This is a genomic window from Nostoc piscinale CENA21 (assembly GCF_001298445.1).
GTDB classification, from domain to species: domain Bacteria; phylum Cyanobacteriota; class Cyanobacteriia; order Cyanobacteriales; family Nostocaceae; genus Nostoc_B; species Nostoc_B piscinale_A.
The window spans coordinates 6,280,332-7,072,600 of record NZ_CP012036.1 but is presented as its reverse complement, the minus strand read 5'-3'; the positions used below and the strand labels follow the sequence as shown (position 1 = coordinate 7,072,600).

Below are 792,269 nucleotides of genomic sequence, written 5' to 3'. Positions count from 1 at the left end.
GCAACAACGTCTCAGTGCTGCTAAATGCTGCGCCCAGTGCCACTTTAGCAATTGCTGAACCTGTTGCCCCAGTCATCACTCCCACCAATCAAAATCCTCTTACCTACACCGAAAACGCCAACGCTACAGTCATCGACTCTAGCATCACTGTTACCGATGCTGACTCCACCAACCTGACTGGTGCCACAGTCAGCATTACCACTGGTTTTGCTGGGGAAGAAGACATCCTTGGCTTCACTAACCAAAACGACGGCATCACTGGCGAATATATCGACGGTGTTTTAACCTTAACTGGTACTGCCACTGTCGCCCAATACCAAGCAGCACTGCAACGGATTACATATCGCAACAGCAGCGATAACCCCAGCATTAGCCCCCGCACCATTAGTTTTGTCGTCAATGATGGCTATTTAGATAGTAATGTTGCCACCCGTAATATTAATGTGAGTGCAGTCGATGATGCTCCTGTCATCACTACCACTAACACCACTCTCTACTACACAGAAAACGCCACTACAGCCATTGACCCTAACCTGACAGTTATCGATGCCGACTCCACCAACTTGACTGGTGCCACCGTCAGCATTACCAGTGGTTTTGTCAGCACAGAAGACATTCTTAGCTTTACTAATCAAAACGGCATCACTGGCAGCTATAGCAATGGTGTTTTAACCTTAACTGGTACTGCCACCGTTGACCAATATCAAACCGCACTGCAAAGTATTACATATCGCAACCGCAGCGATAACCCTAGTACTGCCAGCCGCACTATCAGTTTTGCTGTCAAAAATAACTTGCCCAGTAATACTGCCACTCGTAATATTAATGTGATTGCAGTCAATGATGCTCCCGTTCTGGTTGCTACTAAAAATGCTGTTAAATATATTAATAACAACAGCATAAATATTGACTCTAACATTACTGTTACCGATGTTGATTCCCCTAACTTAACTATTGCCGTAATTCGCATTAATGATGGTTTTAACAGCCTAGAAGACATCCTTGAGTTCACTGAGCAAAACGGCATAAAGGGCGACTACGATAATGGTTTTTTAACCTTAAGTGGTACTGCCACAGTTGCTCAATATCAAGCAGCACTACGAAGTATTAAATATCGCAACAGCAGCAATAACCCTAGCGTTGGCATCCGCACTATCAGTTTTCTTGTTTATGATGGCTCCGCCGAGAGTGTTGCTGTTACTCGTAATGTGAATGTGGGGATAAATGAAACAACGGGACTGACTAACCCCAAAGATGATGTCTTTTTCTTGTCAGGCGAAAATCAAAAAATTAGACTAAAAGTCCAGTTGACTGGACGTAGTGCCAATGTTGTCAATGAACTGGGTTTATTTACTGTTGATGATGCTCAAGGTACGATTGATGGTATTGCTCCTGGTGCAAATGGTTATGCCGAAGCAGCATTAACCAGGTCAAGGGTGATTTTATCGGCGCTAAATAATAACCCTAAAGGCTTTGACTATAACAATCTCAGCAGCATATTAGAACTAGATAGTAGTCAGAATTTCCGCTTTTTATTAGTGACAGATGGTACCCTTGATTCTGTACGCAACAATCCCGGCTTAATTAACAAGTTACTGTTTTCTAGTGTCACCACACAAAAAATTACTGACTTGGGTGAGAATGCTTTTTCTGTAGGTTGGAAAGACCCTTTTAATAACAATGCTACAGAGTTTAATCATTTAGTAGTGAAAATTCAGCAAACAGATCAAGATTTACCTTTGGGTACAAATCTGCAAAATAATTTCCAAGGGGAATTGATTGATTTACGAGATGTTAAAACTGCCGTTAAAGCCGAATTTTCTGTTTACAGAGAAGCAGCCTATGACAACTATGTCGGCTTTTATCAGGTAGTTGATGAAAATGGGGGAATTGATACCAATGGTGACGGCAAGGTTGATTTACTTACAGGACAAGCAGGTTATATTGAAGCGGCGGTGCGTAATCGAGTTGCGGGGATTGATTTGGCTGTGAGTAATCAAGGTAGCGCCTCTTTTACTGGTACTTTCCAACCAGGGGGAATATTTGTTCCGTTTATTATTGTGAATGGTCGTCCCGATGCACTGTTAGATAGTAATCCAAATAATAATCCGGCAATTTATTTCCCGTTTTTGGGTGCTAATGCTGACAAAATTGATCACATTCGCTTATTAGCAAGTAATACTTTTGGTTTTGAAGATTTATCTGGTGGTGGCGATCGCGACTTTAATGATTTAATTGTCAAAATCAATCTTTCAACCGTGGTGTAGATTTTCTATTCATTATCAAGAAAGTGGAGGATTCATACCCGCCACTTTCTTGTTCTGGCTACTTTAACCCTTGACACACACAACTTGCTTGAGTGTCGCCACAACTTCGACTAAATCAGATTGATTTTCCATTACTTGCTCAATTGGTTTATAAGCGCCTGGAATTTCATCTAAAACATCATTATCTTTGCGGCATTCTACACCTTTAGTCTGTTCAATTAAGTCATCAAGGGTGTAAACATTTTTGGCTTTATTTCTGGATAATAATCTGCCAGCACCATGACTACAAGAACAGAAACTATGAGCATTACCTTTGCCTTTGACAATGAAAGATTTCGCCCCCATTGAACCAGGAATAATCCCATAATCTTCTGTTTGGGCGCGGACTGCTCCTTTACGAGTGACATACACATCTTCGCCAAAATGAACTTCTTTTTCAGCGTAATTGTGATGACAATTTACCTGCAATAAAGGCTTAGTTACTTTTCCACCCGCCAAATGTTTTTCAATAATGTGCTTAAAACGCATCATCATGACATCGCGGTTGAAACGTGCATAGTCTTGCACCCACTGCAAATCATTCCAGTAAGCCTGAAATTCTGGTGTATTAGCCACAAAATAAGCTAAATCTGGATCAGGTAAATTATTCCCTGCCATCTTGGCTAATTCTTTAGCAGTATTAATGTGACATTGAGCTAATTTATTCCCAATATTACGTGAACCAGAATGTAACATTAGCCAAACTTGGTTCTCTGTATCAAGGCACACTTCAATAAAATGATTCAATTTGTTACTGATTGCTGGCTTAATTTATTGAGTCTCCATAGCCTTATTTCTACACTATTTCGACTTCTATTAAGCACTTTCAATAAATGAAAGTAGCAATCGATCAAGTCATTTCTGCTTGATTCTATACCTTCTTGTTCGGTATAGTTCGGAGCACACCTTCATCCTAAATTATTAGCTATTTAGGATGCCCAAGTCCCTCTGCTCTCTACGGGGCGTTTTAACGCTTCCCTCGGTATTAGCAATCTCAGCCTTCACCGATTTGGACGAGTTTTGATTACTGTATTACTACAGTAAGGGGCAATCTTTTACCCCCGCCAAGAGAACCCATTTGTTTCATCGCTTTATTTTCTAAGTCCTGCACACCAGGGTGCAAATCTTGAAAATCATGCCAACGTTGCCAGTTAGTAACTGATTTTTCAATTTCTTTATTTTCGTTGAATCCTATGGGAATTGCAGCCTCAATATCGAGGCGAATTTTTTTAAGTTTGCCTTCTAATTTATTGCCATTAAATGGCATTTTGATGGCAGACATTCCACAACCAAGATCCACGCCCACAGCCGCAGGTATGATGGCATCTTTTGTAGCAATTACAGAACCAACTAAAGCACCTTTGCCTAAATGCACATCTGGCATTAAAGCAACATGTTTAAATACAAATGGTAGTGATGCCACATTTTGCGCCATCTTGGTTTCATCCTTTGCTAAAGGATGATTTGCCCAAGATAAAACGGGTGTTTGTGTGTTAATTTCTAAGTTTTCGTAAGGCATTTTGTTGTTTTAGATATATTGGATGGTGATAATTCTGCTGTAAATCAAGTTTTGCATTGAGTTTCGATAAATTGCCTGCATAATATTACTTGTAATATATTTGTAATACAAGAATTGGATGGCTGTCAATCCTGGTGCTTGGTTAGCAAAGCAGATTTTGGCAAGATACATTAAAATTTGTCAATAAAATGACTAGTGAATCAGGTCAAAATTGATATTATGGCAACGGCGCAAGATACCATCTGGGAACGTTTTTTTATCTCCAGTAGTACGTTTTCTGATTGATGAGGAGAAGTTACAAAGATACGCGCTGAGTATTGATTGGGAAACAGAGGGCGATCGCATTCGTTCTGCGGATGTGACAATTCCTGCGTACTACAAGCAAAATTTTCACGGTATCAAAGGCGGATATCTCAATTCTAGTGCGGCGGTAAGTTATGACCCAATTACGGAATACGCCCTACCACCGAATGAAACTTGGGTGCGTCAAGCTTTGATTGATGCGGTGAAAGTTCAACCAAGGCGCATACTTGATTTGGGTTGTGGTACGGGTTCCACCACTTTGATGTTAAAACAAGCTTTCCCTCAAGCGGAAGTGATTGGTTTGGACTTGTCGCCATATATGCTGGTCAGGGCAGAAGATAAAGCCAGAACTGCCAATTTAAATATTCTCTGGCGACATGGCAACGCCGCGCAAACTAATTTCCCTGATGCTTCATTTGATTTAGTTACCGTGTCTTTACTATTTCACGAAACACCAAGTGCAGTTACCCAAGCAATTTTGCAAGAAAGCTTTCGGTTATTAGTAGCTGGGGGACAGGTTTTAATTTTAGATGGCAATCAAAAAACCCTGCGTCAGTTAGATTGGCTGAATAATATCTTTGAGGAACCCTATATTCATGAGTATGCGGCTGATAGTGTAGATGCGCGTCTGGGTGCGGCGGGGTTTCAAGGGGTACGCACCGAAGATGTTTGGTGGATACATCAAGTAAGTAGCGGTATAAAACCAACTCTAATCACAGGTTCAGCAAAGCAAGCCACAGTCCGCCAGCACAGTCAGGGATCAATAGACAACACAATAGATAATAATGATTTGGAGGGTTTAGAATCTCCAGTATTTGGCATAACGGCATGAGTTTAAAGGCAGTTCTGTTTGATTTTAATGGTGTCATCATTAACGATGAACGCATTCACCTGCAATTAATCGATGAGATTCTCGTGAATGAGAATCTCCAACCCCAAAAACCCCAAGAGCGTCAGGCTTGTTTGGGCAGGAGCGATCGCGCTTGTTTTCAAGAACTGCTGGCAAATCGTGGTAGAGTAGTCACGGAAGAGTATCTCAACCAGCTACTTCACCGCAAAGCTGAAGCTTATGTACTGGAATTGGAGAAATTAGAGAAACTGCCCATATATTCAGGTGTAGAAGATTTAATTTATCAAGTGCGTTCCCAAAATCTTCATTTAGGTTTAGTTAGTGGCGCACTCCGCAAAGAAATTGAATTAGTACTCAACCGCGCCAAACTCGCAGACTACTTTACAGTTATTGTTGCAGGTGACGACATCACCACTAGTAAACCCAAACCAGATGGTTATTTGTTAGCCGTGGAACGCTTCAACCTACAATATCCCGAATTAAATTTGCAACCGCAAGAATGTATCGCCCTTGAAGACACCCCCGCAGGTATCCAAGCAGCAAAACTAGCCAACATGAAAGTTGTAGGTGTAGCCAATACCTATCCTTTCCACATGCTTCAGCGTTGCTGTAACTGGACTGTAGATTATTTGACTGATTTAGAACTTGAACGAGTGCAGAATGTCTTTTCTGGCAAAGAACCGCAGCCAAGGGTAAGTGAATGTTAGAATACTCTGGTAGCGGGGAATTAGCTCAGTTGGTAGAGTGCTGCGATCGCACCGCAGAGGTCAGGGGTTCGAGTCTCCTATTCTCCATCGCACAACAGAACGACGGAATAGTTCTACTATAATTAGCCAGCGTCCCTCAATTTCTGCCACTACATCATGACGCTTTAAAGTATCTAAAGCTGCCTGTAAGCTATCACTTTTCATCCCTGTAGACTCAGCTAACGCATCAAAACTTAACCCTTCTAGCTGAGGTGCAAGTACCTTTAATATTTCCTGCTGACCCTTTGCACCTTGCGCCGCTTGACCCCAAACCCCATCAAAATAGTAGCGTCCGCGCTGGAAAAACTCAGGGTCACTAATCACAGCTTCTACATCTTCAATTGTAAAAACAGGGTCGCGGGGTCTTCCTTGCTCAAATACTTGGTCATTGTAGCGCCGCACTAAATAAAATCCCACCAGTTGGACTAAATATGGTTGACCATGAGTTAAAGCATAAATTTCGTCTAAAGCTTCTGGGGTGTAGTCAAGGAGAAAATCTTCATCTGGGTTAGCTAAAATTTGGCGAGTAGCTGCACGTTCTTGAAAGTTGACATGAATAGGAATAATGCTGGCGAAAAAAGGTTGAAAGTAATCTGAGGTCATTTCTTCTAAAGTATGCAACCCAGCAAAAGCAAAAGCAATTTTAGAACTCATTTGCACCAACCCCCGCAAATAACCCATAAAGTCTGGAGGGATTTTTCCGGCTTCGATGAGTTCCTCAATTTTCTCAAATTCATCTAAGGCAATAATTAAGCCAGTTTCTAAACTGGTTTCTATCTGTTTTAAATAACGTTCAAAAGTTCTATAAGGAAGATTCAATAAATCAGCGTCATTTGGTGGCGGAAGTTTCACTGTTTGAGCAATTTCATCACTAATTGCTATTAACACCTCACCCACACCTTGGGGTACATTTCCCAACCGCAGCAGGTTGACGTAAGCTAATTGGATGCCTGAACCTAAACATTGAGACGCATTCAGCAAAATTGAAGTTTTACCCATACGCCTGTGACCATATAAAACCACTGACTGGAGTTGATTACCCATCACCCAGATTTCTTCTAGTTGTCTGATGATATCTTCTCTGCCAACAAAGAGATTACCTTGCACTGGGTCACCTATGACATAAGGATTATTTACAGGCTTAGTGATGGAAATTTCTCCAATTTCACCAGCAATTTGTAATAGGCTTTCTTGCCAAGTTTGGGTAATGTCTACAATTAAACCGCGTTCAGCTTGTGGTAAGTTATCGGCTGTCTTTAGAATACTTGTAAGTTCACCTAAAGCACGGTTAAGAGCGAAAGACCTCGCGGAACGAGATACACTTTTGTTAACAAACTGGATATCTTCTATTACACGACCTAAACTTTTAAGAGCTTTCCAAGTGCTAGGACGTAAAAGAGGCTCTTGGGGGAAAGTTGGTATTTGCAGAGTAGTAATAGTCGATATTTCTTTTGTATATTGAAATGCTGCTAAAGTTTGGGCAAGAAGGTACATTTCCTTGCCGTAAAGTAGAGAACTTACTAAAGCAAAAGCTTGTTGTGCTTTTGTTGGTTGTTCTTGATAAAGATTTCTTCACCATCCTCCCACACCTCCCACCCCTCATACCCTATATCTAAAACCTTATTCCCAACTCCCAACTCCCTATTTTTATCGAGGATCTTGGGGTATGTCCAATGGTCGCCCAAAACGGTCATAAACTAAAATATCCCACTGCCCGTTATTACTTGACTCAAAGGCAATGCGGCTACCATCAGCACTAATAGTCGGGTGACGAACTTCGGCTTGCAAATTATTAGTTAAATTGCGAGATTGACGGGTTTCGCGGTCATATAAAAAAATCGCCGATCGCCCCTGACGACTAGCAGCAAACACAATATAACGACCATCTTGGGAAACGCTAGGGTGAGAGGCGATCGTATCTAAAGCATTTAAACCAGGTAAATCAATTAAATTGCGCGTCAGGGTATCAAACATATAAACATCTTGGCTACCCCGGCGATCGCTAATAAAAACAATATATCTCCCAGAAGTTTGCGGACTTAATTCCGAAGCCAAACTATTAATACTTCGTCCCCCCGGATCAAACGGATAACTCACCAACCGGGGATAGCCAAAACAACCAGTTAGTAAACTACAGCAAGCAAATATAGGGATAAAAATAGTACGTTTGGTCATTAGTCAATAGTCATTAGTCCTTTGTCAATTTCCCCTCATCTCCCTGTCTCCCTTGTCTTCCTTGTCCCCCCTATCTCTATATCTCCTCAATTCGTCGGCCCATCCACCGCCGCCCCATTAGGAATATCTAATTCAACATTCGGGCCACGGTCTAAAACTTCAATATCCCATTGACCACGGCTGGCTGTTTCAAACACAACATAACGTCCATCAGGACTAACACCAGGATTTCGCACCCAGCCACGATAGGCAGGTGTGAGAATTTGCGACTGTTGTATGGCGCGATCATAAAGAGCTACTACTGGTCTACCTTGGTCGCTAGTTAAATAAACAATATAACGCCCTGTATAGCTCAAGCTAGGGCTTTCACTAATCGTCTCTGGTCGATTTAAACCTGGAATTCTCACAAATGTTTGCTGTTGCAAATCGTACATTAATAACTGGTGACTACCATTACGATTTGAAACAAATGCCAAGAACCGACCGTTACCACTTAACGTCGGTTGTTCTTCTGTGTAACGGCTATTTAACGAAGTCGGCCCCAGGGGAATCTCACTGGCACCACAAGATACAAGTAAGCTGATTAAGCCAAAAATCAGGCTCCAATGAATCGGTCTTTGGAGCCACAGAATAGGCGTAAATTTTTTCACCTCTACTGTTATTTTTTTACATCGCCTCTAGCTTACATCCATCCCAACAGTTTTAGACATCATCAAAATTAGTTGAATTATCTGATTCATCATCAGACTGGTCAATTGGCTTGTATGGAACGTAATCTGCTGGAATAACATCATCATCTGCACTTTCGCGGCGCGAAGTTGTCTCAGCAGGTGGACGACGTTTTCTTGGTCTAGCTGGAACATCATCTTCCCGACTTTCAGGACGCTGAGTACCGTTACTTCCACGACGCGCAGGTTTTCTCGGTTCGTCGCTGGGACTTTCCCAATCATCTACCTGTCTTGTGGAAGGAGAACCCCAACTTTCTTCATCGTCATATCTCTCAGTCGAACGGCTGGTAGAACGAGTAGAAGTCCGGCGACGATTCTTATCAGTTGTGTCTGTCCGTTCATTAGTAGGACGACGATTTGAGCGGCGGGGTGGCTGCTCCTCATTGTAGTCATCACGAGATGAGCGTTCATCTCTACTACCCCGAATTCTAGGACGTACCGGAGGTTCTTCTTCCTCATAAGGCAGTGGTTCGTACTCGTCTTCTACCTCAGCCTCATAGTCTCTGCGCGACCTCCTATTATATGAATAGTTATCGCTTACTTCCCGTTCTCTATCCACAATCGGAGTGTTTCGCTTGGCTTGCTGGGTAGCGATACTGCGTAGGCGAATACTTTCCACCGCAAAAAACACCGTTGTTCCAACCAACAGCAATTGACCAAATTGCAAAATCGGGTCTAACCGCCATCCTTGGAAAATCAGAATAAAGCCGCAGAGTAAACCCACAGCAGCAAAAAAGATATCTTGATCTCTTGAAAGTTCTGGGCGTACAGTCCGCATAAAATACAGTGCTGCCCCAGCCACAGCCAGGAAAATTCCTAGAATACTGGCTGAGTTCGTCCCTACATTGACCTGAGCCAGAACACTGGCTGAGTTCAGCCCAAAATTTAGCATTGTTCTTTATCCCAATATCACAATCTATGTTAGCGAGTCACAATTACAATCACTACTTTAATTAATCACAATATAATTAAGCTTCATGGCTTCTGGCTCAGAAGGTCTAAAGCTTTTTAATCATTGTCAGCCAAAAAATTGATATCTGTCAGCTAAGTATACCCTGTCCTCACAAGGAAGATTGCTAATGTGAATGCAATTAGGTAATTAGCTGACAGAATACTGGTCTTAGAGTCTAATTGACTCAGCAAAAGATTAAGAACGTTGGATTTTATCTTTTTGGCTAATGAAGATTAGCCCAACAGTAGTAGGGATAACAACGATCGCAGTACCCCAAGCCAGACTCCAAAGAAAATTTGCTAAAGATGGTGTCATTGTTCTCAACCTTTTTTTACACACTTCATCATAATTCTAATAGTGTAGTACTTCCTTGAGAAGCCTTTGGGTATAAGCTTTAAAACCAGATAATTGAGGCTGGGAGCTAGGGATGAATATTTATAGCTCAGTATTTCCTGTAACTAGACAGAAATTTTTTTTCACAAAAATCTCTAGAAATCTTAATATTTAGCCAAAGTGGTGCTTTTGTGTTGATTGTGACCAATATTAGCGGAATGGTAAAAGTCGCCAGCTATAGCAGGTGACAAGTGACAGGGTGAAAAGCTTTGTGATGTCTAAGTTTGATTATTTATCGATATCCTAACCAACTTGGCTACTGCTACATATCTTTGGAGTCAATTAAAATTCAAAATCTCAAATTGCTTGACTGGCATTTGACATAAAATATATCTATACGCTTTACAAACCTTCAAACTTTCTTCTTAAACTTCTAAGAATTTTCTTTGTTCAAAAATAGTAGCGCAAACAGATGACTGGTGTTAACTTGACCGTTTGGACTCTTGGCCCCCTGTTGGGACTGATGACATTTCTGTTTATTTTCCGCATTGTTCTGACTTGGTATCCCCAAGCCGACTTAAATAAGTTACCCTTCAATCTCATAGCTTGGCCGACTGAGCCATTTTTAGTACCTTTACGTAAGCTAGTACCACCAATAGGCGGGGTGGACATTACCCCAATTATTTGGGTAGGGATTTTCAGCTTGCTGCGGGAAATTCTCTTAGGTCAGCAAGGATTAATTACAATGATGTCTCATGTCAGCTAGGCGATAGGGGAGGATGCGATCGCTCAATTATGGATCATAAATTTGGGAAGGGCGATCGCTATCCAGCCAAGTGTAACTCATAGCGATCGCTCTCGGCTTGTACGTTGCTAAAGGTACAAAATTGTTCCCAATCCTTCCTTGCCTATCGTAGAGGAAGAAACCTTACTTGTCCTTTCCATTCGCCTTCAAGACTGCACTCCGCAATCAAAATAATTTCCTCTATCGCTAACCCTACTGGGACACGACAACTCACCTCAAATAACCCAGGCATTGACAATCTTATTTGTATGCGTTGATATGCAAAAATTGTCAAAGTCACAGACTTTATGAGGTTTTTACTTCATATAGTAGCAAACGCCCAATCAGTTTAGATCCTTTACAATTTATGAGGATTGCTTACTAAAAACTTTTTAACTTTATTTGGTGATCGCACTTCCGGCACCAACTTTATTATGTTTGGAGCGAACAGGCGATCGCAACGTAGCCCCAACGCTCTTAAAACTAGCATCGCAACTCTCTCAGCCGTTAACCCAAAACGGCTACTGTCAGCTTTATTCAACTATTTGTATTGGCAACGGATCTAACTTCCATAAGGTTTTCTAAAGTGTCTTGCTTCAGTCAGAAATACTTCTAGAGTTTGAGGGGTCAAGTCACTAGTGCCAAGAAATACTGAGGGAGAGTCTTGAACTCTTAGCAGTCGATTAAGGCTAGTAAAGCCACCAGTCGTTTTTATAATGAAGTCAGCACATACAACGGCATGAACTGATTTCATAAATTTCACCTTAGAATCTTCACCTAAAATAAGTTCAGCATTCACAGACTTTGCAAAATCTATAATCTCTTTCTGTTGTTGCTGGAAAAATAGATTTACTTGTTTTTTCTCAGATTGTGAGAGTTTAATTTTCCCCGACCTGAGTGCATAGTTTAACTCCTGATATGCCCTCTTATATCCATCGGAAATTACAATCATAGAGAAAGCACTTCTGCCATACTCAATAAAAAGTTGTTCAATAACTTCTTTAATCACATCTACAGAGACAGGCTTTCTAAACTTATTAGGCAGAGATGAGGATAAAGAGCTTAATATATAATTATTTTCTGAATATTTAACACTGTTATCTACAATCAATAACTCATCTCCATGCATCAACAGTGTCTTATCTGGTAATTCAACCCAAACTCGATCGCCTCTACGAATATGTACTAGTAGTCTAATTCTATCTTGCTTAAAAGGAATAGACACAGGTTGCCTACTCCTCGCCTGCCAATATCTTGTTGATGCAAACTCTCTGAAAGATTTGCCTAACTCACTTGAATGACAGTCTTCCAGACTTGTCAAGCCAAATAATTTTTGGAAATTAGCAGAAACTTTTTCATTATATATTCTATCAGTAACTAAAAAGTTAATAGTAATTGAGTTGAGTGATGATATTGAATCCTCAATTCTGCTCTTTAACTCACCAATATTTTGAAATAAAACACTATCTAATACTTTTGCTATATCAATTGTGATATTGGATATTGTATTGAAATCAGAATTATCTCCAGAATTGCTCATACCAAGGAAACTTGCCACAAACAAATCATTTTCTATGTTGAAATGTGAGGGCTTTCCTTCATTGAAGCCAGAGATTTTTCTGAGTATCCTATCAAAGGTAGAGTTAGGTAGACTTCGGCTGCAAGAAAACGGCTTATGAATATAGGAATAAGACAATGCGATACCCAGACAATAAGTTTTGTATAGCCTTGTAAGAATGTCAGAAATACCAATGTATTTATTTTTGATCTCAATTGAAAAAAAAATAGTCATATGAAAATTTACAGTACATATCCCAGAGCAAAATACGATTAAATTTGGCAGTTTGTTTTTCCTTGGTTTCGTATTCCGTAGTCCCTTTGATTAAAAAGTATTTTGTACTTAACGGGACTTACGATTAATTTCAACTAACCTGAGTACGTGAACAGGAAAGGGACAGGTAGTCAACTGAAAATAAGATATTTCTCAGCCTTTTACGCCTTCCCTTTACCTTTATACTTACTAATTCCCTAAAGCTTCATCTCTTGAATGAAGTTGGTGTAAACATTGCCTTGTAAAAACTGTGGGTTTTCCATAATTCTTTGATGGAATCCAATAGTTGTCGGCAACCCAGTGATAGCACACTCCCGCAGGGCGCGTTTCATCCTGGTAATAGCAGTTGCACGGTCTGGCCCCCAAACGATAAGCTTACCAATTAAAGAATCGTAGTAGGGGGGAATTTGGTAATCGGTGTAAACGTGGGAATCAATTCGCACGCCAGGGCCACCGGGGGGAAGATAACCACTGATACGTCCTGGGGCAGGACGGAAATCGTGGTCTGGGTCTTCGGCGTTGATGCGGCATTCTATGGCATGACCACGCAAAATTACTTGGTCTTGAGTTAGCCTGAGTCTTTCGCCTTGAGCCACTCGAATTTGTTCGACTACTAAGTCCACACCAGTAATCATCTCGGTGACAGGATGCTCTACTTGAATGCGGGTGTTCATTTCCATAAAGTAGAAACTACCCGACCGATCTAAGAGAAACTCAATCGTACCTGCTCCAGTAAAGTTAATAAACTGGGCAGCTTTAACAGCCGCTTGTCCCATTTTCTCGCGCAGGTCAGGGTCAAGGGCTGGGCTAGGGGCTTCTTCTAATAATTTTTGGTTGCGGCGTTGAATAGAACAATCCCGCTCACCTAAGTGAATCACATTGCCATAGTTATCTGCCAATATTTGGAATTCAATGTGGCGGGGACGTTCAATAAATTTTTCGATATAAACGCCAGAATTACCAAAGGCTGCACCAGCTTCACCTTGAGCAGCTAAAAACAGTTTGACAAATTCTTCTTCAGAACGGACTAAGCGCATCCCCCGCCCACCACCGCCAGCTGTGGCTTTAATCATCACGGGATAGCCAATTTCCTTAGCCAGTGCTAATCCTTCTTGCTCTGACTCGACTAAACCATCACTTCCCGGTACTGTTGGCACTCCAGCTTTTTGCATGGTTTCTTTGGCTGTAGATTTATCTCCCATCAACCGAATTGCTTCGGGAGTGGGGCCAATAAACGCAATATGATGATCTGCACAAATTTCGGCAAATTTGGCATTTTCTGACAAAAAACCATAACCAGGATGAATGGCAGTGGCATTCCGGGTCAAAGCGGCAGCAATGATGTTGGGAATATTTAAATAACTTTTACCGCTGGCAGGCTCACCAATACAAACGGCTTCATCAGCCAGCTGTACATGGAGCGCATTCCGATCAACGGTGGAGTGAACCGCAACAGTCGCTATTCCCATTTCCTCACAGGCGCGGAGAATACGAAGGGCGATTTCTCCCCGATTAGCAATTAGTATTTTGTCAAACTTCATTTTCGAGTTTCGATATTAGTACCAGTAGATTGACATTTTCTCTTATCTGATTTGCAACAAAGCTTTTACTTGGTTACAAATAACGATCAGAGTTTTCTTAGCAGCATCCTGAGCAGTATATATACGCCCTTCGCAGTTTCACAAAGGTCAGGACTGCCAGGCAGCCTCTACGGGTCTTAACTAGATTAACAGCTTCATATCTGCTTGTCTGTGCCAGTTTCCCGAACGAGACCGTGGTGAGGGCGGAACATCTTAAAGTAGCTATACCCCTTTTAATATCACTTGTGGCGCTATTACATTTCTGTTAGTCTGATATCCACCTTCGGGAAAGTTGTGAACATGTTCACTTAAATTTTGGTAAATTTTGCAAAATTAGATATTACCTTACTATAATCACTTTGTTGTGCTATATTAGTTCTTCAGTGAACTCTCGCGGATGTGGCGGAATTGGTATACGCGCACGCTTGAGGTGCGTGTGGCTTTGCCTTGCGAGTTCGAGTCTCGCCATCCGCATTATTTAGTCAATAGCTATAAGTCAATAGTCAATAGTTAAGCAATGCCTAGCTACTGATTATGAGCTTTGAACTATTGACTTTTTTTTGTGCTTTTATAGAAATAGATGAACTTTTGTAAATAAAATTGACTGCTATTTTTACTCTGACAAGCAACTCCGCGCTGCCAATAGCTTGGCACCGTCTGACTCCGGTTTGGCAAGGAGACGAAGATGTTATCCAAAAGAGTTTGCCGCACACACAGTTGGCTCCTGCTTGGCAACTGCTGTTATTGGGCGATGGTTCTCCGACTAGGCATTTAGAATTGCTGACGGGTGAGCCAACAGAAGTAGATGTGATTGATATGTCATTGATTGGTACAGATTTAGATGATGCGCCTGATTTAATTCAAGCCGTACCAGGGCCGAGACTTCGCCGCCAGGTGTGGTTACGTACTGCATCAGGGCAGAGATTAGCTTATGCGACATCGTGGTGGGAAGCCAGCCATGTAGATGAGTATTTACAAAATCGTTCATTGCCAATTTGGGCGAGTTTAGCCCGTCTTCGCACAGAGTTGTATCGAGATGTCCGCGGTATTTATTATGGAAACTCAGCGGCGTTAGAGTCGGGTTTTGATGTGCCTGGGCCATTTTGGGGTCGTCATTACTTGTTTTGGCATCATGGGCAACCGCTAACGTTGATTTATGAGGTTTTCTCACCGTATTTAACCAAGTATTTGGGGCCGATGCATCTGAGTGTGACGAATGGCAAAGTGTAGAATTTGACTGTGACGATCGCCACAGTCAAATTCAAGCCTAAGCAAGTAATAAAATTTACCAGAATTGGCAAAAGTTAAATTTATCTAAAAATAATAGCTAGATTGCTGATGCAATTACCGCTATCTAGCTATTATTAAGCGTCAAAACATCCATAAATCACCAAAATTTGTGTTTTGATAATTTTGGTACAAATAATCATCAGTAATCGTAATTTCAAAAATTAGCACATTCCAGCTATATTTTTGAGGATTAAATACAGAATAACTAAGATGTATAAGTAGTAAAAATTACAAATTACTGGCGACTTGCAGCTTTTTGAAGTTAGTTATATCCTCATAATGCTTGGAATAAAGTTGAGAACTTATGCAGAAAGGTCATCTGATAAGAGTAGTTGTAAGGGTTTAAGAACGTATGGGCGTAAGAGTTTTACTTAGCTCTAACCTTGTGTTAAACCATTGATTCTCCAAATCCATGTTGAAATACTCAAATAGCTAAATAGCTTCTCTAACTAAGATTGACCCAAAAAGAAAACTTTTATAGAAAAGTTGCCTGCGAAATAGGGCAAAGCATGTTAAAAAGATTAACTAACAACAAAATCACTACTTTTAAAGAAAAAATAGCTAAGGTTGATTACCGAAGTATCAGCAAAAGTTCAGAGTAGAGAAAATTGTTGACAAACTGACCAAAAGAAGGGAAAAGCTTAAGTTTACTTGACCAAGCAAGTAAAAAGTTCGCAAGTATGAGGTATTGGTTTCAATGGCGCTGCCTATTGTGTCTGTTCCCATGAAGAAAAAACAGAAACCGTCTCTGGCACTGACGCTCTCGGCTACTGGTTTATTAATTATTGGTGGCGGAGTAGCTTATAGATTGTTCAGCCAAGGGCATTTTTCTGGAAATTTATTAGTAGGTGCAAATATTATTCCAAATGATGCACTGTTTGCTGCTTCTGTGACTACAGATCCCAAACAATGGCAGAAATTGCAGGAATTCGGCACAAAAGAATCGCAAGCACAACTTAATCAAACTTTAATTCAGTTGCGCGATCGCTTTCTGACTAATAATGGTTTTAATTTTGAGCAAGATATTCAACCTTGGGTAGACAAAGAAGTTACCTTCGCAATTTTAGCTCCCGAAACAAATCAGCCGGCTCCGAAGCCTGTAGCCACCGATAGCGTTGCGGCTGACAGTCAGCAGTCAATGGTGATGGTTTTACCTGTCAAAAACTCAGAGTTAGCGCAAAAAATTTTGGCACAGCCCAAAGCATTAAAAACAGGGAAATGGATTGACCGCACCTATCAAGGAGTCCCCATCAAACAAAGCGAAGGGCAATTTGGGACAAACCTTTCCGCCACATTACTAGATAAACGCTTCCTGGTAATTACCGACAACCCGAAAGCCACAGAGCGGGCAATTGATGCCTACAAAAATCAAACATCCCTAGCAACAGTTGGCAGTTTCGCTGATAATTTTCCCAAAATTTCTGAATCTAATTCTTTTGCTCAATTTTACGTCAACGTCCCCAATGCTGCCAAAATTGCTACTAAAGCTCCAAATCGACGTTTACCAGCCCAAGTTTTGGCACAACTGCAAAATAACCAAGGTTTAGCGGGGGCGATTAGTTTAGAATCAGACGGAATACGCTTAAAGGGCGTTTCTTGGCTGAATCCTCAAAGTCAGCGTCTACTGTCGGTTGATAACTCAGCAGGTAATATGCAGCAGCGAATGCCAGCAGAAACTTTGATGATGTTATCTGGTAGTAATTTACAACGGCTGTGGGGTGACTATATTCTCACATCCCAAGGAAATCCGCTTTCACCCGTATCTCCAGAACAATTACGTAGTGGTGTGAAATCGCTGACGAATCTCGATTTGGAACGAGATTTACTCAGTTGGATGAAAGGTGAATTTGCTGTCTCGCTGGTTCCAAATGTACCAAAAAATGGCACACCAGGAGATTTTAGAGCCGGGTTGGTATTTATGATCAAAGCCAGCGATCGCAAATTAGCTGAAGCATCTCTCCAAAAGCTAGATGATGTAATTAAAACTCAATATCAATTCCAAATTCAACCAGGAACAGTTGCAGGTCAACCCGTTGTTAACTGGATTGGGCCTTTCGGCACTTTAACAGCCAGCCACGGTTGGTTAGATCAAGATACTGCTTTCATAGTCTTAGGCGCTCCTGTCACCGATAAAATCGTGCCTAAACCAAGCAGCACATTAGCCAGCAATCTTGCATATCAAAACACTGTGCCGACAGAACTGAATCCAACAAATAGTGCATTTTTTATAGATATAGAAAGGATGGTAAATAACTTTACCCTCAATACTCTATTTCCCAAACAAAGAACTTTTTTAGAAGCGACTCGTTCCATTGGGGCAACAACCTCGGTGAGTGACAGCCGTAGTACTCGCTATGATATTTTTGTCTCTCTGAAAAAATCGACCAATTCAGCCACTGTACCTAACGCAGAGGATCATCCCAACATTAGTAGTTCAAAACCTTAAACTTTCAGCATCCTCAGAGAACTTTGAGACTATATTACTCAAAACTCTGAGCAGACTGGGTTGGTACTCAGCACTTCGGAATATTGATTGTGTGAGCTGAATTAATAATTGTGACATTAATTTATTCTATCTACCCTGAGTCTCTAATTAAACTCAAGTTAGGATCAAAATAGTTAGAATCGCAAATTTAAGCAATAACGGTGGAGAATACTGTATGAATCTGGTTGTACTCCAGAACTGGCTAGATAATGCCTCATTTGCTGTGTTATTCCTCACCATGTTGGTTTACTGGGGAGGAGCGGCTTTTCCAAATTTACCAGCACTGGGCGCTTTAGGAACAGCTGGAATGGCGATCGCCAATTTGTGTATCGCCACCCTTTTAGGCGCAAGATGGATAGAAGCAGGTTATTTTCCCCTGAGTAACTTGTATGAATCACTGTTTTTTTTGACTTGGGGAATTACCGCAGTTCATTTAATTGCGGAAAATGGCACCCGTAGCCGCTTAGTAGGGGTTTTTACTACACCTGTGGCAATGGGTATCACTGCCTTTGCTGCTCTAACTTTACCCTCAACAATGCAAGCGGCAGAACCATTAGTACCTGCATTAAAGTCTAACTGGCTGATGATGCACGTTAGTGTGATGATGTTGAGCTACTCTGCATTAATGGTAGGTTCAGTATTAGCGATCGCTTTTTTAGTGGTGACACGCGGCCAAAAAATCGAATTACAAGGCAGTTCTGTGGGTACTGGTGGCTACCGCAGTAACGGCTATCGCCTACACAAAGCAGGTGAACTAGTTACTCAACCAGCAACATCTGTTAGCGAAAATAACGGTTCAGCCCGTCGGTTTGAAACCAATACTAACAACGGTAATACCGCCGTTTTAAACTTGGTCACAACTGCACCATCGGAAGCTACAGCAACCACCGCAGTTCTTTCACCCCAACGTCTCAGTCTTGCCGATACTCTAGACAATATTAGCTATCGCATCATCGGCTTAGGCTTTCCCCTACTGACAATTGGGATTATCGCTGGTGGAGTTTGGGCGAATGAAGCTTGGGGTTCTTACTGGAGTTGGGACCCGAAAGAAACTTGGGCATTAATTACTTGGTTAGTTTTTGCTGCTTACCTCCACGCTAGAATTACCCGCGGTTGGCAAGGTCGTCGCCCCGCAATTTTAGCGGCAAGTGGCTTTGTTGTCGTTTGGATTTGTTATCTGGGTGTGAATCTTTTAGGTAAAGGTTTACATTCTTACGGTTGGTTTTTTTAATAGTCTTAGCCCCTCTCCACTTCTGAAGAGGGGTGAAATTATATTTGATATTTTGTGAATAATTTCTATGTTTTAAAACCGCACATGAACTCAGATAAAATTATCAATTATCTGCCTTCATCTGCGGTTAATAATTCAAAATGGTATGGACTCCCTTACACGCCAAAATTCATCGCACTATTAAATCACGTCATTTATTTAAACATCAGGAACGGCTATTAGTTGCCGTTTCTGGTGGGCAAGATTCTCTGTGTTTAATTAAATTACTCTTAGATTTACAACCTAAATGGTCATGGTATATCAGTATTGCTCATTGCGATCATCGCTGGCGTGATGATTCACAAGCGAATGCGTATCATGTAGAAAATTTGGCTAAAAATTGGGGCGTAGATTTTTATTTAGAAACTGCCAAAGAACCTGTAAATAGTGAAGCGGCGGCGCGTGGTTGGCGGTATCAAATTTTAAATGCGATCGCTCAAAAATATAATTATCAATATATCGTCACTGGACACACCGCCAGCGATCGCGCCGAAACTCTGCTGTACAATTTAATGCGTGGTACTGGCGCTGATGGTTTACAAGCTTTAACTTGGCAACGTCCGTTATCGGAAAAAGTTACTTTAGTGCGTCCGTTGTTAGAAATTACTCGGCAACAAACAGGGCAATTTTGCCAAGATTTCCAATTACATATTTGGGAAGATTCTACCAATCAAAATGTAAAGTACGCCCGTAACCGTATCCGCCAAGAGTTAATTCCCTATTTACAAACCAACTTTAACCCCAAAGTAGAATCAGCTTTAGCCCAAACAGCAGAACTTTTGCAAGCAGATGTCGAGTATTTAGAACAAGCAGCCCAGCAGTTGAGGGAAGCAGCAACTATGGGGAGTGGGGATGTTTTGAAATTGAATCGTCAAATATTAAAACCAGCACCAATAACTTTACAACGGCGGGTGATGCGACAGATATTATTAGAAATCTTACCCGACGCACCTAATTTTGAGCATATTCAAAAATTAACGGCTTTAATTATTGCCCCGAACCGTTCCCAAACCGATCCCTTTCCTGGTGGTGCGATCGCTCAAATCCAAGGCGATTGGATTATCATCAAATAGACTTGATAAAGTCCAAAATATTTTTCATACGTCAGACTTCTCAAGACGCTATTAATTCCGGCTGAGAGGTCATATTTTGCAGAGTCTGACGCATTTCACTAATGGTTTGTAGTTGATAATCACTTACTTCTTGAACTTGCGCCAATGAATCATTAATTCCTTGCAGTTTTTGACGCAAACCATCCAAAGAATCTTGAATCGGTCGTAAGGCTTCTTGATATAAATTTACTCGCGCCCAGCATTCAGCCACTGTTGTTCGCAAAGATTGTAAATTGGCTTCGAGATTTTTGATTTCTTGTTGTTTTTGTGACAAATCATGATTTTGGTTATCAATCATACCTTGGTCAAGCTCAATAGCAGATCGCATCTGCTCAATTTCCTGTTCAACTTGTTGTAATACCTGAGATTGTTGTTGTCGCTGAATATCAACTTGTTTCAAAATTGGCGCAAAATCAATTGTGTTTTCTTCTTCGATGTTGGGGACAGGTTGTCCTTGGCGGCGGAGTAAGACATTTTGATGTTGCTTCAGCACTTTATCACGCTGCAATAAACTCCGGCGTTGACCTTCTAAAGTTTTATTCAGCATTTGATAATGGTCTTTTTCATCTGCCAGTTCCATTTCTAAATTGATATGATCCTGGTCAGAAGCTTGAGTGAGTTTATTTTCTAATTCAGTAATATCTGCTTGTTTATATTGCAGTTCTTGTTCCTGCTCATGGACAAAGTTAGAGTCAATTTCTAATTTTTTGACTAAATCTTGAACTATTTTTTGTAGCTCATCTAACGGCATTTTTTCTAATGCTTCTATATCAACCTTCTCGCCAGGAATATCACCAGAACTAGCAGCTAGAGAATTCACTTTTTGATATAAATCTTCTTGAGATTGCAACTGCTCTTTGACTAGTCGAGCATATTCTTGCTTACTGGTAATAGTGGCTAAATTAACTTTTAATTGAGCCGTTTGCTGTTCTAAAGAATTATGTGCTTGTTGCCATTCGTTTTGGCGATCGCTGACAGTCTGAGCCAAACGTTCAACTTCTTCTTGCTGTTGGGCGGCTAATGTTTTTTGTTGCTCTAACTTTTCCCAATGCGGATTTAAAGTTGCTTGCTGCTGTTCAACTAATTCTAACGCTAAATGCAGATGTTCTCTAACAGTTTCTGTTGGTGCAACTCGGCTAGATAAGCGATTCAATAAATCACTCATTACCCGACTTTGTTCTGCATCTAAAACATTACCTTGTTTGAACTCTGCTTGTCGTTCTTCTAAGCGGCTCTGTTCACCACGTAGATGCTCCCAAGCACCTTCTAATTCTTGGCGGTTTCGCTCAATTTCAGCTTGTAACTTTTCAATTTCCTCACGGGATGAATCAAATTCCTGTTTCTGTTCCTCCAGGCGTTGACAGTCATCTTCTAGTTGTTGCAGCTGTTCTAAGCGTGCTTCCATTTCCATTTCTCGGCGATTCATTTCCTGCGCCTGAAATGTTAGCGACTGCTTCCACTGATCAATCTCATCTTCCTTGAGTTTAAATTTTTCTAGCTGCCGCGAAAAAATTTTGCAATATGTTGACCAAGGGCCGTCCAGCTTCTTGAATCCTTTGCACTTGGCGATTCGGAGTCAGTTCTACTAGCACTAATGCACCATCGTTTAATTTACTGGCTTCTTCTGCGGTAATCACTTCTTCCGACACAGTACTCCAATTCTGGTCGGTTCGCTGACAAGCTAGCAGTTTTAGTTCGGTTTTAGAACCACCACTAAGTAAGCCGCCCTTCTGCTTTTGTACTTCTGCTAAATACAGCACACCGTTCGTCCTCTTGCGTACTTAATGTCCGTGTTTTTAGATATACCTAATATACTTATGTGAGTTTGTCTTAATTTCACCGTGGTGTAGGAAAAAATCTAGACAAAACTATTGATAGACATGAAATTTCACGTCATCAGATTTTATTGCTGCAATTGAGTCGCGCCTTTATATTTTGTACTGATGATAGTAATCATGACTTCCGTGTGATTACTAAGTTTATCAAGCAGTATTACGAAAATTTACGGTTTATAGCTAAATGTATCTCCTGATAGACATTAGTTGTTGGAGAAATAAGATGGCGAATGTTGGTGAGTAATAATTTACTTTACTTATGAGAAATCTAGAAAAAATTGCTGGGCAAACTTAAGTCAAGAATATAACAAGGAGTGGCGTGGCGCTAAATGCAGGGAAATTTAAATGAAATTGATATTCGCAGTATTTTGCAATTGATTGAGTTAGGCCAGCGAACTGGGCAGCTTTTAGTGGAAGCTGGCTTTCACAAGCAAGATCATCTCAATCTAGATGAGACAATCAGACATCGTCATAGCAAAAATCATAGAAAACAATCATGGTTTGTCTTTTTTATCAATGGTCAAATTATTTATTGTCAAGCGGGTGATAGTAATTTATCGCGGATTGACGATTATTTACGCCATTACCGAGTTGAGACAGGAATAGATCAAAAGCACAATACTTCACTAGCCACCCAAAATGTCCCAGAGTATGGATATTTATGGACGCTGTTAGAGCGAAATATCATCAGCCCCAAAATAGCGCATAGTATTATTCAGCGCCTTGTGCAAGAAACTCTTTTTGATTTGTTGAGTTTACACCAAGGTAGTTTTATTTTTCGCCAAGGGGCAGCCCTCGCACCACAACTCACAAGTTTAGAAATTGCGCCTTTAGTAGCCAGAATCACCAAACAAGTCCAGGAATGGAAGCGCCTATATCCGCAAATTCAATCACCGGAGCAATTACCCGTATTAGTTGATACGGTAGAATTACGCTCCTCTCTACCAGAAGCAACAGTGAATAAATTACAGCATTGGGCGGATGGCAAAACATCACTCCGACAACTGGCGCGTTACCTGAATCGAGATTTATTGACAATTGCCAAGGCGATATATCCCTATGTGGTACAAGGTTGGTTGCAACTAGTAGATGCGGCGACAAACCATTCCCAAACATTGATACCAGAGTTAGGAGAAGAAAACCATCGACCGCGGATAGTTTGCATTGATGATACAACTACGATTTGTGAGGCTGTGGAGTCAATTTTAAAGTTACATGGTTATGAAGCGATCGCCCTGACTCAACCCTTAGAAGCCCTGGGACTAGTATTTCAACTACGACCAGATTTAATTTTATGCGACATCGCTATGCCAGAACTTGATGGTTACGAGATTTGCAGTATGCTGCGTCATTCGACGGCATTTCGCTTAGTACCAATTATTATGCTCACTGGCAAAGATGGCTTTATTGATCGTGTCAGAGCCAGAATGGTGGGCGCTACAGATTATCTCACAAAACCATTTGATGATTCAGAATTACTTATGCTCGTTGAGAAATATGTTAATTACAAGTCTTTTATGGGAACACCAAAGAAATAGAAGACTTGTTGATTCTATAAAAGATGGGGTAAAAAATGTTATCACAGAATCAACTAACCCCATGCCAAATTATTATCTAGTCAATTAGTGAAATAATAGCATAAATTTATACAAGTAATTTTAACGGGGAGTCAGGGAATGTTCCAAAAAGGAACGTCTACATCAGGAGGTAGATAAACATTTATGAGTACAGTTCTGATTGTGGAAGACAGTCTCGCACAGAGGGAGATGATTATTGACCTCCTGAAAGCCACTGGTTTAACAGTTACTTATGCCAGTGACGGAGTAGAAGCGTTGGAGGCCATTCAAACCGCTCCGCCAGACTTGGTGGTATTGGATATTGTCATGCCACGGATGAACGGCTACGAAGTGTGTCGGCGGTTAAAATCTGACCCAAAAACTCAAAATGTCCCTGTAGTTATGTGTTCTTCTAAAGGCGAAGAATTTGACCGCTACTGGGGAATGAAACAGGGGGCAGATGCGTATATCGCCAAACCGTTTCAACCAACAGAGTTGGTAGGAACAGTCAAACAACTCCTGCGAGGATAAGGATGAAAATTATATGGTGAGCAAACCGGACTTTTTAGGTGGCACTGGTCAAGACCACTTCCGCCCAGAATTACAAGTAGAAAGTCCTGAAGGTGAGTTACATTTGCGTTTTTATATTCCCTCGCATCAGGAGTTTGCCCTACCAGCTACTGGTATTCGAGAAGTTTTAGAATTAAGCCCTGATAGAATTACGCCAATTCCTAATGCTTCTCCTTTACTTTTGGGTACTCTAAATTTACGAGGTCGAGTAATTTGGGTGGCAGATTTGGGTCAATTTCTGGGCGAAGGAACTGCGCTAAATACCGATAGAGCAGAAATTCCAGTAATTGCCATTGAGGAGCAGGAAACAATAGTCGGTTTAGCAGTCGAAGAAGTCGGCGGTATGGATTGGCTAGATGTACAAAATCTGATGCCACCAACAAATCTACCAGATACGATGGCTCCCTTTTTACGTGGCGAGTGGTCATTAGGTGCTAAAAGCAATCAGTGTCTAAGATTACTTGATCAAACGGCAATTGTGCGGAGTGCAAGGTGGGCAGGATGATATTGGGAGGGAGCAAATGGCAGCAACAATAGATGATTATCTAGAAACATATCAGCAGGCTTGTACAGCCTATGCGGAACAAGACTATGAATTCGCTGCTACCTTGGTTGATCAGGTAGTGCAAAATGTACCAGATGACCCTAACTGCCATTTATTAAGGGGTCACGTCTACTATGTTTTGCAGCAGTACGATGTTGCTAAAACCGAATATCAAAAAGTATTACAGTTGACTGATGATCCCGAAATCATCAGTTTTGCCAAAAATGGTCTAGAGAATATCAATCAATATTTACAACCACTGGAAGAACAAGCTATTCCGAGTGAAATTGATGAATCAATCAGTCTGACTGGTCTGACAGGTATTTCTGACCCCGCAGAAATGGATACATCAGACTTACAAGACTTAGGCGCGTTTGCTAATTTAGACAGCCAAAGTTTGAATTTCGATAGCTTGGCAGAACCTCAATCATCATCGAATCCGTTTGATATTCCCACAGACAGCATTATCATGCACAAAACGGTGGAAGAGCCACCTGTTTTGATGGATGATCCTTTTGCTGTCAGTCCAGATGACCAGATTGCCGAACTCAGTCACAGACAAGAAGAAGAAATTTCTTTAGATTTACCACCTTTTTGGCAAGAAGACATATCTGTCATCAGTGTAGATAATGACAGCATAACAAATAACCCCTTTGATAGTGGGACAAACGGAACTTCAGCCAGTTCACCCTTTGATAGCAACAGTATTGATTCTCCGTTTGCGCCAGATAATTTACTCACAAGTGACATTTTAGATACTTCTGAGGATGTTGTCTCCACAGAAAATTTTTCTGAGCCAAGCATGGCAAGTTTAGACGCGAAGATGGGTATTCTGGATGAAACTTTACCAAAATCGCCAGAAGATATCCCGAATGTGGACATAAGAACCAATCAAGATAATGTCTTTGCCGCCCAACCAAGTAATTGGTTAGAAAAAATAGAATTTCCTGATAATTCTACAAATACCAACTCATCTGTTAACGACGATTTTTCTTTGCAAAACCCTCCTTTAAAAGCTGGCACAACTTTAGACACCAACTCGTTTGATGGTGATGATAATTTTGATTTTGAAGCCTTTGAGTCTGCCTTTGGTTCAGATGAATTTAGAACCACTGAGGATACTAACAGTATGCTCAGTAGTGAAAATTCTAAAAGTAATATTGAATTTTTAGATGACTTTGACGAATTTGACGACCTTGGTGGTAATATTCCAGGGTTTGACTTAGCAGATTCGGATATGAGCTTTGGGGATGTGGTACTGTCTGGGCCATTAGAAACCAACAACAGTCCCCGTAGTAAATTCAATGAACCTATCCCGAATAATGGCAGTAGCGATCGCGATGAAGAACTATTCACCATTACTGGATCGCAAGAAGCTGTCCCGATATTTACGCAAACTGATGTGTCAAAATTAGAGCCAGTAGCTAGTGTGGAGCAAGGCTGGTTAGCTCCCCTAGAAAATGCTTCTTTAGATATGAAGCCTTTTTTAGTAGCTGGGACTGTGGGAATTTTCTCAGCAATGGTGGTGGCTGTGGTCAGCTTTGGAGCGACTTCTTTTTCCCCACCCCAACAGCGAACATCCATTCGTAACACTGGCTGGGCAATGTCCTTGGCGGCTGGAATTTCGGGGTTTGCCACGGCTGCTTTTATGAGCAATCTCACCCTGAAGCAAATTCGCCGCACTACCAAGGATTTACAAAGTCAGTTTGATGCCGTCCGTCAAGGCAATCTCAATGTCCAAGCCACCGTATATTCCGAAGATGAATTAGGTTTATTGGCTACTGGCTTTAACGAAATGGCGCGGGTAATTTTCACAACTACCAATGAAGCCCAACGCAAAGCCGATGAACAAGAAGAAGCCAAAGAAAACCTCCAACGGCAAGTAATTCGGTTGCTGGACGATGTAGAAGGGGCAGCCAGAGGTGACTTGACAGTGCAAGCGGAGGTGACAGCCGATGTACTCGGAGCCGTGGCTGATGCCTTTAACCTGACAATTCAAAACTTGCGTGATATCGTCCAACAGGTAAAAGTCGCCGCGCGGGAAGTAACCAAAGGTGCGACCAATTCTGAAACTTTTGCCCGTGCCTTATCGAGTGACGCTTTGCGCCAAGCGGAAGAGTTAGCTGTCACCTTAAATTCTGTGCAGGTGATGACCGACTCAATTCAACGGGTGGCAGAAGCGGCGCGAGAAGCTGAAGCCGTTGCCCGTGATGCTAGTAGCATCGCGCTCAAAGGTGGGGAAGCGGTAGAAAACACAGTAGCGGGGATTTTAGAAATTCGGGAAACTGTAGCGGAAACCACCCGGAAAGTGAAACGTTTAGCTGAATCTTCCCAAGAAATTTCTAAGATTGTGGCGTTAATTTCCCAAATTGCCTCCCGCACCAACTTACTGGCACTCAACGCCAGTATTGAGGCAGCTAGGGCAGGGGAAGCTGGAAGAGGATTTGCAATTGTGGCTGATGAAGTCCGCCAGTTGGCAGATAAATCGGCAAAATCTTTGAAAGAAATTGAGCAGATTGTGATGCAAATCCAAAGTGAAACTGGCTCAGTAATGACCGCAATGGAAGAAGGCACACAACAGGTAATTAAAGGCACAAAACTGGCAGAAGAAGCCAAGCGATCGCTCGAAAATATTATTCAAGTAGCAAATCGCATTGATATTCTTGTGCGCTCAATTACCAGCGACACCGTAGAACAGACAGAAACTTCCCGTGCTGTCGCTCAAGTTATGCAGTCAGTAGAACTCACAGCCCAAGAAACCTCCCAAGAAGCACAACGAGTTTCGGGCGCACTCCAAAACTTAGTGGGTGTGTCTCGTGACTTAATCGCTTCCGTTGAGCGTTTCCGCGTGGATACCTTGGAATCGAAGTAAAAAGGCAAAAGTAAAAAGGCAAAAGTAAAAAGAAATGTCTACTTTTGTGCTTTGTCTTTTACCTTTCAATTTGCCCTTGCCTTTTCTTTTACCTTTTAACTTTTACCTTTTAACTTGTGACTATGCTGCCGGAACAACAACAGCGGATTTTAGGTTACTTTATCGAAGAAGCGCGAGACCACCTGAACACCATTGAACAGGGGTTGCTAAATCTGCAAAGTACCTTGAACGACCCGGAAATGATCAATGAAGTTTTTCGGGCAGCCCATTCTATTAAAGGTGGCGCAGCGATGCTGGGTCTAACCAGTATCCAGCATACATCTCACCGTCTGGAAGATTGCTTTAAAGTTCTCAAAGAACATCCGGTGCGGGTTGATGAAAAGTTAGAGTCTTTGTTTTTGGGTGTAGCTGATACTCTGAGAGCTTTATTAGAACATTTAAGTGGCCCTTACGGACTTTCCGAAGAAGCGGCCAATCATTTGATGTCGGAAGCTGAACCTGTATTTAAATGGCTAAATGAACATTTAGACTTATTGGTACAAAAAGGTGATGCAGCCGAGAATAGTCATACCATCATCCAAGCAGCCCATATCGAAACTGTCAGTACGCTGACCGAGATTTTCCGGCGCGAGGATATTGCAGCAGCGACAGAAGACACCCAAGTTTCCACACCAGCACTACCCGCACCGGAGAATACTTGGAGCGAATTCCAAAACCAGGTGCTGCAATCCCTCCGACAGATGTTGCAACTGTTTAAGCAACAAGCAACACCAGAATCACGGCAAAATCTTCAGCAGTGCTGTAGCCAGTTAGAGAAACTCGGACAGAGATGGAATTTACCTAACTGGTCTAGTTTATGTCAAGCTGCGGCTAATGCGATTTGTAATAGCGAAAATACTTATCTGACCTTAGCAAAAATTGTGATTACTGAGATTAAACAAGCTCAGGAATTAGTTCTGCAAGGGAGAGATGCTGAAATTACTATTAGTCAGCAATTAGAAGCACTGCTGAGTTTTCCCGAACTGGAGTCTTTCTCTTTAAACTTTGATTTATTGGAAAATCCAGAGTCGACAGAGACAGAAACACCAATTATTAACACCGCTACTGATGAGGAAGTTTCACTGATTGCTACTGTCCAACCAACAGATAGTGTTATCAGCTTGACGGATTTGAATGAACAGCTGAATCAAAATCAAGCAGCAATTAATCCTCCTGATGACAATGGGGCTAATTTGCTGTTTAGTGATGGCGAAGATGAATCATTGACTGTAGCGCGAATTGATCATCATGGCCCAGAGGTGGGATTAGCCGAATTAAATACTTTGGCTGATTTATTTGAAGGAGAAACACCAGAATTAGATGAAACTTGGCAACAAGAAGAAATTCTGGAAATTAATCCCATCAGTGATTTAGAAATCGATATTACTGAAGATCCAACAGCAGATCATGATAGTGATTTAGCTGATTTTCTGTCTTTAGATCATAACTCGGCTGACTCATCAAGCAGTAATCTCGACACTACCGAAGACCTGGGATTATTATTTGGTGATAATTTCTTAGAAAAAGAGCCTTCAGCATCAACTACAGCACCAGAAACTCAGCCAGATTCTAGCAATGTTAGTAACTCAGATGTAGATGAATTATTAGCCCTAACTGGAGATGAGTCGCAACGCCCCACTACGCAAGAAGTTACTCAACCAACAAATCCAGCTCATCCAAATACTGAATTATCTGCGACCCAGCAAGATATTTTAGATGAATTATTCCTCGAAAAGGTAGAAATAAATACTAATCATCCAGAAATTCAGTTATCAAATTCCGAACCAGATGCTTTATCTTTAGATGGTTTATTTGCGGAAGGGGCAGAAAATACCCTCATACCCACAGCAGAATCAGGCATTGGGGATTTATTTGAGAGTCCATCTGCCACAACAAATGTATCCCAGACAGAAGATGATTTGCATAACTTTTGGAATTCTCCAACGGAAGCAGATACACCGTCAGAATTTGAAGATGGTTTAGAAGAAGATGTCGCTAAAGCTTTAGAAGAAAGTTTATTTGCGGCGGCAGCTTCTGGGGAAATTTTTGCTGATTTTTCAGATACGAGTTCGGCAAATATTGTCGATTACAGAGATGAGTTTGAGCTAACTTTTCTCCAGTCAGATTTAGATTTTGATGTTGATCAAGAGGATGATTTATTTGGAGATATCAAGCCGCCTGCTGTGAGTGATCGCCCTGGATCATCGTCAGAAATTCGCAATTTTTCCCAAGAACCAGAGGCATTAGATGTAAAACCAGAATTTACAGAAAAACCACCAGAATCAGAGGCGGTTGATGCCCAAAGTTTTGGTGAATTAGAAGAATTAAATCTTTTTGCTGATTTAGATATAACGACAGATAATGAAGCAATTACTTTAGATACTTTAGAAGCAAAAATTCATGGTACTTATATTCAATTAGATAGTTCCGATAATCCAGATTTTGATTTGTTTGGCGATATGAGTCTTAGGGAAACTACTGAGATATCTGCCCAAGAATCAGTAGTTAATCAAGATGCAGACTTGAGTTTATTAGATGAACTATTAGCTACAGATATTAGTGAATTAGATCCAGATTTAGACCGATTACTAGCGGAAACAGAAATTATTGAATTTTCCCAACTGCCAAACTTTGAAAATTTACTAGATGATTTCTTAGTTACTGCTAATCCGCAAACAGAGACAACAGAACCAACAGTTAACAATAATTTTGATTTATTTTCTAGCAAGGAAATGCCACCTGCCAATAATGCCGAGGTAGGATTAAAACTAGAAGTTTATGAAAATATTAATGAAACAGTCGCTGTTGATGTATTAAGAGAAACAACAGAGTCGCCAGAATTGTTATTAGAAATTATTGAAACTGTAGTAGATACACCAATAGTTGAACGACTAGCAGCAGAAACAATTGCAACTCCAGAAAATACTAATCAAGAATCAGCAGCAGAAGAGGATTTTGCAGATTTAGAAGCATTATTGGGTGAAGAATTACCGAGTCATGATGCAGCGATCGCCTCTGATGATTTTGCAGCTTTAGAAGCATTATTAGGGGGTAACCAGCAAACCCCTCAATCACCTGCGCCAGAAATTCATCACACTACTATTCAAGAATTTCCCGCCACAACTGGTCATAATTCTGCCAACGAAACACCAACACCGCCAAAATTAGAAGATGAATTTAGTGATTTAGAAAAACTCCTCGCGGAAGCAGATAACACCATAGCCCACACATCACCAACTAAATCCAACACTGGTAAAGCGCCCCGTCAAACAACGCGGCGGAATGCCAGATTTGAAGAAACAATGAAAGTGCCAGTCAAACAACTGGATGATATGAGTAATTTAGTTGGGGAATTGGTTGTGAATCGCAACACCTTAGAACAGGATCATGAACGGTTGCGACAGTCACTAGATAACTTGTTGATTCAAGTGCAGCAGTTGTCAGATGTGGGCGCGAGAATGCAAGAATTGTATGAGCGATCGCTCCTAGAAGCTTCTCTCTTAGCCAGCCGCAACAAACGAGAAGCCCAAATTCCATCTTCAGAACATGATACTGATCGAGGTTTCAGCGAATTAGAAATGGATCGGTTTACGCCGTTCCACACATTGTCTCAGGAAATGATTGAATTGATTGTACGAGTGCGGGAGTCAGCGAGTGACATCGACTTTGTAACCGAAGAAACTGAACGTGTCGCCAGACAATTCCGTCAAGTCACAACGCAATTGCAAGAAGGTTTAACCCGTGCCCGCATGGTGCCATTTTCTCAGGCGGTTGACCGTTTGCGGCGTGGTGTCAGAGATAACGCCATTAAATGCGGCAAACAAATAGAGTTGGTGATTGAAGGTGGCGATACTTTAATTGACAAGATGATTTTAGATCATCTCACCGATCCGCTAACCCACATGTTGAATAATGCGATCGCGCATGGGATTGAAACTCCCGAAGAACGCCAAGCTGCGGGTAAACCACCAGTGGGCGAAATTACCATTCGCGCCTTCCACCAAGGAAACCAAACCGTCATTTCTGTGGGTGATGACGGTGCAGGTATCGACTCAGAAAAAGTCAAAGCTAAGGCTGTAAGAGTCGGGATGATTACCAAAGAACAAGCCAAAAGCATCTCGCGGATGGAAGTTTATGATTTGCTCTTCCAACCGGGCTTTAGTATAAAAGATAAAGCCGATGAAATTTCTGGCCGTGGCGTAGGGATGGATGTGGTGCGTTCCGAGATTAGTGAAATTCGCGGGACGGTGAATACAGATTCCGCCATTGGTAAAGGTACAACATTCACGATTCGCCTCCCACTGACATTAAGTATTTGTAAAGCCCTGTGTTGCGTATCAGATAAAGCGCGAATTGCCTTCCCGATGGATGGAGTGGAAGATACTTTAGATATCCCCGCTAAGAATATTCAACATAATGCTGATGGCCAAGCATTTATTTCTTGGCGTGATACAGTCTTACCCTTCCGTCCGTTGAAAGAACTGTTATCTTTTAATCGCCAGTTGAGTCGCGGTAATGTTTACGGTGGTACAAGGGATGATGATACAGTTTCGGTGGTGGTGGTGCGATCGGGCAATACGTTAATTGCTTTACAAATTGACTTGGTACTCAGCGAACAAGAAATTGTAATTAAGCAATTTGAAGGGCCAGCACCGAAACCCATCGGTGTCGCAGGTGCTACGGTTCTCGGTGATGGTCGAATTATGCCAATTGCTGACGTGTTGGAAATTATCGACATCTTCCAAGGACGGATATCTAAAAATGCTGGTGGTACTTCTTGGCAGCAAAAAGTTCCGCCTACCGTTACAGAAACTCCGGCGGAGAAAATTGATCCGACTGTACTCATTGTTGACGACTCAATTACAGTTCGAGAATTGTTATCTTTGACCTTTAATAAAGCAGGCTATCGCGTTGAACAAGCCCGTGATGGTCAAGAAGCTTGGGATAAACTGCGCTCTGGGCTACCTTGCGATATCGTATTCTGTGATATTGAAATGCCCCGTTGCGACGGACTGGAGTTACTATCACGCATTCAAAAAGATTCCAGCCTGAATCATTTACCTATCGCTATGCTGACCTCACGCGGTGCTGACAAACACCGACAAATGGCAATTCAACTTGGTGCTAGTGGCTACTTCACTAAGCCTTATCTCGAAGAGGCTTTACTCGAAGCTGCTGTCAGGATGTTGAAGGGAGAAAAATTGGTGAGTAGTAACGGTTGAGGGTGCGGAGAAAGTTCATTTCTATTTTTACCACATCAGATTATGATAAATTTCCAGACAAAAGTGCATCTTCAGAAATGTCAAAACCCGCAGATATCAGCACAAAAAACTAATTAGCCTAGCACCAGACAATTGGGTACGATGGGTGACAGAGATTCCTAATATCAAAGCCAAGGAAATTTTATCGGGAGAATTTCAATGGATAAGTAGAGAAAGTGATGTATTAATCTGTGTTACCAGTCCTGAATATGGAGAATTTATCGTATTAAATGAACTGCAATTACGCTACAGTTCTAAAATGCCTCGACGAGTACGTTCCTATGCAGCACTGGCAGAAGAAAAATATCAATTACCAACTTACCCAGTGCTAATTAATATCTTACAGACAAGCGATGTGGAAATAACCACGAGATTTGAATCCAATGTTGCCGGATTAACAGCAACTCAAGATTACCGCGTGATTAATTTGTGGGAATTTGATGTGAATATTCCTTTTCAACAAAATTTACCATCATTACTTCCATTTGTACCAATTCTGAAAGGAGGAAATGAGTCTACAATCCAATATTCAGGAATGTTCAGCAAAGCATATTCTTCTACTTTTCGGGCATAATCATCTTGCCAATTTGTACTGACCACTTCAGCGACAAGTTTAATCGTAATGCCGTTACAAATAATAGGCTCTTTCTGCCAAAGTGGTTCTTTGCTTAGTTCTACTTAATCTAAGACAATCACATCAGGACACAAGGCTGTAGCTACCGCCAAAGGTTTAATTAGACAAGTTTTCGGCACTAGCCAGTTTAACTTGGAGTGAAAAACTTCGACATAGATTCTACCCGCAATACTACCTGCAACGGCTTCATGGGGGCCTGTAGGTTCCATATCTCGTAATTCTCCGTCAATGAGTTCGTAACGTGTATTGTCACCATATTGGTTAATAAATTCCTCGAAGCTAAGTAGCCTGGGTGGAGTGTAAGTCATACTGTTTTTACTAGATGTAGCTTTGTTCTGACTCTACTATTTCTATGATGAAATTGCTTGCCAGGATTGTACGCTTTTGTGTGACTTTTTTGACCATAGTTTTAGTATGCTACTTGAGTGTGCATCCTGGAATTGCACCTGTAGCTTTAGCTGGCTACCACAAGCTGGAGAAATCTGATTACCATGTACAGAGAAGAATGGTATCCCCAACTATGTCAACAGCAAAACAGATTACTTATCCAGCTACCCACAAAAGCGAACAAGTGGATAACTACCACGGAACTGTAGTTGCAGATCCTTACCGTTGGTTAGAAAATTCTGATTCTGAAGAAACGAAAGCTTGGATTGACGCTCAAAATAAGATTACTTTTGACTTTTTAGGTGAAATTCCGGCTCGTGACAAAATTAAACAACGCTTAACTAAACTTTGGGATTATGAAAAGTACGGTATCCCATTTAAAGAAGGCGAATCTTTGCGAGACGGTTCCACCGAACGCTATTTTTATTTCAAAAATAACGGACTGCAAAATCAAAGCATATTATACACCTTAAAAAAGCTTGATGACGAACCGCAAGTTTTACTTGATCCAAATAAACTTTCTGCGGATGGAACGGTTGCTTTATCAGGATTATCGATTAGCGATGATGGTAAACTTTTAGCTTATGGTCTGGCAACTTCTGGTTCGGATTGGCAAGAATGGAAAGTCCGTGATGTAGCCACAGGTAAAGATTTAGCCGACCATTTGAAGTGGATTAAATTTTCTGGTGCATCTTGGACAACTGACAACCAAGGCTTTTTTTACAGTCGTTATGATGAACCAAATTCTAAAACTCAGTTAGAAGATGTTAACTATTATCAAAAGCTTTATTATCACAAATTAGGTACACCCCAATCAGAAGACATTTTAATTTATCAACGTCCTGACCAAAAAGAATGGGGATTTGGTGGTGGTGTCACAGAAGATGGACGCTTTTTAATTATTTCTGTGTGGCTGGGAACTGACTCGCGCAATTTGGTATTTTATAAAGATTTAACTAATCCCGAAGCGGAAGTTGTGGAATTAATTAGCGAGTTTGAAGCAGATTATAGCTTTATTGATAATGAAGATAGTGTTTTTTATTTTCGCACAGATTTAAATGCGCCACGGGGGAGGGTGATTGCTATTGATATTAGTAAACCCGATAAATCCGCATGGCAAGAAATTATTCCCCAAAGTGCAGCCACTTTAGAAAGTGTCAATATCCTCAATAATCAGTTTGTGGCTGATTATTTACAAGATGCGCGATCGCAAATCAAAATCTTTGACCTAAAAGGTGCATTTGTCCGCGAGGTAGAATTACCTGGAGTTGGTTCAGTTGGTGGTTTTGGTGGTAAACGTCATGATACGGAAACTTTTTATAGTTTCACAAGTTTTACTACCCCAGGCACAATTTATCGCTACGATATGGTAACAGGTAAAAGTCAACTGTTTCGCCAACCGAAAGTCGGCTTTAATCCTGATGATTATGAAACAAAACAAGTCTTTTATCACAGTAAAGATGGCACAAAGGTGCCGATGTTTATTACTCACAAAAAAGGCATTAAATTAGATGGAAATAATCCCACTTATCTTTATGCCTATGGTGGCTTTAATATCTCTTTAACACCAACTTTTTCTGTAAGTATGGTGGTGTGGATGGAAATGGGTGGTGTTTATGCTATGCCAAATCTACGTGGTGGTGGCGAATATGGCGAAGAATGGCATCAAGCCGGGATGAAAGAGAAAAAACAAAATGTGTTTGATGATTTTATTGCGGCGGCTGAGTGGCTAATTGCGAATAAGTATACAAAACCTGCCAAACTAGCGATCGCAGGTGGTAGTAATGGTGGTTTATTGGTGGGCGCTTGCATGACACAGCGCCCTGATTTATTTGGTGCAGCTTTACCAGCCGTTGGTGTTATGGATATGTTGCGCTTCCATAAATTTACTATCGGCTGGGCTTGGACTAAAGAATATGGTTCACCCGATAATCCTGAAGATTTCAAAACACTTTATGCTTATTCACCCTTGCATAATCTCAAACCAAAGACAGCTTATCCTGCCACTTTAATTACTACCGCAGATCACGACGATCGCGTTGTACCTGCCCATAGTTTCAAATTTGCGGCGGCTTTGCAAGCAACCCATCAAGGTGATGCACCAGTATTAATTAGAATTGAGACAAAAGCGGGACATGGCGCAGGTAAACCAACTACTAAAATCATTGAGGAAGCGGCGGATAAATGGGCGTTTTTAGTGCGGACTCTGGATATTAAAATTTAAACGCAGAGTATTGAAGGTGTGTTTCTGCAATGGTAGAACGCACCTTTTTTGTTAGATAACCAAGTTCAACTGTTGAATAGATATGGGTAAAAGCTATGCAAGTTACACAACAGCAATACTACACCCCAGAGGAATATTTACAGTTAGAGGAAGAGGCTGAATATAAAAGTGAATATATTGATGGACAAATAATTCCAATGGGAGGTGGAACAGTTAATCACGCTCGAATATCACTGAACCTTGGTTCGGCGTTAAATTTTGCATTTAGACAACAAAATTATGAAGTATTTGTGGGCGATGTCTGTTTGTGGATATCACAAAAACGGATTTATACATACTCAGATGTGATGATTATCGCAGGTGAACCGGAATTTTTTAACAATCGCCAAGATATTATTACTAATCCGCAAATTATTGTAGAAGTGCTATCAAAATCTACGAAAAATTATGATTATGAGGATAAGTTTGCGGCGTATCGCACAATGCCCACATTTCAAGAATATCTCTTTAATTGACCAATATCGAGTTCATGTAGAGCAGTTTTCTAAGATTGGGAAAAAACAATGGAACCTGCGTGAGTATGATGAAGAAGATCAGGCGATCGCATTTGCATCTGTACCCTTTGAGATTTCCCTACAAGATTTATATAACAAAGTCAATTTTGATCTGGTTGAGCCAGAAAATGAAATAATCTGAACACAGAACACAATGATTCATCACAAAAAAGGCTTATTCACTGAAACTCTGTAAATCATCTAGTCTCAGCAAATAAGCCGGAAGCATCTCAAATTAAGCTTCGACTTTTACGCCTTTCCAGAAAGCGACGTAACCTTCAATATTTTTAGCTTTTTCCTTGGCACTGGGATAGTACCAAGCAGCGTCTTGATTCACCTGTCCATCAACTGCGATGCTGTAGTAACTAGCAACACCTTTCCAGGGACAAGTGGTGTGGGTGCTACTGTCTTGGAAATACTGCTTATTAATTGCGTCGGGAGGAAAATAATGATTACCTTCCACAACTATAGTATTGTCACTTTCGGCTAAAGTTGCACCGTTCCAAACTGCTTTAGGCATAATTGCGTTTTTGGGCAAAGTTTACACTTAATATTTTGACACTGTACTGCCTAAACTCTGAATCTGCTGTAAGATTTTGCGTAGAAGTATGATTACAGTGAAAAAGCCAGCTTGTGTGACTGAGAATGAGAAATAGCTAGTTATCTTGAAATGTAATTCAGCAAAAACTCATAATAGATATATGAAAAAAACGTTATTTTTTAGAGGCAAGCGCCGTATTAACAGGTGCAGCCTTATTATCCCAGTTTATTAATCCGAGGACAGAAATCGTGGCAAGTTCTAATACTGAGTTTGAAGTTACCAAATCTGAAGATGAATGGCGCAGTATTTTAACACCAGAACAGTTTCGTGTTTTGCGTAAACATGGAACTGAACGTGCTTTTACCAGTCCCCTTGATAAAGAGTATGCACAGGGTACTTATGTGTGTGCAGCTTGTGACTTACCACTGTTTAAATCTGATACCAAGTTTAATAGTGGTACTGGCTGGCCAAGTTTCTTTCAACCAATTGAAGGTGCGATCGCTACTACTGTGGATCGTTCATTATTTATGACCCGCATAGAAGTTCATTGTCGTCGTTGTGGTGGACATCTAGGCCATGTATTTCCTGATGGCCCTGCGCCTACAGGTCAGCGTTATTGTATGAATGGTGTGTCGTTGAAATTTATTCCGGCTTAACTAGCACAAATTAACTACAAAACACCCGACTTCTGAATAAATCGGGTGTTTTTCATCATGATATTATTGTCACCAAAAAATCATCACATATAGTAACGACACGCCAATATTTAACAACCAAAACCCAAAATGGGCTATGGAATAAGGTAGTTTTTTTTTTAAGCGTTTAGTGTTATCAAATTCCGCACTAATAACTTGAGATAATTCAAACGGACTGAGAGACTGAACCAAATTTAAACCCAAAGTGAGACTAGAAATTTTTTTGGGCGTAAGCAGGATGGAGATAAGAGATATAATGTGGCTTTTTTGCAATATAAGTCTGAAAAAACGGCACACTGAAAGCATTAATGTAACGCCGCGCTTGTAAAACATCGCCAACTACATCAGTAGGTAATGCTATTTGTCCAGATGCGGGGTTTCCATCACCAATAGTCGAAAAATGAGTTCCACCGATAAGAGTGACAAGATATTTTTGAGAATTGGTTAACCAAGAAAAAGGTAAAATTTGCTCAAACAAAGCTGGTGCCACTGTATCATTGCTACTAGCAACAATCATTACTGGTGTTTTGATTTGGCTTAAACCAGTTTTGCCAAAAATAGAACTGGTAATTGGGTTAATAGCGATCGCAGCTTTTACCCTATTATCTTGTAAATTGTCATTAACAGATTGGTTTGGCAGTTCCAGGGCGCGACACTGAAATAATAAAGACATATTCCAGGTTTGGCGCAGTGCCTCAGTTGTACAATCTTGTTTGAGTTGGGTAAAATTAATTTTCGCACCTGCTAAAGCCAGGGCTGTATAACCACCTAAAGAATGACCAATAACGCCTACTTGTTGTAAGTTGAGTTTACCTTTAAATCGAGCATCAGATTTGTCACTTTTTTCTAGCTGATTCAAGATATATTTAATATCTAAAGGTCGGTTTTGAAATTCATCGGCGGTGACTAATTGCGTAGCTTGTTCTGGAAGTTGCGATCGCAGTTGTTTTGGATCACTCCCTGGATGATTGGGAACAACTACCGCAAACCCATAAGAAGCTAAATGAGTAGCTAAATATTGAAAATTACTACTATCTGTACCCAAACCATGCGAAATTACAATTACTGGTGCAGGAGTTAAAAGATTAGGAAGATAAATATTAGTTAATAATGTACGGTTACGGGCGGAGTCAAAATAATTTAATGTATACTTTTGTGACTTTAAGCTTCCCGGTTTTTGCAAATCGGGTAATTGTGAGAAGTTACTCGGCTTGGGGATTGTAATAGCTTCTAGATTAGATTTTTTTTGTAACTGTGGCGATCGCTTGATTAGTGGCTTGAACTAAATTTTCTAGTTCTGTGGCGATTTTAAAACTACGCCCTAAATCAATCCGAATACTGTTAGCCGGATATTTGCGTAACAGATTTAATAACGTTAATCCTTCTGATTCTGCAACTGCGAGAATTAACGCCGAACGCATTTCATCTAATATTGGTTGCGTTTGCGGCGATTTATTTTGAATAACTTCGGTAAAACGGCGGAGTAAAAATTCTCCTTGTGGTGTCGAAAGAAATTGTGACACTACCGCCGGACTAGATTTTACAGGGGTAATTAAAATACTTCGTAATTCTTGAAACTGTTGTGGAGGAATATATTGCTGATAAATTGCTAATTCATCATCAATAATACCTTTTTTGGCATAATTTTCTAAAGCAGTCACAGAAACAGAAAACTCTAAAACTGAATATGAAAGATAAACTCGTTCTGCTGCTTTTGCTGATGTATTAATTCCCAATATTGGTAACAATGTTGACAGAACTAATAAGAGCGAATTTATTTTCAGGGTGCTAACCCAATTCATCAATAAACTAGTCATCGCTCAACTTGATTGGTGATATTGTTTCACTGGATTTTGGCTTTGGTAGTTATTAGCGCACCCTACTAGACAAAAAAGGCAGACATTCTGTCTCCTGCCTCCTTAAACACTCGCAAAAATCATAACAAATCAGGAATTACTCGTGCCTCGGTATGTGTGATGTAGTGTGAAGAAATATGCTGAGAACAATAAGATTTTAGACTTCTCAGAAGTGAGAGATTTTTTGGTTTAGAGATATAGTTAAATCTATCTTTTTCAGGAGGATTTTTATACATTAACTGCACTAATCTTCTTGAAGAGATACAAACTACCAGAGATGTTTTATGTCTAAAGATGTATTTGAGTTATCAGCACCACCAGTTAATTCTATTGTTGGTCATTTACTAGAACTGGGACAAGACCCATTAGGGTTTCTCAGTCGCTGTCGTGATTATGGTGATATTGTTCCTTTGCAGTTGGGGTTAACACCTGCGTGTTTAGTAACTAATCCTGACTACATCGAAGAAGTTCTCAAAAATCGTCAAGATTTTATTAAAAGTCGAGGTTTACGTAGTTTAAAAACTCTTTTAGGAGAAGGTTTATTAACAGCAGAAGGAGAATCTTGGTTGTGGCAACGTCGTCTCGCTCAACCAGTATTTCACCAAAAACGAATTAATGGATATAGCCAAATTATGGTGGAGTATGCCAACCAAATGTTACAAACCTGGCGTGATGGCGAAACTCGTGATATTCATGCAGATATGATGCAGTTGACGTTAGAAATTGTCATGAAGTGCATATTTAGTGCTGAGGTGGATGCAGGTGAAGCCAAGGTTGTAGCTAATGCACTTGATATTGCAATGCACTGGTTTGAGAGTAAGCGGAAGCAGAATTTTCTGGTGTGGGAGTGGTTTCCCAGACCAGAAAACATCAATTATCGTCGTGCTATTACCCAGATGAACGAAGCGATTGACAAACTGATTCAAGAGCGTCGCCATAGCCAAGAAAAAACTCATGATTTGTTGACGATGTTAATGGAAGCAAAAGATGAACAAACAGGTCAACAAATGGATGATAAATTACTGCGGGATGAAGTCGCTACGTTAATGTTGGCAGGTCACGAAACTACAGCCAATACTTTATCTTGGACATGGATGCTTTTGGCACAAAATCCTGAAGTCCGGCAAAAATTACAGTCAGAACTTGATCAAGTATTGCAAGGAAAGTTACCAACATTAGAAAATTTAGGCAAGTTAGTTTATACCCAGCAAGTCATCAAAGAATCAATGCGGTTATATCCTCCCGTATCTTTGATGGGACGAGAAGCCGCAGTAGATACACAAATTGGCGATTACGAAATTCCCCAAGGTACATCAATTATGATTAGCCAATGGGTAATGCACCGTCATCCAAAATATTTTGAAAATGCTGAAGCTTTTCAACCCGAACGTTGGACAGAAGAGTTAGAAAAACAACTGCCCAAAGGAGTGTATATTCCTTTTGGTGATGGGCCGAGAATTTGTATTGGTAAAGGTTTCGCGCAGATGGAAGCGGCTTTATTATTAGCGACTATTGCTCAAAGCTTCCAAATAGATTTAGTGCCAGGATACCCCATTGTGCCTCAGCCTTCAATTACATTACGTCCTGAAAATGGACTGAAGGTGGAAATCAAGCAAATAAAGTTGAAGGCTGCATCCGGTGCAGGGATTGTCTAATTATTGTTAGTTGCTTTTCAGGGAAAAGTTTAGCGTCAATAATAAATTACACAGATTGTTGCTTGTTTTCTCTGTTCACAAACAAATAGCATGGCTCAACTACAACGAATCGCGATCGCACCTGCTCAATTTCAACAAGACCAAATTTTACTGACACCCCAACAACTACATTATCTGGGGCGAGTCTTGCGTTTGCGTGAGGGCGATCGCTTTATTGCAATGGACGGAATGGGTAAATGGTGGTTAACCCAGCTAACAGGAAAACAAGCTCAGGTTTTAGAAACTCTTTCCGTAACTACAGAATTGCCCATAACAATTACACTAATGATTGCGTTGCCCAAAGGCAGTGGCTTTGATGAAGTTGTGCGTTGCTGTACGGAAATTGGTGTAACTTGTATTGCCCCGGTAATTAGCGATCGCACTCTTCTTCATCCGAGTCCGCAAAAACTCGAACGTTGGCGGCGGATTGCAGCTGAAGCGGCTGAACAATCGGAACGCGCTTTTGTCCCCACAATTTTAGAACCAGTTGCTTTTAGGGAGGCTTTGTCAACAGTCAATGGTCATAAGTATATCTGTGAAGCGCGGGGTAACTATCCCCACCTCCTCAACTGCTTACCAAACAAAGGACAAATGACAAACGACAGCGAACTAATTATTGCTACAGGCCCCGAAGGTGGATGGACAGAAACAGAAATTGCAAATGCGATCGCTTCTGGCTTTCAAGCTGTATCCCTCGGTCGTCGAGTTCTCCGCGCTATCACTGCACCCATCGTTGCTTTATCCTTAGTTACCGCAGCCTGTGAAGTATAAATGATAATAAGCCGCTTCCAAAACTCAAGGCGGGATGCAGGGAAACAAACTATGATTGAGCGAGTTGCGATCGCTTTTGACCGTAAAGATTATCACACTGCTGCTAAACTACTCCAGCAGTTGTCCAAAGAATCACCGGATAATCCTTGGGTGCAATTTTATATTGCCAGACTTTATGAAGTATCTCATAAGCAACAAGACGCTGAAAAAAATTTATCGTCAGTTATTGCGGAGTACAACTAACTCGAAAATAGTTTCGCAAGCACGCCAAGGTTTACAACGCCTCAAAGAAGTTGAACAAGAACAAAGACAACGCGCCATTGCTAAAGCCACAGCCGAACCTAACAGTAATGAGCCAGGGATACTTGTTTTAGAGCCTTTGACTAATCAAGAAAAGTCAACAGTTGCAGCCCAATTTGCTCAAATTATGCAGCTAGACACCTATACAGCCAGACTAATTCTCCCCAGCCGCAGTTGGAGAGTCTATCGCTATGGCCAAGTGGGAAAATTAAAATTCTATGGTGAACAGCTACAAGCTGCGGGAATTCCTTGCTTTTGGTCAACAATCAGTGCAGTCCAACAAATACAAGTTTATCAAGTTGAATATTTTTCGGAATCTGGTACACAAGCTACGGTTGTTTGTCGCAACCAAACTCATCAACTGGGTTCTCTAACTTTTAATTGGTCAGAAGTGCAAGCTAGAGTCGCGGGACTATTACCAATTTTTGAAGAAGTTGTCGATACTAATGCTCGCCATAAGCTAGAGCGAAAAACTCAAACCCAAGATTACGCTCAGTTTTGTGATTTACATTTACCTGGGCGGCGTTGCATTCTGCGACTGTCTGATCAAAGTTATGATTTTCAACAAGGTGTAGAAATTGCTGCTCTAGCTAGTCAAAATACCATCAGAATTAACTGGAATAAAGTAATTAACTGGCTAGAACAGCATCTGCCACAAGTGAAGCTTTGGTCAGATTTCACACCTTTTGCGGAGACGATTCTAGATCAAACGGAAATGTTAAGCAATATCACACCCAATATCAATTTAATGCGTCGAGAACCGACGAATTGGGATGCTGCTTTTCAGTTGTATAGCGGATTGGTGTTTAATAAATGCTTGGCGATCGCTGACAGTCAAAATTAAATCACTAAGCTTGGTTAGGAGTTTTAACTTGACTTGCCATATCTAAGAAAGAACTCATATTTGCTCCTGGACGGCGACGACCATTAGAAGCACCAGAAGGAGCTAAATATTTGGGTGCAAATGTAGTTATAGCTGGTTCTTTCTTCGCAGCCACCACTGGTGCAGGTGCTTTGGCTGGTTCAGCAGGTGCAGCTTTGCCATTTTGGGATGCTTTGACTGCTTTAGCCGCAGATTTTTTGGCTGGTTCAGGCGCTGCTGTTGCTTTTGTACCGTTGGAAGTAGCTACGGGTTTGGGTGCTTCTGCTGGTTTGGGTGCTGGTTTGACTTCTGCACCACTTTCATCTAATTGCAGGTAGTAGCCACCATTTTTTTTTCTTGCCACGGAGCAAACCTGTCAAGAATCCTAAAATCCCAGCGATTAAATTTTTGATAAAACCGAACATTAGAATTTCTCCTGCCTTCTATATTTCTGTAAATCTGACCTTAATGTTAAAAATTGCAGCCTAATGCTACATTTCTTTGCGCCATACTATGACTTTGACTAGCTTGATAGTTGAGTGTTTGAGTAACACTGGCGTAAGACTACAGAGCAAATGTTCTTGATTTTGCAGGCACTTGCAGCCTGTATATATCAAGACTCATTATTAAATTTTACCGTTACCATAAGCAAGATTATGAAAGTTTACTTAACAAAAATTAACATTGTAGAATTCAATTGAAAAATTTTGACCACCGACTTCGGAATTCTTTTTAGGTTATTTCTTATAGAGAAATGCTTTAACTCATGACAAACTTTTACTCAAGTATCAATTTAGAGGGATATACAGAGTCTTACAATTAATGATTTCAGTCTAAAAACTTTATATTTCAATAGTTTTACAATTTTTTTATCAGAATATTTACTGTATGCAAAACCCTAAAATAATGTATACATTATAACGTAATTAATCAGATGAATATAGTTAAACTATGGTTGAAATCAGCAAAAACATCGGTTCTCTCTGTTTCTGTACATCTGCCTTCGGTGAGAAATATAATCTGATGGCAAAACTTCTTGCACAAGATTTGGAGCAATTTGCTCCAGGTTCTCCCTTTGTTATTTATAGTGATAGACCTCAGATATTTAAAAAAAAATCTTAATGTACTGGCAGTCAAGCATTCATATCGAGGAGTATTGCCTTATCACGAGAGAAGATTTGCCATTTGGCAGGCTCTTTCTATATCTCCCTCTGTAATGTATTTAGACGCAGATGTAAGAATTTGTGCTTCAGTTCCTAAAACTCTAGAATTTCTTCCCGGTTTAACAGCTCGTAGCTGTGGAAATTTACAAAAACACATTCAAGAAGAGTTCAATAGAAATCCTAACTCACCTAAGCTTCAACATAAAAAGTATGTTATCGAAAAAATGGCGCGTAAAATAGGTATTGATATTGATTCTCCAGAATTAAAATTCATCAACGAGTTTTTATTTGTCATCAATGCCTCTGAAGGACGCGAACTTGAATTTTTTAAAAATTTGGGGTGAATTAGCGATTTATGCTGATATTTTGGGAATGCATAAACACCCAACTTATGCAATGGCTTTAGCAGCAGTGAAGAGTGAATTTCCAATTTATCAAAGTGAGATGAATGGCTTAGATTTTTTTGATGATAGAATTGAAAGAATTAGAATCAGTAAAGGTCAATCTACTTTAGAAGCTAAAGCACAATACTTCCATCAACAAAGTATTATTGAAGGAGAACGCAACCGTTTTCAAAGAATTTCCAGAAAATTTACCACTCAATCTTCATTTTTATACAATCGCATTCGTGTTCAATTATTTTCTAAAATATTTCCCTCAGTTCTTATAGATTACCCTGAGTTGAAGCTTAACAACTAGCGGAATCTTTTTTGATGCTAACAATTGTTTGTATTGAATTGATTGATCACTTTCTGGCTTCGCTCCAAATTCTTGCATCTGATAAACTTAGGTAGTATTTGCTATTCAATTTGTCAATTAGTATTATTTTTTTTATAGCAAATAATATCTCAGTTATGGTAATATGACCAATCAAAATTTGTGACAGACCAATACAAGCAAATTTAGGCGATGAACACCAATCAAAAGTACAACCCCGTCTTATTAATACACGGGATTGGAGATACAGAAGCAGTATTCCGCAAAATGAGAAATTACTTACAAGACAAAGGTTGGTCTGTATATGCTGTGAATTTAGTACCTAATAATGGCGTAGTTGGTCTTGATGTGTTGGCGCAGCAAGTAGCTGATTATATTGCCGCAACCTTTGAGCCAGAGCAAGCACTGGATATAATAGGTTTCAGCATGGGCGGCATTGTCAGTCGTTATTATGTCCAACGACTGGGAGGTATTGAGCGTGTGCAACGGTTGATTACCATTTCATCACCTCATAATGGAACTTATGTTGCTTATGGTTCTTGGCGGCCTGGTTGTGAACAAATGCGTACTCACAGTAACTTCCTCAAGGATTTAAATTCGGATGCTGTGATTTTGAAGCAGTTGAACTTTACATCAATTTGGACACCTTATGATTTGATGATTGTCCCAGCCAACAGTTCCCAAATGCCCATAGGTACAGAGGTAATTATCCCAGTAGCATCGCATCCTTGGATGTTAACCGATTCTAGGAGTTTAGCCGCAGTCGCCACAGCCTTAGCGGAACCCATTAGGAATTACTCGCAGAAATTGTCGGTTGAGACTGGGTTTAGGGGTGAAAGGGTATAGGGTGTAAGGGTTTTAGATGCTTACAACCTTACCCAATCTGGATTTTAGTTTTTATGGGTAAGTCCTAATTAAGCGCGATCGCCAATTTGGGTATACTCCTCATAACTCCCAAAAATCGCCTCTGGGTAGCGATAATATTTAAACTCCAACAAATTATAAAAAGGATCTTCTAAAAAGAAAGTCCGATGTTCTAAAGGTGAACCCACAAAGCGATCTTTAGCTTCTTCTCGAAATAACAGTTGGTGCTTTTGTGCTGTTTCTAACAAACTTTCCCAGTCACCTTCTTTAGTAAAGATTAACCCAAAGTGTCTAGGATATATCGTCCGTTGCCTTGTAAGAGGTTCTTTGGTAGTGTGCGCTACCAGTTGATGACCATAAAGATTGAGAATCAAAGCATGGGGGTTTTCCCGTCCTGGAATACAGCCCAAACCATCGACATAATAGGCTTTTGTCTGTTGGATATCACTCACAGGAAAAGCCAAATGAAATATAGGTTTATTCATAACAGGTATTTTTGGTAGTTGCTATCTACAATTTATGCCCTGAAAACTTGTTTGTGGTTAATTGGAACACAGTTTTATATTGCTGTTACTTATATGCTGTTAGCGATATTTACAGCCTGGAACAAGAAAGTGGTGAGTAGGGCGTAAGTCCTCAATGTGATTTACTAGCCTCTAGCCTCTAGCCCCTCTTTCGCTAAAAATCTTGCCTGTTTTTTCTCTCGCTACTAGTAAAAGTAAGAAAATCTATGCACTTTTAGAATTACAGAATGAGGGATAACATCTCAGGTTTAAAATTAGCTATTCTGTTGGTATGCTGGCAATGACAACACCACTTGTGATTCACTGCTAATGTTACCTTTACTTGACTCTGCGAATCCCTGGTTAGTGGGAGTAGGATTAAACGCCGTTTTATTGGGTTTAGTTGCGATCGCTCCTAAAAAGCTGCTGACCCCAGCAGGTATATTTCATGCTGGGATACTAGGTGTCATCGTTTGGGGAACTTTGGGTTGGCAGGGATATCTAGTAGTGGGATTTTATTTCCTGGTGGGTTCAGGCGTGACGCGCATCGGAATGGCACAGAAAGAAGCCCAAGGTATAGCCGAAAAGCGTTCTGGTGCCAGAGGCCCGGAAAACGTCTGGGGTTCAGCCTTAACTGCGGCGTTATGTGCTTTGGGTGTAGGGGTAATAAATTCAGGATGGTTGATATCTGATACCCAATCTTTAGTTCCCAATCCTGTGTCTCTGCTGTTGTTGGGCTACGTAGCGAGTTTTAGCACTAAGCTATCTGACACATCCGCCAGCGAAGTTGGGAAAGCTTATGGTAAAAGGACTTTTTTGATTACCACACTCCAACCTGTCCCCCGTGGTACAGAAGGCGCAGTGAGTTTAGAAGGAACCTTAGCTGGTGTAGTGGCATCGATCGCGATCGCCTTGGTAGGCTGGGGAGTAGGATTGATAGACTTATTAGGGGTTGTTTGGTGCATTTTTGCAGCGTTCATTGCCACCAATTTAGAAAGTGTCATTGGAGCCACACTGCAATCTAAATATACTTGGCTAACAAATGAACTGGTCAATATTTTAAATACATTAATGGGTGCGATCGCCGCCATAATTTTTGCTTGGTTGTGGAAAATTGCGATCGGCTAGTTACCCGATGAAATTTAACAGCTTTTCGGGCGAGGCAGAAGGCAGTACCAATGAAACTTATTTCATAGCCAAGTATGAAAGTGGGTCTAGTATTTTTACTCAGCACTTTCCATTCAGAAGGGAAGACTTTTAATCAAAGGTAAAGTCTTTGTGCAACGCCCATTTGAGTTTAAGTTCCCCGCCACAATCTGAGAATTTGGCGGTCTCCCCTATGGGATGTTACGCGCAAGATGAGAAGCGGGTTGAATCCTACTTTAATCGGCCTCTTGCCTCCTAACTCCTGCCTTTTTCAATACCATCATTGGATTTGAGATTTTGAATTGGGAATTGCAGTCTAAGTCTGACTTTCAGCCACTCTATCCGTCTGAATCTTTTTTCCAATCTCTCTGAATTATGAACTTTTAGCTGTTTTTCTTGAGTTATTTCATGGAATCTTTATCATTTCTGTCAATAAATGATCATCCACTCCCAATCACACAGGCAGTAAAATATCTCCAAGCTTCCGGCAAATTATCCCAGTTTATTGGCGATATTCTCCGGCAGTACGTGATTGAGCAAGAAATCCAAACTAGAGATGATTTAGATATCAATCCAGCTTTAACCGAACAAGCAGTTATTGACTTTCGTTTAAAAAATCAACTCACCCAACCCCAAACTTTTCAAGAATGGTTACAAACAAATGGTACAGATTATGAAACATTTCATAGATCAATTACATTAGGTTTTAAATTAGAAAAACTCAAAACATTAGTTACACAACCTCACATTCCTGAATATTTTATTGAAAGAAAAATTTATTTAGATCGTGTCGTCATTTCTCGCATTATTGTTGATAGCCAAGAACTTTGCGAAGAACTCAGAACCCAAATCGAAGAAGGAGCCAGCTTTGAACAATTAGCCAGAGAATATTCCCTAACAGACGATCGCATAATGAACGGCATGATGGGAGCAATCAGCCGTGGCACCATGCCAGATAAATTGCGGGCAGCGATTGATGTTGCTAGTTCTGGACAATTGGTGGGGCCGATAGAACTAGAAGGACGTTATGGTTTGTTTCGAGTCGAACAATTTCTGCCAGCGTCTTTAGAAGATACTCAACTCCAACAAGCATTACAAAATGAGTTATTTGAAAAATGGCTAGCAGAGAAAATTCAAAAGCTAACAGTGAAATTACAGATGGGTTAACAAATCTGGATCATGAATCTTTAGAAATCAACGCTATAGCAGAAATACCTTGGCAGCAAGGGCCTTTATGTTGGCTAAGTAGCGAACAACAAGCCAGATTGCGTCATCAATTAGTTATTCATCGTTACCAATTGGGAGAGAAAATCTGGTCAACACAAAAACGTGGCTACCAATACTACATAGTCTCAGGCAAAGTCAGGCTCAGACAAGAACAAGATAGCAAAGCGATCGCTGCTTTACAAACCGGAGATTGGTTCGGCGACCTCTACAAAATTGCCATAGACTGTAAAGCTGTAGCCGCTAGTAAAGAAGTCATCGTAGCTTGTTGGGACAGTTCCCTGTGGACAGAATTTAGCACTCCCGAAATTGAACAATTCTTCTCTGGTTCCCTAACCGAAACTGCACCCAGCAATTCTCAACCCCAGCCCAGTCTCGAACCACAACTGCCCCTACCAGCCACAACTGTTAGTCCCGAAACTCAGCCACCAACTCTCCAAGAATTACTCAACCGCACTCCAGATAATTCCAATTACCCCTTTATTGGCCACAGTAATACCGCAGCCGCTTGTCTGACAATGGTGGCGCAACACCTAGACAACCCCGTGCAACTGGAATGGGTACAGCGCCAACTACGCGGACAAAGCACCAAACACATCGTTGAAGCTGGCGAAAAACTTGGACTAGTATTGCGGCGACTCCAAGTCAGTTGGGAAGAACTACCCAAACTTTCCTTTCCGGCTTTGATTTTATGGCAAAGCGAAAATCAACCCCAACCCAGTTGGGTAGTGGTTTATGCCATCAAAGGTTCCCGCCTAATTGTGGCGAATCCCCTCAATCCAGGGCAAATCTGTGAAACTCTGCCCCAATCAATGGTCGAAGCTGTTTGGGATGGGCAACTCTGGCAAGTAGAACTAATTAATAAACATGAAAAGTTCAACCTCAGTTGGTTTATTCCGGCTGTCTGGAAATACAAGGGATTATTAGGGGAAGTTTTACTGGCATCCTTAACATTACAACTGTTTGGGTTAGGTACACCCCTAATTACTCAAGTCATCATCGATAAGGTAATGGTGCAAGAAAGCTTGCCCACCCTGGATGTAATGGCTATAGCTTTATTGTTAATTGCTTGCTTTGAGGCAGTGCTGGGTACTTTACGTCTCTTCATCTTTACCCATACAGCTAGGCGCTTGGATTTAAGCTTGTCGGCACAGCTATTTCGCCATCTGATGCGCTTGCCTTTAGCTTATTTTGAATCTCGGCGGGTGGGTGATACAGTTGCCCGTGTTCAAGAACTCGAACAAATCCGGCAATTTCTCACGGGTACAGCTTTAACAGTAATTCTTGACAGCATCTTTGCCGTTGTTTATTTGGCATTGATGTTTTACTACAACATCCCTTTAACTTTTGTCGCTTTGGCAGTGTTGCCATTGTTTGCCACTTTAACCATTTTTGCCACACCAATTTTACGCAACTGGCTGAACGAAACCTTTAACCGTAGTGCAGACAGTCAATCGTTTTTGGTAGAGACAATTACAGGCATTCATTCTGTGAAAGCCCATGCGGCTGAACCAGTGGCGCGGGAACGTTGGGAAGGGTTATTTGCCCGATTTATCCGCACTGGGTTTAAAGCTTCAACAACATCTAATATCAGTAGTAATATTGGTGACTTCCTCACGAATTTTTCTACTTTACTGATTCTCTGGGTGGGCGCAAAGTTGGTAATTGACCAAAAACTCACTATTGGTCAGTTGGTAGCTTTTCAAATGTTATCTGGTCGGGTAACGCAACCACTATTACGTTTGGTACAACTGTGGCAAAATCTCCAACAAGTATTACTTTCAGTCGATAGAATTGGTGATATTCTCAACACTGCCCCAGAAGCAGAACCAGGCACAGGATTAGTTTTACCAGCATTAAAAGGGCAAGTCAATTTTGAACAGGTATTTTTCCGTTACCAAGCCCATACTGAACCAGTTTTACGCGGCATTACTTTTGATGTCCAGCCGGGACAGTTTATTGGCATAGTCGGACGTAGTGGTTCGGGTAAAAGTACGCTGTCAAAGTTGTTGCAACGCTTATATCAAATTGAGTCAGGACGCATTTTAATTGATGGCTTTGATATTAAGAGTGCTGATTTAGCATCACTGCGGCAACAAATTGGCGTAGTTTTGCAAGAAGACTTTTTGTTTAATGGTTCAATTTTAGAAAATATTACCTTGGGCAATCCCAATATTACGGCGGAACAGGTAGTAGAAGCCGCGAGATTAGCTGTCGCCCATGATTTTATCAGTCAATTGCCATTCGGTTATGAAACGAATGTGGGAGAACGAGGTACAGCTTTGTCTGGTGGACAGCGCCAACGTATTGCTTTAGCACGCTTGTTTTTATCCGACGCTCCGATTTTAATTTTGGATGAGGCAACAAGTGCTTTAGATAGCGAAACTGAACAACAGGTACTCCAAAACCTCCAAAAAGTTTCGGCAAATCGCACAGTGTTTTTGATTGCTCACCGCTTTGCTCCGCTCAAACGGGCTGATTTAATTGTGGTGATGGAGAAAGGCGTAATTGCGGAACGGGGTACTCACACTCAACTTTTACAGCAGAAGGGTTTGTATTGGTCTCTTTATCAGCGTCAACAGGCTAATGTGTAGGTAAAAAGGCAAAAGGTAAAAGGTAAAAGGCAAAGATTTTAATTTCTAGGTTCTAGCTTATAGATTGGCAGAAATCAACATACCATCTGAAATGCGTAAACATCTTGTGGTACAAACACTCTTTGTTTTTACTTTTGCCTTTCTACTTTTGCCTTCTTTTACTAGCCTCTGTTCCACATCTACCATCCTTGTTCGGCTTTTTGAAAAACGTAAGCGGCGACATCCAAAATTTCTTCAGGGGTTAATTTGTTTTTGAAGGGGGGCATGGCATTTTTGCCATTTTGGACTTGATGAATAATTGCTTGAAGGGAGTCGGTGTTATAGTCTGCCAAGTATTTTGATAATGCTTCTTTGTTTAAGGTTTTTTCGGCAACGAGAATGTTACCGCCACCTATGTGACAAGAAGCGCAATTGGCGCTAAAGATTTTTGCACCGTTGGATGTTTCGGCGGCTAGTGCTGGATAAGTAAATGTTAATTGGAAGAGCGCGATCGCTAGAAATAAAATTAACAACAATCTTCTCAAGTTATTCTCCAGACTCTAGCGCCTAAATAGAGTTCTCATCTACACTTTGACTGCTACATTTTATCAGTTTTACATTTAAATAAAATTAGCGGTGACGAGTTCGTCTCTCACATCGCTGTGCGCTGTTGAGCATTTTAGGCGGAAATAAGACTCGTCACCGCTATTAATTGATTTGTTGTATATGCCAGACTCTGGCATTTTTTAGTTTGTGAATTTTCCTGAAGAGCCTAGAGAATTATCTAGTTTCACAAGTGCTATTTCTACTATTGAACAATGATGTGACCAACCATACCAGCACCACGATGGGGTTCACAATAAAAGGTGTAATCACCTGTAGGTGCATCAGCAGGGATGGTGGTTGTTTGTGTTTGACCAGGACTCATTAACAAGCTTTTGTGAGACAGAGATTTAGCTAAGTCTGCACTCTTAGCAGGGTTGAGAGCCGCATCAAAGACAACGTTATGGGGAGGAACTTTGTTATTTACCCACTCAATTGTATCGCCGGGCTTCACTGTTACCTTGCTGGGTTCAAATGCCAGCATTCCTTTATCGCTACCCAACTTGATTTGGTAGGTTTCAGCAGATGCTGAAGGTGCAAAAATAGCAAAGCTGCTTACAACTAAAATCATTGTCAATACAGCTAGGCTCAAGCGTCGCAGGCTTGCCGCAATTAATTTCATGACTTTCTCCTAACAAATGGTTTTATTGTCCCTATCTCATTTTAAATAAAATCAACGCCAAAGTTTGACAATATGTCGTAGATCCAATTTATTTTATTTATTGGGTCATAAATTAATATTCAGCAACCTGGCAATCAGAAACAACTCTGAGTTTTTATCCACTAAAAGGATGTTCTGTCAAGTAGATAAAATCTCAAAAATCGGTTTTAATTCTTAAAAAATCATAGAGATTGGGAATTAGTCACTGTGAAGTATCAAGATTGCAGAATTAAGACTGAAAAATTGAAGTAAAATTTTATACTTCATATTTTATCCTAGCCTTTGGCAAGACGCTGTGCGTCTACATACTTGTTTCTTCCCAGTATCTAATTCCCCAAGACTCAGCAATTATGACTGAGGTTTAGTAATAGATTTTGCCACCGCCCCACTTGGTACCTACGACTTTAGGTTGTAGGAGGATGTGACCAGCTATAGCTACCAAATCATCTTCGGTCAGATTTCGCATTTCTGTGAAAATATCTGCACTCTTAAGGCTGGGGTGTAATTCAGAGATTTCCTCTTCCCCGTCATAAGTGGTGGGATTTTTCATGTAATCTACCAAACCTTCAATGTTGTTGCGGTTTGGTGTCGCCAATGCTAATGCTTCTGGTTCCAGTCCTACGTTTTGGTTGGTTTTGGTAACACCACCAACGTGACATTGAGCGCAAGCGTATTGAAATAAACGTTTGCCTTCTTTAACTTGTTTGAGGCTGAGAACAACAGTATCACCTTTGTCATTTAATGTGACTGTTCTGGTAGCTGCGTCTAGTTCCACAGCTGAAGCAGCACCGACCATCAACTGAAATGTCAGTAAAACAGTAACCACAACAACGCCAATTAATCTTCTAAACATGTTTCCCCTTAAAAATTTTGACGCTCAACACAGCTAAATAATGCGATACTCAATCTCTGTGTCGCTAACTGTTGTTCTATGTTGTTAAAAATTCGCTCCAGCCTGAAATCGCCCACAAGGTGACTCTGGTATCACTCACCGAGTCGCTAGTACCTTGATGGTGAATTTCAGACGGTGTTTGCGCCATAATTGCTTTTGCATTTTCTAACGCCCAATGAGCCTTTTGGCATTTGTAGGCAGTTCTCAATTGGTTATCTAGAGACCACACTTTCGTCACAGTCATACTGTAGTCTGTTGCTATCTCTGCGATCGGTAGACCTGCAAAACCCATAATGTTTGTTAACTGACAAATAGAGATTGAGTCGCTGTAATACCAATATCACGTTAGGAGTGCAATTTGTTGCCCAAAATTTGGATGAGGGGTGAGGATGTTTGGGAGATAGGGGAGAGAAGGGAGACACGGTAGACAAGGGGGAAGCAGTAATGGCTATTGACTCAGATTATCCTTTCCCGCCTGTAAAGGTGGCGCTTTGAATAAAATAACGGTTGAAGAAAGCATATATACCTAACGCTGGCAGGGTAAAGACCATCGAAGCTGCCATGATGTAGTTCCAGTAGCTAATGTATAAACCTTTAAATGTGTTTAAGCCTAAAGGTAAGGTAAACATTTCGGGGTCAAATAAGATAACTACAGGTAGCAAGAAATTATTCCAACTACCCATAAAGACAAAAACGGCTTGGGCTGCTAGTGCTGGTTTAGCTAAAGGTAAGACAATATATCTAAAAATTCCCCAGGTATTTAAGCCATCTAATTGCGCGGCTTCTTCTAGTTCCCTGGGAAAGTTAACAAAAAATTGCCGCATCATAAAGATAAAAGTGGCGTTAACCATTCCCGGTACAATCATGCCTTGATAAGAATTTAACCAACCAATCGCCTTTAATATCAAAAAAGTGGGAATCAAGGTAATTTGTGCTGGTACTGCCAACACTGCCAAAATCAAGAAGAACCAGAAGTTTTTCCCAACAAAGCGCAGTCTAGCTAAGGCATAACCAGCCATTGAGTTAAATATTAGGTTTAATAGTGTGACGCTGACAGCAATCAATACACTGTTGAACAACCAACGCCAAAATAAAGGTTCTTGTAAAAATATTTGCTTGTAATTATCTAAAGTAAAGTTTTTCGGGATGAAGTTACTGCCACCGTTGACTATTTCTGATAGCGGCTTAAATGATGCCGACAATGCCCACAAAAAGGGGACTATAGTAATAACTGCATAAAGCGTCAGCACCCCGTATAACAGTATTTTGACCCAAGGAAAGCGAAAATCTTTAGACATATAAAGATTAGGAAATTTTAAAAGTATGAATGCGGAAATATTAATCTTTTAACCTCCTGCCTCCTGCCTTCTGCCTTCTGCCTCCTATCCAAATAAACGCCGCTGAATGATAGTCATGCTGATGATGACTAATGCTAGTAAAAATGCGATCGCAGCAGCATAACCCATCTGTAAATTACGAAATACAGCTTGGTAAATCAATAACACTAAAGTCAGAGTCGCGTTATTCGGCCCGCCAGTCCCACCAGAGAAAATATATGATTGGTCAAATAACTGAAAAGTCCCAATTATACCGATAGCCACAACAAAAAAGGTAACAGGCTGGAGTATAGGAATAGTGATATAGATAAACTGCTGCCAACCATTTGCCCCATCTAGTTCTGCTGCTTCGTATAATTTTTGTGGGATATCTTGCAACGCCGCCAAATAAATCACCATATAAAACGGCGCTGTTGACCAAATATTCATAATCATGATGCCTTTGAGTGCCACATTTGGATCACCCAACCAGTTATAAGTAGGTAAACCCAACAAAGCTAAAGCATCATTCAGTAGCCCATCCGTGTTATAAATCCACATAAAAATCAGTGTTAGCACGGCCGAAGAAGTCACTGTGGGTAAAAAATAAAGGATGCGCCACCAATTTTTTTCCCCGAATGCCAGAATTGAGAGTTACCGCCAGAACTAAAGCCAAAATAGTTTGCGACGGTACGACAATAGCCACGTATTCTGCGGTATTTTTCAACGCTATCCAGACTCGTTCATCTTCGACTAAGCGACTGAAATTGCGAAAGCCGATGAACTCATATTCAATTCCGCCGAGAAGCTGTACTTTGTGTAACGACAGAAAGACAGCGTAGAGAATGGGTAACACAACAAAAGTACCCAAAACCAAAAGCGTAGGTGCAAGGAAAAGATATCCAGCCAAATTTTCCGTCAGATTCCACCCAGCATTTTGCTGTCGCCTGCTAACTTGCCGCACAATTTCACCTCCGCTTAGTTATGTACAACCTTGTTGTAGCGATGGCTGGTACATGATTATTTATGGTAGCGTTTGATGAAATATGTTCAGAAATGATGGCGAAAGTTACTGTATATCCCATTTTGGGAACAATATATTTGGTGATTGTCAGGAGACAGAATGTCATATACAGCCTACTTAAACTCGATTAAAAACGAACTGCAAAGAACGGGTAAAACCAAAAAAAGCTTACGAGTTAAAACCATCATGGAACAGTTTGGCTATCAACGCAGAAGTCAAGCATTTATTGATGATTTTAATGCTACTCTTGAGAATTTAGGATTATATGCCGAGCCAGGTTTTGATTTATATATCCCTTTAGATACCAAAATAGATATTGCCCTTAAAGGTGTAGAACTTACTGATGAAATCTTCAATTCAGCAGCAATTTCGCAAAAGCTGAAAGAAACAATTCAAGTCAAACATGATTTCTTTTATTATTTATTTGACTTTGGATCTGAGCAAGAATATGAACGCTTTCAAGCTTGTTTAGATTCTAATCAACCAATGGGGATTTTTCTAATTCCTCAAGATGTCGATTTCTTTTCTGATATTGTTGTCAAAATTTTCAATTATGAACTGATTAGAAAGTTTCAATATCAAGGTTCATCTGAAGTTGCCAGTTCTTCAGTGCGCCAGTTTACGACTAGTATTATTGACTCCGATGATGATTGTGAAAACGAGAAAGAAAACTCGATTAAAGGCGCTAATATATTTCACTTTTATCGTTCAACCATGACAAGTGTTCTCTTAGGTGGCACTGGCTTAGAATTACTAGATTCGGAAAAATTTGATGAGCAGTTTGAATCTATATCTTTATCGTTAAACAAATATAACTCTACACAATCATTTATTTTATTTCACTGTCCATCAGTATTAGAAATTCAAGCACAACAAAAAGAAGATAGTTTAGGGCATTTAGTCGATACAGTTGCGAGTAAAATTCCCTTTACTTTTACCCTCAGATGTAAATATTCTCATGAAACTGCTATTGAACAAAAAGAAGAGATTTTAGCTCATTTCCGGTTATTATTAGAACTGCCTTATTATCAAACAGATGAAGATGATGTATCTCTCCTTAATTATTTCTTAGAACTGCAAAAAGCTCAAATTCAGACTGAATCACAGTTGTTACTCAAGATGAAGCCTGAACATCTTTATCATCTAAAGTGGCAACAGGAAAGCACTGAATACATCTATTTGAAATATTTTGCTATCAAAACATTAGAAAGTCTTGGATATGAATTATCGCACATTGGCTGTGAAATTGAATTAACTTCTCAAGATGAAGATAATAGCGATGATGATGAAGACGAATATCAAGAATATCAAACTGAAAAAGTAGAAGTATATATTAAAAATAAAATTGTTGTAGAAATAGAAACTCTCAAATATAACGAATTTTCTGACAATAATCTCTTTTTTGATATGATTAAGAGAATATTGCGGAAATCTCAGGTATGGCCAAACAATTTAGAAAGTGTTTGGTTAGTAGTACCTGGATTTGAAATTGCTCGCAATTACTATCAACTCAAAAAAACCAAAGAGATTTTAGAGTATAAACTATCAGAATACTATGGTGCTAACTTTAAAACTATAGTGATGACACCAGATTATGAAAAACATCAATTAGTCCCTGTGGCGTTTGACACCATTGATTATCCAACTTTTGAATATAAAGTTAAAAGACAAGCCACAAGACAAATCACCCCAGTTACCAAACAAGTCAAGCTTGACTTTAGCCAAGTCAAAGGTCTAAATGAAGAAAAAGAGAAATTAAATAAACTGCTCAAGTTACAATCTAAAGGGCATAAAGGAGCAATTGGTGGAATTTTGTTTTATGGATTACCAGGTTGTGGGAAAACATTACTAGCCAATGCTTTTGCTAATGAATCTAGTCGCTATTTCTTTAAATTTTCTCCGGCTGATATTATTAGTGTATGGATAGGTCAAAGCCAGAAAAACATTCGTGATATTTTTGTCCAAGCTAAGAAAAAAGCGCCTTCTGTATTATTCATCGATGAATTAGATAGTATTGGTTTCAATCGTAATGATGAAAACTCCCATACTGACCAAAGAGCAACTATCAATCAATTATTGATTGAACTAAATAATGTTAAAAATAGCGATGTCATTGTGATTGCTGCTACTAATTATTTAAATGGTATTGATAGTGCTTTAAAACGTTCTGGTAGATTGGATTGGAAAATTCCCATTTTTCCACCAAATCAAGCAGAGCGAGTCGAAATATTTAAGCATTATCTATCACAACTGAATGTAGAGCAATCAGTTAATTATGAGATGTTAGCAGAAAAAAGCATCCGATTTACTTCATCTGATATTGAGTTAGTTTGTCGAGAAGTCAACAATGCTATTTTGTTGGAAGAAATCAGTTCATATTTGACAACTTCAGATGTGATTACTTTTATTCATAATCTTCAAGATGGGGGTTTAAGTTTGACTCAAGAACAGGTGAAAGAATTTTTGGAAGAATGTAAGCGATTGAGTGTCAAAAATCCTAAGTTGGAAACCTTGAGATTAGAATGGGAAATTGATTAAGTATCAAATTATGGGAAAGTATGTTATGCAGATAATCGACTTCTTGAAGAAGTCGGGTATCTTATAGACTCAGAACTTACATAAAAGTATGAAGAAACGAACCGCAAAGGACGCATAGACACGAAGTTGTAAGAGTTTTAGAGAGTTCTTGCGTAAGTCCTAAGACTATTCCATCAGTTTAATTTGCTGATTAGCTGCGGTTTGCGCCTTTAACATTGCTTGCTGTAATGATTGTTGTCCCAATAAAGCACTGACAAACTGATTATCAAAATTATTCATAATTGCTGCGGGATATTTACCAATTTGCCAAGGTGTTGCATAATTCACCCCTGCAACCAATGGTTTTCTGAGAATATCTTTGTCGTAGCCTAAATTTTGTGCTACCGATTTTCTGGTTGGTAGCGCAAATCCTGTTGCTGTCCATTTTTGCATTCCCGCTTTACCAGTCAGGTAAGAAATTAACTCCCAAGCGGCCGCTTTATGCTGAGATTGCTTGTTCATGACATAAGCGACAGTAAATACCATTGTGCCTTTTTGATTGTTAATGGTGGGTAATTCTGCTGTGGCAAATTCTAGTTGAGGAAAGGTTTCTTGCAGATAAGGAATTGCCCAGTTACCTTCAATCACCATCGCTACTTTACCCTGTCCAAACATTTCGCTACCTGAGTTTGTTCCAACATCAGATTTTTGGGCAGATGATTTATCTTTTTGATACTGGTCGATAACTAATTGTAACCCTTGTAAGCTCTGTTCACTGGCAAAAGTAGCGTAACCGCTCTCATCAATAACTTGTCCATCAAAGGCTTTAATTTTATATGCTTGACGAGCTAACTCAGGCAATTCACCAAAACCATATTTGTTGAGCTTGCTTGTTAATTTTTGGGAATAAGAACGCAGTTCTGACCAAGTAGTTGGAGGAGTATTTAAACCTACTACAGTAAAAGATTTTGTGTTATAAAAAAGAGCTAATGTAGAATAGTCTTTAGGAAGCCCATAAATATGGTTTTGATATTTAAAACTATTTAACAGGGTAACTTCAAAGTCTTCTATATTAAATGCTGGTTGAATATAATTATCTAAAGGTTCCAAAACATTTTGACTCATCAAAAAAGGTGCTTCCAGTGCATCAAGATAAAATACATCAGGAGCCGCGTCTCCAATCAAACGGGTTTTGATAACATCCATATATTGGTCGGAGATTACTTCGTATTTAACCTTGATGTTGGGATGCTGGGCTTCAAAGTCTTGTAGGACTTGTCTTAATAGCTTTTGCTCAACTTGGGAACCAGCCCAGCCACTCAGTTTAACGGTGACTAAGTTGGTTGTTGCTAGTGGTAGCCTGTGATAACCAATAAAAGCGATCGCGATCGCTATAACTACACCCAAAAATTTCCACAAATTGATTCTTTTCACAGATGGATGACAGTAGTTTTCACTTCACTTATATCGTCTGTAGCTCAAGACAGATGTTTAATAAATTTGAATTTTTGTTGAGAATAAGCAAGATAAAATAACTGAAAATTATAACCAAACTTAATGAGGAAGTTTCTATTCCTCAATATGTCACTGACACTTCGCTGAGGTGCGTTACAAACAATAACTATGGATTCTGTTCAGATTGAAACTGCTGCTTCTCTGACTCTGGAAACTCTGGAAATACCCCAGATTGTCACACCGCCAACCACACTGGTTCCTACTCCCAAACCGATTTTCCGTATTCCCAAGGATGCTATTCGGACTAGTTTACGCGCCTCTACGGTGGATGCTGTTTTAGCAACGGTTTTTGGAATCACTACAGGCGGTATTTTACTTAGCAATTTCCTTGTGGAACTAGATGCTAGTCCGGTGGTGTTTGGATTGTTATCTTCTATACCCATGCTGGTGAATCTAATTCAGCCTTTGGGTGCTTATTTATCAGAACGTACTACTAGCCGTTTTCGCTATGCGCTGGGGATATACGGAACATCTCGATTATTGTGGTTAATTTTAGCGATCGCTATTGCTATTTTTAGTTGGGGCGGTATCAGTTCTCAACATTTAGTTGTGATGACACTGTTGATTGTTTTAGCCACTCATCTTTTAGGCGGTTTGGGTTGTGCATCTTGGATGAGTTGGTTAGCGATGCTTGTTCCCCGCAGATTGCGCGGTAGGTATTTCGGGATTCGCAACAGTGCAATCAGCTTAACTAATTTAATTTGTATGCCTTTGGCTGGTTTAATTGTCTCCCATTGGTATGGTGGAAATATTCAAGGCTATGGAGTAGTACTATTAATTGGGGTTGTTTTTGGCATTATCAGCATTGGCTGTCAATATTTCAAGGTAGATATCAATCCTCAATTACAGAATTCTTTAGCTTCTACCTCTACAAACAACACAACAGATGAATTGGTTCCTTTACCTGCTGTTAGTATTTGGAAAAATTATAATTTTTTAATATTGCTGATTTATATCAGTTTATGGATGTTTGCTGTTCATTTGAGCGCACCTTTCTTTAACCTTTATATGTTAGATACTTTGAATATAGATGTTAGCTGGGTGACGCTTTACGGCAGTTTGCAAGCAGGTGCAAATTTATTAATGATGATTTGGTGGGGCAAATTAGCAGACAGGGTAGGAAATTTGCCCATCTTAATTTTTGTAGGAATTTTGGTAGGACTGACACCAATTTTGTGGTTGGGAATTGATGCCAGTCAACTTGATATTTGGCTGTGGTTGCCACTTTTACATATTTTGGCTGGTGTAACTTGGGCAGCCATTGACTTGTGTAATAACAACTTGCAATTAGCGATCGCACCCATGAAAAATCAGTCAATTTATTTTGCGATCGCGGCGGCTGTTGCTGGGGCTAGTGGTGCTTTAGGCACAACCATCGGCAGTTTTATCGCCCAATTTGCCGTTTGGGGTGGTTTACTTGGCTTATTCGCCCTCTCTGGCTTGTTGCGCCTAGCCGCACTTGTACCACTGTTTTTTGTGCAAGAACCAGGAAAGTAAGAAGGCAAAAGGCAAAAGTTAAAAGGCAAAATCAATCTATTTTTTACCTTTTTACTTTTACCTTTTTACTTTTACTCAACTGCTGTAGAACTCAACGTCATCGACTCCCACAGCATCATCGAAGGGGCTGTTGTAACTGGTTGGTGTAAAGCAATTAGCTGTGCTAAGGTTTTCTTTAACTGAGTACGAGGCACAATCTCGTCTACAAAGCCATGCTTGAGTAAATCTTCCGCAGATTGAAAATCTTCTGGTAATTTTTCGCGGAGGGTTTGTTCAATCACACGCCGACCAGCGAAACCGATTGTAGATTTGGGTTCTGCCAAAATAATGTCGCCTAACATGGCAAAACTAGCGGTTACGCCGCCTGTGGTCGGGTTAGTTAATACGGGAATGTACAATAATCTAGCTTCACGATGGCGGTCTAAAGCTGCGGAGATTTTCGCCATCTGCATAAGGGAAAGCATACCTTCCTGCATTCTCGCACCGCCAGAGGTGCAGACAATAACTACAGGGTAACGTCGTCCGGTGGCTTGTTCAATTAAGCGGGTGATTTTTTCCCCAACCACGGAACCCATACTGCCACCCATAAACCGGAAATCCATCACGCCCAAGGCTACAGGCATTCCGTCGATTTGTCCCAAACCGGTTTTGACTGCATCTACAAGACCGAGTTTGGTTTCCATTTCCCGGAGGCGATCGCTATAAGGTTTGCGATCGCGGAATTGTAAGGGGTCGGTCGGGCGCAAATGCTCATTTATCGGTTGCCAAGTATTGTTATCTATCAATTGGCGGATGCGTTCATCGCTGTCTACCCGATTATGATGTCCACATTCGACGCAGACCATTTGATTAGCTCTCAAATCTTTTGTATAGGTTAAAACACCACACTGAGAACATTTATGCCATAGCCCGTCAGCAATTTCCCGTTCTTGCCGTTCCAGGTTGGTAGAGCCTGATTTTCTTCGATTTGCAAACCAATCAAACAGAGACTTTAAACCGCGTGATTCTTCGTTGTTTGCCATTTTTATCTTATTCAAGTGGGTATGGGTCGAAAAGTCATTTGTCCTTTGTCATTAGTCATTTGTCAAAACAAGTGCTTAATGACTACGTAGCCAAAATTACGCTTATAAGCAATTCAGACCTTATTTTGCATCTTTGGTTGCCAGCTTAACGAAAATGCTTATACCAATACAAGTCTCTCGCGGATATGAATTTGTAAATGTATTAGTCAAGTCAAGTCCATTGGAACACCAACTCCCGAAAAAAGATGCTGTTACCCAACCCTAGCGGCAATCTACTGTTTTCATATTTTGTAAATAATTTTGCTAGTTTCTGAGCAGTTAGCATCTGTGGCTTTAGTCTTGCCAACGGGTCGCTTTCGTTAAGAGGGTAATACAAGTCACAGTGTTGATAATATTATCAAAAGGTGAAGCGGCAATGGGGTAATGACCGTTACAGTCATTAATAATCGTCAGTGCTTGTCTTAAACAGGACACAAAAAGCTTGGAAGCAGTCTTAATTATATATCTTATCAGGCGATCGCTTGCACGGCGCAGAATATTCAACTTGCGATCGCCCAGCTTTTATGGCCAAGAATCGCTGAAATTTGTTCGATGTTACGATCAGTCAATAATATCAACATCTTATTTTTAGCGAACTATGCAGCTTGAAGACTACTTTAACTTTCTTGCGCCTGATGATATTAGACTCCTGGGTACAAGAGTAGGAATTGAAACAATCTTATTTGACTACCTTTTCCGTGCTAAAACTCCCGAAGAGATTGCTAAAACCTATACTTCACTTACTTTAGAGCAGGTTTATGCTACTATATTCTCTACTACTTACACAATCAACAAGCTGTAGATGCTTATTTGAAAGATTGGCTAGAGTGGGGCGATCGCATGAGGGAAGAACAAAGCCGCAACCCTAATCCAGTTGTTGACAGGCTACGTAAATTAAAGACTGAAAAAATGGCTATGCAATGACAGGATGGAATTTCTAGTAATATTTGTAGGTTGGGTGGAGCGATAGCGGAACCCAACTCTTTATCTAATAAACTCATGTTGGATTTGGTGCCTCAACCCAAACCATGTTGATGGATTTTATAACTAATTACTATGTAAATTTAAATTTCTGTAGTTGAAGAATTTTGATTTTTCATATCATTTGTTGGGTTCCACTTCGTTTCACCCAACCTACAAGAGATTGCCACTGTGGTAACTTGATTTTGGGAATGTGATCGCACGGGGAATAATAGATGAAATATTCATAAGCCAACAGCGCAAATGACCCAATATCAAAACTCCAAGCCAAAGCCTCTCAAAAACTCTAATTCCCCCTCCTCGCCTGCGGGGAGGGGGTTAGGGGGTGGGGTTCCGGGTCAAGTTTGGCAAACCACACCTCAACTTTGGGAAAAACTTAAAATCTTGGCGCGACAAATGCGGTGTGAACCAACTCCAGCAGAAAAGCGACTTTGGGAGAAATTGAGACACAAGCAACTGTTGGGGTTCAAGTTTCGCCGCCAGCAAACAATTGACCGTTTTATCGTCGATTTTTACTGTAGTGAAGCGCAGTTAGTGGTAGAAGTGGATGGCGAAATTCACGATTACACCCAAGTAGAAGATGCGATACGTCAAGAGTTTTTGGAGAGTTTAGGGTTACAGGTTGTGCGATTTAGAAATGAGGATGTGATGGAGAGGATAGAGGGGGTGTTAGAGGATATTGCGGCTTGTTTGCAGAGATGAACCCCACCCCCAACCCCCTCCCCGCAGGCGAGGAGGGGGCTAATTGTTATGTGGTTTTTGATGGTGTTGCTATATGTGAATTTAAATTTTTGTAGTTGAGAAATTTTTGATTTTTTTATATCATTTGTTGGGTTCAACTTCGTTTCACCCAACCTACGAGAGATTGCTGTATTATGGGTAAATCACTCATCAAGATACAACAAATCTAAAAAAATTTATCGCGCTTCGCGCGGGAGAAGGGTAAAGAAAAAAGTGTAAAGGGCAAAAGGGTAAGAGAGTAAAGTGCTAAGAATCCCTGCCCCGCACAACAACAACCCGAAAACCCACGTTGTTGAACCTGCGGTCACGCACATTCCTGAGGCGATTCGCCGAACGGCAAATCCTGGGATTGCTGCACCACGAACCACCACGCAGCAGACGATATTGATTATCATTATCAATCAGCCATGCACTGCCATCAGTCGGCGCATTATTATATTTTTCGTGCCACTCATCTTGACACCATTCCCATACATTACCATACATATCGAATAAACCAAAGGGGTTAGCAGGAAATTTCCCGATATCGGTTGTTTGTTCTCGATATTCACCCTTGGGAGCAGAACCATAAGTAGAACGCCCGTCGTAATTTGCTAACTCAGTCGTAATGGTTCCGCCAAAGTAAAACGGCGTAGTCGTTCCCGCCCGACAAGCATATTCCCACTCCGCCTCACTGGGTAAGCGATATATCTTACAAGTCTTTTTCGACAATCGAGCGCAAAACTCGACCGCCTCATTCCAAGAAACTTGTTCTACAGGGCGGTTAGCACCTTTAAAATGGGATGGATCGGGATTTAGATCAATATTTACCTTATCAAGCGCCGCGACAACTTGCCATTGAGCTTGGGTGACAGGAAATTTCCCCATAAAGAAGGGTTGAACAGTGACATTATGCTGAGGACTTTCATCGTCACTCCGTCCTTCCTCATTCTCTGGCGAACCCATGAGGAATGTACCGCCAGGAATTGACACCATTTCTAAAACTACGCCATTACCCAAGTCTTCGGTAAAAAACTCGGCGCGTCCCTGGCTGCGGTTGATGATTTGTCCTTTAGCATCCACCTTTACTATCTCAAACTCAAATTGATTAGGTTGATTTGGTTGGGTTTCAGGTGGTTCTTCCACAAACACAGGCGGTTTTTGTTGTCCAATAATGCGTTTTTCTATCGGTGCGACATCTTCATCCCGCAAACCTAAATGTTGCTGATAATCTCTGAGGTCGTTAAGAGTTCTTTCACTCAATTTAGGATCATCTGCAATTGTCTCAATCAGCGTTGTTTCATACTCTTCTAATTTACGCTGATATTCCAGATATGGTTGTTTAACTTCCGCTTCAATTGCATCAGCAATATCAGCATCAAGTTGCAACTGAAGCCGTAATGAGTTTAACAGCCGACGAGCAGGAATAGAAAACTTACCGCGATAGATGCGGCCTTCTACTTCCTTGCGATACTTCAATTTAGGGTCATCTTTAGGCGACTTCGCCAGAAAAATTCTATAACCTTCTTTAACAGGATAAAATTCTGGGGTCATTGCGGGTGATGCTTCTTGCACTTTGCTTTTCGTATATTTGTGCAATTCATCCACTGCAATTAAACCATCGCCATCTAAATCTGCTGTACCTTTTTCTATGCCTTTTACCAGATAATGAGTGTAAATCGACAAGTCTAAACCATCAGATGCAAACGCATATTGTGTAGAAGAGGAAGCTGTGAGAATTGCTCTACCCTCACCGCCTAATTTTTGTTCTAGGTCAATACTATCAATGTCTTTTGCTGTCAAACCTTTGGCAAAAGCACCACTAAAGCAGCAGTCTAAAATTACTACCTGTCGCTTAGATTTACTTTGGTTCATCCAGCTATGTACACTTGTTCCAGCTACGGCTGTGGTAGGGACTAATTTGTTTTGATTTTTTCTGGTGATGGAAGTTGAGAAGTAAAAATCACCGCTTTCAACTGTTACTCCATGTCCAGAAAAGTAAAACAGCAGCAAGTCATCCTTGTCACGATGGGCATACAAGTTATAAATAGCATCTTCCATCTCTTGCCGTTGGGGATTTTGCAGCACTGTGACATTCTCTGGTGCAAAATCACCCATTTCTGGGTTTACCAGAACTCGCCGCATCGCCTCAACATCATTCACAGCATTGGGTAGTGGTGTTAGTCCCGGTTCATATTCGCTAATCCCAATTAACAGTGCTACCTTAGCCATTATTGCTGTCTTGTCTATTTTTGGCGTTGTTCAATAAAGTTTCGGTTTTTTCGAGGATGAAAATCAAATCTTCTTTGCTACTAGCTTTCGCCTTGAATTTTTCCCCGTAAGCTTCTACTTCAATTTCAAAGGTTTTGTTAGACAAACGCCCTAAAAAATCAAACACAGGCTTAATTAAAGCAGGGTTCACCAGTGCTTTAAATGTCCCCAAAGAAAAACCACCCAACGCCTTAGAGCCTTGTGGTACTTCTGTAACTGCAACTAAATCTGCGTCTTCTACCCCATCCACATCGCGCAACTGGGGGAGTAAATTTTGTACTTGGGCTTGCAATTCTTCATCATCCAAGCCCAATTCCGTCAGGGAAACTGTCACCTGAACATCAGATTTAGTTACCATATAAATCGCTTAAATATAATGTAGAGTCTGTTTAAACGATTGTATCGGTTAATCTGGGTGTTTTGAGTAAATCAGGACTTACGTACAAAGATTTTCTATGGAGACTGGGTGAAAGGGTGTAAGGGTGTAGGGTGTAAGGATTTTGAATACCTACACCCTGGTTACTGAGCGTAGTCGAAGTACACCCCTATACCCCTTCACCCTTACCCTAATATTATTTAGCTAGGACGGAAAGGCAAATTTCAAATAAGCCGATAAAATGGCAGGCCCGGTAAAGACAGTGATGATTGCGCCTAGTGCTAAAAAAGGGCCGAAGGGGATTTTTACTCCGGTTTTTTTAGGCGATCGCACCAATACTAATCCACCTATCAATACTCCCACGGCGCAGGCAATTAAACTAGCCAATAGCAAATAACGCCAACCCAGCCAAGCACCCATCATAGCTGCAAGTTTGGCATCTCCCGCACCCATCGCCGTTTTACCAAGAACTATTGAACCACCAAAGGCAATACCATCAAATAGCCATAAACCCACAACAGCACCAACTATCCCCATCATCAGGTGTCTAACTATACTGACACTGCTGATTTCGGAATTCATACCGCTAATTATTTGAAATCCCAAGCCTAACACTAAACCTGATTGTGTTAAGGCATTGGGGAGAGTCATGGTATCTAAGTCAATTAAGGCTAATGCCAACAGCCAACTACAAAAAGCCCAATATCCTAACGTAGCGATGGAAACTTGAAATACTAAAAAAATGACGACAAAAATTATTCCCGTTATTGCTTCTACTACGGGATAACGAACAGCTATTTTACTTTTGCAATAACGGCATTTTCCGCGTAACCACAACCATCCCAGCACGGGTACATTGTCATAAGCTTTTAGCTGGTTTAAGCAATGGGGGCAACGGGAAGGCGGCCAAAGAATCGATAACCCCGCAGGTATTCGATAAACGACAACGTTAATGAAGCTACCTATAGATGCACCCAAGGCGAAAACAACAATAATCGCCGGAACGGCCATTAAAAAGTCCATATAGTCATTTGTTATTTGTCCTTTGTCATTTGTACTTTGTCAAATGACTAATGACCAATGACTAATGACTCATAACTAATACATGTGTGACTCAATTTGATTTAAAGGTACAAAACATTCTTGCGGTAAGAGAACGGGTTGGTTAGTAAAAATGACTTTGCCTCGATGGGTAACACGATTAATTGCTACCCCGGAAGGCTGCCCCACAATTTCAGGATGTACTTCACAATAAGTGTAGTAAATCTTGCCAGCCGCTCTGATGACTGCGGGATCAATCAGAGGTGGCTGGATTCTAGAGGCATTGAAATTAGCTGTCTCTTGTCGTAAAGCGTACACTATTTACTGCTAACTACTTACTAGATTTTGTCTATAGTGTACCCGAAAGTTTCTGTAAAGATTGCCAATTTGGCGAGTTTATGCAAAAAGAATTATTTCTCTAGTGCCTGAATGAGTGAATTCCCCATTGCCTGACAACCCAAAAGATTCATGCCTGGTGACATGATATCGCCTGTGCGATCGCCTTGTGCTAAAACTTGCAACACAGCTTTTTCGATGCTATCTGCTGCTTGTGGCTGATTTAACCCGTAGCGTAACATCATTGCGGCACTCAAAACCTGCGCTAAAGGATTCGCCTTATCTTGTCCTGCAATATCGGGTGCAGAACCGTGGACTGGTTCATATACACCAGGGCCAGAAGCACCTAAACTTGCAGAGGGTAGCATCCCAATACTGCCAGTTAACATCGCCGCCGCATCAGAGAGAATATCGCCAAACAAATTACCTGTGACAATCGTATCGAATTGTTTCGGAGCGCGGACTAATTGCATCGCTGCGTTATCAACATAAAGGTGAGACAGTTCGACATCGGGATATTCGGCGGACAGTTTGGTGATGCGATCGCGCCATAACTGCGATACTTCTAATACGTTGGCTTTATCTACAGAACAGAGTTTACCGCGTCTTTTTCTGGCAGTTTCAAAGGCAACTCTCCCGATGCGCTCAATTTCCGACTCACTGTAAACCATTGTATTCAAACCGCGTTTCTCACCTGTTTCGGTTTCAAAAATTCCCTTGGGTTTACCAAAGTAAATTCCACCAGTGAGTTCTCGCACCACCATAATATCTACGCCTTCCACAACTTCCCGTTTCAAAGTCGAAGCGTCAATTAACTGCGGCAAAATTTGGGCGGGGCGTAAATTGGCAAATAAACCCAAACCCGCGCGGAGTCCTAACAAACCTGCTTCTGGGCGCTGGTGAGATGGTAAAGTATCCCACTTATAACCACCAATAGCGGCGAGTAATACAGAATCACTATTGCGACAAGTATCTAAGGTAGCGGCTGGTAGAGGTTCGCCTGTCGCGTCAATGGCTGCACCACCAATTAAAGCTTCTTGGAAGGCAAACTCAATATCAAATTTTTTCCCTACGACTTTCAGCACATCTACCGCCACTGCCATAATTTCAGGGCCAATGCCATCGCCGGGAAGTAAGGTAATGCGGTAGTTTTGAGTCATAGCTAGTTTCTATTAGGTAAATGCTTGCAGATTAAATATCATACCGAGCAAGATGCACATCTGGAAGCTTTAATTTTTACGGTGGGTATTGGAGGTAATCAATGCTAGACGTGACTAAACTGACTCAAGCTGAAATTAGAAGGTTGGGAATAGAAGCCTTGACAAAAGCTCTTGGCCCTGATGGAATGGCAAGATTTATGCAGCAATTTGAAAAAGGTAGTGGAGATTACACAAAAGATAGAGATCAAATTTTAGGAAATCCAACAATCGATGACATCTTTAGCAGAATTGAAGAGCATCGAAAAACACAGGAAGAGGGCGAATAATAAACTAATTCTGACTAACTTCAATAGAGTAACAGTTTTTGGTATTTATCCAAACATTAAAAAAAAACTGTTCCTGAAAACTTTTTGCTCAGTTTCTTGTAATGTTTTGGATAAAACTAGCAAGAAATAAAAAAGTTTATGAATTTGAATCAAATTGGCCAAGTAGCAGTTGCACTGTTAACGACTTTTGGCTTGAAAATCCTGGGTGCGATCGCTCTGTGGATTGTGGCACAAAAGCTGATTGATTTTGCACTCAAGTTAGTCAGACGTGGTTTCCGCAGTCAACACGTTGATCCAACTCTAGTTAACTACCTGCTTAATATCATCGGCGTAACTTTAAGAATTGTTTTAGTTGTCGCCATTCTCGGCTTCTTCGGTATTGAAACCACTTCGTTTGCTGCATTGTTAGCCGCCGCAGGTGTGGCGATTGGTGCAGCGTGGGGTGGATTGTTAGCTAACTTTGCTGCTGGTGCGTTTTTGATTGTGTTTAGTCCATTTAAAGTTGGCGACTTTATCACAGCAGCAGGTGTCACAGGTACAGTTACAGAAATTGGACTGTTCACAACCAATATCACCACGCCAGATAATGTGTTAACAATTGTCGCCAATAACAAGATTTTTTCTGATAATATCCAAAATTTCTCAGCCAATCCCTACCGTCGAGTTGATCTACTGGCACAACTACATCACAATGTCGATCATAATGATGCGATCGCTCGTCTCAAAGCCAGAATCAGCCAAATTCCCAACGTAGTCAATAATCCTGCACCAGATGTAGAAATTATTACATTTAATTTAGCAGGGCCAGTCCTAGCAGTCCGTCCTTACTGCAATAACGAACATTACTGGCAAGTTTATTTTGACACCAATAAAGTTATTCGTGAAACCTTTGGTGAAGCCGGTTATCCTATTCCAGAACAACGTTATGCCTTTAGTAATCAATTGGCAAACGGTACACCAGAAGATGCCCAATCTATTATCTCATCTGCATCTTTGATGAGTTAAGTTTGCCTTATTTCAATCTAATTACATTTGTCTAAATACCCGAATTTGATAAATCAGTCGGGTATTTTTTTTATGCAATCAAGACACAAGAATTTTTCCTCAATTAATCGCATTTCTCACTCGTTGTAGACAAGTCATACACAACTCCTCTCTCTCCCTTGTTTCCCTTATCCCCCTTGTCATTTCAAATAAAACCGCTACACAGCCACTGAAATAATTACGTAACATTCAACACTAAGCATCAAGTTCCGATAAACTCAGTTTCAATTTCCGAAACGAGACTGACAACCGCGGTAGAGAGAGGCTAGGTTAGTTAAGAATCAATCACCGTACTCTCGCAGCTATGGTAAAAGAATTAGCAATTCGCACCTGTGGACTCACCAAGCAATTTGAAAGGTATATAGCCGTAAATGATGTTCATTTGGAAATTGAAACGGGTGAAGTCTACGGACTGATAGGGCCGAATGGTGCAGGTAAAACGACTCTCATTCGGATGTTAGCAACGGCTGAGGAACCAACTACGGGTGAGATATATATTAACGGCGATCGCATGGTACGGGACAAGAGTAACCCGACTATCAAGCGTCGTCTTGGTTATTTACCCGATGACTATCCCCTGTATGAAGATTTAACAGTTTGGGATTATCTCGATTACTTTGCGCGTTTGTATCGTTTGCGCGAACCACGTCGCACTCAACGTCTACACGAAGTTTTAGAACTCATTCAATTGGGGAATAAACGCAACAGTTTAATTTCTACACTGTCACGGGGGATGAAACAGCGCCTTAGTTTAGCACGCACTATCATCCATGAGCCGATTTTACTACTACTAGATGAACCTGTATCGGGTCTTGATCCAATTGCAAGAATGCAATTCCGCGAAATTATCAAAGCTTTGCAAGAAGCTGGAATGACAATTTTAATTTCGTCCCATGTTCTGAGCGATTTAGCGGAACTGTGTACTTCGATTGGAATTATGGAGTTAGGTTTTTTAGTAGAAAGTGCTTCACTCGAACAACTTTATCAGCGATTAGCTAGACAACAAATTATTTTGTCAACCTTGGGCAGAATTGATGCTGTAATTAGTGAATTGAAAAATCATCCTTTGGTAGAAGAATGGGAATTTTTACCAGGAAGTAATAATCTGCGTGTGAACTTTTCTGGTGATCAGAATGCTTGTGCAGAATTGTTGCGATCGCTAATTCAAGCTGATATCCCCGTTACTGACTTTCATTGCACTCAAGAAGACCTAGAAAGCATTTTTATCAAGCTTGGTCATAAACAAGCATCTTAAATTATCAACTTTCACACTTAGAATCATTACTCTTATGTATCTCAATCTTTTGGATAAAATTGGCGATTGGAACCCTCAGCTTCTGCGAGAAATTAAAGGTCGTCTTAAAGGTTTTAATTTAATATTTGCTTTTGCTATCTCTCTAATTGCTCAGTTAGGACTTGCTCTCTATCATCTTGGTCAATATCCTCATAACAAATATGCCATGAATGGCTCATATTGTAATCTGAGCAAAGGTTATCAAAAACAAATTGAATCAGTTTATAAACTCATAGATAATACTCAAAGGCAAATCAACTTCTATAATAGTAAGCAAAACTATGATTTAACCAAACTTCAAGACTTCAAAGCACAATTAAAATCACTCGAAGCACAACAACAACAGTTAAATAATTATTTATATCAGCAGCCATGTCCTGTTGCTGAAATTAACTTTCAAATGTGGTGGCGTGACCACTGGGAATATATATTTATCACACTCTGCATAGTTTTTATCTACATACTATTAGTTGCTGGGACATATTTACTAGTCAACAATCTCGCCCAAGAAGAAAAGCGCGGTACGCTGAATTTTATCCGCCTCAGTCCCCAGCCAGAAACCAGCATTTTAACTGGCAAAATTCTAGGTGTCCCAATTGTCATTTACTTGGTAATTTTGCTAGCGATTCCCTTACATATATGGTCAGGAATTTCTGCCCGAGTTAACATCAGTTATATTTTCAGCTTTTATATCGTCTTAGCTACTAGTTGTTTCTTCTTTTACAGTGCCACGTTATTATTTGGCTTGATGAGTAATCGATTTAGTGGTTTTCAACCTTGGTTGGCTAGTGGTGCAGTTCTCATATTCTTACTAAATACAATGCAATTTGCATTTAATAGTGAAGGCTTACACACCACAGCAGCTTGGCTGAGGCTATTAAGTCCTTTTGATATGCTGAAATATATGTTCCCAAATCTCTTGAATAGAAGCAACCCATCATTATTAGCAGAAACCCAATTTTTTTACATACCATTAGGGAAAAATATTTTTACATTTACTGGGTTACACCTACTCAATTATGGTGTTGGTTGCTATTGGATTTGGCAAGCACTTGGGCGGCGATTTCGTAATCCTAATGCTACCTTACTCAGTAAAGCACAAAGTTACTTACTTGTAGCTGGTTCTCAAGTAATTTTTTGGGGCTTCACCCTGCAATATACTAAAAATTATTGCCCCGCTTACCGACAATATAAACCAATAAACTGTTACTATGATTTGAACTATCAAATTGGTCAAAACTTCTTCTGGATTGTATTCTTTAACTTCGTTATATTAACTTGTTTGTTCATGATTTTGTCTCCTCATAGACAACAAGTACAAGATTGGGCAAGATATCGTCATCAACAAACATCTAGCAGTGATACTTTTAGTCAGAAATCTGTATGGCGTGATTTAATTTGGCATGATAAAAGCCCTGTCATAGTTTCAGTTGGGTTGAGTTTAATAATCATTACTCTCCCCTTATTAGTTTGGATTATCCTCGCCCCAGCTTTGAATATTCACCATAACAGTGCTATTGACTGGGTGAATAAAATTGGCAGACTGAAAGCTATTTTAGGAGTGGCAATGTTTATTACTATAGCTATGATTTACGCCACCATAGTGCAGAGAATACTATTGTTAAAGACTTCCAAGCGTGTGTTTTTTGCAAGTATGATTCTAGGTGCATTGATGTTAACGCCACCTTCTCTATTTGGTTTATTGTACATTAGACCTGAAGAAAATGCTGTCTTGTGGTTATTTTCTAATTTTCCTTGGGCTGCTTTGGAATACTCAGCCACAACAACAGTTTTTATGTCACTTTTAGCCGAGTTTACTGTTTTAGCTTTGTTAAATGTACATTTGACAAATCAGGTGAAGTTAGCTGGAGAATCTGCAACGAAAGCATTATTAGCCGGACGGTAATTCATAAGCAATATAGCAGTCCTATTTGACAAGGGGGACAAGGGAGACAAGGTAGAGGGATGTTTGCACATCATTTAGGATTGCTATAGATAATTAACAAGTTACTGAGGAGAAATAATTATGATACAAGCTGTAGTAAATTACTTAGGAAATGGAAATCCGCAGTTATTTCGGGAACTTAAAGGACGACTGAAACCACGAAATATTTTATTAACATCTGCGTTATCATTGCTGGGTCAATTTATCTTATTCATGTCATTTCAATCCCAGTTACCTACACGCCATCACGCTGTACAAAACCTTAGTCATAGATATTGTACAGGTACCACAAAATATGACTTACCTGGATGTCTTGCTGATGGGTTCGGTAATGTAATTATCAATTGGCAATTATGGTCTTGGGATGTTTTCACCTGGTTAAATATTATTGTGAGCTTTGGTTTATTAGCAGCAGGAAGCTATCTACTAATTAATGATTTAGCTACTGAACAAAGACGCGATACCCTGAATTTTATTCGCCTGAGTCCCCAATCACCACAAAGTATTTTATGGGGAAAAATGCTCGGTGTTCCTGCTTTACTTTATGTGGCTGTAGTATTAGCATTACCTTTACATTTATGGATGGGTTTGAATGCCAAAATTTCTGTGATGGAAATTATCAGTTTTGATGCAGTAGTCATTGGGGCTAGTTTTTTATACTACAGTGCTGCATTACTATTTGGCTTGGTTGGTTCTTGGTTAGGAGGTTTTCAGCCTTGGTTAGGCAGTGGCACATTATTAGGATATCTCACATTTACCAAGCAAACTTTCACATCTAATTTTCCGGCTAATAATCCAGTTAATTTTTTTGGGCTACTTAACCCATATTTTTTAATGCCATATTTTGACGTTGAAATAGACAAGAAATTTAGTTTTGCTATTCCCAATTTCAAATCTTTTCATTGGTTCATTTTCTCCATAGGAGAAAGTTTTATTACTACCTCTGTCTTTGCATTAACAGTTTATCTTATCAGTGCGTACTTTTTTTTGGAAAGCTTTACAGCGTTGCTTTTGTGATCCTAATGTAACTATGTTGAGCAAAAAGCAGAGTTATTTACTAACTGCTGTTTTTAATTTTATCATTTTAGGATGTGCTGATTGGCAAGAATTAATATTTAATAGCTACCCTAGAAGTTATTCAATTCAGGAAAATGTTGGACTTTTAATGGTTTTAAATTTTGGGCTATTTTTATATTTAATTGCTGCGATTACTCCTGGTCGTCAAACACTGCAAGATTGGGCTAGATACCGACATATTACGCAACCCAAAGAATTAGGTAAAACTAGTGTAATTTATGATTTAATCTGGGGTGACAAAAGCCCAGGAATTTTAGCGATCGCTATTAATGCCATCATATCTGTGACTTGCTTAAGCTGTTTTGTTTTGATTTCACAAGTCAGCATCGAAAATAAAACTAATTCGTGGATGGCGCTGCTGTTTGCGGGTAGTTTAGCTGTGATATATGCAGCCTTAACTCAGTTAATTCTATTCATGAAAAATGAACAGCGCCAATTATGGGCCACAGGGGTGTTAGTGTCTTTCATTATACTCCCACCCATTTTCTTAGGAATATTTTTCCCTCGACCTGAAAACTACGTTATAGTTTGGCTATTTTCCATTGCTGCACCACTCATTGCTTTATCCTCATCAAAAAGCACCGATGGATTATTACTTGCTTATTTTCTGGCAATCTTAGGACATTTTGCGATCGCAGCATTTTTAGTATCTCAACTAACGCGCAAGTTGAAAAAAGCAGGAGAGTCTGCAACTAAAGCATTATTAACAGCAAGTGAGTCTGCTATTAGTTAAAATAGCTGTTGTGAATTGTAAAAATTGCAACTTTGAGATACCCGACTTCTTTTAGAAGTTGGGTATCTGTTTATTCAGCAAACTTATGTCGATTCTGGTAACTGGATGCGTTTTTGTCGAGTACCATACAGTTCTATGAATCGTTGAAACAATAACATTGTTTCATGTTTAGAAGCAGAATTTAGATTAAACAAACGCTCAACATTTGTGTCTGCTAAAGCCTGTAAATATGGTAAATCTTCAAAGAGCGTCAAACAAGTGGCACAGTGTAAAACAAATTGCAATATCGGCTTCGGCCAATCTAAATCACTGTAGATATCGATAAATAATTGATGTTCCCTCTCACTTATCGGGAAAGCGTGAAAGAGGACAACGATTCTTTTATCGTTATATGCAGGAATGCTCAGTTCAATAGTATAGGGAGTATGTAAAATTAAATCTACTTCTACTACTGGTTGCCGCCAAAATCTCAACAAATTCATATTTGGTTGCAACATAGTATTAAATTTAAGCACTCCCCCAATATGAGTTGTTTGGAACTGACTGATACTCAAAACCTTTAAACTATTCAGGCTGAATTTATGAACTGTTTCTAGGTGCTTTAAGTTGAGTAAGTGATAGATTTGGCAATAGTAAGGAAAAGGTAGAATATAATCTTGGCTAATCATGTGTCGCTTCTTCAACCTAAACTTGAGAGCTTGGCTGCGACTTAGATATTCTGCATATTCATTAGGCTCTACATCATTGCTGGTTAAGCTTTCTTCTGGTTTTAAATAAATCCAACTCACAAAAAAGAGGCAAGTCATCAATAGTTGCAATATCTCTACTGGTGATAAATTTCCATCCGACAACATCGCAAAACTTCTGTCTGTGATGGCAAATAACCATGATGGAATACCCATCATCCAAACACAACTTTTGATTTGATCTAATACTAGAGCTATTTCTACCTTTGTTGATGCTTGATTAGGATTATCTGTGTCAGGATCATTATTTTTATTTCTTGGTTTCAAGCAATTAACAGACATAGTATTTTAATAACGATATTGTTAGTAGATGAATATTTTCAACTACTTGTATCCTAATGATTGAAAATACGGATGCACTCTATCATTAGCTGTAAATATCAGTTAAATATTCCTGAATTCAATTAAAAATAATGTCTGGAGCTAATTAATTTGGTAGAGATGAGTACAATTGCCTGTTATTAGTTGGTTAGCTTGTTTTTTCTATTCTAACTACAGTTTTGCTGATGCTGCGATCGCCCAACCATAAAAAATAAATTAAATGGCAATTTACGTAAGATAAATTTTTGTGTTACATTGAGTTACAAGGTAATAATACATCTGCTCAACTATAGTTCGGGTTCTGTATTCCCGACTGGTGCGCCAACCTCTGGATTGAGCGTATACCGTAGAGTAATGGGTTGTTACTCCATCGCTTGATTAGCTCAGTGGTAGAGCAGCCGAGGTACTCGGTTAGTCGTAGGTTCGACTCCTACATCAAACACCCGAAAGTTAGCTCACTGGTAGAGCAATCGACTCTTAATCGATGTGTTGCAGGTTCAATTCCTGTACTTTCTCCCACCTTGTCTAGGTTAAAAGACAAATTTGCGGAATAGAGCAGTTGGGTAGCTCGTTGGGCTTGTCCCCAAAGATCAGTGGTTCAAATCCACTTTCTGCCACCAAAACCCTGTCCGGGTTAAAAGACACTATCCTGTCAAGATAGCTAATTGAATTTGAGTAAAAACTCTGCATTGTAGGTTGACTACTAATATTACTTAGTGGTTTTGGTAGTCACAGTTAAGGAGCCTGTGCAAATGTTTTCGCCTTAACTTGAGTATGTCCTTCGTTTACCTCCAGTTTTCTGGAATAGGCAAACTGAACGACATATTTGAGCGTTGCTGTCTTTTTTGAGATTATCTTTGGGTAGTTTCAAGAAAGTAGCAACAATCTTCATCCAGTTTTGGAGATACATTTGCCCGCAACTAAACTGTAAACACCTACATTTGCAGGGTTTTAAAATGAGTTGTCAAAATTATACTCAAAACAATATTGAACAGTTAAAAAAATGTAATTTAGATGTATATAATAATGCCGAGCAGATTGCAGCGGCTATGGAAATTAGTATTGATAAACTGCGGTTTCTTACCTTTACTTCTAAAACTTCCCAGATTTCACATTACATTTACTTCAAAACTGCCAAAAAACTTGCAGGCGATCGCATTATTTCTGCACCCATGCCTGATTTAAAACGCGCTCAATATTGGATTTTGCAGAATATTTTACAAAAAATTGCGATTCATGATGCCGCACATGGTTTTTGTGGCGATCGCTCCATCATCACTAATGCTAATCCCCACGTTGGCGCAGAAATAATTATGAATATCGACTTGCAAGATTTTTTCTCGGCTATTACATATCAGCGTGTTAAAGGACTCTTTCAATCATTCGGTTATGCTTCATCTGTAGCTACAATCTTTGGTTTATTATGTACTGCGCCTGTAGTGGAAGAACGCAACTTAGATGGTAAAACTGACTTTGTGGAATTTAAGCAACGTCATCTTCCCCAAGGTTCCCCAGCCAGTCCTGCAATTACCAATATTATTTGTCGTAATTTAGATCAGCGTTTGTGTGCGATCGCTGAAAAATTTGGTTTTACTTACACCCGCTATGTTGATGATTTAACATTTTCTGCATCAGGTGAGAATCTTCAACATACCAAAAATATCATCAAGCAAGTTCAGTCAATTATCTCTGACGAAGGATTTGCCATCAATCCCGACAAAACCCGCATTTTGCGAAACTCTCAACAGCAAGAAGTTACAGGTATTATCGTTAATCAAAAAATTAATATCTCTCGGAAAAAGTTAAAAAGCTTCCGTGCAACTCTACATCAAATAGAAAATGAAGGCTTAGAAGGTAAGCATTGGGGTAACTCATCCAACCTCATCGCCTCCATCACCGGATTTGCCAACTTTGTCGCAATGGTTAACCCCGAAAAAGGCGCAGAGTTTCAACAACAAATTCAGCGTATTCAAGAAAAATATGGCAAGAATAAGTAGGTGAAAACCATTATTTAGAAGGCGCATTTCGACTCCGCTCAATGCTCAATCAGCTGAAGCGAAGAGAGCTTTGCCAAAGTGTTGACAAAAATCTCTACCTTGTCTCCCTTGTCTCCCTCATCCACCTTGTCTCCCTTATCCACCTTGTCCCTTTCATTCATCCAAACCAGACTGCCATATTATCTTGAGTTACATTAATGAGTGATTAGCAATACATTGTGCAAGCTTTAGTTTGGGTTCTGTATGCCCAACTGGTACGCCAACCATTGGATTGAACGTATACCGCCGCGCGATATGTAACTAGTCATCAGAAAGTGTACTCCTTTGTGAGCGATCGGTGTATCGCCGATTGATAACAGGTATATCCTGTACTTTCTTCCATCACACTCCGCCTCAAGGCACCTTGTTAGGGACAAGGCTACTTTGCATTCCGAAAATCGGGAAAAAACAAAGAAAGAAAAATCTGCTTTGTTTGGTAAACTCTGCGATGTTGGTGTTCTGCTAACGTTGATTATCCGTAGTCTTCGTTAGTGACAGTAAAGAAGCTAGTGCAATTGTTTTCTCTTTAATTTTGAGTATGTCCCTTCGTTAGTCACATCTAGTTTTCTGGAACTGACAAACTGAACGGCATATTTGAGTGTTGCTGTCTTAGTTGAGATTACCTGTAGGTAGTTTCAAAAAAGTAGCGACAATCTTAATCCAGTTTTGGAGATGCAATTTGCCCGCAACTAAACTGTTAACACTGACATTTGCAGAGTTTAAAAATTAGAAATTGAGTCTTGATATTTCAATTCTTAAAACTAAATAACAGCTATCTGATGTGAGATAAAAATCATTGATTTTGCTAAGAAAACAAGAACAGCAAATTTCTTCTAAAAATAGCTATTTTTTGAAATACTCAAGAGTAATTATTCAAATATTAAAGATATTTTAAAGTTAGTATATTAGCTGCGTAATTGCACCAATTTTTTTAAAAAATTGTGTGATTTTTGATTCCAATTAACCACATAATAAAAGCATAGCCTAGTCAAAAATAGATCACTCAATCTAGGGAACTCCAATGACTCAACATATCACACGTGCGGTTAATTCAATAGTGACAAAATTTTCACGCAGAAATGCTCTTTTGTGGCTAGGCGGTAGCGGCTTAGGTACTGCTATAGTTGCAGGAACCCAAAAGGAAGTAGTCGCTCAGGGTAATGCAAATAAAAATGTGACTTTGCTGAATCCACCAACGTTATATAATGCGCCTCAAAATGGCTATAGTCATATAGCGATTACACCACCAAGAACAAGAACCGTGTATATTTCTGGTCAATTTGGTTCAGATTTACAAGGTAATGTGGTCTCCAATGATTATGAAGAACAATTAGTCAGGGCTTTTCAAAATCTGCGCTTTGCCTTAAATGCGGCTGGCGCAAGACCTAAAGATGTAGTTAAAACAACTGTTTTGATAGTAAACCACACCCAAGAAAAATTAATTCCGTTAGGACGCGAAATTGCTAATTTGTGGGGTAATCAACCACCTGCAAACACGCTCATTCCTGTTCCTCGATTGGCGCTTGATGGTATGTTGTTTGAAATTGATGCTTATGCTGTGATTCCAGAATCAGGCAATAATGGCTGGTATTAATTTCTAGATAATTAAAAAAGCCCACAAAATAAGTCAGGGAAGAAACTCCCCCTGACTTAAGTCATAATTATTGAGTGTTGACAAGGAATTAGGAGGACAAAAACTTTAGTTAGTTTTGCTTTCTAAAGGATTAGCAACGTATTTGAAAGCAGGTTCAGAATTCCAGGGGCCGCGCTCATCGTGACCATTGCCATTACTAGACAGGTTGTAGTAAATATTCACGGTTTCATCAGGCTGAATATTACCAAAGAATGGATCGGTCAATTTACCCAGAGAATCTAATGCTTTCATGAACATCTGGGTGTGAGAAATTTCTCTGGTTAACAAATGCACCAAAGTATTTTTCGTACCTTGATCGGGTGCTAATTTGATTAACTCTTCGTAAGTTTGACGAGCGCCAGCTTCAGCCGCAATATTAGCTCGTAAATCACGAACTACATCTCCACCTTCGTTGATATAGTTAGCTGTCCAAGCATTACCTTGACTGTCTAAAAAGTGAGGGCCAATTCCGCGAACAGCGAACAGAGTACTTTTATAAGCATCTGTTTGGTCAGTATCTTTAGTGTGTGCTTCAATTAGTTTACCAACCATTTCTAAATGCCCGAATTCTTCAATGGCAATATCTTGCAACATATCTCGAATTCCAGCATTTTCCACATGAAAAGATTGCACCCAATATTGCAAAGCGGCGGTTAGTTCTCCTGTTGCACCACCAAACTGCTCAAGCAGTAACTGAGCAAAACGGGGATTGCTGTCATTAACATTGACAACATGAATTGGATCTTTCTTATGGAAAAACATGCAAGACCTCTGCGATTATTTTCAACAAAACATAGCGGGCAATAAATTTATTGCCTTGGCAGTTGATAGCTTTTAACTGCTTTTATAGATAAACAATATGATTAGTGTGTTGTTGGCAAACTAGCTTTCTACAGTAGGTATGTCAAAACAATGTTTTGGGGTGATAAAGAGTGTTATTGGTGAAATTTACCAAACACACTCTCGGTTTAATAATGGTTTAGTCACGAGGGTTTAAGCATTACTGCTTCTTTGCAACAATCCCCACAAGTAAATAGCAATAATTGCACCGATGATTGCTATAAATAAACCGGGAAGACTAAAAGTAGTTGCCGTCAATTGCAAAGTCCCCGTTTGCAACAAAGTGTATAAACTTCCTCCAATAAAGGCACCAACAATACCTAAAATCATTGTTGAAAGAATACCGCCACCTTGATAACCAGGGTAAATTGCTTTAGCGATCGCACCAGCTAATAGACCTAATATTATCCAAGCAATAATATTCATAACGACCTCGAAAATCTCATCTGTACTCAGATTAACAACATTGATTTATCGGCGTTTCTTCCAGATGAGGTAACTTTTGAAGTCGAAAGATAGATAGATTTTTCTCTACCAATTTATAGATAACAATACCTAAATATAGCCATTCTATTTGAGATATCAATCAGAGAGACACGGTAGACAAGGGAGATAAGGTAGATAGATGTTTGTCAATCATTTAGATTGCTATATCTCAAGACGCTTGTAGTTTCTTAGTGTTAAATAATGTATGAAACATGAGATATTTACACAATCGTCCATTGATAATTTACAGGCGATCGCATTACCAAAGCCTTAAACACCTACTTAGTTTCTCGGTAGTCTGAATGAAAAATCATTTAGGCGGATTTTATAAAACACAAACCTTAAGCCTCATGCAAAGGCGTAAAGATTTATATGATTGATGTAAGATGTCTAGTATTTTGTCTTAACTTTGCTCATAAGTAAGAATTACTTAAATACTAGACGTGACCAACTATCAATAATATCAACCATTTTATCACCACTAATTCCTTTAACTTGTTTTTTGCCCGATGTAATTGTTACTCTTTCTATTACATCTTTTAACGACTCAAATGATTTCTTTTTACGAACTTTCTCAATAGTTTCAGCAACTTGAACTGATTTTTTATCTGTAAATCCAGCCGTTCTTAATCTGAAAGTAAGTTCTAGTACATTTAAACTATTAAATGCTTCTAATGGTGTAATCTGTTTGGGTATTTGAGTTTCAAGTGACTTTATGTATTCATAGAGTTTTTGTCTTTCTTGTTTTTCTTGTGCTAATTCTACTCTTAATTCATTAATTTGCTTATCTATTAAACTTAACTCATGCTTTTCCAAGCGTATTTCAGATTTTTCTGTTCCTGTAGATGTTATATTTTCTATAGTATTAGAATAGTTAAATTCTCGAAATGCAGCTACTTGCTTTAGAAGTATATCCTCATTTTTAGGTGAAATTACAAAAGCATTAACCATTTCACCCTTGCGAGGATTTTTTTCTTTTGCTTTTAAAGCAGCATAGTACTCAAAATGCCCGTCAATAACTGTATAATTTTCTGCATCAGTTGGCTTTAAAACTAATGGTCTTATAATTCCTCCACTTTCTAGAATTATCTCTGCTAGGTTATCTAAATCAGCTTCAGAAAAATTTGACCGAGGTATATTAGAATTAATATCTTTTACGTCTACAAGATAAAATTTCATCATTAATTAACCCCCATTTTTTGTAAAACTTCATCTGCTAATATTGCAAACTCCATCGCAGATTGTTCAGCATTTGATTTAACTTCTGCAAATTTAATAACAGATTTAGGATCAGGATATTCTAATTCTCCAACTGTTATTGTTTGATTCATACACTCTGACAACACTGTTCTATCATAAATTACTGCTTCGAGCAGAGGTAGATTATAGCGTTCTAATATTACATTTCTCTGTTTTGGAAATGTGTATTGTAGAAATTTAGCATTAGTAGAAATTTTAGATGCAAGAACACCTATAATATTGATGGGTAATTTACCTATATCATCTCTATATTCATTAACTTGTTTAATAAAATTTCTTACTGTCGGTAAACCTTGATTTGCAAATGGTTTTAAATCCGAAGGAATTATTAAGTAATCAGCCGCGATCAAAGCAACTTCCGCATAATAATCTCTTGATGGAGGTGTGTCAATAATTACAATATCATAATTACTATCTACCATCTTCAATTTTTTTTACTAACCTACGTCTAGTAGCAGCAATTTTGTTTAATGTATCTTGATATTCAATCAAGGTTATATGAGAAGGTATTACATCAATCTCAGGATTATTAAAGTATTGAGATTGACGAACAATATCTGGAATATAATTAAATTCTCCTGACTCTATTAAATGATATACATTTTTGTCTTTTAAATCATCATCTTCCTCAAATTGAAATTTAATTAGCCCTGTAGCAAAAGTAGTATTTGCTTGGGAATCTATATCAATTAATAGAACTCTTTTACCTTTCTTACTTAAAGCTGCTGCAAGGTTAACAGCAATAGTTGTTTTTCCAACTCCGCCTTTATTATGGTAGATTGCTATGATCTTCATGGAATTTTTTCCTTGCTCCTGTGAATTCAATTTTTCTTGATAACTATGAATTACAATGTTGTCTATTGCCTGATTGTTGAGACTATTTCTACCAATCAAGCTTTTAATTTCTTCTATTTTTATCTCTACATCTTTCCCCGCACAAGAAAAAACTAACTTAATATCATCACCTAATTTTTCATAAATTCTAATCTCTTTGCCGTTAGTCAATAATCCATATCTCACATTCAAGCTGGTTAAATAATGCCTGAGTCTGAGAAAGTGATTATTTAAGTTTTGTTTAGGATGCTTTGCTTCCATCACCACACTCAATGGTGAGTTAGCATCTATGACAAATGGTAAGACTTGTGCAGCAAACGCCAGAAAATCTAAGCGGATACTACCAACGGCGACTTCTTGATGCCAAGTGTCTGGTGTATATCCTAACTGTGGTAGCAAATATTGGACTATGAGTTTGCTTTCAACTTCACTTTCGTTACGGCACAACTCAGGATTGAAAGCCAAATTATTTACCTCGATAGAATTTAATTTATTGCATCATGCTTATATCTGTTTGATTCTGCCACAAAATTACTTATCAAGGTTGTGTATAAATATTTTTTAAGTATTTGTAAAAAAAAGAAATATCATTTTGAACAGAGTAATTTCCACAAACCTCAGATCCCCAACTTCTTCCAAAAGTTGACGATCTCTTTGTTGGGGAATGATTCAAGACTGCTATAATTTGAAAGTTTTAATTTTTGATTTCCCACAAATATTAAATTTAACGAAAATTTTAAGCGTTCATGATGGGTGTACGCTACCTAGATGGGAATGCGTCATCAGAGGAATTAACAAATGGGATATGTAATTGCTACTGCAAATATGAAAGGCGGTGTAGGGAAAACTACTCTCACCGTCAACTTAGCTACTTGTTTGGCGAAAAATTACGGTAAGCGGGTGCTGGTATTAGATTTAGATACTCAAATTAGCGCCACGCTGAGTCTGATGTCGCCTTTAGATTTCGCCAAGCTTCGCAAACAAAGAATGACATTTAGATATTTAATCGATGATGTCATTAATCCAGATCCCAATAGCAAGCTGACAATTAACGATATTATCCAACCCCAAGTTTGTGGACTTAGCGAACTAAATTTATTACCAGGTGATATCGATTTATATGATGAGTTTGTGGTGTCAGAAATGCTGCATAAACAAACGGTTGCTTTTGGTGAACAAAACTTTGAAACTGTGTGGAATCGGTTTGAGCGAGTATTGATAAATAACATTTTAAAACCAGTGCGTGATCAATATGATTTTATTCTGTTAGATTGCGCTCCTGGTTACAATTTGCTGACTCGTAGTGCTTTAGCTGCTAGTGATTTTTACATCCTCCCCGCCAAGCCAGAACCTTTATCTGTGGTGGGAATTCAACTTTTAGAAAGACGCATTGGCCAGTTAAAAGATAGTCATGAACATGAAGCGAAAATTAATATCAAAATGTTAGGCATTGTGTTTAGTATGTGCAATACTAGTTTGCTGACTGGCAGATATTACAAACAAGTAATGCACCGAGTTGTGGAAGATTTTGGTGTAGAACAAATTTGTAAAGCACAAATTCCTGTTGATATTAATGTAGCGAAAGCTGTTGATAGTTTTAGTCCGGCTGTTTTGAATGCACCTCAATCTGCTGGTTCTAAAGCATTTTTGCAGTTAACTCAAGAGTTGTTGCAGAAGTTATAGGTGATAGGTGACAGGTGATACAAAAGAACTGTAACCTGTCACCTGTCACCTACTTCCTAAAAAGTCCCAGCTAAGGCAGGAACGCACCTTTCGCACAATAAGGGATGCTCTTGCGATTCTCCCACATGGGTTGAGTAGTTCCAGCAGCGATCGCATTTTTCCCCATCTGCATTCACTACTCCAATTCCCCAGCTATCAGACTGCGAGTTGTATTTCACATCTTGCAGTTTGTCGGCAGAATCTAACATTTCTACTTGAGAGGAAAGGAATAAATAACGGAGTTCATCGATACCGTTACCTACTTCAGGATTCAAGGTATTTACTGAGGAGCGTAATTGCTCATCTTTCACATAGAGCAAGATTTTTGACTCTAGGGAAGAACCGATTAGCTTTTCTCCTCTTGCTTGCTCTAATACCTTGTTGACATCAGTACGGATTTGCCGTAGTTGTTGCCAGAATTGAGCTAACTCTGGATTATCCCATTTATCTTCTAATCGCACCCAACCAGCTTCAAACACTGATTTGTAGGGTGTTTTGTAGGGGAGATATTGCCAGATATCTTCCGCAGTATGGCAGAGAACAGGTGCGATCGCTCGTGCTAAATTTTCTAAAGCGATGTGTATTACTGTCTGACAACTGCGACGGCGAAACGCATTCGGCGCACTGATGTACAGCCGATCCTTGGCAATATCTAAATAGAAGTTAGATAAATCCACCACACAGAAATTCTGCACTGTTTGGAAGAAACGGAAGAATTGGAAACTTTCAAAAGCTTCTGTTACTTCCTGGAACACCTCACGAATGCGGTGCAGCATATATTTATCTAACTGCGGCAAATCCTCAAAAGGAATTGCATCTGTTTCGGGGTCGAAATCATGCAAGCTTCCCAACAAGAACCGCGCCGTATTACGAATCTTACCGCGTACATCGTTTAGTTGCTTGATGATATTTTTCCCAATGCGAACATCACCGGAGTAGTCTACCGATGATACCCACAATCTCAGTACATCTGCACCATAAGCTGGGTCTGATTTTTGATTTTTTCCGCCTTCAATGATGGCATTGGGGTCAACAACATTTCCTTCTGATTTGCTCATCTTACGCCCTTGCTCATCCAAAGCAAAGCCGTGAGTTAACACAGTTTTGTAAGGTGCAATGCCATTTACCGCCACACTAGTCAGCAAACTCGACTGAAACCAACCGCGATGTTGGTCAGAACCTTCTAAGTATATATCGGCGGGGTAGCGTAACTCTGGACGTTGCTTAAGTACAGCCGCCCAAGATGAACCAGAATCAAACCATACGTCCATTGTGTCTGTACCTCTGCGGTAAGACTTGCCGTTATTGCGGTAAGGCTCTGGTAACAATTCCTCTACCGACAATTCCCACCAAGCATCAGAACCTTTTTCAGCAATGATGCGTTGAACGTGGGTGATAGTTTCCTCATTTAACAGAGGTTCGCCAGTTTCCTCATCATAGAACACCGGAATTGGCACACCCCAAGCACGCTGACGAGAAATACACCAGTCAGAACGTTCCGCCACCATTGGCGTGATGCGATTTTCACCTTGGGCTGGTATCCATTTTACAGATGCGATCGCCTTTAATGCTTCATCCCTAAATCCTTGCACCGAAGCAAACCACTGTTCCGTCGCCCGGAAAATTGTTGGTTTTTTTGTCCGCCAGTCATAAGGATACTTGTGTTGGTAAGGTTCCTCCTTCAACAGCGAACCCGCCGCCGTCAGCGCATCAATTACAGCTTGATTTCCATCACCCAACACATTCAACCCTGCAAACTGTCCCGCTTCCTCGGTAAAGTTGCCGTTATCATCCACTGGCGCAAGGATAGGCAAGCCGTAACGCTGACCAACAATGTAGTCTTCTTGACCGTGACCAGGGGCAGTATGTACCAACCCAGTACCCGACTCAGTGGTGATGTAATCACCACCAACTACAACCGGACTCTCCCGGTCATATAAAGGATGACGGTAAGTAGTATGTTCTAACTCCTTACCCTTAAAAGTCGCTTTGACAGTCAACTCAGCAGAGATAGTGGCCGCCAACCGTTCCACCAAATCCGCCGCCACAATTAGATATTTAAATCCTCTCTGCACCTCTGCGTCTTTGCGTAAGACTTCCACCACCGCGTAATTCAAATCCCCATTCACCGCCACAGCCAAGTTACCGGGAATTGTCCAAGGCGTAGTAGTCCACACAGCCACACCCAACTCTGACTGATACTCTCCCAAAGCTGATTGTGTCGCCTCCGACAAACCAGTAACAGGGAACGCAGCGTAGATACTCCGTGAAGTATGCCCTTCAGGATATTCCAACTCCGCCTCAGCCAAAGCAGTTTTAGAACTTGGACTCCAGTGAACAGGCTTCAACCCACGATAGATGTATCCTTTTAACACCATCTGCCCAAATACACCAATCTGCGCCGCTTCATATTCCGGCTTCAGCGTTAAATATGGGTTATCCCAGTCTCCCCAAACACCGTAGCGTTTGAAACTTTTACGTTGGTCATCTACCGTTGCTAAAGCGAATTCCTTAGCTTTTTGACGCAATTGCAAAGGCGTTAAACTTTGCCGTTCTGCCGACTTAAGATTTTGCAAAACTTTCAGTTCAATTGGTAAACCGTGGCAGTCCCAACCAGGCACATAACGAACCTTACGCCCTTGTAACAACTGGTAGCGATTAATAATATCTTTGAGAATTTTATTTAAGGCATGACCAATATGCAGAGAGCCATTTGCGTAGGGAGGGCCATCGTGCAGTATAAATAATTCGCCTGGATTTTCTTGCGACAGGCGTTCAAAAATTTGATTGTCTGCCCAAAACTTTTGAATTTCAGGTTCACGCTTGATGGCGTTAGCCCGCATCTCAAAATTAGTTTTAGGTAGATTTACAGTGTCTTTGTAACTTCCAGTTTCCGTCACAGCTTCATGCCTAAGAATATATGTGCAGGTTTTATCAATTATAGAAGATGGCAGGAAGTCTAATACTATGGGATTTTCATTCTAGACATCAAATAATATCGAATTTAGTATATTAATTACGACACATCTACTAATTAAGTATGATTAACTCTTCTTTTTTTGATGAACAAAAAGAGCAATCTTTAATAAAAGCCAGAATTGTTGAAAAATATTTTTGGGCTTGGGCAAAGGTAATTATACCAACTGCTAAAAAAGCGGGATACCCACTTGCCTATATAGACCTTTTCGCTGGGCCGGGTAGATACAAAGACGGTTCAAAATCGACACCAATCAAAGTTTTAGAAACAGCAATTGCTGACCCAGATATGCGAAATATGCTAAAGACATTATTCAATGATGCTAATCCTGAGCATACTGGGTCTTTGCAAAAAGCTATAGATATGATTCCAGGAATTGATCAATTAAAGCATAAGCCTGACGTAATGAATTTTGAAGTAGGTGAAAATATCGTTCAGGCTTTTTCTCACCTTAAATTAATCCCAACATTATTTTTTGTAGATCCTTGGGGATATAAGGGTCTATCTTTACAACTTATCAACTCAGTTGTAAAAAAACTGGGGCTGTGATTGTATTTTCTTTTTCAATTACAACCGTATCAATATGGGTGTAAGTAATGCAGCAGTTGATGAACATATAAATGCGTTATTTGGAAAGAATAGAGCAGACAAGTTACGAGAAAAACTTAAGCCGCTCAACTCTCTAGAGCGTGAATTAACAATTATAGAAGCTATTTGCGAAGCTTTAGAAGAAATGGGTGGAAGGTATGTTTTACCATTCCGCTTTAAACACGAAAACGGCAATCGTACAAGTCATCATTTAATCTTCGTCAGTAAACATTTTAAAAGCTATGAAATCATGAAAGAGATCATGGCAAAAGAAAGCTCTGATCAAAATCAAGGTGTCGCTTCTTTTGAATACATTCCAGCCACTTATATGCAACCATTATTATTTGAACTGTATCATCCTCTCGATGAATTAGAAGAAATGTTATTAGATAAATTTGCAGGTCAAACAATAACTATGCAAGAAATTTATACGCAACATAATGTTGGTAGACGTTACATTAGCAAGAATTATAAGGCTGCTCTTAATGGTCTTGAAGCTAAAGGTAAGATACAAGCAGATCCACCTGCAAATAAGAGACGTAAAATCAAGGGTGAAATTAGCTTTGCAGATTCAGTAAGAGTTCATTTTCCTTCTAAGCCGTAAGTTCCAAATTACCTTTTTTGAAAGACAGTTTTTTCTGAGGATTATTCCATATATTGTAATGTTCTTGCCAAGCTGGAGGCATTTCATCCCATATTTGACCATCTAGTAATCTACCTCCAGCTTTAGATGTTCTACCACCAATCTGCTTAAAGAAAAATGCTACTCCTGCTTTTTGACATTGATCACGAATATTTTCTGCCCACTCAATTTTCATGACACGATGTTTTTGCCCCGACTCTCCACCAACAATCACCCAATCAATATTTTTTAAGTCAAGGTTCAATGAACCTAAAAGTGGTTCACAGGAAAGAAAACGTAAATTTGCAGGAACTTGACGAAGAAAATCAATACGATGAATGTAATTTTGATTTTCAACTGATACACCCAACCAAATATTTTTATGGAATTCTAAATGAGGTGATAATTCAACGAGTCTTTCTGGTCTTTTTGTTAAAATTTGATATATATGCCAAGGTGTTTCATGAATGACTTTAAATACCTTATGAATAAAATCAAGGGGTACTTCTTCGTGAAACAGATCACTCATAGAGTTCACAAATATTCTGCTTGGTGTACGCCATTTTAAAGGGTCGTTTAGCCTTTCAGGGTGTAATGTTAAATCAAACCCATTTTTAAAATTATTGGGAAAGCGTTTAGTCAGAGCTTCTGCATAGCAATGTAAACAACCTGGACTAACTTTATTACAACCAGTTGTTGGATTCCAAGTTTTATCTGTCCACTCTATACCTGTGTGCGTGCTAGACATAGTTGTGTAACCTTAATATTTATTGATTTTGGTTAATTTAAAAATTAATAATTCATCTGTACTATTATCATACATCAAAATTGTTGATAAATAAATTGCCATAGCTTTTTTTGTAATAATTGGATATTATGACATCCCTTATTTCAGCAATCTACATCTTAAATTCAGTTAGAAACTAGAGGCTAACTCCGTTGGAACACTCTAGTCAATAGATACATGCGAATTATGATGAAATAATACTTATGTCCAACCAATATATCATCAATGAAGTTACACCAAAGTTGCTTGACTTAGTAGCATTGACAAGTTATCTGCCTGAATATAATTTGTTGCGTGGTCAAGTTGGTACGATAGTTGAAATATTAGCGGATGGAGCTGTATTTGAAGTAGAATTTAGCGATCGCAATGGTCAAACCTATGAATCTGTAGGTTTACGTCCAGAGCAAATTATGGTTTTACATTTTGAGCCAGCATCCCCTAGTTTTGTGTCGGAAATGGTGACAGCGTAAATAATCGTAACTAATCTTCGGGTACTCCAAAAAATAAATAGTATGTCGCTTAAATTGAGCGATCGCCACTAGCAACTTTAGATCACAGCAAAACCCAACATGATCATAAAATCAAGCTGGGTTTCACAAAATTTAACTAAATTAAGTGTTCGGCGGTATTTGTTCTGGTGGTGTTTCCGCCGGGGGAGCAAGCACCGCATCAGGCGCAATTTCTTCTACGGGGATTGGTTCTTTGTTTTCCGCTTCAGGATGTACTTGTGCTGCTTCCACCAATTCGGGGGATGGGGGATGGGGTGGAATTACTTCTGGAACAGCCTCAGTTACAGGTGCAGCATCTGTAGTCGCAGGTACTTCTTCAGGCGCAGGTTCTGGAATGGGCGTAGTTTTGTCAATAATCTCAACAGCAGGTTTCTCTGCTGGTACATTTTTACTGACAGGTGGTTGTACTTTGCTTTTCGCACCGCTAAAGGTGCTACTCAAACTTTGTTGTAATTTGCCAAAGCGTTCTTGAAGAGATAACTTTGTCACCTGTTCTTGAACAGAAGTTTTCACGGCTTCCGAACTAGGTACAGGCGTTTGTTGTAACTGTGGTGTAACTTGACGACGCAGTGATAAAGTTTGCCAACCAAACCACACCAAAAGAGCCACACTCGCCACATGGCCTAGTAATAATCCGCCGCTAATGTGGGGGGCAAACACCCATAATACTAAAGCGTAAAACAGTCCAATGCCACTCCAAATAAAATCATTCTTTCGGTGGATTTCGGGAAAAAAGAACGCCGATACGTAGAGTAATAAACTACCAATACCGACCACCAAAGCTAGGACGTATGCCAGCATTTTTGGTTACTCCTTAACTATTTTGTTATCAGGTATTAGGGACTGGATACGGGAAAATTTATCTTAATTTAAGGAAAAATTATTCTGAATTTAATCCTTTATCCCATCTGCCTAATGCCTAAACTAGATACTCCAATTTTGCAAATTTTGCAGCACAATTGTTGAATTAGATACAATTTAAAACTTGTTATATGTGATGTTAGTTCTGAGCTTTTAGCAATCAAGGTAACTCTTAATGTCTTCTTTAGGGGATAAGAGAAACTCTCGGATTACCCTAAAAGATGAAAGAATCTGCAAGAGTTAGCCAAACTAGTTATGACACTACAAAGCTTTGGTGTGATTGGATTAGCTGTTATGGGCGAAAACATCGCTCTCAACGTGGAACGTAACGGTTTTCCAATTGCAGTATACAACCGCTCCCGCGAAAAAACCGATGCTTTCATGGCTGAACGTGCGCCAGGACGTAACGTTAAAGCGGCCTTTACTTTAGAAGAATTCGTCGCAGCACTAGAACGTCCCCGCAAAATTCTAGTGATGGTGCAAGCTGGTAAACCCGTAGATGCGGTGATTCAACAGCTAAAACCTTTGCTCGACGAAGGCGATATCATCATTGATGGCGGCAACTCTTGGTTTGAAGATACCCAAAGACGTACCGAAGAACTAGAACCCCTAGGTCTACGGTTTCTCGGTATGGGTGTAAGTGGTGGTGAAGAAGGCGCATTAAACGGCCCTTCACTCATGCCCGGTGGTACTCAAAGTTCTTATGAGTATCTCTCACCAATTTTCAATAAAATTGCTGCCCAAGTTGATGACGGCCCTTGTGTGACCTACGTCGGCCCTGGTGGTTCAGGTCACTATGTGAAGATGGTACACAACGGCATTGAGTACGGTGACATGCAGCTAATTGCTGAAGCCTACGACTTGCTGAAAAATGCTGGTGGACTTGACCACAATCAACTTCACGAAGTGTTTGCTGAATGGAACACCACAGACGAACTTAACTCGTTTTTGATTGAGATTACAGCTAATATCTTCCCTTACATTGACCCAGACACCAGTCTACCTTTGGTAGATTTGATTGTAGACGCAGCAGGTCAAAAGGGAACTGGTCGTTGGACTGTACAAACTGCTTTGGAATTAGGTGTTTCTATTCCTACCATTACAGCAGCCGTAAATGCTCGGATTATCTCTTCAATTAAAGACGAACGGATAGCTGCATCTAAGCAACTCTCAGGCCCCAGTGGCAAATATAGCGGTACTACCAAAGAGTTTATTAACAAAGTCCGGGATGCTTTATATTGCTCCAAGATTTGTTCTTACGCTCAAGGGATGGCATTGCTATCTACAGCTTCCAAAACCTTCAACTGGAATTTGGATTTGGGCGAATTAGCTCGGATTTGGAAAGGTGGCTGTATTATTCGCGCTGGCTTTTTGAATAAGATTAAAAAGGCATTTACCGAAAATCCTGCATTGCCTAACTTGCTCTTAGCTCCTGAATTTAAGCAAACAATTCTAGACAGACAAGCAGCTTGGCGGGAAGTGATCATTACTGCTGCTCAACTGGGTATTCCTGTCCCAGCTTTTAGCGCATCTTTAGATTATTTTGACAGCTATCGCCGCGATCGCTTGCCCCAAAACCTCACTCAAGCACAACGCGACTACTTCGGCGCACACACCTATCTGCGTCTCGACAAACCTGGTTCTTTCCACACAGAATGGGTTCCCATCGAAGAAGCTAAAAAGTAAACTTTCACTTTTGAGTATATTGTGAAAGTTTAAATTGCTGTCAATTGCAAATGAGAAAGTGACTCTGAAATTCAGAGTCACTTTCTTTTGATATCCAATGAATAATATCGTGTCCGGTAAAATACTTATCATCAAGACCGCAGGGTGCAGGGGAGAAAGAGTTTCGTCTTTCTGCACAGATATGCGTCAAAGCGGATGTCTGCTTTGGGAAGCGATCGCAACGCAGCGCATCAACTATCTGCTTCTCGAAGCATCGCTTACTATTTAGCTAACCTAACAAATCAACATCGTACTAGACTTTATAACCATTCCTGGATTAAACTACACTAAACTGAGAGAAATAGTGTAGTTTATGAACAGCATCCAAAAAGACAGTCAGGTGTCGAGTTTAGCAGCAAAAGTAGTCTCAGAGTCTGTGACTCAGGAATCCCCAAAAAATATATTTAAAAGGCTGAGAGGTGGATTCTTGCTGGTACTTGGATATTTATTATCCCCTTTATGTTGGTGGAATGATTTGTTATTCAATCTACCCATTGCTTACTTTTTTGGATACTTATGTAGTTTACTATCCCCAAAGTTGCTCATTCCTGCTTCAATTCTGGGTTACTGGCTCTCCAATGTTGTGGGAATTCTCTTAATGCAATTTGGTTCTCAAGATATTTTTCAGAAAAACTCTCAAGAACGTAATCTGAAAAAGGAACTTTTATCTGGTTTTATTTCATCGACTGTTTATACTTTAATAATTATAATATTGCTTCAGTTGAAGATAGTCGAAACTCCTGCCTTATTTGCTAATAGCTAATAACTTGTAAGAATTTGAAAAGTATGAGTCAGAAGCAAGAAAGTATTTTTCTGACTCATGAATTTTACTTAGATAACTTAATAAATTCACTAAAATCCCATATTTTAAGACTTTCTTTACCGATAACTAAGGGTAGTTTTCCATTCCATTTATCTATTGCTTGCTTTTGTAACAACTCTTTTGTTAGTTCATCACGTAGTAATTTATAAATTTCAGCTTCTCCTTTCGCTAAATTAACTTTAGCTTCTGCTTCTTTAGCTGCTTTTAAAGCTAGAAATTCTGAGCGTTTTGCATCTTGTTCAGCAATTTGTTTTGCTTCTACTGCTTCACCAAATAACTCAGAAAAATGGACGTGAATTAATGAAATATCATCAACTGCAATATGATAGTTACGCAAGCGAGTAGTTAAAGCTTGGTCTACTTCTAATTTTACTTTTCCGCGCTTAGTAATAATTTCTTCCGCAGTATATTGGGCAATGACAGCTTTAATAACTTCCTCAACTGCTGGATTAATAATTTTATCGACAATACTTTGCTCGTTGCCGATTTGTTGATAAATAATGTTAACTTCCTCTGGAAGAATATGCCAGTTCAGAGCAACATCAGTAAATACATCTTGTAAATCTTTAGAAGCAGCTTCAGCAGATATTTCCTGTTTTTGTACACGAACACTTAACTTGGCAACTGTATTAACCACAGGAATAATTAAATGGATGCCTTCTCCTAATATTTGCTCTTGTACCTCACCAAATGTCATTAATACGCCTCGTTCTCCTGCGCCAACAATTACGCAGGGTGTGAGCAAGATAGTAATTAGAAATAAAAAAGCAGTAAATTTACCAGCGTGATTAAAAGTTTTACTATTTTTCATAGTCATGTTAAATATTGTCAGCCATAAGAAAGTAAATAAGTAAAGAAATTTTAAAGCTGATTTAACCTATTTTTTCACTAATACTATTAAACAACAGCAACTTGCAACTAATTGTATCAAACTTAAAGCTTCTGTTTTTAATATAATAAACGAACCTAATCCTATTAAAATGAAAGGTACAATATGGTTAACGTAGCGAGTTAAAGTATGCGCGATCGCTGGCTGATGAGTTAGTTGATATGCTGAATAACATAAAACCCCCAATAATAAAAAAAATATTCCAATAATTATCCAAAAACTAGTTAAATTACTACTAGCAAATAACGGTATATATACACTAACATTATCACCGCCATTAGCAATTGTCACTGCTGCTACGGTATAAGTCTGCGGTGAAATAAAACTAGTGGCTAGTTCCTCTGAATCTGGCATAGTTTCTTCTAACCTTTCTTCTATAGAATCATCTTCCTGATTGATTAAAAGGCTGATACCTATAGCAATTGGTATTAACCCCAATAAACCAATCCAGTTTGCTCCTAACACAAAACCACTAAATAAACCAGGTAAACTGAGGGCTATTAGTACAATAAAACCTAAATACTGACCAAAAAAAATATGCTGTGGTCGAAAGTAAGAATTTATTTGCGAAAACAACAGGAGCAAAATTGCAATATCATCAATATTGGTAGAGATAAATGCAACTACACCTGTGCTAATAGCAGTAATTAACTCATTCATTTCCTTTTGGTTGAAAATTTAGCATGATTAACTTAGGTACATCTTTTATTGAAGCAATTATCGCTTTCACAGCTACAAATATTGATGACATCATAATTTTGCTTCTACTCTTCTCTCAGGTAGATGGAAATTTTCGACGGCGACATATTGTGTTTGGTCAATATCTTGGTTTTGTCGCTATCATCATTGCCAGCTTACCAGGATTTTTTGGTGGTTTGATTATACAGCGAGAATGGATAGGATTACTCGGACTATTGCCAATAATAATTGGTTTGATGCAATTGCTCAACCAAGAACAAGAAACCATAGAAATTCAAACGGTCACAACTGAATTTAAACAGTCTTCATCGGTTAATTCTTTATTGTCTTTTATTTTAAGTATTTTACATCCCCAAACTTATAAAGTTGCAGCAATCAAAATTGCTAATGGTGGAGATAATATCAGTATTTATATTCCTTTATTTGCTGGGCAGAATTTTGCTAGTTTGGGAGTTATTTTAAGTGTATTTTTTATAATGCTAGGAATTTTATGTGCGGCTGCTTATCTATTAAGTCAACACGCTACCATTGCCTATATTTTAAGTCGCTACGGTAAAGTTATTGTACCTTTTGTCTTAATTGGCTTAGGTTTATTCATTCTCTACGAAAGAGGTACATTTGCCCTCTTACCTTGGATGAGAAGCTAACTAATACAGTACCAAATATTAAGTGAGCGATCGCCTAATAACAAAAAATATATTTAATCAGTGATTTTTTAAGCTTTAATCTGGTTGTTTAAAACACTGTGGTCTAGTTAAATACTGAAGCTTAAATATGTTTATTAACGATGTTAATTAAAAATTCAATTGAATTTAATGGTATAAATTAATACTAGCAATTCGTTTAATTTCTAAAAATCTAGACTTTTCTCATACTTTAATATTAAAATACGGTAAATCGGTCAAATTAAAGTATTTAATACCATCTTCTCTAAATTTATTCAAAACTTGCAATTCTATGAAACCTTTTACACGACTGGATTACAGCCAATCTTTTAGTGTTAGCTAGACAAAGCCACATTCACAAAACCCCGGTTCAGGACAGGAGTATGGATTTTTTATTACTGCCTTTTTTCAGCTTTTTAGTTGGTATTGTTGTAGGTCTGACAGGAATTGGTGGTGCTTCTCTCATCACTCCAATGTTGATTTTTGTTTTTCAAGTACCACCTGCGGTAGCAGTAAGTTCTGATGTAGTGGCAGCGACATTGATGAAAGTCGTTGGTAGTATCAAACATTGGCAGCAACAAACGCTCGATAGAGAAGTCGTCAAATGGCTGGCTTTGGGGAGCGTTCCTGGTTCCTTACTAGGAGTTGGAATACTACATCTGATCAAACTCAAGGCTGAACATAACTTGAATAACATCATGCTGCACTTGCTAGGCGTGACAATTTTGTTAGTCACTGTTTTTGCTTTGATGCAAATGCTGGTATTAACCTTTTTTCCAAAAGTACAACTACCTGAACTACCTAAATTTGACTTAAATACTGGAGTAGGACGTTTACAAACATTAACTGTAGGAGCATTTTTAGGCTGTGTTGTAGGTCTAACTAGTGTTGCTTCTGGTTCAATGTTTGCCTTAGCACTGATTGCATTTTTTTCGGTTAGATACCCGAAAGTTAGTTGGCACGGATATTTCCCAAGCTGCCATTCTGTTAATATTCACTGCTATCGGACATCTGACGTTGGGAACAGTGGACTGGAATTTAGTATTACCAATATGGCTTGGTTCAGTACCAGGAGTATTACTAGGAGCGAAAGTCTGTCAAATTGCGCCCCAAAAACCACTGCGATTTATGGTTTATTTTATCTTGATGATGGTGAGCTTAAAGTTGGTTTATTAGGCTCTAATTAGGAAACATTGCAATATTAGGTAAGAGTCGATACGTTTCACTTTTGATCAAGATAGATAATCCTAAATAAATTAAGACGAAAGGACAGATTTTACGAGCATAACGAGCTAGTAAAGGAGTCGTGAGAGGATTACGAGTTAAGTTATAAGATAGAAAACACCATAGTCCAACTGTCAAATAGCAAACACTCAAAATCACACCCAGGCTAGGAAGACTACTGCTGGCAAATAACGGTACATAAATCCCAATGTTATTTCCACCATTAGCAATAGTGACCGCAGAGACACGATAAGTCTGAGGATCTCGCAGAGTTGCTAACAAAGATTTTTTATGTCGCTGCGATTTTGCACGAGCATCAAAGTCAATTGATACAGCTTGTACTGTTTCTGTCTCAGTTTCTCGGTTAAGAAGATGATTAATACCAATGGCGACTGGTAAAAAACCTAGTAACCCAATCCATGTATGAGGAATAATCAGACCACCTAAAAAACCAGGAAGACTAGCCATTACTAGTAAGGTGAATCCCAGAAACTCACCTAAGACAATATTCTGGGGACGAAAGGTGCGATTGACTTTACCGAAAAATGCTGTCAAGTACAAGTTGTCATCAAAAGTAGTAGCAAGCGCAGTAGAAATGCCGATAATGATAGTACCAACTAACCAACTCATAGTATGTTGCTCGCAAAGACGTAATTCTGTTCTCCTTAGTCACTCTCTATTGGTCATAGTGAGGTTACGTCAGGAGATGGTTTGATTGTTATGCCTAGTATCAACAAACAGAAGTTATCAAAAAGCTTCATGTGATTGATTTCCTGATCAGATACTTGGCTTTATCTGGTGCTAATAATATTTCTTTGGGCTTGATAAGAGCAAATATTCTTTCTTTTTAAAATGATAAATAAAAATAATTGAATAACTGGAGTAGTTGAAATTAAGCAACTTGTATGTTGTCTTGTGTGAGCATATTTTCAAAAGCAAGCATGACTTGTGTATGGAAACGTTGACGATGTTTTAGCTTCCAAATCGGCTGAATAATTTCTAATTTCTTCGTAGATTTTTTTTGCGGATTAGTAATTTGTACAGCGTGTAATGTTCCTAGCTGTAATTCTTTTTTGACCATTAATTCTGGAAGTGCGGCTGCGCCAACGCCACTTTCGACAACAGCTTTCACCATTTCGCTAGTGTTGAAATTCAGCACAACATCTAGATTTGTGGATTCGATTCCCCAACTCTGTAAGGCTTGATCAAACATCTGCTGTGCGCCAGAACCAGACTCACGCATCACCCAACTTGTATGCAATAATTCATCTAAATAAATCTCATGACGTTGATACCAAGGATGGGATTTACCCACAACAATTTGCAGGCGATCGCTTCCTATTTCATCTTTCTCTAAAGATTGCTGCAATGATGGTTTAATATCTCCTGTTACCAAACCCAAATCATACATTCCTACAGCAGTTCCTTCACAAATTTCTTCAGCATTCCCTAACTTACAATTGATAAAAATACCCGGATATAACTGCTTAAATTGACTGATTTTTTCAGGTAGCCAATAGTTACCAACTGTCAAGCTTGCTCCAATTTTTAACTCTCCCCGTTGCAGATTATTTAATTCCTTCAAGCCTCGTTCTGTTAACTCTACATGATCGAGAATTTTTTGCGCTTCACCTTGTAGTAACTTTCCTGCATCTGTAATCTCAATATGACGACCAATGCGATGAAACAACCTGACACCGTATTCTGTCTCTAAGCTTTGAATAGCAGCACTGACGGCTGGTTGAGTGATATACAAAGCTTCTGCTGCACGGGTGAAGTGCAACATTTCTGCTACGGCTAAAAAAAATTCGCAACTGTTCCAGCGTCATTTGGACTATGTACAGGCTTGTATCTTAGTGATTTTGAAGACCTGGAGCTATTATACGGTAAATGCACAGGAAAACTGTAGATAATTGTAAATGTTTTTAGGGACTTCCAGAGAATCAATTATCCAATTTATCTGCTTCAAGACCACTGTCTTTCCCCTTGCTCCCTGCTCCCTGCCCCCTTGCCATTAACGTGATTGTATATTTTTTTAATTGGAAGTCCCTTAGTTCAATAGTTTGGGGCATATCTGCATCATCATAAATTCAGTCTATGGATTTAACAAAAAAGACTGTTTGCTCTTATTGATGGGGAGCCATAGAGTGAAACTATGCCTTTTTTACAGACTCTCTAGGAAAAAAGCCAAATTTAGCTACTCATTAGAAAACCCAAAACCAAAGATGAAAAAGGTTTTCTTTCTCTACTACCTTGTTCAAGCTAGCCCCTAGCCTCTAATCTCCAGCTTATATTACGACGCACAATGAACCAATTACTAACCTCTTTTCCTGTAGCATTTACCGCTTTTGCTGCTACCAATCTTGACGATATCGTTATCTTGTCGCTGTTTTTCTCACAAATCAATGCTTGCTTTCGCCGTCGTCATATTGTTATTGGTCAGTATTTGGGCTTTAGTGCGTTAGTAATCGCCAGTTTACCTAGCTTCTTTGGCAAGCTCATCCTACCCGACTCTTGGATTGGGTTACTTGGTATTGTACCAATCATCATTGGGATCAATCGCTTATTCAATCAAGATACTAACAACACAGAAGATTTAAATACCTGTGAATCTTCGCCAGCTTGGTGGAGTAATTTTCTATCACCCCAAGCCTATGGTGTGGCAGCAGTTACGATCGCCAATGGTAGCGATAACATTAGTATCTATATGCCCATATTTGCTACCCATACATGGGACAGCTTAATCATAATTTTGTTAGTCTTCTTTGTGATGGTAGGGGTGTGGTGTTATACAGCTTACCGTTTAACTCAAACTGAAGCGATCGCATCTGTAATTAATCGCTACGGTAATTCTTTAGTTCCCTTTATTCTCATAGGATTAGGCGTTTCCATCTTAATACAGAGTCACACGTTAGAAACTCCTGTCTTAGCTTTGGTCACCTGTATCAATATTGGTGCTTACCTATTAATTACAGGCAAGAATGCCTGGCGAGAAATTTATAAATTTTCTTTGGGATCACCAGAAGCTGAAGTTTTATCCAGAGGTGAACAAAAATAGGCTTTGATAGTAGCCTATTCCATTAGACAAATAAAAATCTAGCTCTTTGAGGAGAGAACTATGAAATTTTTTCAAAAATGCTCTTGTAAAAACTACACTGGTTTGTTTGTTACTGTTAGTTAACTTAGTGATTGCTCAACCATCTTGGGCAGAGAAAAAAAATAACTGCTGATCCAGACTATATAGAAATTACAAAATCGCTGGAATCGGCTTTACAAGACAAACAAACCCAAGGTTCGACACCAGAAATAGAACAAACAATCTCTAACTTGAAATACCAAAAGTACATTTTAGAGAATAGTGAAGACCCTGTAGGAATCTGCCGTAATGACACAGATAAAACGCTGTTGATCTATGGAGAAAAACCTAAAAAATCTACATCAACCTACGATAATGAATTGTATCTGCTTCCTAGTGGTGTAGAAACAGATGACGAGTGGGATTGTCAAGGTGTATATATTCCAGGACAAGCGGCTACAGCAGAACAAGCGGCTATACCTGCTAAAGCGGTTAAGATTTTTCATGGAACTCGGTTAGTCACTACAACCAATTCCCAAACTGGAGAACTTGAATTTAATCTTCCACCAGCTAAAGTTTTTCAATCTGGCGAAGCTAACTGGTTTATTCCGGACGATTTGCAAGCTGTACTCAATACAGGAATAAGAACTGCAAAAATTAACGATTAAAGCACTAGTTCTACTTGAATATGCAGTTTAATTAAAACAAGAGTCAGAATTTTTCTGGCTCTTTTATTTTCAATTTATATTAAGATAAATTAAAATCCCCCAATAAAAAATATTAATAATGAAACATCAATAAACTTGTTTTATTAAAGACTCTATATCAATAAATAGAAGCAATTTGACATTGATACTTAGATATATAAATCCCATGAAAATAGACGCAGAGAAATTAACAGTGAACAATATAGAAAAAAAGAAGTACAGGTCAGATAGAATCCGGGATCACTTAGCTAATGAACGCACTTATCTAGCATGGATGCGGAGTGGTATTGCACTCATGGGTTTTGGTGTGTTAATTGTACGATTGCGGATTATCCGACCCCCATTTGCACCACAACCTCCTGGTAATGGTTGGAAGTTAGGTTTAGCATTTGCTTTGGTAGGAGTATTAACAGTTTTACTTTCAACACAGCATTATTTTGCCGTTCGTCGAGATATTGACGAAGATACTTATCAACCGCCAGACCGTTGGATATTATTAGCGAGTATAGCTGTGCTTCTCCTTGGTGGTGGCGTACTATACTATGTGTTTACTCTTCCTTTAGAGCATTTGAATAGTTACATTTTGGAGTAAGAGATTAGGGGCTAGAGACTAGGGATTAGGCTTACCTCCAAGGGTGTAGGGAAGGAATTTTCATCAGCCTCTAGCTTTTAACTATCTAAGTGAGAACAGGTATTTCTAAATCTGATAAATCCTTGAATAACGTAGTGCTTAAGTAGCGTTCGCCAAAACTAGGTTGAACCATGACAATTAACTTACCTTCATTTTCTGGACGTTTTGCTACCTGAATAGCTGCATACAACGCTGCGCCTGTAGAAATACCCGATAATAAACCTTCTTCTCTTGCTAATCTGCGACTATAGCTAATTGCATCTTCATCGGATACAGCAATCACTTCATCAATCAATTCCAGACGGCAAATTGCAGGGATAAATCCTGCACCAATTCCTTGAATTTTATGCGCTCCTGATTTACCTCCAGAAAGTACCTGACTATTAGTTGGTTCTACAGCAATAGCTTGAAAACTGGGCTTGCGCTGTTTAATTACCTCAGCAACACCAGTTAATGTTCCGCCAGTACCAACTCCTGCTATCAGAATATCGACTTGTCCATCGGTGTCTTGCCAAATTTCTTCAGCAGTGGCTTGACGATGGATTTTAGGATTAGCTGGGTTACGGAACTGTTGCAACATATAGGCATTGGGTAATTCTGCCACAATTTGCTCGGCTTTGGCGATCGCTCCTCGCATCCCTTCAACACCAGGAGTTAATTCTAACTGTGCGCCATAAGCTCGCAACATCGCCCGTCTTTCTGTACTCATGGTATCTGGCATCGTCAGAATCAAATGATAACCCTTTGCCGCCGCCACCATTGCCAAGGCGATACCCGTATTTCCAGAAGTTGGTTCTACTAATATTGTTTTACCAGGATGAATTAAACCTTGTTGCTCGGCATTTTCTACCATACTCACGCCAATTCTGTCTTTAACAGATGCAGATGGGTTCATGCTTTCTAACTTCACCACAATATCGGCTACAGTTCCCTCTGCTTGAAGAATTCTGTTTAACTGCACTAATGGCGTGTGTCCGACTAACTCTGTAATATTTTTAGCAATTTTCATAACAGGATTCTGATGTCGCTATATGTAATACATCTGACTTTTTTGTAAACGTGTTTCTCGTTGATCACACAAATCTTGGATAGTATATTGGCTTAAAACAGCTTGCGCCGCTACATCTGCTTGTCGCCAAATCTCCCCTACCAAGCTTTTTTCTAAATTTCCTTCCGCAGAGATTTCTTTTTCTTTCTGTTCTCCATCCAACATAATTACGACTTCCAACAAAGTTAGTTGTCGAGGTTCACGCACCAAGATAAACCCACCTCTAGAACCACGTTGACTCTGCACCACACCCGCTCGCCGCAAGTTGGAAAGAATTTGCTCTAGATAACGCTCTGGAATCGGATGTTTGGCAGATATATCACTCATAGTGATGGGGGTTTTGCGAACATAATGGTTCGCTAACTCTAAAAGTGCCAATAGAGCATATTCCACCTTGGCAGACAGATCCAAAAGGGCATAGTTTTGTTTTTTTTAAGCTTTCCGACATTATACTACAGTTAACTGGTAGACTTATTGTACTTTAAAAGAAATAATTACTAAAAACAATGTTCTGATAGCTACAGTTACTTTAATTATTGTTGAATTACTATAAATCTATCCATTTATCGGTGTTTAGGTATAAAGCTCTATATATAAGGCTGATTTAATCTATGGCAATTTCGTGTAATCCACCCTATCTAATTTGAATTTGTCATAAATATCACCACAAATTTCAACTAGCCTTCATTTGCAAATGCAGAAATATGCTTCTAACTGACTTACGTACAATTTCTGAACGCGATCCCGCAGCCCGTAATTGGCTAGAGATTTTATTCTGTTATCCCGGCGTTCAAGCTTTGATGTTTCATCGTCTTACCCACTGGTTGTACAAAATCGGGATTCCTTTTGTACCGCGATTGATTTCTACTATCAGTCGGTTTTTGACGGGTATTGAAATTCATCCTGGTGCAAAGATTGGTAAAGGCGTATTTATCGACCACGGTATGGGTGTAGTCATTGGTGAAACAGCTATTGTTGGTGACTATGCCCTCATTTATCAAGGTGTCACCCTCGGCGGTACAGGCAAAGAAAGCGGTAAGCGCCATCCTACTTTGGGTGAGAATGTTGTCGTTGGGGCTGGTGCAAAAGTGTTGGGTAATATTCAAATAGGTGACAACGTTCGCATTGGTGCAGGTTCAGTAGTTCTGCGCGATGTCCCCAGCAACACGACTGTAGTAGGTGTTCCAGGACGTTTGATTAAGGTTGATAATCATGCTGATGTTTTAGCACATGGGAAAATCCGAGATGTAGAAGCAGAGGTAATTCGCGCTCTGTTTGAACGTGTTAAATACTTGGAACAGCAGGTAGAACAGTTAGATATTAACGTGCATCTATCTACCAACGAAGAAAACAATCAACACATCGATGAGACTAAAGCTGAAAGCAACTTAGTCATTGAAGAGTTTTTAGATGGTGCAGGAATTTAAGTCAAAAAATAGCAGATGGGTGGGAGTATCCCATCTGCTATTAAAAAAGGAGTAAGCGACAAGTTTAATTAATTATTAGTGAGTGCCAATTCTTGAGTTGCATCCTGGGTATGATTCACTGCGACAGCAAACTCTTTGAGGACATCTTGCAATCTTTGGGCTATTTCTGCATCTAGTTGCACGCTACCATCAGGCTGAATTTGAATTTGCTTATCGACTGCGTAAACTGTACTTAATATATGGCGTGCGCCTAGTTCAGATAATACGGGTTTTAAGGCATATTCTACTGATAATAAATGAGCGATTGTCCCACCTGTAGCTATAGGAAGTAAAACTTTGCCTGTTAAGGCTTTCTGGGGTAATAAGTCTAAAAATGCTTTCAGTACACCTGTGTAAGCAGCTTTATATATAGGGGTAGCAATAATTACGCCGCTTGCTTTTTCGAGTAAAGCTTTTGGTTGTTGTAATGCGGTGCTATCGTAACGTCCGAATGCTAAATCTTCAGCAGGTATGTCTCGCACTGAGATGATATCTATGTTTAATCCTTGCTGTGATAGGGTTTTGGCAATATGTTCTAAAATGCTGTAGGTTCTGGAAGGGTGAGAGGGACTGCCTGCTATGGCTAATATATGTGTCATGTTGAGTTAATTCTTTTGAGGGGTTTAAACGCAGAGGTACGCAAGGGGAAGCGCGAAGTTACGCGGAGTGTTTTTTAGTCTACGGTGGCGATTTGTGGTTTGGGGAATTCTTGGTTGGCGACGACTTCACCAAAGGGGCTTAGTAGTTGTGGTTGTTGTGTTGGTTGATTCTGTAAGGGTAGGCGAGGGAAGAGTAATTCTGCTACTCGATAGGCTTCTTCTAAGTGGGGATATCCAGAGAAGATGAAGGTGTCGATACCTAAGTCTTGATATTCCAACATCCTTCTTGCAACGGTATCGGGATCGCCTACTAAGGCTGTCCCTGCGCCACCACGCACTAAGCCGATTCCTGCCCATAAGTTGGGGCTAATTTCTAAGGCTTCACGAGAGCCGTTGTGTAGTGTTGTCATGCGGTGTTGTCCTTCGGAATCCATGCGTGCGTATGCTTTTTGGGCTTGGGCGATCGCATCTTCATCGACATACCGAATTAAATTGTTGGCTGCATCCCAGGCTTGGCTTTCTGTCTCGCGTACAATGACGTGCAACCGAATCCCAAAACGTAGTGTTCTCCCTTGCGCTTCGGCTAGTCGGCGTACAGAGGATATCTTTTGGGCGACTTGTTCTGGTGGTTCGCCCCAAGTTAAATATACATCTACGTGTTTGGCAGCAATTTCTTGAGCAATGGCGGAAGAACCTCCAAACCACAAGGGCGGATGAGGTTTCTGAACTGTAGGGAATAACAGCTTACCACTTTGGATATTGAGATAGTCTCCTTGGAAGTTGGTAGTTTCTGAGGCTGCTATCTGTCGCCAGACTGCTAAAAATTCATCTGTTAATTTGTAGCGATCGTCATGGGAAAGGTGCAATCCATCTCCTGCCAACTCTACAGGATCGCCCCCGGTGACGACGTTAATTAACAACCGTCCGCCAGAAATGCGATCAAATGTAGCTGCCATTCGTGCTGCTACTGCTGGTGACATCAACCCTGGACGTATCGCTACCAAAAATTTCATTTGCTTGGTGTGCGTTACTAAAGTTGATGCCAAAATCCAAGCATCTTCGCAAGAACGGCCTGTTGGTAGTAATGCCCCTGCAAAACCTAAATGATCCACGGCTTGAGCAATCTGCCGCCAGTAATCAAAGTTAGTGACGCGTCCACCTATGGCAGTACCTAAATAGCGCCCTTCACCGTGAGTCGGAATAAACCAAAGTAGCTGCATGATATCTATGTCAGAGCAAGATTTATAATATATATCGGTAAGTCAATCGACATACCGTATATTGAATTATTTTTAGACTATCGCATAGCTAACGATGTAAATCAAGACCTCTATAAAATTAACTACGGTTAGTCTATCAATTTTTAGTATTTAAATGGTTGCGGTTTTGTGGTGAGTATGGTTAATATAAACAACAGTAAGCCGACCGTCTTATCGTAGTTTAATAAATAACTTTGTTAGAGATGTGATTCGCACCTTGACAAATTGTGGTGCAAGGAATTAACCATGCTTAAAGATGCACAAGGACTAGTAGTTACAACAGATTCACCCAAAGCGATCGCAGCTATTAACCGTTTTATCGATCAAGCACTTTGCTATGGCAAAGATGCAGAAACAGCAATTTTGCAAGCAATTGAAGCAGATCCAACTTGTGCATTAGCCCATGCTTATGCGGCGGCTTATTATCTCACCCAAGAAAACCGCAAAGCTTGGCAGCAAGCTCAACCATATCTGCAAACTGCACAACAAAATTTAGCCAAGATTACCGACAGAGAACAGTTATATGTGCAAGCAATTTCAGCTTGGGCAAATCAAGAGATTGATGTAGCGATCGCCATTCATGAGAAAATCACAAATAAGTATCCCCATGATTTGATTTCTGTGCAGCAGGGACAGTATCACTATTTTTACATGGGTGACAAAGAAAAATTATTGCAAATCGCCCAGAAAGTTGTATCTAGCAATCCCGGAAATCATTATTTATACGGTATGGTGGCGTTTGGATTAGAACAATGCCATCAACTAAAAGCAGCCGAAAAGATAGCACGTCAAGCGATCGCATTAAATAGATATGATCCTTGGGCGCATCATGCGATCGCTCATGTGATGGAAACTCAAGGAAGAGTGGATGAGGGGATAGTTTGGATGGAGAGTTTTGCAGATACTTGGGAAAACTGCAACTCTATGCTCTACACTCACAACTGGTGGCACATTGCTTTATATTATTTGCAGTTAAAAAACTATCAGAAAGTTCTCAAACTCTACGACACGCATATATGGGAACGTGCTAACAAACAATCTCCTAAAGACCAAGTAGGAGCAATTTCATTATTATTGCGCTTAGAATTGCACGGTGTAAATGTGGGCGATCGTTGGCAAAGTATCAGCCCTTATCTTTACAGCCGGATTGAAGAACACGCACTACCGTTCCAAGATTTACATTATGTCTACGCCCTCGCCAAAGCTGGACATTATGACTGGGTGAATCAGATGCTTGCAAGTATGCAGTATCACACCTTGAGTATCAATCCTTTTGTGCGACAGCGTTGGATAGAAGTAGCCATTCCCGCCGCTAGAGGTATGGTAGCTCATGCCAAAGGCGATTTTCACACCACAGTTACAGAACTCAAACCTGTTTTATCGCGCCTGCATGAGATTGGAGGAAGTAACGCACAGCGAGTGTTGTTTAGGCAAGTTTATCAAGATGCAGTGTTAGCAGCACAAAAGCAGAGTTGGGTTTACGGGATTACTGCCTGATGTGAAATCTCACGCATATTTACAACCCAAAACTAAGTAGAGACGTTATATATAACGTCTCTACTTATGTAGATAAACTAACAACAGCACGATGTCTACGACGGGCTGCGCCTACGCTATAAATCTGATTTAATATTTGATAATCTTCTAACTTTACTGCTGCAAAACGCTTGACTCCAAATTGTTGCATTACTCTTTGTAACTGAGCATCTGGTTGGAGTAATGCTAATTGCATTTGCTCAATTAAAGATATACCTAAACGCTGTGCTACTACTAAAGGTGGCATAGGAGAAGGCCCCAACACTTCTACCACACGCAAATGCTGTGATAATTCGGGAGCATCCTTTAATTCTTGTTCTAATACCACACTATCAATCGCTGCACAATCTGCTAATCCTTCAACTACCCAGCGAATTGAACACTGATGAGAACCTGATTGTAGCGTTTTACTAAAGAAATTTTCAGGATATTTTTCTTGAGTTAACCGATGACAGACTAAATTGTAACCACTATTAGAACCAAGGTCGTTATAACAAAATGTTTTCCCTGCTAAATCTGTAAACTTTTGGATATTACTATTAGCATTGACAATTACATCTGCATAGTAAACAGGGTAGTTGTTATATCGTGATGATTGCATCACAGGTGCAACCAATGTTTTTAATTGGTTGGGAACTATTTGACTATAGCGAATTAGTGGTAATCCACAAATAAAAGCTAAGTCTAACTTGTTTTGAAGTAACAGAGGGTCTTCTAAAGGGTCACATTCACCTTGTTGTATTTGAAATTCTATTTCTAAAACACGATTTAAATAAACTGCGATCGCTTGATAAAATTCCAACCAATTAGGCGCAAGATAAGATATTATTTGTAAGCTTTTATCTATATTCATTCTTGTTCTACAACAGTTTTATATTGAAATACTTGAGTGAGCTTTTTCCCAGACCAATTGATACATAAAAATACCAAACTAGCCAACGTTAAAAATAAAATACCAAAAACTGTTGTATAAGCTTTAGTATGCCACAATAACCGATTAAACAAAGCTGGAATTATTTGAGCTATCTTCGATGAAAAATGATGATCAACTCTTTTAGTTTGATTAATACTGATGTGTTGGGCTAATGCCATCTCAATTTTCTCCTTATAGCTGAAAGTTAAATACTACTAAATCGATGTATTTATAGTAGATTATAAGACGAATTATCTATTTTCGTCAAAAATTAATGCAAAGTTCTGTAAATTAAATTTTTTAATTGCTGCCACAGTTTTTGCAAAACCCAGGGTTATCCATCTGCTAATTTTTAGCCAGCACTTCTTGAGGAGTAATTTCCACATACTGTTCTGGAGTTAGAAAGCCATCTCTGACATTTACCTTCTTCGGTATTAGCCCCAAGCTATACCACTTATCAGCGACTTCCTGTTGTTTATTAATAATTTTCTCGGTAATCGGTACTAGCGCAAAATCATATTTACTGTGCATGATTTCTAAAGTGGATGAATCAAGTTGAGTAGCTTGGGCAAGTAATTGAGCAATTTCTTGAGGATGGTTTTTTGACCAAACTTGTGCCTTATGCAGTTCTTCAAGAAAAATTTTGATAACTTCTGGGTTTTCTTGATAAAACTTGCGGTTTGTAGAGTAAAAATTGTTAGTATCTCGCAAGCCGTTACCACCATCTACCAAAACACGCCCAGTTTGATTTTGAACATTTCTTGTAACAAATGGTTCCCAGATAAACCAAGCATCTACTTTACCTTGCTAAATGCCACATTTGCATCTGGAGGTGGCAAATAAACAGATTCTACATCACTAAGTTTTAGTCCTGCTTTTTCTAAAGCTCTCACTAAAAGGTAGTGACCAATCGATGCTTTTTGAAAAGCTACTTTTTTACCTTTTAAATCTTTAACACTTTGAATAGGAGAGTTTTTCGGAACTAGCAGTGAAACTGATTTACCATCATTAGAATTAGCAGCTAAATATACCAAAGGCGCACCAGCAGCTTGCGAAAAAAATAGGAGGTGACTCAGCTGTAGAAGCAATATCCAGTGCGCCTGCATTTAACGCTTCTAATTGTTGAGGCCCAGCAGCAAATTCTGGCCATTCTACTTTGTAACCTAGAGGTTTTAGTCTTTCTGCTAAAATGCCTTTTTGTTCTAAAACGGCGAGGGCTGTCAGTTGTTTAGAACGAACGATTCTGACTACTTTATTACTACTAGCTACATTTGATTTAGATGAAGTTGCTTGTTGCTGATTATTATTTCCAGGACTGCAACTCAACAGTGATGTAGACAAGACTAAGCTATAGCCAAAAGCAAATAAGGCGTGACGACGAGTGATGCGTAGGTTTAGTCTAGATTTAAATTTATTGTTAAAATCTTGTATGTATCGACTCATATTTTAATATCAGGCTATTCAAAATTCCAATTCTCAAATTGAGTAAAAAAGGTGGATAAACCACCTTTAGTAAGCGGAGGTATACTGTGGCTAAAACTTTTGGCTCAGGAAGATTACCTTACTAAGAGGATGTCTGAAAACTTTTTGGTGTTGAATTAAAGACTTGTAGATCCCCCTAAATCCCCCTTAAAAAGGGGGACTTTAACTCTGGTTCCCCCCTTTTTAAGGGGGGGGCTAGGGGGGATAAAGTGCAATATTTAATACTTCTCAAATATCCTCTAAGGTTAAGTCTTCATTCAGTATTCAATTGCCAATATCACTTGATAATCTACTGACAAATTAAAGTTAACTACTGTAAGTCGGTAGGATTTTAGATGTTTTAGTAATATAGTAGTTTTACATGGTTATATATAAAAAGCAAGTAGGTTTTGAAAAAAAGTCAAAACTAACGTTAAGTAACCTATTCAACCTTTTGCCAAAACTAGCACTAACTCTGGCTAAGTCATGAAATCTTGACATTAGGTAATTTTGAGAAATTATACTTATGGCATTTTTGCGACTGAGGCGTTTTAGCAAGGATGGATATAGCTCTAGTGTTTGCTAGATAAGGCTTTGATGATTTAAACGCTAGAAAGTAAAAGTAATATTATGCCTTTACTGTTTTCCACAACTTAGGCAGCAAAAATCAAGTTAATTGAGAGTTAATTATAAATATTGCAGAGATAGCTGACACCGATAAAGTAATCGAACAGAAGAATATAACCCTTTAAGGGATAAGGATTTCAGTCAATTAGCTGCTCATCAAATATTTAAAAACTGCTTAATTTACTTGAAGTACATAGATATAGTGTCCTTGAAATTGCTGGAATTGAAGAACATATTGATTTTCCAAAAATAAAGTTTTACCTTGCTAATTAGGTCAGCCACACCTTACAAGGACAACACCAAGGAGACTTTTATGATGATGGAAACTGAATCTTTACTCGCTGAAATGGAAGCTTGCAAGCAAATCTGCATTGAATGTCAAAATACCTGTATTGACACACTTAAGTACTGCAAGAATCAGAATAGTCAATACATAGATATGACAGTGCTTACCATGTTGCGAGACTGTGCAGAAATGTGCATGATGTGCGTCAACATGATTAATGATGGTTCTGAGTTCATGGGGAATACCTGTAGTTTGTGCGCTCAAATTTGCGATCGCACCGCAATGGTTTGTGAAAAGATGAGTAGCAATGTCACAATAATGCTGTGTGCAGCTATTTGTCGCAAGTGCGCTCAAAGTTGTAACGCAATGGGACTCAATTCTGCTTCTTATTTCCGTAGGTCAAGTTTAGTGTCAGCAGATGCACTACTGTCTAACTAATTAACCTTCAAGATTGAGTATCTTCATTTATCACAGACAATTCATTACTACTTAAACCCATATCTTGCCTTACTATTTTTAGTGATTCGCCACCCAAAAAACTTTGTGGGTGGCGATAAAATTCATAAAATTCTTTTGAACTACAGCCAAGGCACTTCTTCAGGCGCATAACGAAAAGCGCGAAAGACTGAATTTTGCTCTCCACGCGCCACTGCTGACTTATCGTCCAGATTTCGTGCTGCAAAGTGAGGATTGATATATTCCCAGACAATCTCTCCTGAAACTGTCACCTCAAATATCCGACCGTAAGCACCTTCTGTAATTAAAGTGTTGCCGTTAGGTAGACGCTGTGCGCCTGATATGTATGAACTGAAGAAGTTTTGAGGTGGGTTGTCGGTGTATTCCCAAACAATCTCTTTAGTTTGACGACTGACTTCAATCACACGCGAGAAATTCAGCGCAGTATGACGGCGATGTGCGCCATTGTCAAAAATCAGGATATTGCCATTAGCTAATTCGTTAGGAAAGTGCTGTTGTGCTAGTATGTCATCTCCAAGTGTCCAGATAATTTCTCCTGTGTTGCGATCGATAATTGCGACAGTAGAGATGTTACGAAAGCTGACTATAATATTGCTGTCAGCGAGTTCACCTACAGTATTGCCGTGAGTCCATTCGTGTCGTTGGTCTTGGGGTGTGATAGTAAAAATATCTGGGTCTAGATGTTCGTAGGCGTGCCAAGTCCAAACAATTTCACCCCCAGGTGTAACTTCGTAAAGCACATCAGCATAGATGTCACCGTCTGCTTCTGTTCCCGCTACACCGCCTTTGATATCGGGAATCAAAGACTGAGGTATCTTTTCAATGGCTAATAAAATTGTGTTCCCGTTGCGAAGTCTGCGTCCATCGTGATGATGATCTGGATGTTTATACTCCCAGATAATATTTCCCTTGGGATCTGCTTCTAAGACAACTCCACCTTTAAAAGCATCCCACAAAAGAAAACGCGGCGGAATTTCTGGGGTTTTACCGTTATAAAAAAGATTCCCGTTAGGTAAGAGATAACCATATAAACCCGGAGGATAAGGTAAATTCCATTGATGTACAATATCTCCTTCCAGGTTGAGAAGATAGACTTCTCCATTACCTGTAAGTGGTGTGAAAAGTGTATAACCCTTATATACTTTGTCTGGGTTATAAGCTTTTAAACCAGTACCACGGCGACGGATAGTATTTTGATCAACTGATGCTGTTGCGATCGTCATAATTGTAAATAGATATGATGAATTTTGTACACTGATAATGTATTTGGTATTTTCAGATCCCCGGCTTTTTAAAGAAATCGGGGATCTCGCAACACAATCTATTTTTAGGGTGCTGGATTTGGATATTGAGTATGAACTGCGTCTATTTCTGCCAGAATTTCTTTGTCGAGAACTACATTGATGCTTTCTATATTTTCTTTGAGTTGCTCTAGTGTGGTAGCACCAATAATTGTACTTGCAACAAACCAACGACTCCGCACAAATGCAATAGCTAATTGAGCAGGGCTTAGTTGATGGCGTTGAGCTATTTCTACATAAGCGGCAACTGATTTATTGACATTTGGCTTTAAATATCGCTGACCAAAGTTTTCAAACAAAGTAACTCTTGCTTTTTCTGGTTTACCGTTGAGATATTTACCAGTTAAATAACCAAATCCCAAAGGACTATAAGCGAGTAGAGGAACGTTTTCGTAATAAACTGCTTCTGCAAGTGCGCCATCAAAAACTCGATTGAGTAAATTATAAGCATTTTGAATCGAGACAACTTTTGGTAAATCAAATTGTTTAGCTGCTTGGCTAAATTGGACAACTCCCCAAGGAGTCTCATTACTTAAGCCAATATAGCGAATTTTACCGGCTTTAATGACATCAGCAAAAACTTCTAGCTGTTCAACTATAGGAACTGTTTCCTTTAATTGAGAGGGGTCAAACACTGTTTGTCCAAAACGTGGAACATAGCGGTCAGGCCAATGGATTTGATATAAATCGATATAGTCTGTCTGTAACCTTTTGAGGCTATCATCCACCGCTTGCTTGATATTATCTCTGTCAATTGCTTTGGCTCCATCACGCAACCATTTAAAACCGCGACCAGGCCCCGCAATTTTAGTAGCAATTATGAGTTGTTCTCGCTGTTGATGTTTTAACCATTCTCCAATATAACTTTCGGTGAAGCCATAGGTTTCAGCACTGGGTGGTACTGGGTACATCTCAGCCGCGTCAATGAAGTTCACTCCTTGGCTAATTGCATGATCTAGCTGCTGGTAGGCTTCTTCTATAGTATTTTGTCGCCCATAAGTCATTGTACCAAGGCAAATTTCCGAAACTTGTAAGTCACTATTTCCTAATTGGTTATATTGCATACTTTGGAATATTTTTATTGTTCAGTTTTGGTTACTCAATAATTATTACTTATGCTGAAAAATTTTTTAATTTTTAGAGTAACTGAGGATTATTTAAATAATACTACGGTATGTTTATCCAATTAAGTGTTTTTGCAATAAAATTAACAAAAACATTTCTTTTACTGCTTAACAACTTTTAGCGATCGCCATCCTCAAAATTCTGCTTTCAACATCATTTATTGTGTAGTCTAGTTATTAGTCTCAGCACAACTAATAAAGCATGATAAACTCACACGTTCAAGTTCCCATAATTGATATTAATGCGCTGGTTTCCCAAACTAGCAAATCTTATTCTGTAATGGCAGAACAAATTAGACAAGCATGTCAAGATTACGGCTTCTTCTATATCGTCGGACATGGAGTAGACGAACAATTACAAAAACAATTAGAAAATCTCAGCCAACAATTTTTCGCACAGGATGAAGACACTAAACTGCAAATTCGGATGTCTCTTGGTGGTAAAGCATGGCGAGGATATTTTCCTGTAGGAAATGAATTGACATCAGGTAAACCAGACTTAAAAGAAGGTATTTATTTCGGTGCAGAACTAGAAGACAACCACCCATTGGTGAAAGCTGGTACACTAATGCACGGTCGCAACCTTTTTCCATCCAATATTCCCCAATTGCGAGAGACAGTGCTGGAATATATGCACTTAATGACTCAACTCGGACACAGGCTAATGGCTGGTATCGCTTTGAGTTTGGGATTAGAAGAATCTTACTTTGCAGACCGTTATACACAAGACCCATTAATATTATTTCGGATTTTTAATTATCCTCCTAATTCATCATCTCAATCTCAATGGGGCGTTGGCGAACATACAGACTACGGAGTATTAACTATTCTCAAGCAAGATAATATCGGTGGATTACAAGTCAAATCAAAGTCTGGTTGGATAGATGCACCTCCTATTCCTAATTCCTTTGTGTGTAACATTGGCGATATGCTCGATCGCATGACCCAAGGACTGTATCGTTCAACACCCCACCGCGTTCGGAATTTATCAACAAGTAATCGCCTATCATTTCCTTTTTTCTTCGATCCCAATTTCAATGTTGAAGTCAAACCCATTGAATTAAACAACGTAGTAGTGAATGATGATAAAAGCGATCGCTGGGATAAAGCCAGTGTTCATGAATTTAGCGGCACATACGGCGATTATCTGTTAAACAAAGTCTCCAAAGTCTTCCCAGAACTACCCCAAACAGTGCTTTAAAATGCTAGATAAAAGTGTCTAACCTTCTGCCTCCTGCCTTCTGCCTTCTTTAATAAACAGAAGCCAAAAGCTTATCTATCGCCGCACGAAACGCCGTTGCTGCACCAGCACTCATGTCACGCGGCGCACAGATGCGATTTCTTAGATATGCAAAAGTAATCGCCCCCACAGCAGCGAAGATAGGATCAACACTGCTATTTTTACCACCAGTTCGACCACCCGGTAAAATTTCGCCATTGCCATGAATGAGATAATCAGCCAGTTGTCGCAGGTGAAAATCAACTGCTTCTTTAACTGTAGTCAAGTCACCATCTACTGCTAAAGCTTGGATTCCCGAATTTTTGATAATATCTGCGATCGCAACTTCTTGATTATCGCTCAACCTCTCAGCCGCTTCCGCGCGATATTGAATATTCTCGCTATCTGCTGCATCTAAAGGTAAGGGATTTCCTATCGGTTCTACACCCCATCGACGACGCAATAGTAAATTGTTAGTAATATTATCCGACTTCACCCGATGATAAGCAGGACGTTGATTTAGTGCATCAAACCAAGCATTAATTCGAGGAAAGCGCGGATTTCCTTTGATGTGATATCCCCGATACACAGGTAAATTAGCCGCCAATCTATCGAGATGGGGGCTATACATAATGTCTACTATGCTAAATGTACTGACAAAGAAGGGGCTGGGATATTTACTCAAAGCTTGCTCAAATTCATCTAACTTCGCCTCAAATTCTGCTTGTAACTTTGCTAACTCATCAGCATCACTGGGTGCTTCTCTCAAAAATTTAAACGCAATCTCTCTAAATCCATTAGTCTCAGCCTCTTCAACTAACTGTCTAGCAACAGCATTTTCCTCTGGATTCTCCGGCAATAATGCAGGACTAGGAAACTGTTCTTCTAAAGCCAAGAGAATATCTTTAGATTCATACACCAACTTCTCCTCAATTTTTGCAGCTGGGACAAGAGTTGTAGGAACCAAATCTGTATACCACTTGGGTTTATTGCTTAAATCAATAAACTCCGTTGCAAAAGGAATTTCTTTTTCTTCCAATGCAAACCAAACTCGTTCACAAAAAGGACACCAAGAATTAGTATCTCGGTACAGTAAGACTGGCGGTTGAGTGTTTGGGGGAAGTTTATGTAAACTGCTGGGTATTGGTGCAGTAGAAGGTGATTGTCCTGGTCTTTTTACTCTACGTGCAGAGGTATTTTTTCTAGCAGTTTCTAAAAGTTCTTCCCAAGTAGATAATGTGTTTTGAATAGCCATTATTACCTCGCTTTACTAGGAACGCCCGAAAACACAAATAATTGTTGCTCTTTGGGTTGGGGTAAATGTTTACCCTTGTATTGATGAATGCCTACACCCATGTCACCCGTAGCTGTGAGTTTGAAGTTAACTTCTGCAAATCCAGACGTACTTAAAACTTTTCGTACATTCTCAGAATAGGGAATACCGTTAGAGTGTCCGCGAGTCCAGATAACAAAAGCACCAGGTTTACTCAGAAAACTCAGGTTATCTAATAAGCGATTGAGTTCTGCTTCAGTCAGATTGCCAAAGACACCACAAGCAATCACAATATCTGCTGGTACTGCACCTACATAATTATTGGCGATCGCAGCATCACCATTGATAAACTCAATTTGCTTGGCTAAACCCAAAGATTCTATAGTTGCGCGTCCACGTTCAACTAATTGGGGGTTGAGTTCCACAAGTCTTGCATATACGTCATTTCTCCGAGGGTGATTTTCCAATGTTCCTAATAAATCTCGTCCATCACCCGCGCAAACACTCACTATCCGAATAGCTCCATCTGGGGAAGCTTTCAAGCTATATCCAATAAATTCCCGCACGATTTCTAGACGCTGCTGCAATCTAGGCTCAGTCTTGTAGAGGTCGTGCCATTCATACCAATCTTTTGGCATAAGGGGTGATTCCCGTTTAATGCACACTGTACATCTACAAAATACGGTTAACTTATCGAGTAACCGTATTTTGTGAATGAAAGCAGAGTATCACAGATATTTAGATAAAATCAAGTCTTATTTTGTAGTCATAATGTATAAAAAATGAACGAACAAGAGAAGTGGAATTATATCAATACGTTAGAGGAAGAGTTGCTTCTGGGTGGTGTAATTCTTTCTGAGTGGTCAACTTTTCTTGCTAAAGATGCTGAATTAGCGTTCTGTTCAGGAGCTAATTTAGCTGCGATTTTAGCAGCACAAGCTGCTATTGAATCTCATTTAAGGTATGTGTACTTTGATCCAGTTCAGACAAAAGGATGGGGTTTATATCATCTTATTGAAAATGCAGGATTACCGAATGATTTGAATAACAGTTTGCATAAACTTAGAAAATATAGAAATCAGTGGGTGCATGTTGAATACCCGACTCAAGATGATCATCTTCTGGAAAAACCAGAATATTATGAAGAAGAGCTAGAAGAGATGGCAAAACTAGCAATAAAGTCTATGCTGCGTGTGCTTTACATAGATCAATTCTTATAATTGGTTGCGTAGTCATTAACCAATATACCAAGCCTAGTTCTTCATAAAATTGCCCTATGAAAGCAGTTACTCCACTTATGAGTTCTCAAGTAAAGCAACTGCTTTCTCTATGCCCAATCGATTTAGACTGTAACTTTCGTACCGTCAAATTTGGTGAAAGTAAAACCGTTAAATTTCTCGTTGTATCCTAGTCTTTCATCTCTGAGTATACTGATTGCAATTTCTTCACCCAAAGCCAAGCCAGCTGCACCATCCGAACGCCAATGGATACCACCGTGACCACGACCAATGTAATAGTTTGTGGCTAATTTATTCAACTCTCCACCGACTGTCAAAGGTGTCCCACTATAGGGAATTAGTTTGGTTGGGTCGCTGGGATCGGGTTCTACAGGATTGGGAAGGATAAAGTTCTCGTCAAAAAAGGCTTTCAACAATGTAGCTTGCACACCAGCAATAGAGGCAGCACCACCAGTGTAGGAAGGATGGAATGGTGCGCCTTCTGGGTAAGCATGGGGTAATAGATAAGTGCCAAATGTGCTAAACGTTCGAGCTAAAGCTGTGGACTTTAAGACCTCAGAATTAATTGGGTAGTTAGTTCTATTGACAATGTTGTTGTAAATCAGTCCACCATAAGCTTCTGGCCGTAAACGTCGATGGACATAATACTTTTGCCAATATGAAGCTCTGATTGCCCGCGAGGGAGCCAAGTTGAGTAAGGCTTGAAAATGTGCTGGTGCAAATGTAGCCGCAGAACCTTGTTGAGTTTTGGAGTTGATATAGGGATTACCAGGATTCAAAGGCGCGTTACTACCACTAAGAATTAAGAAAGCTCCGAAGAACAAAGCCCCACCGATATGTGCTAATTCACCTAGATCGCGAACAGTGAATACAAAACGACGTGTCGGATCATACTTAATGGACTTGCCAGAATTACCGCCATTCTGAACAGTTAGCCATTCATTATAATTAGTTAGGAAGTCATTTTCCCTACCAGCAAGGGCAGTACGAATCAGTGGTGAAATAACCTGAGTGTTGTAAGGAATTTCCCGCAACAGGAATTGAGAAATATAAGGGCCATCTGTCACTCCTGGAGGAGTAACGTATTTTGCTGTTCTACCAGAGCGATCGCGTTTATCAACATAAATAACATTGCCACGAAATAAGGTTTGAGGAGTAACAATACCGTTCTGTTTTGGCCCTCGGAATGAGGAAAGACTATTCAGTTCAGCGATCGCCGCTAAGACATTTTCATCTCTATCAAACCTATGAAAAGGTACATCTCTTAATAAAGCTTGCCAGTAAAGTTCTACTGCCTCTACTGCTTGTTCTGCACTATCTAAAGTTGGTGGTGGCGGAACTGATATCTGGGAAGCGTTGATTCCTTCTAGGCTAACGGCCAAAGGCCCTTGAGGGTTAACTAATTTTCTTGCACCACCTAAGATAATCCTTTCGTAGTCATCTGGGTTCTGTGTTTTTAAAGCCTTAGCCAAAGATTCGTAAGCTTTTAAATCAACTTCACCTCTTTGATTGTGTGGCAATCCTCTAGTATCAGTAGCAATTTTGTTAGGATAGCGTTCCTCATCACCGTTCGTAGGATGCGGTGGGATCTCAATCTGCTGATTATTTTGCGCTGCTTGAATACGCACTTGAAAGGCTCGTTGGCGAAACTTGATATACTCAAAATCTTTAAAACCATTTCTACCCGAAGCAATTTCCTTAGCTTGTACAATATCTCCTTTCTTTGAAGAACCGAAAGGCGAACCAATCATTCCTGCAATAACGCTAGTAGCAGTAAAAAAAACTAGCGTGTCTGAGAAATGAACGTCTATTTACACCGTCTCGTAAAAAAAAATCTACCAAGTCCTTTTCTACTATTACGAGAGTGAGGACTTGTCGTTTCAGTTTGCAATTGTGTATTGTCTTGAGGAGGTTGATGAGAATTGTTATCGGGTTGCATAATGATGAATTTTCGTTGTTAAAGTCTACAATTTTGAGATTGCACTATCAAAAATTAAGCTCTGTCAAACTAATCTCTTAGCAAAGACGCAAAGCAACACCAAGCCAGGGTAGTTTCAACATTAAGTATTGTTAGTAGAAGACAGCTACAAATAAGCACGTTAACCAAACCCTATCTCAAGGATGGGCAAGATGCTCACCCCACAATTGGGGATAATTTATTCTTAGAAATCCCAGACTCTTAAACTAAAACTTTGCAGTCTAGAATCAATAATCAACAGCCTCTAAGGAAGCTTTTCCTAGAGCTTTTCAACTATCTATAGATACTGACTTATGCAGTTCACGATTGACAGCCAAGCTGTTTATCATCAATAGCCAATGCACTGTAAGTAGATAGATTTACTGTACTTAATGATAAAATAGAATTTCCCACAAACATCTGAAAAAAGCAAGATGTCTTTTTCAAAAAAGTCACTAAGCATTTTAATGAGAATAGGACTTACGCAAAAACTCTCTCAAACTCTTACGTCTTCGTGTACTTTGTGTCCTACCCTGCAAGTACTCCTTCGGAGAACTCGGAAGAGTAGCCGCTGACGCGTCTATGCGGTTCGTTCTTCCTTACCCGTGCGTCAGTCCTATTTAGTTCAGTATAAACCGAAGTAGTCTTATATTTAGTTATTCTAACTATTCGTGTATAATAAATTTAGATTTACATATATTTTAATTGCAAATAACTTGAATTTTATCTAATGCTATGCAATACTGCTCAATTAATCACCGTTAAATCGGTCGATGATTAGTATTTTATCGGCAATCATCTGTATTACCTTACAAATAAGTCTTCCAGTCCTTCTCTAAGTTATGCACAGATGAATTTAGCTAGTTATGCCTGTGATTTTAAAAATATGACTGTCTATGAATTAAGGAGTGAGAGCTAGTGAGCGCAAATCAATTAGCGTCTGAGCCATCATTTACTACTGACTCCAATCTAGATTTAGAGGCTGACGTTTTAGTAATTGGCGGCGGCCCGGCTGGTACTTGGGCAGCTTACAGTGCTGCTGCTAGTGGAGCCAGGGTGATTTTAGTAGACAAAGGCTATTGTGGCTCTAGTGGTGCAACTGCCTCTGGTGGAACCAGTGTGTGGTATGTAGCAAACCCTGAGCAACGTGAAACCGCTATGGCAAGTCGAGAAGCTTTAGGAGGGTTTTTATCAGAGCGAGATTGGATGGAGCGAGTATTAGACCGGACTCATGCAAATCTGCATCAGTTAGGTGATTGGGGTTATCCTTTTCCTCCTGACCAGCAAGGACAACCTTATTATCGTTCCCTCCAGCAAGGTGCAGAGTATATGCGTCTGATGCGTAAGCAAATCAAGAAAGCTGGAGTACAAATTCTTGACCATAGCCCCGCTTTAGAATTGCTAGTAGACCAAACAGGCGCAGTAGCTGGGGCAAAAGGAATCCGTCGTCAAGCAGGTGGACACTGGACAGTCCGAGCAGGAGCAGTAATTATTGCGACGGGTGGTTGTGCTTTCTTGAGTAAAGCCCTCGGTTGCAATGTCTTGACTGGCGATGGTTATTTAATGGCGGCTGAAGCTGGGGCGGAAATGTCTGGGATGGAATTCTCTAATTCCTATGCTCTCACGCCTGCATTTGCTTCTGTCACAAAAGGAGCTTTTTATCGTTGGGCTACATTTACTTACGAAGATGGCACAGTAATTGAAGGTGCTGGTTCACAACGGGGACGTTCAGTAATTGCCAAGACATTGCTCACCCAGCCTGTGTATTGTAGCCTCCATGAAACTCCAGAAGAAGTCCGCACTTGGATGCGAACTATCCAGCACAACTTCTTTTTACCATTTGACCGTAAAGGAATTGACCCCTTTACCCAACGCTTCCCAGTAACTCTGCGTTTAGAAGGCACAGTACGAGGTACTGGCGGAATTCGGATTGTTGATAATTCTTGTGCAACTTCAGTACTTGGACTTTATGCGGCTGGAGATGCTGCCACACGAGAATTAATCTGTGGTGGGTTTACAGGTGGCGGTAGTTACAATGCTGCTTGGGCAATGTCTTCTGGCTATTGGTCAGGACAAGCTGCGGCTAACCATGCTCGTCAATTGGGAGACAAGGCTAATAAACGACGAGTGCATTCAATTGGACAGGCGGCTGTTAGTTCTGAGAGTAGTCATACTTTTAATCCGCAAGAGGTTATTCAAGCTACTCAAGCCGAAGTCTTACCTTATGACCGCAACCTCTTCCGTACAGAACAAGGCTTAAGCGATTCCTTAGAAAGATTGCATAGTTTATGGCGAGAAATTCGTGATAGTGCTGCACCCTCTGATAGCCAAGCATTACCAGCCAGAGAAGCGGCAGCAATGGTGGCCACTGCCAGATGGATGTATACTTCAGCACAAGCTAGAACAGAAACTCGTGGAATGCACAAACATCAAGATTATCCGCAACAAGATGCTAACCAAAAATATCGGTTAATTAGTGGCGGATTAGATACAGTTTGGGCAAAACCTGAACAAGAAATCGTTAATCGGGAGTTAGTTGCACTGTGATTGAATTAGTCAGTGAATCCAGGTGTATTAAATGTAATCTTTGCGTCACAGCCTGCCCTACCAATGTATTCGACGCAGTACCAGGACGTGCGCCGAAAATTGCTCGTCAGAGCGATTGTCAAACTTGTTATATGTGCGAACTGTACTGTCCCGTAGATGCACTGTATGTTGATCCCAACGCAGATGAATCAGTTCCAGTGGATGAACAAACTTTGATAGCATCTGGCTTACTTGGTAGTTATCGCAAAAACGTCGGCTGGGGAAAGGGACGCACACCAGCAGCCAAAACTGAGAAGTCGGCTTACTACTATCCCGTTATGCAAGGTAGCAGCAATTTACCTACAGATGATCAAGGCAGAATCTTACCTTGGCGATCGCAGCAAAATAATTCGTAATTCCCACTCTATGAATTCCCAAGTAATTGAGTGCAGTTTTCTTCATCGTCTTTTAGTTTCCGTCACAACTGTTGCCCTTTTATTTACTCTTACTGGTTGTACTTCTCAACAAGGCCAGTCTAATAACTCAGCTGTCGCTTCATCTAATACAGGAGCTAATTCGACAACAGCAAAAACCCAGGTTTTGCGAGTTGGTTTTATTAGTTCTGAAAGCAAATTACCAATTGGCCCAGAGGGTTGGGCATTGCAAAAAGGGAAGTTAACTCCGGCGCTCAAAAGCTTGGGCGTGACAGAAGTAAAATTTATTCCCTTTGTAGGCGGCCCAGCACTCAACGAAGCCTTAGTTAGCGGTCAATTAGATATGGGTTTGTATGGAGACACCCCAGCTTTAGTTGGTCGAGCCGCAGGTTTACCAACCCGATTGATTAATCAGACAAGAGTTGGTCAGAATGCTTGGCTAATTACTAGTAAAAATGGTGTAGGCTCAGTTGCACAACTTAAAGGTACAAAAATCGGAGTTGCCAAAGGTACTTATCCGCATCGGTATTTGATGGGTTTGTTAGATAAAGAAGGGCTGGCTAAGGATGTAAAGGTAGTACAAATCCCTGCTGCTGATGCGAAAGCAGCATTAGAAAGAGGACATATTGCTGCTTATCCCTTTGCAATGGGGGCTGGGCCGACATTAGCTTCTCAAGGATTTCCTGTGATTGATCAAGCTAAAGATCATCAGGGATTAGTAGGGACAGGGGTAAGTGTTGTGACAGAGAATTTTCTTTCTCGTCACCCAGAACTACCGCAAAAGTGGAATCAAATGAGACTACAAGCTTTGCAGGAAATCAAAGCTAATCCAGAGGAATTTTATCAGTTTGCGGCACAAGCAAGTGGAAATGTGCCATTAGCGATCGCCAAAGAATCCTACCCAATCAATCTTTATCCCACAGAACCTTTTACACCAGAAGGATTAAAACTCTTAAATTCCACAAAGCAGTTTCTCGCCGAGCAGAAATTGTTGAAATCAGATTTTGATATCAAAGATTGGCAATTCCCCAATCCTTAAAAATGTTTCCATGTTTTGCCTCGCTCTTGGGGAAGTTCTGCCCTTCCCCTTTTCTGACTTTTAAAGGAGTAAATTTCATGACCTACTCTCTTCAAAATGCTTCTGGTGTTAACTTAACCACAGATGTCTTAATTATTGGTGGTGGCCCTGCTGGAACTTGGGCAGCGTGGAGTGCAGCTACTAGTGGTGCAAAAGTCGTTTTAGTAGACAAAGGTTACTGCGGTACAAGTGGTGCAGCTGCCGCTTCTGGTAATGGCGTATGGTATGTTCCACCAGACCCAGAACAACGAGAAGCAGCAATGGCCAGTCGGGAAGCAATGGGAGGTTTTCTGGCAGATCGGCAGTGGATGACTAAGGTATTAGATCGCACCTACGACAACATTAACTCCCTAGCAGATGAAGGCTATCCTTTCAGTGTTGATGTTGATGGCAAAGTTATCCGTCGCTCCTTACAAGGGCCAGATTATATGCGGTTCATGCGGCGAAAAATTAAGCAAGCAGGAGTAAAAATTTTAGACCACAGCCCCGCTTTAGAGTTGTTGCTGGATGCCGAAGGTGCTGTAGCTGGCGCTAAGGGAATTAATCGCCAATCAGGGGAACGTTGGACAGTCCGAGCCGGAGCAGTTGTGATTGCTACAGGTGGCTGTGCTTTCTTAAGTAAGGCTCTGGGTTGCAATGTCCTCACAGGAGATGGTCTATTGATGGCAGCTGAAGCGGGTGCTGACTTCTCTGGGATGGAATTTTCTAATGCCTATGCCATCTCTCCAGCGTTTTCTTCTGTCACCAAGACTCGGTATTACGATTGGGCTTCTTTCACGTATGAAGATGGCACAGTCATTGAAGGTGCAGGTTCAAAGCGCGGTCGTTCAGTGATTGCCAAAACTTTGTTGACTCAGCCAGTGTATGCTCGTCTTGACCAAAACATGGATGAAGAAACAAAAGCCTGGATGCGGTCATCTCAGCCTAACTTCTTTGTACCCTTCGATCGCGCTGGTATTGATCCCTTCACACAAAGGTTCCCTGTAACCTTACGTTTGGAAGGAACTGTACGCGGTACTGGTGGAATTCGGATTGCAGATTATACCTGTGCTACCTCCGTTAATGGACTTTATGCGGCGGGAGATGCAGCAACTAGAGAATTAATCTGTGGTGGCTTCACTGGTGGTGGTAGCCATAATGCAGCTTGGGCAATGTCTTCAGGGTACTGGTCTGGACAATTTGCTGCTAACTATGCGCTGAGTTTGGGAGGAAAGGCCAGCCAGCGCAGTGTACATGGAATAGGGGAAGCGGGATTGCATGGAGATGGTCATCATAAATTCTCCCCAGATGAAGCGATCGCCGCAACTCAAGCTGAAGTTTTCCCTTACGATCGCAACCTTTTCCGCAGTGCTACAGGGTTAAGTGCCTCTCTAGAAAGACTTGATGACCTCTGGCAAGAAATCCGCCATAGCCACACACCAGATGATAGCCAAATTTTGCGATCGCGCGAAGCTGCTGCGATGGTTGCTACGGCGCGGTGGATGTACAACAGTGGTTTGCAACGCCAAGAAACCAGAGGTATGCACAAGCGTATGGACTATCCACAACAAGACCCCAACCAACAATATCGCCTGCTGAGTGGTGGCTTAGATCAGATTTGGGTCAAACCTGAGTCAGTAGTTGCTAACCGAGAATTAGTAACAGCGTAATTAATTATCTTGAGAAAACCTCTGCGTACTTTTGCGTTAAAAAGGCTTTAAACGCAGAGGTACGCAAAGTCAGCGCAGAGTGTGACATTTTTTACTTAATTAATGAAATTACTCTCTCAGTTTAGATTCAAGTTAAATCTTGATTTACCTGCCTTTAGATCCCCCAATTATCGCCTGTACTTTGCTGGGCAAGCATTGTCAATGACAGGTAATTTCATGACACAAGTAACAATTCTCTGGCTGATTTATCAATTAACTGATTCAGCTTTACTGTTGGGGTTAGCAGGATTTTTTGGTCAATTACCAGTGTTTGCACTAGCCCCAATTTCAGGCATTTTAGCCGATCGCTACAACCGTCATCACCTGTTGCTGCTACTTCAAGTTGTAGGTATAACTTTATCTGCAATTCTAACAATCATCACATTTTTGGGTTTGTCAAACTTTTGGACATTGTTAACTCTGAGTGCATTTTTGGGTTTACTGAAGGGTTTAGATGTTCCTGTACGCCAAGCATTTGTTAGTGATATGGTTAGTCGTGAACTGATGGGAAATGCCATTGCGCTAAATGCCGCTTTTCTCAATGGTGCGCGTCTGATTGGCCCTGCTGTTGGTGGAATTTTTATTGCTCAGTTTGGTGCAGGATATTGCTTTCTATACGATAGTCTCAGCTATCTGGTGGCTATTTGGGCAATCTCTGCAATGCAGATTACACATAAAGCAGTAGAAATACACAGTAGTAATACATGGCAGAAGTTGAAAGAAGGATTTCAATATGCTTATCAATTCCTGCCTGTGCGTTCAATTTTGCTGTTACTAGCAGTAGCCAGCTTAGTAAGTATGTCTTACACGACACTCCTACCCATCTTTGCAGTAGAAATTCTGCGCGGAGACTCGGAAACCTTGGGTTTTCTCTCAGCCGCAGCAGCGATGGGATCAGTTTTCGCTTGTGTTTATCTCAGTTTTCGGCAAAATGTAGCAGGTTTAGAGCGTCTAATCGCCTTTTGCCCAGCCATAATGGGAATTGGCTTCATCTTTTTCTCTGTTTCTCAATTTTTCTGGGTTTCTCAGTTAGCTTTGGTATTAGTTGGCTGGAGTTCTACGCTTCAAGTAGCTGCTAGTAATACAGTGCTGCAATTGATTGTCGAAGATAGCAAACGAGGTAGGGTAATGAGCTTCTATGCTATGTGTTTTATGGGTATGGCTCCTTTCGGTAATTTGCTGCTAGGAACTTTGGCACATTACTTTCAAGCTCCAATTACACTGATTTTAGGCGGTATAGTTTGCATCTTGGGTTCGCTGCTGTTCTGTCAACATCTGACGCAAATGGTGAATTTAATTCATTTGAAAACAAAACAGATAGTAAATTAAATTACATAATGTGTCGGAAATAATTCTTTTTTTTGATATGAAGTGACTCTAATTTGTAAAAATTCTAATGAATAAACTACTATAATTCGGTCGATGATAAGTAGTATAATAAGCAGCAGAGTAGATATTTGCCATCCTATTAATTAGATGCACAAATCAACACTTCTCGCTTCTGTCTTACTGCTCTGGTTTGAGTTGTGCAATCTCAAATAGTCTGCATTCACCATAATTACAAGGAAAAAAACTTCATGAGTGATATACAACTTTACTTTGCTAAAGCATCTACTTTCTCTCAACGCACCCGTGTAGTATTGCTGGAAAAAAACATTGACTTTACGCCGATAGAAATTGACTTACAGAATAAACCAGATGGGTATACGCAGATTTCACGTTATGGTAAAGTTCCGGCTATCAAACATAGCGATGTTATAGTCTACGAATCTGCGATTATCAATGAATATTTAGATGAAGTTTTCCCCGAACCACCCTTATTACCACGAGATCCGGCAAAAAAAAGCACAGGCTCGCATCTGGATAGACTATGCTAATACTCGGTTTGTCCCAGCTTTTAACAAATTTCTCCGTGGTAAAGATACTAAAGAACAAGAACAGGGAAGAAGAGAGTTCACAGAAGCACTTCTATATATTGAACAAGAAGGATTAGGCAAAAGTGATTATTTTTTAGGAAATGAGTTTAGCCTTGTGGATATCAGCTTCTATCCCTGGTTTGAACGTTTACCACTGTTAGAACACTTCCGCAAATTTACACTACCAGCAGAAGCATCTCGTTTGCAGACATGGTGGAATTTGGTAAGCGATCGCTCCTCAATTAAAACAGTAGCAAATCCTGTAGATTTCTATTTACAAAGATTCGCCAAAATTCTTGGTGAACCAATTCCCGTTGGTGCAGCGCAAAAATAGCCAACACAAACAAAGTTAACCCCTTGCACTTGACGACGTGTAGGGGTTTCTTAATCAGCATGATGATGCTATTTTCTTTCATTACCGTTCTTGCAGAGTTGGTCGAATGAGAATTTCATTCACATTAACATGGTGCGGCTGAGTCACAGCATAAGTGATAGCAGCCGCAATGTCTTCACTTTGTAGGGGTGTGATGGCTTTTAATCGTTCTTCAACATTTTTCTTAGCTACAGGATCGGTGACATGATTATTAATTTCTGTTTCCACTAAACCAGGCTCGATAATAGTGACGCGAATGTTATCTTTTAAAACTTCCTGGCGTAAGGATTCTGAGAAAGCATTAACACCCCATTTAGTGGCGTTGTATATGCCTACACCTGCGCGAGCAATGCGCCCTGCTACTGATGAGATATTGACAATATGACCGCTACCTTGGGCTTTGAATATTGGTAAAACGGCATGGGTAGTATAAAGTACACCAAAGACATTGATATCAAACATTCGCCGCCAGTCTGAAGTGTTGCCGCCATCAATATTACCAGTCAATGCCACACCTGCATTATTAACCAGAATATCCACTTGTCCCAACTGAGCGTTTGTTTTGTGTATCAGGTTGTTAGCTTGTGTTTCATCAGTGATATCGGTCACGATGGGTAATGCTTTTCCACCGCTGGCTGCAATACGTTTTGCTAGTGCTTCTAAGCGATCGCTTCTTCTAGCTGCGATCGCTACTGTTGCTCCTTCTGCTGCTAAGGCAATAGCTGTAGCTTCACCAATACCTGAAGAAGCTCCTGTAATAATAGCTACTTTTCCATTTAATTTTATTGTCATAATTTACTCCTAAATTATTTACAATTCCATACTTAGGGATAATTTATTATTAATTTCTAAATTCTCAAAATACTTCATATCAAAAACCAATTTTATCTAAAAATTGCTTTAATTTATTAAAATACAATATTAATTTTATGTTTTTTAGCTTAATAAAAAATATAGGTAGATAGAGACAATAGTAAAATATCCTCCATAATACCTATATTTCATCATAGTTGAGGACGGCGGAAATCAAAGCAGTTTTATGCTTGATAAACAAACAACTCTCAGGGATTTATCAAACTGCGATCGCGGGATTTTTGTAATAAGCAGGTTCATTTCCTGGCTTCCATTTGATATTACAACCAATACTAGGTTTTTGTTCCCAAGTTACAGCCCGACCTGCTAATACTGCATCAATAGCAGCCCGCAAATCTTTTCCAGTTACAGGTATGCCATTCTGCGGACGGCTATCATCTAATTGTCCACGATACACAAGTCGCTGGGTAGCATCAAACAAGAAAAAAGTCAGGAGTACAAGCAGCAAAAAAAACTTTTAGCAGTTGCTTGATTTTCGTCAAACAACAGAGGATAAGTTAAATCTAACTCTTGTACAAAAGCTTTTAAAGATAGAGGTGCATCATCGGGGTGAGTGTTAACATCATTAGCACTAATTGCTACAATTCCCACATTGTTCTGGATGCTTTGTGCATAGTCTTTACCCAGTTGTGCTAGTTCAAATTTAATGTGCTGCACATAAGGACAGTGGCGACTCAAAAATATTACTAGCAAAGCTTTTTTATTAGCAAAATCAGCCAAAGAAATTGTTTTACCAGAAACCACATCTGGTAAATTGAAATCAGGTGCTAATGTACCTAAAGGTAACATTGTAGAAAAAGTCTTTGCCATAATTTGGAATTTTCTTGTCAAAGGGTAGAAAAGTAGAAGAAAAAACTTTCTTACACAGCTACAGCTACACGTTGGTTGTAAGCAGAAGAATCTCCTTTAACAGCCTGACTCTGCTGACCATTCACACCAACTGGGGTATCTCCTACAATAGTGACTCGTTGGACATGGCGGGGTTGATTGCCATAATCTGCGACTGCATAATGTTGAGTAGCGCGGTTATCCCAAAAAGCCACATCACCAACTTGCCAACGCCAACGCACTGTATTTTCAGGACGTGTCACATAAGACTGCAACAGTCGGATAATATCAGCAGATTCAGTTGGTGATAATCCCCGAATCTGGCGTACAAAACCACCTATGAACAGTCCTCGTTCCCCAGACTCAGGATGAACGCGCACTACTGGATGTAGAGTTTCATACACAGTCGATGTAAAAATAGCACGGTAAGCTTTGACATCTTCAGGAAGATTAACTGCGGCTTCTGCATAGTCATAGGCGTTGCTATGGACAGCCCAGAGTTCGTTAGCAAGATGACGCAAATCATCTGGTAAATCTTGATATGCAGTCACAGAGTTTGCCCAAATAGTGTCACCCCCATAAGGAGGAATCACCAATGCCCGTAAGATAGAGCCGAGAGGAGGGCGATCTACAAAAGTCACATCAGTGTGCCAATTATTAGCACGGCTAGCAGTTTTTCCATAATTCAAATCCAAAACTTCTGGATGTCCAGCTAGAGATGGGACTGTAGGATGGGCGGTAGTAATTTCCCCGAAGCGGCGAGCAAAGGCGACTTGTCCATTAGCATCCAGATTTTGATTACGGAAGAAAATTACTTTGTATTGGATGAGAGCCTGACGAATCTCGCTGATAATCTCGTCACTGAGATTAGCACTCAAATCAATTCCTAAAATCTTTGCACCAATACGTCCAGCAACTGGTTTGATTTCTAAATGTTGATAAGTCATTTTTTTCTCCAATGAGTAGAGGTAAAAGTGGGCAATGCCAACCAAAGGTGTAAATTGAGCAGAAAATTACAGCATCAGGTACAAAAATATGATTTTTGTTCAATCGTTGAACTTTGAAGCGATCGCGATTGAAGCTGTTGTATAACTCTAAAGAGTGAATAAGTAAATTACTAATGACTCATTTGCAATAATTGATTTGCATGATTACTTTCATAATTCATCACTTTTTCTAAGACTGTCTCTCTGAGATTGACGAATACCTCACTAGCCCTATCTCGTGGACGCGATAATCTTACAGATACATCTAACGCAACCCGTCCTTCTTCAATGACTATCACCCTGTCTGCTAAAGCCACAGCTTCCTCTACATCATGGGTGACTAAAAATGCTGTAAAGCCTCTTTGTTGCCATAAATCTTCGATTAAATGTTGCATTTCTAAGCGAGTTAACGCATCTAATGCTCCTAATGGTTCATCAAGTAGTAATAAATGTGGTTGACTGACTAATGCTCTAGCTAATGCTACTCGTTGTCGTTGTCCTCCAGATAATACATGAGGCCATTCACTAGCTCTATCTTTAAGTCCGACTTGTTCTAATACCCAGGCTGCTTTTGTACGCCAATTTTCTTGCAAACCCAAACCTACATTTTCAATCACTCGTTTCCAAGGTAACAAGCGGGAATCTTGAAACATTACTCTTACAGAGTGACTTAGTTTGCGTAATGGTTCTCCATCAAGTAATATGCCGCCTGTCGTGGGTTTATCTAACCCTGATACAAGCCGTAGTAAGGTACTTTTACCACAACCACTGCGTCCCACAATTGCAATAAACTCTCCTGGTGCTACTTCTAAATTTAATGATTTCAAAACAGTTTTATTACCAAAAATTTTAGTTAAATTTAGAATTTGTAGCTGTGTTCCTTTTATGTAGGAAACCATATAATTTTCTCCTTTGTAGAGTAGATGAGCGAGTTGCTATCAAAGATAGTAATTTAGGCTGAGAGTGGGAATATGGAGTCTGGAGTAGAGATGAAAAATATTTAATGTTTCTTGAAAGCTTTTACCCAGCTTTGTAATTGGGATTCCAAGATAAGAATTTGGTTTCTAGAGCTTTTGCTATAGAATTTGCTAGTTTACCTAGCAGTGCATAAATCACAATACTTAACACAACAACATCTGTTTGCATAAATTCACGGGCATTCATCGCCATATAACCAATGCCAGAATCTGCGGCAATTTGTTCGGCTACAATCAACGATAGCCACATAATGCCTAAAGAAAAGCGAACACCAATCAAAATCGAAGGCAAAGCTCCTGGAAATACAATTTCCCATAAAAGTTGGGGTGTTTTTAAACCATAAACTCTGCCCATTTCAATAAGTCCTGGATCTACGCTACGGATTCCATGATAAGTATTCAGATAAATTGGGAAAAATACACCTATAGAAACTAGAAATAATCTAGCTTGATCGCCAATACCAAACCATAAAATTACTAGAGGGATTAATGCCAAGTTGGGAATAGTACGCAGCATTTGTAAGGAACTATCTAACAGTTGTTCTGCAATGCGAGAAAACCCAGTAAGTAAGCCCAAAATAAAGCCAATTCCACCGCCAACAATAAAACCAGATACAGCACGAGCAGCACTGATTCCCATGTGTTGAAAAAGTTCTCCAGTTGCAGCTAGCCTAAATGCTGTAAAAACTACGCTACTTGGTGCTGGTAGAATTCTGCTGGACAGTAATCCAGTTCTGGAAGAAACTTCCCAGATGAGTAACACAATAAATGGTACTATCCAGGGAACGATTTTATCAGCGTATTTGTTATTAAATATTGCTTCTAGTGAAGCTTCCCTGCTTTTAGTATTTTTGAAGGTAATAGTCATAAGATGCTTAATTTTTGTCGAAATTTTTCTTGCAGACTATTTTGTTAACAGAGCTAATTACTGATGCCGTTATGTATGTTCTAAACAAGCAGACGCAGTAAATAGCGTAGAATTAGCCAAAATCATTGCTTTGTTGCTAGAGTAGTTTCTACAAAATACTATAAATCGACCAATTTACCGTAGTTTGTAATAAAAATTTTACACGAAATTATATAAAAAGCAACCACAAGTAAATTACAGAGGCAAAACAGGACTGAAAAGGAAGAGGACATTGCGGGTTTGTTAGAAAGTAAAAGTAGTGCGGAGAGTCCCTACCCAGATGGGATCGTTGGCATCGTTATGTTCAGGCTTGGTAATTAGGTAACAACTTGGGGTAATTCTGATATTGTCATTGACTCGGAATGTGTAAAAAGCTTCTAAATGTAAAGAAGTATCTGGATCTTCTCGACGGGCGGCTGTGGGCGTTGGACGATAATCATTGCTAGTCACTTTGGGTGGCACACCAATAATGAACCCACCAAGATTGCCTTCTTTAAACAAATCTGGAAAGCCAAATGTAAGCGCAGCATTGATTATAGTTGCATCATTATCTCCATTGCTTAGTTGATTAGCCAGGGTATAACCAAACCAACCACCTAAGTGAAAGCGCGTACTAGCTCTCCAGTTAAATTGAAGTCCAAAATTGTCAGTTTTTGTAGCATTTTGCCCAAAAGGATTTCTAGCAAAGGTACTACCTGTCCCACCAGTAAGATTAAAAGATCCGTTACCAAAGTATTTATGTACGTAGGTTAGACCAATATCTAGCTGACGATTGGGTGATATGGTCAATTGAGCTAGTGCAGCATTGTTGCCATTGAAGAATCCATTACCTTCGTCTGGCCTATTGGCTTGCTGATCAAAGGTAATATAACCTGCGTTTAATTGCAACTGATTGTTAAACTTATAGGCAAAAGCTGCGCCAGCACCATCAAAACCTGGTCGATAGATAGTAGGGTTAAAAGTGGCAAATCTTGAAGCCGCTCCATTTAGTCCACCCACTGAGGCATTTAAGGTTGGTGTAAAAATAGCTGGTTGCAAAGCCCTAGGGCCTATCCAAATAGTTCCCTGTTTACCTACTGGGAAACGATAAACTAACTGACTGAGATATATTCCTTCTCTGCCTTCAGCATCAAAAGTAAAACGGGTCATTGAGGTTCCCGTAGTGCTGGTTAAGTTAGGGATAGTGTTCTGTGTCAGAATTGTTGTTAGTTGATCTCTGCCAGTAAAGCTAGTTTGGAAGGAAAGTCTAGTGCGGTAGGCAAAAACAGCATTGGTATTATCTTTAGTGTCATCAGCTGGAGTATTATTAACGCGATCGCCAAATGTATCAGCTACCACAAATGTTGCATCACCCACCAATTTGGTAGTTGTAGAAAACTGATTGCCTTCTACCTGGGCAGTGCGTGCTTCCAAAGCGTCTAGCTTACCTCGTAAAGCTACCAATTCCGAAGCAAATTCTGCTTGCAACTTTTGCAAAGTAGCTAAATCTTCCTGACGTACCAAATCTGCCGTATTTGTAGCAATTAGTTCGTTGAGTCGGCTTAAAGCTGCATTTAAACCAGCCGCAAATTCATAACGCGTTAAGGCACGATTACCTTTAAATGTGCCATCTGGATAGCCTGCAATTACACCGTAGCGTTCAACTAAAGACTGTAAAGCTTGAAATGCCCAATCTGTAGGCTGAACATCATATAACTCAGAAACAGATGTCACTTGTGCTAGAGGTTCGTTTTGATCAGATACATTTAGCATTTCAGTTGCACTTGCATCTGAAGTCAGGATGAAAAATCCATTAACAAAGGCTGGGATAACTAGCCCATAATTCCACAAAACTTTCAACATTGGTGATTGAGTTATGCACAGAGAATTAACAAATCTTTGATTGCCAGCACCCTAAATGATTTTGATATCCCAAATTAGATATATATTTCGGAGAAAGATTATCTTACAGAGGGTTATTAATAAAAACCTTTGACAAAAGCTCTATGGTCTTAAAAAATCACGCACCAAGCAATAGAGAACATGAAGTATTGATTTGAAAAGCTCAATTAGCTTGATATCCTTGCAAGTTAACTATGCTGAGTTAAGGCTAGGGACTATTTTCAAACTCTGTGATCCCCAAACCCTCTTCAAAAGGGAGGCTAAGAAACTCTTAAAGTCCCTCTTATGAAGGGGGATTTAGGGGGATCTAAAAAGTTAGGAGGCAACATGAATAGTTTGAAAACACTACCTAGGCAAAGGAAGAAGGTTAAAGAGGCAGGGACAAAAATTTTTTCCTTTCCCCTTTATCCTTGACCCTGTCAAGTTGGGTTGGCAAACTACTAACTAGTGATCGTTAGCATACTACTTTAAGAATATCGACTTTTAGTAGTTTGCTATTAATTCAGGATATTTGCATAATTTTCCAAAAAAAACAATACCCTTGCTATATATTGTTTTAGAACTTTGAGCAAACTTGTGTTAAGCACTACTTGCATTTTTCTTGTAAGTGTGAAAAGCTTGCTTATAGACAAAATACGGTAAATCAATCGATTTAAAGTATTTTAAGATTAATAGACAACAGATAAAGTGAGTTCCACAGATATAAAGCACCCTTGTTTAAACTTCTCCGCACATGGAGAAGGCTTTGAAAGTTATTACTTATACTCCACAGGCTTCTGTTTGAACCTTGTTTATGGCGGGTAAGCCCAAGTGAAGTAAATACCGAAGAAGCATTACTAGCAGTTAAGCCTTCTGGATACTTAAAAATACGGGTGCAAAGGGGAAAAATGGTTTATTTGACTCAAGGCGTTAGTGTTAACAATCAACGCCATACGCGTCCACATCAACTAATTTAGCTATCGAACAGAGAAAAAAGCAGATGAGCAAAAAACGCCAGTTTCGTTTAGGTGCATTTATTCAAGCCACTGGACATCATGTTTCGGCTTGGCGACATCCAGATGCACAAATAGACGCTGGGTTAAATTTCGAGCATTACAAAGAAATTACCCAGACTGCCGAACGTGGCTTATTCGATGCAGTGTTTTTGGCGGACAGTCCAGGGGTTTGGGGTGGCGCACCAGAAACTCAAAAACGCAATGGTAAGCTTGTTCATTTTGAGCCTGTCACCCTCTTTTCGGCCTTGTCTGCTGTTACCAAAAACATCGGTTTTATTGCTACTGCCTCAACTACCTACGAACAACCCTACACATTGGCTCGTAAGTTTGCCTCTTTAGATTATTTAAGTAAAGGCCGGGCAGGGTGGAATGTAGTCACCACAGGTAATGAAAATGCGGCTGCTAATTTTGGACTTGAGCATCATCCAGAACATAGCCAACGCTACGAACGCGCCCAAGAGTTTGTAGAAGTAGTGAAAGGTTTATGGGATAGTTGGGAAGATGATGCCTTTATCCGTGATAGAGAATCTGGTGTTTATTTCGACCCTAATAAACTGCATATCCTCAACCACAAAGGTAAACATTTTTCTGTCAAAGGCCCCTTGAACGTCGCTCGTCCGCCCCAAGGCTATCCAGTAATTGTGCAAGCAGGAGCTTCGGAAGCAGGACGAGAATTAGCAGCACAGACTGCTGAGGTGATTTTTACGGCGAATCAAACCCTAGCTGATGCCCAAGAATTTTACGCTGATCTCAAAGGTAGACTCACAAAATATGGGCGTTCTCCAGACGATCTAAAAATTATGCCTGGGGCTTTTCCGATCATTGGTCGGACTGAAGAAGAAGCTCAAGAAAAATACGAATTCATCCAATCGTTAATTCATCCCGATGTAGCTTGGGGTATTTTGCGAAACTATTACAAAGGTGTCGATTTGTCGCAATATTCTCTAGATGACCTAGCACCTGAGTTACCTAATGATACTAACAACAACAAGAGCCGTCTAAAACTAGTAAAAGATTTAGCTACTCGTGGGACTCTCACATTGCGCCAGTTATATTTGGCTCTAGCTACTGCAAGAGGTCATCGCACAATAATTGGTACTCCTGAAAGTATTGCCGACCAACTCGAAGAATGGTTCAACAATGGTGCAGCAGATGGTTTTAATATCATGCCGCCCATCTTGCCTACAGGGTTAGATGACTTTGTAAATCTAGTAGTTCCTATTCTTCAGAAACGTGGTCTATTCCGTACTGAATACGAAGGCAGTACCTTGCGGGAAAACTTGGGGTTGCCTCGTCCGGTTAATCAATTTGCTATCAAACAAAAACAAGTGGATGAAAGATTGGTACTGGCGTAAGTAGATTTTTGACAGATGGTTCAGCCATATCTTTTAAAAAGTCTCTTTTGCAGATCACCGCCTAGGTGCTGCACATTTTCTCGTGGATAGCTGACTTGATTTGTAATTTTTTCAAGGACAAAAACATGACTGAATATAGCAGATTGAAAACTTCCCGCTCCGCAGCAATTAGAGCAACTTTAGATTATCCAGTCATTGACACCGACGTTCACACCAATGATTTCACTCCAGCACTTGAAGATTACATCGCTAATTACGGTGGTGCCAAACTCGTAGACGAATTACGCAAAGCTGAATCTTCTCGTCTTAATTCCAAAGTTAACGGTAAAGACTGGTATCAACAAACCCCAGAAGAACGTCAATACAACCGCACAATTCGTTCTCCTTGGTGGGCGAGAGTTACCCGCAATACGTTGGATTTAGCTACTTATACCTTGCCCGAACTCTTTTATGAGCGTCAGGCAGAACAGGGATCAGATTATTCGGTACTCTTTCCGAATAATGTTCTTGCACCAGCTGGAGCTAGACCAGAACATCGCCAAGCACTGCAACGGGCTGTAAATCACTATCATGCTGACTTGTATCGCAAATATAGCGATCGCCTGACGGTGGTAGCTGGTATCCCCATGACTACTCCTCAAGAAGCGGTTGAAGAGTTAGAATTTGCTGTAAAAACACTAGGACTTAAAGTAGCAAATATTCCTGGTGGTGTAAAACGGCCAATTAAGGCGATCGCAGATAAATATCCCGCAGACCAATACCCTGAAATCGCCAAGTATGCCTCATATATTGATTTCTACGGCTTGGATAGTGAATACGACTACGATCCATTCTGGGCAAAAGCCGTTGAATTAGGTGTACCGATTACTACCCATTACGGTAGTCAAGGTTGGACGGGACGCTCCTCTATCAGCAACTACATGAACAACCATATCGGTCACTTTGCTGATGGTTCACAAGCATTTGCTAAAGCACTGTTCTTTGGTGGTGTTACCAAGCGTTTCCCACAGTTGCGTGTAGCTATGCTTGAAGGTGGCGCAGACTGGGGCGCACACGTCTACATTCATTTAGTAGACCGTTTCTCCAAGCGCAGTCTCAAAGGATTACAAAATTACAACCCAGAACTCACCAATGCTAATGAGTTGTATGAGTTGTTTACACGTTTTGGTAGCGAGTTCCTAGAAGCCCATACGCTGAGTAAAGAAGAACTAACAAAGAGTGTTTTAGGTTCTTCCTTCAACCGCCACAGCCGTTCACCCGTTGGTAGCGAACTAGAAGACTTTGCGGCGGCTGGAATTGAAAGCATTGAAGATATTCGCGATCGCTGGGTGAATACTTTCTTCTTTGGTTCGGAATCTGATGATCGCACAATCGGAGCCGCATTCAACGACAAAGCCAATCCCTTGGGTGTGAAAATCAACGCCATCTACTCCTCCGATGTCGGTCACTGGGATGTACCAGACTTGACAGATCCTCTAGCAGAAAGCTGGGATTTGGTGCAAGAAGGAGTAATTTCCGAAGCTGACTTTAAAGCTTATGTCTTCGGTAATCCCTATAAGTTCTACACCCAAGCTAACCCCGACTTTTTCAAGGGTACAGCGATTGAATCCAAGGTGAACAACCTTGTATCTCCACAAGCTGACAAAAACCTTGTAGTAGCTTAAATCTTTGCTGTGAGAATACAAGATCCCTGACTTCTTGAAGAAGTCGGGGATCTGACCACCAAACATACAGAGGAATTACAACTATGGCTATCGAACGTCGTTCTGGTTTATTGCCTTATCTGTTCTCAGCTGTTGCTGAAGATGCTAACAAACCTGCACCTTTGGTTGTGTTTTTGCATGGCGCACGCGATCGCGGTAATGATTTAGATGTACTGCTAAAGTGGGGTTTACCTCGTTTTGTGCATGAATCCAGCCCCTTACCTTACTTCTTTTTAGCACCCCAACTTCCTGAAGGGCAGACTTGGGTGGAGCGAGAATCAGATGTAATTGCTTTGTTGGATAATTTTATCGCCTCCCGGCCTATCGATCCGTCCCGTGTCATCTTATCTGGATTTAGTTTAGGTACGGCTGGGGCATGGCACATTGCTGCTTCTCATCCTGGTCGTTTTGCTGGACTGGTAGCTGTATCTGGTCGTGTTCCCAAAACTTTAGACATCAGCCAGCTAACTGCACTCAAGGAAATTCCGATCCAAATATTCCAAGGTGGCAAGGACGAGAAATTGACAGTTGAAGATACGCAGCAGATTGTCGATACCTTGCGTGCAGCTGGCGGTAAAGTAAATTTTACTTTACTACCTGAAGGGGATCATTTCATAGCTGATGAAGTTTACACTGAATTGAAATTGCAGCAGTGGTTTGTTTCTCAGAGTCGTCGTCAAGCTTCTGTAGTTGTCTGAGGCGGAATATCGAAAAACTAACTGCTAGATTTTAGACCTCTTGCATAAATTTTTTTTGTCTCACGCAAAGACTCAAAGAAATGACTTTACCAACAACTAAACTCGGTAAAACGGGATTGACTGTTTCCCGTCTCTGTCTGGGTACAATGACTTTCGGCTTGCAGACAGATGAAGAAACTTCCAGACGTATCCTCGATACTGCGGCTGAAGCTGGTATCAATTTTCTCGATACAGCCGATGTTTATCCGCTTGGCGGAGGATTAGCTACGGCTGGTAGTACCGAAGAAATTATTGGGCGTTGGCTTAAAGGTAAACGCGAACATTTTATCTTAGCTACAAAGGCTGTTGGTCGGGTTGGCACTGCGCCTTGGGATCAAGGTGCATCTCGCAAACATATTTTAGATGCGATCGATGCTTCCCTAAAAAGATTGGGAACTGATTATGTTGACTTGTACCAATTGCATTCTGATGATGCTTCAACTCCTCTAGATGAAACTCTAGAAGCATTGGATACTATAGTTCGTGCTGGGAAAGTACGCTATATCGGGGTTTCTAATTTCTTGGCTTATCGACTTGCTCGTGCTTTGGGTCGTGCCGAGGTGAGAAATTTGACTCGTTTTGTCTCGATTCAGCCCCGCTACAATTTGTTGTTCCGCGAGATTGAGAGAGAACTTCTGCCCTTAGCGCAAGAAGAAGGATTAGGTGTAATTCCTTACAATCCTTTAGCTGGTGGTCTACTTACTGGCAAACATAACCAGGCTCAAGGCCCCACCACCGGGACTCGTTTTACCTTGGGTACTGCCGCAGAACGTTATCAAGAACGTTACTGGCGCGATCGCGAGTTTAATACTGTTGAGGAATTACGCACAGTTGCAGAGTTCGCCGGATTGTCACTCACTACTTTAGCAGTAGCTTGGGTGTTGGCTAATCCGATTATTACTGCCCCCATCATTGGTGCTAGCCGTCCAGAACAACTAGCTGACACACTCAAAGCAACAGAAGTCAAACTCGACGAAAATTTGAAACAAAAGCTAGACGACATCACAGCCGAATACCGCAAGGGAGATTCTCTGCGTTAGGATTGCTAACTCAGCAATTTTTTAGAGCAATATGCTAAAAATTAGCCAAGCAAAGTTGCATGATTATGAAAATATTAAAGCTTTTTACAAACAATGTGGTTACGGGGGCGATCTGAGTGAGGAAGCATTAACATTCATTGCCCAATTGGAGGAGAGAATTGTTGGTGCAGTACGTTTGTGTCCAAATACTGGGTTCTTTGTGCTTAGGGGAATGCAGGTTTTAGCTTCGTTTCAGCATCAGGGTTTTGGTACGCAGCTACTTCAAGCTTGTACTGAGCAGCTTGTCGATCAAGTTTGTTACTGCATTCCGTGGCAGCATTTGAAATTGTTCTATCAACAAGTAGGGTTTCAAGAAGTTTCACTGATAGAGGTTCCAGACTTCTTGTGTGAGCGATTTAATAACTACATTTCTAGAGGAATGAATGTGATTCTCATGCGTCGGTTGCCAACTGTAATAATGTTAGGGAGAAACTGAAGTGATACGCCGCAATCGCCGTTCTTTCAACAAAATTCCTCGTTCATCTCAATCCTTTCAACGTGCTGCCGATGCGCCACCCTTGCCAGATACGACCTTTAAGTTCATTTGCTATTTCGTGAACCAGTTCCGCTGGTGGTATGTGGCAATGGTGATTTTGGAGGTAATACACGCAACTTGTGGCATTATGTTGCCTTATGCCATTGGCGAAATCATCCGGAGTGTGACGCGATCGCCAGGGGACAGTCAGGAGATTTTTCATGCTGTCAGCCAACCTCTGATGTTGTTCATCGCCTTGAGTTTGGGTGAAGTGGTATTTGGGCGATCGGCTGGACTTTTGCAGACTATCCTCCATCCAATCCACCGACAGCACATCGTCCGCTCGCTATATGCTTACTTGCAACATCATTCCCATCGCTATCTAAGCAGCAGTTTTGCAGGCTCATTGGCGCATCGAATTAGCGAAACTTCTCTGGGTGTCACACAGACGATGCAAATGCTAATTAGTGAATTTATGGCAGTAATTATCGTGTATATCGTCGCTACGATTTTACTGTATCGCGCCTATCCTCCTCTGGCTGCACTCGTGGGAACGTGGGCCGTTCTGTTCATCAGTATTTCGTTCTGGTTGGCAACTCGCTGCCGAATTTACTCCCGCAGAGCCGCAGCAGCAAGAAGTGAAACAACTGGCATCATCGTAGATGCGGTAACAAATCTTACTAGTAGCAAACTATTTGCTCGCCTGGGTTTTGAACGACGTTATTTAAATGAGCGATTAAGGCAAGAACTCAAAGAGGTGAGAAAGTCTAACTGGTACTCGGAGCGAATTCGCTGGTTTCAGTATATCTCAGCAGCAATCCTGAAAATTGGCACTTTGTATTACTCGCTCTTACTCTGGAGTCAGGGTAAAATTGCTGCCGCTGATTTTGTTGTCGCCACCAGTTTGTCACTGTTAATCATCAGTGAAGCCCGAAATTTAAGTAAACGGTTTCTCGAATTTTTTGAACATATCGGTAATATTGCTAATGGCGTTCTGACTATTGTTCAACCCCATGAACTTATTGATCGAGATAATGCGATCGCTCACTCAATCACTCAGGGACAGATTGAGTTTCGCCAGGTGAATTTTAGCTACTCACTTGGAAAAAAAGTATTTGACAACCTTTCTATAACCATCCAACCAGGAGAGCGTGTCGGACTGGTTGGCTTTTCTGGCTCTGGAAAATCCACCTTCGTCAATCTGATTTTGCGTCAATTCGACCCCCAATCTGGACAGATTCTTATTGATGGGGTTGATATTCAAGATATGACTCAAGATGCCCTACACTCCCAAATTAGCTTGATTCCTCAAGATCCATCTCTGTTCCATCGGACATTAATAGAAAATATTCGTTATGGGCGAATAGATGCGGCCGACGAGGCAGTGATTGAGGCAGCACGTCAAGCCTATGCTCACGATTTTATCGCTCAGATTAAAGAAGGGTATGATTCTTTGGTGGGTGAACGTGGTGTCAAACTTTCTGGAGGGCAAAGACAAAGGATTGCGATCGCACGAGTTATCCTCAAAGATGCGCCGATCCTGATTCTTGATGAAGCCACCTCCAGCCTCGATTCCATCACTGAAAAAGCGATCCAAGATACTTTAGATTCAATGATGGATGGGAAAACCGTGATTGTAGTAGCGCATAGACTATCTACTATTGCCCATCTAGACCGCATTTTGGTATTTGACCAAGGTCGCATTATCGAAGATGGCACTCATACCACACTGTTAGCACGCCGTGGTGCTTACTACAAGTTATGGAAAATGCAGGCAGGTGGATTCTTACCTGTAGGAGTTAATAACTAGAATTAGGACTTACTCATGACTAACAAAACGTCCAGATTTTGTATTTCCTTACACTCCTAACTTGACTTTCAACACCGTCTGTCAGTAATTATTTATTTCATTGCACCTATGACTAAAATATTCAACACTCGCCGCCGTTTTATTCGGTTTGGTACAGCAGGCTTTTTGGGTTTATCAACTGCCTTGGTTCTCAGTAGTTGCAACCCCACAACCCCGCAAGCAGAAAAATCTAATACCGCAATTAATGTATCAGCTACCAGTGGTATCAAGACGAAAGTGCTGCGGATGGGATATCAACAAGCTGGTGATTTAGTTAGAGTAACAGGAGTATTAGAAAAACGTCTAGAACCTTTGGGTATCAAAGTAGAATGGGCGCAATTTGCTCAAGGGCCACAGCTGATGGAAGCTATGAACGTGGGTAAAATAGATTTAGGTTCTGTGGGAGAAACACCGCCTATCTTTGCCCAAGCGGCTGGTGCTGATATTGTTTATGTGGTTGGTTCACGACGCACCGAAAAAAGTGGTAGAGGAAGTGCGATCGCAGTTCCCCCCGATTCTCCTATTAAGAGCATCAAAGATATTAAGGGGCAGAAAGTAGTTTTTCAAAAAGCTTCTGCTTCTCACTATTTCATAATTAGAGCTTTGGAAGATGTAGGTTTAAAACCTGAAGATATTCAAGTTTTAAGTATACCTAACGTAGAAGCTAGTAGTGCATTTTTAGAAGGCAAAATTCCAGTGTGGGTAACTGGCGATCCTCATTTAGCGAGGGCTGAAAAATTAGGTAAGGTGCGGATTATTAGAACTGCCGAAGGACTTGATACTCCAGGTGGATATTATATCGGTAGGAAACAATTTGCTATCGATAATCCAGAATTACTCCGAATTGTGATTGAGGAAATTGATAAAATTCAACGCTGGGCAGAAGCTAATCCTAAAGAGACAGCAAAATTAATTACGCCTTATCAAAAACTAGATCCAGCAGTGATGGATTTGGTACTTAGTCGTCGTGGCTATGGATTAAGAGCTATTTCGCCTGAGTTAATCAGAGAACAACAAAGAGTTGCTGATTACTTCTATAAAAATGGTTTGCTTCCTAAACCTATAAATATTCAAGAAGCTGTGCTGACACCTGAACAATATGCAGCTATTACTCCTACAACGATTAGTCAGAAATAAGGGAATAGGGTTAGGTTTATTTTCTGTTTGCTCGAAGATATTTTTTAGTAAAGCTAACCCTTCTTCAATCTGAAAAACTTATTTTCCTAATTACATTGCTACCCGTGGATAAAGTCGTCCACAAATTAAGGTCAAGCCTACTAATGTTAGCAACAGAATTATACAGTCCCAACCAAAGCCATATATGCTACTTCCATTGGCTAACATCGTGCCACGCAGTGCATCAACTTGGTATGTTAAAGGATTAATATGAGACAAAAACTTTAACCAGTTGGGCATCATGGAAATCGGATAGATGGCATTACTAGCAAAAAACAAAGGCATCGTTAACAACTGTCCAATTCCTGTCATCCTTTCCCTGGTTTTTACTAAACAACCGATGATTAAAGAAAAGGCGCAAAAACAAGCAGCACCCAACAGGACAATTAATAGCACCTGGATAACAGCCAAGGGATAAAGATTAAGTTTAACTCCTAATAAGAGTGCTAACACGTATATAATAAATATTTGAGATAAACAGCGCACTCCGCAGGCTAAAGATTTACCTAATACCATTGCTACTCTTGGTGTCGGACTGGCAAGAAATTTATGCACAACTCCTAAGTCTCGTTCCCAAATTAGTGTCATCCCACCTGTAAAAATTGCTACAAATAACACACTCTGCGCTAAAATACCCGCAGCCATGAAGTCTAGATACGGTAAATCACCTGTGGGAATTGCCCGAATCTTGGTAAAGACTTGTCCAAAAATCAACAGCCACAGTGATGGTTGCACGGCTCGAACTACTAAATCAGTAGGATCATGCCGGAGTTTTCGCACTTCCATCTCTGCAATCACGAGAGTTTTTGTCAATATTTGAATAATTGTAGAGATCACATTGTTGCGGTAAAGAGGTTTTGTCTTAACCCAACCGTTGAGCTGTACGTCTGGTTCTGGCTGTATCACTGTAGTTAACTCCTGATGTTAATTGATCGCCTGTGTAATGAATAAAGACATCATCTAAGGTTGCATTTGGCTTACCCAACGAAGCTTTTAAATTACTGGGTGCGCCTGTAATCACAACTCGGCCTTGCTGCATAATCGTCACTTTGTTACACAGACTATCGGCTTCTTCTAAAAAGTGAGTAGTTAAAAATATGGTTGTACCGTAATCTGTACGCAGTTGCTGTACAAGTTGCCATACTTGAGTCCGAGCAATGGGATCTAACCCGACAGTCGGTTCATCTAAGAACAAAATCTTGGGTTGGTGCATGATAGATTGGGCAATTTCTAGTTTGCGAATCATGCCACCAGAATAGTTACGCACTAAACGATGGGCGGCAGTTTGCAAACCCATGAAATCTAGCACTTCTCGGATACGCCTTTGCCTATATTTAATAGGAATATCGTAGAGCTTGGCAAAGATTAAGAGGTTTTCGTACCCTGTCAGACTGCCATCCGCAGAAAGTGCTTGAGGTACATAGCCAAATAGCCTTCTAACAGCAGCAGCCTGATGAGTTACATCGTAGCCAGCTATAGTTGCTCTGCCTGCACTTAGAGGCAATAGCGTAGTCAACATCTTGATGGCTGTGCTTTTACCTGCTCCATTAGGGCCGAGTAAGCCAAATACTTCGCCTTGTTCTACTGTGATACTCAAATCATTGACGGCGACTGCTTTACCAAAGTAACGCGTCAATCCTTGCGTTTCTAAAATCACTGCTTGAGGGCTACTAGCAGGAGATTCCGACAAATCAGTGCTTCCTGTAAGTCTAGTCACGAGTTTGATGTAATACTAATATTTAGTTAATCTAAATATTAGCTTCGCATATTTTATAAGTCAAGAGGCGAATTTCGTTACTGATGGAGAATAAGAAAGCGATCGCCCGACAGTAGAGTGCGATCGCTAATAATTCCTGATATGCTTGCAGAGATTAGGCAAATCCTTTTGGTTTGCAGACTTGTAAACCTATTTTCATGAGGATTGCAAGTTATTTTTCCAATAAAAATTGCTTCAGGTGTGGTTGTTCTAGACTAATTCCTAACTCGGCGGCTTTTTGAGTGATTTGCTCATCAGTCAAACCATCTTGAATCGCATTGGCAATCAAGGCAATTCCCGATGCTCTAGCACCAGCTGCACAGTGAATTAATATCGGCTTAGGTAAATCAGCAATTTCCTCAAGTGCTGCCTTGGTTAACTCGTGATTTGGTTCTGTAGGTTTTAAAGGGACATTGGCATATTTTAATCCAGCTGCTTCTGCTTGCTGCTGTTCGTCACTCAAAAAACCTTGCTCATCAGGCGATCGCAAATTTATCACAGATTTAAAACCCTCAGATGCAGCTTGTTGTAATTGCTCTGGTGTGATTTGTCCAGCCGCACTCAAATCATCACTAATCTTTTTAGTATTGGTCATAATTAATACTTAAATTTTGTGAGTTTATCGTGTTTTTGATGTCTTGACAGTGGGTATCACTTCTTTCATACAACACTCTTCTAACGCAACTCAAACCCCAAATTGTTCAAAACTTGTCGCAATTTGTCGCGTCCCGATAAAGATTCCACAAACGCGATTCGTTTAGCTGAGTGTTCTGACCAATCACCAGGAACATTCATCTTTTGCGAATCATAAAATTGTTTCATAATTTCGTTATAAAACGCAATTTCCTGTTCTTGTTTTTCTAATTGATAAGTCTCCCGATGCAATATCGCCGCTTGGGGTAAACGTGGTTTAATTTCCGCATTTACCGATGAATCTGCATAACCAACACACAACCCGAACACAGCAACAACATGAGGCGGTAAATTCAACACCTCTGCGACTGCTTCTGGGTGATTCCGCAACGCACCGATATAAACAGTCCCCAAACCCAAGGATTCTGCGGCGACAACAGCATTTTGTGCTGCCAAGGCTGCATCTATAGCCGCCACCAGAAACATTTCCAGATAATTTAAACCTTCATGGGGTAATCCTTGACTTTCGGCGATGTAAGCTAATCTCGCTAAATCTGCTAACCACACAAGAAATAAAGGACACTGACGAATGTGCGCTTGGTTATTTGCTAACTGTGATAACTTTTCTTTACGTTGTGCGTCTTCAACAGCAACTAAACTCCAAGTTTGGAGATTGGAAGAAGTAGATGCAGACTGCGCTGCTGCTACTAAAGTTTCTAAAGTGTTTGGTGGTAATGGCTCGCTTAAATAAGCGCGAATCGAACGATGAGATAATAAATTAGATATAGTCTCATTCCAACGAATCTCTGCATTGAAAGCATCTATACCATAACGAAGATTGAGTAAATCAGTGCGATCGCTCATAATGACGAATACTAATTATTGAGTGTTTTAGGTGAAAAAGCTGCATATTGCTCAGGTGTCAGCATGGCTTGTTTCACATCAATTGGTTTGGGAATTAATTTTAGTTCATAGAATTTATCTGCGACTTGCTGCTGGAGAGTGATTAATTCTTGTGTAATTGGTCTAATTCCAAAGTTTCTTCTATTTGTACTTTTTTTCATGGTTTCCAAATCAATACCCAAAATAGGAGCGAGAGTCGTCGCAACTTCATCTCGATTTTGAGCAGACCATGTTTCTAAACTTTGAATTTCCTCTAGAATTGCTTTAATAATTTCTGGTTGCTGGTTAGCAAACTTTTGACTAGCGAGGTAATATCCTCCTTGCTTATTAATTCCTGCACCATCAATTAACACACGAGCATTAGCTGATTCTTCTGCTGCTGCATAAAAGGGATCCCAAATTGACCAAGCATCAATACTACCTTTGACAAAGGCTGCACGCGCATCGGCTGGAGGTAAATATATCGGCTGAATATCACTATATTTCAAACCATATTTTTCTAATATTTGTACCAGCAGATAATGTGCGCTAGAACCTTTTTGAAAAGCAATCTTTTTTCCTTTGAGGTCATTGACTGTTTTGATGGCAGAATTTTGAGGCACAAGAATCGCTGAATTAGCAGGACTAGGGATAATTCCTGCTATGTATGTAATAGCAGCACCAGCAGCTTGGGCAAAAATTGGTGGTGATTCTCCTGTATGACCTATATCGATACTGCCAACATTCATTGCTTCTAAAAGCTGTGGCCCAGCCGGAAATTCAATCCATTCAACAGATACGCCTTCAGGTTGTAGTCGCTTTTCTAAAAGTCCTTTACTTTTTAAGAGAATTGCTGATTTTTGATAGCCAAATCTAACTAATGTTGCTTTATTTTGAGTAGAGTTATTAGCAGATACATTAGTAGTATTACTTGTATTCTGTGTTGTGCAAGCGGCAAATAGCAAGCTGAGACATAAGCCAGTAATAAAAGCACCAGCTACAGAAAGAGGTACAACAGAGAAGAATTTATGTTGACGTACAACATAAGAAAACCAAAACCTCTTTAATGCTGTAGAAATTTTGTAAAAGATAAAATTAATCATTTAATCTCCAGTAGGATTTAAACTGCATAGAAAGATATGAACAACAGATTTGATGCAGAGAATGCCAACCTAGATTGAAACATTTGCATCAACATATATTTAGGTTTTCACATACATAAATAATTCAGCTAAAACAGCAATTAATTGACATTAATTTAATAATACACTAATTCGACCAATTTTTAGTAGTATAATTTTATAAGATAGTAAAATTCCAGTAAACCTGTAGTTTGCTAGTATCTATTACTACTTTAATTTCGGTATTTACAGGATAAAAAAACAAACTTGATTAATTGATAAGGTTATGGTAAATTTTAGGTTTTTAATATTAAATACGGTAAACGGATAGACTTTTAGTGCTTAAATCAAGCGTTATATTATAGGATTGTGAGACAGCAAAAATCATAAAAAAATCTTTATTGAATTTAGCACTTGGCAGATATACACCAATGTTGTTTCGTTACTAAAGATTGTGGTGTGAGAGAAAATTGCTGTAATTGCGATCGCATATTACTCAGCTATACTCAAAATATTCAAGGAGTAGAGTATTGTGAAGCTAATTCTACCGATAGAAGTTGCTGATGAGATTCAGCCGCATCTACCTAAAGATACACAAATTGTCCGAGCAGATGTTGATGGCAATATTGATGGTGATGCTACAGATGCGGAAGTATATTTCAGTTGGTTGTATTATATTAAGCCTACAACTTTACAGAAGGTTTTAGATTCAGCACCTAAATTACGTTGGCATCAAGCCACAAATGCGGGTGTCAATAACATTCTGACACCACAGTATTTAGAACGTGAAATTATCCTAACTAACGGTGCGGGGCTTCATGCTATTCCTATAGCAGAATTTGTCCTCGCTTATATGTTGTCTTACGCTAAAAATTTTCTAAAACTGCATGAATTACAAGCTCAAAAGAGTTGGCAAAGAAGTTTTAGAAACGAAGAACTGCTAGATAAAACATTATTAATTATTGGTGCAGGTGGCATTGGACAAGAAATTGCCAAGCGTGCGAAAGCTTTTGGTTTAAAAATTTTTGGTAGTCGCCGTAATCCGCAACCATTACCTAACTTTGATAAAGTGGTAGGTGCAAATGAGTGGAAAGCACTCTTAGGGGAAGCTCACTATGTGGTGATTGCTACACCTCTGACAAAAGAAACTAAAGGACTAATTGATGCAGAAGTATTCAGCCTCATGCGTCCCGATGCTTATCTGATTAATATTGCCCGTGGTGCAATTGTTGATGAAGCTGAACTTATCAAAGCATTGCAGACAGGTACAATTGCTGGTGCAGCTTTAGATACAGTATTTACAGAACCGCTACCTCCAGAAAGCCCTTTGTGGAATCAACCAAATATTTTTATTACACCCCACTGTTCTGGTCATTCTCCTCAAACTAAAGAGCGAGCAATTTCACTATTTCTTGATAATTTTACACGCTACTATAGTGGTAAACCCATGCGGAATATTGTAGATAAAGGCGCTGGTTATTAATAAATAATAAATTTGCCAGGTGAGCAATGCCCACCTGACAACAGTCTAAAATTTTTTGGTGTTTCTGTTTAGTCGTTTGGGTAAAATTGTAAGCGAGCTACACCAAGAGATTGACTTTCTGTATTCTGATTTGCAGTAGCAGCCTTGAGATCAAATAAATAAACTCCCTCATAAATAGGATTACGGTACGGTTTGAGAGCAATTTTTACTGTTGTGCCTGTTGGTAAAGGCTGCGCGAATTGAATTGTTACTGAACCGTTTTCAGTTGAGTTACTTACCGAAGAAATAGGCAGATTTTTGCTTGTGCGATCGCTCCTTTCCACAAAAGCTCTACTCTGTCTGATATCATACTCAATATCTTCCCTGCCTTGAATCTGCGTCAGCGTCACTTGTTGTAGAGGTTCTGCCCCAGAAGCAGGTATGGCAACAGTGAAGTAATAAGTTGCTGCTGCTGCACTCGTTTGATTATATGTAGTGCTGGCATCAACGGCATAGGTTTTGGAAACAGGTAGTATACATATTCCAAAACTAGCAACCAACAAAGCTTTAGACAAAATAGCAGTACTTTTCATGGCATTAATAATATATTTCATAGGTAAATTTTTTCTAAAACCAACCTAGATAATTTTTGATTTTGTATTTAATTGTTCTTAGTTCCAAGATAAAACTGAGCAAATAATAAAAGCAAATATTATTTATTGTTAAAATCATAAATAAAAGTTTTGAATAGTCTTTATTATGCTGTAACATCATGTCCGCTTGATTACTTACAAAAACCGAAGAACCCCACCCCGCCACAGCTACGCTATGTCTTCCCTCCCCGTTGACGGGGAGGGGTTGGGGGTGGGGTGCAAAGATTGTGGAAATCACAACTAATTAACCGGACATGATATAACTCCATCACTTGCAAGCCAGAGTATAAAACAATACCGTTTAATTAAGACTAAACACCAATTCTGGCGTAGGTTGGGTTTCCCTATAGTTTCACGTAAGCCGCTTCTATTCTTTAGAGGCGGAATTATTGGAAACCAGAACTCATCTGTCTGTGCAGTGTCCCACTTGCTTTACCGATTAACTGAAATCGGAATAATTGAAAACACTTCTACTCGCGGTTGTAGCGATAGACCTCGCCGAAGGTTTTTTGATTCTTAAAATCAGAGTTAACCCAAACATAAAAAAGAAACCCGACTTTATTTAAAGTCGGGTTTTTAATAGTTGAAATTGCTTATCGCATCAAAATCATACGGATTAAAATACTCATCACCTCATCTGGGTTAGCAGTAGGTAAAAGTGGACTCCAATCACTAGTGCTGGCGTAACCAACAACATGCAAATGGTGAATAGTATTGCTAACAGCTTGAGAAGAACCAATGAGTATGTGTTTAATGCGTTCTCGTTTAGGTGATGGGTTTTCAGAAACTAAATGACGGACAGGAGTATTAAACTTTTCGCCCTCTAAAAATTGTTGTAACCGAGAAGGGGGGAAATGTTGGAGTCGTGCAAACTTTTTGACTTGTGCCATGATAGTAATTATCTCCCAGAATGGGGGGTTTAGGGAAAGGCGATCGCAAGCTCTTGGCGGAGGGCGATCGCCTTTCTTAACCTCATAATACTGTATAAATTTATACTTGTAAATACCGAAATGAAAAACATTTTGTGATTTACTTATGACTTACGAATACAAAAAATCAAGGGATTGAGGAGGGTGAAGGGCTATAGGAGCAAAATCAAGTCAAAAGTTAAAAATTCTCTGACTTTTGAATTTTGACTTCCCCGTAGGCTTGTATGTATCCAAAACCCCTACACCCTTACACCCAGTCTCCATAGAAAATCTTTGTGTGTAAGTCCTGGTACTGATAAAGCAAAAACCCCTTGAAATCGTTGGATTTCAAGGGGTTTAGTGGTATGCCAGGAACGAGACTTGAACTCGTGACACGAGGATTTTCAGTCCTCTGCTCTACCAACTGAGCTATCCCGGCGGGTGCTTTGTTTTTGCGCCACGATTTATAATCTTAGCGAACAAAAAAGGATTCTGCAAGGGTCATCCAAAAAAAAAGTTATCTAAATAGAATTCAGGAGTCAGGAGCCAGAACTCAGAAGGAATTATGTGAGACACTTCTCCTACCGGAGACGCTACGCGAACGACAAGCTCACTGCATCGCTGGCGGATGAATAAGCGTTTTTAATACCCCACGCTCTTATTCTGACTCCTGAATTCTGACTTCTGAATTCTTCTTCAAGCAGTTTGCCAACCCAGCTTGATGATAACGAACACAGCTATGAATAGCAAGAACTGAACCAGTACAATACTAGGGCCAGAGGCAAGGTTAAAAATCCCGGAAACGAGAATCCCGACAATGCTGCTAATGGAACCAACAATTACCGACATCCACAAAAAACGGCTAAAATGCTGACTCATCAGCTTGGCTGTGGCGGCGGGTATCACCAAAAAGGCGTTAACTAGTAAAACTCCCACGGCTTTTATTGCCACAGCAACGGCTAGTGACAGCAGCACGACAAAGGCGTAACGATATAATTCCACGGGAATACCTTGGACTTTGGCAACATCAGGATTGAGGGTGAGTAAAATTTGCTGGCGCAAAGTCGAGAATAAAAATATAGCACTGCCTACAAGGATGAGTAAGGTTAAAGTTAAATCGGTGGCATCAATAGCGAGAATATCGCCAAACAGCACGCCCATCAAGTTACCCCGATATCCCTGAATCAAGCTAGAAAGAATGACACCGATCGCCAACGCGCCAGAAAGAACTATACTCAGTACGCTATCACTGCCTAAATCGGTTTTATCGACAAAGTAAAGGACAACAACACCAAAAACCAAAGTAAAGGGCAGTAACATCCAAGTAGGATTTAACTGTAGCAGCACACCCAAGGCTACACCAACTAAAGCCGCATGACCAACGGCATGACTAAAAAATGATAATTGTCGTAAAGTGACAAAGCTACCTAGTAAGCCTCCCAGTATACCCATCAACACCGCACCAATCAGCGCCCGTTGCATAAAGGGGAATTGTAATAAACTCACCAAATCTTGACTGTTAGCAATGGCTAACTCTGCAATGGGGTAATTCATATCATCTCCGGTGTGATTTTTGTTGATTGGAAGATTGCTATAAAGGTGCAGGTTAGGTGACGGTTGAATCATCTAAAATGGCTAGTGAGTATTTCAAGCACCTAGCCCCGACGAATGTAATTCGCGGCTACACAAGCGAAGTCCGCCTACGCGGACTAATATAAAATCAAGGGTTTGGAACCCGCGCAGGTGGGTTTTGTCTGTGTAGCGGCGACTTCAGTCGCTAGGTGCATGATTTGAATCAACTCAAACTGCCATCTATCTGCTGTTTTGATTACCATGACTGAGCAACCTAACACTAATTTGCCATCAGCAGATTCTCAATCTACCAATGAACCGCCTGGAGGTCAAACGCAGTCGGCTAATAATGATTGGAAAAACCGCATTACAGGGATCTGGCAAAAAGCTACATCTAGTTTGATGCAGTTTCTACCTGTGGAACAAGTATCGCAGACTGTGGTTGAATGGTATAGTGTCAGCGAAGCTCAGGTAGCAGAGATTTTAGAAGCTGTCCGCGCTGAACTGCCAACTACAGAAGCTTTGTTAATTGGTAAACCCCAAGCTGGTAAAAGTTCGATTGTGCGGGGACTAACTGGAGTTTCAGCAGAAATTATCGGACAAGGTTTTCGCCCCCATACCCAACATACTGAACGTTACGCCTATCCTTCTAATGATTTACCGTTGCTGATTTTTACCGATACGGTGGGGTTAGGAGATGTTAATCAGGAAACTCAAATCATCATTCAAGAGTTGTTGGGTGATTTACAAAAGGCTAGTCGCGGTGCGAGGGTGTTAATCCTCACTGTCAAGATTAATGATTTTGCCACGGATACGTTGCGAAAAATTGCCCAAAACCTACGTCAACAATATCCTGATATTCCCTGTTTACTGGCGGTGACTTGCTTACACGAAGTTTATCCTGTGGATGTGGTAGATCATCCAGCGTATCCACCAAATTATGATGAAGTTCAACGCGCTTTTGGGGAAATTCAGCAAGCCTTTAGTGGATTGTGCGATCGCGCCGTGCTGATCGACTTTACTTTAGAAGAAGATGGTTACAATCCGGTATTTTATGGTTTAGAAGAGTTTCGAGATGCTTTAGCAGAATTGTTGCCAGAAGCAGAAGCCCGCGCGATTAATCAGTTATTATCACAGGGAGTAGGTCAACAAATTGGTAATATCTACCGTGATGCAGGAAGGCGGTATATGTTGACTTTTTCAATTATGGCAGCAACATTAGCAGCCATACCTTTACCATTTGCAACCATGCCTGTGTTAACAGCATTGCAAGTATCGATGGTAGGACTGTTAGGTAAATTATACGGGCAAACCATCACACCATCACAAGCAGGCGGGATTGTGAGTGCGATCGCCGGTGGATTTTTCGCCCAAGCAATTGGACGGGAGTTAGTCAAAATTATCCCTGGTTTTGGCAGTGCGATCGCGGCTTCTTGGGCGGCGGCTTATACTTGGTCTTTAGGTGAAGCAGCTTGTGTTTATTTTGGCGATGTGATGGGTGGGAAAAAACCTGATCCACAAAAAATCCAATCTGTAATGCAAGCCGAGTTTCAAGCCGCGAAAGAAAGGTTTAGGGGGATTAAGCGGTGATGAGATTAGACAAGGGAGACAAGGTAGACAAGGTGATGCAGACTTTGTTAGGTTGTGCGATCGCTACAAATTGATTTTAGGTGTTGCTGATTAAGGGGATGAATTTTGTTTCACGCAAAGGCGCGAAAAATAAATCTTTAGTCCTAATATCTTACCAACATCTCTCCCCCTTATCCTCCTGATCCTCTTTGTCCCCCTTGTCTTCCTTGTCCCCCTTGTCCCCCTTACTCATCCCCTCTCACCACAGCCGATTCCAACATTTTAATTGTGCCAGCATCGGCATCTATTTCGACATTCAAACCAATTGGTAATGTAAATTTATCTTTGATATGACCAATCATTGAACCATACCAAGCGGGAATTTTTAAGGGGATGATATGTTCGCGTAAGACTTGAGTTAATTTAAAAGATGGTTCATCGCCGATGCTACAGTCGGTGCATCTACCAAAGATAAAACCAGAAATTTGATTGAGAATCCCAGCGTTTTTTAGCTGAGTTAACATTCGGTCTATGCGATAAACATCTTCTCTGACATCTTCCACAAATAAAATACTTTTGTGCCAAGCAGGTAGATAAGGCGAACCTACCATTGCTGCTATCACTGATAAGTTACCACCTATTAATTTACCTGTGGCTTTGCCTGATGCAATCGTCTCAAATTGTATATCTTCAGTTTTAAGATTCTGCATTGTGATTGCTTCGCCATCAAATAAGATGCGCTTGGCATAATCTACAGTAAACTCATTCCAATTAGATGTGGCATTCGGCCCGTGAAAAGTCAGGACTCGACTACGGGCATAAATAGCCAACACTAAAGCAGTAATATCACTAAACCCCATGATAATTTTAGGATGGGTGCGAATCTGGGCGTAGTTCAGTAAAGGTAAGATGCGATTACAACCCCAACCGCCGCGCATAGTCATAATGGCGTTGACGGAACTATCTGCAAACATCGCATTTACATCATTGGCGCGGTTAGCATCTGTACCAGCTAAATAGCCATACCTATCTAAAATATGGTTTCCTAATTTAATATTCAATCCTAATTCGGTGAGCGATCGCTTGGCATTGGCTAAATCTTCCGCATCAATGACACCAGCCGGAGAAATTAATCCTACCGTATCTCCCGCTTTTAGGTGGGGTGGCTTGATGATGGTGTTTGGCGATAGTTTACCTTGAACTCCAGCCAGAGGTATCTGTGTAGCTAAGGTGGTTAAACCACAGGTGGTAATAAATTTGCGTCGTTTCAAAATTGGGGAGTTGTGAGTAGAAAAGAAACTTGATTATACTGCTTCCTTTATTTCAAACTTCAAACTTCATCTTACCCCCGCAACTGTGCTACCAATTGTTTGGGGTTCCAGTAGGCGCGGGTTGTTTGAATTTTGCCGTCTTGGTTAATCTCAAAAATGGTGATTCCTTCAAAGCTGACTGATTTACCAGTTTTACTTACTCCCTGCATTGTCCACTTGACGGCTGCTTCATTAGCAGCGACAAAAATATGTTCAGTTGTTGCGGCTAGTTTCTCAAATACAGCTTGCAATTGCCCGATAAATCGGTGATAATCTTCCCGAATCTTGACAGGGGGTTCACCAACTGGATCATGACTCACCGCATCTTCAGCAAAGTTCACTATCCAGCCTTCTGGATTCATTGCGGTAATGTTGCTAAAGTAGGCTGCAATTATGGTTTCAATGGTGGTGCTTGACATGACTGAGTTTTAGTAATGGAGAGAACAAACGGATAGATAACAATGAACAATAGACACAAGGGAGAGAGTTTTTGTCAACAATTTTAGGATTGCCATAGATTATACAACCTATTATTTGCTGAACTGTATTCATCCATCAGCCAAGTAAGTTGCTAAATTAATAAAGTATGAAGTGTAAAGTTTCATCCTCCTGCCTCCTGCCTCCTGCCTTCTAATACAACTCTGTGATTAGTGGAATATTACAATACCTGCGAACTGCCTTAACCCAAAATCAAGATTATCGTGACACCTTGACGAAGATTCACTGGTGGCGAATGGTTGTCGTTACTGGTGTGGGAGTTACTGCGTTGGTGTGGGGAATGCGGGAACTAAAGTGGTTGCAACCTTGGGAGTTAAAAGCTTATGATCAAATGTTGCGATCGCGCCCTCCAGAACCACCAGATCCGCGACTATTAATAGTTACAATTACGGAAGAAGATGTAGAAAAATTCAAATGGCCGTTATCTGATGCCACAATCAATCAGTTATTAACTAAACTTGAGTCTTATCAACCCCGCGTTATTGGTTTAAATATTTATCGCTCAGATCAAAAAAATCTTGCGGCTGGAATTGCTAATAAAAAGAACATTATCGCTACTTGTTTATTAAGCAGTCAAGGTAGATTAGAAATTTCGCCACCGCCAAATTTTCCTGTTGATAATGTTGGTTATAACGATTTACTTTCTGATAATCAGGAAGACCAAATTGTTCGCCGGAGTTTATTATTTGCCGAACCGACTAATAGCAATAAATGTGCAACCCAATTTTCCTTTGCTGGTTTAATGGCGATTATTTATTTAGAAAAACAAGGGATAAATGTAGATTTTCAAGAAAAATATTTTCATCTGGGTAAAACCACTTTCCCTATCCTCACTGCTAATTCTGGTAGTTATGTTGGGACAGATGCGGCAGGTTATCAAACATTATTAAATTATCGCCATCCCGATCACCTAGCGCAAACAGTTACTCTTTCTCAAATTTTTAACAATCAAGTTAATCCCAACTGGGTCAAAGATAAGTTAGTCATTATTGGTACGACTGCTACTAGTATTTATCCGGGGGTATACACTCCCTACAGTGCTTCACCAAACCATCCCACCAGAACATCAAATTTATTCATTCATGGCCAGATAACCAGTCAAATTCTCAGTACAGTGTTAGATGGTAGACCATTAATTTGGTATTGGCCTGAGTGGCTGGAAATAATCTGGGTGTTGGCTTGGTCTTTGCTAGGTAGCGTTTTAGGCTGGTGGTGGCGACATCCGCTAATGCTGTTGGTTGTGGGAGGTGTAGTCCTCGCTAGTTTGGGAGGAATTTGTGCGGGTTTATTTTTACTTGCTGCTTGGATACCCTTAATTCCCCCAGCGACGGCCTTTGTATTTAGTAGTGTGGGGATGTTGGTTTACACAGCGTATAACACCCAAAAGCAAACTAAATTAATTATTCAGCAAGTTGAACAACAACAAGAAGCGATCGCTCAACTAAATATTCTCTTACAAGAAACTACCTCTGCTACAGAAGCCACGAAAATTATTGACCAACATACCCACACAGCAGCCATAGTTGCACAACCCGAAAAAAGAACTGGAGATTTACTGTTGGGTGGCCGCTACCAAATTTCCAGAGTGTTGGGCGCTGGCGGATTTGGTCGCACTTATTTAGCCAAAGATACTCAGCGTCCGGGTAGTCCTACTTGTGTTGTCAAACAATTAATGCCGGCACGTCGAGACCCAAAATTTTTAGAAGTCGCCCGCAGATTATTTAATACCGAAGCCGAAATCTTAGAAGCTTTAGGCAAACATCCCCAAATCCCCGCCTTGCTTGCTTATTTTGAAGACCAACAGGAATTTTATTTAGTCGAAGAGTACATTGCTGGCCATACACTCCACGAAGAATTAGCCCCTGTACATAGCGCAAAAACCGAAAATTTTGTGATTGAAATGCTCAAAGGTGTATTAGAAGTTTTAGCATTTGTCCATGAACATCGAGTAATTCACAGAGATATTAAACCCCAAAATATTATTAGAAGTAATCAAGATAACCGCTTAGTTTTAATTGATTTTGGTGCAGTTAAATTAATGCAACCACCAACTAGCGAACAAACAGAATTGCCCACAGTTGCTATTGGCACCAGAGGCTATGCACCACCAGAACAATTTGCCGGACATCCGCGCTTATCTAGTGATATTTATGCTTTGGGGATGATGGGAATTCAAGCAATTACTGGTATTTTACCCCAAGAATTACAACCAGACCCAGACACAGGTAATATTATGTGGCAACCCACAGCCCAAATTAGTGACGAACTCAGAATAATTTTAGATAAAATGGTACGCTATCATTTTAGCGATCGCTATCAATCAGCCGCCGCAGTCCTCCAAGATTTAAATCAAATCACCGACAAATAAACTCTATATACCTCTCTGCGTCTCCGCGTCTCTGCGTGAGACAAAAAAAATCTTGTTCCCCAACCTTATTTTTGAATTAATATTATTTGGTTATATCTAAATTAAATTCAGTATGACCCTAGAAAAAGAACCTAAAATAGCAGGGATATACGAAGTATGTATTGGTGTTCCCGACCCAATTTTTGCCATTCAATATTGGGAACAATTTGGTTATCGTATTGGGCAAGTTGGTCAATTAGCTGCGGCTACAGCCTATCAATTATATGGTGTAAATTCTGCTGTGCGTTCCATTCGCCTATATCATCAAAACGCAGATCATGGGTTGATTCGGTTGATGGTTTGGCAAAATCCTACGAATCAAGGTTTGGGGTTAGCATCCATGAAAACCAAGGGAAATCGTTGGGCAACTACCCTCACTTCTGATATTTTAACAATTTTAAATCATGCGGAAGAAGCCAAAACTGCTGGTTTTTCAGTGCGATATAGCATTCCCTACTGGGAAGTAATTTACAACAAGGAACGCAAAAGCCGCCCTTTTATCGACCAAACTGTCGGGGTACGAGAAATGTTACTACTGCAACCCTTAACTCGACAAGTTTTATTTCAAAGATTTGGTTACACCATCCCAAATTACGGACATATCAACGAAGCATCGGTATTTAAAACCAGTCAATTTACCCATATAGGAATTATTGTTCAAGACGATAGCAAAACTAGCCTGAAGTTTTATGAAGAAGTTTTAGGTTTGTTGCGCGTGCGAGATGATGTCGAAACTAGCTATGAATCTTCACCCGCAGGTCGAGATTTATTTGACCTCAAGCCAGGGGAAAAATTTATCGTCACAACTTTTGATGATCCCCGTTCTTCCCAAACTGACTTAATGGCGGCGCGGAGTGGGAGACTTTACGTGATTCGTTTTCCCGAAGCGATGCACGTAGAATCACGGTTTGAAGCCGCCCAACCAGGAAGTTTAGGGATGTCGTTGTATACTTACCGTGTGCAGTGCATCGAGGAATATTGCGATCGCATTAAGTCCAGTCAGGTGCTAAATTTTACAAATATCATCGAAAATGAGTTTCGAGAAAAAAGTTTTTCTTTCACTGCACCAGACGGCTATTTCTGGAATTTAGTAGAGAATGTGTAGACAGGAAGTAGGAAAGAAGCCTTATCTCAGTGTACTGACTTTAATTATAAATAAAATATGAGTTTTAGATAGTTTTTAAAATTACGATGAATTCTAAAGTATGCTTTGTAAAAAAAGTGTTTTTTTTCTGCCATTTTGGCACCTTAAAACTAGTCAATATTGCTATGCTAATAACAAGAAAAACATCCTAAATTAGAGCAATATTAATTTTTCCTCTGGCGACAACCGTAAAAACCAGGGGATTTTTTATAGCAGGTGACAAGTGATAGGTTACAGCTTATGAGATTGCGCCGCTTCCAATGACAGAAAATATTATATTTATTTACGTCTTTCTACTTATTTAATATTTATTTTATAAATAGCCCCTCAAAGCTAAAAAACTTTGCTGATAATACAGCTAAATCCTGGTAACAAAGGACTAGTTAATTCATCTTGACTGTATAAAGTAACGACAAGTTTTAAAACTCCCTGTTCTCGGCGGTATACTTCCACCTTCTGCTCCCTGCGGTCAAAAATCCAATATTCTAAGACTCCCTGTACTGAATATAATTTGAGTTTTGCTTGGCGATCGCGTTTCTCATTCTTTTCGCCATCAGACAACACCTCCACTACCAATGATTGCGATCGCTCTCAAAGAGTGCTAAATCTGCTATTGTCCATCGCACTTGACTGACTGGTATGCTGTTCATCAAAATTTTCCAGCAGATAATTATTCAACAGTTACCAGTTATCAGTTTCTTTTACACCTGGGTTGAAGTCCCCTACCCATTAGTGGAGTGCGTTGGGGGCGGGTTTAAATCCCTCACCATACGCCTAGTAACTGATAGCTGATAACTGATAACTGATTTAATTAGGTACAGCCACTGTCGCTCCATCAGCTACCGGTTGACTTTGATATTCAGCGACAATTTGACGGAATTGTTCTCCTTCAATGGTCTCTTGTTCAATCAAAATCTCTACTAAATGGTCAACTAATGTGCGGTTTTCTTGAATCAGGCGTTTTGCAGTGTCATAGGATTGATTGACAATTTCCCGCACTTTCCGATCAATTTGGGCGGCAATCTCTTCGGAATACTCGGATTTGTTCATCCAATCACGCCCCAAAAATACCTCGTTATTAGGCGCTTCTAAGCAAAATTGCCCAATTTCGGACATACCATACTGTGTGACCATTTGTCGCGCGATCGCTGTCGCTAATTCTAATTTACGATTTTCGCGCATTCCACCAGTGACTTCTGGTAAACCAAAAATTACTTCTTCGGCGGCTCTACCAGCTAATCTGGCGGTAATTCTGGCTAATAGCTGCGATCGCGACATGAGAAAATGTTCTTCGTCGGGGGTGAACCAAGTTAAACCCCGTGACTGTCCGCGCGGAATCAAAGAGACTTTTTGTACTGGGTCATGGTCTTCGAGCAAGGTTCCAACGATGGCGTAACCAATTTCGTGATAAGCAATTAAGCGTTTAATTTTGCTATCTACTAAGGGTGTACCTTCCATACCCGCCACTACGCGGTCAACTGCATCATTAATTTCTAAGATGGTGATGGCATCTTTGCGTCTTCTGGCGGTGAGAATTGCCGCTTCGTTGAGTAAGTTGGCTAAATCTGCACCTGTAAAACCCGGTGTCCGGCGGGCGATCGCTTCTAATGAAACACTCTCGTCAATTTTCTTATTCCGGGCATGAACTTGCAATATTTCCAATCGCCCTTTTAAATCTGGCGCATCGACAATTACTTGTCTGTCAAAGCGTCCAGGACGTAACAAGGCTGCGTCTAAAACATCAGGACGGTTGGTAGCAGCGATAATAATGATGCCTGTATTACCTTCAAAACCATCCATTTCTGTGAGCAATTGGTTGAGGGTTTGTTCCCGTTCATCGTTACCGCCACCAATACCCGCACCCCGTTGTCTACCTACTGCGTCAATTTCATCAATAAATATCAAACAAGGCGCATTTTCTTTGGCTTTTTTAAACAAGTCACGCACACGAGAAGCACCCACACCGACAAACATTTCCACAAATTCCGAACCGGAAATGCTAAAAAATGGTACGCCAGCTTCTCCAGCGATCGCTTTTGCTAGTAATGTTTTACCTGTACCTGGAGGGCCGACTAACAACACGCCTTTGGGAATACGTGCGCCAACGGCCGTAAATCTTTCTGGCTGTTTCAAAAAGGTGACGACTTCTTGTAGTTCTTCTTTGGCTTCTTCTACACCTGCTACATCGTCAAATTTTACCCCTGTTTTGGCTTCCATTTGGAAACGCGCTCTGGATTTGCCAAAGTTCATCGCTTGGTTAGAAGCATTGGTGGAGCGACGCAAAAATAGTAACATTAATGCTACCAGTGGCAAAATCCACATCAGGTTGATTAACAACCCAACAGCAGCCCGACTGTTAGCAGAAGAAACTTCCCCAAACTCGACGTTTTTGGCTTTGAGCTTATTAATTAACTCTGTATTTTGATTTAAAAGTCTGACTTGTAGCGGTGGTGTATCTGGCTTCTGCCCTTGTAAATATACTTTGGCGGTTTGTTCGGTTTCGTCTAACTCGACTTTTTTAACTTCGCCTTTTTCGGTTCTTCTAATCAACTCGCCATAACTAATTTCGCGATCAGCTCTTTGTGCCAGGGCTGGTGTACCGCCCACAATATTGGGCAACATCATTAAACTGGCGATTAACGCCCCAGACCAAGCCACAGATTTTTTTTGTTCGCTTTTGGCGGGTTTTGCTTAACTCTGAGTTGGTCTTAGTTGGTTTGATCATGGGCGATCGCTGTTGCATCAATGCCTGTCTCCTAAAATTTTTCATATCATTTAACCCTTTTTTTGCTGGCATGAGCTTCGCGCTGATTTTATGCCTCTTTTTCTAGCAAAAATTGTAATAACTGGAAATCACGGTTTTTTATCTAGTCTAACTTCTACACCAAACTATTCCCTACTCTCTTTACCTATGCTAATCAAGGAATTTTATTTTAGTGAGATAAATTATACTCCTGGGAAGGATGTGGATAAACCAACCTTGACAGACTATTAGCTTTAGTATAGTTTTCTGTGATTTTTTATATCTATTGCTGAGTGCTGCGACAAATTTGACTACAAAACCATAACTCGCTAAGATAAACATAGTCGTAATGACTATGACTTGTAATCGTAATTCTGTACAAGTAGTTCATCTCAATTAATTAAAAGAAGCAGAAGTGGTCAGATTCTCGATTCTTCTTAAAGAAGTCGGGGATCTAGCAGCTTACTCTTGCTTCATTTCAGACTTCAGACTTCTTATTTGTAATAGATGAGGAAATTATGGTAAAAATTGTGGGCATTGGTGGTAGTTTAAGACCTAACTCTTACACACAGTTGGCTTTACAAGTAGCAGCCCAAAGATTACAAGCCATAGGTGCAGATGTAGAAATTTTGGATATACGGCAACTACAGCTACCATTTTGCAACGGTGAAAAAGAATATCCCGGTTATCCTGATGTCAAACGCTTGCGTGATACTGTCAGTGGTGCCGATGGATTGATTTTGGCAACACCAGAGTATCACGGCGGTGTAAGTGGCGTATTGAAAAACGCTCTGGATTTAATGAGTTTTGAAGAACTATCAGGAAAAGTCACAGGACTCATTAGCGTTTTGGGAGGTCAATCTAATAGCAACGCCCTGAATGATTTACGCTTAATTGTGCGCTGGGTACATGGTTGGGTGATTCCAGAACAAATCGCCATCGGTCAAGCCTGGAGTGCTTTTAACCCAGAAGGTAAGTTGTTAGATGAAAAACTTTCCCAAAGATTTGATGATTTTGCTCAAAGTTTAGTTGATAGCACACGCAAACTCAAAGGCATCAATTAAATTTGTAGGGTGAGCAAAAATTTGCCCACCCTACTGAATGAGGCAAAACTCAATAGGAAGTGTAACCACATTACCTGTCCACACATTTTCTATTTTGGTAATTTCTCTAGGATAGTTGTGAGTTGGGCGCTTTGGCTTGGGTACTAAAGAAATAATCCCATCGCTCCAACCATGCTGCTCCCATACTGAATATTCATTACCATATATGACATTGATAAAGTATGTACCAGCTTGAAAATTCCCATACCACCACTGGGTAGCATCTTTTCCTATAAATGCAAACCCCAATTCATTTTTAAACCATTCAAAATGTCCTATTAGTAAGAAATTTACTCTTTCCCCAGGCATCAATAATTTAAAATCTGATAATTCTGGAGAGGCGGCTGTATTAACAGTAGGGCCAAAGTGTGAAACTTTTTGCTTGTTTGCTTGCAGAAATTCTGGACGCGCTACAAATAGTAAGAAATGGCGCGGATTTTTTGTATTATTACTAATTTGAATACCAAACTGAACTTGAGTTTTAGCACCTGATAAATTTGGCGGAATTTGTACTACAAGCTCAGGCATTAATGTTACAAATTCAATTCCATCAACTTCAATGGTATTGGAATTATCTGATTCACAAGATGTCATATCAGCTACTCTTGGCAGATGAATAAGTAGTGAAACACTGCGCTAAGTTTTAAATTTATCGGTCTTTTGTTGTATACCTAAATTTCCTTGTAAGCCGCCAGTATGAATTAGTAGAATGCGATCGCCTTTACTAAAAAACCCCTGCTGTAATAAATCCATCACACCATAAAACATCTTGGCAGTGTATACATAATCTAAAGGTATACCGTAGATTTGCTGAAATTGCTGGCTAAACTTTAGTAATTCATCGTTAACTTTGGCATAACCGCCGAAGTGATAATTACAAATTAATTCCCACGCACACACAGATTTGTTTGACACAGGTAAATCAGCCGCTAGATAATTCTGCAATAGCGTTTCAATTTCTTGTTGCAGAAATTCACCATTTTTGAGAACAGGAAAAGCAATTCCTTTTTGCTGTGGAATCAGTGAAAGTAAAATCCCGGCAAAAGTCGTACCCGTTCCACAAGCAACGCAAACGATATCAAAATTTTCTGCTTGTTGGAGGATTTCTGTACAGCCCAGCACACCATTTAAATTACATCCACCTTCAGGAATAATAAACACCTCACCGTAACGTTCTCGGAGTTCTGCTTGTAATTCTGGAGAATTGCGTTGTTTATAACTAGTGCGATTCATATAAACAAGCTGCATCCCTTGTTCTAGCGCAAAACTCAACGTCGGATTTAGTGGTAGCGTTTCTTCACCGCGAATCACACCAATTGTCTGCAAACCAAATAACTTACCTGCGGCGGCGGTGGCGAAAATGTGATTAGAATAAGCACCGCCAAATGTTAACAATGTGGTGAAATTTCTTGCTTTTGCCTCTAACAAGTTGTATTTCAGCTTATACCACTTATTACCGTTAACCCAAGGGTGCATCAAGTCGAGACGCAGTACCGATATTTCCACACCAGCACTTTCGATGATGTTGCTATGAATTTGTTGTGTCGGTGGAGGCAGAAATATTGATGACATGAAGACTTATATCGCAATTTTAGTGATATTTAAATACCTGACTTCTTAAAGAAGTCGAGTATCTTATCATTCAAAACTAATGGTACACATTGATATAAATCAATGGTAAACCAAATTTAATCATGAATAAAACTTACTAATGAGTGTCTTTAGGAATTGGCATTTTACTAATTGAAGATAACAGTTCAACATAAGAGTAAGCAGATTCACTCCAGATAAATTGATTTTTGGAGAAACCCAATGGTTGCACTTACAGAAAATACTTCAATTCTTTCTAATCCATCACGTTTAACTATCCAAACTATTAAAATTGCTGCTCAAACTACTGCAATTCGTTGCCTTGATTGGGATAGAGAACGTTTTGATGTTGAGTTCGGTTTACGTAACGGCACAACATATAATTCTTTTTTAATTCAAGGTGAAAAAATTGCTTTAGTTGACACTTCTCATCGCAAGTTTGAGCAATTGTACTTGGAAATATTAACAGGATTAATTGAGCCGACCAAGATAGATTATTTAATTATTAGTCACACAGAACCAGACCATAGTGGACTAGTTAAAGATATCCTGCAATTAGCGCCAGATATTACTGTTGTAGGTGCAAAAGTGGCAATCCAATTTTTAGAGAATATGGTTCACCAGCCATTTAAATCGATCACCGTCAAAAGTGGCGATCGCTTGGATTTAGGTAATGGTCATGAATTAGAATTTATCTCAGCGCCTAACTTGCACTGGCCGGACACAATCTTTACTTACGACCACAAAACAGGCACTCTCTTTACCTGTGATGTATTTGGGATGCACTACTGTGATGACCATACCTTTGATGAAAATTTAGCCATCATTGAAGAAGATTTTCATTATTACTATGATTGCTTAATGGGGCCAAATGCCCGCTCAGTTTTGGCTGCTTTAAAACGCATTGAGAAATTAGAAATAGCTACAGTCGCCACTGGTCACGGGCCATTATTAAAGCATCACATTACTGAATGGCTAGACCGCTATCAAACTTGGAGTTTAGAACAAACTAAAACTGAGCAATTTGTTGCTATATTCTACACAGAAGATTACGGTTACAGTGAGACCATTGCACGTTATACTGCACATGGCATTACCAGAACTGGAGTAGTAGTAGAATTAGTTCCTCTCAACAGTACTGAACCGCAAGAAATTCGGGAATTAGTTTCACAAGCTGCGGGTTTAGTCATCGGAATGCCACCCCAATCTGCTATAGTTGCCCAAACAGCATTAAGTACAATATTAGCTGCGGCTCATCATAAACAAGCAATTGGTTTATTTGAGTCGGGAGGTGGAGAAGATGAACCAGTTTATCCATTGCGTAACAAGTTTCAAGAAATTGGCTTAACTGAAGCTTTTCCACCAATTTTAATTAAAGAAACTCCCACCAGAGTCACAGAACAATTGTGTGATGAAGCCGGGACAGATATCGGACTCTGGTTAAACCGCGATCGCGCCATTAAACAAATCAAATCCATCAACACTGATTTGGAAAAAGCTCTTGGACGTATTAGCACAGGCTTATATATCATCACCGCTAAGAAAGAAGAAATTCAAAGCGCCATGTTTGCTTCTTGGGTGACACAAGCCAGCGCCAGTCCTTTAGGTGTAGCCATTGCTGTGGCGAAAGAACGCGCCATTGAATCATTAATGCACGTAGGCGATCGCTTTGTCTTAAACGTCCTAGAAGAAGGGAACTACCAAGGTTATATGAAACACTTCCTCAAGCGTTTTCCTCCTGGTAGCGATCGCTTTGCTGGCGTGAAAACCTATCCTGCTGCTAATGGTTGTCCAATTCTCGCTGACGCTTTGGCTTACATGGAATGTGAAATTACCAGCCGTATGGATTGTGGTGATCATTGGGTGATTTATAGTACCGTGCAAACTGGAAGAGTAGCAAACATCAACGGACTCACCGCCGTTCATCACCGCAAAGTTGGAAATCACTACTAAATCAAGTCAAAAGTCAAAAGTCAAAAGCCAATAGTGCTGAGTCAAAATCAAAGACTTAATTTCACCTTTTTACCCTACTCAGCACTCTTCATTTAATTAATCAGTCCATATTCACATAAAAAGCCATGTATAAGCCTGTTGATGATAGTCCAATTACCGCCTACGAAATTAATAGAGTCCGTGTTGTTCGCAGCTTGGAAATGATTCAAGATGTGATTGTAATTTCATTATGTATTGGCTTATTTAGCTTCATGGCAATTCAAGTGAGAGATATGTTTCTCTCCCTACTTCCTCCGCTAAATTTCCAAGTTGTGACTGCTGATATTTTATTTTTGTTGATTTTGGTTGAGTTGTTCCGACTGCTGATTATTTACTTACAAGAACAACGCATATCTATTGGAGTAGCGGTAGAAGTTTCGATTGTTTCCGCTTTGCGCGAAGTGATTGTTAAAGGTGTACTCGAAACTAATTGGACTCAGGTTTTAGCAGCTTGCGCCTTTTTTATTAGTTCTCGGAATTCTCTTGATTTTACGAGTTTGGCTACCACCAACCTTTGAAGGTATCGACCCAGAACAGCAAATATCCCAACGCTACAGAAAAAATCGTCAAAGTCAACAATGAATTAGGAAGTATGAAGTATGAAATGAAAAATAAACCATAAAAATTTTTGCTTCATACCTCACACTTTATACTTTTAAAACTTCACACTTCAGACTTATTTTAAGAGGTTACTATGTCTATTGCTACTATCACACCCAGCCGTCCTAGAGATGTCCAGGTTGCGGAAATTGGACAAGATACAATTATTTTGCGATCGCGCACATGGGACAGGCTAAAATTTGAGGTTGAATATTCCCGCCAAAAAGGCACTACAGCAAACTCTTATTTAATTCAAGCCGATAAAAAAGCTGTAATTGACCCGCCTGGTGAATCTTTTACCGAAATCTACATTCAGGAATTAACACAACATTTAGATTTAGCAACCCTAGATTACATTATTCTCAATCACGTCAACCCAAACCGCCGCACCACCTTGAAAGTATTGCTGTCTCATGCACCGCAAGCGACAATAATTTGTTCTCGTCCGGCGGCTAATGCTTTAAAATCTACCTTTCCCGAATTGGAGTCACACATTCAAGCGGTACGTTCAGAAGATACTTTAGATTTGGGACAAGGCCATGTGTTGTCATTCGTGACTGTACCGACTCCCCGTTGGGCAGATGGACTCTGTACTTATGATTCTGCGAGTAAAATTCTGTATACAGACAAATTTTTTGGCGCACATATCTGCGAAGATAAGCTTTTTGACGAAGACTGGAAAAAATTAGACGCAGAACGCCGTTATTATTTTGAATGTCTTCATGCACCCCAAGCTAAACAAGTCGAAGTTGCTTTAGATAAATTGGCAACATTAGGTGCAAGATATTATGCACCCGCACATGGCCCGGTTGTGCGTTATAGTTTGAGTCGGTTTACTTATGATTATCGCCAGTGGTGTCAAGGGCAAAAATCCCAGGAGTTTAGCGTCGCCTTATTGTATGCTTCTGCTTATGGGAATACGGCAATTGTAGCGAATGCGATCGCTCAAGGATTAATTCAAAACGGCATTAATGTAGAATCAATTGACTGCGAACTAGTAGAAACAGCCGAAATCACGCGCATTATCGAAGCTTGCGATGGCTTTATTATCGGTTCCCCCACTTTAGGCGGTCATGCACCCACCCAAATTCAAACAGCCTTGGGGATAGTTTTATCAACAGCTGCCAAAACCAAATTAGCCGGTGTCTTTGGTTCCTACGGCTGGAGTGGTGAAGCCATTGATTTATTAGAAAGCAAACTCACAGATGCAAATTATCGCTTAGGTTTTGAAACCATTAGAGTGCGCTTTAGTCCCACTACTGAGACTCTGCAACAGTGTAAAGATGCAGGTGCTACATTTGCTCAAACTTTGAAAAAAACCAAAAAACTCCGTGTTCCCCGCCAAGCCGTTACAGAAGCACAAGTAGACCGCACAGAACAAGCGGTAGGACGAGTAGTTGGGTCTTTGTGTGTGGTAACAACTCGTGACCAAAACAGTCACAAAGGAATTTTAACTTCTTGGGTATCACAGGCAACTTTTAATCCACCCGGAATTATGATTGCAATTTCTCCAGAACAAAATGCTGATTTAATGCGTCATCCCGGCGATAAATTTGTGTTGAATATTCTCAAAGAAGGTAGAAATGTGCGCCGCTATTTTTCCCGCCAAAGTACTTCCGGCGATAACCCATTTGCTAATCTTTCTACTCAAACTGCTACTAATGGTTGTTTGATTCTTGATGACGCATTAGCCTATTTAGAATGCACAGTCCAAAATCAACTAGAATGTGGCGATCGATGGTTGATTTATGCTGTTGTAGATAAAGGTGAAATGTTAACTAATGATGGCATAACCGCTATTGAACATCGCAAATCTGGTAGTTTTTATTAATCAAAACCTAATTAGCCTGCTAAGGCAGGCTTTGTTTGCCTAGCCCCAGACTTCCAGTCTGAAGAGTTCATTCAATTGAGATCATTACGATTGGGTTTTGGCAATTGCAGTACCTCAGAAAAACGAGAATACTTAACTAAATCAGTAGGCGGATAATCTGCCGAGACTGCAATTAACCCAACTTTGATATCCTCGAAATAAATGACACCTCCAATCCGCCGTTCCACAAAAAAAGCTCCATGAAATAAATGATGTTTGGCAATATAAATTAAGAAAAAGTCACTAATATTGATTTCTCTGCCAAACATTTGCTGACAAGTTTTGCGGATAACATTATCGAGGTATTGATTATAAACAGGCTCACCCAAGTCAGTAAATTCTGGATGATCTGCAAAATTATCCATATAAAATACCCAGATATTGGATAAGTCTGCTTCATCTGTCAGCTTTTGTTTGAGTATCTGCCATTGATCTTGTTTCATAGTATAGATATTAAAGACAGTAATGTTAAACCAATTCGCAATTACGTGTTGTAACGAGGATTTAAACCTCGCCACAGCACTTGTGGCTTGATAGAAGCTGGGGACTTAAACTCCAAATTTTGTGAAAAATAAGTGTTACATAAATATGAAATGATTCATACAAATACAGGTATTTTCCTATACTTTAAATATTAAAGTAATAATCGAATAGGATTACTGTATCACTATGCAACTGCCTTTTGTATTTAACACCTTAACATTACTTGGTTTTTACATACCTATACACTTGAGTATGTTTACAAGCCTTCCAATTGTAGCAGATACGCTTCATGTTGCTACAAAAGCTGATAAACCGCAGCGTTTGAAATTAACTTTATCAGGGCATACTGAACCTGTTCGTGCATTAGCTCTTGCACCCAATGGTCAATTTCTTGCTAGTGGTAGTGATGATAAAACAATCAAGCTTTGGAATCCAAATACAGGTGCATTGCTTCGGACTTTAACTGGACATAAAGAGCGGATTAAATCAATAGTAATTACTCCAGACGCTCAAACTTTGATTAGTACTAGTTTCGATAACTCCATCAAATTTTGGAATACGCAAACAGGCGAGCAAATTCGCACAATTGGCGAAAAAACAGGAGTGAGAGACATGTTGTTGACCCCAGATGGAAAAACTTTAATTAGTGGTAGTGGTGATACAACTATCAAATTTCGGAATCTCAAAACTCGAAAAATTGATCGCATCTTGAAAGTAGAAACAACAGCACTTGCAATTAGTCGTGACGGTAAAACTCTCTATAGTGGCGGTGAAAATGGCGGCAAAATTCGGGTTTGGAATATGCTAACAGGTAAAGAAATACGCAGTTTTACCCCACCCCTACCAAAAAAAAGAAGACCTGATTACTGGTTCGGAAAAAGCATCATCTCCAATTACTCTTGCTGTTAGTAATGATGGAAAAATGCTGCTAAGTGGTGGCTATGACGATAGTTTTCAATCTGGTGGAGTTAGAACTACAGATGGTAAAAGTTTCAAAGCTTGGAACTTGAATACAGGAAAGCTAATTCATAATTTTTCTTTGGGTACAAGTATTGATGCGTTAGTTATCAGCCCCGATAGCAAGACATTTATTACTGGCGGTTTAGGTAGAGCAATTATAGTGCGTGACATCATCACTGGAAAATCAGTCTTGGAGTTGAGTGGACATGGAGGTGGCATTTATGGACTTGCCTTGAGTAGTGATGGTCAGACTTTATATAGTGGTAGTGGTGATAAATCTGTTAAAGTTTGGCAAATCAAACCTTAATCTATCAATTGTAGGGGTGTCAGGGCTTTGCCGTGAGCATCAGCCGAATGGTGTAAGTCTTCAAAATCCTTACACCCACTCTTAACAAACAATCTTTGTGTGTAAGTCCTATAGCGATGGTCAGAGATGTTAGGACAATTTCAAAGCTTGAGTGCTAGGAATAGTAAGACTTTTTCTCCTGCCTTCTGCTATATTCCATTCAGATTCCCATCAAAGCTAATTTGCGTATGTGCCATTGTTTGGTGAAAATATGCAAATCTTTGATTAAACCTGTGCTGATATCTACGACCCAGCCGTGGACTTCTGGTGCTTTGCCTTGTTGCAAAGCCTGACGCATAATCGAAGTTTGGTAGAGATTTTTAATTTGCATTGCCACATTTAATTCTGCCAACCGATTCCAGCGTTCTTGTTGTGTGGGTAACGCATCAATTTCTTCTTGTTTCTGCAAATAAATCTCTCGAATTGGATTTACCCAATTATCAATTATTCCAGTGGTTCTACCTTCTAATGCGGCTTTAATACCTCCGCAACCATAGTGACCAGCTAAGATGATATATTTCACCTCAAGATGAGAAATTGCGTAGTCTAAAATCGACAAGAAGTTAATATCTGTGAGGCAAACTTGATTGGCAATGTTACGATGGACAAACAATTCTCCTGGTTCTGTGCCGGTAAATTTAGTTAAAGCTATACGACTGTCGGAACATCCAATGTAGAGATAAGGTGGTTTTTGTCCCGATGCTAATTCTTCAAAATAAGTACCATCTTGAGCTTTTTTTTTGGGCTGCCCAAATTCGATTGTTTCGCAATATTTCTTCAATGGTGTGATGAATCATCTTCTAAACCTCGAAGATTAGGTTTTTGATTTGTCGTCTCATTGCGTAATTTCTATTAGTTCTGTGCTAACTAATACGATTTCACTCTCTCAACAGATGGCAATTTTAGGTGTAGCGATCGCATTTCCTTATTCATCAATGACATAGCAATCCTGTTTGATTTATCCACTACTGATGAAGGCTAGGGAATAGAGAGTAGGTTTATTTTTAACTCCCAAACAGACTGCTATATTTCTTAAATAACAATATCAAGGTAAATAATCAATTAACAAAATATAAAAACATTCTGATTTTTAAGATTTTTTGGATTTAATAGACAAAATTTGATAAAATAGTAATAAGTCTATAATTTCTATAAAATCAGCAATCATAAATCAGTTAATTTAGGTTGATTTTTCCAGAATTATGACTTTGGAATTATAATCATCCCCAAAAGACTGAAATTATCAAGCTAAAATTGGTATGATGCCAGCGATGGGACTTTAAGGAAAATAAATTCAGTGACCTTATTTTTGGACTCAGCGATCGCAGCAGAAGCACAAGCTGCTAAAAAGTTAGGTTGGGTAAAAGGCATCACTACTAACCCAACATTATTAGCCAAAAGCCCGTTACCTGTTGAGACGACGTTAAAACAACTGGCAGAATTAACCACAGGGCCAGTATTTTATCAGTTGATGGCTGCTGAATTTGAAGAAATGGTAGCAGAAGGCAGAGCCGCCTTTAAGTTAATTGGACAGCAAACAGTCTTAAAAATTCCCGCGTCGTTAGTTGGCTTTCAGGTCGTGGCGGAATTAGCACCAGAAATTCCCTGTGCAGTCACAGCTATATACAGTGCAGCCCAAGCCGCAGTCTCTCAAGAAGCTGGGGCAAAATATGCGATCGCCTACGTCAATCGAGCGACTAGACTATTAGGTGACGGAGTAGCATTAGTCCAGGAAATGGCCAGTGTTTTAAAGGGAAGCAACACTGAAATTATGGCAGCCAGCATCAAATCTCCCGAAGAAGCAGTCGCATCTCTCCAAGCTGGCGCACACCATCTCACCTTACCCTTAGCAATGTTGCAGTTGATGACAAATCACGAACTGTCAGTGCAAACCATTGATGAATTTGCCGAAAATGGACGTGGGATTTTGCCAGCATAGAAGTGATGTTTGACTAACTTGCTGGAGATAAGGCAAGGGAGATAAGGGAGACAAGGAAGACAAGATAGTAGTCTGCCAAGAAAACTTTGCGTGGTGGTAGGCTTCGGGGCAGGAAGCAAGGAGCGGAGGGGAAAGATTCTCTCCCTTGCGCCCTGCCCCCTGCTCCCCTGCTAGTTCTATACGGCAATTTTGAGTTGGTGAACTAGTAGTAGAGATATAGGAGGGTGTAGGTGTATTTAAAACCTTACACCCATTCTTAACAGACAAGATTTGTGCGGAAGTCCTGACTTTTATAACCCTACACCCAGCCTTAACAGATGTAATTTCTATTCCTTTTGTGTTTCCTCATCTGGACGTTGAATAGCTGGAGGATAATCCACAAATTCTTGGGTTCTTGTGGTATTTGTGGTTGCTCCTTCTAATAACTCATCCTCTGGATTTACAGTTTTATCAGCAGCCATATCCATTCGGCCTTCAGCATTAGTATTGGGTTTATCTCCAGTGCCTTTATGACTTGCATGACCGCTAGGCATAACTATTTTCTCCACAGTGATATTCTAGATTCACACTCCCAACCTAAACTGACTAACCAGACATCAGACACTATCAGAAGACTTAAATCGAAGTTAGATGAATACGTATGTCTCTGTCTGAAGAGAGTAAATTGGTGAGTGTTGAGTTACCTTGATGCAATATTTGCAACTTCAGGTTTGACAATGAATCATTGATTTGAATAAAACTTACAAATCAACACACACTGATTCAATTTCATTTGCTTGAATAGCTATATTGATAGAATTGAAATTCATGTTTCTGGACTATGGCAAGTAAATATATAGACGTGCAGGAATACACTGTTAGAGCGCATAAAAGACTAATTCACACCAGAGTCTTTCACTTTGTCTGTAAAGAATGCAATCAGACAACTAAACGCGAGACTTATGGCCCTCGTCCTTTATATTGCGAAAGCTGCCGTCCCCCACAACCGCCACGCAAATCTCCGCAGCCATCTCAAAAAGCCAAACCAAGGCCAATGACTTACACAAGTGACACCACTTTGGGTTGATTTAACGCTTTATGAAACCGCAATTGCAATTGGAACCACCCCCACAATCATTAATCTCGCCTTTGTTAGAGTTACGAGATTACTATGCGCGATTGGTTGAAGAATATGGCACTTTATACAATCAGGCGCGATCGCAACTCGATAATGTCGAAGGTTTGTTATCTAGCTGGTCTTCACTCTCAGAAGCTAACAACAAGCTACTGACGGTTGAAGTTGTGAACGAAATGCTTTCGGCCTCTAAAGAAGATTTATTTTTATCTCCTTCGTCTCAGAAATCTGATGGCGAATTAGAGGCGCATCCCGATTCTCCACAACCAAACACAGAAGCATTAGAAACAGAAGAAACAGATAGTTCTGCTGCAACAACCAACATCAACGAGTCCCCAGTTACAGACTTTAGTTTCTCAAACAGAGATTTCTCGCTCAACAATGTAGATATTCCGATGTTGAGTGAGTATAACTCTTTAACTCGGATGGAAGCTATCAAACAGCTATTAGAACAACATTTGGGTACTGTCTGTCACATAGATTTCATTGTGCGATCGCTTTATGGTGACTTAGAACCCCATGTCTTTAAAGTGGTCAAAGGTAGAGTTCAATCTTCACTCACCCAAGGTAAAGAACGACAAGCTTGGTTTAATATACCTAATGAACCTGGTTGTTACACCCTAGATTTGAGTTTAGTCAACACCAATCAAACCAGCAGTAACTCTAAGACAGGTAAAAATAAGAAGAAGCCGGTTGTCGTACCACAGGCAAAAGTTGTTCCAATGCTCAAAGCCTATGAAGGGCAATTTTTGATTGATGCTTTAACCATTTTCTTTCGGCAACATCCAGGGAAAGTTTTTAGCGTGGCTGAAGTGATCACCGGAATTTATGGCAACCTGAATGCAGAAGAAGTGCGAGAAGTTAAAAGCAAGGTACTAAATGAACTCTCACGCGGTTATCGCATAGGAAGATTCTCTAGAATGCCCGATACAGTCGGCTTTTACACTTGGGATACAAAGTTAGTTCGTAAGGGTTGAGAGTGAGAAGAGGCTAGGGGCTAGAGGCTAGAGGAAGAATTTTTTTTCTCAGCACTCCGTACTCAGCACTTTCTACGTACTTAATCTACCCAGGCCAAACTACGCTGAACTGCTTTTTGCCAAGTGCTAAAGTTAGCCAAAGCGTTATTCCTGGCTGGCTCTGGCTCAAAGATGCGGTCTATTTGCCGTTGATTAACTAATGTGGTGTATCTGTCCCAAAATCCAGCTGCTAAACCGGCGGCAAATGCTACCCCTTGTACAGTGGTATCACGCATTTTTGGGCGTTCTACAGGGATGCCCAAGACATCGGCTTGAAATTGCATCAAAAAGTTATTTTCACAAGCACCGCCATCGACGATTAACCGCTTCATTGGTGTAGGAGAACAAGCATTGATGGCTTGAACAACTTCGACTACTTGGTAAGCGATCGCTTCGAGGACAGCACGCACTAAATGTTGGGGTTGGACGCTGGCGGTAATGCCAAAAAAGGCTCCTCTCGCATTCATATCCCAGTGCGGCGCACCAAGTCCACTAAATGCAGGGACAAAATACACGCCGCCATTATCTGAAACTTGATTAGCCATTGTTTCGGTTTCGGCGGCAGTTTTGATCAGTTTGATGCCATCCCGCAACCATTGGATACAAGCACCACTAGTAAACATACTGCCTTCCAAGGCGTAACCAATCTTTAAATTACCGTTGTCTTGAGTTTGTGTCCAAGCCAAGGTGGAAATAAGTTGATTTTGCGATCGCACAATTTCTGCACCTGTATGGGCTACCAAAAAGCTACCAGTGCCGTAAGTACATTTCATTAACCCAGGGCGATCGCAGCCATGACCAAATAATGCTGCTTGTTGGTCGCCTAAAATCGCTGTAATCGGAATTTCTACACCCAGCAAAGTTTTATCAGTCACACCAAATTTGCCTAAGCTGGGCTGAATCTGGGGCAGAATCTGAGCCGGAATTTGTAAGATTTCCAGTAATGTTTCATCCCAGGTGCAGGTTTTGAGGTTCATTAACATTGTGCGGCTGGCGTTGCTGTGGTCGGTCGCGTGGACTTTGCAGCCTGTTAATTTCCACAACACCCAAGTATCAATTGTGCCTGCTAAAACATTGTTTAAGTCAAAGTCTGCAACATTTTCTAATAACCATCTCAACTTAGTCGCCGAAAAATAAGCATCAATCACCAAGCCAGTGCGGTCATAAATTTCTGCTGCGTAACCTTCGGCTTGTAATTGATTGCAAAGGGGTGCGGTGCGACGGTCTTGCCAAACAATAGCTTTATGTAGCGGCTTACCAGTGGTTTTATCCCAAATTAAGCAGGTTTCCCGTTGTACAGTTAATCCCAAGGCGACGATATCTGATGGCGCAATTTCAGCATTGGCGATCGCATTTTGCATTACCCAGCAGGTATCTTGCCAAATTTCTTCCGGGTCATGTTCTAACCAACCAGGCTGCGGATAATACTGAGTAAGTTCTTTATATGCTTGCCCAACAATTTGACCTGCGTTGTTAAACACAAAAGCACGATTGCCTGTTGTACCCAAGTCCAAAGCCAAAATATAGCCGGATGATGGAGTTTTACTTTCCAAGGTTACTGATGAAGTGTGAAGTCTGGAGTCATTTTTGGGTAAGGATATCACAAAGTATGGGCTTGAGATCAGTCTGATGATATTTCTACATTTTTGCCCACTTTTCCCGACTTAGTTCAAAGGCTAAATTCTGGCTGCTGAATTCTTCAAAATAATGTGTTTTTTAGTATCAATACTAATTAAACCTTGTTGTTGTAATTTTCCTAACAATCTTGTGACGGTGACTCTGGTGGTACCGCAAGCACTAGCTATATCTTCATGAGTTAAGCGCACGCTTAAGCGAGTCCCTTCTTCTACTAGTTCACCAATTTCCTGCTTGAGAAGTTCTAATAAATGCTGTAATCGGTCTTCGACTAATTGCTTTTTGGAGATGACTAAAAAGGATTCTGTTTGTTGTAACCGTTGATTTATTTTGGGTAACAAACTATGACTCAATGCTGGTGTCACTAATAGTTCTGACACATAAATTGGTACTAACTCCACATCAGATAAAGCCGTGGCTTGGTAAATGGATAGAGAAGTCATCCCAGAACCAAACACCATTTGCGTTTTTGCCAATCCTAATAAAACTTCTTCGCCAGTTTCACAAAATGTACTGAGTTTGACCAAACCTTGGAAAATATACCAAACCACTGAGTTATTGAGAGGAATTGTTTCCCCTTTAGAATATTTGTATCGGGGGCGATTTTGGATGAACTCGCTGTAACTCTCGGCTGATATTAGTTCTGTTTGCTGGCGATCGCCAATATTCCGCAGTAACCAGAGTAAATTAATCGCGTTACCTTCTGGGTTGCGGATGACTCTGACTGTGAAAGCTGCGTCAAAATATTCGCCATGACGTTGTTGCAATCGGATGAATAATTCTTTGGTTCTATCTGCTTGATATATCTGATTGAGTTCTTGGCGAAAGTGCTGTCGTGCTTCTAAACAAACAAAGTTAATCATCGCTTTGCCGATGAGAAATTGTTTGGAAATATTCAGTAATTTGATAGCGGCTATGTTGGCGTTTTGAATAATACCTTCTTTATTAGTAACTAAATAGCCATCTGGTGCATACTCAAATAAATCTTGGTAATGTTGGCGTTCTGTTTCTAGTAGATTTTGTGTTTCTTTGAGTGCTTCATTTTGCTGATACAGTTCTTCTGCTGCTAACTGTAACATTTTGGAATTATTATAAAGTTCTTGATAAGCCTGGGGTAGCATATCAGCAGGAATCCAAGGCAAAATACTAGCAGTTTGATACAAATCTGCTAGAGGTTTGTGCAAAGCTTCTAAACGTTTGATAAATAATTTTATATTCATCTTGTCTTCCCGCTATCTGCTTGCATATACAAAAAATCAATATTTCAAGAATAAGAATTAAAAAATTAAAATGCTGGAAAAATCAGAAAAATTTGATAGATAAAATATCTTGTATTGCTTTTAAATTCTGATTTCTGAGTTTTTAATTCTTAATTTAAAGATTTTATTAGCCAAAACAATTGGTCTAACAAGCTGCGTAATAATGCTTTTTATCAGGGTTATTTGCAATATTGAAATTGATTATTTTGTTAACAATTCATGTTCATCAAGACACAATGAAAAGTTTATTTATCGAGATTTTGCTATTTTAAAATATTATGCAAATTCTCATATTCTATTAATAGCAATCCTAAATAATTTACCAATTTTCCTCTTCTTTGTCTTCTGTACCTCCTTTATTTCTTTTATTCATATATAAAATAAACTTCTATATAGTTAATTTTGAGCATTATTCAGTATTTAGAAGAATCTATGAATACAGATTCATCCTAAAATTATCTTACAGCTTACTAGTAGACATTGCTTTTACCTTTGTGATAAAAGTTTAGAATTTGCTCAAAAATCTGTAATAAAAGAGCTAAACTGAGACTGCGATCGCACAACTATTGGTGAGATACTTTGTTAGTATCAAGAATAATTTATTTCTTGAAAAGCCCTACTCAATTTTTGCTGCTTTTTAGACAATTCTGACTTCTAAATACTCCAATTTGGTCTAAATTGAGAATTTTAGCTCCCCGATTTTGAAAAAATCGGGGATATTGTTATTTACAAATGGTGTAGAACTGCTATAGCTTAACGATAGGCGTGAATCTTATTGCTAACTTCTATCAAAAGAATAAACACACTACTACCTCAGGTATAGCTTTATTAATAGCCAAGCCAGAGAAATTACGGAATTTATACTAGCGTAAACCATCATTATCAATAGCACTATAGCTATCGTTGGCTAAAAGTCCCAACCAGGGGTCAGAACTAGGAGTCAAAAAAAAGTTGCGCGTAAACTTTCTCGTTCAATTTTGCTACATCACTAGTTTGGTCTTCTTGGGTAAACCATTGATGAATTTGGCTATGCAACATATATTCATTTCTAACGGAATCTAAAGCCATCAAATTTTCAAATTGATTGACTGTTTTTCGTAAATTTTCAGCTTCAGTTTTGGCTGATGAGAATTTTTTTGGCGCTGATCAAAGCAATGCTATTTTGATCTAGTTTGGCATCAGTGGCATAAAGTTGAGCAATTTTATTCCAAGCTTCTTGGTCAGTAATTGCTGCTAAGTTATTGCGATTGGCTGCCGCACCAGGACGTAAAGCACTCAGCATCGGGGTTTCGACGGCCATTTTAGTTACCGCTAAAGAACCTGCTGTTTCGGCTGTTGGTGATGGGTTCTCTACCAACCTTGGAGGAGATTGAATCCCCAAGCGGGATAAATCAGCAGTCCATTGAGTTTGGATTGCATTCAAGCGATCGCTATGGTATTCCTTTAAAAAAGCCTGACGTTGAGCAGCAGGAAGTTTACTGTATTCTTTAGCTGCAACTTCAGCTTGTTCCAGCTGGCGTAAAAAAGCTTTGGGGCCGTACAGTCCAGGAATAGCATCAATCGGACGACCAGAAGCATCTAATATATAATGAATGCTGTTGCCTGTAATGGTTCGCTCTAGTTTGCGACCATCCCCAAAATCAATGGTAACTTTGGGTACAGGTCTGACTGATTGCCAGTGTAAAATAAAGCGATTTTGCAAAACTTGAGAAATCGCCGCATTGGGATACAGTGCTACGCGAAAAAACCGACTATTGGCACAGCTTAAATCTTGATCTAGTCTGCCTAATAACCGCAGAGATAAAATAGGTTTACCGCTAACTTTGGCGGCTGCTTTCGCTGCTTCTAAGTCAGTGTACCAATACAACCGCGAAGCGTAGCAATCTCGCTGTTGACAAAGTTGATCTAAGGCGGTGCGGATTTGCGGATTTGGCACAACTGCGTCTGAAGAGCGCCGATTAAGTTCAGTTTTGTGAGTATTGAGGAATTTTTGCAATCCTGGATTTCCCTGTTTTCGTAGCACAGCCACCTCTTGAGACAGTGCAGAAGTTTCACTAGTGGATGTTTGTGCTTGCGCGGTTGACCAAAAATTTACAATCACCAAACTCAGAACAAAGGCTTTTGTGAAGTTTTTCAATGTCATATATTCCTAGATAAATAGAAATTGCTGTAGTAAAAGAAATCTGTTTTGTGAGTCTAAATCAGTAGATTCATATTTTATGTTTATAACTCAAATACAGGTGCGATCGCCAAATGGAAATTTTAGTCCCTAGCTATTCAATATAAAGACTTAACATCCAATTTTAAAGTTTCTGCTTGCAATCAAACTTGATCAAGCTGATATACGTCTATTTATTGAATTTTAGTGAAAACTTGATGTAGATAACATAATCAACATAATTATTGATAAAAACTTTATATATTGATACTCTGTCAATCCTTAAATATGCGAATAAATTGCCGACTGATAAATATTAACAGACGTAGTAAAATACGTAATTTTGCTCTTCAGAGATGAGTAAATATTCTTTTATAGTGCTGATAGTTGCGTTGCTTCAAGTTGTGAATCAATCCCATATTTATTATATCAATGTGCATCTATCAGTTGATTTTCTAATTTTTTTTTAGATGAGTTTTATTTCACAAATTGCTTTTAAATAGCAACATTAATGATGTCTTTTTCATAAAAATAAAACTCAAAAATTTAGGCTTATAGCATAACGCAACATTAACCAGAAATCTAACCAACACTACACCACTGCAATGAACCAATATACTTGTCCTTTACTAGCACTACTTTTAAGTGTAGTTTCTAGCTTTATTTGCATTCCTTGTCGCGCTCAAGTTACCACAGAAGCCAAAGCGACTGAATTAGATAGCAATATTTCATCAGAAAATACATCATTGACGAATAATGAGCGATCGCTAGTCAATAATGCAGATAGTTCTGCAAGTGCTAAATCAACAACTGTATCTGAAAGTGCTGAGAATACAGTTGCAGTAACTAATAACCCTACCAAGCCTCAACCAACATTTCGCGTTCCCATCAACAGTCGAATTTTTGCAGCTCCTTCAATGCAGCAGTAGAATCAAGCCGCAATTTAATTAACTCAAATCCCCGACTTTGTGATCAAGTCGGGGATTTATTTATTCATACATAATTTATACTATGTTGCTTTCAGAAATATTATTACTACTCCCCACTTCCACCACAGGTAGAGACGTTGTATGCAACGTCTCTACCTGTTTGACTGCAACTTGTTATTAAGACTGCTGTAGCAGAACTTGTTCATAACGTTTTCCAGCAATATCCCAGGTGAATTCTGTTTCTACTAATTGTCTACCTTGTTCAGATAATTCTGAACGCAATTGGGGATGATCAAATAATTGACTAATAGCTGTGACATATTCTGCTGGTGTATTAGCTCTCAAAGCGCGTATTGGTTGATCTGCACTATCTACAGCTAATCCTTCCAAGCCGCGATCGCTTGCGACAACAGGTACACCAGCGGCCATTGCTTCCAAAGTTTTATTTTTAATGCCAAAACCAGTGCGGAGCGGGACTACACAAACTGTAGACTGATGTAAATATTCTGCCATTGAAGCCACGCGGCCAGTCACAATCACACCAGGAAGATTATTCAACTCTAAAACTTCTGGAGTTGGTCTAGCACCAACAATACTAAAGGTAGTGTCTGGATAATGTTTTTGTAATTGTGGTAAAACTTCAACAGCAAAAAAAACGCGCTGCATCAATATTATGTGAAGCATCCATAGCTCCCACAAAAATTAATTTATGTCCCCCTGGGTCTTGTTGACGACAGGGAAACAATTCTAAATCAACACCATTGGGAATCACTTTAATTTCCAGATCAGGGCGCAGTTTCAGAAATTCCTGGCGATCGTCTTGGGTTGTCACCACAATGTTAGAAAACTTATTGCAGTAACGCTGTTCGTAGCGTTTGAGAATCAGAGACAAATAAAGGCGATCGCGCGTTGCATTTTGCGCCGCACCCATTTCTAAATGATCACGAATCCAGCCGTAAACAGAACTGTGAACATCAACCACCGTATTTACTAGATGACGATAGTCTGGCTGAATATAAATTTCATTGACACTATGTTCACAAGTAATCACATCACACTTCCCGGCGCGGACATATTCATCGACCCAAGCTTGAATCTCTGGAGAATAGCGATGGAGTACATTTGGCGGTGTCGCTTTGAGTACCGACTCGAAAAACCGGACTGTTTTACCGAATAAACGAGCGATCGCATTTTTTTCTTGGGGTTCCGGCGGTAAAGGAAAAATAAACAATTCACTTACATATTTCCGTAATTCTTCTATCTCGGCTGATGTCGTTTCCTTGTTACTCTGTGTAATTAACGTTATGTCGTGGTTATATTGAAGATATCGCAGTAAATTAAAAGTTCTAATTTCTGTTCCTCCACGACTGGGCGGGTAGGGAAATGTAGACGATAGCATTAATATCCGCATATAATTTTGCTGCTCCTTTTTTGAATAGTAATTTTGATGCAGTTAGGGCGTTAATCGATAATACTTTAACTCTTATTTTGTAAAATGTAAGCTGATTCTACTCTGGTCATAATCATCATTTTATTCAGTCCGTCCCTGGTAAATTTATCAGCTAAAAAAATAAATAATCAACTGCCGATTTTTATTATTTCTTCTAATAAGAATTAAGTTGTTGGGTTTGGCGATTTTACCCCGCTACAGCAATTCCAGATAAGTCGTGAACAAAAAAAACTGTTAACTACGTCAAATGTGCATTAGTTTGACTAGTGCAGTCATTTGACTTTTGCATCAAAGTTAAATTTTATAAATATATAGGTAGTCAGATATGTTAGGACAATTTGAAAGCTGGAATGCTACGAACAGTAAGACTTTTCCTCCTGCCTTCTGCCTCCTGCCTCCTGCCTTCTGCTATAACTTTCATAACTTAAGTACAACTGCTGACTAATGTTGAAATTTTTACAGTACAAAAGCTTACAAATTTATGCTTTGGTCACTAAATTATTGACTACACTTAGGCAATTTTTAAACTGGCGGTTAATACAGCGTTTTCTACCAGTTTTGTTTATCGCCTCATTCAGCATAGCGGTATTTTTAGGCAATTTGACACCGACAGTTGCTCAAATATCTGAGTCACCCCGCCAACAAATTCGCGGGGTTTGGCTGACTAATAACGACTTCGATATTATGAAGTATCAAGCCAAGGTGCAGGATACAATGGCTCAATTGCGGCGGTTGAACTTTAACACAGTCTATCCCGTAGTCTGGAATGATGGTTATACAAAATATCCCAGTGCAGTAGCACAACAACAAGGTATCCCCTTTTTCTTCAAAGGTGCAGAAGGACAAGATATCATTGCTGACATTATTAACCAAGGCCGTCGCCAAGGATTAGTAACTATACCTTGGTTTGAATTTGGGTTCATGGTTCCCTTAACCTCAGAATTAGCATCCGCTCACCCAACTTGGCTGACACAAAAGCAAGATGGAACTCAAACTTCAATTACTGCGGCGGGGGAAGTAGCTTGGTTTAATCCGTTCCATCCCGAAGTCCAAAAATTTATTACTGACCTTGTAGTCGAAATCATTACCAAATACAACGCTGATGGTATTCAATTTGATGACCACATGAGTTTGCCTGTAGATTTTGGTTACGACAGTTACACCATCAAACTATATACCGAAGAAACTGGCAATCCACCTCCACCCAACCCTCAAGCCCAAGCATGGGTGCAATGGCGGGCGGATAAAATTACAGCATTCATGCTCCAACTCCATCAAGCGGTGAAACAAATCAAGCCTAATGCTATTATTTCTGTTTCACCTAATTACTATGATTTTGCTTATAAATTTCAACTGCAAGACTGGCTAAATTGGGTGAGATTGGGTATTGTAGACGAGCTTGTAATGCAAGTTTACCGTAACGAATTAGAAGCTTTTATCAGCCAAATTACTCGCCCAGAAATTATCGAAACACAACAATATATACCTACTGGCATAGGTATTATGACAGGGTTGCGAAATCGCCCAGTTTCTCTACAACAAATTCAGTCTCAAGTCCGGGCGGCTCAACAACGCGGTTTAGGTGCGGTGTTTTTCTACTATGAAAGTCTGTGGGATATTGCACCCGAACCTGTGGCGCAGCGACAAGCTGGATTTTTAGAAATTTTTGCTAACCCTGCTTTGCGGGATACTTCCCAAATTACACGCCGCAAGCCCACTTTTGATACACTATCAGTCCCTTTATATACTAAGGGTTCCGTTAGCCAAGCAAGTCGGGGCTATTTTTTAGAAATATCTGTAGCCAATGGTCGACCGAGACGTGTTTTGTTAGATACAGGTTCAGCAGGTTTAAGAGTCCCTCCAGAATTTTTCGGGAATGCTCCCGTCCGCAAAACAGGTCAAGTTGTCAAGGAAGTATTGAGTGATGGGACAATCTTAGAAGGAGAGTTAGTTTATACCAATTTCCGAATCGGTTTCCTCGCTACTGAAGAACCTGTTCCTGTGCAGGTTGTGACTAGCCGCAAATGTACTGCCCAAAAACCAAATTGTTCGGCGAAAAATAGTACAGGGTTCTCCGGTATTATTGGTGTCAATTACTTTGAACGGACACTTCCTTATAACCCGTTGAGAAAATTACCAGGAAATTTGAGTAACGGAGCGATCGTCACAGGTAATGGTGGTACTAATAATAACGGTAGTCTCACCCTTGGCTTGACCGGAAAAAATCGCGCAGGTTTTAAAATGATTTCCCTCAAGGCGCAACCTGCAATTAATGGCATACCTGGCAACAGATGGGACTCTCGACTTAACGCCGTCTGTTTAACTATCTCTGGCAGTGCGATGAAAAATAGCTGTAACAGCAGAATGGTTACTGACTCTAGAAATACGAATGGTTTTGTTGAATTTAAGTCCCCAAACCTTGCAGGCAAACTTAAACCCGGAAGGTTACGCCCGGAAAATACTGTGAAAATAGTTATCCCTCAAGTTTTGGATTACAGTTTAGTTCCAGGCAACCGTGATGGGTTTAATTTGTGGAATATTGCGATTTCTACCCAAGCTGAACAGCCTGTATTTGTGAACAGTGGTATTGGATTTTTTGATCGATACGATGTCCTTTTTGATTTAATTAATGGACAACAGGGGTTTCGTGTTCGTCGTTAACAGTACTGACGTAAGGGTGTGAAGGTTTTGAACACCTACACCCTGTTTTCACAAACAATCTTTGTGCGTAAGTCCTAATTAGATACCGAAAAGAAAAAAGCCGCTGCAAGTCTAAGTTGCACGGCTTTCGGTGTGGTATGAGGAGCTTAACTAAATCTTATGATACGGTAACTAACTAGTTTGCTGTACGCTCGTAACAATTTTGGTAACAGAAATTTTTAGACAGTACAGACTGATAGCAAGTTTTAGAGACGTTGTATACAAAGTCTCTAACTGTGGTGAGAGTAGAAATACTATTCTCAAAACAACTGAGTATTCATTCACCCATATACTATTTTGAGAAAAAATAAAAACCGTAGAAGAATATAATTTCCTACGGTTTTATAGTGTGGTGTGAGGAGACTTAACTAATCTCATCATATAGCCCATTGGAAGATTATTTACCCATACTTAATAAAATTTGCAGCAAGATTATCGTTTGATGACAAAAACCTAAATTCTTAGGTTTTTTGTGCTTTCTGTAGTTAATTTTAAACTAAAGCTCCACCACAGCTAGAACCACTCCCTGCTGTACAACCATAGCAATAGGCGGCTGTTTGGACTTCAGAAATTAAGTCTAAATTACTAGCTGCTAACAATTGCGCTACTGTTAAGTTTTCCCCGTTGGCATTTTTTGCGGGTAGATTCATCATTTGGTTAAAATCGCAATCATATACATTTCCTAAATAATCAATCGAAAGTTCATTTCGACACATTAAATGCTCAACAGTACTGGCGTTAAAATGGGCTTCTAAAAATTGGAGATAGGGGATGTAGAGTTGTTTACGCTCTAAATACAGCTTAGTTCTACCGACTGGTAAATTTGTGATTGTAAATAAATTATTAAATTTAATATTAAATTTATATTTTAAAAATTTTTTATAATCTTGCTCTAACTGCTGTTGTTCAGGTGCTAAAGCAAATTTTTCACCTATGGGTAACTGAGGATTGTAAACTAAATCTAAAATTAAGTTAGGTTCATGACCATAGCCAACGCGGTTCAGCCACTGCAAAGCTTTGATAGAATCATCAAAAACACCAGCACCGCGCATTTTATCGACATTATCGGCTAAGTAACAAGGTAGAGAAGCAACTATTCTCACTTGATTTTGGGCAAAATATTCTGGTAAATCACCAAAGCCATCGACAAAGTAAATAGTCAAGTTAGAGCGGACGATTACTTGTTTATTAGTTGCTCTAGCTACTTCTACTAATGGTTTAAATCCATAATTCATTTCTGGTGCGCCACCAGTCAAATCAACAATTTCAATTTCGGGAAACTTATGGATTAATTCAATTAATTGCGTGCAAATTTCTGGAGACAGTTCTTCTGTGCGTTTTGGGCTGGCTTCAACATGACAATGGGTGCAAGCAAGGTTGCAACGTTTACCCAGGTTAATTTGCAAAACAGTAATTTGCTTTTTAGTTAACGGTGTATTTAATTTATGGTTAAAGTTAGTAAATTTTGAGGTAGCTTGCATGATTTGATATTCCTAATTTAAACTTCTGACTCCTGAATTTTTACATCTTTAGCCTTGTAATAATCTATAAGCTATACCACTAATAATTGCTGTGGCGGGTACAGTGAAAATCCAAGCAATAATTATCTGCCAGAAAACACGTAAATTTACTTGTTTTGCGGTTAAGCCAGCGCCAACAATAGAACTAACTGCAACATGAGTTGTAGAAATGGGTAAACCAAAACAAGTTGCTGCGATCGCTAAAAATCCGGTCACTAAATTTGCAGACAAACCTTGAGTAGAATCTATAGTAGCAAGTCTTGTACTCATGGTGTCAGCAATTCTCTGAGAGTTGAGTAACCCACCTAATCCCATCGCCATTGCAATGGTTAACATTCCACCTTGAATGGAAAAGTATTCAATAATCAGAATAATAGAAACTAACTTGGGAGTTTGACTGAAACCTCTGGCAAAACTAACAACTGCTGCACTGATAAAATGCAGGGTATCTAAGAGTTTTTGATTAGCTAACAAGTTAAGCTGAGAATTAGTATATGCAAATAATTTATAAATACCTGCTGCTAATAAAATTGCTATCAGGGGACTCAATACTAAAGGCAAGACAAAATATTTGAGTAATACACTAAAATTAACTTTGAGACCGATCGCAACTAATCCCGCCCCTAATAACCCACCTGTTAAACTGTGAGTTGTTGAAATCGGAAATCCTGTCAAAGCCGCCATTAACACTGTGACACCAGTTGCGATCGCCACGGCTAAATGAATTTCTGGCACATTAGCAATTTCATCGGGAAAAATGCCTTGTCCCGAAAAATTTTGGACTAATGTACCAGCCATAAATATCGCAGCAACTGCACCCGCAAAGGTCATAATAGTTGCCCATAAAATCGCCGTTTGGTAGCTAGTTGTTCCACTACCAAATAGCGTTGCTACACCCTTAAAATTATCATTTGCTCCATGAGAATATGCCAGAAATAACGTAGCCAAAAACAAACTAATAATTAACATTTTGGAGTTTATATTTTAACAGCAACCACCACCGTTATAGTGCCAGGTTGAATCAGTAATTATGATTTGCTGCGGCTCTAAAGTCGCCAACTTAGCAGCCGTTTTGTCGCAGACTGCGGCGGGAATCCCACGCTGGAGTAGATGTCCTGCACCATCATCAAACAAAGCTGCTGCACCACTGTAAATGGCTGTTTTGCCAGTAAAAATACAAGCGCCATCTTCTGGAATTGCAACTTTAAAAGCAACCGAATCAAGGCTTTCTAGTAATAGGTTTGCTTCTAAATTATAAGTTTGAGCATCCAGTAAGCGATAAGGGCGACGGGCGCGAATTTCAATTTGTCCGAAGCCAGCATCAATTATGCGCTGAGTATACTCTTCGTAGGTAAGTGCGCCTGACAAACACATAGCGCGTAGTTGCTCATCTTTTTGAAGATGGGTAGGAATTGGGCGGGTTGCAATGGGATCACTCATTTGCAAACGTCCACCAGGTTTCAGCACGCGATATGCTTCTTTTAAAGCTCTGGTTAAATCTTCTGGTTCAAAAATGTTGAACAGGCAATTCTGCGCGACAATATCCACCGAAGCATCAGCTACAGGCAAATTAAAAGCATCGCCTGGGCGAATTTCGACGAAATTAGGATTAAACCAAGAGTTTTCTGTGGCTGCAATTTCGAGATTGCGTGTAGCAGCCTCTCGCATAGCAGCCACAGGTTCAACAGCAATTACCGCACCAGCACGACGAGAAAAATAAGCAAATTGCAACGCTTCTAACCCCCCACCAACACCAACATAAAGCACAGTTGGTTGGTTGATGAGTTCTGTCGGGTGAACCGTTGTACCACAACCATAGTTCATTTCTTGCATCGGCAAAGGAATTTTTAAGCCAGGGAATTGCAAGGGTGAACTTTGGACACAACAAAGTCCGACTGCGGGTGTTTCTGCAACTTCGCGGTAAAATTCTGCTGCTGTTTCTAAATAAGTCATAACAGTCTGGATATTAGGTGTTTTCGGGAATACTCAACTCTGTGCATCCTAATATAACTAAGTATCGCCTAAATGAATTTATCCTGAGAGAGAAAGTATGAAGTGTGAATTTAAATTTCAATGATGACTTTACCAAAGTGGGCGGCAGTTTTGAGATAGCGATAAGCTTCTGGGGCGGCGGTGAATGGAAAAACAGAATCAATTATGGGTAAGATTTGATGGTGAGATATTGCTTGATTCATGATTTCAAACATTTCTCGACTGCCTACATAAATGCCCTGTAGGGTAAGACTTTTAGCTAATATGGGCATAGGATCAATGTCACCACCTCTTGTCAGCACACCGATTAAGCTCACACGCCCGCCAATTCTGGTGGCTTGGAGTGATTGTGGTAAAGTCCCCGCACCTCCCACTTCGATGACGTGATCTACACCAACGCGATTTGTTAACTCGTAAACTTGCCTTTCCCAATTTGGTGTGGTTTTGTAGTTGATAATTTCATCAGCACCTAGTTGTTTGGCGCGTGCTAATTTCTCATCGCTGCTGGAAGTAATGATGACTTTTGCATTGTGGAGTTTGGCAAACTGAAGGGCAAATATCGAAACTCCGCCAGTACCCAGTAATAATATAGTGTGATTGGCGCAGATGTTACCTTTTGTAACCAAAGCGTGCCAAGCGGTGACAGCAGCGCAGGGTAAAGTGGCTGCTTGGGTGTAGGAGAGGTGATCAGGTAAAATTACTAGCCCATCTTGGTCTAGCACAACGTATTCAGCCAGCATTCCGTCAATGCTACCACCTAAATCAGACTTCATTTTCTGTCTGGTTGGGGAGTCGTCAATCCAAGTTTGGAAAAAAATCCCGGCGACGCGATCGCCTGTTTTTACTCTTGTGACACCTTCACCCACGGCGACAACTTCCCCCGCACCATCAGACATCGGAATCAGTGGATATGTCAATTTAGAACCGTAGTTGCCCTCAGTTACTAGCAAGTCACGATAATTTAAAGATGTGGCTCTTACCTTAATGAGAACTTGTCTGGCTGCGGGTTCGGGTTGCGGGCGATCGACTAATTTTAAAGCATCAATGCCGGCATTACTTTGGATTTCGTAAGCTTTCATAAACTTCTGCCATCATCAAAATAGGATTCAGAGGCTGTCTCTAAAGAAATTTAAAAAGAGCAAAGTCAGACAGTCACTCATGCTGAATCATGCCGTAACTTAGAAATTATGTGCAAGTTGACAAGACGTGCCATCTGCAAACCATTGTTGTTACCAAAATGACCATCTAATACCAAGTACGTCCAATAACTCTACTACGTCAGCCCTCTCTCTTCATACTCTTTTTTTGGTTCAGGTATTGAGTTCTTTTACCGATTTATCTGGCTGATAGCGGTCTAACACCGCCTTTGCCTTTGCCAAATCACCATTTTGGGTGTAGAAGTTTGCTAGTTCTAAGTATTCTGGACGCAGACAAGAATCACGGTACTTCGGTTGCAAGCGTTGCAGATATGGATTGCGCTGAAATGCTGCCTCTTTAACGCAGAGAGTTGTTAGTAGCATCGTTTCTGTATTTTGACTTAACTGTTTGCTGTTTTCAGAATGACGACAATAGCGTGCCAGTGGTTCATTTACATAGCCTACTGCCCATTCCTCGACAATCCTTAGCCAAAGGTCATAATCTTCTGAGGAACGCAAACTTTCATCAAAACCACCGAGCTGCTCCCAACATACCCGACGGATGATAATCGTGGGCATGGGAAAAAAGTTGCCATGCAGTAGAGTCAAAGGAGTAACAGTTTGAGGCGGAACAAAACCATTGAGATAGGTTCCTGGCAGTATTCCTGCTTCATTAAAGATCACCATATCGGTGTAGACTAGACCTATACTGGAATCAGTTTCCAATAGAGGAATTTGCTTTTCCAGTTTTTGCGGTTCCCAAAGATCATCATCATCTAAAAAAGCAAGGTACTGCCCTTGAGAAACTCGTATCCCGGCATTTCTCGCTGCTGCTGTTCCCCGATTGTCTTGATGAATGGCAATAACTTGATCCGCATACTGAGCCAGAATTTCTTCAGTGTTGTCAGTAGAGCCATCATTGACTACGATGATTTCGTAATTGCAGTAGGTCTGAGCTAAAACGCTTTCAATTGCTTGACCAACCAGATGCGATCGCTGATAGGTGGGAATAATGACGCTAACTTTTGGCATTCTTTAGACGCTGTTTGTAAATGATTATGAAGTGAGCAAATAAGACTTCACCAGTCGTTTTAACATTAAACGAATTATGACTGTGTTAATTATAGATTCGCTCATTTCGGGTAAAAGTTCATAATCTTTACTCAGGCGACGATATTGGCTGTCTGACTTCGCTCTTTTTACATTTCTTTAGAGACAGCCTCTCAGGAGTCAGTAGCCAGAATTCAGAATTTAATTCTGTCCAAATTGCTAATGAATAAGTGGGTTTAAGACACTCATTAAATCTTTGATTTAGTAGTCTTCAATTAGCGAAAAGCTGCGTGGGCGGACAATGCCCGACTTGAGCAAACTTTTCAAGACAGTGGCGGCTTTGAATTACCCACTAATTGATTCGGACTTCTGCAACAAATTAATAAATAATTCCTAAGACAAATTCTCCTTGATTTACAGCTTGATTGGTCGCCACATCATAAATTAATCCATCGTGTTCAGCATAGATATCAATTAATTTTGGCAATCCACCTGCTTTGTTAAAACTAATAATTTGATAAAGCCTATCTCCGACTTTAACGACACTACCTAATGCGACTCTCGATTGAATCATCCCACCAGCGATCGCATAATATTTAGTTCTGTTACTGCTGTGGAAAACAGCCATAACATGATTTGCTCTAGCTGCGTGGTTTAAGTTAGCAGATTTGAGAATACCTTTCTGGACTAAATAATTTTTTACCCCTTCCATACCTTTAGTAACTGAATGAGGATTTATCTGCATTCCTGCACCTAATTCTAATGTACAAGCTTCAATGTCAAATTGAATTTTTCTGCCTAAACTCGCAAAAATTGCTTCTAATGCTAACCAAGGTTTGATAAATGCTTCATCAAAAGCATCGCCATCATATTTATCTAGTAAAATGCCATAATCGAGGAGAAAATATTCGGCACTATTTTGGCGATCGCGGAAATAATATATATAGTCTAAACCTTGATTTGTGGAACTGTGTAAGTCAATCACGTAATCTGCATCTAAACTCAGGCTTTGCAGTTGATAACTAAATTGATCAGTATAAGGCAAACTACTGGCTGAATGAATACGCTCTAGTATTTTGGCAAATTCCTGTTTAATTCTTAGCAAATAATTTTGGCGAATAGTGTCTTGCTCAAGTTGCAATTGTGATTGAGCAAATTCTGTTAAATCTTCAGCTACTTTTTCATAATCCCAAAAAATCCGGTTCCAGTCTCTAGCTTCGTAAACACAGTGTCTTCCCGGCGAAAAATGTTGTGCGCGTTCATTGGTTCCCATTGGATTACACACTGGAACTAGCCAAATTTCTCCGACTAAATCGGTATCATTGAGAGTCAGGAAAAATTCTATGAGTTGGTGAATAACGGCGTTACCAGAAATTTCTGCACCGTGTAAGTTAGATTGAATGTAGACCTTTTTGCCTGGATGAGCGCCAACAAATTTATAAACTTGTAAAGATAGGCGATCGCCAGAGGCCATTTGCCGTAAAAATATATTTTCAATCTGCGGAATCATGGCATTAAGTTCCAGGTAAACTTTGCAATAGTCTTTGGGGTTTTACTTTCCCACTGATCGTAATTGATTTCTTTTAAACCATCACGTAGTTGTGGTCTCCAAGCCTTCGGGAGTGAGTTCAGAGTTTATGGAACCACAAAAAGCATTATTGTGGCTGCATTCTGTTTGTCCGTGACGGAAAAAGTAAATATATAAGCTCACAGTAAATTCGCGCTCATGTTTTAAAGAGTATTAAATAATGCTTGGTTTATCACTTCTTTAAGGGCATACTACCATAGCTCTTAAAATTCTTACAAAATCTATCTAAAGATGGGAGTTAGAAAAATCTCAACAAAGATTGCAAATCATCATTCAACAAACACCAGTCGCTATCTTAGAGTGGAATACCAAGTTTAAATTTCAACATTGGAACCCAGCCCTCGAAAAATTATTTGGCTATACACAAACAGAAACTTTAGGCAAGCATTTGCGTATAATTATTCCTAAAGAATATCCCGCTTATGTAGATGATGTTGCTACTGCAATTTTGAATCAAAATGGCAGTTCTCATGCGATTAACAAAATATTACTAAAGATGGTCGACAGATTACTTGTGAATGGTTTAATGTCCCAATGTTAGATACAAATGGTGAGGTTTGTGGTGGTGTATCAATTGGTTTAGATATTAGCGATCGCGCATCAAATTGTCGAATAATAACATAACGGTAAAATCACGGTTAATTCGATTTTACGAGAGGGAAAAGAATTCGTAATTTCACTGCCAATTATATAGGAGGTGACAGGTGACACAATTAAAAGTGGTTTACTGATATCCTCAAAACCTTGGCTACTGCTATAGCAGTTTGGAAATCTAAATTCTGAATTATGGTGTATTGTCACATTTTAAAGAATGGATATCAGCGTCCAAGGCTGATCGGATATAGCAATCCTAAATGATTGACAAACATCTTGCTTCCTTGTCTACTCTGTCCTCCTTGTCTCTGTTGTCTGTGTTGTTCACATATCAAATAGGAATGCTATATTGCCTGATTACTCAATTCAGTAGTTAATGATTTCTTTAGCTAAGTATTAGTGATTCTAACTCTAACAAATGGGAATACTAAGCTTATCTAAACTTGCTGCGCGTGGTTTCATCCATGTAGAGAAGCAACCACCCAAAGAAACTAGAGGTATATATCAATGACTACTGAGTTTCAGACACCCGTCATTCCTGGATATCAAATTAGCTCTCAATTGTATGCAGGTTCTAGAACCAGAGTATATCGCGCTATCCGTCAATTTGATCAACTGCCAGTAGTCATCAAACTTCTCACTTCCGAATATCCCAGTTTTCACGAGTTATTGCAATTTCGTAACCAATACACGATTAGCAAAAATCTGCAAATTCCGGGTATTATTTGTCCCTTGTCATTAGAGACTTATGGGCATGGTTATATTTTAGTGATGCCGGATACAGGAGCGATCGCTCTGCGGGAATATATCAAAACCACGACTCTTTCTTTAGCAGAATTTTTAGCGATCGCTATTCAACTCAGTAATATTCTCCACGATTTACATCAACACCGTGTTATCCACAAGGATATCAAACCTGCTAATATTCTGATTCATCCCTACAGCAAGCAGGTACAATTAATTGACTTTAGCATTGCTTCCCTGTTACCGCGAGAAACTCAAGAAATCAAAAGTCCCAATGTTTTAGAAGGCACACTTGCTTATATTTCCCCAGAACAAACCGGGAGAATGAACCGGGGTATTGATTACCGCAGTGATTTTTATTCTTTGGGTGTGACTTTTTATGAACTGTTGACGGGGACTTTACCGTTTATCTGCGATGACCCAATGGAGTTAGTACATTGTCACATTGCTAGAACATTAATTTTGGGTAACAAAGTAGATATTCCCCAGGTAATTGCAGATATTGTGATGAAATTAATGGCGAAAAACGCCGAAGATAGATATCAAAGTGCTTTGGGATTAAAGCATGATTTAGAAACTTGCACTCAGCAATTACAACATACTGGTACAATTACTAATTTTGCCATTGGACAACGGGATATTTGCGATCGCTTTCTTATTCCCGAAAAACTCTACGGACGCGGAGCCGAAGTGATCAGCCTCTTGCAAGCCTTTGAACGGGTTGCTAACGGTACATCTGAAATGATGCTGGTTGCGGGATTTTCGGGAATTGGGAAAACCGCCGTCGTCAACGAAGTGCATAAACCCATCACCCGCCAGCAAGGCTATTTCATCAAAGGTAAATTTGACCAGTTCAATCGAAATATTCCCTTATTAGCGTTTGTCCAAGCTTTGCGCGATTTGATTGGGCAGTTATTATCCGAATCAGATACCAAATTAAATCAATGGCGTAGCAAAATTCTCGCGGCCTTGGGCGACAATGGACAAGTTTTAATTGAAGTTATGCCAGAACTCGAAAGAGTCATTGGTAAACAACCACCTGCACCAGAATTATCGGGAACAGCCGCCCAAAACAGATTTAACTTATTATTTCAGAAATTTATTGCCGTCTTTACCACCGCCGAACATCCATTAGTGATGTTCATTGATGATTTGCAATGGGCAGATTCCGCATCTTTGCAATTAATTAAACTGTTGATGGCAGATAAAAATTATCTGTTATTGTTGGGGGCTTATCGAGATAATGAAGTTTCACCTACCCACCCGTTAATATTAACAGTTGCGGAACTCCAGCAAGTTGGCAGAACCGTAAATACAATTACTCTTGCACCTCTAACTGTGAGTGACACCAATCAGTTAATTGCCGATACACTGCATTGTACAACTGAGCGATCGCTCCCCCTGACAGAATTAATTATCCGTAAAACCAAAGGCAATCCCTTTTTCATCACCCAATTTCTCAAAGCCTTACACGAAGATGGAGAAATTAAATTTAACCGTGAACAAGGCTATTGGGAATGTGATATTGCTCAAATTAATGCCTTATCTCTCACCGATGATGTGGTTGAGTTTATGGCGCAGCAATTACAAAAATTGCCTGATGAAACTCAACATATTCTCAAGTTAGCTGCTTGTATTGGCAATCAATTTGATTTAGCTACCTTAGCAATTGTTTCGGAACAATTACAAATGGAAGCGGCGACAGCTTTGTGGAAAGCTTTACAAGAAGGGTTAATTCTGCCCCAAAGTGAAGTTTATAAATTTTATCTCAGCCACGAACAAGCAAATCAAAACAACCACAAAATTGAGAATTTAACTTATAAATTTTTACATGATCGCGTCCAACAAGCTGCTTACTCTTTAATTCCTGACCTGCAAAAACAAGCAACTCACCGCAAAATTGGGGAATTAATTTTAAATAATACCCTAGAATCAGAGTTAGACTCCAGGATTTTTGATATTGTCAATCAATTAAATATTGGCATTGAATTAATTACAGAAGCATCCCCAAGACAAAAATTAGCCGAGTTAAACTTGCGGGCGGGACATAAAGCCAAAGTGGCTACCGCATACTCGGCGGCTGTGAGTTATTTAAACACAGGTTTAACGCTCCTCACAGAAAATTGCTGGCAAAATCAATATGAATTGACTCTGCAAATCTATGAATCTTTAGCAGAATCAGAGTATTTAAATACTAATTTTGCTCAATCTAAATATTTCATTGATCAAACTTTGTTATTGGCGCGTCAACCACTCGATAAAATCAAAGTTTATGAAATTCAGATTTTAGCTTACACTGCCCAAAATCAACTGCTAGAAGCCATCAATACAGGTAGAGAGGCGTTGAATTTACTGGGTGTTGATTTCCCGGAAGATTGTGATTTTGAGACGATGATTGCCCAACATCAACAACTCAAAACTATTTTAGGCGATCGCCCCATAGAATCTCTCGCAAATTTACCCATTCTTCAAGCACCTGATCAATTGGCTGCGATGCGAATCTTGGTAGGTTTATTTGCATCTGTGTATTTAGCCAAACCGCAGTTGTTACCTTTAAAGATATTCACAATGGTGAAAATCTGTATTCAATCTGGTAACTCTCCCCAAGCGGCCATAGCTTATAGTTTATATGGCTTATTTTTATGTGCGACTGGGGAAATTGAACGCGGTTATCAATTTGGTCAACTAGCAACTATTATTTTAGAGCGATTGCAAGCCAAAGAATTAACTAGTAAAGTAAATCTGACTTTTGCTTTATTTATTAAACATTGGCGAGATTCATTACGTTCCACATTACCTGTATTTTTATCGGGTTTGACCAGTGGTTTAGAACATGGAGATTTAGAATATGTTGGTTATTGTGCTAACTGCTATTGCCAATTTTTATTTTGGACAGGTGAACATCTAGAAACTGCCGAAGCAGAAGCCGATAAATATTGCCTACTCATCGAAGATATCAAACAAGAAGCTTCGTTAATTTGGGCAAATACCTGGCGACAAACAGTGATCAATCTGCGTGGCAAAGCCGAAAATGTCATGATTCTGGTTGGTAAGAGTTTTGATGAAACTGTGACTTTGCCTGCTTTAATTCAAAGTCGCAACGTCAACGGTATTTGCTATGTTTATCTAGCAAAACTCTTACTCTGTTATTTGTTTGGGGAGATTGAAACTGCGAGAGAATACGCCAACAAATTTGAAGAATATGAACAAGGCGCGGCGGGTTTATTAATTACTCCACTGAAGAACTTTTATCAATCTTTGAGTCTATTATCAGAGTATTCTAGCCCAGATACTCTCACAACAACTGTTGATTTAGAGAAAGTTGCCAAGAATCAACAATCTATGCAGATATGGGCTGCTCATGCCCCGGCGAACTATCTGCATAAGTTTCAACTGATAGAAGCTGAAACTTATCGGGTATTAGGAAAATACTATCAAGCCGGTGATTTGTACGATCGCGCGATCGCCCTCGCCCAAGCCAATGGCTACCTCCAAGAACAAGCCCTCGCCTATGAATTAGCAGCGAAGTTTTACCTCGCTTGGGGTAAAGAAAAAATCGCCGCAACTTATATGCAGGAAGCTTACTACTGTTATGCTCATTGGGGTGCAGAAGCTAAAACCAAAGATTTAGAAAGTCGTTACTCTAATTTACTGCGTCCCATTTTTCAGCAAGCCACAGCAATTCTTAACCCCTTAGAAACCCTGGCGGCTGTGACTAGTTCTCATGTCTCAATTCATAATGCCACTACAGCCTCTTCTAACACCAGTCTAAATCTAGCTTTAGATTTTGCCGCTATTATCAAAGCCTCGCAAAGTCTCTCCAGCACAATTCAATTAGATGATTTACTGTCTCAATTAACACAAATTATTCTGCAAAACTCTGGCGCTGATCACTGCGCCTTGATGTTACCCAACCGTGAGGGAATCTGGCAAGTGAGGGCGATTGCCACAACCGACACTACAGAACTTTGTGCTGAACCTTTAGAGAATAATCCTGATGTGCCAGTCAAGCTGATACAGTACGTCAAAAACACCCAAGAAGTTGTGGTGATTGACAATCTCAAAACTGATTTGCCTGTAATTGGTAATTATTTAACTCAGCGCCAACCAAAAAGCGTATTGTGCTTGCCAATTCTCAATCAAGGTAATTTAATTGGGATTTTGTACTTAAAGAATCAGTCTAGCAGTGGCGTGTTTACAAGCGATCGCATCTTGATTCTTAACTTCCTGTGTACTCAAGCCGCCATTTCCCTAGAAAATGCCCGCCTCTATCACCAAGCCCAAGAATATGCCCAACAGTTGGAACAATCCCAACTCCAGATAGTACAAAATGAAAAAATGGCATCTTTAGGTAACCTAGTCGCCGGGGTTGCCCATGAAGTTAATAACCCCATTGGCTTTCTTTACGGCAGTATCCGCAACGCCCAAGAATACACCCAAGATTTAATCGGGCATCTAGAACTGTATCAACAATATTATTCTGAACCTGCTGACCCAATTCACAAGAATGCCCAAAATATTGACTTGGAATTTTTAATCGAAGATTTACCCAAGTTACTGCACTCGATGACAGAAGCAACTGAACGGATTAAATCAATTAGCAACAGTCTGCGTACTTTCTCCCGTGCAGATACAGTCAATAAAGTCATAGCTAACATCCATGATGGTATTGATAGCACTTTAATGATTTTAAAATACCGTCTGAAAGCCAATGAACAGCGCCCCGCCATTAACGTTCAGCAAGAATATGGTCACATCCCAGAAATTGAATGTTTTCCCGGACAGTTAAACCAAGTGTTTATGAATATCTTGGCTAATGCCATTGATATGTTTGATGAAATGGCGCAAACGCGCACATTTGCCGAATTACAAACTCATCCCCAAGAAATTACTATCCGTACTTATGTAACTACCAATCAAGTTTATATCCATATTCGAGATAACGGCAAAGGTATGAGTGCAGATGTAACAAGTCGCATCTTTGACCATTTATTTACTACCAAGGGAGTCGGTAAAGGTACGGGCTTAGGATTAGCGATCGCCCGGCAAATTGTCGAAGAAAAGCACGGCGGTAAAATCACAGTCAGTTCTGTTTTGGGCGAAGGTACAGAGTTTATTATCCAACTGTCAGTGTAAATTTTTACGTCATTATAGAGTAAAGTTGATCATTCGGGAATACTAAATCGATAGATTTTGAAGATTTAGAGATATGATTGACACTCTTGTGAAGATTCCCGGATATAGCATCAGCGAACAACTCTATAATGGCTCCCGAACCCAAGTTTATCGAGGTCATCGAGAAGTTGATCAACAACCAGTAGTCATCAAATTACTGAAAAATCCTTATCCCAGCTTTAACGAACTTTTGTTGTTTCGCAACCAGTACACAATTGCCAAAAATCTCCACTCTCCCCTGATAGTCCAAAACTACAGTCTAGAACCTTGCCAAAATGGTTATGCACTAGTTATGGAAGACTTTGGGGGGATTTCTCTTAACAAGTGGGGAACTAGAGAAGCCCAACAATCTTTAGAAGAATTTTTAGTGATAGCGATCGCTCTCAGAGCTTGGGGTAGATTTATGGAAGGCATTGCAAGAAGGATTAATTCTACCGATTAGTGAGGTCTACAAATTTTATCAACCCTCTAAACTGAGTTCAGAAGCTCCCGCTTCGACGGTAGGATATGCCCTGCATGGCATGATACTGTGTTCCTTTCTGGGCGAAGTCAAAACAGGCTACGAGTTTGGTAGATTAGCACTCTCGTTGCTGGAGAAGATAGATGCTCAGTCTATGAAGTCTATGACTCTAGATTTGTTTGGAGCTTTCATCCAACATCAGCAGCAAGCACTCAGAGCAACGCTATTGACGTTCAAAGATGGCTACACCAGTGGCATAGAAACAGGCGATTTTCTTTACGCAGGCTACAACATAGTAGGTTACGCCTGTAATGAGCTTTTTGCAGGTGTAGAGGTGGACGCATTATCATCCGAATTGGCTACTTACAATGCTGTCCTGGCTCAGATGAAACAAGAATCTACGCAGATTTATTTGGATCTGCTGTTGCAAACGCTGGACGACCCATATATCATGCGTCAGCAACCTCAGAGTATTTTGTGCTGCCCGATTTTGCATCAAAGTAAGTTGATAGGTATTTTATATCTAGAAAATAGAAGACTTACCTAAAACAATCGATGCAATGGTCATGGCGTGCGACAGGTTGAAAAATGTTAGCACTAGCTTGCGGACATTTTCTCGCGCTGACAAAGACTACAAAGTACAATTTAATCTCCATGAAGGCATTGACAGCACAATTTTAATTCTCAAGCATCGCCTCAAAGCCAACGAACAACGCCCAGCCATTGACGTAATTACTAATTATGGTGATTTACCTCAAATTCATTGTTTTCCTGGACAATTGAATCAGGTGTTTATGAATATTCTCGCCAATGCTATTGATGCACTAGAAGAAGCAAATATTGGCAAGAGTTTTGCAGAGATTAAAGCTTATCCTAACCGCATCACAATCACAACATCAATTATAGATCATCAGTACGTAAAAATATCAATTGCTGATAATGGCAAAGGAATGAGTGAAGAACTCCAAGAAAAAATATTTGACCATTTATTTACTACCAAGGGAGTCGGTAAAGGGACGGGCTTAGGATTAGCGATCGCCAAACAAATTGTCGAAGAAACCCACGGCGGAAAATTGTATTGCAACTCTGTTTTGGGTGAAGGTACGGTATTCCTTATTGAACTTCCAGTATAATTTACGGCTATGTTTAGTAAATAACTTCAGATATCTGGGAATACTAAATCTTGAAGTCTCAAGAACTTATTAATAATATGATTAGTACAACAGTCAATATTCCCGGATATATCATAACTGAAGAACTTTATAACGGTTCCAGAACAATAGTTTATCGAGCAATTCGAGAAACTGACTCATTACCAGTAGTCATTAAACTACTGAAAAATACTCATCCTAGTTTCCGCGAACTCTTGTCATTTCGGAATCAATACACCATCGCCAAACATCTCAACTCGCCTTTAATCGTCCAAATTTATAGTCTCGAACCTTACCAAAATGGTTATGCGTTGGTGATGGAAGACTTTAGCGGTATTTCTCTTAAAGCGTGGAGAGTCGGGGTTAAAGAACAATCTTTGCAGGAGTTTTTAGAAATTGCGATCGCTCTATGCAATACCTTAGATATACTCTATCGAGAGCGCATTATTCATAAAAATATTAAACCTGCAAATATTTTAATTAATCCCGCAACCAAACAAGTTAAATTAATTGATTTTAGCATTGCATCTTTACTACCACGAGAAACCCAAACATTAGTTAACCCTAATGTTTTAGAAGGAACGCTAGCTTATATATCTCCAGAACAAACAGGGAGAATGAATCGTGGGATTGATTATCGCACAGATTTCTATTCCCTTGGTGTAACTTTTTATGAATTATTTACAGGAAAGTTACCTTTTCGAGCTAATGAACCAATGGAATTAGTACATTCTCATTTGGCAAAATTGCCAGAAAAGTTAAGTAATCCCAAAACAGAACTTCCTTCTGTTCTGGGTGAGATTGTCATGAAATTGATGGCGAAAAATGCTGAAAATAGATATCAAAGTGCATTAGGATTAAAGTTTGACTTAGAGAATTGTTTACAGCAGCTAGAAGCAATTGGTGAAATTAAATCCTTTGAAATATCAACAAGGGATGTGTGCGATCGCTTCCTGATTCCTGATAAAATTTATGGACGAAAAGCTGAAGTTCAAACGCTGCTGCAAGCATTTGATAGAGTAAGTTTTGGTGCAACTGAAATGATGCTCGTTGCTGGGTTTTCTGGAATTGGTAAAACTGCGGTTGTCAATGAAGTGCATAAACCAATTGTCAGACAACGCGGCTATTTTATCAAAGGCAAATATGACCAATTTCAGCGCAACATTCCCTTCAGTGCTTTTGTGCAAGCATTCCGGGATTTGATGGAGCAATTATTAACAGAAAGTGATGTACGATTCCAGCAATGGAAAACTAAAATCTTAGAGGCTGTTGGTGAAAATGGACAGGTAATTATTGAAGTAATTCCCGAACTGTCAAGAATTATTGGTGAACAACCACCAGCAATAGAGTTATCAGGAACAGCAGCAGAAAATCGCTTTAATTTATTATTCCAAAAATTTACTCAAGTCTTTACCAGTGCATCGCATCCCTTAGTCATATTTTTAGATGACTTGCAATGGGCAGATTCGGCATCGCTCAAGTTAATGCAGTTATTAATGGCTGATACAAGCCATCTTTTTATTATCGGTGCATACCGTGATAACGAAGTTAATCCAACACATCCATTGATGTTGACTTTAAATGAAATCACTAAATCACAAGCAAAGATTAATACGATTACTTTAGCACCATTGAGTCAAGTGCAAGTAAATAAATTAGTGGCTGACACACTCAAATGTTCAGAAGATGTAGCATGGCATCTTTCCGTATTGATTTATCAAAAAACTAAAGGAAATCCATTTTTTGCCACACAGTTTCTCAAAGCATTACATCAAGATGGATTAATTCAATTTGACTTTGAAATCGGCTGTTGGCAATGCAATTTATCAGAAGTGACAGCTCAAGCAGTTACAGATGACGTTGTAACTTTTATGAGTTGGCAACTGCAAAAATTACCACTATCAACACAAGATGTCTTGCAGTTAGCTGCTTGTATTGGTAACTCTTTTGATTTAGCAACTTTGGCAATTGTTTCGCAGCAATCAGAAATTGAGACAGCAGCGGCTTTATGGAAAGCTTTGCAAGAAGGGTTGATTTTACCAATTGGTGATATTTATAAGTTTTATGTCGGGAAAGAAAATCAAGCACGTACATCGGAAAATCAACTGATTGTTACATACAAATTCTTACATGACCGAGTACAGCAAGCAGCTTATTCTCTGATTCCTGATGACCAAAAACAGACGACTCACTACCAAATTGGACAACTGCTGCTAAAACAGATTTCTGCACAAGCAAGAGAAGACCGGATTTTTGAAATCGTCAACCAATTAAATTACGGCACAGCTTTAATTAGCGAACAAACTCAACGCGATGAACTAGCACAACTGAATCTGATTGCATCTCGCAAAGCCAAAAATTCCACCGCTTATCAAGCAGCACGTGAATATGCCACAGTAGGATTGTCTTTACTAGGACAAAATACTTGGCAGCAGCAGTATGAAATGACCCTCGCCTTGCATGAATTAGCGGCAGAAGTAGCACTGCTAAATGGTAATTTTGAGGCGATGGAACAGTTTATTGATACTGTCATTGAACAGGCACATTCCTTATTAGAAAAGGTGAATGTTTACTGCATTAGAATTCAATCTCAGATTTTTCAAAGTAAATTGACTTGTGCGATCGCACTTGCTCAACCAGTCTTACAACAGCTTGGTGCCACTTTTCCCCAAACACCCACACCATCAGATTGGCAACAAGAAATCCAAGAGATTGAAGAACTGATTGGAGATCGGCAAATTGCCGATTTGGTTAACTTGCCACAGATGCAAGATGCAGAAAAACTCGCTATTCTGAAGATTTGCAATATCATCAGCCCAGCAGCTTACCTTACTGGTTCACCGTTGTACCCATTGCTGAATACTTTGTCCGTTAAACTCTCGATTCAGTACGGTAACACATCGAATTCTACTTTCGGCTATGTGAACTATGGTAATATTCTCTGCAATTTCTTCCAAATCGTAGATACAGGAACACAGTTTGGTTCTCTGGCACTCCAGATTATTTCAAAACTCGATGCCAAAGCAAGTAAAACCGAGATTTTGATGATTTTGGGGATATTTATTGTACATCGCAAATCTCACATTCAAGAAACACTACCCCTTTTGCAAGAAGGTTACACCAGTGCCTTAGAATTTGGAAACCTGGTACTTGCTGGGTATAATGGACACACTTTTTGTCTTAATTCTTTTTGGTGTAATCAACCCCTGGCTACTTTAGAGCAGGATATGAGCGCCTACTGCCATAGTTTGATGCAAATAAATCAATTGACAACCGCAAATTATTGTCGGATTTATTGGCAACCAGTTTTAAATCTGCTAGGTGTTGGAGAACATACCACATTTTTGTCTGGAAAAGCCCTGGAAGAAACAGAATTTCTCCAACAGCTACAGTCTGCCAATGATGGATATGGATTGTATATTTTCCATTTATATAAATTAATGCTTTGTTTCTTGTTTGGAGAAATTGAGCCAGCGAAAAATCATGCTATTGAAGTCAGGCGCTATTTTATGGCTGGTGCGGGATTAGTCACCGAACCAGTATTTTATCTTTATGATTCGCTGCTGACTTTGGCACAATTGAATCCAGAATTAGATGCAACATCAGCTGCATTGCAGAGTGTAATAGAAAACCAAACCCGTTTACAGCGATGGGCGGATCATGCACCCATGAATTACCAGCATAAGATGGATTTGGTAGAGGCAGAAAAATACCGAGTATTAGGCAAGAATTATGAAGCAGGGGATTATTACGATCGCGCTATTTCGCTTGCTAAAGCCAACGGCTATATCCAAGAAGAAGCCTTAGCTAACGAACTAGCAGCTAAATTCTACCTTGACTGGAGTAAAGTAAAAGTTGCCGCAGGCTATATGCAAGAAGCTTACTATTGTTACGCCAAATGGGGTGCAAAAGCCAAAGTTGCCGATTTAGAAAAACGCTATCCCCAACTACTTGCCCCCATATTACAGCAAACTCGTTCCACCCTCTCAATTAACGAAACCATCATCCCCTTGGGGACTGTCACCTCAACCAGTTCTGCCACTTCTAACAGCAGTATCTCAGATACCCTAGATTTAAAGGCGATTATCAAAGCTTCTCATACTATCTCCAGTGAAATCGAACTGGAAAAATTGCTGGCATCGTTACTGAGAATTGTTATCGAAAATGCCGGGGCTAATAAATGCGTGTTAATGCTGTTGCGAGACTCGCGCCTGCTAATTAAAGGGTCAATTACCCAGGGAACACAGCCAGCAGTGTTGCAGAGAATTCCTGTTGAAGATAGTCAAGACATTCCCCACAAACTAATTTATAAAGTCAAGCACAATAATCAAACTGTTGTCCTGATGGATGCGACAACAGATCCCACCTTAGCCAACGATCCCTATATAGTGCGTCAACAGCCGAAAAGTATCTTGTGTAGCCCGATTCTGCATCAAGGCAAGTTGATCGGAATTTTATATTTAGAGAATAATTTGGTCACAGGGGCATTTACAAGCGATCGCGTCGAACTGCTCAACTCACTCTGCGCTCAAGCTGCTATTTCTCTAGAAAATGCCCGACTTTATGAACGTTCTCAGGAATATGCCCAACAGTTAGAACAGGCATTACACAACTTGCAAAATGCACAATTACAAATTGTTCAAAGTGAGAAAATGTCTGCTTTGGGTAACTTAGTTGCTGGTGTCGCTCACGAAATGAATAATCCTTTGGGTTTCATTGCTGCCAGTATCAAACAAGCTAAACCCACCATTACTGATATTTTTGCTCACTTAAAACTCTATCAAGAAACTTTTCCAAACAAGAGTGAAGAAATTGAAGACCATGCCGAATCAATTGACTTGGAATATAGCTTAGAAGACTTGCCCAAAATGCTTGATTCTATGACTTTGGCGTGTAACAGGCTGAAAAACATTAGTACTTCACTCCGCACTTTCTCTCGTGCCGATCGCGATTACAAAGTGCCATTTAATATTCACGAAGGTATTGATAGTACTATTCTCATTCTCAAACATCGCCTTAAAGCTAACGAACAACGTCCGGCGATTGAAGTTGTCACCAACTACGGTAATTTACCGCAAATTGAATGTTTTCCTGGGCAACTAAATCAAGTGTTTATGAATATTCTTGCTAATGCTATTGATGCTTTAGATGAGTCGAACATTGGACGAAACTTGGCAGATATTCAAGCCAATCCCAACCGCATTACTATTACCACTGACCTAGCAGATTTTGGTGTCAAAATTGCCATTGCTGATAATGCTCAGGGAATGAGTGAAGAAATTAAACAAAAGATATTTGACAATTTATTTACTACCAAAGCCGTCGGAAAAGGTACGGGGTTGGGATTGGCTATAGCAAAACAAATTATCGAAGAAACTCACGGTGGTAAATTGTCTTGTCACTCTGTTCTAAGTCAAGGTACAGAATTTATCATTGAAATTCCTGTATAAAAAATATACGCCTCCATTGGAGGCGTATATTTTTTGGAAAATTCAGCTTAAGCAGCCGCAGGTTCTAACAATTTAATATTCGAGAAAATAAACTCTTGAATATTTAGATGTCCGTTAACTTCGGTGCGAATTTCCCGACGGTTGAGAATAAAGTAATTACCTACCTTTTCATATTCATCGGTGAACTCACTTCTACCACCTTTTTGTTCACCAGTTTTGGGGTCATGGTAAACAGAATCATAAGTGTGAGACAAGTAACCTTCGCCAGTGTCGTGGCTGCTGAAGGTGTTGATGGTGACGACAACGCCATGAATTTGACGGTGAACCAGGCAAACTTCGTTATTGCGGACTTTATATTTATCACCAGCAGCCTTACCACCAACTATAATTTCAACTGCATCAGTTAAGTCGGTGTCACCATAGCTAAAGGTGTTTTCGCTGTGGGTTTGTTCAAAACTGCGACGGACACGGTGAATAGCAATTTCCCAAGCTTGACCGTGAATTGCTTTTTTGACTTCCTCGTCTTCTACTCCGAGAACTTCTGCTTTGAGTTCAGCATTGATGATTACTTTACCTGTAGTAACTTTATCGTCATACTTATAGGTAACATCTGCGGTGTAACCGGGGAAATTATTATCCCATGTGTAACGGTTTTCATAAGCAGCCCGGAAAAGTTCCTGAGCAGAGAGTTTGGTAACTGTCATGTGCTTCTCCTAGCGTATCCAGTGATAATAGCGTTTTACTCTTGCTGGTATTAGCATAGATGTAATTGTTGAGTAGAGCATAGTCCCCAATGGGGTACACTTTGGGTACACTTATGGCTAATTCTCTTCATGCTGTATTTCATGCGATCGCTAGTGTCCAAAACGAGCAAGAATTGCATCTGGCTCTCAAGGATAAGATTAGCGACCATTTTGGCGTACAGCATTGGGGTATTTATCTTTTAGATGAGCAAGTAGCTACAGAAATCGATATTCCCGCTATTCCCTCAGTGTGTTTAGAAGGGAACCCTGTAGGACGCTACGTAGTTGAGCGCCACGCTCCCGCCCATGAGCAATTATTATTATCTCCAGGCGATTGGAAAAATTTTTTGCTCTCGTTCTGACCACGAACACGTGATGACAGGGCCAATTGTTTGTGATGGTCAGTTAGTTGGTACTTTACACTTAGCACGCGATCGCGGCAAGCCTGCTTTTGATGGCAATGATTTAGCTGATTTGAGTGCTGTATGCTTGCATTTGTCTGCTAAACTCGCTACTTTAAGGGCAAAACCCACAACTTCACCTTTAGTTAGTCGCCTGACACCACGCGAGTTAGAAATCGCGGAATTAGTAGCCCAAGGTTTAACTAACGCCGAAATTGGTGAAAAACTCTGGATTACGCAAAACTCAGTTAAGCAAGCTTTAAAGCGGATGTTTCGCAAGTTAGAAGTATCAGCACGGGCAGAAATGGTGGCGAAGTTACAGGATGTTTTAGTTTCCTAGAGAATGATGAATTAATATGACTCGCCCACCAATTCTTCAACCTGGTGCAAGCTATACCTTTAGCAAATATTTTGAATTACCTTACGCGCCAGCCGATATTCTTGCAGAATTTGATTTTAAATATGAACGCAAGCGGCTGGACTTACCAAGATATCAAGATAAACTCAATTGTTTAGAATTTTTGAGCCGTTATCTGCAAAGAAATTTAACCTATGTCAACCCAATAAGTGAAACAGCAAGACGAGAAGTATTAATCGCACCCACACTACTAGAAGTTTGTGCCGAAACTTATGCTCAATTAAATATTGAATATCCTGTTAATGTGAACGAAAAATTAAAAGGAAGCTTTGACTATTACATTAACAGTAATGTGGGAATGTTAGTAGTTGAAGCTAAACAATCTGATTTAGGTCGAGGCTTTACTCAATTAGCAGTTGAATTAATTGCTCTTGACCAATGGACAGAATCAGCAACACCAATTTTATATGGTGCAGTCACAACAGGAGAAGACTGGCGATTTGGAATATTGCATCGTCAAAAAAAGATAATTTATCAAGATTTAAAACTTTATCGCGTCCCTGAAGAATTAGAGAACTTGCTGCGAGTTTTGGTTGGGATTATTGTTACAAGTTGACATTGATGAAAGCAATAATTTTCAGCCTCACGCAAAGGTAAGGCAGCGCGTTAGGGAGACACTGCGTTGTGGAGGTTCCCTCCGTTGAAACAAGTGTCGTCGGGTTTCCCGACTTGTAGACGCGCTCTGCACGGTTTCTCGCAGAGTAGCGACTGCCGCGCAAAGATGAAATAGTACGGAATTATGAGCTTGTTCTTCTTCTATAAAAATTGATTAACCCTAATCAAGTGACAAGTATTTTAATCCGTCAAATTTCAATTGCATAACTAACTGCAACCACCCCGGCTTTTTTGTACAGTCGGGGTGATTTTGCAGCTGATCAAACATCTGGCTCAACAATAAGCGATCGCACTCTCCGGTAAAGTCAGAAATGCGATCGCTTAACTTTTTACTTCGCCACAACCAAATTAACTGGTGCAATTCCCGCCAAATCCAAAATCTTGGGAATCAAATCTTCCCGCTTCACTGCCATAATATGGACACCATGACATAATTGCCTTGCTGTTTGCACTTGTTCGGCAGCAATTTTGACACCTTCTTCTAGTGGGTCTTTGGCTTTGGCTAATCTATCAATAATATGTTCGGGTATATTTACACCTGGAACGCACCTATTAATAAATTGAGCATTTTTCGCTGACTTCAACAGAAAAATCCCGGCTAAAATTGGTTTGTTGTGTACAGAAGCTATCTTGTCCATGAACTTTTCTAGTCTTTCAAAATCAGTGATTAATTGACTTTGAAAAAATTGCGCTCCGGCTGCGATTTTGCGTTCAAAGCGGCTTTGTAGACCTGACCAACTACCACATTGGGGGTCTACGGCTGCACCGACAAATAAATTTGTTGCGCCATCGGTCAAGGGTTTATCGTTGCAATCAAAACCTTGATTGATTTTTTGAATTAGTTGCAATAATCTTACAGCTTCTAAATCAAATACACCCTTCGCATCGGGATGATCGCCTGCTTTTACTGGGTCGCCTGTTAAAGCTAAGATGTTACGAATACCCAAAGCATGAGCGCCCATTAAGTCGGCTTGTAAGGCAATACGGTTGCGATCGCGGCAAGCCATCTGACAAATTGGTTCAACACCGTTTTGTAATAAAATTGCTGAAGCCACCAATGACGACATTCGCAACACAGCGCGGCTACCATCAGTAATATTGACAGCATGAACTCTCCCCTTAAGAGTCGCCGCCATTTCAATCATGTGAGTTGGATTTCCCCCTTTTGGGGGTGCTACCTCGGCGGTAACTAGAAATTCCCCTGCTTGCGCGGCTTTACGGAAATAATTTAAAGCAGTACAGCTATGGTTATCTTCCATAACGTTATTCTTTATGTTCTTTTTAAGCGTATAACGAATTACACCTTAAAGAACAAGGGGCAGAATTGGGAAGTGGGGAGTATAGAGGAAGTGAGTCACAACTACCCCCTACACCCTTTTCATACTCGTGCTTTGCTCACGCTCAAGTCGAGACGCTTTCTAGTAGCTTCTCAGCACTACCCACTTTATACCAAGCTTCGGGAATCAAATCATAATTACCTGCTTGTTGTGCGGGAAAATCACCAGCTTCTATTCTGGCAATAATTTTGGGTAAAGCAGCAATAAATTCTGGGCTTCTATCTTTAGGGTGTAGCGTCCACGCCGCAGGATTGGTTAAGTTTGCCCGAAAATAATCTGTCTGTTTTAGTTTTTCCGTTACCATAACTTCCCAAGAATCTAACTTACCTTTACCCGTAAAATTACCCAGAACCGTTTTTAATTGCGTGGGTAAGTTATTCATCCATTTTTTGTTGTAGTTATACCAAATTATAGGTAGAGGCAGAAGCTGATCAAACCGCCGACAATTTATTAAATAAACTCTACTACCAAAAGTTCTAAAAATATCATAAGGCTCTGATTTTTTCTTATATGTGGGCGGGCCAGCAAGTGGTCTTACAAACATCATTTCGGGATTTTCTATCATTAATTGAATTGCTTCTGTAATCCAATTATGATTAGGTTTTTGGTACATTAACATATCACTATCGAAGTGCAACATATAATCACTTTTACATTTTTCGATGCTAAAAGCAGAGCCTAAAATTGGATAGCCTTTATAGTTGTGAGTAAAGCGAATTTGTGTACCAAAATGTTTTTTGTAAACTTGCTTATGATAATTTCTATCGTAGTTTATATCGACGATACGATCCACAACACCTAATCGCAGTAACTGTTCGGCACACTCGCGCAATTCTTTCATTGTGCCGATAGAAGGACGAGTTAGTTTGTCTCCGGTTAGTGCTGCTGTGTCAATAGCTAAAACTTTTTCCTCAAAAGGAAAATTATTTACTTTTACTAAATGAGGAATTGTTTGTAAAATAAAAGATGTATCTGGACGCGCTACAAAAATCCACAATGAACAACTTGGATTTGTCACACTAAAAATACCTTGATTTTATAATTTTTATCTGTTCCCAGAATATATACTAATACGTAGGTATAGAGCTAATTTCTAAATTAGAGTAAAGTTAGAATAAATTTTTTGTTTTGTCAGGGTTATGGTAATTTGCGCCAATCCAGCGTCTATTCACTGTAAGTCTTGCGCCACAATGAATTGGAAACCCTAAAAACCTGCATCTATCAGAATTAAGAAGTGGGGAAGGAAAACAATGATCATTCTTCCCCAGCACTCACTAGTTAGAAAGTACGTAAGTGTAAACTTAAGTACAAGCTTCGCTATAGGCCATGACGAACTATACAGGCATAGAGTAGCCTAACGCTGCTTTCACATCTGCTAAAGTTTGATTAGCGATCGCTTGTGCTTTTTCCCGTCCATCACGCAACACAGACTCTAAATAACCTTTGTCATCCATAATTTGCTGATATTTTTCTTGGATGGGTTGCAAAGCATTAATTGTTGTTTCTGTCAATAAAGGCTTGAATTGTCCCCAACCCATATCTTGGCATTCCGCTGCTACTGCTTCTTTAGTCTTGCCAGACAACAACATATACAAAGTTAACAAGTTATTACATTCTGGGCGTTCTGGATCATCAAAAGTTAAACCCCGTACAGGATCAGTTTTGCACCGCTTAATTTTATTCGCAATCTGGTCTGGTGGATCTAACAGATTAATCCGGCTTAACTCTGACGGGTCAGACTTAGACATTTTGCGTGTCCCATCAGTAAAACTCATCACCCTTGCGCCATCTTTCCGAATCAAAGGATCTGGTAACTTCAAAACTGGTTGATCCTTAGCAAATTGATGATTCAATCGATTAACAATATCCCTTGTCAGTTCTATGTGTTGCTTTTGGTCTTCACCCACTGGCACTTTATCAGCTTGATAAAGCAAAATATCAGCCGCCATCAGCACTGGGTAGATTAACAAACCTGTACTAACGTTTTCTCCTTGTTTAACAGCCTTTTCCTTAAACTGAATCATGTCTTGTAGCCAGTTTAGGGGAGTGATGCAGTTAAGCAGCCAAGCAAGTTCACTGTGTGCGGAAACGTGGGACTGGACAAAGATACTGGAGTGGTTTAAATCAATCCCACAGGCCAGGTAAAGCGCGGCGATAGTGTAAGTATCTGCCGCCAAAGACGCTGGATTATGCGGTACAGTAATCGCGTGTAAATCCACTACACAAAAGAAATTTTCATACTGGTCTTGGATTTCTACCCAGTTGCGAATTGCGCCTAAGTAGTTACCTAAGTGCAGATTACCAGTTGGTTGAACTCCTGACAGCACACGCTGCTTACCCATAAATTCACTCTAGTTCTTGCTAAATGTTCATGCACGTATTCATCCCTATGATGCCGTGTCACACGGCATTATAGACTTTTTATGCGTCAAAGGTGGCAAGATAGCAATTTCTCTCCAAAACAGTAGTGTGTGTTACGGTGATCAAAGGATTTGAGCTTTTGAAAGCATGAGAATTAGCCGTAACGCACCGATATATACGATGCGTTATCAGTAATCCTTAATTTTTAATTAAGTAGAAATCTCAAATTCAGATCAATATTCCAGAAAGAACACAAGGCTGTAACCCTCTTTAATTCTGCTTTATCTCAACAAGAAATATTTACAATCCCCTACTTTTTAACTTTACAGACAGTAGGTAATACTTAAATAGTGCTAGACCACTTTCAGTATTTTGATATGCGACAATTATTTCAGTATCTACGTACCTGGGTCATCGTCTGCCTGCTGTGTTTGGTCTTAGGCTGGACACTACCTGCACAAGCAGCTACCGACATAGACTCTAAACTCGAAAAGCAAGTTTTAGAAATTATCCGTAACAATCCACAATTCGTTCTTAACTCTCTGCAAGAGTATCAACTGGCTAAACAAGAAAAATTACAGAAAGTCCAACAAGCTTTTTTAGATGATTTAAAATCTAATCCAGCAAATATCATTGGCGAATCACCAACAACTGGTGCGACTAAATCCAAAACTGTGCTAGTTGAGTTTTCTGATTTTCAATGTCCCTACTGTGCTGAAGTACATAAAACTCTGAAATCAGTAGTAGACAAGCACAAAGACGAGTTGACATTGGTTTACAAGAATTTTCCTTTGACTGGAGTCCACCCAGAAGCATTCCCCGCAGCGCAAGCGGCTTGGGCTGCTAAACAACAAGGTAAGTTCTGGGAATACCATGATGCTTTATTTGAAAATCAAAAGCAACTAGGTGAAACCTTATACGTTGATATTGCGAAAAAACTAAATCTCAATTTGGTGAAGTTTGAGAGCGATCGCAAATTGGCAAAAACAGCTATTGAAAAAGACCTCAAACAAGCGAATGATTTAGGTATTGCTGGTACACCATTCCTCGTCATCAACACTGATAAATACACTGGTGCAGTCCAAGCAGCAGATATTGAAGCAAGATTGGGTAGTGCTAGTTAAATAGACGGAATTTACACACAAAGATTGTAAACAGTGGGTGTAAGGGTGTAGGAGTGTATGTATCCAAAACCTTTACACCCTTAATTTTTTGTACCAAAGAACCACAAAGGACGGGTAAGACAAGAAGTTATAGCAATCCTATCTCTCCCTTGTCTCCCTAATCTCCCTACTCCTAAAGACTTTTTCGTTAATCTTCCAATGATTGGGCTTGTACTTCTACCGCAGTCACATCAATTGTGCCTTCTGGCGCAAAGCGTTGGAAGTGACCTTTCTGGACTGATAGCTGTTCGCCACAGTTAGGACATTGTAATTGGCTATTGTTCAACCCAGTAAATTCGTAGGCGCAGACGGGACACTTGTCAGTCACTAAGTTGCGTTGTAGCCACCAGCGAAATCCAAAGAAAGCGACTACAGGCGCTAGTGACAGCAGTGCAAAAAGGATAAATAAAGATTTTACTAACCAACCCAGTCCCAATGAACCTAGCAACCAGATAACTGCTAAGAAAGTGAGCAAAGGGCGGAGATTTAGCATATTCAATTGTGAATTGTTAAAGCTCATTTTTTAATTACAGTCTTGCTCTCTTTCTAGGATAGCGAGTTTAGAGATGGTCAATAGTCATTTGTCATTTGTTATTGGTTAAGATGTTTTTACTAACACTGCAAGCTGCTGTTTAAAGGCTGCTGTCCCGAAATGCGCGATCGCTTGTTCTCGCAACCACTTACCATCACAGCGTTGATCATTCTTTTGTAAAATTTCAATACAAGCGGCAGCGACAGCATCAGCATCACGATGTGGCACTCGCCAGCCTAGTTTACCATCTTGTAAAGGATCAGCCGAGCCATCTGCATCACCCGATAAAACTGGGATACCACAAGCCATTGCTTCGAGATAAACAATCCCAAAACCTTCTTGAGAAGGCATGATATAAGCATCTGCTAGACGGTAGTGGGCGATTAAGTCTTCTGTGGGGACAAAACCCGCAAACACGACGCGATCGCTTACTCCCAAATCTTTGGCTAACTGGGCTAATCGCGGTTGATCATCACCACGCCCAATCACCAAATATTTCACTTCTGGGAAAGCCTGGGCGATTTGAGGTAAAGCCCGAATTGTGACATCTACGCCTTTGTAAATATCACCTGACCACAGGCGTGCTACTGTCATCAATACTTGAGCATCTGTTAAACCATACTTCTCGACTAATTCTGGTAATTTTTCCCCTGGGGTAAATTTATCACCATCAATTGCACAAGGCAGCATTTTCACTTTGTCGGGGTCAATCCCATTCGCAGCACAAGCGCGATCGCGGCTGTAACGGCTGATTGTCCAAATTTCGCTGGCGGCGGCGAGTGCGCGGCGTTCTGAATTTTTTAAGGGTTCCCAGACTTCTTTCCCGTAGGTGAGGACTGTGTAGGGAATACCTAACGGCTGACAAAGAGTTTGGATTAAGATGGCGAGTTTAATATGACCACAAAATACTCGTTGGGGGCGTTTTTGTAAGAGAAACTTTAATAAAGCCCCGGCCATCGCCATTCTGCCGATTTGCTGCGACTTATTTTTAAAATAATGGAATTTTACACTCTGAGAAACAAAAGGATTGGCACAGTCTGGACTATCTCGCAGGACAAATACATCTGTCTTGTAACCTGCATTCAACTCTGTATAAGCCTGAAAAATATCTTTGACATAAGACTGAATCCCTCCTTCACAGCCAAAAACTTCGATAAACACGAAAAACTGGTGCGGAGTTTGGTGAACTTTGTTAATCTCTTGTGGTTTTTCTTCTGTTAAATCAGTCAGCATTTAAGTTTTTATTGATACAAGTTCCACTTTAGTGCAGCCAGAATTATCTCTATGCTGCTGCCAAATCTTAGCAAAAGTGTCACTAAAATCGTATGCTGACTTTACTAGACTGTGTATATTTTTTATACACAAATTTTGTATTTAACCTGAAATTCCCTTATTTTTTACCATTGAAATTTATTGGCGACTGTACTCGATGATTAACAGACAATTTCGCTCATCCGCACTACGTTCATAAACCACCCGATCAGTTAAACGCCTTAACAAAAACCAGCCATAACCTCCTTCCTGGGGAGTACCTGGTTTTGGCTCGGCGATCGCATCTGGATTAAAAGGCTGGCCATGATCCCAAATTCTAATTTCCATTCGGTCAATCCATAGACTCACTTCAATATCTATAGTTGTTTCCGGTGGTAAAGCCTCATGAGCATGGCGCACTGCATTGGTAAAGCCCTCTGCTAATGCTAAATTCAGACGATAGAGTTGGTTTTCTGTCCAACCACGTTGACATAAATATTTGAGACAAAACTGCTCAAACCATTGTTGAACTTTATTTAAGAGCGGAAGTTCGCTCCTGACAGTCAGATGGTCGCGCTCCACCATTCTCAGCATTGACCTTGACTTGAGTATTCAATAAAAAACGTTTTAACTGGTTGACTTTGGGAGATTTTTAGCTTTGGTATAACTTGTGATGTCACAGGACAAAGTTAAATGTCCTAAAATCTGCTTTGCTATATAACCAGAAAAAATCTCAGGTACTGCCTAGTACAGTTCGGCGTAAATAAACAGACCATAAAAAATTGCTAAAAAGCTTGTGGTATCACTATTGTTTCTTTTTTCCTTTTTACTTTTGCCTTGTTATACTAGATTACTAAAATTGACGCTTGTTGATTGTTTCACTAGCATATTTTAGAGAGTATGAGTGGTTTTAGCCACCACTCACACCCTTTTACATGCTAATCAAACTTACACAAGCGTCAAAGCAATTTTTGGTAACTAATCTAATTTAGAAAAGTCCCAAGGTCAAGGATTTGTCTAAAGGTAAAGCTGCGCCAATACCCAACCACAAAGTTACCAAAGTTCCAAACAGAAATACTGTAGTTGCAACTGGACGACGGAAGGGGTTTTGGAACTTATTCACGTTCTCAATGAAGGGAACCAGAATTAATCCCAGGGGTACGGAAGCCATTGCCAGAACTCCCAACAATTTGTTAGGAAGCGATCGCAAAATTTGGAATACAGGGTACAAGTACCACTCTGGCAGAATTTCCAGTGGGGTAGCGAAAGGATCTGCTGGTTCACCTGTCATTGCTGGGTCTAGTACAGCTAGAGCCACAATACAAGCGAAAGATCCCATGATTACAATTGGGAATACATAAAGTAGATCATTGGGCCAAGCGGGTTCACCATAATAGTTGTGACCCATTCCCTTCGCCAGCTTGGCTCTTAAGATAGGATCGCTCAGATCGGGTTTTTTCTGTGTTGCCATTTTTAAATGCGTTCTCCTGCTGAATTTCAGTTAAAGCATTGATGTTAGCCATTTGCTTTGAGGCTACCCCAGTCTTATTAGACCGGGGAATAGCGATTATTTCTTAGTCAAACTGTCTGTGATTTTTTGCTGATGTGCCATATCTAATTGTTCATCAGTTTAAAACAAACAAATTTGTCTGGAAATAGCTAATGCCTGTTCACATTTTGGCTGAACCAACAATGAAATTACAAAGGCCCAGAAATGCCTTGTTTGCGGATCATCAAGAAGTGGAACAGCATGAAGACTGCAATTAGCCAAGGTAGAACAAAGGTGTGGGCGCTGTAGTAACGAGTTAGGGTTCCTTGACCAACACTAGAACCACCGCGCAACAAATCAGAAATCAATGTCCCAACTACGGGAATCGCTTCTGGTACACCACTCACGATTTTCACAGCCCAGTATCCTACTTGATCCCAAGGCAAAGAGTAGCCAGTCACTCCAAAGGAAACGGTGATCACAGCCATGATTACACCGCTGACCCAGGTCAATTCGCGGGGCTTTTTAAAACCACCAGTCAAATAAACCCGGAAAACGTGCAGAATCATCATTAACACCATCATGCTGGCAGACCAACGGTGGATGGAGCGAATCAGCCAACCGAAGTTTACTTCGTTCATGATGTACTGTACAGAAGCATAAGCTTCTGTAACTGTTGGTCTGTAGTAGAACGTCATTGCAAATCCAGTAGCAAACTGGATGAGAAAGCAAACTAGAGTAATTCCACCCAGACAGTAAAAGATGTTGACGTGGGGAGGTACGTACTTGCTTGTTACGTCTTCAGCAAGCGCCTGAATTTCCAAGCGTTCCTCAAACCAGTCGTAAACGTTGGCCATACAATCTCAAGTTCCTAAAAATCGGTTGCGGTTGATAAATCTCCCAAGTGGCAATTTTGGGATTTTCACAAAAAAGTTGTTTGTTTGGTTTTGTTGCTTTCAGAGTGATGAGCGTTTTCAGCAACTTAACACTCTGTAAATATGAAATATATGGCGTTCTCTTTGCAACCAAACACTTAAAATGCCAGTTCCAAAGAAGATTTTATCGTTTGTAGAGTGCCTTGTGTACTCATAGATTGCCTTAACAATTTGATGAGAGCAATGCACTACTTCTATAAAAAAAGTAACATAGTCGAGAGATAGATTTCATCAACAACAAGAGAACTGGGCAGTTCGATACAATTTGGGTTCAGGTGGAATTGAGAATGGGGTTCATGCAAAAGTACGTTTTTCGGGTAGGTTTGTCACTATTTTTGGCATTTTGTTTGGCGCTTGGCGGGTTTATCCCAACGGCCACCGCATTAACCAGTGAACAAAAGCTAGTTTCAGAAGTTTGGCGCATTGTCAATCGCACTTATTTAGACGACACATTTAATCAGCAAAACTGGGCAACGGTTAGACAAAAAGTGCTGGAGAAGCCGTTTATTAACAAAGAAGCTGCTTACACGGCGATTCAGTCCATGCTCAAGAGTCTAGATGATCCTTTTACCCGTTTTTTAGATCCAGAACAGTACCGTAGCTTGCAGGTCAATACTTCTGGAGAGTTAACTGGAGTTGGGTTGCAAATCGCCCTCAATCCGCAAACAGGTCAACTAGAGGTTGTTTCGCCGATTGAAGGTTCGCCAGCCGAGAAAGCTGGTATTAGACCGCGCGATCGCATTCTCAAAATTGAAGGATTTTCCACAGAGAATTTAACTCTGGACGAAGCAGCAGCCAGAATGCGTGGCCCTATTGGCAGTTTAGTAACGCTGTTAATTGAACGTGATGGAGAAGCACAGCGAGAAGTTAGTATAGTGCGCGATCGCATTGAACTCAACCCAGTTGTTTCTCAATTGCGTACTTCTCCTCAAGGCACATCCATTGGCTATCTTCGCCTCACTCAATTTAACGCCAATGCCTCTACAGAGTTGGCACACGCTATTAATAGTCTAGAAAAAAAAGGCGCTGCTGCCTATATTTTAGATTTACGCAATAATCCAGGGGGACTTTTACAGGCTGGCGTGGAAATTGCGCGGCTGTGGTTAGATTCTGGCACTATTGTCTACACTGTGAATCGTCAAGGTATTCAAGGCAGTTTTGAAGCCTTTGGCCCAGCACTCACAAACGACCCCTTAGTAATTTTAGTCAATCAAGGAACTGCGAGTGCTAGTGAAATTCTCGCTGGCGCATTGCAAGATAATGGCCGTGCCAAATTAGTAGGCGAAACTACATTTGGTAAAGGCTTAATTCAATCTTTATTTGAACTGTCAGATGGTTCTGGTTTAGCAGTTACAATTGCTAAATATGAAACTCCCCAACATCGAGATATTAATAAACTCGGAATCAAGCCAGATAAAATAGTTACTCAACAGCCCATTTCCCGCGATCAACTGGCCACAGAAGCAGATTCGCAATATCAAGCCGCAGTCGAAATATTGGCACAAAATCCTTTAGTAGTAGGAAGTAGGGAGTAGGAGAAGAATGTAGGTTTTTTCCAAGCTGGCTGGAAATGGGACAAGGGAGATAAGGAAGATAAGAGAGAAAAAGCTGATATGAAAGTTTTGACTCAGCCTTTGATCAAAAACTTTCTCCTTCCTACTCCCTTATAAAATGGGCTGTACCTGCAACAAATCGGAGAAATCCAAGGCAGCTAAACGCTTGTATGATTGGTCTATCACACGTTTACCTCTCAGAAAACCTGTATTTGCACCCGGACAAATATACTCAAGGGTGTCTGGGGTAAAGCGTTCTAGTAAAGATTGAACATTTTTAATTTGTCGAGGCCAGTGAAAGGTTTTAGCAGTGCGTAATGGTACTGGTTCACCCTGTTGATTAGGTAATAAATGCCGACCAGAAAATAAAATACCGCCGAATGTGCTGTCATAAAGGCAAGATGAACCAGGAGAATGACCAGGTGTCCAAATAATTTGGGTTGTGGAAGTGAGAATAATTTCTTGGGTGAAGGTAGTAACGGTTAAATTAGGTAGTAAATACGCTTCTTGTTCTTGAATGACAACCTCACAACCCAAAGCTTGCTGGAGTTCTGGGGTTTTGCCAATGGCACCACGATGCGTAATCACTAACCAGCGTACACCTCCATGCGATCGCAAAAAATCCAGATTTATTTGTTCTAACGCTGGGCAATCGATGAGGATATTCCCTTCATTTCTTACAATGAAATAGGAGGTTCCTCCCAATGTGTCCCGATTTGGCACAAAAGCAAAAATGCTGTCAAGTACAGGCCGTGGTGCTTTAGCATTATGAACGGGCGGTTGAGGTAAGGAACCCATGAGAAAAACTATACAAAAATGAGGAGTGGTACAAATTTAATCACAGAGTTGAACTGCTGATCCAATTTTCGGATTTAGTTGATCAAACAGTTGTTTTATGAGCTTTTGTGCAATTCATCTATGGCCATGATTGGACAAATTGGTACTAAAAAATTCTGCCTTAATAGTTAACTATTGTTAAAAATTGGGGTTTGAGATTCTGCTTTGTGGTGCTGACACTACTGGTGGGATATTTTTCCAAATTATTAAAGAAAACATGACTTTTTGGTTTCTCCTCCTCCTAGGACTAGCTACTTATTTGATGGTGCAGCGCAGTGCGCTTGGCATTACACGTACACCTGTTTGGTTGTTATGGCTAGTTTTAATGACACCAGCATTACTATTGACTGGATGGACAGTCAGGTATGGCATTAAACAACCTCCGCCACCATCATTGATTATCGGTTCTTCTATTGTTTGCCTTTTGTTATACTGGCTGTTATTTCAATGGGGGCGAACAGCGCCAACAGACAAGCAAACTGAACCCCAAACTCCCAAACCAGAATCGGTTATCCATCCTACCGCAGAACCAGTACCAGTGCGTCCCATTGAACCTACCGAAGAAAGCCAGCTACGAAATTGTTTTCCTTGGTCTGTATACTATATTCAAAATCTTGAGTATCGACCCCAAGCAATTATCTGTCGCGGACAGTTAAGAACTACACCACAGCAAGCTTACCAGCGAATTAAGGCTAACGTCGAATCACAATTTGGCGATCGCTTTTTGCTCATCTTTCAAGAAGGCATAAATGGTAAGCCCTTTTTTGTGTTGGTGCCTAACTCACAAGCTGCTTCAGCAGTTAATCAAAACAAAACCGAAAAATTAACTAGACCAGGATTAGCACTTTTACTATTAATTACAACTCTTTTCACTACCACCTTTGTGGGAGCTAGAATCTCTGGAGTTGAACTAACAACATTACAATCTAATCCCTATAGTTTTTTAGAAGGATTGCCATACTCCTTGGGATTAATCACGATTTTAGGTATTCACGAACTGGGTCATTACTTAACAGCTAAATTCTACAAAATTCGTTCAACCCTGCCGTATTTTATCCCCATGCCTTTCTTCTTGGGGACTTTCGGTGCATTCATTCAAATGCGTAGTCCAATTCCTAACCGAAAAGCTTTATTTGATATCAGTATTGCCGGGCCAATTGCGGGATTTATAGCCACATTACCGATTTTAATCTGGGGTTTAGCTCATTCGGAAATCGTCCCAATCCATGAAAAAATGGGTATTCTCAATCCAGATGCCCTGAATCCAAAATATTCAATTTTATTAGCATTGCTTTCTAAATTAGCTTTAGGCAGTCAACTCACTGCTAAGTCTGCTATTGATTTACATCCTTTAGCCGTGGCTGGTTTTTTAGGATTAATTGTCACAGCCTTAAATTTAATGCCTGTGGGACAACTAGATGGTGGTCACATTGTTCATGCAATGTTTGGACAACGCACAGCAATGATGATTGGTCAAATAGCGCGGTTGTTACTGCTATTACTGTCTTTGGTACAGTCAGAATTTTTTTGTCTGGGCAATAATTTTATTATTTATGCCGCTAGTTGATGAACCCGCCTTAAATGATGTCAGCGAATTGGATAATGGACGCGATATTTTGGGATTAATGGCAATGGCTTTATTAATTATCATTATTTTGCCATTACCCCAGGTGATCGCTAACTTACTCCAAATTTAAACATCGTTCCCAACTATACCTGTGATCAACGATTCCTCATTAATCAAAAGCGATCGCTCATTGTTCCCAAACAGTTTGTCAAGATGTTTTCTCAAAGTCAACAGGCAATAGAATAATAGGAATATGTGTCCGAAAACTCTGAAAATCATTGTCAGTGGTAAGGATGTTTTAGCTTCGACGATGAGCAACTGCACCAATCAAAAAATAGAGACGTGCAGTGTTGCACGTCTCTATTTTTTATGAAGCTGAATTACTAACTTCTGCTGCTTTTGCCGCAGCCGAACTACCACCCATCCGAATTTCTGAAGTAAAGGATGCCATGCTAAAGCCACCAAAACGTTTAAGAATACTAACGCGCATTCTTAAATTGGGACTGGCAAACCACAGGCGTTCTTCAGACCACATAGTTTCGTATTCTGTGGTTAAAGTCAATGCGTCATCACTACCCATCTTGTAACGTCCAGCGACAGGAGCTTTTTCGGCATAACCCATCTCACGGAGTAATCTACCTTCATTGGGATTATCAGCATCGGGTATAGTAACTAGCACAGTTGAACCTGTGTGTTTCTCTTCATCCCATTCCATTGTGCCGTTCCAAGTGACTCTTGCACCACAGGTAGCTTCACTGGGGTTGACTTCATACTGTTGGCATAGTTTGATCACTTCGGGATGATCTGCTGCCAACATCTCAATTACAATATCCGATTTGCCATCTTCAGACTGTTTAAATGCTAAGTGATGACTAGTGCGGTGTGAAAACCATTTACCAGCACTTAATTCAAAAAACTCTTCAATATTCATGAATGAAATTACCCTGCATCAAAATACTAAAAGTCCCTCTTATTATTAAAAGGTAGCAGGAGAAGGAAATTTTATGCTTGCTGCCCTTTTTCTTCAATTCGCTTGAGGCAGACTCTTGCTGCTTCGGCAACGTTAGGATGACTATCTTTCTCTAAATATTTTAAAGCGGAGATACTCTTAGGAGTTGGCAGATTGCCTAGAGCTTCTGCCAGCCGTTGTCTAACTAACCAATCATCTGATTGAGCAAATTTGAGAATACTATCAATTGCTTCTAAGTCGCCAATTTCACCTAGTGCAGAAATCGCGGCTTCTTGTAAAACCGCTTCATTACTATCCAAAGCCTGCAAGAGAATTTCACGGGCGCGTGGATCTTTAAGATTGCCTAAAGCGACAGCTGCACTAAAGCGGACTAGCCAATCAGTATCTTCATAAAATGCCCTAGCTAATGCCTCAAATGCCCTAATATCTCCTAAATAGCCCAATGCACCAGCAGCATCAGCACGAATGCCATAATCGGGGTCAGTTTGCAAAATTCTGACCAAAATAGCGTAGCATTCATCAGTTTGCTTGACTCCCAAGGCAAAGATAGCCATAGAACGCAGTTGCAGAGAATCGTCATCTAAGACTTTTTTAATTAAAGGGACTGCATCTTCAGCAGGGACATCGCGCAGACTGGCCAGTGCAACCATGCGATCGCGTAAATTTGAACTTTCTAACTGAGCAGAAATTTCCTGTAAGGGTAGAGCGGCCATTTATGATCTAAGCACTTTCTTTACTTATCTTTACTTTAACTGATTTGCCCATGAGAGTGCAGTCATTAATTTTTGGTTCTAGCATTAGTCCTCAACTAGCTACTTCTAGTATGGCTTGGCAACGAGCATTTAAGTAATAAAAGTATTTTATTATACTTTATTTATTGCATATCTTTGAGGGTGACAGGTAATAAAAATTACTTTATATATAGGATTTATGCAGCTATTATCAAACACATGAAATTACCATTATTAATCATTAGCATTTTAATTGCAGTTTGTTATACTCAAATTTTTAAACCTAGTGTATCTTTAGCAAAGTCAGATTTAATTTTAGATGAAGAAGCCAGTTTACATTTATATTTAGCAGCAAATTCAGATTATCTTTCACTTGTAGAAAAACAAGTAATTAGTGAGACAAATAAAGTTAGACGAAACCCTAAATCATATATCCCGATTTTGGCAAGCTATCGCCAGAGGTTTCAAGGTAAACGTGTTAGATTATCCTCCAGTTCTTACTTAATTACCCAAGAAGGAAGTCAAGCTGTTGATGAGGCGATCACCTTTCTTAAATCAGCACGCCCTGTTGGAGCTTTAAGCATATCTAGAGGAATGTCTTTAGCGGCAAAAGCTCATGTCAAAGACCAAGGTAATAAAGGTGCTACAGGTCATTATGGTAGTGATGGGAGCAGTCCTTTTGAACGCCTGAATCGCTATGGTAAATGGGAGATGACGGCGGCTGAAAATATCAGCTACGGCCCGAATACAGCCCAAGATATTGTTATGCAATTAATTATTGATGATGGAGTTCCATCACGTGGTCATCGCACCAATATCTTTAACTCGGCATTTAAAGTTAGTGGTGTTGCTTATGGAACTCATAAAACCTATAAAACTATCTGTGTAATTAACTATGCGGGAGGTTTTCAAGAGAAAAAAAATTAGACTGGCAAATCTCTGTCAACTATGTCAAGATGAATCAGTCTGTTATGGTCAATAAAACAATCGTTTGATCAAAAAATCAAGGAAAATTAAAAAATGCCCGTCATTTAAGTGATTTTACTAGGTATATTACTGCTATAAATTTGATTTAACTATCTGATTACTAAAACCTTGAAGTAAGGCAAATTTGCCTTACTCAATAAAATAAGTATTTTTACTATGTAAGATAATATACTTTTATTTTATCCTAGATACTTGAAAAGTATTCAACGAAAAGCAAGTGACTACAAGTAAGATTTTTCAGCATTCAATCCAGGATACGAGATTTTGAGGAAGAGCAATGCTAGGAAATGAGTGGGAAAAAATACGTCACCTGTTGGTTGTCCAAGACTTACAAGGACAAAGAACCATCCCACTACAAGAAACCACTTATTCCATTGGTCGAGATTCCAGAAATGCAATTGTGCTGCGATCTCGTTCCGTATCAAGACAACACGCCATTTTACTGCGTGTTACTCTTCCTGAAACTGACCAGTATGGTTTTCGGATTATTGATGGCAACTTTAAGGGTAAGTCTAGTACTAATGGCTTATATGTCAATGGAATGAAATGCGTCTCTCATAATCTTCAGCATGGAGATGTGATTGCGTTTGGGAATAATCAAGTCCAAGCTAAATACTATGCAATTTCTCATATTTCGGAAAAAGCTTTTTCCGAAAGTGGTGATATTGAAAACATATCAGATTTTCTCTTAGAACAGGCTCATGCCGCTAATCCTTTTCCCACCTTAGCGGTTGATCCTAACTTTGAAGCGGCCAGTGAAACTGCCCTAGCACGCCTAGCATCGTTCCCAGAACTCATTCCTAACCCAATTATTGAGATGGATTTGGGAGGAACAATCACCTATCTCAATCCTGCTGCATCGGCGAAATTTCCCAAGATTCGAGAAATTGGTAACAAGCATCCTGTACTGACGGGGTTACTCAATGCCTTAGAAGATCACCAGCTAAATTCCTTTTCCCGTGAGATTACGGTTGATCAGGAAGTGTTTGAACAATGTATTCACTACTTACCTGAAAGTGACTTAATTAGAACCTTTATAGTTAGGGATATTACAGAGCAGAAGCAAGCAGAAGCAGAATTGCGTCAACGCGATCGCCTATTGCAAGCAGTAGCCGAGGCTGCTAACTATTTGCTAGTGGAAATGAATTACGAAACTGGCATAGATAAAGCTTTAGCTGTACTAGGAGAAGCTGCCAAAGCCGATCGCGCCTATTTATTTAAAAACCATCGCCATTCAGATACGGGCGAAATGGCCCTGAGCTTGCAATTTATCTGGACAAGAACAAATTTGACCGCTTCTCGCTTTCACTGGCAAAATCAACTTTATCAATCTTCAGAACTAGCGCGTTGGTATGCCACACTCTCTTGCGGAAAATCGATTAGTGGTAATATCCGAGAGTTTCCGGTAGCAGAACAAAAGCTATTAGCCAGAGATGGAATTCAATCTTTGCTTTTAGTCCCCTTACGGCTAGAAGATGAGTTTTGGGGTTGTATTGGTTTAGCCGATTGTACTCGTGAGCGTACTTGGTCAAGACATGAGGAATCAACGCTTTTAACAATGGCGGCTAGTATTAGCGGTGCTTGGCAGCGTCAACAAGTAGAAGAAAAAATCCGCTACCAAGCACTCCACGATATGCTGACAGGCTTACCCAACCGTTTCTTTTTTAATGAAATCTTGGCTAAAGCCATACCCAACGCCACACGCAATCGTGAAAGTTTAGCAGTGATGTTTCTTGATTTAGACCGCTTTAAAGTAATAAATGATACATTAGGACATACTATTGGGGACAGATTATTAGAAATTGTGGCGCAAAGGCTCAAAGAATCTCTCAGAGACGGAGATACTGTCGCTCGTTGGGGAGGAGACGAATTTACAATTTTGCTGCCGCATATTAAATATCTTGATGAAGTAGCTCAAGTAGCCCAAAGAATCCTGCAATCTTTAGAAAAGATTTTCTGTCTTGATGGCCATGAACTTTACATCAGTGCGAGTATCGGTATTTCTGTTTTTGATGCACACAGCCATGATGTTGAAACCTTAATTCAACATGCAGATGCAGCACTATATTATGCCAAGGATGAAGGTAGAAATAATTATCAGTTTTATACTACTACCCTCAGTGCCAAAACTCCAGAGCTGCTAAATTTAGAAAAAAGCTTGCGCTATGCCGTAGAAAGACAAGAATTGACGGTATATTATCAGCCCCGTGTCAATATTTTGAGTAGCAAAATTACTGGGATGGAGGCTTTGGTGCGCTGGAAAAACCCAGAGATGGGACTAGTCGCACCGAATATATTTATTCCTTTGGCTGAGGAAAGTGGATTAATTATTACGATTGGTGCATGGGTATTACGCACAGCTTGTATACAAAATAAAGCCTGGCAAGCAGCAGGTTTGCCACCTTTGACGGTGGCGGTGAATCTTTCACCTAAACAGTTTCGGCAAGCTACGCTAGTAGAAGATGTGGCCAAAATTCTAGCGGAGACAGGATTAGAGCCACATTTTTTGGAGTTGGAAATTACCGAATCAACAGCGATCGCCGATTTAGAATTTACCAGAAATGTTTTACAAAAATTAGAACAAATGGGGGTTCATCTTTCTATTGATGACTTTGGCACCGGACACTCTTCACTTTCACGGCTGCAACTGCTACCACTACATAACCTGAAAATTGATCGCTCCTTTATTCAAGAGTTAACCACAGATGTGCGAGTAGCTCATATTGTGAAAGCAATTGTCACTTTAGGACGTAATTTAGGCTTAAGACTCACGGCCGAAGGCGTAGAAAAGCAAGAAGAACTAGATTTCTTAAAATCTATTAATTGTGAGGATGTCCAAGGTTATTTTTTCTATAAACCAATGCCAGCAGACAAAGCTACAGAAGTTCTGCAAAACAGACATTTTTCTGAACTAGAGGAGAAAAATGGAATAGGGTACAAATACTAAAAGTCTGAGGTTTGACAGGCAGGACTTACGCACAAAGGTTATTTGTTAAGAATGGGTGTAAGCGTATATGGTGTGTAAGGGTTTTGAACATCTACACCCCTATAACCTTGCCCAAACCCTTGCTTTTTCGTCTGACTGTTTAACTTAACGACCATCTTTGTAAGTCAGTCCTGATAAATTAAGAATAAACCCTGAGATTATTTCGGACAGAATAGCTATCTAGTGGGTAAATTGGGTATATATCCAGAAAGTTTTTCTGTTTCAACCTAACCCACATATCGGAATGAGAGAACATTATCGAGATTTCTTAATTCGTAACTGGGAAAAGGGCGATCGCACCAGGGCGGCCGCAGTTATCAGTTATGTATTATCAGAATACGGGTTGGGTTGGGAACCCAACGATGCTGACCGAGATGTATTGCAAGTTGAGGAATTTTACTTAGCAACAGGCGGTGAGTTTTGGGTAATTGAACACCAAAGCCAGATAGTCGGTACTGGGGCATATTACCCCATAAATCGTGGGGAAAAAGCTGTGGAAATTCGCAAAATGTATCTTTTACCAAGTGTCCGGGGTATCGGCTTAGGGAAATATTTGTTACAACAACTAGAAGCAGCGATCGCTAACCGTGGTTTTCAGCAAATTTGGATTGAAACAGCCAGCATATTAGTAGAAGCCGTCAAGTTATACGAAAGTCATGGTTATCAACCAGAAACGGGTGTGGAAACTGCTCGATGCGATCGCGTGTATGTTAAATATCTAGACTAATTTCCATGCCCAATTGGAACAATCATGTTCAAGATTTTCTGAACCTGTTTTTACAGTCTCATTGTCCTTTGTGTCAGCGAAGTACATCTGATACTTTGTGTGTATACTGTGCTAGACAACTACTCAACTGCGGTCAAAAAAAATCCTGCTGCATCATGGCAAGGTGCAATTCCGATATTTGGTTGGGGTGTGTATAGTGGGGGTCTTAAACGTGCGATCGCTGTGATGAAATATGAAAATCAGCCGAATATTGCGCGTATTTTAGGTACATGGTTGGGTGAAGCATGGTTATTAAATTCACCTCAGCGTCAGACCCAACTGTTAGTTGTACCTATACCTATGCACCCGCAAAAGCAAAAGCAACGTGGTTATAATCAAGCCGCGTTAATTGCTGAAAGCTTCTGCCAGACAACTAAGTTAAAATTAAATTTAAATGGTTTAGAAAGGGTGCGAGAAACTCAAGCGCAGTTTGGTTTATCGGTATCTGAACGCGAAAAAAACTTAGCTAAAGCATTTGCTGTTGGAAAAGAATTTCGTCGTCAATGTCTCAGTAATCCAGTATTGTTAATAGATGATATTTACACTACTGGCGCAACTACCAAATCTGCCGTACAAACACTTAGCCAGTCGGGAATTACCGTGTTGGGGTTAGCTGCGGTGGCGATCGCCATCAAAGACCAACATAGTAGTTCCTCTGCGAGTCATATCTGACAAATCTATAATTAAGCGAATACCTTGTGTATGGCAACACAGCCTGAGATTATGAGTAAAGCTTTTACAGCAGGTTTCAAAAGATTCATCACTGTTCCTACTATTTTTCTGACAATTGGTATCAGTGCAACAGCAGCATTCGCCCAAAGCAAGTTGTACAGTCCAATACCGTTAACTAATTTGACAGAACTTTCCGATACACTCTCGGAAAAAGATATACCCACAGGACAGGGTGGGTTTGCTCGTGACTATACAGTTAAATTGAATAAAGGTGATAACCTGGCAGTTGATTTATCTTCGGAAAACTTTGACTGCATTATTACTCTGTTAGCACCAGATGGTTCAACGGTGGCAGAAAATGATGATGGCCCCGATGGTACTAGTAACTCCCTGTTATTTACTCGCATCAACGAAACAGGAATATATATTATCCGCGTTAGGTCTTTTGGGGAAACTGGAGTGGGAAACTTCAAACTGAAGGTGACAAAACTGCAACCGATTAAATAAAGTGCTGAGTGATCAGATTGCCTTTTTCTCTCACTAAAATCCAGTTAACACACAGAGAAATAAGGCTTCTGTCCACTCGACGACTGCGCCGTAGGTATCGCCTGTGTGTCCGCCTAATTTGTGATTAAACCAAAGACCTGTGAGAAAGGCGATCGCACTGCCAGCAACTATCATTGTTATTGCGAGAAATAGCTGCTGGCTATCTATCAACCACAGTAAACCACTCACACTCAACAGTAACAGCAATCCCGGAATGACATCTTTATAGGAACGAATGGCTTCTTTATGAAATGCTCCTTTACCCGTAGGTTTCAGGTAAGGATATCGCAATATTGCTAGTTGTTGTCCCCAACGCCCCCAACCGCAAGCCGCCATTAAGATTAACCAACGGTGGGCTTCAATTTCTGTTAAAGCTACTGTTTTTAATAATACTATGGCGATCGCTGCCATTGCACCAAACGCACCCGTGGCACTATCGGCCATAACTTCAAGTCGTCTTTCTGGATTGCCTACTGCTAAACCATCAGATGTATCCATTGCTCCATCTAAGTGTAATCCTCCAGTCAAAGCAATCCCAGCACAAATAACTAAAGCTGTGCGGGTTAATACTGGGACGCTTAAATAATTTAGACTAGTGTCAAATAGACCTAAAATTCCTCCAATTACTAACCCTACTAGTGGTGCAAAGCGAGATACTCCCTGAAAATCTAAGCCATTAATGTTAGGAAAAGGTACAGTAGTGTAAAATATAGCACTTGCTATGAAGTTATACAGCAAAGTTTTCCACCACTGAAAAAAGTTTGTCATTTTAGTTACTTTTATTGCGGAAAGCTTTCAGGGATAATATTTATTACTGTGGTACAACCACTAGTAAATAAGTTTAAAGCTTTGGATAAGATAGCTATTAGTGTACAGACTCTGCTGAAAAATTTTGCTATGCTGGACTCGTTAAGCTAAATTTTTTGGCTTGCAATAATAACATAAAAAAATAAATTTAACAACGTAAAGCTAATGCGGAATCTTGTGTATTCATTAGCTTGCAAATTAGATCGAGAGTATTGAAGCGATCGCACCACAAAATTGATATTTTTTAAATGTAGGGAACTAATTAAGCTATTAATTTAAATTTTTTTTTAGCTGTGTTCTCATCTTTTTCCTCTCTTTAAATTTCCTATGAGTCATCATCTACCCGACACCAGGATACCGGCTCCGTGCATTGTTGACACGGGCGTGATTGTGAATAAACTCGACATGCGGCGATTACTTTCTGATTTAGGTCGAGTTCACTATATGTACACCCACGGAGAGCAGGTAGTCAGCGAGGGTGAAGGAGATGTCATAGAAGTCTTTGCAAATCCCCAGCGTTCGACTTTAGTAGCTAACAGTGCTCTTTATTTAAACGTGTATAGTTTTGATTGTATTGAATTAAAGCAGTTATCCCAACAAGAAACCTGCTTTGATTTGATGCAAGAAGGAATGTGTCTGCGCTTAATACCCCTCACAACCCCTATCCAAGAGCGTCGGGAAAAAACCTTCAACGTCAACGCCATTGAAGCCATGATGGAACAAGTCCTCTCTGCTAAATGGGATGCAGAAATGGATGATGACTGCACTGATTCGTTTTAGAATTGTCATCTGTCATTTGTCACTAGTCATCTGTCATTAGTAGAGGCACAAAGTTTTGCGCTCTAATAAACCAAGACTATTAATAATTGCTATAACCAAGGACAAAGGACAAATGACTATCATTTAGTGAAATCGTCTAATCTTTTACCTTGACTAAGAATTTTTCTTTTCAATCCTTGGCTCGTTGTAGCCAAACAAAGGCGAGAGCCGGGATATTTTTCACGCCACACGGTGCTGTTGAAACCCCAAGGTTTATGCCTGTGGGGACATTAGCTAATGTCAAAACAGTCACACCTGCCCAGTTGAAGGATACTGGCGCACAGATGGTTTTATCTAATACTTACCACCTGCATTTGCAACCAGGCGAAGCAATTGTCGCTGGCGGTGGTGGCTTGCATAAGTTTATGGGCTGGGATGGGCCGATGCTCACTGATTCTGGTGGGTTTCAGGTATTCAGCTTGAGTGAAATGCGGAAGATTACGGAAGAAGGTGTCACATTCCGTTCGCCTCACGATGGGCAGATTATCAATTTGACACCAGAGCGTTCCATAGAGATTCAGAATACTTTAGGGGCGGATGTGATTATGGCCTTTGATGAATGTCCGCCTTACCCAGCAACTCGCCAAGAGGTAGAAACGGCTACTGCGCGGACTTACCGTTGGCTAGAACGTTGTATATCCGCCCATCAACGGCAAGATCAGGCATTATTTGGAATTGTGCAAGGGGGCGTATATTTAGATTTGCGTTCCCAAGCGGCTGTAGAATTGGCTAAGTTAGATTTGCCTGGATATGCGATTGGTGGTGTGAGTGTGGGGGAACCCGCAGAATTAATGGCTCAGATTGTCCAAGCTACTGCACCATTATTACCACCAGAAAAGCCCCGTTATTTGATGGGTGTGGGGACTTACCGAGAAATGGCGATCGCGATCGCTTCTGGTATAGATTTATTTGATTGCGTCATCCCGACTCGTTGGGCGAGACATGGTACAGCAATGGTCAAAGGCGAACGCTGGAATTTAAAAAATGCTAAGTTCCGTGAAGATTTCGCACCAATGGATGAAACTTGCCCTTGTTATGCGTGTCAAAATTTCAGTCGGGCGTATATTTCCCATTTGGTGCGATCGCAAGAGATTTTAGCTTACACCTTACTCAGCATTCACAATATCACCGAACTGATTCGGTTCACACAGAAGATTCGCCAAGCAATATTAAACGATTCCTTCCTGGAAGAATTTGGTCATTGGCTAAACTCGTCGGAAACTGGAGAATAAGGTTATGGAGCAAGTCACACTCCCAGATGTTCTCACCCTGGAAGAAGCCTCTGCATATCTACGACTACCCATTGAAACAGTTTTGTATCAAGCTACTTTGGGTAATATTCCAGGGCGTAAAATTGCAGATGATTGGAGATTTTTAAAGGTGGCTATTAATGACTGGCTACGTTATCAAAGTAGTCGAGCGATTCTTCTGCAACAAGCAGGAAGTTTAGCAGATGATGATTCATTAACAGAATTGAGAAACACTATTTATCAAGCAAGGGGACGCTCAGAAGTTGATGCGGAGCCTGAAAGTTAATGTATTTGCTTGATACTGACACACTTACATATCTTTATGCTGGAAATGCTAATGTGGTTGAGCGTTTGAGGTCTTTAAATGATCCCGAAGTTGGCATTACCATTATTACGAAAGCAGAAGTTTTGCGTGGCAGGATTGAATATCTTTTAAAAGCCAATTCAGGAGTAGATTTACTCAAGGCGCAATCTCTTCTATTTCGTACAGAAGAACTACTCAGCCAAATTTTAGTTGTACCCGTTAGTCAAGCTGCATCAGAACAGTTTGAGCATTTACGTATCATCCCTAAATTCCGAAAAATAGGACGAGCCGATTTATTGATTGCTAGTATTGTCCTCTCTAATCAAGCAACCTTAGTAACAAGAAACCTTCGCCATTTTAGACAGATTCCTGGTGTACAAGTAGTAAATTGGGTTGACTAAAGTGGGTAAACCTATTTATTGGTATAACGGCAAATTAATCGAGTCTCAAACCCTGGAATTAGATATTAACGATCCAGGGTTGCTTTATGGTGCAACGGTATTTACTACACTGCGAGTTTATGAAAATTCCCTCGATAGTAGTTTAACCAACTGGCAGGCACACTGCGATCGCCTCAAATTCAGTTTACAAGTCTTTGCTTGGCAACAACCAAATTGGCAGCGAGTATATCTAGGCGCACAATTTCTCATAAAGCATTTCCCCGTTCTCAGAATTACCTTGTTTCCTGATGGTAGGGAGTGGATAATTGGCAGAAACTTACCAGAAGATTTAACACAAAAACAACAACATGGGGTGAAATGCGCCATTGCACAACCTGAATTTTCCCGCAACTTACCTTCTCATAAAACAGGTAATTATTTGGGTGCTTGGTTGGTGAAAAATAGTGTGAAGAATTTAGCCGCCCAAGAAGCAATTTTAGTTGATGCGGCGGGTAATTGGCTAGAAACCACTACTGGTAATCTTTGGGGATGGCAAGATGGTAGGTGGTGGACACCGCCCTTAGATGTAGGGATTTTACCCGGAATTATGCGATCGCAAATCATCCAATGGCTGCAAAATCAACAGCTACAAGTGCGAGAGGAACCTTGGACACCCCAGTTAGTCACGAGATTTGAAGCGATCGCCTACACTAATAGTGTGGTGCAAATTATCCCCATTCATACCGTTGAGCAAGCTTCAGGGTCGCTACAATATAATCCCTACCATACGAATTTTCGACAAATTAGGAGGCTTTTTAGCATGACAGCCGCGCCATTTTGATATACCTTAAGATAAGTTAACATAATTCTTAATAATCCCCTCTCATACAGAGACACTCCGCGAAAGCACAGAAAATACAGGAGATAGACCTCAGTGAATAAAAGATGGAGAAATGCGGGGCTGTACGCGCTACTGTTTATTGTTGTCATTGCGCTAGGAACAGCATTCTTTGACAAACAACCACAAAACACACAAACATGGCGCTACAGTCAATTTATTCAAGAAGTTGAAAAAGGTAGAGTTACACAAGTTAGGCTGAGTGCAGATCGTTCTACAGCCATTGTCAAGTCTCAGGACGGTAGCCAGATTAAAGTTACCTTAGTTAACGACCCCGACTTGATCAACACTCTTACCTCTAAAGGCGTTGATATTTCTGTATTGCCTCAAACCGACGAAGGCTTTTGGTTTAAGGCACTGAGCAGTTTATTTTTCCCTGTACTGCTGTTAGTTGGTTTATTTTTCTTACTCCGCCGCGCTCAAAGTGGCCCCGGTAGCCAAGCCATGAACTTTGGTAAATCCAAAGCGCGAGTCCAAATGGAACCACAAACTCAGGTGACATTTGGTGATGTTGCTGGTATTGACCAAGCCAAGCTCGAATTAAACGAAGTTGTAGACTTTCTAAAAAATGCCGATCGCTTTACTGCTGTCGGTGCAAAAATTCCTAAAGGAGTATTATTAGTAGGGCCTCCAGGTACAGGTAAAACCTTACTCGCTCGTGCTGTCGCTGGGGAAGCGGGTGTACCTTTCTTCTCTATCTCTGGTTCAGAGTTTGTGGAAATGTTCGTGGGTGTGGGTGCTTCCCGCGTCCGTGATTTATTTGAACAAGCTAAATCTAACGCCCCTTGTATCGTCTTCATCGATGAAATTGACGCAGTTGGTCGTCAACGGGGTGCTGGTTTAGGCGGTGGTAACGATGAACGGGAACAAACCCTCAACCAGTTACTCACCGAAATGGATGGTTTTGAAGGTAACACTGGTATCATCATCATCGCTGCTACCAACCGTCCCGACGTTTTAGACGCAGCTTTATTACGTCCTGGTCGCTTCGACCGTCAAGTTGTAGTAGACCGTCCCGACTACGCCGGACGCAGTGAAATCCTCAAAGTTCACGCCCGTGGTAAAACCTTAGCCAAAGATGTGGACTTAGATAAAATTGCGCGTCGTACCCCTGGTTTCACAGGTGCAGATTTATCCAACTTGCTGAATGAAGCTGCAATTCTCGCTGCACGCCGCAACTTAACCGAAATTTCGATGGATGAAATCAATGATGCCATCGATCGCGTGTTAGCTGGCCCAGAGAAGAAAGACCGGGTAATGAGCGAAAAACGCAAGACCTTGGTAGCTTATCACGAAGCTGGTCACGCCTTAGTTGGTGCATTGATGCCCGACTATGACCCAGTACAGAAGATTAGTATTATTCCTCGTGGTCGTGCAGGTGGTTTAACTTGGTTCACCCCCAGCGAAGACCGGATGGACACAGGTTTATACAGTCGCTCCTATCTGGAAAATCAGATGGCTGTGGCATTAGGTGGACGTTTAGCCGAAGAAATAATCTTTGGTGAAGAAGAAGTTACCACAGGTGCTTCTAACGACCTACAGCAAGTAGCAAGAGTAGCTCGTCAAATGATTACTCGCTTTGGAATGAGCGATCGCTTGGGGCCTGTTGCGCTTGGTCGTCAACAAGGTAATATGTTCCTCGGACGCGATATCATGTCAGAGCGTGATTTCTCCGAAGAAACTGCGGCTGCCATTGACGAAGAAGTGCGGAAACTCGTAGACACAGCTTACACCCGCGCCAAAGAAGTATTAGTCAACAACCGTCACATTCTTGATCAGTTAGCACAAATGCTGGTTGATAAAGAAACAGTAGATGCCGAAGAATTGCAAGAAATCTTGGCAAACAATGATGTGAAAACTGCCGCCTTTGCTTAAGCGATCGCGGTAAAAACTTAAAATCTGAATTAGGGATAGTTATTTTAAAATAACTGTCCCAATTTTTTTTGTTTTTAATTATCATAAGTTACGATAAATCTGGTAATGCGACATAACCTTACCTTTCTTCTCAAACTTAATTTTTCCTAAGTTTTTCAGTTATAAACAAAATTATATTTTTATAACTCTAAGCTTTACTAGACTTAAACTTTTGTAGCTATAAGGAATAAATCTTTATGACTATCGATCAATATAACATCGTTATGCAACCAGGAGAAGGTAATGCCTCATGGGTGCTGGGAGACTTGTATACTTTCAAGGTATTTAGTGAAGATACAAATCAAACTTACGCATTAATTGAAATTGTCATGCAACCCCATAGTGCAGTTCCATCCCATAAGCATACAAAAGAAAATGAATCTTTTTATATTCAAGAGGGTGAAGTAGAGTTCCAAACTTTTGAACAAATAATTTTAGCTACACCCGGAACTTTCTTGCACTTTCCGCAAGGACAGCCACACAGTTTTCGCAACATTAGTGGAGAACCTGCCAAATTTTTGTGTTGGTTAACCCCAGGCGGACTGGAGAAATTTTTTAGAGAAATAGGTACGCCAACCTCAGAGCAAAATACTACACCACCTGCTGTAACTGAAGCAGATATCAACAAATTACTGACCACTGCTCCCAAGTATGGTTTAGAAATTCTACCTCCTCCTGCTTGTTAGAAGAATCACCAACATCATTAATCTCTAGGAATTTTGTAGTCCCCAGATATGAACTTTACAACTAACAAATCCTCAGAATTTGCTATATATGATTCCGGGATGCTGTCAGATTATGTTACAGCCTTAGCTTGGTCTCCTGAAGGTGAAATTCTTGCGGCGACATCTGCGGCTGGCGAGGTGGTGCTATGGAATAATGGCAATGCCATAGAGTTGCAAAGTGGTAGTGGGAAGTCTGTAGACTGTGTGGCTTTTTCATCTGATGGCAAATTTTTAGCTATTGGTGGACAGGATGGAAAAGTCAAAATTTGGCGAGAAAATCAACTCATCGCCACGTTAGAAAATGCACCAGCCTGGGTAGATAAGTTGGCTTGGAATCATACTAATAACCAACTGGCTTTTAGTTTGGGGCGTTACGTGCAAGTCTGGGATGCCGATTTAGGTGAGATTGTCGTCACTTTGAATTTTGATAACTCCTCGGTTTTAGGGATAGATTGGCGTAGCGATGGCCAGTATTTAGCAATTAGCGGCTATCAAGGAGTCAAAATTTGGCATAGTCAAAACTGGGATGAAGAACCATATTTTTTGAGTATGCCAACTGTCAGTGTAGCTATGGGTTGGTCGCCTGATAGCAAATACTTGGCTTCCGGTAATATGGATCGCAGCGTCACAGTGTTGGACTGGAGCAATCCCGACCCTTGGATTATGCGTGGTTTTCCTGGTAAGATTCGGCAGTTGGCATGGTCGGAAGCTACTACAGAACTAGGTGCGCCTATTCTGGCTTCTTCCAGTGTTGAGGGTATTGTAGTGTGGGAAAAGTTAGAGGATGAATCCTTGGGTTGGGAAGCGCGAGTGTTGACTAATCATGTGGATGTGATTAATGCGATCGCATTTGCACCCCACAGCTTCTTATTAGCCTCCGCCGGCGCTGATGGTTTATTGTGTTTGTGGTCAGAAGCAGCACAAGTATCTCAAATTCTCACAGGTGCTACCGCCGGGTTCTCTACCTTAGCTTGGCATTCTCAAGGCAAGTTTCTCGCCGCAGGTGGTGAACAAGGCGAATTAATTATCTGGTCAACTGAAGTTTCTGGCGGAGTATAACGCTGCTTACTCAAACGGATGTTAGGATCAGAAAATTATGTACTCAAAAGATACACAAACACATACGGAGACTCACAAACAATTGACTCCTAATCAGGTTAGAGTTGGCTATAAAACTGAAATGAGCCATAAAGAACGGCAAAAGTGGCTAAAAACAAGAACTTATTCACAAAGCAAACCGCTTCACAATAGCTAAATGCTAAATTCTCAAGCTATATCGAAAACTTGAACTAAACTAACAATACTGCCAAGTCCCTTCACAGAAATGTAGAAGGGACTTTGTTGTAATTGGAATCCTGAATATTTAATATTTCACTGTTATTTAATAATAATGATTATTGTTAAATTTATTCAGGAAAGCTACTAGCAGTTGATTATGCTCAATAAATTGCTATTTAATACTTTGTTACGGGCTGCTTGGGTTACTTTTTTGATTGGCTTGGTTGGTTGTACAAGACAAGCAACTAATACTTCCTTCACGCAAACGACAACAGCAGATGAAAGTCTACCCAAAGTTGTTGCCACAACCAGTATATTGTGTGACTTAATTAAACAGGTTGCTGAAAATACAGTCAACCTTGCTTGTTTAATTCCTCCAGGTACAGACCCTCATAACTATCAACCAAAAACCGCCGATAGGGAAACTATCGACCAAGCTAATCTGATTTTCTACAATGGCTATAATTTTGAACCAGGCTTGATTAGAATTATTAAATCGACTAGTAATACTACACCAAAAATAGCTGTGAGTCAGTTAGCAGTCCCAAAACCACAAAGATTTATTGAAGATGGTAAAAGAGTTATCGATCCCCATATTTGGCACAATCCGAAAAATGGCATCAAAATGCTTGAAGTTATTAGCAATAACCTGAAAAAGCTAGAGCCTGATAATGCGGAAATTTATAATCAAAATACTAAACAAATTAAAAGTGAATTAACTCAACTAGACGGGTGGATAAAAACCAGAATTGCCAGTATTCCTAGTGATAAACGTGAATTAGTTATCAGTCATAATGCCCTGGCTTATTATGCCAAAGCTTATGGGATAACTTTAGTCGGGGTATTGGCTGGGATTAATCCTGAAAATCAACCGACAGAAAGACAGTTGAATAGTTTAGTTAAAGAGATTCAACAGGCTAAAGTTCCAACTGTTTTTGCTGATAAAAATATTAACAAGAATTTAATTCAATCGTTAGCCCAAGCCGCAGAAGTCAAAGTTTCGGAAAGAGAACTTTATACAGATGGTCTTGGAGATACGAATAGTGATGCTAATAGTTATCAAAAAATGTTGGAGGCTAACACACGCACTATTGTAGAAGCTTTGGGAGGTACCTATTTAATATTTGAACAAAAGGCTAGTAAATAGCAGGATTGAATAAGTTGCTAGTTGAGATGTTTTGGTATAAGTATTTGAGAATAACTATCAGTCCGATTTCCATACCTCAATAGTTGGCTGATTTTGAGCATTTCTCCCAAAACCTACTAATATTTGACTATCATTACTCATTGCTATATCAATAATGTAATTTTCCCCCTTGAGTGTTCCTAAATTTTTTCCATTACCTAATTAAGGAAAAATGAGAAAAGTCTCATGAAACATCAGCAGTTGACTTACGTCATCAACCTGACGGGCTGACGCACAAAGATTTTCTGTGGAGATTGGTGTAAGGGTGTAAAGCCACTACTGCCTCTTACTTTGACTTGGTATGTCTTAATATTTGGCAACATAATATGTAAGTGTTAAAAGTCAAACAGTAAACTTTGGTATCAAAGTTAATTCTCTGAATTTAGCTGTGATAAATTAATAATTGAAGTTGAGAAACTTCCCTGGCAGATTAACAGCCAATGTTCAAGTTAGTTATGAGGTAAAAACGCTGTTTAATTTGAATCTGTCTCGCATAAACGACAACACCCAACTCGAACACTAATATTTCCTCCTTTGGATAAACTGAGGCGTTATAACTGATAGTTCAATATATATCGGTTAAAGCCTAAGATAAAGGATGTAGTTGAGGAAATCACTAAGTGAGTAGTAGTTAGGGTGTTGTTGTTTTGAGTAGGTAATAGGTGACAGGTTACAGGTGACAGAGTTTTGATTATTTCAATTCAGCATTCAGAAATTCACCATCCCCAAGTACCAGGCCCGCCTTTAAATGGCCCGACAATATCGCTAGTAACCCAACCACCATAAAAGTTTCCTGGTTGTGGTTGAACTTTTTCACCATCTACATAACAAGCATCCATTAAATGAGCATAAAAAGCCACATGATCTTTAATAGATGTAAAAGCTGATGTTGGACTGGGATAATACCAAGCGGCGTTTTGGGCTTCTTTATCGCCCACGCGAATAGTGTAATAGCCTGCGCGTCCTTTCCATTCGCAAAAACTAGATTGTGGTACTGATATCAAGTATTCCATTTTGATATCTTCAGGAGGAAGGTAGTAAGAAGGCGGATGGCTGGTTTCTAATACACGTTTAGCGTTGTGGGTGTCTGCAATGGTTACGCCATGAAAAATTATCTGTATGTGTTTGTTGACAGGTTCTAAGCGGGGTGGGCGGGGATAATCCCATACTGATTCTTGTCCGGGTGCAGGTTCGATGCGTTGAGGAAAAACCATACAAGTAGGTAAAAATAAATATGCGATCGCTTTTACTGTACCGTAAAGCCACAGGTTGGTGTAAATGCGATCGCTGCAACAAAACTCAAAGCGCCAAAATTAGCGTACTTCTTTCAAACTATCCACTTGCTTGGTAAACAACTCAGTAAACAGACTCATAACTGTTCTTTCTTCGCGTACCTTAATATTAGCTGTAATTGACATCCCAGACTGCAATGGTAGTTTTTTACCATTCATTTCGAGTGCTTGCTTATCTAAGGATACTCTGGCGGGGAATCGGTAAAATTTGTGAGTTTCATCTGGTGGTAAAGCATCAGAACCAACAGAAACTAATTCGCCTTTAATATCGCCAAATTCGCTGAAAGGGAAAGAATCAATTCTGACATCAGCCTTCATTCCTTCCCGCACAAACCCAATATCTTGATTCGTAATAAATACTTCAGCAATATACTTATCGTTGGGGACAATTTGCAATAGTTTTTGTGTAGAGTTGGCGACAAACCCCGGATTTTTTGCTTGTAAGTCAAAAACTGTGCCACTCACAGGGGCGCGGAGTTCTTGATATCTGAGATTGAGTTGAGCTTGCGAAAGTTTGCTGGTAATATCTGCTAAACGCTGTTCGTTATCTAGAACAATTTTGATAAATTGGCTATCGATATCTGCGATACGTTGTTTATTTTCTGAAATTTTTTCTAAAACATTTTTACCAGAAGCCGCTACAGTATTAGTGAGTTCTTGCCCTCCTCTTTCGATTTCATATCTCAGGCGTTTATCTTCTTCTTGTAATTGGGCGACTTCGGCTTCTAGGGTTTGTACTTGTTGTTGCTGGTTGAGATATTGTAGCTGAGAAATTCCACCTTCTTCAGCTAGGGTTTTCAGTTTATTTAAAATCTGCTGTTGAATCGCTAAACTAGATTGGGTGTCAGCAATTTTAACTTGGTTTTGTGTTAGTTGTTTTCTCGTTTTTTCAATTTCCAATTGTGCTGCATTGGCACGGGTAGCTAATTCTAGTTTAGACACTTGTAGACGTTGTTGTTCATCTACTCCCAGCCCTTGAGTAGATGAGGAATTTCTTAATTCTTTGCGTAACAATTCATTTTCAGCAACTAAGGCGGCGCGACTTTTCAACAGAAAAACTGCATCTGTTGGTAATCTACTGCGTAAAAATTCTAATTCTGAACCCACAGTATAACTAGAATTCATCAAGCGGCGATAAATTTGGTTTTCTCGAATCAAACTATTCCGCACTTGAACTAAGGACTGTAATTCGGCTAACGTCGCAACGGTTTCAAAGGTGAGTAATAAATCTCCTTGGTTAACTTTTTGTCCATCTTTAACATAAATTGCTTTGACGACACCATTCACGGGTGCTTGTACTTCTTTGACTGTTCCTTGGGGTTTTAATTGTCCAGTCGCGGGTACAACTTGTTCAATTTTGGCAATACAAGCCCAAGCAATACCAAACCCAGCTAATGCTATCAAGGTCAACATAATTGTCCGTGACCAAACTGGAGACTGGCGTAAAACAACCGATTGTTCAAAGTTATCAAATCTTTGATTAATTAAAGGCTGTTGGGAAACTTTCTTTACAGATGTTAATACAGGTGATTCGGTAGGAATTTCTGAATGATGTTTACCGTTACCATTATTGCCATTGAGACGATTACCATTTACTTGAGTCATAGTAGTTTTACCCTTGAGGAATAATGAGTGATTAACCCTTGACTAATTACAAATTAACTTCTTGCTGTTGATACAAATAAGAATAATGACCTTTAGCAGCCATTAACTCTTGATGACTTCCTTGTTCTATGACTCGGCTTGCGTCCATGACAACGATAGTATCTGCATGGCTGACGGTATTTAGGCGGTGGGTAATGAAAAAGACTGTACTACCTTGAAAGGCTTTGGCTAAGTTTAAACAAACTTGGCGTTCTGTGGGGTAATCTAAGGCACTTGTGGCCTCATCTAAGACTAGCAGTTTTGGTCGTTGAAGTACAGAACGAGCGATCGCAATTCTTTGTCTTTGTCCCCCAGAAAGTCCCGCACCTCTTTCACCAACGCGGGTATTGTAACCGTTGGGTAAGCCCATAATAAATTCATGGGCGCAAGCCACACGGGCGGCTTCAATAATTTCTTCGGTGGTTGCTTCTGGGTTAGTTAAAGCAATATTTTCTTGTACTGTCCCGTCAAACAATAATGTTTCTTGGGGAACTACGCCTATTTGTCTTCTTAAAGAGTAAAGTTCGACTTTGGCAATATCATAACCATCAATTAAAATCCTGCCGGATTCCACATCATATAATCGCAGCAGTAATTTCATCATTGTACTTTTACCAGAGCCACTCTGCCCGACGATGCCAATAAATTGTCCGGCGGTAAATTCAAGATTGATATTAGTTAGTTGTAAGGGGCCATTGGGGTTAAATCGGAAGGAAACATTGTCAAATTTCACTGTACCGTCAATGGCTGGTAAAGGAATATTACCTCTATCTGCTTCCCCTTCTTCTGGTGTATCGACAATATCACTTAATCGTTCTAAAGATAAGGCAGTTTCTTGGAAGTTTTGCCAGAGTTGGGCTAAACGTAAAATTGGGCTGGTGACATAACCAGAAATAATCCGAAACGCAATTAATTCACCTAATGTCAGTTCACCTTGCAACACTAAATAAGCACCTACCCATAGTACTAATAAACTACTGAGTTTATTGAGAAAGTTACTAGTAGAATTAGCCAAGGTTGAAGTGACAACAGTTTTAAATCCTGCGCCTACATAACGAGCATAACGCTCTTGCCAGGAAAAGCGCGATCGCAATTCGATATTTTGCGCTTTTACTGTTTGAATACCAGACATCACCTCAACTAAATAAGACTGAGTTTCAGCGTTGCGTTCGGCTTTGTTGCGTAACTGTTTACTAATTGTGGGTGAGGCGATTAAAGTAATCACCACAAATATGGGAATTGTCCCTAAACCAACTAAAGTTAGTTGCCAACTGTAAAACAGCATGACAACAATATAAACTACAGAAAATAAGGCATCTAACCCGACAGTTAAGGCTGTCCCGGTGAGAAACTGACGAATATTTTCTAACTCGTTGATTCTAGTTGACAATTCACCGACGGGACGGCGTTCAAAATAACGCAGTGGCAATCTTAATAAGTGGTCAATAATCTGCGAACCCAACCCCATATCAATGCGGTTGGTTGTATCTACAAATAAATAAGTCCGTAAAGTCCCAATTATGGCTTCAAACAGTCCCACTACTAACAGCAATGCTCCCAGAACATTCAAGGTACTAATACTGTTTTGGACAATTACTTTATCGATAATTAACTGAATTACTAAGGGATTTGCCAGTTGTGCCAACTGTACAAAAAACGAAGCGATAAAAACTTCAATTAGTACTCGACGGTAGCGCGACAAATAAGGTAAAAACCATGATACGCCAAATCTTTCTTGTGGCGTTTCTTTGGTAGCACTTAGCAGCAACACCCGCATTTGTGGCTGGTAACTACCGTCTTCTAGTTCTAAATTTGCCAGTAATTCTTTTGGTTTACAGCGTACTATACCTTGGGATGGCACACCGACAACAACATGATGTGCATCTGCTGAATACAATACAGCAAAATTGCTGCGATAACGAATGAGTGCTGGTGTGGGGAGACGTTCAATTGTTGATGCAGGTAAATCTACTAACTGTGCTTTTAAACCAATTAATTCTGCGATATAAGCACAAGCCGGGAAAGATATACTACCTTGGCGTTTAATTTGTTCCGATAAAATGCGCCGTACAACTTCTCGACGTATGGGAATTTGTAAATGCTTGGACAGCATTTGAAAACAAGCAAAGGTGGCGTTGACTTCTCCGCTACCACGAACAAAGGGGTATTTGAGGTGCTTTTGTTTTTTTGATGCTGGATAGTCTACCGCCGTAATTTCTTCTGGTGCGTAGGGAATATCTAACTCATCTGTAATGTTTGTTTGTGTATCATAAATAGATTCTTCCTCAGCTTGAGAATAGTTATCTAAAAATGATAAATCTCCTGGTGCAAAACCAATTAACCTTGCAGGGTTTTTTCCAGTAACTTCTATTGTGCCTGCATTTAAGTCTAGGCGAGAACCTGGGGGAAAATTCTTCACTTCACCCCCACTCACAAACCAAATGCTATCAATATCTAGCTGGTTAGATGATTTTTTTCCGGGTGATAAGTATTGTATTTGAGTGTTGAGTAAAGCTTGCTCAGATAATTCAAGAAAATTCGTGACAGCATTTGCTTGTTTAGCAACTTGTACACCCAAAACACTAAAAACTTCGCAGATATGCCTGTGATTTTGCCGCATGTGGGCAAAAGCGGGATATTCTGCAATCAGGCGGGAATATTCTTCAAGATTTAAAGCTAAACATATCACCTCTGTGGAAGCGATCGCCACTTCACAAGGAACCTGACGCAAAAAACTAATTTCCCCAATAGCTGCACCCGGTTTGAGCAATTTTAATGTAATAGCTGCTTGGGTTTGCGGTTCATATCCCAACAGGCGTACTTGCCCTTCATATAAAAATATGACTTTTGGTGGTATGTTTTCATTGCCTATAATTTTCTGCCCAATGCGATAGCGCCAAGCTTCTAATTTTTCGGCAATACTCACAATTACTTCGGCAGGTAATTGCTCAAATCCTGCTAAATCAGCAATAAACTCTTGAAAGGCGCTTTTAATATAGGTCATACTTTAAAACTTGATTCGTTCCAACTTTTTTTTGATATTAGGAAAAATTTAAATCTTGATATTGATAAGATAATCAAAAAGAAATTAATTTATATTATGATTTGGTTAAATAGGTCGCTTAAATAGCAACCAAGTATACTTTCTATCCTTGTTAAATAAATTTAGATGTTGTTATTTGATAGCTTGATTTTTTTATTTCCAGCGAAGTCTTAATACTAATTAATATTCTCCCTGTAATTAATAATAAATAACCTATTTAACTTTAAAAATAGTGCTGACTCAGATACCCGACTTCTTCAAGAAGCCGTATCTGGTTGTTCACGTAAAATAAAACTATCACAACCTCGTGTATAGAAATCGTAAATTATTGGTTAAAAATTTTAGGTATTTATCAGGTTACTATCTAACAGTGCTTGAGTGACTTTTTCCAGTACCTTTAAGCCTTGTAAAGAACCACGAATTAAACGAGTCGCCGCGATGGGTTGACTGATTAAACCCCATGCTAAAGGTAAAGCTTGCAGTGAACCATCAGTACTGATAGCGGCGGAAAGGTCAGGAATATCATGTAAACTGTCATCACTGACCACACGTAATACAGCAACTTCGATTCCCATTGCTTGAAAGAACTGTAAAGCGGCGAAGCTTTCCATATCAACCACATCACAGTTGGATGTTGCAGCTAAAGAGGATTTTTTTGTAGCAGACCAGATGACGCGATCGCTTGTCAAGCCTTTTACCAGTGAGACTTTTGGTAGTGCAGCAGATAACTGAGTCATCAAGGGGCGATCGCATTCTTGCACACGTCCTTGATAAGTGCAACTTTGATACAACACGGCATCTCCAACAGCGTAATTCTGGCGCAAGCTACCACACAAACCCATCACCAATACTCTAGTAGTCTGCCAAGAAAACTTTGTATGGTGACTGGCTTCGGGGCAGGGAGCAGGGAGCGGAGGGGAAAGATTCTCCCCCTTGCGCCCTGCCCCCTGCTCCCCTGCTAGTTCTACATGGCAATTTTGCGTTGGTGAACTACTAACTGGTGACTGCTGTTTGTCCCATTGCTGCAAGTATTTTGTCAACGGCTGCATTCCCACTGGTATCGCCAAAACCCTTGGTATCGACCCTGTATTTTGGCGTAAGCCGCGACACACAGCTTTATACTCCGCACCCTGCGGCACTAAAATCACAGTGTTCATCATCAATCTTTATTGTTGAGTAGGAATGAAAGGGTGTAGGGGTTTAAGAAGGTGTTTAATTTTTTTACGAACCGCCAAGAACGCCAAGAGCGCCAAGGAAGACAAAAATAATTATTGAGTGCAAGTTTACAGAGATTTGGTACAAAAATCACAAGTATCAGTGCTGGTGAATGTTTCAGCCTTGCAGCCACTTCTTCCCCATACAACCTGACACCACTATGGGGAAGTCAAAAATCAAAAGCTAAAGGTTAAAAATCAGAGAGTTTTTGACTTTTAACTTTTGACTTTTAACTTGATTTTGCCCTTACACCCTTACACCTTCCCCAAACGCTTTTCGTTTCGGTAGTAACTGGAGAGTATTCAACGCTGTGCTGGCGAGTCTAGGTAGCAGTTGCGGTTGCAATATCCGCGAGTCAAACTTACTCATTCGCCGTTGGTTTTCTTGAATGCACACTTTAAGGAATTTTTCAAGTGTTAAATCTTGACTAAACACACTGGCTCCACTAGCAGTAAAGCCTGCACCATTGGGATCAGATTCACCAATGGCTTTAATCACACTGCTCAAGGCTCTGCCGTAGTACCAGAGAGTTTTAGCACTCCGCAGTGGTAAAAACCCATGACCACGTTGAATTTGCAAATCTGTGAACCAGTTGACAAAAAATACAATATGCCGAGCTTCTTCATCAATAATTGAGTCAAAGATTGTGAAGATTTGCTCAGGAAACACTCTGGCTTCTCGCGCAATTTCAAATAAGCCAAAAGCAAAAAAAGAATCGAGACATTCTTCAAAACCAAATACAGTGAATGTCTGCTCAAGGTTGGCGGGAATTTCTATAGGTGGACAAGCAGGCATAGGGATGTCATAACGCTCAATAAACACTTTCAGCAACCGAGCGTGACGAGATTCTTCTTCACCTTGGAGAGCGATCGCATCTTGTAAAATGCCCCTATCTAAAGTTTTGGCATATTCACTAACGATAACTCCTGCTTGACGCTCTTTATTCAAAGCCTGACCCCAAAAAGGGATGCTTCGCAAAAGTGTCAAAGCAGCATTATCCAAATCAGGCCAAGGGAGATGCTCAGGTTCATATTCCCTGTAACTCTCCATAAAACTACAACAGAATAATTCTCTATGGTCAACAGAACCAATCTTCATAAGTAAAGTTATATGTGCTTAAAATTGCTGTTAGAACCAGGATGATGTAATGAGTAACACAAGTTTTACATCAGCATAAAGTAATACATTACTGTTTACCTAGTGCTGATTGTTCAGTATTAATTATTAAGTGTTTAAGTAGAAGAAATTTTTTGACCGTTTATCCTTTATGCTTTTTTAAGAAACCAAGTTCAGTAAAATTGCCCACCAAAGGAAACTAAACCCCCCAAACTTTAGACGATTAATGTAGCATGACAATTAATTGGGACACCAGCAAAATTTTCCAAGATGGTAAAGGTTAGTAGCGCAAAATCTGCACGAGAACGCTTCAATATCTCCAAATTAGCCATTGACTTCTCGTGGTTGACAGTGAGTTTCTGGATTACTGTAACGGTAGCTGGGCTTTTGGCGTTCAGTTCCCTGAAGTATGCTTTGTTTCCAGATATTACTTTCCCGGTGGTGGTAGTCAACGCCACAGCACCACTGACAACAGCAATTGACACAGAGGCCAAACTCACCAAACCAATCGAAGAGCGCCTACGCTCTGTAGAAGGACTAGATGATCTGCGTTCATCTGTCTATCCTGGTCAAACGGCAGTTAGTTTAGCTTTTGCAGTTGGCACTGATTTAGAAAAATCCACCAGCAAGGTAGAAACTTCACTCAAACAGTTAAGCTTGCCTCAAGGGGCAAATTACAAAATTATCCCCCTGAATTTAAACGAATCAGCAGCTGTTAGCTACACCATAGAGAGTTCCTCACAGAACCTCACAGAATTGACCAAGGTAGCACAAGACAAAATTATCCCAGTTATTACCAAAGTACCGGGAGTCTTGAAAGTCAATTTGTTGGGAGCGCCTAGCCCTACACCCGCATTGCCTACAGCCCAGAATTCAGCGGCGGCACTTCCCCAAGGTGGAGCCACATTAGTCAGATTTAATGGGCAAGATGCACTGGCTTTTCAAGTCATCAAACGAGGGAACGCCAACACCTTAGAAGTGGTGAATCGGGTAGAAAAAGAAGTGCAGAAGTTGGGAACTAACCTCAAGGATGTCAAACTCACCTTAGCTGCAACCCAAGCCGAGTATATTCGTCATGCCACACAATCAACCATAGACGCACTGATAGAAGCAATTGTTTTGTCGATTGTGGTGATATTTCCTTTCTTGTGGAGTTGGCGAGCCACTTTAATTTCGGCACTGGCGATTCCGACTTCTTTACTGGCGACATTTATCGTCATGGCAATTTTCGGCTTCAATCTAGAAACAATTACCCTACTGGCTTTGGCCTTGGTAATTGGCAGTATTATTGACGATGCGATCGTTGATGTCGAAAACATCATGCGCCATATTGAAGACGGCGAAACTCCGCGTCAAGCTACATTACTGGCAACTAATGAAATTGGTTTGACTGTGACAGCAGCTACATTGACAGCTGTGGCAGTATTCCTGCCTATAGGTTTAATGGGTGGGGTAGTTGGACAATTCTTCAAACCCTTTGGGATAACAGTTTCAGCCGCAATGTTAGCTTCTATGCTGGTGGCGAGGACTTTGTCGCCAGTGTTGGCTATGTACTGGCTAAAACCCGTATCTGCTAAACCTCGGAAGCGAGAAGCCAAGTCTTGGCTAGGGTTCAACCAAGCTTACCGCAACTTACTGCACTGGTCTTTACGCCATCGCAGACTAGTCATCTTAGTAGCAGTCCTGAGTTTTGTAGGTGGGATAGCCTTAATTCCCCTGATTCCCAAAGGATTTATCCCCAAACTTGATCGCGGCGAATTCAACATCACTTATACTGCGCCCTTACCACAAATACCAGATTTAGCAGCTTTACAAAAACAGGCTGCTGCCCAAGGTATTCCCCCGTCTGGGCAAGCTTTCCCGTTGCCTAACCCCCTCAACGACTCTCTAGAAGTTGCTAAGAAATTAGAAGAAGTCGTCAGAAAATCGCCAGCCGTGGAAACAGTGTTTACTACTGTTGGTTCCCGTGAAGGCGAGCCAAATAAAGGCACACTCTACATCAAACTTAAAGAAGACCGGAATATTACCACCGCCGAACTGCAAGACCAATTCCGCACCAGCTTGCCCACATTAAAGGGAGTAACAACCAGTGTCGAAGATATTCAATTTGTCGATACAGGTGGACAAAAACCTTTGCAAGTAGCCTTGCGAGGTGATGATTTACAAGCTTTAGCCAAGGCCAGCAAAGCCATTAAAGAACGCTTAGTCAACATTCCCGGATTGGCTGATATTACAGTCACAGGTGAAGCTAATCAACAAGGACAATTCTTGCAAATTCAGCGTTTGAACAATCAACGAGTAGCCTATATCAGTGCCAACCTTGGTCAAAATTTATCATTGGGTGATGCCACTGACAAAGTTGTGGCAGAAGCAAAAGCTGTCTTACCTCCTGGTGTGACTCTCGATTTAGGTGGCGATTCTGCCAGCTTGGCAGAGGTATTTGGCAGTTTTGCTTCGACTTTGTTGCTGTCAGCCCTGTGTATTGTTGTAGTGCTAATTTTACTCTTCAAAAGCTGGGTAGACCCGGTAGTGATTGGTGTTTCCTTACCGTTGGCTTTGGTAGGGGCATTACTGGCGCTCTTGTTTACTGAGAGCGACTTTGGCATGATTTCGCTGATTGGCTTTGTCTTTTTATTAGGACTAGCCAATAAAAATGCGATTTTGCTGGTGGATTATATCAACCAACTGCGTGAATCGGGCTTAGACCGTACCGACGCTATCTTAAAAGCCGGGCCAGTGCGTCTGCGACCGATTATGATGACCACTGCTTCCACAATTTTAGGGATGTTACCCATTGCCTTGGGTCTTGGTGCTGGTTCAGAATTGCGATCGCCTATGGCGGTGGCTATTGCTGGAGGTTTGGTCAGTTCCACAATCCTCAGCTTAATTGTTGTACCCGTAGTTTACGCCATCTTAGATGACTGGTTCCCGCGCTTTCGTCAGGAGGCGAAAAACTAATGCAAGCCTTTGTCACAGGGGGAACCGGTTTTGTCGGTTCCCACTTGGTGCGGTTACTACTGCAACAAGGATACAAAGTTAAAGCTTTAGTGCGCCCTAGCAGTAATTTAGCCAATTTACGCGGCTTGGATGTGGAACTAGTCAAGGGTGATTTGACAGATTCGGAAATTTGGCAACAAATGAGGGGTTGTCAATATTTATTCCATGTCGCTGCCCATTATTCTTTGTGGCAAGTAGATAGACAACTACTGTATCGTTACAACGTTATTGGTACACGGAATATCCTCGAAGCTGCCCGCAAAGCTGAGATTGAACGCACCGTTTACACCAGTTCAGTATCAGCGATTGGAGTCGGGGCGGCTGGTAAACCTGTCGATGAAACTTATCAAAGTCCAGTGGAAAAACTGATTGGTAGTTACAAACAGTCAAAATTTCTCGCCGAACAAGAAGCTAAACAAGCAGCCGCTAGAGGGCAAGATGTCGTAATTGTCAACCCCAGTACTCCAATTGGTTCATTAGATATCAAACCCACACCCACAGGCGATATTATCCTACGGTTTTTGCGGCGAGAAATGCCAGTTTATCTGGATACTGGGCTAAATTTCATCGATGTGCGGGATGTGGCTTGGGGACATTTACTGGCGTTGCAAAAAGGGAAGTCAGGCGATCGTTATATCTTAGGACACCAAAACCTCAGCCTCAAGCAATTACTAGAACAACTCGCCGAAATTACGAATTTACCAGCACCCCAACGCACCATTCCTGCTTGGATACCCTTGAGTGTGGCTTGGATTGATGAGAAAATTCTCGCACCACTAGGAAAAACGCCTTCAGTCCCAATAGATGGTGTCCGTATGGCTCAACAACACATGTACTATGACGCTAGTAAAGCTGTCCGCGAGTTGGGGCTACCCCAGTCTCCCCTGAAAGCAGCGTTAAAAGATGCCGTCGATTGGTTTATGGCTGAAGGTTATGTCAAATGAAGTCTGAAGTTTGAAGTGTAAAGTATGAAATATCAATTTCAGACTTCAGACTTCAGACTTCAAACTTTTATGTACTTATAAGAGAGGAGTGATAGGAAAGTGGGAATTAATCTACAACAAGCAATGGATATCGGGAAGTATCTGGTAACTCAGCGTCTTTTAGGGCGTAAACGCTTCCCCTTGGTATTGATGCTAGAACCATTATTTCGTTGTAATTTAGCTTGTTCTGGTTGTGGCAAGATTCAGCACCCCGTGGAAATTCTCAAACGCAATCTCACACCCCAAGAGTGCTTCGCCGCAGTGGAAGAATGTGGCGCACCTGTAGTTTCTATTCCTGGAGGAGAACCATTACTCCACCCCCAAATTGATGAGATTGTCCGAGGATTAGTAGAACGCAAGAAATATGTTTACTTGTGTACCAATGGTTTGTTACTCGAAAAAAGCCTCGATAAATTCCAACCTTCGCCTTACTTTACCTTCAGTGTCCACTTAGATGGAATGCGCGAGTGGCATGATAAATGTGTTGATCGCAAAGGTGTGTTTGATACTGCTGTCAACGCCATTCGTGCAGCTAAAGCCAAAGGTTTCCGCGTCACCACTAACACCACCATCTTTGAAGGCGCAGATGTCAAAGAAATGCAAGAATTCTTTGATTTTCTCGAAAGCCTAAATATTGATGGGATGATGATTTCCCCTGGTTACAGCTACGAATGGGCCCCAGATCAAGACCATTTCCTCAAACGCGAACAAACTCGCGCCCTATTCCGGGAAATCCTCACACCCTACACATCAGGTAAGAAAAACTGGAACTTCAATCACAATCCCTTGTTCCTAGACTTTCTGATTGGTGAAAAAGACTACGAATGTACACCTTGGGGAAGTCCGAGCTATAGCGTTCTTGGTTGGCAAAAACCCTGTTATTTGTTGAACGAAGGGCATTACACTAGCTTCAAAGAATTGCTAGATAACACAGACTGGAGTAAATACGGCCGCGCCAGTGGTAATCCCCAGTGTGCTGATTGTATGGTTCACTGCGGCTACGAACCAACCGCCGCAATGGATGCAATGCAACCACAAAACATCGCCCGTTCCCTGAGTACGGTGTTTGGTAAGAGTTAGGTCAGAAGAAAAAGGTGTAAGGTTGTAAGGGTGTAAGGGTTGAAGGTAGATTGGAACACCTTAACTCTTATACCCTTAAATATTTATTTGCTTCCAAGTATTAATTTTTACTTTTATTGAAATATTAAGGAATAGAAAATGACAGAAGCTAAAAATGTACTCGGCACAGATTTAGAAGTTTGCTGTACTTCACCGATGACTGGTTATTACCGTGATGGGTATTGTAATACTGGTGGGCAAGATTTTGGAATGCACGTTGTTTGCGCCCAGGTGACAGAAGAATTTTTGGAGTTTACCAAATCCCGTGGTAATGATTTAAGTACAGCATTTCCTGAATATAATTTTCCCGGATTACGGCCTGGCGATCGCTGGTGTTTATGTGCAGCACGTTGGCAAGAAGCAATGGAAGCTGGTTACGCACCTCCTGTAGTTCTCGAAGCAACCCACGCTAGAGCCTTAGAAGTTTGTTCCTTGGAAGATTTAAGAAAATACGGCTTTTCTGCATCTTAACCCTTAATTTAAAAATACAGACGCGATCGCTCACGTCTGTATTGTATGGTTACTTGCTTTTGAGATTTACGACGTAGTTAAAAATTTGGGTTAATAACCAAAATACACCACAGTCTAAAAATCAGCACTCTTAAACTTGAACTTACTTAATCAACCGTATTGAAAAAAGTTATTAACTAGCTTTGACATTAACAGCATTCAATTGCTCTAGCAAGGCGATAACTTCACTGCGGCTGAGTTTCTCCTTACCATTGGCAAGAGCATCAATCGTACCATGTGCCAAAGTTAACGGAATTTGACAAAAGTTTAAAGCTGGGCCAGCAGGTAAAGCTTGAGTATAAGCATCGGCTAACGCTAAGTTGCGTAGGGCATACTCTTGCATTTCTGTCACTGTCCAACCATCTGGAAAGAAGTTAACACCGCGCCCCATATCTTCAATGTGGTTGCGGAGAATATTAACAGCTTGCAAGCCACGACCAAAGCCAATTGCTAAAGTACGATTGGTTTGTGTGCCATCATACCAAGTCCATAAATCTGAAAGTAACAACCCAACTGCACCAGCTACCCCAAAGGTGTAACGATCTAAATCAGACTCGGTTTCAATTTTCCAGTTTTTTTCTGCCCAATCAGCCATCCGATCAGCCATTGCTGCGGTTGCATCCCAAATCCGTGGTGCAATAGTCTCAGGGGCTAATAAAGACCATTCTCTGACTCTCAGAGTTACTTCTGCTAAAACTTCCTCGTAGCCGCTAAACCCTACAGAGAAAGCGTCAACTGCAAAGCCATCTACTCCTGCTTGTAATGTCAAACTAATCTTGTGTAACAGTTGTGCCTTTGTTGAATTATCCAGGTCTGGATGATCTTCAATTTCATCAATGGCACGCATACACAAGTATGCTGATGCGACGGCTTCTTGCAATCCTGACGGTAAAATACTAATTGGAATATAAAAAGTTCGACTAGTTTCTTTGAGGATTTGCAAGGCATCACCACGTAAATCCATGTTGTCACTCCCCTCTGAGTTTTTACACCACATGCAGTTGAAAGTTGTTTAATGATCCGGGATATACTTTTTACCTTGAGATGAGTTAGTATTTCATCTCAAGATTAATAGTCTTTGTATCATAATTAACGACAAATTCAAACCGATTAAATTCATGTCTAGTATATAAGACTTTGGTTACTGAAATTTGTTCTGTGTGATTTGATATCTGGAGTAAGCGCAATTTTTTTGCTGTAAATATAAACAATTATGCTAAAATTCCGCAGTTTATCTAATTTTGCTTTTCAGTAGTGATGAGCGAATTGATACGGGCAGATAGCTCCTGATTCGGAAATTAGCATAAAATTCCCAACCAGATTTCTGTATTGTAAAAATATTATGAAAAACCAAATAAAATTTCTCAAAAAAATTTGTCTAACTATAAATATCAACAATTAGCTCATTGCAAGGTATAGAAAAACTATAGCTATTGACCAATTAGCTTTGCAAATACAATATTGCAGCCTAGATAACAATTTTTACATCAAATTCACAAGATGAATTTCATTAAGCAAAGAACAATTTTTTCCCCAACTTGCCCAATTAAAACAGTAGGAATCCCATAATTTTTGAAGTTAACTCCCCACTATAGTGTAGTGGGGGCGTTAGTAGTTAAAATCTCATGTCACTTATTAAAGTGGCACAGAAACTAATTTTTCCGATTGATATGAGATACCAGCTTGTTTAAAGCGGTGTAAAGCTTCACCTAAGCGATCGCAATCTGCAATTAAACTAATCCGCACATAACCTTCACCCGCAACCCCAAAGGCATTACCAGGAGTCACTACCACGCCTGTTTGTTGCAATACATTCAAGGCAAAATCGGTGGAAGTTGTACCCACAGGACATTTCACCCAAAGATACATGGTGGCTTTGGTTTTGGGAATATCCCAACCCAACTCACCTAAACCTTGAATGAGAAAGTCGCGGCGGGTGCGGTAACGCTGTTGAACTTCGTGTAAATAAACATCTGGCAATTGTAGGGCGGTTTCGGCGGCTGTTTGCAAGGCGGCAAAAATCCCGTAATCCAAGTTGGTTTTCAGCGTCCGCAAACCTTGGATAATTTGGCTGTTGCCGACAACAAAACCTACCCGCCAACCAGCCATATTATAAGTTTTAGATAAGGTATGAAACTCCACACCAATTTCTTTTGCGCCAGGAATTTCTAACAAACTCGTGGGTTGATAGCCATCAAAAGCTAACTCGGCATAACATAAATCATGCACCAAGAGAATTTCGTATTTCCGGGCAAAGGCAACAATTTCCTCAAAAAATTCTCGCGGTGCAGTGGCAGCAGTGGGATTACTGGGATAATTGAAATAGAGAATTTTAGCTTTTTGGGCAACTTCTTCAGGAATGGCCGCTAAATCAATCAACCAATCATTTTCCGGTTTGAGAATCAAGTTATGGACTTGCGCCCCAGCAATTACAGGCCCCCGAAAATGAGCAGGATAAGCTGGTGACGGCACTAAAACGACATCACCAGGGTTAATATAGGCCATTGCCAAATGTCCTAATCCCTCTTTAGAACCGAGTAGCGGTAAGGCTTCGCTGTCAGGATCAAGCACGACACCATAGCGGCGATTGTACCAATGGTGATGGCACGGCGAAAACTCGCAGTTCCTTCAAAGGGCGGATAACCGTGATTGGCGGGATTTTGCAAAGCGGCGATCGCAGCTTCTACGACTGGTTGGGGTGTGGGGCCATCCGGGTTCCCCATCCCCAAATCAATCAAATCCAATCCTTGTTCCCGTGCCTTAGCTTTAAGTTCATCCAGGCGGGCAAATACATAAGCTGGCAGTTTCTGTATACGTTCTGCTGGGGCAATCCAATTCAGTGTCATTGATGTACCACTTCTTGATACAGTTGATTTGTGTGTAAAATTTCTCTCATACATCTTCAGTTGGCGGCTGTGGATAAATTTGAGAAATTCATAAGTGAGCAAAATCTGACTTTGGCTAATCTTGGCAAAAACATCGGGTGTTATTTTGCCAGCCAGAAATTTTTTACCCCTCAATTGGCTGATCAATTGCCTTTACTGCTACCCGACTGCTTGATTCTCGGCTGTCTGTGGGTGCAGTAGTCGAAACCATCGCGGCCATCAGCTGTTCTAGTCCTACCTTGAAAGGTAAGCGGTGAATATCCGAATTTGGTACTAGGGAAATTTCGGCTGCGGTTTTTAACTCACTTAATTTAATGTTGCCTAATCCCAGATCATCTAATTTTTGGGGCAAGCCAATCTCTGCATAAAACTTTAACAACTGTTGCCTAGCAGTCGTGGCTAACTGATTACCCAAAATCATTTCTTCTAAACGCAGTTGCACTAAAATGCCAAATGCGACTTTTTCGCCGTGGATGCTGCTGTGTCCGGCAATGTGAGTTAAGCCGTTGTGTACAGCATGGGCGGCAACGGTGCGACACTGCGCCCCACCCAATCCGCCGATGACTCCGGCTAGTAAAACGGTTGCATCAACAACTTCTTGCCAAACTTCACTGCCTGGTTTTTCTAAGGCTGCGGCTGATTTTTGGAATAAGATATCGCGTAAAACTCTGGCCTGTTGGACTGCGGCAATAATTAAAGTCTGCTGTAAATGTCCGCTACTCACCGAGGCTTCGTACCATTTAGCGATCGCATCCCCAATGCCAGCTACTAATGTATATTGTGGTGCTGTGGCAATCAAATCATAGTCCAGAATTAATAAATCAGGACAGCGAGACAGCGCCACATCATACAAAAAAGCCCCCGCCTCAGAATACACATTGGAGAGGGCTGTCCAAGCTGCACAAGTAGCGGCGGAAGTCGGAATTGTCACCACTGGTAACTGCAACTGATAAGCAACTAGTTTTGCCGTATCTAATGCTTTACCGCCACCAACACCAATAATCATGTCGGCTTTGTGTTCTTTCGCTGCCTTGCGTAAAGATTTCAAAGTTGCTTCTGAACAATCTGCACCGTATGAAGCTTGAGCAGTATGCAACTGTTGTTGCTCTAAAATTGGTTGTAAAGTATTTTGAGTCAGGGCTAGAGTTTGATTGCCCGCAACTATTAAAGGACGACTACCTAAAAGGGCAATCTCTGCTGGTGCTGCTGACAATACTCCAGATCCACGGATGACTTTTGCCGGAGCGATCGCCAGTGCCGATAATGAACTAGATGTTTGAGTAGACAACGTAGTAGCTGATTGATGGGGCATATAATAACTAGTTAGGCAAAACCTGAATTTGTATTGATGCTAGTAGGATTACATAATATTTAGAGAAGGCAGTCGCCTATCAACAAAACTCACCATCACTTACGACCAGCACACACTAAACATTTTTCCATTGATGAAATTAGTAAGTAATATCTTAATCTAAAAATAATCTCTATTGTATAGTCAAATACAAAAAAAAAATTGATGTCTCCCGGAACACAAAAACCAGACTTTGCTGTTAGGGAATATACGTATAAGTTAGCAGAAAAATGAAATAATTTAGATAATGTGATCGCCCCACAGTCACCGTTAGGACTTACGTAGTGAGAAGTTTTGGAGGAGGGTGTAGGGATAGGTGAAGGTTTTCAAAAGAGGATATTCACATCTTGCACCTAGCCCCAACGAATGGAATTCACGGCTATACAACCCACATTCTGCACTTCGACAAGTTCAGTGGCTACTTACTCGGACTATCTTGTAACCCGCGCAGGCGGGTTTAGTTTATATAGCCCCAGACTTCAGTCTGAGGGCTATGTGCTGAAAGTGAATGCACTATTCCTTTTTGAGTTGGAAGTCCCTAAGCCGTAGGCTTTGGCAATTGAGCAAATTTATCTGTGTAAATCTCAATTGACATATTCGCATCTTCCCTTGAAGCCAGATTGCGTTTAATTTGACCAAGGTAAAGTGGTACAGAAACTCCAGGTTCAGGATGCACCAAGGTACGAGCGCGAATTGTCAAAGAATTATCGCCTTGTTTACCTAAACGACCATAAGAATATAAATTACTGGCGGCTTGACGCAAGGTTGCTTCTAAAGCTGAAGGGGAAATTTCTGGATTAATGGAAATTACTGTTTGTGTGGAACCATTATCATAAACCAACGTATATTTTTCGGCTCCCGGAATCACTGTGCGACTTAAGGGTACTAAAGATAGAGCAAATAACCCGCTTGTTAGCACCAGCATAAAGCCAGTTGTACCTACCAGCCGAAAGCGAATGCCCCATTTAAAAAGAAAAGCCAGTATTGCTAAGGCCGCAAATACTAATGTAGCAATACCCGACCACTGGGTGTATTGAAGAAAATCAGCTGTTGAGAACATACAGATTGGCTAATTGGGTGTCTTGAGATGATTTACAGACACACCCATTTTACCGATTACTTACACCCCATAACTGATGGAACTCTTTGATGGAGTTGCTATTCACATTAATAGCCTCGTGCTGCAAGATGCGATCGCTATTCCAGCCCATAGCTAAAAGCTGGAAATTGAAACTTTTCATAGTAATCACTTATGAGAACATGCTTATTTGCTTGATATTTATCGTTATATCTTATACTGCTAATAACAATTTCTTTGATATTGACCTTGATCAGCCAATGTCGGCATTTAAAGAAAATCTTTTCTGCTAGATAATAGACTTATTTTATCAAGCTGAAAGAGAAACCCTTCTAAACTGCAACTTTGAGCCATAAAAATTGACCTAGCCCATACTGTAACTGAGTAAATAAGACATTCATAAAAGCTTAGATTTTTCAACTATCTTTTGAGGGATAATAACTAATACTGAATGTATCTTTTTTTGCAAGTAATAATTGTAACTTTGTGTATTTCTTTACTTTTTCATCTACTATAAGTAAGAAAAATATATAAATATTAAGATATTTCATAATTTTTTGATATTTTTTAAGTAAGTGTTATCTGTCTCAATCAGTAATATGTCAGAGATTTATGACAATATCGTAATAATACTGGAAAAATAAGTGATTTAAAATGCTAGTATTGCTTGTATAAAGATAAAATTTTTATAAAAAGAATAAATTTAATCAATTTCTTAAAGCAATTTATTAAATTAATTTAGAAATACTTATATTAATCTAGTGTTTTATTTTACATTGTATTAAAAATATATAGTTTAACTTAACTAATTACACAAAATTACTGTTATCTTTTATTTGAAAGTATTAAAAAATAATGAAACAGGTTAAGTCTTGAGTTTAAAACTTCGTTAAACAAAGTCTCAAGAGATTTTTAATATAGTGGCATAGACAAACAAAAAAAAGTTTTATACTGCATAAAACGCAGGATAAAAATCAAGGTGCTGTTCATTAAAGTTTCGACAATACTTTAGCAAATCTAATTAATTGGTGAGTTTCTTTTAGTAGCTATTGCTGAATATTTAGCTACTTATCGCTCATCGCTTAAAGCTGGCTCTGTGTGAGACTATTTTCGTATACGCAGATATCAAATATTTCTCTGCAAAATTAACATGTATTTTTGCAGCTATTTTATTATAACTGCAAAGTAAATTAAGCATCAATATAGAGTTAAATATTTGGTTTCTATCTGCATAATTTAGTTGCTGCAAGTATTGTCAGTGCAAGTGTCAATCTCCGAATTAGCCACTATCTAAAACTTCAGTAATTTAGAATTTATTACAATTACAGAGGACTTATGGAAAAGTTGGTTTTTCCCGATTTATACTGCCCATTTCCTTTTCAAATTAATAAATATGTCGATGTCTTAGAGGATTATTCTTTTGAATGGGTACAGCAATTCAATCTATTAACAAATCCAACAGAATATCAGCATTTCTCTAAAGCAAAATTTTTCTTGTTAGCTTCATATACATATCCTTATTGCCAATTTGAAGAACTAAAAATTGCTAATGATTGGATGAGTTGGTTGTTTGTTTTAGATGACCAATGTGATAATTCTCATTTAGGTCAACAGCCTGAACTACTAAAGGGTTTACATAGGAGATTTTTAGAAATCTTGTATGGAGCGGAAACTAATCAACAGGATATACCTCTGAGTAAAGCTTTAAGTAATCTGAGACAGAGAATGCTCCAAATAGGAGATACAAAAAGTTTCAATTACTTTGTAATATCTGTGAAGAAATACTTTGATGGTTGCATGTTAGAAGCAATTAACCGTGCCAGTCAAACTATACCTAATCTTGACAATTATGAAATGATACATTTATTAAGTTCAGCAGTTGATATTAGTATTGATCTCGGCGAATTTTGCAACCATCATTTAGTAAGTGATTTTGTCAGAAATCATGAAATTATCAATAGACTAAGATTGATGACTAATAAAATTATATGTTGGTGTAATGATATATTTTCAGTACCAAAAGAAATAGCTAATGGCGATGTTCATAACTCGATTATAGTGCTGCATTATCAACATAGAATACCTTTGAATCAAGCAGTTTCAATTGTTGCAGATATGCACAATCAAGAGTTGAAGTCATTCCTGGATTTACAAGCGACCATTCCATATTTCAAGAAAGAAATTAATGATGAAGTTAGCAAATATTTATCAGGACTACATACCTGGATACGCGGCAACTTTGACTGGTCTTGTCATTCTGGTCGTTATCAAACAGGAAACATAAAAAATCAAATACCAATACAAGTTGGCTAGGAGAAATTATATGTCGCTACCTAATACTTTAAAAACGCCTGCTCTTCTGCAAAAACTCCAGTGGGCAGCGAACCCAGTCAAATATTTTGAAAGTGCAGCCCAACAGCATCCTGATATTTTTACAGCCGAGATAGTTGGTTTTGGAGAAACTGTAGTTTTCGTCAATCATCCCCAGGCAATACAGGAAATTTTTACCAATGATGCGTCTGGAACTATACAAAGTGTGGGACGGAAGAAGTTTGCAGCTCTTGGTGAAAAAAACAGAATTCTACAACCCTTGTTAGGGAACTATTCACTCCTTATGCTTAGTGGCGATCGCCACAAACGACGGCGACAGATTGCTATGCCCCCCTTTCACGGAGAACGGATGCGAGCTTATGGCTCTTTGATGTCTAAGCTGACGGAAAACATCTATAGTCAGTTACCACTGAATGAACCTTTCTCTGCTCGCTTTGTTATGCAGGAAATTTCCTTGCAAATTATGTTGCAGGCCGTATTTGGTTTATATGAAGGAGAACGTTGCCAAAAACTCAAGCGTCTATTAATGTCGCTGATGGATAATTTTATATCTCCAGTAACTTCTGGCTTTTTGTTGTTTTCCTTCTTACAAAAAAATTTAGGAAGTTGGAGTCCTTGGGGTCGATTTTTGTCTCAAAGACAGCAAATTGATGAACTAATCTACGCTGAAATTGCTGAACGTCGAGAAAAAAAACAATCTTGAGCGTATCGATATCCTCTCATTATTGATGTCAGCTAAAGATGAGATGGGCAACTCAATGACCGATGAAGAGTTACGAGATGAATTGATGACTTTAATACTAGCTGGGTATGAAACTACAGCTACAACAATGGCTTGGGCTCTGTACTGGATACATCGTCAACCGGAAGTCTATCAAAAGCTGCTTAAAGAAATTGATACTTTGGGTGATCATCCAGACTCAATGGAAATTTTCAGACTTCCTTATCTAAGTGCTGTCTGTAATGAAACTTTGCGGATTCATCCTTCCGTGATGGTGACAATGCCTAGGGTGGTTCAAGAACCTGTTGAATTGTTGGGATATGCCTTAGAGCCTGGTACTGTGCTTCTTACTAGCGTTTATTTAACTCATCATCGCCAAGACTTATACCCCCAACCTCAGCAGTTTAAGCCAGAACGTTTTTTAGAACGTCAATTTTCTCCTTATGAATTTATCCCTTTTGGCGGTGGTGCCCGTAGTTGTATTGGTCAAGCTTTGGGTATGTTTGAAATGAAGTTAGTATTGGCAACACTGCTTTCAAACTACCAACTGACTTTGGCGGAAAAGACACCAGAAAAACTCCAGCGTCGAGGTTTTACCCTTGCTCCAGCTAATGGAGTCAAGATGATAATTCAAGGGCGGCGTATGCGTCCAAGCTCTCTAGTATCTAAAGTAACTACACCAGCCCGTTAATACCAACATCTCATACCCTGGGATTACTGCTTGATTGGTATTTCAATCGCAAATTCAGTTCCTTTACCGGGGGTAGAATCGCAAATTAACTGACCCTTGTGCTTGTCTACAATCACCTGATAACTAATAGATAAACCCAACCCTGTACCACTCCCAACAGGTTTTGTAGTAAAAAATGGGTCAAAGATTTTCTTCTTAACTGCTTCAGGCATTCCACAACCATTATCAGCAATACGAACTTGCAAAGTATTTGGGTCTTTTAGAGCAGTACAAATATGAATTTGGGGTCTATGAATATTAGCCCTTGACTCATTCAAAGCATCAATCGCATTACTCAAAATATTCATAAATACCTGATTCAGTTGACCAGCATAACAACTGATTTCAGGTATTTTCGCATATTCTTTAATTACTTCTATTTCCAAAGTCTCACTTTTTGCTTTGAGTCTGTGCTGTAAAATCATCAAGGTGTTATCAATACCTTCATGAATATCAACAGTCTTCATTTCTGACTCATCCAAGCGTGAGAAGTTACGCAAACCTAAAACTATATTCCGAATCCGAGAACTGCCCACTTCCATAGAATCGAGAATTTTCAGCAAATCTTCAGACAAGAACTCTACATCAATTTCTGCAAATTTTGTGGTTAATAAATCGGAAGGATGAGAACATTCTTGCTGATAAATAGCCAGTAATTCTAGCAAATCTTTGACATATTCACTAGCATGAGCAATATTGCCATGAATAAAGTTAATTGGGTTATTAATTTCATGAGCAATTCCCGCCACCATTTGACCCAATGAAGACATTTTTTCGCTTTGAATTAACTGGGTTTGTGTGCGTTGTAATTCTTGCAATGCTTCCTGTAGATGTTGATTTTTATTGTGTAGCTCTTGGGTTCTAGCTTCTACTTTTACTTCTAAGCTATGGTTATATTCCTCTAAGTTTTGATTTGCCTGAGCAAGATTATTGTAGAGCATAGCATTTTCTAAGGAAATAGCCGCTTGAGTAGTCAGCAGTTTTAAAACTTCAACTCGATCGTGGGTAAATGCTCCTGTAGTTAGACTATTTTCCAGGTAAAGAATGCCCAGCAATTTACCTTGGTTTATAATTGGAATACACAAAAGACTTTTAGGCTGCTTACTGATAATGTAGCGGTCTTCCGCTAAGAAATCAACAGTCTTCGCATCATCAACTACAAACACTTCTTTAATGCGGTTAACGTATTTAATCAAAGTAATTGGAATATCATTACTAGACTCCGCATAAATTGATGGTAATTGTGTAGAAATAGATGCAAAATTTTCACTAGAACTGAGAGCCACAATCCTTAATTCTGAGTTATTATTTGCACTTAAAATCAAAGCAGATTTAGATGCTCCGGCATTTTCCATCACAACTTGCATTAATTTAGACAGCAATTGATCCATCTCAATTTCTCCAGAGAGTGTTTGAGAAGCTTTGATCACAGAAGCTAAGTCTAGTGATTCCGAAACACTTGTTTTAGAACCAATGAAGGTTGGATAGGTATTTTGATTTGATAGAGATTGATAAGTAGAAATAGTGATTCTTTCAGCTACTTGAAAACTCAGTTTTTCTTGCTGAAGTATGGGCATAAGTAATTGAGGATAGCGTGTTGCCAAATCATCTACTTTTGCCTTTGCTCCCCAACGAACATAGCAATAATAAGCATCAGTGAGATAGGTTTGAGCGATTTTCTCTTTGCCCCATTCTAAATAGAATCTAGCTGCTAGTTCATTAGCCAGAGCTTCTTCATTGATGTACTCGTTTTCTTTAGCAAGAGAAATAGCGCGATCATAAGATTCGATAGCTTCGAGATATTTACCTGTAACACGATATTTTTCTGCCTCAACCAAATAAAATTTATGCAGATAATTCATCGAGGCATGATCTGACCAACGCTTTATTTTTTCTTGATTATTTTCGACTCTATCAAGAATATTCTGTTTCTCAGAATGAGAAGCATTATGATAAATGGCTAGTCTGGACAGAGAATCATAAAAACGAAAAAATGGAATAATTAATTGTCCTGTACCACTATGGAGATAATTTTCTGCTAAATTTGCATTTGCAATTGCTTGGGTGAAATCTTGAAATAAATAATTTAGATATAGCTTATTGATGTAAAAATCAATGAGTCCAATTCCATCATTATTTTCAAGATGAACAGGTAGTGTTTGTATTTCATTATATGCTTCTCCAATTAATATAGTGGGATCATCGTCTGCTCCTAACAAATTTAAAACAGTTTGCCTATAAATTTCATTCCAATAAAATACTGTTTGTTGTTTGATTTGTTTGATAACATTGCTATAATTTCTAATTTCTCTTTCAAGTCCTATTAGTTCTTTACCAATTAAATAGGAAGAAAAAGAATAAGCATGAATAGAATAAGCTGCAAATTCTAAATCTCCTGTTTCCATCGCCACAGTATAACTTTCTAATAAAGATGTTAAAACATTTCTAGCATGTTCTTTCCAATGTCGAATAGCGGTGTTAAATGTTAGTAAAGTCTTAGGATTAACTTCTTTAGAATTAAACTTAGTCAGTAGACTTAATGCTAGTTTGCCAAACTCATAGCCAGACTCAATGTCTTCCAGAACACCACAAAGAATCAAACCATATATGACGTATGCACAGGAAGATAAAGAAGTGTTACCAAATTTGAGTGATAAATTGATTTCTGCCGCCGCAAACAGTAAGTAAAGTTCTGGAACAGCTTGATATACAAAACCCGCAGCACTAACTAAGATACGCATAGCTGCCATAGCTTGGTTATCCATCATTTCTGGTAATTTCGATAAGTCTTCAATGCGTCTACCAGCTAAATTTACAGATAATTCTGCTATAGCTAATTGCACATCAGATTGACTCGGATTTTGCGGAAATTCGACACCCAATTTTTGCAAAACAGTGAGCGCCGTGTTAACAGCTTCTAATGCTTTATTTTGTGCGCCGTAAGCTTGAATTTTGACTTCATAGACTTTTACTTGCTCTAGAAGAGTTTTAGCTTGTGCTAATACAACATCAATTAATTGCTCCATCTGCTCAAATTCACCAGCTAGGTATGCTGCTTCTGCTGCTGTTTCATACAAAGTTAACGAAAGTTCATATTGTGTTTGCCAGCTATCAGATGATAGGAGGGTGATTCCAGTTGTTAAATACTTAATTGCTGCTGTATAAGCTGTTGAGGTTAAAGCTTTACGTCCAGCCAAAAAATTCATTTGTGCTAGTTCATCACGCTGTTCCTTCTCGGTAATGAGTTCTAATGCAACATTAAATTGATTGACAATCTGAAAAATCTTATCCTCACGCTCTGCTACTGGAATGCTATTGAAGAGTAACAAGCCAATTTTTAAATGAGTTTCCTGCTTCTGACTTTCCGAAATTAAAGAATAAGCAGCTTGTTGTACCCTATCATGAATAAATTTGTATTTCGGAACTGCAAAACTATTGTTGAAAAATTCTGGAGAGTTAGAAGCTGAAGTATTACCTTCTAATTTATAATCATTTTGAAACAATTTATAAACATCAGTTTGAGGTAAAATGATTCCTTCATGTAAGGCTATCCATATATCTGAAGCTGTATCTACTACAGATTTTTCATTGACGATCGCCAGAGTTTTTAAGTCAAACTCATGTCCAATACAAGCAGCCATCTTTAATACATTCTGTGTCAATTTTGGCAATTTTTCTATTTGCAGTGCCATAAAATCGACAACATCATCAGTCAGAACTAATGCTTGTATTGCTGCCAAATCATACTGCCAGTAACCTAAATCAAAGTTAAATTTAATTATGCCATCTTGATGCAGTGACTTCAAAAATTGAGTCGTAAAGAAGGGATTACCTTTGGTTTTAGCAAACACCATTTGACCCAAATTCATAGACATTGCTTGAGGGCAATGTAAAGTATCGCTAATCAAGGTATTTAAGTGAATTTGATGGAGAGGAGCTAGGGTAATTTGATTAATTTTTGCTCCTGCTTTTTCAAGCTGTTGCAATGTTAAGCAAAATGGATGTGCTGGATAAACTTCGTTATCACGATATGCACCAATTAATAAAAAATTTCCTTCTGTTTGGGTAATTTTTTGGTCAGTCTCATCTTCCCAAACTTCACCCTCAAATACAGGGTTCCACAAGTTATTTGTGAGTTCAGGTGTAACTAAATTAGGCTCTTTATTGCTTGTTGAAATTTGACTCATTAAGAGTTGTATCAACTTCAAAGAAGCTGAGTCTGCCCATTGTAAATCATCCAAAAAAATTACTAAAGGATGCTCTTTAGTACTGAATACCTGGATAAACCTTTGAAACAACAAATTAAATCGATTCTGAGCAGCAGTTCCAGAAAGTTCTGTAACGGCTGGCTGTTTATCAATAATTTGTTCTAGAGCCGGAATTACATCGATAATTACTTGGGCTTGTTCACCCAATGCTGAGAGAATTTTGTCTTTCCATTGGCGAATTTGAATATCAGTTTCTACTAAGATTTGTCCTATCAAATCTTGAAAAGCCTGGACTAATGCTGATAAGGGAACATCTCGTTGGAATTGATCAAATTTACCTTTGATAAAATAACTACGTTGTCTGGCAATTGGTTTGTGTACTTCATTGACTACGGCGGTTTTTCCAATTCCAGAAAAACCAGCGACGAGAATCATTTCTGTTGTACCTTTAGCAACTCGCTCAAAAGCTGCAAGTAAGGTAGCAACTTCTTTCTCACGACCATAGAGTTTTTCGGGGATGAGAAATCGGTCAGAAACATCTTTAGTTGCTAACTCAAAGGTAGCTATGTTACCGCTTTTTTGCCATTGCTGATAGCAAAGTTCCAAGTCATACCTGAGTCCGTACGCACTTTGATAGCGATCTTCAGCATTTTTAGCCATTAATTTGTTGACAATGGCTGATAAAATTGGCGGATGATTAGGATTAATTTGATGTACGGTTGGTGGTTGTTTAGCAATATGCGCGTGAACTAACTCCATCGGTTCAGTGTTGTTGAAGGGTAACTGTCCGGTGAGGAGTTCAAAAAAGGTGACACCTAAAGAGTAAAAATCACTGCGGTAATCAATACCACGATTCATTCTACCTGTTTGCTCAGGAGATATATACGCTAGTGTTCCTTCTAAGACGTTGGGATTTGTCAGATATTGAACTTCTCTTGGTAGGAGGGTAGCAATACTGAAGTCGATAATTTTGATTTCTAAAGTATGAGGATTAATCAGTATATTTGCGGGTTTGATATCTTTATGAATAATCCGATGACGATGTAAACTTTCTAAAATAGATGCGATCGCAATAGCAATAGGAAAAAATTCTTGTAGTGTAATCCCAGATTCTTGTACAGCTTTATTATGTCTGCCCCAATCTTTGAGCGATAGGCCGCCAAAGTCCTCCATGATTAAGGCATAGCGATTGCGATAGTTCTCTAAACAAAGATGTTTGACTATTCCTGGTAAATTGAGATCCTTAGTAATTGTATATTGATTCCGAAATTGAGCAATTTCACTGAAGGTAGGATATTCATTTCGGATTAGTTTAATTACTACTGCTTGTTGGTTTTGTTCTTGAATTCCTCGATAAACTAGGGTTTTGCTACCACAATAGATTTGTTCTAAAATTCGATAGCCAGTCAAAGAGAACACTTTGTCAGATAAAGCTAACATCGCAGTTATAGTCTAAATATTTTAACTGCGCTTAGTATTCCCTTAAATTTACCTTATTTAACATCAAAGTATAATTTTAACAAATATACTGATACTTACCTCTTTCCATGAGTATAGGTTTCATCTAACTGGAGTATGAAAATATTGATCAAGTATGAGCCTGTGTAAAGCTTTAGAGAAATACCTTAACAAAAAGAGACTTTGCTGAATCTAGTACCTGATTTTCTTTGAAGGCAGAAACTAAAACTATTTGATAAATTGAGGGCAAATTGTAAACAGGCTATCATATCAATTTTCTCCAGTATTAATATTTGATTTTGGCAAAAATTAAGTATCTTTAAGGTGAGCATTCACTAATATATTTCAGGTTTATCGATATTTTTACTGAAAATGCCCACCCTACTTTATAGTTTAGAAATTCAATCGGCTGATTACACAAATTCAAACTCTACAGTAGTTTATGACTTCACCAAAGCGAGAATGATGCCAATTAGCGAACCTAGAAGCAGCACCATTCCACTCACCGTAGTAATGGCAAAACCAATCATTCTTTTTTCTGCGGCCTGATAGTATCCCCAAGCATAGACAATGCGACCTATGAGCCAAATAGCACCAATTACTGCCCCCCACAATGGGTTGATGTAAATAGAAAACAACCATAAGCCTGGGAGAAATAAAATAGTTTGTTCTAGAGTATTTTGCTGAACCCTTAGTACTCTTTCAAAGTTGGGGTCGCCTGTCATTTGGGGAGGCATAACTTTATATTTTGCTCTAGCTCGACCAACGTTAATTGTGATAACGGAGTACAGCACTAGTGTTAAAGCAGTGATCAGACTAGTCCAAGGTGACATATTTAAATCCTCGTTGATTATCAACAAAGTATAATTCTTACGTATGCTTTAGGGACAGTCGCCAGGAAACTCAATATTCTGACAGAAAAATTGAGCGATCGCCCCAGTTCTTAGAATAGTGTTAAAATTTGAGAAAATTTTTCTAAATATGTTCTAATTCTTAAGGTTTAATTTATTGTTACTTGCTGAAGTATATGAATAATAATGTTATACAACAGATCCAGCAAACTTCTTATGATTTGCTGATGATGAGTGAGTCAGAATATCCCTTTGAAGTTGTTTTTTGGTCTGGAGAAGGTCAAGAAAGTTTAACTAATCAAAAACTTCTTCAGTTAACAAATCACCCCTTAGAAACACCAATTGAAACAGTAGAATTAGATTATTTTTTTCGTAATTGTGCTGAAGAGCAAGAATGGCATGATGAACTTCAAAAACAAAATGTACAGAAGTTCCAAACGCTGATCAAAACCTTAAAAGATAATCTCACAAATATCAAAGTTTATCGTTTAGGTTCGATAAGTATTGATGTCTATATTATTGGTAAAACTGCTGCTAACGATTTAGCTGGAGTTTCGACAAAAGTTATAGAAACCTGAGTTTAAGGGTTTTGAACAGCAAATAAATTGTTGTAGAGATGTTTTATAAAAAGTCCCTACAACAATAGATAATAAGCTGTGGCACATTTAACTTGCATAAAAAGATAGGGTTTTCTGTCCCAGCCCACAAGACTTTAATCTAATGTCAATATGCAAACTAAATGTTTTTTAGCTTATGAATTGAGTTAACTATGTTTATAAATTGTCAACTTTAGCTTCAATTACGCTCTGGGTAGAAGTAGAAATTTGAGAAAAGAAGTCGTATCCAGTTATTGATTCTAATGTATCAACGCTAATTCTGTAGTTTCTCCAATTCGCAGTTCTCACGCCTTGGGCGTTGGGTATATCAACAGTAATTACTCTTGTGCTAGTGGTTACACCACTAACTCCTGAACCTGGTCTATCCAAAACCAGAATAGTTTTCCAAGTTCTTGCAGGGACAGAGATTCTACCACTATCAATTGTGGTTTTAAAACCGTTTGATCCTGTTCCACCAGTGCCATAACCACCGGAAATAATATAAAGCTCTTTACCTTGACTGACCAAAGTTCTACAGTAATCTTCTAGATTTGACCATATACCTTGATTATTATCAGGTGCTTGGGGAATGAAATTTGTCATCAAGAAGGTACTAGAGTTACTGGTAGTGGAGTTGGTTCTATCGGCGGAAGGAGTCATGTGTCCTCTATCAAAGCCGCTACCTGAGTAACTAGTTGCTTGGACTTGATAGCAACCCGCAGGTATGTTGGGGTCTGCACGAAAATTATCTTGGCGAGGTGTACTGCCTAACCATGATGAGTTTAACTGCCAACTTACCCAATTTGGTATTCCTTTGGAACAGTTATAAGAAAGTGCATAGGTACGTGTGGATGAACCTCCGTTAAGTAACAGGTAGTTATTTAGATTACTAGTGCCAGCACCACTGGGGTTGCCCATTGTTAAATGAACGCTGACTGAGCTTTGAGCAGTAAGTGGCTTTTGGGAGCTATTAAAGATAGCGAAAAATACTGCTGGTAAGGCAATAGGTAGAAGAAGTTTGGCAAATTTAGACTTTTTCATTTGTGCTTATTTGTTTAGGCAGAGCAAAATGATTCCTGTAGGCAATACAGAAATAAAAGAAAAGTTAGCGAATGAAATATAAATCCGGTTTAATAAGGAGAGATGAAAAAACCGTAAACCGGACATTAATCTTTGGTAATGATTAGTGCTAAATATAAGTACAATTTCTGAGAAGTAATTTCCGCAAGAGTAGATTGCAAAAAGAATTAAGTCCCACTAATCGGCCTCCTGCCTCCTGCCTTTTAACTTCTGCCTTCTTCTAGGAAATGAGGGGAAGTGTCAAGTTCTACCTACTAAGCTGGCGACTACTGTAGCTAATTCAGCTGGTTCGATGGGTTTAGGTAGATGTAGTTGAAAACCTGCTTGAATAACACGCATTCGGTCTTCACCTCTAGCGTAGGCGGTGAGGGCGGCGGCGGGAATTTTACCGCCTTGTTCTGGAGGTTGCGATCGCAATTGGCGAATCAATGAATAGCCATCTTCACCGGGCATACCAATATCACTAACTAATACATCTGGTTGCCACTGAGCAATCATTTGTAAAGCTTCTGGGACTGAACTAACGGTTTTAACTTGGGCTTGACATTGTTGCAGTACTGTGGATATGTACTCCCTGGTGTCGGCTTCGTCATCTACAACCAGGACGCGCACATCAGCTAGGGAGGGAGACGCAGGTAAAACATCAGTATGAGCTTCAGTTAAGCTAACTGGTGCAGATATAGTTTCTTTGTTGGGTAGTAGTAAGGGTAATTTGACTGTAAAGGTTGTACCTTGTCCTTCTCCGGGGCTATCGACAGTGATAGTACCACCATGTAACTCTACTAAGTGACGCACAATTGCTAAACCTAACCCTAAACCACCGTGCGCCCTGGTGCTGGAACTGTCCGCTTGACGGAAGCGGTCGAATACGTAAGGTAGAAATTCGCTGTTAATCCCTATACCTGTATCAATGATTTTAATTTGGGCGTAACTGATAGATTCGGAATGATGAGTAACACTTCTGGCAAGTTGAATTTCAACTTTGCCGCCTTGGGGTGTAAATTTAATAGCATTTGATAGCAAATTCCAGATAATTTGTTGTAAGCGATCGCTATCACCTGAAATTAAAAATTGTGATTTTTCATGATTTGCCTGGAAAAATTGCAACTCGATTTCTTTGGCTTGGGCTGCTAAAGTGACAGTTTCAATTGTGGATTCAATAATAGTGATTAAATTACAGGTAGCGACTTTTAGCCGTAACTTACCGCGAATCATCCGTGAGATATCGAGTAAGTCTTCAATCATTTGGGTTTGCATCCTCGCATTCCGTTCTATGGTTTCTAGCGCCTTACTAATTTGAGTTTCGTTGAGTTTGCGGCTGCGTAATAATTGCGCCCAGCCGAGAATTGCATTGAGGGGCGATCGCAATTCGTGGGAAAGTATTGCTAAAAACTCATCTTTCATCCGGTTAGCTTGTTGCAACTGCTCGGTTTGCTGCTGCAAGGAAGTAATTAAACTTGCACGTTCCATTGCGATCGCAATTTGATCGCAAATCGCCTGCATTACACTTCTTTGATTTTCGCTGAAGAAATTACGACTACAACTGCCAAAAGAAAGAGTCCCAAACAACTTACCTTGAGCGATTAAGGGGTAACTGAAGTAAGCCTTAACACCGAAAGAACGAATTAATGCTGTTTTAGGGTCAGTTGATTGCTCGACATTTTCGACGTAAATTGATTGACGATATTGGGCAACTGTACCACAGACTGCTTGACCAAATTCTAAAAACTCAATTTCTTTGGCGATTTCTGCTGTCACGCCTCCATAGGAAGCGAGACGCATTATTTGCGAATTATCCTCAATCAAAAAGTTGAAGTAAACATCTAAACTAATTTGTTCTTGGAGGTGAGAGAAAACACTGTCAATGAGTGCTACTGGTTGCTGGCTAGATAATAAGGCGCTGGCGGTACTAAATAGTAATTGCAGCCTTTGATTACCTATTGATAATGCTTTTTCAGCTTGCTTGAGTTTAGTAATATCTTGGAATACGAAAATGCAGGTAGCTGGATAACCGTGCATTGCTGGCAATGTATCTGCAAAAATTAATAAAGAATATGTGCCTGTGTTGGTATGCCAGTCTACTTCTATACCATCTAACCGTTCCCCACGGGCAACACGTACCCCTGGCATTTGCTCATTGGGGATGCGATCGCCTGTGACATCTGTATAATAATATGCTGTGTGATATTCCTCAGCTGGTATGCCTTGGGGAAATTCACCGCCTGCTAACTCATTGGCTGCGCGATTAGCAAATGTCACCTTTGCGCTTTCTGGTTCAATTAACAGCAATGGTCTAGGCATAAGATTTAACACATCTTCCAGCCATTGGCGCTGCTTTTGCTGTAATTCTTCGGCTTGCTTGCGACTGGTAATATCTAAGAATGCCCCAATACAACCTCTGCTGTTACCTTCTTCGTCAAACAATGGTGCAACATATTCTAATAAGTTGGTGACTCGGCCATTGTCATGAATCACATCTACTTCAAAGTCCAAAACTTCTACACCATGCGCGGCTGCATACTGCATTGGTAGTTCTTCTGGCAATAATTCTCGACCTTCGCAGTAAACTTTAAATGTGTTCGGTCGTTCTTCGGTAGGTGCAGTAAGAGACGCATTCACATCTTTTGAGATACCCAGTTGCTTGGCGAAACAAGGGTTAACGCGAATATTTCTGCATTCACGATCTTCCGCAATACCAATTCCTATAGGAATCACATCCAATAAGGTTTGCAACTCGACAACTCGCCTCTGTAAGTCTCGATTGAGTTGGACAATTGTTTCTTGTGCTTGTTGGCGTTCGGTTAAGTCCAGGATAAAGGCTACAGATTCTTCCCGTTGTTCTCCTACTAGAACATAACCAACTAACACTGGTATGTGGCTACCATCTTTGCGAATATATGCTTTTTTATATGGTGTACAAGCGCCATTGATATTTGTTTTAGCTTCGGCGATCGCTTGTGCATCTAAATCCAGATATTCTAGTGGTGTAATCTTATCCCGCTTTAATTGGCCTGCGAGTAAATCTGCGCTGGTATAACCAACCATTCTGAGAAATTCATCATTAGCTTGGTGAATATTGCCATAAATATCACCCAACACAATCCCAATGATGTTCGCATCTACGAAACTTTTGAGTTTTTCTTCATAGCCTCTGAGTGCTGTTTGTGTGTGTTCATGCTTGTACCACAGCTTTTCTACTAAAGCGGCACATTGCCAAATTAACAAAGCAAAAATAACAATCAAAATTAGTGCAAATACTGCTATGGCAAAAGCTGGTTGATAATGTCCGGCTCGTTGCCCTTGAACAATTAACCAGCCTAATAATAAAGGTACAGCGATCGCAGCTATTAATAAACGACGCGCCAGTAAACCGCCATAACTTTTACTGGTAATGACGCGCATAAATCCTTTTTCAGTACTTGACCAGAGAATTCCTATACACAGCACACTAAATATAAATACTGTGTGTAATGCCATTGGTGTGCCGTTAGGAAAGAAAATATAGAGAATTTTGATATTGTAAGTGTAACCAATCAGTGCTTCTAAGGAAATTACGCCACCTATGAGAGTCAGAATTTGACTATACCAATAGTGGCGATCGCTTTTTGGATGGATCAAAATTTCTAAAGCACAGCCCAAACATAAAAAGTTACTGGCGGTGTTAATTCCCATCCGTCCTGGATAAGATGACAAAACAAAATTTTGTGTATCTCGAAACAGCAGTTGATCAATGCCAAAATTCCAGCCAAACAAATATTGAATGATTGTGAGTAAGCCAAGAAATATGGGGATGAAACAAAACACTCTCACCAGCCATAAATAAATTTGCTGTTTTCGCTTGACTGGTTGACTTAAATAAACATCAGTCTGCTTATTGTTGTTGATTTGTAACAGCCACAACGACACACCTAATAAGATAAAACATAATGCTGTGTTCGCTTTCATTACGAACAAGCCGGGGTTGTTGCCCGTTTTGAAAAATTCAATGTCGAACATCCACCCAAGCATGACAAAACTACCAGCAAGGAAGGCGATCGCTGCTGCAACCTTGACTACCATTGAATTCTGTACATCTTGCATCTGCAAGCGGTTGCTGTTTAACATTGATATTTTTTTTTACCGCATATATAACTAGGCTAACTTGCTAAGATTTTAGTGTTTTGCGCGTTTACATCTTGTATTATTGTTCGACTCAGATATGATGATAAATTAACAATTTTTCACTTATATATAATAAAACTCTTATTTGATTTTGGCGAAGCTAGAAGAAACTCTGATTGCTGCTTGGTTTTTTTCCTGTCTCTACAAGTAATTACAGCATAAAATCCGATTCTAGCTAATTAAAATGACAAGCTTCGTTGTTGACCATCATCTAAAAATTGCTGCTGGCCTACGCCTACAAGTTCTACAATAATTTGTCGCTGTCCTGGTGTCCATTTGCCCTCGCTTGTACTTATATTGACTATTGTTTGATTTATATTTGTAACTACAGTAATATTTCTGAGAGAAAAATTTTGATGGCGATACTCAAATGTTTGTCCATCATCTTCATAAAAATTATATTCACCATTACCAGGCCAAACCCGCAAGCGGAGTTCATCAGAAGGAAATTCATCTACATATTGCATAACCGGCTGCATAGGAATCACCGCACCACCACGCACATAAAGCGGCATTTTTTCTAGTGGTGCATGGGCGAGAATATGAGTCGGGCCTTGATAAGATTCACCACTCCACCAGTCATACCAAATACCTGCGGGTAAATAAACTACGCGATGTTCCACACCAGGGCGATAAATTGGTGCAGCCATGAGTGATGCGCCTAACAGCACTTGATCATAAAGGGTGTAGGTTTTGAGATCGTTGGGAAAATGGTAGAGTAATGGTCTTAAAATTGGTGCGCCTGTAGTGGCTGCTTCCCAAAATAAACTGTAAATGTAAGGCAAAAGCTGGTAACGCAGATTAATATATTCTCTACAAATATTTTCGGTGCGATCGCCAAATACCCAAGGTTCATGGCGTGCTGTAGACATAGCTGAGTGACCACGCATCAAGGGGTACAGCATTCCTACCTGCATCCAACGGGCAAACATTTCCGCCGTTGCGTTTCCTGCAAATCCGCCAATATCGCCAACCCAACCAAACCCCACCACCCGCAACGTCCCATACTGCACAGCATCGGTAAGGACATTTCTAAATGTTCCCACAAAGAATGGTTGTCGCCCATCCACACCGCAGACCAACGCTGCACACCAGCGTAACCAGAACGAGTTAACACAAAAGAACGCTCTTGTTGACGATGCTGTTGCAACCCTTCAAAACAGGCTTTTGCCATCATCAACCCATACAAATTATGCACTTCAGTGTGATTTGTATTCTCCCCTTCTCCCCCTTGCGGCGCATCCAAGGGAAACCAAATCTTCTCCCCACCATCTCCAAAGGGACGACTATCAATCGCAGGTTCATTCATATCATTCCAAATTCCTGCTACACCAATATCTGTCAGGCTTTTGTGTAGATTCCCCCACCAATGACGCACATCAGCACGCATAAAGTCTGGAAATACAGCTTTTTCTGGCCAAACATAACCGTGAAACAAAGTTCCATCAACTTTCCGTACAAAATAATCGTGGGCTAATCCTTGGTCAAAAACGTGATAATCTGCTTCTGGCTCATACTTAACCCCAGGGTCGATAATTGTGACTGTTTTAAAGCCATCTATTGCTAAGTCTCCAATTAATTGTGCTGGGTTAGAAAAGCGCGTAGGACTCCAAGTAAACACCCGGTAACCCCGCATATAGTCGATATCCAAATGAATTACATCACAAGGTATGCGCCGTTGGCGAAATTCCTGTGCTAATTCTCGCACCACATTTTCAGAATCATAACTCCAACGACATTGGTGATATCCTAAAGCCCATTTGGGCGGCAAAGACATTCTTCCTGTTAACTGAGTATAAGTGCGAAGAATTTCCGCAGGTTCAGGGCCATAGATAATGTAATAGTCCAACTCACCGCCGCGAGTTTCCATTTTCCACACACCGGGTTGGGCTGCACCGATATCAAATTGACTCCAGAAGGTAGTATTGAAAAAAATGCCATAGCCGACATTGGGACGCAAAGCCATAAAAAATGGAATTGCTTGGTACATTTCATCGGTGAGTGCATCGTAATCTAAAGCATCAGTTGTCCAGTTGGTTTTAACTTGACTGAGTTTATCTAAAAACCCTGTGCGTTCACCAAAACCAAAGAAATGCTCATCGGCTGCAATTTTCTTCCAGCCTGCAACTGCACCTAAACGCCAACCAATTCCTATATCTGCATCTTGGGCAAAAGGTCGATTTTCTAAATCAAAGCAGGTAAGATGGCAATTTTGCTTTTGGATACAGAGGCGAATTTTTGCTGTTGTAATTTCTAAAGTTGTTTCAGTTTCTTTTACTTCAAAAGGTATTTGTTCCCACTCTTCATCATCCATAGTTACTGCCCAAGGGCGACAAGGTAAAAATTCGCCAGTGGGTGTAAAATGCACTCTAACTAGATTGGCTGCAAGTATGCTGATGCTGAGGCATGAATTCCCAGATATCAAATTAATAATATGTTCTTTTTGATTAACTGATTCCACTCTGCCAACTTTTTGCCAAGGTTGGTTAGTAGTGGGGAGTTTTCCAAAATATTGCGGCATGATAATAAAGTTTTTAAATAAAATAAATTCAGCGATTTATCAATCTTAATCTGATTTTGTAAATTAAAAAACAAAAATTTAATTAACAATTTTCAAATAAGCAAACTCATCATTAAATGTATTGATAATTTTACGATCGCATCCCCTATAAAGTAGATTTTTGATATCTATCTTGGTATAGATACTTACTTTAAAAATAAAGTTTATCTTAGTCCAAGAGTAAGTTAATTAGAATGTCAATAAAATTCTAATAAAAGCATAGGTTTGAAGACAAGTTAAGGCTGAGAAAGAAAAGGAAATTTAAAAGTAGAACTTTCTTTTTCTTTCTCCCTTTTGTATTTTTGTAATTTTTTCAAAACTAAGCGATCGCCTGTATTAATCTCTCATCAAAGTTTAGAAAAATATGAAATTTGCCTGTCTTCCTTCGCAGGAGAGAGGACTAATTTATGTCTATTGTGAGATGATGCGATCGCTTGTTTATAAAAAAGCAACTTTCAAATTTCACATAATATCCCAGCAAAATTAACGATCTTCAGCCAACATTGATTTTTTGGCTGCTTGTACTAATTCTTCTTCAGTGCATTGATATAAATCCCGCGAACGAAATAACTTGCCATACTTTCATTTTGGGTGTCGTTCTACCTTTCTCCCAGTTGCGAATTGAAGATAAAGCGCAATCTAATTCAATAGCTACATCACGACTTCTTAATCCTACACGTTGTCTTAATGCTCTTAAATCCATATTTTTGGGCGTTAAAATTTGTTGGCGCTAAAACTTGGCACTAACAATTGACAATTGATAAACGATATGGTATTGAGATTCAATTTTTGTTGAAGAAGCGTTAGTATCCCCGCCAAGAGACTCGCTAACGCCCTTTACTAAACTCCTTATGGATAGATTAATCATGCCACAAAACAGCAATTACAAAGATTTTGTCTCAGAAACTCAGACAAACGCTTACAAAGAACGTTTAAATTCTTGGATTGTTGCGCGGTTATTTCCAGATATGCAACGAGTGACAGTTGCAAGATTTCGCAATCGTTCTGATGCAGATGGTCATGTGCAAAGCTTACGCCAACTCATACCAGATGCTAATTTCGTGGTGGTTTTCGACTGTCCACGACAAAAAGCAGTGATTTAATTTTTACGAGAACTTTTAGATACCCGATTTCTTCAAGAAGTCGGGTATCTAGATTGAAAACTAGGATGATCAGTAAAACCATAACCACCACCACCAGGAGTTTCAATCACAAACGCATCATTAACATTCATTTCCACCACAGCTTTACTACCTAAATCTTCAAAAATTCCATCACACCTTTCAACATAATTTCGTCCGACTTCACCGCTTGCGCCACCACATAAACCAAAAGGCGCAACTATGCGGTGATTTGATAAAATTGCTGCTGTCATTGGTTCGAGAAAACGCAAGCGACGGATGACACCATTACCACCATGATAAAGTCCTTGACCACCGCTATTTTCCCGAATAGCAAAATTTTCTAACACAATCGGGAAGCGCCATTCTAATACTTCGGGATCTGTGAGACGGGAATTAGTCATGTGGGTGTGAACTGCATCCGTCCCATCAAAATTTGCACCCGCACCAGAACCGCCGCAGATAGTTTCATAATATTGATAGCGTTCATTCCCAAAGGTAAAATTATTCATCGTTCCTTGAGAAGCAGCAAGAACACCCAACGCACCATATAAAGCATCGGTAATCCCTTGGGAAGTTTCCACATTTCCCGCCACTACCGCCGCCGGATAAGCCGGATTCAACATACAACCTTCAGGAATGTGAATTTCTAAAGGTTTCAAACATCCAGCATTTAACGGAATATCATCATTAACTAATGTACGAAAAACATATAAAACTGCGGCTTTGCAAACTGCGGCTGGGGCATTAAAGTTATTAGCTAATTGCTGGCTGGAAGTGCCTGTAAAATCAATTTTGGCACTGCGGTTTTCTCTGTTAATTGTAATTGCGACTTGAATCAGACTGCCATCATCTAAAGCATAGCTAAAACTACCATCTTTTAAAACTTCAATCACACGTCTTACAGATTCTTCAGCATTATCTTGGACAAAATTCATGTAAGCTTGGACAGTTTCTAAGCTGTAGTGGTCTACCATTTTTAAAAGTTCTTGCACACCACGTTCATTAGCGGCAATTTGGGCTTTTAAATCAGCCAAGTTTTGGGTAATATTTCGTGCAGGGTAAGGTTCACTAGTGAGCAAACTGACTAATTCAGCTTCGCGGAATTTACCTGCTGCAACTAACTGGAAATTATCAATTAATATGCCTTCTTCAATGACATTTATACTATTTGGCGGCATAGAACCGGGAGTAATACCGCCGATATCTGCATGGTGTCCTCGTGAGGCGACGTAAAAGAGTGGGCGTGGTTCGGCTTCGCTCACCAACCGAGAGTGGGGAAAGACGGGGGTGATAACGGTAATGTCTGGTAGGTGAGTACCACCGTTGTAAGGGTTATTGGAAACAAAAACATCACCAGGTTTGATGGTGTCGCCATAGTTAGCAATTAAAGCTTGCACACTTTCACTCATGGAACCCAAATGAACGGGTATGTGGGGCGCATTGGCGACTAATTGTCCAGCACCATCAAAAATTGCACAGGAAAAATCTAGCCGTTCTTTGATGTTGACAGAGGAACTGGTATTTTGTAACGTTATACCCATTTGTTCAGCGATCGCCCGAAACAAATTATTGAAAATCTCCAGCATCACCGGATCTGGTTTTTGTCCTTTGTCATTTGTCCTTTGTTCTTTGTTTTGTGCAACCCCAACAGTAGACAACACAAGATGATTGCGTGTAGTTAACTCGGCTTGCCAATGGGGTTCAATTACGTTTGTACCCGTCGCCTCGACAATAATGGCTGGCCCTGCGATACAATCTCCTGGCTGTAAATCTTGGCGTTGATACACTGGGGTAGTTTGCCACGCCCCAGCAGTGTACATCTGCACTGTTGCTATTGCTACAAATTTTTTATCATCTCTACGTGTAATTACATTTTCCTCCGGTGCATCATGCTTCTCCACCACCTCAACCGCCACCGCTTCCACAATCAACCGCTTCTCAGCCGCAATAAACCCGTAACGCTGACGATGCAACTCCTCAAACTGACCCTGCATCATCGCCACATCTGCAAAGTCCACAATCAACGCTGCATCCATCCCCTCATATTTGAGATGTACCTTACGATAAACATCTAAAGAGGGTGTAGGGGTATAAGGGTGTAAGGGTGTATCAGTCTCTCCTCCCTCCGCGTCCTCCCGAAGTTTGCTCAACGCAGGGAACCCGCGCACGCAACTTCTCTCAGCGCCTCTGCGGTTCATTTCCCCTACCGCCTCCGCCACCAACCCAACCAACTCTAACTCTACTTCTCCCAACAAACCCTCACTCAAAACGGCTTCCACCGACTTCTCGCGGATTACCCGTACATCTGCCAAACCCATACCATAAGCAGACAACACCCCGGCGTAAGGATGAATAAATACCTGCTTCATCCCCAAAGCGTCGGCAATTAAACAAGCATGTTGCCCACCAGCGCCACCAAAACAACACAAAGTATACTCAGATACATCATAACCACGCTGGAGAGAGATTTTTTTGATGGCGTTAGCCATTTTATCAACTGCGATCGCCAAAAATCCTGTAGCGACTTCTTCCGGTGTTCTGCCATCTCCAATTTCTGCCGCCAATTGCTGAAACTTCTGCCTCACTACCTCTGCATCTAACGGTAAATTCGCACCCGCCCCAAACACCTTGGGGAAAAACTCTGGTTGCAACTTACCTACCATCACATTGCAATCAGTTATCGTCAACGGCCCGCCTTTAGAATATGCTGCCGGGCCAGGATTTGCCCCTGCCGATTCCGGCCCCACCCGATACCGCGAACCATCAAACTGCACAATTGAACCCCCGCCAGCCGCAACGGTATGAATTGCCATCATCGGTGTTCGCAAACGCACCCCTGCCACTTCGGTTTCAAAGGTGCGTTCATACTCGCCGTTGTAGTGCGCCACATCGGTAGATGTACCACCCATATCAAAGCTGATAATCTTCTCAAATCCAGCCATCCGGCTTGTTTGCACTGCCCCAACTATCCCACCAGCCGGGCCGGATAAAATACTGTCTTTGCCTTGGAAGTTCTCTGCATCCGCTAGTCCGCCGTTGGATTGCATGAACATAAGTTTGGGGGAGTAGGAAGAGGAATCGGGGCAGGGGGCAGGGGGCAGGGGGAATGATCCTTGTTGCCTGTTACTTATCTCGCCAGTTTCTTCTTCCCGATTCCCTACTGCCAATTGATGAGAGACTTGATCAACATATCGCCGCAAGATGGGGGATAAATAAGCATCGACAACTGTTGTATCGCCCCGGCTGACTAATTTCATTAAAGGGCTGACTTCGTGAGAGACGGAAATTTGCGTAAATCCAATACTTTTGGCTAAAGTTGCAACTTGTTGTTCATGGCTGGTGTAGCGGTAGCCGTGCATGAACGCGATCGCACAACAGCGAATGCCATCATTGTATGCTGCTTGTAATTGTGGGCGAACTGCATCAATATTTAACGGGATTAATTCTTCACCTTGGGCGCTGTAACGTTCCTCTACTTCAATGACTCTCTCGTAGAGCATTTCTGGCAAAATTATTTGACGGGCAAAAATATCGGGACGGTTTTGATAACCGATGCGTAGGGCATCTCGAAATCCTTGAGTAATAATTAAAACTGTGCGATCGCCTTTTCTTTCTAATAAGGCATTTGTCGCCACAGTGGTTCCCATTTTAATTGCCGCAATGCTTTCTGTCGGGATGGGCGCATCAGCCGCAATACCTAAAATTTCTCGAATTCCTTGGACTGCTGCATCTGGATATTGTTCAGGATTTTCTGAAAGTAGCTTGTGAATTATTAATTGGCCATCAGAGCGTTTTGCCACAATATCGGTGAAAGTTCCGCCTCTATCAATCCAAAACTCCCAACTTGCAGCCGATAATGATGCCCCATTCATTATGTATTCCTTAAAATTTATTTTGCTACTTCTTAGCTATGATTTTTAAGTTATCAAATTATTTGCTACGTTTTACGATTCCCCAAAGTAGGGGCTAATAGCTGTTAGCCCCTACTAATTTAATTCAAAGGTTCAATAATAGTTCGTAAGCCGTTATTAGTGAGATTTTTCAACATCTCATCAGCGTTATAACGATTACTAAATACGCCTGCTTGCATCACCCTGCGCCCTTTCCAGATGGTAGAAAACGCACCAGGTGCTACAAATTTTACTAATTCCTGTTCTTGTTCGTTGGCTACTTCAACAATGACGCGGTAACGTGTGTTGTTGGTAGGCGGTAAATAACTTTGAGTGTATGTATTTATATTAGTTTGGGGTACTGGGACTTTTCGCAGGTTGCTAGTATTCCCCAGGGGAACGTTACCATCAGGAACGGGTAACAAAGCTGCACTACCTGGAGAAATCGTTGTATTGGGGATTGGGGTAGGTGCAGTAAATTCAATGGTGTTCCTGTCAATCTGCACGTAATTGAACTGTGACGATGCTGGTTGTAGTACTGGTTTGGCTGTGGGAGTCGGTTGGGTGTTTGTTGCTGGTTGGGTTCTGACTAAGCTGCTGGGAACTGGGAAGCCACCAGGGGGAGGGGTGAGTTGTAGTTGGGGAGATTTGGGTTTGATGGGTGTGGTGGGTAATTTGGCGACGGGATTGGCTGGGGGCGGAACTTCAGTGGTAGAAACAGTAATTTCTGGATTGCTGGGAATGGCTGAGATAGTTGTGTTTGGTGTGGTTGGTAGGGAGTTATCTACAACAGCAGTAGCTGGAGCGTTCAGATCGACCTTACCTGTAATTTTGTTGCTAGTTAAAGTATTACCTGTGGCTGCGATCGCTTCTTTGACTGTACTAGCATTAATATCATAGCGAGCATTATTACGAAATTCGTTACCACCAGCTTCTGTAGTATTACCTAAGTCTGGCATAGCTTGGGCGATCGCTACTAAACCATCTTCTTGACTATCGGCAATTAGATTATTGCGGACAATAGGACGCGCCTTACCTTGGACTAAAATTCCCGAACGATTGTTTTGAATTTGATTGCCCATAACTACAGGCGCGGCATTTTGGGTAATATTTACGCCATAACCAGTTTCTTGAAAAATATTTTCTTGCACTTTTGCCTGAGAACTACCACTGAGGGTAATACCATTGGCTCCATTTCGATAAAAATAATTTTTACTAATTGTCGGTGCGCCATTACCACTCACAGCTACACCATCTTGGGTACTTCCTGTAAATGTATTTTCAGACACGACAGGGTTACTTGATTCAATCCACAAACCATAACCACGGGGATTAGCATTAGTCACACTCACCCCTGTTAACTCAGCTTGATTTGCGCCGACAATCGTGACATTCTGCCCGCCATAACTGCGACTCAGGTACAAGCCACCACCTTGAATTGTAATACCACTACCTTTGTTAGCTGCGTCACCTTGAATGGAAATACCAGGGCGTAGTATTAAAGGAAATGTTTCCCCAGTTTCTTCACTGTAATTACCCTGAGCCAGCATAATTACTGTATTGCCTTTAGCAACACGCAAAGCCTGGGTAATAGTTTTTAACGGCGTGCGATCGCTGCCATTACCTGTGGTGTCATCCCCGATACTTGGGTTGACAAACAGTACATTAACCTGAGAAATTGGTCTTTCACCCAGGGGCATTCTATTTGGTAGAGATGGCATCTGAGCAACGGCACTATTATTGATTGCCAGCAAAGTTAAACTCGCCACTCCCATACCAAACATATACAGCAAAAGTGAGTAACCAAAAGCCATCGGTATAGCTATGTTTAATGATTGATGCGGTTGATAAAGGGTTATTAGCTTGAGCGCCAGTCTGTAATGTTGACCTGACACATTGGGGGACACCATTTTTACCATACTCCTAAGAAATAACAATAAAGTCTTATACCCTTAGACAGTAATATGTCGATAATGTTACCCACAATATTGACCTATTGGCTATTTTAAAGACAAAGTAATTAATGAAGGAAATATCCAAGATGAAAGGTAAAGGCTGAAGGATAAAATTATCCTACCCTTCGGGAAGCCACCCAAAGGAGAAAATTTCAGACTTCAGACTTCACACTTCAGACTTTTTTCTTCTTAATACCTCTTGCTTAGTAAATTAATGATGCTAAAAACATTGCATATATGAAAGAGGCTGACTATTATGAAAGCACTAATGGAGTTGTGGTAATGGTCGAGCCGTATAGCCAACAAGAGCAAATACAGCAAATTGTTTACCGCATATTAGATGCTAATTTAGACCGCACTCGTGAAGGGTTACGCATCATTGAGGAGTGGTGTCGTTTTGGGTTGAATAATGCTCAGTTAGCAGGAGAATGTAAGTACCTGCGACAAGAGTTAGCAAAGTGGCATACAGCAGAAATACGAGCAGCACGAGATACAGTAGGTGATATCGGCACTGATTTATCTCATCCCCAAGAAGAACAACGCGCTAGTATTAAATCGCTGTTACAAGCTAACTTTTGCCGTGTTCAAGAAGCATTGCGAGTGTTGGAAGAATATGGCAAGCTATATAGCCCCAATATGGGCAAGGCTTTTAAGCAAATGCGCTATCGGGTTTATACCCTAGAAAGTAGTTTGATGGGTTATCAACGCCATCAGTTATTGTGGCGATCGCATTTATATTTAGTCACATCTCCATCAGATAGTTTGTTCGCCACAGTAGAATCTGCACTCAAGGGTGGATTGACTTTAGTCCAATACCGCGATAAAAATTCCGATGATACAGTACGGCTGGAACAAGCAACCAGACTCAGGCAGCTATGTCATGCTTATGGCGCTTTGTTGATTATGAACGATCGCGTCGATTTAGCCTTAGCTGTAGATGCCGATGGTGTGCATCTGGGACAACAAGATATGCCAATTGCTCTGGCGCGTCAATTATTGGGGCCACAGCGCATAATTGGTCGTTCTACGACTAATTCAGAAGAAATGCACAGAGCCATTAACGAAGGCGCGGATTATATTGGTGTCGGCCCCATTTACGAAACTCCCACCAAAGCAGGTAAAGCCGCAGCCGGCTTAGAATATGTCCGCTACGCCGCCCAAAATAGCCCCATACCTTGGTTTGCCATTGGCGGCATTGATGCCAATAATATCAATGATGTCATTGATGCTGGTGCAGAAAGAGTAGCAGTAGTGCGATCGCTCATGCAAGCCGAACAACCAACTCTCGTTACCCAATACTTGCTGTCTCAATTAAATCGCGTCCGACCACAACCAGAAATCGTGCAAAATTAGACTTACTCAGCACTCAGCACTTATGTCCGAGCAAATTACCCTTCAGGTAAATGGAGAAACCCGCAGTTGTGCATCTCCATCGTTGTTACCCGATTTACTACAACAATTGGGTTTCAATCCGCGCTTAGTGGCGGTGGAGTATAACGGGGAAATTTTACATCGCCAATTTTGGTCTCAAACTATCGTACAGCCAGGCGATCGCTTGGAAGTTGTCACCATTGTTGGCGGTGGTTAATTTTCTTGATAAAGCATCCGGTGAAGAGTTTTGCGCCGCGCTAATTCTTTACCTTTGCGACCGAGTTGTTCGCGCAATTGCGGGTCTTGACACAAGCGTTTAAAGGCTTGAAAAACTTCATAGCCAGATTTTGGGTTGACTAAAATACCATTTTCTTCGTGACTCACTACCTCAATCACAGAACCTAAACGAGAAGCAATTACAGGCTTACCAAAGTAACTGGCTTCTAGATATGTCACCCCAAAACCATCAATAAATCTTGCTTTGCTATCATTCACAGTCAGCATCGCAAAGATATCACAAGCCGCATAGTAACCTGCTAACTCGCTTTCTGGTACATAACCAGCAAAGTGCACCCGTTGGTCTACCCGCAAGCGTTGTGCGAGAGTCTGCAATTCCGACTCGCAAGCACCTTGACCACAAATTATATAGTGAACATCTATCCCAATAGTCAGCAATAAGGGGAGATTCTCAATTACTCGTTCAAAGCTTTTCTGTTTTACCAGTCTTCCGACTGAAAGGATGACAATTGCTGTTTCAGGAATGTTGTAACTTTGGCGTACCTTGACCCGTAAATCATCAAGATGACTTTGGTTTGTCCCGGCACTAAATTTTTCTGGTCTAACTATGGGATGAATGACATGAGTAGGAGTTTGCAACCGGAATGTGTTTCTGAGGTAATCTCTTGTAAAGGCGCTGTTACAAACAATGCCTGTGGCGCGAGATAATGTTAACTTAAAGAGCGATCGCCACAAGGGATTGCCTAAAACAGAGCGAATATCAAAACCGTGTAGATAAATAAAAAAACGGATCGGTAATAGATAGCTTAATAATAATAGTGAGGGAAACTCGTAACTGTGTCCCCATTCTATATAACGATAGTGATAGCGAAAATAAAGCTTAATTGCTAATACAAATGAGCTAACTAAATTCATCAAAGGTTGGAAAACATTTCCCCAAAATCCTCCTAGCCAGTATTGAGAATTCGGCCAGCGATAAATGGGAAAACGTTGCGTCTCATCAAATTTTTTATCTCCCACACAACTAGCCGCCAACACAATAATCCGTTCGGGATCTTGCACACAACGGTTATATATATATTCGCTAATCACCGCCTCTTGTGGTAAAAATTGACGCGATATCACTAAAATATCTGGACATGATGTTTTTTCTCTAATGTTTGGCGCTAGTTGAGAAATATGTTCCATATTAATTTTTGTAATTTAATGTAAATAATTTTTTAGGTTTTTATGTTTAATTTAAGTAATTGTTGCTACTAAATTAGCTCTAGATTACTAAATAGCTTGAAACTGATTATCATCATCACTTGGGCCTTTCGATATCAATCAAAATTCATCTCCTACTTGATATTTCAGCAAAATCAACTAATTGCTTAATAATAGTTATCATCACCAATAACTTACTGAACTTTTACAATAGAAGACCCACTAAACTAAGTTTTTGTGGTAATAAATTTGCTCGGCTAATTCTGATTGATCTTGGTGCTATTTATACTATATCTACATATATGTGGAATCGCAATTGGTTTTCATCTTGCCCATAGATATTGGAATTCGGTTGGTTTACCGAATTTACTTGTGTGGTGCGCGAAGCGTAATAGGCATTGAGTAGGGAATGAGGAGTAAGAAAAAGTATTTTTTCTCAAAATAAAATGTAATTTCTATATATATTTTTGTAATAATTGATGCTATTTTGTGAATATATAAACATCAATTCTTGGTAATTAAAATTATCTTTATTAGTGGACAGTAGTAAAGAAGCTTTATCTCAGGTATTGATTTTTTTAAATCAAATATGAGTGCGATATTAGCCCTATAGTCTAACTTAAATCATTCAGTATGGGTAGCCACAATGGCAAATAGCTTCTATAGCCCCAGACTTCAGTCTGTTCGCGTAGCGTGCGCCTTAGCGCAGGGCTAAGTGCTGAAAGTGGATGCACCCATCTTTAGCCTGATTTTAGAGCAATTATTAATTGATCCCAAAGTTCCTACGCTCTAGCAGAAGTTCCAAGGTACGGTAATCTACTACAGAAATCCCCCCTCCGTCTGCTGTGTACCTGGGATAAGTCGCGGTAAATTGAAGATGTAGCAACAGTTAATGATGTTACAGAAAGCTACTGCCAATACAATACTCGCTTACTAGTCGCGGGCTGGCATCGGCTACATACCGCAAAATCCTATTAGCATAGGATGCAATCATCAGCAATAAAATTTTTCAAGCGACTGTGTTATGCGTAAAAAACTACAACAAACCATCAAACCACTGTTAAAAACCTTCTTTGTCCTCAGCTTAGTATTAGCTTTAGCATTAGGTCATGCTGACGGAGCCTTAGCGGCTCGCAGTGGTGGTCGTATCGGTGGCGGTTCATTTAGAGTTCCTTCGAGCCGCACTTATACACCCCGTACCTACGCACCTCCTGGTGGTGGCGGATACTATGCTCCTTATCCTGGCGGTGGTTTTGGCTTTCCGTTCCTATTACCGTTTTGGGGTATTGGCGGCGGATTTGGCGGTCTATTTACAATTTTAATTTTTATTGCGATCGCTAACTTCCTGGTTCAAAGTTTCCGTCGTGCTAACAGTGGCGGAATTGATGAAGTTGGTTATAACAGCAACCCCAATGTTTCTGTAACTCGCGTGCAAGTTGGTTTGTTAGCCCAAGCCCGTGATTTGCAACCTGCACTCAACAAAATTGCTGAACTGGCTGATACCAACTCTCCCGAAGGTAGAGCCGCAGTTGTCCAAGAAACTAGTCTAGCTTTACTCCGCCATCCAGAATATTGGGTCTATGGAGGCGGTGGTACACAACAAGCTAAATTAAATTCTGCGGAAAGCCAATTTAATCGTTTGGCATTGGCAGAACGCAGCAAATTTAGTGAAGAAACTCTTTCTAACGTTAATAACCAACTCAAAGCAGTTTTGGCAAAAGAAGCCTTACCTGCTAGTGATGAACTCGACAACCCAACTCGCCTCATTACTGAAGGCCCTGGGGAATATATTATCGTTACCTTGTTAGCAGCAACTCTCGGTAAATTTGAAATTCCTGCTATCAATTCTGCTGACGACTTACGCCAAGCTTTGCGCCAAATGGGTAGTATTCCTGGCGAACAATTGTTAGCAATTGAAGTTTTATGGACTCCTCAAGCTGAAGGTGATACCTTAACTTCTGATGATTTGTTAGCAGAATATCCTGATTTGAAATTGATGTAAGCAGAAGTCAGAAGTCAGAATTAAAAAATAACCCGCCCAAGATGGTTAATCCATTCCTGCAAGCGGGTTTTTTCATAGGTATGCTACTAGCCTTTATCCTTGAAAGAATCTAGCCACTCTTTAACTTGTTCGCGGGCGATATCGCGTCCACCCAAACCAAAAGCTAAAGCAATAGCAACAGCGATCGCACCGAGTAATAAACCAAATGCTAAATTCACAATATCGCTGGCAACACCAATTTGTTGTAATGCCATTGCCGAAACTAAGGTAATAATGGAAATTCTGGCTGCTTGGGCTAAAATTTTCGCTTGGCGATCGCCGGAACTACTAATTAAATTAAAGGCGAGATTTGCCAGAAATAAGCCGATGGCAAACACAATTAATCCGGCAAGAATCCGCCCCAAAATAATTAAAATGCCAGTTACCAATGTTGTCAGAGCTGGAATATTTAAAATATTCACGGCTGCCACAGTGGCAAATAGCATAATGCCGACTAAAGTAATAATGCCAGCAATTTCTGAGGGTGTGCGGAGTGGTGTTAATGGTTGTGTTTCAGCATAGACTTCTTGTCTAACAGGTGAGGGTAAACCCAGCACTGCAAAAATATTATTAAAGCCCAAACTAGTCAAAACACTAGTGACTAAATCTCCGACAAAGCGCCCCACAAAAAAGGCGACGATTAAGATAGCTACAGCGGTAAAAATAGCAGGCAAACTATTTAAAATCTGTTGCAGCATAGTAATTGCTGGCACAGATATCGCCTCAATTTTTAAAGCATTGAGAGCCGCGATCGCCACAGGAATCAAAATTAAAACATAAACAATGGTGCCGATAATTGTCGATAAAGACTGTGCGCCCATTGCTGATGATAGTCCAAACCGACTACCTAAATAATCGATGCCCGTTGTGGCTAATAAATTAGTCACAATTCGGCGGACAATATTCGCTAAAAACCACCCCAACACTGCAATTAAAATTGCTGCCAAGATGTTAGGCAGAATCGAAAGAATTTCGGTAATTAAGGCTTGTACTGGTAAAAGTGCCTGTCGGAGTCCGAGAGTATCAAGAACTGGTGCCAGAAACAGTAAAAAGATAAACCAGTATAAAGCACTGGCGATCGTCTCACTTAAAGAAATGCGATCCAAGCTGATAGTATCTTCCGGCGTTTCTTGATTTAACCGCTCATCCAATTTGAGTGCTTGCAATCCTCGCAACGTCACAAGTTTGACAATACTTGCTAAGACCCAAGCAACCCCTAACAGAATGCCTGCACCTAAAACTTTTGGCAAAAAGCCAATTAGTTGGTCAAGGAAGTTATTCAGGGGTCGAGAAGCTACTTCCAATCCTAGCGCCTGTAAAGCAGCTACTACCGTGATTAAAATAATGCTCCATAAGACCAAACTAGAGATGAATTGCTCAACTTGAGGAACATCTCTGCGCCCTGTTACCCCTGCCGCAATGCGATTATCAATGTTTGTGCGATTCAGGATACCTCTGGTGATTTTCGCCATCACCAAAGCAACCAGTATCCCTACCAACAAAATTGCTACAGCACCTAGCAATCTTGGTGTATACAGAATTACTTGTTGTCCAATTCCTTGCAGATCAGCAATTCCTTGGTTTAAGTTTGGTTGATCTAAGGGTAAATTAGGTGATTGTCCGAAAAGTTCCTGTTTTTTCATCGACAAACCCATATCTATTAAGCGGGTTATCCCTGACCAAGTTGTGTTCATGGTTTTTTGATATTAAGTTTGTGTGTTTGTCAAAAATACTTGTGAACTCAGTAGAGTAGATTTGATTATGCAAAATTACACTCAAGTGAGTTTACGCGTATTTTGTGTATCAATTTACCAGTAAATACATCTAGGCAACTTATAGATAGGCTAATTTGTTACAAATAAAAAAAATATTCTGGACTTTCACTAGAATTTTTCTTGAGTAAGAACACGGTTATCTGTCACATGAATGTAGCTTGTAGATAACAAGCCATTTTGAGTTAATCTAAGGGCAGCGACAGGATTTGTGAGTTGGCATGACCCAAGTTTTTGAACAATCCATTCAAATTAACGCCACAGCAGCAGTTGTAGAACGCTGTATTACCGATTTAGGGTTAATGCACCGTTGGCTGAATCCTGCGTTACGCTGCGAACCTGTAGGTGATGTTTGGAGTACGGAGATAGGCAGTCAAAGTCGCTTTATCATTCAAGTTCCCGTGGTGCAACCGACTCTGAAGAGTGTTGTTGTAGAAAGACAACCGGGTTTAGTGGTTTGGGAATTTCAAGGATTTTTTCAAGGACGCGATCGCTGGGAATGTCAACCAGTAGCAAAGGGAACATGCTTATTCAATCGCTTCGAGTTTGTGATTCCTAATCCTATCGTGAGTTGGGGATTCAATAATTTTGCCGCTTCTTGGACAAAACAAGACATGCAAGCCCAATTACGCCGCCTTAAACGGGTTGCAGAAGAAGTACAAATTAGTCAATAATCAACCTCAGTATTTCAGTAGATACTGTCAGCACTTAAGTATCATTGCGCTTGACCGTCTTTGTTTATCCTTAAAAATTTGCGTAATGTCTCAGCCGTCAATTACGCAAATGCGCTGATCCTTCCATTACCCATCTTCATAAATTCAGCAAGATCACGGTTACATTGAACTGGGGTTCTGATCAAAACTGCCAATATCCAGTTTATTAGGGTGCAACTTATGACTAGCCCTGCGATGAAATTTATTAGAGTCAATCTGGAAATGGCCAAAGAAGTAGCCCATAAATGGGAGCAAGCTTCATATAGTCAAACCAGTGCTTACTGTTTGGATATTTTAAAAGAACTAGGATTTCCTAGTACTGAACTACCTGTTAACTTGCAAACTCGTGAAGAACAGTTAAATTTCATCGCAGGCTTTGCTTCTTATGCTTTTGGGGAGGTACAAAATGTCCAAGGTGCTAGTTGAAGACTTGTTTAATGAGCCAGAATGGGCAGAAGCAACTGCTGTACCAGCAACAGACCGAGAATTATTACTGCTCACAGAAAGAATTTCTAGTTTTGAAATTCCTATGCAAGTATTTTTGCAAGCTGTGGCGATCGCGGCTTACGATTGTGCATCCGCCTTCCGTTATGCTGATAATTATTTAATGACTCATCACAAAAATAAGCGAAAGAATCTGCGTGTTTTCAAGTCTTTGCATAATTTTGAGAATAACTGAACTTATACATACCCAAATCTTGCCCCTCTAAGCGCCTCTTTAGAGGGGTTTTGTTTTGAAATTACCGACTCCCCATTCATATCGTGTCAAGTAAAAGACTGATCATAAAGACAGCAGGGAGCAGAGGGAGAAGGAGTTTTGTCTTTCTGCACAGATATGCTGAATCATAACTGATTTGGCGGACATGATATCATCACTCCCTTGCTCCAGACATTTCAACAAATTCTAAAAAAATTGTAAATACCACTCCAAAATTAGATAGAATGTATTGCCACTCTGCAATCTGTTCTCATGACCTCATCTGCGTCGTTCGACACATTAGAGTCTCTGCAAGCCGATATTGTTGACTTAATCGATCGCCTACCGACGTTAAAAAATCGGCAATATATCCAACAGACGCTTGCTACTATCATCCGTCTAGCCGATAGTGACATTGATCGTCTGGATTGGAAGATATTATCGGCTGCTTTAGCGGATATGGAGCGAGGCTTCGAGTTATTTTACAATTACCGACATGTACGTAAAGTAACTATATTTGGTTCTGCCCGTCTATCTCCAGAAACGCCAGAATACAAAATGGCGTTAGAATTTGGTCGCGCTGTGACTCAACTGGGTTTTATGGTAATGACAGGCGGCGGCGGTGGGATTATGCAAGCAGGTCATGAAGGCGCTGGGCGAGAAAATTCTTTTGGCTTAAATATTCAGTTACCGTTTGAACAGCAAGCAAATCCAATTATTGAAGGTGATCCAAAGTTAATTAACTTTAAGTATTTTTTCACCCGCAAGCTGTTCCTCCTCAAAGAAAGTGATGCAGTGGCGCTATTTCCTGGCGGATTCGGCACTCAAGATGAAGCTTTTGAGTGTATGACCTTAAGCCAAACGGGTAAATTTGGCCCTGTACCTTTAGTATTAATTGACCATCCCGGTGGTGATTATTGGCGGTCTTGGAGTGATTATATTGATCAACAACTGGTGCAGAAAGGTCTTGTCAGTCCAGAAGACCCTAGTTTATACACTGTGACCGATAACCTGGAAGTAGCTTGCAACGCCATTACACGTTTTTACAAGGTTTATCACTCCAGTCGTTACGTTAGTAATCAGTTGGTGATTCGTTTAAGTTGCGATTTGTCAGATACGGAAGTCGAACAACTGAATGCTGAATTCAGTGACATTCTAGTCAAAGGCAAAATTGAAAAAAGTCAAGCATTACCCCAAGAAGCTCAAGATGAAACTGCTGATTTACCTCGGTTAATTCTGCACTTCAATCAACGGGATTTAGGGCGTTTATATCAGATGATTGCCACAATTAACCAAATGGGTAGTCCTTCCCAAGAGGAAATAGCACATCCTGAAAGGAAGTAGGGCAGAAGGCAGAAGGTAGGAGGTAAAAGTTTTCCTATGACTTTTTCAAACTACCTGACTGAATCAAGTTATTATTGCTTATTTGTTTGAAGTTTATCAGTGCAAATCTGTAGTTAGGATCGCCGGAAAACATCTCAGAGTAATGATGTTATTTGAATTGATGCGATCGCTTTTTTCAATAACAGTTTTTAAATCTCTATACATAACTAAAGATAGAAGAAGTTGTAAATAGACCTTGTATAGTCTATTGTGTAAATTCTATTATCGTGGAAATTAAATGCGTAAGCACCTAAATAGTATGTATTACTAATGCTATTTACGCTGTCAGTAATATTTATTAAATTAACATAGGTATAACCTCCCAATACAGCCTCACATTGAGATGGTATCAGATTGTACATAAATCCCCCTACATCAGTAGGATGAAAATAAGAAATTATGATACTAGCCATTATTTCGCTTTCTCCTCAGAAATTACAATAGCCTGGAAATTGAAGCATGTTATTAGGAGTAGATTTAAATGGTCTTGAGTTATTTTTTTGTATAAATCCTAAAGTTGTTTAACTATTCGACCATCGTCTATGTGTATTATTCGCTCAGAAATATCTAAAATTCTATGGTCATGAGTAACCATTAAAATAGCACAATTTTGTTCCTTAGCTAATAGTTGCATCAGGTTAACAATATCTCGACCTGATTTACTATCTAATGCTGCGGTAGGTTCATCAGCTAAAACTAATTTAGGATGACTTACTAAAGCACGGGCAATCGCTACTCGTTGCTTTTGACCACCAGAAAGTTCAGATGGATAGCAATTAATTCGATTCCCTAATTTAACAGCATGCAGCATTGCTTCTGCTTTTTTACAAGCTTCCCATTTAGGAATATTATTGTCTAATTCAAGTGACATTTGCACATTTTGTCGAGCTGTTAAGAAATTCAGTAAATTATGAGATTGGAAAATATAGCCTATATGACGACGCACTTGTACTAATTGGTCATTACTAGCACCAGAGAGTTCTTGATTGAGAAATTTTAGGCTCCCCTTTTGAACAGAACGTAACCCACCTATCAAAGTCAATAAAGTTGTTTTTCCTGAACCAGAAGGCCCAGTCATAGTTACAATTTCTCCATGCTGAATATTCAAGTTAATATCAAACAAAACTTGGTTTTTTAATATTTTTTTGTCAAAATAATGACTTAAATTTTTAATGTCAACAATAAAGTTTACCATAACAATTCCACAAAAATAACTAATTGAATTACATTAAATTAGAAAAAATCTGCCGGGTCAACATTTCGCAGTTTCTTTGTAGAGATTAAACCAGATGCTAAACACATTAAAATTACAAAAAATAATACTATGCCTGCTTTGTCTAAGCTCATACTAATTGGTAAGTTAGTAAAATCTCCAGCTACATCATACAAACCTATAGATATAGCAAAACCAGGTATATAACCAAAAAAAGCTAATATTAAAGCTTGTTGAAAAACCATAATTAGCAGGTATTTATTTTTAAAACCCATTGCTTTGAGAGTTGCATATTCAGCTAAATGACTAGCGATATTACTATAAAGAATTTGATAGACGACTACTACACCAACAACAAAGACCATAATCACCATCAATTGAAATACAAATCCAATGGGCGCTCTGTTCGTCCAATAGTTTTTTTCCAAATTAATAAAATCTTGGCGTGTCAATACTATGACATCTTTAGGTAATTGGGCAGATAAAATAGCCAAAACTTTCTGGGTGTTAGCATTTGGTTTAAGGTTAATTAAGCCAATATCTACATTTTTTGCTGAACGACCTTGGAATATTTGGAAAAAAGTAGAGGTACTAACAATTAAATTTCCATCAACGCCAAAAGATGGCCCCAAGCTAAATAATCCACCAACTTTTACCTTATACCCAATTGATGAAGTATAGTTAAATATTTCAATAATAACAGTTTTCCCTTGTTCAAACTCTTGAGTAATTGGGCCAAATTGTGAGCGAGATTTGCTGTCAAATAAAACTATCTTAGGTAATTGTAGTAGGCTTTGATTTTGTTGAATAATTGGTAATTTTAAAATTGCTCTTTCTGGCTCAAATCCAAGTACATATATAGGAAACTTGATACCATTTATTAAATTTTTTAGCTTGGCAAACTGCATATATAATGGGCTAACTGATTCTATACCCTCACATCCTAATATCTGATATAAATACCGGCGAGGAAAACTTTGATTAAATGTCAATGATTGATATTGAGTACTGATTATAAATAAATCTCCTTTGAGATTATTATGTAACTGCGTAGCACTAGTGTATAAAGCATCTTGAAATCCAACTTGGACAAACATCAGTACTGCAATAAAAGCAATTCCGGTCGAAGCCACTAAAAAACGAGCTTTTTGTCGAGCTAACTGTAGCCAAGCGAGAGATATATTAATAATCATTTGAAAAACCTAAAGTGATAAATATGAGATTGAGATAGATATCTGGTTAAAGTAAACCATTACTATCTAGTAGAAATTACATTCATTCGTTATTGAATGGTAATTACAGAAAAATGATTACTTGGTGAGTTAATCAAGCTTTTTCTAGAACTTTAGATTAAAATGCGTACCATTACCTGTAAGTTAGTAAGAGCAGCAATTTCTTTGTTATCTTTCATATTGTTGATGCGAATTTTTACTTCAATTACTTTGTTATCTGTATCGGCTTGCAAATTATTAAACATATTTTGTTGACCAACTTGCAGGCCAATATCTGAAACTGTTCCGCGTAATTGCTTTGGTAAAGCATCACTAGTAATCAAAACTGACTGACCTATACGTACTTTTTTAATATCAGTCTCATAAATTTCTGCTACTGCATACATCTGTTGTGTACGACCTAAGTCAGCTATTCCTGTTGAGCCAATAATTTCTCCAGGACGAGTATTAATTTTTAGAATTTGGCCAGCTACAGGCGATCGCACAGAACTCAAATCCAATTCTGCTTGAGCTTGTTTAACTGAAGCTTTTGCACTCTCAACATTAGCTTGTGCTGCTTGCACATCAGTAGCACGGACTTCTGTAATACTTGCAAACTTAGCTTTGGCCTCTATCAACTGCTGTTGAATAGTCTCTACAGTTCGATTGTCAGAAGCTTTAGCTTCTTTATATCGCTGTTGCAAAATCTCGACTTGCAAACGTCTTGCTTCTGACTCAGAAGCAGAAATTGCGCCTACTTTGTATAGCTGCTGATATCGCTGATTTTCGCTTTCAGCATTACTTAATTCAGCTTCTAGTCGAGCAATTGTTGCTTGCTGTGCAGATATCGCTCCAGACAAATCAGCTTCTAGACGAGCAATTGTTGCTTGCTGTGCAGATATATCTCCAGCTTTAGCCCCCGCTTTGACTTGATTGAGATTAGCTTGGGCTACTAAGACTTGCTTTTGTGCTTTTTCTAAGGCTGTAAGACGGGGATAATAACTATCAAGAACAGCAATTATTTGTCCTTGACGTACCCAACTTCCTTGCTTGACAAGAAGTTTCGCCACTCGAACACCCCCTTGAGAGTTAGGAGCAGATAGACGAATTACTTCTCCTTCAGGTTCTAAAGCTCCTAAAGCAGTAACAGCAGTCATTTTAGGAGAGCTACGAGGAGTAGGTGAGTCTAACTTAGGGGTTAACTGAAATCGTGAAAAGCTGTAGAGAGAAAGTGTAGCAGGAACTACAGCCATAGCAGCAGTCAATATTATCAAATACCAACTTACAGGTTTTGTTAATGGCTGTCTTTGTTTGTATACCATAATTATCTCTTCCAAGTTAGGTTGCACAAGTTGTACATATTAATTCACTCAAACAGGTACAACAGAATTAATGTTTAAATCCCGTTAGTCCAACTTAGAACCTCTGGTAAGCCAGATGGTAAGATTGCTACCAAATTAATAGTTAATCTTGAAAGGTCAATTGTAAAAAGTTTGTTGCCATCCAGAGAAAACAGGCGAACGCTATTTGAATAGTTACCTATACCATCCTGAATATTAGCCAAATCAACGCCAGTAATACCTCCTAATACAGTAGCTAATTCTTCTGAAGAGGCTTGGATGAACAGTTCATTATTTTCGAGATCAGTAATTTGTAGCATATTGTATAATTAACAATATCAGTATTAAAAGTAAAGTGAAGCTAATTAATAGCGAAAAGGTAGGCACATCATTTCTTTTCACAAATCACATTAAAATTGATGCCTAAATCAATTGGTTGAGTAAACTGTTTATTTCTAAAAAAGTCTAATAACGCGCCCATTACACTTACTTTTAAGCAGCGAATATTGGCTCAGAGCCAATTTCTTGAAACTAAACAAAGACGCGTTATTTACTTCAACTTATGGAAGCAAGCTTAGGAGATGAGAGGGTTAATTCTGTTTTGCAACTTTTAGAAAATAATTGTCAAAGCAAGATTTTGAACCTTTAGTTTAATCAAGCTTTACAACTTTATTTCTTAATATTAACTAAAGTTTTTAGCCCAAATCTAGAGATTGCGGCTGGGAAAGGCTTTCGGCGACTGGGTTGCGAAACTCTGACCCAAGAGAGTTCACTCCGAGCGCAATTAACACAGCAAAAATACCGGCGGTTAGTGCAGCCGCACCAAAGGCATAAGATGCAGTTAAACCGCCACTAACACTAGCAGATTCTTCATGAGAGATTTCGTTGAAAAGTTCGTGATTTTCGAGATCGGTAATTTGCAGCAGCATATTATGTAATTAACAGCATCAGGGTCAAAAATGAAGTGGCGCTTTTCATAGTGAAAAGGTACACACATCATTTACTGTCACAGCTCACATCAAGGTAAATATCCCAGTAAATTGTTTGCTGATAATCAAACTTTATTGTCTATTTACGAACTTAATAGTGAACCGTTCCTACTTCCTTTAACGTACACTCTATGCAAATTATTCCAAAATTAGATATTCTTGCCAAGTTGGCGTGAGATCAGCGACCCTATCGTTTGTCTTTACTTAACTCTCAGAAGCCTTGCTATGTAAATTGTAATCTTGATTGACGGCGCGATCGCTTACCATTTCCTTATCTTAAATTGCTATTCGCTCGTGATTTATCAAATACTAAATCATACCTATTCTTGATATGCTTGTTTGAGAGTAGAAGCCAAAATCAATATTTCAAACTTGAGTAGAAACTTTTTTATACGCGAGTGTAAGCATTAATTGATGAAACTTACAAATTTTAGAAGTAAAACAACAGTTACCTGAAATTTACTACTAAAGGTTAGTATTTATTTACTACTTTAGAGTAATTTAATTTTTATAAAATATTTTTATAAATAAACATACTAGAATAAAACACTTTTAGTTGCTATTAATTATGTGATTAATCTTTGTATACTAACTTAACAAAATAAAGGAGTTAGATAATGACTGAAATAATAGATTTAGACAGTCATCGAACTGATACAGAATCACTCATACAAGAAATAACTCTGCTCCAAGCAGAAACTTTATCAGGAGGTTATTGTCAGCCTAATGAGGATTATCCTTATGCTTATATAATCAATATTACTAAAAATCAGAGTAAGCCCAAAAGTAAAACGCAAAGTGCAGATACCTTTGACTATAGTGGCAAAAAGATTAATACTATAGATAATTCTAGGAAAATTTACTTAAATGGAGTTCCGCTACAAGGAGAAAGAAATATTCTCATCATACACTGATAAATTTTGCGATCGCTGAAATTAGCCAATATAAATATTTAAAACTTTAGTATCAACCGTTAATACATAGCTGTATAAATCGATTTAGCAAACAAACACACCGGATTTCTTAAAAGTGAGAAATCCGGCTAACTATCAAAAAAACTCTATCAATAATTGTTGGCGCTACTGCAATAAATATCAAGAATGCGTTTAAGTAGCATCCATGTAATAACTTATGCTAAAGCCAAAAAATTAGACTAGAGCAAGCACTACATTACGTTAAGCATTGGCTAAGTTTTGTACTTTTAGCTAAAGTCGAATCATCAGCACGTATGTTTTTGTACGATTGCTACTAAAAGTCCAATAACTAATAAATAAATCTATTGTAGATTGACCTTGAACTTGTTATTGTATTGATATTATTATCATGATAATTGACTGAGCCTGCACCTCCACCATCAAATCTCACACTACTGTCAACAGAATTGATATAAGTCCTATCAGTAGCGTTCGTTATGCGAAATCCATAGGTGTAAGTACCCCCTAATATAGTTTCTGCTTGTTCTATATTTAGATTGTAGATAAATCCCTTAGTAGGATTGTTATCTAATATGGAAATTACGAGTTTAGTCATGATTTTATTTCCTAAACAGTAAGGCGAATTGACTTATAATTTCTTGAATCTCCGAACTATTTTCTCAGAGAAAACAGTCCTGTTTTAGTTTTCAACAAGTGCTACTAAAAGACTAATAACTAATAAATGTATATTGACCTTGAACTGGTTCTTGCATTGATATTATTATCATGAGAATTGATTGAACCTATACCTCCACCGTCATATCTAGTGCTACGGTCAGCAGCATTAATATACGTCCTATCAGTAGTATTCATTATGTCAAATCCATAGGGATAACCACTTCCCAATATAGTTTCTGCTTGTTCTATATTTAGATTTTGGATAAAATTTTCTATGGGATAGGAATGTAAGACAGAAATTATTATTTTAGCCATGATTTTGGTTCCTACAAAACAAGTAGCTTGATTTTTAATTTGTTGCATTACTGAAATGTTTCCCTTGAATATTATATTTAAAATTTTATGTTGCCAACATAAATATTGCTAAATTTATAGGACATAAATTATTTTTTGTGTCTTTAAAAATAACATTCATGCTAGTATTTTTTTCCAATATACATTAGACAAAAATAAACACAAATTTTTATATATAGGTTATCTGTCAAAATATCATAGACTAAATTCTTTAAGTTTTGTCCTATTCAATGTTTTTTGGTTTTTAAGTAACTGTTAATTCAATAATTAATAATTTAGTTGTAACCAAGTTTTTAAAATGTTTCATTCTAATAAATAGCATTTTTTATCTTTTTTTTATGTCTTGGCTAAAAAACAAGAGCAATAATACCTGTATTATTGTCTACTTTCCTGAGTTAATCGAGTTGTGGTTTTGTTTATTCTGATTAATATTTATTCTAGAAAGCTAAATTTCTATTAAAGCAATTTAGCTTTTCAAAATAAAACACAACTAATTAAATTTTAAAAATAATAGGTAACACATAGCCTAGAGACTTCTCATCATATAGTTAGTGTGTTTTAAAGTGTAAAAGCATTTGAGCTAGAAAATTAATTTTGCTTAATAACTTATGCTATTAGAACAGGAATCACTGTCTTCTTATGAAGAAACTCTGATCAGATTGGACTACCGTCAGAGATTAGAAAAGATTGCCCGTAAATACACTAGGGGAACAGGTTTATCTTGGGAAGATGCTTATCAAATCGCTTATTTAAAAGTCTTTGTAGCTTTTCAAGCAGGAAAGTTTCGGCAAGGGAGTAGAGAACAGTTTTATTACTGGGCTATTGCTGTAGCTAGATGTGTAATTATTGATTTTGTTCGTAAAGAAAGTCTAAGGAAATGTCAGAGTTTGGACGATAATATCCCAGGAACAGATATATCTCTATTAGACACAATTCCTGATGAATTTAGCAGCTTGGATGCAATAGAACGTGCAGATTTAATTGTGAAAACACTAGAGTCTATTTACCAACTTGATAAATCCTATCACCACCGAAATTATCTTAAATTATGGCAAGGAAAAGTTGATGGTAAAACTCAAGCTCAAATTGCTGTTGAATTAGGGATTAGCCAGGGTGAAGTCTCCAAGCGATGGCAAGAACTCTTAGGACGTATTGCTGAGTTATTAGGATTATTAGAACTTCAAGAGATGAAAGATAATTTGCAAAAAATTCGTCAGAAAAAGACGGCATATAATCGCTCAACAAAGCAATGGTAAGTCAGGATAATATTAATTTACAGCCTGATTATCAAAATTAAGACACTCATCATAATTGACAAATTTCAATTGTTAATTAATAACTAATATATGGATTAAATACCATCATGTGTTGATTTTTTGCTTATCAATTTTCATTGTAAAAAATAAATATATGCTTGTAAATTTAGGCAGATTCATTTTTGTTGATCGGAAGATGTATAATACTTTAATGCCGCAACCCGGAGAAATTTGGAAAGTTAATTACTTAGTAAGAAGTCCTATAAATTTCGCAAGCCAAGAGCAACAGATTTTGTACTCTTCCTTAGCACGAAGTTTTTTAGCAGGCAACTCACAACCGCGCTATGTAATGATTGTCAAAGAACCTGAAATATTGGAAAAAATAGAGGAGAATTGGTTGATCATTTATGTGATGCTGCTATCCGTGGAAACAGATTTTATTAGTAATAGAGATTTGCGGATTCCTGCCGAAATATCAGGGTTAGACCAAGATGTATTGGCAGAGACTTGGCATATTATTCCTGCTCTAGCTTGTAATTTATTACAGCCCGTTGGTAAACGACTCTCTCGCCAAATTTATGACTATTTACTCACAGTCAGAGACTATTATCATGGGTTAGTTTCTCACCTGCCAGCAATAACAGAAATTCAGCACTTAGGGTTAACACATGATAATTTATGCTCGACAAACAACTCAAAAATTCAGGATTTTCATAAAGCAGAACAAGCCTGGAGTGATGTATTAACAGTGCCAGTGGCAGCTTATTATACTTACTTGAAAGGTATAAACTTTACAAATGCAATATTAAATGAAGTATTGCAATTAGAAAAAGACTTGTACCATGAAATTAGCGATTAAAAAAGTGATGTTTCAATAGTTTCAAGCAATTTCGTCAGATTGCTACAGAGCCAGTTTTCATCATAACAGGCCACTTTTCATTGTTCTCATGTTTGTGCAACGTGATGACCAAGTTATAGATCTGACTAATTTACTAAGTTTAGCTTTCCGACTGCTGACAATCATCGAGTTTGTTGTCCGACGACATCTGATTTTACAAGGCAACTCTCTTGCTGGACTCTATCCCGATAATCTGAAAAAACTCACTGCTCAACCTACTGTATAAGTTAAGTTCGAGCTGATTTAAAATTGGTGTAAGTTATTCATATTTCATGATTTTTAGTTACGAACTTTTATTTAGTGCTTGTTGAACGATTTTACGAACAACGGAGTTTTCGTCTGCTAAACATTGATTCAGTGCTTCCACGGCTCGGAGATTTCCTAAATTACCTAAAGCCAAGGCTGCTGCACCACGCACACGAAAATCTTCATCTTTGAGAATTGCAATTAAAGCATCTACAATCCTAGAATCATCAATTTTTGCTAAAGCTTGAACAGCAGCTAAACGTAAATCTGCATTTGCATCTTGCAAAATTCTGATTAGAGGTTCAACGGCTTTAGTTTCTCTTCTTGTTCCAAGGAACGAGATACTCATTCGACGTAGCCAGTTATCTTCACTTGCTAGTACTAAAATCAACAAATCAACTATTTGCGGATTGACAATCTTAGCGATCGCTGAAATTATGTTCATTTGGATGCGACTTTCAGAATCTTGCAGCAACTGGGCTAAGATGGCGATCAAATCAGGATATTGATGGGTAAGGAGTGTTTCGATAACTTGGTGAGTCGCTTGCTCGGAGCGTAGCCAATCTCTATTGATGGCTTGTAATAAACCTTCTCTATCTCTGAGAAATTCCACCAAAATATCTGTAGTTCTAGAATCATCAATGAGCCGTAAAGCATGAACCACAGCTAATTTGACATGAGGAAAACTAGAAACATCTATGAGAAAACTACCATTGCTGCGAAACACTGCAATCAGAGGTTCTATAGCTCTGACATCGCCAAACTTTCCTAATGCTGAGGCGATCGCACGACAAGCAGTAGAATGATTTTGATAACTCAATACTTCAATTAACGGTTCAATCGCTTGAGTATCGCCAAATTCAGCCAGCGCCCATGCTGCGTCGGCTCGCACAAAAAAAATCTGAGTCTTGCAAACACTGAATTAACGTTTCAACAGCTCGACTATCTCCCAACTTTACCAATGATTCAATTGCATTGGTTCTGACTTTACTAGAGGGATGGCTTAAAACTTGTAACAGTGGCTCAACTGCTCGAATATCTCCTAATTCACCTAACTTTTTTGCCGCCAGAGCATGGCCAGCATTGTCATAGAGTATATTTTGTAAACCAATTACTAACGGTTCCGCACCAACTTGATTAGCTAAACCCAAATTCGCTAAATTATCTAACGTATTAGCTGCCATTGCTTGTAATATACCAGCATCAGGACTCAATGGCGCAGCTTGCAAAGCCTGGATTAATTCTTCTAGCGCATTCGGATGAGACAAATCAACTTCACTAGCAACTGTTGGCGGCTTAGGATTGTATGAGTCATTCGTAGTCGATTTTTCTCTGCCCCGATAGTTATACTTACGTTGAATTTCTGCAACTTTTTGTTCGTCTGCCTCTATGTATCCTTCATCATCAAAATAATAAGCACCAGTTTCGTAACACTCTGCTGTCGCCAGCATTAAATCTGTTAAACTATCCCAGCGAATTTCTTCAATACAACCCTCTGGATCGATATACCAAACAGGGGCAGAATCTTCTCCTGTAACAACAGCGTACCTATAATCACCATTAAAATCTAATATTGGTAGCCAATGCGGATTCCAATCAAAGCCCCAATTTAAAAAGTCTGCGTACCATTTCAACGCCTCTTGCAAAGAGAAAAAATTGTCAAATTTAGGAACTATATAGCCATATTGGCAACCATTATGCCACCCGTAAAACTCGTATAATTCTTCTGGCAAGCGATAAGGAAAATTTTCAACAATTGCGTCTATTTCTTGGCGAGTTAATCCAGGCGCTAAACTCAAAGCAAATTCAGGTTGATGACTCACTAACCAAGTCTCGATTCTATCCAGTGCATCTGTTAAAAGAGACATAAAAATTCCAATGATTGTATCTTTATAATTCCCCAATTCACAAGACTAAAAACTTGCATAAGATAAACTAATTAGGCCAATTTTATTAGTAAAGTTTTACGATTAAATTCTTTAAGTATTGCTATAAATATTAGTATTTGCTATCCATAGCAATCCTCAATGATTAATAAACATCTCTCCCTTATCGTCCTTGTCTACCTTGTCTCTTTTACTCATATATCAAATAGAAACGCTATACCTTAGAAATCAAAACAGTCTAACAATTGTCAAGTCAAATAAGTAACAAATAAAAATTTCTTCTACCGACTACCCGATTAGGAATAGACCAGTTATGATTACCCAATGCTGATGAGCATAAAAAAGTTTGTATATTAGCAAAGTAAATCACAAATCACATCGTAGAATTTGGGGAGTAAGAAATGCTGGAATTATTAAGTTCGGGTTTGGTTTCTCTGTGGCTGGAAATGGCTGGGGTGGAAATTAAGCCTTCTGATGCTTTAGAAGCATTAGCTGGGCAAGCAAACCCTGGCTTGCTTCTGGCTTCTGATCCCAACCCCACCGGCGTAAATACCGTCCAGCAATACTTACAAGGACTAGTTAAATCTAAATTAGTTGCCCAAAATTTAGCCGAAAGCCAAGGAGTTTGGTTACAGTCTGGGCCAATACTCATGGCTAATCATCAAGGTACAACACCTTTACCGGCTGCTTCGTTAACTAAAATTGCCACTTCCTTAGTTTCTTTGAAAACTTGGGGGCCAGACCATCAATTTGAAACGTTAATTGGGACTACTGGGCCTGTAGTCAATGGTGTAGTACAAGGTGATTTGGTCATTGCTGGTGGTGGCGACCCGATGTTTGTGTGGGAAGAAGCGATCGCCCTGGGCAATACACTCAATAAAATGGGCATTAAGCAAGTCAAAGGGAACTTGCTAATTACAGGCAATTTCGCCATGAATTTCCAGCGTCACCCCCTACTGGCTGGTCAGATGGTGAAGCAAGCCCTAAACCATAAAACTTGGACTCGTCCAGCTAATTACATCTACTCCATCATGCCCAAAGGCACACCCAAACCGGAAGTTGTGATTACAGGTACTATCAAAGCTACCCCTCAACCACCACAACAAGCCTTGCTAGTGCGTCACAAATCTTTGCCCTTGCGCCAATTGCTGAAGGAAATGAACGTTTACAGCAATAACGAAATGGCAGAGATGCTGGCAGAATCAGTAGGCGGTGCAAGTGTAGTGCAATCAACAGCAGCTTATCTAGCGCGAGTACCTGAGTCAGAAATTCAATTAATCAATGGTTCTGGACTCGGCCCAGAAAATCGCATTTCTCCCAGGGCTGTTTGTGCGATGTTAATGGCAATTCAACAGCAAGCAGCAGCACATAATCTGAATTTAGCAGATTTGTTTCCCATGTCTGGATTTGATCATCGTGGCACAGTACACAGCAGACACATGCCAGTCGGGACTGTGATGAAAACTGGTACTCTCCGTGATGTAAGTTCTTTAGCTGGTGTTATGCCTACACGCGATCGCGGTTTAGTTTGGTTTGCTATCCTCAACCGTGGCCCCTTCGTCTCAAATTACCGCATAGAACAAGATAAGTTCTTGCAAAGTCTCGTTAAACAATTAGCAGTAGCCCCCGCAGTCCCTACAGCAATTACTCCCCACTCACCCGCTAACTCTTTACCAGAACTAGGCGCTACTAGCCGCAACGAAATTTTGTATAGAGGTTAGTAAAAAACCGTAGAGCATCTTTTTTGGTGAATTATTTGTGAGCTAAAATTTGCTCTACGGGTAAATCTTCAGTTAATTTTATTGAGTATGGGTGCGATCTCTACCCTGCAATAATTCTAGTTGTTGACTTGAACGAAAAAACTATAACGAAAATTAAGGATTTGGTCAAAGGTATGGGTGTAGGGGTGCAGGTATCACAAACTCTTACACCCTAATTAGGAGCGAACGCTTCTAATTCAATACCCTTCTATTGATTTTGAGCAGTATCAGCCCATGCGAGAAGTTTCCTACCATAAAGATATTTTTTATACCAATTTTCTTCCTTCTTGATTGCTGACTTAAGATTTGTCAATTTTTGTTGCTGTGCATTGTCATTAACTTCTGTCTCTTTTTCCCAATACAATGCTTTGTCAAGGACTTGCTTGATTACTTCTTCCATCGGATCGTGTACACCAGATGAGTACCCACCTTCTTGTTTTAGCTCAGTCCATTTATTATGGCCACCTTTCATCTTTGGCAAAGCATTAGCTTGTTGGATAAGTCCATCTAAATTTTTGTTTCCTTCTGCACGATGAATTTCGTCAACACCTTCGCTAACTCTGACAATATCATCTTTTTTGGAACTACCTCCGATTCTGATCTGCTGTAGATTGCTGGCAAACTTGAGAGCTACATTTTTCTGATTAAGATAGTCAACAACCTTTTCGGGAGTATGTGCTAAGTTCCCATTATTTTTAATACCAGCAGAAGCTATATAAGCATTAATTGTGCCAACAATACCGTTAATCTGGGTATTCATGTCCTCAATCATGCCATCGATCACCTTCTTAATGTCATTTTCCCCATCTATGTGTGTGAGAGCGTAAATAATTTCGCCATTCTCGTTACTAGCAGACATCGCCAAGGCGGTACAAGTTGCGGCTCCTGTTGTTACTAACCCATTGATTTGATTGAAGCTTTTTGTGACATGATAATAGCTTTGAGGCACAATTATATCATTAGCCATTACTTCTTTATTTTGTTGACCCAAAAAAATTTTCCGCATTGAGGGCTATTGTATAGTCTTTCGCAAAATCTGCTTTAGAAGTAACTTGTTTATATGCGTCATAAGCTTCATTTGTATTTGCTTCATTACTGCCGTATCCTTTAACTTTTGCCGTCCTAGCAAGAGCAGTTTTGATAAAATTCCACCTCTTTATATTTTTATTTTTAAACTCAGTTTCTTCCTCATCTGTAATTTTTTGAATGTGCTTTTCGGCTCTGCCAAGAGATACTATTTCTCTATCTTCTGATTTTTGGACTTTTCCTGAGCCAGTTTGTTGCACTACATGGGTTAATTCATGGGCGATTAATTCCTGCCCACCTCTACTTCCAGGATCATAAGTTCCCTGACGAAAGAAAATATCTTGACCTGTGGTAAATGCTTTCGCCTGAATTGATTTATTCATCTGGTCAGACTGAGCATCTGTATGAATTTTCACGCCACTGAAATTAGCCCCAAATGCTTGTTCCATTGGTGCTTTGATAGTCTCTGCAAGCGGCTGTCCACTACCTTGCATTCGTTGGATAGAGGCTTCTAAATCTGATGTTGCACTCTTTTCATCTATATTTGATAGCCGTTGTATGAAAGATTTTTTTCTGATTTCTTCTTCTGGTTGTGGCTGTGGCTGTACTGGTGGAGTTTCTGAAGAATTGATTCTTTGTACTACATCTTTTGCTAGTTTGTCAGCTTCTTGTTCATATTTATCCCCAGGTTCACCAATGCTAAGTTTCATCTGGATTCTTGGTGGTGGCGGTGGTTGATAGCCAGGGGGAAAAATTGGAATATTGGCAAGGTTGTTGATAGGTGTTGTTGGTGATTTCGCTTGTAAATCTGCTGGTGTTTGTTCTGCTTCTTCGGTTTGGGGTTGGATGACAAAGCGACGGGGTGCAAATTGATTTGTTGGTGCATCATGATTTGTAGATGATTGACCTTTACTGGTTTGTCGCTTATACATTTTTCCTCTCCAGAGATTTTTCGCCAACGCAAAATCCACCGTGTTTTTGCGGCAGAAAGTTTGTCAAAATTTGGCACTATCTTACTGAAGAAAAATAGCGATCGCCAAAATCGATACTATTGTTTATATAGAAATTTGATTTGATTTCCGAATTTAATTGTGTAAGCAGGGAGCAGGGGAAAAATAACGATATCTTCTCTCGGAAATTGGATAATTTATTCTCTGGAAGTCACTTAATTTTGTTACCGATGACAAATAATATGTCAACGCACATACAAAATTAGGGGCGATACATACTTTAACGATGGGCAGGAGGAGAATCGAACTCCTATGACCGCAAGGTCGCCACATTTTGAGTGTGGTGCGTCTACCAGTTTCGCCACCCGCCCTTGGGTGCAACTTTCCTAATATAACATATCTATTAACGCTGGTGCAACTAATTTTGCGGGTTAGTGTTTGAAAGTCACTAAACTAGGGTCAATATCTTGTATGGATGTGCAGCCACTCAAAGCCATCGCTATACTTAATTCATCTTGTAGCAGGGAGATGATATGGGATACACCAACTTGTCCTGCTACGGCTAATCCCCAGAGTACGGGGCGACCGATAAGAACTGCTTTTGCACCTAAAGCCAAGGCTTTGAGAATGTCTGTACCACGACGAATCCCACCATCTACTAGCACTTCGGCTTGATTATCCACAGCAGCAACTATTTCCGCCAGTGCATCTAAAGAGGCGATCGCACCATCAAGTTGTCTGCCACCATGATTAGAAACTACAATTGCTTTGGCTCCATGCTCAACTGCTCGCACAGCATCATCAGCGCGTAAAATACCTTTGAGTACTAAAGGTAGTGGCGATAACGACTGTAACCATTCCAAGTCATGCCAAGTTACAGCCGGGTTTAATTGCTGGGCAAAATAAGTAAATAACCCAGATTCTGCTGATTCTTGGGGAATATTCAACCCTGAGATATTAGTAATGTTCGCTAATTGCAATCCAGGGGGTAAGCTAAAGGTGTTCCGCACATCTCGCTCTCGTCGTCCCAAAATTGGCGCATCCACAGTTACACAAAGGGCTTGATACCCGGCGGCGTAAGCTCTTTCTACTAAATTTCGTGTTAAGCCCCGGTCTTTATGGATATACAGTTGGAACCATTGCAAAGCATTATGTTTGTAACCTACCGCAGCAACTTCTTCTAGGTTTTTGGTAGCCATTGTACTCAACACCATACCTACGCCTGCGGTAGCTGCGGCTAAGGCTGTGGCTAATTCTCCCTGGGGATGAGCTAGACACTGAAACGCCATTGGTGCGATTAACAAGGGTAGTTGTAGAGATTGTCCTAAAATAGAGGTGCTTAAATTGCGATCGCTCACATCTACCAACATCCGAGGACGCAATTTTACTCTTTCAAAAGCAGCACGGTTATCTCGTAATGTAATTTCATCCCAAGCACCACTACTGTAATAATCAAAAGCCATCTGCGAGAGATGCTGTTTGGCTAATTGTTCATATTCCCAGAGGTTAATAGGCAAAGAGACATCTGTCATGATGGGGAATGTATAGCAGGAGGCAGGAGGCAGAAGGCAGGAGATAAAATAATTCCTATTGCTAGTTTTTCCCCTTACACAATGTCCTAATATTTTTGACTACAGCCATAGCTGTAGTTCTTGATTATTTTATGACTAATACTAAGTAAATCGGCAGGGAAAAACAAAACCAAGTTAATAAAGGTAAATAAGGCTACCATTCTCTTTCCTTCTGCCTCAACCGCGTAGCGGTAAGTCAAAAGGCAAAAGTAAAAAGGCAAAAATGAAGAATACTTTTGACTTCTCCGGCTTTGCCGGAGTGCCTCCTGCCTTTCTAGTCTTAGGGGTTTATTGATCATTTACCGCCGTAGAAAAAGGCGATTTCTTTTTCCTTCAAGGGCGCAAAACCCGCATCGATGAGTTTTTGGTCAAGTTCTGCTTGAGGAATGTGTTTTGCACCAATCTCACAATCCGCGATCGCATGGTATTAGAAACACCACTGCGCTGTCTATTTGCTTCTAACGCCATAACTTGGTTATAAAGGTCTAGCTTGGCACTAGGAATGGCAGTTCCATCAAAATCTATCCCTTTGGCGATCGCTTCATCAATCGCATCTGCACCTTTGGTTGTGGAATTTACTTGATTAGTTTCAGCAGTCATGGCTATTTGCTCTTTCTTTCCTCTGGGTAGATTTTACCAGTCTTGGGATCTTGATTGAACCGCAAAGTGACGCTGAGGTCAACGCAAAGAAGCGCAGAATGATAATAAGTTATGCTCAGAAACAAAATTCCTACTTCCCACTTCCTTGACTCAAAGCCAGCATGAGTAAGCGAACGCACATAGACTCTTGGCATTTTGGGAAATTTTGGATTAACCTCGAACCATCGGTATAGGAATTAGGTGAGGCTATGTCTGAGGCTCACATCTCTCAAAACAACGATCGCACCCTCGAAAAAGCACTAACTAACAGGATTATTGACGACTATTTTGATAATTCTGAAAGTTGGCTGAGAGCGATTTTGCGTATGTGTATATTCTCGTTAGCTCACTTGAATAAAAAACCAGTATTTATTGTGGAATGCCCCAATCAAGCTGTAGCTAAACGTTTAAGTCGCAAAACATATCCGTTCCGGGGGCTAGTTTATTATTTAACCGATAATTTATACAGTGGCGATCGCACTTTGTTTTGTTATCAGGATACCAAGGACGGTACTTGGCATTGTTTTGATACTAGTACCAATTCTTGGAGAAATTTGCATAACTTGCGATCGCGCAGTTGAAGTCTTCTACCTTGTCCCCCTTGCCTCATAATCCCTTGTCATTGGTCACTAGCACCATACCCAGGGCGAATGACCATTGACAAAGGACTCAACGAAGCAGATCAGCCTGTATTTCGCATTCCCGCAGCAATACCATTAATGGTTAACAGTGCGCCCCGCAGTAACTCGCCTTTGCTGTAACGAGAGTGAATCACACCAGAGGTAGCTGTGGTATTTTTCGCTTGGCGCAGGCGCTTAAGGAGTGAAACCTGGATGAAACCGAGGGGTACAATTGTCCCGTTGCGTAATTGTACTGAACGCTGCAATACAGGATCACCATCTAACAGTCGAGTGTGACCAGTAATTTTCAGGACGAAATCTTTTGTGAGATAGTATTCACTGGCGATTTGCTCAAAGACTGTCTCGAAGCGTTCTTTGTCTTCTGGGTTGGATAATTCCTGGACGTAGTGTCGCGCCATTTGGATATCGACTTTCGCCAGTGTCATTTCCGCTTTGGAAATCACCATTTTGAAGAACGGCCACTTCATATAAAAGTAGCGCAGTAATTTCAGGTGTTCTTCTGGTTCTTCATTCAAGAACTCTTGCAAAGCTGTTCCGACACCATACCAAGAAGGTAGCAAAACTCTAGTTTGTGTCCAGCTAAATACCCAAGGGATCGCCCGTAAACTACTTAAATCTTTCTTTCCTGAAGGGCGACGTGCGGGACGAGAACTGATTTGCAGTTGGCTTATTTCTTCAATGGGGGTGACTTGGTTGAAAAAGTCAATGAAATCTGGTTGTTCGTAGATTAAAGCACGATAATGTTGCCGCGATCGCACTGCTAGTTCTTCCATAATTTCGTTCCAAGGTTCGATATCATCAAACCCTGTCCGCAGCAAACTAGCTTGAATTACCGCAGTGGTGACGGTTTCTAAGTTGTATAGCGCCAAGTCCACCAAGGAATATTTAGAAGCTAAGACTTCCCCTTGTTCGGTAATTTTAATTCGCCCGTTAATACTGTGACCTGGCTGGGCTAAAATCGCCTCGTAAGCAGGGCCGCCACCTCTACCTACAGAACCGCCACGACCGTGGAAGATTCGCAAGTTAACACCGTATTCTTCAGCGATTTTCTGCAATGACTTTTGAGCTTTGTGAATTTCCCAGTTACTACTTAAAAAGCCAGAGTCTTTGTTACTGTCGGAATACCCCAACATAACTTCTTGTAAGTCGGGTGCAATTGTAGAATGGGGATTTGCTTCCGCATCAGAAAGTCGTTGCTGAATATTTTCGTAGCCGCCAGCCAACAAAGCCCGATACAAGGGAAGTTCAAACAGCTGACGCATAATGCTGCGCGAACGCTGTAAGTCTTCTACTGTTTCAAATAACGGTACAACTTGAATTGTGCCAACGGCAATGGCTGGGTCAAATAATCTTGCTTCTTTGGCTAAAAGTAAAACTTCCAGTACGTCGCTGACTTGACGGCACATACTAATAATGTAAGTTTGGCAGATGTTAACACCAAACTCTTGTTGCAGCGATCGCAAAATTCGGAAGGTTTCAATGATATCGTTGGTTTTTTCGGAAAATGGCAATTCCGCCGGAATTAACGGACGGCGGGTTTGCAATTCGGAAGTTAACCAAGCTACACGCTGTTCTTCTGTGAGGTCATCATAAGCTTGGGGTAGAACTTGCAGATATTCTAAAATCTCATTTAACGCATCAGAATGGCGGGTTGATTCTTGGCGGATATCTAACTGTGTCAAGTTAAAGTCAAAAATTTCTACTTGACAAATCAAATTATCCAATTCTCGACAACTTAAGCCAGTTTCGCTCAAATTACGCTGAATTAGCCGCAATTCTGTTAAAAACTCTGCCCCAGAACGATACATTGGTGCATCTTCGTTGCTGGGAGTTTCCCGTTTATATAATGCTAAATTGCGATCGCGGGTATTTTCTAACCGTCTCAGTACATAAGACAACTTCAAACGATAAGGTTCTTGGCGATAACGCAATGCCAGGGCATCATATATATCACTTAACTGCGACTGGTCTAATTCCAGCGATTCCAGCAAATCTGGTAAAACATCACTCCAGTGCATGGAGATGCTTAATAATTCAATCAGCTTTTTGACTGATTGAATATAGCGTTCCAGCACCATTTTGCGTTGATAGCAAGCTGTCTTCCAGGTAATTTCCGGCGTAACTGAGGGGTTCCCATCTCTATCGGAACCTACCCAAGAACCAAAGGAACAAAAGTTTTTGCGGGGCGGTTCTAACCAATCAAAAGTTTTACCCAAAGCATATTTAAAACGTTTATGCAGTTGGGGAATACCATCAAATAAAACTTCTTGGAAGTAGTGCAGGGCGTAATCTACTTCATCTAGAACTGTGGGTTTGAACTGGTGGAGTTCATCGGTACGCCACCAGAGGCGAATTTCTTCTAGTAACTTTTCGCGTAACTCCCCTGACTCCCAAGGATATGCACCAGCACGATTTTCAATTGCGTCTATTTGTTGCAATAGATTCACAACTTGTCTTTGTTTATCGCGGATGGTATGACGGACAATTTCTGTGGGGTGGGCGGTGAACACCAAACGCACATCTAACTGCGAAATTAAACGCTGAATTTGTTGGGGTGGGACATTCAAGTCATATAAATAAGGAAACAGTGTGGCAAAAGTACCTTTTTGTTTATTGTGCATTTTGCCCACCCAACTTTTAGCCAACAAGTCTGAACCTATACCTTTGTTGACAAAGGCATCATCTTCTTTATCGTTGGAGGAATAAGTACTCTCTGACATGGTGTCAGAACTGGTGGTAATTTGATCGTCTATTTCCGAGTAGCGTGTGAGTTGCTGCTTCTGCTCATATTCTTGCTCAATAATATTAATTAGCTGAAAATAAAGCGCAAAAGCCCGTGCTGCCCGAATTGCTTCATTAATATTCAGTTGTTCAATCAATTTGACGGCGGAGGATGCTTGGTCGTTGGTGGCTTGACCTTCTGGCGAACACAAATCTCGCAACTGCCGCAACAAATCTACCATTTTCTGGCCGCATTCTTGCCGCAGGACGTTCTCCCATAATTCTTCAACGATTTGGAGACGACGACGTAAAAATAATTCTGACGCAGGGTAATAATTCGCAGCGTGTGACACAGAGTATAAAAGCGAACTCATATTTGCTTCTCTTGTAAAGCCAATTACTGTTTACATTTTTGAACTTTGTGATTTACGCTCATTGTTTTCTATGAGCGGTTTATTTTTTAAAGTATAAGTTTTAGCTTTTATTGGTTATTTCATCGTGATTGGGAAAGGGAAGAATCGGTAAGCGATCGCCGCGAAACAATTCTTCACTAGCTTGCCCGATAGATTCTAGGGCTTTGAGCGTGAATTTTTCGCTGGTCAGCAGCAGTAGTATGGACGCTGTACCTATTTCGAGGATAAAAGATTGGGGAATGCTAAACAAAACCAGATTTAGTCCGGGGTTGGGTGAAGATTGGGAGGTGATAGGAGGCATTGCTAATTTTTGGTGGTTGGCAAACGAGGAAAATGAAACGCAAAACTCAAAATCTGTATGACTTGCAACGATATAAGACTATCTTGGCCTATTTTGCAAGCACAGAAGGTAACAAAAGTGTTAAAAAAAAACAGCAAAATGTGATAGACATTATGGTTCTAGTTTACAAGCGCAGGCAATACCCCCGAATACTCGCTTCCTGTAAAGTTAACTGCCCATGAAAAAACTCTTAGTAGATAGCCAGCAAATATTAGTGCAATGGGTAAGCCAAGCAACAGGGATTAACACTTTCGGGGTGAAAGTCCGGTTGCGGGGAAATGACCTACACATTCTTTGTGAAGCGACAGAGTGTCCTCTACGCTGGCGCACTCTTGCTGATTTGCTTCACGCACTCCAGCAAACAGATTTAGATGTCTTAACCAATAACGAACAACCCTCAATATACCAAGTATTGGTTTATGGACGGAAAAAGGGCGAAAATCGACCCCAATGGTGTCATCGGGTACATCTAAATCAGTTAGACAAGCATTTAGAACAGGTAGAACAAGCCCTAAAAGATGCAGAAGCATCACAGCCTGGTGGGTCGCTAATTATATCAAATGAGAGTTTAGCCCGTCGCGGCGACCCCAATGCGATCGCTCATTATCTCAGTGAAACTCTCAGTTCTTTGGGTGTGGGAGTCCAAGTCAAAATTAAGCCACACCAACCCAAGGACAAAAATCAAGCCGCAACAAATCGTCTCTGGGTTTTTTGTCAATCTGTCTATAGTCCAGATTCTTCCTTATTAGCCGAAACAATTGCCCAAAAACTGCGACTATTAAAGTTGACGGGCTATCAAGATGCAGTCATTACCGCCCAAGTCAGTGGTGAAACAAATAATGATTGGGTACTGCGGGTAGATTTAACGCCCCCAGAAGTGATGCTGAAAGAATGGGCGCGTTGGGGGGATGTGCAAGCGATCGCTCGGCTTTTAACAGAAGTATTATTAGAATTTAAAGTCACTGTCCAAGCATCACTCAAAGAATCAACTTTACATCTTTTCTGCTCCCCAGCTTTTGATCCTTTAGAAGATGCACCTGCACCCGATAAAACCCAATGTCTGGATATCATCGTATCGCACCTAGAAGCGATCGCACCTCAAGGCATTCTCGGCGCGACGATATACGGTCAAAAAACCGCCCAAAAGCAACCAGCTTGGATTGATTGGATTTCTTTACCTGCTTCCCAACATCCAGCCTTAGCCACTTCCGCTTTAGAATTAGCCATTAGCGGCGATGAACCAGCCACCCATTTTTTATTAGAACGCTTACTTAATACCGATTTGGAATGGCGCTTGAAAACAGGCGGGATACGTGTCCTCTTGCTTCACAAAGGCGACTTGCTGCATATTATGTGTGATGCGCCTGTATGCCCCAACCGCAAACAAGTCGCCAATAAAGTTACCCAGTTTGTCCGGCAATTAAAATTACCTGGAATCACTGGAGTAAGGGTTTACGGTCGTCGCGCGGGCAATAAAGAACCAGTTTGGCATCATGGCGTAGACTTTGTTCAGCGCCAACGTTTAGTACCCGAAGCTACTCCAGAATTTGCGGCAACTTCGGAATATGTCGGTGAACTGATAGTTAAAGACGGTCAAGAACCGATTTTTCGCCCTGATTTAACTTCCGAAGAAGTTCAAAATTTTGTTACAGAAGTCGCGCGAGATTGGATTGTCACCACCAGCACGGCAATTAAAAATTTCCTCTTAGGTACACAAATATTTACCGAAGCTGGTCAGTCAACTGCCGCCGACCCCGATTTACAAGGCGGACTGAAAGTGGCTGTGGTTTGGGGAACATTGGGATTATTACTGACACTGCAAACCGATTGGATTAGCGGTCAAATGGTGGCGCGGACATTACCCCAGACACCACAGGTAACTAGTGTAGAGACTGCCAATGCCGAACCAAAGCCCCCAGCCAAACCCAAACATCAAGAAAAACTCGAATTATTGCATAATTCCTCTGGGCAGAAATTATCAGGGTCGAAAAATTCTGCCTTCAACGCTTCTGGATTTACGGTGAATGAAGATGATCCAGAAGCAACTACTTTAACAGCCGCACCATTAAAAGAAAAAGCTACAGCATCGGCAATTTTATTAGCAGCGCGATCGCAAATGCCCAGTTTTAATGCGCGGCAATTAGATGAACAATTAGCTTTATACCGCCAACAATTGAATATTAAAGGCAGTCCACCAGATGTTTTAATTATTGGTTCTTCGCGGGCTTTGCGCGGCGTTGACCCGGCGGCATTATCCAAAGGTTTAGCCAAACAAGGATATCCCAATATTGAGGTGTTCAATTTTGGGGTGAATGGTGCAACCGCCCAAGTCGTCGATTTTATTATTCGCCAAGTCTTGGAGACATCAGAATTACCCAAAGTGATTCTTTGGGCTGATGGTTCTCGCGCTTTTAACAGTGGTCGAGACGATATTACCTTTAATGCGATCGCCGCGTCCCCTGGTTATCAAAAAATCTTGGAAAAAGCTCAGAATATCGATAGTAATGAAGAAGCTGCTAACAATCCGGCGAAATCACCAGATAAGCAAAAAAACACGAAAAAACCAGAGGAAATTACTAGCTATCAAGCTATTAATAATGGGTTAAATCAAATTTTAGGCGCTTTTTCCAGTACCTATCAAAATCGCAACCAGCTTAAATCTTTACTACATCAACAACTTGATAATTTGCCATTAATTAGCGATCGCCGACCTCAAGAAAATAAATCAACTGACTCAGCTACTGAAAGTTCTGATGATGAAACTTCACTCCAATCAGTTGATTTTGATGGCTTCTTACCTTTATCTGTGCGCTTCAATCCGGCTCGATACTATCAAAAACATCCCAGAGTTACAGGTAATTATGACAATGACTACAAATCATTTCATATAGAAGGCAATCAAGATGCCGCCTTTCAAGAAGTTTTGAAGTTCACGCAGGCACAGCAAATTCCTCTCGTATTTATTAATATGCCACTCACCGCCGAATATTTAGATCCAATTCGCAAAAAATACGAGCAAGAATTTCAACAATATATGATTCGGTTAGCCACCAACCCTAATTTTATTTATCGAGATTTTAGCCAACTTTGGCCCAGAAAAAATGACTATTTCTCTGACCCCAGCCATCTTAACCGCTTTGGCGCTTACGAAGTCTCGAAAAAACTAGCGATCGACCCAGTGATTCCTTGGCCGACAAAGTAAGTGATGAGTGCTGAGTCATGTACACTTCAACTTCGCTCAGTGTACGTGTTGAGTAAAGAAATTTTCCTCCGCCCTCGGTTAATTAGCTTCACTGCCTCCTGCTTCATCTCAAATGACAAATGACCAATAACAATTGACCAATGACTAAAATATGAACTTTATTTCAATTTCCTACGGGATATTTTTACTGAGTATATTAGGCATCTACTGGACTGTTGCTGAACAAAAATGGCGATTGTGGATTTTATTAATTGCCAGTATTGCTTTTTATGCTTCTTGGAGTATTCAATACATCCCACTGTTATTAGCATTGACCTTTATTAACTTTCGCTTGGGTAGAGAAATTGGCAAAAATACTTCTCCGGGAGAGCATAATCTTGATTGGCGCATATCTAATGAAGATTGGCAGTATGCTAATGCTGATTGGAATAGTCGTCGTCTAAAATTATTATCGCTAGGCGTAATCTTAAATGTTCTATTACTACTGGGTTTTAAATATATTTCGCCGATATTAAACTTGGCTTTTCCTATCCAATCAAGTTCACCAGAAACATCTTTTAAAGTTATTGCACCGTTGGGAATTTCATTTTTTACCTTTGAGTGTATTGCTTATTTAATCGATGTTTATCGTGGCGCTCCGGCTACTGACCATTTTCTCAAATTTGCCACATATAAACTCTTTTTTGCTAAACTAATTTCCGGGCCAATTACGCGCTATCACAACTTAGCAACTCAATTTAATACACTGCAATTTCCCACAGCCGAGAGAGTCGCTGAAGCATTATGGTTAATTGCTAGAGGTGTAATCAAAAAAGGACTCTTGGCAGATAACTTGGGGATTTTTGTTGATTTATGTTTTGGGAATTTGCAACGTGCAGGTAGTACTGATTTGTGGTTGGCGACTTTTGCCTATGGTTTGCAACTGTATTTAGATTTTAATGGCTATGTAGATATTGCCCGTGGTACAGCGTTGCTATTTGGTTTAGTTTTGCCAGAAAATTTTGATTTTCCTTACTTCAGTACTAGCATTGCTGATTTTTGGCGACGCTGGCACATAACATTAGGTGACTGGTTGCGGAACTATGTTTATTTCCCTTTGGGTGGTTCTCGCCGTGGTTTGATGCGTACCTGCTGGAATTTATTCCTGGTGATGGTAATTGCAGGTATTTGGCACGGTTCCGCCTGGGGTTTCTTTGTGTGGGGTATAATCCACGGTATTGCTTTAGCAGTACATCGCCTTACAGATGATTTGAGCGATCGCAACGAAAAACTAGCCCAATTCTGGCAAAATCCCTTTGGTATATTTATCGCTTGGCTATTGACACAGTTAATGGTTTTCACTTCTTGGATTTGGTTTCGTTTACCCAATCTCCAAGATTCTTCGTTAGTAATTCAGCACCTTTGGGGTCACACTGCTGACGCACAGTTCGCCCAAAAAGTATATGTAGAAGCTCTAACAATTAGCCCTTATCAACTCTCTTGGCTGTTGGGAATTTTAGCGGCTTTGATGGGCTTGGTCTATGCTGTGAATGGCCGATTAAAACTAGAGTTAAACTGGCCTATAAAACTGGTTTTCGTACCCTTATGTTTTTATATTGTCTGGTTACTAGCCCCCGAAGGCGGTCTACCTTACATATATTTTGATTTTTAGTTTAGGAAGGTTACAGGTGATAAGCAAATCTTCACCAACAACCCTTGTGTGTAAGTCCTGTCAAGATTTTCGTCAATCGGTATGAACTCCAGGACTTACAAAACGAACTGCAAAGGACGCATAGACGCGATAGCGGCTTCCCGCAGGGTAGGACACGAAGTTATAAGAGTTTGAGAGAGTTATGGTGTAAGTTTTAAATTCTTTGGTTACTCCAAAAAAAGACTTATATCTCCCTTGTCTCCCTTATCCTCCTTGTCCTTAACTCATAGGAATTTGCAGTCCTTTTTAAAAGTTCTAAACTACCACCTTCTCTAAAATCAACTTAGAACGCTTCACTTGTTCAGGAATAGCGACTGGGTAATCTCCTGTAAAGCAGGCAGAACAAAAACTATTGGTGTCTTCTCCTGTGGCTTTGAGCATTCCTTCCCAACTCAGGTAGGCGAGGGACTCTACTTCTAGTTGTTGGGCAATTTCCTCAACAGATTTGGTAGCCGCAATTAACTGATCTTGGCTATCGGTATCAATCCCATAAAAGCAAGGATGAGTGACAGGCGGTGAAGAAATTCGCATGTGGACTTCAGCCGCACCCGCATCACGCAAGGCTTTGACTAATTTGCGGCTGGTTGTACCCCGCACAATTGAATCATCTACAATTACAACTCTTTTACCCGCCAATACATCTTTAAGAGGATTGAGTTTCATCCGAATACCAGACTCGCGCATAGTTTGAGTTGGTTGAATAAAGGTGCGTCCAACGTAGCGATTTTTAATCAAGCCTTCGCCATAACTAACGCCGGAAGCTTGAGAAAATCCGATCGCTGCGGGGATACCAGAATCAGGTACGCCAAACACAATATCGGCTTCGACATTCGATTCGGCAGCCAGTTGTCTTCCTAAGCGCATCCTATAGCTGTATAAAGTTTCATTGTGCATAACGCTATCAGGACGGGCAAAGTAAATCATTTCAAAGATGCACAATTTACGTTGCGGCTGCTGACTCCAGTGGTAAGAAGCCAAACCTTCTTCGGTTATCCAAACTAATTCTCCCGGTTCGACATCGCGCAGGTATTCAGCGCCAATAATGTCTAAACCACAAGTTTCGGAAGACAATACATAACGTACAGGATTTGTCCCAACAGTCCCAATTACTAAAGGACGAATACCATTAGGATCACGGGTTCCCATTACCCCAACAGGTGTGCCAATAACTAAACTAAAGGCTCCTTGGCAACGGTGAAACGCTTGAATTGCCCCGTCTAACCAATCTGCACCAGCGTTGACTGCTTCGGCGATCGCAAAGGCAATCATTTCTGAGTCAGTTGTTGTGACTAAGTTAAAATTGCTTTTAAGCAATTCATCACGCAATTGTGTTGTATTGACAAGATTCCCATTATGTGCAAGAGCAAGATTACCTAAGCGAGTCTCAACCACAGCAGGCTGGGCGTTAACTTTGCGACTAGAACCAGTGGTGGAATAGCGAGTATGACCAACAGCGAGATTTCCGGGCAACTCTTCTAAAATCGATTCGTTGAATACTTGAGACACCAAGCCCATATCTTTGTGCAGATGGACTTTTGTACCCTCAAAGGTAGCAATTCCAGCAGACTCTTGACCCCTGTGCTGGAGGGCATACAATCCAAAGTAGGTTAGTTTGGCAACGTCTTCTCCTGGTGCGTAAAGTCCAAAGACACCGCAAGCTTCTTCGGGCTTGTCAGGACGGTCATTATTTGAGTTGAAATTGGATTCGGGGTATTCATCCGAAGTAACGGAATCAATAGGAATCATGCTGGCTTTGCTCCTGGTTGGGGTGTCAAGTCACTGGGGTTATGGCTTGAGGTGGCTGTACCATTTGGGATTTTGGATTGTCAAACGGTGAGTGTATAACCTTTTGAGAAATCCATCTCCGCAATCACTTTTGAAAGTGTTATGGTCTATTCTTAACAAATCTTTAACCACTTATTAAAACAGTACCCTAAGAAGTCTGAAGTATGAAGTCTGAAGTGTGAAATTTTTGACTTCAGACTAGATACTTTTTTAGGCCTGAGTGTGTGCAGCTAGACGTTTAGCGATCGCATTATTGTAACGATCCTTTATATCTTCCATACTAACTGCGATTAAGGTCTGGTTATCGGTAGTTAAAACCGTCAAACCATCACCATAATTACCAACCATGCCTAATTTTTGCCACTCGTGAGTGAGATGTTCTTGTAAGTATGATTCCCAGATTTCTTGGTGTTCTGAACCCACTGAAACGATAATTCTTGCGCCAGCTTCACCAAACAGCACTTCATCCAGACGCTGTAACTGATTTGGCGAAATGTCTAATTGTACTTCTGCGCCCAAATTGCCAGCAATGGAAGATTCTGCCAAGGCGACAACTAATCCGCCCTCAGCGCAATCATGGGCTGAACGCACCCAACCAGAACGAATACCATCACGGCAAACCTTCTGCACACGGCGTTCCAAATCAAAATTTACCCTTGGTGGTCTTCCAGCTACAGTATTGTGGATGGTAGCCAGATATTCGGATGCGCCTAATTCCACTTTGGACTGTACAGTTAATCCCAGTAAATAAATCACATCACCGCTTGCTTGCCAAGCTTGACCGCAAATTTTGGTGAAATCAGGAATTAAACCCACCATTCCCACCACAGGAGTCGGATAAATTGGTTGGGGGTTGCCTTGGGAATCGACAGTTTCATTGTAAAGAGAGACATTTCCCCCTGTGACTGGTGTGGCTAGTTCTCGACAACCTTCTGCTAAACCGCGACAAGCTTCGGCTAATTGCCAATAACCAATGGGTTTTTCGGGACTGCCAAAATTCAGGTTATCGGTAACAGCTAAAGGTTCTGCACCCACACAACTAAGATTACGTGCTGCTTCTGCGACTACCGCCTTAGCACCTTCGTAGGGATCAAGGTAAACATAGCGGGGATTGCAATCTACTGTAGCAGCAACGGCAGATTTAAGATTTGGTGATGTGAGATTGGGGATGGCTTCTAATGGACGTAAGCGAACCACAGCCGCATCTGCACCACCAGGAAGAGCAACAGTATTGTTTTGTACTTGATGGTCGTATTGACGGTATACCCAATTTTTCGAGGCGATCGTAGGTGTATTGAGTAAAGTCAATAAGATATCATTCCAACTGTGGCTACCGATCCCCGCAGCTGTGCAAGCAGGTAAACTATCGGCTGTCCATGTCCAAGCTTGACAGGCATATTCTGGCGGTTCCGCTAACAACTCACGTTCATAAAGTGGCGTATTTTCTGCCAAAGCATCAGCCGGAATTTCCGCCGCAATTTTACCCCGGAATAAAATCCTGACGATGGGTTCAGCAATTACTGTCCCAGCCACCACCGCATGAAGTCCCCAACGGTGAAAAATATCAATTAACTCCTGTTCCCGGCCTTTGTGGGCAACAAACAGCATTCTTTCTTGCGATTCCGACAGCAAATATTCGTAGGGAACCATCCCCGTTTCCCGCACCGGAATCTTATTTAAATCTAATTCAATGCCGACACCGCCTTTAGCTGCCATTTCGGAGGTAGAACAGGTAATCCCGGCTGCACCCATATCTTGGGCAGCGACGACTGCACCAGTTTTAAACGCTTCTAGACAAGCTTCAATTAACGACTTTTCTAAAAATGGGTCGCCGACTTGCACCGCCGGACGGTCATCCATCGACGCATCAGTTAATTCGGCACTGGCGAAGCTTGCACCACCCATTCCATCGCGTCCGGTGGTAGAACCCACATACAATACAGGATTACCGATACCCGATGCCCCAGATTTCACAATTTCCGGCGTTTCCATCAATCCCAAAGCCATGACGTTAACTAAAGGATTTCCAGCATAAGCAGGGTCAAAGTAGACTTCGCCACCAACAGTCGGAACGCCGACGCAGTTGTGTGTCACTATCCCCGATGAAGTCACAAAAAGATGTGTATTATCTACCTCCACATCATAGACATCACATTCGGCAACGGTTTGGTGTGCGATACTCTTAATCTTGACAGTAGCTACATCTGCTGCCGACTTGGTAAACCGAGGAAATGAATGTTTAGTACCACTGTAACGATTTAAAGCTACAGCTAATTCCTGATTTCGCTCTTGACTAAAAACTGTGGCTAAGGCTTTTAATGCCGCAAAATTACTAACTTCCAATTGCCATAAGGGTTTGCGGATGTGCTTGCGTCCCTCAATTTCTGCTTCGCCTACTGGTTGGCAATAAATATATGGGATGATTCCTTGAGTTTGCAGCAAAAGGACTGTTTGCTCAAATAACTTGCGGCTAGTGGTAGCAAAACTAATTTTGGCGTGATTACCGTCGGTTTTGGTGGTCATAGAACCATCACCCCGGAATAAGCCTTTGAGGACTTCATACTGCAATTCTTGTGACCACTGGAAGACAAAGTTAGGGAATGCTTTGTTGCTGGCTTCTGTGCCGCATTGCCAAACATTCTTCAAGAAATGCCCGAATAGCCAAGAAGTTGCGTAAACAGCAATGGTAGAAGCACGTTTTTCTACACAAGGGCGTAACCCCAAGTATTTTAGACCAGCGATCGCATCCTCAACATACTCTGTTTCATGATGGGCGAAGGTGAAAATAATTTTGTAGGTATTTCCGTTTTTAGCAGCACAGCCTTCTGAGAGAAAATAGCCAATTAACCGGGCAAACAATTTATTTGGCTGAATAACTGCATTCATATAATTAGCTTTACCGCGCCGGAATAAGCGGATATCGCTACGAGGAACATTCAGCAGTAGTTCCAAAGCCAAAAAGTATGCCAGAGGAAATCTACCTGTAGATAAGTATTGATGGCGTTTGTAAACAGCAGGTTCGAGTAATCTCAACGCAGTACGTACCGCCTCTGTGACTTGCCAATTTTCGGGTAGCTGTACATATACATCTTTAGCAATGGCAGTTTCTGGATTTAAACCAGTCAGCAAATCTAAGGCTGTGTCTTTTTCTGCTGTTAATTGTGGCCATGCAGTTATTAACGGGATTTCATCACCGACTTTTAAAGACTGAGCTACTGCCACATCCCATTCACCATTGGAGCGAATTAACATTGGATGGTCTGGCGTAACCACCAAAGTACGTCCCAATGCTGTACGAATAGTAATCAAATATTGGCTACGTCGTTTAAATATTCGCCGTACAGGTTGCCAACAAACAGTTTGGCTGTCGGGATCTAAAGATAAAGTTTGAACCGCATCACTATCATGGAGTTCTAAAGTCGTGATGTTGGTTTTGAGGCGGGATTCTACAAAGTTGCCAATGGTATCAAAATGTATCCCGTCTTGATTTTTCCAAATAAAAGTTTCATCACTGACGAGACAGTTACCATAATGGCTGATTCCTGATACTACCCCAGTAAATAGCCTTTGGGTTTTAGGGTCATCGAGAGAACCAAAGCGCAACGAGTTTAACAAAGCAATGGGACGCGCACCCATTGTAAAAATATCTCTGAGGATACCACCGACACCTGTGGCGGCTCCTTGAAAGGGTTCAACGGCGGAGGGGTGGTTATGAGATTCAATTTTAAAAGCGAGGCGGAGTCCTTCACCCAGGTCAACCACACCCGCATTTTCACCAGGGCCAACAAGAATGCGGGGGCCTGTAGTGGGAAACTGTTTGAGTAATGGTCGGGAATTTTTGTAGCAGCAATGCTCTGACCACATCACCCCAAACATTCCCAGTTCTGCTTTATTAGGATGGCGGCCTAAACGTCGCACAATTTCTGCATATTCTTCTGGCTTAATACCTTCGGCGGCAATTTCTTGGGGAGAAAACGGATCTTTGGGGGTGGTGGTCATGGGAATAATGCACCAAGGGGACAGAAGACTATTTTATAGTTAATGGTCAATAGTCATTGGCCATTTGTGCTTTGTTTTTCCCATCTCGAACTGCTGTTTTAGCTCTAGTTTTATACGTTGTTACACACTTAAGTAGATACCGCTCGATAGTAACACTCAAGTGACGACAATCACATAGAAACATGATTGAGATCGTCTCTTACCCTTTGCCAAATTGGCATAATTACATACAACTGAACTCTAGCCGAGTCATTAATAGGGAACACACTAATCGCCGACAGCTTTGATGAAAGACTGTCGGCTTTTTGTATTTAAAAAATTCTGAAGTTTGAAGTGTATTCGCCTTTGGCGTTCCCGCAGGGTAGTCTGAAATTTCATTCTTCTGCCTCCTGCCCTCTAACTCCTGCCTTCAAAAATAAAATTTCCCCACAGTTGGTTGATAGCTTGACACAGAGATGGCCAAAGCCACTACCAAATGTGGGGAGAGTATGATCAAATTAGAGTTGTTATGTTTGAGTGCTAACACTCGGCACTCAATTTAGGAGACAGGACGACACATCTAAAGAAGCAAAACAAACTTTGGCTTATGACATCGCTTGAATGATGTAATCAAAGTATGGTGATGCTGCTGCTGCGTCGTCTGCACTTAGGAGGTCAAGAGAGGCTTTTTTCAGACAATTGATGGCTTCTACCATTCCAGGAACGGGAACACCAAGGGAGTTGTACATTTCCCGCACACCAATTAAACCGATTTTTTCAATTGGTTCTTTGTCACCAGCAAGTACACCATAGGTAATCAGGCGTAAATACCAGCCAAAGTCGCGGATACACAATGCACGTTGGCGTTCACCGTAGGCATTGCCACCGGGTGCGATAAAATCAGGACGCTTCTGCCAAAGTTGCTTGGTGGCTTCCTGAACTATCTTTTTTTCATTTTCGGACAGGGTGGCAGCAATACGAGTCCGTTGCTCCCCTGTTTGCAAAAATTCTTTGATACTTTTGAGTTCGCCACTGCTGGGATAACGCAGTTCGTCGTCGGCTTTGAGAATAACTTGGCTAATTACAGTCATGATTATTGTAATCACGAGAAATATTATTTGCTAGTTTAACGAGTTGGAGGTACAGAAGGGAAGCAGGGGGGCAGGGGTGCAAGGGTACAGAGGAGAATAATTTTTGACAAATGACTATTGACTATTGACCAATGACTAATATTTGGAAACAAGGTGAATTAATTGAAGTTGCGATCGCCGATCTCACTGATACTGGTGATGGGGTAGGTCGCTATGAAGAACGGGTGGTATTTGTGCCTGATACTGTCCCTGGCGATCGCGTCATGGTACGTTTACTGCATGTCAAGCCAAAATATGCTCATGGCAAACTCATGCAGCTATTGCAGCCATCCCCGCACCGCATCCGGCCAAGCTGCATTGTGGCGGATAAGTGCGGTGGTTGTCAGTGGCAGCATATTGATTATGAATATCAGCTAGAAGCTAAACGCAATCAAGTTATCCAAGCTTTACAGCGTATCGGTGGTTTTACTACACCATCAGTAGATCCTGTATTGGCGGCTGTGTCACCCCTGGGATACCGCAATAAATCTACTTATCCTTTTAGTGTTTCTACTACCGGGCAAGTACAGGCGGGATATTACCAAAAGGGTAGTCACCATTTAGTGAACTTAAATCAATGCCCTGTGCAAGATTCTCGCTTAAATCCTCTGCTTGGGGACGTGAAGCAAGACATTCAAAAGCGTGGCTGGAAAATTTACAACGAACAACGTCACCAAGGGCAAATTCGCCATTTAGGTTTACGCATCGGTCGCCGGACGGGAGAAATGCTGTTGACTTTGGTGGTGACAGATTGGCACTTAGCGGGAATTACTGAACAAGCTGAGGAATGGTTGCAGCGATATCCACAATTGGTGGGAGTTTCTTTAAATCGCAACCCAGAAAGAACAAATGCCATTTTTGGTGACGAAACTCGCACTATTGCAGGTGTTCCTTATCTCAGAGAACAATTTGCTAATTTAGAATTTCAAGTCCGCCCCGATACATTTTTCCAGGTTTCTACGGAAACAGCCGAAGCACTGTTAGAAGTCATTCAGGCAGAACTTAACCTCCAAGGAAATGAGGTGCTAGTTGACGCTTATTGTGGAATTGGGACGTTAACTCTGCCTTTAGCCAAGCAGGTACGCCAAACAATAGGATTGGAATTACAGGCTGAAGCAGTTGAGCAAGCAATTTTAAACGCGAATCGCAACAGTATACATAACGTTACATTTCAAGTCGGTGCGGTAGAGAATTTACTGCCGCAAATGGGAATAATACCTGATGTGGTCATACTAGATCCGCCACGTAAGGGATGCGATCGCACTGTCATCGATTCATTACTGCGCTCGAAACCTGCTCGCATCGTTTACGTCAGCTGTAAAGTAGCCACACTTGCGCGTGACCTGAAATTGTTATGTGAAGGAGGCATATATAAAGTTACAAGGGTGCAACCTGCTGATTTTTTTCCACAAACATCTCATGTAGAAGCTGCTGCCTTTCTTGTGTTATGACATTTAAATAAGAGTACTAACTCTTTATCAAAATCTTAAATTGCAAATGTGTAGTCTCTTGCATAGTAACAATGCTAAAATCGAATTAGCCTAAAACATAGAAATGATTTTGTTAAAACAACTAAAGTTGCATAGACTCTCATTGATTATGAATAAGGTTGTCTGATATCAAAATCGGCACTACAAAACTCACTTTCATAGTTCTCAAAAATTTTCAGCATATTTTAATTTGCTGATTGCGATCGTAAATTTTTAAAAGCCGTTTTATGTATCGACAATCAAATTTCGTAAACAGAGTAAATGCTCCCTAGCATTTTCAAAACTAGTATAAAAGACGCAAGTTTGAAGGCAGCATGACCACCTCCAATTTTGTCAGGGTGCGCGTACAAGCAAACTGATGTCTAGCTAACTGAAAGCTATGGGGTTTCTCTTGTGATTAGCATTTCGCTCCGTCCTGTTGGACGTTATTGGGGCACACTTAGTTTTGCCTCTACTCTCTATCTTTGTCCCATATTAGATTTACTGCTGGCAGAAATTCCAGTTAAATTACAAGCAGAATTGCGGCTAGGACTCCAAGAAGCCTTAGTCAATGCCGCCAAACATGGTAATAATCTCGATCCCAGTAAAAGAGTCGTAGTCCGTTTTTCGTTGATAGATAATCAATATTGGTGGGTAATTTCTGACCAAGGTCAAGGCTTTACACCGGAACCAAATTCTGATAGAGAGCCGACAGACTATTTACCACCGGATGAATCAGAAAGTGGTCGCGGTTTATGTTTACTCCATCAAATTTTTGATCAAGTAGAATGGAGCCGCAAAGGTACAGAATTACGATTGTGTAAACAGATGGAAAATCGCCCCCGATTATCTTTGAGGCGATAAAGAAAAGTGTGAAGTATGAAAAATAACATACTTCACACACTGCGTGCGTAAGTAATAGAAAAAAGTAGGTTGGGTGCAGGCATACAAAAGATGTTGAAAACAATACAGCAAATATATATTGCGCCGTAACTTAACAGGAAATTATGATATTTAAAAAAATATTGTGACAGGTGAACTAATTGTAGCGTGAATTTTACCGTTGGAATTGTGACATCCTGGTAATTGAAAGTTTTGCGGTTTTCTTCCTCTTAATAAAAGTATCTAAGCAATTGTAACTCTTAGTAGGGGAAAGAAAATTAACGGCGATCGCATTTATCTTAGTAGAGAGCGATCGCTTTTGTACTTTCATAAAGATATTAGAGGTAATATTGAAATATCTCTTGTTTTGCTGTCGTTAACTCAATTTTCTGATAGTTGCACAGATGTGTAAAATTGGATATTCCATATTTAGATAAGCAGTGCTTAAAAGTTTGCACTTCCTCTATGATTTCTTGAATGTGTCTTTTGAGAGCTATAGTTGACGGAAAATAATTAGACTTATCCAGAAATGGGAAACGCTTGCACAGAGGGAGTTTGAAGGAGAATTCTGAGAAGGTGATCGCTTCAGGGTATTCCAAACGGTTTCTCTATAGACATTTCCCGGAGCTATGCCGAGCAATTTCAGCCCAGTATGTTAAGTATATGAAGGAATCTGGTGTGAACGAATCGAAACTTGTTGTGAGGAGGTAAAACAGGCTGTTCAGCAATTTCAAGCTGAAGGTATCGCTCCTAGCGAAGCGGCTGTTTCTCCTAGAAATTCACAATGACGCTCCTTCGTCGCTACTGCTTTGCTAACGCAATTAAAAAACTTAGATATGGCAAGGACTTTAGGGTTTACATCTTTATCAGATTTTTCGTGAAATGGTATCAGCTATTGGCTAAACCAGGATGTTTTCGTGTTCAAGAGGTTCGCTTCGTCTTTAAGGTTGCAAGAAGAGAAATGGGTCTGAAAGCATAATCGTGCCGACCTTTATTGGAAGCACAAGCTTGGCATATCTTCTGCAAAGTTATAGATAAAGCCACACGTCCTACATAGTGACGTGTGGCTTTACTTTAAAATGGGCAGTACCAGACTCGAACTGATGACATCCTGCTTGTAAGGCAGGCGCTCTACCAACTGAGCTAACCGCCCGTTTGTTCTTTCTGTTTGCGCTCACAATTAAATAATATAGCAAAATATTTTGAATCGCGCTAGTATTTTTGAGAAAAATTTTTTGAATATTTTTGAGAACCTTTAAATGCCCTCTGGTCGAACGCATGATCGCATTACTTTGTGGGCTTTGCCGTTTGTGGCGGGTGTGGCTTTTTGGCAGACCCGCAGTAGCAGCGTGACCTTGCTGGTGGCTGGTGGGTTTATGTTTGGCGGTTTGATGTTTGGCCCTGACTTAGATATTTACTCTCGGCAATATCAACGCTGGGGTTATTTGCGCTGGATTTGGCTACCTTATCAAAAAAGCCTTCGGCATCGTTCTTTTTTATCGCATGGGCCGATTATTGGGACGACACTGCGAGTCATTTATCTTTCCTGCTTGTTAGCGATCGCAGCATTCATAATTTTGGTAATTTTTGAAAAACTAGGAAACACAAGATTTAATTGGTCAGGCTTGGGTGAAAATATCCAAAAATCTCTGGTTAGCTATGATAAAGAATATCTTGCCTTGTTTCTTGGTTTAGAACTCGGCGCGATGAGTCATTCTTTGAGTGATTGGTGTGGTTCCGCATATAAACGAATGCAAAAGCAGGGAATTAGCGGTTTACTCCCTACCAGCAAAGTCAAAAAGCGCAAAGTATCACGCCGTGTTCGTCCGTCACCACCTAGAACTAGTACAAAAAGGCAAAAGTAAAAAGTCAAAAGGAAAAAGGGCATTGCTGATTAGTGGGATGATTTTTGTCTCGCGCAAAGACGCAAAGAATCAATATTCTGCTTTGTATAAAAGTCTCAATTCATCCCGCATGTATACAACGCTGGAAAAAGAAAGAATAGTAATACCACAAGCCCTTTAGCAATTCCTTATGGTAACTGAGCGATTATTTATTTTTATGCGTCAGTCCTAATAAAGAAACTCCCTCACAAGTTCCTCAAATTGTTCTTCTAAATTAAAAGTGTAGGTAGCTAGCGATCGCCTTTAGTTGGTTGACTCCATCTCATACCCACTAAGACCAAACGTCAGCATAAATGCTGTTTGATGTTTGTTCGTACTCGGAAGATTTACAGGAGTTCGTTATGAAAACCCAACGCAACTATCAAGTATATCGAGGAGAAGCGATCGCTGCTTCGGCACTAGTTACCTTGGCGTTATTTGGAGGAACTGCTTGGTGGAGTTGGCAAATCACCAATCCTACAACACAGGCGAATAATTCAGTAGTAATTATTGCCTCAAAATCTGTGCCAAAAGTAGAAGCAATACAAGCGCAAACTTACTGGTTAAAATTTGACAACAACCAAATTCACTTAGTACCTCAACCTGTAGATGTAAAAGTTGGAGTCACATCTGAGGAGGCTTTAAAATTAGCGTTTACTCATCTATTAAATAGTCATAAAACTGTTGAGTTGAGTACGACAATTCCCGCAGGTACAAAATTACTAGATTTGCGAGTTACTCAAGCAGGAATTTATGTAAACTTATCACCAGAATTTATTCAAGGTGGTGGTAGTACTTCAATGACTTATCGTTTAGCGCAGGTAATCTATACTGCTACTAGTATTGATCCTAAAGCTAAGGTTTTTGTTTCCATCGCAGGCGAACCAATCGATACAGATCATCCTCTTGGTGGTGAAGGACTCATTTTGCGACAACCAATCACTCGACGGCAATTTGTGAAAGATTTTCCAATTTCTTGATTGTTTTATTTACTGTTGTGCTGTCTTAATATCTCAAACAACACTACTATGTCGAAAAATGATCATTATTTAATAAATAATTGTATTGTTTTGTGGCAATTTATTAATCAACCACTTTTCCAGCGTACGACTTTTTTTCAATCCTTTCAAGTTTTGGCAAATTTACCACACACGCCAGAAATTAGAGGAAAGCTGGAATTATGACGTGGTTCAACTTTTAGAGAAATGCGGTAACTCTGACACAATTACCCTCTTAGAGAGATGTCTAGAAATAGAAAATGAGGCTAACTAAAGATTGAAGAAAAGTTCAGAAGTCAGAGTCGATATTTAAACAAAGTTTTTCATACTCAAAATCAATTAGGAGAAGCATTTATGTCTGTTAGCAAAATAATACACACAATTACAGATGGAGCAGCACAAGTGGTCACTTATATCTCAAGTGCCGCCAGTAGAATTTTCAGCCCTAGAGATGATAATTATCCAGAAACGGGAGTTCAACCTTTTGATGGCGATATTGCTGATAGTAAACGTAGACATTAAGGTTAAATGGGCGACTTATTCAGTCGCCCTGACTCAAGTAAGGCGGCAAACATGATTACTGTTAGGAAAATTAACGATGATTTAGCGATCGCAGGACAAATTACTTTAGATCAGTTAAAGCAATTGGCTGAGGAGGGTTACCAGTCTGTAATTAATCTGCGCTCGCCTGATGAAACCAGCTCACTAGACAACGAAAAAGAAAAAGTTGAGTTGTTAGGATTACAGTATATTAATTTTCCTACTAATCTTGGAGAAATTAATCATCAAGCAGCACTTGATATCTTTCAAGTAATCAACAAATCATCGAAACCAACTTTGATTCATTGTGATGATTCCATACGTTCAGCAGCAATAGTACTTTTATATATTGCTACTAAACAAGGAGTAACCTTTGAAAAAGCTCTCCAACAAACTATAAACTTAGGGTTAATTTCTTCTCACTGTTGAAATTATTTCTACTTAATAATTAATTATAGTCGTGTAAAGACGATAAGTGACAGTTTGTTCATCTATAGTAAGAATTCAAAATTCATCAGAGTTACAAGCAACAAAAAAGTTTGATAAATCAATTTAGCAATCATCATTAATTACTGCTCAACTCTAAACTCTGACTTCTAGATGCTGAATTATTACTAGTAATTTATAAAAGCACCTTGATAAATTTGTGACTCATGATAATAAATCTATATTGAAGAGAGGCGATTTAAAATGACTAAAACTCTATTGAATCTGACGATAAGATTAGTTCTTCAAGAACTTGAAGGTATTTTAGAAACTTACCCTCATCATCCTTATCAGGAGGCCTTTGCTAATCCTGATATGCGGCAAAATCTCGTTGCTTATATTTTAAGTAGAATTCCTAATCAATACATCACAGTTGATGAGGCGGAAAAACCAAAATTTATTTGTTCAGAATCTCTGTGTCGTTCATTAGAAAGTACACTGCACATAGAATCAATTATTCGCCAAGGTGTTGAAAAAATTCTAGGTGAACAAGCACAGAATCTTCATCGCTATATCCCAGAAGCAGTTGATCCCGGTTTGGCTGCATCTCATTGGTTTGGTTGATACAAGTAGGTCGGCGTAAATAATTATTGTTGGAATAAGGCAGGGAGCAGGGAGCAAGGGGAGAAAGAGTTTGAGCCTTATTTACTTTTCTTCACATAGTTTGGTTTTATTGCACCGACTTACTTATAAAGAACACGATTCAGTTAAGAAAAAGACAAAATGTCTTGTTGTGCTGCTCAATGGAATGGTGACAGGGTTTGATAGTCTGTGTAACCATGTTCATCACCACCATAGAACCCCCTGACATCACCTTCTGTCAAAGGGGCATTGAGTTTTAGGCGCTCTACTAAGTCAGGGTTAGAGATGAATGAGCGCCCGAAAACTATGGCATCAGCCCGTCCGGTGGTAATTGCTTCATCAGCTTGTTGTCGATCAAACCCACCCACAGCCAGCAGTGTTCCTTGATAAACGCTACGTATGAGATCAATGGGGTTGAACTTCGGTGCAGTGCCTCTGGCATAACCTCGGTCATAGCCAACGTGTAAGTATGCCAAACCTAGCGGACTGAGTGCTTTGGCGACATAAGTGTAAGTTTCGGCAGGATGATCATCAAATGTGTCGTTGACTGTGAAACCAGGGGCAATCTTGACCCCAATCTGTTCTGCTCCCCGAACGCTACACAGAGCATTGACCACTTCAAGTGTGAAGCGAGTTCGATTCTCCAATGTGCCTCCATAGGCATCTGTGCGTTGGTTGGAGCCACTGACTTGAAACTGGTTTGGCAGGTATCCAGTTGCAGCATGAAGTTCTACACCATCAAAACCTGCTTTAATCGAGAGTTCTGCTGCTGTGCGGTACTCTTCTACTATTTTGGGTATTTCTGCCAACTCTAAAGCACGGGGTGTCTCGAAAGGGACTTTGCCATTCCAAATGTGAATTTCTTCAGATACCACTGGGATAGCCGAAGGTGCAATCGGTAGGGCATTGTTAGGTAATAGGGAGGAGTGTGATACCCGTCCGGCGTGCATCAGTTGTACAAATATCCGACCGCCAGCAGCATGAACAGCATCTGTCACTTTCCGCCACCCTTCAACCTGATCTTCGTTGTGCAGCCCAGGACAGGTGGTGTAGCCCCGTCCCATTGGACTCGGATGCGTGCCTTCCGTAATAATGAGTCCTGCTGAAGCTCTCTGAGTGTAGTATTCGACCATTAAGGGGGTAGGTACACAGTCAGTAGTAGCCCGGAGTCGGGTCATGGGAGACATGATGATACGGTTGCTCAGGTAAAGGGAACCTAGTCTAATGGGTGTAAAAAGTCCTGATTTTTCTGGCATATTTTTCCTCTTATAGAACTAGGGCGTACTCTGACGGCGGGGCTAGGTGCTAACTAACTTTTTGCAACTGTGCTACTTTGGGGTCAATAATTTTCTGCCCTAAACTAGCAAATTTAATCGCTACAGATATTTTATTTCCTGAACCGAAAACGTGAGTTATTTCTCCAATTCCAAAAGTTTTATGTAAAACTTTATCTCCTACTTGCCAATTGTGAGATCCTTCTTGCTGTCCGTTATTTGTGGCAGCAGTTCGAGAATAATTTTGACGAATTTTACTTTGACTCGTTAATAATTCTGGGGGTAATTCGTCCAGAAATTGCGATCGCAATGCGGGTTCCCGTGAACCATATAAACGGCGTTCGCGGGCGAAGGATAAATGTAACCGTTCTTGGGCGCGGGTAATGCCTACATAACACAAGCGGCGTTCTTCTTCTAAAGCTGCGGGGTCGTTCATGGAACGGTAGTTAGGAAATAACCCTTGTTCTAACCCCACTAAAAAGACTACGGGAAACTCCAATCCTTTGGAAGCGTGCAGAGTCATTAAAGAAACGGCCGTTTGTCCGTCTTTTAAATTATCTAAATCAGAACTTAAGGCGGTACTTTGCAAAAAGGCTGTTAACGAAACATCCTCATTTTCTTCTTGAAATTGCAAGACGGCGTTATAAAGTTCCTGAACGTTTTGGATTCTGTCTTCTGCTTCATCTGTACCTTGGCTTTGCAAGTCTTGGACATAACCAGATTCTTCTAACAAACCCATAACAATTTCCGAAACTGGAACCGTTGCGACTTGTTCTTGATAGCGGCTAATCATTTGGGCGAAATTATTCACCGCTTTTGCTGAACGTCCTGCTAATGTATTTACAGATGTTTCATCGCTGAGAATTTCCCACAAGTTAAGCCCTAATTGTTGGGAGGCGTTAATTAAATTATCAATAGTGGCTTTACCGATTCCGCGCCGGGGAGTATTAATTACCCGCAATAAACTCACTGTATCAGCCGGGTTAGCGATCGCTCTTAAATAAGCCAACACATCTTTGATTTCTTTGCGGTCATAAAATTTCATCCCCCCTACAACTGTATAAGGAATTTGATTCCTGACTAACAATTCTTCAAAAGGGCGAGATTGGGCGTTAGTGCGATAAAGAATCGCAAAACTACCCCAATTTAATTCGGGATGTTGATGTTCTAAAGTGCGGATTTGTCGAATTACAAAATCTGCTTCAGCCAGTTCATCATCAGCTTTGTGGCAATAAATTTGTTCGCCACTTCCCCGCGTTGGTTTGAGGACTTTATCAATTCGTTGGGTGTTATTTTCAATTAATTCATTGGCAGCTTGCAAAATATTCTCACAAGAGCGATAGTTCTCTTCTAACTTCACCATTGTGCGAGTATCTTCATCTGGCAAACCGTCGCCGAAATCATTTTGAAATTCCAGCAAAATGGTAAAGTCTGCCATGCGGAAACTATAAATTGATTGGTCAGCATCACCAACTACAAATACTGAGCGATTCTGCCAATTCCATTCACTTTTTCTATCTTCGCCATTAGTGACTAACAACCGAATCAAATCATATTGTGTGCGGTTGGTATCTTGATATTCATCAACTAAAATATGACAGAATTTGCGATGCCAATAACCTAAGACTTGCTCGTTTTGTTGAAATAATTTTGTCGGGACAAGAATTAAGTCATCAAAATCCAGAGCATTATTTTCTGCTAGTTTATCTTGATATGAACTATAGACTTGAGCAATAACTCGTCCGCGATAATTTGGTTGTTCTTTTTCAAAGTCTTGGGGTGATAAGCCTTGATTTTTGGCGTTACTGATGGCGTAGCGAACAGAACGCGGTTCAAACTTTTTATCGTCGAGGTTTAACTGTTTGGTGACGATTTCTTTAACTAAAGATTGGGCATCAGATTCATCAAAAATTGAAAAATTCCGATTCCATTTGCGCCCCTTTTCATCTTGATATTTCTCGATATCAAACCGGAGAATGCGTGAAAATAAACTGTGGAAAGTGCCACACCACAAATCTTTGATAGTTGTGCGATAAACTTGCGATCGCAACTTTGTCTGTTCGTGTTCTGGTAATAACTCAAACCTCGTACCATGTTGCGTCATTGCCAATTGTTCAGCAAACAGCTTTTGAATGCGTTCCTTCATTTCCCGTGCGGCTTTGTTGGTGAAAGTCACCGCCAAGATATTTTCAGGGTTCACACGGTGTTTGAGAATCAAGTTAGCGATGCGATAAGTTAAGGCGCGTGTTTTACCGGAACCAGCGCCAGCCACAACTAACAACGGGCCACAATAGTGTTCTACGGCTTGACGTTGGCTAGGGTTGAGGTGACTGAGAAAGTCAATAGTTGTAGTCATGGCTTGTGAGGTGTGCTGGTTAGTCGCTGCTAGTCATAAGGTATTTTAGCAGCGTCAACCCTGTGGTTTTAACTAGAAAGGTGCGATCGCCTCAAATCTCCAGCCACAGTATTTCTATGCAGCAAAATGGCTCTTAGCGTCATACCAAGCGTTTACATCGTCAACAATCTGTCTAAAATTCAATACCCCTCGAATCTCCTCAGTATAAGTCTTGCAGCAGATGAAGCACCCAGACTATCTACCACTTGTATTAAGCTTTCTTGATTAACATTGGCTTACTTACTTGTCAATGAGTACATATTGCATATACTGAACAGTATAGTGATTATAAAGTTTTGTATAGCGAGGACTAGGAATGTACATAGTACAGATTGCCTCGGAATGCGCTCCTGTAATTAAAGCAGGCGGTTTAGGGGATGTTGTCTACGGACTGAGTAGGGAATTAGAGGGCAGGGGAAATTGCGTTGAGATCATTCTGCCCATGTATGATTGTATGCGCTACGACCATATTTGGGGTCTGCATGATGCCTACAAAGATTTGTGGGTACCCTGGTATGGCGCAGCAGTTCACTGTTCTGTGTACTGCGGTTGGGTACATGGTAGGCTGTGCTTCTTTATTCAACCCCACTCCGAAGATAATTTCTTTAATCGCGGCTGTTATTACGGTTGCGATGATGACAATATGCGCTTTGCCTTCTTTAGCAAAGCCGCTTTAGAATTTCTCAATCAAAGTAACAAGCGACCTGATATTATCCATTGCCATGATTGGCAAACAGGCTTAATTCCTGTTTTACTCGCTGAGATTTACAAATACAATGGTATGGAATATCAGCGAGCTTGCTACACCATCCATAACTTTAAGCATCAGGGAATAGGTGGGGAAGAAACGCTGGTGGCTACAGGTTTAAATAGAGCAGCTTACTATTTCCAATACGATAAACTACGCGACAACTTCAACCCCTTTGCCTTGAATTATATGAAAGGGGGTATTGTTTACGCCAATGCAGTCACCACAGTTTCACCCAACCACGCAGAAGAAGCGCGTTATACAGAAGTTGGTTGTGGTTTAGGTCATACACTGCATTTACATCAAGATAAATTCAGTGGGGTGCTTAACGGTATAGATTACGATTTTTGGAATCCTGAAGTTGACCGTTACATTCCCAATAACTATACCTACGAAGATTTTGAACAAAAAATATATAACAAAAAGGCTTTGCGAGAAAGGCTCTTGCTTGATGCCGCCGATAAACCAATCATTGCTTATATTGGTCGGTTAGATAATCAAAAAGGTGTGCATTTAGTACATCATGCGATTTATCACGCACTCAATAAAGGCGCACAATTTGTATTACTAGGTTCAGCTACAGAAGCAGGAATTAATGCTCATTTCCGCCATGAAAAAGAATTTTTAAATAGTCACCCCGATGTGCATTTAGAATTGGGATTCAATGAAGAATTATCCCACCTCATCTATGCAGGGGCAGATATGATTGTGGTTCCCAGCAATTATGAACCCTGCGGTTTAACTCAGATGATTGGTTTAAAATACGGTACAGTGCCGATTGTGCGGGGTGTTGGTGGTTTAGTAAATACAGTATTTGATAGAGATTACGACCAAAATCTGCCACCTGAAAAACGCAATGGTTATGTATTTTATCAAACAGATAATTATGCCCTAGAATCGGCAATGAATCGGGCAATTGATTTGTGGCATCAGTCTCCTGATGAGTTCCAACAACTAGCTATTCAGGGGATGAAATACGACTACTCATGGAACATTCCAGGAGCAGACTACTTAAAAATTTACGAGTGGATTAGGCATCCTTGGTAAATTAGCGTCATTTAATAAATTTCTTGTAGCGACGGTTTTTTCATCTAAATTAACACAAAAATTTTTAGGGTGCGATCGTAATATCGAGACGCACCTTTATTATTTTGCTCAATAATGCAAGCGAACTCTACAATTACTTAGCAATTCTTGATTTTAAATGGCATCTCAAGATAGATTCCATTGTTTGAATACGCGCTATAGATAAAGTATAAGGATCTACTAAATTTGGTGATTTAGTAATGTTTTGAGAGGTAACTATGCTCCACCATATTTCCATTTCTGTCAAAAATCCTCAGCACGTAGCTAACGTGATGGCAGAAATTATGCACGGCCGAGTAGTACCGTTTTCACCTAATCCTGGTGCATATATGATGTTTGTGGGAGATGAATTTGGTACAGGAATTGAATTTTATCCATTGGGTAGTGAGCTTATCCCCGGTGGATCGCAAGGACAAGTTGGATTTCAGATGAATGAGCATCCTGCAAATTACACATCAGTTCATGCAGCAATTTCGGTTCCCCTCAGCGTAGAAGAAATTGAGCGTATTGGCGCACGGGAAGATTGGCGAGTGCTTGCTTGTAGCCGTAATGGTGCTTTTGATGTGGTGGAATTTTGGATTGAAAACCGTTTGATGTTGGAACTCCTGACACCGGAGATGGCTGCTAAGTATCTGGAAGTAACCAGTCCGCAACAATTAGAACAGAGAGCTAATTCAGTGGCGGGTGTGAAAGTGGGTGGATAAGGGAGACAAGGGAGATTTGTGTTACTTAAAAGACGTTATTATTTCTGTGCGAGGATCAATCACAGTTTCCACAATTGCTGTAGATATTCCTGAACATCCGAGAAAGTATTCCAGGGAATATACGGTTTTTGATGTTGGTCTAAGTAATATGCTAGGCGATCGCGGGCAAATACAATCGAAGCTTGTAAGCCCATATTTAAATCTGTGAGCGAGTCACCTATGGCGATTGTCTCATCAGCGGGATACTTTGCCATGACTTGCACTTTGGCTACTAATTCTGTACCGCCTTCATAATCAGAGTTGACTTTGAAGTAAGCACCACTAGTATCTATATCAACGGCGTGAATTGCGGTTATTCTTTGGGCTATCTCACCTAAAACTACTTCTACCATTCCTCGCAGTCCACCAGATACCACAACCAAAGGGACATTTTGGGAATCAAGAAAATTTAGCAGTTCGACAAATCCTTTACGTATGGATTGCGATCGCGTAAATTCTACAATTTTTCCATACTGGTAAGATGGAATTGATTCTAAAATTTTCTTGACTCCCTCCCGCAGTGTTACTCTCTGTACATACATTTCTGGCAAAAATTGTGCCGCCACTTCCGGCGCAAACTTTTTTAGCACCGCCACAAAGGTTTCTTCTACTGTGATTGTCCCATCAAAATCACAAAAAACAATCCGCTTCACAGTTTCATCCTGTTAGATTTTTGAGTAATGAGCATCCAATTTGTCGCGCTTCATCTGTATTATTCAATGTGACGTAGTAGAGCTTCATTGAATATTCCCATTAAACTTTATAACTGAGTAAAAGATTTATCTCAATTCAATTTGAACTATAGCAGAAGACAGGAGTCAGGAGGATAAGTCTTACTGTACCTAGCGTTCAAGTTTTCAAATTGTCCATAAATCAAATACGGCAACATTTTCCGATTTTTTGCGTCAGCTACCAAAACTTGCTATAAAATCCTTAATTTTTTGTTTTTCTTTAATTTTATGCTTTCATTTTATCTTCTATCTAAAGTATTAGCTTGCATCTATATTTTGATAGATATTTCGAGGTCAAGTTTGTAACCAAGCAATTCATAAGTTTATGACTTATGGCTGATTAATAAATATTAATTTTTCAGTAAAAAATATTAAGCATTATCACTAAGAAAACCTCAATTTGTGTACTATGTTACAAAACTTAACAATACCGCATGTTAACTTTAAAATAAATCAAGCTAAAAACTTGACTTTTGCTTGATAATAAATATTAATACTGAAGTAAAAGTAAATTTAATTACTAAAGAACATGTTAGAAGATGCTATTTTTAATAGTTTTTACAAGTGAATTAGAAAATTGATTGCTCAAAAAACTCGCCATGAATGCACTACCGATTACAAAACTTGCTGTCCCAGATAGATTTTGGTATACAGGAGTAAAGAGAAAAGTTTTAATTGACTTTGGTAGCGATCGCCCAAAAATTATTCATAAAGTAGGACAAAGTTCAGGTTTTGAAGCAACTGCCAGCTATACCGACCCAATAACAGGCAAACTGCGGTTATACAGTGATGGTCAATTGATTTTCCACGGACAAACTCATGAAATATTAGATAACGGAGTTTGGGGTGCAAAAAGTTGGTCAGCGACACAAGCCGTAGCAATTGTACCCGCGCCTGGTGGTCATCCTGACAGATTTTACATCTTTACCAATAACAACCAGGAGATATATTACTCCATTGCAGATTTATCTCAAGGTATTAATGGTTCAGTAATTTTATTGAACCGTAAATTGACAGGGAAACAAGATAATCCAGGGGAAGCAATGGGTGTTGTACCCCATAGCGATGGCGAATCTTTTTGGCTGATAATTTTTAATGGCAGAACAGAGGTGCGTGCCTACCTAGTGGATAAAAATGGCATCAATAGTAAATATGTCGCTTCACCAATTGATTTTCCCGAAAATCGGTTGAATCCCTTAGTTGGTAAAAAAGTTCATAAAGGTTCGATTATTTTCAGTCCCAATTGGCATAAAGTCGCCTTGGGTGTAGCAGGATTAGGAATTGCGATCGCCAAAGTTGACCGTGCTACAGGTAAAATTAGCCACAGTGATTTTTTAATTCGCGGTTCGGCTGGTTATTCTTGCGCCTTCTCTCCTGATAGTACAAAGTTATATTACGCTAAAGGTGATTGGGAGTTTGGACAGTGGAACCACCATACCTTAGAAGGTTGGAACGCCACACCACATCAAATAGACTTAGTGACTGAGATTGAAACCGAAATTGATACCTTACCTATTGGCGATACGACTGGCTATTCTGGGCCGAGATTAGCACCTGACGGCAAAATCTATTGGACAGGGCAAGGCAAATCTTCTCTAGCTGTAGTTGAAAACCCCAACGCCCCAGGACACGCCCTGAGATTTAACCCGGATGGTTTACCCTTGGGAAATGGTGTATTTGCTAGTTGGAACCTACCAACACAGACATTTAGTTTTTACCGAGAATAGGGGGCAGCAGGTAAAAATTCTATGATTAAAATCAAACTCAGGAGTCTGAATTCAGATATTTAATTTTATGTTGTCAATTAGTGGAGTAAAAATACCACCACTAATTGCTTCAGACTTTTTTATGGTGATGCTTTAGCGGGTTTCAAATTTCTGGCCTTATAGAAGGTTTCTAAACTTTGGCGATCGCCCACGAAACGCCAATGCCAAGGTTCATAACTCACACCTTGGATATTATCTTGAGGAAAAGACAACTCAAAACCAAAGCGGGCGGCGTTGGCTTGTAGCCAGGCAAAAGCTTTGGTTTGATCAAAGTTAGCTTGGAGATTAGTGGCGGGTGCGGCTCCGTCTCCGATATCCGCAGCATAACCTGTGTGATGCTCACTATGGCCTGGTGGCGCACTGAGGGCGGCTCTTTGGGCTGGGGTTTGATTGCGTTGCGCCCCGACTTCAAAAAATAATTGCTCTTGTTCTTTCACAGAACGAAAGCCAGAAATTGGCACTAAAATTACACCCGCACTCCGGGCGGTTTGGGTCATGGCGCGAAACTTTTCGGCCGCGCCTTTTCGCATTCGGATGCGGCGATCAGCAGTAATTGGCACTAACTCTGACTCTGGTGCTTCTGAGTATGCTAAATGTCCCAATACTACATTATTATCTTGGGGATTTGCTGAATTAGCTGCGCCTGGAGTTGTTGTAGTCGAGGAATCTGCTGGTGAAGATGAAGAATCGGTGATTTTTTTCGGTGTAGTGAGAGAAAAGAAAAAACCACTAACTACAGCCAGCAGGATAAATCCCGCGACTCCCCCAATGAGCAGAACTAAAGGTTGTAAGGGTGTCTTGGATGCGACATCAGGAGTATCGCGTAAAGCCACTGGAATGTCATCACCAGAATCACCGGACGAGTTTGGGGGTTTTCCCGAAAACCCAGCTTTATTCAAGGGTTCACTCCTGCTTTTGTTCAAAATTCATAACAGACTGTAGACTGGACAGAGATTAGCATATTCGGTACATTTTACATCTGTCTTTGTTAGGGAAATTTTGGCACACCTCCTAGAACTATATGTCAAACTGGCAGGCTTAATCTTAATCGGATTTTTCCTGGGACGGAAACTGCCTGCCGCAGTTCCACAGCGTTTGGGTCAGTTTCTTTTTTGGGTGGGAGTACCTTTAAGTATTGTTGCTTTTTTGCGTCAAGCTGACCTATCAGCACAGATTTGGATTGCACCTGCGATCGCCCATTTAGCGATTTTATTGGGCGCATTTTTGGCTTGGTTAACTATCAAAGGACAAGCGTATCTTACAAACACAACTTTTCAACACCCAACTCAGGGAAGTTTTATCTTAGCGGCAATGGTCGGCAATACAGGTTATATCGGCTTCCCTGTAACTTTAGCAATGGTCGGCCAAGATTATTTTGCCTGGGCTTTATTTTACGATTTATTGGGGTCACTGTTTGGTGCTTATGGTTTGGGAGTAGCCCTAGCATCTCGTTTTGGCTATGGTGGCACAAACTACTGGCAAATGACTCAGGCCATCTCGATTAACCCAGCTTTGTGGAGTTTTGGCTTGGGTTTGTGGTTTCGCCAAATTAGTATTTCTCCGACGGCAGAATTTTATCTCGAAAAATCGGGTTGGAGTGCTGTCGCTTTATCTTTAGTATTAATTGGAATGCGCCTTTCGCTGTTGACTTCTTGGCAAAGGTTTCCTCAAGCCGCCATCAGTTTGGCAATCAAAATGCTTTTAGTTCCCCTGCTTCTCGGCAGTACCTTATCTTTGTTTGGCGTGACTGGTTCCGCCGCTAAGGTAATTGTTATACAAATGGCTATGCCGCCAGCATTTGCAACAATGGTGCTGGCTGAAACTTTCAATCTTGACCGCGACCTCGCTGTGACTTCCCTGGCGTTGGGAGTGATGCTGTTGTTGGTGACTTTGCCTGTGTGGTTGTGGTTGTTTTGAATTCAGCAGAGTTGACTTAACTTTGTTGCCAAATCGGCAGGACTGGTATGTTCGTAATGTTCAAAGGGTTGGTGAATCCAAGGATTGTCAGGTAAGTAATCGACGTAATAATCCGGTTTAATCACTGAACAGGCTTTATACCAAATGACGGCGCTGCGAATTTCCGCAATTGAGGAATCGACATTTTCCCGTAACCACGGAATTGTTTGTTGAAGGGTAATGCCAGAGTCTACCAAGTCGTCAATTAACAGAATATGGGAACCTAACTTTTTTGTGGTCATGGTCAAATGATGGGAAAAAGTGAGATTACCTCGCTCTTGTTTACCGGGGCCGCTATAAGATGATGTCGCTAAAATTGCTAATGGCTGTTGATAAATCCGAGAAATAATATCTCCAACTCGCAGTCCGCCTCTGGCTAGACAGACAATTTGGTTGAATTGCCAACCAGATTGATATACCTGAACCGCCAGTTGTTCGATTTTATAGTGATATTCTGACCAAGAAACGTAAAGGTCTGGCATAAAAAAAGAGATTTTGAGGTAATACTGATAGCGATCGCAAACTTTTTATTTTAATCCGAGCCTCAGATATTATGAACGATTCTGCCGATAATTCTGCCCAAAGTCCGGCTTTGAGTCCAAAACTGGATTTTAAAACAAAATTAGCTTATGGTGCAGGTGATTTAGGCCCAGCAATTACGGCTAATATTTCGATATTTTTCTTGTTAGTTTTCTTTACAAATGTGGCTGGGATTCCCGCAGGTTTGGCTGGTAGCGTGTTGTTGATTGGCAAAATCTGGGACGCAGTTAATGATCCATTTGTCGGATTATTAACAGATAAAACCAAATCTCGGCGCTGGGGTCGTCGGTTGCCTTGGATGTTCTATGGTGCAATTCCTTTTGGGATTTTCTTTTTCTTGCAGTGGATTGTACCGCAATTTAGCAGCGATCGCAGTACAAATATGTGGGCTTTGTTTTGGTATTACGTTGTAATTGGGTTGATATCTCAGGTATTTTACACCGTTGTGAATTTGCCTTACACAGCCATGACTCCTGAACTCACCCAAGATTATGATGAACGCACCAGCCTCAACAGTTTTCGCTTTACTTTTTCGATTGGTGGCAGTATTTTATCGTTGATTTTAGCGCAAATAGTTTTTTCCCAGATTCCTGACCGCCAACAACAATATTTTATCTTAGCGGTAATTTGTACGGTAATTTCTGTGGTTTCTTTATATTGGTGCGTTTTTGGCGTGCGCGATCGCATTTTAGCTTTTGAAGCCAAACGCATCCAACAAGAAGAACCTCCATCAATCCCATTTTTTGAACAATTAAAAATTGTTTTTACCAATCGCCCATTTTTATTTGTAATTGGGATATATCTATTTTCTTGGTTGGCTGTACAAATTACAGCCAGCATCATTCCTTATTTTGTCATCAACTGTATGAAACTGAAAGAAGCTGACGTACCAACAGTCATGATTGCTGTCCAAGGTACTGCTTTAATTATGTTATTTGTGTGGAGTAATTTAAGTAAAAAAATTGGTAAAAAGCTCGTTTATTTTCTTGGCATGAGTTTATGGATTATCGCCGCCGCCGGACTATTTTTTTTACAATCTGACCAATTAGTTTTAATGTATATTATGGCTGTGATGGCTGGCGTAGGTGTATCTACAGCTTATTTAGTTCCTTGGTCAATGATTCCCGATGTAATTGAATTAGATGAACTGCAAACCGGACAACGCCGCGAAGGTATATTTTATGGCTTCATGGTTTTGTTACAGAAATTTGGGTTAGCATTCGGATTATTTCTTGTCGGTAACGCCTTACAATCTGCTGGTTTTAAAGAAGCTGTAGCTGGACAAAGCACTTTACCAATTCAACCAGAATCAGCACTCACAGCTATTCGCCTGGCTGTTGGCCCCATACCAACTGTTTGTTTAATTTGTGGTTTAGTTCTGACATATTTTTACCCCATTACTAGGGAAATGCACGCGGAAATATTGTTAAAACTCAGAGAACGTCAGACAAACAAGTAATAAATAATTTTTGGCACTATTTGGACTGAAACTATCTACAAATATGTCTTTAATAGTATAGAACTACAAGATTCCAGACTTATTTAAGAAGTCTAGAATCTGAAGGTCTGACAGTTTTCTCAAACCCAACATCCTCAAACTGATAGTTACTGATTATGTGCCAGCTGCTAGGGATGAACTGCAATGTACCCACAGATATTTGCTTTTCCTTTGAAGGTTTTTCTGCACGAGGAGGCAAAACAGACGATCATAGCGATGGTTGGGGGATTGCATTTTTTGAAGGCAAAGGATGTCGCTTATTGTTAGATGATAAACCTTCTGTGACATCTCCCATAGCAGATTTAGTCAGGCGCTATCCTATCCACTCTACTCATGTAATTGCCCATATCCGTAAAGCAACTCAGGGAGAAGTAGCTTTAAGAAACTGTCATCCCTTCCAACGAGAATTGTGGGGTAGGTATTGGGTATTTGCCCATAACGGCAATCTGCCAGATTATCATCCTCGGAATATGGGTTTTTACGAACCGGTGGGTGATACCGACAGTGAAAAAGCCTTCTGTATTATGTTAGAAACTCTCCGAGAGGCTTTTCCTAATGGTAAACCGCCTTTAGAAAAACTTAATGTTGTTCTGCGTCAAATTACGGCGGAAATCGCCCAAGTCGGTGTTTTTAACTATTTGTTGTCGGATGGAGAACATTTTTTTGCCCATTGTTCGACAAAACTCTCCTACATCGTCCGTCAAGCCCCCTTCGCCGCAGCCCACTTGATTGATCAAGATATGACGGTAGATTTTCGGGAGTTGACTTCCCCACGCGATCGCGTCGCTGTTATCGCTACTACTCCCCTCACCGATAACGAAGTCTGGACAACCATCCAACCAGGAGAATTACTCGTCTTTCAAGACGGTTTACCCCAAAAATAACTAGAGTGTATGGATGATGATTTATTTTTGATTCATCATCCATAACATTAGTATTTTTACAGTCTGCCATCAGAGCAAATTTGCTACTGATCGCCTTTACCATATTTGTCTGCTATCAAAAAGGGAATAGTACACAAATGTAAATATTGCTATGCCTATGTAGATATTTTGAGTGGTGACTGTAAAGAGTATGTAAAGATGCTTTTGGTGAGAATAGACACCTCAGTAAATATACAGTACAATTGCAATAAATTATTTAAATAATAATAGCTTCTAAGCTAAATAATCATAAGTAGCAGCCCATAATTTAAGTGTGGGACTGATTTGGCTGTCAAATACATCTTTAAGCTTGATTTTTTGATACCTGATTAGCGATCGCTAATGATCAAAGGATGGTTGAAATAAAGCCTAAATATGAGTACTTTTCTGGGAATTCATAAAGGCATAGAGAATGCAGAGATAAATAACAGCTAAACATCTCATCCCGACCCAGTTGAAAAAAATAATACAGCAATTAGACAGCTAAAAGCTACATTCACTCTCAGAAGATAGTCTAAGAGTTGAGTAATTTTTTTGGCTAAGGATTAATATTTCGGCAAGATGAGAAAAATTGAAATTTTCTCGTCTTAAATCCTATGAAATTGGCTAAATATTGAAAAAGCTTATCGGTTATTAATAGAGATACTTCTATTACGAGAAAACTGTTCAGAAGCACATTACATATTAATTAATAATCATCTCTCACAAAGCATCTTTTATGTCTATGTGTTTATTGAGAATTAGTAGAAAAACTTTATAAAAAAATTACTATGTTATGTAATCTAAATATGCTTTAGTTAAATATGTTTCTACTTAGTTAATGCGACAGCAAAAGCCAACATTATGTTGCAAAATGTGCCTTTAAAATTTAACCGAATTGTATTGCTTCTATACTCACGAAAAAAAATGCTGAAAGCATCGGCTATCGGCATATTTTTCGTTGTTTCCAATAGCAAAATCTGTAATTTGAAAACTTTCAACTGACTGAAACAATCAATTTATTTTAGGTAAGAGTTATGGCAATTAATGGCACTAATGGCGATGATAATCTCATCGGCACAGCTGATGGTGAGATTATTAGAGGCTTTGCCGGGAATGATAATTTATCAAGTAATGGGGGCAACGATATTCTAGAGGGTGGCGCTGGAGATGATCATCTTTCCAGTTTTGCAACCTCTGGTAATAGCATCCTTGATGGTGGATTAGGCGACGATGTATTAGATGCAGATCAATCAAGCGGTAATAACATCCTTAATGGTGGTGCTGGTGATGATTATCTGTCTGTTGTAGGTTCTTCTGGAACTAACACCCTCAACGGTGGTGGTGGGGAAGATATCTTAAATGCGGATCAGTCAACAGGCAATAACCTGCTGAATGGTGGTGGTAATGATGATTTTCTGTCGGCGATCGCTTCTGAAGGTAATAACGTCCTCGATGGTGGAGGCGGTAACGACACTCTAAATATCAATCAGTCCGATGGCGATAACACCCTTGAAGGTGGTGCTGGTAATGATGAACTGTCGGCTGTCGGTGCTTTTGGTAATAACACACTCAATGGTGGCAATGGCGACGATACATTAAATGCAGACGATTCCACAGGCAATAACATCCTCAATGGTGACGGGGGTGCTGATTATATTACGGCTGTGGCTTCATCAGGTAATAACATCCTCAACGGTGGTGCAGGTACTGATACCTTAGATGTTACCGATTCCACAGGGGATAATCAGCTGAATGGGAATGGCGGAGACGACATCTTAACAGCTTATCGTTCATCTGGTGATAACACCCTCAACGGTGGTGCAGGCGACGATACCTTAGATGTGGATCAGTCCAGTGGCGCTAACACCCTGGATGGTGGTATCGGTGATGATTCTTTGTTTGCGATCGGTTCTTCTGGGGACAATACCCTCTCTGGTGGTGATGGAGAAGATATCTTAAACGCAGATCAATCAACAGGCAATAACTTACTTGATGGTGGCGCTGATGATGATGATCTGTCTGCCGTTGGTTCTGAAGGTAATAATACCCTCGATGCTGGAGGTGGTGACGACACCTTAAATATCAATCAGTCCGATGGTGACAACCTACTTGAAGGTCGTAGCGGTAATGATGAACTGTCGGCTGTCGGTGCGTTTGGTAATAACATCCTCAATGGTGGCGCAGGCGACGATACATTAAATGCAGACGATTCCACAGGCAATAACATCCTCAATGGTGATGGAGGTGCTGATTACATTACGGCTGTGGCTTCATCAGGTAATAACATCCTCAACGGTGGTGCAGGTACTGATACCTTAGATGTTACCGATTCCACAGGGGATAATCAGCTGAATGGGAATGGCGGAGACGACATCTTAACAGCTTATCGTTCATCTGGTGATAACACTCTCAACGGTGGTGCAGGCGACGATACCTTAGATGTGGATCAGTCCAGTGGCGCTAACACCCTGGATGGTGGTATCGGTGATGATTCTTTGTTTGCGATCGGTTCTTCTGGGAACAACGCCCTCTCTGGTGGCGATGGAGAAGATATCTTAAGCGCAGATCAATCCAGTGGTGATAATTACCTCTTCGGTGGTGCTGATGATGATGATCTGTCTGCCGTTGGTTCCGGAGGCAATAACCTCCTGGATGGTGAAGATGGTAACGACACCTTAGTTATTGATCAGTCTACAGGCAATAACACCCTTGAAGGTGGTGCTGGTAATGATGAATTGTCGGCTGTCGGTGCGTTTGGCAATAACATCCTCAATGGTGGCGAAGGCGACGACACATTAAATGCTGACAATTCCACAGGCAATAACATCCTCAATGGTGACGCAGGCGCTGACTATATTACTGCTGTGGCTTCATCTGGTAGGAACTTCCTCAATGGTGGCGAAAGTGATGACATTTTAGATGTGACCGATTCCACAGGTGATAATGTCCTCAATGGCGCGAACGGTAACGATACTCTGACGGCTTATCGTTCATCTGGTGATAACATCCTCGATGGTGGTGCAGGCGACGATACCTTAGATGTGGATCAGTCCAGTGGCGACAACTATCTTGATGGTAGTGTTGGTGATGATTCTTTGTTTGCGATCGGTTCTTCTGGGAACAACGCCCTCTCTGGTGGTGATGGAGAAGATATCTTAAGCGCAGATCAATCCAGTGGTGATAATTACCTCTTCGGTGGTGCTGATGATGATGATCTGTCTGCCGTTGGTTCTGAAGGCAATAACCTCCTGGATGGTGAAGATGGTAACGACACCTTAGTTATTGATCAGTCTACAGGCAATAACACCCTTGAAGGTGGTGCTGGTAATGATGAACTGTCGGCTGTTGGTGCGTTTGGCAATAACATCCTCAATGGTGGCGAAGGCGACGACACATTAAATGCTGACAATTCCACAGGCAATAACACCCTCAACGGCGGTGCGGGAAATGACGAATTGTCTGCCCTTGGTGCATCCGGTCATAACACCCTCAAGGGCGACGGAGGTGATGACGCTATCTATGTCAGTACTGCCTTGCAACAGTCAGCCACCTTGGTAGTACAAACAGTTGATGGTGGCGCAGACTACGATTACCTTTTTGTTGATTACAGCAACGCTACAGTCGGCATTACCTCCACATACAACTCTTCAAGCAATATCGGTAGAATCACCGCAGGCACAAATCAAGTTAACTACAGAAACATCGAAAGTCTAGAGCTGATTGGTACAGCCTACAATGACAACATAATAGGAACCAAAGGCAACGATATACTTTCTGGTGGCAGTGGTGGCGATGATATTATCAACGGCGGCACTGGTGATGATTATATTTCGGCGATTGGTTCTTCTGGTAATAACACCCTCAATGGTGGCGAAGGTAACGATAGGTTAACGGTTGATGAATCTACCGGGGATAACCTGCTGAATGGTGGTAGCGGTAACGATACCCTGTCTGCTTATCGTTCTGAGGGTGATAACACTCTCATTGGTAATGTGGGTGACGACACATTAGATGCGGATGATTCCATTGGTAATAACACCCTTAATGGTGGTAGCGGTGATGATTATCTTTCGGCGATTGGTTCAGCTGGTAATAACACCCTCAACGCTGGTAATGGGCGCAATACCTTAGATGTGAGTCAGTCTAGTGGTAATAACACCCTGATTGCTGATAATGCTGATGATGTGTTGTTGGCAGATGCGTCTGTGGGCAATAACACCCTCAACGCTGGTGGTGGTAATGACAGATTAAGTGTGGAATATTCTGAAGGGAATAACCTACTTGATGGTGATGCTGGTGATGATCAATTGTCTGCTGTTGGTTCGTTTGGCAATAACACCCTCGATGGTGGTCATGGTAACGATATATTGACTGTTGACTATTCCAGAGGCAATAACTTACTCATTGGTGACGATGGTAACGATACCCTGTCTGCTTATCGTTCTGAGGGTGATAACACTCTCATTGGGAATACGGGTAGTGACATATTAAATGTCGATGAATCGACAGGTAATAACACCCTCAATGGTGGTAGTGGCGATGATTATCTTTCGGCAATTGGTTCAGCTGGTAATAATATCCTCAATGGTGGCGCTGGGCGCAATGCCTTAGATGTAAGTCAGTCTAGTGGTAATAACACCCTCATTGGTGACGATGGTAACGATACCCTGTCTGCTTATCTTTCTGAGGGTGATAACACTCTCATCGGTAATGCAGGTAACGACACATTAGATGCGGATCAGTCCACCGGTAATAACACCCTCGATGGTGGTAGTGGTGATGATTATCTTTCGGCAATTGGTTCATCTGGTAATAACACCCTCAACGGTGGCGCTGGGCGCAATACCTTAGATGTCAGTCAGTCCAGCGGTACTAACGCTCTGAATGCTGATAATGCTGACGATGTGTTGTTGGCAGATGCTTCTGTGGGCAATAACACCCTGATTGCCAGAGGTGGTAATGACAGATTAAGTGTGGAATATTCGCAAGGGAATAACCTACTTGATGGTGGTATTGGTAATGATGAATTGTCTGCCGTCGGTTCGTTTGGTAATAACACCCTCTATGGTGGTAATGGTAACGATATATTGACTGTTGACTATTCCAGAGGCAATAACCTACTCTATGGCGACAGTGGTAATGATACTCTGTCGGCTGTAGAAGCTACTGGCAATAACACCCTCGATGGCGGTATTGGAAACGATACTTTGATTGGTGGTAATGGTAATGATGTTCTCATCGGTGGCGCAGGTAATGACTTGATCACGGGTGGTAGCGGTGCAGATACCTTTGTCTTTAATCGTTTTAACGAAGGTACTGATACGATTACTGACTTCAGTATCACTGATGACATCATTCGGATATCTGCGGCTGGTTTTGGCGGTGGTTTATTAGCTGGGGCGCTGTCAATTAGTCAGTTTACCTTGGGAACTTCTGCAACCACGACTGATCAAAGATTCATCTATAACAATAATACTGGCGCGTTGTACTTTGACCAAGATGGTAATGCTGGTGGATTCAGACAAGTACAACTAGCGCAACTATCTGGTGCGCCGGCGCTGAATGTCAGCAATTTTGTGATTGTTTAAAGCCTGTCGCAAAACTAATTATTAAATTGCAATAGTACAGAAAACAAAGGTTATGCCATCAGCGTAACCTTTTTTCTATTTATTAATTATTTGTGGAAGCGATCGCCAATCATAACCAAATATTTTACCTGTTGTAAAAAGTAGATAACCAATAAAGAATAACGCTGAGGCTGCGATTAACAATAACAAGTTAACTGAGGCAAAAATTCGACCAGTAAATATAACTATGAGGACTCCTATAGCAATCAAAATCCAGCCGAGATGACGATTGACACGTTGTTGACATAACACAAAAATTCCGGCAAAACAAAGCGCAATGCTAGGTAGACCAAAAAATATACCGATTCTCACATTAGCAGTTAACAGCACAATGCTGGCAACTATTAAACTTAAACCTATGAGCTTAGTTGTTTTATCTACCACGATTGATTGCTTCTGCTCAACTAATGGCGGTACAATTTGCGTGCTATTAACTGCTGTCGCTAAAGCTGGTGAATGTTCTGGGGAATTTTGCCAAATGAAAGTGATGGCATCACCTTGACCAAGGTTAATGCGATCGCCTACTTTTAACTGATATCTGGTTCCCGCTTCTAGCTTGACATCGTTAAGAAATGTGCCATTAGAACTACCTAAGTCTTCAATTAAGTAGTTGCCATTCTCGACGATAATTTGAGCATGAGCGCGAGAAACAACCTCTGCATTTGGCAAACTGGAAACATCAATATCTGGGGGATGTTGCTCATTTGACTTACCAAGCCTGATCACTGTTAAATTTGGTGGTAAGTCAAAAGCGGTGTTGGTTTGAACATGGAATAGCTGTAAACTTAGGCCGATGTTACTGAATTGATTGATATTTTGCATGGCTTACCGTTGTATCGCTAATCCTATGTTAAATAGTTTAGGCGATCGCTGACACCTTTGCGTATTTCCTCAGAGGCTTGATTGATTTTATCTCTAACATAGCAGTCCTAGTTGATATGTGAACAACAAAGACAAGGGAGAGATGCTATTTGCGATTCAAGCAATTTTAGTGTAACTTTACCGGAATTTTAATCAAAAATTCTGTCCCTTTACCTGGTTCGGAAATACATTCCAAGCTACCACTATGTTTTTCGACGATAATTTGATAGCTAATTGATAATCCTAAACCTGTACCTTTACCAATCGGCTTGGTTGTAAAAAACGGGTCAAATAAACGTCTTTTAACTTCCTCTGTCATTCCCGAACCGTTATCGGAAATCTTGATAAAAATCAAATTGTTATCTAAGTTACCCGTACTAACTACAATTGTAGGTTTAAGTAATTTTTTACCATACTCATCACTATTTTTAGCTTGATTAATTGATTCTTCTAGCGCGTCAATTGCATTAGTTAAAATATTCATCAAGACTTGATTTAATTGTCCAGGATAGCAATCAATTAATGGCAGATTACCGTATTCTTTCAGAATAGATATACCTAAGCCAATGCCATTATTTTTCCAACGATGGTGGAGGATTAATAAAGTATTATCAATGCCATCATGAATATTTACCAACTTTTTATCAGCTTCATCTAGACGAGAAAAATTGCGTAAGTTCAGCACAATTTCCCGAATGCGATTAGTCCCCATTTTCATAGAATTCAGCAGATTTGCTAAATCTTTGATGAGAAATTCTAAATCTAAGTCTGCTTCTAATTCAGCAATTTCTGGTGTAGGTTCAGGATAAAATTTTCGATAGAGATAAAGTAAATTGAGTAAATCCGTTACATATTCATTGGCATAATTAATGTTGCCATGAATAAAGTTAACAGGATTGTTGATTTCATGAGCAACTCCAGCTACTAATTGTCCCAAACTAGACATTTTTTCATGTTGAATTAATTGTGATTGAGTTTGCTGTAGTTGATGCAAAGTTTGAGTGAGTTTTTCGGCTTGGGCTTGGGCGGCTAAAGTTGCGGCCTGACTCTGAGTATATAATTGGGCATGATCAATGGCGATCGCTAGTTGATCAGTTACAGCTTGTAACAGTCCAATATCACTATTACTCCAAATGCGATCGCCTAGACAATGACTGCAAATAATTGCACCAAAACTACCAACATTACTTTTAACTGGTAATAGTAATTGTGCCGTCGTTTCATCCTCATTGAACAGTGCTGGTAAATTTGGTTGACTAGATAAATTTTGCTGGACACTGTCAACGCAAACTAACTCTTGATTTACCAGGATATTGACTAATGAGCCATGACTTGCCAAAGATAAATTACCTAACATAGAAGGTAATTTATGGTTACGTGATTCGTGAGTAATAGTAAGATGTGGTTGTGAAAAATCTGGAGAATATTGCAAGAAATAGCAACGGTCAACTTGCAATAAACTGCGAATTTCATGCACCGCAGTTTCTAAAATTGTATCCAGATCAAGAGAATTACGAATTTGACTAGCTAAACCTAGTAATAATGCTTCTCTACGACTCAGCAATTCTTCTCTTGCCCAGATTCTATCAATAGCAACAGCAACATTATTGGCAATCCAATTTAACATATTATGGACTGTTTCGTTGAAAGATTCCTGACTAAACAAAGCCATAATTCCAATCAATTTTTGCTCAACAATTAATGGATAGGCAGAAAATTGTAAAGTTGAGGATTGCTGATCAAGGTGGTTTGCTGGTGTACTCAGTCTGACTGATTCATTCAGAATCGGTTGGTGGTTTTGTGATATAAAATTAAAAATCGCATTAGAAACAAAGCTATAATTAGTAAATTCTTGATTACTACTTAAAGGATGACATTTAGTATTTTGACAATAAACACCTGCTTGAAATTCTAAGTTTTGTGTTTGCTGTTCCAAAGTCCATATACATACAAAATGCACATCCAAATACTTGGAGATTGTATTTATGCAACTTTGGAGAATTTCAGCTATTGTGCCACTTTGAGATAAAGATAAACTAACTTCTGCACTTAATAATGATAAACGCGATCGCTCTAACAAAGCTAACTCAGAACGCTTGCGTTGTGTGATGTCTGTACGAATAGCCACATATTGTTGTGGTTTACTATTATTATTCAACATTGGCACAATCAGCGTATCTACCCAATAAAAACTATTATCTTTCGCTTTATTTTTAATCTCTCCTCTCCAGATTTTACCCGCAGCAATAGTCTCCCATAAGTTCCTAAAAAATTCTGGAGAATGATAACCTGAATTAATTATGCGATGGTCTTGTCCTAATAATTCTTCTCTAGAGTATTGCGAAACTTCACAAAATTTATCGTTAGCATAATTGATTCTCCCTGTGACATCAGTAATAGCTACCAAAGAATGAGCATTTAAAGCAAATTTAAATGCTTCTAATTCTTGGATAGTTTTTTGTAATGCTACGTCATTATCTTTTTGCAGTGTGATATCACGAGCCACAGCATAAATCAACTGTTCTTCAACAAATGGTGTTGCAGACCAAGCCAGCCATTTATAGGAACCATCCCGGCATAAATAGCGATTTTCAAAGTAAACCGTCTCACAAGACATTGCTAATTTTTTGGCTTCTAAAAGCGTATTATCTTGATCATCAGGATATATAAATTCAATAAATGGCTTACCTAGCAATTCTGGTGCTGACCAACCTAATATTTTTGTCCAGGCTGGATTTATTTCTTTAAAATAACCATCAAATCCAGCAATACATAATAAGTCTAAAGACAGAGAAAAGAAGCGAGAATGTTGTTCTGGTAAGTGATGTACAGTTGACTGAACTTGTGTTTGCATATTCAAGGTTGCTAGTTGTATTTGACTTGATCAAATTTGAAAATATTGATTTGGGAAAATTAATCTCTCTAATATCAAATTGAAAAATGATGGAGACAGATAGATGACTAAAAAGCCTACCAATCAACCCTTATCCAATCCAAAATGGTATAATTTCACAGGTCATACCAATTAAGCACTAGCAACTCGACAAGATAAAATTAGTCGGTCAATAGCAATCAGAAATTATTTATATTCATGACAGTTTTACACACCCGCACAACATCGTGCTGTGATTTATTCACCTGATAACTTTATGTTGTCGAGTACGAGTAGCTTTTTATTACCCAATGTTCTAAGTATAGATTGCCCGAAAAAAATTTTAATTAAACATGAATCGCATCAAATTCAAATAAGAAGTATTACAAAAATAAATTTGGTCACACTCACTAAAAAGTAATAATTATTTACATATTTTGGTTGGCAACATACTAATCGTTAAGCAATGCTTCCGCGTTTCCTGGCTTCTTTGTAAGAAGTACCAACATTTTTTAAGCCAGCTTTAATCATTTGCTTTTCTAAAAGGGCAAAGAAACGCGCTTTATCTCCACCTCTAACCACAGCTTGATTATGCGCTTCGGCGATCGCCACTGGGTAGCCATATCCTTTTTGAACTTGCGCCAGCATCAATCCCAAGGCTTCATCAAACATAGCTGTATTTTCCACAACCCAAGCCGGGACTTCAATCCGGGCAATTTCCGTACCTACGTGAACATAACAAAAATAAATGTTCTGCCCTTCATAAAACTCTAAAATTCGGGCATTACTCCGCCATAAAGGGCCGCGTTGTCCCGGCTGGAGTTGGGTTGACCACAAAGCTGTATCGCGCAAAGGTTCAAATACTTTACAAGGAACTTTTTCTAACTGGTTGGGACAATAACTTACACAGTCAGGAACAGGATGGGGACAAGCCATCAACCGTAAAAAGTTAATTCCTTCCACATTTCGAGAGGCGCTAAGATAACCCATTAATGGAATTCCCGCATCACGTAGCTGCTGCCAAGCTTGTAAAATCGGCGGTAAAATGCGATCGCGTGCCTCTAGAGGTAATTGTTCTAAAAACCAATAAACTAACGAACCATCCACCATTGCTAAGGTTGGTATTCTGTCTTGCGAGGAAGAAGAGGGAGAGAGGGTAGACAAGGGAGAGTGAGGATACAAGGGAGAAGAAACATACTTACTTCCTTGTCCACCTTGTCCCCCTTGTCCCCCTCGTCCCTCCATCACTCCACAAGCTAATTCAGCCAATACCGTTGCTTCACTCGCAGTCCGACAAAAACTCATCCATTCTTCAGTTCTGATACCCCACTGTCGAGATGTATATAAATCTTCGGGGCGGTAAAATACCTCTGGCAAACTATCAAGTAGTGGATGACGATTTTGACCGTAGTGTAAAACTACTCTGCCAATATTTAATAGATAACAATAAGCAATTTCATGATGGCTAGGGGCAATTTGTGAACCGTCGGTAGCGATGACAGTATGTACTTTAGGTGGAACAGGAATATCAATCCGAGTTTCTAATGGCTCAATTGGGGTAGCATTAGCAAATAAAATGCGATCGCGCCACTTTTCTTGACGTTCAATTAAATCTTGCTGACACTCGTAAGCATTTATTAAATGTTGTTGCGCTAATTCTAAACGCTGACGACCAGCAACAGCTTCTTGAGAGAGATGCTGGCTTAAACCTTGCATTTGTCGAGCTAATTTTGTCAGGTCAAGCATAGATTTTTAACTGAACCAGAAAATATTTGATGAGATAGAGACGTAAAATTTACGTCTCTACAAATTTATGACAACCAATCTGAGAAGTTCTTGGTAAACTGTGACAGCGATATTAACTGAATTCGCTCGTCATCTTGCGCCGCTTTTCTTTCTGGTTGGGTATTATAACCCCAATCAGCCAGAAAAAGTTTCACATCCTCTAGATCAGCTTGCTGTTGAACTAACTGCAACGTTTTGATACGGTCTTCAACAAACCATAAACTAACTGGCTGTTGATTCGCTGTTTGCATCAATTCTCGCAGAATTTCATATTTCGGACGCTTCACTTCTTTGCCAAAAATCGCCGTTGGAGGTAAATTCACCCCTTCTTGTTGCAACAATTGTTGCACAAAGCGCCCCTCTTTCGTGGTCACAATAAATAACTGCACATGACTATCCAGAGTCAATTTAATTTTTTCAATCACACCCGGATAAAATCTGTGCAGACTCAGCCAGCCGTCTAAATCTGTCGCAATCCATTCATCCCGCAGGTGATCTAGTTTTGCACCGATTTCTCTAGCCTGCAAGTTATCTTTTAATAAAATTTGTGGCGTAATTGTTGTCCATTCCTGAAGAATCTGCTCATCAGACATTCCCGCCAACAAAGCTTTAATTAAAACAGGCATTTCCCAACCTGTTTCAATTACTGGTCTGAGACGGTAAAATCTCAAAGCCAAGTCATCGGGCGGTGTATCATTATCTGGCAACCAAAGTTTACAGTAGGTTAGCCATGCGACCTCAAAATATTCAATTAGTCCGTCGCAAATTACTCCGTCAAAGTCTAAGGCTAAAATTGTGGGACTACTTGCGGTCATTGTTTTGAGGATGAAAACTGCTTTTGTCAGCTTACATGAAAAATTAAAAGTTGGTAGTAATTTTTGCTAGTTTTTTGTAATTTATATTTTTTTCAAAATAGCTTCATTTACCTTTAATTATTTATTTTTAACTCGCTCAAGAGAAAATTTCTATAGACTTTTGTTATTGATTAATCAAGCTAATAGCTTATCTAAACTAATCCGAATAATATATAAGTATTTTTTATCTACATAGATTGAGAGCAGGTTGCTGACGTGTTTCCATTCGAGTTAATTATTCATGTTATTGATTTTTTCACTCATTTGAATATCTCTAAACAAAGAAATTAAAAAAAGCTGATTTAATTTTTTATTTGCATTTTTACGCTCTTATATGATGTAAATTAATACCCGAATTCAGCACAGTATAAAACCAACAAGCGCGAGATGTAACTATTTGAATTGGAAGCAAAATTATGATTACCCAATCTGAGAAAACAACCTCACCCAAACTGTTGATGGGAAATCTGGCTCCTGTTTTGGAAGTCAAAACCTTAAATGGAACCATCTGGAAACTAGCCGACCAAACACCGAATAACTACACAATGATTGTGTTCTATCGAGGGTTACATTGCCCTATTTGCGAACAGTATATTACTGATTTAGAGCAGAAACTGGATGCTTTTCAAAAACTAGGTGTAGAAGCGATCGCTATCAGTGGTGATTCTCTCGAAAAAACACAACAATTTCAACAACAAGCTAATATCCAAAATACCACTATTGGCTATGACTTCACTCCCGATGATATGCGTCGTTGGGGACTGTATCTTACCAAAGGTCATTTTGAAAGTGAACCAGCTTTATTCAGCGAACCTGCTGTATTTTTAATCAAGCCTGATGGTCGTCTATACTTTGCCAACATTGGTACTCATCCCTTCTCCCGCGTAGATTTTGCTTTCCTGCTCAAAGGACTAGAGTACATCATTCCCAGAAACTACCCCTTCCGCGGAACCGAGTGGTAATTGCGCTCTACCCCCTGGCCAATTAATCGCAAGCAATTTTGGCCGATCTAATGTAAATTAAGAATGTACACAGCAATGCCCTCTTCAGTGGGTAGTACAAACTCAACAGGCTGGAGTTTAGCAAAATTTAGCTTTGGTGTGATGTCTAACGACAAGACGTTCTGCGTCTACGCTCCTCAAGCATCAAGTAAATTTTCTAAACCCGGCTTTCCCGAAATATTACGTAGGTGATTACACAACGCTTCTGGAGGTCACTTAGATTATTTGACGAAAAAGCAATCTAACATCAATTAGGAATTTTGCAGGTGATATTCACGTTACATCTACAAAATTTACCTGCTTCCTGAGTCTTCTCGCTTTGTGCCTATCCAAAGTTCAATTTGTGTTGCGTTTGGGTAAAAAACAAGAAGTTAATTGTTTTTTTCTAAAGTATTGTTACCGGATCGTGATATGATTCAGCTGACTGAATGTGCAGTCATAATAAGTTAGCTGTACTGGTTTCAAGTCCCGTGAGCTTGTCAGAAGAACCAATTGCGCCCCCTCCGACAACACAACAAGATGCTCCATCTGGTTTTGAGGACACAGAACCAGTCAACACTTCTATGCAGGAGTTCTATCAACTCTATCAGAAGTTGTTGGTAATCACACTTGTTTTGACGGGGATTATATTTATCTCTGTGTGGATTTTTTATTCACTAAACATTGCCCTGAATTATTTAATTGGGGCGTGTACAGGTGTGGTTTACTTAAAGATGCTGGCTAATGACGTTGAGCGATTAGGTGCTGAAAAAAATCGTTTGAGCAAAAATCGTTTTGCTCTGTTTATTGGGTTGATTATACTAGCAACTCAATGGAACGATCTACACTTAATGCCCATTTTTTTGGGATTTCTCACTTATAAAGCCACGCTCCTCGTCTATACGGTGCAAACTGCGTTCCTTCCTGATTCTTAACAAAATCAGGCTCACTAAAGACAATACACCCATCCTCGCTCGTTGGGGAAAATGCTTGAAGAATGCAAATGCTTAGTGTTTTAAACGCCTTTAATTCTTTTCCCCTAGCCGAATTAGAAGTAGGTCATCATTTCTACTGGCAATTAGGCAACCTCAAAATTCATGGGCAGGTTTTTCTCACCTCGTGGTTCGTCATTGGCGTTCTAGTATTAGCTTCATTAGCTGCGACTCGGAACATACAAAAAGTTCCCAGGGGTATTCAAAACTTAATGGAATACGCTCTGGAATTTATTCGTGATCTAGCAAAAAACCAACTTGGTGAGAAAGAGTACCGCCCTTGGGTACCATTTATTGGTACATTGTTCTTGTTTATCTTCGTATCGACTGGTCAGGTGCTTTAATTCCCTGGAAGCTAATCAAGCTGCCATCTGGTGAATTAGCAGCTCCTACCAATGACATCAATACGACGGTAGCATTGGCACTGCTGACTTCTCTTGCTTACTTTTATGCAGGTTTCAGCAAACGTGGTTTGGGCTACTTCAAGAAATACATAGAGCCAACACCCGTACTGTTGCCGATCGCCATTCTCGAAGATTTCACTAAGCCCCTCTCCCTAAGCTTCCGTCTTTTCGGTAACATCTTGGCGGATGAACTAGTTGTGGCGGTATTAGTGCTGCTCGTGCCTTTATTTGTACCTCTGCCTGTAATGGCCTTGGGTTTATTTACCAGTGCCATTCAAGCCCTAGTGTTTGCTACCCTAGCAGGGGCATACATTCATGAGGCAATGGAAGGACACGGCGGCGAAGAGCATGAGGAGCATCATTAAAGCCCTCAGTTGTTAGCACAGTTCCGACGAGCATCAAAGCTCAAAACGTCGCAAACTGCGATTTGCGAGAACTCGGTGCAGCGTGAAAAAACACGTCTTTACTAGTTAATTTACTTTTGTAGTTCTGTACTTAAAGCAAGGAAAATCAAAATGGATCCATTAGTTTCTGCTGCTTCAGTTCTGGCTGCTGCTCTAGCAATTGGTTTGGCTGCTATCGGCCCTGGTATTGGACAAGGTAACGCTGCTGGTCAGGCAGTAGAAGGTATTGCTCGTCAACCAGAAGCAGAAGGTAAAATTCGCGGTACTCTGCTGTTAACTTTGGCGTTCATGGAATCCTTGACCATCTACGGTCTAGTAATCGCGCTAGTACTATTGTTTGCTAACCCATTTTCCTAGAACCTAAAAGTTTTGTGAGTGTAGAGACGTAATAATTCACGTCTCTACAAACCAAATATTTTGGGTATTAATTTGGTTCTGATGTAGGCTGACCCTTGTGGCTATGGGTCTCTAAAATACGAAAGGTTGGATAACGTTGCTAGCCATGAAAACTGCTACTCCAGCCAAAGAGGAGAGAAATGTTTGATTTCGATGCTACTTTGCCCTTTATGGCATTGCAGTTCCTGCTGTTGGCAGCCTTGTTGAATGTAATTTTCTATAAGCCACTGACCAAGGTACTGGACGATCGCGATAATTACATCCGAACGAATACCCTAGAAGCCAAGGAACGTCTAGCTAAAGCTGAACGCCTAACTCAAGAATATGAGCAGCAACTAGCAGAAGCTCGCAGACAATCGCAAGCAACACTAGAAGCAGCTCAGGCTGAAGCTAAGAAAATTACTGCCCAGAAAATTGCTGAGGCGCAACAGGAAGCTCAAGCTCAACGAGAAAAAGCTGCTATAGAAATAGAGCAACAAAAGCAGGAAGCTATGCGTTCCTTAGAACAACAAGTTGATGCTCTCAGCAGGCAGATTCTAGAAAAACTACTAGGGCCTAGTCTAGCTAGATAAGCTAAAAATGACTGGTCTGGCAAAACCTACGCGCAACTGGGCATTTGTCCCAGAGCGCCTAATTTAAGTGTCAAAACAGACACTTTTTTCCTACGGGAAGACAAACTTATTAGCAAGCGAGCAGCGCACCTGTAAATGGCTATCATGGGCATTTTCTTCTTACTTGCCACAGAAGCTCAAGCTGTTCACTCTGAATTGGCAGAAGGCGCAGCAGAAGGTGGTTTCGGTCTAAACCTAGACATTTTAGAAACCAATCTCATAAACCTAGTGATTCTGATTGGCATACTATTCTACTTTGGACGCAAAGTTTTAAGCAATATCCTGAACGAGCGCAGCTCCAATATCGCAACTGCCATTCAGGAAGCCGAACAACGCTTAAAAGAAGCACAAGCTTCTCTTTCACAAGCACAAGAACAGTTGACCCAGGCTCAAGCTGAGGCACAGCGCATTCGCCAAGCAGCCACAGAAAGCGCCCAGGCAACCAAGCAAGCTCTGTTAGATAAAGCAGCACAAGACGTAGAACGCTTGAAACAAACAGCAGCAGCAGACTTGAACACCGAAAGAGAGCGGGCGCTAACCGAATTGCGGCAGCGAGTAGCCGCTTTGGCACTACAGCAAGTTGAATCACAGCTGCGCTCTGGTGTGAGTGACGATGTTCAACAGGCACTAATTGACCGTAGCATCGCTCAGGTGGGAGGACGGTAATGAAAAGTAATGTAGAAACAGCCGAAATCGCCCAGCCTTATGCACAGGCACTGATGTCAGTAGCACAGTCTCAAAATCTGACAGAAGAGTTCGGTAACGATGCGCGTGCCTTACTAGACTTGTTGCAAAATTCTCAACAACTGCGGAACTTTATTGATAACCCCTTCATTGTGCCTGACACCAAAAAAGCGGTAATCAGCCAAGTCGTGGGTGCAGGTGGTAATCCTTATTTACGCAACTTTTTGCTACTTTTAGTAGACAAACGACGCATCTTCTTCTTAGACCAGATTTTAAAACAGTACTTGGCATTGCTACGGCAGCTGAATCAAACTGTGTTAGCAGAAGTTACTTCTGCTGTTGCTCTCTCATCAGAGCAAGAGGAAGCCATTAAACAGAAAGTCATTGCTATCACCAATGCGCGTCAAGTAGAACTTGAAACTAGAGTAGACAGCGAACTGATTGGTGGTGTGATCATCAAAGTCGGCTCACAGGTAATCGACGCTAGTTTACGTGGTCAACTACGTCGCTTGTCTTTGCGTTTGACGAACGGCTAGGAAGAAGGCAGGAGGCAGGAGGCAGAAGGCAGGAGTAAGAGAATTACTCAGCAATCAGCAACGCCACTTGCTTCAACGGAGGAAACCTCCGCAACACAGTGGCTCCTCAGCACTCACCACTTCCAACTCAACATTTCGATATTGATTACTATTTCTTCCGTGTTGCAAAAGAAAAACATACACCATGAGCATATCAATTAGACCTGACGAAATTAGCAGCATTATTCAACAGCAGATCGAGCAATACGACCAAGAAGTCAAAGTTGCTAACGTTGGTACCGTTCTACAAGTAGGTGACGGTATTGCCCGGATTTATGGTCTGGAAAAGGCTATGGCTGGGGAACTTTTGGAATTTGAAGATGGCACCGTTGGTATCGCCCAAAACTTGGAAGAAGATAATGTGGGTGCGGTACTTATGGGTACAGGTAATAATATCCAAGAAGGTAGTTCTGTTAGAGCAACTGGCAGAATCGCCCAAATCGGTGTCGGTGAAGCCTTAATTGGACGTGTTGTTGATGCTTTAGGTCGTCCCATCGACGGCAAAGGCGACATCAAATCCAGCGAAAGCCGCTTGATTGAATCACCTGCACCCGGTATCATTGCTCGTCGTTCTGTACACGAACCTATGCAAACCGGGATTACCGCGATTGACTCGATGATTCCCATTGGTCGGGGTCAGCGCGAGTTGATTATCGGCGACCGTCAAACAGGTAAAACTGCGATCGCAATTGACACCATCATTAACCAAAAAGGTGAAGATGTAGTTTGCGTTTACGTCGCTGTTGGTCAAAAAGCTTCCACCGTTGCTAACGTAGTTCAAACCTTACAAGAAAAAGGCGCACTCGACTACACCGTAGTAGTTGCAGCTAACGCCAGTGACCCTGCTACCTTACAATTTTTGGCTCCTTACACCGGTGCTACCATTGCTGAGTACTTCATGTACAAAGGCAAAGCTACCTTGGTAATTTACGACGACTTGTCCAAGCAAGCACAAGCTTATCGCCAAATGTCCTTGCTGCTCCGTCGTCCACCCGGACGGGAAGCTTACCCCGGAGACGTATTCTACATTCACTCTCGCTTGTTGGAACGTGCAGCTAAACTCAGCGATGAGTTGGGTGCTGGTAGCATGACCGCGCTACCTATCATCGAAACCCAAGCAGGTGACGTATCCGCCTACATTCCTACAAACGTAATTTCCATCACCGACGGTCAGATATTCTTGTCTTCTGACTTGTTCAACGCTGGTGTGCGTCCGGCGGTAAACCCCGGTATCTCCGTATCTCGTGTAGGTTCTGCGGCGCAAACCAAAGCGATGAAAAAAGTTGCTGGTAAGATTAAACTCGAACTAGCACAGTTTGACGACCTCCAAGCTTTCGCGCAATTTGCTTCTGACTTAGATAAAGCTACCCAAGACCAATTGGCAAGGGGTCAACGCTTACGGGAACTGTTGAAACAGCCCCAAAACGAGCCTTTGTCTGTAGCTGAACAAGTGGCAATTCTTTACGCAGGTATTAACGGTTACTTAGATGATATCCCTGTAGATAAAGTAACCACCTTCACCAAAGGCTTCCGTGAATACCTGAAAACAGGTAAGTCTCCTTATTACGGAGCAGTACAAAGCAAGAAAGTACTCGCAGATGATGAAGAAGCCGCATTGAAGGCTGCTTTAGACGATTACAAAAAAGACCTTCAAAGCATCAGTGTAATTAGTCATTAGTCATTGGTCATTGGTAAATCTCTAATGACTGATGACAAAGGACAAATGACTAAGGACAAAGGACAAAAATATGCCTAATCTTAAAGCAATACGCGATCGCATTCAGTCGGTCAAAAACACCAAAAAAATCACTGAAGCCATGCGGCTAGTAGCAGCAGCGCGGGTACGTCGGGCGCAAGAACAAGTGCTGGCTACTCGCCCCTTCGCTGACAGACTAGCGCAAGTGCTATATGGTTTGCAAACCCGTCTGCGGTTTGAAGACGCAAACTTACCTCTGCTGAGAAAACGCGAAGTTAAATCAGTAGGTTTGTTAGTAATCTCTGGCGATAGAGGTTTGTGTGGTGGTTATAACACCAACGTCATCCGTCGTGCAGAGAACCGTACCAAGGAACTCAAAGCAGAAGGTATCGACTACACATTTGTATTGGTTGGTCGTAAAGCTACCCAATACTTCCAACGTCGCAACCAACCTATCGATGCTACCTACAGTGGCTTAGAACAAATCCCCACCGCCGAAGAAGCAAATAGAATTGCTGACGAGTTGCTGTCTTTATTCCTTTCGGAAAAAGTAGACCGCATCGAATTAATCTACACTCGTTTCGTTTCCTTGGTTAGTTCTCGTCCTGTAGTTCAAACCTTGCTACCTCTTGATACCCAAGGTTTAGAAGCAGCAGACGACGAAATTTTCCGGTTGACAACTCGTGGTGGTCAATTTGAAGTTGAACGGCAGAAAGTCACTTCTCAAGTTCAACCTTTAGCCAGCGACATGATTTTTGAGCAAGACCCAGTGCAAATTCTGGATGCCTTGCTACCCCTGTACCTGGGCAACCAATTACTACGGGCATTACAAGAATCTGCTGCCAGTGAACTAGCAGCACGGATGACAGCTATGAGTAACGCCAGTGATAACGCTGGTGAACTAATTAAAAGCCTCTCCCTGTCTTACAACAAAGCCCGACAAGCCGCAATTACTCAAGAACTCCTAGAGGTTGTTGGTGGTGCAGAAGCACTGAGTTAGGGACAAGTCAATTGTTAACTAAAGCTAATAGCTAATTGCTGGTGAGTTTAAAACTAGCAGTTAGCTATTTGTGTTTAGCTATTTTTATAATCCAGGACGTATGTATAATGAACAACTCTACAAAAGAGAATATTTTATTATCCATATTTTAATCCTCCTAAAGTCCTAAAGCTTTTTGCATTTGTATACTAACTTCTCGATCATCTCTGTTGTCATCCCATTTTTCCTGAGACTGTTTCTGATATTGATCATAAATTTTTTTGTATTTCTTCTATTGTTCTATCAGAACGTAAAACAGCAGCATACATATACTCTTCATAACCCACAGAGGGATTAAGATGAGAGCTACATCCCGAATTTCTCAAAAGCTCAATGGCTTTTGCCTTTTCTGTTTCACTCAAACCGGAATGATGATCCATCATACCTGCTACAAAAAGATACAGCAAAATAAAGATATCAGTTTTATGCTGGAATATTTACTTGTTTAAAAAAAACTACAAGTTCTGAGTAAAATGTTAGGCTTGCTGGAGTGAGTGCAAAACCCAACATCTATAAAGATGTTGGCTTAAGAAAGGAAACTCGACCTACTTCTCTCAATATACAAGGTTGGGTGAAGCGATCGCACTAATGCAGAAAAGGGCGATCACCTGGATACACAAAACTCCTAATTTTCTCTGCGCCTTTGCGTCTCTGTGTGAGAAAATTCATCCCGTACTCATTCAATATTTTACGTAAAATCAGCGATCGCACCACACAACAGTTAAAAGCAAACTACAGTAGTAGAAGCAGAAGGACGATTTTCGGGTTTAGGTTTGACTCTAATTTCTACATCATTACCCAAAATATTCAAAAATTTTATTAATCTTTCAACTGAAAAATCTTTTAGTTTACCTCTAGTTAAAGCAGAAACTTTTGGTTGATCTATACCTAAAATTTCCGCAGCTTGAACCTGAGTTAGTTTTTGACTAGTAATAATTTCACTAATTTTCATCGCCAGTTCTGCTTTAACTAAACGTTCTTCAGAATTAGACAAACCTAAATCAGCAAACACATTACCACTACCACTAATAACTTTATTTTGGTTGTCCATCTTTATTACCATCGCTCCTTTGAGTCTCTTGTAAATAATCCTCTTTAGCTACTTTTAATCTCTTTTCTATTAATTCAATATCTTGTTTTGGTGTAGCAATACCATGTTTTGATTTCTTTTGAAAAGCGTGTAATAAATACACAACACCTTCAAACTTAACAGTGTATATTGCTCTATAAGTATCCCCATCAAAATTATCTACAATTTCTAAAACACCTGCACCTGAAAACCCGCGTAAAGGTTTTGCATCTGGGTGCTTTTTACCTCGTTGTGCCAACTCAAGAGCATATCCCATTACGTCCTGTACGTCTTCGGGGAACTCTTTTAAATCATCAAGTGCGCTGGCTATGGATTTAAACTTTTTTAGCTGTGGTTTTTCTTGTTCTGTATCCATGCACTATAAATTATGCTGAAATTAGCATATTGTGTCAATAAGTAATTTTGGCATAATTTTTCGTGCGTCTAACCCAAGCCACACAAGAGTTAAAAAACTCTTGATTCTCTCTGCGTCTTTGCGTCTCTGCGTGAGAAAATATTTTACATAAAATCGGCGATCGCCAGCTTACACAGGATCATAGTAGATTGGGTGCGATCGCCTTAGAATATTTTTCTCGCCTCATAGTAGAAAGCAGGATATTCATGGCTATTCCTGCTTTCTACTATGAGTTTGCTTTAGCATTTAAAGCATATTCTTTAAATCTTTCTAAATCAGCTTGAATTGTTGATTCTACAACCCGGCCTAAAAACAAGTTATCCATGATTTTGCCAATAATGCCAGGGATAGCATAGGACACAGTTAGCTTGACAATGCTACTAGTATGGCGATCGTAAAACCGAATCGCTCCCTGATTTGGCAAACCATCAATTGATTTCCACTGGATAATTTGGTTGGGAATAATTTTGAGAATCTGCGATTTCCAGGTAAATTCCAAACCGCCAGTGTTGAGTTTCCAAATAGATATCTCTGGATCATCGGGTGGTATTTTGACCGAATCAATCCATTTCATCCATCGGGGCATTTGTTCTAAATCAGACCACAGACTCCACACTAAATCAATGGGAGCCTCTACTTCTACTTGTACGCTATGCTCTAGCCAATCTGACATTCTTTGTTGTTCCTCTGGGGTGCGCTACTGCTTAATGGTCTCTAAAATCGCTTTTGCTGCCCTTCTTCCAGAAATTGTTGCTCCTTCCATACTATCGATATAATCTTGCTGGGTATAGCTACCTGCGAGGAAGAAATTAGGAATAGGAGTTTTTTGGTTGGGGCGGTATAAATCCATCCCTGGGGCTTCTCGATAAAGAGATTGGGCAAGTTTCACGACACCATACCAAGTCATATTAAGTTCCCGTGATGAGGGGAAGAGTTCATGTACTTGCTTGAGGACGTGTTGGGCGATCGCTTCGTTACTTTCCTTAATAAATGGATCTCCTGGTGTGAGTACCAGTTGCAGTAACGAACCTTGTCCTGGGCGATAGTAATCACTGGGACTAGTCAATGCCAAGTCAGCAAAACAAGAAAAGTCTGCGTCAGCAGTATATAGTAAGTTATCTATGCCTACGGCATGGTTGAGTTGTTTGCGTTTTTCAGAATCTTGCAGTTCTGTCACCCAACCATCAAAACGCAATTGGACTGTAGCGACAGGTACTGCATCTAATTTATAAATATTGTCAAATTCTGACCATTTTCGCCAATCTGGAGGCAGTATTCGCTGAATGCCTGGAATATCACAGGCGCAGACATAGGCATCTGCGGTGATGGTTTCTGTAGTATCACCTTGAGCTACTACTATGCCAGTAACGCGTGTTTGTCCATCTACTTCAGCAAATTGAATTTCTCGCACTTGCCGACGAGTGTAAACTTGTGTGCCTCTGGCTGCCAAATATTCCAAAATTGGTTTGTGCAAGTACCCTTCCGGGGAACCTTCCAGCATCCGTAATACAGAAGCTTCACTTCTGACTGCGAAAAACTGAAAGATGGTTAACATACAACGGGCAGAAATATTTTCACAGTCAATAAATCCCAACGCATAAGCGATGGGATTCCACATCCGTTTAATGCTACCTTCACTACCACCATGACGACGAAACCAATCGGCAAAGCTAATTTTATCTAGGTTGCGGATGGTTTTCATCGCCCCGTCGAAGTCTATTAAGCCTCTAACAATGGGACTGGTACCAAGGGCGATCGCATTTTGTAACTTATCTTGTAAAGATAGTTGGGAAGTCGTGAAAAATGCTTTCAAACCATTAAAAGGCGCACCTGTGAAAAAACGAAAATCCAATGCACCGATGCGTCCGCCTTTATTAATAAAAGTATGGGTGTGTTCTTTCAGGCGTAAATGTGACAACGCACCCACTTTTTCCATTAACTCAAACAATTGATAGTAGCAGCCAAAAAAAGACGTGCAAACCCATTTCTACATGGTTGCCATCGCCATCTACCCAGCTGCCAACTTTACCACCAACAAATGGACGGGACTCAAAAATCTGGACTTCACAGCCAGCATCGGCTAAATCTACAGCGGTTGCTAGTCCAGCCAATCCCGCACCTACGATTGCAACACGCATTCCATTCTACCTCTTCAGTTTCTTTACAAATTGTAACTGGGTTGGTGTCGGAATTTGCTACTAGCATCAAGCCTATTTGCGAGGTTTCACACTCGCTGAGTTAGAAATTAGTTGTCAGAGATTGATCAGGAGTCCACCAGTATGTAGATGCACGATGGGGTTTAACCCAGTAGTAATAAAAGCTATTTTATTACTTGATTTAATTCCTGATTGCTAAATTTACTTCCTGCAAAACGATTGTGTGGGGTTACACAAACTGAAGTAAAGGTGGACTGAAAAAGCATAATAGGTATTTCTAGCCAAAGCAATGACAATCTAAGATGCTTTTTCTTATCTATTTTGCTTCCTTATTGTCATCAGATATTGGTAATCCTCGAATCAGTTCTCGAATTACATCTGTTGCAGGTCTACCTGTCTGCTGACAATATTTTTCTAGCTTCTCTGCTTCCTGTGTTGCTAGATTCACAGTGATACGTTTAACGGCCCATTTTTTATTAGTCATTATCATGCTATCTGCTGTATGTTAACACCATCAAAACAACAAAAGACTCCAGATAAGGAGGTATAAGATTATCAGAGTTTGTGTCAAGAAACAAGCAATGCTACAGACACAAAAATCATCATTTTGTCAAATTATTCATCATTTTTGTGGAAGATAATCAGAACGGGATCACTATTGTGGCAGGAAAAGTCCTTGGTGTACATTCATGAGTTGTAACAATTGCACTAACGATGTTTTCAAGAAAACCTGACATGAGATTTCATCAATTAATTTGAGATACCTAAGCTTCACTCAATCGAGATTACCAATATTTTTATTCAGAAAAAGTATTTTAATTTTTTCTGCTTCATCAGTTCAGATTACACTGTTGGAGAGACAGTTTTGTAAATAACTTCAGACCCTAATACATCTACTAGTTATCAGGTGTGTATATTTGACTGGTAATTACCCAATAGTACGCACATAAAAGGGTTTACTCCCATATTCAACAGTTTTTCCTGAATTTAGCAATGATTTTTTGGTACTCATTGGGTGTAGATATCAAAAAGTTATGATTGATGATTTAATCAATGATTGGCTGACTCCTTTATCTCAATTGGGTAAATGTGAGATTTGATGAATTACTATTTTTAGTAGTAATACAGTGATGTTTGAGTTGATTACGAATTCCGTACAAAACTTTTCGTAAACTTTCCAATATGGTTTTGCTTCGCACACATCACTATTCTCGTTTCATGATTTTATCAATTATGATAAACATCTAATTAATGAAACGAATTTCAATCAATATGTTGTACAAACTTAGGCATAAATCTCAATTCGCTTGGCAAAAAGCATTGAGGCTTTTTTAGCTTTCCTCCTTGTAAGTTCCAGTTAAAAATTATTTAGTCAGCACTCACTTCATAAGGGAATAGTTGCTTGATTTTTAGTGCTAAGGCTATTATAACCATGATTTTTCGGCTTTAAATAATCTTCATTTAGTCCTTGATTAGCAGCTTTATCGAGCTTTATAAAAAAAATATAAAGGAAAAAATAGATGAAATAAAGTTTTCAGTAATTACTGAGAAAAATAACCTTGATGATTATCAAGAAGCATCAGAATTTCAAAATTTTAGGATAAAGTTCCCAAGATTATTTAACTTCCTCATTCAGCTGTTCAAAAAAATATCATTGGGATAGATATCATAATTTAGTGAAAAAATTACCGAAAAATTCCAGCATATCTATGCTTCATGAACTTTGCATAAAGTAATTTAGCCAAGCCCCAAATATTAGTGGGCAGAATCATCTAAAAACCCAAACACATTTGCTTTATACTTGTCTTCACTAGCCAGCTAAACAAATCCTGAAATTTTGGGATTTTGGAGGAAGAGAACTGAATATCTTGTCCGGTAAGAGACTGATCATAAAGATCGCAGGAGGCGGGGCGAGGAAGCGTTTTGTTTTTCTGCACAGATGTGCTGATACCAGACATGAGATGAAAAGAGGGAACAGATAATGGGGAACAGCAGTAGTAACAATCGGCTGATCTGAACTGTATTGCTATACCAGAAGGCAGGAGGCAGAAAGAAAAGTCTTACTATTCCTGGCATTCAAGCTTTCAAATTGTCATCACATCTCTGACTACCGCTATATATATCGAATGCAGGTTAATTCAGCATGGAAAAATACCAAACAACTGGGGTTTGGGAAAATGCTGAATATGGTGATGGAATTAAAGTTGTGGCATTAGTTGTAAAGTGCCAAGACCCAAATCTTTAGGTGAAAGCGATCGCGCTTCAAACAAAGCCACCATATCACGCAGTTGAGGATTACCGCGAGCTGCGCCGGTTAATCCTTTGGCAATGATTAAACCGCAGTAACCTTTGGTATTCTTACACCTCTGATTCCATTTCTTGCGAGCTTCAACATGGATGGGATCGTCATCTAAAAATTCGCCAAATAAAAATAATTCACCATTTTGAGTTTGCAGCAAACCCAAATCGTAGCGATCGCCATCAAACGGATCAGCGCCAGGATTAAAACAAATTGCTTTGAGTCCACCAGCAGCTTCAATACTTTCAATTACTGTCTTGGCTTTGGGGCGGGAAGTTTGAATCAAAATTACAGGTAATCCGTCACCTACCTGTTTAATTTCGCCTGCTGGATGATAAGTTACACCTTTGCGGAGATATTCCAACATTTCCCAAGACACCACACCCAAGCTGAGAAAAGAATCTTCGGGAATTAAATCATCGCGTAAAGAACGAAAAATGGGGGAATCTGATGTTTCTATTTCCGATTCATCTGCACCAAAGCCAGCCATTTCCTCTAACTCAGCAGCCAATTGTGGCATAGAAGCAACAGTCACCGAGACTGATTTGGTTGCGCTTTCTGCTTCTGGGAGAGAAATTCGATAGCGATGGCTGAGTTCCGGGAAAATGTCATCACATAACTGGCGACGATGGTCACGAATAAAACGACATAAACTTTCTAAAGCAACATACACTAGTAGCGCCTCTTCGTCATATAAAACTGAGCGCAGTCCTTCTAAGGGGTGAATGTTGCCAAAAGTCGGGGCTATTTCTGATAAATCCATCTCTGCTAAATCGTCCATTTGATCCTCATCTTCGTCATCAGCATCGAGACTTTCAAAAGTGAGAAATAGACAATCTTGCTTGAGAAAAGCTTCTTCTAATCGCCCTTGGGAATCTTCATGTTGTAAAACTGCGGCTCGAAAACGTTGCAGGGATTCTTCCGAGCGATAAAACAAAATCCCGTACTCCATCCCCAACATCCCCATGACTGAGGCGTAAAGTTTACCCACATCCCATTTATTAATCTCAATTGAGATAATTTGCTGTTCTTCCAAAAACTCCCAAGGTGCTGCTTGCCAAAGGGCAAATGCTTTTTCTTGCAAAGCTTGGGCATACTGTGGCGGTAAATCTGGAATTTGGCTATCAACAATTTCTGCAAAGCCGCGAAATAATTCATCAATTAAGGGTAAATCTGGGGCGTAGTCAATCACAATATCTAAATCTTGCAGCACCCCACGCAGGTAAAATTGAATTTCTCGGTCTTTGACCACAATTTTCTGGGGTCTGGCAGGTTTAGCCGGACTGTGGGGATGCTCCATTGCCCGCATTAGGGTGCGAACAATTGCTTCTGGGCCTGTTTCGGGAGGTACTACATCCATGCCACGAACAACACCTTGTGAGCCATCAACCCAAAGAATACAATCACCATTGGCCGATGAGTCTGAATGCGGGATTGGTGACGATGACAATGGACGGCGATCGCCCTCCCATACAGAAGGAATTTGAGGTAATTTATTTAACCGACGATTGGTAGAGCGATTAAAACTTGTCATAGAGTCAGTTCATCAAAGGAAGCAATTTGCATATCAACTGTTGGGGATGGCTAGCCAGGGAAGAAATTTTCCGGGCTGCACCTGAAGAGGAATGGCGACTCAGGTTGCCACAAGGCTGAAATTCTGAAAATACCGAATGTTTAAATACACCGAGTCTCTCAATTCTAGAATAAAAAGCTTTGGCTGCTTTTGACGGAGTGTTTACAATTGGCAATTTCTGGCCTCAATGTCGCTAGAATATATACACAAATTACCCATCAACCCAGCAGCAATTACAAGTTTCTATAAGGTTACTAGTTATTAAGGAGTTAACAAAATATGACACAAGCAACGCAGCCTCAACAACGTGGCATTCTATTAAGCGAAGCAGCTTTGCGCCAAGTAAAACTCCTGCAAGCACAACAAGGTCAAGATTTATGCCTGCGGGTAGGAGTGCGCCAAGGTGGATGCTCCGGGATGTCTTATATGATGGACTTTGAAGACAAGAGCAAGATCACCCCCCAGGATGAAGTTTTTGACTATGACGGCTTTCAAATTGTTTGCGATCGCAAAAGCTTGCTGTACCTTTATGGCTTGATGCTTGACTATAGCAATGCGATGATTGGTGGCGGTTTTCAGTTCACTAACCCCAACGCTAGTCAAACCTGTGGTTGTGGGAAGTCATTTGGTGTGTAGTAAGATTGTCATTTGTCATTTGTTCTTTATATTGACTAATGACTATTGACCAATGACTATTGACTCTTAACTAATGACTAACACTGTTGAATCCTTGTTTGATACGGGTTTGGAACGTTATAAAGCAGGCGAATCAGTGGATTCGTTGATCCCTGTGTTTAAGGAGGTATGCGATCGCGCTCCAAAAACTGCCGCCGCTTGGATTTGTCTAGCATGGTTATATATGTTAGACAATAAGTCCAACTTAGCTTATAAAGCTGCACAAAAAGCCGTCAAGTTAAGTCCACAAGACCCACAAGCTAGAGTTAATTTGGCTGTAGCAATGCTAGAAACTGGTCAAAAAGGTTTACGCCAACACATTGATGCTGTACAACAGTTATTCTTGGTGAACCCAGAATGGCGTGATGAAATTAAAGATAGTATTGAAGACGGTCTGAGTCGAAAACCAGACTGGGACAGTCTCAGAAAAGTTAAGCAGTGGTTGTTTGAAGAGTAGGGGTGAGAGGTGAGAGGATAGAGGTGAAAGGGTAGGGGCTAGAGGTGAGAGTAACATCCCTGATGATTGTCACTTTGTCATAGCTAATTTATATTGCTTAATTCTTATATTCCTAGCCCCTAGCCTCCAGTCTCTAGTCTCAAATTGTCGATATGAAAGATAAACTACTAAATTGGCTGAACTTGATTTTGGTAGCCGACGTTTTCTTGGTTTTATTTGGCTTTGGTTGGTTTGCGATCGCAGTTTTTGGTGATGCTGCGGGGATAAATTTAGGTCTTGATTTATGGCACAAGCTTTGGCAACCATTATTTAACCCAGCTATTGGCATCCTTATGGGGGGTGCCATTCTGAGTGGAATTATCAGTTGGGTGTCGCGGAAATTTCTCACTGATTAGTCATAGCAGAAGGCAGGAGGCAAAAGGCAGGAGGCAGGAGGTAAAATTATTACTCTTGCTGGCATTTACGCTTTTTCAATGTCCTCAGCTATACTTCCACTGCTATATCCGTTAATAGTCAATAGTCTAATTTTTTACTATTGACTATTGACTTTTATTGTAAAATTTGCTTCAAAGCTGGTTGTAAATTGGGATATTGATAGGTAAAACCTGATTCTAAAGTGCGCTTTGGCAGAACTTGTTGACCTTCTAAAACAACAATTGCCCCGTCTCCCAGTAAAGCTTCAATGGCAAAAGCCGGAACAGGCAACCAAGAAGGACGATTTAAGACTGTTCCTACAGTTTGAGCCAGATCATTCATCCGGACAGGGTTTGGAGCCGTTGCATTGTACACTCCTTCCATATCTGACTTGTTTAAAGCTTGCAAAATTAAGTTAACAACATCGTCAATATGAATCCACGAAAACCATTGGCGACCACTGCCAATTGGCCCCCCAGCAAAAAGCTGAAAAGGTGGAATCATTTTGGCTAAAGCCCCACCTTTACCAAGAACAATTCCAAAACGCAGAATTACCAATCGCACATCCATATCTTTAACTTTTGTGGCTTCTGCTTCCCAAGCTTGGCAAACTTGAGCCAGAAAATCATTACCAGATACACTGGCTTCATCAAAAGTAGCAGTTTCACTTGTACCGTAGTAGCCAATAGCTGAAGTGTTAACTAATACTCTAGGTTTAAGGTTAGCTTTAGCTATGGCTTCAACTATTTTCTGAGTCCCTAGCTGACGACTATTGAGGATTTCTTGCTTACGTTCTGCTGTCCAGCGTCCCTCACCAATAGGTTCACCTGCAAGATTAACTACAGCATCGCAACCGCTAATGGCATCTTGCCAACCACCTGATGTTGTTGGGGTATAAGTAATAATTTCTACACTGGAAAAATTGGCGGCTGGAAATACCTTTTGAGCAAAGCCAGCATTACGTGTTAATACCAATACTTGATGACCTTCGGTTTGCAGTCGTTCTACTAAACGACTCCCGACTAATCCTGTTGCTCCCGTAATCGCTACTTTCATTCTGTACCTCCCCAAAGCCTTATACAATTTTGGATTTTAGATTGAAAATTGCTGTCTCAATCTCTGTTCTGTCAATCTATTTCCCGCAATTCTTTGGCAAATAGGTCTTATTTTAAAGTTTTTTATCAAATTTTCAAGTTGTGTTTCTCTGGTATGTTAGCGGAAACCACTGAATTTAAGCCAATTTGCCAGTACCTTTATGTAATCAATCTGTAATGAATTACCGTTTGGCGGCTTTGGTATTATACGATGGACGGAGTGTTGCAATGCTTGGGGCTATTATGGCTCGCTATACCTGTTCATTTACAATTGGTCTTTCGATTGACCGTCTTCAGCCATTACTGCTAGAACTTCTCCAAGGCTGCGATTTGGAAATTCAGTATTACAAGTCAGATTACATTCTGGCTCGTGAAATTCCTGGTAATGTTTCATTTTCTAAATCGGTCAAAGTTGAAGTATTCATTGACAGATCAAGCGCCACTGAAACAGAATCCCGGATGAGTGTCATTGTTAAAAATGAAGAATTGCCAATTCATCTTGAGAATCACTGCCGCAAAATGTTTGAATTTGTCAAACAAGAAATTGAACACAGTCGCCATTGGCATCTAATTGAAAGCCTCGCTGGTTAATTACAGCAGATTTCAAGTGAGTGAAATACATCATTTAGTTGTTAAAGCTAAATAGATAGCCTATTCTCATTCTAAATTCTGCTGTAAATGGAATGCTGATAGGCTAACTTTAGGCAAAGCTAACTCTAACAAATTGAGTTAGTGTAAAATAAACAAGCTATCCGAGAATTAGCTGATTTTTACTCTTGTATATCTTCTGGATCGTCAGTCATACCAGGATTAATCAAAGTGATATCATACTCACTGGAATCGGTTTGTCCTGAACGTTGAGTATTTCTTAAGAGATAATAGATGGCACGTACTTGAGGGCCAAAAAACGATTTCGTCTTCATTTTTTTAAATCGTGGGCTGGGATTTTGCGCCCATTAATCATCAATCCATTGGCACTGGGTTTACCTTTAGCATCACCATCTACAATTCGATAGTAATAACTGTGAGTGTTTTGTCCTCTTGGCAATCTGACTAAGGTAGCATGGCGGCGAGAGACAAATTGAGAGAATAAACGGATGTTGCAATCACGGTCTCGACCAATAGAGTAAACGGAATTTTCTAGAGCAAATTCCTTACGACCTTGATCATCTTCAAGAATCAGTAGATGGCTTTCATGAGTTTCTGGTGCCATTGATATATCGTGATCATTATCAACAGAATTTTGATTAATCAATGTTGGTCTATTATTGTTTCCTACCATTCTTGCTTACTACAGTCTGTGGTGATAACTCTGACAAACTTGAAAGCTATTCTGACTGAGAAGAGTAGAACATTGACGTTCTACTCTGTGAGATGTGTTACATCTAACTATCGATTTAGTTTAACCTGAGTTGGGAAAAACTGGCATTTAGTTTGCATTCTCAGAAAGTGCTAAGTGCTGAGTCACCGAAGTTTGCAAGGGCGGGGAGACTCCCCGAACTTGGCTCAACGCGGGGAACCCGCACACGCAACGTCTCGCTGAATGCTGAGTAAAAATACTAAGCTAATCACCTGTGAGCTAGTCTCCGCAAGAATATGGAGTTAACCACAACACTAACTGAACTAAAGGCCATGAGTGCGGCGGCGTTTGATGGGCTGAGAACGAAGCCCATACTAGGTAATAAAACACCAGCCGCTAAAGGAATACCCAAGGTATTGTATGCAAAAGCCCAAAATAAATTTTGGCGGATTTTGTTGAATGTGGCACGACTAAGGCTAATGGATTCTACAACGTCACTTAAGCGATCGCGCATCAAGATAATTTCCGCAGTTTCCATAGCCACGTCTGTACCTGAGTGTAAGGCAATGCCGACATCTGCTTGAGATAAGGCGGGCGCATCATTAATGCCGTCCCCAACCATTGCCACAATTGAGTGCTGAGTTCCAGTTTGTAGAGATTTAATCAGTTCAGCTTTTTTACTGGGGGGAACTCCAGCGATGATATCAGCATGATCTAATCCTAGTTGTTTACCGATCGCATTGGCAGCTTCTTGGCGATCGCCACTGAGTAGCATTACCCTTAAACCCTTGTGCTGCAATTTTTCGACTGTGGTTTTGGCATCAGGGCGCAAGGTATCTTGAATGGCGATGAGTCCTGCTAAATTGCCGGTAACAGCTACACATACAACTGTTTTGCCTGCTTTTGCCAGTCTTTGAATTTCTTGTTGGGCGATTTCATTAACCACAACTCCATGCCAACTTAACCAATCTTGATTGCCTAACAGCACTGTTGCTTCTGCTACTACCGCAGACACTCCTAGCCCTGGTTCGGTATGGAAATCAACGGCGTTGGGAATAGATAATTGCAGGCGTTTTACTTCTTGTTGAATTGCTTTGGCCAGAGGGTGATATGTACCACTTTCCACTGCGGCGGCTATTTGGATGAGAGATTGACTACCAGATAATGTTTTTTCTAGTCTCTCCAATACAATGCAATCTGTGACAGTGGGATTACCAGTGGTGAGTGTGCCTGTTTTATCAAAAACGACAGTATTTAGTTGGTGAACTTTTTCTAAAACGTCACCACCTTTGATTAATAAACCGCGTTCTGCACCGATGCCAGTGCCGACGAGAATGGCTGTGGGTGTAGCTAGACCTAAAGCACAGGGACAAGCGACTACCATAACAGCGATCGCTAGTTTTAAGCTGGTTAAGAGTGCTGAGTGCTGAGTGCTGAATGCTGAGTTTGTATTGTGGGTGGTGTGACTCATCATTTTCATACCACTGGAAATGATGGCATCAGGCCAGATGTGGGTACCAAAAAAGTACCAAAAGACAAAAGTTAATACAGAAGCTGTCAACACGCCGTAGGTGAAGTATCCAGCGACTTTATCGGCTAATTTTTGTACAGGTGCTTTGCGGGTTTGGGCTGCTTCCACTAGGGCGACAATTTGCGCCAAGGTGGTATCGTTGCCTGTACGAGTTGCTTGAATTGCGATCGCACCTGATTGGTTTATCGTGCCGCCAGTAACTAGATCACCTGCTTGTTTACTTACAGGTACAGCTTCGCCCGTTAACATCGACTCATCTATGGTTGTCTGCCCAAAGCGCACTTCACCATCGACGGGAATTTTATCTCCAGGTAAGACCTGTAACCATTCACCCACCCGCACTTGTTCGGCGGGGATTTCGATACTATTAGTCGCAATTCTCAATTTTTCTGGGTCTGGGTTGGGAATTAGGCGTGCTACTTGTGGTTGGAGTGCGAGTAATTGTCGAAAGGCGTTAGCAGCCCTACCTCTGGCTTGTCTTTCTAAGGTTCTACCCAGGAGGATAAAGCCTAACATCATCACTGGTTCATCAAAGAAGCACTCCCAACCCATTTGGGGGAACAACAACGCCACCAAACTTGCAGTGTAAGCGGTGATTGTTCCTAAACCGATTAAGGTGTTCATGTTGGGAGAATTGCGCCGCCAACCTAGCCAACCATCAACAATAATAGGACGGCCGGGAAATAACAGTGCTACTGTTGCGAGTCCACAATGAAACCAAATGTTGTCTAATATCGGCCAAGTCATCCCAATGAAACTGCTCAGATGCCCAATTCCCGACAACACCAGTAATATAGCAGCGATCGCTAATTGTCGGAACGCTGCACGCATTTCTTGGTGCTGTCTGTTGGCAGAATCTTCTAAAGCGTCTTGGTGACTAGATTTGCGGAGTTGAGTTGGGAATCCAGCGGTAGTTAATCGCTTTGCCAGTGCGTCCGCATCTACCATCCCAACTTCTGACTCTACGACTGCGACTTCTGTCGCCAAATTGACGCAGGCAGTTTTGACCCCCGGATGTTGGGTTAGCTGACGTTCTACAGCACTTACGCACCCAGCACACTTCATTCCTCCCACATCCAGAATAATTGTCTCGGAAGTGGGGGCTAGTTCTGGGTCAAGGTTCGTTTTCGGCACAAGTTGCATGGCAAGTTTTTGGATTCGCTACGAACATTCAACGCCTGACTACAAGCGTCTCTATTTCGAGCGTAGGCGAAATTTGGAACTATGACTGAATATCAATAACATTAATTTTTTTGTTGAACACCTTACCTACGCCTCAGTTACGCTTCCAGCGTAGATAAGTAACATAAACAAGCGCCGCCAACTGTACTGGCAGTAAGAAAATCACACTCTTTAAATAAGAATTAATCTCTAAATTAGACATGGTACTAAAATATCCACAGCCTAATAGCAATAAGCAAAACCAAATGAGATGTTTACGTTTGAGCATTGGCATAGCAGTAAAACTCAGACTGTTTTTTCCTGTCCTAATTTGATATATGAACAAAAGAGATAAGGTAGACAAAGGAGAGCCACTGCGTTGGGCGGCTCTGCCGACTCCCTTAGTGGCGTGACAAGGAAAAAAGATGTTCGTAAATCATTAAGGCTTACTAGAGCCATTCTAGACTTACTGAAACAGCAATTTACCTAAAGGAGATTTACTAAAAGCAATATACAATTCTCCTGTTTGTGAAATGTGATACAGCCGGAAGGTATGATAAATTAACACTGTTAGGAAGAATAGTATTTGTACCTTTTTTAGTCTTAATAGTTGACAATGTAAAGTTGTAATTTGCTGCCTAGTTAACAATTCTAAAGTAACGTGAACTATGGCAATTAAAAAACTAGCAAATAAAATAGGGCCAAATAAATTCTCGGCAAATGCTTGGTTTAAGTTTCCTCGCCCAATAGCCATAAATGAACGCGTCATACCACAGGTAGGACAGGGAATTCCTGTTAAGTGTCGGATGGGGCATACTAAAAACCCAAGACGATAATTTTGGTTGTAAAAATATGTCCCAAATAGGGGGGTATAAGAGAATCCTAATACACCCCAACGCACTAGCTTACCGTGGCACGATAGAGGAGTAGACGATAATTTCAACACAGATGTCCTCTGAAATCACAACGGCAAATCAAACCTACTAAAGTTAAAACTTAAAACCAGCCTTTTTTGTTGACAATATAAGCCTCAACAAATTCCTCATCGGTTTTGGTTAAGTAAATAACTCCTTCTACTAAACCAATAATGCCCATAATTGCTCCACCAAAACCACAGGTGAGGATGCTAACCAGCAACATAATCAAGCCTTCGGTTGTGTAACCAAGAATAAACTTATGAATTCCTAAAGCTCCTAACAAGATTGCACAAATTCCAGCTGCGAGTTTTTTATTACTGATCTCACTAGGACTGTTATTAGACATTGCTTAGAAATGCTCCTCAAGTATAAATAACACTCCAATTTTATAGTAACTATATTTACTTGGCATCTACATATTTACAACAGATACAATTTGTTATCTATTAAGCCTTCATTTACAATGTGCTGGAAAATTTGAGCATTTTTTTAGAGAAAATCAGAAATAGTATTAAATATAGTTAAGTATTGTATTTAAAATATCAAAATTGATTACAGTATATTTCCTTGATTAAAAATTAAAATTTTCTGATACCCGACTTCTCTAAGAAAGTTGGGTATCTTGTTGTTCTTTTGGGATATCAGCTTTAGAACCAGCCTTGTTTATTGACAAAATAGATATTGGCAAATTCTTCTGAGGATTTGTTTAAATAAATCATGCCTTCAATCAAACCAATCAGCTGCATTACTATCAAGGCGACTCCATAAGTAAAAGTACCTGCAACTATGGAGATAGCAACATAATAAAGCCTTCGGCAGCATATCCTAAAATAAATTTATGAATACCAAATCCGCCAAAAATAATCCCGCAGTAACCAGCCAAAAGTTGCTTATTAGGATGGCTAGTAGTTGAGATTTGCCATAGTATTCTTACTCCTCAAAGATTAGTGGAAAACTAAATTTTTCTTTTGATGAAGAACAATTGAGTTCAGTTCATAATTTGTAATTAAGTTTTTTGAATCTCAATATAGAAATGCAGAAATTACCAAGAAAAACAATGCTTTTTCTTAGTCATACATGAATAGTCAGCTAGGAAAAACTATTTATGAAACTGATTTTTTGTTAGTATACGCCTAACGTCTACCCAAATAAAGATGCCAACAATTTAAAGGGAACGCTACAAAATATAAGTAATAGGAACAAGTATTTTGTACCTGCAAACTAGCAAGCTACTTGACTTACAATAGAATGCAAGTATCAAAAGTCAGAATCAAATTAGTTCTCTACCTAGCTGTGAAGACTAAATTGTGTACTTTATTTAGTTGAAATTTGCTGTATGTATTTAATTGTGATTATGACATCAAAAACAGTGATTTTACAGATTCGTAAGTATGATTTCTCTGGAGGAGGATAAATACTCATAATCAGCAAAAAACGGCGATATCATACCATTTTCTACAAGTCCATTAATGTTATTTCCGGACTTTTTTGAGATGGCTGTAAGGATGAGATTTGAAGTTAGTTGGAAAAGGATAAATTCGATACAGATGACATATATTCCACAACTAGAAAATTATGCCATCTGGGTATTAGTGAATTTAAGTTACACTGAATACCTTACGTAGTTGTTTTGCGTCACTCCTATGGTTAAGGGCTAAGATCCAATATTGCCTGCCAAATATGACACAGTTAGGCAATCAACATCTGAAAAATAGCTTTAACTATCTAGATAGTACTAAATGTTTGTCTAGAAGTTTTGTAATCTATTTGACAGTAATGCTGGAATTTTTTTTGCAGTCAATATTGTTAAATTTCAGCCAAATTTCACTGAATACTGGATTTAGTAATTACTAGCAAAAAATCATGGCTTACGCAGATGTAACCAGATATTTTTTGCTACGGCAACCGTATTAAATATGTTTTATTAGTTACTACTGCCCAAGAGGAAAAGACTCAGTAGTGTGCCACTATTCCAGAGGCTGTGGAGTAGCATCGGAGCAAGGAGATTGCGCGATCGCGTGTACACTACTCCCAGAACAATCCCCAAAGCTGTCAAAGGTAAAACTTCTGACAAGCTCAGGTGAGCGATCGCAAACAACAAGCTACTAGCCACAATTGCGCCCCACACAGGTAAATAACGGGTGAGGGAAGGTAGCAAAAAGCCGCGAAATAAAATTTCTTCAAATACTGGAGCAGCGATCGCAGCTGTAGAGAAAAATATTCCTAATGCTATAGAATCTTGACTTTCTAGCGCCAGTTGCAATAACGGATTACTACCACCCTGCCCTTGCCAGAGTTTTTGATTAATCAATGACACCACCACAACTACAGGTAATGCGGTGCAGTAACCGCCTAATCCCCACAGCCACCAATTATCTTGGAGTTGGAATTTAAACCACAATCTTGGCAGAGGGAAAAACCGTTTGATGGAAAAATACATCACCGACAGCGCCCCCGCCGCCACCAAAAAGTAACTTACCAACACAGAGAAAGCTTGTAAGCGTACACCGACAATCGGGCGGGGAATTGGCAGTATAGATAATAAAATGGGAACAAAAACTTGTCCCATAAAGAAAAATCCCACAACAAAAACCTGGAGTATGGTTTCGCCATCCCAAGGTGTTGTCCAAACTAAATCTTCATTTTGTGCCAGTAAAGCTTCTTTTCCTTTCAGCAAGCGTTGTGTCAATAAGAAAATCAGTAGAATTGTGCCTATCAATGCTGCTAAGGCGGGGATCGTACCAATGAGGGTGAGTTTAAATACTGCTTGGGCTGCGGCTTCTTGCTGTGCAGCTTTGACTGCGGCTAAAGGTTCTTGACGCTGCTGGAGTTGGTATAGCTGAATCAAAGCCGTATTCTGAAACCAACCATCTAAATTCTTTTGAATTAGCTGTTGGGCATTGGGTAAGATTCGCGGAGGATTACTCCAAAGTCCACTTAAGATAGTGGCTGTATCTGCAAAATCGCTGCTGAGTTCTGGTTGTTGTAATTCCGCCCAAGTTTTCAAGGCTGTGTCTTGTTTTCCTTGTTGTACTTGTAAAATTCCGAGACGTAAATCTAACTCTGCGAGTAATTTTTGCTGTTGGTAAAGAGATTGCTGTACTTGTTTTTTGGTGAGTTCTGGAGATGCGCTAGTATCAACAGTGTCTTGTGGTAGAGGTTTAGCTGGAGAACTTAGCTGTGTAAGTTGGTTATTAAGCTTATCTAAATTAGTTTGTACAGATTTTTTGGCTTCTTGATATTGCTGCGTTGCATTTTCTAGGGGCTGATCTTCGAGGATGGCTTGGCGAATTACCTGAAAATTATCACCATTGCTATCTTCTGGCTGCCAAGCTTGGGCTTGCAGCGCAATATTGGTTTGATAAAGTTCCAGACGACTTTGGAACTGTGGTTTCTGCCAACTACTGACTAGCGATAAAGTTGCCAATACAACTGCTATCACAGTCGAAATGATTAAAACCAATCGTTTGAGAGTCATCTATCCCCCTTGGACGAACCAGAATATGCCCCTTGGGAATTATCGCAAGAAAAAGCAGGAGGTGGATAGATATGATCAAGATTGTGAGTCTACTTTACAAGGCGATCGCTCACCGCACCACAGGATGTTAAATTACAACTCACTATCCCTCTAGCGTACTTCTTACCCAAGTGCGAAATAATTTAAGTAAAGCAATTTCACCCATAGTTTTGCTTTGTTCGATAAATCGGCTCATATCACGCACTGAGACTATGGGAAAGGCCATGCTAAACTCACATTCAATATATTGCCCATCAACTAATTGATAAAATTTTAAATTCTGACCGTTATATCTCCATAGTTCAGAGATACCTAATGCGGCGTAAATATTAAACTTATTAACTGAACTACTGGTAATGTCAACTTCTATTGCTAAATCAGGTGGCGGATCAGTTTCTAAGTCTAAAGTTTCTCTATTTCTAACTCTTGATTCAGTTTGTATATAGTAACAGTTGTCTGGTTCTATGCCTCGTTTTAATAATCTTCGTTTTAAAGTTGTCGAACCAGCACTTTTAATTTCTAATGATAATTCCTCGACCAAACTAAATATTAACCGATCAAACTGAATTTTAGGGTTTTCATGTTCAAACAGTGGTGTCATAATTTCTAAAGTGCCGCAGTCATAAGCGAACCGAGAACCTCTATCTTCACCTGTATCTCTTAGCAAAGCTTCAAAGGTTTCCCAGCTAACGTTGTGCAGAACTGTTCTTTGTTCAGCAGGAGTTGACTTGGCAAGCATATAAAAACGTTGATTTTATCAGATTACTAGATAAACAAATTTTATCGTGTATATCTGTCAGATAGGAATCAATTAGTATATCTGACGTTGATTGAAGTTTTGGCCACCTTAGATATCATTCAGCCGTCAAATAGAATTGCTATATAGTATATGGTTACAAAAGCTTTTGGTTATTTGGCAGCATTAGATGTTACTGAGTATAAACTCAAGGCATACCCAGCAAATCTATGACCCTGATTATTTTCTAAATCTAAATACAATTTTTCCGACAGGCTTACGAAGATTTGAGTTTTTAAGCTGACATCGATTTTCTCATCAACTTCGCCAGCTTTTTCGACAATCGGCTTAGTATACTAAGTTGCCAGTACCACGTAATTGTCGCAAAGAATTGATGCAATAAGGACAGTCGCACTTAAAGATTCTAATTGCGGCATCACTTTCTTCATCTGTAAAATTCAATTCTGCAATGTTGGTGTCAGATGGCTGGGATGAAACCACCATAGATGTAGGTGCAGGAGGTGCTTTGGGATCTCTTTCGGAATCTCGAATACAGACAAAATCTTTCAAACCGTGGGGATTAGTAATGCAAGTGCGTCCATCGTTGGTGTGAATTAATTTTTGGGTGAGGTTCACAGAGGCGTGTGCTGGATGTATAACTGCCAATGTAGACATCAGGGAGGTAAAGATTGCGGAACTAGAAAGCAAATTCAGTACTAACTTCTTGCTCATATTTTTCCTCATAGAACAACTCTGATTGCCAAGCCTATCCTATTAGTTCTCGTTGGTCAAGATGATGTTGACAATAAATTATCAAAGATTACTCACAGTATTTACTTTATTGCTCTTCTTTGACTCAAGACAAAAAAAAACTCTTGTTCTTCATCTATCAAAGGAAGTAAAGTAATTGACTATTAAAACTTGTCACTAAAAAGCAATATAAAAGACAAACTAAGTCCATACAGTTAATAAGTATTTTCAAAATTTGTAGTCTATATAAAAACATAAACATACATGATTACACAGTGGTAAAATTTGGTTTATTATGCTATTTGCTTAATAGTCGGTTTTAAATAAATAGCTACCTTGAGAAATTGTGGATAAACTTCAGTTCAAACCTCAAAGGTGACAACTGTAAAGCGGATAAAACTACTTTTAGCTATCATTTTGACCGATGCGTTAAATTTTCTCTACTCATTCGAGGTATTTAATGACTACTCAAACTCATCCTTCAGTTTTACAAAAAACAGCAAGTGTGACTTTATCGACACCTGTGCAAGCCACACTCTATGTTTCTTTGTGTGCTTTGACTCTTTGGACAGTGTATTTTACGACTAACCCAGCTATTCACGATCGCGTACACTCATTACGTCACCACACTTTGCTAGTAGGCTGTCATTAGTAGCATTTTTGTATTAACCGATGGGGAAGTGGGGAGATAAGAAATTTAAACTATTTTCCCCATCATTGACAAAATCCATCAAAATGATTGCGATCGCTAGGGCTAGAGAAGCTAGTCTAGCCGCTTCTGGATATATGCTGAAAATCAAAAAGTTTAAGGTTTCTCTACTTGTTAGTAGTGTGGTTGGTTTGATGAGTGTTGGCTTTCATCACTCTGCGGGTTTGTCTCAGTTACCCCAAGCAAGGGTGCAATTAACTACGGAACCGCCAATTAGTCAAATCATACCTTTTGAGGCTGAAGCTAGTAAACCGCAATTGCCTGCCAAACTAACACTGCAAGCTGTAGATGCAGCAGGTAAACCATTAACAAATGCCAATATTAATTTAAAAATCTTCACTCCTGCGAAAAATCCTTGGTTGACTACGGATTTCCCCATCGTAGAAGGCACTAAATTATTAGATATACAAGCGATCGCTCCCCAAGGGCAACTGCAAGTCCAGCAAATTTTACCAATTCGGGGTAATTACCAACTACAAGTAAACATTACCCCTATAACGCCCAATGCGTTCACACCAATTCAACAAAACCTCAATTTATCAGTTCCCGAAAATCCATTTAAATATAGCAATTTTGCCATTCTCGCTATCATTTTATTGATAGTTGGTTTAGGTGGCGGTTGGGTAATTGGAGGAAGGCAAGAAACTCAACCAGGAGAAATCGCACCCCAACGGGTAAGATTATTGTTGAGTGGTGCCACTGTGGTGGCTATTGTTGCTTTATTAGCAGTCAACTTGAGTTCAGAAATAGCACAATCGCAGACATCTCATGGAGAACATCATAATCACCACGCATCTGCGACTGAACCGGAAGGAGAACATCACCATCACGGTTCTGCGGCTGAACCGGAAGTCTATAATTATGGCATTGTGAAACAACAAGGTTTAGAAGTGCAACTGTTGGGTGATGCGAGTGCGACAGTTGGCGAAACTGATAAATTACAAGTGCAAGTTGTAGATGAAAAAACCAAGCAGCCTGTTTCTGATGTGTTGGTAAACATCAAAACCAAGTCACTGGAAGATGGCTGGGTTCCCTTCGCTTACCAAGGTATTCCAGATGCAAACGGGAGACTATCTTGGGAACAGCAATTTTTTGATGGCGCACCTCATAATGTTTTGGTAGAAGTTTCGCCTCAACCAAACGCATCACGTCAGTTTTCACCACTGCGGGTGCAGAAAAATGTGGATGTCGAAGGAGTTGCGCCACCTGTGTCAATTCGCTTAATTGTGCTGGCTTATCTCACCGGGATCATCATTATTGGTTTGTTAGTGGGAATGCAACTCAAACGCAAACTGACACCGCAACACTAACGTTGTACCTGTTGGATTAAAGTTTGTGTTTGTTGGTAGCTTACGGTGTCGCCTTGCTGACGAAACAGTGTTGCTGCTTGCTGTAAATCCGCGATCGCGTTACGCTGATCTCCTAAAGCATATTTAGCCAGTCCGCGATTACCGTAAGCATCTGCTAAATTTGGATTCAAACTAATTGCTTGGCTAAAGTCAGAAATTGCGGCTTGGGGATTTTGTTGTTTAAAGTAAGCCAATCCTCGATTATAGTAAGCATCTACAGACTGCGGATCAATTTTGATTGTGCTGTTAAAGTCCGCAATTGCTTTTTGTAAATTTCCCATTTGGGCATAAACCGTTCCCCGACTATTATAAGCATCTATATGATTGGGATTGAGTTTGAGTGCTTGATTAAAGTCGGTAATTGCGGCGCTTAAGTCTCCAATTTGCGATTTGGCTAAACCCCGCAGACAAAAACCTTCGTAAAATTTGGGATTTTGCTGTACTACTTTGTCAAAATCTGCGATCGCTGCCTGAAAATTGCCTTGTTCTAACTTCTGTACCCCTTGTTGATAAGATTCTTGAAAATTTGTTTGATTATTTGGTGTCTTGGCATCAACAAGTGTAGGTGTTACAGCCAATAAAATTGTAATTCCCAAAACTGCAACTTTTTGCCGGATATGCTTCATAATTCTACCCCTTCACCCTTGCAGTACTAGTGAGGATTTTTCCTCTTTAATTATTTTAACCAAATAACCAACCAGAAATAGTTTGCACTAACAACCAAGCATTTAAAATAATGATGGCGATCGCTACTAACCATGATAAGCTTTTTAACCACCAAGGATTCACAAATTCACCCATCAAGCGGCGATTGCTGGTAAACATGACTAACGGCACTACGGCAAATGATAGCTGCAAACTTAAGATTACTTGGCTAAAAACTAATAAATTGCTTGTACTTTGTTCACCAAAATAAATAATAGAAATCAAAGCAGGTACAATTGCAATTATTCTTGTTAAAAATCTGCGTAACCAAGCTTTCATGCGTAAATTTAAAAAGCCTTCCATGACAATTTGTCCGGCTAAAGTTGCAGTGAGGGTAGAACTTTGTCCAGAAGCTAATAAGGCTAAACCAAAAATTGCACTAGCCGCATTTACACCCAACATGGGAGAAAGTAATTTATAAGCATCTTGAATTTCTGCAACATCCTGATGTCCAGAAAAGTGAAATGTTGCTGCTGATACAATTAATATTGCAGAATTAATTAAGAGTGCAAAACACAAAGCAAATGTCGAGTCAATTGTACCAAATTTAATCGCTTCCCATCGCTTTTCTGTAGTTGGTTGCCAAGCGCGAGTCTGCACAATTGAGGAGTGCAAATATAAATTATGTGGCATAACTGTAGCACCCAAAATGCCAATAGCAATATATAGCATTCCTGGATTTTGTAAAATTTCAACTTTGGGAGTATAACCTAATAAAATCCCGCCCCAATCAGGACGCGAAAACATAATTTCTAGAGCAAAACATAAACTGACAGTTCCTACTAACATAATTACTAAGGCTTCTGTGTAGCGAAAGCCTTTTTTTTTGTAGTAATAATAATACAAATACATCTAATGCTGTAATGCACACACCCCAACTTAGGGGAATACCAAAAAGTAATTGTAGCGCGATCGCACTTCCTAAAACTTCTGCTAAATCACAAGCCGCGATCGCAATCTCACACAACAACCATAAACCAAAACTCACACGCGGGCTAAAATAATCTCGACAAGCCTGGGCTAAATCTTTTCCCGTCGCTACCCCTAACCGCACACACAGCGATTGCATTAAAATCGCCATCAAGTTAGAAAGCATAATCACAGTTAGCAGTGCATAGCCAAATTTAGCCCCACCAGCTAAATCAGTCGCCCAGTTTCCCGGATCTATATATCCTACAGAAACTAAATATCCTGGCCCCGCATACGCCAAAAGTTTTCGCCAAAAACTTTTGGTCTTGGGAATTTTGATACTGCGGTAAACTTCGGGGAGGCTTGGCTTTTTCGCCGTATTATCCAAAAAAGGCATTTGTGTAGACTCTAATTTTCATAATTCTCTCATAATTTGACAAAAGTTTGACATAGTGGCATCTTTCCCCAGGTGAATTTATCCATATTCACATTGACTGAAACTTTCTCACATCATTTATTACAGTCATTCAACTAGTGATTGATAAAGATTCTCTTTCTTAAAATTTTAACTTGCATAAAATAGTAATTTCTCATAAATTTGAATATACGCTCATATATTAAATAAACTAGGATTTCGCCAAAATGCAACATAAAGTACATTCAGAGCATTCCCATTGTTGCGGTCACGATCATCATGAAAATCATAACCATAATCATGAGCATCATCATGATGATAATCATAACCATGACCACGGCGGAGAATTTATTTTCAAAAATGAGATATATTCTCTAATTGTGATTGGTGTTTTGTATATATCTGGGCTAGTTTTTGAACAACAATTACATAACACGCCTTATGCAATTGGCGAATACTTATTTTTTATTCCCGCCTACCTTCTGAGTGGTTGGACTGTGTTAAAAACCGCAGGGCGAAATATCCTCAAAGGTAGAATTTTTGATGAAACATTTTTAATGACAATCGCCACACTGGGAGCTTTAGCAATTCATAAATTACCTGAAGCTGTAGGTGTGATGTTATTTTATAAAATAGGTGAATTATTTCAGGATGTCGCTGTCAGTCGTTCGCGTAACTCTATTAAAGCTTTATTAGAAGTACGCCCAGATTATGCCAATATTGAAACACAAGGCAATATCCAAAAAGTATCTCCAGAAGCAGTAAAAATTGGAGACATCGTAGTTATTAAACCAGGCGAAAAAATTCCTTTAGATGGAGAAGTTATTAACGGAACTTCGCAAGTTGACACATCCGCTTTAACCGGAGAATCTGTACCACAAACCGTAAGGGTTGGCGATATAGTATTAGCTGGTTCAATCAATCAAGTGGGATTACTCAAGATTCAAGTTACAAAACTATTTAATGAATCTTCCATCGCCAAGATTTTAGACTTGGTACAAAATGCCAGAAGTAAAAAAGCAGAAACAGAAAAATTCATTACCAAATTTGCTCGTTATTACACGCCAGTAGTTGTATTTATCTCTCTGGCAGTCGCCATATTACCACCTTTACTAATTCCTGGAGCGACATCTTCTGAATGGGTTTATCGGGCTTTGATATTATTAGTAATTTCTTGCCCCTGTGGATTGGTTATTAGTATACCTTTGGGATATTTTGGGGGAATTGGCAGTGCAGCCAAACGCGGTATTTTGATTAAAGGTTCGATGTTTTTAGATACCTTAACTATAGTCAAAACAGTAGTGTTTGATAAAACAGGGACTTTAACTAAGGGCGTATTTAAAGTAGTAGAAATTGTGCCATTTAACGGCTATAGCGAAAAAGAAATACTAGAATTAGCCGCCAAAGTAGAAGCTCATTCCAATCACCCTATTGCTCAATCAATTCGAGCAGCATACGCTGAAGAGTTTGATATATCAGAAGTGTCAAATTATGAAGAAATAGCAGGTCATGGAATTAAGGCAAATGTAGGCAATAAGCTAGTATTAGCAGGAAGCGATCGCCTACTCCACCAAGAGCATATTATCCATCATACCTGTGATGTAAAAGGCACAATTGTACATTTAGCAGTAGATAATATTTATGCTGGATATATCATCATTGCAGATGAATTAAAAGCCGATGCGAAAGCAGCCATTCAAGCACTCAAAAAAAATCGGCGTAGAAAGAACAGTGATCTTAACAGGAGATAATCAGGCGATCGCGGCTCGGATTGCTCAACAAATAGGCATAGATACTTATATCGCCGAGTTATTACCAGAAGAAAAAGTCTCAGCAATTGAAAAGCTAATTAGCACTAATCAGAAACATGATAAAGTTGCTTTTGTCGGTGATGGCATTAACGACGCACCTGTGATTGCTAGAGCCGATGTTGGTATGGCAATGGGTGGCTTAGGCTCAGATGCAGCCATCGAAACTGCCGATATCGTCATTATGACAGATGCACCTTCTAAAGTAGCCACAGCAATTCAAATTGCCAGAAAAACCCGCCAAATAGTTTGGCAAAATATCGGTTTCGCCTTAGCAATTAAAACTGCATTTATTGGCTTAGGAATTTTAGGTGTAGCAACTATGTGGGAAGCTGTTTTTGCTGATGTTGGTGTAGCATTGCTGGCAATTTTTAATGCCACCAGAATTATGAAATAGTCAGGGAACTGTCTGCTATAGGAGTCGTCAATTTAACTCCTACTATTTAATAGAGAAATCAAGTGAATCTACCAATCAAAAACATGACAACAGCTGTGTTAGCTTTACTAATTAGCTACTCAGCTAACCCAGCCGTTGCACTACCACAAAATAACTCTCATAATTTCACCATTGCCCAATCACAACTGCTAAAAGATACTTTAATTGTGCCTGGTGAAAGAGTCGGGCCGATTACCCGCAAGACTACCAAAAAAGATTTAGTCAAGCTATTTGGTACATCGCGTTTAACTGATAAAACCATTTCTGGCCCCGAAGGAATCGGTAGTTTTGCCGCTACTCAGTTAAACTTAGGCCGAGAGCGATCGCTTTTGGTAGTCTGGAGTGATAACACTCGCACTAAACCGCTAGATGTGCGTAATTTAGGGACTGCTTGGAAAACCCGTGAAGGTATTGGTGTTGGTACGCCGTGGCGCGAGTTACGCCAAAAATTAGGCAACTTTAAACTTTATGGACTGGGTTGGGACTATAGCGGTACGATTTTGCTAGACAGCAGCAAACTATCCCGTTATCAAGGAAAACTCATCCTCCGCGTAGACTCTACACCTAATGCTTACCAAAAATACCCCCAAGACTATCAAGCCATTCTCGGCGATAGTACTTTTTCCTCTAGTAATTCTCACTGGAAACCTTTAGGGATGAGAGTGTCTGAGATGATTGTCATACTTAACCCCAGTCAGTATTAAGGGATTTCATCATTTACAGACAAAGGAGACATAAGTCTTGTTGAGTCAAAAAATTGGATGATTTATTTTTTGGAGTTTCGCTGGCATATTAGTAGGAATGAAAATTTTATTGCTTACCGACATAAAAAATAGAAGCTCAAGTTAATTAGTGTCTATTTATACCATTTTCGATTCTGGAAATCGCTATACTTATCTTTAGGTTCTACCTGGGAATGATGAAGTGGCTTTGCCACTTCTTTTTATTTGAGCCATATCCCATATAAAAGTCAAAAGTCTGATTTAACTTTTCACCTTTTAGCATTACCTAATCATTAGTCAAATCATCACGCCATTTATTGCGGTTTTCTGGAGGTTCAACCTCACGTACTCTCGCTAATTGCCAAGTTCCCCACATCAATGGCTTTTGTCTTTCAATATGGTTAATAAACTGCACAATAGAGTGATCTGCTTTGATGGGTATTTTTAAGTCAAAGCGAATAGTTTGGAAAATCTTACTATCGCCTTTAACAAAATGTATACCCACAAGCTTGGCTAACCACAGCACAAATTGATTAAAAAAATTTCCCCAAAATTCCCCGACGTTTTTCATCATAAAATAGTTTGCCCTTCTGTTTTCCCCTCTGCTAAAAGACGTAGAGCAAACATGATATGTAAACCTAAAAAATCAGGGCCAAGTGTGACTATACTAGTACTGCCATACCAATAGCAAATACTGTAAGTAATGGGATGCTTTGAGAAAGCGCGAATAATTTTAGTAAAATTAAAATCTCTCCTTGGGTCTGTAATATTTGTGAAAATAATAGCATTATGATGATATTCCTGTTTCTCAAAAACAATGTCTAATCCTAGTTGATGAACTGTATTAAAATGTTGAGCATCAATTGCATTCATCATCACTACATTAGGATGACAGTTTTTGACAAAATGAAACCCAAAAGCTACATCAAATTCATATTCTGCTAAATCTGGAATATATGGTAATCGATGTTGTGGTGTTTCTCCAGTCCAAATCCAAATCATGCCATATTCTTCATCTGTCGGCCAGGTTTTTAACTTAATGGGTAATGGCTCATCTAAACAAGGAATTTCTACACAAATTCCCTGTTCATTAAATTTCCAATGATGGAAAAAACAGCGTAATTCGTTACCTTCCACTTTACCTTCTGCAAGATGAGCGCCCATGTGAGGACAGTAAGCATCACAAATAGCTACTCTTTTGTCTTGACCACGATAAACAACTAAATTTCTTCCTAAAATAGTAACAGGCTTTACTTCTCCTATTCGCAGATTTTGAGATGGCATTACCCAATACCAGCCCTCAATAAAACGCTCTGGATGATTAAAAATTTTAGGTTTACGCATCGAAATGTTATTCTGCGAGTTAACAGTTATTTGTCAACTTCACTAGAAGTGAAGCGGTTCTTCTAGAAATATCATTTCAAACAATAAGAAACAGTTATTTTGAGTACTAGGAAAAACATTATGAAAGCTAGTCGAGTAGCTTTTGGGATATTCGGAGTAAGAGAAAGTTCAATTTGTAGCCAACTAGTATAATTTGGTATTTGCTAAAATCTAATGATTATCAATGATTGTAAAAATGAAACTACGTAAAATCCGAATTAACTTTGAAATATGCTAATTTTGTCTGTAATTTATAATTGATATTTAGTTTTAGTTGTTCTGCAAGATATAATATGTTATTCCTTTACCATGACTGTGCTGCTGCATAAGTACTAGGTAATCCGATTCACATCAAATTAGTAAGATGTATGTTTGAATGTTTTTTATTTCAGAAATACTTTATCAAGTAAAGCTTAAATTAATCCAACCAAAAATCTGTTACTCGACTGCTAATCCTGATGGATCTGTAAAATAAAATACTTAATATTTACTTTAGAAATCGACTCTCAGATGTTGGATAAATTACTATAAAATTTCTACAGACTTGACTTAACTCGTCATTAGTGGAACTGTGCAAATTCATTCTCACCCCGAATTTGACCCTAGATCAAGCCAATCTGTTGAGCAGGGGTTACGAAGAGTTTTAGAGCGCCTTGTCAGAACAATGCAGCGCGATGCTTTGATTCGGCAAACAACTCATGAATTGAGAGAATCACTCCAGGCTGATCGCGTAGTCTTATATTACTTTTATTGGCAGTGGCATGGCCAAGTTACATTTGAATCCTTAAGTTCAGAGAAATATTCGATTTTGGGTTCCACAGGGGCAGATAATTGTTTTACCAATGAATATGCAGCTTTATATTTGGCTGGTAGAGTAAGAGCGATCGCAGATACTAACCTTGAACCTTTACTAGGTTGTCACCGTGAGTTTCTCCACAGCATCCAGGTACGCGCCAACCTAGTAGTGCCGATTTTAGTTCCTAAAGGTTTGTGGGGGTTGCTAGTCGCTCATCAATGTCAAACACCCCGTATTTGGTCGCCAGCAGATATCAACTTAGTGCAAACAGCAGCGAAAACTCTCGCCACCGACGCGAATATTTTAGGAAGTTAAATTACTAGAACTGTGCTGATAGGAGAATCAAATATGAAACTGGGTTATACAATTATCTGGGTCAATGATGTCATTAAAACGGTGGAATTTTACGAAAAAGCATTCGGGCTAGTGCGTCGTACCCTAAAAGAAACAGATAAATCGATTTGGGCTGAAATGGAAACTGGCGAAACCACTTTAGCATTCTCCGCAACCAGTGAAGCCGAAACATTATTTCCAAGTGGTTTTCGCAGTCATGATCCTGCACAACCACCAGCACTAATGCAACTTTCATTTGTCACACCGGATGTTGGTACAGCTTATATGAAAGCGATAGGCGCAGGTGCAAAACCTTTAGATGCACCCAAAGCCATACCAGGGGGACAAACAGTTGCGCGTGTCCGTGATTTGAATGGTGTGCTGGTGTCGTTAGTGAGTGCGTGAAGGAGGCAGGAGGCAGGGGGAATAGAATCTTTAACTCAGCACTCAGCACTCCTCACTCAGCACTCTAATTGGACTTTCCAGTTAGCTAAGTCTGCCAAAGAGCGATCGCGGTAACGTCCATAACGCTCTGGCTTACCTTTAATTTTCACACCTAAATCTGGCAAAATTCCAAAATTAGGCGGCATTGGTTGAAAATGTTTCGGTGAAGCTGAACTAATAAACTCTAATAGCGCCCCTAGCATTGTTGTAGGCGGTAAAATCAAAGGCTCTTTACCCAAAGCCAAGCGGGCGGCATTAGTTCCCGCCAACCAACCACCAGCCGCCGCCGCCGTGTAACCTTCCGTACCAATTAACTGTCCAGCCGCTAGTAAAGTGGGACGTTGTTTAAATTGCAAAGTAGGCTGCATCAGTTGGGGTGCATTAATAAAAGTGTTGCGGTGCATCACTCCCAACCGCACAAATTCTGCCTTTTCTAAACCCGGAATTAGTTGAAAAACTCGCTTTTGTTCACCCCAACGCAGATTAGTTTGGAAACCTACCATATTCCACAGTTGTCCGGCTTTATCTTCTTGACGCAACTGCACCACAGCATAGGGACGTTCCCCAGTCCGGCTATCTGATAAACCGACTGGTTTTAAGGGGCCATAACGCATTGTATCTTCGCCCCGTTGTGCTAATTCTTCAATTGGTAAACAAGCTTCAAAAAACTTGGCTGTTTCCCGTTCAAAATCTTTCAATTCTGTTTGTTCTGCTTGACACAGTGCTTGCCAAAACTGCAAATACTGTTCTTTATTCATGGGGCAGTTCAGATAAGCGGCTTCACCTTTGTCATAGCGCGATGCCATAAAGGCAATATCACGGTTAATTGACTCACCAACAATAATGGGACTAGCCGCATCAAAAAAGCTCATGTAATCCATTCCCGTGAAGCGGCGCAAGTCTTCTGCCAATTCAGGACTAGTTAACGGCCCGGTTGCTAACACCACAATGCCTCCAGGAATAGCCTTGACTTCACCGCGCCGAAATTCTACTAAAGGATGGTTCGATACAGTTGCGGTTAAATCTTGACTAAATTGGCCTCTGTCTACAGCCAACGCCCCACCAGCCGGCACTGCGTGTTCATCTGCTTTAGATATGACAATAGAACTTAATTGTCGCAGCTCTTCGTGCAGTAATCCCGCCGCGCGATCGCTCGCCATCGCCCCAAACGAATTACTACAAACCAACTCTGCCAAATGTTCTGTGTGATGGGCAGGACTGAAACGTTGAGGGCGCATTTCATGGAAAATAACAGGTACTCCAGCTTGAGCAATTTGCCATGCTGCTTCTGTTCCAGCTAGTCCACCTCCAATTACTTGTATCGGTTGTTGTTCCATAATCATCTACGTGCGTCTGCGTTTATCTGCGGTTAATTACCACTGTAGTGTATTAGTTCATCATATAGAGTTAGGGATGGGTTATTGGTAATTCCCAAGATGCAGGGATAGTGTATGTCCCCGCCGGATAAGGCAACACTCAGGAGTTAAGGTGATTTTCTGGTAAGCTTTTCAGTATTTTAAGAAAGCATATTGAGGCCGCAGGGGGCGAGAAAGAGGGTTTTCAGCTGTTCTCACCATGAAAATGGTGCAATTTATACGACGATTAGCTTAGTTCACTTTTCTGGAGAAATCTTGGCAGAGTAGATATGCCATTGACGCTGCTTTTGAGTTGAGCCAGGAACGTTATTAACTCGTCGCAGCACATAACTACCGTGAAATCTCTGAGGAGTTCCATTGGTAGTAACAGCAGTAACCGTAACTGGAATTTCAATGTATAACGAGCCTGCTGCCCCTTCTATGGAGCCTGGTTTTCCAACCTCTTCGGCAACAGATGCAGTGTTAGCAAAACCTTGCTGAAATTCCTCATAAGATTGCTTGCTGGCCGCTCCGTCTCCATCCCAAGCCAAGTAAGCTTGTTTATAGTCTTGACGAGCGATCGCATCATAATAATCATGGATGACTTGAACTGCTTGTTGCTCAAGCGACTTATTATCCGCAACATTTTGTACAGGAGAAACTGATGCTGAATTGGAGTTGGATGTATCCGAAGTTTGGCTAACAATGGATGGTAGTTGTGATTTAGCAGAGTTATTGCAGGCTGTGATGGCCATTGCCAGCAATATAGCTCCAATAAATTTACGGTGTTGTTTTAACCAGATTAATAAATGAAAATTGATTTTTGACAAAGCTATCTCCCGAAAAGTCTGTTTTTCTGTTTTTCTAAATTCAGCTTACTGCAAATATATCTATTACGAGTTTGTCTAATCAAATATGACTTTAGTCATGAGTATATTTGTGACTTTTGTAAGAAGCTATTTGATTTGAGAAGGATTTTAATAAAACTAATCATCTACCAAACAGTTAATCATTCAACAAATTCAATTATTTACTGCCCGATTCTTAGTAAAAGTTAAAATATTTCCGGTTTTCATGTTTTTATCTAGTAAAAGTGACAGAAATTAAATTTTCTTAGGTGCAAACAGCAAATGAGCTATTATAATTTTAATGACCATTTTTGGTCTCCCAAGCAAGTCTGCGTTCAATCAGCAAAACTAAAATCTGAGGATAATTCTCGCAAAGTAAGTTTTACAAGCATATTGTTTATAATATTTATAAGTATTTGGTCAGCACTTTTAATAAAAATTTTTATAGAAATTAGTAATAAGCAATTCAATATGGGAAAATTAAACACAAGTTCTTCACTTAATAATTGCTTAATGCTTAAAAGTGAGAATAGTCACCAAATTCATTGTTCTAAATTTCCCAACGAATAAACTATATAGTTAATAGAAGATTGACCACATAATTATTAATTCATAGTTCGTAAGGACGGATTGACCCAGATCATCGTCAATCATCAACTTATATCGTCAACTCGTATGTACAAGCTCCCATCAAAATTAAAGATTTTGATGGTCGTAGGGGCGAACAATGCTCAAGCAAAATCACTTGCACCAGATTTGACTAAAAAGCGATCGCACCCACTCATGCGATCGCCATCACAAAAATACATAAATTTTATTTACCCTTTGAAACCACCCTAATTATTAAGGTAAGGTCGGTTCCGAAAAACTCAGGGGGTTTTTGACTTCAGGTTTGGGTGATTCATCGGCTACGCTGGTGGTTGATTTATCGCATTTTGCGGTGGTGTCATCGGTTTCACTGGTTAACCTCCCAGGACGGAGGGCGACTAATGCAGTTTTGACAATCACAGCCGTAGGTACAGCGACAATTACACCCAACAATCCGCCAATTCTGGCACCAGTCAAGACAGAAATTAGTATCCACACTGGGTTTAAGCCAGTAAAACTGCCTAATATACGCGGCGCAATTAAATTTTCTAAAATTTGCTGCACAATTACGGCTGCGAGTAGTACTCTGGTTCCCATCCAAAAGTCTTGCAACGCCACCAATGAAGTCGTGAGAATAATCCCCACAGAACCGCCAAAGGGGACAAGCGCCATAATCCCAATCGTCAAGCCGAATAACAACCCAAACGGCACCTTGAGCCATAAAAAGGCAGGAATTAAGGCGGATGCCATACAGGTAGATAAAATTAGCTGGGTGATAAAAAAGTTTTGGAAACTGAGGCGGACTGTTTGGGAGAAAGGTTCCCGAAATCTGGTGGGTAGCCATTCTACTAAACTTTGCCAGAGTTCATCGCCATGCTGCAAAAGATAAAAAGTCAAAACCATTGTCAGCAGAAAATCGAGCAAGCTGGTGAAGGTGACAACAGCCAAGTTGAGGACTTGTCCGGCGATCGCTTGTAACTGCCCCTTGACGCGATCATTGATTTGGACTACAAGTGCATCAAGGTTAATTGGTAAGCCGAAAACTTCTGCTTTCTCATTTAACATCATTAACTGCGATCGCCCAGAATCAATTAACTCTGGTATGCGAGCCACCAGTTGTTGCGCTTGGGTGAGGGCTAGGGGAAACAGAGTCACGCCCAATGCTAACAAAATTGATAACGCTAATAAAAACACCAGCACAGCAACTTGCTCTCGTTTTGCCCCGTGGCGTTCCATCCAGCTAACAGGGTAGTTAAGGAGAAATGCCAGTACTGAGGCTCCGACTAAAATAACTATTAGAGAATGGAAATAATCAAAAATTGCCGAAAGCGCCCACCCATTGAGGACTAGCACTGGTGCGAACAGAGCGATCGCTCCGATTCGCGCTATTGGTGTTAGGGTCTGCCACCAGTCGATTAGCTTGCGTGTCTGCATCTTTAGCCGCTTGCGAGATAAAACTAAATAAAATCTTTCTCTAAAGCCTATTATCTCTAACTACATTACAGTCTTTCATCCCTCTAGTTTAGGATTAGACTCAGCCAAATGGAAAATTTTGAATCAATTCATGATTCTTCCGGGAGAGAAGAAAGGAATCAGCCTACTTCACCTGAAATTTTTAGTCAAAACTCCCGCCTTAATCAAATCAATTTGCTGATTTATGTCATCCCAGTGATTGGGGTGCTGCCATCTCTGTGGACTCTCTACCGTCGTCAAGGAAGTCGGGAACAACTAATAGTTAGCCGTCAGTCTGTTACTATGACATTTGCTTGGCTATTAGCTTATCTCCTATTAGCAACTGGATCAGCATCTTCGGAATTTTTTGCCTTGCGTTTATTAATACTCAATAGCTTTCTGACATCTGGTTATTTTTTAGTGAGTATTTGGCTAATTTTTCGGATTATTCGCGGTCAATCTAGTCGTTTACCAGGGTTGAGCTACTTAGCCGAGCGAGTCTTGGGCAAGTATTTATCGTGATGCTGTTGTGTCAATCTCTAGACGGTATTTTTACTGAATTTTTATCTAATTACAAATTATTTCCTAGCGGATCTAGTCAAACTGACTTATTGTTGTCATACTTCAATAAAACATATCAGGATTTGCCTCAAAAAAGAAAAATCCTGCTATAAGTGTTGTGGTTGACATAATAGCGAAAAGTCAACATGGTTAATTAAGAGTTAACTATTATGAGTTGATTATTTGCATACTGATAAGGGTGCAAATTTACCGAATTTAATCAGCAAGTGTGAGGAAGTCTGTGACCATTCAAAGAACTTCGGCGGAAGAAAACCACTCAAAAACCCCCAATATGAAGGGCAGAAAGTCAATAACCCCTAAATCGGGACGTTGGTTGTGGTTCTGGGTCGGTATGAGCGGCATTGCAATGGTGTCAGCAATGGCTGGTGCTTTGTTGGCGGTTTCTTTAACTAGCACGCCGTTACAGCAAGCCGATCTCAGCCCCCAAGAAGAAGCCGTCTTTGACAGCGATGCGATCGCTGGTGGTGGATTGCGCTTTTCTGAATTAACTCGTCCGGTGAATCTTTTAGTCATGGGGATGAGTGTACTACCTCCCGATGTCCAAAATCCTCCCGAAGAAACCAAAAATCTCCGCTACTTGCCCCAAGTCAACTCTTTTGATGGTCTTTCGGATGTCATGCTGTTGGTCAAATTTGACCCCCAGACCAAAAAAATAGTCATGCTTTCGATTCCTAGAGATACGCGCACAGAAATCGAAGGGCATGGAACAAGAAAAATTAATGCTGCTAATGTGGAAGGCGGCCCGGCTTTAACCGCCAAAACCGTCAGCAATCTCTTGGGCGGGGTTGGTATTGACCGCTACATTCGGATTAATGTTTTGGGAGTTGCTAAACTCATTGATGCTTTGGGTGGCGTTACAGTTTATGTTCCCAAAGATATGAAATACCAAGATGATTCTCAACATCTATATATTAATTTAAAAGCAGGCAAGCAACATCTCAACGGCGAGCAAGCACTACAATTACTGCGTTTTCGTCATGATGAATTAGGTGATATTGGTCGGATTCAACGCCAGCAAATGGTCATCCGTGCCTTGACTGACCAAAGTCTCAACCCTGCTACTCTAGCACAGATGCCTAAAATTCTGAATGTTGTCAAAGAACACATTGATACTAACTTAACGGTAGAAGAATTAGTTGCTTTATTAGGTTTTGGTGTGCGGACTAATCGCTCCAACATGGAGATGTTAATGCTACCAGGGCGCTTTAGCGAGAAAGGCGAGTATGATGCCAGCTATTGGTTACCCAGTAAAGATAGCATTGCCAAACTCATGGCTAAACAATTTGGTTTAGAATCAAATACTGAAAATACTGAGCCACAAGTAACTGATCCTAGTTCTGTGCGAGTTGCCATTCAAGATAGCACAGGAAGCGATCGCGCCGCCCTGCGGCCTTTAATTCGCGCTTTAGAAAGGGCTGGTTATCGGAATGTCTATATTGCCAAGCCGTGGAATGAACCATTAGAAGTCACTCACATTGTTGCTCAACAAGGAGATGGCAGTAGTGCTGAATCAATTCGGGATCTTCTGGGAATTGGCGAAGTTCGGGTTGAAAGCACTGGTAGTTTATATTCTGATGTCAGCATTCAAGTAGGCAAAGATTGGCTACAACACCAAATGCCTTTGGATGATTCGACTCAATCTTATTAGTAATTAATTAAATCACAGACTTTTTTAACAGCAGGGGAAAATGGATTCACCTTTCCCCTGCTGTTTCTTATTCCATACCCATTTTTTTCTATTTCAGGAACATGAACGAGTTCACCAATTGTTGATATGCTTGGCGGTAAAGAGCATCATTATTGCTGTTACCAGTTTTGGATAATGACACAACAATAATTCGAGAATCTTTTGGACTGATAAAAGCAACGTTTTCGTTTTCGTATAAACCACTAGATTGAAATTTTACACCTGTTTGTCCGGCAATTTTCGCAGATTTAAAGTCGCGGGTGACGGAAAATTGGTTACTCTGTTTTACCCACTGCTGCAAAGAGAATTTGCGGGGATTGTTGTATACAGTAACTTGCACATTGGCTGGATATTCTGTACCACCTTCATAAGCTCCAGCGCGAATTTTTTTGGGCGTGTTGTTTAGTCCAGATATCAATAGCCGCGAGAGGCACATCAACATTATTTCTAGGAGTTGATATTTTGTTATCTATGACAAAATCTTTGGTGGAGTAACTAAACCGAAAACGAAAGCGATCGCTGCGGTAAGTTCCTGGTGTTTGTGCTAATGTAGCTACTGGTTTTGCGATCGCTTGATTAGTTACAGAAGAATTAACTGGAAATTGGCAAGCAACTGTTCCTGAGATGACTAAACTCATTAAAATTGGTGACAGAATCCATTGCGGAATTTGCTTGTTGTGAATTTGCATAATTCATTCCTGGGAATTTTCTTTTTTAAACTATTCAGAGATAATAGCTTCAAGTTTTCCACAACAATTTCCGCAATTTCCATCCCACAAGAACGTTAATTATAAAACTAGCAAAACTAAAATTGTATTCACAGTGATATTGTTTAATACCTCATTTACGAGTGTTTAAGACTCATCCGCGAGTATTTAAGACTCTCTCACGAGTATTCAAGACTCGTCTGCGAGTATCAAAGACTCTCTCACGAGTATTTAAGACTCTCTCATGAGTGTTTAAGACTCGTCGGCGAGTATCAAAGACTCTCCCGCGAGTATTCCAGACTCGTCGGCGAGTATCAAAGATTCATCAGCGAGTATTTAAGACTCTCGCGCGAGTATCAAAGACTCGTTCACTAGTAAAAAATTCTCGTGCGCGAGTATCAAAGACTCGTTTACGAGTAAACAAGGTTTAACCATAACTAAATTTTCTTTGAAAACGGGTATAACAGCTTTGTTTTTGTTGTTCGCAACTTGAATGCTGAGTAACTACGCAAAATTAATTACAGTCATTACGACGTAAGAAAGCAATCTTAGTTTGCTTATAAATAATAGTAGGTTGGCTGGAGCGATCGCAAAACCAACAAAGCCTAATAAATGTTTGGTTTCGTTACTCAGCCCAACCTACGCAGAATTAGGTGTTTAGCTGTTAATAAATTAAGCTGTGGGCAGTAGGGTAAAAGCTCACAAGTTGGTGTTTGTATCAGCTTATGATTCTGCCATTTTATTATGGAGGCGCTGAAGGTTTTCTTGCACTATTTTGGTATGTGGGTGTTCAGCCCCCAGTACTTTTATCATGATTTGCAGGGCTTGGTTATAAAGAAATTCAGCTTCATCGTACCTTTCTTGTGATTCGTACAACCCTGCCAAGTTGTTGAGACTGTTGGCAGTATCGGGGTGTTTGTCTCCCAGCACTTTCATCTTGATTTGCAGGGCTTGCTTTAACAGAGGTTCGGCTTCATCGTACATTCTTTGGGATTTGTACAAGCCTGCCAAGTTGTTGAGGCTGGTGGCAGTATCGGGGTGTTCGCCTCCCAGTACTTTTATCATGATTTGCAGGGCTTGGTTATACAGAGGTTCGGCTTCATCGTACCTTCCTTTATATGTGAACAACAATGCCAAGTTGTTGAAAGTTAAGGCAGTATCGGGGTGTTCGGCTCCCAGCACTTTCATCTTGATTTGCAGAGCTTGGTTATACAGAGGTTCGGCTTCATCGTACCGCCCTTGAGAATAGTACAAAAATGCCAAGTTGTTGAGACTGTTGGCAGTATCAGGGTGTTTGTCTCCTAGCACTTTCATCTTGATTTGTAGGGCTTGCTTGAAAAGAGGTTCGGCTTCATCGTACCTTCCTTGAGATTTATACAATACTGCCAAGCTGTTGAGACTGTTGGCAGTATCGGGGTGTTCGGCTCCTAGCACTTTCATTCTGATTTGCAGGGCTTGCTGTAACAGAGGTTCGGCTTTGCCGTACTCACCTTTTTCGTGAAGCGTGTAGCTAATGTTGTTTAATCGTCGGGCTGTTTCAGCAGTTTCTTCAAAATTAGCCAGTTGTAAATGAGTGCTATACCGTTCCGCGAATTCATCCGCAGCTTTATAGTCGCCCATTTTGCGGCAAAGGCTAACCAGAGCTTGCAGCAGTTGCAAAGTTTTGGGATGGCTAAAACCAAGGCTGAGTTCTGCAATATCAAGAGCTAACTGATACTGTGTTAAAGCTTGGCGATATTTATGTTGTCCCATTCTTTGGTAAATATCTCCTAGCATCGCCTGACACGATATGGCTAGGGGATGCTCGTCACTTGCAGCAGCGATGACAATTGCTAACGCCTCTTGACACAACTTTTCTGCTGCATCCAAATTATTGTTGTAATCGTTTAACCAAGCAGCCGTGTACTTGAGTTGAGCTAGTTGCAGGGGTTGGGTATCTGGATGAGACTGGAGAATTTGCAAACCGCGTTCACTCAAGTTCACAGCCTCACGATAATTTCCCTGACTGGCGGCGATTTCAGCTTGACAATTTAATACCTCAGCCACGGCGGGAGAGTTTGCATCCAGTTGAGCGATGCGGAGATTTAACGCTTTTTGGCAAGCTTTGTTAGCATCAAAAATCCGCTCTAGTTTTAAGTAAACACCTGCTAATTCCAACTCAACAGTCGCCGCCTCAAGGCTGTCATCTAATTGTAGAGCTTGCCATTGATTCCGCGCTGTTTCTAAAGCAGTCAAGGCGGAGTCGTATTCACCCGCAACGATGAGAGCTTTACCCAAGTAAGTCGAAGCTAAAGCTGTGGAAATATCGATATTTTGTCTACTTGTCAGGAAAAATTGCAGCACGGGGATCACAGCTTGATGTCTCCCCTGTTGCTGTTGCACCCGTACTTGCTCTAAAAACCAAGTGATTGCTTTTTCTGGTTGCTGGCTGTGCAAACCATGAGTCAGTGCGGCTGTGAGTGCGGTGATTTGTAAGTCTGGTTGTTGGTACTCTGCTTGATAATGCTCAAACAACCAGCTATTTACTAATTTGCCTAAATCTTCTGACTGGTTTTCCTGTAGATGTTGCTGCATTAAGGGATGCAAACGCCATACCCCAGAAGTTACTTCTTCAACGTAGGGTGATGCGGTGACTTGTGAAAGGCGATGCTGCCAGCTATCAAGTTGAAACTGTACCATTAACTTGGTAAACAAAGCTGCATCCCAAGTCCGACAGTGAGATAAAACTTGCCACATCCGCCGTTCATCCATTTCCCACGCTGCATCCTGCTGGCGTAAAACTTCAGTCAAATTCTGGGCAAAGTCTTGCGGTTGTGGTGGGCGCTTTTGACTAATCTTTTGCCAAGTCTCGATGCCTAACTGCAAATAAAAGGGAATACCACCAGCAGCTTGGATGATAATTTGGCGAATTTCTTCATCATTAACGCCAGATTGCTGTAGTAAAACTTGAGATTCTGCCGCAGTTAATGGGAGGATAGGAATATTATGAGTGTTTTCCGTGAAATTAAGCGCACGCTTGGAAAAAATTACCCACAACACATGAGGATTCGACTGCGCGATTAACTCATCTAGCCACTTACATCGTCCCGAATCATCAGCCAAATCTTGATAAGTATCTATCAAAATCACCGCTTTTTGTTTGGCTTTCTGAATATCAGGATGTTTGAGATATTCTCCTAAATCTGCCAATAAAAATAACGGCAATTGCTGTAATATCTCACGGCTTCTCACATAATTTGTCAACTGTTCCAACCGTTCTCGACACTTGCTGCGCTTATACCATTCCCACATTTCGGGATTAGATAGCGTCATGCACAGCCAAGCTAATTTCGTCAAAGGTTGAATAATCGGGATGGGCTGTTTTTCCAGTTCCGAGAGGATAGAGTTAATCAACTCTGCCAAATTACCCCCGATTTCTGTAACATTCATCCGGCGAGAAAATTCAGCCGCATTTTGTGGCGGGTTATGATCAACACGGTTCAAATAATGCAAATAAGCCAAGTCAAAACAAGTGAAGTTAGCCTTGGCTTGGTTAAAATCCTGCCGCAATCTTAATACCGCTTTTGCTAAAGAATCTACAATAGACTGCCCAATTTCCACCCCATCTAACAAAGCACATAAATGCTGAGACTTTAGCGATTTAAATATCGAATCACATAATTCTTTCTTACCAATCCCGTCTTGCCCATAGAACACTAGTACATTCTGTGGTTTGCTGCCCAGGGAAGCAACTACTCTTTCTACCTCTGACTGATACTTTTGCCAGTGCATTTGTAGCCCCGATAACACAAAAATAATCTTTTACTGCTAGTATGACTGCCTACTAACAAAAAAAAGCCTGCTTCACAGTGTCATACACTTCCAAGCAAGCTCATTCCTGAATTTTTGATACTTTTTTTATCATAGATGTAAAGCAACTTGCCCCAGGCTACCACAGAGGAAGGAAGAAGAGAGCGATCGCCTGCTAAAATAAACATCTTATTGCTGTTGCAACCAAGCTACTAAATCAGCTTCATCAGAGAAATCCAGTAAAGCTTCTGCTAAATCCTCTAACTGAGTTACAGATAATCTCCGCAGTTGTTCTTGTAATTCAGGAGTCATTACACCAATGCGTCTTGTTAATTGACGCTGAATTACTTTCAATTCTCCTTGTTGCAGCCCTTGTTGTATTCCTTCCTCCATCCAACTAGTGACTATTTGCATAACTACCTCTTGTTGAGTTGGTTCAAATTGGGCAATTTCCGCCTGGAATATTTCGTTTTCCTGAGTATTTAGCCGTAAATAACTGTCAATAAACCCAGAAATTAACTGCATCCGTGCTGGATCTAAATGCAACGTAGCTAATAGGCGCGATCACTTTTTTTTAACGAACCACAAAGAGCGCAAAGGGCGCGAAGTAAGAGGAACAATCGAGTGTAGGTAGTTGTGATTTTAAGAAAGCGATCACTTTTGTTTTTTGATATCAACTAGTTGTAAGGCTCTCCTGAAGATAAATGAATCAGAAGCTTTCACTGTTATTGGTTAAAAGTATTTCTCACTCTATGAGTAGCAATTTGCAGTGCATTGTAATAAAGTAGTCGTGCATTATTATATTCGCGTAAAACCCTTTGATACTCTTGGTCTAACTCTTTACTTCTTGTTAGAGTTTCCATATCTAGTTCTGTCGGTGTAGACCAAAACTTTGTACCCAATAGAGAAGTTCGTAAATTTGTGCCAAATAGCGAAGATTTTTGTTGGTTCATTTTAAACCTCTTTGTATAGTATATCTGTATTATAAGATAGCATTTGACTAAAAAACTTGCCTCAGAAGCATCACACCTCCAAGGCAAGCCAACTCTTTAAATTCTTTACTCCGCGCTCTCTGCGTCTTGGCGGTTCGTTTAAAGTTGCTTCACTTCCGAAACTAACTTCGCCACCATATCTTTCGCGCTACCAAATAACATTGTGGTTTTATCTTTGTAGAACAACTCATTATCTACACCAGCAAAACCAGCACTCATCCCGCGCTTAATCACAATAGTATGTTTTGCCCGATCTACTTCTAAAATTGGCATACCGTAAATTGGACTAGCGGTATCACTACGCGCGGCTGGGTTGACTACATCATTCGCCCCAATGACTAACGCCACATCGGCTTGTTCAAATTGGGGATTGATATCTTCCATATCGTACAACTGGGTGTAAGGCACATTCGCCTCTGCCAATAACACGTTCATGTGTCCTGGCATTCTCCCAGCTACAGGGTGAATGGCATACTTTACATCAACACCCATACGTTCTAGTTGATCTGCCAATTCTCTGACGCTGTGTTGTGCTTGGGCAACTGCCATACCGTAACCAGGAACAATTACCACGTTCCGGGCATAACCCAACATCATTGCGCCTTCTTCGGGATCAATACTGCGGACGGTTTGATCTGTTGCACCAGCCGCCGCCGCACCAGCAGCACCGCCACCGGAACCAAAAGCACTGAACAGCACGCTGAACAGAGAACGGTTCATGGCTTTACACATAATCTCGGTGAGGATGATACCAGAAGCACCCACCAAGGCACCAGCGATGATTAACATATTGTTCATCACCACAAACCCCGCCGCCGATGCAGCGATCCCCGATAAGGAGTTTAACAGGGAAATCACCACGGGCATATCGCCACCACCAATGGGGATGACGAACATCACACCTAATATTAAGGAAACAGTTGTAACTGCTAAGAATACGGGTAGGCTATCTGGTGTGACGATTAAATAGGCGCTACCTGCTATATAAGCACCAAGCAACAACAAGTTAAATGGTTGCTGGAAGGGAAAGGTAATGGGGGAACCGCTAATTAAACCTTGTAATTTAGCGAAGGCGAGAAAACTGCCTGTGAAGGTGACACCACCAATTAACACATCCAACAACATGGAAATGTTGACATCTAAAGGGATGGGTTGGGAGTGTTCTAGTAAACGCCAAAATTCGGCGACAGCGACTAGGGCGGAAGCTGCACCGCCTAAGCCGTTGAGTAAACCCACCATTTGGGGCATTTCGGTCATTTGGACTTTGTAGGCTGCGATCGCACCAATACCAGAACCGATCGCCAAGCCTAACAAAATCATTTCATAATTCAGTACGTGCTGATCCAGCATTGTTGCCACAATTGCCAGCAGCATCCCCACCGCCGCAATAACATTTCCATTCCGGGCAGTAGCAGGAGAACCCAGCTTTTTCAAACCAAAGATGAATAAGGATGCAGCGACTAAGTACGTCAGCTGAATTCCAGTCGGTAAAAAGTCACTCACGCCTTAATCTCCTTTTTCTTGAACATTTGCAGCATTCTGTCGGTGACGAGAAAACCACCCACAACGTTGACTGTGGCGAGTACCACTGCAACCAAACCGAGAATTACCGAAACACTTGTCTCTTTGGCACCAGACGCTACTATCGCCCCTAATACCGCAATGCCAGAAATCGCATTGGAACCAGACATTAAAGGCGTGTGTAGGGTTGGCGGAACTTTGTTAATGACTTCAAAGCCAATAAATGATGCCAACACAAAGACAAACAATGCCGCAAGTAACGCATCTGTCATGTTTAAAACTCCTTATATGAGGGGTTAGGGGGTAGAGGTTAGGGACTGTTTTCAAGCTATTTTTTTAGATCCCCCTAAATCCCCCTTAAAAAGGGGGACTTTGAGAAACTCTTAGCCCCCCTTTTTAAGGGGGGTTGGGGGGATCGCAGAGTTTAAAAACACGCTCTAGAGGCTAGATGTCGATGAGAAAAACTAGTTTCCATTCCCTACTCCCCACTCCCTAATCCCCATTCCCTAATTAACAGCAGGTTGTTGAGTATTGATAGTTTGCAGCCCATCCTTGACACGTTGATTGCGGATTTCGCCTGCGTGGGTAATGCAAGCCGCATCAATGATGTCGTCGGCAAAGTTAATCTGCAAAGCTTTTTCTTTGTTAATTAATAGTTGCAACAAAGATGTGAGGTTCTTGGAATACAATTGGCTGGCGTGAACTGGCATAGATGAGGGGAGATTAATCGGCCCAATAATGGTTACGCCATTCCAGACAATATCTTTACCGGGATCGGTGCAGGCGCAGTTACCACCTTGTTCTGCGGCTAAATCGACGATGACGGAACCTGGTTTCATTTGTGCCACCATTTCTTCTGTAACGAGTAGTGGCGCTTTTCTCCCAGGGACTTGGGCGGTAGTAATTACTACATCAGCATTTTTGATATGTTCAGTTAAAACTTCTTGAGTCCGTTGTTTGCTGGCTTCGGAGATTTCTTTGGCGTAACCACCTGCGGCTGTGGTTTCTTCGTCGAGTTTGACTTCCACAAATTTTGCGCCTAAGCTTTGGACTTCTTCTTTCACCGCGGGACGAATATCAAATGCTTCCACAACTGCACCCAAACGTCTGGCGGTGGCGATCGCTTGTAGTCCAGCTACACCTGCACCCATAATAAATACTTTAGCTGGGGCAATTGTCCCTGCTGCTGTTGTCAGCATCGGGAAATATTTTGGTAAGGCGGCGGCGGCGATTAATACAGATTTGTAACCAGCTAAGGAAGCTTGGGAAGACAAAGCATCCATACTTTGCGCCCTGGTCGTTCTGGGGATCAATTCCATACTCAAGGCTGTAACTTTCCGGTTAGCTAACTGTTGGGCAACTACCGGATTTCCTAAAGGATTGAGAAAGCTAATTAAAACTGATCCTTCTCGCAATAAATCAATTTCTGAGCGGCCATCTTCTCGCTCTTGGGGTGGACTAACTTTTAATAAAACATCTGCTTGGTTCCACAATTGAGCAGTATCACTAATAATTTCTGCACCTGCGGCTTGATATGCAGCATCACTAAAAAATGAACGCTCCCCTGCACCTTTTTCTATCCATACTTCTAAACCTTGTTTGACAAGTCGCGCCACAGTTTCAGGATTTAATGCCACACGACGTTCGCAAACTTCTATTTCTTTAGCAACGGCTATTCTCATGAAATCTCCTAGAGATAAATACTTACATCTCTGCAAAACCTGCAACTCTCCCAATTTCGGGATGTCTTTTACTCATAGTGAAGCTGCAATTATTGCCAGCGATCGCTTGAATTTGTAGATTGAACCTTGAACTTTATCTTTCCTACTATTAGTTCTCAGGCTAAAGCCGGATTTTGCTTTTATACAGGTCAAACTTGCTGATATTGACCTATATGTTTACATATTGCTAATGCTATGTTGATTCCCCAGTTTACATCTTTAGTCTTTAGGTTATTTTCCAGATTGCAAAATTTTGCCTTAATTACATAGTGGAATCTACTTGAAATTTTTAAAGCTTAATAATTTGATGTATTTTTAAAGATTACTCTTCGATTGCTGACAACTTATTTTTATTAATCTAGCCCAATCTTCATGGCGATCGCTAATTTTATAGCTCAATTTTTATAACAAACTCCGCAAAAGTTATATACACTTGTACATATTTAGCAACATCTACACATTTTTCTAGTTCTGAGTAATGAGTTGAAAGTGCTGAGTAACAATACTAATCACTAGGCTCTAGTCTCTCTGACGCTGAAAATATGGCACTTTTTATGTTCGGTAATCGTCCATTGTCAAGAATTCGGTAGTAAAGTTTAGTTACGAATACTCAACGAGAGTATTTACATAAACAGGTTATATCTGCTAGAGGAGCCTAAATATGCAACGTTCACTTTTCAGTCATCGGTTGATACGCAAGCCACAAGTCGCAATTCTTTCTGCTTTAGCTGTAACTAGCTGCCTTTTAACAGGATTGACTACTCAAGTCTCTGCACAAAGCTTACCTGGATTCACATTATTTAGCGGTGTCAAAGCCGAAAATCAGCTACCTTTCCGCTTGGATTTTGGCGGACAAACTAACAGTACAGATAGGTACATCCTCAAAATTCCTCAACAAAAAATGAAATTGGCAGTGGCGCAATTTGCCATTACCTACCCCAACTACTACAAAGGCAGTTTTGATCCCAAGAAAGTAGAAGTCAGAGTTAGAGGGAAAAAAGTACCAATTTCGGAAGTGAAATGGGATAAAGAAGGCCGCATCATCGAAATCTTTCCCGAAGAACCAGTCCCCGCAGGCCGCCCTGTGGACGTAGTTTTATCTAATGTCCAGAATCCTTCATTTGGTGGGGTTTACTATTTCAACTGTCAAATTCTTTCCCCAGGCGATACCCCACTATTACGCTACATAGGAACTTGGATTTTGAGTATCACCTAGGTCTCAAGTTAATTCCCAACTTTACAAGGTAACAGGGAAGCCACTCACGAGAAGCGAGGCTTTAGACCAATATACGGTTCCCTATTCCCTGTTCCCTCCCGGAAGGGGCAAGATAGACTTTTGACTCTTGACTAAAAGCAGTGGTAAGATTATAGATTGTGACTTTTTATAAGAATCGCCTTAGAGGACAGCAGTATGAAAAGAACCCTGCGTGGTACTTGCCGTAAGAGAAAAAGAACCTCCGGTTTTCGTGCCAGAATGAGAACACCAGACGGCAGAAACGTCATCAGAGCTAGGAGAAAAAGAGGACGTTATCGTCTGAGCGTTTAGAGCATTTTCAGCAACTAGAGGGGCTGTGGCTTTGCCCAAGGCGAATCGACTAAAATCTCGCAAAGATTTTCAGGCAGTTTTCCGAGAAGGAATTCGGCGACAAAGCTCTCATTTCACCTTGAGAGCTTTAAAACCAAAAGCTACTCCAGAATCTGCTGGGGATGCTGCCGCTACAACTAAACTAGCAACTGATACCAAAAAAAGTTGATAGTACAAAAATTGGGATATCGATCAGCACGAAAGTCAGTAAAAAGGCTGTCGTGCGTAACCGCATTAAACGACAAATGGCAGCAGCCTTGCATCAGTTGTTGCCAAAATTATCTCCAGGATGGCGGTTGGTATTTGTGGTAAAACCAACAACAGCAGAATCTAAGTGCGGAAGCCAACAATTTCTGCAAGAATTAGAGCAGTTGTTGGCACAAGCTGAGGTATTAAATGGGCATTCGTGAAGAAATTTATTATGAAGGCGGGCCTCACATTGGGGACTTAATTCTCAACTTGCTGATTGGACTGACTGTTGTAGGTATTCCCTTAACAGTTGGAGCGATTGTCAGAGCATTGTGGCTGCGCTATCGCATCACAGACAGGCGGATTTCGGTGACTGGCGGTTGGATGGGACGCGATCGCACTGACATTATTTACTCAGAAATTGTCAAAATCGTCAAAGTTCCCCGTGGTGTTGGCATTTGGGGAGATATGGTAGTCACCCTCAGAAATGGCAGTCGCTTAGAAATGCGGGCAGTTCCCAATTTCCGTGAAGTCTATGACTACATCAACGAAAAAATCGCTGCCAAAAATCCCACTTACAGCGCGGCTCAATAAGAGATAGGGAGTAGGGGAGCCAGCACCGTGCGGAGGTTTCCTCCGTTGAAGCGACTGGCGTAGTAGGGAGTAGGGAGTTCTGTATAAAATAAAAAAATTCAAAACTTCCCACATATTAAAAACTGCATACCACTCCCGACTCCCCACTCCCAAATTTTGCCCTGGTGCGGCTATCCGTAGCGAGAGATAGTCGCAGCCGAATCACGATTTAGATAAATTAGATTCAGTTAAATTTACAGTACCTCAGGTTGAATTCAGAATAATGGACTTTGGTATCGGCTTCCTCTCAAACAACGTCATGTTGCCAATCATAGACTTTTTCTATAGCATTTTGCCGAGCTATGGATTGGCGATCGTGGCCTTGACATTGATAGTCCGCTTTGCGCTTTATCCCCTGAGTGCTGGTTCAATCCGCAATATGCGGCGGATGCGAATTGTGCAGCCTCTCATGCAAAAGCGGATGCAAGAAATCAAAGAACGCTATAAAGATGATCCGCAAAAGCAACAAGAAGAAATGATGAACGTCCAAAAGGAGTTCGGCAACCCCTTAGCAGGATGTTTACCATTACTGTTGCAAATGCCTGTATTGTTAGCTTTGTTTGCCACTTTACGGGGATCACCATTTGCAGGCGTAAATTACTCCGTCAACCTGCAAATCTTGCCATCTGAACAAATCGAACGAATTCAACCACAAGCCTTTGCTACTTCCCCACAAAACATCTACGTTGCTGATGGGGAACACCATAAAGTAACTGCTATTCTGCCTGGCGGTAGCAAACTAGCCGTAGGAGAAAAAACCAAAATCCAATATCAGACTTTAGAAGGTAAGCCTTTTGATGTTTTATTGGCAGAACATCCAGAAACCAAACTTACACCCGAATGGAAAATCACCAAAGGCGAAGAAAGAATCAAAATCGATGCAGAAGGTAATATTGAAGCCTTACAACCTGGAGATGTGACACTGCAAGGCACAATTCCTGGACTAGCAGCCGATAAAGGATTTTTATTCATTGATGCCTTGGGTAGAGTTGGCGCAATTGATCCCGACGGTACCATCCACTGGGATATTGTGGCGATGGTCATTTTCTTTGGGATTAGTCTCTACGTCAGCCAAATCCTTTCCGGGCAGAATTCCAGTGGTGGCAACCCCCAACAAGATACAGTTAACAAAATCACTCCAGTCATCTTTTCTGGGATGTTTTTGTTCTTCCCCTTACCTGCTGGGGTGCTGATGTATATGGTAATTGGTAATATTTTCCAAACTCTGCAAACTTACATTCTCTCTCGTGAACCCTTACCAGAGGAACTGCAAAAAATTGTAGCCATCCAAGAGAAAGAAGCAGCAGTAGCAGAACAAAAAGCATTACCTTTTGAACCAAAAAGTTCTAAGAAGAAGCCTACAGGTTGATAGATGACTAACAGTTCCATGCAGCGAGGTCAGCAGTGGTTAAAATCACTGCTGGAACTCACTGGGGTCTCTGCGGAGATTCGAGGCAATATAGAATTAGCCCAGCCTCACGATGATGATGATGCCCCAGAACCAGATAATTACTGGTTGACAATTGACGAAACTAACTTAACCCCAACGCAAATCAAAGTTCTGATTGGTGCTGATGGTTCCGTTTTGGACGCAGTTCAGTATTTAGCTAATTCCGTCCTGAACTTGAACCAAACACCAGAAGAACAAGCATCCTATACCATTGAGTTGAATGGTTATCGGGTGAAAAGACAAGCGGAAATTCGCGCTTTAGCTGAAGCCGCAGCTGATGAAGTGCGGAATTTTGGGCGAGAAGTGGAAATTAAATCTCTCAGTTCAGCTGAACGGCGGCAAATCCACACTTTTTTGAAGGAATTTTCTGATTTAGAAACCTTCAGCCGTGGCAAAGAGCCACATCGGAATTTGGTTGTGCGTCCGGCTATGGAGTTATGAAAGCTCACCCAGCCAACAGTTGTGACTGTACAAAGAGCTAAAATAAAGATGTAGTATCAGCAAAATTGCTGATTTGGATCATAAATTTTAGTGAGGATATCTCACAAATCCTATGGACGCAATTTTTATTCCGCAGCTCACTAAAGCACCGGAGCGGACAGAGGAAATTCAGGTTCAAGAGTTTCTGCCTGGACTAGAAACATTAACACCAATTCGAGGTCGTATTCGTGTACAGCATCACGGCAATTACCTAGAAGTGTCTGGTCAGGCAGAAACAATTATTACCTGTACTTGTAACCGATGTTTGCAGCAGTATAATCACCGTTTAGCGGTGAAGACGAAAGAAATTATTTGGTTGGATGAGGCAGCTAATCAACCACAAGACTTGCCTCTAGAAAGAGAAGTAGCTATGGAAGACTTGGTAGAAACCTTGTCGCCCAATGGATATTTTTTTCCTAGTGAATGGCTATATGAGCAGATGTGCTTAGAAATGCCTCAGCGGCAGTTGTGTGATTTGAATTGTCCAGGTATTTTAGCCAGTGTGGATGAGAAGCCAGAAAGGCCTGTTGATAGCCGTTGGGCTGGCTTAGAAGCTTTGAAAAAGCAACTTCCTGGATAGTGAATTGATATGGAACCGACTGGCCCACACGAAACGGTGAGTGGCAAACTTGCAACCCAAATTGGCAGTTACTTAGTTACAGAAAAACTGCCTTGGCTTATTCCTCGCCCTTGTCTAATTTACCCTTTTGCTGAGGCTGTTACAGTTCGTCATCCTGATGTTGTGGTGCTGGATGAAACGGTTCTTAAGCGTGAACCTTTGTGGGAGCGAGAATCAGTAATTACATTGGGGCAATCAATTAAATTAGGGTGATCGCACTTCAACATAAAATTTTGCTCAAGTTGTACATGTGTTTGTTGCATTAATCTCTAACTATCGTTAGAGTGACAAACCCTAACTCTAAAATATGATGAATTAACAGAAATTTCTGGAAAAATCAGCACTCCTTATTCGGGGAGTATAAGTATACTTAATCATTTATTGCATCTTATCCCGCTTGAGGTTGTGGATTGGGAATTGCAATCTCAATCTTGCCAAACCTGTTGTCTATTCTCTGCCATCAAAGTTATGTAGCGGTATTCAGATGTGTTAGGACAATTGGAAAGCTTGAATGCCAGGAAAATAAGACATTTTCCCCTGCCTCCTGCCTCCTGCTATAACTGGCGAATTGGCAACATACCTATTCTCAGTTTAGTTATTCTCTGGTTTGTATCTAGAGATAGTTGGGTAAAAAAATTATCTTAGTGACTCAGAACACTTTTTGTATCAAAATTTTCTGTCAAGCTATTCATATTCCTGTTACTCAGCATCTCACCTCTGCAAGTTTTTCTACCAAACTCCATATATTTATTTAGGAGGTCTCAAAATTTATTACCTAACCCTTGAGTCATACCAAACTGAGAGTTAAAGATACTCTCAGTTGACAAGCCAAACAAAGGCGTAAAGAACGTTAAAGGAGACTCAAGCTTCTGCTCTTCATGGGTTAGGCTACACATAGCTAGTAAACGCGATATCCGTAGCTTTTCTGTGGTTGACTAGTACCAAATTTAGGTTACTCTTAAAGCGGATCGCTGTAAGCTAACATCTTCGATGACAGAAGTATATGAAGAAACAATAATTTTTTAAAGTTCTGTCTGAAAGATTAAACTTGCAAACTGAATAGTTTGATACGGCAAACTGAACAGTTATCTCATACCCTAAGCTATGTAGTTAATTAACTACTGCAAATATAACCGGGAATTGTAATGGATAGTTTACAATACCAGTGGGTAAGAAAATCTAAAAAAAAATATAAAAGTGATTAAAATGACTGTGGTGTCTGGAGGACAAACGTGTTTCTGAGATTAGCACATCAACATCGTCAATTCGTTCAAGACTTGGTAATGAACCTACAAGCCTTGGCAATTGTACTAGAACGACGTGGTTATCCTGCGTCTTGTTATACCTGTGGCGACCAGATGAATAGTGCTTCGTTTATGGTGAGCCTGGGAAATAACCATCTGATTCGATTTTTGGTATCGGATTATGGGATTACTTGGACAGAAATGCGGGATGACCGTGAATTAATGAAATTAGAAGGAGCAGAAGCAATTAACCAGTTACAGGAACTGGCCAATCTTGTAAAGCAATCTGTACCAGCTTATGCAAGTGGTAAGACCTTAGCCAAGAAGAGTTAAGGATTTCTGGATCTGATGGGTTATTTTCAAACAAACTCTGAGAATAAATTGCTCATTAACAATGGCTCACTGGTAATTGGTAATTGGTAATTGTGGCAGGGTTTTTCATCCCCCATTACCTATTCACCATTACCTTCAATAGATTGGTGAATGGCTAGGTTGTGAAACGTTTTGTTTCTGTGAACTGAATATAGAAACAAGTTTTTAGATTTTGTGCATCTGCGATATTGATTGAAAAAGATTGGGAATTGACCAAGCAAGAAATATTGGTGATGTCATTGTTCTGTGTGACATTTAAAAACATTTAATTGTTGGTTGCTACATCTGTGATATTAGGATCAGGCAACGGAGAGATATTGTGGCTGACTGTGATTTAAATTATGACATGCGATCGCAGGATGATTTTGGCAGTTCTGTGGCATATATGTCTCATTTTTGTGATATTCCAGAGGTGGAAAACCATAGTTAGTCACAAACTGGAAAATGTCTGAATCACAACCAAACCCAGCACTACCACCAACCGATGCTATTGAAGTTACCGAGAGTCGTGCGTTTGAGAGTTGGTTTGAATATCCGATTAGAGTACAACCCCATCATACTGACTATGCAGGTATTGTCTGGCATGGTACTTATTTAACTTGGATGGAAGAAGCACGGGTAGAGTGTTTGCGCTCTATCGGGATTGAATTTGCTGATTTAGTAGCACTAGGCTGTGATTTACCAGTGGTAGAAATTTCAATACGCTATCACCGTTCTATTCAATTGGGTATGCAGGCTATTGTCAAAACTCGGATGACGGAAGTCACTGGTGTGCGGATTAACTGGGATTATGCAATTGTCTCTGTTGATGGACAGCAATTGTATGTCACCGCGAAAGTCACTTTAGTCGCACTGGATAGAGAAAGAGGTAAGATTATGCGCCAGCTACCTGCAAATGTTAAGGATGCGCTGGCCAAGATTGCGGGATTACATGGTAATTAATTAAGTACTTCGGGATCAGAATTCAGGAGTCGGATATAGCAGGTGACAGGGGACAGAGTTCAAGTATTTTGCTACGGATGTCCTAACCAACTTGGCTAATGCTATGGTTGCGCCTGAATTCTGATTATTTATTAAGGCGAATTTGCGAGAGAGTTTGAGTAAACTGAATGATCTGATGCCAAATATCCATCGGTGTAATGCCAAAACCTACCTGTAATAAAATAATAATTGCCGCAATAGTCAGGGCATTACTCACAGTTGTTTTGACAACTTTCCATAATATTGTAAATACAATCCAAGCAATAATTAAAGTTGGAATCATGGTAATTCTTAAAGAAGAATTCAAAATAAATTATGTGAGAAAATAAATAAAAAACTATTGTTTGGTAATGATAGCGGAAATTACCGAAGAAATTTCTGCTTATGCCTATTCTTTAGAAAAAATTTATAAAAAACAAGATACCAGACTTTTTTGATAAGTCTGGTATCTGAGTTGTAGAATTGTTACAAATCAAAGGATTGTTATATCTGAGTTTTTAGTGCAGAGAAATCATCTGCGGGGAAGTTGCTAAATTTTTAGTTGCGGTTAAAACTTCTTGTCTTGCCCATTGATCTGCTGCCAAAATGTCATCTAAAGAGGGATTTGCACAGTTATCATTTTGATGGCGATCGCATACCCATTCAATACACCGGGGAATATCTAAAAAGCGAATTTTCTCGGCTAAAAATAAAGCTACAGCTTGCTCATTAGCAGCATTTAATACGGCTGGCATTGAACCACCTGCTTTACCGGCGGCATAAGCTAACTGCATACAAGGATATTTTTGATGATCTGGCTCACGGAAGGTAAAACTGCCAGCTTTGACTAAATCGAGTCTTTCCCAATCAGTGTAAATGCGATCGGGCCAAGATAAAGCATATAACAAGGGTAAACGCATATCTGGCCAGCCAAGTTGAGCTAATACAGAGGTGTCTTGTAACTCAATTAACGAGTGAATAATGCTTTGAGGATGGATGACGATTTCGATATGGTCGTAATCTAAGCCAAACAAAAAGTGAGCTTCAATTACTTCCAACCCTTTATTCATCAAAGTCGCTGAGTCTACTGTAATTTTTCTGCCCATCGACCAGTTAGGATGTTTGAGAGCATCGGCAACGGTAACTTCTGGCAACTTTTCTACAGGCCAATCACGGAAAGCACCACCGGAGGCTGTCAGCAAAATCTTTCGTAAGCCGCCTTGGGGAACGCCTTGCAAGCATTGGAAGATGGCTGAGTGTTCAGAATCCGCGGGTAATAATTTTACCCCATGTTTTTCCACTAAGGGTAGAACTACAGGCCCACCAGCAATTAAGGTTTCTTTGTTGGCGAGGGCAATATCTTTACCTGCTTCAATGGCGGCGATGGTGGGTAATAAACCAGCACAACCAACAATCCCGGTAACAACCGTCTCAGCATCACCATAGCGAGCAACTTCAATAACTCCGGCTGTACCAGCCACTAAAATAGGCTGGGGATTAATGTCTTGGATGGCTGCTTGCAGTGCGGGTAATTTATCTTCAGATGCGATCGCTGCTATACTCGGTCGAAACTGGCGAATTTGATCCGCCAACATCTCGACGTTATTACCTGCTGCTAATCCAACAATCCGAAACTTATCTGGGTACTGAGCGACAATATCTAAAGTCTGAGTACCGATGGAGCCAGTGGAACCAAGAAGAGTAATAGCTTTCACAATTGCTTAAGAATTTACAGATAACTCCCACTATAAATTGCTTGGGACTCATCCATAACAGCGATCGCCACAATCATGAAAAATGCTGAGTTATGAAACTGCATTTGCAGTGCGAAAAAGTGTGAAAATATTGGCATTATTACTCAGACACCAAATTTTGGTATGGATAAAAATTTTTATCTCAAGTATGCGGCTGTTGAGGATCAACATTGGTGGTTTGTCGGTCGTCGCCAAATTGTAGAAAAATTGATTCGTCAACTCAAACTGCCGAAAAATGCCAAAATTCTAGAGGCTGGCTGTGGTACTGGAGGCAACTTAAGTATGTTGGCTCGTTACGGTGAAGTTGTAGCTATGGAGTTTGATGAAACAGCTTGTCAGTTAGCGAATGAAAGGCAAGTCACTACAGTCCAACAAGGTAGCCTACCTGATCAAATTCCCTTTAACGACCAGTATGACTTGATTGTTATCTTAGATGTTTTAGAGCATATTGATGATGATTTAGCCGCTTTAGAAGCATTGTCTAGCAGATTAAAACCGAATAGTTGGTTATTAATTACAGTGCCGGCTTATCAATTTTTATGGAGTTACCATGATGAAATTAACTACCATAAACGTCGCTATACATTGAAAAGATTAAAAAGAGTTGTGAGACTAGCTGGTTATAATATCGGCTATGGCAGCTATTTTAATACTTGGTTATTTCCCTTGGTAGCTGGAGTACGTTTATTAAAAAATCTCCTGAAACTTGATAAAAAATCGGATGCTAGTGGCGATTTAAATTTACCCGCGAAACCCATCAATAAATTTTTAACTTTTTTATTTGCTAGTGAAAGTTATTTTATGAATCGATTCAGTTTACCTTTTGGTGTATCCGTTGCGTTAATGGTACAAAAAAATCAGTCAAAATTATAAAATTAGCCAAATATTTTTATGCGATCGCCTGCAATTAATTCTGTATTTTGGATGATGGGTGTAAGTGCATTAATTTTATTTGCATCCAGTATTTTACGTCATGAATTGTTTCAATCGACTGCTTTTGATTTAGGGATTTTTGACCAAGCAGCATATTTAATTAGTCAAGAAAAACCACCAATTTCAACATTCATGGGTTATCACATTCTTGGTGATCATGCAGCTTGGATATGGTATCCTTTGGCTTTACTTTATAAAATTTATCCTAGTGTATACTGGCTCTTTGCAGTACAGGCAATTGCTTTAGCATCAGGCGCTTTACCTACTTGGCAATTAGCACGTCAAGCTGGATTAAAAGAAGGCCAATCAGTAGCAATGGCGGCTGTTTATTTGTTATATCCTTTAATATTTAATGTCAATTTATTTGATTTCCATCCAGAAGTAATTGCTTTACCTTTATTCTTAGCGGCAGTTTTAGCAGCACGGCGTAATCAAATAAGATGGTTTTGCTTATATGTATTCCTCATACTAGGGTGTAAAGCTGTGCTTTCATTCACAGTTGCAGCGATGGGGTTTTGGTTATTGGTGTTTGAAAAGCGGCGTTTATATGGTGCGATCGCGCTAGGTGCTGGTATAGCTTGGTTTTTGATAGCATCTAGAATAATCATTCCTACTTTTAGTGGTGCAGAGCCAGCAGCAGTCGGGCGTTATAGTTATTTAGGTAACTCAGTTCCAGAAATTGCTAAAAATATAATTTTGCAACCAGGAACAATTTTAGGAAAAGTATTTATCTTAAGCAACTTAGAATATTTATTACTGCTATTAGCACCCGTAATTTGGGGTTTTTCACTTGCAGGGATAAAACCTTTGGTAGCTGCTATCCCTTGTATAGCACTTAATATAATTGCTGATTATCAACCACAAAAAGATTTAATCCACCAGTATTCTCTCCCAGCTTTGCCGTTTATCTTGTTAGTTTTAATTTCAAGCTTGGCAGCAGGAAAAGGATTAATCCAAGACAGACGCAAAATTATTATCTGGTCACTGGTAGGATTTTTATGTCTAGCAAAATATACTCATTTTTTTGGGAGATATCTTGAGTCTCTTGATACATGGCAAGCTACAAGAGAGGCGATCGCTCTCGTGAAAACTCAAGGTAGTGTTTTAACAACAGCTGAAATTTCTCCTCATTTAAGTCATCGCCCCAGCATTAATTTAATTCAAGATAATTTGCCTTTAACACAAGTAAATATATTTGATTATATTTTACTTAATACACGCCATCATGACTTATCTGGCAATCAAGAGTTAAATTTTAAATTATTAGATAAACTCAAAAATGACAGTAATTTTAAATTAAAATACCAGCGTGATGATGTTTATTTATTTAATAAAATTACTAAAAATTAATTTATAGTTTTACCTGAATCAACAGCTATGGTGCAATTAAACTAAAATCTTCAGCACTACCTAAAACTTTAGTCATAGGTAAATTTAAGTTTTTTAATGTAGCATTATCTAAAAGTAAATATTCATTATTTGCCCACATTTGTTGCAGAATTAGTGTGGTTTCTGGGATGACTTGACAATCACAATAAAAGTTTAAACTAGGACGGCTATAAGCAAATGATGTATAAATTTTTGTCCCTGAAGAGACATAAATGCGAATTAAGGCGGCGACTGGTTTAACCGGGAATGCTTCATTTAATTCCCAAATCCAAGATTGGGAACTCATCAATAATAAGAGGACTAAATACATCCCAGAAAATAACACAGGAATAAATCTGCGATCACATTTATAAATCAACCATGCTGCTAAACTCATACTCATCGTTAAAACAATAGCCATAGCAACTAATACAGGCTCTTCCTGGACAACAATAAAGTAAACGCCACCGCATAAACCAGCCAGCGCCATCACAACTATAAATATTGCCCAAACTTTCCGATTAATTACTTGATTTCGCCAAACTTCACTAAGTTCTGCCCCAATTGCCAGTGCTAAAAACGGATATAGAGGCATAACATACCAAGGCAACTTTGTAGTTATTAAAGAGATAGCTACAAAGTAAACAATAGTACCAATTAAAATTAAGCGACTCCAACTAGCATAGCGTTTATTCCAAGCTAGATAAAATCCTGCTGGCCAAAATAACAACCAGGGAAAAGCATACTTTAATAACTCAATTAAATAATACCAAGGTGCGCCTGTATTACCCTCAACAGGTTGGGCTATGCGGTCAAATGTTTGCGTTTGTAAATTTATCTGTAAGAAATTACTACCATAATACTGCCATTGGGCAATATACCATGCGATCGCTGGCGCAATTCCTAATACAATTCCAACCCATAAGTAAAGGTTATTTAACACTATTAACGGCGATGAAGCCAAAATAAATAATCCTGCAATACCTCCTAGCAACAAAACCAACATCCCTTTAGTTAGAGTAATTAACCCTAAACAAAATCCCACACCTAAAGCCCAAGGTTTTTGTTGACGTGATTTTAATAAACAAAATAATAATAGTAAGAAAAATGTAATGCTGGCACCATCTAGCATTGCCAAGCGTCCGTGACGCAAGACAGGTAAAGTTGTTAAATAAACTAAAGCCGAAAACAAAGCCGGCAAACTATCGTTAAACAACAAAATTCCTACTAAATACAATAACGGCACTCCCAAGGCAGTTAATAAAGCACCCGGTAGGCGTGTTGTCCATTCATTTACACCACCTAGAGAGTAACACCAAGCAATTAACAAGTGCATCAGAGGCGGCTTATTATGATAAGGTTCACCACCTAAAGTTGGATACAGCCAATGCAGAGAACCAAAAGCAGCACGCCAAATTTCCTTGGCGACTTGTGCTACCGTACCTTCATCCCAGTCGCGTAAGGGGGAATTTCCTAAACACAGTAACCACAGTAGTAAAGCACCTATTAGCAAGGTAAATAGCCATTCTGTTTCTCGGAATGGGCGCATAGAGAAATTTAGTTTAATTATTTTATTGATTGTTGATTGATTACGATAAGTAGATATAATTTTAAGGAATTTTATATCAGGAACGACATCACCAAGTTTATAGTATATATCTACTTGAATCTGGCCTTTTCTTGCTGTCTTGATGAAATAATCCCATAAAAACTGTGATGCAACCAATATACTCTTTGGTCATTCCTATTTATAACGAAGAAGAGAACATCACGGAAATGTACCGTCGGCTGCATGATGTAGCAGAACAGTTAGCTGGTGAGGTGGAATTAATTTTAGTCGATGATGGTAGCCGCGATCGCTCTTTGAGCATGATTCGAGAACTCCGCCATCGTGATAGTCGAGTGCGTTACCTCAGTTTTGCACGAAATTTTGGCCATCAAATCGCTGTTACGGCTGGGCTAAATTTTGTCCAAGGCAGATGTGCAGTTATTATGGATGCGGATCTGCAAGATCCCCCAGAACTAATTTTTCAGATGGTGGAGAAATGGCAACAGGGCTACGAAGTAGTGTACGCTCAACGTTTAGCTCGTAAACAAGAAAGTTGGCTCAAACGTTTTACCGCTTATGCTTTTTATCGTATCCTCCGACGTTTATCTCATGTGGATATTCCCACAGACACCGGAGATTTTTGTTTACTAGACAGGCAAGTTGTAGATATTCTCAATGCTATGCCCGAACGTAACCGTTACATTCGGGGTTTACGCGCTTGGGCGGGTTTTCGCCAAACTGCTGTACTGTTTGAACGAGAACCGCGTTTTGCTGGCAAAGTTAAGTATACTTTCGGTAAATCTTGGGCTTTGGCTGTGGATGGAATTATTTCCTTTTCTACAGTGCCATTAAAGCTGGCAACCTACTTAGGTATGGTAGCAGCTGCGATCGCTTTGTTAATGATCGTATTAGTACTATATTGGCGCTTATTTGACCATGCTAGTCCTTTAATTGGTTACAGTTTAATTACAATTGCCATATTTTTTCTCGGTTCTGTGCAGTTGATTTGTATGGGGATTTTAGGCGAGTATATAGGTCGAATTTATGAAGAAGTGAAAGCCCGCCCTATATATACTGTCAAAGAAACTGGTGGTTTAATTAAAGTCTCAGAAATGCAGTCTAAATAATGGCTGTTATATCAAGTTAAGCAACAGTAATCAAAATACTAATCGTAGTGTTATTTTTTACCTTGATGCTCTGTCAGGTGAACATCTAGTTTTTTTTCGGTGTATTGCCTGTCAACCACATTATTTCGTAGCAATGACTTGAAAAACAACAAACTAACTAAAATTGCTCGACTACCGTGACTCACTCAAGACCAATGTCAGCGAACAAAGGTGAAAAGTTGTTAAATGGTAAGCATATTCAAGGTAAGTTAATGAATAAAGTTACAAACTTATTGTTTGCTGAGTTATGTAAAATAATCCCTTAACCTGGTGCTGTTAACCTTTCATATTAATGAAGGGTATTAAAAGCAGGGTAACTTTCAGCTACCCTGAAAACTTTGTATGTTAACTGTATTGATCAAGAAGATTCTAGGCTAAAAACTGAGAAAAATCTGTGCTGGATATAAAGCAAATACGGGAAAATCCCCAATTAGTGCAAGAGCGGTTGAACGGTCGTAGCGGTAATTATGACATTCAGCCGATATTAGAGTTAGACAAGCAACAACGAGAACTGGAGGTGAACCGCAGTCAACTCCAAGCTCGGAGTAACGAAATTGGTAAACTTGTCGGTCAAAAGATAAAATCTGGTGTTAATCCTCAAGACCCAGAAATTCAAGCTTTGCGTGATGAAGGTAACTCCATTAAAGCTCAGTTGAGTGAACTGGAACCAAAAGAAAAAGAACTGAAAGCTGAAATTAACAGGCTGGTACTCGCTCTACCCAATTTACCGAGTGACTCTACACCTGTCGGCAAAGATGAGGAAAATAACGTTGAAGTTCGCCGTTGGGGTGACGAGTATCTGCCAAAAAACCCCAACATTCTGCCGCACTGGGAAATTGGCGAAAAACTAGGCATTCTCAATTTTGAGCGTGCTGTTAAAGTTGCCCAAAGCCGCTTTACTAGCTTAATTGGGGCTGGTGCAGCACTAGAAAGAGCATTAATTCAATTTATGCTCGATCGCCAAATTCAGGCAGGATATATAGAAGTTAGTCCGCCATTGTTAGTTAACACGGACTCACTAACGGCAACCGGTCAACTTCCAAAATTCGCCGAAGAAAGCTTTAAATGTGCTGATGATGATTTGTGGCTAATTCCCACAGCAGAAGTACCCGTGACAAACCTCTATCGTGGGGAAATTCTCGCCGCACAAGACTTACCTATTTACCACTGTGCTTATACTCCCTGTTTTCGCCGGGAAGCTGGCAGTTATGGCCGCGATATGCGGGGGTTAATTCGCCTGCATCAATTTAACAAAGTGGAACTAGTAAAATTTGTCCAGCCTGAGACTTCCTTTGACGAACTAGAAAAATTGGTAGGTAATGCCGAAGCAATTTTACAGGCATTAAAGCTACCTTATCGGGTAGTAAATTTATGTACTGGAGATTTAGGATTTTCCTCAACCAAAACCTACGATTTAGAAGTTTGGCTACCTTCGGCTGGCAAGTATCGCGAAATTTCTAGCTGCTCTAACTTTATAGACTTCCAAGCACGACGAGCTGATATTCGCTTTAAGGAAGCAGGTAAAAAAGGTACACAGTTTGTCCATACCCTCAACGGTTCCGGTTTAGCAGTTGGACGTACTATGGCTGCGGTTTTGGAAAATTACCAGCAACCAGACGGGACGATTTTGATACCGGAAGCACTGCAACCTTATTTGGGGCGCGAGGTGTTGTAACCAACCCAGGACTTACGCACAAAGGTTGTCTGTGGAAATTGGGTTTAGGGGTGAAAGGGTATGGGGCTTCGCCGTGAGCGTCAGCCGAACGGTGTAAGGGTTTTGGATAAATACACAAGCCACTTGATTCAAGTTAGGAAACCTTTTCGGCAGTGGCTTCCCTATACCCAGTTTCTACAGATAATCTTCATGTGTAAATCTTGATTAGCCTAAATTACACAATCAATTTAAACTTTTTGAGCAGCTATCTTTTGTCTTTTTGAAGTTGCCGCACCTGTCATAGTAGCCAAGAAGATGGCCGCAAGAGTACTAGGTTCTGGAACTGATTGAGAAGTACCGACTTTGATTTGGAAGGCTAGGTTAGAACGCGCAGGTGCAGCACCAACCCAGCTAAATGCTGTTTTACCCGTTAGTGTAAAGGGTGCAGAAAGACCAGTGATATGGAGATAATCTAAATCCTTTGTAGCACTTGTACTTGCTGATGCTAAACTTCCTAACGCTGTACCATTAAGAACTAGATTAGTTAAAGAAACAGCGTTTTGAACGTTACTACCACTACCTTTATTAGCAAAGGTGCGGATAAAGATATCTGTGACAGCACCGCTAAATTCTTGAGTCACTAATTGGAAGGTTTGGGAAGTATCAAAAACTTTGTAAGTTACTTTGCTACCTGTATATTCCAAACTAAAGTCCCAAACTTTACCATTACCCCAGACTAAATCTGCTTTAGCCACAGGTAGCCCCGCACCTACAGTTGCTCTCACATCTCGATTAATCCCTAATTCTCGCTCACCATTGCCACCAAACCCATTGTTACCAATTCGAGCTTCCGCAACAAACAACTCCTTAAAATCTCCTTGATCTAGGAGTAAATTAAAGTCTGTGTCATCAAAGCCTGGGTTAGTATCTTGTGATGTCAGAGGCACAATTGTCACAGCTTTAGCTGGGTTAGGTAATATCAATAATCCCGATATCATTAACCCTAGAGTCAATAATAATTTGCTATTAGCTTGGTATCTGGTTAAAAATGACATACATTCTCCACAAATAGCTATTTTCGACAATTTAGTAGTCTGCACCTAATTAATTTAGTTCGATTTTTTACTCAGTAAAACAATCCAGTCCTCATCAATTCTTAGAGGATGTCTGAAAACTTTTTGATGTTGTATTTGAGACTTGTAGATCCCCCTAAATCCCCCTTTTTAAGGGGGACTTTGAGATTATTCACCCCTTTTTAAGGGGGGCTAGGGAGGATCTGACGAAATATTTAATACTTCTCAGACATCCTCTTAGCTTTGCAGTTCACTGAATATTTTGATGAGCAAAGTCTTTTATATACCAGTAATAGAGATAGGTAATGTTTTGTGTTTTCAGAGTAAAACAAAGTTATCTCTGCTGTCGATAACTAGTAGCTGATTTTGATTGAAACTTTATATAAGATAAAATTTTAACTTTTTATTAAAAAAATACGTACGTATATAACTGACAGCTTGATATATGCTCTCTGTGTACATCCAGGAACTTCTAAAGTCAATCACTATTCCATGACTTTGAGCAAGCTGGGGGAGAAAGAGCTTGTTTGCGCTTTGTAAACTGAATCATTCAATTTCTGGAATTACCCAACTGACAGCTTGTAGCTAACAATTAGAGTGAAACTCACCTTGCACACCAGCAACACCTGTATACCCACTCCTGGCAATGAACATTATTGGTGATGCTGGTTTCTATCGGATTCAGGAGTATTTGCTTAACGTTAAACTCAATTTCTTTCTGTCAAACAGAATACTATTTTGCAAACTTTCCGGATACACATTCAGAAGCTCAGTAGCAGTGAATATTAGAGTTCACAAGAAATATCTGCCATGCGTATTACATTTTCGCTTTTAGTTTCTAGTGTGGTTCTCGGTTCTTTGGTATTTAATGGTTCAGACAGTTTAAATCGCTCACATACGCTAATTGGTGATACAGGAGGCAAAATGTTGTTATCAGCAAAACCAAAACCCAAACCCAAATCAAATGAGCCAGAAAATCCGACACCTCATCGCGGTAGTGGACGCAGAGATTTAATTGAGTCGCTGAATAATGCTTTTCCCGTTGGTTAAAATTCTTTTAGGCTAAAATCAGCTATTAATCACAGAATCCAGTAAAAATCAAACTCTTTTCCAGAATTTCTGGCAATCAGATCACATTTTATCCTCAAAGAGATTTAACATTCTTGCAGTATTTCTGCCGTTCTTTTCTTAAAATTACCTATTCCTTCAATCAGATAATTTCTTGTTTTTTGAAAATTTTTTGAGATTTTACATTTTAAAATCCAAGAAGTCTCATTGAGATATTGTTGAATTTGGCATCTACCCGTTTCTAAGTGCGATCGCATCATCTTCGTGCCGGGAGCGGTAACATAAGAAAAAACTAATATTGATGCTGTGTTATGGCAACCCAACTCAGTGCAGCTAAATCGCCAACTGACATGGTAATCTCTTGGGAAGCGTTACCCGATGATTATCAATTAGAGGATGAACCTGTGGAGAATACCAATCAGCCAATTTTGGCTGGTGCGTTGCGTGAAAGCCTAGAAATTAGTGGCTTTATTCAACCACAGATGTTGATATCCTCAAATTTTGGTCTTTGTGCAACTGTCAATGGACAATTGATTTTAAAAGCACCTGATTGGGTTTATATTCCCACAGTGAATGAAGTTTTAAGCGATCGCAAAAGTTATACTCCCAATTTAGAAGGTGAAGTACCTGCGATTGTTATGGAAATTCTCTCTGACACCGAAGGCGGGGAATATTCTGTTAAACGCACCTATCCGCCAGGAAGATGGTTCTTCTACGAACAGATTTTACAAGTTCCCATCTATGTGATTTTTGAACCAGATGGGGGTTTATTAGAATTTTACCAACTGAAAAATCAACGCTATGAGTTACAGCTACCCGATGAAAATGGTCGTCATTGGGTAGAGTCGATGAATTTATTCTTAGGAACTTGGCAAGGTACTAAAGAAGCCCGGACTGGTTATTGGTTGCGCTGGTGGGATGCGAATGGTAATTTGTTGCCTTGGGCTGTAGAACAAATTGAGCAAGAACGCCAACGTGCTGAACAGGAACGTCAGCAAAAAGAACGATTAATGGCTTATCTGGCATCTCAAGGTATTGACCCAAATAATTTGCCTCCTTTGAAGTAGCTAATAAAGGCGAACAAATGTTCGCCTTCATTAATTTAAACTTTAGTTTTCTGTGTTTCTATCTCGCTCTTTTTGATGCCGTTGATAAACATTGGCACAAACTTCTCCATAAACTCTTGTGGGTTACGCTGCCAAGCTTTTTGTGCTGCTTGAATTCTGGTAAATTGCAATTCAGGGGCAAGTAAGGCTTGGGGTAAGCGTTCCATTAGGTATTGGGGACGTTCCCAGAGTGGCATAGTGTTTGCTACTTCTACCAGTCTTGTCACCCGTCGAAGTTCTGCACCCAGAGTAATATCCATCCCTGACTCATAAGCAGCCTGTTCTATCGCTGCATATTTACGCTTGGCTTGCTCGACTTTTTGCCGATGTTCTGGACTTTTATCGGCAATTTTGCCTAACCAACGGTTTCCCCAACGGACGTGTCCGGCTTCTTCTGGCAGAATTTTTTCTATGGTTTCGCGGATTTTGATATTTTCTTCGGTCTGTGGTGCTTGCTTTAAGGCATAAATATGAGCAGAGAAATACTCACAGCCGCGTTTTTCAGTAATGTTAATTGCTGCCATAGCCGCAATTATGCTGTCATCCAAATTGGTTTTAGGATCATGGGTATTCTTATCGAGCAGCCATTCAAATTCATCAATATAAGGCATTCCAGGGGGATTTCCGATATTCGCGCCCAAATCGATTAATAAATCGGTTAACCACATAGCATGACGCGCTTCCTCGGCGATGTGATGGGATAAATCTTGGATGAGTTCTCGTGGCTGTCCGTCTAGCCGTTCAATGACTTCTGTGAGGTCTTTGCAACTGCGCTGTTCACTGTAACGGTAGCGATTTAGGGTCATGAGGTGTAGTTCGCGATCGCTTACTACCCGTTTTAAGATATCTCTCGCACTTAGATTATCCTGAAATTTCCGTGGATAAGTAACTGTCATAGTATGAAGTTTTATTAAGTGTCATTTTTGATGCTATCTCAGTTTTTCTTTCTTTGCCGGAAACAGGAATGATTGATTTTTTCAAAGGTGAATTTTGGTAAAAATATCAATAGTTCATGACTTTTGGGTTTTTTACTCACGCAAAAATACTCATTACAGCCGCTCAAATATTAAGTTTTATTTCTTTTTCGGCTTGTGAATCAAAACGGTAGCTTAAGCTACAGAATTTTTGCTATATTAATAAATGAAAGAACTATCAGCTAAAAAATATAACTAAACCTTAAGGGGGACTGAAGTATGTCTATTCAAGAAAAATCTCGTGCATTGATGGCGCGTCAATATCAGCAAGTTAAAAACCGTCAACAATCAATGCTGATGCGTTCTGCACAAGAGCTTGGTCTTCCTGAAGAAGTGTCCCATTATTGGAATCCCATTCAAGGCAAGATCGACCAAACTACACGCACCATTTATGGCAGTAGTCATGCTGCAATGAGCTAAAGTTAGTCGGTGACAAGTAATAGGATAAAAGTTTTATCCCATTACTACTGTTGCTTTCTAGGAGTTGTCAAAAGTGTTAATTCATAAAAAAAGCCACCCCTAAAGGGTGGCTAATAAATCACTACAGGTTGCAATTAGCAGTCATAGTAGAGATAAAACTCATAAGGATGAGGACGCAACTGCAACTGCTCAACTTCATTAGCTAGTTTGTAGTCAATCCAGTTTTGGATAAAGTCTTCTGTGAACACGCCGGTTTCAGTCAAGAAAGCGTGGTCATTCTCTAGGGCTGCTAATGCTTTATCTAGAGAACCTGGGGTAGAAGGAACTTTTGCCAACTCTTCTGGAGACAGTTCATAGATATTTTTATCTAGAGGCTCGCCTGGGTCAATTTTGTTCTTGATACCATCCAAGCCAGCACAAAGCATAGCTGCAAATGCCAAGTAAGGGTTAGAAGTAGCGTCTGGACAACGGAACTCTAAGCGTTTAGCTTTGGGGTTAGTGCCAGAGAGAGGAATACGCACAGAAGCAGAACGGTTTCCTTGGGAGTAAGCCAAGTTAACAGGTGCTTCGTAACCTGGTACTAGACGTTTGTAGGAATTTGTGGTGGGGTTGGTGATAGCTAATAGTGCTGGTGCGTGTTTGAGAATGCCACCAATGTAATGCAATGCCATTTCACTCAAACCAGCATACTTATCGCCAGCAAATAGAGGCTTGCCATCTTTCCAAATTGACTGGTGACAGTGCATACCGGAACCGTTATCGCCAAAAATTGGTTTTGGCATGAAGGTAACGGTTTTGCCGTATTTCTTAGCTACGTTTTTGATGACATATTTGTAAGTCATCAACCAGTCAGCCGCTTCAATTAACTTACCGAAGCGGAAGCCGAGTTCGCACTGACCACCAGTTGCTACTTCGTGGTGTTGCTTTTCAATGGGGACACCACATTTTGCCATTGTCAGCAACATTTCTGTCCGAATGTCTTGGAAACTGTCGGTAGGCGACACTGGGAAATAACCTTCTTTGAAGCGTGGTTTGTAACCCAAGTTGGGGCCTTCTTGTCTACCAGAGTTCCAACGACCTTCTACAGAGTCTACGTAGTAGTAACCGGAGTTGGCGGTTTGGTCGAAGCGGACATCATCAAAAATGAAGAATTCAGCTTCAGGCCCAAAGAAAGTGGTATCACCAATACCAGTAGAAACTAGATAATCAACAGCTTTTTGAGCAATCACGCGCGGGCAACGGCTGTACCATTCTCCTGTGCGGGGTTCCTTAATGCTACAGATTATGCTTAAGGTTGGCTCTGCCATGAATGGGTCGATCCAAGCTGTGTTGGGATCTAACACCATTGTCATGTCTGATTCTTCAATACCTTTCCAACCCCGAATACTGGAACCGTCGAAAGGTACGCCATCAGAGAATGAACTTTCATCGATTTGGTTATGGTACACGGTCAAGTGCTGCCATGTTCCTGGTGTATCGATGAATTTCAGATCAATCATCTGAATGTTTTGGTCTTGGATCAATTTCAAGACTTCTTGTGGGGTTGTCATTGTTACTCCTTCTCTGCCAATTTCTTATTGTAAAACCAGAATCTGCCAAAGCATTCTAACCCTACTGATCCGAACCAAGTTGTGACACACCTGGATTATCGTAAAGATTTGAGATTACATAATAATGTAGTCTTTGTTACAGATTCCCTGGATTACAGGTTATATTAACCTTTCGCACGTCATCTGTAAAAACAAGAAAGTTCATTTCATCGGGGGCAACTTTGGCATAGAATCCTTAAGTAGCGGATAGATTGTTTTTGTGCCGAACTTATTTTAAATAGCACAAAAATTTACTGGTGCGTAAGTGCAGCCAAATAAATATCAAACCATAGATAGTAACGATTGGGAGAAAAGGAATGCGCGATGCAGTTACAACTTTAATTAAGAATTATGACGTAGCTGGACGTTATTTTGACCGGAATGCGATTGACAGTCTGAAATCTTATTTTGAAAGTGGTACAGCACGGGTACAAGCTGCGGCTGCTATCAATTCAAATGCGGCTGCAATTGTCAAGCAAGCTGGTGCTAAGTTATTTGAAGAACTACCAGAATTGATTCGTCCCGGTGGCAATGCCTATACAACTCGTCGTTATGCGGCTTGTTTGCGCGATATGGACTATTACCTCCGCTACGCTACTTATGCGTTAGTTGCAGGTAACACCAATGTATTGGATGAGCGTGTATTACAAGGCTTGAGAGAAACTTACAATTCTTTAGGTGTACCTATTGGGCCGACAGTTCGCGGTGTGCAAATCATGAAGGATATTGTCAAGGAACAAGTAGCAGCAGCAGGCGTAGCTAATGCTGCTTTTGTTGATGAGCCTTTTGACCATATCACCCGCGAGTTAAGTGAACAGGATGTTTAGTAATTTAAAGATAGGCTAAATATCTGTTATTGAATTTAACAAAGCGATCGCCTCTTAGTTTACGTTGAGAAGCGATCGCTTTTTGTTGAGCAACTGTTCGGTCTACACCTACCAAGCTACTCAACTAAATTTTATGTTCGGATATCGTCACCAACATCACAGGAACAGGTCTGGACTGCCTTTAAAACGCTCGACGCATTTCCATACGCCAACTCTGGCACAAAGCAGCTCTCACGGCAGAAAGATTCAATATGATGGCACGTCTGAGCCAGTGGTAGAAGCATTGTTAGCAGCAGGTATCCTACATAAAGATATTGTTTTGGGTTTCCATCCCGCAGAATTGCGCCAATACACAGATTTTGCTATATATTGATTGATGTATTAAACATTACCTAAATGTCAATTATCAAAGATAAAGAGACTTCGGCATAAGCAACTGTGCTATCGTCAAGAGCAATTAGCTGTAAGCTGTTGTAGTGCGTATTTCACTATCTAATATGGCGACGATTAACGACAACTACCTGAAGCTGAAGGCTGGTTATCTGTTCCCGGAAATTGCGCGGCGGGTAAATGCTTTTGTGGAAGCTAACCCTGATGCTAAAGTTATTCGTTTGGGAATTGGCGATGTGACCGAACCTTTACCAGAAGCGTGCCGCACAGCGATGATTAAAGCTGTGGAAGAAATGGGCGATCGCGCAACTTTTAAAGGTTACGGGCCAGAACAAGGTTATGCTTGGTTAAGGGAAAAAATTGCGGCTCAGGATTTTCAAGCACGCGGCGCAGACATCGATGGGTCAGAAATCTTTATTTCTGATGGTTCCAAGTGCGACACTGGTAATATTCTCGATATCTTTGGGAACAACAACATCATTGCTGTCACTGACCCTGTATATCCTGTATATGTAGACACCAATGTGATGGCAGGTCATACAGGTGTAGCCAATGATAAAGGTGAATTTGCAGGCTTAGTATATTTGCCAGTAACAGCAGAAAATAACTTCACTGCGGAAATTCCGAAGGAAAAAGTTGATTTAATTTACCTTTGTTTCCCCAATAACCCCACTGGTGCAACTGCAACCAAAGAACATCTCAAAGCTTGGGTAGACTACGCCAAAGCCAACGGTTCAATCATTTTCTTTGATGCAGCTTACGAAGCGTATATTACAGATCCGAGCTTACCTCATTCTATTTATGAAATTGAAGGTGCGCGAGATTGTGCGATCGAATTTCGTTCTTTTTCTAAAAATGCAGGCTTTACCGGAACTCGTTGTGCTTTAACTGTTGTACCCAAAACCTTAACAGCTAAAGCCGCAGATGGTTCCGATGTGGAACTGTGGAAACTGTGGAACCGCCGCCAGTCAACCAAGTTCAATGGCGTGTCTTACATTGTACAACGGGGTGCGGAAGCAGTTTATTTTGAAGATGGACAAGCACAAACCAAGCTTTGGTGAGTTTCTATTTAGAAAACGCCAAAATTATTCGAGAAAAACTCACCACCGCCGGACTCGCAGTTTATGGCGGTGTTAATGCGCCTTACGTTTGGGTAAAAACTCCCAATGGGCTATCAAGTTGGGATTTCTTTGATAAATTGCTACATACTTGCAATGTAGTTGGTACGCCGGGTTCTGGGTTTGGTGCTGCGGGTGAAGGCTACTTCCGCATTTCTGCATTCAACAGCCGGGAAAATGTTGAAGAAGCTATGAAGCGAATTACAGAAAAGTTTAAGGTGTAGAAACTTGTGGTGGGCAATGCCCACCTGAACTGATGTATAAAGATAGTTGGTTGAGACTGGGTGTCAGGGTTTTAAACACATATCTTGCACTTAGCCCCGACGAATAGAATTCGCACACCAGTGAGGGAGTCGGCAAAGCCGCCCAACGCACTGGCTCGGCTATAAAAACAAAGTCCGCCTGCGCGGACTAACGGAAAATCAAGGGTTTTGTCTGTGTAGCTACGACTTCAGTTGCTTGGTGCAAGATGTGAATAAACACCTACATCCTGATTATCGGGAGATTTTGACAAACACCTTGTCAGCTTTAATTTGAACTGGATATGACTGTAAAGGGACATCAGCAGTTAAACATTTCCCTGTATCTAGTTGATATTGAAACCCATGTACAGGACAGGTGATGATGCCATTTTCTACCTTTCCGCCGTCCAGTGGTGATGCGAGATGAGAACAAGCGTTGTGGTAACAGGTAATGCGATCGCCTTGACGATATAAAATTAGTGAATGTCCGCCAACTTTGGTTGCAAATATCCCCCCGTCGGGAATTTGTTCTACCGTTGCTACCCTCACCCAAGCAGTTGTAATTGTGGGTGGAAAGGGAGTAGTTAAACCAGTATTGGTATTATCTATCGTCGGGCGATCGCCCACAGCAACCACTTGCGTAATTTCTGGACAATAATTTTTAATTGCCTGTTCGACTCCCTGAGATAAAGTCAAATTGGAAGCTGGACAACTGCTGCAAGTTCCGATTAACCTAACTTCTACCGTATCTGGTGGTTTAAAAGCAACTAATTCTATATCTCCATTGTGACTTTTTTAACCCTGGACGTACTTCATCCAGGGCGGCTTGAATGCGTTGTAATATTGGTGGTAGCGGTGGTTTAACTAAGTCATGATATAGCAAAACTGCATACACAACTTGATCATCCGCAGCATGACGCAACGCTGACACTGAATCTTGTTTCAGGCTTTTAATCAACCTTGTCAGTGCTTCTTTATGCAAAGCTTCAATTGCTCGTTTTAAACCAACAGCTACACACCTTTGACTTTCATCCCACTCAGATATAATTGCCTCAAAGCGGTTAATTTCTTCGATGAATTCTTCGAGGTTGGTCATCAAGAAAAGTGTGAAGTGTGAAGTGTGAAATGATGGCGACTATTGACTAGTTCATTACTTCATTTTGAAATCTTTCAGTAAAAAAGGCATCAAACCACCCGTAATTAAACTAGATATAGTGATAGGGATACATAAAGGAATTTCTGCTTGGGCTAGTGATAATAGTGATATCAAGCCAGCACCAATTCCAATTGCTGTTTGCTGAATAAAATACATAGGTTCGCGTAATAGCTTACCCCGGAAAAATAACTTAGCAGACAACCAACCTAATTGAAACATTTTTCCTCCTAGTATTTATTTAACAAAGTTAATAAAGTAAAACCTAAAAGTATTGCTGGAATCGCACCAGCCGGAGCGAATAAGGCTCCTAACATTGCAGAAAAAGAATAACCAATATCTTTACCTGCTAATATCATCCCGCCAATTGCACCGCCAATCATCGAAATGATTGTTGCTATGACTAACCACACTGCTCCAGTAACTATGTTGATGTCACTAGACACCATACTCGTGAGAAAATCACTCACACTAAAATTGCTCAATAACTCACTCATCTTTTCTTCCTTCTCTGCGAGACGCTGCGCGAACGCGCTCTTTGTGTCCTTTGCGGTTCGTTAATAAATCTGGTCAGCCTAACTACTAGCCATAATTTCCACTTCTACATCTTTTAATGCTTGCACGACTAACTCAGCTTGTTCTAACTGTTGATGTTCGGTAAAGATTGACCAAGCTTCTTGATAGTAATTGCGTGCTTGTAAAAGATTATTGGGATTACCTAACTCTGGCTTTTCCGGATTATCAGGTAAGTTAAATAAGGCGTTAGCTTTGTTGGAAATTGTGTTAGCATATTCTAAAGGTGTATCCCTGGAATTACGCACTTTTAACGCTTCATTGTATGCTGTGATCGCCTTTAAATTATTCTCTACAGGATGAGAACTCACTAAATACTGCAAAGCATTTCCCAAGTTGTTTTGCAGCATGGCATATTCTCTAGGGTGGTCAATCAAATTAATATGCTTTAAAGCAACTTCAAATGATTGGACTGCTAACCCCTGGCGCAAATATTCCCGTTCTGAAGCCATTGGCATTGACAGGTAAGCGATCGCAATATTGTTGTATAAAATCGCGTAATCTTGAGGGTAATCTTCCCAGGTAAACACCCGCAAAGCTTCATGATAGGCCTGAATACTATCGCTAATGCGTGCTAAATTATACGGCGCTAGAGATTGCAACACTAGCCCATAATTCATCTGCGCCTCTGCAACTTCTTCCGGAGTGGCTAACTCTTGTAAAACTGGTAATGCTTCTTCATAACCAGCCTTGGCTTGCAGCAACAATTCCGTATCCGCATGGGGAATTATCTGTAAAGTTCCAGCCATTCCCACCTGCGCCTTAGCTTTCAGCAGTGGATACTCATCACCAGATATTTCATAAGCACGATAATACAACCCAACTGCATTTCGCAAATCCTGGGCAGTTTTCGGCTTCTTTTGAAAACCTTGTGCCATTTCGATGAGCATCTGGATTTTTTCTGCTGTCGTTGCTGACTCCGAAGCGATCGCCGCTACAGCTGCTTTCACCGCCGAATCTGTAATGCTAGGTGTCATAATTACCTTACTCTAGCTATTGAGAAAATTACTCGATTCCCGCCCTGAAAATACACACAAATTCCCTCATCACCAAAGGCTATTAAAGTATGAAGTGTGAAATAAAACACCCATATATTTAGCTAGATAGCGATTAATTATGGGTAACTTATTGATGCTGTGGTTTGTAGTGAGACATCAAAGTATAAATTTCAGACTTCATACTTCACATCTTGCGCCTAGCGACTGAAGTCGCGGTTCATCTTGCACACAAACAAAACCCGCCTGCGCGGTTTCAAAACCCTTGATTTTACATTAGTCCGCGTAGGCGGACTTAGTTTTTATAGCCGAGCCAGTGCGTTGGGCGGCTTTGCCGACTCCCTCACTGGCGTGCGAATTCCATTCGTCGGGGCTTGGTACAAGATATTTATTCCCCAATTTCCTTACTATAAAGCACTCTATTTTCAAAAATCTAGAGGAGAATTAACAATATTATTATCAAAATTATATACTCACATAATTAAATCATTTTTTGTATCACTAGCAAACTAAATATATTATTTGATAGCCATAAATACCTATTTAAATTTTCATGATTTTAACTATTCTTGCCTCTACATCATATTGACATCATCCTCAGAATAATTAATTTTTTTTTTAAAAAATAAAAATATAATAAAAAAAATACCTTATGGTGAAGAATAAACATCAGAAACAGGTGAGACTCTACAACGCTGATCACCTGGATAAAAAATCAACCAACACATAGCCAATGACTAACGTACTCTGGCTGCAAGGTGGTGCCTGTTCGGGCAACACCATGTCGTTTCTAAATGCCGAAGAACCGACAGTATGCGACCTCATATCTGACTTTGGCATTAACGTGCTTTGGCATCCTTCCTTGGGGTTGGAATTAGGCAATAACTTACAAACCCTGCTGTGGGACTGCATCTTAGGTAAAGTCCCTTTAGATATTTTGGTATTTGAAGGCAGTGTAGTAAATGCCCCCAACGGCACAGGTGAATGGAATCGCTTTGCCGATCGCCCGATGAAAGATTGGTTAATAGACCTAGCCCAAGCTGCCAGCTTCATAGTTGCTGTCGGAGATTGTGCCACATGGGGCGGGATTCCCGCAATGTCGCCCAACCCCAGCGAATCCCAAGGCTTGCAGTTTCTCAAGCGGCAAGAAGGCGGCTTTTTAGGTAAAGATTTCCGCGCCAAATCTGGTTTACCTGTGATCAATATTCCGGGATGTCCTGCACACCCTGATTGGATAACGCAGATATTAGTGGCGATCGCTACCGGACGCATCGGCGATATTGCTTTGGATGAACTCAATCGCCCCCAAACCTTCTTCAACACCTTTACCCAAACAGGTTGTACTCGCAACGTCCACTTTGCCTACAAAGCCACAACCGCCGAATTTGGTCAACGTAAAGGCTGTCTCTTCTACGACTTAGGCTGTCGCGGCCCCATGACTCATTCATCCTGCAACCGCATCCTCTGGAACCGCGTCTCATCCAAAACCCGCGCTGGAATGCCGTGTTTAGGTTGTACAGAACCAGAATTTCCCTTCTTTGACCTCAAACCCGGAACCGTATTTAAGACTCAAACAGTGATGGGCGTTCCCAAAGAACTACCGCCAGGAGTCAACAAAAAAGACTACGCCCTCTTAACAATGGTCGCTAAAGATGCAGCACCACCTTGGGCAGAAGAAGACTTTTTCACAGTTTAGTCATTAGTCATTGGTCATTGGTCATTAGTAAAAAACGGTGTTGCTTAATCAAGGTAGTGAAATCTACAACTCTATATTCTCTCTGCGCCTTTGCGTCTCTGCGTGAGATAATTCCTCCTTTAATAAACAACACCAACACAATGACAAAAGACAAATGACATAGACGCATTAGCGGCTTCCCGCAGGGTAGGACGAATGACAAATGACAAAGGACAAAATAAATGGGAAAACAAACATTAGATATATCACCCGTCGGGAGAGTCGAGGGTGATTTAGATGTCCGCGTGGAAATTGCCGACGGCTATGTAGTCAACGCTTGGACTCACGCCGAACTCTTTCGTGGCTTTGAAATCATCCTCCGTGGTAAAGACCCTCAAGCCGGATTAATTGTCACACCCCGGATTTGCGGTATTTGCGGCGGTTCTCACCTCACCTCTGCATCTTGGGCGTTGGATACAGCCTGGGGTACAGAAGTGCCACGCAACGCCATCTTAGCCAGAAACCTCGGTCAAATTGTCGAAACTATCCAAAGTATCCCCCGCTACTTTTATGGATTGTTCGCCATTGACCTAACAAATAAAAACTACCGTAGTAGTCGCTTCTATGATGAAGCCGTCCGCCGCTTTTCTGCGTTCACTGGGAAATCTTACGAACTTGGTGTGACTATTTCCGCCAAACCTGTAGAAATTTATGCTCTCTTGGGTGGACAGTGGCCTCACAGCAGTTATATGGTTCCTGGTGGTGTGATGTGCGCCCCCACCCTCACCGACATTACCCGCGCCTGGGCAATTTTAGAATACTTCCGCACCAACTGGTTAGAACCAGTATGGTTAGGCTGTTCTTTAGAACGCTACGAAGAAATTCAGACTTACGACGACTTCATGAACTGGTTAGATGAAGACATCAAACATCGTGAATCTGACTTAGGCTTTTATTGGCGGATGGGTCTAGATATTGGTCTAGATAAATATGGTGCTGGCGTTGGTAGATATGTCACTTGGGGATATTTAGCCCATGAGGATAGATACCAAAAACCCACCATTGAAGGGCGTAATGCGGCGATGATTATGAAGAGTGGGGTGTATGATAGCTTCACTGATACTCACACCTTGATGGATCAATCCTTCGCCCGTGAGAATTTAACCCATTCTTGGTACGATGAAGGGACAACAGATATTCATCCGAGCGATCGCACCACAAAACCCATCGCTAACAATACAAAAGACTTCGACAACGCCTATTCTTGGGCGAGTGCAGTTCTTCACAAAGACTTCGGACGCTTAGAAGCAGGCCCCTTGGCGCGTCAGTTAGTAGCAGGTGGTAATCACGGCGAATCTTGGCAACATCATGATGGCTTCATCTTAGATGTATTCAAGAAAATGGGCGGTGCTAACATTCACGTCCGTCAGTTAGCCAGACTCCACGAAATCGTTAAACTATATCGCCAAGCCGAACACTGTTTGCGCGAATTCAAGTTAAACGACCCTTGGTATATTAAACCCACAGAAAAAGACGGCAAAGGCTGGGGCGCAACGGAAGCTGCAAGGGGTGCTTTGTGTCACTGGGTAGATATAGAAGGCGGTAAGATTAAGAACTACCAAGTAATTGCCCCCGGTACTTGGAACATCGGCCCCCGTGACGGTCAAGATAAACGCGGCCCCATTGAAGAAGCGTTAGTCGGGACACCTATTGAAGATCCAACTGATCCTGTAGAAGTTGGACACGTCGCCCGTTCTTTTGATTCCTGTCTTGTGTGTACAGTCCACGCCCACGATGCGAAGACAGGCGAGGAGTTGGCGCGTTTTCGGACGGCTTAAATTCAACCGCAGAGAATTTTTTATGAGTATGGCTAATGGCTATTTGTTATTTAGTCATTAGCTTATTCAGTATTATGTCATGCTTGATAATTGCCACGAAAACGTTCAATAAATTCAGGATAATTATTCAAATCCTGCAATGATTCTAATGGTGGCATTTCAATCCAATTTGCTTCCGCGTGCAATTTATCTATGTAAGCATAAAAAGCTTCTTGGTCATCCCGATGAGTAAGAACATAATCATGTAATTCTTTCTGACTCATAGCTTGAAAGTTAGGCTTACTCATCCGATGTACCTCCACCGTCCATTAGGGTATATTTCTATAATATTTTCCTCGCCAGCCAGCACGAATATATTTCCTGTCCGTTCATCCATCCGAATAATATTGATAGGTAAATAAAGTTTTGTAAACCAGTATTACAATATATACAACTGCGTTTTTTTGTTCTGGTGTAGGGATAATTGCTCAGGATTTTTCTGTATGTATCATTGGTAAAAATAAGGAGTAGCATAAACCAAAATTACCAGAATCTTAGCAAACAGATGATAATTACTATATGAAAGTGGGAATACTGTTGTTATGACAAAAGTATTACGCAGGGTTTTAGTATGGGTTTTGCGGAAGATTTAGCTAAATTATCTGAAAAAGTTAGCAGTAGGCTTAGTATCGTCATAGGAGAAGAAAATACAAAAGCTGCTTTTATTTCTCCATTTTTAAGTATTTTAGGTTATGACATTACTGACCCAACCGAAGTTAAACATGAATACTTCGCTGATTTTGGTACGCCTGCAAAAGTAAGACAGCCAAAAAAAAGTAGATTACGCGATCGCCATTAATGGCAATATTGTTATGCTAGTTGAGGCTAAGTCTTGTCAGGAAAAACCAGAGGTTCATGACGGGCAGTTGAGAAGTTACTTCAATGCAATTTTAACTGCTCAAATTAGCATTGTTACTAATGGTGTGGAATACCGATTTTTCACTGATTTAGAGAATATCCACATAATGGATAAAGAAGCATTTTTTACATTTAATATTCTAGACTATACTCCTAAAGATATAGAAAATCTGAAGCTGTTTCACCGTGATAACTTTGATGCGGCTAAGATTAAGAATGATGCTGAAGAAATGCTCTACTCCCAAGGCATAAGTGAATTAATAGACAGACTCTTAGTTTCTCCTTCAGATAAATTTGTTCACTTTTTAATTAAGGAACTTGGTACAGTTGCACCAAAATTTGAATTTCGAGGGAATGTAGTTAATGCAAAAGTTATTAATAGATTTCAGCCCATTGTTAAACGCTCAATTCAAACAAGTTTATTATCATTGATTACTCGTTCAGTGAACCAAGAAATGACCCATTTGACAAAGGATCGAGATTTTGCGAGTTCAGAACAGGTAGAAACAGATGTCACTAATGGTTTGGAAGATGAGGATAAAACTGAGGTCATTACAACAGAAGAGGAGTTAGCAGCTTTTAATACAATTCAGTCAATTACAAAAACTTCCACAAAATATAATTTGGAAATACAAAAGAGAGATACTGTTTCATATTTTGGGATTAATCTTGGTAAAACAACATGGTGGTTTTTGCGATTATATCTATCCTCAACTAAGAAAAGTTTTATTGCTAGAATACATCCAGATGAAGCAAAAAGATTAGCCCCTGGTTTTGAAATTCAGGATGTACCAGGAGTGAACGCTGAAATGGTGTCAAAAATAAAGATTGATTCGATAGATGATTTTAATAAGCTAAAGCCTTTAATTTTACGATGCTATGAAATAGAAGCATCAAAACACTAATTGCAATGGATTTTATCTCTGCTAAATTTAGCCTCAGAACGTGTAATGAAGCGTTATAATTAGAAGCGATCGCACAAAATCACGACAGGCGATCAATAGTAATTTTTCCATTCAATAACAGTAACTTGCTAATTTCGCTTTTGCCAAATTGCGGGATTTCTTCGCCCGTGAAAAATTGCTATTACAATAATTCGGCTAGAGACAATTCGATAGTAAACTGCATAAGGAAAACGCTGTAAAATCGCTCTTCTTATATCGTTATAGACAACAGCATAAGATTCTGGGATTTGGCAAATTCTATTTAGAATATCGTCCACACATTCCAAAAACTCATCGCCAAGTCCAGCTTGCTGATTTTCATACCAACTATACGCCTCATCAAGTTCATCACGAACTTCTGGACGAAATACTAAAACGTAATCCATTATTGTCTTTTAATTGAGGCTTTGATTTCATCCCATGTCATAACATTATCTGGATTAGCTTCGTAATCATTAATTCGGCGCTCAAGTTCTTGTTTTTGTGGTTCTGTAATATCGGGATAAGTCTGTTCTGCTGCAATGCTGTCCCAAATAGCTTGCACAAGACGAATGCGTTCTTCAATAGTGAGGGTTTTAATCTCATTTAAAGTGGCTGTAAAATCCATACTCACCAAACCAAATGAAAATTTTCACAGTATAAGTCAAATATAACTGTTCAATTTAGTGCATAGCTGGTTGTAGAAAGCTGAATTTTCCTTACACTGTAAACATAATTTAACATAGCAGCACATCAACCTTGTATCATGACTCTAAATTTGGATGAGAGCGATCGCATGATAAATTGCGTAGACTATCTTACTTACGTTATACAAGAATCAGTTACTCAGTAAACAACGAAAATCAATGAATATTTCAAAGCTTTACTTACTACCGCTTGCAAGTATGATAGTTCTAACTTGTAGTTTACTTATAAAAATTCCTAACGCGCAGTCTGCTGATTTTGATACAGCAAATTCTGTACTTAATAGCTCAAAAGCTGCTGATGAAATTATTGACAGACAGAGTTTGGAAGAAGGACAAGTCTTTGTAGTTCAGACAAGAAGCAAAGGAGTTGAAATTATAGAAGCGGGTAGAGTGATGACTACGACAAGAAATTTTCTGGTAACGATAGAAGATGAGAACGGAAAAATTCTTCGAGTCTTTCATCGTTTAGGTAGAGGATCAGACCTCATCGCCACTGCTAGGATGCAAAAAGAGGAAGCCATTCAATTGTTAAAATCGGGCGGGGTGATTGTAGAAGAACTTTAAACACAGATGCGATCGCACAGAATTACGACAGGCGATTCTCTGAAGAACATTGAGTTACACTAACTCTAGAAGTGGTTGCAATTTTAATAGACATACTGTGTATGCCTGAAATTATCCAGATACCAGTTGAACTAACTCATTTCAAACTTCCCGAAGCTGTTCAAGAACGTCTTCAAGTTCTACTTGCTCGCCAAGATACAGGTGAAATGCTTACCCACGCAGAACAAAGGGAAGCCGAAGGGTTAGTCGAGTTGGCAGAATTTTTATCTCTGCTACATTTGCGCTCACAACGTGTAATGCAGCAAGGATAAATGGTAACAATCCCTGTTGCTTTACGTCGATTAGTCATTCAAAGAGCAGCTGATCGCTGTGAGTATTGCTGTTTGTCTCAAGCAGGTCAAGCAGCAACCTTTCATATCGATCACATTACACCAGTTGTGGCAGGCGGTACAACAACAGTAAATAATTTAGCACTAGCTTGTGTATCATGTTCTTTACGTAAAGTGGCTCGACAACTAGTTGAAGATCCAGAAACAGGTGAAAAAGTACCAATCTTTAACCCCCGTCAACAAGTTTGGACAGAACACTTTAGTTGGAATGGTGTACAAGTTTTTGGATTAACACCTACAGGACGAGCAACCATTAACGCACTCAACATGAATCGTGCAATTATACTGGCAATTAGAGCAGAAGAAGAATTGCTAGGTCGTCATCCGCCCTCTTAATTTGTTTTGAGAAAATAATTATTTAGCAAATTGCCGACTGTCAGCAATTGCTTACATAGCAAAAATTCCGTATTAAAAATAATCAATGCAAATTTAGCACCAACACTGACAAATTGCGATGATAGTTTTTGCAGTTATGCTAAGTTGCTGGAGAGAAAAGTATTTTTAATTGCTATTTTGATGTTGTCAATTTAACTATAAACTGATTATTAATTCTGCAATATTTATTCTGCCAAATTGCCTGTTGATGGGGAGTAAACCCGGAAGGCAGGTAGGAGGATGGGAATAAGTACTAGTAAATGACCAACAATTTTGCTAATGAGAATTTGGACTGCAATAGTTGTACTAACTTCTTCTTGGCTAGTTTCCGGGTTGGTAGCTTCTCAGCCAATCAATGCTAAAGTAGCGATCGCCGCCGATAAAACAGCATCATCTCGGTCTATTTCTCAAGCAAGCAATACTAAAAAAACGATTGCGATCGACAAAGCTGAGTTTGGTGTAGCCAGAGTTGATGCTAGAGGTAAAGTTAACTTTATCCCCACATTCAGAGTACCACTACAAGAAGGTAGTAAATATGGGTGGCGGATTCAACTCAAAGACTACCAAGGCGAAGTTACATGGCGAGAAGTCTTACGTTTGCCAAAACCCCCAGAAACTTGGGCTACGGATGATGGTGAAAACTTCTCAGTCTCTGCTGACGGTACAGAGTCGGTAATGAGGCGCAAAACTACAGCGAATGATGGTGTGATTCAAAATTATTGGACGATCGCAGCAGGTGATCCTCCTGGTAAGCATAAAATACAGGTATACATTGATGACCGTCTGATTGCAACTTTCGATTTTGAAGTTTTTCCTATGGACAGAAAAGAATCATCCGGTAGAAATCGCAGTTTGTAGCAATTTTCAACGGACATGATGTTACTCCTCAAAAAACCCCAGGATAAAAATACATAGCCAAAATTCAACAAAAAAAGGTGCAGGAGTTGACTGCACCTTTTTTTACTCTATGTTCGCCTGCTGTAACCTGGCTAGGGGGTTAGGTTTTGATTACTGAGTCGATACTCTAGAAATATCGTTTAGTAATTACAGTTGCGGTACATACTGTTGTTTTTCAGGGACATCAGTATATTCAGCAACGATTTGGCGGAATTCTTCGCCGTCGATGGTTTCTTTTTCAATGAGTAAATCAACGATGCGGTCTGTGACGGTGCGATGTTCACGCATAATTTGTTTGGCGTGTTCATAGCATTGTTCAACGATAACTCTTACTTGAGCATCAATGCGAGAAGCGATCGCTTCGGAATATTCAGATCGGGTTGTCCAGTCACGACCGAGGAATACTTCTCCTTGTTGACTTTCTAAGGAAAGTGGCCCTAAGTCAGACATCCCAAACCGAGTCACCATTTGACGCGCCATTCCGGTTACTTGCTGCAAGTCACCGCCAGCACCAGTTGTCACTTCCGCAGAACCAAAAATGACTTCTTCGGCTGCACGTCCACCCAAAGCACCAGTAATTCTGGCTTTGAGTTGAGAACGAGAAATTAAACCTTGTTCTTCGTTGGGGGTAAACCAAGTTAAACCCTGTGCTTGTCCCCGTGGAATCAAAGTTACTTTCTGTACTGGGTCATGGTCTTTGAGTAAAGTCCCCACCAAAGCGTGACCAATTTCGTGGTAAGCAATTAAACGCTTGCTCTTGCTGTCTACCAAAGGAGTTCCTTCCATCCCTGCAACTACGCGGTCAACCGCATCGTCGATTTCGCGCAGGGTGATGGCTTCCTTACGTCTTCTGGCGGTGAGAATTGCCGCTTCGTTGAGTAAGTTGGCTAAATCTGCACCAGTAAAACCAGGAGTCCGGCGAGAGATCGCTTCTAATGATACGCTGGGGTCTAATTTCTTGTTACGTGCATGAACTTGCAGAATTTCCAAACGTCCTTTGATATCTGGCGCATCGACAGTTACTTGTCTGTCAAAACGACCAGGACGTAACAAGGCTGCGTCTAATACGTCGGGACGGTTGGTAGCAGCAATAATAATAATCCCTGTGTTACCTTCAAAACCATCCATTTCGGTCAGCAACTGGTTGAGGGTTTGTTCTCTCTCATCGTTACCGCCACCGATACCTGCACCCCGTTGTCTACCTACAGCGTCAATTTCATCGATGAAGATGATACAAGGTGCGTTATCTTTTGCTTTTTTAAACAAGTCGCGGACGCGAGAAGCACCCACACCGACGAACATTTCCACAAATTCCGAACCGGAAATGCTGAAGAAAGGTACACCAGCTTCACCAGCGATCGCTTTTGCCAGTAAAGTTTTACCTGTACCTGGAGGGCCGACTAACAACACACCTTTAGGAATGCGTGCGCCAACAGCCGTAAATCTTTCTGGCTGTTTGAGGAAGGTAACAACTTCTTGTAGTTCTTCTTTGGCTTCTTCGATACCAGCCACATCGTCAAATTTCACACCTGTTTTGGCTTCCATTTGAAAACGCGCTCTGGATTTACCAAAGCTCATTGCTTGTCCAGGGCCGCCAGGAAGATTGCTGGAGCGACGGAACAAAAAGAACAATCCAGTGATCAATAAAATTGGGAAAACAAGATTGCCTAATAATCCCCAAATTGCGCCATCATTACGCATAGGGTGAGCATCAAAACTAATTTGTTTTTCTTTAAGCTTGCTAATTAACTCAGGGGCGCTAATTGGCAGGTCTACCCGCCACCGCTGAATGCGATTTTCGATATCTGGATCAATAGCTTCGACAATTGCCGTTCTACCGCCTTCATACAAATCTACGCTAGTGACGCGATCGGCATCCAAGTATTCTAGAAAACGCCCGTAAGTCATGCGGGTATTGGCAGCATTCTTACCCATATCCGCAGGAGCGTTAGCAAATGCTCCTTGCCAGAAGAAAAAGCCAATTACCAAAGCAGGCAATGTCCAGAGTACTAGGACTCTCCAAGAGAATTTCATCTTAATTTTGCCTCTGCCAATACAATTATCATTTCTAGCTACTCTCTAGCTTGGCACTCATCTAGGGAATCATCTTCCGCAAGATATTGCCGCACTTGGTAACTAGATTTTGCAACGGATGTTTATTAATCCATTTTGTTTAATTTGATGTCTAGTCACACGTCACCATGAATGTGTGACGCTGAAAAGATTCTTAATTAAATTTAACTTAATTTTAATACAGCTTGGATTATGACAACAAAATTTAAGATGTAGATACTAGAGTTTAGTACTGCGATCGCATAGCTGTGACAGAATTCATTCCCAGTGGTAGTAAAAGTTGTAGAGACGTTGTATACAACGTCTCTACAAGGATTTTATAGAATGCAGTTTCTATGTGACTTACTGCAAAGCCCTTACACCCATTCTTCACAGACAGCCTTTGTGCCTCAATGCTGTTCTCATAGAATTGGGATGATTTCTGAGAAAAACACTAATCCCTAGCCCCCAGTGACTACTTCACTTCAGTAATGGTCAATGTATAAGGATAATATTGGCCTTTATTGTATGAACCTACCCAAACTTGATAATTTCCTGGTAGCCATTCACCACTCATCCCAGCGTTTTTACCCTCAAAATCGTCATTACACCAAGTACCGCCAGGGCCTCTCACAATCAGCGTGACATCTTGAGGGCTTTGCACTTGGAGTCTGAGATAATCGAATTTGGTCTTGAGTTCTAAGGTATGGTCTGGTGCTGCATCAACAAACCCATCACAAGGCCCGGTAATTGTTTCTCTTCTTCCCGCAACTTTATTTCCAGAAATTGACCCGCCACTCATTCCCCGCACAGTTATGGGGTCTGGGGAAAAGGGATGGTTAAGGGTCACATCTCCAAATATTGTTGGTGCTTCTTGAGCATGAGTGATGGTATTAGTTATGGATGCGACACAAAATGTCAACATTGCCAAAGATAATTGTATCCCTCTATTTAAAGATGTTTGCGACATTGTGATCACACAGGTTTCTCAGTGCTTAGTAAGACATGAATTTTACACACTAAGTTCCCAAGATGAGAGAAATTGACTAAACTAATTCGTAATTCGTAAAGACTGAATTACGAATTACGAATTATGAATTACGAACTAATTGCTTGATTCAACCTTGACTTATCTAAACCAAGATGATTCAGCAGTAACCAAGATTGAATCAGGTCGGGGCCATGAACATCACCGGTTAAAGCGACACGGAGCGATCGCATCACTAAGCCTTTCTTGACGTTCTGTTGTTTTACCACCTGTTTAATAATTTCTTGAGCAGCTGTTTCTGTGAAGTCGGGTTGATTTTCTGAGGCGGCGAGTATTGCACTCAACACAGCAGAGGAACCTTCTTGTTGCAGTTGTTTACTGCCCTCTTCACTCAATTCTACGGTGTCGCTGAAAAAGATTTTGCTCATGTCTACAGCTTCCACCAAACGAGTCAAACTAGGGCCGATTAAACCAACTAACTGCTCTAACCAAGGACGTTCTCGCCCCTCTACGTTATATCCAGCTTCTTGCCAAACAGGTATGAGCAAATCTGTCAGCTTCTCCACTGGCATATTGTGGATATATTGACTGTTGAGCCAATCTAGTTTCGCCCAGTCAAATTTAGCACCGGCTTTATTCACCCGTTCAAAGCTAAATTCTTTAGCAGCAGCCTCTAGGGTGAAGATTTCTTGAGTAGAATCTGGTGGCGACCAACCCAATAAAGTCATGTAATTGACCAAGGCCTCGGCGGTGAAACCCATTTTCTGAAAGTCGGAAATCGAAGTCACACCATCCCGCTTGGATAGTTTGCGCCCATCCATATTTAAAATTAGCGGCGAGTGGGCAAATATTGGGGCTTCTGCTCCCAAAGCTTCGTATAACAAAATTTGCTTGGCGGTGTTGGCTATGTGGTCTTCACCGCGAATGACATGGGTAATTTGCATATCAATGTCATCAACTACCACCACAAAGTTGTACAGTGGTTGACCAATACCGTCTGCGGAAGCACGAGCAATGACCATATCACCACCAAGGTCACTCCCGCGCCACACCATTTTGTCCCGTACCAAGTCATTCCAGACAATTTCGCGGTCATCATCGATTTTGAACCGGATGACAAAGCTACGTCCTTCGGCTTGGAATGCGGCTTCTTGTTCTGGGGTGAGGTTGCGATGACGGTTGTCGTAGCGGGGTGCTTCACCTTTGGCTTTTTGGGCTTCGCGCAACGCCTCTAATTCTTCTGGGGTGGTGTAGCAGCGATAAGCTAATCCTTGAGCTAACAGTTTTTGGACTGCTGTTTTGTACAAATCTAGGCGCTGAGATTGGAAAAACGGGCCTTCGTCCCAGTTGAGTCCCAGCCAGCGTAATCCCGCTAAGATATTTTCGGTATATTCGGGGCGCGATCGCTCTAGGTCTGTGTCTTCAATACGTAAAATAAACTTACCCCCGTGGTGGTGGGCAAATAACCAGTTAAATACAGCAGTTCTGGCTGTACCAATATGTAAATTGCCAGTTGGGCTTGGTGCAATACGGACTCTAACAGTCACAGTTAATTCTCTCTTTCACAAAGCATGATTAATTTAAAGCAAAATTCAGCATCAATATATAGTGGCGGGTCTTTTTCCGCCACTAATTTTAGATTGCTTTATTGATTACTAAATTTTCAATTTAGCGTGGTGTTTCACTACTGATAACACACTGCGAATGAGCAAGTTTCGCTCTGGCGTTATAGGTTTGTAGAATTATTACTCCAATTTGGAAAGCTTCTAATTATCAGTTAAGCCTTACACCGATATTTACAATTTTTGTTGTTGAACGGGACTGACGGGGCTCGAACCCGCAACTTCCGCCGTGACAGGGCGGTGCTCTAACCAATTGAACTACAGTCCCTTAATTTGCAACTTTATTAGTATCGCTCTTTTTTCGAGCTTTGTCAAGTAATTTTTTTGCTTTGGCTTTTGGGGCGGCTGCGTTTTTACTCAACGATTTTCTATTATAACGTTTAAAATAATTTTGGCAAGGGGTTGCTGGTTTAAGTTTCTAAGTTGAGGAAGCCGCTGCCACCTTTGGTTGAGAAGATAGATGTTCTAGTATCTGCGATTGGATTTGCTTGTACTGCTGCTTGAGCAAATTCTTACTCGTCTGGGCTTGATCAGAGTGTGGCAAGATTTTACTTTGTTCGAGCCACTGTTGTAATCTTTGGCGCTGGGTATTAGTGATGTGGGTGTTCAGCACCGTAACACAGCTATTGGGTAGTTCTAAGGTAAAGCAAATCAAGGAATAGCGCCTATATTCGATCAACGCCGAAACCAGTTCTTGGTTTTGGAGATTCTGCATATCTAAATAGCAAGGTAGCCATTTCGGGCCGAGTTCGGAATCGTAAAGCAGCGTAATCCACAGCAGCATCGGGTAAGGCGTTGTGATGAATACAAAATGGTTGTAACGCTGACACAGAACTCGTTTTTTGATTTCTTGTTTGGGTAACATCAGCCACAAAGCGGCGAAATTCCCTTGGGGTGTGGGAAAAATTTGGGGAAAGACAATTTCTTGAATGGGTTTCTTGGATGGCCAGACAAGTTTAGCAAAGTTGGGTTTCAGGACTGGAGGTAAATCAGCACCAACATTTAAATGAGGATTGTATGTGGAATTTAAAGGTGTGGGTAAATTCTGACAGCTTGATTTTTCTAGACTGTCTAAGACTTGCAGAATTTCTGCCATGTTTTGAGGGCGATCGCTTGGTTTTTTTGCCAAGCAAGCCATGATTAAATTGTTGAGTTGTGGAGGTAATTTGAGATGGGGACTGACAGAGGCGATCGCTTGTGGTGCTTCAAAGTGATGCGCTTTATACCAAGCACCAAATAAATCTGTTTCTGGCTGCCAAGGTTTAGCTCCAGTCAGCATTTCATACATCATCACACCCAAACTATAAATATCAGAACGGCTATCAATTTCTACACCTTCTAATTGTTCAGGAGAACAATAGGGTAAAGTGCCGTTAAACCCTCTGTTAGTATTAGCTGTGTTGGTGTAATTAATAAATTTAGCAATACCAAAATCTAAGATTTTTACTAATTTTCCTAAAATTGGATCTGGCAAAACTAGTATATTGGCTGGTTTAACATCTCGATGTACTAAGGCATAAACTTTGCCATCAATATTAATTCCTTGGTGGGCGCATTGTAAGCCTAAACAAATCTGACGTGTCAAAATCAAAAACTTAGGCAATGGTATAGGTATTAAATCTTTCAAACTTTTACCATTGAGATATTCCATAACATAAAATGGCTTACCTTCAGCACTTACTCCATAATCATAAGCCCGCACAATATGAAGACTTTTCTGGCTTAAAGCAGCACTTAACATTGCTTCCCTTGCAAAGTCTTGCTGCATTTTTTCACTGCAAAATTTTTGAGTTAAAAATTTGACGGCAACAGGTGTTCCACCTAGTAAAATATCATCTGCTAAAAAAAACTTCACCCATACCACCACTACCGATCAACTGTTTTAGCTGATAGCGATTGGCCAGCAATCCTGTAACTCGTGGAGAGATGAATGCACTGTGATTCACTTTTATAACCTCTAATATTGCCGCAATTAAATAATTAAAAATTTATTTCATATTTTTTCAAGGCAGTGATAAAATTTGGCGAATTTTATCAAATATTTGAGACAGCCAAGCTCTAAAACCCAGTTTGGCAATTTGTTGTCTTTCTACTAATTTTTGTAAGATTTCTGATTTTAATTTTTGGTATTCTGCTTTTAAAATATTTTTAGCTTGTTCCGAGGCGATCGCTTCATTATATTTCTGCTCTAGTTCTAACCAATCTGTCAGTTGCTGTCTTTGTTTCGCTGTCAGAGTTAGTGTCATCACATTAGCACACTGAGTTGGTTCTTCTAATGCAAAAAAAAAGTAAATGATAATAGCCTCTATCTGCTAAAAGTTGTGCGATTTTTTTGACCTCTATTATCTTTTAAATCTAAAAAATAAGATAGCCATTTTGTCAGAGAATATTGAGCATTATATAACACCGTCACCCACAATAACATCGGGTATATATTCATTTTGTCAATAAATTCTGTACTGTGATATTTATCACAAAAATTAATAATTTCTTGCTTTGGTAACATTGCCCAAAAAGTAGGAATAACCCCTTGTGTAGTATGTAGTAAATGGGGAAATCCAATTGAAGCTATTGGCTTATTTTTCGGCCATGTTTTTTGTAAACACTCTTTCTCTGAGATTGAAGTGACTGGAACTAAGTTAGTAAGATATTCCAATTTGTTACTATCAATTTCTAGAGCTATATCTCTTGCTACCTGGCGCTTAATTTTTTCTAGGACAACTAAAATTTGACTAATAGTTTGCGGACGTTCAGTTACTTCTTTGGCGAGACAAGTTAATAATAATTTTTTTTAATGCTTGAGGTATTCTAACATCAGGATTAACTTGTTCTGGTGTTGGTGGAGCTTGGAAACGATGAGCTTGATACCAACTCCCAAAAGTATTACTATCTGTTTTAAATGGGTGCTTTCCTGTTAACATTTCAAACATTAATACACCCAAACTGTAAATATCAGAGCGTACATCTAGCAGTTTTCGCCCTTCCATGTGTTCTGGAGAACAATAAGGTAAACTCCCAATAAAAGAATCAGTCAGCGTCATTCCACTGCGTTCTGTTAAAAATTTAGCAATGCCAAAATCAAGGATTTTTACAACTTCACCTTGTTGAACATCATCAATAATAAAGATATTTTCTGGCTTAATATCTCGATGCACAATTGGATAAACTTCACCTTTTAGACTAATACCTTGATGAGCGCACTGTAAGCCTAAGCAAATTTGCTGACAAATATCAATAAATTTTCCCAGAGTTAATGGTTGTACCTTCAAAATCTGCTTGAGATTTTTACCTTGAAGATATTCCATGACATAAAAAGGCGTTTTATCATCTGTCATGCCATAGCTTAATACCTGAACGATATTTTTACTTTTACGGCCTAACTGAGCGCCAATAAAAATTTCTCTGGCAAAGCGTTGCGATATTTGCTGGTTTCCTAAATTTAGCATTAAAATTTTGACAGCTACTAAAAGGCCACCTTTCGCTGCATCTTCTGCTAAATAAACTCTACCCATACCGCCTTTGCCAATCAAATCTTTTATTAAATAGCGATTGTTTAAAAACTTTCCAATATAAATATCTATGTCGGTTTTAGGCACTACCATATTTGGAAATGTCACGCTATAAAATTTTGAAATCAATATTGCTCAAGCTTTTATTGTAACCATGAATAACTTTACTAATTTTAGAGAATCAATTATAAGTTATAAAACTCGCTTTAAAAGGAAATCAAGGTTTAATAAAAAACTAATTGATTTTTCTGGAATATCACTTAAACATTATGTAACATATTTATTAATAAAATAAATGAGGAAATCCACTGAAACCAAGGATAGTTTGAAGATATCTACCCCCTAATAACAGTAAATCCACGGGGGAAAATCATGTTCACTCAAATTAGTTCTTAGAGAAACTGAAGGCAAATTTCCAGATAATCTACCAACTGAAAAAATCTAGCATCCTCCGGAACCATCTAATAATAGGGGGTTCGATTTTAAGTTGAAAAGCTAAAAACTGAGTACGCTGTAGAGAATTAAAATTATTATCACTGACCAAAATTAACGAACGCTGTCCATTAGGTAGCCAAGGGCCGAGTGTTAACCCTTCAAGATTATCTAGAGCTACGTCTAGGGTTCGCAAATCTAGCAAGAGTTGTTTCGTTACTGGGCGAATATTTTTGGAGGTACGGAGAAGGCTGTCAATATTGCGAATATCATCAGCATCTGCTAAGGAAACTTGAAATAAAAAAATCGCAAATCCTAAACCAGTAAACGACCTTTCTAAACTTAAAAAGTGTCCTTGATTATCTAAGGCGAGTAAATCTGGTAAGCCACTAGCAAACTTACCAGTTATATCTAATAATGGTGCGACTGGCTCAGTTTGGTACAAAAATTCACTTTCTGGCTGTTTAGTGAAGAGATTATATTGCAAAATTCGGCAAGGCGTAGCAACATTTGGCTTCGCAATCGACCCATCTTGAATTAAGGCATTTTCAGTTGCGGTGAATAAATACTGATTGTTGGGTGTAATAGTCAGGCTTTCAAAGGCCAAATTATTCCGAATGCCCATTTTAGCTTTTTTATCTGGTAAGAATTTTATCGGGATCTTGAGTGTTGTTATACTTTTCCCAGAAGCTAAGGAAAACTCTTTGATAAAAGGGTTAATTAATTTTTCTCTATCGCCTTCAGAAGAGATGAAGACAGTATCTTTATCAGTTAAAGCAATTCCTTCGGTATCGGTGGTTCTGGGAGGAAAGTTTTGTCCGTTTTGATTTAACAGCATTGTTACACCAACAGGCACAACATCGCCATTTTCTAGCAAGCCTTTGCTCAAGTTGATTTTAAAAGTATAGAAACGTGTGGGTGCTTTTTGCCCTCTATCGTCGGAGATAACATAATAAAGGTCATTTTTAGCATCGTAGGTAATGCCTGATAAGCCACCAATTTCAGTTTTTTGAAAAGATAAACTTTTGGGTAATGTTGCTTCTCCGATGAAGTCTATACTTCTGATTTCAACAGTATTAGAGGAATGATTAATCATTAAGAATGTAACAATTAAAACACCAATTCCTAAATAAAAAAATTTTAGGTAATTGCCAAAATTTTTTTAAATATTTTCATGTTGATGACCTTACAAAAGCAGGCGATCGCATACAGCCATTTTATTCACCCATAGTAAAATATCAGGCGATTTGACAAACAGAACAAGTGGGGATGGAGTGAAAACTTTGGTCAGACTAACTAGGGTTAAGTACTTGGTTGATGGTTTGGATCAGTTCTTGGGGTTGAAACGGTTTACTGATGTAGGCGATCGCACCCATCTTTAGCCCCCAATAGTGATCGGACATACCAGCATTAGAAGAACAGAAGATGACAGGTACTGCCTGAGTTTCAGGATTACGCTTGATTTTGCGACAGACTTCATAACCATTCAACCGAGGCATGACTATATCAAGAATGATAATATCTGGGCGATCAAATTGAATTTGCTCCAGAGCTTCTATGCCATCGCAGGCAGTCTTAACATCAAAGGCATTTGCTTTCAGTAATTCTTCTAAGAGATGGCGTTGAGTGTAGCTATCTTCGACAACAAGGACGGTACTCATTTGATTTACTCCATTCAATGAGTTCATCCTAAAGAAACTAGATACAGAAAACATGAGACATCTGTCCCCATTTCAACTAGGTCTAAAGTCCTAGTAACAAATAGGACAGCAGAATCTTGCGGCTGGAGGAAGAAAAGGTTAGGGTTGAGGGAATCATCCGAATTGAAATTGGTAAGTTGTTAAGCATTTAATTTGCATATTGAAGCCGCAGGGTAAGCCAGCGCGTTGGGGAGTTTTCCCCCGTTTTAGCAACTTTCGTTGGGTTTCTCGACTTGTAGCGACTGGTATGGCAAAGAACAGATAGCCAGGAAGAGAGTTTGCAGCTTTTCTGACCATGAAGATGGTGCAATTTAAATGACGATTAGCTTATGGCTTTCAAATCTAGGTATATTGTCCAGTTTATTTTTCAGTCATTCTTCTTAACCCATGCCGCCCATTCTTGTGCTGATTGTTGATGACCAAACTCTAATCCGTCGGGCGTTGTCTTTATTGCTGGTCGAAGATCCCCAACTGGAATTGGTAGGGGAAGCGGAGAGCGGAGAAGCGGCGATCGCTCAGATGGAAACCCTGAAACCAGAGGTGATTCTCATGGATATTGTCATGCCAGGAATGGGAGGCGTTGAAGCTACCAGAGTGATTCATCAACAATTTCCAGAGACAAAAATTTTAGTACTTAGTATTGATGATGATGATGAAAATATTGCTCAGGCACTGCGGTATGGAGCAGCAGGTTATCTGTTAAAAAATACCCCTGTCGAAGAATTGTCTCTGGCGATCCAGGCAATTCACAAAGGCTATACCCAATTAGGGCCGGGCGTAGGACGAAAGTTAATTCAGCGTATCCCTGATCCTGGGATTAATCCAGATGTCGAGTGGAAAAAACTCACCCGCCGCGAACAAGAAATTGTGCGATTGATTGGTCAAGGGGCGAATAATCGTGAAATTGCAGAGGTGCTGTTTATTTCTGAGAAGACGGTTAAAAACCACATTACCAATATCTTGAGTCGTTTAAATTTGCGCGATCGCCTCCAGATTGCTTTATTTGTCACATCAAATCCGATTTATATGACCAGCAAAGCCTGATCTGCTAAATCAGCTTCTGGCAATAAACCAAGCTCTCGATTTAAAAAGGTGCGTTACATTTTTATTGATGCACGCTCCTGTAAACTCAAGTGATCGCTCTTAATTATTTCATTCACGTACGGTCAAGATCAGTAAGTGCAGTAGATTAAGAAAACTGGCGATCGCCATTTCAATTACTGCTTTTCTGGGAACCTCAATTACAAACTATTTGTTTTGTTATCTGTTGATGACGGATATAGATATTGCTCATAATCTGGTGTCAAACTTTCAGGTAAAATTAGGTGGATCACTAGTGACAGTATCCCTACGATAAAACTCAGGATACTAGTGAATAAATAAAACCAACCCATTACCGAACGGCTTGCCATAACTGGAAAAATATATCCATTGACTTTAAAGTTCAATACGCCATAACCAAGCCAATTAAACTGAGATGAAAAGTATAAGTAAGCGTCAAACCCTGTGATGAAGCTTGCGAATATAAATCCAGTTGCTAGTACTTTGGATATATTTTTCCCGTTGAACATGAGACTTTTTTGTTAGGAAACTGGAGTGATTGAATTTAATAATTCCCATCGGTCATACTTGATGAGAACGCTTCATATTATGGAATGCGTTAGCGCCAGTATAACTTATCCCTTAAGCCTTTCAAATCAATGTGTGTGAATTTCATTCAGACATTCTATAAGATTTGGCGATCACATTTATCCTATAGTCATACATGATGCCTTATTTCTGCATTCTGACTTCTGATTCTTGAATGATACTGCATTCATTTTGGAAAAAATTTACTAGCCAGTCTTTGACGCTGCGTGTTGCGTGACAGTCGTCTTCGTTGTAGCGTTGGATAATTTCTAAGAAAGAGCGATCGCCTGTCTCTAACCATTGATCATACCAGTAGATACATTTAGCGCCACTGGCTTCTTTATCGCGCCACTCAAAGCCTAACCATCGGGCAATTACTTTTAGGGCATAACTTTCTACAGGTAAGGCGACGCTTTGAATTAATTGTTCATAAACATCTACAAATCTATTGAGAACAGGATTAACTAAAGATTTTGGTGTTTGGTATAGTTTGGCTAATCTTTTCACTGTGTCAAATTCGTAAACACAAAAATGATAAATTGGTGCATCGGGATATTGCCCAACTAAGTTAATAAATTGTCGCCAAACTAATTCTTCATCCTCTGGACTTTCCGCTAAAAAAGAATAAAATTGTTGTGTATTATTTTGTCTATCAACAACTAACACGCCTAAAAGATAATCTAAATCTAAGTCTGGCTGGGCTTCAATATCAAAATACAGTTCTACAGGAGCGGTAAAGGTCAGTTCTGCTGGCGGTAAAGAAGTTGGTAAAATTAACGGACGCTGTTCAATAACAGCTTGGGCTTGAATGGTTAACTTGGTTGCTACTACACTATCAAACCCTGGTAAGTCTTCTAAGATGATTGGATTTGTATTCGCTAGAGATTCGAGGGTGGTGAGGGAAAGGGTTTGGAGTTGGGTGTAGCGGACGGGTGTAACTCCTGGTAATAAAGAAAGATGGTTTTGTGCTTGGGCGATCGCATAACATTGACTATGCCAGTGGCAAAGGTTACACTTTTGCCGTGAAATAAACATCTCTGGCGGTTCTGGTGATTTGATAGCTTCAATGAACTCCTCCAGAATTTGGAACATCTGTGGTGTCCATTTCGCCAAATCTACGGGATAGCTAATGTCTCTGGTGCGTAAGATTAACCAAGCTTTATCCGGGATGACTCCCTGAATTGCGGCTAAGGCTTGGGCGTGGAATGCTGCTACAACTTGATATTCTTGTTTGGGACGTTTACCGAGTTCCATATTCGCAGGAACATACATCCAATCACCAAAGCAAGACTCTCCTGACTGTTTTACCAATAAATCTGGACGGCTGAGGAGTGTGTAGTTTTCACTGGCAGTTTCTACCCAGTCTTGATAATTACTTAACAATACTCCCTGGTAAATATACTCAACTCCACGCTGCATTAATTCTAATGTGGCGGCTTGGGCAGCTTCCCGATTTCCTGGTGAATATTGCGGTTTTTCATAGTCAAACCCTGCCAAAATCCCTTGATGATAGATAACTTTGTCTTGTTGCAATTTAGACAACAAGTCATTTGGTGCATCTCTCAGGCTTTTGTCAGCATTAATATCTAAAATTGGTCGGCGTTTACAGCGTTGGTATTGTAGTAAATGTTCAGCATTAATCAACATTCATTTAAGCTAACAATAATTGTGGCTTTTTGGGGTTGAGAACAAGGGTTGAGAGTAAAAATATTGAGATTCGACACATGACTAGCGTTTCTGCTATCCAAACCGACTTGCATCACCATCGAGAGCAATTTCCCGCTTTAGCTAATAAGCTTTATTTTAACTATGGCGGACAAGGCCCGTTACCCAAACAGGCAATTGATGCGATGATTCAAACTGAAACTCATATTCAGCAGCTAGGCCCCTTTGGTAATGAAGTTGGACGCTGGATAGGTTCTTATAATCAAACTATCAAACAAGCGATCGCCACGGAACTCAACGCCCCCCCAGAAACTATCACCCTGACAGAAAATGTGACTATGGGCTGTAATATTCCTTTGTGGGGAATTGATTGGCATCCAGGCGACCATCTGTTATTGTCAGACTGTGAACATCAAGGGGTAATTGCCGCAGCTAAAGAAATTGGGCGACGGTTTCATGTAGAAGTTACCACCTGTCCGTTAATGGCAACTTTAAATGATGGTGATCCTGTGGCGGTTGTTGCCCAAAATTTACGCCCCAACACCCGCTTAGTAATTCTCAGCCACGTCCTTTGGAATACTGGTCAAGTTCTGCCCCTTGACAGAATTATAGAAGTATGCAGAGATAACCATTCTTTAATATTAGTCGATGCTGCCCAATCTGTGGGTTTATTGCCGTTAAATCTAACTCAATTGGGAGCAGATTTTTATGCGTTTACTGGGCATAAATGGTGGTGTGGCCCGGCTGGTGTGGGTGGGTTATATGTCAAACCAGAAGCCTTAGAAAAACTTGCACCGACATTTATTGGTTGGCGTGGCGTAATTAAAGATAGTGAAGGACAGCCAATAGATTTGTTTCGTGATGGGCGGAGATATGAAGTCGGGACATCGGCTTATTCATTTTATGCAGGATTGGTAGAGGCGATCGCTCTTCATCAACAATGGGGTACAGCCGAAGAACGTTATCAACAAATTTGCCGCAACAGTGAATATCTCTGGCGCAAATTATCAGTCTTACCGCAAATTAAATGTCTGCGAAATTCCCCACCGGAAAGCGGTTTAGTTTCCTTTCAATTTGTTCAGCATGATTCTCAAATTAGTTTCAAATTAGTGCAGTTTTTGGAAACTAACAAGATATTCACCCGCACCATTGCCAAACCTGATTGTGTTCGCGCTACCGTCCACTACTTCACTGTAGACTCAGAAATGGATGAATTAGTCGAACAAATAAAGAAGTTTAGTCAATATAGCAGTCCTATTTGATGAACAAAACAGACAAGGGAGAAAAGAGAGAGAGTTTTATAAATCATAGGACGTATGCACCAAGATTATCTGCGAAGAATAGGTGTAAGGGTTATAGATACATATACCCTACACCCTCTCCCCAACCCTTGATTTTTTAAGTCCCATCAGGGAGCTAGAAAGCTCAAATTCTTGATACCGTGTGCGATACATTAAAAAATGCTTGCGTGAAACCTTGAAGGAGTTTTGAGGATTTATTGTTTTTGCCCAGCCTCAGAAAAATGGCAATTTATACCTCAACTCATCCTTGTAAATTGGCAAAAGTATTGTTAATAACTACACTTTTATAGGAGTATTTGCTTTTTGTCGTAGTCCGGTTGCAACTAACCACTTTCCATTTGAAGGTGCTAAAGTAATGCCACGACGTATGGGTTTAACGCTAGAGTTGCTTACTAATGCTAAATCTACTTGAGATAATACTGTTGCTAGTACAAGTTTCATTTCAAATAAGGCAAATGCCATACCCAAGCAACGACGATTACTTCCACCAAAAGGTAAATATTCATATAAAGAATATTGCCTTTCTAAAAATCTTTCTGGTTTGAACTGTTGTGGTTCTGCATACAAATCTGAACGGCGATGAGTTAAATAAATACAACCTACGAGTAATGTTCCTGGTTCAAATTGATGATTCATAATTTCTATAGGTCGTTTCACAATCCGAGGAATAGTAATCATCGCGATGGGATAAATCCGTAGCGTTTCTTGGCAAACTGCTGTTAGATAAGGTAAGCGAGTAATTTCTTCTAAATCTGCATTGTTTCCAAAACTATCTAACTCAGACAAGAGCTTTTCACGTATTTGTGGTTGGCGATGAATCCAGTACAATGCCCATGTTAAGGCTGAGGCCGTGGTTTCATGACCAGCAACCAATAAAGTCATCAATTCATCGCGTAACTCTACATCAGTCATAAGTTCGCCGTTTTCATCACGCGCTGACATCATTAAAGATAAAATGTCACTTCCAGAGGTTTCTGGATGATTTCTGCGTTCTTGAATCTCAGCATACAGTAGTTGGTCAATTTGCTCTCGTTGACGCAAAAAAAATGCCCCAAGGACTCCATGAACCTAAATCTACTTGCATTATTGGTAAAAATGATATTGTGGCACGTAAACTAGAACCAGTTAAATCTAGTATGGAAGCCAGCAGTTTTTGTAATTGAGTATAACGTTCTCCTTCAGTTAGTCCGAACACAGCTTGCAAAATCACTCTCAGAGAGATTTCTTGCATAGAGTCGCGGGCAGAAAACGGTTGACCAAATTTCCATTGACCGATGACTTCTTTGGTGATTTCGGCGATGATATTACCGTAGGCTTTCATGCGATCGCCATGAAAAGGCGGTGTTAATAACTTACGCTGGCGTTGGTGAGATGTACCAGATAGCAATATTAAAGAATTTTCACCCAACAAAGGCTGCAAAATTTGAGCAGAACCTCTAGAATCTAAATTACTGAGGTTTTCTGTAAATAATTGTTGAATTGCTTGTGGATTACTGAAAAACACCATTGGCTGTTTGTTTGTTAGCCATAATGTAAAACAGTCACCATATGCTTTGGCAGAATTTTCCATTAATTGCAATGGCTGATAAATCCATTGTAATAACTGCATGAATTTGGGGATTTTGGGACTCTCAGGGAGTTGCATAACTAATGCTCCTGGTACTGCTATTTTCACTAACTTAAGAAGAGTATTAATTACCGGACTGTTTTTTGCTGAAATCTACCTATAGGTAATTTATTGCTAGAAATATTACAACTAAACTTGCAAGTTAGTATACTTTTTTATACTAATTTCCATGTTTGATATTTATATTATCGACTTGTTCTTGATTGGACTAATCTTACTGGTAGTTACATTAGCATCCGGTTGGATTACCCGCTTACCTTTATCTTTTGCACTTATCTACCTATTGGTTGGGATTTTCCTTGGCCCTTATGGTTTAGGTTTAATTCATTTACGTCGAAATGATGTATTCAATGCGGAATTACTAGAAAGGCTGACTGAATTTGTTGTAATTATTTCAGTGTTTAGTTGTGGCTTAAAAATCATTCGTCCACTAAATTTGCGAGTTTGGGGAATTACATCTCGCCTGATTGGAATATTAATGCCAATTTCAATTTTTAGCTTGGCGGCTGTGGGCAAATTATTTTTAGGGATGAATTGGGGAGAAGCTATATTGTTAGGAGCTATTCTCGCACCAACTGACCCTGTATTAGCTTCAGAAGTGCAACTTACTGATACTAATGATAGAGATGAGTTACGTTTTGGTTTAACTTCTGAAGGTGGCTTAAATGATGCCTTAGCGTTTCCCTTTGTTTACTTTGGTATTTATGCTTTAAAAGATGAAAACTGGAACAATTGGTTTAAACAATGGATATTGATAGATATACTTTGGGCGATCGCAGCAGGAATATTCATGGGGATTTTAGTCCCGAAAATCATAGTCTGGCTTGATCAACATATCCAAAAGCGTCGTTCTGCTGACAAATTAATGGAAGATTTTGTTGGCATTAGTATTATTTTGCTGACTTATTCTTTAACAGAATTTGTTAATGGTTATGGTTTTTTAGCAGTATTTGTCGCTGGCTTAGTAGTACAACGCAGTTATCAGAATCCAGAAAAGCCATTAGCTCAATTAGAATTTATCGAACAATTAGAAAAACTGTTAGAAGTTGGCACAATTTTATTATTAGGCTCTATTTTACTATTCAAGCCTATGGTTGATTATGCTTGGCAATCTTTAGTTGTAATTATTTTCTTGTTTTTGTTGATACGACCTTTAGGTGCGTGGATCAGCACAATTAGAAAACATCCTCTTAGTTCCCATCGCTATCATCTACATCCTGGAACTCGCTGGCTGTTTGGTTGGTTTGGAATTCGTGGAGTTGGTTCCCTCTATTATCTGGCTTACGCTTTTGGTAATGGTCTGAAGGGAGAAGCTGCTGAACAGATTGCCTGGATAACTTATACAACCATTGTGGCATCAGTAATTGTACATGGTATTAGTGCAACTCCTTTAATGAATTGGTATGAGGTTCATATTGCCAAACAAAAAAAATCTACACCGGCTTCTACCATTGATGAATTTGAGTAACCGCAGACACATCAATTTCTTGATGAATCAGCTCTTTAAGTAAAATGCAATAGCTTTCATTTGTGAGTGAATTGGTTGATAATAGCTTGTGCGATCGCTTCATTTCCATCCTTGGCGATTTTTTCGCTTTGCTGCGGTGGTTGGGGTAATTCATAAAGGAAATTCCAATTACCTGTAAAAAATTCTGCGGGTGTGACAATTTGATGATGGTTGTAAGTCGTAATTCCCTCTAAAAGATAACTAGCTTCGGCAAAATCATCACGGGGAATTGTCACTAGAGGAATTTCTAAACTTGTCACCTCGGAAAAAGTACCATAACCCGGTTTAGAAACTATGCGTCCACAAATTGGCATAAAATCAACAGGGCGATATTTATTATCATGAATCTTGACTAAATTTGGTAAATCTGGTGCAGAACTATCAAAAGTGATAAATTGCCAATCTAGGAAATTTTGCAAGTTTTCGTAAGGTATTTGTTGTAAACCTAAACCGCCAAAGGTGAGTAAAATAGTTTTATCTTGTGGTGCATTTATGCCCCAATTAGCACGTAATTCATCAGCAGAATAACGCGGTGAGCCACCTGTTAAACCCACATCGGTGATATTTTGAAAAGCCGACATTGGTTCATGAAAGGGTAAACGAAACAAGCGATCGCATTTAGAATAACACTCACTAATCCAATCTGCGATCGCTACAAATTCACCACCCCAATCTCTATATATCAAATCCCAACCAAAGTTACTCATCATCCAGCAAGGAATATTTGCAGCTTTGGCAAATAAAGGTGTAAGAAACGGAATATCAGCCAAGATTAAATCAACCCGATTTTGTCGGATAAAATTAACTTCCGACGAAATTAAAGAATTTTGCTGCTTTTTAATTTCTAATAGTTTTGCTAAAGTTGCGTCTTTATCCATTGTCAAACTATCAGCTTGTATGACACCCAAATCAAAAGCGCGGGGACGATGGATAAAATCACCTTCTATATATGACTCCAGCAACCAACGCGGCGCAGTCGTCGCCATAATTAAAAGTACATTAGGACACAATTTTTGGATAGTTGCAGCTACAGATGCTGTGCGAGTAGCATGACCAAAACCGTGATTAGTTATAGCTACGTATAAGATAGGGCGTTTCATACTAATTAGGGAGTGGTAATACTAAATCTCAGTAGACCGAAAAGTTTGGCGATCATTCTGTAATGACGACCTGTTTCAGTAGAATTTTACTGAAAAGCCTTTCTATGCTTATGCTACTGTCTATGTCATTAAAAAGTATGTAAGGATTCAGGTTTAAAGTTGAGGTATTAAAGATGGGGTCTGCATAGCAGGGCTAAACATCGCTTTTATAGATTGGTCAAAAAAGTCAATTACAGAACGTCCTTGACGATGGCAAGTTTGTATCACAGCCAATAAATTGGCAATATCTTGAAACCGTTCCATAGAACGGGAAGCGCCACTGACTTTTCTTTTTGTGACAGCTAAAAGTAACGTTCGTTCTGCCAAATTATTATCAGGCGTATCGCGGGTGGGCTAAAAAATACCACCATTGATGAGCCTTATCTCGTAGGGATCGTAAAAGTTTACCTGCTTCTCCTCCGGCTATAGCAATCCATGAATGAATAGCAGATTCAACTTCTAGTTCAGGAAGTGATTAATATTATAGCTTTGTTGGAATGAAGTATGGTTTTCAAAAGCTTCATCTACCAGTTTGAGAAATTTTGTCCCAATATCTTGGTTATTTGAGCCAGGAAGTTTAATCAGTTTCTTGAAATGACGGGTGTTATAGCCGTAGCCATAATAGTTAGGACGCTGCTTGCTTGAGAACGGGTTCTATTGCATCACGTAGATTATCGGATTTGGGTAACAACTTACGAACCCTACTTTTGAGCCATGCCCAACACTTTTCAATCCGATTGAGAGCGGGTGAGTAAGGGGGGAGATAAACGACCTGGCACCCTGTGGCTTCAATGAATGAAGCAATGCGGCCACCATGATGGAATGTCGCATTATCTATAATCACCCACTCACCCGGACGCAAGACCGGAATCAAACAAGTTTCTAGCCAAGTCTCAAACACAGTTCGGTTACACGCCCCCTCTCCTATCAAAGACGCTGCGCGAACGACCGTAAATGGCGCAATCAATTGTCCCTCTCGATACCCAGCAATCATATTGATGCGACCTTGCCGTCGACCCGATTTGAGTTCGTAGAAGCGTTCCCCAACTTCCGAGTATCCGTAGCCGTAGTTGTCGCGTTCATCCATCCCAGACTCATCAACGTATACAAGATGAGAAGCTTTCGGGTTGGGTTACCCAGTTGCGCTAAGAACGCTGCCCGTTTGACTTCATCTCGTTGACTATACCCGTATGTTTTTTTTACGTGTATGTCCTATCTTTTGTAATGCTCTGGAAATGGTGCGTTGGCTAATCTCCCCATCCCACAACTGTGCCATTTCACTCTGGGTTTTATCCCTATACTGTTTCACAAAGGTACGAAACTTTTCCCAATCCTTGATTTTGCCGCTCTGCTGCGATGCTTTTCTCGATTTGGGTTTGACATTACCTGTTTGGGCTTTGCGCTGCAACCACAGGTTAATTGTATTGCGACTGATATTGAACACAAGGCTTGCTTCACACTTTTTGAGACCGTCCAACTCAATCGCTTGTATCACTTTTTGCCGAAAATCATCACTATAAGCTTTAGCCATTGAAATCGGGGTAGACCCTATGGTAACTATTTTACTTTACGTCCTAACTTATATGGCTATAGCTATAAAATCTTAAGAGAGGAGAGAATAAATACTAAAAAGCTCCTTTTTACATTAAAAGGAGCTTTTAGTGGAAAAAAAGACCTGGCGCCGAGCAATTGTGGCAGGAGGCGACCCTCCAACTATCGTAGCCGCAGCAGCGTTTCACCTCTGAGTTCGGGATGTATCAGTGTGGTTCCACCGCGCCATAGGCACCAGGAAAGACAGTGAACAGTGGGCAGTTATCAGTTATCAAACAACTGTCACCCATTCAGAAACCCTGAAGACTGCAAGAAACGCGATTTACCAAATAAATGTTTGAGGTCAAGCCCTCGGTCTGTTAGCACGCTCGGCTACATACATTACTGCACTTCCACCTACCGCCTAAGAACCTGTGTTCTACAGGTGACCTTACCTACTTAAAGTAGTGAGAACACTCATCTTGAGGTGGGCTTCCCACTTAGATGCTTTCAGCGGTTATCCGCTCCGCACTTGGCTACCCAGCGTCTACTGTTGGTACAATAACTGGTACACCAGCGGTGCGTCCTTCCCGGTCCTCTCGTACTAAGGAAGGCTCCTCTCAATGTTCTAACGCCTGCACCGGATATGGACCGAACTGTCTCACGACGTTCTGAACCCAGCTCACGTACCGCTTTAATGGGCGAACAGCCCAACCCTTGGGACGTACTTCCGCCCCAGGTTGCGATGAGCCGACATCGAGGTGCCAAACCTCCCCGTCGATGTGGACTCTTGGGGGAGATCAGCCTGTTATCCCTAGAGTAACTTTTATCCGTTGAGCGACGGCCATTCCACTCTGCGCCGTCGGATCACTAAGGCCTACTTTCGTACCTGCTCGACTTGTCAGTCTTGCAGTCAAGCTCCCTTTATGCCTTTACACTCGCCGCACGGTTTCCAAGCGTGCTGAGGGAACCTTTGCGCGCCTCCGTTACCTTTTAGGAGGCGACCGCCCCAGTCAAACTGCCCACCTGAAACTGTCCTTCTACCGGATCACGGTAGTAAGTTAGAATCCTAGCTTCGCCAGAGTGGTATCTCACCGTTGACTCCATATCCCCCACAAGGAATATCTCTTCGTCTCCCACCTATCCTGCGCAAGCGAAGCCCGGACACCATTCCAGGCTACAGTAAAGCTTCATAGGGTCTTTCTGTCCAGGTGCAGGCAGTCCGTATCTTCACAGACATTCCTATTTCGCCGAGTCTCTCTCTGAGACACCATCCAGATCGTTACGCCTTTCGTGCGGGTCGGAACTTACCCGACAAGGAATTTCGCTACCTTAGGACCGTTATAGTTACGGCCGCCGTTCACCGGGGCTTCGGTCGTCAGCTTCATGTTGCCACTGACCAACTTCCTTAACCTTCCGGCACTGGGCAGGCGTCAGCCCCCATACTTCCTCTTGCGAGTTTGCGGAGACCTGTGTTTTTGGTAAACAGTCGCCTGGATCTCTTCACTGCGACCCACTCTCGTGGGCACCCCTTCTTCCGAAGTTACGGGGCCATTTTGCCGAGTTCCTTAGAGAGAGTTATCTCGCGCCCCTTGGTTTACTCAACCTCCCTACCTGTGTCGGTTTCGGGTACGGGTACCATATGTTCATCACATGACTAGCTTTTCTTGGCACTATCTTTCACTACGCGGAGTTCGTAAACCCCTCCCAAACCAATTAGGGTGTAGCTATTTTTCATGCGTCCCTTGCCATGCTCCCATATCGTAGTCAGGGAATCTTCACCCTGTGTCCATCGACTACGCCTTTCGACCTCGCCTTAGGACCCGACTCACCCAGAGCGGACGAACCTGGCTCTGGAACCCTTAGGGTTTCGGGGCATTGGATTCTCACCAATGTTTGCGCTACTCAAGCCGACATTCTCACTTCCGTTTCGTCCACAGCTGCTCGCCGCTACTGCTTCTCCCTACTACGGAACGCTCCCCTACCGATTAATTTCTTAATCCCACAGCTTCGGTACATCACTTAGCCCCGTTCATTTTCGGCGCAAGACCGCTTGACTAGTGAGCTATTACGCACTCTTTCAAGGGTGGCTGCTTCTAGGCAAACCTCCTAGTTGTCTATGCAGTCTCACCTCCTTTATCACTTAGTGATGATTTGGGGACCTTAGCTGGTGGTCTGGGCTGTTTCCCTCTTGACGATGAAGCTTATCCCCCACCGTCTCACTGGCAATGTGTCCATCGGGTATTCTGAGTTTGTCTCGATTTGGTACCGGTCTCCCAGCCCGCACCGAAACAGTGCTTTACCCCCCGACTATATTCATTACCGCTGCGCCTCAACACATTTCGGGGAGAACCAGCTAGCTCCTGGTTCGATTGGCATTTCACCCCTAACCACAGCTCATCCGCCGATTTTTCAACATCGGTCGGTGCGGACCTCCACTTGGTGTTACCCAGCTTCATCCTGGCCATGGTTAGATCACCAGGGTTCGGGTCTATAAACACTGATTATCGCCCTTTTCAGACTCGGTTTCCCTTTGGCTCCAGCATTCTCGCTTTAACCTACCAGTGCCTATAAGTCGCCGGCTCATTCTTCAACAGGCACGCGGTCATCCGTTTAATCGGACTCCCACTGCTTGTAAGCTCACGGTTTCATGTTCTATTTCACTCCCCTTCCGGGGTTCTTTTCACCTTTCCCTCGCGGTACTTGTTCTCTATCGGTCACACAGTAGTATTTAGCCTTACGAGATGGTCCTCGCTGATTCACATGGGATTCCTCGTGCCCCATGCTACTCGGGATTCAGCTTCTATCCTTTGACTTTCGACTACAAGACTTTCACTTTCTCTGGTGCAGTATTTAGCTGCTTCGTCTAGCCTCTAGATTCGATATTGCTGTCCCACTACCCCAAAAGGTAAACCCTTTGGTTTAGGCTCTTCCCCTTTCGCTCACCACTACACAGGGAATCTCTTTTGATTTCTTTTCCTCCAGCTACTAAGATGTTTCAGTTCGCTGGGTTGGCTCATACCTGTCTATATATTCAACAGGCTGTATTTAGGGTTGCCCCATTCGGATATCTCCGGCTCAATGTTTGCTTCCAACTCCCCGGAGCTTTTCGTCGGTAACCACGTCCTTCTTCGCCTCTGTGTGCCTAGGTATCCACCATTAGCTCTTTTTCGCTTGACCACTTAACAATTGGTGTTTCACCCGCAGTCTTTTGTCTTTTGTTTCCGGTCTTTTAGCTTTTTTGCCTTTTGACTTTTCACTTTTGACTTTTTTGACTGCCTGCTATACAATCGCGTTTCTATGCAGTTTTCAAGGTTCTGGCTAGGATTCAACCCAGCATTCTAACTCTTTCTATTTGTTAGGTGCTGGTCTTTTTTTCCTTTGTTTTTTGTTTTTTCAGGTGGAGGTTAGCGGACTCGAACCGCTGACATCCTGCTTGCAAAGCAGGCGCTCTACCAACTGAGCTAAACCCCCCCACACAATTCGCAGTTCACAATTTTCAATTCGCAGTTATTAATAGCGAATTGCGAATTGCACATTGCCAATTGCTTTCAGGTGGGCCATCCTGGACTCGAACCAGGGACCTCACCCTTATCAGGGGTGCGCTCTAACCACCTGAGCTAATAGCCCCAATACGAACCAAATATAGTTTGAAAGCTTACACAATCCTCTGCGACCGACCTAGGTTGACCATCTTGTTCTCTATTTGCTGTGCGCTTTCGATTCCAAGTTGGGTAGGTCTCCCTAAAAGGAGGTGATCCAGCCACACCTTCCGGTACGGCTACCTTGTTACGACTTCACCCCAGTCACCAGCACTGCCTTAGGCATCCCCCTCCTCACGGTTGGGGTAATGACTTCGGGCGTTGCCAGCTTCCATGGTGTGACGGGCGGTGTGTACAAGGCCCGGGAACGAATTCACTGCAGTATGCTGACCTGCAATTACTAGCGATTCCTCCTTCACGAAGGCGAGTTGCAGCCTTCGATCTGAACTGAGCTCCGATTTCCGGGATTTGCTTGCTATCGCTAGCTCGCTGCCCTCTGTTCGGAGCATTGTAGTACGTGTGTAGCCCAAGACGTAAGGGGCATGCTGACTTGACGTCATCCCCACCTTCCTCCGGTTTGTCACCGGCAGTCTCTCTAGAGTGCCCAACTTAATGCTGGCAACTAAAAACGAGGGTTGCGCTCGTTGCGGGACTTAACCCAACATCTCACGACACGAGCTGACGACAGCCATGCACCACCTGTGTTCGCGCTCCCGAAGGCACTCCCTGCTTTCACAAGGATTCGCGACATGTCAAGTCTTGGTAAGGTTCTTCGCGTTGCATCGAATTAAACCACATACTCCACCGCTTGTGCGGGCCCCCGTCAATTCCTTTGAGTTTCACACTTGCGTGCGTACTCCCCAGGCGGGATACTTAACGCGTTGGCTCCGGCACTGCGAGGGTCGATACTCGCAACGCCTAGTATCCATCGTTTACGGCTAGGACTACTGGGGTATCTAATCCCATTCGCTCCCCTAGCTTTCGTCCCTCAGTGTCAGTTGCGGCCTAGTAGAGCGCCTTCGCCACCGGTGTTCTTCCTGATCTCTACGCATTTCACCGCTACACCAGGAATTCCCTCTACCCCGAACGCACTCTAGCTATGTAGTTTCCACTGCTTTTATCTAGTTAAGCTAGACTCTTTAACAGCAGACTTACATCGCCACCTGCGGACGCTTTACGCCCAATCATTCCGGATAACGCTTGCATCCTCCGTATTACCGCGGCTGCTGGCACGGAGTTAGCCGATGCTTATTCCTCAAGTACCGTCATTTTTTCTTCCTTGAGAAAAGAGGTTTACAACCCAAGAGCCTTCCTCCCTCACGCGGTATTGCTCCGTCAGGCTTTCGCCCATTGCGGAAAATTCCCCACTGCTGCCTCCCGTAGGAGTCTGGGCCGTGTCTCAGTCCCAGTGTGGCTGATCATCCTCTCAGACCAGCTACTGATCGTCGCCTTGGTGCGCTCTTACCACACCAACTAGCTAATCAGACGCGAGCTCATCTTCAGGCAGCTAGCCTTTCACCTCTCGGCACATCCGGTATTAGCCACCGTTTCCAGTAGTTATCCCCGACCTGAAGCTAGATTCTCACGCGTTACTCACCCGTCCGCCACTGAATCCTAAGATTCCGTTCGACTTGCATGTGTTAAGCATACCGCCAGCGTTCATCCTGAGCCAGGATCAAACTCTCCGTTTTGATTCCTTTCTTGGCTACTCTTTTTTAACCTTAGCCTGGTTATACTATTTACTTGACGCAGGTACTTGTGCTATTATTGCTTTCAAACTATAATCTTTTCATGGTTCGGTTCCCTTCGAGCGAGCTTCGCTTTGCAGCGCCCCCTCTCTCAGGCACTTATCCAATATATCTCTTCCTTTGTTGAGTGTCAACCTCTTCTGCAAAAAAAAATTTTCCCCCTTCTTTGAACTCTCTACTCATCGGCTTTCTAGTCCACAATAGTGAATGCACTGTGCAGAGAAAGGAAGGGTAGAGAGTGAATTTTCAGTCAGTAATAGCCACACTGCATCAATTCTGGAGTGATCGCGGTTGCTTGATTGCCCAGCCTTATGACATTGAAAAGGGCGCTGGGACAAAAAATCCCCATACATTTTTAAGGGCATTGGGGCCAGAACCTTGGGCTGTGGCTTATGTTGAACCATGTCGCCGCCCCACGGATGGTCGTTATGGCGAAAACCCTAACCGTTTCCAACATTATTATCAGTACCAAGTTTTAATTAAACCGTCACCAGATAACATTCAACAGATTTATCTTGATTCTTTGAGGGCTTTGGGTATTCGTCCTGAAGACCATGATGTCCGGTTTGTGGAAGATAACTGGGAAGATGCAACGGTAGGTGCTTGGGGAACTGGCTGGGAAGTCTGGTTGGATGGAATGGAAATTACTCAATTTACCTACTTTCAACAATGCGGCGGTATAGACTGTCGGCCTGTATCAATTGAAATTACTTATGGATTAGAGCGGTTGGCAATGTATCTCCAGCAAGTGGAAGCAATTATCAAGCTTCAATGGACAGATGACATTACTTATGGAGATGTTTTCTTGCAAAATGAGATTGAGCAGAGTACTTACAACTTTGAAGCATCAAATCCTGAGATGTTGCTAACACTGTTTAATTTGTATGAGCAGGAAGCTAATCAGTTGACGGAGCGTGGTTTAGTCTTACCCAGCTTGGATTATGTAATGAAGTGTTCGCACACTTTCAATTTGCTGGATGCCAGAGGAGTAATTTCTGTAACAGAGCGAACTCGTTATATTGCGAGGATTCGTCATTTGGCGCGAAAAGTTGCACAACTATATGTAGAGCAACGAGAAAAGCTGGGTTATCCTTTACTAAAGAAAACAACTGTATAAATTGTACAAGCCTCGAAACTAATACGGGCGCAAGTGTTTATCTAAGATTACGTTTCTGTCTCACCAAGACACTGCCTTCCAGTAAATTCGGCTGTAATTGTAGGAAGGTTATTCATTTCCTAAATAAGCCTCAATGACAGCCGGATTATTTCTGACTACAGATGGTTCACCCAAGGCGATTAATTGACCAAAATCTAAGACAGCAATTCGATCGCACAAACCCATGACTAATGGTACGTGATGTTCAATCAGAATGATGGTTAATTTGAAGCGATCGCGGAGATTGCAGATAAATTCGCTGAGTTGCTGTTTTTCACTGGGGTTCATACCGGCAGCTGGTTCGTCTAAAAGCAAGATTTGTGGTTCTAAAGCTAATGCACGGGCTATTTCTAAGCGACGTTGATCACCGTAAGCGAAATTTTTAGCTTTTTCGGCTGCGCGATCGCTCAAACCTACTAGTTCTAATAATTCTAAAGCTTTTTGTTTACTTTGATATTCTTCAGCGGGTGCGGGTGGTAATCCCAAAACTCCTGTAATCATATTACTTTTAGTATGCAAATGCCGAGCAATAATGACATTTTCTAAGGCTGATAATTCACCAAATAAGCGAATATTTTGAAAGGTTCTCGCAATACCTAAAGCTGCAATTTGATGCGGGCGCAATTGAGAAATTTCTTGACCTTGATAAATCAATTCTCCTTCAGAAGGTGGAATCAGGGCTGTAATTAAATTAAATAAAGTTGTTTTTCCTGCACCATTAGGGCCAATTAAGCCAAAAATTTCATGTTGATTAACTTTAAAAAATACATTATTTACCGCTACTAAACCACCAAAGCGGCGAGTTAGGGACTTGGCTTCTAATATCACTTTGTTTTTATCTGGGGAATTAATCTCAGACATATTTAAATTTGCATATTCTCTTTTATTTTCTGACTTTACCTATTTGAAAAATCTCAGGTGTGACTAAGCCTTGTGGAAAGAAAATAGTACCTATGACTATGAGTAAACCAAAAATAATTAATCTGCCATCTCTGAGAAATTGGGCTAACCAACCTAACCAATTAGGAAAAATACCTGAGTCGGCGATACCACGTAGAATTTCTGGTAGGGCTGTGAATACCATACCACCTACAACAGAACCTAAAAAAAGTTCTTGAACCACCGATTAAAACAAAAGTTAAATAAATAATACTGGCATCAAATGTACCTTGACGCGCATTCCAAGTGTTGAGAAAATGGGCGCTAATTGCACCTACAACACCAGCTAGAACTGCACCCAAAGTAAAGGCTAAAACTTTATAGTAGGTAGGGTTAATTCCTATTGCCCCTGCTGCTAATTCATCTTCGCGTATGGCTGTAAATGCTCTACCGACTCGCACGCGTTCTAAACGATAGAATAACAGCATACTAATTAACAGTAATGGTAAAGCAATCCACAAATATTCTATTTGACTTTGGAACGGTTGGGGTATACCAAAAATACCGACAGCACCGCCTGTAATTTCTAAATTTAAGGAAAGAACTCGCAGAACTTCCACAAAAGCAATGGTGGCGATCGCTAGATAAATTCCCCGTAATCTGAGCGCCGGAATACCTACTAATAAACCCAGTATACCAGACACTAAACCAGCGATTAACATTTCCAATAAAAGTAAATGTATGGGAAATAAATTACTACTGGATGTAAATACTTTTGTGGATAAAATCGCTGCAATATATCCACCTAAAGCATAAAATCCTGGACTGGCTAAAGATAATTGTCCAGTCATTAAAGGTAAGTACAAAGAAAGTCCTAATAATGCGCCTAGCACCATCGAGACAATTAGTGAACCATAAGTTGAAAAAAATTCAGCCATAAAGTGCCAGAATACAGAACTTCTTAGACTTTCTGAACGAAACGCCGCCCAAGTAAACCTTGAGGTCTAACTAACAGCATGATAAACAATATTCCAAATGCTACCGCATCTTTGTAGCCAGAATATTCGGCGGGGACAAAAGCTTCTACTAAACCAATAAGTAATCCTCCTAAAACTGCACCAGGAATACTACCCAAACCACCCAAGACTATCACAGCTAAACCCCGTAAACCAAAGGCGATACCAAAGTATGGGCCAGCAATACTCACACTAGAAGCCACCAATGTTCCGGCTAATCCTGCTAAGAAACTGCTGATAAAAAAATGTCAAAACAATAAAGCGATCGCTATTAATTCCTAGTAAACTAGCTGTAGTTGTATCTTCGGCGATTGCTTGCATTGCCTTACCATATTTAGTCCGATTAATAAAATAGGTAAGAATTGCCACAATTACCATTGACACCACAAAAATTAATATCTGCACACTGCGAATTGGAATTGATTTTTCGACAGTGCCGAAATTAATTGCGGGTGGTAAATTACCAAAAGTATTAGCGGGATACGTATAACTTTCTGCACCTACTAAATACTGAATCAAGTTAACAATTACTACTGCTACACCTAAGCTAGAAACAACTGTTAATAAAGGATCAGATCCTTGGCGGCGCAAAGGTAAGAAAGCAACACGTTCCATTGCGACTCCTACTAATCCCGCTAGGCTACTGCCAATGATTAAAGATATGGCAAATGGTAATTGTACAGGTAGGGTCAAATTTGCCAGCAAACCGTTAAATCCAAAAGTTCCACCCATGAGTGCATAAGTGAAATATGCACCAAGGGTAAAAATTGCACCATGCGCTAAATTAATGATGCCTAAAATAGAATAAACCAAGGTATATCCTAAAGCAAAAATCGCGTAGACACTGCCAATAGATAACCCATTTAATAATTGTTGAAAAAACAGACTAATATCCATGTAGCTACTATTTCAAAAATGTAAATTTACCTTTACTACCATCTGGTTCCATTTTAATTTGAGCTACGTAAAAGTCTTTTTGTACTACTTCTCCTATCGGTGTAAAACCAATTTCACCTAATGGTGTATTGTATTTACCAGTCAGTAGCTGTTTGTTCAATTCTGTTCGCAATGCTGGTAATTCTAACTTGTTAACTTTACTCTTTTGATCTAAAGATTTTAGAGCTTCTACATATACTTGAACTGCTGCAAATGCTTGGGCGCTAAATTGAGGTGGTTCTTTTTTTAAATTGGTCTACATAAGCTTGACGAAATGCGGTATTAATTTCACCAGGATGTTCTGGGCTGTATGCTTGAGCAATTAGCACACCATCGCAAAGTGCCTTACAAACTGGCAAAATATTAGATGTATTTAGACCATTACCACCAACAATTAAGCCTTTATAGCCTAATTCTCGCAGTTGTCTTACTAAGTTACCACCATCGGCAGCTAAACCAGAAATAATTACTAAATCTGGTTTCAGGTTAATTGCATTGGTGGCTTGACTTTGAAAATCTGTATCGCTAGTTTGGAATTTTTGGACTGTAACTAATTCTAAATTTTGTTCTTTGACTGTTTGCTGAAATATTTCGGTTTCTGATTTGCTAAATGCGTCATTTTGCGCGTAGAAAACAGCTACTTTTTTAATGTTAGGATTTAGCTTGAGTGCAGCTTTGATTGAATTCGGCGCAACTACAGAAACTGGTGCTGAAACCCGCGCAATGTAATCACCAATTTCTGGTATACCTTTGGCTGTATTTGAAGGGCCAAGTACAGGTATTTTAGCCCGTTCGGCAATGGGGTCAGCACTAAAGGCTTGTTGTGATAAAGTCGGCCCGACAATTCCCACAACTTTATCTTTATTAATTAATGCTTGAAAGGCATTAATTGTACCAGCTTCATCGCCAGCAGTATCTTGAAAGACTAATTTAATGGGTGTGCCATTAATACCACCTTTATTATTAAAATATTTTTCGGCAATTTTAGCGCCAGCAACTTGTTCTTGACCCAGTAATGCAACATTACTTGTTTGGGCTACGGCAATCCCAATAGGTATAACACCTGATGTTCCTGGAGTTGCATTGTTATTATTGGTTGGATTTGTGCTAGTGGTAGAGCCAGTACAGGCAGTAATAAATAAAGCGAAAATGGGTAGTAATGCTGTGGTACAAATAAAAGCAGTATTCATTAGTTAATAATTATGCAGTTATTAGAAATGTAAAATGATTAATTGTTTAATTATTTTTATTTGACCATGTTTTGGTGTTGCATAAATGTGGCATTGATTTCTTTAACGCAGAGACGCAGAGAGAATAAAGAGTTTTAAATTTTAATCCGTTAAATTTCATTCCATAATTCAGCAATAGATAAGTTTGCTAACTGTTTCAGTTAACGAGAAAGTCTAGTTCATAATATCTTACTGTGTGTTGTGCTTACACACTCAACCTTTGCATAAAGCGGCGGTCAATCCAATCTTTCCAGCACCATGTTAAAGGGTGGGGTGGTAAGGTGAATGCGCCTTTGGTAGCGATCGCTCGTTTGTCGCCTGTCCCAATTAAACTTAGATATTGTTGCTGTGGTATATAAGGTTTGAGTGGTTTGCCTAAAATCATTCGTTGCAAGTTCTCAAACAATGGTTTACCTTGACGCACTGCAAATACACCTGCTTTGGGACGGGGATGGTTTACCATTGTGGCAATATCACCAGCAGCAAATACATACGGATGGGTTTGGGATTGCAAAGTATCGTTGACTAAAATAAAGCCTTGTTCATCAGTTCCGAGTCCGGTAGTTGTTAACCAGTCTACTGCTGCGGCTTGTGTTACCCAAAAAACTTTATGACACTCTACCACTAACCCAGATTCACATTTCACGGCAAAGAGTTCTTGGTATATCTGTGTAATTTGAAAAACAGACTCACCTAGATGCAGCCTAATACCTCGACGGGTTAAAACTTGTTTTACCTGAAGCTGTACTGATTCATGATTATGGGGCAAAATTTCTTGATGACGATGAAATAAATGAATTTCCAGATTTTGAACTGGTTGCTGTTTCGCAATCAAGATTTGCTGTAAATGCGCTTGTATGGCGAGTGCTAATTCTACGCCACCCACACCACCACCGACAATTGCTATTTTGAGTTGCTGCTGAGGATTTTCGTGAACGTTTTGCAGCAGTTTATACCAGTAATCGAGAAGTTTTGCTACTGGTTTAGCTGGTATAGCGTATTCTGCTGCACCTGGTACAGAGATTGTAGCGGGAGTGCTGCCAATATCAATAGACAGCACATCAAAATTTACCGCAGGACGGTTAGCACAAATTACTTGACGATTTTCTAAATCTAAACCAATGGCTTGGTCTATATATAAATGTGCATGAGCTAAGTCAGCTAATCTTGACAAATTAATATGGCACTCATCGTAACTATATAATCCAGCAATGTGTCCGGGTAGCATTCCCGAATAAGGTGTGTCTGATGCTGGCGTGATTAAAGTTAAACATACTCCTGGTAGTGGTTTCATGCCAAACATTTTTAGTGCGATCGTATGACTATGACCACCACCAACTAGTACTAAATCAGGCATAGAATTCTTTTAATGAACACTGTATGATTTTTGAATATTTTCTACAATATCCTTTCTGACACGGTGGCAATGACTATCCGCCATGCGACTGAAGCTGATTTACCTGCGATCGTAGCCATTTATAATGCGGCGGTTCCTAGCCGTCTCGCTACTGCTGATTTAGAACCTGTATCTGTGGAAAGTCGCCGCACTTGGTTTCATGGGCGCTCACCTAATTATCGTCCTTTGTGGGTAATTGAACAGGAAGGTATAATTGCTGGTTGGCTAAGTTTCCAATCATTTTACGGTCGCCCAGCTTATAATTCTACTGCCGAAATTAGTATTTATATTGCCCCAGCTTTTCATCATTGCGGTTTGGGAAGACGACTATTAAGCCTCGCAATTGCGGAAAGTCCCAATTTAGGTTTAAAAACGCTCTTAGGTTTTATTTTTGCCCATAATCACCCCAGTCTAAAACTTTTTGAAACATTAGGTTTTCAACGTTGGGGACATTTACCGCAAGTTGCAGAACTAGATAGGGTAGAACGGGACTTAATCATTATGGGTTTGCGAATTGAGGACAAGAAGTCTGAGGTCTGAAAAATATATGAAAGAGTTATTCATTAGTCATTGGGTGTCTTTATACGTAGAACAGAGTGATCCCAAGATATAAATAATGATTACTATATTTATTTCTCTATAGAAAAACCATAGATATTAATCGATAGATGACATTGGTTAATTCAATCCATAGATATATAAGAATTAATTAGACTAATTATCGCTGATTTATCTAATCAACTAATTCCCTTTTGCCTCAGATAACGGTAAGCTTAATCTAACAAAATTAAGCAAATATAAACTTGCATTTTTGAATAGTGCATAGCAGCGGGATCAAAGCGATTTGATACCAAAACACTGATTCTTGTTTAAATCTAGAGGTATTTTCATGGCTCAGTTTCTACTAGAGACTGTTTGGCTGGTTCCTTTATATGCCTTAAGTGGTGGGCTTTTAGCTGTACCTTGGTCGCCAGGGATCATTCGCAAAACTGGGCCAAGGCCAGCAGGTTATGTAAACTTAATAATGACATTTTTGGCGTTTCTCCATAGTGCGATCGCCTTACAAGCAACTTGGAATCATCCCCCCCAAGAAGTATTTATTCATTGGTTATCAACAGCAGGTTTAGACTTGACCATTGCTGTCGAACTCTCCTCAATTAGTGTAGGCGCATTAGTAGTAATCACTGGTTTAAATTTATTAGCACAAATTTATGCTATTGGTTACATGGAAATGGATTGGGGTTGGGGACGCTTCTATTCTTTATTAGGTTTGTTTGAAGCCGGATTGTGCGCCCTAGCTTTATGTAATAACTTGTTCTTTAGTTATGTAATTCTGGAAATCCTCACCTTGGGAACCTACCTGTTAGTTGGCTTATGGTTTAGCCAACCCTTGGTGGTGAGTGGTGCAAGAGACGCTTTTTTAACCAAACGGGTAGGAGACTTGTTTCTGCTGATTGGGGTTTTAGGTTTGTGGACTCTGGCGGGAACCTGGGATTACAACGAACTCGCTGTATGGGCGAAAACTGCGGAAGTTGACCCCACAGTAATTACTTTGGTAGGTTTAGCCTTAATTGCCGGGCCGATGGGTAAATGCGCCCAATTCCCCCTGCACTTGTGGTTAGATGAAGCGATGGAAGGCCCTGTTCCCAGTACAATTTTGCGGAACTCGGTAGTCGTAGCCAGTGGCGCATGGGTACTGATTAAACTACAACCCGTATTAACTCTATCACCGCTAGTTTCTACCGCGCTGGTAGCAATTGGGTCAGTAACAGCTATTGGTGCATCTTTAATTGCGATCGCGCAAATTGACATCAAACGCTGCCAATCCTATTCTGTGAGTGCTTACATGGGCTTGGTGTTCATCGCTGTAGGCACACAGCAAGATGACGCAGCATTGTTATTAGTCCTCACTAATGCCCTAGCCGCAGCTTTGTTAGTGATGAGTACTGGTGGCATTATCTGGAACAGCATCACTCAAAATGTGACTCAATTAGGTGGACTTTGGTCACGCCGTCCTATCTCTGCTATTGCTTTTATTGTTGGGACTTTAGGATTAATTGGGTTTCCACCCCTCGGTAGCTTTTGGGCATTGATGGAATTAGCCGATGGGTTATGGGAAACTCAGCCTTGGCTAGTTGGGGTAGTTATAGCTGTGAATGCGTTGACAGCCATCAGTTTAACCAGAGAATTTGGCTTGATTTTTGCTGGCAAACCTAAGCAGATGAGTGAGCGATCTCCAGAAGTTCACTGGCCAATGGTACTACCAATGGTGATTTTACTCGGCTTTGTGCTGCATCTGCCCTTAGTGTTGCAAAGCTTATCACTCTTCCCTGACTGGGTAAACATGAATAAAGATGTAGCACTACTGTTAATTTGGTCTACTATCTTTGGTTGCAGCGTCGCTGGCGTAATTTATTTCGGCAACATTCCCAAGCCAGTTCGCTTACCCTGGAAAGGTTTGCAAGATTTGTTGGCTTACGATTTTTACACTCCTAAAATCTACCGTATGACCATCATTTTCAGCGTTGCCCAGCTGGCAAAATTTGCTGATATGGTTGACCGCTTTGTAGTAGATGGCATTGTCAACTTTGTTGGGTTGTTCTCCCTCCTTGGTGGCGAAGGTTTAAAATACAGCACCTCTGGTCAAACTCAAACTTATGCCTTTACAGTCCTCTTGGGAATTGGTCTTTTAGGCGTGTGGGTGACATGGCCATACTGGGGCGTACAGTTTCTAGAGTTGATGTTTTGAGTCTAAGGTTCATGGTCAATGTTCAAACATTAAGGCTTAATGTTCAAAGATCAAGGCTTAACGTTCAAACATTAAGGCTTAATGTTTAAAGATCAAGGCTTAACGTTCAAACATTAAGGCTTAATGTTTAAAGATCAAGGCTTAACGTTCAAACATTAAGGCTTAATGTTCAAAGATCCATAGTCAGTGTTTCCTTGTAATTTCTTGTTGCTTCCCTAGTTCTCTACTAATCATCTGCACGGCAGTTGCTTCAACGGGGGAAACCCCCGCAACTCACTTTCTCTTCCATCTGCGTTCATCGGCGGTTAAAAACTCCCATGCTAAGTGTTTTAATTTGGGCACCAATTATCGCTTCCGTAATTATTGGGTTTTGGCCTAACAATGCCATCCAACCAAATCGCTTGCGCTTGGTATCCCTCACCTTCTCCGGGTTAATCCTGCTGTGGAATTTATTCATCCTCTTGAAATTTGATTTAACTACACCAGGGATGCAGTTTCAAGAATATTTACCTTGGAACGAAACCCTTGGTTTAAGTTATCAATTAGGGGTGGATGGGCTATCCATATTAATGTTGATTTTAAATAGCCTCCTGACTTGGATTGCTATTTACAGCAGCAGCAAAGATACAGAACGCCCCCGCTTATTTTATTCAATGATTTTGTTAGTAAGTGGCGGTGTTGCTGGGGCATTCCTCGCTGAAAACTTACTATTGTTCTTCCTGTTCTACGAATTAGAATTAATCCCCTTCTATTTATTAATTTCAATTTGGGGCGGTGAAAAACGAGCTTACGCAGGAATTAAATTTCTGATTTACACTGCGGTTTCCGGCGCATTAATTTTAGCCACCTTCTTAGGTATGGTATGGCTAACAGGTTCCACAAGCTTTGCCTTTGATGCTGTTTCTACTCAAACCCTCTCGGCTGGAATGCAACTGCTGTTACTAGCAGGAATCATCCTGGGTTTTGGTATCAAAATTCCTTTGGTTCCCTTCCACACTTGGCTACCCGATGCTTATGTAGAAGCTTCCGCACCCATCGCTATTTTATTAGGTGGTGTGTTGGCAAAACTGGGAACCTACGGTTTATTGCGGTTTGGTATGGGGATGTTTCCCAACGCTTGGAGTATTGTGGCACCAACCTTGGCAATTTGGGGAGCAATTAGCGCGATTTATGGGGCAGTAATTGCGATCGCCCAAAAAGATATCAAGCGGATGGTAGCATACAGTTCTATTGGTCACATGGGCTATGTATTGCTTGCCAGTGCTGCTAGTAACGCCCTCGCCTTAGTCGGTGCAGTTTCCCAAATGTTTAGTCACGGCATCATCCTTGCCATTCTCTTCCATTTGGTAGGAGTCGTGGAAGCCAAAGCCGGCACACGGGAGTTAGATAAACTCAACGGTTTAATGAGTCCAATTCGTGGCATACCTTTAATTAGTGCCTTACTCGTATTAAGTGGCATGGCTAGTGCAGGTATTCCCGGTTTAACAGGATTTATCGCTGAATTTATCGTTTTTCAGGGCAGTTTCTCTATCTTTCCCATCCCGACAATATTATGTGTCGTCGCCAGTGGTTTGACTGCTGTATATTTCGTCATCCTACTGAACCGCACCTGTTTTGGCAAACTCGACAATGATTTAGCCTACTATCCTAAAGTGTTGTGGTCTGAAAAAATGCCAGCCCTAATTTTGGCAGCCTTAATCATCTTTTTGGGAGTCCAACCTACTTGGTTAGTGCGCTGGAGTGAAACCACAACTACAGCAATGGTAGCGACAATTCCCCCGGCGGAAAAAACCGTAAATTCTCAAGTTGCGTTGAAATAAAGTTTGTCCTTTGTCCTTTGTCATTTGTATTTACAAAGGACGAATGACTAATGACTTATTAGCTTAAAAAAATACATTTAACATCTAGGAAACAACATGGTACAGACTCCTGAAAAATCTGTGAATACTAAATTACCGCCTTCTTGCCATGAATTTGCCGAAGTAATTCATCGTTTAGAAGCAGGTGGTTCAATGCTACCAGACACGCCAGAAAATTTGATGCAAATTATCGGTATTTATAAGGCTTATGCTGTACCGATGGATTTTTACTGGCGTGACTTATTATATATAGCTGAACAAGTATTTTTAGAGCCATTTGCATTTTTTAAATACTTCTTACCAAAAGAGTATTTAGACCTTCATAATCATTACGCTGGCGATACTGCTGATTTAAGAATTTGGCGCGGTGAAGCAACAGCCCACCCTGAACTTTTGGCATTTATGGAAAAGGGTGAAACCTTGAAAATGCCAAATTTATTGCATCACTTATTCCACGATCGCATCAATATGGAATTTGCGGAAGCTTGTATGCGGGCAATGCTTTGGCATAGACACATGTATGCGCCAGTCAATCAATTTGATGCTTATCTCGATTCCGAAGAATACAAAGCCAACGCCGACAGGGCAATTAAAGCCTACTTCCAAGGCAACCCTGTAATGCTGGGACTGTACAAACTGTTTCCTGATATGTTTTTGGAACAGTGCCGCCAAATGTCCTACTACTCTAACCTCGGCTTATTCTGGGAAGTCATGGCCCCAGTGTTCTTTGAAATGTCCGACATTTACGACGAAGGCGGGTTTAAAGGCGTACCTGATGCAATGAACTTTTTGGTGAATGGCATATTTGCGATCGCCGGTCGTCCGATTTACCATCATGTTTATATCCGTGGCGAATGCTACGAAATCATCCCCAAATCAAAAGGCTTCACTTGGTTGTATGAAGCAGCATTACCCTACGTTGAAGCTGTATTCTACCGCACCGCCCCCTTTAGAGGCACAAAATCTTACAACGCCCAAGCAGGACAAGTCCCTGATGACCAAAAAGATTTCCACTACGGCATTCTCTACGCCGATGTCTTTCCTGTAGGTACTGCTGGTATTCCACCCACATTATTAATGCAAGATATGTTGCACTTCTTACCACAATATCTTGTTGATTATTACAAACAACATTGCCGTGGTGAAGACGATATGTTGATTCAGTTGGGTATTAGTTTCCAACGCTCAATGTATAACGTGACTTCTGCCGTAATTCAAGCTTTACGCACTGCACTTTTATATCCCTTAGATGACCCTAATCCTAAACATTTGCAAGCCAATCGTGAGTTTTTTGAACAGCAATTAAATCGCTTTACTCGTGCTGATTATAATATGCGCGATGCAGCCCGTCTGCGGAATATTCAAACCCCAGATTATCGTTAGTTAAATTTCCTTTCACTGCATTTCGACTACTTCACCTCTCTGAACAAGGGAGGTTTTTTATGTAAATAAAATTAAACTAGATTTCTCACCTATTATGCTTGCGATTAAATGTATCATCATGCTGTTTTAGAATATGTTTCGGAAGTTTTTGACAGCAGTATGAAAAATCTAAGTGTAATTGCAGAATTGCGCGGATATATGAAATTTCACTGTTAAAACTCTTGCTCTTTGCGCCTTTGTGCCTTTGCGTGAGACTTAAAATTTATGTTAAATTTGTGTGGTTTTCTTCTGTGTTAAACACATCGCAATTCCCTTTTCATAATATGCAGCTTCGTTGATGAAAATAGGGTAAACTGTGGATGTGCCTTGATAAGCGATCGCTTTCCCTTCAAAGGTTAAAAATATCGGTTCACCAGGGTTAAGTGGCTCATAATCTCGAAACTGAAGTTGGGGGTGAATCATTGCTTGAATTTCTCCATCTTCGTTTCTTGGATAATCAATAACTTCTGTATATAGGACTAATATTTGATTTTTGAAAAAGCTCCGTACATCTGAAGAGTGGGAAAATCAAAGGTAGTGTGACGGATAAACCATTCAAACATCCATTTTAAATGAGAAAATGAAGGGAGCAAAGCACAAAAACGTCGAACCCAGGTTTTGGCTTGCAACCAAACATCCTCAATAGGGTTTTGTGTTGGACAATTAGGAGCAAAACGAACGCAGTGTATTTTCCACTGGTCAGTTGAAAGTCCTTTATTCAGTTCATCCAAAAAATTCTTAATTTCTTGAGAACGATGGTAACTAGCACCATCCCAAAAAATTAATAATTGCTGATTAGGAGACTCATCTAGCAAATAACGTAGATAATCAATCGTATTTTGGGAATTTCCAGCATCATAAGTTTTAAGTATTAATTCTCCTTGAAGATAGTCAATGGCTCCATAATATGTTTGTTTCTCTCGTTCATTGACCACCGGAACCATAATTTCTTGGTCTGTTTTACCCCATATATAACCACTTAAGTCTCCCCACATTAAATGACATTCATCAATCAGTAGCACTCTTAATTTACCTGTTTCAATTTCGCTCCGGTTGTTTTCCAACAATGTTTCAATCTCTTTTTTTTGCATCAACAGCATCTGGGTCGGCTTTTGGGTTAACTTTTCGTGTTTTTTTTTCCAACTTATTCCTGCTGCTTTAAAACAAATCGTAGTAACTTTTTTTTCGTTTCGTAAACTACATCGTATTCAAAAGCTAGTTTATACTCTAATTCTCCTATTTCCCAATAATCCTTTGTTTGAAGCCAACTCAATACTTCCTCTCGCTGCTCATTACTCAAATAGCTTTTTCTTCCTTTATAATTTAGTCTTAGACCATCAACACCATTCTCCTCATATACTTGTTTCCAACCTGTTATTGAACCAAGTGAAACACCAAGAATTTTCTTGATTTCCTCATATAAGTAACCTTGATAAACCAGCTTTACTGCTAATCCTTTTCTCGCTTCACGGGCATTTATATTTTGAACTATAAATTCCTCTAGTTCAGCGATCGCCTGCTGCAAGTGCTGATTCAGCATTGTTCTTCCTTATACTTATTACCTGTCTCCGTATTATCTCTTGTTTTTTTTCAAAAATCAAATATGATTCCTATATAATACCGATTATTATAGTCCTAGTATGCGTTTCTTTACTCCACTATGGCAAGGGTGAAATGAGACATAAATACTGGGGTACTACACAGTATTATCTTCAACCCTGGGAATATCCTACTAGATATGCTGAATGGATAGGTTATTCACTAGACTATGTTAATAAGCATAATGATCAGGAGAATTTATCTAATAAAGAAGAAAAATCTTCATTCTTTGAGCGTGCTAGTGTAGTTCAAATGCTACTTTTAGCTCAAAAGAAAAGCCCATATCCTATCCCATATATGTATGGACAGACATATTCAATATTACCAGAGTTGATAGTCCCACGAATATTTAACCCTAATAAGATTAGGTCGCACGAAGGTACAAGTTTGTTAAATATACATTATAAACTTCAAACGCGCGAACAGAGTTTAGCAACTACTATTGGCTGGGGTTTACTAGCAGAATCATACGCGAATTTTGGATTAATGGGTTGTGGCGGATTGGCAATCATACTAGGTGCAGCCTATGGAAAAGCTACTCGTTGGAGTATTAATGCACCAATTCTTTCAGTTCAGTCTTTATTTGCTGTCATGATGATGTCCTTTGCATTTCAATCAGAATATTCTGCTGGAGTATATGTTGCTGCTTTATCTCAATCAAGTACAGTTCTAACTGGCATCGCACTTTTTTTTAATGAAGAAACAGCGAGTTCCTAGTTATAGTTTTCAGGGAAGAAGAATGCTTTAAATCATGAATAAAACTAAATTAGCCATTATTACTTCTCATCCAATACAGTATTATGCTCCTTGGTTTCGCTATCTAGCTCATGATGATCATTTACAAATTAAAGTGTTTTATTTGTGGGATTTTGGTGTCACCCAAAAGCTTGATGCCGGATTCCAACAAGTTTTGCAGTGGGATATCCCCTTACTAGATGGATATAAATATGAGTTTGTACCAAACTTTAGTTCTAAACCAGGAGTTAGTCATTTTTGGGGGTTACAAAATCCATCTTTAATCTCACAGGTAAAAGCTTATAATCCTAATGCAGTGTTGTTGATGAATTATAACTATGCCAGCATCTATAACTTTTTATTGCATTGGGACTCCCGTAGAATACCGTTACTATTTCGGGGTGATTCACATCGCCTATTAAGACCTACTGGAATTAAAGCATGGGCGCGTCAGCAATTTATTACCCAAATTTATCGGCGTTTTGCTGGTTGTCTATATGTAGGAAAAGCCAATTATGAATATTTTAAATATCACGGTGTACCCAGTAATCATCTATTTTTCTCTCCCCATGCTGTAGATAATGATCGCTTTTTTTCTCAAGCTGCTCATGCTAAACAGCAAGCAATAATTTGGAAGCAGGAATTAGGCATACCATCAGATCATGCAGTAATTGCATTTGCTGGTAAGTTTGAACCCAAGAAACGTCCTTTAGATTTACTACAAGCTTTTTTTAATTGCGAACTTATCTCAAGTTTCCTTACTATTCATTGGTGGAGGTTCTTTAGAAACAGACTTAAAAGCAACCGCCGCAAAACACGCAAATATCTACTTTGCGCCTTTTCAAAATCAAACTTTGATGCCTCGTACTTATGCAATTGCTGATTTATTCGTGTTACCTAGTTACGGTACTTCAGAAACTTGGGGACTAGCGATTAATGAAGGAATGTGCTTGTCTTGCCCAGTAATTGTCAGCAGTCATGTAGGTTGCGCTCAAGATTTGATTTATCCGCAACGCAATGGGCTTGTGTTTCCAGCTGGTGATGTGTCAGCTTTAGCTGCTAGTCTGCAAGAAGCATTTTCTGATCGTCAGCGTTTGCAACAATGGGGCGAGGAAAGTCAAAAAATTGTTTCTCAGTACAGTTATACTCAGGCAAGTCAGGGTTTAAAACAAGCATTAGACTATGTAATTTCATCTATCACGCCAAGTGAAAGTCAGGTAAAGCTAGTTATTTAAACAAAATAATATAATATCCTACGCAATTTTCCCAAAAGTGATTAAACAGCCCTCTAGCAAAAGTAAATACCACTTTCATCTTTGGTTTCCTGCCCTATTCAACTCAACAGGGGGGATTCAGCGTTACTCTTCTTTGTGTTTAACAGCATTTCAAAGTCTTTACCCTGATTGTGTCTACGATATTGTGATTAAACATGATACAGGCGTACCACCAAAATCAGCTAATTTATGTTTTCATACGGCTGGTAATTGGCCTTTAGCCTTACGTACTCCAGCCCTTGCGGCTCAAATGATTGGTCTTGGGCTTCAGCAACGTCCCAAATTGATTTTTTCCACCCATCCCAACTTTAGTGTTACTGCTAACTTGTTGAAAAAGTTAATAGGCATTCCCTACTGGGTTGCAGCACATGGTATTGATGCTTGGGATATCCAAAATCCCCTAGTTAAGAAAGCCCTAGAAAATGCTGACTTGATTTTAGCCGTAAGTAGCTATACGCGCGATCGCCTTTTGCAAGAACAAAAACTACAGCCAGAGAAAGTTGTAGTTCTACCCAATACCTTCAATGCTGATAATTTTCAAATTGCACCTAAGCCGGATCATCTCCTCAAACAATATGGCTTAAATCCTCAGCAACCAGTTATTCTTACTGTTACCCGTCTTTCCCAATCACCACAAAGGTGTAAGGGCTATGACAAAATTTTGCAAGCTTTGCCTCAAATTCGTCAAGCTATTCCCGATGTGCATTATGTTTTAGTGGGGGAAGGAAATGACCGCGCCAGAATTGAACAGTTAATAGTCAAACTACAACTCCAAGACTGTGTAACCTTAGCTGGCTATATCCCTGATCAAGAACTGCGGGATTATTATAATCTTTGTGATCTTTTTGCCATGCCCAGTAAGGGTGAAGGCTTTGGCATAGTTCACCTAGAAGCTATGGCCTGTGGTAAACCTACTCTGGGAGGTAATCAGGATGGAGCAGTTGATGCTCTTTGCCAAGGAGAATTAGGCGCACTGGTTGACCCAGATAATATAGAAGTGATCGCTCAAACTATAATTCAAATATTACGAGGGGAATATCCTAATTCCCTTATGTACCAACCAGAAGAATTAAGAAATAGAGTAATTACCAAATTTGGTTTTGACCACTTTCAAGAGAGCATTGGTTATTACTTTGAAAAACAGTTTAAATAAATAATATTTTATATTCCTCTAATTTATTAGAACAACAAATATTTTATAATTAGTCATAATAGCTGAAAAGCAACAAAAATTATATGCTGTTGCAGCCTAAAATAGTAATTAATCAACCTCGAATTTGCCAAGTAGTGGCCAGCATTAACGAGAATGTCGGTGGACCTGCTTACTCTATCACAAATCTAGCAAAAGCTTTATCTCAAAACAATATATATTCACACTTATTCACTCTCGATTATCAATTAAATGGGCGACAACTTCCTGTTGAAAGTGTAGAATTACATAGTCTAATTGCTAAAAAACTAGCAATATATGTCAGAGGATGGCAACCATCAGCTAGTAATTATCTGACACAACTAGCATCACAAGAATTAGACCTAATTCATAATCATGGATTATGGATGTTTCCCAATCTTTATGCTCGCAAGGCGGCAGTTCGTAACAAAATACCTCTAGTTATTTCTCCTAGAGGTATGGTAGAATCATGGTCATTAAACAATAGCTGGTATAAAAAATGGCCTGCTTGGTTGTTATACGAGAAGCACAATTTAGATAATGCTACTGCTTTTCATGCAACCTCGGCTGAAGAAGTTCAGTCTATTCGCAACTTAGGATATAAACAACCAGTCGCGCTAATTCCCAATGGTGTTAGCATCCCTACAACTAATGAACAAGCTAATAGACAAGTATTAGCCGGAATATTTCCTGAACTAGCACAAAAAAAAATGGTTGCTGTTCCTCTCAAGAATCCATCCGAAGAAAGGCTTGGATAACTTACTATACGTGTGGCAATCTTTAGCTAATTCCTTTCCAGATTGGCATCTAATTATTGCAGGTGCAGACTTAATTGGCTATCAGGCAGAGTTACAACTGTTAGTTGAAAGGTTCAATTTGAGGCAACAGGTAACTTTTACTGGTATGCTTTCTGGGCAATTGAAATATTCTGCCCTGACTAATGCTGATTTATTTGTATTGCCTACTCACTCAGAAAATTTTGGCATTGCGATCGCCGAATCTTTAGCTTACGGTGTGCCTGTTGTGACAACTAAGGGCGCACCTTGGCAGGAATTAGAAACCCATAACTGTGGTTGGTGGATAGAAGATAACCAGCAAGCATTAGCGATCGCCTTAACTGAAGCAATGAAACTGTCTGCTGTGGAGAGACAAAAAATGGGTGATAGAGGCAGAAATTTAGTACAAACTAAATACTCTTGGAACTCAGTAGCCAAGCAGATGGCTGATTTTTATTACTGGATTCTCGGTGGTGGTGAACCGCCTAATTGTGTTCATCTTTATCAGTTTTAGGGAGACATCAGTATGATTATTACTATTGCTACAGGGCCTTGGTTTCCCCTTCCTGCCATACAAGGAGGGGCGCATCATCGTCTCTGGCAAGGTTTAGCAGAAGAATTTGCTGCCGCAGGCCATGATGTAACTATTCTATGTCGTTCCTATCCAGGGCAACCTCCAACAGAAACAATCAATGGTGTGCAATACATACGTCGGGGTGGATTTCCCCAAAGTACAAATATCTGGCTTGACCTGTTGAAAGATTTAGTTTATGCTCTTCTGACTTTTCCCACATTACCAAAATCAAACATATTAGTCATCAACGATTTTTGGTTGCCTGTATTTGCTCCTCTGCGGTTTGGTGTTGGCAAAATTGTTATTAGTGTTGGTCGATTTCCTAAAGGACAGTACCGTTTATATGCTTATGCACATCGCTTTATCGTACTATCAAAAGCACTTTATGAAGGTATTGCCAAACAATATCCTGATGCTATTCCTCGCATAAAAATTATTCCTAATCCTGTTGACACACACATATTTTCTCCACCTACTCTACCAAGACAAGACACAGGAGAGAAAGTAATATTATATGTGGGTAGAATTCATCCAGAAAAAGGAATTCATTTACTATTAGAGGCATTTTCGATTATATCACAGCAAATATCTCAAGTCAGACTCAGGATTATTGGCCCTATAAAAAGTAGTCAAGGTGGTGGTGGGGAAAAATATTTTAATCAATTGCAACTACAATCAAAATCTCTGAAAGTAGAATTTTTAAACCCAATTTTTGATACAAAAAAAATTGGCAGATATATATCGAGATGCAGATTTGTTTTGCTATCCTTCATTAGCAGAAAAAGGAGAAGCATTTCCAATCGCACCTCTTGAAGCAATGGCAACTGGTCTAGTTCCAATAGTATCTAATTTATCTTGTTTTCAAGATTATATCCAAGATGGAGAAACAGGTTATTTCTTTAATCATCGTGGTAACGATGCAGCACAAAATTTAGCAGCAGTTTTTACCCATGTCATTCAAAACCCAGAAAAAATATCTTATATGAGTATGAAAGCCATTCAAAAAGCATCGGAATATAGATATGAGAAAGTTGCTGATTTATATCTTGCTGATTTTAAGCTTTTATTGAAAAAATAATTAAATTTTACGCAATTGAACAAAATACAATTTAATATATAAATGTTAACAAAAATTACTCCCTTAATACTTACTTATAATGAAGCCCCAAATATTGATCGCACGCTGCAACATCTTAGCTGGGCTAAAACAATTATAGTTATTGATAGCTATAGCACAGACAAAACTTTGAACATATTATCTTGCTATCCCCAAGTTAAAGTTTTTCAAAGAAAATTTGATACTCACGCTCAACAGTGGAACTTCGGGTTAGAGCAAGTGGAATCTCAATGGGTACTTTCTTTAGATGCAGACTATATCGTTACAGATGAACTAATTACGGAAATTGCATCTTTGCCAACAAATGGAACAGTAAATGGCTATGCTGCCAGGTTTAAGTATTGCATTTTTGGTAACCCGTTGAGAGGGACAATACTTCCCCCACGCCAAGTTTTATTTCGTAAAGATAAAGCAATATATATAGATGATGGACACACTCAACTTTTGCAACTAACTGGCAAGTCTGATATGCTGTCCAATTATATACATCACGATGATCGCAAGCCCTTGAGTCGTTGGCTATGGGCGCAGGATCGTTATATGGTGATTGAAAGCAAAAAATTACTGGAAACGCCTGCTAGTGAACTGAGTTTAGGCGATCGCATCCGCAAACAAAAAGTTCTAGCTCCCTTCATCATCTTATTTTATTGCCTGATTCTTAAAGGTGGAATCTGGGACGGCTGGCCTGGTTGGTACTATGCTTTTCAACGAATGTTAGCCGAAATATTGTTATCTATTCGTTTAATTGAGTTGGAAAAATTACACAATAAATCAACTGGAATAGACTAATCTTGCCAGCATCCTCCAAGCATTTAGTCCTGTTATGAAATTGTTAGCTTATCGACTCCAAAAAATTTGGATGTTTTTTCTGGCAGGTATGATTCTTGCTTTGCTACTTACGATACCGATAAAACTAGCGATCGCATATTACCAAACTCCCAAACCCCAAGCTATCTTAACTCTTGGTGGTGGTTCAAACCGAGAAGAATTTACTGCTTTATTTGCCCAATATTATCCAGATATGAAAATTTGGGTTTCTTCGGGTAAACCGCTACACAAAGCAAGGGCAATTTTTCACACCGCAGGTATTGTTGATAGTCGTCTTTATCTTGACTACCGTGCTAAGGATACTGTGACTAACTTTACTACCTTAGTTGATGTTTTCCACCAACAGCAGATACAACACCTATTCCTAATTACTTCTGAATTTCATATGCCTAGGGTCAAGGCGATCGCTACTATCATCCTTGGTAGTCGAGGTATTGCCTTTACTCCCGTCCCCATACAATCTCAGCCAACAGAACTAGAATCGGTTTTTCGCATTCTTCGTGATATTGCTCGCTCTCTCATGTGGATAATTACAGGTTATACAGGTGCATAAGGTTAACCTGAGTATTATTTGTTGAATTCATAGCACATCTTTATAAATACTAAAAAAATGAAACCCACGTATGAGTTTCATCTTTTTGTCATAAATCTTTTTAACCAAGGCTAGATATAAAGTACTTAGCCATCAAAAATTTACTTCTTATTTAACTACGCTGATTTTTTTCTAGCCCAGCGTGTTTCCTTCCAAATCAGAATAAACAAAACTGCGGATATTAACGCTCCTATATTCCATCTTACAGAGTTTTTCAATAAATTGAACGTTACAGAAGACTGATTTGTTTCCTTTTGAGTTTTGAGTTGTTGCTTGGTTTGATTGAGTTGTGAAAGAATTTGATTTTTAACATCTTCAGGACTTCTACCATTTAATGAACCACCTTGGCGCTTAATTAAATTATCTATGTCTGTGGGTGAAGTTTTATTTAGTTGCTCTTCAACCTGATTAGCTTGAGACAGTCTTTGTTCATAGCCAGTCTTAATTTGCTCAAGGTTAGTGTTATACAAACGTATTGTGTTAACCACGCCTAAAGGAATTAGCAGCAAGTATAACAATGCAACTAACAAACTTAAACGAGATAATAATGCCAAAATACCTGATTCCCATCTGGCTCTTTTGGCTAACTTACCAGAAAAGACAAAAAGTAATCCAATTAATGGTATTCCCACTTGGTTTACCAACCTTCCCATAGTTTGGAATTCCCAAGTAGGATTCATGAAGCTTGGTGGCACAAAAATATCAATTAAGTCTAAAAATGCCAACAACAGCATACCGTAGCCAAGAAAACGCCAAAGATTAACTAGTTCTAGCAGAGGTTGTATATTCCCTACCAGTTTACTTAGTTTGGTGAATTCTAACTCAACAAATTCACGGATGTCTGTTTCACGAGCATTAGATTCACTAGTATTAGATTCACGAATGTTTGTTTCAGCCATAATTAAAAGGTAAATGAATTACAAAAGTAAAGTTATTAAAATTCAAGGTTTAGGAAATCGAGGTTGCCACCACTGATACCAAGAAAACCAAGCTTTTTCTAGTGTTTGGTAGGCTTCTTCAGGGGAAGACTTTTCTAAAGGAATTGATAAATATACCCATAAACAGCGTTTGTCTAAAAGGGCTTCTTGTCCTAGTAAGATTGGTATTAAACGATTCAAACTGATATCTTGAGAAATGCGATTTTCTCTAAACTGCGCGTGAGTGAAGGTGCTACCCCCTCGTGGATTAATACAACTACTAAGATAAGCTTTTTGTTTATCTATCCCTAGTCCGTAGTATCCAATTCCTTCTTGCTGACGCACTAAGGTAGAATATTTTATACCAAGATTGCGTTGAATGTATGCACCAATATCTGCATAATAGAAATTTTGTAAATAACGCATCTCAATATCCAATGATAAATCATTTTTAACGTATCTATAATGTTTTTTAGCTAATAAATCTGGGTTTTGCTGAGTTTTCGTTAAAGATTTTATTGGCGTAGCAAAACTAGTTTGCCATTGCGCTAAAGGTACTTCTTCAGGAAAGGCAAATGTATGAGTTTGTTCTTTACTTGGAGGGAAGAAAATTGATTTTCCCGCAACTAATATCCCTACACTGAAGATGAAAGCTAAAAATTGAATGCGGTTTTCTTTCCAAAACATTACTTTGAGTAATTGATAGAATTTTTACTTTCGTTCTCATTCCTACTTAGTAAAAACCAGCAGAAACAACATAAAAATAGACTAGCCACTATAGAAAATATTAAAGAACCATCTCCAAGATGCCAATATTCAAAAGCTTCCTTATCTCCCTGCGCTACTAAAATAGCCATTAATGCAACTCTAAATCCATTAACCACAAATCCTAAGCAGGCAGCTACTATAGGTATCATAATTTTTTGCTGCCAGCTGAGATTGAACAAATAAATAAATAGTACTGCTAAACTTAATAAATCTATAATTAAATCAATTCCAGAACATGCAGAATATACTTCTACACTTCCAGTTGGTAGATGTATCATAACACCTGAACGATTGACCTTAAAACCTGTATACCAAAGAATAACTGTAGAGAATTTAGCTGTGACTATAGTCAAATCTAACTTATTCATAATCATAAAATTACGTATAGTTAGAAATCCTAATAACCACAACTCTCTTTTATACTGCTTTAATCCTCTATAACCAGAAGCTAACAGGGCAGTACCAAAACCAGATAGTAAAGGTGGAAATAAAAATAAAAAACCAATGTTAATTTGAAAAAAACTGTAAACAAATACTAAGCCTATCAACAGTGTACCTGTAATACTAGATAATATACTGCTTTCTAGGTTTAATTGATGCCGTTTTTCTTTCAGTAATAAATAAAGAGTTGTCAAGAATAAAATATATACATAAAAATTAGTTGGGTGGTTAACCCTGCTGACTAAGTTTAAATTAATAGCGATTAGGGTTCCACCAATTCCTATTAACCATATTTCAACATTTTTTATTGAGATTGATAACCTGTTTTGCATATTTTTTATTTAATTGAGATTGAACGTCAAGTTTAGGATTTTTAAATTTGCATCACAATTTTATAAGATTATTTTTAATTTAAATATAATGAAAATTTTTTAATAAAAACAACTCTGCACTATAACAATCCTCAAATATATGTAAACATAATATCTCTCTTGTCTTTGTTTTTCAGCCTCTCAAATATAACTGCTATAGAAGCAACTAATAATATTAATTAAAAGTAGTATTGTTTAGCCCTAGAAAATCTGACGAAATAAGAAATATATTAAATATATTAAGCACTTAATTATCATCCCTAACCCAAAATCAATTCTTATAAATTGAGTTAGATATTCATTAAAATTATATCCTCAATTTAGCTCAATTTAGTTAGTAAGTTAGGTATGAACTCAATTGTGAATTTCAACAGTTGTATCTATTTAACTTTCACTATTAGACCAAGACAGGGAACAAATATAAGGTATCATAGAAACCCTTTATACATAGTTTAAAGAGTTATCTGTAAAAGACGGTGATTTCTTTAAAGGCTGATCACTGCTTCCTAAAAAATACTGATATGTCAATACATTTGCATACAATGTACAACGAATACAACGTTGTTAAAGATTTTTCATCAAATCTTCATTTGGCTTTAAACTAGATGATTACTTAATTTACCGTGAGGTATGTATCAGTGTGTTTTCATCTGCTTTATCTGGCAAGGATAACAAGCTCTTTACCTTGACTTTTATAGAAAATCCTTAATTTCTCAGATTTACATTGGATCTTCATAATCTTTATATAGAAAGCAATAATTACAAGTTATGGATTCTTGGTTAGGCAATATGTAATTTTACTATCAGATTCATTATATTTAAGAATTTATACTTACAAGTATCATATATCACAATTATTTAATCGTACAGATTTCTGCTTGATTAAATGATCGTCATTAGCAAAAAATGAAAAGATCAAAGTTTTAATATTTTTTTCTCAAAGCCTGACTTGATAAAGACTTAAAGTTTTTAGTTTCACAAATAGAAGTAGCTTGAGTGATTTGCGGATAACTGGCCAATTTTCTTAATTTTTTTAAACTATAGTAGTAAATTTTCTTACAAGACTAGTTCAATAACCACAATCTATCATCCAAAAAAATGCTGAGGTTGTTATCTCTATTTGTAATATATTATCTCAGGTGTTGCTCCGTAATAATTCGCGGACGTAGTAGCAGCTAGTTAACTGCAATTCCCTGTTTCCTATTTTGATTCGGCTTAGAGGACATGACAAAAAATAAAATTAGTAAGTTTTTACTATACGCTGCGATCGCGTTAGTATTCAGCTTATCTGGCATTACTCATGGTAAATTTTCTATTTTTGAACCACTGCAACCTTCAGTAGCGGCAAGTACATCAACTATTCCATCGACAGCAAAGGCACCTTGGCCAGTATTTCAGCGAGTAGATGCTCTCAGTTTTGCTTCTCGCTTTGGTCTACAGACAGTTTGGGGTGGTTATAACGAACGCAGCGAAGATCCATTTTCTTTTTTGGGTGTTGGACAGTCTCAAGAACTGACCAACGCTGCCAATGGCAACTATGCAATATACAACAACCTCGACTTAGGTAGTGGTGTCGAAGCTTTGATGCTACGTGTTTCCTTAGATTCAGGAACAAATAGTGTTGAAGTACTTTTGGACTCACTGAACGGCCCTGTAGTTGGAACTTGCACCATCAATACTACTGGTTTGCAAACCTACCGTACAGTTCCTTGCCCTTTGAATAGTAATCTGGCCAAAAACACGCCGGACAATGACACAAGAAACCTAGTCATCAAATTCACAGGCTCTAACAGCAATATGCGCTTTAATTGGTTTGCTTTCTGGGCTAAGGATACTGTGCAGAAAATAGACGATATCCAAAAAATCCAACCAGACCAAGTAAACAAAGGCGCTCCTGTTATACCCATTTCTGGCAGACCAGTGCGGACACAAAACCTACTACCAGCCAGTTCCGAAACCTTGGCTAGATCATACGGGTTGTGGTCTCCAGCCAAAACTGGGGAATGCCCTAAGTGGATGCACGACACCTACTGGACAAAAGCTGAAGATGGTAAGGTATACCCCACATGGCACCCGCCTGTAGACTTTAACCCAGAAACCGATATGTACTGTACATACGGACACGAGCATGGCGATGACCCACGCAGTTCTGAGGTATTTAATATTGTGGGTATGCCAGCATTTGGATATGTCAGCGAACAGCAAGAGGTTAATAGTCCATCTCACGCTAGGCATGAAGACCACTTTGGACACAAGGTTCTAGTTGCTAATAACTGGTATATGTACAACGCAAATAACACCAGCTTAAAAACTACTTGTGATGTGACTATAAAACTGCACATGGGAAGCCATTCCCCAGATGCCTTAACAAATACAGCTCATGAAATGTTTGTGGGTGGTAAATGCGATGGAGAGGAGCCTTTTAACTTAAAACATTTTGCCTTATTTGGTAAAGCTGGACAATTCAAAGAACCTGAAACCTCTTTGTGTAGTCTGTTTGTTGTTTCTGGTATTTCACCCAACCCTATTGATCAGCCTATAGGCGGTGTACAGAGAGCCATTCCCACTAAAGAATGTTTTGTGCGCGGTACACAGGAAGAACAGTTAGCTGGTGCTTCTGCTAGAAGTAGTGAGTTTTGGTTAACAGGGTTTGCAGGTGGCAGCTTCTACTTTAATCTTAAAAATCCTTCACGTTTCTTTGATTCTTCTTCCGCTACGAAAATTACCAGAACGGTTGATACTTGCTACATTTCTAGTCATCCCATGTCTAAGAGCCTATTGTGCCAAGAAGTTCTGGCGGCTGGAAGTAAAGTTACCTGGGATGACCCCCGTTCACCTTTCCGTGGAACAGTTAATTCTAATAGCCATTTTTCAGCACTAGCTTTTGCCGATTCTCCAAACTCTGTAATCTACACAGATGCTTATGGAAAAAAACGCAAAAACTGCACCAGATTCCTCTCAGGGCATTACTTTTAAGCAAATCGTTCCTGTTAAGGCTTTTCATTATAAGGTAGATGGACACGCAAGCCTCATACCTGTGGGAGACTATTCAGCTTACGGGAAAAATGGGGTAAGAGCGCCTAACTAAAAGCAGCTAAATGAAACCTTAATAAAAAATAGCCTATGAATTTGCTCATAAGCTATTTTTTATTAGATATCTCGCAGACAAATTGAAAAATAAGAATATTTTTGATAAGCTATGCTGGTTTTAGCTTAAATACTTTTATAGCTGTAATAAAAAGCCTAAATCTCGTATTTGAGATGAGTTTTAGGCATTTTATGATAATGTAGATTTTTACGTTAAGTTGAGTTAACTGATGATGTAAATATCTTTCAATTGTTGAAACACTGAGAAAGTTTAGTGGTGTTGATAATTAGGAAAACTGAACTCTAGCTACTGCCATAATTCTTTGTTAATCACTAAAATTCATCGCTTTTAATTGCAAAAACAGATTTACTTGTTTGCAAGTAGAGCTGATAAACAAGAAGGGAATACAAGTTAATAATTGGGGTTTGATAATAGGAATCTTACCCAAGAGTTACGAATTAAGCTTTGACTAGCTTTTCGTCTTTTTTGGAATACCGCTTTCTGAGATATGCACCAAAGGTTGCACCCAGAGCTATACCACCCATTGTTAGAGGTTCGGGAACAGGCTGAACTTCAACAGCTTTCAGGAAGTAGTCGTCATCCCCATCGGTAACAGTGAAAGAGTAAAGCGCGCCGAATGGAGAATTATTAATTGCTACCGAGACTACACCAGTGCCAATAGAAGCAATGTTCCCACTTTGAAGGAAAGAACTATCTACTGATATTGAGTATTCATCTCCATCTGGATCAGCATCAACTTGAGAAAAGATGGCTTTGAGGAGTTTTACTTGAGGACTAAATAACAAGTTGAGGGTTTCGTTAATGCCTAAACCATCGACTTGATTATTATCGTTCCCATCGTTGCCTGTTATTACTCCTAAACCATTACTATTACGAAATAATAATGTTTCTGCTGGATTAGCTCCAACTCCGGTTGCTTGCACTGTAATACCGCCTTGAGTGTAGGAATAGCTTGTCGCAGTGCTAAAAGAACCACCCAGGTCAATGGTAATAGCTGAAGCCTTTCCTGTGGTAGCCATCACTGCTACAGCAGACGCAGCCGCCACTGTAGCCACGTTTTTAAGTATGTTTAAATTTGCCATTTAGTTTGTTCCTCAAAAGAAAATAGGTGTTAAGTAAACCAACATTGCTGTGTGGCAAAATTCCCAGATTTATTGCAGATACCAGCCCCTTGTTAGTAAAATTACGTTTTTAAGAAAACACACGTACGTAGCCCCGAAAAGTTTAACTTGAAGCAATGTACGCAGAATCCACCCAAGTAGATTTCAAGTGAGTAGGTTAGGTTAACCAAAAGGTTTTATAAAATATCCATACCCACACTTAAGTAATTGCACTTTATCAAGACTTTGTGTTTTTCTAAAACTTAAGATTCCGTAGTTACCATCAAGCTAGTTGATATCTACTCAATAAAGCTGACATAAATACACTTACATACAACACATGGAGAACACAATATTTAGCTGATTCACTTCATAAAATCTTCATTTGCTATAGTTGTGTATCTTTGCAATATATTGATAGGACTGCTTCTCAGTGATTCACACAGTCATAGGCATACCACAACTACAAAGGATTGATTTTTCAGTAATTTCAACCACTACTCCTTTTGAGGATAAGACAGTTTCTTGCAAAAGCTTAGTTGAATTTTGTTGCACAGTTACTCTTTATAATCTTTATAATGTGACAAAAGAAAATATATAGCATCTGATGTCATATCCTTTGCATAGACTAAGATATATGTTTTTGTAAAGTTCAGCTAGTTTGGCTGACAGCTTTCCACTACTCTTTTATATAGATGTGTGATAAATGCTTAGAACTTATTTTTGATGCAAAAATATATAGAAATATGTCTCCTGAAAAATATTTGTTCTGTAGTAATGTCATTTTACTTACTTTAAAACTTATGTTCCGAACATTTTATATATAGGACTAATATTTTAATTTCTGAAATGTACGTAGTAGACTGTTTCAGCTAAAATAGGTCAATAGATTATTGATAAAGTTAATATCAATCAATGCTTTCTTATTTTTTTAATACACCGTTTTAACTGAAACAGTCCACTACATATACTTATGTTCCGAAAATTTTTTTATAGCTTTATTACTGTATTTTAACTTTCCTAGTTAATTTTTTGACAAGCGAGAACTGAATTTTTCGGACAGTCACTAAAACAGGTTATTATTTATTAGCTTGATATATGCGGTTAGATAATTACACTCTTGCTACTTATACTCCTGGCGCACCTTTATGGAAACAAGTTTTGTGGTATTTCCTGGGTTCTCCTTTGGTGCAGAATCGGTGGTTGACTGCTTCAGGGTTAAAAGTGTTGTTACTTCGCAGTTTTGGAGCGCAGATTGGTGAGAATGTGCGGATTAAACCAGGTGTGCGGGTGAAGTTTCCCTGGCGGCTGGTTGTCGGTGATCATGTGTGGATTGGGGAAGATGCTTGGATTGATAATCTAGCGAATGTGACGATTGAAAGTCATGTGTGTATATCTCAAGGGGTGTATCTCTGCACGGGAAACCATGACTGGAGTCATCCTGATTTTAAATTAATGACTGCGCCAATTCACATTCAAGAAAGTAGTTGGATTGCTGCAAAATCAGTAATTGGCCCTGGAGTAACTGTTGGGAAGGGTGCGGTGTTGACTTTAGGTGGAGTTACAGGACGTTCTTTAGAGCCGATGACAATTTATGCCGGTAATCCCGCCCAACCCATTAAACAGCGTAAGATTTAATTGTGGTAGAAGGCGATTATCACATCTTGCACCTAGCCCCGACGAATGGAATTCGCACGCCAGATGCTTCAAGTCGGCAGAGCCGACGACAGTCGCCTCAAGTCGGGAAACCCGCCCACGGCGCTGTCTCCTCAACGCACTGGCTCGGCTATAAAAACAAAGTCCGCGTAGGCGGACTAACGTAAAATCAAGAGTTTGGAACCCGCGAAGAAGGTCACTGAGCTTGTCGAAGTGCGGGTTGTGTCTGTGTAGCCGCGACTGAAGTCGCTAGTGGCGTGGCAAGCCTTCTACAATCTCCAAGGCTACTGTATTTATAATTCAGAAGCTGTATCTGGGGCAATAATTTCACCAGTACCTATTTCGAGAATCATATCTTGATCAGTAATTAATTCACTTAATTCCTTGACTTGTAAATTCATTTTTTCACAAGCTTGTCGGAGTTCTTGGGCAAAAGTATTAAGATCATCACCATAGCCACATTGATAAGCAGCAGTTTCAATTCCTTGCTTGGCATTCGCTCTGGCACAGTCTACTAGTTCTGTGCCATACAATGGTTTTGGAGATGGCATAATTCGATTATTTATTGATTAAATGTTACTTTTAGATTAGTCATTCTTTAATTATTGACACATCCCTCGGATGGAAGAATCATCATTGTCGGGTTCAGGGTGTGTGAGAAAATACTTTGGGCAGAAGTACATCTTGGCCATAAAATTCTACACGGGGAACTAAACAGAGTGCATCCCCAATTTACTGTTAGCCAAGGAGTTTTGTTGTGGACTTATCCCGTATTCCTGCTCAACCAAAACCGGGTATTCTGAATGTTCTGATTGAAATCCCAGGCGGGAGCAAGAATAAATACGAGTATGACAAAGAACTAGAAGCTTTTGCCCTAGACCGAGTGCTTTATTCTTCGGTAAGATATCCCTACGACTATGGTTTTGTGCCGAATACTTTGGCTGATGATGGCGACCCTCTAGATGGGATGGTGATCATCGATGAGCCAACTTTCCCTGGTTGTATCATTGCTGCACGCCCAATAGGTATGTTAGAGATGATTGATGGTGGCGATCGCGATGAAAAAATTCTTTGTGTACCAGACAAAGACCCACGCTATACCCATGTCAAATCTCTCAATGACGTAGCACCACACCGTTTAGATGAAATTGCTGAATTTTTCCGCACTTACAAAAACTTGGAAAAGAAAGTAACTGAAATTCTCGGTTGGCAAGATGTTGGTACAGTCTCAGCTTTGGTAGAAAAGTGCATCAAAGCTGCTAAATAAGCATTACTGAGTTAGGAGTGAAAATCAGCACTCCTAACTTCTCAGCTTCTCAACAGTACTGAGTCAAAAATTCATAAAGACTGTCTCCTGCTTTCCTATACTAGATTCAGGCAATCACAAAATTAAAAGTTTGTTAATTGCAGATTGCACACCTAGCCACAAAAATCTCAAACCTAAATGCAGCGTACAGTTCTTTTGGCAAAAATACACAATTGCACCCTGACTGGGGCGAATATTAACTACGTAGGTAGTATCAGCATCGATGAAATGTTGTTAGATAAGGCTGGTATTTTACCCTATGAGCAAGTGCAAGTCGTCAATGTTGCCAATGGTGAACGCTTTATTACTTATGCAATCAAGGCTCCAGCCAATTCGGGAATTATTGAGCTAAATGGGGCGGCGGCACGTCTAGGCATTGTGGGCGATCGCTTGATTATAATGGCTTACGGGCAGTTCTCTTTGGAAGAGTTAAAAAATTACTCTCCTACGGTAGTCATTGTGGACGAAAAAAAACCGACTATTAGAAGTGCGGCACTACGATGACCTGCTCAGTAAGGTCTAAATTGTCAGAAAAATGTCAAATCTTGCGCCGTCGGATTTCCAAAGTTCCGTAACTGAAACCGCAACTACAACCGCTAGTAGTTCCGTGGGTGAATTTGTTGTGCAATTTTGGGGTGTCAGAGGTTTAATAGCCACCCCAGCTAGTAACGCCGATCGCTATGGTGGGAATACTGCTTGTGTAGGTATACAAGTAGCAGGTAAACACTTGATTTTTGATGGTGGGACTGGTTTACGTATTCTCGGTAAATCTTTGCGACAACTGCAACAGCCGATAGAAGCACATTTATTTTTTACCAATTCTCAATCAAATCGCATTCAAGGGTTTCCGTTTTTTGCACCAGCGTTTGTTCCAGAAAACCGCTTTCATATTTATGGTTCGGCTGCTTCTAACAGTGCTTCGATTAAACAGTGCCTTTGTGATCAGATGTTACAACCGCACTTTCCTTATCCACTCCAGGTAATGCAGTCGGAATTGCATTTCTATAATGTGATTCCTGGTAATAATGTGCAGCTAGATGATGTCACAGTTACCACAGCCTTGATTAATCAAACTCAGCGTTCTGTTGGCTACCGAGTTTCCTGGCAAGACAAAAGTGTTGCCTACGTCACAGATTTAACTAAAAATGCTGATCCTGTGGATCAAGAACAGATTTTACAACTGGTAAAAGGTGTAGATTTGTTGATTGCGAATGCTACTTACGTTCCGCCAACAGCTAACAGCCATGAATCGACTGATTTACACTGGCAAGCGGCTGTAGAATTAGCCCAAGGTGCAGCAGTGAAGAAATTAGTGATTTCTCATCACCATCCCGATGATGAGGATGATTTTCTTGACGAAGTGCAAACTGATGTGAAAGCCACTTTTGCCCAAGGTTTACTAGCCTGTGAAGGTCTTGTTTTATCTATTGGTGATTAATTTACTTAATACATTTGAGCGTACCATATACTCCGCGAGTTTCCACCTGTACACAGTCTGGATGAAAACCTGCGGTGATCGCAATTTGCTGCAACTCATCGGCAGTGAAGAAGCGAAATATTATGCTGGGTAATGGTTGGAGAAATGTAGTGGCAAATAACTTACCTCCACTACTTAATGCTTGATAAATATTGCGAACTCCTGTTGTCGCATCAGGCCAGCAGTGTATAGCCGCGCCACTGTAAACAGCATCAAGAGAATTTGGTGCGAATGGTAATGCTGTGATATCGCCGCGGATAATGGTGATCTGAGATGGTAATATCCCATCTCGTTGCATTTGTTGTTGTAATTGCCCTAACATTGTCTCTGAGTAATCCAGAGCGATAATTTGCTGACATTGCTGCAATAAAGCCAAACGGCGGGCAAAAATTCCTGTACCACAACTAATATCTGCCACAGTACCTAAGTTTTGACCAAAAAACTCGATACACTGCTGAAATTCCGTATCCATCCCGCCCCGATTACGTAACCCCATTGCCCAAATTGGCGGTAAGATACGCTCGTATAAAAAAGAAATGATTGGTAAGCGAAATAACTCGGTGCGTAGTGGCTGGAAATTAACTACATCAACCCCATCCTTGACTTGTGCAGGTGTTAAATCAACTGGTGCTAATGGCATTTTTGTTACTTCCTGACGGAAGTAATTTTGACATTGATTGCAGTCTGATGGTGCAGTAGTGAGAGTTTTTTGGCAAACAGGGCAAGCGATCGCTTCCTCTAAACTAGACATAGCTTTTTTATTTTTATCCAAACTGAATCACTTCTAACTGACAATATTTTTATGTTTCAATTGCTACATTGCATAATTGATAAATTTTGATGAATTAGTGACCATATAATAACTAGCACTTGCATTGATTAGAAGAAAACACGGTTGATAAATGTAAGATTTTTATAAATTTTCCGCAAAAAATCCGTAAATATTGTAATTTAGATATCATTACACTGTAGTATTTCTGCCAGAGAAGATTGCTACTGTCCACATACAGTAAAATTTTCTTAAAAAAAAGTAGTAAACAAACTTATTTGGGTGTATCAAGCTTCGATAAATTACCTCGGCATAGAATTCCAAGCTATGTAAACAAAGTCTACATCCTTAGCAGACTTATATATAGTTAGCTTTCGGCAAATTGTTGCTGAAGGACAGATTCATTTTGTCTACATAGTCGGGAATTTAACTGTGGCGACTTATTCTTGTTCACTTATTTTTCAAGGTACAGGTAGGTAAATTAAACATGACAATAATCAAGTTAATGTTTGCTATTAGCTTGACAGTAGTTCCCGTAATTCTAAGTTTTGTAGAACCAGCCGCAGCACAAAGAAGACTTAGAACTAACACATATTCTCAAACAGGCTCAGACCAACAAAATGCGCTTGCTCAATTTAATTTAGTTAATACGGCCAGGGATGGTAGTGAAATAACTGATAGTGCCAGTGACTTAGGAATAGGTCTTTTTCAAGGAGCTATACAAGACTTTACGTCAGGGAATGGAGAAGTTTGTATTAGCGGTGGTAATCTTGGTTTTCAACCCAATTGTCCTGCAAGTTCCATTAACACAGGTCGTTATGTTTTAGATGCGAATGGCTTCCTCATTTTTAATCCAGATAGACCTTTTGTTCCTGATACCATTCCATTTGATGCAGATTTACGGGCAGAATTAATTAAAGATAACCCAGCGTTTGAATTTATCTCATATAGTATCGTTCGTCCAGGACAAACTGAACCATTGTACAGTTATCTCCTATTTGCTGGCTTTGGATTTGACCCCAATCAAGCTGTCAACAATCTGTCTTATATCTTAGAAGAAAATATTTTAGGCAAAGCCAGTCGTGCCGTAACTTCTTCTGATGGTTCTATCGAATTAATAGGTGGCGATACTCTTCTCCAAAATCGTTTTGAGCAAAACATACCAAATGCTGTCCCTGAGCCTAGTGCCACTCTTGGGGCTTTAGCTGCTGTGAGTATAGGTTTACTCTTCAAGCGAAAAACAAAATAGGTTTGAACTATTTCAATACACAAAAAACGGCGTTGCATAATGAGAATATGAATTAGGGTGAATCTTCATGGAATGTCCGCGTTGTAATTCCTCTCATATCCGTAAGAACGGTAGATAAAGAGGTAAACAAAACTACATTTGTGCAGATTGTGGTCGTCAATTTATTGAATATCACAATCAAAAGGGTTATGGTGACGAAATTAAACGAGAATGCTTAGAAATGTATGTTAATGGTTCTGGTTTCCGTGCCATAGAAAGAGTAAAAAAAGTACATCATACAACAGTAATTTATTGGGTGAAACAAATGGGTGGTCAGTTACCAGAACATCCCGAAACAGCTGAAATACCTGAAATAACTGAAATTGATGAATTAGAAACTTTTGTCGGGTCAAAAAAAACAAAATTTGGGTATGGAGTGTAGTCAACCACAAGACTTCGGGGATTTTAGGATGGGTTTTAGGAGATAGAAGTTCAGAAACTTTTCAACAGTTGTGGCAGAGGATTAAAGCGTGGAACTCATATTTTTATGTAACGGATGGCTATCCGGTTTATCCATGTTTTATTAATCAAGAAGACCATCTTGTGTGTAAAACTTATATGACACGAGTAGAAGGTGAAAATAGCAGATTAAGACATTATTTAGCCCGATTACATAGAAAGACTTTTTGTTATTCTAAGTCAGTAGAAATGCTGGAACTCTCTATTAGATTGTTAGTTTATTATCTCCAGCATCGTTGTATTCCAATGCGGGAGCAAAGCCCCCGCGAGGATATAGCGATCGCATAATTCATATTGTGATTCAGCAACGCCGAAAAAAACGCCCAATAGCACTGCGAAGTAAAACCATAACAAAATTCAGATGTATTGAGATGAATTTAACATCAGCAGTTAAGAAAGCTAGGATTAATTCTGCGTTTAAGCAACTCATGTCTGTACATTGGATCATGTCTGCCTGTTATTTAGTTTTATTTATAACTGGTTCAGGTATGGCGCGTTTATCTCGTGGAACTTTCCTAAGATCAGAAATATATGATTTTCATAAATCAATCGGAGCTTTGGTAGTAGCTTTGCTAACTTGGCGGATTTTAGTGTTGTTGCAGGTATGGTGGCGAAAATACACTAAAAATTTGCCAAGGTTTACTCCTGAATGGACACGTAAATTTATACTCCATACTCTGCTTTATTTATTAATGTTTGCAGTTCCCGTTAGTGGGTTCTTTTTTTTCTAATTCTTATAAAAGTAATAATGTCAATTTTTTTTGGTTAACTTTACCCGATTTTTTCCCACAAAAATCTAGTTTAGTAGACTTAGGTAGAAGCATTCATTTTTGGATAGCATATACATTTTTAGCTTTGATTATTCTGCATATCCTACAACAATGGAAAGTTGTCAAAGCCAACTGGCGGAGGTTTAAAGGCTTTTTGATGACGAGAAAATTGAATAAAATTACTAATTAGGAATTAGCTATCAATACCAGACTTAGGCAACTGGCAAAATAGCAAGGTGTGTTAGCAAAATTAAAACTTAGGAACCCAACATCATCCAGGTAGGCTTTGTTAGTTTGCTCTTCGTTTCACCCAACCTACTAGCGTATCAAGTCTTAAATGTTGCATTTAAAAATCGATTTCATCCGCGTTCATCTGCGGTTAATTATTCTTGCTTTTACCTCACTAGAACGATAACCGCTATAATATTCTTCCTTAAAAAGCCTACGGTGTACACTGTAGGCTTTTTAAGGAAGGATAGGTATGTCTCACATTACAGTTAGTTTGATGATAATTTGCGAGGATGCTTTGTTTTGTAACTTCTAAACCAACTACAAATAGGATAAAGCAGAATTATCATAATTATCCAAAAATTGTAGAGCATTGGTAAATCATATCCATAGTCGGCAGGCATTAGGGAAGAAAAAAGAAAAGGTAGATTAATTGCTTTTAAACCATATTTAGGTAAAGCCAGCAAAATGGCTGCTAAATGAATTAGCCAGAGGTGAATTATATAAAAAAATAAAGGAAATTGACCAAATAAAACTAGAGGTTGTAAAATCCGTAATCTATACTTTTCAAATAGATAAAGTAAGAGCATTGCTATACCTAATGTGATTAATAAATATAGTAATGAAGGTGGATATTTTTGACAGTTAATAAACGATAGTATGGTAAACGCAAAATTCTTTTGTACAGTCCAGGGTGAAGGATCGCCATAGATATTTACAGCGCGGAGAACCACAAAGCCAGCAATTAAACCCAGTCCTAACCGCAAGAATAATTGCTGTCGCAAACTTTTTTCCTGCTTCATGAAACTCCCAAAGGCATAACCTGTTGCCATTACCCCAATCCAAGGAATCAGAGGATAGCCAATAAATAACTTTTTATTAGCCAAAGGCATCAGCATTTTGGGTTCATGAAGAATTGCCCATAACCAACCCAATTTTCCTAGTTGTTCCGCATGAATCTGATCAAATAAATTATGTCCAAATATCAGTACAAGTCCGAAAGCAGCTATGAAAGGAATTGGCATTCTAACTAATACTGCTAACACAACCATTGACCAACCAATTGCCCACAGAACACCAGCTAACGAAAAGGAGTAGGTAGGATCAAATATCCAGGCAAAACGTACCACTGTTAACTCTAAAAATACTAACCACAGTCCTCGAATTATGAGATAGCGTGATAATTCATGCTTGCTTTGCAGTCGATTTTCAAAATAAAGATAAGCTGCGACTCCAGCTAAGAATATAAATGTTGGAGCGCACAAATGAGTTATCCAGCGTGTGAAAAACAGGGGGATATTTGTTTGTGTTAAGTCTGTCGGACGGAAGCGAACATTAGTAAAGAAATCTCGTACATGGTCTAGCACCATTAACACCATTACTAAACCGCGCAACATATCTAGGGAGATGATTCTTTTAGTTTGTATTTGGTCAGAATGAGAATTTGTTGTAATTGAAGAATCCATAGTTTATGTAAGTCCATTAATAATCATCAAAATAAACCCGTCATTATCCTCACAAAATTGAAAATTTATTGGTCTACAATTAGTAGTAGATACTTTTCTATCACTAATTAATTCTGACTTCTAAATTCTTATTCATAATTTTCTTTCTACTAGTAACATGCGGCGATAAGATAACCATCCACCCAGCACCATTAGCAAAGTAAAAATTAATAAAAACCAAAAATGAGATGTAATATCACTAATTTGCTTGCCATTATTCGAAACTCCAACAAATGCCTCATTCATGTGATAAATCGGGTTATATTGGGCAATGTTGATTAAACTTTTAGGAAACAATGAACTTGGTAGAAAAGCCCCACCTAAGATTAATAAAGGTACGCCAAAAGCAGCAACTAAAGCATTTACATCTTCAATTCGTCTAGCTAATTGTGTACCTAAAATAAAACCTAAGCCGACGTAAGCCGCCATACTCATCAAAATAATTATTAATCCTAAAAAAATTGAACCTTTAAATGTTGCGCCCCAAAACGCAGCAACAGTATACACGAGTAAAGCTTGTCCTAAGCCAATGCAACTATGAGCTAAAAAAATTCCGAAAAAGTAGGATACACCACTCAATGGTGAAAGAAACAAGCGTTTGATAGTTTGCTGTTCTCGTTCTGCAACGATGGTTGCAACTGTACCACCCAAACAACTGAAAAATAAAGCCGCACCGACTAATGTAGAAGGTGCAGTATATTCAAAAGCTGTGTTGATTGGTAGTTTTGCGCGTTCTGCTAAAATAAATCCACCGAGAATTAAGACGGAAATTGGAAAAATACTCCAAAAAATCAGGCTGCGTCGCCGACGGAGTAATTCAATTAAGATGCGCTGGGTGACAGCGATAGTTTCGCGCCAATATTTCATCTCATTTAGTCTATAGGATTGTTTACTCTTGACAATTTCTGCCATTCTGGCAAAATAATTCAGTCCGGGACTTAGCACGGTGATCACAGAAATATTCTTAACAATACAATCTGCGAACTCACAGTGATCATTTCACGACTTTGTTAGATGGGAAAAGTTAATTTTGTAACCAATGAGCCAAATACCTAATTTGCTGGAATCATCTACTATCTCCCGTCGTACACTGCTGAAGTTATTCGGTGTCAGTACAGTTGCAGGAGTTACGGGATACTCGCGGTTTAGTAAGCCTAAACCAACGGTATTTCAAAAAGATACTCTAGATTTGCCACAAATATTAAATCAACCCAAAACTGTTGTTGTAATTGGGGGTGGTTTAGCAGGTTTAGCTTGTGCTTATGAATTAAGTCAGCGAGGATTTATTGTCACACTGTTAGAAAAATCTCCTCAATTAGGTGGCAAAATCGCTAGTTGGCAAGTAGAAGCGGCTGGCAAAACCTTTATGATGGAACATGGATTTCATGGCTTTTTTCCCCAGTACTATAACTTGAATAGTTTGGTAGCAGAATTGGGGATAAAGGATAATTTTCAATCGCTGAATTTTTATTCTGTGGTTTATCAAGATGCTAAATACAAACCAGAGGTATTTCGCCCCAGTCACTCGGCTTTTCCCTGGAATATTATAGATTTAGCGATCGCATCTCCAAATCGCTTCCGTTGGGGCATTAATTTAACGAAAATTAAACATCTGCAAGTCTTTCAAGCGATCACTGGCTTTCAAAGAGAAAAAAAATTATCAGCGATTTGATAATATATCTGTGGCTGATTGGGTAAAAACAGAATTTCCCCAAGGTTTATATGATTTATATTTTCTGCCTTTTGCCAAATCTAGCTTGAATGCACCAGATTTAATGAGTGTGGGAGAACTAATGCAGTTCTTTCATTTTTATTTTTTTGGAAATCCTGAAGGACTGGCTTTTAATGGTACAAAAGACGATATGGGGACAAGTTTAGTCCAACCGATCGCGCAGGCAATTGTGCAGCGTGGTGGTAAAATCATCACCGACGCAACTGTGACTGAAGTTGTGGCTGTTAACGGTAAAATTGATGGCGCGAAATATAGGACTGATGGTAATTATAATTCTGTGCCATTGACGGTGGAAAAAAATACCGCGATCGCAGATAACAACATAGAATATTTTGGCGTGGCTGATGAAGTATTTGCCTTACCTGTAGGTTCTCAGCAAGCAATTTCTCTCACCTGCACTCATCAAGGTTGCACTGTCCAAAAAGCAGAGGATGGTGGTTTTCAATGTCCTTGTCATGGAGCGGTATTTGCAGCTGATGGTAAAGTTATCAAAGGCCCGGCAAAACGAGATTTAGCTAAGTTTCAAGTCGTGAAACGAGACGGTGATCAATTGCAACTAGTAGCAGTTAATCAAGAGTTGGCATCACCCGAAGAAATTCAAGCTGATTATTATGTTTTTGCTACCGATGTTCCGGGAGTGCAAACATTATTTCAGCGGATCAATGGGGATGTTGATAAAACAGTACAAAGCCAAGTCGAAAATTTGAGTATTGCTGACCCTTTTGCAGTATGTCGCTTTTGGTTTGACCGGGATTTTGAGTGGCAACAAAGTAATTTTACTTCTTTATCTGGCTACCAATTAACAGATAGCATCACTCTTTATCATCGTATTCAACAGCAATTTATTGAGTGGTCACAAAGCACTGGTGGTAGTGTGGTTGAATTACACGCTTATTGTTATAAAGAAAAGCAATTTCCCACCCAAGCAGCTTTGCTAGAAACTTTTGAACAAGAACTGTATGCCATTGTGCCAGAGTTAAAACAAGCCAAAATGTTGCATCGAGAATTAGTTAACCAACATAACTTTTCAGGATATCCACCTCATAGTTATGCTGAACGTCCTGAAACTAGTACTAATATTCCCAACTTAATATTTGCTGGTGATTGGGTGAAAATGCCTTTTCCCTGCGGCTTAATGGAACGTGCTGTGAGTAGTGGTTTATTAGCTGCCAATGAGATTTTACACCGGGAAGGTTTACAGAGGCGATCGCTATTCTCTGTCAATCCTGAAGGGCTATTGCAGATATAAAGAGCTAACTAAATCCTTGATTTCTTAAAGGAATCGAGGCTCTGGGGTTTTTTGAGTTATTATCGGTGACAGATAATATATAAATTAAGAGAATTTTGATGCAAGTGAATAAAATAGCCTTGGTAGTTGCAGCAATTCTTACTATGTCACCCTTGACTTTAGTAATGGCAAAAAAATGTGCAGGCTGTTGCTGTGGAAGAACGAATCAAATCAACACCCAGTAATCAACCAGAACAATCTGTACAAAAAACTTTTACAAATCTCATCAATGCCCTTGAACAAAACAATTATACAAACTTTATTTCTCAAGGAAATCCAGCTTTTAAAGAAGGTCTAACAAAACAAATATTTACCCATGTTAGTGAACAATTAGCACCGCGCCTCAAGAAAGGTTATTCCTCTGTTTTCTTAACAAAATTAAACCAGCAAGGCTATCAAGTTTACTTATGGAAATTGTCATTTAAAGATGGCAGCGATGATATTGTAGCGAGACTGAGCCTGAAAGATGCAAAAGTAGCTGGATTTTGGTTGAATTAATACCAATAGAACTTATGCACCAAGATTATCTGTGAAGAATGGGTGTAAGGGTGAAAGGGTGTGGGGTGTAAGGGTTTTAGATACATACACACCAAAGGGGAATTCAAAAGTCAAAGAATTTTTAACTTTTGACTTTTGACTTTTGACTTGATTTTGCCCTTCCACCCTCACACCCGTAAACTCAGCCTCCTCATTCTCTCCACTCCTTGACCAATCAGGAACCGTGTCTAGTACAGTATTGTCATAAGCTGGAGATGGGTAATTTCTGTTGTGGGTGAGAATGTGTTTTTCAGTGTTGTGATACCAACTTATAATCGTCTGCCGATTTTAGAAAAGTGCCTCCGAGCCTTGGAAATGCAGGAATTGAGTGCGTCAACTACAGTGAGTGATTACGAAATTGTTTTAGTAGATGATGGTTCTACAGATGGAACCTTAGAATGGTTGGCAGCACACAAGCAAGAGTTTCCCCATATCCGATGCTTTCAGCAAGACCATGCAGGCCCGGCGGCGGCGCGGAATTTGGGTGTAGAACAGGCACTTGGTGATACGATTATATTTATCGATAGCGATTTAGTAGTGCTGAAAAACTTTCTGCAAGCTCACGCTGACGCATTATTGCAGGGAAAAGAGAAATTAGGAAGCGATCGCTTTTTTACTTATGGTGCAGTAATTAATACTTGTAATTTCGAGAATCCCACTGCGGAACCTTATAAAATTACCGATTTCTCCGCGGCTTTTTTCGCTACAGGTAACGTTGCTATTCCTAAACATTGGTTAACTAAAGCTGGATTATTCGATACTGGTTTCCAACTGTATGGATGGGAAGATTTAGAATTAGGTGTCCGACTGAAAAACTTAGGACTACAACTTATCAAATGTCCCGCAGCCGTGGGATATCATTGGCATCCACCATTTAATTTAGAACAAATTCCTAACTTGATTGAAAAAGAAATTCAACGCGGCCGTATGGGAGTTTTGTTTTATCAAAAGCATCCCACTTGGGAAGTGCGAATGATGATTCAAATGACATGGCTGCACCGTTTACTGTGGGGTATTCTCTCACTGAATGGTCTGCTGAATGAACGCACAATGGCTCCCTTTTTACGCTGGCTGATTAAATTAGGTAAACCCCAATTGGCATTGGAAGTAGCTCGGATTTTTCTCAATTGGTACAACGTCAAAGGCGTATATGAAGCTTATGCACAGTCAACTGGGAAGTAAAAGTTAAGAATTTCTGCGGCTTACCCTTGTTGTAATTGTTGACAATAACTGTAGAGGTTATCTAGAGTGAGTCGGCCATTACCTAGTTGCAAGCAACCTAGGCTACCGTGGGCAATTATTTGGAGACTGGCTTATGCACAAGCTATATTGCAGTTAATTGATAATTAGGAAAAACACCTGTGTTTCCACTCTATGACGAAAATCCCACGCGAATCACACCGTATTTTACTTACGGTTTGATTGGCATGAACGTTTTAGTTTTTCTTCATGAAGTGAGTTTATCTAATGCCCAGTTGAATCTTTTTCTCCGCGAGTATGCTGTAGTACCCAGAGAATTAACCTATAACTTTTCTGGTGAGTGGATAACTTTGATTACATCACAGTTTCTCCACGGTGGTTGGTGGCACTTGATATCTAATATGGTCTTCCTGTGGGTCTTTGGCAACAACATCGAAGACCGTTTGGGTCATTTCAAATATCTGGTTTTTTATTTGGCCTGTGGTGCTTTAGCTGCTTTGTGTCAGTGGGTGATAGGAATTGAGTCTCCTATTCCTTCTTTGGGGGCTAGTGGTGCAATTTCTGGAGTTTTAGGTGCATATTTAATTCGTTTTCCTCATGCCAGAATTACAACCTTAATATTCTTAGGTTTTTTTGTCACTACAATTAGCGTTCCAGCACTGGTAGTCATTGGCATTTTCTTTGTACAGAATGTCATCTCTGGTCTCGCCAGCCTGCAAGCTGCTGCTAACATGAGTGTCCAAACTGGGGGTGTTGCTTATTGGGCGCATATCGGTGGCTTTGTTTTTGGAATTATACTTGCGCCCTTGTTTGGGTTATTTAAACGTGACTATGAATAGGTGCATAAGTCTTAATTAAGAAATCTAAATTCCAATCAATCGTGAACTTTTGCCAGTCTGCGCTAGGGTAGAAAAGGACACGTAATTTATCCATTCCTGCTTGTGCTTCTTCGCAAACGTCCAGCCGCCTTATTGAGTTTGGCTGTTTTACTTACTTCCCTAACAGCTTGTAGCAACAATCCAGCCGCTAAAAACCTGGAAAATTCTTTGGCGGCTGATCCCCGACTGCAAAACAACCCAGTTGTTTTTGGAGAAACTAGCAAAAACGAAGCACCAGCACAAAACGAAACAACAGTTCAGCTTCCTGCGGATTTTCCTAAAGAGATTCCGTTGTATACAAATGCCACACTTCAAGAAATTACACCTGCGAGTAATTCCAATAATCAAGTATCGACTCGCTGGTTGAGTTCTGATCCCAGCAATTTTATTACCAGCTTTTATCGTAGCCAGTTGCAAGATAATAACTGGCAAATTCTACAACAGCCAACTGATGATGTGGGTACTTTTGAAGCACGACGCAATGATTTGTTAGTCAAGGTATCTATTCAACCTCAATCTGTGACAAATCCTGCACCTAATCAACCACAAACAGCTACCAGCATCGTGATTGATTATGCACCCAATAGTACCAATACTGCACAATCTACACCCACAACTAACAATACTCCCCAACCTGGTGATTCGCAGTTTATTGGGCCAGTAGCACCTAACACTGCAACTCCCCAACCCAGCACTACACCAAATAATTCAACCACCACTGCAACTACAGCAACAGCTCAAGAATTTTCTGACCTCAACAAAGTACCGCAAGAATTACGCCAACATATCCAAGACTTAGCTGCATTGGGTGTGTTATCGGTGGAATCTTCAGCAAGTAAGGCTAATTCCAATAACACAAACTTATTTGAACCCAGTAAAATCATCACTCGCCGAATGTATGCACGGTGGTTGGTTACGGCTAATAATGCAATGTATCCGAATAATTCCACTAAGCAGATACGTTTGGCTAGTGAAACTACGCAACCTGCTTTTAGTGATGTACCAAAAACAGACCTAGATTTTCCCGCAATTCAAGGATTAGCTGAAGCTGGTTTAATTCCTAGTACTTTATCGGGAGACACAACCGCAGTTTTGTTTCGTCCTGATGCGCCTTTAACTAGGGAACAGATGATTTTTTGGAAAGTACCTTTGGATACTCGCCAAGCTTTACCGACTGCTAGTTTAGATGCTGTCAAACAAACGTGGGGTTTTCAAGATGCTGGAAAAATCGACCCGAAGGCCTTAAGGGCAATTTTGGCAGATTTTCAAAGTGCGGAACAATCAAATATTCGGCGAATATTTGGCTATACAACGCTGTTTCAACCGAAAAAACCAGTGACTCGTGCTGAGGCGGCGGCGGCTCTATGGTATTTCGGCACGCTAGGCGATGGTGTATCGGCTGCCGATGCTTTGAAGGTGAAGCGATCGCCTACCTAATTTTTCTTTATACAATATTCGTAAATCGTGAAAATTCAGTAAATATATTTTGCTGTGTCTTTATCTGCTGAGAATTTTTCAGTAAAATTGCAGAAATTTGGAATTGTAACTACAAATTTTAACCATCATTTAAATATACAGTCGGTACATTTACCTTTTTCGCAAATATCTTTTTACTGGATACGCAGCAGATGAAAAAACAATTGTTGGCGGCTGGCTTTGTCGTTTTATCTTTGGTGTTGCCGCAGAAAGCTTTGGCTGCGAATTTTAGCCAGCTTTATGTATTTGGTGATAGCTTATCTGATACAGGTAATGTTTTCAATGCAACAGGTGGTACCTTTCCTCCAACTAACAGTTACTTTAATGGCCGTCTCTCTAATGGCCCTTTATGGGTGGAATATTTTGGCAATCAATTGGGATTAAACCCTGCTTTAGTCACCGATTTGAATAATGGTAATCCCACCCAAGGTATTAACTTTGCCTTTGGTGGTTCTGCGTCTGGTTTGGGTAATGCGGTTGTCCCTACAGCACAAGCACCAGGAGTTTTAGGACAAGTCTTTTTATTTGCCCAATCTCTGTTAGCTAATAACCAGACTGCTGATCCGAATGCACTGTATGTTGTGTGGGGTGGTGCTAATGACTTTCTCTTCCCCAATCCCCAAGATTCATCAATACCAGTTAATAACATTAATCTGGCATTAAATACCCTGGTGAGTGTGGGTGTGAGAAATCTTTTAGTATTCAATTTGCCCGATTTAGGCAAGCTTCCAGGCGCTACTATAGATAATCGAGTTCCGGCTACTCTGACGCAATCAACTAATGATTTTAATTTTGGCTTGCAAGCAGCTGTCACTGCTTTAAGTCAAAATCCCAATCTGAATATTATTCCTGTGGATGTCAATTCTCTGTTTAATCGGGCGATCGCATCTCCGGCGACATTCGGTTTAAATAATGTCACACAAGCTTGTCTATCTCGGTTGGATATCTGTCAAAACAACCAAAATCAGTTTTTATTTTGGGACAATTTTCATCCTACTACCACGGCGCATCAATTCATCGCAGAGACCGCATTGGCCGCTATCCAAGCACAGGAGGTTCCCGAATCTTCGACCACTTTAGGATTATTGGCGCTTGGTGTTGTGGGTGGAGTCGGAATACGCAAGCGCCAACAAAAAAAGCTGGCTGTCACTCCAACAAATCAGGTTCTTGGCGCACAATCATCTCGTATAAAGGTTGAAAGCTGAACCAACCTAAATTATGCGAACCAACTTGAGTATGTGCTATCTCTGCATACTCATGTTTAATGGGGCTGGGTTTACCCGCAGCCTCAGCTAATAATTGTGCTTGACAAGAACGCTCCATTGTGGTAAACCACCAAGCAGCCTCATCAACTGAGTGACCAACCGTGAGTAAACCGTGGTTTTTCAGGATAATGGCTTTGTTTGTACCAAGGGTTTGGGCAATACGCTGGCCTTCCTGTGGGTCAAGCACTACCCCTGTATAGTCATCAAATAAGCTGTGGTCTTGGTAAAAAGCACAAGCATCTTGGGTAAGGGGGTCAAGCAAGCGACCAAGACTTGACCAACTTTTACCATAAATAGAATGAGCATGGGCGGCGGCGACGACATCCGGTCTGGCTGCATGAATTTGAGAATGAATGGCAAACGCAGCCCGATTCACTGGGCGATCGCCTAAAATTACCTCACCTTCTTGATTAACTAAAATCAAATCACTCACGCGAATTAAACCAAAGTGCATTCCAAAAGGATTCACCCAAAAATGTTCCGGCGTTTCCGGGTCGCGTGCTGTGATGTGACCTGCAATTCCCTCATCAAAACCATAGCGGGAAAATAACCGCAAGGCGGCTGCTAATCTTTGTTTCCGGTGTAGGCGTTCTTCGGGAATGGAGGTAAATTTTGGTGGTTCAGGTGCGTTTGGTTTTTGTACAGATATTGTTTGCATAATTTAAGTCAGTGGTGAATATTTATCGTTAGGATAAGGCAGAAGACAGATTAATTTTAATGAATGTGGGATTACGAGCAGTTATTTAAAATTATTGAAGAATTGGTTATGCACCATTCGCCTAGCGGTGCAGAGGGTGAGATTAACCAATTTTTACTCCAGCAATTTGTCGCCCTGGGAGTAGAAGTGTGGAGCGATCGCGCCGACAATATTATTGCTAAAATTCCAGGGAAGGACTCTAGTAGAGCGATCGCTATTACCGCCCACAAAGATGAAATTGGGGCAATTGTCAAAACAGTTGGCGAAGCAGGTAAAGTAGAAGTCCGCAAACTTGGCGGTGCTTTTCCTTGGGTGTATGGCGAAGGTGTAGTTGATTTGCTAGGAGACAATGAAACTATCTCTGGTATTCTCAGCTTTGGTTCTCGCCATGTCTCTCACGAATCTCCTCAAAAAGTCCAGCAAGAAGATACACCTGTAAAATGGGAAAATGCCTGGATTGAAACCAAGCGCACCACTGCCCAACTAGAAGCCGCAGGTATTCGACCAGGAACCAGAATGGTTGTTGGTAAACATCGCAAACATCCCATTCGCTTAAACAATCACATTGCCAGCTACACCTTAGATAATAAAGCGTCTGTTGCTATTCTGTTAGGTTTAGCGCAAACCCTGAAGCAACCAGCCTGTGATGTGTATTTAGTAGCCTCAGCCAAAGAAGAAGTCGGCGCAATTGGGGCGTTATTTTTTACCCAAAATCAGCAATTAGATGCTTTGATTGCTTTAGAAATCTGCCCACTATCTGAGGAATACCCAGTTCAGGATAATGAAAATCCGGTGTTGCTATCTCAAGATGCCTATGGCATATATGACGAAAACTTGAATCTACAATTATGCCGTGCTGCCAAGCAACTAGATATATCTGTACAGTTAACCATTCTCAGTGGCTTTGGTAGTGATGCCTCCATCGCCATGAAATTCGGCCATGTCGGTCGTGCAGCTTGTTTGGCATTTCCCACACAAAACACCCACGGTTATGAAATTGCCCATTTAGGTGCGATCGCTAACTGTATTAATCTGTTAAAAGGCTTTTGTGAAACATTCACCGAATAAAGCCGATGACGGGATTTGAACCCGTGGCCTGCTGATTACGAATCAGCTGCTCTACCACTGAGCCACATCGGCATACACGATTAGAAATTATAGCATTATTTACCAATGGTAGACCCAAATCCCAAAACACGCCTAAATCCAGAACAATATGCCCGTCTCAAAGCAGAGATCGCCGCACCTTATCGCGGCTTACGGCAATTTATTTATATTGGCGTGGGAGCTTCTAGTTTTATTGGCGCATTTGTCTTCTTTTTTCGCGTACTTGCAGGTAAAGAACTTGATACTGCTTTACCGAATTTAGCATTGCAAGTCGGAATTGTTGCCCTGATGGTCTTTTTGTGGCGCTGGGAAAAAAGTCGGCAACTACCTAGATAATTAAATATATCTCAAAGATAGATGGGATAAGAGTTTCGCATCATTGAAGGCGGTTGGACATAGATATATGCCGCCTTTTTACATAGCTTAATATTTTTATCTTTTCTTAACTTTTTGACATAATTTGCAATAGAAAGAGAAAAAATATAAAAAAAATATTAGGAATTTAGAAAAAATCAAAATCTCTGCAAAAATGATAATTGTTCAAACGGGGTCAGCCAATATAAAGACCCTGAAGATAGACACATAGTTTTTAGATAGGGTCAAATACAGTTTAAAGACCCTGCATTTAGGAAAAAACTCAAAAATCATCAGCGTCATAACTAGCAGTTTGTTAGCTTGACGCTTTTAACTTTTTTAGGAATTAAGCCAGAAACCGAAAAATTTAAGTAGACGGTTCGTTTTTTACTCCTCTACGAATATGAATTCTGTAACATAAATCACGTTGTGTAGAGAAACATTAGCGATTCCAAGTCAACTTATCAGTACAATCAATCTCTAGAGGGTTGCTGTATGGTTCACATTTTGTTACAAAAGTACAAAGAACTTCTAGAGACGCACTAACTAATGTTCGGCGGACTAACTGGTTTACAAGATCCTAAAGGCACTGACTGGGGTGAGCGAATGCTCAACACAGTGGCCAGCCAAACGATTCGCCATCTGTTTACCCAAAGCGAGTCAGTAGAAGTCTTGGTACGCTGCTATCCCTCCAGTAAGTTGTTGCAAGGTAGCATTGATAGTTTCAAAATGAACGGACGTGGCTTGGTGATCCGCAGAGATTTTGCGGTGGAAGAGATGTCCTTTGAAACGGATGCAGTGGCGATAGATTTTGGCGCGGTATTAAGTGGCAAATTAAGCCTGAAGCAACCCACGCAAGCGATCGCCCAAGTAGTATTATCTGAAACAGGTATTAACCAGGCTTTTAAGGCAGAACTCGTGAAAAAGCGCCTAGTTAACCTTGATGTACCTGCCTTAACAGAATTATCTGGTGGTCAGCCAGTTTCCTTTCCTGAAGTTCAGGTACAACTTTTACCAGAAAATCGCCTGCGAATTACCGCAAAAGCCGATTTAAATAATGGCGAACTCGTCCCCGTAAATATGACAGTTTCCATCGCGGTGGAACGGCGGCGACGTATTTCTTTTAAAGACCCCCAAATTGACCTTGAACAAGTCCCAGAAACGCAACGAGCAACTTCTCAAACCCTGAGTGCGGCACTGGCAGAAATTTTAGATAATATGGTCGATTTAGATCGTTTTGACTTAGATGGAGTCAAAATGCGACTTAATCGTTTGGAAACTGAAGGGCAAAAATTAATTTTCAGTGGATATGCTGAGATTGAACGTATCCCTCGGAGCGGGGGAAGTGCAACTTAAGAAGTCAAAAGTAAAAAGTCAAAAGTGAAAAGATAGTCCCCATAAATAAATTTAGGAGTCAGTTGTTTGGGCTTGTGACCATCATTCTTTTTCTTTCTTTTGCCTTGTTCGGTCAGAATTACTAATCAATTTAATACTGATGTAATTTACTGCAATATTAACTACAACCTTGTAGATTATCAACTTCAGTATTTCCAAAGTTGTAGGGCGATCGCTAGTCTTTGAGGGAACGTTAAGTAACGCACTTCCATCTATGATCAGGATGAGGACATTATTGAGGAGTGGAAAGCAATGAAGATTCTACCCATTAGTAGCATCATGCTGAGTCTCATAGCTGCAATTGGTGAATCGCCATTAGTGTTAGCAGTTCCCACAAAAGTTGCTTTTCAAGAAAATGTACAGATTACTGAAAAACAACCACAAAAACTAGCGCAATTTCAGGATGATGGAAATTCCGAGCGATCGCAACTAGTACAACAAGCAAACAATTTATTAAATAGTGGTGATTTAACAGGGGCTGAAAAAGTCTTACGTACATTAATTAAAAAAGTATCCCGACGATGCTTTTGGACATTTTCAACTCGGTAATGTACTGCGCCGACAAAAGCAACCCGAAGCAGCTATTACATCTTATCAAGAAGCCCTTCGTCTCAAGCCCAAATATGCTTTAGCTTACAATGCGATCGGTGTTGTGTATGCAACTCAAGACCGTTGGGATGATGCTATTAGTCAATATCGCAAAGCTTTAGAAATAAACCCCAGTTATGGGGAAGCCATGACTAATTTAGGACAAGCACTATGGCAAGTTAATAAAAAAGATGAGGCGGTTGCTTCTTTAGAAAAAGCTTTAAATATTTTTAAGACACAAAGTCGTAATGATAGAGTTTACCAGATTGAACAAATGTTAAAACAAATTCGGGCTGCTGATAATCCTGGCGTGTCTTAAAACAAAATTCAGTATTAAAAGAGAACAGATAACAGGGAAATTCCCATAAATAAATTTCACGGCAAGATTCAGATACCCGACTTCTTAAAGAAGTCGGGATATTTTTATTCATCAATGATTTAGTACTTTCATAAGACTAAGAGTCTAAAAATTGCTTAGTATTTTCTCATCAAGCAAAATTCCAATAAAATTAGGATACATTGCTCTGGGTTAAAGCCTATGACTTCCCTATCGGCGTTAACTTTACCTGACCACACTCAATTACCAGAGTCAGACGGAACGTTTGTGAAGAACTGGCAAGAACATCCTCAAAGTGTATTACTGACTGACTCGATAAGTCCTGTTATCGAAGCATTACATCCCGATGGTCATTATTGTATCGGTCAAGATTTAGGTATTTACTGGCGACTAACTGACCCGCCAGAAAAAGGCGCAACAGCACCAGATTGGTTTTATGTGCCGAATGTACCCGCAACTCTCAACGGTTTAACGCGGCGTTCTTATGTCTTATGGAAGGAGTACGTTGCACCGTTAATTGTGATTGAATTTGTCTCTGGTGATGGTCGAGAAGAACGGGATAGAACGCCACCATCTCAGGGTGAAGGCGGAAGTGTAGGCAAGTTTTGGATTTACGAACAGGCAATTCGTGTGCCTTACTATGCCATTTATGAAGTAACTAAAGCCCTGGTAGAAGTTTATCACTTAGTTGATAATGCCTATCAACTTATGCAGCCAAATGAACGCGGACATTACCCAATTACACCAATGGGTGTGGAGTTAGGAATCTGGCAAGGATTTTACCCAAATGCAGAATTACCTTGGTTGCGGTGGTGGGATGCAGAGGGGAATTTATTGTTAACTGGTGATGAACGAACGAAAGTGGAACGCCAAAAACGCAAGAGAATTGTTGAGAAGTTACGTAATCTTTCTCCTGAACAACTCAATGCTTTAGGAATTGACCCAGAAATGTTAGATTAATTAATTCTAATGGGCAACTGCACCACCAGTTGCTTTGACTTTTTTAATGAATAAAATCGCAATCCCACTAAGTAATAACGCTAGACCAATAAAGTAAAAACAATCATTAAAAGCCATAACAAATGCTTCGCGGCGGACAACATTTGAAATAGATGCGATCGCCTGATTTTGCGCTGTAGCCAAATCTGCACCGCGACTGATAAAATATTGTGTCATTTGGTCAATTCGCTGTTGGGTTTCTGGGTTATATAAAGATACAGCATCGCCTAATCTATTCGAGTGAAATTGCTCTCTATTAGTTAATAAAGTTGCTAACACAGCAATTCCGAGAGAACCACCCATATTCCGCATCATATTAAATAAACCACTGGCTGAACCTGCATCTTTAGGATTCAAACCAGCAGTTGCAATAGAGGTTAGCGGAACCATAATTAATGGTTGTCCCATCGCCCTTACCAGTTGTGACCACCGCAATTGATCTAACCCTGTTTGATTGGTTAATCCCGCATTCATAAATGCACTGATGGCAAACAAAGTTACTCCTAACGCCACCATAAACCGCACATCAATGCGTTGCATAACTTTTGGAATAAAAGGAATAATAAATAACTGTGGAATTCCCGCCCAAATTAGTACTTCGCCAATTTGTAGTGCATTATATTGTTGAATTTGCGCGAGGTACAAAGGCAAAATATAAATCGAACCATATAATCCTATCCCCAGGGATACATTCACAACACTGGCTAACCCAAAGTTACGATAACGTAATAACCGTAAATTAATGAATGGTTGCTTACGAGTTAATTCAATAAAGAAAAATAAAGTCAGAAAAATTGCGGCAATAATACTCAAGCGTACAATTAATGGCGAACCAAACCAATCTTTCCGGCTACCTTCTTCTAACACAACTTGTAGGGAACCTAAGCCAATAGCCATTGAAATAATTCCCCACCAATCGCCTTGTTTTAATAACTGAATTTGAGGCGGAACTTGTTTAATTCCATACCAAACACCAGCCAACATTAATGCACCAGGAAACACATTAATATAAAAACTATATTCCCAACTATAATTTTCTGTTAACCAACCGCCTAAAGTCGGGCCAATTGATGGTGCAAAAACTGCTGTAATGGCAAAAGCTGCAAGTCCTATTGATTGTTTTGCTGGTGGCAAAGTTGTTAACACAACTGTCAAAGCTGAAGGAATTAAAACTCCTCCTGTAAAGCCTTGAAAAGCCCGAAAAACTATCATGGAATTTAAATCCCATGCCCAAGCACAACAAATAGAAAAAAATATAAATAATACGGTATTAACTAATAAATAAAGTCTGAGTGAAAAAACCCGTGATAGCCATCCGGTTAAGGGAATGACCACGATTTCTGCCACAAGATAAGCGGTAGAAATCCAAGAACCTTCTTCTAAAGTTGCACCTAAAGATGCTTGAATTTCTTGTAATGAAGCGTTAGTTATTTGGATATCTAAAACTGCCATAAAGGCACCAAGCATACTGGCTAATACACCAATCCATGTTCTTAGAGGTATAGGTTCTGGTGCTACAGCCGAAACATTAGCCATAGTAATGCTCCATTTTGAGGGGCGAAGATTGGGAGAATATTAAAAATGTACCATTGATAGGAGTTTAGAGATGACAGAGTTTCTATCTACCGATTTTCTCTTAAATCTCTCTGCGTCTGGGCGTGAAATAAATCATCAAATTCAACCCCAATCTACTTCCTAGCTAAAATACCTTTCTGTTCATAAATCGGTATTACCATTTGTCGTAAAGCGGGAAGTTGTCTACTAAAAAATATTGACCCAATAATACAAGCTATACCATCAATAATTAATGTATTAGGAGCGCCAATTATATCTGCAATTCCACCGCCAATTAAATTACCGATAGGTATCATGCCTAAAAATGACATTGTATATAGACTCATCAATCTGCCACGTTTATCTTCTTCAACGATGGTTTGCAAAAATGTATTGCTTGCAGCAATCTGTAAAATTGTTCCTAAACCTACAAAAAGCATTGTGAATAAAGACAGTGGTAAAAATCGAGAAATAGCAAAGGCAATTAAACCACATCCTAAGATTGCTGGTGCGATCGCAATTAATTTCCCAATTCCTAAAATAGTTTTTCGCGTAGCTAGATATATTCCCCCTGATAATGCTCCCACGCCTGATGCTGCCATTAAAAAGCCTAAAGTTTCAGCACCACCTTTTAAGATTGTTTCTGCAAAAACTGGCACCAGAATTGTATTCTGTAACCCCATTAAACTAACTAAAGCTGATAGTAATAAAATTGCTCGAATCGGAGGAAAGCTGAAGGCATAAATAAATCCTTCTTTTACTCTTTGTATAGGATTACCTTGAATAACCGGAATTTTCCAAGGCTTAACTGTCATCGCTATTAAGCCTGCAATGACAGCAATGTAACTCAAACCATCGATTAAAAAACAGTAAGCAACACCAACTCTGGCAATTAATAATCCTCCTACTGCGGGGCCAATGAGTCGCGCTCCATTAATCATAGTTGAGTTGATGGCGATCGCATTGGCTAAATCTTCTCTGCGTTCTACTAATTCGGGTACAAATGCTTGTCTGGCTGGCGCATCTAAAGCGTTAATAAATCCTTGTAATAAACTCAAAGCAATGATATGCCAAACTTGAATCACGCCTGTTAGTGTTAGCCCAGCTAACGCTAAAGACTGGATCATTGCCATAATTTGCGTACCAATTAAAGTACGATACCGCGAAAAGCGATCTACAAACACGCCACCAAAGGGAGCGAGAAAAAAACTGGGAATTTGACTAGCAAATCCAACCACTCCTAGCATTAATGGTGAGTTGGTTAAGTCATACACTAGCCAAACGGTAGCCAGTTGAGTCATCCATGTCCCAATTAGAGAAATTCCTTGTCCAGCAAAAAACAAACGATAGTTTTTTGACCTGAAGGCAGGTAGTTGCAACTGTTTAAATTTGGTCATTTGTCATTGGTTATTTGTCAATAGCCTTAGTCAATTGACTTTTGATTCATTTAACTTCAACACTAACTTCCGCAGACATCCCTGGTGTAATCCGTGAGTCGTAACCTTGGATACTCTTTTGGTCTAAAACTATCTTCACAGGAATACGTTGCACTACTTTGGTAAAGTTACCTGTAGCGTTGTCTGGTGGTAATAAGGCAAATTGAGCGCCAGAAGCAGGGGAAATGCTGTCAACTTTGCCGCTAAAGGTGTGGTGAGGAAACGCATCAAGTTTGACTTCTACTGGTTGTCCTGGGCGCATTCTTTCTAATTGGGTTTCTTTAAAGTTGGCTACTACCCAGTTTTCGTTATCGACAATTGCCATTAATGGTGATCCGGCTTGGATTCTATTGCCAACTTCCACTGTTTTTTTACCAACTCGTCCGGCACTAGGGGCAGTAATGTTGGTGTAGGATAACTGCAATTGGGCATCTTTTAATGATGCTTCAGCCTGGGCGATCGCAGCTTTGGCAGCTTCGTACTGGCTACGTTTGACGCTAGTATCTTGAGTTCCAGCTGTCGCTTGTTGCAATCCGCCTCTCGATGCTGCTAGTTTTGCTTGGGCGCTGGTGACACCTTCTTGGGCTTGGGCGAGTCGAGACTGGGCTTGAGCTACCCCAACTTTGGCGGAGGCTAATCTGGCTTGGGCTTGTTCAACTCCTTGGACAGCGGCATTTTTCTGCGCTAAAGCCACATCATAGGCGGCTTTGGCTGCATCCAACTGTTGACGAGCGATCGCACCTTCTTTATATAAGCTGTTGTAACGGTTGTAATCTGTTTCCGCTTTTTGCAAGTTGGCGTTGGCTTGGGCTACCTGAGCTTGGGCGGCGGGAATCCCGGCTTGGGCTAATTCCACATCGGCTTGGGCAGCGGGAATCCCGGCTTGGGCTTCTTTTACTGCTGCTTGGGCTGTGGAAATGGCAGATAAAGCACCACTCACATCACCTTGGGCTTGGGTTGTCTTGGCATTGGTGGTTTCCGCAGTTAAGGCAATATTGGCGGCGGCGGCTTCGGCTTGACTGCGGGCGTTGGCTAAAGCTGCGGCGGCTTGCTGCACTTTACTTTGATAGTCGCGGGGGTCAAGTTTAACTAATAACTGTCCCGGTTGCACTTCTTGGTTATCGTTCACTAAAACTTGGGCAACGGTTCCAGGAATTTTGCTGCTAACTTGGTGAACGTGTCCGCTAACAGTGGCGTTGTCTGTTTCTTCGTGAGAGGAAGCATACTGCCAGTAGTTATAACCAAATGTACCTGCGGTGATCGCACCTACACCCAACCCTGCCAGAATTAAAGGCAATCGCTTTTTACTACGGGGTTTTTCTTTTTTCTCTGCCTCTGGCTGTGGGTGGACATCCGTTTCCGGTGCTTCTGGTGTGGCGATCGCAGCGTCTAAAGTCTCGGTATCGGTAATTATTTCTGTTTCATCAACAGATGTTTTCTCTTTGTTGCGTCCGTTTAAAGTGGTTGCTGTCATAGTTCTTCTCTTCCTTGCTGAATATGTTGATAGTCTTTTAGTTAGAATACGTACTATTCAGTTACAACTAGCTTTTATTCTTTTATTTAGGATGCTAAATATTCTCTCAAATAAATTTATACATTGCCTCACCCGAATGGGCGATTGTCATCCAGCCTTAAGATAGGTTAGCAATTGCTTTATTTAGCAGTTGAGAAAAGAATTCGCGGTCATCTGGGGAAATACCACGCATAGCTTCTTCACGTAGTTCTGCGGCTAGTGGTGGTAAAACTTGTTCTAGTTCCTTACCTGCATCCGTCAACCAGATACGCCAAATCCGACGATCATGTACATCTCGTTCTCGACGGACTAAGCCCCGTTCTTCCATCCGGTCTAGTACGCCTGTTAAAGTCCCACCCACCTGTTGCAACTTCTCACCAATACTGGATGTGGGTAAACCATCTTCTTGCCACAAACAACACAACACCAACCAATGAAATGGTGTCAGCCCAAAAGGTTCTAGTTTGTCAGTAAACTTGCGGGTCAGCAGTTGTGAAAGTAGTTTGATTCGATAACCCAAATTGTAAGGGGCTAAAACTTGCTGCCAAGACTCACAAGTAGTAGAGTTATTAGATTGAGCAACCATTATATAAAATACTTAGCGTACGTAATATTTAGTATAACTATAATTCTTCATCTTGGCAAGCGGGTGATAGATTTAGCAAGAAATTGGTAGAAGAGGTGCGATCGCACAACAAAATATGACATATTGACATCGTTATGCTCAGAGTTCAAAGCATAACGATGACATTAAATAAAGAAGATGAGTGCGTCAACACAATCTAACAGTCTTTGAATACTTTATTTTTGGTGATTGCTTTAATACTTGACTGTGATATTTTATTTCCTCTTAATGTATTATTAGGTGTTCGCACTTCTTCACCAAAAGCGATCGCACACACCATCAAAAACCACATAATAATTAGCCCCCTCCTCGCCTGCGGGGAGGGGGTTGGGGGTGGGGTTCATCTCTGCAAACAAGCAGCAATATCCTCTAACACCCCCTCTATCCTCTCCATCACATCCTCATTTCTAAATCGCACAACCTGTAACCCTAAACTCTCCAAAAACTCTTGACGTATCGTATCTTCTACTTGGGTGTAATCGTGAATTTCGCCATCCACTTCCACCACTAACCGCGCTTCACTACAGTAAAAATCGACGATAAAACGGTCAATCGTTTGCTGGCGGCGGAACTTGAATCCTAAAAGTTGCTTGTGTCTCAACTTCTCCCAAAGTCGCTTTTCTGCTGGAGTTGGTTCACACCGCATTTGTCGCGCCAAGGGTTTGAGTTTTTCCCAAAGTTGAGGCGTGGTTTGCCACGCTTGACCCGGAACCCCACCCCCTAACCCCCTCCCCGCAAGCGATGAGGGGGAATTGGAGTTGGTGAGAGGCTTTGGCTTGGGATTTTGATTTTGGGTCATTTGCGCTGTTGGCTAATGAATATTTCAGCTATTATTCCCAGCGCGATCGCCTTCCCAAAATCAAGTTATGGACTGGATTGTTAAAACCGTTGTGCTAATTGCGGACTCCGCCCTTTTAACCCAATCATCAACTTCAGCGCAAACACCTTTAACACTGGGACACGCTGCATCAACCATAAACCCAAACGCCGCACTGCTACCAAAGGTAGGATTTGGTTAGAAAACATTCTATCTAACAAATCGGTGAACCCTAAAATTGTCAGGTTTTCCAGCTTCCGCCAGCGTTCATAGCGTTTGAGGACTTGAATTTTACCGATATCTTCGCCTTTTTTATGGGCTGTTTGGATAACTTGGGCGAGGGCGGCTGCATCTCGAATACCCAGGTTTAAGCCTTGTCCGCCGACGGGGTGACAGTTGTGGGCTGCATCGCCAACTAACGCCAAGCGTGGGAGGACGTAGCGATCGCTTTGCATTAGTTGGACTTGGAAGACAAAGCGATCGCCGAGTAACTCCAATTTACCCATGTGATCACCATAGCGGCGGCTAAGTTCTGCCAAAAATTGCTCATCATCCAAAGCACACAAAGCCTTTGCTTCTTCATGGGGGGCTGTCCAGACAATGCGGCAACGGTTCCCCGGCAGAGGTAAAATTGCAAACGGGCCACTCGGCCAAAATCTTTCGTAAGCAGTATCGTTGTGGGGTTTTTCCGGTTTGACAAAAGCCACTATACAAGACTGCCAATATTTCCAGCCATGAGTTTTGATTCCCGCCGCTTGGCGAATGGGCGATCGCGATCCATCCGCCGCCACCAATAATTTACTGCGGACTGTGTATATCTGCTCAGAAATCTTGATATCGATTGCCACTATATCCGGCTGATGCTGTGTATTCACCACCTCAGCCGGACAAAGGTAATTCACATTCGGACATTTCTGGACAAATTCTTGCAATGGCTGTAACAAAGCTTGGTGTTCAGCGACGTAACCCAACTCTGGCGAATTTCTACCAATATCCGCTGCGTCAAATTCCACCACATCAGGATAGTCAGCATCAGAAAGCCGCACATGACGATATTTAGCAATGTGGGGTACAATTTTGTCCCAAACGCCGATACCTTGGTAAATCAGTGCTGATAACAGATGCACTGCATAAGCTTGGCCTTTGGCTACAGATGCTGATGTTACCTTCGCCTCAATTAGCAAAATATTCAAGCCAGAATCTTTCAAAGCTGCGGCTAGGGTTAACCCAACAATTCCACCGCCGACAATCACCAAATCATAGTCATATCCCCGTTTGTCTGTTGCGGGTTGCTGAGGGGAAATAGTTTGAGTAAACTGCGTTAGCGCCATTGTTAAGAGAAATTAAGCCATCTTAACTATTATTCTTACGCGATCGCCCCCGATAGAGCAAGTTGAAACCTAAATTCTCATTCCTGCAATCAACATCCCTAAGTAATTCATGAATTTTTCTAACTAATTTACTTGACTTAAATGTCTTAACTGTCTTAACTGTCCAATTCCAAAAGGAGAAAGTAAATTTATTGTACAAATACTTGCTGGATTAATAAAGTGTTTGTAGTCTGGCGTATGGCAATTTTAGTTCCTAAACAGAACATAATTTCCATAGCCAAAAAGTCTGAGTTTAACTTATAAATTATGAGTTAAAGTTTGACATTTTTCTGCTGCACTCAAACAACTTCATAACCTGAAAACAGAATAATGAAACGGCTTGTAATTTGTTGTGATGGAACTTGGCAACAGTTAACGAATGCCTACCCCAGTAATGTCGTGAAACTGGCTCAATCAGTCAAATCAACTGCAAATGACGGAGTTCCACAAATTGTATTTTATGATGAGGGAATTGGTACCGAAAATCAAAAGATTTTAGGTGGAGCAACGGGGTTAGGAATTGATAGAAATATCGAAGATTGCTATCGGTTTCTGGTGCTTAACTATGTTCCTGGTGATGAAATTTATTTATTTGGTTTTAGTCGTGGTGCTTACACAGTCAGAAGTCTAGCGGGAATGGTTTATTGTTCAGGTTTGCTAGACCGCCCACATGTCACCAAAGCCCATGAAGCTTACGAACTTTATCGAAAACGCAATATTAAGCCCAAAGATAAAGAAGCTGTAGATTATCGGAACAAATATGGCGATCGCGTTCCGATCACTTTAATTGGTTGTTTTGACACCGTTGGGGCGTTGGGAATTCCTGGGTTAGCCGCCTTCAAAAAATTCCACGACCAACTAAATCAGCGTTATAGATTCCACGACACCACCTTAAACAAAGATATCCAAAATGCACTGCACGCAATGGCGATCGATGAAATCCGGGAAATCTTTGATGTCACCCCCATGAAACCCCATCCTGAAGCCGAAAACCAACGGGTAATTCAAAAATGGTTTCCTGGTGAACATGGTTGCGTTGGCGGTGGAACTGAAGAACATAGCGGCTTATCTGATGCAGCCTTGCAGTGGATGATTGATTCCGTTGGTGATTTAGGACTGGGACTGGAATTTGATCCAAACGTCATTCCCACAGGGATCAATCCTAATTATAAATGCGAATTTAAGAATGACCCTGGATTCTTTAAATTAGCAGGAATCAAACTGCGAGATGTCGGCGATGCCATTGAAGAACTACACGACAGCACAATCAACCGTTTGAAAGTTCGCAAAGACTATCGCCCCAAAAATTTACAAAAAATTATTGCCAAAATCTTAGATTAACTTCCTATTTTGGCATTTTTGTTTTTACTTGTAATCAATACAGAGGTAAGTATTATGGCTGGTAAAAGAGACACATCCAGAGATGGTTTAAACAACAAAATTCAAACATTTGTGTTAACCAATTTTAAAGGCGTTTGGGGATTACTTCAAAGTAATGAATCTATCAAACGGAAAGTAAATAAAGCATTGCTCAATAGTCTCATCTACAAAATTCCCACCCGTCCCAACCCCTACAGTACGATGACACTAGACAAGCATATTCCCGATACAGACAGAGAGAAAAAAAACTGATACTTATACTTCCTGGGAATCACTCAACGATCGCACTTATACAGGCAGACACTTACCACCAGACCCCAAACTTAATGCGCCAGAAAACCTCCCCAAAGTTGAAGACCTAGCTATTTTATTCCGCAAAAGAGATGGTCAAACAATTTACTCTAGCAAATCAACAATGCTGTTTCCCTATTGGGTACAGTGGTTTACCGATAGTTTTCTCCGCATCGATCATCACAATAAATTAAAAAATACATCCAATCATGAAATTGACTTGTGTAATGTTTATGGTTTAACCAGAAAACAAACACATCTTTTAAGAAGCTTTCAAGGCGGTAAATTCAAAACTCAAAAACTCAAACGCCAAGACGGAGTAGAAGAAGAATACCCCCTATTTTATTATTCTGATCCAACACAAGGTATAGTAGACCCCCAATTTGCTGGCCTTTATGAACCCATTAATGATGAAAAAAGACAGCCAGCCGATAAAAAACAATATATGTTTGCGATGGGTGTAGAACGAGCTAATGTTCAAATTGGCTATGTTATGCTCAATGTTCTTTGTCTGCGTGAACATAATCGTCTGTGTGATGTCTTAGCCAAGAATTATCCTGACTGGGATGATGAACGTCTCTTCCAAACTGCCAGAAATATTCTTATGGCAATTATTCTCAAAATTATTATGGAAGAGTACATTAATCACATCACTCCTTATCACTTTAAGTTATTTGCTGATCCAGAAGCTTTTACTAAAGAAAGTTGGTATCGTACCAATCACATGGCCATAGAATTTGACTTTGTTTATCGTTGGCATAGTGCAATTCCCGAAAAATTTGTTTGTAACGGTAAACCAACTCATGTGGTAGAAACTCTGTGGAACAATAAAATATTAATTGACCAAGGGTTAGGCTCATTAATGGAAGAAACTTGTTCACAAGCAGGAACAAGAATTGGTTTATTCAACACTCCTGATATCTTAGTTGAATTAGCTGAATTACCTTCCATCAGACTCGGCAGAGAACTACAATTAGCCAGCTACAACGATTATCGAGAATTGTGTGGTTTTCCCAGAGTCACCAGCTTTGACCAAATTACTGGTGATGAATTTACTCAACAAAAACTCAAAGAATTCTATGGTCATGTTGATAATATTGAGTTCTTTGTAGGACTCTACTCAGAAGATGTGCGGCAAAATTCTACGATTCCTCCGTTAGTCGCAAGATTAATTGGGATTGATGCTTTTTCCCAAGCTCTGACTAATCCTTTATTATCACCAAAAATCTTCAATCAAAATACTCTGTCGCCTATCGGTTGGGAAATCTATCAAACTACCAACACCGTCTCAGATTTAGTGAATCGCAACGTTCCGTCATCAGGTAAAAAGTATACAGTTACTTTTGACCTGCACAAAGCATAGCTTATTTTAGTTTGATTGATAGGAACAACCAGATCCCCGACTTCTCAAAGAAGTCGGGGATCTGAAACTCTCATGGTTTAATTTAATCCTTCTACTTATCTAGCAATTGAAAAATGAAACTATTTACTGAATATCCAGAAGCAGAAGAAGCTAAATACTGCGCTCTGATGAGTGAGCTAGTTAAAAAGAATATGGATAATCTGTACAAAGGTGAAAAGCAAAAAATCGCCAAGAGAGACACTCACTCCAAAACCCACGCGGCTGTTCAAGGGACTTTAGAAATTTTTGACTTTGATGAAGCAGCAATTAAACAAGAATTACGCCAACGCACTACCTTAACTGAAGCTGAAATTCAAGGAATTTCCCTCAAACAAGGTTTATTTATTCAAGCAAAACAATATCCGGTGTGGTTAAGATTTGCCAGTGGAGCCTTCTCTGTTAAAAATGATTATGAAGGCGATACACGCTCTATGGCAATTAAAGTTGTGGGTGTAGAAGGAGAACGAATACCACACAGTCATGAGTTACACACCCACGATATTATTGTTCATAATACTGATGTCTTTTTTGTGAGAACTATTAAAGACTTCTACAGCTTCTTTTTAACAATTTATCGAGCCGGGTTGTTTCCACTTTTGAGGCTCTTGGTGCTGATTTGGCTAAAGTTACATCCCTACGAAGCCACTCTTTTACAAACCAGTTTCAAACGGTTTCCTAAAAGTTTACTCACAGAACGTTATTGGAGTGCTTCAGCTTATGCTGTGGGACTTAAATCAGATTTTGACCCATCCCAACCAGGTCGAGTTCCTGTAGAATACCCAGCAGTCATTAAATATGGTTTTGTTCCGGTTTCTAGTCAAGCACCTCATCAACCACTACCTCTAGAGTCGAGACCAGAAAGTGAACTTCAGCGTGTCAAAACTTCCGGTGCAGAGGATAATTATTACCGAGAAGATATTATGCAAGCTTTAGCCAAGCCAGATGCAGAATATACTTGGGATTTTCAAATTCAATTTCAAACCAAACCAGAAATGTCTGTTGATGATTCCACTATTGTTTGGAGTGAAGAAGAGTCACCCTTTTTTACAATTGGTCGTCTCACAATTAAACATCAAAAAGTCGATTCTCCCCTAGAAAATGAATTTGGTGAAAATCTCCGGTTTTCGCCAGGGAATGGTTTAGCGGTTCATCGTCCTGTGGGTGCAATTAACCGCTTACGTTCAATTGTGTATCCTATTGTGGCTAATTCCCGTCATACAAAACGCGGAGTCAAATATCAAGAACCAACAATAGAGACAAAAGTTTAAAACCAGTAATTCCAAAAAAATCTCGCTGTTATCCGCAGATAACGGCGAGTTTCAACCTGAGTAATTACCTTTCCAGAAAATTGAGAAGATATAAATCTATGCAGAACTATTATTTGTGAGCTTTGTTAGCAGCAGTATTAGACTTATTAGTTAAATTTGTAGCGGTGTGCTTGTGACGCTTTAAGTGTTTTGTATGTTTAATTTTACCTGATTTTACTTGACTCTTGCTATTAGTAATTGCAGCTTTGTGATGAATTTTAGCAGTTTCTGTTTTAGTTGAATGTGCTTTTTTAATAGTAGTTGTTGTTTCCGCATGAACGGCAGGTGCAATCACAGCAACAGGTGAAGAAATTACCAAAGCTAATACTAAACCTTTGATGAACTTGTTCATTGTAATTCCTAATTCCTACTCAATAAGTTGATGTTTTAAATATGCCAATTACTTATGTCATCTGCTTGTTATTGATATGAATTTTGTGTGAATTTTGGCGTTGTTATATAGCGTTTCCTAGTCTATTGAGGTACAAAGTTATCTGTTTCCATCTGCGTTCATACGCGTACCCTTCGGGAAGCCGCTTGCGCGTCTACATCTGCGGTTAATTATTTTGGCTTGTATCTCACTAGAATGAGAACCGCTATAAGCATAAAAAAAACTGCTGTGATTTACAGCAGTTTTTTTTATGCTACAGGGCAATATAGTATAAAAACAAATTAATAAAAAACCTGAAAAATTTATCCGTTGAGGAATCTAGTAGTTGAACAAAAATTTAGATTTATTAAGTTATAACTATAGCCTCATATAAAATTTTAAAAAAGGGCTTGTTAGTCTTCTCTAAAATGCAGGTTAAGACGGAAAACATCTTTTAATTTGAGAAGACTAAAGCCTTATCAACCTTGAAGCTAATTACTTAGCGAGAATGGACATCTCATCAGTAACTTACAAACAAAACTATCGCAAAACAATGTGTCATTATTTTGTTCTGGATATAAATTTTATGTGTCAAATTGGAAAAAGATAAAAAACTGTTTACTACCAAGTTGCTAGATAGATACTTAAACAAGACTCACAGCCAATAACTGTTCTGACATATCAAAATTAGATGTGACATTCTGCACATCATCTAGACTTTCTAGAGTATCAATTAACTTGAGTAGCGATCGCGCCTGATCGGATTCTGTCACCTCGACATTATTACTGGGAATCCAGCGCAATTCGGCATCAGTGACTTTAAAACCTTTGTCTTTCAGGGTTTTGTTGAGAATTTCTAAATTAGCAACCTCAGTGAATATTTCCGCAGTTTCATCTTCGGTCATTTCATAAGACTCAGCACCGCCTTCTAAAGATGCTTCTAAAAGCTGGTCTTCATCAACTACACCCTGGACAACACACACGCCTTTTTGGTCAAACATCCAGCTAACACAACCAGTCTCACCTAAATTTCCGCCGTTTTTACTAAAAGCCACCCGTAAATCAGCCGCCGTGCGATTGCGATTATCAGTCAAGGCTTCAACTAAAATTGCCACACCACAAGGGCCGTAACCTTCGTAGCGAATTTCTTCTAAAGTGTGATTATCGCCGCTAAATGTACCTGCACCTTTAGCGATCGCTCGTTCAATATTGTCATTAGGGATACCCGCCGCCTTCGCCTTTTCAATCGCCGTGCGTAGTTGAAAATTCCCCGCCGGATCTGGTACACCATTTTTCGCCGCCACAATAATAGCCCGCGATAACTGCGTGAAAGTCTTTCCTCTTTTCGCATCCACTACAGCCTTTTGGCGCTTAATATTAGCCCATTTACTATGACCTGCCATAACTCGTAACTATTTCCGCTCTCTTCAAAGATTAGGATATACAAGTGAAGTATGAAGTGTGAAGTGTAAAGTATGAAGTATAGAAATTTAACTTTCATTCTTCATGAGTTGCTATTCCCTGTTAGATTAATGATTCATCTTCTCCAGCGAATTTTGGCGCGATTTTTGTATAAGAGTTGCACATTTAGGCACAGAAAAAAGAAATTACCACAGTATCTTAAGCAATCACTCCTATTACTGCTCATAGGTATAGTTGCTTTAAGTGGATGTCAAACTCTGCGTTCTAGAGTAGAAGCAGGTAAGGTTATTCATATCACTTTATGGCATGGGGTGAACCCACCACCAAATCGAGATGTCTTGCAAAAGTTGGTAGATAAATTTAACCAAACCCATACAAATATTCAAGTCGAATCTTTATACATTGGACAACAGGATCAGCAAACACCAAAAATTTTAGCTGCCGTTGTTGGCAATGCCCCACCGGATTTATTGTGGTACAACCCAACTATTGCTGGACAATTGGTAGAACTAGGGGCGCTAATTCCTGTAGATGAGATGTTAGCCAATTCCCCAGTCAAAAACGAAATTGACCCAACTTTATATGCGGCAATGGAATACAAAGGCCAGTTATGGTCACTTCCTTTTGCTACCAATAACCTGGGCATTTTTTACCGTCCAAGTTTATTTAAAGCTGCCGGAATTACAGAAATTCCCCACAATTGGCCAGAATTTCGCCAAGTTGCCCAAAAATTAACTCGTGATTTTAACAATGATGGGCAGATAGACCAGTATGGAATGTTTCTGCCCTTGGGTAAAGGTGAATTTACAGTTTTTACTTGGTTGCCATTTATGTGGAGTAGTGGCGGTGAGTTGGTGACTGGTGATGCCCAAAATGCCGCAGGTGTGAGATTAACAGAAAATGCAGGGGCGATCGCAGCTTTACAATTTTGGCGTAACTTAATTACAGACGGTTCCACGATGTTATCTGCCCCAGAACGAGGTTACGAAACAGACCCCTTGCTATCTGGGAAAGTTGCAATGCAAATCAATGGCCCTTGGAATTTAGGGCAATTTCAAGATACTAACGTTGATTTTGGTGTATTTCCCCTGCCAGTGAATCAAAAACCTGCTACAAATATTGGCGGTGAAAACCTCTTCTTATTCAAAACCACGCCAGAACGCCAAAAAGCAACATTCAAATTTGCAGAATATGCCATGAGTGCTGATTTCCAAACTGAATTAGCCCTAGGCACAGGTTATTTACCAATTAATTTAAAATCTCGCCAAAGCGCCAAATATCAAGAATTTATCGAGAAAATACCACAATTAAAAGTCTTTTTAGCACAGGCAGAGTATGGCCGTAGTCGCCCGATTTTTCCTGGTTACAATCGTATTTCCGATAGCATTGGACGGGCAGTGGAAGCTGTATTACTGGGTAAACTTTCGCCAGCCGAAGCACTCCAAACTAGTCAGCAACGGCTAGATTTAATCTTTAAATAACTCCAAAATCACCATAATCAAGGGAAAAACCTGAGCAGTGACATCTTCTGCTCAGATTTTGTTGGTGCTGTTCTGTGTCACTATTAACTTCAGCCATATTCACTAACTTTACGCAAAGTCTAAAAAAATAATATGTAAATTTACTCAACTGACTTTCACATACCATAAAACTTACGCAATAAAACGAAAAATCAATTACTTACTCAAACCCTCATACCATTTCACGAAAAATTTGATCCAGATGTAAACCCTAAAAGCTTTGCTGTATCTAAGTTTTTTAATTGCGAATTGCGAATTGTGAATTGGTATCACACCCATTTTCCACAGACAACTTTTGTGCATATTTATATTGACTTTAGTCAAATGAATAAATTATAATTTTAGATTGTCTGTCTTATTCCTGCTCGGATCAGGTAGACACACCACAAAGGCTAACCACAGCGATTCGTCAAGTTTAGATATATCGCCTTCTCTACAAGAGATTTTTGTTAGCTACCTGTACGGCAACTCCAAGGACAATTTTAATGACCTACGCAATTATTGAAACTGGTGGTAAACAAGTTAGAGTTGAGCCTGGTCGTTTTTACGACATTGAACTGCTAACTGCTCAACCAGACGAAAAAGTTACAATAAACTCTGTACTACTAGTACAACATGACGGTGGACTCAGCATCGGTCAGCCTCTAGTATCTGGGGCAACTGTAGAAGGAACTGTATTGCGCCATTTCCGAGGCCGCAAAGTTCTGGTCTACAAAATGAAGCCGAAGAAGAAAACCCGCAAAAAACGCGGTCATCGCCAAGAAATTACCAGACTGTTAATTAACTCCATCACTCTCGATGGTCAGGTATTTACAGCATCTGAAGCGGCTACTGTAGCTGATGATTCCTCTGCGGAAACCACTGCTGAATCATAGAAAAATAAGCATAAAAAGGAAATTATGGCTCATAAGAAAGGAACAGGTAGTACACGCAACGGTCGTGATTCTAATGCCCAGCGTCTAGGTGTCAAACGCTTTGGTGGTCAAGTTGTGCGTGCAGGTAATATTCTTGTACGTCAACGTGGCACAAAATTCCATCCTGGTAACAATGTAGGCATCGGTAGCGATGACACTTTGTTTGCTTTAATTGATGGCGTTGTCACCTTTGAGAGAAAAGGCAAATCTCGCAAGAAAGTCAGCATTTATCCAGTAGCTGCACCCACTGAAGCCGCAGTCAGCTAAATGCTTGGTAATTTTATCAATAATCAAATCTGAAAGAAAAGGAGGGTTGGTGATTGCCGCCCTCTTTTTTGCTGTAATTATCAATATAAATAATTGTCAGAGTTTCAGGTCTGGCAATTTTATTTACCACATAGGTGTATAAAGTGATAATTGTTCATGAATCAATGCACCACAAGCTATACCTACCAATGAAAATAAAGATGTAATCAAAAAGGCTGTTCTACTTTTAAAACCTGCTGTATGAAAATCAATCTTTGCTAAGATGGCCGCAGCAATAATGAGTAAAGTATCCAAAAAAAAGACGAAACCAAGCAGCCATTAAGAAAAACAAAAATGCTCCAAATACGGCAAATAAAAAAAGTTCTGATACTCGACTCAAAAAATACACTAGAATAATTAGCCATTGCTAAAAAAGGAACAGCTAAACTCGACAGTAAAACTAATATCCCAACGACGATGACTATCCAAAGAGACAAAGGCATGTGTGCTTCTGATAACACCCAGCCCAGAGTACTATAACTAATTAGTACTAATAATAAGGATGTCCAAGGAAGCTTTTTGACAATAGACATAAGTTGTTCTCATCATGAACCAGTAAAGTGATACTTTAAATAAATTTTCCGTTACCAAAAACTTGAACTGATGCAGCAGACTGCAAGTCAGCGAATTATATAGTTGAGTTGTCAAAGCTAGATAGAAAGCATATTCTTATTCTGACTTCTGATGTATCATACTCAACTACTCAGTTTTGATATTCGTGCATCAGTGCATAAACCACAAAGACCTTTACTCTACTCCCATAAGGTGTTGCTCTTGTAGGAGTTGTGACGCTGGTGAGAGTAAAGGCGATCGCTCTCTTCCAGAAAGCTGGGTTAGTTTCAGTATATTTTGACGAGAATGACTTAGACTATATGTTTATCATCCTATTTTTGCCAAACGTAATCAATAGGCCGTCCGCAAATTCTATAAATTTCCCAAGAATTACAGTACAAACTAGTTAAATATTTTCGTAAACATTTGTAAACTGTTAGCAGCAGAGTAGCAAAGTATCACATCTGATTAAGGAATTGTCATGAAACAACTTGTTGTCGTTGAGCGTGTAAGCCTCATCGGTCATATTGTGTCAATGGTGTTTGGGTTAGTAGGGATATTATTGGTTGTACCCAATGCCGAACTCATTTTGAACTTGTCTGAATTTGGACAAACTGCTATGCAGTGGAGTATGGCTGGTGGCGGTGTAGTTTATATGATTTTGGGTGCAGCGGCTGTATTGTTGTATGCCTCGCGGACATTGGGTGTGGGTCGTGCTGTGGCATTTCTGCTGCCTGCTGTATTAATTTCTTTAACTAGTGAATTATTAGGAACCAGCACAGGTTTTCCTTTTGGTCACTATCAATATTTAAGCGGTTTGGGATATAAAATTGCTGGTTTAGTTCCGTTTACAATTCCCTTATCGTGGTTTTATTTGGGCTGCGTATCTTATTTGTTAGCCCGTGCTGGTTTAGAAGTAGATACAAAACCAAGCTTGTGGCGGCATATTGGCGCAGTTGGCTTGGGTTCTTTGCTGCTAACATCCTGGGATTTTGTGCTTGACCCAGCCATGAGCCAAACTACCTTACCCTTCTGGTATTGGCAACAACCAGGCGCTTTCTTTGGGATGCCTTATCAAAACTTTGCTGGCTGGCTAGGTACTGGCGCAGTCTTTATGACAGTAGCAGCCTTATTGTGGAAAAATCAGCCAATTAAGTTTGAGCGATCGCAACTAAATCTACCTTTAGTAGTCTACTTAAGTAACTTTGGTTTTGCTACAGTGATGAGCCTGGCTGCTGGTTTCTCTATTCCCGTATTACTTGGTTTAGTTTTAGGTGTTACCCCTGCTATTACCTTGTGGTGGAAAGCATCCGCAGCACCTAATCAAGTTACCATTGAGCCAGCAACTCAAGAAGTTTCTGTAGCCAGCGTCAAAGTTGCTTTGAAGTAGTCAAAACTTGCAAAAAACCGGGGATGATGGGGAAATTTTTCTTAGTACCTAATCCTCAATTATTGATGAACAAGTAGATCCCCGACTTCTTCAAGAAATCGGGGATCTCAAACTGATTAAGCATAGTTATTGAGGATAAAAATACTCCAGTTAATTTACTTATAGCAGTAGTCAGATATGTTAGGACAATTGAAAGCTTGAATGCCAGGACTAGTAAGACTTTTTCTCCTGCCTCCTGCCTTCTGCTATAAAACCTAAAAATTACCGTCTTTGAGCATATTCAAGAGATTTATAGCTGAAAGTACAGATATTGTGGGAACTGTTCAATTATTATGGTCTATGATTGGCTTACTCCTGACAATGGGTGGCACATTTTTGGAAGCATATAGTATCACCTGGCCTTGGAGTTGGACTCAACATGGAATTCAAACCTTTTCTTTAGGTGTCAGCTTTCAAATTGGTGCCGTATTACTTGTAGGTTGCTTGGGAGGGCAGAATGCTGGCGCGCTCTCACAAATTGCGTACTTAGTTATGGGATTAACTTTATTGCCAGTATTCTCCGAAGGTGGAGGTTTGGGTTATGTCAGACTGTCCCAGTTTGGCTATCTCTTAGGCTTTATCCCCGGAGCGTGGATTTGTGGATTTTTGGCGTTTCAAGCCAGACCAAAACTAGAATCTTTGGCATTTAGTTGTATTTGTGGCTTGTTAACCATTCACTTGTGCGGTATTACTTATTTGACTATTAGTTACTTTTTTCAGTGGCAAGGTACAGAAAATCTGTCGTTAATGCAAGCCATCCTGAAATATTCTTGGTTTGCCGTACCAGGACAATTAGCTGTAGTTTGCGCTGTTACCTCAATAGCTTATTTATTACGCCATTTAATGTTTTATTAGTTATTAGTCCTGTGTCATTTGTCCTTTGTCAAAAGCTAATGACTAATGACCAATGACTAATGACTCTTAATTAACTCACCATGAATTTAAAAAATCGCCTGTTTTGGATTGCGGCCTTCACTGCCTTTTTCTTAGATCAACTGACCAAATATTGGGTCGTGCAAACCTTTAAATTAGGAGATACATTACCACTGATACCAGGAGTATTTCACTTTACTTATGTGACTAATACTGGTGCAGCTTTTAGCCTATTCAGTGGCAAGGTAGAGTGGTTGCGCTGGTTATCTTTAGGAGTCAGTTTAGTATTGATCGCCTTGGGTTTGTTTGGTTCAATGCTAAATCGTTGGGATCAGTTGGGTTATGGTTTAATCTTAGGCGGGGCGATGGGTAATGGTATTGATCGCTTTATTTTAGGCTATGTAGTAGATTTTTTAGATTTTCGTTTGATTAATTTTGCTGTATTTAATATTGCCGATTCATTTATCAGTATTGGTATTGTTTGTTTGCTCATCGCTTCATTCCAAAAAACACCCACCACCCCCAGGAGAAGGTGAGCTTGTTTCTGGCGAAAGGCCAATAATAATCACCGGGAGCAGGGGAGAGCTTGGTGTTATTGACTATTAACCAATGACTCTACTCAACCATGCTGTAAAAACTCTACTTTGGGTAACAAAGGGTCAGTAACAATTGCTACTCCAAGAAAACCCCAACGTTTGAGCAAGCTGCTGATTTGGCTACCTGGAAGAGACTCCACAGCAAAGCGATTTGCTACTTCTGCTGCATGAGTATTGAGATAGCTTAAAGCATCAAAATTTTCTCGAAACAGTAATATGTAACCTAAATCTTCCGAATTGGGACGTGCTGTCAGATAACGACCATCGGTTTTGGAACGCACTAGATAATAAACGTCGGAAAGCATATTGATAATTAAAGCGGTGTAAATATTTGTAGTTGCCTTGAACATTTAAATCTTCATATACCACCTTATGAGCAGTTAGAGATCCCCGACTTTTTAAAAAAAGTCGGGGATCTGAACAACCGCAACCTGTCAAAATCAATAGGGTGGAGTACTAAGTTGAGGGTTGGCGATCGCTCATCAACTTTCAAGCCTACAGCGCCAAAGTGAGAAAATGTGTAATATTTATTACCATAGAATTACTATTGATGATGGTTGCTTTCTAAAACAATATCTTTTCTGGGTAGAGTAAGTAATGCCATGCCTCAAGAAGAGTATCAAAAAATTACACTAAACGACATTTTGATTACTGAGGAGTTATCTGGGCGTGTTTTCCGGACTCCCGACTGGCAAGCACAAGCTGAGGCAATGCAAGCCCTGGCACGGCAAATGGCAAGTAATTCTCTCACCCTGCTCCAAAACTTGGTTGATATAGCACTCGATTTGTGCAATGCCGGAACCGCCGGCGTAAGTTTAATAGAGACAACCCCAACTGGTGAAGAAGTATTTCGCTGGAATGTGTTAGCAGGAGCGTTAAAACAGTACGTAGGTGGCACTACACCCCGTGACTTTAGCCCTTGTGGAGTCTGCCTCGAACGCGGTTCTCCTCAGCTTTATTCTTATCCTGAACGGTATTTTACTTATTTACAGGCAGCAAACACTCCTATTGTTGAAGGTTTAGTCTTACCCTTAATTGCCGAGAATCAGGCTCTGGGTACGATTTGGATTATGTCGCACTCTGACCAACGGCACTTTGACAGCGAAGATGTGCGGATAATGGCGAGTTTAGCAGACTTTACAGCCACAGCCTTACTGTTGCAGCAACGCCAAACAGGAGAATTACTGGCGAAGAATGCGACGTTAGAGGCGGAAATTAGGGAACGCAGGTTAGCAGAAGAGCGATTCCTTCGGAAAGCTTCGCTAACGCGTGCTTTAATCTCAAATCTTCCGGGTGGAGCGGCGTTTATAGTCGATCGCAATCTCCGCTATTTACTGGCGCAAGGAGAAGCATTAGCGATCGCTGGATTCACAAGTGAAGATTTTGTTGGGCGTACAATTTTCGAGGTTTTACCGCCCGAATTAGCCGCGAGTTACGAACCGAGGTATCGCCAAGCATTTAACGGGGAACAGTTTGAACACGAACATCATTCCCACGATCGCACCTACATCTCACGAGGAACGCCACTCCGGGCTGAAAATGGGGAAATATATGCAGTGCTTGTGGTTTCTTACGACATTAGCGATGCCTATCGGCAAGCTACGCAACGCCAACAAACCGAAGCCGCGATCGCTCAAGACCTGAGAGACACGCAACTGTTGCAAGAACTCAGCGCCCGACTGGTGACTCTTGACAACATTCAAACGCTGTATCAAGAGATTATGGCAGCAGCGATCGCCCTTACCCAAGCCGATGCCGGAACGGTGCAAATTCTCGATGAAGCGACACAGGATTTACTACTGCTGGCAACTCAGGGACTTGAACGCGATATGACCGACCATTTCTACCGCGTCAACGCCCGTTCAAATACACCCTACGGCATCGCATTGGCAACGGGCAAGCGCACCTTTGTTGATTTTGATGTCCCCGAAAGCGAAGACCCCGACGGATCGATGCGAATACACGTCGAAGCAGGCTTGCTTTCAGCACAATCCACGCCATTGCTCGCCCGTTCTGGCAAAGCGATCGGCATGGTTTCGACCCATTGGCGCAAACACCATCGACCGAGCGATCGCGAACTGCGGTTTCTCGATTTACTGGCTCGTCAAGCTGCTGACTTGATTGAGCAACGGCAAGTGGCAAACGCCCTGCACGAGTCGGAAGAAAACTATCGATCGCTGTTCAATTCGATGGACGAAGCCTATGCGGTTGTTGAAGTTTTGGCAGACGACAACGGTGAATGGAATGATTTCCTGTTTTTGGAAGTCAATCCCGCTTTCGTGAAGCAGACCGGCATGGAGTATCCAGTCGGACGTAAAGCCACCGAGCTTCTGGGGAAACCCAATCCAAATTGGGCGCAAATTTATGGACGTATTGCCGAAACGGGTGAACCGATCCGGTTTGAGCAGAATGAAACCACCCTGGGTCGCGTCTTTGACCTCTACGCTTTCCGGTTGGGCGAAGCTGGAAGCCGTCGCGTAGCAGTCCTGTTTACTGACATCACCGATCGCAAACGCCGCGAAGCAAATCTCGCTTTCCTCGCCGATTTGATGAACGATTTTGCGCCGCTTGCCACTGCCGAAGAAATCATGGAAATGGCGGGCAAACGTATCGCCGAACATCTCAATCTCTCGCGCTACCTGTTTGTTGAGATTAACCCAGAGGCAGGCGAATGCACCTATCTGCTCCCCAGCCGTCCCGCCGGTCAGCTTGAGATTAGCGGGAGCTACATCCTCGCCGATTATCACACCGAACAAGAAAACCGCCTGCTCTCCTCCGGACATTCGATGGTCGTGAACGACGTGCGCGACGGAACGCGATCGCCCGAACAGATAGCCTCGTTTGAGGCGTTCGACATCGCTTCGATCGTCAACACGCCCTACTTAAGCAATGGACGCTGGGTTTTCGATCTGGGTGTCACGCGCAACCAGCCTTCGGTTTGGCGCGAGGACGAAATCGAACTTTTGCGGGAACTCTCCGCCCGCGTTTGGCTCCGCATCGAACGCGCCCGCGCCGAAGCAGACCTGCGCCAGTCGGAAGCGAAATACCGATCGCTGTTCAATTCGATCGACGAAGGCTTCCTGCTTTGCGATGTCATTTTTGACAAGAACGACAAACCTGTTGACATTCTTTACCTTGAAGCGAATCCAGCAGCGATACGCCTCGCTGGGCGGGACTTTTCCGGGCAACGGATGCGCGAGATTGACCCGCGTTACGAAGACTACTGGTATGAAATCTACGGGGGCGTGGCGCTGACTGGCGAGTCCGTGCGCGCTGAATATTACGCCGAACCGCATGGGCGGTGGTTTGATTTTTACGCCTTTAAAGTGGGTGGGCAAGAGAGCCGCAGCGTTGCCGCCGTTTTCCGAGACGTAACCGATCGCAAGCGCACAGAAGCCCAACTGCGCCGCGCTGCTGAGATGGATGCGTTCCGGGTGAAGTTGTCGGATGCCCTGCGATCGCTCTCTGACCCCGTTCAAATTCAGGCCCAAGCGTGCCGTCTGCTGGGCGAGCATTTGAACGTTGACCGCGCCTACTATGTCGAAGTCAATGAGGTAGAGGGTTATACGCGCGTCAATCAAAATTATTTGCGCGGTGACTCGCCCTCGCTCGTTGGCGTTTATCGGTTAACGGATTACGACTGGACTCTGCCGTTCTTGAAAAGGGGCGAAGCCATCATCGTCGCGGATGCCCAAACCTCGGACATCATTCCCGAAGCCGACCGTGAGATGATGGTGGCTGTCAAAATTGCCGCGCATATCACCTCACCGCTGATCAAAGCAGGCACGTTGGTAGGCTCGCTCTGCGTTACTGAACCTGTACCGCGCCAGTGGTCAGCGACGGAAGTTGAACTGGTGCGCGAAACTGCCGAACGCATCTGGGCAACCATCATCCGCGCTCGTGCCGAAACAGAATTGCGTGAATCAGAAATTCAGCGAGTTCGAGAACAATCTGCCCGCGAAGAAGAACGCCAACGCGCAGAGTCATTGGCAGAACTCGATCGCGCCAAAACTCTTTTCTTCAGCAACGTTTCTCACGAATTTCGCACGCCCCTGACACTGTTACTCGCTCCGGTGCAAGATGCGTTGAGCGATTCTGCCAATCCCTTACCTCCAGCACAACGTGAAAGGTTAGAACTCGCCCATCGTAACAGTTTACGTTTGCTGAAACTGGTTAATACCCTGCTCGACTTCTCCCGCATCGAAGCCGGACGCAGGTCAGCAGTTTATGAACCGACCGACTTGGCACTGTACACAACTGAATTAGCCAGTCTATTTCGTTCCGCCATTGAACGGGTAGGGTTGCGGCTAGTAGTCGATTGCCCACCCATAAGCGAGCCTGTATACGTAGACCGGGAAATGTGGGAGAAAATTGTCCTGAATTTGCTCTCCAACGCCTTTAAATTTACCCTAGAAGGCGAAATCGCCGTCAGGCTGCATCTTGCCGATGACCATCATGTACAACTACAGATAGAAGATACAGGCACCGGGATTGAGCCAGAAGAACAGCCCCATTTATTTAAGCGATTTTACCAAGTGCGAGGAGCAAAAGCCAGAACACATGAAGGTTCCGGTATTGGTCTAGCTTTAGTGCAAGAATTAATCAAAATGCACAGTGGAACCATAGACGTAAGTAGCACTCTAGGAGTGGGCAGCTGTTTCACCGTCACAATTCCACTAGGTACAGCCCACCTGCCAAGCGAACATATTCAAGCTACACGCACCCTGACATCAACTGCATTAGGCGCAGCGTCTTATGTGCAGGAAGCAGAGCGGTGGATAGTAGAAGAAGCAGGGAGCAGGGAGCAGGGAGCAGGGGAGAACTTACAACAATCACTCCCCTCTGCTCGTATTCTCATCGTTGATGACAACGCTGATATGCGCGATTACCTGACGCGGATATTGAGCGAACACGTAGAAGTAGAAGCCGTTGCTGATGGGATGACTGCGCTGACTGCGGCTACTCAAAGAGTGCCGGATTTGGTTGTAAGTGATGTGATGATGCCAGGATTAGACGGCTTTGAGTTATTGAAAGCATTACGGGCTGATGCGCGGACAAAGGAAATACCGATAATTCTGCTTTCGGCTCGTGCTGGGGAAGAATCTGTAATTGAAGGACTCCTGGCTGGGGCTGACGATTACTTAATTAAACCCTTTTCTGCACAAGAACTTGTTACCCGTGTTAATGCCTGTCTACAAATGGCACATTCACGCTCTCAAGCACTCCAGCAAGAGAGAACAATTAGCCGTCACAAAGATGAAGTACTATCATTAGTTTCTCACGAACTGAATACCCCCTTAGCCGCCATTCTCGGTTGGACAAGGCTACTGCAAAGCGATCCACCCAATCCGGCTATGCTCTCCAAAGCCTTAGAGACAATTGAGCGCAATGCCACCTTGCAAGCAAAACTAGTTGAAGATTTACTCGACATCTCACGAATCACTGCGGGTAAAGTCAACCTGAATTTAGAACCAGTCCAACTGCAAAAAGTAATTGAAGATGCGATCGCTTCATTGCAACAATCGTTAGCAACCAAAGAAATTCTCTTGCAGTCTCAGCTTGAGCCTGTACCAGTAATAGTACAAGGCGACCCACACCGTTTACAGCAAATTATCTTAAATTTACTGAATAATGCGGTCAAATTTACTCCCAGTAGGGGGAGAGTTGAACTTGCTCTAGCAACTGATGAACATCAAGCCCAGATGATCATCAGTGACACTGGCTGCGGCATTGATGCGGAGCTATTACCACTCATTTTTGATACATTTTATCAAGCCCCAAGTACAAAAAAAGGGCTAGGCTTAGGGCTGGCGATCGCTCGTAATTTGGTGGAACTTCACGGCGGTACAATCACTGCTCAAAGCCCTGGTATTGGGCAGGGTACAACTTTTACTGTTACATTGCCTTTAGTAAGTCAAAAGGCAAAAGTTAAAAGTCAAAAATGAATGACTTCTCCGGCAAGGCCTGAGTGCCTTCTTCCTTTACACTAAGCTACTTATGTAGCTGTATCTGTTTGAAATATTTCTATAATATTGCCAGCATGACGAGCGTGCATATTGAGGAGCTTCATTTCCCAAGGCAAAAATTGGCGGGGTTGACGAAAATGAGTAGACAATACACCGAGTAAATTGCCTTTGTCACTAGTGAGTGGTATAGATTGAACAGCACGATATCCCGCAGCCAATGCGATCGCTCGGTGAGAACTGAAGATTGGATCAGTTTCGATATCTTCAACAATTATCGACTCTCCAGTACGCACAACACTGATGCAAGGTGAATTATCAGTAATGTTAACTGTTCTAAAGTAATCAAATGAACTTGCTTTAAAGCCGCGTTGAACTGCGAGTTCGAGCGTGCATGATTGACGCTTAAATAGATGAATGTAGCCCATATCGGTACGGTGCATTGTTATCGCTCTGTCAAGTAGACTGGACAACGCATCTTCGAGTATGGGTGATATCTGCTCCTGAGTGGTAAATAAGTTGGCGTAATTGTTCGGTATTTGGGATAAAGAACACCCTTCATATACCAAACGCACTAATAAGGGAGGGATTTCTGCACAAGGTAAAACTCGGTTTACGCAACCAGTGGCGATCGCCACTTGGGGCATTCCATCAGCGACAGAACTGGCTGGTTCTTGAGCCAGAACAATACCACCCATCTTAGATACTGCTTGCACTCCATCTTCACCGCCTTTGCCAGTACCAGTCAGTACAACTACTACGGCGCGGTCTGCATAACTCTGCGCCACCGACTCAAAAAAATTATTTACACCGTGATGCCAACCGTGTTTAATTGCTTGCTGTGCCAGAGAAATTGTACCGTTAGCATGAACAACAAAGTAATGTCCTGGTGGACACACATATACAACACTTGCCTTGAGTTGCTCTCCACCATACGCCCAGCGTACTGTGAGATGGGTTCTTAACTGTAAAACTTGAGCTAAAACGTTAGTATCGAAGGGATTCAAATGCTGTAGGCACAAAATAGGAACAGGAAAGTCACTAGGCAACCCTGAAAGAACATTACGAATTGCTGTCACTCCTCCAGCAGAAGCAGCGATCGCTACAATCCCAAAGTTTGATTTCTGACCGTGTCGATCACTAGGCATCTCTCAGCATCATTAGGACTTACGCAAAAAAAACGAAAAAATAAGGTTTTAGAACAGGGTGCAGGGGTATGAGGGTGTAAGGGTGTAAGTATTCAAAACCCATTAACCCCACACCCTTTCACCCCCACACCCAATCCTCACAGACAATTTTGGGTAAGTCCTGATCATGACACTCCTCCTCTGTCCCTCTGCTTCCGGTCGCCGAGCGAAGTCGAATCCTGCTCCCTGTACAGCCTTTATGATAAGTCTTTCATCGGACACAATCTTAAAATCTGTTAACAAGCTGTGCCACCATTGTAATTAACTCTGTTGGGTGGGCTAATTTAGGCAAATGCGATTCAAAACCTGCTTTGATTGCTTTTGCTCTGTCTTCTGCAAGATAAGCAGTCAAGGCAGCAGTAGGAATTCGCCATCCTGTTTCTGCTTCTAATGTTTTGATTTTGCGAATTAAAGTATAGCCATCTTCATCGGGCATTCTGATATCACTGATGATCACATCAGGGCGCGATCGCTCTAATTCTTGCAAAGCTTCTGCTACTGTAGCTACTGTGGTCACTACAACCCCATATTGCATCAGCATTGCTGCAATCAACTCTCGGCTATCGGCTTCATCATCTACAAACAGTACTCGTAAACCACCCAGTTGATTAAGTGTTTCTCTAGTTGCTGGCTTTTGCTCAGACACTGCTTGCTTGTACTTGGTAATATCATACAGGCATATCTGTAACGCCCCTAAAGCCCCTGAAGTTTCTCGCCCAGCTTTCACTAAAAGTAAAGCATTAAAAGCTTGGCGATCGCGGGGAAAAATGGAAACTTCCAATTCTTGCACAGACTTTTCATTCAAAGACTGCTTCAGTTTGCTAATAAATAATTGATGCTCTGTTTGAGCTACAAAATTGATTAATGATTTACCAATCAGCAAACTGGGAAATACATTTAATAAAGCAGCAGCAGTATAATTGATTTCTAAAATAATTCCTTCGGCATTTGTCACTAAATAAGCATTAGGAGCTAATTTAAACAAATCATGATAAACTTGACGTTCTGATATTAAGGTTTCATTTTGCTGGAGTAATTCTTGTTCTACAGTTTTGATTAATTCTAAATTAGTCTGAATTTCTGCTTGAAGAAATTCCAGATTTTGTATATAAGTGTTGAGAGTTTTTAAGGCTGAGATAGCCTGTTGCTGTTGTATAGGCGATTGGGTTATATATTGTTCCAGTCCCTCTATTTGCTGTTGAATTTTTTTCAAAAAAATAGCTGAACTCTTCTTGTCTCACAACTATCTTCCCTTTTCTATTACAGCTAAATTTTTAGCATTTCCTAAATGCGGAATGAAATCTTAAAATTCTACTTTTAAGCATCTAACTTAATTCGAGGATCGGCTACTTTTAACATTAAATCTGCGAGTAAGTTACCAACATTCAACAACACCGCACTCATCACCAAACTCGCCATAACTAAGTATTGGTCTTTAGCAATAACCGCCTGTAAGGTTAATCTTCCTAAACCCGGCCAGTTAAAGAACTGTTCCGCGATGAATGCACCGCCTAATAAACTCGCTAACTCAAAACCCAGCAGAGTGATTAGGGGGTTAATAGCGTTGCGGAGTGCATGAACGTAAATGACGCGATTTTCTGGCAGTCCTTTGGCGCGGGCTGTTTGGATATAATCTTGACGGAGAACATCTAACAATTCCCCACGGGTAATGCGTTGTAAACCAGCAAAACTGGTGATACTCAAAGCAATTGTGGGTAAGATCATGTGCCAGCCGATATCAATAATTTTACCGAACCAGGATAAATCAGCATGATCAATGCTGGTCATACTACCGACTGGAAATAAAGGTGAAGTAAATTGAGCAAATATTAATAAAAATAACGCCGTGATAAAGCTGGGAAAGCCTTGTCCGGCGTAACTAATGACTTGTAAGATGCGGTCTGTAGCGCGATTTTGCTTCACAGCCGCAACAATACCCAAAGGAATAGCGATCGCCCATGTCACAATTAAAGAAGCGATCGCTAATAATAAAGTTGCAGGTACACGCTCCCACAACAGCGAAGCTACAGAACGCTGGTAGACAAAACTTGTACCAAAATCTCCTCTAGTAAATATCCGCCACAACCACAAGAAATATTGCTCAGGCCAAGACTTATCTAACCCGAACTGTCTTCTAATTTCCTCAATTCTTTCTGGCGAAATTTTGGGATTTTGGCGCAGAGTATCTACATAATCTCCAGGAGACAATTTGATGATAAAAAAACGACAGCGCCGATGCCAATAATAAGGTAAACAACGCTTGCAATATCCGTTTCATCACATAAATAAAAGTTTCACTCGTAATTAGCCTAATTAGCCAATCTCGACTGGTCTCCAAGGAAATTTTTGTAGCTGTCATTTTTATTTTGTCCTCTGTCCTCTGTCCTGTGTCCTTTGTTCTTTGCCATTAGCTAAATCAAAAAGAAGCTCACATCTCACCGCGAAGCAGGAGTGTAGGTACTTCACTCAAATGACTAATGACTAATGAGCATTGACTAATATTCAATTAACGAGATAATCGGCAAATCGGGGAGATTTTTCCGCCCTTGTAAATCCCGTAGCTCGATAATAAACCCAAAACCTAGGAGTTCACACTCAAGCTGTTGAACTAACTTAGCGGTTGCACCGGCTGTACCACCTGTAGCAATTAAATCATCGACAATTAAAACGCGGCTGCCTGGATGCAAAGCGTCTTGGTGCATTTCCAAGCAGTCAGTACCGTACTCTAGTTCATATTCAATGGAGTGAACCGCAGCAGGTAGCTTGCCTTTTTTGCGGACGGGAATAAACCCAGCGCCTAATTTATAAGCTAGGGGAGCGCCAAAAATAAATCCCCGTGACTCCATCCCAATTACATAATCTGCTTGAAATCCCGCTTCATCGCATTTTTCCGTAAAAAAGTCAATAGTATATCGCAGTCCGTCGCGATCGCGCAGTAGAGTAGTAATATCTCGAAATAAAATACCAGGCTTGGGATAATCGGGAATTTCACGAATTAGAGATTTTAAGTCCATATACAGTTAGAAAATAGGAAGTCGGCTCAAGTCTTAAGACTTCAGACTTGAAAAATCGTACACTATAATGTCATACGCTGGATTTGAGGCTCTAGTATCATCATCCATTGACGATAGTGAGAATCTACACCAAGCTTAAATTATGGACTGGTATTCAATAAAAGAAGGTGAACTGATGCTGGAAAAAGGGAAATTTAAGTATACGAGAGCTTTGGAGTAGAACAAGTTAAGTCATGTATACGTCAGGTATTATGGCTACTGCCACAAGTTTAATGTTATTTTTTGGCTACTTATCTTAAATTTAGTTGTACTAGTGTATCTAGTCTGTTGGAAGCGCACAAGGTAATTTATAGAATGAATGTCTCCGCGAGCTTAACGCCGTTCAACAGTCCCGCACCTGCATCAACGCCGATGATTCTGGATACGTTACCAGATCCGGCGATCGCAGGACAAGGATGTCCGTCCAGAACTCGGCTACAAATCGACCTCATCTTATTGGCCATTGAAGCTTTAGAACTCGGTGGTTCCGAAGCAATTTTGGCCTTTGCAGAAGAGTTAGATTTAAAAGAAATTATTAAAAATCGGGTAAATTTATGGCGGATGCGTAGCTCTAACCCCATGCGCCGCGCTAATATCCGCAGACCCTTAACAATTATAGAGGCCAAGGCTTTAGTAGTTATTGCTTGCTACATTGCACGGCGGTTAACCGTGGTCATCCGCCAGATGCTGATGATATATCAGCAAATGAATGAAAAACAAATCCCTCTCGAACAAAATTTGCGTTTATCTAATTATCTAGAACGCTTCCGAGCGCATTTTAAAAGCAGAATGAATGCGCGGCGTTCTGGTGTACTAGCACTAACTTCTGATGAAAAATTAGATGAGTTAGCAATTAATTTGTTAGAAAAACTTCTATTTTGTACTGGTACGGCCGGAATGCAACGGTTCTGGATTAGTCTTTTTGATGGGGAAGTGGAATGAACATTCAACGGAAATACAGTTTACCTAACTGTACGTTGCTTTTAGAGGGTTTAAGCGATGCTTCCAGGGCAGCACATTTACAAGAACTCCGCCCAGAATTATCGATATTGGTAAATGTAGAATGCTATATATCTGGTTATAAGCAGCCTCTAGTGGGAGGCCGAGAATTTTTTGAAAGTTTGGTGAGGGCTGTCAGTGCTTATGGACAAGAATTTTTAAGCAATGTCCCCAACCCCCAAGCCCATAACCAAGACTCAGAATTAGTAGAACTGCAAAAAATTGACCATAACCGTCATCGGCTAATTGTGCATTCTGAAAGCAGTACTGAAGCTTTGGGTTCTCAGCAAACAAAATCACCGATTCAAATTGATATGAATACGGTGCAGTTATTTGATTTAGTAGAAGCAGTAGATCAATTTTTTGCCGATACCCAAACCCTACCGGAATTAGCCTTAGAGTTACAACCAATACCTCGACGCTACAGTGGTGCTAGTGAAGTTATCATCAAGCAAGCAGTACCAGCTAGTATTGGCGTTGCGAGTGTAGCCGTTGCAGCCGTTGCTTTTAGTTTGATTCCACCCCCCCAAATTCGCACACCAGAAGCGCAACCAGAAACCCAAAGCAGCGCCACACCCACACCAACTACAACTGCTGTCGCTACCCCTACCGCAGCTACAACTCCCCTAGCCAGCGCCACACCAACAGCGACTCCGAGCGCCACTCCAACTACAGCCGCCACAGCACCCCCAACTACAGATTTAGAAGCCCTATTAAATACAACAGCCGAAATTACAGATCCATCGCAACTACGGGCTTTAAATCGTCAAGTGTGGAATCAAATTGATCCTGCTTGGAGCGATCGCTCGACAGTCAAGCAAGATTTAGTTTATCGTGTTGGTGTTGCTGGTGATGGTGCGATCGTTGGTTATAAGGCAGTAAACCAAGGGTCAAATGAAGGAATTAATTTCACTCCATTACCAAAACTGCTTTACAACCCGGCAAAACGTTCGGCAATCAATAATGAACCCATAGCCCAATTTAAAGTAGTGTTTACTAACAAAGGTGTCTTAGAAGTTAGTCCTTGGCGCGGTTATGCTAGTACACCAAAGGTAGTAGGCAGTAAAATTACAGATGCTAACACCGTTAAAGAATTAAACCAAAAGCTATATAACACAATTCGCCAAAATTGGAAAGGTACTCCCAGTTACACCAAAGATTTACGCTATCGAGTTGCTGTGAATAAAGATGGCATCATCGCTGATTATGAACCATTAAATCAAGTTGCCTTTGATCATTTCCGTGAAACACCGTTGCCAAATATGTTTCAAGAAGTTTATGGTTCCAATGGCGCAGCACCAAATAACCAAGAACCTCTAGGCCATTTCCAAGTAGTGTTTAGTCCTAGTGGCAAACTGGAAGTTACTCCTTGGCAGGGTTATCAGTGACGGGTGATAGGTCACAGGTGACAGAGAAAACTAAATGTAGATTGGGTGGAACGTAGACACCCGAAGGGTGGCTTCCCGCAGGGTAGTGAAGCCCAACAAAATCTAGGTTTTTGGTTGTTGAAATATACCATTTTAGATTAGGACTTACGCAGTGAGACGAAAAATCAAGGATTTTGGAAAGGGTGTAAGGATGTAAAGGTATAGAGGTGTACTTATTCAAAACCCTTACACCCCTACATCCAGTTTTCACAGACAATCTTTGTGTGTAAGTCCTGTTTTTGGCATGGGTAAGTTCTAACTACACGTTACCGGACAAGATATGACTTTCAACTGAGTTTGTGAATACTAAATTCAGCATTGAATATTCTTATGGCTTTTTTACACGGAATTACCAAGATTTTTGTCCGTAAAAACTCTGGCACCAATTCACCTGTCAGCCCACAACCAGCAAAACTAAAAACGCTGGCGGAGTTAGAACAGGAAATAGCAAAACAAGGGCAAATTAGTAGGATATCTTCTCCACAACAACCCCGCAAAAGTAAAAAAGGTATAGGTAGCAAGCTAATTTGGCTCACCATACTAATTGGCATTCCCGCAGGTATAGTTTGGGTGGCAAATCAGCCAGAACCCACAATTCGCCGGACTATAGTACAGAAAGCACCGTTGTTGTTGCTTCCCAGTTACATCAATATAGAACAACATTATCGGCAAGCTTTGACATCTCTTGAGCAAGCTGAATACTTGATTGAAAAACCAACCAGCGCCGCAGATTTGGCTTTGGGTGAACAACAACTGCAACAGACAAAAACCCATCTGAATAACTTGCCAACTGTATTTGGTAACGATTGGCCAGAATATAAATATTGGTGGTATGACTGGCGATTTAGCGTTTATGGTTTGAATACAGCGCGTCGTCAAGTAGGACAATTAGAAGCCAAGGTTTTTCAAGAAAAAAATGCTCAAACTCTGCTGACTGATAATCATCAAGCATTATTGAATGCAAAACAGCAGTATCAACAGGCTACAACAATCACCGACAAAAAATCAGCGATCGCAGCTTGGCGTGCTGCATTAGATAAATTAGAAGAAATCCCCGGTCAAACCTTAGCCGGCCAAACTGCTCAAAATCAACTAGATAGTTACAAGCGAGAATTTCAGGAAGTTGTGGGATTAGCCGCCGGTAATGAACGCATCAGTACTTTAATTACTGCCGCCCAACAATTTTCTTGGCAAGCAGCAAAAGCCGGACAAAATCCACCACATACCGTCACCGAATGGCAACAAATAGAAAATTTGTGGTCAGAAGCTATTGAACGCTTAAAACAAGTTCCTTCTTCAGATTTAGTAGGTTATGCCGCAGCCCAAAAGTTATTAGCAACTTATGAAACTAATTTAGGTCAAGTCAAAATCAGACGACAAGCTGAAGCTGATTCTGTGCAAGCATTAGCTAGGGCGCAACAAGAAATAGAAAACTTAGTTGCCTCTTTGCCTAATGACCCCAAAAATGTCGATCGCAATCGCGTCATTAGTCAGTTACACAGTATTATCAATCAATTAGAAAAAGTGGAAAAAGGCACAACTGTTTATTTAAAAGCACAAGAGTTGCTATTATCTGCCAATAATAAATTCAAGCAATTCCAGTAAGCTTGGAATTTAGGTTAATTGTCCATGAATATATTAGTTTACATATTCTTGTAATACTGTAGAGACTTTAGATGTAACGTCTCTACAACTTGGTATCAAGATTTCAAATCGAGTAATCCTTCTTCCTTTAATTTAGGATTAAAACGGAGTTGTAATTGCAAACCACGAGATTCTAAAATTTTGAAAATTTCCGCTTCTACCCTTCGCGCCACATTTTTGACAACTTTGATTTGCGCCAACTCATCATTAGCAGGATTGTTATAACTCGCTTGTTCTTCTGCTGTCATCAAATTTTTGACATTAATGGGTTGTGTCCATTTTTCTTTATTTTCACCATTACCCGGAGGTATTGTGCCATTTTCAGCAATCCAAGCATTTTCAATATTTTCTAAAACTGTCCGACTAGGACGTTCAATAGTTTGTACTTTCACCCAATAACATTGTTCTGGTTGACGCACTAAATGTTGTTGCAAACTCAAATAAACATCACGAGAATATCCGACAAAATGTAGTAATTTCTCCTGATTAAAAATTGCATACACACCTATTTTTCCTTGAAATGTTTCCGGGAGTTTTCCCTCAGCATCAATGTAAGGAAAATAATCTAAATTTGCTAAAGATGGATTATTTATTTCATTAGTCATATAGCAGTCCTATTTATATATGAAAACAAAAGACAAGGTAGACAAGGAGGACAAGGGAGGCATTGGTGATAGATACTTATAAATGATTTAGGAATGCTATAGCAATCTGCAAAACAAAATTTATCGGCGGTTAAATTATTTCTCTTATAATTCATTCCCATAAAAATTACTATATAACAGTCGAAGCATAGTTTAAGACTATGTTTGTGGATAAAACATAATTTTCTCAAAATAGTCAAAAGAAAAAGGCAAAAGAAACTTTCTCTTGCCTTTTCTACTAATTATTCACTGATGATTTACATATCGAAATCATCATCTTCGTCAACTTCCTCGTATTCATCCTCTTCGTCATCAGATATGAGGTCGTGGACTTCATGAACTTCATCGATAATCAAATCATCTTCATCCAAAATTGATCCTGTGCGTCGGCTACCATAAGTGCCTTCGGTGAGGGAAGGTGCATCTAAATTGTAGGCGCGGGCGGTGCGATCGTCTAACACCATATCCAGAGGATCATCAACTTCATCCAAGACACTGGTAGTATCCAAAGTTGAGTAATCATCGATCGCACCAGGTTCATCATAAGTATTGTACCCAGTACCCGCCGGAATCAAGCGTCCGATAATCACGTTCTCTTTCAGACCCCGCAGCCAGTCAGATTTACCTTCAATTGCTGCTTCCGTCAATACCCGTGTTGTTTCTTGGAAGGATGCAGCCGAGATAAAGCTGTCTGTATTCAAGGATGCTTTGGTGATACCTAACAATACTGGTGTATATTGCGCCCTCGCACCACCTGTAATGGCCATTGCTTCGTTAACTTGTTCAACTTGGCGCAGTTCCACCAACTCACCAGGAAGCATAGTAGTATCACCACCATCATCAATCCGCACTTTGTTGGTCATCTGGCGGACAATCACTTCAATGTGTTTGTCGGCGATATCAATACCTTGGGACTGATACACTAACTGCACTTCGTTGACTAAGAATGTTTGCACTTTCTGTAGTGCATGGCTGGCGCAAGCGTAGACTCCATCCTCAGAACCCAAACTGAAGAAGATTTCCAGAATTTCGTGGGGATTGGAGGGGCCATCTGTGATTGGTTGTCCGGCGGCCACATGAGAACCGTCGGGAACAATCAAATTTTGCCCAGGGCCAAGGGGATAGTCGCTGACTACACCATTGGATTCAACGATCTTCACAGCGATCGCTTCATCACCATCACCATAAACAACCTTAACTTCTCCCCCACGGCGTACCAAAATACAAGCTTCTTTTGGTTTACGAGCTTCCAGAAGTTCTTCAATCCGTGGCAAACCTTGAATGATGTCTCCAGTTTTAGCTCGTTCAAAGACCAACAGCACTAAGTTATCACCACGCTGTACCAAATCGCCGTCTTCTATTTGCAACACCGCACCAGGACTGACGCGGTAAGGACGACCAGAGCGAATCGTTACACTATAGTTCTGAGTACTGAGTGCTGATTCATCACCAGCAGAGGCGGGAGCCGCATTCTTCACTTCTACAACTTCCCCAGATTCTTCCGCAAATACACCAGGGGCTATTTCTGCACCTTCTACCAGCAAATTGCCGACTTTCACTTTCGGTTGTGCAGTCGTTGTCACAGTGTTCATATCGCTGTGACGCAATACTAAGCAACGACGTACTGCTTCTGTTCCTTTTTGAACACCACGCACAATCCCACCTTCTTTACACAAGATTTGGGTACGTGCGACTACAGCACTAGGTGCAATCGTGTCACCATCTTTAACTTCCAAACTAGTTTGGGTACTACCTTGGGTAGCATCAGCTACAATGTCACGGCGAATTACTAATGACTCCAAAATCACTAGCTGCAAGCGTTGGATTTCTGAATCTTCTGCGTCAGGAATCAATTCAATATCGGCAGCTAATGGAGAAGCATTGTGGTCTTGTTCGCCTTCTTGCTCAATTTCTAACACTAGCTGAGTCCGTAGTAGCTCAACACCCTCTACAGATTTGACACGCTCAGAATCTTTGTAAGGTAGGCGCTGTACGGCGCGTAATTGAATTGAACGTCCGGTTTGCTGACTTACAGATGTTGTCGAAGGCACATCTGGAGTATTAGGTACAGCGAATTCTACTACAGGACGGCTTAACAATGCTGGGCCTTCTGGAGATTCTACATACTGGATGTAGCGCAACTCGGTAAAGGTTTGTCCCAACAGTTCTTCTCCAGGCTGGACAAAGGTGTTATCTCGCCCAATCACCGCTTCAGGATCATCCACCATCAGCAGTTCGCCGGGTTTAATTACCACTTCCCGCAGAATGTCATTTTTCTGGGTGACTTCGACGACACCACTGTTTTGACAGAAGATATCTTTGACGACTTCAGAACCTGCTTCGACAAACTGACCATCTTCTACCAACAGCAGCGAGATATCTTTATTAACTTCGTGGGTTTCTTCGGGAATCCACAGGATTGTACCGCCCTGTACCACTTCATAACCTTGTTTGGCTTTGCCTTTCTTCTGGACTTCTAGTCCAGCGAATTTCAAAAAGCCACCAGTGGTTGTGCGATAGCGGTCATCAATTAATTCCGCAACTACTTGACCATTCTGCACTTTTGTGCCTGGTGTAGCCCGCAGGTTAAATTCCTGGTTGTTTCCGGTGGTAATTAAGTAATTGTTCCGTCCTTGAGAACTGTTAACAGTAACGGCTGCTTGGTCTAACACTACCGAAGCGGTAATAATTTCAATTTCTCTGGTACTCTTGCCGGGGGTAGCTTCTGGTAAACGCACTACCCCACCATGTTGACTGGTGAGTTTAGTTTCCGCTAACACACCGTTGCTATCGATGCGATCGCCATTATTCACGACCAATTCTGCACCAGGGGGTAAGTTATAAACTTCCCCAGATAAAATCCAAATCAAACCACCTCTAGCGGCTGTGGTTGTGGTGTTACCTTGACGGTCGGTTTTTTGTTCCGCCACCACATCGGCAAATTTCACTTCTCCAGCTAAGTCCGAGGCCACATCTTTCACCGCTTTTTCAGTGTTGGTGCGGGTAGTCCGTCCCCCAATGGCGACTTCTGCCAATAACTGACCTTGTTTTACCTGTTGACCATCAGTGATGTATAGTGTGGAACCTTGGGTAACTTGAATTTCTTGGTTAACGGGGGTTTCGCCACCTTCTTTTTTAGGTTCTAAAATTAAGATGCCGTTTGCTTCTACATACAAAGCATCTTCACCGTGGCGGGTACGGTAGGGTCTTGTCCGCAACTTGCGCGGAATCTTGACTGTCCCAGCCATCTTGGAGCGCACTTGTTGAGCAACTTCCCCAGTGAATACCCCACCAGTGTGGAATGTCCGCATGGTCAGCTGCGTACCGGGTTCACCGATACTTTGCGCCGCAATGATTCCCACAGCTTCGCCCAGGTCTACCATCTTGGCGTGCGCCAAACTCCAGCCGTAGCAATGTTGACATACAGAACGGGCGGCTTCACAGGTCAGAGGCGATCGCACCACCACCTCTTTCACCCCAGATTTTTGAATTTCTTTCGCTAAGTCATCAGAAACCGGAGTATTCCGGGGTGCAATAATTTCGCCAGTAGTCGGATGTACGACATCCTCGCCAATCACCCGTCCCATCAAACGAGTCGCCAGAGGAATCAAGGTTTTGCTACCTTCAGTCATGGCTTTGATCGGAATACCTCTGGTAGTACCGCAATCAAATTCCCGAATAATCACATCCTGGGACACGTCCACCAGACGGCGAGTCAAATAACCAGAGTCAGCCGTCCGTAGCGCCGTATCTACCAAGCCTTTCCGCGCACCGTAAGAAGAAATAATGTACTCTGTAACGGTCAAACCTTCCCGGAAGTTGGTTTTATTGGTAAGTCAATAATTTCCCCTTGAGGATCTGCCATCAGTCCCCGCATCCCTACCAACTGACGGACTTGGGAAATATTACCCCGCGCTCCCGAAAACGCCATCATGTACACAGAGTTGAGGGGATTGGTTTTCTTGAAGTGAACCACCACCTCATCTTTGAGAGCTTCACTCGTACCGTTCCAAGTGTCAATTACTTTTTGGAAACGTTCTACTTCTGTAATTTCGCCCCGTTGATAACGAGCTTCTGTCGCCCGAATTTCTTCTTCGGCAGCTTCTAAAAGACTGCGCTTACTCGGTGGTACCATCAAATCATCCACACTGATGGAAACCCCAGCTCTAGTAGCGTAGCGGAAGCCTAAATCTTTGAGTTTGTCCGCCATCACTGCGGTTCGCGCCGTACCGTAGTTGGTAAACGCCCAAGAAATCAAATTTCTCAGTTGACCTTTATCAACTACGCGATTGCGAAAAACTTTTTTTTTCGTTAGTCATTAGTCATTCGTCCTTAGTCAATAGAAGTCAAAAGGCAAAAGTAAAAAGGTAAAATTACTTTTTTCTTTTGCTTTTTGCCTTTTTACTTTTAACTTACTAGTGCTTCCTGAATTGCCTTGTTGTAAATGACGCGGCCAGGTGTTGTGCGTATGTACTGAGAAATCAAATTTCCTTGGGAATCTTCTCGGACTCGGCGGAACTTATACAGTAATGTCCGGGTACCGTCATCGTTATTAGTAACTTCCAAGGGTTCTGTATCAGGTTGATCTGATTCAACCTCACCATCAAACCGCACGTAGATATAGGCGTGTAAGTCTATTTGCTGTTGCTCAAAAGCCATAATTACATCTTCGAGGGAAGCAAAGTACTTACCAGCACCTTTGGTAGCATGGGGGTTTTCGGCGGTCAGGTAGTAAGCCCCCAATACCATATCTTGGCTAGGTGTAATGATTGGTTTACCTGTAGCTGGCGACAGAATATTATTAGAAGCCAACATCAACAATCTTGCTTCCGCTTGACTTTCTAAGGACAGGGGTACGTGTACCGCCATTTGGTCGCCGTCGAAGTCAGCGTTAAACGCCGGACAAACCAGTGGATGTAATTGAATGGCTCGCCCTTCCACTAAAATTGGTTCAAAAGCTTGAATCCCCAAACGGTGTAGTGTGGGTGCGCGGTTGAGCATCACTGGGTGTCCTTCGATCACCTCTTCCAGCACATCCCAAACACTGGGATCATTCCGCGATATCAGCTTCTTGGCAGCCTTAATGTTATTCACCATCCCGCTACGAATTAAGCGGTTAATCACAAATGGTTGAAATAGCTCAATGGCCATTTCTCTTGGTAAGCCACACTGGTGAATATTCAGTTTCGGCCCCACCACAATTACCGACCGTCCAGAGTAGTCAACTCGTTTACCTAACAAGTTTTGCCGGAAACGTCCTTGCTTACCTTCAATAATGTCAGACAAAGATTTTAGTGGGCGGTTATTAGCACCAACTACCGTCCGACCCCGACGACCGTTATCAATCAGCGCGTCTACCGCTTCTTGCAGCATCCGCTTTTCGTTCCGCACAATAATTTCTGGTGCCAAAATCTCCTGTAGGCGTGCCAGTCGGTTGTTGCGGTTGATTACACGTCTGTATAAATCATTCAAGTCGCTGGTTGCAAACCGTCCACCATCAAGTTGCACCATTGGGCGCAAATCTGGCGGAATCACGGGGATGACGGTCATCACCATCCACTCTGGTTTAGAACCAGTCGCAATGAAGTTGTCAATTACCCGCAGCCGCTTAATCAGCTTGGCGCGTTTTTGACCTTTAGCTGTACTAATTTCTTCCCGCAAACTTTCTGCTTCTTGCTCTAAATTAATATCAGCTAACAAACGCAGCAGTGCTTCTGCACCAATGCCCACTTCTACCCCTTGTAAGGTAGAATCTTCGCTGTAAATTTGGTCTTCTATTTCCAACCACTGGTCTTCACTCAGTAGTTGCTTATAAGTTAAAGTTTCGGCATTGCCAGGGCTGAGAACAACATAAGAGTTGAAATACACTATTTGTTCTACATCCCGCAAAGGCATGTCCAACAGGATGGCAATATAGCTGGGTATACCTTTGAGATACCAAACGTGAGCGACTGGTGCAGCCAGTTTGATATACCCCATCCGGTGGCGGCGTACTCTAGATTCGGTGACTTCTACACCACAGCGTTCACAAACAATCCCTCTGTGGCGGACTCTCTTGTACTTACCACAGTGACATTCCCAATCTTTTGCCGGGCCAAAGATGCGCTCACAAAATAAGCCATCCATCTCTGGTTTTAAAGTCCGGTAGTTAATCGTTTCTGGTTTGGTGACTTCACCTACTAATTGACCATTGGGTAGGGTGCGTTCGCCCCATTGCCGAATGCGTTCTGGTGATGCCAAACCGATTTTTACGTAGTCAAACTGATTAGTTTGGGCTGCTCTCATACTTAAGTGTTGAGTTATAAGTAAAGTATTCAGTTAAAAGTAATCAATCGAGAGAGATGTCTAAGCTGTGAGTGCGAATACTGAGATGTTGAATACTCAGCACCCAACACTCAGCACTTAGTACTTTCTACTCGTCGTCGTCTAACGATTCACGGGAGAGAGATTCGTAAGTTGGGCGTGGTGGTGTGCGTCTGGCTGACTGGTCTGCCATTAAATCAACTTCCACGTCTAAAGAACTACCATCAGCTTGGGTTTCTACTTTATGAACCGCAATATCTAACCCCAAGGATTGCAATTCTCGCATCAACACCTTAAAGGATTCTGGTGTACCTGGTCGGGGAATTGCCTTACCTTTAACGATCGCATTTAAGGCTTCATTTCGTCCCTGCATATCGTCGGATTTCACTGTCAGCAATTCCTGCAAGGTGTAAGCTGCACCAAAGGCTTCCAACGCCCACACTTCCATTTCCCCGAATCGCTGACCACCTTGTTGGGCTTTTCCACCCAAGGGTTGCTGTGTAACCAAAGAGTAGGGGCCTGTGGAACGAGCGTGAATCTTGTCATCGACCAAATGCACCAGTTTCAGCATATAAGCCACACCAACGGTCACTGGTCGGTCAAAAGGTTCACCGGTACGGCCATCAAACACCATGATTTTGCCGGGGTCATCGGGGTTATATACCCAGTCTCTACCTGTTTCGTCCCGTGCTTCTTGTAATTTGCCATGCACAATTCGGCGGGATGATTCTTCGCCATACATTTCATCAAAGGGAACTATCTTAAATCTCACGCCCAAGGTATGACCAGCCCATCCCAACAAACACTCAAATACTTGCCCTACGTTCATCCGGCTGGGTACGCCCAAGGGGTTGAGTACGATGTCTACTGGGGAACCATCTGGCAAGTAAGGCATGTCTTCCAGTGGCAAGATCCGCGAAATAATCCCTTTATTACCGTGGCGACCCGCCATTTTGTCTCCGACTTGGATTTTCCGCTTCTGGGCGACATACACCCGCACTACCATGTTGGCTCCGGGTGGCAGTTCATCCCCTTGTTCACGAGTGAACAAGCGCACATCAACTACGCGACCTTTTTCACCGTTCGGTACACGCAAGGAGTTATCCCTCACATCCCGTGCTTTTTCCCCGAATATGGCACGTAAGAGTTTTTCTTCTGGTGGTTGGTCAGATTCACCTTTGGGTGTAACTTTACCGACTAAGATGTCTCCTGATTCTACCCACGCCCCAATCCGGATAATGCCTTGTTCATCTAACTGGCGCAAAGCATCTTCCCCGACGTTGGGAATTTCTCTGGTGATTTCTTCTGGGCCTAGTTTGGTTTGTCTAGCCTCAATTTCATATTTTTCAATGTGAATTGAAGTGTAAACATCATCCTGTACCAGCCGCTCAGAAATCAAAATTGCGTCTTCGTAGTTGTAGCCTTCCCAAGGCATATAGGCGACGATAATATTTTGTCCTAACGCCAGTTCTCCACCTTCTGTAGATGAACCATCTGCTAGTACTTGTCCAGCCACAACTCTTTCCCCAATCCGCACCAAGGGTTTTTGGTTCAAGCAAGTATCTTGGTTAGAACGCTGGTATTTAGAAACGGTGTACTTAATTTCCGGTGCGTTTGGTTTGGGACGTACACGAATTTCTGTGGCATCAACGTAGGTGACATCGCCATCAGTACGGGAGACAATCACCATCCCAGAGTCTCTCGCACCTTGGGCTTCCAAACCAGTTCCTACCAAGGGACGTTCTGGTTTCAGCAGAGGTACTGCTTGCCGTTGCATGTTAGAACCCATTAGCGCCCGGTTAGCGTCGTCATGTTCCAAGAAGGGAATCATACTAGTCGCTACCGATACAATCTGTACAGGGGAAACCGCTACGTAGTCTACCTGCTCTGGTGTTGTGGTTGCCCAATCTTGACGATAACGAACTGGAACTTGCGGCCCTTTTATGTAACCATTTTCATCTAAAGGTATGTCTCCTGTTGCTGTCCGCAGGTCATCTTCTTCGTCGGCGGTCATGTAAACTGGCGGTACGTCAAATAGGACTCGCCCATTTTCTACAGGTCTAAAGGGCGTTTCTAAAAAGCCGTATTGGTTGACACGGGCATGGGTAGCTAAGGAACCAATCAAACCCGCGTTGGGGCCTTCTGGTGTTTCAATGGGACAAATCCGTCCGTAGTGGGAGGGGTGAATATCCCGCACGGCAAACCCCGCCCGTTCACGAGTCAGACCGCCAGGGCCTAAAGCGGAAAGTCGGCGTTTGTGGGTCAGTTCTGCCAGAGGATTGGTTTGATCCATGAACTGACTTAATTGGCTGGAACCAAAGAATTCTTTGATTGCTGCTACCAAGGGTTTGGGATTGACCAGGGAAGCTGGTGTCAAAACTTCCGCATCAGATACGGTCATCCGTTCCCGAATAATCCGCTCTAAGCGATTTAATCCTACCCGGACTTGATTTTGCAGCAATTCTCCTACGCTTCTGACACGGCGATTACCTAAGTGATCAATGTCATCAACACTGCCGATGTCATATTCTAGGTTGATGAGGTAATCGACGGCTGCTAAAATATCGCCGGGGGTCAGCACGCGCATGGTATCGGGAACTGACAACCGGAGTTTTTTGTTGAGTTTATAACGACCCACTCGACCCAAGTCATAGCGTTTGGGGTCGAAGAAACGCGAGTCTAACAGTTGTTGTCCACCTAATACGGTTGGTGGTTCACCAGGACGGAGTTTGCGATACAACTCCATCAGGGCTTCTTCTTCTGAGAATTGCCCTTCTTTTTCGATGGTTTTTTGGAAATATTCTGGGTGGCGGAGGGCATCAAAAATTTCGTTATCAGATAAACCCAGAGCTTTGAGGAGTACCTGTGCTGAGAGTTTACGGGTTTTATCAATCCGTACCCATACCAAGTCGTTACGGTCTGTTTCAAATTTCAGCCATGCACCCCGGTTGGGGATGAGGCTGGCAGAATATGTCCGCCGACCGTTTTTATCGATTTCAGATTTGTAGTAAACTCCAGGCGATCGCACAATTTGGTTGACGATTACCCGCTCGGCTCCGTTAATAATAAAGGTGCCGCGATCGGTCATTAACGGCAAATCACCAATAAATACTTCTTGTTCCTTAATATCCCCTGTTTCTTTGTTCAATAGGCGTGTGGGAACATACATCTGAACTGCGTAGGTGCTATCCCGCCGTTTTGCTTCCTCTACGCTGTACTTTGGCTCTTTAAGTTTATAATTCTGTCCTAAAAAGTGCAGTTCTAATTTGCCTGTATAGTCTGTAATAGGACTAAAGGAGTTCAGCTCTTCTATTAACCCTTCTTCTAAAAACCAGCGAAAGCTTGATCGCTGAATTTCAATCAAGTCGGGCAACAAAAAGGCGGGTTCCATATATTTGTCGTTATTCATGCCTCTACCTTTGTCAACCTGGTTAAACTTTTAGAGGACACTGCTCAGGGATGATGCTTGATCCGCGTCAGTGTCCGTAGCAATTGGGGAACTTCTCCTTGTGCCACCTGCTATTAATTCATGCTGATAACCGCAGCATTTTTTTTAATCTGGACAGGGTGATTTTGACAAGGGGGGTAAGCGCCCTTGCAAGCTATCTATAGCTGTTATAAACCAGCTATTAACTTGATTTCTCAACGACAGGTTGAGAGAGTTCTGCCTTTGATTTAGTTTCCTCACTTCCCCTCCAAAGCGCGTAAGTAGCTTACGCAGCTCAAAATTTTTGCATCTTAAATCTTTAAAATAAGCAAGCTGAATCTCACGGCAATATCAAAAGATAATGATAATCGGCCGCGTGATGCTGGCTTGGAATCAAAATGGCTTTATTTTGGTGGGTTTTAATCACAAGACAAGTACTTTTAACAATTTTCTATAGTTTTAGATACAAAGCAGGGTATATTTTGCCAAATTTTAGTTCAATTTCGGTTGCTATGGTGATTCATTGATTCCGAGCATCCGTATGTGGAGAGTGGAGGATGGTCAAGTTGATAACAATATATTAAGCTTAAAAGTTTGTGGTTTCTTCCTTTATCATTATGACGCAAGCAAAATGTTTTGGAGGCATTAATATTAGCATATTTTTATCCTCCTGAATTTTTCTTTCTTGGTACACACCCGACAATTGCAACAGTTAATTATTTACAGAGCCAATCCAAATAGTTTACAAGCATTTTGCGTGGTTTGGTGGGCGATCGCTTCTACAGTTTCTCCCCGCAATTCGGCTAATTTTTCCGCTACATAGCGTACATAAGCTGGTTCATTGCGTTTCTCACCCCGTTTGGGAACAGGGGCCAAAAAAGGACAGTCTGTTTCAATTAATAGGCGATCGCTACTTACCATCGCGGCTGAGGCGTGAATTTCTTTAGCGTTCTTGAATGTTACAATCCCGCTAAAGCTAATGTAAAAACCCAGATCCAGAAACCATTGGGTTTCCTCTGGTGTCCCACCCCAGCAGTGCATTACACCCCGAATTCTTCCATCTGTAATTTCCTGCCATTTTTGCAAAATTTCCCTGACATCACTGGCCGCATCTCGACAGTGAATAATCACGGGTAAATTGAGTGCTGATGCGATCCCTAATTGCTCGGCAAATACCATGCGCTGCTGCTCATAGTTTTCGGCTTTGTAGTAATCCAGACCCATTTCTCCAATTGCCACCACTTTCGGTTCGGAACTTGCCAAGTTTTTAATTTTCTCGGCTGTGTCACTTTGCCATTTTTCGGCATCCAAAGGATGTAACCCTACAGCAAAACTCAGTTCAGGAAATTGCTGGGCAATTGCTTGAATGCTGGAAAACTCTGATGGTTCTACACAGGAATGTACTAAACGCACTACCCCTGCTGCTTGCCACCGCGATCGCACTGCCACTAAATCTGGCTGGAAGTTATCAAAGTTAAGATGAACGTGGGTGTCAATTAGCTGCATTTTGTCTTTTGTTCTTTGTCATTAGTCATTAGTCTTTGCTGCAACGCATGACCAATGACTAATGACTACTACTGTGCGGTTGCGACTGGCTTGAGTTTGTGAGCCAATCTCGATTTTTTCCTAGCACCGTTGTTAGGATGCAGAATGCCCCGCTTTACAGCTTTATCGATTTTGCTGTAAGCCTCAGCCAGCCGTAATTCAACTTCTTGTTTGAGTTCAGGCGTAGGATTAGCTGCGTAGGTTTCTACCACAGTCAAGTATTTCTTCATCAGCGTCTTAACAGCTGACTTGTAGGTTTTATTCCGCAGCCGATTGCGTTCTGCGATACTGGCGCGTTTAAGAGCAGACTTTGTATTCGCCACAGTCGATTCCAAAAAGACTATTTAATATGTACACACACTACTAGATTTACTAATATAGCATTCATCTTGCCAATATCAGAATTTCTCCAAAAAATCTTGCTTTGGTTTGAAGAAGGCAGGGGGCAGGGGAAGACTGAGACATGGATGTCTCACAAGATAGAAATCTAGGCGTGTGGGAGGGGTGGGAGGTGTGGGAGGATGGTGAAGAAATCTTTCCCACACTCCCCACACTGCCACACCCTATTTTAATCAAGTCGTCTAGTCCTTCTTCGATGCTGGGTGGCGCGTTCTCGGAGTTGGCGGTGCATTTTTAAGATGACTTCTTCGGGAACTTGGCGATCGCGTCTTTTTATTGCGAGCTAAACACAGCCATACTGGTGTAGTTAGCCAAATTCCCACCACTTGCTTAAAACCTATGTCACGGCTAAAGGTGATTAAGTCGCGGCGATGGCTTCTTTGGGCGTTGGTAGCATCAAAAATTGCTGATTGATTAGCCATGACTGTTTTTTGGAGTTGTTGTTCTAATTCTTGCCAAATCAAAAACCACGGCCCTTGAATGATTTCATCACCAAACAATTGCCCCCGGATAGCATCTGTAGAAGTCAGCTGCATCTGGGGGCATTTAGCCATTAATTGTTTTGCTAAAGTTGACTTGCCGCTACCCGGTAGACCGATGAGTAATATGAGTGTGGAGTGCTGAGGAGCCACTGCGTTGCGGAGGTTCCCTCCGTTGTAGCAAGTGGCGTTGCTGAGTGCTGAGTGAGAAGTTAACAGAGAATAGTAGTCATTAGTTGTACTCATAATTCAAAGTTTCAAACTCAGCACTTTCAAGCCAGAGGGCAAGAGGCGGGTTTGAATCCCTCTTTGATTACCCTCCTGCCCCCTGCCTTCCAACTCCTGCCTTCTTTAAATAATCGTCCCATCGGTAATGACTGCACCTTTGAGGACAACTACAATCCCGCTACGGATGTAGAAGCCTTGATTTTCTCGGTCAGCTTCTTGGACGTTATCTTTGTTGATGATTTTAACATCGTGGCCAATGCGAGCATTTTTATCAACGATCGCCCGCCGAATGATGGTATCTGTACCAATACCTACGGGAATATCACCTTTGTCGATGCTGCATTGACGTTCCACCGAAGCTTGATAAAAGTCTGCACCCATGAGCAAAGATTCTTCGATGACACAGCCCGATTCAATCCGCGATCGCACTCCTAAAACGGAATGCTGAATCCGGCAGTTTTTCAAAATACAGCCTTCACCAATAATTGATTCGGTGACATGGCAATTTAATAGTTTGGTAGGTGGTAGATAACGCGGACGAGTGTAAATTGGTGCTTCTTCATCGTAGAAGCTAAAAGGTGGTTGTGGTTGCTGGGTTAAGGCTAAATTGGCATTATAAAATGCTTCAATTGTTCCGATATCTTCCCAGTAATCATCAAATAAATAAGCTTGAATGTTATAATCTTCGGCTGCATCAGGGATAATTTCTTTACCAAAGTCAGTCCGTTCTAATTTTTCCCGCAGCAACTTGATTAAAACATCTTTCTTAAAGACATAAATCCCCATTGAGGCGATATATGGCTGTTGTTCGGCTTGTTCTTTGGTTAATCCCAAAATGGTAGTATCAACCTGCATTTTTGCTAAAGCCTCACCTTTGGGCTTTTCGCTAAAATCAACTACTCTACCAGCATCATTGATTTTCATCAAGCCAAAGTCAGAAGCCCGACGGTTGTCAATGGGAATTACCGAGAGGGTAATGTCAGCATTGGTTTCTCGATGACGCTGGATGAATTGACGATAATCCATCCGGTATAGGTGATCTCCTGAGAGAATCAAATATTCATCTACATCCCATTCCTCCAACATCCACAAGTACTGTCGCACTGCATCGGCTGTACCTTGGAACCAGTTGGGGTTTTCTGGAGTTTGTTGTGCAGCCAGCACTTCCACAAACCCTTCACTGAATCCACTAAAATTGTAAGTACGAGCAATGTGACGGTTCAGAGAAGCTGAGTTGAATTGTGTCAGGACGTAGATTTTAAAAATTTCCGAATTAATACAGTTACTCACAGGGATATCAATTAAGCGATATTTCCCCGCTACGGGAACTGCTGGTTTTGCCCGGAGTTTAGTTAAAGGGTAAAGGCGGGTGCCTGCGCCACCACCGAGAATGATTGCTAAAACTTTTTTCACAAAATTTCTCCCGACTGCCTTTCAACTCTCACTTTCAGTTTATGACTGTATGTAGCCTCTGATAAGGGGGGATCGAAATATTCTCCGGGATGATTTTTGGAAAATACTGGCTGTAACTGGTACTAGTGGAGGACTAAAATCACTCCAGCGTCATATTTCTCGTGCCATCTGAAATTCTGAAATAATGTATGAGACTCTCCCAGTGATCCGAAAAATCAAGAGTATAAGAATGTGGGGGTAGAACTAAGCCAAAATTCAAAAGTTATCTCACTTTTGACTTCCTTGTAGGGGTGTGTATCCCAAACCCCCATACCATTTCACGTAGGTCTGGAATATCTATCTTTGGCTGGCTAAAGTCTAGCCAACAACATCGTATTTTATTTACAGATCATGTAACGCCCTGTAATCGTTTGTAAATCATGAACTCTCGGCGACCCAAAAAATCTCAGTCTTCTAATTCCGATCAGCAACAACAAGCACTCCAAAATGAATTATTTCCGATTGTAGGGGTTGGTGCATCTGCCGGAGGATTGGAAGCATTTACCCAATTACTCAGCCATTTGCCCAATGATACAGGGATGGGGTTTGTGTTTATTCAACACCTAAGTCCTAACCAAAAAAGTATCTTGGCTGAAATTTTGTCCCGGATAACGGAGATGCCAGTCACGCAAGCCCAAAATGGCATGGTGGTGGAACCGAATCATGTTTATGTGATTCCTCCCAACGCGATGATGACCATCTCTGAGGGCAAGTTAAATTTGGTTCCGCGTCAGAAAATTCGCGGTCAAGTAATGTCGGTTGATACATTCTTTTTTTCGTTGGCACAGGAACGGGGTAGTAAAGCGATTGGCGTAGTGTTGTCTGGGGGTGATGCTGATGGTTCAAGGGGATTAGAAGCAATTAAGGAAGCTGGGGGAATTACCTTTGCCCAAAATGAAACATCGGCACAGGTGAGTAGTATGCCGAATACAGCTGTGGCTTCTGGTCAGGTAGACTTTGTGTTAACACCACAAGCGATCGCTCAAGAGTTAGCTCATCTCAGTGATCATCCCTACATTCGTCCCTTGAATCCCGAACAATCAATTGAAGTGCGATCCACTGAAGAAACTGCTTTGCCGCAAATCTTTAGTCTGTTAAAGGCTGCTACAGGTGTTGATTTTAACTTATACAAACAAACCACCCTCAAGCGGCGCATTCTGCGGCGGATGATTTTATACAAGCTAGAGAGATTAGCAGATTATGCAAATTATCTTCAGGAACATCCGGCAGAAGTCAAAGCATTGTATTATGATGTGCTAATTACGGTCACCAGTTTTTTCCGTGATCCAGAAGCTTTTGAAGCTTTAAAAACCAAAGTATTTCCGCAGATTCTTAAAGAGCGCAAATCTCATGCCCCCATCCGGATTTGGGTGGTAGGATGTTCTACTGGTGAAGAAGCCTACTCAATTGCGATTTGTTTACTAGAGTATTTGCACAATCAAGATATTAGTCGACAGATTCAAGTATTTGCTACGGATATTAATGAAATTGCCATCGAAAAAGCCAGAAGTGGAGTTTACAAATACAATCAATTAATTGATGTCTCTCCTGACCGTCTGCAACGTTTTTTTTATCCCGGTAGAAGGTGGCTATCAAATTAGCAAAATAGTGCGCGAATCTTGTGTTTTTGCTAGACAAAACCTGATTAGTGATCCTCCTTTTTCGCATTTGGATTTAATTACCTGTCGCAATGTTTTAATTTATTTGAGTTCTGCTGTCCAAAAGAAACTGCTGCCACTTTTTCACTATGGTTTGAATCCCAACGGCTTTTTAATGCTAGGCACATCCGAGACAATTGGTGAATTTAGTAACTTGTTTGCATTGATTGACAGAAAGTACAAAATTTACTCGCGCAAAATGGCTGTGGCTCGGTTGGGAATTGATTTAATTAGTAGTAGCTATCCCAGCGAAACTTCCAGCACACAATTATCAGCGAGTGAAAGAACGTGGAATGATATAGAAATACAAAAAGTGGCTGATCAAATTGTATTAGAACAATATGCGCCAGTTGGTGTAATTATCGACAGTGATTTAGAAATTCTCCAGTTTAGAGGACAAAGCAATCCTTATTTGCAATTACCATCAGGTAGACCAAGCTTTAATTTGTTGAAAATGGCTAAAGAAGAATTAAGGCTAGAACTACGCAGTGCAATTCATCAAGCTAAAAAACGCGGCATAATAGTCAAAAAAGAAGGCATCCAAGTTAAAGACAACGAAAAATTTAAGCTGGTCACCATTGAAGTTATACCCTTTAATGCTGCGGCTACAGCAGAACGCTACTTTTTAATCATATTTGCAGAGATACCCGCGGCCGCCACTTCTTTGTTAGATTTACCTGATGATACCCGTAAAAGCAAACCAAGTAATGGGCAAGACGAAATTAACCGACTCCAACAAGATTTAGCCACTACTAAAGAATATTTACAGTCAATTATTGAAGAACAACAATCGACTAATCAAGATTTAAGGGCGGCTAATGAAGAAATTCTCTCTAGTAATGAAGAACTACAAAGCACTAATGAAGAACTAGAAACTGCAAAAGAAGAAATTCAAGCCACAAATGAAGAATTAAACACAATTAACGACGAACTGCAACGCCGGAATTTAGAATCTACCCAAGTCAGCAACGATTTACAAAATCTCCTCAGCAATATTAATCTTCCCATCTTGATGTTAGGGGGCGATTTACGGATTCGGCGGTTTACTCCGGTTGCAGAAACTATTTTTAACTTAATTTCTTCCGATGTGGGGCGGCCATTGAGTGATATTAATCACAATTTAAATGTTCCTGATTTAGAACAGCAAATTATGGAAGTGATCAACACACTCAATTTTAAAACTCAGGAAGTCCAAGACCAAGAAGGACATTGGTATGATTTACGCATTCGTCCTTATCGCACCATCGATAATAAAATAGATGGTGCTGTTGTGGTGTTGGTTGATATTGATGCCCTCAAACGCAGTGCTAGACAAATTACAGCTGCTAGAGATTATGCAGAAGCCATTGTCGCCACTGTGCGAGAATCATTAGTTGTCTTAGATACAAATTTGCGCGTAATTACCGCCAATCAGTTTTTCTACGAAAAATTTCAAGTCTTACCAACAGAAACCGAACAGCGATTGGTTTATGAAATTGGCAATGGGCAATGGAATATTCCTCAATTGCGATCGCTCCTCGAAAGCATTCTGCCTGAACACAGCCAATTTCAAGATTTAGAAGTTGAACATAACTTTGACCAAATTGGGCAGAAAGTTATGCGGTTGAATGCCAGAAAATTGTTGCATATCCACGATGCACCAATGATTCTTTTGGTGATTGAAGATATTACCCAACAAAAACAGCTAGAAGCAGAACGCACTCAACTATTAGCCCAAGAACAATCTGCCCGTGAAGCCGCCGAAACAGCCAACCGCGCCAAGGATGAATTTTTGTCAATTTTGTCTCACGAACTGCGAAACCCGTTAAATGCAATGTTGGGATGGGCAAACTTACTCCGCACTCACCGACTCAACGAAGCCACAGTTAATCAAGGGTTAGCAGCCATTGAAAGTAGCGCCTTGGCTCAAGCCAATCTGATTAATGACTTGTTGGATATCTCCCGCATTAGCTCCGGGAGGCTGCAAATGAATCCTCAAGAAATTGAGCCTAGCTCAATTATTGAAGCAGCGATCGCGGTGGTGCGTCTAGCAGCAGACACCAAAAACATTCAAATTAACACTAACCTAGGTTCCACAAGGCGAGTAATTATCGGTGATCCAGTCCGCTTACAACAGGTAGTCTGGAATTTGCTATCTAATGCCATCAAATTTACCCCAGCCAATGGCAGAGTTGATGTCACTTTAGAGTACACAGATTTACAAGCGCAAATTCGAGTCAGCGATACAGGTCAAGGAATCAGTGCAGAATTTTTACCCTACATTTTTGAACGCTTCCGCCAAGCAGATGGCAGCAAAACACGTTCTAATCCAGGTTTAGGGTTAGGACTGGCGATTGTGCGCCACTTGGTAGAACTCCACGGTGGGACAGTAGAAGCCCAAAGCCCAGGAGAAGGTCAAGGCTCAACATTCATCGTTAGACTACCTCTACAAGTTAATCAGCCAGAAATTCCTCTGGCAACTCCTCCCTTACCATCCATTACCAGAAGTAACCTACCGGACATCCCACCCGATGACCTTCCCTCCTTAGTAGGTGTGCGGGTACTAATAGTAGACGACGAACCAGACATCCGCCAATTATTTAAATTAATTCTGGAAGAATATGGAATTGAAGTCACAACCGTTGCTTCCGCCAGTGCTGCCTTATCAACTTTAGTGGCAAATCCTGGCAATTATGATGTCCTTTTGTCTGACATTGGCTTACCAGAAGCAGATGGTTATATGCTAATGCGCCAAGTCAGGGAACTCAGCCCCGAACTTGGTGGGCAAATTCCCGCCGTCGCCCTCACCGCTTATGCTTCTGATACAGACTATACCGAAGCTTTGGCCGCAGGCTACCAAATGCACCTCGCAAAACCTGTTGAACCCGCGCAGTTACTTAGTGCTGTTGCGGTTTTTGTAAGTAATCAAGCGGACATGATATCAGTTTGTCCCTGAATTCAACATTGTTGATTTACCCCAATACTAAAGTTTCATAAGTTAACCGAGTTAAATGTTGAGAACTATCTAAATAATGGCGTTCAAAATAACGCAAAATTTCCGGTTTATAACTGTGACGCTGTGCAACCAATGACTTGAGATGACGGTATATAATTAATAGTTTAACTAAAGGCGATCGCTCTTTTTCTATGTATGTACTTAACTTATTATCAAAGTTCAAATCTGAACTTGTCAAATTAGCAAAAGATATCTCTTAATAAATCAATAATCTTTTGTTAAACTTTATATTTTACTGACACAAATATTTATTATAGCTAAATTCAGTAATCTTACAGAAGTCATTAATCAAGTCTCTAAATACCATAATTAGTTGTATTAATTCTGAGTTTAATGCCAATAATTTATTCAGGGATTGAATATTAATTTTCCCTATTGATTACAGTATCAATTTATATTGTCATTGGCTCTCCAGAATAGATAATAATTATGAAAAGACGAAAACTATTAAGCTACTGCTCTATCTTTCTGTCTGGATTTATAACAGCATGTAATTCTAATTCCCAGAAGCAAAACACAGAAATATCAATTAACATACCAAAAAATCTCAAATTCACTATTACAGATGTTAATAATCTCCAAGAATTAGAAGCAAGTTATGGAGAATTAAGAAAGACATTAGAAGAAATATTAGATATAAAAATTGAATTTTTACCAGTTGAAAATAGAACAGCCGCAGCCGCAGCCTTGGTCTCAGATAAACTAGATATTGCTTTCGCAGGGCCTTCAGAATATTTAATTTTAAATTCTAGAGCTAAAAGTATTCCTATAATTGGAGTTAAGCGTCCTAATTATCATTCCATTATTGTTGTCCGTGCAAACAGTAAAATTAAATCATTATCTCAATTAAAAGGAAAAACAATTGCTATGAACCGTATTGGTTCAACTTCTGGACATATTGGGCCAACAAAATTACTGATGGATGCTGGATTAGATCCCAAGAATGATGTCAAAATTGTTATGTTAGGTGATCAGGGACTAAAAGCTTTAGTAAAAGGCGAAGTAGATGCTTGGGTAAATGCTTCTGATACATATAATGATAAACTAGCGAAAGAAAAATTCTTAGAAAAAGATTTTGATATAATCGCCAAAAGCCCCTTATTACCTAATGATGTATTTGTTGCTAATAATCGACTTCAAGCTAACTTAGTAGCAGATATGCGATCGCGGATGCTAACAAATCAAGATAAAATACTTCAAAGTATTATACTAGCTGACAAGAAATACCAAGGAGCAAGTTTGACGACTGCAAATGACTCTGACTACAACATGATTCGGCAAGTTTATCAAAACATGGGAGAAGGAAGCTTTTTATAAATATATTCATGTTGTAAATTAAATGAATTTTACTAAAAAAAATTGGTTAAAAAACTTTCAAACTGGTTATTCAAATTAAGCAACAACTGGAGTATTGCCCAAAAGATAATTTACGGCTATACAGTAACTGTTGGTATTACTTGTATAGGTACAGCAAGTGGTTTACTAGTAGCATATAACTATGAGACTTATGCTCACAAGCAGCTAATTCTTGCTTATCAACAACAGGCTTTATTAAAAGATTTAGAAAATGCTGTTACTAGAGTCAGACTACACCCCCAAAGATTAGTTACAGTATTAGATAATTCCATTTGGCTAGAATTTGAAAAAAATCGGTTTTTAGATGGTATTGTTCAAGTTAGGCAAAAATTATTAGAGTTAGAGCAATTTGTCAGTCTTTATCAGAATGATTTATTAATTAATAGTCAAGATATTCATCAGTTATTAAATGCTTATGATCAAACCACTGAGAGTTATAATCAAATTGTCAAAATTTTTTTGGCAAGAAATTGAAGTAAAAAAATTCATCATCAATCAAGAATAAAAATTACCAGCAACAAATATTAAATTTTCTCAATCAAGAGAAAGCTACTAATATTCCGATAAAATTTGAGCAGCTATCAGATGAATTAACTCGGTTAATAGGACACGCTGAACTGCAAAAGCAGCACGCAAATACTAGTTTTAATAATGCTCAAAAATTACAAGTGAATGTTATTTTAGGAAGTGTGCTAATATCAGTTGCGATCGCTATCCTACTAGCAATATTTACTAGTCATTTAATTGCTCACCCTTTGCAAGTAGTGACTAATGTTGCTAAAACAATCACTCAAGAATCTAATTTTCGGATTAAAGCCGATATCACTAGTAAAGATGAAGTAGGAACATTAGCCAATTCTTTAAACCAATTGGTAGAGTGGGTAGGAGATTATACCCAAGAATTAGAACTAGCTCGTCAAACTCTAGAGAAACGAGTAGAGGAACGTACTCACGAATTAGAATTAGCACGCCATAATTTAGAAAAACGAGTAGAAGAACGCACTCAAGAATTGCAAAAAACTCTTCAGGATTTGCAAGCTACTCAAGGACAACTAATTCAAACAGAAAAAATGTCTTCTCTCGGACAGATGGTAGCAGGTATCGCTCACGAAATTAATAACCCTGTTAGTTTTATTTATGGCAATATTCAACACGCCAAAGAGTATGTAGAAGATTTATTAGCATTAGTAGAGTTATACCAGCAACAATATCCAGAACCAAGCCATGTGATTATTGATAAAATTGAAGATATTGATTTAATATTCATTAGCCAAGATTTATCTAATTTACTGTCATCAATGCAAACAGGCGCACAACGCATTCGAGAAATTGTATTATCTTTACGCAACTTTTCTCGACTAGATGAAGCTGAGATGAAAGAAGTAGATGTTCATGAAGGTCTTGAAAATACATTACTAATTTTAAATCATAAAATTATTCCAAAAATAACTGTAAATAAGAACTATCATAACCTACCTTTAATTGAATGCTATCCAGCACAGATCAATCAGGTATTTATGAATATTGTGAGCAATGCCATAGATGCTTTAAGCGAACAAAATAATATTACAAACAAACAAATTAATATTGAGACTTTCAAAATAGATGATAATTACATTAAAATAAATATCAAAGATAATGGTAATGGAATCCCTACGGCTATTAAGCATAAAATTTTTGACCCATTTTTTACAACTAAACCAGTAGGCAAAGGTACAGGTTTAGGTTTAAGTACTTGTTATCAAATAGTTGAAAAACATCAAGGTAAAATAGAAGTATATTCGGAAATAGGACAAGGTACAGAATTTACGATAACCTTGCCAATTAAATATAAAATAAATCAAAAATTGTCTGTTAACTCTACAGTGATTATTTAGTTTTATAGTAAGTTTTGGTAAAGCCCAATTAGAAATGCTATTAATAAAATTTCTAATAAACCAGAGTGCAGGGTTATTCGATGACTATCTATTTTTATAGCACCCGCGAACAATATGGCTGCTTTTCCAACTTTTCTGCTCATGGATTTGTTTTGGATGATTTATACTGGTATACTAGCGAACATTATTTTCAAGCACAAAAGTTTGTTGGGACATTTCATTTAGAACAAATTCGCTTAGTAAAAACTCCTAAAGAAGCCGCAAAAATGGGTAGAGAAAGAAACCGTCCTTTGCGTCCCGATTGGGAGCAAGTCAAAGACGGTATTATGAAAAAAGCAGTACTGTGTAAGTTTGAAACTCATGCAGATATTCGGGAAATCTTACTCAGTACAGGTGATGACGAAATAGTAGAAAATTCTCCCATTGATTATTATTGGGGTTGTGGTGCTGATGGTAGTGGCAAAAATATGTTAGGGATTATTTTAATGGAAGTACGTGATATCCTACGCGCAGAAGATGGCACCAAACCGGGAAGTGTTACGATAAAATAAACGGGCTACTGAGAATTTTCAGTCTTGTATAGCAGTCCTAGTTGATATGTAAACAACAAAGATAAGGGAGAGAGATGTTTATCAATCATTTATGATTGCTGTATATATTATCATTTCAGTCATAAATGTGAATTTATTAATAGATGTTTACTTAATAATTACAAAAACATAGTTTTTGTAACTTTAAGTTAAAAATAACAGAGTGTGGAAGGAGGCAATATTAAGGAGGCAAAAATATGCTCTTATCAAAAACCAAGGTCAAGCAATATTGCAAATGGTTTTGGGATGAAACTCTGGGAGGAGAATATGATGCTTGGGGTACTAGTACTTACTTTCTCGAAATTGGTAATGATCTATATCCTGTGAGACAAATAGAAGTCTATGAAAATGGCAACGTCTTATTTTATGATAGTAGCCACTTCGCAGACAATTACGGAATGTTATGTGATAAACCAATTCAAGAAGAAGATATTCGAGAATTTGGGATTACTAAGGCAGAATTTGAATTAGTTTGGAATACAAAAATCCCCATGAACCGATAATTTTGGGTAGTAGAAATTAAAGTTTGCTGACTTAATTTAAACAGATAAATTACAATGGCGTGCAATTGTCCAATGGCGATCGCTTGATTGATAAACTTTCACTCCAGCTAACCCGACACTAGCAACCAATTGATTCACCTCATCTAGTGTAAGTGCAGCGTGGAGAGAATCTCGAAATAACTTTTGCTGAAGCGGATCATAGTCATGGCCAATGCTGGATACTAAAGCATTCATTGTCTCTTCGTCGGCTGGACGTAATAAATCACGAATCAGCAAACCACTGCTGGGTTTACTAACTCGCTTGATTTCTTGGAAAAATGGCAGAGGATCAGGTAAATGGTGAACCAAGCTATTAGAAATCACCAAATCAAACATTTCATCTGCATAGGGTAACTGTTTCGCATCCACCAATTCCAAGGAAATTTGCGACTGTAAGCCAGCTTGTTGAACATGCTGCGTGGCAATTTTTAGCATATTTTGAGCTAAATCAATCGCAATCAACTGCCATTGGGGACGCATTTGAGCGATGAGAACCGGGATACGACCAGGGCCAGTCCCCGCATCTAGTACTAAACATGGTTCTGTTGTACCCAGAGCGATCGCTTCCTCCGCAAAAGCTGTGTTAACCCCAGTAAAATCCATCGCATCATAGTCAATGGCTTCTTCCCAAGTGTCCATGACCTCTGGTTCCAAAACTCTTTCCATCATCAACCCTAGTATTCAACCAACAATACTAAAGTAATCGTTTTCCATGAGAGATAAGCATTGATTTTGGGAACACTTGATCTACCAGTTGATTTAACGGGAATTGGTCAATGTCAGACGGTCAATGGAAAAACAACTTGAACAGTACCTCTCCTGCGCCAGCGCCTACAACCCGCCTTACGCCAATCAAGCGCAATACCATTACCCATGAATTTGACCAAAATTCACCAGAAGCAATGTTGGCGGAAGACAACAACACTCAGTTATGGGAAGCAGCAGAACTATTGCGCCAAGGTATACAACAGCAACAAGCGGGAGAACTCATCGCGGCTTTGAAGTCCTTGCAACAATCATTGGCGTTATTTGAGGCTGTTGGAGATATCCAACAACAAGAACAGGCACTATGCTTTTTAGCAGTAGTCACCTACGCTTCTGGAGATTATAAAAGTACTATTATTTATGCCAAGCAGTGTCTAGCGTTAAAAAAAAGAGACACCAGACCCATCAGTACAAATGCAAGCATTTTCCCATTTAGGTAATGCTTATCGTCACTTAAATGAGTATGACAAAGCAATTAAATATTTAGAAGAGTGTTTAAAAATTACCCGCAGCTTACAAGACAAGCGCAGTCAAGTTGCGGCCTTAAATAATTTAGGATTGGTTTACAAAGCAGCAGGTAACTTACCACGGGCGATCGAGTATCAAGAGCAAAGCTTAAAACTGGTGCAGGAACTCCAAGATAACTGGGGTATAGAACAAGTCCTGAAAAATTTGGGTAACGCTTGGTATGCTCTAGACAATTATCCCAAAGCGATCGCCTACTATGAACAATGTGTCAAAGTTGCACGCATTCTCAACAACCCCCGCAGTGCCATTCAAGTACTCAAAAATTTAGGGAATGCTTGTTATGCTACCAATGACTACGGCAAAGCTATGACTTATTATCAAGAACGTCTCCAACTAGCCAGAGAATTAAAAGACAAACGCAGTGAAGAACAATCTCTAGGCAGTTTAGGCGTAACTTGTGAAGCTTTGGGCGATTATAGCCAAGCCATCCAATATTATGAACAACGCTTACTCTTAGCCAGAAGTATCAAAGACCGCCGCATTGAAGAACAAGCCCTTGCCAGCCTCAAAGTTGCTTGCTATGCCTTGGGTGATTACGCCAAAGCCATGCAATATCAGCAATAGGGAATGGTTCTTTGGCTTAAATTCGCTGCTACAATGGAACTCACGCCAATTTCAGTATTCTGCAATCAACATCATCTAGGTGCTTAAACCAACAAGCGTAGTTTCATGAGCAGCGACATTCAACTGAGTCTCTTTGGAGAATCTAACATCAATCAAAAAGACCAGATTCCTACAGATGCCAAAATTCCCATTCCGGCGGGAACCTACACCAACATGACCGAGTTAGCACAGCACTGTAACCAGTGCCAACGTTGCGAATTAGGACAAACGCGCACCCATGCTGTCGTAGGGCGAGGTAATCTCAACGCACCAATCATGATTGTGGGAGAAGCACCAGGCCAAAGCGAAGACGAAACAGGCTTACCATTTGTTGGTCGGTCTGGCCAGCTGCTAGAGAAAATATTGGCTTCGGTGAATTTGAGTACTGAGCAAGATGTCTACATTGGTAACATTAATAAATGCAGACCACCGAATAATCGGGTTCCGACCCCTAATGAAATGGCAGCTTGCATCCCATATTTATTAGAACAAATTCGCTTAGTTGATCCCCAAATTATTTTGTTAACAGGTGCAACGGCCGTAAAAGGATTAACAGGCGAAAAACAAGGAATCACCAAAATTCGCGGCCAGTGGATAGAATGGGAAGGCCGTTTATGTATGCCAATTTTTCACCCTTCCTACTTGTTGCGTAACCCATCGAAAGAAAAAGGCAGCCCAAAATGGCTGATGTGGCAAGATATCCAGGCAGTCCGCGCTAAGTATGATGAGATAGCAGGTGATAGGTGATAGGGGTGTAAGGGTGTAGGTGTTCAAAACCTTTACACCCAGGCTCAACAGAGGTAAGTTTAGCTAATACTTAAGCTGGGGGATAGCCAGCATTGGCTAAAGCATCTTTGATTTTTTCCTCAGAAGCTTGAGTTTCCACACTAACAAGCTTAGTTGAGGGATCGGCTTGTACGATCGCATCAGCATCAACTGTTTTCACGGCATTGGTGATATTGTTAGCACAAGCAGAACAAGCCATGTTGGGAACGGTGAGTGTCAGTGTCATAGATTTAGAATTTTAAATGATAAAACTACTTAGACCAAGCTTGATACCATTGCTGCATCTGTTGAATTTCAGCAGTTTGAGACTTAATGATTGCTTCAGCTAACTTCCTAATTTCGGGATGTGTGGCATTATTGGCTACCATTTTTGCCATCATGACTGCTGATTCATGGTGAGGAATCATCTGGCGAATAAATTCCTGATCAAAATCAGAGGCATTTTTTAATGTCTCTAAATTCATCCCCATACCCATCATTCCTGAGTGCATGGACATTTCCGGCATTTTGTGGCCTGTACCATGATGAATTCCCATCTCCGTGCTTGGAGTCGCAGGAACTTCCGCGCCATACCATTGTTTGTACCAAGCTTTCATTTGGTCAATTTCTTTGGTCTGGTCAGCTTTAATTGCCGTAGCCAGCTGTTTAATTTCTGGCCGTTGAGATTTTTGCAAAGCTATATCCGCCATCTCAACTGCACCTTGATGGTGGGGAATCATCATTTCAATGAAGTGCTGATCTACTTGGTGTGTTCCTGCCATCTTATGTAGCATAGTGCTGGTTGTAGCACAAGGAGGCGATTGTAGACGCTGTTGTGCGGCTCTGGTAGCGTAGGTAAAAGATAAAGCAGTAATCGTACTACCTGCGAGTATACCTACTAGTCCATAAATTGTTGGTTTACTTAACATAGCTGTTCCTCTTTGTTATTCAAAGGAACTATTTGTGTCCTACTCGTTACATTCATCCTAAACTCTCCAGTCGAATGGAGAATCTAGTGGATTTTACAAGTTGTTACACTTGCACTTAAGTCCAAAATGTGGAGCGATCGCCTGTTTATGTATCTTTTTATAACAATTTTTCTCTTTTCTTCCCCAAAATTTACATCTTGTGTCATGATGAGGTGTGAGAATTAATTCGGCGATAGCGTTTGTTTTTAGTATTGATGGGCTTTTCCTTTTGGTATTTACAGACTTCTCCCCGAAATCTAATATCTCTGCAAACTTGCGATTTCGGATTTAAATTATGTCAATTTACGTAGGTAACCTCTCTTATGAAGTTACACAAGATGCTTTGAATAGTGTTTTTGCAGAATATGGTTCTGTAAAGCGGATTCAAATCCCTACCGACCGTGAAACAGGTCGTCTACGTGGTTTTGCTTTTGTAGAGATGGGTAGCGACGCTGAAGAAACAGCCGCTATTGAAGCACTTGATGGTGCTGAATGGATGGGTCGTGACCTCAAAGTTAATAAAGCTAGACCAAAAGAAGACCGTGGTTCCTTTGGTGGTAATCGCGGTGGTGGTGGCGGCTACCGTAACCGCTATTAAAAACTGATAGTTTCGGGATGATTTAGTCATCTTAGTTAACTAATTTAATCAAGGCTTAAGTAGTAATACTTGAGCCTTTGATTTTTAAGAGACAAGGAAGAGAGGCTGTTGTAAATTTTTCTGCTTTATCAGACAATGAGCAAGATTTGGGGGATTCTCCACGCCACTGAGGGAGTCGGCAAAGCCGCCCAACGCAGTGGCTCCCCAAGCTCCCGATTGTGGGACGGTTGCGTCCCCCAAACCCCCTCCAAAATCAATTTTTTGTTTTTTGTTGAGTTAAGTAATATAAGTAGAAAGATGTAAAAAAACAAAGTATGTAACTAAAAGTAAAGTTGCCCTAAACCCTCTTCACTCCTGCCTTCTGCCTTATCCCTGTTTGTAACACTCCTATCCTAAAGACAAGACGACGCGAAAACCGCAAATTCTTAAACCGCCGTCTGATTCATTCCAGCTACGACTGGCGCTACGACACAGTTCTGCGCCGAAGTTCCAAGAACCACCACGCAACACCCGCCGATGGCTATCACCCCCATCTTCCCAAACTCTTCCATCTGCGGGTGCGCCTTGGTAGTTGTTGTGCCAAGGGTCAGCGCACCATTCCCACACTAACCCGTGCATATCGTACAATCCAAAGGCGTTAGCTACTTGAAAACTACCGACATCGGTGGTTTCTTTGCGATATCTGGTTTTGGTTTCCATGATGTAGGTATCGCTGTCGCTGTAGTTGACTAATTCTGTGGTAATTGTTTCGCCAAAGTGAAATGATGTGGTGGTGCCGGCGCGACAAGCGTATTCCCATTCGGCTTCACTGGGGAGGCGGTATTCCCGTCCGGTTTTTTGTGAGAGTCTAAGGCAAAATTCTACAGCTTCGTGCCAAGAAACGTTTTCGACTGGGCGATATAGTCCTTTAAATTTAGAAGGGTAGGGGTTTAGGGTTTGTTTGACTTTGGGTAAGCCTGCAACAGCACGCCACTGGGCTTGGGTTATAGGATATTTACCCATAAAAAAGGGTGCGATCGCAACTCGATGTTGGGGACGTTCGTCAGCATCGCCTTCAAAGTTGGGTGAACCCATGAGATATGTCCCACCGGCAATGGCGACCATTTCTAAGGTGATGCCTTTACTTAATTCTTCCACAAAAAATTCGGCTGTGGCGCGATCGCGATTAACTTCTCTACCGCCTGTATCTATTGTGACTACATCAAATTCACAGGTTTGTAATGGCGGTAATGGTCGAATTATTTTTGGTTCTGTTGGTAATTTGAGTAATGTTGGTTGAGTGACTTGTGGTTCAATAATTACTGTTTTGGCAGATTTTAAATCATTGAGAACTTCTGTGGCTGATTGATATCTGTCACTCGCTAAATGTTGCAATAATTTATTGAGAATTTTCCTTAAATCCTCGCTAATAAAAATACCTTGTGCGTCTATATATTCCTGCCATAACCACTGACCATTCATGGCATCATATAAAGGATCTTTAATCTGCCCGTAAACATCTTGTATGGGTAAACATTGAGTTAGTAACCGCACACAAGTTACACCCAAAGCATATAAATCACTAGCAGGACAAGCAAAACCAGCCATCTGTTCACTTGGGGCATAACCCATTGTATAAATGACTGTGGCTTGTCTGGCTATACTGGTTTGTGTAACTTGTTTGGCACCACCAAAATCAATTAATACTAATTTGCCATCGTTGTCACGGCGAATAATGTTTTCGGGTTTGATATCCCGATGGACAACATTACAATTATGAATAAAGTCTAATACTGGCAATAAATCAGTTAAAATCTGCCGGATTTTTTCTTCGTTAAACGGCTGTTCTTTAACTTCTTCTACGAGTGTTCTACCTTGGATAAATTCTTGGACTAAATACAAACTAGAACCTTGAGCAAAGTAAGCCAATAATCTCGGAATTTGGCTATGATTTTCTCCTAGTTCATACAGCCGAAATGCCTCTTCTTTGAAGAATTCTGCGGCTTTAGTACGTTGTCCGGTTCCTTGAATTTGCGGAAAGAACTGTTTAATGACGCAAGGTGCATCCAGTCTATCTGCATCTTCGGCTGCGTAAGTTTTGCTAAATCCGCCTTCGCCTAATAGTCTAATGACACGGTAACGGTTTCTCAGCAGTTTACCAAAACTGCTTTGTCCACAACTTATGCAAAATCTATTGCCGTCAGCATTAAATGGATTTGAACAATTGGGATTTTGGCAGATTTGCATAACGAGGAGGAGGTAGCATCTTGTCCAAAGTTAGCCCCAATATTATCGAATTGAAAACCGATTTCTAGACAAATAAATATTAACTATTCTCATCTGCATATATACCAGCACTAAAAAATACAAATGAGCATAATTTATTTATTTGTCACTCTGTGTTGGGTACTCTTGAATTTTGAGAATGAATGATAGCACTAATTCCCATTCCAAGAGGAATGATAAGACGGCAATATTGCGATTGTCAAGGGTATTTAATAATGGATGTGAGTACAAATTTATCTCGCAGATATTTTGTAATAATTGATATATTCCATTTGATTTTTAAAGTTAACTTTGGATACATTTTGCTATACCCAAATTTTGAAATAAAATTGGGTATCTGCTTGTACAGTAACTACTTCCTTTCTCCCAAAATCCGCATAAATTCAGCTATAAAAGCAACAATAGCTGAGACCGTAATTAGCAACATACTGAGGGCATTTATATCAGGTTTTACACCAGTTCTAATCCGACTAAAAATTTCCATTGGTAAAGTGTTATAACCACTACCAGCCGTAAAACTAGCAATCAAGAAATCATCTAAACTCAGCACAAAAGCCAGCAAGCAACCAGCGATAATTCCTGGCATTAATTGTGGTACTAAAACTTTAATAAATGCTTGTACTGGTGTAGCGCCTAAATCTAACGCGGCTTCTTCTAAGTGGGGGTCTAAATTATTCAGCCGTGAACCCACAACTAAGCCGACATAAGCTAAACAAAAGACAATATGTGCGGCGACAATTGTCCATAAACTCAAAGGAATAGCAAAGGCGGCGAGAAATACAAGAGTGGCAACAGCGATCGCAATATCAGGAATAATTAAGGGTAAGTAAGCTACACCACGATACAAGCTCTTCCCAGGGAATTTATACCGCGCTAACCCTACCGCCATCAACGTTCCCAACACGGCGGAAATTCCCACCGCACAAAAGGCAACGATCAAACTATTGTTCAACGCTGATAAAATGCGATCGTCACTGAACAGTTTCCGATACCAATCCAGGGTAAATCCTTGCCAAGTGGCACTATACGGTGACTGATTGAAACTATAAAAACCTAGTACTAGTATAGGCAAGTACATAAAAATATACATGATTACTGACAAAACCGCCTGCCATACGACACGCGGTTTTTTTTGTGTGGGCGAAATATTCATCTTCAGAGTTTAGTGATTTTCTATAATCTCCTAGTGTATTCGATTTAACCCAAAAGTCAAAAAATTGGGGTGTAAGGATGATTTAGGAGATATCCACACTACAACAACTGAATCAATTCTCTGTATTTGAGCTAATCGTCATTTAAATTGCATAATTTTCATGGTAGGAAAAGCTATAAATCTTCTCCCTTACTCCTTGCCTCCTGCCCCCTTGCAGCCTCAATATACCTTTTTATCTGCTTAACAACTTACCTCTAAAGGATAATTACATTTCTCTACAAAGATAGACAACTTCTCAAGAAGTTAAAGTCTAATATTTTAATGCACTTATTTATAAAATTGCTTTTGAAACTGAGTTGATAGTGCTAGAAAAAAATGCTGAGTTAGAACTTTAGTGAGTTATTCTCACTCAAAACTCATTGCTAGTTAAATAACATAACTACGAATTAAACAGCAGACTCTATTAACTCAAAATTATTTTTTAGGAGGTTTGTGATGAGAATAGCTCAAGTTGCCCCACTATGGGAGAGAGTACCACCTCCAGCTTATGGGGGTATCGAGTTAGTGGTGGGGTTACTGACCGATGAATTAGTACGACGCGGGCATGAAGTTACTTTATTTGCGTCTGGTGATTCTATCAGTTTAGCCAAGCTAGAATCAGTGCATCCTCGTGCTTTACGACTTGATAAGGATGTTAAAGAATATAACATTTATGAAATGTTGCAGTTAGCTTCTGTCTACGAACGAGCAGATGAGTTTGATATTATTCACTCTCACATGGGTTGTGCAGCATTACCTTATGCAAAACTTGTCAATACCCCATCAGTTCATACATTACACGGGATTTTCACACCTGATAATCAAAAGATGTTTCAACACGCGAAACGTCAACCTTTTGTGAGTATTTCTGATGCTCAACGGGAAAGTTCACTAGGTTTGAACTATACAAGCACAGTTTACAACGGTATTGATGTTAGTAGTTACAAATTTTATCCCGAACCAGAAGAACCACCTTATTTAGCATTTTTAGGTCGAATATCGCCAGAAAAAGGGACACATTTAGCAATTGCAATCGCTAAACAATCGGGTTGGCGATTAAAAATGGCTGGTAAGGTAGATGTTGTGGATGTCGAGTACTTTGAAAGAGAAATTAAACCTTTAATTGATGGTGAACAAATTGAATATTTAGGTGAAGCGAATCATCAACAAAAAAATGCTTTGATGGGAGGTGCTTTTGCTACTTTATTCCCAATTACTTGGCGCGAACCTTTTGGTTTAGTCATGGTGGAATCAATGGCCGCAGGTACGCCAGTAATTGCGATGAAATTAGGTTCGACAACTGAGGTCATTGCCCACGGTGAAACAGGTTTTCTCTGTAATAATGTGACAGAATGCGTAAGGGCAATTAATAAAGTGGCAGAGTTAGATAGATATGCTTGTCGTCAGCATGTCGAAAATAACTTTAGTTTTCAACGAATGACAGATGGCTATGAAGAAGTTTATCGGCAAATTCTCCAACAGAAATTTGCAAAAAATGGACATCTCCGGAGTAAAGTAATTGCTGGAAATATCAAAAAATAAATCGGAATGTAGCAGTTGAAATTTATTGTGTAAACAATAAGATACCCGACTTATCAAATAAGTCGGGTATCTGAAAGGATGGCTGAATTTTGATTTATCTAGCTTGTCTAACAAAAACAACCTGACAATCTTGACCACCGTATTTTTCACAGGTTTCTACAGCAAATCTTTCGGCGAGAGATTGGTTGGTTCCCCAACCTGTACCATAACTACCATCGGAACCTACAGCTAAGGCTCCCCAAGCATTTTTAAACCACAATGGTGTTGTACAATCTTTAGCACCACTTTGACGGCGACAGTTATTCAAGGATGCGTTAATTGCGGCTTGCTTGGTTTTCGCAATTCCTGATGTGTAAGTTCCAGTCGAAGGAGAATAAGAAATTGCCCCAAATACATTTCTGGCAGAACCAGCCTCAGCAGTTGAGGTAATTACTGGTAATATCGAAACAACTGCGATCGCTGTTAATAAGCCTTTTTTCAAACCAGTTTTTAACATATTATTTCCTCATAATATTTAGGTTGTGACTACAACACATCAAGTTGTATTGCAACTATTATTTGCTAAGTTAATTAATTTCGAGATTCGCGTTTATACGGTTTTTTGATGAAGATGCACTTCATAAGTAATTTCACGTTTAAAACCCCCAACTTCTTAAAAAAGCTAGGGGTAATTTGATTCACGAAGATAGTCTAGATTTTCAATCTTTTTAGTTTACAAAAAATTACAATCTCCTGTGCCTAGCCTCAAACTATAATGCTTGGAGTTCGGCACGAATGGTTTCTATGCGTTTACGGTTAACACCTAAATCACTTTGTCCTAAACGAGAAGCTGAACGGACATGAAAAATATTCGCCTCTCGGTCTAGATAAAACTCGACATCATCCACAAATCCCATCAAAGCACTTTTAAACTCAGCATATAAATAGTCTTGAGTTTCAGTAATAATTGTGGTTCTGGGTAAGGATTGAATTACGCTTTTGAGATTAGCGATCGCTTGTTCGGGGCTAGTATTAAAAGTTAGGGGGGCAATTTGGTGAATTGCATCTGTACTTTGGCTAGAAACACAATTAGGCGAATTAGGACAAGCCGCTAATCTGCCATTATTTACACCCAAGTTATTGGGACGTTTACCTGCAAATATCATAGTTCTGTTGCCTGATAGAGAGATTACTGTCACATATTTACAGTATGTTTTAAGTAAATAACTTACAAGCTAGGTATAGGGTATTTTTTTTATTCTGAATTCTGATTCAATCATGATGATAATGTGCTAACACCCATAAGGTATAACGTTCTAATCCTACCAACACAACAGTAATTCCAATTGCCAAAGCAAACAGCACTAAATTGCTGACATTGCCAGCTTTTAAAGCAAAACTTAAGGAAGTAGCAACAGCCGGAGGGTGCATTGCATCAAAGAAAATCATAAATGCGATCGCAATGATCATTGCTGTCCCGCCCGATAAATATCCCCCACCAAATAACAAATAGGTGATAAAGCCAATGCTGGCAGCCATCATCTGTGAAAGAATCAGGGTTCGCACCGAGTTTGTTCCATGCTGGGGATCGAGATAAATCAAAAATGCGCTAGAAGCAAGAGACGCAAATAATAAACGCTGCTGAGTCAGGGCTTCTACTAAAGCCATTACCGCCAGTACAATCACCGTTGGTACAGTTACCAAGGCTATCTCTCCCTTAAGATTTAATCTGCGTCGCCATTGGCGATTTGCCCCTTCTAGGGGTTTTAAACTGGAACGTTCTCGCTTCATGACAATTTGGTAACGCTGCCTAGGATTGACTGTAAGACTTGGACACAATTCTGGCTTCCGGCAAATGAGGGATTAATTCTAGAGGATACAAGGGTGATGCGATCGCTCTATGATGCGGTAAGTACTGTCTAGACAAAAAGGAATTATGTCGCAAACCATCTCCATTAACGATAGTCAGCGATTACCACTCAAACCCCTGGAAATCCCCTCCAAGCTGCTATTAGGCCCTGGCCCTTCCAATGCCCATCCTACAGTTCTCCAGGCAATGAATACCACACCGCTAGGGCATCTTGACCCAGATTTCTTAGGGCTGATGGATGAAATTCAGTCTTTACTCCGCTATGTTTGGCAAACCGAAAATCCTCACACTATCGCGGTGAGTGGTACTGGTTCGGCGGCAATGGAAGCAACTATCGCCAATGCTGTAGAACCCGGTGATGTAGTGTTAATTGGTGTAGCTGGATATTTCGGAAATCGCTTAGTCGATATGGCAGGGCGATATGGTGCTGATGTTCGCACTATTACTAAACCTTGGGGGCAAGTTTTTTCTTTAGAAGAACTCCGCACAGCCATAGAAACCCATCGCCCGACAATTTTGGCTTTGGTTCACGCCGAAACTTCTACAGGTGCGCGTCAACCTTTAGACGGTGTTGGTGAACTGTGTCGGGAATTCGGCACACTGTTATTGATAGATACTGTCACCAGCCTTGGTGGTGTGCCGATATTTTTAGATGAGTGGGGAGTTGATTTAGCTTATAGCTGTAGCCAAAAAGGCTTGGGCTGTCCGCCTGGGGCTTCACCTTTTACCATGAGTCCTCGTGCTTGGGAAAAATTGCAGCGCCGCAGCACGAAGGTGGCAAACTGGTATTTAGATATGACTTTGCTGAGTAAGTATTGGGGTAGTGAACGTGTTTATCATCATACAGCCCCCATTAATTTGTATTATGCTCTACGGGAAGCTTTGCGGTTAGTTGCTGAGGAAGGATTAGCTAACTGTTGGCAACGTCATCAAAAGAATGTGGAATATCTCTGGGAGAGACTAGAAGAAATTGGACTCAGTTGTCACGTTGAACGGGAATATCGTTTACCAACTTTAACTACAGTCTGTATTCCTGAAGGTGTGGACGGTAAAGCCATTGCTAGACAGCTATTAACAGAACACGGAATTGAAGTTGGCGGTGGACTGGGTGAACTTGCTGGTAAAGTTTGGCGCGTTGGACTGATGGGTTTTAATAGCCGTAAAGAAAATGTTGACCGCCTCATAGAAGCACTGGCAAAAGTCTTACATTAGGGGCTAGGGAATAGGGAAAATATTCCCTATTCCCAACTCTCGATTTTTCATTCCCATTTATACATAATTTAATACTGGTGCGTTAATTAGGATGTAACGCACCGTAATAACAATGGTAATCGCACCCTTATTCCTTCGTTTGTGTAATTAAATAACGACTTGACACTTTAGGCTACAACTTCTTCACGTTGACAATCAAATACAACCATAAAAGAAGCATCAGGAATCATTTGACGTAGGCGCTGCATATAACCATCGGCATCAGAACGACTGCGAAAGCGAGCGACAATTTCTCTTTGGGCATCGGGTTGTAAACGGGCAATTGCCCAAGAATTTAGGCGCTCTTTGTAGGCGATCGCGTGATTTTCGTTCTGATTAGCTTTGTATTCAGTATTTTGTGGCATGATTTAAAATATCCGTGTGTAATTTTCAGTGGAGGCGTTACTGACTTCTCTTGGCGGGGATGCACTAACGCCTTTTTTCAAGTTGCTGCCACCTTGTTATTCTATTATTTTTGGATTGTCAAGATTTCGCGGATTATTTTACAAGAACTTATCTTGTTAATTAAACTTGCGATCGCTCTCAAAGCCTTCATTAGCAACTAACGAAGGTCAAAACCAATCCAAAATTTGAATATTAACAAGTGTGGCATCTCCACGAGAGTTACTTACTTCTACACGCACATTTAATACCAACCGGAAAAATTTCTTAATGTTTTAATATATACATTTTTGAAATTCCGTATCCAAAATTACCTCCTCAAAGGCTATTTATATCTGAAAAAATAATATTAATTTTTATCAAATATTATTAAATTTATTGAGCAATATTTTTAATTGCTGAGATAAAAATCCGAAAAAGTGCCTGATTTTAATTAGCTTGACCAACTGTTTAGTAATTCGTTAAAATTTCTGCGAATTAATACTTCTGTATACAGAAAATGCCATTATTAACATCGATAATTCAAAAAATTGCTTCCCAAATAGGAGCAGTAGTTGTAGTAGACCCAGAATATGCTTTTGTTGGGCATATTACATTTAAAAACGGCAATAAAGCTTGTTTTAGTCATAGTAAATTAAATATCAATGGTTTTGGTTCTGCCGAGATAGCTAAAGATAAAGCATATTCAAACTTTTTTTTTAAAACACTTTGGATATAAAGTTACCGAAGGACAAACTTTTTTTTAGCAAAAAAAATATGTGAAAAAATAGGCAGTGAAAGAAATATAGATGCTGGATTTGATTATGCTCAAGAATTAGGTTTGCCCGTAATTGTGAAGCCGATTAATCTCAGTCAAGGCAGATTTGTTACCAAAGTATATAATAAAACTGAATACTATCAAGTTGCGAAAAAAATCCTCCGCATCACTCCCGGATTTATAGTCGAGAGATTTTATTCTGGTAACGATTACAGAATTGTCGTCATAGACGATGAAGTCCTCGCAGTTTATCAAAGAATTCCTTTGTGTATTGTTGGTGACGGCAAGTCTACTATTGTAGAACTAATGCAAAAAAAATCAGCAGAATTGACTGCGAATGGCAGAAAAAATAATGTAGATGCTGATGATTTCCGCATCAAGCGCAAATTAAAACGACAAAAGCTGAAGTTAGATAGTGTCATCCCCGAAAATCAGGTTGTTTATTTGTTAGATAATGCTAATTTATCAAGTGGCGGTCAGGGAGTAGATATGACAGAAAATATCCATCCTGACTTTAAAAAGTTAGCGGTAAACGCTACAAAAGATATGGGTTTAAGATTGTCTGGTTTAGATGTGATTACTGATGATATAACTCAGCCAATGAACAATTATGTAATTATCGAAATTAATGGTTCTCCTAGTTTAACTAATTTTGCTTCTATTGGTGAAATGCAGATACAACGAGTTGAGAATTTATATTTCAAAATTCTGAAAGCATTGGAAAATGAGCAAGTTTGTCTGAACTCTAATTGAATTAAATTGGATAAAAATTGTGTGTTTCAGATCCCTGAATTATTAAATAAGTCGGGGATATTGCTGTTAAGACTACGATGTTGTCTTGTCAAACTCTAACAAAAGACAGATATTTTTACCTAAATTCCATCTTTTGTAAGGTGCGAAGAATATTAAAAACGCACTAAGCTACTTCTTGTTGAAGATGCTGACTATCCTTAAATAAATGATGGATTTTAGCCAAACTCTGATTAATAAAAGTGATGCGATTGTTGAGCAATGGGTAGAAGCAGTTTATCAAGATGAACAAATTGAAGCGACTAAGGAGCTAACTTTTAAAGCTGTACGTGATAGTTTACCTAGAGTTTTAAAAGCGTTAGCCACAGTACTTTCAGAATCGGAAAAAAGCGATTTACAAACAGTAGTTGATGCAAGTTTAGAACATGGCTTGCTGCGTGCTGAACAAGGATTTGAACCAGCAGAAATCGCGCGAGAGTATCGTTTATTGCGGTTTATCATTTTCTCTTTTCTGGAAGAAGATTTATTAAAAGCATCTTCTGTGGAACTGTTGCGGGCTGTGCGCCTGATTGATACAGTGATTGATGAAGCGATCGCTCGTTGCTTTAACAGTTATACTCACGGAAGGCTACAAGAGTTAGAACAACTCCAAAGTCAGTTACGTTTGACTAACCAAGAACTCACTCGCTTGGTTCGCGCTAGTAAAGATAGTCTGTCGCAGTTAGCGCATGAACTTAAAACACCGTTAACTTCCATTATTGGTTACGCCGACTTATTTCTGCGTCAGCAGCGTCAAAATCCCGAACTCAAAGATTCCTATTCTAATCTCGAAAGTATCGAGCGAGTGATGAAAAGCGGGAGACTGATTCTGCGGTTAATTAACGATACTCTGGAAATCTCTCGTTATGATGCTGGCAGAATGATTTTACAGCCGACTGTCATTGATATGCGTGAGTTAATTAACTCAGTTGTTGAGATTATTGAACCTTTAGCACGTAACAAAGAATTATCTTTAATTGTGGATTGCGAACGCGCTCCCAATCAAGTTACTACAGATCCGTTGCGGGTTCAGCAAATTCTAACGAATTTACTCAGCAACGCCATTCGCTATACAGAATCTGGAAGTGTGAGTTTGCAATGTTACCAGGAATCTGAACAAACTTGGGCTATATCTATTACTGATACTGGATTAGGTATTGCTTTGGACGCTCAAAGTAAAATTTTCCAGCCGTATTTTCGTGTCGTCAGTGAACAAAAAACATCAGATTCTCATGGTACAGGTTTGGGATTGGCAATTGTATCTCGGTTAATTCAATTATTACATGGTGAAATCAAGGTAGATTCTCAATTGGGAAAAGGCTCTACATTTACGGTAATTTTGCCGTTATAGAGAACAGGATTACAGTATTGAGTAGGGTGTGTTATGGCTATGGAAAGATTTGGGATTTTGGGAGAATCAAGATTAGCTGTAACGCACCCTACAATTTAAGCGGGTGCATCCACTTTCAGCACGTAGCCCTGCGCTAAGGCGCACGCTACGCGAACAGACTGAAGTCTGGGACTATACAAACTAAACCCCTTCGGGTTCGGGGGGTCGCAATCGACGGGAACCGCCAAGACTGCGACCCCCTCACCGCCTGCGCGGGTTTCAAGATAGTCCGCATAGGCGGACTTTGTTTGTGTGCAAGATGAACCGCGATTTCCAATCGCTTGGTGTTTCTTCCAATAGTGGATACTCCCATTTAAGCTTTACTGTTTTCTAGTTAACTGCGAATTTTGTAGTTTCCAAAGTCGCAACTAATTGCACCCCAAACTCTGCTTCAAATACGCCTTTTTTTGTAATCTAAACTCCACATTTCTAAGGAGCAATCATCATCAGGATTTGCGGGGAAGATTGACAGACTAACCTGATGTAAATCAGGATAATAACTAAATTTTACCTGAGATATTGCCCCAATTTGTCGTCTATCTAAAGCAACAGCTAATCGGAGAATTGCACTTAATTGACAGACTATTTGTCGATGATTTTTACTCAACAAATTGCGGAAATTTTCGTGCTTTTTCTTGGGTGGGGATTTGCGATGATAACGGGCTAAGTTGGCAATAATTTCGATTTCGGTTTCGGTATAGCCTAATAATTCACCATTGCGAATTAGATAGTATGAGTGTTTGTGGTGAGATGAATGGCTGATATGATGACCGCAATTGTGTAAGATGGCTGCTGCCCATAAAAGTTGACGTTCCTCATCTCCCCAGTTGTGGAGAATGCCTTGAGTTTGGTCAAATAAACTCAAGGCAAAAACAGCCACGCGATCGCTATGTTCAATATTGATGTGGTATTTGCTAACCTGTTTCAATACACTGCGCTGGCGAATGGAACTTTGGTAACGCAAGCGGTCTTCGATTAAACCGTGAGTCAGCATCCAATCGACAATTACGCCTTCGCGCAACGCCCGCCCGCATAGCGTAACCGCATCTACACCCAACAAGGTCATTGCTTCTTGCAGAACTACCGCACCTGCCAAAATCACTTCTGACCGTTTTTCTGGCATTCCTGGAATGGCTGTTCTTTCCACATTGGTCATTGTTGCCAAGCGATTCACCCAGCCGCGCAAATCCTGAAGACTCAATTGATAGCCATTCAGGGTGGAAGGGATTGTACCTAACTTTTCCCTAGCATCAATCATGGCTAAAGTTTCAATTGTGCCGGATGTTCCCACTAATCTGGGCGATTCGCCAAACTGAATATTAGCTAAAACATCGTCTACAGAACGTTCTAGCATTCCCCTGACATACGCTTGCAGATATCGCAACTCGCTATTGCTGATGGGGTCGGTAGTGATAAATTCCCCTGTCAGCCGGACAGCACCAACTTTGGTACTGGTGAGTATACGCGGTTCTTGACTATCTCCCAAAATAATTTCTGTGGAACCACCGCCAATATCAATAATGATGTGGGGCTGGTTGTTAAATTCCATCCCCGACAGCACTCCTAAATAGATGCGGCGTGCTTCTTCTTGACCAGAAATCAAGTCAACACTTAAACCCAACTCGCTGTCGATTCTTTGGAGAAAATCTCTACCGTTGGGGGCTTCCCGCACTGCACTGGTAGCTACAGCAATGATGGTTTCGGCATTAAAAGTTTTTGCAACTGCTTGGAAGCGTCTTAAAGTGGCGATCGCCCTATCCATGACTTCTGGTTTTAACTCGCCAGTAACTAAATTGCGATCGCCCAATCTCACCGTCTCTTTTTCTCTGGTAAAAATACTAAAAGCTGGTAGGGTTGGGTCGATTTTTACCACTACCATGTGCAGAGAATTTGTTCCCAAATCAATGGCAGCAATAATCCGTTGTTGCTGAACTGGTTGAGTTTTCATACTCTCCCAGACAGCGGAAACTAAATTTAGCATCTAGTTTTCTCTCTCTATTTAGGAAGGACGATAAAAGATGGGATTGCGGGATTATGGACTTTGAAACTGGGTGCTACAGATGCCTTCTCAGACTGATGGTATCGAGACGCTACCTGAGCTTGGTAGATTTACCCTGCCATTTACAACTTAAGTGACGGTGAATTATGTATCCATCGTTGCAAATTTAGGTTGTGTTTTTACAAATAACAAATAAAGTTATTCTATAGATGTAAAGAAGTATTAACTGAGCAAATTTTAGTAATTTCTGCTGAATTTCTATGTTGAGTACGCCAGAAAGCAACCAAGAACCTGTGTGGTCTGTGATTATCCGGCTTTTACGGTGGCATAAACCAGAAGGACGGTTAATTTTGATGATTCCGGCCTTGTGGGCTGTGGTTTTGGCGGCGGCTGGTCAACCGCCTTTACCTTTAGTGGGAGTGATTGTTTTGGGTACTCTGGCCACAAGTGCGGCTGGGTGTGTAGTTAATGACTTGTGGGATAAAGATATTGATCCAGAAGTGGAAAGAACACGCGATCGCCCTTTAGCTTCTCGTGCTTTATCAATTAAAGTTGGCATTGCCGTGGCAATTGTCGCCCTGGGATGTGCGGCGATGTTGGCATTTTATTTGAATCCCTTGAGTTTTTGGCTTTCGGTTGCCGCAGTCCCCGTAATTCTCCTGTATCCAGGGGCAAAGCGCGTTTTTCCGGTGCCGCAATTGGTACTATCGATTGCTTGGGGTTTTGCGGTGTTGATTAGTTGGAGTGCTGTTACGCAAAATCTTTCTCAACCAACTTGGTTACTTTGGGGCGCAACTATACTTTGGACGTTGGGATTTGATACTGTGTATGCTATGAGCGATCGCGAAGATGACCGACGCATAGGTATTAATTCTAGTGCTTTGTTTTTTGGTAATTACGCCCCAGATGCGATCGGTATTTTCTTTGCTGGCACAATCTTGTTATTAGGTTGGTTGGGGATTGAGATTCATCTACACCTCGCTTTTTGGATAACTCTCGCCTTGGCGAGTATCGGTTGGGGTTGGCAATATTGGCGATTGAAACAACAAGACTTACCAAATGCGGCTTACGCCCAAATGTTTCGGCAGAATGTGTGGATTGGCTTTATTTTACTGGCAGGAATGATTGTTGGCTGGCTTTAATCTTACTCAGATACCCGACTTCTTTAATAACAATGGGTGTAGGGGTGTGAGGGTGTAGGGGTGTCAAGCTTTTGAACACCTACACCCCTACAAGGAAGCCAAAATTAAAAAGCTAGATAATTTTTGACTTTTAACTTTTGACCTTTTATTTAGAAGAAGTCGGGGATTTCAGCCTCATTTGATTTACAAGAATTTTATGAAGTTGCCGTATTTTCCCTGATTACACAAAGATTTCATCAATATTATAAATATTAGCTCCGCAATCTTACGAATATAGTTTATTTGTTGGGTATATGCAGATAAAGTTTAGCAGCACCCAACGCAATGCAGCGATCGCACCTTGCTAAAGCCGCCATGATAGTTTTCCTTTCCCTTGGTAGTTTAGGGATTGTGGGCGGGAGTTTTTTAATCCGGAGGGCTTTCAGTAGTACTACTGAATCAAGCATTATTACTAATGCAGACCGTTACAGTGAAATCCGCAATCAACTATGGGCAAGTCCCGCCGAAATTCAGCATTTTCCCCGCACAATTTCCGTCGATTCCCCAGATGTGCGAATTGCCTATTCTCCAGGGGTTGCCCAAGCTAGTACTTTTTTCCAAGTGCGACAAAAACAATCTCCCGCCCAAATTCAACAATTATTAGCAAAATACAGAAAACTAGCCAAGCATAAATACTTAGGTGGCGATACCAATGTCCACTCTAACCTTCCTAATGGTGTTCCCACTACCTTTTTCTACACTGGTGATGCTGAGAGAGAATCTTTTCCGCCTTCTTATGAAATTTTAGTGTTGAATGCGAAAGATAAAGGTACTCCGGGATTTAAATGGAATCACGGTGATAGTTACGGCGTAGCTATTGATAGTACAGCCTCAGAAATTGTTTATTGGGCTGAAAAATGGTAAGGCTGAATGCGGAAAATTGTGATTGGGGTAATGGGGCCGGGAGAAACGGCGACAAACAATGATTTACACAATGCTTATGAATTAGGTAAACTCATTGCCCAACAAGGATGGATTTTGTTGACTGGTGGACGAAATGTTGGCGTGATGGAGGCCGCAAATCAGGGTGCAAAGTCCGCTAATGGGTTAACTCTAGGTATTCTTCCTGGTAGTCAACCAGATGGCATTTCGGCTGCGGTGGATATTGCAATTTTCACAGACATAGGAAATGCACGGAATAACATCAACGTTCTTTCTAGTCATGTGGTAATTGCTTGCGGTATGGGTGCAGGAACTGCTTCCGAAATTGCCTTAGCGTTGAAAGCACATAAGCCTGTTATTTTGTTAATTGACGACACAAACAGCAGAAATTTCTTTCAGAAATTATCTGGAGATAATGTTTATTTTGCGGATTCTGCTTTAGATGCGATCGCCACTGCTTTGAAAGTGCTGAGTGCTGAGTAAAGGGGATGAAATATAGCGGTAGTCAGATATGTGAGGACAATTTGAAAACTTAAATGCCTGGAATAGTAAGACTTTTCCTCCTGCCTCTTTAAGAAGACATAACTCTCAGATTAGAGAAATCAGAATATTCCCAACTCACAACTCGGTTTCGTCCTAAAGCTTTGGCATTTAATAAGCATTGATCAGCACGATGAAGCAAGCTATAACCTTTATCATCATCATCTGCTTGCAAACTAGCAACACCTAGACTAATTGTGATTGGGATAGTTAGTTCTTTGCTCATAGCAAATGGTTGTTCTGCAACAATGCGATTTAAGCGTTCGGCAACGATGACAGCTTCTTCGCCAGTGGTGTTAGTCAGCACAATTACAAATTCCTCGCCACCGTAACGGAATGGTGTATCTTTAGAGCGTAGGTTGTGCCGTAGGCGAGCGGCTAATAATTGTAAAAGGCGATCGCCTACTAAATGCCCATAAGTATCGTTAACTTTTTTGAAATAATCGATATCTAGAATAATCAAACTCAAAGGATTACCTTGAGTCCGGGCTTTTTTGACTTGTCGAGGTAAATCCCATTCCATCGCCCGACGATTACTAATTTCTGTGAGTGAATCTGCTAAAGCGATCGCAGATAATAAATCATTTGTCCGCATCAGTTCACGGTATTTTTGGGCTTTCCGTAAACCAACATTGACTTGAGCTAGTATTACCTGATGATGGGCAGCTAAACTGACTGGATTCTGAGCAATTATCTCATCTGTTACTTGCCAAATATAAGCATCTGCACCTTGCCTAAGTGCAGTAGCAGTCATTTCCCATTCCCAACACAAATCCTGCTCACTTTTGGTAGCTAACTGATAGGAACGATCCTCGAAAAGAATACAATACAACCAAGATAGCTGGGTCTGATTTTTTATCCAACCGCATAGTTCTATACTTTTATCCAAACTTGCCTGTATAAATATGACATCAGGTGGTTCATTTTCTAGTTGAGAAATTGCCTGATGAAAATCAGCTATCACTTCTAAAGTAAAAGCGGTTGTATCCAGTATCTGATCGGGAAGTTTGGCGACGAATTTCTCACTTCCAAAGACCAGAATTGAAACATTCATTTTTTTGTATCTGCCTTATTTCGAGATAAAAATTCCTACTAATTTTTACAATAGAGAAATTACCAGTATTTTTATTATCGATATATTTCCCTATACTTGATAGTCATAGCCTCAAATTAACTATAATCGGATAATTTTAATATCATCTTAATACATGACCCTGAATACAACTACTGAACTTTACAGTTATGATAATTACTGTCCGTCTTTACCCTTTTTTTTTTAAAACAGTGTAAATACGGAAATTATATTTGTTTTTAATAGAATCACTGTAGTTTCCAGGTGTTAGTTATTTACAAGTGTGAACACAATCAAATAGCAGACTTTTTGTTCGGGTTCGCTTTATTTTATGTATACAAATTAAATATTTAAAAAAATATAAAATTTTGCCCTTGTCCGTAAAAACCGAGATGCTTTATAAATAGGAAGAATGCTATGTAGTTTCAACTGGGTAAGGATTACCACCTCAATCAAACTGAGTTGTTAGAGGATTTTAACTAGACTTTTTAGATAGTTTTATCTGTTGAATAAGTGAATTTACGAGAGATGTAATTTTGTCGGTAGACTGCAAGTGAATCAAGTAGTTCTCAAATCTATATATTGAGCATATCCTGATACTAAATTCTGTAGGGGCAAATGACCTTCAGCCCCTACAAATATTGCACTATGCTGTAGATTCAGCACCAACTAATCTAAAAATCTTATAAACCCTTTATGAAGGAATTAATAACCTTCAATGTTGTAACCAGATGCAACAATCACCTGTTTGATTGACTCTTCCGAAGCAGCAGATTCTACGGTGACAGTTTTATCTTGCACATTAACATCTACCAGAGCATCAGGTTCCATTACATGGATAGATTCGGTAATTTTTTCAGCACATCCTTCACAAGTAATGTTGGGAACTTTTAGTTTTAGTGCCATTATTTGCCTCTTTTGAGAAACTTTAATATTTGTTTTATAAATAAAATTTTATTTCTGCATTGGGATCGCATACATCTAGCTAAAGTGGGGTAGTAAGATTACGTATATAGGCATAGGCGATCGCTGGATAAATATCTCTCTAAGTAAAAATTACTAGCAGTAACCGAAAACAAAATGCAAAAATAAGGCTAGAGGTTAGGGGCTAGAATGATGTTTATAATTTCTATTTGCATCAGTGTCTAGCTCAAAAGTACTGATTTATTTCTCCAATAACTAGTTCCTAGTCCCTAGTCCCTAATCATTCTTTTTTGTTTTCTATCCATGTCTTCTAATCCCCAGTACCGCAGCGGTAACGAAATTCGCACCTTATTTCTTGACTTCTACGCCCAACGGGAACACCAAATTCTGCCCAGTGCTTCCCTCGTACCAGAAGATCCAACCGTGCTGCTGACAATCGCGGGGATGTTACCATTTAAGCCGATATTCCTGGGACAGCGCACATCTGAATTTAAAAGAGCAACCACATCACAAAAGTGTATTCGTACCAACGATATCGAAAACGTCGGACGCACCAAACGCCATCACACGTTTTTTGAGATGTTGGGTAACTTCAGCTTTGGTGATTATTTTAAAGAACAAGCGATCGCCTGGGGTTGGGAAATTTCCACACAAGTTTTTGGCTTCTCTCCCCAAAACCTCGTCGTCAGCGTCTTTGAAGAAGATGACGAAGCATATAATATCTGGCGCGACAAAATTGGTGTATCTGAAGCCAGAATTAAACGCATGGGTGCAGATGATAACTTTTGGGCTTCTGGCCCCACTGGCCCTTGCGGCCCTTGTTCGGAAATTTATTACGACTTCCACCCAGAACGCGGCGAAGATAATATTGATTTAGAAGATGACACGCGGTTTATCGAGTTTTATAACTTGGTATTTATGCAGTACAACCGCGATGCAGCCGGGAATTTAACACCACTGCAAAATAAGAATATCGATACTGGTATGGGTTTGGAGAGAATGGCGCAAATTCTCCAACAAGTACCGAATAACTACGAAACAGATTTGATTTTCCCGATTATTAAAACCGCTGCCCAAATTGCTGGCATTGATTATCATACAAGCGATGAGAAAATCAAAGTCTCTTTAAAAGTCATTGGCGATCATGTACGCGCTGTAGTTCACATGATTGCTGATGAAATTCGCGCTTCTAATGTGGGAAGGGGTTATGTGTTGCGGCGATTAATTCGGCGGGTGGTGCGTCATGGCCGATTACTTGGCATTTCTGGGAATTTTATCAACCAAGTGGCGGAAACTGCGATCGCTCTTTCAGAATCTGCTTATCCCAATGTCCGCCAACGGGAAGCAGCTATCAAAGCGGAATTAGAAAGGGAAGAATCGAATTTCCTCAAAACTCTTGATAGAGGCGAAAAGCTTCTCGAAGATATTATCCAACAAGTCAAACAGCAAGGACAAACCCAAATTAGTGGTGAAAGCGCCTTCACCCTGTATGATACCTACGGCTTCCCCCTAGAACTCACCCAAGAAATCGCGGAGGAAAACAACCTCACCGTTGATGAAGCCGGATTTAACACCGAAATGCAAAAGCAAGTGGAACGTGCTAAAGCCGCCCACGAAACTATCGATTTAACTGTACAAGGTTCCCTGGACAAACTTGCAGAACATATCCACGCCACGGAATTTTTAGGTTATACCCAAGCTGCGACGACAGCGAAAGTAGAAGTATTACTAGTTAATGGTGTCGCCGAAGAAGCAGCCGAAGCCGGAACAGAAGTACAAATCGTCCTCAACCAAACCCCATTTTATGCAGAATCTGGTGGACAAATAGGCGATCGCGGTTATATCTCTGGCGATGGTATTGTGGTGCGCGTGGAAGATGTGAAGAAAGAATCTGATTTCTTTGTCCACTTCGGCCGCATCGAACGGGGAACACTGCGAGTAGGCGATACAGTCACCGCCCAAATTGATGCTGCTTGTCGCCGTCGCGCCCAAGCAAACCACACCGCCACCCACTTACTCCAAGCGGCGTTAAAGAAAATCGTTGATGAGGGAATTTCCCAAGCGGGTTCTCTCGTTTCCTTCGACAGATTGCGCTTTGACTTCAACTGTCCCCGCGCTTTAACAGCTGAGGAAGTCCAGCAAGTTGAAGAACAGGTAAACACTTGGATTTCCGAGGCACATTCCGCCAAAATCGAAATCTTACCCTTAGCCGAAGCAAAAGCTAGAGGTGCGGTGGCGATGTTTGGGGAAAAATACGGAGATGAAGTCCGCGTCATCGATTTTCCTAGCGTGTCGATGGAACTGTGCGGAGGTACGCACGTAAGTAATACTGCGGAGATTGGCGTATTTAAGATTATCTCTGAGGCTGGTGTTGCGTCTGGAGTGCGGCGGATTGAAGCGGTTTCCGGCCCAGCGATTTTAGATTACTTAAATGTGCGGGATAAAGTCGTCAAAGATTTAAGCGATCGCTTTAAGGTTAAACCGGAAGAACTACCAGACAGAATCACAACACTACAAACTGAACTGAGAAACGCTGAGAAGCAACTAGAAACGCTAAAAGGACAACTAGCGATCGCCAAATCTGACAGCTTGCTAGACACAGCCCAAACCGTAGGCGACCATAAAATTATTGTTGCCCAACTCGAAGGCGTTGACCCCGAATCTTTGAAAACTGCGGCGGAACGCTTACTACAAAAAATCGGTAATGGTGCAGTGGTACTCGGTTCCGTTCCCGAAGCTGGTAAAGTCAGCATAGTTGCAGCCTTCAGTCCAGAGGTAAACAAGAAAGGATTACAAGCTGGAAAATTTGTCGGTGCGATCGCAAAAATCTGCGGCGGTGGCGGCGGCGGTAGACCAAACCTCGCCCAAGCCGGCGGCCGCGACGACAGTAAATTACCACAGGCTTTGGAACAAGCGCAGAGTGAGTTACAGCAGACTTTGAATTAAGCTGTACAAATACTCAAATCAGCGGCAGCAGACTGGAAGTGATGCAGACAGCATCTTGTCGGTCTGTCTGCCGCATTAGAAGTTTTATGCTATTGAGTCTGGCAATTTTTCTGGAACACAAGCTTGAGCAAACATGCTACCAAAAGAAGTTAACTGAGCATAACTTGTAATATTGACACCTGTTTGGATAGCAGCTTCTCCTTCAAAAATTGGTTCTTGATTGCCTTGTTGCCAAATTCCAGCTAGATTCAAGCTGTGGAGATGATCCATATAGACTGCAAAGTTTTCAGGAAAAATAAGTTTGTTAGTAGGAAACTCATTTTCAATAACTTGCTTCGCTGAAAATGTTTTTTGTTCAGAGTTGAAAGCGGCGTATTGGCGGTAGAGAAAACGCTTCTTCCGAAGCCAAAAAATGATTTGTGCTTCATCAGAACTCAATTGAGAAATGATACTTGCAAAAGCTGGATGAGCCTCGCTAACACGGTCACGGTCAATCGCTCGTGCTAATAAATTAATAAACAAATCAGCGATGACATTATTTTCATCAACATATCGAAGCCCTTCAAGAACTGGCCCTGCAACTTGCGGGTGTGCCTCAATACGCCTTTCTTCAGGTACTTGTTCAGCAATACGCGTAAGATATCTTTGCCAGCGATCGCTTTGAGCAGCAAGATATTCGATAGGAGCAAGTAGTAATCGAGCTACTTTTGCGGTTGATTCAAGCGCACCTCCTACTTGCTTTGCTGCTGGTTGAGCAAGGTCTTTATATATATCGCTTAATGGTAATAGCTTAGCAATATCTTCAGGTTTATCCATACCCATCATCATGTAAGTGTTTATATCTATTATGCTGTTTTCGTAATTGACATTGACTACCAATAGATAAACCCTTTTTGTTGACACTATGAAGGGGTAAGGGGAATAATTAGCAGATTTGCTAAATAATTACAAGTTTTTACATATATTTCTTGCTTTTATCCCTAAATTCTCCGTCCAGTATCCAAATTTAGACATTACACAGGAATTAATTAGTATAACTTCTAAGATAGAAAAATACCAATATAGTTCTTAAAAAACTGGGCAATCGCTAAGTTTATTGCTTACTTTACCAAACCTCCTGCAAATTTTGGAGCGCACTAAAATTAGATTAGGGCAGTTAATATATTCACATTAATACATAGAAGTATTTAGATGCAGAAAGTTACAGTGGATGAAATCCAACAAAATCCCTTAAAATACCTCAACCTAGTTAAGGCAGGTGAAAGTTTTATTATTATTCAAGCAGATAAAGAAATTGCTGAATTAAAACCAATTCAAAGTATTAACAAGCAGCTAAGACCATTTGGTTTGTGTGCAGGAGAGTTTACTGTGCCTGATGATTTTGATGCACCTCTGCCCCAAGATATTTTGAATGCGTTTGAGGGCGGATGAAAATTCTTCTAGATACTCATATTTTCTTATGGTTTATCAGTGGTGATAAACAGCTACAAACAGATGTTAGAGATGCCATTTGCAATATAGATTATCAGATTTATCTCAGCGTTGTCTCAATATGGGAGTGCATTGTTAAATATCAATTGGGCAAGTTACCATTGCCAGAATCCCCTGAAATATATATTCCCAAACAACGCGATCGCCATCAAATTGCAAATTTGGACTTAGATGAAGGTAGCGTTACTCAACTGGCGAGTTTACCAGCATTGCATAAAGATCCGTTTGATAGAATGCTTATCTGTCAGGCTTTACAGCACGGCTTAACGATTGCAACAGTTGATTCAGCAATCCGCGCCTATAGTGTTAGTACTATTTGATAGTGTATCTTTACTATTCATCCACACCGCAGATAAAGTACTTGCATCTAACTCCTGATTTTCACCCTCAGCCGTATTTTGAAACAACATAGCAAATGCGCCAGCACCCAATCTACTCTGCGGAAATATCCGGTAACAAGGAATGTTTGTCAGGTGCGATTGATATGCTTGTAAATGGTTAACATTAACTGGTTTAAATTGGGGAAAGCGTGATAAAAACCATTCACAAACCTGCTCATTTTCTTCTGGGGAATAGGTGCAAGTCATATAAGCCAGATATCCTTGCGGCGCAACTATTTGAGCAGAGTTCGCAATAATTCTTTTTTGACGATTGGCACTTTTATTAATTGCTGTGGGGTGAAAACATCCAGGGGCTTTTTCACCTTTAGCTAGTAATGATTGTCCGGTACAAGGCGCATCAACAATTACTAAGTTACTAGATGCAGAGATACTTTCAGCAAAAATACTTGAATCTCGATTCACTACAATTGCTGGGTGAATTTGGCTAACGTTTTAAGTTAGAAATTAACATACCTAAACGTTTACCAATGACTTCGTTACTAATCAATAATTTTGGTTGCAAAGCTTTCCACGCAAACACACTTTTACCGCCTGGAGCAGCACACATATCAAAAACTGTAGGGATTGGCTGCGTAATTGCTAACAAAATTGAAGCTGAAAATACAGAAGAAAAATCTAAGCAATAGAAATATCCTTGATTATGTAGGGGATGTTGACCGGGTTTTTCTCCTAAAGCTAACCTGTCTATAAATTGGGGTTGCCAAGTTAAAGGTGTTTCTACGGCAAAGGGCGATGTTTCGGGTTTTGGCTGACACCAAACAATAGAGGGTGCAAAAGCTTGGGGATTAACTAAGGCTGCGATAAATTTTTCTTGTTCTTCTAAACTTTCAAATAAACGCCGTGCGAGTTTCAGTAATAAGTTGGAAGGCTTTTCCATTATTTATGTGAATGATTATACGTATTTTTAATCCTAGTAAAACTGTTACACAAGAACAACGCTATTTCATGCCTTGGCTGCATACTGAAAATACAATAACCGCTATGCTGACCCATAAATCTTTGTTGGTCGGGAGTTAGGCAAAAATCGCTCTTTAGCTTAATTTATCGTAGATACAAAGTGGCTGGCTTTCCGAAGAGGACTGCGCTTCGGGTTAACCAGTCGCAATCATGCTAATACATCACAGAATCTGCGTAAATCCTGATATTATCTGCCCTCTGCTGTCTTTTTGGGGTGAATAGAACATCCAAAATCTAGAGTTTGACCGTGAAACTACCTCGTTGCTTTGGAGATGGTCATGATATTGGATAATTTTCAGAGGAAGTTACGCCGAGAATCGCAATTATGGCGAGATGAAGGTCTGATTAGTGCTTCGCAATACCAACAACTAGCAGACCGTTATCAATTTAATAATTTAGAAGCGGCGGCACGCGATCGCTCCACGATGACTGCGGTCATGACTGGTAGTATCCTACTAACATTGGGCATTATCACTTTTGTGGCGGCTAACTGGCTGGGATGGTCGCGAGATGTCAAATTCATCATTATGATGAGTTTGTTTATGGCTACTACCATTACTGGTTTTTACACTTGGCGGCAAGCCGCTATTGGTATCCCGGAAGGCAAAAAACCAAAACGTAGTCAACGCCTCTTGGGTGAAGGGTTGCTGATTTTAGCGGCGATGGTTTTTGGTGCAACTATCGCTTTGATGGCTGATGTTTTCAATATTAACGGTTCAACGCCCGAACTGTTTTTTGCCTGGGGTTTTGGCGTTTTGGTGATGGCTTACAGTCTGTCGTTAAATTCCCTGGGAATTTTGGGAATTATCCTCATCCAAATTGGGTATTGGACTGGTATTGGAGACTTGCGTTATTCGGCAAATGATTGGAATTGGGCGACACTGGTTATCAGACACATGCCTTTGCTGTCGTGGGTGTTGTTTGTCCCCTTAGCTTATTTTTGCCGTTCGCGGTGGATTTTTGCGATCGCTGCTTTTATTTTTGCCAGTTCTTTACAATTGAATCTCGACCCCTTACCACTGTCAAGTCTGTCGGATGCTGCGCCTTGGGTCGCCTCTTTTGCTTTTACACTCCCGCCGGCATTATTCTGGAGCTATGATGACCTACTATTCCCGACAATTAATTACAGGCTATTTCAACCTTTAGCCCGTGATTTAGCGTTAATCGCTTTTGGTCTAGCTTTTTATATCTTGTCTTTTCGTTGGCTGTGGCAAACTTCCGGCTACAATTTCTCTTCGTCAACGACTAACATGAATATATTCATGAATCGCCCAATCATTGACTTGGGAATTCTCAGTGGTTTGGCGGTACTGCAATGGTTGTTTTTAGTCCGCCAGCGCAACAACCCCATTCGTCGGGAAGCAGTCTTCAATCTACCTTTGATTGTGACTTTTTTAGGCTTCACAGCTATTGTACCTTTCTGGCATCAAGCGATTAACCCTATCGATGATTTAGGGGTTTTTGCTTTTAATGTGTTGTTCACAGTTTTGGCTTGGGGACTAATTCGGGAAGGCTTGAAGTTTAACGACAGGCGATCGTTCTGGGGCGGTATGCTGTTGTTAACTCTGCAAGTGATTAGTCGTGTGCTGGAGTATGACACAGAACTGCTACTCAAATCACTGGTGTTTGTTATGTGTGGTTCAGCGTTGATTAGTGCAGGACTGTGGTTTGAACGCCGTGTAGGTTCTAACTCTAAGTCTTCCGGTAACGCCAAATCTTCCTAATTTTCTCTCCGCGACTCTGCGACTCTGCGTGAACAAAAATTAACCGCAGATGAACGCAGATAAAATCTAATAAACTAGTACAAGTCGGCAGGAATAAACAGACCATAAGGAATTGCTAAAAGGCTTGTGGTATTACTATTCTTTCTTTTTCCTTTTGACTTTTGCCTTGTCGTACTAGCTCCTAGTTTCTCTGCGTAAGTCCTAATATTCTTTCTCGCTAATAGTAGGACTACGCCAATGAAAAATGAATCTTCGGAATCTACTAAAAAGTCGGAATCTACTAAGTCAGAATCTACTAAGAATAAATCATGGTCGCCCGAAGCGGAATTTTCTGAGAAGCTGACGTTTCGTGATTATTTATTAGCTACAGACCAAAAAGCCAATAAGCCTTTACCGACTGGAAGGTTGGTGCTTCCTTTGGCTATTCAAGCTGCAATTATTTTCGCAGTGCCTTTTTTATCGATGTACACTACCCTCACAGGTAGAGAGGTTATTTTACAAACTGTACCTGTGAATTCTCGAAATGTGCTGCAAGGTAATTCTTTAGAACTAGACTACAATATCTCGCGGATTTCTACACTCAGAAGGCTATCAGGTTGGCAAGAATTACTACGGAGAAATCGTGGCAGGGATGGAGAATTACTAGAAGGAACCAACTTGTATGTGATTTTACAAGAACAGCCATTTTTTAGTCGGGGTGTGCCTAGGGCTTGGCGACCGGTGCGGGTAACGACTAATCCCCCCAGATCCTTACCTAGCAATCAAGCCGCCCTCAAGGGTGTGTATCAAGATGGTTATGTGCAGTATGGTGTGGAAAACTATAATGTCCAAGATGAAGAACGGCAACAGCTAAATCGGGATGTTGCCCAAGCTGTACGGCAAACAAGAGATGGACAATCACGTTCTATAGTTGTGAAAGTCAAAGTAGACCCACAGGGTAATGCTGTACCTGTGAGTCTCTGGGTACGCGATCGCAACTATCAATTTTAGTCTTCTTGCTTGATATTCCATGCTACACCGAAAGCTGCCCCAGCCCCGGCGATTAACCCTGTACTCATTCCTTGGATGGTTTTTTCAACGGGGTCTTGGGTCAAGCATTCACTTGTAACTTGACTCGAACGCAAACAAAGATTACTCTCTGCCCAGCTGCTAGTGCCGCCTAAAATGACACCAGCAATACTACAGGAAGCTACAAGCAGCAATAGGCGTTTTGTTTTTCTATCCATAGATGGATGTATGTTGGGAAGTAATTAGTCCTCAACTACTTTACACATCTATGCTGTTGTTGTCAGCTCCTTTTTAAAGTGCTGAGTGTTGAATATTCTCCAATTATTAGCAGCAGCCACAGTTTTTCTGCGTTCAAGTCAATTTTGCGCTAACCAATTGGTTAAATCAAGTGGGCTAGAAAAATCTAACAATCTCACACCCAGGCGCGATCGTATTGTACAGGCCAGAGTTTCTCGTAGCCTAGTTTTTTGGCTGCTAGATGTGGCCAGTAAGGATTGCGGAGTAATTCGCGCCCTAATAAAACTAAGTCGGCTACTTCGGTGCGAATAATTTGGTCGGCTTGTTCGGGAGAGGTAATTAAGCCGACTGCGCCTGTTGGGATTTTGGCTTCTTGGCGGATACGTTCGGCGAATTGAGTTTGATAACCAGGTTTGACGGGAATATTGATGCCAGGGATAATTCCCCCAGAGGAACAGTCAATTAAGTCTACGCCCAAAGATTTGAGTTTATCGCTTAAGGTGACGCTTTGTTCTATGTTCCATCCTTTATCTATCCAATCGGTGGCGGAGATTCGCACAAATAAAGGATAGGTTTCTGGTAAGATTTGGCGCACAGCTGTGACAACTTCTAATAACAAGCGTGTCCGGTTTTCAAAGCTGCCACCATATTCATCTTGACGTTGATTGGCTAAGGGTGAGAGAAATTGATGGAGTAGGTAGCCGTGGGCTGCGTGAATTTCGATGACTTTGAAGCCGGCTTGTAGGGAACGTTGAGTAGCAGTGACAAAGGCTTGAATAATTTGTTGAATTCCTTCAATACTCAAGGCTTCGGGAACGGGACTATCTTTACTAAATGCGATCGCACTGCTGGAAACTACAGGCCGCCAACCTTCTTGGGATTCATCTACAGCTTTACCACCGCGACTGGGTTTGGCTGTGCTGGCTTTTCTCCCCGCGTGGGCGAGTTGAATTCCTGCAACTGCACCAAAGTTATGAATTAATTCGACAACTTTGGCTAAACCTTCTATGTGTTCATCTGACCATATACCCAAGTCTTGCGGACTAATTCGCCCACAGGGTTCTATCGCTGCTGCTTCTGTGAATACTAAACCTGCACCACCAACGGCGCGAGAAGCTAAATGTACTAAGTGCCAATCATTTGCAAACCCATTTGTACTAGAGTATTGACACATGGGTGAAACGACAATACGGTTGCGAAAAGTGATTTCCCGAATCTTAAATGCCTCAAATAAATGTGCCATTGGAATGATTTCCTTCGCTTGCTAGGGTAGAAATACTACTGATGTAAATTCCATAAATTTCAGTCTCTAGATAATGCCCGAAAGCACCAAGGCAGCTATAATTCTTGTGTAAGTTTGAACAAAAATATTGTAAATTTATATAAATTAAATATTGAGAATTTATCACAATAGATATTAGAAATTTACTCACACTCTTGATGTTGAACTGCCTACTCGATAAAACTCAATTATCTAGATTTTTGGTGAGTGATCGCCCCCAACCACTCACCAAAAAAATATGCTTCACGCTTATGAGCATTCATTCAATAATATAGCTAAATTGTGGCTAAACTTCGCAGCTAATTGCCTAAGAAAGTCTATATTATTAGTGAATAGTCAATTAATCTACAAATGGTTCACTACCAAAAGCTACTGAGAGTTTCTACTACTGGCAAATCTTTTCACAATATTACTGCCAAAATCGAAGCTATAGTTGCTGAGTCGGGCGTGGAAACTGGACTCTGCACTTTATTTTTACGCCACACTTCCGCTAGTTTAGTCATCCAAGAAAATGCTGATCCTGATGTGTTGGTAGATTTAGCTAACTTTATGGCCAAGCTAGTCCCAGAATCGGGGGGATACATTCACGATGCCGAAGGGCCTGATGATATGCCAGCACATATCCGTTCTGCATTGACTCACACTTCTGAACATATACCTATTAATCGTGGTCATTTAGTATTGGGAACTTGGCAGGGAATTTATGTTTGGGAACATCGCCAACGCAGTCATACACGGGAGTTAGTTGTACATATTTCTGGATAATGAAAGTATCGCTGATGAGTGTTTATTCCTATTTTTTGACTTTGTGTGATGCCGCGCAAAATAAATTAATCTTATTTGAGTTATAAACTACTCCTGAATGTAGGGATTAGATGTGTTTTTTGAAAAAACGTTTTTAAAAGAGGTCGCTAAAAAAGCGGCTTTTTTTGTATTAATACAAATATTAACGTTTGTTTATATTTGATTAATAATTTTAGGTATTTTGATACAGAAAATCATAAAATTAAATATATCACTTGCTGAGGCTAGTTAAATCTGTATGAAGCAAGACTTACCTTTTACTTATAACTTTCAAATTATTGATGAATTTCTGGTGCAAAATTCGGTTAATCCTTTATCACTCAGTCCTCAAAAACAAGTCATTACCAGATTTGCGGAATTAGAAAGTTTAATTGAGGAAGAAACTACAGATATTAGACTGATATCGAATTTGCAAAATACATTGGAATGTATTCTAGAAGCTCAATTAGAAAACTTTCCCGACAATATTTTTTGGGATTGCGATTTTATGGTAAGTAGTATTTTACGACAAGCTCTAGCAGTGGCAGATGAGGCTATTGGTTTTTTAAAGATGTTTACTGAGAAAATGGTTGCTCTCAGCAGGTTATTTGGTATTCATCAAGAAATCCGCTTTTGTTATGTTCACGATTTTATGTATGGTTTTGAATGGGCAAGATGGGTACAGAAAGACCCACAAAATCGCGCCCATATAGAACCTTTTAGCTTGTTTTTTTTAGATTATTTGCTGGCTAAAGGTCAAGAACTAATTCATCGAATTAATCACGAGCAACCGACATATTATCAGCTGTGCGCTACTGGGTTTCGGAATCCTTTTCCGTTTTCCCGCGAACCAGAAGATGAATATCGATTGTTAACTTATCTTGCTAATGAAGGACTTATCCCCGTTACAGCTTGGAATTGGCATAGTCAACCTGTCTGGAATCAGCCTTTTCAGGAAATACGCCAACAGTTAGCATTACAGTTGAATATTCAGCCGCAAAGGCGATGAAGAAGGCAGAAGGCAGAAGGTAGGAGGTAAAATATTTTCTGTTTTTTAAATTCAAAATATCTATTTACAGAATTATGAAAATTGTTGATTTAATTAGTTGGTTTGAAGAATGGGCGAATCCGGCTTGGTGTGAAAGCTGGGATAATTGTGGTTGGCAAGTTGAGCCTGGGGTTTTGCAAGAGTCGGCGCGGGTGTTGGTGTGTTTAACTCCGACTTTGGCGGTGATGGAGGAAGCGATCGCACATCATGCTAACGTGATTTTTGCCCATCATCCGTTAATTTTCACTCCTCCCAAATCTTTTCGGCGTGGTGAGGCAATATCCGAAATGGTACGGTTAGCCTTCATTCACAATATTGGTATATATACTGCCCATACTAATTTCGACCAAGTACCAGACGGTACAGCTGATGTCTTGGCTCAAATTTTAGAACTTCAAGAAGTCTCGCCTATAGTACCGGCTGTCTCTGGTTTTGGTTACGGAAGGGTTGGTGAACTGGAAAAATCACTCACACTCCAAGAGTTACTCGCAATTATTCAACAGCGCCTTTCTCCTCCCGATTTGATTTTTTCACCCACGGCTGATTTACAACAACAAATTTCACGGGTGGCTGTTTTGGGTGGTTCCGGCGCGAGTTTCATTTCGGCGGTTGTAAAAACTGGGGCGCAAGTTTATTTAACTTCTGACTGCAAATTTCATCAATTTCAAGAAAGCCGCGATCGCAATTTAATCTTAGTTGATGCAGGCCATTACGCTACAGAACGCCCAGCTTGCGATCGCTTGTCACAAAAATTTATATCTTTAAACCTTGACTGGGTGCAGTTAAGTCAACAAGATGAGGATTTCCGTGAGTTTTTTAATAGCAGGGTATGAGGATGTATCTACAACCCTTACACCCCAAAACTTTTCACCCTTATACCCAGTCTTCACAGACAATCTTTGTACGTAAGTTTTTTAAGTAAAAACTTGGTATTTTTTCAACTACGTAATAATAGTTAATTTATTCTCAAAGCCCAAAACAATGATTATGTTCCTTGCGGTTTGTACTGATAATCTATATATCGGCAATTACTGTGATCACAGGAAAATGTGATTTAAATCACATTTTTTGTGTAACTAAAATCACAATAATCTACGGTGTGATATCAATCAATCTGAAAGCAAAATATTCCACACTAGATATATTAAGTTGCTGATGATGCCCTAATTACAATGATTCGCGCACTCGTGGAATCTGCTTTTCAAACTGGATATCTTAGTGTTGAATCGGAAGGTCTGCTCCATCAAGTCCTAGCGACTAAATGCTATCAGTCTGAAGACTTGGTAGCGTTAGCAGACCTATATGATGCAGTTCAGGCAGGTAAAATCAAGCGAGAAGGTTCTTCAGCGCGACTGATAGAATTTCTTACCCAGTACAAATCCAACTAAAACTAGGGGTTTGAGGAATGATGTAGGTGAGCAAAACCCGTACACCCCTTTACCCTGACACCCTAACACCCAGTTTCATAGTATGGAATTTCCCAGGTAACAACCTAAAAATTTAAAACTCATTAAGATGTTGTTGTTGAAAACCATGAAGGCAAGCAAAATAATGAGTTAAGATCAAATACACAGGGGTAAAAGTACAGCAGATTCCCCAGACTTCCCAGTGATGCCCATGACTACAAGTAGGCAACTTAAACAACCGCAATCACCGCTTGTTTTGGAGTATTTATTATTACATAATGATAGGAAAGACTCACCAGCAGCTATTAAACTGGTTAGCACAAATCCCGGATTGTGTGACTTCTCTGAAGTAGACATTCTCTCTTACAACCCTGAAGGAGATTGTGTTTAACGGGTGCAGTAGCTACTGGTTTATGACCTAAAATTTACCTAAATGGTCATTAAACGCACTACATTCTTAACCGTGAAACTCAATTTTTCTAGGGATGTAAATCCTTGGGGTAACACCCAACTTTTTTCAGGTTTAACGTACGTTGTTTAAAAAGGCAGAAGCAGTACATGCTACACCGCAAGATTTATCAACTGTGTTGCGATGGGCGGGAGGTATGTGTTTTCTTGCGGGACCAGCAACGCTGGATCGAACGCGCCCGCATCATCGACATCGAGGGAGATTTGGTGACGCTACGCTATGAAACGGATGAGGAAGACGAAGTTTGTTCATGGGAAGAAATGGTTCGCCTCGAAAGTATTGGCGCTGTCACTCAAAAGTTAGCTTCCGTACCTAGGGGTAATGTCGAACCTCTCTTAACTGAAGATTGTCCTGACGCTGAACGCATCCGTAATCGTTTTACCGACTCCAACCCTGATTAACCAAAAGCACAGTCCTAAGTCCTGGGTGAGTGAGATCAATTTCTCTTTGCTCAGGACTCGGTTGTTAATGAGCGTTCAAAAGCTGGACAATAACCTTCAAGGGTAACTTTAAAGTTGTATAAGGGCGAAACAGGGTTCCAACAACGCTGTCCCCTTTGATGTCGGCAAGTTCCACAGCAGTCAACATCTGATAAAGTATAGCGATCGCCACTTTGATTTAGTAATTCTCTTTGGGATAATCCGCGTAAGACAATTTCTTCTCCTTGCCAACGCGCTTCAATTAAACCCGTATCTGCAAACTCTCGCCAGCGCGGATCTTCGGTAATCGTTTCGGGTAAAGTAATGGTGATGACTGTGGCTAATTCTGTCAGTTCGCCTTCGTAGTTCGTCTCAGGTGCAGCTGGTTGAACAAATGTGTCCCCAATTGGTAGTTCTACTGAGGTGTTAGCTGCTGGTGAGTGGACGTGATAGCGGTTTTGCAATTCCTCTAAGCTAGTGAGATCCGCTAAATAAGCAGCCGAACCGTGAACGAATAAGACATGCTGGGGGCGCAAATTATGAATTAGTTGAGTTGTACCAGGCCATCACTGTGTTGAGCCAGCAAGTAACTTTCTACAGTGGTAGAAGCTAAATTTTGCTTGTTAATTTTTTACATCAATTTTTTCTGGTACCAGAATCAGCCAAGGGCCTGTGTTGGGTTGACAATATTCGCTTAAATCAGCATTGGAATCCGTCAGCACAATACAGGGTAACTTTCCCACAACAGCACGCTGTTCTGGTTGCAAGCGCCGGACTCTGGGACGTACCCGTTCATCCCAAAACAAGGTTGATGACGGGCAAAGTTCTGCACAGAGGGGGGAAGATAAGGTAAGAGTTCTAAATAAGCATCGCAGCCTTTCGCCACAGTACCATCTACCCAAATATCTAAATCTCGTCCGGTGAAGTGATGATGACTCCGCAGCAGCATTAATAGTTCTTGTCCTAAACCTAATGCGGGTGTGGGGAGAAGTACAGCATGAGAGTCGGCGATGGCGCGATTAATTCTTTCCGCTAGTTGGTTTTCTTGGTTGCGGCGGTGGGGATGACGTGATGTCCCATAAGTACCTTCGATGATTAACACATTCACATCTAACCCCCGCAGTTCTTCTAAGCGCAAACCTTCTACTAAGCGGGAGTTGGAGAGGAAAAAGTCACCTGTGTAGAGTACTTTGTAAGAGCGATGTTCGGTTGTGTAGGTGAGTAAAATTGCTACAGCCCCTGGTAAGTGTCCGGCGGGAAATAACTCTACTACTAAACCTTCTTGCAATTCTATGGGCGATCGCAACGGCAGAGCATGACACAATTGGGGAATATCTTTAAGGTTTTGTTCGGGCCAATTTAATGGCAATAATTTGGTAGTGACTTCACTGGCAAAAATAGGTAAAAGCGGGAAAGCTTTATGTAATGCCAACACACCTCTAGCATGATCTGGGTGAGCATGACTGATCAATACCACATCTGCGGGTAAGGGAGAACTACCTCGACGTGCCGACTTGGTTAACCCCTTTTGCAGTGAAGCAATATTACCCATTCCACAATCTAGCAGAATGCGATGCGGCCCCATTTTGACCAGTAAACATACACCCTCATCATTATGCTGGACACTGTAAGGAAAACAGTTTAATTCAACATTTGTTTCCTCAGTATCAAAGCGAGAGGATGCCGACAGATTATCCCTCATGCTTTCCCCCCTCCAACCTAATCACCTTTGACGCATCGCAAAAGCTTGAGTTTTGGAGATTTTGCTTTTGTGACATAGGGCTAAGTTTTGGACTGCGCCCATATACCCTGAAATTAAGGATTTTTGATTGGAGAGAACACCTTTGACAAACCTAGATTGGTTTGCAAAAGTTAGGCATGATGTACCTTGAAAAAGTGCTGAGTGCTGAGTAAAAAGACTACTCATCAGTTCCTAGTTGCTTTTTCATTTATGACTGCTAGTTAATGTGCAGAGCCATTGCCATGATAGTTCTCTGAATCATAAAATCCATTTTTTGTACCAAAAAACAGGCACGCAACACTAAACACTACTGTTAATCCAGCCAGGATTAGTTTGACTTCCATTGTCTACTACCCTCTACTAAAGACTTTCCTATCTTAATAGAATGACTCTACAGACAAGCAGAATCACTAGAAAATCTTTACTATGCTGGGGTTGATGGTGCAGTAAGTAGATTTACTTTTATGAGACAAATTTTAAAACGTTTCGGTACACCTGTCCATCTATTAACCTCGGCAGATTTGATCACAGTAAAAGTATTTTTGTACTATTTTAGCGTAGATTAATTACTGGTAGCTATAAATACTTTTATACCTCATTTTACTTATATAATTTTGTAGTCTAATAATTTGTGTACTTTTAATTTGCCTGTAAATATATTTTTTGCTAAACATCTAAATGTTTAGACATTTTGCTATTCAGATGTTTAAATGTTTGAATTGTGTAAAATCTTGGCAGGTAAATAAAATGATCATCACCGTAGCCGCCTTTAAAGGAGGGGTAGGTAAATCAACGACAGCGTTGCATTTAGCTACATACTTGCAAAACAAAGCTGACACACTGTTAGTAGATGGAGATTTAAACCGTAGTGCTTTAGATTGGTCTAACCGGGGTTGTTTACCGTTTAAAGTTGCAGATGAAGCGCAAGCGGTAAGTTTGGCTAAACTCTATGAGCATATAGTAATCGATACTCCTGCCAAACCGGATGCAGATGAGTTAAAAACCCTGGCGAAAGGTTGTGATTTATTAGTTATACCAACTACTCCAGATGCGATCGCACTAGCCGCAACATTACAAATGGTAGAGTCATTGCAAAAACTCAAAACCAACTATCGAATTTTGCTCACCTTGATTCCACCATTACCTAATAAAGCAGGCGAAGAAGCAAGAACAACCTTATTGAGTGCAGGTTTACCTGTATTTCAATCAGGTATTCGGCGACTCGCTGTATTTCAACGTGCAGCTTTAGAAGGAGTTCCTGTTAATGCAGTGAAAGATTCTTACGCTCAAATTGCTTGGCGGTGTTACGCTGAAGCCGGAAAAGAAATATTGAAATAATTAAAATGAATAACAAGAAAAAGACTAGCCGATTTGATGATTTAATTGATGCTGCCCGTAGTCGTCAACTCAGAGATAAATTGCCAAATGTTGACGAGAAACCAACATCTCCCACTAAAAGCACTGACCCAGATTATACCCGTACAACTATTTATTTGCCTAAACAATTACACCGCCAACTCAAAGCCGCCGCAGTCTCTCAAGAACGGCAAATGAGTGATATTGTGACCGAATTGATTGAACAATGGCTATTAACTCAATCTGATTAGCTGGATTGAGCAAATGACGAAAAATCAAGGCTTTGGGAGGGTATGAGGTGTAGGGGTGTATGTATCCACAACCCTTACAGCCCATACCTTTCGGCTGACGCTGACGGCGAAGTCCTTTCACACGCCAGTTTGTGAAATATGCAGTATAATCTATAGCTTGATGATGATTTATCTATAAGTATATATTCTTAATCAGACTAAATTTTTTATGGGAATGATTTTATTATTGATTTTAATCATTTGGGCTGTTGTAATTTTTGTAGGTTTATCATCGGTTTTAATCTCATTTATTAGTTGTCGTAATGTACCTGGATACCAAAATATTGCAATTATCGGTGCAGTTTTTATCCCCGCAATTCTTCTATATTTAACCTTTTTGCATATCTCAATCAATAAACCTACTCCTGGCCCAATAATGTATGAGATTCAAATGCTGGGAATTATTGTTTGGTCTAAAACTTTTTTAATTTGCTTTTTGGGTGGTTTTGTAACTGCGGCAATTGCTGTATTTAAATCTAATGCTATACGTCGTTATTCAGCACTGAGTTGGGGTTTTCTGATTTCATCTCTTGCGGCTTCTGCATTTGTGTTTATCAAATTTTGATGTACACTCTTATAATTTTAAATAGTTCTGAAAAATGGTTTTGTAAATCGATGTTTGGAATTGGTTCTGTAATTGGTTCTGTTGCTGGTTCTTTTAGCGGTGCAATTGTTGGTTCTGCAATTGGTTCTGTTGTTGGCGTTCTGAGTGGTTCACCAACAGTTGCATTACTAATGCCTTTGAGTGCTTGTCTGGTTGGTTCAGTTATCGGTTCACTGACTGGTTCACTAGTAGGAGCATACTTTGATGAATTCTGGTCTGAAGAGTTATCACGTTACTATGGTTATTCAAAAAATCGGCATCCGATGAAATCTGCGGCTCCTATTGATTAAAACAGTAAGTGCAGTGCAACAGTTAACTACCACCGTGTAGGAGTAGCCATTCTAAGAATGACTTAGCCATCGGATAGCAACCACCAAATTCAACGCCGTTCAGCCAAGGGTGACTATCATGTCCGTCGATGACGACTCCGTAATAGCTGTGGTTTTGGTCGCAACACAGAAGATACTCGTGTTTATCTGACCAGCTACCAATACTCAACCAAAAGCCAGAATCCATTGGTGGTTCGTCTTCTTCTGCCTCACTCACAAATAACCGAAAGTTACTCTCGGTGGCTATAGTAACTATCTGTGCTTCAAATAGCTCCCATTCTAAGCTAAACGGCCATTTCCAGCCGCCGCCGATAATTTGCATAAAGACTGCATAATCTTTGGGGACTGAAAAACGCGCTGCAACAGATTCGTATCCATAATAATTAGCGAAGATTGTCTGTATTGACTCTACACACATCAACCACGATGCTTGTAATGCAGTAGGGTCAATGTCTTCAATTGTCCGAACTAATGGCCCGGATCTGGTACAAAAGTGTTTGGTTACTTGCAACCAAGCTGCTTGTAATTGTGATTCTAGGTTCACGTATCACTCTCCAACAATCAAAATATTTGATTTTCACTGTCTCAAAGCCTTTTCAATTCTGCGGTCAGGAATGAGCCAGGTAATGGCAACCAGAACATATAATGCACAGCCTAACCACGATTTTACAAAGGAGAGTGGAATTGCAACCGCATAAATCAACAATGAGACTTTGCCTTTCCAATCTCGACCGACGGCGGTTGCAAGTGTTGAATCTTGACCGTGATGAGAAATTAAGGCGTGGGTGAGAATAAAATAAGCGATCGCAGCCATGAAAAGAACTACACCATAAAGGGCAACTGGCAAGTTTGTAAAGTTTTCTCCCATCCAAGCAGTAGCAAAGGGTATTAAAGATAACCAGAATAACAAATGCAAGTTAGCCCATAATGTCCGACCGTTGACTTGCCTAACTGCCTGTAGTAAGTGATGGTGATTGTTCCAATAGATACCAACGTTGACAAAACTTAAGAGGTAGCTAAGAAATATTGGAATTAGTGGACGGAGTGCGCCCATTTCAGCCCCATGAGGCACTTTTAATTCCAGCACCATAATAGTGATGATGATTGCCATTACACCATCACTAAATGCTTCTAGTCGCCCTTTTCCCATCGGTTTATTAGGTTTCGCTATGCTTCTGTAAATTACCTTGTTGGTAAGCTGACAGCAAGTATTTGACTAAAAAGTTTAAAGTTTCAGAAGTTGAATTTTTTTGTGTCTCTCGCAGAGGCGCATACTTCGGCTGCGCTCAGTAACCGGAGGCGTAGAGTGGAATGACCGCAATTTTACTCAAATTGCCCAAATAACCGATACAATCGTTTAAATAGATTCTAAATTATATTTAAGCGATCGCTATGGTAACTACATCTAATGTGCAGGTGACTGTTTCCCTGACGGAGTTGGGTTTGGATGATGAAGAGTTGCAAGCCCAAGTACAGAATTTGCTTCCCCAGTTGCGCGAGGTGGATGGGGTAGAGGATGCAGATTTAGTTGCGGTTACGGATGTACCAGAGGGTTCTAAGGCTTTGGGGGGTTTTTTGTTGGGGTTTTTGAATGCAGAGGTTAACCCCAAAAACTTGAAAGCTTTGTTTGGGTTTCTGGGCGATCGCTTTGGCAACAAACCAATTAAAATCATGGTGAAAGCGCCTGATGGTAGAGAACTCAACATCGAAGCCAGCAGCCGCGAAGAATTTAACTTTGCTTACCAAAAAGCCCAGGACTTTCTCAACAACTCGTCAAACAGCAACAATGGCTAAGGTAGCACTGTTAATTGGAATTAGTGAATATCATGAACCAACACTAGCACCGCTACCCAAGGCTGTGGAAGATGTGGAGGCGATGCGGCGTGTGTTAGAGAACCCGGAAATGGGTGGTTTTGATGATGTCACGGTGCTGAAAAATCCCAAGCGTCAGGAATTGGAAAGGGAAATTTATAACTTGTATGCTAATCGTCAAAAAGATGATTTAGTACTTTTGTATTTTTCTGGTCATGGGGTGACGGTTGAAAACGGTGATTTTTACTTCTCGACTTGCGAAACTCAAAAAAATCAAAATAAACTGCTTCCATTTACAGCCGTAGCTGCCACAAGTGTACACCGATGGATGAATGAGAGTAAATCTAAGCGCAGGGTAGTAATTTTAGATTGCTGCTTTAGTGGTGCTTTTGCCAAAGGTTTGACAGCTAAAGATAGTGGTACGATTGACTTGCAACAGCAATTAGGCGGTGAAGGAACAGCAATTCTCACTGCTTCCACTTCTACACAATATGCCTTTGCATCTGATGAATTAGACTTGTCGATTTACACTCAATATTTAGTAGAAGGCATAGAAAAAGGTGCAGCCGATAAAGATGGCGATGGTTTAATTGCGGTGGATGAGTTGCATGACTACGCCAAAACCAAAGTCCAAGAAGCATCTCCCTTGATGACACCGGAGTTTTATCCTTTTAAGGATGGTTATCGGATTTTTCTGGCGAAGTCACCCAAGGATGATCCTAAGTTGAAGTATCGCAAGGAAGTGGAACGCCGCATAAATCAGGGCAAGTTTACCATCCCTGCTCGTCGGCTGTTAAAATCATTACGTCTCCAGTTACAGCTTGATGCTGATGTGGCTGATGCAATTGAAGCGGAAGTTAAAAAACCATATCTGGAATATCAGCGCAAATTAGAAGAATATGAAGCAACGCTAGTTGAAACAGTTGAAAGTGAACCAACCCTGAGTGAAAGAACACTCAACGATTTAAGGGATTATCAGCAACATTTAGGTTTGCGGGATGAAGATGTCGCACCGATAGAACAAAAGATAATTGGACAAGTAAAACCGCCTGTGTCTGCGGAAGAATTATCTGATGTGGCGTATTCTTCAGACCTAACCCCCAGCCCCTTCCCTACGAAGGAAGGGGAGCAAGATTCAAAGCCTCTCTCCGCTTCGGGGAGAGGTTTGGAGAGGGGTTCTGCGATATATGAACCCACTCCACCCAATCAGTTTGAGTTTGAAATAGTGAAGGTGGACGCTCAAGGACAAATCATCAACCGTAGCCCTGGACGCGCCGAGTTTTTTACTGAAGACTTGGGTAATGGCGTAGTTTTAGAAATGGTGTCCATTCCTGGTGGTAAATTCCTCATGGGTTCGCCAGAGAGTGAGGAAGGACGATATGACTCTGAAAGTCCTCAGCATAATGTCACTGTTCCACCCTTTTTTATGGGTAAATTTCCCGTCACTCAAAGGCAATGGCAAGCCGTTGCTGCTCTTGATAAGGTAAATATTGATTTAAACCCTGACCCATCACGTTTTAAAGGCGCTAACCGCCCTGTGGAGCGTGTTTCTTGGGATGATGCGGTTGAGTTTTGCGTTCGATTATTGAAAAAGACTGGTAAGATATATCGCTTACCGAGTGAAGCAGAGTGGGAATATGCTTGTCGGGCGGGAACAACTACGCCGTTTTATTTTGGTGAAACGATTACGACAGATTTAGCAAATTACAGGGGAAATTCTACCTACGGTTCTGCTCCCAATGGTGAATATCGAGAACAAACAACAGAAGTGGGGAAATTTCCAGCTAACTCCTTTGGTTTATTCGATATGTGTGGTAATTTATGGGAATGGTGTCAGGATGAGTGGCACGAAAATTATAATAATGCGCCCACTGATGGCAGTGCATGGCTAAGTGAAGGGTCAAGCAATATAAGATGTCTGCGGGGCGGTTCCTGGCTCGTCAATCCTGACTACTGCCGTTCTGCGTCTCGTCTCTTCAATAATAGGGCGGGGCGCGACTTCATCGACATTAATTTTGGTTTTCGTGTTGTCTGCGGTGTTGGGAGGACTTTTTAGCCCTTTGCATTCTTCCCCTCTTGCACTTTACACTATTTCTTTTTCCCTTCCGTTTCGCGCTCTGCGCGATCAAATTTTTTTGAGATTTTCTGGATGAGTAACCTAATAATACAGAAAACCGCCGACTTAATCAAGAGTACGATCGCAATCTCCTGTAGGTTGGGTTACACTTCGTTTCACCCAACAAATCATCTTAAAAATCCACATTTCTCAACTACAACAATTGAAATTTACACAGTTGGGTTACGGCGCAATCTCGATTTACTGTGTTGCTATCAATATCTTTGTGCGCCTCCACCCAACCTACATCTTTAGGCTTAATTTCTCTTCTAGTCGCGCCATTACCACTTGACTATCTAACATATCTCCATGTTCGATAGAAGCAAGTCCAGCAGCTAGTTTTTGCTGAGTTTCTTCTTCCCATTCCTGATAACCCTTTTCCCATTCTTCTAGTAGTGTCAAGGCTTTAATAATCACATCTTCAGCGTTTTCATATCTACCTGTAGCAATTCGGTTTTGAATAAATTGCTCATATTCTGCTTTAAGTTGAATATTCATAGTTTTTAGCAGTTCGGTTAACGTTTTAGTATTTTTAGATCCCCCTAACCCCCCTTAAAAAGGGGGGCTAAAAACTCTCTTTTACCCCCTTTTTAAGGGGGTCGCCGCAGGCGGGGGGATCTTGTTTAGGTATTATTTAGCCACATTCTAGCCAAGTTACCATTTTAGAATGTGTCGATAATATACTAGATGTGGAATCGCTCTCATAATTTTACTTTCACTGATGCAGGAGAGATAAGCTGATGAATTATTCTGAATAGAGAGTGAAGGTTTTAGAAGAAGTTCAGCAAATTCCAGATGCTGAATTAGCGCAACTGTATGAGCTAATTCATGACTTCCGACTTAATTCAGAAACCAAAACTAACAATGCTGCTGCAATCATGAAGTTTGCAGGTTGTTGGAACGATTTACCAACCTTGCAAAATTTGAGCCGCCGTCAATTTTAAATCAGGAAATACTGGTGATGCGATCGCATTATCCCCCACATACACTTGCTCTTCATAAAAACCCTCTACCCATTCCAATACTGTGACTTTTTGGGCAATAGGATCAACAATCCAATATTCATTAATCCCCCGCGCCCCATATTCAGAACGCTTGTAGCGATAATCACGACTGCTTTGGTTAGGGCTGACTACTTCAACTACTAATAATGGTGGTGGCATTTCTGGCATAATTGTAGAGCGTTTCGCGCCCTCCATTGCCGTTGCCAACTCTTCGGAAAATACTATCAAGTCAGGAACACGCACCCGCGAACCTGTGGTGACAATTTCCGTTTTCATGGATAGCCGATAAGCCGGAATACCGAGTTGCACAAAGCAGACAAGCAGAAACATTGCTATTCGGCGATTAATTTCACTCTCGGCTGTCATCAGCAGCAAGTTTCCATCTTCAAACTCATATATTGCATCTGTGCCATCGTCATAGTTAAAGAACTCCTCAATTGTCATCTTTGCAGATGCAGCTTTATCTAATGCGATCGCCATATCATTTTACTTATCATCAGCTTGAATCTATTATGGCAATTTCCGTTTCAGAGCGATCGCCGGAATGATTGCAGATTTACACATATCTAGTCGCGACTATAAAAACAAAGTCCGCACTTCGACAAGCTCAGTGACCACCTGCGCGGACTAAAAAAAAATCAAGGATTGAGAATCCGCGTAGGCGGGTTTTGTCTGTGTAGCCGCGACTTCAGTCGCTTGCTACTAAATCATGATTTGCCGGACTAAAATACTCATCACTTCACCTGAGTTATCGGTTGGTAGCAGTGGACTCCAATCTCCGACACTGGCGTAACCAATTACTTGCAAATGGTGAATTGTACTTGTCACAGCCTTAGCAGAACCCCTCAAAATATGCTTGATTGGTTCTCGCTGGGGAACTGGCTGTTGGGTGGCTTGGTGGCTGGGTAACTGCCCTAACTTTGATAATTGTGCCATTATGGTATTTGTACTCCATTACGGGGTTTACATAAAGGCGATCGCCCTCCGGCCAAAGATGTGTGCGATCGCCTTTATTATTCTTATAGTAAAGTATAAATTTATACCTGTCAACCACAAATACAAAAATTCTTGTTAAGAATTATCCAGATTTTAGAGATTATAGATAGTAGGAAATAATCAGGCGATCGTCATTATAATTGTTCTCTTATCCAAGCCCGAAAAGCTTTCATTGCTGCATTTCTACCTTCAGCTTTACTCCGTTGTAAATATTCTGGTATTACTTGAGCGATCGGTAAATTAGGAAAAGCTAAACTGTTATTAGTTGTTACATATTTACCATTAATCAAGATATTAATTTCTAATTTATTGCCTCTCCATCGCCACAATTCCGGCACTCCTAAGACTTCATAATTATTAAACCGAGTCCGCGATGTAATATCAATTTCAATAGCTAGATCTGGAGGTGGATCAATTGTTAAATCAATTCTGTCCTTACCTCTAACAGCCGCTTCATTTTGAATGTAGAAGCAATCATCAGGTTCTACCCCAGCATCCATTTTTTCTTCGTCAAAAGTTGTAGAACCCAAACTCCAAAATTCAATGTCGAGTTCTTCTAGAAGAATTTCTACTAAATTACCGATAATTTTTTTGCCTACTTCATGTTCTGGTAACGGAGCCATGATTTCCAACACCCCTTGACTGTAAGATATGCGAGAACTGCGATTTTCGCCTAATTCTGCCAAAATATGTTTATAGGTTGACCAAGATATATTTTTAATTAACAACTGATGACCAGCAGGTACAATTAGTTGGTTGAGTTCTAGTAACATCACTTTCCTCGCTGTTTAAATTAACCTAACCAGTACCAACTCTAGGATATAACAATGACAGCCATTACATTCAACCTCAACGCTATTGTTAAACTCACTGACGAACAGTTCTATCAACTGTGTCGAGAAAACCCCGATGTTAAATTTGAGCGCAATCATAAAGGAGAGTTAACTGTTATGCCACCTACAGGCGGAGAAACAGGAAAAAGTAATTTTGAAATTGCTGTAGAATTTGGTATATGGAATCGTCAAACAAAATTAGGTGTATGTTTTGATTCTTCCACCTGTTTCAAGCTTCCTAATGGCGCAAATCGTTCTCCTGATGTTGCTTGGATAAAACAAGACAGATGGGATGCACTAACACCCAAGGAAAAGGCAAAATTTCCCCCCATAGCGCCAGATTTTGTTTTAGAGTTGATGTCCCCTAGCGACGACTTGACAGAAACTCAAGCCAAAATGCGAGAGTATATGGATAATCAAGTGCAACTTGGTTGGTTAATTAATCCTCCAGCCAAGCAAGTTGAAATTTATCGTCAAGGTAAACCAGTAGAAATTTTGGATGCGCCTAAACAATTATCTGGGGAAGATATATTACCAGGATTTATTTTAGATTTAGCAATAATTTGGAATTAATTGATTATTTACGACTTTGGGGTTGAGTAATAGGAATTTCAATGACAAATTCTGCACCTTGTTTCGGTACTGAGTTGCAATATAATTTGCCACCATGTCTATCTACCACAATTTGGTAACTAATTGATAAACCTAATCCTGTGCCTTTACCCACATCTTTAGTTGTGAAGAAAGGGTCAAAAAGTTTAGCAAGTACAGGTTGAGTAATTCCCAGACCATTATCTGATATACGGATAGCTATTCTATTACTATTTACTACTTCAGTACGAATCAAAATTTGTCCTTGTTCACCAACAAAAGCTTCATCTAAGGCATCAATAGCATTACTCAAAATGTTCATAAATACCTGATTGAGTTGACCAGGATAACACTCAATTAGAGGTAATTTACTATATTCTTTAGTGACGATAATTTCGGGATGATTTGGTTTACATTTGAGACGGTTATGCAGAATCATTAAGGTACTTTCTATACCTTCGTGAATATTTACTTGTTTAAATTCCGCTTCATCTAGACGGGAGAAATTACGCAGTGACAAGACAATTTCACGGATGCGTTGAGTACCCACTTGCATTGACTGAAGCAGTTTAACTAAGTCTGTTTTGAGAAATTCCAAATCAATGTGTGAGATTTCTGCTTGAATTTCTGCTGGCGGCTCAGGAAAATGTTGTTGATAAAGTTCTACTAAACGTAATAAATCTTGGGTATATTCGCTGGCTGGAATTAGATTAGCGTGAATAAAGTTGACTGGATTATTAATTTCATGGGCTACACCTGCAACCATATTACCCAAAGAAGACATTTTTTCGCTTTGAATAAGTTGAGATTGAGTGCGTTGGAGTTCTAATAAAGTATTTTTTAAATTTTGGGCTTGTTGTTGTAATTGAAGAACTGCTTGTTTGCGTTCTGTAATATCAGTTGATACGCCTAAAACTTGCTTAACTTTGCCATCAGCATTCCGAGTAAATGGAGTTTCTCGTGTGTAAAGCCAAGACCATTCACCATTGTGTCTTTTTATCCGAAATTCAACTTCAAAAATATCTCCATCATGAGCAGTGGCTATTTTTTGATGATTTTGGATGACTATCGCTAAGTCATCGGGATGAACAATAGTAGGAATTACTTTATCTCCCATTTGTTGAATCATTTCGATAGAGTAACCAAGCATAGTAGCAATTTCTTTATTTGCATATACATTGCGTTGTTCTTCTAAATCAAAAATGTAGAGAACATTAGGCGAGGAATTAGCAATGCGTTGAATAAAGTGTTGGCTAGCTTGTAGTTCTGCTTCTGCTTGTTTGCGGGCTGTAATATTCAAAGTTGAACCAACAATCCGATAAATTCTCCCTTCACTATTTTTCACAGGATTCAGAGTAGTCAGCCACCAAGTTTCCTCACCTTCAAAAGTCAAACATTCTTCATAATCAATACTATCACCAATATCTACACAGCTTTGATAGCGTTGAGTAACTGCTCTACCTTCAACTTCTCCATGTAAATCTTTGGGTGTCTTACCAACAATTTTGTCATGATTAATCCCCACCATTTTTTCTGCTGCTGAGTTGCAACCAGCAAACCGAAATTCACCATTTTCTAAAACATTGACGACAAATATTAATTGAGGAAATCCGTCGTAAATGGTGCGTAAAAATTGTTCTTGTTCTTGTAATTGAGCCTCTGCTTGTTTGCGATCGCGGCTATCTCGTGTAATAGTTGATAGATACAAAGGTTCACCAGTCTCAGGGTCTTTCATCAAAAAAAGATTATAATCAACGGGTATTATTTCTTTGGTTTGAAAGTGTTGAAACCGATATTCTCCTTGCCAAACACCATCTCGCATCACCGCCGGAATAATCTGCTGATAGAGATATTCTTTATCTTCTGGAGCAAAGCAGGTATCAAGGCTAAAATCTTCACTAAATCCTTGACTAGCTAATCCCAATAGCTTGCGTCCAGCTTCATTTAAAAATATAGGTTTGCCGTTTAAATCTGCACAACCAATGAAATCGCTGCTATTTTCAATTAAAGAAACAAACAATTGACGTTCTTTCTCAGCTTGCTTACGTTCTGTAATGTCGGTGATAGTAATAACTAGTTGAGTAATTTGCGAGTCACTATCAAAAAGCGGCGTAACATTGAAGAACCACCAAATTTCTTGTTCATTTACGACAAAAGATTCTTCAAAAAATATCGTCTTGCGAGATTGCACACATTCTCTATAGCGTTGACGATAATAATCTGCTACCTCAGCAGGTAGCCCTTCTGTCATTGTTTTTCCGACTAAAGGTTCCAACGGTATCAAGCTAAAGTTAATAATAGCAGGATTCCATTTCACGAAACGAAACTCTGTACCGTTATCTAAAACGTCTAAAACGCAGATACCATAATCTACGCCTTCCCAGATACTTTGTAAAAACTGGGCTTGCTCTTTTAATTGTTGTTCAGTTTGCTGTGCTTCGGTAATATCAGCCAAGTAACCATACCAAATAATTGCTCCGTCTGCTTGCAATTCTGGCCGAGATGAACCGCGAACCCATTTCTGTTGACTAGAGACATTACCAGTTCGCCATTTATAGTTAAACTTTTGCAGAGTTTGGGCAGAGTACATAATTGCAGCTTGCAATCCAGGAAGATCATCAGGATGAACATCAGCAAATCCTAAAAGCGCATCTTCTTGGACTTTTTCGGGTTCTAGTCCCAAAACTTCATGGCATCCCGAAGACACAAATGGGAAAGACATACTACCATCAGTATCAAGCCGAAATACATACAACATCCCTGGTACACTATCAGCCAGCTTTTGGAATCTAGCTTCACTCTGGCGTAAAGCGGCTGTACGTTCATCGACTTGTGCTTCTAATTCTTCATTTAATTGTTTAAGAGCGGCTTCTGCTTGTTTGCGTTCCGTAATATCCAAAATGACACCACAGAAAATAATTTCCCCTTCTTCATTGCGTGTAGGTGTTGAGTCGCCTTGAAACCAGCGAATTTCGCCATTGGGTTTCACCAAACGCCCTTCGTAGTGCCAAGTAATAGATTTTTCTATGGCTGTTGTTGCTGAACCTATATAACTAGCAAAATCTTCTGGATGTATGCAAACATGAAATTTACTAATATCCTCCATCACCTCGGCGGCTGTGACACCTGCAAGCTGCCAAATAAAATCGCTCACATAGTCTACTTTCCAAACATCATTACGGTTGGTAAATTGAAAAATTGCCCCAAATATATTATCTGTAATACTTTTTAAACGCCTTTCGCTATTTTCTAGGGCGATTTCTGGATGTAAGTTGCTGGATGAATTGGTTTGCTGATACTGGACAACTAGCTGACGCAACTCCTTGAGTTCTTTTTGCAAGGAGTCGTAAGTATTTTTATCTACAGTTATCAGATTACCAGCCATAGTGTTTTTACTTGCCTGTTAGGGAACTGAATTGAACTTAATTTATATGTTTCCCAATCTCAGGCGAACAAGAACAAGATCCCGACTTGCTGAAGAAGTCGGGGATCTAAGTCTTGCAAATTTTACAAATCAAAGATGAAAGTCCATTTTATATTTCTTGATTTAATAATTCACCCAATTGATGCTTAATCAATAAACCTTTGAGAGTGGCATTTTCTGCTTTCAAGGCTGTATTTTCTGCCTCTAGCTCCTTAATTCTTTCTTGTAAAACTTCTTTAGTTGTACCTTGTCGATGAATTACAACTTCTTTATAAATAGCTAAATTTGCATCCTCATTCATCCAGCGTTGATAAGTTTTTGTATGCTCTTGGACTGTATGCCCCATGTAATCAGCCATTGTTTTGATTGGCACTCTTAAACGATGACCACGAATTGCATAAGCATGGCGCAAATCGTAAGGTTTAAATCCTACCTCAGCATTTCTAAATCTAACTTGCAGTTTTGCAGTTTTATTATTCAGAGTACCTGTATGACAAGGTAATTTAATATTTTTCAAATCAAACAATTCTACCCAATGAGGATGTAGCGGCGGAATACCACAACTGCGTTCACCAGTTTTTGTTCCGTCTGTCAGGCTAGGATTTAAAGCTACTAAATGAAAAGTGTTAGCTGTATCCATAAAAGCATTTATATCAACAGCAAATAGTTCATGGGGTCTTAAACCATAAGTAGCTAACATACCATAAGCCCATTGCCATTGCTCTGGTTCTGTGAGGTTCTCTTTACTGGCGTATACTGATAATGGACTACCAATTTTGATAAATCCCTGAATAATCTCTTCATCAGTAGGAACTTTTCGCAGTGTAGGATGGGGTTTGGGGGTGGCGTAACTATAAATTGTGGCAAAGTTGGTAATTCCACAAAATTCACAAAACTTTTTCAATTGCCAAACTAAGAAAAAGCGGGATGAGGTGTTAGGTTTAGTCTTTTCTAATGCTGCTTCTAATGCTTGAGCAGACATGGGAATATCTGGGGGTAATTTTTTGAGATGACGCAGATAATGAGTTTCCCAAGTGCGGATTCCTTGGCGATTTTTTTCGTGATTCTTCCAAAATTGGCGCTCGTATTCTTGAATTAATTCACTGATGAGTTTGGTAGATTGTTCTGTGGCTGTGGGTTCAATTTTTTGGGCTTGTTTACCGAGTAATTCAGCAGTCCATTGAAATTGTTTGGTGATTAATAATAAGTCTAGTTCTCGCGCTTTTAACACTGCCATTTTCAGCCCGGTGTCATTGGCAGCAAATCCACAAGAAATTGTATATTGTTTGTTAGGACTACCTTGTTTACCAATGTCACCCGGACGACAAGGAAATGTGCCTTGTAAGCCGATGGTTTTATGACTGGTTAACTTGAGTTTGACTTTAACTTTTTCTAAACTTAATGCCGAGTTAGCTTGCTGAATTGCATATTTAATTCTTAAATATTCTCGTTCGATTTTGGCAAATTCATCTGATGCAGGGTGTTTGGCTTTCCACTGCTTCCATTTAGATGGTTCCCATTGGTCAATTGTAATACCATCCCATTCAGCTTTACGGGGGTCGTAGGTGCTGGTAGAGTTACTGGGCATGATGATCTAATTTGAAGATAAGTAATCAGAGTATAAGAATTAAGGCAATACTATTGGCAAATTTATACGGAATTGATACCAATGACACTGAAGTTAAAGAAGAAAGTATGGCAGTACAACTATGAGTCAAAGATATTTAATCCCATTAATTGTTGTGGCGATCGCCGCCAGTCTGGGCAGTTGTAGTTCTAATCCTACACCAACAGCCAGCAAAATTGACGAACAAGCCCCAACAACCGCCCCTACCACAAATCCAAACCCAAATCCTAGCCAAAGCCCTACTATGGCTCAACTGCGAGCCAAAAATACCAACATTGAGCCAGTGGAAGCAACACCAAAAACTGAGTCAAGTAATACTGTCAAAGTTACCCCCAGCAATACAAAAATTGAACCATTGGAAGCAGCACCAAAAACCGAGACAAGTAACACTGTCAAGGTTACTCTCTACACCAGCGATACCCAATGTCAAGAATTAATTCCCCAAAAGGTGGAAGTATCAGCTACAGAACCTGTATCTAGCGCCGTTGGTAAAATTGTCCAAGAACGAGACACCGCCGATTTTAGTTTGTCTGGTTATCGGGTGAATGTGCGAAATGGTGTAGCTACCGTTGATTTGCGTTTATCTCCGCAGTCGAAGCGCCAAATAGCTTCCCTTTCTAGCTGCGAACAGTTTGCTTTATTTGGAAGTGTCCGCAAAACTTTGATGAGTAATTCTCAATGGAAAATTAAAGACGTGCGCTTTACAGAGAAGGGCGAAGACATTGTGCTTTAGTTATTTTTGATTCTGCTTTACTTTTATGGGTGGAGGCGCACAAGATAAAAATTGCGCCTCCACCCAACACTAATTACTAATTTTCAGAAATTACTTGACCAATACGCTTGAGAATTTGCCAGACATAATACAATTCCCTGGCAGATGTAAATAAAGCAAACACCCGTGATAAATCGTATTGTGGTGTACCTGCTTTTCGCTGGACTTTGATAAATAAAACATCGTCTCCATTTGTCACCATACCAAATACAGGTTTATTCGGGTGAGGATTAGCCATTAAATAAGCTAATGCTTGTGGTACAGCCGACCAAATTGAAAGGGTGGTTTTTTTGGATTCTACTACTAGCACCCACAACTGATTTTGTAATACTAAAACATCAATCCTTCCACGCAGTACTTCTTCTGTATCATCCAAAATCAAATCCACTGATGATTCTGCTTTAATTCTGAAAGGAGGGTCATAAAATCCAGATAGCGCCAGCAACGGAGATACCACCAGCAACATAACTGTTCCCTCTAATAAATCACCCTCACCACGATGATAAAGATATCTGCGTCGCAGCACATCCAAGGAAGCTTTCTCGGTGTCAGTAATTTGTGGTAATTTATTAGACCACTCTGGAAAAAAATTGCTCTGACTCAATGCGAACCAATCCAAAGCGGGTTTCTGCTTCTGTTAGACTGGTAATCGCTTCTGTGATGGCTGTTACTTGGTTCATCTTTGCTTCACCAGCAAATCAAGTTTGTGTGTTGAGTTTCATTTTCAATATCGCACATTCTCAAATTAGCAACACGATAAATCTAGACTGCGCCGTAACCCAATACCAATTGCAGGGTTAATTTTTGTAGTTGAGAAGTTTTGCGGTTTTTGGCGTATCATTTGTTGGGTTACGCTGTCGCTAGAGAAGAGGCGATCGTACTATGATATTGATGATTACGGTGAAGAATGGGAAAACAACGTTTGGAATTGATTGATTACCTTACCTACACATTAAAATATTAAGTAAATCAGAAAAAGTCAACTATGGCTGCTAAAGATAAATTTCATGCTGTGGTTAGAGTTGCTTTAGAAAAGCAGCAGTGGACGATAACCGATGATCCTCTGCGACTAGAAGTTGGCGGAACTAAATTTGAAATAGATTTAGGTGCAGAACAACTGTTAGCAGCAGAGCGCGGTGAAGAAAAAATTGCTGTAGAGATTAAAACATTTTTGAGTGATTCACCACTAACAGATTACCACGCTGCGTTAGGACAGTTTTTGAATTATCGGCTTGCCTTAGAAATCGGTGATCCGACTCGCATTCTTTATTTAGCAGTACCTATAGGTGTGTATGAAGTCTTTTTTAAGCGGGAATTTGCCCAAATATCTGTAGAGAGATATCAAATTAAACAAATTATTTATGACCCAATTCAAGAGGTAATTTTACAATGGATACCCTAGAGTCTTATCGCCATATTATTCAGTCGTTGCTGACGGCTTATGCTGCTATTCCTATAGCAAATGGTCAGATTGATTGCTACACGGTTTTTGATACAAAACAAGACCATTATATGGTTATGAATGTGGGTTGGGATGGTCATCGACGAGTTTATGGTTGTGTTTTACATTTGGATATTAAGCAGGGAAAAATTTCAATTGAGCAGAATATGACGGAAATGAGAGTTGCTCAAGAACTCGTAGAGCGAGGGGTTCCTAAAGATGATATTGTTTTAGGATTTCAAGCTCCTGAAATGAGAGAATATACAGGATATGGAGTTTTTTAACAGTTATCAGTTATCAGTTACCAGTTATCAGTTTTTTACTGTTTACTGTTTACTGTTAAGTCTTGTTTTTTTGAGGATGGAAAATAGCATTTTTCCTATTTCGTCTGCGTCTGTGTAGATACTGTTAAAGGCTTTTTCTTCTATATATTCTGTGTCTTTCAACAGAGAAAGCCAATATTTAGTTTCCAGACATTCTTTATATGCAATGGATATTTTGGCGGAAAAATCTGCTGCTGAAATTCCTCCATTGGCTTCAGCAATGTTAGCACCTATTGATGTACCACTTCTGATTAGTTGCTTCGATAAAATAAATTCTTTTTTGTCTTGAGTCAGATATTTATATGCTTTGACTATTCGGATAGCAAATTTATATGCTTTTTCATATACCAAGCTGTTCATGTCAGTTAACAGTAGACAGTTATCAGTTTATTAATAAACAACCTTAAAAGCTTCCGAGTTTATCCTTAGCTCTACCTCACAACCTCTAACTCATACTTTGATAACTGTTCACTGATAACTGATAACTGTTTTACGCCACCGCCACCACACGAAAACCCACATTGCTACCCGGAATCTCGCGCGAACTCCTGGCACGGCTGGCAGACCGACAGACATAACCATTTATGTGCCACGCACCTCCACGCAGCATTTTTTATGTTGCTATCATTACCAGTTAACCACGCACTTCCATTTATCGGTGCGCCTTGGTAGGTATCGTTATATACATCCTGACACCATTCATATAAGTTACCACACATATCGTATAAACCAAAAGCGTTTGGTGGAAATATTCCGACATCTGTTGTTTGCTGTCGATATTCTCCTTTGGGTGCAGCGCCGTAGGGATAGTCACCGTTGTAGTTAACTAAATCTGTGGTGATAGTTTCCCCAAAATAAAACGGCGTAGTTGTTCCCGCACGACAAGCATATTCCCATTCCGCCTCACTGGGTAGCCCATAAGTATGTCCTGTCTTTTGACTTAGCTTTTTACAAAACTCTACAGCATCATCCCAACTTACTTGTTCTACAGGTCGTTTTTCACCTATGAAATAAGAAGGATTTTTCTCCATGATTGCTTGATACTGTGCTTGGGTAATTGGATATTTCCCCATGAAGAACCCAGGAACTTTTACCTCATACTGTGGTTGTTCATCTGAAAATCCTTCACCTTTTGGCGAACCCATCATAAAGGTTCCCCCTGGTATCTGCACCATTTCCAAGGTGACACCATTCCCCAAGTCTTCAGCGAAATATTTTGCTTCGCAGTTGCGGCGGTTGGTGATGTTACCTCTTGCGTCTACCGTCACCGTTTCAAATTGAAAGGTTTTTAAGAAATTGCTTTCAACTGTAGATGCGCCTTTAGTAGACTGTTCAGCAGTAGAACTCGGTTGTGGTGAAGGCTGTTGTGGACGTTCCCAGCGTAAACGCTCAATTCTTTTAATTGCTTCAATTGGATCTCTATCATTTCCCGAAGCAGCAGCTAAAACGCGAATCCATAATTGTTCTGCTAAATCTAAATTTCTGTTTACTTCTGCTTGGTAAGCATCTATTTTCAACGTCGCAATATCAGGCAAAGTTGCATATCGCGGTACAAGTATGAGGTGCGATTTATTTACAGGTTCCGCAATTATATATGGTGTTTGCCTCCCACTTTTATGCTGACGCACAATTTCCGGCACACGAAAATTGAGATACTGATTTAACCTTTCAACGGTGGCGCATTTACCTTGAATACCTAACCCTTCTAATAACGCCGTAGTAAACGCACCTTGTTGCAGTGCTTCAATTTCATAAGAATATTCCTGGGGACTACAGGAAAATATACTAATCACACCTTGTTGACGTGCTTCCTCGGCTGTCTGTCTCCCTATACCTTCACCCGCACGAGTCCCCAAACTGCGACAAGCATCTAAAATCAACACAACATTATCAGCACCACAACGCCGCAACCGTTCGGTAACAAAGTTAATGGGTATCGCTGTTTCTTCAATATCGGTGGGGTTCCCATCCAAAGGCATGAGATAATCGCGTTCAGCATAGCGCATCCCATGTCCACTAAAAAAGAACCAGAAGTTATCACCCGCACCCATGAAGGGTTGGTTAAATAACTCTAAAAAGACGCGCCGCAAATTGGCGCGGGTGGGACGAGTTGATTTACCACCAATTTCAGGAGAGTCATCGGTGAAAAAAAATATCCTCTCAAACCCCGCCTCTGTGAGAAGAAACTGCTGAATTAATTCTGCATCCCGCTTGGCATAGTTTAGCGGTTGCAGATAATCATACTGGTTAATGCCAACTGCGATCGCCCAATTTTTCGCCATCTACTTTGGTTCTTGTCGCTTAAATGTCAGCTTTATCGCACCTTTCCCACTGGCTTTTGCACCGCTACCAATTAACTTAACTTCCCCTTCACCGCTAATTTCTACTGATAGTTCAATTTCCTCAAGCTGCATTTTAGAACTTGCTTGCTGTTCTGCACGACTAAACAACCTTCCTACCAATTGCAAAAACTGAGTCATGTTCTGTTCTAATTTTTGCGCGGAGACTGGAACCGCATCGCCTTTGGTGCTGGTAGGTTCTTTTACTTCGTCTCCCCAACCTCGTGGGTTGTTAATTCCGCCTTTTGTCCCGTCAGGAATGGTGATTGGCGCTACATCGTCGGTGACAATCAAAATGCTGTCTGGTGGTGTATCTGACATACTTTACTCGGTTTTTATTTAGCATTTTCGCATAATTCTTTTGTATCACGTAGAAACACGGAGAGATTTAATATTAGATTATCAGTGATGCGATCGCTCAAAATGCTCATACGGGTTTTGGGTATCAACCCTGATACCCTGTAGAGTAGCTGGTGATGATGAAGTGCGATCGCTATAATTTCTCGTAAGATCAATTATCAAGTTACCTGTTCTTTCCAGGTAAATTTCAGTATGCTGTTCAAATCTTCTGCTTCTTCTTGAAAGACTTGATAAAGTTCCCAGTTTTGTTGTAGGTTCAACCAAAACTCTGCACTATTTCCCAAAAATTTTGCTAACCGCAATGCTGTGCTTGGTGTTATTGGGCGTTTTCCAGTTACTATTTCATTTATGTGTTGAGGGGGAACGTGAATTGCTTGAGCTAGTTCGGTCGGTGATATTTTTAGTGGTTCTAAAAAGTCTTTGAGTAAAATTTCTCCAGGATGGTTGGGAGGACGATATTTAGGGATTCTCATGATTATGTACCTCAATCGTGATAATCTACTATTTCTACTTCACAAGCTCCTTCATTTGCCCACATAAAACACATTCAATATTGCTTTTTAAGTCTCATGATATGCCGACCTTCTCTTTCATTTCATCATGCTTCTAACTTATTACCTGGAGGTATTTTCATATCATCTAAAGATATTGCCGCATTTAGTTTATCTAGTTTTTTTATGCAACATTCTACAGGTTGACAGGGCAAGTTTTTCGAGCATCTTTTGAACTGTTGCCATCAAAGATATCTTCTGTGTCTTGATTTTTGAATGACACCATTATAATTAACACGATGGCACAGATATTACACTGTCATTTATCACAAAATTAATATGATGTCAATAAAAAATTATCAAATTGTTATAAAAAACAATATTTAAAAGTAAGCAAAAAGTAAGAAATATATTTTTCGACAAACGCCCAAAACATTACGGAATAAGGAAAATAGATGGTACGACCGCGCAAGGTTTTTGCTCAACATTGGCTCAAAAGTGACAAGGTACTCAACGCAATTGTGCAGGCGGCAGAGTGTAGTACAAATGACCGCATCCTGGAAATCGGGCCGGGTACAGGCATATTGACACGGCGTTTATTACCTTTAGTAGAGTCTTTATTAGCAGTAGAAATTGATAGGGATTTATGTAAGTTATTAGTAAAAGAATTGGGTAGTAAAGACAATTTTTTTATTATTACAAGGTGATTTTTTGGAGTTGGATGTAGCAGCAAATTTAACAGCGTTTCCTAAATTTCAAAACGCGAATAAAGTGGTGGCGAATATTCCTTATAATATTACTGGGCCAATCATCGAAAAACTATTAGGAACAATCGCCAATCCTAACCCCCAACCATTCGATTCGATAGTGCTATTAATTCAAAAAGAAGTAGCAGAAAGATTGTATGCTAAAGCCGGGTCAAAAACCTTTGGAGCCTTATCAGTTAGGGTGCAGTATTTAGCAGAATGTGAGTTAATTTGTCCAGTCCCGGCTAGTGCATTTTATCCAGCACCGAAAGTAGACTCAGCAGTTGTCAGGTTGCGTCCGCGTCAACTAGAAACTTTAGCTAACGACCCACGCAGATTAGAGAATCTGGTAAAGTTAGGTTTTGGGTCAAAGCGCAAAATGTTGCGGAACAACTTGCAATCTGTAATTGACCGCGATCGCCTGACCCAATTACTGGAACAATTAGAAATAAATCCCCAAGCCAGAGCTGAAGAAATCAGCACTCAGCAATGGGTAAGTCTGAGTAACCTACTCAGCACTTTTAACTCAGCACCCAGCACTCAAGATGCGTAGTTACACTCTCATCGCTCCTGCCAAAATAAATTTGTATTTGGAAATCATCGGCGATCGCCCCGATGGTTATCATGAGTTAGTCATGATTTTGCAAAGCATCGACCTCGCCGACAAAATTTCTGTCCGCGCCATCAGTGAACAAATTATTCGCGTCCACTGTAACCATCCCCAAGTCCCCACCGATAAAACTAATCTCGTCTATCGCGCCGCCGAATTAATGACCAAACAATTTCCCGAAGCTGCGGCTAAACATGGCGGTGTGGAAATTACATTAGAGAAAAATATTCCCGTCGCGGCTGGGTTAGCAGGAGGTTCCACAAATGCAGCGGCGGTATTAGTCGGGATAGATTTATTGTGGAACTTGGGACTGACTCAAACAGAAATTGAAGAGTTGGGCGCTATTCTAGGTTCAGATATACCATTTTGTGTGGCGGGTGGAACAGCGATCGCTACAGGTAGAGGAGAACAACTCGCGCCACTGCCGAGTTTAGATCATATATATATAGTATTGGCAAAATATCGTAGTCTCGAAGTATCTACCCCTTGGGCATACAAAACCTATCGTCAAGAATTTGGTCATACCTATCTGAAAAACACCGAAGATTTAGCCGCCCGCGCCGCCGCAGTTCATTCTGGTGAAATAGTCAAAGCAATAGTCCATAAAGATGCAACAGAAATTGCTCAAAAGTTGCACAATGATTTAGAGCGTGTAGTTTTACCTGCTTATTCCCAAGTCATGCAACTGCGGGAACTGTTTGCAACTCAACCAGGAGTTCTCGGAACAATGATGTCTGGTTCTGGGCCGAGTGTGTTTGCAATTGTCGAGTCGGAAGCGCAAGCACAAGCAGTCAAACAATACATCAGGAAAGCAATTCCCGACGAAGATTTAGAATTGTTTGTGACTCGCACCATTACACATGGCATTCAGATAGCATCGTCAATCTAAACCAAACTGATTCTGAACTTTGAATGCAACAATACCAATCAAGACCACAAGTCCTAAAGCTCTGCGAAAATAATTCACACCTTCAAACAATTCTAGCCAAGCCCAAGTAAACAAAGAGCCAGTCGCCAGGGTATCAAACACTAAATTGATTTTCCCAGTCGAAAAAATTAGCGACAATATACTTGTGACAAACCACACAATCAGAGGTAAGTTTGGCATTTGAGCAATGACAATATTACCATTGCTATCACGGAAGGTTTTATCAACTAATGTATTGTCCATAATTTTAGATAGGAGTTGTTTAATTCAATTAAAACATTCAGACAAATCCCACTCCAATGTATCTAATTGCTGATATTTGGGCAGTCCAGATATGTCTGTATGGGTATATTCAGATTAATGTAGCAAGCAAGATACAATTGTGGACATAACTGAGACGCTATGGAAGATTTCTGATTATGCCAGTCTCAGCCTTTTTCGTCTTTGTTCAACCAGTCGAGTTCAAATTAAATTGTATGAGTGACCAAAACATTACACCAAAAGAAACCACAACACCAACTCAAGTATCACCACTACGCTGCATAACAGGCGCAATCATTTCTAGTGGATTAGCCTATACTTTATATTCGCTGATGATTGCGATCGCTACTAACTTCGCCAGCAAACCACTTCATTCTCAAAATGAACTCGTCATCAAGATTAGCTCTGCGGTACGCACCTTAGTTGTGGGGATAGTTGCTTTAGGTAGTGGCATATTTGGGATAGTAGCGATTGGTTTAATCGCTCTAGCTGTGCAACTATTAATACAGCAGCTATCAGCCAAACCAAAAAGCAACTAAATAAACGGCGTTGCATAATGAGAATATGAATTAGGGTGAATCTTCATGGAATGTCCGCGTTGTAATTCCTCTCATATCCGTAAGAACGGTAGACAAAGAGGTAAACAAAACTACATTTGTGCAGATTGTGGTCGTCAATTTATTGAATATCACAATCAAAAGGGTTATGGTGACGAAATTAAACGAGAATGCTTAGAAATGTATGTTAATGGTTCTGGTTTCCGTGCCATAGAAAGAGTAAAAAAAAGTACATCATACAACAGTAATTTATTGGGTGAAACAAATGGGTGGTCAGTTACCAGAACATCCCGAAACAGCTGAAATACCTGAAATAACTGAAATTGATGAATTAGAAACTTTTGTCGGGTCAAAAAAAACAAAATTTGGGTATGGAGTGTAGTCAACCACAAGACTTCGGGGATTTTAGGATGGGTTTTAGGAGATAGAAGTTCAGAAACTTTTCAACAGTTGTGGCAGAGGATTAAAGCGTGGAACTCATATTTTTATGTAACGGATGGCTATCCGGTTTATCCATGTTTTATTAATCAAGAAGACCATCTTGTGTGTAAAACTTATATGACACGAGTAGAAGGTGAAAATAGCAGATTAAGACATTATTTAGCCCGATTACATAGAAAGACTTTTTGTTATTCTAAGTCAGTAGAAATGCTGGAACTCTCTATTAGATTGTTAGTTTATTATCTCCAGCATCGTTGTATTCCAATGCGGGAGCAAAGCCCCCGCGAGGATATAGCGATCGCATAATTCATCTTGTGATTCAGCAACGCCAAATAAACTTTTATCCCCCTTGTCTCCCTTGTCTCCCTTGTCCCCCCTTCCGCCATACTATCTCTGACTCACATGCAAGCACTTTTCCAACTGAGTGCAAGTATTAAGAAGCTGCTGCTTTTTTCGCCAATGTTTAGGAGGTATGCCATGATACTGGCGAAATTGGCGAGAAAAGTGACAAGCATTTTGATAACCTAAAGCCAAAGCAATTTGCTCAACAGTTTGGCTAGTATCCTTCAATAAAGAACGCGCCGCCATCATCCGTCGCTTCAAAATCCAGCCGTTGACAGTTTCTCCTGTTTGTTTGGCGACTCGGTTGGTTAAATAAGCGCGGGAATAACCCACCGCTTCAGCAACTTTCGCTAAAGTAATTCCTTGGTGATAATTCGCTTCAATGTAGTCAAAAACTTGTTGGAGTTGGGGAACCGATGGGAAAATAGACTTTGGCTTTTCTGAGACAGTCATGTTTGCAGGTATAGATTCCGAAATTTGTTGTGATTGAGTAGCGTACCAATACCTGAGCAAAGCTTGTTTTTCTAACCGGATTTGAATCGCCTTGAGCAATTGCTCTACAGTCAAAGGTTTGGTAAGATAATCATCCGCACCCAACTCCATACCTTTACGTAAAGCATCTTTAGTATCGCTACCAGTGAGAAAAATAAACGGAATAATTGCTGTGAGTGGGTCTTGACGTAAACCATTTAAAACACCATAACCATCAATATCTGGCATCGAGATATCACAGATAACCAAATCAGGTAAATTCTCTTGTGCTAACTGGATACCAATACGACCATTTTCTGCGCTGATGGTGTCATAACCTTCAGCTTGTAGACTCTCTAAGAAGAGATTACGAGTAACACTATCATCTTCAATGACCAGAATTGTGTACGACGATGTGTGCATCATTGTTTCATCAGTAGGATTTGTGGCAGGTTAAAAAACTCATTCAAAACTTTTATTTCATGGAGGGGAAGATAACTGTAAAAGTTGTGCCTACACCAACTTCACTTTTCATATCAATGTGACCACCATGTAAGTCAACCAGAGTTTTCACAATTGATAGTCCTAGTCCAGTACCTGGTAGATGAGCAATATTGCTACCTCGATAAAATGGTTCAAATAGTCGCTGTTGGTCTGCTACAGGTATACCAATACCTCTATCTGCAACTTGAAAAATCACCTTCTCTGGTTCGCAGAAAAGTTGTAAATCTACCACCGCACCTGATGGAGAATATTTAATTGCATTGTCGAGTAAGTTTTTCAGAATCGGTGCTAGTAATTTTCTATCGATAGAAGTAGTGCAGCAGGAACCTTGACTGTCAAAATTAACTTTGTTTTGGTTATTGCAAGTATGAATTTGCGCTACTATCTCATGGCAAAACTGTACTAAATTCAGCGGTTTAGCCTCGATATTTAATTTAGCCGCTTCTGCTTTGGCAAACAACAAAATGTCGTCTAACATTCTGCTTAGTTGTTCGACGGCTGTTTGAATCCGCTCTAACAATGGTAGAGTTTTTTCACTCGTCCATTCATGGATGTGCTTTTTGAGTAAGCTATTAGAAAATGAAACTACATTCAGCGGTGTACGTAATTGGTGAGACACCATAGATAAAAATTGCGATCGCAGTTCGCCGAGTTGTTGTGATTTTTCTACAGTTTGGCTAAGTTCGGAAATATCCCAAATACTCCAGACTCTCCCAATAATTTTTTCTTCTAGCCTCTGCGGTTTGGAGTATTGCGCGAAGACTCGACCATCTTTTAACTCTAAAATATCGTAGCGATCGCCTGTAAAATCACACCTCATCTCCCACATCGAATCATGTAATAACTGCGGCTGTTTTAGTTGGGTTTCCAAAAAAATTTCGCCACTGCACACTATCTCTTGATATTTTCAGAGATTTGGGAACCCGCCACATATCGATGAATTGTTGATTCACACTAACAATATCTGCCTCTAAACTAACTGCCATCATGCCATGAGCCGTTGATGCCAAAATATAACGCAGTAAAGTTGCAGATTTTTCTAAACTCGATTCTTTCTGCTTCAGTTCTAAAATATCTTGCTGTAAATGTTTGTTAATCTCTTGTAATTCCTCAATTAAAGTGTGCATATTTAGCTCTAATATTTCATCACTCTTACACCTGAAAATGTGGTTAAATTCCCAGCCTTGACGGACAAATGTCAACTCTGCTTGTGGTTTTTGCATTCGTTGAGAGATGGAACGAACTAACGTGTAACCGTCAGTTTTCATATCCCGCACTCCTTTTAAATATTTGATAATCAAGCCATACAGATAGCCTGAATCAATGGCGATAGCAAAGTGAAAATTAAAAATTAATTGAAATTGCTGATTTATTTAAAAATATTCTACCAATAAAAAGATATCACTTTTATTTTCTTGATATGAAAAAATATTGCTTGTCAAAAAGTAAAATTTTTATATAGGAAATATAAAGACAACTTCATTTTTACTGCTAATTCAGTAGCTAATCACAGTATAAACAGCCCGTTGTTTATTAATAAAAATTAGATATCTCAGCTTTCGTGCCAAGTAAATAATTAGTATGAGATTAGAGCTAAAAAGTATATATTTATATCAAAATCTTAGATATGAATCGACTCAAAAAAATCACATTCACTATGACCAACGTACTGTAAACTGACATAAGTTTACTAATTTCGACTGGTTACAAAAGTAAATATTAGAAAAATATCGTAATCTTTATTATCTGGGTTGGTTCATATAATATTTATTTTTTTAAATTTTACTCCCTAGGGAATCTAACTATAAAATAATAAACCAAATCATCTATCTATAGGTATAAATAAATCAATAAAATAAGTTAAAACACACCATAAAAAAGATGAATAATCAGATATACATCCAGCTTTAGAATTAAAAAATATTAAGTTTTTATGTATTGTAAAATACATAAAATTAATTGTGACGACAAAAAAATCGCAGAGAGAGTCAAACATTGATTGTTGTTCAGATCATGTCATATCACTGCATTGTTAGTATTGATGCAAAGCAGTAGAAAGTTGACAAAAATTAATTAATATAGGAATCATATTTAATTGCTGAAAAATCAGTACACTGACTCCCTAATTCCTAGCTACACAAATAAGTAAATGGGTATGAATATTTATAGTTAGGGAAAGGCAGAAGGCAGGAGGCAGAAGGGAAGAGGGTTTGGGGCAACTTTACTTTTAGTTACATACTTCGGTTTTTTTTACACCTTTCTACTTAAATTCGGAAATCACACCAAATTTCTATAGCAAGAGCGAAATAATAGATAGGTCTAGCAAAACAATCATCATATATCTGCGACCTAATATTCAGTAGTCTTAACAAAGAAGCAGCTTCTGCAACACGGTTTATTGATAGGGGCGGGACTATGGATCAATCACTCTCGCAAATCACAATGCTAGTTGATGCCCATCCACCCCTATTTTCAAATTCTGTTAGTGCTGATTGATTTAGTGCTGTAGTGTCAAACTTGTTTTGTTGAGGTAGCGAGATTGATGGAAAAATCCAGCGATCGCGCTATATGCTCTGCAAAAGTTTACAAGAAATGCCGATGATTTGTGATTCCTTCACCTACCAAACCTTGGGCGATGTTCATTTATCCTGCACTGTCACTGAAATCAAAATGTTTCACCTGGATTCGTGGAGGCTTATTCACCAGCAGCTACGCATATTCAGGACGATATCAAAGATGGGCAATTGACTTGATGGAATTAACCATCTGGGTAATCAGCGATCGCGCTCAAGTATTATTCCCAATGTTACGGGAGTGTTTATCCCACCACCCGCAACTATTGGCAATGACACTTCAGATCAGCACAGAATTATTTGCAGAAGAAGAACGCAGCACATGAGCGTCAGCTTGTCTTCAGTGTGAATTACACTCTTCATCTACCACCTACAGGCCAATCCATAAACTACAAGGGTCAACGTCTTCTACCAAACCATGAAACAGGTGAGTATGCCAAATTAGTTGAAGTGGCATTCTACTACTTTTACTTTCGCCAAGTTCCGAGCAGAACTTTTTCGGCGGGAGTGATTGGTCTGGAGATTATCCAAAATTGAGTAGGTAACTACCTACAAAAATTACAGTCCCTAGTGTAATTAAAAAAAATTTTCATCGATATACGCCGCATTTTTGGGGGCAAATATGTAGGCGCATATCGATAGCCTAGCCTATAATTATCCGTCCTATTTATATCCGTGAAACAATAGGCGGATACCCCGAATAGAGTTTTTGGTACTAAAGATAATCCAACCTAGAAAATCTAGGATGAAAACCAAAAAGAGGGTTTTATGTATCAACTAGATAACCTACAAAAAGCTAAACCCATTAATACAGAACAAGTCGAACAAATTATTAAAGCAATTATTGCAGGTAAATACTCCTGGGCATGTGTTTTAATGCTGAGATTTTCTGGTTATAACCCCATAGACTACATTCCTTACCGCACTTATATTCGTCTCCTCAAAAATAACTACTTACTCCACGGTGGAAAGCCCAACGCATCTCAAGATTCTAAACATAAAATAGGTGTCTTGACCTAAAAGCAAATTGCGTACGCTCTTAAAACATACAATTTTCATCAGCAATTATCTAGCCTTATCTACCTGAAAAAACTCCTGCATTAGCCAGATATTTCTGGCTGATGTTCATATTTTGCATTGTAATTTATAGCAGATTTCTTGCTATAAATACCAAAGAATTCGTTTGAAAACTTTCTAATCAGACCAATTTATTGTGCTGATGTGAATACTTAATGTTTTTAATTCATCTCACTTCCCAATTTTTGGCAACTTATGATTTACCCGATGACTACTGTGAATCCTCATCTCCAACCTATGTTAAGAGAAATTGTGTGGCAAAAAAAGCAAGAAGTTGCACAGATTCAACAACACATGTCTTTAGCTTCTTTGCAACGTCAGTTAACAGCTGCACCCACCATCAGAGATTTCTTAACCGCCTTACAACAAAATCCTTATAAACCTAGTTTAATTGCAGAAATTCAAAAAGCATCTCCTGGTTATGGGATGATTCGTGCAGACTTTGATGCTATTGCGATCGCCAAAGCTTACGAACGTGCTGGTGCAGCTTGCATTTCTGTCTTCACCGAACGAACATTTTTTCAAGGTAGTTTTGAAAGTTTGCGGATGATTCGCCACAAAGTATCAGTACCACTGCTTTGTAAAGAGTTTATTATTGATCCCTGCCAAATTTATTTAGCACGAGCCGCAGGAGCAGATGCAGTTCTACTGATAGCCGCAATTCTCACAGATAGACAACTGCAAGATTTTCAACGCATCATTCATTATCTGGGGATGAGTGCCTTAATAGAAGTACATACTTTAGCTGAACTGGATCGAGTATTGCAGCTAGATGATGTCCGCTTGATTGGAATTAACAACCAAAGTTTAGTAGACTTTACCGTCGATATCAGCACAACTCAAAGACTACTAGCCGCTAGGCGATCGCAAATTCACAACTTGGGTGCGATCGTCGTCAGTGAATCGGGACTTTACACCCACGCTGATTTATCTCTGATGGCAGCAGCTGGTACCAACGCCGTTTTAATCGGCGAATCTTTAATCAAAGAAACAGATATAGAACAAGCTGTTCGCCGTTTACTTAACATCGATTCTTCAACGTTCCAATAATTAGGTTTCTTTCCTCTTACCCACTTATCAACTGTCAAATCGTTGGGTTTTGTATTGCTTAACCCAACAATTTGAAATAAATATTTACATTAATTAACCAGATAATGACTATTAATACACAATTAAGTTACTCTTAAGAAAAATTAACATTTAAATTCCGCCGATGCTAAGACTATTTACCGACTTCGACGGCCCCATTGTTGATGTTTCTGAACGGTACTATCGTGTTTATCAATATTGTTTGCAAAAAACCCAACGTCCAGGTCAAGCAGTACGACAATTAAGTAAAGCTGAATTTTGGCAACAAAAGCGAGCTAGAATTCCCGAAAAACAAATTGCGTTAAATTCTGGACTTGATGAAGCACAAGCACAAGAATTTTCACAACTGCGGCGGAAAACAGTACATACAGAACCTTATTTTGACTATGACACCTTAATGCCAGGTGCTGTAGAAGCATTAGAAAAAATTCAAGCCGCCGGAATTGACTTAGCAGTCATGACCATGCGGCGAGTTTGGGAATTAGACTTTGCCTTTCAAAAATTTGATTTAGGGAGATTTTTTCCCGAAAATCGCCGTTATTGTCTGAGCAACGACTATGTTAAGACCCGTGACATTGACGATAAGCCATTGTTAATGGCCAAAGCCTTAAAAGAAATATCTTCCGTTAGCGATACATGGATGGTGGGAGACACAGAAGCCGATATCACTGCTGCTAAAACCCATAATATTAAAGTCATGGCTGTAGAATCCGGTATCCGCGATCGCGCTCAACTAGAACTATACCGCCCCGATTTGATTGTTCCTAATTTAAGTTCAGCCGTAGCTCTCATCTTAGAAAAGAGTACTCTAACAGTCCGATAATAAATATGGGTAGCAGAATCAATCATCTGCTACCCATAATCAATGCCAAATTTTATATATTACCGCAGAAAGCTACTAATTAACCACAATAATATAAACGTGAACACTGTAGAAAATTGCTCAGGATTCAGTCTCACCAAACTGATTTGTGGTAAACCGCTTGCAATCAATCCGCCAATAATCAAGCCTAAAATTAGACCAATCAGCGTTAATAAAACGGCTCTACCGAACTTACCTTCTTTACGATTGAGAAAGTAAACACTAATACCTACCCCAACCACCAACGCCAACTGTAAAACTTGATCACCAGAGGTGGGATAGAAAATACCAATAGCACTCAAACCTAAATACCAAGCACCTGGTAACAGTACATCTGCGGTTGTTGGCTGGTCTAATAGCCTCTGTAGCCATGCAGGCGACTGTTCACGAGGAGTTGAAACTTCTTTAGGAGGAAATTGGACTCGTAGTTCTGGGAACCGGATTCGTTCAGGTACTTTGATTTTGCCTTCCTGGCGCATCCGTAACCGATCCATTAAAATCGCATCATAAGACGCTTCAATGAGTTCCAGAGCCTTTGCATCGCCACTGTGTTGCTCCAATAGGCGATTGCGAGCATCCTGAATCTCATCAAAGCTAGCATCTTCGGACACCCCAAGTTTGTCGTAGGGATTTTGATCGCTCATGGGAGTTTACACTTCAGCCTTAGTCAGCAGCGGTATTTTGCTTTTGGAAAACAACTTTAGGTTTTGCCTAGATTTCAACAAATGTTGCAAGCAACTTATATGCTCTACCAGGATAGTAGCACGGGTAAGTTAAACTGACCCAGAAAATTTAACTATAGCAACTTTAACATATTGCTAGAACTCCGTGTATCCCCTCATGTCGTTGAACAGTGGTGGCTTTACTCTAGAATTTGAACTAAGACTTCTTAAAACTTATTTTTTTATGAAAAAATTAATTTTTATGTTTCAAATTTGGCAATTTACCGTGCCTTGAGGCAATTTAGATGAACCTGCTTCACAATCACTAGTGGTATCCATAAGCATATCGATATTAAAATTGAAAAGCTTTAAATTACCACGTAATTGGGAGTAGGAAATTTTCCAAAGTTACGCAACTGCTGTGGCTCATATTGAGACTATATTAATGATTTGACATCAAATTGCCATTAAAATGGCTGCATCTCAAGTGCGGGTAACACCAGCAAAATTTGTGTAACAATCCCAAAGTACGCAATTCTCCTGTTAATCTTACGAATTTTTGTGCAAAGTGATGGTCATGGCTCCTGCCAAGATTCTTGTAGTTGATGACGACCCTGCGGTTCGCAACTTAATCCAACGCTTTTTGATTAAGCAGAACTATCAGGTGGAGGCGGCTGAGGATGGTAAAACTGCCTTGGCGCTATTCGAGCAATTTAACCCTGACTTGGTAATTTTAGACGTAAATTTACCAGACGTGATCGGGTTCAACCTCTGCCAAGAGATGCAAAGTCGTAATGGTGTGTTTGTTCTCATGCTTACTAGCCGTGCGGATGAAGCTGACAAGATTCGCGGCTTTGCTAAAGGTGCTGATGACTATCTCACCAAGCCATTTGGTCTAGGAGAGTTAGAAGTCAGAGTCGCCGCGATTTTACGGCGACAACGGGTTGTAACAACAGCAGAACAAAAACGCCTAGTTTTTGAAAAACTGATGATTGATCCCGTTCGGCGGGAAGTGACATTAAACAATCTACCAGTACCCCTAACAGCATTAGAATTTGACTTACTGCATTTTTTAGCCAGCCATCCTGGACGGGTTTGGCGACGAGCCGAACTCATTCAAGAGGTTTGGGACTATGAATATGTTGGCGACCAACGGGTTGTCGATGTACATATCGGTCAAATTCGCAAAAAAAATTGAAGCTGATGCCAGTCAACCAGCATTAATTCAGACTGTACGCGGTGTAGGTTATAAGTTTGAATGTCCCACACATTCCCCCCAATTGGAAACCAACCCTTGAATTAATTATTTCATAATTAATACTAAGTCAGGGCGAACATTTGTTCGCCCTGACTATTTATATATGTATTCTGTTTTTGCCCCAGTCCTGATTGATATAGCGATCGCCAAGACAGTTAACATATCAGGAATGTCACCCACTTACCACATAACTAGCAGTTGTGGAATAAAGTTTCTAGATAAACACGAGCAGCACGGCGATCGCTATCCCCATTTTGGAGTAAAAACAGTGACAAGGCTGCTGTTAACACACGAGTTTGATCCCAATCAGGGTGAGTTTCTAAATAAGTTTTGAGAGATTCATGGAGTGTTTCGGGAATTTCCGTAAAAATGCTCACCTTTGTGTTCATGAGATTTTCCTTCTCTGAGGTCGATCAAGCGAATTTACTAGCACTCTTGAAGCAAAAAATCAAAATTGTCGCTTCTGTTGCCTTCAAACATCTCAGGAATTTTTTGATTTCCCCAGATAAATTCGGGTAGAAAAAAAGTGCCAGTCGCATCATTGTGCTTCAAGAGGGGGTGGTTTTGTCAATGCTGCGAAATGTTAACAAAAGTGCTTAAGAAAAGAAAAACTCACGAAATAATCAGGGTTTAAGCTGAGTTTTTGTTACATCAATTCACAAAAACTCAGTCACTGAAACAAGCAACAGCTATCACCTCAAAATCCCCAGTAACCCAGCAAGTGCTGATCATCTCGTAGTGTGTCTGTGGAAAACTACTCAAACCCCTGTGGAAACCCTGTGGAATCAGTGAGGAAAAGTTCAGTGAATGATAAGAATTACAAAAAGTTTGAAGGTAGGAGTCAATAAGAGGAAAAGGGGCAGGAGGCAGGGAGCATAGGGGAAGACCAAGACGAGGCTTTTACTCATGTTTGCGCCCCGCTCCCTGCCCCCTTTCCCCCTACTTCTTCTGGTCAGGAGGCAGAAAAATCATTTCATCCTCTACTTTCCACTCCTTAGTCCCTAATCTCTAGTACAGATCGGCGTAAATAAACAGACCATCTAGAATTGCTAAAAGGCTTGTGGTATTAATATTCTTCCTTTTTTCTTTTGACCTTTTACTTTTGCCTTGTTGTACTAGTCCCTTAACTTCTCCGTTCTTGTAACTTCCGATATACCGCCTTTAAATCGACTTGATGATGAGCTAAAGCAACCAAGGTGTGATACAGCAAATCTGCTACCTCGCCTGCAATGGACTCTGGCTCATCATCCTTAAAAGCCATTACCACCTCAGCCGATTCTTCACCAATCTTTTTTAAAATCTTGTTATCACCGCCTGCAAATAGCTTGCAGGTATAAGAACTTTCTGTGGGGTGGTCGCGGCGATCGCAAATCACCTGAAACACCTGAGATAATGTATCTGCTGGTGGTGGTTGAATTTTGCCATCTACTTGATGAAAACAGCTGCGCTCACCCGTATGGCAAGCAATATCTCCAATTTGCTCTACCCCAATTAACAAAGCATCACTATCACAGTCATAACGAATGCTTTTAAGTTTTTGAATATGTCCCGAAGTCCTGCCTTTATGCCACAACTCTTGACGGGAACGACTCCAAAACCAAGTTTCTCCAGTTTCCAAAGTCTTTTGTAACGACTCCCGATTCATCCACGCCATCATCAAGACTGTGCCATCCAAATAGTCTTGTACGATAGCCGCTATCAAACCCCGTTCGTCGTAGCGAATTTCTTCAACGGGAATAGCCTGGTGGAATAAATGTGGTTCGGTAGAAAACATACCAGCTTACTTGCTTTAACAACAATGATTAATGGATTCACGATACCATTCTCAATATGACAGCTGGCATGTTTTATGAAAATGAAAATTTATTACCTAGCCAGAAACAACAACATTTCTGTCCATTGCAGACTGCATTCTAACGGCACTTAGCGCCACTTGGTGAGCTTTCGATGCTTCCCCATACCAATGGAGAGCCGAGTTAAAAGCTGCACGGTAAAGCTCCTGGTATGCCTCAGATAAGCGAGTCCTGATTTCTAAAGGCAAGTCTTCATTGGACTTATACAACATAGTTGTTATTTTCCTGGTTCAGCTATTTATATAGGATAGAAATTATGCACAGTATTTAACCCTATCCTAAGATAGAGCTTTTTTCTTTCTCACTGTTAGGAGAGAACCTTGGTAAACACCACAATTAAAACCACAAAATCACAAGAAATTTTCGCCGCCGCCCAAAACCTCATGCCAGGAGGAGTTAGTTCTCCTGTCAGAGCATTTAAATCTGTAGGTGGTCAACCCATAGTTTTTGACCATGTTAAAGGGGCATACATCTGGGATGTTGATGGCAACCAATACATCGACTATGTAGGCACTTGGGGGCCTGCTATTTGCGGACATACTCATCCAGAAGTGATCTCAGCACTCCATGAAGCTTTAGAAAAAGGTACAAGTTTTGGTGCGCCATCAGTTCTGGAAAACGTACTCGCAGAAATGGTGATTGATGCTGTTCCGAGCATCGAAATGGTCAGATTTGTCAACTCTGGGACAGAAGCTTGTATGGCAGTTTTGCGGCTGATGCGGGCTTTTACCAATCGGGAGAAAATCATCAAATTTGAAGGCTGCTACCACGGACATGCTGATATGTTCTTGGTCAAAGCTGGTTCCGGTGTGGCGACCCTCGGTTTACCCGACTCCCCAGGAGTACCAAAATCAGCAACTAGCAACACCTTAACAGCTCCTTTCAATGACTTGGAAGCCGTCAAAGCATTATTTGAAGAAAACCGTGACCAGATTGCTGGTGTCATTCTAGAGCCAGTAGTTGGCAATGCTGGGTTTATTCCTCCTGATGCTGGGTTTTTAGAAGGTCTACGGGAACTCACCCACGAACATGGCGCTTTACTAGTGTTTGATGAAGTCATGACAGGCTTCCGTATCGCCTACGGTGGCGCTCAAGAGAAATTTGGCATTACTCCCGATTTGACAACACTGGGTAAAGTCATTGGTGGTGGTTTACCAGTTGGAGCCTACGGAGGACGGCGGGATATTATGTCCATGATTGCTCCCGCTGGCCCTGTGTATCAGGCGGGTACTCTTTCCGGGAATCCCTTGGCGATGACAGCTGGTATCAAAACCCTGGAATTGCTTCAAAAACCAGGTACTTATGATTATCTTGACCGAATTACGCAAAAACTATCTGACGGGTTACTGCGAATTGCTCAAGAAACTGGTCACGCTGCTTGTGGTGGTCACATTAGCGCCATGTTTGGCTTATTTTTCACTTCTGGGCCTGTTCATAACTACGAAGATGCCAAAAAGTCAGATGCTGCCAAATTTGGACGTTTTCATCGCGGAATGTTAGAGCGTGGTGTTTATTTAGCACCTTCTCAGTTTGAGGCTGGGTTTACTTCTTTAGCGCATACTGAAGAAGATATTGAGCAGACTCTAGCCGTCGCACGGGAAGTATTGTCTAGTCTCTAGGTGCTGAGTCACCGAAGTTTGCTCAACGGGGGAAACCCCCGCAAGCAACTTCTCGCTGAGTGCTGAATACTCAGTACTAATTTGCCAAGCAATTGAGAACATTAGCGCCTACGGCGCTTTCTAAACTCAGCACTCAGCACTTTCAACTCAGCACTACTTACGTGACTGTAAAAATACTTAGGATTTTTAGTTGAAAATAACTTATTACACAAATAGCTTGATAACTACTGACGATCGCGCTGTAAATCAGCTATCTTGTTGTGATGATCGCTTAGATAAACCAGTCGAACTTTAGGAACTCTTCAAAGGATTTCCAGCATAAATTACCTGCCCAGAGTAGGTTTTGGTCTAAATAATTAAACTAGAGCGTAACGCTCCCGGCCATTTTCGCGCAGCGAGTTGACAGTGCATGAGCTACTGCTTAAATCCAACCTGTCCCAATCCAGAAAATGTGGTATATAGCCAAAGGTGTCAGTCTTGCGGCTCGCGCCTACTGCTGCGCGATCGCTATCGGGTGAGTAAACCGTTAGGTCAAGGAGGCTTTGGCGCAACCTTTCTGGCTCAAGATGAAGCTTTACCAGGAGAACCAAGTTGCGTCATCAAGCAACTACGACCATCAGGAAACGCACCCCATGTTTTGCAAATGGCGCGAGAACTATTTGAGCGTGAAGCCAGAACTTTGGGTAAAATTGGCAACCATCCTCAAGTCCCCAGATTACTTGACTATTTTGAAGAACAGGAACAATTCTATCTAGTTCAGGAATACATTAGTGGTGCTACCTTGCAACAGGAAGTCAAAGCTAATGGAGTATTGACTGAAGTTGGCGTTAAACAGTTTTTGAGTGAAATGTTACCTGTACTGCAATACATCCATGAGCAGAAGGTAATTCACCGTGATATCAAACCAGCCAATTTAATTCGTCGTACTCAAGATGCCCGAATGGTGCTAATTGACTTTGGTGCTGTCAAAAACCATGTTACTCAAGCTGCGCCGAGTCAATCAGGACAGACCGCCTTAACCGCCTATGCAATTGGTACCCCTGGCTTCGCACCTCCTGAACAAATGGCGATGCGTCCGGTTTATGCTAGTGATATCTACGCCCTGGGAGTAACTTGTATTTATTTGCTCACCAGCAAAACCCCTAAAGATTTAGATTACAACCCCACCACAGGGGAAATGATGTGGGAACATTTGGTGCATGTGAGTGATCACTTGACTGGTGTATTACGAAAAATGTTAGATGTTTCCGTACGCAATCGCTACCAGTCAGCAGCAGACGTTCTCCGAGCATTAGAAATGGAGCCTTACTTAGATAGTTTGGCTAAAAGCTTGCTAGTAAAACCTGAAAATAATTCTAAAGAAAAAACACCGCAGCGTGGAGATAACTCGGCGATTTTATGCAGCAATCCTTCCGCAATTGGGGGTACTGCGACAGGAGTAGCACAGGTAGCCGCAGCAATTCGCGCCAGAAGAGCGAAAATTGCTGAAGCTGCTGCTTCCGATCAAGGTGGAATGCGTGCAGCCTCTGTAGGTAAACCCGGAACGTTACCTATAGGACTAATATTTGATTTTTGAAAAAGCTCCGTACATCTGAAGAGTGGGAAAATCAAAGGTAGTGTGACGGATAAACCATTCAAACATCCATTTTAAATGAGAAAATGAAGGGAGCAAAGCACAAAAACGTCGAACCCAGGTTTTGGCTTGCAACCAAACATCCTCAATAGGGTTTTGTGTTGGACAATTAGGAGCAAAACGAACGCAGTGTATTTTCCACTGGTCAGTTGAAAGTCCTTTATTCAGTTCATCCAAAAAAATTCTTAATTTCTTGAGAACGATGGTAACTAGCACCATCCCAAAAAAATTAATAATTGCTGATTAGGAGACTCATCTAGCAAATAACGTAGATAATCAATCGTATTTTGGGAATTTCCAGCATCATAAGTTTTAAGTATTAATTCTCCTTGAAGATAGTCAATGGCTCCATAATATGTTTGTTTCTCTCGTTCATTGACCACCGGAACCATAATTTCTTGGTCTGTTTTACCCCATATATAACCACTTAAGTCTCCCCACATTAAATGACATTCATCAATCAGTAGCACTCTTAATTTACCTGTTTCAATTTCGCTCCGGTTGTTTTCCAACAATGTTTCAATCTCTTTTTTTTTGCATCAACAGCATCTGGGTCGGCTTTTGGGTTAACTTTCGTGTTTTTTTTCCAACTTATTCCTGCTGCTTTAAACAAATCGTAGTAACTTTTTTTCGTTTCGTAAACTACATCGTATTCAAAAGCTAGTTTATACTCTAATTCTCCTATTTCCCAATAATCCTTTGTTTGAAGCCAACTCAATACTTCCTCTCGCTGCTCATTACTCAAATAGCTTTTTCTTCCTTTATAATTTAGTCTTAGACCATCAACACCATTCTCCTCATATACTTGTTTCCAACCTGTTATTGAACCAAGTGAAACACCAAGAATTTTCTTGATTTCCTCATATAAGTAACCTTGATAAACCAGCTTTACTGCTAATCCTTTTCTCGCTTCACGGGCATTTATATTTTGAACTATAAATTCCTCTAGTTCAGCGATCGCCTGCTGCAAGTGCTGATTCAGCATTGTTCTTCCTTATACTTATTACCTGTCTCCGTATTATCTCTTGTTTTTTTTCAAAAATCAAATATGATTCCTATATGCCATCGCTAGACTCAAAGCTGTCGCCATCTTTTTCTAGGCTTTCAAGTTCTAGCTCGATAGCTCTTTGCATCTCTAGCAAAGCGCGTTTGTATTTTCGTCTTCCGATGGCTATTACCTTGGATTTTTGCATCACTACACCTTCAAAACTGTCCATAAGCCTTCAACCGTTCAATTATTTTGTTGTAGTCAGTTGCCAGAATATTGTTAGTTGACTCAACCCCAAACTCTACAAATACCGCCTTAACATCGGTGTCTGACAACTTAAGTTCATTGCGTGCGATCGCCCATAATCTTTGGGCTTGTGCCTTAGAAATGGTTTTTGCTGGAGAAACGCCACTCATATCATGCAGAATCGAGCCTTCTTTAACTGTTGATTGTTGAGTTTTCGGAATCGGCTTGGCGCTAACAGTCGAATTAGGTGGAAGTAGTTCACCTTTATTTCTAAGGTATGTGATAAGCGATCGCAGTTCGTTTTTTACCTTATCGCTCAGTTCTTCCGCGTTTTTGCTGAGGTAAGTTGCCACAAAAGCCTGATCGTCCAGATAAACACCTACGCCCCATGCTTCAGCAGCGTTCTTAAAAGCCTCGGCGGATACCCTGTCAGCCGCACTACCACGACTGACATCTTTGCCATCTTTATTGGTGGCAGCGACTAGCGGAACGCTACCAATTGCTTCTTTGCGTATGCCCAAAATTGTGATAGCACAACGGCAAACTGCGTCAGAACCCAATACTTCCACAGAAGAGAAATCAGATAGCCATTCAGGGGCGACCTCATCTAATCTTTGGCGGATAACTTGATGCGGGACAAACGCCCAGTAACCCTTCCCTGGTAATTCTCTAATCTGATGAAAAGAAGGGGGAAAAGGTTTCTTTAAATCGATTTGAATACGGCGCAATTCCTCCCTGATTTCTGGAGTAATCATTCCTTGATCACCTCTTCTAAATACCCGATCGCCATCTCTAAATTACAAAGCGCATCTTCTAAATATTTTTTGATTTCTGGGCTGCGATCGCATAATTGCTTCCAAGTATCGGATGAGCTTGCGATCGCCTTAACTCCTATATAGTGGCTCTCCAGTTTGATTTGAATACTTTCGACTTCTTCAAGGTTGATGGTTGGAAATTCTGCCCTGATTTTCCCTAATTCAGTTAGCAAAACATTCAGGAAATAACCGGAGTCAATATATTTACCCCCCAGAGTATGCCCACCTTTGTTGAGGTTCAGTCTTTCACTCCCATACCTGCAAATTGTCAACAATTCACTGCAAAACGTGAATTCTGCCCAAGCTGATTGATTATAGACCGCCTTAATTTCAATCCCTAATTCTAGTTGTATTTCAGGTGGGATTGCTTTATCAAGAAAAGCTTTAAATTCAGCGATCGCGTTGTCAACCCAGCGGTGCTCTTCAGCTTCTTTCGCCTCTTTTTGGGCTTTTATTTCGGCTTGGTATTTGTTGTAGGCGCTGGTGATTAATTGGTCTAAGCTCATAGTTGTTACCACTGATAAATCGAGATTTTAGGAATTGATGTGGAGACAAGAGACGCGATACCTACGGCACACCTAACGGTGAACGCCGTAAATCTACAATCCTCCTCATCACCGTGTACCCGTCCCATTTTCACTATCTGGTTGCCCGTTATCGCTTGGAACGTAAGCATCTCGTCTCAATTGCTCACGCTGCTGTTGTTCCCATTGCTTTTTGCAAGCAACTGCGTCACCTTGGAACCCAGGCAATGGTTTACCCTTGTCGCACTGGATATTTAATAGTTGCATTTTTGGGGGCTTGCCAGTCCATCTTTGGCGGACACGCACAACTGGTTTAATTTGCTTGACACAATTTTCTTCACGGCGATCGCACCCACGATTAGCGATCGCTACAGCATGACCAAAGGCGATCGCGTGTTGGTTGGACAGGGAGATCCCAGCAGATAAAACGGTTGTAAAAATGATGATGGTTGCGTTATATTTCAGCATAATTATGATTTGATTCTCAACGTTTACAGTTTTTGTGTGGCGGCGGATTTGTAGCGAGTCCGCCTTTTGCTTTGGGATTATTCGCCAGGGATTATATACTTGGGCTTGTCGTTGTCGAAGGGAGTTTTTCTAACCCCTCCCGGTTCTGTCTGTTTTGGCTTTTGGTCTTTCTGTTGTCTGTGGTACATCAACAGCACAGATGGGCATGGCAAGCAGAAGCACCAGCAACAGTGCAGACTTTGTGATATTCTTCATGGTGTTCATCTTGAGTGGTGGACAGCGATCGCTGACTTCTTGGCAGAGGGGCGATCGCTTTTGATGATTTAAACTGCGATTAATTCTTGAGCAAATTCGTGTAGATCAATTACTGCTTCTTGTGGCGTAGCAAACGATCCTAAACTCATGGTGTGAGACCAGAAGCAATCCCACCCCATCCTGATTTCACCCATCACCGCGCCATCGCAACTTACATCCCACACAGCAGCACAATCCCCGCTGACTTGAGCGCATCTTAAAAAGTAGTTGCCGATAAAATGAGAATCACCAACTTGCGGTAATTGCGCGGGCTGTTGTGCTTCAACCACTTCGGCGGCAACCCTATTAAGTTCTTCGTGAAATAAATAATCATCGGCGGGTTCGGAGGGGATTGGTAAAGTGCCTTGCTTGTAATGCCAGCAGATATACGAGAAGCACTTACCCCAAGCGGCATCACGGAAAATTTCAACGCCGTTAATTGCTACAAAATAAGGTTGAGTTAAATTATCATCCTGTTCGATGGACGCGATCACTACCCCATCAACCACAACATCACTACCATCAACATCAAAATTAACTGGCTGCACTGGTTGGGGCTGCTTGGCTTCAATTGCATCAATCCATGATTGCTTGGAGCGTTTATCTTGAGCTACTGCGCCAATTGGTTGAGCAATCGCCTTCAACTCAACTAAACTTTTAACCTTGAGCGTATCGATTGAATAAATTTGGTACATTGTAATAGACCTTTTTGGGTTAAGGCGATCGCTTTCTTCTTGGTCGGAGGCGCGATCGCCTTTGTTTTTGCTTCTATACCTAATGTTATGCAGATTTACATCACTTGTCAAGCATATTTACATAAAAATGCTGTAGGATTAAAGTAATGTGATGTAATTGAGGTGTAACGCGTGAGTAAAACAATAATGAAGCGGCTAAGTGCAAGCATTCCAGACAAGCTCTACGAAAGGTTAGAGAGGTTGGCCGAATCCGAAGGTAGATCGGTTTCCAACTTGGTTTCGTACCTCTTGGAGTACAGCATTGAAAGAAAAATTGAGGGCTATGAAAAGGAAGCGCAGAACGCAAAAGCCTAGAAATCTGCCCACTATTACTTATTAAGTAGGAGCTATCGCGATGTTCAAAACTTTACCAAGATACCCTTTGTTTTGCCCAGAATGCGGACATCCTAGTTTTAAGTGTCTAAACTTCTGGGATGGGCTTTGGAGGTGCTACGAGTGCGGTGATACGCGATTTGTTGCCAAAGAGGGGCCGTGCTACCAGTCACTTCCTCCAAGTTATGTAGAGAATTTTCCTTACCCAAACCCAAAGAGCGATCGCGGCTAATGTTACTTAGATTAAAACTGCCAGTCACAAAAGATTGGACGGAAGAAGAACAAGAGGTCATTGCTCAAGTATGCGGATACCATAAAAATGCACGAACAGCCAGAGATTGCAGCAATATTCGACGAATTACAAAAACAAGTAGGAATGTGGGAGCGATCGCGATGAATATACAGCAGTTTGAAGCATTAGTAAAAAAACTGCCTTGACATCCCTTACGAGATTCGAGCTACCCGCAGCACTTACGAGGCAATAGCTATGGAGGAGGAGAACCCTTTGGCTATTGCTTGGGAATACGGCATCCTTGAGGGGAAGTTCGCTTTTTGTAGTCGTGAACTTGTGGACGGGGAATATATTACACTTCAAGGCTCCGGTAAAACCCCAAAAGAGGCTTTTACTAATAAAACCACAACTTAGGAGCAAAACTAGGAGCGATCGCGGTGAATAATATTCCAGGACGGCAAGTAAACAATATTGCGGAGCTAAAACGCGACGACTTTTTGATCATTAAAGGAAATTACAAAGGTTATGACGAAAACGCGGTTTACGTTGTCAAAAGCGTTAACGATAAAGAAAATTATTGCGATATTCATACCAAAGAAGGCTTTGCGGTTCTGTATGTTCTCAATGGGGAGGTAACAAAACATGAAAACTGGCGACTATTTGCTAATACGCGCCCAATATTTCAATCAGAAATCAATACCCACATTGCGGTCTTCAAGACAAACCTGACCGTCCCTAACCCCTCCCCACTACCCCCACTAACAACACAATCAATTCCCTAATCCCCTCATCATCCAAATTACGCACAGCAATCTGAAAAATATCCCTTGAGCTTTTTTGTTCAAGGGTTTTTTCATCTCCACTCAAATAATCATAAAATTCCTGCACAGACATCCCCGCCGCCGTTGCAATTTTTTCTATATTCTCAGCATTAGGCAATCCAGAGCCACTCATCCAATTTTGCACAGTACCAACCGCCACATCCAAATCTAACGCAAACTGGCGCACTGAGCGATCGCCCTTCACTCTCATCAAAATATCCGCCAATCTCCGCCGCGATCGCCTATCCATATCAAGCTAATATACACACCTCGTATATTATGCCCAAGTTGATGTATAAAACACGACTGACTATTTAATAGATCATAAAACAACAAATAAATGAACGCTATATTTTTAATAATTAAAGGTGTTATTTATATATTGAAGAAGAATTCAGAAGTCAGAATTCAGGAGTCAGAATCAATCAATGGGGGATTCAAACCCACCACTGATTGTAGACCGCTAAATCGAATATTTAGCGGGGGTTTAAAACCCACTTATTCATCCGCCAGTCGTACAGAATTCAATTGGAGAATTCTGACTCCTGACTCCTGAATTCTATTTTGATAAAAATCCTACTATCGCAAGTAACAATGTCAACATTGAATGCCATTGATTTGGCTGAATTGATCTCTAAAAGCTGTTCTGTTTCTCTGATGAGCGATCGCGTATTAATTATCTGCGATCGCCATGAAGATTACGCCGTTTTGTTACGTCAAGAAGACATCATAAAACAAGCATTAAACTTCATCATTAACAGAGAATTATTCCAAATAAATTGGGTAACAATAGGTATCAAAGATACCGATACTAGGCATTCAATTAAGGTTATGGAACACAAAACTGAGCTAAAAATCATCACATTAAATGACGACTTGATAACAGAGTGCTTAAACTACAATGGCGCTTGTGGAATCGTTCGTATGTCAGACCACAAAGGATTATTCTCGAACGAATTAATCACTTTTAGCAGTCAATCCCACCCTAATGATTGGGTGGGTAAAAACATGGCTGATTTTTGGTTTGACGACGAACTTGAGAAGTATGTGCAGAGGCTTTCTCAAGACGGAGAATTGAGGAATTATTCTTACGTGGCTAAGATGATGGATGGGCGAGTCGCCCGTCTAACTGTTGATGCGAGAATAGTAAGTTGGCGGGGCGAACTCGCTCGAATTGTAAAGACAATTAACCGCGAATTCTTATCTTAAATTCGTTAAGTTGGTGCCGTTCTGTGTCGTCCTGTGGCATTGCTGCCAGTAATCGCCTACTCTGTACATTCCGCAATAGTCTGTTATTTCTTCTAGGGTGCCAAATTTGTTTTTTGTCAGGGGATTTGTTAGGTATCCGGTTATTATACGTAATTCGCTTGTCTTTATTGGCTCCCCTCGCATCGCTGCTTCCAAATCGCTCAATTCTACTTTTGTTTTTTGAGAAAATTGAGCAAGCGTCATCGATTCCTCTCTTAAGTGCGCCTCTATTAATTCGGCTAATGCATTCATATAAAAAGTTTCAGAAGCAATATCAATAAAATCGTAAATATTCAAGGTGCGATCGCCCAACTCTACAAATTCGGCCGCCGCGATCGCTGCCAAAGTGTTATATTTAGGCTCACTGACACCCCTCTCGATCATTCCGAGAGTATTATGTGCAACTTCTATGCCTGTTTGTGCAGAAATTATGCAAGCAGCATCACGCAAATTCAAACCTTTCGCTTCTCTGCTATGTCGAATTATCTCTCCTAGCCTTATCAATCCAGCCTTTGTCCAAATTAAGGGTCTCACATTTCCGGTGTACTGCACAATGAACAAAACCAGCATAGCATAGTCATTGCAGAGTGCCACATTTATGCTATATTGGTCATTGGGCATTACACATTACAAATGCGATGACCAAGCAAATAGTTAGAGAAAAACCACAAATCCGAATATCAAGTGAATTGCGAGACAAAATTTCTCAGCTCGCAGAACGAAGAGAAATAACAAAAAATGATGCGGCTGAATTCCTCCTAACGATTGGGTGGGAAGTGCATCAATTAATAGAGTCAGGGCTTGTATTACCTAAAGCTAGTTAATAGCTAAAAACAGCCACGGCATTTAGTAGATGTCGTGGCTTCTCAATATTTATTTACTAATACAATTTTATGACCCAAACCACTGCCAGCACAATCGCATTTGCCGTACATCGGTCTAGTGTCCAGGAAGTCTTAGGAGCGATCGCGCTTCTCAAGCACCTAGCAATATTTAAGTTAAAGTTTGTCCGTGATCGCCACCTCTATCAAGAGAAGTACTCTTCCTTTGAGGAGTATTGCAATACAGAGCTTCAAGAATGGGGTGGATATCAAACAGCCTCAGCGTTACTGGATAGCAGCACACCGTGTACCGAAGTGTCGGGAGGTGTGTGATGACAGATTTCTCTACACGCGATCGCAACATAAACCAAAAGTTTTTCGCACTCTCCGCAGAGTCAAAAGAGTTGCGTGAAAACTTGAAGCTAATGAGAGACAGCAAACTTTATTTAGAGAAAGGATATTTTACATTTCAGGATTACTGTGATGCGGAGCTTGCCCGGTTTGGTGGTTACTCCCGTGTTGAGCGCCTTTTGGGGCAAGAAGGGGGTGTGTAATGGTATCTCAAGCACCTTCTTTAAATCAGGAGCAATCTTATGCGTTGCTATCAAAAACTGAATGCCTATTCGCCGCTATTTGGCACAATCCCGAAGGGTCGGTAGGCACAGAAGAAGTTGCCAAATATTACGAGGTTAATCCTGACGCGATCGCGGCTATCCTTGCAGTCCATCACGAAGAGTTCAGTATTACTGAGGATAACTGGACACCAAGAGAAGCAATTCGGTTGGGGATGCTACTCAATTCGTCGGTGGCTAGTAATGTGCGATCGCTGGCATTAGATGTAATCGAGGCGCAGAAGTGCAAAGACAAGCGACAGCAAGTTACGCGTTTATTACAAAATTCTGATTTTGTGCGATGGAGTAATCGTGAAATCGCCAAAATATTAGGATGTAGCCACACGACCGTAAACGAAGTCCGCAATCAGCTAGAAACCGACAACAAAGTAATTAAGTTTGAGCGTCGCAAGCACATCCAAAACGGTAAAGAGGTAGAACGAAAAATAGGCGTTTCAGGGCAACAGATGGAAACTAGTTTCCATCTACAGGACTCAAACCCTGATTCTACCGTTCAGGCTTTGGCAACCTTTTGCTCACCTGGAGATCCAAGAGACGGAGTAGAAGTCCCAGTGAGAGAAATCAAGGGAAACCCAAGGCAGATGCTTGCGGACTTCCCTAGCGGGACGGAGGTAGTCAGCGTTAAGAAACTCACCACCCCAAGTTCACCCTACCCCCAAGAACGTAGACTTCCACCTCAATACCAAGAGGCGATCGCGCAACTCGAAGAACAACACAGACAAGAGATTGCGCGGTTGGAGATGGAGATTGAGTCCAGGATACGGGGAGAGGCAGAGCGATTGGCGATCGCGTCTCTGCATGATCAAATCAAAGCGGCGCAAGATTTAGCTAATACTAAATCCTTGGAAGTAGCCAAATTGCAAAGACAGTTGGTTGAACTGGAATCTTTGCGACAACTGGAAGAAGAGAACCGTTCTTTACGCGATCGAATTGGGGAATTAGAACGCGCCCTAGAGGATCGCCCTCTTGCGGACTGGGGGAACACTTTCACCAAGCAAGCCGAAAAAGTAATCAATGCCCAGGTCAAAAAAAGTTGTTGAAAACCTAGAACCAGAATTACACCTCAGAACAATGGCTAAGTCCGCCCCAGAAGAAAACCCCCGTGAAACCGTAACATTGCTTGGGCTATCTTTAACTGCGATGGCTAATGGACACCCAAGGTTTGCGGCAGAACTTCGTAAGGCAGCGGCGATTATTTTAGGTGTAGACGAAGCCCAGTTAGAAACAAAAAAACAGCAACTTGAGCAATTATCAAGCGCGATCGCGGCGTTCCAAAAAGTAAATACTTGGGCAGAAGTTTCACAATTAAGCGATCGCTACCACCTAATCAAACAAGAGATTTGGGTAAACCTCATTCCCCAGCAAAGGCAAAAAATCGAAGAACTCAAAAACTCGGTTGATGTCTGCGACGACTCACTGAAAATCGGTGATCGCGTCTCCCATTCAGATAAATTCCAAGTCCGCTATCAATCTAAAGGCACAATCATTGGCTTTGAAAATGAAATGTTCTTGGTGGAATGGGACGGCGAAAAGCACTTATTCCAGCACAGATATGAAGAGTCCGAGTTAAGAAAAATATGACCGAACATCAATATCTGCGTGGGCTAGTGGCTGACAGATTTGACGCGGAATATTGCGCGATCGCGCAGTCTCTATCCCCCCGAATCAACCAAGCCCGACTAGACGGCGATGTCCTGCAAGTTGAGCTACTCAAATGCAAACGTGAATTCCTTTTTCAGCAAGCTCTACTGCAAAAAATGAGATCGGAGGACATCATTTACTGGCTAGAGCAGGACAACGAATTAAGACGTTTAGGAGCAAACTATGTCGAATGCCACGAAGCCCCAAGCTTCACCTAAACACAAAGACTTAGCCGCGTTAATGCGAGAAATTCAACTCACCGCAGGCGCGATCGCTTCTTATGCTGAAACGCGATCGCCTGAGCTACCTTTTTCTAGTGATTGGGTAGCAAGTCGAATTGGATATTTAGACGTGAAATTGCAATTGGCGGAGGAAATTAACTGTGGATCTAAAGACAAAAATAATCCAGGAACTGAGCAAGGGCGATAAATTCCCATGTCAACTTTACGACGCGCTTGAGCTTAGAAATTACCAAGATTTGTGGCGTGTATTAGGGCAATTAAAGGCAGAAGGAAAAGTGCAAACTTATTTCACAAATACCCCACCCAGCGCCACTTTAACTTACACGCTTACCGAAAAACCAAAATCATTCCCTTTGATTCTTTGGAAGCCATTAAATGCAAGCCACAGAAACCCAGCTTAGAAAACCAAAATCTAGCCTGTTTATTCAGTCGATAAAAATTGACCACGGCGACGATTTTAAACTGTCAATTGTCCAGGACTTACCACCAGAAGACAAAGAAACTAAAAAGCTTACATCCAAGTACACAGATGAGCCAAAGAAAAGTTTCTTCCAAGCATTGAAAATCCTTCATCAAACCGTCATGGCTAGATGTGGACTTGATGATGAACTGTGGGTAAACGGCAAAATTACCAGTATAACCATCAAAGAAACAGAGGAAGGCATAAACATCACTATTGTTTCTTGCCTAGAGTTTGGCGAAGAAACTCAATGTTTTATCAAGTTGGTGGAAGAAAATATTAGCTACGAATTGAAGGAGAGATTAGCCAACCTAGAAGCAGAAATTGAGGACTACATTAAGGGCGATCGCGCCTACAATCAGCAATCACTCTTTTAGCCATAAAAAAATCGCCTTACGCGAGGCGATCGGTGGTGTTTAAGAGTAATTGATATCATCTACCTAACAAAAAGGATAATACCATGAAGATACCAATTATTACAATTACAAAAACTTCACACAATTATCCTAATTCTTATTATTTTAAGTGGGATAATGGTATTAACGAAAATGCCTCCGCGTTGCTGTCAACAACCGGAGGCGGGGCAACCTATTCAGCAGGTTACAGAATGATCATACCAAACTCTACTCAAGGTTACATATATTTAATTCACGCAATTGGAACGCCACGCTACAAAATCGGGAAAACAAGACGAGATCCGTCTAAAAGATTTTTAGAATTAAATAGTTCGCAAAGCCCATACCCTTTAAGGTTGTTAACCTTCTACAAAACAAGCGACATAGACCAGCAGGAAAATAGAATTCATGCGCTTGCAGCACGGCACAGAGTTCATGGCGAATGGTTTGAAATCCCTGATTGGTGGCTAGAAAAGCTAGATGAATGGTTTTACAAAAGCAATGGGCAATCTCCCCCTCATAAATCATGGGAGACAAGGCTAAGGATTGTAGACAAATCAAGCAACTGCTCCAACAAACTGGGTTATGGTGACATTTATTCGTTGTCGCTTAACCTTATCTTGACAAGTGATAACAAGGTTGTCCAAGGTCTACATACGTTGCTAGATCAGTACCTCAAGTCACAAGGACAAGAAAGAAGAAAGATTATAGACAAAGTTAAGCACGAGTATAAAATCGATATCCTGTCTGAGAGCTATGCTGCCGCATTTAAAAAAAACTCTCAGGATTGTTAGACGCGATCTAGCAAAAAATAGAGCGTTAAATGAGTTAAGCGTGGACAGGGTTCAATCTTTGTTCGAGGCGGAGTCTGATTCATGAAAAATTCTGCCGCGATCGCTGCTTACCGTGCCGCTAGACAAAATACCCCCTTTACTAAGCTGCACTGGGGTGTAGCCAATCACATTGGCATACAATCCGCGCTATTTATAGAAATCATTCAAGATTGGTGCGACAACAACATGATTCATTGTCGCAATAATTACTTTCACAATGAGCATTGGTGGACAAGGGGTAGCTATCAAGAATGGGAAGCAAGATATCCATCACTAGGGAGCGAAAGAACATTGCAGAGGCTTTTGCTCAAACTAGAATCTAGTGGATATGTTTTAAGCGGTCAATTCAATAAGGGCAAGGATAATACAAAGTTTTATCGTGTTAACGAAGAAAAAATCGGAGAGCTTTATTTACAAGCCATAGAAGAGTTTAGGCAATCCAACGTGCCAAATTGGCATGATGAATCCAAAGCACCAGATCCAACATGCCAAATTGGCACGGTCAACATGCCAAATTGGCACGGTCAACATGCCAAATTGGCACGGTCAACTATATATAAACAGATCAAGAAAATAGATCAAAAAACAGATATAACCCCCCCTACCCCCCAAGGGGAAGAAGAGGGGTGGGAGATTCCTGAAGAAATAGCAAGCGCGATCGCCGTTCAAAGCCAGGAAATAGAGCAAGCTTATTTTCAAGAATTGGCGCATTCCGAAACAGTCACTTCGTTGTCAAATAAATCAGGAACCTCGGATACCGAAGAACCAAAAGTTCTTTCACCAGTTCCGCCGCAGTTCAACAAATCCGAACAAGCGAACAAGCGAGAAGACCCGTTTTTAATCAATCGCCTTTACAACCAGGTAAAAGGCACGTATATGTCAAATTCTTTTGATCCGTGGATGGTTTCAAAGTCAAAACCTGTTGAAGAGTTTGCTGTGTGGGTTTTTGAAACCAGATACAAAGACAAGCCGGGTAAAACTTTGGCTGACGCAAAAGCGGAGATTAGAAACAACTGCGATCGCGCCTGTGATTTGTGGGAAGACTTTCAAAAATTTAAGCAAGAGCGTGATTCTAGATTGTCGCAACGACAAAGCCTTGAAATCATGGACTCACCTCCACCACAGCAAGAATATATAGCTCCGAACCTCTCCCCCGAACTTCTTGAAACAGTGAACGCATTGAAAGCCAAACGCAGGAAAGTGTCATGATTGAATCTTACGTGATTGATGCGGAGATGCAGGTGCTAGGCGCACTGCTGCTAGACCCCGAAGCTATGATTCGAGTAGTGGGCATCCTTAAGAGCGAATACTTTTTTGTTCCAAAGCACCAAGCGATTTTTAAATCGATGCTGGCGATGCACGATCGCGGCGAAAATATCAACATTCCAGCTTTATGCCAGCAGTTGAAAAGAGAAGGCAAACTTGAGTCGGTAGGAAGAACAACGCTAGGCGAACTTTTTTCTAGTACCGTCACAAGTGCCAATGTAGACGCATTAGCTCAAGTTATTGTTGAATCTTATGCCGATCGCAGAATAGAGGGCTTGCAGGGTATTTTAAGTGGCAATGAGCGTTCATCTGTACAAGAAAAGCTGGCTGTCTTTGAGCAGCAAATTGCAAGTATCCGATCAGAAGCGATTGTCAAAGAAGACAAATCGGTTGAGCCGATTGGTTCAATCTTGCTGGATTTATACACTCAGCTAGAAAATTTATCATCAGGTGATGAGGCGATCGCGCCTATACCCACAGGTTTTTATGATTTAGATGCGATTCTCAACGGTGGATTGCATCGTCAAGATTTGGTAATTGTGGCTGGTCGCCCATCAATGGGTAAAAGCGCCTTTGCTCACCAGATTGCTTATGACATTGCCAAACGCGCATCTAAACCAACCTTGCTATTTAGTTTGGAGATGGACAGGAAGCAAGTTGTAGGGCGCATCACCTCTAGTGAAACTGGGATATCTAGTAGTTGTTTCCGCTCTGGACGAATTTCGCAAACCCAGTGGGAATTATTTGTTCAAAAGATGACCGAGATGGAGAGCATACCTTTTTACATTTCCGACATCTTCACGTCTTCCCCTTTAGAAATGGTTGCCACAATCAAGCGAGTAATTGCTAAATCAGGGCAGCTATCCGCAGTCGTTGTTGACTATTTGCAGCTGATGGCAGAGGGTGACAAACGCGCTCAAGAAATTGGCGACATTACCCGCAGATTCAAAATCCTAGCCCGTGAATGCGACATTCCTGTAATTCTATTGTCGCAGTTAAATCGGGATGTAGAAAAAGCTAATAACAAGCGTCCTAGCTTGAGTGATTTAAGAGATTCAGGGCGGATTGAAGAAGATGCTGACATCGTGATTGGGATGTACAGAGATGAGTACTACAACCACGACACACCAGATCGAGGACTAGCTGAGGTGATATTGCTCAAGCACCGTAACGGTGCATTAGGTACAGTCAAGCTTTTATTTGATGCTGAACATACCTGTTTTAAAAATTTGAGAAGGTAAGCAAAATGAAAGAAATTAGCGAAGGGCAAAAGAAACAATACGAGGCGATCGCGCAATACGATCCGCACGCTGCGATCCGCTACCTATCCTATACACAAGCCAGAAACCAAATGCTCTGCCCAATCTGTCTTGCGCCTTTAGTTCGCAGTCGTGGCAGACATGGAAATAATTACATTTGCTCAGTTATGCGTGGGAGAAGGCATGAAAGTAAAAAATAAAAAGGCAAAAGTAAAACTCCGCTCCTTCTGCTGCGAACTGAAGCACCGCCCCCTTGGTGGCGACAGTGATAGCGAAGAGTTGATAGATACCCTAACTCTGCAAGTCCCCAGACTGCGCCATAGCAAACTAGAGATACAGTGGGCTTTCGCCTTGATTTGGCAAAAACTAGAAGAGCCTGAGTACTGCGATCGCGGCATCAACCAAGTTTTCATCTTTACAGCCGACTTCAAGGAACTCCTAGCAAGGATAGAAACCCAGCCATTTGAGGATGAACCAGCCAAGCATTTGAAGCCACCAAGCCAAGATACTTACGACCAGTGGCAACGAGTCCTGGAAAACCGATTTAAACAACTGTACGGAATAAGTCTTGAAGAGTGGCGCGATGCAAACAACTGACACATGGAACCCCGCGCACTTTGGCGAAATTCCCCGCCAGATTGAAAGCGACGGGCAAATAAGTATTTTTTATGACACATCTGGCGAACCGCCCGAACCAGACGACTTCGCATCTATTGAGGAATTTAACAGAGCTTGGGAGGAATGGGAGAACTTACATCAGGACACATATTCGCAGGCGGCGGCGGGGACACCGAAGGCGCGATCGCCGCAGGATATAAACCAATCTGGGGGGTTGAAAATGATAAGTACGCCGCCTCAGTCTACAGAAAGCGATTTCCAGACGTTAACCTCATTGAGCAAGACATACAAGATATCCCTGACGAATTCATCCTTACCCTCCCAACCCCAGACATCACAATTTGGGGAAGCCCTTGTCCAGACTTTTCCGTGGCTGGTAAACGAGCCGGAATTGATGGGACTCGCGGAAAATTGTTTTTTGAAGGACTCCGATTCATTCGCGTCCAGCTTCCACCTGCATTCTTGTTTGAAAACGTCGATGGATTACTTAGCGCAGACAAAGGCGCTACCTTCCCGAAAGTCATCCAAGCGTTTACAGATTTGGGGTATTGCTGCACCTGGCAGCTTAGGAACGGGAACCGCCATGTCCCCCAAAATCGAGAGCGGATTTTCATCGTGGGCTATCACCGGGGAAGTGAAGGCGATCGCGCCCAAGCCAGAAAAGAAGTCTTTACAGGAATTGCTTAGTGAAGCTATCCCGATCAAGGTTTACCAGGATGGCGTTAAACCAGTAGATGAAGCGCCTACTATCGTGCCTGCTGGATGGTTATCTACTACAAATACTAAAAAATCAAGCGGCGATAGTTCTTTTGCTATCCTCTACCGTGCCAACGATGGCGATCGCTTATACGAAGAGGAAGCGCCTACACTGCGATCGCCCGCCAAAACAGGCAATCACCAAGGTGGTAGCGGCGCGTACAAAGTGCGTGAGTATCAAGGCGAGGCTTATTATGAACGCCCTATAAATGCCACTGAAGCCGAGAAGCTGATGGGGTGGGAAGCGGGCAGTACAGCAGTGGGAATTGACAGTAATGGAAACGAGATCCAAGTCTCCCAGACGCAGCGCATCAAGATGCTGGGTAACGGGATTATTCCAAGGGAGGTGGCAGATATTTTATTGGGGTTAAAGCCGATGTTGCAACTAACAGATACAGAAAGCGCGGTAGCGAAGCGGGGCGGAACGCACATCGCTGAGGAAAAACAGAGAATTACTCAGTTATCTGCGAGCTTTGTTGACGTGGAAGCTATCGCTACTCAACTGATTGGCGAACAAGAAGTTACATCCCGTTTCTACTCTTACCTAGTCGAGTATTTGTATGAAGCATATGGACTGCGAAGCTCTCAACTACAACCCGATCTAACCTGCTTTGTCAACGCTCAAGCAAACACCTACTCGCACATAAACCAAACGGGACAGCGAGAATCGGAAGCCAACAACATTGCTGGACATATAGAATTGTGCGGAGTCAGATCAAACAAAAATAAAAAAACCAAAAAGTACGAGATCAAAGAAATTATTCCTGATTGCAAACACCTGAATTTTGCTGAGTGTACAGTTTTGATCGACTCTGGTGCTTATCCTGAAGTGCAAGCAGATCGTCGTGTAACTTTTGAAAAATCCTTAGAAAGGCAGTTAAACGTAGTTGCCTCGCTTCCAAAGTTTAAGAAGATTCACATAGTCAGTTACGATCTTTTGATAGACGAAAAACACCTGCATGGAAAGCGAATCAAACAAAGATGGTCTGTCGAAGAAGGCGAATTAGCCGTCGCCGAGACGGTCAATGCTGCTAAATATTTAGATAGCCAACGCCATCGACTCGAAGGTTATACCCTTGTCCAAAGTTGTCAAGGCGTTGATGCACAGCAATATGCCAGATGTGTTGAGCAAGTTTTGCAATACTGTCGCCCCGGTGACGTGATTGGGCTTGGCGGTTGGTGTTTTTTGGGGAGATTCTCGAAAAGTCTGCCCATTTTTTGGGAAACTATCAATTTGGTGATTCCGATGATCGCCAAAGCCGGAATTACCAAAGTTCACATCTTTGGTTGCACTTGGTACAAGCCTAAAGACGGCTTTCCACTTCCACCCCTACAATCCTTGCTGTGGCTATGCGATCAACACGGCATCTCACTTTCTACTGATGGGCGATCACCTATTGCTAATGCTCTGTGGAAAGACACCAATCGCGCCGGGGCGACCTTTCCATACTGGCGACACAATTTAGCGTGGGTAAAAGCTGAGTTTGCTACACTCAGGGACTCGCCTTTATATCAAGCGCCCCCAGGATGGAAGCAACCAATAGAATTCTCGCCCACTGAAAGACATCGCCTGGATTTCTACGAGTCCCCCTCATGGTTCACAACTGAACTACTACGCCATGTCCCGATATCTGGCGTGATTGGTGAACCTTGCGTTGGTGGAGGTGCGTTCGGCTCTGCCGTTGCCGGAGGCATCGCGTCACTTCTCCGATCGTGGCCACACAGCACGCACATTTGGACAAATGACATTGACCCCAATAAGCAATCTGATTACCACCTAGACGCAACATTGGCTGAATCTTGGGCGCTTTTTCCCAATACCGACTGGATTATCACGAATCCACCTTATGCCGAAAATGCCGCACCGATCATCAAAAATGCTTATCAAAAAGCGCGGGTTGGCGTAGTCGCATTTTTATTGACTAGTTTTTTGGAGCCTTGCAGCGATCGCGCTGACTTCCTCAAGGATCATCCACCTTCGCTAGTACTGACGTTCCCCCGTTATTGTTTCCGCAAAGATAAAAGCGGCAAACGCTGGGCCACAGACAACATGACAATTTCTTGCATGGTTTGGGATAAACGCGCAACCACTCAGCAATTAATCGTGCGCCCACAATCTGAAATTATTGGCTTCTACAAAAACCCTGACCACGCAATCAGCCAACAAGAAGCTGAAGCGATTGTAAAACAAATTGCTTTTGAATCAAAAATTAAAAAAAAAGGAACCCGTTATGCGCTCAACTATTACTAAAAAAGATATCAAGCCAGGTGTTTGCATCACCGATTACTATGGCGAAATCGGAACAATTAAAGCTGACCTTGGTTTTGGCTTCACTGTCCAATGGCATGAAGACGGTACTGAAATAACTTACAACTGGGAACGAGATAGTGAAGGGATTAAACATTTGTCAGTAATCAGTGAGCCGGTTGCTCATAGCTGCTCACACATGGATGATTTTAGCTTCCCTCAAGTTGATGTTATCACGCAACAGATCGCTCAACTACAAACGCAATTAGCTAAATATCAGGATTGCCAAACCAACGCTAATCAATTGAAAGAACAGGTGGCATCACAAGCTCAATTAATGCTTGAATTGGGCGTTAAACAGCAAGTAATAACTGATTGGGCGAATCGCCTTTACTTCCTTGTCACTGGCACGAATGTAGGAGAAATGACAACTAATTCAGTCGAACTTGCAGCGAAATTGATGTTAGCAGAACAAGAAAATAAAAGTTTGCAGTATCAGTTGAGTAATGCTTCTGCTGAGGTTGAGGCGTTGAAGCAGGAACGCGATGAATTACTTAAAGAACGAGACGAAGCTTTTATTAAGTCTGGGCAATTGCTAATCTCTCAAGGTGAACTCAAGCAAGAGCGCGATCGCCTACTCAATAGCATTCAAGAGCTAGAGGCACAATTTAAATCAGAACCAAAATTTGTAATAGGCGATGCCTGCGGCAACCCCGAAGGGGAACGTGTTCAAACTCAAAAAGGTGAAGGGGTTGTAACTACCTTTGTTTATGGCAATCCAGTTGTAAAGTTACTGAATGGAGAATTTCAGTTTAATGCAAGCGAACTCACCAAAATAGAATCAGAGAATGAAATTCAGTTCAAAGAAGGCGATCAAGTCAGAATCATCAAGGGTAAACACAAGGACAAATTCGCCACAATCAAAGAAATTGGAGAACAAATTTCATGTTGGGTGAATGATGAGTTTTACTTCCACTTTACCCCCGGCGAATTAGAACTTGTCACCCCAAATCCAGAACTAGAGCCACAACGCAAAGCAGAAGAATTTATATCAAAACTCAACAAGAAAACAACTTGGCATCAAATCAAAGAAGTCTGTCAAGGCGATGTCGAAGTGTGGCGTGAAATATGTGTATTTGCCCGAACTAAAACCCAAAAAGCATTAATTGAATCAGTGCCGCAACTACTAGCTAATTACATTGAAGAGACGGGCGATCGCTCTGATTTGGAATGGATTGGTGACACTCTAAAAGCGAAAGTGGAGGCTTTACTAGTCCCAAAGGAGGAAGTAGCTTGAGTATTGAATTTCCTATCCGCGACAATTACACGCTCATGGAAATGTTTGATTGCTCTAATTTTGCGAATGGATTTGAAGAGCAAGAATGGGGAGAGCTTGCAGATGCCGATAGATGGAACCCTGAACACTTTGGCGATACGCCAAGATTGATTGAGGAATCTGGGCAAGCAACTATATTTTTTGACCCCAGAATTGAACCGCCCGACCCCGACGATTTTTTAACCATAGAAGCATACGAAAAAGCACGCCAGGAGTGGGAATTGAAATGAAAAAGCGATTGTTTAAACCAAATTTTCTTGAGTCACAGGCTTACATGTTAAGCAACGAAGATGAAGCACGAATTCAGTTTTTAACATTAAGAGAAGTGTTCAGTGTTGACAGAGAAGAATGGGAGGTTAAGCGCGAACCCAAGTATGATTGCTATGCCCATCAAGGTTATGTTCCTGTCTCCGATCTGCTAAAAGATGGCTGGTGGTTTGAGTGTTATGAATGCTTTAAGAAAGTTGATAGCGAAGCTTGGGACTACGACGAAGATAAGCCGATGGATGTAGTCGTACTAGAGAAAATCCTTTTTTGCAGTCACAGATGCCACAACAAATACAAAGCCAGAGTGCAGCGTATCGTCGAAACCAAGGAGTATCTACTTAAGAAGTTTTCAGTCTCAACCAATCTAAGTGTTTGGCCGTACAGAGATTCAATTTGTGCATCGTTCGATCTACCAGGATGCCAAGAATCAATCAGATGGCAGAGCGATCGCCCCGACGAAATTACTTATTGCGCAGTTGACAAAGATGCTATTGAACCATATTTAAGCAGAGACTAAATATGATTATCCTAATAAAAGCAGACTCAGATGAACTAATTAAATGCTCCAGTTGCCTAGAAATTGGGAAACTAGCAGCAAGGCATCCAACAGATAATAGAAAAGTCTGCCAAAACTGCATCAATCAAATGCGCTCAACTCTTCTTACATTTTTGGAGTGGCGTATCTATAAAACAATTGAATCTTTGCAGCATAAACCAAACTTCGTAGTACTAACTGCTCAATCCCTTGGACTTGACTACAAAAAAGTCAAAGCGATCGCCTGTAGGTTAAAAGAGAAGGGACTAAAGTGTGGGTACTCACCCAAAACTTTTACCGTCAATGGAATAACGCTAACAGAAATTGAGTACCTAATTTACCAATCTACTAATACTTGGCGCTCCCTGATTAACCTTAATTACGCTGCCAAAACATCACACGAATTGGGGATAAATAAACACACAGTTGTCCACTATCTTGATGTTTTGAAACAGAAAGGCTTTCATATTCTATCTTCAAGCGATCGCTCCAATAATTTGAAAGAGTTCGTACTAGAGCAGATGAAAATCACCCAAAAACCAAAAGCCGAATTTATAAAGCACATGGTAAAAGTTACTGGCTTTAAACGACAAACAATCCGCCATATTGTTAACGAGCATGAAAACAAAGGTGTTGAAATTAAGCGCGGTTTTGCAATCCAAGAAATACTCAAAATAGTTGGCGATTACAAAGAGATTGAATTAAATCATTTACGCTCTCTGCTGCCTTACCATCCTAGTTTTATTTTGCAAACAGTTCGCAGACTTGAGCGCACGGGGAAAGTGCAAACTAGGAGAGTGCATGTAAGAAAAATATTTATTTCACTACCGACACCAACCCCAATCGGGTTGACTGTTAATCATCCCCTATTAAAATTCCCTCATCCACTGGAGGCGGTATGAATGAAATCATTCACCCCAGTAGTGAATTTGCTCAAACTATTGGGTTTACTTCAGATAGATTCGGTGGTTGGCTGTGGCGAAACAACGGAAGGATTGTATTTTCTTTTCTGATATCAAAACAGCCCAATCAAGGCAATTTATCTGAGTTGATCAAAGCGATTGAAATCATGGGTTTGCGTGTAGCCGTTTCTACTCCCTTGGAGAGAATGGCTAATTACTTAGCTAAACGCAATTTTGTCCCACATTTAGAGCAAGATCCGCAATTAGGCTCTATAGAAGTATGGGAGCGATCGCCCTCTTATTTAGGTATCCCAAACCAGCCAAAAGAAGGTGAGTTTTACCAGCATTTCAAAGGTGGTAAATATCAAATTATGTGTGTATCCAATAGCGTGTGGATACCAGATTCAGGATCTGAATTTCGTTCTGATTTTGTCAAAGATTCAGAAACAGAAGAAATCTGGTGTATTTACAGGCATGAATTTGGCAATACCCTTGTTGATTCTAGGAATGCCGCGATCGCTGCACCGCACGTAATTTACCACCCACCTGAAGATGTTTTGTATAGTTGGGCGCGGGAATTAAATAACTTTTTAACTCCCAAGGATGACGTGGCGAGGTTTGTAAAGATTCGACCCTCTGGATTGGCTAAGGGTGAATTTGAAGTTCCAAAAGATTTTGACGGGGATGACGTATGAGTATTTCTCAACTAGTAAAAGATTGTGAACGCTTGGCGATCGCCTCGCTCAATACTTATCAGCAACGTGGATACGGCGAAAAACTACCACTCCCTCAGCTTCCAGACAGGTGGAAGCTTGAACAAAAAACAGATATTGGTTCTTGGTGGGAAGGATCGCTGGAATCTGGTTTTTCAGCGCCTAGGTTCTTGGTCGGTTACACCCTTTGTTTGGAGAATGACGATAAATTATGGCTGCATATATCTATTTCTAAAAAGCAGCAGGGTAAAAAGCGAACCATTCCTGATTATTATGAAGCTCAAAAAATATGCAGGCTATTTTTTGGCAACTTGCCCTATATCCAATACTTTCCACCTCAAGAAGAATACGTCAACATTGCCGAAGTTCTACACTTTTGGCACTGTTTGGATGGTAATCCGCTGCCTGATTTTAGGAAGTTTGGGAGGATTTGAATGAAGCAATTAACAAAATTATTTGAACTTGGTAGATACAAAGCAGAGGTGCGATCGCCTAGTGAAAGGTTTCCTGATCTCGGTTACTCAATAACAATTTTTGAGGACGACTCTCCTGTTCATGGATTGCATAGAGATAGCGAAGAAGAAGCGGTCGCTACAGCAAAGAAAACCCTGTCTTCTTGGTACGAGATAGGGGAAGCAAAACCTAAGACCCTAACAGCTATGACATTAACCTCTGAACAAATAAAAGCAATGCACGGTAATGGTGGCTACTGGTGCCAAGGTGATGCTGTGCATATTCAGTCAAATGATGAACTTGGCGCGATCTCTCAATACCGACTCAAAATGAGTCAAGGCAGTATCGGCATCACCTCCAATCTAGAAACTCTAGACGCATACAAAGCCAAAGTAGCGAATGTTGCGAAAAACCTAGCTTATTCAGAGCGTAATAAAATGCTCGCCGCTTACTGCCGACTAGCCTTTACTTCTGGCTTAACAGTAGGGATTGGACAGGATGACAGCGAATCCGAAGAATGGCGAAACATCATCTTTATTGACACGCCTAACGGTCAAGTAAGCTTTCACATCCACAGTAGCGAATTACCTTTATTTAGCTTTCTTCCTCCCTACACAAGGAAGTGGGATGGACACGACACGGAAACAAAGTGGCAACGATTACTTGGTTTAGCTAAGGGCGAATTTGAAGTTCCAAACGATTTTGACGGGGATGACGTATGAGTATTCAACAAGTATTAAACGAAATAGCGATCGCCCACCTCAACCGTAAAACTCAAGAAGAATTAAAGCGACTGCAAGCGATCGCGTCTGCTGCATCTGTTGTGGCCCAAGATGAGCGAGTCAAAGATTTGCGAGGAGGCAGGGATTTAGTCGCAGTGCTAAACCTTCAAAGTAATTGACTCAACCACCCCATCCCTAATTACGATTCTTTCGACTAAACTTTTATAGACGACTATTTTTTGTTCGTTCTCCGTATCACGCCAACAACTAGCATCAGAAAACGCCCACAATAGCAAGTCTCTATTCCCTTCTGACTTGCTATTGTGGGTTTTTTGTTGAATTTTCAACCCCTCAATTTGATTTTCAATATCTTTTTTGGCCTTCTCGATTGCTGGATTACTCCCCAGTAAAGACAACCCGCTCAACTGCTGCCTTAACTCCCTAACCTCAATCGACTCAATCTCAATCTCTGGTTCTTGAGCCAAATCAGCAATCTTAGAAGCTGCTTTCACTAATTCCGCAATCACAGCATCTTCAATTTTGTGCATCGCCACTACTTTTTTTTTGATTGCAGCTGCGAACCCGCCAATTTTTGCACTGGAAATAATAGTTGTATCCTGGTTGATTCTTGCCCCTACTACCTTTACAGCTATAACAAGAACTGCGGCACTCACCACAAAACACCAGACCAGACAAGGGGTATTTCTGCCCTTTCTGCCCATAGCCCCGCACCTGTCGGTTATGGGTAAGCATCTGCTCAATTTCTTGCAGTTGTAATTCAGTGAGAATTGCTTGGTCTGGGTGAGTATTGTAGTGAATATCTGCGCTTGCCTTACCCCTATTTCGTAGATAGCAAGTATGCCCCCGAAGCACGGGCGACGTTAGCCAATTTCTTAACCCCCCAGCACTAAACCTAAATAGTCCCCTGGTCAGTAACCCGCCTGTTTTGTGGTGGTGAGCAAAAGTCTGAATGCCGTATCGCTCATTAATAATCCTCAAGCATGACCGGAGCGATCGCCCCTCGAAAAATGCCTTAATAATCTCAATCGCAACTTCACCCCGCGATCGCTCTTCTTTATTGGATAGCAGACACAAAAACGGCTGATAATCTAACCTGTATCCATCGTCAACCTTGCAGTAACCGAAAGGCGGATTCATGGCCACCTTGCGGTTACGAAGATGCTGCCACCCATGTTTTACCGCTTGCGATTTCTGATCTGAATGATGCTGTGCTAAAACCGCCAGCATCCCCGCCGCAAATTTACCCGATGGGCTTGATAAGTCAAACGGCTCATCCAACGCCCTCAAAGTAACGCCAGCTTCCAAGAAATCATCAAATAAAGCAAACGATTGCTTGCCCTTGCGGGATAGTCTGTCAATCCTAGTAACAATCACTTCTGAGACTTGGCGCGATCGCACTAGGTTCATTACTTGTTCTAACTGCGATCGCTTTCGCCCTTTGTACCCTGACTCAACGTCAACATATATTTCTTCTGCACCAGCTAATTTTAATCGCTCTTTTTGTTGTTCTAAGGCATGAGAATCTAGTGCTTGCTCGCGGCTTGAAACCCTTGCGTAGCCTATAGTTTTAGCCATTTAGTGCCTTGTATATAGCTAATGTTTTTGTGGGATTTCGCTTGGTGATTGTGCTTTTTTCTATGCGTCCATCGACGTGCATTTGGTATAAAACCATAGAAAAAGTGCCTGCGTTAATACTTTCGCCACTTTCTAATTTGGTTAGGTAATTAAAAATCTCTGCTCTAGTCAACCATTTCTCTGCGTCTTGGTTTAACAACGCCAAAATATTTTCTTTTAGCCAGGCTGTTCTACTAAGCCTTGGACTCTTTGAGACTAATTCACGTTCTTTGTAGTTATTCTCAAAGGTTGATAGCCTAAACTGTGTAACTGCTTTTTTTATTTCCTCGGCGGTGGTTTTTGGACTAAATTCCGCTTCTTGCATTAATAAATACCCTGCAAATCTCTGCCACCTAGCGCCACCTGATTTTTGATAAGCAAGGAAATGTTCGGGTTTATCTGGGGCAAATTTATGGCACTCTGCACAAAGTGTTATTAGGTTATTTGGCGTTGCCATTCCACCATAAATAACTGGCTGGATGTGGTGTACTTCCGGATTTTCAACATACCCACAGCACTGACAAATACCTCTATCTCTAGTTAGTACCTGACGGCTTACACTACAATCTCTAGGCTTCGCTGCATTCACTTGCAAGCCTCCTTCTATATGCGTCTTTCTCCTGCAATGCCTCTATACCTTGTTTTGTAATCTCGTAATACTTGCGCCTAGCGGCAATATCCGAGTCTCCCCAAGCACTCTTCAATAGTCCTCTTTCTTCTAGTCTCGAAAAGATTGGGTAATAAGTACCTGCTACGCCCGGCCTTTTCCCCTCACTCAAGGAAGCGATCGCGTCTATAACCTGTAACCCGTAAACGCGCTTTCCTGAAATGTATATCAGCACCTCTTCTTCAAGTGCTGACAATGCTATTCCACTCATAGGATTAATTGTTACAACATCTAATTATACAGAAAATCTGTACAGATTTTCTGTTTTTATGTCGTCAAGCTGTCCAGAAATAATATACCTCTGTGAGATAAAGATATTTCACCAGGACGGGGAAAACTACCGCCACCAACCAAAGAAGGGCCGGATGCGGAATGGTGGGGACTGCGAAAAGGGCGATCGCGCACTAAAGAACCACGATTTTTTAATAATCCAGCGACAGAATGAATCCGCGTTACTTCCAAGGCTTCCGAAAATTCCAAGGGTGGCAAAATTCCTGACAAGCGTCTGGCTAACATCGTTTTCCCGCTTCCTGGAGGCCCGACAAATATCAGATTATGCCCGCCAGCCGCCGCAATTTCTAAAGCCCGCCGTCCATGAGCTTGTCCTTTGACATCGTGCAGATCGGCGATCGCATAAGATACTTGTACCATATCTGCGACATTATTGATCTGCACAGGTTGATAACGTCCAGGATTATTTAATAAATCAACTACTTCCGATATACTTTTACAACCATAAACAGCTAATCCTTCTACTACAGCCGCCTCTTGGGCATTATCAGCAGGCACAACTAAACCTGCAATTCCCATTTTTTTAGCAGTCGCAGCAATGGGTAAAACCCCAGCCACAGGGCGCAGACTTCCATCCAGGGAAACCTCACCCAAGAATAAATAATCTCCTAATAAATCAGCATTAATTTGCTCAGAAGCCGCTAAAATACCCACACTAATCGGCAAATCAAAACAAGGGCCTTCCTTGCGTAAATCTGCGGGGGTAAGATTAATCACAATTTTCCGCATCGGAAAGGCAAAACCAGCATTTTTTAAAGTAGCCTTTACCCTTTCCTTTGATTCCTGAACTGCGCTATCTGGCAAGCCCAAAACAATAATGCTTGGCAATCCGCCTGAGACATCAACTTCCACCCCCACTTTTACAGCATCGATGCCAACAATTGATGCACTCCAGACTCTAGCAAGCATTATTTTAGTCCTTAGTCATTAGTCATGCGTCCGTCTTATCATTAACAATTGGCAAATGACAAATAACATAATCACCAATGACGAATCAAGACACAATTTTTAGTAAGATTATCCGGCGGGAAATTCCAGCCAATATCGTTTATGAGGATGAATTAGCCTTAGCATTTACAGATGTTAACCCCCAAGCGCCAGTTCATATCCTCGTCATTCCCAAAAAACCCATAGCGAAATTAACTGAGGCCGAAACTGAAGATGCAGCTTTATTGGGACATCTGTTATTAACCGCCAAGCGTGTAGCCACCGAAGCTGGTTTAACCAATGGTTATCGCGTTGTCATCAATACCGATGCTGATGCTGGTCAAACTGTCTTCCATTTACATTTGCATATTTTAGGCGGAAGACCAATGGCTTGGCCTCCTGGTTGATGTTGTCAATTTTACGAAGGGTGTGAGGGTGTATGGGTTTAGGGGTGTATGGTTTTTGTCCACCTATACCCCTTAACCCAAACCTGGACTTTTGAAACTATCTTTTGTGTGTAAATCATCTCTGTGCATACCGTTAATCAATATCTGGTTGGTGGGAATACTAAAAAAGTCGAGACAAGCTCTGCACTGCTTGTTGATGAACAGCAAAAACCAACTTGTGCTATGAGGTACGTTTAGATGGCGACAGTTAAAGCCCCCATCATTCCCGGATATGAAATTAGCTCACAACTATATGCTGGCTTCCGAACGATTGTATATCGAGCTATCCGCGAATCAGATCAACTTCCAGTCGTCATCAAGTTATTAACTTCAGAATATCCTACCTTTCAAGAATTACTCAAACTCCGCAATCAATACACCATTAGCAAAAATCTCAACATTGCTGGGATTATTCAGCCATTATCTTTAGAAACATATAACAACGGTTATATTCTCGTGATGGCAGATACCGGAGGAATATCATTACGAGAATATATTCAAAGCAATACTTTATCTCTAGCAGAATTCTTGCATATTGCTATTCAATTAAGTACTAGTCTCTATGAATTACATCAAAATCGCGTGATTCATAAAGATATTAAACCAGCAAATATTTTAATTCACCCGCAAACAAAACAAGTTCAATTAATTGATTTTAGTATTGCTTCATTACTCCCAAAAGAAACTCAAGAAATTAAAAGCCTTAATATTTTAGAAGGAACTTTAGCTTATATTTCCCCAGAACAAACAGGGAGGATGAACCGCGGTATAGACTACCGCAGCGATTTTTATTCTCTGGGTGTGACATTTTATGAATTATTGACAGGAGAATTGCCATTTAATAGCGATGAGCCGATGGAGTTGGTACATTGCCATTTAGCAAAAATGCCAACGTTGATAGGGAACAGGAAAGAAATTCCACAAGTAGTAGCAGATATTTTGTTGAAATTAATGGCGAAAAATGCCGAAGATAGATATCAAAGTGCTTTGGGATTAAAGTATGATTTAGAACTTTGTTTAACACAACTCCAAGATACAGGGCAAATTATTGATTTTAAAATTGGTGAGCAGGATGTGTGCGATCGCTTCCTCATTCCCGAAAAATTATATGGTAGAGAAGCAGAAGTCAGCACATTATTACAAGCATTTGAACGTGTAGCTAGTGGCACATCAGAAATGATGTTGGTGGCAGGATTTTCGGGAATTGGGAAAACGGCTGTTATTAACGAAGTTCATAAGCCAATTACCCGTCAAAAAGGTTATTTTATCAAAGGAAAGTTTGACCAATTTAACCGAAATATTCCCTTCTCTGCCTTTGTCCAAGCTTTGCGTGATTTGATGGGGCAATTATTATCAGAATCAGATGCAAAACTGGCACAGTGGCGGAGCCAGATTTTAGAAGTTGTGGGAGAAAATGGTCAAGTTTTAATTGAGGTAATTCCCGAATTAGAACGATTGATTGGGAAACAACCACCTGCACCAGAATTATCAGGAACTGCGGCACAAAATCGCTTTAATTTGTTGTTTCAGAAGTTTATTGCTGTCTTCACCACATCAGAGCATCCTTTGGTGATATTTTTGGATGATTTACAATGGGCAGATTTGGCTTCTTTGCAATTAATTAAACTATTGATGGAGGATAAAAACTATCTGTTGCTGTTGGGGGCTTATCGAGATAATGAAATGTCATCAGTGCATCCGTTAATGTTGATTGTGGAGGAACTAAAGAAAGCTGGTAAGACAGTTAATACTATTACCCTCACACCTTTAGCGAGGCAGGATGTAAATCAGTTAATAGCTGATACTTTACGTTGTCCGACAGAGCGAGACTCCAAAGAAGTCGCTGCACGATCGCAACCCCTCACAGAATTAATCGAACGCAAAACTAGAGGGAATCCCTTTTTCATCACCCAATTTCTCAAGAAATTATATGAAGATGGGGAAATTACATTTAATAATCAGCAAGGCTATTGGGAATGTGATATTACCCAAATTCAATCACTATCGCTCACTGATGATGTCGTGGAGTTTGTCGCTCAACAATTACAGAAATTACCTCAAGCAACACAAAATGTTTTAAAGTTAGCTGCTTGTATTGGTAACTCTTTTGATTTAAAAACCTTAGCAATTGTTTCTCAGCAGTCTGTCACCGATGCGGTGACAGCGTTATGGAAAGCTGTACAAGAGGGTTTGATTTTACCCACTAGCCAAACTTACAAATTCTTTCAGACAGAGAGTGAAGTACAAACTAATTCCCAGAAAAATATTGATGATCATTCTGTAAATTTGACTTACCGCTTTCTGCACGATCGCATTCAACAAGCAGCCTATAAACTAATTGCAGCCGATCAAAGACAAGCCACCCATCTGGCGATCGGTCAACTACTGTACGCAAATACATCAGAAACTCAACTAGATAGACATATATTTGAAATTGTCAATCACTTGAATAAAGGGATTGATTTAATTACTCAGCCTGATGAACAACTAAAGTTAGCTCAACTGAATTTCATTGCGGGATGCAAAGCTAAAGGTGCGATCGCTTATAATGCCGCCGTCAATTACTTCACTCAAGGCATTGATTTACTCCCGACTGATACTTGGACAACAAACTACAAATTAACCCTGAATCTGCATCACCAGCGTCTCGAAGCTGCTTGTCTCAGTACAGACTTTGACAAGCTGGCAGCCTGGGGTGACATTATATTGCAATCTGCGACTTCTTTGCTCGACACGATTAAAGTCCATGAAACCCGAATGATGGCTTTCCGTTCTCAAGGTAAATTTGCCGAAGTGGTAAAAACTGGGTTACAAGTGTTGAAATTACTTGGCGTGGAATTTCCCGAACAGCCGACTAAAGACGATATTGGCGCAGCTGCCCAACAGACACAAAAACTTTGGCAGGGTCGCACACCCTTAAGTTTGCAAAATTTGCCTGCGATGAACGACCCCCATCAGCTCGCAGCAATGCAGATATTAACAAAACTAGTACCTTCAGCCCACATTGCTGTACCTCCGCTTTTACCACTACTCATCTTCAAGCAAGTTGAGATGTCTATTCAGTCTGGTAATTCCTCTATTGCTGTTTTTTCCTATGCAGACTACGGATTAATTCTCTGTGGAGTGATGGGAAATATGGATGCTGGGTATGAATTTGGACAATTATCATTAAAGTTACTCGAAAAATTCCAGATTAACGCTTTCAAAAGCCGAGCTTACTTTATTGTCAACAGCTTTATTCGTCATTGGAAAGAACCCTTGAGTCAGTCTATTCAATTTCTGCTGGAGGGCTACCAAAATGGACTGGAAACCGGAGACTGGGAATGTGTAGCACTGAACATAATGACATACAGTCAGTACAGCTATTGGAATGGTCGAGAATTAAGTGCTTTGGCTGAGGAAATGGAGGCTTATCGGCAAGTTATCAGCCAGGTTAAGCAAGAAGCAACTTTAAAATATCATGAGTGTTACCAACAAACAATTCTGAACTTATTGGGAAGGGCTGAAATCCCCTATTTGTTGGCAGGTGAAGTCTTCAATGCAACCCAGGTTTTGCCTCATTTACAAGCTACCCATGATCGAGTCGCGTTATTTCATGTTTCTTTATCTCAAGCTATTCTTTGTTATCTGTTTGGAAAATATGAACAAGCTGCGGAACAAGCAACCATAGCAGAACAGTATCATGATGCTGGCATTGGTTATTTCATGGTAGTTATGCGGGTTTTCTATGATGCTTTAATTCATTTAACGCAGTATGAAATGGCGGATGCTGAACAACAATCGATGATTATTGAGCGAGTCAATAGTCATCAAGAAAAACTCCAAAATTGGGCAAATTTAGCCCCCTTTAATCATCAACATCGCTCTTCACTTGTAGCAGCAGAAAAATTGCGGGTTTTAGGTCAAAATTATGATGCAATGGCACATTACGATTTAGCCATTACTGGTGCGAAAACTCACGGTTATTTACAAGAAGCAGCACTCAGCAATGAACTGGCTGCCAAATTTTACCTGCATTGGGGTAAAGAGAAAGTGGCCTCTGGTTATATGCAGGAGGCATACTACTGTTACGCTCGCTGGGGTAGCCAAGCCAAAACCCAAGATTTAGAAAACCGCTACCCTCATTTACTGCAACCTATTCTCCAGCAGAAAGTACAATCCCTGAATGTGCTGGAAACATTCTCCACACAAGTTAATCCTCAAATTTCGATTCATAGTTCCAAAGAACAAACTCGTTCTTCTAGTAGCAACATCAATATAGCCCTGGATTTTGCGACGATTCTCAAAGCTTCTCAAGCTATCTCCAGCACAATTCAACTGGATGAACTGCTGCAACAACTGACTCAGATTATTTTGCAACATTCTGGGGGCGATCGCTGCGCCTTAATTTTGCCTGATAGTCAAGGAGAATGGCAAGTAAGAGCAATTGCTACACCAGATAACACCGAACTTTTTTGTGAACCTTTAGAAGACAATCTCAATTTACCTGTCAAATTTATTCAATATGTGAAAAATACCCAAGAAATTGTGGTAATTGATGAACTGCAAACAGATTTACCTGTAATTGATGAATATTTACAGGAAAGACAGCCAAAAAGTTTATTGTGCTTACCGATTCTCAATCAAGGTAATTTAATTGGCATTTTATATTTAAAGAATCGCTCTACTCGTGGAGTGTTTACTAGCGATCGTATTCTAATTCTCAACTTTCTTTGTACTCAAGCAGCGATTTCTCTGGAAAATGCCCGACTTTATCAAGATTCCCAAATTTATGCTCAACAGTTAGAACAATCGCTGGAAAAGTTACGCCTGAGTGAAAACCGCTTTCAGAAACTTGCAGATAATATTCCCGGATTGATTTATCAAATTCGGATTCAAGCTGATGGTTCATCTTCGATATCTTATGTCAGTTCTGGATGCCAAACTCTTTACGAAGTAGCTGCTGAGGATTTAATGTCAGGAAAATATAGTCTGCGTGATTTTGAACATCCTGAAGATCGGGACAATAATTTTCGCGCTGCTATGGAATCAGCACAAAATCTCTCCACCTTTCGACATGAATGGCGGATTATTACACCCAATGGAAATGTTAAATGGGTAAAAGCCATTTCTCGACCAGAAATTAGCGAAGATGGTGAAATGGTATGGGATGGGATTGTCATTGATATTAGCGAACAGCAAGCTGCACTTCGTGAACGCAAACGTGCAGAACAAGAGCAACAACAACTACTAGCAATTGTTGATGCTACCCCAGATATTGTGGGCATTACTGATAATTTCGGCAATAATCTTTATATTAACCCTGCTGGACAGAAATTTTGGCAGTTCCAAGATAGTAAGGCAGAATTTCATATTTCTAGTCTGACACCACCCCAAGCAATGCAATATATGCAGAGCGTCGCCGTACCCATCGCTATCCGTCAGGGAACTTGGAGTGGTGAGTCAGCAATTTTAGACTTACAGGGTAAGGAAATTCCAGTTTCTCAGGTGATTATTGCTCACAAAAATGCTGCCGATGAAGTTGAATATCTGTCTACTATTATTCGAGATATTAGCGATCGTAAACAAGCTGAAGCCGCCATTGAGCAAAAATCACAGGAACTCGAACAAGCTCTCCACGAACTAAAACAAACTCAACTACAAATGGTGCAACAAGAAAAAAATGTCTGCACTTGGTAACTTAGTTGCAGGTGTAGCTCATGAAATGAATAATCCTCTTGGCTTTATTTCGGCTAGTCTGCAACAGGCTCAACCCATCTTGAGTGATATTACTACACACCTCAAATTCTATCAGCAAGCTCTCCCTAATCCTAAAGATGAAATTCTTAATCATGCCAAAGAAATTGACTTAGACTATAGCTTAGAAGACCTACCAAAAATGCTCGATGCAATGGTGTTAGCTTGTGAGAGATTAAAAAGTATTAGCACCAGTTTAAGAACTTTTTCCCGTGCCGATCAAACTTATAAAGTGCTGTTTAATATTAATGAAGGCATTGATAGCACAATTTTAATTCTCAAACATCGTCTGAAAGCTAACGACCAACGTCCAGAAATTATTGTGGTGACAGATTATGATGATTTACAACCAATCCTATGTTTTCCTGGGCAATTAAATCAAGTATTTATGAATATTATCGCCAATGCGATCGATGCTTTAGATGAGTCAAGTGCCGGGCGCAGTTTTGAAGAAATTAAACTAAATCCTTATAAAATTATTGTCACAACAGCAATCGAAAATTATCATGTTACAATCTCCATCGCTGATAATGGTCAGGGCATCAGTGAAGATATTAAATCCCACATATTTGATTATTTGTTTACAACAAAAGGAGTCGGGAAAGGTACAGGATTAGGACTAGCGATCGCTCGGCAAATTGTGGAAGAAAAACATGGCGGCAAAATCACAGTTAATTCTGTTTTAGGAGAAGGCACAGAGTTTATAATTTCTCTACCTATTACAGATAATTAGCGGTGGGTTGACGACAAAATTTATAATTAAAGATAAGCTAGATAAACCTGTATCTAGAAATTATCAATTACACATTATTATCATATTTCACATCATGAATTAGAAAAGCAGAAAAATTATTGACATCGTTAGCAAAAGTCTAGTTTATGGGAATACTAAATTCTAGACGCGAACAATAACTGATGCCTTGAGGCATGTAATATGGCTACTCTAACTTGTATTCCTCTAATTCCCGGATACCAAATTTGCTCTCAACTTTATGCTGGTACTAAAACCCACGTCTATCAAGCTATTCGCCAGTCAGATCATCTGCCAGTAGTCATTAAACTGTTAGCGTCAGAATACCCCAGTTTTCATGAATTACTAGAATTTCGTAACGAATATACGATGAGCAAAAATCTCCACATTCAGGGGATTGTGCAGCCATTATCACTCTTAACTTATCACAACGGTTATATTCTGGTAATGCCAGATACCGGAAAAATATCTTTACGAGAATACATCACATCTACTCACATCTCGCTCATAGAATTTTTTTAGTATTGCCATTCAACTCACAAGTATTCTCGATGCGCTACATCAACATCGAGTCATTCATAAAGACATTAAACCAGCAAATATTTTAATTCATCCCCAAACAAAACAAGTTCAATTAATTGATTTTGGTATTGCTTCATTACTCCCAAAAGAAACTCAAGAAATTAAAAGTCTTAATATTTTAGAAGGAACTTTAGCTTATATTTCCCCAGAACAAACAGGGAGGATGAACCGCGGTATAGATTATCGCAGTGATTTTTATTCTTTGGGTGTGACATTTTATGAATTATTGACAAGAGAATTGCCATTTAATAGCGATGAGCCGATGGAGTTGGTACATTGTCATTTAGCGAAAATGCCAACGTTGATAGGGAACAGGGAAGAAATTCCGCAAGTAGTAGCAGATATTGTGTTGAAATTAATGGCGAAAAATGCCGAAGATAGATATCAAAGTGCTTTGGGATTAAAGTATGATTTAGAACTTTGCTTAACTCAACTTCAAAATACAGGGCAAATTATTGATTTTAAAATTGGTGGGCGGGATGTGTGCGATCGCTTCCTCATCCCCGAAAAATTGTATGGTAGAGAAGCAGAAGTCAGCACCTTATTACAAGCATTTGAACGTGTGGCTAGTGGCACATCAGAAATGATGCTAGTGGCGGGATTTTCCGGGATTGGTAAAACGGCTGTAGTGAATGAAGTTCACAAGCCCATAACCCGTCAGCAAGGTTATTTTATCAAAGGTAAATTTGACCAGTTCAACCGGAATATTCCCTTATCCGCTTTTGTGCAAGCTTTACGTGACTTAATATCACAATTGTTGTCCGAATCAGACGCACAATTGCTACAGTGGCGCAATCAAATTTTGCAAGTTGTGGGAGAAAACGGGCAAGTTTTGATTGAGGTAATTCCCGAATTAGAACGATTGATTGGGAAACAACCGCCAGCACCAGAACTATCGGGAACGGCGGTGCAGAATCGGTTTAATTTACTGTTTCAAAAGTTTATTGCCGTGTTTACCACCAACAAACATCCCTTGGTGATGTTTCTCGATGATTTACAGTGGGCGGATTTAGCTTCGCTACAGTTAATTAAACTGTTGATGGAGGATGAAAATTATCTGCTGTTGTTGGGTGCTTATCGAAATAATGAAGTATCAGCCGCCCATCCATTTATCTTGACAGTGGAAGAACTCAAGAAAGCAGGTAAGGCGGTGAATACAATTACTCTGGCTCCTCTTTCCTTGAGTGATACCAATCAGTTAGTTGCTGATACTTTGCATTGTCCAACAGAGCGATCGCTTCCCTTAACAGAATTAATCAATCGTAAAACCAAAGGCAATCCCTTTTTTATCACCCAGTTTCTCAAGGCTTTATACGAAGATAAACAAATCACATTTGATCACCAGCAAGGTTACTGGGAATGTGATTTTGCTCAAGTGAATGCCTTATCTGTGACTGATGATGTAGTGGAATTTATGGCTACTCAGTTACAGAAATTGCCTCTTGATTCGCAAAATATCCTGAAGTTAGCTGCTTGTATTGGCAACTCTTTTGATTTAACCTCTTTGGCAGTTGTTTCCCAACACTCGCCCCAGACAGTAGCAGATGCTTTGTGGCAGATTTTGCAGGAAGGATTGATTTTACCCCAAAGTCAAGTTTATAAGTTTTATCTCAGCGATGAGCAAGAAGCTCAGACTAACAATGTCGAAAATGTTGCTTATCGCTTTCTCCATGATCGCGTCCAACAAGCGGCTTACTCTTTAATTCCCGAAGACCAAAAACAAGTCACCCATCTGGCGATCGGTCAATTACTGCACGCGAATACACCTGCAACTCAAATAGATACATATATTTTTGAAATTGTCAATCACCTGAATATCGGCATTGATTTAATCACTCAGCCCGACAAACAACTAGAGTTAGCCGAACTGAATTTGCTGGCGGGGCGCAAAGCTAAAGGTGTAGCCTATAATGCTGCTGTCAAATATTGCACCCAAGGCATTGACTTACTTCCCGCCGATGCCTGGAGAGAACATTACCAATTAACCCTAAATCTGCATAACGAGCGTTTAGAAGCGGCTTGCCTGAATACAGACTTTGACAAGCTACCAGCATGGGGTGAGGTGGTGTTGCAATCGGCTACTTCTTTGCTGGATACGATCAAAGTCTATGAAGTCCGAATGATGGCATTTCGATCGCAAGGTAAATTTGCCGAAGTGGTTGAAACTGGGTTGCAAGTATTGAAATTACTTGGCGTGGAATTTCCCGCACAGCCAACTACAACAGATATTAGCACCGAAACCCAATATACACAGCAACTATGGATAGGTAGCACCCCCCTAAGTTTAGCGGATTTGCCTGTAATGAATGATCCCTATCAACTAGCAGCCATGCAAATCATGACTAAACTGGTGTCGTCTGTTTACATTGTTGCACCTGCACTATTACCACTCATCACCTTCAAACAAGTGCAGATGTCTATCCAGTTTGGGAATTCGTCTATTGCTATTTTTTCCTATGCAGACTATGGATTAATTCTCTGTGGTTTTATAGGAAATATTGATGCTGGCTATGAATTTGGGCAACTTTCGTTAAAATTACTCGAACAACATCAAATTAACGCATTTAAAACCAGGGCTTATTTTATCATCAATACTTTCATCCGCCACTGGAAAGAACCTTTAGATCGCATTATTCCATCTCTTTTAGAAGCTTATCAGAGTGGCTTAGACACCGGAGATTGGGTATATGTGGCGATGAACATAGTGACATATAGTCAGTATGCTTATTGGAGTGGCCGAGAATTAAGTGATTTGGCACAGGAAATGAAGGCTTATCGGCAAGTTATCAGCCAAGTCAAACAAGAAGCAACCTTAAAGTATCAAGAGTGTTATCAGCAAACAGTCCTCAACTTATTAGGACAAGCAGAAGTTCCCTATCGTTTAGAAGGGAAAGTCTTCAATGTCACCGAAGTTCTGCCCAGTTTACAAGCTGTCAACAATGATACAGGGTTATTCTATCTTTATCTTAATCAAGCCGTTCTCTGTTATTTGTTTGGCGAAGATGAACTTGCTTCCCAACAAGCTGCCTTAGCAGAACAGTATAGTGGTGCAGTCATTGGCTATTTCGTTGCAGTTATCGGAGTTTTTTATGATGCTTTAATTCATCTGGCACGCTACAGTGATGCTGATATCCAAGAACAATCAGTTATTTTAGAGCGAATTAATGCCCATCAAGAAAAACTCCAAACTTGGGCTACTTATGCACCATTCAATCATCAACATCGTTGGCAACTTGTAGCCGCAGAACGCTATCGAGTGCTTGGTAAACTGGCTGAAGCGATGGAATATTATGATTTAGCTATTGCCCAAGCTAAAACTCACGGTTATCTGCAAGATGAAGCATTGAGCAATGAACTCGCAGCTAAATTTTACCTGAATTGGGGTAGACAAAAAGTAGCAGCCAGTTATATGCAGGAAGCATACTACTGTTACGCTCGTTGGGGTGCAAAAGCCAAAACTCAAGATTTGGAAAATCGCTATCCTGATTTACTGCATATTATTCTCCAGCAGAGAGTACAACCATTACAAATGCTGGAAACACTATCAAGCAGTATCAGCCCCGTGATCTCTATTGATAATTCTGCTCATTTGAGTCGTTCTTCTAGCACTGACATCAATACCTTTGATTTTGCTGCTATCCTCAAAGCTTCTCAAGCGATCTCTGGCACGATTCAACTAGATGAACTACTGCACCAATTAACACAAATTATTCTGCAACATTCTGGGGGCGATCGCTGTGCCTTAATCCTACCTGATAGTCAAGGCCAATGGTTGGTTAGGGCAATTGCTACACTAGCAACCATAGAACTTTGTACCGAACCTTTAGAGGGTAACTCCAACTTACCACTCAAGTTGATTCAGTACGTCAAAAACACTCAAGAAATGGTGATGATTGACGAACTCAAGACCAATTTACCTGTAATTGATGAGTATTTACAAGAACGACAACCAAAAAGTTTGTTGTGCTTACCGATTATCAATCAAGGACAGATAATTGGGATTTTGTATTTAAAGAATCGCTCTACCAGTAATGTATTTACCAGCGATCGCATTCTAATTCTCAACTTTCTTTGTACCCAGGCAGCGATTTCTCTGGAAAATGCCCGACTTTATCAAGATTCTCAAATTTATGCCCAACAGTTAGAACAATCCCTGGAAAAATTACGCCTGAGTGAAAACCGCTTTCAGAAACTTGCAGATAATATTCCGGGAATGATTTATCAAATCCGCATTAAAGCCGATGGTTCAGCTTCAGTACCCTATGTTAGTTCTGGATGTCAAAGCCTTTACGAAGTGGCTGCTAAGGATTTGATGTCAGAGAAATTTAGCCTGCGTGATTTTGAACATCCCGAAGATCAAGCAGAGACGTTTCGCGCCACTATGGAATCAGCACAAAATCTCTCCACCTTTCAACATGAGTGGCGCATTATTACACCAAATGGGAATATCAAGTGGGTAAAAGCTGCATCCCAACCAGAAATTAACGAGGATGGTGAAATGGTATGGGATGGGATTGTCATTGATATTAGCGATCGCAAACTTGCTGAAGCTGCCATTGAGCAAAAATCTCAAGCCCTAGAAAATGCTCTCCAAGAACTGCAACAAGCTCAACTGCAAATGATCCAACATGAGAAAATGTCTGCACTTGGTAACTTAGTTGCTGGGGTAGCCCATGAAATGAACAATCCTCTCGGCTTTATTGCGGTTAGCCTCGAACAAGCTAAACCCACCTTAACTGATATCACCGAACACCTAAAACTATACCAACAAGCTCTACCAAATCCTGACGCAGAAATTCTTGCTCATGCCAAAGAAATCGACTTAGACTATAGCTTAGAAGACTTACCAAAAATGCTTGATGCAATGGTAATAGCTGCTGATAGATTGAAAAATATCAGCACCAGTTTAAGAACTTTCTCTCGTGCAGATCAAGATTATAAGGTACTATTTAATATTAATGAAGGCATTGATAGCACAATTTTAATTCTTAAGCATCGCCTGAAAGCAAATCAGCACCGACCAGAAATTTTAGTTGTAACCAAGTACGATAATTTACAGCCAATCTTGTGCTTTCCTGGACAATTAAATCAGGTATTTATGAATATTCTTGCTAATGCCATTGATGCTTTAGATGAATCAAGTATTGGCAAAAGTTTTGAAGAACTCAAGCTCAATCTTCACAAAATTATCGTGAAAACTGCCATTGAAAATCAGCATGTTACAATCTCCATTGCTGATAATGGTCAAGGCATGAGCGAAGAGATCAAATCGCGCATCTTTGACCATTTATTTACGACAAAAGGAGTTGGGAAAGGTACAGGACTGGGATTAGCGATCGCCAGACAAATTGTCGAAGAAAAACATGGTGGTAAAATTGCAGTTCATTCTGTTTTAGGACAGGGAACAGAGTTTGTAATTTCCTTACCCATTACAGATGATGCTATCAACAATCATTAAGTGTGGGATAAAGTAGACAAGGCAGTCTGATGAAACTGATTTCTTCATCAAGTATGAAAGAGCAATATTCTGTTTACTCATAACTCAGCACTTTCAAAAAGCAGAGGTGTTTGTCCATCATTTAAGGATTGCCATAGTTCAAAAATCAAAGGTTGTACGAACCACTCCTACATATTGTTGAGTATCGTTATTGCGGTTGTTTTCTGGGTTGAGAATTACCCAAAAACCAGGAGTCACAGATATATTGTTGTTCAGTCGCCAGCGATAAAATGCTTCGATGTGGTAAGCGTTATCTCCTTCTTGACGGACATCACTGTGAGCAACTCGCGGTGGTAAACCAAAAATAATTCCTGGGAGATTACCCTTACCCCCCACATCTGGAAACGACATCCCAATTGCCCCAAACCAAGCATTCGCATTGTCGCCACTATTGACGAACAAAGAATCTGTGCCACCCCGCCCATTAGAAATATCGCTGAAACCAGAGTTCTTGGCAGTTGCCCAAATATATCCACCCCAAGCATGAACCTGGAAATTTGGGGAAAACCGATAGTATCCTTGCATCCCAACAATACTGTTAGCAGTGGCAATACTATTACCAAAAGGAGAAGTCGCTAAAACACTCCCCGTTCCACCTGTGAGATCAACTACTCCACCAGGGCTATAACCATGAGAGTAAGCTACACCAATAGCTCCTTGTTGACCGTAATAAGCTAAGTGAGCTAGGGCATTGTAGCCACCATCAAATAACCCGTTTTTAGCGGATGGTGTATTCGGACTGCTGGCTAAGTAACCCAAGGAGAGAACCAAGTCTTGAGTAATATTCCAGTTAGCGGCTGCCCCACCGCCACCTCTGCGGAATATGGGACTATATGATCCAAATAGAGAAGGAACCCCATTACCATCATCAGCAATTGTCGGAGGTGTAACCGTAGTTGAAATGTCTGTATAACCAATACCTGTAGGGCCAACTACAAAGGAGAGGGAATCACTCACCGGGAAGTAATAACGAACGTGGGGTACAAACAGCGTATTGTTACTATCAAAATCGAAGTTCAAGCGCGTCATCCCTGTGCCTGTAGCAGCAGCAACTTGGCTAGAACCATTATTATTCGCAAAGTTACCAAACTCCAGCCGGACTCGCAGCAAATCTTTGCCCGTAAAACTACTTTCTAAATTCAAACGACCACGAGTTGCCAAGAATGGGTTAGTTTCATCTTTTGTACCGCCTACTTTGTTGCCAAAGGTATCACTCACAGCCGTAATAATTTGAGCATTTAACCTGGTAGTTGTAGAAAATTGCTGTTGTTCTAGAGTGTTTGTCCGCGCCTCTAAATTATTTATCCGACCTTGCAAAGTGGCTAATTCGGTGGCGAAATCTGTCTGTAACTTTTGCAATACTGCTAAGTCTTCTTTGTTGACTAGCTCACTAGTAGATGTGGCAATTAATTCGTTGATATGGTCTAAGCAAGCACTTAATCCAGCTGCAAATTCATAACGAGTTAAGGCACGATTACCGCGATAAGTAGAATTTGGATAGCCTGCTATACAACCGTAGCGTTCTACTAATGATTGCAAAGCTATAAATGCCCAATCTGTTGGCTGTATATCAGAAAATTGAGACACTGATGTGACTTGTCCTTGCAGTGCGTGAGCATTGATATTGGCTGTATTCAAGTTATTATCTATAGGTTCTGCTAAGGCTGTTGGAGAGGCTAAGAGTAAAAGCGAAAAACTGTACAAAAGATGTTTCAACATGGCGTTTGGTGTAGTAAAAATCTGCATAGCAAATTAGAAACCTCTAGCTGTGTTTGAGCTTGAGAGATTTCGATTCAGATATTTGGGAATGAGACAGAAGTATGAAGAAACGTAGACGCGCAAACGGCTTCCCGCAGGGTACCACAGAGGCGCAGAGGACGCTGATTCAGGAGAGTTTCGGAGAGTTTGTGTGTACGTCTATAAAACTCAACTTTATATTTCGTATCGCTGATTTGTATGTATGCAATAACAGCACAGGTTATTGATGTGAAAGCTTTTATCTGCGGTTAGTTATTCTGACTGAAGTGAGAACCGCTATGGAGGGAATAGAGAATCTGAAAACTGTTCCCTATTCCCTGGTGTAATTACATATCTTCTAATTCCATCCCTTTGGTCTCTTTAATAAAAAATAGTACAAAAAATAACGAGATAGCTGCCGCAGTCGTATAGAGTCCGTAGGCTGCACCCAAGCCGAAATATTGCAGAATGGGAGGAAATGATGTGGAAACAGCAAAATTAGCTACCCACTGCATCGCGGCTGCAACAGACAGTGCTGCGGCGCGAATTTTATTGTTAAACATTTCGCCTAACAGTACCCAGGTGACTGGCCCCCAGGAGAAGCCGAAACAAAATACATAGAGGTTGGCAGCTAAAAGCGCAACAAGACCTGAACTGCCTGTGAGACTGGGGTTGCCAGCAGCATCTAGTGGCGCAGTACCAAAAATTGATGCCATTGTTCCCAAGGTAATGGTCATCCCGATTGACCCTAGAATTAGTAAGGGCTTGCGACCAAATTTATCGACGAAGGCGATCGCTACTAATGTAGTAATAATATTTACTGCACCTGTAATTACTGTGATACTAAGGGAATCTTTTTCAGAAAAGCCAACAGCCCGCCATAAAACACTGCTGTAGTAAAAGATGACATTGATACCGACGAATTGTTGAAGTAAAGATATACCGATACCAATCCAAACTATCGGGAGAAGTCCGCCACTCCGGCGTAAAAGGTCAGAAAATTGCGGTTCCCGTTCCCGCATCACTGTTTGGCGAATTTCTTCGATTTTGGCGAGGACGTTACCCCCGATAATTTTATTCAACACGTTGGCGGCTTCTGGTTCTCGTCCTTGGGCTACTAAATAGCGGGGTGATTCAGGAATCATTAAAGCAGCCATACCATACAACACCGCCGGCGGAATTTCTGTCCAAAACATCCACCGCCAAGCATCTATCCCAAACAAAAATGGCGACTCGGCGGAACCTGCTGATACTGCTATAAAGTAGTCACATAGCAGGGCGATGAAAATGCCGACGACAATTGCTAGTTGTTGCAGAGATCCCAATCTGCCTCGCAAATTACTAGGAGAACATTCAGCAATGTAAGCCGGGGCAATTACACTGGCAGCACCAACAGCTAATCCACCCAATAACCGCCAAAAAATAAAATCCCAAATGCCAAAGGCAATCCCAGAACCAACAGCACTGATGGTAAAGAAAATTGAAGCCACCACCATTGCTTTGACTCGGCCATATCGGTCTGCTATTTTGCCAGCATAAAAGGCTCCGATCGCCGAGCCTAACAATGCCAGGGATACCGCAAGGCCAGTTAGTACACTATTGGCGTTAAAAGCTGTAGATAAAGCTGCCACTGCACCGTTAATTACGGCGGTATCAAACCCGAACAAAAAGCCACCGAGGGCAGCAGCACCAGCAATTAAAATGACATAGAATGTGTTGGATTTACGACGATTTGTGGTAGTTGTCATGGTTGTATTTGGTGTTGGGGAATAAGATCATGAGTGATTCACGCCCAGACGCGGAGGCGCAGAGAGGAGAAGAGTTGAAACCTTTGCCCTTTCTGCCTCCTGCTTTCTTTTACCTTCTGGAACGTCTGCGGAGTCTATCAATCATGACTGCGGCAATGATTACTAAGCCTTTCACAACGAGTTGCCAGAAGTAAGACATATTCAACAGGGTCAAACCGTTGTTAAGAACGGCAATGATTAATGCACCCAAGAGTGTGCCGCCAATTGTACCGATACCACCTGTAAAGCTGGTTCCACCGAGGATGACGGCAGCGATCGCATCTAGTTCATAACCTTGTCCTAACATCCCTGTAGCACTGTACAAGCGACTAGCACTCATAACTCCAGCTAAACCTGCAAGCAACCCACTGACACCATAAACAAACAGCAACACACGATTGACTTTAATACCTGTTAATCTGGCGGCTCGTTCGTTACCACCAACAGCGTATATTTGCACACCTAAAACTGTCTGTCTCAGTACAAACCAACTCACAGCCACAGTTAATAAAGCAAGGATAACTAACCAAGGCAGAGGGCCGACGTAGCTATTACCTACCCAAGCAAAGTTAATGTTGCGGTTAATAACTGTTGTGCCATTGGCAACTAAATAAGCAGCACCCCGTAAGGCTGTTAATGAACCCAAGGTGACAATAAACGGTGGAACATCCAAAAAGGTGATTAATGCACCATTCACTAAACCCAAACATAATCCTGTCAATAAAGCAGCTGGAACAGCTAACCAACCCAATACAGGGATGAGAGAGACTAACACTGCAACTACCGCAGATACCGCCAAGATAGAACCAACAGAAAGGTCAATCCCACCAGTGAGAATCACAAATGTCATCCCTGTGGCCAGCACAATATTAATAGATGCCTGACGTAAGATGTTGACGGCGTTACCAGCTGTGAAAAAGTTGGGACTCAGCAGGGAAAATAAGATGCAGATGATGACGAGAATCGGTAAAATGCCCGCAACTTGCAAAAAGTTGTTGATGGATTTACGCCGACTGGCTGCGGAATTTTGGTTAGGTCTATTGTTGACAGGTCTTAAGGTTTGACTCATGATGCTGTTACCTCCGATGCTCCAGTTGCATAGTGCATAATGTTTTCTTGGGTGATTTCTTTGCCTGGGCTGTCGTCGAGTTCGCCGACTAACTTTCCTTCGCGCATGACTAAAACGCGATCGCTCATCCCAACAATTTCGGGCAATTCACTAGACACCATCAAAATGGCGACTCCTTGGGCGGCTAAATCGCTAATAATCCGGTAAATTTCGCTTTTCGCCCCAATATCTACGCCGCGTGTTGGTTCATCTAGCATCAATACTCTGGGGTTAATGGCTAACCACCGCGCCAGCAGGAGTTTTTGTTGATTCCCTCCAGATAAATCCACGGCGCGAATTTCTAAGTTAGCTAGTCGGATATGGAAGTTTTCGACGGCTTCTGTGGCAATCTGATTAACTGAACCCCAGTTGACAATGCCAAGGTTGGCATCTTGCTTGAGTCTATTCAGTCCAATATTCTTTCGGGAACTCATTTCCAGAAATAAACCTTGGTCTTTGCGGTCTTCTGGGACGTAGCCAATACCTGCGGCGATCGCATCACTGGGCGAATTAATCTCTAGTTTTTTGCCATTCAGGAATATTTCTCCACTAGCTTTGCGGTCAGCACCAAAAATTAACCGCGATACCTCTGTCCGTCCTGCACCCACTAACCCAGATAATCCTAAAATTTCCCCAGCCCGCAGTTGAAAACTCGTCGGCTGAATTTTGCGTCCATCAGTAATATTTCTGACTTCTAGCACCACTCCACCAGGATTCTTTTGTCTTTGATGTTCGTAAAAGTCCTGCATGGAACGACCGACCATCATCTGTACTAACCGTTGTGGCGAAATTTCATCACGAGTCAAACTGCCAATATATTGACCATCACGCAACACACTAATGCGGTCAGCCAAAGCATAGATTTCTTCCATCCGATGACTGATATAGATAATGGCAATGCCATCGTTGCGGAGTTTGCGAATCACTTCAAACAAGCGTTCCGTCTCACGGTCAGATAAGGCGGCTGTTGGTTCATCCATCACCAAAATCCGGCTTTTATCTTTCAGCGCCCTGGCGATTTCGACTTGCTGTTGTTCGGCGATCGCTAATGTGCCAACAATAGTTTGTGGTGTAAAAGTCGCTCCCAAACTATCTAGCACTTGCTGGGCTTCGAGTTCCATCGTTTTGCGGTCTAAAAACTGACCCCTCTGCAACTCGCTCCCCATAAATATGTTTTCGGTAACGCTTAAGTTGGGTGCAACATTCAGTTCTTGATAAATCAGATTAATACCCGCTTGTCTGGCTGTCCCTGGGTCGGTAATTTTCACCGATTGACCATTAATGCGAATCTCTCCTTCATCGGCAATGTAAGCCCCAGCGAGAATTTTCATTAATGTGCTTTTACCTGCCCCATTTTCACCCATCAGGGCGTGAACTTCGCCGGGATAAATGGTCAAGTTTACACCTTGCAAAGCCGGAACACCATGAAATCGTTTGGCAATCCCCTGCATCTCTAGTACAGGGATGGCTGTCGCCATCGGCAGAAAATCAGTTTGAATATTTGTTGTCATGATGATTAAGTGCTGAGTGTTGAGTAATGAGTCACCGAAGTTTGCTCAACGCGGGGAACCCGCGCACGCAACTTCTCGCTGAGTGCTGAGTCAGGAAGATTAATTTTCCCCCTGTACCCTTACACCCTTACACCCCTAAACCCCTGCCTCTTCTACCAACCAGTAGAAGTACTGACGTTCTCTTTCGTAATCAACTTGGCCGGAATCAAAATGTTGGGTGATGCAGGTTTTTTGCCGTTTAAAATATCGTTGCCAACTTGCACTGCGGTTGCCGTCATCCCTCTAGGATTTTGAGTGGCGGTGGCAGCATATAGGCTATCGTTAGCAGCGATCGCTTCAATTGCTTCTGGCGCACCATCCACTCCGACAATGAAAAATTCTTGGCGTTTGGCTTGGTTGGCAGCTAAATCTACTCCCACGCCACTGGGGTCGTTGATGGCAAAAACAGCATCAATTTTGGGGAAAGTTACTAGCAAGTCACTCATGACTCTCAGTCCACCATCCCGGCTACCTTCGGCGTTTTGGTCTTTAGAAAGGATTTTGATATCGGGATATTTAGCTAAGACTTTTAAGCAGCCATCAACTCGCTGAATGACGGAAGCGACTGGCGGCCCGTTGACTATAACGACATTACCTTTACCTTTGAGGCGATCGGCAATATATTGACAGCTGATTTCTCCGGCTTGCAAGTTATTGGTGGTGACGGTAGCATCTACCTCTGCGTCTACGCCTGTGTCTACCGCAATCACAATCTTGCCTGCTTTTCTGGCTTGCTCAACTGCTGGTCTAATACCTTTACTATCAGCCGCGTTGAGAATAATCATGTCAGTATTCGCAGCGACGAAGTTTTCAATTTGATTAAATTGCTGATTCAAGTCATAGCCGCTAGAAACTACAGTGACTCTGACATCATTACCACCGATTTTTTTTGGCTTCTGTCTCCGCGCCTTTTGCCATAACGACGAAGAAAGGATTACTTAAATCGCCCAGGGATACACCAACAGATCGTAATTTAGTATTGTGTGTACTTATATCAGATACATTTTTTTGCTTCAGTGTTGGGAGAAACATTGGTGCAGCTAACTAAAGTACCACTGACAATACTTAATAAAGTCGCTGCTATTGCTTTCTTGTTCACATTCACCTACATCCTAATAAAACAGTTTGTAAAACTCGAAATATGTGTAGAAATGTTAATTTATCTGAGATCATCTTTTAATTTTGCCGTTTAACTCCTGTTTTCTGCGTTCTCCTAACGATAGATATTCACTTTCTTCTCTGCCTCTTCGGTAGATTTGTTTTATGCACAGGTGTGCATGAGTGATGATTTTTATTTTTGCACACCTGTGCATAAAAATCGTGTTAATTTTATTTAAGTAACTGAAACAGAATCCAAAATTCAGCCGCCAGAAGCCCAAATCGTTTCTGTGTCAATGAATTTACTATCAGGGTTGCAAGCCGATGATTTTAATCTGGGAAAATAAAAAAACTTGCCTAACTCCCAGAGGCGGTATTCTGAATTCTGGGTTCTTTGTCCTTCTCATCAACAGCAGTGGTCAATATGAGTAAGCGAAAGATTTCCATTGAAGATATTGCTCGCAAAGCAGGCGTTTCTCATTCCACGGTTTCACGCGCTTTACGAGACAGCCCTTTAATTAGCGCCAAAGTGCGGGAAGAAATCAAAAAACTGGCGCAGGAAATGAACTACGTACCGAATGCGATCGCCCAAAGTTTACAAAATCAGCGCACTTATACCGTTGGGGTAATTGTTACGTCCATCGCCGATCCCTTTTTTGGTGAACTAGTAGAAGGAATTGAACAAGTAGCCAGAAAAGCCGGCTTGAATGTGTTGTTAAATGCGTCACATGGAGATTTTGACCAGGAAATAGCCGCTATTGAGAATTTTCATTACCGCCGAGTAGATGGAATTTTAGTCGCTGACTCGCGCATTGGCAAAAACCATAACAAGCGATTAACCCAACTTACTGTGCCAACAGTTCTGATTAACATCGATACGGAAGCTCACAACGAAACCTTTCACTCAGTTGCCATAGATGATCGCTTAGGCGGCTGTGTAGCTGTAGAACATCTCCTAGATTTAGGACACACTCGGATTGGCTATATAGGAGTAGGTGATAGTAGCAAAGCAGACCAACAACGCCTAGAAGGATATCATCTGGCGCTATCTCAAGCAAAGTTATCAGCAAATCAAGATTGGGTAGCCATTCCCCAGCGAGACAGTCAAACAATCAGCGATTTTGATATCGGTAAACAACTCCTACCCCAATTAGTAGCGGCTGGCGTAACTGGCATTTTTTGCTACAACGATATGGTTGCTGTCGGCGCTCTTTTAGCTTGTAAAGAACTAGGTATTTCCGTTCCGCAAGACTTGAGCCTTGTGGGATTTGATAATATTGCGCTTGCCAGTTACATCACACCAGCACTCACAACAGTCAGTCAACGTATGGTAGAAATGGGCGAATTGGCTATGACTATGTTGCTTGACTTATTTGAAGAAAAAGCTGTAGACAATATTCTTTTATCTCCGTTTTTAGTCAAACGGGGTAGTACTACCCAAGTTAGTAAAGCTAAAAAAATCAGTAATTACATTGAGGTAAAAATTTAACTTGGTGGTAAAGTTTATAAGTATGTAACAAAAACTTTACGGTTATTTATGAGATGCTTTGATGATCTTTGTGCGTAATATCTTGTTCTGCCGATTTTTCATATATCGAAACATCTATGTAAAAACCGTAGAATATTCTCCCCTACTTCCTACTCGTGACAGTTGACAAGTGACAGAGCAATTCTCAATGATTCACAAACATTTCTCTCCCTTGTCTCTTTTGTTCACATATCAAATAAGACTGCTACGGGTTAAAGAGTTAAAATTCCGTCTCTCAAAAAAAAATTACCGGAGCAGTTAAAGATAAAACACCGCTCCGGTAAGTTAATTTAGATAAAATATTCACAGTCTCGCAAGTGGATTTACGCAACAACTTTTCTTGATAAATTCACTGTGGGCTATGATTTCGTCAATGCTGTTGAGAAAAGTTGTTTAAATCAAACTTTAATTGTTCTGCAATCTTTATTTGCCAAGAAAAATAATAGAAGACTCTGGATCAGGGAATATTTGTAGTAAAAAACTAGAGACTATAGCTATAGCTTCAGTGAGGTGGGCGGTAAATTTTTCTGTGTCCAAGTTAAACATGCAAAAAATATACTCCCAATCCAAAATCTGAAATCATAGACTGATTAGTCATTGTCCCATTGTTCACGACCGATGAGGTCGCCAATGCGATCGCGCAATAGAAAATCGCATTTTTCCAACTCACATTCAACGCACACCCACTCTCTCGCTGGGATGTATTGGCAGAGTGTATATATTGGCTGTTGTCGGCTAACCATCCCCTTCTGCACCAGTCGGCGTGCTTCGTCTTGGATTACATCTAGAGAGTAGTAATTGATAGAGGGCACCGTATTCACACTCATGATTTGTTCTCACACATTTATACGTAGATAGTATTCCCACTTATCATGGGAAACAAACATGACAGAGATTAGACTTGTGGCTAGGGTTTTGTATTTTGCTATACGGAACTAATTTCATTTTGACGCTACATACCCTCAAATTATCTAAAGAAATGTTGAGAAAGTCAACATTTTCTGACATTAGTCTTCCATATAGTCAATACAAAAAATCCCATTGTAGTGAAATTAACTTCTTGTAAAGGTTGTTTTATCTGCCTTAAATAAGTTCTAAAGCTTCACTGCAATGGCCTTCAAGCATAATTCAGCAGACGCTCATAGTTCATACTGTAAATTTAGTTATGTAATTAATCACCAGCAAGTCTAATTTAAAAATGCTGATATAAGTCCATAGCTAAATAGCCGAAAAGTGTTTCGGTGAGCATAGAAGTATAAACTGTTGCAAAATATATGCGCTAACGTACACTACGAAAACTTGCACAGTCGTATATATTAATCATTTCTTAAAAAATAACCGCAGTTCTGTTTGTTAATTGCAGCACTGCGGTAAGACATATAACTTGTAATTCACATACTAATGATTGGGTTTAAGGGTGTGGGGTGTAAGGGTTTTGAATAAGTAGATTCTTATGGAGAAGTCAAAAGTCAGAGAATTTTTTGACTTGATTTTGCCCTTACACCCTTCCCAAAACCCTTGATTTTTCGTCTCACTGCGTAAGTCCCTAAGATAGAGACTTGAACTCAAAAAGATGAATTTTTATTGAGTTATTAATTTTCGCTGACAGAAAATTTCTGGCAGTCAAAATATATTGAGATTTGTAACAAGATTAAAATTTCGGCTTCTGCCTAACCTGAATAATGGCGAAAGACAGATTAAGGCATAAATCGATCTAAAGCCGCTTTTAATTGCTCAATTTCAACATCTATGTTGCCGTCTTGCGCTGCTCTGGCAATACACTCGGTTAAGTGTTCATCTAAGACTATGCGGGCAACTCGATCTAATGCGCCTCGAACTGCGGCAATCTGCAATAATACATCCGGACAGGGAGAACTTTGTTGCACCATTGTTTTAATACCGCGAATATGTCCTTCTATGCGTGACAACCGATTGACAATTTTGCGTAACGACTCTTCACTATGAACATGAGAATGACTGGAATCTCCATGCTCATGATGATCCACATCGTGGGAGTGGAAGTGTTCGGTTGACTGAGAGATGGGCAAGGATTCTGACTTTAATCGGTTTGATCCATTCATGGTATTAAAGCACTGGCAGTACTAAGATCCTAGCCTAGAGGGGCGAATAGGTGTGATTTCTATTTCCTGTGAAAGCTGATTCGTCAAGAAAAGTTAAACCACGTAAAACTTACGGTAATTAACGATAAGGATAGATATGGCGCATTTCAAAGCGACATTGTTCCCATAGTGTTAACAAGGCTTGTTTGGCTACATTTAATTGACTTTGAGAGTGATTAATTTTGCCATTTTCGATAATCCAAATCAACACTCGTGTAATTAAATCTGCTTCCCAACTAGCGATATATTTGCAATTATTTATCTTGGCAACTTGGGTATCTAGGCAATAAATAATATCTTTAAAATTCCAAATTTCTTCTCTAGATATCTCGGCTGAGGGGTGTTTCCAGATTATTTTTTGTAAATTCATTGTGATATAATCCAAGCCTGCGATCGCAGCATCGGTATTTCTCACCAAATCGGTGAATACTTGGTAATATTGCTGTATACAAGTAGTTGCAATATTTACAATATATACCTGTAACCATGCTTGGATATCCCGCAGATAAGGCAGCAAATGTTTAACATCATTTATTTCTTTAAATGCTGTATGCTGTCTGTGATAATTTAAGATATTTTTCTCTAAGTCAAATTCTAAAACTTGAAACTTTTGCGAGTGATAACTCATTACTTGCGGAATATATTTTTCGATTAACCAAGTTTTAGTATACTTAGCTGTCCATGTGCCTTTTATCCCGATATCTTCTTGCCAAGAATTAAGGTTACTACTTTCTAATGTGGCGATGTGGCTATCGTTGATTTCGTACAATATATCAACTTGATTATTAGATAACGCTGAGTAAGCATTACTGAAACGCGGCACAATAAAAGCATGATCCCTAATTCCGCGACTGACACGAATAGAGGTATTATCTTGGTCAAATAAATGCCATTCTGACTTACCTTGAGCGTAATTAAACTTTTTAATAAAATTGTGCATGATTTTCCAGAGTTTTACATCTACAGAAAATAAATGAAAGCCTCTAATATCTAGAAATTCGACAAACTTAAAATCCCATGTTTCTAAATGATTTTCAAATTCGATGATTTTATTTTGATATTCCTGACAAACAACATCTACACATAAACATAAATCTGCCACTTCTAACTCAGATAAAATTACTGTTGTTTGTCCTAAGTAAGTTTCAAAAGTATCTGCATCTATTTGTTTTAAAAAACGACGACAACCCCATTCAGGCTTAGTGCCGAGTCCCGTCATTAACTGACTTAAAATTTGCTGATGGTTGAGGGCAATTTTCAAGCCTCTCAGCATCACGCTACTGAATTGAATTACACAATCACCTCTGCCAAAAGCCTGTGGTAAATTACACTCTATCAGCACTTTTGGTTTAACAACAGTCAAGTGACGACCTTGTTGCTTGAAAGCAGGTTCAAATTCAGACTTTTCTAAAATATTGCTAAACTCTTTATGTCGTCTTAAATATTTTTCTATGCTGCTGAATTCAGGATGTTTAAAATTATTGACTGTAGTTTTAGGAATTTTTTTTAACTAAATCGAATTTAAGTTGATAATAAAGATTTTCAGCCAATTGGCTATTTCTCAATGTATCAATTATCCCATCAAATATCAGTTCTTCTCGATGATAAGGAAAATATTTGAATATTTTGAAACTGTATCCATTGGTAATGATGAAAAATATAGGTTTGAGATAAGTACTATAAAATTTAGCTTGGGTAATAGCTTCAGAAAAATATTGTGTATTTGGTGCTAAATAAATAATAATTATCAATGATGTGTCGGAATTTTGCCGAACTACATCATCGGTAGTAAAATAAATTTGAGCATTTTTGAGTTGTTTGGCTGGGTTCTCTGAATTATTTTTGGTTAAACTATACTTACTCTGCCGATATGAATCTGGATAACCCAAATATTGAAACATTGGCAAAATAAACTTTTTTTTCGACATCTTCCTCTGTTTGTAAAATACGAATATCAAATGCTTGTATCCACCTAATAAATAATTGCAGCGAGTCAGGAATATACATTAGAGAATCCTGCGAATACTCTGCCAGTTGCTACAGAGATTTTAGATTTTGCCAAAAATATTAGATAAATTCTATGTGCGTTGATACAAAAAGGGAATGGGGAGTAGGAAAGCACCTAGCCCCAACGAATGGAATTCGCGGCTAAAAAACAAAGTCCGCGTAGGCGGACTAACGTCAAATCAGGGATTTTGAATCCGCGCAGGCGGTGAGACCAGCGATAGGGAAGGGTTTCCCTCCGCAGGCGACTGGCGAACCCGGAGGAGTTTAGTTTGTATAACCCCAGACTTCAGTTTGAGGGCTATTTGCTGATACCAATTCTATGAATGAGAAGAGAGACTTTGTATCCAAAGTCTCTACAACAACTTGCTACAATTCCCAAAAAAGTCAACTAACTCTACACTACAGCAGCGACTTTTTCTAACAATCCTTGAAATAAACTTAACCCATCACTATCACCTAGCATCTTATCGGATGCCCTTTCTGGGTGTGGCATCATCCCCAAGACATTGCCTTGGCGATTACAAATTCCAGCAATGTTGTTGAGTGAACCATTGGGGTTGCCTCCAGCATAGCGGAATACCACCTGACCATTGTCTTCTATTGCCGATAAAGTGGCTCTATCAGCATAAAAGCGCCCTTCTCCGTGGGCAATGGGTAGAGTGATGGTTTTTTGACTGGTGTAAGCTTGTGTCCAAGGAATATTTGTATTTTCGACTTTTAACGGGACGCGATCGCAAATAAAATGCAAATCTCGATTTCTCGTTAATGCCCCCGGTAACAGCTTGGCTTCAGTTAATACCTGAAAGCCGTTACAAATACCGAGAACAAACTTACCCTTTTGCGCGTGTTCAATCACCTGCTGCATCACAGGCGAAAATCGAGCGATCGCACCGCAGCGCAGGTAATCACCGTAACTAAAGCCGCCTGGAATGATAATTACATCCAAATCAGCTATGTCGGTGTCTTGATGCCAAACCATGCGTGTTGGTTGACCTAACAAGTCTCTGGTGACATAAGCAACATCGCGATCGCAATTAGACCCTGGAAAAACAATAACGCCGAATTTTGTCATTGGTCATTTGTGATTGGTCATTTGGATCTGAACAAGTAAAAGTTAAAAAGGCAAAAGTAAAAAGGCAGAAAATTTAGTTCTTTTTACTTTTACCTTTTAACTTCTAAAACACTCCCGTCTGCGTTTCGACCTCAATTAAATCAAATCGGTAATTTTCGATTACAGGATTGGCTAGCATTTGGTCACAAATGTTATCTAAGTCTCTCCGTGCTTTAGTCTCATCTTGAGAGATGATGGTAAGTTCTATATACTTACCAATCCGCACGTTTTCAACTGTTTCGTATCCCATTTGCTTGAGACCAGATTGTACAGCCACACCAGCAGGGTCTAGGACTGAAGGACGAAGCGTTACATGAATTTTGGCTAGATACTTCCGTTGCACAGTTGTTTTGCTGAATGCTGCGATCGCTATACTATAACTTTCTGTTCCAACTGAGTGAAAATAAGATTGTGAAACAGTTAAAGTTAATTTATCAGATAGCCAGTATAACAGCTTCCACTACAGTGGCGAATATCCACAATTGCTTATGAGAGCCATACGCACCCGCAGTCAAGAGCGGATTTTGAACCTACTGAAAAGCGTCAAACAAGGCATTTCCGCCCAAGATATTTATATTGAACTGCGTAATCGCAATCAAAATATGGGTTTAGCCACAGTTTACCGTTCCTTGGAAGCTTTAAAACTCGAAGGTTTGGTGCAAGTTCGGACTTTAGCTAACGGTGAAGCCCTCTATAGCTTAGTGCAGCAAGACAAACACCATCTCACCTGTCTGCAATGTGGTACGTCAATTCCCATTAATCAATGTCCAGTTCACGACCTGGAAGACCAACTACAAATAAGTCACAAATTTAAAATTTTCTACCACACTTTAGAATTTTTCGGTTTGTGTGATCAGTGTCAGGTTAGTCAATAGTCATTTGTCCTTTGTCATTTGTTATTAAACTCTGACACTGAATATTCTTTCTTTTTCCTTTTGACTTTTTCCTTTTGCCTTGTTGTACTAGCTACTCGAAAAATAACACCAATGACTACTGCCCATTCACATCAGGTATTTCCCTACCCAACCAAGCGTTAGAATCTACCTTAGTGTCAGACACTATAGAGCGAATACCCTCAAAAGTTGCGGGAATGGTGCGGGGGTCGATAAACATAACTTTGCTGCTATCGCTTTTACCGATAGTCGCGCCCATATCGAGATAACCCAACGCAAATAGAACTTCTAAAGCTTTACTAGCACTGGGTTGAGAATTGATTTTTTGAGCGATAATTTCGGCTGATTCTGCAATAGCCTGGGCTTTGAGAACTTGCTGTTGGCGTTCGGCTTGGGCTTTGAGGACGATTGCTTTTTGTTCCGCCTCAGCCTGCAAAACTAATGATTTTTGTCGCGCTTCTGCATCGAGAATTTGGGCTTCTGCTTTACCTCTGGCACTATTTACTGCGGCTTCCCGTTCACCTTCAGAATTTAAAATTGCAGCCCGTCTGCGGCGTTCGGCGGACATTTGCAATTCCATTGATTCGCGTACCGCTTGGGAAGGAATAATATCTCGCAGTTCCACCCTTGTGACTTTTACACCCCAAGGGTCGGTAGCAATATCTAAATCTCTTAATAAAATTTCATTAATTTGGGAACGGGCGGTAAAGGTTTCATCTAACTCTAGTTGTCCCATTTCTGAGCGAATTTGAGTTAGTACCAAGTTGGTCATTGCTGACTGAAGATTTTCAACTTTGTACCAAGCTTTTTCCATATCAACTATTCGCCAGTACACCACCGCATCTACTTCAATACCCACGTTGTCACGGGTAATACATTTTTGTGGCGGAATATCTAAAACTTTTTCGCGGATGGTTTGTTGATAAACGATTTTATCTAAAAAAGGCACAACAAAATTCAGTCCTGGTTCGAGCTTTTTATTATAGCTGCCCAATCTTTCTACCAAAGCTTCATTACCTTGATTGATCACTTTTACAGAACCAGCCACCGCAGAACCACCAAGGGCTAAAAAAATTAATAACAAAAACTGTTCCACTGTAAATCTCCTGGTTATTAAATATCTTAGGCGTTAACCTTTATACTTCACACTTCCTATGAATGCAACAAATTTTCTGGCATAACAATTAACGTAGTACCTTCTCTTCTGACTACGTAAACACGTTGATGGGGAGCAATATCAAGTTTGTCATCATCACATTTAGCCCGCCAAGAATTGCCTTCATATAGCACTCGTCCAGTTTTACCTGCCGGAATTTCTGTTAAGGTTTCCGCTACAACAGCATCCTGGATTTTTGATTTGCGCCGTCGCGGTTGTAAATACCGCCGAGATAGTACTATCAAAATTGTGGACAGCAAAAGCCAAATTGCTACTTGCAGCCATAAACTCAAACCCAATTGGGAAAGTAGCGCCACCACAAAGGCACTAATACCCATCATGAAGGCGACAAAAGCCGACGGTAAAAACAGTTCTAATAAACACAAACCTGAGCCAGCTAAGAGCCAAATTAAAGTAGAACTTGGCATAGCGCCATCCTAGACACTACATTATTTACGAAAAAGATTTCTAAGATTAGATTCACTGAGAAATCGGTGTTTTACAGAAAGCTAACTTTGTCTTGTGAGAATTAATTTTGATTAACTTCAGTGACAAGATGTAGCCAGAGGTACACAAAACCAGTCTATTCCAGCCAGCAAGGCTTTGACATCTAAATGTAATCGAAGTTCACTAAAGAAGTGCTGAGTTAAATCAGAGCAGCATTACTGAAGAGTTGAATGGTGGAACGATCGCACCTCTAAATTCTGAATATTTACCTGATAAAATCAGGTGGAGCTTTTGAATTAGGTCACAAGCCTTGTTAGCAGCATTACTTTATGGCCAGGAAGATTTACGGTTAGAGCAAGTAGCTGACCCCACACCAGCAATCGGTGAAGTCGTGATTCAGGTGGGTGCAGCGACAACTTGCGGTACAGATTTGAAGGTTTGGCGGTGTGGAGGTCACGCCAAGATGTTGAAACCACCCACGCTGTTTGGTCATGAAGCCGCAGGCACAATTGTGGCGGTGGGTGCAGGTGTGAGTAATTGGCGAGTGGGCGATCGCGTTGTTGCCAATAACTCTGCACCGTGCATGAAATGTTTTTTTTGTCAACGCCAAGAGTATTCTTTATGCCCGAATTTAACCTGGAATAATGGCACCTTTGCAGAATACCTGAAAATTCCTGCACCCATCGTCCAGCATAATTTATTGCGTCTCCCTGAAGAATTGCCTTTTGCATTGGCGGCGATGACCGAACCTCTAGCTTGTGTATTGCATGGTGTCGCCCGTTCCCATATCAAACCCAAAGATAAAGTAGTAATTTTGGGAGATGGGGCGATTGGCTTAATGTTTGTCGCGGCATTGGCTGATACTGTTGAAGTATTACTCTGGGGCGGAAGTGACCAAAGGCTAGAAATTGGTCAAAAGCTAGGCGCAGCCCAGACTTTTAACTATCATCAAATTCCTGATATTCCTGGTGTGGTGAAAGAACTTACCCAAGGCTGGGGTGCAGATGTGGTGATTGAAGCTACTGGTGTACCTAGTGTATGGGAAACTGCGATCGCTTGCGCTCGTCCTGGTGCAACAGTCAACTTATTTGGTGGTTGTCCACGAGATACGACAATTACAGTCAATACAGAACAATTACACTACAGCGAACTCACTCTTAAAGGCGTATTTCACAACACACCAGAATATGTGCGATCGGCACTTTCAATGATAGCTAGTCGAAAACTACCTTTAGAATTACTCATCAGCGAAAAGCAACCCCTAAAAGATTTAGAACAAGTTTTTCATGACATGAAAGCGCGTCAAGTAATTAAAGTTGCAATGGTTTGTAGCCAGGATTGAATTTTTCTATGATTGACCATGACCGTCTTTTCAAGAGCAACTTGCTAGTATTGAACCACAGCAGGAGGAAAAAGTTATGCAAATCGTGACCAGTTGCATGAGGTAAGGAATACAGCCAGGAGAATAAACACTGATTTTACGCCAACTTAACCGCCGTCTAGGTGAAGTGAATCCGCAATTGCAAGCACAAATTCAAAATTTATCAACTGCGGAGTTAGAAGAGTTGGGTGAAGCGTTGCTAGATTTTTCTAGTATGGCTGATTTAGCAGCTTGGTTTGAAAGTAGATAGTTAAAATAACTCAATTAGTAAGGAGTGCCTTTTTCTCGGCGTTGGCGTTGTAATGCTTCTTCGTACCATTCCAATTCATCTAAAAATTGACCAAATCTCTTGGTCAAACTTGCTTCTTGGGGAGTACCTGATTCATCTAAAGAGTTGCCAATTTTAGAAATGGCAAACATACTGGAAATAGTTACCATTCCCATTTCTCCTAGAAACGAGCGTAACTGTATAGCGGCGCGGACTCCGCCAAAGCCACCAACCGAGTAAGAAACAATCCCAGCCGGACGGAAGTAGTATTCTTCTAGATAATGATCCATCAGATTACTCAACCCTGGCTGAATGGAATGATTGTATTCTCCGGTAATCACAACAAAACCATCAGCTGTGCGGATATGTTCTGCAAGTTCTGTCATCTTTGCCGGAGCTTGACCTGGATCATACTCCTTATACATCCGGTCTAAGATACCAAAGTCATATTCTTTCGCATCAACAAAAATCACTTCATGGTTTCTTTGCTGGAGTTGATCAATTATGAATTTAGCAGCTTTAATGCCTTGGCGATCGCTCCTGTAAGAACCGTAGAAAACTAATGTTTTAAACATGGTCAATTAGAGAGTGGTGATTAGAGAGTAGGGAATGGGGTATGGGAATTACAAGACTTGTATGTGAAAGTTACTCAAAAAATATTACTTTCTCATCCCTAGTTTCCAGCCCCTAACCCCTTCTTCATTGCAAAAGTCCAATCATGTGTAATAAACCATGACCAGTCACTAACTCAATAATTAAAGCAATAAAACCTAACATCGCAATTCTTCCATTCCACACTTCTGCACTGGTAGTCATACCCCATTCCCAACTTTCTGGGGGATACATTTTCACCCTTTTTTTCATTTGGGCTGCTTGTGATAGCTTGAAGTTGGGTTGTTCCAGTGCTTCAATGACTAAATCAGCCAATGCCCTAATAAATACTGGATGAGTATTCGGTGCAGGTGCGCGACGGAAGTTGTGAATTCCGGCTTCTTCAGCGATTTCTCGGTATTCAATATCAATTTCTTGCAGTGTCTCGATGTGTTCGGAGACAAAACTGATGGGTACAACCACAATATCTTTTACGCCTTGTGCGCCTAATTCTTTCAACGCATCTTCAGTATAAGGTTGCAGCCATTCTACAGGGCCGACACGGCTTTGATAAGCCAAGGTGTGAGCATTCGGACGATTGAGGGTCTGCATAATTAAGTATGTGCATTCCTCAATTTCTTGCTGATAGGGGTCGCCTGCTTCTTCTACATAGCTTTTTGGTACACCGTGGGCGCTAAAGAAGATATGCACATCATCAGGGTTAGGAAATTGATCTATTTCCTGGGCGATGAGTTCCGCCATTGCTTGCAGGTAGTTGCGCTGTTTGTACCAAGAAGGAATGACGGTGTATTCAAGATTTTGCAGTTTGGGGTCTTCTTGCCAAAGTTTTTCTAACAACCTGAAGCTAGAACCACTGGTACTGATAGAAAATTGCGGATAAAGCGGCAGAATTACCAGCTTGTCAATTTCATCTTGGGTAAGCTGGGCGATCGCTTCTTCTGTGTAAGGATGCCAATATCGCATACCTACGTAGATGTTAGCCTCTTTACCCAAATCACTCAACTGTTCTCTTAAAGCTTCTCCTTGGGCTTCTGTAATTCGCCGCAAAGGAGAACCACCACCAATTTGCTTATAATTTTCTTGAGATGTTTTCACGCGCCGCGAGGCAATAAACCAAGCTAGGGGTCTTTGCAACCAGCGAAATGGTAGGCGAATGATTTCGGGATCAGAAAATAAATTGTACAAAAACGGCCCAACGTCTTCTAACTTATCGGGGCCACCGAGATTGAGTAATAAAACGCCTACACGACCCATAGCAGTTATTTTCCCCCAACCTTTTCAGATTTTTTACTAATGTTAACAATATATCTTTATTAAATATAAAGCTTAACAGTCAGGAAAGGTGCAATGGCAACAATTTTACGAGATTTAAGTTACCAGTATCAATGGTTGTATGATGCTATTTCCCGCGTAGCAGCTATCAGCGTCGGTGGAGAAAGCCGTTTTCGCCAACTTGCCTTACAAGGCTTAACAATTCATTCAGATACTCAGGTATTAGATTTATGTTGTGGCAGTGGGCAATCTACACAGTTTTTAGTGAAATGTTCACAAAATGTAACAGGATTAGATGCCTCACCAAAATCTTTGCAAAGGGCCAGACAAAATGTCCCGCAAGCCTCATATATAGAAGCCTTTGCCGAAAATATGCCCTTTGCCGATAATTCTTTTGATGTGGTGCATACCAGCGCCGCATTACATGAAATGCACGCTGCACAATTACGACAAATTCTGCAAGAAGTTTATCGAGTCCTAAAACCAGGCGGAGTTTTTACATTAGTAGATTTTCATGCACCAAATAATCCCATATTTTGGCCTGGTGTCTCAGTGTTTTTACTATTGTTTGAAACAGAAACAGCATGGGAGTTAATCAAAACTGATTTACCAGAGTTATTAAAGGAAATCGGCTTCAATGTAGAGAAGATACAATTATATGCAGGCGGGAGTTTACAAGTAATTCACTCCAAAAAATAGCCACCTAAAACTTTCTCTCACTCTTTGCGCCTTTGCGCCTTTGCGCGAGACAAAAATTAATTAACCGCAGATGCACGCAGATGGACGCAGATAAAAATCAAGCATGGCGACTCATCACAAAATCAAATAGATGATGCGCCATTTCTAATTTAGAACAATGGGCAACTTCTAATTGATGATTCTGCCCATCTAAAAATATGGCTTGATTGTTGTTACTCCCAAAACCACTATCTGGTTGATCTATAGGATTAGCAACAATTACATCTAATTTCTTAGTCTGCAACTTTTCCTTTGCAGGGGTGATGATATCTCCTGTTTGTGCAGCAAAACCAATTAATAACTGATGTGGTTGTTTGAGTTGTGCTAATTGGGCAACGATATCAGGTACAGGTTCTACAGGTAAAGCTTGGGGGAGCGATCGCTTGGGCAATTTCTCTGTACTATAGTCTTTGGGCTTGACATCAGCCACAGCTGCCGACATCACAATCACATCAGCATTCGGTAAATATTCCAACATTACCTGTTGCATTTCCTCGGCTGAAATCACAGGTATAGCTTGCACTCCCAAAGGTACATCCCAATTAGCTATACCATGTACTAAAGTCACATTTGCACCACGATGCAAGGCGGCTTGGGCTAAAGCCAAACCCATCTTACCCGTAGAAGGATTACCAATAAATCTTACTGGGTCGAGATATTCTCGCGTTCCCCCAGCACTAATTAATATGCGTTTACCGACTAAATCTCGCTTACCGCCAGTATGTAATAAAGAATGAATGCGGGTGACAATTTCTGCTGGTTCCGCCATTCTACCAGCACCGATGCGATCGCAAGCTAATAAACCTGATGCTGTACTCATCCCATGATAGCGGCTATCTGTTAACAACTGCTGCCAATTGCGCTGCACCGTCAACTGTTCCCACATATCCGTATTCATCGCAGGTGCTAACAATACAGGACAAGTCGAAGCCAACACCGTATTCGTCAGCAAATTATCAGCCATCCCGTAGGTTAACTTAGCTAATGTATTCGCTGTTAAAGGTGCAATTACGATTAAATCAGCCCATTCTCCCAACTCAATATGCAACGGACGGGAGTGAGTTGGTTGCCAAAAATCATTATCTGTATAGGCTGGATGACGGGAGAGGGTAGCTAAAGTCAGAGGCGTGATAAATTCTTGCGCTGAACGGGTGAGAATCACACGAACTTCTACCCCACTTTTAAACAGCGTCGAAACCACCTCACAAACTTTATAGGCGGCGATACCGCCGCCTACACAAACAAGAACCCTGTTGTTGCGATTTTCGCTTGAAGACTGGAGATTAGACATCAGAAAAAAATATGAAGCCTGAAATTAATTTCATACTTCATACTTTAGACTTTATCTAAGCTTCATCGTAAGGTTCTAAATCTAAGAGGTAGATATAGGGTTCAACTAATTCTGGACGCTGAAAGGCGATCGCCCGTAGTAGATGCCAATCATTCAAACCTTCAAAAGCATTGCTATAATTATCAAGTTCCAGACGAGTAGCTAAATCTTCCACATCTGCTGCGGTCATGGCAGCTATTTCATTTCTGGAAATACCTAGAGTCTTCATAATGCTTGCCCCTCCCTTATGCAGCATTTGCATCCAGCTTGGGTGAAGTTGCGCTTGACGTAACCACCCAATCTATATTACTCATTAGACGGCATTTCTTTCGTAAAAATTTGCATGATTTTTACCATAATTGTAAAAAAATTTGTATTTAAGGCTACCCAATTGTCTTTAAAACAAAATTTCGTAACGCTTCTAACATTTGCAGATTAATTTCATGTCCCGCCTCAAATTCCCGGTAATCTACTGTAAAGCCTAGAGAATGCAAGGTTTCTCTCGTTCTGATAGCTGCTTGCAATGGCACAACTTCATCTTGAGTACCGTGCATAACTAAAGTTGGCGGAATCTCCTGCTGTTCTGTAGGTACTGCATCGGGATGTAAATACCCACTCATCACTACTAAACCAGCTAAAGGCAACTTTAGCCCCACTTCTAAAGTCATCGCCCCACCTTGAGAAAAGCCACACAAAATCGTCCGCGATAAAGGTACACCAGTGCTGCTTTCTAAAGATTGCAAAAACTCGGTGAGTAATTGGCGACTTTCGGCTAAACCCTGATACATATTCTCATTTCGCAACTCATACCACGCCTTACCCACAGCAGAATAAGGATGGGGATAAGGTGCATTAGGGAAAACAAACTGGTAAGTAGGTAGCTGGAAATAAGGTAATAAAGATGCCACATCCTCAGCATTAGCACCCCAACCATGCAAAGCGACAATTAAGCCAACCGGGGGCTGAGAATTAGCCGGGGGGACATTGATAAATTGTAGAGACACAGACAGAAATTACTCCCATAATTCAAACCTGTAGTAAATCCTATCTCCATAAGTAGAAATTTTGTATCATATCAAAATTTACGTAGCCGTTATGAACTGCATACCATAGGATATATGAACCTATCCCACTAATACCAGCAATATGATAATCTGCTGTTGATGACGGTAAGTTTGATGAGGGTATGGCTGGGCGATTTGAAGGATTAAGTGACCTGGAGTGGAAGCTGTTTGAAGATATATTCCCCAAAGAACCAGAAAAAAGAGAACGGGGAATGCCTCATGCGCCATTTCGCCATGTACTTAATACATTGCTGTATATATTGATAACTGGATGTCGTTGGTGTGATGTGCCAAAGGGAGAGATTTGGGCATCAAAAAGTGCAGCACATAGATGGTTACAACGTTGGGAAACAGATGGAACGTTAGAAAGTTTACAAGCAAGTACATTAGGAATTGCTCAAGAGAAGGGTTTAATCAACTGGAATTACGGCGCTGTAGACGGGTCTTTTTCCCCCTGGAAAAGGTGGCGGTGAGGGGGTTAAGTATGGGTATAAAGGTAAAGGGATTTTGATCCATACCCTAACAGATGGTAATGGAATGCCTTTAGCTAATTGCACAACACCTGCTAATGGTAGTGAACGAGATCAAGTTATTCCACTAATCGATAGTGTCAAAGTCAAGACTAATAAACCTGGTAGACCTCGTAAACGAGTTAAAGTTCTTGCTGCTGACAAAGGTTATGATTCCAAGGACAAACGTGCTGCTTTACGTAAACTTGGTATTAGACCTCAATTGCCCAAGCGTACTTGGAAGACTCAGAAAAATCGAGGTAGACCAATTAAAATTTCAGTTCCACGCTTTCAGCAAGAACGTTGTTTCGCATGGTTTCAACGAAAATACCGCCGACTTGTAGTTCGTTGGGAGAGAATTGCTGCCTGCTTCAACGGTTTTCTTTCTCTTGCCACAATTCACATCTGGATTAATAGAATTTTATTAGTGGGATAGATTCATGAGATGCTTTGACTGGTATTTTACCAAAGGTGCGATCGCTTCCCTCTCCTGCTCATCCATACCGCCAAAATACTCATCAAAAATAATCCCATCACACCCATTAAAGGATTGTGATATACTCCCGTAACCCAATCAGGCACTACACCCGTATATTTAATTAATCCACCAACATTAATAATGTAGAAACCTCCAACCAAACCACCATGCAAACCAATTGGTAAACCTAAACGCCCTCTACGCCAACGCTTCGCCCATACCTGCGTTAAACCCAAAACTATTAAAGCCGGAAACTGCGGCAGAGTTTGGATAATTGCCTCTAATGGTTTAATAAAGTGCAACGTAGCAAAGATAAGAGCATCCGTCCATAGTGCTACACGCTGGTTGTAGTCGCGTTCTAATTCATCAAGCAACCAGCCGCGAAATAATAACTCTTCAGCAAACCCAACAGCCAAGCCGACAATTACACCTTCGATAACTATTTTTAATAAGAAAATTTTGGGCTGTTGCCATACCAACCAACCTAAAAGACTTTCTATGCCAAAAAGTAGCCAAATATTAGTGAAACCTATAGCCAAGCCACGCAGTAAATCTATCCTGTTGTGTGATGTAGTATCTAAGCCATAATGCTGCAATATCTGAGGTTGCTGGTAGACATATTTACCCCATAGCTTCAACAGAACAATAAATTCTATATATAGTAAAACCATTGTCAAAATACTTACTAAATTAGCATCCTGAACTAGTAAGTAAATTGGGGCAGCAAAAGGCAACCATAACGCCAATAACATTAAAATAAAACAACCCAGCCGAATGGGGGCAGGGCGTTGAGCTAAACGGGCAAGGTTGTTTTTCATACTAAATAGTTTAATAACCCAAAGCCAGACGATTAGAAATCGCGGCTATACAAACAAAGCCCGTCTATGCGGACTAATAAAAAATCTAGAGTTTTTAAACCCATGCAGATGGGTTTTGTCTGTGTAGCCGAGCCAGTGCGTTGGGCGGCTTTGACGACTCCCTCACTGGCGTGCGACTTCCAGTCGCCAAGGCTACTCAAACTACTCATCAGGTTCAATACTGCTGGATAAACCGTGAGTCTTCAATGTTTCACAGTAAAATTCAGCATGTTCTAAAGCGCAGGTAATGACTAAAGCTAACCCGTTTGTATGTGCTTCCATCATGATGCTCACAGCTTGGGGCTGAGTGAGACTTGGTACTGTTGTTAATAATACCTGCACCACGTACTCCATCGAGTTGTAGTCGTCGTTATGGAGCAGAACGCGATACCGAGGGGCGAGCTTGCGGGATGTGGAACTCTTCTCAATGGTTTCGACTGACACGCTTCTTTGCTCTTGTTTCGATGATTTACTACAACGGAATGCCTATTGGCGATCGCTTAACAGCTTAACAGTTATTCACTTATTTTATAACATTAAATTCTAAACTCTCTCTTACCCAAGGATTGCTTCTCAAGACTAGCCATTCTCCACATTAAAATGAGAAAAGCTGCAAAATCATCATTGCTACTGCCTTAGCTAAATCATTATGGATACACGCCCAGATTTTCAACCAGGACAAATTTTGTCTTTAGAGCATGGTGACAAAAATTTGTACGCGGAAGTTATTGAAGTGGTTGTGTCCCGTCAGTTGTGTTGGGTGCGTCCTTTACTGCTGGCTAACCATACTCAAGAACCCCTACAAATTACTGACTTGCGAGACGCATCTGATTTGCTTTGGCCTATTCAATTATTTCGCCCTGCTTTAGATACAGAAGTTATTACCCTGTTGAGTCAGATTTTAGTCAAAGAACCAACAGAGGAACCGGAATTGGCGGCTAAACAACAACTCCATCAATTTATTCAGCAGATGTGGGAAGGTCGAAAGTCTGAAGTATGAAATTTTAGACTTCAAAGTTGCATGATTTCGGGTGTTCCCTCACGCAGAGGCGCGGAGGCGCAGAGTTTGTAATGAGTTAGTTTTAATTTAACCCTATTATTCACCAACGCTAAAATTTTATACTTCATACTTCATATTTTTTTAGTAGCAAATACCAGCATCTTTCATTCGCTCAATAGCTTCTTGCATTCTTTCTTCAGGGATGGTCAAAGCAATACGGAAGAAGCCTTCACCAGATGCACCATAACCGCTACCAGGAGCTACCATAATGCCGCATTTGTCAAGCAACAAATTTACAAATTCCGCAGAAGTATAGCCAGCCGGAACAGGAACCCATACGTAAAGGGTGGCTTTTGGCGGCTGAATCGGCCAACCTAAAGATTGCAATCCTTTAACAATGGTGTCGCGGCGATTTTGATAAACAGACATCAAAGTTTGCAGTTCGGTTTCTGAAGTATTGTAAGCTGCGATCGCAGCTGTTTGAATTGCCTTAAATACTCCTGAATCAACGTTGGTTTTGACTTGCCTTAAACCTTGAATACCCAGCGCATTCCCCACGACAAAACCAACTCGCCAGCCTGTCATATTGTAAGACTTCGACAAACTGTGAAACTCAATGGCAATATCTTTTGCCCCTGGTACTTGCAACACACTCGGCGGTTTATAGCCGTCATAAGCCATTTCTGAGTAAGCATTGTCATGACACAGCAAGATTTTGTACTGCTTACAAAAATCTACCAATTCTGCAAAAAACTCCAGTGTTGCAACTCCCCCAGTCGGGTTATTGGGGTAATTAATCCACAACAGCTTGGCTTTTTGGGCGATTTCTTCGGGAATTGCGTTTAAATCTGGTAAAAACTTATTTTCTGCCTTCAGTGGCATAGTGAACGGTTCACCATCAGCAAAAATTGTGGAAGTGCGATACACCGGATACCCAGGATCGGGGATGAGCGTATAGTCCCCCGCCTCCACAAAAGCTAAAAAAGTATTATGGATTGCTTCTTTAGAACCAATAGAGGCTACAACTTCTGTATCTGGGTTTAACCCAGTTACCCCAAACCGACGTTCCATCCATTTAGCAGCCGCTTGCCGAAATTCTTGTGTTCCTTCGTAGGGCGGATAGTTATGGGTGGCACTATTATCAATTGCTGCGTGCATTACCTGGAGAATATGTGCTGGAGTCGGTTTATCAGGGTCGCCTATTGCCATATTAATGATGTCTACTCCCTCGGCAACGAGTTTGTCTCGTTTACGGTTAATTTCAGCAAAGAGGTAGGGAGGAATTTTTTCTAGGCGTTTAGCGAAGTGCATGGCGACTTAATATTAATGCAAACATTAATGCTGACTAGCACAGTTTACGCCACACCAGGTAACTAAACAGTAAATCTCACAGAAAATTTCAGAGGCTAGAGATTAGAGAACTTGCACCTCATATCGTTACTAACTGCCATCACAAATAAATAATGACAAAAATTAATATCCCCAGCTAGGAACTAGCTTGACTCTACCAGCATCCATTTCTGCCATTAATAATTCCAAAGCTTCGTAGTCTACATCCGAGATATAACCATTTTGAGTTAATTCGGAGTTGATTTCATTTTCTATCTCTGGAGTTAATTTTTTAATATCAAGAGCCTTTTCTACCAGTTGGCGAATAGCATACTTACTCGTTCTCATATCTATTAACCCATTTTAGGTAATACTAAATTATCCGGGATGTAGTTAAGTATAAATTGTGATCCAGATATATAAAATTTGTGATTTAGATCACATTTATTATGCTCATAAATTTGCCTCTATCTTTCTCTTATGGTTTTGCTAATGAGCGGATTTCATCTCATTTTTTCTCCAGATTAACTGTCTGAAGTATCGTTAGATTAAGCTTTCCCAGCAAAGTTACGGTTGAGCAATTTATTTTGTGGCTGTCTATGTTGATTGTTTGAGAAGCAATATTAAAAAAAAAGTATATATGAACACATTTTACCCTGTATTTATGACAATCTTTAAAGATATACCCTTCAGTGATAAAGATTCAGCAAAGAGATGTAAGACGTATGGTCGATGTTTAAAAAAAAGAGATTATGTTCAAATAAATCTCAGGTTAAAGATTTAATAACTCTAATTTAGGATGTCAATATGCAAGCAGTGCTGGAATGCCCAAAAATTGCAGTGATTCGTCCACAGGGCAAACTCAATGCCGCCAACGCATTGGAATTTGAACGAGATTTAACCACAGCATTAACAGCTAATGATGTCGCAATCTTACTTGTGGATTTGGCAGCAGTAGAGTCACTAGATAGTGCAGGATTAATGGCTTTGGTGTCTGCGTTGAAACTGGCGCAAAACTTGGAACGGGGCTTAAGGTTATGTTCTGTGTCTCCAGCCCTGAAAATTATCTTTGAATTAACTCAACTTGATGAAGTGTTTGAGTTTGGAGATAATGCTGAGTCGGTATCAGTTAGCCCTTAAACATAGCATACAAGCAATCTTTGTGGCAAAGGTTTGTAAAGGATGTTTTCAGTTACAAAGATAAAACTATGCTACGACCAAATCAGTGCTAATGTTGGAGGTGATTATCTGTAAATCATAAAAGTAGCTAGAAGATAGCACAGTGGCTGTTGCAGTTGAAAAGTTAATTACATCGGATATTTTAAAACCCGCGCGTTACCTCGGTAACGAACGCCTAGCAGTACATAAGCCTTGGGAAACGGCAGTTGTCAGGTGGGTATTGACCTACCCAGAAGTGTATGAAGTTGGTTCGTCCAACTTGGGGCATATCATTCTATATAACATTTTGAATGCCCAACCGCGCCAACTATGCGATCGCGCTTACCTTCCTGGTACAGACTTGGCAGCAAAACTCCGGGAAACAAACACCCCCTTGTTTGCTGTAGAGTCAAAGCGATCGCTACCAGAATTTGACATCTTAGGTTTTAGTCTTAGTTACGAATTAGGTGCAACCAACATCTTAGAAATGTTGGATTTAGCAGGAATTCCCCTCACATGGCAAGAGCGAGCCACCGGGAATTATCATCCACTAATTTTTGCTGGTGGACAAACAGCAACCTCAAACCCTGAACCCTACACCGACTTTTTTGACTTCTTCGCTTTAGGTGATGGCGAAGAACTCTTACCCGAAATCGGTATGGTGTTGGAAGAAGGCAAACAAGCCAAATTGAGTCGTCGCGATTTATTACTCGACTTGGCACAAATACCAGGGGTCTATGTTCCCCAGTTTTATGATATGGCAGCAGATGGCTTAGTCCATCCCAACCGCTCTGATGTGCCAAAAAGGATTATCAGAAGAGTTGCCACACCCATACCCGCCTATTCTATTGGCTTAGTTCCCTATGTCCAAACAGTACACGATCGCCTCACAATTGAAATTCGTCGTGGCTGCACCCGTGGCTGTCGCTTTTGTCAACCAGGAATGCTTACCCGTCCGGCGCGAGATGTGGAACCAGAAAAAGTTGTAGATGCCATTGAACAGGGAATGCGGGCGACTGGTTACAATGAATTTTCTTTACTATCTTTGAGTTGTTCCGATTATTTAGCCCTACCAGCAGTGGGGATGGAAATTAAAAATCGGTTAAAAAATGAAAACATTTCCCTGTCTTTACCAAGTCAGCGTGTAGATAGATTTGATGAGAATATTGCCAACATTCTCGGTGGTACGCGCCAAGGAGGCTTAACCTTTGCACCCGAAGCCGGAACCCAAAGGATGCGGGATATTGTGAATAAAGGTTTGACGAATGAAGAACTATTAAAAGGTGTGAAAACAGCTTGGGAACAAAGCTGGGATAAAATCAAACTCTATTTTATGATTGGCTTGCCAGGGGAGACAGATGCAGATGTCTTAGGCATTGCGGAAACAGTCCGTTGGCTACAGCGAGAATGTCGGGGTAAAGCCAGAAGACCGCTAAACTTTAACCTAACAATTTCTAACTTTACGCCCAAACCGCATACACCATTTCAATGGCACTCCGTCGCCACTGCGGAATTTGAACGCAAACAAGACCTACTGCGCCAAGAATTCCGCCGGATGCGGGGAGTAAAGGTAAACTTTACCGATGTCCGCATTTCGGCAATGGAAGACTTTATCGGCAGAGGCGATCGCACTTTGGGTCAAGTCCTCCGCCGCGCCTGGGAATTAGGTGCAGGTATGGATTCTTGGTATGACAGTTTAGATAAAGCCTTCACCGCTTGGGGTAATGCGATCGCAGAAGCAGGTCTAGATTGGAAATACCGCCAAGTCGAAAACGGTGAATGGAACTTGTTTCATTCACCAGATCAAAATTCCCCCAACTCCCCACTCCCAACTCCCGACTCCCTCAATACTCCCCTCCCTTGGGATCATATTGATACCGGCATCGACAAAAAATGGTTGAAAGAAGACTTGCAACGCGCCTTAGAAGCAGCAATTGTCCCAGATTGCTCCTTTGAAGGTTGTTCCCATTGCGGTGTCTGCGGCACAGACTTTGGCCACAATATTGTCATTGAGCCGCCGCCAATACCCCAATTTGCAGGTGAGTTTGTTCCGAATACCTCTAAAGTCCAAAGATTGCGTGTCTGGTTTGGTAAGCAAGGTGACATGGCTTTGCTAGGCAATCTTGATTTGCTGCGTTTACTTGACCGAGTTGTGCGCCGCGCCAGTTTGCCAGTCGCTTACACAGGTGGATTTCACCCAAATCCTCGAATTATGATTGCCAGTGCTTTACCTTTAGGTGCTACGAGCAGTGGTGAAATTGTCGATTTTGAGTTAACTACACCTGTAGGCACGGAAGCTTTTCAGGCAAAGTTAGCCGAGGAACTGCCCAGCGATATACCTATATATTGTGTAGCAGAGATAGATTTAAAATCTCCATCTGCTAACCAAGCTTTAGCCGCAGCCGAGTACTTGATTACGGTAGCAGTTGCGAGTGAAACCACAGCTGCACAATGGCAAGCTTGGATTGATGCCCTCTTGGCCAGGGAAGAAATTAACCTAGAACAAACTACCAAATCTGGGAAAACACAAATAGTAAATCTGCGCGATCGCCTGTTTGAATTATCATTAGTAAAAATTAACAACAGTGCCGCCGACTTTACCACTATTCTGCGTTATCTAGGTAGTTGCCGTAATGATGGTGTTTCCTTGCGTCCTGAGCAAGTTCTATCTATGCTAGAAGTAGTTGCCAATCAAGAATTTCAACTTCTGCAAATTCACCGCAATCAGTTAGTTTTGGGAGTATAATCCTTGAAGGGCAACTTGCTAGTAGTTGCCCGGATGTAGCACATCCTGGGAATTGATTTTTAGCAAGGTTGCGTTAGAATGAGGTGAAGAGAAATTTTCTGGCGCTGCATTGAATTCACTAGTTCACTACCCCCTCTACTCAGGGAGCGAAAGCAAAGATACTAGAGAGCAACTTCTAGGATTTTATCCCAGACAAGCTGAAGCGGATTAAAAACAACCTCTCTTGATAGCAACTTGGGTGAACTAGTAACTTAAAAGCAGGCTCCGTCGGCAACTCTCACTCTATATTTTTTTAAACAACTGCTGAATGCCCAATCCCCAGGTGGTGCGGGTATCGCATCAAAAATCAACCACGGACGGTTGATTTATTTACTTAAACAATATGCAGCCGTTCTGGAATAAACAGGCGTGTCAACGCAATTACTCAGTCATTAACTCTTTAACTTTGAAGCTCGGCTTCACAAATTTTATTATCAGCAGTACCTTTAGTAGCTGGCAGGGGCGAGGGATATGACCAACCGCCAGAACTACACTTGTGCTGCCAATTTTTGAGGAAATTGAATGCCAAAACAAATTATCATCGCAGAGCAGCATCAAATCGCTGCCGTATTTTCTGAAGATCAAATACAAGAACTGGTTGTAGCCACAGGCCATCACCAAATCGGTGATATCTACTTAGGTGTAGTAGAAAACGTCTTACCCGGAATTGATGCAGCTTTTGTAAATATTGGTGATCCAGAGCGCAATGGCTTTATTCATGTCACGGACTTAGGCCCATTAAGGTTAAAGCGAACAGCCGCAGCCATTACAGAATTATTAGCACCGCAACAAAAAGTGCTGGTGCAAGTGATGAAAGAGCCAACAGGTACGAAAGGGCCACGGCTCACCGGTAACATTACTTTACCTGGGCGCTATGTAGTCCTGATGCCTTACGGTCGGGGCGTAAATTTATCCCGCCGAATTAAAAGTGAAAATGAACGCAATCGCCTCCGGGCGTAGCAATCTTAATCAAACCGGCGGGAATGGGTTTGTTGGTACGTACAGAAGCCGAAGGCAAACCCGAAGAAGCCATCATGGAAGACTTGGAATTGCTGCAAAAACAATGGGAAGCAATTCAACAAGAAGCGCAATCAACTCGTGCGCCAGCCCTGTTGAACCGAGATGATGACTTTATTCAACGGGTATTACGCGATATGTACGGTGCAGATGTCAACCGAATTGTGGTTGATTCCAGCACTGGACTCAAGCGGGTAAAACAGTACTTGCAAAACTGGAGTGGCGGACAAACACCCCAAGGATTGTTAATAGATCATCACCGCGATCGCTCACCCATCTTAGAATATTTCCGGATCAATGCCGCGATTCGGGAAGCCCTGAAACCAAGAGTCGATTTACCTTCTGGCGGCTACATTATTATTGAACCTACAGAAGCTCTTACAGTAATTGATGTTAACTCTGGTTCCTTCACGCGATCGGCAACAGCTAGAGAAACAGTATTGTGGACAAACTGCGAAGCTGCTACAGAAATTGCCCGTCAATTGCGACTGCGGAACATTGCTGGGGTAATTGTTGTTGACTTCATTGATATGGAATCACGACGTGACCAATTACACGTCCTGGAACATTTCAACAAAGCCCTAAAAGCAGATAAAGCCCGTCCCCAAATTGCCCAACTCACCGAACTCGGCTTAGTCGAACTGACTCGCAAGCGCCAAGGGCAGAACATTTACGAATTGTTTGGCGGTACTTGTCCAACCTGCGGTGGTTTAGGTCACATTGTTCATCTCCCAGGGGAAACCGAAACCCGCTTACCCACACCAGCAGAATTACCAGAACGTTTTGTACCTCTACCACAAAGAGAACCTCGTTTACCTGTAGCACGGATTTCCGAACCTAGAGAAAGCTTTGATAGCTTTGGTGATAGTTTTGATAGTGACAGCGATTTAAGTGCTTTAAATTTAGTTAATCATCCCAGCTATCACGAACTGGGTGATAACAATAAACGTGGCAACCGCACCCGTCGCCGCAGAATTGGTATTAATGGCGCAAATGGTAAAGATGAGTCACGCCTAGCACCTAATTCTCTCGGTTTTGATAGTGATACTGACCTAGACCTGGATAATGAAGTTGACTTAAGCCCAACACCAGATATCCCTGCACCCACATTAGGTAAATCAGGCTGGACAGAAAGAGTCGAACGCAATAAAGTCATCAAAACAGAACCAGTCAAACCAGTGGTAGAACCACCGGAAATTAGAACTGTAGAAATGACGGTAGAAGAACAAGATGTTTTTGCATTGATGGGAATCTCTCCCTTAGTAAAATTAGACCGGGAAGTCAAAAATCCCAAATCAGTGATTATTAACATTGTTCAGCCCGGGCAAGGGACAAGCACATTATCAGAACCGCCTCCAGAGGTGGCTATTCCTGAAACATTTACTCAGCCCATCACTCCGCCACCTGTAGAACCAGAGGCCAAATCTTTACCAGAAGAACCAATAGAGTCAGAGGGATTTGCACCAACTCTTGAAGACACGGAAGCAAATCTGACTGCTACAGGTAGCCGACGCCGTCGCCGTCGTTCCTCGGCTGTAGAATCTGGTTCTGAGGAAATTTAAGATGCTTTATGGTAGAGATTCAACAAACTGCTGTTAATTCCCTACCAAATTTAGGTAAACCAGAATGGCTAGAGTTTTCGTCCACTTTAGCGGGGATGTCTGGCTTAATTGCTGGCATCGATGAAGTTGGGCGTGGCGCTTTATTTGGCCCTGTAGTTGCAGCAGCCGTCATTCTCCCAGCAGATGCTTTCGCCCAATTGATTGCAGCTGGTATTAAAGATAGTAAAAAGCTTTCCAGTTCTAAAAGGGCGAAATTATCCGCACAAATTTGTGAATCAGCAACAGACTGGAGAATCGGTTTTGCTGCAACTGCGGAAATTGATCAAATAAATATTTTGCAGGCGACACTGTTAGCCATGAAACGGGCTGTACTCAAACTAAAAGTACAGCCTGTAATTTGCTTGGTTGATGGTAATCAAGCAATGAAAGATTTGCACATACCCCAACAAACAATAGTCAAAGGAGATGAGCGATCGCTTTCTATCGCAGCTGCTAGTATTGTGGCTAAAGTCTGGCGTGACGAGTTGATATTACGTTTAGCAGCAAAATATCCGCAGTATGACTTGGCAAAGAATAAAGGATACGGTAGCCCAAAACATTTACAAGCATTGCGAGAATACGGCGCTTCATCTTTGCATCGTAAATCTTTCAGCCCTTGCCAAATTCAGCAGTGATTTGCATAATTTGTGGTATTGAGTGGTAGGTGCGATCGAGCTTTATAGTTTTACTTTTTTCCTAACAAAGATTAAGTAAAAATGGCAGAAAATACTTCTCCAGCCAGAAAGTTTCGGAAATCAATTCTTTCAGAATTTCAAAAATATGTATCAAATACTAATGCTGAGTTTGATACAGAATTTTATACATATCTAGAATGTGAGTATGACAAAGTAAAAATTAAACTATCGAAACTATTTAATGAAGGTACCTCAGAGTTATTATTAAAGGCTGAAAAAAATGGGTTATTTCTAATTAGCGTTGAACTTTTCACATTTGGAAGATTGGATGTTGCTGAAGATATTTTGGATAACATTCCAGGTAAAAGAGTAACAGCTAGTCATTTGGCTGGCATTTTGAATAGACTGTTACCATTACCTCCTGGTTTCAGTCCATTTGAAAATCCCAACGCAATTAAGCAATGGTTAGAAGAAAAACGCTCTATGTTGAAGTGGGATGAGAGTTTAGAAAGGTATATCTTGGAAGACGGGCAATATTAACACGAAACATCGAATTAGTATAAAAATTCAGAACTATTAGTAAAGATAAATTAGAATTAGTAAAACTGAATTTAACCTATTAAATACATTTAAAAAGCTATGTCTCGTCAACTAGCAATCATTATTGAGAATGAAGGTGCGATGAAATTAACCTCGAATATGGATTTAAAAAATGAAGGACTTATTTTCGGTAATAACTTACCTGTAGCAGATATTTTACTTGAAGATATTGCACTAGAACTAGGGATTGTTCCTCTTAGTGCATTTATTAAATATGAAGATGACGACGAAGAATTACAAAATAATCTTCGATGGTATGAGCCACAACAGGGATTGGATACTGTTGAGAAGCTCTTTTCATATCTTCTTGTCCATCCTCAAGTTGATAAAAGCCCTGAAGGTAGATGGTGGGTTTTGTGGGACTTGCGTGCTGTGGAATTAATTTTACGCAAAGCTGTAGAAAGACAAACTCGCTTTTATTTTTTAGAATGGGAACAATTGTACTAGCATTATAGTCTAAAACAGACATATAAAATTTTTGTGATTAGTAGTCAAGACTCCTTGATGTTTAAAGATCCTATATCTTTAAACACAGCATAAAATGACATACAGTATTTAATTTGTTCCCAGTTGCTTCCTTTATCACGAAACAATAAATAGTATCCACAGATAGGGTAAGCAATGTGGATGAGTGCATATTTTAATGATGAGCTAAACCCTACACGAGACAGGGTAAACGCACCACGAGCTTTATTAATTTCTTCAGGTGCAAGCTCAGAAACAAAGCGATATCCATTCTCAACGTAAAATCGCTTCTCTAGAGTCCACTGACACGCATTTTTGGTTTCATAATCCTCTATCAGACATTTATGTATTATTAGTTTGTATTTAAGCTCACCCAGAATTGTTCTTTGTCATTAGTCCGATGTAATCGCTCATCGGAGGTGTAGTCATTAAAAATAGTGTCAGGTCGATTAAATAAAAACAAGTTTGTTTGTTGACAAACCGCAGTATAAATTTCGTATTCAGTCGATGAAATGCAATTTTTATTTTCCATCAAGCTTTACTCTAAAGCTAGTAGCCAATAACTAGAGGCAACAAATTTTTGTTAACACACATGATAGTTCTTTTGTAAAGTATAAAATGTCTAACAAAGTCTCTGTCTCTGATGAATATAAAATGTATCAGATAGTCGTGAGATTGAATTGCTTACTATTAACTAGTTATTTTTTATCAAACCGAATATTTAATACCCAAGTAAGTATTTTTTAGGGTTGCATATATGCGGGATGAATTAAGCCTTTTTAGCAAGGTTAAATATCGGTTTTTTGCGCCTCTGCGCGGCAGTCGCTACAAGTCAGGAAACCAACCAACGCGCTGCCTTGCCTTTACGCGAAACAAAAAACATCCCACTAATCCGCAATGGCCATTATTCTAAATTCAAAATTGGTAAATCGCCACTATTATCTTCTAGTCCTTTTTCTGCCATTTGCGATGTTACCCAATGACGATAATCTATGAGTAGCTGATGCAACAATCTTTGCTTAACTGTAACTAGCACACTCTTAAGTAAACCATTGCCAGTAGCTTCTAAAATTGGCTTTGGGGTCAGAGAAAATGGTGGAGGTAGTTCTACTTGTACTTCTAAATCAGCTTTTCCTTCTAGACGAGTACCACTAGTAGATTGATGGGGTGATAAATAACCTTTTAAATTGAGGCTAAAACGTTGGTTAATATACTCAAAACCGAGGATTTCACAACCTACTGAACGTAAATAAATTACACTATTTGATTCTGCCCAAACCCTCATATCTACAGTTGGTTGAATACTTAATGTCATAAAAGATAGAGGACGCATTTTTAGCCGAAATACTTCCTCAGAAAGCTGTTGGACACGACTGTTATCAACTAAAGCATTCACCAATCTTTGAGGCTGCCGCAAGTAATGTTGAATAGGGATAGGCTGTTGCGGTACAGGAATTTTTACCGATTGAGAAGCAGTAAATCTTGTAGGCATGATTTTGCAGACAGCAGTGATTTGATACTTTTATATGGTAATAAATTTAGTGCAATTATTATTTTAATATACTGAAATAATAAGCATAGATATTTTTTATGTCTGACTTACGACTTTAATCATAGATTTATTGAATTGAAAGATTTTTAAAATAAATTATTAATATTTTTATAATTATAAATCAAATTGCAGCGATTTTACAAAAATTATTTTTCAGTATAAAGAACAAAAATATAAAAAAATAATACCAGTATAAAAACAAAATGATCAATGAGAGAACAAATTTCATCTCTCTGCTATATCTCTACTCACTGCTTTCTCAATGTGAAATTTAGCTGTTAGGAATTACTTCTGAAAAGAAAAAATCAAAGTTTTATGCCAATATGCGGGGGTGGATATAATGTTGTCCCGATACACAACATGGTGAGTCTGCTAGTGAATGCAATTACAAACTGTATCTTTGTTCAAGATAGAACAGCAGTGTGGAGTTCAACAAAGCTAAATCAATGTTTTGTTGCTTCAAGTATGGATTCGCTGCGGTATAGTCTATTAATCTCACAATAATTCCTGTTCCAACACTATGTCTTTATCTATTGCTCATTTAGGCCCACCAGGTACTTATGCAGAACAAGCAGCAGTTTTATATGTCAACTGGCTAACCAAAACAACAGGAACTGAAGCTACTTTATGCCCATATCCCAGCATAGCGCAGTCACTCCAAGCTGTGGCAGCAGGCAAAACCCAGTTAGCAGTTGTGCCAGTAGAAAATTCCATTGAAGGTAGTGTGACTATGACAATGGATGCACTATGGCAATTGGATAGTTTGCAAATTCAATTGGCTTTAGTGATGCCCATTGTTCATAGCTTGATTTCTGGCGCTTCTGGTTTAGATACAATTGAAAAGGTTTATTCCCATCCCCAAGCTTTAGCCCAATGTCAAAATTGGTTGGGTCAATCTCTGCCAAATGTACAAATTATACCGAATAATTCCACAACAGAAGCTCTACAATTATTAAAGCAAGATTTAACAGCAGCTGCGATCGCCTCTTCTAGAGCAGCCCAACTTTATAATTTGCCAATTCTCGCCCAAGGCATTAATGACTATCCCGAAAACTGTACTCGCTTTTGGGTAGTGAGTCAAAATAACGCCAAATTTGAATATCACATCAATAATTTAAATCCTACTTATAGCTCTCTAGCTTTTAGCTTACCTGCAAATATACCTGGTGCATTAATTAAACCTCTACAAGCATTTGCTGAACTAGGAATTAATCTCAGCAGAATTGAATCTCGTCCTACCAAGCGTTCTTTAGGAGAATATGTATTTTTTCTTGACCTAGAAACAGATATTCAACAACCAAAAATGCAGTCTGCTCTAGCCGATTTAATAGAATATATAGAAATATTGAAGATTTTTGGTACTTATGGTGTGTTGTCGGTTAACACTCTTGAATCATAATTGCAAAATCAACCGCTGACTTACTCAATATTTAATAGTATTGATTTTCACAAGTTATTTTCTACAGGCAGAATTCAAGAGCCGGAATTTAAATTACATATCTCTTACTCTAAATGAATTGTATTAGCGACTACTCTTGCATGAACATACAATCACAAAACTGCAAGGTAGAACGCTAATAAGACTCATCTTCTAGCTAATTTAGCTTAGGACTTCTGATTAAAAGTATCTTTCAGCACTGAGCGAGCTGCTAAATGATTACGGGTAGAAGTTAAAATTTCTGCTTCTCGTTCTAAACGAGCGGCTGTATCTTGCATTTCTAACAATGATTGTTGTTCGGCTGCAACCCCATAGAGGTTACTGGCTACCCAGTAAGATAGCTCTATTGGCAAGTCTGGTAATTCTTCTGGCAGTTCAATGTTTTGTTCTGTTAACTTAGCCGAGAGGCGTACTACATCTTTTAGCAGTTGTTCAACTTCTGCTCCCAAAGGACGCAAATCTTTGCTAGGTGGTTCATCTTCTATCCATTGTACCAAACCGACACGATAAGGCTTTTCTCGCACATATTCTAAGACACGAAACCGTTGCTGTCCTAAAGTCAGCATTTTCATCCGGTCGTCTGGTAGGCGCTGGTAATGGATAATTTCTGCACAACAGCCCACATTGGCAATTGTACCTTTTACTGGATCGACCATGACTACACCGAACCTGCGATCGCTCTCCAAAATCGTGTTCATCATGATTCGGTAGCGAAACTCAAAGATGTGTAATGGTAATGGTCTGGTAGGAAAAAGAACTACTTCGGGTAACGGGAACAGAGGTAGTTCACGAACAGCAATTCTAGATGAAGATGTCATTGTTACCTTAGAATAAATTTAATTTTAAAAATTTATTGTTCTCTGCTTTCCCGTACTTTATTTACATTCTATCACTAAATAAAAAGCCCTGAGATCAATTTTCTCAGGGCTAGTTCAGTATTCACACTATAGTCTTTGGTAAAGAATTCAGTAACCAAGAGCTAGAACTCAGTATGTAGACGCATACTGCTAAGGTTGAATTATGTAGCAAAACCTGACACAAAGGCTAGGCTATTAGCTTACCGCAGAATATTCTGTATGAGTGGTGAATAAATTAACTGGGTTTAATAATGCGTTAATTAGTTTTGATTCCTGAATTCTAACTGCTGAATTCTTCTGAATTACAGTTTAACTTCAATATCAACACCAGATGGCAAATCCAACTTCATTAAAGCATCAATAGTTTTAGAAGAAGGCTGGTAGATATCAATAATTCTGCGGTGAGTACGGGTTTCAAAATGTTCCCGTGAATCTTTATCTACGTGAGGAGAACGCAGTACGCAATAAATTTTCCGTTTTGTAGGTAAGGGAATTGGGCCTATGGCTGTTGCGTTAGTCCGGTTAGCTGTATCTACAATCTTCTCGCAAGATGTATCCAATAATCGACGGTCAAAAGCTTTTAAACGAATTCTAATTTTCTGCTGTTGTAGAGTTGCCATCTTTAATTTTCCAGGTTCTGATTTATTAGGGGAGTGGGGAGTGGGGAGTAGTTTGTTTATCCTACTTCCCCATTTCCGCAATTAAGTTCAGATAAAAGAGCAGAGAGGCATCTTACCATCTCTGCTCTTCATTATTTAGAGTAAAAGGTTACTACTTGACGATTTTGGAGACAACACCAGCACCGATGGTGCGGCCACCTTCACGAATCGCAAAACGCATACCTTGCTCAATTGCGATCGCGTTGATCAATTCTACAGTCACTTTGATGCGATCGCCAGGCATTACCATTTCTACGTCTTTGCCGTCATCAGAGGTAAAAGCTTTAATGGTGCCAGTTACATCAGTTGTCCGCACATAGAACTGAGGACGGTAGCCAGCGAAAAAGGGTGTTTTCCGACCACCTTCTTTGTCTGTGAGGACGTAAACTTCACCTTCAAATTGAGTGTGAGGTGTAATCGAACCTGGTTTGGCAATTACCATACCACGCTCTACGTCTTCTTTTTTCAGACCACGCAGCAGCACACCAGCGTTGTCCCCTGCCAAACCTTCATCAAGGCTCTTCTTGAACATTTCAATCCCGGTGACGGTGGTGGTGCGAGTGTCTCTCAGACCCACTAATTCTACAGTATCGTTCACCTTAACTTTACCGCGTTCGATCCGTCCGGTAGCAACTGTACCACGACCTGTGATGGTAAATACGTCTTCTACCGCCATCAAGAAGGGTTTGTCAATGTCGCGCTCTGGGTCAGGGATGTAAGAATCTACCGCATCCATCAATTCGTAGATTTTATCTACCCAGGGATCTTCACCACGTTGGGTTTTGGGTGCAGAGGTCATTTTTTCCAGAGCTTTCAGACCCGAACCTCTAATCACAGGGATATTATCACCATCAAACTCATAGCTAGATAGTAGTTCCCGAACTTCTAGTTCGACCAACTCTAGCAATTCTTCGTCGTCTACCATGTCTTCTTTGTTCAAGAAGACAACTAGTTTAGGAACCCCTACCTGACGAGCTAACAGAATATGTTCACGAGTTTGAGGCATAGGGCCATCAGTAGCAGCTACCACTAGGATGGCTCCGTCCATTTGTGCTGCACCAGTGATCATGTTTTTCACATAGTCAGCGTGTCCAGGACAGTCTACGTGAGCATAGTGACGTTTGTCGGTTTCATACTCAACGTGAGCGGTATTAATTGTAATACCCCGTGCTTTTTCTTCGGGTGCGTTGTCGATTTGGTCGTAAGCTTTAGCTTCAGCTTTACCCAAAGCAGCCAAGGTCATGGTAATAGCTGCTGTTAAAGTGGTTTTACCGTGGTCAACGTGGCCAACAGTACCGATGTTAACGTGGGGTTTATTTCTTTCAAACTTTGCGCGTGCCATGAATGCTCGTTTCCTTTTCTAATTAAGCGTTCCCTTTGCTTTTTGCAATGATAGTTTCAGCCACGCTACGAGGCACTTCCTCATAGTGGCTAAACTCCATAGAAAAGATACCCCGCCCTTGGGTTTTCGACCGGATATCAGTGGCGTAGCCAAACATAGTCGCCAATGGTACTTTCGATGTGACCTTAGCGAGTCCCTGTTCAGTGCTTTGTCCTTCAATGTGTCCCCGACGGGAGATGAGGTCTCCAATAACGTTCCCGATAAAGTCTTCAGGAACTTCTACCTCAACTTTCATCATAGGTTCTAAGAGAACAGGTGAAGCCTTCATTACGGCTTCTTTCATTGCCATTGAACCAGCAATCTTGAAAGCCATTTCCGAAGAGTCTACATCATGGTATGACCCATCGACGAGTGTCGCTTTGACATCTATAAGTGGATATCCAGCTAAAACACCAGATTCACAGCTTTCTTTCATGCCTTGTTCTGCGGGGTTAATGTACTCTTTAGGTACAACACCACCCACAATTTTAGAAACGAATTCAAAACCGCTACCAGGTTCACCTGGTTCCAAGTCGATGACGACGTGACCGTACTGACCCTTACCACCGCTTTGACGGATGAATTTACCTTCAATTCTGTTGACTGCTTTACGAATTGTTTCGCGGTAAGCTACTTGCGGCGCACCGACGTTAGCTTCCACTTTAAATTCACGTAACATCCGGTCAACAAGGATTTCTAGGTGTAATTCTCCCATCCCTGCAATCACTGTTTGGTTAGTTTCTGGGTCAACACTGACACGGAATGTCGGGTCTTCTTCCGAAAGAGATTGCAGAGCCTTGGATAATTTATCCATGTCATTTTTGGTTTTGGGTTCAACCGCTACCGAGATTACAGGCTCAGGAATAAACAGGGATTCTAGAATTACTGGTGCGCCTTCATCACAAAGGGTGTCACCTGTTAAGGTGTCTTTTAATCCCAAAGCTGCACCTAAATCACCTGCTCGTAGTTCTTCAACGTCAAGTCTTTCGTCTGCTTTCAAAACTACGAGACGGGAAATCCGCTCTTTCTTATTCTTGGTGGCGTTGAGGACGTAGCTACCTTTTTTCAGTACACCAGAGTATACACGTACGAAGGTGAGGCGACCATAAGGGTCGGCCATAATTTTGAAGGCGAGAGCTGCTAGAGGTTCGTTGTCATCAGCACGGCGTTCAACAGTGTCGCCATTGGGTACTGTACCTTGAATAGCTGGAACATCAATGGGTGCTGGCAGGTAATCAACTACAGCATCCAGCATCAACTGCACACCTTTGTTTTTGAAGGCGGAGCCGCAAAGTACTGGCACGATAGTACCAGCAATTGTACCTTTACGCAGAGCTGCACGAATTTCGTCTTCTGTGAGTGCTTCACCCTCGAAGTACTTGGTCATCAAGTCATCATCAGTTTCAGCAACTGCTTCTACTAACTTGGTGTAGTACTCTTCGGCTTGCTCTTGCATATCGGCGGGGATATCTGTTTCTTGGATATCCGTGCCTTGGTCGTTGGTGTAAATATATGCACGTTTACGTACCAAGTCCACAATTCCTTGGAATTCGTTTTCGCTACCAATGGGCAGTTGAATAGCGATGGCATTAGCCCGCAGGCGATCGCGCATTTGCTCATGAACTCTGTAGAAGTTCGCACCTGTGCGATCCATTTTGTTAATAAAGGCAATTCGAGGCACTTTGTAACGGTCTGCTTGCCGCCACACTGTCTCTGATTGGGGTTGAACACCACCCACAGAACAAAATACTGCTATTACTCCATCTAATACCCGCATGGAGCGTTCTACTTCAATTGTGAAGTCTACGTGGCCTGGAGTATCGATAATGTTAATTTGATGATCTTTCCAACTGGTACTGATCGCCGCTGCGGTGATGGTAATTCCCCGCTCCCGCTCTTGATCCATCCAGTCAGTTACAGCAGTTCCTTCGTGAACTTCACCAATTTTATGAATTATCCCAGAGTAAAATAATATTCTCTCTGTTGTTGTTGTTTTGCCCGCATCTATGTGCGCCGCAATACCGATATTGCGTACTTTCTCTAGCGGGTTTGTACGTGCCACAGTAGCCTCCTATAGTTTTTGCCTCATGATATCTTGTATATTACTCTTTGTTAAGATTCTATACTTTTACGGATTACCGTCTTGATTTTTATCAGTCGGCGATATACCGCTTATTGAGGACAGATATATCGCTGTGCTGCTTAATAACGATAGTGTGCAAAGGCTTTGTTAGCTTCGGCCATCCGATGCGTTTCTTCACGCTTACGGATTGCGTTACCTGTTTCATTGGCTGCATCCATTAACTCATTAGCTAATTTGCCAGCCATTGTGCGTCCTGGTCTGGAGCGAGAAAATTGTACTAACCAACGCAGTGCTAGGGTAGTACCACGTTCTGAACGTACTTCCATTGGTACTTGGTAGGTTGCACCACCCACACGACGAGCTTTGACTTCTACCAATGGTGTGGCGTTACGCACAGCTCTTTCAAAGGTTTCTATTGCAGCATTACCTGTGCGTTCTTCAATTGTTTTGAGTGCATCATAGACAATGCGTGCTGCTAGTGATTTCTTGCCATGACGCATGATCCGGCGAATCATCATGCTCACCAGCCGACTATTGTAAACGGAGTCAGGCGGAACTGGCCGCCTTTGAACTACACCACGACGAGACATACTTTACCCTTACATTCGGAATTTGGCAACGAAATTATATGCTATCAGACCGCGCAGTACTGGAGTGGTGGAAGCTCCCACTCAGACTGCTGCAATTTTTTTTTACACATTTGCAGCGACCCTGAATTGCTGATTTGCTATCCTTGGTGGAATAGACAAAGCGACAACATCATAGGCATGAATTGACAAATGAAAATGCTGCTGTCGCTTACAGCAATCTTCATCAAACCTACACTTGCTCGCTGAGTGCAGGCTGGCAGTGGTAGCTTAACTAATTTAACTTTTGAGAACAGACGCTTTTATCTGTTTTCACAACTGTTTAAAGGCGATCGCTAACTTTTTATATTTTTATCGCTTCCAGACAAAGCGACTAATCGCTACTAGGCACGACTAATCGCCTCTGCCTTATTTTTTAGCGGCTTCTTTCGGGCGTTTAGTTCCATACTTGGAACGACCTTGTTTGCGGTCTTTTACACCTGCTGTATCTAATGTGCCACGAATGATATGGTATCTTACGCCCGGTAAGTCTTTAACCCGGCCGCCACGAATCATGACTACTGAGTGTTCTTGTAAGTTGTGACCAATCCCTGGAATGTAGGCTGTTACCTCAAATCCAGATGTTAGTCTTACCCTTGCTACCTTACGGAGAGCTGAGTTAGGCTTTTTAGGTGTGGTTGTGTAGACTCTTGTACAAACACCCCGGCGTTGCGGGCATTGCTTGAGAGCTGGAGACTTGGTTTTCTGACGCGCTTTTTCGCGTTCGCTACGTATTAGTTGCTGTATGGTTGGCATGAGTCACAGCGCGTGAAGCTGCTTATGGGTCTAAGTTTTAACAAATCCTGATTATATCTTTTTTAGTACTTTTTTGTCAAATTACTTTGACTGGTCAACAGCTAACGGACAAAAGTAATAACTTTTTGACTATTGACCGTTGACTATGGACTCTTGATTAATCGCAAACGAATTGCCACAGCTACAGGTTGCAACCGCTTGAGGGTTGTAGAAGCGAAAGCCTCCACCCATCAAATCTTCGGAATAATCTAATACTAACTCATTGATGTATTGTAAACTTTGATTGTCGATCAGAACTTGCAGACCACTAATTTCAAAGGTGCGATCGCCCGCTTGGGCAACCTCCGCAAACGATATATCGTAGAATAAATCTGAGCATCCCCCTGGTTTAACAGCTAATCTCACCAAGGTATAGAGTTTTTGCTTGGATTTTAACCGCTCAATTTCAATTTTAGCAGCTTGACTCAGTTGAATCATTGAATTTATTTTGACAGTTGATAGCCTGGATAAAAAATATGGCGTAGTTGAAAAACTCAAAAACTGGTTTTTGGCTATTTTATTTTAAATGAAGAGGTTCACTTGCAAAACGCCAGTGTGAGCTTGATTCATAGCCACCAAATTTCTGACTAACTGAATACTGAGTTAGGAAAATAATCCTGATTTGTAGCGTTAAAAGTGGCAACTAAATTACAAGTTAGACATTTCAGTGATTTTTCTTCCGTAAATTTCTGGATACTTTAAGTGAGAAATTTACGGAGTTTTATTCTTAGGACTACTAAATTAACTGATGAGAATTAATTTTCTGTCCGAGCATAATCGTCCTGGTAGCGAATAATGTCATCTTCACCCAAATATTCGCCATTTTGTACCTCAATTAAAACTAAAGGAATCACTCCAGGATTTTCTAAACGATGGGATGTGCATTGAGGTACGTATGTGGATTGATTATTACCCAATAGTACTTCTTGGTCGCCACAAGTTACTCTGGCGGTGCCAGAGACAACAATCCAGTGTTCGCTGCGATGGTGGTGCATTTGCAAGCTGAGGCGATGTCCGGGTTTAACTTCGATGCGCTTGATTTTATATCCACGTCCTTCTTCCAAAATAGTAAAAGAACCCCAAGGGCGCAACTCGGTTGCAGCAACACTTCGATTAGCGATCGCCGCAGGCAGTGGTAGAGTCTTAGCAGGCGCGGTTTCTTGATATTGAGCCATAGTTACCTCATTTGGAGACATAACAAGCTGTCCTTTCTCTTAACCATTGATGGAAAAATCTGGCGCAATCTTGCAACCGTAAAAATCAGCAATTCAATTACACCTTGCTAACCATAACAAAATCAAACTTTAGGGTGTAAAGAATCACGACTCAAACTATCGTGAATACATAAACTCTTTACCTAGCGCCAGAATAGCTTATTCTAATCTTTAAAATTTGTTGCGAACCGTGCAGGATAAAGGTTGAAATGAATGTTTTACACTTCAGACTTCATCCTTAACACTTCATTCATTTTTGTTGCCAAAAAATCCCAATACCATTATGTACACGAGCCGCAGTATTGGGAGAACGGTCGAGTAATTGTCCGCTTAAGTAAAGACTAGTTGAACTGCCACCATCTAAATTTAAAGCATTCACACAACCCAACTGCTTCATTAATTGAGCATGTTCTGCGAGTGTTGGCCCGGCTCCACCAGCGCGGTTATGCACAGCAGCAATCATTAGTGTACCTGTGGCTGTGGTGCAAATTCCACTCCGAATGGCTTTTTCGGCAATAAAAGCATTGCTGAATTTTTCAGCTTTCGCATCTAGAACAATTTGACCGTTTTGAATTAATAACGGCCCGGCTCCAATAATGTTGGGGTAACGGCTAAAATCAACAGGAGTGGTGTTACTAGCCAAAGTTACCTTTGTACCTATTGATAATTGCGTGGCGGTAGTTGCAGCTGTTCCCCGCAAAGTTAACAAGTAACCATCCTGGGGAATAGGAATAGGAGTTTGACCAGCTTTTCCGCCTGATAGTTGACTGCTAACTTCATTGTTTTGAACTAAGAGGATGCTTTCATTGTCGGTGAGCGGAGTGTAAGTTTTTCCCCAGCTAGGAGTATAACGAGCAGCACCGCTTTGTACATAACCACTATTGAGAAATAAAATCGGTAAGCGGAAATCATTGGGAGCAATTAAAGTTTCTTCTAATGTCAGACGACCTACGTAAAATTGCCCAGAATTATTCCAAGCGATCGCACCTCTATTTAAAATCGGCCCGGATAACCACTGATTATCTCGACGAATTGCACCAAGAGGCAATTTATTATTACGGTTAAAATAGCCACCATTAATTGCTGCTAAAGCTAAGTATTTTTGCGCTGTTTGAATTAAGGGTGCTGTGCCAACTAAAGTTTCTGGAGTTGTCCAAATTGGTTTTAAAGTCAGGTTGCGGGGGTTAGCTTCCAACCACACTACAGGAAAACGTTCTCCACCTAAACTAATAAATTGCTGTCGCCAGCGTAATCCGTTTGCCCAAGCTATATTGCGCTCGACCATTGCATCAGGGCGAATCTCGATCATCAAGCGATTTGGGTTATTGATTGTAGTGATACGCGGTGCTGAACCAAAAGGAACGCTCAGACTAATAATTGTTTGGTTATTCACCACCTCAACTTTTTGAATCAAGTTATCAGGCGTTGGTTGTGGTTTTGTTTCTGGTAATAATTGTTTGATGAGATTTGGTAGTGATGTCGGCGCTGGCGCAGGAGTATAACGTTCAATCAAAGCAGGATCAGCCACAGCATCGAGAGTAACTGTCCATTCTCGATTTGGTGGTGCAGTTGGTTTAGGTGCGATCGCATCTGGATCATCTGCTGCTGGTGTTTGAGTTGGTTGAATGGGTAATCCTTGTCTAACTATCCAAGGTGTGGGATTGTCTAAATCCACCACAACACGGTTTTCACGGATAGTAGCAGTACCAGGAGGATTGAGAGGTTGCTGACCGACAATAATATTTTTGATTTGCGCTTGGGGAGTGACAATTACCAAAGTGTTACCATTAATTTGTAACTGCCAATTTGCTTGTTGGGCAAAGTTAGTAACATCAAGATAGCGGTATCCGTTTTGGAGGAGAGTTACTAACTTCTTTGGAGATGATGAAAACCACTGTATTGGCTGTCTGGTGGGATTATTGCTATTTAAAAAATCCACTCCCATCGCCTGTCGAAATACACCATCACTGAGATAAATAACTTGCTGATCAACCGCACCTAATTTGACTATCCAAGCACCGGGTAGGATGCGACCATTGAGGGAAATTTGATTACCAGCAGATTGGGCTTGTCGTCGCAACTGTCCTGGTTGTGGGTTGATGGGAGATTGTTGCGCGATCGCCATCCAGCTAGGAGATACACTAAGTATTGTGACAATTATGGGTGATGCAATTAAGTGCAAGGCTTGATGTTGGACAGGTTTGGTCACAGCATTATGATATTTTTGGCGATACCAATTTGGCATTTTTAACATATTTGATCCAGTACTTTTGCAAGTTATCACCTCAGAGATAGGACGGCTAGCTGTGGCTAACTCTGGAAATTAGGTGATTTAACTTTTTCAGAAACGTGATAACCTATATATTGGCTAGTTATCTCTGATGAGAAACACTAGCCCTGTTTAAGCTAAAACCACTGTAACTGACTGTTTTAACTGGCACTAGTTCCTGCCAAACTATATATGTAGTTTTGGTCGTCAAATGTATATATACAATAGTCTTTCCTCACTAATAGTTGCTATTCTTGTTACCTAGAGGTGAGGCAAAGTTGTTAGTAACAAAAGTTGCAACAGGTGAGCAGCCAATATACACAACAATAAAAATAGTTAGGAATTGTCAAATGGGCATATAGTGTAATACGCTGATTTTGTTGCTGAATCAGGAATCTTACAGCTTTTACAACAGTGAGTTTTTCATGAAACATTTGGTGTTAGGTCAGTTGATACTGTCTACCTGACAAACATCTATCATCTGAAAAAAACCTGGAAAATACTTAGTTTTGAAACCAAATACATAAAATTAACACAATATGTAGTTTGTCTAAACCAGCATAAACACAGAAGAATTAACGCAATAATTTTAACACGGTTAAGTCCATAAATAACCGCAGTTAAAATTTTTTTTTCCCTAAATTCTCGTGATTTATGTATGACTGTGACGCGAAATTGCGAAACTTTCTCTCCCAAGCAGTGGCAAAAATTTGTGACTTAACTTTCAGGAATAGGCTATGAACGATCAAAGGGTGAATCAATTGCAAAAAAATGTCATGTTCGGATAACAACTCTCAAGAAACCTACCAAGGACAAAGGTGGTTAGTAGAGGAAAGAGATGCCTGTGGTGTAGGTTTTATTGCACATCGCCAAAATATTGCCAGCCATGAAATCGTTACTAAAGCCTTAGCCGCATTGACCTGCTTGGAACATCGGGGTGGTTGTAGTGCTGACCATGATTCTGGTGATGGTGCAGGGATATTAACAGCTATTCCTTGGGAGTTGTTACAAAAAGAATATTTCTCAGGTAGGATGGAAATTTCCTCAACTAGCAATATTGCTGTGGGGATGATATTTTTACCCCAAGACCGGGAATTAGCCCAAAAAACCAAAGCCCAAGTTGAGAAAGTGGCTGCGGAAGAAAAATTTACAGTACTGGGCTGGCGAGAAGTACCAGTACATCCCCATTTATTGGGAAGACAAGCCAAAGAAAATCAACCCCAAATAGAACAAATTTTTCTGGCTGCGGATCACTCTGGTGATGAATTAGAAAGACAGTTGTACATTGCCCGCAAGCGGATTTTTAAAGCAGCAAAAGCTGTCTCGGAAGATTTTTATATTTGCTCTTTATCCAGCCGCACCATTGTTTATAAAGGTATGGTGCGTTCGGCTGTGTTGGGAGATTTTTACGCGGATTTACAAAATCCTGCATACAAGAGTGCCTTTGCTGTTTATCATCGCCGCTTTAGTACCAACACGATGCCGAAGTGGCCGTTAGCACAGCCTATGCGGTTGTTGGGACATAACGGCGAAATTAATACGCTGTTGGGTAACATCAACTGGATGATGGCCAGAGAAGCGAGTATTAGCCATCCAGTATGGGGCGATCGCAATGATGAACTCAAGCCTTTAGTAATTTTAGATAGCAGCGATTCCGCTACCCTTGATAATGTCTTAGAACTATTAGTGCGTTCGGGACGCAGCCCCTTGGAAGCCTTGATGATTATGGTGCCAGAGGCTTACCAAAATCAACCTTCCTTACAAAACTATCCCGAAATCACTGATTTTTATGAATATTACAGTGGTTTGCAAGAAGCTTGGGACGGCCCGGCCTTATTAGTTTTTAGTGATGGTAAGAAAGTCGGTGCAACTCTAGACCGCAACGGCTTAAGACCTGCACGCTATGTGATTACCAAAGATGATTACATCGTTGTGGCATCAGAAGCAGGCGTGGTTGACTTCCCCGAAGCCGAAATTGTGGAGAAAGGCAGACTAGGCCCAGGGCAAATGATTGCCGTGGATTTAGAAAGTCATGAAATTCTGAAAAACTGGGAAATTAAACAACGCATTGCCAAACAACTTCCCTATGGGGAATGGTTGCAAACCCATCGCCAAGACCTGAAGTCATTAGTCAACAATCATGGGACAAATGGCAATGGCAATGGCAACGGTAACGGTAAAGCTCAATTCACCGTTGACAAACAAATTTTACTTCAGCGACAAACTGCCTTTGGCTACACCAGCGAAGATGTCGAAATGGTGATTGAACAAATGGCAGGCAATGGTGCAGAACCAACGTTCTGTATGGGGGATGATATTCCTTTGGCGGTGTTGTCCAATAAACCCCACCTGTTGTATGACTATTTCAAACAGCGTTTTGCTCAAGTAACTAACCCTCCAATTGACCCCCTGCGCGAAAAGCTGGTGATGTCCTTGAAGGTGGAATTGGGTGAACGGGGTAATTTATTAGAACCGAAGCCAGAATATGCCAAGAGACTGAAGTTAGATTCCCCAGTCTTGACAGAAGTTGAGTTAGATGCAATCAAGGCTTCTGGTTTTGCAACGGCAGAATTATCAACCTTATTTGCGATCGCCAACGGCCCAGAAGGCTTAAAAGCCGCAGTCGCAGCTTTACAAGCCCAAGCCGCCGAGTCAGTACGGGCTGGTGCGAAGATATTAATCTTGAGCGATCGCGCTGGTGGCAGTATTAGCCCAGAATTAAGCTACATTCCACCTTTATTAGCTGTGGGTGCAGTCCACCACCACCTAATCCGCGAAGGCTTGCGGATGAAGACATCCTTAGTTGTCGATACCGCCCAGTGTTGGAGTACCCATCACTTTGCTTGCTTGATTGGCTATGGTGCGGGTGCAGTTTGCCCCTACATGGCTTTAGATACAGTCCGGGATTGGTGGTTTGAACCCAGAACCCAGCAGTTCATGGAACGGGGGAAATTGCCCAACCTCAGCTTAGAACAAGCTATTGGTAATTACCGCAAAGCTGTAGAATCAGGATTACTAAAAATCCTCTCCAAGATGGGGATATCCTTGCTATCCAGCTATCAAGCCGCCCAAATCTTTGAAGCGATTGGGATTGGTGGCGATTTATTAGAACTAGGATTTAAGGGTACAGCTTCCCGGATTGGTGGTTTGAGTGTCAGCGAACTAGCGCAAGAAGTCCTTTCGATTCACTGCAAAGCCTTCCCAGAACTCACAGCCAAGAAATTGGATAACTTGGGCTTTGTGAACTACCGTCCTGGCGGTGAGTACCACATGAACAGCCCAGAAATGTCCAAAGCATTGCATGAGGCTGTTAAAACCAAGCAATACGACCATTACGAAGTTTACAAACAATATCTCCAAGGCAGACCAATCACTGCACTAAGAGACTTGCTAGACTTCCAAAATGATCGCCCCTCAATTCCTCTAGAAGAAGTAGAAGCAGCCGAATCAATCCTCAAACGCTTCTGTACTGGCGGGATGTCTTTGGGTGCATTGTCACGGGAAGCCCATGAAGTTTTAGCGATCGCCATGAACCGGATTGGTGGTAGATCCAACTCTGGGGAAGGTGGTGAAGATCCAGTCCGCTACAACGTCTTAGATGATGTAGATGAGTCCGGTTATTCACCCACCCTCCCCCACCTGAAAGGCTTACGGAATGGTGATACAGCTTCTAGTGCCATCAAGCAAGTTGCATCAGGTCGCTTTGGGGTCACACCAGGGTATTTAGCCAGTGCCAAACAAATAGAAATCAAAATTGCCCAAGGTGCAAAGCCAGGGGAAGGTGGACAACTACCAGGAACCAAGGTAAGTCCTTACATTGCGATGTTGCGGCGATCTAAGCCCGGTGTAACTTTAATTTCACCCCCACCGCACCATGATATTTACTCCATTGAAGACTTAGCACAGTTGATTTTTGACCTGCACCAAATCAACCCGAAAGCGCAAGTATCAGTCAAGTTAGTGGCTGAAATCGGGATTGGCACAATTGCGGCGGGCGTAGCCAAAGCCAACGCCGATATCATTCAAATTTCTGGTCATGATGGCGGTACAGGTGCATCACCTCTGAGTTCGATTAAACACGCTGGCTCACCGTGGGAACTCGGTCTAAGTGAAGTGCATCGTGTCCTAATGCAGAATAGTTTGCGCGATCGCGTCATTTTGCGGGTAGACGGTGGACTCAAGACTGGCTGGGATGTCCTGATGGCTGCATTGATGGGTGGCGAAGAATTTGGCTTTGGTTCCATTGCCATGATTGCCGAAGGTTGCCAAATGGCGCGAGTCTGCCACAAAAATACCTGTCCTGTGGGTGTAGCGACTCAAGATGAAAAACTGCGTCTGCGATTCAAAGGTATCCCTGAACACGTTGTTAACTTCTTCTACTTTGTTGCGGAAGAAGTGCGGAGTTTGTTAGCAAAACTAGGCTATCGTTCCCTATCAGAAATTATCGGTCGCGCAGACTTATTAACAGTCCGTCCCGAAGCCAAGCTGGCTAAAACCCAAGCCTTGAATCTCAACTGCTTACTGCAACTACCAGATACAAAAGAAAACCGTAGCTGGTTAGTCCATGAAGAAGTTCACAGCAACGGCCCGGTAATTGATGACCAATTGCTGGCTGATAGCGAAATTCAAGCCGCAATTCGTAACCAATCGACGGTGACTAAGAAATTGAAAATAGTCAACACCGATAGAACAGTTGGTGCAAGATTAGCTGGTGCGATCGCATCTCAATACGGCGATGGCGGCTTTGAAGGACAAATCAATCTCAACTTCCAAGGTAGTGTAGGTCAAAGCTTTGGGGCGTTCAACCTTTCTGGGATTACTTTAACTCTGGAAGGCGAAGCCAACGACTACGTTGGTAAAGGGATGCACGGTGGTGAAATCATCATCAAACCCCCAGCACAAGCTAATTATGACCCATCCAAGAACGTGATTGTGGGTAATACCTGCCTTTACGGTGCAACTGGCGGCTTCTTATTTGCCAACGGTTTAGCAGGTGAACGCTTTGCTGTCCGCAACTCCAAAGGTACAGCCGTCGTTGAAGGCGCAGGTGATCACTGCTGCGAATACATGACTGGTGGTGTCATAGTTGTCCTCGGTAAAGTCGGACGTAACGTCGCAGCCGGGATGACTGGCGGTTTGGCATACTTCCTCGATGAAGACGGTTCCTTCCCTGAATTAGTCAACCGGGAAAACGTCAAAATCCAGCGAGTCTTGACAGAAGCAGGACAAAAGCAACTGCAAGAGTTAATTAGAACTCACGCAGAACGCACTGGTTCACCCAAAGCCCAAGCAATTCTGCAAAATTGGTCAGAATTTGTGTCTAAGTTCTGGCAATTAGTACCACCTTCCGAAGCAGATAGTCCAGAGGCTAACCCGCAAGCAGTGGTAGAAAAACATCTGAGTTCGGTGTAGTTGATCGCTGATGAGTTATGAAAAAAGGGGACAGTAGCAACGTCCCCTTTTTTGATCACAATTAAACTTATGGCGAAATTTTCAAATACACTATCCTTGCACTTTCACCCAATCAGATTTTAACGCGCGAAGTTGAGCAATGAATTACGACACAGCCCGCAAACTGCTTGTATCTCAAACAATCACAACCGACGACAACCCTGATGCTTTATTGATGCGGATGAAGCAGGGAAAACCACCGGTTCCAGGTCAGATTACCTCGATTTTGCTGGCGTTAAAGGTTGTGTTTGAAGCCCTCAAAGATGTACCCAGTTTAGACCGTGAGTTAACTTTTGCCCTTTATCAGTTAGGTGTCAAGACACAACAGTTATACGTAGCTGGGCGCAAAGCTGGGGTAGACTGGCCACCCCTACTTAAAGAAGATTTAGTGAGAATTTCGCTGGCTGTAGAAAGTATCTTTTCTGGTGTGTGGCAAACCCCACCATCTGGCGGATTTGGCGGGGTTTAAGGTTCAACGAGTTTGTAATTCTTGCAGCAATTTTTCGACATCGGTTTTGAGTAAAACTGTCATTTGTCCAGTGAAAGCTTTACCGTTGCGCGGTTTAGCTATTTCGATCCAATAAGCATAGCGATCGCCTATACGCAATTGTCCTTGTAAAGCTTCTTTAATTGGAGTTTTGGCAAACCGCGCCGAGTTTACGTCACCTTGGCTTGGGTAGTCATACACCACCTGACCTTGATTAAAATCTTGATAGACATCGTAGCCATAAATCACCCGCAGAGATTCTTGCAGGCGTTGAAAACTCATCCCATTAATTGCATCGTACATCGCCAAGCGTTCGTAACGAATCCGGTTTCGGTCTTTAGCAAACCCTACTTTACCTGGAGGTAATACTGAAGCCTGAAACGTAAATCGTTGAGCAGCTGTATCACTCTTCTGCACATATAGTTTTTCACCACTTCCAGGACGCAGCGTCGGATGAGCATTCATCCAAGTAGTAACTTCTTCTGTAGTTTGCCCTGGTAACGCATTCGCCTTAGAATTAACAAGCATTCCCACGCATAGCCAGGGAACTAGAGAAAAAGACAAAATTAAACCATTCACCAAAGATTTTTTTAGCATTTTCCTATTCGGGACTTACATGGAAATTTCCCCAAAGGGGGTTAACCATAGTTTTCCCGTTTTCTGAGGAATAATGTCAGAATAGCAATCTAATAGTGGGAATTATTCTCCAGTAAGTTCTCGCGCAATATCCATATTTGCAGCTAGTACACGCACAATTTCTACAGGGTTTTCCCCTCGATAGATCAAGAAGTAGCGGGGATGCACCAACCAAAAACGAACGGGTAACGGTGTCAAGTCAGAACGATACTGCCCTATTCTGGGGTTGTCTGTCAGTAATTCACAGGCTGCAAGAAGTTTATCTAGCATCCGTTCGGCAGCATCTTGATGATCTCGCGCAATATAAGCGTAAATCTGCGCTAAGTCGTTCTCGGCTTGCTCAGAGAGAATATAAGGTTTTGGGGTCATTACACGCGCTTTTTCATCAATTTTTGCGCTTTGCTGCGAACGCGCTCCCTTACTCCTTCGGCGGGGAGACTTTGAGCATTGTCAAGTTCCGCAAGACCGATCGCAATTTGTTCATTGAGCCACAGTTTATATTCTTCGGAATGGTCGTTAAAACGTTTTAACAGACGCAACCCTTCCCGAATCACTTCACTTTGAGAATGATATAAGCCAGACTCAACTTGTTTTTGAACGAACGCTTCTAGCTCAGGAGTCAGGGAAATATTCATTTGTGCCTCACTTTATAACCAGAATAGGTATTATGATAACAATTTTTGTTATTTATAGCAGAGGACAGAGTTAAAAGCTTTGTGTTGTCTAAGTTTTTATATTTTTAAGTATTTTCTGGATTATTTACTGCTAGAAAAGCAACTTTAGCTGCTGCTTGTTCAGCAGCTTTGATGGAACGTCCTCTACCTTCACCGAGTTTTTTGCCATGTAGCCAAACTTCAGCAGCAAATCGCTCTTGATTGCGGTTGGGTTGATTAATTTCCTCGACGCGATATTCTGGTAAAACTTTAAATTGAGCTTGCGTCCATTCTTGCAAAGCCGCTTTATAGTTGAGTCGAGCCGGATCAAGTCGAATTTCTGCTGCTAGTTGTTCAAAATGAGGATCTAACCACGGACGGATGAGGTCTAAATTATTGGTGCTGAGGTAAAGCGCCCCCAATACAGCTTCAAAAGCATCTGCCAGCCGGGATTCTTGACCAACTTTATCACTGGTGGCACTACCAGCAACTAATAGATATAGTTCTAAACCATATTCTCTGGCTAATTGAGCGAGAATGCGATCGCTCACCAACACCGAACGAATCGCCGCAAAATCTCCAACTTGGCAATCTGGATATTTTTCCCACAAAATCACAGCCGCCGCTAGTCGCACCACTGCGTCACCAACAAATTCTAGTTGTTCATAATTTGCTGAATCAGATACCGTTGGATGAGTCAAAGCCAAGTCTAACAGTTGCCATTTAATGGGTGATTCCAATGGCAAACCTAACTTTCTTACTAAGCTTTCCAGCTGTCTTTGACGGCGGGGATAAACAATTGTCATTAGTCAATAGTCAGTGGTCAATAGTCATTAGTCAATAGTCTTTCGTTCTTACTTTTGACTATGGACTAAAAGAGGAGAGAGTTGGTAGTAAGCCGGGTTCTGTTATCTATGTAAAAAATTTTACAAGATGGCAGTTATCTATCTGGGACGTTTGTTACCAAACGCCTCTAGCGGCTCTCATACGCGGAACTGGTAAAAGACCAACCGTAGTTCCTCTGACCTTGCTCCCAACCGGGGTTTACCGAGCCAACACCTCTCGATGTTGCTGGTGCGCTCTTACCGCACCTTTGCACCCTTACCAAAAAAGGCAAAAGGTAAAAGTCAAAAGTCAAAAGAGATATTTCTTTTACCTTTTTACTTTTTACTTTTGACTTGGCTTTGGCGGTATCTTTCTGTGGCACTATCCTCACGATCGCTCGCACTGGACGTTATCCAGCAAGTTTGGTCTTTCGGGAGTCCGGACTTTCCTCAAAACTATGATTATGTATAGTTCTGCAACTGCCAGCGCCTACTCTCTCCCTACTTACAGTGTAATCCTGGATGGCATAATGTGTTTGATTTGGATTATTTCTTCTTCTTATTCCAAGGTAGAGCGTAAGTCCAAGGTAATTTTTTGATTGTGAACGGACAGTTGATCAAATACATTGGTGGGATATTGATACCGGGTGCTATCCCCACGCGAACATCAGATATTCTTAACACTAGCTGTAAAGAGAATTCTAACTCTTTGCCTCGATTCATAAAGTCGTTATATAGCTTTTTTTTGAGGCGGGCCACCATTTTTTTAAGCCAGTAATACTGACTAATGGTTTTTTTGCAGAATAAGTTCCAGCTGTAGCATCCAACTCTAGAACATCTTCGGCTGTTACCTTTTCTGTAAGGCTTTTTTTCGGGGTAATTAAGCTAGGGGTTTGCGGTATTGCTAAGTCACGGGTTACAGATGGTGAAATCCGAATTACCCGGCGTGATTGTTTAGTATGTTCAACAACTAATGTGCAGTTTTCCCAGTCAACATAGACTGCCAGATTCTCTGATTTATTTTCAATGGTAAGTTGCAAGTCTTTTAAATCATCTAATCCGTAAACAGAATTGAGTTTAAAAGAAATTCCGATTTGGTCTTTGAGTTCTTGGGCTGTTAATTGTTCGTTGACTGCATCAGCTTTATACGTATATTTGACTTTATCATCAATAGATTCAATCATGCGATTGAAGGTGTAAGATACACCAATAATATAAAGTGTCAATACAACTAAATTTTGATCACCGCTACCTCTGATCATTTGGATTTTTATCTCCCTGGATGAATTTGAATTAATTTACTTTTCGTGATGTTTAATACTGGAAAAATTAGCGAGCCATCCTCTGCGCCAAAATAGTATCAGTAAACTAACTGCGATCGCTACCATTAAAGCCAAGCAAGCCGGATAACCCCAATACCAATTTAGTTCAGGCATATTGTATGGTGATTTATCTGTATTGAAGTTCATCCCATAAATACCTGCAACAAAAGTTAAAGGAATAAAAATAGCCGAAACTACCGTCAGTAGCTTCATAATTTCATTCATCTTATTACTGACTGCTGATAAATATACATCCATTAATCCTGATGCTAATTCTCGGTAGGTTTCTACCATATCCATAACTTGTACTGTGTGGTCATAGCAATCGCGCAGATAAATTCTGACATCTTCACTAATTAAATCGCTACCATCTCGAATCAAAGCATTAATAGCATCGCGTTGCGGCCAGATAGATCGCCGTAATTGTAAAAGCTCTCGGCGGATTTGATAAATTTGTTGGAGCGTTTGTGGTGTTGGGTTGAGAATTACTTCTTCTTCTAATTCTTCGATGCGTTCACTATACAATTCTAAGACAGGGAAAAAACCATCAATAATAGCATCTAGCAGCGCATAAGCTAAATAGTCAGCACCCTGTTTGCGAATAATACCTTTAGCTTTATCAATTCGCATTCTGACACTATCAAAACAATCATGTTCCGGTTCTTCTTGTACTGTCAACAAGTAATGCTCACCTAACACAAAACTTACCTGTTCACTATAAAAGCCACAAGTATTTTCTTTCGGCACCACCATCCGAGAAATTATCACTAATTGGTCTTCATAATCTTCAATTTTGGGGCGCTCTCCCATATTAACAACATCCTCTAAAACCAAAGGATGTAACTCAAAAACTCTACCTAAGCGTTGTAATATATCTTGATTCCCTACACCTTGAACATCTACCCAAGAAACTGATTCTGTATCCAAGTAAGTCAAACATTCTTCGGGAGTAGCGAGTTGTTTATGAATAAAATTTGTTTGATTGTAATCAAACAAAATAATTGTGGGAGCTTCTGCATTTTCATCAATAATCAGAGTTCCTGGTATGCTTCCTGGTTGATGATGAAAATCCTGGAAGTTGGGCTTACGAACTTTTTTTTGTCAGACGACGGACTTTGCTAATCATTTGTTAATTGTCAATTGTCATTGGTGAGGATTGTAATCTATAGCCGTAGTTAGATATGTTAGGACAATTTGAAAACTTGAATGCCAGGAATAGCAAGACTTTTCCTCCTGCCTCCTGCTATAAAATCCAAAATGCTATGACGAATGAGCCAGTGTATAAAAAAACAGCTTGTCTTGGCAAGACAAACTGTTGACAAAGATAAATATATTTATTCGGAAAATCTGGGCAGGTAGGATTACATCATACCCATACCACCCATACCGCCCATACCACCCATACCACCCATACCGCCCATGCCACCCATATCAGGGACAGCAGGTTTTTTCTCTGGTTTTTCGGCTACGATCGCTTCGGTAGTTAGAACCATACCAGCAATAGAAGCAGCATTCTGGACAGCAGAACGCACAACTTTGGCAGGGTCAATGATTCCCGCAGCAATCAAGTCTTGAAATTCTCCGGTAGCAGCGTTGTAGCCAACGTTGAATTCGGTTTCTCTAACTTTAGAAACAATTACAGAACCTTCATCGCCAGCATTTTCGGCAATTTGACGCAAGGGTGCTTCTAAAGCACGTTTGATGATGTCTGCCCCAATTTTTTTCTTCGTCATTCAGGCTGTTCTTAATTTCGTCAATTTTGGTAGACAAGTGAATTAAGGTCGTACCGCCACCAGGCACAATTCCTTCTTCGACGGCAGCTTTGGTGGCGTTGAGTGCGTCTTCAATGCGGAGTTTGCGGTCTTTGAGTTCGGTTTCGGTGGCTGCACCGACTTTAATCACTGCCACACCGCCAGCTAATTTGGCAATGCGTTCTTGCAATTTTTCTTTGTCGTATTCGGAATCAGTTTCTTCTAACTGCTTACGAATTTGACCAATCCGCTTTTGAATTTCTGGCTTGGTGGTGCTACCTGCAACAATTGTGGTGTTTTCTTTATCAATTGTAATTTTGCGGGCAGTTCCCAGCATTTCTAAAGAAGCGGTGTCTAAGCTCAGGCCGATTTCTTCAGAAATTAACTGACCATCGGTGAGGATGGCAATGTCTTGTAGCATCGCTTTACGGCGATCGCCAAATCCAGGCGCTTTAATCGCAGCCACATTCAACACACCCCGCGCTTTGTTGACTACTAAAGTTGCCAAAGCGTCTCCTTCGACATCTTCGGCAATAATCAACAGTGCTTGACCCAAACGGGCGACTTTTTCGAGTACAGGGACTAATTCTTGAATGCTGTTGATTTTTTTGTCGGTAATCAGAATGCGAGCATTTTCAAACTCAACGATCTGCCGTTCGTTGTTGGTGATGAAGTAAGGAGAAATATAACCTCTGTCGATTTGCATGCCTTCCACTACTTCTAGTTCAGTGGTTAGGGATTTGGATTCTTCAACGGTGATGACACCATCTTTGGTGACTTTCTCCATTGCTTCTGCCAGCATTGCGCCGACTTCTTCATCGTTACCGGCGGAGACTGTAGCTACTTGAGCGATCGCCTCACCTTCTACTGGCTTGGCAACTTTGGCAATTTCTTCTACAAGTGCTTCAATTGTTTTGTCGATGCCACGTTTTAAAGCAATGGGGTTCGTACCAGCCGCAACGTTTTTCAGACCTTCTTTAATTAATGCCTGTGCTAAAACGGTGGCTGTGGTGGTGCCATCTCCAGCAGTATCCTTAGTTTTTGATGCTACTTCTTGGATGAGTCTGGCACCAGTATTTTCTAATGGGTCTTCTAATTCGATTTCTTTGGCAACAGTGATCCCATCGTTGACAATTTGGGGTGTGCCGAATTTCTTTTCTAACAGGACGTTACGACCTTTGGGGCCTAGTGTGATTTTCACTGCATCGGCCAGGGCATTGACACCTCTTTCTAGCGCCCGCCGTGATTCTTCATCAAAGGAAATAATTTTAGCCATGTTTCACTTCTCTTGCGCTTCCATTAGACAATTTAGCACTCACAGACTCAGAGTGCTAATAACCAAAACTGGTCAGATTATAAATAAAATTTATCTGGATTGGTACTGGTGGGAAGTGTGAAGTTCTGCGCTGGTATCTTGAGACTTGAGTAAATACCAGTACCTTTTCTTAAAAAATTGATTAATATACATTGTGATGCTCATGTAGGATACAGGCAGTAATGGTTGAATTGGGAGATGAATCTAGACAACTCCCTTAAGTCTCTGGGTATTGCCGACCCAAGCGGCATCGGCTGGTTGGCAGTAGTATTTACGTTTCTCTTAGCTTGGCTAGTAACATGGCGTTTAATACCGACAGTACGCAAATTTGCCCTGCGAGTTGGTTGGGCTGATCAACCAAATGCGCGACGGCTAAATCGGGAACCTTTACCGAATGCTGGCGGTTTAGCTATCTATGCAGGAGTAATTGCCGCGTTAGTTCTTGCTAGTCTGTTACGACCGATTGAATTACAAAGTGTTTTGGCGCAGGTTTTGACTGTGCTACTAGGAGGCTCAATCCTAGTATTAGTCGGCTTTATTGACGATCAGTTTGGTTTACCCCCTTCTGTGCGCTTGTGGACACAAATCATCACAGCCTTGTTGCTGGTTGCTAATGGCATCAGCATCAAAGTTGCCTTCGGCACACCCATAGACTCATTTTTATCAATTTTGATTACAGTCTTGTGGGTGGTCGGAATTACCAACGCTATCAATTTGATGGATGGTATGGATGGTTTGGCTGGGGGGATCAGTTTTATTACAGCGATGAGTTTGTTAGCAGTTTCCGCCCAATTTCCCAATAAAGCGGCGGCAACTTTGGTTTTGGCAGCTTTGGGAGGCGGGGCGTTGGGTTTCTTGCGCCATAACTTTCACCCCTCACGAATAATTATGGGTGACGCTGGAGCATACTTTTTTGGTTATGTTTTAGCTGCTACCAGTATTTTGGGTGACTTGCAGGTGACTACGGTCTTTTCCTTAGTACCGACGGTTTTATTTTTGCTCTTACCAGTGTTAGACACTACCCAAGTGTTCTTACGGCGACTATTAGCAGGAAAAAACCCCCTCAGTACTCCAGGTAAGGATCACCTACACCACCGTTTATTAGCTTGGGGGTTATCACAAAGTCACGCCGCCTTCACTCTTTGGACAATTACTTTAATGGGCAACTTGCTGGCAATGACAATTCGCGGGATGCCGTTACCTGTGATCGTTGCCACTTGTACTGGCATTATTATTTTGTTGAGCTTTACCGTTTGGCAAAGAATCTTAAATAATGCGTAATTACATCACCATACCACCATCTACGTTAAAGACTTGACCAGTGATGTAAGTTGCGGCGGGATCAGCAGCCAAAAAGCGCACCATACCAGCCACTTCTTCTGGTTGCCCATAGCGACCAAGGGGGATAAATTTCAAAATTTCTTCGGTGTTGCTGAGATTGCTGGTCATATCGGTGGTGATAAAACCAGGGGCGACAGCGTTCACGGTGATGCCGCGAGTTGCAAATTCTTTGGCAACTGTTTTTGTAAAACCAATGACTCCAGCTTTGGCGGCGCTGTAGTTTGCTTGGCCTGGGTTGCCCATAAGTCCCGCTACGGAGGTAATATTAATAATTCGCCCAGAACGCTGTTTGAGCATGAGTTTGCTAACAGCGCGGGTACATAAGAAAACGCCAGTTAAGTTCAGGTCAATCACGGCTTGCCATTCTTCTGGCTTCATCCGCAAAAGTAATGTGTCGCGGGTAATTCCGGCATTGTTAACTAAGATATCAATTCGACCAAATTTTTCGGTGGTGGCGTTGATGAGTGCTTCTACTTGATCTGCTTGGGAAACATCGGCTTGGAGTGCAAGTGCCTGTCCACCCACAGAGGTAATTTCCGTTACTACACTATCTGCTGCTGTACTAGAATTAGCATAATTCACCACCACACTAGCCCCGTATTTCGACAATTCTAGTGCGATCGCTTTTCCAATTCCCCGCGAACCACCAGTGATAATTGCTACTTTTCCTTTGAGACTTTGCAAGTTTTCTGGCAAAACTTCCATGAATTATTCCTTAAGCTTTTGAACTACCGCGCTAATTATCTTATGGCGATTTGTGCTTGTTAATTCACTCAAGGGCAATATTTTTAGGGCTACAAGAGTAGGGTTTAGTGAAGACGCACTAGACAAATGACAAATGACAAATGACTATTGACTATAAAAATAAAATAATGTTACAGCCATTCCTGAAAGCACGCATTAATATTAAAAGCAATCCATAAAAATTCGGTGTGTATCGTATGGCCACTAAAAAACATTTCAACAGTTTTGAAGAAATGCTTTCTGGTTCTGATGTACCTGTATTAGTAGATTTTTACGCTGAATGGTGTGGCCCTTGTAAAATGATGGGTCAGATTTTAGAACAAGTAAATGCCCAATTAAATGGCCGTATACGTGTTGTCAAAATTGACACAGAAAAATACACCGAATTGGCGAGTCAATATCGGATTGAAGCCTTGCCAACCCTTATGTTATTTAAGCAAGGCCAGCCTGTGGATAAAATTGAAGGAGTGTTACAGGCACCGCAGTTAGTTCAACATCTCCAAACTTTAATTTAAATATAGAAGAAGACAGTTTCTTCCATGCGCGACTGACGATCTTCATCGTGTTAGTAACAATTGTCAGCAAAACACAACCCCGATTGTTTAGAACAGTCGGGGTTGTAGTTTTAAGTTAAGCAGTGAAAGTCTGACGGATTAAAATACTCATCACTTCATCAGGGCTTTCAGCGGGTAGTAACGGCGTAGGATGTGTTATTGGCAAGAGTACGGCATTGAATACAAAGCTTTTGGTGCTAATGACTTCGAGTTATAAACGTAAAATTTCAGCCTTTTTGCTTGAAGGTTGAAGTTCAAAGGGTGAATGTTGAGCTTTTTTGCTTGAATGTTCGAGTTATGAAGGCGGAGTTTCAAGCTTTTTACTCGAACGTTGGTGTTCGGAAGGCGGAGTTTCAGGTTTTTTACTTGAACGTTGGTGTTCGGAAGGTGAAGTTTCAGGTTTTTTACTCGAACGTTGGTGTTCAAAGAGTGAAGCGTGAAGCTCAGATGCTCATGCTTGGTGCGATCGCCTTAAAAAGCGAGTAAAATACAGTCCGGTAGGGTGCTTTAGGCAACAACAGTAACGCATCGAGATGTTTAGTAGTGCGTGACGCTGACTGTATTGAACATTGGAGCTTGAAAAATCATCAAATTTTCTGCGTTGGGTGTTGCGGAATTTGGTTTTATCTCACGCAGAGGCGCAAAGGCGCAAAGAGGAAGAGGGGAGTTTTTGAGTTTTTTCACAACAGCTTTGCGAAAATGCCTGAGTCCGGCATGATTTACTTAACAGTGAACAGTGAACAGTTATCAGTTATCAGTAAAGAATTGATCACTGATAACTGTTAACTGATAACTGACTTTTACAAGCTTGTGAGTTGACTGTGAAAAAGTTATTCAGTGCGATTAATGTTGCGGGTATGTGTCTTGCACCTTGGATGGTAGCAGGTGCGATGACAACAGGGTTAGTTTTAAGTACACCAGTCACGGGGATAGCGGTATTTAGATATGTTTTTCACCCTCGGCTGGTTTGGAGTCCATATTTTATTTAGGTGGATTAATTCTGATTCTTGTTAGCGTCATCCAGTATAGCGAAGCGCGGTTGATAGCTTCGTCAGTGCTGCCCGTGCCATTGGCATTAGTTCTTGCGCCCAATTAATCATCGGTAGCGGGATGTTAAGCGTCTCCGGGATGATTCTGTGGGGATTTTTAGCATGGCAATGTCAGCACATAAGTACTATCAACATGAAAAATTACCAAAATCGGGTGTAGGGGTGTGAGGGTGTAAGAGAAAGTAATATCCCCCTACACCCCTACACCCCTGTTCCCTTACCTTCACCCAACTCTCCAACGACGGTGTAGCCGAACCCAAAACCAAGGGACAGTTTTCTAACTCCGCCCGCCATTGGGCGACGGTACGGGCGTGGTATGTGGGGATCGGTGAATCTTGCTTAAAGCTGCTGTCGTGTTCTTCGTCTAAGATGATTAAACCAAGGTTGGGTAAGGGTGCGAAAATTGCACTACGCGTCCCGATGACTACTTGCGGTTCCCCTGTCAGCATTTGTCGCCAAGTATCGTAACGTTCGCCTTCGGAAAGGGCGCTGTGATAAACTGCGACTTTGTTACCGAACCGGGCGCGAAATCTGTCGGTGAGTTGGGGTGTGAGTCCAATTTCTGGGACTAAGACTAAGGCTGATTTACCTTGATTTAATAGTGGTGCGATCGCTTGTAAATATACTTCTGTCTTGCCGGAACCTGTTACGCCATGCAACAAGACTTGAGCAAATTTATTTAAGGACTGTATAGTTGTTAAAGCATTAGCCTGGTCAGGATTTAATAATTTTGGCTGGTCTGGCGTTAATGTCGGGCTTTGTTCAGAACGCAAAATTTCCCGTTCTTCAATCACAATGTAACCCTTTTGTGCCAAGGTTTTGAGGATGGAAGAACTAGCACTACAAATTTGCAAGAGTTCACTGTGCCATAATTCCCCACCGTTGCGGCGCAAAACTTCGATGATTTCTCGTTGACGTTGAGTTAAATCGCGATCGCTACTATCAATTAATGTGACAGCTTTTTGTAATTTGGGGCGAGTTAGTCTCGGTGCTTCTAAATAACTTTCCACCAAACCCAAGCGCAACAATTCCCGCACGCCGCGATAGGTGAACTTGACTTTTTGTTGAATATACGCAAAACTATAATCCCCTGATGGTTGAGTTTGCAACAGTTGTAAAATCTGCTGTGCTACTGGAGTGAGAAAAGCTCGATGAGATTGGCTGTGGGTATTAGTTAAGCGAATCCGGCGTTGAGTCCGCCCTAATAATCCCGGTGGTAAAGCCACCCTAATCACCTGAATTAAGGGCGTGTAGTAATATGCTGCTACACGGTTTAATAATTCCCAATAATGGCTGGGAAAAAACCCCACACTCACCACATCTTCGACTTCCCGAATTTTGTCTGGCGCTAGATCAATATTAGGTGTGCTTAACAAACGAATGGCGATCGCACCTAACTGTTGTGCGCCAAATGGCACAGTTAATATATCCCCTGGTTTTACTTCTAACTGTGGTGGTAAACGATATGTAAATAAACCGGTAGCGCCTGGACAGTCTACCAAAACTTCAACGTAGTGATTCCCCTTTTGGGACTGGTATGATTCCCCTGCCTCAGCAACTACTAAATTTTGTAAATTTAAGTCATTAATATACATATTTTTTGTTTTTTCTTGACAGGAATTTATTATCCCTTCACTTAGCTTTCAAAAATTTAGTCTTTTTCTCTATAAAAAGTAAAGTGTATTTCGCAATACGTTTATCCCTCATGATACTTGATAAGTTTCCCGTTATGTAACCTACTAGACAAATCAAACTTGGCTATACGTGCAATAAATATTTGAAGACCACTTACCATAAAAATCAACTATAGGACTGATATTTGACTTCTGAAAAAACTTCCTCCTCCCTACTCACCACCTACACAGATAATTTCAAAAATAAAACCGGCTTACTATAAATCTCTGACTATTTATGAAATCATTTACCGATTTACTAAATATGGCATAGCCTTTTTCCGCCCATTGGTAGATATTCAATTATTGGTGTATGTGAGATGCTTTTATACAACTAATTGATTTCAGCTAATTAAATTACTGAAATTGTGACCTTTAGAAAATTTTATGAAATCCAAATAAAATCAAAATCAAGACTTTAATTTTGAGATTAATTCCCACCCATAAAAGTGAAAAAGTTCATAAAAATATAGGAATTTTTAAGAAATGAGAATAATTACTTGGTTTCTTTTATATTTGTTAAGGTTGAGAATGGTTGAGGGCGTTTGACAGATTTAGGGATTAATCAAAAAATAAGAAGTATATCTGTTAGAACCTGAGACAATAATTTTGAGGTGCAATCACCAAGATTTGTACAAGGTTTGATCTAGCAGTAATCAAAAAGGACAGCTAGAAAAGAATTTTTTAGTTTTACTAAGTCATTAGTAGAAACTTGTACTTAGTAATTAAAAAAGTGCATTTGTTTCTAAAGGGAAACTACCAAGCCGCAAACGAGTAGCTGTCAAGGAATTATGTACCAAACAAAGCAACTATCCCTAAAGGAAACTATGAATATTGCTGAATTGGGAACAATGGAAATATTAGAAACCGCTGCCGATACAGAAGAACAACTACTCGAAAGTTTAGAAATATTGGTAGAAGAAGAACCCCCAATTGCAGAAAATCTCGAACCAGAGGAACGTGATGGGGATGAGATGGCGGCAGCGCGACCTTCAGGATATAACAAAACCGAGCATGATGATGCCGTAGGTGCATTTTTTAAAGAAATGGCACGTTATCCGCTCCTCAAACCAGACGAAGAAGTTGAATTAGCGCGGCGAGTCCGATTTTTAGAAGAAGTCAGAGACATCCAAGCCGCCTTACAAGCCGAACTAGGACAGCAACCAACCAAAGTCCAAGTAGCTGCCCAGTTAGATATGACAGAAAAGCAGCTAGAAAGCCGCTTATATCAAGGTCGAGTAGCGAAACGTAAAATGATTCGCTCGAACCTCAGACTAGTGGTATCAATTGCCAAGCGATATTTAAATCGCGGAGTACCTTTTCTAGATTTAATTCAAGAAGGGGCAATGGGATTAAATCGCGCTACAGAAAAATTTGATCCCGATAAAGGATATAAGTTTTCCACTTATGCTTATTGGTGGATTAGACAAGCAATTACGCGAGCGATCGCTAATGATGCACGCACAATTCGCTTGCCAATTCATATTGTTGAAAAACTTAACAAACTTAAAAAAGCCCAACGCGAACTCAAACAAAAACTTGGTCGCAACCCTACAGAAGCAGAAATGGCCGCTTCTTTGGAAATGACCGTTCAACAACTACGCCAACTACAACAACTACGTCGCCAAGCACTCTCTCTCAACCATCGTGTCGGTAAAGAAGAAGATACCGAATTGATGGATTTATTAGAAGATGAAGACAACCTTTCTCCCGAAGCCAAAATGAATGAAAACATGATGCGCCAGGAGATTTGGGAAGTTTTAGGTGATGTACTAACCCCACGGGAAAAAGACGTAATTTCCTTACGCTATGGACTGACAACCAGCGAACCCTGCACCCTAGAAGAAGTTGGCAATATGTTCAACTTGTCCCGTGAACGAGTCCGCCAAATTCAAAGCAAAGCCATGCGAAAATTACGCCGTCCACACATCGCAAAACGCTTGAAAGGGTGGTTAGTGTAAAAGTCAAAAGTCAAAAGTCAAAAGTCAAAAGTGATAGCTATAGTGGCTTAGACATCTGAACCTGATAAACCACTTCATAACCTGTAACCTGCTCTTGACTACAGCCCATTAACTATGGACTAATGACTATGGACTGATGACAAATGACTAATGACCGATTTAATTTTGCGTTTTGCGGAACCTGCTGATAGCAACGTACTATTTCAATTAATTAAACAGCTGGCGGAGTATGAGAAATTATCTCATGCCGTTACCGGGAATGTTGCAGCACTCCAAGAGCATCTATTTGGTGAACCAAAATATATAGAGGCCATTTTGGCAGAATCTCAAGGACAGGCTGTAGGTTTTGCCTTGTTCTTTTACAACTATTCTACCTTTCTTACCAAGCCAGGAATTTATCTCGAAGATTTGTTTGTTTTACCAGAGTATCGCCGTCAGGGTATTGGTAAAGCACTGTTAAGTAAACTAGCGCAAATTGCCGTCGAGCGAAATTGCGGACGCTTAGAATGGAGTGTGCTGGACTGGAACGAACCAGCACAAGCATTTTACCGGAGTATGGGAGCCAGCATCTTAGATGATTGGCGAATTTGTCGCGTCACACAAGAGAACCTGAAAAATTTAGCCGCAAAGCAATAATATCGTGTCCGGTGAAAGAGACTCATTATCAAGACCGCAAGGGGTAGGGAGAGGAAGAGTTTTGTCTTTCTGCCCAGATATACTGAATCATTACTGATTTACCGGACATCGCATTTGTGATTTTTGCGATCGCATTTTCTATAGATGAAGTCACAGAAATAGATTTTGCAGAGACAGAAATGGAAAACAATAAGGTAGTATCTGGGTAATTTGAACTATTTGGTAGACAAAGGCGGACTCATGTTTCAAGATATTATTGCTCAGATTACTTATTCTGAAACATTTCCCTATATCGCTACAGCACTGGGTTTTACTAGTGTAGCGGGAACAATTGGGTGGCGCAGGTGGAAACAAAAAAACATATATAAACCCCTAGAATCGCTGCCTTCACCGCCTAAACATTGGTTGTTAGGAAATATTCCCCAAATATTAGCAGCAGTCAAACAGAAGAAGTTATTTTGGCAATTTTTTTGTTTGGAGTCAACAGCTAGGGCCAATGTATGTGATATGGAGTGGCAATATCCCTGTTGTTATATTAAGTAAACCAAAAGTTATTGAAGATACCATTATCAATGGAATGAAAGATGGTAGCTTAATTAGGGCTACGCGATCGCGCCAAGCTTGGAATGATATTACAGGCCCCATTATGATTGGCGAAACCGGGGCTGAGTGGCAATGGCGACGCAAAGCTTGGAACCCAGAATTCAGTTCTAGCAATCTCTCGAAATATGTAGAAATTATCAGCCAAGCTTGCGAACAAGTAATTAAAACAATCAAGGAAGCCGCGCCACCAAAAGAAATTCAAGTAGATCCTTTGTTTGTCGAACTCACCATGAGAGTGATTTCTTGTCTAGTACTGGGCATTCCTGTAGATAGAAACAGTACTAGTCAAGAGGGGCCACCCCTCGATGTTCCAAAAGTTTACGATGCGATGTCTGTTGTCGGCTATCGCTTCCTGAGACAAGCTACAGGCGAAAAAATCTGGATGAAATATTTGCCGACTCAAAATTCCCGCGATTATTGGGGCGCAAGACGATATTTAGAGGAATTTCTTACTCCCCGTGTAGATTTAGCTTTACAGATGCGAGAAGGAAACCAAACAGATTTACCAAATGTAAGTCCTTTGTTTCGGGAATCAATGTTAGTCAAAATTGCCGCCAAAGAACCACAATACAATCGTGAAACATTAATAGCAGAATCGGTAGAATTTTTAATAGCTGGTACTGATACAACAGCCCATACTTTATCTTTTGCAGTTGCTGAATTGAGTCTAAATCCCAAGGTGTTTCAGCAAGCACGAGACATAGTTGACCAAGTTTGGCAGAAATTTGGCGGCATTACTTCCGAGAGTTTCAAAGAATTAGCTTATATTCGCGGTATTCTCAAAGAAACTTTGCGCCTTTATACTATCGCCTCTGGCTCAACATCATTAGAAGCTCACCGGGATACCTTAATTGAAGGTCAAGTAATTCCTCGCGGTACTAGAATATCTTGGTCAATATTGGCGGCTGGCAGAGATCCAGAATTTTATCCTCATCCAGAGGAATTTCTGCCAGAACGTTGGTTAGACAAAAGTAAAGAAACTAGTTCTCTACCAATGCTCGACTTTGGCTCAGGGCCTCATCGTTGCTTGGGTGAGCATCTATCAATGCTGGAAGGAAGTATGATGTTAGCATTATTGCTCCGCTACTTCGATTGGGAATTAGTCAACGGTCGTTCTTCTGTGCAAGAATTACAGCAAAACCTGTTAATTTATCCGGCTGATAAAATGCCAGTACGCTTTCGATTGCGAAATTTGCCCAGTTAGTTACCCAAAGTTTAAAATTACTCTGCCTTCTGCCATATATCATCTGCTAGATTCGTCAGGCTAAAAAATTTCAGACAATATACCCATCCATGCAGAAGAAAGACAAACAACTAAATGACAGTGAGTATTCAAAATACAGCAGATTTCTTGGAACAAATTCGTCAGTCAGAGTCCAAAGGGCTAAAAAACGAAGCTTGTCGTTCTAGATTTTTGGTTCATCCCCACTCCACATCAAAAGTTTGTCTTTTTTTGCATGGTTTCACAGCTGCACCCTACCAATTTGAACCACTGGGTAAAGCTTTATTCCAGAGAGGATATAACGTTTTAATTCCTCGACAACCTGGTCACGGACTGGCTGGTGAGTGGAACAGTCAAACTCCGCCACCACTCCCGACAGATATTCAAACTTATCAAAAATTTGTGCTGGAGTGGTTAACAATTGCTCAGACTTTAGGTGAAAAAGTTGTAGTTGGTGGTTTATCAACAGGTGGAACCTTAGCCGCTTGGTTAGCGTTAGAACATCCCCAGGAAATTGAACGGGCTTTATTATTCACACCTTTTTTGGGTAGCAGTAATTCATTATTTGATCAGTTAATTAAGATTTTGCCAATTTACTTTGAATGGTTCAACAAAGATGCACCAGGGAATTTTGGCTATAAAGGCTTTCGCATTCCAGCCTTAAAAATATTTCTGGAATTAGGTGAGAAGATTTTAAAACAGGCTCAAACCAAAGTTGCTGCACCTGTGTTGATGGTGTGTAGTGAAGGCGATCGCGCTGTTAACCGCACTCAGCAGCGAGAATTGTTTAAAATGATTATTAAGCGCCAGCCCAAATCTTGGTATTACTGCTTTGATGATTCACTGCACATTGAACATCGGATGATGACCAAGCTAGAAGATAATGATTACGAAGAACTGGTGATTACCCTGGCGAGAGCTTTTGTGAACAGTGATTTAACTTGGGTAGAGTTTCAGCAAATAGCAAACCGCATCGCCCAAGGTGAAACTTACGAGCAAATCCAACGCGAACTGCATCTTGATAGTCAAGCTTCCCTACAGTTCTCTGCTATGATGACTGAAAATTTGGGTTGCGATCGCCTCAAGTGCATCAACCCATCTCAAGCATAGATGAAAGAGGGATGTGTTTAATTATTATTGGTTTTTGACAAAATTCCTACTAGAATTTGCATTAATATTTCCAAATCAGTCGGGACTCGATAAAGCATTAGGTCTTGAGTTACAATCCGACTAACTCTTTGAAAGCTACCAAACTGCCAAATATCTCCTGTTGTCACTGCACCATATAATACAGGTTCATCAGATTCTACCCATGAATCTAGCGCAATTAACTCAACCGCAAGTTGTGTAAATCCTCTTGTCAAATCTGCTTGTTTTGCTTCAACAACTAATATTGGATGTTGAGATTGCAAATAATAATCTAAATCACCGCGCAGAAATTGGTTAATTTCTATAGTGTATTCAATGTTAATTAATGCTTCGGTAATATGTGCAACTTCTAATAAAATAGGAGCAATTAAAACTTCTCTTCTTGCAGCTTCACTTGTGAGGCTAACACGAGTTATTGCTTCCTCTAATCGTTCTTGAAGGCTGGTTAATCTGGTGATTGCTTGTGTAGTTTTTGGTAAGTTAATTGTACCTTTAGTTAAACTTGCTCCTAACTCACGCAGAATATCTGCTGGAGCAAATCTTAAATCAAAATATTTGCGAAAAGTGTAAGTTTCATCTGGCTTGAGAATTGAGGGACGGTGTGGTGTAGTCATAAAGATTAATTAACCGCCGATAAATTACTTACACCATCTCAAATTCTAACTGATGACTTTGGCGAAAATCATGGGTGAAATGATCTACCACATTTGTATCAGCCAGTTCTAAATTATAAAAATCTACAACTTCATGATCAAAATAAGGGCCAGCGTGCCAAGTTCCCTCGTTTAATTTAATAAAACAATTCCCAGGAATCCGAAAAGCAGCTATTTCTGATAAAACTGGTTCATCTAATTCATTATGAGGAGGACACACGGCAATAAACCAATCTTTGCCTTCTAAGGAACCTAAACATTGAGTACATTTTATATGACGTGTAATTTTATTAAACTTACGTCCGCGCTTTTCTAAACGCATTATATAAAATCTTGGAGTGCCATTTTGCAGGTTTAATTGGGCATCTTCCGCATCAAAAGCTTTACCATCTTTACTAGCAAAAATTACCTGTCCATAACCCTGAAAATTTTCGGGGGTAATTAATTCTACTTTTAATTGTTGGACTGTTTGTGATGTACTCATAGTATTGATCAATCTACTAGTCTAATTCTTTGGGAATGAGTGATTTAGGAATTAACGAAGCTTGGATTTCTTTATCTGAAGGTCTTGTATACCACCAAGCCCAAGCGATTAACACTGCTTGTAATGGCAATCTAATTGCTTGAACCCAAGTTGAATCTGAATAGGGTATGGTTTCAATTTTAATATGATTAACTGCCATGTTGATATTAGCAGGGAACACAGCAATAAATAGCATCACTAGTCCCCAAGCTGCGGCTTGACTCACTGGCGGAACTAATAACCCAATACCACCTAAAATCTCATAAAAGCCACTTAGATAAACTAATCCTAAAGGATAGGGCAGTTGTGGCGGCATGATTTTCACGTAAGGTTGCGGTAGTACAAAATGTGTAATACCGACGATGATGATTGATATTGCCAAGATGACACGAAAGAGTTCCTTACGTCTGTTCATGGTTTCGCCTGATTTTATCCTTGCGCGTACCACTTCAGTTTGCTGATGTGAGGTGAGTTTGTCTTCAATCAATGGTAAGAAATATCACGCAGAGGCGCAGAGGCGCAGAGAGGATGACCGGTTCACTGGCTCGACGGCCAGTAACCTCTCGTAATATACCAATATCTTTCAGCAGTCCGCTCTGCTCGAATGGTTAGGTTCCCTACTTATGAGCATCAACTACGTCGTTCCGTAATCTTGCTGCGATCTGACAACTTTATAATTGGAGTCATCTCCCACTTTCCGGTCTTTTCAAAATTTGCTTTAAACTCTGCATAAATAGCAACACGCTGGGCTGATAGTTCTGTTTCAAGGAACTGGCATAGACTGTTTATGTGCGATATTGCCCTTTGAACGAGTGTCCGTGATATTCCAACTGAACGCTGTTTGACTACTCCAATTCCGCTACCGTCACGCCATCCAGTGTCAGGTTTTCCTATCACTATTGCGACAGCTTCACACTGCTCAAAGTCGTTCACCGAATGTGCAACGTGCTTGTCCCGCAATGCAATGAGGTAATCGTGGATCTCGTTGTCGAAGGGAACTCCTTTATTATATAAATATGTCGGGGTAAGCTTAAGCGCCCGAACTCCAGATTTGAAGCAGCGTGCGTAACCAACTACTCCTGAGAATATCAATGCTTTTGAGTGGAGGTTTTTATTATCTGGTATTCCGATATCGTCCGCAGCCTTCCAACATTCTTCAGCAAACGTTAGGTCTTTTAATATAAGGTGTAACGCTGCAAATATTCGGGCTGCCTCAGATGACAGCCTTGCAGGAGCTATCAATTCCCCCGCTTCAATAGGAGTGGGATTTATCCATTTGAATGATAACTCTGTTGAAAAGGACTCTCCTTGCGTGGAAATTTCATGTATATCTTCAGATTCACTCATTGTGGTGTATGTAATATAACTCGAATCACTCATATAGTAGCCCTAATCACTCTTGAGCTTTGTGAGAGTGAAGTAAAACTTGCGATCGCTCCCTGATCCAATCCTGTACAATTCCATTGACTAATGGTTACGCTCACCGAACGCAAATAACCTTGGTAACTCAGCAGGTTAACCTGTTACGTTCTGGTGTAGCTTGATTTCTAGGCACATTTTATACTAAACTCTAACAAGTTCCATTAGTGGTTCAAAAGAGTATAGGGCTGGTCTTCTTCCAGATGCTTCTTCCAGTGTCGTAAGAAGATTTTTTTCCAGAAGTATTCTAGTGAATCTTGCAGCAGTGGCAGGTGGAATACCACTGTTAGTTGTGAATTTATTGTTCCTGAAGACTGGATTCGTAAATACAAAATCAAGAGCATTTAGACTCCATTTTGAGGATAGATTTTCTGAAAATATATTTTTCATTTTTTCGTATAACTGACTTATATTTTCCGCAATCTCAAGATTTCTAATTGCCTGTTGTTCAATTGCTTCTAGAAAGAAGTTACTCCATCCTTCCCAGTCATTATTTTCAGAAACATTTCGCATAGCATCTATATATAAACCTTTGTTTTCCTCTAAATAACCACTAATGTAGAAATGAGGCTCTGATATTGTTCCAAAGAACCATAGCATTAACGTAATTAACATTCTACCTATGCGTCCATTGCCATCCTTAAAGGGATGTAATGCCTCGAATTCAACATGCGTTATAGCAGTTTTCACTAATATTGGATGGTCGCTGTGGTCAATATATTTAAATAGTTCATCCAACCCATCCTGTAGCTTTTCAGGACTAATTGGAACAAACAATATATTCCTTTTTAATGTGTCTGCTATGTAATTTTGCTCTTTCTTAAATTCACCTGGTGACTTTGATGATCCTCGACCAAACCATAACAACCTCTCATGAATCGTTTTTATCAAAAATAGAGAAAGAGGATAGCCGTCTTTCATCATTTTCTGAACTGACTTTAGTGCTCTTTGATAAAGTAGAGTCTCTATAACTTCCGATCTAACATTTGGGGAAACTTCTAATTTGTCATCATGATCTGCTTCGTACTTTAGAATCTCATCCATTGTACTAACGGTGCCTTCCATTCTTGAGGATATAACGGCTTCTTGGTTCCTTAGAGGTGCTAAGAGTATTTCACTATTGTGCATATTTTTTAGCATCTGGTCATATCGAGCGACAGCATCAGTTGCTTTCACTAATGACGCTATAAATTTTTCATAATCTAGACGACCCGGTGGAAATTTACCGTAGTGGTAGTTTACTGCGTTATCTAGATTGAGTTCCACTGCTCTACACCCCCAGTCGCTCTGATTTGACATTAATATATGCTTGTATATTAACGTCAAATAACATAGATATCAATATTTATTAAAAAATGAGAGACAAGTGGGCTAGACATGAATGGATTTATCTCAAATAGCTTTGCCTATCATTTTCCTCTACTTCTGAGAGACAAGGGGGCTAGACATGAATGGATTTATCTCAAATAGCTTTGCCTATCATTTTCCTCTGCTTCTGAGAGACAAGGGGGCTAGATATGAACAGGCATAATCTTTAAAACCGAAACTCTCTTTGTCTGAGACGAGTTGCTTATGTGTTTAATTTTCCTAGTCAGCAGTTACCGATCGCCTGTTAGCTAGATTTTAAAACTTGCGATCGCTCCTGTATCCAATCCTGTAAAATTCCATTGACTAATAAAGGTTATGCTGCTCTAAAAGTTGCTAATCAACTTGTCATACTCTGTATGTGTTCCAATCCAAAACCAGGAAATCCCATTTTCGACTTCAACACCCAAAGCTCGGTAACTTAACCCTGCACGAACTGACCAATACTTGTTGCCCAACTTCTTGAAATGCAAGGACGGATGAGATGGGTCAACTTTGAGCAACTTGTAGCATTCATCTGCTGACTGCTGAACACTTTCAGGTAAGGCGTTGTAGCATTGCCAAAACCGTCGCGTTGTATAGTGCATTAAATTTCTCGACAATGCCCTGCTTCAAACTCAGCGATCGCCTCTTGAGCAAGCGCCTCTAATTTACCATCTTCGATGTCTTGTTCTATCTGCTCGTCCCAGCGTTCGTAGTCTAAATCAAGAAACCACAGCCTTAATTTCTCAAACTCACTTGATGGCAACGAAAGGATTGCCGCTTCGATTTGCTCCAGATTGGACATAACCCTTTGAACTTCTCTACCCTTGAGAAAATTATAGCTTTCCCGGAAAGGCAGAGTACCTTTGTATTTAGAGCTACCGCGCAGGTTAGTTAGATTTTAAAATTTGCGATCGCTCCCTGATCCAATCCTGTGCAATTCCATTGACTAACATCTAAAGTGAGCGGCGGCAGATATAGCCGAAACAAAGAAAGCGTTAATACTTTATACTGTATACTGTCCGCTTCACCACGGGAGATACTGAATTTGACCTTCCAACTCTCCCGCCTGACTACACTCTACAAGTACGAGAACATCTTCAATCACTTGCCCGATTGGAGCATCTGTGCTAATTTCGATAACCCCTGGCATAGACTGACCTTGCCTCACGCGATCATAGGCATAACGAGTAATCGTAGCGACATCATGAGTAAGCAGAATACGCTCTTCTTGGGCTGCCCACTCCAAGATAGTTGGATCATCTTTGCCTGACAATCCGACATCTTGCACACGAACTATATCGAGTGTCGGATTACGACGAAATAATCCTCGAATGATTGTGTTATCGAAGTTCTCATCAATCAGCAGCTTTAACATGCTTCTGGTTCTGTTCTACAAGCAAGCAGGCGATCGCGCAGACCTTTTGGGTCAAATCTTGCTTGGTTCATGGCGCGAACCTCTTGTGCTTGCTGCTGTCGTTGTTGCAAGTAAGCTTCTACTTCTGCTTGATGCTTGAGATAGAAAGCGATTGTGGCGTAAATGTCGGCTAGATTCAGTGACGGATACCGATAAGCAATTTCCTCTGCTGTTGCACCCTGATTAAAGACAGCAACTACAGTGTCTAAAGTTACACGGGTTTTTCCCACAAGAACCACCCCATCCTCATTCGCTTCCAGAGGAGCAAATTCAGCCACAATTGCTAATGTCATAAAAACCTTGGTTCCAAGTCGTTATGCTAACTTTTTGAACCACTCTATAATACCTTACAAAAAAATTACAGGTTAGTTAGATTTTAGAGTCTGCGATCGCTCTTGCATCCAATCTGATAAATAATGGTTCACTTGAGCAGCTGCAATTAATGTCAAACTCAGCATCAAAATTTTGTTTTAGTCTGCTTGCAGCGAATTGTTATACGACTGAGTGTTTACTTTACTATGACTTTCAATGTATTGACGCAAGATTGAGTTGATTAACGTTTTGTATTCACCATCTTGAGCTTGAAACCACTTCAACACATCAGGTTCAATCTGAACTAAATGCTGTGCTTGGGTTGCAGGAATTCGTAGAGTTGCCTTCTCAAAAAACTCCTCTGTCAATGGTGGAATATCGGAGTAATCAATACCCTCATCGTCCATTGCTTCTAATGCTGTCCAATTAGTACGAGAGGTACTGCTCAAGTCTTCGCCGCTCATATCTATTTGCCCTTCGTGCTGAAATGATCCGAATTACATCATTCTGTCGTTCTGTCCAAACCACAACCGCTACACCGTTACCGAGAAAACCGATACCGAACCAACGGTCTTCGCCATAATCAAACCGATTGTCTAGCTCAATTAGCATTGGACTCTCAAACATTTCAGGAACATCGGCAAAATCAATCTCATGCTTGCGAATATTCTCTAAATTCTTTGCCTCATCCCATTCAAACTGCATGAAGGACTAGAAATACTAATTGAACTATCTCTATTATCCTGCACCTGTTAACGTTGCACAAATGCAACTCAGGTTAGTTAGATTTTAAAACTTGCGATCGCTCTTCTATCCAATCTTGTAAAATCGGGTTGACTAACTCTGGTGCTTCATCTTGGGGGCAATGTCCTACTCCTTCTAAGGGAATGAATTTCTGCACTGCTGGGTAATTAGCTAACTCTCGACCTAAATTTACTGGTTCCCAAGGGTCGGCGGTTCCCCATAAAATAATTGCTGGACAAGTTAATAATGGCAGTAAGTCTTCTGGTAACGGCCCTGTGGAGTATGAGGTAAATGCCAAAAACACAGCCACAGCACCAGGATCTTTGGCTGGCGCTGTCAGAATATCGACTAATTCATCTGTGACTGTCTCTGCATTGATATAAGCTTGCAGCAATATTTTTCGCACTGTTTTGGGTTTAGCAACTTGATTAAAAAAGAATTGTCCAATTGGTTTAATAGACAATACCCTTTGTAAAATTGGCGCACCGACACGCCGAGTCCAAGGTAAGGTGGCGCGTTTGCGATCATGTAATAATCGCAAGGAACAGTTAATTAATGCTACTCCCAAGGCAATGTCTGGGGAACTGACTGCGGCTTGCATCGCTACAATACAGCCAATGGAATTTCCTACTAAAAAAGCTGGTTCACCGACGACTTCCCGACAAAAGTCTGCTACTTGCTGTCCCCACATTTCTAAGGTGTAGGCAATTTTTTCTCCCGGCTGAGGTTTGGCAGAAGCACCGAAGCCAAGCAAATCTATAGCATAAACCCGACAAGTTTGGGCTAGTACTGGTATGTTTTTACGCCAATGCCATCCAGAAGCACCAAAGCCATGTACTAAAATAACGGCAGGCCCAGTTGTGCCTTGAGTTTGGTAGCAAATTGAAAACCCTTGCCATGTCCAAGTTTTTGCGGTGAAAGCAGTTGTCGAAGTCTTCATAGAAAATCTGTATTTTTATTTACTAATTTTAATATTTCGTAATAACTTTGGTAATTTATCTTAAATTTTAGAAGTCACTTGTAAAGATTTTACAATTAGAAAAATAAAAACAAAGATAAAATAGTAACTATCTTTACTTGAAAGTAAGTATAAAGGCTTAATTAAATTTATGTAGAATTGAGTCAAACTTTTGTTAAATCATAGTTATGACAATTACTCACTAATATCTATCCTGTAATATTTTTACCAACGGTTTTATATTCAGTAGTTTTACAATTTACGGTTTCTCTGTTGATCTCTACAATCATTTGGTATCGAGCATCGGCATCAGGTGGTTGGCTGCCAAAAAAATGACGCTAAATTTCACCTAGACTTTTGTTCCTAGTTCCTTCTGGTTCACGAAGATGACAATACTAGAAACAATTTATACTCCTGTTGGGGGTTATGCCCCGGACTTTGAACTGCCTGGAATTGACGAACGAGTGCATCATCTCAGCCGTTATTTAGACAAATTTCAGGCGGTTGGCGTTGTTTTTATGTGCAACGACTGTCCTTATGTCAGTCTCTATTTAGACAAGCTCAAAAAAATTCAAGGGGAATTTGCCGCCAGTGGCTTTACCTTGATTGGGATGAACGGCTGTGATACTAATAAGTACCCGACAGAAAGCTTTGAAAAGATGAAAGCTTTTGCCGAAAGTCACCGCCTAAATTTTCCTTACCTGTGGGATTCGACTCAAGATGTTACCCGGAGTTTTGGCGCGATAAAAACACCGATGGCTTTTTTAATCGATAGTAATGGGATGGTGCGTTATAAAGGGAAAATTGATAGTGATCCACAAGCACCATCATCTTTAAGAGAAGATTATTTGCGAAATGCGATCGCTGCTTTATTTAAAAATCAAGCAATTAACCCCCAAGAAACAGAACCAACAGGAACTACATTGATTTGGCGCAACTAGACATATATAGTCATTGTGCTGCTATCTTAAATTGGAGGCAATTGCAACTTTTTCGATAAAGCGTAACTTCATGGGAACGAATTACCGACGGGTTTTACTCAAACTAAGCGGTGAAGCCTTAATGGGCAACATGGGCTATGGTATTGATCCAGAAGTGGTCAAAGAGATAGCACAAGAAGTAGCAGAGGTGATAGCCACTGGCGTTCAAATCGCCATAGTCGTTGGCGGCGGCAATATTTTTCGTGGCGTAAAAGCGGCATCGGCGGGGATGGATAGGGCAACGGCTGACTACATCGGTATGATTGCCACGGTAATGAATGCCATGACGCTGCAAGATTCGCTAGAACGAATAGGTGTACAGACGCGCGTACAAACTGCGATCGCCATGCAAGAGTTAGCAGAACCTTATATTCGTCGTCGCGCCATCCGTCATCTTGAAAAAGGGCGGGTGGTAATTTTTGGCGCTGGTTCTGGAAATCCCTTCTTTACTACTGACACGGCTGCGGCATTGAGAGCGGCTGAAATTGATGCAGAAGCGATTTTTAAAGCCACCAAAGTCGATGGAATATATGATGCTGACCCCCAAATACATCCTAACGCCAAACGTTTTACTAGCCTGACATACGCACACGTTTTGACGCATGATTTACGGGTAATGGATAGTACTGCGATTGCTTTGTGTAAAGAAAACAACATCCCAATTCTGGTATTTGACTTAACGGTGCGAGGTAACATCCGCCGCGCAGTCATGGGAGAATCAATCGGCACCCTTGTGGGAGGTTCTTGTGAAATTAGCTGAAGCTGAGAGTACAATGCAAAAAACTGTTGAGGCAACTCAACGGGCATTTAATACAATTCGCACTGGTCGCGCCAATGCCAGTTTATTAGATAAAGTGACGGTGGATTATTACGGTTCACCAACACCCTTAAAATCACTGGCGAATATTAGCACGCCAGATGCGACAACAATTCTAATTCAGCCTTACGATAAAAGCAGTTTAAACACTGTTGAGAAGGCAATTTCTCTTTCGGATGTGGGTTTAACACCCAGTAACGATGGTTCTGTGATTCGGCTAAATATTCCGCCCTTAACCAGCGATCGCCGTAAAGAACTGGTTAAAATTGCTGCCAAGTATGCTGAAGAAGGTCGTGTTGCTATTCGTAATATCCGCCGTGATGCGATCGATTCAATTCGCAAGCAGGAAAAAGCCTCAGAAATTTCCGAGGATGAAGCCAAAGACCAACAAGATAAACTGCAAAAACTCACAGACAAATACACAGCTAAAATTAACGAATTGTTAGCAGAAAAAGAAAAAGACATCACAACTGTCTAAAGTATGAAGTATAAAGTCTGAAGTATGAATTCTATAAATTGATAATTCATGCTGTGATTTTATTCAGCTTGATTTAGAAAAATCGAGAAGCTCAGATCCCCGACTTTTTTTAAAAAGTCAGGGATCTTGTAGTTAAAGATTAATCTCAACTTATAGTCATGTTTGCTAACCTAGGGCTATTGGGGTTTATGGTCAGTCCCAGAGGTTAACATGGCTCATTTAGATTTACGTCGTCCCCAAAATACTAACGGCGACTTTTATGTAGATACTAGCTGTATTGATTGTGATACCTGTCGCTGGATGAGTCCCGAAGTGTTTTCTCGTGTTGATGAACAGTCGGCAGTTTATCATCAACCAAGTAATGAAGCAGAAAGATTAACAGCACTTCAAGCACTTTTAGCTTGTCCAACCAGTTCGATTGGTACAGTTGAAAAACCCAAAGATATCAGAGATACGCAAGAAACTTTGCCGATTTTGGTAGCAGAAAATGTCTACCATTGTGGTTATCATTCAGAAAAATCTTACGGTGCTGCTAGTTATTTTATCAAGTTAGAAACAGGGAATATTTTAGTAGATTCTCCTCGATTTACACCGCCTCTCGTGAAGCAGCTAGAAGCAATGGGGGGAATTCGTTATATGTATTTAACCCATCAAGATGATGTAGCAGATCATCAAAAATATGCTGAACATTTTGGGTGCGATCGCATCCTCCATGCTGATGATATTTCTGCAAATACTCGCAATGTGGAAATTCAATTAACAGGCTTAGAACCATTTGCCCTTTCTTCAGATATCTTAATTATTCCTGTTCCTGGACATACAAAAGGACATACAGTTTTACTTTACAAACATCAGTTTTTATTTACAGGCGACCATCTTGCTTGGTCAGAAACTAGACATCAATTAGCAGCATTTCGTAACCACTGTTGGTATTCTTGGTCAGAACAAATTAAATCAATGCGGAATTTGGCTAATTATACTTTTGAGTGGGTTTTGCCTGGTCATGGGCGGAGATTCCACGCCGATGTTGCAAGTATGAATCAGCAAATGCACAAGTGTATTGAGTTGATGGAAAGCCTTAAATGACTTACTAGAAAATAAACACTATTCGTAAATCCCATTTTTTATCTTCACGGATAATTTCAATTTGGCGAATAAATTCTCGCAGATAAAAGCGTCGTTCTGCTTCTGACAAATCTAACCAAAATTGCGGAATAGAAACAGCTTGGGCGACAGAGCGCAGATTCACAGGGGGAAGTGTGGCTAACTTGGCTTGGAGTGTAGAGATTTCTGTGCGGAGTTTGTATTCTCTGAGTTTTGCTGTTTCTACATCTAAAATGCCAGTTGCAATTAAAGCAGGTAACTGAGTGAGGATTTCTTGCTGACGAGCGATCGCATCTCCTAAATTATTCTTAAGGGTATCCAATTCTGGAGAATTCATCCCGGCTACTGCTAATGGTAAATCACGACAAACTTTAGCGATCGTCAATTCTAAAATGTCTTGGTAGGGAATAGCGCGACACTTGGGACTACGAGGACAGCTAATAGGACGTAAATAAAGATACTCTTGGTCTTGGTAGCGACGGGTAACACGAGTAACTGTTGTATGAGATTGACATTCGCCGCAGACAACTAACCCAGCTAAAGAACGCGGCGCACTTGCAGTTCGAGATGGTAAGCGGCTATTACGACGTAAAAGTCGGTCAATTTGGGCTGCTTCTTCTTTAGAAAGAATCGCCGTATGGGTATCCAAGATAATTTCACCGTTGAGATAAGCTGTGTCTCCCCGGTAAACAGGATTTGTTAACCAGCGTCGCCCAGTAGTAACAGAAATTTTCTTACCATATTTTTTCGCTAGGTAACGCACTGCACCCCGCAAGGAACCGTAGAGTAAAAAGTGATCAAAAAAGTCTTTCACAACTGGAGAGGTGCTGCGGTCAATAATATATTTTCCTTGACCACGACGATAACCATAAGGTGCTTTTCCTGGTGGGGGTGCGGCTTCTAGGCGGTTGCGGGCGTGTCCTTGACGAATACGCCGACTTCTGTGTTGATATTGAATTTCTTTGATTAGTTTGAGTAATTCAGCCCGAAACTGGGATTTTTCTGATGTGTAGGCTTGTTCAGTAGCAATTACAGCTACACCCATCGCTTCTAATTCATTTAAGCGATCGCTGACTTCCTCTACAGTATCACCTAATTCTTCCAGACGACGAACCAGCAAATATTCTACTGATTCATGTTGGCAGTCTGTGAGTAATTGTTGTAGTTGCGATCGGACAGTACATCCATCAGCATTTTTCTTAGCCAAATCTTCATAAATCCGTTCTACCTCCCATTGCCAATTAATGTTTTGCGGCACAGAGTCTAGGAGAAGGTCACAATAAATGTAGGCAATAACTTTCATTAGTCCATAATCAACTAACTGTAGTTGTTCATTCAATCACTGCTGGCTGATCTCAATCACATTTCCATCGGGATCTTGAGTAAAGATGGCGGGGCGGCCAGAGGCGCTGGCTTGAATAGGATAATTTTGACTCAGCAGTTCTTGTTTAGCTTGTTCTAAATCAGCCACTGCAAAAGCAATATGGGGATTACGTCCCCATTTTTCGTTTAGGTTATCGGTGGGTACAGTTGATGCGACTATGAGATGAACTTGATAGTCGCCGACTTGATACCATGCACCAGGATATTTTAGGGAACGGTCAATTTTAGATAATCCCAACACTTGAGTGTAAAATTTTTCAGCGCGTTCTAAGTCGCTAATGAGAATGGCTGTATGAAGGCTTTGGGTAATCTGCATAGTTGCTAAAGTTCGCTTTTATTTAGATTTTGACGTATTAGCTGTACAACTAGATTAAATCCTAAAATTTGAGATGAGATCATCTGTCTACAAGGGTTTGATAGCTTTATTAATCCAAAAGTTATGAAATTTTGACAATATTAATGGGAGTAAAATCTAAATATCAAGAAACCATGACAATGTGATCCCGTCAAAGCTATTAAATTCGTGAAAGCCTGAAAAAAGTGCCTTTACACCCCTTGATCAATACCGAGGGTTACTGGTTAGTATTTACTTAACAAAACGACTCCTCCGATCCCGAAAAATGCTTACCCAAGCATTCAAGGAAATTGAAAGGGAGTGACCCTCATTTTAAAAGCGAATTAAAAAACTTTAAAAACTGGGCAAAACCAGGAGTCAGGAATAAGAAATTCATCTGAGAAGAATGGCTTTTTTATCAAACATTCCATAACTCAGAGAGATAATTACCTTTCAAACTACTGGAGGCCAAATTAATGGCAAAAGAACGCCCACCGCTAGAGGAGATGACACTGAGACAACTACGTAAAGTTGCCAGTGAATATAGTGTCTCCCGCTATAGCCGAATGCGTAAATCACAGTTGTTGGCAGCAATTCAAGAAGTGCAGCGCAGCAAAGCATCCCTTAGTCCATCTCGTTCACTTGAGGCACAGGAAACCGTGGAAGCAGCAAAATTTGAACTGGGTCAAGAAGACCGTACAGGTGGCTCTCTGGCTGATGTTGATGAAGGACTCGCCGATCTACCGGGTGGTTATGGTGAAAGTCGGATTGTACTTTTACCCCGCGATCCCCAATGGGCTTACACTTATTGGGATATTCCCAACGATCATAAAGAAGAACTGCGTCGTCAGGGCGGACAGCAATTAGCACTGCGGATTTATGATGTTACCGACATCAACCTTGATTATCAAAGTCCCCATAGCATCCAAGAATATCCGGTTGATGAACTAGCCAGAGAATGGTATTTACCTATTCCTGTGAGCGATCGCGATTATGTCATCGATATTGGTTATCGGACTTTTGATGGTCGTTGGTTAGTTTTAGCTCGTTCTGCTCAAGTACATATTCCTCCTGTGTACCCATCTGACTGGATTGAAGATGTCTTCATCACCGTTAACTTTGAAGAAGACCTGCGCGGTAGAACTTTATACGAACTAGTACCACCTGCTAAGAAATTGGCAACAGCCGCAGGAGTTAATGGTGGCAACCCCATCTACGACCAAATCTTTGGTTTAGCCGAATCTGCTGAAGCACAACGGGTTGCAGGTTCTCTGTTTGGTTCTATGCAGCACGTACCTGGTTCTGTACGCCCCGAACAGGCTATCAGTTCCTATGTCTTCCCATCTGGTGTCGGTATGTGGGCAGTTCCCACCGTGTCTGGTTTAACCATGTCTGGTGCAGGAATGTCTGGTGTTGGCTTCTCAGCTTCCGCAGCACCAATTCGTCCCCGCCAGTTCTGGTTAATTGCTGATGCTGAATTGATTGTTTACGGTGCAACCGAACCCGATGCTACCGTAACAATTGGCGGTCGTGAAATTAAACTGAATCCCGATGGGACATTCCGCTTCCAAATGTCCTTCCAAGATGGTTTAATTGACTACCCAATTTTGGCTGTAGCTGCTGATGGTGAGCAAACACGCTCAATTCACATGAAGTTTAATCGTGAAACACCATCTCGCAATACCAATACCAAAGAAGAAGCTATTCCCGAATGGATTTTCTAAATAATCCGCCGAAATTGGAATTTTGAATTATTACCCGCTATAGTCGTTCTGTAGCGGGTTTTTATTATCTGGCAAGGATTCCAGCCACTTAAACAGTGAGATTTTGGACAGATGAGGGACAGAAGCCAAACTAAAAGCCACCCGGTTATAGGTGGCTCGGTGGTTGAGTTAAGTTTTGTGCCTTGCGCTTAGAACTGGGTAATCTTGCTTTCAATCTTAGGCAGGGCTACAGGTATCCACTCATTACTGCTATCAAGCTTTACTAGGGCTTGTCCAGTAGACCTTGGTTGAAGGGTTGTTTTATCTACCTCAGCCAAACATTGCACTTGCAGCATTTTAATAACAAGGTTGTACAGTCCTTTGATGCCAAACAAGCAGCTTTGCGTGTTATTGTGAGCGATCACAGTTAAAGGCATCTCTTGTTTGCGGGATTTTGTTAGGGCCAGCTTACCAAATTTCTCTAATAGTTTTTTATCTTCGATGAAGTCACAATAGGTTGTTGCTTCTTCAATGATGAGTGCTATCGGTTGCAGCCCGGCGCGCCACTCATCTTCAGATTTATTACTATTATTAAATTCAGCCAGGCGGCGCTCCAATTCCTCAACATAGAAACGAATTTGTGCTTCGATGTCTTCCCAGGCATGGTAGGATTCTACACCCTGCCACTCACTTCGGTTAGAGTCTGGATCACAGACTATAACTCTATAACCTGCTTCTTTCTTCAGCTTCACAACATGGCGACATAACCAAGATTTACCACCACCCTGATTTCCCCATATAAGCGCGGTTTGTTTAACTAAGTTCTGCACCCACTCAGTGCTTGCTGAAGCTGGTAGCGCCGGGGCGGCAACTATCGGTGCATTATCTAGTAAATCCTCTGCGTCTGGGGAAACAGGTAGTCCTAGATCAATAGCACGTTCAATTTGCGCTGCTGCTACTTCTGTACCATACTGTTGACTGAAATGTTGCAGCCTCTCCTTTTTCAATACGTGAGCTATTAATCCCGCATCAATAGCTTCATCTTGGCGGTTTGCATCAGCAGTACGTTTCCAAGCTTCATACCATAGCCACCCGGTGACTAATAGTCCAGCCGGGGGAATGGCGGTCGCAGCAGCAACAGCAAGTCCAGCTACAACACCACCAACTACCATTAGTTGTGACCCAGTGTCATCAGCCTGCTCTTGTGCGATCGCTGCCCATTCGTCATCAGTTAATTTATCAAAGTTGAAGTTAGACATAATATTTCTCCTTTAAGTAGTAAGCCCCGCGCGTGGCAGGGCTGGTAGTTAATTTAAGCTTCTTGCTTAGTGAGCCTAAGATAGAAGCGAACTTGACTGAGCCAAAACAACAGTCTTACGCCAAGCTCAACAACATATATGGTTAGCAGCAGCGAGACAACATTACCCCAGTTGATGCGATTCAGTTGACCAGCCATTAATGTAAATAGAAATTTGTCACCAGCCACAGGTGGAAAAGCAACCAGACAGATAACAAAATCTACGGCATATGCACACAGTGCAGCGAAGCGGGCGCGACTAACGGTAAGTGTAGGAAAGGTATTGTACCAACGCTTAAGCATTCTCAATGTGGGGTCGTCAGAATCACGAATTGCATACTTGCTGTGGCTGTCAGCTTCTGAAATCACCGCGCGCATAAAAACCCGATCTCTTCTCAAAACGATAGGAAAAATTTGAATGCTCTGCAAAACTAACCACAGCAGTGTGCCTACAAATACGTTAAAACCTAAACTAAATAAACCGAACAACCATCCAAGCAAAGGCAGGCGTTGCAGGAAGCCAAGTACAGGCACGCCGTTTGGTGTTAGAATGCCTACTACCTGGACATAAGGACTAATATTCAGGTAACAAAAGTAGATTATTACGGCGAATACGACCCAGTAGAGCATATCAGTAGTGGCTAGTGTAAAGCTCTTTTTCTTAGACTTCATTAGAATTTAACCTCTTTTGTATCGATGCCGTCAGCCGGGGGATTGCCGAAAGCAGGTAAACCGACTACGGCATTTTCTTTTCCATCACGGTCAAAATCAGCTGGGATAAGTACGCCTGTGTTGCCGAAGCGGTCGCAGACTACAACACCGCGTGCTAATGCTCTGCCATTCTTTGGGTTGTAGATAGGTGCGCCTTGAGTCAACAAACCACTAACCATGAAGCACCCATTTGCGTAACGTTCGGCAGCTATACGAGCTTGTGATGCTGCATGGTCGTTGGCGGATTGGAGTTTCATCTCGGCTAGACTGTTAATTCCTACTTGTTCTCTGATGATGGACGCGGCGCGCATTTGTTCACTAATGTTGCCCATGCCAGCCAAGATGAACAGACCACTAACGGAGGCGAATGCAACGCGTACACCATTCCTCCGCCAGAATCTCTTTAGAAAAGTTTGAGGAGTTCTGCCAGTTCTTCGCGGGTACGCTGTAGACGTGTACGCGAGTTGTGTGCTTGGACTGACCACTTTCCCAGGCGTTCGCGCTCCTCAGAATCACGTTGCATCAACAATGCTTCACGTTCAGAAAGGATGCTATTGGTTTCCTCTGCGAGTGCATTAATTCTTGAACTGGCGTGTGCTTCGAGTACTTGCTTCTTACCAGACTCATAAGCCTGCAGAACAGTGAGTGCATCGTTAAAGCCACGGTTGATAGCAACTACGACTTCCTCTTCCATTAATACTTGCTGGATGCACTCTGTAATGTTCAGCGCGGCGCTTTTAATATTGGTGATGGCCTCACTAGCATTAGCTGCTGTAGCCATTCCCATGCCCCCGGCAGAAGTGCTAGACGCAGCAGATGTAGTAGACCTGTCCTGAAATTTTCCAGCCATTTCCTCTACTTTTTGTACAAACTCTTCAGGTAGTTCGGAGTCTACAGTTAATTCCAGAGCAGGAAATTTAGCTTGTACTTGTAATAAGAGTTGCTTTGCAGTAATTGGTTGTTCAGATCCGATAGATAAGTATTCAGCAGCTTCACGTACTTTCATGTTGTTGTCTCCTTAGATGTTGTAGTAATCAATATTTTGTGAAACGAGGACGCGGGTTTGTATTTTGCCGTGGATTTTATATGTGTGTAGCAGGCGGCGCAGTGAATCAAGATCCCAATTTGTGAGGGGGCGCTTGCGACTTATACCATCACCATTCTTAGTCTTTAATCTTTGAAATCTAGGCAGATATAAAATCGCAATTGCTAATAATATGAACAGAACATTGGTTGTTATGCCAAGCTCTTCAGCTACTTGCTTTCGCGTGAGTACAATCTCTATTGAATTTCCCTCTAAATCATGTATCATCTGTTCCTCTCATACGAATAAGTCCTTATAGATATGGATAGATACGAATGTACAATCGATTGCTCATATGTTTTCATGCGTTTCTATCCGTTCCTATTCTTATCCTAACCTATCCATATATATAAACAAAGGCTTTTTAAGCCCCTAAAAGTGCCTATTCCGCAGTTTTTAGTAGGTAAGTATATACACATTTCTTATGCAATTCCTGGGGGTGGCCCTAACGAGCTTATATGCAATAAAAAACCCCCAAGGTGGGGGTGAGTAAACTGTATTGTAGGGATTTACATATTATCCTGAATCTTAGTAGAGTCCCATACTTACAACTTTATTCATAAGAGGCACTTTATCCTTCAAAAGCCACGATATCCTAGTAGCTCCATCCAGAATACATTTATATAGATGTATTCTATTTTTTAGATCGCGGGGGCATCTGGTAGGTGCGATGTAGAGTATTTTTCCATCCTCTTTGGTGACAAAACATAGGGCAGGTTCATCGGGGAGAGATTCAAAGTCAAAGTGCTTTTCTACAACCTCTAGGGCTTGTTTGCATAGTTCTCTGTACTCTTGCATAATTTCACTGTCATAACCATCGGGGCCAGCCGCATCAACGGCATCCATAAATTCTTCGTCAAACAACTTTGATAGATTCATTAGTAGATGCCTCCCAGCAAGTGAACGTGGTGTGCTTTGAGTGCCAAATCACGCACAGCGGTAGCTTCTTCTAGTGTGCGGAAAGTGCCATAAGTGTGCTGTTCTCCGTTGTCCCAAATGCGAACTGAGTACTTGCCGCCGGCGATCGCGTAGACGTACTTCCCGGCGGCTGATTGGGGCTTCTTCTTGCGTATCGGTGTAACTACTTCATCTATATATATAGATGTATTTTCAGTCTGCGGCTCTGGCTCATCCTGCACGCTCATAAATAGCATTCCAGGTGTAGGGTCTAGCATTACGGTATATTCTGCTGGGTCATAGCTTAGAATAATAGCTTTCATTGATTAATTCTCCTCGGTGGTTGTAGTTTGTGGTAATTTTGGAATTTCATAAATATCTACTGCACGCATGAAGCGTAAATACATATCAATTGCTTCACGAATAGCGGCGCTGCGATTCATACCTAAGCTCGCTCTCACTAGATCCAAATCATCTATTAATTGCTTTTCCGCGCGGAATGGGACGTACACACTTTTATTGTTTTTCATTACGCAATCTCCCGCTGTGTGTAACCCAACTTGATTAACTTTTGAACCAACCAATTCAATCCTTTTTGGGTGAGGCGTGGTTGCAGGTGAATGTGTCTACCATCCCAACTGTGAGTCTCGCGCACAACGAAATAATTTGACTCTATATAGTGTTGGTATGGCAAGTTTGACAATTGGAGGATTCTTTCGTCACGTAACAACTGAAATAGACGCTTCTGACCTAATTCTGAGAAGTTCATAACCTTGGAAGCAGAGCTTAAGTCAAAGGTTTTTTCGGCGCATTCGGTGAGAATATCTAAAGTTTCTGCCTTGGGAGCTAGTACAGCTATCTGTTCATTTTGCTCTTGCACCTGGGCAGCTAATGCAAGCTTTTCTTTCTCACTACTTAGTAATGATTCGAGAGCTTCTATATAGTTGCTGGGGAGGGTAGGGCTGGCTGGACGTGATGTTGCAGCTTTAGCTATGCGTTCGCACTCTAAGAAGTACAGACGTACCTGTTTGCCCTGCTCAGTACCGGCCATCATGCCCCACTGCTTCAAGCACTCGGCTGTGAGCATTATTTCTTCTGATGGACGACCACCAGAAGGGTTTTTATCAGTAGTGATAAAAACCATATAGTCTACATTTTCAATAAACCCAGCATTCTCAAAATTCCGTTTAGCATTGCCTTTAGTGGAGTATCCAAGCCACACCCAAGCACTATCGAAGCTTACTGGGAATTGCTCGGTAGATTCATATATTTGATTTGCTAATGTCTGAGAAAATTGTGCGGAACGTGATAAACTATTCATAGAATGAAAGGAAAGTAGATTGGTGGTTTTTAAGCAGCCGCCAGATTATATTCGGAAACTATAATAAGGATTTTAAATGCAGGGTGCAGCGAACATCCTGCATTTATGCTGTCTATACTATAATTATAACACAGATGCAGTATAGAAACCAAATGTCAAGCGTATAGGGGAAGATTTTTTCCAACAAAGTATTTTAAGTATCTAGCGCACGCGGCGTGGTACGATTCTAAAAATAATGGACTACCCAAGAGTCAGTGACTCTTGGGATTTTTCTTTTGTCCGTTGGGGGGTGCATGTGCCTGCATATGATGGGAAAATTCTTCTATCCCGCCGCGAGGATTTCCCGGACGTAAGTTGCGTGTATTTCGCGTGCCTTCCCTACGATCCTCAGCCGGACGTAGTTTTATATGTGGGTGCTGCGGGCAACTTACGGCGGCGCTGGTTAAACCACAAACGTCTACCCCAACTTTCCTTCATTAAAGGCGTTTATGTGAATTGGCTGGTATGCTATGAGGCGAATTTAAAGCATCTGGAAGAATATTTCATACGAACGCTTAGACCGGAGCTTAATGGTACGCCACTGCCCCGCCCATGTGATGTTGGGGTGGATAGAGAAAATTACTTCCATATTTATAGGTCTAGTCGATAATTCTCTGGCTGAAGGAATATGTATATTTTGCGAGTGAGTGGTGAGGTAGTGAGATAAATTAGGCAATTTTAGTGACCGAAATGGGGGTGATTTTAGGTCATTTTAGTGACCGAAGTGGGGGTGATTTTAGGTCAAAAATGACCTCTCGATAAAAAAAATTTTTAAATGCTGGAAAGGCTTGCTGTGTATGCCTTATAGAGATCACTACTACCACTTAAAAGGGAGGGGGGAGAGAAAGGAGGGAGAGGGGAAGGGGGAGGAAGAGAGGGGGCCAGGGGAGAAGGAGAAGGGAGGGGAGAGGAGCCAGAGAACCAACCAGGGAACCAGCAGGGCAAGCCACCAGCAAGAGCCGGCCAGGGGAGCCAGCGAAGCTCAAAATTTTTCAAATTTCCAGTTCCAGCCCTGAACAAACAATTATCACCCCACCACCCCATGCGAAGCACCCCCAGTTTAAAAACTATTTTCTATAACACATTTTTGGAATTTCAGATATTAAGATTTCACTTTCCCGTGCCGGTGTGCTAGTATAGATATGTGATGGATATGTGCCGCGTTAGGGCCATGTACCCAAAACAAAAAACCCTCACCAATAGCACTTGGAAAGGGTTAGTAAATTCCTTATTAAATTATTCATACCCTTATGATAGCACAAACCACCGACTTTCAGCAACAAACCACAGCAATTACCACCCGCTTAAAAGAGATTGAACAGCACCTCTTCAAGCTAGTTACGTCTCCAGTGAGTATTGCACCATCACAAAGAATTAGATTACCAAGAAATCATCGGTTAGAAGCCGCCGCTACCACCCTCAGCAATCTAGAATCATCTATTAAGGATGAAACAGAGACTCTGCAATCAATCCGCTGTGGCGCTGGTACTGGAGTGCTTTCCTACTTCCGCCAAATACAGAAAATACGCACCCAGATTTGCACAGCAGTGCTAGGCGAAGCCACCGCAGAGCGAATCCTCACTAAACAAGCTAATGATGCCCTGCAAGGCGTATGCAAAGAGCTGCTGGCTAGATGTGGATGGCTGGGCATAATTCTGGAGAATGCTGAACTAGGGTTGACCCCGCAACATGAAGACTGGCAACCTTACCTACAGGCAAAGCAAGAAGCCTTCCCCCCGTTGAACCAACCTGTAGAGTTGTTTGGGGATTATGTGGCGATCGCTGGAGAGCAACAGTACAAGATAAGCGATATCCTGCTGCAGAACGTAAATATTATCACGAACTTCATTGTTCTTGCTGAAGATGCGGAAGCTACTGGCAGCCTAACAGGGAAGCTTGCCACACTCAAACCACAACTTGCAGAGAATGTTAAAGTCATCACTAATATTTTAAACTTCCTGCAATCAATAGATTACCCCACCACACCACCTGCACAGCCCCCAGCACCCCCGGTAGAACAAGAAACCACTATTACCACCGAAGAGACAGTAGAAGTCACTCTAGAGCCGGAAACTGAACAGCAAGAAGAGCCAGCACCACACCCTGTAGAGCCAACATCTGATGGGGAGACTAAGGTTGAAGAGTTGTTCATCTTTAAGCTTGAAAAGCCAGCCCGCAGCGCCAACTCAAGCAGGAAGTACTATGGTGATGGATTCTTACATCCCTCATATATATCTACCGAATCCGTAGCAAAATACATCAACAGCCTTCTTGAACCGTTAAGCCCTAACTACGACAGTTACAGATTTTTCCTTCACATACTTGCTTGCACAGACGAATACCGCTATGCGAACGATGATTGCTTCGTCCCTGCTTGCAGGAATTTCATTGAGGATAAAGTGCCAGGCGCACGGGGTGGTAAGAATACGTTAATCGCCGCCGGGCTAATCGAATGTGATGGACAATATATAGTAGGCACGAAAAGCCTTAAATACCGCGTAAAGCCAGAAATCCTGGAAAC

General features: G+C 40.7%; 657 protein-coding genes, 11 tRNA genes, 3 rRNA genes, 1 other RNA gene and 77 pseudogenes (1 of these 749 only partly in view). 366 read left to right on the top strand and 383 right to left on the bottom strand.

Annotated features, from left to right (window positions below):
- Positions 1-2,267 (top strand): DUF4114 domain-containing protein (locus ACX27_RS34570; protein ID WP_470381956.1); only part of this gene is annotated, 2,267 nt, incomplete at its 5' end.
- 63 nt (positions 2,268-2,330) lie between these two features.
- On the opposite strand, the pseudogene ACX27_RS30420 reads toward ACX27_RS34570, so the two are convergent.
- Together ACX27_RS30420 and ACX27_RS30415 are read right to left on the bottom strand one after the other, a co-directional pair.
- A pseudogene (locus ACX27_RS30420) lies at positions 2,331-3,050 on the bottom strand (RtcB family protein); the annotation flags it as partial.
- A 313-nt stretch (positions 3,051-3,363) separates the two neighbouring features.
- Positions 3,364-3,825 (bottom strand): annotated as a pseudogene (locus ACX27_RS30415) (RtcB family protein); the annotation flags it as partial.
- Between the two features lie 219 nt (positions 3,826-4,044).
- Here ACX27_RS30415 and ACX27_RS30410 point away from each other — a divergent pair.
- From ACX27_RS30410 to ACX27_RS30400, 3 genes and pseudogenes are all read left to right on the top strand, one after another.
- A pseudogene (locus tag ACX27_RS30410) lies at positions 4,045-4,960 on the top strand (class I SAM-dependent methyltransferase).
- Positions 4,957-5,685 (top strand): HAD family hydrolase, encoded by a 729-nt coding sequence (locus ACX27_RS30405; protein ID WP_062298011.1) that lies wholly within the window; start codon positions 4,957-4,959, stop codon positions 5,683-5,685. Before ACX27_RS30410 ends, ACX27_RS30405 begins: the two are co-directional and overlap by 4 nt.
- A 14-nt stretch (positions 5,686-5,699) precedes the next feature.
- Positions 5,700-5,772 (top strand) — tRNA-Ala (locus ACX27_RS30400).
- Here ACX27_RS30400 and ACX27_RS31415 read toward each other — a convergent pair.
- The 5 genes from ACX27_RS31415 to psbX all read right to left on the bottom strand — a co-directional run bounded on the left by ACX27_RS31415 (position 5,746) and on the right by psbX (position 9,894).
- Complete coding sequence (locus ACX27_RS31415) at positions 5,746-7,218, bottom strand: ATP-binding protein (RefSeq protein ID WP_235526430.1); 1,473 nt, start codon at positions 7,216-7,218, stop codon at positions 5,746-5,748. The genes ACX27_RS30400 and ACX27_RS31415 overlap by 27 nt on opposite strands.
- Before the next feature lie 153 nt (positions 7,219-7,371).
- A complete protein-coding gene (locus ACX27_RS30390; RefSeq protein WP_062298008.1) occupies positions 7,372-7,899 on the bottom strand; it encodes a TolB family protein in 528 nt (175 codons plus the stop codon).
- 86 nt (positions 7,900-7,985) lie between these two features.
- A complete protein-coding gene (locus ACX27_RS30385; RefSeq protein ID WP_062298006.1) occupies positions 7,986-8,549 on the bottom strand; it encodes a TolB family protein in 564 nt (187 codons plus the stop codon).
- A 52-nt stretch (positions 8,550-8,601) separates the two neighbouring features.
- Positions 8,602-9,519, bottom strand: coding sequence for a Ycf66 family protein (locus ACX27_RS30380; RefSeq protein WP_062298004.1), 918 nt, complete (start codon positions 9,517-9,519; stop codon positions 8,602-8,604).
- A 255-nt stretch (positions 9,520-9,774) separates the two neighbouring features.
- Positions 9,775-9,894, bottom strand: a complete 120-nt coding sequence (gene psbX / locus ACX27_RS30375) for a photosystem II reaction center X protein (RefSeq protein WP_062298003.1) — start codon at positions 9,892-9,894, stop codon at positions 9,775-9,777.
- Positions 9,895-10,384: 490 nt separating this feature from the next.
- Between psbX and ACX27_RS30370 the strand changes: the two genes are divergently transcribed.
- Positions 10,385-10,678, top strand: coding sequence for a YggT family protein (locus ACX27_RS30370; RefSeq protein ID WP_062298001.1), 294 nt, complete (start codon positions 10,385-10,387; stop codon positions 10,676-10,678).
- A 392-nt stretch (positions 10,679-11,070) separates the two neighbouring features.
- A complete protein-coding gene (locus tag ACX27_RS32110; RefSeq protein ID WP_144427563.1) occupies positions 11,071-11,262 on the top strand; it encodes a hypothetical protein in 192 nt (63 codons plus the stop codon).
- On the opposite strand, the gene ACX27_RS30365 is transcribed toward ACX27_RS32110, so the two are convergent.
- On the bottom strand, positions 11,259-12,260 hold the full coding sequence (locus ACX27_RS30365; protein WP_144427562.1) for a hypothetical protein: 1,002 nt from the start codon (positions 12,258-12,260) through the stop codon (positions 11,259-11,261). The genes ACX27_RS32110 and ACX27_RS30365 overlap by 4 nt on opposite strands.
- Before the next feature lie 464 nt (positions 12,261-12,724).
- Positions 12,725-14,068, bottom strand: a complete 1,344-nt coding sequence (gene accC, locus ACX27_RS30360) for an acetyl-CoA carboxylase biotin carboxylase subunit (protein WP_062297998.1) — start codon at positions 14,066-14,068, stop codon at positions 12,725-12,727.
- A gap of 432 nt (positions 14,069-14,500) precedes the next feature.
- On the opposite strand from accC, the gene ACX27_RS30355 reads away from it, so the two are divergent.
- The 5 genes from ACX27_RS30355 to tilS all read left to right on the top strand — a co-directional run bounded on the left by ACX27_RS30355 (position 14,501) and on the right by tilS (position 20,225).
- Positions 14,501-14,581: transfer RNA gene (locus ACX27_RS30355), tRNA-Leu, on the top strand.
- A gap of 126 nt (positions 14,582-14,707) precedes the next feature.
- Positions 14,708-15,337 carry a chorismate lyase gene (locus ACX27_RS30350; protein ID WP_062297996.1) on the top strand — a complete coding sequence of 210 codons (630 nt, stop codon included), beginning with the start codon at positions 14,708-14,710 and terminating at the stop codon, positions 15,335-15,337.
- 757 nt (positions 15,338-16,094) lie between these two features.
- Positions 16,095-17,843, top strand: a complete 1,749-nt coding sequence (locus ACX27_RS30345) for a DUF3352 domain-containing protein (protein ID WP_062297994.1) — start codon at positions 16,095-16,097, stop codon at positions 17,841-17,843.
- A 214-nt stretch (positions 17,844-18,057) separates the two neighbouring features.
- Complete coding sequence (gene ccsB / locus ACX27_RS30340) at positions 18,058-19,113, top strand: c-type cytochrome biogenesis protein CcsB (RefSeq protein ID WP_062297992.1); 1,056 nt, start codon at positions 18,058-18,060, stop codon at positions 19,111-19,113.
- A 140-nt stretch (positions 19,114-19,253) separates the two neighbouring features.
- The gene (gene tilS, locus ACX27_RS30335; RefSeq protein ID WP_062297991.1) at positions 19,254-20,225 is read left to right on the top strand and encodes a tRNA lysidine(34) synthetase TilS; all 972 of its coding nucleotides are present in this window, start codon (positions 19,254-19,256) and stop codon (positions 20,223-20,225) included.
- 40 nt (positions 20,226-20,265) lie between these two features.
- On the opposite strand, the pseudogene hmpF reads toward tilS, so the two are convergent.
- Positions 20,266-22,024: pseudogene (hmpF, locus tag ACX27_RS30330) on the bottom strand (pilus motility taxis protein HmpF).
- Between the two features lie 404 nt (positions 22,025-22,428).
- Between hmpF and ACX27_RS30325 the strand changes: the two are divergent.
- From ACX27_RS30325 to ACX27_RS30300, 6 genes and pseudogenes are all read left to right on the top strand, one after another.
- Positions 22,429-23,637: a response regulator gene (locus ACX27_RS30325; protein ID WP_062297989.1), complete on the top strand. Its 1,209-nt coding sequence runs from the start codon at positions 22,429-22,431 to the stop codon at positions 23,635-23,637.
- A 183-nt stretch (positions 23,638-23,820) separates the two neighbouring features.
- A complete protein-coding gene (locus ACX27_RS30320; protein ID WP_062297988.1) occupies positions 23,821-24,186 on the top strand; it encodes a response regulator transcription factor in 366 nt (121 codons plus the stop codon).
- 13 nt (positions 24,187-24,199) lie between these two features.
- On the top strand, positions 24,200-24,730 hold the full coding sequence (locus ACX27_RS30315) for a chemotaxis protein CheW (RefSeq protein ID WP_062297986.1): 531 nt from the start codon (positions 24,200-24,202) through the stop codon (positions 24,728-24,730).
- A 16-nt stretch (positions 24,731-24,746) separates the two neighbouring features.
- On the top strand, positions 24,747-27,641 hold the full coding sequence (locus tag ACX27_RS30310) for a methyl-accepting chemotaxis protein (protein WP_062297984.1): 2,895 nt from the start codon (positions 24,747-24,749) through the stop codon (positions 27,639-27,641).
- A gap of 122 nt (positions 27,642-27,763) precedes the next feature.
- Positions 27,764-32,902: a hybrid sensor histidine kinase/response regulator gene (locus ACX27_RS30305; RefSeq protein WP_062297983.1), complete on the top strand. Its 5,139-nt coding sequence runs from the start codon at positions 27,764-27,766 to the stop codon at positions 32,900-32,902.
- 77 nt (positions 32,903-32,979) lie between these two features.
- Positions 32,980-33,467: pseudogene (locus ACX27_RS30300) on the top strand (Rpn family recombination-promoting nuclease/putative transposase); the annotation flags it as partial.
- On the opposite strand, the pseudogene ACX27_RS30295 reads toward ACX27_RS30300, so the two are convergent.
- A pseudogene (locus ACX27_RS30295) lies at positions 33,455-33,883 on the bottom strand (Uma2 family endonuclease); the annotation flags it as partial. The pseudogenes ACX27_RS30300 and ACX27_RS30295 sit on opposite strands and share 13 nt — an antisense overlap.
- 212 nt (positions 33,884-34,095) lie before the next feature.
- Between ACX27_RS30295 and ACX27_RS30290 the strand changes: the two are divergent.
- Together ACX27_RS30290 and ACX27_RS30285 are read left to right on the top strand one after the other, a co-directional pair.
- Positions 34,096-36,186, top strand: a complete 2,091-nt coding sequence (locus ACX27_RS30290) for a prolyl oligopeptidase family serine peptidase (RefSeq protein ID WP_062298658.1) — start codon at positions 34,096-34,098, stop codon at positions 36,184-36,186.
- A 95-nt stretch (positions 36,187-36,281) separates the two neighbouring features.
- A pseudogene (locus ACX27_RS30285) lies at positions 36,282-36,882 on the top strand (Uma2 family endonuclease).
- Positions 36,883-36,975: 93 nt separating this feature from the next.
- Here the strand turns inward: ACX27_RS30285 and ACX27_RS30280 are convergent.
- Positions 36,976-37,260 carry a DUF427 domain-containing protein gene (locus ACX27_RS30280; protein ID WP_062297981.1) on the bottom strand — a complete coding sequence of 95 codons (285 nt, stop codon included), beginning with the start codon at positions 37,258-37,260 and terminating at the stop codon, positions 36,976-36,978.
- A gap of 248 nt (positions 37,261-37,508) precedes the next feature.
- Between ACX27_RS30280 and msrB the strand changes: the two genes are divergently transcribed.
- Positions 37,509-37,937, top strand: coding sequence for a peptide-methionine (R)-S-oxide reductase MsrB (gene msrB / locus ACX27_RS30275; protein ID WP_235526704.1), 429 nt, complete (start codon positions 37,509-37,511; stop codon positions 37,935-37,937).
- A 69-nt stretch (positions 37,938-38,006) separates the two neighbouring features.
- Here the strand turns inward: msrB and ACX27_RS35945 are convergent, their stop codons facing one another.
- The 3 genes from ACX27_RS35945 to ACX27_RS35935 are packed head-to-tail and all read right to left on the bottom strand — an operon-like array spanning position 38,007 to position 39,793.
- Positions 38,007-38,168, bottom strand: a complete 162-nt coding sequence (locus ACX27_RS35945; protein WP_418006546.1) for a hypothetical protein — start codon at positions 38,166-38,168, stop codon at positions 38,007-38,009.
- A gap of 19 nt (positions 38,169-38,187) precedes the next feature.
- A complete protein-coding gene (locus tag ACX27_RS35940) occupies positions 38,188-39,159 on the bottom strand; it encodes an alpha/beta hydrolase family protein (RefSeq protein ID WP_418006544.1) in 972 nt (323 codons plus the stop codon).
- A 52-nt stretch (positions 39,160-39,211) separates the two neighbouring features.
- On the bottom strand, positions 39,212-39,793 hold the full coding sequence (locus ACX27_RS35935) for an alpha/beta hydrolase (protein WP_418006542.1): 582 nt from the start codon (positions 39,791-39,793) through the stop codon (positions 39,212-39,214).
- A gap of 323 nt (positions 39,794-40,116) precedes the next feature.
- Here ACX27_RS35935 and ACX27_RS30265 point away from each other — a divergent pair, with 323 nt between their 5' ends.
- The 3 genes and pseudogenes from ACX27_RS30265 (at position 40,117) to ACX27_RS30255 (ending at position 43,441) form a co-directional block, all read left to right on the top strand.
- On the top strand, positions 40,117-41,487 hold the full coding sequence (locus ACX27_RS30265; RefSeq protein WP_062297977.1) for a cytochrome P450: 1,371 nt from the start codon (positions 40,117-40,119) through the stop codon (positions 41,485-41,487).
- 90 nt (positions 41,488-41,577) lie between these two features.
- Positions 41,578-42,297, top strand: coding sequence for a 16S rRNA (uracil(1498)-N(3))-methyltransferase (locus ACX27_RS30260; RefSeq protein WP_062297975.1), 720 nt, complete (start codon positions 41,578-41,580; stop codon positions 42,295-42,297).
- Between the two features lie 51 nt (positions 42,298-42,348).
- Positions 42,349-43,441 (top strand): annotated as a pseudogene (locus tag ACX27_RS30255) (tetratricopeptide repeat protein).
- A 4-nt stretch (positions 43,442-43,445) separates the two neighbouring features.
- Here ACX27_RS30255 and ACX27_RS30250 read toward each other — a convergent pair.
- Positions 43,446-43,884, bottom strand: a pseudogene (locus tag ACX27_RS30250) (hypothetical protein).
- A gap of 526 nt (positions 43,885-44,410) precedes the next feature.
- Between ACX27_RS30250 and ACX27_RS33105 the strand changes: the two are divergent.
- The 4 genes from ACX27_RS33105 (at position 44,411) to ACX27_RS30240 (ending at position 46,185) form a co-directional block, all read left to right on the top strand.
- The gene (locus tag ACX27_RS33105) at positions 44,411-44,581 is read left to right on the top strand and encodes a hypothetical protein (RefSeq protein ID WP_200929888.1); all 171 of its coding nucleotides are present in this window, start codon (positions 44,411-44,413) and stop codon (positions 44,579-44,581) included.
- 34 nt (positions 44,582-44,615) lie between these two features.
- Positions 44,616-44,966, top strand: a complete 351-nt coding sequence (locus tag ACX27_RS33100) for a hypothetical protein (RefSeq protein WP_200929887.1) — start codon at positions 44,616-44,618, stop codon at positions 44,964-44,966.
- Positions 44,941-45,321 (top strand): hypothetical protein, encoded by a 381-nt coding sequence (locus ACX27_RS33095; RefSeq protein WP_200929886.1) that lies wholly within the window; start codon positions 44,941-44,943, stop codon positions 45,319-45,321. The genes ACX27_RS33100 and ACX27_RS33095 overlap by 26 nt, the downstream gene beginning before the upstream one ends.
- Before the next feature lie 210 nt (positions 45,322-45,531).
- Positions 45,532-46,185, top strand: coding sequence for an esterase/lipase family protein (locus tag ACX27_RS30240; protein WP_062297974.1), 654 nt, complete (start codon positions 45,532-45,534; stop codon positions 46,183-46,185).
- Between the two features lie 68 nt (positions 46,186-46,253).
- Here ACX27_RS30240 and ACX27_RS30235 read toward each other — a convergent pair whose 3' ends face one another.
- Entirely contained in the window at positions 46,254-46,688 is a 435-nt protein-coding gene (locus ACX27_RS30235; protein ID WP_062297972.1) for a VOC family protein, read from the bottom strand.
- Positions 46,689-47,036: 348 nt separating this feature from the next.
- On the opposite strand from ACX27_RS30235, the gene ACX27_RS30230 reads away from it, so the two are divergent.
- The 3 genes from ACX27_RS30230 to ACX27_RS30220 all read left to right on the top strand — a co-directional run bounded on the left by ACX27_RS30230 (position 47,037) and on the right by ACX27_RS30220 (position 51,670).
- Positions 47,037-47,834 carry a TIGR00297 family protein gene (locus ACX27_RS30230; RefSeq protein WP_062297970.1) on the top strand — a complete coding sequence of 266 codons (798 nt, stop codon included), beginning with the start codon at positions 47,037-47,039 and terminating at the stop codon, positions 47,832-47,834.
- A 426-nt stretch (positions 47,835-48,260) separates the two neighbouring features.
- On the top strand, positions 48,261-49,019 hold the full coding sequence (locus ACX27_RS30225) for a peptidylprolyl isomerase (protein WP_062297968.1): 759 nt from the start codon (positions 48,261-48,263) through the stop codon (positions 49,017-49,019).
- A complete protein-coding gene (locus tag ACX27_RS30220) occupies positions 48,968-51,670 on the top strand; it encodes a peptidase domain-containing ABC transporter (RefSeq protein ID WP_062297966.1) in 2,703 nt (900 codons plus the stop codon). Before ACX27_RS30225 ends, ACX27_RS30220 begins: the two co-directional genes overlap by 52 nt.
- Positions 51,671-51,849: 179 nt before the next feature.
- Here the strand turns inward: ACX27_RS30220 and petJ are convergent, their stop codons facing one another.
- The 6 genes and pseudogenes from petJ to ACX27_RS30190 form a co-directional block, all read right to left on the bottom strand.
- Entirely contained in the window at positions 51,850-52,194 is a 345-nt protein-coding gene (gene petJ, locus ACX27_RS30215; RefSeq protein WP_062297964.1) for a cytochrome c6 PetJ, read from the bottom strand.
- A gap of 263 nt (positions 52,195-52,457) precedes the next feature.
- Positions 52,458-52,874, bottom strand: a complete 417-nt coding sequence (petE, locus tag ACX27_RS30210) for a plastocyanin (protein WP_062297963.1) — start codon at positions 52,872-52,874, stop codon at positions 52,458-52,460.
- 400 nt (positions 52,875-53,274) lie between these two features.
- Positions 53,275-53,766, bottom strand: a complete 492-nt coding sequence (gene psbV / locus ACX27_RS30205; RefSeq protein ID WP_062297962.1) for a photosystem II cytochrome c-550 — start codon at positions 53,764-53,766, stop codon at positions 53,275-53,277.
- 76 nt (positions 53,767-53,842) lie between these two features.
- Entirely contained in the window at positions 53,843-54,097 is a 255-nt protein-coding gene (locus ACX27_RS30200; protein ID WP_062297960.1) for a hypothetical protein, read from the bottom strand.
- Between the two features lie 169 nt (positions 54,098-54,266).
- The gene (locus ACX27_RS30195; protein WP_062297958.1) at positions 54,267-55,103 is read right to left on the bottom strand and encodes a carbohydrate ABC transporter permease; all 837 of its coding nucleotides are present in this window, start codon (positions 55,101-55,103) and stop codon (positions 54,267-54,269) included.
- 84 nt (positions 55,104-55,187) lie between these two features.
- Positions 55,188-56,085 (bottom strand): annotated as a pseudogene (locus ACX27_RS30190) (carbohydrate ABC transporter permease).
- A 159-nt stretch (positions 56,086-56,244) separates the two neighbouring features.
- Here ACX27_RS30190 and ACX27_RS30185 point away from each other — a divergent pair.
- Positions 56,245-58,683 carry an ATP-binding protein gene (locus tag ACX27_RS30185; RefSeq protein WP_062297956.1) on the top strand — a complete coding sequence of 813 codons (2,439 nt, stop codon included), beginning with the start codon at positions 56,245-56,247 and terminating at the stop codon, positions 58,681-58,683.
- A 165-nt stretch (positions 58,684-58,848) separates the two neighbouring features.
- Here the strand turns inward: ACX27_RS30185 and ACX27_RS30180 are convergent, their stop codons facing one another.
- Complete coding sequence (locus tag ACX27_RS30180) at positions 58,849-60,096, bottom strand: ABC transporter substrate-binding protein (RefSeq protein ID WP_062297955.1); 1,248 nt, start codon at positions 60,094-60,096, stop codon at positions 58,849-58,851.
- 189 nt (positions 60,097-60,285) lie between these two features.
- Between ACX27_RS30180 and ACX27_RS30175 the strand changes: the two genes are divergently transcribed.
- On the top strand, positions 60,286-61,674 hold the full coding sequence (locus ACX27_RS30175; RefSeq protein WP_062297953.1) for an MFS transporter: 1,389 nt from the start codon (positions 60,286-60,288) through the stop codon (positions 61,672-61,674).
- A 71-nt stretch (positions 61,675-61,745) separates the two neighbouring features.
- Here the strand turns inward: ACX27_RS30175 and accD are convergent, their stop codons facing one another.
- Positions 61,746-62,696, bottom strand: coding sequence for an acetyl-CoA carboxylase, carboxyltransferase subunit beta (gene accD / locus ACX27_RS30170; protein WP_062297951.1), 951 nt, complete (start codon positions 62,694-62,696; stop codon positions 61,746-61,748).
- Positions 62,697-63,333: 637 nt separating this feature from the next.
- On the opposite strand from accD, the pseudogene ACX27_RS30165 reads away from it, so the two are divergent.
- A pseudogene (locus ACX27_RS30165) lies at positions 63,334-63,659 on the top strand (DUF433 domain-containing protein).
- Between the two features lie 300 nt (positions 63,660-63,959).
- Positions 63,960-64,418 carry an endonuclease domain-containing protein gene (locus ACX27_RS30160; RefSeq protein ID WP_083468878.1) on the top strand — a complete coding sequence of 153 codons (459 nt, stop codon included), beginning with the start codon at positions 63,960-63,962 and terminating at the stop codon, positions 64,416-64,418.
- Positions 64,419-64,703: 285 nt separating this feature from the next.
- Here ACX27_RS30160 and ACX27_RS30155 read toward each other — a convergent pair whose 3' ends face one another.
- The 5 genes from ACX27_RS30155 to leuB all read right to left on the bottom strand — a co-directional run bounded on the left by ACX27_RS30155 (position 64,704) and on the right by leuB (position 69,620).
- The gene (locus ACX27_RS30155) at positions 64,704-66,668 is read right to left on the bottom strand and encodes a caspase, EACC1-associated type (protein WP_062297949.1); all 1,965 of its coding nucleotides are present in this window, start codon (positions 66,666-66,668) and stop codon (positions 64,704-64,706) included.
- Entirely contained in the window at positions 66,661-67,065 is a 405-nt protein-coding gene (locus ACX27_RS30150) for a hypothetical protein (protein ID WP_015116058.1), read from the bottom strand. Before ACX27_RS30150 ends, ACX27_RS30155 begins: the two co-directional genes overlap by 8 nt.
- A gap of 222 nt (positions 67,066-67,287) precedes the next feature.
- Positions 67,288-68,106 (bottom strand): prepilin peptidase, encoded by an 819-nt coding sequence (locus ACX27_RS30145; protein WP_062297948.1) that lies wholly within the window; start codon positions 68,104-68,106, stop codon positions 67,288-67,290.
- Positions 68,107-68,181: 75 nt separating this feature from the next.
- Complete coding sequence (locus ACX27_RS30140) at positions 68,182-68,442, bottom strand: hypothetical protein (protein WP_062297946.1); 261 nt, start codon at positions 68,440-68,442, stop codon at positions 68,182-68,184.
- Between the two features lie 92 nt (positions 68,443-68,534).
- The gene (leuB, locus tag ACX27_RS30135; RefSeq protein WP_062297944.1) at positions 68,535-69,620 is read right to left on the bottom strand and encodes a 3-isopropylmalate dehydrogenase; all 1,086 of its coding nucleotides are present in this window, start codon (positions 69,618-69,620) and stop codon (positions 68,535-68,537) included.
- 101 nt (positions 69,621-69,721) lie between these two features.
- On the opposite strand from leuB, the gene ACX27_RS30130 reads away from it, so the two are divergent.
- From ACX27_RS30130 to ACX27_RS35530, 6 genes are all read left to right on the top strand, one after another.
- Positions 69,722-69,946, top strand: a complete 225-nt coding sequence (locus tag ACX27_RS30130; RefSeq protein WP_062297943.1) for a hypothetical protein — start codon at positions 69,722-69,724, stop codon at positions 69,944-69,946.
- Positions 69,947-70,084: 138 nt separating this feature from the next.
- Positions 70,085-70,951, top strand: coding sequence for a mechanosensitive ion channel family protein (locus ACX27_RS30125; protein WP_062297941.1), 867 nt, complete (start codon positions 70,085-70,087; stop codon positions 70,949-70,951).
- 343 nt (positions 70,952-71,294) lie between these two features.
- Positions 71,295-72,245, top strand: a complete 951-nt coding sequence (locus ACX27_RS30120) for an ABC transporter ATP-binding protein (RefSeq protein ID WP_062297940.1) — start codon at positions 71,295-71,297, stop codon at positions 72,243-72,245.
- A 34-nt stretch (positions 72,246-72,279) separates the two neighbouring features.
- Positions 72,280-74,190: an ABC transporter permease gene (locus ACX27_RS30115; RefSeq protein WP_062297938.1), complete on the top strand. Its 1,911-nt coding sequence runs from the start codon at positions 72,280-72,282 to the stop codon at positions 74,188-74,190.
- 120 nt (positions 74,191-74,310) lie between these two features.
- Positions 74,311-75,246, top strand: a complete 936-nt coding sequence (locus tag ACX27_RS35535) for a hypothetical protein (RefSeq protein ID WP_335337747.1) — start codon at positions 74,311-74,313, stop codon at positions 75,244-75,246.
- 13 nt (positions 75,247-75,259) lie between these two features.
- The gene (locus ACX27_RS35530) at positions 75,260-76,039 is read left to right on the top strand and encodes a hypothetical protein (RefSeq protein ID WP_335337746.1); all 780 of its coding nucleotides are present in this window, start codon (positions 75,260-75,262) and stop codon (positions 76,037-76,039) included.
- A gap of 83 nt (positions 76,040-76,122) precedes the next feature.
- Here the strand turns inward: ACX27_RS35530 and ACX27_RS30105 are convergent, their stop codons facing one another.
- On the bottom strand, positions 76,123-77,067 hold the full coding sequence (locus ACX27_RS30105) for a hypothetical protein (RefSeq protein WP_062297937.1): 945 nt from the start codon (positions 77,065-77,067) through the stop codon (positions 76,123-76,125).
- A gap of 411 nt (positions 77,068-77,478) precedes the next feature.
- Here ACX27_RS30105 and ACX27_RS30100 point away from each other — a divergent pair.
- The 4 genes from ACX27_RS30100 (at position 77,479) to ACX27_RS30080 (ending at position 80,736) form a co-directional block, all read left to right on the top strand.
- Positions 77,479-77,548, top strand: a tRNA-Tyr gene (locus tag ACX27_RS30100).
- A gap of 2 nt (positions 77,549-77,550) precedes the next feature.
- Positions 77,551-77,625 (top strand) — tRNA-Lys (locus ACX27_RS30095).
- 437 nt (positions 77,626-78,062) lie between these two features.
- Positions 78,063-79,103 carry a reverse transcriptase family protein gene (locus tag ACX27_RS30085; protein ID WP_062297935.1) on the top strand — a complete coding sequence of 347 codons (1,041 nt, stop codon included), beginning with the start codon at positions 78,063-78,065 and terminating at the stop codon, positions 79,101-79,103.
- 1,096 nt (positions 79,104-80,199) lie between these two features.
- Complete coding sequence (locus ACX27_RS30080) at positions 80,200-80,736, top strand: RidA family protein (protein ID WP_235526429.1); 537 nt, start codon at positions 80,200-80,202, stop codon at positions 80,734-80,736.
- Between the two features lie 105 nt (positions 80,737-80,841).
- Here ACX27_RS30080 and ACX27_RS30075 read toward each other — a convergent pair whose 3' ends face one another.
- The 5 genes from ACX27_RS30075 to ACX27_RS34730 form a co-directional block, all read right to left on the bottom strand.
- Complete coding sequence (locus ACX27_RS30075) at positions 80,842-81,537, bottom strand: manganese catalase family protein (RefSeq protein ID WP_062297931.1); 696 nt, start codon at positions 81,535-81,537, stop codon at positions 80,842-80,844.
- Positions 81,538-81,768: 231 nt separating this feature from the next.
- Positions 81,769-82,041 carry a GlsB/YeaQ/YmgE family stress response membrane protein gene (locus ACX27_RS30070; protein ID WP_062297930.1) on the bottom strand — a complete coding sequence of 91 codons (273 nt, stop codon included), beginning with the start codon at positions 82,039-82,041 and terminating at the stop codon, positions 81,769-81,771.
- A gap of 486 nt (positions 82,042-82,527) precedes the next feature.
- On the bottom strand, positions 82,528-83,283 hold the full coding sequence (locus ACX27_RS30065; protein ID WP_062297928.1) for a ParB N-terminal domain-containing protein: 756 nt from the start codon (positions 83,281-83,283) through the stop codon (positions 82,528-82,530).
- Positions 83,283-83,783 (bottom strand): ParA family protein, encoded by a 501-nt coding sequence (locus ACX27_RS34735; protein WP_250635686.1) that lies wholly within the window; start codon positions 83,781-83,783, stop codon positions 83,283-83,285. The genes ACX27_RS30065 and ACX27_RS34735 overlap by 1 nt, the downstream gene beginning before the upstream one ends.
- Positions 83,773-84,660, bottom strand: coding sequence for an AAA family ATPase (locus ACX27_RS34730; protein WP_250635685.1), 888 nt, complete (start codon positions 84,658-84,660; stop codon positions 83,773-83,775). Before ACX27_RS34730 ends, ACX27_RS34735 begins: the two co-directional genes overlap by 11 nt.
- Before the next feature lie 333 nt (positions 84,661-84,993).
- Between ACX27_RS34730 and ACX27_RS30055 the strand changes: the two genes are divergently transcribed.
- A complete protein-coding gene (locus ACX27_RS30055; RefSeq protein WP_062297926.1) occupies positions 84,994-85,878 on the top strand; it encodes a ParA family protein in 885 nt (294 codons plus the stop codon).
- Between the two features lie 56 nt (positions 85,879-85,934).
- Here the strand turns inward: ACX27_RS30055 and ileS are convergent, their stop codons facing one another.
- The gene (gene ileS / locus ACX27_RS30050) at positions 85,935-88,817 is read right to left on the bottom strand and encodes an isoleucine--tRNA ligase (protein ID WP_062297925.1); all 2,883 of its coding nucleotides are present in this window, start codon (positions 88,815-88,817) and stop codon (positions 85,935-85,937) included.
- A gap of 140 nt (positions 88,818-88,957) precedes the next feature.
- Here ileS and tcmP (ACX27_RS34725) point away from each other — a divergent pair, with 140 nt between their 5' ends.
- Together tcmP (ACX27_RS34725) and tcmP (ACX27_RS34720) are read left to right on the top strand one after the other, a co-directional pair.
- Positions 88,958-89,443, top strand: a complete 486-nt coding sequence (gene tcmP / locus ACX27_RS34725) for a three-Cys-motif partner protein TcmP (protein ID WP_250635684.1) — start codon at positions 88,958-88,960, stop codon at positions 89,441-89,443.
- A gap of 34 nt (positions 89,444-89,477) precedes the next feature.
- On the top strand, positions 89,478-90,086 hold the full coding sequence (gene tcmP / locus ACX27_RS34720; RefSeq protein WP_250635683.1) for a three-Cys-motif partner protein TcmP: 609 nt from the start codon (positions 89,478-89,480) through the stop codon (positions 90,084-90,086).
- Here the strand turns inward: tcmP (ACX27_RS34720) and ACX27_RS30040 are convergent.
- On the bottom strand, positions 90,076-90,852 hold the full coding sequence (locus ACX27_RS30040; RefSeq protein WP_062297923.1) for a DUF5131 family protein: 777 nt from the start codon (positions 90,850-90,852) through the stop codon (positions 90,076-90,078). The two genes, tcmP (ACX27_RS34720) and ACX27_RS30040, sit on opposite strands and share 11 nt — an antisense overlap.
- A gap of 242 nt (positions 90,853-91,094) precedes the next feature.
- Here ACX27_RS30040 and ACX27_RS30035 point away from each other — a divergent pair, with 242 nt between their 5' ends.
- Complete coding sequence (locus ACX27_RS30035) at positions 91,095-91,361, top strand: DUF4926 domain-containing protein (RefSeq protein ID WP_418006529.1); 267 nt, start codon at positions 91,095-91,097, stop codon at positions 91,359-91,361.
- A 141-nt stretch (positions 91,362-91,502) separates the two neighbouring features.
- Here ACX27_RS30035 and ACX27_RS30030 read toward each other — a convergent pair whose 3' ends face one another.
- Positions 91,503-92,201 carry a Ycf66 family protein gene (locus ACX27_RS30030; protein ID WP_062297921.1) on the bottom strand — a complete coding sequence of 233 codons (699 nt, stop codon included), beginning with the start codon at positions 92,199-92,201 and terminating at the stop codon, positions 91,503-91,505.
- Positions 92,202-92,516: 315 nt separating this feature from the next.
- Here ACX27_RS30030 and gndA point away from each other — a divergent pair, with 315 nt between their 5' ends.
- The 3 genes from gndA to ACX27_RS30020 all read left to right on the top strand — a co-directional run bounded on the left by gndA (position 92,517) and on the right by ACX27_RS30020 (position 94,749).
- A complete protein-coding gene (gene gndA, locus ACX27_RS30025; RefSeq protein WP_062297919.1) occupies positions 92,517-93,947 on the top strand; it encodes an NADP-dependent phosphogluconate dehydrogenase in 1,431 nt (476 codons plus the stop codon).
- A gap of 195 nt (positions 93,948-94,142) precedes the next feature.
- Positions 94,143-94,277, top strand: coding sequence for a hypothetical protein (locus ACX27_RS35060; RefSeq protein ID WP_256364371.1), 135 nt, complete (start codon positions 94,143-94,145; stop codon positions 94,275-94,277).
- 22 nt (positions 94,278-94,299) lie between these two features.
- Complete coding sequence (locus tag ACX27_RS30020; protein WP_062297918.1) at positions 94,300-94,749, top strand: DUF7980 family protein; 450 nt, start codon at positions 94,300-94,302, stop codon at positions 94,747-94,749.
- A gap of 64 nt (positions 94,750-94,813) precedes the next feature.
- Here ACX27_RS30020 and ACX27_RS30015 read toward each other — a convergent pair whose 3' ends face one another.
- Both ACX27_RS30015 and ACX27_RS30010 read right to left on the bottom strand, forming a co-directional pair.
- Complete coding sequence (locus ACX27_RS30015) at positions 94,814-95,620, bottom strand: prohibitin family protein (protein WP_062297916.1); 807 nt, start codon at positions 95,618-95,620, stop codon at positions 94,814-94,816.
- Between the two features lie 66 nt (positions 95,621-95,686).
- Positions 95,687-96,358 (bottom strand): cadmium resistance transporter, encoded by a 672-nt coding sequence (locus ACX27_RS30010; protein ID WP_062297914.1) that lies wholly within the window; start codon positions 96,356-96,358, stop codon positions 95,687-95,689.
- Between the two features lie 23 nt (positions 96,359-96,381).
- Here ACX27_RS30010 and ACX27_RS30005 point away from each other — a divergent pair, with 23 nt between their 5' ends.
- Together ACX27_RS30005 and ACX27_RS30000 are read left to right on the top strand one after the other, a co-directional pair.
- Complete coding sequence (locus ACX27_RS30005; RefSeq protein WP_062297913.1) at positions 96,382-97,044, top strand: cadmium resistance transporter; 663 nt, start codon at positions 96,382-96,384, stop codon at positions 97,042-97,044.
- A gap of 401 nt (positions 97,045-97,445) precedes the next feature.
- A pseudogene (locus ACX27_RS30000) lies at positions 97,446-98,238 on the top strand (sulfite exporter TauE/SafE family protein).
- 3 nt (positions 98,239-98,241) lie between these two features.
- Here the strand turns inward: ACX27_RS30000 and ACX27_RS29995 are convergent.
- Positions 98,242-98,916, bottom strand: a complete 675-nt coding sequence (locus tag ACX27_RS29995) for a cadmium resistance transporter (RefSeq protein ID WP_062297911.1) — start codon at positions 98,914-98,916, stop codon at positions 98,242-98,244.
- A gap of 262 nt (positions 98,917-99,178) precedes the next feature.
- Positions 99,179-100,115, bottom strand: a pseudogene (locus ACX27_RS29990) (LysR family transcriptional regulator).
- 476 nt (positions 100,116-100,591) lie between these two features.
- On the opposite strand from ACX27_RS29990, the gene ACX27_RS29985 reads away from it, so the two are divergent.
- The 3 genes from ACX27_RS29985 (at position 100,592) to ACX27_RS29975 (ending at position 102,661) form a co-directional block, all read left to right on the top strand.
- Positions 100,592-101,344 carry a cadmium resistance transporter gene (locus ACX27_RS29985; protein ID WP_062297909.1) on the top strand — a complete coding sequence of 251 codons (753 nt, stop codon included), beginning with the start codon at positions 100,592-100,594 and terminating at the stop codon, positions 101,342-101,344.
- 131 nt (positions 101,345-101,475) lie between these two features.
- Entirely contained in the window at positions 101,476-102,030 is a 555-nt protein-coding gene (locus ACX27_RS29980; protein ID WP_235526428.1) for a hypothetical protein, read from the top strand.
- A gap of 205 nt (positions 102,031-102,235) precedes the next feature.
- Complete coding sequence (locus ACX27_RS29975) at positions 102,236-102,661, top strand: YidH family protein (RefSeq protein ID WP_062297907.1); 426 nt, start codon at positions 102,236-102,238, stop codon at positions 102,659-102,661.
- A gap of 85 nt (positions 102,662-102,746) precedes the next feature.
- On the opposite strand, the gene cysK is transcribed toward ACX27_RS29975, so the two are convergent.
- Both cysK and ACX27_RS29965 read right to left on the bottom strand, forming a co-directional pair.
- Positions 102,747-103,709, bottom strand: a complete 963-nt coding sequence (cysK, locus tag ACX27_RS29970) for a cysteine synthase A (protein WP_062297905.1) — start codon at positions 103,707-103,709, stop codon at positions 102,747-102,749.
- A gap of 18 nt (positions 103,710-103,727) precedes the next feature.
- Complete coding sequence (locus ACX27_RS29965; protein ID WP_062297903.1) at positions 103,728-104,159, bottom strand: RrF2 family transcriptional regulator; 432 nt, start codon at positions 104,157-104,159, stop codon at positions 103,728-103,730.
- A 293-nt stretch (positions 104,160-104,452) separates the two neighbouring features.
- On the opposite strand from ACX27_RS29965, the gene cysE reads away from it, so the two are divergent.
- Positions 104,453-105,175, top strand: coding sequence for a serine O-acetyltransferase (gene cysE, locus ACX27_RS29960; RefSeq protein ID WP_062297902.1), 723 nt, complete (start codon positions 104,453-104,455; stop codon positions 105,173-105,175).
- 68 nt (positions 105,176-105,243) lie between these two features.
- On the opposite strand, the gene ssuE is transcribed toward cysE, so the two are convergent.
- Both ssuE and ssuD read right to left on the bottom strand, forming a co-directional pair.
- A complete protein-coding gene (gene ssuE / locus ACX27_RS29955; protein ID WP_062297900.1) occupies positions 105,244-105,813 on the bottom strand; it encodes an NADPH-dependent FMN reductase in 570 nt (189 codons plus the stop codon).
- Between the two features lie 74 nt (positions 105,814-105,887).
- Positions 105,888-107,033, bottom strand: a complete 1,146-nt coding sequence (gene ssuD, locus ACX27_RS29950; RefSeq protein WP_062297898.1) for an FMNH2-dependent alkanesulfonate monooxygenase — start codon at positions 107,031-107,033, stop codon at positions 105,888-105,890.
- A 285-nt stretch (positions 107,034-107,318) separates the two neighbouring features.
- On the opposite strand from ssuD, the gene ACX27_RS29945 reads away from it, so the two are divergent.
- Positions 107,319-108,569 carry a tetratricopeptide repeat protein gene (locus ACX27_RS29945; RefSeq protein ID WP_062297896.1) on the top strand — a complete coding sequence of 417 codons (1,251 nt, stop codon included), beginning with the start codon at positions 107,319-107,321 and terminating at the stop codon, positions 108,567-108,569.
- A gap of 64 nt (positions 108,570-108,633) precedes the next feature.
- Here ACX27_RS29945 and ACX27_RS29940 read toward each other — a convergent pair whose 3' ends face one another.
- From ACX27_RS29940 to ACX27_RS29930, 3 genes and pseudogenes are all read right to left on the bottom strand, one after another.
- Complete coding sequence (locus ACX27_RS29940; protein WP_062297895.1) at positions 108,634-109,461, bottom strand: phosphate/phosphite/phosphonate ABC transporter substrate-binding protein; 828 nt, start codon at positions 109,459-109,461, stop codon at positions 108,634-108,636.
- Complete coding sequence (locus ACX27_RS29935) at positions 109,458-109,700, bottom strand: hypothetical protein (RefSeq protein WP_062297893.1); 243 nt, start codon at positions 109,698-109,700, stop codon at positions 109,458-109,460. The genes ACX27_RS29940 and ACX27_RS29935 overlap by 4 nt, the downstream gene beginning before the upstream one ends.
- 166 nt (positions 109,701-109,866) lie before the next feature.
- Positions 109,867-110,964, bottom strand: a pseudogene (locus tag ACX27_RS29930) (aliphatic sulfonate ABC transporter substrate-binding protein).
- Positions 110,965-111,922: 958 nt separating this feature from the next.
- Between ACX27_RS29930 and ACX27_RS29925 the strand changes: the two are divergent.
- Complete coding sequence (locus ACX27_RS29925) at positions 111,923-112,333, top strand: four-helix bundle copper-binding protein (RefSeq protein ID WP_062297891.1); 411 nt, start codon at positions 111,923-111,925, stop codon at positions 112,331-112,333.
- A 140-nt stretch (positions 112,334-112,473) separates the two neighbouring features.
- Here ACX27_RS29925 and ACX27_RS29920 read toward each other — a convergent pair whose 3' ends face one another.
- Positions 112,474-113,595, bottom strand: coding sequence for an aryl-sulfate sulfotransferase (locus ACX27_RS29920; protein ID WP_083468877.1), 1,122 nt, complete (start codon positions 113,593-113,595; stop codon positions 112,474-112,476).
- A 104-nt stretch (positions 113,596-113,699) separates the two neighbouring features.
- Entirely contained in the window at positions 113,700-114,737 is a 1,038-nt protein-coding gene (locus tag ACX27_RS29915; protein ID WP_062297890.1) for an NADP(H)-dependent aldo-keto reductase, read from the bottom strand.
- Positions 114,738-114,999: 262 nt separating this feature from the next.
- Here ACX27_RS29915 and ACX27_RS29910 point away from each other — a divergent pair, with 262 nt between their 5' ends.
- Positions 115,000-115,998: an isopenicillin N synthase family dioxygenase gene (locus tag ACX27_RS29910; protein ID WP_062297888.1), complete on the top strand. Its 999-nt coding sequence runs from the start codon at positions 115,000-115,002 to the stop codon at positions 115,996-115,998.
- A gap of 49 nt (positions 115,999-116,047) precedes the next feature.
- Here the strand turns inward: ACX27_RS29910 and ACX27_RS29905 are convergent, their stop codons facing one another.
- Both ACX27_RS29905 and ACX27_RS29900 read right to left on the bottom strand, forming a co-directional pair.
- Positions 116,048-117,271, bottom strand: a complete 1,224-nt coding sequence (locus tag ACX27_RS29905) for a glutathione S-transferase family protein (protein WP_062297887.1) — start codon at positions 117,269-117,271, stop codon at positions 116,048-116,050.
- 2 nt (positions 117,272-117,273) lie between these two features.
- The gene (locus ACX27_RS29900; RefSeq protein ID WP_062297885.1) at positions 117,274-117,927 is read right to left on the bottom strand and encodes a class I SAM-dependent methyltransferase family protein; all 654 of its coding nucleotides are present in this window, start codon (positions 117,925-117,927) and stop codon (positions 117,274-117,276) included.
- Positions 117,928-118,071: 144 nt separating this feature from the next.
- Between ACX27_RS29900 and ACX27_RS29895 the strand changes: the two genes are divergently transcribed.
- The gene (locus ACX27_RS29895) at positions 118,072-118,509 is read left to right on the top strand and encodes a HEPN domain-containing protein (RefSeq protein WP_062297883.1); all 438 of its coding nucleotides are present in this window, start codon (positions 118,072-118,074) and stop codon (positions 118,507-118,509) included.
- Positions 118,510-118,631: 122 nt separating this feature from the next.
- Here the strand turns inward: ACX27_RS29895 and ACX27_RS29890 are convergent, their stop codons facing one another.
- Positions 118,632-120,278: a vanadium-dependent haloperoxidase gene (locus tag ACX27_RS29890; protein WP_235526427.1), complete on the bottom strand. Its 1,647-nt coding sequence runs from the start codon at positions 120,276-120,278 to the stop codon at positions 118,632-118,634.
- Positions 120,279-121,402: 1,124 nt separating this feature from the next.
- Between ACX27_RS29890 and ACX27_RS29885 the strand changes: the two genes are divergently transcribed.
- From ACX27_RS29885 to ACX27_RS29860, 6 genes and pseudogenes are all read left to right on the top strand, one after another.
- On the top strand, positions 121,403-123,031 hold the full coding sequence (locus ACX27_RS29885; RefSeq protein WP_062297882.1) for an FAD-dependent oxidoreductase: 1,629 nt from the start codon (positions 121,403-121,405) through the stop codon (positions 123,029-123,031).
- A complete protein-coding gene (locus ACX27_RS29880) occupies positions 123,028-123,426 on the top strand; it encodes a 4Fe-4S dicluster domain-containing protein (protein ID WP_062297880.1) in 399 nt (132 codons plus the stop codon). Before ACX27_RS29885 ends, ACX27_RS29880 begins: the two co-directional genes overlap by 4 nt.
- Complete coding sequence (locus ACX27_RS29875; RefSeq protein WP_235526426.1) at positions 123,377-124,483, top strand: ABC transporter substrate-binding protein; 1,107 nt, start codon at positions 123,377-123,379, stop codon at positions 124,481-124,483. Before ACX27_RS29880 ends, ACX27_RS29875 begins: the two co-directional genes overlap by 50 nt.
- Positions 124,484-124,560: 77 nt before the next feature.
- Positions 124,561-126,171: an FAD-dependent oxidoreductase gene (locus ACX27_RS29870; protein ID WP_062297877.1), complete on the top strand. Its 1,611-nt coding sequence runs from the start codon at positions 124,561-124,563 to the stop codon at positions 126,169-126,171.
- 102 nt (positions 126,172-126,273) lie between these two features.
- Complete coding sequence (locus tag ACX27_RS29865) at positions 126,274-127,539, top strand: MFS transporter (protein ID WP_062297875.1); 1,266 nt, start codon at positions 126,274-126,276, stop codon at positions 127,537-127,539.
- A 248-nt stretch (positions 127,540-127,787) separates the two neighbouring features.
- Positions 127,788-128,460, top strand: a pseudogene (locus ACX27_RS29860) (glutathione S-transferase family protein).
- A gap of 81 nt (positions 128,461-128,541) precedes the next feature.
- On the opposite strand, the gene ACX27_RS29855 reads toward ACX27_RS29860, so the two are convergent.
- From ACX27_RS29855 to ACX27_RS29830, 6 genes and pseudogenes are all read right to left on the bottom strand, one after another.
- Positions 128,542-129,291 carry an SDR family oxidoreductase gene (locus ACX27_RS29855; RefSeq protein WP_062297873.1) on the bottom strand — a complete coding sequence of 250 codons (750 nt, stop codon included), beginning with the start codon at positions 129,289-129,291 and terminating at the stop codon, positions 128,542-128,544.
- Positions 129,292-129,571: 280 nt separating this feature from the next.
- Positions 129,572-130,182, bottom strand: a pseudogene (locus tag ACX27_RS29850) (thioredoxin family protein).
- Between the two features lie 50 nt (positions 130,183-130,232).
- Positions 130,233-131,147, bottom strand: a complete 915-nt coding sequence (locus ACX27_RS29845) for a TauD/TfdA dioxygenase family protein (protein WP_062297872.1) — start codon at positions 131,145-131,147, stop codon at positions 130,233-130,235.
- Positions 131,148-131,317: 170 nt separating this feature from the next.
- On the bottom strand, positions 131,318-132,085 hold the full coding sequence (locus ACX27_RS29840; protein ID WP_062297870.1) for an ATP-binding cassette domain-containing protein: 768 nt from the start codon (positions 132,083-132,085) through the stop codon (positions 131,318-131,320).
- Between the two features lie 121 nt (positions 132,086-132,206).
- Positions 132,207-133,031, bottom strand: coding sequence for an aliphatic sulfonate ABC transporter permease SsuC (gene ssuC, locus ACX27_RS29835; RefSeq protein WP_062297868.1), 825 nt, complete (start codon positions 133,029-133,031; stop codon positions 132,207-132,209).
- A 282-nt stretch (positions 133,032-133,313) separates the two neighbouring features.
- A complete protein-coding gene (locus ACX27_RS29830; RefSeq protein WP_062297866.1) occupies positions 133,314-134,912 on the bottom strand; it encodes an iron uptake porin in 1,599 nt (532 codons plus the stop codon).
- Positions 134,913-135,930: 1,018 nt separating this feature from the next.
- On the opposite strand from ACX27_RS29830, the gene ACX27_RS29825 reads away from it, so the two are divergent.
- From ACX27_RS29825 to ACX27_RS29795, 7 genes are all read left to right on the top strand, one after another.
- A complete protein-coding gene (locus ACX27_RS29825) occupies positions 135,931-137,301 on the top strand; it encodes an LLM class flavin-dependent oxidoreductase (protein WP_062297865.1) in 1,371 nt (456 codons plus the stop codon).
- Between the two features lie 125 nt (positions 137,302-137,426).
- The gene (locus tag ACX27_RS29820) at positions 137,427-138,965 is read left to right on the top strand and encodes an amidohydrolase family protein (RefSeq protein WP_062297863.1); all 1,539 of its coding nucleotides are present in this window, start codon (positions 137,427-137,429) and stop codon (positions 138,963-138,965) included.
- 83 nt (positions 138,966-139,048) lie between these two features.
- A complete protein-coding gene (locus tag ACX27_RS29815; RefSeq protein ID WP_062297861.1) occupies positions 139,049-139,702 on the top strand; it encodes a carboxylesterase family protein in 654 nt (217 codons plus the stop codon).
- 80 nt (positions 139,703-139,782) lie between these two features.
- Positions 139,783-140,781, top strand: coding sequence for an aldo/keto reductase (locus tag ACX27_RS29810; protein WP_062297859.1), 999 nt, complete (start codon positions 139,783-139,785; stop codon positions 140,779-140,781).
- Between the two features lie 31 nt (positions 140,782-140,812).
- Positions 140,813-141,256: a GNAT family N-acetyltransferase gene (locus tag ACX27_RS29805; RefSeq protein ID WP_062297857.1), complete on the top strand. Its 444-nt coding sequence runs from the start codon at positions 140,813-140,815 to the stop codon at positions 141,254-141,256.
- 1 nt (position 141,257) lies between these two features.
- Entirely contained in the window at positions 141,258-143,105 is a 1,848-nt protein-coding gene (locus ACX27_RS29800) for an ABC transporter ATP-binding protein (RefSeq protein ID WP_235526425.1), read from the top strand.
- A gap of 108 nt (positions 143,106-143,213) precedes the next feature.
- On the top strand, positions 143,214-144,281 hold the full coding sequence (locus ACX27_RS29795) for an aliphatic sulfonate ABC transporter substrate-binding protein (protein WP_062297855.1): 1,068 nt from the start codon (positions 143,214-143,216) through the stop codon (positions 144,279-144,281).
- A gap of 90 nt (positions 144,282-144,371) precedes the next feature.
- Here the strand turns inward: ACX27_RS29795 and ACX27_RS29790 are convergent, their stop codons facing one another.
- The 5 genes from ACX27_RS29790 to ACX27_RS29770 form a co-directional block, all read right to left on the bottom strand.
- A complete protein-coding gene (locus ACX27_RS29790) occupies positions 144,372-145,226 on the bottom strand; it encodes an ABC transporter permease (RefSeq protein WP_062297853.1) in 855 nt (284 codons plus the stop codon).
- Entirely contained in the window at positions 145,183-146,037 is an 855-nt protein-coding gene (locus ACX27_RS29785) for an ABC transporter ATP-binding protein (RefSeq protein ID WP_062297851.1), read from the bottom strand. The genes ACX27_RS29790 and ACX27_RS29785 overlap by 44 nt, the downstream gene beginning before the upstream one ends.
- Positions 146,038-146,248: 211 nt before the next feature.
- Positions 146,249-146,671: a protein tyrosine phosphatase family protein gene (locus tag ACX27_RS29780; protein ID WP_062297850.1), complete on the bottom strand. Its 423-nt coding sequence runs from the start codon at positions 146,669-146,671 to the stop codon at positions 146,249-146,251.
- An 80-nt stretch (positions 146,672-146,751) separates the two neighbouring features.
- Positions 146,752-147,573, bottom strand: a complete 822-nt coding sequence (locus ACX27_RS29775) for an NADPH-dependent oxidoreductase (protein WP_062297848.1) — start codon at positions 147,571-147,573, stop codon at positions 146,752-146,754.
- A gap of 11 nt (positions 147,574-147,584) precedes the next feature.
- Positions 147,585-148,694 carry a sulfonate ABC transporter substrate-binding protein gene (locus tag ACX27_RS29770; RefSeq protein ID WP_062297847.1) on the bottom strand — a complete coding sequence of 370 codons (1,110 nt, stop codon included), beginning with the start codon at positions 148,692-148,694 and terminating at the stop codon, positions 147,585-147,587.
- Positions 148,695-149,244: 550 nt separating this feature from the next.
- Between ACX27_RS29770 and ACX27_RS29765 the strand changes: the two genes are divergently transcribed.
- The gene (locus tag ACX27_RS29765; RefSeq protein ID WP_062297845.1) at positions 149,245-150,195 is read left to right on the top strand and encodes a D-2-hydroxyacid dehydrogenase; all 951 of its coding nucleotides are present in this window, start codon (positions 149,245-149,247) and stop codon (positions 150,193-150,195) included.
- A 68-nt stretch (positions 150,196-150,263) separates the two neighbouring features.
- Here the strand turns inward: ACX27_RS29765 and ACX27_RS29760 are convergent, their stop codons facing one another.
- The 5 genes from ACX27_RS29760 to ACX27_RS35055 all read right to left on the bottom strand — a co-directional run bounded on the left by ACX27_RS29760 (position 150,264) and on the right by ACX27_RS35055 (position 153,570).
- A complete protein-coding gene (locus ACX27_RS29760) occupies positions 150,264-150,788 on the bottom strand; it encodes a DUF2808 domain-containing protein (RefSeq protein WP_062297843.1) in 525 nt (174 codons plus the stop codon).
- A 632-nt stretch (positions 150,789-151,420) separates the two neighbouring features.
- Positions 151,421-151,717 carry a hypothetical protein gene (locus ACX27_RS29750; RefSeq protein WP_062297839.1) on the bottom strand — a complete coding sequence of 99 codons (297 nt, stop codon included), beginning with the start codon at positions 151,715-151,717 and terminating at the stop codon, positions 151,421-151,423.
- Between the two features lie 384 nt (positions 151,718-152,101).
- A tRNA-Phe gene (locus tag ACX27_RS29745) sits at positions 152,102-152,174 on the bottom strand.
- A gap of 257 nt (positions 152,175-152,431) precedes the next feature.
- Positions 152,432-153,289 carry a metal ABC transporter permease gene (locus ACX27_RS29740; protein WP_062297838.1) on the bottom strand — a complete coding sequence of 286 codons (858 nt, stop codon included), beginning with the start codon at positions 153,287-153,289 and terminating at the stop codon, positions 152,432-152,434.
- A 155-nt stretch (positions 153,290-153,444) separates the two neighbouring features.
- Positions 153,445-153,570 (bottom strand): hypothetical protein, encoded by a 126-nt coding sequence (locus ACX27_RS35055; protein ID WP_256364370.1) that lies wholly within the window; start codon positions 153,568-153,570, stop codon positions 153,445-153,447.
- On the opposite strand from ACX27_RS35055, the gene ACX27_RS29735 reads away from it, so the two are divergent.
- Entirely contained in the window at positions 153,569-154,897 is a 1,329-nt protein-coding gene (locus tag ACX27_RS29735; protein WP_062297836.1) for a GTPase family protein, read from the top strand. The two genes, ACX27_RS35055 and ACX27_RS29735, sit on opposite strands and share 2 nt — an antisense overlap.
- A 224-nt stretch (positions 154,898-155,121) precedes the next feature.
- Here the strand turns inward: ACX27_RS29735 and ACX27_RS29730 are convergent, their stop codons facing one another.
- Together ACX27_RS29730 and ACX27_RS29725 are read right to left on the bottom strand one after the other, a co-directional pair.
- Positions 155,122-156,147: a S66 peptidase family protein gene (locus tag ACX27_RS29730; RefSeq protein ID WP_062297835.1), complete on the bottom strand. Its 1,026-nt coding sequence runs from the start codon at positions 156,145-156,147 to the stop codon at positions 155,122-155,124.
- A gap of 71 nt (positions 156,148-156,218) precedes the next feature.
- Positions 156,219-156,605: a nuclear transport factor 2 family protein gene (locus tag ACX27_RS29725; RefSeq protein ID WP_062297833.1), complete on the bottom strand. Its 387-nt coding sequence runs from the start codon at positions 156,603-156,605 to the stop codon at positions 156,219-156,221.
- Positions 156,606-156,829: 224 nt separating this feature from the next.
- On the opposite strand from ACX27_RS29725, the gene ACX27_RS29720 reads away from it, so the two are divergent.
- A complete protein-coding gene (locus tag ACX27_RS29720) occupies positions 156,830-159,052 on the top strand; it encodes a CHASE2 domain-containing protein (RefSeq protein ID WP_062297831.1) in 2,223 nt (740 codons plus the stop codon).
- A 112-nt stretch (positions 159,053-159,164) separates the two neighbouring features.
- On the top strand, positions 159,165-160,196 hold the full coding sequence (locus ACX27_RS29715) for a VOC family protein (protein WP_062297830.1): 1,032 nt from the start codon (positions 159,165-159,167) through the stop codon (positions 160,194-160,196).
- A 372-nt stretch (positions 160,197-160,568) separates the two neighbouring features.
- Here ACX27_RS29715 and ACX27_RS29710 read toward each other — a convergent pair.
- Together ACX27_RS29710 and ftsH are read right to left on the bottom strand one after the other, a co-directional pair.
- Positions 160,569-160,811 (bottom strand): annotated as a pseudogene (locus tag ACX27_RS29710) (Uma2 family endonuclease); the annotation flags it as partial.
- Between the two features lie 231 nt (positions 160,812-161,042).
- Entirely contained in the window at positions 161,043-162,860 is a 1,818-nt protein-coding gene (gene ftsH, locus ACX27_RS29705) for an ATP-dependent zinc metalloprotease FtsH (protein ID WP_083468941.1), read from the bottom strand.
- Positions 162,861-163,496: 636 nt separating this feature from the next.
- Between ftsH and ACX27_RS29700 the strand changes: the two genes are divergently transcribed.
- Positions 163,497-164,042 carry an NADPH-dependent FMN reductase gene (locus ACX27_RS29700; protein ID WP_062297826.1) on the top strand — a complete coding sequence of 182 codons (546 nt, stop codon included), beginning with the start codon at positions 163,497-163,499 and terminating at the stop codon, positions 164,040-164,042.
- Positions 164,043-164,072: 30 nt separating this feature from the next.
- On the opposite strand, the gene ACX27_RS29695 is transcribed toward ACX27_RS29700, so the two are convergent.
- Both ACX27_RS29695 and ACX27_RS29690 read right to left on the bottom strand, forming a co-directional pair.
- Positions 164,073-164,675 carry a hypothetical protein gene (locus ACX27_RS29695; protein ID WP_235526424.1) on the bottom strand — a complete coding sequence of 201 codons (603 nt, stop codon included), beginning with the start codon at positions 164,673-164,675 and terminating at the stop codon, positions 164,073-164,075.
- 42 nt (positions 164,676-164,717) lie between these two features.
- A complete protein-coding gene (locus tag ACX27_RS29690) occupies positions 164,718-165,653 on the bottom strand; it encodes a 1-aminocyclopropane-1-carboxylate deaminase/D-cysteine desulfhydrase (protein WP_062297825.1) in 936 nt (311 codons plus the stop codon).
- A gap of 240 nt (positions 165,654-165,893) precedes the next feature.
- On the opposite strand from ACX27_RS29690, the gene ACX27_RS29685 reads away from it, so the two are divergent.
- The 3 genes and pseudogenes from ACX27_RS29685 (at position 165,894) to ACX27_RS29675 (ending at position 170,094) form a co-directional block, all read left to right on the top strand.
- A complete protein-coding gene (locus tag ACX27_RS29685; protein WP_062297824.1) occupies positions 165,894-167,624 on the top strand; it encodes a diflavin flavoprotein in 1,731 nt (576 codons plus the stop codon).
- A gap of 125 nt (positions 167,625-167,749) precedes the next feature.
- Positions 167,750-168,245 (top strand): annotated as a pseudogene (locus ACX27_RS29680) (phosphate-starvation-inducible PsiE family protein).
- A gap of 112 nt (positions 168,246-168,357) precedes the next feature.
- Positions 168,358-170,094, top strand: a complete 1,737-nt coding sequence (locus ACX27_RS29675) for a diflavin flavoprotein (protein ID WP_062297822.1) — start codon at positions 168,358-168,360, stop codon at positions 170,092-170,094.
- 71 nt (positions 170,095-170,165) lie between these two features.
- Here the strand turns inward: ACX27_RS29675 and ACX27_RS29670 are convergent, their stop codons facing one another.
- Positions 170,166-170,576 carry a hypothetical protein gene (locus tag ACX27_RS29670; protein ID WP_062297820.1) on the bottom strand — a complete coding sequence of 137 codons (411 nt, stop codon included), beginning with the start codon at positions 170,574-170,576 and terminating at the stop codon, positions 170,166-170,168.
- A gap of 292 nt (positions 170,577-170,868) precedes the next feature.
- Between ACX27_RS29670 and ACX27_RS29665 the strand changes: the two genes are divergently transcribed.
- A complete protein-coding gene (locus ACX27_RS29665; protein ID WP_062297819.1) occupies positions 170,869-171,525 on the top strand; it encodes a WD40 repeat domain-containing protein in 657 nt (218 codons plus the stop codon).
- Positions 171,526-171,538: 13 nt separating this feature from the next.
- Positions 171,539-171,883: a WD40 repeat domain-containing protein gene (locus ACX27_RS29660; RefSeq protein WP_062297817.1), complete on the top strand. Its 345-nt coding sequence runs from the start codon at positions 171,539-171,541 to the stop codon at positions 171,881-171,883.
- A gap of 199 nt (positions 171,884-172,082) precedes the next feature.
- On the opposite strand, the gene ACX27_RS29655 is transcribed toward ACX27_RS29660, so the two are convergent.
- Positions 172,083-172,703 carry a carbonic anhydrase gene (locus tag ACX27_RS29655; RefSeq protein ID WP_235526423.1) on the bottom strand — a complete coding sequence of 207 codons (621 nt, stop codon included), beginning with the start codon at positions 172,701-172,703 and terminating at the stop codon, positions 172,083-172,085.
- 516 nt (positions 172,704-173,219) lie between these two features.
- Here ACX27_RS29655 and ACX27_RS29650 point away from each other — a divergent pair.
- Positions 173,220-173,861 carry a transaldolase family protein gene (locus ACX27_RS29650; protein ID WP_062297815.1) on the top strand — a complete coding sequence of 214 codons (642 nt, stop codon included), beginning with the start codon at positions 173,220-173,222 and terminating at the stop codon, positions 173,859-173,861.
- A 326-nt stretch (positions 173,862-174,187) separates the two neighbouring features.
- On the opposite strand, the gene ACX27_RS29645 is transcribed toward ACX27_RS29650, so the two are convergent.
- Positions 174,188-174,394: a hypothetical protein gene (locus tag ACX27_RS29645; RefSeq protein WP_062297813.1), complete on the bottom strand. Its 207-nt coding sequence runs from the start codon at positions 174,392-174,394 to the stop codon at positions 174,188-174,190.
- Between the two features lie 287 nt (positions 174,395-174,681).
- Here ACX27_RS29645 and ACX27_RS31400 point away from each other — a divergent pair, with 287 nt between their 5' ends.
- Complete coding sequence (locus ACX27_RS31400) at positions 174,682-174,927, top strand: hypothetical protein (RefSeq protein ID WP_083468873.1); 246 nt, start codon at positions 174,682-174,684, stop codon at positions 174,925-174,927.
- 11 nt (positions 174,928-174,938) lie between these two features.
- Positions 174,939-175,952: a hypothetical protein gene (locus ACX27_RS29640; RefSeq protein ID WP_062297811.1), complete on the top strand. Its 1,014-nt coding sequence runs from the start codon at positions 174,939-174,941 to the stop codon at positions 175,950-175,952.
- A gap of 80 nt (positions 175,953-176,032) precedes the next feature.
- On the opposite strand, the gene glpK is transcribed toward ACX27_RS29640, so the two are convergent.
- The 3 genes and pseudogenes from glpK to ACX27_RS29625 all read right to left on the bottom strand — a co-directional run bounded on the left by glpK (position 176,033) and on the right by ACX27_RS29625 (position 181,028).
- The gene (gene glpK / locus ACX27_RS29635; RefSeq protein ID WP_062297809.1) at positions 176,033-177,544 is read right to left on the bottom strand and encodes a glycerol kinase GlpK; all 1,512 of its coding nucleotides are present in this window, start codon (positions 177,542-177,544) and stop codon (positions 176,033-176,035) included.
- Between the two features lie 123 nt (positions 177,545-177,667).
- On the bottom strand, positions 177,668-178,846 hold the full coding sequence (locus ACX27_RS29630) for a helix-turn-helix domain-containing protein (RefSeq protein ID WP_062297807.1): 1,179 nt from the start codon (positions 178,844-178,846) through the stop codon (positions 177,668-177,670).
- 902 nt (positions 178,847-179,748) lie between these two features.
- Positions 179,749-181,028, bottom strand: a pseudogene (locus ACX27_RS29625) (hypothetical protein).
- Positions 181,029-181,648: 620 nt separating this feature from the next.
- Between ACX27_RS29625 and ACX27_RS29620 the strand changes: the two are divergent.
- Positions 181,649-181,972 carry a hypothetical protein gene (locus ACX27_RS29620; protein ID WP_062297806.1) on the top strand — a complete coding sequence of 108 codons (324 nt, stop codon included), beginning with the start codon at positions 181,649-181,651 and terminating at the stop codon, positions 181,970-181,972.
- A 177-nt stretch (positions 181,973-182,149) separates the two neighbouring features.
- On the opposite strand, the pseudogene ACX27_RS29615 reads toward ACX27_RS29620, so the two are convergent.
- Positions 182,150-183,383 (bottom strand): annotated as a pseudogene (locus ACX27_RS29615) (glycosyltransferase family 4 protein).
- 483 nt (positions 183,384-183,866) lie between these two features.
- Between ACX27_RS29615 and ACX27_RS29610 the strand changes: the two are divergent.
- Complete coding sequence (locus tag ACX27_RS29610) at positions 183,867-186,083, top strand: family 10 glycosylhydrolase (protein WP_083468872.1); 2,217 nt, start codon at positions 183,867-183,869, stop codon at positions 186,081-186,083.
- A 530-nt stretch (positions 186,084-186,613) separates the two neighbouring features.
- On the opposite strand, the gene arsS is transcribed toward ACX27_RS29610, so the two are convergent.
- From arsS to ACX27_RS31395, 7 genes and pseudogenes are all read right to left on the bottom strand, one after another.
- Positions 186,614-187,603 (bottom strand): arsenosugar biosynthesis radical SAM (seleno)protein ArsS, encoded by a 990-nt coding sequence (gene arsS, locus ACX27_RS29605; protein WP_062297804.1) that lies wholly within the window; start codon positions 187,601-187,603, stop codon positions 186,614-186,616.
- 48 nt (positions 187,604-187,651) lie between these two features.
- Entirely contained in the window at positions 187,652-188,611 is a 960-nt protein-coding gene (locus tag ACX27_RS29600) for an inorganic phosphate transporter (RefSeq protein WP_062297803.1), read from the bottom strand.
- 15 nt (positions 188,612-188,626) lie between these two features.
- Complete coding sequence (gene arsM / locus ACX27_RS29595) at positions 188,627-189,595, bottom strand: arsenosugar biosynthesis arsenite methyltransferase ArsM (protein WP_062297801.1); 969 nt, start codon at positions 189,593-189,595, stop codon at positions 188,627-188,629.
- A 110-nt stretch (positions 189,596-189,705) separates the two neighbouring features.
- Complete coding sequence (locus tag ACX27_RS29590; protein ID WP_062297799.1) at positions 189,706-190,713, bottom strand: zinc-dependent alcohol dehydrogenase family protein; 1,008 nt, start codon at positions 190,711-190,713, stop codon at positions 189,706-189,708.
- Between the two features lie 231 nt (positions 190,714-190,944).
- The gene (locus ACX27_RS29585) at positions 190,945-191,802 is read right to left on the bottom strand and encodes a glycosyltransferase family 2 protein (protein ID WP_062297797.1); all 858 of its coding nucleotides are present in this window, start codon (positions 191,800-191,802) and stop codon (positions 190,945-190,947) included.
- Positions 191,803-192,199: 397 nt separating this feature from the next.
- On the bottom strand, positions 192,200-193,330 hold the full coding sequence (locus ACX27_RS29580) for a succinylglutamate desuccinylase/aspartoacylase family protein (RefSeq protein ID WP_062297795.1): 1,131 nt from the start codon (positions 193,328-193,330) through the stop codon (positions 192,200-192,202).
- Between the two features lie 20 nt (positions 193,331-193,350).
- Positions 193,351-193,531: pseudogene (locus ACX27_RS31395) on the bottom strand (histidine phosphatase family protein); the annotation flags it as partial.
- A 136-nt stretch (positions 193,532-193,667) separates the two neighbouring features.
- Between ACX27_RS31395 and ACX27_RS29575 the strand changes: the two are divergent.
- From ACX27_RS29575 to ACX27_RS29550, 6 genes and pseudogenes are all read left to right on the top strand, one after another.
- The gene (locus ACX27_RS29575) at positions 193,668-193,949 is read left to right on the top strand and encodes a PAS domain S-box protein (RefSeq protein WP_062297793.1); all 282 of its coding nucleotides are present in this window, start codon (positions 193,668-193,670) and stop codon (positions 193,947-193,949) included.
- 560 nt (positions 193,950-194,509) lie between these two features.
- A complete protein-coding gene (locus tag ACX27_RS29570; protein WP_062297791.1) occupies positions 194,510-199,882 on the top strand; it encodes a trifunctional serine/threonine-protein kinase/ATP-binding protein/sensor histidine kinase in 5,373 nt (1,790 codons plus the stop codon).
- Between the two features lie 73 nt (positions 199,883-199,955).
- A pseudogene (locus ACX27_RS29565) lies at positions 199,956-200,306 on the top strand (hypothetical protein); the annotation flags it as partial.
- Between the two features lie 28 nt (positions 200,307-200,334).
- A complete protein-coding gene (locus tag ACX27_RS35930) occupies positions 200,335-200,928 on the top strand; it encodes a hypothetical protein (RefSeq protein WP_062297788.1) in 594 nt (197 codons plus the stop codon).
- Positions 200,912-201,514 (top strand): annotated as a pseudogene (locus ACX27_RS35100) (sensor histidine kinase); the annotation flags it as partial. The gene ACX27_RS35930 and the pseudogene ACX27_RS35100, both read left to right, overlap by 17 nt.
- 77 nt (positions 201,515-201,591) lie before the next feature.
- Positions 201,592-206,982 carry a trifunctional serine/threonine-protein kinase/ATP-binding protein/sensor histidine kinase gene (locus tag ACX27_RS29550; RefSeq protein ID WP_062297786.1) on the top strand — a complete coding sequence of 1,797 codons (5,391 nt, stop codon included), beginning with the start codon at positions 201,592-201,594 and terminating at the stop codon, positions 206,980-206,982.
- Between the two features lie 47 nt (positions 206,983-207,029).
- Here ACX27_RS29550 and ACX27_RS29545 read toward each other — a convergent pair whose 3' ends face one another.
- Complete coding sequence (locus tag ACX27_RS29545) at positions 207,030-207,686, bottom strand: DUF3386 domain-containing protein (RefSeq protein WP_062297784.1); 657 nt, start codon at positions 207,684-207,686, stop codon at positions 207,030-207,032.
- A 113-nt stretch (positions 207,687-207,799) separates the two neighbouring features.
- Between ACX27_RS29545 and ACX27_RS29540 the strand changes: the two are divergent.
- Both ACX27_RS29540 and ACX27_RS29535 read left to right on the top strand, forming a co-directional pair.
- Positions 207,800-208,466 (top strand): annotated as a pseudogene (locus ACX27_RS29540) (LuxR C-terminal-related transcriptional regulator).
- A 16-nt stretch (positions 208,467-208,482) separates the two neighbouring features.
- Positions 208,483-209,100 (top strand): hypothetical protein, encoded by a 618-nt coding sequence (locus ACX27_RS29535; RefSeq protein ID WP_062297783.1) that lies wholly within the window; start codon positions 208,483-208,485, stop codon positions 209,098-209,100.
- Positions 209,101-209,319: 219 nt separating this feature from the next.
- Here the strand turns inward: ACX27_RS29535 and ACX27_RS32095 are convergent, their stop codons facing one another.
- The 4 genes from ACX27_RS32095 to trpS all read right to left on the bottom strand — a co-directional run bounded on the left by ACX27_RS32095 (position 209,320) and on the right by trpS (position 212,838).
- The gene (locus tag ACX27_RS32095) at positions 209,320-209,502 is read right to left on the bottom strand and encodes a hypothetical protein (RefSeq protein WP_144427561.1); all 183 of its coding nucleotides are present in this window, start codon (positions 209,500-209,502) and stop codon (positions 209,320-209,322) included.
- Positions 209,489-210,418 carry a methylenetetrahydrofolate reductase gene (locus ACX27_RS29530; RefSeq protein WP_062297781.1) on the bottom strand — a complete coding sequence of 310 codons (930 nt, stop codon included), beginning with the start codon at positions 210,416-210,418 and terminating at the stop codon, positions 209,489-209,491. The genes ACX27_RS32095 and ACX27_RS29530 overlap by 14 nt, the downstream gene beginning before the upstream one ends.
- A gap of 142 nt (positions 210,419-210,560) precedes the next feature.
- A complete protein-coding gene (locus ACX27_RS29525; protein WP_062297779.1) occupies positions 210,561-211,514 on the bottom strand; it encodes a hypothetical protein in 954 nt (317 codons plus the stop codon).
- 316 nt (positions 211,515-211,830) lie between these two features.
- The gene (gene trpS / locus ACX27_RS29520; protein ID WP_062297777.1) at positions 211,831-212,838 is read right to left on the bottom strand and encodes a tryptophan--tRNA ligase; all 1,008 of its coding nucleotides are present in this window, start codon (positions 212,836-212,838) and stop codon (positions 211,831-211,833) included.
- Between the two features lie 396 nt (positions 212,839-213,234).
- Here trpS and ACX27_RS29515 point away from each other — a divergent pair, with 396 nt between their 5' ends.
- Positions 213,235-213,981: a DsbA family protein gene (locus ACX27_RS29515; protein WP_062297775.1), complete on the top strand. Its 747-nt coding sequence runs from the start codon at positions 213,235-213,237 to the stop codon at positions 213,979-213,981.
- A gap of 187 nt (positions 213,982-214,168) precedes the next feature.
- On the opposite strand, the gene ACX27_RS29510 is transcribed toward ACX27_RS29515, so the two are convergent.
- The 5 genes from ACX27_RS29510 to petB form a co-directional block, all read right to left on the bottom strand.
- Positions 214,169-214,540: a hypothetical protein gene (locus ACX27_RS29510; protein ID WP_062297773.1), complete on the bottom strand. Its 372-nt coding sequence runs from the start codon at positions 214,538-214,540 to the stop codon at positions 214,169-214,171.
- 78 nt (positions 214,541-214,618) lie between these two features.
- Positions 214,619-215,785, bottom strand: coding sequence for a glycosyltransferase family 4 protein (locus tag ACX27_RS29505; protein ID WP_062297770.1), 1,167 nt, complete (start codon positions 215,783-215,785; stop codon positions 214,619-214,621).
- 177 nt (positions 215,786-215,962) lie between these two features.
- Positions 215,963-216,397 carry an ATP-binding protein gene (locus tag ACX27_RS29500; RefSeq protein WP_062297769.1) on the bottom strand — a complete coding sequence of 145 codons (435 nt, stop codon included), beginning with the start codon at positions 216,395-216,397 and terminating at the stop codon, positions 215,963-215,965.
- 394 nt (positions 216,398-216,791) lie between these two features.
- A complete protein-coding gene (gene petD, locus ACX27_RS29495; RefSeq protein WP_062297767.1) occupies positions 216,792-217,274 on the bottom strand; it encodes a cytochrome b6-f complex subunit IV in 483 nt (160 codons plus the stop codon).
- A gap of 227 nt (positions 217,275-217,501) precedes the next feature.
- Complete coding sequence (petB, locus tag ACX27_RS29490) at positions 217,502-218,149, bottom strand: cytochrome b6 (RefSeq protein WP_062297765.1); 648 nt, start codon at positions 218,147-218,149, stop codon at positions 217,502-217,504.
- A 365-nt stretch (positions 218,150-218,514) separates the two neighbouring features.
- Here petB and ctpA point away from each other — a divergent pair, with 365 nt between their 5' ends.
- Entirely contained in the window at positions 218,515-219,762 is a 1,248-nt protein-coding gene (ctpA, locus tag ACX27_RS29485) for a carboxyl-terminal processing protease CtpA (RefSeq protein ID WP_062297764.1), read from the top strand.
- A 129-nt stretch (positions 219,763-219,891) separates the two neighbouring features.
- On the opposite strand, the gene ACX27_RS29480 is transcribed toward ctpA, so the two are convergent.
- Complete coding sequence (locus ACX27_RS29480) at positions 219,892-220,578, bottom strand: MBL fold metallo-hydrolase (RefSeq protein ID WP_062297761.1); 687 nt, start codon at positions 220,576-220,578, stop codon at positions 219,892-219,894.
- 256 nt (positions 220,579-220,834) lie between these two features.
- Between ACX27_RS29480 and ACX27_RS29475 the strand changes: the two are divergent.
- Positions 220,835-222,314, top strand: a pseudogene (locus ACX27_RS29475) (site-2 protease family protein).
- A 237-nt stretch (positions 222,315-222,551) separates the two neighbouring features.
- Here the strand turns inward: ACX27_RS29475 and ACX27_RS29470 are convergent.
- Entirely contained in the window at positions 222,552-223,115 is a 564-nt protein-coding gene (locus ACX27_RS29470) for a phycobiliprotein lyase (protein ID WP_062297759.1), read from the bottom strand.
- Positions 223,116-223,186: 71 nt separating this feature from the next.
- The gene (locus tag ACX27_RS29465; RefSeq protein ID WP_062297758.1) at positions 223,187-223,867 is read right to left on the bottom strand and encodes a HEAT repeat domain-containing protein; all 681 of its coding nucleotides are present in this window, start codon (positions 223,865-223,867) and stop codon (positions 223,187-223,189) included.
- Positions 223,868-224,104: 237 nt separating this feature from the next.
- Here ACX27_RS29465 and ACX27_RS29460 point away from each other — a divergent pair, with 237 nt between their 5' ends.
- The 5 genes and pseudogenes from ACX27_RS29460 (at position 224,105) to ACX27_RS29440 (ending at position 229,803) form a co-directional block, all read left to right on the top strand.
- A complete protein-coding gene (locus tag ACX27_RS29460) occupies positions 224,105-224,812 on the top strand; it encodes a CAP domain-containing protein (protein WP_083468870.1) in 708 nt (235 codons plus the stop codon).
- Positions 224,813-225,149: 337 nt separating this feature from the next.
- Positions 225,150-227,819: an EAL domain-containing protein gene (locus tag ACX27_RS29455; RefSeq protein ID WP_062297756.1), complete on the top strand. Its 2,670-nt coding sequence runs from the start codon at positions 225,150-225,152 to the stop codon at positions 227,817-227,819.
- A 283-nt stretch (positions 227,820-228,102) separates the two neighbouring features.
- Positions 228,103-228,585, top strand: coding sequence for a GNAT family N-acetyltransferase (locus tag ACX27_RS29450; protein ID WP_062297755.1), 483 nt, complete (start codon positions 228,103-228,105; stop codon positions 228,583-228,585).
- Between the two features lie 5 nt (positions 228,586-228,590).
- A pseudogene (locus ACX27_RS29445) lies at positions 228,591-229,296 on the top strand (ComF family protein).
- 51 nt (positions 229,297-229,347) lie between these two features.
- Positions 229,348-229,803 (top strand): PPC domain-containing protein, encoded by a 456-nt coding sequence (locus ACX27_RS29440; protein ID WP_062298647.1) that lies wholly within the window; start codon positions 229,348-229,350, stop codon positions 229,801-229,803.
- A 33-nt stretch (positions 229,804-229,836) separates the two neighbouring features.
- Here ACX27_RS29440 and cobS read toward each other — a convergent pair whose 3' ends face one another.
- A complete protein-coding gene (gene cobS / locus ACX27_RS29435; RefSeq protein WP_062297753.1) occupies positions 229,837-230,610 on the bottom strand; it encodes an adenosylcobinamide-GDP ribazoletransferase in 774 nt (257 codons plus the stop codon).
- A 366-nt stretch (positions 230,611-230,976) separates the two neighbouring features.
- Here cobS and ACX27_RS29430 point away from each other — a divergent pair, with 366 nt between their 5' ends.
- The 9 genes from ACX27_RS29430 (at position 230,977) to ACX27_RS29390 (ending at position 239,364) form a co-directional block, all read left to right on the top strand.
- Positions 230,977-231,429 carry a hypothetical protein gene (locus ACX27_RS29430; RefSeq protein WP_062297751.1) on the top strand — a complete coding sequence of 151 codons (453 nt, stop codon included), beginning with the start codon at positions 230,977-230,979 and terminating at the stop codon, positions 231,427-231,429.
- Between the two features lie 149 nt (positions 231,430-231,578).
- Positions 231,579-232,700, top strand: a complete 1,122-nt coding sequence (gene tgt, locus ACX27_RS29425; protein ID WP_062297749.1) for a tRNA guanosine(34) transglycosylase Tgt — start codon at positions 231,579-231,581, stop codon at positions 232,698-232,700.
- Positions 232,701-232,704: 4 nt separating this feature from the next.
- Positions 232,705-233,004 carry a helix-turn-helix domain-containing protein gene (locus ACX27_RS29420; protein ID WP_062297747.1) on the top strand — a complete coding sequence of 100 codons (300 nt, stop codon included), beginning with the start codon at positions 232,705-232,707 and terminating at the stop codon, positions 233,002-233,004.
- Complete coding sequence (locus ACX27_RS29415; protein ID WP_062297745.1) at positions 233,004-233,423, top strand: type II toxin-antitoxin system VapC family toxin; 420 nt, start codon at positions 233,004-233,006, stop codon at positions 233,421-233,423. The genes ACX27_RS29420 and ACX27_RS29415 overlap by 1 nt, the downstream gene beginning before the upstream one ends.
- Before the next feature lie 13 nt (positions 233,424-233,436).
- On the top strand, positions 233,437-234,243 hold the full coding sequence (locus ACX27_RS29410) for an aminotransferase class IV (protein ID WP_062298645.1): 807 nt from the start codon (positions 233,437-233,439) through the stop codon (positions 234,241-234,243).
- Positions 234,244-234,336: 93 nt separating this feature from the next.
- Positions 234,337-236,175, top strand: a complete 1,839-nt coding sequence (gene ftsH3, locus ACX27_RS29405) for an ATP-dependent zinc metalloprotease FtsH3 (protein WP_062297743.1) — start codon at positions 234,337-234,339, stop codon at positions 236,173-236,175.
- A 236-nt stretch (positions 236,176-236,411) separates the two neighbouring features.
- The gene (locus ACX27_RS29400; protein ID WP_062297742.1) at positions 236,412-236,900 is read left to right on the top strand and encodes a quercetin 2,3-dioxygenase; all 489 of its coding nucleotides are present in this window, start codon (positions 236,412-236,414) and stop codon (positions 236,898-236,900) included.
- Between the two features lie 48 nt (positions 236,901-236,948).
- Positions 236,949-237,998, top strand: a complete 1,050-nt coding sequence (locus ACX27_RS29395) for a WD40 repeat domain-containing protein (protein WP_062297741.1) — start codon at positions 236,949-236,951, stop codon at positions 237,996-237,998.
- A 376-nt stretch (positions 237,999-238,374) separates the two neighbouring features.
- Positions 238,375-239,364: a metal ABC transporter solute-binding protein, Zn/Mn family gene (locus tag ACX27_RS29390; RefSeq protein WP_083468869.1), complete on the top strand. Its 990-nt coding sequence runs from the start codon at positions 238,375-238,377 to the stop codon at positions 239,362-239,364.
- 755 nt (positions 239,365-240,119) lie between these two features.
- Here ACX27_RS29390 and ACX27_RS29385 read toward each other — a convergent pair.
- From ACX27_RS29385 to ACX27_RS29365, 5 genes are all read right to left on the bottom strand, one after another.
- Positions 240,120-240,617, bottom strand: a complete 498-nt coding sequence (locus tag ACX27_RS29385; RefSeq protein ID WP_062297739.1) for a DUF427 domain-containing protein — start codon at positions 240,615-240,617, stop codon at positions 240,120-240,122.
- Positions 240,618-240,716: 99 nt separating this feature from the next.
- On the bottom strand, positions 240,717-242,300 hold the full coding sequence (locus ACX27_RS29380) for a beta-barrel domain-containing protein (RefSeq protein ID WP_062297737.1): 1,584 nt from the start codon (positions 242,298-242,300) through the stop codon (positions 240,717-240,719).
- A 46-nt stretch (positions 242,301-242,346) separates the two neighbouring features.
- Positions 242,347-245,343 carry a peptidase domain-containing ABC transporter gene (locus ACX27_RS29375; protein WP_062297735.1) on the bottom strand — a complete coding sequence of 999 codons (2,997 nt, stop codon included), beginning with the start codon at positions 245,341-245,343 and terminating at the stop codon, positions 242,347-242,349.
- 380 nt (positions 245,344-245,723) lie between these two features.
- Positions 245,724-246,542 (bottom strand): 5'-methylthioadenosine/S-adenosylhomocysteine nucleosidase family protein, encoded by an 819-nt coding sequence (locus ACX27_RS29370; protein WP_062297734.1) that lies wholly within the window; start codon positions 246,540-246,542, stop codon positions 245,724-245,726.
- Between the two features lie 301 nt (positions 246,543-246,843).
- Positions 246,844-247,695: a ferritin-like domain-containing protein gene (locus ACX27_RS29365; protein WP_062297732.1), complete on the bottom strand. Its 852-nt coding sequence runs from the start codon at positions 247,693-247,695 to the stop codon at positions 246,844-246,846.
- Between the two features lie 288 nt (positions 247,696-247,983).
- Here ACX27_RS29365 and ACX27_RS29360 point away from each other — a divergent pair, with 288 nt between their 5' ends.
- The 4 genes from ACX27_RS29360 (at position 247,984) to ACX27_RS29345 (ending at position 253,283) form a co-directional block, all read left to right on the top strand.
- Positions 247,984-250,671 carry an efflux RND transporter permease subunit gene (locus tag ACX27_RS29360; protein WP_062297731.1) on the top strand — a complete coding sequence of 896 codons (2,688 nt, stop codon included), beginning with the start codon at positions 247,984-247,986 and terminating at the stop codon, positions 250,669-250,671.
- A complete protein-coding gene (gene hpnA / locus ACX27_RS29355) occupies positions 250,671-251,654 on the top strand; it encodes a hopanoid-associated sugar epimerase (RefSeq protein ID WP_062297729.1) in 984 nt (327 codons plus the stop codon). The genes ACX27_RS29360 and hpnA overlap by 1 nt, the downstream gene beginning before the upstream one ends.
- A 99-nt stretch (positions 251,655-251,753) precedes the next feature.
- The gene (gene hpnH / locus ACX27_RS29350; RefSeq protein ID WP_062297728.1) at positions 251,754-252,773 is read left to right on the top strand and encodes an adenosyl-hopene transferase HpnH; all 1,020 of its coding nucleotides are present in this window, start codon (positions 251,754-251,756) and stop codon (positions 252,771-252,773) included.
- Between the two features lie 138 nt (positions 252,774-252,911).
- Positions 252,912-253,283: a DUF2237 family protein gene (locus tag ACX27_RS29345; protein WP_062297726.1), complete on the top strand. Its 372-nt coding sequence runs from the start codon at positions 252,912-252,914 to the stop codon at positions 253,281-253,283.
- A 172-nt stretch (positions 253,284-253,455) separates the two neighbouring features.
- On the opposite strand, the gene ACX27_RS29340 is transcribed toward ACX27_RS29345, so the two are convergent.
- The 5 genes and pseudogenes from ACX27_RS29340 to ACX27_RS35050 all read right to left on the bottom strand — a co-directional run bounded on the left by ACX27_RS29340 (position 253,456) and on the right by ACX27_RS35050 (position 258,799).
- A complete protein-coding gene (locus tag ACX27_RS29340) occupies positions 253,456-254,286 on the bottom strand; it encodes a squalene/phytoene synthase family protein (protein ID WP_200929885.1) in 831 nt (276 codons plus the stop codon).
- Between the two features lie 671 nt (positions 254,287-254,957).
- Positions 254,958-256,168 (bottom strand): annotated as a pseudogene (locus ACX27_RS29335) (aspartate aminotransferase).
- A gap of 163 nt (positions 256,169-256,331) precedes the next feature.
- Entirely contained in the window at positions 256,332-257,519 is a 1,188-nt protein-coding gene (locus tag ACX27_RS29330) for an iron-containing alcohol dehydrogenase family protein (protein WP_062297722.1), read from the bottom strand.
- A 577-nt stretch (positions 257,520-258,096) separates the two neighbouring features.
- Positions 258,097-258,618, bottom strand: a complete 522-nt coding sequence (locus tag ACX27_RS29325) for a Ycf51 family protein (RefSeq protein ID WP_062297720.1) — start codon at positions 258,616-258,618, stop codon at positions 258,097-258,099.
- A gap of 49 nt (positions 258,619-258,667) precedes the next feature.
- Entirely contained in the window at positions 258,668-258,799 is a 132-nt protein-coding gene (locus ACX27_RS35050) for a hypothetical protein (RefSeq protein ID WP_256364369.1), read from the bottom strand.
- A 1,172-nt stretch (positions 258,800-259,971) separates the two neighbouring features.
- Between ACX27_RS35050 and ACX27_RS29320 the strand changes: the two genes are divergently transcribed.
- Both ACX27_RS29320 and ACX27_RS29315 read left to right on the top strand, forming a co-directional pair.
- Positions 259,972-260,949: a terpene synthase family protein gene (locus ACX27_RS29320; RefSeq protein WP_062297718.1), complete on the top strand. Its 978-nt coding sequence runs from the start codon at positions 259,972-259,974 to the stop codon at positions 260,947-260,949.
- Between the two features lie 10 nt (positions 260,950-260,959).
- Positions 260,960-262,379, top strand: a pseudogene (locus ACX27_RS29315) (cytochrome P450).
- A gap of 23 nt (positions 262,380-262,402) precedes the next feature.
- Here ACX27_RS29315 and ACX27_RS29310 read toward each other — a convergent pair.
- The gene (locus ACX27_RS29310) at positions 262,403-268,066 is read right to left on the bottom strand and encodes a trifunctional serine/threonine-protein kinase/ATP-binding protein/sensor histidine kinase (RefSeq protein WP_062297716.1); all 5,664 of its coding nucleotides are present in this window, start codon (positions 268,064-268,066) and stop codon (positions 262,403-262,405) included.
- Between the two features lie 458 nt (positions 268,067-268,524).
- On the bottom strand, positions 268,525-268,917 hold the full coding sequence (locus ACX27_RS29305) for an MAPEG family protein (RefSeq protein WP_062297710.1): 393 nt from the start codon (positions 268,915-268,917) through the stop codon (positions 268,525-268,527).
- A 194-nt stretch (positions 268,918-269,111) separates the two neighbouring features.
- On the opposite strand from ACX27_RS29305, the gene ACX27_RS29300 reads away from it, so the two are divergent.
- Positions 269,112-269,513 carry a nuclease A inhibitor family protein gene (locus ACX27_RS29300; RefSeq protein WP_062297708.1) on the top strand — a complete coding sequence of 134 codons (402 nt, stop codon included), beginning with the start codon at positions 269,112-269,114 and terminating at the stop codon, positions 269,511-269,513.
- 195 nt (positions 269,514-269,708) lie between these two features.
- On the opposite strand, the gene ACX27_RS29295 is transcribed toward ACX27_RS29300, so the two are convergent.
- The 5 genes from ACX27_RS29295 to ACX27_RS31390 form a co-directional block, all read right to left on the bottom strand.
- Positions 269,709-270,572 carry a DNA/RNA non-specific endonuclease gene (locus ACX27_RS29295; RefSeq protein ID WP_062297705.1) on the bottom strand — a complete coding sequence of 288 codons (864 nt, stop codon included), beginning with the start codon at positions 270,570-270,572 and terminating at the stop codon, positions 269,709-269,711.
- A gap of 279 nt (positions 270,573-270,851) precedes the next feature.
- Positions 270,852-274,715, bottom strand: a complete 3,864-nt coding sequence (locus ACX27_RS29290) for an ATP-binding protein (RefSeq protein ID WP_062297703.1) — start codon at positions 274,713-274,715, stop codon at positions 270,852-270,854.
- A gap of 236 nt (positions 274,716-274,951) precedes the next feature.
- Entirely contained in the window at positions 274,952-275,764 is an 813-nt protein-coding gene (locus tag ACX27_RS35925) for a glycoside hydrolase family 31 protein (protein ID WP_418006500.1), read from the bottom strand.
- Positions 275,680-277,293 (bottom strand): glycoside hydrolase family 31 protein, encoded by a 1,614-nt coding sequence (locus ACX27_RS29285; protein WP_418006498.1) that lies wholly within the window; start codon positions 277,291-277,293, stop codon positions 275,680-275,682. Before ACX27_RS29285 ends, ACX27_RS35925 begins: the two co-directional genes overlap by 85 nt.
- A 574-nt stretch (positions 277,294-277,867) precedes the next feature.
- Positions 277,868-278,035 (bottom strand): helix-turn-helix domain-containing protein, encoded by a 168-nt coding sequence (locus ACX27_RS31390; protein WP_235526421.1) that lies wholly within the window; start codon positions 278,033-278,035, stop codon positions 277,868-277,870.
- 163 nt (positions 278,036-278,198) lie between these two features.
- On the opposite strand from ACX27_RS31390, the gene ACX27_RS29280 reads away from it, so the two are divergent.
- Positions 278,199-278,435, top strand: coding sequence for a hypothetical protein (locus tag ACX27_RS29280; RefSeq protein WP_062298641.1), 237 nt, complete (start codon positions 278,199-278,201; stop codon positions 278,433-278,435).
- A 32-nt stretch (positions 278,436-278,467) separates the two neighbouring features.
- On the opposite strand, the gene ACX27_RS29275 is transcribed toward ACX27_RS29280, so the two are convergent.
- Both ACX27_RS29275 and ACX27_RS29270 read right to left on the bottom strand, forming a co-directional pair.
- Entirely contained in the window at positions 278,468-282,328 is a 3,861-nt protein-coding gene (locus tag ACX27_RS29275; protein ID WP_062297702.1) for a hydantoinase B/oxoprolinase family protein, read from the bottom strand.
- A 119-nt stretch (positions 282,329-282,447) separates the two neighbouring features.
- Entirely contained in the window at positions 282,448-284,256 is a 1,809-nt protein-coding gene (locus tag ACX27_RS29270; RefSeq protein WP_062297700.1) for a DUF1565 domain-containing protein, read from the bottom strand.
- A 282-nt stretch (positions 284,257-284,538) separates the two neighbouring features.
- Here ACX27_RS29270 and ACX27_RS29265 point away from each other — a divergent pair, with 282 nt between their 5' ends.
- Positions 284,539-285,654, top strand: a complete 1,116-nt coding sequence (locus tag ACX27_RS29265) for a thiamine phosphate synthase (protein ID WP_062297698.1) — start codon at positions 284,539-284,541, stop codon at positions 285,652-285,654.
- A gap of 22 nt (positions 285,655-285,676) precedes the next feature.
- The gene (gene thiS / locus ACX27_RS29260; protein ID WP_062297696.1) at positions 285,677-285,889 is read left to right on the top strand and encodes a sulfur carrier protein ThiS; all 213 of its coding nucleotides are present in this window, start codon (positions 285,677-285,679) and stop codon (positions 285,887-285,889) included.
- Here thiS and ACX27_RS29255 read toward each other — a convergent pair.
- The gene (locus tag ACX27_RS29255; RefSeq protein WP_062297694.1) at positions 285,886-287,097 is read right to left on the bottom strand and encodes a glycosyltransferase family 4 protein; all 1,212 of its coding nucleotides are present in this window, start codon (positions 287,095-287,097) and stop codon (positions 285,886-285,888) included. The two genes, thiS and ACX27_RS29255, sit on opposite strands and share 4 nt — an antisense overlap.
- A 1,042-nt stretch (positions 287,098-288,139) precedes the next feature.
- Here ACX27_RS29255 and ACX27_RS29250 point away from each other — a divergent pair.
- Entirely contained in the window at positions 288,140-289,117 is a 978-nt protein-coding gene (locus ACX27_RS29250) for a DUF1517 domain-containing protein (RefSeq protein ID WP_062297693.1), read from the top strand.
- A gap of 86 nt (positions 289,118-289,203) precedes the next feature.
- Here ACX27_RS29250 and ACX27_RS29245 read toward each other — a convergent pair whose 3' ends face one another.
- Positions 289,204-290,850 (bottom strand): mechanosensitive ion channel, encoded by a 1,647-nt coding sequence (locus ACX27_RS29245; protein ID WP_062297691.1) that lies wholly within the window; start codon positions 290,848-290,850, stop codon positions 289,204-289,206.
- A 299-nt stretch (positions 290,851-291,149) separates the two neighbouring features.
- On the opposite strand from ACX27_RS29245, the gene ACX27_RS29240 reads away from it, so the two are divergent.
- The 4 genes from ACX27_RS29240 (at position 291,150) to ACX27_RS29225 (ending at position 293,682) form a co-directional block, all read left to right on the top strand.
- A complete protein-coding gene (locus ACX27_RS29240; protein WP_062297689.1) occupies positions 291,150-291,602 on the top strand; it encodes an SRPBCC family protein in 453 nt (150 codons plus the stop codon).
- 219 nt (positions 291,603-291,821) lie between these two features.
- Complete coding sequence (locus ACX27_RS29235; RefSeq protein WP_062297687.1) at positions 291,822-292,067, top strand: hypothetical protein; 246 nt, start codon at positions 291,822-291,824, stop codon at positions 292,065-292,067.
- Entirely contained in the window at positions 292,048-292,320 is a 273-nt protein-coding gene (locus tag ACX27_RS29230) for a hypothetical protein (RefSeq protein ID WP_062297685.1), read from the top strand. Before ACX27_RS29235 ends, ACX27_RS29230 begins: the two co-directional genes overlap by 20 nt.
- Positions 292,321-292,611: 291 nt before the next feature.
- Entirely contained in the window at positions 292,612-293,682 is a 1,071-nt protein-coding gene (locus tag ACX27_RS29225; protein WP_062297683.1) for an LOG family protein, read from the top strand.
- A 550-nt stretch (positions 293,683-294,232) separates the two neighbouring features.
- Here ACX27_RS29225 and ACX27_RS29220 read toward each other — a convergent pair.
- From ACX27_RS29220 to ACX27_RS29200, 5 genes are all read right to left on the bottom strand, one after another.
- The gene (locus ACX27_RS29220) at positions 294,233-294,916 is read right to left on the bottom strand and encodes a DevA family ABC transporter ATP-binding protein (RefSeq protein ID WP_062297680.1); all 684 of its coding nucleotides are present in this window, start codon (positions 294,914-294,916) and stop codon (positions 294,233-294,235) included.
- A 38-nt stretch (positions 294,917-294,954) separates the two neighbouring features.
- Positions 294,955-296,127, bottom strand: coding sequence for an ABC transporter permease DevC (devC, locus tag ACX27_RS29215; RefSeq protein ID WP_062297679.1), 1,173 nt, complete (start codon positions 296,125-296,127; stop codon positions 294,955-294,957).
- 152 nt (positions 296,128-296,279) lie between these two features.
- Positions 296,280-297,467, bottom strand: a complete 1,188-nt coding sequence (locus tag ACX27_RS29210) for an ABC exporter membrane fusion protein (RefSeq protein ID WP_062297678.1) — start codon at positions 297,465-297,467, stop codon at positions 296,280-296,282.
- Positions 297,468-297,541: 74 nt separating this feature from the next.
- Positions 297,542-297,805 carry a hypothetical protein gene (locus ACX27_RS29205; RefSeq protein WP_062297677.1) on the bottom strand — a complete coding sequence of 88 codons (264 nt, stop codon included), beginning with the start codon at positions 297,803-297,805 and terminating at the stop codon, positions 297,542-297,544.
- Positions 297,806-298,180: 375 nt separating this feature from the next.
- On the bottom strand, positions 298,181-298,414 hold the full coding sequence (locus tag ACX27_RS29200) for a hypothetical protein (protein ID WP_062297676.1): 234 nt from the start codon (positions 298,412-298,414) through the stop codon (positions 298,181-298,183).
- Positions 298,415-299,091: 677 nt separating this feature from the next.
- On the opposite strand from ACX27_RS29200, the gene ACX27_RS29195 reads away from it, so the two are divergent.
- Positions 299,092-299,388 (top strand): hypothetical protein, encoded by a 297-nt coding sequence (locus tag ACX27_RS29195; protein ID WP_062297674.1) that lies wholly within the window; start codon positions 299,092-299,094, stop codon positions 299,386-299,388.
- 735 nt (positions 299,389-300,123) lie between these two features.
- Here the strand turns inward: ACX27_RS29195 and ACX27_RS29185 are convergent.
- A complete protein-coding gene (locus tag ACX27_RS29185) occupies positions 300,124-300,429 on the bottom strand; it encodes a hypothetical protein (RefSeq protein ID WP_062297671.1) in 306 nt (101 codons plus the stop codon).
- A gap of 599 nt (positions 300,430-301,028) precedes the next feature.
- On the opposite strand from ACX27_RS29185, the gene ACX27_RS29180 reads away from it, so the two are divergent.
- From ACX27_RS29180 to ACX27_RS32660, 3 genes and pseudogenes are all read left to right on the top strand, one after another.
- A complete protein-coding gene (locus ACX27_RS29180; RefSeq protein WP_062297669.1) occupies positions 301,029-301,676 on the top strand; it encodes a sigma-70 family RNA polymerase sigma factor in 648 nt (215 codons plus the stop codon).
- Between the two features lie 196 nt (positions 301,677-301,872).
- Positions 301,873-302,535: a hypothetical protein gene (locus tag ACX27_RS29175; protein WP_235526420.1), complete on the top strand. Its 663-nt coding sequence runs from the start codon at positions 301,873-301,875 to the stop codon at positions 302,533-302,535.
- A gap of 73 nt (positions 302,536-302,608) precedes the next feature.
- Positions 302,609-302,794 (top strand): annotated as a pseudogene (locus ACX27_RS32660) (IS1634 family transposase); the annotation flags it as partial.
- Positions 302,795-302,857: 63 nt separating this feature from the next.
- On the opposite strand, the gene ACX27_RS29170 reads toward ACX27_RS32660, so the two are convergent.
- On the bottom strand, positions 302,858-303,712 hold the full coding sequence (locus ACX27_RS29170; protein ID WP_062297665.1) for a HEAT repeat domain-containing protein: 855 nt from the start codon (positions 303,710-303,712) through the stop codon (positions 302,858-302,860).
- Entirely contained in the window at positions 303,681-304,688 is a 1,008-nt protein-coding gene (locus tag ACX27_RS29165) for a HEAT repeat domain-containing protein (RefSeq protein WP_144427560.1), read from the bottom strand. Before ACX27_RS29165 ends, ACX27_RS29170 begins: the two co-directional genes overlap by 32 nt.
- Before the next feature lie 419 nt (positions 304,689-305,107).
- Here ACX27_RS29165 and ACX27_RS29160 point away from each other — a divergent pair, with 419 nt between their 5' ends.
- Positions 305,108-306,427, top strand: a complete 1,320-nt coding sequence (locus tag ACX27_RS29160) for a D-alanyl-D-alanine carboxypeptidase (protein WP_062297661.1) — start codon at positions 305,108-305,110, stop codon at positions 306,425-306,427.
- 247 nt (positions 306,428-306,674) lie between these two features.
- Here the strand turns inward: ACX27_RS29160 and ACX27_RS29155 are convergent, their stop codons facing one another.
- From ACX27_RS29155 to ACX27_RS29135, 5 genes and pseudogenes are all read right to left on the bottom strand, one after another.
- Positions 306,675-307,457: a hypothetical protein gene (locus ACX27_RS29155; RefSeq protein WP_144427559.1), complete on the bottom strand. Its 783-nt coding sequence runs from the start codon at positions 307,455-307,457 to the stop codon at positions 306,675-306,677.
- Positions 307,441-308,424 (bottom strand): eCIS core domain-containing protein, encoded by a 984-nt coding sequence (locus ACX27_RS29150; protein ID WP_062297658.1) that lies wholly within the window; start codon positions 308,422-308,424, stop codon positions 307,441-307,443. Before ACX27_RS29150 ends, ACX27_RS29155 begins: the two co-directional genes overlap by 17 nt.
- A 305-nt stretch (positions 308,425-308,729) precedes the next feature.
- A tRNA-Leu gene (locus ACX27_RS29145) sits at positions 308,730-308,813 on the bottom strand.
- A 60-nt stretch (positions 308,814-308,873) separates the two neighbouring features.
- Positions 308,874-309,974 (bottom strand): alpha-hydroxy acid oxidase, encoded by a 1,101-nt coding sequence (locus ACX27_RS29140; RefSeq protein ID WP_062297656.1) that lies wholly within the window; start codon positions 309,972-309,974, stop codon positions 308,874-308,876.
- 334 nt (positions 309,975-310,308) lie between these two features.
- A pseudogene (locus ACX27_RS29135) lies at positions 310,309-310,613 on the bottom strand (small RNA NsiR4-regulated ssr1528 family protein).
- A 248-nt stretch (positions 310,614-310,861) separates the two neighbouring features.
- On the opposite strand from ACX27_RS29135, the gene ACX27_RS29130 reads away from it, so the two are divergent.
- Positions 310,862-311,233 carry a hypothetical protein gene (locus ACX27_RS29130; RefSeq protein WP_062297654.1) on the top strand — a complete coding sequence of 124 codons (372 nt, stop codon included), beginning with the start codon at positions 310,862-310,864 and terminating at the stop codon, positions 311,231-311,233.
- Positions 311,234-311,334: 101 nt separating this feature from the next.
- On the opposite strand, the gene ppc is transcribed toward ACX27_RS29130, so the two are convergent.
- Positions 311,335-314,388, bottom strand: a complete 3,054-nt coding sequence (ppc, locus tag ACX27_RS29125; protein ID WP_062297652.1) for a phosphoenolpyruvate carboxylase — start codon at positions 314,386-314,388, stop codon at positions 311,335-311,337.
- Positions 314,389-314,488: 100 nt separating this feature from the next.
- Complete coding sequence (locus tag ACX27_RS29120; RefSeq protein ID WP_062297650.1) at positions 314,489-314,728, bottom strand: hypothetical protein; 240 nt, start codon at positions 314,726-314,728, stop codon at positions 314,489-314,491.
- 217 nt (positions 314,729-314,945) lie between these two features.
- Between ACX27_RS29120 and ACX27_RS29110 the strand changes: the two genes are divergently transcribed.
- Together ACX27_RS29110 and ACX27_RS29105 are read left to right on the top strand one after the other, a co-directional pair.
- Positions 314,946-317,969, top strand: coding sequence for a DUF1574 family protein (locus ACX27_RS29110; RefSeq protein ID WP_062297647.1), 3,024 nt, complete (start codon positions 314,946-314,948; stop codon positions 317,967-317,969).
- A gap of 151 nt (positions 317,970-318,120) precedes the next feature.
- Positions 318,121-319,620, top strand: a complete 1,500-nt coding sequence (locus ACX27_RS29105; RefSeq protein ID WP_062297645.1) for an MBOAT family O-acyltransferase — start codon at positions 318,121-318,123, stop codon at positions 319,618-319,620.
- 294 nt (positions 319,621-319,914) lie between these two features.
- Here the strand turns inward: ACX27_RS29105 and purF are convergent, their stop codons facing one another.
- From purF to ACX27_RS29090, 3 genes are all read right to left on the bottom strand, one after another.
- Positions 319,915-321,405, bottom strand: coding sequence for an amidophosphoribosyltransferase (gene purF / locus ACX27_RS29100; RefSeq protein ID WP_062297643.1), 1,491 nt, complete (start codon positions 321,403-321,405; stop codon positions 319,915-319,917).
- A 249-nt stretch (positions 321,406-321,654) separates the two neighbouring features.
- Entirely contained in the window at positions 321,655-325,443 is a 3,789-nt protein-coding gene (purL, locus tag ACX27_RS29095; RefSeq protein ID WP_062297641.1) for a phosphoribosylformylglycinamidine synthase subunit PurL, read from the bottom strand.
- Between the two features lie 584 nt (positions 325,444-326,027).
- Positions 326,028-326,513, bottom strand: a complete 486-nt coding sequence (locus ACX27_RS29090; protein WP_062297639.1) for an allophycocyanin subunit alpha-B — start codon at positions 326,511-326,513, stop codon at positions 326,028-326,030.
- Positions 326,514-326,644: 131 nt separating this feature from the next.
- On the opposite strand from ACX27_RS29090, the gene rlmD reads away from it, so the two are divergent.
- Both rlmD and ACX27_RS29080 read left to right on the top strand, forming a co-directional pair.
- Positions 326,645-328,003, top strand: coding sequence for a 23S rRNA (uracil(1939)-C(5))-methyltransferase RlmD (gene rlmD / locus ACX27_RS29085; protein ID WP_062297637.1), 1,359 nt, complete (start codon positions 326,645-326,647; stop codon positions 328,001-328,003).
- 432 nt (positions 328,004-328,435) lie between these two features.
- A complete protein-coding gene (locus tag ACX27_RS29080; RefSeq protein ID WP_062297635.1) occupies positions 328,436-328,885 on the top strand; it encodes an ATP-binding protein in 450 nt (149 codons plus the stop codon).
- Between the two features lie 193 nt (positions 328,886-329,078).
- On the opposite strand, the gene ACX27_RS32655 is transcribed toward ACX27_RS29080, so the two are convergent.
- Together ACX27_RS32655 and ACX27_RS29075 are read right to left on the bottom strand one after the other, a co-directional pair.
- A complete protein-coding gene (locus tag ACX27_RS32655) occupies positions 329,079-329,234 on the bottom strand; it encodes a hypothetical protein (RefSeq protein ID WP_158507435.1) in 156 nt (51 codons plus the stop codon).
- Positions 329,235-329,983: 749 nt separating this feature from the next.
- Positions 329,984-330,056, bottom strand: a tRNA-Val gene (locus ACX27_RS29075).
- Between the two features lie 106 nt (positions 330,057-330,162).
- Here ACX27_RS29075 and ACX27_RS29070 point away from each other — a divergent pair.
- The 5 genes from ACX27_RS29070 (at position 330,163) to ACX27_RS29055 (ending at position 333,374) form a co-directional block, all read left to right on the top strand.
- Positions 330,163-330,768 (top strand): metal-binding protein, encoded by a 606-nt coding sequence (locus ACX27_RS29070; protein WP_062297633.1) that lies wholly within the window; start codon positions 330,163-330,165, stop codon positions 330,766-330,768.
- Positions 330,769-331,148: 380 nt separating this feature from the next.
- Complete coding sequence (locus ACX27_RS29065) at positions 331,149-331,766, top strand: GerMN domain-containing protein (protein WP_062297632.1); 618 nt, start codon at positions 331,149-331,151, stop codon at positions 331,764-331,766.
- Between the two features lie 372 nt (positions 331,767-332,138).
- Positions 332,139-332,306, top strand: a complete 168-nt coding sequence (locus ACX27_RS33085) for a hypothetical protein (protein WP_200929884.1) — start codon at positions 332,139-332,141, stop codon at positions 332,304-332,306.
- A 51-nt stretch (positions 332,307-332,357) separates the two neighbouring features.
- The gene (locus tag ACX27_RS29060; protein ID WP_062298640.1) at positions 332,358-332,753 is read left to right on the top strand and encodes a protein tyrosine phosphatase family protein; all 396 of its coding nucleotides are present in this window, start codon (positions 332,358-332,360) and stop codon (positions 332,751-332,753) included.
- Between the two features lie 261 nt (positions 332,754-333,014).
- The gene (locus ACX27_RS29055; protein WP_062297630.1) at positions 333,015-333,374 is read left to right on the top strand and encodes a hypothetical protein; all 360 of its coding nucleotides are present in this window, start codon (positions 333,015-333,017) and stop codon (positions 333,372-333,374) included.
- Positions 333,375-333,550: 176 nt separating this feature from the next.
- On the opposite strand, the gene ACX27_RS29050 is transcribed toward ACX27_RS29055, so the two are convergent.
- Both ACX27_RS29050 and pcrA read right to left on the bottom strand, forming a co-directional pair.
- On the bottom strand, positions 333,551-334,648 hold the full coding sequence (locus ACX27_RS29050; RefSeq protein WP_062297628.1) for an alkene reductase: 1,098 nt from the start codon (positions 334,646-334,648) through the stop codon (positions 333,551-333,553).
- 49 nt (positions 334,649-334,697) lie between these two features.
- Positions 334,698-337,022 carry a DNA helicase PcrA gene (gene pcrA / locus ACX27_RS29045; RefSeq protein WP_062297626.1) on the bottom strand — a complete coding sequence of 775 codons (2,325 nt, stop codon included), beginning with the start codon at positions 337,020-337,022 and terminating at the stop codon, positions 334,698-334,700.
- Positions 337,023-337,377: 355 nt separating this feature from the next.
- On the opposite strand from pcrA, the gene glgA reads away from it, so the two are divergent.
- Both glgA and ACX27_RS29035 read left to right on the top strand, forming a co-directional pair.
- A complete protein-coding gene (gene glgA / locus ACX27_RS29040) occupies positions 337,378-338,856 on the top strand; it encodes a glycogen synthase GlgA (RefSeq protein WP_062297624.1) in 1,479 nt (492 codons plus the stop codon).
- Between the two features lie 257 nt (positions 338,857-339,113).
- Positions 339,114-339,599, top strand: coding sequence for a hypothetical protein (locus ACX27_RS29035; protein ID WP_062297622.1), 486 nt, complete (start codon positions 339,114-339,116; stop codon positions 339,597-339,599).
- A gap of 59 nt (positions 339,600-339,658) precedes the next feature.
- Here ACX27_RS29035 and ACX27_RS29030 read toward each other — a convergent pair whose 3' ends face one another.
- Complete coding sequence (locus tag ACX27_RS29030) at positions 339,659-340,291, bottom strand: HAD-IB family phosphatase (RefSeq protein WP_062297620.1); 633 nt, start codon at positions 340,289-340,291, stop codon at positions 339,659-339,661.
- Between the two features lie 677 nt (positions 340,292-340,968).
- On the opposite strand from ACX27_RS29030, the gene ACX27_RS29025 reads away from it, so the two are divergent.
- The gene (locus ACX27_RS29025; RefSeq protein ID WP_062297618.1) at positions 340,969-342,096 is read left to right on the top strand and encodes a hypothetical protein; all 1,128 of its coding nucleotides are present in this window, start codon (positions 340,969-340,971) and stop codon (positions 342,094-342,096) included.
- 119 nt (positions 342,097-342,215) lie between these two features.
- Here the strand turns inward: ACX27_RS29025 and ACX27_RS29020 are convergent, their stop codons facing one another.
- Complete coding sequence (locus tag ACX27_RS29020) at positions 342,216-343,034, bottom strand: M15 family metallopeptidase (protein WP_062297617.1); 819 nt, start codon at positions 343,032-343,034, stop codon at positions 342,216-342,218.
- A 100-nt stretch (positions 343,035-343,134) separates the two neighbouring features.
- Here ACX27_RS29020 and ACX27_RS29015 point away from each other — a divergent pair, with 100 nt between their 5' ends.
- Entirely contained in the window at positions 343,135-344,052 is a 918-nt protein-coding gene (locus ACX27_RS29015) for an AEC family transporter (RefSeq protein WP_062297616.1), read from the top strand.
- 2 nt (positions 344,053-344,054) lie between these two features.
- On the opposite strand, the gene ACX27_RS29010 is transcribed toward ACX27_RS29015, so the two are convergent.
- Positions 344,055-344,573, bottom strand: coding sequence for a phosphoribosyltransferase (locus tag ACX27_RS29010; protein ID WP_062297615.1), 519 nt, complete (start codon positions 344,571-344,573; stop codon positions 344,055-344,057).
- A 71-nt stretch (positions 344,574-344,644) separates the two neighbouring features.
- On the opposite strand from ACX27_RS29010, the gene ACX27_RS29005 reads away from it, so the two are divergent.
- The 3 genes from ACX27_RS29005 (at position 344,645) to ACX27_RS28995 (ending at position 352,622) form a co-directional block, all read left to right on the top strand.
- Positions 344,645-346,090, top strand: a complete 1,446-nt coding sequence (locus tag ACX27_RS29005) for an MFS transporter (RefSeq protein WP_062297614.1) — start codon at positions 344,645-344,647, stop codon at positions 346,088-346,090.
- A gap of 155 nt (positions 346,091-346,245) precedes the next feature.
- Positions 346,246-347,013, top strand: coding sequence for a class II glutamine amidotransferase (locus ACX27_RS29000; RefSeq protein WP_062297612.1), 768 nt, complete (start codon positions 346,246-346,248; stop codon positions 347,011-347,013).
- 1,055 nt (positions 347,014-348,068) lie between these two features.
- Complete coding sequence (locus tag ACX27_RS28995; protein WP_062297610.1) at positions 348,069-352,622, top strand: beta strand repeat-containing protein; 4,554 nt, start codon at positions 348,069-348,071, stop codon at positions 352,620-352,622.
- Positions 352,623-352,697: 75 nt separating this feature from the next.
- On the opposite strand, the gene ACX27_RS28990 is transcribed toward ACX27_RS28995, so the two are convergent.
- From ACX27_RS28990 to ACX27_RS28975, 4 genes are all read right to left on the bottom strand, one after another.
- Entirely contained in the window at positions 352,698-353,483 is a 786-nt protein-coding gene (locus ACX27_RS28990) for an FHA domain-containing protein (protein WP_062297604.1), read from the bottom strand.
- A 166-nt stretch (positions 353,484-353,649) separates the two neighbouring features.
- On the bottom strand, positions 353,650-356,376 hold the full coding sequence (locus tag ACX27_RS28985; protein WP_062297602.1) for a PAS domain S-box protein: 2,727 nt from the start codon (positions 356,374-356,376) through the stop codon (positions 353,650-353,652).
- A gap of 477 nt (positions 356,377-356,853) precedes the next feature.
- A complete protein-coding gene (locus ACX27_RS28980) occupies positions 356,854-358,140 on the bottom strand; it encodes a DNA double-strand break repair nuclease NurA (RefSeq protein ID WP_062297601.1) in 1,287 nt (428 codons plus the stop codon).
- Positions 358,141-358,205: 65 nt separating this feature from the next.
- Positions 358,206-358,994, bottom strand: a complete 789-nt coding sequence (locus ACX27_RS28975; RefSeq protein WP_062297599.1) for an HAD family hydrolase — start codon at positions 358,992-358,994, stop codon at positions 358,206-358,208.
- Positions 358,995-359,449: 455 nt separating this feature from the next.
- Here ACX27_RS28975 and ACX27_RS28970 point away from each other — a divergent pair, with 455 nt between their 5' ends.
- The 10 genes and pseudogenes from ACX27_RS28970 to ACX27_RS28930 all read left to right on the top strand — a co-directional run bounded on the left by ACX27_RS28970 (position 359,450) and on the right by ACX27_RS28930 (position 366,775).
- Positions 359,450-359,995, top strand: a complete 546-nt coding sequence (locus ACX27_RS28970) for a redoxin domain-containing protein (protein WP_083468868.1) — start codon at positions 359,450-359,452, stop codon at positions 359,993-359,995.
- A 75-nt stretch (positions 359,996-360,070) separates the two neighbouring features.
- Positions 360,071-360,226 carry a hypothetical protein gene (locus tag ACX27_RS32650; protein WP_158507434.1) on the top strand — a complete coding sequence of 52 codons (156 nt, stop codon included), beginning with the start codon at positions 360,071-360,073 and terminating at the stop codon, positions 360,224-360,226.
- Positions 360,227-360,462: 236 nt separating this feature from the next.
- Positions 360,463-360,948, top strand: a complete 486-nt coding sequence (locus ACX27_RS28965) for an ATP synthase subunit I (RefSeq protein WP_200929883.1) — start codon at positions 360,463-360,465, stop codon at positions 360,946-360,948.
- Positions 360,949-361,010: 62 nt separating this feature from the next.
- A pseudogene (gene atpB / locus ACX27_RS28960) lies at positions 361,011-361,774 on the top strand (F0F1 ATP synthase subunit A).
- Between the two features lie 150 nt (positions 361,775-361,924).
- Positions 361,925-362,170, top strand: a complete 246-nt coding sequence (atpE, locus tag ACX27_RS28955; protein ID WP_008233924.1) for an ATP synthase F0 subunit C — start codon at positions 361,925-361,927, stop codon at positions 362,168-362,170.
- A gap of 179 nt (positions 362,171-362,349) precedes the next feature.
- Complete coding sequence (locus ACX27_RS28950) at positions 362,350-362,781, top strand: F0F1 ATP synthase subunit B' (protein ID WP_062297597.1); 432 nt, start codon at positions 362,350-362,352, stop codon at positions 362,779-362,781.
- 135 nt (positions 362,782-362,916) lie between these two features.
- Positions 362,917-363,486: a F0F1 ATP synthase subunit B gene (locus ACX27_RS28945; protein WP_062297596.1), complete on the top strand. Its 570-nt coding sequence runs from the start codon at positions 362,917-362,919 to the stop codon at positions 363,484-363,486.
- Positions 363,486-364,040 carry an ATP synthase F1 subunit delta gene (gene atpH / locus ACX27_RS28940; protein ID WP_062297594.1) on the top strand — a complete coding sequence of 185 codons (555 nt, stop codon included), beginning with the start codon at positions 363,486-363,488 and terminating at the stop codon, positions 364,038-364,040. Before ACX27_RS28945 ends, atpH begins: the two co-directional genes overlap by 1 nt.
- Before the next feature lie 184 nt (positions 364,041-364,224).
- On the top strand, positions 364,225-365,757 hold the full coding sequence (atpA, locus tag ACX27_RS28935) for a F0F1 ATP synthase subunit alpha (RefSeq protein WP_062297592.1): 1,533 nt from the start codon (positions 364,225-364,227) through the stop codon (positions 365,755-365,757).
- A 70-nt stretch (positions 365,758-365,827) separates the two neighbouring features.
- Positions 365,828-366,775, top strand: a complete 948-nt coding sequence (locus ACX27_RS28930; protein ID WP_062297590.1) for a F0F1 ATP synthase subunit gamma — start codon at positions 365,828-365,830, stop codon at positions 366,773-366,775.
- Between the two features lie 248 nt (positions 366,776-367,023).
- Here the strand turns inward: ACX27_RS28930 and ACX27_RS32645 are convergent, their stop codons facing one another.
- The 7 genes and pseudogenes from ACX27_RS32645 to ACX27_RS28895 all read right to left on the bottom strand — a co-directional run bounded on the left by ACX27_RS32645 (position 367,024) and on the right by ACX27_RS28895 (position 374,287).
- Positions 367,024-367,197: a hypothetical protein gene (locus tag ACX27_RS32645; protein ID WP_158507433.1), complete on the bottom strand. Its 174-nt coding sequence runs from the start codon at positions 367,195-367,197 to the stop codon at positions 367,024-367,026.
- 338 nt (positions 367,198-367,535) lie between these two features.
- Positions 367,536-367,865, bottom strand: a complete 330-nt coding sequence (locus tag ACX27_RS28925; RefSeq protein WP_062297589.1) for a helix-turn-helix domain-containing protein — start codon at positions 367,863-367,865, stop codon at positions 367,536-367,538.
- Positions 367,849-368,259 (bottom strand): type II toxin-antitoxin system RelE/ParE family toxin, encoded by a 411-nt coding sequence (locus ACX27_RS28920; RefSeq protein ID WP_062297587.1) that lies wholly within the window; start codon positions 368,257-368,259, stop codon positions 367,849-367,851. The genes ACX27_RS28925 and ACX27_RS28920 overlap by 17 nt, the downstream gene beginning before the upstream one ends.
- Positions 368,260-368,524: 265 nt before the next feature.
- Positions 368,525-368,971 carry an SRPBCC family protein gene (locus ACX27_RS28915; RefSeq protein WP_062297585.1) on the bottom strand — a complete coding sequence of 149 codons (447 nt, stop codon included), beginning with the start codon at positions 368,969-368,971 and terminating at the stop codon, positions 368,525-368,527.
- A gap of 24 nt (positions 368,972-368,995) precedes the next feature.
- Positions 368,996-370,436 (bottom strand): annotated as a pseudogene (zds, locus tag ACX27_RS28910) (9,9'-di-cis-zeta-carotene desaturase).
- Positions 370,437-370,770: 334 nt separating this feature from the next.
- Positions 370,771-370,944, bottom strand: coding sequence for a ribbon-helix-helix domain-containing protein (locus tag ACX27_RS28905; RefSeq protein WP_062297584.1), 174 nt, complete (start codon positions 370,942-370,944; stop codon positions 370,771-370,773).
- Between the two features lie 1,708 nt (positions 370,945-372,652).
- Positions 372,653-374,287: a DUF6930 domain-containing protein gene (locus ACX27_RS28895; RefSeq protein WP_062297580.1), complete on the bottom strand. Its 1,635-nt coding sequence runs from the start codon at positions 374,285-374,287 to the stop codon at positions 372,653-372,655.
- Between the two features lie 318 nt (positions 374,288-374,605).
- On the opposite strand from ACX27_RS28895, the gene ACX27_RS28890 reads away from it, so the two are divergent.
- The 3 genes from ACX27_RS28890 (at position 374,606) to ACX27_RS28880 (ending at position 375,853) form a co-directional block, all read left to right on the top strand.
- A complete protein-coding gene (locus ACX27_RS28890; RefSeq protein ID WP_062297578.1) occupies positions 374,606-374,962 on the top strand; it encodes an iron-sulfur cluster assembly accessory protein in 357 nt (118 codons plus the stop codon).
- A 73-nt stretch (positions 374,963-375,035) separates the two neighbouring features.
- Positions 375,036-375,458 carry a hypothetical protein gene (locus ACX27_RS28885; protein ID WP_062297577.1) on the top strand — a complete coding sequence of 141 codons (423 nt, stop codon included), beginning with the start codon at positions 375,036-375,038 and terminating at the stop codon, positions 375,456-375,458.
- A gap of 152 nt (positions 375,459-375,610) precedes the next feature.
- On the top strand, positions 375,611-375,853 hold the full coding sequence (locus ACX27_RS28880) for a hypothetical protein (protein ID WP_062297575.1): 243 nt from the start codon (positions 375,611-375,613) through the stop codon (positions 375,851-375,853).
- 154 nt (positions 375,854-376,007) lie between these two features.
- Here the strand turns inward: ACX27_RS28880 and thyD are convergent, their stop codons facing one another.
- Positions 376,008-376,928 (bottom strand): thylakoid membrane protein ThyD, encoded by a 921-nt coding sequence (gene thyD, locus ACX27_RS28875; RefSeq protein ID WP_062297573.1) that lies wholly within the window; start codon positions 376,926-376,928, stop codon positions 376,008-376,010.
- Positions 376,929-377,209: 281 nt separating this feature from the next.
- On the opposite strand from thyD, the gene ACX27_RS28870 reads away from it, so the two are divergent.
- Entirely contained in the window at positions 377,210-377,557 is a 348-nt protein-coding gene (locus ACX27_RS28870) for a hypothetical protein (RefSeq protein ID WP_062298634.1), read from the top strand.
- A gap of 179 nt (positions 377,558-377,736) precedes the next feature.
- Here the strand turns inward: ACX27_RS28870 and ACX27_RS28865 are convergent.
- From ACX27_RS28865 to ACX27_RS28830, 8 genes and pseudogenes are all read right to left on the bottom strand, one after another.
- Positions 377,737-378,248 (bottom strand): annotated as a pseudogene (locus tag ACX27_RS28865) (FHA domain-containing protein).
- Between the two features lie 286 nt (positions 378,249-378,534).
- Entirely contained in the window at positions 378,535-380,940 is a 2,406-nt protein-coding gene (locus ACX27_RS28860) for a heavy metal translocating P-type ATPase (RefSeq protein ID WP_062297572.1), read from the bottom strand.
- 484 nt (positions 380,941-381,424) lie between these two features.
- Positions 381,425-381,904, bottom strand: coding sequence for a DUF2752 domain-containing protein (locus ACX27_RS28855; protein ID WP_235526419.1), 480 nt, complete (start codon positions 381,902-381,904; stop codon positions 381,425-381,427).
- 50 nt (positions 381,905-381,954) lie between these two features.
- Positions 381,955-382,221, bottom strand: coding sequence for a TM2 domain-containing protein (locus tag ACX27_RS28850; protein WP_062297570.1), 267 nt, complete (start codon positions 382,219-382,221; stop codon positions 381,955-381,957).
- 301 nt (positions 382,222-382,522) lie between these two features.
- Positions 382,523-382,798: pseudogene (locus tag ACX27_RS28845) on the bottom strand (TM2 domain-containing protein).
- Between the two features lie 1,001 nt (positions 382,799-383,799).
- Positions 383,800-385,353 (bottom strand): CPBP family intramembrane glutamic endopeptidase, encoded by a 1,554-nt coding sequence (locus ACX27_RS28840; RefSeq protein ID WP_062297569.1) that lies wholly within the window; start codon positions 385,351-385,353, stop codon positions 383,800-383,802.
- Positions 385,354-385,495: 142 nt separating this feature from the next.
- Positions 385,496-386,131, bottom strand: coding sequence for a Uma2 family endonuclease (locus ACX27_RS28835; protein WP_062297568.1), 636 nt, complete (start codon positions 386,129-386,131; stop codon positions 385,496-385,498).
- A gap of 345 nt (positions 386,132-386,476) precedes the next feature.
- Entirely contained in the window at positions 386,477-386,860 is a 384-nt protein-coding gene (locus ACX27_RS28830; RefSeq protein ID WP_062297566.1) for a hypothetical protein, read from the bottom strand.
- 478 nt (positions 386,861-387,338) lie between these two features.
- Here ACX27_RS28830 and ACX27_RS31370 point away from each other — a divergent pair, with 478 nt between their 5' ends.
- Positions 387,339-387,530, top strand: coding sequence for a CbtB-domain containing protein (locus tag ACX27_RS31370; protein WP_083468865.1), 192 nt, complete (start codon positions 387,339-387,341; stop codon positions 387,528-387,530).
- 65 nt (positions 387,531-387,595) lie between these two features.
- The gene (locus ACX27_RS28825; RefSeq protein WP_335337745.1) at positions 387,596-388,897 is read left to right on the top strand and encodes a hypothetical protein; all 1,302 of its coding nucleotides are present in this window, start codon (positions 387,596-387,598) and stop codon (positions 388,895-388,897) included.
- On the opposite strand, the gene ACX27_RS28820 is transcribed toward ACX27_RS28825, so the two are convergent.
- Genes ACX27_RS28820 through ACX27_RS34710 form a run of 3 tightly spaced genes read right to left on the bottom strand, consistent with a single transcriptional unit; the run spans position 388,894 to position 390,947 of the window.
- Entirely contained in the window at positions 388,894-389,562 is a 669-nt protein-coding gene (locus tag ACX27_RS28820; protein ID WP_062297560.1) for a tetratricopeptide repeat protein, read from the bottom strand. The genes ACX27_RS28825 and ACX27_RS28820 overlap by 4 nt on opposite strands.
- 55 nt (positions 389,563-389,617) lie before the next feature.
- A complete protein-coding gene (locus tag ACX27_RS34715) occupies positions 389,618-390,430 on the bottom strand; it encodes a divalent metal cation transporter (protein ID WP_250635682.1) in 813 nt (270 codons plus the stop codon).
- Positions 390,372-390,947, bottom strand: coding sequence for an Nramp family divalent metal transporter (locus ACX27_RS34710; protein ID WP_250635681.1), 576 nt, complete (start codon positions 390,945-390,947; stop codon positions 390,372-390,374). Before ACX27_RS34710 ends, ACX27_RS34715 begins: the two co-directional genes overlap by 59 nt.
- Before the next feature lie 245 nt (positions 390,948-391,192).
- Here ACX27_RS34710 and ACX27_RS28810 point away from each other — a divergent pair.
- Together ACX27_RS28810 and ACX27_RS28805 are read left to right on the top strand one after the other, a co-directional pair.
- Positions 391,193-393,170: pseudogene (locus ACX27_RS28810) on the top strand (heavy metal translocating P-type ATPase).
- An 83-nt stretch (positions 393,171-393,253) separates the two neighbouring features.
- Positions 393,254-393,913: a hypothetical protein gene (locus ACX27_RS28805; protein ID WP_235526418.1), complete on the top strand. Its 660-nt coding sequence runs from the start codon at positions 393,254-393,256 to the stop codon at positions 393,911-393,913.
- Positions 393,914-394,217: 304 nt separating this feature from the next.
- On the opposite strand, the gene ACX27_RS35920 is transcribed toward ACX27_RS28805, so the two are convergent.
- Positions 394,218-394,505 (bottom strand): hypothetical protein, encoded by a 288-nt coding sequence (locus tag ACX27_RS35920; protein ID WP_418006476.1) that lies wholly within the window; start codon positions 394,503-394,505, stop codon positions 394,218-394,220.
- On the bottom strand, positions 394,502-395,275 hold the full coding sequence (locus tag ACX27_RS28800) for an aromatic ring-hydroxylating dioxygenase subunit alpha (protein WP_418006474.1): 774 nt from the start codon (positions 395,273-395,275) through the stop codon (positions 394,502-394,504). Before ACX27_RS28800 ends, ACX27_RS35920 begins: the two co-directional genes overlap by 4 nt.
- A gap of 610 nt (positions 395,276-395,885) precedes the next feature.
- On the opposite strand from ACX27_RS28800, the gene ACX27_RS28795 reads away from it, so the two are divergent.
- Both ACX27_RS28795 and ACX27_RS28790 read left to right on the top strand, forming a co-directional pair.
- On the top strand, positions 395,886-396,425 hold the full coding sequence (locus tag ACX27_RS28795) for a GAF domain-containing protein (RefSeq protein WP_062297557.1): 540 nt from the start codon (positions 395,886-395,888) through the stop codon (positions 396,423-396,425).
- Positions 396,426-396,458: 33 nt separating this feature from the next.
- Entirely contained in the window at positions 396,459-396,848 is a 390-nt protein-coding gene (locus ACX27_RS28790) for a VOC family protein (RefSeq protein ID WP_062297555.1), read from the top strand.
- Positions 396,849-396,904: 56 nt separating this feature from the next.
- Here the strand turns inward: ACX27_RS28790 and trmFO are convergent, their stop codons facing one another.
- Both trmFO and ACX27_RS28780 read right to left on the bottom strand, forming a co-directional pair.
- Complete coding sequence (gene trmFO, locus ACX27_RS28785) at positions 396,905-398,224, bottom strand: FADH(2)-oxidizing methylenetetrahydrofolate--tRNA-(uracil(54)-C(5))-methyltransferase TrmFO (RefSeq protein WP_062298630.1); 1,320 nt, start codon at positions 398,222-398,224, stop codon at positions 396,905-396,907.
- Positions 398,225-398,499: 275 nt separating this feature from the next.
- Positions 398,500-399,072, bottom strand: a complete 573-nt coding sequence (locus ACX27_RS28780) for a hypothetical protein (RefSeq protein WP_062297554.1) — start codon at positions 399,070-399,072, stop codon at positions 398,500-398,502.
- A 723-nt stretch (positions 399,073-399,795) separates the two neighbouring features.
- Between ACX27_RS28780 and ACX27_RS35045 the strand changes: the two genes are divergently transcribed.
- Positions 399,796-399,930, top strand: a complete 135-nt coding sequence (locus tag ACX27_RS35045; RefSeq protein ID WP_256364368.1) for a hypothetical protein — start codon at positions 399,796-399,798, stop codon at positions 399,928-399,930.
- 3 nt (positions 399,931-399,933) lie between these two features.
- Here the strand turns inward: ACX27_RS35045 and ACX27_RS28775 are convergent, their stop codons facing one another.
- Positions 399,934-401,112, bottom strand: a complete 1,179-nt coding sequence (locus tag ACX27_RS28775) for an AI-2E family transporter (RefSeq protein WP_062297552.1) — start codon at positions 401,110-401,112, stop codon at positions 399,934-399,936.
- 108 nt (positions 401,113-401,220) lie between these two features.
- On the opposite strand from ACX27_RS28775, the gene ACX27_RS28770 reads away from it, so the two are divergent.
- On the top strand, positions 401,221-401,652 hold the full coding sequence (locus ACX27_RS28770) for a hypothetical protein (protein WP_062297550.1): 432 nt from the start codon (positions 401,221-401,223) through the stop codon (positions 401,650-401,652).
- Between the two features lie 280 nt (positions 401,653-401,932).
- Positions 401,933-403,360, top strand: coding sequence for an LCP family protein (locus ACX27_RS28765; RefSeq protein ID WP_062297549.1), 1,428 nt, complete (start codon positions 401,933-401,935; stop codon positions 403,358-403,360).
- An 88-nt stretch (positions 403,361-403,448) separates the two neighbouring features.
- Here ACX27_RS28765 and ACX27_RS34545 read toward each other — a convergent pair whose 3' ends face one another.
- The 8 genes from ACX27_RS34545 to ACX27_RS28730 all read right to left on the bottom strand — a co-directional run bounded on the left by ACX27_RS34545 (position 403,449) and on the right by ACX27_RS28730 (position 412,090).
- Entirely contained in the window at positions 403,449-403,817 is a 369-nt protein-coding gene (locus tag ACX27_RS34545; protein WP_235526417.1) for a hypothetical protein, read from the bottom strand.
- Positions 403,765-404,088 (bottom strand): hypothetical protein, encoded by a 324-nt coding sequence (locus tag ACX27_RS34540; protein ID WP_235526416.1) that lies wholly within the window; start codon positions 404,086-404,088, stop codon positions 403,765-403,767. The genes ACX27_RS34545 and ACX27_RS34540 overlap by 53 nt, the downstream gene beginning before the upstream one ends.
- Positions 404,089-404,829: 741 nt before the next feature.
- Positions 404,830-407,877 (bottom strand): tetratricopeptide repeat protein, encoded by a 3,048-nt coding sequence (locus ACX27_RS28755; RefSeq protein ID WP_062297547.1) that lies wholly within the window; start codon positions 407,875-407,877, stop codon positions 404,830-404,832.
- A 207-nt stretch (positions 407,878-408,084) separates the two neighbouring features.
- A complete protein-coding gene (locus tag ACX27_RS28750; protein ID WP_235526415.1) occupies positions 408,085-408,441 on the bottom strand; it encodes a DUF4351 domain-containing protein in 357 nt (118 codons plus the stop codon).
- Between the two features lie 179 nt (positions 408,442-408,620).
- On the bottom strand, positions 408,621-408,848 hold the full coding sequence (locus tag ACX27_RS28745) for a hypothetical protein (protein WP_062297544.1): 228 nt from the start codon (positions 408,846-408,848) through the stop codon (positions 408,621-408,623).
- Positions 408,849-408,986: 138 nt separating this feature from the next.
- A complete protein-coding gene (locus ACX27_RS28740; protein WP_062297542.1) occupies positions 408,987-410,390 on the bottom strand; it encodes an NAD(P)(+) transhydrogenase (Re/Si-specific) subunit beta in 1,404 nt (467 codons plus the stop codon).
- Positions 410,387-410,680, bottom strand: a complete 294-nt coding sequence (locus ACX27_RS28735) for an NAD(P) transhydrogenase subunit alpha part 2 (RefSeq protein WP_062297541.1) — start codon at positions 410,678-410,680, stop codon at positions 410,387-410,389. The genes ACX27_RS28740 and ACX27_RS28735 overlap by 4 nt, the downstream gene beginning before the upstream one ends.
- Before the next feature lie 234 nt (positions 410,681-410,914).
- On the bottom strand, positions 410,915-412,090 hold the full coding sequence (locus tag ACX27_RS28730) for a Re/Si-specific NAD(P)(+) transhydrogenase subunit alpha (protein ID WP_062297539.1): 1,176 nt from the start codon (positions 412,088-412,090) through the stop codon (positions 410,915-410,917).
- Positions 412,091-412,790: 700 nt separating this feature from the next.
- Here ACX27_RS28730 and ACX27_RS28725 point away from each other — a divergent pair.
- The 10 genes and pseudogenes from ACX27_RS28725 to ACX27_RS28685 all read left to right on the top strand — a co-directional run bounded on the left by ACX27_RS28725 (position 412,791) and on the right by ACX27_RS28685 (position 419,643).
- Positions 412,791-413,345, top strand: coding sequence for a DUF2808 domain-containing protein (locus ACX27_RS28725; protein WP_062297537.1), 555 nt, complete (start codon positions 412,791-412,793; stop codon positions 413,343-413,345).
- 195 nt (positions 413,346-413,540) lie between these two features.
- Positions 413,541-413,675: a 50S ribosomal protein L34 gene (gene rpmH / locus ACX27_RS31365; RefSeq protein WP_083468864.1), complete on the top strand. Its 135-nt coding sequence runs from the start codon at positions 413,541-413,543 to the stop codon at positions 413,673-413,675.
- 25 nt (positions 413,676-413,700) lie between these two features.
- Positions 413,701-414,124: pseudogene (rnpA, locus tag ACX27_RS28720) on the top strand (ribonuclease P protein component).
- Positions 414,111-414,497, top strand: coding sequence for a PH domain-containing protein (locus ACX27_RS28715; protein WP_062297535.1), 387 nt, complete (start codon positions 414,111-414,113; stop codon positions 414,495-414,497). The pseudogene rnpA and the gene ACX27_RS28715 overlap by 14 nt, the downstream one beginning before the upstream one ends.
- Positions 414,498-414,759: 262 nt before the next feature.
- On the top strand, positions 414,760-415,905 hold the full coding sequence (gene yidC, locus ACX27_RS28710; RefSeq protein ID WP_062297534.1) for a membrane protein insertase YidC: 1,146 nt from the start codon (positions 414,760-414,762) through the stop codon (positions 415,903-415,905).
- Between the two features lie 3 nt (positions 415,906-415,908).
- Positions 415,909-416,427 carry a Jag family protein gene (locus tag ACX27_RS28705; RefSeq protein ID WP_062297532.1) on the top strand — a complete coding sequence of 173 codons (519 nt, stop codon included), beginning with the start codon at positions 415,909-415,911 and terminating at the stop codon, positions 416,425-416,427.
- Between the two features lie 112 nt (positions 416,428-416,539).
- Positions 416,540-417,046 (top strand): YceD family protein, encoded by a 507-nt coding sequence (locus tag ACX27_RS28700; RefSeq protein ID WP_062297530.1) that lies wholly within the window; start codon positions 416,540-416,542, stop codon positions 417,044-417,046.
- A 3-nt stretch (positions 417,047-417,049) separates the two neighbouring features.
- A pseudogene (locus ACX27_RS28695) lies at positions 417,050-417,292 on the top strand (Uma2 family endonuclease); the annotation flags it as partial.
- Positions 417,293-418,317: 1,025 nt separating this feature from the next.
- The gene (locus ACX27_RS28690) at positions 418,318-418,662 is read left to right on the top strand and encodes a DUF1815 family protein (RefSeq protein ID WP_062297529.1); all 345 of its coding nucleotides are present in this window, start codon (positions 418,318-418,320) and stop codon (positions 418,660-418,662) included.
- Between the two features lie 483 nt (positions 418,663-419,145).
- Positions 419,146-419,643 carry an acyl-CoA thioesterase gene (locus ACX27_RS28685; RefSeq protein ID WP_062297527.1) on the top strand — a complete coding sequence of 166 codons (498 nt, stop codon included), beginning with the start codon at positions 419,146-419,148 and terminating at the stop codon, positions 419,641-419,643.
- A gap of 124 nt (positions 419,644-419,767) precedes the next feature.
- Here the strand turns inward: ACX27_RS28685 and ACX27_RS28680 are convergent, their stop codons facing one another.
- The 3 genes from ACX27_RS28680 to ACX27_RS35040 all read right to left on the bottom strand — a co-directional run bounded on the left by ACX27_RS28680 (position 419,768) and on the right by ACX27_RS35040 (position 421,513).
- Positions 419,768-419,965, bottom strand: a complete 198-nt coding sequence (locus tag ACX27_RS28680; RefSeq protein WP_062297526.1) for a hypothetical protein — start codon at positions 419,963-419,965, stop codon at positions 419,768-419,770.
- Positions 419,966-420,179: 214 nt separating this feature from the next.
- A complete protein-coding gene (gene dxr, locus ACX27_RS28675) occupies positions 420,180-421,376 on the bottom strand; it encodes a 1-deoxy-D-xylulose-5-phosphate reductoisomerase (protein WP_062297524.1) in 1,197 nt (398 codons plus the stop codon).
- A 14-nt stretch (positions 421,377-421,390) separates the two neighbouring features.
- Positions 421,391-421,513 (bottom strand): hypothetical protein, encoded by a 123-nt coding sequence (locus tag ACX27_RS35040; protein ID WP_256364367.1) that lies wholly within the window; start codon positions 421,511-421,513, stop codon positions 421,391-421,393.
- Between the two features lie 25 nt (positions 421,514-421,538).
- Here ACX27_RS35040 and ACX27_RS28670 point away from each other — a divergent pair, with 25 nt between their 5' ends.
- Positions 421,539-422,288 (top strand): class I SAM-dependent methyltransferase, encoded by a 750-nt coding sequence (locus ACX27_RS28670; protein WP_062297523.1) that lies wholly within the window; start codon positions 421,539-421,541, stop codon positions 422,286-422,288.
- A gap of 18 nt (positions 422,289-422,306) precedes the next feature.
- A complete protein-coding gene (locus tag ACX27_RS28665; protein ID WP_062297521.1) occupies positions 422,307-423,698 on the top strand; it encodes a DUF2079 domain-containing protein in 1,392 nt (463 codons plus the stop codon).
- Between the two features lie 25 nt (positions 423,699-423,723).
- On the opposite strand, the gene ACX27_RS28660 is transcribed toward ACX27_RS28665, so the two are convergent.
- Complete coding sequence (locus ACX27_RS28660) at positions 423,724-425,265, bottom strand: ArnT family glycosyltransferase (protein ID WP_062297519.1); 1,542 nt, start codon at positions 425,263-425,265, stop codon at positions 423,724-423,726.
- A gap of 164 nt (positions 425,266-425,429) precedes the next feature.
- Here ACX27_RS28660 and ACX27_RS28655 point away from each other — a divergent pair, with 164 nt between their 5' ends.
- Positions 425,430-426,392: a glycosyltransferase family 2 protein gene (locus tag ACX27_RS28655; RefSeq protein ID WP_062297518.1), complete on the top strand. Its 963-nt coding sequence runs from the start codon at positions 425,430-425,432 to the stop codon at positions 426,390-426,392.
- 433 nt (positions 426,393-426,825) lie between these two features.
- The gene (serS, locus tag ACX27_RS28650; protein WP_062297517.1) at positions 426,826-428,106 is read left to right on the top strand and encodes a serine--tRNA ligase; all 1,281 of its coding nucleotides are present in this window, start codon (positions 426,826-426,828) and stop codon (positions 428,104-428,106) included.
- Positions 428,107-428,333: 227 nt separating this feature from the next.
- Here serS and ACX27_RS28645 read toward each other — a convergent pair whose 3' ends face one another.
- Positions 428,334-429,140 carry a choice-of-anchor W domain-containing protein gene (locus ACX27_RS28645; protein WP_062297516.1) on the bottom strand — a complete coding sequence of 269 codons (807 nt, stop codon included), beginning with the start codon at positions 429,138-429,140 and terminating at the stop codon, positions 428,334-428,336.
- A gap of 828 nt (positions 429,141-429,968) precedes the next feature.
- On the opposite strand from ACX27_RS28645, the gene patX reads away from it, so the two are divergent.
- Both patX and ACX27_RS28635 read left to right on the top strand, forming a co-directional pair.
- Positions 429,969-430,208 carry a heterocyst-inhibiting protein PatX gene (gene patX / locus ACX27_RS28640; RefSeq protein WP_062297515.1) on the top strand — a complete coding sequence of 80 codons (240 nt, stop codon included), beginning with the start codon at positions 429,969-429,971 and terminating at the stop codon, positions 430,206-430,208.
- A gap of 329 nt (positions 430,209-430,537) precedes the next feature.
- Positions 430,538-431,293, top strand: coding sequence for a Uma2 family endonuclease (locus tag ACX27_RS28635; protein ID WP_062297514.1), 756 nt, complete (start codon positions 430,538-430,540; stop codon positions 431,291-431,293).
- Between the two features lie 35 nt (positions 431,294-431,328).
- Here the strand turns inward: ACX27_RS28635 and ACX27_RS28630 are convergent, their stop codons facing one another.
- Positions 431,329-432,228 carry a ferritin-like domain-containing protein gene (locus ACX27_RS28630; protein WP_062297513.1) on the bottom strand — a complete coding sequence of 300 codons (900 nt, stop codon included), beginning with the start codon at positions 432,226-432,228 and terminating at the stop codon, positions 431,329-431,331.
- Positions 432,229-432,525: 297 nt separating this feature from the next.
- On the opposite strand from ACX27_RS28630, the gene gifA reads away from it, so the two are divergent.
- Positions 432,526-432,726 (top strand): glutamine synthetase inactivation factor IF7A, encoded by a 201-nt coding sequence (gene gifA / locus ACX27_RS28625; RefSeq protein ID WP_062297512.1) that lies wholly within the window; start codon positions 432,526-432,528, stop codon positions 432,724-432,726.
- 134 nt (positions 432,727-432,860) lie between these two features.
- On the opposite strand, the gene glnA is transcribed toward gifA, so the two are convergent.
- Positions 432,861-434,276 (bottom strand): type I glutamate--ammonia ligase, encoded by a 1,416-nt coding sequence (gene glnA / locus ACX27_RS28620; RefSeq protein WP_062297509.1) that lies wholly within the window; start codon positions 434,274-434,276, stop codon positions 432,861-432,863.
- A gap of 356 nt (positions 434,277-434,632) precedes the next feature.
- Here glnA and apcB point away from each other — a divergent pair, with 356 nt between their 5' ends.
- The 3 genes and pseudogenes from apcB to ACX27_RS28605 all read left to right on the top strand — a co-directional run bounded on the left by apcB (position 434,633) and on the right by ACX27_RS28605 (position 436,874).
- Complete coding sequence (gene apcB / locus ACX27_RS28615; protein ID WP_062297507.1) at positions 434,633-435,142, top strand: allophycocyanin subunit beta; 510 nt, start codon at positions 434,633-434,635, stop codon at positions 435,140-435,142.
- Between the two features lie 133 nt (positions 435,143-435,275).
- Positions 435,276-435,515 carry an element excision factor XisI family protein gene (locus tag ACX27_RS34535; protein ID WP_083468863.1) on the top strand — a complete coding sequence of 80 codons (240 nt, stop codon included), beginning with the start codon at positions 435,276-435,278 and terminating at the stop codon, positions 435,513-435,515.
- Positions 435,516-435,639: 124 nt separating this feature from the next.
- Positions 435,640-436,874: pseudogene (locus tag ACX27_RS28605) on the top strand (LL-diaminopimelate aminotransferase).
- Between the two features lie 270 nt (positions 436,875-437,144).
- On the opposite strand, the pseudogene ACX27_RS28600 reads toward ACX27_RS28605, so the two are convergent.
- The 4 genes and pseudogenes from ACX27_RS28600 to ACX27_RS28585 all read right to left on the bottom strand — a co-directional run bounded on the left by ACX27_RS28600 (position 437,145) and on the right by ACX27_RS28585 (position 439,595).
- Positions 437,145-437,988 (bottom strand): annotated as a pseudogene (locus ACX27_RS28600) (NifU family protein).
- A 54-nt stretch (positions 437,989-438,042) separates the two neighbouring features.
- Positions 438,043-438,267, bottom strand: a complete 225-nt coding sequence (locus tag ACX27_RS28595; RefSeq protein ID WP_062297505.1) for a hypothetical protein — start codon at positions 438,265-438,267, stop codon at positions 438,043-438,045.
- Between the two features lie 8 nt (positions 438,268-438,275).
- Positions 438,276-438,542, bottom strand: a complete 267-nt coding sequence (locus ACX27_RS28590) for an asr0689 family protein (protein ID WP_062297503.1) — start codon at positions 438,540-438,542, stop codon at positions 438,276-438,278.
- A 78-nt stretch (positions 438,543-438,620) separates the two neighbouring features.
- The gene (locus ACX27_RS28585) at positions 438,621-439,595 is read right to left on the bottom strand and encodes a hypothetical protein (protein WP_062297501.1); all 975 of its coding nucleotides are present in this window, start codon (positions 439,593-439,595) and stop codon (positions 438,621-438,623) included.
- A 243-nt stretch (positions 439,596-439,838) separates the two neighbouring features.
- Here ACX27_RS28585 and ACX27_RS32075 point away from each other — a divergent pair, with 243 nt between their 5' ends.
- From ACX27_RS32075 to ACX27_RS28575, 3 genes are all read left to right on the top strand, one after another.
- Positions 439,839-440,126 carry a hypothetical protein gene (locus ACX27_RS32075; RefSeq protein WP_144427557.1) on the top strand — a complete coding sequence of 96 codons (288 nt, stop codon included), beginning with the start codon at positions 439,839-439,841 and terminating at the stop codon, positions 440,124-440,126.
- Between the two features lie 220 nt (positions 440,127-440,346).
- On the top strand, positions 440,347-441,309 hold the full coding sequence (locus tag ACX27_RS28580) for a hydrogenase small subunit (RefSeq protein ID WP_062297499.1): 963 nt from the start codon (positions 440,347-440,349) through the stop codon (positions 441,307-441,309).
- 221 nt (positions 441,310-441,530) lie between these two features.
- On the top strand, positions 441,531-443,126 hold the full coding sequence (locus tag ACX27_RS28575) for a nickel-dependent hydrogenase large subunit (RefSeq protein WP_062297497.1): 1,596 nt from the start codon (positions 441,531-441,533) through the stop codon (positions 443,124-443,126).
- Positions 443,127-443,203: 77 nt separating this feature from the next.
- Here ACX27_RS28575 and ACX27_RS28570 read toward each other — a convergent pair whose 3' ends face one another.
- Both ACX27_RS28570 and ACX27_RS35915 read right to left on the bottom strand, forming a co-directional pair.
- Entirely contained in the window at positions 443,204-443,413 is a 210-nt protein-coding gene (locus ACX27_RS28570; protein WP_062297496.1) for a DUF6887 family protein, read from the bottom strand.
- A complete protein-coding gene (locus ACX27_RS35915; protein ID WP_418006464.1) occupies positions 443,410-443,502 on the bottom strand; it encodes a DUF6888 family protein in 93 nt (30 codons plus the stop codon). The genes ACX27_RS28570 and ACX27_RS35915 overlap by 4 nt, the downstream gene beginning before the upstream one ends.
- Before the next feature lie 234 nt (positions 443,503-443,736).
- On the opposite strand from ACX27_RS35915, the gene ACX27_RS34530 reads away from it, so the two are divergent.
- The gene (locus tag ACX27_RS34530) at positions 443,737-443,964 is read left to right on the top strand and encodes a hypothetical protein (protein ID WP_235526414.1); all 228 of its coding nucleotides are present in this window, start codon (positions 443,737-443,739) and stop codon (positions 443,962-443,964) included.
- Positions 443,965-443,977: 13 nt separating this feature from the next.
- The gene (locus ACX27_RS28565) at positions 443,978-444,928 is read left to right on the top strand and encodes a restriction endonuclease subunit R (RefSeq protein ID WP_235526413.1); all 951 of its coding nucleotides are present in this window, start codon (positions 443,978-443,980) and stop codon (positions 444,926-444,928) included.
- 128 nt (positions 444,929-445,056) lie between these two features.
- Here ACX27_RS28565 and ACX27_RS28560 read toward each other — a convergent pair whose 3' ends face one another.
- Both ACX27_RS28560 and ACX27_RS28555 read right to left on the bottom strand, forming a co-directional pair.
- Positions 445,057-445,353 (bottom strand): type II toxin-antitoxin system RelE/ParE family toxin, encoded by a 297-nt coding sequence (locus ACX27_RS28560; RefSeq protein WP_062297494.1) that lies wholly within the window; start codon positions 445,351-445,353, stop codon positions 445,057-445,059.
- Positions 445,353-445,574 (bottom strand): addiction module protein, encoded by a 222-nt coding sequence (locus ACX27_RS28555; protein WP_062297493.1) that lies wholly within the window; start codon positions 445,572-445,574, stop codon positions 445,353-445,355. Before ACX27_RS28555 ends, ACX27_RS28560 begins: the two co-directional genes overlap by 1 nt.
- Positions 445,575-445,812: 238 nt before the next feature.
- Between ACX27_RS28555 and ACX27_RS28550 the strand changes: the two genes are divergently transcribed.
- From ACX27_RS28550 to ACX27_RS28535, 4 genes are all read left to right on the top strand, one after another.
- A complete protein-coding gene (locus ACX27_RS28550; RefSeq protein WP_235526412.1) occupies positions 445,813-446,217 on the top strand; it encodes a hypothetical protein in 405 nt (134 codons plus the stop codon).
- Positions 446,218-446,318: 101 nt separating this feature from the next.
- Positions 446,319-446,528, top strand: coding sequence for a hypothetical protein (locus ACX27_RS28545; RefSeq protein ID WP_062297491.1), 210 nt, complete (start codon positions 446,319-446,321; stop codon positions 446,526-446,528).
- Entirely contained in the window at positions 446,529-446,942 is a 414-nt protein-coding gene (locus ACX27_RS28540) for an HNH endonuclease (RefSeq protein WP_062297489.1), read from the top strand.
- Between the two features lie 318 nt (positions 446,943-447,260).
- Positions 447,261-447,839, top strand: coding sequence for a hypothetical protein (locus tag ACX27_RS28535; RefSeq protein ID WP_062297487.1), 579 nt, complete (start codon positions 447,261-447,263; stop codon positions 447,837-447,839).
- A gap of 186 nt (positions 447,840-448,025) precedes the next feature.
- On the opposite strand, the gene ftsH2 is transcribed toward ACX27_RS28535, so the two are convergent.
- The 9 genes and pseudogenes from ftsH2 to ACX27_RS28490 all read right to left on the bottom strand — a co-directional run bounded on the left by ftsH2 (position 448,026) and on the right by ACX27_RS28490 (position 458,478).
- Positions 448,026-449,912 carry an ATP-dependent zinc metalloprotease FtsH2 gene (ftsH2, locus tag ACX27_RS28530; protein ID WP_062297483.1) on the bottom strand — a complete coding sequence of 629 codons (1,887 nt, stop codon included), beginning with the start codon at positions 449,910-449,912 and terminating at the stop codon, positions 448,026-448,028.
- Positions 449,913-450,405: 493 nt separating this feature from the next.
- Positions 450,406-450,900: a hypothetical protein gene (locus ACX27_RS28525; RefSeq protein WP_062297482.1), complete on the bottom strand. Its 495-nt coding sequence runs from the start codon at positions 450,898-450,900 to the stop codon at positions 450,406-450,408.
- Between the two features lie 128 nt (positions 450,901-451,028).
- Positions 451,029-452,465 carry a glutamate--tRNA ligase gene (gene gltX / locus ACX27_RS28520; protein WP_062297480.1) on the bottom strand — a complete coding sequence of 479 codons (1,437 nt, stop codon included), beginning with the start codon at positions 452,463-452,465 and terminating at the stop codon, positions 451,029-451,031.
- Positions 452,466-452,734: 269 nt separating this feature from the next.
- Positions 452,735-452,808: transfer RNA gene (locus ACX27_RS28515), tRNA-Asp, on the bottom strand.
- A gap of 150 nt (positions 452,809-452,958) precedes the next feature.
- A pseudogene (locus tag ACX27_RS28510) lies at positions 452,959-454,486 on the bottom strand (serine/threonine protein kinase).
- A gap of 57 nt (positions 454,487-454,543) precedes the next feature.
- Positions 454,544-456,142: pseudogene (locus ACX27_RS35910) on the bottom strand (serine/threonine protein kinase).
- Between the two features lie 331 nt (positions 456,143-456,473).
- Positions 456,474-457,577, bottom strand: a complete 1,104-nt coding sequence (locus tag ACX27_RS28500) for an esterase-like activity of phytase family protein (RefSeq protein ID WP_083468862.1) — start codon at positions 457,575-457,577, stop codon at positions 456,474-456,476.
- Between the two features lie 196 nt (positions 457,578-457,773).
- Positions 457,774-458,142, bottom strand: coding sequence for a response regulator (locus ACX27_RS28495; protein WP_062298627.1), 369 nt, complete (start codon positions 458,140-458,142; stop codon positions 457,774-457,776).
- A 153-nt stretch (positions 458,143-458,295) separates the two neighbouring features.
- Complete coding sequence (locus ACX27_RS28490; protein WP_062297477.1) at positions 458,296-458,478, bottom strand: hypothetical protein; 183 nt, start codon at positions 458,476-458,478, stop codon at positions 458,296-458,298.
- Between the two features lie 90 nt (positions 458,479-458,568).
- On the opposite strand from ACX27_RS28490, the gene ACX27_RS28485 reads away from it, so the two are divergent.
- On the top strand, positions 458,569-459,225 hold the full coding sequence (locus ACX27_RS28485; RefSeq protein WP_062297476.1) for a response regulator: 657 nt from the start codon (positions 458,569-458,571) through the stop codon (positions 459,223-459,225).
- A gap of 729 nt (positions 459,226-459,954) precedes the next feature.
- Here the strand turns inward: ACX27_RS28485 and ACX27_RS28480 are convergent.
- Positions 459,955-461,457, bottom strand: coding sequence for a TM0106 family RecB-like putative nuclease (locus ACX27_RS28480; protein ID WP_062297474.1), 1,503 nt, complete (start codon positions 461,455-461,457; stop codon positions 459,955-459,957).
- Positions 461,458-461,534: 77 nt separating this feature from the next.
- On the opposite strand from ACX27_RS28480, the gene ACX27_RS28475 reads away from it, so the two are divergent.
- Positions 461,535-462,737 carry an aminotransferase class V-fold PLP-dependent enzyme gene (locus ACX27_RS28475; RefSeq protein ID WP_062297472.1) on the top strand — a complete coding sequence of 401 codons (1,203 nt, stop codon included), beginning with the start codon at positions 461,535-461,537 and terminating at the stop codon, positions 462,735-462,737.
- Positions 462,738-463,052: 315 nt separating this feature from the next.
- On the opposite strand, the pseudogene ACX27_RS28470 reads toward ACX27_RS28475, so the two are convergent.
- A pseudogene (locus ACX27_RS28470) lies at positions 463,053-464,421 on the bottom strand (cytochrome P450).
- Positions 464,422-464,572: 151 nt separating this feature from the next.
- Between ACX27_RS28470 and ACX27_RS28465 the strand changes: the two are divergent.
- A complete protein-coding gene (locus tag ACX27_RS28465) occupies positions 464,573-465,871 on the top strand; it encodes a cation:proton antiporter (RefSeq protein ID WP_062297471.1) in 1,299 nt (432 codons plus the stop codon).
- 56 nt (positions 465,872-465,927) lie between these two features.
- Here the strand turns inward: ACX27_RS28465 and ACX27_RS28460 are convergent, their stop codons facing one another.
- The 8 genes and pseudogenes from ACX27_RS28460 to ACX27_RS28420 form a co-directional block, all read right to left on the bottom strand.
- Positions 465,928-467,010, bottom strand: a complete 1,083-nt coding sequence (locus ACX27_RS28460; protein WP_062297469.1) for a glycosyl transferase — start codon at positions 467,008-467,010, stop codon at positions 465,928-465,930.
- Between the two features lie 153 nt (positions 467,011-467,163).
- Positions 467,164-467,479 (bottom strand): annotated as a pseudogene (locus ACX27_RS34525) (IS66 family transposase); the annotation flags it as partial.
- A 195-nt stretch (positions 467,480-467,674) separates the two neighbouring features.
- Positions 467,675-468,580: pseudogene (locus ACX27_RS31355) on the bottom strand (IS630 family transposase).
- Between the two features lie 142 nt (positions 468,581-468,722).
- A 5S ribosomal RNA gene (gene rrf / locus ACX27_RS28440) occupies positions 468,723-468,839 on the bottom strand.
- Between the two features lie 100 nt (positions 468,840-468,939).
- Positions 468,940-471,759, bottom strand: a 23S ribosomal RNA gene (locus tag ACX27_RS28435).
- Positions 471,760-471,980: 221 nt separating this feature from the next.
- Positions 471,981-472,053, bottom strand: a tRNA-Ala gene (locus ACX27_RS28430).
- 82 nt (positions 472,054-472,135) lie between these two features.
- Positions 472,136-472,209, bottom strand: a tRNA-Ile gene (locus tag ACX27_RS28425).
- A gap of 117 nt (positions 472,210-472,326) precedes the next feature.
- Positions 472,327-473,812, bottom strand: a 16S ribosomal RNA gene (locus tag ACX27_RS28420).
- The 16S, 23S and 5S rRNA genes sit together here with 2 tRNA genes alongside, the layout of an rRNA operon.
- A gap of 295 nt (positions 473,813-474,107) precedes the next feature.
- Here ACX27_RS28420 and glyQ point away from each other — a divergent pair.
- Positions 474,108-474,986, top strand: coding sequence for a glycine--tRNA ligase subunit alpha (gene glyQ / locus ACX27_RS28415; RefSeq protein ID WP_062297464.1), 879 nt, complete (start codon positions 474,108-474,110; stop codon positions 474,984-474,986).
- Between the two features lie 108 nt (positions 474,987-475,094).
- Here the strand turns inward: glyQ and ACX27_RS28410 are convergent, their stop codons facing one another.
- The 5 genes and pseudogenes from ACX27_RS28410 to ACX27_RS28390 all read right to left on the bottom strand — a co-directional run bounded on the left by ACX27_RS28410 (position 475,095) and on the right by ACX27_RS28390 (position 480,442).
- A complete protein-coding gene (locus ACX27_RS28410; RefSeq protein ID WP_062297462.1) occupies positions 475,095-475,886 on the bottom strand; it encodes an ABC transporter ATP-binding protein in 792 nt (263 codons plus the stop codon).
- A gap of 22 nt (positions 475,887-475,908) precedes the next feature.
- A pseudogene (locus ACX27_RS28405) lies at positions 475,909-476,842 on the bottom strand (branched-chain amino acid ABC transporter permease).
- Positions 476,843-476,865: 23 nt separating this feature from the next.
- Positions 476,866-477,817, bottom strand: a pseudogene (locus ACX27_RS28400) (branched-chain amino acid ABC transporter permease).
- 7 nt (positions 477,818-477,824) lie between these two features.
- A pseudogene (locus ACX27_RS28395) lies at positions 477,825-479,046 on the bottom strand (ABC transporter substrate-binding protein).
- A gap of 244 nt (positions 479,047-479,290) precedes the next feature.
- On the bottom strand, positions 479,291-480,442 hold the full coding sequence (locus ACX27_RS28390; protein WP_062297461.1) for an FAD-dependent oxidoreductase: 1,152 nt from the start codon (positions 480,440-480,442) through the stop codon (positions 479,291-479,293).
- A gap of 69 nt (positions 480,443-480,511) precedes the next feature.
- On the opposite strand from ACX27_RS28390, the gene ACX27_RS28385 reads away from it, so the two are divergent.
- The 4 genes from ACX27_RS28385 (at position 480,512) to ACX27_RS28370 (ending at position 486,472) form a co-directional block, all read left to right on the top strand.
- Positions 480,512-481,021 (top strand): GNAT family N-acetyltransferase, encoded by a 510-nt coding sequence (locus ACX27_RS28385; RefSeq protein ID WP_062297459.1) that lies wholly within the window; start codon positions 480,512-480,514, stop codon positions 481,019-481,021.
- Between the two features lie 349 nt (positions 481,022-481,370).
- Positions 481,371-483,230 (top strand): NAD(P)H-quinone oxidoreductase subunit F, encoded by a 1,860-nt coding sequence (locus ACX27_RS28380; protein ID WP_062297457.1) that lies wholly within the window; start codon positions 481,371-481,373, stop codon positions 483,228-483,230.
- Positions 483,231-483,547: 317 nt separating this feature from the next.
- On the top strand, positions 483,548-485,050 hold the full coding sequence (locus ACX27_RS28375; RefSeq protein ID WP_062297456.1) for an NADH-quinone oxidoreductase subunit M: 1,503 nt from the start codon (positions 483,548-483,550) through the stop codon (positions 485,048-485,050).
- 96 nt (positions 485,051-485,146) lie between these two features.
- Entirely contained in the window at positions 485,147-486,472 is a 1,326-nt protein-coding gene (locus ACX27_RS28370; RefSeq protein ID WP_062297454.1) for a CO2 hydration protein, read from the top strand.
- A 267-nt stretch (positions 486,473-486,739) separates the two neighbouring features.
- Here ACX27_RS28370 and ACX27_RS28365 read toward each other — a convergent pair.
- Both ACX27_RS28365 and ACX27_RS32070 read right to left on the bottom strand, forming a co-directional pair.
- Positions 486,740-486,985 (bottom strand): annotated as a pseudogene (locus ACX27_RS28365) (succinylglutamate desuccinylase/aspartoacylase domain-containing protein); the annotation flags it as partial.
- A 5-nt stretch (positions 486,986-486,990) separates the two neighbouring features.
- Positions 486,991-488,024 (bottom strand): annotated as a pseudogene (locus tag ACX27_RS32070) (IS630 family transposase).
- A 161-nt stretch (positions 488,025-488,185) separates the two neighbouring features.
- Here ACX27_RS32070 and ACX27_RS28350 point away from each other — a divergent pair.
- The 10 genes from ACX27_RS28350 (at position 488,186) to ACX27_RS28315 (ending at position 495,138) form a co-directional block, all read left to right on the top strand.
- A complete protein-coding gene (locus tag ACX27_RS28350) occupies positions 488,186-488,827 on the top strand; it encodes a hypothetical protein (protein WP_062297451.1) in 642 nt (213 codons plus the stop codon).
- Positions 488,828-488,861: 34 nt separating this feature from the next.
- Entirely contained in the window at positions 488,862-489,728 is an 867-nt protein-coding gene (locus tag ACX27_RS28345) for a glycosyltransferase family protein (RefSeq protein WP_235526411.1), read from the top strand.
- Complete coding sequence (locus tag ACX27_RS34520) at positions 489,613-490,080, top strand: glycosyltransferase family 4 protein (RefSeq protein WP_235526700.1); 468 nt, start codon at positions 489,613-489,615, stop codon at positions 490,078-490,080. Before ACX27_RS28345 ends, ACX27_RS34520 begins: the two co-directional genes overlap by 116 nt.
- Before the next feature lie 40 nt (positions 490,081-490,120).
- Positions 490,121-491,272 (top strand): glycosyltransferase, encoded by a 1,152-nt coding sequence (locus ACX27_RS28340; protein ID WP_062298625.1) that lies wholly within the window; start codon positions 490,121-490,123, stop codon positions 491,270-491,272.
- 83 nt (positions 491,273-491,355) lie between these two features.
- Positions 491,356-492,048 (top strand): glycosyltransferase, encoded by a 693-nt coding sequence (locus ACX27_RS33075; protein ID WP_062297449.1) that lies wholly within the window; start codon positions 491,356-491,358, stop codon positions 492,046-492,048.
- Positions 492,041-492,580: a glycosyltransferase gene (locus ACX27_RS33070; protein WP_062297448.1), complete on the top strand. Its 540-nt coding sequence runs from the start codon at positions 492,041-492,043 to the stop codon at positions 492,578-492,580. Before ACX27_RS33075 ends, ACX27_RS33070 begins: the two co-directional genes overlap by 8 nt.
- 12 nt (positions 492,581-492,592) lie before the next feature.
- A complete protein-coding gene (locus ACX27_RS28325) occupies positions 492,593-493,453 on the top strand; it encodes a glycosyltransferase family 4 protein (protein ID WP_250635680.1) in 861 nt (286 codons plus the stop codon).
- Positions 493,454-493,457: 4 nt separating this feature from the next.
- On the top strand, positions 493,458-493,718 hold the full coding sequence (locus ACX27_RS34705) for a glycosyltransferase (protein ID WP_418006462.1): 261 nt from the start codon (positions 493,458-493,460) through the stop codon (positions 493,716-493,718).
- Between the two features lie 42 nt (positions 493,719-493,760).
- Positions 493,761-494,546, top strand: coding sequence for a glycosyltransferase family 2 protein (locus tag ACX27_RS28320; RefSeq protein WP_062297446.1), 786 nt, complete (start codon positions 493,761-493,763; stop codon positions 494,544-494,546).
- 34 nt (positions 494,547-494,580) lie between these two features.
- The gene (locus tag ACX27_RS28315; RefSeq protein WP_062297444.1) at positions 494,581-495,138 is read left to right on the top strand and encodes a YdcF family protein; all 558 of its coding nucleotides are present in this window, start codon (positions 494,581-494,583) and stop codon (positions 495,136-495,138) included.
- A 155-nt stretch (positions 495,139-495,293) separates the two neighbouring features.
- On the opposite strand, the gene hpsJ-A is transcribed toward ACX27_RS28315, so the two are convergent.
- The 3 genes from hpsJ-A to crtA are packed head-to-tail and all read right to left on the bottom strand — an operon-like array spanning position 495,294 to position 497,635.
- Positions 495,294-496,076, bottom strand: coding sequence for an HpsJ-like protein, cyanoexosortase A-associated (gene hpsJ-A, locus ACX27_RS28310; protein ID WP_200929880.1), 783 nt, complete (start codon positions 496,074-496,076; stop codon positions 495,294-495,296).
- A 42-nt stretch (positions 496,077-496,118) separates the two neighbouring features.
- A complete protein-coding gene (locus ACX27_RS28305) occupies positions 496,119-496,781 on the bottom strand; it encodes a cyanoexosortase A system-associated protein (RefSeq protein WP_062297443.1) in 663 nt (220 codons plus the stop codon).
- Positions 496,781-497,635, bottom strand: coding sequence for a cyanoexosortase A (crtA, locus tag ACX27_RS28300; protein ID WP_062297441.1), 855 nt, complete (start codon positions 497,633-497,635; stop codon positions 496,781-496,783). Before crtA ends, ACX27_RS28305 begins: the two co-directional genes overlap by 1 nt.
- A 1,263-nt stretch (positions 497,636-498,898) precedes the next feature.
- Between crtA and ACX27_RS28295 the strand changes: the two genes are divergently transcribed.
- Positions 498,899-500,650, top strand: a complete 1,752-nt coding sequence (locus ACX27_RS28295) for a carbohydrate-binding protein (protein WP_062297440.1) — start codon at positions 498,899-498,901, stop codon at positions 500,648-500,650.
- Between the two features lie 570 nt (positions 500,651-501,220).
- On the opposite strand, the gene ACX27_RS28290 is transcribed toward ACX27_RS28295, so the two are convergent.
- Complete coding sequence (locus ACX27_RS28290) at positions 501,221-501,865, bottom strand: PEP-CTERM sorting domain-containing protein (RefSeq protein WP_062297438.1); 645 nt, start codon at positions 501,863-501,865, stop codon at positions 501,221-501,223.
- 1,116 nt (positions 501,866-502,981) lie between these two features.
- Here ACX27_RS28290 and ACX27_RS28285 point away from each other — a divergent pair.
- Positions 502,982-503,521 (top strand): WcaF family extracellular polysaccharide biosynthesis acetyltransferase, encoded by a 540-nt coding sequence (locus tag ACX27_RS28285; protein WP_062297436.1) that lies wholly within the window; start codon positions 502,982-502,984, stop codon positions 503,519-503,521.
- A 311-nt stretch (positions 503,522-503,832) separates the two neighbouring features.
- Here ACX27_RS28285 and ACX27_RS28280 read toward each other — a convergent pair whose 3' ends face one another.
- Positions 503,833-504,090, bottom strand: a complete 258-nt coding sequence (locus ACX27_RS28280; protein WP_062297433.1) for a hypothetical protein — start codon at positions 504,088-504,090, stop codon at positions 503,833-503,835.
- Between the two features lie 206 nt (positions 504,091-504,296).
- Here ACX27_RS28280 and ACX27_RS28275 point away from each other — a divergent pair, with 206 nt between their 5' ends.
- The 3 genes and pseudogenes from ACX27_RS28275 to ACX27_RS28265 all read left to right on the top strand — a co-directional run bounded on the left by ACX27_RS28275 (position 504,297) and on the right by ACX27_RS28265 (position 506,283).
- Positions 504,297-504,806 carry an inorganic diphosphatase gene (locus ACX27_RS28275; protein ID WP_062297431.1) on the top strand — a complete coding sequence of 170 codons (510 nt, stop codon included), beginning with the start codon at positions 504,297-504,299 and terminating at the stop codon, positions 504,804-504,806.
- A gap of 177 nt (positions 504,807-504,983) precedes the next feature.
- Positions 504,984-505,368: pseudogene (gene panD / locus ACX27_RS28270) on the top strand (aspartate 1-decarboxylase).
- Positions 505,369-505,380: 12 nt separating this feature from the next.
- Positions 505,381-506,283, top strand: a complete 903-nt coding sequence (locus ACX27_RS28265) for an MBL fold metallo-hydrolase (protein WP_062297430.1) — start codon at positions 505,381-505,383, stop codon at positions 506,281-506,283.
- Between the two features lies 1 nt (position 506,284).
- Here the strand turns inward: ACX27_RS28265 and ACX27_RS28260 are convergent, their stop codons facing one another.
- Positions 506,285-507,073 (bottom strand): class I SAM-dependent methyltransferase, encoded by a 789-nt coding sequence (locus ACX27_RS28260; protein ID WP_144427556.1) that lies wholly within the window; start codon positions 507,071-507,073, stop codon positions 506,285-506,287.
- A 505-nt stretch (positions 507,074-507,578) separates the two neighbouring features.
- Here ACX27_RS28260 and ACX27_RS28255 point away from each other — a divergent pair.
- The 3 genes and pseudogenes from ACX27_RS28255 (at position 507,579) to ACX27_RS34515 (ending at position 509,569) form a co-directional block, all read left to right on the top strand.
- On the top strand, positions 507,579-508,340 hold the full coding sequence (locus ACX27_RS28255) for a PEP-CTERM sorting domain-containing protein (RefSeq protein ID WP_062297426.1): 762 nt from the start codon (positions 507,579-507,581) through the stop codon (positions 508,338-508,340).
- 67 nt (positions 508,341-508,407) lie between these two features.
- Positions 508,408-509,126, top strand: a pseudogene (locus ACX27_RS31345) (IS1 family transposase).
- A gap of 8 nt (positions 509,127-509,134) precedes the next feature.
- Complete coding sequence (locus tag ACX27_RS34515) at positions 509,135-509,569, top strand: cytochrome b (RefSeq protein ID WP_235526409.1); 435 nt, start codon at positions 509,135-509,137, stop codon at positions 509,567-509,569.
- Between the two features lie 536 nt (positions 509,570-510,105).
- Here ACX27_RS34515 and ACX27_RS28240 read toward each other — a convergent pair.
- Both ACX27_RS28240 and ACX27_RS28235 read right to left on the bottom strand, forming a co-directional pair.
- Positions 510,106-511,302, bottom strand: coding sequence for an acetyltransferase domain-containing protein (locus ACX27_RS28240; protein ID WP_062297424.1), 1,197 nt, complete (start codon positions 511,300-511,302; stop codon positions 510,106-510,108).
- Between the two features lie 132 nt (positions 511,303-511,434).
- Positions 511,435-512,208, bottom strand: a complete 774-nt coding sequence (locus ACX27_RS28235; protein ID WP_062298622.1) for an ABC transporter permease — start codon at positions 512,206-512,208, stop codon at positions 511,435-511,437.
- A 172-nt stretch (positions 512,209-512,380) separates the two neighbouring features.
- Here ACX27_RS28235 and ACX27_RS28230 point away from each other — a divergent pair.
- The 3 genes and pseudogenes from ACX27_RS28230 (at position 512,381) to ACX27_RS28220 (ending at position 516,080) form a co-directional block, all read left to right on the top strand.
- A pseudogene (locus ACX27_RS28230) lies at positions 512,381-514,322 on the top strand (FAD-dependent oxidoreductase).
- 177 nt (positions 514,323-514,499) lie between these two features.
- Complete coding sequence (locus ACX27_RS28225; protein ID WP_235526408.1) at positions 514,500-514,859, top strand: hypothetical protein; 360 nt, start codon at positions 514,500-514,502, stop codon at positions 514,857-514,859.
- A 297-nt stretch (positions 514,860-515,156) separates the two neighbouring features.
- Positions 515,157-516,080 carry a glycosyltransferase family 2 protein gene (locus tag ACX27_RS28220; protein WP_235526407.1) on the top strand — a complete coding sequence of 308 codons (924 nt, stop codon included), beginning with the start codon at positions 515,157-515,159 and terminating at the stop codon, positions 516,078-516,080.
- A gap of 20 nt (positions 516,081-516,100) precedes the next feature.
- Here ACX27_RS28220 and ACX27_RS35905 read toward each other — a convergent pair whose 3' ends face one another.
- A complete protein-coding gene (locus tag ACX27_RS35905) occupies positions 516,101-516,196 on the bottom strand; it encodes a hypothetical protein (protein ID WP_418006846.1) in 96 nt (31 codons plus the stop codon).
- Between the two features lie 63 nt (positions 516,197-516,259).
- On the opposite strand from ACX27_RS35905, the gene ACX27_RS28215 reads away from it, so the two are divergent.
- The 3 genes from ACX27_RS28215 (at position 516,260) to ACX27_RS28205 (ending at position 519,657) form a co-directional block, all read left to right on the top strand.
- On the top strand, positions 516,260-516,937 hold the full coding sequence (locus tag ACX27_RS28215) for a rhomboid family intramembrane serine protease (protein WP_062297421.1): 678 nt from the start codon (positions 516,260-516,262) through the stop codon (positions 516,935-516,937).
- A 102-nt stretch (positions 516,938-517,039) separates the two neighbouring features.
- Positions 517,040-518,413 carry an S-layer homology domain-containing protein gene (locus ACX27_RS28210; RefSeq protein ID WP_062297419.1) on the top strand — a complete coding sequence of 458 codons (1,374 nt, stop codon included), beginning with the start codon at positions 517,040-517,042 and terminating at the stop codon, positions 518,411-518,413.
- Positions 518,414-518,604: 191 nt separating this feature from the next.
- Complete coding sequence (locus tag ACX27_RS28205; RefSeq protein ID WP_062297417.1) at positions 518,605-519,657, top strand: SGNH/GDSL hydrolase family protein; 1,053 nt, start codon at positions 518,605-518,607, stop codon at positions 519,655-519,657.
- Here the strand turns inward: ACX27_RS28205 and ACX27_RS28200 are convergent.
- Positions 519,599-520,375, bottom strand: a complete 777-nt coding sequence (locus ACX27_RS28200; protein ID WP_062297415.1) for a class II aldolase/adducin family protein — start codon at positions 520,373-520,375, stop codon at positions 519,599-519,601. The two genes, ACX27_RS28205 and ACX27_RS28200, sit on opposite strands and share 59 nt — an antisense overlap.
- 63 nt (positions 520,376-520,438) lie before the next feature.
- Between ACX27_RS28200 and ACX27_RS28195 the strand changes: the two genes are divergently transcribed.
- A complete protein-coding gene (locus tag ACX27_RS28195; RefSeq protein WP_062297414.1) occupies positions 520,439-521,482 on the top strand; it encodes a M42 family metallopeptidase in 1,044 nt (347 codons plus the stop codon).
- On the opposite strand, the gene ACX27_RS28190 is transcribed toward ACX27_RS28195, so the two are convergent.
- Positions 521,483-521,554, bottom strand: a tRNA-Thr gene (locus ACX27_RS28190). It lies immediately after the preceding gene.
- A gap of 33 nt (positions 521,555-521,587) precedes the next feature.
- On the opposite strand from ACX27_RS28190, the gene ACX27_RS28185 reads away from it, so the two are divergent.
- The 4 genes and pseudogenes from ACX27_RS28185 to ACX27_RS28170 all read left to right on the top strand — a co-directional run bounded on the left by ACX27_RS28185 (position 521,588) and on the right by ACX27_RS28170 (position 525,155).
- Complete coding sequence (locus tag ACX27_RS28185) at positions 521,588-521,857, top strand: DUF3493 domain-containing protein (protein WP_062297412.1); 270 nt, start codon at positions 521,588-521,590, stop codon at positions 521,855-521,857.
- A 567-nt stretch (positions 521,858-522,424) separates the two neighbouring features.
- On the top strand, positions 522,425-523,231 hold the full coding sequence (locus tag ACX27_RS28180; RefSeq protein ID WP_062297411.1) for an LmeA family phospholipid-binding protein: 807 nt from the start codon (positions 522,425-522,427) through the stop codon (positions 523,229-523,231).
- 291 nt (positions 523,232-523,522) lie between these two features.
- A pseudogene (locus ACX27_RS28175) lies at positions 523,523-524,177 on the top strand (tetratricopeptide repeat protein).
- Positions 524,178-524,396: 219 nt separating this feature from the next.
- A complete protein-coding gene (locus ACX27_RS28170) occupies positions 524,397-525,155 on the top strand; it encodes a Uma2 family endonuclease (protein WP_062297409.1) in 759 nt (252 codons plus the stop codon).
- 6 nt (positions 525,156-525,161) lie between these two features.
- On the opposite strand, the gene ACX27_RS28165 is transcribed toward ACX27_RS28170, so the two are convergent.
- The 6 genes from ACX27_RS28165 to ACX27_RS28140 all read right to left on the bottom strand — a co-directional run bounded on the left by ACX27_RS28165 (position 525,162) and on the right by ACX27_RS28140 (position 532,470).
- Positions 525,162-526,730: a DHA2 family efflux MFS transporter permease subunit gene (locus tag ACX27_RS28165; RefSeq protein ID WP_062297408.1), complete on the bottom strand. Its 1,569-nt coding sequence runs from the start codon at positions 526,728-526,730 to the stop codon at positions 525,162-525,164.
- Positions 526,731-526,882: 152 nt separating this feature from the next.
- Positions 526,883-528,145: an MFS transporter gene (locus ACX27_RS28160; protein WP_062297406.1), complete on the bottom strand. Its 1,263-nt coding sequence runs from the start codon at positions 528,143-528,145 to the stop codon at positions 526,883-526,885.
- A 46-nt stretch (positions 528,146-528,191) separates the two neighbouring features.
- Positions 528,192-529,658, bottom strand: coding sequence for an HlyD family secretion protein (locus tag ACX27_RS28155; protein ID WP_062297404.1), 1,467 nt, complete (start codon positions 529,656-529,658; stop codon positions 528,192-528,194).
- Between the two features lie 157 nt (positions 529,659-529,815).
- Positions 529,816-530,283: a MarR family winged helix-turn-helix transcriptional regulator gene (locus tag ACX27_RS28150; protein ID WP_062297402.1), complete on the bottom strand. Its 468-nt coding sequence runs from the start codon at positions 530,281-530,283 to the stop codon at positions 529,816-529,818.
- Positions 530,284-530,662: 379 nt separating this feature from the next.
- Positions 530,663-531,121: an endonuclease domain-containing protein gene (locus ACX27_RS28145; RefSeq protein ID WP_083468861.1), complete on the bottom strand. Its 459-nt coding sequence runs from the start codon at positions 531,119-531,121 to the stop codon at positions 530,663-530,665.
- Between the two features lie 80 nt (positions 531,122-531,201).
- A complete protein-coding gene (locus ACX27_RS28140) occupies positions 531,202-532,470 on the bottom strand; it encodes an FAD-dependent hydroxylase (RefSeq protein ID WP_062297400.1) in 1,269 nt (422 codons plus the stop codon).
- 369 nt (positions 532,471-532,839) lie between these two features.
- Between ACX27_RS28140 and ACX27_RS28135 the strand changes: the two genes are divergently transcribed.
- From ACX27_RS28135 to ACX27_RS28125, 4 genes are all read left to right on the top strand, one after another.
- A complete protein-coding gene (locus ACX27_RS28135; RefSeq protein ID WP_062297399.1) occupies positions 532,840-533,850 on the top strand; it encodes a DUF2235 domain-containing protein in 1,011 nt (336 codons plus the stop codon).
- 54 nt (positions 533,851-533,904) lie between these two features.
- Positions 533,905-534,141, top strand: coding sequence for a hypothetical protein (locus ACX27_RS34510; RefSeq protein ID WP_235526406.1), 237 nt, complete (start codon positions 533,905-533,907; stop codon positions 534,139-534,141).
- A 163-nt stretch (positions 534,142-534,304) separates the two neighbouring features.
- Positions 534,305-535,543 (top strand): peroxidase family protein, encoded by a 1,239-nt coding sequence (locus tag ACX27_RS28130; protein ID WP_235526405.1) that lies wholly within the window; start codon positions 534,305-534,307, stop codon positions 535,541-535,543.
- A 113-nt stretch (positions 535,544-535,656) separates the two neighbouring features.
- Positions 535,657-536,850 carry a catalase family protein gene (locus ACX27_RS28125; protein WP_062297397.1) on the top strand — a complete coding sequence of 398 codons (1,194 nt, stop codon included), beginning with the start codon at positions 535,657-535,659 and terminating at the stop codon, positions 536,848-536,850.
- Between the two features lie 109 nt (positions 536,851-536,959).
- Here ACX27_RS28125 and ACX27_RS28120 read toward each other — a convergent pair whose 3' ends face one another.
- A complete protein-coding gene (locus ACX27_RS28120; RefSeq protein WP_062297395.1) occupies positions 536,960-537,241 on the bottom strand; it encodes a hypothetical protein in 282 nt (93 codons plus the stop codon).
- A 662-nt stretch (positions 537,242-537,903) separates the two neighbouring features.
- Positions 537,904-538,662, bottom strand: a complete 759-nt coding sequence (locus ACX27_RS28115) for a YebC/PmpR family DNA-binding transcriptional regulator (protein ID WP_062297393.1) — start codon at positions 538,660-538,662, stop codon at positions 537,904-537,906.
- A gap of 129 nt (positions 538,663-538,791) precedes the next feature.
- Between ACX27_RS28115 and ACX27_RS28110 the strand changes: the two genes are divergently transcribed.
- The 3 genes from ACX27_RS28110 (at position 538,792) to rpmA (ending at position 541,382) form a co-directional block, all read left to right on the top strand.
- A complete protein-coding gene (locus ACX27_RS28110; RefSeq protein ID WP_083468860.1) occupies positions 538,792-540,162 on the top strand; it encodes an ABC transporter substrate-binding protein in 1,371 nt (456 codons plus the stop codon).
- Between the two features lie 524 nt (positions 540,163-540,686).
- Positions 540,687-541,076 carry a 50S ribosomal protein L21 gene (gene rplU / locus ACX27_RS28105; RefSeq protein WP_062297391.1) on the top strand — a complete coding sequence of 130 codons (390 nt, stop codon included), beginning with the start codon at positions 540,687-540,689 and terminating at the stop codon, positions 541,074-541,076.
- Between the two features lie 24 nt (positions 541,077-541,100).
- A complete protein-coding gene (gene rpmA, locus ACX27_RS28100; RefSeq protein ID WP_062297389.1) occupies positions 541,101-541,382 on the top strand; it encodes a 50S ribosomal protein L27 in 282 nt (93 codons plus the stop codon).
- A gap of 257 nt (positions 541,383-541,639) precedes the next feature.
- Here rpmA and ACX27_RS28095 read toward each other — a convergent pair whose 3' ends face one another.
- Positions 541,640-541,954 carry a hypothetical protein gene (locus ACX27_RS28095; RefSeq protein ID WP_335337740.1) on the bottom strand — a complete coding sequence of 105 codons (315 nt, stop codon included), beginning with the start codon at positions 541,952-541,954 and terminating at the stop codon, positions 541,640-541,642.
- Positions 541,955-542,454: 500 nt separating this feature from the next.
- Between ACX27_RS28095 and cruF the strand changes: the two genes are divergently transcribed.
- From cruF to lspA, 3 genes are all read left to right on the top strand, one after another.
- Complete coding sequence (gene cruF / locus ACX27_RS28090) at positions 542,455-543,363, top strand: gamma-carotene 1'-hydroxylase CruF (protein WP_062297388.1); 909 nt, start codon at positions 542,455-542,457, stop codon at positions 543,361-543,363.
- A 339-nt stretch (positions 543,364-543,702) separates the two neighbouring features.
- Positions 543,703-544,257: a biotin transporter BioY gene (locus ACX27_RS28085; RefSeq protein WP_062298617.1), complete on the top strand. Its 555-nt coding sequence runs from the start codon at positions 543,703-543,705 to the stop codon at positions 544,255-544,257.
- 80 nt (positions 544,258-544,337) lie between these two features.
- Positions 544,338-544,811, top strand: a complete 474-nt coding sequence (gene lspA / locus ACX27_RS28080) for a signal peptidase II (RefSeq protein WP_062297386.1) — start codon at positions 544,338-544,340, stop codon at positions 544,809-544,811.
- Between the two features lie 83 nt (positions 544,812-544,894).
- Here the strand turns inward: lspA and ACX27_RS28075 are convergent, their stop codons facing one another.
- Entirely contained in the window at positions 544,895-545,176 is a 282-nt protein-coding gene (locus tag ACX27_RS28075) for a hypothetical protein (protein WP_062298615.1), read from the bottom strand.
- A gap of 297 nt (positions 545,177-545,473) precedes the next feature.
- Here ACX27_RS28075 and ACX27_RS28070 point away from each other — a divergent pair, with 297 nt between their 5' ends.
- Positions 545,474-550,816: an ATP-binding protein gene (locus ACX27_RS28070; protein ID WP_062297384.1), complete on the top strand. Its 5,343-nt coding sequence runs from the start codon at positions 545,474-545,476 to the stop codon at positions 550,814-550,816.
- Between the two features lie 50 nt (positions 550,817-550,866).
- Here ACX27_RS28070 and ACX27_RS28065 read toward each other — a convergent pair whose 3' ends face one another.
- The 4 genes and pseudogenes from ACX27_RS28065 to ACX27_RS28045 form a co-directional block, all read right to left on the bottom strand.
- Positions 550,867-551,982, bottom strand: a complete 1,116-nt coding sequence (locus ACX27_RS28065; RefSeq protein ID WP_062297382.1) for a chemotaxis protein CheB — start codon at positions 551,980-551,982, stop codon at positions 550,867-550,869.
- Positions 551,983-552,247: 265 nt separating this feature from the next.
- The gene (locus ACX27_RS28055) at positions 552,248-553,234 is read right to left on the bottom strand and encodes a response regulator (protein ID WP_235526404.1); all 987 of its coding nucleotides are present in this window, start codon (positions 553,232-553,234) and stop codon (positions 552,248-552,250) included.
- A 104-nt stretch (positions 553,235-553,338) separates the two neighbouring features.
- Positions 553,339-554,380 (bottom strand): annotated as a pseudogene (locus ACX27_RS28050) (ABC transporter permease).
- Between the two features lie 136 nt (positions 554,381-554,516).
- On the bottom strand, positions 554,517-555,035 hold the full coding sequence (locus ACX27_RS28045; protein ID WP_062297378.1) for an adenine phosphoribosyltransferase: 519 nt from the start codon (positions 555,033-555,035) through the stop codon (positions 554,517-554,519).
- A gap of 354 nt (positions 555,036-555,389) precedes the next feature.
- Between ACX27_RS28045 and ACX27_RS28040 the strand changes: the two genes are divergently transcribed.
- The 3 genes from ACX27_RS28040 (at position 555,390) to ACX27_RS28030 (ending at position 559,105) form a co-directional block, all read left to right on the top strand.
- Positions 555,390-556,016: a DUF3038 domain-containing protein gene (locus ACX27_RS28040; RefSeq protein WP_062297377.1), complete on the top strand. Its 627-nt coding sequence runs from the start codon at positions 555,390-555,392 to the stop codon at positions 556,014-556,016.
- Positions 556,013-557,461 carry a DUF4335 domain-containing protein gene (locus ACX27_RS28035; RefSeq protein ID WP_062297375.1) on the top strand — a complete coding sequence of 483 codons (1,449 nt, stop codon included), beginning with the start codon at positions 556,013-556,015 and terminating at the stop codon, positions 557,459-557,461. Before ACX27_RS28040 ends, ACX27_RS28035 begins: the two co-directional genes overlap by 4 nt.
- Before the next feature lie 369 nt (positions 557,462-557,830).
- Positions 557,831-559,105 (top strand): hypothetical protein, encoded by a 1,275-nt coding sequence (locus tag ACX27_RS28030; RefSeq protein ID WP_062297373.1) that lies wholly within the window; start codon positions 557,831-557,833, stop codon positions 559,103-559,105.
- Positions 559,106-559,200: 95 nt separating this feature from the next.
- Here ACX27_RS28030 and ACX27_RS28025 read toward each other — a convergent pair whose 3' ends face one another.
- From ACX27_RS28025 to ACX27_RS27990, 8 genes and pseudogenes are all read right to left on the bottom strand, one after another.
- Complete coding sequence (locus tag ACX27_RS28025; protein WP_062297371.1) at positions 559,201-559,749, bottom strand: GIY-YIG nuclease family protein; 549 nt, start codon at positions 559,747-559,749, stop codon at positions 559,201-559,203.
- A gap of 296 nt (positions 559,750-560,045) precedes the next feature.
- Positions 560,046-564,107: pseudogene (locus ACX27_RS28020) on the bottom strand (DNA-directed RNA polymerase subunit beta'').
- Between the two features lie 88 nt (positions 564,108-564,195).
- Positions 564,196-566,073, bottom strand: coding sequence for a DNA-directed RNA polymerase subunit gamma (locus ACX27_RS28015; RefSeq protein WP_062297370.1), 1,878 nt, complete (start codon positions 566,071-566,073; stop codon positions 564,196-564,198).
- 127 nt (positions 566,074-566,200) lie between these two features.
- Positions 566,201-569,500 carry a DNA-directed RNA polymerase subunit beta gene (gene rpoB / locus ACX27_RS28010; protein WP_062297368.1) on the bottom strand — a complete coding sequence of 1,100 codons (3,300 nt, stop codon included), beginning with the start codon at positions 569,498-569,500 and terminating at the stop codon, positions 566,201-566,203.
- 738 nt (positions 569,501-570,238) lie between these two features.
- Complete coding sequence (locus ACX27_RS28005; protein ID WP_062297366.1) at positions 570,239-571,024, bottom strand: TatD family hydrolase; 786 nt, start codon at positions 571,022-571,024, stop codon at positions 570,239-570,241.
- Positions 571,025-571,092: 68 nt separating this feature from the next.
- A complete protein-coding gene (gene rpsT / locus ACX27_RS28000) occupies positions 571,093-571,386 on the bottom strand; it encodes a 30S ribosomal protein S20 (RefSeq protein ID WP_062297364.1) in 294 nt (97 codons plus the stop codon).
- A gap of 247 nt (positions 571,387-571,633) precedes the next feature.
- Positions 571,634-572,187: pseudogene (locus ACX27_RS31335) on the bottom strand (AAA family ATPase); the annotation flags it as partial.
- A gap of 105 nt (positions 572,188-572,292) precedes the next feature.
- Complete coding sequence (locus tag ACX27_RS27990; RefSeq protein WP_062297363.1) at positions 572,293-573,582, bottom strand: glucose-1-phosphate adenylyltransferase; 1,290 nt, start codon at positions 573,580-573,582, stop codon at positions 572,293-572,295.
- 419 nt (positions 573,583-574,001) lie between these two features.
- Between ACX27_RS27990 and ACX27_RS27985 the strand changes: the two are divergent.
- Positions 574,002-578,214 (top strand): annotated as a pseudogene (locus ACX27_RS27985) (chemotaxis protein CheB).
- Between the two features lie 16 nt (positions 578,215-578,230).
- Here the strand turns inward: ACX27_RS27985 and ACX27_RS27980 are convergent.
- Positions 578,231-578,437 (bottom strand): hypothetical protein, encoded by a 207-nt coding sequence (locus ACX27_RS27980; RefSeq protein ID WP_144427554.1) that lies wholly within the window; start codon positions 578,435-578,437, stop codon positions 578,231-578,233.
- A gap of 266 nt (positions 578,438-578,703) precedes the next feature.
- Here ACX27_RS27980 and ACX27_RS27975 point away from each other — a divergent pair, with 266 nt between their 5' ends.
- The 5 genes from ACX27_RS27975 to ACX27_RS27960 all read left to right on the top strand — a co-directional run bounded on the left by ACX27_RS27975 (position 578,704) and on the right by ACX27_RS27960 (position 582,600).
- Positions 578,704-579,591 carry a phosphate/phosphite/phosphonate ABC transporter substrate-binding protein gene (locus ACX27_RS27975; protein WP_062297355.1) on the top strand — a complete coding sequence of 296 codons (888 nt, stop codon included), beginning with the start codon at positions 578,704-578,706 and terminating at the stop codon, positions 579,589-579,591.
- 42 nt (positions 579,592-579,633) lie between these two features.
- Complete coding sequence (locus ACX27_RS34500; RefSeq protein WP_235526402.1) at positions 579,634-580,104, top strand: hypothetical protein; 471 nt, start codon at positions 579,634-579,636, stop codon at positions 580,102-580,104.
- 194 nt (positions 580,105-580,298) lie between these two features.
- Complete coding sequence (locus tag ACX27_RS34495) at positions 580,299-581,507, top strand: sensor histidine kinase (protein ID WP_235526401.1); 1,209 nt, start codon at positions 580,299-580,301, stop codon at positions 581,505-581,507.
- Positions 581,508-581,587: 80 nt separating this feature from the next.
- Complete coding sequence (locus ACX27_RS27965) at positions 581,588-582,058, top strand: NADAR family protein (RefSeq protein WP_062297354.1); 471 nt, start codon at positions 581,588-581,590, stop codon at positions 582,056-582,058.
- A 236-nt stretch (positions 582,059-582,294) separates the two neighbouring features.
- Positions 582,295-582,600: a hypothetical protein gene (locus ACX27_RS27960; protein ID WP_062297352.1), complete on the top strand. Its 306-nt coding sequence runs from the start codon at positions 582,295-582,297 to the stop codon at positions 582,598-582,600.
- A gap of 36 nt (positions 582,601-582,636) precedes the next feature.
- Here ACX27_RS27960 and ACX27_RS27955 read toward each other — a convergent pair whose 3' ends face one another.
- Positions 582,637-583,305, bottom strand: a complete 669-nt coding sequence (locus tag ACX27_RS27955) for a class I SAM-dependent methyltransferase (protein WP_062297350.1) — start codon at positions 583,303-583,305, stop codon at positions 582,637-582,639.
- Positions 583,306-583,415: 110 nt separating this feature from the next.
- Between ACX27_RS27955 and ACX27_RS27950 the strand changes: the two are divergent.
- Both ACX27_RS27950 and ACX27_RS27945 read left to right on the top strand, forming a co-directional pair.
- Positions 583,416-584,496, top strand: a pseudogene (locus tag ACX27_RS27950) (tetratricopeptide repeat protein).
- Between the two features lie 105 nt (positions 584,497-584,601).
- Positions 584,602-585,282, top strand: a complete 681-nt coding sequence (locus ACX27_RS27945; protein ID WP_062297347.1) for a uracil-DNA glycosylase — start codon at positions 584,602-584,604, stop codon at positions 585,280-585,282.
- Positions 585,283-585,352: 70 nt separating this feature from the next.
- Here ACX27_RS27945 and ACX27_RS27940 read toward each other — a convergent pair whose 3' ends face one another.
- On the bottom strand, positions 585,353-585,547 hold the full coding sequence (locus ACX27_RS27940) for a heavy-metal-associated domain-containing protein (protein WP_062297345.1): 195 nt from the start codon (positions 585,545-585,547) through the stop codon (positions 585,353-585,355).
- A 25-nt stretch (positions 585,548-585,572) separates the two neighbouring features.
- Positions 585,573-586,229 carry a DUF305 domain-containing protein gene (locus ACX27_RS27935; protein ID WP_062297344.1) on the bottom strand — a complete coding sequence of 219 codons (657 nt, stop codon included), beginning with the start codon at positions 586,227-586,229 and terminating at the stop codon, positions 585,573-585,575.
- Between the two features lie 334 nt (positions 586,230-586,563).
- Between ACX27_RS27935 and ACX27_RS27930 the strand changes: the two genes are divergently transcribed.
- Positions 586,564-586,866 (top strand): RNA recognition motif domain-containing protein, encoded by a 303-nt coding sequence (locus tag ACX27_RS27930; RefSeq protein WP_062297343.1) that lies wholly within the window; start codon positions 586,564-586,566, stop codon positions 586,864-586,866.
- A 387-nt stretch (positions 586,867-587,253) separates the two neighbouring features.
- Here ACX27_RS27930 and ACX27_RS27925 read toward each other — a convergent pair whose 3' ends face one another.
- Both ACX27_RS27925 and ACX27_RS27920 read right to left on the bottom strand, forming a co-directional pair.
- Positions 587,254-589,092, bottom strand: coding sequence for a bifunctional serine/threonine-protein kinase/formylglycine-generating enzyme family protein (locus tag ACX27_RS27925; RefSeq protein WP_200929878.1), 1,839 nt, complete (start codon positions 589,090-589,092; stop codon positions 587,254-587,256).
- Positions 589,093-589,483: 391 nt separating this feature from the next.
- Entirely contained in the window at positions 589,484-590,209 is a 726-nt protein-coding gene (locus tag ACX27_RS27920; RefSeq protein ID WP_235526400.1) for an ABC transporter permease, read from the bottom strand.
- A 570-nt stretch (positions 590,210-590,779) separates the two neighbouring features.
- Here ACX27_RS27920 and ACX27_RS27915 point away from each other — a divergent pair.
- Entirely contained in the window at positions 590,780-591,865 is a 1,086-nt protein-coding gene (locus ACX27_RS27915; RefSeq protein WP_062297341.1) for a glycosyltransferase family 4 protein, read from the top strand.
- 94 nt (positions 591,866-591,959) lie between these two features.
- Here the strand turns inward: ACX27_RS27915 and ACX27_RS27910 are convergent, their stop codons facing one another.
- From ACX27_RS27910 to ACX27_RS27900, 3 genes are all read right to left on the bottom strand, one after another.
- Positions 591,960-592,361, bottom strand: coding sequence for a DUF4189 domain-containing protein (locus ACX27_RS27910; protein WP_062297340.1), 402 nt, complete (start codon positions 592,359-592,361; stop codon positions 591,960-591,962).
- A 253-nt stretch (positions 592,362-592,614) separates the two neighbouring features.
- Complete coding sequence (locus tag ACX27_RS27905) at positions 592,615-593,010, bottom strand: DUF1499 domain-containing protein (RefSeq protein ID WP_062297338.1); 396 nt, start codon at positions 593,008-593,010, stop codon at positions 592,615-592,617.
- A gap of 106 nt (positions 593,011-593,116) precedes the next feature.
- Entirely contained in the window at positions 593,117-593,635 is a 519-nt protein-coding gene (locus ACX27_RS27900) for an HPP family protein (protein ID WP_062297336.1), read from the bottom strand.
- 145 nt (positions 593,636-593,780) lie between these two features.
- Here ACX27_RS27900 and ACX27_RS27895 point away from each other — a divergent pair, with 145 nt between their 5' ends.
- Positions 593,781-594,926, top strand: a complete 1,146-nt coding sequence (locus tag ACX27_RS27895; protein ID WP_062297333.1) for an alanine--glyoxylate aminotransferase family protein — start codon at positions 593,781-593,783, stop codon at positions 594,924-594,926.
- A 167-nt stretch (positions 594,927-595,093) separates the two neighbouring features.
- On the opposite strand, the gene ACX27_RS27890 is transcribed toward ACX27_RS27895, so the two are convergent.
- Positions 595,094-595,330 (bottom strand): hypothetical protein, encoded by a 237-nt coding sequence (locus ACX27_RS27890; protein WP_062297330.1) that lies wholly within the window; start codon positions 595,328-595,330, stop codon positions 595,094-595,096.
- 536 nt (positions 595,331-595,866) lie between these two features.
- Between ACX27_RS27890 and ACX27_RS27885 the strand changes: the two are divergent.
- Positions 595,867-596,877: pseudogene (locus ACX27_RS27885) on the top strand (cyanophycin synthetase).
- A 208-nt stretch (positions 596,878-597,085) separates the two neighbouring features.
- Positions 597,086-598,264 (top strand): sensor histidine kinase, encoded by a 1,179-nt coding sequence (locus ACX27_RS27880; protein WP_062297328.1) that lies wholly within the window; start codon positions 597,086-597,088, stop codon positions 598,262-598,264.
- 369 nt (positions 598,265-598,633) lie between these two features.
- Here ACX27_RS27880 and ACX27_RS27875 read toward each other — a convergent pair.
- Positions 598,634-600,284 (bottom strand): annotated as a pseudogene (locus ACX27_RS27875) (Ppx/GppA phosphatase family protein).
- A gap of 278 nt (positions 600,285-600,562) precedes the next feature.
- Between ACX27_RS27875 and ACX27_RS27870 the strand changes: the two are divergent.
- From ACX27_RS27870 to ACX27_RS27860, 3 genes are all read left to right on the top strand, one after another.
- Positions 600,563-601,444: a 4-hydroxybenzoate solanesyltransferase gene (locus ACX27_RS27870; RefSeq protein ID WP_062297326.1), complete on the top strand. Its 882-nt coding sequence runs from the start codon at positions 600,563-600,565 to the stop codon at positions 601,442-601,444.
- Positions 601,445-601,768: 324 nt separating this feature from the next.
- Positions 601,769-602,347: a hypothetical protein gene (locus ACX27_RS27865; RefSeq protein ID WP_062297324.1), complete on the top strand. Its 579-nt coding sequence runs from the start codon at positions 601,769-601,771 to the stop codon at positions 602,345-602,347.
- Between the two features lie 6 nt (positions 602,348-602,353).
- Entirely contained in the window at positions 602,354-602,848 is a 495-nt protein-coding gene (locus ACX27_RS27860; protein ID WP_062297322.1) for a TIGR00725 family protein, read from the top strand.
- 88 nt (positions 602,849-602,936) lie between these two features.
- On the opposite strand, the gene ACX27_RS27855 is transcribed toward ACX27_RS27860, so the two are convergent.
- Both ACX27_RS27855 and ACX27_RS27850 read right to left on the bottom strand, forming a co-directional pair.
- A complete protein-coding gene (locus tag ACX27_RS27855) occupies positions 602,937-603,959 on the bottom strand; it encodes a diguanylate cyclase (RefSeq protein WP_062297320.1) in 1,023 nt (340 codons plus the stop codon).
- Positions 603,960-604,682: 723 nt separating this feature from the next.
- Positions 604,683-604,883, bottom strand: a complete 201-nt coding sequence (locus tag ACX27_RS27850; RefSeq protein WP_062297318.1) for a heavy-metal-associated domain-containing protein — start codon at positions 604,881-604,883, stop codon at positions 604,683-604,685.
- Between the two features lie 321 nt (positions 604,884-605,204).
- Between ACX27_RS27850 and alaS the strand changes: the two genes are divergently transcribed.
- Positions 605,205-607,847 carry an alanine--tRNA ligase gene (gene alaS / locus ACX27_RS27845; protein WP_062297316.1) on the top strand — a complete coding sequence of 881 codons (2,643 nt, stop codon included), beginning with the start codon at positions 605,205-605,207 and terminating at the stop codon, positions 607,845-607,847.
- An 84-nt stretch (positions 607,848-607,931) separates the two neighbouring features.
- On the opposite strand, the gene ACX27_RS27840 is transcribed toward alaS, so the two are convergent.
- Positions 607,932-608,726: a DUF4393 domain-containing protein gene (locus ACX27_RS27840; RefSeq protein WP_144427553.1), complete on the bottom strand. Its 795-nt coding sequence runs from the start codon at positions 608,724-608,726 to the stop codon at positions 607,932-607,934.
- Between the two features lie 312 nt (positions 608,727-609,038).
- Here ACX27_RS27840 and ACX27_RS27835 point away from each other — a divergent pair, with 312 nt between their 5' ends.
- Positions 609,039-609,278, top strand: a complete 240-nt coding sequence (locus tag ACX27_RS27835) for a type II toxin-antitoxin system Phd/YefM family antitoxin (protein ID WP_062297312.1) — start codon at positions 609,039-609,041, stop codon at positions 609,276-609,278.
- On the top strand, positions 609,275-609,658 hold the full coding sequence (locus tag ACX27_RS27830) for a type II toxin-antitoxin system VapC family toxin (protein WP_062297310.1): 384 nt from the start codon (positions 609,275-609,277) through the stop codon (positions 609,656-609,658). The genes ACX27_RS27835 and ACX27_RS27830 overlap by 4 nt, the downstream gene beginning before the upstream one ends.
- Here ACX27_RS27830 and ACX27_RS27825 read toward each other — a convergent pair.
- Positions 609,623-610,616 (bottom strand): annotated as a pseudogene (locus tag ACX27_RS27825) (RsmB/NOP family class I SAM-dependent RNA methyltransferase). The gene ACX27_RS27830 and the pseudogene ACX27_RS27825 overlap by 36 nt on opposite strands.
- Before the next feature lie 358 nt (positions 610,617-610,974).
- Here ACX27_RS27825 and ACX27_RS27820 point away from each other — a divergent pair.
- The gene (locus ACX27_RS27820) at positions 610,975-612,420 is read left to right on the top strand and encodes a DUF2157 domain-containing protein (RefSeq protein WP_200929877.1); all 1,446 of its coding nucleotides are present in this window, start codon (positions 610,975-610,977) and stop codon (positions 612,418-612,420) included.
- A gap of 237 nt (positions 612,421-612,657) precedes the next feature.
- Positions 612,658-613,410 carry a GDYXXLXY domain-containing protein gene (locus tag ACX27_RS27815; RefSeq protein ID WP_062297308.1) on the top strand — a complete coding sequence of 251 codons (753 nt, stop codon included), beginning with the start codon at positions 612,658-612,660 and terminating at the stop codon, positions 613,408-613,410.
- Here ACX27_RS27815 and ACX27_RS27810 read toward each other — a convergent pair.
- A complete protein-coding gene (locus tag ACX27_RS27810) occupies positions 613,407-613,646 on the bottom strand; it encodes a hypothetical protein (protein WP_062297306.1) in 240 nt (79 codons plus the stop codon). The two genes, ACX27_RS27815 and ACX27_RS27810, sit on opposite strands and share 4 nt — an antisense overlap.
- Before the next feature lie 194 nt (positions 613,647-613,840).
- Positions 613,841-614,908, bottom strand: a complete 1,068-nt coding sequence (gene namA, locus ACX27_RS27805) for an NADPH dehydrogenase NamA (RefSeq protein WP_062297305.1) — start codon at positions 614,906-614,908, stop codon at positions 613,841-613,843.
- Between the two features lie 390 nt (positions 614,909-615,298).
- Here namA and ACX27_RS27800 point away from each other — a divergent pair, with 390 nt between their 5' ends.
- The 5 genes from ACX27_RS27800 (at position 615,299) to ACX27_RS27780 (ending at position 619,054) form a co-directional block, all read left to right on the top strand.
- Positions 615,299-615,712, top strand: a complete 414-nt coding sequence (locus ACX27_RS27800) for a secondary thiamine-phosphate synthase enzyme YjbQ (protein WP_062297304.1) — start codon at positions 615,299-615,301, stop codon at positions 615,710-615,712.
- 277 nt (positions 615,713-615,989) lie between these two features.
- Entirely contained in the window at positions 615,990-616,739 is a 750-nt protein-coding gene (locus ACX27_RS27795) for a hypothetical protein (RefSeq protein ID WP_062297301.1), read from the top strand.
- A 74-nt stretch (positions 616,740-616,813) separates the two neighbouring features.
- Positions 616,814-617,611: a Nif3-like dinuclear metal center hexameric protein gene (locus tag ACX27_RS27790; RefSeq protein WP_062297300.1), complete on the top strand. Its 798-nt coding sequence runs from the start codon at positions 616,814-616,816 to the stop codon at positions 617,609-617,611.
- Positions 617,612-617,950: 339 nt separating this feature from the next.
- Entirely contained in the window at positions 617,951-618,166 is a 216-nt protein-coding gene (locus ACX27_RS27785) for a hypothetical protein (protein ID WP_062297299.1), read from the top strand.
- 576 nt (positions 618,167-618,742) lie between these two features.
- A complete protein-coding gene (locus tag ACX27_RS27780; protein ID WP_062297298.1) occupies positions 618,743-619,054 on the top strand; it encodes a DUF6679 family protein in 312 nt (103 codons plus the stop codon).
- Between the two features lie 50 nt (positions 619,055-619,104).
- On the opposite strand, the pseudogene ACX27_RS27775 reads toward ACX27_RS27780, so the two are convergent.
- Positions 619,105-620,774 (bottom strand): annotated as a pseudogene (locus ACX27_RS27775) (MBL fold metallo-hydrolase).
- Positions 620,775-621,560: 786 nt separating this feature from the next.
- On the opposite strand from ACX27_RS27775, the gene ACX27_RS27770 reads away from it, so the two are divergent.
- The 4 genes from ACX27_RS27770 to ACX27_RS27755 all read left to right on the top strand — a co-directional run bounded on the left by ACX27_RS27770 (position 621,561) and on the right by ACX27_RS27755 (position 623,353).
- Entirely contained in the window at positions 621,561-622,151 is a 591-nt protein-coding gene (locus ACX27_RS27770; RefSeq protein ID WP_062297297.1) for a ParA family protein, read from the top strand.
- 5 nt (positions 622,152-622,156) lie between these two features.
- Positions 622,157-622,420: a CopG family transcriptional regulator gene (locus ACX27_RS27765; protein WP_062297295.1), complete on the top strand. Its 264-nt coding sequence runs from the start codon at positions 622,157-622,159 to the stop codon at positions 622,418-622,420.
- A 208-nt stretch (positions 622,421-622,628) separates the two neighbouring features.
- The gene (locus ACX27_RS27760; protein ID WP_062297293.1) at positions 622,629-623,024 is read left to right on the top strand and encodes a hypothetical protein; all 396 of its coding nucleotides are present in this window, start codon (positions 622,629-622,631) and stop codon (positions 623,022-623,024) included.
- A complete protein-coding gene (locus tag ACX27_RS27755) occupies positions 623,024-623,353 on the top strand; it encodes a glycine zipper domain-containing protein (protein WP_062297291.1) in 330 nt (109 codons plus the stop codon). The genes ACX27_RS27760 and ACX27_RS27755 overlap by 1 nt, the downstream gene beginning before the upstream one ends.
- A 22-nt stretch (positions 623,354-623,375) precedes the next feature.
- Here ACX27_RS27755 and ACX27_RS27750 read toward each other — a convergent pair whose 3' ends face one another.
- Both ACX27_RS27750 and ACX27_RS27745 read right to left on the bottom strand, forming a co-directional pair.
- Complete coding sequence (locus ACX27_RS27750; RefSeq protein WP_062297289.1) at positions 623,376-623,936, bottom strand: SMI1/KNR4 family protein; 561 nt, start codon at positions 623,934-623,936, stop codon at positions 623,376-623,378.
- 33 nt (positions 623,937-623,969) lie between these two features.
- Positions 623,970-624,542, bottom strand: coding sequence for a TMEM175 family protein (locus ACX27_RS27745; protein ID WP_062297287.1), 573 nt, complete (start codon positions 624,540-624,542; stop codon positions 623,970-623,972).
- 242 nt (positions 624,543-624,784) lie between these two features.
- Here ACX27_RS27745 and ACX27_RS27740 point away from each other — a divergent pair, with 242 nt between their 5' ends.
- Together ACX27_RS27740 and ACX27_RS27735 are read left to right on the top strand one after the other, a co-directional pair.
- A complete protein-coding gene (locus ACX27_RS27740) occupies positions 624,785-625,186 on the top strand; it encodes a hypothetical protein (RefSeq protein WP_062297285.1) in 402 nt (133 codons plus the stop codon).
- Positions 625,179-627,260, top strand: a complete 2,082-nt coding sequence (locus tag ACX27_RS27735) for a caspase, EACC1-associated type (RefSeq protein ID WP_062297283.1) — start codon at positions 625,179-625,181, stop codon at positions 627,258-627,260. The genes ACX27_RS27740 and ACX27_RS27735 overlap by 8 nt, the downstream gene beginning before the upstream one ends.
- 303 nt (positions 627,261-627,563) lie before the next feature.
- Here the strand turns inward: ACX27_RS27735 and ACX27_RS27730 are convergent, their stop codons facing one another.
- A complete protein-coding gene (locus ACX27_RS27730; protein WP_062297281.1) occupies positions 627,564-627,818 on the bottom strand; it encodes a type II toxin-antitoxin system ParD family antitoxin in 255 nt (84 codons plus the stop codon).
- Between the two features lie 263 nt (positions 627,819-628,081).
- On the opposite strand from ACX27_RS27730, the gene ACX27_RS27725 reads away from it, so the two are divergent.
- Complete coding sequence (locus ACX27_RS27725; protein WP_062297279.1) at positions 628,082-628,264, top strand: hypothetical protein; 183 nt, start codon at positions 628,082-628,084, stop codon at positions 628,262-628,264.
- Here ACX27_RS27725 and ACX27_RS27720 read toward each other — a convergent pair.
- From ACX27_RS27720 to ACX27_RS27710, 3 genes are all read right to left on the bottom strand, one after another.
- Positions 628,226-628,804, bottom strand: a complete 579-nt coding sequence (locus ACX27_RS27720; protein ID WP_062297277.1) for a Uma2 family endonuclease — start codon at positions 628,802-628,804, stop codon at positions 628,226-628,228. The genes ACX27_RS27725 and ACX27_RS27720 overlap by 39 nt on opposite strands.
- Before the next feature lie 222 nt (positions 628,805-629,026).
- The gene (locus tag ACX27_RS27715; RefSeq protein WP_062297275.1) at positions 629,027-629,260 is read right to left on the bottom strand and encodes a hypothetical protein; all 234 of its coding nucleotides are present in this window, start codon (positions 629,258-629,260) and stop codon (positions 629,027-629,029) included.
- 194 nt (positions 629,261-629,454) lie between these two features.
- Positions 629,455-630,093, bottom strand: coding sequence for a Uma2 family endonuclease (locus ACX27_RS27710; protein ID WP_062297273.1), 639 nt, complete (start codon positions 630,091-630,093; stop codon positions 629,455-629,457).
- Between the two features lie 54 nt (positions 630,094-630,147).
- Between ACX27_RS27710 and ACX27_RS27705 the strand changes: the two genes are divergently transcribed.
- Positions 630,148-630,726, top strand: coding sequence for a Uma2 family endonuclease (locus tag ACX27_RS27705; RefSeq protein WP_062297271.1), 579 nt, complete (start codon positions 630,148-630,150; stop codon positions 630,724-630,726).
- Positions 630,727-630,730: 4 nt separating this feature from the next.
- On the opposite strand, the gene ACX27_RS27700 is transcribed toward ACX27_RS27705, so the two are convergent.
- Together ACX27_RS27700 and ACX27_RS27695 are read right to left on the bottom strand one after the other, a co-directional pair.
- Positions 630,731-634,129, bottom strand: coding sequence for a PAS domain-containing sensor histidine kinase (locus tag ACX27_RS27700; protein WP_083468858.1), 3,399 nt, complete (start codon positions 634,127-634,129; stop codon positions 630,731-630,733).
- Positions 634,130-634,277: 148 nt separating this feature from the next.
- Positions 634,278-635,756 carry an integrase gene (locus ACX27_RS27695; protein ID WP_062297269.1) on the bottom strand — a complete coding sequence of 493 codons (1,479 nt, stop codon included), beginning with the start codon at positions 635,754-635,756 and terminating at the stop codon, positions 634,278-634,280.
- 121 nt (positions 635,757-635,877) lie between these two features.
- On the opposite strand from ACX27_RS27695, the gene ACX27_RS27690 reads away from it, so the two are divergent.
- Positions 635,878-636,528, top strand: a complete 651-nt coding sequence (locus tag ACX27_RS27690; protein ID WP_062297267.1) for a sporulation/spore germination protein — start codon at positions 635,878-635,880, stop codon at positions 636,526-636,528.
- A 76-nt stretch (positions 636,529-636,604) separates the two neighbouring features.
- On the opposite strand, the pseudogene ACX27_RS27685 reads toward ACX27_RS27690, so the two are convergent.
- Positions 636,605-637,247, bottom strand: a pseudogene (locus ACX27_RS27685) (type I restriction endonuclease).
- 305 nt (positions 637,248-637,552) lie between these two features.
- Here ACX27_RS27685 and ACX27_RS27680 point away from each other — a divergent pair.
- Both ACX27_RS27680 and ACX27_RS27675 read left to right on the top strand, forming a co-directional pair.
- Positions 637,553-637,969 carry a XisH family protein gene (locus tag ACX27_RS27680; protein WP_062297265.1) on the top strand — a complete coding sequence of 139 codons (417 nt, stop codon included), beginning with the start codon at positions 637,553-637,555 and terminating at the stop codon, positions 637,967-637,969.
- A complete protein-coding gene (locus tag ACX27_RS27675) occupies positions 637,957-638,292 on the top strand; it encodes a XisI protein (RefSeq protein WP_062297262.1) in 336 nt (111 codons plus the stop codon). Before ACX27_RS27680 ends, ACX27_RS27675 begins: the two co-directional genes overlap by 13 nt.
- Before the next feature lie 42 nt (positions 638,293-638,334).
- Here ACX27_RS27675 and ACX27_RS27670 read toward each other — a convergent pair whose 3' ends face one another.
- From ACX27_RS27670 to ACX27_RS27655, 5 genes and pseudogenes are all read right to left on the bottom strand, one after another.
- Complete coding sequence (locus ACX27_RS27670; protein ID WP_062297261.1) at positions 638,335-638,691, bottom strand: four helix bundle protein; 357 nt, start codon at positions 638,689-638,691, stop codon at positions 638,335-638,337.
- 130 nt (positions 638,692-638,821) lie between these two features.
- A pseudogene (locus tag ACX27_RS27665) lies at positions 638,822-640,613 on the bottom strand (SUMF1/EgtB/PvdO family nonheme iron enzyme).
- Positions 640,614-640,991, bottom strand: a complete 378-nt coding sequence (locus tag ACX27_RS27660) for a Pepco domain-containing protein (RefSeq protein ID WP_062297259.1) — start codon at positions 640,989-640,991, stop codon at positions 640,614-640,616.
- 14 nt (positions 640,992-641,005) lie between these two features.
- Positions 641,006-641,185 (bottom strand): hypothetical protein, encoded by a 180-nt coding sequence (locus ACX27_RS32060; protein ID WP_144427552.1) that lies wholly within the window; start codon positions 641,183-641,185, stop codon positions 641,006-641,008.
- 3 nt (positions 641,186-641,188) lie between these two features.
- Complete coding sequence (locus ACX27_RS27655; RefSeq protein WP_062297253.1) at positions 641,189-641,503, bottom strand: HigA family addiction module antitoxin; 315 nt, start codon at positions 641,501-641,503, stop codon at positions 641,189-641,191.
- 473 nt (positions 641,504-641,976) lie between these two features.
- On the opposite strand from ACX27_RS27655, the pseudogene rsmA reads away from it, so the two are divergent.
- Positions 641,977-642,820: pseudogene (gene rsmA / locus ACX27_RS27650) on the top strand (16S rRNA (adenine(1518)-N(6)/adenine(1519)-N(6))-dimethyltransferase RsmA).
- Complete coding sequence (gene ispE, locus ACX27_RS27645; protein WP_062297251.1) at positions 642,813-643,766, top strand: 4-(cytidine 5'-diphospho)-2-C-methyl-D-erythritol kinase; 954 nt, start codon at positions 642,813-642,815, stop codon at positions 643,764-643,766. Before rsmA ends, ispE begins: the two are co-directional and overlap by 8 nt.
- Here ispE and ACX27_RS27640 read toward each other — a convergent pair.
- Entirely contained in the window at positions 643,758-644,048 is a 291-nt protein-coding gene (locus tag ACX27_RS27640; protein WP_062297249.1) for a hypothetical protein, read from the bottom strand. The two genes, ispE and ACX27_RS27640, sit on opposite strands and share 9 nt — an antisense overlap.
- A 233-nt stretch (positions 644,049-644,281) precedes the next feature.
- On the opposite strand from ACX27_RS27640, the gene ACX27_RS27635 reads away from it, so the two are divergent.
- From ACX27_RS27635 to ACX27_RS35030, 3 genes are read left to right on the top strand one after another with little or no spacing between them, the layout of a single operon-like run.
- The gene (locus ACX27_RS27635) at positions 644,282-644,605 is read left to right on the top strand and encodes a DUF3082 domain-containing protein (protein ID WP_062298608.1); all 324 of its coding nucleotides are present in this window, start codon (positions 644,282-644,284) and stop codon (positions 644,603-644,605) included.
- A gap of 45 nt (positions 644,606-644,650) precedes the next feature.
- Entirely contained in the window at positions 644,651-644,926 is a 276-nt protein-coding gene (locus tag ACX27_RS35035) for an IS1/IS1595 family N-terminal zinc-binding domain-containing protein (protein WP_256364366.1), read from the top strand.
- Between the two features lie 27 nt (positions 644,927-644,953).
- Positions 644,954-645,370 (top strand): IS1 family transposase, encoded by a 417-nt coding sequence (locus tag ACX27_RS35030; protein ID WP_256364399.1) that lies wholly within the window; start codon positions 644,954-644,956, stop codon positions 645,368-645,370.
- Positions 645,371-645,451: 81 nt separating this feature from the next.
- Here ACX27_RS35030 and ACX27_RS27625 read toward each other — a convergent pair whose 3' ends face one another.
- From ACX27_RS27625 to ACX27_RS27615, 3 genes are read right to left on the bottom strand one after another with little or no spacing between them, the layout of a single operon-like run.
- Complete coding sequence (locus tag ACX27_RS27625) at positions 645,452-646,303, bottom strand: response regulator transcription factor (protein WP_062297247.1); 852 nt, start codon at positions 646,301-646,303, stop codon at positions 645,452-645,454.
- A 49-nt stretch (positions 646,304-646,352) separates the two neighbouring features.
- A complete protein-coding gene (locus tag ACX27_RS27620; protein WP_235526399.1) occupies positions 646,353-647,252 on the bottom strand; it encodes a sensor histidine kinase in 900 nt (299 codons plus the stop codon).
- A complete protein-coding gene (locus tag ACX27_RS27615; RefSeq protein ID WP_062297243.1) occupies positions 647,215-647,649 on the bottom strand; it encodes a hypothetical protein in 435 nt (144 codons plus the stop codon). Before ACX27_RS27615 ends, ACX27_RS27620 begins: the two co-directional genes overlap by 38 nt.
- A 1,337-nt stretch (positions 647,650-648,986) precedes the next feature.
- On the opposite strand from ACX27_RS27615, the gene ACX27_RS27610 reads away from it, so the two are divergent.
- The 5 genes from ACX27_RS27610 to ACX27_RS27595 all read left to right on the top strand — a co-directional run bounded on the left by ACX27_RS27610 (position 648,987) and on the right by ACX27_RS27595 (position 651,943).
- Entirely contained in the window at positions 648,987-649,280 is a 294-nt protein-coding gene (locus tag ACX27_RS27610; protein WP_062297241.1) for a hypothetical protein, read from the top strand.
- Entirely contained in the window at positions 649,255-649,491 is a 237-nt protein-coding gene (locus tag ACX27_RS32055; protein ID WP_235526398.1) for a hypothetical protein, read from the top strand. The genes ACX27_RS27610 and ACX27_RS32055 overlap by 26 nt, the downstream gene beginning before the upstream one ends.
- 231 nt (positions 649,492-649,722) lie before the next feature.
- Entirely contained in the window at positions 649,723-649,974 is a 252-nt protein-coding gene (locus ACX27_RS27605; RefSeq protein WP_062297239.1) for a HetP family heterocyst commitment protein, read from the top strand.
- A 252-nt stretch (positions 649,975-650,226) separates the two neighbouring features.
- Positions 650,227-651,081, top strand: a complete 855-nt coding sequence (trpC, locus tag ACX27_RS27600; RefSeq protein WP_062297237.1) for an indole-3-glycerol phosphate synthase TrpC — start codon at positions 650,227-650,229, stop codon at positions 651,079-651,081.
- Positions 651,082-651,244: 163 nt separating this feature from the next.
- Entirely contained in the window at positions 651,245-651,943 is a 699-nt protein-coding gene (locus ACX27_RS27595) for an HAD family hydrolase (protein ID WP_062297236.1), read from the top strand.
- A gap of 59 nt (positions 651,944-652,002) precedes the next feature.
- Here ACX27_RS27595 and ACX27_RS27590 read toward each other — a convergent pair whose 3' ends face one another.
- Positions 652,003-652,626: a CPP1-like family protein gene (locus ACX27_RS27590; protein ID WP_062297235.1), complete on the bottom strand. Its 624-nt coding sequence runs from the start codon at positions 652,624-652,626 to the stop codon at positions 652,003-652,005.
- A gap of 595 nt (positions 652,627-653,221) precedes the next feature.
- Here ACX27_RS27590 and ACX27_RS27585 point away from each other — a divergent pair.
- Positions 653,222-653,942: pseudogene (locus tag ACX27_RS27585) on the top strand (response regulator transcription factor).
- A gap of 151 nt (positions 653,943-654,093) precedes the next feature.
- On the opposite strand, the gene ACX27_RS27580 reads toward ACX27_RS27585, so the two are convergent.
- The 3 genes from ACX27_RS27580 to ACX27_RS27570 form a co-directional block, all read right to left on the bottom strand.
- On the bottom strand, positions 654,094-654,291 hold the full coding sequence (locus ACX27_RS27580; protein WP_062297234.1) for a DUF2811 domain-containing protein: 198 nt from the start codon (positions 654,289-654,291) through the stop codon (positions 654,094-654,096).
- Positions 654,292-655,025: 734 nt separating this feature from the next.
- The gene (gene hisIE / locus ACX27_RS27575) at positions 655,026-655,676 is read right to left on the bottom strand and encodes a bifunctional phosphoribosyl-AMP cyclohydrolase/phosphoribosyl-ATP diphosphatase HisIE (protein WP_062297232.1); all 651 of its coding nucleotides are present in this window, start codon (positions 655,674-655,676) and stop codon (positions 655,026-655,028) included.
- A 96-nt stretch (positions 655,677-655,772) separates the two neighbouring features.
- The gene (locus tag ACX27_RS27570) at positions 655,773-655,967 is read right to left on the bottom strand and encodes a ChaB family protein (RefSeq protein WP_062297230.1); all 195 of its coding nucleotides are present in this window, start codon (positions 655,965-655,967) and stop codon (positions 655,773-655,775) included.
- A 108-nt stretch (positions 655,968-656,075) separates the two neighbouring features.
- Here ACX27_RS27570 and hemL point away from each other — a divergent pair, with 108 nt between their 5' ends.
- Both hemL and ACX27_RS27560 read left to right on the top strand, forming a co-directional pair.
- The gene (hemL, locus tag ACX27_RS27565; RefSeq protein ID WP_062297228.1) at positions 656,076-657,374 is read left to right on the top strand and encodes a glutamate-1-semialdehyde 2,1-aminomutase; all 1,299 of its coding nucleotides are present in this window, start codon (positions 656,076-656,078) and stop codon (positions 657,372-657,374) included.
- Between the two features lie 409 nt (positions 657,375-657,783).
- A pseudogene (locus ACX27_RS27560) lies at positions 657,784-658,923 on the top strand (protein kinase domain-containing protein); the annotation flags it as partial.
- A gap of 9 nt (positions 658,924-658,932) precedes the next feature.
- Here ACX27_RS27560 and ACX27_RS32050 read toward each other — a convergent pair.
- From ACX27_RS32050 to ACX27_RS27535, 5 genes and pseudogenes are all read right to left on the bottom strand, one after another.
- Positions 658,933-659,968 (bottom strand): annotated as a pseudogene (locus ACX27_RS32050) (IS630 family transposase); the annotation flags it as partial.
- 94 nt (positions 659,969-660,062) lie between these two features.
- Entirely contained in the window at positions 660,063-660,224 is a 162-nt protein-coding gene (locus tag ACX27_RS32635) for a hypothetical protein (RefSeq protein WP_158507431.1), read from the bottom strand.
- Entirely contained in the window at positions 660,211-660,996 is a 786-nt protein-coding gene (locus ACX27_RS27545; protein ID WP_062297226.1) for a Rad52/Rad22 family DNA repair protein, read from the bottom strand. The genes ACX27_RS32635 and ACX27_RS27545 overlap by 14 nt, the downstream gene beginning before the upstream one ends.
- Complete coding sequence (locus ACX27_RS27540; RefSeq protein ID WP_062297225.1) at positions 660,993-661,562, bottom strand: hypothetical protein; 570 nt, start codon at positions 661,560-661,562, stop codon at positions 660,993-660,995. The genes ACX27_RS27545 and ACX27_RS27540 overlap by 4 nt, the downstream gene beginning before the upstream one ends.
- 108 nt (positions 661,563-661,670) lie before the next feature.
- Positions 661,671-662,048: a hypothetical protein gene (locus ACX27_RS27535; RefSeq protein ID WP_062297223.1), complete on the bottom strand. Its 378-nt coding sequence runs from the start codon at positions 662,046-662,048 to the stop codon at positions 661,671-661,673.
- 154 nt (positions 662,049-662,202) lie between these two features.
- On the opposite strand from ACX27_RS27535, the gene ACX27_RS32630 reads away from it, so the two are divergent.
- Positions 662,203-662,367, top strand: coding sequence for a hypothetical protein (locus ACX27_RS32630; protein WP_158507430.1), 165 nt, complete (start codon positions 662,203-662,205; stop codon positions 662,365-662,367).
- Between the two features lie 4 nt (positions 662,368-662,371).
- Here the strand turns inward: ACX27_RS32630 and ACX27_RS27530 are convergent, their stop codons facing one another.
- Positions 662,372-663,148 (bottom strand): hypothetical protein, encoded by a 777-nt coding sequence (locus ACX27_RS27530; protein WP_144427550.1) that lies wholly within the window; start codon positions 663,146-663,148, stop codon positions 662,372-662,374.
- Positions 663,149-663,223: 75 nt separating this feature from the next.
- On the opposite strand from ACX27_RS27530, the gene ACX27_RS35900 reads away from it, so the two are divergent.
- On the top strand, positions 663,224-663,391 hold the full coding sequence (locus ACX27_RS35900) for a ribbon-helix-helix domain-containing protein (protein WP_083468857.1): 168 nt from the start codon (positions 663,224-663,226) through the stop codon (positions 663,389-663,391).
- A 98-nt stretch (positions 663,392-663,489) separates the two neighbouring features.
- On the opposite strand, the gene ACX27_RS32045 is transcribed toward ACX27_RS35900, so the two are convergent.
- Complete coding sequence (locus ACX27_RS32045; protein WP_144427549.1) at positions 663,490-663,702, bottom strand: hypothetical protein; 213 nt, start codon at positions 663,700-663,702, stop codon at positions 663,490-663,492.
- Between the two features lie 212 nt (positions 663,703-663,914).
- On the opposite strand from ACX27_RS32045, the gene ACX27_RS32625 reads away from it, so the two are divergent.
- Positions 663,915-664,055 carry a hypothetical protein gene (locus ACX27_RS32625; RefSeq protein WP_158507429.1) on the top strand — a complete coding sequence of 47 codons (141 nt, stop codon included), beginning with the start codon at positions 663,915-663,917 and terminating at the stop codon, positions 664,053-664,055.
- A 23-nt stretch (positions 664,056-664,078) separates the two neighbouring features.
- A complete protein-coding gene (locus ACX27_RS32040) occupies positions 664,079-664,423 on the top strand; it encodes a hypothetical protein (protein ID WP_144427548.1) in 345 nt (114 codons plus the stop codon).
- On the opposite strand, the gene ACX27_RS27520 is transcribed toward ACX27_RS32040, so the two are convergent.
- Positions 664,377-664,712 (bottom strand): helix-turn-helix domain-containing protein, encoded by a 336-nt coding sequence (locus tag ACX27_RS27520; RefSeq protein ID WP_083468856.1) that lies wholly within the window; start codon positions 664,710-664,712, stop codon positions 664,377-664,379. The two genes, ACX27_RS32040 and ACX27_RS27520, sit on opposite strands and share 47 nt — an antisense overlap.
- Before the next feature lie 344 nt (positions 664,713-665,056).
- On the opposite strand from ACX27_RS27520, the gene ACX27_RS27515 reads away from it, so the two are divergent.
- On the top strand, positions 665,057-665,671 hold the full coding sequence (locus ACX27_RS27515; protein ID WP_062297215.1) for a hypothetical protein: 615 nt from the start codon (positions 665,057-665,059) through the stop codon (positions 665,669-665,671).
- Here the strand turns inward: ACX27_RS27515 and ACX27_RS27510 are convergent.
- On the bottom strand, positions 665,663-666,331 hold the full coding sequence (locus ACX27_RS27510; RefSeq protein WP_062297214.1) for a helix-turn-helix domain-containing protein: 669 nt from the start codon (positions 666,329-666,331) through the stop codon (positions 665,663-665,665). The genes ACX27_RS27515 and ACX27_RS27510 overlap by 9 nt on opposite strands.
- A 17-nt stretch (positions 666,332-666,348) precedes the next feature.
- Here ACX27_RS27510 and ACX27_RS32620 point away from each other — a divergent pair, with 17 nt between their 5' ends.
- The 21 genes from ACX27_RS32620 to ACX27_RS27400 all read left to right on the top strand — a co-directional run bounded on the left by ACX27_RS32620 (position 666,349) and on the right by ACX27_RS27400 (position 681,988).
- Entirely contained in the window at positions 666,349-666,534 is a 186-nt protein-coding gene (locus ACX27_RS32620) for a hypothetical protein (protein WP_062297212.1), read from the top strand.
- A gap of 69 nt (positions 666,535-666,603) precedes the next feature.
- Positions 666,604-666,864 (top strand): hypothetical protein, encoded by a 261-nt coding sequence (locus ACX27_RS27500; RefSeq protein ID WP_062297211.1) that lies wholly within the window; start codon positions 666,604-666,606, stop codon positions 666,862-666,864.
- Positions 666,864-667,085, top strand: coding sequence for a hypothetical protein (locus ACX27_RS27495; RefSeq protein WP_062297209.1), 222 nt, complete (start codon positions 666,864-666,866; stop codon positions 667,083-667,085). Before ACX27_RS27500 ends, ACX27_RS27495 begins: the two co-directional genes overlap by 1 nt.
- A complete protein-coding gene (locus tag ACX27_RS27490) occupies positions 667,085-668,203 on the top strand; it encodes a helix-turn-helix domain-containing protein (RefSeq protein WP_062297208.1) in 1,119 nt (372 codons plus the stop codon). The genes ACX27_RS27495 and ACX27_RS27490 overlap by 1 nt, the downstream gene beginning before the upstream one ends.
- Positions 668,178-668,744, top strand: a complete 567-nt coding sequence (locus tag ACX27_RS27485; protein WP_062297206.1) for a hypothetical protein — start codon at positions 668,178-668,180, stop codon at positions 668,742-668,744. The genes ACX27_RS27490 and ACX27_RS27485 overlap by 26 nt, the downstream gene beginning before the upstream one ends.
- A 243-nt stretch (positions 668,745-668,987) precedes the next feature.
- The gene (locus ACX27_RS27475) at positions 668,988-669,233 is read left to right on the top strand and encodes a hypothetical protein (RefSeq protein ID WP_144427547.1); all 246 of its coding nucleotides are present in this window, start codon (positions 668,988-668,990) and stop codon (positions 669,231-669,233) included.
- A 188-nt stretch (positions 669,234-669,421) separates the two neighbouring features.
- Positions 669,422-669,883, top strand: a complete 462-nt coding sequence (locus tag ACX27_RS27470; protein WP_062297200.1) for a hypothetical protein — start codon at positions 669,422-669,424, stop codon at positions 669,881-669,883.
- Between the two features lie 83 nt (positions 669,884-669,966).
- Positions 669,967-670,695 (top strand): GIY-YIG nuclease family protein, encoded by a 729-nt coding sequence (locus ACX27_RS27465; RefSeq protein WP_062297188.1) that lies wholly within the window; start codon positions 669,967-669,969, stop codon positions 670,693-670,695.
- A gap of 81 nt (positions 670,696-670,776) precedes the next feature.
- Positions 670,777-671,943, top strand: a complete 1,167-nt coding sequence (locus tag ACX27_RS27460; RefSeq protein WP_062297177.1) for a hypothetical protein — start codon at positions 670,777-670,779, stop codon at positions 671,941-671,943.
- A complete protein-coding gene (gene dnaB / locus ACX27_RS27455; RefSeq protein ID WP_062297171.1) occupies positions 671,940-673,241 on the top strand; it encodes a replicative DNA helicase in 1,302 nt (433 codons plus the stop codon). The genes ACX27_RS27460 and dnaB overlap by 4 nt, the downstream gene beginning before the upstream one ends.
- 159 nt (positions 673,242-673,400) lie before the next feature.
- Positions 673,401-673,856, top strand: coding sequence for a hypothetical protein (locus tag ACX27_RS27450; protein ID WP_062297169.1), 456 nt, complete (start codon positions 673,401-673,403; stop codon positions 673,854-673,856).
- A gap of 144 nt (positions 673,857-674,000) precedes the next feature.
- Positions 674,001-674,564 carry a DNA cytosine methyltransferase gene (locus ACX27_RS27445; RefSeq protein WP_062297167.1) on the top strand — a complete coding sequence of 188 codons (564 nt, stop codon included), beginning with the start codon at positions 674,001-674,003 and terminating at the stop codon, positions 674,562-674,564.
- Positions 674,565-674,628: 64 nt separating this feature from the next.
- Entirely contained in the window at positions 674,629-676,884 is a 2,256-nt protein-coding gene (locus ACX27_RS34485; RefSeq protein WP_235526397.1) for a hypothetical protein, read from the top strand.
- Entirely contained in the window at positions 676,865-678,178 is a 1,314-nt protein-coding gene (locus tag ACX27_RS27435; protein WP_062297165.1) for a KOW motif-containing protein, read from the top strand. Before ACX27_RS34485 ends, ACX27_RS27435 begins: the two co-directional genes overlap by 20 nt.
- Positions 678,175-678,447 (top strand): hypothetical protein, encoded by a 273-nt coding sequence (locus ACX27_RS27430; protein ID WP_062297163.1) that lies wholly within the window; start codon positions 678,175-678,177, stop codon positions 678,445-678,447. The genes ACX27_RS27435 and ACX27_RS27430 overlap by 4 nt, the downstream gene beginning before the upstream one ends.
- Positions 678,444-679,001: a hypothetical protein gene (locus ACX27_RS27425; protein WP_062297161.1), complete on the top strand. Its 558-nt coding sequence runs from the start codon at positions 678,444-678,446 to the stop codon at positions 678,999-679,001. Before ACX27_RS27430 ends, ACX27_RS27425 begins: the two co-directional genes overlap by 4 nt.
- A 2-nt stretch (positions 679,002-679,003) precedes the next feature.
- A complete protein-coding gene (locus ACX27_RS27420) occupies positions 679,004-679,921 on the top strand; it encodes a hypothetical protein (RefSeq protein ID WP_062297159.1) in 918 nt (305 codons plus the stop codon).
- Positions 679,918-680,616: a hypothetical protein gene (locus ACX27_RS27415; protein WP_062297157.1), complete on the top strand. Its 699-nt coding sequence runs from the start codon at positions 679,918-679,920 to the stop codon at positions 680,614-680,616. Before ACX27_RS27420 ends, ACX27_RS27415 begins: the two co-directional genes overlap by 4 nt.
- Complete coding sequence (locus ACX27_RS27410; RefSeq protein ID WP_062297154.1) at positions 680,613-681,068, top strand: DUF7694 domain-containing protein; 456 nt, start codon at positions 680,613-680,615, stop codon at positions 681,066-681,068. Before ACX27_RS27415 ends, ACX27_RS27410 begins: the two co-directional genes overlap by 4 nt.
- Positions 681,069-681,809: a WDGH domain-containing protein gene (locus ACX27_RS27405; RefSeq protein ID WP_062297153.1), complete on the top strand. Its 741-nt coding sequence runs from the start codon at positions 681,069-681,071 to the stop codon at positions 681,807-681,809.
- Positions 681,806-681,988 carry a hypothetical protein gene (locus ACX27_RS27400; protein ID WP_062297151.1) on the top strand — a complete coding sequence of 61 codons (183 nt, stop codon included), beginning with the start codon at positions 681,806-681,808 and terminating at the stop codon, positions 681,986-681,988. The genes ACX27_RS27405 and ACX27_RS27400 overlap by 4 nt, the downstream gene beginning before the upstream one ends.
- Here the strand turns inward: ACX27_RS27400 and ACX27_RS27395 are convergent.
- The 5 genes and pseudogenes from ACX27_RS27395 to ACX27_RS27375 form a co-directional block, all read right to left on the bottom strand.
- Positions 681,968-682,357, bottom strand: a complete 390-nt coding sequence (locus tag ACX27_RS27395) for a hypothetical protein (protein WP_062297149.1) — start codon at positions 682,355-682,357, stop codon at positions 681,968-681,970. The two genes, ACX27_RS27400 and ACX27_RS27395, sit on opposite strands and share 21 nt — an antisense overlap.
- Positions 682,344-683,405 (bottom strand): recombinase family protein, encoded by a 1,062-nt coding sequence (locus tag ACX27_RS27390; RefSeq protein ID WP_062297147.1) that lies wholly within the window; start codon positions 683,403-683,405, stop codon positions 682,344-682,346. The genes ACX27_RS27395 and ACX27_RS27390 overlap by 14 nt, the downstream gene beginning before the upstream one ends.
- Complete coding sequence (locus ACX27_RS27385; protein ID WP_158507428.1) at positions 683,398-684,033, bottom strand: HNH endonuclease; 636 nt, start codon at positions 684,031-684,033, stop codon at positions 683,398-683,400. Before ACX27_RS27385 ends, ACX27_RS27390 begins: the two co-directional genes overlap by 8 nt.
- A complete protein-coding gene (locus ACX27_RS27380; protein ID WP_062297143.1) occupies positions 684,014-684,322 on the bottom strand; it encodes a PadR family transcriptional regulator in 309 nt (102 codons plus the stop codon). The genes ACX27_RS27385 and ACX27_RS27380 overlap by 20 nt, the downstream gene beginning before the upstream one ends.
- A gap of 62 nt (positions 684,323-684,384) precedes the next feature.
- A pseudogene (locus ACX27_RS27375) lies at positions 684,385-685,311 on the bottom strand (YifB family Mg chelatase-like AAA ATPase); the annotation flags it as partial.
- 77 nt (positions 685,312-685,388) lie between these two features.
- Between ACX27_RS27375 and ACX27_RS27370 the strand changes: the two are divergent.
- From ACX27_RS27370 to ACX27_RS27360, 5 genes are all read left to right on the top strand, one after another.
- Entirely contained in the window at positions 685,389-685,736 is a 348-nt protein-coding gene (locus ACX27_RS27370; RefSeq protein WP_062297140.1) for a histidine triad nucleotide-binding protein, read from the top strand.
- Between the two features lie 237 nt (positions 685,737-685,973).
- On the top strand, positions 685,974-691,454 hold the full coding sequence (locus tag ACX27_RS27365; RefSeq protein ID WP_418006461.1) for an AAA family ATPase: 5,481 nt from the start codon (positions 685,974-685,976) through the stop codon (positions 691,452-691,454).
- Positions 691,438-692,244 carry a sensor histidine kinase gene (locus ACX27_RS35895; protein ID WP_418006460.1) on the top strand — a complete coding sequence of 269 codons (807 nt, stop codon included), beginning with the start codon at positions 691,438-691,440 and terminating at the stop codon, positions 692,242-692,244. The genes ACX27_RS27365 and ACX27_RS35895 overlap by 17 nt, the downstream gene beginning before the upstream one ends.
- A gap of 201 nt (positions 692,245-692,445) precedes the next feature.
- Positions 692,446-692,784 (top strand): protein kinase, encoded by a 339-nt coding sequence (locus ACX27_RS35890; RefSeq protein ID WP_418006459.1) that lies wholly within the window; start codon positions 692,446-692,448, stop codon positions 692,782-692,784.
- Position 692,785: 1 nt separating this feature from the next.
- Entirely contained in the window at positions 692,786-698,302 is a 5,517-nt protein-coding gene (locus ACX27_RS27360; protein WP_418006845.1) for a trifunctional serine/threonine-protein kinase/ATP-binding protein/sensor histidine kinase, read from the top strand.
- Between the two features lie 138 nt (positions 698,303-698,440).
- Here ACX27_RS27360 and ACX27_RS27355 read toward each other — a convergent pair whose 3' ends face one another.
- The 5 genes and pseudogenes from ACX27_RS27355 to ACX27_RS27335 all read right to left on the bottom strand — a co-directional run bounded on the left by ACX27_RS27355 (position 698,441) and on the right by ACX27_RS27335 (position 705,628).
- Positions 698,441-700,060 carry an iron uptake porin gene (locus ACX27_RS27355; protein ID WP_062298604.1) on the bottom strand — a complete coding sequence of 540 codons (1,620 nt, stop codon included), beginning with the start codon at positions 700,058-700,060 and terminating at the stop codon, positions 698,441-698,443.
- Between the two features lie 365 nt (positions 700,061-700,425).
- A complete protein-coding gene (locus ACX27_RS27350) occupies positions 700,426-701,826 on the bottom strand; it encodes a sugar porter family MFS transporter (protein WP_062297138.1) in 1,401 nt (466 codons plus the stop codon).
- A 109-nt stretch (positions 701,827-701,935) separates the two neighbouring features.
- Entirely contained in the window at positions 701,936-702,934 is a 999-nt protein-coding gene (locus ACX27_RS27345; protein ID WP_062297136.1) for an ABC transporter permease subunit, read from the bottom strand.
- Complete coding sequence (locus tag ACX27_RS27340; RefSeq protein ID WP_062297134.1) at positions 702,931-704,484, bottom strand: sugar ABC transporter ATP-binding protein; 1,554 nt, start codon at positions 704,482-704,484, stop codon at positions 702,931-702,933. Before ACX27_RS27340 ends, ACX27_RS27345 begins: the two co-directional genes overlap by 4 nt.
- 152 nt (positions 704,485-704,636) lie before the next feature.
- Positions 704,637-705,628 (bottom strand): annotated as a pseudogene (locus ACX27_RS27335) (ABC transporter substrate-binding protein).
- Between the two features lie 417 nt (positions 705,629-706,045).
- On the opposite strand from ACX27_RS27335, the gene ACX27_RS27330 reads away from it, so the two are divergent.
- On the top strand, positions 706,046-707,110 hold the full coding sequence (locus ACX27_RS27330) for a LacI family DNA-binding transcriptional regulator (protein WP_062297133.1): 1,065 nt from the start codon (positions 706,046-706,048) through the stop codon (positions 707,108-707,110).
- Positions 707,111-707,739: 629 nt separating this feature from the next.
- On the opposite strand, the gene ACX27_RS27325 is transcribed toward ACX27_RS27330, so the two are convergent.
- The 6 genes from ACX27_RS27325 to purS form a co-directional block, all read right to left on the bottom strand.
- Positions 707,740-707,976, bottom strand: coding sequence for a DUF4327 family protein (locus ACX27_RS27325; RefSeq protein ID WP_062297131.1), 237 nt, complete (start codon positions 707,974-707,976; stop codon positions 707,740-707,742).
- An 870-nt stretch (positions 707,977-708,846) separates the two neighbouring features.
- A complete protein-coding gene (locus tag ACX27_RS27320; protein ID WP_062297129.1) occupies positions 708,847-709,230 on the bottom strand; it encodes a metal-sensing transcriptional repressor in 384 nt (127 codons plus the stop codon).
- A gap of 118 nt (positions 709,231-709,348) precedes the next feature.
- Positions 709,349-710,632, bottom strand: a complete 1,284-nt coding sequence (locus ACX27_RS27315) for a hypothetical protein (RefSeq protein WP_235526394.1) — start codon at positions 710,630-710,632, stop codon at positions 709,349-709,351.
- Between the two features lie 130 nt (positions 710,633-710,762).
- Positions 710,763-711,197 (bottom strand): type I restriction enzyme HsdR N-terminal domain-containing protein, encoded by a 435-nt coding sequence (locus ACX27_RS34480; RefSeq protein ID WP_235526393.1) that lies wholly within the window; start codon positions 711,195-711,197, stop codon positions 710,763-710,765.
- 473 nt (positions 711,198-711,670) lie between these two features.
- Positions 711,671-712,348, bottom strand: a complete 678-nt coding sequence (gene purQ / locus ACX27_RS27310) for a phosphoribosylformylglycinamidine synthase subunit PurQ (RefSeq protein WP_062297127.1) — start codon at positions 712,346-712,348, stop codon at positions 711,671-711,673.
- A gap of 103 nt (positions 712,349-712,451) precedes the next feature.
- Positions 712,452-712,730 (bottom strand): phosphoribosylformylglycinamidine synthase subunit PurS, encoded by a 279-nt coding sequence (gene purS, locus ACX27_RS27305; RefSeq protein WP_062297125.1) that lies wholly within the window; start codon positions 712,728-712,730, stop codon positions 712,452-712,454.
- A 145-nt stretch (positions 712,731-712,875) separates the two neighbouring features.
- On the opposite strand from purS, the gene ACX27_RS27300 reads away from it, so the two are divergent.
- Positions 712,876-713,262, top strand: a complete 387-nt coding sequence (locus tag ACX27_RS27300) for a Fur family transcriptional regulator (RefSeq protein ID WP_062297123.1) — start codon at positions 712,876-712,878, stop codon at positions 713,260-713,262.
- A gap of 115 nt (positions 713,263-713,377) precedes the next feature.
- Here ACX27_RS27300 and ACX27_RS27295 read toward each other — a convergent pair whose 3' ends face one another.
- Together ACX27_RS27295 and ACX27_RS27290 are read right to left on the bottom strand one after the other, a co-directional pair.
- Positions 713,378-714,376: an SPFH domain-containing protein gene (locus ACX27_RS27295; RefSeq protein WP_062297121.1), complete on the bottom strand. Its 999-nt coding sequence runs from the start codon at positions 714,374-714,376 to the stop codon at positions 713,378-713,380.
- 56 nt (positions 714,377-714,432) lie between these two features.
- Positions 714,433-714,864, bottom strand: a complete 432-nt coding sequence (locus ACX27_RS27290; protein ID WP_062297119.1) for an NfeD family protein — start codon at positions 714,862-714,864, stop codon at positions 714,433-714,435.
- A 329-nt stretch (positions 714,865-715,193) separates the two neighbouring features.
- On the opposite strand from ACX27_RS27290, the gene ACX27_RS27285 reads away from it, so the two are divergent.
- The gene (locus tag ACX27_RS27285; RefSeq protein ID WP_062297117.1) at positions 715,194-716,225 is read left to right on the top strand and encodes a zinc-dependent alcohol dehydrogenase; all 1,032 of its coding nucleotides are present in this window, start codon (positions 715,194-715,196) and stop codon (positions 716,223-716,225) included.
- 130 nt (positions 716,226-716,355) lie between these two features.
- Complete coding sequence (locus tag ACX27_RS35510; protein WP_335337843.1) at positions 716,356-716,514, top strand: DUF4351 domain-containing protein; 159 nt, start codon at positions 716,356-716,358, stop codon at positions 716,512-716,514.
- A 14-nt stretch (positions 716,515-716,528) separates the two neighbouring features.
- On the opposite strand, the gene ACX27_RS27275 is transcribed toward ACX27_RS35510, so the two are convergent.
- Entirely contained in the window at positions 716,529-717,107 is a 579-nt protein-coding gene (locus ACX27_RS27275; RefSeq protein WP_062297115.1) for an NADPH-dependent FMN reductase, read from the bottom strand.
- 124 nt (positions 717,108-717,231) lie between these two features.
- Positions 717,232-718,398, bottom strand: a complete 1,167-nt coding sequence (gene hemH / locus ACX27_RS27270; protein ID WP_062297113.1) for a ferrochelatase — start codon at positions 718,396-718,398, stop codon at positions 717,232-717,234.
- A 93-nt stretch (positions 718,399-718,491) separates the two neighbouring features.
- On the opposite strand from hemH, the gene ACX27_RS27265 reads away from it, so the two are divergent.
- Complete coding sequence (locus tag ACX27_RS27265; protein ID WP_062297112.1) at positions 718,492-719,115, top strand: class I SAM-dependent methyltransferase; 624 nt, start codon at positions 718,492-718,494, stop codon at positions 719,113-719,115.
- A gap of 97 nt (positions 719,116-719,212) precedes the next feature.
- On the opposite strand, the gene coaBC is transcribed toward ACX27_RS27265, so the two are convergent.
- From coaBC to ACX27_RS27250, 3 genes are all read right to left on the bottom strand, one after another.
- Positions 719,213-720,445, bottom strand: a complete 1,233-nt coding sequence (gene coaBC, locus ACX27_RS27260) for a bifunctional phosphopantothenoylcysteine decarboxylase/phosphopantothenate--cysteine ligase CoaBC (protein WP_062297110.1) — start codon at positions 720,443-720,445, stop codon at positions 719,213-719,215.
- Between the two features lie 55 nt (positions 720,446-720,500).
- Positions 720,501-720,713, bottom strand: coding sequence for a protein IsiD (gene isiD, locus ACX27_RS27255; RefSeq protein ID WP_062297109.1), 213 nt, complete (start codon positions 720,711-720,713; stop codon positions 720,501-720,503).
- Positions 720,714-720,867: 154 nt separating this feature from the next.
- Entirely contained in the window at positions 720,868-721,488 is a 621-nt protein-coding gene (locus tag ACX27_RS27250; protein WP_083468854.1) for an alpha/beta hydrolase, read from the bottom strand.
- Positions 721,489-721,670: 182 nt separating this feature from the next.
- Here ACX27_RS27250 and ACX27_RS27245 point away from each other — a divergent pair, with 182 nt between their 5' ends.
- Positions 721,671-722,021, top strand: a complete 351-nt coding sequence (locus ACX27_RS27245) for a transposase (protein WP_062297105.1) — start codon at positions 721,671-721,673, stop codon at positions 722,019-722,021.
- Positions 722,022-722,043: 22 nt separating this feature from the next.
- Positions 722,044-722,493 (top strand): annotated as a pseudogene (locus ACX27_RS27240) (transposase); the annotation flags it as partial.
- 26 nt (positions 722,494-722,519) lie between these two features.
- Here ACX27_RS27240 and ACX27_RS27235 read toward each other — a convergent pair.
- The 3 genes from ACX27_RS27235 to clpS are packed head-to-tail and all read right to left on the bottom strand — an operon-like array spanning position 722,520 to position 723,836.
- Entirely contained in the window at positions 722,520-723,353 is an 834-nt protein-coding gene (locus ACX27_RS27235) for a CPBP family intramembrane glutamic endopeptidase (protein ID WP_062297103.1), read from the bottom strand.
- A 32-nt stretch (positions 723,354-723,385) separates the two neighbouring features.
- The gene (locus ACX27_RS32615; protein ID WP_158507427.1) at positions 723,386-723,562 is read right to left on the bottom strand and encodes a hypothetical protein; all 177 of its coding nucleotides are present in this window, start codon (positions 723,560-723,562) and stop codon (positions 723,386-723,388) included.
- Positions 723,555-723,836 carry an ATP-dependent Clp protease adapter ClpS gene (gene clpS / locus ACX27_RS27230; protein ID WP_062297100.1) on the bottom strand — a complete coding sequence of 94 codons (282 nt, stop codon included), beginning with the start codon at positions 723,834-723,836 and terminating at the stop codon, positions 723,555-723,557. Before clpS ends, ACX27_RS32615 begins: the two co-directional genes overlap by 8 nt.
- Before the next feature lie 205 nt (positions 723,837-724,041).
- Between clpS and ACX27_RS27225 the strand changes: the two genes are divergently transcribed.
- Positions 724,042-724,392: a hypothetical protein gene (locus ACX27_RS27225; protein WP_062297098.1), complete on the top strand. Its 351-nt coding sequence runs from the start codon at positions 724,042-724,044 to the stop codon at positions 724,390-724,392.
- A 141-nt stretch (positions 724,393-724,533) separates the two neighbouring features.
- Here ACX27_RS27225 and ACX27_RS27220 read toward each other — a convergent pair whose 3' ends face one another.
- On the bottom strand, positions 724,534-725,703 hold the full coding sequence (locus ACX27_RS27220) for a pyridoxal phosphate-dependent aminotransferase (protein WP_062297096.1): 1,170 nt from the start codon (positions 725,701-725,703) through the stop codon (positions 724,534-724,536).
- 162 nt (positions 725,704-725,865) lie between these two features.
- A complete protein-coding gene (locus ACX27_RS27215; protein WP_062297095.1) occupies positions 725,866-726,069 on the bottom strand; it encodes a hypothetical protein in 204 nt (67 codons plus the stop codon).
- Positions 726,070-726,528: 459 nt separating this feature from the next.
- Between ACX27_RS27215 and ACX27_RS27210 the strand changes: the two genes are divergently transcribed.
- From ACX27_RS27210 to ACX27_RS27185, 6 genes and pseudogenes are all read left to right on the top strand, one after another.
- Positions 726,529-726,861 carry an STAS domain-containing protein gene (locus tag ACX27_RS27210; RefSeq protein ID WP_062297093.1) on the top strand — a complete coding sequence of 111 codons (333 nt, stop codon included), beginning with the start codon at positions 726,529-726,531 and terminating at the stop codon, positions 726,859-726,861.
- Positions 726,862-727,003: 142 nt separating this feature from the next.
- Positions 727,004-729,625, top strand: a complete 2,622-nt coding sequence (locus ACX27_RS27205) for a TIGR03960 family B12-binding radical SAM protein (RefSeq protein WP_062297091.1) — start codon at positions 727,004-727,006, stop codon at positions 729,623-729,625.
- Between the two features lie 561 nt (positions 729,626-730,186).
- Positions 730,187-732,243, top strand: a pseudogene (gene rne, locus ACX27_RS27200) (ribonuclease E).
- 8 nt (positions 732,244-732,251) lie between these two features.
- On the top strand, positions 732,252-732,917 hold the full coding sequence (locus tag ACX27_RS27195; protein ID WP_062297089.1) for a ribonuclease HII: 666 nt from the start codon (positions 732,252-732,254) through the stop codon (positions 732,915-732,917).
- A gap of 81 nt (positions 732,918-732,998) precedes the next feature.
- Positions 732,999-733,457: a hypothetical protein gene (locus ACX27_RS27190; RefSeq protein WP_062297087.1), complete on the top strand. Its 459-nt coding sequence runs from the start codon at positions 732,999-733,001 to the stop codon at positions 733,455-733,457.
- A 99-nt stretch (positions 733,458-733,556) separates the two neighbouring features.
- The gene (locus tag ACX27_RS27185; protein WP_062297085.1) at positions 733,557-733,964 is read left to right on the top strand and encodes a hypothetical protein; all 408 of its coding nucleotides are present in this window, start codon (positions 733,557-733,559) and stop codon (positions 733,962-733,964) included.
- Positions 733,965-734,886: 922 nt separating this feature from the next.
- On the opposite strand, the gene ACX27_RS27180 is transcribed toward ACX27_RS27185, so the two are convergent.
- Complete coding sequence (locus ACX27_RS27180) at positions 734,887-735,474, bottom strand: DUF1997 domain-containing protein (RefSeq protein ID WP_062297083.1); 588 nt, start codon at positions 735,472-735,474, stop codon at positions 734,887-734,889.
- Between the two features lie 580 nt (positions 735,475-736,054).
- Between ACX27_RS27180 and pheA the strand changes: the two genes are divergently transcribed.
- A complete protein-coding gene (gene pheA, locus ACX27_RS27175) occupies positions 736,055-736,933 on the top strand; it encodes a prephenate dehydratase (RefSeq protein WP_062297082.1) in 879 nt (292 codons plus the stop codon).
- Positions 736,934-737,139: 206 nt separating this feature from the next.
- Here pheA and ACX27_RS27170 read toward each other — a convergent pair whose 3' ends face one another.
- The 9 genes from ACX27_RS27170 to ACX27_RS27130 form a co-directional block, all read right to left on the bottom strand.
- Positions 737,140-737,790: an LON peptidase substrate-binding domain-containing protein gene (locus ACX27_RS27170; RefSeq protein ID WP_062297079.1), complete on the bottom strand. Its 651-nt coding sequence runs from the start codon at positions 737,788-737,790 to the stop codon at positions 737,140-737,142.
- A 341-nt stretch (positions 737,791-738,131) separates the two neighbouring features.
- Entirely contained in the window at positions 738,132-738,449 is a 318-nt protein-coding gene (rpsJ, locus tag ACX27_RS27165) for a 30S ribosomal protein S10 (protein WP_015113498.1), read from the bottom strand.
- Between the two features lie 151 nt (positions 738,450-738,600).
- Positions 738,601-739,830 carry an elongation factor Tu gene (gene tuf / locus ACX27_RS27160; protein WP_062297078.1) on the bottom strand — a complete coding sequence of 410 codons (1,230 nt, stop codon included), beginning with the start codon at positions 739,828-739,830 and terminating at the stop codon, positions 738,601-738,603.
- Positions 739,831-739,852: 22 nt separating this feature from the next.
- The gene (gene fusA, locus ACX27_RS27155; RefSeq protein WP_062297076.1) at positions 739,853-741,931 is read right to left on the bottom strand and encodes an elongation factor G; all 2,079 of its coding nucleotides are present in this window, start codon (positions 741,929-741,931) and stop codon (positions 739,853-739,855) included.
- Between the two features lie 140 nt (positions 741,932-742,071).
- A complete protein-coding gene (rpsG, locus tag ACX27_RS27150) occupies positions 742,072-742,542 on the bottom strand; it encodes a 30S ribosomal protein S7 (protein WP_062297068.1) in 471 nt (156 codons plus the stop codon).
- 405 nt (positions 742,543-742,947) lie between these two features.
- The gene (gene rpsL, locus ACX27_RS27145) at positions 742,948-743,334 is read right to left on the bottom strand and encodes a 30S ribosomal protein S12 (protein ID WP_062297066.1); all 387 of its coding nucleotides are present in this window, start codon (positions 743,332-743,334) and stop codon (positions 742,948-742,950) included.
- A 129-nt stretch (positions 743,335-743,463) separates the two neighbouring features.
- Complete coding sequence (locus ACX27_RS27140) at positions 743,464-743,811, bottom strand: HesB/IscA family protein (protein ID WP_062297064.1); 348 nt, start codon at positions 743,809-743,811, stop codon at positions 743,464-743,466.
- 317 nt (positions 743,812-744,128) lie between these two features.
- Positions 744,129-744,548, bottom strand: a complete 420-nt coding sequence (locus ACX27_RS27135; protein ID WP_062297062.1) for a phosphomannose isomerase type II C-terminal cupin domain — start codon at positions 744,546-744,548, stop codon at positions 744,129-744,131.
- Between the two features lie 289 nt (positions 744,549-744,837).
- Entirely contained in the window at positions 744,838-746,841 is a 2,004-nt protein-coding gene (locus ACX27_RS27130) for a phosphodiester glycosidase family protein (protein WP_062297060.1), read from the bottom strand.
- Positions 746,842-747,593: 752 nt separating this feature from the next.
- Between ACX27_RS27130 and ACX27_RS27125 the strand changes: the two are divergent.
- A pseudogene (locus ACX27_RS27125) lies at positions 747,594-752,268 on the top strand (glutamate synthase-related protein).
- 139 nt (positions 752,269-752,407) lie between these two features.
- Positions 752,408-752,776 carry a hypothetical protein gene (locus tag ACX27_RS27120; RefSeq protein WP_062297058.1) on the top strand — a complete coding sequence of 123 codons (369 nt, stop codon included), beginning with the start codon at positions 752,408-752,410 and terminating at the stop codon, positions 752,774-752,776.
- A 3-nt stretch (positions 752,777-752,779) separates the two neighbouring features.
- Here the strand turns inward: ACX27_RS27120 and ACX27_RS27115 are convergent, their stop codons facing one another.
- The 8 genes and pseudogenes from ACX27_RS27115 to groL form a co-directional block, all read right to left on the bottom strand.
- Positions 752,780-753,391: a hypothetical protein gene (locus ACX27_RS27115; RefSeq protein ID WP_062297056.1), complete on the bottom strand. Its 612-nt coding sequence runs from the start codon at positions 753,389-753,391 to the stop codon at positions 752,780-752,782.
- A gap of 102 nt (positions 753,392-753,493) precedes the next feature.
- Complete coding sequence (locus tag ACX27_RS27110; RefSeq protein WP_062297051.1) at positions 753,494-753,799, bottom strand: type II toxin-antitoxin system RelE/ParE family toxin; 306 nt, start codon at positions 753,797-753,799, stop codon at positions 753,494-753,496.
- Positions 753,799-754,065, bottom strand: coding sequence for a type II toxin-antitoxin system ParD family antitoxin (locus tag ACX27_RS27105; protein WP_083468853.1), 267 nt, complete (start codon positions 754,063-754,065; stop codon positions 753,799-753,801). Before ACX27_RS27105 ends, ACX27_RS27110 begins: the two co-directional genes overlap by 1 nt.
- Positions 754,066-754,169: 104 nt before the next feature.
- Positions 754,170-754,889, bottom strand: coding sequence for a ribonuclease III (gene rnc / locus ACX27_RS27100; RefSeq protein ID WP_062297050.1), 720 nt, complete (start codon positions 754,887-754,889; stop codon positions 754,170-754,172).
- A gap of 72 nt (positions 754,890-754,961) precedes the next feature.
- Positions 754,962-755,405: RNase P RNA component class A (gene rnpB, locus ACX27_RS27095), an RNA gene on the bottom strand.
- Positions 755,406-755,626: 221 nt separating this feature from the next.
- Positions 755,627-756,169 (bottom strand): hypothetical protein, encoded by a 543-nt coding sequence (locus tag ACX27_RS27090; protein ID WP_418006458.1) that lies wholly within the window; start codon positions 756,167-756,169, stop codon positions 755,627-755,629.
- A gap of 36 nt (positions 756,170-756,205) precedes the next feature.
- A pseudogene (corA, locus tag ACX27_RS27085) lies at positions 756,206-757,355 on the bottom strand (magnesium/cobalt transporter CorA).
- A 235-nt stretch (positions 757,356-757,590) separates the two neighbouring features.
- Positions 757,591-759,256 (bottom strand): annotated as a pseudogene (gene groL, locus ACX27_RS27080) (chaperonin GroEL).
- A gap of 237 nt (positions 759,257-759,493) precedes the next feature.
- Between groL and ACX27_RS27075 the strand changes: the two are divergent.
- The gene (locus ACX27_RS27075; protein ID WP_062297049.1) at positions 759,494-760,576 is read left to right on the top strand and encodes an MraY family glycosyltransferase; all 1,083 of its coding nucleotides are present in this window, start codon (positions 759,494-759,496) and stop codon (positions 760,574-760,576) included.
- On the opposite strand, the gene fabG is transcribed toward ACX27_RS27075, so the two are convergent.
- Positions 760,577-761,341, bottom strand: a complete 765-nt coding sequence (gene fabG, locus ACX27_RS27070) for a 3-oxoacyl-[acyl-carrier-protein] reductase (RefSeq protein WP_062297048.1) — start codon at positions 761,339-761,341, stop codon at positions 760,577-760,579.
- A gap of 236 nt (positions 761,342-761,577) precedes the next feature.
- Here fabG and trxA point away from each other — a divergent pair, with 236 nt between their 5' ends.
- A complete protein-coding gene (trxA, locus tag ACX27_RS27065; RefSeq protein ID WP_062297047.1) occupies positions 761,578-761,895 on the top strand; it encodes a thioredoxin in 318 nt (105 codons plus the stop codon).
- Between the two features lie 808 nt (positions 761,896-762,703).
- On the opposite strand, the gene ACX27_RS34475 is transcribed toward trxA, so the two are convergent.
- On the bottom strand, positions 762,704-762,859 hold the full coding sequence (locus tag ACX27_RS34475) for a hypothetical protein (protein WP_158507426.1): 156 nt from the start codon (positions 762,857-762,859) through the stop codon (positions 762,704-762,706).
- Positions 762,860-762,873: 14 nt separating this feature from the next.
- On the opposite strand from ACX27_RS34475, the pseudogene ACX27_RS34470 reads away from it, so the two are divergent.
- Positions 762,874-763,151 (top strand): annotated as a pseudogene (locus ACX27_RS34470) (O-antigen ligase domain-containing protein); the annotation flags it as partial.
- 29 nt (positions 763,152-763,180) lie between these two features.
- On the opposite strand, the pseudogene priA reads toward ACX27_RS34470, so the two are convergent.
- Positions 763,181-764,578 (bottom strand): annotated as a pseudogene (gene priA, locus ACX27_RS27055) (replication restart helicase PriA); the annotation flags it as partial.
- 869 nt (positions 764,579-765,447) lie between these two features.
- On the opposite strand from priA, the gene ACX27_RS27050 reads away from it, so the two are divergent.
- Both ACX27_RS27050 and ACX27_RS27045 read left to right on the top strand, forming a co-directional pair.
- Complete coding sequence (locus ACX27_RS27050) at positions 765,448-766,617, top strand: RpoD/SigA family RNA polymerase sigma factor (protein WP_062297043.1); 1,170 nt, start codon at positions 765,448-765,450, stop codon at positions 766,615-766,617.
- 150 nt (positions 766,618-766,767) lie between these two features.
- Positions 766,768-767,253, top strand: coding sequence for a GNAT family N-acetyltransferase (locus ACX27_RS27045; RefSeq protein WP_062297041.1), 486 nt, complete (start codon positions 766,768-766,770; stop codon positions 767,251-767,253).
- Between the two features lie 28 nt (positions 767,254-767,281).
- On the opposite strand, the gene ACX27_RS35025 is transcribed toward ACX27_RS27045, so the two are convergent.
- Positions 767,282-767,407: a hypothetical protein gene (locus tag ACX27_RS35025; protein WP_256364365.1), complete on the bottom strand. Its 126-nt coding sequence runs from the start codon at positions 767,405-767,407 to the stop codon at positions 767,282-767,284.
- An 86-nt stretch (positions 767,408-767,493) separates the two neighbouring features.
- Here ACX27_RS35025 and ACX27_RS34465 point away from each other — a divergent pair, with 86 nt between their 5' ends.
- The 3 genes from ACX27_RS34465 to ACX27_RS27035 all read left to right on the top strand — a co-directional run bounded on the left by ACX27_RS34465 (position 767,494) and on the right by ACX27_RS27035 (position 770,188).
- Complete coding sequence (locus ACX27_RS34465; protein ID WP_235526392.1) at positions 767,494-767,796, top strand: hypothetical protein; 303 nt, start codon at positions 767,494-767,496, stop codon at positions 767,794-767,796.
- Positions 767,750-769,060, top strand: a complete 1,311-nt coding sequence (locus tag ACX27_RS27040) for a cytochrome P450 (protein WP_235526391.1) — start codon at positions 767,750-767,752, stop codon at positions 769,058-769,060. The genes ACX27_RS34465 and ACX27_RS27040 overlap by 47 nt, the downstream gene beginning before the upstream one ends.
- A 114-nt stretch (positions 769,061-769,174) precedes the next feature.
- Positions 769,175-770,188 carry an alpha/beta hydrolase gene (locus ACX27_RS27035; RefSeq protein WP_062297039.1) on the top strand — a complete coding sequence of 338 codons (1,014 nt, stop codon included), beginning with the start codon at positions 769,175-769,177 and terminating at the stop codon, positions 770,186-770,188.
- A 17-nt stretch (positions 770,189-770,205) separates the two neighbouring features.
- Here ACX27_RS27035 and ACX27_RS27030 read toward each other — a convergent pair whose 3' ends face one another.
- The 12 genes from ACX27_RS27030 to ACX27_RS26975 all read right to left on the bottom strand — a co-directional run bounded on the left by ACX27_RS27030 (position 770,206) and on the right by ACX27_RS26975 (position 777,582).
- On the bottom strand, positions 770,206-770,841 hold the full coding sequence (locus ACX27_RS27030) for a hypothetical protein (RefSeq protein WP_062297038.1): 636 nt from the start codon (positions 770,839-770,841) through the stop codon (positions 770,206-770,208).
- A gap of 28 nt (positions 770,842-770,869) precedes the next feature.
- Positions 770,870-771,364, bottom strand: coding sequence for an ureidoglycolate lyase (locus tag ACX27_RS27025; RefSeq protein ID WP_062297037.1), 495 nt, complete (start codon positions 771,362-771,364; stop codon positions 770,870-770,872).
- A 16-nt stretch (positions 771,365-771,380) separates the two neighbouring features.
- Positions 771,381-771,818 carry a DoxX family protein gene (locus tag ACX27_RS27020; RefSeq protein ID WP_062297034.1) on the bottom strand — a complete coding sequence of 146 codons (438 nt, stop codon included), beginning with the start codon at positions 771,816-771,818 and terminating at the stop codon, positions 771,381-771,383.
- A 215-nt stretch (positions 771,819-772,033) separates the two neighbouring features.
- Positions 772,034-772,750 (bottom strand): hypothetical protein, encoded by a 717-nt coding sequence (locus tag ACX27_RS27015; protein WP_144427544.1) that lies wholly within the window; start codon positions 772,748-772,750, stop codon positions 772,034-772,036.
- 216 nt (positions 772,751-772,966) lie between these two features.
- On the bottom strand, positions 772,967-774,088 hold the full coding sequence (locus ACX27_RS27010; RefSeq protein WP_083468935.1) for a Fic family protein: 1,122 nt from the start codon (positions 774,086-774,088) through the stop codon (positions 772,967-772,969).
- 425 nt (positions 774,089-774,513) lie between these two features.
- Entirely contained in the window at positions 774,514-774,774 is a 261-nt protein-coding gene (locus ACX27_RS27005) for a ParE family toxin-like protein (protein WP_062297028.1), read from the bottom strand.
- On the bottom strand, positions 774,774-774,974 hold the full coding sequence (locus ACX27_RS27000) for a hypothetical protein (RefSeq protein WP_062297026.1): 201 nt from the start codon (positions 774,972-774,974) through the stop codon (positions 774,774-774,776). Before ACX27_RS27000 ends, ACX27_RS27005 begins: the two co-directional genes overlap by 1 nt.
- A 222-nt stretch (positions 774,975-775,196) precedes the next feature.
- Entirely contained in the window at positions 775,197-775,547 is a 351-nt protein-coding gene (locus tag ACX27_RS26995; RefSeq protein ID WP_062297023.1) for a DUF5615 family PIN-like protein, read from the bottom strand.
- Complete coding sequence (locus ACX27_RS26990; protein WP_062297022.1) at positions 775,541-775,879, bottom strand: DUF433 domain-containing protein; 339 nt, start codon at positions 775,877-775,879, stop codon at positions 775,541-775,543. Before ACX27_RS26990 ends, ACX27_RS26995 begins: the two co-directional genes overlap by 7 nt.
- Positions 775,880-776,056: 177 nt before the next feature.
- Complete coding sequence (locus ACX27_RS26985) at positions 776,057-776,362, bottom strand: BrnA antitoxin family protein (protein WP_062297019.1); 306 nt, start codon at positions 776,360-776,362, stop codon at positions 776,057-776,059.
- Positions 776,325-776,603, bottom strand: coding sequence for a BrnT family toxin (locus tag ACX27_RS26980; protein WP_015115503.1), 279 nt, complete (start codon positions 776,601-776,603; stop codon positions 776,325-776,327). The genes ACX27_RS26985 and ACX27_RS26980 overlap by 38 nt, the downstream gene beginning before the upstream one ends.
- A gap of 73 nt (positions 776,604-776,676) precedes the next feature.
- Positions 776,677-777,582, bottom strand: coding sequence for an alpha/beta fold hydrolase (locus ACX27_RS26975; RefSeq protein ID WP_062297017.1), 906 nt, complete (start codon positions 777,580-777,582; stop codon positions 776,677-776,679).
- A 404-nt stretch (positions 777,583-777,986) separates the two neighbouring features.
- Here ACX27_RS26975 and ACX27_RS26970 point away from each other — a divergent pair, with 404 nt between their 5' ends.
- The 4 genes from ACX27_RS26970 to ACX27_RS26955 all read left to right on the top strand — a co-directional run bounded on the left by ACX27_RS26970 (position 777,987) and on the right by ACX27_RS26955 (position 780,961).
- Positions 777,987-778,541 carry a thioredoxin family protein gene (locus ACX27_RS26970; RefSeq protein WP_062297015.1) on the top strand — a complete coding sequence of 185 codons (555 nt, stop codon included), beginning with the start codon at positions 777,987-777,989 and terminating at the stop codon, positions 778,539-778,541.
- 70 nt (positions 778,542-778,611) lie between these two features.
- The gene (gene pyrH, locus ACX27_RS26965; protein WP_062297013.1) at positions 778,612-779,340 is read left to right on the top strand and encodes a UMP kinase; all 729 of its coding nucleotides are present in this window, start codon (positions 778,612-778,614) and stop codon (positions 779,338-779,340) included.
- Positions 779,327-779,875 (top strand): ribosome recycling factor, encoded by a 549-nt coding sequence (gene frr, locus ACX27_RS26960; protein WP_062297011.1) that lies wholly within the window; start codon positions 779,327-779,329, stop codon positions 779,873-779,875. The genes pyrH and frr overlap by 14 nt, the downstream gene beginning before the upstream one ends.
- A gap of 210 nt (positions 779,876-780,085) precedes the next feature.
- Entirely contained in the window at positions 780,086-780,961 is an 876-nt protein-coding gene (locus ACX27_RS26955) for an MBL fold metallo-hydrolase (RefSeq protein ID WP_062297009.1), read from the top strand.
- A gap of 4 nt (positions 780,962-780,965) precedes the next feature.
- Here ACX27_RS26955 and ACX27_RS26950 read toward each other — a convergent pair whose 3' ends face one another.
- Positions 780,966-782,282 carry a recombinase family protein gene (locus ACX27_RS26950; protein WP_062298603.1) on the bottom strand — a complete coding sequence of 439 codons (1,317 nt, stop codon included), beginning with the start codon at positions 782,280-782,282 and terminating at the stop codon, positions 780,966-780,968.
- Positions 782,283-782,318: 36 nt separating this feature from the next.
- Positions 782,319-782,678: a VOC family protein gene (locus ACX27_RS26945; protein WP_062297008.1), complete on the bottom strand. Its 360-nt coding sequence runs from the start codon at positions 782,676-782,678 to the stop codon at positions 782,319-782,321.
- Between the two features lie 494 nt (positions 782,679-783,172).
- Here ACX27_RS26945 and ACX27_RS26940 point away from each other — a divergent pair, with 494 nt between their 5' ends.
- Positions 783,173-784,420, top strand: coding sequence for a DUF4912 domain-containing protein (locus ACX27_RS26940; protein WP_062297006.1), 1,248 nt, complete (start codon positions 783,173-783,175; stop codon positions 784,418-784,420).
- A 188-nt stretch (positions 784,421-784,608) separates the two neighbouring features.
- On the opposite strand, the gene ACX27_RS34460 is transcribed toward ACX27_RS26940, so the two are convergent.
- The 9 genes from ACX27_RS34460 to ACX27_RS26895 all read right to left on the bottom strand — a co-directional run bounded on the left by ACX27_RS34460 (position 784,609) and on the right by ACX27_RS26895 (position 789,709).
- Entirely contained in the window at positions 784,609-785,658 is a 1,050-nt protein-coding gene (locus ACX27_RS34460) for an ATP-binding protein (protein WP_235526389.1), read from the bottom strand.
- Between the two features lie 53 nt (positions 785,659-785,711).
- The gene (locus tag ACX27_RS26930; protein ID WP_062297004.1) at positions 785,712-786,368 is read right to left on the bottom strand and encodes a hypothetical protein; all 657 of its coding nucleotides are present in this window, start codon (positions 786,366-786,368) and stop codon (positions 785,712-785,714) included.
- Entirely contained in the window at positions 786,368-786,718 is a 351-nt protein-coding gene (locus ACX27_RS26925) for a hypothetical protein (RefSeq protein ID WP_144427543.1), read from the bottom strand. Before ACX27_RS26925 ends, ACX27_RS26930 begins: the two co-directional genes overlap by 1 nt.
- A gap of 92 nt (positions 786,719-786,810) precedes the next feature.
- The gene (locus tag ACX27_RS26920) at positions 786,811-787,413 is read right to left on the bottom strand and encodes a hypothetical protein (protein WP_062297000.1); all 603 of its coding nucleotides are present in this window, start codon (positions 787,411-787,413) and stop codon (positions 786,811-786,813) included.
- Between the two features lie 12 nt (positions 787,414-787,425).
- Positions 787,426-787,719, bottom strand: a complete 294-nt coding sequence (locus tag ACX27_RS26915; protein ID WP_062296998.1) for a hypothetical protein — start codon at positions 787,717-787,719, stop codon at positions 787,426-787,428.
- A gap of 300 nt (positions 787,720-788,019) precedes the next feature.
- Positions 788,020-788,370, bottom strand: coding sequence for a hypothetical protein (locus ACX27_RS26910; protein WP_062296996.1), 351 nt, complete (start codon positions 788,368-788,370; stop codon positions 788,020-788,022).
- Positions 788,370-788,711, bottom strand: a complete 342-nt coding sequence (locus tag ACX27_RS26905) for a hypothetical protein (protein ID WP_062296994.1) — start codon at positions 788,709-788,711, stop codon at positions 788,370-788,372. The genes ACX27_RS26910 and ACX27_RS26905 overlap by 1 nt, the downstream gene beginning before the upstream one ends.
- Positions 788,712-788,714: 3 nt before the next feature.
- Positions 788,715-788,918 (bottom strand): ribbon-helix-helix protein, CopG family, encoded by a 204-nt coding sequence (locus tag ACX27_RS26900; RefSeq protein WP_062296993.1) that lies wholly within the window; start codon positions 788,916-788,918, stop codon positions 788,715-788,717.
- Positions 788,918-789,709 (bottom strand): phage antirepressor KilAC domain-containing protein, encoded by a 792-nt coding sequence (locus ACX27_RS26895; protein ID WP_062296990.1) that lies wholly within the window; start codon positions 789,707-789,709, stop codon positions 788,918-788,920. Before ACX27_RS26895 ends, ACX27_RS26900 begins: the two co-directional genes overlap by 1 nt.
- 1,289 nt (positions 789,710-790,998) lie before the next feature.
- Between ACX27_RS26895 and ACX27_RS26885 the strand changes: the two genes are divergently transcribed.
- On the top strand, positions 790,999-792,269 hold the beginning of the coding sequence (locus ACX27_RS26885; RefSeq protein WP_062296986.1) for a hypothetical protein. Its footprint extends 1,468 nt past the window's final position; the window shows 1,271 of its 2,739 coding nt (coding positions 1-1,271); it begins with the start codon at positions 790,999-791,001; its stop codon lies beyond the right edge, outside the window.

Bases quoted from the DNA above. Each gene is read 5' to 3' on its own strand.
- ACX27_RS29090 (WP_062297639.1), bottom strand. From the start codon at position 326,513: ATGACTGTAATTAGCCAAGTTATTCTCAAAGCCGACGACGAACTGCGT.
- ACX27_RS28375 (WP_062297456.1), top strand. From the start codon at position 483,548: ATGCTAAGTGTTTTAATTTGGGCACCAATTATCGCTTCCGTAATTATT.
- ACX27_RS27770 (WP_062297297.1), top strand. From the start codon at position 621,561: ATGATCATCACCGTAGCCGCCTTTAAAGGAGGGGTAGGTAAATCAACG.
- ACX27_RS29415 (WP_062297745.1), top strand. From the start codon at position 233,004: ATGTATTTGCTTGATACTGACACACTTACATATCTTTATGCTGGAAAT.
- gifA (WP_062297512.1), top strand. From the start codon at position 432,526: ATGTCTATTCAAGAAAAATCTCGTGCATTGATGGCGCGTCAATATCAG.
- ACX27_RS31370 (WP_083468865.1), top strand. From the start codon at position 387,339: ATGACTACTCAAACTCATCCTTCAGTTTTACAAAAAACAGCAAGTGTG.
- ACX27_RS29890 (WP_235526427.1), bottom strand. From the start codon at position 120,278: ATGATTGGTTCGCCTTTCGGTTCTTCAAAGAAAGGAGATATTGTACAA.
- ACX27_RS29180 (WP_062297669.1), top strand. From the start codon at position 301,029: ATGCTATTAGAACAGGAATCACTGTCTTCTTATGAAGAAACTCTGATC.
- ACX27_RS29700 (WP_062297826.1), top strand. From the start codon at position 163,497: ATGGTAAAAATTGTGGGCATTGGTGGTAGTTTAAGACCTAACTCTTAC.
- cysE (WP_062297902.1), top strand. From the start codon at position 104,453: ATGCTTCTAACTGACTTACGTACAATTTCTGAACGCGATCCCGCAGCC.
- ACX27_RS34735 (WP_250635686.1), bottom strand. From the start codon at position 83,783: ATGGTAGATAGTAATTATGATATTGTAATTATTGACACACCTCCATCA.
- ACX27_RS27390 (WP_062297147.1), bottom strand. From the start codon at position 683,405: ATGGCTAAAACTATAGGCTACGCAAGGGTTTCAAGCCGCGAGCAAGCA.
- rpsL (WP_062297066.1), bottom strand. From the start codon at position 743,334: ATGCCAACCATACAGCAACTAATACGTAGCGAACGCGAAAAAGCGCGT.
- ACX27_RS28730 (WP_062297539.1), bottom strand. From the start codon at position 412,090: ATGAGAATAGCCGTTGCTAAAGAAATAGAAGTTTGCGAACGTCGTGTG.
- ACX27_RS28180 (WP_062297411.1), top strand. From the start codon at position 522,425: ATGTTCGGCGGACTAACTGGTTTACAAGATCCTAAAGGCACTGACTGG.
- ftsH2 (WP_062297483.1), bottom strand. From the start codon at position 449,912: ATGAAATTCTCTTGGAGAGTCCTAGTACTCTGGACATTGCCTGCTTTG.
- tcmP (WP_250635684.1), top strand. From the start codon at position 88,958: ATGATTAACTCTTCTTTTTTTGATGAACAAAAAGAGCAATCTTTAATA.
- ACX27_RS35535 (WP_335337747.1), top strand. From the start codon at position 74,311: ATGATACAAGCTGTAGTAAATTACTTAGGAAATGGAAATCCGCAGTTA.
- ACX27_RS34530 (WP_235526414.1), top strand. From the start codon at position 443,737: ATGGGTTTTGCGGAAGATTTAGCTAAATTATCTGAAAAAGTTAGCAGT.
- ACX27_RS29470 (WP_062297759.1), bottom strand. From the start codon at position 223,115: ATGAATATTGAAGAGTTTTTTGAATTAAGTGCTGGTAAATGGTTTTCA.
- ACX27_RS29330 (WP_062297722.1), bottom strand. From the start codon at position 257,519: ATGCCCCATCAATCAGCTACTACGTTGTCTACTCAAACATCTAGTTCA.
- ACX27_RS27535 (WP_062297223.1), bottom strand. From the start codon at position 662,048: ATGCTGAAATATAACGCAACCATCATCATTTTTACAACCGTTTTATCT.
- ACX27_RS32620 (WP_062297212.1), top strand. From the start codon at position 666,349: ATGACCAAGCAAATAGTTAGAGAAAAACCACAAATCCGAATATCAAGT.
- ACX27_RS29895 (WP_062297883.1), top strand. From the start codon at position 118,072: ATGAACGAACAAGAGAAGTGGAATTATATCAATACGTTAGAGGAAGAG.
- ACX27_RS29340 (WP_200929885.1), bottom strand. From the start codon at position 254,286: ATGGATTTACGTGGTGATGCCTTGCAAATCCTCAAAGAAACTAGTCGA.
- ACX27_RS28550 (WP_235526412.1), top strand. From the start codon at position 445,813: ATGAATATTTCAAAGCTTTACTTACTACCGCTTGCAAGTATGATAGTT.
- ssuC (WP_062297868.1), bottom strand. From the start codon at position 133,031: ATGACTATTACCTTCAAAAATACTAAAAGCAGGGAAGCTTCACTAGAA.
- ACX27_RS27605 (WP_062297239.1), top strand. From the start codon at position 649,723: ATGTATCAACTAGATAACCTACAAAAAGCTAAACCCATTAATACAGAA.
- ACX27_RS30055 (WP_062297926.1), top strand. From the start codon at position 84,994: ATGGGATATGTAATTGCTACTGCAAATATGAAAGGCGGTGTAGGGAAA.
- ACX27_RS28155 (WP_062297404.1), bottom strand. From the start codon at position 529,658: ATGACAGCAACCACTTTAAACGGACGCAACAAAGAGAAAACATCTGTT.
- ACX27_RS30035 (WP_418006529.1), top strand. From the start codon at position 91,095: ATGTCCAACCAATATATCATCAATGAAGTTACACCAAAGTTGCTTGAC.
- ACX27_RS28975 (WP_062297599.1), bottom strand. From the start codon at position 358,994: ATGACCGCAAGTAGTCCCACAATTTTAGCCTTAGACTTTGACGGAGTA.
- ACX27_RS29440 (WP_062298647.1), top strand. From the start codon at position 229,348: ATGAGTAAAGCTTTTACAGCAGGTTTCAAAAGATTCATCACTGTTCCT.
- ACX27_RS27655 (WP_062297253.1), bottom strand. From the start codon at position 641,503: ATGAGAATCCCTAAATATCGTCCTCCCAACCATCCTGGAGAAATTTTA.
- ACX27_RS29935 (WP_062297893.1), bottom strand. From the start codon at position 109,700: ATGGCATTAGCCCAACACATCAGTATTAATCAAACTAAAAGAGTTGAT.
- ACX27_RS29870 (WP_062297877.1), top strand. From the start codon at position 124,561: ATGACCTACTCTCTTCAAAATGCTTCTGGTGTTAACTTAACCACAGAT.
- ACX27_RS29510 (WP_062297773.1), bottom strand. From the start codon at position 214,540: ATGAGCTTTAACAATTCACAATTGAATATGCTAAATCTCCGCCCTTTG.
- ctpA (WP_062297764.1), top strand. From the start codon at position 218,515: ATGGGGTTCATGCAAAAGTACGTTTTTCGGGTAGGTTTGTCACTATTT.
- ACX27_RS35055 (WP_256364370.1), bottom strand. From the start codon at position 153,570: ATGGTAATCAAAACAGCAGATAGATGGCAGTTTGAGTTGATTCAAATC.
- ACX27_RS27470 (WP_062297200.1), top strand. From the start codon at position 669,422: ATGCAAGCCACAGAAACCCAGCTTAGAAAACCAAAATCTAGCCTGTTT.
- alaS (WP_062297316.1), top strand. From the start codon at position 605,205: ATGTCTTCTAATCCCCAGTACCGCAGCGGTAACGAAATTCGCACCTTA.
- pcrA (WP_062297626.1), bottom strand. From the start codon at position 337,022: ATGACTACAACTATTGACTTTCTCAGTCACCTCAACCCTAGCCAACGT.
- ACX27_RS28570 (WP_062297496.1), bottom strand. From the start codon at position 443,413: ATGAGTAAGCCTAACTTTCAAGCTATGAGTCAGAAAGAATTACATGAT.
- ACX27_RS27700 (WP_083468858.1), bottom strand. From the start codon at position 634,129: ATGGCTGGTAATCTGATAACTGTAGATAAAAATACTTACGACTCCTTG.
- ACX27_RS27115 (WP_062297056.1), bottom strand. From the start codon at position 753,391: ATGCTAAAAAAATCTTTGGTGAATGGTTTAATTTTGTCTTTTTCTCTA.
- ACX27_RS26995 (WP_062297023.1), bottom strand. From the start codon at position 775,547: ATGTTAAAGCTGCTGATTGATGAGAACTTCGATAACACAATCATTCGA.
- ACX27_RS29460 (WP_083468870.1), top strand. From the start codon at position 224,105: ATGAAATTACCATTATTAATCATTAGCATTTTAATTGCAGTTTGTTAT.
- coaBC (WP_062297110.1), bottom strand. From the start codon at position 720,445: ATGTCTAATCTCCAGTCTTCAAGCGAAAATCGCAACAACAGGGTTCTT.
- ACX27_RS27735 (WP_062297283.1), top strand. From the start codon at position 625,179: ATGGCTAAGGTAGCACTGTTAATTGGAATTAGTGAATATCATGAACCA.
- ACX27_RS28775 (WP_062297552.1), bottom strand. From the start codon at position 401,112: ATGCAGACACGCAAGCTAATCGACTGGTGGCAGACCCTAACACCAATA.
- ACX27_RS29230 (WP_062297685.1), top strand. From the start codon at position 292,048: ATGTCCAAGGTGCTAGTTGAAGACTTGTTTAATGAGCCAGAATGGGCA.
- ACX27_RS27035 (WP_062297039.1), top strand. From the start codon at position 769,175: ATGACAGTGAGTATTCAAAATACAGCAGATTTCTTGGAACAAATTCGT.
- ACX27_RS30315 (WP_062297986.1), top strand. From the start codon at position 24,200: ATGGTGAGCAAACCGGACTTTTTAGGTGGCACTGGTCAAGACCACTTC.
- ACX27_RS28820 (WP_062297560.1), bottom strand. From the start codon at position 389,562: ATGAAGCATATCCGGCAAAAAGTTGCAGTTTTGGGAATTACAATTTTA.
- ACX27_RS29945 (WP_062297896.1), top strand. From the start codon at position 107,319: ATGCTTAAAGATGCACAAGGACTAGTAGTTACAACAGATTCACCCAAA.
- ACX27_RS27475 (WP_144427547.1), top strand. From the start codon at position 668,988: ATGTCGAATGCCACGAAGCCCCAAGCTTCACCTAAACACAAAGACTTA.
- ACX27_RS28885 (WP_062297577.1), top strand. From the start codon at position 375,036: ATGACTAACACTGTTGAATCCTTGTTTGATACGGGTTTGGAACGTTAT.
- ACX27_RS28370 (WP_062297454.1), top strand. From the start codon at position 485,147: ATGGTACAGACTCCTGAAAAATCTGTGAATACTAAATTACCGCCTTCT.
- ACX27_RS28705 (WP_062297532.1), top strand. From the start codon at position 415,909: ATGACTAACAGTTCCATGCAGCGAGGTCAGCAGTGGTTAAAATCACTG.
- ACX27_RS27025 (WP_062297037.1), bottom strand. From the start codon at position 771,364: ATGAGTACATCACAAACAGTCCAACAATTAAAAGTAGAATTAATTACC.
- ACX27_RS27900 (WP_062297336.1), bottom strand. From the start codon at position 593,635: ATGAAGCGAGAACGTTCCAGTTTAAAACCCCTAGAAGGGGCAAATCGC.
- ACX27_RS28490 (WP_062297477.1), bottom strand. From the start codon at position 458,478: ATGGTCAGAAAAGCTGCAAACTCTCTTCCTGGCTATCTGTTCTTTGCC.
- ACX27_RS26920 (WP_062297000.1), bottom strand. From the start codon at position 787,413: ATGAAAGTACGTGAAGCTGCTGAATACTTATCTATCGGATCTGAACAA.
- ssuE (WP_062297900.1), bottom strand. From the start codon at position 105,813: ATGACACATATATTAGCCATAGCAGGCAGTCCCTCTCACCCTTCCAGA.
- ACX27_RS30155 (WP_062297949.1), bottom strand. From the start codon at position 66,668: ATGGCTAAGGTAGCACTGTTAATTGGGATTAGCGAATATGAACCGGGA.
- ACX27_RS27005 (WP_062297028.1), bottom strand. From the start codon at position 774,774: ATGCACTATACAACGCGACGGTTTTGGCAATGCTACAACGCCTTACCT.
- ACX27_RS29550 (WP_062297786.1), top strand. From the start codon at position 201,592: ATGATTAGTACAACAGTCAATATTCCCGGATATATCATAACTGAAGAA.
- ACX27_RS27370 (WP_062297140.1), top strand. From the start codon at position 685,389: ATGACGAATCAAGACACAATTTTTAGTAAGATTATCCGGCGGGAAATT.
- ACX27_RS27810 (WP_062297306.1), bottom strand. From the start codon at position 613,646: ATGGATAGAAAAACAAAACGCCTATTGCTGCTTGTAGCTTCCTGTAGT.
- ACX27_RS28725 (WP_062297537.1), top strand. From the start codon at position 412,791: ATGCAACGTTCACTTTTCAGTCATCGGTTGATACGCAAGCCACAAGTC.
- ACX27_RS27405 (WP_062297153.1), top strand. From the start codon at position 681,069: ATGAAGCAATTAACAAAATTATTTGAACTTGGTAGATACAAAGCAGAG.
- ACX27_RS28485 (WP_062297476.1), top strand. From the start codon at position 458,569: ATGCCGCCCATTCTTGTGCTGATTGTTGATGACCAAACTCTAATCCGT.
- ACX27_RS30120 (WP_062297940.1), top strand. From the start codon at position 71,295: ATGGTAAAAGAATTAGCAATTCGCACCTGTGGACTCACCAAGCAATTT.
- ACX27_RS28005 (WP_062297366.1), bottom strand. From the start codon at position 571,024: ATGCAGCTAATTGACACCCACGTTCATCTTAACTTTGATAACTTCCAG.
- ACX27_RS29235 (WP_062297687.1), top strand. From the start codon at position 291,822: ATGACTAGCCCTGCGATGAAATTTATTAGAGTCAATCTGGAAATGGCC.
- ACX27_RS35040 (WP_256364367.1), bottom strand. From the start codon at position 421,513: ATGCCAATATTTTCACACTTTTTCGCACTGCAAATGCAGTTTCATAAC.
- ACX27_RS29875 (WP_235526426.1), top strand. From the start codon at position 123,377: ATGATCAAGGCAGAATCTTACCTTGGCGATCGCAGCAAAATAATTCGT.
- ACX27_RS28480 (WP_062297474.1), bottom strand. From the start codon at position 461,457: ATGTTGATTAATGCTGAACATTTACTACAATACCAACGCTGTAAACGC.
- ACX27_RS29900 (WP_062297885.1), bottom strand. From the start codon at position 117,927: ATGCCAAAAGATTGGTATGAATGGCACGACCTCTACAAGACTGAGCCT.
- ACX27_RS28325 (WP_250635680.1), top strand. From the start codon at position 492,593: ATGATTATTACTATTGCTACAGGGCCTTGGTTTCCCCTTCCTGCCATA.
- ACX27_RS30065 (WP_062297928.1), bottom strand. From the start codon at position 83,283: ATGATGAAATTTTATCTTGTAGACGTAAAAGATATTAATTCTAATATA.
- ACX27_RS30010 (WP_062297914.1), bottom strand. From the start codon at position 96,358: ATGAATGAGTTAATTACTGCTATTAGCACAGGTGTAGTTGCATTTATC.
- ACX27_RS28890 (WP_062297578.1), top strand. From the start codon at position 374,606: ATGACACAAGCAACGCAGCCTCAACAACGTGGCATTCTATTAAGCGAA.
- ACX27_RS27140 (WP_062297064.1), bottom strand. From the start codon at position 743,811: ATGATTCAACTGAGTCAAGCTGCTAAAATTGAAATTGAGCGGTTAAAA.
- rpmA (WP_062297389.1), top strand. From the start codon at position 541,101: ATGGCTCATAAGAAAGGAACAGGTAGTACACGCAACGGTCGTGATTCT.
- ACX27_RS27170 (WP_062297079.1), bottom strand. From the start codon at position 737,790: ATGACATCTTCATCTAGAATTGCTGTTCGTGAACTACCTCTGTTCCCG.
- ACX27_RS29320 (WP_062297718.1), top strand. From the start codon at position 259,972: ATGGAAAAGTTGGTTTTTCCCGATTTATACTGCCCATTTCCTTTTCAA.
- ACX27_RS28280 (WP_062297433.1), bottom strand. From the start codon at position 504,090: ATGCCATCTCCAAAACCATTGTATGGCACAGAACTAGTAGACTGTGCC.
- ftsH (WP_083468941.1), bottom strand. From the start codon at position 162,860: ATGATGTTGCCCAATATTGTGGGCGGTACACCAGCCCTGGCACAAAGA.
- ACX27_RS29385 (WP_062297739.1), bottom strand. From the start codon at position 240,617: ATGGTTTTTCCTCAACGCATCGAACCTGCACCCGGACAAGAATCAGTA.
- ACX27_RS28990 (WP_062297604.1), bottom strand. From the start codon at position 353,483: ATGCAAAATATCAATCAATTCAGTAACATCGGCCTAAGTTTACAGCTA.
- rplU (WP_062297391.1), top strand. From the start codon at position 540,687: ATGACCTACGCAATTATTGAAACTGGTGGTAAACAAGTTAGAGTTGAG.
- atpH (WP_062297594.1), top strand. From the start codon at position 363,486: ATGAAAAGTAATGTAGAAACAGCCGAAATCGCCCAGCCTTATGCACAG.
- ACX27_RS27595 (WP_062297236.1), top strand. From the start codon at position 651,245: ATGCTAAGACTATTTACCGACTTCGACGGCCCCATTGTTGATGTTTCT.
- ACX27_RS27320 (WP_062297129.1), bottom strand. From the start codon at position 709,230: ATGAATGGATCAAACCGATTAAAGTCAGAATCCTTGCCCATCTCTCAG.
- ACX27_RS27680 (WP_062297265.1), top strand. From the start codon at position 637,553: ATGGCTGCTAAAGATAAATTTCATGCTGTGGTTAGAGTTGCTTTAGAA.
- ACX27_RS28870 (WP_062298634.1), top strand. From the start codon at position 377,210: ATGGCTCGCTATACCTGTTCATTTACAATTGGTCTTTCGATTGACCGT.
- ACX27_RS28045 (WP_062297378.1), bottom strand. From the start codon at position 555,035: ATGGACTTAAAATCTCTAATTCGTGAAATTCCCGATTATCCCAAGCCT.
- ACX27_RS29910 (WP_062297888.1), top strand. From the start codon at position 115,000: ATGATAAACTCACACGTTCAAGTTCCCATAATTGATATTAATGCGCTG.
- ACX27_RS32615 (WP_158507427.1), bottom strand. From the start codon at position 723,562: ATGAGTAGTTTGAGTAGCCTTGGCGACTGGAAGTCGCACGCCAGTGAG.
- ACX27_RS27540 (WP_062297225.1), bottom strand. From the start codon at position 661,562: ATGAGCTTAGACCAATTAATCACCAGCGCCTACAACAAATACCAAGCC.
- ACX27_RS27220 (WP_062297096.1), bottom strand. From the start codon at position 725,703: ATGCACTTCGCTAAACGCCTAGAAAAAATTCCTCCCTACCTCTTTGCT.
- ACX27_RS29640 (WP_062297811.1), top strand. From the start codon at position 174,939: ATGAAACCGCAATTGCAATTGGAACCACCCCCACAATCATTAATCTCG.
- ACX27_RS29845 (WP_062297872.1), bottom strand. From the start codon at position 131,147: ATGACTTATCAACATTTAGAAATCAAACCAGTTGCTGGACGTATTGGT.
- ACX27_RS29175 (WP_235526420.1), top strand. From the start codon at position 301,873: ATGTATAATACTTTAATGCCGCAACCCGGAGAAATTTGGAAAGTTAAT.
- ACX27_RS28830 (WP_062297566.1), bottom strand. From the start codon at position 386,860: ATGAGCAAGAAGTTAGTACTGAATTTGCTTTCTAGTTCCGCAATCTTT.
- patX (WP_062297515.1), top strand. From the start codon at position 429,969: ATGCGTATTACATTTTCGCTTTTAGTTTCTAGTGTGGTTCTCGGTTCT.
- ACX27_RS27545 (WP_062297226.1), bottom strand. From the start codon at position 660,996: ATGATTACTCCAGAAATCAGGGAGGAATTGCGCCGTATTCAAATCGAT.
- ACX27_RS28350 (WP_062297451.1), top strand. From the start codon at position 488,186: ATGAGACATAAATACTGGGGTACTACACAGTATTATCTTCAACCCTGG.
- ACX27_RS28685 (WP_062297527.1), top strand. From the start codon at position 419,146: ATGTCTGAATCACAACCAAACCCAGCACTACCACCAACCGATGCTATT.
- ACX27_RS28540 (WP_062297489.1), top strand. From the start codon at position 446,529: ATGGTAACAATCCCTGTTGCTTTACGTCGATTAGTCATTCAAAGAGCA.
- ACX27_RS30020 (WP_062297918.1), top strand. From the start codon at position 94,300: ATGAACAGCATCCAAAAAGACAGTCAGGTGTCGAGTTTAGCAGCAAAA.
- ACX27_RS32635 (WP_158507431.1), bottom strand. From the start codon at position 660,224: ATGGACAGTTTTGAAGGTGTAGTGATGCAAAAATCCAAGGTAATAGCC.
- ACX27_RS29390 (WP_083468869.1), top strand. From the start codon at position 238,375: ATGCTCAATAAATTGCTATTTAATACTTTGTTACGGGCTGCTTGGGTT.
- ACX27_RS27120 (WP_062297058.1), top strand. From the start codon at position 752,408: ATGAATTACGACACAGCCCGCAAACTGCTTGTATCTCAAACAATCACA.
- ACX27_RS27340 (WP_062297134.1), bottom strand. From the start codon at position 704,484: ATGACAACAAATATTCAAACTGATTTTCTGCCGATGGCGACAGCCATC.
- ssuD (WP_062297898.1), bottom strand. From the start codon at position 107,033: ATGCAGCTACTTTGGTTTATTCCGACTCACGGTGAAGGGCGCTATTTA.
- ispE (WP_062297251.1), top strand. From the start codon at position 642,813: ATGCGTAGTTACACTCTCATCGCTCCTGCCAAAATAAATTTGTATTTG.
- ACX27_RS27625 (WP_062297247.1), bottom strand. From the start codon at position 646,303: ATGATGCACACATCGTCGTACACAATTCTGGTCATTGAAGATGATAGT.
- ACX27_RS29150 (WP_062297658.1), bottom strand. From the start codon at position 308,424: ATGTATAAGCGACAAACCAGTAAAGGTCAATCATCTACAAATCATGAT.
- ACX27_RS27880 (WP_062297328.1), top strand. From the start codon at position 597,086: ATGGATTTTAGCCAAACTCTGATTAATAAAAGTGATGCGATTGTTGAG.
- ACX27_RS26970 (WP_062297015.1), top strand. From the start codon at position 777,987: ATGACAATACTAGAAACAATTTATACTCCTGTTGGGGGTTATGCCCCG.
- ACX27_RS28645 (WP_062297516.1), bottom strand. From the start codon at position 429,140: ATGTCATTTTTAACCAGATACCAAGCTAATAGCAAATTATTATTGACT.
- ACX27_RS27265 (WP_062297112.1), top strand. From the start codon at position 718,492: ATGGCAACAATTTTACGAGATTTAAGTTACCAGTATCAATGGTTGTAT.
- accC (WP_062297998.1), bottom strand. From the start codon at position 14,068: ATGAAGTTTGACAAAATACTAATTGCTAATCGGGGAGAAATCGCCCTT.
- ACX27_RS29855 (WP_062297873.1), bottom strand. From the start codon at position 129,291: ATGACAATAAAATTAAATGGAAAAGTAGCTATTATTACAGGAGCTTCT.
- ACX27_RS29295 (WP_062297705.1), bottom strand. From the start codon at position 270,572: ATGAAAAAGTCTAAATTTGCCAAACTTCTTCTACCTATTGCCTTACCA.
- ACX27_RS27485 (WP_062297206.1), top strand. From the start codon at position 668,178: ATGCCCAGGTCAAAAAAAGTTGTTGAAAACCTAGAACCAGAATTACAC.
- ACX27_RS27790 (WP_062297300.1), top strand. From the start codon at position 616,814: ATGAAAATTGTTGATTTAATTAGTTGGTTTGAAGAATGGGCGAATCCG.
- ACX27_RS28205 (WP_062297417.1), top strand. From the start codon at position 518,605: ATGAAAAAACAATTGTTGGCGGCTGGCTTTGTCGTTTTATCTTTGGTG.
- ACX27_RS28065 (WP_062297382.1), bottom strand. From the start codon at position 551,982: ATGCCTAGTGATCGACACGGTCAGAAATCAAACTTTGGGATTGTAGCG.
- ACX27_RS28120 (WP_062297395.1), bottom strand. From the start codon at position 537,241: ATGAACAAGTTCATCAAAGGTTTAGTATTAGCTTTGGTAATTTCTTCA.
- ACX27_RS30280 (WP_062297981.1), bottom strand. From the start codon at position 37,260: ATGCCTAAAGCAGTTTGGAACGGTGCAACTTTAGCCGAAAGTGACAAT.
- glnA (WP_062297509.1), bottom strand. From the start codon at position 434,276: ATGACAACCCCACAAGAAGTCTTGAAATTGATCCAAGACCAAAACATT.
- ACX27_RS28930 (WP_062297590.1), top strand. From the start codon at position 365,828: ATGCCTAATCTTAAAGCAATACGCGATCGCATTCAGTCGGTCAAAAAC.
- ACX27_RS27740 (WP_062297285.1), top strand. From the start codon at position 624,785: ATGGTAACTACATCTAATGTGCAGGTGACTGTTTCCCTGACGGAGTTG.
- ACX27_RS28925 (WP_062297589.1), bottom strand. From the start codon at position 367,865: ATGGACAACCAAAATAAAGTTATTAGTGGTAGTGGTAATGTGTTTGCT.
- trmFO (WP_062298630.1), bottom strand. From the start codon at position 398,224: ATGGAACAACAACCGATACAAGTAATTGGAGGTGGACTAGCTGGAACA.
- ACX27_RS27830 (WP_062297310.1), top strand. From the start codon at position 609,275: ATGAAAATTCTTCTAGATACTCATATTTTCTTATGGTTTATCAGTGGT.
- ACX27_RS27835 (WP_062297312.1), top strand. From the start codon at position 609,039: ATGCAGAAAGTTACAGTGGATGAAATCCAACAAAATCCCTTAAAATAC.
- ACX27_RS27590 (WP_062297235.1), bottom strand. From the start codon at position 652,626: ATGAGCGATCAAAATCCCTACGACAAACTTGGGGTGTCCGAAGATGCT.
- ACX27_RS28495 (WP_062298627.1), bottom strand. From the start codon at position 458,142: ATGAGTACCGTCCTTGTTGTCGAAGATAGCTACACTCAACGCCATCTC.
- ACX27_RS29130 (WP_062297654.1), top strand. From the start codon at position 310,862: ATGTCTGAGGCTCACATCTCTCAAAACAACGATCGCACCCTCGAAAAA.
- hpsJ-A (WP_200929880.1), bottom strand. From the start codon at position 496,076: ATGGCTGAAACAAACATTCGTGAATCTAATACTAGTGAATCTAATGCT.
- ACX27_RS29050 (WP_062297628.1), bottom strand. From the start codon at position 334,648: ATGCCAGAAAAATCAGGACTTTTTACACCCATTAGACTAGGTTCCCTT.
- ACX27_RS27330 (WP_062297133.1), top strand. From the start codon at position 706,046: ATGAGTAAGCGAAAGATTTCCATTGAAGATATTGCTCGCAAAGCAGGC.
- ACX27_RS27755 (WP_062297291.1), top strand. From the start codon at position 623,024: ATGTACACTCTTATAATTTTAAATAGTTCTGAAAAATGGTTTTGTAAA.
- dnaB (WP_062297171.1), top strand. From the start codon at position 671,940: ATGATTGAATCTTACGTGATTGATGCGGAGATGCAGGTGCTAGGCGCA.
- ACX27_RS29255 (WP_062297694.1), bottom strand. From the start codon at position 287,097: ATGGAACATATTTCTCAACTAGCGCCAAACATTAGAGAAAAAACATCA.
- ACX27_RS29940 (WP_062297895.1), bottom strand. From the start codon at position 109,461: ATGAATATAGATAAAAGCTTACAAATAATATCTTATCTTGCGCCTAAT.
- rnc (WP_062297050.1), bottom strand. From the start codon at position 754,889: ATGACAATTGTTTATCCCCGCCGTCAAAGACAGCTGGAAAGCTTAGTA.
- ACX27_RS28135 (WP_062297399.1), top strand. From the start codon at position 532,840: ATGAAACGGCTTGTAATTTGTTGTGATGGAACTTGGCAACAGTTAACG.
- ACX27_RS28950 (WP_062297597.1), top strand. From the start codon at position 362,350: ATGTTTGATTTCGATGCTACTTTGCCCTTTATGGCATTGCAGTTCCTG.
- ACX27_RS30220 (WP_062297966.1), top strand. From the start codon at position 48,968: ATGGCTAGCAGAGAAAATTCAAAAGCTAACAGTGAAATTACAGATGGG.
- ACX27_RS28040 (WP_062297377.1), top strand. From the start codon at position 555,390: ATGAATGTCTCCGCGAGCTTAACGCCGTTCAACAGTCCCGCACCTGCA.
- ACX27_RS27215 (WP_062297095.1), bottom strand. From the start codon at position 726,069: ATGAGAACGAGTAAGTATGCTATTCGCCAACTGGTAGAAAAGGCTCTT.
- ACX27_RS30185 (WP_062297956.1), top strand. From the start codon at position 56,245: ATGTCATATACAGCCTACTTAAACTCGATTAAAAACGAACTGCAAAGA.
- tilS (WP_062297991.1), top strand. From the start codon at position 19,254: ATGGTATGGACTCCCTTACACGCCAAAATTCATCGCACTATTAAATCA.
- ACX27_RS28880 (WP_062297575.1), top strand. From the start codon at position 375,611: ATGAAAGATAAACTACTAAATTGGCTGAACTTGATTTTGGTAGCCGAC.
- ACX27_RS27955 (WP_062297350.1), bottom strand. From the start codon at position 583,305: ATGGAAAGAGTTTTGGAACCAGAGGTCATGGACACTTGGGAAGAAGCC.
- hemH (WP_062297113.1), bottom strand. From the start codon at position 718,398: ATGGGTCGTGTAGGCGTTTTATTACTCAATCTCGGTGGCCCCGATAAG.
- atpE (WP_008233924.1), top strand. From the start codon at position 361,925: ATGGATCCATTAGTTTCTGCTGCTTCAGTTCTGGCTGCTGCTCTAGCA.
- ACX27_RS28525 (WP_062297482.1), bottom strand. From the start codon at position 450,900: ATGTCGCAAACATCTTTAAATAGAGGGATACAATTATCTTTGGCAATG.
- ACX27_RS28630 (WP_062297513.1), bottom strand. From the start codon at position 432,228: ATGACAGTTACTTATCCACGGAAATTTCAGGATAATCTAAGTGCGAGA.
- fabG (WP_062297048.1), bottom strand. From the start codon at position 761,341: ATGGAAGTTTTGCCAGAAAACTTGCAAAGTCTCAAAGGAAAAGTAGCA.
- ACX27_RS30105 (WP_062297937.1), bottom strand. From the start codon at position 77,067: ATGTCTGTTAATTGCTTGAAACCAAGAAATAAAAATAATGATCCTGAC.
- ACX27_RS28465 (WP_062297471.1), top strand. From the start codon at position 464,573: ATGTTTGATATTTATATTATCGACTTGTTCTTGATTGGACTAATCTTA.
- ACX27_RS29670 (WP_062297820.1), bottom strand. From the start codon at position 170,576: ATGAAACAAGATCAATGGCAGATACTCAAACAAAAGCTGACAGATGAA.
- ACX27_RS29645 (WP_062297813.1), bottom strand. From the start codon at position 174,394: ATGCCTAGCGGTCATGCAAGTCATAAAGGCACTGGAGATAAACCCAAT.
- ACX27_RS35895 (WP_418006460.1), top strand. From the start codon at position 691,438: ATGTCTGCACTTGGTAACTTAGTTGCAGGTGTAGCTCATGAAATGAAT.
- ppc (WP_062297652.1), bottom strand. From the start codon at position 314,388: ATGAGTTCGCTTTTATACTCTGTGTCACACGCTGCGAATTATTACCCT.
- ACX27_RS27050 (WP_062297043.1), top strand. From the start codon at position 765,448: ATGTACCAAACAAAGCAACTATCCCTAAAGGAAACTATGAATATTGCT.
- ACX27_RS27570 (WP_062297230.1), bottom strand. From the start codon at position 655,967: ATGTTGTATAAGTCCAATGAAGACTTGCCTTTAGAAATCAGGACTCGC.
- ACX27_RS27195 (WP_062297089.1), top strand. From the start codon at position 732,252: ATGGTAGAGATTCAACAAACTGCTGTTAATTCCCTACCAAATTTAGGT.
- ACX27_RS29820 (WP_062297863.1), top strand. From the start codon at position 137,427: ATGACTGAATATAGCAGATTGAAAACTTCCCGCTCCGCAGCAATTAGA.
- ACX27_RS33105 (WP_200929888.1), top strand. From the start codon at position 44,411: ATGGTTGAAATCAGCAAAAACATCGGTTCTCTCTGTTTCTGTACATCT.
- ACX27_RS27380 (WP_062297143.1), bottom strand. From the start codon at position 684,322: ATGAGTGGAATAGCATTGTCAGCACTTGAAGAAGAGGTGCTGATATAC.
- ACX27_RS29305 (WP_062297710.1), bottom strand. From the start codon at position 268,917: ATGTCACCTTGGACTAGTCTGATCACTGCTTTAACACTAGTGCTGTAC.
- ACX27_RS28235 (WP_062298622.1), bottom strand. From the start codon at position 512,208: ATGAAATATTGGCGCGAAACTATCGCTGTCACCCAGCGCATCTTAATT.
- ACX27_RS29285 (WP_418006498.1), bottom strand. From the start codon at position 277,293: ATGCCGCAATATTTTGGAAAACTCCCCACTACTAACCAACCTTGGCAA.
- ACX27_RS27225 (WP_062297098.1), top strand. From the start codon at position 724,042: ATGGATACACGCCCAGATTTTCAACCAGGACAAATTTTGTCTTTAGAG.
- ACX27_RS29240 (WP_062297689.1), top strand. From the start codon at position 291,150: ATGACCCAAGTTTTTGAACAATCCATTCAAATTAACGCCACAGCAGCA.
- cobS (WP_062297753.1), bottom strand. From the start codon at position 230,610: ATGACAAACTTTTTTCAGTGGTGGAAAACTTTGCTGTATAACTTCATA.
- hisIE (WP_062297232.1), bottom strand. From the start codon at position 655,676: ATGTTTTCTACCGAACCACATTTATTCCACCAGGCTATTCCCGTTGAA.
- ACX27_RS27210 (WP_062297093.1), top strand. From the start codon at position 726,529: ATGCAAGCAGTGCTGGAATGCCCAAAAATTGCAGTGATTCGTCCACAG.
- ACX27_RS29400 (WP_062297742.1), top strand. From the start codon at position 236,412: ATGACTATCGATCAATATAACATCGTTATGCAACCAGGAGAAGGTAAT.
- ACX27_RS29760 (WP_062297843.1), bottom strand. From the start codon at position 150,788: ATGAAATATATTATTAATGCCATGAAAAGTACTGCTATTTTGTCTAAA.
- ACX27_RS27940 (WP_062297345.1), bottom strand. From the start codon at position 585,547: ATGACACTGACACTCACCGTTCCCAACATGGCTTGTTCTGCTTGTGCT.
- ACX27_RS32045 (WP_144427549.1), bottom strand. From the start codon at position 663,702: ATGACCTCTTGTTCTTCTTCCGTCCAATCTTTTGTGACTGGCAGTTTT.
- ACX27_RS27635 (WP_062298608.1), top strand. From the start codon at position 644,282: ATGAGTGACCAAAACATTACACCAAAAGAAACCACAACACCAACTCAA.
- ACX27_RS27130 (WP_062297060.1), bottom strand. From the start codon at position 746,841: ATGTTAAAAATGCCAAATTGGTATCGCCAAAAATATCATAATGCTGTG.
- ACX27_RS28840 (WP_062297569.1), bottom strand. From the start codon at position 385,353: ATGACTCTCAAACGATTGGTTTTAATCATTTCGACTGTGATAGCAGTT.
- ACX27_RS29035 (WP_062297622.1), top strand. From the start codon at position 339,114: ATGCTCCACCATATTTCCATTTCTGTCAAAAATCCTCAGCACGTAGCT.
- arsS (WP_062297804.1), bottom strand. From the start codon at position 187,603: ATGCAAGCTACCTCAAAATTTACTAACTTTAACCATAAATTAAATACA.
- devC (WP_062297679.1), bottom strand. From the start codon at position 296,127: ATGATTATTAATATATCTCTCGCTTGGCTACAGTTAGCTCGACAAAAA.
- ACX27_RS28075 (WP_062298615.1), bottom strand. From the start codon at position 545,176: ATGCTTTCCGACGTTTATTATCTAGTGCGTTCCAAAACCGATGGTCGT.
- ACX27_RS29610 (WP_083468872.1), top strand. From the start codon at position 183,867: ATGTTGAAATTTTTACAGTACAAAAGCTTACAAATTTATGCTTTGGTC.
- ACX27_RS28790 (WP_062297555.1), top strand. From the start codon at position 396,459: ATGAAACTGGGTTATACAATTATCTGGGTCAATGATGTCATTAAAACG.
- ACX27_RS27710 (WP_062297273.1), bottom strand. From the start codon at position 630,093: ATGTTACTAGAACTCAACCAACTAATTGTACCTGCTGGTCATCAGTTG.
- ACX27_RS28905 (WP_062297584.1), bottom strand. From the start codon at position 370,944: ATGATAATGACTAATAAAAAATGGGCCGTTAAACGTATCACTGTGAAT.
- isiD (WP_062297109.1), bottom strand. From the start codon at position 720,713: ATGAAGACTCTAGGTATTTCCAGAAATGAAATAGCTGCCATGACCGCA.
- ACX27_RS29590 (WP_062297799.1), bottom strand. From the start codon at position 190,713: ATGAAAGCTTACGAAATCCAAAGTAATGCCGGCATTGATGCTTTAAAA.
- ACX27_RS27785 (WP_062297299.1), top strand. From the start codon at position 617,951: ATGATTCGCGCACTCGTGGAATCTGCTTTTCAAACTGGATATCTTAGT.
- trxA (WP_062297047.1), top strand. From the start codon at position 761,578: ATGGCCACTAAAAAACATTTCAACAGTTTTGAAGAAATGCTTTCTGGT.
- petE (WP_062297963.1), bottom strand. From the start codon at position 52,874: ATGAAATTAATTGCGGCAAGCCTGCGACGCTTGAGCCTAGCTGTATTG.
- petD (WP_062297767.1), bottom strand. From the start codon at position 217,274: ATGGCAACACAGAAAAAACCCGATCTGAGCGATCCTATCTTAAGAGCC.
- ACX27_RS27045 (WP_062297041.1), top strand. From the start codon at position 766,768: ATGACCGATTTAATTTTGCGTTTTGCGGAACCTGCTGATAGCAACGTA.
- ACX27_RS30070 (WP_062297930.1), bottom strand. From the start codon at position 82,041: ATGAATATTATTGCTTGGATAATATTAGGTCTATTAGCTGGTGCGATC.
- ACX27_RS28985 (WP_062297602.1), bottom strand. From the start codon at position 356,376: ATGCAAACACAAGTTCAGTCAACTGTACATCACTTACCAGAACAACAT.
- ACX27_RS27365 (WP_418006461.1), top strand. From the start codon at position 685,974: ATGGCGACAGTTAAAGCCCCCATCATTCCCGGATATGAAATTAGCTCA.
- ACX27_RS29865 (WP_062297875.1), top strand. From the start codon at position 126,274: ATGAAATTACTCTCTCAGTTTAGATTCAAGTTAAATCTTGATTTACCT.
- ACX27_RS30260 (WP_062297975.1), top strand. From the start codon at position 41,578: ATGGCTCAACTACAACGAATCGCGATCGCACCTGCTCAATTTCAACAA.
- ACX27_RS29735 (WP_062297836.1), top strand. From the start codon at position 153,569: ATGACTGAGCAACCTAACACTAATTTGCCATCAGCAGATTCTCAATCT.
- ACX27_RS28185 (WP_062297412.1), top strand. From the start codon at position 521,588: ATGGTAGACCCAAATCCCAAAACACGCCTAAATCCAGAACAATATGCC.
- ACX27_RS29005 (WP_062297614.1), top strand. From the start codon at position 344,645: ATGAACGATTCTGCCGATAATTCTGCCCAAAGTCCGGCTTTGAGTCCA.
- ACX27_RS28110 (WP_083468860.1), top strand. From the start codon at position 538,792: ATGATTCATCTTCTCCAGCGAATTTTGGCGCGATTTTTGTATAAGAGT.
- psbX (WP_062298003.1), bottom strand. From the start codon at position 9,894: ATGACACCATCTTTAGCAAATTTTCTTTGGAGTCTGGCTTGGGGTACT.
- ACX27_RS29905 (WP_062297887.1), bottom strand. From the start codon at position 117,271: ATGGCTATTCAAAACACATTATCTACTTGGGAAGAACTTTTAGAAACT.
- ACX27_RS29395 (WP_062297741.1), top strand. From the start codon at position 236,949: ATGAACTTTACAACTAACAAATCCTCAGAATTTGCTATATATGATTCC.
- ACX27_RS28410 (WP_062297462.1), bottom strand. From the start codon at position 475,886: ATGTCTGAGATTAATTCCCCAGATAAAAACAAAGTGATATTAGAAGCC.
- ACX27_RS29920 (WP_083468877.1), bottom strand. From the start codon at position 113,595: ATGACGATCGCAACAGCATCAGTTGATCAAAATACTATCCGTCGCCGT.
- ACX27_RS27925 (WP_200929878.1), bottom strand. From the start codon at position 589,092: ATGCAAATCTGCCAAAATCCCAATTGTTCAAATCCATTTAATGCTGAC.
- ACX27_RS28315 (WP_062297444.1), top strand. From the start codon at position 494,581: ATGAAATTGTTAGCTTATCGACTCCAAAAAATTTGGATGTTTTTTCTG.
- leuB (WP_062297944.1), bottom strand. From the start codon at position 69,620: ATGACTCAAAACTACCGCATTACCTTACTTCCCGGCGATGGCATTGGC.
- ACX27_RS34715 (WP_250635682.1), bottom strand. From the start codon at position 390,430: ATGTTAGTAGGAACTGTCAGTTTATGTTTTGCTCTAGAAATTATGTTT.
- ACX27_RS27465 (WP_062297188.1), top strand. From the start codon at position 669,967: ATGAAGATACCAATTATTACAATTACAAAAACTTCACACAATTATCCT.
- ACX27_RS31415 (WP_235526430.1), bottom strand. From the start codon at position 7,218: ATGTACCTTCTTGCCCAAACTTTAGCAGCATTTCAATATACAAAAGAA.
- ACX27_RS29245 (WP_062297691.1), bottom strand. From the start codon at position 290,850: ATGAACACAACTTGGTCAGGGATAACCCGCTTAATAGATATGGGTTTG.
- cysK (WP_062297905.1), bottom strand. From the start codon at position 103,709: ATGAAAATTGCTAAAAATATTACAGAGTTAGTCGGACACACGCCATTA.
- ACX27_RS28970 (WP_083468868.1), top strand. From the start codon at position 359,450: ATGATTACCCAATCTGAGAAAACAACCTCACCCAAACTGTTGATGGGA.
- ACX27_RS32655 (WP_158507435.1), bottom strand. From the start codon at position 329,234: ATGAAAGTACAAAAGCGATCGCTCTCTACTAAGATAAATGCGATCGCC.
- glgA (WP_062297624.1), top strand. From the start codon at position 337,378: ATGTACATAGTACAGATTGCCTCGGAATGCGCTCCTGTAATTAAAGCA.
- ACX27_RS35530 (WP_335337746.1), top strand. From the start codon at position 75,260: ATGTTGAGCAAAAAGCAGAGTTATTTACTAACTGCTGTTTTTAATTTT.
- ACX27_RS28945 (WP_062297596.1), top strand. From the start codon at position 362,917: ATGGCTATCATGGGCATTTTCTTCTTACTTGCCACAGAAGCTCAAGCT.
- ACX27_RS27415 (WP_062297157.1), top strand. From the start codon at position 679,918: ATGAATGAAATCATTCACCCCAGTAGTGAATTTGCTCAAACTATTGGG.
- ACX27_RS30235 (WP_062297972.1), bottom strand. From the start codon at position 46,688: ATGAATAAACCTATATTTCATTTGGCTTTTCCTGTGAGTGATATCCAA.
- ACX27_RS30040 (WP_062297923.1), bottom strand. From the start codon at position 90,852: ATGTCTAGCACGCACACAGGTATAGAGTGGACAGATAAAACTTGGAAT.
- ACX27_RS28585 (WP_062297501.1), bottom strand. From the start codon at position 439,595: ATGACACCTAGCATTACAGATTCGGCGGTGAAAGCAGCTGTAGCGGCG.
- purL (WP_062297641.1), bottom strand. From the start codon at position 325,443: ATGACCACCACCCCCAAAGATCCGTTTTCTCCCCAAGAAATTGCCGCC.
- ACX27_RS27675 (WP_062297262.1), top strand. From the start codon at position 637,957: ATGGATACCCTAGAGTCTTATCGCCATATTATTCAGTCGTTGCTGACG.
- ACX27_RS29310 (WP_062297716.1), bottom strand. From the start codon at position 268,066: ATGTTAGCTTTATCTGACAAAGTGTTCTCTTTGACTGGCTATCGAATT.
- ACX27_RS29815 (WP_062297861.1), top strand. From the start codon at position 139,049: ATGGCTATCGAACGTCGTTCTGGTTTATTGCCTTATCTGTTCTCAGCT.
- ACX27_RS26980 (WP_015115503.1), bottom strand. From the start codon at position 776,603: ATGCAGTTTGAATGGGATGAGGCAAAGAATTTAGAGAATATTCGCAAG.
- ACX27_RS29770 (WP_062297847.1), bottom strand. From the start codon at position 148,694: ATGATTAATTTTATCTTTTACAAAATTTCTACAGCATTAAAGAGGTTT.
- ACX27_RS29535 (WP_062297783.1), top strand. From the start codon at position 208,483: ATGACTCGCCCACCAATTCTTCAACCTGGTGCAAGCTATACCTTTAGC.
- ACX27_RS29775 (WP_062297848.1), bottom strand. From the start codon at position 147,573: ATGAGCGATCGCACTGATTTACTCAATCTTCGTTATGGTATAGATGCT.
- ACX27_RS30230 (WP_062297970.1), top strand. From the start codon at position 47,037: ATGTTACCTTTACTTGACTCTGCGAATCCCTGGTTAGTGGGAGTAGGA.
- ACX27_RS27715 (WP_062297275.1), bottom strand. From the start codon at position 629,260: ATGGCACAATTATCAAAGTTAGGGCAGTTACCCAGCCACCAAGCCACC.
- ACX27_RS30030 (WP_062297921.1), bottom strand. From the start codon at position 92,201: ATGCTGGCATACGTCCTAGCTTTGGTGGTCGGTATTGGTAGTTTATTA.
- ACX27_RS35920 (WP_418006476.1), bottom strand. From the start codon at position 394,505: ATGATGAAAAACGTCGGGGAATTTTGGGGAAATTTTTTTAATCAATTT.
- ACX27_RS27855 (WP_062297320.1), bottom strand. From the start codon at position 603,959: ATGAATGTTTCAATTCTGGTCTTTGGAAGTGAGAAATTCGTCGCCAAA.
- ACX27_RS27075 (WP_062297049.1), top strand. From the start codon at position 759,494: ATGAATCTAGACAACTCCCTTAAGTCTCTGGGTATTGCCGACCCAAGC.
- ACX27_RS30305 (WP_062297983.1), top strand. From the start codon at position 27,764: ATGCTGCCGGAACAACAACAGCGGATTTTAGGTTACTTTATCGAAGAA.
- trpS (WP_062297777.1), bottom strand. From the start codon at position 212,838: ATGGGTAAGCAGCGTGTGCTGTCAGGAGTTCAACCAACTGGTAATCTG.
- ACX27_RS30175 (WP_062297953.1), top strand. From the start codon at position 60,286: ATGGATTCTGTTCAGATTGAAACTGCTGCTTCTCTGACTCTGGAAACT.
- ACX27_RS28680 (WP_062297526.1), bottom strand. From the start codon at position 419,965: ATGATTCCAACTTTAATTATTGCTTGGATTGTATTTACAATATTATGG.
- ACX27_RS26990 (WP_062297022.1), bottom strand. From the start codon at position 775,879: ATGACATTAGCAATTGTGGCTGAATTTGCTCCTCTGGAAGCGAATGAG.
- ACX27_RS34705 (WP_418006462.1), top strand. From the start codon at position 493,458: ATGGCAACTGGTCTAGTTCCAATAGTATCTAATTTATCTTGTTTTCAA.
- ACX27_RS30125 (WP_062297941.1), top strand. From the start codon at position 70,085: ATGAATTTGAATCAAATTGGCCAAGTAGCAGTTGCACTGTTAACGACT.
- ACX27_RS30290 (WP_062298658.1), top strand. From the start codon at position 34,096: ATGTCAACAGCAAAACAGATTACTTATCCAGCTACCCACAAAAGCGAA.
- ACX27_RS27515 (WP_062297215.1), top strand. From the start codon at position 665,057: ATGTCAACATTGAATGCCATTGATTTGGCTGAATTGATCTCTAAAAGC.
- ACX27_RS29665 (WP_062297819.1), top strand. From the start codon at position 170,869: ATGTTTACAAGCCTTCCAATTGTAGCAGATACGCTTCATGTTGCTACA.
- ACX27_RS26925 (WP_144427543.1), bottom strand. From the start codon at position 786,718: ATGCGCGCCGCGTCCATCATCAGAGAACAAGTAGGAATTAACAGTCTA.
- ACX27_RS28200 (WP_062297415.1), bottom strand. From the start codon at position 520,375: ATGCAAACAATATCTGTACAAAAACCAAACGCACCTGAACCACCAAAA.
- ACX27_RS28015 (WP_062297370.1), bottom strand. From the start codon at position 566,073: ATGAGAGCAGCCCAAACTAATCAGTTTGACTACGTAAAAATCGGTTTG.
- ACX27_RS29205 (WP_062297677.1), bottom strand. From the start codon at position 297,805: ATGCTACAAATTACTGATCTCGAAAATAATGAACTGTTCATCCAAGCC.
- ACX27_RS30240 (WP_062297974.1), top strand. From the start codon at position 45,532: ATGAACACCAATCAAAAGTACAACCCCGTCTTATTAATACACGGGATT.
- ACX27_RS29055 (WP_062297630.1), top strand. From the start codon at position 333,015: ATGACTAAAACTCTATTGAATCTGACGATAAGATTAGTTCTTCAAGAA.
- ACX27_RS27180 (WP_062297083.1), bottom strand. From the start codon at position 735,474: ATGCCTACAAGATTTACTGCTTCTCAATCGGTAAAAATTCCTGTACCG.
- ACX27_RS29715 (WP_062297830.1), top strand. From the start codon at position 159,165: ATGACCCTAGAAAAAGAACCTAAAATAGCAGGGATATACGAAGTATGT.
- ACX27_RS28160 (WP_062297406.1), bottom strand. From the start codon at position 528,145: ATGACCAAATTTAAACAGTTGCAACTACCTGCCTTCAGGTCAAAAAAC.
- ACX27_RS27410 (WP_062297154.1), top strand. From the start codon at position 680,613: ATGAGTATTTCTCAACTAGTAAAAGATTGTGAACGCTTGGCGATCGCC.
- ACX27_RS27420 (WP_062297159.1), top strand. From the start codon at position 679,004: ATGATTATCCTAATAAAAGCAGACTCAGATGAACTAATTAAATGCTCC.
- ACX27_RS33075 (WP_062297449.1), top strand. From the start codon at position 491,356: ATGCTGTTGCAGCCTAAAATAGTAATTAATCAACCTCGAATTTGCCAA.
- ACX27_RS27870 (WP_062297326.1), top strand. From the start codon at position 600,563: ATGTTGAGTACGCCAGAAAGCAACCAAGAACCTGTGTGGTCTGTGATT.
- ACX27_RS27690 (WP_062297267.1), top strand. From the start codon at position 635,878: ATGAGTCAAAGATATTTAATCCCATTAATTGTTGTGGCGATCGCCGCC.
- ACX27_RS27660 (WP_062297259.1), bottom strand. From the start codon at position 640,991: ATGTCAGATACACCACCAGACAGCATTTTGATTGTCACCGACGATGTA.
- ACX27_RS29365 (WP_062297732.1), bottom strand. From the start codon at position 247,695: ATGAAGATTGGTTCTGTTGACCATAGAGAATTATTCTGTTGTAGTTTT.
- lspA (WP_062297386.1), top strand. From the start codon at position 544,338: ATGAATTTAAAAAATCGCCTGTTTTGGATTGCGGCCTTCACTGCCTTT.
- purF (WP_062297643.1), bottom strand. From the start codon at position 321,405: ATGATTCCTATTGATTCCGTTACTTCGGATGAATACCCCGAATCCAAT.
- ACX27_RS29620 (WP_062297806.1), top strand. From the start codon at position 181,649: ATGAACCAATATACTTGTCCTTTACTAGCACTACTTTTAAGTGTAGTT.
- ACX27_RS30085 (WP_062297935.1), top strand. From the start codon at position 78,063: ATGAGTTGTCAAAATTATACTCAAAACAATATTGAACAGTTAAAAAAA.
- ACX27_RS29515 (WP_062297775.1), top strand. From the start codon at position 213,235: ATGCGACAATTATTTCAGTATCTACGTACCTGGGTCATCGTCTGCCTG.
- ACX27_RS28735 (WP_062297541.1), bottom strand. From the start codon at position 410,680: ATGACAGATGCGTTACTTGCGGCATTGTTTGTCTTTGTGTTGGCATCA.
- ACX27_RS30160 (WP_083468878.1), top strand. From the start codon at position 63,960: ATGACCCAATATCAAAACTCCAAGCCAAAGCCTCTCAAAAACTCTAAT.
- ACX27_RS28895 (WP_062297580.1), bottom strand. From the start codon at position 374,287: ATGACAAGTTTTAATCGCTCTACCAATCGTCGGTTAAATAAATTACCT.
- rlmD (WP_062297637.1), top strand. From the start codon at position 326,645: ATGACTAATATTTGGAAACAAGGTGAATTAATTGAAGTTGCGATCGCC.
- ACX27_RS29995 (WP_062297911.1), bottom strand. From the start codon at position 98,916: ATGAGTTGGTTAGTTGGTACTATCATTATCGGCATTTCTACTGCGCTT.
- ACX27_RS30370 (WP_062298001.1), top strand. From the start codon at position 10,385: ATGACTGGTGTTAACTTGACCGTTTGGACTCTTGGCCCCCTGTTGGGA.
- ACX27_RS27425 (WP_062297161.1), top strand. From the start codon at position 678,444: ATGAAAAAGCGATTGTTTAAACCAAATTTTCTTGAGTCACAGGCTTAC.
- ACX27_RS29265 (WP_062297698.1), top strand. From the start codon at position 284,539: ATGAAAGAGGCTGACTATTATGAAAGCACTAATGGAGTTGTGGTAATG.
- ACX27_RS27500 (WP_062297211.1), top strand. From the start codon at position 666,604: ATGACCCAAACCACTGCCAGCACAATCGCATTTGCCGTACATCGGTCT.
- ACX27_RS27975 (WP_062297355.1), top strand. From the start codon at position 578,704: ATGAAAAGACGAAAACTATTAAGCTACTGCTCTATCTTTCTGTCTGGA.
- ACX27_RS29805 (WP_062297857.1), top strand. From the start codon at position 140,813: ATGCTAAAAATTAGCCAAGCAAAGTTGCATGATTATGAAAATATTAAA.
- hpnA (WP_062297729.1), top strand. From the start codon at position 250,671: ATGCAAGCCTTTGTCACAGGGGGAACCGGTTTTGTCGGTTCCCACTTG.
- rpmH (WP_083468864.1), top strand. From the start codon at position 413,541: ATGAAAAGAACCCTGCGTGGTACTTGCCGTAAGAGAAAAAGAACCTCC.
- ACX27_RS29360 (WP_062297731.1), top strand. From the start codon at position 247,984: ATGGTAAAGGTTAGTAGCGCAAAATCTGCACGAGAACGCTTCAATATC.
- ACX27_RS34465 (WP_235526392.1), top strand. From the start codon at position 767,494: ATGTTTCAAGATATTATTGCTCAGATTACTTATTCTGAAACATTTCCC.
- ACX27_RS28035 (WP_062297375.1), top strand. From the start codon at position 556,013: ATGAACATTCAACGGAAATACAGTTTACCTAACTGTACGTTGCTTTTA.
- ACX27_RS29825 (WP_062297865.1), top strand. From the start codon at position 135,931: ATGAGCAAAAAACGCCAGTTTCGTTTAGGTGCATTTATTCAAGCCACT.
- ACX27_RS27245 (WP_062297105.1), top strand. From the start codon at position 721,671: ATGGCTGGGCGATTTGAAGGATTAAGTGACCTGGAGTGGAAGCTGTTT.
- ACX27_RS35915 (WP_418006464.1), bottom strand. From the start codon at position 443,502: ATGGATGAACGGACAGGAAATATATTCGTGCTGGCTGGCGAGGAAAAT.
- ACX27_RS26975 (WP_062297017.1), bottom strand. From the start codon at position 777,582: ATGAAGACTTCGACAACTGCTTTCACCGCAAAAACTTGGACATGGCAA.
- ACX27_RS29985 (WP_062297909.1), top strand. From the start codon at position 100,592: ATGAACCAATTACTAACCTCTTTTCCTGTAGCATTTACCGCTTTTGCT.
- tuf (WP_062297078.1), bottom strand. From the start codon at position 739,830: ATGGCACGCGCAAAGTTTGAAAGAAATAAACCCCACGTTAACATCGGT.
- ACX27_RS28305 (WP_062297443.1), bottom strand. From the start codon at position 496,781: ATGTTTTGGAAAGAAAACCGCATTCAATTTTTAGCTTTCATCTTCAGT.
- ACX27_RS28130 (WP_235526405.1), top strand. From the start codon at position 534,305: ATGCTGTTTCCCTATTGGGTACAGTGGTTTACCGATAGTTTTCTCCGC.
- ACX27_RS29585 (WP_062297797.1), bottom strand. From the start codon at position 191,802: ATGCCAAAAGTTAGCGTCATTATTCCCACCTATCAGCGATCGCATCTG.
- ACX27_RS30265 (WP_062297977.1), top strand. From the start codon at position 40,117: ATGTCTAAAGATGTATTTGAGTTATCAGCACCACCAGTTAATTCTATT.
- ACX27_RS28580 (WP_062297499.1), top strand. From the start codon at position 440,347: ATGACTAACGTACTCTGGCTGCAAGGTGGTGCCTGTTCGGGCAACACC.
- ACX27_RS29455 (WP_062297756.1), top strand. From the start codon at position 225,150: ATGCTAGGAAATGAGTGGGAAAAAATACGTCACCTGTTGGTTGTCCAA.
- ACX27_RS28715 (WP_062297535.1), top strand. From the start codon at position 414,111: ATGGGCATTCGTGAAGAAATTTATTATGAAGGCGGGCCTCACATTGGG.
- ACX27_RS27670 (WP_062297261.1), bottom strand. From the start codon at position 638,691: ATGAACAGCTTGGTATATGAAAAAGCATATAAATTTGCTATCCGAATA.
- ACX27_RS29345 (WP_062297726.1), top strand. From the start codon at position 252,912: ATGACAGAAGCTAAAAATGTACTCGGCACAGATTTAGAAGTTTGCTGT.
- accD (WP_062297951.1), bottom strand. From the start codon at position 62,696: ATGGCAAACAACGAAGAATCACGCGGTTTAAAGTCTCTGTTTGATTGG.
- ACX27_RS28290 (WP_062297438.1), bottom strand. From the start codon at position 501,865: ATGGCAAATTTAAACATACTTAAAAACGTGGCTACAGTGGCGGCTGCG.
- ACX27_RS35050 (WP_256364369.1), bottom strand. From the start codon at position 258,799: ATGAAAAGTTTCAATTTCCAGCTTTTAGCTATGGGCTGGAATAGCGAT.
- apcB (WP_062297507.1), top strand. From the start codon at position 434,633: ATGCGCGATGCAGTTACAACTTTAATTAAGAATTATGACGTAGCTGGA.
- ACX27_RS28995 (WP_062297610.1), top strand. From the start codon at position 348,069: ATGGCAATTAATGGCACTAATGGCGATGATAATCTCATCGGCACAGCT.
- ACX27_RS28025 (WP_062297371.1), bottom strand. From the start codon at position 559,749: ATGACTAATGAAATAAATAATCCATCTTTAGCAAATTTAGATTATTTT.
- ACX27_RS28030 (WP_062297373.1), top strand. From the start codon at position 557,831: ATGGCTTTTTTACACGGAATTACCAAGATTTTTGTCCGTAAAAACTCT.
- ACX27_RS28565 (WP_235526413.1), top strand. From the start codon at position 443,978: ATGCTAGTTGAGGCTAAGTCTTGTCAGGAAAAACCAGAGGTTCATGAC.
- ACX27_RS27705 (WP_062297271.1), top strand. From the start codon at position 630,148: ATGACAGCCATTACATTCAACCTCAACGCTATTGTTAAACTCACTGAC.
- ACX27_RS28390 (WP_062297461.1), bottom strand. From the start codon at position 480,442: ATGCCTGATTTAGTACTAGTTGGTGGTGGTCATAGTCATACGATCGCA.
- ACX27_RS27795 (WP_062297301.1), top strand. From the start codon at position 615,990: ATGAAGCAAGACTTACCTTTTACTTATAACTTTCAAATTATTGATGAA.
- ACX27_RS28085 (WP_062298617.1), top strand. From the start codon at position 543,703: ATGATTGGCTTACTCCTGACAATGGGTGGCACATTTTTGGAAGCATAT.
- ACX27_RS28835 (WP_062297568.1), bottom strand. From the start codon at position 386,131: ATGCTTGCCAAGTCAACTCCTGCTGAACAAAGAACAGTTCTGCACAAC.
- ccsB (WP_062297992.1), top strand. From the start codon at position 18,058: ATGAATCTGGTTGTACTCCAGAACTGGCTAGATAATGCCTCATTTGCT.
- ACX27_RS30015 (WP_062297916.1), bottom strand. From the start codon at position 95,620: ATGAAAAATAGTAAAACTTTTAATCACGCTGGTAAATTTACTGCTTTT.
- ACX27_RS34510 (WP_235526406.1), top strand. From the start codon at position 533,905: ATGGCTGGTAAAAGAGACACATCCAGAGATGGTTTAAACAACAAAATT.
- ACX27_RS28095 (WP_335337740.1), bottom strand. From the start codon at position 541,954: ATGTCTATTGTCAAAAAGCTTCCTTGGACATCCTTATTATTAGTACTA.
- gndA (WP_062297919.1), top strand. From the start codon at position 92,517: ATGACACTACAAAGCTTTGGTGTGATTGGATTAGCTGTTATGGGCGAA.
- ACX27_RS28165 (WP_062297408.1), bottom strand. From the start codon at position 526,730: ATGGCTAATGTTTCGGCTGTAGCACCAGAACCTATACCTCTAAGAACA.
- ACX27_RS29660 (WP_062297817.1), top strand. From the start codon at position 171,539: ATGCTGCTAAGTGGTGGCTATGACGATAGTTTTCAATCTGGTGGAGTT.
- ACX27_RS27030 (WP_062297038.1), bottom strand. From the start codon at position 770,841: ATGACTACACCACACCGTCCCTCAATTCTCAAGCCAGATGAAACTTAC.
- ACX27_RS27510 (WP_062297214.1), bottom strand. From the start codon at position 666,331: ATGCCCAATGACCAATATAGCATAAATGTGGCACTCTGCAATGACTAT.
- ACX27_RS28915 (WP_062297585.1), bottom strand. From the start codon at position 368,971: ATGTCAGATTGGCTAGAGCATAGCGTACAAGTAGAAGTAGAGGCTCCC.
- ACX27_RS27185 (WP_062297085.1), top strand. From the start codon at position 733,557: ATGTCTCGTCAACTAGCAATCATTATTGAGAATGAAGGTGCGATGAAA.
- ACX27_RS27895 (WP_062297333.1), top strand. From the start codon at position 593,781: ATGTCGCAAACCATCTCCATTAACGATAGTCAGCGATTACCACTCAAA.
- ACX27_RS29105 (WP_062297645.1), top strand. From the start codon at position 318,121: ATGAACTTTATTTCAATTTCCTACGGGATATTTTTACTGAGTATATTA.
- ACX27_RS29780 (WP_062297850.1), bottom strand. From the start codon at position 146,671: ATGACCAATACTAAAAAGATTAGTGATGATTTGAGTGCGGCTGGACAA.
- ACX27_RS29725 (WP_062297833.1), bottom strand. From the start codon at position 156,605: ATGTCAAGCACCACCATTGAAACCATAATTGCAGCCTACTTTAGCAAC.
- crtA (WP_062297441.1), bottom strand. From the start codon at position 497,635: ATGCAAAACAGGTTATCAATCTCAATAAAAAATGTTGAAATATGGTTA.
- purQ (WP_062297127.1), bottom strand. From the start codon at position 712,348: ATGACAAAATTCGGCGTTATTGTTTTTCCAGGGTCTAATTGCGATCGC.
- ACX27_RS28345 (WP_235526411.1), top strand. From the start codon at position 488,862: ATGAATAAAACTAAATTAGCCATTATTACTTCTCATCCAATACAGTAT.
- ACX27_RS29580 (WP_062297795.1), bottom strand. From the start codon at position 193,330: ATGATTCCGCAGATTGAAAATATATTTTTACGGCAAATGGCCTCTGGC.
- ACX27_RS35890 (WP_418006459.1), top strand. From the start codon at position 692,446: ATGGCTACTCTAACTTGTATTCCTCTAATTCCCGGATACCAAATTTGC.
- ACX27_RS27765 (WP_062297295.1), top strand. From the start codon at position 622,157: ATGAATAACAAGAAAAAGACTAGCCGATTTGATGATTTAATTGATGCT.
- ACX27_RS26985 (WP_062297019.1), bottom strand. From the start codon at position 776,362: ATGAGCGGCGAAGACTTGAGCAGTACCTCTCGTACTAATTGGACAGCA.
- ACX27_RS27235 (WP_062297103.1), bottom strand. From the start codon at position 723,353: ATGAAAAACAACCTTGCCCGTTTAGCTCAACGCCCTGCCCCCATTCGG.
- ACX27_RS27865 (WP_062297324.1), top strand. From the start codon at position 601,769: ATGCAGCGATCGCACCTTGCTAAAGCCGCCATGATAGTTTTCCTTTCC.
- rpsG (WP_062297068.1), bottom strand. From the start codon at position 742,542: ATGTCTCGTCGTGGTGTAGTTCAAAGGCGGCCAGTTCCGCCTGACTCC.
- ACX27_RS27730 (WP_062297281.1), bottom strand. From the start codon at position 627,818: ATGAATATTCAACTTAAAGCAGAATATGAGCAATTTATTCAAAACCGA.
- ACX27_RS27300 (WP_062297123.1), top strand. From the start codon at position 712,876: ATGAGAGCCATACGCACCCGCAGTCAAGAGCGGATTTTGAACCTACTG.
- ACX27_RS27135 (WP_062297062.1), bottom strand. From the start codon at position 744,548: ATGGCTCAATATCAAGAAACCGCGCCTGCTAAGACTCTACCACTGCCT.
- ACX27_RS29430 (WP_062297751.1), top strand. From the start codon at position 230,977: ATGAGTCATCATCTACCCGACACCAGGATACCGGCTCCGTGCATTGTT.
- ACX27_RS29025 (WP_062297618.1), top strand. From the start codon at position 340,969: ATGAATGCACTACCGATTACAAAACTTGCTGTCCCAGATAGATTTTGG.
- ACX27_RS27820 (WP_200929877.1), top strand. From the start codon at position 610,975: ATGATATTGGATAATTTTCAGAGGAAGTTACGCCGAGAATCGCAATTA.
- ACX27_RS32650 (WP_158507434.1), top strand. From the start codon at position 360,071: ATGCCCTCTTCAGTGGGTAGTACAAACTCAACAGGCTGGAGTTTAGCA.
- ACX27_RS27910 (WP_062297340.1), bottom strand. From the start codon at position 592,361: ATGTTAAAAACTGGTTTGAAAAAAGGCTTATTAACAGCGATCGCAGTT.
- ACX27_RS29220 (WP_062297680.1), bottom strand. From the start codon at position 294,916: ATGGTAAACTTTATTGTTGACATTAAAAATTTAAGTCATTATTTTGAC.
- ACX27_RS27290 (WP_062297119.1), bottom strand. From the start codon at position 714,864: ATGCCAAGTTCTACTTTAATTTGGCTCTTAGCTGGCTCAGGTTTGTGT.
- ACX27_RS26895 (WP_062296990.1), bottom strand. From the start codon at position 789,709: ATGAATAGTTTATCACGTTCCGCACAATTTTCTCAGACATTAGCAAAT.
- ACX27_RS28260 (WP_144427556.1), bottom strand. From the start codon at position 507,073: ATGTCTAGTTTAGAGGAAGCGATCGCTTGCCCTGTTTGCCAAAAAACT.
- ACX27_RS28265 (WP_062297430.1), top strand. From the start codon at position 505,381: ATGTCAAATCTTGCGCCGTCGGATTTCCAAAGTTCCGTAACTGAAACC.
- ACX27_RS29685 (WP_062297824.1), top strand. From the start codon at position 165,894: ATGGTTGCACTTACAGAAAATACTTCAATTCTTTCTAATCCATCACGT.
- ACX27_RS28980 (WP_062297601.1), bottom strand. From the start codon at position 358,140: ATGCTTGACCTGACAAAATTAGCTCGACAAATGCAAGGTTTAAGCCAG.
- rpoB (WP_062297368.1), bottom strand. From the start codon at position 569,500: ATGAATAACGACAAATATATGGAACCCGCCTTTTTGTTGCCCGACTTG.
- ACX27_RS28850 (WP_062297570.1), bottom strand. From the start codon at position 382,221: ATGTCTAATAACAGTCCTAGTGAGATCAGTAATAAAAAACTCGCAGCT.
- namA (WP_062297305.1), bottom strand. From the start codon at position 614,908: ATGGCACATTTATTTGAGGCATTTAAGATTCGGGAAATCACTTTTCGC.
- ACX27_RS28475 (WP_062297472.1), top strand. From the start codon at position 461,535: ATGACTAGCGTTTCTGCTATCCAAACCGACTTGCATCACCATCGAGAG.
- thyD (WP_062297573.1), bottom strand. From the start codon at position 376,928: ATGAAAGTAGCGATTACGGGAGCAACAGGATTAGTCGGGAGTCGTTTA.
- ACX27_RS29530 (WP_062297781.1), bottom strand. From the start codon at position 210,418: ATGGAAGATAACCATAGCTGTACTGCTTTAAATTATTTCCGTAAAGCC.
- ACX27_RS27020 (WP_062297034.1), bottom strand. From the start codon at position 771,818: ATGAACAGACGTAAGGAACTCTTTCGTGTCATCTTGGCAATATCAATC.
- ACX27_RS26910 (WP_062296996.1), bottom strand. From the start codon at position 788,370: ATGAATCTATCAAAGTTGTTTGACGAAGAATTTATGGATGCCGTTGAT.
- yidC (WP_062297534.1), top strand. From the start codon at position 414,760: ATGGACTTTGGTATCGGCTTCCTCTCAAACAACGTCATGTTGCCAATC.
- ACX27_RS29200 (WP_062297676.1), bottom strand. From the start codon at position 298,414: ATGCTGCTGCAAATTACCGATCTCGAAAATCACGAACTTTTCAACGAA.
- ACX27_RS29450 (WP_062297755.1), top strand. From the start codon at position 228,103: ATGAGAGAACATTATCGAGATTTCTTAATTCGTAACTGGGAAAAGGGC.
- ACX27_RS30200 (WP_062297960.1), bottom strand. From the start codon at position 54,097: ATGGGTTTTGCAGGTCTACCGATCGCAGAGATAGCAACAGACTACAGT.
- ACX27_RS28285 (WP_062297436.1), top strand. From the start codon at position 502,982: ATGCGGTTAGATAATTACACTCTTGCTACTTATACTCCTGGCGCACCT.
- ACX27_RS27495 (WP_062297209.1), top strand. From the start codon at position 666,864: ATGACAGATTTCTCTACACGCGATCGCAACATAAACCAAAAGTTTTTC.
- ACX27_RS29225 (WP_062297683.1), top strand. From the start codon at position 292,612: ATGACCTCATCTGCGTCGTTCGACACATTAGAGTCTCTGCAAGCCGAT.
- petB (WP_062297765.1), bottom strand. From the start codon at position 218,149: ATGGCCAACGTTTACGACTGGTTTGAGGAACGCTTGGAAATTCAGGCG.
- ACX27_RS35935 (WP_418006542.1), bottom strand. From the start codon at position 39,793: ATGACTAGTTTATTGATGAATTGGGTTAGCACCCTGAAAATAAATTCG.
- ACX27_RS27460 (WP_062297177.1), top strand. From the start codon at position 670,777: ATGAAAAATTCTGCCGCGATCGCTGCTTACCGTGCCGCTAGACAAAAT.
- ACX27_RS26950 (WP_062298603.1), bottom strand. From the start codon at position 782,282: ATGAAAGTTATTGCCTACATTTATTGTGACCTTCTCCTAGACTCTGTG.
- ACX27_RS26905 (WP_062296994.1), bottom strand. From the start codon at position 788,711: ATGAAAGCTATTATTCTAAGCTATGACCCAGCAGAATATACCGTAATG.
- ACX27_RS30310 (WP_062297984.1), top strand. From the start codon at position 24,747: ATGGCAGCAACAATAGATGATTATCTAGAAACATATCAGCAGGCTTGT.
- ACX27_RS27965 (WP_062297354.1), top strand. From the start codon at position 581,588: ATGACTATCTATTTTTATAGCACCCGCGAACAATATGGCTGCTTTTCC.
- ACX27_RS29420 (WP_062297747.1), top strand. From the start codon at position 232,705: ATGGAGCAAGTCACACTCCCAGATGTTCTCACCCTGGAAGAAGCCTCT.
- ACX27_RS28920 (WP_062297587.1), bottom strand. From the start codon at position 368,259: ATGGATACAGAACAAGAAAAACCACAGCTAAAAAAGTTTAAATCCATA.
- ACX27_RS29280 (WP_062298641.1), top strand. From the start codon at position 278,199: ATGCCACAAAACAGCAATTACAAAGATTTTGTCTCAGAAACTCAGACA.
- ACX27_RS29695 (WP_235526424.1), bottom strand. From the start codon at position 164,675: ATGACATCTTGTGAATCAGATAATTCCAATACCATTGAAGTTGATGGA.
- psbV (WP_062297962.1), bottom strand. From the start codon at position 53,766: ATGTTTAGAAGATTAATTGGCGTTGTTGTGGTTACTGTTTTACTGACA.
- ACX27_RS33085 (WP_200929884.1), top strand. From the start codon at position 332,139: ATGTCTGTTAGCAAAATAATACACACAATTACAGATGGAGCAGCACAA.
- ACX27_RS34710 (WP_250635681.1), bottom strand. From the start codon at position 390,947: ATGCCTTTTTTGGATAATACGGCGAAAAAGCCAAGCCTCCCCGAAGTT.
- ACX27_RS27435 (WP_062297165.1), top strand. From the start codon at position 676,865: ATGCGCTCAACTATTACTAAAAAAGATATCAAGCCAGGTGTTTGCATC.
- ACX27_RS28635 (WP_062297514.1), top strand. From the start codon at position 430,538: ATGGCAACCCAACTCAGTGCAGCTAAATCGCCAACTGACATGGTAATC.
- ACX27_RS28145 (WP_083468861.1), bottom strand. From the start codon at position 531,121: ATGACCCAAAATCAAAATCCCAAGCCAAAGCCTCTCACCAACTCCAAT.
- ACX27_RS28125 (WP_062297397.1), top strand. From the start codon at position 535,657: ATGAAACTATTTACTGAATATCCAGAAGCAGAAGAAGCTAAATACTGC.
- ACX27_RS31390 (WP_235526421.1), bottom strand. From the start codon at position 278,035: ATGGATTTAAGAGCATTAAGACAACGTGTAGGATTAAGAAGTCGTGAT.
- ACX27_RS27580 (WP_062297234.1), bottom strand. From the start codon at position 654,291: ATGAACACAAAGGTGAGCATTTTTACGGAAATTCCCGAAACACTCCAT.
- ACX27_RS28140 (WP_062297400.1), bottom strand. From the start codon at position 532,470: ATGGCGCTAACGCAGTTTACTCAAACTATTTCCCCTCAGCAACCCGCA.
- ACX27_RS27615 (WP_062297243.1), bottom strand. From the start codon at position 647,649: ATGAAAACTGACGGTTACACGTTAGTTCGTTCCATCTCTCAACGAATG.
- ACX27_RS29975 (WP_062297907.1), top strand. From the start codon at position 102,236: ATGAAAATAGACGCAGAGAAATTAACAGTGAACAATATAGAAAAAAAG.
- ACX27_RS27090 (WP_418006458.1), bottom strand. From the start codon at position 756,169: ATGATCAGAGGTAGCGGTGATCAAAATTTAGTTGTATTGACACTTTAT.
- ACX27_RS30345 (WP_062297994.1), top strand. From the start codon at position 16,095: ATGGCGCTGCCTATTGTGTCTGTTCCCATGAAGAAAAAACAGAAACCG.
- ACX27_RS28745 (WP_062297544.1), bottom strand. From the start codon at position 408,848: ATGAACCAACAAAAATCTTCGCTATTTGGCACAAATTTACGAACTTCT.
- ACX27_RS28805 (WP_235526418.1), top strand. From the start codon at position 393,254: ATGACAACAGCTGTGTTAGCTTTACTAATTAGCTACTCAGCTAACCCA.
- ACX27_RS29465 (WP_062297758.1), bottom strand. From the start codon at position 223,867: ATGGCCGCTCTACCCTTACAGGAAATTTCTGCTCAGTTAGAAAGTTCA.
- ACX27_RS28590 (WP_062297503.1), bottom strand. From the start codon at position 438,542: ATGAGTGAGTTATTGAGCAATTTTAGTGTGAGTGATTTTCTCACGAGT.
- ACX27_RS27850 (WP_062297318.1), bottom strand. From the start codon at position 604,883: ATGGCACTAAAACTAAAAGTTCCCAACATTACTTGTGAAGGATGTGCT.
- ACX27_RS27490 (WP_062297208.1), top strand. From the start codon at position 667,085: ATGGTATCTCAAGCACCTTCTTTAAATCAGGAGCAATCTTATGCGTTG.
- ACX27_RS27760 (WP_062297293.1), top strand. From the start codon at position 622,629: ATGGGAATGATTTTATTATTGATTTTAATCATTTGGGCTGTTGTAATT.
- ACX27_RS28195 (WP_062297414.1), top strand. From the start codon at position 520,439: ATGTGGGATTACGAGCAGTTATTTAAAATTATTGAAGAATTGGTTATG.
- ACX27_RS27345 (WP_062297136.1), bottom strand. From the start codon at position 702,934: ATGAGTCAAACCTTAAGACCTGTCAACAATAGACCTAACCAAAATTCC.
- ACX27_RS29300 (WP_062297708.1), top strand. From the start codon at position 269,112: ATGAATAATAATGTTATACAACAGATCCAGCAAACTTCTTATGATTTG.
- ACX27_RS27640 (WP_062297249.1), bottom strand. From the start codon at position 644,048: ATGGACAATACATTAGTTGATAAAACCTTCCGTGATAGCAATGGTAAT.
- cruF (WP_062297388.1), top strand. From the start codon at position 542,455: ATGAAACAACTTGTTGTCGTTGAGCGTGTAAGCCTCATCGGTCATATT.
- ACX27_RS29325 (WP_062297720.1), bottom strand. From the start codon at position 258,618: ATGTTCTCAACAGCTGATTTTCTTCAATACACCCAGTGGTCGGGTATT.
- ACX27_RS29010 (WP_062297615.1), bottom strand. From the start codon at position 344,573: ATGCCAGACCTTTACGTTTCTTGGTCAGAATATCACTATAAAATCGAA.
- ACX27_RS35900 (WP_083468857.1), top strand. From the start codon at position 663,224: ATGAAGCGGCTAAGTGCAAGCATTCCAGACAAGCTCTACGAAAGGTTA.
- ACX27_RS29375 (WP_062297735.1), bottom strand. From the start codon at position 245,343: ATGACCTATATTAAAAGCGCCTTTCAAGAGTTTATTGCTGATTTAGCA.
- rpsJ (WP_015113498.1), bottom strand. From the start codon at position 738,449: ATGGCAACTCTACAACAGCAGAAAATTAGAATTCGTTTAAAAGCTTTT.
- ACX27_RS29110 (WP_062297647.1), top strand. From the start codon at position 314,946: ATGAAAAAACTCTTAGTAGATAGCCAGCAAATATTAGTGCAATGGGTA.
- ACX27_RS29500 (WP_062297769.1), bottom strand. From the start codon at position 216,397: ATGCTGAGAATGGTGGAGCGCGACCATCTGACTGTCAGGAGCGAACTT.
- ACX27_RS30390 (WP_062298008.1), bottom strand. From the start codon at position 7,899: ATGACCAAACGTACTATTTTTATCCCTATATTTGCTTGCTGTAGTTTA.
- ACX27_RS29195 (WP_062297674.1), top strand. From the start codon at position 299,092: ATGACTGAAATAATAGATTTAGACAGTCATCGAACTGATACAGAATCA.
- ACX27_RS27930 (WP_062297343.1), top strand. From the start codon at position 586,564: ATGTCAATTTACGTAGGTAACCTCTCTTATGAAGTTACACAAGATGCT.
- ACX27_RS27800 (WP_062297304.1), top strand. From the start codon at position 615,299: ATGGTTCACTACCAAAAGCTACTGAGAGTTTCTACTACTGGCAAATCT.
- ACX27_RS29600 (WP_062297803.1), bottom strand. From the start codon at position 188,611: ATGTTAATTATTAGTTTGTTTTTGGCTACGTTATTTCTGGCATATTCT.
- ACX27_RS28545 (WP_062297491.1), top strand. From the start codon at position 446,319: ATGCCTGAAATTATCCAGATACCAGTTGAACTAACTCATTTCAAACTT.
- ACX27_RS27110 (WP_062297051.1), bottom strand. From the start codon at position 753,799: ATGACCCCAAAACCTTATATTCTCTCTGAGCAAGCCGAGAACGACTTA.
- ACX27_RS27105 (WP_083468853.1), bottom strand. From the start codon at position 754,065: ATGAATATTTCCCTGACTCCTGAGCTAGAAGCGTTCGTTCAAAAACAA.
- ACX27_RS29370 (WP_062297734.1), bottom strand. From the start codon at position 246,542: ATGATGAACACTGTGATTTTAGTGCCGCAGGGTGCGGAGTATAAAGCT.
- ACX27_RS29630 (WP_062297807.1), bottom strand. From the start codon at position 178,846: ATGAATATAAAATTATTTATCAAACGTTTAGAAGCTTTGCACAAACCT.
- ACX27_RS28380 (WP_062297457.1), top strand. From the start codon at position 481,371: ATGGCTCAGTTTCTACTAGAGACTGTTTGGCTGGTTCCTTTATATGCC.
- ACX27_RS26915 (WP_062296998.1), bottom strand. From the start codon at position 787,719: ATGATACATGATTTAGAGGGAAATTCAATAGAGATTGTACTCACGCGA.
- ACX27_RS28665 (WP_062297521.1), top strand. From the start codon at position 422,307: ATGCGATCGCCTGCAATTAATTCTGTATTTTGGATGATGGGTGTAAGT.
- ACX27_RS27915 (WP_062297341.1), top strand. From the start codon at position 590,780: ATGAGAATAGCTCAAGTTGCCCCACTATGGGAGAGAGTACCACCTCCA.
- ACX27_RS27920 (WP_235526400.1), bottom strand. From the start codon at position 590,209: ATGTACTTGCCTATACTAGTACTAGGTTTTTATAGTTTCAATCAGTCA.
- ACX27_RS29140 (WP_062297656.1), bottom strand. From the start codon at position 309,974: ATGACAGATGTCTCTTTGCCTATTAACCTCTGGGAATATGAACAATTA.
- ACX27_RS29545 (WP_062297784.1), bottom strand. From the start codon at position 207,686: ATGACAGTTACCAAACTCTCTGCTCAGGAACTTTTCCGGGCTGCTTAT.
- ACX27_RS29275 (WP_062297702.1), bottom strand. From the start codon at position 282,328: ATGAATGGGGCATCATTATCGGCTGCAAGTTGGGAGTTTTGGATTGAT.
- ACX27_RS26930 (WP_062297004.1), bottom strand. From the start codon at position 786,368: ATGAAGTCTAAGAAAAAGAGCTTTACACTAGCCACTACTGATATGCTC.
- ACX27_RS27000 (WP_062297026.1), bottom strand. From the start codon at position 774,974: ATGTCCAATCTGGAGCAAATCGAAGCGGCAATCCTTTCGTTGCCATCA.
- ACX27_RS29505 (WP_062297770.1), bottom strand. From the start codon at position 215,785: ATGCTGACTGATTTAACAGAAGAAAAACCACAAGAGATTAACAAAGTT.
- ACX27_RS28670 (WP_062297523.1), top strand. From the start codon at position 421,539: ATGGATAAAAATTTTTATCTCAAGTATGCGGCTGTTGAGGATCAACAT.
- ACX27_RS29060 (WP_062298640.1), top strand. From the start codon at position 332,358: ATGATTACTGTTAGGAAAATTAACGATGATTTAGCGATCGCAGGACAA.
- ACX27_RS30320 (WP_062297988.1), top strand. From the start codon at position 23,821: ATGAGTACAGTTCTGATTGTGGAAGACAGTCTCGCACAGAGGGAGATG.
- ACX27_RS29795 (WP_062297855.1), top strand. From the start codon at position 143,214: ATGACTAAAATATTCAACACTCGCCGCCGTTTTATTCGGTTTGGTACA.
- ACX27_RS27780 (WP_062297298.1), top strand. From the start codon at position 618,743: ATGCTACACCGCAAGATTTATCAACTGTGTTGCGATGGGCGGGAGGTA.
- ACX27_RS27190 (WP_062297087.1), top strand. From the start codon at position 732,999: ATGGCAGAAAATACTTCTCCAGCCAGAAAGTTTCGGAAATCAATTCTT.
- ACX27_RS27325 (WP_062297131.1), bottom strand. From the start codon at position 707,976: ATGAGTGTGAATACGGTGCCCTCTATCAATTACTACTCTCTAGATGTA.
- ACX27_RS29915 (WP_062297890.1), bottom strand. From the start codon at position 114,737: ATGCAATATAACCAATTAGGAAATAGTGACTTACAAGTTTCGGAAATT.
- ACX27_RS26940 (WP_062297006.1), top strand. From the start codon at position 783,173: ATGGCAAAAGAACGCCCACCGCTAGAGGAGATGACACTGAGACAACTA.
- ACX27_RS28170 (WP_062297409.1), top strand. From the start codon at position 524,397: ATGACTTCCCTATCGGCGTTAACTTTACCTGACCACACTCAATTACCA.
- ACX27_RS29290 (WP_062297703.1), bottom strand. From the start codon at position 274,715: ATGTTAAACAGCAACCGCTTGCAGATGCAAGATGTACAGAATTCAATG.
- ACX27_RS34460 (WP_235526389.1), bottom strand. From the start codon at position 785,658: ATGTCTAACTTCAACTTTGATAAATTAACTGATGACGAATGGGCAGCG.
- ACX27_RS27890 (WP_062297330.1), bottom strand. From the start codon at position 595,330: ATGCCACAAAATACTGAATACAAAGCTAATCAGAACGAAAATCACGCG.
- ACX27_RS26900 (WP_062296993.1), bottom strand. From the start codon at position 788,918: ATGAAAAACAATAAAAGTGTGTACGTCCCATTCCGCGCGGAAAAGCAA.
- ACX27_RS28240 (WP_062297424.1), bottom strand. From the start codon at position 511,302: ATGGATTCTTCAATTACAACAAATTCTCATTCTGACCAAATACAAACT.
- ACX27_RS29690 (WP_062297825.1), bottom strand. From the start codon at position 165,653: ATGTCATCAATATTTCTGCCTCCACCGACACAACAAATTCATAGCAAC.
- ACX27_RS27860 (WP_062297322.1), top strand. From the start codon at position 602,354: ATGCGGAAAATTGTGATTGGGGTAATGGGGCCGGGAGAAACGGCGACA.
- pyrH (WP_062297013.1), top strand. From the start codon at position 778,612: ATGGGAACGAATTACCGACGGGTTTTACTCAAACTAAGCGGTGAAGCC.
- ACX27_RS27040 (WP_235526391.1), top strand. From the start codon at position 767,750: ATGTATGTGATATGGAGTGGCAATATCCCTGTTGTTATATTAAGTAAA.
- ACX27_RS28860 (WP_062297572.1), bottom strand. From the start codon at position 380,940: ATGCAACTTGTGCCGAAAACGAACCTTGACCCAGAACTAGCCCCCACT.
- ACX27_RS28800 (WP_418006474.1), bottom strand. From the start codon at position 395,275: ATGCGTAAACCTAAAATTTTTAATCATCCAGAGCGTTTTATTGAGGGC.
- ACX27_RS30325 (WP_062297989.1), top strand. From the start codon at position 22,429: ATGCAGGGAAATTTAAATGAAATTGATATTCGCAGTATTTTGCAATTG.
- ACX27_RS28560 (WP_062297494.1), bottom strand. From the start codon at position 445,353: ATGGATTACGTTTTAGTATTTCGTCCAGAAGTTCGTGATGAACTTGAT.
- ACX27_RS30130 (WP_062297943.1), top strand. From the start codon at position 69,722: ATGCTAGACGTGACTAAACTGACTCAAGCTGAAATTAGAAGGTTGGGA.
- ACX27_RS28385 (WP_062297459.1), top strand. From the start codon at position 480,512: ATGACTATCCGCCATGCGACTGAAGCTGATTTACCTGCGATCGTAGCC.
- ACX27_RS29270 (WP_062297700.1), bottom strand. From the start codon at position 284,256: ATGGTGTCCCCCAATGTGTCAGGTCAACATTACAGACTGGCGCTCAAG.
- ACX27_RS30075 (WP_062297931.1), bottom strand. From the start codon at position 81,537: ATGTTTTTCCATAAGAAAGATCCAATTCATGTTGTCAATGTTAATGAC.
- ACX27_RS27275 (WP_062297115.1), bottom strand. From the start codon at position 717,107: ATGTTTAAAACATTAGTTTTCTACGGTTCTTACAGGAGCGATCGCCAA.
- ACX27_RS28070 (WP_062297384.1), top strand. From the start codon at position 545,474: ATGCCTCAAGAAGAGTATCAAAAAATTACACTAAACGACATTTTGATT.
- ACX27_RS27695 (WP_062297269.1), bottom strand. From the start codon at position 635,756: ATGCCCAGTAACTCTACCAGCACCTACGACCCCCGTAAAGCTGAATGG.
- ACX27_RS29740 (WP_062297838.1), bottom strand. From the start codon at position 153,289: ATGAATTACCCCATTGCAGAGTTAGCCATTGCTAACAGTCAAGATTTG.
- ACX27_RS34480 (WP_235526393.1), bottom strand. From the start codon at position 711,197: ATGTCGAAAAAAAAGTTTATTTTGCCAATGTTTCAATATTTGGGTTAT.
- ACX27_RS29750 (WP_062297839.1), bottom strand. From the start codon at position 151,717: ATGGCACAAGTCAAAAAGTTTGCACGACTCCAACATTTCCCCCCTTCT.
- ACX27_RS29160 (WP_062297661.1), top strand. From the start codon at position 305,108: ATGCTGGAATTATTAAGTTCGGGTTTGGTTTCTCTGTGGCTGGAAATG.
- ACX27_RS30195 (WP_062297958.1), bottom strand. From the start codon at position 55,103: ATGTCTAAAGATTTTCGCTTTCCTTGGGTCAAAATACTGTTATACGGG.
- ACX27_RS29570 (WP_062297791.1), top strand. From the start codon at position 194,510: ATGACTACTGAGTTTCAGACACCCGTCATTCCTGGATATCAAATTAGC.
- ACX27_RS28295 (WP_062297440.1), top strand. From the start codon at position 498,899: ATGACAAAAAATAAAATTAGTAAGTTTTTACTATACGCTGCGATCGCG.
- ACX27_RS28770 (WP_062297550.1), top strand. From the start codon at position 401,221: ATGGAAAATTTTGAATCAATTCATGATTCTTCCGGGAGAGAAGAAAGG.
- ACX27_RS30380 (WP_062298004.1), bottom strand. From the start codon at position 9,519: ATGCTAAATTTTGGGCTGAACTCAGCCAGTGTTCTGGCTCAGGTCAAT.
- ACX27_RS27745 (WP_062297287.1), bottom strand. From the start codon at position 624,542: ATGGGAAAAGGGCGACTAGAAGCATTTAGTGATGGTGTAATGGCAATC.
- ACX27_RS30005 (WP_062297913.1), top strand. From the start codon at position 96,382: ATGATTAACTTAGGTACATCTTTTATTGAAGCAATTATCGCTTTCACA.
- ACX27_RS28500 (WP_083468862.1), bottom strand. From the start codon at position 457,577: ATGATTAATCATTCCTCTAATACTGTTGAAATCAGAAGTATAGACTTC.
- ACX27_RS28700 (WP_062297530.1), top strand. From the start codon at position 416,540: ATGGACGCAATTTTTATTCCGCAGCTCACTAAAGCACCGGAGCGGACA.
- ACX27_RS30150 (WP_015116058.1), bottom strand. From the start codon at position 67,065: ATGGTAACTAAATCTGATGTTCAGGTGACAGTTTCCCTGACGGAATTG.
- ACX27_RS29210 (WP_062297678.1), bottom strand. From the start codon at position 297,467: ATGGTATACAAACAAAGACAGCCATTAACAAAACCTGTAAGTTGGTAT.
- atpA (WP_062297592.1), top strand. From the start codon at position 364,225: ATGAGCATATCAATTAGACCTGACGAAATTAGCAGCATTATTCAACAG.
- ACX27_RS32645 (WP_158507433.1), bottom strand. From the start codon at position 367,197: ATGATGGATCATCATTCCGGTTTGAGTGAAACAGAAAAGGCAAAAGCC.
- ACX27_RS27015 (WP_144427544.1), bottom strand. From the start codon at position 772,750: ATGAGTGAATCTGAAGATATACATGAAATTTCCACGCAAGGAGAGTCC.
- ACX27_RS27815 (WP_062297308.1), top strand. From the start codon at position 612,658: ATGAAAAATGAATCTTCGGAATCTACTAAAAAGTCGGAATCTACTAAG.
- ACX27_RS30115 (WP_062297938.1), top strand. From the start codon at position 72,280: ATGTATCTCAATCTTTTGGATAAAATTGGCGATTGGAACCCTCAGCTT.
- ACX27_RS28660 (WP_062297519.1), bottom strand. From the start codon at position 425,265: ATGCGCCCATTCCGAGAAACAGAATGGCTATTTACCTTGCTAATAGGT.
- arsM (WP_062297801.1), bottom strand. From the start codon at position 189,595: ATGACTTATTTAGAAACAGCAGCAGAATTTTACCGCGAAGTTGCAGAA.
- trpC (WP_062297237.1), top strand. From the start codon at position 650,227: ATGATTTACCCGATGACTACTGTGAATCCTCATCTCCAACCTATGTTA.
- ACX27_RS27960 (WP_062297352.1), top strand. From the start codon at position 582,295: ATGCTCTTATCAAAAACCAAGGTCAAGCAATATTGCAAATGGTTTTGG.
- tcmP (WP_250635683.1), top strand. From the start codon at position 89,478: ATGGGTGTAAGTAATGCAGCAGTTGATGAACATATAAATGCGTTATTT.
- ACX27_RS28965 (WP_200929883.1), top strand. From the start codon at position 360,463: ATGTGCAGTCATAATAAGTTAGCTGTACTGGTTTCAAGTCCCGTGAGC.
- ACX27_RS27400 (WP_062297151.1), top strand. From the start codon at position 681,806: ATGAGTATTCAACAAGTATTAAACGAAATAGCGATCGCCCACCTCAAC.
- ACX27_RS27935 (WP_062297344.1), bottom strand. From the start codon at position 586,229: ATGTTAAGTAAACCAACAATTTATGGACTAGTAGGTATACTCGCAGGT.
- ACX27_RS35035 (WP_256364366.1), top strand. From the start codon at position 644,651: ATGGAATGTCCGCGTTGTAATTCCTCTCATATCCGTAAGAACGGTAGA.
- ACX27_RS28535 (WP_062297487.1), top strand. From the start codon at position 447,261: ATGAGAATTTGGACTGCAATAGTTGTACTAACTTCTTCTTGGCTAGTT.
- ACX27_RS30145 (WP_062297948.1), bottom strand. From the start codon at position 68,106: ATGGACTTTTTAATGGCCGTTCCGGCGATTATTGTTGTTTTCGCCTTG.
- ACX27_RS28595 (WP_062297505.1), bottom strand. From the start codon at position 438,267: ATGTTTCAATTAGGTTGGTTGTCTGCTAAGTTATTTTTCCGGGGTAAG.
- ACX27_RS29380 (WP_062297737.1), bottom strand. From the start codon at position 242,300: ATGACTCAAGTAAATGGTAATCGTCTCAATGGCAATAATGGTAACGGT.
- ACX27_RS28555 (WP_062297493.1), bottom strand. From the start codon at position 445,574: ATGGATTTTACAGCCACTTTAAATGAGATTAAAACCCTCACTATTGAA.
- ACX27_RS28755 (WP_062297547.1), bottom strand. From the start codon at position 407,877: ATGCACTGGCAAAAGTATCAGTCAGAGGTAGAAAGAGTAGTTGCTTCC.
- ACX27_RS27905 (WP_062297338.1), bottom strand. From the start codon at position 593,010: ATGATATTTGCAGGTAAACGTCCCAATAACTTGGGTGTAAATAATGGC.
- ACX27_RS27720 (WP_062297277.1), bottom strand. From the start codon at position 628,804: ATGGCGATCGCATTAGATAAAGCTGCATCTGCAAAGATGACAATTGAG.
- ACX27_RS29065 (WP_062297632.1), top strand. From the start codon at position 331,149: ATGAAAACCCAACGCAACTATCAAGTATATCGAGGAGAAGCGATCGCT.
- ACX27_RS26955 (WP_062297009.1), top strand. From the start codon at position 780,086: ATGGCTCATTTAGATTTACGTCGTCCCCAAAATACTAACGGCGACTTT.
- ACX27_RS28150 (WP_062297402.1), bottom strand. From the start codon at position 530,283: ATGGTTGCTCAATCTAATAACTCTACTACTTGTGAGTCTTGGCAGCAA.
- ACX27_RS29830 (WP_062297866.1), bottom strand. From the start codon at position 134,912: ATGTTGAAAGTTTTGTGGAATTATGGGCTAGTTATCCCAGCCTTTGTT.
- ACX27_RS34535 (WP_083468863.1), top strand. From the start codon at position 435,276: ATGTTCGGATATCGTCACCAACATCACAGGAACAGGTCTGGACTGCCT.
- ACX27_RS29000 (WP_062297612.1), top strand. From the start codon at position 346,246: ATGTGCCAGCTGCTAGGGATGAACTGCAATGTACCCACAGATATTTGC.
- ACX27_RS27945 (WP_062297347.1), top strand. From the start codon at position 584,602: ATGAGCAGCGACATTCAACTGAGTCTCTTTGGAGAATCTAACATCAAT.
- ACX27_RS29185 (WP_062297671.1), bottom strand. From the start codon at position 300,429: ATGCAACAAATTAAAAATCAAGCTACTTGTTTTGTAGGAACCAAAATC.
- ACX27_RS29925 (WP_062297891.1), top strand. From the start codon at position 111,923: ATGATGATGGAAACTGAATCTTTACTCGCTGAAATGGAAGCTTGCAAG.
- pheA (WP_062297082.1), top strand. From the start codon at position 736,055: ATGTCTTTATCTATTGCTCATTTAGGCCCACCAGGTACTTATGCAGAA.
- ACX27_RS30405 (WP_062298011.1), top strand. From the start codon at position 4,957: ATGAGTTTAAAGGCAGTTCTGTTTGATTTTAATGGTGTCATCATTAAC.
- ACX27_RS29165 (WP_144427560.1), bottom strand. From the start codon at position 304,688: ATGTCTCTTTTAACAGATGCACTGGATAGAATCGAGACTTGGTTAGTG.
- ACX27_RS29810 (WP_062297859.1), top strand. From the start codon at position 139,783: ATGACTTTACCAACAACTAAACTCGGTAAAACGGGATTGACTGTTTCC.
- ACX27_RS29070 (WP_062297633.1), top strand. From the start codon at position 330,163: ATGCCCTCTGGTCGAACGCATGATCGCATTACTTTGTGGGCTTTGCCG.
- ACX27_RS26945 (WP_062297008.1), bottom strand. From the start codon at position 782,678: ATGCAGATTACCCAAAGCCTTCATACAGCCATTCTCATTAGCGACTTA.
- ACX27_RS27520 (WP_083468856.1), bottom strand. From the start codon at position 664,712: ATGGATAGGCGATCGCGGCGGAGATTGGCGGATATTTTGATGAGAGTG.
- ACX27_RS30225 (WP_062297968.1), top strand. From the start codon at position 48,261: ATGGAATCTTTATCATTTCTGTCAATAAATGATCATCCACTCCCAATC.
- ACX27_RS27395 (WP_062297149.1), bottom strand. From the start codon at position 682,357: ATGCACAAAATTGAAGATGCTGTGATTGCGGAATTAGTGAAAGCAGCT.
- ACX27_RS35060 (WP_256364371.1), top strand. From the start codon at position 94,143: ATGTCTGCTTTGGGAAGCGATCGCAACGCAGCGCATCAACTATCTGCT.
- ACX27_RS29840 (WP_062297870.1), bottom strand. From the start codon at position 132,085: ATGGTTTCCTACATAAAAGGAACACAGCTACAAATTCTAAATTTAACT.
- ACX27_RS29120 (WP_062297650.1), bottom strand. From the start codon at position 314,728: ATGCCTCCTATCACCTCCCAATCTTCACCCAACCCCGGACTAAATCTG.
- ACX27_RS27350 (WP_062297138.1), bottom strand. From the start codon at position 701,826: ATGACAACTACCACAAATCGTCGTAAATCCAACACATTCTATGTCATT.
- ACX27_RS29250 (WP_062297693.1), top strand. From the start codon at position 288,140: ATGCGTAAAAAACTACAACAAACCATCAAACCACTGTTAAAAACCTTC.
- ACX27_RS28460 (WP_062297469.1), bottom strand. From the start codon at position 467,010: ATGAAACGCCCTATCTTATACGTAGCTATAACTAATCACGGTTTTGGT.
- thiS (WP_062297696.1), top strand. From the start codon at position 285,677: ATGTCCGAGCAAATTACCCTTCAGGTAAATGGAGAAACCCGCAGTTGT.
- ACX27_RS29480 (WP_062297761.1), bottom strand. From the start codon at position 220,578: ATGGGTTCCTTACCTCAACCGCCCGTTCATAATGCTAAAGCACCACGG.
- ACX27_RS28255 (WP_062297426.1), top strand. From the start codon at position 507,579: ATGACAATAATCAAGTTAATGTTTGCTATTAGCTTGACAGTAGTTCCC.
- ACX27_RS34540 (WP_235526416.1), bottom strand. From the start codon at position 404,088: ATGCAAATTCACAACAAGCAAATTCCGCAATGGATTCTGTCACCAATT.
- ACX27_RS28115 (WP_062297393.1), bottom strand. From the start codon at position 538,662: ATGGCAGGTCATAGTAAATGGGCTAATATTAAGCGCCAAAAGGCTGTA.
- ACX27_RS29675 (WP_062297822.1), top strand. From the start codon at position 168,358: ATGTCTATTGCTACTATCACACCCAGCCGTCCTAGAGATGTCCAGGTT.
- ACX27_RS28575 (WP_062297497.1), top strand. From the start codon at position 441,531: ATGGGAAAACAAACATTAGATATATCACCCGTCGGGAGAGTCGAGGGT.
- ACX27_RS28320 (WP_062297446.1), top strand. From the start codon at position 493,761: ATGTTAACAAAAATTACTCCCTTAATACTTACTTATAATGAAGCCCCA.
- ACX27_RS31400 (WP_083468873.1), top strand. From the start codon at position 174,682: ATGGCAAGTAAATATATAGACGTGCAGGAATACACTGTTAGAGCGCAT.
- ACX27_RS27445 (WP_062297167.1), top strand. From the start codon at position 674,001: ATGGGAGAACTTACATCAGGACACATATTCGCAGGCGGCGGCGGGGAC.
- ACX27_RS27450 (WP_062297169.1), top strand. From the start codon at position 673,401: ATGGAAATAATTACATTTGCTCAGTTATGCGTGGGAGAAGGCATGAAA.
- ACX27_RS27355 (WP_062298604.1), bottom strand. From the start codon at position 700,060: ATGTTGAAACATCTTTTGTACAGTTTTTCGCTTTTACTCTTAGCCTCT.